Annotated in this window: 868 protein-coding genes, 29 tRNA genes, 6 rRNA genes, 1 other RNA gene, 33 pseudogenes, 2 CRISPR repeat arrays and 3 riboswitches (2 of these 942 running past the window's edge); of the genes and pseudogenes, 359 read left to right on the forward strand and 578 right to left on the reverse strand. The window is 40.4% G+C overall.

Annotated elements, in window-relative coordinates; genetic code table 11:
- Window positions 1–185 carry the beginning of a hypothetical protein gene (locus ACGTJS_RS00220; protein WP_410472419.1) on the reverse strand. 517 nt of this gene lie to the left of the window's left edge, so only the first 185 of its 702 coding nucleotides appear in the window; it begins with the start codon at window positions 183–185; its stop codon lies beyond the left edge, outside the window.
- Between the two features lie 115 nt (window positions 186–300).
- The gene (lipB, locus tag ACGTJS_RS00225; protein WP_410472420.1) at window positions 301–993 is read right to left on the reverse strand and encodes a lipoyl(octanoyl) transferase LipB; all 693 of its coding nucleotides are present in this window, start codon (window positions 991–993) and stop codon (window positions 301–303) included.
- Window positions 994–1,117: 124 nt separating this feature from the next.
- On the opposite strand from lipB, the pseudogene ACGTJS_RS00230 reads away from it, so the two are divergent.
- From ACGTJS_RS00230 to ACGTJS_RS00240, 3 genes and pseudogenes are all read left to right on the forward strand, one after another.
- Window positions 1,118–2,274: pseudogene (locus ACGTJS_RS00230) on the forward strand (PhoH family protein).
- Window positions 2,267–2,824: an rRNA maturation RNase YbeY gene (ybeY, locus tag ACGTJS_RS00235; RefSeq protein ID WP_410472422.1), complete on the forward strand. Its 558-nt coding sequence runs from the start codon at window positions 2,267–2,269 to the stop codon at window positions 2,822–2,824. The pseudogene ACGTJS_RS00230 and the gene ybeY overlap by 8 nt, the downstream one beginning before the upstream one ends.
- A gap of 24 nt (window positions 2,825–2,848) precedes the next feature.
- The gene (locus tag ACGTJS_RS00240; protein WP_410472449.1) at window positions 2,849–3,904 is read left to right on the forward strand and encodes an asparaginase domain-containing protein; all 1,056 of its coding nucleotides are present in this window, start codon (window positions 2,849–2,851) and stop codon (window positions 3,902–3,904) included.
- A gap of 22 nt (window positions 3,905–3,926) precedes the next feature.
- On the opposite strand, the gene ykgO is transcribed toward ACGTJS_RS00240, so the two are convergent.
- The 3 genes from ykgO to ACGTJS_RS00255 all read right to left on the reverse strand — a co-directional run bounded on the left by ykgO (window position 3,927) and on the right by ACGTJS_RS00255 (window position 6,206).
- Window positions 3,927–4,067, reverse strand: a complete 141-nt coding sequence (ykgO, locus tag ACGTJS_RS00245) for a type B 50S ribosomal protein L36 (RefSeq protein WP_315043112.1) — start codon at window positions 4,065–4,067, stop codon at window positions 3,927–3,929.
- 191 nt (window positions 4,068–4,258) lie between these two features.
- Window positions 4,259–4,399 (reverse strand): hypothetical protein, encoded by a 141-nt coding sequence (locus ACGTJS_RS00250; protein ID WP_410472424.1) that lies wholly within the window; start codon window positions 4,397–4,399, stop codon window positions 4,259–4,261.
- A gap of 70 nt (window positions 4,400–4,469) precedes the next feature.
- Entirely contained in the window at window positions 4,470–6,206 is a 1,737-nt protein-coding gene (locus ACGTJS_RS00255; RefSeq protein ID WP_315043110.1) for a glutamine--tRNA ligase/YqeY domain fusion protein, read from the reverse strand.
- A gap of 203 nt (window positions 6,207–6,409) precedes the next feature.
- On the opposite strand from ACGTJS_RS00255, the gene ACGTJS_RS00260 reads away from it, so the two are divergent.
- Together ACGTJS_RS00260 and ACGTJS_RS00265 are read left to right on the forward strand one after the other, a co-directional pair.
- Complete coding sequence (locus ACGTJS_RS00260) at window positions 6,410–6,919, forward strand: peptidylprolyl isomerase (RefSeq protein ID WP_315043108.1); 510 nt, start codon at window positions 6,410–6,412, stop codon at window positions 6,917–6,919.
- A 6-nt stretch (window positions 6,920–6,925) separates the two neighbouring features.
- Entirely contained in the window at window positions 6,926–7,723 is a 798-nt protein-coding gene (locus ACGTJS_RS00265; protein WP_410472426.1) for a UDP-2,3-diacylglucosamine diphosphatase, read from the forward strand.
- A gap of 49 nt (window positions 7,724–7,772) precedes the next feature.
- Here the strand turns inward: ACGTJS_RS00265 and tkt are convergent, their stop codons facing one another.
- Entirely contained in the window at window positions 7,773–9,770 is a 1,998-nt protein-coding gene (gene tkt / locus ACGTJS_RS00270; RefSeq protein WP_410472450.1) for a transketolase, read from the reverse strand.
- 204 nt (window positions 9,771–9,974) lie between these two features.
- Here tkt and ACGTJS_RS00275 point away from each other — a divergent pair, with 204 nt between their 5' ends.
- The 3 genes from ACGTJS_RS00275 to ACGTJS_RS00285 are packed head-to-tail and all read left to right on the forward strand — an operon-like array spanning window position 9,975 to window position 12,367.
- A complete protein-coding gene (locus ACGTJS_RS00275; RefSeq protein ID WP_410472451.1) occupies window positions 9,975–10,535 on the forward strand; it encodes a nitroreductase in 561 nt (186 codons plus the stop codon).
- A gap of 32 nt (window positions 10,536–10,567) precedes the next feature.
- Complete coding sequence (locus tag ACGTJS_RS00280; RefSeq protein ID WP_410472452.1) at window positions 10,568–11,809, forward strand: NAD(P)H-dependent glycerol-3-phosphate dehydrogenase; 1,242 nt, start codon at window positions 10,568–10,570, stop codon at window positions 11,807–11,809.
- 9 nt (window positions 11,810–11,818) lie between these two features.
- On the forward strand, window positions 11,819–12,367 hold the full coding sequence (locus ACGTJS_RS00285) for a Uma2 family endonuclease (RefSeq protein ID WP_410472430.1): 549 nt from the start codon (window positions 11,819–11,821) through the stop codon (window positions 12,365–12,367).
- 200 nt (window positions 12,368–12,567) lie between these two features.
- On the opposite strand, the gene leuB is transcribed toward ACGTJS_RS00285, so the two are convergent.
- The 4 genes from leuB to leuC form a co-directional block, all read right to left on the reverse strand.
- Window positions 12,568–13,638, reverse strand: a complete 1,071-nt coding sequence (gene leuB, locus ACGTJS_RS00290; protein WP_315043908.1) for a 3-isopropylmalate dehydrogenase — start codon at window positions 13,636–13,638, stop codon at window positions 12,568–12,570.
- A gap of 130 nt (window positions 13,639–13,768) precedes the next feature.
- Window positions 13,769–14,080 carry a hypothetical protein gene (locus tag ACGTJS_RS00295; protein ID WP_315043910.1) on the reverse strand — a complete coding sequence of 104 codons (312 nt, stop codon included), beginning with the start codon at window positions 14,078–14,080 and terminating at the stop codon, window positions 13,769–13,771.
- 63 nt (window positions 14,081–14,143) lie between these two features.
- Entirely contained in the window at window positions 14,144–14,791 is a 648-nt protein-coding gene (gene leuD / locus ACGTJS_RS00300; protein WP_315043912.1) for a 3-isopropylmalate dehydratase small subunit, read from the reverse strand.
- Window positions 14,792–14,801: 10 nt separating this feature from the next.
- Window positions 14,802–16,232: a 3-isopropylmalate dehydratase large subunit gene (gene leuC / locus ACGTJS_RS00305; RefSeq protein WP_410472453.1), complete on the reverse strand. Its 1,431-nt coding sequence runs from the start codon at window positions 16,230–16,232 to the stop codon at window positions 14,802–14,804.
- A 294-nt stretch (window positions 16,233–16,526) separates the two neighbouring features.
- Here leuC and ACGTJS_RS00310 point away from each other — a divergent pair, with 294 nt between their 5' ends.
- A complete protein-coding gene (locus tag ACGTJS_RS00310; protein WP_315043916.1) occupies window positions 16,527–17,417 on the forward strand; it encodes a LysR family transcriptional regulator in 891 nt (296 codons plus the stop codon).
- 173 nt (window positions 17,418–17,590) lie between these two features.
- Here the strand turns inward: ACGTJS_RS00310 and ACGTJS_RS00315 are convergent, their stop codons facing one another.
- The 4 genes from ACGTJS_RS00315 to pyrC form a co-directional block, all read right to left on the reverse strand.
- Window positions 17,591–18,061 carry an EamA family transporter gene (locus ACGTJS_RS00315; protein WP_315043918.1) on the reverse strand — a complete coding sequence of 157 codons (471 nt, stop codon included), beginning with the start codon at window positions 18,059–18,061 and terminating at the stop codon, window positions 17,591–17,593.
- 109 nt (window positions 18,062–18,170) lie between these two features.
- Complete coding sequence (gene rnt / locus ACGTJS_RS00320) at window positions 18,171–18,851, reverse strand: ribonuclease T (RefSeq protein WP_410473294.1); 681 nt, start codon at window positions 18,849–18,851, stop codon at window positions 18,171–18,173.
- A gap of 42 nt (window positions 18,852–18,893) precedes the next feature.
- On the reverse strand, window positions 18,894–19,979 hold the full coding sequence (locus ACGTJS_RS00325) for a hypothetical protein (RefSeq protein WP_410472454.1): 1,086 nt from the start codon (window positions 19,977–19,979) through the stop codon (window positions 18,894–18,896).
- 30 nt (window positions 19,980–20,009) lie between these two features.
- On the reverse strand, window positions 20,010–21,083 hold the full coding sequence (gene pyrC, locus ACGTJS_RS00330) for a dihydroorotase (RefSeq protein ID WP_315043216.1): 1,074 nt from the start codon (window positions 21,081–21,083) through the stop codon (window positions 20,010–20,012).
- A gap of 310 nt (window positions 21,084–21,393) precedes the next feature.
- Between pyrC and ACGTJS_RS00335 the strand changes: the two genes are divergently transcribed.
- On the forward strand, window positions 21,394–22,629 hold the full coding sequence (locus tag ACGTJS_RS00335) for an argininosuccinate synthase (RefSeq protein WP_410472455.1): 1,236 nt from the start codon (window positions 21,394–21,396) through the stop codon (window positions 22,627–22,629).
- Between the two features lie 61 nt (window positions 22,630–22,690).
- On the opposite strand, the gene ACGTJS_RS00340 is transcribed toward ACGTJS_RS00335, so the two are convergent.
- Together ACGTJS_RS00340 and serS are read right to left on the reverse strand one after the other, a co-directional pair.
- Entirely contained in the window at window positions 22,691–23,587 is an 897-nt protein-coding gene (locus tag ACGTJS_RS00340; RefSeq protein ID WP_410472456.1) for a DegV family protein, read from the reverse strand.
- A 163-nt stretch (window positions 23,588–23,750) separates the two neighbouring features.
- Window positions 23,751–25,019: a serine--tRNA ligase gene (gene serS / locus ACGTJS_RS00345; RefSeq protein ID WP_410472457.1), complete on the reverse strand. Its 1,269-nt coding sequence runs from the start codon at window positions 25,017–25,019 to the stop codon at window positions 23,751–23,753.
- Window positions 25,020–25,214: 195 nt separating this feature from the next.
- On the opposite strand from serS, the gene ACGTJS_RS00350 reads away from it, so the two are divergent.
- The 4 genes from ACGTJS_RS00350 (at window position 25,215) to ACGTJS_RS00365 (ending at window position 28,213) form a co-directional block, all read left to right on the forward strand.
- Window positions 25,215–25,889 carry a YcxB family protein gene (locus ACGTJS_RS00350; RefSeq protein ID WP_410472458.1) on the forward strand — a complete coding sequence of 225 codons (675 nt, stop codon included), beginning with the start codon at window positions 25,215–25,217 and terminating at the stop codon, window positions 25,887–25,889.
- Window positions 25,890–26,107: 218 nt separating this feature from the next.
- The gene (locus ACGTJS_RS00355; protein WP_410472459.1) at window positions 26,108–26,587 is read left to right on the forward strand and encodes a Dps family protein; all 480 of its coding nucleotides are present in this window, start codon (window positions 26,108–26,110) and stop codon (window positions 26,585–26,587) included.
- A gap of 174 nt (window positions 26,588–26,761) precedes the next feature.
- Window positions 26,762–27,529 (forward strand): DnaA ATPase domain-containing protein, encoded by a 768-nt coding sequence (locus ACGTJS_RS00360; protein ID WP_410472460.1) that lies wholly within the window; start codon window positions 26,762–26,764, stop codon window positions 27,527–27,529.
- 24 nt (window positions 27,530–27,553) lie between these two features.
- Window positions 27,554–28,213, forward strand: coding sequence for a DUF2057 family protein (locus tag ACGTJS_RS00365; protein ID WP_410472461.1), 660 nt, complete (start codon window positions 27,554–27,556; stop codon window positions 28,211–28,213).
- A 61-nt stretch (window positions 28,214–28,274) separates the two neighbouring features.
- Here the strand turns inward: ACGTJS_RS00365 and gspM are convergent, their stop codons facing one another.
- The 5 genes from gspM to sixA all read right to left on the reverse strand — a co-directional run bounded on the left by gspM (window position 28,275) and on the right by sixA (window position 31,031).
- Complete coding sequence (gene gspM / locus ACGTJS_RS00370; protein ID WP_315043224.1) at window positions 28,275–28,745, reverse strand: type II secretion system protein GspM; 471 nt, start codon at window positions 28,743–28,745, stop codon at window positions 28,275–28,277.
- 8 nt (window positions 28,746–28,753) lie between these two features.
- Window positions 28,754–29,920 (reverse strand): GspL/Epsl periplasmic domain-containing protein, encoded by a 1,167-nt coding sequence (locus ACGTJS_RS00375; protein ID WP_315043225.1) that lies wholly within the window; start codon window positions 29,918–29,920, stop codon window positions 28,754–28,756.
- A 17-nt stretch (window positions 29,921–29,937) separates the two neighbouring features.
- Complete coding sequence (locus ACGTJS_RS00380; protein WP_410472462.1) at window positions 29,938–30,267, reverse strand: hypothetical protein; 330 nt, start codon at window positions 30,265–30,267, stop codon at window positions 29,938–29,940.
- 22 nt (window positions 30,268–30,289) lie between these two features.
- Window positions 30,290–30,490 carry a type II toxin-antitoxin system VapB family antitoxin gene (locus tag ACGTJS_RS00385; protein ID WP_315043227.1) on the reverse strand — a complete coding sequence of 67 codons (201 nt, stop codon included), beginning with the start codon at window positions 30,488–30,490 and terminating at the stop codon, window positions 30,290–30,292.
- 64 nt (window positions 30,491–30,554) lie between these two features.
- The gene (gene sixA / locus ACGTJS_RS00390; protein WP_410472463.1) at window positions 30,555–31,031 is read right to left on the reverse strand and encodes a phosphohistidine phosphatase SixA; all 477 of its coding nucleotides are present in this window, start codon (window positions 31,029–31,031) and stop codon (window positions 30,555–30,557) included.
- Window positions 31,032–31,228: 197 nt separating this feature from the next.
- Between sixA and ACGTJS_RS00395 the strand changes: the two are divergent.
- The 7 genes and pseudogenes from ACGTJS_RS00395 to ACGTJS_RS00425 all read left to right on the forward strand — a co-directional run bounded on the left by ACGTJS_RS00395 (window position 31,229) and on the right by ACGTJS_RS00425 (window position 36,975).
- Window positions 31,229–31,882: pseudogene (locus ACGTJS_RS00395) on the forward strand (IS1595 family transposase).
- Between the two features lie 184 nt (window positions 31,883–32,066).
- Window positions 32,067–32,516 carry a DUF962 domain-containing protein gene (locus ACGTJS_RS00400; RefSeq protein WP_315044296.1) on the forward strand — a complete coding sequence of 150 codons (450 nt, stop codon included), beginning with the start codon at window positions 32,067–32,069 and terminating at the stop codon, window positions 32,514–32,516.
- A gap of 187 nt (window positions 32,517–32,703) precedes the next feature.
- Complete coding sequence (locus tag ACGTJS_RS00405) at window positions 32,704–34,047, forward strand: MFS transporter (RefSeq protein WP_410472464.1); 1,344 nt, start codon at window positions 32,704–32,706, stop codon at window positions 34,045–34,047.
- 72 nt (window positions 34,048–34,119) lie between these two features.
- On the forward strand, window positions 34,120–34,242 hold the full coding sequence (locus ACGTJS_RS00410) for a MerR family DNA-binding transcriptional regulator (protein WP_410472465.1): 123 nt from the start codon (window positions 34,120–34,122) through the stop codon (window positions 34,240–34,242).
- Between the two features lies 1 nt (window position 34,243).
- Entirely contained in the window at window positions 34,244–35,401 is a 1,158-nt protein-coding gene (locus ACGTJS_RS00415) for an RNA-guided endonuclease InsQ/TnpB family protein (protein ID WP_410472466.1), read from the forward strand.
- Window positions 35,402–35,667: 266 nt separating this feature from the next.
- Window positions 35,668–36,487 (forward strand): annotated as a pseudogene (locus ACGTJS_RS00420) (IS5 family transposase).
- Window positions 36,488–36,693: 206 nt separating this feature from the next.
- Window positions 36,694–36,975 carry a YbdD/YjiX family protein gene (locus tag ACGTJS_RS00425; RefSeq protein ID WP_410472467.1) on the forward strand — a complete coding sequence of 94 codons (282 nt, stop codon included), beginning with the start codon at window positions 36,694–36,696 and terminating at the stop codon, window positions 36,973–36,975.
- A gap of 1 nt (window position 36,976) precedes the next feature.
- Here ACGTJS_RS00425 and ACGTJS_RS00430 read toward each other — a convergent pair whose 3' ends face one another.
- From ACGTJS_RS00430 to rpoZ, 4 genes are all read right to left on the reverse strand, one after another.
- Window positions 36,977–39,217 carry a primosomal protein N' gene (locus ACGTJS_RS00430; RefSeq protein ID WP_410472468.1) on the reverse strand — a complete coding sequence of 747 codons (2,241 nt, stop codon included), beginning with the start codon at window positions 39,215–39,217 and terminating at the stop codon, window positions 36,977–36,979.
- 157 nt (window positions 39,218–39,374) lie between these two features.
- The gene (locus tag ACGTJS_RS00435) at window positions 39,375–39,755 is read right to left on the reverse strand and encodes a Rid family detoxifying hydrolase (protein WP_410472469.1); all 381 of its coding nucleotides are present in this window, start codon (window positions 39,753–39,755) and stop codon (window positions 39,375–39,377) included.
- Between the two features lie 78 nt (window positions 39,756–39,833).
- Entirely contained in the window at window positions 39,834–42,002 is a 2,169-nt protein-coding gene (locus ACGTJS_RS00440; protein ID WP_315041494.1) for a RelA/SpoT family protein, read from the reverse strand.
- 232 nt (window positions 42,003–42,234) lie between these two features.
- Complete coding sequence (gene rpoZ / locus ACGTJS_RS00445; RefSeq protein ID WP_315041496.1) at window positions 42,235–42,495, reverse strand: DNA-directed RNA polymerase subunit omega; 261 nt, start codon at window positions 42,493–42,495, stop codon at window positions 42,235–42,237.
- Between the two features lie 152 nt (window positions 42,496–42,647).
- On the opposite strand from rpoZ, the gene ACGTJS_RS00450 reads away from it, so the two are divergent.
- Together ACGTJS_RS00450 and ACGTJS_RS00455 are read left to right on the forward strand one after the other, a co-directional pair.
- Window positions 42,648–43,814 carry a tetratricopeptide repeat protein gene (locus tag ACGTJS_RS00450; RefSeq protein ID WP_410472470.1) on the forward strand — a complete coding sequence of 389 codons (1,167 nt, stop codon included), beginning with the start codon at window positions 42,648–42,650 and terminating at the stop codon, window positions 43,812–43,814.
- The gene (locus ACGTJS_RS00455) at window positions 43,815–44,450 is read left to right on the forward strand and encodes a hypothetical protein (protein ID WP_410472471.1); all 636 of its coding nucleotides are present in this window, start codon (window positions 43,815–43,817) and stop codon (window positions 44,448–44,450) included.
- A 118-nt stretch (window positions 44,451–44,568) separates the two neighbouring features.
- Here ACGTJS_RS00455 and leuA read toward each other — a convergent pair whose 3' ends face one another.
- Window positions 44,569–46,278, reverse strand: coding sequence for a 2-isopropylmalate synthase (gene leuA, locus ACGTJS_RS00460; RefSeq protein WP_315041502.1), 1,710 nt, complete (start codon window positions 46,276–46,278; stop codon window positions 44,569–44,571).
- Window positions 46,279–46,555: 277 nt separating this feature from the next.
- Between leuA and ACGTJS_RS00465 the strand changes: the two genes are divergently transcribed.
- Window positions 46,556–47,014 (forward strand): Lrp/AsnC family transcriptional regulator, encoded by a 459-nt coding sequence (locus tag ACGTJS_RS00465; protein WP_315041504.1) that lies wholly within the window; start codon window positions 46,556–46,558, stop codon window positions 47,012–47,014.
- On the opposite strand, the gene ACGTJS_RS00470 is transcribed toward ACGTJS_RS00465, so the two are convergent.
- From ACGTJS_RS00470 to folD, 4 genes are all read right to left on the reverse strand, one after another.
- The gene (locus tag ACGTJS_RS00470) at window positions 47,011–47,196 is read right to left on the reverse strand and encodes an oxidoreductase-like domain-containing protein (RefSeq protein WP_315041506.1); all 186 of its coding nucleotides are present in this window, start codon (window positions 47,194–47,196) and stop codon (window positions 47,011–47,013) included. The genes ACGTJS_RS00465 and ACGTJS_RS00470 overlap by 4 nt on opposite strands.
- 108 nt (window positions 47,197–47,304) lie before the next feature.
- On the reverse strand, window positions 47,305–47,520 hold the full coding sequence (locus ACGTJS_RS00475) for a hypothetical protein (RefSeq protein ID WP_315041508.1): 216 nt from the start codon (window positions 47,518–47,520) through the stop codon (window positions 47,305–47,307).
- A 3-nt stretch (window positions 47,521–47,523) separates the two neighbouring features.
- Window positions 47,524–51,123, reverse strand: a complete 3,600-nt coding sequence (mfd, locus tag ACGTJS_RS00480) for a transcription-repair coupling factor (protein ID WP_410472472.1) — start codon at window positions 51,121–51,123, stop codon at window positions 47,524–47,526.
- A gap of 162 nt (window positions 51,124–51,285) precedes the next feature.
- On the reverse strand, window positions 51,286–52,131 hold the full coding sequence (gene folD, locus ACGTJS_RS00485) for a bifunctional methylenetetrahydrofolate dehydrogenase/methenyltetrahydrofolate cyclohydrolase FolD (protein ID WP_315041512.1): 846 nt from the start codon (window positions 52,129–52,131) through the stop codon (window positions 51,286–51,288).
- Between the two features lie 163 nt (window positions 52,132–52,294).
- On the opposite strand from folD, the gene ACGTJS_RS00490 reads away from it, so the two are divergent.
- The 6 genes from ACGTJS_RS00490 to ACGTJS_RS00515 all read left to right on the forward strand — a co-directional run bounded on the left by ACGTJS_RS00490 (window position 52,295) and on the right by ACGTJS_RS00515 (window position 54,924).
- A tRNA-Cys gene (locus ACGTJS_RS00490) sits at window positions 52,295–52,368 on the forward strand.
- Window positions 52,369–52,469: 101 nt separating this feature from the next.
- A tRNA-Leu gene (locus ACGTJS_RS00495) sits at window positions 52,470–52,556 on the forward strand.
- 164 nt (window positions 52,557–52,720) lie between these two features.
- Window positions 52,721–53,140: a rhodanese-like domain-containing protein gene (locus ACGTJS_RS00500; RefSeq protein WP_315041514.1), complete on the forward strand. Its 420-nt coding sequence runs from the start codon at window positions 52,721–52,723 to the stop codon at window positions 53,138–53,140.
- 94 nt (window positions 53,141–53,234) lie between these two features.
- Entirely contained in the window at window positions 53,235–53,498 is a 264-nt protein-coding gene (gene grxC / locus ACGTJS_RS00505) for a glutaredoxin 3 (RefSeq protein ID WP_410472473.1), read from the forward strand.
- 122 nt (window positions 53,499–53,620) lie between these two features.
- Complete coding sequence (secB, locus tag ACGTJS_RS00510; RefSeq protein ID WP_315041517.1) at window positions 53,621–54,055, forward strand: protein-export chaperone SecB; 435 nt, start codon at window positions 53,621–53,623, stop codon at window positions 54,053–54,055.
- Window positions 54,056–54,132: 77 nt separating this feature from the next.
- Entirely contained in the window at window positions 54,133–54,924 is a 792-nt protein-coding gene (locus tag ACGTJS_RS00515; RefSeq protein WP_410472474.1) for a pteridine reductase, read from the forward strand.
- Here ACGTJS_RS00515 and ACGTJS_RS00520 read toward each other — a convergent pair.
- The 16 genes and pseudogenes from ACGTJS_RS00520 to ACGTJS_RS00595 form a co-directional block, all read right to left on the reverse strand.
- Entirely contained in the window at window positions 54,921–55,103 is a 183-nt protein-coding gene (locus ACGTJS_RS00520; protein ID WP_315041524.1) for an NF038104 family lipoprotein, read from the reverse strand. The two genes, ACGTJS_RS00515 and ACGTJS_RS00520, sit on opposite strands and share 4 nt — an antisense overlap.
- 89 nt (window positions 55,104–55,192) lie before the next feature.
- The gene (pdxA, locus tag ACGTJS_RS00525) at window positions 55,193–56,254 is read right to left on the reverse strand and encodes a 4-hydroxythreonine-4-phosphate dehydrogenase PdxA (RefSeq protein WP_410472475.1); all 1,062 of its coding nucleotides are present in this window, start codon (window positions 56,252–56,254) and stop codon (window positions 55,193–55,195) included.
- Window positions 56,255–56,337: 83 nt separating this feature from the next.
- Window positions 56,338–56,808 carry a bacterioferritin gene (bfr, locus tag ACGTJS_RS00530; RefSeq protein WP_410472476.1) on the reverse strand — a complete coding sequence of 157 codons (471 nt, stop codon included), beginning with the start codon at window positions 56,806–56,808 and terminating at the stop codon, window positions 56,338–56,340.
- A gap of 51 nt (window positions 56,809–56,859) precedes the next feature.
- On the reverse strand, window positions 56,860–57,336 hold the full coding sequence (gene bfr, locus ACGTJS_RS00535) for a bacterioferritin (RefSeq protein ID WP_410472477.1): 477 nt from the start codon (window positions 57,334–57,336) through the stop codon (window positions 56,860–56,862).
- Window positions 57,337–57,580: 244 nt separating this feature from the next.
- A complete protein-coding gene (locus ACGTJS_RS00540) occupies window positions 57,581–57,787 on the reverse strand; it encodes a bacterioferritin-associated ferredoxin (RefSeq protein ID WP_410472478.1) in 207 nt (68 codons plus the stop codon).
- Window positions 57,788–57,899: 112 nt separating this feature from the next.
- Window positions 57,900–58,130 (reverse strand): hypothetical protein, encoded by a 231-nt coding sequence (locus ACGTJS_RS00545; protein WP_410472479.1) that lies wholly within the window; start codon window positions 58,128–58,130, stop codon window positions 57,900–57,902.
- An 80-nt stretch (window positions 58,131–58,210) separates the two neighbouring features.
- Window positions 58,211–58,900 carry a DUF4124 domain-containing protein gene (locus ACGTJS_RS00550; protein ID WP_315041534.1) on the reverse strand — a complete coding sequence of 230 codons (690 nt, stop codon included), beginning with the start codon at window positions 58,898–58,900 and terminating at the stop codon, window positions 58,211–58,213.
- A 173-nt stretch (window positions 58,901–59,073) separates the two neighbouring features.
- A pseudogene (gene gcvP, locus ACGTJS_RS00555) lies at window positions 59,074–61,932 on the reverse strand (aminomethyl-transferring glycine dehydrogenase).
- A 189-nt stretch (window positions 61,933–62,121) separates the two neighbouring features.
- Window positions 62,122–62,397: a hypothetical protein gene (locus ACGTJS_RS00560; RefSeq protein ID WP_410472480.1), complete on the reverse strand. Its 276-nt coding sequence runs from the start codon at window positions 62,395–62,397 to the stop codon at window positions 62,122–62,124.
- Window positions 62,394–62,630, reverse strand: coding sequence for a hypothetical protein (locus tag ACGTJS_RS00565; RefSeq protein WP_315041538.1), 237 nt, complete (start codon window positions 62,628–62,630; stop codon window positions 62,394–62,396). The genes ACGTJS_RS00560 and ACGTJS_RS00565 overlap by 4 nt, the downstream gene beginning before the upstream one ends.
- Window positions 62,631–62,675: 45 nt before the next feature.
- The gene (locus ACGTJS_RS00570) at window positions 62,676–63,395 is read right to left on the reverse strand and encodes a nitroreductase family protein (RefSeq protein ID WP_410472481.1); all 720 of its coding nucleotides are present in this window, start codon (window positions 63,393–63,395) and stop codon (window positions 62,676–62,678) included.
- Between the two features lie 151 nt (window positions 63,396–63,546).
- Window positions 63,547–63,927 carry a glycine cleavage system protein GcvH gene (gcvH, locus tag ACGTJS_RS00575; protein WP_410472482.1) on the reverse strand — a complete coding sequence of 127 codons (381 nt, stop codon included), beginning with the start codon at window positions 63,925–63,927 and terminating at the stop codon, window positions 63,547–63,549.
- Window positions 63,920–64,327: a hypothetical protein gene (locus ACGTJS_RS00580; protein ID WP_410472483.1), complete on the reverse strand. Its 408-nt coding sequence runs from the start codon at window positions 64,325–64,327 to the stop codon at window positions 63,920–63,922. The genes gcvH and ACGTJS_RS00580 overlap by 8 nt, the downstream gene beginning before the upstream one ends.
- A 184-nt stretch (window positions 64,328–64,511) precedes the next feature.
- Window positions 64,512–64,892 carry an MliC family protein gene (locus tag ACGTJS_RS00585; protein WP_410472484.1) on the reverse strand — a complete coding sequence of 127 codons (381 nt, stop codon included), beginning with the start codon at window positions 64,890–64,892 and terminating at the stop codon, window positions 64,512–64,514.
- 118 nt (window positions 64,893–65,010) lie between these two features.
- Window positions 65,011–66,147, reverse strand: coding sequence for a glycine cleavage system aminomethyltransferase GcvT (gene gcvT / locus ACGTJS_RS00590; protein ID WP_410472485.1), 1,137 nt, complete (start codon window positions 66,145–66,147; stop codon window positions 65,011–65,013).
- A 79-nt stretch (window positions 66,148–66,226) separates the two neighbouring features.
- Window positions 66,227–66,401: riboswitch (glycine riboswitch) on the reverse strand.
- A gap of 26 nt (window positions 66,402–66,427) precedes the next feature.
- A riboswitch (glycine riboswitch) is annotated at window positions 66,428–66,561 on the reverse strand.
- Between the two features lie 88 nt (window positions 66,562–66,649).
- Complete coding sequence (locus ACGTJS_RS00595) at window positions 66,650–66,961, reverse strand: hypothetical protein (RefSeq protein WP_410472486.1); 312 nt, start codon at window positions 66,959–66,961, stop codon at window positions 66,650–66,652.
- A gap of 22 nt (window positions 66,962–66,983) precedes the next feature.
- On the opposite strand from ACGTJS_RS00595, the gene queE reads away from it, so the two are divergent.
- Window positions 66,984–67,700: a 7-carboxy-7-deazaguanine synthase QueE gene (gene queE, locus ACGTJS_RS00600; RefSeq protein WP_410472487.1), complete on the forward strand. Its 717-nt coding sequence runs from the start codon at window positions 66,984–66,986 to the stop codon at window positions 67,698–67,700.
- 30 nt (window positions 67,701–67,730) lie between these two features.
- Here the strand turns inward: queE and ACGTJS_RS00605 are convergent, their stop codons facing one another.
- Complete coding sequence (locus ACGTJS_RS00605; RefSeq protein ID WP_410472002.1) at window positions 67,731–68,573, reverse strand: integrase core domain-containing protein; 843 nt, start codon at window positions 68,571–68,573, stop codon at window positions 67,731–67,733.
- Window positions 68,574–68,667: 94 nt separating this feature from the next.
- Between ACGTJS_RS00605 and purB the strand changes: the two genes are divergently transcribed.
- A complete protein-coding gene (gene purB / locus ACGTJS_RS00610) occupies window positions 68,668–70,050 on the forward strand; it encodes an adenylosuccinate lyase (protein ID WP_410472488.1) in 1,383 nt (460 codons plus the stop codon).
- Between the two features lie 176 nt (window positions 70,051–70,226).
- Complete coding sequence (locus tag ACGTJS_RS00615) at window positions 70,227–70,946, forward strand: hypothetical protein (protein ID WP_315041554.1); 720 nt, start codon at window positions 70,227–70,229, stop codon at window positions 70,944–70,946.
- Between the two features lie 67 nt (window positions 70,947–71,013).
- Here the strand turns inward: ACGTJS_RS00615 and nfsA are convergent, their stop codons facing one another.
- The 3 genes from nfsA to ACGTJS_RS00630 all read right to left on the reverse strand — a co-directional run bounded on the left by nfsA (window position 71,014) and on the right by ACGTJS_RS00630 (window position 73,580).
- Complete coding sequence (gene nfsA / locus ACGTJS_RS00620; protein WP_410472489.1) at window positions 71,014–71,772, reverse strand: oxygen-insensitive NADPH nitroreductase; 759 nt, start codon at window positions 71,770–71,772, stop codon at window positions 71,014–71,016.
- 61 nt (window positions 71,773–71,833) lie between these two features.
- Window positions 71,834–72,643 carry a CDP-diacylglycerol--serine O-phosphatidyltransferase gene (gene pssA / locus ACGTJS_RS00625; RefSeq protein WP_315041558.1) on the reverse strand — a complete coding sequence of 270 codons (810 nt, stop codon included), beginning with the start codon at window positions 72,641–72,643 and terminating at the stop codon, window positions 71,834–71,836.
- A 61-nt stretch (window positions 72,644–72,704) separates the two neighbouring features.
- Window positions 72,705–73,580, reverse strand: coding sequence for a 23S rRNA (adenine(2030)-N(6))-methyltransferase RlmJ (locus ACGTJS_RS00630; protein ID WP_315041560.1), 876 nt, complete (start codon window positions 73,578–73,580; stop codon window positions 72,705–72,707).
- A gap of 113 nt (window positions 73,581–73,693) precedes the next feature.
- On the opposite strand from ACGTJS_RS00630, the gene ACGTJS_RS00635 reads away from it, so the two are divergent.
- Entirely contained in the window at window positions 73,694–74,296 is a 603-nt protein-coding gene (locus tag ACGTJS_RS00635; RefSeq protein ID WP_410472490.1) for a 2OG-Fe(II) oxygenase, read from the forward strand.
- On the opposite strand, the gene ACGTJS_RS00640 is transcribed toward ACGTJS_RS00635, so the two are convergent.
- Window positions 74,293–74,883: a LysE/ArgO family amino acid transporter gene (locus ACGTJS_RS00640; protein WP_410472491.1), complete on the reverse strand. Its 591-nt coding sequence runs from the start codon at window positions 74,881–74,883 to the stop codon at window positions 74,293–74,295. The genes ACGTJS_RS00635 and ACGTJS_RS00640 overlap by 4 nt on opposite strands.
- A gap of 129 nt (window positions 74,884–75,012) precedes the next feature.
- Here ACGTJS_RS00640 and dapE point away from each other — a divergent pair, with 129 nt between their 5' ends.
- On the forward strand, window positions 75,013–76,179 hold the full coding sequence (gene dapE / locus ACGTJS_RS00645; RefSeq protein ID WP_410472492.1) for a succinyl-diaminopimelate desuccinylase: 1,167 nt from the start codon (window positions 75,013–75,015) through the stop codon (window positions 76,177–76,179).
- Window positions 76,180–76,253: 74 nt separating this feature from the next.
- On the forward strand, window positions 76,254–76,571 hold the full coding sequence (locus ACGTJS_RS00650; RefSeq protein WP_410472493.1) for a hypothetical protein: 318 nt from the start codon (window positions 76,254–76,256) through the stop codon (window positions 76,569–76,571).
- A 61-nt stretch (window positions 76,572–76,632) separates the two neighbouring features.
- Here the strand turns inward: ACGTJS_RS00650 and dapD are convergent, their stop codons facing one another.
- Entirely contained in the window at window positions 76,633–77,454 is an 822-nt protein-coding gene (gene dapD, locus ACGTJS_RS00655) for a 2,3,4,5-tetrahydropyridine-2,6-dicarboxylate N-succinyltransferase (protein ID WP_410472494.1), read from the reverse strand.
- 301 nt (window positions 77,455–77,755) lie between these two features.
- Here dapD and clpB point away from each other — a divergent pair, with 301 nt between their 5' ends.
- The 6 genes from clpB to ACGTJS_RS00685 all read left to right on the forward strand — a co-directional run bounded on the left by clpB (window position 77,756) and on the right by ACGTJS_RS00685 (window position 84,093).
- Complete coding sequence (gene clpB / locus ACGTJS_RS00660) at window positions 77,756–80,329, forward strand: ATP-dependent chaperone ClpB (RefSeq protein ID WP_410472495.1); 2,574 nt, start codon at window positions 77,756–77,758, stop codon at window positions 80,327–80,329.
- 190 nt (window positions 80,330–80,519) lie between these two features.
- Window positions 80,520–80,882 carry a type II toxin-antitoxin system RelE/ParE family toxin gene (locus tag ACGTJS_RS00665; RefSeq protein WP_410473205.1) on the forward strand — a complete coding sequence of 121 codons (363 nt, stop codon included), beginning with the start codon at window positions 80,520–80,522 and terminating at the stop codon, window positions 80,880–80,882.
- Window positions 80,875–81,174 (forward strand): helix-turn-helix transcriptional regulator, encoded by a 300-nt coding sequence (locus tag ACGTJS_RS00670; protein ID WP_315043250.1) that lies wholly within the window; start codon window positions 80,875–80,877, stop codon window positions 81,172–81,174. Before ACGTJS_RS00665 ends, ACGTJS_RS00670 begins: the two co-directional genes overlap by 8 nt.
- 45 nt (window positions 81,175–81,219) lie before the next feature.
- Window positions 81,220–82,035, forward strand: a complete 816-nt coding sequence (gene truA / locus ACGTJS_RS00675) for a tRNA pseudouridine(38-40) synthase TruA (protein ID WP_315043241.1) — start codon at window positions 81,220–81,222, stop codon at window positions 82,033–82,035.
- A 65-nt stretch (window positions 82,036–82,100) separates the two neighbouring features.
- Complete coding sequence (gene infA, locus ACGTJS_RS00680; RefSeq protein WP_315043242.1) at window positions 82,101–82,322, forward strand: translation initiation factor IF-1; 222 nt, start codon at window positions 82,101–82,103, stop codon at window positions 82,320–82,322.
- Between the two features lie 304 nt (window positions 82,323–82,626).
- Window positions 82,627–84,093, forward strand: coding sequence for an OmpP1/FadL family transporter (locus ACGTJS_RS00685; RefSeq protein ID WP_410472496.1), 1,467 nt, complete (start codon window positions 82,627–82,629; stop codon window positions 84,091–84,093).
- Window positions 84,094–84,170: 77 nt separating this feature from the next.
- Here ACGTJS_RS00685 and ruvB read toward each other — a convergent pair whose 3' ends face one another.
- The 3 genes from ruvB to ACGTJS_RS00700 all read right to left on the reverse strand — a co-directional run bounded on the left by ruvB (window position 84,171) and on the right by ACGTJS_RS00700 (window position 86,241).
- A complete protein-coding gene (ruvB, locus tag ACGTJS_RS00690; RefSeq protein ID WP_410472497.1) occupies window positions 84,171–85,187 on the reverse strand; it encodes a Holliday junction branch migration DNA helicase RuvB in 1,017 nt (338 codons plus the stop codon).
- Between the two features lie 48 nt (window positions 85,188–85,235).
- Window positions 85,236–85,697, reverse strand: coding sequence for a hypothetical protein (locus ACGTJS_RS00695; RefSeq protein WP_315043245.1), 462 nt, complete (start codon window positions 85,695–85,697; stop codon window positions 85,236–85,238).
- Window positions 85,698–85,773: 76 nt separating this feature from the next.
- Window positions 85,774–86,241, reverse strand: coding sequence for a hypothetical protein (locus ACGTJS_RS00700; protein ID WP_315043246.1), 468 nt, complete (start codon window positions 86,239–86,241; stop codon window positions 85,774–85,776).
- Window positions 86,242–86,410: 169 nt separating this feature from the next.
- Between ACGTJS_RS00700 and ACGTJS_RS00705 the strand changes: the two genes are divergently transcribed.
- The 6 genes from ACGTJS_RS00705 to tuf (ACGTJS_RS00730) all read left to right on the forward strand — a co-directional run bounded on the left by ACGTJS_RS00705 (window position 86,411) and on the right by tuf (ACGTJS_RS00730) (window position 92,812).
- On the forward strand, window positions 86,411–86,692 hold the full coding sequence (locus ACGTJS_RS00705) for a helix-turn-helix domain-containing protein (RefSeq protein ID WP_315043247.1): 282 nt from the start codon (window positions 86,411–86,413) through the stop codon (window positions 86,690–86,692).
- Window positions 86,693–86,808: 116 nt separating this feature from the next.
- Window positions 86,809–87,771, forward strand: coding sequence for an EcsC family protein (locus ACGTJS_RS00710; RefSeq protein ID WP_410472498.1), 963 nt, complete (start codon window positions 86,809–86,811; stop codon window positions 87,769–87,771).
- Between the two features lie 373 nt (window positions 87,772–88,144).
- Entirely contained in the window at window positions 88,145–88,519 is a 375-nt protein-coding gene (gene rpsL, locus ACGTJS_RS00715; protein ID WP_007116468.1) for a 30S ribosomal protein S12, read from the forward strand.
- Window positions 88,520–88,700: 181 nt separating this feature from the next.
- Window positions 88,701–89,174 carry a 30S ribosomal protein S7 gene (gene rpsG, locus ACGTJS_RS00720; protein WP_410472499.1) on the forward strand — a complete coding sequence of 158 codons (474 nt, stop codon included), beginning with the start codon at window positions 88,701–88,703 and terminating at the stop codon, window positions 89,172–89,174.
- Between the two features lie 188 nt (window positions 89,175–89,362).
- Window positions 89,363–91,489: an elongation factor G gene (gene fusA, locus ACGTJS_RS00725; RefSeq protein WP_410472500.1), complete on the forward strand. Its 2,127-nt coding sequence runs from the start codon at window positions 89,363–89,365 to the stop codon at window positions 91,487–91,489.
- Between the two features lie 132 nt (window positions 91,490–91,621).
- Entirely contained in the window at window positions 91,622–92,812 is a 1,191-nt protein-coding gene (gene tuf / locus ACGTJS_RS00730) for an elongation factor Tu (protein ID WP_410472501.1), read from the forward strand.
- Window positions 92,813–92,859: 47 nt separating this feature from the next.
- Here tuf (ACGTJS_RS00730) and crcB read toward each other — a convergent pair whose 3' ends face one another.
- The 8 genes from crcB to ACGTJS_RS00770 form a co-directional block, all read right to left on the reverse strand.
- Window positions 92,860–93,240, reverse strand: a complete 381-nt coding sequence (gene crcB / locus ACGTJS_RS00735; RefSeq protein ID WP_315043382.1) for a fluoride efflux transporter CrcB — start codon at window positions 93,238–93,240, stop codon at window positions 92,860–92,862.
- A 1-nt stretch (window position 93,241) separates the two neighbouring features.
- The gene (gene tsaD / locus ACGTJS_RS00740) at window positions 93,242–94,297 is read right to left on the reverse strand and encodes a tRNA (adenosine(37)-N6)-threonylcarbamoyltransferase complex transferase subunit TsaD (RefSeq protein WP_410472502.1); all 1,056 of its coding nucleotides are present in this window, start codon (window positions 94,295–94,297) and stop codon (window positions 93,242–93,244) included.
- Window positions 94,298–94,321: 24 nt separating this feature from the next.
- Window positions 94,322–94,912, reverse strand: coding sequence for a hypothetical protein (locus ACGTJS_RS00745; protein ID WP_410472503.1), 591 nt, complete (start codon window positions 94,910–94,912; stop codon window positions 94,322–94,324).
- A 30-nt stretch (window positions 94,913–94,942) separates the two neighbouring features.
- On the reverse strand, window positions 94,943–95,671 hold the full coding sequence (locus ACGTJS_RS00750; protein ID WP_410472504.1) for an ABC transporter permease: 729 nt from the start codon (window positions 95,669–95,671) through the stop codon (window positions 94,943–94,945).
- Window positions 95,668–96,411, reverse strand: coding sequence for an ABC transporter permease (locus ACGTJS_RS00755; RefSeq protein ID WP_410472505.1), 744 nt, complete (start codon window positions 96,409–96,411; stop codon window positions 95,668–95,670). The genes ACGTJS_RS00750 and ACGTJS_RS00755 overlap by 4 nt, the downstream gene beginning before the upstream one ends.
- Window positions 96,412–96,588: 177 nt before the next feature.
- Window positions 96,589–97,440 (reverse strand): ABC transporter substrate-binding protein, encoded by an 852-nt coding sequence (locus ACGTJS_RS00760; RefSeq protein ID WP_410472506.1) that lies wholly within the window; start codon window positions 97,438–97,440, stop codon window positions 96,589–96,591.
- A 9-nt stretch (window positions 97,441–97,449) separates the two neighbouring features.
- Entirely contained in the window at window positions 97,450–98,331 is an 882-nt protein-coding gene (locus ACGTJS_RS00765) for a transporter substrate-binding domain-containing protein (protein WP_315043375.1), read from the reverse strand.
- Between the two features lie 55 nt (window positions 98,332–98,386).
- Window positions 98,387–99,208: a transporter substrate-binding domain-containing protein gene (locus tag ACGTJS_RS00770; RefSeq protein WP_315043373.1), complete on the reverse strand. Its 822-nt coding sequence runs from the start codon at window positions 99,206–99,208 to the stop codon at window positions 98,387–98,389.
- Window positions 99,209–99,667: 459 nt separating this feature from the next.
- Between ACGTJS_RS00770 and ACGTJS_RS00775 the strand changes: the two genes are divergently transcribed.
- Window positions 99,668–100,078 (forward strand): acetyl-CoA carboxylase biotin carboxyl carrier protein, encoded by a 411-nt coding sequence (locus tag ACGTJS_RS00775; RefSeq protein WP_315043371.1) that lies wholly within the window; start codon window positions 99,668–99,670, stop codon window positions 100,076–100,078.
- A 50-nt stretch (window positions 100,079–100,128) separates the two neighbouring features.
- Window positions 100,129–101,484, forward strand: coding sequence for an acetyl-CoA carboxylase biotin carboxylase subunit (gene accC / locus ACGTJS_RS00780; protein ID WP_410472508.1), 1,356 nt, complete (start codon window positions 100,129–100,131; stop codon window positions 101,482–101,484).
- 17 nt (window positions 101,485–101,501) lie between these two features.
- On the opposite strand, the gene ACGTJS_RS00785 is transcribed toward accC, so the two are convergent.
- Together ACGTJS_RS00785 and ACGTJS_RS00790 are read right to left on the reverse strand one after the other, a co-directional pair.
- Window positions 101,502–101,852, reverse strand: a complete 351-nt coding sequence (locus ACGTJS_RS00785) for a hypothetical protein (protein ID WP_410472509.1) — start codon at window positions 101,850–101,852, stop codon at window positions 101,502–101,504.
- Window positions 101,842–103,107, reverse strand: a complete 1,266-nt coding sequence (locus ACGTJS_RS00790) for a hypothetical protein (protein WP_410472510.1) — start codon at window positions 103,105–103,107, stop codon at window positions 101,842–101,844. Before ACGTJS_RS00790 ends, ACGTJS_RS00785 begins: the two co-directional genes overlap by 11 nt.
- A gap of 291 nt (window positions 103,108–103,398) precedes the next feature.
- Between ACGTJS_RS00790 and ACGTJS_RS00795 the strand changes: the two genes are divergently transcribed.
- The 6 genes from ACGTJS_RS00795 to ACGTJS_RS00820 all read left to right on the forward strand — a co-directional run bounded on the left by ACGTJS_RS00795 (window position 103,399) and on the right by ACGTJS_RS00820 (window position 111,169).
- Window positions 103,399–107,763, forward strand: coding sequence for a beta strand repeat-containing protein (locus ACGTJS_RS00795; RefSeq protein WP_410472511.1), 4,365 nt, complete (start codon window positions 103,399–103,401; stop codon window positions 107,761–107,763).
- 122 nt (window positions 107,764–107,885) lie between these two features.
- A complete protein-coding gene (hisC, locus tag ACGTJS_RS00800) occupies window positions 107,886–108,986 on the forward strand; it encodes a histidinol-phosphate transaminase (RefSeq protein ID WP_410472512.1) in 1,101 nt (366 codons plus the stop codon).
- 19 nt (window positions 108,987–109,005) lie between these two features.
- Window positions 109,006–109,239 carry a hypothetical protein gene (locus ACGTJS_RS00805; RefSeq protein WP_410472513.1) on the forward strand — a complete coding sequence of 78 codons (234 nt, stop codon included), beginning with the start codon at window positions 109,006–109,008 and terminating at the stop codon, window positions 109,237–109,239.
- A 71-nt stretch (window positions 109,240–109,310) separates the two neighbouring features.
- The gene (locus tag ACGTJS_RS00810; RefSeq protein WP_410472514.1) at window positions 109,311–109,508 is read left to right on the forward strand and encodes a helix-turn-helix domain-containing protein; all 198 of its coding nucleotides are present in this window, start codon (window positions 109,311–109,313) and stop codon (window positions 109,506–109,508) included.
- A 137-nt stretch (window positions 109,509–109,645) separates the two neighbouring features.
- The gene (locus ACGTJS_RS00815) at window positions 109,646–110,929 is read left to right on the forward strand and encodes an RNA-guided endonuclease InsQ/TnpB family protein (RefSeq protein ID WP_410472515.1); all 1,284 of its coding nucleotides are present in this window, start codon (window positions 109,646–109,648) and stop codon (window positions 110,927–110,929) included.
- A 42-nt stretch (window positions 110,930–110,971) separates the two neighbouring features.
- Window positions 110,972–111,169, forward strand: coding sequence for a hypothetical protein (locus tag ACGTJS_RS00820; protein WP_410472517.1), 198 nt, complete (start codon window positions 110,972–110,974; stop codon window positions 111,167–111,169).
- A gap of 43 nt (window positions 111,170–111,212) precedes the next feature.
- On the opposite strand, the gene ACGTJS_RS00825 is transcribed toward ACGTJS_RS00820, so the two are convergent.
- The 7 genes from ACGTJS_RS00825 to ACGTJS_RS00855 form a co-directional block, all read right to left on the reverse strand.
- Entirely contained in the window at window positions 111,213–112,109 is an 897-nt protein-coding gene (locus ACGTJS_RS00825) for an IS982 family transposase (protein WP_410471537.1), read from the reverse strand.
- Window positions 112,110–112,311: 202 nt separating this feature from the next.
- A complete protein-coding gene (locus ACGTJS_RS00830; protein ID WP_410472518.1) occupies window positions 112,312–113,766 on the reverse strand; it encodes an anthranilate synthase component I family protein in 1,455 nt (484 codons plus the stop codon).
- Between the two features lie 49 nt (window positions 113,767–113,815).
- Window positions 113,816–114,970 carry a DEAD/DEAH box helicase gene (locus ACGTJS_RS00835; protein ID WP_410472520.1) on the reverse strand — a complete coding sequence of 385 codons (1,155 nt, stop codon included), beginning with the start codon at window positions 114,968–114,970 and terminating at the stop codon, window positions 113,816–113,818.
- A 140-nt stretch (window positions 114,971–115,110) separates the two neighbouring features.
- Window positions 115,111–115,326, reverse strand: coding sequence for a cold-shock protein (locus ACGTJS_RS00840; RefSeq protein ID WP_315043296.1), 216 nt, complete (start codon window positions 115,324–115,326; stop codon window positions 115,111–115,113).
- A gap of 223 nt (window positions 115,327–115,549) precedes the next feature.
- Window positions 115,550–116,170 carry a 4'-phosphopantetheinyl transferase family protein gene (locus ACGTJS_RS00845; RefSeq protein WP_410472521.1) on the reverse strand — a complete coding sequence of 207 codons (621 nt, stop codon included), beginning with the start codon at window positions 116,168–116,170 and terminating at the stop codon, window positions 115,550–115,552.
- 117 nt (window positions 116,171–116,287) lie between these two features.
- Complete coding sequence (pal, locus tag ACGTJS_RS00850) at window positions 116,288–116,800, reverse strand: peptidoglycan-associated lipoprotein Pal (RefSeq protein WP_315043294.1); 513 nt, start codon at window positions 116,798–116,800, stop codon at window positions 116,288–116,290.
- Window positions 116,801–116,955: 155 nt separating this feature from the next.
- A complete protein-coding gene (locus tag ACGTJS_RS00855; protein ID WP_410472522.1) occupies window positions 116,956–117,444 on the reverse strand; it encodes a DUF6231 family protein in 489 nt (162 codons plus the stop codon).
- A gap of 195 nt (window positions 117,445–117,639) precedes the next feature.
- Here ACGTJS_RS00855 and ilvD point away from each other — a divergent pair, with 195 nt between their 5' ends.
- Window positions 117,640–119,541, forward strand: a complete 1,902-nt coding sequence (gene ilvD / locus ACGTJS_RS00860; RefSeq protein WP_410472523.1) for a dihydroxy-acid dehydratase — start codon at window positions 117,640–117,642, stop codon at window positions 119,539–119,541.
- Window positions 119,542–119,654: 113 nt separating this feature from the next.
- Here ilvD and ACGTJS_RS00865 read toward each other — a convergent pair whose 3' ends face one another.
- The 5 genes from ACGTJS_RS00865 to rpsO all read right to left on the reverse strand — a co-directional run bounded on the left by ACGTJS_RS00865 (window position 119,655) and on the right by rpsO (window position 123,685).
- Complete coding sequence (locus tag ACGTJS_RS00865; protein WP_410472524.1) at window positions 119,655–119,786, reverse strand: hypothetical protein; 132 nt, start codon at window positions 119,784–119,786, stop codon at window positions 119,655–119,657.
- A gap of 35 nt (window positions 119,787–119,821) precedes the next feature.
- Entirely contained in the window at window positions 119,822–120,013 is a 192-nt protein-coding gene (locus ACGTJS_RS00870) for a type II toxin-antitoxin system RelB/DinJ family antitoxin (RefSeq protein WP_410472525.1), read from the reverse strand.
- Window positions 120,014–120,129: 116 nt separating this feature from the next.
- Complete coding sequence (locus tag ACGTJS_RS00875) at window positions 120,130–120,780, reverse strand: LemA family protein (protein WP_410472526.1); 651 nt, start codon at window positions 120,778–120,780, stop codon at window positions 120,130–120,132.
- Window positions 120,781–120,922: 142 nt separating this feature from the next.
- Window positions 120,923–123,055, reverse strand: a complete 2,133-nt coding sequence (gene pnp, locus ACGTJS_RS00880; RefSeq protein ID WP_410473206.1) for a polyribonucleotide nucleotidyltransferase — start codon at window positions 123,053–123,055, stop codon at window positions 120,923–120,925.
- Window positions 123,056–123,415: 360 nt separating this feature from the next.
- Window positions 123,416–123,685: a 30S ribosomal protein S15 gene (rpsO, locus tag ACGTJS_RS00885; protein ID WP_315043556.1), complete on the reverse strand. Its 270-nt coding sequence runs from the start codon at window positions 123,683–123,685 to the stop codon at window positions 123,416–123,418.
- 195 nt (window positions 123,686–123,880) lie between these two features.
- Here rpsO and ACGTJS_RS00890 point away from each other — a divergent pair, with 195 nt between their 5' ends.
- Entirely contained in the window at window positions 123,881–124,468 is a 588-nt protein-coding gene (locus ACGTJS_RS00890; RefSeq protein WP_315043552.1) for a Uma2 family endonuclease, read from the forward strand.
- Between the two features lie 8 nt (window positions 124,469–124,476).
- Here ACGTJS_RS00890 and truB read toward each other — a convergent pair whose 3' ends face one another.
- The 14 genes and pseudogenes from truB to ACGTJS_RS00960 form a co-directional block, all read right to left on the reverse strand.
- Window positions 124,477–125,433 carry a tRNA pseudouridine(55) synthase TruB gene (gene truB / locus ACGTJS_RS00895; RefSeq protein ID WP_410472527.1) on the reverse strand — a complete coding sequence of 319 codons (957 nt, stop codon included), beginning with the start codon at window positions 125,431–125,433 and terminating at the stop codon, window positions 124,477–124,479.
- Window positions 125,434–125,586: 153 nt separating this feature from the next.
- The gene (locus ACGTJS_RS00900) at window positions 125,587–125,901 is read right to left on the reverse strand and encodes a DUF4105 domain-containing protein (RefSeq protein WP_410472528.1); all 315 of its coding nucleotides are present in this window, start codon (window positions 125,899–125,901) and stop codon (window positions 125,587–125,589) included.
- A 35-nt stretch (window positions 125,902–125,936) separates the two neighbouring features.
- Window positions 125,937–126,302 carry a DUF4105 domain-containing protein gene (locus ACGTJS_RS00905; RefSeq protein ID WP_410472529.1) on the reverse strand — a complete coding sequence of 122 codons (366 nt, stop codon included), beginning with the start codon at window positions 126,300–126,302 and terminating at the stop codon, window positions 125,937–125,939.
- Between the two features lie 88 nt (window positions 126,303–126,390).
- Window positions 126,391–127,286 (reverse strand): annotated as a pseudogene (locus ACGTJS_RS00910) (IS982 family transposase).
- Between the two features lie 291 nt (window positions 127,287–127,577).
- The gene (locus ACGTJS_RS00915; RefSeq protein WP_410472530.1) at window positions 127,578–127,970 is read right to left on the reverse strand and encodes a ribosome-binding factor A; all 393 of its coding nucleotides are present in this window, start codon (window positions 127,968–127,970) and stop codon (window positions 127,578–127,580) included.
- Window positions 127,971–128,054: 84 nt separating this feature from the next.
- Complete coding sequence (gene infB, locus ACGTJS_RS00920; protein WP_410472531.1) at window positions 128,055–130,841, reverse strand: translation initiation factor IF-2; 2,787 nt, start codon at window positions 130,839–130,841, stop codon at window positions 128,055–128,057.
- A gap of 40 nt (window positions 130,842–130,881) precedes the next feature.
- On the reverse strand, window positions 130,882–132,363 hold the full coding sequence (nusA, locus tag ACGTJS_RS00925; RefSeq protein WP_315043542.1) for a transcription termination factor NusA: 1,482 nt from the start codon (window positions 132,361–132,363) through the stop codon (window positions 130,882–130,884).
- Window positions 132,364–132,420: 57 nt separating this feature from the next.
- Window positions 132,421–132,918 (reverse strand): ribosome maturation factor RimP, encoded by a 498-nt coding sequence (gene rimP, locus ACGTJS_RS00930; RefSeq protein WP_410472532.1) that lies wholly within the window; start codon window positions 132,916–132,918, stop codon window positions 132,421–132,423.
- A gap of 196 nt (window positions 132,919–133,114) precedes the next feature.
- Window positions 133,115–133,191, reverse strand: a tRNA-Met gene (locus tag ACGTJS_RS00935).
- A gap of 97 nt (window positions 133,192–133,288) precedes the next feature.
- Window positions 133,289–134,341: a beta-N-acetylhexosaminidase gene (gene nagZ / locus ACGTJS_RS00940; RefSeq protein ID WP_410472533.1), complete on the reverse strand. Its 1,053-nt coding sequence runs from the start codon at window positions 134,339–134,341 to the stop codon at window positions 133,289–133,291.
- 30 nt (window positions 134,342–134,371) lie between these two features.
- Complete coding sequence (gene queF / locus ACGTJS_RS00945) at window positions 134,372–135,226, reverse strand: NADPH-dependent 7-cyano-7-deazaguanine reductase QueF (RefSeq protein WP_410472534.1); 855 nt, start codon at window positions 135,224–135,226, stop codon at window positions 134,372–134,374.
- An 11-nt stretch (window positions 135,227–135,237) separates the two neighbouring features.
- A complete protein-coding gene (locus ACGTJS_RS00950) occupies window positions 135,238–135,861 on the reverse strand; it encodes an RDD family protein (protein WP_315044238.1) in 624 nt (207 codons plus the stop codon).
- Between the two features lie 174 nt (window positions 135,862–136,035).
- Window positions 136,036–136,112: transfer RNA gene (locus tag ACGTJS_RS00955), tRNA-Arg, on the reverse strand.
- A gap of 133 nt (window positions 136,113–136,245) precedes the next feature.
- A tRNA-Ser gene (locus ACGTJS_RS00960) sits at window positions 136,246–136,335 on the reverse strand.
- 152 nt (window positions 136,336–136,487) lie between these two features.
- Here ACGTJS_RS00960 and ACGTJS_RS00965 point away from each other — a divergent pair.
- Window positions 136,488–137,291: a hydroxymethylpyrimidine/phosphomethylpyrimidine kinase gene (locus ACGTJS_RS00965; protein ID WP_410472535.1), complete on the forward strand. Its 804-nt coding sequence runs from the start codon at window positions 136,488–136,490 to the stop codon at window positions 137,289–137,291.
- A gap of 12 nt (window positions 137,292–137,303) precedes the next feature.
- Here ACGTJS_RS00965 and ACGTJS_RS00970 read toward each other — a convergent pair whose 3' ends face one another.
- The 9 genes from ACGTJS_RS00970 to ptsP form a co-directional block, all read right to left on the reverse strand.
- Window positions 137,304–137,936 carry a YggT family protein gene (locus ACGTJS_RS00970; RefSeq protein ID WP_315044080.1) on the reverse strand — a complete coding sequence of 211 codons (633 nt, stop codon included), beginning with the start codon at window positions 137,934–137,936 and terminating at the stop codon, window positions 137,304–137,306.
- 43 nt (window positions 137,937–137,979) lie between these two features.
- Entirely contained in the window at window positions 137,980–138,804 is an 825-nt protein-coding gene (gene proC, locus ACGTJS_RS00975; protein ID WP_315044083.1) for a pyrroline-5-carboxylate reductase, read from the reverse strand.
- Window positions 138,805–139,009: 205 nt separating this feature from the next.
- Entirely contained in the window at window positions 139,010–139,909 is a 900-nt protein-coding gene (locus ACGTJS_RS00980) for a LysR family transcriptional regulator (protein ID WP_410472536.1), read from the reverse strand.
- A 193-nt stretch (window positions 139,910–140,102) separates the two neighbouring features.
- Entirely contained in the window at window positions 140,103–141,839 is a 1,737-nt protein-coding gene (dnaX, locus tag ACGTJS_RS00985) for a DNA polymerase III subunit gamma/tau (protein WP_410472537.1), read from the reverse strand.
- 129 nt (window positions 141,840–141,968) lie between these two features.
- Window positions 141,969–142,295 carry a Grx4 family monothiol glutaredoxin gene (gene grxD / locus ACGTJS_RS00990; protein ID WP_410472538.1) on the reverse strand — a complete coding sequence of 109 codons (327 nt, stop codon included), beginning with the start codon at window positions 142,293–142,295 and terminating at the stop codon, window positions 141,969–141,971.
- A 61-nt stretch (window positions 142,296–142,356) separates the two neighbouring features.
- On the reverse strand, window positions 142,357–142,848 hold the full coding sequence (gene ispF, locus ACGTJS_RS00995) for a 2-C-methyl-D-erythritol 2,4-cyclodiphosphate synthase (RefSeq protein ID WP_315043387.1): 492 nt from the start codon (window positions 142,846–142,848) through the stop codon (window positions 142,357–142,359).
- A 102-nt stretch (window positions 142,849–142,950) separates the two neighbouring features.
- Window positions 142,951–144,660 carry a fructose-specific PTS transporter subunit EIIC gene (locus ACGTJS_RS01000; protein ID WP_410472539.1) on the reverse strand — a complete coding sequence of 570 codons (1,710 nt, stop codon included), beginning with the start codon at window positions 144,658–144,660 and terminating at the stop codon, window positions 142,951–142,953.
- A 24-nt stretch (window positions 144,661–144,684) separates the two neighbouring features.
- The gene (gene pfkB / locus ACGTJS_RS01005; RefSeq protein WP_410472540.1) at window positions 144,685–145,617 is read right to left on the reverse strand and encodes a 1-phosphofructokinase; all 933 of its coding nucleotides are present in this window, start codon (window positions 145,615–145,617) and stop codon (window positions 144,685–144,687) included.
- A gap of 9 nt (window positions 145,618–145,626) precedes the next feature.
- Window positions 145,627–148,479, reverse strand: coding sequence for a phosphoenolpyruvate--protein phosphotransferase (ptsP, locus tag ACGTJS_RS01010; RefSeq protein WP_410472541.1), 2,853 nt, complete (start codon window positions 148,477–148,479; stop codon window positions 145,627–145,629).
- 154 nt (window positions 148,480–148,633) lie between these two features.
- Between ptsP and ACGTJS_RS01015 the strand changes: the two are divergent.
- A pseudogene (locus ACGTJS_RS01015) lies at window positions 148,634–148,843 on the forward strand (hypothetical protein); the annotation flags it as partial.
- Between the two features lie 44 nt (window positions 148,844–148,887).
- Here the strand turns inward: ACGTJS_RS01015 and queG are convergent.
- Both queG and ACGTJS_RS01025 read right to left on the reverse strand, forming a co-directional pair.
- Window positions 148,888–150,018, reverse strand: coding sequence for a tRNA epoxyqueuosine(34) reductase QueG (gene queG, locus ACGTJS_RS01020; protein WP_410472542.1), 1,131 nt, complete (start codon window positions 150,016–150,018; stop codon window positions 148,888–148,890).
- Window positions 150,019–150,117: 99 nt separating this feature from the next.
- Window positions 150,118–150,576 carry a DUF4124 domain-containing protein gene (locus ACGTJS_RS01025; RefSeq protein ID WP_410472543.1) on the reverse strand — a complete coding sequence of 153 codons (459 nt, stop codon included), beginning with the start codon at window positions 150,574–150,576 and terminating at the stop codon, window positions 150,118–150,120.
- 180 nt (window positions 150,577–150,756) lie between these two features.
- Between ACGTJS_RS01025 and ACGTJS_RS01030 the strand changes: the two genes are divergently transcribed.
- Window positions 150,757–151,116, forward strand: a complete 360-nt coding sequence (locus ACGTJS_RS01030; RefSeq protein ID WP_315043398.1) for a transposase — start codon at window positions 150,757–150,759, stop codon at window positions 151,114–151,116.
- A 54-nt stretch (window positions 151,117–151,170) separates the two neighbouring features.
- On the opposite strand, the gene ACGTJS_RS01035 is transcribed toward ACGTJS_RS01030, so the two are convergent.
- From ACGTJS_RS01035 to ACGTJS_RS01045, 3 genes are all read right to left on the reverse strand, one after another.
- Window positions 151,171–151,247 (reverse strand) — tRNA-Asp (locus ACGTJS_RS01035).
- 98 nt (window positions 151,248–151,345) lie between these two features.
- Window positions 151,346–151,783, reverse strand: a complete 438-nt coding sequence (locus tag ACGTJS_RS01040; protein WP_410472544.1) for an HlyD family efflux transporter periplasmic adaptor subunit — start codon at window positions 151,781–151,783, stop codon at window positions 151,346–151,348.
- 1 nt (window position 151,784) lies between these two features.
- On the reverse strand, window positions 151,785–152,225 hold the full coding sequence (locus ACGTJS_RS01045; RefSeq protein WP_410472545.1) for an ATP-binding cassette domain-containing protein: 441 nt from the start codon (window positions 152,223–152,225) through the stop codon (window positions 151,785–151,787).
- Between ACGTJS_RS01045 and ACGTJS_RS01050 the strand changes: the two genes are divergently transcribed.
- Window positions 152,185–152,703, forward strand: coding sequence for an IS630 family transposase (locus tag ACGTJS_RS01050; RefSeq protein WP_410472546.1), 519 nt, complete (start codon window positions 152,185–152,187; stop codon window positions 152,701–152,703). The two genes, ACGTJS_RS01045 and ACGTJS_RS01050, sit on opposite strands and share 41 nt — an antisense overlap.
- A 255-nt stretch (window positions 152,704–152,958) precedes the next feature.
- Window positions 152,959–153,672, forward strand: coding sequence for a hypothetical protein (locus ACGTJS_RS01055; RefSeq protein WP_410472547.1), 714 nt, complete (start codon window positions 152,959–152,961; stop codon window positions 153,670–153,672).
- 79 nt (window positions 153,673–153,751) lie between these two features.
- On the opposite strand, the gene ACGTJS_RS01060 is transcribed toward ACGTJS_RS01055, so the two are convergent.
- The 4 genes from ACGTJS_RS01060 to ACGTJS_RS01075 all read right to left on the reverse strand — a co-directional run bounded on the left by ACGTJS_RS01060 (window position 153,752) and on the right by ACGTJS_RS01075 (window position 156,053).
- Window positions 153,752–153,827 (reverse strand) — tRNA-Val (locus ACGTJS_RS01060).
- Window positions 153,828–154,176: 349 nt separating this feature from the next.
- Window positions 154,177–155,334, reverse strand: a complete 1,158-nt coding sequence (locus ACGTJS_RS01065) for an RNA-guided endonuclease InsQ/TnpB family protein (protein WP_410472548.1) — start codon at window positions 155,332–155,334, stop codon at window positions 154,177–154,179.
- Between the two features lies 1 nt (window position 155,335).
- Entirely contained in the window at window positions 155,336–155,473 is a 138-nt protein-coding gene (locus ACGTJS_RS01070) for a MerR family transcriptional regulator (RefSeq protein ID WP_410471903.1), read from the reverse strand.
- A gap of 64 nt (window positions 155,474–155,537) precedes the next feature.
- Window positions 155,538–156,053, reverse strand: a complete 516-nt coding sequence (locus ACGTJS_RS01075; protein ID WP_410472549.1) for an acyl-CoA thioesterase — start codon at window positions 156,051–156,053, stop codon at window positions 155,538–155,540.
- Between the two features lie 221 nt (window positions 156,054–156,274).
- Between ACGTJS_RS01075 and ACGTJS_RS01080 the strand changes: the two genes are divergently transcribed.
- The 3 genes from ACGTJS_RS01080 (at window position 156,275) to ACGTJS_RS01090 (ending at window position 157,186) form a co-directional block, all read left to right on the forward strand.
- A tRNA-Asn gene (locus ACGTJS_RS01080) sits at window positions 156,275–156,350 on the forward strand.
- A gap of 174 nt (window positions 156,351–156,524) precedes the next feature.
- A tRNA-Asn gene (locus ACGTJS_RS01085) sits at window positions 156,525–156,600 on the forward strand.
- Between the two features lie 97 nt (window positions 156,601–156,697).
- Window positions 156,698–157,186, forward strand: a complete 489-nt coding sequence (locus tag ACGTJS_RS01090; protein ID WP_410472550.1) for a hypothetical protein — start codon at window positions 156,698–156,700, stop codon at window positions 157,184–157,186.
- Between the two features lie 67 nt (window positions 157,187–157,253).
- Here the strand turns inward: ACGTJS_RS01090 and ACGTJS_RS01095 are convergent, their stop codons facing one another.
- Window positions 157,254–157,739, reverse strand: coding sequence for an FKBP-type peptidyl-prolyl cis-trans isomerase (locus tag ACGTJS_RS01095; RefSeq protein ID WP_410472551.1), 486 nt, complete (start codon window positions 157,737–157,739; stop codon window positions 157,254–157,256).
- A 98-nt stretch (window positions 157,740–157,837) separates the two neighbouring features.
- Window positions 157,838–158,089, reverse strand: coding sequence for a hypothetical protein (locus tag ACGTJS_RS01100; RefSeq protein WP_410472552.1), 252 nt, complete (start codon window positions 158,087–158,089; stop codon window positions 157,838–157,840).
- Between the two features lie 200 nt (window positions 158,090–158,289).
- Here ACGTJS_RS01100 and ACGTJS_RS01105 point away from each other — a divergent pair, with 200 nt between their 5' ends.
- The 3 genes from ACGTJS_RS01105 (at window position 158,290) to ACGTJS_RS01115 (ending at window position 161,425) form a co-directional block, all read left to right on the forward strand.
- Entirely contained in the window at window positions 158,290–160,050 is a 1,761-nt protein-coding gene (locus ACGTJS_RS01105; RefSeq protein ID WP_410472553.1) for an NAD+ synthase, read from the forward strand.
- 73 nt (window positions 160,051–160,123) lie between these two features.
- A complete protein-coding gene (locus ACGTJS_RS01110) occupies window positions 160,124–160,624 on the forward strand; it encodes a L,D-transpeptidase family protein (RefSeq protein WP_410472554.1) in 501 nt (166 codons plus the stop codon).
- A gap of 192 nt (window positions 160,625–160,816) precedes the next feature.
- Window positions 160,817–161,425 carry a nitroreductase family protein gene (locus ACGTJS_RS01115; protein WP_315043413.1) on the forward strand — a complete coding sequence of 203 codons (609 nt, stop codon included), beginning with the start codon at window positions 160,817–160,819 and terminating at the stop codon, window positions 161,423–161,425.
- A gap of 63 nt (window positions 161,426–161,488) precedes the next feature.
- Here ACGTJS_RS01115 and ACGTJS_RS01120 read toward each other — a convergent pair whose 3' ends face one another.
- Both ACGTJS_RS01120 and smpB read right to left on the reverse strand, forming a co-directional pair.
- Entirely contained in the window at window positions 161,489–162,289 is an 801-nt protein-coding gene (locus ACGTJS_RS01120) for a methyltransferase (protein WP_410472555.1), read from the reverse strand.
- Window positions 162,286–162,756: an SsrA-binding protein SmpB gene (gene smpB / locus ACGTJS_RS01125; protein WP_315043409.1), complete on the reverse strand. Its 471-nt coding sequence runs from the start codon at window positions 162,754–162,756 to the stop codon at window positions 162,286–162,288. Before smpB ends, ACGTJS_RS01120 begins: the two co-directional genes overlap by 4 nt.
- A 174-nt stretch (window positions 162,757–162,930) precedes the next feature.
- Between smpB and coaD the strand changes: the two genes are divergently transcribed.
- The 3 genes from coaD to rnpB all read left to right on the forward strand — a co-directional run bounded on the left by coaD (window position 162,931) and on the right by rnpB (window position 164,059).
- Window positions 162,931–163,419, forward strand: coding sequence for a pantetheine-phosphate adenylyltransferase (gene coaD, locus ACGTJS_RS01130; protein WP_315043408.1), 489 nt, complete (start codon window positions 162,931–162,933; stop codon window positions 163,417–163,419).
- An 18-nt stretch (window positions 163,420–163,437) separates the two neighbouring features.
- Window positions 163,438–163,689: a YfhL family 4Fe-4S dicluster ferredoxin gene (locus ACGTJS_RS01135; protein WP_315043406.1), complete on the forward strand. Its 252-nt coding sequence runs from the start codon at window positions 163,438–163,440 to the stop codon at window positions 163,687–163,689.
- Between the two features lie 18 nt (window positions 163,690–163,707).
- An RNA gene (rnpB, locus tag ACGTJS_RS01140) (RNase P RNA component class A) lies at window positions 163,708–164,059 on the forward strand.
- A 57-nt stretch (window positions 164,060–164,116) separates the two neighbouring features.
- Here rnpB and ACGTJS_RS01145 read toward each other — a convergent pair.
- Window positions 164,117–164,269 carry a BrnA antitoxin family protein gene (locus ACGTJS_RS01145; protein ID WP_315043404.1) on the reverse strand — a complete coding sequence of 51 codons (153 nt, stop codon included), beginning with the start codon at window positions 164,267–164,269 and terminating at the stop codon, window positions 164,117–164,119.
- A gap of 249 nt (window positions 164,270–164,518) precedes the next feature.
- On the reverse strand, window positions 164,519–165,847 hold the full coding sequence (gene coaBC / locus ACGTJS_RS01150) for a bifunctional phosphopantothenoylcysteine decarboxylase/phosphopantothenate--cysteine ligase CoaBC (protein WP_315043402.1): 1,329 nt from the start codon (window positions 165,845–165,847) through the stop codon (window positions 164,519–164,521).
- Window positions 165,848–166,228: 381 nt separating this feature from the next.
- On the opposite strand from coaBC, the gene radC reads away from it, so the two are divergent.
- Window positions 166,229–166,903, forward strand: a complete 675-nt coding sequence (gene radC / locus ACGTJS_RS01155) for a RadC family protein (protein WP_315043400.1) — start codon at window positions 166,229–166,231, stop codon at window positions 166,901–166,903.
- Window positions 166,904–166,958: 55 nt separating this feature from the next.
- Here the strand turns inward: radC and ACGTJS_RS01160 are convergent, their stop codons facing one another.
- The 4 genes from ACGTJS_RS01160 to ACGTJS_RS01175 form a co-directional block, all read right to left on the reverse strand.
- On the reverse strand, window positions 166,959–168,224 hold the full coding sequence (locus ACGTJS_RS01160; protein WP_410472556.1) for an RNA-guided endonuclease InsQ/TnpB family protein: 1,266 nt from the start codon (window positions 168,222–168,224) through the stop codon (window positions 166,959–166,961).
- A gap of 156 nt (window positions 168,225–168,380) precedes the next feature.
- Window positions 168,381–169,877 (reverse strand): type II secretion system ATPase GspE, encoded by a 1,497-nt coding sequence (gene gspE / locus ACGTJS_RS01165; protein WP_410472557.1) that lies wholly within the window; start codon window positions 169,875–169,877, stop codon window positions 168,381–168,383.
- A 25-nt stretch (window positions 169,878–169,902) separates the two neighbouring features.
- Window positions 169,903–170,745 carry an integrase core domain-containing protein gene (locus tag ACGTJS_RS01170; protein ID WP_410472002.1) on the reverse strand — a complete coding sequence of 281 codons (843 nt, stop codon included), beginning with the start codon at window positions 170,743–170,745 and terminating at the stop codon, window positions 169,903–169,905.
- Window positions 170,746–170,803: 58 nt separating this feature from the next.
- The gene (locus ACGTJS_RS01175; protein ID WP_410472558.1) at window positions 170,804–172,054 is read right to left on the reverse strand and encodes an O-succinylhomoserine sulfhydrylase; all 1,251 of its coding nucleotides are present in this window, start codon (window positions 172,052–172,054) and stop codon (window positions 170,804–170,806) included.
- 167 nt (window positions 172,055–172,221) lie between these two features.
- On the opposite strand from ACGTJS_RS01175, the gene ACGTJS_RS01180 reads away from it, so the two are divergent.
- From ACGTJS_RS01180 to ACGTJS_RS01205, 6 genes and pseudogenes are all read left to right on the forward strand, one after another.
- Entirely contained in the window at window positions 172,222–172,779 is a 558-nt protein-coding gene (locus ACGTJS_RS01180; RefSeq protein ID WP_410472559.1) for a Tfp pilus assembly protein FimT/FimU, read from the forward strand.
- Window positions 172,779–173,327: a type IV pilus modification protein PilV gene (pilV, locus tag ACGTJS_RS01185; protein ID WP_410472560.1), complete on the forward strand. Its 549-nt coding sequence runs from the start codon at window positions 172,779–172,781 to the stop codon at window positions 173,325–173,327. The genes ACGTJS_RS01180 and pilV (ACGTJS_RS01185) overlap by 1 nt, the downstream gene beginning before the upstream one ends.
- Window positions 173,327–174,340 (forward strand): PilW family protein, encoded by a 1,014-nt coding sequence (locus ACGTJS_RS01190; RefSeq protein WP_410472561.1) that lies wholly within the window; start codon window positions 173,327–173,329, stop codon window positions 174,338–174,340. The genes pilV (ACGTJS_RS01185) and ACGTJS_RS01190 overlap by 1 nt, the downstream gene beginning before the upstream one ends.
- Window positions 174,341–174,354: 14 nt before the next feature.
- Window positions 174,355–175,218 carry a PilX N-terminal domain-containing pilus assembly protein gene (locus ACGTJS_RS01195; protein WP_410472562.1) on the forward strand — a complete coding sequence of 288 codons (864 nt, stop codon included), beginning with the start codon at window positions 174,355–174,357 and terminating at the stop codon, window positions 175,216–175,218.
- 226 nt (window positions 175,219–175,444) lie between these two features.
- Window positions 175,445–179,455, forward strand: coding sequence for a PilC/PilY family type IV pilus protein (locus tag ACGTJS_RS01200; RefSeq protein ID WP_410472563.1), 4,011 nt, complete (start codon window positions 175,445–175,447; stop codon window positions 179,453–179,455).
- An 11-nt stretch (window positions 179,456–179,466) separates the two neighbouring features.
- Window positions 179,467–179,595: pseudogene (locus tag ACGTJS_RS01205) on the forward strand (type IV pilin protein); the annotation flags it as partial.
- A gap of 210 nt (window positions 179,596–179,805) precedes the next feature.
- Here the strand turns inward: ACGTJS_RS01205 and ACGTJS_RS01210 are convergent.
- The 4 genes and pseudogenes from ACGTJS_RS01210 to hemB form a co-directional block, all read right to left on the reverse strand.
- Window positions 179,806–180,900, reverse strand: a complete 1,095-nt coding sequence (locus ACGTJS_RS01210) for an RNA-guided endonuclease InsQ/TnpB family protein (protein WP_410472564.1) — start codon at window positions 180,898–180,900, stop codon at window positions 179,806–179,808.
- Window positions 180,897–181,511, reverse strand: a complete 615-nt coding sequence (locus tag ACGTJS_RS01215; RefSeq protein WP_410472565.1) for an IS607 family transposase — start codon at window positions 181,509–181,511, stop codon at window positions 180,897–180,899. The genes ACGTJS_RS01210 and ACGTJS_RS01215 overlap by 4 nt, the downstream gene beginning before the upstream one ends.
- 71 nt (window positions 181,512–181,582) lie before the next feature.
- Window positions 181,583–183,421: pseudogene (locus tag ACGTJS_RS01220) on the reverse strand (phosphoenolpyruvate carboxykinase (GTP)).
- Between the two features lie 408 nt (window positions 183,422–183,829).
- Complete coding sequence (gene hemB / locus ACGTJS_RS01225; protein ID WP_410472566.1) at window positions 183,830–184,837, reverse strand: porphobilinogen synthase; 1,008 nt, start codon at window positions 184,835–184,837, stop codon at window positions 183,830–183,832.
- Between the two features lie 140 nt (window positions 184,838–184,977).
- Here hemB and ACGTJS_RS01230 point away from each other — a divergent pair, with 140 nt between their 5' ends.
- Window positions 184,978–185,577 (forward strand): thioesterase family protein, encoded by a 600-nt coding sequence (locus tag ACGTJS_RS01230; RefSeq protein ID WP_410472567.1) that lies wholly within the window; start codon window positions 184,978–184,980, stop codon window positions 185,575–185,577.
- A 52-nt stretch (window positions 185,578–185,629) separates the two neighbouring features.
- Here the strand turns inward: ACGTJS_RS01230 and ACGTJS_RS01235 are convergent, their stop codons facing one another.
- The 3 genes from ACGTJS_RS01235 to ACGTJS_RS01245 all read right to left on the reverse strand — a co-directional run bounded on the left by ACGTJS_RS01235 (window position 185,630) and on the right by ACGTJS_RS01245 (window position 191,797).
- Window positions 185,630–187,135 carry an efflux transporter outer membrane subunit gene (locus ACGTJS_RS01235; RefSeq protein WP_410472568.1) on the reverse strand — a complete coding sequence of 502 codons (1,506 nt, stop codon included), beginning with the start codon at window positions 187,133–187,135 and terminating at the stop codon, window positions 185,630–185,632.
- 110 nt (window positions 187,136–187,245) lie between these two features.
- Window positions 187,246–190,467, reverse strand: coding sequence for an efflux RND transporter permease subunit (locus ACGTJS_RS01240; RefSeq protein ID WP_410472569.1), 3,222 nt, complete (start codon window positions 190,465–190,467; stop codon window positions 187,246–187,248).
- A 19-nt stretch (window positions 190,468–190,486) separates the two neighbouring features.
- Complete coding sequence (locus tag ACGTJS_RS01245) at window positions 190,487–191,797, reverse strand: efflux RND transporter periplasmic adaptor subunit (RefSeq protein WP_410472570.1); 1,311 nt, start codon at window positions 191,795–191,797, stop codon at window positions 190,487–190,489.
- A gap of 329 nt (window positions 191,798–192,126) precedes the next feature.
- Here ACGTJS_RS01245 and ACGTJS_RS01250 point away from each other — a divergent pair, with 329 nt between their 5' ends.
- On the forward strand, window positions 192,127–192,678 hold the full coding sequence (locus tag ACGTJS_RS01250) for a TetR/AcrR family transcriptional regulator (RefSeq protein WP_315042689.1): 552 nt from the start codon (window positions 192,127–192,129) through the stop codon (window positions 192,676–192,678).
- An 11-nt stretch (window positions 192,679–192,689) separates the two neighbouring features.
- Here the strand turns inward: ACGTJS_RS01250 and ACGTJS_RS01255 are convergent, their stop codons facing one another.
- Both ACGTJS_RS01255 and ACGTJS_RS01260 read right to left on the reverse strand, forming a co-directional pair.
- Entirely contained in the window at window positions 192,690–194,045 is a 1,356-nt protein-coding gene (locus tag ACGTJS_RS01255) for a WS/DGAT/MGAT family O-acyltransferase (RefSeq protein WP_410472571.1), read from the reverse strand.
- A gap of 27 nt (window positions 194,046–194,072) precedes the next feature.
- A complete protein-coding gene (locus tag ACGTJS_RS01260; protein ID WP_315042686.1) occupies window positions 194,073–194,861 on the reverse strand; it encodes a thiazole synthase in 789 nt (262 codons plus the stop codon).
- Window positions 194,862–195,033: 172 nt separating this feature from the next.
- Between ACGTJS_RS01260 and ACGTJS_RS01265 the strand changes: the two genes are divergently transcribed.
- The 3 genes from ACGTJS_RS01265 to ACGTJS_RS01275 all read left to right on the forward strand — a co-directional run bounded on the left by ACGTJS_RS01265 (window position 195,034) and on the right by ACGTJS_RS01275 (window position 197,542).
- Window positions 195,034–195,366: a YbaB/EbfC family nucleoid-associated protein gene (locus tag ACGTJS_RS01265; RefSeq protein ID WP_410472572.1), complete on the forward strand. Its 333-nt coding sequence runs from the start codon at window positions 195,034–195,036 to the stop codon at window positions 195,364–195,366.
- A 329-nt stretch (window positions 195,367–195,695) separates the two neighbouring features.
- Window positions 195,696–196,304 carry a recombination mediator RecR gene (gene recR, locus ACGTJS_RS01270; RefSeq protein WP_410472573.1) on the forward strand — a complete coding sequence of 203 codons (609 nt, stop codon included), beginning with the start codon at window positions 195,696–195,698 and terminating at the stop codon, window positions 196,302–196,304.
- Window positions 196,305–196,336: 32 nt separating this feature from the next.
- The gene (locus ACGTJS_RS01275) at window positions 196,337–197,542 is read left to right on the forward strand and encodes a ribonuclease D (RefSeq protein ID WP_410472574.1); all 1,206 of its coding nucleotides are present in this window, start codon (window positions 196,337–196,339) and stop codon (window positions 197,540–197,542) included.
- A gap of 29 nt (window positions 197,543–197,571) precedes the next feature.
- Here the strand turns inward: ACGTJS_RS01275 and ACGTJS_RS01280 are convergent, their stop codons facing one another.
- The 31 genes and pseudogenes from ACGTJS_RS01280 to ACGTJS_RS01430 form a co-directional block, all read right to left on the reverse strand.
- Window positions 197,572–198,846, reverse strand: a complete 1,275-nt coding sequence (locus ACGTJS_RS01280) for an exopolysaccharide biosynthesis polyprenyl glycosylphosphotransferase (protein ID WP_410472575.1) — start codon at window positions 198,844–198,846, stop codon at window positions 197,572–197,574.
- Between the two features lie 44 nt (window positions 198,847–198,890).
- The gene (locus tag ACGTJS_RS01285; RefSeq protein WP_410472576.1) at window positions 198,891–199,676 is read right to left on the reverse strand and encodes a Wzy polymerase domain-containing protein; all 786 of its coding nucleotides are present in this window, start codon (window positions 199,674–199,676) and stop codon (window positions 198,891–198,893) included.
- A 36-nt stretch (window positions 199,677–199,712) separates the two neighbouring features.
- Entirely contained in the window at window positions 199,713–200,711 is a 999-nt protein-coding gene (locus tag ACGTJS_RS01290; protein WP_410472577.1) for an O-antigen ligase family protein, read from the reverse strand.
- Between the two features lie 78 nt (window positions 200,712–200,789).
- Window positions 200,790–200,915, reverse strand: a complete 126-nt coding sequence (locus ACGTJS_RS01295) for a hypothetical protein (protein ID WP_410472578.1) — start codon at window positions 200,913–200,915, stop codon at window positions 200,790–200,792.
- A gap of 21 nt (window positions 200,916–200,936) precedes the next feature.
- Window positions 200,937–201,416 carry a pilin gene (locus ACGTJS_RS01300; RefSeq protein ID WP_410472579.1) on the reverse strand — a complete coding sequence of 160 codons (480 nt, stop codon included), beginning with the start codon at window positions 201,414–201,416 and terminating at the stop codon, window positions 200,937–200,939.
- 27 nt (window positions 201,417–201,443) lie between these two features.
- Window positions 201,444–202,664, reverse strand: coding sequence for a serine hydrolase domain-containing protein (locus ACGTJS_RS01305; RefSeq protein ID WP_410472580.1), 1,221 nt, complete (start codon window positions 202,662–202,664; stop codon window positions 201,444–201,446).
- Window positions 202,665–202,784: 120 nt separating this feature from the next.
- Window positions 202,785–203,321, reverse strand: coding sequence for a pilin (locus ACGTJS_RS01310; protein WP_410472581.1), 537 nt, complete (start codon window positions 203,319–203,321; stop codon window positions 202,785–202,787).
- A gap of 424 nt (window positions 203,322–203,745) precedes the next feature.
- Window positions 203,746–204,138 (reverse strand): type IV pilin protein, encoded by a 393-nt coding sequence (locus tag ACGTJS_RS01315; protein ID WP_410472582.1) that lies wholly within the window; start codon window positions 204,136–204,138, stop codon window positions 203,746–203,748.
- A 26-nt stretch (window positions 204,139–204,164) separates the two neighbouring features.
- Entirely contained in the window at window positions 204,165–204,767 is a 603-nt protein-coding gene (locus ACGTJS_RS01320; protein ID WP_410472583.1) for a type IV pilin protein, read from the reverse strand.
- Between the two features lie 15 nt (window positions 204,768–204,782).
- Window positions 204,783–208,091, reverse strand: a complete 3,309-nt coding sequence (locus tag ACGTJS_RS01325; protein ID WP_410472584.1) for a pilus assembly protein PilY — start codon at window positions 208,089–208,091, stop codon at window positions 204,783–204,785.
- A gap of 123 nt (window positions 208,092–208,214) precedes the next feature.
- A complete protein-coding gene (locus ACGTJS_RS01330; RefSeq protein ID WP_410472585.1) occupies window positions 208,215–209,825 on the reverse strand; it encodes a hypothetical protein in 1,611 nt (536 codons plus the stop codon).
- A 96-nt stretch (window positions 209,826–209,921) separates the two neighbouring features.
- On the reverse strand, window positions 209,922–210,761 hold the full coding sequence (locus tag ACGTJS_RS01335) for a PilX N-terminal domain-containing pilus assembly protein (RefSeq protein WP_410472586.1): 840 nt from the start codon (window positions 210,759–210,761) through the stop codon (window positions 209,922–209,924).
- A 16-nt stretch (window positions 210,762–210,777) separates the two neighbouring features.
- Complete coding sequence (locus tag ACGTJS_RS01340) at window positions 210,778–211,692, reverse strand: PilW family protein (RefSeq protein ID WP_410472587.1); 915 nt, start codon at window positions 211,690–211,692, stop codon at window positions 210,778–210,780.
- Complete coding sequence (gene pilV / locus ACGTJS_RS01345) at window positions 211,692–212,210, reverse strand: type IV pilus modification protein PilV (protein ID WP_410472588.1); 519 nt, start codon at window positions 212,208–212,210, stop codon at window positions 211,692–211,694. Before pilV (ACGTJS_RS01345) ends, ACGTJS_RS01340 begins: the two co-directional genes overlap by 1 nt.
- Window positions 212,210–212,803 (reverse strand): Tfp pilus assembly protein FimT/FimU, encoded by a 594-nt coding sequence (locus ACGTJS_RS01350; RefSeq protein ID WP_315042377.1) that lies wholly within the window; start codon window positions 212,801–212,803, stop codon window positions 212,210–212,212. Before ACGTJS_RS01350 ends, pilV (ACGTJS_RS01345) begins: the two co-directional genes overlap by 1 nt.
- A 205-nt stretch (window positions 212,804–213,008) precedes the next feature.
- Window positions 213,009–213,770, reverse strand: a complete 762-nt coding sequence (locus ACGTJS_RS01355) for a ComF family protein (RefSeq protein WP_410472589.1) — start codon at window positions 213,768–213,770, stop codon at window positions 213,009–213,011.
- 17 nt (window positions 213,771–213,787) lie between these two features.
- Entirely contained in the window at window positions 213,788–215,101 is a 1,314-nt protein-coding gene (locus ACGTJS_RS01360; RefSeq protein WP_410472590.1) for a phospholipase A, read from the reverse strand.
- A gap of 201 nt (window positions 215,102–215,302) precedes the next feature.
- On the reverse strand, window positions 215,303–217,411 hold the full coding sequence (locus ACGTJS_RS01365) for a protein-disulfide reductase DsbD domain-containing protein (protein WP_315042374.1): 2,109 nt from the start codon (window positions 217,409–217,411) through the stop codon (window positions 215,303–215,305).
- A 386-nt stretch (window positions 217,412–217,797) separates the two neighbouring features.
- Window positions 217,798–218,256: pseudogene (gspG, locus tag ACGTJS_RS01370) on the reverse strand (type II secretion system major pseudopilin GspG).
- 261 nt (window positions 218,257–218,517) lie between these two features.
- On the reverse strand, window positions 218,518–219,345 hold the full coding sequence (locus ACGTJS_RS01375) for an RNA-guided endonuclease InsQ/TnpB family protein (protein ID WP_410472591.1): 828 nt from the start codon (window positions 219,343–219,345) through the stop codon (window positions 218,518–218,520).
- Window positions 219,302–219,682, reverse strand: coding sequence for a helix-turn-helix domain-containing protein (locus tag ACGTJS_RS01380; protein ID WP_410472592.1), 381 nt, complete (start codon window positions 219,680–219,682; stop codon window positions 219,302–219,304). The genes ACGTJS_RS01375 and ACGTJS_RS01380 overlap by 44 nt, the downstream gene beginning before the upstream one ends.
- A gap of 1 nt (window position 219,683) precedes the next feature.
- Window positions 219,684–219,821: a MerR family transcriptional regulator gene (locus ACGTJS_RS01385; protein ID WP_410472593.1), complete on the reverse strand. Its 138-nt coding sequence runs from the start codon at window positions 219,819–219,821 to the stop codon at window positions 219,684–219,686.
- A gap of 44 nt (window positions 219,822–219,865) precedes the next feature.
- Window positions 219,866–220,054 (reverse strand): hypothetical protein, encoded by a 189-nt coding sequence (locus ACGTJS_RS01390; protein ID WP_410472594.1) that lies wholly within the window; start codon window positions 220,052–220,054, stop codon window positions 219,866–219,868.
- A 35-nt stretch (window positions 220,055–220,089) separates the two neighbouring features.
- Window positions 220,090–220,290 carry a hypothetical protein gene (locus ACGTJS_RS01395; RefSeq protein ID WP_315041168.1) on the reverse strand — a complete coding sequence of 67 codons (201 nt, stop codon included), beginning with the start codon at window positions 220,288–220,290 and terminating at the stop codon, window positions 220,090–220,092.
- 68 nt (window positions 220,291–220,358) lie between these two features.
- Window positions 220,359–221,684: a phosphopyruvate hydratase gene (eno, locus tag ACGTJS_RS01400; protein WP_410472595.1), complete on the reverse strand. Its 1,326-nt coding sequence runs from the start codon at window positions 221,682–221,684 to the stop codon at window positions 220,359–220,361.
- A 197-nt stretch (window positions 221,685–221,881) separates the two neighbouring features.
- Complete coding sequence (locus tag ACGTJS_RS01405; protein ID WP_410472596.1) at window positions 221,882–223,276, reverse strand: sodium-dependent transporter; 1,395 nt, start codon at window positions 223,274–223,276, stop codon at window positions 221,882–221,884.
- Window positions 223,277–223,544: 268 nt separating this feature from the next.
- Window positions 223,545–224,858, reverse strand: coding sequence for an aminopeptidase P N-terminal domain-containing protein (locus ACGTJS_RS01410; RefSeq protein WP_315041175.1), 1,314 nt, complete (start codon window positions 224,856–224,858; stop codon window positions 223,545–223,547).
- A 175-nt stretch (window positions 224,859–225,033) separates the two neighbouring features.
- Window positions 225,034–225,444, reverse strand: a complete 411-nt coding sequence (locus ACGTJS_RS01415) for a type II toxin-antitoxin system VapC family toxin (protein ID WP_315041177.1) — start codon at window positions 225,442–225,444, stop codon at window positions 225,034–225,036.
- Entirely contained in the window at window positions 225,441–225,716 is a 276-nt protein-coding gene (locus tag ACGTJS_RS01420) for an antitoxin (protein WP_410472597.1), read from the reverse strand. The genes ACGTJS_RS01415 and ACGTJS_RS01420 overlap by 4 nt, the downstream gene beginning before the upstream one ends.
- A gap of 58 nt (window positions 225,717–225,774) precedes the next feature.
- The gene (gene argE, locus ACGTJS_RS01425) at window positions 225,775–226,950 is read right to left on the reverse strand and encodes an acetylornithine deacetylase (RefSeq protein WP_315041183.1); all 1,176 of its coding nucleotides are present in this window, start codon (window positions 226,948–226,950) and stop codon (window positions 225,775–225,777) included.
- 96 nt (window positions 226,951–227,046) lie between these two features.
- Window positions 227,047–227,793: a UPF0149 family protein gene (locus ACGTJS_RS01430; protein WP_410472598.1), complete on the reverse strand. Its 747-nt coding sequence runs from the start codon at window positions 227,791–227,793 to the stop codon at window positions 227,047–227,049.
- A 193-nt stretch (window positions 227,794–227,986) separates the two neighbouring features.
- Between ACGTJS_RS01430 and ACGTJS_RS01435 the strand changes: the two genes are divergently transcribed.
- A complete protein-coding gene (locus ACGTJS_RS01435) occupies window positions 227,987–228,394 on the forward strand; it encodes a hypothetical protein (RefSeq protein WP_410472599.1) in 408 nt (135 codons plus the stop codon).
- 54 nt (window positions 228,395–228,448) lie between these two features.
- Complete coding sequence (locus ACGTJS_RS01440; RefSeq protein ID WP_315041189.1) at window positions 228,449–228,727, forward strand: cell division protein ZapA; 279 nt, start codon at window positions 228,449–228,451, stop codon at window positions 228,725–228,727.
- Between the two features lie 48 nt (window positions 228,728–228,775).
- Here ACGTJS_RS01440 and ACGTJS_RS01445 read toward each other — a convergent pair whose 3' ends face one another.
- The 4 genes from ACGTJS_RS01445 to ACGTJS_RS01460 form a co-directional block, all read right to left on the reverse strand.
- Window positions 228,776–229,015, reverse strand: a complete 240-nt coding sequence (locus tag ACGTJS_RS01445) for a hypothetical protein (protein ID WP_315041191.1) — start codon at window positions 229,013–229,015, stop codon at window positions 228,776–228,778.
- A 36-nt stretch (window positions 229,016–229,051) separates the two neighbouring features.
- A complete protein-coding gene (locus ACGTJS_RS01450; RefSeq protein WP_315041193.1) occupies window positions 229,052–229,666 on the reverse strand; it encodes a sigma-70 family RNA polymerase sigma factor in 615 nt (204 codons plus the stop codon).
- Between the two features lie 12 nt (window positions 229,667–229,678).
- A complete protein-coding gene (locus ACGTJS_RS01455) occupies window positions 229,679–230,743 on the reverse strand; it encodes a hypothetical protein (RefSeq protein WP_315041196.1) in 1,065 nt (354 codons plus the stop codon).
- Between the two features lie 243 nt (window positions 230,744–230,986).
- Entirely contained in the window at window positions 230,987–231,631 is a 645-nt protein-coding gene (locus ACGTJS_RS01460) for an OmpA family protein (protein WP_315041198.1), read from the reverse strand.
- Window positions 231,632–231,887: 256 nt separating this feature from the next.
- On the opposite strand from ACGTJS_RS01460, the gene ACGTJS_RS01465 reads away from it, so the two are divergent.
- From ACGTJS_RS01465 to minE, 4 genes are all read left to right on the forward strand, one after another.
- On the forward strand, window positions 231,888–232,916 hold the full coding sequence (locus ACGTJS_RS01465) for a hypothetical protein (RefSeq protein ID WP_410472600.1): 1,029 nt from the start codon (window positions 231,888–231,890) through the stop codon (window positions 232,914–232,916).
- A 96-nt stretch (window positions 232,917–233,012) separates the two neighbouring features.
- Window positions 233,013–233,984: a septum site-determining protein MinC gene (minC, locus tag ACGTJS_RS01470; RefSeq protein WP_410472601.1), complete on the forward strand. Its 972-nt coding sequence runs from the start codon at window positions 233,013–233,015 to the stop codon at window positions 233,982–233,984.
- A 64-nt stretch (window positions 233,985–234,048) separates the two neighbouring features.
- Complete coding sequence (gene minD, locus ACGTJS_RS01475; protein ID WP_315041203.1) at window positions 234,049–234,861, forward strand: septum site-determining protein MinD; 813 nt, start codon at window positions 234,049–234,051, stop codon at window positions 234,859–234,861.
- A gap of 3 nt (window positions 234,862–234,864) precedes the next feature.
- Window positions 234,865–235,140: a cell division topological specificity factor MinE gene (gene minE, locus ACGTJS_RS01480; RefSeq protein ID WP_410472602.1), complete on the forward strand. Its 276-nt coding sequence runs from the start codon at window positions 234,865–234,867 to the stop codon at window positions 235,138–235,140.
- A gap of 81 nt (window positions 235,141–235,221) precedes the next feature.
- Here minE and ACGTJS_RS01485 read toward each other — a convergent pair whose 3' ends face one another.
- The 9 genes and pseudogenes from ACGTJS_RS01485 to pilG all read right to left on the reverse strand — a co-directional run bounded on the left by ACGTJS_RS01485 (window position 235,222) and on the right by pilG (window position 249,192).
- Window positions 235,222–235,782, reverse strand: coding sequence for a cytochrome b (locus ACGTJS_RS01485; RefSeq protein WP_410472603.1), 561 nt, complete (start codon window positions 235,780–235,782; stop codon window positions 235,222–235,224).
- Between the two features lie 94 nt (window positions 235,783–235,876).
- Entirely contained in the window at window positions 235,877–236,443 is a 567-nt protein-coding gene (locus tag ACGTJS_RS01490) for a hypothetical protein (protein ID WP_410472604.1), read from the reverse strand.
- 30 nt (window positions 236,444–236,473) lie between these two features.
- On the reverse strand, window positions 236,474–237,508 hold the full coding sequence (locus ACGTJS_RS01495; protein WP_315041212.1) for a chemotaxis protein CheB: 1,035 nt from the start codon (window positions 237,506–237,508) through the stop codon (window positions 236,474–236,476).
- Between the two features lie 26 nt (window positions 237,509–237,534).
- On the reverse strand, window positions 237,535–244,515 hold the full coding sequence (locus tag ACGTJS_RS01500) for an Hpt domain-containing protein (protein ID WP_410472605.1): 6,981 nt from the start codon (window positions 244,513–244,515) through the stop codon (window positions 237,535–237,537).
- Window positions 244,516–244,567: 52 nt separating this feature from the next.
- Window positions 244,568–245,425, reverse strand: a complete 858-nt coding sequence (locus ACGTJS_RS01505; protein ID WP_410472606.1) for a CheR family methyltransferase — start codon at window positions 245,423–245,425, stop codon at window positions 244,568–244,570.
- Between the two features lie 119 nt (window positions 245,426–245,544).
- Window positions 245,545–246,579, reverse strand: a pseudogene (locus tag ACGTJS_RS01510) (methyl-accepting chemotaxis protein); the annotation flags it as partial.
- A gap of 1,149 nt (window positions 246,580–247,728) precedes the next feature.
- Window positions 247,729–248,259, reverse strand: coding sequence for a chemotaxis protein CheW (locus ACGTJS_RS01515; RefSeq protein ID WP_410472607.1), 531 nt, complete (start codon window positions 248,257–248,259; stop codon window positions 247,729–247,731).
- Window positions 248,260–248,263: 4 nt separating this feature from the next.
- Window positions 248,264–248,626 carry a PleD family two-component system response regulator gene (locus tag ACGTJS_RS01520; protein ID WP_315041225.1) on the reverse strand — a complete coding sequence of 121 codons (363 nt, stop codon included), beginning with the start codon at window positions 248,624–248,626 and terminating at the stop codon, window positions 248,264–248,266.
- A gap of 182 nt (window positions 248,627–248,808) precedes the next feature.
- The gene (gene pilG, locus ACGTJS_RS01525; protein WP_315041228.1) at window positions 248,809–249,192 is read right to left on the reverse strand and encodes a twitching motility response regulator PilG; all 384 of its coding nucleotides are present in this window, start codon (window positions 249,190–249,192) and stop codon (window positions 248,809–248,811) included.
- Window positions 249,193–249,537: 345 nt separating this feature from the next.
- Here pilG and ACGTJS_RS01530 point away from each other — a divergent pair, with 345 nt between their 5' ends.
- Together ACGTJS_RS01530 and ACGTJS_RS01535 are read left to right on the forward strand one after the other, a co-directional pair.
- On the forward strand, window positions 249,538–250,779 hold the full coding sequence (locus tag ACGTJS_RS01530; RefSeq protein WP_410472608.1) for an efflux RND transporter periplasmic adaptor subunit: 1,242 nt from the start codon (window positions 249,538–249,540) through the stop codon (window positions 250,777–250,779).
- A gap of 41 nt (window positions 250,780–250,820) precedes the next feature.
- Complete coding sequence (locus ACGTJS_RS01535; RefSeq protein WP_410472609.1) at window positions 250,821–253,973, forward strand: efflux RND transporter permease subunit; 3,153 nt, start codon at window positions 250,821–250,823, stop codon at window positions 253,971–253,973.
- A 37-nt stretch (window positions 253,974–254,010) separates the two neighbouring features.
- Here ACGTJS_RS01535 and ACGTJS_RS01540 read toward each other — a convergent pair whose 3' ends face one another.
- The 4 genes from ACGTJS_RS01540 to ppk2 all read right to left on the reverse strand — a co-directional run bounded on the left by ACGTJS_RS01540 (window position 254,011) and on the right by ppk2 (window position 257,851).
- Window positions 254,011–254,742 carry an RluA family pseudouridine synthase gene (locus tag ACGTJS_RS01540; protein WP_410472610.1) on the reverse strand — a complete coding sequence of 244 codons (732 nt, stop codon included), beginning with the start codon at window positions 254,740–254,742 and terminating at the stop codon, window positions 254,011–254,013.
- A gap of 84 nt (window positions 254,743–254,826) precedes the next feature.
- The gene (locus ACGTJS_RS01545) at window positions 254,827–254,955 is read right to left on the reverse strand and encodes a hypothetical protein (protein ID WP_315041238.1); all 129 of its coding nucleotides are present in this window, start codon (window positions 254,953–254,955) and stop codon (window positions 254,827–254,829) included.
- Between the two features lie 11 nt (window positions 254,956–254,966).
- Complete coding sequence (gene hemL / locus ACGTJS_RS01550) at window positions 254,967–256,262, reverse strand: glutamate-1-semialdehyde 2,1-aminomutase (protein ID WP_315041239.1); 1,296 nt, start codon at window positions 256,260–256,262, stop codon at window positions 254,967–254,969.
- A 353-nt stretch (window positions 256,263–256,615) separates the two neighbouring features.
- Window positions 256,616–257,851 carry a polyphosphate kinase 2 gene (gene ppk2 / locus ACGTJS_RS01555; protein WP_410472611.1) on the reverse strand — a complete coding sequence of 412 codons (1,236 nt, stop codon included), beginning with the start codon at window positions 257,849–257,851 and terminating at the stop codon, window positions 256,616–256,618.
- A 203-nt stretch (window positions 257,852–258,054) separates the two neighbouring features.
- Between ppk2 and ACGTJS_RS01560 the strand changes: the two genes are divergently transcribed.
- The 5 genes from ACGTJS_RS01560 (at window position 258,055) to ACGTJS_RS01580 (ending at window position 261,216) form a co-directional block, all read left to right on the forward strand.
- Window positions 258,055–258,297 (forward strand): BolA family protein, encoded by a 243-nt coding sequence (locus tag ACGTJS_RS01560; protein WP_315041241.1) that lies wholly within the window; start codon window positions 258,055–258,057, stop codon window positions 258,295–258,297.
- A gap of 110 nt (window positions 258,298–258,407) precedes the next feature.
- Window positions 258,408–259,670: a UDP-N-acetylglucosamine 1-carboxyvinyltransferase gene (gene murA / locus ACGTJS_RS01565; RefSeq protein ID WP_410472612.1), complete on the forward strand. Its 1,263-nt coding sequence runs from the start codon at window positions 258,408–258,410 to the stop codon at window positions 259,668–259,670.
- Window positions 259,670–260,005, forward strand: a complete 336-nt coding sequence (locus tag ACGTJS_RS01570) for a hypothetical protein (RefSeq protein WP_410472613.1) — start codon at window positions 259,670–259,672, stop codon at window positions 260,003–260,005. Before murA ends, ACGTJS_RS01570 begins: the two co-directional genes overlap by 1 nt.
- Before the next feature lie 126 nt (window positions 260,006–260,131).
- The gene (gene hisG, locus ACGTJS_RS01575) at window positions 260,132–260,776 is read left to right on the forward strand and encodes an ATP phosphoribosyltransferase (protein ID WP_410472614.1); all 645 of its coding nucleotides are present in this window, start codon (window positions 260,132–260,134) and stop codon (window positions 260,774–260,776) included.
- Between the two features lie 41 nt (window positions 260,777–260,817).
- Complete coding sequence (locus ACGTJS_RS01580) at window positions 260,818–261,216, forward strand: hypothetical protein (RefSeq protein ID WP_410472615.1); 399 nt, start codon at window positions 260,818–260,820, stop codon at window positions 261,214–261,216.
- Window positions 261,217–261,292: 76 nt separating this feature from the next.
- Here ACGTJS_RS01580 and ACGTJS_RS01585 read toward each other — a convergent pair.
- Window positions 261,293–261,445 (reverse strand): annotated as a pseudogene (locus ACGTJS_RS01585) (IS982 family transposase); the annotation flags it as partial.
- 52 nt (window positions 261,446–261,497) lie between these two features.
- Between ACGTJS_RS01585 and ACGTJS_RS01590 the strand changes: the two are divergent.
- On the forward strand, window positions 261,498–262,340 hold the full coding sequence (locus ACGTJS_RS01590; protein ID WP_410472002.1) for an integrase core domain-containing protein: 843 nt from the start codon (window positions 261,498–261,500) through the stop codon (window positions 262,338–262,340).
- Window positions 262,341–262,345: 5 nt separating this feature from the next.
- On the opposite strand, the gene ACGTJS_RS01595 is transcribed toward ACGTJS_RS01590, so the two are convergent.
- From ACGTJS_RS01595 to gorA, 3 genes are all read right to left on the reverse strand, one after another.
- Complete coding sequence (locus ACGTJS_RS01595) at window positions 262,346–263,023, reverse strand: IS982 family transposase (RefSeq protein WP_410472616.1); 678 nt, start codon at window positions 263,021–263,023, stop codon at window positions 262,346–262,348.
- A gap of 170 nt (window positions 263,024–263,193) precedes the next feature.
- Window positions 263,194–263,823 (reverse strand): carbonic anhydrase, encoded by a 630-nt coding sequence (locus ACGTJS_RS01600; RefSeq protein ID WP_410472617.1) that lies wholly within the window; start codon window positions 263,821–263,823, stop codon window positions 263,194–263,196.
- 381 nt (window positions 263,824–264,204) lie between these two features.
- Window positions 264,205–265,572, reverse strand: a complete 1,368-nt coding sequence (gene gorA / locus ACGTJS_RS01605; RefSeq protein ID WP_410472618.1) for a glutathione-disulfide reductase — start codon at window positions 265,570–265,572, stop codon at window positions 264,205–264,207.
- 213 nt (window positions 265,573–265,785) lie between these two features.
- Between gorA and ACGTJS_RS01610 the strand changes: the two genes are divergently transcribed.
- Window positions 265,786–266,463 (forward strand): metallophosphoesterase family protein, encoded by a 678-nt coding sequence (locus ACGTJS_RS01610; protein ID WP_315042479.1) that lies wholly within the window; start codon window positions 265,786–265,788, stop codon window positions 266,461–266,463.
- Here ACGTJS_RS01610 and ACGTJS_RS01615 read toward each other — a convergent pair.
- From ACGTJS_RS01615 to rluB, 6 genes are all read right to left on the reverse strand, one after another.
- Window positions 266,460–267,638, reverse strand: a complete 1,179-nt coding sequence (locus tag ACGTJS_RS01615) for an McrC family protein (RefSeq protein ID WP_410472619.1) — start codon at window positions 267,636–267,638, stop codon at window positions 266,460–266,462. The genes ACGTJS_RS01610 and ACGTJS_RS01615 overlap by 4 nt on opposite strands.
- A gap of 2 nt (window positions 267,639–267,640) precedes the next feature.
- A complete protein-coding gene (locus ACGTJS_RS01620) occupies window positions 267,641–267,961 on the reverse strand; it encodes a type II toxin-antitoxin system RelE/ParE family toxin (RefSeq protein ID WP_315042476.1) in 321 nt (106 codons plus the stop codon).
- Complete coding sequence (locus tag ACGTJS_RS01625; protein WP_315042473.1) at window positions 267,951–268,193, reverse strand: type II toxin-antitoxin system RelB/DinJ family antitoxin; 243 nt, start codon at window positions 268,191–268,193, stop codon at window positions 267,951–267,953. Before ACGTJS_RS01625 ends, ACGTJS_RS01620 begins: the two co-directional genes overlap by 11 nt.
- A gap of 88 nt (window positions 268,194–268,281) precedes the next feature.
- Window positions 268,282–269,556, reverse strand: coding sequence for an McrB family protein (locus ACGTJS_RS01630; RefSeq protein WP_315042472.1), 1,275 nt, complete (start codon window positions 269,554–269,556; stop codon window positions 268,282–268,284).
- Window positions 269,557–269,618: 62 nt separating this feature from the next.
- Complete coding sequence (locus ACGTJS_RS01635; protein WP_410472620.1) at window positions 269,619–269,930, reverse strand: rhodanese-like domain-containing protein; 312 nt, start codon at window positions 269,928–269,930, stop codon at window positions 269,619–269,621.
- Window positions 269,931–270,055: 125 nt separating this feature from the next.
- Window positions 270,056–270,910: a 23S rRNA pseudouridine(2605) synthase RluB gene (rluB, locus tag ACGTJS_RS01640; RefSeq protein ID WP_410472621.1), complete on the reverse strand. Its 855-nt coding sequence runs from the start codon at window positions 270,908–270,910 to the stop codon at window positions 270,056–270,058.
- A gap of 160 nt (window positions 270,911–271,070) precedes the next feature.
- On the opposite strand from rluB, the gene yiaA reads away from it, so the two are divergent.
- On the forward strand, window positions 271,071–271,529 hold the full coding sequence (gene yiaA / locus ACGTJS_RS01645; RefSeq protein WP_315042467.1) for an inner membrane protein YiaA: 459 nt from the start codon (window positions 271,071–271,073) through the stop codon (window positions 271,527–271,529).
- 9 nt (window positions 271,530–271,538) lie between these two features.
- Here yiaA and scpB read toward each other — a convergent pair whose 3' ends face one another.
- The 3 genes from scpB to mtgA all read right to left on the reverse strand — a co-directional run bounded on the left by scpB (window position 271,539) and on the right by mtgA (window position 275,325).
- On the reverse strand, window positions 271,539–272,084 hold the full coding sequence (gene scpB, locus ACGTJS_RS01650; protein ID WP_315042465.1) for an SMC-Scp complex subunit ScpB: 546 nt from the start codon (window positions 272,082–272,084) through the stop codon (window positions 271,539–271,541).
- Between the two features lie 15 nt (window positions 272,085–272,099).
- Window positions 272,100–274,352 (reverse strand): polyphosphate kinase 1, encoded by a 2,253-nt coding sequence (ppk1, locus tag ACGTJS_RS01655; protein WP_410472622.1) that lies wholly within the window; start codon window positions 274,350–274,352, stop codon window positions 272,100–272,102.
- 118 nt (window positions 274,353–274,470) lie between these two features.
- Window positions 274,471–275,325 (reverse strand): monofunctional biosynthetic peptidoglycan transglycosylase, encoded by an 855-nt coding sequence (gene mtgA / locus ACGTJS_RS01660; protein WP_410472623.1) that lies wholly within the window; start codon window positions 275,323–275,325, stop codon window positions 274,471–274,473.
- A 96-nt stretch (window positions 275,326–275,421) separates the two neighbouring features.
- Between mtgA and ACGTJS_RS01665 the strand changes: the two genes are divergently transcribed.
- Together ACGTJS_RS01665 and ACGTJS_RS01670 are read left to right on the forward strand one after the other, a co-directional pair.
- Entirely contained in the window at window positions 275,422–275,697 is a 276-nt protein-coding gene (locus ACGTJS_RS01665) for a glutaredoxin family protein (protein ID WP_315042460.1), read from the forward strand.
- 39 nt (window positions 275,698–275,736) lie between these two features.
- Window positions 275,737–276,159 (forward strand): annotated as a pseudogene (locus ACGTJS_RS01670) (alpha-hydroxy-acid oxidizing protein); the annotation flags it as partial.
- A 56-nt stretch (window positions 276,160–276,215) separates the two neighbouring features.
- Here the strand turns inward: ACGTJS_RS01670 and groL are convergent.
- Together groL and ACGTJS_RS01680 are read right to left on the reverse strand one after the other, a co-directional pair.
- Complete coding sequence (gene groL / locus ACGTJS_RS01675) at window positions 276,216–277,853, reverse strand: chaperonin GroEL (protein ID WP_410472624.1); 1,638 nt, start codon at window positions 277,851–277,853, stop codon at window positions 276,216–276,218.
- Window positions 277,854–277,906: 53 nt separating this feature from the next.
- Entirely contained in the window at window positions 277,907–278,191 is a 285-nt protein-coding gene (locus ACGTJS_RS01680) for a co-chaperone GroES (RefSeq protein WP_315042454.1), read from the reverse strand.
- A gap of 301 nt (window positions 278,192–278,492) precedes the next feature.
- Between ACGTJS_RS01680 and ACGTJS_RS01685 the strand changes: the two genes are divergently transcribed.
- Window positions 278,493–279,176, forward strand: a complete 684-nt coding sequence (locus tag ACGTJS_RS01685; protein ID WP_315042453.1) for a DUF3108 domain-containing protein — start codon at window positions 278,493–278,495, stop codon at window positions 279,174–279,176.
- Window positions 279,177–279,257: 81 nt separating this feature from the next.
- Here ACGTJS_RS01685 and ruvA read toward each other — a convergent pair whose 3' ends face one another.
- The 5 genes from ruvA to exbB form a co-directional block, all read right to left on the reverse strand.
- Window positions 279,258–279,887, reverse strand: a complete 630-nt coding sequence (ruvA, locus tag ACGTJS_RS01690; RefSeq protein ID WP_315042451.1) for a Holliday junction branch migration protein RuvA — start codon at window positions 279,885–279,887, stop codon at window positions 279,258–279,260.
- An 88-nt stretch (window positions 279,888–279,975) separates the two neighbouring features.
- On the reverse strand, window positions 279,976–282,492 hold the full coding sequence (locus ACGTJS_RS01695; RefSeq protein WP_410472625.1) for a TonB-dependent receptor: 2,517 nt from the start codon (window positions 282,490–282,492) through the stop codon (window positions 279,976–279,978).
- Window positions 282,493–282,535: 43 nt separating this feature from the next.
- Window positions 282,536–283,429: a TonB family protein gene (locus tag ACGTJS_RS01700; protein WP_315042448.1), complete on the reverse strand. Its 894-nt coding sequence runs from the start codon at window positions 283,427–283,429 to the stop codon at window positions 282,536–282,538.
- Window positions 283,430–283,438: 9 nt separating this feature from the next.
- On the reverse strand, window positions 283,439–283,816 hold the full coding sequence (locus tag ACGTJS_RS01705) for an ExbD/TolR family protein (protein WP_410472626.1): 378 nt from the start codon (window positions 283,814–283,816) through the stop codon (window positions 283,439–283,441).
- Window position 283,817: 1 nt separating this feature from the next.
- Window positions 283,818–284,249 carry a TonB-system energizer ExbB gene (gene exbB, locus ACGTJS_RS01710; RefSeq protein ID WP_410472627.1) on the reverse strand — a complete coding sequence of 144 codons (432 nt, stop codon included), beginning with the start codon at window positions 284,247–284,249 and terminating at the stop codon, window positions 283,818–283,820.
- Between the two features lie 142 nt (window positions 284,250–284,391).
- Here exbB and ACGTJS_RS01715 point away from each other — a divergent pair, with 142 nt between their 5' ends.
- A complete protein-coding gene (locus ACGTJS_RS01715) occupies window positions 284,392–285,627 on the forward strand; it encodes a sensor histidine kinase (RefSeq protein ID WP_410472628.1) in 1,236 nt (411 codons plus the stop codon).
- Window positions 285,624–286,166 (forward strand): response regulator transcription factor, encoded by a 543-nt coding sequence (locus tag ACGTJS_RS01720; RefSeq protein WP_315044007.1) that lies wholly within the window; start codon window positions 285,624–285,626, stop codon window positions 286,164–286,166. Before ACGTJS_RS01715 ends, ACGTJS_RS01720 begins: the two co-directional genes overlap by 4 nt.
- A 149-nt stretch (window positions 286,167–286,315) precedes the next feature.
- Here ACGTJS_RS01720 and ACGTJS_RS01725 read toward each other — a convergent pair whose 3' ends face one another.
- The 4 genes from ACGTJS_RS01725 to ACGTJS_RS01740 all read right to left on the reverse strand — a co-directional run bounded on the left by ACGTJS_RS01725 (window position 286,316) and on the right by ACGTJS_RS01740 (window position 292,114).
- The gene (locus ACGTJS_RS01725; RefSeq protein WP_410472629.1) at window positions 286,316–288,703 is read right to left on the reverse strand and encodes a TonB-dependent hemoglobin/transferrin/lactoferrin family receptor; all 2,388 of its coding nucleotides are present in this window, start codon (window positions 288,701–288,703) and stop codon (window positions 286,316–286,318) included.
- A 282-nt stretch (window positions 288,704–288,985) separates the two neighbouring features.
- Window positions 288,986–289,789, reverse strand: a complete 804-nt coding sequence (locus ACGTJS_RS01730; RefSeq protein WP_315043923.1) for a DUF1566 domain-containing protein — start codon at window positions 289,787–289,789, stop codon at window positions 288,986–288,988.
- Between the two features lie 22 nt (window positions 289,790–289,811).
- Window positions 289,812–291,404 (reverse strand): DUF1566 domain-containing protein, encoded by a 1,593-nt coding sequence (locus ACGTJS_RS01735; RefSeq protein ID WP_410472630.1) that lies wholly within the window; start codon window positions 291,402–291,404, stop codon window positions 289,812–289,814.
- Between the two features lie 89 nt (window positions 291,405–291,493).
- Window positions 291,494–292,114 (reverse strand): biliverdin-producing heme oxygenase, encoded by a 621-nt coding sequence (locus tag ACGTJS_RS01740; protein WP_410472631.1) that lies wholly within the window; start codon window positions 292,112–292,114, stop codon window positions 291,494–291,496.
- Between the two features lie 136 nt (window positions 292,115–292,250).
- Between ACGTJS_RS01740 and ACGTJS_RS01745 the strand changes: the two genes are divergently transcribed.
- The 5 genes from ACGTJS_RS01745 (at window position 292,251) to ACGTJS_RS01765 (ending at window position 297,869) form a co-directional block, all read left to right on the forward strand.
- Window positions 292,251–292,694: a YbaN family protein gene (locus ACGTJS_RS01745; protein ID WP_315043931.1), complete on the forward strand. Its 444-nt coding sequence runs from the start codon at window positions 292,251–292,253 to the stop codon at window positions 292,692–292,694.
- 98 nt (window positions 292,695–292,792) lie between these two features.
- Window positions 292,793–294,391, forward strand: a complete 1,599-nt coding sequence (locus tag ACGTJS_RS01750; protein WP_410472632.1) for an ABC transporter substrate-binding protein — start codon at window positions 292,793–292,795, stop codon at window positions 294,389–294,391.
- A 98-nt stretch (window positions 294,392–294,489) separates the two neighbouring features.
- Window positions 294,490–295,434, forward strand: coding sequence for an ABC transporter permease (locus tag ACGTJS_RS01755; protein WP_410472633.1), 945 nt, complete (start codon window positions 294,490–294,492; stop codon window positions 295,432–295,434).
- A gap of 11 nt (window positions 295,435–295,445) precedes the next feature.
- Complete coding sequence (locus ACGTJS_RS01760; protein ID WP_315043458.1) at window positions 295,446–296,237, forward strand: ABC transporter permease; 792 nt, start codon at window positions 295,446–295,448, stop codon at window positions 296,235–296,237.
- Between the two features lie 183 nt (window positions 296,238–296,420).
- Complete coding sequence (locus ACGTJS_RS01765; protein ID WP_410472634.1) at window positions 296,421–297,869, forward strand: ABC transporter ATP-binding protein; 1,449 nt, start codon at window positions 296,421–296,423, stop codon at window positions 297,867–297,869.
- A 202-nt stretch (window positions 297,870–298,071) separates the two neighbouring features.
- Here the strand turns inward: ACGTJS_RS01765 and ACGTJS_RS01770 are convergent, their stop codons facing one another.
- The 4 genes from ACGTJS_RS01770 to ACGTJS_RS01785 form a co-directional block, all read right to left on the reverse strand.
- Window positions 298,072–298,968: an IS982 family transposase gene (locus ACGTJS_RS01770; protein ID WP_410471537.1), complete on the reverse strand. Its 897-nt coding sequence runs from the start codon at window positions 298,966–298,968 to the stop codon at window positions 298,072–298,074.
- A gap of 85 nt (window positions 298,969–299,053) precedes the next feature.
- Window positions 299,054–299,239: a cytochrome bd-I oxidase subunit CydX gene (gene cydX / locus ACGTJS_RS01775; protein WP_410472635.1), complete on the reverse strand. Its 186-nt coding sequence runs from the start codon at window positions 299,237–299,239 to the stop codon at window positions 299,054–299,056.
- A gap of 10 nt (window positions 299,240–299,249) precedes the next feature.
- Window positions 299,250–300,386 carry a cytochrome d ubiquinol oxidase subunit II gene (cydB, locus tag ACGTJS_RS01780; protein WP_410473207.1) on the reverse strand — a complete coding sequence of 379 codons (1,137 nt, stop codon included), beginning with the start codon at window positions 300,384–300,386 and terminating at the stop codon, window positions 299,250–299,252.
- Entirely contained in the window at window positions 300,379–301,974 is a 1,596-nt protein-coding gene (locus tag ACGTJS_RS01785) for a cytochrome ubiquinol oxidase subunit I (protein WP_410472636.1), read from the reverse strand. Before ACGTJS_RS01785 ends, cydB begins: the two co-directional genes overlap by 8 nt.
- Before the next feature lie 285 nt (window positions 301,975–302,259).
- On the opposite strand from ACGTJS_RS01785, the gene ACGTJS_RS01790 reads away from it, so the two are divergent.
- The 4 genes from ACGTJS_RS01790 (at window position 302,260) to ACGTJS_RS01805 (ending at window position 306,331) form a co-directional block, all read left to right on the forward strand.
- Window positions 302,260–302,643, forward strand: a complete 384-nt coding sequence (locus ACGTJS_RS01790; RefSeq protein WP_315043465.1) for a rhodanese-like domain-containing protein — start codon at window positions 302,260–302,262, stop codon at window positions 302,641–302,643.
- A gap of 10 nt (window positions 302,644–302,653) precedes the next feature.
- Complete coding sequence (locus ACGTJS_RS01795) at window positions 302,654–302,842, forward strand: DUF2892 domain-containing protein (RefSeq protein WP_315043467.1); 189 nt, start codon at window positions 302,654–302,656, stop codon at window positions 302,840–302,842.
- A 101-nt stretch (window positions 302,843–302,943) separates the two neighbouring features.
- Window positions 302,944–304,659 (forward strand): thiol reductant ABC exporter subunit CydD, encoded by a 1,716-nt coding sequence (gene cydD, locus ACGTJS_RS01800; RefSeq protein ID WP_410472637.1) that lies wholly within the window; start codon window positions 302,944–302,946, stop codon window positions 304,657–304,659.
- Window positions 304,649–306,331 carry an amino acid ABC transporter ATP-binding/permease protein gene (locus tag ACGTJS_RS01805; RefSeq protein ID WP_410472638.1) on the forward strand — a complete coding sequence of 561 codons (1,683 nt, stop codon included), beginning with the start codon at window positions 304,649–304,651 and terminating at the stop codon, window positions 306,329–306,331. The genes cydD and ACGTJS_RS01805 overlap by 11 nt, the downstream gene beginning before the upstream one ends.
- A 335-nt stretch (window positions 306,332–306,666) precedes the next feature.
- On the opposite strand, the gene ACGTJS_RS01810 is transcribed toward ACGTJS_RS01805, so the two are convergent.
- The 10 genes from ACGTJS_RS01810 to ribE all read right to left on the reverse strand — a co-directional run bounded on the left by ACGTJS_RS01810 (window position 306,667) and on the right by ribE (window position 315,563).
- Window positions 306,667–307,212, reverse strand: coding sequence for a polysaccharide deacetylase family protein (locus ACGTJS_RS01810; protein ID WP_315043896.1), 546 nt, complete (start codon window positions 307,210–307,212; stop codon window positions 306,667–306,669).
- Between the two features lie 631 nt (window positions 307,213–307,843).
- Window positions 307,844–309,673, reverse strand: a complete 1,830-nt coding sequence (gene glmS / locus ACGTJS_RS01815; protein ID WP_410472639.1) for a glutamine--fructose-6-phosphate transaminase (isomerizing) — start codon at window positions 309,671–309,673, stop codon at window positions 307,844–307,846.
- 124 nt (window positions 309,674–309,797) lie between these two features.
- Window positions 309,798–309,947 carry a hypothetical protein gene (locus ACGTJS_RS01820; protein ID WP_315043902.1) on the reverse strand — a complete coding sequence of 50 codons (150 nt, stop codon included), beginning with the start codon at window positions 309,945–309,947 and terminating at the stop codon, window positions 309,798–309,800.
- Between the two features lie 50 nt (window positions 309,948–309,997).
- A complete protein-coding gene (glmU, locus tag ACGTJS_RS01825; protein ID WP_410472640.1) occupies window positions 309,998–311,359 on the reverse strand; it encodes a bifunctional UDP-N-acetylglucosamine diphosphorylase/glucosamine-1-phosphate N-acetyltransferase GlmU in 1,362 nt (453 codons plus the stop codon).
- 17 nt (window positions 311,360–311,376) lie between these two features.
- A complete protein-coding gene (locus ACGTJS_RS01830; RefSeq protein WP_410472641.1) occupies window positions 311,377–311,745 on the reverse strand; it encodes a hypothetical protein in 369 nt (122 codons plus the stop codon).
- 102 nt (window positions 311,746–311,847) lie between these two features.
- Entirely contained in the window at window positions 311,848–312,465 is a 618-nt protein-coding gene (locus tag ACGTJS_RS01835; protein ID WP_410472642.1) for a phosphatidylglycerophosphatase A, read from the reverse strand.
- Between the two features lie 272 nt (window positions 312,466–312,737).
- On the reverse strand, window positions 312,738–313,673 hold the full coding sequence (gene thiL / locus ACGTJS_RS01840) for a thiamine-phosphate kinase (RefSeq protein WP_410472643.1): 936 nt from the start codon (window positions 313,671–313,673) through the stop codon (window positions 312,738–312,740).
- Window positions 313,674–313,679: 6 nt separating this feature from the next.
- Window positions 313,680–314,474: a WG repeat-containing protein gene (locus tag ACGTJS_RS01845; protein WP_410472644.1), complete on the reverse strand. Its 795-nt coding sequence runs from the start codon at window positions 314,472–314,474 to the stop codon at window positions 313,680–313,682.
- 59 nt (window positions 314,475–314,533) lie between these two features.
- On the reverse strand, window positions 314,534–315,055 hold the full coding sequence (gene nusB, locus ACGTJS_RS01850) for a transcription antitermination factor NusB (protein ID WP_315042537.1): 522 nt from the start codon (window positions 315,053–315,055) through the stop codon (window positions 314,534–314,536).
- A 4-nt stretch (window positions 315,056–315,059) separates the two neighbouring features.
- Window positions 315,060–315,563, reverse strand: coding sequence for a 6,7-dimethyl-8-ribityllumazine synthase (gene ribE / locus ACGTJS_RS01855; RefSeq protein ID WP_315042539.1), 504 nt, complete (start codon window positions 315,561–315,563; stop codon window positions 315,060–315,062).
- Window positions 315,564–315,862: 299 nt separating this feature from the next.
- Here ribE and ACGTJS_RS01860 point away from each other — a divergent pair, with 299 nt between their 5' ends.
- From ACGTJS_RS01860 to ACGTJS_RS01880, 5 genes are all read left to right on the forward strand, one after another.
- Window positions 315,863–316,714, forward strand: coding sequence for a DMT family transporter (locus ACGTJS_RS01860; RefSeq protein ID WP_315042541.1), 852 nt, complete (start codon window positions 315,863–315,865; stop codon window positions 316,712–316,714).
- 235 nt (window positions 316,715–316,949) lie between these two features.
- Window positions 316,950–318,095 carry an aspartate-semialdehyde dehydrogenase gene (gene asd / locus ACGTJS_RS01865; protein WP_315042543.1) on the forward strand — a complete coding sequence of 382 codons (1,146 nt, stop codon included), beginning with the start codon at window positions 316,950–316,952 and terminating at the stop codon, window positions 318,093–318,095.
- Window positions 318,096–318,528: 433 nt separating this feature from the next.
- Entirely contained in the window at window positions 318,529–319,944 is a 1,416-nt protein-coding gene (locus ACGTJS_RS01870) for a LysM peptidoglycan-binding domain-containing protein (protein WP_315042545.1), read from the forward strand.
- A gap of 116 nt (window positions 319,945–320,060) precedes the next feature.
- A complete protein-coding gene (locus ACGTJS_RS01875; RefSeq protein WP_410472645.1) occupies window positions 320,061–321,845 on the forward strand; it encodes a hypothetical protein in 1,785 nt (594 codons plus the stop codon).
- 128 nt (window positions 321,846–321,973) lie between these two features.
- Complete coding sequence (locus tag ACGTJS_RS01880) at window positions 321,974–322,984, forward strand: hypothetical protein (RefSeq protein WP_315042549.1); 1,011 nt, start codon at window positions 321,974–321,976, stop codon at window positions 322,982–322,984.
- 5 nt (window positions 322,985–322,989) lie between these two features.
- Here ACGTJS_RS01880 and ACGTJS_RS01885 read toward each other — a convergent pair whose 3' ends face one another.
- The 19 genes from ACGTJS_RS01885 to mltG all read right to left on the reverse strand — a co-directional run bounded on the left by ACGTJS_RS01885 (window position 322,990) and on the right by mltG (window position 340,730).
- Window positions 322,990–323,523, reverse strand: a complete 534-nt coding sequence (locus ACGTJS_RS01885; RefSeq protein ID WP_315042551.1) for a gamma carbonic anhydrase family protein — start codon at window positions 323,521–323,523, stop codon at window positions 322,990–322,992.
- Window positions 323,524–323,649: 126 nt separating this feature from the next.
- Window positions 323,650–324,745, reverse strand: a protein-coding gene (gene prfB / locus ACGTJS_RS01890; protein ID WP_315042552.1) for a peptide chain release factor 2 whose coding sequence is annotated in 2 segments (ribosomal slippage) — window positions 323,650–324,672 and window positions 324,674–324,745 — 1,095 coding nt in all. Because the reading frame shifts where the segments join, the coding sequence is not laid out codon by codon here.
- Window positions 324,746–325,076: 331 nt separating this feature from the next.
- Window positions 325,077–325,892 (reverse strand): DODA-type extradiol aromatic ring-opening family dioxygenase, encoded by an 816-nt coding sequence (locus tag ACGTJS_RS01895; protein WP_410472646.1) that lies wholly within the window; start codon window positions 325,890–325,892, stop codon window positions 325,077–325,079.
- 111 nt (window positions 325,893–326,003) lie between these two features.
- On the reverse strand, window positions 326,004–326,384 hold the full coding sequence (locus tag ACGTJS_RS01900) for a hypothetical protein (RefSeq protein WP_315042556.1): 381 nt from the start codon (window positions 326,382–326,384) through the stop codon (window positions 326,004–326,006).
- Window positions 326,385–326,422: 38 nt separating this feature from the next.
- On the reverse strand, window positions 326,423–326,962 hold the full coding sequence (locus tag ACGTJS_RS01905) for a YecA family protein (protein WP_315042559.1): 540 nt from the start codon (window positions 326,960–326,962) through the stop codon (window positions 326,423–326,425).
- A 47-nt stretch (window positions 326,963–327,009) separates the two neighbouring features.
- The gene (locus tag ACGTJS_RS01910) at window positions 327,010–327,240 is read right to left on the reverse strand and encodes a hypothetical protein (protein ID WP_315042562.1); all 231 of its coding nucleotides are present in this window, start codon (window positions 327,238–327,240) and stop codon (window positions 327,010–327,012) included.
- Between the two features lie 144 nt (window positions 327,241–327,384).
- Window positions 327,385–328,482 carry an IS4 family transposase gene (locus ACGTJS_RS01915; protein ID WP_410472647.1) on the reverse strand — a complete coding sequence of 366 codons (1,098 nt, stop codon included), beginning with the start codon at window positions 328,480–328,482 and terminating at the stop codon, window positions 327,385–327,387.
- A 142-nt stretch (window positions 328,483–328,624) separates the two neighbouring features.
- Complete coding sequence (gene glyA / locus ACGTJS_RS01920) at window positions 328,625–329,887, reverse strand: serine hydroxymethyltransferase (protein WP_315042563.1); 1,263 nt, start codon at window positions 329,885–329,887, stop codon at window positions 328,625–328,627.
- A gap of 164 nt (window positions 329,888–330,051) precedes the next feature.
- A complete protein-coding gene (purC, locus tag ACGTJS_RS01925) occupies window positions 330,052–330,768 on the reverse strand; it encodes a phosphoribosylaminoimidazolesuccinocarboxamide synthase (protein ID WP_410472648.1) in 717 nt (238 codons plus the stop codon).
- Between the two features lie 70 nt (window positions 330,769–330,838).
- The gene (locus ACGTJS_RS01930) at window positions 330,839–331,114 is read right to left on the reverse strand and encodes a hypothetical protein (RefSeq protein WP_315042565.1); all 276 of its coding nucleotides are present in this window, start codon (window positions 331,112–331,114) and stop codon (window positions 330,839–330,841) included.
- A gap of 35 nt (window positions 331,115–331,149) precedes the next feature.
- A complete protein-coding gene (gene dapA, locus ACGTJS_RS01935) occupies window positions 331,150–332,043 on the reverse strand; it encodes a 4-hydroxy-tetrahydrodipicolinate synthase (RefSeq protein WP_410473208.1) in 894 nt (297 codons plus the stop codon).
- 177 nt (window positions 332,044–332,220) lie between these two features.
- Window positions 332,221–333,504 (reverse strand): RNA-guided endonuclease InsQ/TnpB family protein, encoded by a 1,284-nt coding sequence (locus ACGTJS_RS01940; RefSeq protein WP_410472515.1) that lies wholly within the window; start codon window positions 333,502–333,504, stop codon window positions 332,221–332,223.
- Between the two features lie 137 nt (window positions 333,505–333,641).
- Entirely contained in the window at window positions 333,642–334,760 is a 1,119-nt protein-coding gene (locus tag ACGTJS_RS01945) for a metallophosphoesterase (protein ID WP_410472649.1), read from the reverse strand.
- Between the two features lie 154 nt (window positions 334,761–334,914).
- Window positions 334,915–336,285: a Do family serine endopeptidase gene (locus ACGTJS_RS01950; protein WP_410473209.1), complete on the reverse strand. Its 1,371-nt coding sequence runs from the start codon at window positions 336,283–336,285 to the stop codon at window positions 334,915–334,917.
- A gap of 156 nt (window positions 336,286–336,441) precedes the next feature.
- A complete protein-coding gene (gene tmk, locus ACGTJS_RS01955; protein WP_315043145.1) occupies window positions 336,442–337,062 on the reverse strand; it encodes a dTMP kinase in 621 nt (206 codons plus the stop codon).
- Between the two features lie 168 nt (window positions 337,063–337,230).
- The gene (locus ACGTJS_RS01960; RefSeq protein WP_410472650.1) at window positions 337,231–337,422 is read right to left on the reverse strand and encodes a hypothetical protein; all 192 of its coding nucleotides are present in this window, start codon (window positions 337,420–337,422) and stop codon (window positions 337,231–337,233) included.
- 199 nt (window positions 337,423–337,621) lie between these two features.
- Window positions 337,622–338,779 carry an RNA-guided endonuclease InsQ/TnpB family protein gene (locus tag ACGTJS_RS01965; protein WP_410472651.1) on the reverse strand — a complete coding sequence of 386 codons (1,158 nt, stop codon included), beginning with the start codon at window positions 338,777–338,779 and terminating at the stop codon, window positions 337,622–337,624.
- Window positions 338,776–339,390 (reverse strand): IS607 family transposase, encoded by a 615-nt coding sequence (locus ACGTJS_RS01970; protein ID WP_315042701.1) that lies wholly within the window; start codon window positions 339,388–339,390, stop codon window positions 338,776–338,778. Before ACGTJS_RS01970 ends, ACGTJS_RS01965 begins: the two co-directional genes overlap by 4 nt.
- Before the next feature lie 122 nt (window positions 339,391–339,512).
- Window positions 339,513–340,730: an endolytic transglycosylase MltG gene (gene mltG / locus ACGTJS_RS01975; protein ID WP_410472652.1), complete on the reverse strand. Its 1,218-nt coding sequence runs from the start codon at window positions 340,728–340,730 to the stop codon at window positions 339,513–339,515.
- Between the two features lie 158 nt (window positions 340,731–340,888).
- Between mltG and ACGTJS_RS01980 the strand changes: the two genes are divergently transcribed.
- Window positions 340,889–341,425 (forward strand): GNAT family N-acetyltransferase, encoded by a 537-nt coding sequence (locus ACGTJS_RS01980; RefSeq protein ID WP_315043148.1) that lies wholly within the window; start codon window positions 340,889–340,891, stop codon window positions 341,423–341,425.
- 5 nt (window positions 341,426–341,430) lie between these two features.
- Here the strand turns inward: ACGTJS_RS01980 and nudC are convergent, their stop codons facing one another.
- The 3 genes from nudC to dnaQ all read right to left on the reverse strand — a co-directional run bounded on the left by nudC (window position 341,431) and on the right by dnaQ (window position 345,758).
- Window positions 341,431–342,210, reverse strand: coding sequence for an NAD(+) diphosphatase (gene nudC, locus ACGTJS_RS01985; RefSeq protein ID WP_410472653.1), 780 nt, complete (start codon window positions 342,208–342,210; stop codon window positions 341,431–341,433).
- A gap of 2 nt (window positions 342,211–342,212) precedes the next feature.
- Window positions 342,213–343,877 (reverse strand): hypothetical protein, encoded by a 1,665-nt coding sequence (locus tag ACGTJS_RS01990; protein WP_410472654.1) that lies wholly within the window; start codon window positions 343,875–343,877, stop codon window positions 342,213–342,215.
- 105 nt (window positions 343,878–343,982) lie between these two features.
- Complete coding sequence (gene dnaQ, locus ACGTJS_RS01995) at window positions 343,983–345,758, reverse strand: DNA polymerase III subunit epsilon (RefSeq protein WP_410472655.1); 1,776 nt, start codon at window positions 345,756–345,758, stop codon at window positions 343,983–343,985.
- Between the two features lie 127 nt (window positions 345,759–345,885).
- On the opposite strand from dnaQ, the gene ACGTJS_RS02000 reads away from it, so the two are divergent.
- From ACGTJS_RS02000 to ACGTJS_RS02010, 3 genes are all read left to right on the forward strand, one after another.
- A complete protein-coding gene (locus tag ACGTJS_RS02000; protein ID WP_410472656.1) occupies window positions 345,886–346,386 on the forward strand; it encodes a hypothetical protein in 501 nt (166 codons plus the stop codon).
- 26 nt (window positions 346,387–346,412) lie between these two features.
- Window positions 346,413–346,697, forward strand: a complete 285-nt coding sequence (locus tag ACGTJS_RS02005; RefSeq protein WP_315043153.1) for a hypothetical protein — start codon at window positions 346,413–346,415, stop codon at window positions 346,695–346,697.
- Window positions 346,698–347,152: 455 nt separating this feature from the next.
- The gene (locus ACGTJS_RS02010; protein WP_410472657.1) at window positions 347,153–348,253 is read left to right on the forward strand and encodes a 4-phosphoerythronate dehydrogenase; all 1,101 of its coding nucleotides are present in this window, start codon (window positions 347,153–347,155) and stop codon (window positions 348,251–348,253) included.
- A gap of 19 nt (window positions 348,254–348,272) precedes the next feature.
- Here the strand turns inward: ACGTJS_RS02010 and ACGTJS_RS02015 are convergent, their stop codons facing one another.
- On the reverse strand, window positions 348,273–348,989 hold the full coding sequence (locus tag ACGTJS_RS02015; protein WP_410472658.1) for a 16S rRNA (uracil(1498)-N(3))-methyltransferase: 717 nt from the start codon (window positions 348,987–348,989) through the stop codon (window positions 348,273–348,275).
- Between the two features lie 58 nt (window positions 348,990–349,047).
- A tRNA-Ser gene (locus tag ACGTJS_RS02020) sits at window positions 349,048–349,138 on the reverse strand.
- Between the two features lie 306 nt (window positions 349,139–349,444).
- Here ACGTJS_RS02020 and ACGTJS_RS02025 point away from each other — a divergent pair.
- Window positions 349,445–350,752, forward strand: coding sequence for a dicarboxylate/amino acid:cation symporter (locus ACGTJS_RS02025; RefSeq protein WP_410472659.1), 1,308 nt, complete (start codon window positions 349,445–349,447; stop codon window positions 350,750–350,752).
- A 59-nt stretch (window positions 350,753–350,811) separates the two neighbouring features.
- On the opposite strand, the gene ACGTJS_RS02030 is transcribed toward ACGTJS_RS02025, so the two are convergent.
- From ACGTJS_RS02030 to ACGTJS_RS02040, 3 genes are all read right to left on the reverse strand, one after another.
- The gene (locus tag ACGTJS_RS02030; protein ID WP_315043988.1) at window positions 350,812–351,102 is read right to left on the reverse strand and encodes a CopG family transcriptional regulator; all 291 of its coding nucleotides are present in this window, start codon (window positions 351,100–351,102) and stop codon (window positions 350,812–350,814) included.
- Window positions 351,103–351,226: 124 nt separating this feature from the next.
- Entirely contained in the window at window positions 351,227–352,144 is a 918-nt protein-coding gene (gene menA / locus ACGTJS_RS02035) for a 1,4-dihydroxy-2-naphthoate octaprenyltransferase (RefSeq protein ID WP_410472660.1), read from the reverse strand.
- Window positions 352,145–352,151: 7 nt separating this feature from the next.
- Window positions 352,152–354,623 (reverse strand): helix-hairpin-helix domain-containing protein, encoded by a 2,472-nt coding sequence (locus ACGTJS_RS02040; RefSeq protein WP_410472661.1) that lies wholly within the window; start codon window positions 354,621–354,623, stop codon window positions 352,152–352,154.
- A gap of 528 nt (window positions 354,624–355,151) precedes the next feature.
- On the opposite strand from ACGTJS_RS02040, the gene lepA reads away from it, so the two are divergent.
- The 4 genes from lepA to rnc all read left to right on the forward strand — a co-directional run bounded on the left by lepA (window position 355,152) and on the right by rnc (window position 359,161).
- Complete coding sequence (gene lepA, locus ACGTJS_RS02045) at window positions 355,152–356,957, forward strand: translation elongation factor 4 (RefSeq protein ID WP_410472662.1); 1,806 nt, start codon at window positions 355,152–355,154, stop codon at window positions 356,955–356,957.
- A gap of 21 nt (window positions 356,958–356,978) precedes the next feature.
- A complete protein-coding gene (gene lepB / locus ACGTJS_RS02050; RefSeq protein ID WP_410472663.1) occupies window positions 356,979–357,866 on the forward strand; it encodes a signal peptidase I in 888 nt (295 codons plus the stop codon).
- A gap of 67 nt (window positions 357,867–357,933) precedes the next feature.
- Window positions 357,934–358,323 carry a DUF4845 domain-containing protein gene (locus tag ACGTJS_RS02055; RefSeq protein ID WP_410472664.1) on the forward strand — a complete coding sequence of 130 codons (390 nt, stop codon included), beginning with the start codon at window positions 357,934–357,936 and terminating at the stop codon, window positions 358,321–358,323.
- An 82-nt stretch (window positions 358,324–358,405) separates the two neighbouring features.
- Window positions 358,406–359,161, forward strand: a complete 756-nt coding sequence (gene rnc / locus ACGTJS_RS02060; RefSeq protein ID WP_410472665.1) for a ribonuclease III — start codon at window positions 358,406–358,408, stop codon at window positions 359,159–359,161.
- A gap of 24 nt (window positions 359,162–359,185) precedes the next feature.
- Here rnc and ACGTJS_RS02065 read toward each other — a convergent pair whose 3' ends face one another.
- The 8 genes from ACGTJS_RS02065 to ACGTJS_RS02100 all read right to left on the reverse strand — a co-directional run bounded on the left by ACGTJS_RS02065 (window position 359,186) and on the right by ACGTJS_RS02100 (window position 366,941).
- Complete coding sequence (locus tag ACGTJS_RS02065; RefSeq protein ID WP_410472666.1) at window positions 359,186–360,229, reverse strand: CobW family GTP-binding protein; 1,044 nt, start codon at window positions 360,227–360,229, stop codon at window positions 359,186–359,188.
- 42 nt (window positions 360,230–360,271) lie between these two features.
- A complete protein-coding gene (locus ACGTJS_RS02070; protein WP_410472667.1) occupies window positions 360,272–360,970 on the reverse strand; it encodes an LrgB family protein in 699 nt (232 codons plus the stop codon).
- A gap of 11 nt (window positions 360,971–360,981) precedes the next feature.
- Entirely contained in the window at window positions 360,982–361,467 is a 486-nt protein-coding gene (locus ACGTJS_RS02075; RefSeq protein ID WP_315040774.1) for a CidA/LrgA family protein, read from the reverse strand.
- Between the two features lie 153 nt (window positions 361,468–361,620).
- The gene (locus ACGTJS_RS02080) at window positions 361,621–362,028 is read right to left on the reverse strand and encodes a type II toxin-antitoxin system VapC family toxin (protein ID WP_315040887.1); all 408 of its coding nucleotides are present in this window, start codon (window positions 362,026–362,028) and stop codon (window positions 361,621–361,623) included.
- A gap of 148 nt (window positions 362,029–362,176) precedes the next feature.
- Complete coding sequence (ompR, locus tag ACGTJS_RS02085; protein ID WP_315040776.1) at window positions 362,177–362,944, reverse strand: two-component system response regulator OmpR; 768 nt, start codon at window positions 362,942–362,944, stop codon at window positions 362,177–362,179.
- Window positions 362,945–363,010: 66 nt separating this feature from the next.
- Entirely contained in the window at window positions 363,011–364,216 is a 1,206-nt protein-coding gene (locus ACGTJS_RS02090; protein WP_315040779.1) for a capsular biosynthesis protein, read from the reverse strand.
- A 74-nt stretch (window positions 364,217–364,290) separates the two neighbouring features.
- Window positions 364,291–366,510, reverse strand: a complete 2,220-nt coding sequence (locus tag ACGTJS_RS02095; protein WP_410472668.1) for a capsular polysaccharide biosynthesis protein — start codon at window positions 366,508–366,510, stop codon at window positions 364,291–364,293.
- Between the two features lie 92 nt (window positions 366,511–366,602).
- Window positions 366,603–366,941, reverse strand: coding sequence for a zinc ribbon domain-containing protein YjdM (locus tag ACGTJS_RS02100; protein WP_315040782.1), 339 nt, complete (start codon window positions 366,939–366,941; stop codon window positions 366,603–366,605).
- A 126-nt stretch (window positions 366,942–367,067) separates the two neighbouring features.
- On the opposite strand from ACGTJS_RS02100, the gene ACGTJS_RS02105 reads away from it, so the two are divergent.
- Window positions 367,068–367,787: a YgfZ/GcvT domain-containing protein gene (locus tag ACGTJS_RS02105; RefSeq protein ID WP_410472669.1), complete on the forward strand. Its 720-nt coding sequence runs from the start codon at window positions 367,068–367,070 to the stop codon at window positions 367,785–367,787.
- 147 nt (window positions 367,788–367,934) lie between these two features.
- The gene (locus ACGTJS_RS02110; RefSeq protein WP_410472670.1) at window positions 367,935–369,569 is read left to right on the forward strand and encodes a CTP synthase; all 1,635 of its coding nucleotides are present in this window, start codon (window positions 367,935–367,937) and stop codon (window positions 369,567–369,569) included.
- Window positions 369,570–369,671: 102 nt separating this feature from the next.
- Here the strand turns inward: ACGTJS_RS02110 and msrAB are convergent.
- Window positions 369,672–371,378: pseudogene (msrAB, locus tag ACGTJS_RS02115) on the reverse strand (bifunctional peptide-methionine (S)-S-oxide reductase MsrA/peptide-methionine (R)-S-oxide reductase MsrB).
- Window positions 371,379–371,834: 456 nt separating this feature from the next.
- On the opposite strand from msrAB, the gene ACGTJS_RS02120 reads away from it, so the two are divergent.
- Window positions 371,835–372,302: a DUF441 domain-containing protein gene (locus ACGTJS_RS02120; protein WP_315040787.1), complete on the forward strand. Its 468-nt coding sequence runs from the start codon at window positions 371,835–371,837 to the stop codon at window positions 372,300–372,302.
- 13 nt (window positions 372,303–372,315) lie between these two features.
- Here the strand turns inward: ACGTJS_RS02120 and cueR are convergent, their stop codons facing one another.
- On the reverse strand, window positions 372,316–372,705 hold the full coding sequence (gene cueR / locus ACGTJS_RS02125) for a Cu(I)-responsive transcriptional regulator (RefSeq protein WP_410472671.1): 390 nt from the start codon (window positions 372,703–372,705) through the stop codon (window positions 372,316–372,318).
- A gap of 150 nt (window positions 372,706–372,855) precedes the next feature.
- On the opposite strand from cueR, the gene ACGTJS_RS02130 reads away from it, so the two are divergent.
- From ACGTJS_RS02130 to ACGTJS_RS02140, 3 genes are all read left to right on the forward strand, one after another.
- Window positions 372,856–373,563 carry a DUF305 domain-containing protein gene (locus tag ACGTJS_RS02130; RefSeq protein WP_315040790.1) on the forward strand — a complete coding sequence of 236 codons (708 nt, stop codon included), beginning with the start codon at window positions 372,856–372,858 and terminating at the stop codon, window positions 373,561–373,563.
- 248 nt (window positions 373,564–373,811) lie between these two features.
- Window positions 373,812–374,024: a heavy-metal-associated domain-containing protein gene (locus ACGTJS_RS02135; protein WP_315040793.1), complete on the forward strand. Its 213-nt coding sequence runs from the start codon at window positions 373,812–373,814 to the stop codon at window positions 374,022–374,024.
- A gap of 112 nt (window positions 374,025–374,136) precedes the next feature.
- Window positions 374,137–376,383, forward strand: a complete 2,247-nt coding sequence (locus ACGTJS_RS02140) for a heavy metal translocating P-type ATPase (RefSeq protein ID WP_410472672.1) — start codon at window positions 374,137–374,139, stop codon at window positions 376,381–376,383.
- An 80-nt stretch (window positions 376,384–376,463) separates the two neighbouring features.
- On the opposite strand, the gene fkpB is transcribed toward ACGTJS_RS02140, so the two are convergent.
- The 5 genes from fkpB to ACGTJS_RS02165 form a co-directional block, all read right to left on the reverse strand.
- Complete coding sequence (gene fkpB, locus ACGTJS_RS02145) at window positions 376,464–376,967, reverse strand: FKBP-type peptidyl-prolyl cis-trans isomerase (RefSeq protein ID WP_410472673.1); 504 nt, start codon at window positions 376,965–376,967, stop codon at window positions 376,464–376,466.
- Between the two features lie 163 nt (window positions 376,968–377,130).
- Window positions 377,131–378,009 (reverse strand): RNA-guided endonuclease InsQ/TnpB family protein, encoded by an 879-nt coding sequence (locus tag ACGTJS_RS02150; RefSeq protein WP_410473210.1) that lies wholly within the window; start codon window positions 378,007–378,009, stop codon window positions 377,131–377,133.
- A gap of 18 nt (window positions 378,010–378,027) precedes the next feature.
- Complete coding sequence (locus ACGTJS_RS02155) at window positions 378,028–378,168, reverse strand: helix-turn-helix domain-containing protein (RefSeq protein WP_315040797.1); 141 nt, start codon at window positions 378,166–378,168, stop codon at window positions 378,028–378,030.
- Between the two features lie 325 nt (window positions 378,169–378,493).
- Entirely contained in the window at window positions 378,494–379,459 is a 966-nt protein-coding gene (locus tag ACGTJS_RS02160) for a porin (protein ID WP_410472674.1), read from the reverse strand.
- Between the two features lie 457 nt (window positions 379,460–379,916).
- Window positions 379,917–382,082: a malate synthase G gene (locus ACGTJS_RS02165; RefSeq protein ID WP_410472675.1), complete on the reverse strand. Its 2,166-nt coding sequence runs from the start codon at window positions 382,080–382,082 to the stop codon at window positions 379,917–379,919.
- A gap of 238 nt (window positions 382,083–382,320) precedes the next feature.
- On the opposite strand from ACGTJS_RS02165, the gene ACGTJS_RS02170 reads away from it, so the two are divergent.
- The gene (locus ACGTJS_RS02170) at window positions 382,321–383,004 is read left to right on the forward strand and encodes a tRNA-(ms[2]io[6]A)-hydroxylase (RefSeq protein WP_315040803.1); all 684 of its coding nucleotides are present in this window, start codon (window positions 382,321–382,323) and stop codon (window positions 383,002–383,004) included.
- Between the two features lie 73 nt (window positions 383,005–383,077).
- Here the strand turns inward: ACGTJS_RS02170 and kdsA are convergent, their stop codons facing one another.
- The 4 genes from kdsA to ileS all read right to left on the reverse strand — a co-directional run bounded on the left by kdsA (window position 383,078) and on the right by ileS (window position 387,666).
- The gene (gene kdsA / locus ACGTJS_RS02175; protein WP_410472676.1) at window positions 383,078–383,938 is read right to left on the reverse strand and encodes a 3-deoxy-8-phosphooctulonate synthase; all 861 of its coding nucleotides are present in this window, start codon (window positions 383,936–383,938) and stop codon (window positions 383,078–383,080) included.
- Between the two features lie 63 nt (window positions 383,939–384,001).
- Complete coding sequence (locus tag ACGTJS_RS02180; protein WP_410472677.1) at window positions 384,002–384,133, reverse strand: hypothetical protein; 132 nt, start codon at window positions 384,131–384,133, stop codon at window positions 384,002–384,004.
- Window positions 384,134–384,299: 166 nt separating this feature from the next.
- Entirely contained in the window at window positions 384,300–384,836 is a 537-nt protein-coding gene (gene lspA, locus ACGTJS_RS02185; protein WP_315040809.1) for a signal peptidase II, read from the reverse strand.
- On the reverse strand, window positions 384,829–387,666 hold the full coding sequence (ileS, locus tag ACGTJS_RS02190; RefSeq protein WP_410472678.1) for an isoleucine--tRNA ligase: 2,838 nt from the start codon (window positions 387,664–387,666) through the stop codon (window positions 384,829–384,831). The genes lspA and ileS overlap by 8 nt, the downstream gene beginning before the upstream one ends.
- 215 nt (window positions 387,667–387,881) lie before the next feature.
- Here ileS and tehB point away from each other — a divergent pair, with 215 nt between their 5' ends.
- Window positions 387,882–388,745, forward strand: coding sequence for an SAM-dependent methyltransferase TehB (gene tehB / locus ACGTJS_RS02195; RefSeq protein ID WP_410472679.1), 864 nt, complete (start codon window positions 387,882–387,884; stop codon window positions 388,743–388,745).
- 52 nt (window positions 388,746–388,797) lie between these two features.
- On the opposite strand, the gene ribF is transcribed toward tehB, so the two are convergent.
- Window positions 388,798–389,796 (reverse strand): riboflavin biosynthesis protein RibF, encoded by a 999-nt coding sequence (gene ribF / locus ACGTJS_RS02200; protein WP_315040819.1) that lies wholly within the window; start codon window positions 389,794–389,796, stop codon window positions 388,798–388,800.
- Window positions 389,797–389,921: 125 nt separating this feature from the next.
- Window positions 389,922–390,761 carry an aminotransferase class IV gene (locus tag ACGTJS_RS02205; protein WP_315040821.1) on the reverse strand — a complete coding sequence of 280 codons (840 nt, stop codon included), beginning with the start codon at window positions 390,759–390,761 and terminating at the stop codon, window positions 389,922–389,924.
- Between the two features lie 106 nt (window positions 390,762–390,867).
- Between ACGTJS_RS02205 and aroE the strand changes: the two genes are divergently transcribed.
- Complete coding sequence (gene aroE / locus ACGTJS_RS02210; protein WP_410472680.1) at window positions 390,868–391,710, forward strand: shikimate dehydrogenase; 843 nt, start codon at window positions 390,868–390,870, stop codon at window positions 391,708–391,710.
- A 64-nt stretch (window positions 391,711–391,774) separates the two neighbouring features.
- On the opposite strand, the gene ACGTJS_RS02215 is transcribed toward aroE, so the two are convergent.
- The 5 genes from ACGTJS_RS02215 to ACGTJS_RS02235 form a co-directional block, all read right to left on the reverse strand.
- Window positions 391,775–393,235: an anion permease gene (locus ACGTJS_RS02215; protein WP_315040891.1), complete on the reverse strand. Its 1,461-nt coding sequence runs from the start codon at window positions 393,233–393,235 to the stop codon at window positions 391,775–391,777.
- 237 nt (window positions 393,236–393,472) lie between these two features.
- On the reverse strand, window positions 393,473–394,132 hold the full coding sequence (locus ACGTJS_RS02220; RefSeq protein WP_410472681.1) for a YidB family protein: 660 nt from the start codon (window positions 394,130–394,132) through the stop codon (window positions 393,473–393,475).
- Between the two features lie 95 nt (window positions 394,133–394,227).
- Window positions 394,228–394,698, reverse strand: a complete 471-nt coding sequence (locus tag ACGTJS_RS02225; RefSeq protein ID WP_410472682.1) for a protein YgfX — start codon at window positions 394,696–394,698, stop codon at window positions 394,228–394,230.
- Entirely contained in the window at window positions 394,698–394,958 is a 261-nt protein-coding gene (locus ACGTJS_RS02230) for a succinate dehydrogenase assembly factor 2 (protein WP_410472683.1), read from the reverse strand. The genes ACGTJS_RS02225 and ACGTJS_RS02230 overlap by 1 nt, the downstream gene beginning before the upstream one ends.
- A gap of 175 nt (window positions 394,959–395,133) precedes the next feature.
- Window positions 395,134–395,445 (reverse strand): helix-turn-helix domain-containing protein, encoded by a 312-nt coding sequence (locus ACGTJS_RS02235; RefSeq protein WP_410472684.1) that lies wholly within the window; start codon window positions 395,443–395,445, stop codon window positions 395,134–395,136.
- A 171-nt stretch (window positions 395,446–395,616) separates the two neighbouring features.
- Between ACGTJS_RS02235 and ACGTJS_RS02240 the strand changes: the two genes are divergently transcribed.
- Window positions 395,617–396,213, forward strand: coding sequence for a hypothetical protein (locus ACGTJS_RS02240; RefSeq protein WP_410472685.1), 597 nt, complete (start codon window positions 395,617–395,619; stop codon window positions 396,211–396,213).
- Complete coding sequence (locus ACGTJS_RS02245; RefSeq protein WP_410472686.1) at window positions 396,214–396,582, forward strand: hypothetical protein; 369 nt, start codon at window positions 396,214–396,216, stop codon at window positions 396,580–396,582.
- A 54-nt stretch (window positions 396,583–396,636) separates the two neighbouring features.
- Here the strand turns inward: ACGTJS_RS02245 and nth are convergent, their stop codons facing one another.
- From nth to ACGTJS_RS02280, 7 genes and pseudogenes are all read right to left on the reverse strand, one after another.
- Entirely contained in the window at window positions 396,637–397,383 is a 747-nt protein-coding gene (gene nth, locus ACGTJS_RS02250; RefSeq protein ID WP_410472687.1) for an endonuclease III, read from the reverse strand.
- Window positions 397,384–397,533: 150 nt separating this feature from the next.
- Window positions 397,534–398,328 (reverse strand): annotated as a pseudogene (locus tag ACGTJS_RS02255) (RnfABCDGE type electron transport complex subunit B); the annotation flags it as partial.
- A gap of 70 nt (window positions 398,329–398,398) precedes the next feature.
- Window positions 398,399–398,971, reverse strand: a complete 573-nt coding sequence (locus ACGTJS_RS02260; RefSeq protein ID WP_315040839.1) for a hypothetical protein — start codon at window positions 398,969–398,971, stop codon at window positions 398,399–398,401.
- 202 nt (window positions 398,972–399,173) lie between these two features.
- On the reverse strand, window positions 399,174–399,485 hold the full coding sequence (locus ACGTJS_RS02265) for a hypothetical protein (RefSeq protein ID WP_410472688.1): 312 nt from the start codon (window positions 399,483–399,485) through the stop codon (window positions 399,174–399,176).
- Between the two features lie 41 nt (window positions 399,486–399,526).
- Window positions 399,527–399,874, reverse strand: a complete 348-nt coding sequence (locus ACGTJS_RS02270; RefSeq protein WP_410472689.1) for a hypothetical protein — start codon at window positions 399,872–399,874, stop codon at window positions 399,527–399,529.
- Window positions 399,874–400,587, reverse strand: a complete 714-nt coding sequence (gene rpe, locus ACGTJS_RS02275) for a ribulose-phosphate 3-epimerase (RefSeq protein ID WP_315040848.1) — start codon at window positions 400,585–400,587, stop codon at window positions 399,874–399,876. The genes ACGTJS_RS02270 and rpe overlap by 1 nt, the downstream gene beginning before the upstream one ends.
- Window positions 400,588–400,699: 112 nt before the next feature.
- A protein-coding gene (locus ACGTJS_RS02280; protein ID WP_410471559.1) for an IS5 family transposase occupies window positions 400,700–401,520 on the reverse strand; the annotation gives its coding sequence in 2 pieces (ribosomal slippage) (window positions 400,700–401,136 and window positions 401,136–401,520; 822 coding nt in all).
- A gap of 105 nt (window positions 401,521–401,625) precedes the next feature.
- Between ACGTJS_RS02280 and ACGTJS_RS02285 the strand changes: the two genes are divergently transcribed.
- Window positions 401,626–401,856, forward strand: a complete 231-nt coding sequence (locus ACGTJS_RS02285) for a hypothetical protein (protein WP_410472690.1) — start codon at window positions 401,626–401,628, stop codon at window positions 401,854–401,856.
- A 60-nt stretch (window positions 401,857–401,916) separates the two neighbouring features.
- Here ACGTJS_RS02285 and fba read toward each other — a convergent pair whose 3' ends face one another.
- The 3 genes from fba to ACGTJS_RS02300 all read right to left on the reverse strand — a co-directional run bounded on the left by fba (window position 401,917) and on the right by ACGTJS_RS02300 (window position 404,833).
- On the reverse strand, window positions 401,917–402,954 hold the full coding sequence (gene fba, locus ACGTJS_RS02290) for a class II fructose-bisphosphate aldolase (RefSeq protein ID WP_410472691.1): 1,038 nt from the start codon (window positions 402,952–402,954) through the stop codon (window positions 401,917–401,919).
- Between the two features lie 154 nt (window positions 402,955–403,108).
- A complete protein-coding gene (locus ACGTJS_RS02295) occupies window positions 403,109–403,468 on the reverse strand; it encodes a hypothetical protein (RefSeq protein WP_315040856.1) in 360 nt (119 codons plus the stop codon).
- A 174-nt stretch (window positions 403,469–403,642) separates the two neighbouring features.
- Entirely contained in the window at window positions 403,643–404,833 is a 1,191-nt protein-coding gene (locus ACGTJS_RS02300) for a phosphoglycerate kinase (protein ID WP_410472692.1), read from the reverse strand.
- Window positions 404,834–405,071: 238 nt separating this feature from the next.
- Here ACGTJS_RS02300 and ACGTJS_RS02305 point away from each other — a divergent pair, with 238 nt between their 5' ends.
- From ACGTJS_RS02305 to ACGTJS_RS02320, 4 genes are all read left to right on the forward strand, one after another.
- A complete protein-coding gene (locus ACGTJS_RS02305) occupies window positions 405,072–405,398 on the forward strand; it encodes a TraR/DksA family transcriptional regulator (RefSeq protein ID WP_315040862.1) in 327 nt (108 codons plus the stop codon).
- Between the two features lie 42 nt (window positions 405,399–405,440).
- The gene (locus ACGTJS_RS02310) at window positions 405,441–405,626 is read left to right on the forward strand and encodes a hypothetical protein (protein ID WP_315040864.1); all 186 of its coding nucleotides are present in this window, start codon (window positions 405,441–405,443) and stop codon (window positions 405,624–405,626) included.
- 128 nt (window positions 405,627–405,754) lie between these two features.
- On the forward strand, window positions 405,755–407,785 hold the full coding sequence (locus tag ACGTJS_RS02315) for a UvrD-helicase domain-containing protein (RefSeq protein ID WP_410472693.1): 2,031 nt from the start codon (window positions 405,755–405,757) through the stop codon (window positions 407,783–407,785).
- A gap of 265 nt (window positions 407,786–408,050) precedes the next feature.
- Entirely contained in the window at window positions 408,051–408,638 is a 588-nt protein-coding gene (locus tag ACGTJS_RS02320; protein WP_315040869.1) for a porin family protein, read from the forward strand.
- A 76-nt stretch (window positions 408,639–408,714) separates the two neighbouring features.
- Here ACGTJS_RS02320 and ACGTJS_RS02325 read toward each other — a convergent pair whose 3' ends face one another.
- From ACGTJS_RS02325 to apbC, 5 genes are all read right to left on the reverse strand, one after another.
- Window positions 408,715–408,867, reverse strand: coding sequence for a hypothetical protein (locus ACGTJS_RS02325; RefSeq protein WP_410472694.1), 153 nt, complete (start codon window positions 408,865–408,867; stop codon window positions 408,715–408,717).
- Between the two features lie 122 nt (window positions 408,868–408,989).
- Window positions 408,990–409,139: a hypothetical protein gene (locus ACGTJS_RS02330; RefSeq protein ID WP_315040871.1), complete on the reverse strand. Its 150-nt coding sequence runs from the start codon at window positions 409,137–409,139 to the stop codon at window positions 408,990–408,992.
- A gap of 41 nt (window positions 409,140–409,180) precedes the next feature.
- A complete protein-coding gene (locus tag ACGTJS_RS02335) occupies window positions 409,181–409,516 on the reverse strand; it encodes a surface-adhesin E family protein (protein ID WP_410472695.1) in 336 nt (111 codons plus the stop codon).
- Window positions 409,517–409,601: 85 nt separating this feature from the next.
- Entirely contained in the window at window positions 409,602–410,891 is a 1,290-nt protein-coding gene (locus ACGTJS_RS02340) for an FAD-dependent oxidoreductase (RefSeq protein WP_315040875.1), read from the reverse strand.
- A gap of 61 nt (window positions 410,892–410,952) precedes the next feature.
- The gene (apbC, locus tag ACGTJS_RS02345; protein WP_410472696.1) at window positions 410,953–412,116 is read right to left on the reverse strand and encodes an iron-sulfur cluster carrier protein ApbC; all 1,164 of its coding nucleotides are present in this window, start codon (window positions 412,114–412,116) and stop codon (window positions 410,953–410,955) included.
- Between the two features lie 396 nt (window positions 412,117–412,512).
- Here apbC and metG point away from each other — a divergent pair, with 396 nt between their 5' ends.
- The 4 genes and pseudogenes from metG to ACGTJS_RS02365 all read left to right on the forward strand — a co-directional run bounded on the left by metG (window position 412,513) and on the right by ACGTJS_RS02365 (window position 417,554).
- A complete protein-coding gene (gene metG / locus ACGTJS_RS02350) occupies window positions 412,513–414,579 on the forward strand; it encodes a methionine--tRNA ligase (RefSeq protein WP_410472697.1) in 2,067 nt (688 codons plus the stop codon).
- Between the two features lies 1 nt (window position 414,580).
- Entirely contained in the window at window positions 414,581–414,895 is a 315-nt protein-coding gene (locus ACGTJS_RS02355; protein WP_315040881.1) for an FMN-binding negative transcriptional regulator, read from the forward strand.
- A gap of 164 nt (window positions 414,896–415,059) precedes the next feature.
- Entirely contained in the window at window positions 415,060–416,349 is a 1,290-nt protein-coding gene (locus ACGTJS_RS02360) for a TIGR03862 family flavoprotein (protein ID WP_410472698.1), read from the forward strand.
- Between the two features lie 102 nt (window positions 416,350–416,451).
- Window positions 416,452–417,554 (forward strand): annotated as a pseudogene (locus tag ACGTJS_RS02365) (RNA-guided endonuclease InsQ/TnpB family protein).
- Window positions 417,555–417,584: 30 nt separating this feature from the next.
- Here ACGTJS_RS02365 and gltS read toward each other — a convergent pair.
- Together gltS and ACGTJS_RS02375 are read right to left on the reverse strand one after the other, a co-directional pair.
- Window positions 417,585–418,859 (reverse strand): sodium/glutamate symporter, encoded by a 1,275-nt coding sequence (gene gltS / locus ACGTJS_RS02370; RefSeq protein WP_410472699.1) that lies wholly within the window; start codon window positions 418,857–418,859, stop codon window positions 417,585–417,587.
- A 164-nt stretch (window positions 418,860–419,023) separates the two neighbouring features.
- A complete protein-coding gene (locus ACGTJS_RS02375) occupies window positions 419,024–420,598 on the reverse strand; it encodes an aminotransferase class I/II-fold pyridoxal phosphate-dependent enzyme (protein ID WP_410472700.1) in 1,575 nt (524 codons plus the stop codon).
- 214 nt (window positions 420,599–420,812) lie between these two features.
- Here ACGTJS_RS02375 and ACGTJS_RS02380 point away from each other — a divergent pair, with 214 nt between their 5' ends.
- The 5 genes from ACGTJS_RS02380 to ispD all read left to right on the forward strand — a co-directional run bounded on the left by ACGTJS_RS02380 (window position 420,813) and on the right by ispD (window position 422,844).
- Window positions 420,813–421,301: a glutathione peroxidase gene (locus ACGTJS_RS02380; protein ID WP_410472701.1), complete on the forward strand. Its 489-nt coding sequence runs from the start codon at window positions 420,813–420,815 to the stop codon at window positions 421,299–421,301.
- A 127-nt stretch (window positions 421,302–421,428) separates the two neighbouring features.
- Window positions 421,429–421,504, forward strand: a tRNA-Val gene (locus ACGTJS_RS02385).
- Window positions 421,505–421,549: 45 nt separating this feature from the next.
- Window positions 421,550–421,626: transfer RNA gene (locus tag ACGTJS_RS02390), tRNA-Asp, on the forward strand.
- Between the two features lie 85 nt (window positions 421,627–421,711).
- Window positions 421,712–422,092, forward strand: coding sequence for a septum formation initiator family protein (locus ACGTJS_RS02395; RefSeq protein ID WP_315043526.1), 381 nt, complete (start codon window positions 421,712–421,714; stop codon window positions 422,090–422,092).
- A complete protein-coding gene (gene ispD / locus ACGTJS_RS02400) occupies window positions 422,089–422,844 on the forward strand; it encodes a 2-C-methyl-D-erythritol 4-phosphate cytidylyltransferase (RefSeq protein WP_410472702.1) in 756 nt (251 codons plus the stop codon). The genes ACGTJS_RS02395 and ispD overlap by 4 nt, the downstream gene beginning before the upstream one ends.
- Here ispD and ACGTJS_RS02405 read toward each other — a convergent pair.
- The 4 genes from ACGTJS_RS02405 to ACGTJS_RS02420 all read right to left on the reverse strand — a co-directional run bounded on the left by ACGTJS_RS02405 (window position 422,841) and on the right by ACGTJS_RS02420 (window position 425,946).
- Window positions 422,841–423,458, reverse strand: a complete 618-nt coding sequence (locus ACGTJS_RS02405; RefSeq protein ID WP_315043522.1) for a Maf family protein — start codon at window positions 423,456–423,458, stop codon at window positions 422,841–422,843. The two genes, ispD and ACGTJS_RS02405, sit on opposite strands and share 4 nt — an antisense overlap.
- Before the next feature lie 23 nt (window positions 423,459–423,481).
- Window positions 423,482–423,973 carry a rod shape-determining protein MreD gene (gene mreD, locus ACGTJS_RS02410; protein ID WP_410472703.1) on the reverse strand — a complete coding sequence of 164 codons (492 nt, stop codon included), beginning with the start codon at window positions 423,971–423,973 and terminating at the stop codon, window positions 423,482–423,484.
- Window positions 423,974–423,981: 8 nt separating this feature from the next.
- Entirely contained in the window at window positions 423,982–424,830 is an 849-nt protein-coding gene (mreC, locus tag ACGTJS_RS02415; protein WP_410472704.1) for a rod shape-determining protein MreC, read from the reverse strand.
- Window positions 424,831–424,917: 87 nt separating this feature from the next.
- Window positions 424,918–425,946, reverse strand: a complete 1,029-nt coding sequence (locus ACGTJS_RS02420; RefSeq protein ID WP_410472705.1) for a rod shape-determining protein — start codon at window positions 425,944–425,946, stop codon at window positions 424,918–424,920.
- A gap of 315 nt (window positions 425,947–426,261) precedes the next feature.
- Here ACGTJS_RS02420 and gatC point away from each other — a divergent pair, with 315 nt between their 5' ends.
- The 9 genes from gatC to ACGTJS_RS02465 all read left to right on the forward strand — a co-directional run bounded on the left by gatC (window position 426,262) and on the right by ACGTJS_RS02465 (window position 434,205).
- On the forward strand, window positions 426,262–426,579 hold the full coding sequence (gene gatC, locus ACGTJS_RS02425) for an Asp-tRNA(Asn)/Glu-tRNA(Gln) amidotransferase subunit GatC (protein ID WP_410472706.1): 318 nt from the start codon (window positions 426,262–426,264) through the stop codon (window positions 426,577–426,579).
- A gap of 297 nt (window positions 426,580–426,876) precedes the next feature.
- Window positions 426,877–427,059 (forward strand): hypothetical protein, encoded by a 183-nt coding sequence (locus tag ACGTJS_RS02430; RefSeq protein ID WP_410472707.1) that lies wholly within the window; start codon window positions 426,877–426,879, stop codon window positions 427,057–427,059.
- A 213-nt stretch (window positions 427,060–427,272) separates the two neighbouring features.
- The gene (gene gatA / locus ACGTJS_RS02435) at window positions 427,273–428,751 is read left to right on the forward strand and encodes an Asp-tRNA(Asn)/Glu-tRNA(Gln) amidotransferase subunit GatA (RefSeq protein ID WP_410472708.1); all 1,479 of its coding nucleotides are present in this window, start codon (window positions 427,273–427,275) and stop codon (window positions 428,749–428,751) included.
- Between the two features lie 16 nt (window positions 428,752–428,767).
- Window positions 428,768–428,998 carry a hypothetical protein gene (locus tag ACGTJS_RS02440; RefSeq protein WP_315043510.1) on the forward strand — a complete coding sequence of 77 codons (231 nt, stop codon included), beginning with the start codon at window positions 428,768–428,770 and terminating at the stop codon, window positions 428,996–428,998.
- A 340-nt stretch (window positions 428,999–429,338) separates the two neighbouring features.
- On the forward strand, window positions 429,339–430,832 hold the full coding sequence (gatB, locus tag ACGTJS_RS02445) for an Asp-tRNA(Asn)/Glu-tRNA(Gln) amidotransferase subunit GatB (RefSeq protein WP_410472709.1): 1,494 nt from the start codon (window positions 429,339–429,341) through the stop codon (window positions 430,830–430,832).
- A gap of 113 nt (window positions 430,833–430,945) precedes the next feature.
- Complete coding sequence (locus tag ACGTJS_RS02450) at window positions 430,946–431,239, forward strand: hypothetical protein (RefSeq protein WP_410472710.1); 294 nt, start codon at window positions 430,946–430,948, stop codon at window positions 431,237–431,239.
- An 87-nt stretch (window positions 431,240–431,326) separates the two neighbouring features.
- Window positions 431,327–432,070, forward strand: coding sequence for a hypothetical protein (locus ACGTJS_RS02455; RefSeq protein ID WP_410472712.1), 744 nt, complete (start codon window positions 431,327–431,329; stop codon window positions 432,068–432,070).
- Window positions 432,063–433,799 (forward strand): hypothetical protein, encoded by a 1,737-nt coding sequence (locus ACGTJS_RS02460; protein ID WP_410472713.1) that lies wholly within the window; start codon window positions 432,063–432,065, stop codon window positions 433,797–433,799. The genes ACGTJS_RS02455 and ACGTJS_RS02460 overlap by 8 nt, the downstream gene beginning before the upstream one ends.
- The gene (locus tag ACGTJS_RS02465; RefSeq protein ID WP_410472714.1) at window positions 433,792–434,205 is read left to right on the forward strand and encodes a hypothetical protein; all 414 of its coding nucleotides are present in this window, start codon (window positions 433,792–433,794) and stop codon (window positions 434,203–434,205) included. The genes ACGTJS_RS02460 and ACGTJS_RS02465 overlap by 8 nt, the downstream gene beginning before the upstream one ends.
- 83 nt (window positions 434,206–434,288) lie before the next feature.
- Here ACGTJS_RS02465 and ACGTJS_RS02470 read toward each other — a convergent pair.
- Window positions 434,289–434,357 (reverse strand): annotated as a pseudogene (locus ACGTJS_RS02470) (IS200/IS605 family transposase); the annotation flags it as partial.
- Window positions 434,358–434,475: 118 nt separating this feature from the next.
- Here ACGTJS_RS02470 and ACGTJS_RS02475 point away from each other — a divergent pair.
- On the forward strand, window positions 434,476–435,318 hold the full coding sequence (locus ACGTJS_RS02475) for an integrase core domain-containing protein (RefSeq protein WP_410472715.1): 843 nt from the start codon (window positions 434,476–434,478) through the stop codon (window positions 435,316–435,318).
- Between the two features lie 30 nt (window positions 435,319–435,348).
- Here the strand turns inward: ACGTJS_RS02475 and ACGTJS_RS02480 are convergent.
- Window positions 435,349–436,221: pseudogene (locus ACGTJS_RS02480) on the reverse strand (IS982 family transposase); the annotation flags it as partial.
- Window positions 436,222–436,354: 133 nt separating this feature from the next.
- Here ACGTJS_RS02480 and ACGTJS_RS02485 point away from each other — a divergent pair.
- Both ACGTJS_RS02485 and ACGTJS_RS02490 read left to right on the forward strand, forming a co-directional pair.
- Window positions 436,355–436,555 carry a hypothetical protein gene (locus ACGTJS_RS02485; protein ID WP_410472716.1) on the forward strand — a complete coding sequence of 67 codons (201 nt, stop codon included), beginning with the start codon at window positions 436,355–436,357 and terminating at the stop codon, window positions 436,553–436,555.
- 150 nt (window positions 436,556–436,705) lie between these two features.
- A complete protein-coding gene (locus ACGTJS_RS02490) occupies window positions 436,706–437,788 on the forward strand; it encodes an ABC transporter substrate-binding protein (RefSeq protein WP_410472717.1) in 1,083 nt (360 codons plus the stop codon).
- 60 nt (window positions 437,789–437,848) lie between these two features.
- Here the strand turns inward: ACGTJS_RS02490 and ACGTJS_RS02495 are convergent.
- The 3 genes and pseudogenes from ACGTJS_RS02495 to ACGTJS_RS02505 all read right to left on the reverse strand — a co-directional run bounded on the left by ACGTJS_RS02495 (window position 437,849) and on the right by ACGTJS_RS02505 (window position 440,215).
- A tRNA-Pro gene (locus tag ACGTJS_RS02495) sits at window positions 437,849–437,925 on the reverse strand.
- 262 nt (window positions 437,926–438,187) lie between these two features.
- Window positions 438,188–439,353: pseudogene (locus ACGTJS_RS02500) on the reverse strand (RNA-guided endonuclease InsQ/TnpB family protein).
- Between the two features lie 19 nt (window positions 439,354–439,372).
- A complete protein-coding gene (locus ACGTJS_RS02505; protein ID WP_410472002.1) occupies window positions 439,373–440,215 on the reverse strand; it encodes an integrase core domain-containing protein in 843 nt (280 codons plus the stop codon).
- Between the two features lie 386 nt (window positions 440,216–440,601).
- On the opposite strand from ACGTJS_RS02505, the gene rpsP reads away from it, so the two are divergent.
- The 4 genes from rpsP to rplS all read left to right on the forward strand — a co-directional run bounded on the left by rpsP (window position 440,602) and on the right by rplS (window position 442,761).
- Window positions 440,602–440,859 carry a 30S ribosomal protein S16 gene (rpsP, locus tag ACGTJS_RS02510; protein WP_315043777.1) on the forward strand — a complete coding sequence of 86 codons (258 nt, stop codon included), beginning with the start codon at window positions 440,602–440,604 and terminating at the stop codon, window positions 440,857–440,859.
- Window positions 440,860–440,888: 29 nt separating this feature from the next.
- Window positions 440,889–441,413, forward strand: coding sequence for a ribosome maturation factor RimM (gene rimM / locus ACGTJS_RS02515; RefSeq protein WP_315043774.1), 525 nt, complete (start codon window positions 440,889–440,891; stop codon window positions 441,411–441,413).
- A gap of 45 nt (window positions 441,414–441,458) precedes the next feature.
- Window positions 441,459–442,202, forward strand: coding sequence for a tRNA (guanosine(37)-N1)-methyltransferase TrmD (gene trmD / locus ACGTJS_RS02520; RefSeq protein ID WP_315043772.1), 744 nt, complete (start codon window positions 441,459–441,461; stop codon window positions 442,200–442,202).
- 184 nt (window positions 442,203–442,386) lie between these two features.
- Window positions 442,387–442,761 (forward strand): 50S ribosomal protein L19, encoded by a 375-nt coding sequence (gene rplS, locus ACGTJS_RS02525; RefSeq protein ID WP_315043770.1) that lies wholly within the window; start codon window positions 442,387–442,389, stop codon window positions 442,759–442,761.
- 84 nt (window positions 442,762–442,845) lie between these two features.
- Here rplS and hemH read toward each other — a convergent pair whose 3' ends face one another.
- The 3 genes from hemH to ACGTJS_RS02540 all read right to left on the reverse strand — a co-directional run bounded on the left by hemH (window position 442,846) and on the right by ACGTJS_RS02540 (window position 445,532).
- Window positions 442,846–443,898: a ferrochelatase gene (gene hemH / locus ACGTJS_RS02530; RefSeq protein WP_315043768.1), complete on the reverse strand. Its 1,053-nt coding sequence runs from the start codon at window positions 443,896–443,898 to the stop codon at window positions 442,846–442,848.
- Window positions 443,899–444,054: 156 nt separating this feature from the next.
- Entirely contained in the window at window positions 444,055–444,423 is a 369-nt protein-coding gene (locus ACGTJS_RS02535) for a CZB domain-containing protein (protein WP_315043764.1), read from the reverse strand.
- A gap of 293 nt (window positions 444,424–444,716) precedes the next feature.
- Entirely contained in the window at window positions 444,717–445,532 is an 816-nt protein-coding gene (locus ACGTJS_RS02540; RefSeq protein ID WP_410472718.1) for a sulfite exporter TauE/SafE family protein, read from the reverse strand.
- Window positions 445,533–445,738: 206 nt separating this feature from the next.
- Between ACGTJS_RS02540 and ACGTJS_RS02545 the strand changes: the two genes are divergently transcribed.
- Window positions 445,739–446,623 (forward strand): biotin--[acetyl-CoA-carboxylase] ligase, encoded by an 885-nt coding sequence (locus ACGTJS_RS02545; protein ID WP_410472719.1) that lies wholly within the window; start codon window positions 445,739–445,741, stop codon window positions 446,621–446,623.
- 44 nt (window positions 446,624–446,667) lie between these two features.
- On the forward strand, window positions 446,668–447,453 hold the full coding sequence (locus ACGTJS_RS02550) for a type III pantothenate kinase (protein WP_410472720.1): 786 nt from the start codon (window positions 446,668–446,670) through the stop codon (window positions 447,451–447,453).
- Window positions 447,454–447,471: 18 nt separating this feature from the next.
- Here ACGTJS_RS02550 and serB read toward each other — a convergent pair whose 3' ends face one another.
- A complete protein-coding gene (gene serB / locus ACGTJS_RS02555) occupies window positions 447,472–448,458 on the reverse strand; it encodes a phosphoserine phosphatase SerB (protein ID WP_410472721.1) in 987 nt (328 codons plus the stop codon).
- Window positions 448,459–448,537: 79 nt separating this feature from the next.
- On the opposite strand from serB, the gene ACGTJS_RS02560 reads away from it, so the two are divergent.
- Window positions 448,538–449,950 carry a hypothetical protein gene (locus ACGTJS_RS02560; protein ID WP_315040634.1) on the forward strand — a complete coding sequence of 471 codons (1,413 nt, stop codon included), beginning with the start codon at window positions 448,538–448,540 and terminating at the stop codon, window positions 449,948–449,950.
- Window positions 449,951–450,029: 79 nt separating this feature from the next.
- Window positions 450,030–450,849 (forward strand): IS5 family transposase gene (locus ACGTJS_RS02565; RefSeq protein WP_410471559.1). Its coding sequence is split into 2 segments (ribosomal slippage): window positions 450,030–450,415 and window positions 450,414–450,849, totalling 822 coding nucleotides; the frame shifts between segments, so codons are not numbered across the junction.
- Between the two features lie 77 nt (window positions 450,850–450,926).
- On the opposite strand, the gene ribA is transcribed toward ACGTJS_RS02565, so the two are convergent.
- A complete protein-coding gene (ribA, locus tag ACGTJS_RS02570; RefSeq protein ID WP_410472722.1) occupies window positions 450,927–451,529 on the reverse strand; it encodes a GTP cyclohydrolase II in 603 nt (200 codons plus the stop codon).
- 219 nt (window positions 451,530–451,748) lie between these two features.
- Here ribA and dxs point away from each other — a divergent pair, with 219 nt between their 5' ends.
- The 3 genes from dxs (at window position 451,749) to ACGTJS_RS02585 (ending at window position 455,582) form a co-directional block, all read left to right on the forward strand.
- Window positions 451,749–453,863, forward strand: coding sequence for a 1-deoxy-D-xylulose-5-phosphate synthase (gene dxs / locus ACGTJS_RS02575; RefSeq protein WP_410472724.1), 2,115 nt, complete (start codon window positions 451,749–451,751; stop codon window positions 453,861–453,863).
- Between the two features lie 79 nt (window positions 453,864–453,942).
- Window positions 453,943–454,776, forward strand: a complete 834-nt coding sequence (locus ACGTJS_RS02580) for an inositol monophosphatase family protein (protein WP_315040629.1) — start codon at window positions 453,943–453,945, stop codon at window positions 454,774–454,776.
- Window positions 454,777–455,012: 236 nt separating this feature from the next.
- Window positions 455,013–455,582: a YceI family protein gene (locus tag ACGTJS_RS02585; RefSeq protein ID WP_410472725.1), complete on the forward strand. Its 570-nt coding sequence runs from the start codon at window positions 455,013–455,015 to the stop codon at window positions 455,580–455,582.
- 76 nt (window positions 455,583–455,658) lie between these two features.
- Here the strand turns inward: ACGTJS_RS02585 and ACGTJS_RS02590 are convergent, their stop codons facing one another.
- Window positions 455,659–456,510 (reverse strand): DMT family transporter, encoded by an 852-nt coding sequence (locus ACGTJS_RS02590; protein ID WP_410472726.1) that lies wholly within the window; start codon window positions 456,508–456,510, stop codon window positions 455,659–455,661.
- A 142-nt stretch (window positions 456,511–456,652) separates the two neighbouring features.
- On the opposite strand from ACGTJS_RS02590, the gene ACGTJS_RS02595 reads away from it, so the two are divergent.
- From ACGTJS_RS02595 to ACGTJS_RS02610, 4 genes are all read left to right on the forward strand, one after another.
- Window positions 456,653–456,898, forward strand: coding sequence for a type II toxin-antitoxin system Phd/YefM family antitoxin (locus tag ACGTJS_RS02595; protein ID WP_410472727.1), 246 nt, complete (start codon window positions 456,653–456,655; stop codon window positions 456,896–456,898).
- A gap of 146 nt (window positions 456,899–457,044) precedes the next feature.
- A complete protein-coding gene (locus ACGTJS_RS02600) occupies window positions 457,045–457,308 on the forward strand; it encodes a hypothetical protein (RefSeq protein ID WP_410472728.1) in 264 nt (87 codons plus the stop codon).
- A gap of 48 nt (window positions 457,309–457,356) precedes the next feature.
- A complete protein-coding gene (hisD, locus tag ACGTJS_RS02605) occupies window positions 457,357–458,655 on the forward strand; it encodes a histidinol dehydrogenase (RefSeq protein ID WP_410472729.1) in 1,299 nt (432 codons plus the stop codon).
- Between the two features lie 144 nt (window positions 458,656–458,799).
- Window positions 458,800–460,356, forward strand: coding sequence for a TerC family protein (locus ACGTJS_RS02610; RefSeq protein ID WP_315040620.1), 1,557 nt, complete (start codon window positions 458,800–458,802; stop codon window positions 460,354–460,356).
- Between the two features lie 191 nt (window positions 460,357–460,547).
- Here ACGTJS_RS02610 and ACGTJS_RS02615 read toward each other — a convergent pair whose 3' ends face one another.
- Complete coding sequence (locus ACGTJS_RS02615; RefSeq protein WP_410472730.1) at window positions 460,548–462,293, reverse strand: proline--tRNA ligase; 1,746 nt, start codon at window positions 462,291–462,293, stop codon at window positions 460,548–460,550.
- Window positions 462,294–462,490: 197 nt separating this feature from the next.
- On the opposite strand from ACGTJS_RS02615, the gene ACGTJS_RS02620 reads away from it, so the two are divergent.
- The 4 genes from ACGTJS_RS02620 (at window position 462,491) to ACGTJS_RS02635 (ending at window position 465,879) form a co-directional block, all read left to right on the forward strand.
- Window positions 462,491–463,186, forward strand: a complete 696-nt coding sequence (locus tag ACGTJS_RS02620) for a DUF4230 domain-containing protein (protein ID WP_315040616.1) — start codon at window positions 462,491–462,493, stop codon at window positions 463,184–463,186.
- A 248-nt stretch (window positions 463,187–463,434) separates the two neighbouring features.
- Window positions 463,435–464,634: a hypothetical protein gene (locus ACGTJS_RS02625; RefSeq protein ID WP_410472731.1), complete on the forward strand. Its 1,200-nt coding sequence runs from the start codon at window positions 463,435–463,437 to the stop codon at window positions 464,632–464,634.
- Between the two features lie 246 nt (window positions 464,635–464,880).
- Entirely contained in the window at window positions 464,881–465,408 is a 528-nt protein-coding gene (locus ACGTJS_RS02630) for a GTP-binding protein (RefSeq protein WP_410472732.1), read from the forward strand.
- A 36-nt stretch (window positions 465,409–465,444) separates the two neighbouring features.
- A complete protein-coding gene (locus ACGTJS_RS02635) occupies window positions 465,445–465,879 on the forward strand; it encodes a roadblock/LC7 domain-containing protein (protein ID WP_315040612.1) in 435 nt (144 codons plus the stop codon).
- 158 nt (window positions 465,880–466,037) lie between these two features.
- Here the strand turns inward: ACGTJS_RS02635 and ACGTJS_RS02640 are convergent, their stop codons facing one another.
- Window positions 466,038–466,682, reverse strand: a complete 645-nt coding sequence (locus ACGTJS_RS02640) for a M23 family metallopeptidase (protein ID WP_410472733.1) — start codon at window positions 466,680–466,682, stop codon at window positions 466,038–466,040.
- A gap of 145 nt (window positions 466,683–466,827) precedes the next feature.
- On the opposite strand from ACGTJS_RS02640, the gene ACGTJS_RS02645 reads away from it, so the two are divergent.
- The gene (locus ACGTJS_RS02645) at window positions 466,828–467,307 is read left to right on the forward strand and encodes a hypothetical protein (protein ID WP_410472734.1); all 480 of its coding nucleotides are present in this window, start codon (window positions 466,828–466,830) and stop codon (window positions 467,305–467,307) included.
- Between the two features lie 358 nt (window positions 467,308–467,665).
- On the opposite strand, the gene lpxC is transcribed toward ACGTJS_RS02645, so the two are convergent.
- From lpxC to pyrE, 19 genes and pseudogenes are all read right to left on the reverse strand, one after another.
- Complete coding sequence (gene lpxC / locus ACGTJS_RS02650; protein WP_410472735.1) at window positions 467,666–468,565, reverse strand: UDP-3-O-acyl-N-acetylglucosamine deacetylase; 900 nt, start codon at window positions 468,563–468,565, stop codon at window positions 467,666–467,668.
- 163 nt (window positions 468,566–468,728) lie between these two features.
- Window positions 468,729–469,964 carry a cell division protein FtsZ gene (gene ftsZ, locus ACGTJS_RS02655; protein WP_315040609.1) on the reverse strand — a complete coding sequence of 412 codons (1,236 nt, stop codon included), beginning with the start codon at window positions 469,962–469,964 and terminating at the stop codon, window positions 468,729–468,731.
- A gap of 154 nt (window positions 469,965–470,118) precedes the next feature.
- On the reverse strand, window positions 470,119–471,396 hold the full coding sequence (gene ftsA, locus ACGTJS_RS02660) for a cell division protein FtsA (protein WP_315040607.1): 1,278 nt from the start codon (window positions 471,394–471,396) through the stop codon (window positions 470,119–470,121).
- 33 nt (window positions 471,397–471,429) lie between these two features.
- Complete coding sequence (locus ACGTJS_RS02665; RefSeq protein WP_410472736.1) at window positions 471,430–472,209, reverse strand: cell division protein FtsQ/DivIB; 780 nt, start codon at window positions 472,207–472,209, stop codon at window positions 471,430–471,432.
- A 129-nt stretch (window positions 472,210–472,338) separates the two neighbouring features.
- Complete coding sequence (locus ACGTJS_RS02670) at window positions 472,339–473,259, reverse strand: D-alanine--D-alanine ligase (RefSeq protein WP_410472737.1); 921 nt, start codon at window positions 473,257–473,259, stop codon at window positions 472,339–472,341.
- Window positions 473,260–473,280: 21 nt separating this feature from the next.
- A complete protein-coding gene (locus ACGTJS_RS02675) occupies window positions 473,281–473,535 on the reverse strand; it encodes a hypothetical protein (RefSeq protein ID WP_315040600.1) in 255 nt (84 codons plus the stop codon).
- 10 nt (window positions 473,536–473,545) lie between these two features.
- The gene (murC, locus tag ACGTJS_RS02680; protein ID WP_315040598.1) at window positions 473,546–475,006 is read right to left on the reverse strand and encodes a UDP-N-acetylmuramate--L-alanine ligase; all 1,461 of its coding nucleotides are present in this window, start codon (window positions 475,004–475,006) and stop codon (window positions 473,546–473,548) included.
- 139 nt (window positions 475,007–475,145) lie between these two features.
- Window positions 475,146–476,258 (reverse strand): undecaprenyldiphospho-muramoylpentapeptide beta-N-acetylglucosaminyltransferase, encoded by a 1,113-nt coding sequence (gene murG, locus ACGTJS_RS02685; protein ID WP_410472738.1) that lies wholly within the window; start codon window positions 476,256–476,258, stop codon window positions 475,146–475,148.
- A 229-nt stretch (window positions 476,259–476,487) separates the two neighbouring features.
- Window positions 476,488–476,889, reverse strand: a pseudogene (locus ACGTJS_RS02690) (alkaline phosphatase PhoX); the annotation flags it as partial.
- 123 nt (window positions 476,890–477,012) lie between these two features.
- Window positions 477,013–477,225 (reverse strand): hypothetical protein, encoded by a 213-nt coding sequence (locus tag ACGTJS_RS02695; RefSeq protein WP_315040595.1) that lies wholly within the window; start codon window positions 477,223–477,225, stop codon window positions 477,013–477,015.
- A gap of 59 nt (window positions 477,226–477,284) precedes the next feature.
- On the reverse strand, window positions 477,285–477,470 hold the full coding sequence (locus tag ACGTJS_RS02700; RefSeq protein WP_410472739.1) for a hypothetical protein: 186 nt from the start codon (window positions 477,468–477,470) through the stop codon (window positions 477,285–477,287).
- A 23-nt stretch (window positions 477,471–477,493) separates the two neighbouring features.
- Entirely contained in the window at window positions 477,494–478,279 is a 786-nt protein-coding gene (locus tag ACGTJS_RS02705) for a DUF2063 domain-containing protein (protein ID WP_410472740.1), read from the reverse strand.
- A gap of 12 nt (window positions 478,280–478,291) precedes the next feature.
- Window positions 478,292–479,215 (reverse strand): DUF692 domain-containing protein, encoded by a 924-nt coding sequence (locus ACGTJS_RS02710; RefSeq protein ID WP_315040589.1) that lies wholly within the window; start codon window positions 479,213–479,215, stop codon window positions 478,292–478,294.
- Window positions 479,212–479,403 (reverse strand): DUF2892 domain-containing protein, encoded by a 192-nt coding sequence (locus tag ACGTJS_RS02715; RefSeq protein ID WP_315040587.1) that lies wholly within the window; start codon window positions 479,401–479,403, stop codon window positions 479,212–479,214. The genes ACGTJS_RS02710 and ACGTJS_RS02715 overlap by 4 nt, the downstream gene beginning before the upstream one ends.
- A gap of 23 nt (window positions 479,404–479,426) precedes the next feature.
- Complete coding sequence (locus ACGTJS_RS02720) at window positions 479,427–479,786, reverse strand: hypothetical protein (RefSeq protein ID WP_315040586.1); 360 nt, start codon at window positions 479,784–479,786, stop codon at window positions 479,427–479,429.
- Window positions 479,787–479,932: 146 nt separating this feature from the next.
- Window positions 479,933–480,886 carry a glutathione synthase gene (gshB, locus tag ACGTJS_RS02725; protein ID WP_410472741.1) on the reverse strand — a complete coding sequence of 318 codons (954 nt, stop codon included), beginning with the start codon at window positions 480,884–480,886 and terminating at the stop codon, window positions 479,933–479,935.
- Window positions 480,887–480,897: 11 nt separating this feature from the next.
- Window positions 480,898–481,362, reverse strand: a complete 465-nt coding sequence (locus tag ACGTJS_RS02730) for a type II toxin-antitoxin system VapC family toxin (RefSeq protein WP_315040582.1) — start codon at window positions 481,360–481,362, stop codon at window positions 480,898–480,900.
- Window positions 481,359–481,598, reverse strand: coding sequence for a hypothetical protein (locus ACGTJS_RS02735; RefSeq protein ID WP_315040581.1), 240 nt, complete (start codon window positions 481,596–481,598; stop codon window positions 481,359–481,361). Before ACGTJS_RS02735 ends, ACGTJS_RS02730 begins: the two co-directional genes overlap by 4 nt.
- A gap of 12 nt (window positions 481,599–481,610) precedes the next feature.
- Window positions 481,611–482,264 carry an orotate phosphoribosyltransferase gene (gene pyrE / locus ACGTJS_RS02740; RefSeq protein ID WP_315040580.1) on the reverse strand — a complete coding sequence of 218 codons (654 nt, stop codon included), beginning with the start codon at window positions 482,262–482,264 and terminating at the stop codon, window positions 481,611–481,613.
- A 152-nt stretch (window positions 482,265–482,416) separates the two neighbouring features.
- Between pyrE and ampD the strand changes: the two genes are divergently transcribed.
- The 3 genes from ampD to ACGTJS_RS02755 all read left to right on the forward strand — a co-directional run bounded on the left by ampD (window position 482,417) and on the right by ACGTJS_RS02755 (window position 484,971).
- A complete protein-coding gene (gene ampD / locus ACGTJS_RS02745) occupies window positions 482,417–483,031 on the forward strand; it encodes a 1,6-anhydro-N-acetylmuramyl-L-alanine amidase AmpD (RefSeq protein WP_315040579.1) in 615 nt (204 codons plus the stop codon).
- Between the two features lie 11 nt (window positions 483,032–483,042).
- Window positions 483,043–484,596 (forward strand): murein biosynthesis integral membrane protein MurJ, encoded by a 1,554-nt coding sequence (gene murJ / locus ACGTJS_RS02750; RefSeq protein ID WP_410472742.1) that lies wholly within the window; start codon window positions 483,043–483,045, stop codon window positions 484,594–484,596.
- Between the two features lie 138 nt (window positions 484,597–484,734).
- Complete coding sequence (locus ACGTJS_RS02755) at window positions 484,735–484,971, forward strand: hypothetical protein (RefSeq protein ID WP_410472743.1); 237 nt, start codon at window positions 484,735–484,737, stop codon at window positions 484,969–484,971.
- Between the two features lie 147 nt (window positions 484,972–485,118).
- Here ACGTJS_RS02755 and fur read toward each other — a convergent pair whose 3' ends face one another.
- A complete protein-coding gene (gene fur / locus ACGTJS_RS02760) occupies window positions 485,119–485,553 on the reverse strand; it encodes a ferric iron uptake transcriptional regulator (RefSeq protein ID WP_315040575.1) in 435 nt (144 codons plus the stop codon).
- A gap of 160 nt (window positions 485,554–485,713) precedes the next feature.
- Here fur and ACGTJS_RS02765 point away from each other — a divergent pair, with 160 nt between their 5' ends.
- Window positions 485,714–486,085, forward strand: coding sequence for an outer membrane protein assembly factor BamE (locus ACGTJS_RS02765; protein ID WP_315040573.1), 372 nt, complete (start codon window positions 485,714–485,716; stop codon window positions 486,083–486,085).
- Here ACGTJS_RS02765 and ACGTJS_RS02770 read toward each other — a convergent pair.
- The 4 genes from ACGTJS_RS02770 to ACGTJS_RS02785 form a co-directional block, all read right to left on the reverse strand.
- Window positions 486,082–486,384, reverse strand: a complete 303-nt coding sequence (locus ACGTJS_RS02770; RefSeq protein ID WP_315040571.1) for an RnfH family protein — start codon at window positions 486,382–486,384, stop codon at window positions 486,082–486,084. The two genes, ACGTJS_RS02765 and ACGTJS_RS02770, sit on opposite strands and share 4 nt — an antisense overlap.
- A gap of 34 nt (window positions 486,385–486,418) precedes the next feature.
- Window positions 486,419–487,501 (reverse strand): hypothetical protein, encoded by a 1,083-nt coding sequence (locus ACGTJS_RS02775; protein ID WP_315040569.1) that lies wholly within the window; start codon window positions 487,499–487,501, stop codon window positions 486,419–486,421.
- A 125-nt stretch (window positions 487,502–487,626) separates the two neighbouring features.
- Complete coding sequence (locus ACGTJS_RS02780) at window positions 487,627–488,709, reverse strand: DUF475 domain-containing protein (protein WP_410473211.1); 1,083 nt, start codon at window positions 488,707–488,709, stop codon at window positions 487,627–487,629.
- 183 nt (window positions 488,710–488,892) lie between these two features.
- The gene (locus ACGTJS_RS02785; protein ID WP_410472744.1) at window positions 488,893–489,471 is read right to left on the reverse strand and encodes a TerD family protein; all 579 of its coding nucleotides are present in this window, start codon (window positions 489,469–489,471) and stop codon (window positions 488,893–488,895) included.
- A 210-nt stretch (window positions 489,472–489,681) separates the two neighbouring features.
- Here ACGTJS_RS02785 and ACGTJS_RS02790 point away from each other — a divergent pair, with 210 nt between their 5' ends.
- The 3 genes from ACGTJS_RS02790 to ACGTJS_RS02800 all read left to right on the forward strand — a co-directional run bounded on the left by ACGTJS_RS02790 (window position 489,682) and on the right by ACGTJS_RS02800 (window position 494,085).
- Complete coding sequence (locus ACGTJS_RS02790; RefSeq protein WP_315040565.1) at window positions 489,682–491,019, forward strand: homoserine dehydrogenase; 1,338 nt, start codon at window positions 489,682–489,684, stop codon at window positions 491,017–491,019.
- Window positions 491,020–491,065: 46 nt separating this feature from the next.
- Window positions 491,066–492,598 (forward strand): aminoacyl-histidine dipeptidase, encoded by a 1,533-nt coding sequence (locus ACGTJS_RS02795; protein WP_410472745.1) that lies wholly within the window; start codon window positions 491,066–491,068, stop codon window positions 492,596–492,598.
- Between the two features lie 173 nt (window positions 492,599–492,771).
- Window positions 492,772–494,085: a hemolysin family protein gene (locus tag ACGTJS_RS02800; RefSeq protein WP_410472746.1), complete on the forward strand. Its 1,314-nt coding sequence runs from the start codon at window positions 492,772–492,774 to the stop codon at window positions 494,083–494,085.
- Between the two features lie 48 nt (window positions 494,086–494,133).
- On the opposite strand, the gene ACGTJS_RS02805 is transcribed toward ACGTJS_RS02800, so the two are convergent.
- Both ACGTJS_RS02805 and ACGTJS_RS02810 read right to left on the reverse strand, forming a co-directional pair.
- Window positions 494,134–495,231 carry an IS4 family transposase gene (locus ACGTJS_RS02805; RefSeq protein ID WP_410471957.1) on the reverse strand — a complete coding sequence of 366 codons (1,098 nt, stop codon included), beginning with the start codon at window positions 495,229–495,231 and terminating at the stop codon, window positions 494,134–494,136.
- 172 nt (window positions 495,232–495,403) lie between these two features.
- A complete protein-coding gene (locus ACGTJS_RS02810) occupies window positions 495,404–495,709 on the reverse strand; it encodes a PepSY domain-containing protein (RefSeq protein ID WP_315040560.1) in 306 nt (101 codons plus the stop codon).
- A gap of 296 nt (window positions 495,710–496,005) precedes the next feature.
- Here ACGTJS_RS02810 and ribB point away from each other — a divergent pair, with 296 nt between their 5' ends.
- Window positions 496,006–497,109: a 3,4-dihydroxy-2-butanone-4-phosphate synthase gene (gene ribB / locus ACGTJS_RS02815; RefSeq protein WP_410472747.1), complete on the forward strand. Its 1,104-nt coding sequence runs from the start codon at window positions 496,006–496,008 to the stop codon at window positions 497,107–497,109.
- A 144-nt stretch (window positions 497,110–497,253) separates the two neighbouring features.
- Here the strand turns inward: ribB and ACGTJS_RS02820 are convergent, their stop codons facing one another.
- The 6 genes from ACGTJS_RS02820 to ACGTJS_RS02845 all read right to left on the reverse strand — a co-directional run bounded on the left by ACGTJS_RS02820 (window position 497,254) and on the right by ACGTJS_RS02845 (window position 502,959).
- The gene (locus ACGTJS_RS02820; RefSeq protein WP_410472748.1) at window positions 497,254–497,988 is read right to left on the reverse strand and encodes a uroporphyrinogen-III synthase; all 735 of its coding nucleotides are present in this window, start codon (window positions 497,986–497,988) and stop codon (window positions 497,254–497,256) included.
- 53 nt (window positions 497,989–498,041) lie between these two features.
- Window positions 498,042–499,001 carry a hydroxymethylbilane synthase gene (hemC, locus tag ACGTJS_RS02825; protein ID WP_410472749.1) on the reverse strand — a complete coding sequence of 320 codons (960 nt, stop codon included), beginning with the start codon at window positions 498,999–499,001 and terminating at the stop codon, window positions 498,042–498,044.
- 105 nt (window positions 499,002–499,106) lie between these two features.
- The gene (locus ACGTJS_RS02830; RefSeq protein WP_410472750.1) at window positions 499,107–499,844 is read right to left on the reverse strand and encodes a LytR/AlgR family response regulator transcription factor; all 738 of its coding nucleotides are present in this window, start codon (window positions 499,842–499,844) and stop codon (window positions 499,107–499,109) included.
- Between the two features lie 224 nt (window positions 499,845–500,068).
- Window positions 500,069–501,337 (reverse strand): transcription termination factor Rho, encoded by a 1,269-nt coding sequence (gene rho / locus ACGTJS_RS02835; RefSeq protein ID WP_315040554.1) that lies wholly within the window; start codon window positions 501,335–501,337, stop codon window positions 500,069–500,071.
- Window positions 501,338–501,683: 346 nt separating this feature from the next.
- Window positions 501,684–502,007, reverse strand: a complete 324-nt coding sequence (trxA, locus tag ACGTJS_RS02840; RefSeq protein WP_315040553.1) for a thioredoxin — start codon at window positions 502,005–502,007, stop codon at window positions 501,684–501,686.
- A 112-nt stretch (window positions 502,008–502,119) separates the two neighbouring features.
- Window positions 502,120–502,959 carry a DsbC family protein gene (locus tag ACGTJS_RS02845; protein WP_315040552.1) on the reverse strand — a complete coding sequence of 280 codons (840 nt, stop codon included), beginning with the start codon at window positions 502,957–502,959 and terminating at the stop codon, window positions 502,120–502,122.
- A gap of 224 nt (window positions 502,960–503,183) precedes the next feature.
- On the opposite strand from ACGTJS_RS02845, the gene ACGTJS_RS02850 reads away from it, so the two are divergent.
- Complete coding sequence (locus ACGTJS_RS02850; RefSeq protein ID WP_410472751.1) at window positions 503,184–504,098, forward strand: DUF808 domain-containing protein; 915 nt, start codon at window positions 503,184–503,186, stop codon at window positions 504,096–504,098.
- 75 nt (window positions 504,099–504,173) lie between these two features.
- On the opposite strand, the gene ACGTJS_RS02855 is transcribed toward ACGTJS_RS02850, so the two are convergent.
- Window positions 504,174–507,968, reverse strand: a complete 3,795-nt coding sequence (locus tag ACGTJS_RS02855) for an Rne/Rng family ribonuclease (RefSeq protein ID WP_410472752.1) — start codon at window positions 507,966–507,968, stop codon at window positions 504,174–504,176.
- Between the two features lie 818 nt (window positions 507,969–508,786).
- On the opposite strand from ACGTJS_RS02855, the gene ACGTJS_RS02860 reads away from it, so the two are divergent.
- Window positions 508,787–509,788 (forward strand): RluA family pseudouridine synthase, encoded by a 1,002-nt coding sequence (locus ACGTJS_RS02860; RefSeq protein WP_410473212.1) that lies wholly within the window; start codon window positions 508,787–508,789, stop codon window positions 509,786–509,788.
- A 35-nt stretch (window positions 509,789–509,823) separates the two neighbouring features.
- Window positions 509,824–510,915 carry a DUF2157 domain-containing protein gene (locus tag ACGTJS_RS02865; RefSeq protein ID WP_410472753.1) on the forward strand — a complete coding sequence of 364 codons (1,092 nt, stop codon included), beginning with the start codon at window positions 509,824–509,826 and terminating at the stop codon, window positions 510,913–510,915.
- Between the two features lie 31 nt (window positions 510,916–510,946).
- Here ACGTJS_RS02865 and ACGTJS_RS02870 read toward each other — a convergent pair whose 3' ends face one another.
- The 6 genes from ACGTJS_RS02870 to ACGTJS_RS02895 all read right to left on the reverse strand — a co-directional run bounded on the left by ACGTJS_RS02870 (window position 510,947) and on the right by ACGTJS_RS02895 (window position 515,414).
- Window positions 510,947–511,138 (reverse strand): hypothetical protein, encoded by a 192-nt coding sequence (locus ACGTJS_RS02870; protein WP_410472754.1) that lies wholly within the window; start codon window positions 511,136–511,138, stop codon window positions 510,947–510,949.
- Complete coding sequence (locus tag ACGTJS_RS02875) at window positions 511,135–511,359, reverse strand: hypothetical protein (protein WP_410472755.1); 225 nt, start codon at window positions 511,357–511,359, stop codon at window positions 511,135–511,137. Before ACGTJS_RS02875 ends, ACGTJS_RS02870 begins: the two co-directional genes overlap by 4 nt.
- Before the next feature lie 48 nt (window positions 511,360–511,407).
- Window positions 511,408–512,763 carry an MFS transporter gene (locus ACGTJS_RS02880; protein WP_410472756.1) on the reverse strand — a complete coding sequence of 452 codons (1,356 nt, stop codon included), beginning with the start codon at window positions 512,761–512,763 and terminating at the stop codon, window positions 511,408–511,410.
- A gap of 41 nt (window positions 512,764–512,804) precedes the next feature.
- Window positions 512,805–512,933, reverse strand: coding sequence for a hypothetical protein (locus ACGTJS_RS02885; protein ID WP_315040543.1), 129 nt, complete (start codon window positions 512,931–512,933; stop codon window positions 512,805–512,807).
- Between the two features lie 177 nt (window positions 512,934–513,110).
- Window positions 513,111–514,964, reverse strand: a complete 1,854-nt coding sequence (locus ACGTJS_RS02890; protein WP_410472757.1) for a DUF4105 domain-containing protein — start codon at window positions 514,962–514,964, stop codon at window positions 513,111–513,113.
- A gap of 225 nt (window positions 514,965–515,189) precedes the next feature.
- Complete coding sequence (locus ACGTJS_RS02895) at window positions 515,190–515,414, reverse strand: YdcH family protein (protein ID WP_315040539.1); 225 nt, start codon at window positions 515,412–515,414, stop codon at window positions 515,190–515,192.
- Window positions 515,415–515,741: 327 nt separating this feature from the next.
- Here ACGTJS_RS02895 and ahpF point away from each other — a divergent pair, with 327 nt between their 5' ends.
- Complete coding sequence (gene ahpF / locus ACGTJS_RS02900) at window positions 515,742–517,298, forward strand: alkyl hydroperoxide reductase subunit F (RefSeq protein ID WP_410472758.1); 1,557 nt, start codon at window positions 515,742–515,744, stop codon at window positions 517,296–517,298.
- Between the two features lie 48 nt (window positions 517,299–517,346).
- Here the strand turns inward: ahpF and ACGTJS_RS02905 are convergent, their stop codons facing one another.
- Window positions 517,347–518,207, reverse strand: a complete 861-nt coding sequence (locus tag ACGTJS_RS02905) for an ABC transporter six-transmembrane domain-containing protein (RefSeq protein ID WP_410472759.1) — start codon at window positions 518,205–518,207, stop codon at window positions 517,347–517,349.
- 70 nt (window positions 518,208–518,277) lie between these two features.
- On the reverse strand, window positions 518,278–519,258 hold the full coding sequence (locus tag ACGTJS_RS02910; protein WP_410472760.1) for a tRNA dihydrouridine synthase: 981 nt from the start codon (window positions 519,256–519,258) through the stop codon (window positions 518,278–518,280).
- 128 nt (window positions 519,259–519,386) lie between these two features.
- On the opposite strand from ACGTJS_RS02910, the gene ACGTJS_RS02915 reads away from it, so the two are divergent.
- On the forward strand, window positions 519,387–520,871 hold the full coding sequence (locus ACGTJS_RS02915; protein WP_410473213.1) for a UvrD-helicase domain-containing protein: 1,485 nt from the start codon (window positions 519,387–519,389) through the stop codon (window positions 520,869–520,871).
- A 24-nt stretch (window positions 520,872–520,895) separates the two neighbouring features.
- Here the strand turns inward: ACGTJS_RS02915 and ACGTJS_RS02920 are convergent, their stop codons facing one another.
- The 3 genes from ACGTJS_RS02920 to ACGTJS_RS02930 form a co-directional block, all read right to left on the reverse strand.
- Window positions 520,896–521,120, reverse strand: a complete 225-nt coding sequence (locus ACGTJS_RS02920) for an addiction module antidote protein (RefSeq protein WP_410473214.1) — start codon at window positions 521,118–521,120, stop codon at window positions 520,896–520,898.
- An 82-nt stretch (window positions 521,121–521,202) separates the two neighbouring features.
- Window positions 521,203–521,278, reverse strand: a tRNA-Glu gene (locus tag ACGTJS_RS02925).
- A gap of 69 nt (window positions 521,279–521,347) precedes the next feature.
- A tRNA-Ala gene (locus ACGTJS_RS02930) sits at window positions 521,348–521,423 on the reverse strand.
- A gap of 363 nt (window positions 521,424–521,786) precedes the next feature.
- On the opposite strand from ACGTJS_RS02930, the gene ACGTJS_RS02935 reads away from it, so the two are divergent.
- The gene (locus ACGTJS_RS02935; RefSeq protein WP_410472761.1) at window positions 521,787–522,413 is read left to right on the forward strand and encodes a DedA family protein; all 627 of its coding nucleotides are present in this window, start codon (window positions 521,787–521,789) and stop codon (window positions 522,411–522,413) included.
- Window positions 522,414–522,547: 134 nt separating this feature from the next.
- Here the strand turns inward: ACGTJS_RS02935 and ACGTJS_RS02940 are convergent, their stop codons facing one another.
- Window positions 522,548–522,691, reverse strand: coding sequence for a WG repeat-containing protein (locus ACGTJS_RS02940; RefSeq protein ID WP_315042607.1), 144 nt, complete (start codon window positions 522,689–522,691; stop codon window positions 522,548–522,550).
- A 191-nt stretch (window positions 522,692–522,882) separates the two neighbouring features.
- On the opposite strand from ACGTJS_RS02940, the gene gltX reads away from it, so the two are divergent.
- Window positions 522,883–524,376, forward strand: coding sequence for a glutamate--tRNA ligase (gene gltX / locus ACGTJS_RS02945; protein WP_410472762.1), 1,494 nt, complete (start codon window positions 522,883–522,885; stop codon window positions 524,374–524,376).
- A 189-nt stretch (window positions 524,377–524,565) separates the two neighbouring features.
- Entirely contained in the window at window positions 524,566–525,576 is a 1,011-nt protein-coding gene (locus tag ACGTJS_RS02950) for an ornithine carbamoyltransferase (RefSeq protein ID WP_315042610.1), read from the forward strand.
- Between the two features lie 15 nt (window positions 525,577–525,591).
- Here ACGTJS_RS02950 and ACGTJS_RS02955 read toward each other — a convergent pair whose 3' ends face one another.
- The 3 genes from ACGTJS_RS02955 to ACGTJS_RS02965 all read right to left on the reverse strand — a co-directional run bounded on the left by ACGTJS_RS02955 (window position 525,592) and on the right by ACGTJS_RS02965 (window position 528,616).
- Window positions 525,592–526,845, reverse strand: coding sequence for an FAD-dependent monooxygenase (locus ACGTJS_RS02955; protein WP_315042611.1), 1,254 nt, complete (start codon window positions 526,843–526,845; stop codon window positions 525,592–525,594).
- Between the two features lie 30 nt (window positions 526,846–526,875).
- Complete coding sequence (locus ACGTJS_RS02960; RefSeq protein ID WP_315042615.1) at window positions 526,876–527,310, reverse strand: surface-adhesin E family protein; 435 nt, start codon at window positions 527,308–527,310, stop codon at window positions 526,876–526,878.
- A 76-nt stretch (window positions 527,311–527,386) separates the two neighbouring features.
- On the reverse strand, window positions 527,387–528,616 hold the full coding sequence (locus ACGTJS_RS02965) for an FAD-dependent monooxygenase (RefSeq protein WP_410472763.1): 1,230 nt from the start codon (window positions 528,614–528,616) through the stop codon (window positions 527,387–527,389).
- Window positions 528,617–528,755: 139 nt separating this feature from the next.
- On the opposite strand from ACGTJS_RS02965, the gene ACGTJS_RS02970 reads away from it, so the two are divergent.
- The 4 genes from ACGTJS_RS02970 to ACGTJS_RS02985 all read left to right on the forward strand — a co-directional run bounded on the left by ACGTJS_RS02970 (window position 528,756) and on the right by ACGTJS_RS02985 (window position 532,870).
- Window positions 528,756–529,823: a siderophore ABC transporter substrate-binding protein gene (locus ACGTJS_RS02970; RefSeq protein WP_410472764.1), complete on the forward strand. Its 1,068-nt coding sequence runs from the start codon at window positions 528,756–528,758 to the stop codon at window positions 529,821–529,823.
- A 60-nt stretch (window positions 529,824–529,883) separates the two neighbouring features.
- Complete coding sequence (locus ACGTJS_RS02975; RefSeq protein ID WP_315042624.1) at window positions 529,884–530,897, forward strand: ABC transporter permease; 1,014 nt, start codon at window positions 529,884–529,886, stop codon at window positions 530,895–530,897.
- Between the two features lie 190 nt (window positions 530,898–531,087).
- Window positions 531,088–532,080, forward strand: a complete 993-nt coding sequence (locus tag ACGTJS_RS02980; protein WP_410472765.1) for an iron chelate uptake ABC transporter family permease subunit — start codon at window positions 531,088–531,090, stop codon at window positions 532,078–532,080.
- A gap of 31 nt (window positions 532,081–532,111) precedes the next feature.
- Window positions 532,112–532,870 carry an ATP-binding cassette domain-containing protein gene (locus ACGTJS_RS02985; protein WP_315042629.1) on the forward strand — a complete coding sequence of 253 codons (759 nt, stop codon included), beginning with the start codon at window positions 532,112–532,114 and terminating at the stop codon, window positions 532,868–532,870.
- A 10-nt stretch (window positions 532,871–532,880) separates the two neighbouring features.
- Here the strand turns inward: ACGTJS_RS02985 and ACGTJS_RS02990 are convergent, their stop codons facing one another.
- The 3 genes from ACGTJS_RS02990 to ACGTJS_RS03000 all read right to left on the reverse strand — a co-directional run bounded on the left by ACGTJS_RS02990 (window position 532,881) and on the right by ACGTJS_RS03000 (window position 534,543).
- On the reverse strand, window positions 532,881–533,081 hold the full coding sequence (locus ACGTJS_RS02990; RefSeq protein WP_410472766.1) for a hypothetical protein: 201 nt from the start codon (window positions 533,079–533,081) through the stop codon (window positions 532,881–532,883).
- 13 nt (window positions 533,082–533,094) lie between these two features.
- The gene (locus tag ACGTJS_RS02995) at window positions 533,095–533,733 is read right to left on the reverse strand and encodes a hypothetical protein (RefSeq protein WP_410472767.1); all 639 of its coding nucleotides are present in this window, start codon (window positions 533,731–533,733) and stop codon (window positions 533,095–533,097) included.
- A gap of 183 nt (window positions 533,734–533,916) precedes the next feature.
- The gene (locus ACGTJS_RS03000) at window positions 533,917–534,543 is read right to left on the reverse strand and encodes an NUDIX hydrolase (RefSeq protein ID WP_410472768.1); all 627 of its coding nucleotides are present in this window, start codon (window positions 534,541–534,543) and stop codon (window positions 533,917–533,919) included.
- Window positions 534,544–534,691: 148 nt separating this feature from the next.
- On the opposite strand from ACGTJS_RS03000, the gene ACGTJS_RS03005 reads away from it, so the two are divergent.
- The 3 genes from ACGTJS_RS03005 to ACGTJS_RS03015 all read left to right on the forward strand — a co-directional run bounded on the left by ACGTJS_RS03005 (window position 534,692) and on the right by ACGTJS_RS03015 (window position 535,954).
- A complete protein-coding gene (locus ACGTJS_RS03005) occupies window positions 534,692–535,243 on the forward strand; it encodes an NUDIX hydrolase (protein ID WP_315042638.1) in 552 nt (183 codons plus the stop codon).
- Between the two features lie 9 nt (window positions 535,244–535,252).
- Window positions 535,253–535,657, forward strand: a complete 405-nt coding sequence (locus tag ACGTJS_RS03010) for an OsmC family protein (RefSeq protein WP_315042640.1) — start codon at window positions 535,253–535,255, stop codon at window positions 535,655–535,657.
- A gap of 96 nt (window positions 535,658–535,753) precedes the next feature.
- The gene (locus tag ACGTJS_RS03015) at window positions 535,754–535,954 is read left to right on the forward strand and encodes a hypothetical protein (protein ID WP_315042641.1); all 201 of its coding nucleotides are present in this window, start codon (window positions 535,754–535,756) and stop codon (window positions 535,952–535,954) included.
- Here ACGTJS_RS03015 and ubiM read toward each other — a convergent pair.
- Entirely contained in the window at window positions 535,951–537,159 is a 1,209-nt protein-coding gene (ubiM, locus tag ACGTJS_RS03020) for a 5-demethoxyubiquinol-8 5-hydroxylase UbiM (RefSeq protein WP_410472769.1), read from the reverse strand. The two genes, ACGTJS_RS03015 and ubiM, sit on opposite strands and share 4 nt — an antisense overlap.
- A gap of 381 nt (window positions 537,160–537,540) precedes the next feature.
- Between ubiM and yegQ the strand changes: the two genes are divergently transcribed.
- The 6 genes from yegQ to ACGTJS_RS03050 all read left to right on the forward strand — a co-directional run bounded on the left by yegQ (window position 537,541) and on the right by ACGTJS_RS03050 (window position 543,647).
- Window positions 537,541–538,956, forward strand: coding sequence for a tRNA 5-hydroxyuridine modification protein YegQ (yegQ, locus tag ACGTJS_RS03025; RefSeq protein WP_410472770.1), 1,416 nt, complete (start codon window positions 537,541–537,543; stop codon window positions 538,954–538,956).
- A gap of 172 nt (window positions 538,957–539,128) precedes the next feature.
- Entirely contained in the window at window positions 539,129–540,310 is a 1,182-nt protein-coding gene (locus ACGTJS_RS03030; RefSeq protein ID WP_410472771.1) for a hypothetical protein, read from the forward strand.
- Between the two features lie 155 nt (window positions 540,311–540,465).
- Entirely contained in the window at window positions 540,466–540,831 is a 366-nt protein-coding gene (locus ACGTJS_RS03035) for a hypothetical protein (RefSeq protein WP_410472772.1), read from the forward strand.
- A 17-nt stretch (window positions 540,832–540,848) separates the two neighbouring features.
- A complete protein-coding gene (locus ACGTJS_RS03040) occupies window positions 540,849–541,109 on the forward strand; it encodes a YfhL family 4Fe-4S dicluster ferredoxin (protein ID WP_410472773.1) in 261 nt (86 codons plus the stop codon).
- Window positions 541,110–541,133: 24 nt separating this feature from the next.
- A complete protein-coding gene (gene rnr / locus ACGTJS_RS03045) occupies window positions 541,134–543,401 on the forward strand; it encodes a ribonuclease R (protein ID WP_410472774.1) in 2,268 nt (755 codons plus the stop codon).
- A 48-nt stretch (window positions 543,402–543,449) separates the two neighbouring features.
- Complete coding sequence (locus ACGTJS_RS03050; RefSeq protein ID WP_410472775.1) at window positions 543,450–543,647, forward strand: hypothetical protein; 198 nt, start codon at window positions 543,450–543,452, stop codon at window positions 543,645–543,647.
- Between the two features lie 195 nt (window positions 543,648–543,842).
- Here ACGTJS_RS03050 and ACGTJS_RS03055 read toward each other — a convergent pair whose 3' ends face one another.
- The 6 genes from ACGTJS_RS03055 to carA all read right to left on the reverse strand — a co-directional run bounded on the left by ACGTJS_RS03055 (window position 543,843) and on the right by carA (window position 549,970).
- The gene (locus ACGTJS_RS03055) at window positions 543,843–544,052 is read right to left on the reverse strand and encodes a hypothetical protein (protein ID WP_410472776.1); all 210 of its coding nucleotides are present in this window, start codon (window positions 544,050–544,052) and stop codon (window positions 543,843–543,845) included.
- Between the two features lie 2 nt (window positions 544,053–544,054).
- On the reverse strand, window positions 544,055–544,534 hold the full coding sequence (gene greA / locus ACGTJS_RS03060; RefSeq protein WP_315041876.1) for a transcription elongation factor GreA: 480 nt from the start codon (window positions 544,532–544,534) through the stop codon (window positions 544,055–544,057).
- A gap of 207 nt (window positions 544,535–544,741) precedes the next feature.
- On the reverse strand, window positions 544,742–547,978 hold the full coding sequence (gene carB, locus ACGTJS_RS03065; RefSeq protein WP_410472777.1) for a carbamoyl-phosphate synthase large subunit: 3,237 nt from the start codon (window positions 547,976–547,978) through the stop codon (window positions 544,742–544,744).
- Between the two features lie 22 nt (window positions 547,979–548,000).
- Entirely contained in the window at window positions 548,001–548,384 is a 384-nt protein-coding gene (locus tag ACGTJS_RS03070) for a type II toxin-antitoxin system VapC family toxin (protein WP_410472778.1), read from the reverse strand.
- Window positions 548,384–548,623 (reverse strand): hypothetical protein, encoded by a 240-nt coding sequence (locus ACGTJS_RS03075; protein WP_315041886.1) that lies wholly within the window; start codon window positions 548,621–548,623, stop codon window positions 548,384–548,386. The genes ACGTJS_RS03070 and ACGTJS_RS03075 overlap by 1 nt, the downstream gene beginning before the upstream one ends.
- A gap of 204 nt (window positions 548,624–548,827) precedes the next feature.
- On the reverse strand, window positions 548,828–549,970 hold the full coding sequence (gene carA, locus ACGTJS_RS03080; protein ID WP_410472779.1) for a glutamine-hydrolyzing carbamoyl-phosphate synthase small subunit: 1,143 nt from the start codon (window positions 549,968–549,970) through the stop codon (window positions 548,828–548,830).
- A 338-nt stretch (window positions 549,971–550,308) separates the two neighbouring features.
- Between carA and ACGTJS_RS03085 the strand changes: the two genes are divergently transcribed.
- Window positions 550,309–552,387: a TonB-dependent receptor domain-containing protein gene (locus ACGTJS_RS03085; protein ID WP_410472780.1), complete on the forward strand. Its 2,079-nt coding sequence runs from the start codon at window positions 550,309–550,311 to the stop codon at window positions 552,385–552,387.
- A gap of 149 nt (window positions 552,388–552,536) precedes the next feature.
- Here ACGTJS_RS03085 and ACGTJS_RS03090 read toward each other — a convergent pair whose 3' ends face one another.
- The 6 genes from ACGTJS_RS03090 to ACGTJS_RS03115 form a co-directional block, all read right to left on the reverse strand.
- Window positions 552,537–554,045 (reverse strand): cation:proton antiporter, encoded by a 1,509-nt coding sequence (locus ACGTJS_RS03090; RefSeq protein WP_315041892.1) that lies wholly within the window; start codon window positions 554,043–554,045, stop codon window positions 552,537–552,539.
- A gap of 147 nt (window positions 554,046–554,192) precedes the next feature.
- On the reverse strand, window positions 554,193–555,905 hold the full coding sequence (locus ACGTJS_RS03095; protein WP_410472781.1) for an ATP-binding protein: 1,713 nt from the start codon (window positions 555,903–555,905) through the stop codon (window positions 554,193–554,195).
- Between the two features lie 86 nt (window positions 555,906–555,991).
- Complete coding sequence (locus ACGTJS_RS03100; protein WP_410472782.1) at window positions 555,992–556,795, reverse strand: ThiF family adenylyltransferase; 804 nt, start codon at window positions 556,793–556,795, stop codon at window positions 555,992–555,994.
- Window positions 556,796–557,204: 409 nt separating this feature from the next.
- Window positions 557,205–558,041: a TatD family hydrolase gene (locus tag ACGTJS_RS03105; RefSeq protein ID WP_410472783.1), complete on the reverse strand. Its 837-nt coding sequence runs from the start codon at window positions 558,039–558,041 to the stop codon at window positions 557,205–557,207.
- A 192-nt stretch (window positions 558,042–558,233) separates the two neighbouring features.
- The gene (locus tag ACGTJS_RS03110; protein ID WP_410472784.1) at window positions 558,234–558,599 is read right to left on the reverse strand and encodes a hypothetical protein; all 366 of its coding nucleotides are present in this window, start codon (window positions 558,597–558,599) and stop codon (window positions 558,234–558,236) included.
- A gap of 30 nt (window positions 558,600–558,629) precedes the next feature.
- Complete coding sequence (locus ACGTJS_RS03115; RefSeq protein ID WP_410472785.1) at window positions 558,630–561,551, reverse strand: valine--tRNA ligase; 2,922 nt, start codon at window positions 561,549–561,551, stop codon at window positions 558,630–558,632.
- Window positions 561,552–561,732: 181 nt separating this feature from the next.
- On the opposite strand from ACGTJS_RS03115, the gene ACGTJS_RS03120 reads away from it, so the two are divergent.
- Both ACGTJS_RS03120 and ACGTJS_RS03125 read left to right on the forward strand, forming a co-directional pair.
- On the forward strand, window positions 561,733–562,440 hold the full coding sequence (locus ACGTJS_RS03120; RefSeq protein ID WP_410472786.1) for a fumarylacetoacetate hydrolase family protein: 708 nt from the start codon (window positions 561,733–561,735) through the stop codon (window positions 562,438–562,440).
- Between the two features lie 175 nt (window positions 562,441–562,615).
- Window positions 562,616–563,770 carry a homoserine O-acetyltransferase gene (locus tag ACGTJS_RS03125; RefSeq protein ID WP_410473215.1) on the forward strand — a complete coding sequence of 385 codons (1,155 nt, stop codon included), beginning with the start codon at window positions 562,616–562,618 and terminating at the stop codon, window positions 563,768–563,770.
- 313 nt (window positions 563,771–564,083) lie between these two features.
- On the opposite strand, the gene ACGTJS_RS03130 is transcribed toward ACGTJS_RS03125, so the two are convergent.
- The 12 genes from ACGTJS_RS03130 to ACGTJS_RS03185 all read right to left on the reverse strand — a co-directional run bounded on the left by ACGTJS_RS03130 (window position 564,084) and on the right by ACGTJS_RS03185 (window position 569,572).
- Window positions 564,084–564,506, reverse strand: a complete 423-nt coding sequence (locus ACGTJS_RS03130) for an RNA-guided endonuclease InsQ/TnpB family protein (protein ID WP_410473216.1) — start codon at window positions 564,504–564,506, stop codon at window positions 564,084–564,086.
- A complete protein-coding gene (locus tag ACGTJS_RS03135) occupies window positions 564,469–565,038 on the reverse strand; it encodes a hypothetical protein (RefSeq protein WP_410472787.1) in 570 nt (189 codons plus the stop codon). The genes ACGTJS_RS03130 and ACGTJS_RS03135 overlap by 38 nt, the downstream gene beginning before the upstream one ends.
- A 46-nt stretch (window positions 565,039–565,084) precedes the next feature.
- On the reverse strand, window positions 565,085–565,831 hold the full coding sequence (locus ACGTJS_RS03140; RefSeq protein WP_410472788.1) for a hypothetical protein: 747 nt from the start codon (window positions 565,829–565,831) through the stop codon (window positions 565,085–565,087).
- A 70-nt stretch (window positions 565,832–565,901) separates the two neighbouring features.
- Window positions 565,902–566,162: a hypothetical protein gene (locus ACGTJS_RS03145; RefSeq protein ID WP_410472789.1), complete on the reverse strand. Its 261-nt coding sequence runs from the start codon at window positions 566,160–566,162 to the stop codon at window positions 565,902–565,904.
- 29 nt (window positions 566,163–566,191) lie between these two features.
- Complete coding sequence (locus ACGTJS_RS03150) at window positions 566,192–566,659, reverse strand: hypothetical protein (protein ID WP_410472790.1); 468 nt, start codon at window positions 566,657–566,659, stop codon at window positions 566,192–566,194.
- A 15-nt stretch (window positions 566,660–566,674) separates the two neighbouring features.
- Window positions 566,675–567,583 (reverse strand): phage tail tube protein, encoded by a 909-nt coding sequence (locus ACGTJS_RS03155; protein WP_410472791.1) that lies wholly within the window; start codon window positions 567,581–567,583, stop codon window positions 566,675–566,677.
- Window positions 567,584–567,593: 10 nt separating this feature from the next.
- The gene (locus tag ACGTJS_RS03160; protein ID WP_410472792.1) at window positions 567,594–567,983 is read right to left on the reverse strand and encodes a phage tail terminator-like protein; all 390 of its coding nucleotides are present in this window, start codon (window positions 567,981–567,983) and stop codon (window positions 567,594–567,596) included.
- Window positions 567,980–568,321, reverse strand: a complete 342-nt coding sequence (locus ACGTJS_RS03165) for an HK97 gp10 family phage protein (protein WP_410472793.1) — start codon at window positions 568,319–568,321, stop codon at window positions 567,980–567,982. Before ACGTJS_RS03165 ends, ACGTJS_RS03160 begins: the two co-directional genes overlap by 4 nt.
- Before the next feature lie 2 nt (window positions 568,322–568,323).
- Window positions 568,324–568,677: a glutamate 5-kinase gene (locus tag ACGTJS_RS03170; RefSeq protein WP_410472794.1), complete on the reverse strand. Its 354-nt coding sequence runs from the start codon at window positions 568,675–568,677 to the stop codon at window positions 568,324–568,326.
- A 2-nt stretch (window positions 568,678–568,679) separates the two neighbouring features.
- Complete coding sequence (locus ACGTJS_RS03175; RefSeq protein WP_410472795.1) at window positions 568,680–569,054, reverse strand: hypothetical protein; 375 nt, start codon at window positions 569,052–569,054, stop codon at window positions 568,680–568,682.
- 62 nt (window positions 569,055–569,116) lie between these two features.
- Window positions 569,117–569,320, reverse strand: a complete 204-nt coding sequence (locus ACGTJS_RS03180; protein WP_410472796.1) for a hypothetical protein — start codon at window positions 569,318–569,320, stop codon at window positions 569,117–569,119.
- Between the two features lie 9 nt (window positions 569,321–569,329).
- Entirely contained in the window at window positions 569,330–569,572 is a 243-nt protein-coding gene (locus ACGTJS_RS03185; protein WP_410472797.1) for a hypothetical protein, read from the reverse strand.
- A 177-nt stretch (window positions 569,573–569,749) separates the two neighbouring features.
- On the opposite strand from ACGTJS_RS03185, the gene ACGTJS_RS03190 reads away from it, so the two are divergent.
- The 6 genes from ACGTJS_RS03190 to ACGTJS_RS03215 all read left to right on the forward strand — a co-directional run bounded on the left by ACGTJS_RS03190 (window position 569,750) and on the right by ACGTJS_RS03215 (window position 572,799).
- Window positions 569,750–569,935 (forward strand): hypothetical protein, encoded by a 186-nt coding sequence (locus ACGTJS_RS03190; RefSeq protein ID WP_410472798.1) that lies wholly within the window; start codon window positions 569,750–569,752, stop codon window positions 569,933–569,935.
- Between the two features lie 89 nt (window positions 569,936–570,024).
- On the forward strand, window positions 570,025–570,438 hold the full coding sequence (locus tag ACGTJS_RS03195) for a type II toxin-antitoxin system HicB family antitoxin (RefSeq protein WP_410472799.1): 414 nt from the start codon (window positions 570,025–570,027) through the stop codon (window positions 570,436–570,438).
- A gap of 236 nt (window positions 570,439–570,674) precedes the next feature.
- Window positions 570,675–570,869, forward strand: a complete 195-nt coding sequence (locus tag ACGTJS_RS03200) for a hypothetical protein (protein ID WP_410472800.1) — start codon at window positions 570,675–570,677, stop codon at window positions 570,867–570,869.
- Window positions 570,870–570,888: 19 nt separating this feature from the next.
- On the forward strand, window positions 570,889–571,503 hold the full coding sequence (gene metW, locus ACGTJS_RS03205; protein ID WP_410472801.1) for a methionine biosynthesis protein MetW: 615 nt from the start codon (window positions 570,889–570,891) through the stop codon (window positions 571,501–571,503).
- Window positions 571,504–571,793: 290 nt separating this feature from the next.
- A complete protein-coding gene (locus tag ACGTJS_RS03210) occupies window positions 571,794–572,390 on the forward strand; it encodes a tetratricopeptide repeat protein (RefSeq protein WP_410472802.1) in 597 nt (198 codons plus the stop codon).
- An 85-nt stretch (window positions 572,391–572,475) separates the two neighbouring features.
- Window positions 572,476–572,799, forward strand: a complete 324-nt coding sequence (locus ACGTJS_RS03215) for a hypothetical protein (RefSeq protein WP_410472803.1) — start codon at window positions 572,476–572,478, stop codon at window positions 572,797–572,799.
- 4 nt (window positions 572,800–572,803) lie between these two features.
- On the opposite strand, the gene ACGTJS_RS03220 is transcribed toward ACGTJS_RS03215, so the two are convergent.
- Complete coding sequence (locus ACGTJS_RS03220) at window positions 572,804–575,887, reverse strand: DNA translocase FtsK (protein ID WP_410472804.1); 3,084 nt, start codon at window positions 575,885–575,887, stop codon at window positions 572,804–572,806.
- A gap of 198 nt (window positions 575,888–576,085) precedes the next feature.
- On the opposite strand from ACGTJS_RS03220, the gene trxB reads away from it, so the two are divergent.
- The 7 genes from trxB to ACGTJS_RS03255 are packed head-to-tail and all read left to right on the forward strand — an operon-like array spanning window position 576,086 to window position 579,758.
- The gene (trxB, locus tag ACGTJS_RS03225) at window positions 576,086–577,045 is read left to right on the forward strand and encodes a thioredoxin-disulfide reductase (protein WP_410472805.1); all 960 of its coding nucleotides are present in this window, start codon (window positions 576,086–576,088) and stop codon (window positions 577,043–577,045) included.
- Window positions 577,046–577,057: 12 nt separating this feature from the next.
- Window positions 577,058–577,264: a DUF5397 family protein gene (locus ACGTJS_RS03230; RefSeq protein WP_315044219.1), complete on the forward strand. Its 207-nt coding sequence runs from the start codon at window positions 577,058–577,060 to the stop codon at window positions 577,262–577,264.
- Window position 577,265: 1 nt separating this feature from the next.
- The gene (locus ACGTJS_RS03235; protein ID WP_315044217.1) at window positions 577,266–577,550 is read left to right on the forward strand and encodes a virulence factor; all 285 of its coding nucleotides are present in this window, start codon (window positions 577,266–577,268) and stop codon (window positions 577,548–577,550) included.
- Window positions 577,551–577,567: 17 nt separating this feature from the next.
- The gene (gene aat / locus ACGTJS_RS03240; RefSeq protein ID WP_410472806.1) at window positions 577,568–578,329 is read left to right on the forward strand and encodes a leucyl/phenylalanyl-tRNA--protein transferase; all 762 of its coding nucleotides are present in this window, start codon (window positions 577,568–577,570) and stop codon (window positions 578,327–578,329) included.
- Window positions 578,330–578,347: 18 nt separating this feature from the next.
- Window positions 578,348–578,728, forward strand: a complete 381-nt coding sequence (locus tag ACGTJS_RS03245) for a DUF6707 family protein (protein WP_410472807.1) — start codon at window positions 578,348–578,350, stop codon at window positions 578,726–578,728.
- Window positions 578,721–578,945 (forward strand): hypothetical protein, encoded by a 225-nt coding sequence (locus ACGTJS_RS03250; protein WP_315044213.1) that lies wholly within the window; start codon window positions 578,721–578,723, stop codon window positions 578,943–578,945. The genes ACGTJS_RS03245 and ACGTJS_RS03250 overlap by 8 nt, the downstream gene beginning before the upstream one ends.
- A 15-nt stretch (window positions 578,946–578,960) precedes the next feature.
- Window positions 578,961–579,758 carry an arginyltransferase gene (locus ACGTJS_RS03255; protein WP_410472808.1) on the forward strand — a complete coding sequence of 266 codons (798 nt, stop codon included), beginning with the start codon at window positions 578,961–578,963 and terminating at the stop codon, window positions 579,756–579,758.
- 2 nt (window positions 579,759–579,760) lie between these two features.
- Here the strand turns inward: ACGTJS_RS03255 and rimI are convergent, their stop codons facing one another.
- From rimI to ACGTJS_RS03310, 11 genes are all read right to left on the reverse strand, one after another.
- A complete protein-coding gene (rimI, locus tag ACGTJS_RS03260; protein ID WP_315044208.1) occupies window positions 579,761–580,210 on the reverse strand; it encodes a ribosomal protein S18-alanine N-acetyltransferase in 450 nt (149 codons plus the stop codon).
- Window positions 580,211–580,298: 88 nt separating this feature from the next.
- Window positions 580,299–581,489, reverse strand: coding sequence for an elongation factor Tu (gene tuf, locus ACGTJS_RS03265; protein WP_410472809.1), 1,191 nt, complete (start codon window positions 581,487–581,489; stop codon window positions 580,299–580,301).
- A 271-nt stretch (window positions 581,490–581,760) separates the two neighbouring features.
- A tRNA-Thr gene (locus ACGTJS_RS03270) sits at window positions 581,761–581,835 on the reverse strand.
- 21 nt (window positions 581,836–581,856) lie between these two features.
- Window positions 581,857–581,930, reverse strand: a tRNA-Gly gene (locus ACGTJS_RS03275).
- A gap of 70 nt (window positions 581,931–582,000) precedes the next feature.
- Window positions 582,001–582,084 (reverse strand) — tRNA-Tyr (locus ACGTJS_RS03280).
- Window positions 582,085–582,129: 45 nt separating this feature from the next.
- Window positions 582,130–582,205, reverse strand: a tRNA-Thr gene (locus ACGTJS_RS03285).
- Window positions 582,206–582,708: 503 nt separating this feature from the next.
- Complete coding sequence (locus tag ACGTJS_RS03290) at window positions 582,709–583,098, reverse strand: rhodanese-like domain-containing protein (protein WP_410472810.1); 390 nt, start codon at window positions 583,096–583,098, stop codon at window positions 582,709–582,711.
- A 24-nt stretch (window positions 583,099–583,122) separates the two neighbouring features.
- A complete protein-coding gene (locus ACGTJS_RS03295) occupies window positions 583,123–584,457 on the reverse strand; it encodes an FAD-dependent oxidoreductase (protein ID WP_410473217.1) in 1,335 nt (444 codons plus the stop codon).
- 344 nt (window positions 584,458–584,801) lie between these two features.
- Entirely contained in the window at window positions 584,802–585,989 is a 1,188-nt protein-coding gene (locus ACGTJS_RS03300) for a globin domain-containing protein (RefSeq protein WP_410472811.1), read from the reverse strand.
- Window positions 585,990–586,247: 258 nt separating this feature from the next.
- Window positions 586,248–587,837, reverse strand: coding sequence for a cbb3-type cytochrome c oxidase subunit I (locus ACGTJS_RS03305; RefSeq protein ID WP_410472812.1), 1,590 nt, complete (start codon window positions 587,835–587,837; stop codon window positions 586,248–586,250).
- A 42-nt stretch (window positions 587,838–587,879) separates the two neighbouring features.
- Window positions 587,880–588,530 carry a hypothetical protein gene (locus tag ACGTJS_RS03310; protein WP_410472813.1) on the reverse strand — a complete coding sequence of 217 codons (651 nt, stop codon included), beginning with the start codon at window positions 588,528–588,530 and terminating at the stop codon, window positions 587,880–587,882.
- A 366-nt stretch (window positions 588,531–588,896) separates the two neighbouring features.
- On the opposite strand from ACGTJS_RS03310, the gene ACGTJS_RS03315 reads away from it, so the two are divergent.
- The gene (locus ACGTJS_RS03315; protein ID WP_410471537.1) at window positions 588,897–589,793 is read left to right on the forward strand and encodes an IS982 family transposase; all 897 of its coding nucleotides are present in this window, start codon (window positions 588,897–588,899) and stop codon (window positions 589,791–589,793) included.
- Window positions 589,794–589,858: 65 nt separating this feature from the next.
- Here the strand turns inward: ACGTJS_RS03315 and ACGTJS_RS03320 are convergent, their stop codons facing one another.
- The 11 genes from ACGTJS_RS03320 to ACGTJS_RS03370 all read right to left on the reverse strand — a co-directional run bounded on the left by ACGTJS_RS03320 (window position 589,859) and on the right by ACGTJS_RS03370 (window position 600,150).
- The gene (locus tag ACGTJS_RS03320) at window positions 589,859–591,370 is read right to left on the reverse strand and encodes an aldehyde dehydrogenase family protein (protein ID WP_410472814.1); all 1,512 of its coding nucleotides are present in this window, start codon (window positions 591,368–591,370) and stop codon (window positions 589,859–589,861) included.
- 240 nt (window positions 591,371–591,610) lie between these two features.
- A complete protein-coding gene (locus tag ACGTJS_RS03325; protein WP_315043593.1) occupies window positions 591,611–592,318 on the reverse strand; it encodes a response regulator in 708 nt (235 codons plus the stop codon).
- Between the two features lie 300 nt (window positions 592,319–592,618).
- A complete protein-coding gene (locus ACGTJS_RS03330; protein ID WP_315043591.1) occupies window positions 592,619–593,035 on the reverse strand; it encodes a F0F1 ATP synthase subunit epsilon in 417 nt (138 codons plus the stop codon).
- Window positions 593,036–593,111: 76 nt separating this feature from the next.
- Complete coding sequence (gene atpD, locus ACGTJS_RS03335; RefSeq protein WP_410472815.1) at window positions 593,112–594,512, reverse strand: F0F1 ATP synthase subunit beta; 1,401 nt, start codon at window positions 594,510–594,512, stop codon at window positions 593,112–593,114.
- Window positions 594,513–594,537: 25 nt separating this feature from the next.
- Complete coding sequence (atpG, locus tag ACGTJS_RS03340; RefSeq protein WP_410472816.1) at window positions 594,538–595,416, reverse strand: F0F1 ATP synthase subunit gamma; 879 nt, start codon at window positions 595,414–595,416, stop codon at window positions 594,538–594,540.
- A gap of 124 nt (window positions 595,417–595,540) precedes the next feature.
- Complete coding sequence (gene atpA / locus ACGTJS_RS03345) at window positions 595,541–597,085, reverse strand: F0F1 ATP synthase subunit alpha (RefSeq protein WP_315041862.1); 1,545 nt, start codon at window positions 597,083–597,085, stop codon at window positions 595,541–595,543.
- 52 nt (window positions 597,086–597,137) lie between these two features.
- The gene (locus ACGTJS_RS03350; protein WP_410472817.1) at window positions 597,138–597,737 is read right to left on the reverse strand and encodes a F0F1 ATP synthase subunit delta; all 600 of its coding nucleotides are present in this window, start codon (window positions 597,735–597,737) and stop codon (window positions 597,138–597,140) included.
- Window positions 597,738–597,762: 25 nt separating this feature from the next.
- Window positions 597,763–598,233, reverse strand: coding sequence for a F0F1 ATP synthase subunit B (locus tag ACGTJS_RS03355; protein ID WP_410472818.1), 471 nt, complete (start codon window positions 598,231–598,233; stop codon window positions 597,763–597,765).
- Window positions 598,234–598,314: 81 nt separating this feature from the next.
- On the reverse strand, window positions 598,315–598,542 hold the full coding sequence (gene atpE, locus ACGTJS_RS03360; protein ID WP_286173164.1) for a F0F1 ATP synthase subunit C: 228 nt from the start codon (window positions 598,540–598,542) through the stop codon (window positions 598,315–598,317).
- Window positions 598,543–598,586: 44 nt separating this feature from the next.
- Complete coding sequence (gene atpB / locus ACGTJS_RS03365) at window positions 598,587–599,459, reverse strand: F0F1 ATP synthase subunit A (protein WP_410472819.1); 873 nt, start codon at window positions 599,457–599,459, stop codon at window positions 598,587–598,589.
- A 283-nt stretch (window positions 599,460–599,742) separates the two neighbouring features.
- Entirely contained in the window at window positions 599,743–600,150 is a 408-nt protein-coding gene (locus tag ACGTJS_RS03370) for an ATP synthase subunit I (RefSeq protein WP_315041858.1), read from the reverse strand.
- Window positions 600,151–600,258: 108 nt separating this feature from the next.
- Between ACGTJS_RS03370 and ACGTJS_RS03375 the strand changes: the two genes are divergently transcribed.
- The 4 genes from ACGTJS_RS03375 (at window position 600,259) to gluQRS (ending at window position 603,319) form a co-directional block, all read left to right on the forward strand.
- Window positions 600,259–600,759: a transcriptional repressor gene (locus tag ACGTJS_RS03375; protein WP_315041856.1), complete on the forward strand. Its 501-nt coding sequence runs from the start codon at window positions 600,259–600,261 to the stop codon at window positions 600,757–600,759.
- A 175-nt stretch (window positions 600,760–600,934) separates the two neighbouring features.
- Window positions 600,935–601,762, forward strand: a complete 828-nt coding sequence (locus ACGTJS_RS03380; protein WP_315041854.1) for a phosphodiesterase — start codon at window positions 600,935–600,937, stop codon at window positions 601,760–601,762.
- A 161-nt stretch (window positions 601,763–601,923) separates the two neighbouring features.
- A complete protein-coding gene (gene dksA / locus ACGTJS_RS03385; protein WP_315041852.1) occupies window positions 601,924–602,358 on the forward strand; it encodes an RNA polymerase-binding protein DksA in 435 nt (144 codons plus the stop codon).
- Between the two features lie 34 nt (window positions 602,359–602,392).
- Window positions 602,393–603,319 (forward strand): tRNA glutamyl-Q(34) synthetase GluQRS, encoded by a 927-nt coding sequence (gene gluQRS / locus ACGTJS_RS03390; protein ID WP_315041845.1) that lies wholly within the window; start codon window positions 602,393–602,395, stop codon window positions 603,317–603,319.
- 15 nt (window positions 603,320–603,334) lie between these two features.
- Here the strand turns inward: gluQRS and ftsW are convergent, their stop codons facing one another.
- Together ftsW and murD are read right to left on the reverse strand one after the other, a co-directional pair.
- Window positions 603,335–604,525, reverse strand: a complete 1,191-nt coding sequence (gene ftsW / locus ACGTJS_RS03395) for a putative lipid II flippase FtsW (RefSeq protein ID WP_315041843.1) — start codon at window positions 604,523–604,525, stop codon at window positions 603,335–603,337.
- Between the two features lie 54 nt (window positions 604,526–604,579).
- Entirely contained in the window at window positions 604,580–606,004 is a 1,425-nt protein-coding gene (gene murD, locus ACGTJS_RS03400) for a UDP-N-acetylmuramoyl-L-alanine--D-glutamate ligase (RefSeq protein ID WP_410472820.1), read from the reverse strand.
- Between the two features lie 521 nt (window positions 606,005–606,525).
- On the opposite strand from murD, the gene ACGTJS_RS03405 reads away from it, so the two are divergent.
- Window positions 606,526–606,864 (forward strand): P-II family nitrogen regulator, encoded by a 339-nt coding sequence (locus ACGTJS_RS03405; protein WP_315041841.1) that lies wholly within the window; start codon window positions 606,526–606,528, stop codon window positions 606,862–606,864.
- A gap of 75 nt (window positions 606,865–606,939) precedes the next feature.
- A complete protein-coding gene (locus ACGTJS_RS03410) occupies window positions 606,940–608,286 on the forward strand; it encodes an ammonium transporter (protein WP_410472821.1) in 1,347 nt (448 codons plus the stop codon).
- Window positions 608,287–608,559: 273 nt separating this feature from the next.
- Here ACGTJS_RS03410 and mqo read toward each other — a convergent pair.
- A pseudogene (gene mqo / locus ACGTJS_RS03415) lies at window positions 608,560–610,203 on the reverse strand (malate dehydrogenase (quinone)); the annotation flags it as partial.
- Window positions 610,204–610,487: 284 nt separating this feature from the next.
- Here mqo and ACGTJS_RS03420 point away from each other — a divergent pair.
- Together ACGTJS_RS03420 and ACGTJS_RS03425 are read left to right on the forward strand one after the other, a co-directional pair.
- On the forward strand, window positions 610,488–611,348 hold the full coding sequence (locus ACGTJS_RS03420) for a thymidylate synthase (protein ID WP_410472822.1): 861 nt from the start codon (window positions 610,488–610,490) through the stop codon (window positions 611,346–611,348).
- A 23-nt stretch (window positions 611,349–611,371) separates the two neighbouring features.
- Window positions 611,372–611,908, forward strand: coding sequence for a dihydrofolate reductase (locus ACGTJS_RS03425; RefSeq protein ID WP_315041831.1), 537 nt, complete (start codon window positions 611,372–611,374; stop codon window positions 611,906–611,908).
- 129 nt (window positions 611,909–612,037) lie between these two features.
- Here ACGTJS_RS03425 and ACGTJS_RS03430 read toward each other — a convergent pair whose 3' ends face one another.
- The 4 genes from ACGTJS_RS03430 to ACGTJS_RS03445 all read right to left on the reverse strand — a co-directional run bounded on the left by ACGTJS_RS03430 (window position 612,038) and on the right by ACGTJS_RS03445 (window position 613,921).
- Window positions 612,038–612,373, reverse strand: a complete 336-nt coding sequence (locus ACGTJS_RS03430) for a potassium transporter TrkG (RefSeq protein ID WP_315041829.1) — start codon at window positions 612,371–612,373, stop codon at window positions 612,038–612,040.
- 2 nt (window positions 612,374–612,375) lie between these two features.
- A complete protein-coding gene (locus ACGTJS_RS03435; protein ID WP_315041826.1) occupies window positions 612,376–612,654 on the reverse strand; it encodes a hypothetical protein in 279 nt (92 codons plus the stop codon).
- 40 nt (window positions 612,655–612,694) lie between these two features.
- Window positions 612,695–613,471: a 23S rRNA (guanosine(2251)-2'-O)-methyltransferase RlmB gene (gene rlmB / locus ACGTJS_RS03440; protein ID WP_315041824.1), complete on the reverse strand. Its 777-nt coding sequence runs from the start codon at window positions 613,469–613,471 to the stop codon at window positions 612,695–612,697.
- A gap of 111 nt (window positions 613,472–613,582) precedes the next feature.
- Window positions 613,583–613,921, reverse strand: a complete 339-nt coding sequence (locus ACGTJS_RS03445; protein ID WP_315041822.1) for a pyrimidine/purine nucleoside phosphorylase — start codon at window positions 613,919–613,921, stop codon at window positions 613,583–613,585.
- A 281-nt stretch (window positions 613,922–614,202) separates the two neighbouring features.
- On the opposite strand from ACGTJS_RS03445, the gene recN reads away from it, so the two are divergent.
- The 9 genes from recN to ACGTJS_RS03490 all read left to right on the forward strand — a co-directional run bounded on the left by recN (window position 614,203) and on the right by ACGTJS_RS03490 (window position 620,588).
- The gene (recN, locus tag ACGTJS_RS03450) at window positions 614,203–615,906 is read left to right on the forward strand and encodes a DNA repair protein RecN (RefSeq protein WP_315041821.1); all 1,704 of its coding nucleotides are present in this window, start codon (window positions 614,203–614,205) and stop codon (window positions 615,904–615,906) included.
- Between the two features lie 37 nt (window positions 615,907–615,943).
- Window positions 615,944–616,510: a YqgE/AlgH family protein gene (locus ACGTJS_RS03455; protein WP_410472823.1), complete on the forward strand. Its 567-nt coding sequence runs from the start codon at window positions 615,944–615,946 to the stop codon at window positions 616,508–616,510.
- A gap of 15 nt (window positions 616,511–616,525) precedes the next feature.
- Window positions 616,526–616,969 carry a Holliday junction resolvase RuvX gene (gene ruvX, locus ACGTJS_RS03460; RefSeq protein ID WP_410472824.1) on the forward strand — a complete coding sequence of 148 codons (444 nt, stop codon included), beginning with the start codon at window positions 616,526–616,528 and terminating at the stop codon, window positions 616,967–616,969.
- On the forward strand, window positions 616,966–617,415 hold the full coding sequence (locus ACGTJS_RS03465) for a hypothetical protein (RefSeq protein ID WP_410472825.1): 450 nt from the start codon (window positions 616,966–616,968) through the stop codon (window positions 617,413–617,415). The genes ruvX and ACGTJS_RS03465 overlap by 4 nt, the downstream gene beginning before the upstream one ends.
- A 26-nt stretch (window positions 617,416–617,441) precedes the next feature.
- Window positions 617,442–617,720 carry a sulfurtransferase TusA gene (tusA, locus tag ACGTJS_RS03470; RefSeq protein ID WP_410472826.1) on the forward strand — a complete coding sequence of 93 codons (279 nt, stop codon included), beginning with the start codon at window positions 617,442–617,444 and terminating at the stop codon, window positions 617,718–617,720.
- Window positions 617,721–617,883: 163 nt separating this feature from the next.
- On the forward strand, window positions 617,884–618,459 hold the full coding sequence (locus tag ACGTJS_RS03475; protein ID WP_315041811.1) for a TerD family protein: 576 nt from the start codon (window positions 617,884–617,886) through the stop codon (window positions 618,457–618,459).
- A gap of 129 nt (window positions 618,460–618,588) precedes the next feature.
- Window positions 618,589–619,350 carry a TIGR00266 family protein gene (locus tag ACGTJS_RS03480; protein WP_410472827.1) on the forward strand — a complete coding sequence of 254 codons (762 nt, stop codon included), beginning with the start codon at window positions 618,589–618,591 and terminating at the stop codon, window positions 619,348–619,350.
- A gap of 54 nt (window positions 619,351–619,404) precedes the next feature.
- Window positions 619,405–620,007 (forward strand): TerD family protein, encoded by a 603-nt coding sequence (locus ACGTJS_RS03485; RefSeq protein WP_410472828.1) that lies wholly within the window; start codon window positions 619,405–619,407, stop codon window positions 620,005–620,007.
- A gap of 221 nt (window positions 620,008–620,228) precedes the next feature.
- Window positions 620,229–620,588 carry a hypothetical protein gene (locus ACGTJS_RS03490; RefSeq protein WP_410472829.1) on the forward strand — a complete coding sequence of 120 codons (360 nt, stop codon included), beginning with the start codon at window positions 620,229–620,231 and terminating at the stop codon, window positions 620,586–620,588.
- A 66-nt stretch (window positions 620,589–620,654) separates the two neighbouring features.
- Here the strand turns inward: ACGTJS_RS03490 and msrA are convergent, their stop codons facing one another.
- The 4 genes from msrA to ACGTJS_RS03510 all read right to left on the reverse strand — a co-directional run bounded on the left by msrA (window position 620,655) and on the right by ACGTJS_RS03510 (window position 625,298).
- Window positions 620,655–621,176 carry a peptide-methionine (S)-S-oxide reductase MsrA gene (msrA, locus tag ACGTJS_RS03495; protein WP_410472830.1) on the reverse strand — a complete coding sequence of 174 codons (522 nt, stop codon included), beginning with the start codon at window positions 621,174–621,176 and terminating at the stop codon, window positions 620,655–620,657.
- A 137-nt stretch (window positions 621,177–621,313) separates the two neighbouring features.
- Window positions 621,314–622,438 (reverse strand): LPS export ABC transporter permease LptG, encoded by a 1,125-nt coding sequence (lptG, locus tag ACGTJS_RS03500; protein ID WP_410472831.1) that lies wholly within the window; start codon window positions 622,436–622,438, stop codon window positions 621,314–621,316.
- A 1-nt stretch (window position 622,439) separates the two neighbouring features.
- Window positions 622,440–623,561: an LPS export ABC transporter permease LptF gene (gene lptF, locus ACGTJS_RS03505; RefSeq protein WP_410473218.1), complete on the reverse strand. Its 1,122-nt coding sequence runs from the start codon at window positions 623,559–623,561 to the stop codon at window positions 622,440–622,442.
- 129 nt (window positions 623,562–623,690) lie between these two features.
- Complete coding sequence (locus tag ACGTJS_RS03510) at window positions 623,691–625,298, reverse strand: inorganic phosphate transporter (protein WP_410472832.1); 1,608 nt, start codon at window positions 625,296–625,298, stop codon at window positions 623,691–623,693.
- A gap of 149 nt (window positions 625,299–625,447) precedes the next feature.
- On the opposite strand from ACGTJS_RS03510, the gene ACGTJS_RS03515 reads away from it, so the two are divergent.
- The 3 genes and pseudogenes from ACGTJS_RS03515 (at window position 625,448) to ACGTJS_RS03525 (ending at window position 628,869) form a co-directional block, all read left to right on the forward strand.
- Window positions 625,448–626,959, forward strand: coding sequence for a leucyl aminopeptidase (locus ACGTJS_RS03515; protein WP_315044178.1), 1,512 nt, complete (start codon window positions 625,448–625,450; stop codon window positions 626,957–626,959).
- Window positions 626,960–627,289: 330 nt separating this feature from the next.
- Window positions 627,290–627,364 (forward strand): annotated as a pseudogene (locus ACGTJS_RS03520) (IS1595 family transposase); the annotation flags it as partial.
- Window positions 627,365–627,771: 407 nt separating this feature from the next.
- Window positions 627,772–628,869, forward strand: coding sequence for an IS4 family transposase (locus tag ACGTJS_RS03525; protein WP_410471957.1), 1,098 nt, complete (start codon window positions 627,772–627,774; stop codon window positions 628,867–628,869).
- Here ACGTJS_RS03525 and ACGTJS_RS03530 read toward each other — a convergent pair.
- The 16 genes from ACGTJS_RS03530 to ACGTJS_RS03605 form a co-directional block, all read right to left on the reverse strand.
- Window positions 628,866–629,180, reverse strand: coding sequence for a hypothetical protein (locus tag ACGTJS_RS03530; protein ID WP_315043992.1), 315 nt, complete (start codon window positions 629,178–629,180; stop codon window positions 628,866–628,868). The two genes, ACGTJS_RS03525 and ACGTJS_RS03530, sit on opposite strands and share 4 nt — an antisense overlap.
- On the reverse strand, window positions 629,173–630,681 hold the full coding sequence (locus ACGTJS_RS03535; protein WP_315043995.1) for an N-6 DNA methylase: 1,509 nt from the start codon (window positions 630,679–630,681) through the stop codon (window positions 629,173–629,175). The genes ACGTJS_RS03530 and ACGTJS_RS03535 overlap by 8 nt, the downstream gene beginning before the upstream one ends.
- Before the next feature lie 156 nt (window positions 630,682–630,837).
- Window positions 630,838–631,269, reverse strand: coding sequence for a type I restriction-modification enzyme R subunit C-terminal domain-containing protein (locus ACGTJS_RS03540; protein ID WP_315043997.1), 432 nt, complete (start codon window positions 631,267–631,269; stop codon window positions 630,838–630,840).
- A 14-nt stretch (window positions 631,270–631,283) separates the two neighbouring features.
- Window positions 631,284–632,861, reverse strand: coding sequence for a helicase-related protein (locus tag ACGTJS_RS03545; protein WP_410472833.1), 1,578 nt, complete (start codon window positions 632,859–632,861; stop codon window positions 631,284–631,286).
- A 435-nt stretch (window positions 632,862–633,296) separates the two neighbouring features.
- The gene (locus ACGTJS_RS03550) at window positions 633,297–633,650 is read right to left on the reverse strand and encodes a DUF4145 domain-containing protein (RefSeq protein ID WP_315044001.1); all 354 of its coding nucleotides are present in this window, start codon (window positions 633,648–633,650) and stop codon (window positions 633,297–633,299) included.
- A 205-nt stretch (window positions 633,651–633,855) separates the two neighbouring features.
- Window positions 633,856–635,839: a CRISPR direct-repeat array (repeat unit 32 nt; unit sequence GTTTCAATCCACACACCCGCATGGGGTGTGAA).
- A 252-nt stretch (window positions 635,840–636,091) separates the two neighbouring features.
- Window positions 636,092–636,382, reverse strand: a complete 291-nt coding sequence (gene cas2, locus ACGTJS_RS03555) for a CRISPR-associated endonuclease Cas2 (protein ID WP_315043037.1) — start codon at window positions 636,380–636,382, stop codon at window positions 636,092–636,094.
- A 24-nt stretch (window positions 636,383–636,406) separates the two neighbouring features.
- On the reverse strand, window positions 636,407–637,441 hold the full coding sequence (gene cas1c / locus ACGTJS_RS03560) for a type I-C CRISPR-associated endonuclease Cas1c (RefSeq protein WP_315043035.1): 1,035 nt from the start codon (window positions 637,439–637,441) through the stop codon (window positions 636,407–636,409).
- Between the two features lies 1 nt (window position 637,442).
- A complete protein-coding gene (cas4, locus tag ACGTJS_RS03565) occupies window positions 637,443–638,087 on the reverse strand; it encodes a CRISPR-associated protein Cas4 (RefSeq protein ID WP_410472834.1) in 645 nt (214 codons plus the stop codon).
- 2 nt (window positions 638,088–638,089) lie between these two features.
- Window positions 638,090–638,284, reverse strand: a complete 195-nt coding sequence (locus tag ACGTJS_RS03570) for a hypothetical protein (protein ID WP_410472835.1) — start codon at window positions 638,282–638,284, stop codon at window positions 638,090–638,092.
- A 144-nt stretch (window positions 638,285–638,428) separates the two neighbouring features.
- On the reverse strand, window positions 638,429–639,307 hold the full coding sequence (gene cas7c, locus ACGTJS_RS03575) for a type I-C CRISPR-associated protein Cas7/Csd2 (RefSeq protein WP_410472836.1): 879 nt from the start codon (window positions 639,305–639,307) through the stop codon (window positions 638,429–638,431).
- A gap of 41 nt (window positions 639,308–639,348) precedes the next feature.
- Complete coding sequence (cas8c, locus tag ACGTJS_RS03580) at window positions 639,349–641,424, reverse strand: type I-C CRISPR-associated protein Cas8c/Csd1 (protein WP_410472837.1); 2,076 nt, start codon at window positions 641,422–641,424, stop codon at window positions 639,349–639,351.
- Window positions 641,424–642,170 carry a type I-C CRISPR-associated protein Cas5c gene (gene cas5c / locus ACGTJS_RS03585; protein ID WP_410472838.1) on the reverse strand — a complete coding sequence of 249 codons (747 nt, stop codon included), beginning with the start codon at window positions 642,168–642,170 and terminating at the stop codon, window positions 641,424–641,426. The genes cas8c and cas5c overlap by 1 nt, the downstream gene beginning before the upstream one ends.
- Before the next feature lie 70 nt (window positions 642,171–642,240).
- Window positions 642,241–642,510 (reverse strand): hypothetical protein, encoded by a 270-nt coding sequence (locus ACGTJS_RS03590; RefSeq protein ID WP_410472839.1) that lies wholly within the window; start codon window positions 642,508–642,510, stop codon window positions 642,241–642,243.
- Between the two features lie 256 nt (window positions 642,511–642,766).
- Entirely contained in the window at window positions 642,767–645,307 is a 2,541-nt protein-coding gene (gene cas3 / locus ACGTJS_RS03595) for a CRISPR-associated helicase Cas3' (protein WP_410472840.1), read from the reverse strand.
- A gap of 176 nt (window positions 645,308–645,483) precedes the next feature.
- Window positions 645,484–645,864, reverse strand: coding sequence for a DUF302 domain-containing protein (locus ACGTJS_RS03600; RefSeq protein WP_410472841.1), 381 nt, complete (start codon window positions 645,862–645,864; stop codon window positions 645,484–645,486).
- A 173-nt stretch (window positions 645,865–646,037) separates the two neighbouring features.
- Window positions 646,038–646,544 carry an RNA pyrophosphohydrolase gene (locus tag ACGTJS_RS03605; protein WP_315043019.1) on the reverse strand — a complete coding sequence of 169 codons (507 nt, stop codon included), beginning with the start codon at window positions 646,542–646,544 and terminating at the stop codon, window positions 646,038–646,040.
- Between the two features lie 454 nt (window positions 646,545–646,998).
- Here ACGTJS_RS03605 and ACGTJS_RS03610 point away from each other — a divergent pair, with 454 nt between their 5' ends.
- Both ACGTJS_RS03610 and ACGTJS_RS03615 read left to right on the forward strand, forming a co-directional pair.
- Entirely contained in the window at window positions 646,999–647,409 is a 411-nt protein-coding gene (locus ACGTJS_RS03610; protein ID WP_315043018.1) for an OsmC family protein, read from the forward strand.
- A gap of 20 nt (window positions 647,410–647,429) precedes the next feature.
- A complete protein-coding gene (locus tag ACGTJS_RS03615; RefSeq protein WP_410472842.1) occupies window positions 647,430–647,843 on the forward strand; it encodes an MAPEG family protein in 414 nt (137 codons plus the stop codon).
- A 52-nt stretch (window positions 647,844–647,895) separates the two neighbouring features.
- On the opposite strand, the gene ACGTJS_RS03620 is transcribed toward ACGTJS_RS03615, so the two are convergent.
- The 8 genes from ACGTJS_RS03620 to map all read right to left on the reverse strand — a co-directional run bounded on the left by ACGTJS_RS03620 (window position 647,896) and on the right by map (window position 655,724).
- Window positions 647,896–648,099 carry a hypothetical protein gene (locus tag ACGTJS_RS03620; protein WP_315043015.1) on the reverse strand — a complete coding sequence of 68 codons (204 nt, stop codon included), beginning with the start codon at window positions 648,097–648,099 and terminating at the stop codon, window positions 647,896–647,898.
- Between the two features lie 104 nt (window positions 648,100–648,203).
- On the reverse strand, window positions 648,204–649,112 hold the full coding sequence (locus ACGTJS_RS03625) for a lantibiotic ABC transporter permease (protein WP_315043013.1): 909 nt from the start codon (window positions 649,110–649,112) through the stop codon (window positions 648,204–648,206).
- 112 nt (window positions 649,113–649,224) lie between these two features.
- Window positions 649,225–649,337: ribosomal RNA gene (gene rrf, locus ACGTJS_RS03630) — 5S ribosomal RNA — on the reverse strand.
- 124 nt (window positions 649,338–649,461) lie between these two features.
- Window positions 649,462–652,319 (reverse strand): 23S ribosomal RNA (locus ACGTJS_RS03635).
- A gap of 290 nt (window positions 652,320–652,609) precedes the next feature.
- Window positions 652,610–652,685: transfer RNA gene (locus ACGTJS_RS03640), tRNA-Ala, on the reverse strand.
- Window positions 652,686–652,688: 3 nt separating this feature from the next.
- A tRNA-Ile gene (locus tag ACGTJS_RS03645) sits at window positions 652,689–652,765 on the reverse strand.
- A 54-nt stretch (window positions 652,766–652,819) separates the two neighbouring features.
- Window positions 652,820–654,346, reverse strand: a 16S ribosomal RNA gene (locus tag ACGTJS_RS03650).
- Together the 16S, 23S and 5S rRNA genes with 2 tRNA genes alongside form the textbook arrangement of a ribosomal RNA operon.
- 592 nt (window positions 654,347–654,938) lie before the next feature.
- Window positions 654,939–655,724 (reverse strand): type I methionyl aminopeptidase, encoded by a 786-nt coding sequence (gene map / locus ACGTJS_RS03655; protein ID WP_315042873.1) that lies wholly within the window; start codon window positions 655,722–655,724, stop codon window positions 654,939–654,941.
- Between the two features lie 141 nt (window positions 655,725–655,865).
- Here map and msrB point away from each other — a divergent pair, with 141 nt between their 5' ends.
- The 3 genes from msrB to tsf all read left to right on the forward strand — a co-directional run bounded on the left by msrB (window position 655,866) and on the right by tsf (window position 658,419).
- A complete protein-coding gene (msrB, locus tag ACGTJS_RS03660; protein ID WP_315042874.1) occupies window positions 655,866–656,324 on the forward strand; it encodes a peptide-methionine (R)-S-oxide reductase MsrB in 459 nt (152 codons plus the stop codon).
- Window positions 656,325–656,622: 298 nt separating this feature from the next.
- Window positions 656,623–657,381, forward strand: a complete 759-nt coding sequence (rpsB, locus tag ACGTJS_RS03665; protein ID WP_315042875.1) for a 30S ribosomal protein S2 — start codon at window positions 656,623–656,625, stop codon at window positions 657,379–657,381.
- Window positions 657,382–657,540: 159 nt separating this feature from the next.
- Window positions 657,541–658,419: a translation elongation factor Ts gene (tsf, locus tag ACGTJS_RS03670; RefSeq protein ID WP_410472843.1), complete on the forward strand. Its 879-nt coding sequence runs from the start codon at window positions 657,541–657,543 to the stop codon at window positions 658,417–658,419.
- A gap of 72 nt (window positions 658,420–658,491) precedes the next feature.
- Here the strand turns inward: tsf and ACGTJS_RS03675 are convergent, their stop codons facing one another.
- A complete protein-coding gene (locus ACGTJS_RS03675) occupies window positions 658,492–659,016 on the reverse strand; it encodes a protein disulfide oxidoreductase (protein WP_315042878.1) in 525 nt (174 codons plus the stop codon).
- A 115-nt stretch (window positions 659,017–659,131) separates the two neighbouring features.
- Window positions 659,132–660,721, reverse strand: a complete 1,590-nt coding sequence (locus ACGTJS_RS03680) for an isocitrate lyase (protein WP_315042880.1) — start codon at window positions 660,719–660,721, stop codon at window positions 659,132–659,134.
- Window positions 660,722–661,025: 304 nt separating this feature from the next.
- Here ACGTJS_RS03680 and ACGTJS_RS03685 point away from each other — a divergent pair, with 304 nt between their 5' ends.
- Complete coding sequence (locus tag ACGTJS_RS03685; protein WP_315042882.1) at window positions 661,026–662,063, forward strand: LysR family transcriptional regulator; 1,038 nt, start codon at window positions 661,026–661,028, stop codon at window positions 662,061–662,063.
- A gap of 48 nt (window positions 662,064–662,111) precedes the next feature.
- On the opposite strand, the gene ACGTJS_RS03690 is transcribed toward ACGTJS_RS03685, so the two are convergent.
- The 12 genes and pseudogenes from ACGTJS_RS03690 to ACGTJS_RS03745 form a co-directional block, all read right to left on the reverse strand.
- Window positions 662,112–662,444, reverse strand: coding sequence for a hypothetical protein (locus ACGTJS_RS03690; RefSeq protein ID WP_315042884.1), 333 nt, complete (start codon window positions 662,442–662,444; stop codon window positions 662,112–662,114).
- A 386-nt stretch (window positions 662,445–662,830) separates the two neighbouring features.
- Window positions 662,831–664,492, reverse strand: a complete 1,662-nt coding sequence (ettA, locus tag ACGTJS_RS03695) for an energy-dependent translational throttle protein EttA (protein ID WP_315042886.1) — start codon at window positions 664,490–664,492, stop codon at window positions 662,831–662,833.
- A gap of 52 nt (window positions 664,493–664,544) precedes the next feature.
- Window positions 664,545–665,717 (reverse strand): phosphoribosyltransferase domain-containing protein, encoded by a 1,173-nt coding sequence (locus ACGTJS_RS03700; RefSeq protein WP_410472844.1) that lies wholly within the window; start codon window positions 665,715–665,717, stop codon window positions 664,545–664,547.
- On the reverse strand, window positions 665,710–665,832 hold the full coding sequence (locus tag ACGTJS_RS03705; protein WP_410472845.1) for a hypothetical protein: 123 nt from the start codon (window positions 665,830–665,832) through the stop codon (window positions 665,710–665,712). Before ACGTJS_RS03705 ends, ACGTJS_RS03700 begins: the two co-directional genes overlap by 8 nt.
- Before the next feature lie 8 nt (window positions 665,833–665,840).
- A complete protein-coding gene (locus tag ACGTJS_RS03710) occupies window positions 665,841–666,080 on the reverse strand; it encodes an NYN domain-containing protein (protein WP_410472846.1) in 240 nt (79 codons plus the stop codon).
- A gap of 76 nt (window positions 666,081–666,156) precedes the next feature.
- A complete protein-coding gene (locus tag ACGTJS_RS03715) occupies window positions 666,157–667,335 on the reverse strand; it encodes a serine protease (protein ID WP_410472847.1) in 1,179 nt (392 codons plus the stop codon).
- Window positions 667,336–667,398: 63 nt separating this feature from the next.
- A complete protein-coding gene (locus ACGTJS_RS03720) occupies window positions 667,399–668,115 on the reverse strand; it encodes a metal-dependent hydrolase (RefSeq protein WP_410472848.1) in 717 nt (238 codons plus the stop codon).
- 14 nt (window positions 668,116–668,129) lie between these two features.
- Entirely contained in the window at window positions 668,130–668,600 is a 471-nt protein-coding gene (locus ACGTJS_RS03725) for a GNAT family N-acetyltransferase (RefSeq protein ID WP_410472849.1), read from the reverse strand.
- Window positions 668,593–668,856 carry a DUF1778 domain-containing protein gene (locus ACGTJS_RS03730; protein WP_315042896.1) on the reverse strand — a complete coding sequence of 88 codons (264 nt, stop codon included), beginning with the start codon at window positions 668,854–668,856 and terminating at the stop codon, window positions 668,593–668,595. The genes ACGTJS_RS03725 and ACGTJS_RS03730 overlap by 8 nt, the downstream gene beginning before the upstream one ends.
- Window positions 668,857–669,251: 395 nt before the next feature.
- Window positions 669,252–670,361, reverse strand: a pseudogene (locus tag ACGTJS_RS03735) (RNA-guided endonuclease InsQ/TnpB family protein); the annotation flags it as partial.
- A 1-nt stretch (window position 670,362) separates the two neighbouring features.
- Complete coding sequence (locus tag ACGTJS_RS03740; protein WP_410473219.1) at window positions 670,363–670,506, reverse strand: MerR family transcriptional regulator; 144 nt, start codon at window positions 670,504–670,506, stop codon at window positions 670,363–670,365.
- An 80-nt stretch (window positions 670,507–670,586) separates the two neighbouring features.
- A complete protein-coding gene (locus ACGTJS_RS03745; protein ID WP_410472850.1) occupies window positions 670,587–671,978 on the reverse strand; it encodes an FAD-binding oxidoreductase in 1,392 nt (463 codons plus the stop codon).
- Between the two features lie 235 nt (window positions 671,979–672,213).
- On the opposite strand from ACGTJS_RS03745, the gene serA reads away from it, so the two are divergent.
- From serA to ACGTJS_RS03760, 3 genes are all read left to right on the forward strand, one after another.
- Window positions 672,214–673,446 (forward strand): phosphoglycerate dehydrogenase, encoded by a 1,233-nt coding sequence (serA, locus tag ACGTJS_RS03750; protein WP_410472851.1) that lies wholly within the window; start codon window positions 672,214–672,216, stop codon window positions 673,444–673,446.
- Window positions 673,447–673,610: 164 nt separating this feature from the next.
- The gene (locus ACGTJS_RS03755) at window positions 673,611–674,255 is read left to right on the forward strand and encodes a histidine phosphatase family protein (RefSeq protein WP_315044148.1); all 645 of its coding nucleotides are present in this window, start codon (window positions 673,611–673,613) and stop codon (window positions 674,253–674,255) included.
- Between the two features lie 83 nt (window positions 674,256–674,338).
- Window positions 674,339–675,436 (forward strand): IS4 family transposase, encoded by a 1,098-nt coding sequence (locus tag ACGTJS_RS03760; protein WP_410472852.1) that lies wholly within the window; start codon window positions 674,339–674,341, stop codon window positions 675,434–675,436.
- A 42-nt stretch (window positions 675,437–675,478) separates the two neighbouring features.
- Window positions 675,479–677,187: direct repeats of the CRISPR family, unit length 28 nt; unit sequence TTTCTAAGCCACGCATGTGGTGGGGAAC.
- Window positions 677,188–677,337: 150 nt separating this feature from the next.
- On the opposite strand, the gene cas6f is transcribed toward ACGTJS_RS03760, so the two are convergent.
- Genes cas6f through cas1f form a run of 6 tightly spaced genes read right to left on the reverse strand, consistent with a single transcriptional unit; the run spans window position 677,338 to window position 685,645 of the window.
- Window positions 677,338–677,949, reverse strand: a complete 612-nt coding sequence (gene cas6f / locus ACGTJS_RS03765) for a type I-F CRISPR-associated endoribonuclease Cas6/Csy4 (protein WP_410472853.1) — start codon at window positions 677,947–677,949, stop codon at window positions 677,338–677,340.
- 3 nt (window positions 677,950–677,952) lie between these two features.
- On the reverse strand, window positions 677,953–679,005 hold the full coding sequence (gene csy3, locus ACGTJS_RS03770; RefSeq protein WP_410472854.1) for a type I-F CRISPR-associated protein Csy3: 1,053 nt from the start codon (window positions 679,003–679,005) through the stop codon (window positions 677,953–677,955).
- 24 nt (window positions 679,006–679,029) lie between these two features.
- Entirely contained in the window at window positions 679,030–680,007 is a 978-nt protein-coding gene (gene csy2 / locus ACGTJS_RS03775) for a type I-F CRISPR-associated protein Csy2 (RefSeq protein WP_410472855.1), read from the reverse strand.
- A gap of 3 nt (window positions 680,008–680,010) precedes the next feature.
- Window positions 680,011–681,282 carry a type I-F CRISPR-associated protein Csy1 gene (locus ACGTJS_RS03780; protein WP_410472856.1) on the reverse strand — a complete coding sequence of 424 codons (1,272 nt, stop codon included), beginning with the start codon at window positions 681,280–681,282 and terminating at the stop codon, window positions 680,011–680,013.
- An 18-nt stretch (window positions 681,283–681,300) separates the two neighbouring features.
- The gene (gene cas3f / locus ACGTJS_RS03785; RefSeq protein WP_410472857.1) at window positions 681,301–684,663 is read right to left on the reverse strand and encodes a type I-F CRISPR-associated helicase Cas3f; all 3,363 of its coding nucleotides are present in this window, start codon (window positions 684,661–684,663) and stop codon (window positions 681,301–681,303) included.
- A gap of 1 nt (window position 684,664) precedes the next feature.
- Entirely contained in the window at window positions 684,665–685,645 is a 981-nt protein-coding gene (gene cas1f, locus ACGTJS_RS03790) for a type I-F CRISPR-associated endonuclease Cas1f (RefSeq protein ID WP_410472858.1), read from the reverse strand.
- Window positions 685,646–685,911: 266 nt separating this feature from the next.
- Between cas1f and ACGTJS_RS03795 the strand changes: the two are divergent.
- Window positions 685,912–686,455 (forward strand): annotated as a pseudogene (locus ACGTJS_RS03795) (transposase family protein); the annotation flags it as partial.
- A gap of 42 nt (window positions 686,456–686,497) precedes the next feature.
- A pseudogene (locus ACGTJS_RS03800) lies at window positions 686,498–686,985 on the forward strand (IS1595 family transposase); the annotation flags it as partial.
- 51 nt (window positions 686,986–687,036) lie between these two features.
- On the opposite strand, the gene uvrA reads toward ACGTJS_RS03800, so the two are convergent.
- On the reverse strand, window positions 687,037–689,895 hold the full coding sequence (gene uvrA / locus ACGTJS_RS03805; protein WP_410472859.1) for an excinuclease ABC subunit UvrA: 2,859 nt from the start codon (window positions 689,893–689,895) through the stop codon (window positions 687,037–687,039).
- 187 nt (window positions 689,896–690,082) lie between these two features.
- Window positions 690,083–690,402, reverse strand: a pseudogene (locus tag ACGTJS_RS03810) (hypothetical protein).
- Between the two features lie 70 nt (window positions 690,403–690,472).
- On the opposite strand from ACGTJS_RS03810, the gene ACGTJS_RS03815 reads away from it, so the two are divergent.
- Window positions 690,473–690,670, forward strand: coding sequence for a hypothetical protein (locus tag ACGTJS_RS03815; protein ID WP_410472860.1), 198 nt, complete (start codon window positions 690,473–690,475; stop codon window positions 690,668–690,670).
- A gap of 214 nt (window positions 690,671–690,884) precedes the next feature.
- A complete protein-coding gene (locus ACGTJS_RS03820) occupies window positions 690,885–691,781 on the forward strand; it encodes an IS982 family transposase (RefSeq protein ID WP_410471537.1) in 897 nt (298 codons plus the stop codon).
- Between the two features lie 114 nt (window positions 691,782–691,895).
- Here ACGTJS_RS03820 and ACGTJS_RS03825 read toward each other — a convergent pair whose 3' ends face one another.
- The 7 genes and pseudogenes from ACGTJS_RS03825 to ACGTJS_RS03855 all read right to left on the reverse strand — a co-directional run bounded on the left by ACGTJS_RS03825 (window position 691,896) and on the right by ACGTJS_RS03855 (window position 696,605).
- Window positions 691,896–692,366 (reverse strand): hypothetical protein, encoded by a 471-nt coding sequence (locus ACGTJS_RS03825; protein WP_410472861.1) that lies wholly within the window; start codon window positions 692,364–692,366, stop codon window positions 691,896–691,898.
- 152 nt (window positions 692,367–692,518) lie between these two features.
- A complete protein-coding gene (locus tag ACGTJS_RS03830) occupies window positions 692,519–692,920 on the reverse strand; it encodes a hypothetical protein (RefSeq protein ID WP_410472862.1) in 402 nt (133 codons plus the stop codon).
- Window positions 692,920–693,372: a hypothetical protein gene (locus tag ACGTJS_RS03835; protein ID WP_410472863.1), complete on the reverse strand. Its 453-nt coding sequence runs from the start codon at window positions 693,370–693,372 to the stop codon at window positions 692,920–692,922. Before ACGTJS_RS03835 ends, ACGTJS_RS03830 begins: the two co-directional genes overlap by 1 nt.
- A 2-nt stretch (window positions 693,373–693,374) precedes the next feature.
- Entirely contained in the window at window positions 693,375–693,605 is a 231-nt protein-coding gene (locus tag ACGTJS_RS03840; protein WP_410472864.1) for a hypothetical protein, read from the reverse strand.
- A gap of 392 nt (window positions 693,606–693,997) precedes the next feature.
- Window positions 693,998–695,323, reverse strand: a complete 1,326-nt coding sequence (locus ACGTJS_RS03845; RefSeq protein ID WP_410472865.1) for a hypothetical protein — start codon at window positions 695,321–695,323, stop codon at window positions 693,998–694,000.
- A gap of 216 nt (window positions 695,324–695,539) precedes the next feature.
- Window positions 695,540–696,137, reverse strand: a pseudogene (locus ACGTJS_RS03850) (transposase family protein).
- A 392-nt stretch (window positions 696,138–696,529) separates the two neighbouring features.
- A tRNA-Gly gene (locus ACGTJS_RS03855) sits at window positions 696,530–696,605 on the reverse strand.
- 241 nt (window positions 696,606–696,846) lie between these two features.
- On the opposite strand from ACGTJS_RS03855, the gene ACGTJS_RS03860 reads away from it, so the two are divergent.
- From ACGTJS_RS03860 to thiC, 3 genes are all read left to right on the forward strand, one after another.
- Entirely contained in the window at window positions 696,847–697,281 is a 435-nt protein-coding gene (locus ACGTJS_RS03860) for a DNA polymerase III subunit chi (RefSeq protein ID WP_315043318.1), read from the forward strand.
- 159 nt (window positions 697,282–697,440) lie between these two features.
- Window positions 697,441–698,652 carry a serine/threonine transporter SstT gene (sstT, locus tag ACGTJS_RS03865; RefSeq protein WP_410472866.1) on the forward strand — a complete coding sequence of 404 codons (1,212 nt, stop codon included), beginning with the start codon at window positions 697,441–697,443 and terminating at the stop codon, window positions 698,650–698,652.
- A gap of 104 nt (window positions 698,653–698,756) precedes the next feature.
- Window positions 698,757–698,874: riboswitch (TPP riboswitch) on the forward strand.
- Window positions 698,875–698,956: 82 nt separating this feature from the next.
- Window positions 698,957–700,831: a phosphomethylpyrimidine synthase ThiC gene (thiC, locus tag ACGTJS_RS03870; protein ID WP_410472867.1), complete on the forward strand. Its 1,875-nt coding sequence runs from the start codon at window positions 698,957–698,959 to the stop codon at window positions 700,829–700,831.
- 280 nt (window positions 700,832–701,111) lie between these two features.
- On the opposite strand, the gene ACGTJS_RS03875 is transcribed toward thiC, so the two are convergent.
- Complete coding sequence (locus tag ACGTJS_RS03875) at window positions 701,112–701,585, reverse strand: hemerythrin domain-containing protein (RefSeq protein ID WP_410472868.1); 474 nt, start codon at window positions 701,583–701,585, stop codon at window positions 701,112–701,114.
- A gap of 58 nt (window positions 701,586–701,643) precedes the next feature.
- Window positions 701,644–702,219 carry an Rrf2 family transcriptional regulator gene (locus tag ACGTJS_RS03880; RefSeq protein ID WP_315043323.1) on the reverse strand — a complete coding sequence of 192 codons (576 nt, stop codon included), beginning with the start codon at window positions 702,217–702,219 and terminating at the stop codon, window positions 701,644–701,646.
- A 252-nt stretch (window positions 702,220–702,471) separates the two neighbouring features.
- Here ACGTJS_RS03880 and purL point away from each other — a divergent pair, with 252 nt between their 5' ends.
- From purL to ACGTJS_RS03895, 3 genes and pseudogenes are all read left to right on the forward strand, one after another.
- Window positions 702,472–706,440 (forward strand): phosphoribosylformylglycinamidine synthase, encoded by a 3,969-nt coding sequence (gene purL / locus ACGTJS_RS03885; protein ID WP_410472869.1) that lies wholly within the window; start codon window positions 702,472–702,474, stop codon window positions 706,438–706,440.
- 47 nt (window positions 706,441–706,487) lie between these two features.
- A pseudogene (locus ACGTJS_RS03890) lies at window positions 706,488–706,637 on the forward strand (transposase); the annotation flags it as partial.
- A pseudogene (locus ACGTJS_RS03895) lies at window positions 706,637–706,807 on the forward strand (IS1595 family transposase); the annotation flags it as partial. The pseudogenes ACGTJS_RS03890 and ACGTJS_RS03895, both read left to right, overlap by 1 nt.
- A 39-nt stretch (window positions 706,808–706,846) precedes the next feature.
- On the opposite strand, the gene ACGTJS_RS03900 reads toward ACGTJS_RS03895, so the two are convergent.
- Window positions 706,847–707,359 carry a PepSY domain-containing protein gene (locus tag ACGTJS_RS03900; protein WP_315043325.1) on the reverse strand — a complete coding sequence of 171 codons (513 nt, stop codon included), beginning with the start codon at window positions 707,357–707,359 and terminating at the stop codon, window positions 706,847–706,849.
- Window positions 707,360–707,593: 234 nt separating this feature from the next.
- On the opposite strand from ACGTJS_RS03900, the gene ACGTJS_RS03905 reads away from it, so the two are divergent.
- Window positions 707,594–707,669: transfer RNA gene (locus ACGTJS_RS03905), tRNA-Glu, on the forward strand.
- Window positions 707,670–707,911: 242 nt separating this feature from the next.
- Entirely contained in the window at window positions 707,912–708,424 is a 513-nt protein-coding gene (locus tag ACGTJS_RS03910; protein WP_315041418.1) for a GNAT family N-acetyltransferase, read from the forward strand.
- 63 nt (window positions 708,425–708,487) lie between these two features.
- Here ACGTJS_RS03910 and ACGTJS_RS03915 read toward each other — a convergent pair whose 3' ends face one another.
- The 26 genes and pseudogenes from ACGTJS_RS03915 to sdhC all read right to left on the reverse strand — a co-directional run bounded on the left by ACGTJS_RS03915 (window position 708,488) and on the right by sdhC (window position 737,116).
- A complete protein-coding gene (locus tag ACGTJS_RS03915; RefSeq protein ID WP_410472870.1) occupies window positions 708,488–709,210 on the reverse strand; it encodes a TIGR00730 family Rossman fold protein in 723 nt (240 codons plus the stop codon).
- Window positions 709,211–709,241: 31 nt separating this feature from the next.
- Window positions 709,242–710,276 (reverse strand): tetratricopeptide repeat protein, encoded by a 1,035-nt coding sequence (locus tag ACGTJS_RS03920; protein WP_410472871.1) that lies wholly within the window; start codon window positions 710,274–710,276, stop codon window positions 709,242–709,244.
- A 42-nt stretch (window positions 710,277–710,318) separates the two neighbouring features.
- Complete coding sequence (locus tag ACGTJS_RS03925; protein ID WP_315041423.1) at window positions 710,319–710,936, reverse strand: TPM domain-containing protein; 618 nt, start codon at window positions 710,934–710,936, stop codon at window positions 710,319–710,321.
- A 36-nt stretch (window positions 710,937–710,972) separates the two neighbouring features.
- Entirely contained in the window at window positions 710,973–712,166 is a 1,194-nt protein-coding gene (locus ACGTJS_RS03930; protein WP_410472872.1) for a TPM domain-containing protein, read from the reverse strand.
- A gap of 91 nt (window positions 712,167–712,257) precedes the next feature.
- Window positions 712,258–712,953 (reverse strand): LemA family protein, encoded by a 696-nt coding sequence (locus tag ACGTJS_RS03935; protein ID WP_410472873.1) that lies wholly within the window; start codon window positions 712,951–712,953, stop codon window positions 712,258–712,260.
- Window positions 712,954–713,079: 126 nt separating this feature from the next.
- On the reverse strand, window positions 713,080–714,105 hold the full coding sequence (gene galE / locus ACGTJS_RS03940) for a UDP-glucose 4-epimerase GalE (protein WP_410472874.1): 1,026 nt from the start codon (window positions 714,103–714,105) through the stop codon (window positions 713,080–713,082).
- Between the two features lie 156 nt (window positions 714,106–714,261).
- Complete coding sequence (locus ACGTJS_RS03945; RefSeq protein ID WP_410472875.1) at window positions 714,262–715,533, reverse strand: UDP-glucose 6-dehydrogenase; 1,272 nt, start codon at window positions 715,531–715,533, stop codon at window positions 714,262–714,264.
- Entirely contained in the window at window positions 715,530–717,158 is a 1,629-nt protein-coding gene (pgi, locus tag ACGTJS_RS03950) for a glucose-6-phosphate isomerase (protein ID WP_410472876.1), read from the reverse strand. Before pgi ends, ACGTJS_RS03945 begins: the two co-directional genes overlap by 4 nt.
- 10 nt (window positions 717,159–717,168) lie before the next feature.
- Entirely contained in the window at window positions 717,169–718,032 is an 864-nt protein-coding gene (locus ACGTJS_RS03955) for a UTP--glucose-1-phosphate uridylyltransferase (RefSeq protein WP_410472877.1), read from the reverse strand.
- A 9-nt stretch (window positions 718,033–718,041) separates the two neighbouring features.
- Window positions 718,042–718,965, reverse strand: coding sequence for a glycosyltransferase (locus tag ACGTJS_RS03960; RefSeq protein WP_315041439.1), 924 nt, complete (start codon window positions 718,963–718,965; stop codon window positions 718,042–718,044).
- A gap of 37 nt (window positions 718,966–719,002) precedes the next feature.
- On the reverse strand, window positions 719,003–720,160 hold the full coding sequence (gene glf, locus ACGTJS_RS03965) for a UDP-galactopyranose mutase (protein WP_410472878.1): 1,158 nt from the start codon (window positions 720,158–720,160) through the stop codon (window positions 719,003–719,005).
- A gap of 46 nt (window positions 720,161–720,206) precedes the next feature.
- Window positions 720,207–721,679: a glycosyltransferase gene (locus ACGTJS_RS03970; protein WP_410472879.1), complete on the reverse strand. Its 1,473-nt coding sequence runs from the start codon at window positions 721,677–721,679 to the stop codon at window positions 720,207–720,209.
- 40 nt (window positions 721,680–721,719) lie between these two features.
- On the reverse strand, window positions 721,720–722,766 hold the full coding sequence (locus ACGTJS_RS03975; RefSeq protein ID WP_410472880.1) for a hypothetical protein: 1,047 nt from the start codon (window positions 722,764–722,766) through the stop codon (window positions 721,720–721,722).
- Window positions 722,767–722,786: 20 nt separating this feature from the next.
- Window positions 722,787–723,221, reverse strand: coding sequence for an ABC transporter ATP-binding protein (locus ACGTJS_RS03980; RefSeq protein ID WP_410472881.1), 435 nt, complete (start codon window positions 723,219–723,221; stop codon window positions 722,787–722,789).
- Window positions 723,222–723,224: 3 nt separating this feature from the next.
- Window positions 723,225–723,434, reverse strand: coding sequence for an ATP-binding cassette domain-containing protein (locus tag ACGTJS_RS03985; protein WP_410472882.1), 210 nt, complete (start codon window positions 723,432–723,434; stop codon window positions 723,225–723,227).
- On the reverse strand, window positions 723,431–724,237 hold the full coding sequence (locus ACGTJS_RS03990) for an ABC transporter permease (RefSeq protein ID WP_410472883.1): 807 nt from the start codon (window positions 724,235–724,237) through the stop codon (window positions 723,431–723,433). Before ACGTJS_RS03990 ends, ACGTJS_RS03985 begins: the two co-directional genes overlap by 4 nt.
- Window positions 724,230–725,264, reverse strand: coding sequence for a hypothetical protein (locus ACGTJS_RS03995; protein ID WP_410472884.1), 1,035 nt, complete (start codon window positions 725,262–725,264; stop codon window positions 724,230–724,232). The genes ACGTJS_RS03990 and ACGTJS_RS03995 overlap by 8 nt, the downstream gene beginning before the upstream one ends.
- Before the next feature lie 152 nt (window positions 725,265–725,416).
- Window positions 725,417–726,093: pseudogene (locus ACGTJS_RS04000) on the reverse strand (IS1595 family transposase).
- A gap of 149 nt (window positions 726,094–726,242) precedes the next feature.
- On the reverse strand, window positions 726,243–727,439 hold the full coding sequence (locus ACGTJS_RS04005; RefSeq protein WP_410472885.1) for a polysaccharide biosynthesis/export family protein: 1,197 nt from the start codon (window positions 727,437–727,439) through the stop codon (window positions 726,243–726,245).
- Between the two features lie 131 nt (window positions 727,440–727,570).
- Entirely contained in the window at window positions 727,571–729,019 is a 1,449-nt protein-coding gene (gene lpdA / locus ACGTJS_RS04010) for a dihydrolipoyl dehydrogenase (protein WP_410472886.1), read from the reverse strand.
- Between the two features lie 76 nt (window positions 729,020–729,095).
- Entirely contained in the window at window positions 729,096–730,310 is a 1,215-nt protein-coding gene (odhB, locus tag ACGTJS_RS04015; protein WP_410472887.1) for a 2-oxoglutarate dehydrogenase complex dihydrolipoyllysine-residue succinyltransferase, read from the reverse strand.
- A gap of 188 nt (window positions 730,311–730,498) precedes the next feature.
- Window positions 730,499–733,369 carry a 2-oxoglutarate dehydrogenase E1 component gene (locus ACGTJS_RS04020; protein WP_410472888.1) on the reverse strand — a complete coding sequence of 957 codons (2,871 nt, stop codon included), beginning with the start codon at window positions 733,367–733,369 and terminating at the stop codon, window positions 730,499–730,501.
- Window positions 733,370–733,622: 253 nt separating this feature from the next.
- Window positions 733,623–734,333: a succinate dehydrogenase iron-sulfur subunit gene (locus tag ACGTJS_RS04025; protein ID WP_315041470.1), complete on the reverse strand. Its 711-nt coding sequence runs from the start codon at window positions 734,331–734,333 to the stop codon at window positions 733,623–733,625.
- Window positions 734,334–734,456: 123 nt separating this feature from the next.
- Window positions 734,457–736,319, reverse strand: a complete 1,863-nt coding sequence (sdhA, locus tag ACGTJS_RS04030; protein ID WP_315041487.1) for a succinate dehydrogenase flavoprotein subunit — start codon at window positions 736,317–736,319, stop codon at window positions 734,457–734,459.
- Between the two features lie 69 nt (window positions 736,320–736,388).
- On the reverse strand, window positions 736,389–736,724 hold the full coding sequence (gene sdhD / locus ACGTJS_RS04035; RefSeq protein WP_410472889.1) for a succinate dehydrogenase, hydrophobic membrane anchor protein: 336 nt from the start codon (window positions 736,722–736,724) through the stop codon (window positions 736,389–736,391).
- Window positions 736,724–737,116, reverse strand: a complete 393-nt coding sequence (gene sdhC, locus ACGTJS_RS04040; RefSeq protein WP_410472890.1) for a succinate dehydrogenase, cytochrome b556 subunit — start codon at window positions 737,114–737,116, stop codon at window positions 736,724–736,726. The genes sdhD and sdhC overlap by 1 nt, the downstream gene beginning before the upstream one ends.
- Before the next feature lie 471 nt (window positions 737,117–737,587).
- Between sdhC and gltA the strand changes: the two genes are divergently transcribed.
- The 3 genes from gltA to ACGTJS_RS04055 all read left to right on the forward strand — a co-directional run bounded on the left by gltA (window position 737,588) and on the right by ACGTJS_RS04055 (window position 739,522).
- Window positions 737,588–738,865, forward strand: a complete 1,278-nt coding sequence (gene gltA / locus ACGTJS_RS04045; protein ID WP_410472891.1) for a citrate synthase — start codon at window positions 737,588–737,590, stop codon at window positions 738,863–738,865.
- Window positions 738,866–739,031: 166 nt separating this feature from the next.
- Window positions 739,032–739,385, forward strand: coding sequence for a hypothetical protein (locus ACGTJS_RS04050; protein WP_315041478.1), 354 nt, complete (start codon window positions 739,032–739,034; stop codon window positions 739,383–739,385).
- Window positions 739,373–739,522: a hypothetical protein gene (locus tag ACGTJS_RS04055; protein ID WP_315041480.1), complete on the forward strand. Its 150-nt coding sequence runs from the start codon at window positions 739,373–739,375 to the stop codon at window positions 739,520–739,522. The genes ACGTJS_RS04050 and ACGTJS_RS04055 overlap by 13 nt, the downstream gene beginning before the upstream one ends.
- Before the next feature lie 29 nt (window positions 739,523–739,551).
- On the opposite strand, the gene infC is transcribed toward ACGTJS_RS04055, so the two are convergent.
- The 8 genes from infC to ACGTJS_RS04095 form a co-directional block, all read right to left on the reverse strand.
- Window positions 739,552–740,049, reverse strand: coding sequence for a translation initiation factor IF-3 (infC, locus tag ACGTJS_RS04060; protein ID WP_315041489.1), 498 nt, complete (start codon window positions 740,047–740,049; stop codon window positions 739,552–739,554).
- A gap of 141 nt (window positions 740,050–740,190) precedes the next feature.
- Window positions 740,191–740,571 carry a hypothetical protein gene (locus tag ACGTJS_RS04065; protein ID WP_315041482.1) on the reverse strand — a complete coding sequence of 127 codons (381 nt, stop codon included), beginning with the start codon at window positions 740,569–740,571 and terminating at the stop codon, window positions 740,191–740,193.
- A gap of 137 nt (window positions 740,572–740,708) precedes the next feature.
- Entirely contained in the window at window positions 740,709–741,074 is a 366-nt protein-coding gene (locus tag ACGTJS_RS04070; protein ID WP_315041484.1) for a hypothetical protein, read from the reverse strand.
- Window positions 741,075–741,400: 326 nt separating this feature from the next.
- Window positions 741,401–743,332, reverse strand: coding sequence for a threonine--tRNA ligase (gene thrS, locus ACGTJS_RS04075; RefSeq protein ID WP_410472892.1), 1,932 nt, complete (start codon window positions 743,330–743,332; stop codon window positions 741,401–741,403).
- 390 nt (window positions 743,333–743,722) lie between these two features.
- On the reverse strand, window positions 743,723–743,824 hold the full coding sequence (locus ACGTJS_RS04080) for a zinc ribbon domain-containing protein (RefSeq protein WP_410472893.1): 102 nt from the start codon (window positions 743,822–743,824) through the stop codon (window positions 743,723–743,725).
- 16 nt (window positions 743,825–743,840) lie between these two features.
- Window positions 743,841–744,660 (reverse strand): IS5 family transposase gene (locus ACGTJS_RS04085; RefSeq protein WP_410471559.1). Its coding sequence is split into 2 segments (ribosomal slippage): window positions 743,841–744,276 and window positions 744,275–744,660, totalling 822 coding nucleotides; the frame shifts between segments, so codons are not numbered across the junction.
- A 29-nt stretch (window positions 744,661–744,689) separates the two neighbouring features.
- Entirely contained in the window at window positions 744,690–745,784 is a 1,095-nt protein-coding gene (locus ACGTJS_RS04090) for an RNA-guided endonuclease InsQ/TnpB family protein (RefSeq protein ID WP_410472894.1), read from the reverse strand.
- A gap of 1 nt (window position 745,785) precedes the next feature.
- The gene (locus tag ACGTJS_RS04095) at window positions 745,786–745,902 is read right to left on the reverse strand and encodes a MerR family DNA-binding transcriptional regulator (RefSeq protein WP_410472895.1); all 117 of its coding nucleotides are present in this window, start codon (window positions 745,900–745,902) and stop codon (window positions 745,786–745,788) included.
- 14 nt (window positions 745,903–745,916) lie between these two features.
- On the opposite strand from ACGTJS_RS04095, the gene ACGTJS_RS04100 reads away from it, so the two are divergent.
- The 3 genes from ACGTJS_RS04100 (at window position 745,917) to ACGTJS_RS04110 (ending at window position 748,839) form a co-directional block, all read left to right on the forward strand.
- Window positions 745,917–746,279, forward strand: a complete 363-nt coding sequence (locus ACGTJS_RS04100) for a hypothetical protein (protein WP_410472896.1) — start codon at window positions 745,917–745,919, stop codon at window positions 746,277–746,279.
- Between the two features lie 195 nt (window positions 746,280–746,474).
- The gene (locus ACGTJS_RS04105; RefSeq protein ID WP_315044185.1) at window positions 746,475–747,236 is read left to right on the forward strand and encodes a YciK family oxidoreductase; all 762 of its coding nucleotides are present in this window, start codon (window positions 746,475–746,477) and stop codon (window positions 747,234–747,236) included.
- A 196-nt stretch (window positions 747,237–747,432) separates the two neighbouring features.
- Window positions 747,433–748,839, forward strand: coding sequence for an SLC13 family permease (locus ACGTJS_RS04110; protein WP_410472897.1), 1,407 nt, complete (start codon window positions 747,433–747,435; stop codon window positions 748,837–748,839).
- Between the two features lie 171 nt (window positions 748,840–749,010).
- Here ACGTJS_RS04110 and ACGTJS_RS04115 read toward each other — a convergent pair whose 3' ends face one another.
- From ACGTJS_RS04115 to ACGTJS_RS04140, 6 genes are all read right to left on the reverse strand, one after another.
- Window positions 749,011–749,220 carry a hypothetical protein gene (locus ACGTJS_RS04115; RefSeq protein WP_410472898.1) on the reverse strand — a complete coding sequence of 70 codons (210 nt, stop codon included), beginning with the start codon at window positions 749,218–749,220 and terminating at the stop codon, window positions 749,011–749,013.
- A 125-nt stretch (window positions 749,221–749,345) separates the two neighbouring features.
- Window positions 749,346–749,458 (reverse strand): 5S ribosomal RNA (gene rrf / locus ACGTJS_RS04120).
- A 124-nt stretch (window positions 749,459–749,582) separates the two neighbouring features.
- Window positions 749,583–752,430: ribosomal RNA gene (locus ACGTJS_RS04125) — 23S ribosomal RNA — on the reverse strand.
- A gap of 292 nt (window positions 752,431–752,722) precedes the next feature.
- Window positions 752,723–752,798 (reverse strand) — tRNA-Ala (locus tag ACGTJS_RS04130).
- A gap of 3 nt (window positions 752,799–752,801) precedes the next feature.
- Window positions 752,802–752,878 (reverse strand) — tRNA-Ile (locus tag ACGTJS_RS04135).
- A gap of 54 nt (window positions 752,879–752,932) precedes the next feature.
- Window positions 752,933–754,460: ribosomal RNA gene (locus tag ACGTJS_RS04140) — 16S ribosomal RNA — on the reverse strand.
- Window positions 754,461–755,065: 605 nt separating this feature from the next.
- On the opposite strand from ACGTJS_RS04140, the gene ACGTJS_RS04145 reads away from it, so the two are divergent.
- From ACGTJS_RS04145 to folK, 3 genes are all read left to right on the forward strand, one after another.
- Window positions 755,066–755,464, forward strand: a complete 399-nt coding sequence (locus ACGTJS_RS04145) for a ComEA family DNA-binding protein (protein ID WP_315042407.1) — start codon at window positions 755,066–755,068, stop codon at window positions 755,462–755,464.
- 118 nt (window positions 755,465–755,582) lie between these two features.
- On the forward strand, window positions 755,583–757,460 hold the full coding sequence (pcnB, locus tag ACGTJS_RS04150; protein WP_410472899.1) for a polynucleotide adenylyltransferase PcnB: 1,878 nt from the start codon (window positions 755,583–755,585) through the stop codon (window positions 757,458–757,460).
- Complete coding sequence (gene folK, locus ACGTJS_RS04155) at window positions 757,453–757,956, forward strand: 2-amino-4-hydroxy-6-hydroxymethyldihydropteridine diphosphokinase (protein WP_410472900.1); 504 nt, start codon at window positions 757,453–757,455, stop codon at window positions 757,954–757,956. Before pcnB ends, folK begins: the two co-directional genes overlap by 8 nt.
- 25 nt (window positions 757,957–757,981) lie before the next feature.
- On the opposite strand, the gene ACGTJS_RS04160 is transcribed toward folK, so the two are convergent.
- On the reverse strand, window positions 757,982–758,992 hold the full coding sequence (locus ACGTJS_RS04160; protein WP_410472901.1) for an adenosine kinase: 1,011 nt from the start codon (window positions 758,990–758,992) through the stop codon (window positions 757,982–757,984).
- A gap of 275 nt (window positions 758,993–759,267) precedes the next feature.
- On the opposite strand from ACGTJS_RS04160, the gene ACGTJS_RS04165 reads away from it, so the two are divergent.
- From ACGTJS_RS04165 to ACGTJS_RS04180, 4 genes are all read left to right on the forward strand, one after another.
- Window positions 759,268–760,758 carry a YifB family Mg chelatase-like AAA ATPase gene (locus ACGTJS_RS04165; protein ID WP_410472902.1) on the forward strand — a complete coding sequence of 497 codons (1,491 nt, stop codon included), beginning with the start codon at window positions 759,268–759,270 and terminating at the stop codon, window positions 760,756–760,758.
- Between the two features lie 94 nt (window positions 760,759–760,852).
- Window positions 760,853–762,328, forward strand: coding sequence for an oxygen-independent coproporphyrinogen III oxidase (gene hemN, locus ACGTJS_RS04170; RefSeq protein ID WP_410472903.1), 1,476 nt, complete (start codon window positions 760,853–760,855; stop codon window positions 762,326–762,328).
- 78 nt (window positions 762,329–762,406) lie between these two features.
- Window positions 762,407–762,607, forward strand: a complete 201-nt coding sequence (locus ACGTJS_RS04175; protein ID WP_410472904.1) for a hypothetical protein — start codon at window positions 762,407–762,409, stop codon at window positions 762,605–762,607.
- Between the two features lie 15 nt (window positions 762,608–762,622).
- The gene (locus ACGTJS_RS04180) at window positions 762,623–763,228 is read left to right on the forward strand and encodes a class I SAM-dependent methyltransferase (RefSeq protein ID WP_410472905.1); all 606 of its coding nucleotides are present in this window, start codon (window positions 762,623–762,625) and stop codon (window positions 763,226–763,228) included.
- A 2-nt stretch (window positions 763,229–763,230) separates the two neighbouring features.
- On the opposite strand, the gene glnD is transcribed toward ACGTJS_RS04180, so the two are convergent.
- Window positions 763,231–765,894 carry a [protein-PII] uridylyltransferase gene (gene glnD / locus ACGTJS_RS04185; RefSeq protein ID WP_410472906.1) on the reverse strand — a complete coding sequence of 888 codons (2,664 nt, stop codon included), beginning with the start codon at window positions 765,892–765,894 and terminating at the stop codon, window positions 763,231–763,233.
- Between the two features lie 139 nt (window positions 765,895–766,033).
- On the opposite strand from glnD, the gene ispE reads away from it, so the two are divergent.
- The 7 genes from ispE to panD all read left to right on the forward strand — a co-directional run bounded on the left by ispE (window position 766,034) and on the right by panD (window position 770,308).
- Entirely contained in the window at window positions 766,034–766,945 is a 912-nt protein-coding gene (ispE, locus tag ACGTJS_RS04190; protein ID WP_410472907.1) for a 4-(cytidine 5'-diphospho)-2-C-methyl-D-erythritol kinase, read from the forward strand.
- A 68-nt stretch (window positions 766,946–767,013) separates the two neighbouring features.
- Window positions 767,014–767,089: transfer RNA gene (locus ACGTJS_RS04195), tRNA-Gln, on the forward strand.
- A 131-nt stretch (window positions 767,090–767,220) separates the two neighbouring features.
- Window positions 767,221–767,296: transfer RNA gene (locus tag ACGTJS_RS04200), tRNA-Gln, on the forward strand.
- Between the two features lie 104 nt (window positions 767,297–767,400).
- Window positions 767,401–768,360 (forward strand): ribose-phosphate pyrophosphokinase, encoded by a 960-nt coding sequence (locus ACGTJS_RS04205; RefSeq protein ID WP_315042425.1) that lies wholly within the window; start codon window positions 767,401–767,403, stop codon window positions 768,358–768,360.
- Window positions 768,361–768,480: 120 nt separating this feature from the next.
- Window positions 768,481–769,209 carry a 50S ribosomal protein L25/general stress protein Ctc gene (locus tag ACGTJS_RS04210; RefSeq protein WP_410472908.1) on the forward strand — a complete coding sequence of 243 codons (729 nt, stop codon included), beginning with the start codon at window positions 768,481–768,483 and terminating at the stop codon, window positions 769,207–769,209.
- A gap of 20 nt (window positions 769,210–769,229) precedes the next feature.
- The gene (pth, locus tag ACGTJS_RS04215) at window positions 769,230–769,814 is read left to right on the forward strand and encodes an aminoacyl-tRNA hydrolase (protein WP_410472909.1); all 585 of its coding nucleotides are present in this window, start codon (window positions 769,230–769,232) and stop codon (window positions 769,812–769,814) included.
- A 113-nt stretch (window positions 769,815–769,927) separates the two neighbouring features.
- A complete protein-coding gene (panD, locus tag ACGTJS_RS04220) occupies window positions 769,928–770,308 on the forward strand; it encodes an aspartate 1-decarboxylase (RefSeq protein ID WP_410472910.1) in 381 nt (126 codons plus the stop codon).
- A 28-nt stretch (window positions 770,309–770,336) separates the two neighbouring features.
- Here the strand turns inward: panD and mazG are convergent, their stop codons facing one another.
- The gene (gene mazG, locus ACGTJS_RS04225; RefSeq protein ID WP_315042432.1) at window positions 770,337–771,146 is read right to left on the reverse strand and encodes a nucleoside triphosphate pyrophosphohydrolase; all 810 of its coding nucleotides are present in this window, start codon (window positions 771,144–771,146) and stop codon (window positions 770,337–770,339) included.
- 12 nt (window positions 771,147–771,158) lie between these two features.
- Window positions 771,159–771,863: a pseudouridine synthase gene (locus ACGTJS_RS04230; protein ID WP_410472911.1), complete on the reverse strand. Its 705-nt coding sequence runs from the start codon at window positions 771,861–771,863 to the stop codon at window positions 771,159–771,161.
- Between the two features lie 131 nt (window positions 771,864–771,994).
- On the opposite strand from ACGTJS_RS04230, the gene ACGTJS_RS04235 reads away from it, so the two are divergent.
- The 3 genes from ACGTJS_RS04235 (at window position 771,995) to ACGTJS_RS04245 (ending at window position 774,243) form a co-directional block, all read left to right on the forward strand.
- Window positions 771,995–772,528, forward strand: coding sequence for a YwqG family protein (locus ACGTJS_RS04235; RefSeq protein WP_315042442.1), 534 nt, complete (start codon window positions 771,995–771,997; stop codon window positions 772,526–772,528).
- An 11-nt stretch (window positions 772,529–772,539) separates the two neighbouring features.
- Complete coding sequence (locus tag ACGTJS_RS04240; protein WP_410472912.1) at window positions 772,540–773,142, forward strand: IMPACT family protein; 603 nt, start codon at window positions 772,540–772,542, stop codon at window positions 773,140–773,142.
- Between the two features lie 111 nt (window positions 773,143–773,253).
- Entirely contained in the window at window positions 773,254–774,243 is a 990-nt protein-coding gene (locus tag ACGTJS_RS04245; RefSeq protein ID WP_410472913.1) for a YheT family hydrolase, read from the forward strand.
- A gap of 13 nt (window positions 774,244–774,256) precedes the next feature.
- Here the strand turns inward: ACGTJS_RS04245 and ACGTJS_RS04250 are convergent.
- Window positions 774,257–774,760, reverse strand: a pseudogene (locus ACGTJS_RS04250) (YchJ family protein).
- A 32-nt stretch (window positions 774,761–774,792) separates the two neighbouring features.
- On the opposite strand from ACGTJS_RS04250, the gene ACGTJS_RS04255 reads away from it, so the two are divergent.
- From ACGTJS_RS04255 to ACGTJS_RS04265, 3 genes are read left to right on the forward strand one after another with little or no spacing between them, the layout of a single operon-like run.
- Window positions 774,793–774,912, forward strand: coding sequence for a MerR family DNA-binding transcriptional regulator (locus ACGTJS_RS04255; protein WP_410473220.1), 120 nt, complete (start codon window positions 774,793–774,795; stop codon window positions 774,910–774,912).
- Between the two features lies 1 nt (window position 774,913).
- The gene (locus tag ACGTJS_RS04260) at window positions 774,914–775,324 is read left to right on the forward strand and encodes a helix-turn-helix domain-containing protein (RefSeq protein WP_410472914.1); all 411 of its coding nucleotides are present in this window, start codon (window positions 774,914–774,916) and stop codon (window positions 775,322–775,324) included.
- Window positions 775,290–776,072 (forward strand): RNA-guided endonuclease InsQ/TnpB family protein, encoded by a 783-nt coding sequence (locus ACGTJS_RS04265; protein ID WP_410472915.1) that lies wholly within the window; start codon window positions 775,290–775,292, stop codon window positions 776,070–776,072. The genes ACGTJS_RS04260 and ACGTJS_RS04265 overlap by 35 nt, the downstream gene beginning before the upstream one ends.
- A 178-nt stretch (window positions 776,073–776,250) precedes the next feature.
- Here the strand turns inward: ACGTJS_RS04265 and ACGTJS_RS04270 are convergent, their stop codons facing one another.
- The 5 genes from ACGTJS_RS04270 to cysM form a co-directional block, all read right to left on the reverse strand.
- Window positions 776,251–776,640 carry a hypothetical protein gene (locus tag ACGTJS_RS04270; RefSeq protein ID WP_410472916.1) on the reverse strand — a complete coding sequence of 130 codons (390 nt, stop codon included), beginning with the start codon at window positions 776,638–776,640 and terminating at the stop codon, window positions 776,251–776,253.
- 40 nt (window positions 776,641–776,680) lie between these two features.
- Window positions 776,681–778,102 (reverse strand): UDP-N-acetylmuramate:L-alanyl-gamma-D-glutamyl-meso-diaminopimelate ligase, encoded by a 1,422-nt coding sequence (mpl, locus tag ACGTJS_RS04275; protein ID WP_410472917.1) that lies wholly within the window; start codon window positions 778,100–778,102, stop codon window positions 776,681–776,683.
- Between the two features lie 65 nt (window positions 778,103–778,167).
- Window positions 778,168–778,470 carry a PepSY domain-containing protein gene (locus tag ACGTJS_RS04280; RefSeq protein WP_315043564.1) on the reverse strand — a complete coding sequence of 101 codons (303 nt, stop codon included), beginning with the start codon at window positions 778,468–778,470 and terminating at the stop codon, window positions 778,168–778,170.
- A 132-nt stretch (window positions 778,471–778,602) separates the two neighbouring features.
- Window positions 778,603–779,430 (reverse strand): 3'-5' exonuclease, encoded by an 828-nt coding sequence (locus ACGTJS_RS04285; protein ID WP_315043566.1) that lies wholly within the window; start codon window positions 779,428–779,430, stop codon window positions 778,603–778,605.
- Between the two features lie 58 nt (window positions 779,431–779,488).
- Window positions 779,489–780,391: a cysteine synthase CysM gene (gene cysM, locus ACGTJS_RS04290; protein WP_315043568.1), complete on the reverse strand. Its 903-nt coding sequence runs from the start codon at window positions 780,389–780,391 to the stop codon at window positions 779,489–779,491.
- Window positions 780,392–780,531: 140 nt separating this feature from the next.
- On the opposite strand from cysM, the gene ACGTJS_RS04295 reads away from it, so the two are divergent.
- The gene (locus tag ACGTJS_RS04295) at window positions 780,532–783,720 is read left to right on the forward strand and encodes an ATP-binding protein (RefSeq protein ID WP_410472918.1); all 3,189 of its coding nucleotides are present in this window, start codon (window positions 780,532–780,534) and stop codon (window positions 783,718–783,720) included.
- Window positions 783,721–783,728: 8 nt separating this feature from the next.
- Here ACGTJS_RS04295 and ACGTJS_RS04300 read toward each other — a convergent pair whose 3' ends face one another.
- The 13 genes from ACGTJS_RS04300 to ACGTJS_RS04360 all read right to left on the reverse strand — a co-directional run bounded on the left by ACGTJS_RS04300 (window position 783,729) and on the right by ACGTJS_RS04360 (window position 798,489).
- The gene (locus ACGTJS_RS04300) at window positions 783,729–784,052 is read right to left on the reverse strand and encodes a BolA family protein (RefSeq protein ID WP_315043572.1); all 324 of its coding nucleotides are present in this window, start codon (window positions 784,050–784,052) and stop codon (window positions 783,729–783,731) included.
- 90 nt (window positions 784,053–784,142) lie between these two features.
- Window positions 784,143–784,958 carry a M48 family metallopeptidase gene (locus ACGTJS_RS04305; RefSeq protein WP_410473221.1) on the reverse strand — a complete coding sequence of 272 codons (816 nt, stop codon included), beginning with the start codon at window positions 784,956–784,958 and terminating at the stop codon, window positions 784,143–784,145.
- Window positions 784,959–785,083: 125 nt separating this feature from the next.
- Complete coding sequence (locus ACGTJS_RS04310; protein ID WP_410472919.1) at window positions 785,084–788,035, reverse strand: insulinase family protein; 2,952 nt, start codon at window positions 788,033–788,035, stop codon at window positions 785,084–785,086.
- Window positions 788,036–788,125: 90 nt separating this feature from the next.
- Window positions 788,126–788,407, reverse strand: a complete 282-nt coding sequence (locus tag ACGTJS_RS04315) for a DUF2218 domain-containing protein (RefSeq protein ID WP_410472920.1) — start codon at window positions 788,405–788,407, stop codon at window positions 788,126–788,128.
- A gap of 16 nt (window positions 788,408–788,423) precedes the next feature.
- Window positions 788,424–790,103 carry an ATP-binding protein gene (locus tag ACGTJS_RS04320; RefSeq protein WP_315042330.1) on the reverse strand — a complete coding sequence of 560 codons (1,680 nt, stop codon included), beginning with the start codon at window positions 790,101–790,103 and terminating at the stop codon, window positions 788,424–788,426.
- Between the two features lie 108 nt (window positions 790,104–790,211).
- The gene (gene dapB, locus ACGTJS_RS04325; protein WP_410472921.1) at window positions 790,212–791,018 is read right to left on the reverse strand and encodes a 4-hydroxy-tetrahydrodipicolinate reductase; all 807 of its coding nucleotides are present in this window, start codon (window positions 791,016–791,018) and stop codon (window positions 790,212–790,214) included.
- Between the two features lie 103 nt (window positions 791,019–791,121).
- Entirely contained in the window at window positions 791,122–791,325 is a 204-nt protein-coding gene (locus ACGTJS_RS04330; RefSeq protein WP_410472922.1) for a type II toxin-antitoxin system VapB family antitoxin, read from the reverse strand.
- 51 nt (window positions 791,326–791,376) lie between these two features.
- A complete protein-coding gene (gene dnaJ, locus ACGTJS_RS04335; RefSeq protein WP_410472923.1) occupies window positions 791,377–792,525 on the reverse strand; it encodes a molecular chaperone DnaJ in 1,149 nt (382 codons plus the stop codon).
- Between the two features lie 147 nt (window positions 792,526–792,672).
- Window positions 792,673–794,592 (reverse strand): molecular chaperone DnaK, encoded by a 1,920-nt coding sequence (gene dnaK / locus ACGTJS_RS04340; RefSeq protein WP_315042337.1) that lies wholly within the window; start codon window positions 794,590–794,592, stop codon window positions 792,673–792,675.
- Window positions 794,593–794,784: 192 nt separating this feature from the next.
- A complete protein-coding gene (gene grpE / locus ACGTJS_RS04345; protein WP_315042340.1) occupies window positions 794,785–795,345 on the reverse strand; it encodes a nucleotide exchange factor GrpE in 561 nt (186 codons plus the stop codon).
- A 95-nt stretch (window positions 795,346–795,440) separates the two neighbouring features.
- Window positions 795,441–796,058 (reverse strand): L-threonylcarbamoyladenylate synthase, encoded by a 618-nt coding sequence (locus ACGTJS_RS04350; RefSeq protein WP_315042342.1) that lies wholly within the window; start codon window positions 796,056–796,058, stop codon window positions 795,441–795,443.
- A gap of 9 nt (window positions 796,059–796,067) precedes the next feature.
- On the reverse strand, window positions 796,068–797,318 hold the full coding sequence (gene dprA / locus ACGTJS_RS04355) for a DNA-processing protein DprA (RefSeq protein ID WP_315042345.1): 1,251 nt from the start codon (window positions 797,316–797,318) through the stop codon (window positions 796,068–796,070).
- 85 nt (window positions 797,319–797,403) lie between these two features.
- Complete coding sequence (locus ACGTJS_RS04360; protein WP_315042346.1) at window positions 797,404–798,489, reverse strand: LysM peptidoglycan-binding domain-containing protein; 1,086 nt, start codon at window positions 798,487–798,489, stop codon at window positions 797,404–797,406.
- A 268-nt stretch (window positions 798,490–798,757) separates the two neighbouring features.
- Between ACGTJS_RS04360 and def the strand changes: the two genes are divergently transcribed.
- From def to ACGTJS_RS04375, 3 genes and pseudogenes are all read left to right on the forward strand, one after another.
- The gene (gene def, locus ACGTJS_RS04365) at window positions 798,758–799,288 is read left to right on the forward strand and encodes a peptide deformylase (RefSeq protein ID WP_410472924.1); all 531 of its coding nucleotides are present in this window, start codon (window positions 798,758–798,760) and stop codon (window positions 799,286–799,288) included.
- A gap of 89 nt (window positions 799,289–799,377) precedes the next feature.
- Window positions 799,378–799,992 (forward strand): imidazoleglycerol-phosphate dehydratase HisB, encoded by a 615-nt coding sequence (gene hisB / locus ACGTJS_RS04370; protein ID WP_315042350.1) that lies wholly within the window; start codon window positions 799,378–799,380, stop codon window positions 799,990–799,992.
- Window positions 799,993–800,094: 102 nt separating this feature from the next.
- Window positions 800,095–800,914 (forward strand): annotated as a pseudogene (locus tag ACGTJS_RS04375) (IS5 family transposase).
- On the opposite strand, the gene ACGTJS_RS04380 reads toward ACGTJS_RS04375, so the two are convergent.
- Complete coding sequence (locus ACGTJS_RS04380; protein ID WP_410472925.1) at window positions 800,911–801,486, reverse strand: hypothetical protein; 576 nt, start codon at window positions 801,484–801,486, stop codon at window positions 800,911–800,913. The pseudogene ACGTJS_RS04375 and the gene ACGTJS_RS04380 sit on opposite strands and share 4 nt — an antisense overlap.
- Window positions 801,483–802,040 (reverse strand): plasmid mobilization protein, encoded by a 558-nt coding sequence (locus tag ACGTJS_RS04385; protein WP_410472926.1) that lies wholly within the window; start codon window positions 802,038–802,040, stop codon window positions 801,483–801,485. Before ACGTJS_RS04385 ends, ACGTJS_RS04380 begins: the two co-directional genes overlap by 4 nt.
- Window positions 802,041–802,238: 198 nt before the next feature.
- Between ACGTJS_RS04385 and ACGTJS_RS04390 the strand changes: the two genes are divergently transcribed.
- Both ACGTJS_RS04390 and ACGTJS_RS04395 read left to right on the forward strand, forming a co-directional pair.
- Complete coding sequence (locus ACGTJS_RS04390) at window positions 802,239–802,574, forward strand: hypothetical protein (protein ID WP_410472927.1); 336 nt, start codon at window positions 802,239–802,241, stop codon at window positions 802,572–802,574.
- Between the two features lie 413 nt (window positions 802,575–802,987).
- The gene (locus tag ACGTJS_RS04395) at window positions 802,988–803,644 is read left to right on the forward strand and encodes a recombinase family protein (protein ID WP_410472928.1); all 657 of its coding nucleotides are present in this window, start codon (window positions 802,988–802,990) and stop codon (window positions 803,642–803,644) included.
- Between the two features lie 18 nt (window positions 803,645–803,662).
- On the opposite strand, the gene ACGTJS_RS04400 is transcribed toward ACGTJS_RS04395, so the two are convergent.
- Genes ACGTJS_RS04400 through ACGTJS_RS04430 form a run of 7 tightly spaced genes read right to left on the reverse strand, consistent with a single transcriptional unit; the run spans window position 803,663 to window position 809,671 of the window.
- Window positions 803,663–804,025, reverse strand: coding sequence for a hypothetical protein (locus tag ACGTJS_RS04400; RefSeq protein WP_410472929.1), 363 nt, complete (start codon window positions 804,023–804,025; stop codon window positions 803,663–803,665).
- A gap of 11 nt (window positions 804,026–804,036) precedes the next feature.
- Window positions 804,037–805,134, reverse strand: a complete 1,098-nt coding sequence (locus ACGTJS_RS04405) for an IS4 family transposase (protein WP_410472852.1) — start codon at window positions 805,132–805,134, stop codon at window positions 804,037–804,039.
- Window positions 805,113–808,106, reverse strand: coding sequence for a zincin-like metallopeptidase domain-containing protein (locus ACGTJS_RS04410; RefSeq protein WP_410472930.1), 2,994 nt, complete (start codon window positions 808,104–808,106; stop codon window positions 805,113–805,115). The genes ACGTJS_RS04405 and ACGTJS_RS04410 overlap by 22 nt, the downstream gene beginning before the upstream one ends.
- A complete protein-coding gene (locus tag ACGTJS_RS04415; RefSeq protein ID WP_410472931.1) occupies window positions 808,099–808,332 on the reverse strand; it encodes a hypothetical protein in 234 nt (77 codons plus the stop codon). The genes ACGTJS_RS04410 and ACGTJS_RS04415 overlap by 8 nt, the downstream gene beginning before the upstream one ends.
- A 10-nt stretch (window positions 808,333–808,342) precedes the next feature.
- Window positions 808,343–808,756, reverse strand: coding sequence for a hypothetical protein (locus ACGTJS_RS04420; RefSeq protein WP_410472932.1), 414 nt, complete (start codon window positions 808,754–808,756; stop codon window positions 808,343–808,345).
- On the reverse strand, window positions 808,756–809,190 hold the full coding sequence (locus ACGTJS_RS04425; protein WP_410472933.1) for a hypothetical protein: 435 nt from the start codon (window positions 809,188–809,190) through the stop codon (window positions 808,756–808,758). The genes ACGTJS_RS04420 and ACGTJS_RS04425 overlap by 1 nt, the downstream gene beginning before the upstream one ends.
- A complete protein-coding gene (locus ACGTJS_RS04430) occupies window positions 809,183–809,671 on the reverse strand; it encodes a topoisomerase DNA-binding C4 zinc finger domain-containing protein (protein WP_410472934.1) in 489 nt (162 codons plus the stop codon). The genes ACGTJS_RS04425 and ACGTJS_RS04430 overlap by 8 nt, the downstream gene beginning before the upstream one ends.
- 94 nt (window positions 809,672–809,765) lie before the next feature.
- Between ACGTJS_RS04430 and ACGTJS_RS04435 the strand changes: the two genes are divergently transcribed.
- Window positions 809,766–810,470: an IS1 family transposase gene (locus ACGTJS_RS04435; RefSeq protein ID WP_410472935.1), complete on the forward strand. Its 705-nt coding sequence runs from the start codon at window positions 809,766–809,768 to the stop codon at window positions 810,468–810,470.
- Window positions 810,471–810,579: 109 nt separating this feature from the next.
- Here the strand turns inward: ACGTJS_RS04435 and ACGTJS_RS04440 are convergent, their stop codons facing one another.
- Genes ACGTJS_RS04440 through ACGTJS_RS04455 form a run of 4 tightly spaced genes read right to left on the reverse strand, consistent with a single transcriptional unit; the run spans window position 810,580 to window position 816,845 of the window.
- Entirely contained in the window at window positions 810,580–811,428 is an 849-nt protein-coding gene (locus ACGTJS_RS04440; protein ID WP_410472936.1) for an efflux RND transporter periplasmic adaptor subunit, read from the reverse strand.
- Between the two features lie 4 nt (window positions 811,429–811,432).
- The gene (locus ACGTJS_RS04445) at window positions 811,433–813,448 is read right to left on the reverse strand and encodes a hypothetical protein (protein WP_410472937.1); all 2,016 of its coding nucleotides are present in this window, start codon (window positions 813,446–813,448) and stop codon (window positions 811,433–811,435) included.
- Window positions 813,441–815,639 (reverse strand): hypothetical protein, encoded by a 2,199-nt coding sequence (locus tag ACGTJS_RS04450; RefSeq protein ID WP_410472938.1) that lies wholly within the window; start codon window positions 815,637–815,639, stop codon window positions 813,441–813,443. Before ACGTJS_RS04450 ends, ACGTJS_RS04445 begins: the two co-directional genes overlap by 8 nt.
- Before the next feature lie 6 nt (window positions 815,640–815,645).
- Window positions 815,646–816,845, reverse strand: coding sequence for an efflux RND transporter periplasmic adaptor subunit (locus ACGTJS_RS04455; RefSeq protein WP_410472939.1), 1,200 nt, complete (start codon window positions 816,843–816,845; stop codon window positions 815,646–815,648).
- Window positions 816,846–817,119: 274 nt separating this feature from the next.
- Between ACGTJS_RS04455 and ACGTJS_RS04460 the strand changes: the two genes are divergently transcribed.
- Window positions 817,120–817,410 (forward strand): hypothetical protein, encoded by a 291-nt coding sequence (locus tag ACGTJS_RS04460; protein WP_410472940.1) that lies wholly within the window; start codon window positions 817,120–817,122, stop codon window positions 817,408–817,410.
- Between the two features lie 124 nt (window positions 817,411–817,534).
- On the opposite strand, the gene ACGTJS_RS04465 is transcribed toward ACGTJS_RS04460, so the two are convergent.
- Together ACGTJS_RS04465 and ACGTJS_RS04470 are read right to left on the reverse strand one after the other, a co-directional pair.
- Entirely contained in the window at window positions 817,535–819,058 is a 1,524-nt protein-coding gene (locus ACGTJS_RS04465; RefSeq protein ID WP_410472941.1) for a TolC family protein, read from the reverse strand.
- A gap of 78 nt (window positions 819,059–819,136) precedes the next feature.
- Window positions 819,137–819,313: pseudogene (locus tag ACGTJS_RS04470) on the reverse strand (transposase); the annotation flags it as partial.
- A gap of 338 nt (window positions 819,314–819,651) precedes the next feature.
- Here ACGTJS_RS04470 and ACGTJS_RS04475 point away from each other — a divergent pair.
- A protein-coding gene (locus ACGTJS_RS04475) for an IS5 family transposase (RefSeq protein WP_410471559.1) occupies window positions 819,652–820,471 on the forward strand; the annotation gives its coding sequence in 2 pieces (ribosomal slippage) (window positions 819,652–820,037 and window positions 820,036–820,471; 822 coding nt in all).
- A gap of 220 nt (window positions 820,472–820,691) precedes the next feature.
- Here the strand turns inward: ACGTJS_RS04475 and ACGTJS_RS04480 are convergent.
- Complete coding sequence (locus ACGTJS_RS04480) at window positions 820,692–821,678, reverse strand: homoserine kinase (protein ID WP_410472942.1); 987 nt, start codon at window positions 821,676–821,678, stop codon at window positions 820,692–820,694.
- A 102-nt stretch (window positions 821,679–821,780) separates the two neighbouring features.
- Here ACGTJS_RS04480 and hisF point away from each other — a divergent pair, with 102 nt between their 5' ends.
- Entirely contained in the window at window positions 821,781–822,539 is a 759-nt protein-coding gene (gene hisF / locus ACGTJS_RS04485; RefSeq protein ID WP_315043737.1) for an imidazole glycerol phosphate synthase subunit HisF, read from the forward strand.
- Window positions 822,540–822,603: 64 nt separating this feature from the next.
- Here hisF and ACGTJS_RS04490 read toward each other — a convergent pair whose 3' ends face one another.
- The 14 genes from ACGTJS_RS04490 to rpmH form a co-directional block, all read right to left on the reverse strand.
- Window positions 822,604–823,869 carry a CAP domain-containing protein gene (locus ACGTJS_RS04490; RefSeq protein WP_410472943.1) on the reverse strand — a complete coding sequence of 422 codons (1,266 nt, stop codon included), beginning with the start codon at window positions 823,867–823,869 and terminating at the stop codon, window positions 822,604–822,606.
- Window positions 823,870–824,149: 280 nt separating this feature from the next.
- A complete protein-coding gene (locus tag ACGTJS_RS04495; RefSeq protein WP_315043734.1) occupies window positions 824,150–824,812 on the reverse strand; it encodes a riboflavin synthase in 663 nt (220 codons plus the stop codon).
- Window positions 824,813–825,588: 776 nt separating this feature from the next.
- A complete protein-coding gene (gene ribD / locus ACGTJS_RS04500) occupies window positions 825,589–826,695 on the reverse strand; it encodes a bifunctional diaminohydroxyphosphoribosylaminopyrimidine deaminase/5-amino-6-(5-phosphoribosylamino)uracil reductase RibD (protein WP_410472944.1) in 1,107 nt (368 codons plus the stop codon).
- Between the two features lie 177 nt (window positions 826,696–826,872).
- Entirely contained in the window at window positions 826,873–827,346 is a 474-nt protein-coding gene (gene nrdR, locus ACGTJS_RS04505; protein WP_315043729.1) for a transcriptional regulator NrdR, read from the reverse strand.
- A gap of 19 nt (window positions 827,347–827,365) precedes the next feature.
- Window positions 827,366–827,587, reverse strand: coding sequence for a hypothetical protein (locus ACGTJS_RS04510; protein WP_315043727.1), 222 nt, complete (start codon window positions 827,585–827,587; stop codon window positions 827,366–827,368).
- Window positions 827,588–827,812: 225 nt separating this feature from the next.
- On the reverse strand, window positions 827,813–828,970 hold the full coding sequence (locus ACGTJS_RS04515) for an RNA-guided endonuclease InsQ/TnpB family protein (RefSeq protein WP_410472945.1): 1,158 nt from the start codon (window positions 828,968–828,970) through the stop codon (window positions 827,813–827,815).
- A gap of 1 nt (window position 828,971) precedes the next feature.
- Complete coding sequence (locus tag ACGTJS_RS04520) at window positions 828,972–829,088, reverse strand: MerR family DNA-binding transcriptional regulator (protein WP_410472895.1); 117 nt, start codon at window positions 829,086–829,088, stop codon at window positions 828,972–828,974.
- 31 nt (window positions 829,089–829,119) lie between these two features.
- The gene (locus ACGTJS_RS04525; protein WP_315041697.1) at window positions 829,120–829,266 is read right to left on the reverse strand and encodes a hypothetical protein; all 147 of its coding nucleotides are present in this window, start codon (window positions 829,264–829,266) and stop codon (window positions 829,120–829,122) included.
- A 3-nt stretch (window positions 829,267–829,269) separates the two neighbouring features.
- Window positions 829,270–829,509, reverse strand: coding sequence for a hypothetical protein (locus ACGTJS_RS04530; RefSeq protein ID WP_315041699.1), 240 nt, complete (start codon window positions 829,507–829,509; stop codon window positions 829,270–829,272).
- Window positions 829,510–829,548: 39 nt separating this feature from the next.
- Window positions 829,549–830,928, reverse strand: coding sequence for a tRNA uridine-5-carboxymethylaminomethyl(34) synthesis GTPase MnmE (gene mnmE, locus ACGTJS_RS04535; protein ID WP_410472946.1), 1,380 nt, complete (start codon window positions 830,926–830,928; stop codon window positions 829,549–829,551).
- 132 nt (window positions 830,929–831,060) lie between these two features.
- On the reverse strand, window positions 831,061–832,752 hold the full coding sequence (gene yidC / locus ACGTJS_RS04540) for a membrane protein insertase YidC (RefSeq protein WP_410472947.1): 1,692 nt from the start codon (window positions 832,750–832,752) through the stop codon (window positions 831,061–831,063).
- Window positions 832,753–832,926: 174 nt separating this feature from the next.
- Window positions 832,927–833,229, reverse strand: a complete 303-nt coding sequence (gene yidD / locus ACGTJS_RS04545) for a membrane protein insertion efficiency factor YidD (protein WP_315041704.1) — start codon at window positions 833,227–833,229, stop codon at window positions 832,927–832,929.
- 3 nt (window positions 833,230–833,232) lie between these two features.
- Window positions 833,233–833,622, reverse strand: coding sequence for a ribonuclease P protein component (gene rnpA, locus ACGTJS_RS04550; RefSeq protein ID WP_315041706.1), 390 nt, complete (start codon window positions 833,620–833,622; stop codon window positions 833,233–833,235).
- A gap of 103 nt (window positions 833,623–833,725) precedes the next feature.
- The gene (gene rpmH, locus ACGTJS_RS04555; RefSeq protein ID WP_050326012.1) at window positions 833,726–833,860 is read right to left on the reverse strand and encodes a 50S ribosomal protein L34; all 135 of its coding nucleotides are present in this window, start codon (window positions 833,858–833,860) and stop codon (window positions 833,726–833,728) included.
- 481 nt (window positions 833,861–834,341) lie between these two features.
- Between rpmH and dnaA the strand changes: the two genes are divergently transcribed.
- Genes dnaA through lgt form a run of 5 tightly spaced genes read left to right on the forward strand, consistent with a single transcriptional unit; the run spans window position 834,342 to window position 839,897 of the window.
- Complete coding sequence (gene dnaA / locus ACGTJS_RS04560) at window positions 834,342–835,697, forward strand: chromosomal replication initiator protein DnaA (RefSeq protein WP_410472948.1); 1,356 nt, start codon at window positions 834,342–834,344, stop codon at window positions 835,695–835,697.
- Window positions 835,698–835,713: 16 nt separating this feature from the next.
- Complete coding sequence (gene dnaN, locus ACGTJS_RS04565) at window positions 835,714–836,886, forward strand: DNA polymerase III subunit beta (RefSeq protein ID WP_410472949.1); 1,173 nt, start codon at window positions 835,714–835,716, stop codon at window positions 836,884–836,886.
- A 24-nt stretch (window positions 836,887–836,910) separates the two neighbouring features.
- Complete coding sequence (gene recF, locus ACGTJS_RS04570; protein ID WP_410472950.1) at window positions 836,911–838,089, forward strand: DNA replication/repair protein RecF; 1,179 nt, start codon at window positions 836,911–836,913, stop codon at window positions 838,087–838,089.
- Window positions 838,090–838,108: 19 nt separating this feature from the next.
- The gene (gene rsmI, locus ACGTJS_RS04575; protein ID WP_410472951.1) at window positions 838,109–838,951 is read left to right on the forward strand and encodes a 16S rRNA (cytidine(1402)-2'-O)-methyltransferase; all 843 of its coding nucleotides are present in this window, start codon (window positions 838,109–838,111) and stop codon (window positions 838,949–838,951) included.
- 55 nt (window positions 838,952–839,006) lie between these two features.
- A complete protein-coding gene (gene lgt, locus ACGTJS_RS04580) occupies window positions 839,007–839,897 on the forward strand; it encodes a prolipoprotein diacylglyceryl transferase (protein WP_410472952.1) in 891 nt (296 codons plus the stop codon).
- A 44-nt stretch (window positions 839,898–839,941) separates the two neighbouring features.
- Here lgt and ACGTJS_RS04585 read toward each other — a convergent pair whose 3' ends face one another.
- Window positions 839,942–842,644 (reverse strand): response regulator, encoded by a 2,703-nt coding sequence (locus ACGTJS_RS04585; protein ID WP_410472953.1) that lies wholly within the window; start codon window positions 842,642–842,644, stop codon window positions 839,942–839,944.
- A gap of 167 nt (window positions 842,645–842,811) precedes the next feature.
- Between ACGTJS_RS04585 and fmt the strand changes: the two genes are divergently transcribed.
- The 5 genes from fmt (at window position 842,812) to thrC (ending at window position 847,182) form a co-directional block, all read left to right on the forward strand.
- The gene (fmt, locus tag ACGTJS_RS04590; protein ID WP_410472954.1) at window positions 842,812–843,807 is read left to right on the forward strand and encodes a methionyl-tRNA formyltransferase; all 996 of its coding nucleotides are present in this window, start codon (window positions 842,812–842,814) and stop codon (window positions 843,805–843,807) included.
- Window positions 843,804–845,138: a 16S rRNA (cytosine(967)-C(5))-methyltransferase RsmB gene (rsmB, locus tag ACGTJS_RS04595; RefSeq protein WP_410472955.1), complete on the forward strand. Its 1,335-nt coding sequence runs from the start codon at window positions 843,804–843,806 to the stop codon at window positions 845,136–845,138. Before fmt ends, rsmB begins: the two co-directional genes overlap by 4 nt.
- Before the next feature lie 15 nt (window positions 845,139–845,153).
- A complete protein-coding gene (locus tag ACGTJS_RS04600; protein WP_410472956.1) occupies window positions 845,154–845,435 on the forward strand; it encodes a hypothetical protein in 282 nt (93 codons plus the stop codon).
- On the forward strand, window positions 845,432–845,701 hold the full coding sequence (locus ACGTJS_RS04605; RefSeq protein ID WP_410472957.1) for a type II toxin-antitoxin system YafQ family toxin: 270 nt from the start codon (window positions 845,432–845,434) through the stop codon (window positions 845,699–845,701). Before ACGTJS_RS04600 ends, ACGTJS_RS04605 begins: the two co-directional genes overlap by 4 nt.
- Window positions 845,702–845,766: 65 nt before the next feature.
- Window positions 845,767–847,182 (forward strand): threonine synthase, encoded by a 1,416-nt coding sequence (thrC, locus tag ACGTJS_RS04610; protein ID WP_410472958.1) that lies wholly within the window; start codon window positions 845,767–845,769, stop codon window positions 847,180–847,182.
- Window positions 847,183–847,245: 63 nt separating this feature from the next.
- On the opposite strand, the gene ACGTJS_RS04615 is transcribed toward thrC, so the two are convergent.
- Window positions 847,246–847,321, reverse strand: a tRNA-Arg gene (locus ACGTJS_RS04615).
- A gap of 76 nt (window positions 847,322–847,397) precedes the next feature.
- On the opposite strand from ACGTJS_RS04615, the gene mutY reads away from it, so the two are divergent.
- Window positions 847,398–848,582, forward strand: coding sequence for an A/G-specific adenine glycosylase (mutY, locus tag ACGTJS_RS04620; RefSeq protein WP_410472959.1), 1,185 nt, complete (start codon window positions 847,398–847,400; stop codon window positions 848,580–848,582).
- Window positions 848,583–848,753: 171 nt separating this feature from the next.
- Complete coding sequence (locus ACGTJS_RS04625; RefSeq protein WP_315041726.1) at window positions 848,754–849,017, forward strand: GlsB/YeaQ/YmgE family stress response membrane protein; 264 nt, start codon at window positions 848,754–848,756, stop codon at window positions 849,015–849,017.
- Between the two features lie 82 nt (window positions 849,018–849,099).
- Here the strand turns inward: ACGTJS_RS04625 and ACGTJS_RS04630 are convergent, their stop codons facing one another.
- Window positions 849,100–849,498: a hypothetical protein gene (locus ACGTJS_RS04630; RefSeq protein WP_315041728.1), complete on the reverse strand. Its 399-nt coding sequence runs from the start codon at window positions 849,496–849,498 to the stop codon at window positions 849,100–849,102.
- Window positions 849,499–849,685: 187 nt separating this feature from the next.
- Here ACGTJS_RS04630 and ACGTJS_RS04635 point away from each other — a divergent pair, with 187 nt between their 5' ends.
- Entirely contained in the window at window positions 849,686–850,627 is a 942-nt protein-coding gene (locus ACGTJS_RS04635; protein ID WP_410472960.1) for a DUF305 domain-containing protein, read from the forward strand.
- A gap of 28 nt (window positions 850,628–850,655) precedes the next feature.
- On the opposite strand, the gene ACGTJS_RS04640 is transcribed toward ACGTJS_RS04635, so the two are convergent.
- Complete coding sequence (locus ACGTJS_RS04640) at window positions 850,656–851,657, reverse strand: DnaJ C-terminal domain-containing protein (protein WP_410472961.1); 1,002 nt, start codon at window positions 851,655–851,657, stop codon at window positions 850,656–850,658.
- A gap of 81 nt (window positions 851,658–851,738) precedes the next feature.
- On the opposite strand from ACGTJS_RS04640, the gene hisH reads away from it, so the two are divergent.
- Window positions 851,739–852,371: an imidazole glycerol phosphate synthase subunit HisH gene (hisH, locus tag ACGTJS_RS04645; protein WP_410472962.1), complete on the forward strand. Its 633-nt coding sequence runs from the start codon at window positions 851,739–851,741 to the stop codon at window positions 852,369–852,371.
- Between the two features lie 74 nt (window positions 852,372–852,445).
- Complete coding sequence (locus tag ACGTJS_RS04650; protein WP_410472963.1) at window positions 852,446–852,625, forward strand: hypothetical protein; 180 nt, start codon at window positions 852,446–852,448, stop codon at window positions 852,623–852,625.
- 17 nt (window positions 852,626–852,642) lie between these two features.
- Here the strand turns inward: ACGTJS_RS04650 and ACGTJS_RS04655 are convergent, their stop codons facing one another.
- Window positions 852,643–854,049, reverse strand: coding sequence for an ATP-binding protein (locus ACGTJS_RS04655; protein WP_315041735.1), 1,407 nt, complete (start codon window positions 854,047–854,049; stop codon window positions 852,643–852,645).
- Between the two features lie 87 nt (window positions 854,050–854,136).
- On the opposite strand from ACGTJS_RS04655, the gene ACGTJS_RS04660 reads away from it, so the two are divergent.
- From ACGTJS_RS04660 to ACGTJS_RS04675, 4 genes are all read left to right on the forward strand, one after another.
- A complete protein-coding gene (locus ACGTJS_RS04660) occupies window positions 854,137–855,447 on the forward strand; it encodes a valine--pyruvate transaminase (protein WP_315041736.1) in 1,311 nt (436 codons plus the stop codon).
- Window positions 855,448–855,599: 152 nt separating this feature from the next.
- Window positions 855,600–857,735: a TonB-dependent siderophore receptor gene (locus ACGTJS_RS04665; RefSeq protein ID WP_410472964.1), complete on the forward strand. Its 2,136-nt coding sequence runs from the start codon at window positions 855,600–855,602 to the stop codon at window positions 857,733–857,735.
- A gap of 102 nt (window positions 857,736–857,837) precedes the next feature.
- Entirely contained in the window at window positions 857,838–859,634 is a 1,797-nt protein-coding gene (locus ACGTJS_RS04670) for an ABC transporter ATP-binding protein/permease (RefSeq protein ID WP_315041739.1), read from the forward strand.
- Window positions 859,635–859,673: 39 nt separating this feature from the next.
- Entirely contained in the window at window positions 859,674–860,420 is a 747-nt protein-coding gene (locus ACGTJS_RS04675) for an enoyl-CoA hydratase-related protein (protein WP_315041740.1), read from the forward strand.
- Between the two features lie 152 nt (window positions 860,421–860,572).
- Here ACGTJS_RS04675 and ACGTJS_RS04680 read toward each other — a convergent pair.
- Window positions 860,573–860,648: transfer RNA gene (locus ACGTJS_RS04680), tRNA-Phe, on the reverse strand.
- 188 nt (window positions 860,649–860,836) lie between these two features.
- Entirely contained in the window at window positions 860,837–861,277 is a 441-nt protein-coding gene (locus ACGTJS_RS04685; protein ID WP_410472965.1) for a GNAT family N-acetyltransferase, read from the reverse strand.
- A gap of 188 nt (window positions 861,278–861,465) precedes the next feature.
- Between ACGTJS_RS04685 and ACGTJS_RS04690 the strand changes: the two genes are divergently transcribed.
- The 6 genes and pseudogenes from ACGTJS_RS04690 to ACGTJS_RS04715 all read left to right on the forward strand — a co-directional run bounded on the left by ACGTJS_RS04690 (window position 861,466) and on the right by ACGTJS_RS04715 (window position 866,017).
- Window positions 861,466–861,999 carry a disulfide bond formation protein B gene (locus tag ACGTJS_RS04690; RefSeq protein ID WP_410472966.1) on the forward strand — a complete coding sequence of 178 codons (534 nt, stop codon included), beginning with the start codon at window positions 861,466–861,468 and terminating at the stop codon, window positions 861,997–861,999.
- 67 nt (window positions 862,000–862,066) lie between these two features.
- Window positions 862,067–862,321 (forward strand): annotated as a pseudogene (locus ACGTJS_RS04695) (zinc ribbon domain-containing protein); the annotation flags it as partial.
- Between the two features lie 111 nt (window positions 862,322–862,432).
- Window positions 862,433–864,685 carry an ATP-binding protein gene (locus tag ACGTJS_RS04700; RefSeq protein WP_410472967.1) on the forward strand — a complete coding sequence of 751 codons (2,253 nt, stop codon included), beginning with the start codon at window positions 862,433–862,435 and terminating at the stop codon, window positions 864,683–864,685.
- Between the two features lie 18 nt (window positions 864,686–864,703).
- Window positions 864,704–865,066 carry a response regulator gene (locus ACGTJS_RS04705; protein WP_315042364.1) on the forward strand — a complete coding sequence of 121 codons (363 nt, stop codon included), beginning with the start codon at window positions 864,704–864,706 and terminating at the stop codon, window positions 865,064–865,066.
- A gap of 22 nt (window positions 865,067–865,088) precedes the next feature.
- Window positions 865,089–865,547 carry a chemotaxis protein CheX gene (locus tag ACGTJS_RS04710; protein WP_315042362.1) on the forward strand — a complete coding sequence of 153 codons (459 nt, stop codon included), beginning with the start codon at window positions 865,089–865,091 and terminating at the stop codon, window positions 865,545–865,547.
- Between the two features lie 23 nt (window positions 865,548–865,570).
- Entirely contained in the window at window positions 865,571–866,017 is a 447-nt protein-coding gene (locus tag ACGTJS_RS04715) for a chemotaxis protein CheX (RefSeq protein WP_315042359.1), read from the forward strand.
- A 76-nt stretch (window positions 866,018–866,093) separates the two neighbouring features.
- Here ACGTJS_RS04715 and ACGTJS_RS04720 read toward each other — a convergent pair whose 3' ends face one another.
- Both ACGTJS_RS04720 and ACGTJS_RS04725 read right to left on the reverse strand, forming a co-directional pair.
- Window positions 866,094–866,828: a glutathione peroxidase gene (locus tag ACGTJS_RS04720; RefSeq protein ID WP_410472968.1), complete on the reverse strand. Its 735-nt coding sequence runs from the start codon at window positions 866,826–866,828 to the stop codon at window positions 866,094–866,096.
- Window positions 866,829–866,922: 94 nt separating this feature from the next.
- Window positions 866,923–867,516, reverse strand: coding sequence for a DUF2059 domain-containing protein (locus ACGTJS_RS04725; protein ID WP_315042357.1), 594 nt, complete (start codon window positions 867,514–867,516; stop codon window positions 866,923–866,925).
- Between the two features lie 126 nt (window positions 867,517–867,642).
- On the opposite strand from ACGTJS_RS04725, the gene ACGTJS_RS04730 reads away from it, so the two are divergent.
- Window positions 867,643–868,131 carry a YajQ family cyclic di-GMP-binding protein gene (locus ACGTJS_RS04730; RefSeq protein ID WP_315042354.1) on the forward strand — a complete coding sequence of 163 codons (489 nt, stop codon included), beginning with the start codon at window positions 867,643–867,645 and terminating at the stop codon, window positions 868,129–868,131.
- Between the two features lie 44 nt (window positions 868,132–868,175).
- Here the strand turns inward: ACGTJS_RS04730 and ACGTJS_RS04735 are convergent, their stop codons facing one another.
- Complete coding sequence (locus ACGTJS_RS04735; protein WP_410473222.1) at window positions 868,176–868,550, reverse strand: isochorismatase family protein; 375 nt, start codon at window positions 868,548–868,550, stop codon at window positions 868,176–868,178.
- Window positions 868,551–868,575: 25 nt separating this feature from the next.
- Window positions 868,576–869,395 (reverse strand): IS5 family transposase gene (locus ACGTJS_RS04740; RefSeq protein WP_410471559.1). Its coding sequence is split into 2 segments (ribosomal slippage): window positions 868,576–869,011 and window positions 869,010–869,395, totalling 822 coding nucleotides; the frame shifts between segments, so codons are not numbered across the junction.
- Between the two features lie 67 nt (window positions 869,396–869,462).
- On the opposite strand from ACGTJS_RS04740, the gene ACGTJS_RS04745 reads away from it, so the two are divergent.
- From ACGTJS_RS04745 to ACGTJS_RS04755, 3 genes are read left to right on the forward strand one after another with little or no spacing between them, the layout of a single operon-like run.
- Window positions 869,463–869,948 carry a hypothetical protein gene (locus tag ACGTJS_RS04745; RefSeq protein WP_410472969.1) on the forward strand — a complete coding sequence of 162 codons (486 nt, stop codon included), beginning with the start codon at window positions 869,463–869,465 and terminating at the stop codon, window positions 869,946–869,948.
- A gap of 47 nt (window positions 869,949–869,995) precedes the next feature.
- Window positions 869,996–870,412 carry a hypothetical protein gene (locus ACGTJS_RS04750; RefSeq protein WP_410472970.1) on the forward strand — a complete coding sequence of 139 codons (417 nt, stop codon included), beginning with the start codon at window positions 869,996–869,998 and terminating at the stop codon, window positions 870,410–870,412.
- A gap of 3 nt (window positions 870,413–870,415) precedes the next feature.
- Window positions 870,416–870,997 carry a hypothetical protein gene (locus ACGTJS_RS04755; protein ID WP_410472971.1) on the forward strand — a complete coding sequence of 194 codons (582 nt, stop codon included), beginning with the start codon at window positions 870,416–870,418 and terminating at the stop codon, window positions 870,995–870,997.
- A gap of 264 nt (window positions 870,998–871,261) precedes the next feature.
- Here ACGTJS_RS04755 and ACGTJS_RS04760 read toward each other — a convergent pair whose 3' ends face one another.
- Both ACGTJS_RS04760 and ACGTJS_RS04765 read right to left on the reverse strand, forming a co-directional pair.
- Window positions 871,262–871,456, reverse strand: coding sequence for a CopG family ribbon-helix-helix protein (locus ACGTJS_RS04760; RefSeq protein ID WP_410472972.1), 195 nt, complete (start codon window positions 871,454–871,456; stop codon window positions 871,262–871,264).
- A complete protein-coding gene (locus ACGTJS_RS04765; protein ID WP_410472973.1) occupies window positions 871,446–871,748 on the reverse strand; it encodes a hypothetical protein in 303 nt (100 codons plus the stop codon). The genes ACGTJS_RS04760 and ACGTJS_RS04765 overlap by 11 nt, the downstream gene beginning before the upstream one ends.
- Before the next feature lie 521 nt (window positions 871,749–872,269).
- Here ACGTJS_RS04765 and ACGTJS_RS04770 point away from each other — a divergent pair.
- From ACGTJS_RS04770 to ACGTJS_RS04835, 14 genes are all read left to right on the forward strand, one after another.
- Window positions 872,270–872,788, forward strand: coding sequence for an LEPR-XLL domain-containing protein (locus ACGTJS_RS04770; RefSeq protein ID WP_410472974.1), 519 nt, complete (start codon window positions 872,270–872,272; stop codon window positions 872,786–872,788).
- A 55-nt stretch (window positions 872,789–872,843) separates the two neighbouring features.
- Window positions 872,844–875,288 carry a hypothetical protein gene (locus ACGTJS_RS04775; protein WP_410472975.1) on the forward strand — a complete coding sequence of 815 codons (2,445 nt, stop codon included), beginning with the start codon at window positions 872,844–872,846 and terminating at the stop codon, window positions 875,286–875,288.
- A gap of 35 nt (window positions 875,289–875,323) precedes the next feature.
- Window positions 875,324–876,940 (forward strand): PPC domain-containing protein, encoded by a 1,617-nt coding sequence (locus tag ACGTJS_RS04780; RefSeq protein WP_410472976.1) that lies wholly within the window; start codon window positions 875,324–875,326, stop codon window positions 876,938–876,940.
- A 273-nt stretch (window positions 876,941–877,213) separates the two neighbouring features.
- Window positions 877,214–878,053, forward strand: a complete 840-nt coding sequence (locus tag ACGTJS_RS04785; protein ID WP_410472977.1) for a hypothetical protein — start codon at window positions 877,214–877,216, stop codon at window positions 878,051–878,053.
- The gene (locus tag ACGTJS_RS04790) at window positions 877,995–882,965 is read left to right on the forward strand and encodes a CARDB domain-containing protein (protein WP_410472978.1); all 4,971 of its coding nucleotides are present in this window, start codon (window positions 877,995–877,997) and stop codon (window positions 882,963–882,965) included. The genes ACGTJS_RS04785 and ACGTJS_RS04790 overlap by 59 nt, the downstream gene beginning before the upstream one ends.
- A 13-nt stretch (window positions 882,966–882,978) precedes the next feature.
- Window positions 882,979–883,857: a CARDB domain-containing protein gene (locus ACGTJS_RS04795; RefSeq protein ID WP_410472979.1), complete on the forward strand. Its 879-nt coding sequence runs from the start codon at window positions 882,979–882,981 to the stop codon at window positions 883,855–883,857.
- On the forward strand, window positions 883,743–885,470 hold the full coding sequence (locus tag ACGTJS_RS04800) for a CARDB domain-containing protein (RefSeq protein ID WP_410473223.1): 1,728 nt from the start codon (window positions 883,743–883,745) through the stop codon (window positions 885,468–885,470). Before ACGTJS_RS04795 ends, ACGTJS_RS04800 begins: the two co-directional genes overlap by 115 nt.
- Complete coding sequence (locus ACGTJS_RS04805) at window positions 885,446–887,881, forward strand: hypothetical protein (protein ID WP_410472980.1); 2,436 nt, start codon at window positions 885,446–885,448, stop codon at window positions 887,879–887,881. The genes ACGTJS_RS04800 and ACGTJS_RS04805 overlap by 25 nt, the downstream gene beginning before the upstream one ends.
- Window positions 887,808–891,935, forward strand: coding sequence for a putative Ig domain-containing protein (locus ACGTJS_RS04810; RefSeq protein ID WP_410472981.1), 4,128 nt, complete (start codon window positions 887,808–887,810; stop codon window positions 891,933–891,935). Before ACGTJS_RS04805 ends, ACGTJS_RS04810 begins: the two co-directional genes overlap by 74 nt.
- Window positions 891,932–893,626, forward strand: coding sequence for a hypothetical protein (locus tag ACGTJS_RS04815; protein WP_410472982.1), 1,695 nt, complete (start codon window positions 891,932–891,934; stop codon window positions 893,624–893,626). Before ACGTJS_RS04810 ends, ACGTJS_RS04815 begins: the two co-directional genes overlap by 4 nt.
- A 138-nt stretch (window positions 893,627–893,764) precedes the next feature.
- On the forward strand, window positions 893,765–894,364 hold the full coding sequence (locus ACGTJS_RS04820; RefSeq protein ID WP_410473224.1) for a dockerin type I domain-containing protein: 600 nt from the start codon (window positions 893,765–893,767) through the stop codon (window positions 894,362–894,364).
- Entirely contained in the window at window positions 894,327–903,635 is a 9,309-nt protein-coding gene (locus tag ACGTJS_RS04825) for an Ig-like domain-containing protein (RefSeq protein WP_410472983.1), read from the forward strand. Before ACGTJS_RS04820 ends, ACGTJS_RS04825 begins: the two co-directional genes overlap by 38 nt.
- The gene (locus ACGTJS_RS04830; RefSeq protein WP_410472984.1) at window positions 903,632–906,562 is read left to right on the forward strand and encodes a tandem-95 repeat protein; all 2,931 of its coding nucleotides are present in this window, start codon (window positions 903,632–903,634) and stop codon (window positions 906,560–906,562) included. Before ACGTJS_RS04825 ends, ACGTJS_RS04830 begins: the two co-directional genes overlap by 4 nt.
- Window positions 906,563–906,651: 89 nt before the next feature.
- Entirely contained in the window at window positions 906,652–907,581 is a 930-nt protein-coding gene (locus ACGTJS_RS04835) for a hypothetical protein (protein ID WP_410472985.1), read from the forward strand.
- Between the two features lie 51 nt (window positions 907,582–907,632).
- Here the strand turns inward: ACGTJS_RS04835 and ACGTJS_RS04840 are convergent, their stop codons facing one another.
- The 3 genes from ACGTJS_RS04840 to ACGTJS_RS04850 form a co-directional block, all read right to left on the reverse strand.
- The gene (locus ACGTJS_RS04840) at window positions 907,633–908,013 is read right to left on the reverse strand and encodes an integrase core domain-containing protein (protein ID WP_410472986.1); all 381 of its coding nucleotides are present in this window, start codon (window positions 908,011–908,013) and stop codon (window positions 907,633–907,635) included.
- Between the two features lie 56 nt (window positions 908,014–908,069).
- Window positions 908,070–908,312, reverse strand: coding sequence for a hypothetical protein (locus ACGTJS_RS04845; protein WP_410472987.1), 243 nt, complete (start codon window positions 908,310–908,312; stop codon window positions 908,070–908,072).
- Window positions 908,313–908,458: 146 nt separating this feature from the next.
- A protein-coding gene (locus ACGTJS_RS04850) for an IS5 family transposase (RefSeq protein WP_410471559.1) occupies window positions 908,459–909,279 on the reverse strand; the annotation gives its coding sequence in 2 pieces (ribosomal slippage) (window positions 908,459–908,895 and window positions 908,895–909,279; 822 coding nt in all).
- Window positions 909,280–909,346: 67 nt separating this feature from the next.
- On the opposite strand from ACGTJS_RS04850, the gene ACGTJS_RS04855 reads away from it, so the two are divergent.
- Genes ACGTJS_RS04855 through ACGTJS_RS04865 form a run of 3 tightly spaced genes read left to right on the forward strand, consistent with a single transcriptional unit; the run spans window position 909,347 to window position 910,881 of the window.
- The gene (locus tag ACGTJS_RS04855; RefSeq protein ID WP_410472969.1) at window positions 909,347–909,832 is read left to right on the forward strand and encodes a hypothetical protein; all 486 of its coding nucleotides are present in this window, start codon (window positions 909,347–909,349) and stop codon (window positions 909,830–909,832) included.
- 47 nt (window positions 909,833–909,879) lie between these two features.
- Window positions 909,880–910,296 carry a hypothetical protein gene (locus tag ACGTJS_RS04860; RefSeq protein ID WP_410472970.1) on the forward strand — a complete coding sequence of 139 codons (417 nt, stop codon included), beginning with the start codon at window positions 909,880–909,882 and terminating at the stop codon, window positions 910,294–910,296.
- Between the two features lie 3 nt (window positions 910,297–910,299).
- Window positions 910,300–910,881 carry a hypothetical protein gene (locus ACGTJS_RS04865; RefSeq protein WP_410472971.1) on the forward strand — a complete coding sequence of 194 codons (582 nt, stop codon included), beginning with the start codon at window positions 910,300–910,302 and terminating at the stop codon, window positions 910,879–910,881.
- A 264-nt stretch (window positions 910,882–911,145) separates the two neighbouring features.
- On the opposite strand, the gene ACGTJS_RS04870 is transcribed toward ACGTJS_RS04865, so the two are convergent.
- Window positions 911,146–911,340: a CopG family ribbon-helix-helix protein gene (locus ACGTJS_RS04870; protein ID WP_410472972.1), complete on the reverse strand. Its 195-nt coding sequence runs from the start codon at window positions 911,338–911,340 to the stop codon at window positions 911,146–911,148.
- Window positions 911,330–911,632 (reverse strand): hypothetical protein, encoded by a 303-nt coding sequence (locus ACGTJS_RS04875; RefSeq protein WP_410472973.1) that lies wholly within the window; start codon window positions 911,630–911,632, stop codon window positions 911,330–911,332. Before ACGTJS_RS04875 ends, ACGTJS_RS04870 begins: the two co-directional genes overlap by 11 nt.
- 521 nt (window positions 911,633–912,153) lie before the next feature.
- On the opposite strand from ACGTJS_RS04875, the gene ACGTJS_RS04880 reads away from it, so the two are divergent.
- The 5 genes from ACGTJS_RS04880 to ACGTJS_RS04900 all read left to right on the forward strand — a co-directional run.
- Window positions 912,154–914,337 (forward strand): LEPR-XLL domain-containing protein, encoded by a 2,184-nt coding sequence (locus ACGTJS_RS04880; RefSeq protein WP_410472988.1) that lies wholly within the window; start codon window positions 912,154–912,156, stop codon window positions 914,335–914,337.
- Between the two features lie 23 nt (window positions 914,338–914,360).
- Complete coding sequence (locus ACGTJS_RS04885; protein ID WP_410472989.1) at window positions 914,361–918,428, forward strand: hypothetical protein; 4,068 nt, start codon at window positions 914,361–914,363, stop codon at window positions 918,426–918,428.
- Window positions 918,429–918,432: 4 nt separating this feature from the next.
- Window positions 918,433–920,307: a CARDB domain-containing protein gene (locus ACGTJS_RS04890; protein ID WP_410473225.1), complete on the forward strand. Its 1,875-nt coding sequence runs from the start codon at window positions 918,433–918,435 to the stop codon at window positions 920,305–920,307.
- A 44-nt stretch (window positions 920,308–920,351) separates the two neighbouring features.
- Window positions 920,352–920,873 carry a hypothetical protein gene (locus ACGTJS_RS04895; RefSeq protein WP_410473226.1) on the forward strand — a complete coding sequence of 174 codons (522 nt, stop codon included), beginning with the start codon at window positions 920,352–920,354 and terminating at the stop codon, window positions 920,871–920,873.
- A gap of 154 nt (window positions 920,874–921,027) precedes the next feature.
- Window positions 921,028–922,746, forward strand: the 5' portion of a protein-coding gene (locus ACGTJS_RS04900) for a CARDB domain-containing protein (RefSeq protein ID WP_410472990.1). 2,196 nt of this gene lie beyond the right edge of the window; only the first 1,719 of its 3,915 coding nucleotides appear in the window; its start codon is at window positions 921,028–921,030; the stop codon falls past the right edge of the window.

Raw genomic sequence — 922,746 nt, forward strand, 5'->3', positions numbered from 1 at the left:
CTTGGTTTTGGTGTGCGTTTTAGAGCAAATTTGGATTTTTTTGACGTGGCGGTCGCTGTCGTTGGTGCTTCTGTTGGTGTATCATTTAAAAAAGCGTCCACATCAAACGCTGGTGGATTTGTGTTTGACGTGGTTTCATTTTTATTTTTTTGTTTTTTTTGGGGTAATGAAAACTTAATTGCCATGTTTTTAAGCCTTTTTATTATTAAAAACTCCTACATTTTAGCACAAAATCACTTAAAAACTGCAACACTTCATTAACATTTTAGATAAACTGTTTAAAATTTACGATTGACGTATTTAACGTTGCACTGGTAAAGCACGATATTGTTTAACAATATTAATAAATTCATCAGTCACAGTTTTTTTGTCTATTGTGGCGAAATCCACCAATCGCAACATCGTCATACCAGCATAACCACAAGGGTTTATCAAATTAAACGGCGTTAAATCATTCACCAAATTTAACGCAATACCATGATAACTAAACCCATGTTTAATCTTAAAGCCCAAAGACGCAATTTTGCCAAGTTCCAAACCATCTTGATTATAGACATAGACACCAGGGGCATCTTGGCGAGCTTTGGCAAAAAAACCGCTTGGCAAATAAGGGCTGACGCTATCAATGATGATATTTTCGGCATGGCTCACCAAATCTCGCACGCCCCACCCCAAGCCATTTAAATCAAACAAAAAATACACCACCAACTGCCCACGCCCATGCCACGTTACCTGTCCGCCACGGTCGGTTTTGATGACTGGCGTGTCGTTGCGTTGCAAAATGTGTTCAGGCTTACCCGCCTGCCCCAGCGTATAGACATCATTATGCTCCACAATCCACAATTCATCGGCAGTTGCAATGTTTTGTTTTTTTTGTTCAATTCGCCATAACGTTTTATTTAACATATCGTCATGGGTTTTTTGGTAATCGGCTTGTGAGAAATAATGAATTTGTAAATTGTCTTGCTGATTTTGTGTGTTATTTTGACCCATTTTTTTTGCCTTTTTTCAAAATTTTACAATATTTTAACATGAACTCTTGTTTTTGCCTTGAATTTTTGTAAAAATTTACCATAATAAACCCATCGTTTGAACAAATTTTTAAAAGGAAAAAAACTTGACCGCTAGCATCAGCCGACATTTTGACATCAATGCCCTACCCACCCACACACTCAAAGCCCTACTCGGCGAATACAACACACACCTAAAATACATAGAACACCGCTTTGACATCCACATTCAACAACGAAAAGACAGCCTAGTGCTATCAGGCGATTTGCTAAGTGTTGAGAAAACCGAACAACTGTTAAACAAAATGCTAGACGAACTCGCCACAAGCGACTTTATCAGCCCAGAAACCCTACATTTGTTAATCCAAACAAGCCAAAAAAGAGAGCCGATTTTGACCGACAATTTAGAAAAAACACAAAAAAGTTTAGAAAAATTAGAAAACACGTTACAAAATAACGCAAACAATCATGTAGAAAAACAAAATTCACAATCCGCCCAAGATTTTACCCCAATTGCCCTACAAACTCGCAAAGGCAAAATTATCCCTCGTGGCTACAACCAACAACAATACGTCAAAAAATCCTACTTTCGGACGTGTCATTTGGCGTAGGGCTGGCAGGGACAGGCAAAACGTATTTGGCAGTGGCGTGTGCGGTGGATATGCTAGAACGCAATGAAATTGAGCGGATTTTGCTTGTGCGTCCTGCGGTGGAAGCAGGCGAAAAATTGGGCTTTTTACCGGGAGATTTGACCCAAAAAATTGACCCTTATCTGCGACCGCTTTACGATGCCTTATATGAAATGCTTGGTTTTGAAAAAGTGGGCAAACTACTTGAACGCCAAATCATTGAAGTTGCTCCACTTGCCTATATGCGTGGTCGCACGCTGAATAATTCATTTGTGATTTTAGACGAAGCCCAAAACACCACGCCAGAGCAGATGAAAATGTTTTTAACACGGCTTGGTTTTGGCTCTCGTGCGGTGATTACAGGCGATACATCACAAGTGGATTTGCCTCGTGGCACAAAGTCTGGACTTGCTCGGTACTTGCATATTTTGAGCGATATTGACGAAATTCACGTCACACGTTTTGATAGCAAAGACGTGGTGCGACATCAGTTGGTGCAAAAAATCGTGCAAGCGTATGATAAATTTGATGAAGAACAAGAAGCCATCAAAGAGCAAAGAAAACAAGCTCGTTTGCTTGAAAAATTGGCACAAGAAAAACAGGCACAAACTGACACGGTAAATGATGATGAGTGAATTTAACAACGATTTAGACATTGTCATCAGCTTTAGCGAAACATTGCTTAATCAAGCCAATTTCAGCCAAATTGAGCCTTTTTATGATATTGACAAGGTGCAAAATATTGTCAAAACCATGTTTGAGTATTTTTGGCAAAATGACGTTAATTTTCCACAAGTAAATAAAAAATTAATTAAAAACAAAGCATTAGAGCTTGATGTTTATGTCGTTGAACCGATAGAAGGGCAAGCGATAAACCTTGATGCTCGTGGCAAAGATTATGCGACCAATATTTTGTCCTATCCGAGCGATTTGCCAGAGAACATTGCCGAAGTTTTGCCGATTTTTGTGCTTGGTGAATTGGTGATTTGTCATGACGTGGTTGCCAAACAAGCCGATGAACAAGGCAAAACAGTTGAAGAGCATTTAACGCATTTGCTTGTGCATGGTATCTTACATTTGTTGGGTTTTGACCATGAACTTGGACAAGCCGAACAAGACGAAATGGAAGGCTTGGAAATTGCGATTTTGGCACAATTAAACATTGCCAATCCTTATGAAAATTAATTGACGTTTACAATGGAAAAAATCATGTTAAATTCAACCCAAAAACTTGGCATTATTTACGCAGGCGGTACGTTTGGCAGTCATGGTCAGCCGTTAAAAAGCCTAAATTCGGACAAATTTTTACCGATTTTGCAAAATATCTTAACCAATCATTTTGACGGTTACGCCCAAACGATTAACTGGGAAATTTTGCCAAATAACGTGGTAAAAGACAGCAGCCAACTGACCCCTAGCGATTTTGCCGATTTTTATCAGTTGATTATCAACTCGTATCAGCAAGGTTTTCGCCAATTTTTGATTTTGACAGGGACGGATACCTTAAGTTATTTGTCGGCATTTTTGGCGGAAAGCCTTGCCAATAGCGATGTGTGCGTGGTGGTTACAGGTGCGATGCAACCATTATTACAGCCGTTATCGCCGACTTTTGAAGTCAATGAAACAAGCGATGCAAGTGAAAATTTGTTCGCTAGTTGTCGTCTTGCGGTGAGTGGCGAAATGGGCGTAAAAGTATGTTTTAACTACGCCAATTGGCATGCCCAAACGGTGCAAAAATTCCATAGCCATGATTTAACCGCTTTTAAAGGCTCGGATAAAATCAATTATCCTGCGAATAGTTTTTACACTTTTGACAAACAAAATTGTAAAAATTGGTTAAATTCACATTTTAACAATTTAACACAAACTGTTAAAAATTTAAGCCAAAGCAAAATCACGCCAATTTTTATCACGCCAATGATGGCAGACGATTTAGCAAAAAACATCCAAAATGCGTTAAACGACAAGCCAAATGCGTTGATTTTATTAGGATTTGGAGCAGGCAATATTCCGCATAATGACAAGGTGGAAACCGCTTTACAACAGGCATTTGAGCAAAATTGTCTGGTCGCCATTACCACGCAATGCCCGTTTGGTGGGGTGAGCGGTGCTTATGAAGCAGGGACTTGGTTGGCAAAATATTACGTTTTGACAACAGGCGAATTGACGATTCCTGCGATTTTTGCTCGTTTGCTGTGGCTGTCGGCAACGGTTAATGATTTTGGCAAAAAAATGGAAGTTTGGCAAAATTTGTTAAATCAATAATTCAAAACCGCACCAATTTAGGTTATTTCTTTTTGCCTTTGCCTTGTACGGCTTTTAGGCGTGGGTTTGATTTGCAAATAACGAACACTCGCCCACGTCTGCGGACGATTTGGCAGTCTTCATGGCGGTTTTTGGCGGATTTTAGGGAGCTTAATACTTGCATGGTTTTTCCTTTTTGGTGAATTTATTGTTATATTATAACATAACAAAATATTTTGCAAGTAATTTTGAGTTTATGCTCACCTTTTTTATTTATTCCAATTTTTGATTTGAAAATTGATATTATAAGCCATCATTTACACCGTTTGATTGGTAAAGATTGGTAAGAAATTTTTGTAAAGCCATGGTTTCTTGCTATTGCCAATTAAGCCATTGTTTAGGATACTCCAAATCAATTGACAAAATACTAAATTTTTGTTCGTTTTTGACATCTAAATTTAACGCAAAAATATTGCCATTACGTAAATTTGAACCGATAAAAATAATATTTGGCAACTATTATTTTTACCCATAAAAAAACCCCACAATTAAATTGTAGGGAATTTTAAATTTGATTAAATATTAATTATTTAAACCCATCTTTTAAACCCACAATACGGTTAAACACAGGTTTTTCGCTTGTAAAATCTTGGCTATCCGCCACAAAAAAACCTTCACGCTCAAACTGAAAACGCTCACCTTTTTCAGCCTTAGCCAAAGACGGCTCAACCACCGCATTCACCACCGTCAAAGAATTTGGATTGATTTCATTGGCAAGATTTTCCAAATCAATTTTTGCAGGGTCTTCTTGGGTAAATAATTGTTCATATAAACGCACCTCAGCAGGCACGCCAAGCGTTGCCGATACCCAATGAATCACGCCTTTTACCTTACGCCCTTCTGGATTATTGCCAAGCGTTTTTGGGTCAATCGTGGCTTTTAACTCCACCACTTCGCCATTGTCGCCCACGATATGTTCTTCCACTTTTAATACATAGCTATTACGCAAGCGGATTTCACTATTGCTTGGCGATAGGCGTTTGTAGCCGTCTGGCGGATTGATTTCAAAATCGGCTTTATCAATATAAATTTCTTTGGTAAACGGAATTTCACGATTGCCTTGACTTTCATCATGGCTGTTTTTTGGTTGTGTTAGCCACAAAATACCGTTTTCAAGATTGGTTTTTACCGTTGGTTTTTTCAAATTTTCCACATCGGCAACCGCTTCATCAAAGTTGGTAATCGTTACTTTTAACGGATTAATCACCGCCATAGCACGATTTGCGGTATCTTCAAGCGAATTGCGAATGCTAAACTCAAGCAAACCAAAATCCACCACACCGTCCGCCTTGCTCACGCCAACACGGTCGCAAAAATCACGCAAACCTTCAGGCGTATAGCCACGACGACGCATACCTGCAATGGTCGGCATTCGTGGGTCGTCCCAACCTGTTACAAGGTTGTCTTCTACCAATTTTTTGAGTTTACGTTTACTGGTCAAAATGTGATTAACATTTAAACGAGCAAATTCATACTGATGTGGCTCTTTTTCAAAGCCTACTTTATTCACAATCCAATCATAAAACGGACGGTGGTCTTCAAACTCAAGCGTACAAATAGAATGGGTAATGCCTTCAATCGCATCAGACAGTGGGTGGGCGTAGTCATACATCGGATAAATGCACCATTGGTCGCCTGTTTGGTGGTGTTCCTTGTGCATAACACGGTAAATTACAGGGTCTCGCATATTCATATTTGGGCTTGCCATGTCAATTTTGGCACGCAAAACCGCTTCGCCATTGCCAAATTTGCCGTTTTTCATGTCGTCAAAACGTTGTAAATTCTCGCTAACAGTTGCATCACGATATGGTGAATTTTTACCGACTTGCCCAAAGTTACCACGATTTTCACGAATTTGTTCAGGTGTTTGCAAATCAACATACGCATCGCCTTGTTCAATCAGTTTAATCGCCCATTTGTACAATTGTTCAAAATAGCTAGACGCATAGCGAGTGTCGCCCGCCCAATGAAAACCAAGCCATTCCACGTCCGCCTTGATATTATCAACAAATTCTTGGTCTTCGGCATCTGGATTGGTGTCGTCAAAACGCAAGTTGCAAAGTCCGTTAAATTCGTTTGCCAAGCCAAAGTTTAAACAAATTGATTTAACATGACCCAAGTGCAAATAGCCGTTTGGCTCTGGTGGAAAACGAGTTACGATTTGTGAATATTTTTGCTCAGCCAAGTCATCACGCACAATGGCACGGATAAAGTCGTTTTTTTCGGTGGTTTCGGTTGCGTTGTTGGTTGAATTATTTGTCATAGGTTTTTCCGTTTTTACAAGATAAAAGGTTTTTAAAATAAAAAGGTTAAACGGTTTATTTTAACAGTTTTTTGCTGATTTAACAGCTTAAAATCGTGAAAACTGATTTTTTTTACAATTTTTTCGCAATTTGCTATTGATAAATGCGGTTTTTGCCTTTATAAAGGTTTAAATTTTTTTCAAAACCCTAACTTGGAGAACCTATGGATATGCCATACGTTGAATTTGAAACCACAATGGGCAACATTGTGATTGAACTAAACATTGACAAGGCCCCAAAAACTGTTGAGAATTTTATCAGTTATGTGAATGAAGGGCATTATAATGGCACGATTTTTCACCGTGTGATTGACGGCTTTATGATTCAAGGCGGTGGCATGGATGCGAATATGAAAGAAAAAAGCACCCACGCACCGATTCAAAACGAAGCGAACAACGGCTTGGCGAACGAAATCGGCACGATTGCTATGGCTCGCACGTCAGACCCACATTCTGCAACTGCACAATTTTTTATCAATGTCAAAGACAACAGCTTTTTGAACTATTCAAGCCCAACGCCACAAGGCTGGGGCTATGCGGTGTTCGGTAAAGTTACCGAAGGTATGGACGTGGTGAACAAAATCAAAGGCGTACCGACTGGTAAGTACGGCTTTCACGCTGATGTGCCAAGCACGCCAATCGTGATTATCAATGCAAAAGTGATTGAAAAATAAGCCTTTATGCAAGATTTTGCAACGTTAATCGCTGATAAACCACAAGTGATTGAAACGGTTTTTATCAGCGATTTACATTTGGCTGACACGCCTGCTACTAATGATTTAGAGCAGGCGTTTTTGGCTTTGTTGGATAATTTGGCAACTTTGCCGAACTTGCGACAACTGTTTATTTTGGGCGATTGGTTTGAAACTTGGCTTGGCGATGACGTAGCCGAAACCGACACGCCCAAAACTTGGCTTAATCCTATTATCAATAAACTACAAATTTTAACAAATAATAGTTGTCAAATTTACATCATGCACGGCAATCGGGATTTTTTAATCGGTGAAAAATTTTGTCAAAAATTTGGCGGAAAACTCATTCAAGAGCCGTTTTATCTGACGTTAAACAATCAAAAAATCCGCCTTGAACATGGCGATGCCTTATGTACTGATGATAAAAAATATCAAATTTTTCGTAAAATTATTCAAAATCCAATTACCAAAAAAATTTTACTTGCCTTGCCTATTAAAAAACGTGAGCAAATCGCTAAAGACCTTCGCCAAAAAAGCAAAACCGATAATGCCAAAAAATCCATGCAAATCATGGACGTAAATGAAATCGCGGTTAAAAAAGCGTTAAAAAATGCCGATATTCTCATTCATGGGCATACGCACCGACCATATGAGCATTTATTAGAAAATGGAAAAAAAAGACTGGTGCTTGGGGATTGGCGAATGGATAAGAAGGAGGTTAATGCCGTGATTGCAGTAGGTTATGACAAGGGTATTGAACTTTTAACTTTCACAAAAATCAAATAAAAAACGTGCCAAACGGCACGTTTTTTTCATTGTAACAATGATAAACCAATTAAATCAGCGATTTCACCACACTCACCACCGCCTCACTGGTAATGCCAAAGTGGTTAAACAAGTCTTTGGCAGGGGCAGACTCACCAAAGGTTGTCATGCCAATCACCTTGCCATCAAGCCCCACAAATTTATACCAATAATCCACATGGCTTGCCTCTACCGCCACACGGCTACGAACATTTGACGGCAACACGCTTTCACGGTAAGCACTATCTTGGCTAACAAACACTTCGGCACATGGCATAGATACCACACGCACGCCCACGCCTTGACCGCTTAATTCTTGATAAGCATTCATCGCAAGCTCTACTTCCGAACCTGTGGCAATGATGATGGCTTGTAAATCAGCCTGCTCTTTGGCAAGCACATAACCGCCTTTAGCGATGTTTGCCACTTGTGCGTCATCACGGTTTTGGTGCGGTAGGTTTTGACGACTAAAAATCAGAGCCGATGGGGTGGTTTTGGCTTTTAGGCTCTCAACCCACGCCACCATAGATTCCACCGTGTCGCATGGTCGCCATGTGTGCAAGTTTGGCGTAGCACGCAGACTGGCAAGCTGTTCTACAGGCTGGTGCGTTGGCCCATCTTCGCCAAGTCCAATGCTGTCATGGGTATAAACGTTAATCACACGCTGTTTCATGAGTGCTGACATACGCACCGCATTGCGAGCATATTCCATAAACATCAAAAACGTTGCCACATAAGGGATAAAGCCACCATGCAAGGCAATGCCGTTGGCAATCGCTGTCATGCCAAATTCACGCACACCATAATGAATGTAGTTGCCCGCTGGGTCATTTTCTAGGGCTTTGGCATTTTTAAACCATGTCAAATTTGACCCTGCCAAATCTGCCGAACCGCCCAAAAGCTCTGGCAACAAAGGTTGCAAGGCGTTAATGGCGTTTTGACTGGCTTTACGACTGGCGATATTTTCTGGATTGGCTTGACATTGTTTGATAAAATCTTGGGCTTTTTGTTCAAAATCAGCAGGCAAGTCCGCATTCATACGGCGTAACAACTCTTTGGCAAGCTCTGGATACGCCTTTTGATAACTGTCAAACTCCGCTTGCCAATTGCCTTGTACCACCTCACCTTTGGCAACACCATTCCAAGCGTCATAAATCTCTTGTGGAATGACAAACGGTTCTGCCGTCCAGCCCAAAGTTTCACGAGTTAAGGCAATCTCATCATTGCCAAGTGGGGCTCCGTGGCAGTCTTCCTTGCCTTGTTTGTTTGGCGAACCTGCCCCAATCACAGTTTTACAAATGATTAAAGACGGTTTTTTACTCTCATTTAAGGCATTTTCGGTGGCTTTGCCAATTGCCTCGCTGTCATGTCCGTCCACCGTTTGTACTTGCCAGCCATAAGCCTCAAAGCGTTTTTGGGTGTCGTCAGAAAACCAGCCTTCCACTTCGCCATCAATAGAAATGCCGTTGTCATCATAATACACCACCAATTTGCCAAGCTCTAGCGTGCCAGCCAGTGAACACGCCTCATGGCTAATGCCTTCCATCAAACAGCCATCACCCAAAAAGCAATAAGTGTTGTGATTGATGATTTCATGCCCATCACGGTTAAACTGATTTGCCAACGTTTTTTCGGCAATAGCAAAACCCACCGCATTGGCAATGCCCTGACCTAGCGGACCTGTGGTGGTTTCAATGCCTGCGGTGTAGCCGTATTCTGGGTGGCTGGGCGTTTTTGAGTGCAATTGACGAAAATTCTTTAAATCGTCAATAGACACATCATAACCAGACAAATGTAGCAAGGCATAATGGAGCATTGAGCCATGACCATTTGACAGCACAAAGCGGTCTCGGTTTAGCCATTTTGGGTCTTTTGGGTTGTGTTTTAAAAATTTACGCCAAAGCACTTCGGCAATGTCTGCCATACCCATTGGGGCTCCAGGGTGTCCAGAATTGGCTTTTTGAACAGCGTCCATCGCAAGGGCACGAATGGCGTTGGCATTGTGGCGTTGGGTGATTGGGGTTGGCATAGTTTTTCCTTTGGTAGGTTTTGATTGAAATGCAGGCATTTTATCATATTTTGCCAATTTTTTCATCAGTTTAAAAAATAGCTTAATAAATTGGCGAAATTAAGGTATGATAATAACTTTGATTATTATGTTTTTGACGATATCTAAATGCGTCTTTAAAATAAGATATGTCACCAGTTAAATTTTAACAAAAAGGAAAAACCCATGAACACACAAGAAATTTTAGACTTTATCCAATCACGCCGTTCTATGGGACGACTACTCGCCCCTGCTCCCAATGCAGAACAACTTAAACAAGCCGTCAGCGTAGCATTAACCGCACCTGACCACAAACAATTAAACCCTTTTCGCTTTGTTGTTCTTGAGAATCAAGCCTTGGATAATCTTGGTTTAGCTTTACACCAAGCGACTTTGGACAAAGGCGATACAGACGAAACCGCTTTACAAAAAGCCAAAATGCTACCAAAACGAGCCCCAATGATTATCGCTTGTGTAACAGATTACAAAAACCACCCAAAAGTGCCAGAATTTGAGCAATTATTATCCGCAGGGGCAGGCGTGCAAAACTTGCTGTTAGCCTTACAAGCTCAAGGTTTCGCCAGCGTTTGGCGAAGTGGCGATTTGATGAATAGCCAAGCGGTAAAACAATTTTTTAACTTAACCGATAATAATCAAGTCGTTGGCTTTATTTATGTGGGAATGGCAGGGGCGGAATTGCCACCAAGAAAAGCGGTAAATACTGATGATTTTTTAACATTTTATTAATATTTTTTAAATTATTTTAAGAGCAAAATTTTATGAAAAAGCCGTTAGAAAATTTAAACCATTTAAACTTACAAAATCTAAAAAACGAAGCCTTACATTTAACAGAAAATTTTGGCGATAATTTAGAAATTTTACATTCAGGCAAAGAAAAAGCCAGTAAATTGGTTGGTGAGTTGCTACAAAATTTTAAAAACCGCAAAAACAAACCGCAAACCGATGACGATAACAAGGGCTTGACTGTGCCTTTGACGATGACGTTTTTGGGTGGGGGCAGTTTTGGCACAGCGATGGCGAACCTTGCCAGCCGTAACGGTTGCGATGCAACCTTGTGGGTGCGTGATAAACGCACTGTCAAAGCCATGCAAAAAACCCACATTAATAAAAAATATTTGCCTGATTTTAAATTGGATAAACGGTTAAAATTTTCACATGATTTGGAAGAAGCGGTTAAGGGCAAAGATATTATTTTTGTGGCGATTCCCAGTTCTGGTTTTCGTGAAATTTTGCAAAAAATCGCACCTTTTATCACATCGCAAGTCGTCATTTCTTTGACAAAAGGTATGGAAAAAGAAACCTTCGCCTTGATGAGCGAGATTATCAAAGAAGAGTTACCAAACGTGGCGTTTGGGGTGATGAGTGGTCCAAACCTTGCCAAAGAAATCATGAACAATATGCCAACGGCAACCGTGATTGCCAGTGAGTCCGAAGCGGTTCGCCATGCGGTGCAAGTGGCGTTACATGGGGCGTTTTTTCGGGTGTTTGGCAGTGATGATGTGGTAGGCGTGGAACTTGGCGGTGCGTTAAAAAACATCTATGCGATTGCGATGGGTATGGCGGGTGCGTACGAAGTTGGCGATAATACTAAAGCCATGATTTTGACCCGTGCGTTAGCGGAGATGAGCCGTTTTGGCGTTCATGCAGGGGCAAATCCTTTGACGTTTTTGGGCTTGTCTGGCGTGGGTGATTTGTACGCCACTTGTGCGTCCCCGCTAAGCCGAAATTATCAAGTTGGCAATATGCTTGGTAAGGGTTTAAGCCTTGAACAAGCGGTCAAAAAACTCGGACAAACGGCAGAAGGCATTAACACCATTCAGCAGGTGCATGAAAAAGCAAGCAAGGACGGTATTTATATGCCGATTACCCATGCGTTGTATGATATTATTTTTAATGAGCAAGCACCATTTGGCGTGGCGTTAGACTTGATGGAAAAAGGCTTTCGTAGTGATGTAGAATTTGTCATGCCACATGATAAAGTGAATGAAGACCTAAAATAAGGGGATTTTATGGCAAGTGCAATCACCAAACAAGAAGCGAGGCTATACACCTTAAATGATGTCAAAATTGCCGAAGAGAAAACAGGCGAAAAATATCAATTGATTGATGGGCGTATCTACTCAATGGCAGGTGCGTCCGAAAAGCACGTCGCCATTACAGGCAATATTAACACTTTGCTGAATATGCACTTTCGTGCCAACAAAATTGACTGCTTTCCTTATTCAAGCGATTTGGCTGTGTATTATAATGATAAAAATTATTATTATCCTGATATTGCGGTCAAATGTTTGGACGGTGAAATTAAAATCATTGTGGAAGTGTTGTCAAAATCTACGCACCAAGACGACCAAACTATAAAATTTGATAACTATATTTTGGCGTGCAAAGGTTTGCAAGAGTATGTGTTGGTTGAGCAAGATGTTATGCAAGTGATTGTTTATCGCAAAGAAGATGATTGGACGCTGGGGCATACTTACCGAGAAAAGTCGATTGTTGAGTTAAAAAGTATTGGATTTTCTACACCTATTGAAGAGTTTTATTATTGGGTCATGAAGTAAAAATTAATGGCAAATTTAATCTAAAAAGGTATAAATAATGCCTGATAGCTATCAATTTACCATTGATAAGGATAGTCTAATAAAACTTGCAAAAATGCGAATGAGTATGGATATTGATATGTATTTTGCAGTTTGTTAAAATTATCAAACAAAAAACCGCCAAAAATGACGGTTTTTTTACTTTTTGAATTGGTTAAAAATTACAACGCATCAACCACCGCTTGCCCCATTTGTGAGCAAGAAACCAACGTTGTGCCATCTTCATAAATGTCGCCTGTACGCAAGCCTTGTTCAAGCACTTTTTGCACCGCATTTTCCACTTGTTTGGCACGAGTTTCATCATTTAAACTATAGCGGAGCAACATCGCAAGTGACAAAATGGTCGCAAGTGGATTGGCTTTGTCTTGTCCTGCAATGTCTGGAGCAGAGCCGTGCGATGGCTCATACAAGCCTTTGCCATTTTCATCAAGGCTTGCCGATGGCAACATACCGATTGACCCTGTCAGCATAGACGCTTGGTCGCTCAAAATATCACCAAAAATATTGCCTGTCGCAATCACGTCAAACTGTTTTGGAGCTTTAACCAGTTGCATGGCACAGTTATCCACATACATATGGCTAAGTTCCACATCTGGATATTCGCTGGCAATTTCGCTAAAAATTTGTTTCCAAAGTTCGGTGGTTTCTAACACGTTGGCTTTATCTACCGAGCAGAGTTTTTTATTACGTTTTTGGGCAGATTGGAACGCCACATGAGCGATACGGCGGATTTCTGATTCGCTGTATTTCATGGTGTTAAAGCCTTCTTTTTCGCCATTTTCTAGCGTGCGAATGCCACGTGGTTCACCAAAATAAATATCACCTGTCAATTCACGCACGATTAAAACGTCAAGCCCTGCCACCACTTCAGGCTTTAGCGTTGATGCGTTGGCAAGTTCTTTGTACAAAATCGCAGGACGCAAATTTGCAAACAAATTCAAGTCCTTACGAATGGCAAGCAGTCCACGTTCAGGGCGTAATGGGCGGTCAAGGTTGTCATATTGTGGCGAACCAACTGCACCAAGTAGCACGGCATCGGCTTTTTTGCAAAGCTCTTGCGTAACGGCTGGATATGGCGAGCCGTGTTCGTCATAAGCCGAACCGCCTAGACTTGCGTATTCATAACGTGCGTCTAAGCCTTGTTCAATCAGCTTGTCCAATACTTTGACGGCTTGACCGATGATTTCTGGTCCAATGCCGTCGCCTTTTAAAACTGCGATAAGTTTTGACATAAGTTTTTTCCTTAGTAATTCAAATAAATATATTTTCGGTACATTCACCATATTTTATAAATAAAATTAGATATGGTTATAACTAATCTATTATTACTTTTATTACAAAATAAACTGATATTTTATTAACTTAATAACGATTAAACTCAATAGCATATCTATTATCAAATTGATAAAATACACCAAGTTTTTTCGGAGATAAAGTGCTTTTCACAGACACACAGCTTTTGTACTCTTCTAAAGTATTTAAAAAATCTACTTTCTCATATGGTAAATCACGACCATAATCAAGCATATAATATTTTTCTTTAGAATTAACAATATAGCAATAAGTCCCATTAGAACCACCGCAACCAAGTTCTATCTTGCCTTTTACAGTAATAGCTTTTGAAGTGTGTTTCGTTATATTAGGATACAAAAAATCATTAGCATAGCTAGGCAAAGAAATTATAAGAAAAGCAAATACAATAAATAATTTTTTTTCATATTATAATCTCTTAATAAATTAAGCCAAATCTTTAAAATTCCACGAACGTTCAACTTTAACTTTATTTTCAAAAGCTTCAATCGCATCACGATTTTGCAAAGTCAAACCAATATCGTCCAAACCATTTAGCAAACAATGCTTACGAAACGCATCAACCTCAAAGCCGTATTCTTTGCCACTTGGCGAAATCACCTTTTGATTTGGCAAATCAATGGTTAATTGATAGCCTTCGTTGGCAAAACATTCGTTGAATAATTCATCAACGTCCGCCTCGCTTAAAATCACAGGCAACATACCATTTTTAAAGCAGTTGTTAAAGAAAATATCAGCAAAACTTGGGGCAATCACCGTGCGAAAGCCATATTCTTCCAATGCCCAAGGGGCGTGTTCACGGCTTGAGCCACAGCCAAAATTTTCACGAGCCAGCAAAATGCTTGCTCCTTGATAGCGTGGCTGATTTAGCACAAAATCGGGGTTTTTTGGGCGTTTGTGATTGTCTTGACCCAAATAGCCTTCGTCCATATAGCGAAGTTCGTCAAACAGATTTACGCCAAAACCTGTGCGTTTGATGGATTTTAAAAACTGCTTTGGAATAATCAAATCGGTATCCACATTTGAGCGGTCTAGTGGGGCAACGATGCCCTGTTCGGTGGTGTATTTTTTCATGTTATTCTCCTTAAAAACTTCTCACATCCACAAAATGCCCTGCAATCGCCGCCGCTGCCGCCATCGCAGGAGACACCAAATGCGTACGACCGCCATTACCTTGACGACCTTCAAAGTTTCGGTTAGAAGTGCTGGCACAATGCTCTTTGGGTTGCAATTTATCAGCATTCATCGCAAGGCACATCGAACAGCCCGGTTCACGCCATTCAAAGCCTGCATCAGTAAAGATTTTATCAAGTCCTTCTTGCTCTGCTTGTTGTTTGACAAGTCCAGAACCTGCCACCACAATGGCTTCTTTGACCGTATCGGCAACTTTGCGACCTTTGATTACATCTGCCGCCGAACGCAAATCTTCAATGCGTGAGTTGGTGCAAGAACCGATAAAAATACGGTCAAGTTTAATATCACCAATGGCTTGTCCTGCGTTTAGCCCCATGTATTCATAGGCACGAGTCCACGCATTTTTTTGTACGTCATCTTTTGCCATGTCAAGCGTTGGCACGGTTTGGGTGATATCCACCACCATCTCAGGCGATGTTCCCCAAGACACTTGTGGAGCAATCTCACTACCGTCCATCTCAATGACCGTATCAAACACCGCATCAGCGTCTGAATGCAAGGTTTTCCAGTAGGCGACCGCTTTGTCCCAATTTTCGCCTGTTGGGGCATAAGGGCGACCCTTGACGTATTCAATCGTGGTATCGTCCACCGCCACCATGCCGACCCTTGCCCCTGCTTCAATCGCCATATTACACACCGTCATGCGACCTTCCATGCTCATGTCGGCAAACACTTGTCCACCAAATTCCATCGCATGGCCTGTACCGCCTGCCGTGCCGATTTTGGCAATGATGGCAAGCACCACATCTTTTGGCGTAACCCCTGCCCCCAATTTGCCATTGACTTTAATCAGCATATTTTTCATTTTCTTTTGCACAAGGCATTGCGTGGCTAAAACGTGTTCAACTTCAGACGTGCCAATGCCATGAGCCAAACAGCCCAACGCCCCATGCGTAGCGGTATGGCTATCACCACAAACCACCGTCATACCTGGTAATACAAGCCCTTGTTCAGGGCTGACAACGTGAACAATGCCTTGACGCACATCATTAATTGTAAATTCGGTGATGTTAAATTTTTGGCAGTTTTCGTCTAAGGTTTTGACTTGAATACGAGACGTTTCGTCTTTGATACCGCTGACACCTTCTGAGCGTTCTTTGCTCACAGTTGGCACGTTGTGGTCTGGCGTTGCCACATTGGCAGACAAACGCCAAGGCTGACGATTTGCCAACTCCAAACCTTCAAAGGCTTGTGGGCTAGTCACTTCGTGCAACAAATGACGGTCAATATAAATCAAACTTGAGCCGTCATCACGCTGTAATACTAAGTGGTCTTGCCAAAGTTTGTCGTAAAGGGTTTTGCCTGTTGTGCTATTTGCCATTGGGTATTTCCTTAATTTTGTTAAATATTTTAAGATATACTTTAAAATAAAATGGTTAAAAAAACAAGATAGTGGCATTATAACAGAAAATTTTGATAAATTTAATTGATGATTTTTATATTTTAAAAAACTTTTGGGAATTATTGTTAAAGTTGGTAAAAAAACTTGAGTTTATGTGGAACTTCTATATAATAATATTTAATGTATTTTTTTAAGTTAAAAACTTTTATTTATGTAAAAATTGATTTTTTTTGGCAAAATCTGTGTTTTTTAAGCGTTTTTTAAGGATATAGTATGAATACCACCAATCTCAACACCTTTTTGGCAGTTATGCAGACAGGCAGTATTTCCCAAGCGGCGGATAAACTCTTTATCACGCAACCTGCCGTCAGCAAACGTATCAAAAATTTGGAAGATGAGTTTAACGTAACGCTATTTGACACGGTGGGGCGGGGCATTATCCCAACGCAAGCAGCACACGATTTGATGCCACACGCCAAACGCTGGCTTGATGATTATGATAATCTAAAAATCAACCTAAAAAGCCGTCAGCAGTCAGTATCTGGCAAATTGGTGATTGGCACGAGCCATCATATCGGTCTGCACCATTTGCCTGCGGTGTTGCAACAGTTTATCCAAAATTACCCAACGGTGCAACTAGAAGTGCATTTTGTGGACAGCGAAGAAGCACACAAAGCAGTGTTAGACGGTGATTTGTCCATGGCATTCTTGACCTTGCCACCTGTGTATGATAAGCGTTTAAACTATCATACCCTTTGGTCTGACCCATTGCATTTTGTAACTGGAACGCTGTCGCCACTTGCCCAAAAAATGAATGTTACGCTTGAACAACTTGCCAATTATCCTGCGATTTTGCCTGCGGCAAATACTTTTACCAGTCAAATTACGCTGTCAGAATTTGCCAAACATAACCTAAAACCGTATGCGACCATGAGTACCAATCCGCTTGAGTCTATCCGTATGTTGGTGTCGGTGGGGCTTGGTTGGTCGGTATTGCCACAGACGCTTATCAGTGCGGATTTACAGCCTGTGCATATGGAAAAACCGCTAGAGATGCAACGTTATCTTGGTTTAGTTACCAATCCAAATATTACCATATCCGCCAGTATGTCGGCGTTGTTGGATATGTTGGGTGTGAAGTTAGATAAAAAACAAGATGATTGAGAAATGAAAAGCTGATTGTAAAATCGGCTTTTTTTATGTTTGAAATATATCAAAAGTTAAACACTATCCAATCATTAAGACCAGATTTATGTCCAATTTACAATTATAGTAAATATTGATTGGCTGATAAATTGTAAAAAATTTGCCCATCATTTAGAAATTTATGGCAATGTTTAATGCGATTTTTTGGCATTTGCCGACCCCAAATAAATCGCAAACATAGTTAAACACGCCCCAAGCCATTGCACGCTCACGATATTTTTATTTAAATAAAAATAATCAATCAACAAGGCAACAACAGGTTCGCTTAATAATAACAAACCTGTCAAAGCCAGCGACAAACGTGGAATACTATACGCAATCAGCCCCCACGCCAAACATTGTCCAATCGCTCCATAAGCGATAATCAAGCCAACTTCTATTAAGTTTTTTGGTAAAATTTTACCAAAATCAAATATGAACATCGGCAACAATAACGCCAACACACCGCCAACGCTAACTAAACCCATAAGCGGAAAAATGGCAATATCCTTATTTGTGATATGGTTTTCGGCTTGGTGGGCTTTACGAATGTAAGTCATTGACCCTGCTAACATTGCACCAGATAATATCAGGTTCAAATGTTTGGTTTTCAATTTCGGCAACCATTTGTTGATAAACTTTATCAGATTGTTTGATTTAAGTTTCTGACATTTTTTCTTCTAAAACACTAAATTTTTTAGCCATTAGATTAATCCTAAAAATACTCAATTTTTACTCACTTGTCAAATTTTCATCATCATCATTTTTATTGATAAAATTCGGCACAAGCATGGGATAATTGTTCAAAATATGACAAAACAATTCTGCCGTTTTTTGTGTATCATACAGAGCGGAATGGGCTTCACTACCGCTAAACTCAATGCCCGCAAACTGACACGCACGAGCCAACACTGTCTGCCCAAACGCCAACGCTGACAAGGTAACCGTATCAAGCACCGAAAACTGATGAAATTGACTTTGATTTTTGGTATGCGTACGCTCAATAATCGCATTCAAAAATCCCAAATCAAAATGGGCGTTATGCCCCACCAAAATACATTTGGTGCATTGGGTCTGTTGTCGCACCGTTTTTAGGTGTTTAAAAATGCGTTTCATGGCGGTTTTTTCATCTTCAGCAATCGCTTTTCGCATGGGATTATCAGGGTTAATGCCTGTAAATTCCAACGCTCGCTGTTCCAAATTCGCCCCTGCAAACGGCTCAATATGGGCGTTTACCGCTTCACCTGCATAAAATTTGCCGTCATCGTCCATAAGAATGGGAATACAGGCGATTTCAAGTAAAGCATCCGTTTTGGCGTTAAAACCTGCGGTTTCCACGTCCACCACCACAGGCAGATAATGGCGAAATCGCCCAGAGATTTTGGTGGAAATATTAGGTGTTGTTAAAGACATTTCATCTGTCATTTGATATAACTCATTTATAGTTTTATGGGATTATTTATTTAACGGACAAATTGATAAAAAATTTAAACAATTATCTGCGACCGCCTTATCATTATTATATTTATTCACTAATGGGTATAAGGCTTTTTTTAACTGTTCACGAGCAATTTGCCAAGTTTGTTTTGGCGTATCGTCTTCATCAAGTTTATTCACAGGATAGTTTTTATCACGCTCACTTTGGCTCATTTGTAAAAATGCCAAATAGGTTTTTGCATTTTTAACAAATGGACTATTAGGCATTTTGGCAACTTTTTGTAAGCTGATTAAATCCTTTTTATCATACATTGTTGTGATATCATCATCTGTCCATTGCGTATTGTCCGAACCAAAAAATAGCTGATATTGATAAAAGATACCCAACTGATTTGCCGATGATTTTAATGCACTGTTTGGGTATTTTTTGTTAAAATTTTCCCAAAAAACAATCGTTTCAATGATGTCATCATAGTGCCAAGTGATACCTGCATCGTTAAAAAATGCTTCTTGGGCGTCTTTAGCAATACGCTTAAGATAAGTCGCTTGGTCGTCATGCAGATAAGGGGCAAAAATATCAACTGTTGTTTTGAGTTGATACCAAAGCGAAAAATAGCCTTCACCTTCGTTATATAAAATAATTTCAGAGTTGCCAAGTAATTGGGCAAGATATTTGGCTCTTGGGCTTAAATTTTTGTAACCTTTGAGATTGGCTTTGCCATGTTTGTAATAATCATCTGCCAAAACGTATAAATCTTCGCCTTCGTCATTATCGGTTTCGACATCGACAATAGGCAATGAAGTGAATTTATCGTACATTTCGCTATGCTGATTTACCCAAATTAACAGTTGTTTGTTATCGGCAGATTTTACGCAGTATTTCAAATCTTGATTGATTTGGTGAATGTTGTCAATGGTAGTTTTGGTGTTGACTGCTTTCATGCGTTTGCTGATACCTTGACAAAAAGCAGGACCTTTTTCGGTTGTACTAGTTGTCATTGGCATTGCTTTTGACGTTGCAGTTTGGGCGGTTGCCAAATTAGGTAAAAATGTGGGTAAAGCCAACAATCCTAGTCCAACTGCTATATATTTTAAGTTTAACATCATTCACCTTTTATTTATTTTTAATAAAAATTAAACAGCAAACCCAAACGGCAACACTTTCCAATCCAACATTTGCCCTGCCATCAGTGGTGTTAAAGTTTTATTACCCACATATTCATAATTTTCAGGCACTTGCCATGACTCACGCACAAGCGTAACCTTATCGCTATTCACAGGCAAACCATAAAATTTTGCCCCATTAATACTGGTAAAGTTTTCCAAATTTTCCAATTTTCCAACACTGTCAAACGCTTGAGCGTACAGTGATAACGCAAACGGAGCAGAATAACAACCCGCACAACCGCACGCATTTTCTTTGGTGTGCGTGGCATGTGGGGCAGAATCCGTACCGATAAAAAACTTCGGATTGCCACTGGTCGCCACGTCTAACAATACTTCTTGATGACTTTGACGTTTGAGAATTGGCAAACAGTAAAAATGCGGTTTTACCCCGCCGACTAGCAAATGATTGCGATTAAACAACAAATGTTGTGGCGTAATCGTTGCAGCTATGTTTTTGCTTTGAGAAATGACAAAATCCGCCGCATCGCTTGTAGTAATGTGTTCAAACACGATTTTTAGTTTAGGAAATTTAACAATTAAATGCGTCAAAACTTCATCAATAAAGCGTTTTTCACGGTCAAAGATATCCACATGATTGTGCGTCACTTCGCCATGCACCAGCAATGGTAAGCCGATACTTTCCATTTTGGCGAATACATCGGTGCAGTTGTTAATATTGGTAACGCCGTCTGCTGAGTTGGTAGTCGCCCCTGCTGGGTAGAGTTTTACCGCTTTTACCACGCCAGAATCTACCGCATCTTGAATATCTTGTGGCGTTAAATTTTCGGTCAGATACAGCACCATCAACGGCTCAAACTGTTGGCTAATGCTATCGGTCGGCACGTTTGCCAAAATCCGCTCACGGTAGGCGATGGCATCTTGGGTAGTTTTGACAGGTGGGACAAGATTCGGCATACAAATCGCACGGCGAAATTGGCTCGCAACGTGGGGAACGGTGGTTTTTAGTGCGTCATTGTCTCGTAAATGAATATGCCAGTCGTCTGGAGCGGTGATGGTTAGGGTTTGGATTTGTTCAGTCATGGTCGTGCTACTTATTGTTTTCAATAAAATTTTGCAAAAATAAAGGTGAAATGATACCAGTTTTGGCAAAAAAACAACATAACTAAAACAGATTTTTTTTACAAAACGTAAAATAAAGCGACATTTTATGTCGTATTGATGGTTTTTTAACAAAAATTTTTGACAAAATAAAAATGATAATAAAAAGTTATATTTATGCCAATGATTATTTTTTAAATTTTATGCTTTTTAACTTATATTTTGATAAAAATTAGGTTACAATCGTTCTATTATTTTAATCATTTTTTTAACAAAAACTCGGAGAAAATTTATGTCAAATAATGCGTCAAACGACATCAAAAAAATCGTCCTTGCCTATTCTGGCGGTTTGGACACATCGGTGATTTTAAAATGGTTGCAAGAAACCTACAACGCTGAAGTTATCACCTTTACTGCGGATTTGGGGCAAGGCGAAGAAGTTGAACCTGCTCGTGCCAAAGCCGAAGCAATGGGCGTAAAACACATTCATATTGAAGATTTGCGTGAAGAATTTGCTCGTGATTTTGTGTTCCCTATGTTCCGTGCCAATGCCATTTATGAAGGTGAATATCTGCTAGGTACGTCAATCGCTCGTCCGTTGATTGCCAAACGTTTAGCCGAAATCGCCAAAGAACACAACGCTGATGCGGTTTCGCACGGTGCGACAGGCAAAGGCAACGACCAAGTGCGTTTTGAGTTAGGTGTTGATGCATTAGACCCAAATATCAAAACCATTGCCCCTTGGCGTATTTGGGATTTGACCAGCCGTGAAACCTTGATGAAATATGCCGAAGAGCATAATATTCCGATTGATTTTTCATCAAGCAAGAAAAAATCACCGTACTCAATGGACGCAAATTTATTGCACATTTCGTATGAAGGTGGCGTGTTAGAAGACCCATTGACCGAAGCCGAAGAATCTATGTGGCGTTGGTCGGTCAGCCCAGAACAAGCCCCTGACACCCCAGAATACATTGAATTGACCTATAAAGCAGGCGATATTGTGGCGGTGAATGGCAAAACGATGAAACCGCATGAAGTCATGATTAAATTAAACGAGCTTGGCGGAAAACACGGTATCGGCCGCCTTGACATCGTGGAAAACCGCTATGTCGGCATGAAATCTCGTGGCTGCTACGAAACCCCAGCAGGCACAATCATGCTAAAAGCCCACCGAGCCATTGAATCTATCACGCTTGACCGTGAAGCCGCTCACCTAAAAGACGAGCTAATGCCACGCTATGCCGAAATTATCTACAACGGCTACTGGTGGAGTCCAGAACGCAAAATGTTGCAAGCGTTGATTGACGAAAGCCAAAAAGATGTTGATGGTTTGGTACGTTTAAAACTGTACAAAGGCAACGTAATTGTGGTCGGTCGTGATTCTGAAAAATCGCTATTTGACAGCAAAATCTCAACATTTGAAGATGATGCAGGTTCTTACAACCAAAAACACGCTGAAGGCTTTATCCGTTTGAACAGTTTACGTTTGTCAATCGGTGCAAAAAAAGGTCGTAAAATGAACTAATTTTTTAAAAAAATTATTCATAAAACAAAAAGGCAATTTTTGATAAATTGCCTTTTTTGATTTATTGATGTTGAAACAAGTGTCCAGAGTTTGGAATATATTTAACAAACACACCAAATCCAACGGTATTAGTCCCATGCGTTGCTACTGATGTCGGTGAAACAGGCGTTACCAACACATTGTCCAAACCAAGTCTATCATGAATGACTTGCTTGGTGTATTCCACCAAATTGGGATTGCCAGCATTTAATAGATAAGGCAAGCAATATTTATCACCAACCAAATCACCAATGCCATCAACCATAAATTGAATGGCTCGCTCTATTTTTCTTACCTTTTGTACGGCTTCAATTTTGCCATCTTTTTGGATTTCTAACATGGGCTTGATGTCAAATAAATTGGCAAACAAACCTGCAGGGGCAGATAAACGTTTACTTTTTATCAAATAACTCAAATCGTCTACCACAAATAACGCTTGATGATGATTGTTTAATAAAGTCAAATGTTGTTCAATTTCGGAAATGGATTGACCGTTTAAAAACATTTCATTGGCGTCTAAAGCCATAATGCCTTGGGCAAAATTGACTTGCTTTGAATCCAAAACCCAAATTTTCATGGCGGTTTGGGTATTGGCTAAAAATTGGTCTTTGACACGGCTTATCATTTCAAAACTTTGGCTTAGGCGTGCTGAGTGGGTGATAATGAGTACTTCATCGTAGTTTTGGGCATTTAATTCATGTAAAATTTGTAAAACTTCGGCATCACTTGCGGGGGCTGTGGACATGGTGGTGTTGCTATGTTCCCAAATCATTTTTTGTAATTTATCAATGGAAATATTATGACCGTCCAAAAAACTGACGTTATTGATGGTTAAATGTTGATGAATAGAGCGGATGTTGTGGTTGACATTAAGATAGTCCAAACAGGACGTTGAAGTTGTTAAGACGATACGTTTCATGACGAATCCATTGTTAATTTTAATTACAATACAAATTAATATTTTTAAGAAATAAAAAATAACCAAGTTTAATTTGTATTGTAACAAAAATTAAAAGCAAATGGCATACTTTTGTTAAAAGAAATTGCCATTTGCTGATTTTCAAGGACAAACGGTGTGATGATTAACCAATTACATCACAGCCCATATATGGACGTAACACTTCTGGCACGGTAATTGTACCGTCCGCATTTTGGTAATTTTCCATAATCGCAAGCAAGGTGCGACCGACCGCAAGCCCAGAGCCGTTTAGCGTATGAACCAGTTCGGTTTTTTTGCTGTCTTTGGTTTTAAAGCGAGCTTGCATACGGCGAGCCTGAAAGTCGCCACAGTTTGAACAGCTAGAGATTTCACGATAAGTATCTTGGCTAGGTAGCCACACTTCAATGTCATAAGTTTTGACGGCACTAAAGCCCATATCACCGCCACACAGCACAATGACACGATACGGCAAGCCCAGTTGTTGTAGCACAAATTCGGCTTGTGCGGTCATTTCTTCTAATGCGTCCATTGATTTATCAGGGTGGACGATTTGCACCATTTCCACTTTTTCAAACTGATGTTGGCGAATTAGACCACGAGTATCACGCCCTGCTGAACCTGCTTCACTGCGAAAACAAGGCGTGTGAGCGGTGAGTTTAATTGGCAAATCGTTATCGTTTAAAATGGTATCACGCACCGTATTGGTTAGCGGAACTTCTGACGTTGGAATCAGATAATAGTCTTTTTCACCACGCAATTTGAACAAATCTTCTTCAAACTTTGGCAACTGCCCTGTACCTTGCAAACTGTCGGCATTCACCATATACGGCACATACATTTCGGTATAACCACGCTCCAAATGCGTGTTTAACATAAAATGTACCAACGCACGGTTAAGTTTGGCAAGCTGACCTTTTAATGTGCTAAAGCGTGAACCTGTCAATTTGCTAGCAAGCTCAAAATCCAACAATCCCAACGCTTCGCCCAAATCAGAATGGTCTTTGATATCAAAATCAAACGTGCGTGGCGTTCCCCATTTGCGGATTTCTACATTGTCATTTTCATCATTGCCCGCAGGTACGCTGTCATCAGGCAAGTTTGGCATTGCTAAAGACGCTTGCAAAATGGTGTCTTGCAAGGTTTTGAGTTCATCTTCGGCTTGTTTCATATTATTACTGATGGTTTGCATTTGTGCCATCAATTCATCGGTATTTTCGCCGTTGCGTTTCATTTCACCGACTTTTTTTGCCCCTGCATTTTTTTGGGCTTGCAATTCTTCGGTTTTGACTTGAATGGCTTTGCGTTTTTCTTCTATATCTTGCCAAAAGGCTTTGTCCAGCGTTACGCCACGTTTGGCAAGTTTTTGTTCAACCACATCAAGGTCAAATCGCAATAATTTGGTATCAATCATAATCGCTCTCTTTCTCGTTTGAAAAATATTGTTGTGAAAAAAAATATTGCCTATCATAACAAGATTACGCCAAATTTTCACCGTTTCGCCCCAATTTTTTAAAAAAATTTTGAAAAAATACAAAGTTTGGTTTATTTTTGTCAAAAAGCAAGGTAATATAAGCCTTTTAAACTTTTGATATTTTGATGGTTTTTTATGGCACTTTATCCTTATACCTTGCAACCTGTAGATTTAAACCTAACCGAAAACGAATTTCGCCAAGCCCAACAACAAATTTTTGACAGCAATAATCAACAACTCACCAAAATCAGCCCAAAAGCGTGGGCGATTGTCGGTGTTGTGGTGGCAATTGCGATTTTAGGGATTATTTTTATTCATAATTATTCTACGATTATTTTTTGGCTAATGCTCGTTGGCGTGGTGGTGTTTTTGCTCGCTCGCACGCTTGGGCTAAAATGGTATGTCAAAAAAGAATTTGAAAAACAAATGGCAAGCCAAACCATGCCTGATGAAGTCAAAAAAATGAAAATCGGTATTCAGCAACATGGACTGGTGATGAGCCTACCTGCACCGAACGCCCCAAAACCGCCAAAAGGCTTTAATCAGCCACTTATTCGCAGTGCAGGTCAGCAACAAGCCATCATCAAGTGGGACAGCGTTACTAACTGGCAAGAAACGCCTGATTACATCATCATGATGTTTGAAGTGCAAGGGCAACAAGGCACGCAGATTGTGCCAAAACGCCTTGAAAAACAAAAATTTCCGATTGAAACGCTTCGCCATCATTTACAAGAGACAGTTGGTGTACAAGGCTTTAACCTAAATAACAAAGCAACCGACCAATATTTTCCTGACCCAAATGTTAAATAAAATTTCGCCAAAATTTTAAAAAATTGTAAAAACACAAAAAATAACAAAATTTTGGCAAAAATTTGCTATAGTATTTGGTATCAAATTCGTTTGATAGAAACGAAATGATTTGCAAAATAAAACATAAATATAAATTTTATTTATTTTACAAATCAATAAAAAGCGTTAAAATGTAATTATTTACTCAAAACTCAATTTAAAAACAAAAGAGGTGTAAAATGGCAGTTTCAAAAAAAGCAAGCATTGGTTTAGACACAAAAGATTTATCAAAAATTATTGATCAACTCAATACCTTGTTAGCCAACTACCACATTTTTTATATGAATATGCGTGGCTATCATTGGAATGTAAAAGGTGCTGACTTTTTTACTTTGCACGTCAAATTTGAAGAATTGTACACCGAATTACAATTACAAATTGACGAAATAGCCGAGCGTATTTTGACACTTAAAGGCACGCCAAGCCATGCGTACAGCGACTTTGTCAAAGTATCTAGTATCAAAGAAGACAAAAATGTGTTTGACGGTCGTGCCTGTGTGCAAGGCTTATTGACAGGGTTAAGTGTGCTAATCGCCAAACAACGTGAAGTGATTGAATTGGCTGAAAGCGTGGAAGACCAAGGCACAGCCGATATTTTGACAGGTTATGTGCAAGCCCAAGAAAAATTGATGTGGATGTACAATGCTTATTTGGATTAATTGTTGAGGTTAATCATTAACAAAATATTGAATTGATATCACAACCAAAAAAGGCGACATTATCATTGGATAATCTCGCTTTTTTTGTGTTTGTGGTGAATTTGTTGTATCATTTTACAAAAATTTGGTTATAATAGGTCAATTTCTATTTTTTATTTTTTACAGGGTTTTTGAATGTCAGAGCAACAACTTAGCCTTGACTTAGATATCAAACAGGACGCTAGCCTTAGCGATTTTTCAGGACCAGGCTGGACGAGTATTATTGACAGCGTGCGACAGCTTCATATTGGCTTGATTTCGCAGATTTATTTGTATGGCGATACGGACACTGGAAAAACCCATTTATTATCAGCGATTTGCGAATCATTTCGTGAGATTGGCAAATCGGTGATTTATTTGTCGTTAAAAGATTTACTAACCGCTGACCCCATCGTGCTAAGCTCGCTTGAGAGTATGGACGTGATTGCCATTGATGATATTGATAGCATTGAGGGCAATTTTGCATGGCAAGAGGGCGTTTTTCACCTGATTAACTTAAGCCATGAGCTTGGGCATACGTTGATTTTTGCCAGTCATAAACCGATTAATCAGCTTAATTTTGAGTTAAAAGATTTGTTATCTCGTTTGGCAAAGTCGCCTACCTTTCAGCTACCGACAGGCAGTGATAGATTGGATAGAGAGCTGATTTTGGCATCTGTGTTAAAACGGCGGAATTGGCATTTTGATAGCCGAATTATTGAACATTTATTGGCAAAAGGTCCGCAACGAATTGGTGCGATGTTGGGAATTTTACAGCATTTACAGCCCGTTTTTTCAAATTTGGAACGCAATATTACCAAAGCCAAAATCCAAGAAGCCACCAAAATCATTGATGAACAAACCTTGATGTACGAGGTTAGAGAGTTTGATTTTGATGAATCCGAATCATTTCTGGATTTTTAATTAGGTTTTTTAATGGGAGTTATTATGAAAATTTTACAAAAAGCGATGTTATTGTCAGTATTGGCAGGTTGTAGCATGTCGGCAATGGCACAAGTAACTTTAAATGTTGGTGCAAATACCATTGTAACGGCGATTAACGGTCAAGAAGTAAAAAATGGGCTATTTACCGAACCAAAACGCCAGTTTACCCTAGAAGCGGGCAAGCACGTTATCACCGCAAAATATAACCGTTTGTATGAGTTACATGGCGACAATCATGATGTGTTGCGTTCAAGCAATATCAGCTTACCTGTAGAGCTGGCGGACAATCAAAGCTATAAATTGGTGATGTCAAATCAACCAGAAAATTACCAACAAGCCAAAGAATACGCCAAACAGCCAACCCTTGCCATTACCCAAAGCGGTAAAACATTGGCAAGCCAACAAGCGACTGCGTCAGACGGCTCAAGCATTTTTTCAGGATTAGGCAATGCGTTGAGCGGTGTGTTTGGTGGCGGTAACAAAGCAGTTCAAGCCAATCAACAAGCCATCTCAGCCCTAGATGGCAAATCGCCAAATGTCGTGCCTGCATTGGCAACTGCTCCAACTGCACAATCAACCGATACGCTTGACCAGTTTATGCAATTGTGGTTAAAAGCAAGTCCAGAAGAACGAGAAAAAATCCGTCAATGGGTACAAAAATAAGTTGGATTTTTGACAAAAAAAGGGGGTAGCGATACACCCTTTTTTATTGTTATCATTAACATCAACGACTTAAAACGCTTTGCACTTCCAAATTTTGTGGCGTGGCTTGATTGATTTGTAATTGTTTAATGGTAAAACCTTGTTGGCTAATTTGATTAAAAACATTGTTAATCACCGCCCCTTGACTGTGGCTAAAATTCACTTGAATGGTGTCGCCATTTTCGCTAACTTGGGCATTAACCCCAGACTGTGCCAACACTTGTCGCACGCTGTCGGCGGTGGTGGTAGATTGGCTTTGATTGGGGTTGATATTTGCCGATTGACTGCGTAACCAAAACAAATCATTGGTCGCTTGGTTATAGTTTTTTTGGGCGGTATTGGCTTTTTGGTGCAATTCCCAACCACCAAAACCAAACACAAACAACACCAAAAACACCGCTAAGCCAAGTAATGCCATTTGGTCACGGCGGGGTAATTGGGCGAATTTTTGGGTCATTGGCGTGATATCCAAAGAAGGTTGCATTTTTTTCATAAAAATCCTTAAGCCAATGTAATCTCTACCACCGCCAACGCCCCTTGCTCGCTTGGCGTGATTGTGCCAAGCTTTGCCTGTATGCCTTGCGTGTTTAACGCATTGATGGCTTGATTTAGGCTGTCGTTATTTTGGGCAATAAGTTGCAGTTGTAATTGATTGTTTTGAAAATTGAGCTGTTTGGCGGTGATTTGGTGCTGTTGCAAAACAGGCTGAATACTCGTCATGACCGTAAGCACATTTGAGCCTGTGGTATCGCCCGTTTGATTGATAAGTTTTCCTGATAATAGACGTTCAATATTTAAGCGATTATTAAATGTTTCATTGGGAAACCATTGACTATATTGCAGTTTTATTTGTTCTTTGGTTTGTAAAGTGGCTTTTTGATAATGATAAATCCGTAAGCCATCAATCACAAATGATAAGACAATAGCAAAAATCGCCACCGCAGAAATCACTTTTAAATAAGGCGGAAATTTGCTTTGTTGTTTGATAATGGCAAAATTTAACGCATGGCGAGTTGGGTTTGCTATCGGTTTTGGCAACGTTTTTTGTGATTCATACGTTAAATCGGTTAATAAATCCAAGGTTTGTAGCGTTTTTTCGCCGATTTGTCCTGTTAAATTTAACTTGTCAATCGTTGTATCTTGTTGTTTTAACTCATGATAAGTTAAACCTATATCCGTAACCGCTGTGCCAAAGCTGTTGTCAATTAACAACAATTGTGTGGTTTTATCTTGGTAAAAACTGGGCGTATGGTCGTCTGCTAACAAGGCATTTAACAACAAAAAATCAGGCAATAACGCCACCACCGACACCCCTGCAAGGCTTGCCGACTGTACCCACGTATCGCCATCAGAGCGGTGTAGGGCGTATAGGTGGTTTTGTTCGGTTTGTTTGACTTGTAAATCGTCAATGCTTGCGATACTGATGTCTTCAAATAGATACCGCCGACCGCTGTCGCCTAAGGCTTTTAGCTGATTTGGGGCAAGGGCAGGCTTGGTATGTAGCACATACATACTGGGAAAGTATAGGCAAGCGGATTTGTCTTTTGGGTTTTGTAGATTGACGAGCGTAGCGACTTCTTGCCAGTTTTCGGCAATTTGCCATGATTGGCTGGTGTCTTGCCAAATGCGGAGGGGTGCGTGCGGATTTGATAACCAAATATGTATCACAGGTTTTGCCTTCTTATTTAGTGTATGCTTATCATAGAAAGTCCAAGTTTGGTAGCGATATTTGCCAATCTTTTCTCTTTAGTCCAAAGTTTGATACCCATTATTTGACAGCTTGCCAACAAATGCACATCAACAAAACCAATTCCCAAACTATACAGATTATTTTGTTTAATAAAAGCATTAATATCATCTTGATAAATCATTGCTTTTGGCAAGTTGTCTAAATTTTTTAAAAATTTTTCACGATTTTTTAAACTACCTAAAGCCAATTCAGTTATTACAAAAGAATGTGTCATAACTTGCCAAAATTCCAAAAGTTGAGCCAGTTGTTCATCATCATAACGCAAAAAATCCACCCAAACAGATATATCAACTAAAATCATCATAATGTCTTCTTGGTATTTGGGTTAAATTTGGTTCTGTACCGACCATTTTTGCCAATGTTTTGGCACTTTCACGCTGTATTAAAGCAGTTAAGGCTTCACGAATCAGTGTGGATTGTTCTTTAATATTGGTATATTGTTGAGCTTTTTGCAGTAAGTTATCATCAATTTGAATGGTAGCTTGCATTGTTTATCCCTGTTTTTGTATTGTTCGTACATTTTACCATTTTTTTGTCAAAAAAACAGTGCGATTAATGGGGAATAAACTGAGCGATTTGGGTTGCCAAACCATCAGCGACCACAGGCATTTCAAACACACGAGCTTCGGCAAGGCTAAAGCTATACGGTGGTTCACCTGTCAAAATACTTGCCATATAAGCAATGATATTCATATGGCAAACAATGACAACGGTAGCATTATCAGCAATATTTTCTAACAAATCACTTAAGCCATCAATGGCAAGTTTGGCATCGTCATATGGGGTGATTTTATCAAAAATAATGTGTTCTACATTAGCAAATTTTTGTTTGATAATTTGGCAAGTTTGCACCGCTCGGTTGTAAGGGCTTGAGATAAATAGGTCAGGCGAGCCGTTTTTTTCTGCGTAACCTTTTAGCCATTCAGCGGTTTGGTTGGCTTGACGTTTGCCAAGTTCGGATAAATTGCGTTCGCTGTCTGGGTGCGTGTACGCCCCTGCATCGCCATGACGGATTAAAATTATTTTCATTTTGTCTGTCTACTTATTTATGATTTTTCATTGTTGTGTTAATTCTTCAAAACTCAATGAACGAATTTCAAACCAATGATTTTTCAAAAGTGAATTAATATTTTTTAATTTTTCTAAATTAGATGGATAATTTGATTGGTTAATGCTTAATTGATTAGGCTCTAGACTAGCAACACAACCCATGCTAGACTAGAAACATGAAATATAACAGTAAGTTAAGCATCTGTAAAGTCAAAAAAATCATAAAATTCTTTTGCACTGATATAGATGCTACAAAAACAGCGATTTTACTTGAATTAAATCGCAACACCATCAACCGATGGTATAATATCTTTCGTCAAGAAATATATGACTATCAAGTTAATCAAAAACGCTTATTATACGGTGAAATAGAACTTGATGAAAGCTATTTTGGAGCAAAACGCCAACGTGGTTTTCATGGTAAACTTAAACAACCTGTTTTTGGTATCTTTGAGCGTGATGGTAGGGTTTATACTAAAAATTGTACCAGATTGCAAAAAAGGCACGCTACAAGCATTGATACTAGGTAGGGTTGATGCGAATAGCATTATTTATTCAGAGGCTTTCGTGGCGATAATGGCTTAGTTGATGTTGGTTATGATAAGCATTTTAGGGTAAACCACAGTAAAAATAAGTTTGCACACGGTAATTGTCATATTAATGGCATTGAGAGCTTTTGGAGTTTTACTAAAAGAAGGCTTGCCAAATTTAATGGTGTAACCGCCAATTTTGAACTTCACTTAAAAGATGAGAAACACCGTTTCGCAAGGTGGCGTTGGAATAAAGATTTGAATGAATTACAACGCCATTTATGGGATTTGATTAAGTGAGTTTTTTAGTTCTTGATAGTCTAGAGCCTTGGTTATTTTTAATTTTTGCAAGTGTTTTTTTATTTTTTGTTTGTATTTTTTTTGATTTACCTGTTAAAAAATTGCATGAAATCAACTTTTATTTTTGCTTCATTTATGCTAAATTAGCAGTAAATAATGCTTCACCCAAAAAAAGAAATTTATCATGAGCCTATTAAAAAGCCAAAAAAGCCTAGAAAGTTGGCTTGCTGATTATGCAGTCAGCCACCGCAATGTTGCCAACAAAAAAATCCATTTTGTCTGCGTGCCTGTAATTTTTCTCACGATTGTGGCATTTTTGATGAATGTTCATTATGCGTTGATGGCTGTGGTTGCGGTCGGTATGTTATGGTTTTATCTACGATTATCCACGTCATTATTTGTCGCTATGATGGTGTTTATGGTGATTTGCATGACACTTGTTCATTTTTTACCTGTGAATATTTGGGTGTGGCTGGCGATTTTTGTGATTGCTTGGATTGGTCAGTTTATCGGACATAAGATTGAAGGGGCAAAGCCGTCTTTTTTTGAAGATTTGCAATTTTTGCTCATTGGACCTGCGTGGGTGGCGTTGAGTGTGTCTGGTAAAATGCCAAATTTGCAAGCCAGTTATTAATTTTTACTCAGATTAATTTTTATTATTTTTAACAAACGTCTTGTTTTGAATAAGGCGTTTTCTTTATCATTTTTCACGGTTAATTTTTTAATGTTGAATTTTTTTCAATGTATCTTGAAAATTCACCGTTTGTCAAATCACGCATAACTTTTCATAATACGCTAAATTTTTTTATATTTAACGTATTATGAACAATTCTGCCCAAACCCATTCGCCACAAACCAACCTACAACACGCCATCGGTAGCATCCCCATGTCCGCCTATCAATGGCTGATTGTCGCCCTTGCCGTCATGCTCAATATGCTAGACGGCTTTGACGTGCTTACCATCGCCTTTACCGCCAAAAGCATTCAAGCCGAGCTTGGGCTTGATGGTGTGGCGATTGGTTCGCTCATGAGTGCAGGGTTTATCGGCATGGCGATTGGCTCGGTGGGGCTTGCTCCATTTGCTGATAAATTTGGCAGACGACCGCTTTTAATTCTTGCCACTGCCTTGTCTGCGGTGGGAATGCTAATGACTTATTTTTCGCACAGTCTTGAAACGATTGGTTTTTGGCGAGTGGTTACAGGCATTGGCGTGGGCGGAATTTTGCCGTGTACCAACGTCATTGTCAGCGAATACAGCAACCAAAAATGGCGTGGGCTTGCGATTGCCATTTATGCGTGCGGTTTTGGCATTGGGGCGATGCTTGGCGGATTGTCGGCGGTGATGTTGCAGGCGGAATTTGGCTATCGTTCGGTATTTTTGACAGGAGCGGTTTTGACGACGTTGGCACTCATTGCCTTGTGTGTGTATTTGCCAGAATCGGTGGATTTTTTGCATTCAAAACGCCCAAACCATGCCTTAGCAAAATTACAAAAAATCGCCCAAAAAATCGGCAAACAAGGCGATTGGCAATTGCCAAACACCGAACATCATGAACAAAATTCAACTCAAAATCAACAATCACTGGCGATTTTGCGACTTTTTGAACCCAATTTTCGCAAAAATACACTACTCATTTGGCTTGCCTTTATTGTCATTTCAGCATCATTTTATTTTATCAGTTCGTGGACACCTGCCCTTTTGGAAGCGTCTGGACTTGAAAAATCCAAAAGCCAAATTGTCGGCATGGCAATCTCATTGGGCGGTACGGTAGGGTCGCTGGTGTTTGGCATGATGGTGGGGAAATTAACCGCCAAAAAAATGCTGATGGCGTATATTTTCGGCTCAAGCCTTGCTATTGTCGGCTTTATCGCAAGTCCTTCTTTGGCGGTGGCTTTGGTGTTTGCGGTGCTTGTTGGGGCGATGATGAACGGCTGTATTACAGGGCTTTATACCATCAATCCGACTTTATACGAAACCGATTTTAGAAGTACAGGCGTGGGCGTGGCGATTGGCGTGGGACGAATTGGGGCGATTAGTTCGCCGATTTTGGCAGGGAAATTGTTGGACTTGGGTTTTGCCAAAGATAATCTGTATCTTGGGGCGAGTGTGTTTTTGGTGTTGGCGTTGGTGGCGATTTGGGGGATAAAGGCGAGGAACGCATAAAAAGTATGTTAAAAAAGGTGGGGTTTGAAACTGCTTCTTGAAATATAACCAAATCTACTTTATAATATCCAAATGAACAGATTAATTAGTATCAACGAAGCATCAAAACAACTTGGCATATCTATCTCAACATTACGCAGATGGGACAAAAGTGGCATGCTTGTTGCCGAACACAGGCGTTACGATAAGTACTAGAATGACCCTAATACGTGGACACATCATCGCCCTAGACCCAACTGACAAACAAGCCACCTATTTTGCAAAGGCTTGTGGTGTGGCTCGTCTTGCCTATAACTGGGCGTTAGATAATTGGCAAAAACAATACCAAGCCGATAAAACTTATCGTGATGAATGCTTGAAAAATGGCATAGAAATTGACAAAAACCAGCTTAACCAGCCTAGTCAAGGCAAATTAAGAAAACAACTTAACGCCATAAAACGTGAAAAATTCCCCTTTATGCTCGAAGTAACCAAATGTAGCCCACAACTTGCCATCATGCAACTAGGAGACGCATTCAAACGCTTTTTTAAAGGTGAAAGCAAATACCCACAATTTCGCAAAAAAGGCGTAAATGACAGATTTAGCTTATCCAACGACCAACTTAGAATAGACAGCAAACGCATAAAAATCCCTAATTTAGGCTGGGTTAAAATGCGTGAAAACTTGCGTTTACAAGGCAAAATCCTATCCGCCAAAATCTTTAAACAAGGCGAAAAATGGTTTGTATCGGTTGCCGTTGAATTACAAGACATCATCAAACCACAACCCAAAACAGACAAACAAGTTGGTATTGATTTAGGAATAACAGACCTTGCCACCTTGTCAAATGGTGAAAAAATCCAAGCACCAAAACCATTAAAAAACAAACTCAAACAACTAAGACGATTGAATAAAAGTTTATCAAGAAAACAAAAAGGCTCTAAAAACCGTGAAAAGGCAAAAACCAAGCTATCACGGCTACACTTTAAAATCAGCAATATCAGAAAAGACTTTTTGCACAAACTGACCACTCATTTGGTAAAAAGATTTGATACCATTTGCCTTGAAAACCTAAATGTAAAAGGCATGGTAAAGAATAAAAAACTTAGCCGTGCGATTAATGATTTAGGTTTTTACGAATTTAAAAGACAACTGATTTATAAAGCGAACCAATGGGGCAAAATTATCAAAGCGGTAGATAGATTTTATCCATCAAGTAAAACCTGTTCATGTTGTGGTTTTATCATGGATAAAGCAGATTTGACACTGGCTGTCAGATATTGGACTTGCCCTAACTGCAAGACAAGCCATGACCGTGATGTGAATGCGAGCATTAATATTTTAAATCATGCAACTAAGGTTTTAACCAATTAGCCGTAAGTTCTACGGTGATAGCCTATGGAGTTGATGTAAGTCCAAGTTCAAATGAATAAGGCAAACAACGGCGAAGTAGGAAGAAAACGCTAAATTTGCTCTTGGGTAGATTTAGGTAGGTTTTTTGGAACGGTAATTCCACCTTTTTTTATTGTCATTAGAATGGGTTTTTAACTATTTTTGCTAAGTAAAAAGACAATAGACCTCTTTCCAAACCTTAATAGTGATTTGGTATAATACTGATTTTTAGAAAAAACAGCAAAAGCATGATACCCGAACAAGCAGAAAAACTCAGTGACGCACAATTTAAACGCTACTTTGGCATCCAAAGAAGTACCTATACTCATATGCTCACCATACTACAAGAAGCATACAACGAACAACACAAAAAAGGTGGCAGGAAAAATGAAATCAGCCTAGAAAACAAGCTCATGCTGACTTTGAGTTACTACCGAGAATATCGCACCCAATTTCACCTAGGGCAAGACTTTGGTATCAGTGAAAGTGCTGTCTGTAAAACCATCAAATGGGTAGAAAGCATACTGATAGCCCACAAAGACTTTGCCCTACCTAGCAAAAAGGCTTTATGGCAAGACCCAAACCTTGAAACCGTACTGATAGACGCAACCGAAGTACCTTGTGAGCGACCCAAAAAAAGCAACGCAGGCAATACTCAGGTAAAAGAAACACCACACCTTAAAAGCACAAATCGTTGTCGATAAAAACAGCAAAAAAATACTTTGTACCCATTTTAGCAAAGGTAAAACCCATGACTTTAAACTTTACCAATACTCAAAAATGCGTATAAAGCCTAGTATCTTAATCCAAGTAGATTCGGGCTATCAAGGCATACACAAACACCATGCCAATAGCAAATTCCCAAAAAAGAAAACCAAGCTTAATCCACTATCTAAAGTTGACAAACAAGCCAATCGAGAATTAGCTTCTGAACGGGTAACCAATGAACATGTTATCGGCAAAATCAAACGTTTTAAAATCCTAGCCTGTCGTTATCGTAATCGCAGAAAACGCTTTGGCTTAAGGGTTAATTTGATTTGTGCCATTTATAATTTCGAGTTGGGTTAGTTTGGAAAGAGGTCTAATTTTAAACATAATAGTTCGTAGGGTGGGTTAGCCCGTCTTTTCTGGCGTAACCTGAGAAGCACTGCTTCGCAAGACGAAGTGCATTTTATAAGGATTTTGGTGGGTTACGCTATCGCTAACCCACCCTACAAATATACATTTTAATTTTATCCGATTACTTATGATAATAATAAAAAAAGGGAAGCAATATGAAAAAATTGGTGGGAAATTTGGTAAAAATGACCCTAAAAGCCCAAAAAGATTTGCTATTAAATCCCAAAAATATCGGACGTGTACTAACGCTAATCAAACGTTTGCAACAAAGTTTTCGTTTGATGGTGGGCGTGCCAGATTACCCCACCTATCTTGAGCATATGAAGAAACATCATCCAGACCTTGAGCCAATGGATGAAAAAACGTTTTTTCGTTATTGTGTGGAAGCTCGCTATCCGTCAGGCAAAGGCGGTACAATGAAACGCTGTCCTTGCTAAATTACGCCCACCCACTTGGGTCTATATCCAGCGTAATTTTCAAATATTTTGCAGACGGCAGATTTAACGCCATTTGCCACCAATCATTTAACAACTGATGTAACGCTTGCCGATTTCGCCCCAAAATCAACAATTGCGAATGATAACGGCTATTTTTTTTCGTCATTGGTGCGTCCACAATGCCAGACACCGCCAAGCCCAAGCTCGTCAAAGTCGCCTGATTCGGCAATAATTGTTTGGCATCAGTCAAAAACTGATGATTTTTTTCCAAAAATCGCCCTTCCACTCGCACCAAACACGCATAAGTAAAAGGCGGTAAACCAAGCAACTGCCGTTCTGCCAACAATTGCCGAGCCAATGCCAAATAGCCATGCCGAACCAAGGTCAAAAGAGCAGGATTCTCTGGTTGCAAGGTTTGAATTAACACACGCCCAGACTTTTCGGCACGCCCTGCACGCCCTGCCACTTGAATAATCAGTTGGGCGGTATGCTCAGGCGAGCGAAAATCCGCCGACAAAAATCCCCTGTCCGCATTTGGCATAGCAACAAGCGTTACATTGGGAAAATGATGCCCCTTTGCTACCATTTGCGTACCGACCAAAATCGCCTTAGGATTGGCAGAAATTTGTTGATAAATTTTTTGCCAACTGTCCTTGCGTTTGGTCGTATCTCGGTCAATTTGGATAATCGGCACATCAGCAAAAATCTCGGCTAAACTTTCGGTCAAGCGAGCCGTCCCCATGCCGACAGGGTCAAGATTGGTGCTACCGCAGTCTGGGCAAGTCTTTGGCATAAAACTTTGCCAATCGCAATGATGACATTTTAACACAGGCACAGGCGACAAATGTACGGTCAAATGAGCATCGCAACGTGGGCAATCCGCCTGCCAACCGCACGCATCGCACAGTAAAATCGGAGCGTAACCACGCCGATTGAGAAAAACCAGCACTTGTTCATCTTTTTCCAGCGTTTGTCGCATGGCGTTAATCAGATTTTCAGCCAAGCCGTGTTGCCATTTTTGCTGGCGAGCGTCAATCAGCTGAATGGGGGCGGTGTTAGCGTTGCCCGCACGTTTGGTTAAGGTTAATTCTTTTAACTTTTGTTGATTAACTAAATGTAAACTTTCTAACGATGGCGTTGCCGTCCCCAAAATCACAGGAATTTTTGCCGTCATACCCCGATACAATGCCACATCGGACGCATGATAACGCAGGGTATCTTGCTGTTTGTAGGATTGGTCGTGGCTTTCATCAATGATAATCAAGCCCAAATTGGCAAACGGATAAAAAATACTAGAACGAGTGCCGATGATAATCTGGGCTTGCCCTGTGCGACAGGCTTGCCAACCATTTAGCCGAACTGTATCGGTCAAACCCGAATGTAACATTAACACATTGGCGGAAAAACGTTCGGAAAATCGCTGTTCGGTCTGTGGTGTCAAGCCGATTTCCGGTACAAGAATTAACACTTGTTGATTATTTTGCAACACAGGTTGCATGGCTTGTAGATACACTTCGGTTTTGCCAGAGCCTGTAATGCCGTTTAACAAAAAACCTTGATATTTTTTTTCGTCAATCGCTTGAAAAATTTGTTGAATAGCGATATTTTGTTCGTCATTAAGCAGTAAATTGTCTTGTTTTAAGGTAACAGGCTTTGGCGGTTGTTCGCTGACAATGGCGGAAAAATGTTCAATTAAGCCTTTTTCGGCAAATTTTTGTAAATAAGATTTTTTGACACCTTGAGCAAGCAGTTGGCTTTCTAAAATTTCATGTTGATTATTAAATAAATTAAATTCATTATATAATTCTATTAAACTAAACTGTTGTTTTTGTTGTTTAGCAGATTTGGAAAAATCGTTGTCATCGGCTTTTCGTAAAACTCGCCAAAAGTCTTGCGGTTGTTCAAATGCCTTGCCTTGACGGATTAACGTTGGCAACATAACTGCAAACACATCGCCAAGCGGATAATGATAATAATGGCTAAGCCAATGGGCAAGTTTTAATAAATTGTCGTCAAGAATGGCTTGATTATCCAGTATTTCTACAATTTCTTTTAATTTATTTTGAGAAATTTCGCTTGTTTCTATATGATTGACAACGATTCCGACCAACTTTTGCCGACCAAAAGACACAAGTACCCGACTTCCGATTTTTGGGAAAAGCTCGGCAGTTTGCCATATTTCGGGTACAAGATAATCAAATACTCGGTAAAGCGGAACAGGTAAGGCGACTTGGATTAGCATAATGCAATATATTCTTATGGAAAAGAAAAAGGCTAGCAATACCTAAATACCGAAAGGCTTTAATTGCCATGGGATTTTACTTTAGGTGCTAGCCTTTTAAATAATGTTAAAACAAATGAAAATTTTAGTCAATACTAAGAATAATGTAATTAATTATTTAGTCTAATGCTAAAATCGCTTCAATCTCAACCACCGCCCCTTTTGGCAAGGCAGCGACTTGCACCGCCGCACGAGCAGGGTAAGGCTGTGGCAAACGAGCGACAAAAATCTCATTTAACGCATTAAAATTGGCTAAATCTGTCAAAGACACATTATATTTTACCACGCTTGATAAATCGCCACCTGACGCTTTGCAAATCGCCTCAATATTTGACAAAACTTGATTGGCTTGGGCTTCAAAGCCGTCCGCTAATTGCATGGTCACAGGGTCAAGACCAATTTGTCCAGACACATAGACAGTATTGCCGACTTTTACCGCTTGTGAGTAAGTGCCGACCGCTTTTGGGGCATTATCAGTATGAATAATTTCACGGCTCATAGTTTTTCCTTTTTGTTGTGAAGATAAATGGTAAAAATGGATATTTTTCGGTTATTTTAACACGCTTTTTATCAAAAATTAAACATCATCTGACCATTGGTACAATCGCTGAATGTTTGGATAACCGAGTGAATTACGCAAGCCATGAATAATATCAGACAATTGTTCACGGCTTTCAATCACAAGGTGCAACAAGGTATAAGACGCACGCACATCAATTTTTTCAAAACCTGCATTGACTTCACGCACTTCAAAAATCGCTTGGCTCACCTGTTCATTGTCCAGCGATTGCCAAATTTTTAGCACCGCATCAAAGAAAAAGCGTTGTTTTTGGCTATCATTTTCAAACACCCTCCAATGTAGTGGCATGACTTGATACGGATTTTCTTTGCGAATTTCGTTCATAGAATAGCATTTATGACGGTGAACGACCAAGCCATTAGTGGATAAATGTCCGACAATTTTATCACCATAAATCGGGTGGCAACAACCAGAATAGTCCACTTCAAGCCCAGTCGCTTCAGCGATAAGGCTTTGTGGTTGGCGAGCATTGTGGGCGAGTGCTTGGTTTTGGGCAAGCTGTTCTGGCGTGAACAGGCGAGATGCCAAAATCTGTGGCAACAATGCCCCTGTGGTAACTTGTTCAAACAATCCGCTAGGCTCAGATACGCCACGCCAATCCATCAGCATTTGCCATTCATCAGCGGTCAAATCGTCAATATTTCGCCCTTGATTTTTTAAGGCACGAGCAAAGGCATCACGCCCATGTTGTTGGCGTTGCTCTGGCGTTAGGGTTTTTAACCAACTGCGTAACGCACGGCGAGCTTTGTTGGTCGCCACAAAGCCCAGCCATTCGGCTTTGGGTTCGGCATTTTTGTCGGCTTCAATTTCCACATATTGCCCAGACTGTAGCACCGAGCCGAGTTTGGCTTTTTCGTTGTTGATATTTGCGCCTGTTGCGGTGTTGCCAAGGCTGGTGCTCACCGAATAAGCAAAATCCAACGCAGTCGCCCCACGTGGCAGTTCGTGAGCGTCGCCATTTGGCGTGTAGCAGACGATTTTATGCTCGTGCAAATAATCAATCAATTTGTTCACAGTAGACAAGGCATCGTCTTCTAAGTTGTCTTTTTCTAACAACAAACCTTGCAAATTGCGAAGCGAAGCCTGCACCACCGAACGACTGACTGCCGAATTATTTTCGTCCATCAACGCCCCTAAACGTGAAGAACTCAACATTCGTTTGGTTAAAATCACCACCTCAATGGTATCAAATTCACGATGATAAGTCAGTTTTAACGACTGATTGCCCCCTGCCAGTGGCTTTCGGATATTATCATGAATGTCTTTGGGTGGAATGTTGTATTTTTTAATCAGATAATTAGCTAAATTGTCGCAATCTTCCACATCGTCCACCACCATCATAAAGGCATAATGGTGCAAAAGCGTGCTAAAATCGCCACGATTTTTAAAAAATTGGCGGTACAAATCTACCTTATTATCCACATCTCGCACTTCACCATTAATATTAAGTTTATTTAACACCAGATTTAAATAATTATGAATATTTTCAATGTGAAAACTGCGTCCCAAACCATGTTGTAACAGTTTATCCGACAGTTTGTTATACATTTCTGGGTCTAAATTGCGATAACACAAAATTTCAATATAATCGGCAATATCATTTAAACCTAACAGGCGAGCAAAGGGAATATAAAAATTCAGCGTTTCTTGGGCGGTGGAGCGTTGTTTTTCTGGGCGGACAGCGTCCATCGTGGACATATTGTGCAAGCGGTCGGCAAGTTTTACCACCAAAACATGGGGGTCTTCTAGCGTTGCGGTAAAAATTTTGTGAAATGTGCCAGCTTTGGTTAAATTTTTGTCTTTATTTTTATCTGACTTTAGTTTGGTAACACCATCAACGATTTTTGCCACTTTTTCGCCAAACAGTTTGGTAATTTGTTCTTCGGTTACGTCTGTATCTTCTACCGTGTCGTGCAAAATTGCCGAAATAATCACATCAACATTGAGCCGAAACCCAGCCAAAATCTCCGCCACCGCAATGGGGTGCGTGATGTAAGGTTCGCCTGATTTGCGTTTGTCTTTGATGTGGGCTTTGTCGCCAAATTCACACGCCACCAAAATCTTTTGTTGGCTGTCAATCGGCAAATAACCCACCGCACGCATCAAGGCAGACGTGGATTCTACCACCAGTGGGTGGCTTAATTTTGGCAAAGCGAGTGGATACATAAAATTCCCCTGATGTGTATTTTTGGCAAAAAAATTGATTCCCCTAAGGGCAAAAATGGCTGGAAAAATTACCAGCCATTTATAAAATAAGATATCCTAATTTAAGATGATTTTTGCCAAAAAGTCAAGCGATTTTATCAAAAAAATGCAGAATTTTTTGTAATTATTTAGCCAACAAAAAAAGCCATCTTGCGACAGCTTTTTGACAATGTATTTTTGTGGGTTTTATTGATTAAAAACCATGACTGCTTGAGATGTTTAAATCCATGCGTGGTTTTGGGATTTCACGGTCTGGCTGATTTAAAATATCACGAGTTACCAAGCCATCTGCGATTTCACGCAAAGCGATGACGGTTGGTTTGTCGTTTTCTGGGTTTACCATTGGCTCTGATGCCCCACGAGCGACTTGGCGAGCACGTTTGCTTGCGACCAAAATCAAATCAAAACGGTTATGAATGTTTGTTAAACAATCTTCTACAGTTACACGAGCCATGTTATTACCTTTAAATTACACAAAATTAAAACCGCCATTTTAACAAAGATTTTTTTAAAATGCTACAAAATAACTGTCTTTGCCACAAATTTTTTTTACTATTTTTGTGTTTTACGTTAAAATATTTCGATTGAAAGATTTTTGGAAAAAATATGTCTGAACTGCTCTTAAATCAAGATTTTGGCGTGCAAAATATCGCTGATAAAGACAATCCGTTGATTGACCGTCTAAGTCAGCAAGAATGGGAAGAACTCCGCCAACAAACCGCCCAAAAAAATCAAATAAATCATCATTTATTTGCCAGTTTTTTGTTTACCCCACCCAAACAGATTGTCAGTTTTGGGCGGTACGATATTGCCGATTTTGGCGATTTGTCCATGACAGATGATGAAGACATTGTTGAAAATCAAGCATTTGACGATGTTTCACAAGCGGATAATACAGATAATTTGTTAATGAATAATCCGCAAACAGTGCAACAAACCCCAATGCAAATGCCAGTGCAAGACGTAGTAAATGACAAACAAAAGCCGATTATCAAAAAAGCCAAAAAAAGCCAAAGTTTGTCAAAATTAGAACAATTCAAATTAAAACGTCAAAATAAACAACAACTTGCCGAAGAAATCGCCAAAAAACAAGCCGAAGAAGAAGCCGAACGCCAAGCTAAAATCGCTTACGCATTGGCAAATCCGACCATTCATGAAAGTTTGTTAAACCAAAAAAAATCCATGATTGATGAAAAACCTTTGGTACAAGACACATTTAGTGAATTGCAAAAAGATTTGCAAGTCATTGTTTTACCAGAACATTTAAGCGGTGCAGTACAAAAAGCCTATGAGCAAGCGGTGCAAATTGTGCAACATTTTGACAATCCCAATGTTACCGAAGAACACCGTATCAAAGCCAAAGCCATTATCCAAAAAGTCGCCCAAGCCAATGTCAGCGATGCCATGCTTCGCCAAGCCTTGTGGTTGTTGCGTGGTGATAGTGATTTTGGCGTGGCAAAAAATAGTGAAGAAGGCTTAAAACTTGTGCAACAATCAGCAAAACTAGAAGACAGCCGAGCTGAAAAACTGCTAAGCAAGCTGTATTTTAGCGGTGAGTTGGTGGGTGTGAATACCGAACAGGGCAAATATTGGCTGATGCAATCGGCGTTGCATGGTCATGCAGAAGCCCAAAAGTTGCAACAAGCGTTTGTGATGACCGATACGCTCAAGCAAACTCGTGCCGATGATGACGATTATCTCAAAAAAATGGCGATTGGTACGGCGGTGTTGGTATTGGTGGCGTTGATTATTATTTTTGCGGTGAAAATCTAAATGTCAAATTTACAATTACTTCAACAGTTAAAACAGCGAATCAATTGTTCATCGCCTGTCGCTTTACAGCTTTTAAAACAAACGGATAATGATTTGGCAAAAGCCGAACAATTGTTTCATGAACAAAATTTAGATTTTATTCAACAACAAGCCAACTGTGATAGGGAACTAGCCGAGAAATTTTATCATCGTTGTCAGCAAAATGTCGAAGAAGCCATTGCACAGGCTACAGGTTGGATTTTGCATGGGCGTATTAGCAAATCTGTGATTACAACGGCTGATGAAAAATATTCTGCTCATCCACATCGCCTTTGTTTTATTCTGACAGCAAGAGATAAAAATGATAGTCGTATCATGGATATTGATACGATTGAACAAACTTATACCATTATTCCGATTGAAGATGTGTGGGAGTATTTATACAACAAAGAAGTCAATGTCTTTGATTTTCATGATGATTTTTCCCCATATTTTGACAATGATTTTAGCCTTGAGCAGATTGATACATTGGTGAAAAATTTACAAAATCTCACCCACACAGACCCAAAAGTTATGAAATTTTATCAAGAATTGATGAATTGGCTGATAAATTGTAAAAAATTTGCTCATCATTTACAAATTTATGGCAATGTTTAATTTGCATTTTTTCTATGTATTTTTCCCACGCATCGACCCCAAAATAGCAAACATGGTTAAACATCATTAAAAAAACGTGGCAAATTTACCACGTTTTTTTATGATGTTTTATTAAATGTTAAACACCTGCCTGTGCCAACGCCGACAAGGTCGCTTTTAACATCGCCGACACCGTACTTGAGCAAGTACCAATACCAGAATAAATTTCACCATCAACATTTAACTGCAAATAACTCACCGCATTGGCATCGGTACTCGTCACATCGTTTTGGGTCAAGGCGTGTTCCGCATAATTAATCACATGGATATTTTTGCCCAACTGCTCGCTCACGCCAGCCACGAACGCTGACAACACGCCATTGCCTTTGCCATTAATCGCAAGCGTTTCGCCGTTTTTCACGATTTTACCATTAAACGTTACTTCGTTTTCATCATTGTTAATCTGATAATTTTGCAACGCCAATGTGTTTTGTTGTAAATACGTTTTTTCAAAAATCGTGATAATATCGTCCGAAGTCAATTCAGTTTGACGGCTTTCCGCTTCATTTTGCACCACTCGGCTAAAGTCAATCTGCGTCCAACGTGGCAAGTTAAAACCAAAATCACGCTGTAAAATATACGCCACACCGCCCTTACCAGACTGACTGTTAATCCGCACCACGTCTTGATAGCCACGTCCGATATGTGCAGGGTCAATCGGCAAATACGCCACGTCCCACACGCCTTGCGTTTCTTCGCTGTGTTTTTCGTTAAAATCAAGCGATTTTTTAATCGCATCTTGGTGCGAACCGCTAAACGCAGTAAACACAAGCTCACCAACATATGGGTGGCGTGGGTGGATTGGCAATTGATTGCACTCGCTCACCACTTGGGCGATTTCGCTCATATTGCTAAAATCAAGCTCTGGATTGACCCCTTGACTGTACATATTCATCGCCATGACCATAATGTCCATGTTGCCTGTGCGTTCGCCATTGCCAAACAACGTCCCTTCAATACGGTCAGCCCCTGCCATTAGACCTAACTCACTCGCCGCCACCGCACAGCCACGGTCGTTGTGCGTGTGTAGGCTGACGATAACGTGCTTACGCATTGGCAAGTTTTGGCAAAAATATTCCACTTGATCAGCATACACATTCGGCGTTGAGCTTTCAACAGTTGAAGGCAAGTTAAAAATCACCTGTTGCCCCAAATCTGGTCGCCACACTTGACACACCGCATCGCACACGCTAACGGCAAAGTCGGTTTCCGTCTGTGAAAAACTCTCTGGCGAATACTCAAACACCCACTCGGTTTCTGGATATTCTTTTGCCAAATCACGCAAAAAAGTCGCCCCTTGCACCGCAATTTCGGTAATTTCGTCATAATTTTTTTGATAAACTTTATCACGTTGTACTTTTGACGTAGAATTATAAACGTGGACAATCGCACGTCTTGCCCCTTTTAAACTCTCAAACGTACGGCGAATTAAGTGTTCACGAGCCTGTACCAATACTTGCAACGTAACATCATCAGGCACATGACCGCCTTCAATCAACTGACGAGTAAAATCATACTCAACTTGTGCCGCAGACGGAAAACCAATTTCAATTTCTTTAAAACCGACATCGACCAACGTTTTGAAAAAACGCATTTTTTGCTCAATGCTCATCGGCTCAATCAAGGCTTGATTGCCGTCTCGCAAATCCACCGAAGTCCAAATTGGGGCTTTAGTAATGGTTTTGTCGCACCAAGTACGGTTGGTAATTTTTGGAGCGAATGCAAATGGACGGTATTTTGTATAGTCAAATGCAGGATTTTTTGGCTGGGCTGTGTTTTTAGCTGACATAGTTTTTCCTAAATAAAATGATAAAAAAATAATATAGGACTTACGCATTTTTTGGCGTAGGCTGGGTTTTTAACCCAGCAAATAAGCAATTTAACCATACTGGGCTAAAGCCACAGCCTATGTTTAATAAGTTTTTGCGTAAGTCCTATAATAAAACTATTATAATCAATTTCTTTAACAAAAACTCTCTAATTTTTTCTAAATTTTTTATTAAAAATAGCTTTTTTCACCAATTTTTTGTAAAATATTGATGAATTTCAACATTTCTAGGAAAATTATGCAAAATTTAGACAATCTTGACAAAAAAATTCTTGCCGAATTACAAAAAAATGCTAAAATCAGTAACCTTGAGCTTGCCGAATTGGTAAACTTAAGTCCGACACCCTGTGCCAGACGTGTTAAACAGCTAGAAGACAACGGTTTTATTACAGGTTATTTTGCCAAAACTAATCCACAAAAGTTTGGTTATCAGCTATCCGTTTTTATCGCCATTAGCATGGATAGGCACACAGCCGAGCGTTTTGAAAACTTTGAAAATGCGGTAAAAGAATTTCCCGAAGTCGTCAGTTGTAGCATTGTAACAGGGCGGAGCGAAGATTATCTGATAAAGGCAATGGTGCGAGATATGGCACATTATGAAGAATTTTTGTTGCATCGTTTGAACCGCATTGAAGGCATTGCACAGGTGCATACCAGTTTTGAATTAAGAGAAGTTTTTTCTCGCAGTTTGATTTAAATCGGCTTGGCAATTTGGTCTAATAACTTTAACCGTTTTTGTTGTTCGTCATAGGCTTTTTTTTGGGTGCGGTAGATTTCATAGACGCACATTTCTTCACAGCCATTGTCACAACATTCCCAGTCTTCGGGGTATGTGGGTTCTTCTATTAACTTTTCGTTATTGGGTAGTTGTTGGGTCATTTTATTTCTCCAAGCCAAACATTACCTTTTGGCACAACATAGCAACAATCATTGATATAATTTCTTTCTTTTGGAAATTCAATTTTTTTAGCGGTTTTTTTGACATTTTCAAACCATTTTTTCAAAATAAATGCCATTAGGTTTCATGTAGCGACTATTGGTTAAATTTAATCGTGAGAATGGATTGACCCAAAATTTGACATAATCACGATGATATTCAGTTAGATAATCCAAATCAAGGTTTTTGTTGTTTTCTACCCAAGTTTGAATATCTCGTAACCGTTTTTTTTGACCACGAATTTTTTTGTACTTAACTTTTTCCATTATTTAAGCCTTTTCAGACAATTTTTCAAGCAAGCTTTTTACCGCATCAATCCGCCCTTCTGTGGTGGCAAGTGCCTTTTCATCAGTCATTTTTATCCCTGTTGCCCCATTCATTTTAAACTTACTCGGATTGGACTGAATCAACTGAATAATCGTAATCGCTTCCACAGGCGTATTTGGCGAAAACTCAAACGTAACTTGCCGTTCATTACCGTCAATCTTGCTAATTGCAAGCGGTTCAGCCATTAAGCGAATTTGATGAATAGTAAACAAATTTTTGGTAGAATCAGGCAAACTGCCAAAACGGTCAAGCATTTCGCTACGAATACTGATTAAACTGTCGTAATCTTCGGCATTGGCAATTTTTTTATAAAACAACAACCGTTGATGCACATCGCCCAAATAATCATCAGGAATTAACGCTGATAAATGCAAATTAATATCGCTTGTCAAAGACAAAGGCGTGTTTAAATCTGGCTGTTTGCCTGCTTTAATCGCTTTAGTCGCACGGTTTAACATATCCATATACAGGTTAAAGCCAATCGCCTGCATATTACCACTTTGATTTTTACCAAGCAACTCGCCCGCCCCACGAATTTCCAAATCTTCACTTGCAAGCATGAAACCCGCCCCAAGCGTATTGGCTCGGCTAATCGCATCTAGGCGTTTTTGGGCATCGGTGGTCAAGCCTTTTAATGACGGCACAAGCAGATAACAATAGGCTTGGTGATGACTGCGACCGACACGACCACGCAATTGGTGAAGTTGAGCTAAACCAAATTTATCAGCACGGTTAATAATAATCGTGTTGGCGTTGGGAATGTCAATCCCTGTTTCAATAATGGTGCTACACACTAGGACGTTGTGTTTTTTGTGGTAAAAGGCTTGCATGACTTGTTCAAGTTCACGCTCTTTCATCTGTCCGTGAGCGACCGCCACACGAGATTCTGGCACAAGTTCACGAATGGTTTCCGCCATGCGTTCAATACTTGCCACATCGTTATGCAGTAAAAACACTTGTCCACCACGCAACAATTCACGCAAAATCGCTTCTTTTAACAAATTATCGGTTTTTTGCATGACAAATGTTTTTACTGCAAGCCGTCTAGCAGGGGGCGTGGCGATAATGGACATATTTCGCATACCTGATAACGCCATGTTCAGCGTGCGTGGAATTGGCGTTGCCGTCATGGAAAGCACGTCCACGTCCGACTGCATGGCTTTAATCCGCTCTTTATCACGCACGCCAAAACGGTGTTCTTCATCAACTATCATCAAGCCAAGTTTGGCAAATTTAACATCATCTTGCAAAATACGGTGCGTACCGATGATAATATCCACCTTGCCATCGGCTAAATCTTGTAAAATTTTGTCGTGTTGTTTTTTTGTGCCAAAACGAGAAAGGCTCTCAATATTAATCGCCCAATCGGCAAACCTATCCATAAAATTATCTTCGTGTTGCCCAGCGAGTAGCGTTGTCGGCACGAGTACCGCCACTTGATAACCTGCCTGCACCGCAATAAAGGCGGCACGCATGGCGACTTCGGTTTTACCAAAACCCACATCGCCACACACCAATCTATCCATCGGTTTATTTTGTTTCATATCATGAATGACGGCTTCAATGGCATTCGTTTGGTCGGGCGTTTCTTCATAGGCAAATTGACTTGCGAACAAATCGTATTGAATTTGGTCAATGGCAAAATTAATACCGACTTTGGCATCTCGCCTTGCTTGCACGTTCAAAAGTTCTGCCGCCACGTCATGAATTTGACTTAACGCTTTGGCTTTTGCCTTATCCCATTTGCCACTGCCGATACTGTGGAGCGGTGCGGTTGCCGTATCACCCCCTGCGTATCGGCTGATGAGTTGCAAATTCGCCACAGGCACATAAATACTCGCATCATCGGCATACAACAGATGAATAAATTCTTGCAATTGCTTATCAATCTCAAGCGTAATCAAGCCTTGATACCGCCCCACACCAAAATCAATATGCACAACAGGGTCGCCAATATTCATCTCGCTGACCGATTTTACCAAAAACTCATCCGACACATCGCTCTGTCTGCGTCTGCGAGTTTGCAACACCTGCCGACCGAACAACTGCATTTCTGACACAATCGCAAATTGCTCTAATAACATGCCACGTTCAATCGGTGCGGTGGTTAAAGCCAACTGATTAGCGGACAAATTTTCATCTAAATTCGCCAAAAATCCTTGTAAATTCGCCACACTTTGCAAGGTAAATTTCTTTTGCAACAGTTCAGTTAAAATCTCTCTTCGCCCTGAGGTTTCGGCAACGATTAAAATTGGTTTGGCAAAATTTTGTTGAAAATCAATCAGTTTTTGCAACGGTTCGGCAAGTTTATGGTCAATGTTTAACGTGGGTGGCGTTTGTGTATTGGCATTAATCACGCCTTTTTTGCTATCGTCAAACGCCTGTTCATTGGTAAAAATACGTTGAAAATTTGCCAATTTTTCATAAAAAATATGCTCAGCAAGGTACAAATCCGTTGGTGGTAAAATCGGCTTATTAGCATCATGCCGTCTGTCTTCATAGCGATTTTGCACTTGTTGCCAAAAATTTTGATAAGCTGTTTCCGCTTGATTGTCAATAATTAACAAACTATTATTTGGTAAATAACCAAAAAAATCAGAATTTTGTTGCCAAATTTCTTTATCAAAAAACAACGGCTGATAATACTCAATCCCAGACGGTGCAATGCCGTTTAACACATCGTTAAACAGTTCAATTTTTCTTGCACCAAGTTTGTCAAACGTGCTGGCAAAATTGGCACGAAACGTTTCTTTTGCAGTTTCTAATGGAAATTCTTTGGCAGGTAAAATCTGAAAACTGTCAATTTTGCCAACGCCATTTTGTTTAGCATTTTTTAAATATTTTTTAAATTGTGCGTATAAATGTGGGTCGTTAATTTCTAATTCTTTAATATCGTCATTAGTCAAACTTCGTTGAGTTTTTTCATTAAAAAAGCGAATATTGTCAATTTCATCATCAAACAAATCAATGCGAACAGGAAACGGCTGACCGACCGCAAACAAGTCAATCACGCTACCACGCACCGCAAATTCACTCGGTTCAAACACATTATCCACCGCATGATAACCTGCATTGACAAGCCGTTCTCGTTGCTGTTCAATATCAAATTTATCACCGACCGACAAGTCAAAATGCTGTCCAATAAGCCAAGAAATCGGAGCGACACGCTGAGCCAATGTCTGCACACCAATCAACAAAATTCCGTTAGTTGGCATTTGCGTTAAAAGGCGAATCCGCTCAGCAACGATGTCTTGATGTGGCGATAATTCATCATAAACCAACGTTTCCCAATCTGGAAACACATGAGCGTCCACCCCACAAAATCGCAGTTCGGTTTCTAATTGATTTAGCTGATTTTGGTCTTGGGTAACGACTACTTTTAGTCTGTCTTGCTGTCCGCTATCCGTTGTGGTTAGGCTTGCCAACCATAGAGCTTGAGCCATGCCTTGTAGATTGCCAAGCCACTTTTTGTCGTGTTTTGGGTTATCAAAAAGGGATTGATTGATACGAAATGTTAGATTTGATAAAGGATTGGCAGTCATATTAAAATTTTATGTGATATAAGATATATCATATTATGCGGTATTTTGTGTTTTTTTTAAAGGCAAATACGTTTGAAATTGCTGTCAAAATTTTTTTAACAAAAAAAATGTGCCAACTTTATTTGACACATTTTTATCTTAAACAAAAACAAATTTAGAAAATCACACCGATTTTTCCGCCGACTCAACCGTTTGGCGAATTAAGGTATTAATCGTCATCGGGCCTACGCCCCCCGGAACAGGCGTGTAAGCTGATGCAATTTCTTCAATCCCTGCTAATTCAATATCACCAACACCGCCATTTTCAGTTGGGTGAAAACCTGCATCAACCACGACTGCACCTTGTTTAATCCAATCTTTTTTGATGAGTTCAGGCTTGCCGACCGCACCCACGACAATATCCGCTTGTTTGACGATTTCCGCCAAATTTTGCGTTTTTGAATGACAAATTGTTACCGTACAGTTGGCATTTAACAACATCATCGCCATTGGTTTGCCCAAAATCGCTGAGCGACCGACCACCACAGCGTGCTTGCCAGACAGCTCAATATTGTGTTTTTGTAGCAAATACATAATGCCTTGTGGCGTGCAAGACCCATACGCAGGCTCGCCCATCGCCATATTACCAAAGCCTAGACAAGTAACGCCGTCCACGTCTTTTTTGATATCAATCGCATCAAAACACACACGTTCATCAATCTGACTTGGCACAGGGTGTTGCAACAAAATGCCATGCACATTTGGATTGTTATTCAACTCATTGATTTTTGCTAATAATTGTTCGGTTGTAGTATCCTGAGGCATTTCAACTTTGATAGAATCCATACCAACACGGCGACACGCATTGCCTTTCATCTTAACATAAGTTGCTGACGCAGGGTCATCACCCACCAAAATCGTCGCCAAAATCGGCGTTGCCCCTGTTTTTTGTTTTAACGCCTCAACACGAGTTTTTAACTCGCTTTCCATCTGTGTTGCATAGGCTCTACCATCAAGAACCAAACTCATACCAAACTCCCATCATGTTAAAAAGCTAAAAAATAAGCCTTATTTTAACCGATTTTGATAAAATTTTAAAATCCTAAAACCATAAAATTAAAAAAATCAAAAAAAATGCAAAAAACACTTGCACTTTTATAAAAATTTGGTATTATAGCAATCCTCAAGTAATGGCTGGGTGGCAGAGTGGTCATGCAGCGGACTGCAACTCCGTGTACGCCGGTTCGATTCCGACCTCAGCCTCCATTTTATTTTTAACAAGTTAAAAAAATACTTGCAAATAAAAATAAAATGATTATAATATCGCACATTCCAACGCACTGGCATTCATGCCAAGCGACTACTCAGCCCGGGTGGTGAAATTGGTAGACACAAGGGATTTAAAATCCCTCGCTCTAACGAGCGTGCCGGTTCAAGTCCGGCCCCGGGCACCATATTTTGAACCCTAAGTAAATCAACTACTTAGGGTTTTTTATTATCAAATTTTCTATCACAATCAATTTTAACAACAAATCACTTTTACAAAACACTGCTTTAACGGTATAATGTTTCGTTTATCCTATTTTTTTCAAAAACAAGTACGATTTTGGAGGCTATTTTGGCACGTTGGTTTGAATTTATGGGCAATCACCCATTTTTGTTTGGTATTTTATTTGTGCTAATTGTGTTATTTTTTATGATTGAAACCAAACGTGGTGGCAAAAAAATCAATCCCAATGCGGTCGGTTTGATGGTAAATAACCAAAATGCCGAATTAATTGATGTTCGCCCCAAAAAAGACTTTGAAAAAGGCTATATCCAAGGCAGTCGCAACATTCCTTTTACCGAATTAAAAAATCACATTGACAGCCTACGCCAATCCGACCGCCCAATTATCATCGTCTGTCAAATGGGTATGATGGCAGGCACGGCGGTTGCCATGCTTGGCAAAGAAAATGTGTACCGCCTTGATGGTGGCATTGTCAATTGGCAGGCATCAGGCTTGCCATTGGTATCTGAAAAAGTGGTGAAAAAATAAGTGGTTACACTATCTACTCAAGTTTTTATCTCAAAACCTTGAATTGTAAAAACTTGCCCTTATTTATTCATTAAATACACAAAAAGGAAAAAATATGAGCGTCCCTGTTACTATTTACACCACCACAACCTGCCCTTATTGCATTCGTGCCAAACATTTGTTGAGCAATAAAGGCGTGCAGTTTACCGAAATCAATATGCCAAGCATATCAAGCGAAGAACGCCAAGCACTTGCCCAAAAAACCAACAATTACCGCACCGTACCACAGATTTTTATCGGTGAAAAATTTATCGGTGGTTCTGATGATTTGGCAAAATTAGAGCGTGACGGCAGTTTGGACGCTTTGCTTGCAGGTTAAAATAGCTGATTAAAACCAAGCTAACTGATTGATTAGTTGTTATTTTTTTAAATGAGTTTTTTATTATTTTTAAATGTGTTAAAATAATTAACATTATTTAACTGATTTTATGAGGAGCTATCATGGCTGATGAACAAAATTTACCACAATTGGCATTAGAACGTATCTATGTCAAAGATATGTCATTAGAAGTACCAGGGGCACAAGTTTTTACTCGTGAGTGGCAACCTGAGTTGGACATTAATTTGTCAAGCAGTGCCGAAAAATTGGACGATGACCACTACCAAATCGTTTTGACCGTCAACGTAACTGCTAATAACGCAGGCGAAACGGCCTTTATCGCAGAAGTACACCAAGCAGGTATTTTTATGTTGCAAAACATTCCTGAAGACCAGCTAAGTGCGATTTTGGGTGCGTACTGTCCAAATGTATTGTTCCCTTATGCACGTGAAGTCATTAGCGACATCGTTACTCGTGGTAGTTTCCCACAATTGTTGTTAGCTCCTGTCAATTTTGACCAAGCCTATCAACAAAGCCTTGAGCAACCAACGACTTAATTGTTAGTTTGTTAAAAAAAGACAAATTCGTGCGGATTTGTCTTTTTTTTTAAATTGCAAATACGTGGTGGAAAAAAATGCAACCAAACAATCATCATCAAAATAGACATTATCAAAGCAAAAAAGTCGTTTGCGTTACAGGCGGTGCAAAAAGGATTGGCAAGGCAATTGTGCAAGCCTTTCATGAAAATGGGTTTGATGTCATCATTCATTACCATCAAAGCAAAACTGAAGCCCTAGAACTGGCAAACAGCTGTAACCAAATCCGCCCAAATTCTGCCAAATGCGTGAATGCCAACCTTGAAAATGCTCACGAACTGGCAAAGTTTTGTGATGATGTGATGGCGTGTTTTAGTCGGATTGATGTGTTGGTACACAATGCTTCACGGTTTTATCCAACTGTTTTTGGCAAAATTTGTGATAAAGATTGGCATAATTTGATGAGTTCAAATGCTCAAGCACCGTTATTTTTGAGCCAATTCTTTGCCAAAAATTTGCAACAAATGAATGGAGCGATTGTCAGTATCTTGGACATTCATGCCAATGCCAGACCTTTTTTGGGCTATACGGTTTACAATATGGCAAAATCCGCTCATCAGATGTTGGTGCAGTCGCTTGCGTTGGAGCTTGCCCCGCATGTGCGTGTAAATGGTGTCGCCCCCGGTGTCAATATTTTACCAGAGCATGACACGGAGCAAGCCTTAAGCGAGTGTCAAATTGCCAGTATTTGCCAAAGTATTCCGCTACAATCTATCGGTACACCCAAAGATATCGCTGATGCGGTGATATTTTTGGCATCGGCAAATTATATTACTGGACAAATATTGGCTATTGATGGTGGGCGTAGTTTGACTATGGCAGGTTCTTAGTCATTTTTGTCCTTGTCGCTACCACCTGGAACAACAGCTTTGACGACTTTGGTTGTGCCTTTGACCACGCCTTTGGTGGTTTTGTAAGCGACTTTGGCAGGGACGGTTACGATTTTATGGACACAACCTTGTAATGACAAAGCCACCACAAATAAACTTAACATAGCAATTTTTGACATAGGATAACACTCCGATTTTTGGGTTTAAAATCCGCTTAGCTTAACATTTTTTTATCATATTTTAAATCAATTTTTATCGTAAAAATCATTTAGCAATCTATCAACGCACGATTTGCCATATCATCAGCATACAAAATTGCCTGATACAAACTATCCACACTCGCCCGACCTGTCCCTGCCAAATCCAACGCTGTGCCATGGTCTACCGATGTGCGAATATAAGGTAGCCCAAGCGTAATATTCACCGTTTCACCAAAACCATGTGATTTGAGCGGTGCAAGCCCTTGGTCATGATACATGGCAATCACCACATCACAATTTGCCAAATATTTTTGGGTAAATAAGGTATCAGCTGGCATCGCAAGACTAATATCAACGCCTTTGTCTTGATACTGTTTTAAGACAGGATTAATAATATCTATTTCTTCTCGTCCTAAATAACCGCTCTCCCCTGCGTGTGGATTTAACCCACACACCAAAATTCTAGGATTTGGCAAACCAAACTTATTTTGACAATCTGTCAACACAATATCAACCGTTTTTTGCACTTCATCTTTGCTAATCGCATTGGGTACATCACGCAACGGCAAATGTGTCGTTACCAACGCCACCTTCATTGCCGAATTTGCCAACATCATCACCACTTTATCAAGCCTAGATTGTTCCATAAAAAACTCGGTATGCCCCATAAAATCAGGTTTGATTTTCATAATCACCGATTTATGTAACGGTGCAGTCACTATCCCTGCCACTTTTTGATAAAAAGCTAATTCATGAGCCAATTGTAACTGCGACAATACCATCTCGGCATTTTCATCGGTCAATTGCCCTGCTATCACCGTTTTTTTAGTAGCAATATGAAGAATATTTAAACAATCATCTTTGTAAAAATTTAAAATATTATCAAAATCTTGATAAATTGTATCAACCGATGTTGCCTGATGATTTAATTGATAAAGCTGAATATCTTTGCTTAGGCTATTTTGTTGTTGCAACTGATTTTGTTGTTGTTGCATCGCTTTTATATCCGCCAAAATAATGATTTTTCGGTTAAAATTGGCAAATTTTTGTTTATCCGCCAACATCAACACAATATCCATGCCAATACCCGCTGGCTCACCCGTAGTTATCAAAAGTGGTAATTTTTTCATGTAAAATTTCTCAACCCGAAATAAAACCCTATTAAACAATAGTTTAACAGGGTTTCATCATTTGGCAACTATATTTTTAAGGTTTAGTCGTCCATCATGCTTTGGATATAATTTTCCAAGTTCATGCTTTCAATCAACTCTTGTTGCGTTTCTAACCAGTCAATATGTTCTTCGCTACCATCTTTTAATTTGACCAACAATTTACGAGAAACATAATCTTCGTTTTCTTCGCATACGGCAATGGCGTTTTTCAAAATTTCGGTTTTTTGGTATTCCAATTTTAAATCGCAATCCAAAATTTCCGCCACATTTTCACCGATGAGTAACTTGCCAAGCTCTTGCAAATTTGGCAAACCTTCAAGGATTAAAATACGCTCAATCAACTCATCGTCCCATTTCATCTCATGGATTGATTGATGATAAAGTTTGTCATTCAGCTCTTCCACACCCCAGTTTTTTAACACACGAGCGTGTAAAAAATATTGATTGATAGCGATTAACGCTTGCCCAAGTGCTTGATTTAACACTTTAATAACGGCTTTTTCTGCTTTCATAGCACACCTTTTTATTTATTTTTATAAACAAATGAATCAAGAAATATTAAATTATTCCACATCACCCAATTGTGATTGTAAATAATTTGGCAAGCCAATCATTTCAATTAAGCCCAATTGTTGCTCTAACCAATGTGCGTGGTCTTCTTCAGTATCCACCAATTGAGCAACCAAAATCTCACGAGTTACATAGTCTTGCTCTTCTTCACACAGTTTGATACCGTCTTTTAAATGTTGGCGAACGCTGTATTCCAACGCAAGGTCAGATTTTAGCATAGATAGCACGTCTGCACCGATATTGATATCCGCCACTTTCATATTTGGCGTACCTTCAAGCATTAACACACGGTTAATCAAAGCACGAGCGTGGTCAGTTTCTTCTTCCATTTCGTGATGAATACGTGCGTGCAATTTGTTGTAATGCCATTCGTGATACATTTGAGCGTGGATAAAGTATTGGTCTCTTGCACCAAGCTCACCACTGATTAGAAAATTTAAATAATCAATAACTTTTTGACTGCCTTTCATAGTTGCTCCAAAATGGTTTAAAACATAATTAAGCCACTATTATATGGCATTTTTTGGATAAAAACAAGGGTTTTGATTAAAAATATTTAATTTAATCAATTAATATGTGAAAAATGTTTTGAAAAACAAATAAAAACTATTATCATTTTACTTTGGTTTTTTAGTGATATTGTTAAGTTTTACAAAACAATATCACAATCAATAATTGTTTTTATTTGCATTAAAATTTAAAAAATAAAGAAAATTAGGCGACTTCTTTAAATAATTTTGGATTAAGTTGGATAAATTTGTCGGCGTATTCTTCAATCATGAATTCAACAACAGGTTGACAACCGCCACAGCACGTTGCGACATCAAGCTCTTGTTTTAAAGCGTCAATGTTATTATGCCCTTCTGCGATGGCTTTACTAATTTCGGTATCTTTTACAGCATTACAAATACAGACAAACATGGCTATCATTCCAATTTTACAAATTGATTAAGTGTTATAATAATGATAATTGTTATTATTTGCAAGCAGTTTTTAAGTTTATTTACAAAAAGCTAGCAATATTTTACCATGTTTATTTTCCGGTAACTGGACTGATGATTTGAAATTTTTTTGGCGTGGTTGATGTGGCTGGGTTTTGCTCGTTTTTTGGCAGGGTGGGTTGTAGATTTGGGTTGGTTTGGTCGCTTACCATCAAAAACTCATCTGCCAAGGCAAATGCTTCTGCCATGGCGTTCGGTTTGTTTTGTGTTAATAAGGTTGACAACAGTTGTAAAGCGACTTGTTCTCGTTTTGATAATGACATGGTTTTGCCCTATAATTCCATCATATTAATGTGGAATTATAAACTATTTTTGATGACAGAACCAGTCTCTTGATAAGAATTTATTTTACATTGATATTGTAAGCAATTTTTTTGTACCAAGGTAGTTGGTTATAAAGTGCTTGTCTGGCTTTACGTTCGGCTTCGGCTTTGCGTTTTTCACGGATAAGATGATTGCTTGCCAACATATAAAAACTTTGGTTTTTGGTGGCGATAATATCGCCTTTGCCGTTTTGGATTTCTACGGTAAGTTGGTATTGATTGGGTTCGTAATTTTCAGAGCTGATAGTGTATTGTGTGTCCCGCGTGGTGGCAATGTGCTTACCGTTGATACGATATACCAAGCGGTCGCCTGCTTGTAGGTTTGGCTTGACATCTACCACAATGTCAATGTTTTGTGGACGGCGATAAATGGTGGTCGCATCGGGCTTGGTGATGGTGAGTTGATATGAACCTTGTTGCGAAAAATTTGGTGTGTTGGTGTTGCTGTTTTGAGATTGGTTGATGATAGAGCTTGTTGGTTGATAGCTTGTGTTTGTTGAGACGTTATTTTGTGGTGTCGCTTTTTGTGAAATTAGATTGTCCAAAATTTTAATTTGGTTACTATCATTGCTGTTTTGGTAGGCGGTGTTGGCGTTATCTGTGTAGACCACTCGCCCATCGGCAGTAACAGTTTTATAAATTTCGGCAAAACTGTGGGTGCTGGTCAAAAATAAAAGTGCTGATAATGTAAGTAGAATGGGCTGTTTCATCGTCTATTCCTACGATTGATTTAAGATTTCTTTGACCGTAAAGTTTAGCATAAATTCATATTTTTTATCAAAGACTATTTTGTGAATACTTTTCATAAACGAATTGAACAACATAAAAAAACCGCATTATTATCAATGCGGTTTTTATTTTTTCTAAAATATTTTATCAATAATTATTCATAATTATCAATACTTGGGCAAGAACACACCAAGTTTTTATCGCCATATACGTCATCAATACGGCTTACCGATGGCTAGAATTTATTCTCACGAATATAAGCAAGCGGATAAGCGGCTTCTTCACGGCTATAGCCACGATTCCATTCGCCAAGCACGACTTGAGCGGTATGTGGTGCGTTTACCAACGGATTGTCATCAGCTGTCCATTCACCGTTTTTCACTTTCATGGCTTCTGCTTTGATTTGTTTGAGTGCCGAAATAAAGCGGTCAAGTTCTTCTTTGCTTTCAGATTCAGTCGGCTCAATCATCAGCGTTCCTGCGACAGGGAATGACATGGTCGGAGCGTGGAAACCATAATCCATCAAGCGTTTGGCAATGTCCACTTCGGTAATGCCTGTTTCTTCTTTTAGCGGACGAATGTCAATGATACATTCATGAGCGACACGCCCATTTTTGCCACTATATAGCACAGGATAATCGTCTTCTAGCTGACTTGCCATATAGTTGGCGTTTAACAATGCTACTTCGGTCGCTTGTTGTAAGCCGTCTTTACCCATCATGGTGATGTACATCCACGAAATTGGCAAAATGCTTGCCGAACCAAACGGAGCTGCCGACACCGCACTCATACCGTCTTGAGCGTTTGGCACAGGAGCGACAACGTGATTAGCGATAAACGGTGCAAGGTGCGACTTCATGCCGATTGGCCCCATACCAGGTCCACCACCACCATGTGGGATACAGAAAGTTTTGTGTAAATTCATGTGTAGCACGTCCGCACCCACGTCCGCAGGTTGCATCATAGCGACTTGGGCGTTCATGTTCGCACCGTCCATATACACCTGTCCGCCATTTTTGTGAATCAAATCGCAAATATCACGAATGCCTTCTTCAAACACGCCATGCGTTGAAGGATAAGTAATCATCAACGCCCCTAAGTTGTCGCTGTGCTGTTCGGCTTTGGCGGTCAAATCAGCAATATCCACATTACCAAATTCATCAGTCGCCACAACGACCACTTGCATTCCCATCATTTGAGCGGTGGCAGGGTTTGTGCCGTGTGCCGAACGTGGAATTAAACAAATGTTGCGATTGTTTTGCCCTAAACTTTCATGATAACGGCGGATTGCCAAAAGCCCTGCATATTCGCCAGACGCACCCGAGTTTGGTTGCATAGAAATCGCATCAAAGCCTGTAATCGCTTTTAATTGCTCTTGCAAACCGTCAATCATTTCCAAATAACCGCCAACTTGCTCTCGTGGGGCGAATGGGTGAACATTGGCAAATTCATTCCAAGTAATCGGCAACATTTCACTCGTTGCGTTTAATTTCATGGTACAAGAACCCAATGAAATCATGCTATGATTCATCGCCAAATCTTTATTTTCAAGTTTTTTCAAATAACGCAACATTTCATGTTCGGTATGATGACTGTTAAAAACAGGGTGGCTTAAAATCGCATCGTTACGCAATAAATTGTCATTGAGTGAAATTTTTAATTCGCCCAATTGCACAGATGAACCTGTAAAAATTTCGGTTAAAATGGCAAAATCTTTTTCATCGCTCACTTCGCTAAAGGCAACCGCAAGATGATTTTCATCAACTTTACGCAAGTTAAAACCCTTGTCCAAAGCTGATTGATAAATAGTGTTCGCTTTATCCGTTTTTACCAATACCGTATCAAAAAATTGCTCATGAACGACCGTTAAACCTGCATTTTTCACCGCATCGGCAAACGCAGTCGCCAACGCATGAATACGAGTGGCAATCCGTTTCACGCCGTCCGCACCATGATAAACCGCATACATTCCTGCCATATTTGCCAAAAGAACTTGCGAAGTACAAATGTTTGAATTGGCTTTTTCACGGCGAATATGCTGTTCACGAGTTTGCAACGCCATACGCAAGGCTGGCTTGCCCTGTGCATCCACTGATACACCAATGATACGGCTGGGGGCAGAGCGTTTTGCACTGTCTTTAAACGCAAAATATGCAGCGTGCGGGCTACCAAAACCCATCGGTACGCCAAAACGTTGCGTATTACCCAACGCCACGTCCGCACCCATGTCCGCAGGTGATTTTAATAAAACCAAACTCATCACATCGGCAACGACAATCGCTTGCGTGCCTTTGGCTTTTACCGCACTGATAACGTCTGTTAAATCAACAACATCGCCATCTTTACCAACGTATTGGAAAATTGCCCCAAAGAAATCGCCATTTTTTGCGGTTTCAAAATCGCCAACAACGACTTCAAAATCAAAATATTTAGCACGAGTTTTAATCACGTCTAAGGTCTGTGGGAAAATTCGGCTATCCACAAAAAATTGATTGGATTTATTTTTGCCAACACGTTTTGCCATCGTCATAGATTCGGCGGCGGAGGTCGCTTCATCAAGCAAACTTGCCCCTGCCATTTCAAGACCAGACAAATCAATACACACTTGTTGGAAATTTAACAAGGCTTCAAGGCGACCTTGTGAAATTTCGGCTTGATATGGCGTATAAGCTGTGTACCAACCCGGGTTTTCTAGCACGTTACGCTGAATCACCGCAGGCACACGAGTTGGATAGTAGCCCATGCCGATGTAGCTTTTATTCACGGTGATTTTGTCCGCCAAGCCACGCAATTTTGCCAACGCTTCATGCTCTGGCATACTGTTTGGCAAGTCTAAATCTTTGTTTAAACGCACCGATGCAGGGACGGTTTGGTTGATAAAATCTGCCATATCTTTTGCCCCAACGGCTTGGAGCATGGCGGTTTTTTCGTCTTGACTAATGCCAACATGACGGCTGATAAATTCTGAATGATTAAACACATCAGAAAATGAGTTAAAGGTAGTTTGGCTCATAAAATTTCCTTTTATAGATGGTTTTAAGGGGTTGTTTTTTGGTTTGGTTGCTTAAATAAAATTGATAAAATTTTGTTCGTTTAATAATTAAGCATTTTCTGCTTTGCTTAATTTTTTATCAAAAGTCCATAATTTAACGTGATTTTTTTGGGCGGTACTTAGAATCATATAATCAGAAAAATCAGCGTTTTAATTACGGTATAAATCTAAAGTAGTTTGAAAAATTTCTTGATTTTCAAGCAAAAAATATTCGCTATTTAACAAATGTTCTAAGGTTTTGATAATACTAGCTTTTTCAAAATTATAGCCTTGTTTTAACAGCCAAATTAATTCAACTTGTACATTTTGACTGATAAAAACATATTTGGCTTTTTTGACTAACTCACGAGCCAATTGGCATTGCGTTGTATTTTCAACATCATTGACAAAAACTCGTGTCAAAACATTGGTATCTAACGCAATCATAAACCTGCACCAGCTTTGGCAATGACATTATCCATTTCTTCTAATGACAAACTTTTATTTGCCGTTAAAATACCGAAACTATCTTCAATTGTTGTGGTTTTTGCTTGTTGTTTTGATAAAAAAATCGTGTTTACCAAGTTATCAAAAATTTGTTTGACTGATTGTTTTTCATCAATATTAAGTGCTTGAAAAGCTTGATAAGTTGTAGGATTGACATCTAACAAAATCTGCATAATTTCCCCTTTTTTTAATTTAAAAAAACTAAAAACTAAAAACAATCAAACCTTAAAAACAAACTGTTTTTTATCAAAACGATATTGCTCGGCATAAATCCCTTTTTCCGCACGTTCGCCAACGGCTATCACCATGCCAATATGTTGATGAGCATGCAAACCTAACAATTGTTTCATTTTTGGCTCGTCAAAACCGCCCATCGGACAACTATCAAAACCGAACGCACGCACCGCTAACATAAAGTTTTGACACGCCAAATACAGGTTTGCCAACGCCCATGTCTTAATATCCGTCTCGCTATACATCGGCTCAACCATCGCCCCTTTGACTTGGCGTAACGTATTAATCGCTACCCATTTTGCAGGGGAAAGCACATTCATCGCCCCACGCCCCATCGCAATCGGAATCAATTTGCCATAATAATCCTTGACCGCTTTTGGCACAGGTTGCACAGGGTAAAATTTGATATTATCTTGAGCGTTTTGTCGCCAAGTATCGCTACGAGCTACGCATACAATCAGTTTATTGGCGGTTTTTGCCGCATTTTGGCTCATGCAGTATTCAATGGCTTTTTTATGAATTTCTGGATTTTCAATCACATAAAATTCCCAAGGCTGTAAATTGCTAGAATTTGGAGCAAGCAATGCCATATCCAAACATTTGTCAATCACTTCATCAGGCACTTGCGTATCGGTAAACAAACGTACAGAACGGCGAGAAGTGATAACATCGTGAAAATTTACATTTTTTGGGTCTGTTTTCATGGGGTTTTTATATTAAATTATATTGGTTTAAAAAATTAAAAAAGTTTAAAGTAGAGGGGTTAGCGATAGCGTAACCCACCAAACACCTGTTAAAATCAGTATGGTGGGTTACGCCCTAAAGGGTCAACCCACCATATAAGGATAAGATTAATTAAATTGAATCTTGATATTCGTCAGCGTCCATCAAGCCTTCATAATCGCTTGGGTTTGCAGGTTTGATTTTAAAGAACCAGCCTTCGCCATATGGGTCAGCGTTTACCGTTTCTGGTGCATCAACCAACGCTTCATTGATTTCAATAATTTCACCTGCAATCGGTGCGTACACGTCTGATGCGGCTTTTACCGATTCTACAACGGCAATTTCATCATCAGCTTCAACGTTGCTACCGACTTCTGGCAATTCAACATAAACCACATCGCCCAACAAATCTTGGGCATGGTGCGTGATACCAACGGTAATTGTGCCGTCTGCTTCTTGGCGTAACCATTCGTGGCTTGCGACATATTTTAAATCGGCTGGGGTGTTACTCATGAGTTTCTCCTAGTGAGTTTGGGTTGTTTTTATTTAGCAAAAAAGAAAATATTAATCCGATTAAAAAATAACAAACAAATATTGTCAAACCTTCGCTAAACCATTCTAAATTAAAGGCTTTATCATTCACAGGTTCTAATGACAGGGGCATGGCGGTGATACCGACACTGTTACCCATGACATAAAAAACTTTGGGAATTTCATTTAGCACAACGTTAATATTTTTGTAATATTTATGGTCAGAACCAATGATTTTTAAAAATAAACTGACCAATCCAGATACAAAAATAATAGCAAAAATAGAGTATAAAAAATCTAAATAAATGTAGTCATTATACTTGCCATCAATAATTCTGTCTAACGTTTTACCGTCTTGAAAAAAAAAGACTAGAAAAAACAATCACCATAAAAAATATGACAGATTGGATTAAAAAAATACTTAATTCTTCTACAAAAAATTCAAGATAGCGATTTTTATCAGCCATATTTTTATCAGTTATCTTAAAAAAATAATAAAAATGTGATTGATAAAATAGATTTTTACCAACCACATTATTTAACAAATATTAACTATCCGTTAAAAATTATTGAGCAGTACAGCCAAAGTTAAATTCTTGACCGTTGGTTGTAACTGTCAAAGCAGCTTCAGAACCTTTAATCGCCCAGTCATAAGCGGTTGTCGCATTTGATACAGTAAAGCGGTTGCCAGATGCTGATACGTCTTGTTTTAATTGAACGGCAGCTTGGTTTAGGCTTAATGTTGGTGCAGTGATGTTGATATTTGCATAGTTGTCGCCATTACGCTCAGAAATCACAGATACCACTTCAGCGTTGTTATCGCATTTGAAAGTTTGTGATTTTGCCAACACAGCTTGAACTTGTGATGGGCTTGGTTGAGCTACTTTAGTAGAAGTACAGGCTGTCATGATAACGACAACTGGCACTAAAGCAAGTAATTTTTTCATGTAAAATACCTTTTTGTTTTGTTAAAAAAAATAATAAATAAAATTAGTATGACTACTAATTAACAAGACAATGAAAAAACATCATCTTGTTAAACCGTATCATAACACCGATAAACGGTTAATCAAACTGTTTTTTACCATTTCTTACAAACGGTAAAGAAATAATACGAACTTCAGTCGCTTTGCCACGCATATCCACATTTGCCGTTGTGTCAGTAGTCGTTGGAATACGAGCAATGGCAATTGATTGCTTTAAACTTGGGCTAAATGTACCGCTGGTAATCACGCCTTTTTTGCCATTGGCAAGTGTAACTTCCATACCATCACGCAACACGCCACGACCGTCAAGCACCAAGCCAACTTGCATGACATCTGTACCATCAGCAAGGGCTTTTTCTTGCTTGTCCTGCATGGCTTTGCGACCGATAAAATCACGCTCATCTTTGACCGCAAGCGTCCACGCCATACCGCACTCGTACGGATTAATGGTTTCATCCATTTCGTGTCCGTACAAATTCATACCTGCTTCTAGGCGTAGCGTATCTCTCGCCCCTAAGCCTGTTGGCGTAATGCCATTGTCTTTTAACAGATTAAAAAATTCACCTGCTTGGCTTTCTGGCAAAATCACTTCCACACCGTCTTCGCCTGTGTAACCTGTTTTGGCAACGAACCAATCTTTGCCTTCAATCTCGCTCAAATCTTTACCGACAAAGGGTTTTAATGCGTTTAAACTTTCCGCCCAAGTTGGTTTTGCATTTGCCAATTTTTCAATTGCTTTTGGACCTTGCACCGCAAGCATGGCAAGCTCTGGACGTTCGGTAATGGTAACATCAAAACCAAAATCTTTGACAACTTTGTTAAATTGGGCTAAATCTTTATCACGCGTAGCGGCGTTTGACACGATACGGTATTCGGTTTCCGCTTCGTTCATGCGATAGGCGATTAAATCGTCAATCACGCCACCGTTGTCATTTAACATTGCTGAATAAATAGCTTTGCCGACCGTTTTTGCTTTGGCGATGTCGTTGGCAAGCAGTTTTTGTAACCAAGCCTTGCTATCCGCTCCGACAATGTCCGTTATCACCATATGCGACACATCAAACATACCTGCATCTGTACGAACGGCTTCGTGTTCGGCGATTTGTGAACCGTAATGAATTGGCAATTCCCAACCTGAAAAATCCACGATTTTACCGTTATTGTCAAGGTGAGATTGATAAAAAGGAGTGCGTTTTAGTTGTTTGTTGTCTGACATGATAAATCCTTGTGAAATGGGTAAAATCTTAGATTACAAAAAAATAGGCGAAATTATCAATCAATACACCATGATTGATAAAGCCCTATCTGTCCTGTGACCTGAGATTTTCAACAAATGCCTATCAATACAATATAGACACTTATTTTTTCCCCTTCGGTGGTGCTTTTACCATTAATTTTGTTTATTTTGGGCGTATTCAATACGCCCCTACAAAAATGGTTAAAAAAAACACACTCTCCAGATTTATCACTTTTGATAATTTTGAAAAAAAAATAAAAGTGCAATTCCAGTCCTGTTACCTGAGCGATTATAGGGTTTTTACGCCTTCGGTGATGGTTATTGGTGATTTAAAAAAGGATTATTTTTTAAATTGATAACAAATCAAAAACCATACTCTCCTGAAATATGTAACTATTATGCGTGGTTTTTATGATTTTGACAAGTGTTTTATCAATTTTTTTGATGGATGAACACATGATTTTAAAGTTAATTTTTGGGATTAAAGCCATTCATCATCTTCAGAAAAATGTTTTAAAGTCGCCTGTCTGTGGTATGTAAACACGCCCCAAATCCCCCCAATAATGGCAATCGGTGCCAGTAAAATGGTCAATTGTAAAATCAAACAAATGATACCTTCTTTTTTGCGACTGACCGAAAAAAACACATAACACGGAAAAATACAAGCTATAGCAAGTCCCACTGAAATTTCCATTCCCAAGCGTTCGTAACGTCTTCTAAAGCCCATTTTCTTTTCCAAAATTTTGACAAAGCGAAACAGATTTTTTGGCAAAAATTTGTTAAAATAACCCATTTTTAGACCAATTTAATCAAAAATGCAAAATTCCTTACGCAACACCCACATTCCCACCACCGACCCAAACGCAGGGTTAAAGGTTTCTGAGATTTTTTATTCGCTACAAGGGGAAGCCTTGACCTCAGGCTTGCCAACGATTTTTATCCGTTTGACAGGCTGTCCGCTTCGCTGTGTGTATTGCGATACCGAATACGCCTTTGTTGGCGGTGAGCGTTTTTCATTAGACGAGATTTTGGCAAAATGTCAAACGTTTCAGTGCAAACGCATTTGTTTGACAGGTGGCGAGCCGTTGGCACAGCCGAATGCCATTGCTTTGATGAAGTTGTTGCTTGAACATGAGTACGAAATTTCGCTAGAAACGTCTGGGGCGTTATCGGTTGCCGATGTGCCTGTCGCTGTGTCAAAAGTCATGGATTTAAAAACGCCAAGTTCGCAAGAAGACGGCAAAAATCTGTGGGAAAATTTAGACTTTTTAACGCAAAATGACCAACTAAAGTTAGTGATTATGAATCGTGCGGATTATGATTGGGCGAAAGCAAAATTATTTGAGCATGATCTGCATAAAAAAGTCAATACCGTTTGGTTTTCGCCGATGTTTAACGTTTATGATGACCGTTCGCCTGAAGTACCAACGCTTGCCACTGAATTAGCGGAATGGATTTTGGCGGATAATTTGCCTGTGCGTTTTCAATTGCAATTACACAAAATTATTTGGGCTGATGCGAAAGGCAAATAATTTTGTTATAATCAGTTATCTGTAAGAACCTCAAGCGTTATTTACACTTTGTTTAAAATAAAACTCCAACCACTCATAAGGAGTAAAGGTTTGAGTTTTGCCAGTAATATCATCTTTTTTAGTTAAAGATGAATGGGGTTTAACGGTATTATAGAAATTAAGAAATCTTGTTAATTCTTGCTTTCTATGTTCACTACCTGTAAATTCACATTGTTCATGCCACATTTCCATGAGCGTACGTATTACTCGTTCTGCTTTACCATTGGTTTGTGGTTTGGCAACTTTGGTGAATTTCTGATTGATGTTGTTATTATAACAGGCTTTGACAAATTCATGGTCTTTTGTGCCTTTATATTCTGTGCCATTGTCAGAATAAATCACCTCAATCGTATAAGGGCAAGGTTTAATAACTTGTTCTGTCAGAAACTTAGCCGCACTAAAAGCTGTTTTGTCTGGCATAATACAAGCATACAGTTCACGAGAATAATCATCAATGGCAACAAACAGATATTCTCTAGGGCTGTTGCTATTTTGTCCTTTGAGCAGTGGTAGGCGTTTTGTATCTACGTGTACCATCTCACCAGGATAGGATTTATTATAACGCTTGGCTTGTTTTTTGAGTTTGTCTTGTATACTCTTTTCAACTTTAGCTAAGCGTTTAATGCCAAATTTCGCTTGTTTAAAGCGATTATTGACACTGGTTTGTGGTTTTAGTAACTTCACTCTAGCAAGTTTCAATACCTTGTAGATTGTTGGTCTTGATACTTTGTATTCTTCAGCAAGTGATGTTACGCTTTGTTTGTTTTGATGATAGGCTATCCAAATAGCTTCTCTTTCAAACGGTAGCAGTCTGGTGTTTTTATGTATGTTCATTTGCAGTATTTTATCCTAAATACTGTAAATAACGCTAGGATATCTTACAAGTTATCTTTTTTTCCATTTTACACCTATTTTTTAAGGAAAATTTATGGACACTTTAACTGCCATTTCCCCAATTGACGGACGTTACGCCAGCAAATGTGATGATTTGCGTCCGTTTTTATCTGAATTTGGTTTAATCCACGCTCGTGCAACCGTTGAAGTGCGTTGGATACAAGCCCTTGCCAATCACCCAAAAATCGCTGAAATCAATCCGTTCTCTGCTGACACCAACGCCAAACTTGATGCGATTGTGGCAAATTTTAGCGAAGAGAATGCCAATCGTATCAAAGAGATTGAACGCACCACCAACCACGATGTTAAAGCGGTGGAATACTTTTTAAAAGAGCAAATTGCCGACATTGATGAGCTAAAAAACGCAGGCGAATTTATCCATTTTGCTTGCACGTCTGAAGACATCAACAACCTATCGCACGCCTTAATGCTAAAATCTGGGCGTGAAGTGTTGGCAAGCTCTATGCAAAAAATCATTGATGAAATTGCCAAACTAGCCGAAAATCACGCGGACCAACCCATGCTTTCACGCACGCACGGACAAACGGCAAGCCCAACCACGCTTGGCAAAGAGATGGCAAACGTGGCGTATCGCTTACACCGTCAGCTTAAGCAATTTAACAACGTAGAACTGCTTGGCAAAATCAATGGTGCGGTGGGCAACTACAACGCTCACCTGTCGGCTTATCCAAACATTGACTGGGCAAAAAATGCCGAAAACTTTGTTACCAGCCTTGGTTTGACCTTCAACCCTTACACCACGCAGATTGAACCGCACGATTATATGGCAGAGCTGTTTGACGCACTTCGCCGTTTTAACACCATTTTGATTGACTTTAACCGTGATGTGTGGGGCTATATCTCGCTGGGTTATTTCAAACAAAAATTAAAAGATGGCGAAGTTGGCTCATCAACCATGCCACACAAAGTAAACCCAATTGATTTTGAAAACTCAGAAGGTAATTTAGGCTTGGCAAATGCGGTATTAGCACATCTTGGCGAAAAATTGCCAATTTCTCGCTGGCAACGTGATTTGACCGATTCAACCGTTTTGCGTAATATGGGCGTGGGTTTTGCTCAAAGTTTAATCGCTTTTGAAGCCTGTTTAAAAGGCATTGGCAAGCTAGAACTTAACGCCAATCGCTTAAATGAAGATTTGGACAACGCTCAAGAAGTGCTTGCCGAACCAATCCAAACGGTGATGAGACGCTATAACGTAGAAAAACCGTATGAAAAACTAAAAGCCCTAACTCGTGGGCAAGCGATGACTCGTGAGATGATGATGAATTTTGTCAATGGTGATGAGCTGTCTGCCGTGCCAGAGAGCGAACGCAAACGTTTGGCAGAATTAACCCCTGCAACCTATACAGGTAATGCGAGCGAACAAGCCAAAAACTTGAAAAATTTGATGAAATGATTTTTTAGATTTTGTCTTTTTACATTTGATAAAAAAGGGCGTAAAATTACGTCCTTTTTTTTGTGGTATAGATTGAAAAACAATGACGATAAATAATTGATTTACATTATTGATTAATTTGATTGAAATAAAAACACTTGTAAACCAGCAAGCATTTCACAACGTTAAGGAAAATCATGAAAACCATCATAAAAACCGCCATTATCACTAGTGCCATCGCTACTTTAACAGGCTGTGCCACCACCGAACTGTTAAATAACAGTCCAAGCCAAACCACCACTCGCACCACCAACCAAAAAACCACCCTTATCAATGATGATGTGGTCGCCTTTGGCAAGCCTGCCACACCGATTGCAGGCATACCAAGCAACAGCGTGGTGATTGTCGGTGAAAAACACAGTTATGTGCTGACCCAAGGCGGTGATGAAGTCGCCCAATTATTCACCAACCTTGACTCAAATTATATCAAAGTTACCAAACCACTCGACTTTTTTTCAAAAAACAATGATGGACATTTTTCAGGTACTTTGGCATTGTCTTATGCCAAGTTAAAAAGCAGTTTTCACAGCAATGATTATGATTTTGTGTTACGCAACAAAGGAACAGAATGCACCACCGACAGCGATACACGCATGAACGCCCAGCGTTTTTGTTTTGAAGTACCTGTATCTGGCGGTGTCTATCCTGCGGTGAATAATTTGGCGTTGATTCAATCAAAATTCCGCCCATTGTCAAAGCCTTACCAAGTGTCTATTTACACTTATCAAAGCCAAACCACGACCACCACCCAAGGCGGTAATGGGGCAAATGCGGTAGCAAAATTGGTTGCTTTGCCGTTTGCATTGGCGTTTGATGTGGTAACATTGCCTGTACAAGTTTTGGCAAGTATTGATTAAATTTTTATTGATAAATAAAAATCCGTTAAACATTTGATTTAACGGATTTTTTTAGCATTTTACAAAATTAACGTTTTGCAAAACCTTGTTTGTTTAAATACGGCAAAATCTCTGGACGAGATGGTTTTGCCAAATAATTCACGATTTGCGATGTCCAGTCCATATCGGCATGACGCAGTTGGCTATAATAGTCTTTGACCGTGTCGTTAAAGGCATCAAGTTCGGCTTTGCTGGCAGGTTCGTATTGATTGGTTGATACAATCACGCTATTTGGCAAGCGTGGACGCATGGCGGGGTCTTGGTCTGGATAGCCCAAACACATACCAAATAGTGGTACAATGCCTTTTGGCAATTTTAGCAGTTCGCTTAATTTGTCAATGTCATTTCGCACGCTACCAATGTACACACCGCCTAAGCCTAGACTTTCCGCCGTTACCAGTAGATTTTGGGCGATGATGGTTGCGTCCACCGCACCGACCAATACCACTTCTGTCCAGTCAATTTGGGCTTCTGGCAGTAGGGTCAAATGGCGGTTGCTGTCCATACAAAAAATCAAAAATTCAGCACAGTTTTCTACATAATGGTGTCCGTATTTTTCGCCTTCTTTGGCATCTTGGGCGTTGGCACAGATACGGCGGATATCGTAACGTAGTTGTTTGTCCGTCACTCGGATAATGCTTGCCGACTGTAGATAGCCTGACGTTGAGCCTGCCATACCTGCACTAAACAAAGTATTTAGCAATTCTTCACTGATTGGCTCTTGGGTGAACTTGCGGATTGAGCGGTGGTTTAACACCGTGTCAAGGGTTGGTTTACTGTTTGTCATCAATTTTTTCCTTTATTAAAGTAATTATTTTATCATATGAACATCGCCAATATTGCAATGTTTATGATGGTTTGTGTAATTTTTCTAAAATACCTGTTATAATGCCTGACAAGGCATAAATCACGCTCATTGTTAACAATCCAAGCGGAATATCATTTAACACAATACCAAGCACAAAAATCACCACAATCAAGGCGACAAATGGCACACGTTTTTTGTCAAATTCTTTAAACGAATGGTATTTTAAATTGCTTACCATCAGCAAGCCTGCCACAACGACCCACACAGCCGACAAGACTTGTAGTGTCGTGCCGTTTCTTGGGAAAATATTCGGATAATCCATCGTTACCATGACAAAAGTCGCAATCAAAATCGCCGCCAACGGACTTGCCACGCCAATAAAATATTTTTTGTCCACCACGCCAATTTGTACGTTAAACCGTGCCAAACGCAATGCCGCACATGACGCATAGACGAACGCACAGGCAATCCCCACTCGTCCAAGTGGCTGTAACGCATAATGATAAATCAGCACCGCAGGGGTCAGCCCAAAGGCAATACAGTCAGCAAGGCTGTCCAACTGCTCGCCAAAGGCACTTTGGGCTTTTAACATACGAGCGGCACGTCCGTCCATACCGTCCAAAACTGCCGACACAAAAATCGCAATACAAGCCGTCATAAACTGCCCTTGCGAGCTAATGGTAATCGCATAAAACCCTGCCAACAGCGACAACAGCGTAAACGAGTTTGGAATGACGTACACGCCTTTTCTTGTTACCGTCTTATTAGCGACTTGCTCGTCTTCCACCACTTCAATCGTCAAGCCGTCATGCTCGTTATTTGCTAAATTCTCAGTTTGTGTATTTGTCATGATTATCCCTGTTTTTTCTTTTTACAAAAAAATCTACAAAAAATTGTAAAAAAATTCAAAATCACTCACCGACCAACCATTCTACTTTGACTTTTTGTTCGTCTGTCATATTTGGACAATCAGGGTGCTGTAAAATCGGCTGTAAATATTGCAAAATCTCGCCTACGTGCTTGTCAAATTGATACGGCGGATTAATAATTAACATACCTGTACCGTTTAAACCCATCGGCAAATCAGTCGGATAAATGTTTAATTCGCAAATCAATTGGCGTTTAATGCCTGTGCGTTTCATTTTTTTGTAAAAAAGTTCCACCGCTTCGCTATTTTTAATCGGAAACCACAACGCCAAAATACCTGTTGCCCATTTTTTGTGGATTTTTACCAACAATTCTACCAAACTGCTAAAATCTTTGTGTTCTTGTTCAAACGGTGGGTCAATCAAAATCAGCCCACGTTTTTCCACAGGTGGCACCACCGCAGGAATGCCTTCGTAAGCGTTGCGGTGAGCGATACCGATTGGCAACTGGTGCAACTGATAATTTAATGCATCGTATTCATCGGCTTTAAATTCAAAGGCTTCCGCACGATTTTTGACATCAGGGTGTTTTTGGATATGACGAGCGATAAACCAAGGCGAGCCTGTATAGACGTATTTGTCATAAAACTTGCGAGCATACGCCAAGTCATCAAGGTAGGTTTTCACCGCTTGTGGGGCTTTTACGTTGTCGTGTTGCATGAGTTTTTGCACACCACCGACCGCTTCATGGGTTTTTTTGGCTTCTACACTTGCCAACGAATACAGCCCACGTCCGCCATAGGCATCAAGCGTGTAAAAAGGTTTTGGTTTTTGGCTTAATTGCTCTAATAATTGTAACAATAAAACGTGTTTGACCACATCGGCAAAGTTGCCTGCGTGGTAGGCGTGTTGATAGTTCATCGGTTATCCAAATGGTTGTGAATTTTTAAAACTTAAATATGGTACAAATTAAGCATAGTATGGTAGCATATTGGCAGATTTTTTGAAAATTTTTCTTAAAAAAAGGCAAAAATATGTTTCAAATAGATTGGCAACAAAAAATTAGCGAAAATGACTTAAATAATTTTGACAATTTGGGCTTTTTTGTGATAGACAATTGTTTTGAAAAAAACGATTTTTATCAATTACAACAAGAAAGCGGATTGATAGCCTATCAACAAGCCCATCTCACGCATGGCGAGCGTTTGACGGCTATTCGTGGCGATAGCACTCGTTGGATTGAAAATACCCACGACTGCCCTGTTGGTATGCAGTATTTGGCAAGCATTGAAAACTTGGGGCGGTTTTTTAATTATGTGTTTTTTGCAGGGATAAAACGCTGTGAAGCCCATTACGCTCGCTATCCTGTGGGATTTGGTTATCAATGGCACATCGACAATCCTGTTGGGCGTGATGAGCGGGTAATTTCGGCGGTGTTTTATCTCAATGAAAATTGGGGTGAAAATAACGGTGGTGAAATTTTGTTGATTGATAAACAAAACATTGAGCAAAAATTACAACCGCAAGGCAATCGCCTTGTGGTGTTTGATAGTAATTTGCGTCATCAAGTGGAAATTACCCATCGTGAGCGGTTTTCTATTGCGACTTGGTTTAGACGAGATGAGATTGTTTTTTAACCAATCACCAACTTCACCGCAATCGCCCACATCACCAAACCAATGATAAAATCAAGCACTTGCCATGCTTTTGGTTTGGCAAAAATCGGTTGCAACAATCTTGCTCCAAAACCTAAGCCAAAAAAGAAAATAAATGATGCACTCATCGCCCCAAGTGCAAACGATAATTTATCGCTAAATTGGGTAGAAATCGACCCCAAAAACACCACCGTATCCAAATAAACGTGCGGATTGAGCCAAGCAAACGCCACTACCTTGCCAAGACTTGCCACGTCTTCCCCTTTGGCGACAAGTCCATCATTTTGTTTAAAATTGCTTAACAGACTTCTTAGCCCGTAGACAAATAAAAACAACGCACCGCCATATTTGGCAATGGTTACAATCTGCGGATATTGGCTGATAAATTTGCCAAAACCAAACACGCACGCCCCTATCAACACCGCATCGGACAAGGCACAAATCAAGCACACAGCAAAGACAAATTCTTTTTTTAAGCCTTGTTTTAACACAAAGGCATTTTGAGCCCCAATCGCTAAAATCAGCGAAAAACCCATCTTTAAGCCGTAAAGATAAGTAGAAATCGTCATATTCTGTTTTGTTTTATGTTATTAATGTTAAATTTTGTGTAAAATTTCTTGCTAAAAATGCAAAAATCTAGCAAAATGCACCATTTTTGCAAACTTTTAGAATTTTACAAGTTTTTATTAGGAAATAACATGACCACCCCCACCCTAGACTTAAGCATTGAATTATTAAAACGCCCATCGGTAACACCAAAAGACGAAAATTGCCAAAACATCATTGCTGACCGCTTGGCAAACAGCGGTTTTGTCAGCGAATTTATGTACTTTGGCGAAGGCGACACAGAACGAAATGCTCAAGTAAAAAACCTATGGGCAAGACGTGGCAACGCTTCACCGCTTGTGTGCTTTTTGGGGCATACAGACGTTGTGCCAACAGGCGATGAAAAAAATTGGACGTATCCGCCATTTGAACCAACCATCAAAGACGGCTATCTGTACGCTCGTGGTGCGTCCGACATGAAAACTGCCATCGCTTGCTTTACGGTGGCTTGTGAAAATTTTGTCAAAAAACACCCAAATCATAACGGCTCAATCGCCCTGCTTTTGACATCGGACGAAGAAGGTCCATCGGTAAATGGCACAGTCAAAGTGGTGGAAACCTTAGAAAACCGCCAAGAAAAAATTGATTATTGTCTAGTGGGTGAGCCGTCAGGCACCAACGTTTTGGGCGATGTCATCAAAAACGGCAGACGTGGCTCGCTTGGTGGTGTGCTGACCGTTACAGGCAAGCAAGGACATGTTGCCTATCCGCATTTGGCGGTCAATCCCATTCATTATGCCATGCCCGCGTTAAATGACTTGGTCGCCCAAACGTGGGACAATGGCAACGATTATTTTCCGCCAACGACCATGCAAATCTCCAACCTAAACGCAGGCACTGGGGCGAATAACGTCATTCCGCAGACCTTGACGGCAGAATTTAATTTTCGTTTTTCTACCGAAACCAACGAAACTGAACTTAAAGCCAAAACTTATGCGATTTTTGATAAATATTTTACAGATGGCAAGGCAAGTTTTACCATTGACTGGAAACTCTCTGGCAAGCCGTTTTTGACCGAGCAAGGCAAACTTGTCAATGCGTGCCAAACTGCCATTAAAAACGTGATGAATATTGATACCGAATTATCTACCTCTGGCGGTACATCGGACGGACGCTTTGTCGCTCCGACAGGGGCTCAAGTGGTGGAATTGGGCGTGTTAAACGCAACCATTCATCAAGTAAATGAATGTGTGGCAGTGGACGATTTGGAAAAATTGACGGCGATTTATGAGCAGATTTTAGAGAATTTATTAACGTAAATTTTTGATTGTTTTTCGTAAAAATATGCTACAATAAAATCATCAATCAAGCTAATTAAATAAGGAGAATGCCGATGATTTTTGCGATATCATTGTTAGCTTATCTGATTATTTTTGCGATTGGTCTGTATATTGTTTACCAAAAACCAACTTTGGTTGACAAACATATTGAAAAAGTGGCTTTTGTCGGTTTTATTGTACAAATTTTAATCAATCTTACTTTATGGCGACAACCAGAAGCATTTGTCCCATTCGTGCCTTTACAAAGCATGGAAAAAAGTGCGGTAAATTTTATGGGACTTTGTTTGATTAGCGTATTTTGTTACGCATCGTTATTGGTGCTTTTTTACAAAACACACGATTACCAAAACCCAGAGATTGCTGGTGAATAAAAAATAAGGGCGTACATTTTACACCCTTATTGCTATATTTTGTAAATTAATTGGTTAACCATTAATCCGCTCTTAACAAATCATTGATAGACGTTTTGCTACGAGTTTGTGCGTCCACTTTTTTCACAATCACCGCACAATATAAGCTATGCGAGCCGTCTTTGCTTGGCAAACTGCCCGAAACAACGACTGAACCTGCAGGAATACGTCCGTAAGTGATTTCGCCTGTGATGCGGTCGTAGATTTTGGTTGATTGACCGATGTACACGCCCATTGAGATGACTGAGCCTTCTTCCACAATCACGCCTTCTACGATTTCACTTCTTGCACCGATAAAGCAGTTGTCTTCAATGATGGTTGGGTTGGCTTGTAATGGCTCAAGCACGCCACCAATGCCCACACCGCCAGACAAATGCACGTTTTTGCCGATTTGGGCACAGCTACCCACAGTCGCCCAAGTATCCACCATTGTGCCTTCGTCCACATACGCACCGATGTTTACATAAGATGGCATCAAAATCGCCCCTTTGCCAATAAACGAACCCTTACGAGCCACCGCAGGCGGTACAACACGAATGCCAGACACACGAAATTGTTCTTCTGTCCAGTCGGCAAATTTGGTCGGCACTTTGTCAAAAAATTGCAAATGTTGGGCTGACGGCATGGCGTAGTTGTCGTTTAGACGAAATGACAATAACACCGCTTTTTTTGCCCATTGGTTTACCACCCATTCGCCACCGATTTTTTCGGCAACACGCAGAGTACCAGCGTCTAGTTGGTTTAATACGTCATTGACCGCATCACGCACATCTTGTGGGGCGTTGTTCGGGCTAAAATCAGCACGATTTTCAAAGGCTTGTTCAATAAAATTTTGTAAACTCATAAAGGTTTCCTGTTGTTAAAAATATTGTTATTGTCGCTGATTTTATCATGTTTTGCAAATAAAAGTTTTTTGTCGCAAAAAAAATATGCAGATTAATTATAAGCAAAGTTCAAAAAATTTCATCAAACAATTGAAAAGTTTTGACAAAAACCAAATATAAACACAAAGCCAAATTTACCATTATGACTTTTTAGTCATAAAAAATTATTGACAAAATAAAATTTTTTTAAAATAACCATTGAAACGCCAATTTTTATCCTTATTAATAAATTAATCCAAACACTTTGATAAGGAAAAAATTATGCAGTTTGACAAACTCACTACCACACTCCAAAACGCCCTACAACAAGCCCAAAGCCTTGCTATCGGACGAGACCACACCGCCATTGAACCCATTCATTTATTATCGGTGCTGTTAAATGATGAAAGCAACATCAATATTTATGAGCAGGCAGGGGCGAACATTAATCTGTTAAAATCAGAAATTCAAAAATCGCTTGATAATCAAGCAGTTATCTCAAACCCAACAGGCGATGTAAACTTAAGTAATAACAGCGTCAAAGTGCTAAACCTTGCCGACCGCCACGCCCAAAAAGCAGGCGATACTTATGTGGCAACTGATTGGGTACTGGTGGCGTTGGCAGAAACGTCTGACACCGCCAAGATTTTGGGCAAGGCTGGCGTAAACGAACCAAAACTGCGTCAAGTGATTAATTTTATTCGTGGGGGCGACACCGTGCAAGACCAACATAGCCAAGAACAACGTGATGCGTTGAACAAATACACCATTGATTTGACCGAGCGTGCCGAAAGTGGCAAGCTAGACCCTGTAATTGGGCGTGATGAAGAGATTCGCCGTACCATTCAAGTGTTGTCAAGACGTACCAAAAATAACCCTGTGTTGATTGGCGAACCGGGCGTGGGTAAAACCGCCATTGTGGAAGGGCTTGCCCAAAAAATCGTCAATGGCGATGTGCCAGAAGGCTTGCGAAACAAAAAAGTTTTGTCGCTAGATTTGGGGGCGTTGATTGCAGGGGCGAAATACCGTGGCGAATTTGAAGAACGCCTAAAAGCGGTGTTAAACGATTTGGCAAAATCAGACGGTCAAATCATCTTGTTTATTGATGAAATTCACACAATGGTAGGGGCGGGCAAGTCAGATGGGGCAATGGACGCAGGCAATATGTTAAAACCTGCGTTGGCAAGGGGCGAACTGCACTGCGTTGGAGCAACCACGCTTGATGAATACCGCCAATTTATTGAAAAAGATGCCGCCCTTGAACGTCGTTTTCAAAAGGTGCTTGTAGATGAGCCGACTGTGGAAGATACCATTGCCATTTTGCGTGGCTTAAAAGAGCGTTACGAATTGCATCATGGCGTGGACATTCAAGACAGTGCGATTATCGCCGCCGCTCGCATGAGCCACCGCTACATCACCGACCGCAAATTGCCAGATAAGGCGATTGATTTGATTGATGAAGCGTCAAGCCGTTTAAAAATGGAACTTGACAGCAAGCCAGAAGTGATGGAAAAAATTAACAGCCGTTTGATTGCTTTAAAAATGCAACGTGAAACGTTAAAAAATGAAGAAGATGACGGTGCAAAAGCCCAATTAAAATTGTTAAATGAGCAAATTGATGAGCTTGAAAAACAATATGCCGATTTAAATGACGTTTGGCAAGCCGAAAAAGCGTTGGTAAAAGGCAGTCAGCAGTTAAAAGATGAGCTTGACAAGGCACGTATTGCTTATGATAAGGCAAGTCGTGAAGGCGACTACGAAACCATGAGTAAGTTGCAGTACGAAACCATTCCAGACTTAGAAAAACGCATTCACGAATCGGATTTAGTGGAGCGAAATGCCAACGGCTCAGCCCCAAAACTTTTGCGAAATAAAGTAACGGATAACGAAATTGCCGAAGTCGTGTCAGCAAGCACAGGCATTCCTGTCGCCAAAATGCTACAAGGCGAACGTGAAAAAATGCTATCTATGGAAGACAAACTGCACGAGCGTGTTGTCGGTCAAGATGAAGCGGTTACAGCCGTTGCCAATGCGGTTCGCCGTAGCCGTGCAGGGCTTTCCGACCCAAATCGCCCAAGTGGTTCGTTCTTATTTTTAGGCCCGACAGGCGTGGGTAAAACCGAATTGACAAAATCACTTGCCAACTTTTTGTTTGACGATGAAAACGCCATGATACGCATTGACATGAGTGAATTTATGGAAAAACACAGCGTCAGCCGTTTGGTTGGAGCGCCCCCTGGTTATGTGGGTTATGAAGAAGGCGGTATTTTAACCGAAGCGGTACGCCGTAAGCCTTACAGCGTAGTGCTGTTTGACGAAGTGGAAAAGGCTCACCCAGATGTGTTTAATATTTTGCTTCAAGTGCTTGATGATGGGCGTTTAACCGACAGCCAAGGGCGAGTGGTGGACTTTAAAAACACGGTGATTATCATGACGTCAAACTTAGGTTCGCACAAAATTCAAGAGATGATTGGCGAGCGTTATGATGACATCAAATCTGCGGTGATGGAATCTGTAAACAGCCATTTTAGACCAGAATTTATCAACCGTATTGATGAAATTGTGGTGTTCCACCCATTAGGACAAGCCCAAATGTCTGGCATTGCCAACATTCAGCTTGCACGGTTGCGTAGTCGTTTGGCGGAACGTGAGATGAATTTAACCTTATCTGATGAAGCGATGAAAACGCTTGTGGAAGTGGGTTATGACCCAATTTTTGGGGCAAGACCGCTCAAACGCGCCATTCAACAAGAAATTGAAAATCCGTTGTCGGTAAAATTACTTTCTGGGGAATTTGTGGCAGGGGATACCATCAAGGTTGATGTCAAAGATGGTGAACTTGTTTTTGGCAAATAATTAACCTAAGAGTTGTTCATTTGTAGGGGCGTATTGTATACGCCCTGTCAAACGGATTTTAAATGGCTTGGTATGGTTGAAAATTTAAAAAAACGGTTTTCTATGGAAAGCCGTTTTTTGTTTTTGATTGACAAAAATTTTTGATTGTTTTAATATAGTGTAAAAGCTATAAATTTATTATATGGATTTTATGTATCTTGTTGAAACAACTGAAGAATTTGATGAATGGTTAAAACAACAACCTTTGGCGATAAGAAAGAAAATTTTATCAGCTTTGTTGTTACTACGCCAATATGGACATCATTTAGCACGTCCCCATGCTGACACACTGTATGGCTCAAAATTTAGCAATATGAAAGAATTGCGTGTTCAAATTCAAGGCGACCCTTACCGTGCATTTTATGCTTTTGACCCACAACACCAAGCGATTGTCTTGTGTGCAGGGAATAAAGTTGGCAATGAAAAGCAATTTTACAAACAAATGATTCCACTTGCTGATAATCTTTATAAACAATATTTAGATGAATTGGAGCAAAGCAATGAAAATGACTAGCCTTGATGAATTACTTAATCGCCTAGAACCAAAAGACCGTTTAGAAGTGGAACAAGAAGCCGAACAGCTGATTTTAGACTACAAACTTCAACTCATTCGTGAAGAGTTAGAGCTATCACAACAGCAACTTGCCGATGCTATGGGAATAAAACAGCCGACTTTATCAGCGATTGAAAATCGTGGTACGGACATTAAGCTCACCACGCTAAAACGCTATGTAGAAACAATGGGTGGAAAATTACGCCTTGATATAGAATTGCCAACAGGCAAACACGTTGGTTTTGCGATTTGATTTCACATTTACAATATTTACACAGTTCCCCAAATAAGAGCAACTATGTCACAACCTGTATCTCAAGTTTACGCCATTAGCATAGAGTTTCTCGGCACAAATTATCGTGGCTGGCAACGCCAACAAGAAGTAGACAGTATTCAAGAAAATATTGAAACTGCCTTTAGCAAAATTGCCAATGAACCGATTGAAATCATCGCCGCAGGTCGCACCGATGCAGGCGTTCATGCGTCTAACATGATAGCCCACTTTGCCACGACCGCCAAGCGAGAGCCATATAACTGGCTTCGTGGTGTGAATACATTATTGCCAAACGACATCGCCGTTCGCACTATCACGGCCATGCCAACCGATTTTCACGCACGTTTTTCAGCGATCGCCAGACGTTATCGTTATATTACGCTCAACCAACCCTTTCGTCCTGCCCTACTTTACGGTCAAGTAACCCACGAATACGCCCCAATGGACTTTGCCAAAATGCAACAAGCAGTCGCAACCTTGGTCGGTACGCATGATTTTACCAGTTTTCGGGCGGCGGCTTGCCAGTCTAATCAACCTATTCGCAACATTCATTTTGCCAATTTGACCCAACATGGCGAATTTATGGTGCTAGATATCCAAGCGGACGGCTTTTTGCACCACATGGTGCGAAATATTATGGGCAGTGTGTTTGCGATTGGTCGTGGCGAACAGCCGATTGACTGGCTACAAACTTTAATTACCGCCAAAGACCGCACCCTTGCCGCCCCCACTGCTTCGGCAGATGGGCTATATTTTATCAACGCTTTGTATCCTGAAAAATTTCAAAATTTATTGCCAAAACAACGATTATCACCGATTTGGTTAAATTTGGCTGAATAAAGTTGCTATTTTATTTTTTTTAAACTATAATACAACGCTAATTTTTTTAACTTATTGAAGACCTTATGGCAAAAAAAGAAGATATTATTGAATTTGAAGGTGAAGTGATTGATACTTTGCCAAACACGCTATTTAAAGTCCGCCTAGAAAACGGACACGAGATTATCGCACATATCTCTGGTAAAATGCGTAAAAACTACATTCGTATTTTGACAGGCGACAAAGTCAAAGTAGAAATGACCCCTTACGACCTTGATAAAGGACGCATCACTTACCGTGGGCGTTAATTTTTTATAAGAAACCATGATTTTTATCATGGTTTTTTTACGTCTACTATTCTATTTTTCCCATCTTTTTTATCAAAATCAACACAAATATAGAACGTTTGTTTGGTTTTTAACAAAACTCAGATTTTTTTTTGTAAATTTATCATTTTTTTGATAAATGTGTGTTGCTTATTTGTTAAAATTTAATTATTCTTAGCGTTACCAATCTATTGTGATATTTTATTATTTTGTAACTTTAATTTAAAACCTTACAGTTATTTAACAAAATATCCATTTTTTAAGTCCGTGTAAAAGGGAGTCTTTCATGTCTTTTAAATTTCGTGCTTTAACGCTAGCTGTCGCTACCATCTCTTCTATATCTGCTCATGCCGCAGGTCTTGACCGTTCTGGACAAGATGTTTCTGCCTTTTTACAAGACGGCACTTATGCAGAAGCCGTTTACACCTATATTGATGCTGATGTATCAGGTCACGACAATGCTATTCGTAGCGGTGCTGGCACGACTTATACCAAAGGTAATGCCACAGGTGATATGGCGGAAACTTATGATTTTTTCCGTTATGGTGTCAAAACTGATTTAAATGATAGTATCAGTATCGGTGTGTTGTATGATGAACCATTTGGAGCAGCTGTTCAACATGAGAATGGCACAAATAGTAACTTTGTTACCCATACAACAGGCGAGCAAGCAATTCAAGGTGCGTTGAATCGTACTTTGGCAGGCATTCAAGAGCAAGCTAAACAAGATGCAACTTTAGCAGCCATTTTAAGCACACCTACAGGTCAAAGCCTTGTTTCAACTGTACAAAATGTCAAAACAATTGAACAAGCTCAAGGATTGCAACAACTTTTAGCTGCCCAAACCTTACCTGCCACAACTAAACAACAATTAAACACTGCATTGAATAATGCAATTAATTATGCTCAAGATATTGGTACAAAAACCAATCAAGGCACTAATGTGGAAATTCGCGCTCATAATGTTGCGGCATTGGTCGGTGTAAAATTGGGAAAAAACAAACAATTCCAAGTTTATGGTGGTCCACAAGCCCAAAACTTAACAGGTGAAGTACATTTACGTGGTACAGCTTATCAGGCTGCGACAGGCTATGACGCTGTGATTAGCCCCGATACAGCATTTGGTTGGGTCGCTGGTGTTGCTTATAGCAAACCTGAAATTGCATTAAAAGCGTCTTTGACATACCGTTCAGAAATGGAACATGAAACCACCATTTCGGAAAACTTCCCTGCTCGTAATATGTTGGGGAAAGAAGCACATACAACCAAACCTTTTACGGTAACTTTGCCAGAATCTTATAATTTGGACTTTCAGACAGGTTTAAGTGCCAAACACCGTCTATTAGGTACGGCAAAAGTACGTTATGTGCCTTGGAGTGATTTTACTATTGAACCACCAACTTATAAAGAAACCACAGGCGGACTTGCGATTGCAAGTTATAGCAAAGACCAATGGGGCGTTGAGCTAGGTTTAGCAAAACAAGTCAATGACAAACTTGCCGTATCTGGTAACGTTGGTTGGGATAGCGGTGCAGGCAACCCTGTAACCACCTTAGTCCCAATTGAAGGCTACTACAGTGTAGGTCTGGGTGCAAAATACAACATTACACCTGAATGGGCATTGTCAGCAGGGGCAAAATATCTAAAATTCGGTGACGCAACTGCTCAATTACCAAACAAACTGATTGCAGGTGAATTTGATGATAATGATGGTTACATTGTAGGTGTTAAATTGTCTTATCAAAAGAAATAATCTGGCACAATGTTTCAAAAGCTGTCTTACACAAAAAGCCTTTAAATTTTTAAAGGCTTTTTTGTTTGGCATATAATTTAAATCGTTAATTGACTTTTTGCCATATCCGTCAGCATTCGCCCCCTTGCGGTTCGCACGATAAAACCTTGCTGAATCAAATACGGCTCAATCACATCTTCTAGCGTTCCCCTATCTTCTGCCAACGCCGCCGCAATCGACTCAACGCCAGCAGGACCGCCATCAAAACGCTCGTGCAACATATCCAGATACCGTCTATCAAGATTATCAAGCCCACGTCTATCTACCGAAAGCATATCCAATGCATTATGTGCCATGTCTGCGGTTACCACGCCATCACCTTTGACTTGGGCATAATCACGCACTCGGCGAAGCAAGCGATTGGCAATGCGTGGCGTGCCACGAGAACGCCGTGCTACCTCTACCGCACCGTCTTGGGTCATAGCAACATTGAGTAGCCGTGCCGAACGTGCCACAATGGTTGTCAAATCTTCCACGCTATAAAACTCTAAACGTTGCACAATACCAAATCTATCTCGCAATGGCGATGTCAAAAGCCCAGCCCTTGTGGTCGCTGCCACCAAAGTAAAAGGGGGCAAATCCAGCTTGATAGAACGAGCAGCAGTCCCTTCGCCAATCATGATATCCAACTGAAAATCTTCCATCGCAGGATACAAAATCTCTTCAATCATTGGGCTTAAACGATGAATTTCATCAATAAACAACACGTCACCTGCTTCAAGATTGGTAAGCATGGCTGCCAAATCCCCTGCCCGCTCTAGCACAGGGCCTGATGTAGAGCGAAGATTGCCCCCCATTTCACGAGCGATGATATTGGCAAGCGTGGTCTTACCAAGTCCAGGTGGGCTAAAAATCAACGTATGGTCAAGTGCTTCTTGACGTGCTTTTGCCGCACCGATAAAAACCGACATTTGTTCTTTTACAATCGGCTGACCGATATATTCATTTAACAAAGACGGTCGGATATGGTTATCGCTTTTGTCTTCGTTGCGTCCTGTTGGGCTGATAAGGCGTTGTTCTGCGAGATTTTGAGTTTGGGAAAACGGTGGTATCATATTGTTTTATAAAGATTATTAATATTAATAAAGTTCTTTGCGTTGAAGTTATGGCAAAACACGGTTAAGTTTCATTTCACATTTTTTGCCTTCGGCATCGCTACACCAGTACATCGTGTTGCCTTCTTTTTTGACATACGCCAACAAAATATCGCCCCTTTGGTCAATTTGATTGCCCGAGCAGTCCGCTTCATTGTTATCATATTCGGTCTGAATGGCAAGGGCTGGCAGACCATTGCCTGTATCACTAAACAAATATTTACCATAAGTAAATTCTTTGCCACTTTGTCCACGAAAAACTTGCTCTCGCCCAAAATGATAACGCTCTTGACAATTGGGCTGATTGGGGTCTTTTTTTTCCAATGCCAACTGCCATTGTCCTGCAATGCTTGGCAAGGTATAAGTCGTAACTTGGGCTTCTTGCTGTTTTGGTTGAGCAGTATTGCCAATTGCCGAACCGAGTGCCAACATAGACAACAGCCCTGCAAAACTCATGTTCATAAAATCCATCATGATTCCTTGTAAATTTAAAAATTTGTCTTGCTAGTTTAGCACAAACGCACCAAAATGGGTGAAATTTTGCCAATCACCACCCTGTGCGAAACAATACGCCTGTTACCACGAAAGCGACTGACAACAACGTTACCGTCAAAATATGGGCGATAAAAAAATTGCGTTTTTTGGCGTTATTCGTGTCTTTTTTTAAGGCAGGTACGGCAAAAACTTGTGCCGAAATTGCCGTTAAAATCGTCAAAAACAACCACGTCAATTTTGCTGTCAATAAAATAGATACTTGGCGTAACGGATTGTCCGCACCGTGTTGTAACAACAACGACCAACTTGGCAACAGCAAACTTGCCATTTTTAACCCCGTTGCTACTTGAATGATTAACGCACTCATGCCGAGTTTTTCAAAACTTTTTTCAAAATCCAACAATAATTGGCTATTTTGCTGACGAATGGCTGTCGGCACAATGCGAATTGCCAAGTACAAATGTCCACCGACCCAAATACTTGCCCCCAAAATATGCAAAAACAATAACCAAAAATTCATTGCTAATCCTTAAAAAAATTCACAAAAACACCCTTTATTATATAACAAAGACTACATTTTTGTTGCAAAAAACTGCGATAAAAGCATTGTTTTAGCAAAAAAAGCTGATTAAAATAAGCGTTCATTTAAAAATATTTTGTTAAACATAAAAAAGCCAAGAAGTATAGCCATGACCACAACCACCCCTACCCAACCCACACAAACGAACAGCCCAACCAGCCAAACCGTTACCCTACCCATGCACATTGAATTGGTGGTTCGGCAATATTTTAAAAATTTGGGGCAAGAAATGCCGACCAATCTGTATGAAATCATGCTTCATCAACTAGAAAAACCCCTATTAAAAGTGGTGTTAGAACAAACTCGTGGCAACCAAAGCAAAACTGCCGAAATTTTGGGGCTAAATCGTGGCACTTTACGCAAAAAATTAAAAGAACATAACTTGATGTGAGTTTGATAAAATTTAACTATTTGTTTATTTTTTATAAATAAATAATCAATTTTTTACTTTTTTATTTTAACATTTTTAACATCATTGAAAAAAATCACATAACATATAGGCAAATTATGAAAACCACCGCATTACACAAAGCAACGTTACACATCAGCAATTTTGCACGTCAAAAATTAGAAAATCTTGGCAAAACCATCAATAAATTAAACAAAAACAATCCTTTACAACAAGCCAATTTGACAGGCGTGGATTTAAGCCAATTAAAATTTGAACCCAATCAAAACTTTTCTCGTCAAAAAAATGCCTTTGATGAACAAATTCCCAACCTTTCCAAACGTTTGTTTAAAACCAGTCGTTTTGCCAAATATGGCTTGCTTGCGGACAAAGTTACCCCAGAAAATAGCTTTGAAAAAATCGTCAATAGCAGTTTAAACCAAATTGCCAAAATCTCACAAAAATGGGCAGAATTTGACCTGAAACATGATGAACGCTTTCACACACAGCTTAGCGATAGCGAACGCCATGCCCTAGCCCATGCCATCGCCAATCAAAATCGCACGTTAGCGACTTTGGGCGGTATCAGCAATGTCAGTGGCTTGGTGGGGATTTTGGTGGATACTTTGTGGCTACTTGCCATCAGTTTACGCAGTATTTTTCAAATCGCCCAAATTTATGACAAGCCTTTGACAGGCAAGCAAGGCATTCATATCGCTTTTGAAATTTTAAGCAAAATTGACCTAAAAAAATTGCAAGAAAAACAAACCTTGCTCGCAGGTCTAGGCATTTTGGACAATATGGCAAGCCATAATTTGCAAAACTTGCAAAATTTTAACAGTTTTTCTGACAATGATAACGTGCAAAATATCCTTAAACAGCTTGAAACGCTCGCTACCCAGCTTAACATTAATCTACAAAATTTTAATCTGTCATTTTTGCACAAAGCCTTGCCTATCACGGCAGTGGCAATCGGTTCGGCTTATAACAGCATGATTATCCAAGAAGTGTTACAGGTGAGTTTGAACACCTTTGCACCCACGCCAAAACTTGCCAACACCGATAACGACAAAGCAGAGTAAGAACCTGTATTCATAACGTCTTTGCAATGAAAAATGCGATAAATCTCCAGTTTTTCAAGGAAAAAACGCAGACTGATAGTCATTCTATCAGGCAAGTTTTTGACATCGAGCCGCAAGATTTAGCCATTTTTCATGCAAAAGCAAACAAATATTTAGCAAACACTCCAAAAATTTAATGCGTGATGTTGTGAATACAGGTTCTAAATAATTTTGGCAAACATAAAATTTCCTTGCACACTTTGAAAAAAAAGTTTATAATACGCTGTCCAAAATTGGCTAAAATAGCTTTTTGCGGATTTCTTTTTTAAAAATGTAAAATAATTTGTCTTATGTTTTACAACAAATTTTTACAAACAACGGGAGAGAGTGCCTTATGGCAACCACAAATCAATTAATTCGTAAAGGTCGCAATACCATTACAGAAAAATCAAAAGTGCCAGCGTTAAAAGCTTGCCCACAACGCCGTGGCGTATGTACTCGTGTATATACAACCACACCAAAAAAACCAAACTCAGCCATGCGTAAAGTATGCCGTGTTCGCTTAACTTCAGGTTTTGAAGTATCTAGCTACATCGGTGGTGAAGGTCATAACTTACAAGAGCATAGCGTGGTATTAATCCGTGGTGGTCGTGTGAAAGACTTGCCGGGTGTGCGTTACCATACTGTGCGTGGTGCATTAGACTGTGCTGGCGTAAAAGACCGTAAACAAGGTCGTTCAAAATATGGTGCAAAACGTCCTAAAGCTTAATTTTACAAAAATTAGCTTAGCTGTTTACACTTTTTAATTAACATTGTTTGCATAATTTTAATCAAATTTTTTATCAAATTATGCAGTAAGGCTGGTGAAATGTTAATTGTGCTATTTTATAAAATTTGTAAAAACAATTAACCTAACGACCAGACCACCCTGAATACACAAGGAATTTATTATGCCAAGACGTCGTGTCGTAGCTGCCCGTGAGATTCTACCAGACCCAAAATTTGGTAGCAAAACCTTAGCAAAATTCATCAATCACGTAATGGTTGATGGTAAAAAATCAGTTGCAGAATCAATTGTATACGGTGCATTAGACCGTGTACTAGAAAAAAATGCAGGTATTGACCCTGTTGAATTTTTTGAAGAAACGTTAGAAAAAGTTCGCCCAATGGTTGAAGTAAAAGCTCGCCGTGTGGGTGGTGCTACTTATCAAGTTCCTATGGAAGTACGTCCCTCCCGTCGTACCGCATTAGCAATGCGTTGGTTAGTAGAAGCGGCTGCAAAACGTTCAGAAAAATCAATGGCATTACGCCTTGCTGGTGAATTGCTTGATGCAGCTGATGGTAAAGGCAATGCGTTGAAAAAACGTGATGAAGTTCACCGTATGGCAGACGCTAACAAAGCGTTCTCACACTATCGTTTCTAATTTTTCTTTCATAAGATAAAATTTAAGATACTGTGGCACATTATTTTTTAAATATTTTATAAAATTTATAAAATAATACACAAAAATTTAAGTGGCTTGTCATGGTTTTGTCATGACAAGCCGTTATCATAAAATTAAAACTTTATAATTTTTGATATTCTTTTAATCACTGTCCCTAGGAATTTACTATGGCACGTACAACACCCTTAAATCGTTACCGTAACATCGGTATCTCTGCGCATATTGACGCAGGTAAAACAACTACCACAGAACGTATTTTGTTCTACACAGGTAAAAACCATAAACTAGGTGAAGTGCATGAAGGCGCTGCCACCATGGACTGGATGGAACAGGAACAAGAACGTGGTATTACTATTACTTCTGCCGCGACCACTTGTTTCTGGTCTGGTATGGGTCATCAATTCCCAGAACACCGCATTAACATCATTGACACCCCCGGTCACGTGGACTTTACCATTGAAGTAGAGCGTTCTATGCGTGTACTTGATGGTGCGTGTATGGTTTACTGTGCAGTTGGTGGCGTACAACCACAATCTGAAACTGTATGGCGTCAAGCCAACAAATACAAAGTGCCACGTTTGGCATTTGTAAACAAAATGGACCGTACTGGTGCAAACTTCTTCCGTGTTGTTGAACAAGTTAAAACTCGCTTAGGCGGTAATCCTGTGCCAATTGTTGTGCCAATCGGTGCAGAAGAAAACTTTGAAGGCGTTGTTGATTTGCTAGAAATGAAAGCAATCATTTGGGACGCTGCTTCTCAAGGTATGAAATTTGAATACGGTGAAATCCCTGCTGACTTAGTTGATACCGCAAATGAATGGCGTAGCAATATGGTTGAAGCGGCTGCCGAATCTTCAGAAGAATTGATGGATAAATACCTTGATGAAGGTGATTTATCTCGTGAAGATATCGTTGCAGGTTTGCGTGCGCGTACTTTGGCTGGCGAAATCCAACCAATGCTTTGTGGTACTGCGTTCAAAAACAAAGGCGTACAACGTATGCTTGATGCTGTGATTGAATTTTTACCAGCACCAAATGACGTTGATGCGATTAAAGGTGTTTTAGACGACAAAGACGAAACCGAAGCCACTCGTGAATCATCTGATGATGCACCATTTGCAGGTTTGGCATTCAAAATCATGAATGACAAATACGTTGGTAACTTGACATTCGTTCGTGTTTACTCAGGCGTTGCAAAACAAGGTGACAGCGTTTATAACCCTGTTAAAATGAAACGTGAACGTATTGGTCGTATCGTTGAGATGCACGCCAACTCACAAAAAGAAGTTGATGAAGTACGCGCAGGTGACATCGTTGCATTTGTAGGCCTAAAAGACGTCACCACAGGTGATACACTGTGCGATGAGAACAACATCATCACGCTAGAGCGTATGGAGTTCCCAGAGCCAGTTATTTCTTTGGCAGTTGAACCAAAAACTAAAGCTGACCAAGAAAAAATGTCTATCGCATTGAACCGTTTGGCAAAAGAAGACCCTTCATTCCGTGTTCACACTGACGAAGAATCAGGTCAAACCGTCATCAGCGGTATGGGTGAGTTACATTTAGAAATCCTTGTAGACCGTATGAAACGTGAGTTTAACGTTGAAGCCAACGTGGGTGCACCACAAGTTGCTTACCGTGAAACCATTCGTGCAACGGTTGAACAAGAAGGTAAATTCGTACGTCAAACGGGTGGTCGTGGTAAATTCGGTCACGTTTGGTTACGTCTTGAACCACTTGATACATCAGATGGCAAAGAATACGAATTTGCTGAAGAAATCGTGGGTGGTGTTGTACCAAAAGAATACTTTGGTGCGGTTGATAAAGGTATCCAAGAACGTATGAAAAATGGTGTTCTTGCAGGTTATCCAGTTGTTGGCGTTAAAGCGACCCTATATGATGGTTCATACCATGACGTTGACTCTGATGAGTTATCGTTCAAAATGGCAGGCTCAATGGCTTTCCGTAAAGGTTTCATGAATGCAAGCCCTGTATTACTAGAGCCTGTTATGAAAGTAGAAGTTGAAACACCTGAAGACTACATGGGTGACATCATGGGTGACTTAAACCGTCGCCGTGGTATGGTACAAGGTATGGACGATTTGTTTGGTGGTGTGAAACAAATTCGTGCAGAAGTACCACTTGCAGAGATGTTTAGTTATGCAACCCAACTTCGCTCAATGTCGCAAGGTCGTGCAACTTACTCAATGGAATTTGCAAAATATGCAGAAACACCGAAAAACGTCGCTGACGAAATCATCAAAAAATTCACCAGCAAAGATGATGATGAGTAATATTTAAATCATAATTTATCATCATTTGATAAATTATATTTAACAACACATGGCACTATATTAAAATTTAACAATATGGTGTCAATTTTAAAAAATTGTAACATTCATTACAAATAACTAGAGGACTAAATTATGGCAAAGGCCAAGTTTGAACGTACCAAACCACACGTCAACGTCGGTACAATTGGACACGTTGACCACGGTAAAACAACCCTAACCGCTGCAATTGCAACCGTAGCAGAAAAACACAACGGCGGTGAAGCCAAAGACTACGCTGCAATTGACTCAGCACCAGAAGAAAAAGCGCGTGGTATCACCATCAACACCTCGCACATCGAATACGACACACCGGCACGCCACTACGCACACGTAGACTGCCCAGGTCACGCTGACTATGTTAAAAACATGATTACCGGTGCAGCACAAATGGACGGTGCAATCCTAGTCGTATCAGCAACAGACGGCCCAATGCCACAAACACGTGAACACATCCTACTATCACGCCAAGTAGGCGTACCATACATCATGGTATTCCTAAACAAATGCGACATGGTAGACGACGAAGAACTACTAGAACTCGTAGAAATGGAAGTACGTGAACTACTATCAAGCTACGACTTCCCTGGCGACGACACCCCAATCATCAAAGGCTCAGCCCTAGAAGCACTAAACGGCGGTGAAGGTCCATACGGTGAAAAAGCAGTCCTAGAACTACTAGACACCCTAGATAGCTACATCCCAGAACCAGAACGTGCAATTGACAAACCATTCCTAATGCCAATTGAAGACGTATTCTCAATCTCAGGACGTGGTACAGTCGTAACAGGACGTGTAGAATCAGGCATCATCAAAGTAGGTGAAGAAATTGAAATCGTTGGTATCAAACCAACCGTCAAAACCACCTGTACTGGTGTAGAAATGTTCCGCAAAATGCTAGACGAAGGTCGTGCAGGCGAAAACTGTGGCGTACTACTACGTGGTACAAAACGTGAAGAAGTACAACGTGGACAAGTATTGGCAAAACCAGGCTCAATCAAACCACACACCAAATTTGACGCAGAAGTATACGTACTAAGCAAAGAAGAAGGTGGTCGTCATACCCCATTCCTAAACGGTTACCGTCCACAATTCTACTTCCGTACCACTGACGTAACAGGTGCAATCACCCTACCAGAAGGTACAGAAATGGTAATGCCAGGCGATAACGTAGAAATGTCAGTAGAACTAATCCACCCAATCGCAATGGACCAAGGTTTACGCTTTGCAATCCGTGAAGGTGGTCGTACTGTTGGTGCGGGCGTTGTGTCTAAAGTAACTGAATAATTCGTTATTTAGTTTTTAAAAAAGGGTCACTTTAAGTGGCTCTTTTTTTATGCCAAATTCTTTAGCATAAAAAAGCCGATTAACAACGCTGATAAAGACAACAGCAAATGTAACAAAATTAATGCTACCGCTTGCCAAATTTTATTTTGTGAAAACAACAAAAAAACTTCGGCGTTAAAGGTGCTAAATGTGGTTAAACCACCCAAAAATCCTGTCATAGCGAGGTATTTAGCAATCGTTTGTAAAGATAATGAGAGTTTTGGCAATAAAACCAACATAACCCCCATCAAAAAGCCACCCAAGATATTGGCAAGCAATGTACCGAGCGGTAGCCAATTTGGCATGATGTTGGTTTGATTTAGATTTGCCAATAAAAAACGCAAACAAGCACCAATTCCTGCACCAACAGCAACAAACAACCAATTCATTTTATGAATTGATGACACTTGGTAAACTTGTCATATCCCAACGTGGGTAGCAGTCTACCGCTAAGTCATCGCTTTGGTTGGCGTTTAGGCGTTGCCACCCCGCAAAGGCAATCATCGCACCGTTATCGGTACACAGTGCGGGCGGTGCGTAATAAACACTTGCGTTGATTTTGGCAAGTTCATGTGACAGCATTTGTCGTAAAGACTGATTGGCACTAACCCCTCCTGCAATCACAAGGCGGTTCATACCTGTTTGTTTTAAGGCTTTGACGCATTTTTTGGTTAAAGTATCTATCATCGCAAATTGAAAACTTGCGGCGATATTGACACGGTTTTGTGTATCTGACGAGTTGTTGATATCTGTTGGATTGTCTTTGATAAGGTTATGTACCGCAGTTTTCATACCACTAAATGAAAAATCCAGTCCACGACCGAGCATAGGACGTGGTAGTTCAAAGGCTTGCGGATTACCCATTTCGGCAAGTTTGGCAATATTTGGACCACCTGGATAAGGCAAGTTAAGCATTTTGGCAGTTTTGTCAAAACATTCCCCTGCGGCATCGTCTATACTTTCACCCAAAATTTCGTATTGTCCAATACCTTTGACCGCAACGAGCATGGTATGTCCACCTGATACCAATAAGGCGACGAACGGAAATGCAGGCGGATTATCGCTTAACAATGGGGCAAGCAAATGCCCTTCCATGTGATGTACGCCAATGGCTGGAATACTCAAAGCATACGCCAAACTACGCCCAAACAATGCCCCTGTCATCAAAGCACCAACCAATCCCGGGCCTCTGGTAAAGGCGACTGCGTCAATGTCAGATTTTTTTAGGTTGGCTTGTTGGAGCAGTTCGTTTAACAAGGGAATGAGTTTTCGGATATGGTCACGGCTGGCAAGCTCTGGTACGACACCGCCATAAGTGGCGTGCAGTTCAATTTGGCTATACAATACTTGTGCGACCAAGCCTTGATTGTCGCTATCACGCTGTTCGCTGTCAAAAATTGCCAAACCTGTTTCATCACAAGACGTTTCTAATCCCAATACTTTCATATTTTTCTCAAATTTTTTTAACTTTTATTCATCATTTTCGTGCGGATTTTTCACCGATTTTTTTATCCCATCATTGATGATTTTGACTTTGATGGTTAAACCTTTAGCAAATTTATCGGCAAACACATACTCGCCTTCACTTGGCTCAATCGCTTTGGTGGTATACACGACCAACACAGGCACAGCCGATTTTTTATCATTTATCGCAATCTCGTGGGACACATATTCCACGCCCAGTTGGTCTAATAATTTTGATAATAATTCATTAATCGCCATACCAACCGTCATTTGATAGCGTGCCGATTGGTTGTCAATTTGGTACGTTTTGGCATAAATTTTGACAGGTTCACTGTCCAATTCAAATGGATAGCTAAATGTTGTTGGGTCAATCGCCCGTTCACCAGAATCAATTTTTTGCCAATCAATTGTTTGGTTTTGCTTGGTTGTTGGTTTGGCAGTTTGCGCTTGTTCTGATTTTTCAAGCGTTTGCGGTGCGGTTTGGCTGGCTTGTATGGTTTGTGGTTCGGTGTTGTCCGTTTTTGGCTGACAAGCGATAAGGCTTACACAAACACAAGGCAAGATAGCATTTTTTATCAATTTTTTAAATAAAAACATAGATTTATCAATTTTTTAGAGTATTTAATATTAAGCAGTAACTTCGGTTTTGCTCATCGGTTGATACCGCAAATGACGGTTAAAATGCCGTTCCGCTACCCGAAACAAGGCAATAAACACCCACGACAACAACAAATACAACACACCTGCGGCAAAGTATAACTCAAGGGTGGCGTAGGTTTTGGCAATCAACGTTTTGGCTTGTCCTGTCAAATCCATGATAGAAATGGCGGAAGCCAACGCACTGCCTTTTAGCATAAAAATCACTTCATTACTGTAAGCGGGCAACATGATACCAAACGCACGTGGAAAAATAATGCGTTTTAATTTTTGTGAATATGACATACCAATCGCGTCCGCCGCTTCGTTTTCGCCTTTGGGAATGGATTTTATCGCCCCACGAATGATTTCCGCAGTATAAGCAGACGTATTTAAGGTAAAGGCAATAATCGCCCAAAAATACGGTTTTGACAGCACTTTTGTCCAAATCCAACCTTCTTTTAACACATCTGGAATAAACTGCCCTAACCCATAATAAATCAAAAAAATCTGCACGAGTAAAGGCGTGCCACGAAAAAAGAAAATAAAGCTAAATGGCAACGCCTGTACCCACCATTTTTTGGAAACACGTGCCAATGCCAACGGCACTGCCATCATCAAGCCCAAAATACCAGAAATCACCACCAAACCAATCGTTACCACTGAAGCGGACATCAGTTGCGGTAAACTGTCAATAATTACTTGCCAATTCCAGTTCATACGCTTGCCCCTTTATTTGGTTGTTGTGATTTGAGTTGTTTTTGTAGGCGTTGAGCGTAGCGTTCAGCAGGGTTAAACCACCATTCTAACGCCATGATAATCCCAGTTACCAACACCGTCATCGCAAGATAAATCAAGGCTGCCGACAAATAAAAAGTAAACGGTTTTTGGGTCGCTGTGGCCGCAACGACCGATTGTCGCATGATGTCTTCAAGACCGACCACCGATACCAATGCCGTATCTTTTAACAATACCAAAAACAAATTACCAAGTCCTGGTAATGCCAAACGCCACATTTGGGGCATTTTAATTCGCCAAAAGATTTGTGAGCTTTTTAGCCCAATCGCCTTGCCTGCTTCGTCCTGTCCTTTTGGGATTTCTTGAAATGCCATGCGAAATGTTTCGGTCGCATACGCCCCAAATGCAAAGGACAACGCCATCACGCCTGCCCAAAACTGGCTGATTTCAACATATTCAGTATAACCAAATTTTGATAAAATCGCCCCAAGTATCATCGTGCCACCAAAATAAATAAAAAGCACCGATAAAAGTTCTGGAATACCACGCACAAAAGTGGTATAAGTGGTCGCAATACTTTGTAAAATCTTGATACCTGACAATTTGGCAATCGCCCCAAGCAATCCCAAAACAAGCCCAATCACCAAACTGGTCAAAGCCAATTTAATGGTAACGACAGAACCGCTTAACAGCAAATGCCCATAACCCTGTAAATCCAACACAATTATTTACCTTTAATGATTTAAAATGATAAATTTTTTAAAAGAAACCTATAATTTTACGTTATTCATTGATTAAAAACTACTAAAACTTAACAAAAAGTATAAAAAAACAAAAAACCGAGCGATTTTTGTAAAAATCGGCTCGGTTTTGACAACTTTTGTTAAATATTCTTAATATTATTGTGTGGTACTTGCTGTTGAAGCGGTTGCAGTTGCCACTTGACCAAAATGTTGGCTAACGATTTTGTCATACGTACCATTTTGACGAATATTTGCCAAAGCGGTGTTAATTTTGGCTTGCCAAATGTCATTTTTTCGCACGGCAATGGCTAATTTGTCGTTAATGTCAATTTCGTTGCCTTTGACGGTAAAGTTTGCCCCATCGGCTGATTTTAGCCATGCCAAAGCAGGGGCTTTGTCCGATATCATCGCATCAACACGCCCAGCACCCAAATCCAAAAATGCATTGTCAAGCGTATCATACACTTTGGCAGTTGCTTTTGGATAATTGGCTTCAAGCCATTGTGCCGAGATGGTTGAGCGTTGTGCCGAAATGTTTTTACCATTGATATTTTCAGGTTTGCTTGGGTCAAAATCGCTGTCTTTTTTTGCCAGAAAAACCAAACTATTGGTAAAATATGGCTCGGTAAACTCCACTTGTGCCGAACGCTCAGGCGTGGTAGACATCGCAGATACCAAAGCGTCAAACTTGTTGGCATTTAACGCAGGGATACTGCCGTCCCAGTCTTGTGCCACGATTTCACATTTGATTTGCATATCGGCACACAAGGCATTGGCGATATCCACATCAAACCCTGCCAATTCGCCATTGGCATTTTTGTAGTTAAATGGCTTGTAAGCCCCTTCTGTTCCCACACGCAACACCGTTGGTTCGGCATTATTTGGGGCTTTGCTGTCGGCTTGCGTGCCATTGTCAGCATTGTCCGCTTTTTGACAAGCAGTCAATGAAAGTGTACACACCGCACCCACCGCCAAGGCTTTTGATAAATTTTGCCATGAAAAAGTCATGTTTATCCCCTAGTTTGACGCTGATGCAGGTGTTGAGCTTGCACTTGCGGTTGAAGCAGTCGCTGTGGCTGTGTTGGCAGTTTTGCTTGTCAAAGTGTTTTCGCTAAAATATTTTTGGCTAATGGTGTCGTATGTGCCATTGGCTTTTAAGGTGTTTAAAGCGGTGTTAAACTGTCCGATTAATGGGTCATTTTGGCGAAATGCAATGGCAATTTTGTCATCAATGTTAATCGGCTGACCTTTGACTTCATAGTTTGAGCCTTTGTCAGTTTTTAACCATGACAAAGCAGGAGCAGAATCCGAAATCATCAAATCAGCACGTCCAGCTTCTAGGTCAAGATAGGCTTGGTCTTGGGTGTCGTAGGCTTTTGATACCGCTTTTGGAAAGTTTTTTTCCAAATATTCTAATGCTGTGGTGGCTTTTTGTACCGCAACATTTTTGCCAGCCAAATCATCAGCCCCTTTGTCCACGCCTTTTTTACCAATAATCACCAAATTGTTAATAAAGTACGGCTCACTAAACGCGACCACTTTACGGCGTTCTTCGTTGTCCGACATACCCGCCATAATCGCACTGTATTTTTGGGCTTGTAATCCCGGAATTAAGCCGTCCCAATCCAATGACAAAATTTCACATTTGACTTTGGCTTCTTGGCACAACGCATTGGCCAAATCAATCTCAAAACCGACCAAATTGCCCTGTGCGTCTTTGTAACTAAATGGCACAAAGCTAGACTCGGTTGCGATTTTGATTTGGGGCATATCAGCTGAATTGGTCGCCGAAGCATTACCTTGTGATTGTGATGGTTGAGCGGTGTCGGCAGGTTTTTGACAAGCGATTAATCCGAGGCTTAGTGTCAAGGTGGTGGCGACCATTGCAATTTTTTTCATAATTTTACCTTAATTTTTTGTTAAATTTTTATTAAATAATTATTTAAAAGCCAAATTATTGACCAAAATGTTGTTTTTGCAATTTGTCAATCGTGCCATTTTGTTGTAACGTTGCGATGGCTTTGTCCAGCTCCGCTTTGATTGGGTCGCCTTTACGCACCGCCATGGCGATGTTGTCGTTATTGTCCATTTCACCACCGACAATGCCAAATTTATCGCCATTTTGTTTTAACCATTCGGTAGCGGTAACTTTTTCGGATAATACTGCATTGACACGCCCAGCTTTGACTTCCATATAAGCATTGTCATAGGTGTCATAAAGTTTGACTTCGTTGTCTTTACCATAAGTGTCCTGTAAATGCTGTGCCAAGGTGGTAGAACGCTGACCGCCCAACTGATAGCCTTTTACCGCTTGTGGGTTAAATTTGCCGTCTTTGGTAGATAGCCAAACCATCGTATTTTTAAAATAGGGCGTTGAAAAATCCACCTGTGCCAAACGCTCAGGACTAATAGACATGCCAGACGCTACCACGTCATATTTTTTTGCCAAAAGCCCCGGTAAAATGCCTTCCCAATCTTGTGCCACGATTTCGCAATCGGCTTTGATTTCGGCACACACTGCCTTTGCCACGTCCACATCATAACCGCCTAGACTGCCATAATTGTCAGTATAGTTAAACGGACGATACGCCCCTTCGGTTGCGATACGTAGTTTTTTACCTGCGACCGATGAGCTTGCGGTGGCAGTGCTGGCAGTCGCTTCGGCAGGTTTTGCTGTTTCGTTTTGGGCAGATTGGCTACACGCTGTCAAGCCCACAGTAGCTAGCATGGCAATGGTTGCCATACGGTTTTTCATCAAGATATTGATTGCTTTCATGCGGTTATCCTTTTAAAAATAAGGTTTAGAACCTGTATTCACAACATTACGCAGTAAAATTTTACAGGTTTTTAAAATATGACAATTTGATAAAAATTTGGTTAAATTTAACATAAAATAACACAAAAGCAAGAAAAAAACATGGTTTTTTACATACAAAAATATAAAAAAATTTTTTTTAGGGTAGAATATTCAGTTTGGCATCAATTATCATTGATTTTAAACAACAAAATTTTGATAAATGTGGTTAAAAATAGTTTTAAAATACAGCTTTTAACAGATATTTTTGTGAAAAATCCTTGTTAAAAATCGTTGCTAAAAAAATACAACAATACAGTGAACATTCGTAAACATTTTTTTCGTATTTAACTGTTTATTTATGAAAAATCTTGTTACAATATCATGACAAGCCTTTGGCAAAAAATTATCAATAAACAATTAACCGTATCAAGGTGAAATATGGACATCAATCAAATCAAACAACTCATTGATTTAATGGAAGAACGCTCATTATCTGACCTAGAGTTGCAAGATGGCGACAAAAAAGTCGCTTTAAAACGCCATTTGGGACAAACTGTGGTCGCTTCCCCTGCCCCTGTGCAAGCGGTCGCCACCGAAAAACCTACCCCCAAAGGGGCAACCGAAAATTCGCCCATGGTCGGGGTGTTTTATGTCGCTCCAAGTCCAAATGACCCACCATTTGTCAAAGTCGGGCAACAAGTTCAAGCTGGCGATACGCTTGGCATTGTAGAAGCGATGAAAATCATGAACCCACTAGAAGCCACCCAAAGCGGTATCATTGCCGAAATTTTGGTACAAAATGGTGATGTGGTGCAGTTTGGTCAGCCGATTGTGCGTTATCAAGCCTAATTTATTTCATTTGTTAGCATTTTTGTGAATGGTTAAAATCAGGGATAGTCATGATAAAAAAACTTTTAATTGCCAATCGTGGCGAAATCGCACTGCGTATCGTGCGTGCGTGTAAGCAACTGGGTATCAAAACCGTTGGCGTATATTCCACAGCTGACGAAAATTTAATGCACTTGCGTTTTGTTGATGAAGCGATTTGTATTGGCAAACCCAATGCCAATCAAAGCTATTTGAACATTGACACGATTTTGACTGCAGCCGAGATTACAGGGGCAGATGCGATTCACCCCGGTTATGGTTTTTTATCAGAAAATGCCGAATTTGCCGAACGTGTGGAAGAAGCTGGCTTAACCTTTGTCGTCCCTGAAGCCGAGCATATCCGCTTGATGGGAAACAAAATTTCTGCCATTCACGCCATGAAAAAAGCAGGTGTGCCGACTGTCCCCGGTTCGGTGGGTAGCGTTACTTTGGCAAATGCCGAAGAACAAGCCAAAAAAATCGGCTTTCCGCTACTGATTAAAGCTGCCGCAGGCGGTGGCGGACGTGGTATGCGAATTGTAGAACGCATTGAACACTTGCTACCACAAGTGCAAGCTGCCAAACAAGAAGCCGAACTTTGGTTCGGTGATGACAGCGTGTATATGGAGCGATATCTTAAAAACCCCCGCCACGTAGAAGTACAAGTGTTAGGTGATGGACGTGGCAACGCCATTCATCTGTATGACCGAGATTGCTCACTGCAACGCCGTCATCAAAAAGTGCTAGAAGAAGCCCCTGCCCCAGATATCGCCGATGATGTAAAAGAACCGATTTTACAAGCCTGTGTCAAAGCTTGTGAACAAATCAAATACCGTGGTGCAGGCACGTTTGAGTTTTTGTACGAAGATGAACAATTTTTCTTTATTGAAATGAATACCCGTGTGCAAGTGGAACACCCTGTAACCGAGATGATTACAGGCATTGACATTGTGGTGGAACAGCTAAAAATCGCTTCAGGCTATGGCTTGTCTTATCACCAAAGCGATATTCACCCACGTGGACACGCCATTGAATGTCGTATCAATGCCGAAGACCCTTTGACCTTTATGCCGTCGCCCGGCACTGTTACCAATCTATTTATGCCAAGTGGCTGTGGCGTGCGGTTTGACTCGCACCTTTACCCAAATTATGCCATTCCGACCTTTTATGATTCGCTGATTGGCAAGCTGATTTGTCATGCCCAAACTCGTGAACAAAGCATTGCAAAACTGCACCAAGCCCTAGATGAGCTGGTGATTACAGGCATAAAAACCAACGTGCCATTGCACCGAGATGTGATTTTAAAAGATTTGGCGTTTTGTAACACCGCTCAAAACATTCATTATTTGGAAAATCATTTGTTAAAAGACAAAGAAAAATCCAACTAAAACGGCTTGTTAAAAAATTAACGCATAAATAAGTTGTACATCAACCCACCAAAAATCCCAATCACCAACAAAATAATCACCACTCGTTTGACCCAATATGGTACGAGTGGTAATTTTATATTTTCTTGTTGTAAACGATTGTCCACGCCCGCCTGTAGTCCTGCCAATCCTTGATTGGCTTGTGGTTTTGGGCTGTTTGTTTGACTATCTTGGCTTGTTACATTTTGATTTTGTTCATAAGCATCAATCGCATTTTTAGCGTCTTCAAGGCTGATATTTTGCTCTTTGGCGTAAGTTTTTATCGCAATCACGTAGTTTTTTTTATCAACCAATTGGCGAATGTGTTTGGGTAAGGGATTATTTGTCATTGCTTTTCTCTTTGGTTTTGGCGTTGTTAGTTTTGTCTTTGTTTGTGGTCTTGCTATTGTCTTTTTTGCTTTCGCTTTTTTTTACATCAGATTTTTTCACATCAGATTTTTTTGCGGTATCTTTTTGGGTGGTTTTTGCTACTGTTTCTTTTTTAGTCGTATCCTTTTTCGCTGTTTCTTTTTTCACCGTATCTTTTTTGGCAGTGGTTTTTGGTTTATCGGATTTTTTATCTGCCGTTTTAGTTGCCGTTGTTTTTTCTGTGGTTTTGCTTGACTGTTTATTTGCTGTTGGCGTGCTAGCCGTAGCCGTTGATGAAATTTTGACAATTGCCACATCTTGATAGGTTTTTTGTGCTTTGTCCGCTTGATTGGTTGTATTTTGTTGGGTTTTTTCAGATTTTGGCAACAACAACCCTACCCCACCAATCGCCACCACAGACAATACCATCGCTGTGGCAATCCAATATTTTTGTAAATAATCTACCCAATTATTTTTGGGTTTTGGCGTGGCAAAAATATCATGGTTGATTTTTTGCGTGGTGCTAGATGTCGCTGTGTTTGTTTTGGGCTTACCGCCAATGTTTAGATGATAATTATCAACAAAAGCTTGTAATTGTTGTAACATCACAGGCATGGGTGCTTGCTTTGCCAAAATTTGCATTTGTTTGTTAGCAGATGTTACCGCAAAGGGCTGATAAAACCCAATCGCTTGACAAATAGCAAAGCTGTCGGCTGTTATCAAAGCGTGTTTTTGCAGTTGTAACCATGCCGTCCATGCTTTATCCGTCAGTAGTTGATGGGATTTGTTTTGCTGATAAAAATCGCTCAATGCTTTCATGGCAAACAGCGTTACCCATTGCCACAACTGCTCTAACGATGTCTTTGGCAAGTTGGTTTTTGCCAACAAAAAACCTAATAATAGTTGAGTATTTTTGCCAAAAATTTGCTGAAAATATGTACTTTTCACCTTATCTAAGGCTTGTAATTTGGCAAAGTCCACGCCATTTTTGATATCAAAATTTGTCAAAATATCATCTTGCAAAACACTGTGAAACGGCTGAAAGGTTTTGTCTTTGCTAGGTTCAGTGATGTTAAGCAGTTGATAGGCGTTCACGTGCAATAGCGTTGGCAAGGCTTGTCGCACTTGAGACATGGAAAGCTGACAATTATCGGCTAAAACAGCTGTCATCGGTTCAAGCAAGGCATACCAAAATTGGTTAACAGCCAATGGGTGAAAAATCGAAGTATTTTGCATAAGGTTAAACTATTGTTGTTAATTTTGGCTTAAACATGAATATTTTATACTGAAAAGTAGCATTTTCATATCAAAATATATCGGATATCTGCATTTTATCTGATTTTTTCACATTTTTTTTAATTTATTTGTATAAAATATTGAAAAATTCTTGTAAAATAAGTAAAGTTAGCTTTACGAAAAATACAAGTTTTGATTTAATGTTTATAATTGTGTAACAAAAGTGCTGATGACTATCCATAAACCCATCAGTGATTTTTGATTTTTATCTCCAACAAAAGGAAGACACCCATGACGATGTCAACGATTTTAGCCAATTCTTTTAAAGTAACGGCACTTGCCAGTGCGTTAGCCCTTGCTGGCTGTGGTGGCGGCGGTGCTGATAACCCAAATGATAGCGTAGCTACTGTAAAAGGACCTTGGACTGCACAGCCTACATCTGTAACCAATCCTAGCACCAGCACAGATACTACAACTGCTCAAAAACTTGCAAATGTGAAAAATGTACAAGTTGTTAGCGATAATTCTTCTTTTTATATGAATAATGGTGAAACTATCACCTTAACTGCCTATGCTCTTGATAACAACAACATAGGCGTTTCTGGTGTGCCTGTCAATCTTCAAATCCCCACACCATCACAAACTGGTATATTTAGCAGTACACCGCAAAATTTAACGACAGATGAAACTGGCAAAGCGACTATCACACTTGATGTAAAAAGTCTGTCTACTGAGCAAAAAGATTTTCTAAGAAAGACAGGTTTAAATGTATCTGTTACTGTTGGCGGTGTTACAGCTACAAAAACATTAAAAGGTAGCGATGCAAAACCATCTACCACAACAACTAACAATGTTACTACAAATGATTTGGTATTAATTTCTAGTGCATCAACTATTCCTATGGCTGTCGGCAACAAAGTTAACGTTACTGCAGTTGCTTTGGATAAAGATAATAATGTCATTGCCAATAAAGCTGTTACTTTCAAATTAACTGATAAATCGGCTGATACAGGCTTATTCCCTAATGGCTCGTTAACAGCAATCACCAATGAAAAAGGTGAAGCAACGGTTGAGTTTGAAATTAAATCTCTCACTGAAGCGCAAAAATCTTATTTAGCAACGACTGGTGTATCGCTTACAGCGGAAGTAGATGGCAAAGCTTTTGATGATAAAATAACAATTAAAGGCGTTGATGCTAGCACAGCAACAACCACCGAAAAATTTAATGTTCAGGCTATTAATTTAACTACACCTACGCCTATTTACGACATTAACGTTGGTAATAAAATTACAGTAACTGCTTCTGTATTAAATGATAAAAATACTGGTATTGGCGGTGTTCCTGTTGTCTTTGAAATTGAAGACCCTGCAACAACTGGTGTTTATGCTGTATCAAACACAAGCAATGTTATCACCAATGAAAAAGGCGAGGCAACAATTGAGCTTGAAGTAAAATCTAACGAATTTAAAGACAAATTAATCAAAGGTTTAAAAGTTACTGCAACAGCCCAAAATACAATGGCTAACACACCTGTAAATAAAACAAATTCTGTAACAATCACAGGTAAAGTAGTGGATACCTCAACAAATACAGCTGATGTCGTATCTAAAGTTGAAAGTGCCATCTTATCATCGCCTACCACTGAGTTTGATTTAGCTGTTGGTACAAAAATCACTGTAACAGCTTCTGTTGCTGATGCCAATCGTGGTAGCCTTGCTAATGTTCCTGTCCAATTCACCTTACCTTCATTAGATAGCACAGGTATTGTTAGCCTATCTAACTCAATAGTTAATACCAATGCTCAAGGTCAAGCAACCATTGAGCTTGAAGTTAAATCATTAAACCAAACACAACGTGATAATCTAAAAAATGGTTTAATTATCAATGCCTCTGTTCCAAACAGTTCAGTAAAAACTAATACTTTAAAACTAACACCAAAAACAACTGCAGAAGAAGACACCGTTAGCTCAATCTCAGTAACGGCTGATAGCACTTCTATTTTGATGGCAAAAGGCACAAAAGTAAAAGTAACTGCGATTGCCTTGGATACACACTTTGGTGGCTTAAAAGGTAAAACCCTAAACTTCACAATTCCAAATCCAACCTTGACAGGTGTATTTAACATTACAGGTTCTTCAGTTGTAACTGATGACAAAGGTGAAGCGACTATTGAATTGGAAGTTAAGTCTGATTTAACACAACCCCAAAAAGATGAATTGGCTAAAGGTCTAAAAGTTACTGTAACTGAGCCAAACGCAAAAACATCTGGTGAACTGTCATTGACTGGTGAAAAAGTTAGCCAAGAAATTGTAAATGCAGTTACTTTAACATCTAATGTACAAAGCATTCCTTTAACTGTTGGTAGCCAATTTACGGTTACTGCAACTGTATCAGATGCCAACAATGGTGGTATTGCTAATGCACCTGTAACCTTTACTGTTCCATCATTAGCTGATTATGGCGTAGTAAATCTATCAGGTTCAAGTGTAACCACGAATGCTCAAGGTCTAGCAACTATTACGCTACAAATTCAATCTTTAACTGATGCTCAAAAAGCCAAGCTAGTGCAAGGCTTTACCATTAAAGCTGCTTCAAATGGTAAAAATGCTCCAGAATTGACTTTAAAAGCGACAGACAGCCAAAATATTGAAGCATATAAATTATTTATATCACCTTCAAAAACAACGCTAAGAACTTCATCAGATACAACAACGTTGGGTATTAAAGTTACCGATGTTAAAGGTGGTATCAAGGCTGGCGTACCTGTTAAATTAGAAATCGTTGATGGTTTAGATAAAGGTATAACTTTTGATAAAACTTCAAATCTAGTAACAGATACAAATGGCTACGTAGAAGTGAACGTCATTCAAAATAATGTTGGACTTATCTCAAAATTGGACCATACAGCAAGTATCAAAGTCTTGATTGATGATGGCATTTACAAACCAAGCGAGCAAAGGATAGACCTAAATATTGGTGGTACAACAATTAAAGATGGTTTAGTATCTAAAGCGATTATCACCGATAACGACACTGTAACTGTATCTGGTACAGCAGTAGACGGCAACAATAGCCCTATCATCAATGAATCTATCCAGTTAATGGCAAATGGTAATCCTTTAACTATTGCAAGTGTCAAAACCGACTCACAAGGTAAATTCAGTTTTACCGTGTCAAGCAATCAATTAGGTACATCTACTAATAACGAATACAACCTACAAGCCCGTATCACCAATGGTAGTGTAGAATCACAACCGTATACATTAGGCAATATTACCAAAGTAACAGCCAGTGCTTTAAATCTAACAATTACGCAAAATAGCCAGTCAGTAATTAATAACGAATTGAAAGTAGGTACACCAGCAACCGTTACTGTTGATTTACCTACAACTGTTGCAAATGGCACTATCGTCTATTTGACAACCAATAAAGGCACTATTGATGATAATAAAACTCGTGTCTCTGCAGTTGCTACCAATGGACAAGTTAGTTTTAACAACGTTCAATCTACTTCACCGGGTGAAGCGACTTTGACTGTAGAGTACAATGGTACAAAACAACTTGAAAAAACCATAACCTACATCACGAATGACGTTGCTAAATTATCAACTCAAGTTACCAATTCAACCGTAAGTATCAATGGTGTAACGACTGTTATTGCAACTGTAAGAGATAGCAATGATGCACCTGTCAAAAATGCGTTGGTTGAGTTCTCTACCACTCAAGATTCCTCTGGCGGCAGATTGTCTTCTAGTACCGCATTGACTGATGCTGCTGGTAACGCAACCGTAACTTATTATGCAGGTCAAACATCTACCCCTATCAACGGTGTAACAATCCAATCAACTGTAAAATCGGTCAAATTGGGTAATGAATACCTAGCAGTAAATAACATTCAAACACAACGCACTTCATTTACAGTACAAAGCCTATCGGCTTGGATTGGCTTTGGCTTTGCTGATAGGGTATCATCAAGTGAAAATGCGATTTATTATACCAGAAATGGCTCTATCTTCATTAACAACAGTATCGGTCAACCAGCTGCTAACCAAGAAGTTTCTATCGCTATCTTGCCAAAAACCTATGGCATTGGCTTATGGAAATTTATTCCTAGCGTACCAGCCGTACCAGCAACTACAGATAAGAATGGCAATGTAATATCACCTGCTGTAGCTGAAAAACCTGCTAAATGGATAAGACAAGTCTTTTACCTTGATAATGGTAATGCAAAAGATAAAGATGGTATGTATAATTGTCAATCAGAAGATGTCAATAGCAACACTATCTTAGATGCTGGGGAAGATTACAATGGCGATAATCAGTTAACACCATTAAACCCTATTACCGTCTTGGATGCAAATGGTACAGCCATCTCAAGCACCCAAACTGTAAAAACAGATGCCACTGGTAAATTAGATTTCACTATCCGTTATGGTAAAGAGTATGCTAATTGGATGACAGCTACTGTACGAGTAACCACAAAAGTAGATGGTAGTGAGTTCTCACAAACTCGTGATATTACATTACCTGTACTTGATACAGATGTTACTACTCAAGATAGTAATCATATCCGTCCAAATACGATTAGCCCTTTTGGCACACTAATGAAAGAATCAATGAATAACCATTGTTCATTTATTGAAAATGACAACTAATTTACTATCAACAATAAAAAACCCCTTACTAAATGTAGGGGGTTTTTACTACATGGTAACATCATGATTGCTAATCTACTTCAACTCAAAAAAAATCAACGCAACAATCAAAGGATAAAAAAATGTCAAATTTTGATGCGACCAAACCAGATATTCGCCTATGGGCAGACCTTGTCAAAACCCTTGTGCCTTATGTACCGGGGGAACAGCCCAAACACAACAATCTGTGTAAATTGAACACCAATGAAAACCCATTTCCGCCATCGCCCAAAGTTGCCGAAGCCATTCAAGCCGAAATCGCCAATCAAGCGGATAATTTACGCTTTTATCCTGCACCAGAATCGGATAAATTGCGTGAGGTCATGGCTCAAACTTATAGCGTAAATCCAAACCAAATTTTTGTTGGTAATGGCTCGGACGAAGTGTTGGCACATATTTTTGCTTGTTTTTTTGTGAAAAATTTGCCTGTTTTGACACCTGATATCGGTTACAGTTTTTATCCTGTGTATGCCGATACCTTTGGCGTTGATTTGCAAATGATTGATTTATCTAAAGATTTCAGCATTAATATTGATGATTATCATCAAGACTGTGCAGGCATTATTTTTGCCAATCCCAATGCACCGACTGGCATTTTGTTGGAATTGGACAAGATTGAAAGCTTGTTAAAAAATCATCGCAATGCGGTGGTGGTCGTTGATGAAGCCTACATTGACTTTGCGGAAAATAAAAGCTCTGCGGTCAGTTTGATTGAAAAATATGATAACCTTGTGGTAACGCAAACTTTTTCAAAATCTCGCTCGCTTGCGGGTTTGCGTGTCGGTATGGCATTTGCCAATCCGTCTTTGATTGAAGCGTTAAACCGCTACAAAAACAGTTTTAACAGTTATCCGCTTGATAAATTAGCACAAGTTGGGGCAGTGGCAAGTTTGCAAGATGTGGATTATTTTAACGATTGTTGTCAAAAAGTGATTGCATTACGCCAAAATTTAGTCAATGATTTACAAAATTTGGGTTTTGAGATTTTACCATCGCAAGCGAATTTTATTTTTGCCAAACCGCCTGTAGCGATGGGTGAAACCAAACAAGTTTTTGAAAAATTGCGTGAGCAAGGTGTGATTGTTCGTCATTTTAACAAGCCAAAAATTAGCGATTATCTGCGGATTACCATTGGTACACAAAAGCAAAATCAACGTCTGGTTGAGTGTTTAAGAAGCCTTTAAATCACATTTAGAGTTGAAAATGACAAATGAAATGCTAAACAATGCTTTTTTTCAATTAAATGAAATTCGTCAAAACCAAAATTTACTTGAAAATTATCGTTACCAAATCGGTTCAATTACCAGCAAGCAAAATGATAGACTTATGTTAAATATTGCTTTATATAACGATTTTCAGTTAAGCGATTATCCGATTGCCAAATTTTTGTTTGACCAAGAACTGCTGTGGCGAAAAGATGATACCGCCCCAAGATAATTATCAACCAAGCGATTTTGATGAATGGCGTGAAAATAAACGCCATTATTTTGAAGGGTTCGAGTTAAAAAATGACTGATGATTTAACCAAATATATTGAAGCTCGTAAACAACGTAGCCCAAGTTTCGCCGAAAATTATGATACAGGTTACAAAGAATTTGAGTACAATGCACTTTTAAAACAAGCACGTCTTGAAGCAGGATTAACACAAGACAACATGGCAAAACGACTGGACACCAAAAAAAGTGCGATTTCTCGTATAATTTAACTTCATTTAAATAACAGAAAACCACGGAAAATACTTGTAAAAATTTCCATATTTTGACATGATAAATAATCATTACCAAATCATCAATTATTGAATGAAATACAAAATATCCGAAATTGCAGGACAAATAAACCACCATGTACTTAACCCACACAATCCGCATTAAGATGGCACACAAGCATTACAAAATGCTTGATAACTATGCGTTTTTGTGCAAAAACTTATTCAATGTGGCAACCTATCACAATAGACAAGCAGTTATCACCAATAATAAAACACCAACCGCCTTCAATCTCATCAATCAATTAACCAAAACTAAACAACAAGATTACAAAGCCATTCCTGCCAAAGTTGCACAGCAAGTCATTAAACAGGTTTACCAAAACTTTAGGTCTTTTTGGGCGGTTATTAAAGCCTATCATAAAGATAAATCCAAATTTTTAGGTCGTCCTAAATTACCAAAATATTTAGACAAAACCAAAGGGCGAGCCAATATTATTTTTACCAAACAAGCGATTTCTAAGCGTGATTTACAAAAAGGCATTTTAACCCTTTCAAGCTATTTTGATACGCCCTTGTCTTTTGATTTGGGTAAATTAAAAACTATTGTTACTTATGATAATTTGCAAGAAGTTAGAGTCGTTAAAATTGCTAATGGCTATGACATCAAAATCACTTATAAAACAGATGAACCAATACTCAAACCCAACAATGGGCGATACTTAGCGGTTGATTTAGGTTTAAATAATCTTCTAACAGCTGTAAGCAATACAAACAATACGCCTTTTATTGTTACAGGTAAAACGGTAAAATCTGTTAATCAATTTTTTAATAAAATCAAAGCTAAACTACAAAGCCAAAAAGATAGATTATTTAATATTGCAAAACAAAATAACCAAACCATGCCACAAATTTCTTTTATCAACAAACAATTAAACAGATTATCTTTAAAAAGAAATAATCAGATTAATGATTACTTACACAAAGCAAGCTATTATCTTATCAACCACGCAGTTGCCAATAAGATAACAACAATTGTTATCGGTCATAATCAAGATTGGAAACAAGGGATAAATATTGGTAAAAGAAACAATCAAAGTTTTGTCAGTGTGCCTTTTGCAAGATTGGTACAAATGGTACAGTATAAAGCTAAATTACAAGGCATTGATGTGATTGTTACTGAAGAAAGTTATACAAGTAAATGTAGCTTTCTTGATAACGAGCCAATTCAAAAACACGCCAATTATCAAGGCAAACGCATCAAACGTGGGCTTTTTAAATCAAGCAATAACACACTTATCAATGCTGATGTCAATGGTGCTTACAATATTTTAAGAAAAGTAATTGGGAAGTTTGATTACGACCCAATAGTGGTGTGTAGTACGCCAAAGATGATTAACCCTTTAAAGGCTAATCCTTGAATTTAAATTTCCGTATTTTTCCGTGGAATTTGGAACTATAATATGAACGAAATCAACCAAATACAATATTATTTAAAATGCCAAAATGTAGAAACAGGCGAAGTCATCACTTACCGATTTGGCAATGAAGCCGATTTGATAAGTTTTTCACAACATTTTTTTGAATATAACTTATCAATCATAGACAGCCACATTGTTTTTTATGACGCACCTTTGCTATTTAACCTCAATTCGATATAAAAAATCATTTAACTTATTGAAAAAATATAAACAAATAAGAAACCTACAATAAAGAATACCCCAACAGGACATTTTTTAATGTAGGCTTCTTTGTTTGATGACAATAAGCAATCAACCCTGCCAACAAATTACTCATAAACCCAACATAACTACGATGCCTTGAATGCTCAATTTGACACATATTCTTTAACTCATCAAACACAGTTTCAATCAAAAAACGGCGTTTAAGCAATCGTCTATTTAACCATGAAATATCTTTAGATTTCATATTCTTTTTAACATTCGTGATTAACTCAATATCTAAATGCTCATCAAGCCAATCTGTCAATGATTTATCAATATAACCTTTATCAGCAAAGAGTTTACCAAAAACATGAGATTCACAAAGTCTTTTCACAGGTTGCCTATCATCAACATTGCCTTTGGTTACGGTTAGATTGACCAATTCACCTTTATCATTGATAATGACGTGTAGTTTAAAGCCAAAAAACCACCCCATACTGCTTTTACCTCGCTGTGCTGTTTCTGCAAATACTTTGTTGCGGTTGATACGGTGATTATCACATACGGCTAAACTGGTTGAGTCAATGTAGTTTATGCCTGTGCAGTTGTTTTGCATGAGAGATTGTAGGTAGTCACACATGGGAACTATTGCTTTTTCCATGAGTTCTACCATTCTTGTGTAGCTTGGTAGGTTTGGAAAGGCAGGTTTTAGCCATTGGGTGAGGTAGTTGTAGTAGAAGGCTTTAAATTCTCTGTATTTTATTTGGTGAAATACTACCAATATGGTGATGATTTCTGATAAACTAATACGGCATGGTTTGTTTCGTGTTTTTTTACTGCTTTTGCTCTTTTGGGTTAGCATTTTCTTCTGTTGTTCGTTTGTGTATGTTTTGCAATAGTCGTCTATGTGGCAGTATAGTGCTTCGAGGTTGTCCATGTAAGAAGTCCTTGTTAGGGTTGTTTGTGGTGAATTTACTTTAACATATTGGGCTTCTTTTTTTTAGTTTTTTCTTATGTCGAATTCAGGTTATTTAATCAATTTGACGATGAACCAAAAATCGGTTCAGGCGACATCAACACCGCCCAAGATGGACGTGTACAAGTTGAAAATTGGCTAAAAAAAGATTAATTTAAAAAAATTAACGTTGCAACAGCCCAAGCAAATGATTGACTTTATCAAAACATTCTTGATATTCATCTTGGCAATTGGACGCAACCGTCACACCCCCACCCGCCCACAGGCTCACTTGATAATCTGTGGGAGCAGTTTTTTTGGCTTGTAACGTGCGGATTAACACATTAAACTGCCCCGTCCCATCAAAATTAACAAAGCCCAACGTGCCACAATACGCCCCACGATTATCACTTTCTAGCTCATGAATAATCTCAACCGAGCGTTTTTTTGGCGTACCTGTGATTGAACCAGTGGGCAGACTGCCAAGCAACACCGCCATCGGACTGACCGTGTCTTTAAGCGTAGCGGTAATCGTGCTAACCATATGATGCACATTGCTAAAACTCTCAATCGCAAACAATTTTGGCACTTTGACCGTGCCTGTTTTGGCATATTTTCCCAAATCATTGCGTAACAAATCCACAATCATCACATTTTCGGCAGTATCTTTTTCACTTATTTGTAATTCATTTTTTAATTTTTCATCAATATCTTTATCATGATGGCGTGGACGAGTGCCTTTAATCGGTTTTGTGATTAAATTTATCTCATCATTATGTTTAACAAAAGTAAAAAATAATTCTGGAGAACAACTGACAATTTCATAATTTTCAATGTTCAAATAGCCTGAAAAAGGGGCAATGCTTGCGGTGGTTAATTTTGGTAAAAAATTCAGCAACGGCTCATTTGCCATGCCTTGCCAACATTGGGTTAAATTAATCTGATAACAATCACCCGCGTAAAGATAATCTTGCACTTTGTTAAATACTTTTTCATAATCGGCAAATTGCCATTGCGGTGTCAAAGTTAATTTACTAATTGGTTGATTTTGTTGATAATTTTTTTGATTTTCAGATAACGATTGTAATTGTTGGTAAATCACCATCAACTCGTCATGATTTTTGGCATAACTGATAAGTTGCCAACCGTTATGCTGTTTTTGCAAAAAATAAGGATAATAGGCAAAATAGGCACATGGCGTTTGGGTGTCTATTGGGTGATGAGAAATAGTTTGCAAATCCGCCAAACAAAATGCCGAAAAATCATAACTGACAAAACCAATCAGTCCATTTTGATAATCAACATTAATTGATAAATTTGTTTTTTCCGATGATTTTGACAAGGTTGAATTTGTAGATTGTTGTTGATAAAAATTTTCTAAAATAACAGTTAATTGTTCAACATTCACAGTTTGCGTCTGCTGATGGTTATTTTTATCTTTGATTTTTAAGGTAAAAAGTTGGGGCGTATTGCTAAAAAAAACGCTAAAAGTAGTCGTTGGCAATAATGCAATAAAATTTTGTCCATTATTGTTTAACCAAATGGGATTGGCATTGGGTAGATTTTTATCAGACAAACATTGTAAAACGCTTTCTTTGTCAAAACCATCAAAAAATGGACAAGCAATTTTTATAAACATTTTTATTATTAAAGTATCACAATTGATTTTAGTTGATAAAAGTTTGTTTTTACCATTGTTCCATTTTGATTGGGCTGTCCAAATAGCCTTGAATGGCAGGCAGATTAAAGCCGTCATCTTCGCTGACAAAGCTGATACTCACGCCCTTGTTACCCGCTCGCCCTGTGCGTCCGATACGGTGAACATAGTCGTCTGGGCTGTCTGGCAAGGTAAAATTCACCACACACGCCACATCGTCCACGTGAATCCCACGCCCTGCGACATCGGTCGCCACCAAAATATCGGCTTTGTCATCACGAAACTCTGCCAAGTATTTTTCACGTTTGGCTTGCACCACATCGCCTGAAAGCGTAACGACTTTGTATTGACGGCTTAATTTTTCGTACAAACGTCTGACTTGGTCTTTGCGATTGGCAAAAATAATCACTTTTTGATTTTGATAATCGGCTAAAATTTTTTCTAATGCCAAAAATTTATCGGTTTCTGCCACTGCAAAAAACTTTTGTTCAATATTTTCACTGGTTTTACTTTCAGGCTCAATCTCAACAAAAACAGGCTGATATAACCAACGATACGCCAAATTCATCACATCTTGGTTAAACGTTGCCGAAAATAGCAAGGTTTGGCGATGGGTATTTTCTGGCATCATGCGAATTAGACGTTTGATATCAGGGATAAAACCCATGTCAAGCATACGATCGGCTTCATCAAGCACCAACATTTCCAAACGGTCAAGATACACCAATTTTTGAAAACAAAAGTCAATCAATCGCCCCGGAGTCGCAATGATAATATCCACAAATTTTTGTTTTAAAGGGCGAGCTTGCTGTTCAGCATCTGCACCGCCTAGTAAACATACAGTTTGTAGCTTGGTAAATTGGGTCAATTGCAAACAATCTTGATAAATCTGCTGTGCCAACTCTCGTGTCGGTGCTAAAATCAATGCACGAGTTTCGCCCAAATAACGCTCACCATCTTTGTCTTTTTTTAAAGGGTTGGTTAAAAGTTCATTAATAACTGTTAATAAAAAAGTAGCAGTTTTGCCTGTGCCTGTCTGTGCCTGTCCTATCGCATCTTGACCTGCCAACGTGTGGGGCAAAATTTGCGATTGAATTGGGGTTAAACTTTGATAACCCAACCGATCAATGGCTTTTATCAACGCAGGGTGTAGCGGAAGTTGTGAAAATTTTTGAAACACAGGCAAAACCTTTTAACAAATAATTAAAAACGCATAAAATCAGATTTTTAAAAGCACAAAAAACCAAGTTAGCACCAATAATATTGGTAAAACTTGGTTTAAAATCCGTATTATCTTATTAACAGCTTGGTAAATCAACCAAAAAATTACTCAACTTTGGTAACTTCTTCGGCTTGTAGCCCTTTTTGACCTTCTGTTACGATAAATTCAACTTTTTGATTTTCACGCAATGAGCGATAGCCTTCGCCTTGAATGGCACGAAAATGCACAAAAATATCTTCGCCTGTGCTTTCACGTTGGATAAAACCAAAGCCTTTTGAATCATTAAACCACTTAACCACACCTTGTTCACGAGCTGACATACAAACTTTCCTCAAAATGATAACGACAAGTCATATAGACCATTGAAATTGACCAATTTTTCAATGAAATGTATTTATTATGTAATAAAAGTTACACAAAAATCACAATTATTGCTTAATTAACACTAAACACATCATACCACGCATTTTTTACAAAACAAAGACTTTTTGTAAAAAAATATTTCAAATTTTTATGAAATTTTGGCATATTTTTATTCGTTTTTTAACTTTGCTCAATGATAAAAGCACAATGATAATAAACAACAAACCCATAAATTCGCTGATTTTGGCAAATTTTTTCTATATTCTTTACAAATAATAATCGTTCTAATTCTTGTTTTGATACGTTCTTAAAGACATTTTTGGACAAGCCTTTGGCTAAAGTACTATCATTGGCTTTGATTAGACTTTCTTTGGTTGTCCATAATAACGTTTTTGCTAACGATTTATTGCTTAGGCTATTTAACCAAACCATTTCTTCTTGATGAAAAAAACGCTTGGCAACATTATCAGAAATATTTCTGTCTTCTATATCCACACCAATGGTTGGATAAATGGAGATTAACACCGCAATATGCGTTTTGCTATGGCTAAAGCTGACAAAATACTGGGTTTGCTGATGATGGTAAAAGTACGGAAAACCGCTGGTATTTAAGTTAGATAAAGACAATTGATAATGTTGAAAATATTGGCAAAAATATTGTAATAACTGCCGACACGCCAACGAGCCATGCGATTGCTTTGGCAGACATTGATTTTTATCATAATGACAAATTTTATCAATCAACAAATGACTGTGCTTGTCAATTTGCCAATATTTTGGAAAATCAGTTGTTTTTTCCATGCAAAATTAGTCTACCCTATTTTAAAGCGAAAAAATCCAACTTACCAATGACTTCGGTTAGTATTGGTAAATTGGGTTTATCATACGAACTTGCTAAAATTAAAAAAGTTTTTAAAATTAGTAAGTTAATTCTGCACGGCGGTTTTGTGCATAAGCGTCTTCGGTATTACCTTGAACGGCTGGTTGGTCTTCACCAAAACTGATGGCTTCAGTGCGAGAAGCATCAACGCCTTGTGATGCAAGGTATGCTTGTGCTGATTTTGCACGGCGTTCGCCTAATGCCATATTGTATTCACGGCTACCACGCTCATCAGTATGACCTGAGATTTGTACACGAGCTGATGGATTAGCTTGTAAAAACTGGGCTTGTTGACTTAGTACTGCTTGACCTTCTGCATTGATTTCACTGCTGTCAAACGCAAAATAAACAGTATTAGCTTTTCCAGCCGCACCATTCACAACTGAAGCACTATTATTCACGGCTGCACCGCCACTGTAATAGCCATTTGCACCTGCTACACCCATCGGTGCTACCACGACTTCTGAGCTTTTACGTTTGGCTGAGCAGCCTGTTAATGCCAACGCACCAGCAACCATTGAAACGGTCAAAATATTTTTTACATTACGCATCTTTTTTCCTCAAAATCTGCTAAAAACAAAGGGAAGAATGTTTCACCATTCACTGAACAAAATATTTGCTATAGATTAAGCAATTAGTCAGTTTTTGTAAATAGTTTTCCAATATTTTTTTAATTTTTTTTGGATAAAATGGTATTGTTTTGGTTTTACCAACGAAATTTATCCCATAATTCTGGATTTGCCCAAAATTTACTGTTAAACCAATCTGGCAAATGTTTATAATCAAATAAATTAAACTGATAAATTGAAAAATCTTGCTGATTGATTTTTACAAAATGTTGATTAAATTTACTAAAACCAAATTCTGCTAAATTTACATTTAAATTATTATTCACAAAAACCACTGTATGATTGGCAAATAAATCTCGGCAACGCTGAATGTTTTGCGTACAAACTTCTGTATCTTGTTGATTTAACAGCAATAAAGCAATATCGTAACGTTGGTTATATTTGATTTCGTTAAAAATATTTGATGTATAGAATTGATAATTTAAATTATTAAAATTTTGTTGAATATCGTTAAGATAATCGGCATTATCGGCGATTAATAAAATATTTAAATCAGTTTTTTTGTCAAAAAAAGTTAAAGTTTGTTGAAAAATTTGGCTAATTTCGTTTGGCATAGTTTTTGACATCATTTTTTCCGTAAGTTTTGTTTATGGTTTTATATTTTAACAAACTTTTTATTATAAATCATTAAGCAAATTTGATTGATTTTTTTACTATGCCAAATGGCATTTTAGCGTTACAATATAGGCATTTTTAAAATAAAACTTTTAAAATAAATTTATCATTTTATGATTTTCTAGCCAAAATTTAAGGAAAATTTTATGCCACAATATCGTTCAAAAACATCAACATCAGGTCGTAATATGGCAGGGGCAAGAGCTTTATGGCGTGCCACAGGTATGACCGATGCCGATTTTCAAAAGCCAATCATCGCCATTGCTAACTCATTCACGCAGTTTGTCCCAGGGCACGTTCATCTAAAGGATATGGGGCAATTGGTCGCTCGTGAAATTGAAAAAGCAGGTGGCGTGGCAAAAGAGTTTAACACCATTGCCGTTGATGATGGCATTGCGATGGGGCATAGTGGTATGCTGTATAGCTTGCCAAGCCGTGATTTGATTGCTGACAGCGTGGAATATATGGTTAATGCCCATTGTGCCGATGCGTTGGTGTGCATTTCCAACTGCGACAAAATCACCCCAGGTATGCTAATGGCAGCAATGCGTTTGAACATTCCAACCATTTTTGTCTCTGGTGGACCAATGGAGGCAGGCAAAGTGCTTGCAAGCACACTTGTGGATGGTAGCAACGTTCACGAAACTGTTACCAACGACAAAGGCGAGAAAATCCGTAAACTTGACCTTGTTGATGCGATGATTGACGCTGCCGATGATTTAGTGAGTGATGATGATGTTTCAACCGTTGAAAATTCAGCCTGTCCGACTTGCGGCTCGTGTTCTGGTATGTTTACAGCAAACTCAATGAACTGCTTAACCGAGGCGTTGGGCTTGTCCCTGCCAGGTAATGGGTCGCTACTTGCTACTCACGCCAAGCGTAAGGAGCTGTTTTTGGAGGCAGGTCGCCAAATTGTTGAAATCACCAAACGCTACTATGAACAAGATGACAACAGCGTTTTGCCACGCTCTATCGCCACAAAATCTGCCTTTGAAAATGCGATGAGCCTTGACATTGCAATGGGTGGCTCTACCAATACCATTTTGCATTTATTGGCAGCAGCAAATGAGGCAAAAGTGGATTTTAAAATGGCAGACATTGACCGTTTAAGCCGTCAAGTGCCTTGCTTATCAAAAGTCGCCCCCGCCACGCAAAAATACCATATGGAAGATGTACACCGTGCAGGTGGTGTGATTGGTATTTTAGCTGAGCTTGACCGTGCAGGTTTGTTAAAAACGGACGTGTCAACCGTTCACGCACCGACTTTAAAAGACGCTTTGGCAAAATGGGACGTGATGAACCCTGATAATGTGGACGCTCGCAGTCGTTATGTTGCCGCCCCTGGTGGCGTTCGCACTACGCAAGCCTTTAGCCAAAATAAAGAATATCCAAATCTTGACTTAAACCGTGAAAGTGGCTGTATTCGTAGTAAGGAATTTGCCTATTCGCAAGATGGTGGTTTGGCGGTGCTATTTGGTAACATTGCCGAGCGTGGCTGTGTGGTAAAAACGGCTGGCGTTGATGAAAGCATTTTAAAATTCACGGGGCGTGCAAGGGTGTTTGAGAGCCAAGATGGTGCGGTAGAAGCGATTTTGGCGGATAAAATCGTGGCAGGGGATATTGTCATTATCCGCTACGAAGGACCAAAAGGCGGGCCAGGTATGCAAGAAATGCTCTACCCAACATCTTATTTAAAATCAAAAGGCTTAGGCAAAGAATGTGCGTTACTGACCGATGGGCGTTTTTCTGGTGGTACGTCTGGTTTGTCAATTGGACACGCAAGCCCAGAGGCTGCCGAAGGTGGGGCGATTGGACTGGTGCAAGATGATGATACCATTGAAATTGACATTCCAAATCGTACCATTCATTTGGCAGTGAGTGATGATGAGCTTACCAAACGCCGTGATGAGATGAATGCTCGTGGTAATAAGGCTTGGAAACCTGTGGCTCGTGAGCGTTATGTGTCGCAAGCCTTGCGTGCTTATGCCGCTTTGACAACCAGTGCCGATACAGGTGCGGTGAGAGATGTAAGTCAAGTTGAGAAGTGATTGCTTAAACATTTTGCTCAAATAAAAAGAGAGATTATTATCTCTCTTTTTATACATTAGGACATAAAATGCGTTACACTCAATTATCTGCAATTCTAAGGTTTACCGCCATATCAATTTCCAGTCATAATGATGGGATTTTCTAATAATTTTTTAATTTTCTTTTTTAACTGCGTTTGTATCGCAATCGGCAATTGTTGCCATTCTTTGTCAAAATCCTCGTGCATTACCAATCTATAAGTCATCTAAAGAAATCTCACGAAATTTATGTTTTTCTTGGCTACGTTGTTGTGCAATCGCCATGAGCATCATCTTCTGATAAAATCACTGATTTTACAGGGATTTTTCCTGTTTGCGTGATATATTTTAGCACATTGGTAAATAGCTCAGTTGGCGTGATACCTTGCTCTTGCAACACTTGATACGCCTGCATTTTTATCATGTCATCAACACGAAAATTGATAGTTGCCATTTGCTTTTCCTTATTTTTTGATAAATTTAAAATATTGTAATGCAAAATACATTACATTTCAACCAACAAAAAAACCGCCTTAATGCTAAGACGGTTTTTTGTTTTGTCAATTTTTATTAATTTTTTACTTCTTGAGCATCAGACTCTTGTTTTTCATCTGAATTTTTTGCTTCAAAAATTTTCTGACTCACAGCTGTCTGTGTTTGTTGCATTTTTTGACCAATTGCTTTGCTACTATTTTGTACTAATGCTTGTATGGCTTCACTATCATCTCTTTCAAATACTTTTACTTTTTCCATAAAGTCTGGGTCTTCAATTTCATAATAAGGGGCAATACCAAATGATAGTTTTTGGGCAATTAAGACAGCAGGAAATCTATTGCGTACGCTATTATAATGTTTAACAGTGGCATTATAGGCAACTCGTTTATCCAATAAAACTGCTTCAAGATTTTCCAATTTATTCATTAAGTTTTGATAAGTTTGGTTAGCTTGTAACTGCGGGTAATGTTGTGAAATGGCTTGTAAATTTTGAAAGCTTTGATTAGATGCTTGAATAGATGAATAGGCTTGGCGTTCGTGGTCTCCTGAGCTTTTTGCAATATCAATAATTTGATGTGTTAAATCTATACGTTGTTTCAAAGCAACTTGAATATTAGATAATTGTTCACGGATATTTTGCATGAGTGCCTGCAAGCTATTATATATACCTACTATCCAAAAAGCAATTGCCCCTATTATTATTAGCAAAAAAACGATTAGTCCCATAAAATATTCCTTGACACTATATGTTATGGCTATTCATTTGGTAATTAACAACCATAAAAACATTTTGATAATATTACTTTAAGTTATGAAATAACTGCCTTAGTAAAGACAGCTATTTCATATCTTAACACTTAGCCAACTATTACTCAACAGAGGTTTCTTCTGTTAGAGCAATCGTCTGGTCAATGCCTTTCATTGTCAATTTGATACGACCACGATTGTCAATATCTTGAACCAACACATTCACCATTTGACCTTCTTTTAACACGTCCGCCACGTTCTCAATGCGAGCTTCAGAGATTTGCGAAATGTGTACCAAGCCATCAGTGTTTGGCAACACAGTAACAAACGCACCAAAGTCCACCAAACGAGCGACTGTACCTGTGTAAACTTTGCCAACTTCCACTTCGGCGGTAATCGCTTCAATCTTGGCAATCGCTGCTTTGGTTGATGCTTTGTTTTCACCAAAAATACGGATTGTGCCATTGTCATCAATATCCACAACCGCACCCGTTTCTTCGGTTAATTGACGGATAGTCGCACCGCCTTTACCAATCACATCACGGATTTTTTCTGGGTCAATGTCAATCACCGCAAAGTTTGGAGCGTAAGCGTTGATTTCTTTACGGCTAGTTGCAATGACTTCATTCATAGCGTTCAAAATATGGATACGACCTGAGTGAGCTTGGTGCAAGGCTTTTTCCATAATTTCGGGCGTGATGCCTTCAATTTTAATATCCATTTGCAACGCAGTTACGCCATTGGCAGAACCCGCCACTTTAAAGTCCATATCGCCCAAGTGGTCTTCATCGCCCAAAATATCCGACAATACGGCAAAACGGTCGCCTTCTTTTACCAAGCCCATCGCAATACCTGCAACAGGGGCTTTTAACGGCACGCCAGCGTCCATCAAAGCAAGGCTTGCCCCACAAACGGATGCCATAGACGATGAGCCGTTAGATTCGGTAATGTCCGACACCACACGGATAACATATGGGAAACGGTCGCTTTCTGGCAACATGGCTTGCACGCCACGGCGAGCTAGGCGACCATGACCGATTTCACGGCGTTTTGTCCCGCTATCACGACCTGTTTCGCCAACCGAATACGCAGGGAAATTGTAATGTAGCATAAAGTGGTCTTGTTTTGTACCTGCTAACGTGTCCACCATATTAACATCACGGCTATTGCCAAGTGTAGTCGTTACAAGGGCTTGCGTTTCGCCACGAGTGAACAACGCAGAACCATGCGTATAAGGTAAAACGCCCACTTGAATATCCAACGCACGCACCGTTTGCAAATCACGACCGTCAATACGTGGTTTACCTGATAAGATATTATCACGCACGGTACGGTATTTTAAAGTTTCGTATAATTCTTTGATTTTGTTGGTTTTTTCTTCGTAATCTTCAGCTTCTGGATTGCCTGCCAACGCTTCTAATGCTTGTGTTTTGATTTCATCAAGGCGAGCGTAACGGTCTTGTTTTACGCTGATTGTATAGGCTTGTGAAATCGCTTCGGCAAATTGATTTTGTAAAGCAGTTTGCAATTCCACATCAACCGCAGGAGCGACAAATTCCGCTTTTGGATTGTTTACTTGTTTAGCAAAATCATTAATCGCATCAATCACGATTTGTTGTTGCTGATGACCATAAAGCACTGCACCAAGCATTTGGTCTTCTGACAATTCTTTGGCTTCAGATTCTACCATTAACACAGCCGATGACGTACCTGCCACGACCAAATCCAAGTCGCTATTTTTAATTTCTTCTAAACTTGGGTTTAGCACATATTCACCATTGATAAAACCAACACGAGCCGCACCAATCGGGCCGTTAAACGGTGCAGGTGAAATCGCCAACGCCGCAGACGTACCTATCATCGCCGCAATATCCGCATCTTGTTTTTTATCAGATGAAATCACCGTTGCAGTTACTTGGATTTCGTTGTAGTAGCCTTCTGGGAATAACGGACGAATTGGACGGTCAATCAAGCGAGAAGTCAAAGTTTCCATCTCAGATGCACGACCTTCACGTTTGCCGTAGCCACCCGGAATTTTGCCCGCAGCGTACATTTTTTCTTGATAATTTACCGTTAATGGGAAAAAGTCTTGCCCTGCTGGTGCTTCATCTTTGACCACAACTGCGACAAGCACAGACACACCGCCCATGTGAACGATAACCGTATTGGCTTGGCGACCGATACGACCTGTTTCTAGGGTAACTTGTTGATTACCATATTGAAATTCTTTGGTTACGATATTAAACATAAGTATCCTTAATACAAAATAAATTAAAAAATATTTTAAATAAACCAAATAATCAGCAACAGCCCCTAATCTTGGTATTCTTTTTTATAAATTTAAAAAAAATTCAATCAATTCGGTGGGTTACGCCCAAAAAAAAAGGCTAACCAACCCTACAATTTTTTTTAATAAAATTTATAAAATCAGCTTTTGGGCGTATGCAATACGCCCCTACAAAATAAAATTATTTTCTCAAAAACACCAAGAATTAGAAGCAATCTATCTGATTAATTTTTAATTTAATTAAAATGGTTGAAAAAAAAGCAAAAAACGGCTACTTACAGGTAAGTAACCGTTTGCATTGTTGCGATAAAATCAACAAACATCAAATTAACGGCGTAAGCCTAATTCGTTGATTAACGCTGTATAACGATTTGCATCTTTACGTTTTAAATAGTCAAGTAGGCTACGGCGTGAGTTTACCATACGAATAAGACCACGACGGCTGTGATGGTCAGCTTTGTGTTCTTTAAAGTGTGGTTGCAAGTCGTTGATACGAGCAGTTAAAAGTGCGATTTGCACTTCTGGAGAACCTGTGTCGTTGTCAGATTGTTTGAATTTTGCAACGATTTCGGCACGTTGTTCGTTAGTTAGCATAATAAATCCTTAAATGCAATGCCTGAAAATTCGGACAAACTGTGCATTGCGAAAGTCTGTCTATAAATACCCACGGTATTTCGCCGAGCATTATAGCAAAGTTTTTAGCAAAAATCAGCAAAAATATGATTTTTTTCTTTCTTATTTTTTCAAAAAGTGCTATCTTAAAAATCACAGACACGATAAAAAGAGCCGATAATGACTGCAATTACCGATATTAACCAATTGGATTTTTCAAAAAACTATACTTATGCCGACTATTTAACATGGCATTTTAAAGAAAAAATTGAACTAATTAAAGGCAAAATCATTGCGATGAGTCCTGCACCTACTCGCCGTCATCAAGATATCGCCCAAAATATCAACCGTATTTTGGACAATTTTTTTTATAAAAAGCCTTGTAAAGTGTACTTTTCGCCTTTTGACGTGCGTTTGTACAGCCCAAGCAAGGATATCACCACCGTGGTTCAGCCTGATTTGTGCGTCATTTGTGATTTAAACAAACTTGATGACAAAGGCTGTCTTGGCTCGCCCGATTTGGTCGTGGAAATCGTATCGCCTGGCAACTCAAAAAAAGAAATGGGCATTAAGTTTGATTTGTATGAAGAAGTTGGCGTGCGTGAATATTGGATTGTCAATCCTGGCGAAGAAACCATTTTGATTTATGTGCTACAAGACGGCAAATACATCGGTATGCGACCGTTGGCAAAAGGTGAAACCACCACCGCCCACTCGGTGATTTTTCCAGAATTAAATTTTAACGTTGCCGATGTTTTTTTAGAATAATCAAACAGTTAATTTACCAATTTTACTGGTTGCAATCGTCCATTTTCTTCTAACATTGCCACGCCCAAAAATTGCTGTTGTTCATTAAACAAGCGAATTTCTTGTGGCTCATGTGAAAAAATTTGTTGAGAAATTGCCAAACTTTTGACGTTTAAACGTTGTCCTTGTAAAATGCGTAAACTTTGCGTATCGTCAAGCGTAAGTTTTGGCAAAAATTTAACACATTCATCAATCGGTAATAATTTTTGTAAGCGTTTATCAAAATCCAATTGTTCAAAATCCGCCAATGTTATCGCATCTTGAATGTCAAAATCGCCTGTCGCTAATCGCCTTAAACTCACCAAATGCCCAACTGTGCCAAGTGTTTGAGCAATATCTTCGCCCAACACTCGCACATAAGTGCCTTTAGAACAAGTAACAACTAATTTTAACAAATCTTTCTTAATAAAAGTCAAATTAAGCTCAAAAATCTCAATTTCACGAGGCTGTCTTTCAATCTCAATGCCTTCACGAGCCAGCTCATACAGTCTTTTGCCGTCTTTTTTTAATGCCGAATACATGGGCGGAATTTGCGTAATTTTACCAAAAAATTGTTCGGCAACCTTGCTTAAATCCTGTTCTGTGATAGTCGAAATATCTTTTGTTTCAATGACTTGACCGTCTGCATCTCCTGTGTCAGTTTTTTCACCAAGTTTGATGGTGGCTTCATAGCGTTTGTTGGCGTTGAGTTGGTAATGGCTAAATTTTGTGGCTTCGCCTAGACAAATCGGCAAAAGCCCAGTTGCCATCGGGTCTAGCGTGCCTGTGTGTCCCGCTTTTTTGCTGTCGTGCTGGGGCGATTTTAGTAAAAATTTGACCTTTGACACGACTTGTTGCGATGTCATGCCTTGCGGTTTGTCAATGAGTAGTACGCCTGATACTTTGGTTTTTGTCAATGGTGCGGTAGATCTTGGAAAAACAGACATGAAAATAAAACCTTATTTTGGAAAATCTTGACGTATCAAGGTAGAAAATGCGGTGGAATCAATCGGATTATCATGATGATATGCCGATGTTTTGGCATTGATATGGGCTTTTTGTCACCACTGTTCAAAATGATAATGATTATCAATCGCTTTTTAGTCATACAAATAATTTGGGCTATAACCCAATGCCAATATGCGATAATCCATTGGCATTGGCTGAAGTTTGTTGGCTAATTGATAAATGGCGGTGGTACAATTATACAACAAAGTATTATAACATTTTAGCTGTGTTTTCAATGATTTAGCAAGATTTAAATAGCTTAAAAATAGCGATTTGGTATAGACTTTGTCGGATTTAATAGGATAAATGTACACCTCTTCTTTGCGGACATTACTGCGTGTATAAATGATATCTTTTTCATCAGATGCCACGACAATCACTTCATATTTTCTAAAAAAACCGCCCAATATGCTAAATTCTTCATGGATTTGTTTACGAATTTCTATAAAAAAGCCAAATATTGTCCATCATCAAAACCAAAACTCAATAACGTATGTGCAATCGGCTCGCCCATCCAATACGAAGCGACAAAATCAATGCTTTGCAGTTTATCCAATTGATATTGCCGAGCTTCCCATTTTTGTTGATAATTTTTTTCATCTAACCAATCAAAATTTCTAATATTGTAAACCGTTACAGTGTTGCCGTCTTCATCCAAATTATAATCTAAGATTTGGGCGACTTCAGGATTCCAATCTCTATTATTTGACGGTTGCATAGCCAATAAAATGATGATGGCGAGTATAAAACTGCTAAAAAACGCCAAAAAACACGATTTTTTTATCAAAGTTTTTAACAATTTTGGCAAAAAAATCGTCAGCAGACACACTAATGTAACCTCAATTCGATATAAAAAATCATTTAACTTATTGAAAAAATATAAACAAATAAGAAACCTACAATAAAGAATACCCCAACAGGACATTTTTTAATGTAGGCTTCTTTGTTTGATGACAATAAGCAATCAACCCTGCCAACAAATTACTCATAAACCCAACATAACTACGATGCCTTGAATGCTCAATTTGACACATATTCTTTAACTCATCAAACACAGTTTCAATCAAAAAACGGCGTTTAAGCAATCGTCTATTTAACCATGAAATATCTTTAGATTTCATATTCTTTTTAACATTCGTGATTAACTCAATATCTAAATGCTCATCAAGCCAATCTGTCAATGATTTATCAATATAACCTTTATCAGCAAAGAGTTTACCAAAAACATGAGATTCACAAAGTCTTTTCACAGGTTGCCTATCATCAACATTGCCTTTGGTTACGGTTAGATTGACCAATTCACCTTTATCATTGATAATGACGTGTAGTTTAAAGCCAAAAACCACCCCATACTGCTTTTACCTCGCTGTGCTGTTTCTGCAAATACTTTGTTGCGGTTGATACGGTGATTATCACATACGGCTAAACTGGTTGAGTCAATGTAGTTTATGCCTGTGCAGTTGTTTTGCATGAGAGATTGTAGGTAGTCACACATGGGAACTATTGCTTTTTCCATGAGTTCTACCATTCTTGTGTAGCTTGGTAGGTTTGGAAAGGCAGGTTTTAGCCATTGGGTGAGGTAGTTGTAGTAGAAGGCTTTAAATTCTCTGTATTTTATTTGGTGAAATACTACCAATATGGTGATGATTTCTGATAAACTAATACGGCATGGTTTGTTTCGTGTTTTTTTACTGCTTTTGCTCTTTTGGGTTAGCATTTTCTTCTGTTGTTCGTTTGTGTATGTTTTGCAATAGTCGTCTATGTGGCAGTATAGTGCTTCGAGGTTGTCCATGTAAGAAGTCCTTGTTAGGGTTGTTTGTGGTGAATTTACTTTAACATATTGGGCTTCTTTTTTTTAGTTTTTTCTTATGTCGAATTCAGGTTAATGTAATAGCGAGCCAAAAGCACAATAAAGCGATGGTAAATGCAAAGCCAAAGGGTTGGTGCGTCCAAACAAACACACCGAGCCAACTTGCTATTAGCACTATCACAAAAAATTGGCACGTCTTTTTTAGCCAAATCATCAACTTTTTTACCTGTCAAAAAGTTTTAAAAACCAATTAAATCATTTTGAATCAATGATTTAATCATCATTATTTTGATTATCATCACTGCTTTGCACCGCTTTTGAAATCAAATTCATCATATAATTGGCATTTGCGGTTACTTCATCATAGTGAAAACGCAAGCGTGGCGTGGTGCGAGTGCGTAAAATATGGCTAAGCTCGGTACGCAAAAAGCCTGACGCTTTATTTAACACTTTTAGGCTGTCTTCGTGATAATCTTTTGCCATCGCATCGTCCATGTTCGTTTCCATCACGGTAACATAGATGTCGGCATAGCCCAAATCTGGGCTGATTTTCACGCCAGAAATCGTAACCAACCCTGTCAAACGTGGGTCGTTGATTTCATCACGGATAAGCACTGCCAATTCACGTTGAATTTGGTCGGCTAGACGTTGTAGTCGTTGGTTCATTATTTTACCTTTTTTATAAAAAATTTTGATAAAAAAAGTCTAATTATCACGCAATTAGACCTTTTTATTTGAAAAGTTTAGAAATTATAAAGTACGTTTAACTTCATGAATTTCAAATACTTCAATTTTGTCGCCTGCTTTGACTTCGTAGCCTTTTACCGCAAGACCACATTCCATACCTGCTCGTACTTCGGTTACGTCATCTTTGAAACGGCGTAGCGATTGCAATTGACCTGTGAAAATCACTTGGTCATCACGCAGGACACGGATAGGCTTGTTACGGATAATCGTGCCTTCTTGAACCATACAGCCAGCAGCATAGCCAAAACGGCTTGAATGGAACACTTCACGCACTTCAGCAATACCCAAGATTTTTTCACGGTGTTCTGGTGATAACAGACCACTCATGGCGGCTTTCACGTCATCAATCAAGCCATAAATCACGCTATAGTAGCGAATGTCTAAGCCAGCTTCGTCCGCTTTACGGCGAGCGGCAGCATCAGCACGCACGTTAAAGCCGAGTAGTACTGCTTCGCTTGATTCTGCCAAAACGACATCAGACTCTGAAATTGGACCGACACCTGATGAAATGACTTTGACTTTAACTTCATCGGTTGATAATTCATCTAACGATGATAACAAGGCTTCTAGCGAGCCACGCACGTCGGTTTTTAAAATCAAATTCACGCTTGGTAATTTGGCATCGTTCATTTGGTCAAATAGATTTTCAAGGCGTGATTTGGCTTGTCGCTCTAGCACTTTTTCACGTTCACGAACTGCACGATATTCGGCAACTTCTCTTGCACGTTTTTCATCGCTCACGACCATGAACTCACTACCAGCCATTGGTGTGTCTGGCAAGCCTAAAATCTCAACAGGAATTGAAGGACCCGCCGATGTGATTTTTTTGCCGTTTTCGTCTGTCATCGCACGCACACGACCGTAATATTCACCAGCAAGTACCAAGTCGCCTTGATTTAGCGTGCCTTGTTTAACCAGTAAACTGGTTACCGCACCACGACCTTTTTCTAAGCGAGATTCAATCACAACGCCTTGAGCGGCACCGTCTGTAGCGACTTCTAGCTCCATCACTTCGGCTTGCAAATGAATGACTTCAAGCAATTCATCAATACCTTGACCTGTCAAAGCCGAAACTTTAACAACAGGCGTATCACCTCCCCACTCTTCTGGGACGACTTCTTTGGTGGTTAAATCATTTAACACACGGTCAGGGTCGGCTGTGTCTTTGTCAATCTTGTTAATCGCAACGATAATTGGCGTACCTGCTGCACGAGCATGGTCAATCGCTTCGGCTGTCTGTGGCATCATACCGTCATCTGCAGCGACAACTAGCACGACAATATCTGTCGCTTTTGCACCACGAGAACGCATGGCAGTAAAGGCAGCGTGGCCCGGTGTGTCAAGGAACGTAATCACGCCTTGTTCCGTTTGCACATGATACGCACCGATATGTTGGGTAATACCACCTGCTTCGCCTGAAGCCACTTTGGTTGAGCGGATTTTGTCAAGTAATGACGTTTTACCATGGTCCACGTGTCCCATAATGGTAACAACAGGCGGACGAGCTTGCACGTTGCTACTTTTTTCGCCAACCGCTTCACGCAATGAGTCTTCCACTTGCGTTGAGCTAACCAATACAGGGTTGTGTCCCATTTCTTCAACAAGCAATACAGCTGTTTCTTGGTCAATGGTTTCGTTTTCACGCACCAACTCGCCCATTTTCATCAACATTTTGACGACTTCACGAGCTTTGATTGCCATTTTTTGTGCCAAATCTGACACAACAATGCTCTCACCAATTTCAACATTGTGAACAATTTTTTCTACAGGCTTTTCAAATTTGTGTTTGTTGGCGTGCGAAGATTTTAAACCACGTGAGCGGTTTTTGATTTCTTGTTCGTTGTCATCATCACGGCGACGGCGACGATTTTTATTCGCATTTGATGACGTGCCACGTTTAATTTCACGGCGTTCTTGCTCAAATGAATCTTCTAACGCCGCACCGACTAAACCTTCAGCTAAAGGTTCATCACGCTCACGACGAACGACTGTCGTGTTTTCTGTTTCTTTGTCTGAGTATTTGCTCGCCATTTGACGTATTTGTTCAAGTGTGCGTTTTTGCGCTTCTTCAGCAGCTTTACGACGGTTTTCCGCTTCAATTTGACGCAGTTTTTCTTCTTGCTCTTCACGAGCTTTGCGTTCAGCACTGCTCTCTTTTTTCGCTGGTTCTTTTTTCACCACTTTTTTATCAGTCGCTTTTGCTTTGTCTGACTTTTTGTCAGTTTTAACGACTTCTGATTCAGTAGTTTTGCTCACTTTTTTGACAACGACAGTTGCATTGTTACTTTCGTTGTCTTTTTTCACACCACTATTGGCTCGCATTGCTGCCAAAGTCGCTTGTTGGCGAGCTTCAGCTTCTTGTTTGGCTTTTTGTTTTTCAGCCTGTTCTTTTTCGGCTTGTTCTTTGGCAAGGCGTGTTTTTTCTTGCTCTTTTTTTAACGCTTGTTCTCGTGCTGCCAATTCTTCAGCGATCTTATTGGTATTCGGCTTTTCAAAGGTTTTTTTCTTACGCACTTCAACATTGACACTTTTGGCTTTGCCTGATGTGCCTGTTACTTTGGCAGTTGATGTGGTTTTACTTTTTAAGCTGATACGACTTTTTTGGTTATCACTTTGTGGTTTTTCACCATGTGTCCGCTTTAAAAAACCAATTAGATGTTCTTGCTCTGCGTCGGTTACGATGTCATCGTCGCTACGAGCAGACAGACCTGCACTTACCAGTTGTTTTTTTAGGATTTCAACTGATTTTTTGCTCATTTCTGCCAGTTCTTTGACGGTTTTATCTGCCATTCATACACCTTTTTTTATTCATTTAATTTATCTATATTCATTATTCAAACCATGATTCACGTGCTTTCATGATAAGTTCACCTGCGGTTTTTTCGTCCAAGCCTTCAATGTCTTGAATGTCAAAAATCGCTTGCTCTGCCAAGTCATCTAAGGTAATCACATCACGCTCGGCAAGTTTGTATGCCCATGCTTGGGTCATACCTTCAAGGTTGAGTAGCTCTTGGCTTGGTTCTTTCATATTTTGTTGCTTAACCAATTCATCTGCAATGACGGCTTCTTTGGCACGTTCTTGGATTGCGTCAATCGCATCATCGTCCAAACCTTCAATGTCGTAAAACGTTTCAGCAGGTACATAAGCGACTTCTTCAAGTGTGGTAAAGCCGATGTCCACAAGGGCTTGAGCCAAGTCTTCATCAACTTCCAAACGATTGTAAAACAAATCTTTATACACTTTGGTTTCAGTTTCTTGGCGTGCGTTGTACTCTTCTTCTAACATCATATTTAGGCGATAGCCTGTCAATTCTGATGCCAAACGCACATTTTGCCCTGCTGCACCAATCGCTCGTGCCAACTGGTCATTGGCAACAAAAATAATATCAGCGGTTTTGGTGTCTTCATCCAAAATAATTCTATCCACGTCCGCAGGCTCTAAAGCACTGATGATGTATTGAACTGGGTCGTCCGACCAGACTACTACGTCAATACGCTCGCCTTCAAGCTCTTGTTGCACCGCTTGAATACGAGTACCACGCATACCGATACACGCACCAACTGGGTCAATACGATGGTCGTTGGTTTTCACCGAAATTTTGGCACGCATACCCGGTTGGCGAGCGACATCACGAATTTCAATGATTTGCTCGGCAATTTCTGGAATTTCTTTTTGCATTAATGCGGTCAGCATTTGTGGCGATGTTCTTGATAAAACAAGCTGAGCACCACGGTTATCACGATTGACTTGCTCCAAAATTGCATTCACACGGGCTTTGACACGCAATTGCTCTTTTGGCAACATTTTTTCTCTTGGCAAATGGGCCTCTACATTGTCGCCCAAATCAATAATATAGCCATCTCGTGCTGCTTTTTTAACTTCGCCTGTAATCATCTCACCAATGCGATGTTCAAACGCATCAGCAATCAATGAACGCTCCGCTTCACGGATTTTTTGAATAATCACTTGTTTGGCTTGAGTAGCAGCGATACGACCAAATTCAATCGATTCAATTTGTTCTTCTTTGATATCGCCAAGTTGCCATTCATTTTCGTCCAAATCACTCAACGCTAACTGACACGCTGGCATTTCGTGGTCTTCGTCCGCCACCACCGTCCAATAACGATAAGTGTCATAATCGCCCGTTTTACGGTCAATGTGTACACGAATCGCAACTTCAGGCTGTTCGCTATAGACTTTTTTCTTGGTAGAAACGACCAACGCTTGTTCAATCGCTTCAAAAATATCTTCAGGATTTAAGCCCTTTTCATTACTGACGGTTTCAACCACCGTTAAAATTTCTCGATTCATGTAAACACCTAAAACGCTAACGTTTGTTAAATTTTACTAAAGTATTGGTTAATAATATCAATCAAACTGATAAACTAAATTGGCTTTATCAATATTATCCAACATCACAGAAACTGCTTCGTTATTTTCATTGAGTACCAATGTATTGTTATCAATACTCACCAACTCGCCTGTTAATTTACGGCGTTTTTGGCTACCTTGTCCGATAGCATGAATCAAACGTACACTAACCGTCTGTCCGATATAATCATGCAATTGCTCAGCCGAAAAAAACGAACGGTCAAGCCCCGGTGAAGACACCTCAAGCATATACTCACCTGCAATCGGGTCATGCACATCAAGCACGCCACCGACTTGGTGCGTCACCGTCGCACAGTCCTCAATGGTAACTTGTTTACCATCGGCTTTATCCTCTGGCAACGCCTCAATATAAATGCGTAATAATGACTTTCGCCCTTGCGGTACAAACTCAATCCCCCAAAGACTCACATCACAAGCAGTTACCGCAGGTTCAATAATTTGGGTTAGTTCGGCAACTTTAGTTGATAGTTTCATATTATCCTTAATCTATAAATCAATGGTTAAAAATCATCATTCACAACAAACTTGCGTACTAATTTAACAAAAAATGATGAAATTTAAAACCTATAGATACAAAAAAACCCACAAATTAATTAGTGGGTTTAAATCAAAATAAGATGATTTAAATAGTTTTTGTCAAAAAATGACACTAACAAAACTACTAAATAATTGGTAGCGGGGGCTGGATTTGAACCAACGACCTTCGGGTTATGAGCCCGACGAGCTACCAGACTGCTCCACCCCGCAACAACTTAGGTAAATTATTATATGGATTTTTAATACCATTGTCAAATACTTTTTTAAAATATTTGCAAAAAACTTGGATTTATTTCAAATTAAGCTTTTAAGCAAAAAATTGTTGATTAATTTTTTGTTGCAACGCTTGCCAATTTTCGTGAAGGTTTGCCGTTTGGCTTAAATCATTTTGCCAAGCATGAAAATCTGCTTTCATGTTTGCCAATCGCTGACTGCTTTTTTCATTACAAAGTTCTGGATTTTTTTGCAATTTTTCCAACGCAATCAATGCCGAATCCCTGTCATTACATACCAAGCCCATATCACAGCCTGCCGTCAAAGCCGATTTGATACGCTCGCCTGCATCACCTGCGACATGGGCGGCTTTCATCGATAAATCATCAGAAAATAACACGCCATCAAAACCTAACTTTTGTCTAATAATTTGTTGAATCCAAATCGGTGAAAATCCCGCAGGTTTATCATCAACTTTATTAAAAATGACATGGGCGGGCATCAACGCATCAAGCAAGGTAAAATTTTTGATAAAAGGTTGCATATCATATTGATAAATCTCGTCAAAAGTCCGCTCATCAACCGCATCGGCAACGTGCGAGTCAGGGGCGACTGAGCCATGCCCTGGAAAATGCTTACCTGTGGTCGCCATGCCTGCTGATTTCATGCCACGCATAAATTCTGCCGACAACGCCGTAATCGCCGTTGGGTGCTGATGAAACGCCCTATCGCCAATCACCGCACTCACGCCATTCACGTCTAGCACAGGGGCAAAGCTAAAATCCACGCCCACCGCCAACACTTCGCTTGCCATGACGTAACCACAGGCAAAAGCCAACTCAAGTGCAAAAATCGGCTCACACTCAAACACTTCGCCAAGTTTGCCCATTGGCGGTAGTGGCGAAAAGCCTTGCCGAAAGCGAGCGACACGACCGCCTTCTTGGTCTACGGCAATCAAAATGTTCGGTTTAACCGCTCGGATACTGTCGGTAAGTTCTCGCACTTGCTGTGGTGTGGCGACATTACGAGCGAATAGGATAACGCCACCGACTTGGGGCTGTTTGATAAGTTCTTGGTCGGCTTGTGTGAGTTCTGTGCCTGCTACGTCAAGCATTAATTGACCGATTTTTGTTGAATTATTTTTCATTTTTTATCCTAATATTTTTATTATTACAAATCATTGGCGGTTTAATCGTGTTGGGCTTGGCAAAAGCGATAAATCACTGACACGACACGGATTAATATCAATGCCACCACGTCTAGTGTACCACGCTCGCACCATCAGACTTTTTGGGGTAAATTTTTCGGTCAAATCACTAAAAATCTGCTCCACGCATTGCTCGTGAAAGCCGTTATGCTGACGGAAAGTCAAAATATACTCAAGCAAACCTGCTGTATCAATTGGCTGACTGTCAATGGCAATCTCAAGCGTTCCCCAATCTGGCTGATTGGTAACTGGGCAATTTGAGCGAAGTAGGTGCGAATGAAACACTTGTAATTTAGTTTCGCCATTTTCGTTTAACAACGCTAAACTTGCGTTATTCACATCATCAACAATCGCAATTTTTTTATTAGAATTATCTAACGCATTATCAATACAAATGCCGTTCGGCTCGGCAAGTGGCAAGCTGTTCGCATTTTTAACATCAAAAATCGCCATTTTTACATTGGCTTTTAAGCAATTTGACAAATCGGTTTCTATCGTTTTTTGCAAATCTTGCACGCTGTCAAATTCGGTAAAATTTAGGCTGTTAAAATACAGCTTTAACGACTTTGATTCCACGATAAATAAAGAAGTCGCAGGAATGGTAAGGCGTGCCATTGCCACTTGTGAAATGCCGTTTTTATTGAGCCACGAGAGTTCAAAAACGTGCCAAAAGTCTGTGCCAAGACTTAATTTTTCATTTGATAGGCTAAGTTTATCTCGCCCCAACGCTCGTGGAATAGGGTATAAAATCTCTGGGCTGTAGGTTTTTGGGTAAGTGGTGGATTGCCCCAAAATACTATTTTCAGGTGTGTGAATTGTATTCATGAAAATTCCTATTATTTTTTACGAAAAGACGCAAACAAGCCTTCATGCTCAATTTTTGGCATTTTTAGCGTAACCGTATCCGACAGCATATCATGCACCGCAATGCCCTGCTTGTTCACCCACGCAAACCAATAATTAAACAAAAACCCCACAAAACCGCTAAATAACACCGCCCCACGACTACCATGCAACACACTGCCCAAAATCGCACACACCGTAGGCAACAGACACGCCGACAACACTCTCTTGACAACCTGTCCCCAGCTTAACAACGAACCATCACGATGAATCGTCTTTAAACGCCACGTCTGCATACCAAGCGTCTGACCAGATTTTCGCAAAAACACACCATAAAAACCAATCAAAGTCAAAACAAAAGACGGCGTTAAAACCAAATGCTGATACCATTTTGGCAATTCGGTCGCTTGCTGTGAAGTCGTACCAATAGGCAACAACAAATGCGTGCCAAGCACCACCAACAACATGGTAATAAAAAACAACAACGCCAAAATTAACATACCATCATACAACATAGCGACCAGTCTAAGGCTAGGTTTTGCGACCATAGGTTGTTCATTGGCGATTTTGGGCTGATAATCGGTGGTGGATTTGGTTTTTTTGGTGGATTTTGTCATGCGATTGATATTGGATAAACAAAGAAAGGAGAATTTTAACGCAAAAACGCAAAAAGCTAAACCTTTATTTTTGATTGGGTGATGAAAATATTTTGGGTTAGGTTATACAAAACAACCAAATTTTAGGCATAAAAAAATCGCCTAAACATGGTTTGGCGATAATTTTTGTTTTAGTGGCGCGCCCGGAGAGATTCGAACTCCCGACCCTCAAGTTCGTAGCCTGATGCTCTATCCAACTGAGCTACGGGCGCTTTACTAAAAGTAACTTTAAAATCATTTTTTATATCGTTTTAAAGTGAGGCGTATTATAAAGATGTTTTTTTATATTGTCAAGCATTTTTATTATTTTTTTTAAAAAATTTTTAAAACACTTAAAATAAAAAATGGCGGTGACGGAGGGATTCGAACCCTCGATACAGTTTCCCGTATGCAGCCTTAGCAGGGCTGTGGTTTCAGCCACTCACCCACGTCACCAAGCATTTTATAATACGAACGATTTATTTCAAATCGTTGTGGGACGGCATTATAGCAGAGTTGCACAAAAAAGCAAGACTTTTTTTAAAATTTATGCAAAAATATCCTTGTTATTTTTCATTAACCCATTTTGAACAAACAAGGATAAAAAAATGCGACCAACTGTTTTATGTTTTTCTGGGCTTGACCCTTCTGGTGGTGCAGGTTTGCAAGCGGATATTGAGGCGATTGGGCAGGCAGGTGCATTTGCCAGTGTTGCTTGTACAGCGATTACGGTGCAAAGCTCGCAACAAGTTTTTGGTTTTGAGGCGTGTTCAGCAGATTTGGTTAAAGCACAAGCGATGGCGGTGTTAAATGATTTGCCTGTGAAAGCGATAAAATCAGGTATGCTTGGCACGACCGATAATATTGAGATGTTAAGTGCGTTGTTTGCCGATGGCATGATTGCAAAAGGCACGCCGTATGTGCTTGACCCTGTGTTGGTGGCAAATAGTGGTGGTTCGCTGGGCGACAAGGCGACTTTGGTCGGTGCGTTTACTAAATTATTGCCTTATGCCAGTATCGTTACGCCAAATAGTCATGAATTGCGGGATTTGACAGGGATTGATGACTTGCATTTGGGGGCAAAACAGCTTTGTCAACAAGGGGCAAAAGCAGTTTTGGTAAAAACATCGCACGACAGCCAAGCACAAGGCATTGAGCAGTTTTTATATGTGAATGATGACAATAATGTTCGCCTAAGTTATACGGCGATTTTGCCAAGATTAACAGGGGAATATCACGGTTCGGGTTGTAGTTTGGCAAGTTTTATCGCTGGACGATTGGCATTGGGCAACAGCTTGCCTCAAGCGGTGCAGATGGCAGATATTTGGATAAATCAGGTGTTAAAAGTGGCGGATATCCCCCACCCTAACAACCCAACTGCTCAAAAAATTCCAAAACGCTTCTTTTATTAATTTTTTAAAAAATTACAATTTTATCAAATAGATACCCAACGTTTGGATAATGGTTTCTAATAAAATAATTAAGAAAAACCCAATCATCGGTGCTAAGTCAAACATACCCACTGGCGGAATGATTTTGCGAAAAGGTGCGATGATGGGTTCGCTTAAGTTGCCTAACAATGCCAACGCTGGGTGCAATTTGTCGCTAAAAAATACAATCCAACTGATAACAAATGATGCCATGATAAGCAGTTGGCTTAGGCGTAAAAAGTCCAAAACCAGCGTAATTCCTGCCACAAAAAACAACATATAAGGCGAAAAATAGCGGTTTAAATAGTCAATCATCGCCATGTTGTATTCGGTGCTGTTAAAAAATCCGATATATTGGCTATCAATTTTCATGATGTCCAACACGCCCCAAATAAAAATCAAACGGAGCAAAAACAACAACGCCACCGCCGACAAACTCACCCTACCACCGCCAACGGTCGGAAAAATGCGAGCAAACACATCAACAACTTGGGTGAGCTGATACAAAAAAGTGACTTGCGGTTCTTTACGTTCTATGCCTGTAAACTGCACCATAAAACGCAAAAAAATCAACAACATCGCACAGCCAACGACAATATCAAAAATACCTGAAATGATAGGTGTCATGCAGTTATTTTACCTTTTTTATTTATTATGAATAAATTATCAATTAATTTTTACTTAATTCAATAGAGCGATTTACGCACGCTTGCATGGCTTTTTCTACAATTTCGCCAAATTGATTGTCATCAAATACACAAATAGCACTGTGGGTTGTGCCGTTTGGCGATGTAACTTTTTGGCGTAATACGGCTGGGCTGTCTTGGCTTTCTAGTGCCATTTTTGCTGAGCCTAAAGCGGTTTGAATGGCCAGGTTTTTGGCTTGTTCTTCGGTTAAACCAAAATTTTGTCCAGCTTTTATCATGCTTTCAAACATATAAAAAAAGTAAGCAGGGGCAGAACCTGAAACGGCAGTAACAGCGTGCAATAGTTCTTCGTTTTCTACCCACAATACCAAGCCTGATGCCGATAAAACTTGGGTTGCCAATGCTTTGTCATCTGGTGGCAATTTGGAAAATACGCCTGTCGCTCCTTGTTGAATCATCGCAGGCGTGTTTGGCATGGCTCGCACCAGTCGCACATTGTTGCCTAACAAACTTTCTAAGCGAGCCAACGGCACACCTGCCAAGATAGAAATCACCAATTGGCTGTCCCACACGTCCGCAAATGGCGTTAGCACATCGGCGACCACTTGCGGTTTGATTGCCAAAATCACAATATCGGATTTGGCGAGATGTTGCTTGTTTTGTTCAAGATTGTCCGCATTCAGGGCATTGACACCTTTGCCGGCAAAATTTTGTAATTTTTGCGTATCTGGGTCAATCACGCTGATTAAACTGGCAGTTAAACCTTTTGCCAAAAGCCCTGTTATCAAGGCTTCTGCCATATTACCACCACCGATAAACGTGATGGTTTTTGAAAAATTGCTGAGCATGGTGTGTCCTTTTTTTTCAATATTTTTTGTCAAATTACAGCTGTCTAGTTTAACATAAAAGCCATCACTTCACAAAAACCAATTCGTTGTGTTTATTTTTCAGCAAAATTCTTTAAATGAATTTTTTAAAATAATTGGCAACAAAAAAGCGGATAACTGGTATCCGCTTTTAATAAAATCAACTAATAAAATTAACAAAAGTTTATTAGTTTTTTTCAAAATATTTGGTCAAAACTTCTAAGCAACGCACAACTTTTGTTGTCTGTTGTTCACGGCGTGGCGTTACTGCATACAGCATATAGGTTGGTAAATGATAAGTTGGCAATACTTCAACCAATTCACCACTAGCAAGTTCTTTTTGGATATCCAATGACAAGATACGAGCCACGCCTTGGCCTTCTTTTGCCAACGTTATTGCAAGTTGCACGTTGTTGGTTTGGATACGGCTTGGCATTTTGACACGCACTTTTTTGCCAGTTTCTACGCTGGTTAGCTCTACTTGCGCTGGGTCTTTTACCAAAGTAATTCCAATCATTTGTAAATTTACCAAATCTTTTGGCTCAACGATTTTGGCATGTTGGCGTAAATAATGTGGTGATGCCACAAGCATTGGACGCACTTCGCTCAATGGGTGTACTGACACGCTGTTGTCATTGGTATTTGGCGACATACGCACAGCGATATCAATACGCTCTTCAATCATGTCAATGTACTGATTGTCCGCTTCAAAATGAATATTTAAATCATCATGGGCTGACATCCACGTTGATAACGCAGGCAAAACGTGCTGAACGCCTAGCTCTGGCGTGGTGGCGATACGTAGATTGCCCGCCAACTCATCACGCAACTGGTGCACACGGATACGACCTTGCTCGGCTGCTTCTACCACGTCTTTGGCACTTTCGTAAAAACTTGCACCCGCCTCGGTTAAGCTTAATTTACGGGTTGAACGGTGTAGCAACACCACGCCCATATCTTGCTCAAGTGAGCGGATTTGTTGGCTTACCGCACTGGTTGTAATACCAAGCTCTTTGGCTGCACCGCTAAAAGACCCATGACGGACAACACTGGCAAATACTGCCATGCCTCTTAAATTGTCTAACATATTTATTTACCTAACTCTATACTAAGGGAAATATATTATATAATACTTTTTTATTAATTTAAATAATCTTAACTCATTTTTTTTATAAAACCTGAATTTTTATTGTACTCATTAGTCAATTTTTCTAAAGAACATTGTTATTAAAAACTTTTTTATTGTTGTTGTTTTTATATTATTTATTAATATTAACCAATCAAAGTAATTTTACTAAATTAATACTGGCGTGTTGTTGTAAGAGTAATTGCATAATCGGCTGTGCAGTAATTTGGTCGGTGGCGGTTTGTAATGCCATTGCTTCTCTGTTTTTTTGTAATTGCTCTGGGATTTGTTGTTTTAAATCAGGCAGTTGCGTTACGTTATTGTTAAATTTAACGTCAATGCCTTGAAAATGCTGTTTTAATTTTTTGCAAAAATTTTGAAAAGCCACACCTGTACTCAAAATGTCTTCATCACCAAAAAATTCACTTGCACCGTTGATTTGACCTGTCATCATGCCCAGTTTGGCAAGTACGATTTCGTCTGTGTCTAGCCAATGATTTTGGCGAGCCAAATACACCCAATAATCCCATTTTTGGGCTGTCCATTCGCCTGTGAGTTGTTGCGGTTGTGGGACGAGCAGTTGCTGAACCGATGTTGGGTTTGGCGAAACATTTTCAACATTTTCAACATTTTCAACATTTTCAACATTTTCAACATTTTCAACATTTTCAACATTTTCAACATTTTCAACATTTTCAACATTTTCAACATTTTCAACATTTTCAATATTTGTTGGTTCAACTGGTTCAACTGGTTCAGTTGATTGATAGTCGGTTGCAACTGGATTTTGAACAAGTTGCTGACGATTGAGCGGTTTAAATGCCAACAATCTTAACAAACACATTTCTAAACTTTGTAAAGGCGTATTGGCAAGGGCGATATTTTCACGGCTTTTGATAACGATTTCATAATAAAGCTGTAATAATTCGCTCGGCAAATGTTGGGCTAATTGCTGAAGTTCGGCAGTTTGTTGCTGGTTTAAGCCCAAATCCACATCAGGCACGCATTGCAACATGGCAACTTGGTGCAATACGTCCGCCAGTCTGTCAAAAACTGCTTTGGCATCAACGACTTGCTGTCGCATACGCCCAATGGATTGGGCAAGGGCTTGGGTGTTTTGGCTAAAAATTTGTTCAATCAATGCCACCACATCGGCTTGGTCAATCAATCCTAGCATTTGGCGAATGGTGTCATCGCTGATATGTCCGTTGCCAAAGGCGATGGCTTGGTCGGTCAAGGATAAGGCATCACGCACCGAACCTTTGGCACTGCTGGCAAGTTGCCATAACGCATCGGTCTGAAAATCAATGTTTTCTTTGTTTAAAATTTGGCTCAAATAATCGGCAAGTTGGGCTTGCGGAATGGGACGAAGCACAAACTGCAAACAGCGTGAAATGATGGTAATTGGCAGTTTTTGTGGGTCGGTGGTGGCAAGCAAAAATTTGACGTGTTCGGGCGGTTCTTCCAATGTTTTTAACAAAGCATTAAAGCTATGCGTGGATAACATATGCACTTCGTCAATCAAATAAACCTTGTAACGCCCTTGCGTTGGGGCGTATGGCACGTTGTCCAGTAGCTCTCGGGTGTCTTCCACTTTGGTACGAGAAGCAGCATCAATCTCAATCAAATCAATAAATCGCCCTGCGTCAATCGCTTGGCAAGTGTCGCACACACCGCAAGGCGTACTTGTGATACCTGTTTCACAGTTTAGGCATTTTGCCAAAATACGGGCTATCGTGGTTTTGCCCACGCCACGAGTACCTGTGAACAAATAGGCGTGGTGCAATCGCTCATTGTTAATCGCATTGATTAACGCTGTGGCGACGTGATCTTGTCCTAACAGTTCGTGAAAGTTTTTTGGACGGTATTTGCGTGCTAAGACTTGATACATAAGGCTTGATGTCGGATAAACGTCTAAATAATCAAAGGGAATAACAAATTAAATAAGGTACAACTTATCATCGTACCTTATTCATAAAAAATTTGATAATTTTTTTAAAAGATTTAAACTTTAAAAAAATTAAATCGCTTCGCTATTGGCTTCAATCAATGGTTGCAATTCGCCATCTTGGTACATTTGGGTGATGATGTCGCTACCGCCGATTAGCTCGCCTTTTACCCACAGTTGTGGAAAAGTTGGCCAGTTGGCGATGGTTGGCAAAGTGGCACGGATTTCTGGATTTTCCAAAATATTTACAAACGCAAATGGGCGACCAATTTGGGTTAAAACTTCAACCGCACGAGCAGAAAAACCACATTGTGGAAATTGTGGTGTGCCTTTCATATACAGTAGTACGCTGTGATTGGCGATTTGTTCACGAATGGTTTGTTCAATATCATTTGACATAATAGTTACCTTTTTAGGGTGATGAATTTTTGATGTTTAAACCTGCATATTATACGCTATTTTAACTATTTTTGGCAATCAATACCACACAACTTGCCGTAATGCCTTCTTGACGACCTGTAAAACCCAGTTTTTCGGTGGTGGTGGCTTTGACGCTGATTTGGTTTTTTTCACAACCAATCACTTGGCTAATGCTTTCTTGCATGGCTTCACGATATGGCAAAAGTTTTGGGCGTTCTGCCATGACGGTGATGTCAGCATTAACAAGGCTGTAGCCGTGCGATTTGACAATATCATACACCTGTTTTAATAACAAACGGGAATCCACACCGCTAAATCGCTCATCGGTATCAGGAAACAATTGTCCAATATCGCCCAATGCCAACGCCCCAAGTAAGGCATCACAAAAAGCGTGCAACACCACATCACCATCAGAGTGTGCCAATAGACTATGCGTGTGCGGAATTTTCACACCGCCTAAGGTAACAAATTGTTCAATTTCGCCAGTATTTACAAAAGCATGAACATCAATGCCTTGACCGATTCTTATCATTTTTTTGCCTTTTCAAATGTTTTATCAAGTTGATTTTGCCAAATTTTAACACAAAAAAGTGGCTTGTGTTATCACAAACCACTGTGTTTTTTTGGGATTTTGTTAAACAGGTTGGGCGATGGTTGCCATTTTTGGTTTCATCACGGCATACATCACGCCTGTAATCACGCTACCGACCGCAATGGCGACAAGGTATAACAAGGGTTTGTTAATCGCATTTGGAATTAACAACACAAACACACCGCCATGTGGGGCCGCTAACGTCATGTTCATTAAACCGACCAAACCGCCCGTTACTGCACCGCCAATGATACAGCTTGGCAAAACACGGCTTGGGTCGTTGGCAGGAAATGGAATCGCCCCTTCAGAAATAAAGCACAAGCCCAATACCACAGAGGCTTTGCCTGCATTTTGTTCATCGGTGTTAAATTTATTTTTTGCCAACAAAGTCGCCAATCCCATGCCAATCGCAGGTACCATACCGCCTGCCATCGCTGCTGCAATCGGAAATTGGTTCGGATTATCCAAGGTCAATAAACCGACCGAAAAGGTATAAGCCGCTTTATTAATCGGACCGCCCATATCCACGCACATCATCGCACCCAACACCGCACCGAGCAATACCAAGTTGCCTGTACCTAGATTGGTCAAAAAGTTTTCCATCGCTTTTAACAAGACTGCCACAGGTTCGCCGACCACATAAAACATCAACAGACCAATCGCCAACGAGCTTAATAATGGAATGATTAAAATCGGTTTTAGGGCTTCTAAAGTTTGTGGTAACTGTAGTTTTTTGGCTAAAAATAAGGCAATATAACCTGCCAAAAAGCCCGACACAATCGCCCCTAAAAAGCCCGCACCAAGCTGTGAAGCCAGCAAACCACCGACCAAACCTGCCGCAAGCCCTGCACGGTCAGCGATAGAATACGCAATATAACCTGACAAAATCGGAATCATCAAGGTAAATGCCGCTTTACCTGTCTGCATTAACACCGCAGCAAGACTGCCTTCTTGTTCAAACGCCTTAATCCCAAACACAAAAGACATGGCAATCAGCAAACCACCCGCCACCACAATCGGCAACATAAATGACACACCCGTCATCAAATGTTTATAAAAACCTGTTTTCTCGGTTTTATTGGTGCTGGCTTTGGCAGTGGTCGCACCTGCACCGCCATGAACGACCGCTTGAGTGATGGCATTTTCAAAGGTTTGTTTGGTTTGTTTGAGTGCCTGACCTGTGGACGTGCGGTATAATTTTTTGCCAACAAAACGGTCGGCATTGACTTCAATATCGGTCGCCAAAATCACAAAATCGGCATTGGCAATTTCATCATCGGTCAAAATATTTTTTGCCCCAACTGAGCCTTGCGTTTCAATTTTGACTTGATAACCCAGCTCTTTGCCAATATTTTCCAAGGCTTCTGCTGACATAAAAGTGTGAGCCACGCCAGTGGGACAGGCTGTAATACCGACAAATGATAACGGTTTTTGGTTGTTACTGGTAACATGGGTTGCAATTGGGCTAATGCCTTGATTTAACACCGCTTCATAGGCATTGCCTTGGTGCAAATTATCGGCATTGACAAGGGTGGTTTTATCGGCAAATGTTGATAAAGACTGCACATTGACATCACCGACAACAGCGACACGCTCGGTAGTTGTCGCAAACGCATTGTCCAAAGTTGCAAGCTGACTGTCGTCAAGCAGTTGGCTTTCCACGTTTTTTTGTTTGGCATCAAAGGCGATTTTTTTAGCAAGCACCAAAGCCTTAACATCTTGCTTTGGATAAATAATTAATAATTTATTCATAAATTTATTCCAATTTAGTATTTTTTAAATAATTTGAATTTGGCTTGATAATTCGGTTAATCGCTGTTGATTTGCCACATCAAAACCGATAATCGTAACCGCATGGCTTGCCATTGCCACCGCCTGCGTCAAAATTTGACGCTCGTCATCAAGGCTTAACAGCCCATGCACCATGCCAGCGACCAGCGTATCCCCTGCCCCAACGGTGCTTTTGACGGTAACTTTTGGCGATGTTGCGGTGATGGTTTGTTGGGTTGGCGAGCGTTTGAGCCAATGCACACCTTTTTCGCCCATAGAAATAACGATGTGTTCAATTTTACTGTTAAGTTTTTGAAATAATTGAATTTGTTCATCAAGCGTTTGACACGCCACACCAAAACTTTCGGCTAATTCATCGGTGTTGGGTTTGATTAAAAATGGATTGTGTTTGATGGCGATTTTTAGGGCTTCACCACTGGTGTCTATGGCAAGTTTTGGATTTTTTTGTTGAATATTTACCATCAAATTGGCAAAATCGTCCAAACTAAAGCCTTGTGGCAAACTGCCTGACATCACGATAAAATCATGCTGTTTTGCCAAATTGTCAATTTTTGTCAAAAGTTCGGCTTTGGCACGTTCATCAACCAAAAAACCTTTGCCATTGATATCAGTCATTTGTCCGTTATTTTCGGCAATTTTGATATTTTGGCGAGTTTCACCTGCCACATAAACAAATTGATTGTCAAAATTTAGTTGAGAAAACTTATCATCAAAACTTTGGCGGTTTTGTTGTCCCAAAAAGCCTGTTACGGTAATGTCATGTCCCAATTGTGCCAAAATACTGGCGACATTGATGCCCTTGCCCGCAGGGTGCGTTTGGCTATTTGCCACACGATTGACCGCACCAACTTTGAGCGTGTCAAGGCTCAAAGTGATGTCAATCGCTGGGTTTAAGGTGATACATAAAATCTTTGCCATATCGCCCCCTTATGCGGTCAAAGCACGCACTGCTGCGGCGGTATCGCAGCCAAGGGCTTTGATTGCCAATTGTTTACAATCGCTTAAAGTTAAACTGCGAATTTGCATTTTTGCCAACGCAATTTGACTTGATGAAATGCTTAACTCATCAACGCCAAGCCCTAGCAAAATTGGAATGGCTTGGCGGTCAGCCCCCAATTCGCCACACACGCCGACCCATTTGCCATATTTGTGGGCGGATTTGACGGTGGTGTCAATTAGCTGTAGCACGCTTGGGTGCAAGCCGTCCGCCTCACGAGATAGCACAGGGTGTCCACGGTCAATCGCCATCGCATATTGGGTCAAATCGTTCGTGCCAATGCTAAAAAAGTCCACCAATGGGGCAAATTTTTCTGCCATAATTGCCGAACTTGGTACTTCAATCATCATGCCGACTTGCAATTTGTTGTGCGGATTTTCAGCTAATACTTCGTCCAAAATTTCACGAGCTTTTTGCCACTCTTCTACACGCCCAATCATCGGAAACATAATGCGTAAATCTTGGTCTGGCGATGATTGTTTTGACGCTTGGATTAAAGCGGTAAGTTGTTGTTTAAAAATTTCAGGTTTTCGCAAGGTCAAACGCACGCCACGCACGCCCAAAAACGGATTTTCTTCGGCTTTCATCGCCACATAAGGCAAAGGCTTATCACCGCCCACATCAAGCGTTCGCACCACCACAGGGCGATGTGCCATCGCATCAAAGACCTTTTTGTAATCGTTAATTTGGGTTTGGATATCAGGCATTTGGCTATGTTTCATAAACACAAGCTCAGTTCGCAGTAGCCCAACGCCTTCTGCACCGCCTGCCACCGCACTTTCAGCATTATTGACATCGCCTAGATTTGCCATCACATGAACTTGGTGATTATCCAGCGTGATTGCAGGAATTTGGCAAGTTTGTAGGGCTTTAGTTTGTTCTAATTGTTGGCGTTCTTGCTCCAGACTGGCCTGTTCTAACAAATTATCGGTTGGATTAATGACAAATTCGCCAGTCGCACCGTTGATTAACACAGGCGTTTTTTGGGCAATCTCTAACACTTGCTCACCTGCCCCCACAATCGCAGGAATACTCAAAGCACGAGCCACAATCGCACTGTGTGAACTTGCCCCACCGACTGCGGTCAAAATCCCCGACACATAGCGATTATCAAGGCGTGCCACATCAGACGGCATTAAGTCATGCTTAATTAAGATGTAAGGCTCGTTGGGTAATTCTGCCAAAGTTTCGCCACACAACACTGCAAGCACCTTATCACCGACATCACGCAAATCCATCGCTCGCTCTGCTAATAGCTTGTTATCAAGGCTTTCTTGGATTTTTGCTGTTTTTTCCACATGGCTGTGCCAAGCGTTTTCTGCCGTCATATTTTTTTGCAAATTGACAAATACTTGATTAAACAATTCGCTATCGTCCAACAATGCCAAATGAGCAGTAAAAATTTGGCGAATTTCTTTGCTACTTGCGGTGTCAATCAGTTGTTGCAAACTTTGTTTAACCGTCAAAACCGCCTGTTCCAATCGCTGTTTTTCTTGGCTAGGATTTTGGCTTATTAACGCATAATCGTACTTTTTATCACGCATAACAAACGCATTGCCAACCGCCAAACCGCGAGAAGCAGGAATACCTTTGTTTTCTTCGTTTTGGCTAAAAGGGTCAATCCATTCATCGGCTAAGTTGTCCGCAACTGTGTTCGGTTTACTTTCGTTAATCGGCTCAATGGTTTCGCCAAGACCTTCTCGCACCGCCAAAATCACGCTGTCCAAAGCCGTTTCGCTGTCAGTATTTGGCTCGGCAATAAAGGTCAAAGTCTGCCCACGCACCGCCCCAAGCGATAACAATTGGGTCAAACTTTTTGCCGACACAAAATTGATTTCATCAAGCGATACTTTGATATCGCCTGTTAATGCTTTGGTTAAACGCACAAGCTCGGTGGCAGGACGTGCGTGCAAACCGTGATGGTTTAGCACAACCACCGATTTTTTTATCCAATCAGGCACAGTTTCGGCATGAATGGCTTGGGCGATTTCTCGGCTATTGTTGGTATTTGTCAAAGACGTTTGGAATAACACATCTAACAAATTTGACAACTTTTGTTGGTCTAATTTGTCATTACTGGCGATTAATACCAAAGTATCCATTTTTTTATCATTAAAATCAACCAGTTGATGATTTTTTACAATCGCCACCGCAGGGGTGAAAACGCTCGTTTCACCGACCACCGCCCAAGTATTGTCTTGTAAAAAAATGGCTTTATCACTGTGCAAATTGGTTAAAAAACCAGCACCAACAAGGCTTTGGGATTTTAACAATTGATAACCTTGATACGCCAATTCGTCCAAATCGTCCGCATGGATATCGGTTTTGATTAAACTTTCGTGCAACAACAAACTGTCAGGCGTGGCGTTCAAAATCGCCAAAATCTCGTCTGCAGTGATGGCTTTGGCGATTTTTTGTTCAACATCGTCATTTAGGGCTTTGGTAAGCATTTGTAACACTTGCAAATGCTCGTCTGACTTGGCAGAAATCGCCACTGCCAAATGCACCACATTGCCATTACCCCAATCCACGCCTTGCGGAAAATGTGCCAATCGCACACCTGTTTGCAAAATTTTATCACGAGAAGCAGGCGTGCCATGCGGAATGGCGATACCTTGTCCTAGATAGGTAGAGCTTTGGGCTTCACGGTCTTGCAAGCCTTGCAAATAGCCGTCTTGGGTTAAATGGTCTTTTATCAAAATATCGGCTAACAGTCTTAAGGCGTGTTGTTTGTCGGTTGCCGACTGGTTTAAATAGATGTGTTGGGGTTCTAGGACAAACATAAGTTTCCCTTTTTAAAAAGAATGAAAAAAATAACGAAAATGTGGCTAATTTTAACATATTATTACAATAAAATTCGTTATTTTTTTAATAGACCTCTTTCCAAACCAACAAACAAAACTGATATAATACCAACTTTATCAACCAAAACCACAAAAAAATGACACCCGAACAACTCATAAGTTATCATCACAACGTGTGTTAAATGAGCATGTTATTGGTAAAATCAAACGTTTTAAAATATTATCTTGTCGTTATCGTAATCGCAGAAAACGTTTTGGATTAAGGGTCAATCTGATTTCTGCGATTTATAATTTTGAGTTAAGGTGGTTTGGAAAGAGGTCTATTACAGTTTTAACTATATGAAAAACTAATGCAAAAATTGTTTGGTACAACGTCTTAATTGTTTGTTAAGTTTTTTTGTTTAACTGATGTAACGCCCAATCAATATGTTCTTGCGTATTTTCACTCAAGGTTGGGCGTTTTTCAATTAATTTATCAACAATTTCTTGGCTAAATTCTGCATTACCCAACGCCACCGCAATATTTCGCATAAAATTGTCATAACCTGCACGCCGTAGTGGTGAACCTTCTGACTTTTTTAAAAAAGTTGGCTCGTCCCACGCCCACAAATCTAACAAACTTGCCGTATCCAACTCATGACGTGGATTAAAATCATCAATTACCGTTAATTTGGCAAATTTATTCCAAGGACACACTAGCTGACAATCATCACAACCAAAAATTTTATTGCCCATTTTGGCACGCAACTCCACAGGAATTGCACCGTCCAATTCAATCGTCAAATACGAAATACACAGCCGAGCATCCACATCATGCTCACCGACAATCGCTTGTGTCGGACAAATATCAATACACGCCACACAGCTACCACAATGCGACTGCACAGGCGAATCGGCAGGCAAAGGCAAACTGGTAAAAAGCTCACCCAACACAAAAAAAGAACCTGATTGTTTATTAATTAACAAAGTATGCTTGCCTGTCCAGCCAAGCCCTGCTTGCTCCGCTAACGGACGTTCAAAAATCGGTGCAGAATCGCTAAACGGACGAAACACAAAATCATCAGCAAACTGTGGGAAATCCTTTTTTAACTTGTCGTGAATGCGATTGGCAAGCGTTTTTAAACGTTGTCGCATGGTTTTGTGATAATCTCGCCCACGAGCATAACGAGCGATAATCGCATGATTGGGACGGTCATTATCAGGAATAGCACGCTTTGGCGGTGGCTCTACCAGATAGTTTAAGCGTACACTGATAATGCTTTTTGTGCCTTCCACAAGCAAGGCAGGACTGGCTCGTTTATCATGATTGTCATAAAAAAAGTGCATATTGCCGTTTTTTTCATCGGCAAGCCAACGTTTCAATTTTTCTAATTGTTTGGGGAAAATTGGATTATCTGGGTGAACGATACCACAATCGGCAAATCCTAAATCTAACACTTGTTCTTTTATCCAACTTTTTAATTTAATTAAATCATCTTGTTGAGAGTTGGTATCAATTGGATAAATAGGAATTTGCATAAAATGATAAAAGGGGGAAAAGACAAATAAAAACTAGCAAATAAGACAAAACTTATCTGCCAGTTTATTTTAAGAATTTATTAAAAATAATTGTTAATATTATTTACAATATTGGTTAATCGCTTTTTGGGCTTCTTGGCGTTTTAACTCAATTTCACGGCTATCAAGGTATTTACGCTCACCTTTTGAATCCATTTCGTACAAACGACCGCCTGTATTTAGATTTGCCAAATTATTTTGCAAGGCTTTGCAACGCTCTTGGTCTTGTAGCTGTTGCTGTGCTTTTTGTTGTGCTTCAAGCTCGGCAATGCGTTGTTGCTCTGGGCTAACAGGTGCTTGGGCTGTGGCTTGTCCTGCTGGTATAGCACTGGTTGCTGGCGTTAGCTCACGGCTATTAATAACTTGCACTTTGTTCAAATCCACACCATTGATCGGTGCATATTGGCTGTAGTGTGGCACGCCGTTGCCATCTGTCCATTTGTAGTAAGTGCCAGCGTTTGCAGTGATTGCAACAATTGATAACAATGCTAAATTAAAAACTTTATTAAAGACTTTCATATCAAATCTGCCAAAGGTTAAAAATTGGTTTGGTTTAAATTCGTGTAGATTAACATAACTTAAAAAATAAGGCAAAAAAATATGATAAATGTGTGAAAAAAAAGTTTAAAAAGTGAAAAAAGCAAATTTATGGTTTTATTAAAAAGGCTCTAGACTAGCAACACAACTAAAAAAAAGATTTTGAATCACCCACAAACAGATGAAACCAAACGTACTTATTTTACCCAACAATTACAAGCGTATGAACAAAACAACCGACCTATCATCTATCTGGATGAAAGTGGCTTTAAATCGCATGATTACCGACCTTATGCCTATGCACCCAAAGGTCAAAAATGTTTTGATACACATAATTGGCAACTTAAAAATATGACCAATGCCATTGGAGCAATTCATAACGATCAGTTATTTTCAGTTGGTTTGTATGACTGTAGTATCAATAGCAATATCTTTCATCATTGGGTAAAAACGTTGTTATTACCCGAACTGCCACAAAACAGCGTGATTGTTATGGATAATGCCACTTTCCATAAAGTTTAAACAAAAAAAACCTCAAATCAGGGGAGATTTGAGGCATAAACTTCTGATAAGAAGTGGCGCAGCGGACGGGACTCGAACCCGCGACCCCCGGCGTGACAGGCCGGTATTCTAACCAACTGAACTACCACTGCGTATAGTTGGTTGCTTAAAAGCATGGTGCGTATTATAGCGATTTTTTTTGGGTTGTCAATCAATTTATCTGTTTTTTTAACTTTTTGACAAAGTTTTTTTAACGCTCGCCCATACCTTCTGACAAGGTTTTGGTAATTGGCTTGGTTAAATAATTTAGCACAGTACGCTCTAAGGCTTTGATTTCAACGGTTGCCGTCATACCAGGACGAATGACGATATCTTTGCCACGACCTTGAAATTCCGCACCTTTGATATGCACTTGCACACGATAATATGGCTCTTGTCCTTTTGGCGTTTGCTCCATCAAGGTATTTGGGCTGATATAGCTAACCGTACCATTCATCGCCCCAAAGATTGAGTAGTCATAAGCGTCTAGCTTGACATTGACGTGTTGCCCTTCTTTGACATAGGTGATATCAGCAGGTTTTACTTTGGCTTCTACAATCAAATCACTGCTCGTTGGCAACAGCTCTATGATGGCTTCGCCCAGTTTTACCACGCCACCGATAGTAGTGATTTTAATATTGTTAACCACGCTATCTGTTGAGGCGTTTTTCTTGTAAAACTTGTGAGCGGTCACGCAGTTGTTCTTCTTCTCGCTGATGTTCTAATGCTTTTAGACGGGCTTTTTCTTCATTTTTTTGTAACTGTGCCAACACCGCTTGTTTTGGACCGTCCATGACGATTTGGTTATTTGCCATGATGATAATACGGTCAACTAGATTTAACAACACCATTTTATGCGTATAAACAATCAAGGTTTTGCTGCCTTTTCGTAGTTCTTGGGCGATGACTTGTAAGCATTGTTGCTCTTGAACGTTGTCCATAGAAGCGGTCGGTTCATCAAGTAGCCAAATGGTCAGATTGGTCAATACCAAACGAGTAAAAGTGACCAGTTGTTTTTGTCCGCCTGATAAACCGTAACACCCTTGATGAATGGATAAAACTGTACCAAGAACAAGGTCACACCAAACCAAAACAATTTGCACCAGTGGGCGTAAAACACATTATCAAAGACAGTATTACACTCGCAGTTGGTCGCCTATTGGCAAGCCTTGTTATGCTAAAATTGATGCAAACAAGGGCAAACGTTTAAATATTATTGGAGCAATGCCGTTAAATGATTTTAACATCATCGCTCCTGTTACCTTTGAAGGTGGTTGCAAACGTCTGATAGTTGAAAGTTGGCTACACACATTAGGTCAATCTTTGCCAAAAGATGAAAAAGGTGAGTATCCAAAACGTATTTTGATAATGGATAATGCTAGGTTTCATTATGGTGGCGATTTACAAAAAATTGCTAAGCAGTACAATATTAAGCTGATATATTTACCACCTTACTCGCCTGAACTCAATCCAATTGAACAGTTGTGGGCGGTAATTAAGCAAAAAGTTCGTTTAACTCTAAGCAACTTTAACTCGCTTAAGGATTGTATTGAAAGTTGCTTGGTATAATTAAGTTTTGACTATAGAAAATAATCCCACCCAAAAACCACCAAAATTTTTACCAATGGTTAAATATTTGACATATAAACTAAACACAATCTATCATTTTACTTCTTTTTGATTCCAGTTTTTTGCAAAATTTTTAGCAGAACTTTGACAAATAAATTTTGTAACAAAGCATGATTTTTGATTAACAGGTATAATTTACCATGCTAAAATGACTTCACAAAATTACAACACAAAACTACAAAAAATAGGACATACATGAGCCCACAACAACCAACACCACCAAAAAAAGAACTCAAAAAAGCGTGGTTACTGACCATTATTTTACATTTACTGATTGCCGTTTCGCTTATCAGCTATTGGTATTTTTCTCAAAATAAAAAATCCCAACCAATCCCAACCAATCTACAAACCCAAACTATCGCACCCGAACAAAAACTGCCGCCACTGCTAACCCAAACTGCCAGTGCAACAACCATCATGCCTGCCAGCACAGCAGCGGATACCGTTGTACAAAGCACACCCACAAATCCAGACAATATAGAACGCCCTTTGGCAAACTATATTAACCATGTTAACAACAATCCGCCTGCACAAAAAAACTTAATAGAACAGCATGTCAACGTCGCCCCACCGCCTGTCAACCAAGCCTTGACCAAACGAGACATCGCCCCAAGTGAACGTCAAAAACCAAAACAAGATAACGACACCCAAGAAGTGACCCAGCTCACCGAAGAGCTAGACGAAAATTACGAACAAATCAAAAAACACAACCAACAAAAAATTGATACCAATAATGCCAAAAACTATGGTGAAAACGAACCTGCCTTACTATCAACAACGAATGAAAAACCTGTCAGCCAAACCCACTCATCAGACTATGTGAACATCAAAGAAACCACCAAATTTACCAAGATTGATAATATTGATAAAACTGGCAGCGAACCAAAACCAATGGTGACAACCGAATAACTACCCAAATAACATTGAATGTTGAGCTTAAATTTTAGACATAAAAAAACCTAACTTCACGTTAGGTTTTTTATTATAGTGGTGGGTCGTGACGGATTCGAACCGCCGACATTCTGCGTGTAAGGCAGACGCTCTACCAACTGAGCTAACGACCCCAACAAAAGGAGTAATACATTTTTGTGTTTATAGCGGATAATTATACCAATTTTTTATCAACTGTCAAGCGGTTATTTGGTTAATCTAAAGATTTTTTCCAGTTCTGGCAAGGTTTTTTGCATTTTTTCCACATCACCCACCATCACAGGCATGGCAACTTATAAAAAATCTTGTTGCACTTGTTGCTCTTTTACCAAAATAGACTGCCGTTCCAAAAAACCTACCTAAATCTACCCAAGAGCAAATTTAGCGTTTTCTTCCTACTTCGCCGTTGTTTGCTCTTGTCATTTGACTTAAGACTTACATCAACTCCATAGGCTGACACGGTGGAACTCACCGCCAAAAATATTAGATTGTTAAAACCTTAGTTGCATGATTTAAAATATTCATCGCAGCATTAATGTCTCTGTCGTGGAGTGTTTGACAGTTCGGGCAAGCCCAATTTCTCATTGCTAACGTTAAATCTGCTTTATCCATGATAAAGCCACAACATGAACAGGTTTTACTTGATGGATAAAAGCGGTCTAACTCTTTAATGGTCTTGCCCCATTGGTTCGCTTTATAAATCAGTTGCCTTTTAAATTCGTAAAAACCTAAATCATTAATCGCACGGCTAAGTTTACGGTTTTTTACCATGCCTTTAACGTTTAAGTTTTCAAGACAAATCACATCATAAGACTTAACAAGGCTTGTGGTTAGCTTGTGTAAAAAGTCTTTTCTGATATTGCTGATTTTAAAGTGTAGCCGTGATAGCTTGGTTTTTGCTTTTTCACGGTTTTTAGAGCCTTTTTGTTTTCTTGATAAGCATTTGCTTGCTTTTTTAAGTTTGTTTAGATAGCGTTTTAATGGTTTTGGTGCTTGGATTTTTTCGCCATTTGACAAGGTGGCAAGGTCTGTAATGCCTAAATCAATACCAACTTGTTTGTCTGTTTTGGGTTGTGGTTTGATGATGTCTTGTAATTCAACGGCAACTGATACAAACCATTTTTCGCCTTGTTTAAAGATTTTGGCAGATAGGATTTTGCCTTGTAAACGCAAGTTTTCACGCATTTTAACCCAGCCTAAATTAGGGATTTTTATGCGTTTGCCGTCTATTCTAAATTGGTCATTGGATAGGCTAAATCTGTCATTTACGCCTTTTTTTCTAAATTGTGGGTATTTGCTTTCACCTTTAAAAAAGCGTTTGAATGCGTCTCCTAGTTGCATGATTGCAAGTTGTGGGCTGCATTTGGTTACTTCGAGCATAAAGGGGAATTTTTCACGTTTTATGGCGTTAAGTTGTTTTCTTAATTTGCCTTGTGATGGTTTGTTAAGTTTGGTTTCATCAATTTCTATGCCATTTTTCAAGCATTCATCACGATAAGTTTTATCGGCTTGGTATTGTTTTTGCCAATTATCTAATGCCCAGTTATAGGCAAGACGGGCTACACCGCAAGCCTTTGCAAAGTAGGTTGCTTGTTTATTCGTTGGGTCTAGGGCGATGATGTGTCCACGTATTAGGGTCATTCTAGTACTTATCGTAACGTCTGTGTCCTTTTGGCGTTCTTTGGGCAACAAGCATGCCACTTTTGCCCCATCTACGTAATGTTGAGATAGATACGCCAAGTTGTTTTGATGCTTCGTTGATACTAATTAATTTGTTCATTTGGATATTCTAAGATGGATTTGGTTAGATTTCAAGAAGCAGTTTCAAGCCCTTTTGGTTTGACTTATTTTTTTGAGTCGGTATTGGACAATTCGCTTTGTTTTATGCGATATGCTTTACGCACTTCGGCAGCTTTAAAACGGTTGGCTTGTATTTCTGTTTGGATATCCAAAGTTGGTACAGCTGTCGGTTTGCCATTGTCATCAACCGCAACCATGGTAAAATAGCAACTATTGGTGTGGCGAATGGTACGGTTTTGGATATTTTCGGCATGGACACGAATGCCGATTTCCATAGACGTTTTGCCCACATAATTGACACTTGCCAAAAACGTTACCAACTCACCCACATGAATCGGCTCACGAAAAATCACTTGGTCTACCGACAGCGTAACCACGTGTTTACCGCTAAAACGGCTAGCACAGGCATATGCCACTTGGTCAAGCATTCTTAGCAAATCACCCCCATGCACATTGCCCGTAAAGTTGGCATAGTTAGGTGTCATCAAAATAGACATGGTTAATTCATGCTGAACGGGGACAGCTTGTGGTTTTGAATCAATACGAGATGTGTTTGGCATAGCCCTACCCTTTATATTTTTAAAAAATTTATCAATAAAAAAACGCTTATTATAACATAACTTTTTATTTATGTTAAAATTATAAAAAATTTATGATAAAGATCAAACATTTAGGCTACTTTAAAATTTTTTTTAACAAAAACGCTTGACAGCTGATATTTTTGTGCTAAAATACGCGCCACAAAACGAAATGCTCGTTTAACCAAATTCTACCGCTTTATTCTCCAATAGCTCAGTCGGTAGAGCAATGGACTGTTAATCCATGTGTCCCTGGTTCGAGCCCAGGTTGGAGAGCCATATACAAAAGCCCTTTTCATAAAAAAGGGCTTTTTTGTTGCATTTTTTTCGTCATTTTTTGACAAATTTTTGACAACAAGATTTTTTTGCATTTTTTTGATAATTTTTTAAAAAAAACATTTGACAACGCCATTCAAAATCCGTATTATATGCACCACTTGATTGATTAACCATTCTCCAATAGCTCAGTCGGTAGAGCAATGGACTGTTAATCCATGTGTCCCTGGTTCGAGCCCAGGTTGGAGAGCCAATCAAGCAATATATGATAACCCATTCTTTTGAATGGGTTTTTTTGTGGCTAAATAAATAGTCATCATACAAAATAACCTTTTTTCAAAGTAATCATCATGACCCTAACGCTCTCCCCTGCCCAACAGCAATTTTTAAAATTAAATGATTTGATTGACCCTGTGCGTATCGCAAAACTGGTGGAAGACCAACAAAAAAAACAGTTATCATCTGATGACAAGGCGTATTATGAAAATCTGATTAATGAATTTATCGCTTTGGTAAAATTGCCAAATACCGCACACCTTGCTATGCAAGTGTTACCCGCGTTTAAAATCACGGTGCCTGTGTTGCTTGATGGTATGGCGTATCGTGCGTTGGCAGACAAAGAGCCAAAAAGCTGTTTGTTTGCGTGTTATATGATTGACCAGTCATTGTTACAACGAGATTTAAATCCGTTGTTTAACGTGATTTTGGAATTGGGTACGCCAGAGTTGTGGGTGGAATTGGTAAAAAAAGTAAATAATGCCCCTGCCGATGCGATTGTAGCAAAGGTGTATGCCAGTGATAAAGCGGTGCAAGATTATTGGGAAGAGCATATTTTATAAGCCTTACAAACAAAAAAAGAACGCAATGATACGTTCTTTTTTTATTTTATCAAAATTTTGATAAAAATTAGTGGTGATGACCGCCAGCACCGTGTACATGACCGTGTGCCAATTCTTCGGCAGTCGCTTCACGAATTTCTACGACTTCTACATCAAAATGCAAAGTTTTACCTGCTAGTGGGTGGTTGGCATCAACAATCACGATGTCATCTTGTACATCACGCACAGTTACTAGCATGACATGACCGTCATCAGTTTGTGATTGGAACTGCATACCTGCTTCAATGTTATCCACGCCTTGAAAGTTGGCTTTTGGCACTTCTTGTACATATTCATCGCTGTACTCGCCGTAGGCTTCTTCTGGGGCGATGCTTGTGGTAAATTTGTCGCCTACTTTTTTGTCAAGTAGTTGCTTTTCAAGCCCCGGAATGATATTGCCATAGCCATGTAGGTATGCCAAAGGTTGTCCTTGAGATTGGTCAAGTACGTTGCCTTCGTCATCTTTTAGGGTGTAGTTAAAATATACAACGCTGTCTTTAGCGATAGTTGTCATAGGATTGTTCCTTTTGGGTAAATGGATTTAAAATTGCTTAAACTTATTAATAAGGCTAAAATTTATTTATTCAAGGCTTTGTTTATTTTTGTTAAAAATTAATTTTGTGGTTGGTAAGTTTTACCTGCTTTAAAGTCGGCTTGATGTTCATCATTGCAAAAAAAATGCTCACCGTCCACAATACCACGCCATTCTGCCAAACTGTGTCCGCAGTAGTTACAGTGTCTAGGCGTAAGATTGTCGCCTACTTTGGGTCTATAATAGCCTTTGGGTGGGCGTGGGTACATGAGTTTCATAAACACCCAAGTACAACCGATAATGATAAGCATGACAAAAAATACAGAAAACATGGCAAACCTTATTCAAAAAATTTGACATATTACATCAATGATTGGCAGTTACGTCAAGCAAAGTTTTGCTAATTTTTTTTGCAAAAATCTGATGAGTTGCGATTTTTTTATTGATAAGATTGCTTAATTCTTTATAATAGAAAGGCATTTTAAAATAATTATTCCCCATCAATGATATATAACAATGAATAGGAAAAATCATGTCAATTCAAAACGAAAGTTCATACAATAATGATAGCCAGCCAAGCGAAAACTTATCAACAGATGTTAATTTATCAACAGACGTTGAAAAAAAAGCCAAAAAAACTGAGCTACCTCAGCCAAAAAATGAAAACAGCGAATCTGGACTAAAAATCGCCATCGCCCAAGAAAATTTTATGGTCGGCGATGTATTAGGCAACGCCCGAAAAATGGTAGAACTTGCCACCACCGCAAGGGACAAAGGGGCAAATTTGATTATTTTTCCAGAGCTTGCCTTGCTCGGTTATCCGCCAGAAGATTTGTTGTTACGCCCAAGTTTGGCAAATCGTGTCAAGCTCGCCTTTGAGATTTTGTACAGCGTTAAAGACATTGTGATGTTGGTCGGTTATCCGCACATTGACCAGCACGGCACGTTTAACTCGGTGGCGATTGTGCATAACGGACAGAAAAAAGGCTTTTATCACAAACAACATTTGCCAAATTATGGCGTATTTGATGAACGCCGTTATTTTAACAAAGGTCAAAATCAAGTATTATTTGATTATCAAGGCTTAACGATTGGTTTGTTAATTTGTGAAGATTTGTGGCAAGAAAGCCCTGCCAAAACTTTAAAACAAAAAGGTGCGGACATTATCGTCTGTATCAATGCGTCGCCATTTGAACAGCACAAACAAGAAGAGCGAAAAGCCCTACTTGCCAAACGTGCCAGCGAAAACAATTTGCCAATCGTGTATGTCAATAGCGTGGGCGGACAAGATGACCTTGTATTTGATGGCGGTTCAATGGTGGTTGATGCGACAGGTAAAATCGCACATGAAGCCCCAAGATTTTTATCGCAAATGCTGTATGCGTCCATTCGCCTTGATGACAAACAAATCAAAGTGTCGGAACAAAAGAAAATGCCGATTGCACTGGGTGCAACTGCCGAAACGTATCAAGCCTTGGTGGTAGGTTTGCGTGATTATGTCAAACATTCTGGTTTTAACAGCGTGTTAATCGGTTTGTCAGGTGGGCTAGATTCTGCGTTAAGCCTATCTATCGCCGTTGATGCGTTGGGTGCGGACAAAGTTTATGCGGTTGCCTTGCCAAGCCAACACACCAACCCTATCACCGTTCAAGACGCTCAAGCCCAAGCCCAACGCCTCAATGTATCGTTTACTGTGTGTCCGATTCATTCAGCGATTGACGGCATTTACCACACGTTAGAGCCGATTTTTAGCCACACGCCAGCCGATATCACCGAGATTAACATAGAATCTCGTGTTCGTGGTACAATGTTAATGGCATTGTCAAATAAATTTGGGCAATTGGTCTTAAGTGCAGGCAACAAAACCGAGCTTGCAGTCGGTGATGCCACGCTGTATGGCGATATGGCAGGCGGTTTTGATGTGCTAAAAGACGTGTATAAAACCCAAGTGTATGAACTGGCTAACTACCGTAATCGTTTAGAAGAAACGCCTGTCATTCCTGAACATCTGATTAACCGTCCTGAAACGAATACACCGTTACATATTTTGGACGACCATGAAAAACTTGACAAAATTTTATCATTATACATTGATGAAGATTTTGGTTTTGATGCGATTATTGAAGCAGGTTTTGACAAAGACATCGTCAAGCGTGTACTAACAATGGTAGACCGCAATGAATACAAACGCCGTCAAGCCCCCATCGGCACAAAAATCAGCCAAAAAGCCTTTGCCAAAGACCGCCGTTATCCGCTTGTCAATCATTGGTCACTGGAAACGCCAAAAATTTAACAAAAAACGATAAAATTGGGTTACAACCGTAGCCCAATTTTTATTTATCCATACAATTTATCACAATCCATTTATGAATTTTCCATTAATAAAAATCAGTATTCACCAACAACAACTTTATCTTTTGTTAGATGAAACGACCACACTCACCTACCCCATTTCCACCGCCAAAAACGGCGTAGGACAACAACAAAACTCAGGTTGCACTCCATTGGGCGAACACCAAATTTGTGAAAAATTTGGCGAAAACTTCCCCATCAACAGCGTCTTTGTCACTCGCCAATTTACAGGCGAAATCTATGATGCACAACTTGCCAAACAATTTCCACAACGAGATTGGATTTTATCACGGATTTTGTGGTTAGACGGCTGTGAATCAGGCTTTAATCAAGGCGAAAATATAGACGGCGTGTGCGACTCTCGTTCACGTTATATTTATATTCATGGCACGCCAGACAGCGAACCGATGGGCGTTGCCCTATCGCATGGCTGTGTGCGAATGAGAAATGTTGATGTGATAGACTTGTTTGACAAAGTGGACGTTGGTACAAAGGTTTTGATAAGCCTTGATTAAGAACCTGTATTCACAACATTACGCAGTAAAATTTTAAATTTTGACAAATTATTATTAATTTTTTATTTAAAATAAAACCAAACTGTTAATAATTTTTACAAAGAAAATACATAATTTTGCTTTTATTTTGCAAAAAATATTTTATAATAGCCGTACATTTTTAAATTTACTTTAACCAAAAAGGATATGACCATGTCATTACAAGCATTACAAAATATCGCCGAAACTCGCCGTTCTATCTATGTCTTAAACGACCAACTACCTGTGTCAAATAACGAAGTTATAAGCATTGTGGAACACGCCATCAAGCACACACCATCATCATTTAATTCACAATCAACTCGTATTATCGTATTGTTTGGTGCAGAACACCAAAAACTTTGGCAAATGACCGAAGATGCGTTGCGTGTGATTGTCAATGACGAAGAAAAATTCAAATCAACCGCTGACAAAATGTCAATGTTCAAAGCGGGTGCTGGCACGGTATTGTTCTTTGAAGACCAAGCGGTTATCAAAGGTTTACAAGAACAGTTCCCTGCGTATGCTCAAAGTTTTCCAGTATGGGCGGAACACGCCAACGCCATGCACCAATATGCAATTTGGAATGCGTTGGCATCGGTCAATATCGGTGCAAACTTACAACATTATGCCCCTGTGATTGAAAAAGACGTGGCAAAAACTTGGAATGTGGACAGCAACTGGCAGTTAATCGCTCAAATGGTGTTTGGTAATACCGTTGTACCAGCAGGTGAAAAAACGTTTGAACCGATTGAAAAACGTTTACAAGTTTTTGGTAAATAATTTAACACAACGTTTATTAAAATTTAAAAAAGCCAATATTGTTATATTGGCTTTTTTTGTGTGTCAATGTTTTTGCACCAAAAAATGTAAATACCGCCCAAGCCATTTATACGGCTCTTGTCCGCTGTATTTGACTTCCATGTCAATCACCGCTTGCGGATTGGTGTGTCCGCCACGTTTTAGCGGTGAATAATCGTGAAACACTCGCAAGCCTGATGTGTGCAAAATTTGATAGTTTTTATCATTTAGCCACGCCAACACATCGTCTTTGGCGACAGGATTATTTGGCGTTAAACTGCCATTATCCGCTTTAAAATCGGTATTATTCAGCAAATTAAAATTACCCATGACAAGATTGCGATAAGTAAAACTGACAGGATTGTAAAAACATAGTGATAATCCGCCATTTTTAGCAAGCCATTTATCAAAAAAATCCATAGTCGCTTTGGGTTCGGCAAGCCATTCAAGGACGGCATGACAGAGAATTAAATCGTATTCGCCCATTAATTTGTCGTTTAAACCTTGGTAGGGGCAAGTGTGCCAACTGATTTTGTCGGCAATTTCGCCAAGTTCGTTGTGGGCGTTGCTTTTAGCGATGTCTAGCATATTAGCGGAAATGTCGTTAATGGTTACGTCATGTCCGTTTTTGGCAAGTTCAATGGAAATTTGGGCAAGCCCTGCTCCGATATCTAGTATTCGTAACGGTCGGTTGTGCTTAGCTTTTTGAGAAGTTTGCCAATTTTCTACCCAGTTAAAAATGTCATGGCGTAGGACGGCTAGGCGGATTTGACCTTTTAAGCCACCGTAGATTTTTTTCTCAAAATGTTCACTGATTTCATCAAAATTGCGGTCTTGGATTTTCATGCTAAATTTTTAAACCCACGCTGTTTATCCCTTTGATAATCACGCTCTTTTAAAGTCGCACGCTTATCATGCAATTTTTTACCTTTCGCCAACGCCACTTCGCACTTCACACGCCCATGATTCCAATACACCTTTAACGCCACGCACGCATGACCTTTTTGGTTGACCATACCAAACAACTTATCAATCTCACGGCGGTGCAACAACAACTTACGAGTACGCAACGGGTCGGCGACGTGGTGCGTAGACGTGCTAATCAGCGGTTGAATGTGCGAGCCAAACAAAAACGCTTCGCCATTTTTAAAAATCACATAACTTTCGGTAATCCGCATTTTGCCCGCACGAATCGCCTTGACTTCCCAACCGAGCAACTCAAGCCCTGCTTCAAAGGTTTCTTCAATAAAAAATTCATGACGGGCTTTTTTGTTACTGGCAATCAAACTTGGGGTTTTGGGTTTTTTACTCATTTTTTTATCCAATTATCAACAAAATTTTAATAAAAATATCAATTTGTTATTTTAAACAATCATAATAGTTATGATAAGCGAAATATTCAAGAAATAACAGTTTTTCACTAATAATTTATGCAAAATTTTGTTAAACTTAGCATATTTTTTTGAACGACAATAAAAGGTTTTATCATGACAAAAGTGTTGTACCCCGGTACATTTGACCCCATTACCAAAGGACACCTTGACCTTGCCAAACGGGGAAGTAAGCTATTTGACGAAGTGGTGATTGCCATTGCCATCGGACATCACAAAAAACCGCTATTTAGCATTGATGAACGCATTGACATGGTAAAAGAATGCACCAAAGATTTGCCAAATGTGAGCGTAATTGGCTTTGATGGTTTGTTGGTGGATTTGTGCAGAGAGCAACAAGCAACCGCCGTTTTGCGTGGCTTGCGAGCGGTGAGCGACTTTGAATACGAATTTCAACTTGCCAATATTAATCGAGAAATTGATGAAAATTTTGAAACGGTATTTTTGACCCCAGCCCAAGAATATTCGTTTATTTCATCAACATTTATCCGTGAAATTGCCAAATTGCATGGCGATGTGCATAAATTTGTGCCAAAAAATGTTGAAACTTTATTAAAACAAAAATTTAACACACCCAATTGTTAATGGTAAAAAAGATAAAAAATGGCATTAAAAATTACCGAAGAATGTATCAACTGCGATGTTTGTGAGCCTGTTTGCCCCAATGAAGCGATTTATGTGGGCGAGCTGATTTATGAGATTGACCCACAATTGTGTACCGAATGTGTGGGGCATTTTGACGTACCGCAATGTGTGGAAATTTGCCCTGTGGACTGTATTCCCAAAGACCCAAATTATCCAGAAACTGATGATGAATTGATGGAAAAGTTTAAAAGACTTACACAAAAGCCATAAAAACAGGTATAATAGCCACTGGCAGACCAGACGAACGCTGTTTACTGTTAAAAGGTAAAGGGAGGAAAGTCCGGGCTACAAAGGGCAGAGTGCCAGCTAACGGCTGGGAGGCGTAAGCCTACGACAAGTGCAACAGAGAATAGACCGCCATTTACTGGTTAAATGGTAAGGGTGAAACGGTAGGGTAAGAGCCTACCGCATGACTGGTAACAGCTCATGGCAAGGTAAACTCCACTCGTAGCAAGACCAAATAGGTGTTCAATGTGTTGCCCGCACAGAACACGGGTAGGTTGCTTGAGCGTGCTGGTAACGGTACGCCTAGATGAATGTTCGTCCTAGACAGAACCCGGCTTATCGGTCTGCCACCTTTTTTTGTTGGTTTTTGGTAAATCAAAAGGGCAAACTCAACGCCTGCCCCAAAAATGATTTATCTTGCTAACTCACTCAATATCAGATTTCTAGGCAAATCATTTGCCTTTGTCTGATAGCCTTTGCCATCTTTTTTCAACCACTCTAAAACATCGCTATCCAATCTGATTGTTCTTTGTTGCTTAGTGGGCTTGTAATGGTCGGTATTCAAAAACTTAAATAGTTACATTATTGTAATTATAGATTGTTTAGCAGTATTTGGCAAATAAACTTGTAAAAAAGCTCAAATATTATTAAGAAAAACCCTTTAACAACGCCTTCACACCAAGCACAAGCAAAATCATCAGCACCAATTTTTTAAACCCTACTTGTGAAATTTTATCCCTAAAATAAATACCAATTTTGTGCCTATTAAATGCGTGATAGTGATGTCCATAATTGCTCTTTGCGGTTTTAAAAATTAAGGCTTAACAAACGTAAATTTTTTGCCCAATTCCACCCCAATCAACTCTACCAACTGCTCGGCAATTTTTTCTTTGCTCATTTTTTCCAAAACAACAGGCTCGTTTTTGTTGTTAAAAAACACCGTCATGGCATTGTCATCACTGCCAAAACCAATGTCAGAGCGTGATACGTCATTGCAAGCTATCATATTTAGCTTTTTACTTTCCAATTTGCCTTTGGCGTATTTTTCAACGTCTTGGGTTTCAGCAGCAAAGCCCACCACAAAAATCTCTGGAAATTCTTTGGCAATGGTCGCCAAAACATCAGGATTTTTTACCAAATCCAACGACATTTCATCTTGCGTTTTTTTGATTTTTTGTGGCACAACATCACGAGTACGATAATCCGCCACCGCCGCCGTTGCGATAAAAATATCGGTGGCGGTGCTAATCGGCTCAACTTCGATATCGTTACCAAACTCGTTATGGTCGTGGTGGTGATGCTTGTGGTCATGTTCTTCGTCATCACAACAAGGCAACGCCAAGCCATTGGCACAGTCTTTGGCGACTTTTAACATATCTTCGGCAGACAATACATCAAAACGATGGACAAATAACGGTGTCGGCAAATGCACTTTCCCCCCTGCAATCAAGGTAACATTTGCCCCTGCATTGCGACACGCTTTTGCAAGTGCAAAGCCCATTTTACCTGTTGAGTGATTGGACAAAAAACGCACAGGGTCGATGGCTTCCACCGTTGCTCCTGCGGTAATGGTTACATTTTTACCTGCCAATAATTGCGGTGTCGTATGACGAGCGATGAAATATTCAACATATTCCAATAGATATTCAGGTTCTGGCAGTCGCCCTTCGCCGACATCGCCACAGGCTTGCATGCCACTAGCGGGTTGAATGACTTCATAATCATAATCTCTAAGCGTTTGCAAATTTAACTTAACTGATGGGTGTTGCCACATTTGTTGATTCATAGCAGGGGCGACCAAAATTGGTACGGTGGTGGCAAGGCAAACCGTGCTAAGCAAATCGTCCGCCACGCCCATCGCAAGCTTGGCAATCGTGTTGGCAGTAGCAGGGGCAACAATCAGCAAATCCGCCCATTTGGCAAGCTCAATATGCCCCATGCCAAGCTCTGCCGTTTCGTCAAGTAGCTCTGTATGGACTTGGTTGCCTGTCAAGGCTTGCAAGGTCAAAGGCGTGATAAAAGCCTTTGCTCCGTCCGTCATAATCACACGCACGTTGTAGCCGTTTTTAATAAGCAAACGAGCAAAAAAGGCGGATTTGTAGGCGGCAATGCCACCTGTGATGGCTAAGATGATGTTTTTCATAAATTTGATTTCTAAAATGGCTAAAATGGCACTATGATAGCAAGTTTTTTAGTTTTTTTGTAAATTAATTTCATTCATTATTTGCTTCTTGTGTAAAAATTGCTATAATGACAGTAGGGTCAGTTTCGCTATTTTAACGGTGTTAAGTATGATTATTACTACTGCCTCTCCTTTTTTAAAATATCATAAAGAGCCTTGATTTGGCTCTTTTTTTTTGAGGTATTTATGTATCTTTGGTGTCTTATGCTATTTATCGAAAATTTGAACACAATGATGAACAATTTTTTAAAATTATTGAAAATTGTTTCGATACGCATAACGGCAAAAAACATGGGCTGTATCTCAAATTAAAAAATTAATTTAAAATTAAAAGGATTTTAAATGTCAATCAAAGACTGGCACATCGATGAACGCCCACGAGAAAAACTGCTATTAAAAGGGGCGGACAGCCTATCCGATAGCGAAATTCTCGCCATTTTTTTACGCACAGGCACCAAAGAAAAATCAGCCATAGAACTGGCTCGTGAATTGATAGAAAAATTTGGCAGTTTAGCCGAACTATTGTCCGCACCACCTGACGAAGTCATGAATTGTCATGGTATAGGCACAGCAAAATACGCTCAAATTTTAGCAAGCCTAGAAATGGGTAAACGTTACCTTGCTAGCCAAATCCGCCAAACACCAATATTGAACAATAGTCAGCTTGTTAAAGATTACATCACCACGCAATTACGCCATTTGCACCGAGAAGTATTTGCGGTCGTATTTTTAACCAATGAATTGAGTTTAATTCAGTTTGAAGTTTTGTTTACAGGTGGAATTTCGTCTTGTTCGGTTTGTGTTAGGGAAGTGTTAAGAAAATCTTTACAATACGGTGCGAGCCGTTTAATCATCGCTCACAACCACCCCAATACATCAGCTCAGCCGTCAAAGGCGGATTTGGAGCTGACGCAGAGTTTGGCGAGTGCGTGTGAGTTGGTAGATATGCAGTTGCTTGACCATGTGATTGTCGGTCATAATGAAACCAAGTCGCTCAAAGAATTAAACTTATTTTAATTTTTTATAACTATCAATAGTTCTAAATTCCACGGAAAAATACGGAAATTTAAATTCAAGGATTAGCCTTTAAAGGATTAATCATCTTTGGCGTACTACACACCACTATTGGGTCGTAATCAAACTTCCCAATTACTTTTCTTAAAATATTGTAAGCACCATTGACATCAGCATTGATAAGTGTGTTATTGCTTGATTTAAAAAGCCCACGTTTGATGCGTTTGCCTTGATAATTGGCGTTTTTTTGAATTGGCTCGTTATCAAGAAAGCTACATTTTGACGTATAACTTTCTTCAGTAACAATCACATCAATGCCTTGTAATTTAGCTTTATACTGTATCAGTTGCACCAGTCTTGCAAAAGGTACACTTACAAAGTTTTGATTGTTCTTTTTACCAATATTTATCCCTTGTTTCCAATCTTGATTATGACCGATAACAATTGTTGTTATCTTATCGGCAACTGCGTGGTTGATAAGATAATAGCTTGCTTTGTGTAAGTAATCATTAATTTGATTGTTGCGTTTGGCTGATAACTGACTTAATTTTTTGTTTATAAAATGTTTTTGTGCGACCGCTTTATTTTTTAATTTGTCTTTGCTTGATGTTAATTTTGCTTTGATTTTATTAAAAAATTGATTGGTGGATTTAACGGTTTTGCCTGTCATAATAAAAGGTGTATCGTTCGTATTACTCACAACCGTTAAAAGATTATTTAAGCCTAAATCAACCGCTAAGTATCGCCCATTGTTGGGTTTGAGTATTGGTTCATCTGTTTTATAAGTGATTTTGATGTCATAGCCATTAGCAATTTTAACGACTCTAACTTCTTGCAAATTATCATAAGTAACAATAGTTTTTAATTTACCCAAATCAAAAGACAAGGGCGTATCAAAATAGCTTGAAAGGGTTAAAATGCCTTTTTGTAAATCACGCTTAGAAATCGCTTGTTTGGTAAAAATAATATTGGCTCGCCCTTTGGTTTTGTCTAAATATTTTGGTAATTTAGGACGACCTAAAAATTTGGATTTATCTTTATGATAGGCTTTAATAACCGCCCAAAAAGACCTAAAGTTTTGGTAAACCTGTTTAATGACTTGCTGTGCAACTTTGGCAGGAATGGCTTTGTAATCTTGTTGTTTAGTTTTGGTTAATTGATTGATGAGATTGAAGGCGGTTGGTGTTTTATTATTGGTGATAACTGCTTGTCTATTGTGATAGGTTGCCACATTGAATAAGTTTTTGCACAAAAACGCATAGTTATCAAGCATTTTGTAATGCTTGTGTGCCATCTTAATGCGGATTGTGTGGGTTAAGTACATGGTGGTTTATTTGTCCTGCAATTTCGGATATTTTGTATTTCATTCAATAATTGATGATTTGGTAATGATTATTTATCATGTCAAAATATGGAAATTTTTACAAGTATTTTCCGTGGTTTTCTGTTATTTAAATGAAGTTAAATTATACTATTCATTTCAATCGCTTTCTTTGGTTACCCTTAACACTTCTTCAAGCGTGGTTTTACCTAACAACACTTTTTTTAAGCCGTCCGCACGGATTGAGCCAGATTTGCTACGAACATATTTTTCTAACTCAAATTCGGCAACTTGTGCATGAATTAATTGGCGTAACTTATCATCAACAGGCACAACTTCATAAATTGCCGTTCGTCCTTTAAAACCCGAATGATTACACTTTTCGCAGCCGACAGGTTTTGGTAGTTTTTCTACATTCTCTATACCGATTTCTTTAAAAATACTTGCCGAAAATTCGTCCGTTTCCACCCAAGAATGGCATGAACACAGCGTTCTTACCAAACGTTGAGCAACCACACCAATCAAACTTGACGACAACAAAAACGGCTCAACACCCATATCGGCAAGGCGAGTAACTGCTCCAATCGCTGTATTTGTGTGCAAAGTTGATAACACCAAATGCCCTGTTAATGACGCTTGTACCGCAATTTCAGCCGTTTCCAAATCACGGATTTCGCCCACCATGACCACGTCTGGGTCTTGGCGGAGCATGGCTTTTAGGCTACGAGCAAAAGTCATATCCACTTTGTTATTCACCTGAGTTTGCCCAATGCCGTCAAGTTGAAATTCAATCGGGTCTTCCGCTGTCAAAATATTGCGAGTGTTGTCGTTTAAATCAGTTAAAGCCGCATAAAGCGTGGTTGTTTTACCAGAACCTGTCGGACCCGTTACCAAAATAATGCCGTGCGGACGGTGAATTAAATATTTGAGCGTGTCATAATCGTTATCACTCAAGCCCAAATACGTCATATTCAGTCGCCCTGCTTGTTTGTCAAGCAAACGCATTACCACACGTTCGCCAAAATTGGACGGCAAAGTAGATACACGCACGTCCACTTCACGCCCTGCAAGGCGTAGCGAGATACGACCGTCCTGCGGAACACGTTTTTCGGCGATATCCATTTTTGCCATCACCTTGATACGAGAAACGAGCAACGGCGACAATTCACGCTTAGGACTGACGATTTCTTTTAACACGCCGTCCACACGAAAACGTACTGATAGGCGTTTTTCAAAGGTTTCAATATGAATATCGGACGCATTTAGGCGAATGGCTTCGGACAACAAGGCATTAATCAGACGGATAATCGGTGCGTCATCTTCTTGCTCCATCAAGTCTTCGGTTTCAGGCACGCTGTCGGCAAGGCTTGCCAAATCTGGGTGGTCTTCTAGCCCTTGTGCGATATGCTGACTTTCGCCTGTATTGCCTGCATAAATGCTGGATAAAAGTTTGTCAAAATCATCAATTGCGACCAAATTTAACGCAAGCGGTAAGGCGATATTTTGGCTAACGGCAAAACGGTTGGCTTCGTTAATCGCTGTGGTTGGCGTGTTTTCGGTAATAATCAGATTTGGCGGTGACTCTAAATCATGGTATTGCAATAAAACTTGATGGCGTTTGGCAAAGCTGTAAGGTAAAGCGATAGGGTTTAACATATTTTTTCCTTAATTTGTAAGAACCTCAAGCGTTATTTACACTTTGTTTAAAATAAAACTCCAACCACTCATAAGGAGTAAAGGTTTGAGTTTTGCCAGTAATATCATCTTTTTTAGTTAAAGATGAATGGGGTTTAACGGTATTATAGAAATTAAGAAATCTTGTTAATTCTTGCTTTCTATGTTCACTACCTGTAAATTCACATTGTTCATGCCACATTTCCATGAGCGTACGTATTACTCGTTCTGCTTTACCATTGGTTTGTGGTTTGGCAACTTTGGTGAATTTCTGATTGATGTTGTTATTATAACAGGCTTTGACAAATTCATGGTCTTTTGTGCCTTTATATTCTGTGCCATTGTCAGAATAAATCACCTCAATCGTATAAGGGCAAGGTTTAATAACTTGTTCTGTCAGAAACTTAGCCGCACTAAAAGCTGTTTTGTCTGGCATAATACAAGCATACAGTTCACGAGAATAATCATCAATGGCAACAAACAGATATTCTCTAGGGCTGTTGCTATTTTGTCCTTTGAGCAGTGGTAGGCGTTTTGTATCTACGTGTACCATCTCACCAGGATAGGATTTATTATAACGCTTGGCTTGTTTTTTGAGTTTGTCTTGTATACTCTTTTCAACTTTAGCTAAGCGTTTAATGCCAAATTTCGCTTGTTTAAAGCGATTATTGACACTGGTTTGTGGTTTTAGTAACTTCACTCTGGCAAGTTTCAATACCTTGTAGATTGTTGGTCTTGATACTTTGTATTCTTCAGCAAGTGATGTTACGCTTTGTTTGTTTTGATGATAGGCTATCCAAATAGCTTCTCTTTCAAACGGTAGCAGTCTGGTGTTTTTATGTATGTTCATTTGCAGTATTTTATCCTAAATACTGTAAATAACGCTAGGATATCTTACACTTAATTTTTTAAATAGTTAAACTATCCAACCCACGTTTTAAATCATTGATAATATCATTCACATCTTCAAGCCCCACTGACAGACGGATTAAGCCATCATTCACGCCTGCCTCAATTCTTGCCTCTGGCGTCATGCGAAAATGCGTGGTCGTGGCAGGGTGCGTAATCGTGCTTTTGGCATCGCCCAAATTATTGGTAATGCTAATCACTTTGGTATTGTCAATAACGTGCCACGCAGACGGCTGACCGCCTTTGACTTCAAAACCAATGATTGCCCCAAACGCCCCACCATTCACATTTAAATGACTGTGCTGACGTTTTGCCACCTCGTGCGATGGGTGGCTTGGTAAACCCGAAAAATGCACTTTTTCCACATTGGGGTGATTGCTTAAAAATTCGGCAATTTGATTGGCATTTTCGCAGTGAGCTTTCATACGAATGGACAAAGTTTCCAGTCCTTTTAACAACACCCACGCATTAAATGGCGACAGACTAATCCCCCCTGTGCGAATGACGGTAAACGCCTTTTCCATCAGCTCATCACTGCCAATCAAAGCTCCGCCAAGCACTCGCCCTTGTCCATCAATATATTTACTTGCCGAATGAATGACCACGTCCGCCCCAAGTTCAAGCGGTTTTTGAATGGCTGGTGTGGCAAAACAATTGTCCACAATCAGCAACGCCCCATTATCATGAGCCAATTTTGACAAATAAGACAAATCGGCAATTTGGGCAAGTGGATTGCTTGGGCTTTCGCAATATAAAACTTTGGTGTTTGACTGCACGGCATTTTGCCAAGCATCATTGTCAAAGCAGTCCACATACGTGATTTCTATGCCAAGTGGTTTAAAATAGGTGTCAAACAATGCCACCGATGAGCCAAACAATTGCCTGGCACACAGCAAGTGGTCGCCTGCCTTTAAATACGCCAAACACATGGTCAAAATCGCCCCCATGCCACTGGCGGTTGCAACACAGCGTTCACCGCCTTCAAGTAAGGCAAGACGGCGTTCAAATGCTCGCACGGTTGGGTTGGTGTGGCGTGAATAGACGTTGCCTTTTTTGTTGCCGTTAAAGTGGTCAGCCGCGTCTTTTGCCGATGCGTAAACGTAGGAACTTGTGGTAAAAATGGCTTCTGAATGCTCGCCTTCGTCCGTGCGATGATAGCCACCACGCACGGCAAGGGTTTGTTCAAAAAAGTCCAAACTTGGGTCTAATGCGTCTTGTTGCCAGTTGGGGTCTAAAATTGGGTTTGTCATGATTTTTCCTATCAACAAAAGTTAAAAAATTGCTTTATTTTAGCACAAATTTGTTTTACAATCATAATGTGTAATTTAACTTACAATGTGTTAGCTTCATATTTTTAGTATAACATGATAGCTAATCTAGTACAGCCCCAATTTTTTTAAAATTGTAAGGATATTTTATGAAATATTCTGAAAACCAATCGGGCTTCACCTTGATTGAGTTGATGATTACGGTTGCGATTGTTGGCATTATTGCGGCAATGGCAGCACCGTCATTTCAACGACAAATCGCCAATATGAAACTCAAAGACGCCATTGACCTAACCGAAATGGTGTTAAAACAAGCTCGTGTTGATGCAATGGTGTATCAATCGCCTGTTGCTGTTGTTATCCATAATAGTGACCGTACTATCACTGCAGCCCAAGCAGTCAATGGTGGCACTGCTACTGGCTGCACGGATGTAGCCAAGCCTAAAGCCAGTACAACATGCCGTGTGATAAAACATAAGTATGATAGTAAGGTAAATATCGGATATGTGAGCGGTATGCCTTATGCCTTTAATTTTACACAAAAAAAGAGTACCGAAAAAAATATCAGTCGAAATAATATTCCTGATTCAACCATCACACCAAAACCTGGATTTTCTTTTTGTTATCAAGGTATTAGCGGTGATAAAAAAGTCGTAACCGTTGATAAAAACACCAACATCAATGTTATAACACAAGGAACTTGCTGATGAAACATCAAAAAGGTATCGGTTTAATAGAAGTGATGGTCTCTTTATTATTATTAGCCATTGCTGTTCTAGGCTTTTCTGCTATGCAGATGACAGCCGTCAAAGCAACCGATGAGAGTGTGATTAGAAGTAGAGCCTTGGGTATTATGCGTGGTGGTGCTGAAATGATGCGGGCTAATCCTGATGGTATTACCGCATTTAGAGAAGCGCTTAATGCCAAACAAACGAGTCGTTCTGTTGACGGAAAAGCCATTACGGTTAACAGTTGTTTGCGATCTGATGATAATTGCACTATCAAACAGATAGCAACACGTGATGGTATTCAAGTTTATACATTTGCTACAGAAAATGATTTACAAACAAAGGCGCTAAATTGCCCAGGCTCTGTATCTACAGGGACAGTAGCAGCGACAACCAGACCATTAACTTGCTTAATAATAAGTTGGGGTAAGACAGACCCAACAGTCGGTGATGGCAGTCCTAATTGTGTCAAGGCAGACGGCTCTTATAATATTGGTTCTAGTTGCTTTATCATGGAGGCGTACTAATGACTATGACTATCTCAAAAAAACAACAAGGCTTTACACTTATTGAATTGATGATTTCATTGGTATTGGGATTGTTAATTGTTGCAGCTGTAATGCAAGTATATGTCACAATAGTCGCCACCAAAACAATTCAGCAAAGTGGTTCTGAAATAACAGATGTGAGTGTTTTTGGTGTTCAGCAGCTAGAACATTCTATTAGAATGGCAAACTTGGGTAATCTTGTTACAAAAATTCATTATAAAACAGTTGATGGTGGTATTGTCTTACAACCAAGAAAGTTAGTGGGCGGAGTTTTAACAGATGGTAATCTTGCCAATATTGAAGATAATTTGTTAACCAACAGTGTTGGTGCGGCAGTTGCTGAAAATACAGGAACTGGTGTTCCTGCGATTGCTGCTTGGTCTGGCGTCTCAAACACGAATATCAAAAGCGACCAGTTAACAATTCAGTATAAAAATATAACAGGTAAAGATATTATTGATTGTGAAGGCAATACAGTTGAGAATAATAAAAAACTGATTGAGCGTTATTTTTTACGACAACCGACAACCAATCCGACAGGTAGTGCAGGTTTGGTGTTGGCATGTGATGCAGGTAGAATAGATGAAACAGGTAATATCACAGATTTTGGTGGTGATGGTGAGGAAATTATTTTAAATGTTGACCAATTTAAAATTAAATTGGGTTTGCAAGGACAAAAAGATAACCCAGCAAAACCAGGTGAAAAAATAACAGCAATGTCATATTTACCGCCTCATGAATATATGGCATTACCAAAGACAGCAGACTTATACCGAGCATCAATCGTTGCTGTTAAAGTTGGCATGATAGTTAGAGGTTCTACACCGATTGTGGGGGATGTCACGCCACCAACTGAATTTAATGTATTAGGTGAAAAAAATACAATCTCAGCCACAACACCAAAATATGCACGCCGTACGTATGAATCAACCGCTATGTTAAGAAATGCAAGATTGGTTTCAATCGTGGCAACTGGTGCAAGAGAGCTTTAAAGGTAGCGTAAAAAATGAACAATACAAAATCACTTTTGATAAAAAATCAATATACTAATCTATCTTATAGCAATAAACAACAAGGTGCTGCTTTGATTGTTGTATTATTGATGTTGATTTTGATTATGCTCATTGGGGCGATGGCGATGAGACGTAGCACCACCGATTTGCAACTGGCGACCAGCGACCAAATCAACACACTACTATTACAAGGTGCAGACGGTGCAAACGATAGATTAGAAACCATTGTAAATAGCGATGTTAACGGCAGTGATTATAAATCAGCCGTTATCGCACGAAATGGTATTTTTGGACATTTTATTGCAAATGGTAATGACGCAAAAAAACATGAGATTAGTTTTTGTTACAATCCCACACTCGCGAAAACCAGAACCAATCACTCAACTGTGCGAGATGGTGCAGCAACAAGCTATTTAGACGGTTTACAACGTGGTAACTGTGACCCAACCAAAAAAGATAACTACATCAGTGCCAGACAAACAACTATGACCCAAGTGAGTATCTATCCAACACAAGGTAGTACAACGGCAGACATTCCATTTGGTGCAGTGGCTGAGGCGGTTAGTATTGACAGTGAAACCAAAGCTTCGGTTAAGTATCAATTTGATATTCGTTCAACTTCTGCGATTCCATCTTATAGTGATGTTGGTGAGTGTTTTAATGATAGTAGTGTGTTTGAACATAATGGTGATAAAAAAACATTGTTAAGCGAGTGTTTAAAACAAAAGCAAGTACCAAGCAAACAATTGGTAGAACAAGTAGAAGTATTCTATCTTGCAGAGGCGTTTAAGTGCATTGAAATGGGTAAAGGTACAGGTGCTATTGTTAAAGGCAACGAGAACAAATGTACATTATAAAATAATGCGAACATTTTAGTTTATTAGCACTTTTACCAAAAAGGAAAAGATTATGAAATTAAAAAATACTGATAGAAAGTTTGATAAACAAACTTGTAAAACATCGCTTAAATATTTAACTGCTGTAGTTGCTTCATTGTGTGCAATCTCTACAACGCAAGCTGATGTCAACTCACCTGTAAAAAAAATCGGTGATTTAGAGATTTATAAACCAGCTTCAGGAGGTATGGCAACTGTTACCATGATGCTTGACATATCAGGTAGTATGGGTCCGTCTAGTATTCCTGAAGACTATAAGGAAAGTTTGACTCGAACTGCTGGTGAAGCGCGGCTTCAGCGTTATACTATTTGCCTTTATACAAATCGTACTACAACACCTGTACAGACTATGACTCGAACTGAGAAAATGGTAGATAGCTCAGGCGTTCAGTATGATACAATTTCTTATACATTAACAGGTTGTCCAACAACAAGTAGAGGAACGATAAGTGTAGATGCTAATGGCAAAACAGTGGGCTATTTTGATCGTATTTCTCGTTTGAAACTCGCTCTGATTCCGTTGTTTGCGAATGGTACTCGGTTGCCAGATAATTACAAAGTAGGTATTGGTACCTATTCATTTTTGTCATCAGGTAGGCTTGGTGTAATAACTGTTCCTGCGAAGCCACTGACTAAAGAACACCGTAGACTAATTGTAGATAACATATCAAAAATAAGAGTATTTGGTGGTACACCATCCGCACATGCTTATGCTGAGGCAGGTGCATATATGATGGGAACGCTTACAAGTAATTTGGAGCCAACTCAAACGACTCGTTATGTACAAAAAGGTTATGGGTATTCCAATTGGCCTTGGTGGTACTTTTCAACTTGTTTAATAGGTCTGAAGAGTACATTCAATGTGGGTGGGCAAACTTGGTATGGCTGTTATTATGATCCTTTACCTGCCAGTTCTCAAGTTTCTTATCATGATTTAGATAAGTTTGATACAAGTCTGATTGGTAGCCCTAAGGATAGATTGCTAGTGAGACCTAGTCGAGATTCACCACCAACAGGCGTATATTACGGTGATAAAAAAACAGCGTATTGGGCAGTGGACGATAATAGTGGCTTTCCTTTTTCAGATGATAGTACTAAGACAGAAGATTTAAAAACTTATAAATCTCCCATAGTAGATGGACAATGTGATGGTTATGGTATTTATTTTTTAACAGATGGTGAACCAAATAACTCTAGTTATGATAAAGCAAATGCCCTAATGACCAAAAGCTTAAACTTAACTACAAACTTTCCAAAAAAGAATTTACGCTCAGGCTCAGATTGTGCTGGTGATTTATATTCATCAGTAGATGGAGCATGGAACTGTATGGGTGAATATGCAAAAAGGTTACGTTCAGGCAATAACCCAACAGGCAAAAGCATTAAAACAGCTGCTGTTGGGTTTGGTTCTGTATTTTCATCAATCGATAAGAATAGACGTAATATTAAGGTTACTGACGAGAACGGCAATCTTGTCAATGAGTCTATTCCAGATTGTAGTAAAGTAACAGCAGATGCTAAAAACTTATGCCAACTCGCCGAATTAAAAGATCAGTCTGGCACGCTTAAAACAGGCGGATATGGGGAAGGTGGCTTTACCGCTACAAATGATAGCCAAGTATTGGCAAACAGCTTTCAAAAATTTGCAGCATCTTTGGTACAGACAACGAATGTTGCACCATCAGGTGTGATGACAGTGCCAAGCGACCCTTATAAGGTTATTGGTGAAATGCCGTACGCTTTTCTTCCAACAGTGCAATCAAAACTATCTACAGCGTCTAATACCAGCAACATTTGGCCAGGTAATGTCAAAAAATACAACCTTAAAAATGGTACATTGGCGGGTAAAAATGGCAAAAACCTGTTTTCATCTATTGTAGGTGGTTTAGATGCTTCAGTTCAAGATTTATGGAGTGCTACAGACTTCCAAAACGCAGGTAAACCCGCTAACGACAGTGTTAAAGCAGGTGGTGTTTATGCCAATCTAAAATCACCAAACCAAGGCTTGGATAAGGTGCGTTCAGTATGGGTAGAGGATACAGCAATTGCAGGTGGTGTTGACACAACTTTTAAACAAATCAAAGTTGATGCTGCTGGTAAACCTATTGGCTTTGATGCATTATTGGATACTACAATTTATACAAGAGCTAACCAAATTAAACTACTACAGTTTTTAGGTTTTGAAAAAGCAACCTATAGTGGTAGAACCAAAAATCTTTCAAGTACAGATGTTAATGAAGACACTTGGGAAAAAACAACCACAGTAGCTATTAAAGACCTAACAATGGTACAACCAACATCAGAAAATAAAGTATTGGGTGCAACCATTCACGCCAAGCCTTTAGCGGTATCATACGGTGCTGACCTTGACGAAAATGGTGAGGTAAAAGCAGATAGCCGTAAAGACTATATTTTCTTTGGTAGTATGGACGGTGCATTACACTTGGTCGGTGCTGACGATTTAAGTAAAAACAATGGCGGTGAAGAAAAAACGGCGATGATTACATTAGCCATGATGAAAAATCAAGTAAATGCCCTTGTGCCAAACTCTACTTATATATCAGATGCTAACCGTTTAGCAGGTGTGCCAAACTTTGGTGTAGATGGACATTGGTTAGTCAAATCTGACTTTAAATATGACTATGATAATAGCAAAGTATCAACCAAAAGCGTTTATGCTTATGGTGGTATGCGTTTGGGCGGAAAAGGCTTGTTAGCATTGGACATCAGTAATCCTAATTCACCAAAAAAACTATTTTCTACAAAAAATACCACATTGATTGATTCAAGCATAGCAGGTTTTGGACGTATTGGTTATATCTGGAATCAACCAACCTACGCAAAAATCAGAAAAACAACCAACAAAGATGACAAAGGTACAGATGTTATCATCTTTGGTGGTGGTTATGATATGTGTTACGAATATGAAAACTTCCAAGTTGGTATCACAGATACCACATTGGGTACTTGCTCTAATAAAGCAGAAGCCGAAGGTAATGCAGTTTATATGGTAGATGCAAAAACAGGTCAATTACTATGGTCAGCGTCAAGCACAACGGGTGACACTAGAGATACTAACCTAAAAAATAGTATCGTCGGTAGCGTAACTGCCCTTGACCGTAACAATGATGGCTTTACTGACCATATCTATTTTGGTGATTTGGGTGGTCAAGTATTCCGTGTGGACTTTAAAGATGGTTCAACCGAAAGCACCCCTAGAATCACGCGTATCCTAAAAGATAACGATGCAGATACCGCTGCAACCAAAAAATACGCACGTCGTTTTTATGAACGCCCAATCGTGAGTATTCACCGTAATACATCAGATAACCGACTATTTGCCTTGATTAACGTTATCTCAGGTGATAGAAGCTCACCATTGTCAAAAATGCGTAATGATAACAAATATGCTGACAGACTGTACGGTATCATTGACAGCGATGTAACGCGTGTGAACAGTGATTTTTACCCAACTAACGGCACCTTCTCACCAGTTATCAAAGACTTAACCATTGATAACTTAGCGGCTTTGCCAACGGCAATGGACGATACTGTGCCATTGGCTGGTTATTCACAAGAAGTTAGAGATAATGCCATCGGTGTGATGAAAAACTATATCAAAAAAGGCTGGTACTATCCATTAAGTCTATTTGACGGATTTGCCAATGTACGTTATAGCAAAGGTATGGGACGTAGTGATATTTTTGCAGGCTATCTATACACAACTGTATATAACCCAGATATGACCTATGGCTCAACCGATGCGTGTACTGCCAAAATCGCAGGTGGTTCAGAGCGTCAAGCTTACTGCTTACCTTATGGTATCTGTAAAGATCAACTATCACACAATGGCACAGCAGGTTTTGCCCGTGCAGGTCAAGGTATCCAAGAGCTTAACTTTGGGACAGCCAGCAAAGACCAACCAAACAAACGTATGCTAATCGGTACACTAGACTTTACCGAGCGTCTCAAAACTACTAATCGTGTCAACTCAGGCAACGATAGTGATAAACGCTTGATACAAGTCGGCACGACAACCGTAGGCGGTTCATCTATGATGGGTCTTGATAATTCTACAGGTGGACAAAGCCAATTAACAGAAGCCCGTGATAAAGTAGGTGGTAGCCAAACGCTAAACGAAATTATCGTTGAACCACGCTACGTATTAAAACCAAGCACTTGGTATGAAAATAACTAAAGGATAAGACAATGAACCAAAAAATCAAATTTTCCACAGTTCATTATCCTAAAACTCAATCAGGATTTACCCTGATTGAGCTGATGATTGTCGTAATGATTATTGGTGTATTTGCTACCATCGCTGTGCCATCTTATAGATAATTTGTCGTCAGAAATGCCGAAAGCGAAACCCAAGCAAAAATGCAACAAATGGCGATAGGCTAATTCCGTTCCGAAAAACCTACCCAAATCTACCCAAGAGCAAATTTAGCGTTTTCTTCCTACTTCAACGTTGTTTGCTCTTGTCATTTGACTTAAGACTTACATCAACTCCATAGGCTGACACGGTGGAACTCACCGCCAAAAATATTAGATTGTTAAAACCTTAGTTGCATGATTTAAAATATTCATCGCAGCATTAATGTCTCTGTCGTGGAGTGTTTGACAGTTCGGGCAAGTCCAATATCTGACAGCCAGTGTCAAATTTGCTTTATCCATGATAAAGCCACAACATGAACAGGTTTTACTTGATGGATAAAAGCGGTCTAACTCTTTAATGGTCTTGCCCCATTGATTCGCTTTATAAATCAGTTGCCTTTTAAATTCGTAAAAACCCAAATCATTAATCGCACGGCTAAGTTTTCTATTCTTTGCCATGCCTTTAACGTTTAAGTTTTCAAGACAAATCACATCATAAGACTTAACAAGGCTTGTGGTTAGCTTGTGTAAAAAGTCTTTTCTGATATTGCTGATTTTAAAGTGTAGCCGTGATAGCTTGGTTTTTGCCTTTTCACGGTTTTTTGAGTCTTTTTGTTTTCGGCTTAAACTTTTTGACAGTCGTTTTAATTTGTTAAGTTTAGCTTTTAATGGCTTAGGGGCTTGTACTTTTTCGCCATTGGATAAAGTTGCAAGGTCTGTAATGCCTAAATCAATACCAACTTGCTTGCCTGTTTTGGGTTGTGGTTTGATGATGTCTTGTAATTCAACAGCAACCGATACAAACCATTTACCGCCTTGTTTAAAGATTTTGGCGGATAGGATTTTGCCTGTGTGTCGCAGTTTTTCACGCATTCTAACAAGTCCAAGATTGGGGACTTTGATAAAAGGTTTGTTATTGATGTCAATAAGTTTAAAAAAGCGTTTAAATGCGTCTCCTAGTTGCATGATGGCAAGTTGTGGGCTACATTTGGTTACTTCTAGCATAAAGGGGAATTGTTGTCTTTTTATGCTATTTAGTTGTTTTCTTAATTTGCCTTGACTAGGCTGGTTAAGCTGGTTTTTGTCAATTTCTATGCCATTTTTTAAGCATTCATTACGATAAGTTTTATCGGCTTGGTATTGTTTTTGCCAATTATCTAACGCCCAGTTATAGGCAAGACGAGCCACACCGCAAGCCTTTGCAAAGTAGGTTGCTTGTTTATTCGTTGGGTCTAGGGCGATGATGTGTCCACGTATTAGGGTCATTCTAGTACTACCTTAACAGCTTCAAGCAGTTTTTTGTTTTTCTTAGAGCGTGAGCCGTATAATCTTGCACTAAAGACGGTAATAATTTCTAGCACGTCTTGGGCGAGTTCTTCTTCAAAGGATAGGTTTTCACCTTGATTGATGATGATGATTTCAACGTTTCTAGTTTCACAAATGGCAAATACAAGCTCTGCTCCAAAGCGTAATAATCGGTCTTTATGGGTTAATACCAATCTTCCAATTTCATTGTTTAGTATGCCGTCAAGTAGTTGTTTTAGCCCTTTTTTGTGGTAGTTCATACCAGAGCCTAAGTCATTGATAATCTCATAAGTCCAGCCTTGTTTGGCACAGTATAGTTCTAATATTTGGATTTGGCGTTCTAGGTCGTCTTTTTGGTCGTGGCTTGATACACGAGCGTAGGCAACTGTTTTACGGTCTTTGTTGCCTATGCCGTGTAGTAGGTTGGGATTGATTTTACTAATATCGTAACGCCTGTGTCCTTTTGGCGTTCTTTGGGCAACAAGTACACCGCTTTCGTCCCATCTGCGTAATGTTGAGATAGACACACCTAGTTGTTTTGATGCTTCGTTGATACTAATTAATCTGTTCATTTAGATATTATAAAGTAGATTTGGTTAGTTTTCAAGAAGCAGTTATGAACCTCCTACATTTTAAACATCAATTATATTTTTGCAACACGTTCACCTGTCGCTTTACGAGCTTGTTTTAACGCTTCAGGCACTTGCGAGCCTAGCTTTTCAAACAACTCATCATGGCTGGCAAGCTCTGCTTCCCATTTGGCTTTGTCAAGGCTTGTTACCGTTTCAAATTGTGCTTGACTAAACTCTAAACCATTCCAGTTTAAATCGTCATAGGTTGGCATATAGCCGATTGGCGTTTCCACCGCATTGCCTTTGCCTGTCGCACGTTGTAAAATCCACTCAAGCACACGCATATTTTGACCATAGCCATCCCAAGCGAATTTGCCGTTTTCATCACGTCTAAACCAGTTTACGTTAAAGATTTTTGGCAATTGGTTGCCGTTTTGTTCAGCAACTTTGGCAACGGTTTCGCCCATGTTTAACCAATGGTTAAAATAATCGCCCATGTTATAGCCTGTAAATGGCAACATCGCAAATGGGTCACGACGCACGATACCTTGCTTGCCTTCAGCGGCGGCGGTAACTTCAGAACCCATGGTAGCGGCTTTATACACGCCGTCCACCCAGTCAAAACTTTCCACCACCAACGGCACAGTATCCGCACGGCGACCACCAAAAATAAACGCAGAAATCGGCACACCGTTTGGATTTTCCCAATCTTTATCAATAATTGGGCAGTTGCTTGCCGATACGGTAAAGCGAGCATTTGGGTGAGCCGCTTTGCGACCGCAGTCAGGTGTCCAGTCGTTGCCTTGCCAATCAATCAAATGTGCTGGGGCTTCTTTTGATTTGCCTTCCCACCAAACGCTACCGTCATCAGTTAAAGCAACGTTAGTAAAAATCACGTCTTTGGTTAAAGTTTGCATACAAGTTGGGTTGGTTGCGTTTGATGTACCGGGTGCAACGCCAAAAAAGCCTGCTTCTGGGTTAATCGCATAAAAACGACCATCTTTATTTGGCTTAATCCACGCAATATCATCGCCAACGGTTTCTACTTTCCAACCTTCATAACCTGCAGGTGGGATTAACATCGCAAAGTTGGTTTTACCGCACGCAGATGGGAAAGCGGCAGCAACGTAATGTTTTTCGCCTTGTGGATTGGTAACGCCAAGAATCAACATATGTTCAGCTAGCCAACCTTGTTCACGTCCCATCACAGACGCAATACGCAACGCCAAGCATTTTTTACCAAGCAACGCATTACCACCATAACCAGAACCAAACGACCAAATTTCACGAGTTTCTGGATAATGCACAATGTATTTTTCATCGTTACAAGGCTATTTTACATCTTGTTCGCCTTCGGCAAGCGGTTTGCCAACTGAATGTACGCAAGGAACAAATTCGCCATCTGTGCCAAGCACGTCAAATACCGCTTTACCCATACGCGCCATGCGTTTCATATTAACAACAACATAAGGCGAATCCGACAATTCAATACCGATATGAGCGATATGGCTACCAAGTGGCCACATGCTAAACGGCACAACGTACATGGTACGACCTGCCATACAGCCGTCAAACAATCCGTTTAACGTTTCACGCATTTTGGCTGGGTCTTCCCAGTTGTTCGTTGCCCCTGCGTCAATCTGTTTTTCGCTACAAATAAAAGTACGACCTTCCACACGAGCGACATCGCTAGGGTGCGAGCAAGCTAGGTACGAATTTGGGTATTTTTCTTCGTTTAACTTAGTCATCATGCCGTTGTCGCACATCATGCCAAGCAAGCGTTGGTCTTCTTCTTCCGAGCCATCGCACCACTCCACACGAGCAGGTTTGGCTAAATCAGCGATTTTTTGGACAAAATCAATAATGCCTTGATGTTTTACATAATCTGGGGTGTTAATAGCAATGCTCATAAAAGCTCCACTGGTAAAGAAAATATATAAAATATAAACGATAGTCTTGTCAATTTGCTTTAATACTGCGTCAAACTCGCTCATAGTACTATTTGTACAATTTCGCTCGTTTTCCTTGTCTTAAAACAAATTGCTTTGACTATTATAAAAATATAAAAACACAAAAACTGCCAAACAAAAGTTCAACGGTTTTTTAATCAATAAGAAAACGCTGCCAAAACAATTGACATTGTTCGCAAATTAAGCATTTGAGTTTGAGAAAGTTTACATTTCATAAAATTAAAAAATGGTGTCATAAAAAACTTGTATATTAAACCACAAAATTACAAATTTTTTTAGTCATTTTTACAAAAATATTGCAAAATATTTCAATATTTATGATTAAAATCATTAAACTTGTTAAATTAATTAACAATTATTAAGTTTTTTAGCTGCTTCCATCGCAAAATAGGTCAAAATACCATCCGCACCTGCACGTCTAAAACCAAGCAAACTTTCCAAAATCACCGCATCCGTCAGCCAGCCATTTTGAATCGCCACCATGTGCATGGCATATTCGCCAGATACTTGATAAGCGTAAGTTGGCACACCAAACGTGTCTTTGACTTCACGCACCAAGTCCAGATACGGCTGACCCGGTTTTACCATCACCATATCCGCACCTTCTTGTATGTCTAACGCCACTTCGTGCAAGGCTTCGGCACGATTGCCAAAATCCATTTGATATTGTTTTTTGTGTCCGCCTTTTAAGTTACCGCTACTACCGACCGCATCACGGAAAGGCCCATAATATGCCGATGCGTATTTTGCCGAATACGCCATAATCGCCGTATTAACAAAGTTTTCGCTGTCTAAACCTTGACGAATTGCCAAAATGCGTCCGTCCATCATATCGCTTGGCGAAATAATATCCGCCCCTGCACGAGCATGGCTTAACGCCTGTTTTACCAAGACTTCCACCGTTTTGTCATTGGTTACATAGCCTGTTTCATCAAGTAAGCCGTCCTGCCCATGAATGGTATAAGGGTCAAGGGCAACGTCCGTCATGATAACCATCTCTGGCACAGCGTCTTTAATCGCCTTGATAGCGGTACACGCTAAGCCGTTTTCATCATAGGCGTTTTCGGCAAGCTCAGTTTTTAGGCTTGGGTCAATCACAGGAAATAGGTCAATTGTGGTAACGCCTAAACTTAACAATTGTTTGGCATAATCAATCAACAAATCCACGCTCATACGTTCTACATTTGGCATACTTTTGACCGCTTCACACTGATTTTTGCCGTCAAGGACGAACACAGGGGCGATTAGGTGTTTTGGTTCAATGTGGGTTTCTTGCACCATCGCACGAATGTTGTCGTTGTAACGCAGACGGCGTAGGCGAGTGGTGGGGAATGAGCGGTTAAACGTATAAGTCATGTTTTTTATCCTTGATTTTGTTAAAATATGGTTTTTAAAAGCTGTTAAAAAAGTTACAATCAATTTTTCTGCGTGCTATTTTAACATATTTTAGATATATTTTTTAAATTTTATCTTAAAGATAATCAAAAGACGATACCATGCCAAACAAAACACCCACCACCGCTATTTTAGACGTTGATTTTATTGAAGAAAAAGACGAACATTCCGATTTAACCAATGAACAAGAGTTGGTAAATATCCGCAATCCAATATTGCAAAACCAAAATGACAATCCGCTAAATTTTAGCGAAAATCTGCACGAAGTCGGTCATCAACTTGCCGAAATCATGAGCCATAGCCCATTTTTAAAATTAACCAATACCGTGTTTAATTTTGACAATACAACCGAACAAATCACTGGAAAAACCGTTTCAACGCCTGATTTGATTGGCAATGTCAATTATCAAATTTTGCATGGTGGCGTTTCAGCAACTGTACTTGATACGTTGGGCGGTGTGATTGCCATGTACGAGATTTTTAAACGGGGGCAAGGCACATTTGACGAACTTACCAAAAAAGTGATGAAAGTGGCAACGGTGGATTTACGCATTGATTATTTGGCGGTGGGGCGTGGGGCGTTTTATACGTCCACAGGCGAGATTATCCGCATGGGGCGAAAGGGCTGTACGGTACGAATGATGTTGGCGGACGATACAGGCAAGCCGATTGCACATGGCATTGCCAGTTATGCGTTTTAATAAAAAAAACGTTCGTTAATTTAACGAACATTTTTATTTTTTTTAAGTTTTTTTATTTTTCGCTTTGGTCTTTATTTGCCAATTGTTTGGCTTTATCCACCGCATTTGGCGTGCTTTTTGGTGTTTCTAGTGCAACATCTGTATTCACCCCACCGCCTAGTACTTGATACAGTTCAATTTGACTGTTAATCATGTCTTGTTGTGCGGTTAATAGACTTTCTTCGGCAGAATATTGGCTACGCATGGCATCTAGCACGCCTAAATAATTGTCCAAGCCTGCTTTAAAACGTGCGTTAGCAATGTTCAAGCTTTTGGCGTTGGCTTGTTTCATGCTTTCATAGCCTGCAATTTTTTGGTTTAAGGTCGCACGAGTGGCAAGCACGTCATTGACTTCTTTAAAAGCGGTCTGAATGGTTTTTTCATAACTGCTTAACGCAATTTTTTCATCAATTTCGGCAACTTCATGTTGTACGCCCAAATTACGATTAAAAATCGGAATACTCACACTTGGCGTAATGCCCCAGCTAAATGTGCCAGACTTGAACAAGTTTGACAAATCACTGCTTGCCGTGCCTGTATTTGCTGACAAGCTGATACTTGGGAAAAAGTTGGCACGAGCCACCGCAATATCCGCCCCTTTGGCTTTTAGGTTATATTCGGCTTGGCGAATGTCTGGGCGATAATATAACAAATCGCTTGGCAAACCTGTGCTAAAAATCTTGTTGTTGGTGATAGATTTGACAGGAGCTTTTGGCAACAAAGCATTGTTAAACTCTGTGCCGACCAACTGGCGTAACGCATTTTGGTTTTGTAACAAAGCGGTTTGTAAATTGGCAATGCTGATTTTGGTAGAATCTACCAATGACTGGGCTTGTACGCTGGTCAATTCTGAGTCCAAACCTGCTTGAAAGCGTTTTTTGTTAATGTTTAACGATTCTTCACGAGTTTTTAGCGTGTCTAATGCCAATTGTAATTTGGCAATGTTATAGCTATACGCCACATAACTTTGGGCGATACTGCTAATTAAGCTGATTTGGGCGGTGTCTTTAGCTGCCCCTGTTGCAAAATAGCTTTGTAAAGCAGATTCTTTTTGATTGGCAATTTTGCCCCAAAAATCAAACTCATACGACGACATAGACAAGCCAACATTATAGCTTTCGCTTGGGTTTTTGTCTTGTGCTTCACTTGCACCATAACCCATTGAGCCTGATACGCCCACGGTTGGAATGTTGCTATTATCGCTGATTTGGTAAGCGGCACGGGCTTTTTGAATGCTTAAAACCGCACTTTGAATATCTTTGTTATTTTCAAGGGCGATTGCAATCAGTTGTTTTAAATTATTGTCGGTATAAAAATCTTGCCAGCGTTGCCCTGCGATGCTTTTGGCTTCGGCATTGCTCACGGTTTGATTGTCATAAACGGCATAAGCAGTATTGATAGGCAGGTTCGGTTGGGCGACCACAGGGTCGGTTTTGGCTTTTGGAATGGCTTGACAAGCGGTTAAGCTGATAAACAATACGCTAAGGCTACCGATTTTTAAGGGATTTAAGACGTTCATATTGTCATTTTCCTAATATGTTTTATAAATTCTGTTAGCAAAAAATGGCTTAATCTTGATTAAACCATTTTTTTATATTTTACCTTATTTTGTCAATCAAATTCATCACTTTAATGATTGGTATGATTGATTGGCTCATGTAATGTTGTGTTGTCTTTTGACAAAACCACATGGTTTGAGCCGTTTGCACTGTTTGGATTATTGGTGTCATTTGGTTCTTTAGCTTTAATGATTGAGCGAACCCACACATAGAACATTGGGATAAAGAATACACCCAAAATCGTGGCACTCACAACACCGCCCAACACAGACGTACCAATGGCGTTTTGGCTACCTGAACCTGCCCCAGTCGCCAAGAACAATGGCACAACACCGATACCAAAGGCAAGCGATGTCATGATAATCGGACGCAGACGCTGACGAGCGGCGACCGTTACCGAATCAAACAAATTATGCCCTGCGTCTTGGCGTTCTTTGGCAAATTCAATAATCAAAATCGCATTTTTTGCCGAAAGACCAACAACGGTTAATAGACCCACTTGCAAATAAATGTCATTTGACAAACCACGTCCACCTGTAAACAGCAACGCACCCAAAATCCCTAGCGGAACAACAAGCAATACCGCAAACGGAATTGACCAGCTTTCATACAACGCTGCCAAACACAAGAAAATCACCAGAATAGAGATGGCGTATAACATTGGTGCTTGTGCACCAGATTTACGCTCTTCAAGTGATAGACCTGTCCACTCATGGCTGATACCTTGTGGTAGTTTGGCAATCATGGCTTCCATCGCTGCCATCGCTTCACCTGTACTTTTGCCAGGGGCGGCACTACCTTGTAGGTTCATTGATGACAGGCTGTTATAACGGGTCAAGTTTGGCGAGCCGTATTGCCATTCTGTCGTGGCAAATGAGCTAAACGGAATCATGTCGCCTTGATTGTTACGCACATACCATTTGTTAATGTCTTCTGGTGTGGTACGGCTGTCGGCTTCGCCTTGTAGATAGACTTTTTTGACACGACCACGGTCAAGGAAGTTATTAACATAGCTACTACCCCAAGCCGTTGATAGTACGCTGTTAATGGTGCTAGGTGCGACACCCATTGAGTTGGCGGTTTCATAATCCACGTTTACTTTGAGCTGTGGCGAATCTTCTAAACCATTTGGACGCACGCCTGTCACGTCTTTGCTTTGTGCCGCCATACCAAGTAGCATATTACGAGCTTCTAGCAGTTTTTCGTGTCCGACATTGCCTGCATCTTGTAATTGCAAGTCAAAGCCTGTCGCTGTTCCCATACCTTGAATAGCAGGTGGAGCAAGAGCGAATACTTGGGCTTCATTCACTTGGGTCATAAAGTAACCCATTGCGCGCCCTGCAATCGCTTGGGCTTTATTGGCATCGCCTGTACGGTTTTCCCAATCTTTTAGACGGATAAAGGCTAAGCCCATGTTTTGCCCTTGACCTGCAAAACTAAAACCATTCACAGCAAAAATACCATCAACATTGTCTTTTTCTTGGGTTTGATAATAAGTCGTTACTTTATCAATGACGGCTTGTGTTTCAGCTTGGCTAGAACCAGCTGGCAGTTGCACAAGCGTCATTAACATACCTTGGTCTTCTTCAGGTAAGAATGAACTTGGAATACGCAAGAATACCAACGACATAATCGCAATCACGACCACATAACCAATGGCATACAACCATTTGACTTTGATACTTTTACCAACAAAATTTTCGTACTTTTTACTAACATTATAAAAAGAGCGGTTAAACCAAGCAAAAAAACCTGTTTGACCTTCACCATGTTTATCATGATTTTTTGAACGTTTTAAAATCGTGGCACAAAGTGCAGGGGTAAAAATCAACGCCACCACCGCAGATAGCACCATACTGGTAATCAAGGTAATGGAGAACTGACGATAAATCACTCCAGTGGAACCACCAAAAAACGCCATCGGAATAAATACGGCTGACAAAATCAACGCAATACCGATAACCACTTTGCCAATCTCACGCATGGATTCACGAGTGGCATCCACGACCGAGATATTTGGGTCTTCTTCCAAAATACGTTCCACGTTTTCCACGACAACAATCGCATCGTCCACCAACAGACCGATAGACAAAACAAGGGCAAACATGGTTAAAACATTGATACTAAAGCCTAACACGTACAAAATACCAAACGTGCCGAGCAAAACCACAGGCACGGCAAGCGTTGGAATAATGGTTGCACGCCAGCTTTGTAAAAATAGGAACATCACCAAGAACACAAGCACAATCGCTTCTACCAACGTATGCACAACTTGTTCAATTGACAAACGCACAAACGGTGTGGTGTCATACGGCACGACCACGCTCATACCTGCTGGGAAGTTGGGTTTTAATTCGTTGATTTTGGCTTCAACCGCTTCACGAGTGTCTAACGCATTCGCACCTGATGCCAAGGAAATACCGACACCTGCGGCTTCTTTGCCGTTATACATGGATAAAACGCTGTAACTTTCGCTACCGATTTCTACTTTTGCCACATCACCAAGACGCACTGTCGCACCGTCATTGGTTGATTTTAGGATAATATTGCGAAATTGTTCTGGCGTTTGTAATAAACTTTGTAAATTAACTGTGGCGTTAATCACTTGACGGTCGTTTGAGGTAGGTTGCTGACCGACTTGTCCTGCCGACACTTGCGTGTTTTGGGCTTGAATAGCAGACACAACATCAGACGGCATTAGGCTGTAAGTACGCAGTTTTGCAGGGTCAAGCCAAATACGCATCGAGTAAGCAGAACCAAACACATTGACACTACCCACGCCTTCCACACGGCTTAATTGGTCAACAACATTTGAGTTTACATAGTCAGCAATATCTGACCTATCCATACTGCCATCTTCAGATAAAAAGCCCATTACCATCAAAAAACCACTTGATGATTTGTTCACCGACACACCCATACGCTGTACCATTTCTGGCAATGAGCTGGTGGCGGCTTGTAGTTTGTTTTGTACTTGTACTTGGGCGGTATCTGGGTCAGTACCGTTTTCAAAGGTTAAAGTAACTTGAGCTGCACCGCTTGACGATGAGCTTGATGACATATACATCAAGCCGTCTAAGCCTTTCATCTGTTGCTCAATAATCTGTGTAACCGTATCTTCAATGGTCTGTGCCGATGCCCCTGGGTAAGTCGCACTGACCGTTACAGTCGGCGGTGCGATACGTGGATACTGCTCAATCGGTAGCTTAAAAATCGCAAGCACACCCATCAACATGATGAGCATGGCGATTACCCAAGCAAAAATTGGGCGGTCAATAAAAAAACGTGACATTAAAATCCCCTATTTTTGCTTATGGTTTTGGTTGGCTTGCCGAAGCACTACTTGCTACAGGTGCGTTCATATTTGCATTCGCATTTTGCCCTGCTTGTCCGCTACTGTCAGGTACATAAGGTTTGACTTCAACTTGTTGGTCTGGTTTGACTTTTGCACCGCCAACCACAACGACATTTTCGCCTTGTTTTAAGCCATCAGTTACCACCCATTGTCCTTCGTATGTGCCACTGGTTTTGACAGGGCGGACTTGGATTTTTTTGTTGGCATCAACGATATACACAGTCGTATCACCTTTGGCAGTACGGTTAATCGCACTTTGTGGCAATAGCACAGCATTATTCACTACGCCTTGAATGACTTCGGCACGCACCATCATACCCGGCAATAGGATAAATTCATCGTTATCAAACACCGCACGCAAATTCACCGTACCTGTGTGGCTATCAACTTTGGCTTCTTCAAAACGCAACTGACCAATCACAGGATACGTTGAACCATCAGACAGTTTTAAACGTACTTGTGCCGAGCTTGCCTGGCTTAAGTTACCATTCATCATCTGACTGCGTAATGCCAACATTTCCGCTGATGATTGGCTAATGTCCACATAAATTGGGTTTAACTGCGAAATAGTAACCATTTGCGTTTGCCCTGCACTTGCCAACGTACCGACATTGACTTTTGAGCGTTCTGTCTGACCACTCATTGGTGCAGTTACAACAGTACGGTCCATGTTCAACTGATTGCCTTTCACCGTTTGCCCTGCGGCGGCGGCAGTTTTTTGAGCAGCAACAATTTGGGCTTGGGCGTTTTTGACGGCAGCTTCAGCACTTCTCACCGTTGCCACGCCTGTGTCATATTCTTGTTTTGAAATGGCATTTGAACCTTTTAACATCTCCAAACGAGCCAAATTGGCACGAGCCAATGCTAACTGGGTTCTTTGGCTTTCCAAATTTGCCTCTGCTGTACCGATATTTGCCACCGCTTGCTCATAGCTTGCCCGACTGCCTGCCAACGTACTGCTATAATTGTCTTTGTTCAAACGATACAAAGGCTGACCACGTTTTACAAATGCCCCATCACGGAACAATTGTTCATCAATAATACCAGACACCTGTGGCGTAACAATCGCCTCTTGATAAGCGACCGTCTTACCAGATAGCTCTTTCACCAAAGGCACAGACTGAAATTGTACAGGCAACACATTCACCACAGATGGTGGCATCTGTTGGGCGGCTGCCGCTTGCTGTACCGACTGGTCTGACTTGCTACAGCCAGCCAAAAACACCGCACTTGCCAATGCTGTCATCAACAAAACAGGATATTTCATAAAAACCTCATGAAAAAAATAAAAATTAACAGCGTATTATAAAGTAAAAAGCAACAAATAAGTTGCAAATATTTTAAAAAAAAGTTACAAAAATCATGCAAATAATAAGATTAATGTAAAAATTATCAAAATTTTCTAAAAATGGCATATATTTTAAAAAAAAAGTGTACATTTGCATACCAACAATATCAAACAAAGCTATTTGTTAATAAACAAAAAAGCAAAAAATAGATGGTTAAACCCTGTTTTTGCCAAAAAATATCTGCTAGAATAGCTATATAACCGACCAAATTTTTTAAAAATATTGAACAAAACCTAACGAGAAAAAAATGGACTTACGCATTATCAAAACCCACAAAGCCATTCGGGACGCTTTTATAGACTTGCTAAGCGAGCAAGAATATGACGAAATTACCATTCAAGATATTTTAAACAAAGGTTTGGTAAATCGTGCCACTTTTTATAAGTATTATGCAGGCAAAAGTGATTTGGCAGGGCAAATGATTACCGATTTTCGCCAAAAAATTGAACAATTGTTAAATGATAGACTGACTGCTGATGTACAAATGTTAGAAATTATCATGGATAATCATGGACAGGCAATTTTTGAAATTCGCAAACAAATGTTAGCTTTATGGAAAATCCGCACCAAAAAACACAATCTGTATCAAGATATGTTTGGTATGTTAAAACAAAATTTTATCGTGTTGGCACAACAAAAAACGGACGATATGCCTTTGCCAAAAAACCTTGATTACCAAGCGACCATCATGGCAACGATGTTTATGACCACGTTAAAATATTATTTTGAACAAGATTTGCCAATCCCCAAAAACTTGCCTGACGATTGGCAACAGATGATTGATATTGCTAAAATTTAATAAACATTTATTTATCTACTATTTGATTTTTTGATAATATCATCAAAAATTGTTAACTCTTTTTCCATATAATCCAAAATTTTGTCAATATTTAGCAACGCTTTTCGGCACGCTACAATACAAAAATCAATGTTGTTTTCGTAAGTACACAGCGTGATGTTCATCGCTTGGTCGTCTAGGACAACAGACGCAGGGTACAAGGCTTGTAACTTCGCCCCATGCCAATATAACGGCTGTTTGGTAGACGGCACGTTGGAAATAATCAGATTAAAGCCACGATACTCAGGGAACAATCCTGTAACCAACTGTAGCCACGCTCGGCTATACACCAAACCACTGTAAATAATCGCACTGGCTTGATTCATACGTGCAAAGCGGTTTTTGCTGTTGGTGGTACTGCCGTAAATGGTTTTTAGGCGTTCCACAGGGTCATCAAGATGAGTAGCAAGGCTTGCGAGTATAAAGGTGATTTGATTGCCAACATTGTCATTTTGGCGGACAGATAACGGCACAAAACTTACCAACGGTTTTTTTGGCAATGCGTCCAAATCCAACAAATAACGGCGAATCGCCCCTGCACAAATCGCCAAAACTACATCATTAAAACTGACAGCAAAATGCTTGGCAATCTGCTGAAAACGGCTCATCTCAAAGGAAGCAACCGCCACATAACGAGAGCTTGAAATCGGCTGATTGAGAATACTGTCTGGGGCTTGACTGGAGGTGATGTAGTTTTTATCAAAGCGTTCGTACAGATTTTTTAACAATTCCAAACCCACAGGTAGCACTGCCGATCCTTGCTCTTTGGCAATGCGTAACAAGGATTTATTTTTTGGAATCAAGCCATCTAACACATGGCGATGACGTGTCATCAATGACCAAATCGGCAAACTCACCTTTTCGGTGGGCGATTGTGATAAGGATTTTTTTACCAACTGCAACGCCGCCACACCGTCAATCATGGCATGATGAATTTTAAAATACAAGGCAAAACGATTGTTCTCAATGCCTTCAATCACATGACATTCCCACATTGGTTTTGATTTGTCAAGCAAATTGGCGTGTTCTTTTGACACATAGTTTAACAATTCGGTCATGCGAGCAGGTTTTGGCAAGGCAATGTGGCGAAAATGGTGCGACACATCAAAATTTTTATCCGTTTGCCAAAACAACAAACGGTGCAACACCTGATTAAACGGAAAAGTCGGTGGCGTTTTGTTATCACGCATGAGTTGCACAAGCTCGCTGACAAAGTTGTCTTTGGCATCTTTTGGCAATTCAAACAAAAACAGTCCACCAATGTGCATGGGCTGATTGCGATTTTCTAATAACAAAAACAACTGGTCGGTGGCGGTCAATAAACGCATAAAATTTCTCAAAACCTGAATAAAAACTTAACGAAAAAAATAACCTGTCTGCGGTGAACTGGCTTGTGCCATCGCACGCATCGGCATACGCCCTGCCAAAAACGCCTCTCGCCCTGCTATCACAGCGTGCTTCATCGCACTTGCCATTAGCACAGGATTTTGAGCGTGGGCAATCGCCGTATTCATCAACACGCCATCACAGCCAAGCTCCATCGCAATGGACGCATCGCTTGCCGTTCCCACGCCTGCATCAACCAACACAGGCACTTTGGTTTGTTCAACAATCAAACTTAAGGTATGACGGTTTAACAAGCCCAAGCCAGAGCCAATCAAACTTCCCAACGGCATAATCGCCACACAGCCCATACTCTCTAACTCTTTGGCGACAATTGGGTCATCTGATGTATAAACCATCACATCAAAACCATCGTCAATCAAAGTGCGACAGGCTTTTAACGTTTCTACCACATTTGGGTAAAGGTTTTTTTCATCGCCCAACACTTCCAGTTTGACCAAATTATGTCCGTCAAGCAACTCACGAGCAAGCTGACAAGTCCGCACCGCCGTTTCGGCATCAAAACAACCTGCGGTATTTGGCAAAATCGTATATTTGTCAGGCGAAATCACGTCTAACAGATTCGGTTCATCTTTTTTTTGTCCAATATTAACACGGCGAATAGCAACGGTAACAATCTGGGCTCCGCTATTTTCAATGGCTTGGGCGGTTTCGGTTAAATCTTTGTATTTGCCTGTGCCGACCAATAAGCGTGAAGAAAAGGTGCGTGAGCCGATTGTAAATAAATCTTGATTTGACATAAACTTGCCTTTTTATCAAACGTTAAAATTAGATTATTATAACAAATAATCGCTCGTTTCTTAAAATAAATTTCAAGTTTTGCCAACAAATCAGCAAAAAATACACAAAATTGTCATTAACAAATCACTTATTTTGTTTTACAATAAACTTTTTAATAGCAAGGAAAATTTTATGAATTTACAAGCCTTAATGCAACAAGCCCAAATGATGCAAAAACAAGTAGAAACCAACGTGGAAAACGCCAAAAAACGCCTAGCCGAAAAAGAAGTCCACGCCGAAGCAGGCAACGGCTTGGTAAAAGTTACCATGAGTGGCAAACACGTTGTCAAACGCTTGCAGATTGACCCAAGCTTGCTCCAAGATGAGCCTGATATGATTGAAGATTTAATCGCTGCCGCCATCAATGACGCTGTGCGTCAAGCAGACGAACTGCACGAAAAAGAAATCGCAGGGGCAACAAGCGGTATGGGCTTGCCACCGGGGATGCAAGGTTTGTTTGGTTAATTTGTCAAACTTTTGATAAAAATCAATCATCTAACCACAAATAACCATCTAAATGACTGATAAAATTGGCTTTATCAGTCATTTTTATTCATCTTATTCAATTTTAGAACCTGTATTCATAACGTCTTTGCAATGAAAAATGAGATAAATTGCCAGCTTTTCAAGAAAAAAACGCAGACTAATGGTTATTCTATCAATCAAGTTTTTGATGTAGAAAAGCAAAATTTAGCCATTTTTCATGCAAAAGCAAACAAGTATTTACCACAAATTCACATAATTTTATTGCGTGATGTTGTGAATAAAGGTTCTTACTTACATGGAAAAAATCTGTGCTAACCCCAAAATTTGATAACCTTGTCAAAGAATTAAAAGTATTGCCAAGTGTCGGACAAAAAACCGCTCAACGCATGGCGTTGCATTTGTTAAATCATAAACGCACGCAAGGCATACAGCTCGCTGAAGCCTTGATGATAGCCATGAACGAAATCAAACAATGCCAAATTTGTCGTGGCTTTTCGGACGATGATATTTGTCCGATTTGTGCCAATCCACAGCGAGATAATCAACTTTTGTGTATCGTAGAAACGGCTGGCGATATGGTGGCGATTGAGCAGACGGCAAGTTTTCAAGGGCGGTATTTTGTGTTAGGCGGTTATTTATCGCCGATTGACGGCATTGGGGCGGAGCAGCTTGGCATTGACCAGTTGATTTTTCAGTTAAAACGCCAAATTGATGAGGGCAATCCTGTCAAAGAGGTGATTTTGGCGACAAACAACACGGTTGAGGGACAGACGACTGCTTTTTTTGTCAGTGAGGCGATAAAGCCATATGTGGGGCAGATTAGTCGCATTGCTCAAGGCGTGCCGATGGGTGGCGAGCTTGAGTATTTGGATAGTATGACGCTTGGGCAAGCTTTGCAAAATCGTGGTAAAATATAATTTATCAAAAACAACAAACTAACGAGCCAACCATGCTAACACAAACCCCTTTAACCACCGAACAAAAACAAACCCTAGATGAATTACCCACGATTTGGGTACGCAATGACGAACAACTTGACAAACTGATGGACGAGATTGACGAAGTGGATATCATCGCCCTTGATACCGAGTTTATCAAGCGAGATACCTTTTTTCCACGCCTTGCCTTATTACAAGTAAATACAGGACGAGCCATTTATTTGCTTGATGTGCCAAAGCTGGATTTGTACGATTTTTGGCAAGTGATTGCCGATGTGCCAACGATGGTGCTACACGCTTGTGGCGAAGACTTGGGGATTTATTATTTATTGTCCGAATTGCCTGCGTTGGACAATGTATTTGACACGCAAATTGGTTTATCTTTTTTAACAGGTGAGTTAAGTTTTGGTTATCAAAAAGCCTTATTAGATACCTTAGATATTCATGTGGACAAAGGCGAAAGCCAATCCGACTGGCTACAACGTCCGCTCACACCTGAGCAAGAACGTTATGCCAGCGATGATGTGCGGTATTTGTTGGCGTTGTATGATGAAATCAAAACCCAATTAACCGATCAACATTTGTTTGATTTTTCCAAACAAGACAGCCAACATTACGCCCATGAACTGTATCAAGTCAGCCAACAAGACGATGATAAAATTTATTTGAGTGTAGCAGATTTTCGCTACAGTCGTGAGCAGTTAGCGATTTTACAGGCGTTGTGCGAATGGCGTGAGCAGTTGGCTCGCTCTATCAACCGCCCACGCACCTATATTTTGCGTCCGCAAGCCTTACAAGAAATCGTGGAAAAACTGCCCCAATCGCTCAAACAGCTTAGTTTTACCAGTATCAAGCCCAACGTCATACGTATGTACGGTCAAGAGATTTTAAAAATCATCAATGACATTCGCAAAAACAGCGATGACAGCTATCCTGACACCTTGCCAATACCGTACCGCAGTTTGTCGGACGATATGCAAAAACAGCTACAAAGTCTGATTGACAACCAAGCCACCATCATCAACGTACCAAATAACGTGTTAATCCGCAAAAAATGGCTCACCGATGTGTACGCTTTTGCGATGGATAACAACCGTGAATTGCCGATTTATTTGTTGGGTTGGCGACATGATTGGATTATCGGTACGCTTGTGCCAGCGTTTGAAAATTTGATTGCTAATAAAAACAATGACTTGGTAGAAAACGTTAATCCATAAATATTTGTCAAAATCATTTCTCACCAAAGTCATCTTGCCCCAAAGCCTGTCAGCATGGTTTGAATGGTTTTTATCACGATTAAAATATCCAGCATCAGTGAGATATTTTTGATATAAAAAAAGTCGTATTGGATTTTTAACGCCGTTTCATCTTCGTTGCCTGCATAGCCTTGCGTAACTTGTGCCCAGCCCGATATCCCAGGTTTGACAATATGGCGATAATTATAAAACGGAATGGATTTTTCAAAGGTTTTGACAAAACTTAACTGCTCAGGTCTTGGTCCAATCAGGCTCATTTCACCTTTTAACACATTGATAAATTGGGGCAATTCGTCAATGCGGGTTTTTCGGATAAATTTGCCAACTTTTGTTACCCTTGCGTCATTTTGTTGTGCCAGTTTTGCCCCATGTTTTTCGGCATCGGTGGTCATACTGCGAAATTTGTAAATTTTGAACAGTTTTCCGCCCTGCCCCACTCGCTCTTGCACAAAAATCACTTTGCCAGAGTTTTCCAAGCGAATTGCCAATGCGGTCAATAGACAAATCGGCAACACAATCGGTGCAACCGCCAATACCGCCAAAATATCCAAACATTGTTTGACAAATAAATAACCTTGCGAAGGCAGCAACGACCCCAAATCGTTTTCATACAAATGATAAATCGGTGAACGCCCTGTCAAACTTTCATAAATTTGTCGATGATTATACACAGGCACGCCTTGCAAAGTCTGTTCAGTCAAAAAATGTTGCCAACTGTCATCCAAATACGGGCTGGACAAATCGGCGACAATACCGTCAATGTTGGGATAAAGATTTTTATCCAGTTGTGGTTTTTCCAGTTTTAACCAATTAATATCAATCACTTTATCAAAATCTTGACAACGCCCAAGCGGAATGTACGCCATAAAGGGCTGTGAAATTTTTTGCTCAAGCATATATGACAACAAAAAAAACACAAAACCAAACACAGATGCAAACGCCAAATAATACAACGAATACGGCAACCGAAACACCAACAGCACTGCACTCAACAACATCACCACGCCAAGCAAAGTCGGCAATACATAGCTTAACGCACGCTGTCCGGGAAATTGTGACAGCCGATTTAACGCAAGTGTTACCATCACCACGCCAACACTTGCCAACAGCAGGCTATTTAACTGCGTGTCTAACAAATCCCAACGAAGCATACGCCCAGTCCACCGCCACATCGCAGGAAAAATCGCAACGACAAGCCAGCCGACCAGCAAGCGAACGGGCAAATATCGCCACAAAGACAAGATTGGATTGTGAATTTTTTTCATAAATTTTTAGGGTTTTAAATTTTTCGTATATTTTTTTAAATTTGCTAATCAAATTCGGATTTGATGTTTAAACCTGTTTTTTCAGGGTTCTGCTCTCGCCAGGCGACAAAACGTTGGTACAAATCCGCAAACACTTGTGGATTATTTTTAGCAAGTTTTGACAAATCGCTGTCCACATTATCACAAAAACTGACATCTCGCACCATGACACAGGACGCTTGAATATATGCAAACGCCTTGTCTTTTTGTCCTTTAAAAGCCAATAATTGAGCATAAGCCAACATATTAAACTGTGATGAATCATTATTTAACACATCAGCAAAAATCGGCAATTTTTTGTCCACATCATTGCCATTGATAGGGATTTTCATTGCCAATAAACGCTCGTCATACGCACTAAAGCCAAACAATTTTTTGCTATAATCAATTTGATTGTCAGTAAATTGGTGATTTTTGTGGGTGGTAAAACGGCTATAATTAAGATAATCTAATTTGTAATATTGATAAGCATAAAAAATACCGCCCACCGCCAACACAAGGCTAAGCAACGCCAAAATACCATTTGTACCAAAAATTGACCAAGATGGGCGTTTATAAGTGATTGGCACAAAATTTTTGGCTTCCACCAAAGTCAAAAATACCGAAAATATTACCAAATAACGAAAATACCAAAGCGGATATTCCACACTGGCATATAAAAGACTGGCAATCACAAACGCCAACGCAATCGCACTTTCGCTACTGTGGCGAAAATGCACCGCTCGCACCAATACCCACACAATCGGCAAACAGCACAACGCCCCCAACAGCCCCATTTCCGCCAATATCATGCTGATAAAATTGTGTGAATGGTCGGCAATCTCGGGCTAATGAAACTGCTGGGCGTAGTCAATGCTCGCTTTCATATAGTTATTCCAACCCACGCCCGTCAAGCTGTGGTCAGCAAACATCATCATGCCACGCTCGTACAAAGCCGTGCGATTGCCCTGACCGCCTGACATTCGGCTCACCGCCCCAAGATTGCCCTGCCCCAACATCAAACTGCCAAGCCAACTTGCCCCAACATAATACAATCCAAAAAAAGCCCATGCCAATATCGTCAGCAATAATTTGGATTTGATGGCGATTTGTTGGGCAAAAAAGTACACGCCAATCACCGCCACCATCATGACAAGCCCTGCCCTACTTTGCGTCCACGCAAGCCCTGCACTAAATATCGCAAACAGTAACACCAAGCCAATACGGTATATTAACAAAAATTTGTCGGATTTTTTGGGAATACTTTGTACCACAAATGACTGGTGCAACTGATAAATCACCCCACACAACGCCAACACAAAGCCATAACCTGCATGATTTGCTTGTCCAAAATTGCCGTCCAAGCGTGTCGGCAAGGCATTGTTACGAATGATGACCCAACTGCCAAGATTGTACGTCCAATCATTGATTTGCATAATCTGAATGACAAAAGTCGCCAACGCCATGACATAAGCAAAAACAAAAAATCTATTTAAAAACAAACGTTTATCAATGACTTGACTACTGGCAAAGCTCGTCAAAGCTACCACCAACAAACACACAATAGGAAACAACAAAGCGTCAGGGTAACTGATATGCAAAAACAACGGCTGAACCAACAGCAACGCCGCAAACAACAGCCAACTAACTATTGACGCATGAAAACGCACATTCGTCAATGGGTTTTGCCAAAAAAAACCAAACAGCCCAATCGCAATGCAAATAAACGAAAAGCTATTGACCAAAAAATCTCGCCCCAACGGCGAATGATATGGCAACAGATAGCCCAAAATGGACAAACCAATAAAAATCACAAAAAACCGCATAGGCTGTACAATACTGGACATAAGTTGATTCACAAACAAAACACAAAAGAAAAATGCTAAACGGCATAGTTTAGCATTTTTTTGAATGTGATATATTGATTATTTAATCATTTTGATGGTATTTTTTACAAATATTGTATCAATCACATCTGCATCTTTATCCAATGAAACCAAGAAATGATACCCAAAAGCAATGATTTTTTCTTTTATCATAGATTGTTTCATATTCTATTCTATCACAAGTTATTATTGAACAGTTCTATCATATTCACAGCTAGGTGGCAAAAACTTTTCAGGAATATTTGTTTTACAACTCCATGAACCATCAACTGTCCTATCCCACCGAACTTTGTGGTTTTGAATTACCATCCCTGCACTACCAGATACGGTTGCTGTAATTGTCGCTGTGCCTGTTAATGGGTTACTAATCTGGGCGACACCAACGCCACTTGGTAAAGCAACTCCTATTTGCGAACTACCACTAATTAGATTAGAACCCGTTGCTCTAGGGTCGCAGTCATTTGAACCAACACCGATATGTGTTTTACCTGTTTGCAGACACTCTTCAACGGATAGACGTAGTTGTCCACCTTCAATAATAACTCGTGAAACTTGAGATTTTGCAACATAATTTTGATATTGCGGTACTGCAATGGCTGCTAAAATACCAATAATAGCTATCACTATCATCATCTCAATTAATGTAAACCCATGTTGATATAACATTTTAATCCTCTATAGAGTTAAAAAATACTATTTATACTGCTGTATTAAATACTGATAAATCAGCATTTTAGTTCTATCAGAACCATCTTGCTTCAAGCTAGAAACACCATTGCTCAATAGCACGACAACGCCACCATTGCTATCCACTGCCACCAATGATGATAATCCTAATAAAGTCCCATCTCGAAAATATACTTTCACATTTTTTCCTTGGGCTTGATAGGGAAACATGGCATAACCATAGCAATCTCGTAGTTTAGTGATATCACACGATAAATTATCATCAAGACTAAGTATATTTGGCATAGGCTTATTCACCATATTTTTGACTTGCTTTGCCAAACTTATCGCATTACCCGATAATCCCGCAACTGAAGCCAACCCTTTATAATCAAATGCAGTATAAATATCCCCAATACCTGTCAATCCTGTTTCAACATAATTATAATTAACTTCATCAGATAATTTTGAATTATCAATAAATTTGATATTATATTGTGTTAATTTATACTGATTATCCATCACTTGCGTGTAAGGCTGTTTGTTTAATCTACTAACTACTTCACCTAACAGACAATAGCCGAGATTAGAATAAATCATTTTACTATTTGGGTCAAAATCTAAACGAATGGTATTTAAACGCTCAAAATGGTCAGGACAAATAGGTTGTCCTATACCAAACATATCATGACCTGTAGCACTATAACGGTTAAAGCCACCACGATGCAACAACAAATCACCAATGGTAATATCATTAATTCGGCTATCTTTGGGCTGATTAATCTCTGTAATAATACTAGCAAGTTTAGTACCAAAAGTTAGCTTACCTTCACGGATTAATGCCAAAATAGCATCTGATGTCCATAACTTAGTAACACTGGCATAGCGAAAACGGGTGTGTTCGTCTATAGGTTTTGAAAAAAATGGCATTTCCCCTACATAACCATTTTCACAATGATAGATTTGTCCTTGTGGCGTAATATAGGCGATTTGATTGGCTGGAGCATTACTATTTAGTGTTTGAAAATGGATAACTTCTTGCATCCATGAGGGTGATTTAGGGCTACAAGTTGTTTGATAGTTGGCTAATTTAGCTCGGATAGGATAAGCCTTTTGCCATGCCTGATTTCTTGCTTCAGTATTAACATAAAAATAAATACTGATAATCGTTATAGATAAAAGTATCATTAGCGTTATTACATCTTTTAGCTTAAACTCGCTAAATAATTTTTGTTTATTGTTAGACATAACAATTCTTTTTTCCTATTTTTAGCCCATCATCTGATAATGATAAAATATTTAACCATCAAACCAAAAAAAAAGTAAAGACCGAAGCCTTTACTTTTTGAGTAATTAACTCATTAACGATTAGCTAGCAGCTAACGGAGTAATCGCTGTTGTTGTAGCTGGACACCCTGATGGTGCAAATTTTGCATCTACATCTGTTGTACAAGTCCAAGTACCATTTGCATCACGTGACCATTGTACAATTTTTGGTGTACCAGATTTTAGGATAGCAGAGGCATTATGACCAAATTTGCCTTGAATAGTCGCTGAACCATCGCTATTTACTTGAACTTTTGGTAAACCTACACCAGTTTGAGTAGTAGTACCAGCATTTACAACAACACCATCAGCAGTAGCAGCACCTAAAATATTTGAACCTGTCGCACCAAAATCCTCAGGTGCACAAGTTGTGGTATCTGAAGTAGTACCTGATTTTTTACCTGCTTGGATACAAGTATCAACTGCAGTTTTAATAGTACCAGTTTCGCCCATTACACGGCTAACTTGTGAACGTGCGATGTAGTTTTGGTATTGTGGAATAGCGATAGCAGCCAAAATACCGATAATCGCGATAACAATCATTAATTCGATAAGTGTAAAACCTTTTTGAGCGTTCATAATGAACTCCTTTAGTCAAGTAAATGATTGGATAACTTATTTAAGATGAAGAGTTAGGTAAATAAACTATCCAAAGGTTAAAAAATAATGGTTTGGTTAATTGTTGTGTAACAGATTGACCTTGCCTTGTTGATATAATTATTGCAGTTGTTGTGCCAACTTTTTTAAAATTGATTTTTTTGGCTAAAAAACGTGCAAATTAGCACAAAATCATAATTTTGTTTGGCTTTTTATGATTTTTTTTTGCTTTGATATGATGTTTTTGACAATTTTTGGTAAAAACTGACAATTTTTGTCATCATATTACTGTTATCATCGCCGAATTTGTTTACAAAAATTTTCACCAACACAAAACGTATTTTTTAGCTGACAATTTTTGTCATAAAAAAAACTGCCTTTTATGGCAGTTTTTTTATTGGCTATTTTAATCTTGCCATTCATTACCTTTACCACACGCTGCACCACGGCATTTTTGTCCTGTGTGGTCAAGTGTGAGTGTGCCATCATTGGCAACGATTGATGTCGCAATGGGCGTTGCGGTGATGACCCATTTTGATGTCGCAGGGGCGACGCTATATGTGTAGTTTGGGTTATTCGCAGGGAAATTTTGACTGGCAATGCCGATATTGTTATAGTTGCCTTCCGCCAATTTTCTTGATTCTATTTTATTGGCGATGTTTTGCATTTCGGTCATCATTTCGGTGCGTTTGGTTTTGATGATAGAGTTTTGGTAATTGGGATAGGCGATGGCAGCCAATACACCGATAACCGCAATCACTATCATCATCTCTACAAGTGTAAATCCTTTGTTGTGCATATGTTATCTCTTTTTTTGTTAAATTTTTACCATGTTTGTGCGTTTGATGACGATGAGCAATTTTTGTCCGTCTGTGCCTGTGCAATGGTTAAGGTGCTTTTGATGGCTTTACAGCGGACATCTCGGCTATCAAAATAAATCACGCTGGCAGTTGTCATGCTACTACTGTTAGGATTTGGCTCTGCTACCATCATCCAATCTCTACCGATAGCGACATTTGATGCGGTTGGGTTATTGGCGTCAGTTGTCGGCACGAGTGATTGGCTAGGCGTTGTGTAGTCTGTGAGTACAATGCGATAGCGATACGTTTGGGCGGTGCTACCCAGTGGGATATAGATGTTGGTATTGTGGGCATCGTAGCAGTTCGTCTTTGTGCCTGTGCTACAGCTACTTGGGTGAAAGTTGCGGTAGGACAAGGCACTGGCTCGCCATTTTCGTAGTTCTATCGCCATTTGTTGCATTTTTGCTTGGGTTTCGCTTTCGGCATTTCTGACGATAAATTGTCTATAAGATGGCACAGCGATGGCAGCAAATACACCGATAATCATTACGACAGTCATCAGCTCAATCAGGGTAAATCCTGATTGAGCTGATAGGTGGTTTGGCTGTTTTATGGTTTGGTTTGTCATATTATCCACCTAGTTTTATTTTTCTTCGTACCAACGTTTTGGCGTTAGGATATAACGTTCAACAAAGATATCTCGTGGCATACTGCCATCGCCATTTGCCGATGAGATAGCGGTATTGCCTGATTGTTTTAGTCCCAATTGGTTATCCGTTGATACAGATTTTTTGCTGTCTGCACCCCAATTTGTACGGTATGTTGTGCTTTTGATTTCACTTAGGCTCTTGTTACCAATCATGAGACGTTGGGTCAATTGGCTTTCACTTTGTGGGCTAAAGTTGAGTTCTTGGATACCTTGTCCTGCACGTTCGTAACCACCTGTGCCGTTGGTTGAAATTGCATCATCACAGATACCCCAAGGTAGGCAATACATTTGACGTTCTGAACCACCAATAATTTTTGCGCTACAGCCGTCTGCTGTGCTGTAATTCATGTCTGGGTTATAGACTGTGCTAAACAGTTGGCTACCAATCACTTCTGATTTGCCGACACCTTTTGAGTAGTTCACATTGGCAAAACCATCAAAACGTGTCAATGGATAGTACCAGCCTTTTTGTCTGTAGCTTGTCAATTTACCTTTTAATACAGCTTTGGTATTGGTGGCGGTGATATCGCCAAGTTTTAACAAGTCGTCATTGTCCGCACCTGTGCCGACAACCAAGTCTTTGATAGTAGGTGTAAAGTTGCTAGCATAAAACGCTGAATCCAACAAGGTAACGTCTGTATCTACAATGCCGTATAGTCGGTCTGCTGTTGCTTCTGTTGTACGGATTTTTGATAAAGGAGAACTTCTGTCGCCAGAGATAACATTTACCATCGCAAATAGTTTGTTGTTGTCACTGTTACGGTTACGGTAGAAACTCACGTTTGGACGCTCATAAAAACGGCGAACAAATGATGTTGGCGTCTTGGCGGTTAGCGTTGATGAGTTTTCCCCTTTGACTTTGGCTCTGTCGCCTTGTTCGTCCATTAGGATACGAGTAATTCTACCTGCATTTGTTCCTACAATGCCACCGTTAAAATCGGCACGGAATACTTGACCGCCTAAGTCGGCAAAATATAGGTTGTCAATATAACCATCATTATTACGGTCAAGTGCGGTGATACCGCCTACGATACTGTGTTTCATGTATTTTTTACCGTCAAAATTGCCCATTGCACCGCTGTCATAAGTCGCTGACCATAGCAATTCTCCTGTTTTGGCATTGATGATATAAACGGCGTTACCGTCTGCTTCGGTTTTGGCGGCACAAGTAGCACTGATACCGTTATCGGCTGTAGCGGCGACACCGATTTGGAAGTTTTCGTTTTCGTAACATAAATCATAACCACCACCAAAAATTAACACGTCTGTGCCTGTCGTATCGCTTGATGATGTTTTCATACGTGCGGTACTTGGCTGACTCCAGATATGTCCAATACGTCTAAATCCTTCGGTCTTTTCATTGATTAATGATATGTTGTTGTTAAATGCAGGTTTTGGTGATTCTAGGTTACTTAGGTTAAATCCTAGCAAGCCTTTGCCACCCAGTCGCATACCGCCATAGGCATAGACACCTTCTTTGTTGTCTACTGCAACTTTGTTACCTGTGTAGTTATAAGTGTATTTTGCATTGACAAGCCAATGTCCATCAATACCAAATTTTGGCACAGCGGCAGGTCTTTCTGAACTGATTTCATATTTTGAGTTCGGCACGAGTGCTTCCGACTGGGTCTGCATCATCACTCTTGGGATAATGGCAAGGTTTTCGGTTGCACCGTTGTTGGTATTGTAGCTGTCCGCATCTACCACGTGCAACGCACCGTCCATAGAGCCAAATAATACATAGTCATCTCGCCCTGCGTTTTGGACACGTCCGTCTACTAGGTTCGCACTGTATGATACGGCAACAGGTTTTGAGTGGATACTTGCCCCTGTTACTTTGACTTCTTCGGTTGGTTGTACCAGTGTCAAATCGCTCACGGCGGTTGTGCCTTTTTCAATCTCGTTCAATGACTGCACTGCACCACTGCTAGATGTTCTCGCTTGGCTAAAGCCCATGTATTTTAGCAGTTTAAATTGATTTGCACGGCTGTAAGTGGTGGTATCGTTTAGCGTGTTAAAGTTTTCTGGTCTACCGTTCGCTGATACGGACAGTTGGACTAGGCGTGTCGTTGTCGCATCGGCTGCTGTTAGGTCTTCTACCCAAATGCTTCTGACGTTATTCACACCGACAACGCTTGGATTTTTGAGATGTTCAAAGAAGCCACCTGCTTTAACCGCATCGTTACGTGTTTCTAGGACACCTCTTGCATTGATGGTTGTGTAGTTAGCACGTTGCCATAAATCTTTGGCGGCAGGGTTCAAATCACCTGCTTGTTGGCTGTTGTTTCGTGCGGTTGTGCTTGCGGTGGTATCGTTGGCGTATTTACCGAATAATGGTTTGTTTTCTTGTCCATAGAGTGTACCGTCCAAAATGCCGTATTTTTTGACGTTACCCGGCCAGATGTTCTTGGTGTTGGTATCGCCTGATAGTTGTGATTCAACGGTTGGCAAAAATGCATACGGCAACTCACCAATGGCACGATATGGGTCTTTTGGAATGGTAATCGTGCCTGATGGTGCGGCTGGAATAGTGTTGTTCAAACTTGCGATATAGCTTAAGATACTGTTTGAGATGTCTTCCGCGGTTTGGGTGTAGAAGAATCCGCCCTCGCCATAGCCTTCGCCTGCTTGCCCCCATTTACAGGCGTTTTTGGCATCTTGGCTTGCCGTTGCGGTGTTACAGTCGTATGTGCCATCGGCGTTTTTGGTCAAGCCTGCAAATGATGAGCCAAACCCTGCAACGGCGGTACGGATAGAGACACCTGCTGGGTTTTTGGTTCTGTCGTTTAGGCGTTTGGCGTATTCACCAATCCATTCCCAACCGCCTGTTTCGCCCCTAAACATAGATGTTACACTTGGTGATGTTAAACCACCTGTTGGTTTGCTTGTGATGGTGTATCGGCTATCATTGTTTAGCGACTGGTTAATAATGGTTTGTGCCATTGTATCTTTAACCGAGTTTGGTGCACCGTCTGTTAAGAAGTAGATACCATTTGAGTCGCATTGTGCTGTACTGGAGCTTGCAGACGTTGCCCCACGGATATAGTTACCATCTTTTTTTGTATCTGGTGATGAATAGATAAAACCACCCTTCATATTATCTACAGGGATTTCATAAGGGGTAGCAGAATTTACAATTGGTCTTGGGATACCATAGTATGTTTGCACACACATAGCTCCGCCATTGAATGTACGATAAGCAGTGTTAGTTTGGTTATATCTTTCATTATTGTTCGGAGTCATGTTTGTATTCCATGCTCCCGGCATAGGGCTTTGACCAAGTACAGGTGATAAACAAGCTCGTGCAGATTTTTCGGCTGGTGTCGCTCTTCTATATTCATAAATCGGTCTGCGGCATAATGGAGGCTAACCCGGTATAGGCTCATAACCTGTTGGACAAGCACCCCATGTTTTTGAATTTGAATAAGTTGTTCTATCAACTGTTAAAGCGAATGGGCTAGTACGATAACTAACCGCAGAGCTTGCTCCTGCTTCGGTGTTACCCCAGTTTTTAGATGCAACCGCCTCAATATCTAGTGATTGATAAGGCACTTTCATCCAGCCCCCTAAACGCCAACCGACAGGCAATTTTTTATATAATTCCCATGTATATCTCTGAGCGATAGGGTCTTTGTAGTCCGTCGCCACTGTTGTAGTTGTTAATGGTGTATTCAGAATTTGATTGACTTCTTCTTGTGTTGGTTTTGTGCCATCTGGTTTATATAAATGATTATATTGCCGAGGCGATTTACCTTGGCCTAATGGCGTGACTTTATTAGTATTTGTTGCTGATACATTGAGATAATAAGTTCCATTATTTAGATACAAAAATTGTGCATCAAAATATTGGTTATCACACTGATAAACGTTCTCATCTGTAGAGCCTAATGCTTTTGCTGTCATGTCATTTTCTGCAGGACGAAGCAAGCCGACACACACCCAATAAATCGTTGTACCCTCTGATGATGAGCCATCGTATTTGTGCATGATGGTTTCACCATCGTATAACATCTGTACTCTATCTGGTCTTGATGTTAATATACCTGTATTTGTTCCCATCATATAAGATGCAACTTCGGCATAGGCATTGGCTGTTGGCGTACCACTGGACGCTTTTTTTAGCGATTCTGGAATGATTGGGCTTTGATTTGATGGACGATAGTTGACATTAACATTGCCTTGTTGGTCTGTCCCTGCGTCAATAGATTGAAACTCGGCAATCGCTTGGATTAGGCGAAGTCTATGTGCTGGTGTTAATTTACCCATAGGCACAAGCATAACACCTGAGTGTCCGTCTACCAGTGGAATTTCGGTGTTTGAAACTTTAGTTGTACCATCTCTATTTGTTGCTTTAGCTGAGAAAGTACCTAGACCAATGCTGACATTGTCATTAATCTTATCTGATGCGATAAGGGTAATCAAGGCATCTTTTAGACGTGATAAACGGTCAAAACCACCTGTCAACTCGCCTTCCGCATCTCGTGGTTCTATTAGGTTGCCATCAGCATCAATGCTTGGGTTACCACAGCCACGCAGATAATAATCAACCGTTGTACCGTTGATGGTAATACTTTTGTGGAAAGATGTTTTACCACGTGTTGGGCTGTTGGCTCGGTTATCAACTGCACTGTATTGCCATTGTGGTACATTGTCTTGAATTTCAGTTTTACAAAGACGCTGACTATATTCACCGCTCTTAATATCCCCCGGGCTACCGTAAGGGTTTGTTTTTGGAATAACAAGCGAGCTAATCCCCATAGAACCTGATGTATCTAACATCATGGTAAGGTTAATCTGCCCTGCTGTCGCCGCTTGATAAATCTCCAAATCCCCTACTTGACGAATCACGCCACCATGTGCTACATCGGCTTGCGACAGTGGCGTTACCATCATCGCCGTTACCGCAAGCGTAAGCAACTTGACAGACGCATTTAAGCGGTGCTTGCTGATTGCCTTTGTTATCGCTATTTTTTTCATAATGCATACTCTTTTAACTGTTTTTAAACGCTTGATTTTTTGGTTTTTATTTGGGCGTATTCAATACGCCCCTATACATAAATATTTTTATCAAAATTAATTACTGGTTGTCGATGTTGATAATGCACATTTCTTGCTTGCATAATCGCCTGTACCAACGCCATACGACACACAGTTAATTTTGCCTGACGTATATTCCACCGCGACTTGTGAATACAGTTGTTTTTTGGGTATATTTCTATTGCCTAAACAACTGTTAACAGTAGTGCCTGAGCCTGTCATACGGTTGTCAAAACAAGTGCCTGTATCGCCATATGATGGGATAACCGACAGTGAACGCATGTCAAACAAATATTTGCTCGGTGCTGCGATACCATCACCCAAATTGACATCACGCCCTTCGGCAACAGTGGTAAAACTCTCGGTCGCTGTGGTAGCCGTGTCGGATAGTTTTAAGCCCACTTGGGTCAATACCGTGTTTCTGGCACTGATATAACTGTTGGTGTTTTCTGGGTCGCAGTTGCCCCCTGTTTTCAATGTACCTGCATCACCACGGTAAATCGTGGCAACGTTAGTCATTGACTGGGTTTGACGTGGGTTATAACAAAAGACCAATTCATCTTGGGCGGCTTCTGCCTTAAAAAAATGTCCAAAAATACCGTTGTCAGCAGTCGCATCTATATAATTGCGTGCGGTTGGGTCACCGTTGAGCATTTGTTCTAGCTTAACATTTGCACCGTCTGCACCTTGTAACAGTAAGGTGTTAACTTGGTCGCTGGTCGCCAGTTGCAAATCGGTGGTGCTACGTCTCATCGCCATCACCCCAATGAGCATAATCAATATCAGCATCAACAACACAACAATCAGTGTCGCACCTTGTTGATGATGATAAGATGATAGGCTGATATTTTGTTGATTTATCGTGTTTTGTTTCATTTTTTTATCCTATCTATCATGGCACAACGATAGAAATCAAACGTGCGTTTCTGAGCATGGTGGTTGATTCGTATGATTTGCGAACATATTTTGGTGTGGCGGCAAATCGGTTCACACCGCCCATTAAGGTAAGTTCGGTAATCGGCGTTACATCACCGACCAATGGTTTGTCAGAACGCACAATCATGCCCACTTTCACTGCAACAATCGGTGCATTGTGCAAGGTGTTTGTTGGTTCTTTGTACTGATGTGGCGTGATGTAGGACATTGTACCATCGGTTTTTTGTACGCCTAGCATGATTTTGAATTGTTCAACGTTCAAAATCAACTCATTACCATCACCATTAAAAGGCGTTGTGATAACATTTGATGAATTCATACGCCCTGCATCACACGCTAATACAAGCCCTGCATTGCCTGTTGGATTGGTTCTTGGTTGGCGTAAAAAATAGCGTTCTACTACTCTATCACCATTAGCAACATCACCACCTTCACAGTCAATCATCTTATTGCCTGTTACGTTGGTGTATTGAATGGTTAATTGGTCGCTACCGTTAGTAGTTGTGGTCGTACCTGTTGTACCTGTCCATGCACCTGTATCATCACCTGTACTGCTGGTTACAAGACCTGCTGGCAAGGTTGTTACGCCTAAATTTTTAGCCGTTAAAACAACACCGCCCATTGGGGTTTCGCTGTCAATGGTAGTAACACTGTTACCTAAGTTAGCAATTCTTAATTGTTCTTCTAGTTTTTGAATACCAAATACGCTAACGTCCGTTACTTGTGAACCGCTTTCTTGAATTAATCGGGTGCTTACCATAGAAAAATACACCTGCATGACCGCCGCAACGATAAGCATACCTAGCACCAATGAAATCATCAGCTCAATTAGGGTAAAACCTGATTGTGAATTGTTTGTTTTAAATTGCATTAATATGCCTCCATCACAAAGCAAGTAGAACCAACATTATAACTACCTGACGAATCTAAACAATCACCTGGTTTTGTTTTACCCCAACTGGCAATGAGACACGTTAAAGGTTGATTACCGTTTGTACCAGGGCAAGTGTCTGCGATAATCTGTACATCATTATCACTAGCAAATTGTTTTAATGTCAAAGCATCACGTGTTGCTAGCTGTGCGATTGTACATTCCTTTGCTGTTCCTGTTTCTGTACCTGTAGTGGAAACACAGCTGTCTTTGGTAATACCGTCTACAGTTGTTGCACTGCCGTTTAATACCGTTCTAAAGGTACTAATGCCATCTGGATTGGCACGCATCATCTCAGCACCGCCACGCATGACATTTAACGCACGGCTACGAATAATACTCTCATCGGTGGCTTTGACCGCATTAAACTGCATTGCCGAAAATCCCAAAACAGCGACTGCAAGCAATAACAAAGACACCATCACTTCTATTAAACCGATACCTTTTTGATGTTTCATCAGCAAGTTCCTTGTGTTATAACATTGATGTTGGTGTTTTTATCAACGGTTACGACTTTCTTTTCACCACTGATACCTGTATAGCAAAAGCCAAATCCCGGTTTTTGTGTACCTGATGTATCGGGAAAATTAAATTGACTAACTTTTTTGACAATGCTTTTTTGTGGTGAAAAAGCAAAAGCGTAAGGAATAGCATTGTCGGTATTTGTACCAACAGCTAAACCATTACCTTTTTCATAACTAATATTGACATTGCCATCATAAGTATGACTGACTACACGGCACTTGTTACTAATAGTGGGGCTTTGTGTATCTGTACAGCCTGCACCACTACCTCCATTGATAGCTTGTGCTGCAGTAATGGTACGTCGAGTATTATGAACAACTACAGTAACAGGCGATTGATACACCATTGCATCAACACGAGCTTGTTTTAACACCATTTCGGTTAGGTCAATGGCGTCTTTGAGTTTCATATTGGCGATTTGTCGTTGAAATGACGGTGCTGCTATCGCCGCAATAATGCCAACAATCGCAACCGTAATCATCAACTCAATCAAGGTGAAGCCCGATTGGTTTTTAGAATATTTCATAAAATATCCTTACAATTTTAAAAAAATAATATCTTTTAAAATGTATGCAAAAAATGTACCGTTTTTTTGGTTTTTTTAATATTTAAGTTAAATAAGTTTTATTAGGTAGGTTAGGATTTGCTGTTGTATCATTTGTGGCAGTTGGCTTAGTTCAATAATCATGATTTTTTCCTTAAACATTGTGGTGTTATTTCTATTATAACCATTAACCACGAGCGTGTAAAATCGCACGAGCATGAAGCCGATATTTTGGCGTAATCTGTGCTGATTGTTTGACCTGCTCACGCAAACTTTCAATTATGGCTTGCAAAGTCGCCCCAGTTGTTACCACATCATCAAACAAAATTAAGTTTTTCACCGTTGGTAACTGTTTAAAATAAAACGCCCCTTTCACATTTGACAAGCGTTCATCACGGCTTAAGCCTTGTTGATGTTGGCGTTCTTCCCGTTCAATTTGGTTAAAAATCGGAATTTGCCAATGAAAACTTAAATACGACATTAACAAATATAACGGGTCAAAACCCCTTTCTCTCAGGCGTTTTGTCGTGGTCGGCACGACGACAATCGCACTGTTAGAACCATCGCAATCGGCTGGCACATCAAGCTGACGAATGGCATGAACCAGCAACATCAACTGACGCAAATCATGATGATTTTTAAAATTTGTCATCACTTTGTCAAAAGGATAATGATAAAAACTGCTGGCAATACCTGTTAAACTGTGGGTATTTGATAAATGTAATTGGAAAGTGGACTGTTGCCAAGCAATCGTGTCATGACAATGTTCACACAAAAAATTGAATTGATTAAACCAATATTGATTAATTTTTGGATTGTTTTGTAAATTAGTCTGATAATTTAAACAAGGATAAATACCACAAAGCTGACAGCGATTGAGCATTTTGGCATGAAACAACAATGCCCCAGAAAATGGCAACTGCCACCAGCTTTTTGGCAAAATTAACAAGCTATGCCCCTTTTGGTTTACAGCCCTGAAAAATCGTTAAACATCAAACCGATACCGATATTGGTATCTTCGTGGTTGTAGTTTTGGATATTTTCGCCATAACCGTGAAATAGCTGAACGTAGGCTTTCATACCGCCACGAATCGGACGAGTGTAATCCACCTGAATTGCCCCTTTGCCCTCAATCGGATTGAACCGCACAAGACCGCCAACTGTGTCTTTGTTACTCAAAGGATACTGCCAACGCACATCGCCATAGCCCATATAATCGCCGATGTCTTTGTTGTCTTCGTGTTCTTTAAAGTTTGGGAAAATAAACCACACACGTGGCACAACGGTGAGTTTGCCCCACTCCATACCGCCAATCAGATAACCACGATTCCAAGAACGTGACAATGGGTCGGACTGACCGTTAGACTCATGCACCAAACCCACCCCAATCATACGCAAATCACCATTAAACGGCAAATCATACTTGGCAGGTTGGGTTACAAAAATCTCTGGTTGATAATCAGACACACGAAACGGACGAGATTCACTTTCGTTATACACTTGCCAATATGACTGCTGAGTATAACCAAACCACAAGTCGGCATTGGTATGGAACAAGTCTTCTACCATTTTGGTTTTGATTGACACTTGAAACTTGCTATCCACGTGTTGCAAATCTGGATAATTGTCTGGTACTGGCTGTGATGGTGAATGTGGCGTTTCGTTTGGACTTTTACTGGCAAAAATTGGCAAAACATAAGTTTGGTAATGCGGACGCAAAGTAAACACGCCTTTTGGGTCGTTACGGTCCAAATCGTACAATCTACTTAATGCCGAATAACTTTTGGTATCATCTTTTGTCACGCCAACTGCTTGCAAAATTTGTTTGTCTTGTTCTTTATTGTCAATTGTTTCTTGTGGTGGTGTGGCGATTGTTAGCGTTGGATTGGCTTTGATAGATTGTAACACCACATCTTTGTTTACTTCTACACGCTCACCAGTGACTAACACAGGGGCGACTTTGCCCTCTTCAATACTGGCGTTTACCGTTTTTGACAAATCCAGTGGCACTTTTTGGTTCAATGATGTATCACCTGCCAAAACTTTGTCATAACACGCCAAACGTGCAATATCTTCGCTTACTTTGGCACATTGCGACAGTTTTTCGTTATCAGAAACAAACACTTGTTGGGTAACATTGTCTAAAGTGGATTGTTCTGTTGTTGCTGTTTTTAACATCGCAGAATGAGCCGTCCCCATCATGATTGACAAGGTAGATAAGGCAAAAAAAGGCACTCGCACCAATGACGAACGAATAAAATGAGAAACAGAAACGACCATAAAAAGCCTTTAAAAATGTGTCATAAATAACCGCATATAGTAACACAAATGCCCCAAAAAAATAAGAATTTTGCAATAAAATTGGTATTTTTTTATTTTGAAATTTATAGTAAATTAAATCAAAAATCGGACAAATTTGTAGGGGCGTATTGCATACGCCCAAGATTCAATACGCCCCTTGCTCAATAATCAATCAAAATTTTAAAGTTTATTTAACACAGATTCAAAATCCGCTCGTTTGGTTTCGCCATTTTGACGTTCTGCTAATTTGCCATTTTGAAAATACAGCAACACAGGTGGTCCAAACACTTGCAATTGCTCATAAACTGCTTTACTATCAGGCGTATTCTCGGTTACATCTAATTTAACCACTTGCCATTTTGCCAAATTAGCAGGGGGATTGGCAAACAAAGTTTTTTCCATAATCCGACATTCAATGCACCATTCCGCCGTTACGTCCACCAACACATTCGGATATTGTTGTAATAATGGCTCAAGTTCAGCTAATTTGGTGATTTTAATCGGTTGTTTGATATTTTGATTAACTGATTGATTTTGTTGCATATTTTGTGAAGGATTTTCGGTTAAACCTTTTAACGGTTGCCAACTGTCTTGACTGCCTAACGCCACACCAATCATCAAAATCGCCGTCCACATCGCCAAAATCACCGCAATCGCCTTACTGAGCAGTTGCCCACGACCTTGCCAACTGTACGCCCACACAGCGACCACCGCAAACCACACCGCCCACAAAGCCAGCATAAAACTGCTGATAAACACTCGCTCAACCATGAGCAACGCCACGGCGAACATCATCAAGGCAAAGCCTGTTTTCACCCAGTTCATCCACTCGCCTGCTTTTGGCATAAAGTTACCCTGTGTCGCCCCAAGCAAAATCAACGGTGTGGACAAGCCCAAACCCAAAGCAAACAACGCCAAAAAGCCGATAATCGGATTGCCAACGGTTGCCACGCCTGCCAACGCCCCTGCAAGCGGTGCGGAAACGCAAGGCGACACGACCAAAGCCGAGAAAAATCCTGTGATAAAACTGCCTGTTACGCTACCAAGTTTATTTTCACCAACTTGGGTCAAACCTTGCAACTTCATGCTTAATTTTGCAGGCAAATGGATTGGCAACATATCAAGCATATATAAGCCTAATAACACAAACAATCCAGCAAAACTTAACAATATCACAGGGTTTTGCAACCAATTCATCACGCCAAGCGACTGACCAAATACGGCAATCAACGCACCGATTAAGCCATAACTTGTTGCCACGCCTAGACCGTAGCCACCTGTCAAAAGCAAGCCTTTTTTGGCAGTTGGGTTATGCTGACGAGCGACAATGTTGGCGACAATCGGCAACATCGGCAACACGCAAGGCGTAAACGCCAAGCCAAGTCCTGCCAAAAACAACAATACAATCGCCAAGCCTGTATGCTCTTGTAACCCAAAAATATCTTGATTTTGTGGCGTTAATTGCTTAGAAAAACCTGATTGATTATTTAGATTTTCTTGATTAACTGTGTTGTTAGCTAAAACAATCGGAGCGGTTGAACTTGCAACCACACTGCTAATTTCTGTATCCGTAGCCGTTGTACTTGCGACACCTGCAACATTTGCCGAACTTGCTATCGGTGCAGACGCTGATGTATTTGGCAAATTTTCTTTTTTATTGGGTTGAACAGCAGAAGCGATTATTTCTGATTTTTGAGAAATTTGTTCGGTTTTTTCAGATTTTTCCGTTAGTTTTTCACTAGTTTTTGTGGTTAATTTTTCAGTTGGTTTTTCGCTGTTGTTTTTAACATTTGCTGATAAATCTTTAATGGTAAAGGTCGTTTTTTCAGGCGGATAACATAGCCCTGCTTTGGCACAACCCTGCCATTTTACCGTTGCATTCGCCGTATTAATCGCCTTATCACTGCTTAAAGTCGTGGTGACGGTAAAGGTTTGTTCAAAAACAGGCACACGCCCAAAGTCTGGGTCATCAACAAAATTTGGCTCACTGCTAAATTTGAATGGACTTGCGGTAACGCCTTGCGGTAAATTAAGTTTCAACTTTTGTTGATAGGCATAATAGCCGTCTGCTACTTCAACACGAATGTGAATTTCGTTGCCTTTTTGGGTTGGAAATACTTGAAAGGCTTGATTAACAGGCAAAATTTTACTATTTTTATTAGACTGATTGCCAAACAAATCGCCAAGACCGACCGCATGGCTGATAGGTGTTGCCAGTGTTACAGCGACCATTAAGCCTGTAAGCGTGGTTTTTTTAACATTTTTTGTCAAAAAAGAAAAATACGACATTGTGTGTTCTCAATTTATCTGTGAATCATTTAGCATTAGTCTTTTTTTCTGCCAAAATCTTACAGCTTTTTGTATTTTTATTGATGACAGCATTGATTTATACCATTGCTGTATGCTGAATTGTATAATCGTGATGAGATAATGTATTAAAAATAAATGCGATAACCTGCACCTGTGTGAATGCGTAATTCGCTAACTGCTTCGCCAACAGGTTCTACATCACCAAAAAAACCATCATTTTCAATGCGGGCAATACGGTTTAATATCTTTGCTTTAATTTGTGGGTTTTTTAGTTTTTTTAATCATTTTTCAAATATTTCGGTATATTCCACACAATACACTGGCTCAATATCACTCATATTCATCTTTTGGTTTATCAATTATTTTTACAATTTGGCAAAAATATCTTTGTTGCTATCTTCGCCACCTTCGGCATTGTCCGCACCGAGTGAAAATAAGTCATAAGCACGCCCTTCCGTACCAGGGGCGACATATTGCAAGTCATTTTCCCAGCCGTCTTTTGGAAAACCGCCTTTGATATAGCCACCTTCAGGCTAGTTTTTTGCCCCTTGCGGTGGCGTTAAAAGTGCGTTTAAGCCTTCTTGCGTGGTTGGGTAGCGTCCATTGTCTACTTTAAACATATCAATGGCATTTGATGTGGTGGCAAGGGCGGTTTCGGTGGTTTTGACACGGGCTTTGTCGCTTTGTCCGACAACTTTTGGTACGACCAAACCTGCCATAATCGCTAGAATGACAATCACGACCATGACTTCAATTAAGGTAAAACCTGCTTGTTTGTTGATTTTTTGGGTGTTTTTTGACATATTTTTTCCATTAGATAGCATTAAATCGTATGTTATTTTAACAGAAAAATTGATGTTTTTGATAATTTTTGCTAAATAAATCCGTTGCTTAAGATTTTGGAAAAATTGATGGGGAAATGGCGTTTATGATGATAATAAAACCATTCCGAAAAACCTATCCAAATCTACCTATAGGCAAATTTAGCGTTTTCTTCCTACTTCACCGTTGTTTGCTCTTGTCATTTGACTTAAGACTTACATCAACTCCATAGGCTGACACGGTGGAACTCACCGCCAAAAATATTAGGTTGTTAAAACCTTAGTTGCATGATTTAGGATATTGATACTAGCGTTTATATCTCTATCATGCGTAATATGGCAATTTGGGCATTGCCAATTTCTCATACTAAGTAGCAAGTTATCCAATTTATAATTACAATTGTGGCAAGTTTTCGAACTGGGATAAAATCTATCTAATTCTTTCACTGTTTTGCCCCATTGGTTCGCTTTATAAATCAATTGTCGTTTAAACTCATAAAAACCTAAATCATTAATCGCACGGCTAAGTTTTTTATTCTTTACCATGCCTTTTACATTTAGGTTTTCAAGACAAATCACATCATAAGACTTAACAAGGCTTGTGGTTAGCTTGTGTAAAAAGTCTTTTCTGATATTGCTGATTTTAAAGTGTAGCCGTGATAGCTTGGTTTTTGCCTTTTCACGGTTTTTTGAGCCTTTTTGTTTTTTTGATAAACTTTTATTCAATCGTCTTAGTTGTTTGAGTTTGTTTTTTAATGGTTTTGGTGCTTGGATTTTTTCGCCATTTGACAAGGTGGCAAGGTCTGTAATGCCTAAATCAATACCAACTTGTTTGTCTGTTTTGGGTTGTGGTTTGATGATGTTTTGTAATTCAACGGCAACTGATACAAACCATTTACCGCCTTGTTTAAAGATTTTGGCAGATAGGATTTTGCCTGTGTGTCGCAGTTTTTCACGCATTCTAACAAGTCCAAGATTGGGGACTTTGATAAAAGGTTTGTTATTGATGTCAATAAGTTTAAATTGGTCGTTGGATAAGCTAAATCTGTCATTTACGCCTTTTTTTTCTAAATTGTGGGTATTTGCTTTCACCTTTAAAAAAGCGTTTGAATGCGTCTCCTAGTTGCATGATGGCAAGTTGTGGGCTGCATTTGGTTACTTCTAGCATAAAGGGGAATTGTTGTCTTTTTATGCTATTTAGTTGTTTTCTTAATTTGCCTTGTGATGGTTTGTTAAGTTTGGTTTCATCAATTTCTATGCTATTTGCTAAACATTCGTCACTGTATTTTTTGTCTTGTTCGTATTGGTTTTGCCATTCGGCTAACGCCCAGTTATAGGCAAGACGAGCCACACCGCAAGCCTTTGCAAAGTAGGTTGCTTGTTTATTCGTTGGGTCTAGGGCGATGATGTGTCCACGTATTAGGGTCATTCTAGTACTTATCGTAACGTCTGTGTCCTTTTGGCGTTCTTTGGGCAACAAGCATGCCACTTTTATCCCATCTGCGTAATGTTGAGACAGACACACCTAGTTGTTTTGATGCTTCGTTGATACTAATTAATCTGTTCATTTGGATATTGTAAAGTAGATTTGGTTAGATTTCAAGAGGCGGTTTCAAGCCCTAATCATATTGTTCATTTTTGCCATTTCTTGGGCATTATGCAAGTGTTGTTTGATAAGTTGCCAAACGTCGTCATTGTCTATCGCTTCAGTGGGTTGCGTGGTGATTTGAGATTGTTTTGATTGGTTTTGTTGTTGCAAACGTTTGATATATGGGTGAATACCACGAGTTGCACCGCTCATATCAAAATTTTTCTAATCTTCATAATCTTTGTCAATCATAATTGATATTCTCTAACTTGTTGTTTATTGGCTTTAAATCCAATAATTAACCTAATGCTATCTTCTTTAGTGATAGAGTTTTCGTCCAAAATAACACTACAACATTCTTCAAAACTTACTTGATGTGTTTGAATAACAAGTTTTGCTTTCTCATCATTATTCCATTCAAAAGTAATACCTGCAATTTTTACTATCACACAAAAATCTCTATCAACAAATTCTTAAATATAATATTAAGAATTTGTTGATATTTGTTATTCAAAAATTACGCTTTTGGATTTCTTAACCCAATAAACTCATCAGCCCCATGATAACTTGCCGTTACCATTTGCTCAATGCGTAACAATTGATTGTATTTCGCCACACGGTCAGAACGGCATAGCGAGCCTGTTTTGATTTGTCCTGCCGCTGTACCGACTGCCAAATCCGCAATCGTGCTATCTTCCGTTTCACCAGAACGGTGGCTAATCACAGTTGCATAGCCGTTTTGTTTTGCCAAATAAATCGCATCAAGCGTTTCTGACAACGTACCAATTTGGTTAAATTTAATCAAAATCGCATTACCGATATGTTTATCAATGCCTTCTTGCAAAATTTTTGGGTTGGTAACGAACAAATCATCACCGACTAACTGCACTTTATCGCCCAATTTTTTGGTCAAATACGCCCAGCCGTCCCAATCGCTTTCATCAAGACCATCTTCAATTGAGATAATCGGATATTGATTGGCAAGATTAGCAAGATAATCGGCAAACCCTTCAGATGTAAAGGCTTTGTTGCCTTCCCCTGCCAAAATGTACTGACCATCTTTGTAAAATTCTGATGATGCACAATCCAATGCCAAATAAATATCTTTACCTGCTTTGTAGCCTGCTTGTTCAATCGCTTGCAAAATCACGGTAATCGCTTCTTCGTTTGAACGTAAATTTGGAGCAAAACCGCCTTCATCGCCAACCGCTGTGTTTAAACCTTGTTTTTTCAACACAGATTTTAAGCTGTGGAATACTTCCGCACCCGCACGCAACGCTTCGCCAAAACTGCTAAAATTAATCGGCTCAATCATAAACTCTTGAATATCAACGGTATTATCGGCATGAGCACCACCGTTTAAAATATTCATCATCGGCACAGGCATAGACAACGAAGTTTGCCCACGCAAGTTAGCGATATATTGATGTAATGGCAATTTGTTTGATTGTGCCGCTGCACGAGCTGCCGCAAGCGATACGGCTAGGGTTGCATTTGCCCCTAGTTTTTCTTTGTTTTCTGTGCCGTCAAGTTCAATCAATTTGTTATCAATCGCTTGTTGCGCAGTTACGTCCATGTCCATTAGGGCAGAGCGGATTTCGCTATTGACGTTGGCAACGGCTTTTTTGACACCTTTACCCAGATAGCGAGATTTGTCGCCATCACGCAGTTCTAGGGCTTCACGAGAGCCTGTTGATGCACCACTTGGTGCGGATGCTCGTCCGATTGTGCCGTCTGCCAAAATCACGTCAGCTTCAATTGTCGGATTGCCACGAGAGTCTAGGATTTCACGAGCGACAATGTCAATAATTTGGTTGTTGGTGGTGGTTTCTTCTGCGTACATGGTGTTTTCCTTTTATGGATTAAAAACAAGAAAGCAATTATTTAAAAAATATCGCTATCATTATAATTTATATATAGAATTTGGTAAATGGTAAATTGTGAATTTGATACAAATAAAAAAACTCTTCACCATAATGATGAAAAGTTTTTTTGTTAAACAACATTTTGATAAAAAATTATTTGCTATTACTCAGTATTTTATCCCAACAACTCAGTTAAAAATACCGCCACAATGCCTATCGGTGCAATAAATTTGACGATAATTTGCCAGATTGACCACGCAGTATCTGACATCCCCAATTCGTCTTTGATAGCTTGTTGGTTCATAAACCAACCCATCAAAATAATCGTGCCTAAGCCTGTAATTGGCAACATGATTTTACTAGAAATATAGTCAAGTGCATCAAAAATACCTTGTGGAATTTCTTTTCCACCTTTGACAATGGTAAATACGGCAAAATCTTTTAATTCATTAAACGATAGCAACGCCAAAATACCCACCGCCCAAGTCGCTAACGCACCAACAATAGTACAGACTTTACGGCTCATTGGCGTTCTTTCTTCCAAAAACTCCACGATTGGCTCAAGGATAGAAATTGACGAAGTCAAAGCAGCAAAAGTTAAAAGCAAAAAGAACAATGTACCAACAACCACGCCAAAACCCATTTGTCCAAACGCAATCGGCAAGGTGACAAAAACCAAACCTGGCACTGCCGCAGGGTCAAGATTATTGCTAAACAAAATTGGGAAAATCGCCAGACCTGCCGCCAATGAAAAAATAATATCCCAAATAATTACCGTACGAGCGGTTGATAACAAATCTACATCTTCTTTAAGATAAGAGCCATAGCTTACCATAATTGCCATACCAAGCGATAAACAGAAAAACGCATGACCCAACGCCGCCATTAACACTTTACCCACGCCGACTTCTTGCATACGAGCCAAGTCAAATTTGAATAAAAACGCGACGCCTTTGGCAAACTCCATATTGACAGCATTGTAACCCACGATAAATAACAAAATAATCGCCAATGCAGGCATTAAGATTTTTGACGCTTTTTCAATACCTGATGATACACCATTGGCGATAATAAAGGCGGTTAAGCCCATAAAAATTGTATGCCAAATCGTCATTTCCATTGGGCTTGCCAACATATCGGTAAATATCGCCCCTGTCGCATCGCCATTTAGACCTGCAAACGCATTCATGCCAGCTTTTGCCGTATAGTTCAGCGACCAACCGCCAATCACACTATAAAACGACAAAATCATAAACGCCGCCAAAATCCCCGAATAGCCCAAAATACTCCACGCAGGGGACGTATTATTGGCAATCGCTGCTTTGCGAAAGCTTGCCGCAGGGTTGCTTTGACCACGACGACCAATCAGCCATTCGGTAACCAACACAGGAAAACCAATCAAAGCAATACTGATAATAAACACAATAACGAAAGCTGAACCACCGCTATCGCCCGTCATATAAGGGAACTTCCAAATACTACCCAAGCCGACAGCAGAACCAACCGCCGCCATCAAAAAGCCGATTTTTGAGCTCCATTGTGAATGAGAAGATTTATGTGATGCACTCATTCTTCACTCCTTGTAATATGTTAAATTTTTTTGAGAAATGTAAATAAACGCAAATTTTTGTATTTTTTTATTTCTCGGTATTCCAAATTGTAATGAAAGCCTTAACAAAGTCAAACTATCTTTTTTTAAATTTTGTTGGATAAAAATAAAAAACCCACGATTTTTAATTTTTTTTGTTAAAAATCATGGATTTATGCTTTTATAAGATTATATAAAATATTTTTTATAATCTATGAAATTTTATTTCATCAATTAAATTGGTTATTTTTTAATCAATTTTCATCAACGCTTCAATCTCTTCAACCGTTTTTGGCACATCACCTGTCAGTACCAACGGCTCACCATCGGTAATCACCACATCATCTTCAATACGAATGCCAATACCACGATATTTTTCTGGCACAAGTTCATTATCTTTGGCAAAATACAAGCCAGGTTCAACCGTAATCACCATGCCTTTTTGTAGTTTTCTTGGCTTGCCATCATCGCCGTTATACCGCCCTGCGTCATGCACATCAAGCCCTAGCCAATGCCCTGTACCGTGCATATAAAAAGGCGTGTAGGCTTTTTCTTCAATCAGTTTGTCCACATCGCCTGTCAAAATCCCTAAATCAATCAAACCTTGCGTTAAGATTTTTAAAGCCGTTTCGTGATGAATTTTGCCATGTTCGCCTACTTTTAGGCTGTTAATCGCTTCAATATTTGCTTTTAAAACAACGTTATACACTTGTTTTTGTACATCGCTAAATTTGCCATTCACAGGAAACGTGCGAGTAATATCGCCTGCGTAATGCTGATACTCCGCCCCTGCGTCAATCAACACCAAATCACCGTCATTGAGCGGTTGGTCGTTTTCCACATAGTGCAAAATGTTGGCGTTGTCGCCCCCTGCCACGATACTGTTATAAGACGGCACACAGCCGTATTGTGCAAAGGCGTAATTGACTTCGGCTTCAAGGCGACCTTCGTTCATCTCTGGTGCAACGGTTTTCATTGCTTGCACATGACCGTAGGCACTAATCTCGCCTGCCACTTTCATCAAGGCGATTTCATGTTCATCTTTTATCAGTCGCATTTCATTAATCAAACTGTCAATGTTGGTAATGGTTTCTACCACACCTTCGCCACGTTGTTTGAGTTTGGCTTGCTCTAGCCAACCGATTAAGTCGTTGTTAAAACGGGCAAAAACGTGTTTTTTGCCAAAAATTAGATTTGGCATTATCTCGTTAATGTCATCAATGGCGTGGCTTTCATCAACGTTAAAATCGGTTTTTGCATCGTCAAGCCCTACTCGTTTGCCGTCCCAAATTTCTCGTAATTTGTCTTTTTTTCGTAAAAATAGCGTGTATTTGACGGTATTGTTAAGTTTTTCTAATACCATTACTGATTCTGGCTCAACAAACCCTGTTAAATAAAAAAAGCTACTATCGGCTCGATATTTGTATTCGGCATCGTTATTGCGTATATGGGTGGGGGCGGTGTTTAAAATCGCAAGGCTATTGTTGGGCATTTGCTCGGCAAATTTAGCTCTGCGTTTGGCAAAGACGGATTGGGGTAATGGGGGTAATAATGTAATTTGCATTTTCATTCCTTAGAATTAATAGAGATTTTAATCGTTACTTAGGGGAAAAACTATCGCATATATACGTTGATTTTTTTCTCGTCCTTCTTTGGTCGTATTATCAGCAATCGGACGTTCAGTACCATAAGAGTTAATAGTGATATGATTTTCGTTGATACCATAGAAATCTTTATTTTCATTCGCTCACCCAATCTTCCACCGTCAAACCCACAATCCGCTCAAACTCTTTGACATTATGCGTTACCAACACCGCCCCAACCGCCAACGCATGACACGCAATCCACAAATCATTATTGCCAATCGGTGTGCCTTTTGCCTTTAATTGCAAAAATTGTTCGGCATAATGCTCGCTAATTTTGCCGTCCGTTGGATAAACCACATCAACAATTTGCATTAAATCGTCCAATAATGCCATTGATGCCTGTTTTTTTGTGCTATTGCCAATTCCTTTTAACAGTTCAGCATGAGTTACAAAAGACATTACCAATTTATGTTGCAAACTTAACGCATTGGCTCGTTTTGCGACAATTTTAGGCCTTTTTTTCATGATATAAATCAAAATATTGGTATCAAGCATATAAATCATAACGGCTCTCGCTCTTGCGGTGGCGACATATCACGGTCAGCAACTGCTTCAATAAAATCATCTGGAAAAGCAGATAATACTTCTAACAATAAATCGCCACGACTTTTTGCAATCGGCTTATCTTGTATTGGCTCAAGTAATAAGCCTTTTTCCGTTTGACTGATTTTGACTGTGTCGGTATCAAGGCGAAAACTCGCAGGAATACGCACGGCTTGACTATTACCACTTTTAAACACTTTGCTGATTTTTTGTTGGGAAGTTGCAATTTGCATCAAACGCTCCTTTTTTTGTATATACTTTTATTTTAACAAATAAAAAACATATATACAATTAACTTTTAACAATATCCATCAAAAACTTCTCACATTTTTCCAACTGCTCAAGGCTCACAAATTCATTGGCTTTATGGGCTTGAGCAATATCGCCACAACCACAAATCACCGTTGGAATGCCCGCATTGGTAAACTGTCCACCTTCGGTCGCATACGCCACTTTATGACGCATTTTTTCATCAACCAAATTTTCAATCAACACTTGCAAGACAATGCTGTCGTCATCATTCATTGCAGGAACGTTGCAGTCTTGGTGAAGTTCGGCAAAACAAGCGTTATCAACCGCTTGCATTTTTTGGTTAAGTGATTGAATAAACTCGCGAATTGGCAAAATCACGCTCTCGGTGCAAACGTGGGGCAAGTTGCGAAAATCAAAAGTAAATTCGCACAAATTCGGCACAACATTGGTCGCCGTTCCGCCGTTAATCGTCCCCACCGACAAGGTAGAAAACGGCACATCAAACGCCAAATCTTGTTCTTCATGTTGCAGTTTTTCGGCAAGATCATCAATAAAATTGATAATTTTGCTCGCATAACTAATCGCATTCACGCCCTGCGGCGTCAAAGACGAATGGGCGGATTTGCCATGCACTCGGCAATGATAAACTTGAATACCCTTGTGAGCCGTTACCATTTTCATCATGGTCGGCTCGCCAACGATACAATAATCAGGTTTTATGCCTTGCTGTTGCAAGTCGTCAAGCAATAACGGCATACCTAAACAGCCGATTTCTTCGTCAAATGACAAGGCAAAATGAATGGGATTTGTTAAGTTATTTTCATTAGACTGTTTAACGATACTTGGCAAAATCGCAAGACAACAAGCAATAAAACCTTTCATATCGCACGCCCCACGCCCATACAATTTGCCGTCTTTAATCGTGGCACTAAATGGGTCGCTATCCCACACTTGCCCATCAACAGGCACAACATCTGTATGTCCAGAAAAGACAAATCCGCCATTGAAAATCGCTTGTCCGCTGTTGGTTGCAGGGACGGTTACAAAAAGATTGGCTTTTGTTTGGTCGTTGTTAAAGGTTAATCGTGGGGATAGGTTGAGCGATTGGCAAAAGTTTTTGACATAGTGGATTAACTCAAGGTTTGAGTATCGGCTTGTGGTGTCAAAGCTGATGAGTTTTTTGAGCCAATCAATTGTATTATTTGGATAGGTCATTTAATTTTCCATTTAATCATATTTTATGATGTATGTAGTATATAGGGTGGGTTACGCTATCGCTAACCCACCCTACACCACTTTTAACATTAAAAACTAAGACGGTTTTTTCCCACTCATGGCATCAATCACCATATTGGTAACAAAATCATCATTACTATCTTTCTCACTTTCCCACGCCAACTCATCATCTTGCAATTGCTCAATAAAATCCAAATGCTCTTCATCGACTTCGGTTTTACCTACAGGACGGTTCATCGCAAAACCCACTATCAAAGGCAATTTCGCAAGCGATTTACGCACACGCCCACCCGCCACACTCACAGGTATCATACGCACAAACTCCAACAGCTCCATATACTCAATTTCGCCTTCTGGATTATTGTTGCCTTGCAAACTTTCATCAAACTCATTAATGCGTAACGCACCGATTTTTGCCAAATCGTTAAACAACACATTTTCTTCTGGTCGCAGTCCGCTATCGGTTACGCCAAAGCCTGTCAAAAAGCCATTCGCCCAATTTTTTAACGCCATTAACCGCTCGTACAAAGCGTGTTCATCATCAGGCAACAACGGCATAAACTGATAACTGTCTTCGTCATCGGTCAAAGTCGCTACCAAATCTTCGGCTTCTTCCGCCAAAAACTCAAGCATACTTGGCTCAAATTCGGTAAAACTTAACTCGCTAAACAACGTTTGCCAAAGCTGTTGCTCGCTAGCTTTTGGGGCATCGCACACAGACAAAACGCCTGTCAAAATGCCGTGTAATTCGCTTAAAGAAATATCTTGCCAATCCGCAAAATTTTCATGCCAATCTTGCCAACCCGATAAATAATCGTCCATTTTTTGCACCTTTTGTCGCATTTAGTTTGTAAAAAAATGTTAAATTTTCATAAAATAGCAGAAAATTTAACAAGAATACTAGCCTTTATAGGGGTAATTGTGGCATTATTAAAGGTTGAAAGCAATGTTCATTTTTTGCAATTTTTCACCCAATTTTAACCCCATTTTGTAAAACCAATTAGTAGACACGATTATGAGCAATTTACTCTCACAACTGACACAATTGCAAACCGCAATTGCCAAATTAACCGAAAAATGCCAATTTGTCACCAGTGAATTGGCACGTTTAAAAGCCCAACCCAGTATTAGTAACGAACAAATGTCCGAAGTTCAGTCAGAATTGGAACAAACCCAACAACGCATTGAAAACCTTGAACAACTAATTGCCGAACAAGAACAAAACCATGCTGAGCTAGAATCTCGTTATCAATCGCTCTCCGATTCGCACAGCGTTCTAGGCAATGAGTACGAACAAGCCCAAGCCAAAATTGACGAATTAAGCCTTGCCAATCAAAAATTGATTGAAAAAAACCAAGTCGCCGCCGAGCATACCAAATTGGTATTAGAGCGACTGGCTAAAATTGACAACGAAGATAATTAACCGAATATAACCAACACATCATTCACAAATAATTCACAAATTTTAGGAAAAAATATGTCAAATAAAGTAGATATTTTAATCAATGGGCGTAATTATGCGATTAACTGCCCAGACGGTGAAGAGCCTGCCTTAGAGCGTGCATCTAACTACATTAATCATTTTATCCAAGAAGTTCGCCGTTATAGTCCGCAACTGCCCCACGAAGAGTTGTTGGTGCTGTGTGCTTTGACTTTGTTTGAACAGACTGAAAGCTTAAAAAACCACCAAGAAACCGAAAACCAAGCCAACGAAATGATTGAAAAAATGGTACAAGATATCAAAAATTTGGTGTAATCCTTTGGCTATTTTTAGCAAAAAAAGCCTTATACAACAAGGCTTTTTTTATGGGCGTTTGTGAATGTTGGTTATGTTTTGATATTTGTGTTTGGCAATCATACGGCTTAACTTTTTGTCATTTTGATAAAACTGCTCACATTCTTTGCACATTTTCCGATGGGCGTATAATTGCAAGCGTTCGGCTTTGTTTAAAGGCTGTTCGTGCGACAGGCTGATTTTGGCAGTCGCTTGTTCACAGTCATAGGTCAGTTTTTGGATAATGGCGGTATTAATTTTTTTTAACATTTTTTATCAGTTATTTTTAATGATTTTTTTCAGTGATTAGTTTTCTGAAAACCAATGAATTGATAAACATTTTTGCAGTCTTAGTCTAGCTCGGTGCATTAATACATAAAAATTTTGGCTAGAAATCGCCATTTCTTGACAAATTTCTTCGGTACTTAGTTCAATATATTCTCGCATCAAAAACGCCCTTGCCTGCTCGCTTGGCAAATTTTGCAAACACGCTTCCATCACTTGCCAAAAGTCATCTTGATAGGCGTGATTTTCTGGATTTTCCCAACTATTATCAAAGCTGATAATCGGCGAATCCACTTGCCAATGTCCAATTTCATCAAATAATGTTTGTAAAATTTCATCATGGCTTTGTTCATCATTGCCAAAGTCCGATAACTTGACATATTTTTGGTTTTGGCGAATGTGGTCGGCGATTTTATTTTTTAAAATGGCAAAAACCCATGTTTTAAATGCCGAATTGCCTTTAAAATTGTCAATATATTTAAACGCATTAACAAAAGTTTCTTGTACCACGTCTTCGGCAGACGTGTCATCACGCAACTGATTTTTGGCAAAATTCAACATCTGTCCATAAACCGATTGAATAAATTCATCGGTCAAATGTGGGTTTTGAGACTGAACGTTGGAAAAATTTGTCATCATTACCACCAGTTATACCCAACCACGATTGTGCAAAATGCGTTTGATTTGGGCGTAAATCACAGGGGCGGATACCAAGCCTGCCAAGCCAAACGTGGATTCTAGTACGAGCATAAACAGCAACAATTCCCATGCCGTTGCACGGATTTTTGTACCGATGATTTGGGCGTTCAAAAAATATTCTAATTTGTGAATACCGACCAACCAAGTCAGCGACAAAAGGCTCACCATCAAGCCATGCGTCAAACTCAAGGTTACAATCATCACATTAGAAAATAGATTGCCGACCACAGGCACAAGCCCCGCAAAAAATGTAATCAGCACGACCGTCCAGGGCATTGGCAATGGGTGTCCAATCATCGGCAAAATACCAAGCAAATAAACGGACGTTAAAACCGTGTTAATCGCAGAAATTTTGACTTGAGCAAAAAACACATCACTAAAACCTGTAATCAACTCATCAAACCGCATACGCATATGACGGATAAAGGGTTTTTCAGTGGGGGCAATCGCTGGCGGAATTTGTAATGCCATAATCGCCCCAATCGCAATCCCTACCACCACATAGCCCAAGCCACGCAAGGTATGCACGCCCAACGTTTGTAACTGTGTCGCATGCTCTTTGGCAGTGTCAAAAATAAAGTCTTTAAAATCATTGACCGAAATCGGCAGATACTGCGAAATAGACCACGGCAACAAGGTGTGCAACTGCTCCACCACACCCATCAGTTGTTCAAGCAGTTTATTTAACACACCGATATTGGCTTTTGATACAACCCAATCGCCAAACAGATAAATCAATAAGCTGATAATCGCCACGATAATAACGATGGCTAACAATTCGGCTCGGTTTTTGTGGTGAAAAATGCCAAAAAAAGTCGGCATTTGCTTGCTTGTGCGGATACTGTGGGCAATCGCTCGGGTAAACGCATAAGTAATCAATCCTGAAAACAGTACCAAAGTCAAATGTAACCATAACACAGGCAACCAGACCAAAAAAACAGGGCTGATGGCTAATAAAAAAGTTTTTAGACTGGGTAAAATATCGTGATTGGGCGGTGGTAATGCGTTGGTCATTTTGTCAGTTTATTCGGTTTATTTGGTTGTCAATTTTGGGTATTTTTTATTTTTTGGTGCGGTTTTTGCTTGGCAATTTTAACATACAAATGCTACTATCGCATGACAATTTTTTGTGCTTTTTGCAAAAAATTTTGCTTAAAAATATCGCCAAAAATTTATCAGCAAACATAAAAAACCCAACTCACATAAGAATTGGGTTTTTTATTATTTTGTCTGTAATTTTAAATGATGAATTTAAAATTAGTTCATGCTTTGTGGTGCTAAAATTGTCATTTCTACACGGCGGTTAGCTTCGTATGAAGAACCAAATTGTGATGTTGCACCACGACCGTACGCACTGATACGCATTGGCGATACACCACGTTGTGCTAAGTAGCTCGCAACGGCTTGTGCACGATTTTCTGACAAAGTTTGGTTAAATGCTGGGTTGCCTTCAACTGACGCATAACCATTTACCACAACGTTTGATTGGTTGTATTGGCTGATGGTGCTTGCCATTTGGTTTAATGTGTTATAAAAAGCAGGTTTGATAGTTGCTTGTGCTACATCAAAAGTAATCGCTTCTGGAATAGCTAGGTTGATGTTGTTAGTAACTGGGTCTCTAGTTACTTCAATACCTGTGCCAGCAGTTTGTTGTCTTAGTTTGGCTTCTTGTTGTTGCATATAGTAGCCAACGCCAGCACCCAATGCCGCACCAATCGCTGCATCACGACCTGTTTTTTCGCCACCAGTAGCCTTAGAAATAGCCGCACCGCCCAATGCACCGCCCAATGCACCCAATACCGCTTTGTTGTTTGCAACTGTACCCATTGTGCCGTTTGTGCTTGCACAACCTGTTAAGATAACACCTGATGCCAATGCAACTGATAATAATTTGGTACGCATGATAAATTCCTCATAAAAGTGAATGATAAATATAAAATCAATGCTCTTTTATTTATAAATGTTAAAAATTGACTTTATATCTGTTGCGATTATTATGCACCAATTTTGGCAAAATTGTGTAATAAATTGTCAATAGTTATGTAATATTTGGTTAAATTGTTACAAAATATTTTTAACATTGCCTATTTTTTTGTAACAAAATATTGGTTAAACTATGGTTTTATTTTTTAAATTTTAACAAATCATTGAGTTTTTTATGCCAAACGACCAAAGCCTACAACAAATCGTCCGTTCTCGCCCAAAAATGCTATACGATTTTTTTATGATTGCATTTATCAGTTTGGACTTGTTAATTTTGACCATTGACAGTCTGTTGATGAGTAATTTTATGGCATATGTTGGCAATTGGGCAGGTTTTGGTGGTTGGCTGTTGCATTATCAAAGTAATATTCACCCACAATTAAAATTTGTCGGTGGCTTGTTTACCATGTTTTTGGTGGCAGAATTGATAGTGCGTTGGGGCATTGCCATTGTCAACAAAAGCCATTATCGTTGGTTCTTTTTTCCCTTTGTGCATTGGTATGAAGTGCTGGGCTGTTTTCCGCAGTTGCGTGCGTTACGCTTGCTTCGTGTGGTGGTGATTGGTTATCGTTTGCACAAAATTGGCAAACAAGTGTTGCCAAAAAGTTGGTTAAAAACCTTAAAATTTTATTATCATGTGGTGTTAGAAGAGATTTCTGACCGTGTGATTATCATGGCGATTGACAATATTCGTGCCGAGCTTGCCAATACGGACGGGCATTTGGTACAAAATATCATTGACCGCCACCGAGATGAGATTGAAACGGTGATTATAGAGTTGTTGCAACAAGAAGTACCCCCCCTACTCCAAGCCACGCCAAACGCACCGCCTGCTTTTATCGTGCCGATTGCCGAACAAGTCAGCGTTGCGGTTGAACAAGCCATCACCCAAACGCCAGAATTGCACCGATTACTGCGGTTGATACCGATTGCAGGCGGTATGATTGAAGACCAAATCGTCAATATTAGCCAAAAAATTGGCAAAAATATCACGCTTAACACCGCTCAACATCTGACCCAAACTGATAATTTAAACCAAATTTATCACGAAATTGCCAAAGGCGTGTCGCAAGTAGATACTACAAGCGAAACCTTAGAAAAACTGGTAAGCTCCATCATTCACGAAAGCCTTACCGCCATTGCCGAACAAGTCAAAATCCAGCAGTGGAAAGCCCACGCCAATTCGCCAGATTTGGTGCATTGATATTACATGAATGTTGCATGAATTTTGATAAGATTTTTTGGCAAAATTTTGTTAAAATTGAGCGTATTTTTTATTTTATAAACAACAAGGCAAATTATGACCGATACCGACAAAGAAAACCAAAACAAAGAAAGCCAAGAAAATCAACAAGATAACGAAAAACCAACTATCCCAACAACTGTCAAACTGACAGGGCGTATGCTTAATTTTACCCGTTTACAATTGCAAGGCGATGAGATTGACAGTGTTTTAAACAAAGTTTCTGAAAAATTGGGTAAAAAATTAGACAGCAAATTGCTTGTGGTGGTGAGTTTTGACAGTGATATTAAATTGACAAAACTTTGGCAAGGCTTGTGGGACTTAGGATTACAACCGATTGGCATTATTCCAAAAAATGACGAGCAACAACAACAAGCTGTTGATAACAATATCGCTATTTTTCCTGCCGATGGACAACGCATTGATGGTAAAAGCAAAGATGGCAAAAGCAAAAACGTGGTTGTCCAAAAATCATCTGACGAACCCCAAAAATCAGACGACAAGCCCAATGACAACACCGACAACAAACCTAATGAACAATCGGCTGAGGTCAATACCGAAACATCAGATAATCAAGAAAAACAAAGCGATTTAACAGCACAAACAACCGATATTTTGACAAATGAAAATCAAAATAACGATGAACCATCAAACAAACTGAATATCTCGCCAGATACCGATTACACCCAAAATGTGGAGGGCGACTTGGTTTATCATCAAATCGTCCGCTCTGGACAAAGCATTAACCATGTCGGTGGCGATGTGATTTTAACAAAAGGCATCAACGCAGGGGCGGAAGCCATCACCGACTACAGCCTACACATCTATGGCAAAGCCGAAGGGCGACTGGTCGCAGGGGCAACGGGCGACAAAAATGCACGAATTTTTTGTTTAAAATTTAATCCATCTTTGGTATCGGTCGCGGGGACGTATTGTTTGAAAGAAAACATTCCCACAGAGCTGTTGAACAAAGCGGTTGAAGTCAGTTTTGCTGATGAACAAGGCTTGGTATTTAGTTTGATGGAATAAATCAAAATGTTGTGTTAAAATAGTAAAATTTTATTAAGATTTATTTAAAATGGAGTAAATAGCAGTGGCAAAAATTGTCGTGGTAACTTCTGGAAAAGGCGGTGTTGGTAAAACAACAACGAGTGCATCATTCGCAACTGGCTTGGCATTGCGTGGCTACAAAACCGTTGTCATTGATTTTGACGTAGGTTTGCGTAATCTTGACTTGATTATGGGCTGTGAAAACCGTATCGTGTATGACTTTGTTGATGTCATTACAGGCAATGCTCGTCTGTCGCAAGCCCTTGTTAAAGACAAACAACTCAACAACTTGTTTATCTTACCAGCGAGCCAAACTCGTGATAAAGACGCTTTGACCGATGAAGGCGTTGCCGAAGTGATTGAAGAGTTGTCAAAACAATTTGACTATATCGTTTGCGACTCGCCTGCAGGGATTGAGCGTGGGGCTCAACTTGCCATGTATCATGCTGATGAAGCGATTATCGTTACCAATCCTGAAATTTCATCAGTGCGAGATTCTGACCGTATTATCGGCATTTTGCAAAGCCGTACCAAAAAAGTAGAAGACGGCACAGGCACAGTGCGTGAGCATTTGGTGATTAACCGTTATAACGCCGAACGTGCCGAACGTGGCGAAATGATGGACATTAACAGTATTTCAAACGATATCTTAAAAGTGCCACTGTTGGGCGTGATTCCTGAAAGCGATAGCGTGCTAGAAGCGTCAAACCAAGGCGTGCCTGTGGTGCTAGACAAAGAATCTCGTGCAGGTCAATGTTATGATGACATGATTGCACGTTTTTTGGGTGAAGAACGTCCCTATCGCCATATTGACGTGAAAAAGAAAAGCTTCTTGCAACGTTGGTTTGGGGGCTAATCCATGAAAAAAAGTTTTTGGAGTAGCCTATTTGGCACAGAACAAAAGTCAAAGAGTGCCAATACCGCAGCCGAACGTTTAAAGGTGATTGTCGCAAGCGAAAACCGTCTACAAGACCGCTTAACACCAGAACGCATTGAAAAAATGAAACGTGAAATTTTGGCAGTGGTGAATAATTATGTATCAGGCGTGCAGATTGATGATGTCAATGTGCAACATCATACCGAAGCCAATATGGAAGTGTTGGAACTTAATATCAGTTTGCCTGAACGCCGATAAATGTATCAAATCCACCATACAAAACCATAAAAAAGGGCATATACAAAACGCCCTTTTTTTAATTTTTTTTAACAATGTCAATTACAACATACGTTTTATCAAATTGTCTTTTTGGATAAATTGGTGGTACAACGCCCCAACAATATGCAATCCTGTAAAAGTCAATAACAATGTCCAAATCAGACCCTTATGAAACCCCATCAAACTGCGTGATAAATCTCGGTTTTCTGCCAAAAAGCTCGGAATTTCAAACAAACCAAAAAAATCCACACCATTGCCACGCAACATTGTCGCACACCATGCTGTCAAAGGCATCGCCAAAATTAATACATATAACAATAAATGGGTTAAATGGGCAATTCCTGTTTGCCATTTTGGCATGGGCGTTGATGGTGGCACTTTTTTGAGTGTCATAGCACGGTTAATCAAACGAGCAATCACCCAAAATAACACGCTTAAACCAAAAGCTTTATGCAAAGTGATATAAGTGTCATCAACCGCATTTTCGTCCATTTGTATCATAACCCACGTGATGATGAGTAATAGCACACTGCCCCAGTGAAAAATACGAGTGGCGACTGCCCATTTTGGGTTGGCAGTAGTTAACGGTTGCGGTCGTTCATGGTTGGCATATAGCGACATAATCTGATTTTCCTTTATTCGGCTCATTTGATTGAATGATAAGTTAATTTAACTTAAAGATAAGGGTTGTTATTATGCCACAAATTGACAATCATTAGCTATCCAAATCAACAAGAAAATGCGACATTTTATCCAAATCTGGAATCACACACATTTCATCGTCAAACATCACAGGTTGAAAAATATAGTCTTGCTCGGTTGGTTGATAGGCTGCCGGTTGATTACTCGCCAACTGTTCGGCTTGTCGTTGTTTTTGTAGGGCTTCTTGTTCTAGGATATGCGGATATTGCACGCTTAAAGTTTTACGATATGTCGTGTCATCAATGTCTTTTAAATCAGAAATACACACCGAATGAAAACTGACATCACCTTGAATTTGCAAGCCGACACGGTGTACATCGGTGATACTTTCTAATACTACGATAAATTCTGCTTGTTCACTTTTTGGCAATAAATGATATACAGAAACATCTTGACCACGCCACAAAAAGTTCCAAATACGGTCATGATAAGGCTCAATCGCCAAAATCAAATCCTGTGGTACAATCCAATCTGGTGCACCAATCACAGGAATTTTTGCAATGTTAAGCTGTCCTTTGGTTACACTTAACATACCAATGTGTTCATCTTGGGTTAAAATTTTAATCAGACTTTTTGCCATAAAGATGTCTCTTATTGTTTTGCCAATTTGTTAAAAATTTAGATTGGGCGCTTGATAGCTGTGTGGATTTGGGGCTAACAAAATCGGTCTGCCATCAGGCAAACAACGTCTTTTGCACAAGCTTACGAGGGCTTCTGCCAACTGTTTTGGCGAGGCAATATAATCCACCAATCCTGTGTTAATCATATGCTGTGGTTGGCTTTGGCATTCGCTACTTTCAAGGCTTTGTGCCCAAATCAGACTGCCGTTTCGTTTTACCAAAGTTGCAACATCGCTACCATCATCGCCCATACCCGAAAAAATAATACTCATAAAATGATTGCCAAACGCATTGCTACAACTGGTTAATAGTTGGCTAATAGATGGCTGATACGCCCCTTGCCAGCCTTGTTTTTGTAGAATAATACGTCCGTTAGAATCAAATACCACCGATTTTTCCACAGGTACAATCAAACATCTACCTGCCAACAATTTTTGGGTATTATAAATCACATCACAGCGCCAATTGTTTTGACGGGTCAAAATGCGTGGCAGTGTGGATAGGGTTTCGGCGTTAAAATGTTGTGCCAAAATCAACGCCAAAGGCAAATTATTGGGCAAATGGTCCAATAGTTCTTTGACTGCCATCGGTCCGCCCATAGAGGCACCGAGTAGTACCACATATTTCCACGTCAATACATCAGCAGATTTGCCACGATGTTGTATCAAGTCATCACGGTTTAGACTGTTTGCGATTTTTCTTTTTAGTTTTCTTTGCCATTTTTCGTAGGGTTGACCTGCGTTGATGTAAGGCGATGGCGTAAAGCCTATCAACACTGTTTTTGGTTTGATTTTGGCATCTATGTCAATTTGTTCTTCAAGATATTGAATAATTTCAAAATCTCTTTCGGTATCCACAAGCCACACATCAGCATAGGTGCTAAAATGTTTTTGCGAAAGTTGGTTAACACTGATACAGTCTACCACTTCCATGCCCCATGCCAAAATCGTATCACTAAACGCCATACGTTGCTGTTGGCTTTCAGCAATCACAATAAAGCGTAACGGCTGGTCTGTATCCTGCATGATAATATTTATTCCCTGTAATGATACTAGCTAACCGTTTTTTCATGAATCAATCTAGCAAGGGTATCTAACAAATCTTGCTCTTGGAAAGGTTTGCCTTTGTATTCGTTTACACCAATACTCATCGCACGTTCACGGTGTTTTTCACCTGTACGAGAGGTAATCATGATAATTGGAATGTTGCGCAAGCGTTCGTTATGGCGAACTTGGGCTGCCACTTCAAAACCGTCCATACGCGGCATTTCAATATCCAGCAACATAATGTCTGGTGTCAATTCTTGCAGTTTTTCTAGTGCGTCCACACCGTCGGTTGCAACTTGAGCTTCATAACCATTACGCTCCAACAGACGTGACGTTACTTTACGTACCGTTACCGAGTCATCAATGATTAAGACCACAGGCTTACGATTTGCATCTTTTGTGGCAGTTTTTTGACGGTCAATCTTAACAGTGGCAGTGGCGTTACGCATCAAGGCGATTAAATCAAGGATTAACATCACAGAACCATCACCCATAATCGTAGCCGCAGAAATCCCAGAAATGTGCGATAACTGTGGGACTAGCGGTTTAACAACCACTTCAATACGAGAACCTGCAATGGCATCAACCTGCAATGCCATATTTTGTCCTGTTTCGGTACGAATGATAATTACAGGCACGCTGACAGGCTGTTGGCTTAGGGCTTCTAATGGGTCGCTACCATGCAAAATTTGGTTTAAATAACGCAAACGATAATCTTGCCCATCAATGTTTAAAGTTGTCGCATCAAGGCTGTGGAACTGATAAACCGTCTCTGTGTTAATACGCAATACACGCTCAATCTGTACCAATGGCACGGCATAATATTTATCACCTGCACGCACAACCAAAGCATCAGACACCGCAACGGTCAATGGCAAACGCATGGTGAAACGAGAACCTTTGCCCAGCTCAGAATCCACCAGTACCACGCCACCCAATTGTTTCACTTCGCTTTGTACCACGTCCATACCAACGCCACGACCCGAGATTTGCGAAACGGTTTTTGCGGTTGAAAGTCCTGCGTTAAAGATATATTGCATGATATCCAATGGTTTTAAACTGGTATCATCTTTGGCGATTAAGCCTTGTTCCACCGCTTTTTTACGCACTGCATCAACGTTAATGCCTTTACCATCGTCAGACAAGTGAATGACAATCTCACCGCCTTCACGTTGTACTTCTAAAGTAATCAGACCTGTACGAGATTTTCCCGCTTCAATACGCTCTTGCGATTTTTCAATACCATGGTCAACCGCATTACGGAGCATATGCTCAAGTGGTGATGTGATACGTTCTAGGATATTACGGTCAATCTCACCTTCATCATTTAAAATTCGCAATTCTACTGATTTGCCAAGTTCGGTCGCCGTTTGACGGACGATACGTTGTAAACGAGCGGTAATACGAGAAAATGGAACGGTTCTTGAATTCATCAAGCCTTCTTGCAAATCTGCCTGTGTGCGAGACAGTTGCAATAACAAGTTTTCGGTATCACGAGTTTTATCCAACATGGTCGCTTTAATATCAACCAAATCCGATGCCGATTCTGACAAGGATTTTGACAATTGATTTAATGCCGAATATTGGTCCATCTCTAGCGGGTCAAAGTCCGCATCATCGCTGTGTTCATCAGCAATCTGTGCCAAAATCTGCACTTCAAGCTCAGTTTCCATTCGGCGTAACTGGTCGGCAAGACGTTGAACCGTAGAACCCATCTCTTCAATGGTATGGGTCAAACTTGACACGCCCATTTCAATACGGGCTCGGTTAATCGCCGATTCGCCTGACAAGTTAATCATACGCTCCATCAAACCTGCCGAGATACGCAGCTTTTCAGCATTGAGATTGACCTGTTCTTGTTCTGTTTCAAAGTTGCTTTCCATAGATGGCATGACAGTCAAATCACGTTTATTGCCATCATCTTCTTGGTTTAAGCTACTTTTATAGATGTCAATTTGTTCAATTTGGCTTGCCAAAGATATGACTGGCACTTCTTTTAGACTATCAGGATTGTGTGAAAAGTCTTGTAACGCACGAATTAATGTGGTCGGTGTTTGTGGGTTGTATTTATTTTCAAGCACATAAAGCGAGCTTGCCAACCAGTCATGACACGATGCCAACAAATTGCCAATCATACGAGTGGCTGGCTTACGACGAGAACCTAACTCTTCATAGATAGTTTCCATTTCGTGGGCTAAGTTGGCAATCCCTTCCGCTCCGACCATTCTTGCACCGCCTTTGATGGTGTGCAATTCACGTTGCAAGGCTTGCAAAGCCGACAAGTTATTGGTATTACTACGGAATTCTTGTAAGTTTTGGCTACTGCTATCAATCAGTTCTTTGGCTTCTTCTAGGTACACGCCCAAAATATCTTCATCAGGCTCTTGACCCTGCCATGTTTCTAAACGGCGTTGCTCAAAGTTATTGATAATCTCTTGTACATACAATGGGTCAGCATTCCGATTGGCATTGGCTTCATCAGTTTCATCTACTTCATAAGCATTATCCGCTTCGTCCTGACGTACATCAACAATTAAAGGTACAGCAGGTACGACATCATGCGCTAACAATTTACCCGACAAAATTTGACTTAATTGTACGGTCAAATCATTGGCAAAAAATGACTGTTGATGTTGAATTGCATATTGCAATTGTGCATAAGTCGTTTCATGTACTTTTTGCATGACCAGCACGATATCAGGGTCGCTCGCCAATTTTTCAGACAACAAGGCATCATACATCAACTCAGCATATTTGGCTAAATTGGCAATACTGACAATCCCCACCATACTCGCACCACCTTTTAAAGTATGGTACTCTCGGCAAAGTTCTTTTAGAGCATCGGTATTGGTTAAGTTATTTTGCCATTGGTTAAAATTGCTTTGTAAACTCAATCTTAACTCTTGCGACTCGGCTAAGAAAATCTCTAACAGCTCAATATCAGTATCAATTTTTTCATATTGAATCGCATCCATTTCGGCTTGATATTGTTTGTCTGCCAATAATTGTTTAACGCCTTCAATAGATTGTTTGTCAACAAAGACATTCAAACCTGCTGCAATCGCATCAAACATCGCAATCAGCTGTGCGTGCAAATTAATCAAACCATTTAACAAAGCATCATCTTTGGTAAAATGTGGATAAATCGTCAGTTTGTGATAAGCCAACTGCAAGGTTTCGGCAATGCTCACATAGCTCAGACCGCCAATCGCATTGACAAGTTTTTCCGCTTGCGACTCCAGTAGCTGTGCATAGCTAACGATTTGAGTATCATCTTCACTGACAAAAATTTCTAGCAGTGAGTTATCCGCATCAATCAGTTCATCAATACCAAGCGTTAATAATTCACTCACGCTAATGGCATTTGCTGTATGCACATCACCAAACAATTGTTGATGATAATTTTCCAAGCTTTGTTGGTCATCATCATTTAGTGCCACATTTGACAAATGATAGGCATTATTCAAATCATCTTGCAAATGGGCTTTGACTTGTTGTAATATTTCTAGTTGTTCGGCATTGAGTGCAATCTCTTTACGCAACAACTCACTTAGCCCATTTTCTAGCATTTCGCTCAATGCTTGCACTCTGGACAATTTAAAGATTGCTGCACCGCCACGCAAAGTATGAAAAGCTCTAACCAACTCATCAGTTACTTTTACTTGGTCTTGATTGGCATGGGTATTGATAAAGCTATCAATTTTTGTTGTCAATTCTTGTGCTTCTTCTAAAAACACCGTCATTGCAACTTTTTCATTGTCGTCTAATGATACATCATCAGTGTCATGTGTGGCAACAGTACTATCGGTGATACTGTCATCAATTTCGTCATCAAGAATTTTATCATCATCAATCTGCTGATTGTCATCAACATTAGCCGTTGGCGTTTTGGTATTTTCATCTGTTACGCTTTGGCTAACACTTCCACCCAACACTGACTGCATGGTTGTCGGATAATCAAAATTTGCACCTTGCTTTTTGACATAGGCATTGGCAATCGCCGACCAAACTTTGATAATTTGCGGATAATCATTACGCCCTTGGGCAAAAATATCCACCAAAGCGTGAAAATCTGCCAACACATCACCCACCAATGCAACCAAACCAGTTTCAGGCGTGATGGTATTGTCCATGACACGGTTAAGCATATTTTCAATAGACCATGCCAACTCACCAAGCTGATTTGCCCCAACCATACGCCCAGAGCCTTTTAAGGTGTGGAAACCACGTCTTAGCTCTTTTAAGGTTGTCATATCGCTTGGTTCGGCTTTCCATTCAGCATATAAAGGTTGAATGGTTTCTAATACTTCTTGTGCTTCTTCAATAAAGATTTCTTGGATATCTGGGTCAGATTCGCCATCTGCCACTTCATTTAACTCATCATAAGCTTGTTTGACAGGCTCTGGCAAATTATCAATCAACAAGCCATCAGTCGCCAATTTGTCAACGCTTTGCGTAGCAACCATTGGCGTGCTTTGCTCTGCATGATTGTCATCGCTGTCTGTGATAACCAATTGTTCAGTAAAATCTTGTTCGGTGAATTCAGGCTGTACAGCCACTTCCGCCACAGTCGGCTGTGTAGATACAGTGTTTGATTGCAGATTTAGACCTGTGTTAATTGGTTTACCTGCCAAAATATTATTGGCTTGTAAAACCGTAATTGCAGGGTCAAGGCTTGGTGCTTGCATTTGGGCAAAATCGTTCACCAAGGTTGGGATTTTTTGGCGAGTTTCGCCAATAAATTGTGCCAATTCATCACTGCTTGACAACGTGCCATCTAGCACACGGTTCAGCATATTTTCAACCGCCCAAGCCATTTCACCAATTTGGTACGCACCGACCATACGCCCAGAACCTTTTAAGGTATGAAAACCACGGCGGATTTCTTTTAAAGTTTTTAAATCACTCGGGTCAGCTTGCCATACAGGCAAGTTGCTATCCATCTCTTGCAAAACTTCATCAGCTTCTTCAATAAAAATTTCACGAATTTCTTCGTCCGCCATCTCAAAATCATCTGGCTTTAAGGCTTCTCTTGCTTGAATTAACGCCTCTGACTCAGCGACTGGCATATTTTGCACAGACGCATTTGTAACGTTCTCTACATCAGTATCCGTGGCTTCATCGGCTTTGGTGATAGTTTCTACAATCTCTTGTGTATTCTGAGTTTCGTCAGGTTCATCATCAAAGACAATGTCATCATCGTCAAAAATAACATCATCATCAGATGACACATTTTCATCTGCTGATGTGAATGTTTCTGCCGTTGGCTGGGCAGTATCCACTTGATTTGCCTGCTGATTGGCGATTTTTTCACCCTCATCATCATAAATAACCGTATTATTCTCAAATACTTTATCACGAGATGGCAAAGCCGACTCCGACATCGGCATATCAATCAAGTTTTTCACCAACAAATTGGCACGATTTAACTGTGCTTGCGTTTGGTCAAGCAATTCTTCGCTCACGCTTTGATGCGACAGATAATCCAAAAACAGCTCAAAACGTGCAATCATTTCTGCGATTGCGTCTGTTGCATCCCAGCTCAATACTGCTACATTTTTGCTAACAATACGGCTTAACAAAATGCGTAACTGTTCCGCCAACTCTTTTGGACGGTTTAGCCCAAGTAATCCAAATACTTGCACCATAGACACCAATTCGTCATTGACGCGCAAATGGGCTAAATCATGCGATTTTGTATATTCGTTAAATTGACATTTTACATTTTCTAAATAAATACGAGTTTGTCGCACCGCCTCATGCTCTGGGTCTGAAGCATAAGAAAAATGGTGCAAGCCAATCTGACTATCTAAAGTTTCGGCTGTTGACAACAATTGGCTGTACAAATCTTGCAACTGACGCTCAACCTGCCATGCCAAACTTGATGCCATATTGGCATCATCAATCATCATTTTTACATCATTGATAATCACATCTAAATGATGTCCATAAAACATCCAACCACGATTGACCAAAGCTACCTTGACATTGTCTAAAATCGGCAAAATTGTAGCAGGTTCATAAACTTGATAAATCGCCTTTTCTAATTTTTCCAATACCTGACTAAACAAGGTGTCATTTTCAAACTTATCATTTAAATCAAGACTGTTTAACAACGCTTCTGCTGGCTCTGTTTTATTTCCCAAACGACTTAAATGTAACAAAATATCAACCGCCAAACGCCCTGTATCAAAGTCAGGCACTTTGTCCGTATTTTGCTGTAACAACGCCTCTAGGTTTGACAAAAAAATCACATACTGCTCTGGCGTTGGCTTGTCATTCAATGCCAAACTACCAAACCACAACGCCACCAAATGCCAAACTTGACGAAATGTCGCATTAAGAGGTGTCGCTGCCAAATAATTGGCGATTTTTGCCAAAGTTTCCAAACTTTTTACATCATTTTTTTGCTGTTGCAACAACTGCAAAGTACAATAACGCCAAAGTTTGGTTAAATGTTGGACATTGTCATCTTGCCAATCCTTGCTAATATTAGGCGTTGGCAATTTTGACAACAATGGCAAATACGCATCGGTATCTTGCGTATTATCCGCATGATAACCAATGATTTTTGATAAATCGGGTTTTGCCTGTCCGATTGATTCATATAAGAAACCAATACGGTCAACCACCCAAGGCTCGTGTATCTGTTGTTTTCTTTGTAATTGTTGGATTTCGTACTGTAACAAATGCACCGCTTGGATAATATTTTTTTTGGCAGTTTGACCATTTTCAAATACCGAACCATCGGCAATTTCACCTTTGGCAATCACATCAGAAACCTGCTCCAAAGCACCTGCCAATTCTGCCAACAAATATTGATTTGTCAACGTCAACGCACCGCTCACTTGGTGCAACGACTGCCCAAGCGACTCCCAGTCCATTGGCACATCATCACGATGTAACAGGTAATTTTGCTCATCAAAAATATCCTGCAACACCGGCATTAACCAATCCAAAGCTATTAAAGTACGTTGTTTACTCATACGATTCCTACCGTAACGATATATTTTTTAAAAAATTTTATGATGACTTATATCATCGTATCTGTTTTAACCAATCTGGTGCTGTCGGCTTACAAAAACCATTGATTGCCGTCTGTGGCAATCGCACCAACTTTGTTGTCTGAAAACGTGTCAACTCACCTGCACCCAGCAATAACACCCCATCATCTGCCAAAAACTGACTTAAATAATGCACAATATCTCTTTGCTCAAACTGACGAAAATAAATCAACACATTTTTACAAATAATCACTTGGCACTGTCTTTTTAAAATCGGTATTGCCTGTTCGTAATCCACCAAATTTTTACTAAAAAACTGCAAATGACGGCGTTCTTGTGGTTTTACGCAAAAATGGCGTTCATGAATGTCTAAATCTTGCTGATAAACTTTAGGAATACTCAACAACTCTGCAATATCATATTCACCTTTTTTTGCAAACTGCAATGACTGTTGGCGAAAATCTGAACCATACACCAAAAAATCTCGCCGTTGACGTAACACAGGTGCTAAAGTCAACAACAAAGATACCGCCTCTTGTCCTGTAGAACAGCCCACACTCCAAGCGGTAAAAGGGCTTGACTGCTTGTTTTGTTGTTCAAGATTTTGCCAATGTTTGGCATAATTTTCTATGAACTCAAACGTTGGAATATGTCGAAAAAATTCGGTTCTTGGGATTAAAATATCATCAAACAGTTGATGATACAAGCTATCATCATGTGCAATCTTTTCTAAAAAATCGGTATTACTTAACTGATTGATTTGCAAATGTCGCTCAATGACACTTTTAACCCAATGAAGTTGACCGCTTGGCAATACAAAACCCACTTGATGCTCAATATATTTTAGCCACATAGTCAATTCATTTTGTGAAAGTCGGTATGTCTTTATCATCAATGTTTACGCCCATATGCCAAAACATATTTTTACCAAACAACAAACGAAACAACCAGCCCAACCACACAAATGGCAAAATAAGGGTAAAATAACCCTTATTTTTTAGTATTTGCCAATTAATAAATCGTTGTTGTGGTACTACTAAAAGCTTCATCAGGCAATTTAAAGCCAGATACAGACTCTTGCAACGCTGCCGCCATTTCGTTCAACTGACCGATTGAACGAGCTGCTGCCAATGTACCAGACGTTGTTTGCGAAGTAATATCTTGAATGATATTCATCGTATTTGAGATATGACCCGCTGATGCCGCTTGTTGACGTGCTGCGTTAGAAATCGACTGAATTAATTCCGCCAAGCTGTTAGAAACCGATTGTACTTCTTCTAGTGCTTCACCTGCGTCTTTTGCAAGTTTTGCCCCTTTCACAACTTCGGCTGTGGTTGATTCCATTGACATTACCGCTTCGTTGGTATCCGCCTGAATGGTTTTTACCAGTGTTTCAATCTGTTTGGTCGCTGTTGCTGAACGTTCCGCTAGACGCTGAACCTCGTCCGCAACGACCGCAAAACCACGACCTGCTTCACCTGCCATCGATGCTTGAATAGCGGCGTTCAATGCTAGAATATTGGTTTGGTCGGCAATGTCGTTAATCAATCCAACGATATCACCAATCTCTTGTGATGATTCACCCAAACGTTTAATACGTTTTGATGTTTCTTGAATCTGGTCTCGAATCGTGTTCATACCGTCAATAGTACGTTGTACCACTTCCGCACCGTTATATGCAATCGCAACCGAACGGTCAGCAACCGCAGCAGATTCTGCAGCGTTTGATGATACTTGGTCAATAGACACCGCCATTTCGTTAATCGCAGCTGATGCACCCGCAATCTCTTGTGCTTGGCTTTCTGACGCTTCGGCAAGCTCTACCGCTGTCGCCTGTGTTTGGTCTGATGCACGAGCAACTCGTTCTGCAGTAACGTTAATCGCAGATACCAACTGACGCAACTGGTCAATCGCAAAGTTTACCGAGTCGGCAATCGCCCCTGTAAAGTCTTCCGATACTGTCGCATTAACGGTCAAGTCCCCTTCCGCCAAATCGCCCAATTCATCAAGCAAACGCAAAATCGCCATTTGGTTGCGTTCGTTTTCTTCTTGAATTTTGCGAGCACGGTCAGACTCCGCCTCCATCTCTAATAACTGGCGGCGTGTTTCACGTTCACTAATACGGCGTTCTTCATCATTTTTGGCACGTAACTGACGGTTCATAAAATACAAAGCCAATAAGAAGCCTAGCAAAGTCGCCAATGCCAACCCCCAATATAACATTAGATTATGGTGTGCTGGCGTTGCCACAGACGAACTCACCACAGTGCTATTTTCTTGGGCAAATTTGCTAACTGCATTGGCTTGCTCACGTGCTTGACTATAAATCCCTTCCCCTGCAACCAAGCTATCTAAAGCAGGTTTGACAGACGAATCAAAACTTTGTTTAATCGCATTTAACGTTTCTAATTGTGATGGATTAAAGACTTTTTGGATTTCAGGCGTACCCGCAAGCTCTGCATTAATCGTTGCCTCAAACAGTTGAATATCTTGGGTTAACTGCTTAATATCCGTGCTTTGATTGCTTTGTAAACGATTGATTTGATTGCCAATTTTTTCAGCAAGCCAAACTTGATTGTTGGCAATTGCTACTTGATTGGTTGTCGCACCTGTCGCCAACATTTTTTCAACCAATTGGCGGTATTGTTTTTGCAATTCAGGCAATGTCTGAGCAACAATTCCCATCGCCTCGTTAACTTGACCGATGGTTTGTTGATTTTGAGTCAAAAATGCGATTTTCTTTTGATTTTCTTCCCAACCTGATACCAAATTTGGACGACCTGCTACAGCTATTGACATTTCTTTGGCATTTTTATCCAAATTTGCCAAACCTTGTTGAACTGCTTGTGCCGTATCCGCCTTAAAGGTGTTATTCACATTGGTCGCAATACCTTGACTAATCGCACCAATATTGGTGGTAACTGGCGAGGATGCTTGATTACCCAAAAGGCTATACACCAAATAAATAAATGCTAAAATCGCAAGAATAGATGCGAAAACGGCAAAACCTGTCCATTTTTTGGATTCTTCATTGCCTACCGTATCCAGATAAGTTTCGGAGACGATAGCAGGAGAAGTATTGGTACTCGCACTAGAAGTTTGGGTATCCATGAATGCTGATTCCTCTAAATTACAATCAAATTTCACTAAGAAATTATTTGAAAAAATACGGGGTTAAAAATGTTAAAAAAACGATTACAAAGCAGCTTCTAAATAACGTGGGTCTTGTGTTAAAAAACTTGGCATAAAAATATACCAAGTCTGTTCATTTTGACGAAAACGCCCATGTGTATAGTTTGCCAAAGGTGATTCAGCTGGCAACCCAATCGGTTCATATTGACGCTGGTTAAAGGTTTGAATACCTAGCACTTCATCAACTTGTAAGCCACTAAAAATTTTTGGTTGGTCAATAACCAACAATTTTTGATTAATCCGACGACCTTGAGTCGGTGTCAATCCCAAATAACTAACCAAATTTGTAATCGGCAACAAACGTCCACGCACATTCGCTACACCTGTTAACCAAGGTTTTGCCAATGGTACAGGGGTGATATCAGGGATTGATAACACTTCAGCAATGTCGCCAAGCGGAGCAACCAACTGCTCACCGCCTAACATAAATGCCACGCCAAGCCATTGGGTTTTTGCCGTAAAATGCTCACCTTTTTTACGTTTCACCGCCCTATCTGCTAAGCGTAAAAGCTCAATAAATCCGTTTGATGCCACAAAACTACTCCATCATCGCTTGAATGACTTGAATCAACTCAGCTTCGGTTACAGGTTTGGTTAAATAATCTTTTGCACCTTGGCGTTTGCCCCATACACGGTCTGTCTCTTGATTTTTGGTGCTAATAATCACCACAGGAATGTGTGCCGTTGCTGGGTTTTTGGTGATTTGACGAGTTGCTTGAAAGCCATTCATTTCGGGCATGACAACGTCCATTAAAATCACATCAGGTTGGTCATTAATTGCGTGTTGAATGCCGTCTTCGCCTGTGGTTGCTTCAATAATTTCATAATTGTTTTTGGTCAAAATATCACGAAATTTTGCCATTTCTGATGGCGAATCATCTACAACTAAAATTTTTGCCATTACAAATTCCTTACCATTTTTCTTAAGGTATTTTTAAAATTGTGTTAACATAAGATTTTTAAAGTTGTTATGTTATATTACAGTTTTTACCAGTTGATTGATAATTATCTACAACTGTTTGTAACTGTATAACCAACGCAAAAAGCCATTGATAGCATAGACTATCAACAGCTAACAACTTATTATGCTGGGCGATAACGATTGATTGCGTCAAACAGTTCTTCTTTGCTAAACGGTTTTGTCAAATATTCATCTGAACCCACAATACGTCCACGGGCTTTGTCAAATAAGCCATCTTTTGATGACAACATAATCACAGGCTTGTTCGCAAAATCGGCATTGTTTTTAATCAAAGCACAGGTTTGATAACCGTCAAGGCGTGGCATCATAATATCCACAAAAATCACGTCAGGGTTTGAATCTGCGATTTTTGCAAGTGCGTCAAAACCATCAACAGCCGTTACCACTTGACAGCCTGCTTTTTCTAATAATGTTTCGGCTGTACGGCGAATCGTTTTTGAGTCATCAATAATCATGACTTTTAAACCATCAAAGTTTGCATCCATAGTAGATTCCTAGTGCTAAATGTGTGTAAATTAATAAAATTTTGTTTGTCAAAAACTGTTAAACTTTTCACAATCTTTGCTAGATTGCTACAATCTTAGCATATTTTGTCAATATCATAAAACGATTAACAGATAACTTTACCATTTAAGTGTATAAAGTGTAAATTTTTGACAAAAGGTTTTGTATAATCTACCATAATTTGATGCTAAACAAAATACTATAATTTAAATTAGACACAATTTTTTTATCATTTTATTACATTTAGTGTTGATTATTTTGTTACAATACCAGTTTTAAAACCGTGATACTGTCCATAATAACTCAATCATCGTGTAGGAACGCTTATGCCCATTTATTCAACTTTTGCCAATCATTTTCACACCTATCATATTTATCAAAAAAAGTTGGTACTTGCTTGTGTTGTGGGTTTGTCTATGATATTAACCGCTTGTGAACGTCCAAACGCCACTCAATCAAGTAACAATGCCGACAATCCTGCCACTGCAAGCACGGCTCAAGCCTTAAAAAATGATGAAATCCAATTATTGTCAAGTGATGTCATCACCGCAAAAGCAGAACGTTACCAGCCAAGTGTTACCATTACAGGCACTTTACAGGCGAGCGACACCGCCACAGTACAGTCTACGGTAAGTGCAAAAGTTCAACAAGTGTTGGTAAAAGTCGGACAAACGGTAAAAAAAGGGCAATCATTGGTAAGGCTAGACAATCAAGACAGCGAAAACCAACTGGCACAAGCCCAAGCCGATGTCGCTTCAGCCGAAGCCCAAGCTCAAGTAGCTGCCGAATTGGCACAAAAAAACAAAGCCCTGCTAGACCAAGGTTTTTTGTCCGAAATGGAATATAAACATAGTCTGGCTGATGCCAAAGCCCAACAAGCCGCTGTCAAAGCCAAAAAAGCCCAGTTAAGCATTGTGCAAAAACAAAGCAACGATACACTGATTGTAGCGACTGCCGATGGTGTGATTGCCAGCCGTCAAGTGGAAAATGGACAGGTGATTTCGCCCAATCAAGCCTTGATGACGATTGTCAATCCCAATAAACTTGAATTTAGTGCCAATGTGCCAAGCGAAACGCAAGCGATTACAGTCGGTCAAAGCGTGCCGTTTACCATTGCCAATAGCACCCATCAGTTTGTCGGTCAGGTGAGCCGAATTGCCCCAGAAATCGACCCCTTGACCCGTCAATTGCCGATTTTTATTGCGGTGCAACCTGAACAAAATGGACAAACTTTAAAAGCAGGTATGTTTGCCACAGGTCAGTTAGAATACGGACAAATTCAAGTCGGCGTGTTAATTCCGATGACGGCGGTTAGCTTTGATAAACAAATTGACAAGGCGAGTAACGTTACCGCAACCAGTGTTAAAACAACGGACGAAAGCCAATTACAATCTGGTATGATAATGGTGATTGGACAAGACCATGTGATTCGCAGTCAGCCGATTGAGATTATCCGCAGTCAAGATGATACAGGGCAATATTTGGTAACAGGCATTGAGCAAGGTACACTGGTGATTACTACCGCTTTAAGCCGTCAAGATATTGGCAAAAAAGCGATTTTAAAATAATCATTGCAATTCACTTTATCATTTAAAAAGGTAATATTTAGATGTGGCTAACCCGTGTCAGTATCAATAATCCTGTTTTTGCGACCATGATTATGCTTGCGTTTATGGTGGTGGGCTTGCTTGCCACTCAGCGTATGCAGGTGGAAGAATTTCCTGATATTGATTTTCCGTTTGTGGTTGTTAATACCGTTTATACTGGGGCTTCGCCTGAAGTGGTGGAGAGCGATATTAGCAAAAAAATTGAAGACCAAGTTAATACCATCTCAGGGGTAAAAGAAGTTACATCCATTTCGCAACAAGGCTTGTCGCAGGTGATTGTGCAGTTTGATTTAAACGTGCCGTCCGATGTTGCCGCCCAAAATGTGCGGGATAAATTGGCTTTGGTTACGCCGACCTTTCGTGATGAAGTGCAAGACCCGATTGTCGCCCAGTACAACCCTGCCGATGCCCCTGTGGTGTCGGTAACGTTTCGCTCGGACAGTATGCCGATTAAAGATTTGTCCACTTATTTGGAAAATACCGTTAGCAAACAATTGCAAACCGTTACAGGCGTTGGGCGTGTGGATATGTTGGGCGATAGACAACGCCAAATCCGCATTGTCATCAAGCCTGAACAAATGAACGCTCATCGGGTATCTGTCAATCAAATTGTCAATGCGTTACGCTCGGAAAATGTAGAATTGCCAGTCGGCACAATTAAAAATCGCAATGATGAAATGGTGGTGCAGATTAATGGCTTGGTAAAAACGCCGTCCGAATTTAACCAGTTGATTGTCGCCCAAAACCGTGGGGCAAATGGTCTATCAACGCCTGTGTATCTGTCGCAAGTCGCCCAAGTGGTTGATGGGCAAGCTGAAGCCGAATCCGCCTCGCTACAAAACGGTCAAACCGCCGTTGCCATGGACATTATCAAAACGTCCGATGCCAATATCATTGACGTGGTGGACAATACCCAAAAACGCCTTGAAGAAATCTGCCAAACCCTACCCAATGGCGTAACCATGACGGTGGTGGCGGACAGCTCCAAAAGCATTCGTGGCTCGCTGAACAACGTGGTGCGAACGCTGATTGAAGGGGCGATTTTGGCGGTGTTTATTGTGTGGTTGTTTTTGGGGTCGTGGCGTTCTACCATTATCACAGGGCTGACCTTGCCGATTTCGCTTTTGGGGACGCTTGCGATGATTTGGACGTTTGGTTTTTCTATTAATATGATGACCTTATTGGCATTGGCGTTGTGTATTGGTCTGTTGATTGATGATGCGATTGTGGTGCGTGAGAATATTGTGCGTCATGTGGCGATGGGCAAACATCATCGCAAAGCAGCTTTGGACGGTACGCAGGAAATTGGGCTTGCCGTCCTTGCCACCAGCCTTGTGATTGTGGCGGTTTTTTTACCTGTGGCGTTTATGGGTGGGATTATCGGTCGGTTTTTTTATCAATTTGGGGTAACGGTTTCGATTGCGGTGCTGATTTCTATGTTTGTTAGTTTTACCCTAGACCCTATGTTATCAAGTATGTGGCACGACCCAGAAGCCGAACACCAACACGAACGTTTAAAAGAACAGGTCAAATTTTCCAAACGTCCGATTGCGTGGATTTTAGATAATTTTCAACGTTTATTGGATAAAATCACCAACGCTTATGGCAAAATTTTGGCTTGGAGTTTACGCCAACGTTTTTTAACGCTATTAGTTGCGGTTGGCTCGTTGGTGGGGGCATTTTTTGCGGTCAGTCTTGTCGGGAAAGAATTTGTTCCCCAACCTGATTTGGGTGAAATTAAAGTCAAATTTGAAACGCCTGTCAATGCCAATTTGGACTATACCCAACAAAAAACCGTCCAAGTCAATGCGGTACTCAACAGTTTTCCAGAAGTTACCGACACTTACGCCACCATCAATTCGCTGGCTTATAGTGGCAAAAATCGGGTACAAATAAAGGTTTCACTCACGCCAAAAGACGAGAGAAGCAAAAAATTACCCGAACTTAGCCGAGAAATCCGAGAACAATTACAACGCATCGGTGGTATAGAAGTCACGTCTGTCGCAGGGTCAGATATGGCGGTATCGGGCGGATTAAAGCCAATTATGATTTCTATCAAAGGCGATGATTTGGACGAATTGCAACGCCTGTCCAACGAATTTATGCAACGACTTGACAAGGTGGACGGCTTGGTAGACATAGAAAGCACACTAAAACAGCCAAAATCGATGGTATCCGTCAAAATTGACCGTATCGCCACCAATGACGCAGGCTTGTCTATTGGACAAATTGGACAAGCGTTACGCCCACTACTGGCAGGCGATGATGTTACCACTTTTAAAGACGAAAACGGCAACAATCTTGACGTAAATGTGCGACTATCCGACCAAGACCACAGAACCATATCCCAACTACAATCACTGTATTTAACGTCCAACAAAACCGACCAAAATGGACAGCCCTTGTTAATTCCGCTATCGCAAGTGGCAAGTTTTAGCGAAGCATTGGGCGTACCGCAGATTAACCGCCGAGATTTGTTCCGAGAAGTAGTGGTGCAAGCCAATACAGACGGCAGACCTGCTGGCGACATTGGTGATGACATTGCCAAAATCCAAGCCGACATGAAACTGCCACAAGGCTACAGCTTTGCGGTGCAAGGCTCAAACAAAGACATGGCAGAATCTATCGGCTATGCAGTAACGGCTTTGGTGCTTGCGGTGGTATTTATTTATATGTTGCTAGGTTCACAGTTTAATAGCTTTTTATATCCGATTGCAATTATGGCATCCTTGCCGTTGTCGCTGATTGGGGTGTTTTTTGCGTTATTTATCTTTGGCTCAACACTCAACATTTTTTCAATCATTGGTATTATTATGCTGATGGGATTGGTGTGTAAAAATGCGATTTTGCTGATTGACTTTATCAAAGAAGCGATTGCCAACGGACAAAGCCGACACCAAGCCATCATGCAAGCAGGACAAACACGGCTACGTCCTATCTTGATGACGACGATGGCGATGGTGATGGGTATGATACCGCTTGCCATCGGTATTGGTGAAGGTGCAGAACAACAAGCTCCGATGGCTCATGCGATTATTGGCGGTGTGATTACCTCTACCCTTTTGACTTTGATTGTTGTGCCTGTGATTTATACCTATCTTGACGATGCCAAAAACATGACGTTTGGTTTTGTGAAAAAGTTTAGCAAATCGTGATATTGTTTAATTTTACAAGTTTAAAAAGCCACATCTGTTAAAACGGCACGTCACTTTCCCACTCTAGCCACACGCCGTTGTTTGGGTGCTTTAGCCGAAGTTTACGAGCGTGCAGGCATAGACGTGGCGAAAGTTGATACGGCTTGCCATCAAGCACATCTTGGGCATAGATGGGGTCGCCTAACATGACATGACCGATATGAAGCATATGCACTCTCAGCTGATGGCTACGCCCTGTTATAGGGTATAACGCCACACGGCTGACAGGGTTGCCTTGGCGTAGTTCATGGTGCAAGGTTTCATACTTGGTGTAGGCTCGTTTGTTCCAGTCCATATCCACGATATGCTTGGGTTTTTGTGGTGGGTCGTAACGCACAGGCACATCGACTTCGCCTTGTTGTGGGGTCGTTCCCCATACAACGGCTTGATATTCTTTTGATGGAATGCGGTCGATAAATTGCTTGCTGATATGGCTTTGTGATTCGCTATTTCTAGCAAAGATGATAATGCCTGAAGTGTCCATGTCTAGGCGGTGAATCAGCTTGACATTTGGGTCGGCTTTGAGCAAACGAGATTGTAAGCTGACCTTTAATTCTTTGCCATCAACGGATAAAAGTCCATGCGGTTTGTCAATGACCCAAATGTCGTCATCACGATATAAAGTAACGGATTTGGCGAAATCGTCAAAAAAAACTTGGGGTTGTTGGCTTTCTTCACGATTGCGTTGGGCGATGGATTCGGAGGTTAAGGCTTGGGGAAGTTCACGCATTGAGTAATGTTTTTCCTAAAATTTACTAAAACATATGGTTTTCAAAATCTTCTATTGGCTCGTTAAAATCATCTGCCATAAAAATTACTGTTCCTTATTTTCCAAATATTGATTAATCGCATTTTGTGCCAACACATCTTGACTAACACCGATTGCTTGCGAAACCGCAAACAACCGATTTTCAACGCTTGGCAACAAATTCACTGATAACATCAGAAATTCCTTTAATTCTTCGCCATTTGCTCAAATACTTCTTTTGCCATTTTTAAGGTAAAATCCAAATCTTCCTGCGAATGTTCACTACTCATAAAACCCACTTCAAACGCAGACGGTGCAAGGTACACACCACGCTCAAGCATGCCATGAAAAAACGTGGCAAATTTTTTATCATCACACTGGGTTACATCATCAAAGTTTTTTGGCAAATCATTCTCAGTAAAATACATACCGAACATACCGCCCAAACGTGTGGTTTTAAAGCCAATGCCAGCGTCTTTCGCCAATTTTTCTAAATTATCGGTTAAATACACCACTTTTTTAGCGATATCATCATAAAACCCATCTTTTGTTAATAAATCAAACATGGCAATCCCTGCACGCATGGCAAGCGGATTACCTGACAACGTTCCTGCTTGATAGACACCACCTAGTGGGGCGATATGTTCCATTATTTCACGTTTACCGCCAAATGCACCCACTGGTAGACCTGCACCGATTATTTTACCAAAAGTCGTCAAATCTGGGGTAATGCCAAAATGGGCTTGAGCCGATTTTAAGCCAACACGAAAGCCTGTCATCACTTCATCAAAAATCAGCACCGCACCATGTTTGGTACATTCATCACGAAGCGTATCATGAAATGCTTGGGTCGGCACAACCATATTCATGTTGCCAGCGACAGGCTCAACAATCACGCACGCAATCTCATCGCCAAACTTGGCAAAACAGTCTTTGATAGCCTGTGGGTCGTTGTAGCGTAAAGTGATGGTATGTTTGGCAAAGTCAGCAGGTACGCCTTTTGATGTCGGTTCGCCAATATCAAGCATTCCTGAACCCGCTTTGACAAGCAAACTATCGCTATGCCCATGATAACAGCCTTCAAATTTGACGATTTTATCACGTCCTGTATAGCCACGAGCTAGACGAATGGCAGACATGGTCGCCTCAGTCCCAGAGCTTGTCATGCGAATCATTTCCACACTTGGGATTAATTCACAAATTTTGTCGGCAATGGTGGTTTCAAATGGTGTCGGTGCCCCAAAGCTCAAGCCATCATCGGCGGCTTTTTTCACCGCTTCAATGATATGTGGGTGGGCATGACCCAAAATCATCGGACCCCAAGAACCGACATAATCAATATATGCGTTGTCTTCGGTATCATAAATTTTGCTACCTTTTGCACGGCTGATAAAAACTGGTGTTCCGCCCACGCCTGCAAAAGCTCGTACAGGTGAATTTACGCCCCCAGGGATATGGGCTTTGGCTTGTTTAAAAAGTAGTTGGTTGGTTTGGTTTGACATAATTTTTTCCATGATGTGTATAAGAACCTGTATTCACAACATTACGCAGTAAAGTTTTACGGTTTTTTTGACAAACATTGATTTGCTTTTTCATGAAAAATGGCCAAATCTTGCGGCTCGATGTCAAAAACTTGCCTGATAGAATGACTATCAGTCTACGTTTTTTCCTTGCTGTTTATAAAAAGCAAAGCTGGCGATTTATCTCATTTTTCATTGCAAAAACGTTGTAAATGCAGGTTCTAAAAAAAGATAATGCTATTATAACGATTTTGGTGGTTTTTGGCAAAATTGACGTAAAAAAACCAATTTACCCCATGGGATAAATTGGTTTTTTGGCTAAATAACTTATGAATTTATTTTTTGCCTTTTTTATTTTTTTTGCTTTCGCTGGTTTCTGCCAACATGATGACACTTTCATCACTGACTGCAAGGTCTTCTTTTTCGCCTTTTTCATACAACGCCCCTGCACGACCGACAATCAACGGGTCTACCGCACGCACATTTTTGTTTTCTTTTTGGGTGTATGGCAGTTTGTTTAACACATAACGCATTGCCCCAAGTCTAGCACGTTTTTTGTCGTCCGATTTGATGACAATCCAAGGACTTTCGGCGGTGTCGGTGTTGTAGAACATGGCTTCTTTTGCCAACGTATAATCGTCCCATTTGTTCAATGACGCTTTGTCAATGGGTGATAATTTCCATTGTTTTAATGGGTGGGCTTCACGTTGGGCAAAACGGCGACGTTGCTCTTCACGGCTGACCGAGAACCAAAACTTGATTAAATGGATGCCTGAGCTGATTAAATGTCTTTCAAATTCAGGCGTTTGACGCATAAAATCGGCATATTGTTCATCAGTACAAAAGCCCATCACACGCTCAACGCCTGCACGGTTGTACCACGAACGGTCAAACAGCACAATTTCACCAGAAGTCGGCAGATGTTTAATATAACGCTGAAAATACCACTGCCCTTGCTCTTGTTCGGTCGGTTTTTCAAGGGCGACAACGGTTGCCCCACGTGGATTTAGATGTTCCATAAAGCGTTTAATCGTACCGCCTTTACCAGCGGCATCACGCCCTTCAAAAATGATAACCACTTTTTGACCTGTTTCTTTCACCCATTTTTGGAGTTTTAACAGTTCAACTTGTAATTCGTATTTTTGGGCTTCGTAATTTTTTCGGCTCATGCGATTTTTGTAAGGATAACCGCCATCACGCCAATCTTCGGCAAGCTCGTCATCTTTTTTCACGCCTGACTTGATACTTTCGCTAATCAATTTTTCGGCAAACAAATCTTTTAACACTTTTAACTCATCCGCTGATGCGTCATGGATTAAGGCTTGTAAATCTTCGGTGGTTTTTTTCAAATCGCCTTGTTTTAAATCTTCTAACACCGTTTCATCAATGGCACTTTTGGTTTTGGTCGCTTTACGTAAAAAACGGGCAGATTCTTTGTTGGCTTTTAGTTTTTCTGGGTCGGTTTCTAATGCTTGATTAACGGGAATCACAGGCTCTTTAAGTGGGCTTTTACGAGTGGTTGGTTTACGTGTTGTCGGTTTACGTGTTACTGTCTTTTTTGGGCTTGCCATAAAATGCTCCTAGTTGTAAAAACATTTGATAAAAAAATGGATAAAAAATAAATCGCTATGTGATAACTATAGACTATTTTTAAATAATTTACAATTTTTTTACCGATAAAATGTTGATTTAATGACCTATATTTTTGCCATGATTTATCCATAAAAATATGTTATGATAGACAATTAAACCCTTAATTTTCAGGTAGTATTCTATGAACGCCCAAGATTTAATTGATTTATTACAACCACATTTTCCAAATGGCATTATCCAAGCTGCCAATCAAGGCAACAAATTTGACGTGCGTGTCGTGGACGATAGTTTTGACGGCAAACGTCCTGTCGCTCGCCAACAAGCGGTTTTGGCATTGGTAAACGACAAATTTGCCAGTGGCGAAATTCATGCGTTAAATATCCAAGCCTTGACCCACGCTCAATGGCAAGCTATGCAAGCGTAATCATTAAAAAGTTAATGAAGTTAGCAGGGGTGTATTGAATACGCCCATGATAATATATGATAACTAATTGAATTAACATCAATTTTAACAATAAAAATAAGGATAACAAGATGGATAAATTTGTCATTACAGGTGGCACAAGAGTCAATGGCGAAGTCGTCATTTCTGGGGCGAAAAACGCTGCTTTACCGTTGTTAGCAGGTATGATTTTAGCAGAAACGCCAATTACACTCACCAACGTACCAACCCTAAAAGATGTAAAAACCTTGATTGATTTAATCAAAGGTATGGGCATTACCATTGACAAAAAAGGCGATACCGTAACTTGCGATACTAGCACAATTAACAACTATTATGCACCGTACGAGCTTGTCAAAACCATGCGTGCGTCTATTTTAGTATTAGCCCCATTGTTGGCACGTTTTGGACAAGCGGAAGTGTCATTGCCGGGCGGTTGTGCGATTGGCTCTCGTCCTGTTGACCAGCATTTAAAAGCGTTGGAAGCGATGGGGGCGATTATCAGCGTAGAAAACGGCTATGTTAAAGCCAAAACGCCTGAAGGTGGTCGCTTAAAAGGCTGTAATTTTACCTTTGATATGGTAACAGTGGGCGGTACGGAAAACACCATTATGGCGGCGGTTTTGGCACAAGGTACAACTCGCCTAGAAAACTGTGCTAGAGAGCCAGAAGTGGTAGATTTGGCAAATATGCTTGTCAAAATGGGGGCAAAAATTGACGGTATCGGCACGGCTTATATGACGATTGAAGGTGTGGAAAAATTAAACGGCTGTGAATATTCGGTCGTGCCAGACCGCATTGAAACAGGCTCATACCTTGCGTTAGCCATGATGACAGGCGGTGATGTAACCGCTCGTAATACCAATGCTCACATTATGCAATCTGTGTTGTCAAAAATGACGGAAATGGGTGCGGACATTACCACAGGTGATGATTGGATTCGTGTAAAAATGGACAAACGCCCAACGGCGGTGGATATTCGCACCTTGCCACACCCAGCATTTCCAACGGATATGCAGGCTCAACTGATGACGGTCTGTGCGATTGCGGACGGTACGAGTACGATTATTGAAAATATTTTTGAAAATCGCTATATGCACGTTCCTGAATTAAACCGACTTGGGGCGAATATCAGCGTGGACGGTCATACTGCTGTGGTCAAAGGCGTGGAAAAACTCAAAGCTGCCCCTGTGATGGCAACCGATTTGCGTGCGTCTATGTCACTTGTGATGGCGGCGGTGGCAGCCGATGGCGAAACCACGATTGAGCGTATTTACCACATTGACCGTGGCTATGAAAATGTAGAAGAAAAACTGCGTGGTTTGGGCGTAAAAATTGAGCGTGTGAAAGGCTAATGAGCAAACCTTTTTTAAAATGGGCAGGTGGTAAATCCAAACTTGTCCCATTTATAAAAATGTATATTTTACAACTTGAAAATATTAACGCCCAAGATGTTGCCGAGTACGAACAGCAAAATAATATCAAATTAAAAGATTTTATGATTCAGCTTATTCAGTCAAAAAAGATGATTAAAGAAATAGGCGATTTGAAAGTTGATAATGAAATCAAATCATTAGGTGATAGCTTGGCAAAATATGCAAAAAGTAAACCCATCTTAACAGATGAACAGACTAATCTGTTAGTACGCCAAAAATTTGCCGAAAAATGGGTAGCCAATGAAAGCCATTGATACCAACATTGTATTGCGTTATTTTGTGAAATAACTTTAACTTTTGACAAAAAAGCATCAAAATCGCCATTTTTTGAACTTTTAAAATAAGATTTATATATCGTAAATTAGACCAAAATCAAAATTATGACAGATACTTACAACGGCTTGACCCTAGCCTTATCAAAAGGGAGGATTTTAAAAGAAACCTTACCACTACTTACCAACGCAGGGGTAGAACTTTTAGAAGACCCAGAAAAATCCCGCAAACTTATCTTTGAAACCACCAACCCAAACGTGCGAGTATTAATCCTACGAGCGTCTGATGTACCAACTTATGTTGAGCATGGTGCGGCGGACTTTGGCGTGGCGGGCAAGGACGTATTGCTTGAGCACAACTCATCAAGCCTATACGAACTATTAGACCTAAAAATCGCCAAATGCCGAGTGATGACCGCAGGTGTGAAAGGGCAAGCTTTGCCAAATCGCCGTTTGCGAATTGCCACCAAATACGTCAATATCGCACGCAGTTATTTTGCCAGTTGTGGCGAACAGGTGGATATTATCAAACTGTACGGCTCAATGGAGCTTGCTCCACTTGTGGGCTTGGGCGATTTAATCGTGGACGTGGTCGATACAGGCAACACCTTGCGAGCCAATGGACTTGAGCCGTTAGACGAGATTTGCCAAGTGTCATCACGTTTGATTGTCAATCAAGTGAGTTTTAAACGTAAATTTGACTTGCTTGAGCCGATTTTAAGTAGCTTTAAACAAAGCGTTGAGAGTATTTAAATAAATAAATGAATTTTTATTGGTTACTATGGTGAATTTTGATGATTTTATGTACGATTTCACAGTTTCATTGCACACAAGCAATCACACTTGATATGATTGACAATTATCAACTTGACGAACAAGAAGTCGCATTTTTGCAGTTGGTGTATGCTTATCATCACCGTGAAAATGACAACCAATTATGGCATATGATTGCTGAATATGAACAAATATTCTATAATATAAATGCTACTCGTTTGGTGATTTTAAAAATTTTGCAATACCAACCAAACGTGAAAGCATTGAGCGTTGATAGTCATCGTTTACAAAATTTACCCGAACTCAAGCAACCACTCTACCCCAATCTAAAATCTACCACGCCCAACAAACAGACCAAAAAACCCACGCCAAAAACGGGTATTGACCCTATTTTGCAATTTTTATCAGGTAATATTTAAATAAAAATTTAATTTAACCTCAATTCGATATAAAAAATCATTTAACTTATTGAAAAAATATAAACAAATAAGAAACCTACAATAAAGAATACCCCAACAGGACATTTTTTAATGTAGGCTTCTTTGTTTGATGACAATAAGCAATCAACCCTGCCAACAAATTACTCATAAACCCAACATAACTACGATGCCTTGAATGCTCAATTTGACACATATTCTTTAACTCATCAAATGTAAGATATCCTAGCGTTATTTACAGTATTTAGGATAAAATACTGCAAATGAACATACATAAAAACACCAGACTGCTACCGTTTGAAAGAGAAGCTATTTGGATAGCCTATCATCAAAACAAACAAAGCGTAACATCACTTGCTGAAGAATACAAAGTATCAAGACCAACAATCTACAAGGTATTGAAACTTGCTAGAGTGAAGTTACTAAAACCACAAACCAGTGTCAATAATCGCTTTAAACAAGCGAAATTTGGTATTAAACGCTTAGCTAAAGTTGAAAAGAGTATACAAGACAAACTCAAAAAACAAGCCAAGCGTTATAATAAATCCTATCCTGGTGAGATGGTACACGTAGATACAAAACGCCTACCACTGCTCAAAGGACAAAATAGCAACAGCCCTAGAGAATATCTGTTTGTTGCCATTGATGATTATTCTCGTGAACTGTATGCTTGTATTATGCCAGACAAAACAGCTTTTAGTGCGGCTAAGTTTCTGACAGAACAAGTTATTAAACCTTGCCCTTATACGATTGAGGTGATTTATTCTGACAATGGCACAGAATATAAAGGCACAAAAGACCATGAATTTGTCAAAGCCTGTTATAATAACAACATCAATCAGAAATTCACCAAAGTTGCCAAACCACAAACCAATGGTAAAGCAGAACGAGTAATACGTACGCTCATGGAAATGTGGCATGAACAATGTGAATTTACAGGTAGTGAACATAGAAAGCAAGAATTAACAAGATTTCTTAATTTCTATAATACCGTTAAACCCCATTCATCTTTAACTAAAAAAGATGATATTACTGGCAAAACTCAAACCTTTACTCCTTATGAGTGGTTGGAGTTTTATTTTAAACAAAGTGTAAATAACGCTTGAGGTTCTTACACATCAAACACAGTTTCAATCAAAAAACGGCGTTTAAGCAATCGTCTATTTAACCATGAAATATCTTTAGATTTCATATTCTTTTTAACATTCGTGATTAACTCAATATCTAAATGCTCATCAAGCCAATCTGTCAATGATTTATCAATATAACCTTTATCAGCAAAGAGTTTACCAAAAACATGAGATTCACAAAGTCTTTTCACAGGTTGCCTATCATCAACATTGCCTTTGGTTACGGTTAGATTGACCAATTCACCTTTATCATTGATAATGACGTGTAGTTTAAAGCCAAAAAACCACCCCATACTGCTTTTACCTCGCTGTGCTGTTTCTGCAAATACTTTGTTGCGGTTGATACGGTGATTATCACATACGGCTAAACTGGTTGAGTCAATGTAGTTTATGCCTGTGCAGTTGTTTTGCATGAGAGATTGTAGGTAGTCACACATGGGAACTATTGCTTTTTCCATGAGTTCTACCATTCTTGTGTAGCTTGGTAGGTTTGGAAAGGCAGGTTTTAGCCATTGGGTGAGGTAGTTGTAGTAGAAGGCTTTAAATTCTCTGTATTTTATTTGGTGAAATACTACCAATATGGTGATGATTTCTGATAAACTAATACGGCATGGTTTGTTTCGTGTTTTTTTACTGCTTTTGCTCTTTTGGGTTAGCATTTTCTTCTGTTGTTCGTTTGTGTATGTTTTGCAATAGTCGTCTATGTGGCAGTATAGTGCTTCGAGGTTGTCCATGTAAGAAGTCCTTGTTAGGGTTGTTTGTGGTGAATTTACTTTAACATATTGGGCTTCTTTTTTTTAGTTTTTTCTTATGTCGAATTCAGGTTAATTTAGATAATAAATTCCACTTTCCCTGTTTCAATATTATAGACCGCACCGACTATCATCAAATGCCCTGCATTTACCAGGTCTTCTAGCGAGCGTGAGCCGTGTTTGAGTTGGCTGACCGACATACGTACGTTGGCTTTAATGCCACGTTCCACTAGCTCATCTGCGTCAATGGCTTGACCGTCGGCAGTATAGATTTCGTGTAAATTATAAACACTTGGACGGATTCTATCCACGATGGATTGTAAATTTGGGGAAAAATATTTCTCTGGATTGATTAGTGTTTCTACACAAGCCGTTACCGCTCCGCAATGCGAATGTCCTAGCACGACCACGAGTTTTGTGCCGAATTTTTCGGTGGCGAACTCTACCGAGCCGATTTGTGATGGGGCGACCACATTGCCTGCGACACGAATGACAAATAGGTCGCCTAAGCCTTGGTCAAAGATGATTTCGGCTGGGACTCGTGCGTCCGAACAGCCTAAGATGATGGCGTAGGGTTCGTGAATTTGGGTGAGTTCGTTGGTAGCTAGTAGTGTGGCGTTGGGGTTTTTTAGGCTTTCTACAAAACGGGCATTGCCATCTTTTAGCATTTGTAGGGCTTGTTCGGCAGTTTGGGGGTTATGTTTCATGTTACGTCCTTTTTGATTTTTTGGCAAAGTTTTGTTTTTTTACAAATTCAATTTTGGCTAATTGTAACATATTTTTTATGTGAAAATTTTTCTTCAATGATAAAACAATTTGAATTATATTTATGTTATATGTACAATATCAATATGATAGGCTTTTGTTACGACCCAAACAAGGCAAAATCCAACCTTGATAAAATTAAACATAAACAAGAAGATTATCAAAAGTTAGAACCAGAAAATAAAACTTTATTAATGAAGAATTATTGCTTTCCTTTTAAACCTTATGATTGTTAATTTTTTTATAAATCTATCAAAGTTTACACTTTTTTTAACAAAAAAATCCGCCAATACTGACGGATTTTTTATTGCCATAACAATGGGTTATCTCATCGTTACAAACTCTTCCGACCCTGTTGGATGAATGGCAACGACATTATCAAAATCTGCCTTAGTCGCCCCCATTTTTATCGCCACACCAAAGCCTTGAATCATCTCGTCTACACCAAAGCCAATGCCGTGCAAGCCGACCACTTTTTCATCATCGCCTGCACAAACGAGTTTCATACGGCACGGCTGACGGTGCTGTGTTACCGCACTGTACATGGGCGTAAATGACGATTGATAAATTTTGACATTCTCGCCAAACTCTGCCCTTGCCTGCTCTTCGGTCAAGCCGATTGTGCCTATCGGTGGGTGGCTAAATACCACAGTAGGAATAAGGTTATAATCCAAATGCTCGTTTGGCTTATTATTAAACAATCGCTCGGACAATCTGCGACCGCTCGCCACCGCCACAGGGGTCAGTTGCACGCCATTTTCAATAATATCGCCCACCGCATAGATGTTTGGCACGTTGGTATTTTGGAATTTATCCACCTTGATATAACCCTTGTCATTAACGGCAACGCCCGCCTTGTCAAGGTTAATATTATCGGTGGCAGGTTCACGTCCAATCGCCCAAATCAAGCAATCCACCGTCAGTGTCCGTCCGTCTTCATAAGTGATGGTTACGCTGTTATCATTGTTTTTATTGACTTTTTTTGGTACAGCGTGCGTATGCAAAGTAATGCCGTCTGCTGTCATCACTTCCAAAAGCGTATCCACGATATAGCCGTCAAAGGTGCGAAGTGGCTTATCTTTACGCACAATCAAATGCGTGTCCGACCCCAAAGACGCAAACACCCCTGCAATCTCCACCGCAATATACCCTGCCCCCACGACCGCCACGCTTTTTGGCAAATCGGTCAAGGCAAAAAATCCATCAGAATCAATGCCATGCTCCGCCCCTTCAATGTTTGGACGGCTTGGGCGACCGCCTGTGGCAATCAAAATATGGTCGGCGGTGATGGTTTCGCTTGTGCCGTCTGCATGGGTAACTTCTACGCTGTTTTGGTCAATAAATTTGGCAAAACCGTGAATCAGCTCCACGCCATTTTTGTCAAAACCACGTTGATATGAGCCGTGCGTGCGTTCAATGTAGGCCCCACGCACTTTAATGAGTTGTTTATAATCAAAATTTTTGACATCAACATCAAAGCCATAATCAGGGGCGTATTTGTGCAAGGCTTCGGCAACTTGAGCCCCATACCACATGATTTTTTTGGGGACGCAGCCCACGTTTACGCACGTTCCGCCAACGTGTTTGGTTTCAATGATGGCACATTTTTTGCCGTATTGGCTGGCTCGGTTGATTGATGCGATACCGCCAGAACCGCCACCGATGGCGATGTAGTCATAATGTTTGGTCATGGGATTTTCCTGTTAAAATAAAAATGATGGGTTATTTTAACAAATTTTACACAACAAAGGGGCGTTATTTGTTAATTATCACGATTGAAAAATTAAATATGAACTTTTTGAAAATTCATTACCATTTTTGACGATAAACCTTGCGATTTCTTACAAATTATTTGCAAGACTTATGTTAAAATAAGCCAACCACTTAATATTTTTTTAAGAGCCATGAGAACCTTTGCCTTTGGCGACATTCACGGTTGCCACGACCAACTAAAAACCTTGCTTAACGCCATTACTCCTACGCCTAGCGACACGCTGATTTTTTTGGGCGACATAATAGACCGTGGGGCGGACAGCAAGGGCGTGCTTGATACCATTCGTGAACTTGAAAAAGTCTGCCACGTCATCGCCATCATGGGCAATCATGAACAGATGATGATTGAAAGTTTAAAAAGTAGGGACGCATTAAAATTTTGGCTTAAATATGGCGGTGATAAAGCCTTACAATCGTTTGGTTTAACGCCAGATTTTCATGGCATTTTAAACGTGCCATACGACTATTGGACATGGCTAAAAAATCTCAAACCCTATCATGAAACGGACGATTTTATTTTTACCCATGCCACGCCTGTTGCCCACCTTGAGATGGCAAAACAAACCGAAAATGGGTTAAGATGGCGGTTTTTGGAAAAGAGTGATAATTGGCATTGCTCCAACAAAATTGTGATTTGTGGGCATAGCTCGCAGATGAATGGTAAGGTGCTAAAGCGTGATGGGCTGATTTGTATTGATACTTATGCCTATGGCGGTCAATGTTTGACGGCTTTAGAGATTAAGGGTGTGAATGATATGATGGCGTGGCAGGTGGATAATTTATTAAATATTAATAAAATAATCATTTAAATAAATTTACCAATAATCACATCAAACGCCACCAACCAAAATTTTGTCGGTTTTTCATTTGCCAAAACAATCGGCTGTTTTTCCAAATTTTTATCCATGGTTGGCACAATAAGCCACGCTTCATCAGCCCCAAACTCATTGGCATACGTCATTAACTGATACATATCCGCAAGGCTAATATCATTTACGCTTTTAATATTTTTCCATTTAATATCAATTACTTTTACACTGTTTTTATCTTTTAACCAAATATCAGGTTTAATGGCTAAACGTCCATCTATTGTCAAATGTTGGCTTTTTTGCTCAACAATTTCTGCATTGTCAAACATTTGACGAATTTTAAAACCAATCCATTTTTCAAAGGCAAACTGCATATTTATCAACAAGGTTGGCGAATGCGTTTGCCCCTGCCCTATCGCCTGTTGCAAGGTTAAAATAATGTAACAAAATTCAATCAATCGGCTATTTTGTTGTCCAATAATTTGCGGTAACGCCTGTAATTCTTGATTAGCTTGGTGAAAAAAAGTTTGGTATTGATTTGGTAACAGCGTTGGAATGTTTTGCCAAATTGCTGGTAAAGTGATTACGTTAAATTTTACAATAACGGTTTGTAGCGTGGTTTTTACCAAGCGATTGCAAGCGGTATCATGGATAAATTGTTCGGTTTGGTGAAAAAATTTGTGCGGTTGATGGGCGTTGTATTGCAACTGTTGTTTGATTAACAATTTGCCTTGCAAAAACGGTTGGTTTTGTTCGTGGGTTTGATAATTTTGGTTGGGTTGATACGTTTGAAACAGTTGCCAAAATTGATGAATTAACCATTGATTTAACGGTAATTTTTTATCAACCATCAAAATTTGTTGATTGGATAAATTTGGCAATATTTTTGGCGTAAGTGTTTGCCAAATATCTTGTAACATTTGTTGTAGCCATTGACGAGTGTCGGTGATGTTGCTGTTATCGGTTTGACTAATTTTTGGCAAAATTTCTAATTGACAACCGCTTGGCAAGCCAATCACACCGATATAATGGCTGATTTTTATCTGCCATTCTTTATGTTTACGTTCAATGTGAAAACCGTCAAAATTTTGTTCAATCAGCCAATCAAAATCTTGTTGATTGATAAAATTTTGTTTGGTTAAATTTTGGTGTTCAAATGTGGTGATGATTGACATGATTATTCATCATTTTGATTTTGCAAATCATTATTTTCTGATAAACGCTGGCTTGCAGTGTCGTAGGCTTGCAATCGTTCACGTTTACCAATCGCCAAAACAAACACCACAACCCTATCATCAATCACTTGATAAATCAGCCTATAGCCAGACGCTCGCAGTTTGATTTTGTAACAATCGGGCATTGAATGGAGTTTATTCGCTTCAATTTTGGGATTTTCCAAAATTTTGCTGAGTTTTTTCTTGAATTGAGTTTGAATAGTTACACCCAATTTTTTCCATTCTTTTAACGCCCTTTCGTCAAATTCCAAACTATAGTTCATCAATATTCACCTTGATTGGGCGTGGGTCGGCTAATCGTTCTTTGGCGATTGCGATAATATCGCTGTCATCATTCATATAATTAAACGACAACGGCACGGCTTTGGTGCTTACAATTTGGTTAAAAAAAAGTTTAATCGCTTGGGTTGGGGTCAAGCCATAAGCCGATAAAACTTGAGTAGCTTGACTGCGTAATTCATCATCAAGGCGAATGTTAAAAGTTGATGTTGTCATAATTTGCACCTACATTGCACATATTTTTTATGATTCTAAGCCAAAAAATAGCATATCACAAGTTTTTTACGGATTTTTCAATGTTATTTTATAAATTTTGATAAAAATCAACCTGATATAACACATCTGTATTCACAACAAAATTTTGCAATTGTGAATTTATGCCAAAATTTACCGACATATTTTGATTATCATTGAACACAATCAAATCTTTACCAAAAATATTTTGTAAAATTTGCCCATTATTTTGGCAAGATTGAGAGACTTGGGGCAATATCATTTGTTCAAATGCGGTTGCCAATTCATCAAGCGAATAAATATCCCATAAAAAACTATGCCCCAATCGGCTGTCTTTGCTTAACATTTGCGTAATTTTATTATTTAAATTAATTAAAATATCTAATAAATTAATCTCAATATTATTCGCCAAAATTTTGCCTAAAAGCTCAGGTTTTGGTTCACATTCCACAAAGTTAAACCGTCTGCGAAATGCCATATCTAGCGGTGTTAGCGAATGGTCTTGTGTGTTCATGGTGGCGTAAATATCCACATTACTCGGCACGCTAAATGGCTTGTGCGAATACGCCAAATTCACGCTTAAGGCGTTGGCTTGCCCTACTCGCTTGCTTGGTTCAATCAAACTCATCAACTCGCCAAACACTCTAGCAACATTGGCTCGGTTGATTTCGTCAATTAGCATGGCGTAGCGGTGGTTTGGGTCGTCTTTGGCTCGTTCGCACAGTTTTAAAAACGCCCCTTGTTCAATGCTATACGTCATTTGTCCGTTATCGGCAATTTTTGGGCGAATGCCTTCAACAAATTCTTCGTAACCGTAGGCTTGATGAAAGCTAACAAAACTAAATCGTTCGGTTTTTGGTTGAAATTGATTATTGATAGCGGTTTGATAATCTTTCAATTGCGTTTGTAAATCGGTTAAAAGTGGTAAACTTTCACCCAGTAAAAACCAATTGCTACTGTCGTCTTTGTCAAAAAAGGCTTGGCTTGAGCGGTTTTTGTAATTAATCGTTTGCGAATTGGGATTGCTAAATTGTTGCAACGTACTCCAAGCGGTTTGACTTAAATTATCCACTCGTTCGTTGGCATTGGCTTTTGTGATAAAAAATGGATTTGCCAAAATTTCTGAAACTTTCAACAAATTTCTACCTTTTTGCATTTCATCCAAAAAAACCAAACAAATGACTTCTCGCCAGCTTAATGGCTCAACTAATTTTTGCAAAATTTCATCATGGCTTGCGGTTGGCAAATATTCGGTGTAGTCTTTGGCAATTTGTTGCAGTTGGTAGGTTTTGCCTGTGCCTGCAACGCCTGTAAAAATGATGTTGGTTGGGGTGGTTGGTTTCATTTTTTTATATTTTTAAAATTAGGCGTATGCAATACGCCCCTAAACATTTGATTTTAAAAAAGTTAATTTTCTTCACTAATAATTGTCATACCTGCCGATTTTGCCCCACGAGTGCCACCTGTTAAATGCACAATATCACGCTCTGGGTCAATTTCGTTAAGCAACGCCACCGCCTTGCCCGCCTTTGTGCCACCGCCACACAGCACATAAATCGTGCCCTCCGTACTGTCTAATAAATCCGCATTTAGCGTGTCTAACGGCTGATTCTTGGCAAATTCAATATGCCCATCGTTAAATGACTGATTATCTCGCACGTCCCAAATCGTATCGTTTGCGTTTGGCATGTAGTCGGTGATGTGTAATTCTCTAATCATAGTTTTTCCTTTATTTTTACAACTTTTCAAAACTTTTTACAACATTTTTTATAAAACAAAGGCGTAATGATTACACCGTTTGCTAAATTTTAAAAAATATTTTTAAAACAATGGTTTATCAAATTTTATTTGTCAAATTTTCGTGGGTTACGGTTGGTCGCTCGGCGGGCTTTGAGTGGTTTTTTCTCAAGGCGTTCTTGACGGCGTTTTGCCCCTGTGTTTAAGCCTGTGGTTTGGCGTGGATGCAGATTGACCATGTTTGCCAAAATGTCAATTTCTTTGCGGTCAAGTTCCATATATCGCCCTGTACGTAGCTCTCTTGGCAGATTGACCGAGCCATAACGAATGCGTAACAGACGACTGACTTTTAGCCCTTGACTTTCAAACAGACGGCGGACTTCACGATTTTTGCCTTCTTTGAGTTTGACTTGATACCATTTGTTAATCCCTTCGCCACCTTTTTCCACGATTTGGTCAAATTTTGCTAAGCCATCTTCTAATTCCACACCTTTTGACAGATTATTTATCATGTCTTGAGTAACTTCGCCCATGACACGCACGGCGTATTCTCGCTCAATTTCGTTGGATGGGTGCATCAGGCGGTGTGCCAATTCGCCATCATTGGTAAACAAAAGTAAGCCAGTTGAGTTGATATCCAAACGTCCGACCATAATCCAGCGGTCATGCGACAAGGGTGGCAAGCGTTCAAACACGGTTGGGCGACCTTCGGGGTCGTTTGATGAGCAGATTTCGCCTTCGGGTTTGTAGTACATGAGTACACGGCGACGTTTTTCATTTTCGGCGGTGTAGCGTAGCTGACGACCGTCCACACGGATTTCATCACCCTGTCCGACTCTGTCGCCGATAGTGGCGACTTGCCCATTAACGCTGACACGACCTTCACGGATAACGTCTTCCATTTGACGGCGTGAGCCTAAACCTAGACGTGCTAGGGCTTTTTGCAATTTTTCATCTTTCATGGGATTTTCCTGTTTTGACATTTCACAATGTGGTTAAAATAGTTATTATACGCTAGTTTTGATGATAAATCTTAGTAATTTTTCATATAAAAATTCGTTTACATTTGTCAAATTTTTGAGTAATATAAAAATCAACTTTTAACAAAAAAATGGAAAATTTATGATAAATAAACCTTCATCTTCTTATGTTGGGGCGACTTGGGCGGTATTTGGGATTGGTGTGTTGGGATTTTTGATTGGACTTTGGAACGCCCAAATGCAATTAAACGAAAAAGGCTATTATTTTACCGTGTTATGTTTTGGGCTATATTCTGCGATTAGTTTGCAAAAAACGGTGCGTGATAAAGAAGATGGCTTGCCAACGTCAGGTTTGTATTATGCGATTAGTTGGGGAGCGTTGGCAATTGCGGTGATTTTGATTACCGTTGGGCTTTGGAACGCCACTTTATTGTTAAGTGAAAAGGGATTTTATGCGATTGCGTTTACCATGAGTTTGTTTGCGGTGATTACCATTCAAAAAAATACCCGAGATTTACAAAATATCAAAGAAGGATTTGGCAATGAAAATACAACGGAAGAAAAATCACGGTTTTTTAATTTACAAAAACCTGATGAATAATACCGAATTTTAACCTTCAACCGCCCCAATCTCTGGCATTTCTGGCAAATCGTCCAGACTTGTCAGCCCAAACGCATCTAAAAACGTATCAGTCGTGTGAAGCAACGCTGGGCGACCCAGCGTATCTTTAAAACCACGCTCCACAATCCAATCTTTATCAAACAATTGTCGTAAAATATTGCTAGACACCGTCACCCCACGCACTTGTTCAATGTCCGCTCGTGTAACAGGCTGTTTATAAGCAATTACGCTTAAGGTTTCAAGCAAGGCTTGGCTTAAGGTTTCTTGACGTTTTGGAAAAACTTGTTGAATCAGCGGACTAAACTCATCAGCAATCTGTAACCGATAGCCACTTGCCGTCTGTGCCAAGGTCAAAGCCCCTGTAGACAGGCGTTGCTGTAGCACGACCAACGCCGTATCCAAGCTATCTTTTGTCAAAGATAGCTGTTGGCATAGCGTTTTTGCGGTAACAGGCGTTTCGGAGGCGTGTAGCACCGCTTCAATCTGACGGCTGTGGTGCATAGCTTGTTGGTGTTTTTGGGAAAAATTTGTCATGCAATTTTGTCCAGTTTATTTTTTATCCGACTTTTTTTCGGCTTGTTTGTCAAGGCTTTTGTTAAAGACGATTTTTTGCAATAAAAAATCTTGTGCCGAAAAAACATTGCCATCATCAGCTTGGATAAATTGCCATGTGCCATCGCCTGATAGTTGCCATGCACTGCTGTTGTCTTTAAGGTAGTTTTGGATATCTTCAAAAATACGCTTGAATACGACAGGGTCGTCAATCGGAAAGGCGACTTCCACACGGCTAAACAAGTTTCGCTCCATCAAATCAGCACTGGCACAGTATAGGCGTGCGTGGGCTTTACTGTCGTCAAGCGAGCCATTGGCAAAATAGTACACACGAGTATGCTCCAAAAACCGCCCCACGATAGAACGCACGTTAATGTTGTCGGACACGCCTGCCAACTGCGGACACAAACAGCACATAGAGCGGATAATCAGGTCAATTTTGACCCCTGCTTGTGAGGCCTGGTACAGTTTGTCAATGATTTGTTTTTCGGTTAAAGCATTGACTTTGATGATAATGCGACCTTGTCGCCCTGCTTTGGCGTGTTTGATTTCATCATCAATAAAGTCCATGATTTTGTCATGCAAAGTTTCTGGTGCATATAACAAACGCTGTAATTTGGCAGGTTTGCCCATGCCTGTCAAAATGTTAAAAATTTTATGCACGTCTTCTGTAACCGCTTCGTTGGCGGTAAACAGACCGTAATCGGTATAGTCCTTGGCATTGCCTGCGTGATAGTTGCCTGTACCAAGATGGGCATAACGGCGTAATTGACCGTCTTCACGGCGGACAATCAACATCAGTTTGGCATGGGTTTTGTAACCGACAATACCGTACACCACGACCGCACCCGCTTGTTGTAACAAGTTTGCCACTTCAATGTTTGATTTTTCATCAAATCTGGCTCTTAGCTCAATGACGGCGGTCACTTCTTTGCCGTTTCTGGCGGCTTCGGCTAGGGCTTGCACGATTTCAGAATTTGCCCCAGAGCGATACAGGGTTTGTTTAATTGCCAACACATTGGGGTCGCCTGCGGCTTGACGAATCAGGTTCACCACAGGCGTAAAGGCGTGAAATGGGTGATGTACCAAGATATCTTGTTTGCGAATGGCATTAAACACATTTTCATTTTTTTCCCACATTTCACGGCGAAACGCTTTGGGAATTTCGTGGGTAAACGGCTGAAAACGCAAATTTGGCATTTTAAAATCAAACAAAAGTCGTGTTAAATTCACAGGCCCGTTAACACGGTATAATTGCTCTTCGGTCAAATCAAATTCATCTAGCAAAAAATCCACGATTTCTTGCGGACAATGCGTGGTTACTTCCAAACGCACTTTTGCCCCAAAACGGCGGTTTTCCAGCTCACCTTCTAAGGCTTTTGCCAAATCTTCAATGTCTTCTGCCAAATCCAAATCGGCATTTCTGGTCAAACGAAACTGATGACAACCCGTCACTTTTAGGCTTGGGAACAACTGATTAATATGCTCGTGAATGACGGCGGTGAGCATGATGTGATGTTCCTTGCCATCTGTCAATTCATCAGGCAAACGAATAACACGAGGCAAACTGCGAGGGGCTGGCACGACCGCAAAGTCCAGCACACGCCCAAAGCTGTCTTTGCTGTCTTTACAATCCAGCGTTACCATAAAATTTAAACTTTTGTTTACCAACCTTGGAAAAGGGTGCGCCAAATCAATACTAATTGGGGTCAAAACAGGGGCGACTTGGTGTTCAAAATAATCTTTTACCCACGTTGCCTGTGCAGGTGTCAGTTCTTCACGCTTTAAATAACGGATATCTTGCTTGGCTAATGCAGGCAAAATCTCTTCGTTCAAAATGCGGTATTGTTCATCTACTGCCTTATGTGCGATGGTGGAAATATGCGATAACACTTGGCTAGGTAGCATACCGTCAATGCTACTTGCGACATCGCCCATCTTCATTTTTTGCATCAAACCTGCGACACGAATTTCAAAAAACTCGTCCATATTTGACGAAAAAATAATCAAAAAAAACAATCTTTCTAACAAAGGGTGGCGTGGATTGGTCGCCTGTGCCAACACACGCTGATGAAACTGCAACAAAGACAATTCACGGTTAAAATAGGCTTGCGACATTTCGCCCATTTCTTGAAAAATATTGGGATAATGAATTTGGTTTAGCCCAATTTGCAAAGCATTTTTTGGCAAAACTGGCTTGGTTGGTTGGTTGTCGGTTAAATTGTGGCTTATATTGTTCGCTTTGTTCATCGGAGTTCCTTTTAAAAATAACGTGGCAATTTATTTTGTTTAACACTTCATCATAACCGATATTTGTGTCAAAAAAAATACAAAATTGTATTTTTTTGCTGTTTTGTTTTTGCCAAAATCATTCACTATCTGGCAAATCCGCACCGCCCATTCTACGAATGATGATATTGGTTTTGTTTTGTAGGCGTTGATTTTTGCGATTTTTTTCATAAAATTTTGGATTGGGAAGCATGGCAATCAGTGACGCTGATTCACGCTTTGTCAAATGTTTGGCAGACTTTTTATAATAATGCTGTGCCGCCGCCTCAATGCCGTAAATCCCATTGCCAAACTCGGCAACATTCAGATAAGCGGTCAAAATTCGCTCTTTTGTCCACATTTGTTCAATCATAAGGGTGATAATCGCCTCTTCGCCTTTACGAATATAGGAACGCTGTGGAAATAAAAACAGATTTTTGGCAAGTTGCTGGCTAATGGTTGAGCCACCTGCGGAAATATTGCCCGCTTTTTGATTTTTTTTAATCGCATTTTCAATGCCTTGAATGTCAAAACCCGCATGACTGGCAAAGTTGGCATCTTCACTGGCAATCGCCGCACGTTTGACATTGACCGAAATTTGTTCATCATCAACCCATGTCTGTTCCACGCCATTAAAAGTAGATAATCTGTGTAAAATCATAAACATACTGTTATGAATCGGCTGGGTTTGCCAAATCGCAAGCAACGCCACCACCATCACATGAAAGGCAAAAAACAGCCCTATCAAGGTCAAAAATACCCATTTTAACCATTTTTTAAAACCTGTGGTAGGTTTGACAGGGGGCAAGCTGTCTTTGGCAACGCTTTTTTGGCGTTTTTTGCGTTTGGGTTTTGATGGCGGTAAATTATTTAGCAAATGGTTTGGCATAATATTGGGAGTTTTATCGTGGGTAAATGGCTTGTGAAAATCAAAAATATGGCTTATTATAACCATTTTCGCCAGCTATGTTAAGAACCTGCATTCACAACATCACGCATTCACATTATTGGCATATTAATAAATATTTGTTTAAAAAATCTGTATAAAAAAATGTCAAACCCAACCACCATTGCCGAAACGATAACCGACAAATTTTGGATTTTGTACGGTACAGTCGGCTGTCGTCTGTGCGATGATGCCAAATATTTGCTTAATCAAGCCCAAATGGTCGCCGATTTTGAATGGCGATATGTGGATATCATTGACTTGCCAGAAGATGAAATGCTTGCCCTTGCCACCAAAATTCCTGTCATTCAAACGCCCAATTTTAGCCAAACTTTAAATTATCCGTTTTCGGTGATGGATATTTTGGCATTAACAACGTGATTGACAATCCATTTTTTTAAACAACTGTAAAGTAAACTCATGAAAAATTTAAGCAAAATTACCGATATTGAAAATTTACGCCAAATCGCCGAAAAAAAAGTGCCACGAATGTTTTATGATTATGTGGATAGCGGTTCTTGGACGCAAACGACTTATCTGAACAATGAAATCGATTTTCACCGTATCAAACTGCGTCAAAAAGTGCTGTGCGATATGGCTGGGCGTAGCACCACAAGCCAAATGCTCGGGCAAGACGTTACCATGCCTGTGGCGATTGCCCCAACGGGTTTTACAGGTATGATGTGGGCTGATGGCGAGATTCATGCTGCTCGTGCTACCAATGCGTTTGGTATTCCGTTTTCGCTATCTACCATGAGTATTTGCTCCATTGAAGATGTGGCAAGCCATACGGATAAGCCGTTTTGGTTTTGGTTTCAATTGTATGTCATGCGTGATAAAAAACCCCATTAAACAATAGTTTAATAGGGTTTTTATTAAAAATAAATAGTTGAAACGGATTACATCATACCGCCCATACCACCCATTCCGCCCATACCAGCCATACCTGCACCTGCGTCATCTTTTGGCAAGTTAGTAATCATGGCTTCGGTCGTTAGCATTAAGCCAGCTACAGACGCAGCGTGTTCCAATGCTGAACGAGTTACTTTGGCAGGGTCTAAAATACCCATTTCTAGCATATCACCATATTCACCAGTCGCCGCATTGTAACCGTAGTTGCCTTCACCACCTTTCACTTGATTGATAACCACAGATGCTTCATCACCAGCGTTGGTAACGATTTGACGAAGTGGGGCTTCCATTGCACGTTTCAAAATGTTGATACCTGCAGTTTGGTCATCATTATCGCCTTTGACATTGTCAAGAGCTGACAACGCACGCACCAATGCCACGCCACCACCTGCAACTACACCTTCTTCCACAGCGGCACGAGTTGCGTGTAATGCGTCATCAACACGGTCTTTTTTCTCTTTCATTTCGGTTTCGGTGGCAGCACCAACTTTAATCACCGCAACACCGCCAGCTAGTTTTGCAATACGCTCTTGTAGTTTTTCTTTGTCGTAGTCAGACGTTGATTCTTCTACTTGACGGCGAATTGATGCAACACGGTCAGCGATTTGTTCGGTAGAACCAGCACCATCGACAATCACGGTATTTTCTTTGCCAACGGTAACTTTTTTGGCAGTACCCAACACGCTCAAATCAGCGGTTTCTAAGCTCATGCCAACTTCTTCAGAAACCACAGTCGCACCTGTCAAAATCGCAATGTCTTGCAACATGGCTTTACGGCGGTCACCAAATCCGGGGGCTTTCACCGCACATACTTTTAAGCCACCACGCATATTATTGACAACCAAGGTTGCCAATGCTTCATTTTCTACGTCTTCAGCAATGATTAACAAAGGTTTGCCAGCTTTCATTACGTTTTCTAGGAGTGGGATTAACTCACGAATATTGCTGATTTTTTTGTCTACAAGCAAAATCATTGGGTTATCAAGTTCAGCGGTTAAAGTGTCTGCTTTGTTGGCAAAGTATGGGCTGATATAACCACGGTCAAACTGCATACCTTCGACCACTTCTAAGGTGTCTTCAAAGCCTGAACCTTCTTCAACGGTAATTACGCCTTCTTTGCCGACTTTTTCCATCGCTTGGGCGATTAAGTCGCCAATGGTTTGGTCAGAGTTGGCAGAGATAGAGCCAACTTGTGCAATAGCTTTGCTATCGTTGGCTGGAGTTGAAATGGCGTGGATTTTTTCTACAACCGCACGCACGCCTTTGTCAATACCACGTTTTAAGTCCATTGGGTTCATGCCAGCAGCGACTGATTTCATGCCTTCTTGCAAAATCGCTTGTGCCAAAACGGTCGCTGTGGTTGTACCGTCACCTGCTACGTCATTGGTTTTGCTAGCGACTTCACGAACGAGCTGAGCACCCATATTTTCAAATTTGTCTTCTAATTCGATTTCTTTAGCGACTGAAACACCGTCTTTGGTAATCGTTGGAGCACCAAATGATTTATCAATCACCACGTTGCGACCTTTAGGGCCTAGGGTAACTTTAACAGCATTTGCCAATACGTTTACGCCGTCAATCATTTTTGAACGAGCGTCAATGCCAAATTTTACGTCTTTTGCCATGAGAATTTCTCCAATTTTTATTTTTAAATGAATTTATAAAATTAAATAGCGATTTAAGAAATTACACCTAATACATCGCTTTCACGCATGATTAATAATTCTTCACCGTCAATTTTTACGGTTGAACCAGCGTATTGACCGAACAACACTTTGTCGCCAACTTTTACATCAAGCGGACGCACGCCATTGTCGGTAATTTGACCGTTACCCACAGCGATAACTTCGCCTTGTTGCGGTTTTTCTTGGGCGTTACCTGCAAGTAGTAAGCCACCTGCGGTTTTTTGTTCTTCTTCTGAACGGCGAACAACGATACGGTCGTGTAAAGGACGAATTGCCATTTTTTTACTCCATGATTTTAAAAGTTTATTAAAAAAAATTAAAAATAATTTGATAAAATCGGCAAAAGCCGTTATCAAATTTGCGTTATTGCTAAAAATGGGGATAGGTGGTATTTTGTTCAAGTTTGTTCAAGAAAAAAAGTGATTTTTTTTAAAATTTTGTCAAAAGGTAAGTTTTCACACGCTTGTTTTGCACAAGTTTCATATTTTGTTACATTTTGCCAAAGTGATGGTTTTTGACTTGTAATTTTTAGCAAAACGCCTTAATTTATTCACATATTCATTTTTTAAGGTCATTGTGATGAGATTAACAGATTTATTTAAAGTTTCCATTTTAACCATGAGCGTAATCGCTGTGCCTGCTGTTGCGACAGTTTCGCCGTCTTCGGCAACGTATAATTTTAGCATTGAAGGCAAGTACAACGGCACGGCAACTCGCACGCTCAAGCAAAACGGCAATCAATGGCAATACAATATAAACGCCAATGTGAGCAAGTTGGCAACTGCTAGCCAGTCAGCGACTTTTAGCGAAAGCAATGGCAACATTACCCCTATCAAAAGTGCCACACAGTACAAAATTTTGGGCGTGGGGCGGACGTCTTCGTTAAGTTTTAACAATGCCAAAAAACAGTACGTCAGCACTTACAAAGGCACGAGCAAAACCGTGAGTATGCCAAAGACGGCGTATGATGATTTGAGCCTTGAAATGCAGATTCGTGAAGACCTAAAGGTGGGCAAATTCCGTGGTAGCTACCCGATGGCGGAGCGTGACAAGGTGGACAATGTCACCTTTACCAAGTCTGCCACGACAAAAATCACCGTGCCAGCTGGGACGTATGATGTAGTAAAAATTGACCGTGTGCATGATGATAAAAGCCGTCAGACCAGTTTTTGGCTTGCCCCAAGTTTGGATTATTTGCCTGTCAAAATGGTGCAAACCAATGACGGCAAAAAAATGGAAATGAATTTGACAAAGGTAAATTAAACAAAACCATTTTTTAAATCCATCTTGTAAAAAGGGCGTATTGAATACGCCTTTTTTTATTTATCAATCATTTACGAAAAATCACGCCAAACTTTTCAACGCTAATTTTAATAAGTTTTGAGTAGTCATTGTGTCGTCAAGTTGAGATTTTGCGGTTTTTATCGCCAATTGGGCTTCTTTTTCTTTATAACCCAACGCCATCAGGCCTGCTTCCACTTCGGCAATGATATGCATTTCATTATTTTGATTGGTGTCATTTTGCATTTCATTCATCAATGATTGTTGATGAATGACATTCTCACCGCCCAAATTTTTGAGTTTATCGGCAAGTTCTATGATTAAGCGTTGAGCAGTTTTTTTACCCACGCCCGGTATGCGAGTAAGGGCGGTTTCGTTGTTGGTTTGGACATAGTGTTTTAACTCATCTAAAGTTAAAGTGGACATGATGGCAAGTGCCATTTTTGCCCCCACGCCATTGATTTTTAACAGTTGGCGAAACAGTTCTTTGTCATGTGGTGTTAAAAAACCAAACAACAAATGTGCGTCTTCTCGCACGACCAAATGCGTCCACAGTCCAATTGGTTGGTTAAGTTGTAATTGACAAAAAGCGTTTAGCGGTAATTCAATTTCATAGCCCACACCACTTGCGGTCATGATGATGGCGGTTGGGGTGAATAAGTGTTCAACTTGACCTTTGATAAAACCTATCATTTTTTTCCTTAACTTTTTATAAATTCAAATTTGATTAAAAACCCACAAAAAAAGTGTTTTTCATGGGTTTTCTTAAATAGTCTATCAATCAAAACTTATAATTAACGCTGGCAAATACTGAACGCCCAGCCCCATACACAGGCGTGCCGTAGTTTGATAAGCCATTGCCAAGCTCGCCATTCATAGACATGGTGCGACCTTGCCCCATATACGCACCACCTAGAGGTAAGGCGTATTTTTTATCAAGCACGTTATCAATGCCAACCGTTACATTTAGATTGTCATTAAAATCATAACCACTACTTAAGTTTAACAAGCCATAACCTGCGGTTTTGATTTCGTTTCGTGGTACAGATACATCATCTTTGGCAGTTACGCCCACCCATTCAAGTTTGTTGTTCCAGCCGTTTTTTTCATGCGTTAGGGCGACTTTACCATTTAACGGCATGATGTTATACAGCGGACTGTCGGTCTGGGTATTTGTGCCTTTGGTGTAGTTTAATGAGCCTGTAATGCCAAACGCCCCTAAGCGGTTTTCGCCAAGTTTGGCACGAGCGGACACATCTACGCCATAAATGCGAGCGTCTTGGTTGGTGTAGCGTAACACGTTGTATTTGCCCGCTTCGTTAGACTTAGCTTGTCCGTTCATTGGGTTGATTTGCACGGCATCAATGTAGTTGTCAATTTGGCTAAAATACGGCGTGAGCGTTACGCCATATTTATCGTCTTTGGCTTGGTAGTTAAAGGTTAAAGCGATTTTATTTGCTGATTCTGGTTTTAAATTAACATCGCCCACATAGCCGTTACCATCGCCTGCGGTGTTGTTCATGGTTGCCATCATGGGTGATGTAGACCAAGTATAGCGTTCGTATAGGCTTGGGCTACGTTCTTGGTGGCTAAGTCCAAGTTCAAGACTGCTTTGTGGGTTTAGTGCAAAGCGGTTGATGATGCTTGCATTCCAGTTGTGGTCGGTTTTTGATAAATCTTGTGCGTTAAAGTGGTTGCTATCACGCACTTGTTGCTTGACCATAGCCACCGTGGAAGTCGCATCATTATTATAGCCTTGCACCTTGTCGGCATTGGTTTTTAGGTTTTCATAACGCACGCCAATTTGGCTTGTCCATGTTGGGCTAATTGCTTTCTCCCATTCGCCAAAAACGCTTACTTTTTCACGCTTGCCATTGTTAATATTAACAAACACATTAGGATACATCATACTGCCAGACACAGGCCAGTAATCATCAAGCGTATAATCTTGGTATTCCACGCCTGTGCGAATGTTGGTAGTGTCGTTTAATTCACGAGAGAGCTTAATGTTTAGTCCGTTGGTTTTACTCTCGGTTAGCATGGGCATACCAAAGGCACAAGTCCCAGATATGCTTGGGCAAGGCTTACCAATAAAGCCATTTGTTCCCATTACCATGCTTTGCATGCCGTACCAATAACGTTTGTCACTGCCAAAATCCATGCCGTGCTTGACATTTTCATGATAGGCTTGGGCTTCTAGCGTGCCAAAATCCAGCTCGCCTGTATAGCGTAAATTGTAGCGATTTAGGCGGTTGTCTAGCATATCCATGCGTTGATTTGGGTACAGTTCATTGGGGACGTTTTGCCAATTATAGCCAAATTGCCACAGATGGTTGCCTGTTAAATACGCTAAATCTAGCGATTGATTCATGTTTTCAAAAGCAGTTGAACCGACTTCATCTTTATCAAGCTGTTGTCCCACATTGCCTGTTTCTGTATAGTTTTTAAAATCGCCCCCTGCCTTGTAGTTGTCGCTTTTGGCGTAGTTGGCTTTGTAGGTTAAACTTACGTTTTCGCTTGTGGTGCTAAGGCTAACATTTGCCCCATGTTGATTGCCATTGCTACGATAAAACGCCCCAATTTCGCCTGACGTTTCAAGCGTTTGTTTGCCAATGTGAAAGCGTTTTGGCTCGGTGTTAGCATTGTCTAAAATCACCGTGTCAATCTGTTGAGCGGTTTTGTCGTCATCTAAAATAATTGTCGTATCAGAAAATTGTTCATTATTTTGCAAAACAGAATTTTGTAAATCTTGATTTTGCAAAACTGTATTTTGGCGTGGTTTGGCAAATTTTGGGCGAGCGGTTTCTACCACAATAGTCGCACCAACGCTATTACCAGACACGCTTGCAGGGGTTACGCCTGTATAAACTTTTAATTTTTCAATGGCGGTAGGCGGTGCGTAAGATAATGGTGAGTTCATGTTGTTTGGGCAAGATGCAATACTGTCCACACCGTCCACCAAAATTTTTAAACGGTGGTCTGCCATGCCTTGAAATACAGGCAAAGCCGAGATACCGCCTGCGGTTTGGGCATTCATGCCTGTAACATTACTAAGCAATGTTGTTGTATCACTACTTTGGCTTTTGCCAAAATTGAGTGCTTTTTGTGAAACATTGCTTGCACTTGCAGTGGCGGTGCTTGGGTCGTTGTAGCTGTCGTTTACAACCACATGGGCGACATTGTTGCTATCAAGGGCAATTTGGTCGTTTGGCGTGGCAAATGCTTGTGATACTTGCAACATAGCAAGCGTTAAAAGGCTTAAATGAAATACAGGTTTTGCGATAAAACGATTTGACATAAGATACTCCTGTTTTGAAAAAAATATTAAAAATCTTTAAAAATCAATGGTTTAAAACATAATCCACCGACACATCAAAATTTGTGCTGTTATCAGGCATTGGATTTTTGCTAATGGCTTTTTGGCACGCATTCATCGCTTCGTTATCTAGCACATCAAAGCCAGAGCTTCGCTTAAGCCGACAGCTTACACCGCCCAATGACGCATTCACATTTAACAAACTACTGCCTTGAATCCCTGCATTGCGAGCGGTTTTTGGGTAGCGTTTGCTTTGATTCACGCTTGCGATAAAACGGCTTTGCCATTGGGCTAAGTTAGTTTTTGTGCCATTGTCTTCATTGCTTGCTTGCGGTTTTGGCGTTGCCATTTTTTGTGGCGTGGCGTTTTGGCTTATTTGCTCGGTGGTTACAACTTGTGTATTGGTAATTTTTGTTATCGCCTTTTTCGGTGTTTGGTTATCATGATTTTCTCCTTGTGCTTGGCTAACGGTGGTTGGCACAGCGGTTTTGCTTGAGTTTTCCGAATTTTTATTTTCTAAATTTTGTTTTGTTAAATCTGTTGGCGTATTTTTTAAATTTTTGTCAAAAGTTTTTGGCTTTTGACTGACTACTTGTTTGCTTTTTGGCTCATGGTGTTTGTGAATTGGGTTTTCTTTTACCAAACTTTTTTCAACATTGTTTTTAATGGGCGATTGTGGCTTGTCTGGTTGTTTGTCGGTTTTTACAATTTCTTCATTTTTTGCAATTTCATTGGGCTTAACCGTTTCATCATTTTTCACAATACTATTTTGCTCAACCGCAACCCAACGAATTGGCAAGCTAATTACTTGATTTTTATTGATATTTTTACCAAAAAAAGCGATTAAAACCAATACAATCACCACACAAAAATGAAATAGCAATGACAAAAACCAATCTTGTAAACGTATGTTTTCCATGAGTTTTACCTATTGCCGTTTGACTTCTAGTACCACATTGTTAAAGCCCAAATTTTTTAGGTCATCGGATAGGCTCACAAAGTGTTCAAGGGCGATTTTACCGTCTGCACGAATGGCTATCGTGCTTGATTTGTCTAGCCCCTGCAAGGCAGTTTTTAGGCTCATTATCGCCTTGTCATTTAGGTATAATTTGCCGTCTGCTGTTAGGGTTAATACCAAAGGCGTTGGCACGTTTTGGCTTGCCGTGCTAGATTTTGCCAAGTCCACAGGGATTTTGCCATTTACCACAAAAGTTGCAGTGGTTAGTACAATGGTCAAAAGCACCAACATGACATCAACGAGTGGTACAACGTTAATTTCGCCAAATTCGTCCAAATCGTCCGTCATGTCAATTCCCCATCATCTCGTCAAAATCGGCAAGTTTTTCCTTGACCTTTCTTGTCAAAAAATTGTTCAAAAACACACAAGGAATTGCCACACCAATGCCAATGGCGGTTGCTTTTAGGGCAAAGGCAAGCCCTGTCATAATGGATTTTACGTCAATATCGCCTGTTTGTCCAAGCATAGCAAAGGTAAGCATAATGCCAAGCACCGTGCCAAACAGCCCGATATATGGGGCATTGCTGGCAATCGTGCTAATGATGTTTAAATGGTGTGTTAAATGTTTTTGCAATTTGGCTCGGCTTTTATAATCGTGAATATTTACTTGTTTGTAAAATCGTGTGCGTTCAATGGCAATCGTTACCGCCACAATGCTCAGGCAAATCAGCACGCCAAAAATCCCATATTCAACCAGCAATTTTAAAACGTTGTTATTCATTTTTTTCTGCTCACCTTTAAAACCATCACATTGGCAAATGATTGTAATCCCCTTGTAACTATTATATACTTTGTGTAAAAAATTACCCTGCGACAAATTGTCGCACCCTTGACTTTTGTTAATGAATGAAATTAAAAAAATCATGCTAAATCATCTTAAAATCGTCCCAAAAATCCCTTGGATAGCCCGTATCACATGGCTTGTTATGATGATAATTGCCCTTGTTTTTAGCAAAATTTGGCACATTGCCAACACGCAATTTTTTGCCTTGTGTGCGGTGGTGGCGGTTTATGCTTGCGTGGTGGGCATGGCGTTTGGCGTGCGACAGCGTATTGGCACGCAAGGCGTGTTTTGGGCGTTTGTGGTGGATTTATTGGCTTGGTCGTCATTTGTGTATTTTTCTGGTGGTGCGAGTAATCCGTTAATCACGCTATTTTTGACGGTGGTGGGCGTGGGCGTACTTGTGTTATCGGTTTGGCAAAGCGTGTATTTATCGGCAATTTCGGTTGTTCTTTATACGCTTTTATGGTTTTTTTATCAGCCGTTTGCCAATCATTCGCACGGTCATCATGGGACCATGGGCGAATTGCACCTTTTGGGTATGTTTGGCGTATTTATTGTGGCATTGCTCATTATGACAGGCGTTACCTTGTATTTTAAACACGCCATGCAACGCACATTTAACGCCCTAGAGCAAGCCACAAAAACCCTGCATCAACAACAAAAACTGCTTGCGGTGAGTAGTCTTGCCGCTAACATCGCCCACGAGATGAGTACGCCCATTGCGTCTATGCAACTTTTGACCGACAATATCGCAAACGAACTTGATGAAGACGATGAATTGCAAGATGATATTGCTTTATTAAAAAGTCAAATTTTGACGTGTCGGCAATCGCTTGACGTGCTAAAAAATCAAATCAAAGCCAGTCAAAATAGCAATTTTGAGCCAAATAATCAGCAATTTTGCACAAAAATTCATGAGCTTTTGCCAAAAGTGGTGAAAGATTGGCAATTTTTGCATCCGCATATTGTGGTAAATTTACCAAGAATTGATAATTTTTTATTAAAAATTGATGAAGAACAGCTTTATGCTATTTTAATCAATGTTTTTAATAATGCCGTGCAAGCAGGAGCAAAGCGGATTGACATTGAATTAACAGAGCAAAACAACGTGGCAAAAATCGCTATTTTTGATAACGGACACGGTATTGATGATGAAGTATTAAACCGATTGAATAAACAAACATTGATTAGTTCAGACGGTTGGGGGCTTGGCTTAATGTTTGCCAAAACCGTGCTAGAAAACGTGGGTGGTGAAATTATGATACAAAAACAAACCCAAGGCACAAGTGTTATCATTACTTTGGTGAAATTATGACAGAAAATTCAAATTGGCTAATTATTGATGATGATGCGGTTTTTTGTCGGATTTTGCAAAAATCGCTAGAAAAATTGGGTTTTGTCGTCTTTAGTGCAAACGACAGCCAAACTGCAATGAGTTTGGCAAGTGAACATTTGCCAAGTTATATCATTTTGGATTTAAATATAGCCGAAGAAAATGGTATTCATCTGATTGAACCACTGCTTACCATTAATCCTACCGCCAAAATTTTAATGCTGACAGGTTATGCCAGCATTGCGACTGCGGTGAGTGCGGTGAAGTTGGGGGCTTTTCAATATTTGCCAAAACCGTGTGGCGTGGACGAGATTTTAAAGGCGTTGGAAGTGGTGCAAAATACCGACAACACGCCAAGCCTTGATGAACGGCTGTCGCTTGACCATTACGAATGGGAATACATTCATCAAGTGCTAGAAGATTGTGGTGGCAACATCAGCGAAGCAGCACGCATTTTAAAAATGCACAGACGCACGTTGCAAAGAAAATTACAAAAAAGGCGTAAGATAAATATGGTATGACACCTGATTTAACCAAAAAAGTGGTGGCATAACATTTGAACTATAGTCAAAACCAAATTATAACTTTTTAATTCGCGGGTAACGGCTTTGCGTAACCCACGCTACAAGTTTTATTCCTAAATTATTGAATTATCAGCATTTATAAATGATTAAAATTGATAATGCAATGATAACGCAAAATTTCGCCCCGGTGCGGTGTAACGGTTGATACCATCACCTGATACCATGTTATTAATGCCGACCGTTGCCAGTGTGCGTAAATTATCCCAAGGAATATATTTTTCATCGGTTAGGTTATACACACCTGCTTGTAGGCTTAGGGCTTTTGACAATTTAACATTGCCATACACATCAAACACCCACACATTTTTGGTTAAATCATCGGTTGTCGCTGTACCTGTTGGTGTGGTTAAACGGATTTCTTCCAGCGTTTGCCCGCGGTAGCGTTTTGTGGTGTCGGCATCTTTTTTACCAAAAAACCGCCCAACCGCATTGATATCAAAACGTTCATTTGGCGTTTTATAATTGATACCGATTAAACCGTTAAGCGGTTGAATGGCAAGCAAATCCGAGCCATCACTGGCACTACCTTTTTGGTAAGCAAGCTGACCTTTTAAACCAAAATTACCAAAACGATTTTCAGCAAAATTATAAAAACCAGACAAGCCTACACCTTTGCTGGTTGCACTTTGTTTGTTGATATATTGAAAACAAGACGAGAATTTACAAGTGTTGCCATCAAAGGTGATTTCATTTCTGTCATATTGGTGCGTGTCAATAAAATTGTCGTATTTGTTGTAATAGGCGGTCAATTTGACCAAAGCGTTATCCCATTGTTTTTGCAAGCTAATTTGTTGATTAAGCGATTCTTCAGGTTGCAAATTTGGGTTGCTCATCTGTTCTATGCCGTTCATAGCAAAGCCCGAAAAAGATTGGTTTGATAACGGCATTAAAAATCCTGTGCCGATTTGATAAGTTGCTTGCCAATCGGGTTTTGGTTGGTATTGAATGCCTGTTTGCCATGTCCAAGCGTCTTTTTCTTGCGGTGCAAGCAGTTTGCCACTGCGGTAATCCTTGCCAATGCTGGTGTTTGCGTTGTTTAACACTTCTATATAAGCTGGGCGAACATTGACAACTTGGCGTTCATAATTATCATAACGCAATCCTGCATTCATGCTAACTTTTTCGTTTAAATAAATATTGTCTTTAATAAAAGCTGAGAATATATCTGTATCAGTCGGCAACATCATGGCGGAAGGGTTTTCAAAATACAGTGTAGATGATTGATAAATCATGTAAGGGTCGTATGATTGTTTGGCAAATTGCAGTCCAAAATTCGCCGTGTGTTCGCCAAGCCAAGTTTTATTTTCTGGCGGTAATAAATTAATGGTTTCCCCTGTCAATCGCCATTGATTAACATCAAAATAGTTGGGGCGATATTCTCGGTTTGAAATGGCGTTATTGCTATAAATATAAGTATCGGCAACGGTGATGACTTCTTGTTTGGTAAAGTCCAGTTTTAGATTGGATAGCCACGCACTGTTATCAGGGGTGTATTCATAATTAAAGCCATAGGCATTGCGTTCGTTTTCGTCAAAGGCTTGGCGATTTTGTCCAAAATAGGTCACTTTGGTGGCAGGGGTATTTTGGTTTATCGTGTATTGATGACTGCCGTGTATGCCAAATTTGTGGCTTGGTGTGGGGGCGTAATACATTTTTGCCAAAAAAGAATCTTGCTCATAGTGCATAGGGTCTGGATAAATACCTGCCGTGCCTTTTTCATTGTCTGGAAAAATATATGCTGGGTCTAGCCGTGCGTCATCAAACGACCGCATATCATGATTTTTGAGTTCATGCCCTTCACGGCGTGCATAATTGAGCAAGCCTGAAATACTGCCCTTTTTAAAACCCAAGCCAATGGCGTTCATAAATTCTTCATTTTTACTGGTGTAGCCTGTTTTTAGATAACCGCCCACTTCTTTGCCAGCTTTTACCAAGTTTTCAGGTTCACGGGTTTTAAAATCCACCGCACCGCCAATCGCACCGTTACCACTGTTTAACGAATCTGCCCCTTTGTTGATTTCTGCTGATTGGAGCATTTCTACATCGGTCATAAAACGTGAATCGTTCATATAACCATACGGCGTAAAAAACTCGTTGGTTTCCACTTCAGGCACGGCAACGCCATCAATCAACATGGCGACACGATTGCCGTCCACGCCTTGAATATTAAAGCCTTTTGAGCCGTAACGCCCCACTTCGCCAACGCTAACTTCAGGATTATATTTTACCAAATCTCGGCTATCCATAATCAGTTGTTCGGTAATTTGTTTGCTGGTGGTTTTGTTGGTATGCGGCGTGTCACTAATGCTTTGCTCATTATCACTGGTGGTGGCTTGGATAACAATGGTATCTAGCGTGGTGTGTGGCTCGCTCGTTTCTGCCATCACAGTTTGGCTGTTTATCATCAAAAATGCCACAGCAACGGACAAGGTTTTGTAATGAAATGAATGTTTGGATTGAAGTGATTTTTTCATAATTTTTCTACAAAATAATTTTTTTATTAAAGAAAAACTGGACGATTTGTCCAGTTTTGTTAGAACCTATTCATGATTAATTTTTCTAGCTAAAAATGAGATAAATCGCAGGTTTTTCAAGGAAAAAACACAGTTTGATAGTTATTCTATCAAACAAGTTTTTGACGAAGAAAAACAAGATTTAGCCATTTTTAGCAGAAAAAGCATGATTTTAGGATAAAATTTAATCAAAAATCGTTTTGCGTATTAATCGTGAACAGGTTCTTAACAAAATAGCTTAAATTAACTGGCATCTTTTACCAATAACACATATCTTGCACGTTTTTCATTTGCCGAATCGCTATAACCACCAACGGCATTGCCATTTCGGTTGGTGTCGTTTGCCAAGCTACCGTTTGCTAGGTTTAAGGCATAGACTTTTTCAGCACTTGCTTTTGAGCTGTCAGTATCCGAATAAGGGGCTACAGGCGTTGATGACCAAATATAAGGCGAACTGGTCTGTGCAACGAATTGAGCAGGGATTTTTGGATTAATACATTCCCAACCCGATTTTTCACCGACCCAACGAGAATACCAACCTGAAGTGTCTTGAATACATTGTTCATCAGGATAGACATCACTTTTGGTAATCCATTTGCTTGTGTCGGTCGTTTCCTGTGTGCCTATGTGTCCATAAAAATTTAAACCATTGGCAAACACAAACAGACTGGTATTGGTCGCAGGTAGGGCTTGCGTTTCTTCTACAATGCTTAACAATTCTTTGGCATTTGGCACTCGCCAACCATCTTTGGCACTGTTTAATGCATCTTGCCAAGTGGCAAATTCGGTCGCTTGTCCATCACAACTTTGCGTGGTTGAATTAAAGGTTTGTCCAACCAAACAGCGAGACCAAGTCAAACCACGAGCGGTATCGGTGATTTCTGCGTTGTTAATGGTAAAGTTTTCGCTTTCTGCGGTTTTGTCAAAATTGCCAACAATCACTTCTGTATTGAGTTTTGGTTCAGGTGTTAAGTTGTTTGCAATGGCGATAGTACTTGTTGCAATAGCGGTTAAAATAGCGATTTTTTTTAGGTTAAATTTTTTCATTGTTTTTCTCCATCAATTTAAATTATTTACCATTACTCACCAATAACACGCCATTTGCAGATGGTCGCCATGAGCCAATGACATTTTCGGCACTAAACGTGCCATCGCTATACATTAGCCATACGTTTTTATCAAATTTCCAAGTACCAGCATCAGATTCAAACGATGCGGCAGGCGAGCTTGTCCATAAGCCAAGCGGATATTCATTACTGTCCATTTCGTTGGGGTATAACCAGCCTTTATGTAGTACAACGTCCGCTTTTTTTGAGCTGATATTCATCACGCCAAACAGTTCGGTACGAGTTGGCAATCGCCAGTTATTGACACCGCATAGATTGCTTGCATTCACACTGACCGCATATTGCTCTGTGGTGCAGATATCTTGGCTATTGCCACAAGTTTCTTTATCACGTCCTGTGCCTTTGCCTGTGTCTTTTGTGCCAAGTTGGGTTTTGCTGTCATAATAAGTATATTCCCAAGTGGCATCGTTGGTTGCTTTACTTGCTGTGTCTTTGTTAAAAGTTTTGGTTTCCCAAATCAAACCTGTCACATTGTCTTTCACACACGCCCAAGTTGTTGCGTCATTGGCAAGTGCGTTACCGTTTTTATCCAATTTGGTAAAACTAAAACCTGCCGTACCGTCCGCATCGTCTTTATGGGTCGCATCTCGTCCTTGACTACAGTCTTGATGAATGCCTGTACAATCCGCCAACGTGCCTTTGGTATGGTCGCCAGCGTAAGTAAAACCTGTGTCGTTAAGTTTGGTGCGTTTGGCTTTTTGTGGCGTATAATTTTGGATTTGCCCTGTTGCCACGCTTTGACCGTCAAACAATTGTACTTTGCCATTGTTGGTATTTAACAATTTTACGTTAAAAGTCAAAACGTCCGTTGGTGCAGTCCCGATTAAATCCATTTCTAAAACCGCTTGCGTTTCGCCTTTTTTAATGGTTACAAAATTTTGAGCAGGTTTTTTATAATTCACATTTTCAATCGCCGTGCCTGATACCACATCAAAAAATACGTTCGTATCAGAATCTACCGCAGTCGGAGCAAGTGCAATGGTAAACTGAATTTTGGCATCGCCTTCATTTTTTATTGCAATCGCATTGTCAATTTTTACCCCAACGTCCGTATTTTTCACTATTGTTGAAATGTTGCCAAGCAAATTATCAATTCGCACGTTATTATTTGTCGCTGTTAATTTCAAAGTAATCGGCGTATCACTGCCTGCTTTGCCATCAGATTTTAATTTAAATGACAAATCGGACGTTAATTTGTTTTTATTTAACGTTATTTTTCCTGTTTTTTGGCTTGGGTCGACTAATAACGCTTCCACATTATCGCCTATCAATTCATAAGTAACTTCATAATCGGTATTATCCGCCAAAATTTTGCTATCCACAAACTCAACGGTATAAGACAACGTGCCGTTTTCTGTCGCTAAATGGGTATCTTTTGCTACAGCTCGCACCGTTACTGCACTGTTGTTAATGTTGTTGCTTTTGTTTGGAATCACAGGTTTGCTATCCGTACCGCAACCTGTCAAAACCACCGCCACCGCTAAAGCCAAAGGCTTAACCGCCAAAAAACCATTTTTTAAAAACATCACACGCATAAAGCACCTTTTAAATGATATTGATAATTATTTACAAAAATGTTTGATAAAAAATTGCCCATTTTTACCATCATGAGCAATTTAATCGCTTAAACAAAAATCTCTCTAATCACCGATTTATAATAAGCAAACGCATCTTGAGCCCCTTGCAAGGCTTCGGCTTGTTCTTCTTTTGTCAAAGTCAAAGCGTCTAATTTTTCTTTAAATGCACGCCAATGACGCAAACGACCGTCTTTATGCCCCGCCAAATGGGTCGCACCGTGCGTTTCGTCCAGCTCAATTTTGCCCGCTTCTTTATACAATACCGCGGCCTCCACATTTGAGCCTTCCACACAGTATAGCCAGCCTAAACGTTTTGCTCCAACGACTTCAGGCACAGCAATACCGCTGTTAACAGGCTCAACTTCTAATGCTTTCATATCGGCAACCACCGCATCAAAACGAGACAGCTCCTGCAAATCTGCAATGATTTCGTTCAAATCTTTGGCATCGTGAAACGGTCTAACCGCTTGATGAAATTCGTATTGCGCTTGCAAAAATTTGCGATAATTATCATGCGAAACAAACGGTTGCATAGACATCACAAGATTATCTACGCTGTCATGCGTTTGGCGAGATGATAATTTTAGGCTTTCGCTAAAACTTAAATTTTTTGCTAAAACCTCATCAATGCTTAAATCTTTTTTGATATTTTCTTTAGTATCTGACATATTTACGCCCTTTTTTATCAATGCTAAAAAACAAATAATAATTTAAATAATAATTATTATTATCATTTAAATTTGTCTTGATATCTTACTTTATTGTAATTATAATGTAAATATCTTTTTTAAAAAAATTGTTTGTATGAGTACCGATTTTCAGCAAAACCCACCCACACCAAGTCATGACAGCATTCAACCCACACATTTGAGCATTTGGCAAAAAATGCTTCGGTGGATTTTTTTTGGCTTGGGATTTTTGTTTTTGGGTTTGGGATTTGTCGGCATTTTTTTACCTGTATTACCGACCACGCCTTTTATCATCTTGGCAACTGGCTGTTTTGCCAAGAGCTCCGAGCGGTTTCATCAATGGCTTCTGAATCATAAAACCTTTGGCAAATTGATAAAAAATTGGCAAGAACGCCGAGCAATCCCACGCTATGCCAAATATTTGGCATGGACGATGATGACTTTGTCATGTGCGATGTTGTTTTATCGGCTGTCGCATGAGATGATTTGGCTTGCTTGCACGACCAGTACGGTGTGTTTATTGACAACGATTTGGATGGCACGATTGCCAGATGCTTAAAACATTTATAAAAATTTATTTCACTTTTGACATACCAAAAATTATGTTATAACATAACATTTTTATTTTTTGGGTATGATAATAAAAGGAAAATTTTTATGAATAAATTCGCACCCCTTGCGGTGATTTTGGTAATTATGGGCGGTTTGGGCTTTTTTTTAAGCCAAAATAACAATAAACCAACCAATGCTCACAACCACAGCGAACACAACCACGACCATTCTCATGACGGTCATTCTCACGATGACAAACAAAACTTAATTGTAGTTACACCTTGGGAAATCACGTCCGAAGATCCAAGTAAATCGGGCTTTTTATTTCAAAGACTTGGCATTGCTGAAACGTTGGTAGAAACCGACAATCAAGGCAAATTGACTGAAGGCTTGGCAATCAGTTGGCAAAGTACGGATAACGGCAAAACGTGGGAATTTAAACTGCGACCTAATGTTAAATTTCATGACAATACCGATTTGACCGCTGATACGGTGGTAAAAAGTTTGAACGTGGCTTTAAGCAAGCCCACTGCTCTAAAACCTGCCAACATTGACAAAATCACCGCCCTTGACCCTTTAACCGTAAAATTTGAATTAAAACAACCGCTGAACGCTTTTCCTGCTTATTTGGCACATTCTACCAGTATCATTTTGGCAAATTCTGCCTTTGATGATAAAAATAACGTGGTGAAATTGGTCGGCACAGGAGCGTATCAAGCCACCAAAATTGAACCACCGCAAAAAATTGAGCAAGTTGCTTTTGACAATTATTGGGGCGAAAAGGCGAAAATTAAAAACATCACTTATCTTGCCAACAGTCGTAGCGAAACTCGCACGTTATTGGCACAGAGTAAGCCCAATTATTTGGTTTATACGTTAGATTCGGCAAGTTTAAAACGCCTGCAAGCCGACCCAAACATTCAAGTGCATTCGCAGTCATTGGCTCGCACCATTCAATATAAAGTCAATGTTAAAGACCCATTATTTGCCGATGTGAAAGTGCGTGAGCTTATGTCAAAAGCAATTGACCGACAAGGCATTGCCACGTCTATTTTAAACATTCAAGACGGCATGGCAGAGCAGATTTTACCGCCTGTGTTTGCCGATTGGCAAGTCAAAACCATTTCGCAAAAACCTGATTATTCAGCGATTAAACAAGAATTTATCAAACTTGGATTTACTCAAGATGACAAAGGAATGTTAAGCAAAGACGGAAAACCTTTTAAATTTACCTTAAAAACCTTTTCTGACCGTCCAGAATTGCCCTTGATTGCCACCGCATTACAAAACCAATGGCAACAAGTAGGCATTGCCGTTGATGTGTCTGTGGGCAATTTTTCAGAAATTCCTGCATCACACCAAGACGGCACGCTACAAATGGCATTATACGCTCGCAATTATGGTTTAATCCCAGATGCGACAGGGGCATTAGCAGAAGACTTTGCTCCACAGGGCAGTGATTGGGGCGTGATGAATTGGCAAAATGCCGATTTGACAAATGCCTTAACACAATTAAACGCCTTGCCAAATAACAGTCCAGAATCACAAGCATTAAAACAAAAAATTTCGCAAATTATCGTTGATGAACGTCCGATTACACCGATTTTGTATTATCAGCAAAATGTTGCCACAAGCAAGGATTTAAAGGGTTTAACGATTGACCCATTGGAGCGAAATTTTAGATTAAATCAATTGTCGTGGTAAATAATATCAAAGCCATGTTGGGTATCGCTTTGTTCTACCCAACTTACAATTTACATTTTGGATTTGGTGTTGTTTAAATTGAAAAATTTGAGAAAATTATGTTAAAACTGCTTGTTCATCGTTTTTTGCAATTAATTTTTGTGATGTGGTCGGTCGGTACGCTGACCTTTGTGCTAATGCGGAGTTTGTCTGGTGATATGGCGTATCGCATTGCGGCAAGTCGCTATGGCTATGACCAAACCAACAGCATTGCCGCCGAGATGGTGCGAAGTGAGCTGGGGCTGGATAAGCCTTGGTGGGTGAGTTATGGCAATTGGCTTGGCGATTTGGCACAATTAAAATTGGGCAATTCACTGGTCAGTGGTGAGAGCGTTTGGGCGGAAGTCGCTCATCAATTTGGGCATACGTTGGCATTGGCGTTGGTGGCGTTATTCATCTCTTTACTCGTTGACCCACCTTTAGGCTTGTTGGTGGCTCAAAAACCCAACGGATTTTTTGACCGTTTAAGTTTAATCATCAGTACAGTTTTGCGTTCTGTCCCTGCCTTTATCATTGGCATTGTGCTGATTACCCTGTTTGCCGTGGTGTTAAAATGGCTACCTGCAGTGGGTTATGGCACACCGCAACATTATATTTTACCTTCTTTAACGTTGGCATTGGGCTTGTCGGCTGTGTCGGTGCGTGTGAGCCGTCATGCGATGGTTGATGTGCAAAATACGCCTTATTATGAATTTTCACGCTTAAAGGGCTTGGATAAATATAAAACTTTTGTGCGTCATGGGCTAAGAAACGTGGCAATTCCGATTTTGGCGTATCATTCGGTGCAACTCATTTATTTGATTGAAGGCGTGGTCGTGGTGGAAGCCTTGTTTGCGTGGACAGGTTCTGGTCATGCGTTGGTTCATGCGGTGATTGCTCGTGATGTGCCGATGATACAAGGCACAGCTTTGATTATGGGCGGTTTGTTTGTGGTACTAAATACGCTGATGGACATGATAAATGCCATGATTGACCCACGCATTGCCGATACGCACACGCACTAAAAGGATTTTTTATGTTATTAAAAAAATTAAATACCGCTCAATTTGTTGGTATTGGTTTGTTAATTAGCCTACTTGCTTTTGCCTTTTTACAACCGTTTTATTATCCTGTTGATGAAAATTTGCAAGATTTAACCAAAATTTTACAGTCTGGTTCGTCCGCTCATTGGTTTGGCACAGACCATTTTGGGCGTGATATGCTCGCACGTGTGGCATCGGCAATTCGCTTGTCTTTTTCACTGATTGTGGCATCTGTGGCGTGTGCGTTGGTATCTGGCTTATTCACAGGCATTGTGGCGGGCTATTTTGGCGGATTAGTGGACAAAGTTTTAGATTTTTTGTGTAATGTGATTATGGCATTGCCTGGTTTGTTGTTTATTTTGCTGTTTTCGGCAATTGCTCCCAATTCGTTTTTGGCATTGTATCTTGGTACTTCGCTTGTGATGTGGGTGGAATTTTTTCGCATGACTCGTGCCATGACCCAAACCATCGCCAAAAGCCAAGAAATTGAAGCGTCAAGGCTGATGGGCATGGATTTTTGGTATTGTTTTAAACGCCATTTTTTCCCAAAAATCGCCCCTGTCATCATGACCCTAAGTGCGTTTTCGGCAGGCAATGCGGTGCTTGCGTTGGCGACATTGGGGTTTATCAATGTCGGTTTACGCCCACCGACCGCCGAGCTTGGACTGATGATGACTGAGCTTTTTCCTTATTATCATGAAGCACCGATGATTTTTTTACAGCCGATTATTGCGGTGTTTTTGTTGGTGCTAAGTTTTCAGATGATTTCTGGGCAAGTTAAATAAAGATAAGTAACTGGATAAAATTATTTTAGGTTTTCCGTTCACACTGAGCTTGTCGAAGTGTAGGAAAACCGTTATGGTTCGACCACTTCGCTTCGCTACGTCTTGCGAAACAGTGTTTCTCACACCACGAACGGTTTTATTTTGCCCCAATACTTAAGTTAAATAAAAGCGGATTAAATAACAATGACAAATAAAATTTTAATAAAAACCAATGACCTAGCGGTTCTTACCACAGATAATCACTGCTTGGTAGAACCCATTAGTCTCACGCTAGAGCAAGGCAAAAATTTAACGATTTTGGGCGAAACAGGCTCTGGCAAAAGCCTACTGGCTCAAGCGATTATGGGTGCTTTGCCAAATGGGCTTGTGGCAAGGGGCGATGTTTGGCTAAACCACAATGACAAAAATGACAGCGACAACTTAGAAAAATTAAGCGAAAAACAACGCCAAACGCATTGGGGCAATTACCTTGCCATGCTTCCCCAAGAGCCAACTTTAAGCCTTGACCCAACGATGAATATTTTTTGGCAAACGTGGGAGAGTCTGTTTTTTGTTGCCAAAAAAGACAAAACCACCGCCAAAACCGCTACAAAATCGGCATTAGAAACGCTTGGTTTAACCAAATTTACCGACTATTATCCGCACGAACTCTCTGGCGGTATGGCACAGCGAGCATCCATTGCGGTGGCGACCACAGGCGATGCAAGCATTGTCATTGCCGATGAGCCGACAAAAGGCTTAGACGAAAAAAACAAACAAATCGTGATTGCATTATTACAACAAATTGCCAAAAATGGCGGTACACTTTTGACCATCACTCATGACATTGACGTGGCGGTCGCTTTAAGTGATGACATCATGGTGATGAAAAACGGTCAATTGCTAGAACACGGACACGCCCAAACCGTCATCAACGCCCCCAAATCCGACTATGCCAAACAGCTTATTGCATCCGCTCCGTCAAATTGGCAAACCAAAGAAAAAGAGCAATTAAGCGATGAGATTTTGCTAAACGTTCAAGACTTAACACTCACTCGTGGCACTCGCACGCTGTTTGCGGGATTAAATTTTAGCCTAAAAAAAGGTGAGATTTTGGGCTTGGTGGGCGATAGTGGCATTGGCAAAAGTTCGCTCGGTGATGCTTTGTGTGGGCTTTTAAAACCAAAACATGGGCAAATTATTTGGCAAAATCAACCAAAACGCCAACAAGTGCTAAAACTCTATCAAGACCCACCGTCCGCCTTTGCCAGTCATGTGCCACTGCAAACTCTGCTAGATGACGTGATTGACAAACATGGGCTTGACCGTAGCCGTATTCCTTATTTGTTGCAAGCGTTAAAATTAAACGAAAATCTACTCAAACGCTCCGCCCAAAACGTCTCTGGCGGTGAGTTACAACGCATTGCTATTTTGCGAGCGTTGCTGTTTAACCCTGTGCTGTTGTTTGCCGATGAAGTAACCAACCGCCTTGACCCCATCACCCAAAAAGAAACGATGGATTTACTTGTAGAGCAATGTAAACTTTGCAACTGTACTTTGGTAATGGTCAGTCATGACAGCCATTTGATTAATCATTATGCTCATCAAGTGATTGATTTGACGGCGTATTATGTGGCTATAAACAAGAAATAATTTGGGATTCATACACATTTATTCCCAAACAACCAAAAAAAACACCCCAACTGTTAAAGTCAGGGAATTTTACCAACATAATTTGAATCACCACAAAAACAACCATTAAACCACTTCACTGTTTTGCGGTTTACCTTTTTTAACCTCAATTCGATATAAAAAATCATTTAACTTATTGAAAAAATATAAACAAATAAGAAACCTACAATAAAGAATACCCCAACAGGACATTTTTTAATGTAGGCTTCTTTGTTTGATGACAATAAGCAATCAACCCTGCCAACAAATTACTCATAAACCCAACATAACTACGATGCCTTGAATGCTCAATTTGACACATATTCTTTAACTCATCAAACACAGTTTCAATCAAAAAACGGCGTTTAAGCAATCGTCTATTTAACCATGAAATATCTTTAGATTTCATATTCTTTTTAACATTCGTGATTAACTCAATATCTAAATGCTCATCAAGCCAATCTGTCAATGATTTATCAATATAACCTTTATCAGCAAAGAGTTTACCAAAAACATGAGATTCACAAAGTCTTTTCACAGGTTGCCTATCATCAACATTGCCTTTGGTTACGGTTAGATTGACCAATTCACCTTTATCATTGATAATGACGTGTAGTTTAAAGCCAAAAAACCACCCCATACTGCTTTTACCTCGCTGTGCTGTTTCTGCAAATACTTTGTTGCGGTTGATACGGTGATTATCACATACGGCTAAACTGGTTGAGTCAATGTAGTTTATGCCTGTGCAGTTGTTTTGCATGAGAGATTGTAGGTAGTCACACATGGGAACTATTGCTTTTTCCATGAGTTCTACCATTCTTGTGTAGCTTGGTAGGTTTGGAAAGGCAGGTTTTAGCCATTGGGTGAGGTAGTTGTAGTAGAAGGCTTTAAATTCTCTGTATTTTATTTGGTGAAATACTACCAATATGGTGATGATTTCTGATAAACTAATACGGCATGGTTTGTTTCGTGTTTTTTTACTGCTTTTGCTCTTTTGGGTTAACATTTTCTTCTGTTGTTCGTTTGTGTATGTTTTGCAATAGTCGTCTATGTGGCAGTATAGTGCTTCGAGGTTGTCCATGTAAGAAGTCCTTGTTAGGGTTGTTTGTGGTGAATTTACTTTAACATATTGGGCTTCTTTTTTTTAGTTTTTTCTTATGTCGAATTCAGGTTTTTTTATGGATATCTTCGATCGGATTACCTTGTGTCACTGTGCCATCATTGGACGGATTGTCTTGTTGTTTTAGGTTAAAAGCTTCGTTACGAGCGTCCGCATTTTCCAGCCACAACGCATTTAAAATTGCGAGTAACACCGCAAAACCAAGTCCCAATACCCACGCAAAATACCACATAATTTTCTCCTTAATATAACGTATGTTCTTGTTCTTTGATATAGGCTTTGGTTACCTTGCCACGCATGACGCTGTACGCCCAGCTTGTATAGCTTACCACGATTGGCAACAAAATCAGCACCACATAAAACATCACCATCAAGGTTAAATGGCTTGACACACTGTCCCACATGGTTAGGCTTGAGCGTGGGTCGCTTGATGACGGCATGACAAAGGGAAACAGCGAAATTCCAGCGGTCATAATCACGCTCACAACGGCAAGGCTTGACGTGATAAAGGCGGTCAAGGTTTTGCGAGCTTTGAGCAGTACAGCGGTTATTATCGGCATTAGCACACCCAATGCAGGAAAAATCCACGCCAGCGGATATTGTGCAAAGTTGTTTAGCCACGCCCCTGTTTGGCGTGTTACTTCTTTGGCAAGCGGATTTGGCAAGCCTTGCGTGTTAATGGCGTTGGTAATAACATAGCCGTCAAGCGATTTTACCCAAAATCCTGCCAATACAAACAGCACCACCATAACAATAGCTGAAATACTGGTTAATTTAATGGTACGCTCTTGAATGCCTTCAACGGTGCGATGTGCCAAAAACGCCCCACCTTGCATAATCAACATGGTCGCACTGACCAAACCGCACAAAATGGCAAACGGATTTAACAACGCCCAAAACGACCCTGTATAAGTGGAAACCAAATATTTATCAAAACTAAACGGCACGCCCAAAAACAAATTGCCAAATGCCACACCAAACACCACCGCAGGGATAAATGAGCCGATAAACAAGCCCCAATCCCACGATTTACGCCATTTATCATTATGCACCATACTGCGATATTTAAAGCCAACAGGACGGAAGAATAATGCCCATAACACCGCAATCAACGCCCAATAAAAGCCACTAAAAGCGGTGGCATACACCAAGGGCCAAGCAGCAAAAATCGCCCCACCTGCGGTGATAAACCACACTTGATTGCCTTCCCAATGCGGTCCAATGGTATTGACAATGACACGACGTTCTTCGTCATCTTTGCCGACAAAGGGTAATAAGCTACACACGCCCATGTCATGACCATCCATAATGGCAAAGCCAATCAGCAACGCCCCCACGAGTAACCACCAAATGATTTTTAAGGTTTCATAATCAAACAACATGGTTTACCTCCTGATTGTGGCTAATGTGAACTTGCTTTTTATTTTCGCCTTCATATCTGCCTGTACCAAGGCTTGCAGGTCCAAGACGAGCGTATTTCACCATCAAATACATTTCAATAATAAACAAAAATGTGTAAAAAATCACAAAACCCGCCAACGACAAATACACATTGGTAACGCTGATATTAGATACCGATAAATGCGTTGGTAAAATGCCATAAATCGTCCACGGCTGACGACCGTATTCGGCGACAAACCAACCAAATTCAATGGCAAGCCAAGGGGCAGGGAGCATAAATAACGCCCATTTTAGTAGCCAAGGTTTTTGCATAAAATTGCCTTTGACACTAGACCACAAGGCAGTTACAAACAATAGCAACATCAAAAAGCCCAAGCCCACCATAATCCGAAACGACCAAAACATCGGAAAAATCGGCGGAATAGTATCATCGGCGGCTTTTTTAATCATCTCTGGCGTGGCAAGACTGACATCATCGGTATATTTTTTGAGCAACAAACCAAAGCCCAAATCATCTTTAACTTTTTCAAATTCGGCAACCGTTGCGGTATCTTGCGGATTTTCACGCAATTTGTCTAACAAGGTAACCGCTTTTGCACCGTTGATAATGCGTTGTTCGTTGATTGCTTTGATGTCGTGAATACCGATAATCTGTTTGTCAAGCGAGCGAGTACCAATAATCCCCATCGCATACGGAATGGACACTGACCAGTCGTTTTTTTGCTCGGCTTGGTTAATGTCGGCAATCAGGTTAAAACTGGCTGGAGCAGGCTCTGTTTCCCACATGGCTTCAATGGCGGCAAGTTTGGTCTGTTGTGCTGCCCCCACCGCATAACCAGATTCATCGCCAAGCACAATGGTACTACAAATCGCCGCAAAGCCAAAAGCCACCGCCACTTGAAAGCTACGTTTGGCAAATTCCACATCTCGTTTTTTTAACAAATACCAAGACGAAATACTCAAAACAAACATCGATGCCAAGGTATAACCTGCTGATACCGTATGCACAAATTTATTTTGTGCATCATGGCTTAACACCACCGCAAAAAAGTCGGTCATCTCCATTCGCATGGTCTGATAATTAAACTCCGCCCCAATCGGATGTTGCATCCACGCATTGGCAATCAGAATCCACAAGGCAGACAGATTTGTGCCAAGAGCCATCAAAATGGTCACAATCAAATGCTGACCACGAGACAGCCTATCCCAACCAAAAAAGAACAGCCCCACCATCGTGGACTCTAAGAAAAACGCCATCAACCCTTCAATGGCAAGCGGTGCCCCAAAAATATCGCCCACATAATGCGAGTAATACGCCCAGTTCGTACCAAACTGAAACTCCATCGTAATCCCAGTGGTTACACCAAGTGCAAAGTTAATGCCAAACAGCTTGCCCCAAAAGCGAGTCATGTCTTTCCAAATCACCTTGCCCGTCATCACATACATGGATTCCATGATAACAAGTAGCCACACCATACCCAGCGTAAGTGGCACAAATAAAAAATGGTAGAGAGCCGTTACCGCAAACTGTAACCGAGAAATATCTACCAGACTTTCGGTAATCATATTTACCCCCCTCTTTATTTTGAAAATGCAAAATGTATTTTCTCTTTGGTAGTGCTTTGTATTGTAACTGAATTGTTTTAAAAACAGAATGTTATTTTTATATTAATAAAAAATATTATATAAATAAATATAAAATAAACCTTTTGTTATATTTTTTCAAAAATGCATTATAAATATTTTTTATAATTTGCGAAAAAAGATTGACAAACAAAAAATTAAGACATAATATTATATTTAATTACATAATATATTTATCTTAAATATTAACAAAAAAAGGAATCTGCCATGCAAAAACCTTTAAATCCACAAGATTTGATTGCTAACGCCAAAGCTCAAATCACCGAAATCAGCCCCTATGATGCCAAACATGAATCACAAGATTCAGTCGTGTATTTAATAGACGTGCGTGAAAGTGAAGAATACGCTCAAGGGCATTTACCAAACGCTGTTAATATCCCAAGAGGCGTATTGGAGTTTAAAATTTTAGATGAAATTTTTTCTTTAGACACACCGATTATCGTATATTGCCAGACGGGCGGACGAGCGAGTTTGTCAGCGGTTGCTTTACAAACATTAGGCTTTAGCAATGTCAAATCCATCGCAGGCGGTATTGCCGCATGGGAAAAATCAGGTTTTGCGATTGTAAAACCACACACTAACTTTTACTAAGGAGCAACTTATGAAACATAATGTTGGTAGTATTGATAAAACCATGCGTATCGTGGTAGGTTTGGCGATTATCGGAGCAGGTTTTTATTTTGGGTCATGGTGGGGTGCGGTCGGTCTTGTGCCACTTTTGACAGGATTGACGGGATTTTGTGCTTTGTACAGCCTGTTTGGCATTAACACCTGCCGAATTAAGTCTTAACGCATATTTAATGAACGCTAGCTTAGTCAAAATCGCTTTGCTAGCAAAACCCAAAACAATTAAGCTATAATATATCAGTTTTAGCTTAAGTATATCATCTCATGTCCACATCTTCCAAAGCGCTCGGTCAAACATTAAGACGTTACAGCAACAGTGCCAAACGTCCTATTTATCTAGCTTGGCTGATGTCGCTGTTATCCACGTTACTGTTTATCGCACAAAGCTGGCTATTAGCAAAGATGTTTGCTCATTGGCTCTATGCCTTTGCTCATGAGCAAGCGATTGACCCAAGCGTGTTTACCAATTTATTACCTTGGTTAATCGCTTGTTTGCTGTTGCGTCCTGTTTTTAACTTTGTCAAAGAAAAACTTGCTTTTAACGCAGGACTACAAGCGAGCAAACATCTACGTCAAACTGTATTGTCTAAAATAGAACAACTTGGTACAGCTCGTTATCAATATGGCAGTGACGGCAGTCTAGCAAGCTCAGTAATAGAACAAGCCGATGCGTTACAAGGCTATGTCAGTCGTTTTTATTTACAGCGGTTGATTATCGTTACGACACCCATCGTATTATTGATAGCCACTGCCAGCCAAAGTCTAATGGCAGCCATGATTTTACTATTAACTGCCCCACTCGTGCCGATTTTTATGATTCTAATTGGTCATGCCACCGCTCGCAAAAGTCGTGAGCAGTTCGCTGCGATGGCACAGTTAAGCGGTCGCTTTTTGGATTGGTTACGGGGAACGGCAACCTTGCAACGCTTGCAGGCTGTTGATATGGCTCGTGATGACATTGAGCTTGCGTCTGATGCCTACCGTAAACGCACCATGTCGGTGCTAAAAATTGCTTTTTTAAACACCGCTGCGTTAGAGCTATTAGGGGCATTATCCATCGCTTTGATTGCGGTATATTTGGGTTTTGGCTTGGTCGGGATTTTACCTTGGCAAAAAAATGTCGTGCCTGTTGCCTATCAAGCTGCCTTGTTTATTTTGTTACTTGCCCCTGAGTTTTATGCACCGCTTCGCCAGCTTGGGGCGGATTATCATGTCAAAGCCCAAGCAGAAGGGGCGATTGAACGGTTATTGCCGATACTTGAATTTAACTGCATTCACACCACCGAAGACAGCCAATTATTTACCCCAACAGCTTCCCCTAAGCTGACATTCTACGATGTAAGTGTTAAAGCCAATGAGCGTATACAGTTAGCACCGTTGTCATTTTCCGTAAATCACGGTGAAAGCGTGGCTATCATCGGCGAAAGTGGTAGTGGAAAATCGACATTGCTACAAATTTTACTGGGATTTTGTCGGTATCAAGGGGATATTAAGGTTAATGGGCAGGATTTTGCCAATATCAATCATGAGCAGTTTCGCACACAAATTGCCTATTTATCACAGCAAACCATGCTACTACCCATGAGTATTGCCGACAATCTACGCCTTGTGAACGCTGATGTTACTGATAATGAACTGTGGCAAGTATTGGCAAAAGTTGGTTTAAAAGGCTTAATTGAACGCTTGCCCAATGGCTTGGCAACCATGCTAGGCGAACGTGGTAGCGGTTTATCAGGTGGACAGCAAAGACGGCTTGCAATTGCTCAACTGTTACTGCAAAACTCATATTTTTGGCTATTAGACGAACCGACCGAACACCTAGACCTTGATACCAAAACCGAAATTAATACGCTGTTGCAACAGGTAACACAAGGCAAAACGGTACTGTGGGTAACGCATGATGCCCATACTTTGACATGGCTAGATAGACATATTCAACTAACACCGCAACATACGCTCGGAGGTCAAAATGGCAAATAGCGACCAACAGCAAAATCAATTTCGGCTCAGAGAGTTGCTAACCACCCAAACTGATAAATGGCTGCTGTCTTGGCTACTGGGTGTTATCACTGCATTGTCAGTCATTGGCTTATTGATGATGTCAGGCTGGTTTATCTCAGTGGCTGCGGTGGCAGGTATTGTGGCGTTGGGCTCGCACAGCTTTAATTATATGGTGCCTGCGGCGATTATTCGGGTATTTGCTATGCTTCGCACCGCAGGGCGTTATGGAGAAATGATGATTTCGCATCATGCGGTTTTTGGGTTACTGCAACAGCTAAGAGTGCGATTTTTTGAGCGATTTGCTCATTTACCATTAAATACTTTAAGCAACACGTTACAGTCGGCACATGCCATGCACCGCTTGACCCATGATATTGATTTGCTTGATGAGTTTCCTTTACGTATGGTATCGCCTTGGCTAATTGCGATATCGGCGGTGTTGATGGTGGCAGGTCTAATTGTTGCATGGCTAGGTCAGCCTATCATTGCCTTTGGGTTGGTGGTGATTTGTCTTGGTATGCCGTTGGTGTTAAGCCTTTGGGGTAAACACATTGCCAAAGAGCAGCAGATATTATCAGAAAACCGCCGTGTCAGTTTACTTAATCCATTAACCGCCCTTACCCATTTATTAATTTGGCAAAAGTGGCATAGCCAGCTACAAGCATTTGCAAAAAATGATGATGACTATCTTGCTCTACAGCGTAGGACTTATCATGCCCAGTCATTGACGGCTTTGGTCTTTCATTGGTTCATTGCTAGCATATTGGTCATTTTACTTTGGCAATTTAATCAAAACACTGCTATCACGACTGTGACTGTGATGTTGGCATTGGTGCTTGGGGTGATGGGCGTTGCGGATTTGGTGTTACCACTGATTGCCAATTACTTGGCACTTGGTAATAGCATGACCGCAAAAAACAAACTCAATAATTTGTTGGATAATGCCAATGTAACACAACCATCAAAAACGTATCAGGAGCTTATGTTTGACAAGCCTTTAAGTCTATCGGTGCAAAACTTGGATGCCAAAATGCCACAAGCGATTGTCGGTATCAAAAACTTTAACATGACCGTCACGCAAGGTCAGCCTATGCTTATTACAGGGCGTTCGGGAGCGGGTAAATCTACGCTGTTACAAGTGTTGGCTCACGAACTTGTGCCACAGCAAGGTGTTATCACGCTTAATGGGCAAAATTGGTTAGCCATTGATAGCAAACAACACCCAAATTTATTTGGCTATTTGGGTCAGCAGATTGATATTTTTGACCAAACCTTAGCCAGTAATTTACGTCTTGGTAAAGCCAGTGCCAGTGATGACGAGCTTTGGCAAGTGCTAGATATGGTGGGGTTAAAGTCATGGGCAATGTCACAACTTGATGGACTAAATACAACCCTTGGCGAATACGGGCAAGCAATCTCTGGCGGTCAAGCCAGAAGAATTGCATTAGCAAGACTATTATTGACCCCAAAAGCGATTTTGTTATTAGATGAGCCATTTGCAGGGCTTGATAAAGTTAGTCGTGATAAGTTGTGGCAAAACTTAATTCATCATCAACAAAATGGGCTGTTAATCATTGTCACACATCATGTGTGGCAAGCGGTTGATGAAATGGATATTATACGTTTGCCAGAGCCTGAAATACTTGGGTAGTTTAAGCGTGTCAGTCTAAATTTATTTCTCCCCCACTCCCAAGCATTTGATTAATGATAGCCAGCTCATACGTCTGGCTACGCCCTGATTTTTCAGATTTTTTTAGAATTCCTTTATCAAGTAACTGCTGAATATCTCTCAAGACGGTATCATGCGATATTTTGGATAAGCTATTTGTTGATAGGATGAGAGGTTCAATCAAAAACTGTCCACAGTCACAATCCATGTGTGCATAGCCTTGAGAGTTTGGCTTGCTAAGTCCCAATATCCGCTCAATCATACTCTCATGATTTGGCTAGAGCAAAAACAATGGCTAAGTCTTACCTATCAAAAAATTAAAAACGATATTTATCTGGTGTGGTGCGGTATTCAAATTCCGTACCAACTGACGTATCGCCAACACGCAAATAATGTGGGTGATAATCGTCTTCCATTAGCGAAGAATCATAGTTAATTCCACGTTCAATCAACAATTCTACGCTATTTTTGCTTAATTCCCACCAAGGTGCCATGTAGCCTGTTGGGGCTTTGCCTGACATTTTGGTAATCACGTCAATGGTTTTATCCAAAATATCCGCTTCTTGTTCACGGATTAAAGCCAATGGATTTTCGTGTAAATAACCATGAATTGCGATTTCATGCCCATCTTTGATAATCATTTCGGCAGCTTTTGGAAAACTTTCCATAGAATGACCTGTTACGCCCCAAGTGGTTGTGATACCATAACGGCGGAACATTTCTAACATACGAGGTACACCACGTTTGGCAGCAAACACACCACGAGAAATATCGCAAGGTGAATCTTCGCCACCGAATGAGCCAATCCATAATGCAACCGCATCAAAATGGGGATTAATACAGACTTGAATATCTTTTGCCATGAGTCATATCCTTGTTCATGATAAAAAGTAAAGGAAGAAATGCTATTTTATAGTCCCTTTTTTTATCAACACTCATAAAAAATAGGGTGATAAAAAATAACAATAACCGACCTAACAAGGCTTTAACAACATCGTTAAGTCTTGATAAGATATTATAAAAAAACAGAAATTTTTGCTATACGCAAAAATACTTATATTTTAATAGAGTGGAAGTTTGTTTGGCTTTGTTCTTAAAGATAAGTCAATTTTAGACTCAACGTGCAATTTTTTAAGCAGTTGGATAAAATTAAAATGTATATTTGTAGGGTGAGTTAATGATAGCGTAACCCACCCTACGAGCTGTTATATTTAAAATTGTTTTTTTACTTATCAAATTACGTAACACACATAACTTAGAACTTGTATTCACAGCATTACGCAATGACAGTTGTCACGCAAAGACGATAATGGCAAGGCGAAGTGCAGAAATATTAGCCATTGCAGAAGAATTTTTAGAGGAAATCAAATAAGTTTAGACAATTTAAAAACATCTTCATTGGATAATTTGGTTGATGACTTTATTGGTGGAGCAAACACCCATTCTTTAGAAAAAAAATCAAAAGCCAAGAACCAAATTTACCAAAAACAACGATTATTCAACCGTCACCGATTTTGCCAAGTTTCTTGGTTTATCCACGTCTGTGCCTTTTGACAAGGCGACATGATAAGCCAACAACTGTACAGGAATGGTATGCACAATCGGCGACAATACACCAACATGGCGTGGCGTGCGAATGACATGGACTTTATCGCTCGCTTCCACATTATTATCCAAATCGCTAAACACAAATAACTCACCACCCCGAGCCGACACTTCTTGCATATTGGCTTTTACTTTATCCAGCAGATTGTCATTCGGAGCGATGACGACCACAGGCATATTGTCATCAACCAATGCCAACGGTCCATGTTTTAACTCGCCTGCTGGGTAGCTTTCGGCATGGATATAGGTGATTTCTTTGAGTTTTAACGCCCCTTCTAGGGCAATCGGATAATGAATGCCACGTCCCAAGAACAACGCACTTGGTTTTTCAGCAAATTTGCTCGCCCAAGTGGTGATTTGTGGTTCAAGGTTTAACGCATATTGAATGTCGTTTGGCAAACTGCGTAACGCACTACTGTACTCGCTATCATCGCTGATAAAACCACGCACTTTGCCAAGCGTAACCGCCAAGCCAAACAAGGCGACAAGCTGCGTGGTAAAGGCTTTGGTACTTGCCACGCCAATCTCCGCCCCTGCTCGTGTGTAAAATACCAATTCGCTCGCTCGTGGTAAGGCGGATTCCATCACGTTACAAATCGCCAAACTGTGTGTATGTCCTTGACTTTGGGCATATTTTAACGCTTCCATCGTGTCAAGCGTTTCGCCTGATTGGGAAATGGTAATGACAAGTTGTTTTGGATTGGCAATCACATCACGGTAGCGGTATTCGCTGGCGATTTCCACATCGGTGGCAATTTTGGCAATGGATTCTAGCCAATATTTGGCAGTCAATGCTGAATAATAAGACGTGCCACAGGCAAGAATTTTGATACTGTCAATTTCTTTAAACACTTGTTCGGCATTTTTACCAAAGTTTTGTGGAATAAAGCCTGCGTCAAGGAAAATTTCTGCGGTATCGGCAACGGCTTTTGGCTGTTCGTAGATTTCTTTTTGCATAAAATGGCTATACGCACCCAACTCAAGCGAGGCAAGCGATACTTGCGAGGTGGTAGCGGTGCGAGTGGCGGTTTTGCCTGTTTTGTCAATCAGTTTTGCCACGCCATCAGCGGTAAGCTGTGCGATGTCGCCATCTTCAAGGTAAATAATTTCACGAGTAAATGCGACCACAGCCGATACGTCTGAGGCGATAAACACTTCGCCTTTGCCAAGTCCGATTAACAACGGACAGCCCATACGAGCCACGACCATTTGGCTTGGTTTGTCATTGGCGATGACGGCAATGGCGTACGCTCCGTGAAAGTTAGCACAGGCTTGTTGTACGGTTGTGAATAAATCTTGGGTCTTTTTGTAGTTGTCGTGTACCGCATGGGCGATGACTTCGGTGTCGGTCTGAGATTCAAAAACATAACCCAAGCCCTGCAAGCGAGTACGTTCGGCTTCAAAGTTTTCAATAATACCGTTATGCACGACTGAGATTAAGTCGCCTGAGATATGGGGGTGGGCGTTAGGTTCGGTTACGCCACCATGTGTCGCCCAGCGTGTGTGTCCGATGCCTGTGTGTCCGTAAATGCCTTTGTCTTTGGCGGCTTGTTCCATGAGGGCGACACGACCAACTCGGCGGACACGTTTGAGTCCGTTGTCGGTTTGGACGGCGATGCCTGATGAATCATAGCCACGATATTCTAGGCGTTTTAAGCCGTCTGTTAAAAATTCTACTACGTTGGCATTCGTGCGAATGCTACCTACGATACCGCACATAAGTTGTTCCTTAGTATCAAGTTTTGGTTAATGATATTTTAGTTTTTTTTAAATTATTAAAAATTAAAATATCGGTTGAAAAAAGAATAGTCCCAATTCGTTAGATTATTCTTGGTTTAAAAGGTTAAAAAAGCACCCTTTTATAAGAACACATTGTAGGGTCGTTGTGTAAAGCCCCTTCGGTATTAGGGTCTACAGCCATAGCCGATTGACTGACTGCCAATCCACCAAACGCACCGATAGCCAATAGGCTTGATAAAACGAATTTTTTCATAGGATTTTTCCTGTTGTTAAAAAATGCTTGTATTTGATTTTTATGATAACCTATTTTTTCTCTTTCACAGGTCTCACCCACCCATCAATCACCGTTTGACGACCACGAGCGACCACCAATTTATCCTCTGCCACATCTTTGGTAATCGTGCTACCCGCCCCCACCGTAACCTTATCGCCAAGCGTTACAGGAGCGACCAACACTACATTTGACCCCACACTCACATCATTGCCAATCGTGGTTTTAAACTTATTTACGCCATCATAATTTGCCGTAATCGTACCTGCCCCGATGTTGGTGCGTTCGCCCACCGTGCTGTCGCCCAAATACGCCAAATGGTTCGCCTTTGCCCCATCTGCCATTTGCGTGTTTTTTAGCTCCACAAAGTTGCCGATATGCACATCTTTTGCAGTAACGGCATTGGGTCTTAGGCGTGAAAACGTCCCAATTTGGTTTTGCTCGCCCACCACCGCATTATCAAACAGGCTGTACGGCTGAACTACCGTACCACTGGCAATGTGGCTGTTTTTAATCACGCAACCTGCACCAATTTTGACATTATCGCCAAAGGTACAATCGCCTTCAATAATCACATTAATGTCAATTTCCACATCCCTGCCCACCGTCAAAGTCCCACGCAAATCAAAACGGCTTGGGTCAATGATATGCACGCCTTGTTTCATCAGGTTTTCGGCTTGATGAGCTTGCCAAGTGCGTTCAAGGTTGGCAAGTTGAATACGGTCGTTCACGCCTTCAATTTCAAATTGATACGTTGGCGAAACGGTGGCAATTTCAATGCCGTCATCAACCGCCATTTTGACAATATCGGTGAGATAATATTCGCCTTGAGCGTTGTTATTATTCAGATTTTTTAAATAATTATGCAAAATAGCATTGTCCACACAGTACACGCCACTGTTAATTTCGCTGATTTGTTTTTGCGTATCGGTAGCGTCTTTTTCTTCCACAATGGCAATGACTTTGCCGTCTTTACGGACAATCCGCCCAAGCCCAAACGGATTGGCAATGTTTATCGTCAGCATCGCAAAACGGCTGTCGGTATTGCTTAGTTTTTCTAAAGTATCCACGCCAATGAGTGGTACATCGCCCGATAAAATCAAACTTTTGCCGTCTGTTGGCAACACAGGCAACGCCATTTGTACCGCATGACCTGTGCCAAGTTGTTCGGCTTGTTCTACCCAGTCAATGCTCTCATTTGCAAATGCGTCTTTGACTTGTCGCCCTTCAAAACCATAAATGATGATGTTTTTTTGACTGCCCAGTTTTTTGGCGGTGGTTAAAACGTGCTGTAATAACGGCTTGCCTGCAAGTGGTTGCAAGACTTTTGGGCGAGTGGATTTCATGCGAGTGCCTTTGCCTGCTGCCATGATGATAGTCGTTAAATTGGTCATAATTTTTCCTTTATAAACTATTTAGTTTTTCTTTGCAATACCGTACAGATTAATTCTAAAATGATAAAAATGGGCGTTAATACAATCAAGTATAACAGCATTGCCCCAAGTGTGGGAATGTCTGACGTATCGTTAAAACTTGCTGAAATTAAAATCGCAATTGTGATAAGTGAAAAACCTGTTAATGCGTATTTTCTAAAGGGATAAGTTGAGTTAAAATTTTGATAAGTATAACAAAACAACCCAGTCATTATCACAAAAAACAATCCCAACGTCATATAAAATTGACTTTTTAACCAACCTGTATAAAAATCACGATAAGCAGGCATAATTAAGCAAAAAATACTTAATAAACAGCAAGTTAGAATAATTTTACAATTTGGCATTTTGATTGCCTTTTGTGAATCAAAAAATGATTTAATTTTAGCACAAAAAATTTACCAAAATCGTAAGCAGTTGTTAATAATTTTAAAACAAAAACAAAATTTTTAACCAACAAAATTGCCTATCACATGAACTTTAAAAACCGTTTCTAGTAAAATCATCATGATAGAACCTGCCATCACCCCTGCCAATACATCATCAATCAAAATCCCAAAACCGCCTGACACATTTTTATCCACCCATTTAATTGGAAAGGGCTTAACAATATCAAAAAAACGAAATAATACAAATGGAATAATAAACAAAAAAAGTAGGCTAGGGTGAATGTATTGCCAACCCATTTTATCAGGACTTCCAGATTTCAAAAATTCATTCATAATCCAAGCTGTCGGCAACAGCGAAGTCCACATCCCCACCCATTCGTCCCACACGATATGTGGGTCATCATGTACGCCCATCAAATCGGACGTTTTGCCACAAATATAACTACCGACCAAACAGCCGACAATGGTAATCGCCAAAAATCCCCAAAACCCAAGCATAAGCATTGGCATAGCAACGATTAAACCGCCCACCGTTCCCCAAGTGCCTGCTGCTCGTTTTGGTAAGCCAGAGCCTAGCCCTATGCCAAGCCAATAGATACATTTTTCCCACGCTTTAGCCGTCGGTGGGCAAGGTGGGCAGGTGCTAGATTTTCGTATGTCGGGTTTATGATTCGTCATTTGGGTGTACCAGATTATAAAGTTGTTCGTCTAATTTAACGCCAAAATCGTCAATATCTTAAATATCGTTTAATTTTAACAACGGTTCTTTTGGCAAATCATACCAAGTTGATTTAAATTTTGGCTCTGTTGTATCGTCTTCTACCATATTTTTTTGATAGCGATATTTTTGCGTTAAAAAATTGACGCTATCAGTTGATTTGGTATATGGACCATGATTGCTTGATGAATCATACCCAATCAGATTAAAAGAATTTTTTTCATAAATTTTCCTAAAAATGTTGCCAACCATTAATCGTAAAATTCACTTTTTCGCCATGATTGACAAGTTTTAAACCCTTATCCGCCACAATCTCACCGATGGCAAAAATCTCATTAGGATAAAGCTCATTAAACTTAGCAAAATTCTCTTGGCTCATGGTAAAACAAAGCTGATAATCATCACCACCATTTAATATATGTTGCCATTTTTCATCATTAGGCAGAGTCTGCAACAACCGATTGCACGGAATTTTTGCCAAATCAAGTACCGCTCCTACATCATTTGCTGTTAAAATATGCCCAAAATCCTGCCCCAAGCCGTCCGAAATATCTATCATACTGTTGGCAAAACCGATTAATTTTTGTCCAAGTTTAATTTGTGGATTGGGTAAATCTAGAGCGTTTTGCAAATCCGATTTTTCACCGTTTAAAATCTGTTTTAGGGCAAAACTTGCCGAACCAATCTCGCTACTGACGCACACCACATCACCCACCTTTGCCCCACTGCGTAAAATCGCTTGACCGCTTGGCACAAAGCCCAAAGCCGTTACCGAAATAGTTAAAATCTCCGATTTTGTGGTATCGCCACCGATTAAGTCCACATTAAAAGCACGACAAATATCGGCAAGCCCTTGAGTAAATTCACCCAAAAACTCATCATTGGCGAAATGGCTAGGTAAACTTAAGCCCAATAAAATTGCGTACGGCGTTGCCCCCATGCTCGCCAAATCGGACAAATTCACCGCCACCGACTTAAACCCAACGGCATAAGCAGACGTGGAGTGCGGAAAATGTCGCCCCATGACAAGCGTATCCACACAGCTCACAAGCTGTGCATTGGGTGGAATATTGCTCACCGCACAATCATCACCAATACCAATTTGCGTGAGTGGATTTTTTGGTGTGCAGTTTTTAAAGTGTTGATAAATCAAGGAAAATTCGGACATCGCTTACTACTTTTTATACAAAATTTTATCAATTTGCTTTTGCAAAGTACCCCGTTTTTTGTCGGTTTTATCGGCAATTGGCTGACCTGTTTTGTCAATATTTATCCATTCGCCACCCATTTCCACTTCGGCAACGCCATTTTTAAAAGCACTGGCATAGTCAAAATTTAAAGGAATGACAATTTTGCCTGTTTTGTCAATGTAGCCCCATTTGCCATCAAGCTCCACGCTTGCCAAACCTTCAGAGAATTTGCTCGCTTGCGTGTATTGGGGTGTAATGACGATTTGCCCTATTTTGTTGATAAATCCCCATGAGCCATTTTGCACAATCACGGCAAAATCTTCTTTAAAATCAGACGCATTGTCAAAGCTAAAATCAATGACAATATTGCCCGATGTATCCATAAAGCCAATTTTACCGTTTTGTTTTACCACAAGCAGACCTTGCTGAAAATCGGAAATCACGTCAATATTTTTATCCACGCTAAACACTTTTTTGCCTTGCGTGTTGATAAAAAACGATTGCCCATTTTGCACCAATTCTGCCAGACCTTCGCTAAAACTGGTCGCATCATCATAGTCGGCAGGAATCAAAATTTGACCGTTTAAATCGACAAAGCCATATTTGGCATTTTTTTCAACTTTTGAAAAGCCATCATAAGGGCAGGCAATGTCGTCAAACCCATATAAATTGGGTGGGCGTTCACAGTTTGCCATTGCTGAAATAGGCAAAACTGACGAAACAAAAACGACAATTGGCATGATGATTTTTTTGATAGCTATTTTGATAGTTTTTGACATATTTATTCCTAAAAAATAAAGGCGTGAAAACGCCCTTATTTATTACCATTAATTAACTATTATCCCGTTGGTTTTTGAGCTTTTTTCGCATCAGCCTCAACTTCAGGAACTCGCAATTCTTTGGCAAATTTATCCATCACCACATTAATCAGCTTAAACCCATCACTTGAGCCAAAATGCGTATTGAGCTGAATCGCCTCATCAATCACCACTTTATAAGGAATTTCAAAATGATATTTCATCTCATACAGCCCAATCAACAGCACCGCTTGCTCCACCTTATCAAGGCGAGTCCACGGACGGTCAAGGCTTTGATTAATCTCATCAATCAGCGCATCGCTTTGCTCAATGATTTTGCTCAAAAGCTCATGATAATAGCCCAAATGCACCGTGTGCATGGCGTTTTCTGCACGAGTGTGCGCCTCAATCTCATGCGAAGGGTTTTTTGTCAAAAGCCACTCATACAAGCCCTGCACCGCAAAACGGCGAGCCTTGCGGATAGCCGTCAGACTGGTTTTGTATTTAATCGCTTGCGGTTCGTTGTTTTCGGTTGAGTTTTGCGATTTATTCACTTCTAACATGGCATTACTCAACAGAAATTTGGTTTAACACATTAATCATCTCAAGTGCGGTAATCGCCGCTTCCGAGCCTTTGTTACCTGCTTTTGTGCCAGAGCGTTCAATCGCTTGCTCAATGCTATCAGTCGTCAAAATCGCATTAATCACAGGAATGTCATAATCAAGGCTAACCGCACCCAAGCCTTTTGCTGACTCGCCTGCGACAAAATCAAAATGCGGTGTACTACCACGAATAACCGCGCCCAAACCGATAATCGCATCAAATTTATCACTCTCTGCCAAGCGAGCCACCGCCAAAGGCATCTCCCACGCCCCAGGTACACGCACGACCGTGATATTACGCCCCGCCACACCATGACGAATCAGCGTATCAATCGCACCGTCCACCAGACTTTCTACCACAAAACTGTTAAAACGTGCGACAACCAAGCCGATACGAGCGTTTTCGTTGTGGTGCAATTCACCGTTGATATGATTGACTTGAGCCAATTGCTCTTGCACATTTGCCATAAGATTTACCTTTTAATTGAATTGTAAAATGAAATTGTGAAAAATAATAAAGAAAATTATCATCTATAATAACATTTTTTTGCCAAAAAAACTTGTGAAAATGCACGTTCGTTTTGTAAAAAATTAAAAAGAAATATTTTGTTACATTTTTATCATAAAAACAAACTTTTATTGAATTTTTAAATAAAATTTTTATTAAAATTTGGAAAAAATTGCCAAAAAATAAATTTTGTGTAAAAAATTCTTGAAAATGTAAAATATTTTGTTACAATTTTCCTTTTTTATCTAAGGAACAGATGATGATTTACCTTATCTTAGCGATTTTTTGTAGCGTAAGCGTATCCTTATTATTAAAAATCTTACGCAAACAACAACTAGACATTCACCAAACCATTTTGCTAGGCTATCCGATTGCCTTGTGTTTAACGTTATTTTTGTTAAAACCTGACTTTGCCACCTTGCCTAACACCACACCACTCAGCGTTTTTTTGATGTTGGCGTTGGGCGTTTTGTTGCCAAGCGTGTTTGTCATTTTAGGAAAAGCGATTGAAACATCTGGCGTGATTTTAACAGACGCTTGCCAACGGCTATCACTGATTTTACCCATTATCGCAAGTGTGGTGATTTTTGGCGAAACGATTGGCGGTCAAAAAACTCTCGGTATTATTTTGGCATTTTTGGCGTTAATCGCAATTTTATGGCGAAAAAACAAAACAGCAACTAGGCAAAATTCATCAACTTTTATTTGGTTAATCGGCACTTGGCTGGGCTATGGCTTGATTGATATTATGTTTAAACAAGTAGCAAAACAAGGCGGTTCATTCCCTGTAACCTTGTCGGTAAGTTTTGCGTTGGCGTTTGTGTTGTTATTGATTTATTTAATTGTCAAAAAAATTAGTTGGCAAAAGTCGGCTTTAGTCGCAGGATTATTGCTCGGTGTGTTAAATTTTTTCAATATTTTTGCTTATATCAAGGCTCATCAAGCGTTATCCGATTCGCCAAGTATCGTGTTTACAGGCATGAATGTGGGTGTGATTGCGGTGGCAAGCGTGGCAGGGTTTTTGATGTTTCATGAAAAATTAAGTAAGTTAAATTTTGTGGGAATTGGGCTTGCGATTTTGAGTATTTTAGTGTTGTTTGTGAAATTTTAATAACAACCCAACACGTTAAAAAATTTTTATCATACGCCAACTTTTTACAATAAAACAGCCCAAAATCGTATAAAATTGTCAAATTCTGATATATTTTTTACAAACCCTTTATTTTTTAACAGAAATTTAAAATTAATACACAATAAAGACAAAATTTACTTGCAAAATCAGCAAAAAAAAGGCAAGCTATGCGGTTGATATTTTATATTTATTACTGCGATGATTAAGGAACAAAATGATGAATGATGTAAGCAAAAATTTGATAGTCGGTCTGGTCGGTTGGCGTGGTATGGTCGGTTCTGTATTAATGGAACGCATGGTTGCCGAAAATGATTTTGACGGTATTACGCCTGTATTTTTTTCAACCAGTAACGCAGGTGGCGATGCCCCTACTTTTGCAAATGTTGCCCCAAGCAAACTACAAGATGCCAACGACATTAGCGAATTGGCAAAATGCGATGTGATTATCACTTGTCAAGGTGGCGACTACACCAAAGCTGTGCATCAGCCATTGCGTGATAGCGGTTGGACAGGCTACTGGATTGATGCAGCGAGTACTTTACGTATGACAGACAACAGCATTATCGTGCTTGACCCTGTCAATCGTGGCGTGATTGATAAAGCGATTGCAGACGGTCAAAAAGACTTTATCGGCGGTAACTGCACTGTGTCGCTTATGTTAATGGCGATTGGCGAATTGTTCAAACGTGGCTGGGTAGAATGGGTATCTGCGATGACTTACCAAGCGGCAAGCGGTGCAGGTGCAAACAATATGCGTGAGCTGATTAAAGGAATGGGCTACATTCACGATGGCGTAAAAGACGAATTGGCAAATCCTGCCAGTGCGATTTTGGACATTGACCGCAAAGTTGCTCAATTACAACGCAGTGATGAATTTCCAAAACAATATTTTGGTGCACCGCTTGCAGGTAGCGTGATTCCGTACATTGACGTGCAACTTGACAACAACCAATCTAAAGAAGAATGGAAAGGCTTTGTAGAAACCAACAAAATTTTGGGAAATACAGGCGATGACGTGGTGCAAATTGACGGTATTTGCGTGCGTATCGGTGCAATGCGTTGCCATTCACAAGGTTTAACTATTAAGTTAAAACAAAATATTCCTTTAGAACAAATTGAAGAAGCATTAAAAAATAGCGGTAACGAATGGCTAGACGTGGTAGATAATAACAAGCCTGATAGCGTTGAACGCTTAACACCAGTTGCGGTTACGGGTACGTTAAAAGTTGCCGTTGGTCGTTTACGCAAAATGAATATTGGCGAAGAATACCTAACCGCCTTTACCGTTGGCGACCAGTTATTATGGGGTGCGGCAGAACCACTTCGCAGAACGCTTGCCATTATCCGTGGAAAACTATAAACTATTGCAAACTATTTTGCATTTGAGAACCTGTATTCATAACGTTTTTACAATGAAAAATGCGATAAATCGCCAACTTTTCAAGAAAAAAACGTAGACTGATAGTTATTCTATCAGGCAAGTTTTTGACGCAGAAAAGCAAGATTTAGCCATTTTTCATGCAAAAGCAAATAAATATCTAATTTTAAAATTTGTAAAATGTTACTGCGTAATGTTGTGAATACAGGTTCTGATTATTTAGCAAAAATTTATTGAACAAAAACAATACGTCATATTTTGACGTGTCGTTCATTAATTAGCAAAAATTAGCAAAGTTTTGTTATTTTATCGTATAAATTTGCAGTTACAAAACAATTGTACTAGCATTTTATCGCAAGTTTTGCTATAAAGGCACTTATTGTTACATATATTTACTTTCGGCAAGGATTTTGTTATGTCTTGGCAAAAACGTTCTATTCAACTTATTTTAGGTTTACCATTGTCGTTACCTATCGTAACTTATGCGGTAAACATTGGCGACACTTATGTGCAGTCGCAACAAAATCAGCCGTTAAATGCGAGCATTAACGTTACAGATATTGACCCTGCTAATTTTTCGGTAAAAATTGCCAATCCAGATGCATATCGTCAACTGGGTCTTTCTAAAGACAGCGATGTGTCTGTGCGTTTTGAGCCGACCAGTAGCAATGGCGGTAAAATCGTTTTGACGACTAATCAACCTGTGAATGCACCGTTTACCGATGTTGTGCTTGATATCAATAACAATGGTACAAGCAAAACTTTACCAAAAACGCTGTTAATGCCACTGGATAATGTACAAGCCATCACGACACAATCAGAAACAGACTTAATAGATATCAAGCCTAAACCTATCATTGTTGGACAAAACAATCAGGTAGATTTGCCAATTGTGAGCAATCCTGAACCAGAGATTGTTACTACACAGCCTATTATTGAAACACCTACAACGGTTGAAACACCTGTCGTTAGCACGCAACTCGCCACGACAAACAGCAGTGAACCACTGGCAGAAACTGTCCTAAACAATCGAGCGACTGACAATCTGAAAGTAGAAGAAACTCGCCGTGTTTATCCTGCTGGTACTGTGCCACCTGCATTGACCGAACAGCCTTTAGAAACACTACAAGCAACCACTCAGACACCAACGCAACCAAAATCAGATACAACAAAAGCTGAAGAAGAGCAAACCACCAATACAACCACAACAGACAGTGGCACGATGGTTTATGTTATTCAGCGTAATGACAATCTTTGGACAATTGCCAATCAATTAGCCAAAAAGAACAACAAAGATGTTAACACAGTCATGAAAGAAATCATGACAGCCAACCCAAATGCCTTTCCTGATAATGACCCAAGCAAACTTCAAGTCAATATGGAACTTGAAGTACCAAAATATGAAGTCATGCCTTCACAACTGGGTGTAAAAGCGGCAACATCTGCCAAAGCAGAAGCCACAAAAAAAACGACAACCAAACAATCAACCAGTAAGAGCTATTCAGCGAGCAAACCAAAATCAACCAAAACAACCGTTGCTAAAAAACCGACCAGTAGCACTAAAAAAGCCGTAACAACTCGCAAAAAAACTGAAATGCAAATTATTGCACCAAGTCAAAAAGCTGGCTCAGTACAAGGTGGTAACAAAACTGGCAAAGGCACAAATCCTGCCATTGCACAAGTGCAAAAAAAACGTCAAGCTACAGCTCAAAAAGCCACCAAGGTAAGCTCTCTAAACCAAAGCTTGGTAGATGCCGAAAAACGTCTAAAATTGCAGAATGACAAACTTGCACAATTGGAAAAACGTTTAAAAGAGTTGAAGAAAAAATAATTTTCGCAAAATATAGCCCCAATCGGGCAATGTAATCGCTTAATGTTGTTTATCATCAATCTATGGTGATAAACAAAAAAACATGAAAAACTAAAAATTGATACGAGGAGAAGGGCATGAGTCCAATAATGATTGGGATTGCCGCTGTTGTTGCTATTGTTATTTTAGCAGGTGTATTTTTCTTTTTAAAAAATAAACAAGGCGGTGCAAGCAATCCACCAGCCATTACCAGCCGCCCAAAAACTTTGGCAGAGCAACAACAAGAGTTAGCTGAAAGACCTGTTGCACCAACAGCACTTGTCTCTACTGCAGATGATGATTTGCGTACGGCCCAAAGTTTTATTAATCAACAAGATTTTACCAGTGCGAGCAATGTTTTAAAAAAATCCATCAAAAACAATCCCACTCGTAGTGATTTATATTTTATGTTATTAAATACTTTTGCTTTGTCAAAAGATTATGATAATTTTAATAAATTTTATCCTGCGGTGATTGCGTTAGACAATCCTGTTACGACATCTCATGCACAAAGCCTGAAAAAACTAGTTGATGATGAGCTTGCTTTTAATCAGTCCTTGACACAGCCAGTACCAACAACACCAAATGTTGCACCTATGGCTCAACCTGTTCCTGTTTCTACCGCACCTAGCCATGATGAGCCTTTATCATTTGACTTAGGGTTTGATGAACCAGTACCAACACCAAAAACTGCCCCTGCTCAAAATGATGATATGGGTATGAGTTTTGATTTTGATGTGGCAGATACGTCCACAACCAATACCACAGTAACCCCTAAACCTGCCGAATCTACCGTTATGGATTTAGATGCAGATTTTGACTTTGACGTACTGAGTGAAACGATTGAAGCACCAAAAACTGTTACACCTGTTGAAGAGCCTATCGCAGATTTGGGTACAGATTTTGATTTTGATTTGCCAAGCGAAACGGTTGAAGCACCTGCTCCACAGGTTCAAGCACCTGTTGTTGAAGAGCCATCAATGGATTTGGGTGCTGATTTTGACTTTGATTTGCCAAGCGAAACGGTTGAAACGCCTGCTCCACAAGTGCAAGCACCTGTTGTTGAAGAACCATCAATGGATTTGGGTGCTGATTTTGACTTTGATTTACCAAGTGAAACGGTTGAAACGCCTGCTCCACAGGTTCAAGCACCTGTTGTTGAAGAGCCATCAATGGATTTGGGTGCTGATTTTGACTTTGATTTGCCAAGCGAAACGGTTGAAACGCCTGCTCCACAGGTTCAAGCACCTGTTGTTGAAGAGCCTATCGCAGATTTAGGCACAGATTTTGACTTTGATTTACCAAGTGAAACGGTTAAAACTCCTGCTCCACAAGTGCAAGCACCTGTTGTTGAAGAACCATCAATGGATTTGGGTGCTGATTTTGACTTTGATTTACCAAGTGAAACGTTTGAAACACCTGCTTCACAGGTTCAAGCAGCTGTTGTTGAAGAGCCAATCGCAGATTTAGGCACAGATTTTGACTTTGATTTACCAAGCGAAACGGTTGAAACTCCTGCACCGCAAGTACAAGCCCCTGTGGTTGAAACGTTTGATATTGTAGATACACAATCTGAATTGATTTCAGATGACCTTATCTTTGATGATACCCCTGTTTCACAAACCCCAGAACCTATCGCAAGCGAACCTACACCTGTCGTAACGCCAGAATCTGCTGTTGTCGGTGGTGGTGTTGCTGGTTTGGTATCTGAATTAGGGAATATTACCGACATTGACAGTACGCAATTAAATATTGAACTTGCTGAACAGTATGTTGAGCTTGGCGAGTTTGACAGTGCCAAACGTTTGTTAAATGAAGTACAAAATACCACAAATAGTGAATTTACCAACAAAATTAAGTCATTATTAGAAAAAATTAGTTAATATGTAGTTAAATTAACAAACTTATGTTAAGATAACTTAATATCTAAGTTTTACCAATCGTTTCATCAACAGGGCAAAATAAAGATTTTGCCCTGTTGTTTTTTACAGGTTATTTCAAGGAAAGTCTTATGCCCAATCAAAATTTTGACAATTTAAATACAGACGTTACCCCAATAGATTTTGACTTTGATGAGTTAGAAAATATTGATAAACTATTTAAAAAGCCAAATGATACCAAGACTTTTACCGCTGATACCACTGATAAAATCACATTGCCATCGCAATCACTCAACCAAAATCCGATGGTTGCCAATGATAGTGTTTCACCTATCCAAAAAGATTTGGATAATTATTCAAATATTGATAATTCACAAAAAAATTTGGTATATCAAATACCCAATCACATTTCGGTTGCACCCTTACAAATGCCTGCTAAACAAGCCAATAATGAAACAAGCAACACAGTAACAAACGCCAAAACTGCTGATACGCTTAACTCCGAGATATCGCCTGCCTCAAAACAAACCACCACAGCAACGATTGCACCAATAGCAGAAACAATCGCACAAACAAAAGCAATCAACACACCGCTAACCTTTGATGGAACCAAACCTGCGATAAGCCAACAAACAACCATCAGCCAACAAAATCAACAAGGCATGGACGAGGCGACAAAACAACTTGCTGATATGGATACTGACGCAATTTTTGCAACGTCTGCTAATTCAGCTAAAAACCAACTCTATCAACAAAAACGTCGCAATATAAACCCAAAAGCCAAAGCCCACTATATAGACACAAAACCAACCTTTGGTCGCCGTGTGTTAAATAGCCTGTCTGTTGGGTTTATCTTTGCAATCATTGGTTTGCTTGTGGATTGGGGTGTGAGCATCACCCAAGCAGTCGCCAATGTATCAGGCGAGACAAATTGGTTCTTTTTGCCATGTTTTGGGATTATTGGGTTGATTTTGGGCTTTTTATTTGGGGCAAAAGCATTGGACGTGATTTTTGCCAATTTTCGCTCAACTGATGACGACCATACAGGTGATGATGGCTTTGCAATGGGATTGTTTAAAGCCATCGGGATTGGTCTTGGGGTGGCGATTATCGGTTGGATAATTATGATGATGTTGTTATGATGGCGTTATTGTAATTCTATCTTTTTTAAATGTTGTTTAAAAGATTGTGATTTTTCCACATAATGTAGCGCCGAGCGTTTTAGTAGTTCGGCTCTTTCATTATCTAGCGTTTTTACCACTTTGGCTGGGCTTCCCATCACAACCGAATTATCAGAGATTTGCATATTTTCGGTGACTAGGGCATTTGCTCCGATAATACAATTTTTGCCGATATTGGCATGGTTTAGCACAATCGCTCCGATTCCGATAAGGCTGTTATCGCCAATCGTGCAACCATGTAACATGGCGAGATGACCGATGGTGACGCCTTTACCAATATTGACGTTAATCCCTGCGTCGGTGTGAATGACGCTGTTTTCTTGAATATTGGTATTATCGCCTAGCATGATGGTGGCGTTGTCGCCACGAATGACTGCACCGAACCAAACGCTGACATTTTCGCCCAAGATGACATCGCCAATGACTTCGGCGGATTCTGCTATCCAGCCTGTGAATGGGGCTTTGTAGGTGGGTTGTTTGTTTTTCCATTGATAAAGCATTTTGATTTCCTTTTTATAGATATTTATCAACTAATTTTCAATAACGCTTGGTGGGGCGTAACATTCTTCTTCAATGATATTAACATCTTCAGCAAAGGGCATATTCAATACGCCCTTTTTCTAAAACTACAAACCCGCTTTTAAGCTCGCCTCAATAAATTTATCCAAATCACCATCAAGCACCGCTTGCGTATTAGACGTTTCCACGCCTGTGCGTAAATCCTTAATGCGTGAATCATCAAGCACATACGAACGGATTTGCGAACCCCAACCGATATCCGATTTGCTATCTTCTAACGCCTGTTGTTTTTCCATACGCATTTGCATTTCACGCTCGTACAGCTTGGCACGAAGCATTTTCATCGCCGTTTCACGGTTAGCGATTTGGCTACGTTCATTTTGACACGCCACGACAATACCTGTCGGTTGGTGAGTAATTCGCACCGCAGAATCGGTGGTATTCACGTGCTGACCGCCTGCCCCACTGGAGCGATAAGTATCAATGCGTAAATCGGCAGGGTTGATTTCAATTTCAATATTATCATCAATTTCAGGCGACACAAACACCGATGAAAATGACGTATGACGACCGTTGTTGCTGTCAAATGGCGACTTACGCACCAAACGATGTACGCCCGTTTCGGTGCGTAACCAACCAAACGCATAATCGCCTTTGACATGAATGGTCGCCGATTTAATCCCTGCGACACCGCCTTCGGAAACTTCTACCACATCGGCTTTAAAGCCTTTGCTTTCCGCCCAACGCAAATACATTCTTAGCAAAATTTCCGCCCAATCTTGAGCTTCTGTACCGCCAGAGCCTGATTGAATGTCCAAATAACAGTCGTTTGCGTCCATTTCACCGCTAAACATACGTTTAAATTCAAGGTCGGCGACTTTGCTTTCCGCTTCGTCAAGTTCGGCTTGCACATCAGCAAGCAGACTTTCGTCATCTTCTTCTTGAGCCAATTCTAGCATGGCTTTTGTGTCTTCTAGCTTTTCATCAAGGGCGACAATCACGCCAATAATGCCGTCTAGTTGGGCTTTTTCTTTGCTAATTTTGGTAGCTCGTTCAGGGTCGTTCCACAGTTCTGGATTTTCTAATTCCAGATTGACTTCTTCAAGGCGTTCTTGTTTTGCCTCAATGTCAAAGATACCTCCGAAGTTGGTCGCCACGGTCGGCTAGGTTTTTGATGTGTTCTAAATATGGGTTAATTTCCATGATAATACCTCTCGGTGAATTTGGTTAAATGTCTTTGCTAAATGTCATAATTGGTTGGCTATTTTAACATATTTTTAAGCATAAATATCATTGTGTCCATTTTTTTGCAAAAGCCATAAAAAACATTTAGAACCTGTATTCATAACTTTTTTGCAATCAAAAATGAGAGAAATCGCACGTTTTTCAAGGAAAAAACGCAGGCTGATAGTTATTCTATCAGACAAGTTTTTGACGAAGAAAAACAAGATTTAACCATTTTTGATGCAAAAGCAAATAAATATTCATCAAATATTGATAAGATTTTAATGCGGAATGTTGTGAATACAGGTTCTTAATCAAAACGATAAATATCCATCGTCAAACTATAATGTGCAAAACTTTCATGCACCACGCTCATCATCTCCCCTGCCCCACGAGCAAAAAACAATGGCAAAAAATGCTCTGGCGTGGGGTGATTGTGGCTTGCCAACGCATGATTTTGCCAATCAAACAAACCATTCACATCGTATCGCAACTGCTCAACCACCCAGTTTTTAAAGGTTTGGGCGTTTGGCTCAATCGCTTTATCACCAAAACGCACCTGTCGCAAATTATGGGTAATACTTCCAGAACCCATGATTAACACCTGCTCAGAGCGTAACGGTGCAAGCAGTTGCCCCAACTGATAACACGCCACCGCATCAAAAAAATACGGCAACGAAATCTGCACAATCGGCACGTCCGCATTCGGATACATATGCAACAACGGCGTCCAAACCCCATGGTCAAGCGGTCTATCGCTATCTAGCGACACCGCCACGCCCCTATCGGCTAACTGTGTTGCCAAACTTTCAGCGACCTGTGTTTGCCCATCGGCAGGATAATCTAACTCATACAACTCGGCTGGAAAACCGCCAAAATCATGCCAAGTCGCAGGCACAGGGTTGGCATTAATCTGTAACGTTTCGCTTTGCCAATGGGCGGACATGATGATAATCACTTGTGGCTTTGGTAGATTTTTACCGATTTTTTGTAAAGTTTGGGTATAAGTGCTTTGCTCAATGGCAATCGTTGGCGAACCGTGAGAAATAAACAAACTTGGCAAAGTTTGGGCTTCATAAGGTTTGGTTGATAAAATAGGTTTGAGTGTTAAAGGATTATTTTTCATTAGTTTTCCTAAAATTTTATGATGTATTTTTTAGATTTAATATAGATTAAAAAAAAAAACAAGGCATATTTTTGATATACCTTGCTTTGATAAAATCAATGATAACGTAAATTAGTAACGCAGTTGCCAATGATTATTTTGGCGAATTAGGCGAATTTTGCCATCGTTTGACACATAGCCACCTTTTACTACGTCCATCAAAATTGACTTATCACCGCCATGACTTGCCCAAAACAGTTCGGCTTGCGTTCTATCATCTGACAAAATCACATACACCGCAAGCGTGTCGTTCATGGGGTCGTCAAGTTTGATATCCGCTACGTCAAAGACTTGGACGCACGCTTGTTTGACAAAAGAATACTGCTGACCTGCGGACGCAAGGCAACCGTGTGCATCTGTGTCGCCACCAATGATGGGGCTTTGTGAAAGATTTTTTTGGCTACAAGCGGTTAGCATCAGGGTACTCAACAACAGCGATACATAAATTTTCATGGTTTGCCTTCACAGTTTTTATCAATAAAATTTGTCAATTAATCATTGGTATGAAACAATAAAAATAGCTCAACGACATTTTTTTCAATCGCTTCTGCCATTTGCGACATCGTGCTTGGGTCATCCATTAGCTCTTTCATATCGGCTTCTTCTTCGTCAATACCGCTAAACAGCACCATCGGTAAGGTCAGCATTGCCACATCTTCTTCGGTATTGCTATCGGCAAACCAGTCGTCCGCTTCGTCATCGCTTGCGTACATCGCATCAACAAAGCCCACCGACCACTCGCCCACGTCCGATTGCTCAATGTCGCTGTAATCGGTATCTTCAATATCAAAAGGCAGTTCAATGGCTTTTTCATCTTGCAAAGTGGCTTGTAGCTCGTTTCGCCATTCGCTGATTGCTTGTAAAATGGCAGGATTGACTTGTTTTTCGTTGCCTTCAAACAATAGCGATTGCCAGTTTTTTAACGATTTTGCGACCACTGATGCGGTCAAAAAACCATGTGTCGCAAGGCTTGATAAGCCAAACTGGTTATCTTCACTGTCTAAAAAATCAATTAAATCATCAAAGTTCATGTATTATCCTTGTGGTGATGATGTGTATTTTATATCTTGATACACATTTAAAAATCGTCATCATCATCTAAATCATCTAATCTGTCCAAATCGTCATCAAAACTGTCTTTTAATGAACGCTCCAAACGTTTTTCCGCCAAAAAATTGTCAATCAAAAGGCGTTTTTCTAGGCTGTTACCACGCCCACGAGCCGTTACATCATCATCGGCAAGGCGTGCATCTTCGTCATCATCAAAATTATCATCTTCAAAGCTATCATCAATATCGGTGTCAGCCATGTCAGCTCCTGTTATTATTTAAATGGGTGAAAAAAATGATAAAAATAAAACAGCCTTATAAAGGGTTTTAAAAAAATTGTCAAGTTTTATTTTAAGAATAAGACAATTTTGTAAATTTTTGCGCTCTGCACACGACAGAAACTACTAAAATAAAGTTGATTTTCTTTTAAAACTGAGAAAATCAACCAACCTATTAAAAAAAGCAAAATCACCACACATAATAAACCGTCTAAATCCATCAATCAGAAAATCTAACCCCAAAGCAAAAACACTTGACTGAGGACGACCATTAGACTTAAGGCAACGTTTATAATGACTAGGCTTATCATCAATGACCGCCAAGCCAGTCAAATAAGCCCAACAAAAGGCTAACGCATTTACCGCAACCAATTTACTCACTCTGTCTTGTTTAGTCAAATGCGTATCCTCAAGATTAAAACCACGCCCCTTTAAACAAGAAAACAGCGTTTCAATCTGCCAACGCATCGCATAAGTTGCCATAGGGTCAATATCATCAAAATCATTGGTAGCCACAATCACATAATCATTATCACTATCAAGCTTTGCCGATACCTTGACAGGACACTTATCAACAAAGAGTGTTCTAGCATGGTGATAAGTATCTTGCTGGTTTAAATTATGAAATAGTGTTTTAATTTGTACGCTTTGTCCTTGTGTATTGGTCACTTTACTGTCTTTTTTAATGCGTATGGCAAATTTAATATTTTGTTTTGTTAGCCAGTCGAACCATGCAGAACCCACAAATTCTCTATCGGCTAATACTTTTTGTATTTTATCTTTACCAAAGGTGTGAATGAATTTTTCAATGAGTTGTGTTCTCTCTAGTGTTTTTGAGTTGCCTTGTTTGTCTAGCATTGTCCAGTATAAGGGTATGGCAATGCCTTTGTGTACAACAGCTAACATGAAGATGTTGATGTTGCTTTTTCCCCATTTCCAGTTGGTACGGTCAATGGTGAGTGTGACTTTGTTTAGTCCAAATAGTTGAAAGATAAGGCGTGCTATTTGGTGTTCATTTAGGGGTGTTTGGGCGAAAAAGTGTTGTATTCTTCGGTAGTTGCTGTCATTTGTTGTGCTGTTGGTAAAGTGTCTGGCTATCTTTTTTAGGTTACTGCTTTGGGCGGTAATGATGGCTATTATCATTAGACTTAAGCAGTTGATTTTTGCCTTGTGTATTGTTAGGTTTTGCGATAAAATTCTTTCTAGTCTGATAAGGTTTGGCATGGTTTTAATTCGTCGGAAAAATTACTATTATGCCATTGTTTTATCAGACTTTTTTGTTTTTTTGTCGTGTGCAGAGATTTTTGCGATAAAAAAGGCTAAAATTCAAATAATTTTAGCCTTTTTTCATCAGTTTAATGTTAATTTATTTGGCATTTTTTTCATAAACTGGGAATTTTGCACACACGGCTTTGACTTTTTCACGGACTTCGCCAATTACTTTTTCATCGCCACGGCTGTCCAAAATATCACAAATCCAACTTGCCAACTCTTTAACTTGCTCTTCTTTAAAGCCACGAGTTGTTACCGCTGGTGTACCGATACGCACGCCTGACGTTACAAACGGTGATTTTGGGTCGTTTGGCACGGCATTTTTGTTCACGGTGATGTAGGCATCACCTAACCATTTGTCTGCTTCTTTGCCTGTGATTTCTTGTTTAATCAAGCTGATTAACATCAAGTGGTTTTCTGTACCGCCTGATACGATATCATAGCCACGATTGATGATGACTTCTGCCATCGCTTTGGCGTTTTTGACGACTTGTTGTTGATAGGCTTTGTAGTCATCGCTTAGGGCTTCTTTAAAACAAATCGCTTTGGCGGCGATGGCGTGCATTAAAGGACCGCCTTGATTACCAGGGAAAACCGCTGAGTTTAATTTTTTCTCAATTTCTGGATTGGCTTTTGCCAAAATCAAACCTGAACGTGGACCACGCAAAGTTTTGTGTGTGGTGGTGGTGGTTACGTCTGCGATTTGCACTGGGCTTGGGTACACGCCTGCAGCGACAAGACCTGCCACGTGTGCCATATCTACAAACAAGTACGCACCCACGCTGTCGGCGATTTCACGGAATTTTTGCCAATCAACCACTTGGCTATAGGCTGAAAAACCTGCGATAATCATTTTTGGTTTGTGTTCTTTGGCAAGGCGTTCTACTTCGTCATAGTCAATCAAGCCTGTTTCTTTGTTCAAGCCATATTGTACAGCGTTGTAGTTACGACCTGAAAAGTTCACAGACGCACCATGTGTCAAGTGTCCTCCATCGGCAAGGCTCATGCCAAGTACGGTGTCGTTAGGCTCAAGCAATGCCAAAAATACCGCACTGTTGGCTTGGCTACCTGCGTGGGGCTGTACGTTGACATAGTCTGCACCGAATAATTCTTTGGCACGGTCAATCGCCAATTGTTCCACCACGTCCACATATTCACAGCCACCGTAATAGCGTTTACCAGGATAGCCTTCAGCATATTTGTTGGTTAAGTCCGAGCCTTGTGCTTCCATGACCGCTTGTGAGCAGTAGTTTTCTGAAGCGATTAGCTCAATGTGTGATTCTTGACGAGCGGTTTCGCCGTCCATCGCTTTGGCTAATTCTGGGTCAAATTCGTGGATTGAGATATTTTTAAACATAAAAATTTTCCTTGATAGGGCTAAAAATTTGGATAAAAAATAATGTGCTTAGTGTAACATGAATGTATGTAAAAAATGTAGCAAAAATTCCAAAATTTTTATCCAAAACAAAAAAACTGGGCGATAACCCAGTTTCTTAAACAGCAAGAAAAATTAAGCCAACATTAGTACGCCATTGGCACACCAATACGGCGAGCGACTTCTTCATAGCCTTCAATCACATCGCCAAGGCTTTGACGAAAACGGTCTTTGTCCAGTTTTTTCTTGGTTTCTTTGTCCCACACACGGCAACCATCTGGCGAAAATTCATCACCCAATACGATACGGTCTTTGAACACACCAAATTCCAATTTAAAATCAACCAACATCAAACCGCCTTCATCAAACATTTTTGACAACACGTCATTGACTTGATAGGTTAATTTTTTCATTTCATCAAGCTGTGCTTGCGTTGCCCAGCCCAATGAAATCGCCAAAGACTCATTTACCAATGGGTCGCCCAAACCGTCATCTTTAAAAAACAGCTCAAACGTTGGTGGATTGAGGGCTTGCCCTTCGGTCAAACCCAAACGGCGAACGATACTGCCTGCCGCATAGTTACGTACCACACATTCCACAGGAATCATTTTTAAACGTTTCACCAACACATCTTCTTCGGTCAGTTGTTGTTCAAAATGCGTTTCAATGCCTGCTTCGCTTAATTTTTGCATGATAAACGCATTAAAACGGTTGTTCACCTTGCCTTTGCGGTCAAGCTGTTCAATACGCTCACCGTTAAATGCTGACGTGTCATCACGAAAGTGCATAATAAGGTAATCAGGATTTTCTGTTTCGTACACAGATTTGGCTTTGCCTTTGTAGAGCAGTTCTTTTTTTTGCATCAGGAATTTTCCTTACAGTTGTTTTTTAACAGTTATTTTTTAAAAAATCATGAAAAAATTTTTGCAAAAATTATTGCTTGGTTGCAATCGGTTTTGGCAGTTCAAAACGTTTGCCTTTTTCATTTTCTAAAGTCAAAGTATTTTGTCCAACTTGGGGTACTTGATACAGTGGTACAAAGGCTCTGGCTTGGGAATCTACAGGTAATTGCACAGGCGGTAAGGCGGTCGCTTGCTGATAATCCAGCGAATTGTCGCCAACGTTATTGCGAAAGGTTGAACACCCTGTCAACCACGATACCGCAAGGACTGGGGTAATTAACATGACGATTTTTTTTGAAATTTTCATAATTTATCACTTAAGGTTATATGATAGGGTAAAATTTATAACAAATTTGCTTTTGCCAATGCGTCATCAATCGTTGGTTGATACTGGCTTGCGAGCCAAGTCAAAGGCAGGCGAATACCTTGCTCAATACGTCCCATTTTGTGCAACGCATATTTGACAGGAATTGGGCTTGATTCAATAAATAAATCTTGGTGCAAATGTGCAATGCCTTGATTTAGGGCAACCGCTTGTTCAAATTCGCCTTTTAATGCATGGTTAAAAATTTGGCTCATCGCTTTTGGGGCGACATTTGCCGTAACCGAAATATTGCCTTTTGCTCCATATTTCATCAGCTCAATCGCTGTGGCATCATCACCTGATAGCACGCTCATACGACCGTTTAACGCTTCAATCAATCTTGCCCCACGAGCGACATCACCTGTCGCATCTTTGATAGCGATGATGTTGTCAATATCTGCCAAACGCTCAACGGTTGCTTGTTGAATATCCACCACCGTTCGCCCCGGAACATTATACAAAACTTGAGCAATATCCACCGCTTCGGCAATCGCTTTATAATGTTGGTATAAGCCTTCTTGGGTTGGTTTGTTATAATAAGGTGCGACCAGTAGCACCGCATCTGCCCCAGCTTTTTTGGCATATTCGGTCAGCTCAATCGCTTCTACCGTACTATTCGCCCCAGTCCCTGCAATCACAGGAATACGACCATTGACTTGTTTTACCGAAAACGCCATTACATCGGCGTGTTCTTGCATGGACAAAGTTGCCGATTCGCCTGTCGTGCCGACTGTAACTAAGACATCTGTGCCTTGTTCAATCTGCCAATCAATCAAATTTGCCAACGATTGCCAATCCACTTCGCCATCGCTGTGCATTGGCGTTACCAATGCGGTCATTGAACCTTGAAGTTTTTGTTGGATTTCTTGCATGGTTGTCATAACAACACCTTTTTTGTTAAAAATTTTGTTGGGTTAGTTTATCACAAAATTTGGGTTACAATCACTATGCCAAATTATTTTCTACATGATTTTTTACAAAATTACCAATTTTTGTTTTTTTTAATTTTAATAGTTCTAAATTTCACGGAAAAATACGGAAATTTAAATTCAAGGATTAGCCTTTAAAGGGTTAATCATCTTTGGCGTACTACACACCACTATTGGGTCGTAATCAAACTTCCCAATTACTTTTCTTAAAATATTGTAAGCACCATTGACATCAGCATTGATAAGTGTGTTATTGCTTGATTTAAAAAGCCCACGTTTGATGCGTTTGCCTTGATAATTGGCGTGTTTTTGAATTGGCTCGTTATCAAGAAAGCTACATTTACTTGTATAACTTTCTTCAGTAACAATCACATCAATGCCTTGTAATTTAGCTTTATACTGTACCATTTGTACCAATCTTGCAAAAGGCACACTGACAAAACTTTGATTGTTTCTTTTACCAATATTTATCCCTTGTTTCCAATCTTGATTATGACCGATAACAATTGTTGTTATCTTATTGGCAACTGCGTGGTTGATAAGATAATAGCTTGCTTTGTGTAAGTAATCATTAATCTGATTATTTCTTTTTAAAGATAATCTGTTTAATTGTTTGTTGATAAAAGAAATTTGTGGCATGGTTTGGTTATTTTGTTTTGCAATATTAAATAATCTATCTTTTTGGCTTTGTAGTTTAGCTTTGATTTTATTAAAAAATTGATTAACAGATTTTACCGTTTTACCTGTAACAATAAAAGGCGTATTGTTTGTATTGCTTACAGCTGTTAGAAGATTATTTAAACCTAAATCAACCGCTAAGTATCGCCCATTGTTGGGTTTGAGTATTGGTTCATCTGTTTTATAAGTGATTTTGATGTCATAGCCATTAGCAATTTTAACGACTCTAACTTCTTGCAAATTATCATAAGTAACAATAGTTTTTAATTTACCCAAATCAAAAGACAAGGGCGTATCAAAATAGCTTGAAAGGGTTAAAATGCCTTTTTGTAAATCACGCTTAGAAATCGCTTGTTTGGTAAAAATAATATTGGCTCGCCCTTTGGTTTTGTCTAAATATTTTGGTAATTTAGGACGACCTAAAAATTTGGATTTATCTTTATGATAGGCTTTAATAACCGCCCAAAAAGACCTAAAGTTTTGGTAAACCTGTTTAATGACTTGCTGTGCAACTTTGGCAGGAATGGCTTTGTAATCTTGTTGTTTAGTTTTGGTTAATTGATTGATGAGATTGAAGGCGGTTGGTGTTTTATTATTGGTGATAACTGCTTGTCTATTGTGATAGGTTGCCACATTGAATAAGTTTTTGCACAAAAACGCATAGTTATCAAGCATTTTGTAATGCTTGTGTGCCATCTTAATGCGGATTGTGTGGGTTAAGTACATGGTGGTTTATTTGTCCTGCAATTTCGGATATTTTGTATTTCATTCAATAATTGATGATTTGGTAATGATTATTTATCATGTCAAAATATGGAAATTTATACAAGTATTTTCCGTGTTTTTCCGTTATTTAAATGAAGTTAAATTATACTTAACACATCAATTTGTGGCGGACAATTCAAGCGAAACGGTAAGCCAATCATGCCAATCCCTGTATTTATCCACACTTGGTAATTATTCGTGTTAAACGTTTTTTTCTTGATTTTTGTATTTTTTGTCAAATGATAATTGGCAATATAAAAACCCGACAAATAACGACTGCCTGTCATCGCTTTGACCAATTTTGGGGTAACGCCTTTAACATTCATCTGACCGCCATGCGTCTGCCCTGCAATCACAAGGCAACGTTCATTTAAATGGGCAAGTAGCTGGGCGTTGCCTTGCAAATTTTTGATATCGTGGGTCAAAATAATACTAGGCTGTTGATTTTTGGCATTTTTTTCTAACAAGCGAGCCATCATCGCCCCATTATCAGCACTCACGCCAAACAGTTGCACTTGGTCTAAATTTGCTGTGTGATTGTGCAAAATCTGCACGCCCAAAATCGGCAAAATATCGGTCAATTTAACATTGCGAATGATATCAGGTTGATGTTTGCCTTGCTCAAAATCCGCTTGGCTCATCGTGGTAAAACACGGCTTGTTAATCGCTTTTACCATCATCATCTGACCAACAATATCCGCCCCAGCGTGGTACAACCAATCGCCTGTAAACAGCACCGCATCAACGTCCAAACGGTTTAATTGTAATACCCAACGTTTGAGTGCAGAACGATGATGAAAAATACCAAAATGTATGTCGCCTAGTACGGCGATTTTTAACGGTTTTTTGTCCGTGTTATCAAAACTGTTGTTCTCAAGATTGTTGTTAAAATGATTATCAAGATTTTGATTTTTTTGTGTTAAATCAATCGTTTGATAACGAATACGTAAGCGATTTGGCTCAATCCAAACCATGTACAAATACAACAAAGACAAGGCACTGATTAACCAAAAAAACGCATGATTGTCATTTAAAATTTGCCAATTCGTCCAAACAAGCAACCACAACGCCCAATAACGGCTGTAATACACGACAAGCTGTAGCCAGACCACCACAAAATTTTGGCTAGGACTGGCTTTTAGGGTTTTTAGGCAAGCGTAAACCACCACAAAAGTGGCAATCACATAGCCCAACGTCCCAAACCAATTTATCAACATAGCCGACCTATCACAGTTTTGTGATGCAAAAAGGGAATATTATAAAACGATACGCCCTATTATGGCAATGTTTTGTATAAAATCAAATGTTTTGGTCAATTTTTTTAAACCATTTGGCAAAAAATAAACAAACAAAAATCCAATAAATAAATGCTTATTCAATTCGCAATCCCAAAATTTTTGGTTCGCCTTGTCGGATAAGTTGCACCGTTACCACGCCTTTTTTTGGCAAATTTTGGGCGGATTTGGCAAAATCTTGTACCGTTAGCACGTCTTGATTATTCAGTTGCACGATGACATCACCTGCTTGAATCCCTGCACTGGCTGCCAATCCAAAAGGGTCTACCGCTGTGATAAGCACACCATTGACACGCAAGGCTTGTTGTTCTTCAGCACTTAACGCTCTTAGGCGTAAGCCCAATTTGACAGGGTTTTCGCCATTGGCATGGGTGGTGTCTGATGTGGTATCGCTTGGGGCTTTGACAAGTGTGCCTTGTAGCGTTTGGTTTTTGCCATTTCGCAAAATTTGTAAACTAAAATTGTCATTGGGTTTTGCACGGCTGACCAAATTGGTTAAATCTGCTGATATGGTGATAGTTTGGTTGTTAAAACTGAGTACCACATCGCCAGATTTTAGCCCTGCTTTTTGTGCTGGCGAATTGGGCGACACACGAGCAATCAAAGCCCCAACAGGTTTGGCAAGTCCGTAAGCGTCCGCAAGATTACGGTCAATGTCCTGTGGAAATACACCCAAATACGCACGAGAAACCGTCCCTGTCTGGCGGATTTGCTCATACACGTCCATCGCCACGTCCATCGGAATGGAAAACGACAAACCCATATATCCGCCCGTCCCCGTAAAAATACGAGAGTTTACGCCCACCACTTCGCCTTTTTGGTTAAACAAAGGACCACCAGAGTTACCCGGATTTAACGCCACATCGGTTTGGATAAAAGGCACGGTGGTGTCTTTGGAAAAACTGCGAGATTTGGCACTGACAATCCCTGCGGATGCTGAATAATCAAAGCCAAAAGGCGACCCAATCGCAAGCACAGATTCACCAACTTTGAGTTTTTCAGAATCGCCAACCGGCAACGCAGGAAAACCATTGCCAGCCACTTTTAGCACCGCCATATCGGTACGCTCATCACCACCGACTACCGTTGCGTCCAGTTCTTGTCGGTCATTTAGCGTTACGGTAACTTTGTCCGCCCCCTCAATCACATGATAATTGGTAAGCATATAGCCGTCATTGCTCACAAAAAAAGCCGTACCAAAACTGCTCTCAGTCACAGGTGGCAAGCTGTCTGGCACACGCTCACCCAAATAACGTCTGAGTAACAAAGCCATCTGAATCTGTGCCATCTCTTCGCTACTCATTTTTTTGGTAACATTGACACGAGCCACCGATGGGGCGACCTGCTCCACCAAATTAGAAAAATCCGCCACTTCCACCTTTGCCAAAGCCATTGTCGGCAACATCGCTGTGGACAACGTCAAGACAGGCGTTAAACACAAAGCCATCGCAAGGCTGATATGGGACAACGATTTATTTTTGATAAAATAGTTACGCATGATTTTTCCTTATTTTTGTTAACATTTTGGTAAAAATAGCTTATCATAAATCAAATAATTGTCTAAAACATTACAATTTTTTATGATTTGGTAATTTTGGCAAAATTATGCTAATTGTTTTAACACTCGCTGTAGCACATCATCAGGCGAACCATCAGCACAAACCTGTTTAAAACGCTGTGGCGACTGCTGATGAATAAATTGATAACCTTGATAAATCCGTTCAAAAAATTCAATATCTTGTTGTTCAAAACGATCTAATTCACCCCGTTTTTTAGCACGTATCATACCATCCACCACAGGCAAATCCAGCCAAATCGTGATATCAGGCAGTTTTGGCACAAAATTATCAATTAACATTTGTACTTTTTGAACCGCTTGTTCATCACCAAAACCACGCCCAAAGCCTTGATACGCCATGCTTGAGTCAATATAACGGTCGCAAAGCACCCATTTGCCTTGGGCTAAGGCGGGCAAAATGGTATTTTGTAAGTGGTCTATCCGCCCTGCAAACATCAACAACAGTTCGCTTTCGTCCGCCATTTGGGCGTTGTTTTTTAACAAAATACTGCGTAATTCTTCGGCAAAAGGACTGCCCCCAGGCTCTCGTGTGGTGATAACGTCAATGCCTTGTGCAGTTAAATGCTTGGCAAGGTTTTGGATTAACGTACTTTTGCCAACGCCTTCTGTACCTTCAAAGGTGATAAATTTTGCTGTGTTATTCATGTCCAATCTTCCAAATATAAACCATTGATTTTACTAAGATGTTTTGTATTATGCGTTGCCACGCCCATGTCATTTACCATCGCAATACTGGCAATTAATAAATCCATATCATCAACAACTAGCCCCTCAAAAAAAACGACATGGTATCGGTGTCAATTAACATTTTTGTCATTCATCAACTCGCTTAGATTGTTGTCGGCGTTTTTCAATACTTTCTACCGAAAAAACATCTTCGTCCAAATCTTGCCAACTGCCTGAAAATGCCAAAATTTCTTCAATATTTTTATCATGGCTTATTGTTTCTTTTAGATGGTTATTATCTTTAGTGGGCTTTGGTGGGATTTTTTTTGTATTCAACAATGTTAAACGAAAGCCTTGTTGCGTTTGGTCTAACGCAAGTTCACTGCCAACACCAATCCGTTCCGAAAAACCTATCCAAATCTACCTATAGGTAAATTTAGCGTTTTCTTCCTACTTCAACGTTGTTTGCTCTTGTCATTTGACTTAAGACTTACATCAACTCCATAAGCTGACACGGTGGAACTCACCGCCAAAAATATTAGATTGTTAAAACCTTAGTTGCATGATTTAAAATATTAATGCTCGCATTCACATCACGGTCATGGCTTGTCTTGCAGTTAGGGCAAGTCCAATTTCTCATTGCTAACGTTAAATCCGCTTTACCCATGATAAAACCACAACATGAACAGGTTTTACTTGAGGGATAAAATCTATCTAATTCTTTCACTGTTTTGCCCCATTGGTTCGCTTTATAAATCAGTTGCCTTTTAAATTCGTAAAAACCCAAATCATTAATCGCACGGCTAAGTTTTTTATTCTTTACCATGCCTTTTACATTTAGGTTTTCAATACAAATGCTGTCAAATCGTTTTACCAAATTTGATGTTAATTTGTGCAAAAAGTCTTTACGAATACAACTGATTTTAAAGTGTAGCCGTGATAGCTTGGTTTTCGCCTTTTCACGGTTTTTAGAGCCTTTTTGTTTTCTTGATAAGCATTTGCTTGCTTTTTTAAGTTTGTTTAGATAGCGTTTTAATGGCTTGGGGGCTTGTACTTTTTCGCCATTGGATAAAGTTGCAAGGTCTGTAATGCCTAAATCAATACCAACTTGTTTGTCTGTTTTGGGTTGTGGTTTGACAATATCGTTTAATTCAACGGCAACCGATACAAACCATTTACCGCCTTGTTTAAAGATTTTGGCGGATAGGGTTTTGCCTGTGTGTCGCAGTTTTTCACACATTTTAACCCAGCCTAAATTAGGGATTTTTATGCGTTTGCCGTCTATTCTAAATTGGTCGTTGGATAGGCTAAATCTGTCATTTACGCCTTTTTTTCTAAATTGTGGGTATTTGCTTTCACCTTTAAAAAAGCGTTTGAATGCGTCTCCTAGTTGTATGATGGCAAGTTGTGGGCTACATTTGGTTACTTCGAGCATAAAGGGGAATTGTTGTCTTTTTATGCTATTTAGTTGTTTTCTAAGTTTGCCTTGTGATGGTTTGTTAAGTTTGGTTTCATCAATTTCTATGCCATTTTTCAAGCATTCATCACGATAAGTTTTATCGGCTTGGTATTGTTTTTGCCAATTATCTAACGCCCAATTATAGGCGAGACGAGCTACACCGCAAGCCTTTGCAAAGTAAGTTGCTTGTTTATTCGTTGGGTCTAGGGCGATGATGTGTCCACGTATTAGGGTCATTCTAGCACTACCTTAACAGCTTCAAGCAGTTTTTTGTTTTTCTTAGAGCGTGAGCCGTATAATCTTGCACTAAAGACGGTAATAATTTCTAGGACGTCTTGGGCGAGTTCTTCTTCAAAGGATAGGTTTTCGCCTTGATTGATGATGATGACTTCAACGTTTCTAGCTTCACAAATGGCAAATACAAGTTCCGCTCCAAAACGTAATAATCGGTCTTTATGGGTTAATACCAACCTTCCAATTTCATTGTTTAGTATGCCGTCAAGTAGTTGTTTTAGCCCTTTTTTGTGGTAGTTCATACCAGAGCCTAAGTCATTGATAATCTCATAAGTCCAGCCTTGTTTGGCACAGTATAGTTCTAATATTTGGATTTGGCGTTCTAGGTCGTCTTTTTGGTCGTGGCTTGATACACGAGCGTAGGCAACTGTTTTACGGTCTTTGTTGCCTATGCCGTGTAGTAGGTTGGGATTGATTTTACTAATATCGTAACGCCTGTGTCCTTTTGGGGTTCTTTGGGCAACAAGTACACCGCTTTCGTCCCATCTGCGTAATGTTGAGATAGACACACCTAGTTGTTTTGATGCTTCGTTGATACTAATTAATCTGTTCATTTGGATATTATAAAGTAGATTTAGTTAGTTTTCAAGAAACAGTTTCAAGCCCCATTTTTTCCAAAAAATAAGGCGGTAATTGGATAAATCCACTGGGTAAAACGGTTACATTGGTAATCATACTACTTCCCCTTTTCTCGCATCACTTTTAAATATTCTTGTACCGCTTTGTTGTGGTCAGACAAATTACTGGTAAACTTATGTCCGCCTTTGCCTGTCGCCACAAAAAACAGCGAATCAGTTTTATTGGGATTTAACGATGCTTCAATAGACGCAATACTCGGCAACGAAATCGGCGTTGGTGGCAAGCCATCAATTTGATAAGTATTATAAGCGGTTTTTTCTTGTAAATCGGCTTTGCGAATATTGCCATCATACCGCTCGCCCATGCCATAAATCACCGTGGGGTCGGTCTGTAGTCGCATATTTTTGCGTAAACGATTGACAAACACGCCTGCCACTTCGCCACGTTCGCTTGCCACGCTGGTTTCTTTTTCAATGATAGATGCCATGATTAAGGCTTCATAAGGGGTCGCATACGGCAAATCAGGCTGGCGTTTTTCCCATGCTTTCATCAAAGCGGTGTACTGGCGGTCAAACAAATCTGCCAACACTTTTTTATCACTACTGCCTTCGTTAAAATAATAAGTATCAGGCGAAAACCAGCCTTCCAAATTGCCATTGGGGGCGTATTCGGCAAACAGATTGATACCAAGCTGTTTGACATCAACTTGATTGTCATGAATGACTTCGTTTTTGATACCTTTGTTGGCGATTAAATTTTTGTATAAATCTTTGGCGGTTTTACCCTCAATGATTTGCACTTTGACAAAAGCGACTTTTTCGCCTTGTTGCAGGACATTTAGCATGGTGGCAAAACTGGGGTTTTCAGGGATTTGATACACGCCAGAATGTAGTGGTTTTTTGACGTGCATTTTGACATACAGTTTTGCCAATGGCGACACAAAAAAACCCTGTTGTTTGCTTGACCATTTGTTAATCAAGCCGTTATAAGTTTCGCCTTTTTCCACTGTCATCATTTGTTTGGGCTGATTAATCGTGCTAAAAACTGTCTGATACACCGCAAAAATAAAGCCCAATGCCAATATCACTGTCCCCAATAATAACCATTTTAACACCGATTTTTTGGGTTTTGGTGCTGTTGCTAACACATCGGTTGGGTTGTTTTGTCGATTAGGTTCAACAATATTTTTGGTTTTTTCAAGTGCAGAATTTTCTGCCATGATAGGTTTATTGTCTAAATTTTGTTCTGTATTTTGGGTGGGTTCATTAGCGTTTTGGTTCGTGTTTTGGTTCAAATCATCATTGGGCGGGGTCATATCAAAAACCTTTTTAAATAAAAATGGGGTTAAAATAATGTCGCTAAAATAACAAGGAATGACAAAAATAGCAATTTATTTTCGTAATTGACTTTTGTTAATCAGTTTTCAGCTTTATAATGGTACGCCACATAGTTAACAAGATTAATGGATTTTTTATGCCCGAATTTGAACCCGTTGTTCACCACCATATTTTGTATCGCATGGCAACGCTTGATGATTTGCCAACTTTGGTTGATATTTATAATCAAAGTATCCAAACCAAGCAATCCACAGCAATTTTACAGCCATTAACTTTAGCCGAACGGCAAGTTTGGTTTGATGAACATTGCCAAAACTCCAATCGTCCGATTATTGTTGCCGTTTGTCAAGATAGCCAAAAGGTGTTGGCTTATGGCAGTTTTTCGGATTTGTATCCGATGTTCGCCTATCATATTAGCAGTGAAATCAGTATTTATGTGCATGAAAATGCCAAAGGCAAAGGCATTGGCAAAACGATGTTGCAAGTGTTGTTATCGCTTGCACCGCTTTGTGAAATTCGCCAAATCGTTGCCAAAATTTTTGCACACAATACGCCAAGTTTGCAGTTATTTAAAAAATTTGGCTTTGAGCAGTGGGGCTATTTACCCGAAGTGTGTGATATGAATGGATTTTTGGCAGATGTGGTGATTTTGGGAAAGACCGTTACGCAATAAAACTTCTATCCGATTGCTTGTGCTTTGACAAATTCAATCAAATCATAAGCAATCGTCCCTTTATCAGGCGTTTTTGGCAAATTATCCAAATCAAAAAACTTGGCATCTGCCAACTCATCAGTATCAATCGCTATTTCACCGCTCACATAATCAGCGACAAAACCCACCATCAAATTAGAGGCAAACGCCCACGGTTGGCTTGCCACGTACCGCACATTATCCACCACCAATCCGACTTCTTCGTTCACTTCTCGTTTGACGCAGTTTTCCAGTGTTTCGCCGACTTCCACAAACCCTGCAATCAAGCTATACACTTGTTTGGGTTTGGCTCGGTTATGATAAGCCAATAAAATTTGAGTTCTTTGATTGATTTTGCGAGTAACTGCCGTAATGGTGCAAGGCTGAATCCGTGGATATTGCCGATACAGACATCTGGGGCAAGTGGTCGCCAACTCGTCTTTGCTTTCAAACAACTCAAGCGTAGTGCGTGTGCCACATCGGCTACAAAAAAAGTGAGTTTGTTGCCAATAACGAATTTGTGATGCACGGCTTAATTGATAAAAATCATCTTGACAAATATTGGCTAAATTTTCACGAAAACCCAAAAACACCACGTCATCAGGCAAGACAATATTGTCATTTTTTTGGATTAAATAAATGTTTGGATTGCCAACTTTTAACGCATCATCAAGCAAATCTTGACTTTGATAATAAAAAATATGCTCGCCCAAAAAAGCGAACATATCTTTTTTATCAACCTTTTGATAAATAATATATTGGTACAAAATTATGCCACCATCAAGTTTTGCAAACTACGCTGACCGACTTTGATGGCATTTTGTCCAGCAGGTTTGTTAATCTCTAGACTTTCAAGATAATAATCCGCTGACATCACGATATCGGCAAGTTTGGCAAGTTGCTCTGGTGAGATACCATGCGTGCCATTTTGTACCAACATTTCCATATAGTCGCCCGCACGTTTTAACAGGCGATTAGACTGATGTAGTCCCAAAAATTGGCAAGCTCCTGCGATATTTTTCATCATTTCAGGCACATTGACAAGGTGCATGACATCTTTATTGCTATCGGCAATATATTCGTTAAAGGCACTTTCAATGGTTGCAATGCCCGCTCGCCCTTCACGAATCAAAGTTGAATAAGCAGTATCTAGTTGATATAACGAGATTTTTTTATTATAAATCGGCAAATTCACCGCACCGGGGGTATGACTTTTTGCCAAATAAATAGACGCATTTTCGGCAACCATCAAACCTTCTAACAAACTGTCAAAATCTTCAGGAGTCGGTTGCGACCAGCCTTTGACTTGGGAAATTTGTTGGGTCAATGTATCACTGGCTTCTTGTAAATTTAGGGTTTTAAAAACAAGGCTTAAATCATTTAAGCGTGTTATCATGGCTTGTAGCTCATCTTCGCTATTTAGGCTGTCTTGGCGAGCGTAGTTATCGCTTGATGTTTTGATGGCGTTGATTTCTTCTTGAATCAGCTCGTTTAGCGTGTTGCTTAATTCTCTATCAGGCCCAAACAAAAAGCGTTTCATGGTCGCCAATTGTGTTGCATCTAGGCTGTTTGTCGCAAACTGTTGTTGAATTTTTTGTGCCAATTGCCCATCTCGTGTACTGGCAAAACGCACCAAATCGGCAAAACGAGAGTCATTCACAGGCAAATAATCGTTAAACTGTTGCTCAACAAAAATCAACGCACGTTTTTGTACATTGTTTAAAGGCAATGCCTGTGCCAAATCGGACACCGCCACCACAGCCGACTGCCAAAACAAGCTATTAGAACGCTGTGAAATGGCTTCACACGCTGACTGCATGGCTTTTAATTTTTGTAAATCATTGGGGTCAGTAGTTGGTGCTTTGGCAGGTAATGCCACACTCAGTCCCAAACGATAGGCTTCTACCAATTTTTTGTTATCAATGCCTAAATCACGCAACGACTCATAGTTTTGCTCTGGGTGAGCAATCACAAGGCTACTGTGTTTTGAATGGGTCAACTGCTCAAGCGTAACAGGCGACACGCCCAAACGATTGTGCAACTTGTTAATCACAGGCAACAATAAAGACGGCTCAATCGTCTCTTTTAACAACACAAATTCCACATAGCGACCCAACACCATGATACCTTCAGAGATGTCCATCACCGCTTCGGTTTCGTCTTCATCACGATTGTCATACAATTGTTGAAAGGTCTGCGATAAAGCTTGTGCCAACACCGCACCTTCTTCCAAATTAATCAATCGCAACACCTTCGCCATTTGAGCAAGCATATCCACAGAATCCAACAACAATGGGGCTTGCTCAATATCATCATTGAACTCGCTCAGATGTGTTTCGGCATCTTTTAAAGTCGTTTCAATCTCTGGACGCAACAAATGCAATGATGGTAAATCAAAATTGGTAGCCGTTATTTTTTCAATATTGTTTGTCATTCTGGTTTTTCCTAAAAAATAAATACACAAAAGCTAAATGCGGTTATTGTAAAATGTTTGTGAATAATTGTCTATGGCTATTCGCCAATTTGATAAAAATATGGCTTAAGTGGTTATTTCATCAGATGATTCTTCTACTATGCCCCAATTGCTCGCAAGCGTTGGGTGTTTTTGTTTTAAACTGTTTAACCAGTCCAAATGTGCCTGTTCATCGCTGGTACTTGCCAAAAATCGCTGAACGTTTTGGCTAAAATGTTGATGTTCAACACCGCCACTTGCCCCTGTCGCCCCATCATCAATGCCAAGCGATACTTGACCACCTGTCATCGCAAGATACACTTCTGCTAAAATCTCGGCATCAAGTAACGCCCCGTGAAAAGTACGGTCTTGTTTACCCACGTCCAAGCGTTTTACCAACGCATCAAGGGTATTTCTTTGCCCTGCGTACATTTGTTTAGCAATGGCAAGGCTGTCGGTCACGCTGACTTGATTGTCAAAATTTGGCAAACCCATACGGGCAAACTCTGCCTGCAAAAAGCCCATATCAAAGTTGGCATTGTGAGCAATCAACTCCGCCCCAGCCAAAAAGTCAAAAACCGCCTGTCCGACTTGCTCAAAAGTCGGCATATCGGCGACAAATGCGTCATGAATACCGTGAACCTTGATAACATCTTCATTCATCTCAACCAATGGATTGATATAAACATGCAGTTTTTCGCCTGTAAACCGCCGATTCACCAGCTCTACCACCCCAATTTCAATAATACGGTCGCCGTTTTGAAAATCAAAACCTGTGGTTTCGGTATCCAGTATCAACTGGCGATTGGCAACACCATGATTTTTGGCAATCGGCAACAACGGCACAAAGCTGTTATTTTGGCTTTGGGTATTGCCATCAAAATTTGGACGTTGGTTTACCAAATCATCATTTTGGGCGACAAACTGCTCGTTTTCATTGACAAAAGGTTTAAACCGCTCGGCTAAAGGCATTTTTTGCAGTGGTTTTTTCTGTTTGGTTTGCTTTTTTTTGCCTGTGCCGTCTGATGACGTGTCGTCCAAATCATCCGTTTCTGTGTCTGCCGTTTCTGTATCATTTAGCTCGGCATTTTCATCTAACAAATTGTTATTAATAGTATTATTTTGTAGATGTTGGCTCGGCTCGTCCAATTGATTTAACAAAAAATCGCCTTGCTCATCATCTGACATGGCGTTGTCAAAATCATTGGGATTAAAATCATCAAAATCCGCCAAATTATCAAAATCTTGCGGTGGCAAGTTGTCATAATTTTGATAATAATCATCAGGCAAATTGTCAAAATTTGGAACGGTTGCAGTGGTATGATTCGGATTATTCATAAAATTTTGTTCGGTAGTTTGGCTATTTTGCAAAATGGTTTTATTAAATTTGTTTGGCAAATTGTCAATGCCTTGATTGGCAAGTTGATCGGCTCGCTCGTTGCCTTCATGTCCTGCGTGTCCTTTGACCCATTGCCAATCAATGACACGATTTTGGCAAGCGGTGTCAAGGCGTTGCCACAAATCCACGTTTAGCACAGGTTTGTTGCCTGTTTTTCGCCAGTTATTTTTTTTCCAACTGTGAATCCAAGTGGTAATGCCGTTTTTGACATAGCTAGAATCCGTCCATAGCTGAATCGGCAGATGGGTTGGGCTGTTTTCTAGGGCGACAATCGCCCCCAACAGCTCCATGCGGTTGTTGGTGGTTTGGGTGTCGCCACCAGATAATTCAATTTGCTCGCCTGTCGACAACACCAAAACCGCACCAAAACCACCGATTGCGTCAGCCGAACCATTGCTACGGCACGCACCATCAGTATAGGCAAGTGTTTGATTTGGCAAGGGTTTTAAGGTGTGATTTGACATAAATTTTCCAACAATTTGTATAAAACAAACAAAAAAATAATATGCTAGTATATAAAAAAAAGGGCGAAAAATCTATGATAAAGCGTTATAATAGCCTATTTTCTACTGTTTAATTTAATGTTGTTATATGTTTTTAAAAAATCCTAAATTGATGTGTGTGATGGCGGTCATCGCCTTGAGTGCTTGCCAAAAACCAAACACGCAAACCGCGCACAACAAAGCAAACGACAGCGTGGCAAGCGATGACTTGCTTGCAGGTTGTTATACCGTCAGCCACAGCGAACCTGCCCAAATCAAAATCAACCACGAAAAAACCGCCCAAGGCGAACGCTACACCATGCAAATGCGTGAGTTTAACGACCCCAACAAAAACTGGGACACGCCAGCTCCCATGCAAGTTTTGACAAATGACAGTGCCGAGATTCAAAAATATTTTGACATCAAAGCCGATGAGAATGCTTATTTACAAAAAGTGATAGCCAGAGAAGACCGTGTGTTTGTCCTTGCCAAAATTACCGACAGTTTTGCCAACATGAATCCGCAGTTTGACAGTCCATATTTGGGCTTTATTTATAAAGGAAGCAACACGATTTACAAAGTCAGTTGCGAAAATACCCAAGCACTTTAAATTAAAAAAAAATAAAAGGATAATTTATGAATTTTATACAATGGTTAATTTTAGGATTGGTTTTTTATGCCAGTGGTTTTGGGCTTCGTCATTATCATTTTAAAGACAAAGCCTTGACAAAAAATACCATCATCAGCCTATCTGCAATCACATTTTTGCTGTCGGTGGTGGTGTTTGTGGCGTTAAATTTTTTGGCACTCAAAAAACCGCTTGATTTGGCATTTGTGGGCGTGTCTAGCCTTGTTTCTACCTTTATTTTTTATTATGGTTTAAGCACCGATACCAGCAATAATATGAACATTCCTGACTAATGTTGGTTTTTAAACATCTTACCAAAACAAAAACCGCTTTACCAAAAATGATAAAGCGGTTTTGTTTGTCGTCCAATACACATCTGCCTAGTCCGTTAGGCTCGTTAATGGGGTTTTGTGCATTTAATTTATCCTAAATTAAATGGTCTCACGATTTATTCTCACTTACCTGTTTGAATAAATGCTTATCAATCCTAGACAAGCTATCCTACTACTTCCTGTTTACAGCGGCTATCCTTATCTCAACCTTGAGTGTTTCCTTGCTGTTGAATATATTATGTCAAAATCATTAGCAAAAGAATAGTCGCCAAAAACGGATATTTTTGTAAGCCAAAACTTACAAAATTTACAACTTTTTATCAAATATTTAGCAAAATAAGGTTTGTCGTTCACAAAAAACTTTGCGATAATAGCCTTACAAATGTTTTGAATGAAAAATACAATAAGGATAAATAATGAAAATTATTGCAGATATGAATATCGCTCATTTGGCAGATTTTTTTAATGAGCAAAGTTTGGGAAAACCTGTTGAACTCATCAGCATGGTTGGGCGTGAGATTAATGCCGATATTTTGGCAGAGCATGAGCCTGATGTGTTGCTCGTGCGTTCTGTTACCAAGGTCAATGATGATTTGTTAAAGGACAATCACAGCGTTAAATTTGTCGGTACAGCAACGATTGGCACAGACCATGTAGATATTGATTATTTGGCAAAGCATGGCATTGTGTTTGCTAATGCGTCTGGTTGTAGCAAGCATTCGGTGGCTCAATATGTGATTGCGTCTATTGCCGAGCTTCGTCCTGATTATTTTTTTCAGCCGATTACCCTTGGCATTGTTGGCGTGGGAAATATTGGCACGACTTTGGCACAATACGCCGTTTCGCTCGGTTGGCAAGTGTTGGGCTATGACCCGTTAAAACCGCCGTCAGCGGTGAATAATTCATCACTAGAAAAAGTTTTATCAGAGAGTAATGTGATTAGTTTTCATGTGCCTTTGACCTATCCTGAACATAGTACTTATCCGACCCATCATGATTATTTGATGACGAGCAAGCGTTGGCAACAAGTGTCCGATACCGCCATTATTATCAATACCGCTCGTGGCGAAGTGCTTGGGCGTGATGATATCGTGGCAAATATGAATGCGGTGGTGCTTGATGTGTTTGAGCATGAGCCGACCATTGATGCCGAGTTGTTGCGTTGTGTCAGCATTGCCACGCCACATATCGCAGGTTATACGCTAGAAGGCAAATTGCGAGGCACGCAGATAGTATATAATGCCTTGTGCCAATTTATCCATGTGTCGCCTGTGGTGGATTTTCATGACTTTTTACCCAAAGAAATGCCATTATTTCACGCCTTACACAATCCTTTAAACGACCATGAAAGACAACAATTGTTAAAAAAAATGCCATCAATTTATGACATTCGTGCCGATGACAAACGCTTACGTGCGGTTGCCAATGTCAATGGCGATATTGAAGGCAAAGATTTTGACAATTTACGCAAAAATTATCCACTTAGACGTGAATGGCAATCGTATATCATGCGATAAATTCAATTGTTTATCAAATTTACGCCAATAAAAAATGCCCACACAGCACGCTCACCGCATTTTCGGTACGCAAAATCCGCTCACCAATATGCACAGGTACACAGCCTTGTTTGGCAAACAAATCCACTTCATAAGGGATAAAACCTCCCTCCGCCCCAATCACCATCACCGTTGGCGTGTTTCTTTGGCAAATTTGGTTAAAAGAATTGTTTGCATATGGGTGAGCGATAATCGCCTGTTGATTGGCAATAATTGCAGGCAGTTCATCTTCTACAAAGGGCTTTAAACGCTTGTGCAAACTGACTTTCATGGGTATCGTATCACAGGCTTGTTGTAAGCCTTCATGAATATAATCATCAATTTTACTTAACAATGGTGATTGCCAATAGCTTTTTTCGGTGCGATAACTGTTCACCAAAAAAACCTGTTCAACACCCATCGCCGTCATATCTAGCATTAGACGGCGTAGCACTTTTGGGCGTGGCAATGCCAGTACCACGCTTAAAGGCAGTTTTTTTGGCGGTGCAGTTTGGCAGTTGATATCGCTTAATACGACTTTAGTTGGGCTAATATCGGCAATTTTGGCGGTGCCAAGTTGTTCGTTTTTGATACCAATTTTGATGATATCACCAATATTGATTTGTAACACTTGGTGCAAATGTTGCAAGGTGGCTGTGTCGGTGATGTCAAAGGTGTGGCTGTTTTTAGCGGTATTGGGTAATAATAAAATATTCATGATAAATTTTTGGCAATAAAAAACGGTTTAAATAAAGTATTTAAACCGTTTTGGAATATGGCGGAAGCTGAGAGATTCGAACTCTCGAAGGGCTACAAACCCTTGCCGGTTTTCAAGACCGGTGCATTCAACCGCTCTGCCAAGCTTCCGTTTTGTGTCGGCTATTATAACGTAACAATTTTAAAATGCAAGTGTTTTTTTAAAAAAAAATCACAAAAAAAATATCCATGAACATTTTTGAAAATGTCAAACTTTTTATTTTCATCAAAGAAAAATAATTTGCTTGTCGGTCATAATCGTTTCATATATGATATTTTTATATAAAAATGGTGTGATTATGTTTTTGTTTTTTTATAAAAAAGGTCATTTCGTTGTTGCTGATTTTAAAATCTGTCCGATAACATCTAGCAAATAACAAAAAACACTTAAATTATTAACTTTTGTGGAGAATCCATATGATTCATGTAGACACATCAACGATAAATGAACCACCAAAAAAACAAAAATGGTACAAAGTTCTTTATATTCAGGTACTTATCGCAATTACGATTGGTATTATCTTAGGGGCGGTCGCACCACAAGTCGGTGAAGCAATGAAGCCTTTGGGCGATGCATTTATCAAATTGGTTAAAATGATTATCGCACCTGTGATTTTTTTGACGGTTACGACAGGAATTGCAGGTATGACCAACATGAAACAAGTTGGTCGTGTCGCTGGTAAATCCATGGTTTATTTTTTGTCATTTTCAACATTGGCATTAATCATTGGTATGGTGGTCGCCAATGTGTTGCAACCAGGGGCAGGGCTAAATATTGACCCTGCAACATTGACTTCTGGCAAAGATGCGACCAAAGTCGCTGAATATGCTGCCAAAGCCCACGATAGTACGATTACTGGCTTTTTGATGAATATTATTCCAGAGACGATGGTGAGTCCGTTGACTGAAGGAAATATTCTACAGGTGCTGTTTGTATCGGTATTGTTTGGGATTTCACTGGCATTGTTGGGTGAAAAATCTCGCAACGTGGTGAATTTTTTACAAGAAATTTCATTACCGATTTTTAAAGCAGTTGAAATTTTGATGAAAGCGGCACCGATTGGGGCGTTTGGTGCGATGGCATTTACCATTGGTAAATATGGCTTGCACTCTATTGGCAATTTGATGTTTTTGATGGTTGCCTTTTATATTACTTCTTTGTTGTTTGTATTAGTGGTATTGGGTGCGGTCGCTCGTTACAATGGTTTTTCCATTATCAAAATGATTAGATATATCAAAGATGAACTATTGCTCGTACTTGGTACAAGTTCATCGGAAGCTGCTTTGCCATCTTTGATGAGCAAAATGGAAAAAGCAGGTTGCGAAAAATCGGTGGTGGGCTTGGTGATTCCGACAGGTTATTCGTTTAACCTTGACGGCACAAACATCTATATGACGATGGCGGCGTTGTTTATCGCTCAAGCGTGTAATATTGACTTGACTTTGGGGCAACAAATAACCTTGTTGTTGGTTGCCATGTTAAGCTCAAAAGGTGCAGCAGGGATTACAGGTGCAGGCTTTATTACACTTGCAGCGACGCTTGCGGTGGTGCCGAGTGTGCCGATTGAAGGTATGGCTTTGATTTTGGGGATTGACCGTTTTATGTCGGAGTGTCGTGCTTTGACAAACTTAACAGGCAATGCTTGTGCGACAATTGTTGTCGCTCGTTGGGAAAATTCGTTGGATAAAGCACAGTTGGATAGAGCATTAAATGGTCAAGCCTAAGCTTTGGCTATGTATAAAAAAAGCCTAATCATATGGATTTGGCTTTTTTTTGTTAATTTTTATTCATCATGGCTATTTTCATCATCGTTATCATGTTCCTGCAATGCCGATTGAATAATCTCATCGCTCACGCCTTGACGTTTGAGTTTGTTCAAAAAACGGCTGTCATTGGCAAGCGAATAATTGATATCTTCAGCGTCCAAGCCTTGACGAATATACAAGCGAATCAAACCTTGAATCCGTGGAAAACCGTGTTTTTTTGCCACTTCGGTCAATAACTCGTGCATTTCTTCGGTGATTTTGATATGCAGTGGAATCATATTTTGGACTGGTTTTATTATTTTTGGCATAATGATATCCTTATAAGTTTTTGCTTATTTTAATCACTTCTTTGCCAATCTACAAGGTTTATCAACAAATTAAATGATGGGATACATAAAAAATATTATCAATATCACATGAGAATGGCTATCGCTAAAACGAATGATTGAAAAAAATACTCACACTCATTAACACACTACTGATTAAGGTAATCATGACAATCACTTTTAACTGATTACCGATTTCACTGGGTAAAATGGTTTCATCACTATAGGCATGAATAACGGATAAATGTTTGCCAATTGGATAAATCAGTAGCATAATGCTTAACAAATAATAATTTTGTCGCAATACGCCAAAGGTTGCCAACAGAAAAAAAGCAATTAAAATCAACATTCTATACAAATGACTGACTTTTTCTTTGCCAAGTTTGACCGCAAGGGTATTTTTTTTGGCAAGGCGGTCGCTGTCAATATCACGCATATTGTTAATCATCAGCACCAATGAGCAGAGCAAGCCCACGACCACGGAAGCCAACACATCGCCCAAGCCAATGTGTTGCGTTTGTAGATACAAACCGCCCAACACATTTAACAATCCAAAAAACACAAATACCGCCACTTCGCCAAATCCATGATAACCATAAGGTTTTCGCCCCATGGTGTACGCCATCGCCCCAATAATCGCAAAAATCCCGAATGCCAAAAAAGTCAAAAATTCAGCGACATTGTCAAAACTCACCCACAACAGCCCCACGCCACAGGCAAAAATAAAAACCGCCCATGCGATGATGATTTTTTTGAGTACGGTAGCAGAGATGTGTTTTTGTGCGGTGATACGGTCAGTGCGGTGGTCATCTGTGCCTTTGACACCGTCACCGTAGTCGTTGGCAAGGTTAGATAGGATTTGTAGCCCCAACGCCACACACAGGCTTAGCCCAAAAATCAGCCATTGATGGGTGTCAAATGTGCCAAGTTGGGCGTATGCCAAGGCATTAGCGAGTAAAATACCTGATAATGCCAATGGATAAGTGCGTGGGCGTGTGGCTTGGATAAAGCGTTTTACAATCATGCAAAATTTATTTTTTTAAACCTGCTTGTGCAAGCAACGCCCCAAGGCTACCAACTTTGGCGGGTTTTTCGTCTTTGGCTTTGTCGGTTTTGTCCGCTCGTTTGTCAAATTTTGTAGATGATTTTTTGTCTTTTGTTTTGTCAAACTTATCAAATTTGTCAGTTTTTGGACGTTTATCAAACGTTTTTTTGTCTTTTGCCGATTTGTCATCGTCCAATTTCATACTAAAACCAATGCGTTTGCGAGCAACATCTAGCGAAATCACACGCACTTTGACGATATCGCTTGGTTTGACATAGTTTAAAGGGTCGGCGATAAATTCATCGCTTAATTCAGAAATATGTACCAGTCCGTCTTGGTGTACGCCCACGTCCACAAAACAGCCAAAATTGGTAACATTGGTAACGACCCCTTCTAGTACCATGCCAATTTGTAAATCATTGATATCATTCACATCTTTACGAAATTCGGCAGTTTTGAACGCAGGTCGTGGGTCGTGTGCAGGTTTAGCAAGTTCTTGTTTGATGGATAAGGCTTTGATTTCATTGTCATGATTGCCATTTTCGTCTTGTTTTAACAAGTTGCTATCAAGGCTATTAATCACGCTTTCATTTGCCAACACATCGCTTAAAGTTTTGCCAGATTGCTCAAGCCAATGTTTTACCAAAGCATAATTTTCTGGGTGCAAACCTGTCGCATCAAGCGGTTCATCACCGCCACGAATCCGCAAAAATCCTGCCGATTGTTCAAACGTTTTTGCCCCAAGTCTTGGCACGTTTTTGAGCTGTTCACGGTTGGCAAATGCCCCATGTTCGTTGCGATAATTGACAATTTGTTGGGCGACATTGCTATTTAAACCTGCAATATGTGCCAAAATCGCAGGGCTTGCCGTGTTCACGTCCACACCCACCGCATTCACGCAGTCTTGGGTCACTTTATCAAGGCTATCCGCCAGTTGCGTTTGGTTCACATCGTGCTGATACTGCCCCACGCCGATGGCTTTTGGGTCTACTTTGACAAGCTCGGACAATGGGTCTTGCAGACGGCGAGCGATAGACACCGCCCCACGAATCGACACATCAAGCTCACTTAACTCTTGGCTTGCCAACTCACTTACCGAATACACAGACGCACCCGATTCGTTCACCACGACAGGTATGGCGGTGATTTCGCTGTTATTTGCCAAAATTTCCTTGATTAACGTATCGGTTTCTCGGCTTGCCGTACCGTTGCCAATAGCAATAAGATTAACTTCATAATCTATTAATAAATTTGTAATAATTTCTTTGGCTTCATCAACCCGATTATCGCCTATAAACGGATAAACCGTTGCCACCGCAAACTCGCCTTGTTGATTTTTGGCAACGTGTCCAAGGCTATCCACCACCGCCATTTTTACGCCATGACGAATACCGGGGTCTACCCCCAAAATTACACGCTGTCCTGCAGGTGCAGTCATCAACAAATGTTTTAAATTATTGGCAAAAACATCAATCGCATCGGTTTCTGCGGTTAGGCGTTTTTCAGTCAAAAGACGGTGTTCAATGTGTGGTCGCCATTTGTCCGCCCACAATTTTTTGGCAAGATTTTGTAAAAAGTCTTTATTTTCATTATTATCAATATTTTCTAAATTAAAATATTGGATAATCTGTTCAATAAATGGCGTATCTTCGCCTTCAATAGCAATGCTTAAAACGTTATCTTGGCGACCACGCAACATGGCTAATAGACGATGATTTGGCAATTTGTTTAAATTTTCCAAATGGTCAAAATAATCGCTGTATTTTTCGCCCACTTCACGTTTTTCTTCACCGACCAATTGGCTATGCACTTGTGCAGTTTTGCTAAAGCCAATGCGTAATTTATCTAATAAATCTAACGCCTGCGTCCATTCATCAATGATAATCGCACCAATGCCTTGTAGTTGTTTTTCGGTTTCAACAAAGGCTGAGTTTTCAGTTTCGCCATTGTCATTGACAGTCGGTTCAGGGGCTTGATAATTTGCCAAAGCGACACTGGGTGCGATATGCTCATGCAGAATCACCAACGCAATCGGCTCAAGCCCTGCTTCTTTTGCTTGCGTAGCGACAGAACGGCGACGTGGACGGTACGGCAGATAGATGTCTTCTAATTCCAATTTTGACGTGGCATTGGCGATACGCTCGCTTAATTCATCGGTCAATTTGCCTTGTGATGTCAAAAGCTCAAGAATTTTATTACGGCGAGATGCCATATCACGCTCATAATTCAACGATTTTTCTAAGCTACGCAACTGACTGTCATCAAGCCCTTGCGTCTGCTCTTTGCGGTAACGAGCGATAAACGGAATGGTCGCCCCTTCGTCATACAACTTGACAAATGCCGTCACTTGGCGAGTGGCAACGCCCAATTCGGTGGCTAGTTTTTGATAAATCGCTTGTTGCGTGGCTTCTGATAACGTGTCTAATTCGGTATCGGTGGTTGTCAAAACGTCTGTCATAGCATTTGCCCAAAATACAGTAAGAACCTGTATTCACAACATTACGCCGTAAAATTTTACAGGTTTTTAATAAAAATTTATTTGCTTTTGCATGAAAAATGGCTAAATCTTGCTTTTCTGCGTCAAAAACTTGTTTGATAGAATGACTATCAAACTGCATTTTTTCCTTGAAAAGCTGGCGATTTATCTCATTTTTCATTGCAAAAACGTTGTGAACACAGGTTCTAAAAATAACCCTATCAAAGTGAATTTTTTAACCAAAAACCCACTTTTTAGATAAATGAATTGATGCATTATATCAAAACCTTATAAAAAGATAATAGTAAAATTCATCAAAATGGGCAAACTTTCAGCTTTTTTTTGTAAAAAAACAAATATTTTTTGTTAAAATTTAAAAATTGCCAAAAAATTTTTATCGATGTTTCCAAAAATAACAATAAATATTAGGCGATTTTGCAAAAATACGTTACAATAATCGCCATTTTATTTATTTTTCTTCATTTTTATTATTTTTTGCCAAAGGTAGCCATGACCGCATTAACCGAAATCCGCAATTTCTCGATTATCGCCCATATTGACCACGGAAAATCCACCCTTGCCGACCGCATTATTCAGATGTGTGGCGGACTTGATGAACGTGAAATGCAAGCCCAAGTCCTTGATTCTATGGACATTGAGCGTGAGCGTGGCATTACCATTAAAGCCCAATCGGTAACCTTGTATTATAATCACCCAAATGGCAAAAAATATCAATTTAACTTTATTGATACGCCGGGTCATGTGGATTTTTCCTATGAAGTGTCTCGTTCGCTTGCCGCTTGTGAAGGGGCGTTGCTAGTCGTTGATGCGGCTCAAGGCGTGGAAGCCCAATCGGTTGCCAACTGTTATACCGCCATTGAGCAAGGCTTGGAAGTGTTGCCTGTGTTAAACAAAATTGACTTACCACAGGTTGAGCCAGAGCGTGTTATTACCGAAATTGAAGACATTATTGGTATTGAAGCAATGGAAGCCCCACGAGTGTCGGCAAAAACAGGCTTGGGCGTTGATGAATTGTTGCAAGCAATTGTTGAAAAAATCCCTGCCCCTGTGGGTGATAGAGATGCCCCATTACAAGCCTTGATTATTGATTCATGGTTTGACAATTATTTGGGCGTGGTGTCACTGGTTCGTGTGCGTCAAGGCACGCTAAAAAAAGATGACAAAATTTTTATCAAATCCACCAAAACAAGCCATATCGTTACGTCTATCGGTGTGTTTACGCCAAAATCGTTAGAAACCAATATCTTAGAAGCAGGCGAAGTTGGTTTTGTCATTGCAGGGATTAAAGACATTGGTGGTGCACCTGTCGGCGATACTATTACGTTGGCAAAAACGCCTGATGTTGAGAGTATTCCGGGTTTCCAAAAAGTAAAACCGCAGGTATATGCAGGGCTATTTCCTGTGGATTCAAGTGATTTTGAAGCGTTTCGTGAAGCCTTGCAAAAACTTCAAGTCAATGATGCGGCGTTGTTTTTTGAGCCAGATACGTCTGATGCGTTGGGTTTTGGTTTCCGTTGTGGCTTTTTGGGTATGCTCCACATGGAAATTATCCAAGAACGCCTTGAACGTGAATACGATTTAGACTTGATTACCACCGCCCCAACGGTAATTTATGAAATCAAAAAACGTAATGGTGAAGTTATTCAAATTGACAACCCATCAAAACTGCCTGATGTTGGCACGATTGATGAGTTCCGTGAGCCGATTGCTCGCTGTAATATTCTTGTACCGCAAGATTATCTTGGCAACGTGATTACGCTATGTATTGAAAGACGTGGCGTGCAGGTGGATATGAAATTTATGGCGAACCAAGTTCAGCTAACTTTTGACATTCCGATGGGCGAAGTGGTGATGGACTTTTTTGACCGTTTAAAATCGGTTTCTCGTGGTTTTGCATCGTTAGATTACAGTTTTGAGCGTTTCCAAACTGACAAACTTGTGCGTGTTGATGTGCTGATTAATGGCGAAAAAGTGGACGCTTTGGCGATGATTTGCCATGCCAACCAAGTTCGTTATCGTGGCAATCAATTGGTTGAAAAAATGAAAGAGCTTATTCCACGACAAATGTTTGATGTTGCCATTCAAGCGGCGATTGGTAGCCAAATTATCGCTCGTAGTACCGTCAAAGCCCTGCGTAAAGACGTTTTGGCAAAATGTTACGGTGGCGACGTTTCTCGTAAGAAAAAACTGTTGTCAAAACAAAAAGAAGGTAAAAAACGCATGAAACAAGTCGGACGAGTAGAAATTCCGCAAGAAGCGTTTTTGGCTGTATTAAAAGTGGATAACCAATCTTAAGATAAAAGGTAAAGCGAAACGATGGATTTTGATTTTAATTTAATTTTAGTGCCTGCAACCTTGATTTTAGGGGTGATTTGGTTATTAGACAAACTGGTACTTAAACAGAAAAAAACCAAAGGGCTAGAAAAATCGTCTGCACCTGTACGTTGGGCGTATGACTTTTTCCCAATTTTGGCGGTGGTGTTGGTGGTGCGTTCGTTTATCGTTGAGCCGTTTAACATTCCATCATCGTCTATGGTACCGACCCTTTACACAGGTGATTTTATTGCGGTGAACAAATACACTTATGGTATTCGCTTGCCATTAATTAACAAAAAAATCATCAATGTGAATGACCCACAACATGGCGATGTGGTGGTGTTTCGTTATCCAGAAAATCCAAAAATTTATTACATTAAACGTGTGATTGGCGTGGGTGGCGATACGGTCAGTTTTAACAATGGCGTGCTAAGTGTGAATGGCAAAGCCGTCCCTACCGAACAAATCCCTTTTACCGCCGATAAAACTTTGACCGAACAGCTTTATCCAGCAGGGCAAATGAGCAAAGAACAAGCCCAACAACAAGGCGTAGAAGAAGAAACCCACGCCAGTTATACCAAAGAAAGCCCTGCCAATGAGCATGAACATTTGGTTAGACATTTAGGCGACCAAGTCTGGTATCAGTATGCGTCATTTTTGCAAGCCCAATCCCCTACTTTGCTATCATCACAAGGGCAACAATGGCAAATTACCGTACCCCAAGGGCAATATTTTGTGATGGGTGATAACCGTGATAGAAGTGCGGACAGCCGTTTTTGGGGATTTGTGCCTGACGAAAATGTCGCAGGCAAAGCAGTCTATGTATGGATGCACAAAGAAGGTGGATTAAAAATCCCAACCTTTAACCGCAATGGGGTAATTCATTAAATTTGATTGACGTTTTTGTTAGTTTGGGTTAAATTATAGCAATATTTTAACAAATTTTGAGGGCTTTATGAATTTAGCAAATAACCAACGTGGTGGTGTTACCAGTATTGTTTTGATTTTGTGTATGGCTGTTTTGTGTTTTAAAATTGGCTTAGGCATTATTCCTGCCCAAATTGGCAATTATCAACTCAAAAAATCAGTAGCTTGGGAACTCAAAAAAGCCAATGACAACAAAGAAACTGATAAAACCATGTTGAGAAATTTGCAATCTCAATGGAGCATTAATAGCTTCTCAGCAAAACCTGAAGAAGTGATTGAATTTACCAGTACAACACCCGGTGCAATGTCTTTAAAATTAAAATATTCAGAAGAAAGTAATTTTTTTGGCAATGTGTTTATCGTCAATCGTTTTGAAGATGAAATTACCGCAGAAAATGCCAAAGTTGCAACACAATAACCTTAAAACTAGCCTTTGCTAATCATTTAAAAACCCAACAAAATGCTTGGGTTTTTGCTTTTTTATTTTAAAAACACATCTTATGAATACAATACCCAATTTTGATATCAAAAAACTTCCCCCACAAGCCCGTCAATTAACCGCTCTTTTTTATCATATGGGTTATCACTTTGGCGATATCAACTTGCCTTTGCTTGCTTTGATGCACCGCTCTTATGACAGCGAGCATAATTATGAACGACTGGAGTTTTTGGGGGATGCCTTGCTTGGCGTGATTATCGCAGAGGCTTTATTTGAACGCTACCCCACCCATAACGAAGGGCAACTAACTCGTATGCGTGCGACTTTAGTGCGAGAGTCTACCCTTGCGATAATTGCCAAAAACCTACAATTGTCCGAATTTTTGATTTTGGGCGTGGGTGAGCGAAAAGGCGGTGGTCGCCATCGTGTATCTATTTTGGCAGACACTGTTGAAGCTTTGATTGGTGCGATTTATCTTGATAGTGATTTTAATACTGTTAAACAATGTGTATTAAAATGGTATGAAAATGTTTTTGAATTGGTAGAAGAACAAAACGTCTTAAAAGATGCCAAAAGCCGACTGCAAGAGCTATTACAAGCCCATCAATTTGCTTTGCCAAAATACGATTTGCTAAAAACCGAAGGCACAGCCCCCAATCAGTTATTTACTGTCAAATGCACGGTAGCATATACCTTAAAAGAAAAAACCATCATTGAGCAAATCATCGCACAAGGCGAAAGTCGCAGAATTGCCGAACAACGCAGTGCCGAATCTATGCTCACAAATATTAGCGATAATTTACCAAAACTAAAGTGACAATATTTTATTTAAAAATTTATTTTAGTTTTGGTAAAATATTTGATTTAATTTTTCATCGTATGCCAAAAAATCAATGCGTTGCTGTCCGTCAAAAATCACTTCAATGCGATTATCAATCTGTTCCGCACCGCTTGCAATATTCACACTATCATCGGTAAAATTCAGCCGTTGCCAACCTGTTTGTGTGTTTACCACGCCTTTAATGCGTTGATAATTCGGTATTGTCAGCAAAAAATCAGTTAATTGATAAATATCTGTTGTCCAATCTTTTGGCAATTGCCAACCGATAATTTGATAATCGCCAAAATCTTCACAATAGCGAAAGGGCGGTTCGGTCGGCTGTAGTTCTGGCGTGGTTGTGGTTATCGGTTTTGTAGCGTTAAAATTTGGTTTTAAACTAAAAATTTGGCGGTTTGGTTTTGCGGTTAAAAGGCTTGGGTTATCAAGGATTGGGGATAATTGTTCAATAAAATCTGTGTCAAATTTATCGGTTTTTTGCCAAAAAATCGTTGCATTTGCATTCAAATTTTTTATCCAATTAATTAACAATTGTTTGTTATTTAACTCATCAAAACGATTGACAATCACAACATCACTATATTGGATATGTGATTGATAATGTTCATGATTTTGGTATTTTTCTTGTTGCCAATAGCGAGCGTTCATAATGCAAAACCGAGTTTTTAGGCTCAATGCCGTTTGCCAATGCGGTGCGGATAGCTGTTCGCTTAGCTCTTTTGGGTGGGCAAGCCCTGTCGGCTCAATGATAAGACGGTTCGGCTTATGCTCCGACAGTAGGCGGGCTAGGGCGATTTGTAACGGCAATTGGCTGGTGCAACAGATACAGCCACCGCTGATTTCTTTGGTGACGAGATTGACGTTTTTGTTAATCAGCGAGCCATCGATGCCGATTTTACCTGCTTCGTTGATTAAAATCGCCCATTTGTCGTCATGTTGAAAATGGGCGATTAGGTTGTTTAAAAACGTGGTTTTGCCAGAACCTAAAAAGCCTGTAATTAGGTGGGTTGCGGTGTTTTGAATAATTGGGCTTTGGATAATTGTCATATTTTTTGCATTTTTTTTGTTAAAATAGTTTAAATTTTACCATTATAGAAAAAAACCACCCAAAAAATCCACCAATTTTACCAAACTTGACCCTGCAAATACCATAAATAGCCCTGCCAAAATCATGGTTAAACTGGCGATTACGCCTTCGCTTTCGTGGCGTTGTGTCGCCCTTGCTGTGCCAAAACCATGAGATGAATTACCAAACGCCACGCCATTGGCAAGGTGAAAACGAATGCGAGAAATTGCCAACACCATATCGCCAATGACAATGCCTGTCAAGCCTGTCATCAGTGTAAACAGCGTGACAAGCGATGATGAGCCGTGAATTTGTTCCGCCAAATCAATGGCAAACGGCGTGGAAATCGAGCGAGCCATCATACTATGGGTCAATGTCTGGTCAAAATCAAACAGCTTGGCACACATATACGCACTGACCACGCCCACAAACATACCAACAAAAATAGAAATGGACAAAACGCCAATATTTTTAGCAATCAATCGGCGATATTCATAAATCGGTACGGCAAACGCCACAGTCGCAGGGGCAATCAGCTTGGGAATCCAGTCGGTGTCTTGACGATAAGTATCGTAAGAAATGCCAAGCCACAGCATCAGCACGATGGTTACGGTAGATACGGTGATAATTGGATTGAGCCAAAAGTAGCCGTATTTTTTGAATAAATATTTTGCCACGATATAAGCAAAAATCGTCCAAACCAAACATAAAAAAGCCAACATAATTTGTCTCCTTATATATTTTGGGTTGGGTTTACAGATGAACTTTTGGATTTTTTTAACCAACGTTTTTTGACACGATTGGCAAAAATAAAAGTGATTGCCGAGCCGAGCATAACCATAGCAGTGCCGATAACAACTGTGATGACAATCTGCACGCCTTGATGAACAAACAAATCTTTGTACTGTATCATTTCCATCATAAGCGGTAAAAACAGCAGGACAAATTCGTTTAAAATGAGCCTTGAACCGATAGATATTTGTTCAAGTTTGATAATTTTGCTAAAAAGCAAAGCGAGTAAGATAAACAAACCGAGTACGCCTGATGACATGGGTAAGTCAATGAATTTTTTGATAACAACGGAAAAACCCCACACAGCCCCAATAATGCCAATTTGTAGGATTGCTTTGATAAAAGATTGTAAAACTTGATTTTTGTTTGTTTTGTTGTCGGCTTTATTGTCGGTAGTTTGATGAGTACTTAAGGATAAACGAGACATGATAAATCTGATTTTTTAAGAATTGTAATTTTTAGGTAAAATTTTAAACCTATTTTCTTTGATAATCAAGTTGTTATGTTGTTTTTGTTGATGATATTATTTAGTTTTGGTTTTTTATGGTTTATTTTTAGTTTATAATTGGGTGATGGTAGATTATTTTTTAGCATTATAAAGTTTTAAATTTGGGTTAGAAAGTTGCCAATCAATTATTTTGCCATCTGCGGTTAGCAACGTATAATTGTGATAAATAGCAGTCGCTGTAATCAATCGGTCGGCAGAGTCTGGGTGTAGTGTTAATTGGTCAGCAAGAATTCCAATTGAGCCATTGGTAGCAACTTCTTGAAAGCCTTTTAGTAATAATTGACTACGAAATTCTATTGTAGAGATACCCAAGTTAATGCGTTGTTTTCGTTGTAACATTTCAATTTCCCAAAAACAAATCGCAGGAATAGCGATTAATTGTTGAGAAAATTTGGTTTGAATAATATTTTTTGAGATTTCACCTAATTTGTGTAGTTCAAACATTAGCCAAAGCAAAACATGGGTATCAAAAATAATTATCTACTATTCATTAACATTACTCGCAATTAATTGAGATTCTCGCTCGCCATAATCCCAATCATTTTCGCCAATTGGTTCAATAATGACTTGCTTTTCAATAGGAATATCAATCATTAGCATTGTTTTTCTCCAAACATTTTTTGAAAAATCAACTCTCCGCCCCATCAGGCACAAAGCAATAACCCACGCCCCACACCGTCTGAATATAACGAGCCTGTGTCGGATTATCTTCAATCAAACGGCGAAGTCTTGACACCTGCACATCAATGGAACGCTCCATCGCACCCCACTCACGCCCTCTCGCGAGGTTCATCAATTTATCACGAGTCAAAGGCTCTCTTGGGTGCTGAACCAACGCTTTTAGCACGCTAAATTCGCCTGTTGTCAGCGTTACCACATTGCCATCACGTTTGAGAGTACGAGTGGATAAATCAAGCGTCCACGAACCAAACTCAACCACTTCCATCTGCTGACTTGGTGCACCAGGTAACTCACGATTTTGACGGCGAAGTACTGCTTTAATCCGAGCGAGCAATTCTTTTGGGTTAAATGGTTTGCCAAGATAATCGTCTGCCCCCGCTTCAAGCCCTGCGATACGGTCAGTATCCGAGCCTTTTGCGGTAAGCATGATAATCGGAATATCCGAATTTTGTTCACGCAAACGCTTGCAAATACTGATGCCGTCTTCATTTGGCAACATCAAATCCAGCACAATCAGCGAAAACAACTCACGTTGCAACAGTTTATCCATTTGACTGCCGTCATGAGCGGCACGCACCACATAGCCGTCATCTTCCAAAAAACGCTGTAACAACGCACGCAGACGAGCGTCATCATCAACCACCAAAATGCGTTGGCTAAAATTATGTTCAGCATTCACAGCTTCTTGATTGTGGTCTAACGATTGATTTGTCATTTTATTCTCCATGATTATTGTAACAATTAACAAAGATTGATTTATACCATACTTCCACTATATAACTTAAACCAAATTTGTCAATAAATATTTACTTTTCCAAGGCGATTTGCCATAAAAAGAACCATTTAATTGCGTTTGTTCAATCAAATATTCCCTAAAATGCTGATAAAATTCTTTATCAGGCACGGTTGGATTTTGCCAAAAATCATCAAGCGATGATTGATGTGTCAATTTTGGTAAGTCATACAAGGCTCTACCCATGATTTTGGTTGGGCGATTGTGGTACACAGATTGTAAAGCTGTAGTACTATTAATTGTTACCATACCTAAACTATGCTTAATCAAAGTCGGCAAGTGCATATCGCAACCATAATGCACCCGCTCAGCAATGCCAAGATTAATAGATAATTGTTGAATAAAATCGCCATATTGCCGATGTGCTCTATCTAAAGGGTGATGCTTGAATAACAATTGTTGGTTTTTATCAGAAAAACCAGCAAAACTTGTTAAAACTTCTTCAATAAAATCAACAACATCTGCATAATCACTGTGGAAGGTAATTTGTGAATCGTTATAAACCTGTAAACTTACCAAAAAATACTGATTTAACCAAGTCGTTTCGCATTTTTTTTGTAATTTTTTATCGGCAAAATAACCAAAAGCCTTGATAAACGGAGCTTTTAGCCAAGTTATCGCCTCTTGCCAAGCCGTCATGCCACGATAATGATGATAATTTGGGTATTTTCTGCGACCACATTGTTCAACAATATAGTAAACAATTGCTGACAAACACAAGCGATAAAACCGATTATTGGTAAACAAAGGTTTATCATTTGCCTTTTGTAAATGGGAAATTTTCTCAAAATCCAATTGCGAATAGGCGTTAATGCCGTCTTGTTGCAATGTGATATAATCTGGACGAAGATAGCCTTCTTCAAATACAAAAAATTGCGTGTCAGTCGCTTGGCAAATCTGCGATGCCACCGCATGATGCGGACGACAATCACCAAAACATACTACCGCATCAACTTGCTGATTTTTGATTAAATTTTCTAAAAAAATATCAAAATTTTCTAAACTATCTTGATAATTATAAACGTTGGTTTTATGTTGATAAAAAAAGGCATCCCCTGCATTCAAATTGATTTTACTAACTGTTTTGCCCTGTTTTTGCAAAAAAGAAGAAAATCGGCTAAAAAAGTCCCCCATCTTGCCTTGTATCAGCAAAATGTGTTGATTTTTTAGCAGATTCTGTAAAGATTTTGCCATTATTGATTGGGTCGTCAATTATAAAATATGAAAATGATATGATGTAAAATTTTTGCGTATTATAAAACGTTATCTCATTGATTTCTTTTGATAGATTGTAAAATAATATGTCTGGTTTGCATCAATTTATGGTTAAAAATCGGCTTAAGTTCATTTTTTAACGTTGAAAATAGGTTGCGATTGGATTTTTGTTCGGTTTTTTGTCCGTTTTGTGGGTATAAAAAATCAATCACATCTTCTACTTGTGCCAATCCATAACCGTTTGGAATAGAATACAATGGATAATCAATCAAACTAGCATAAATCAACTGATTTAAGGTCAAAGCCGTTTGCCGTTGTCGGCGTTGTTTTGTCGCTTGAGCGGTCGGATTTGTCGCTTTATCGGTAGTTAAACCAAATCCTGCATAAAACGGCAAGCCGTAACAGGTTACTTTTTTACCACGCAACAAGGCTTCAAACCCTGTTAATGAGCTGATTGTATGCACTTCATCAACCACATCAAGACATTCGGCAATATGAATATCCAATACCACTTTATCGGCAAATTGGTTTATTTTGTCGTCATCAATTTTGCCTGTGCGTAGCCCTGCTTGCACATCTGGGTGCGGTTTGTAAATGATAAAAGCGTTCGGATTGTCGGTTTTTACTTGTTTTAGCAAGTCAAAATTGGTTTTTACATCGCTCGCACACAGCTTGACCGACATATCGTCTTCAACTTGCCCCACTACCAAAATTTTGGTTTTTGTAGTATTAATCAATAATTTTTTGTTTTTACCAACATTATATTTACTAACTTGTTGCGTTAATAATTTGTTAATTAAATGCTCAATGCGTTGATTTTGTTCGTCATTTAACAAATTGATTTTTATCAATAAATTTTCTAAATCACTCGCTTGTGTCGCATTATAATAAATGCCATTTTTATCAAGCACAACTGACAACGGCTCAATCAAATTCGCCCCCAAGCCATTGGAACGAATAAAACCGTCTTCCATACAATAAATAACGGCTGATTGATTGTTAAGTTTTTGAATTAATTGCTGTTTTTTGGCAAAACCCCACACCAAAAACGGATTGTTTTTTGGAAAAATAAAATGATTTTTATCGGTTAAAGTGCGTGGTTCTAGGCGTGGTTTTACAAAAATATTTACATTGGCGGTTTGCAAATAATTTTGTACAAATTGTTTTTTCCAAAAACTCACATGATAACTCGTCAAATGTTTGGGAAAATTATCTCGCCAATGCCGATTGGTAACCAGCCAATTTATCGCTTGCGTTATATCGCAAGCCTTGCCTGTGGCAGGATTAGCGTAATGACTGTACGCTATATAACACGCATAAAAAAGCTCAAGTATAGTCGGCTGTTTTTGCTCAAAACGTCTTTTTTTGGCATTTCGATAACGTAAACTTTGCACAACATTTGTTAAATAATTATCGTCCGTCAGCCCCCAACCTGCATACCAAGACACACCAAAACAATGCACTTTTTTGCCAAGCCCATTTTGTTGAAAAAGTAGGGCTTCAAACCCCATGTGCGAACTGACCGTATAGACTTCGTCCATGACTTCTAGCAACTCAATCGGATTGACATTTTCACGGATTACTTGGCAATTGTTTGGTAAATCCAATTCAGTTAAATAGCCGATTTTGCCTGCTGGGTGGGCTTTTATCCAGATTTGTGCGTTGGGGTGATTTTGGCAAGCGGTTTTTAGCATATTGGCAAAATCCTGTTCATTCGCTCCTGCACCGCTGATAGATTGGTCGTTGGCAACTTGGTCAATTAACAAAATATGTTGCGTGTTTTTGTCAAAATTTAAATTTTTTAACGTGTTGTTTTTTGCGGTAGTGTTATATTTTGATAAACGTTCTGATGTAATTTTTTTAATTAAATCAAGTGCTTGTGTTTTTTGTTCATCAGTTAAAACCGTTTGACAAATCAGATTTTCTAGCAAAGACGGCTTGCTACCATCAAAATAAATGCCAATCGGGTCAATCACCACGCTACAAGCGTAACGGCTCGCCTGCCCTGTATCCAGCGACCGCAAAAAACCGTCTTCTAACGTCAAAACAGGCGCGTTAAAAATCGTGCCGAGTTGCTTGGCTCGTGTAAAACTTTTTTTACGTCCCCAACCGAGCAGAAAATCAACTTTTTTTGGATTTTTTAGTGATAATTGAATGATTTGGGGTAAATTTTCATCGTTACAATTGGTATTTTTTTGTTGAAACGAACGCAAATAAGCCAACAATAATTGGTTATTTTTTACAATACCGTTGCCGATTACGCCGTATTTCATAATTTACCTTAACTATTTTTTAAATTATTTTGCAAAAAAATCATTTGGGCGTATGCAATATGCCCCTACACATCAATAAATTTTTGCTAAAATCACGCCTTTTTTACCACGCTAGATTTCAATTTCATCGCCCCAAAACCGTCAATTTTGCAGTCAATGTCGTGGTCGTCTGGTGCGTCATAAATCAAGCGGATTGATTTGACTTTTGTGCCGACTTTAATCGGTGTGCTTGAGCCTTTTACTTTTAAATCTTTGATGACCGTTACCGCATCGCCATCTTGTAGCACGTTGCCGACTGCATCTTTTATCACAGCTTGCGTATCATCGCTTTCGCCATCTTGCCATTCGTGGCTACACATCGGACAGATGAGCAAATCGCCATCTTGGTAGGTATAATTTTCATCGCATTTTGGACAGTTTGGTAAACTCATAAATTTTTCTCAAAAAATAAAAGTGCTATTGTAACCGATTTTGAAAAAAACTTGTAATTTTTTGCGAAAAACCCCAAAATAATCGTGAAATTTTTATAAAAAAATCAAAACACAGGGGTAAAAATCATGACAAATTTTGTGCAATTTCAATTAACAGGCAATGCCAAAAGTACCGACAGTTTGGGCGATTCTGCCAAATTTTTACAAGGGCAAATCACCGCCAATGTCAATAAAATTGACAAGCATTTTTTACCGACTGCGATTTGTAATTTAAAAGGGCGTGTGTTGTTCGGCTTTTGGTTAAAAAAAATAGAAAACGGTTTTTTGATTGTGTTAAGCGATGATTTAGCCGATGATTTTGCCAATCATGTCAAAAAATATGGGGCGTTTTCCAAAATACAATTAAACGAAAAATCACCAATTTACCCCACAATTATTGATAACTCACCCACTTTTAGCGATAATTTAGCCGATGAAAATTGGCAAGATTGGCAACAATTAAGCATCGCACAAGGCAATTATTGGATAACCAAAACCACGTCCGAGCTGTTCCAACCGCAGGAATTACGCCTACATCAGCGTGGTGGCGTGGATTATGACAAGGGCTGTTATATGGGGCAAGAGATTATTGCTCGCTTGTGGTTTAAAGCCAGTCCAAAGGCGTGGTTGCACCGTGTCAGCATGGCAAGTGAAAACGATTTTACCGACAAAATTCAAGTGGTTAATCAAGTGCAAAATGAAAACGGCATTGAAGCCTTGGTAATCGCTCGCCCAGAAGAATTGGCAAATGTAAAAATTTTGGATTTGCCAAACGAATTGCAAAAATCGGTGGCTCGTGAGCATTAGTTTTTAACAACTAAATTTTAGCAAAAATTTTTTTAACTACTTTTGACAAGAATTTTATCATTTTTTTGCAAAATTTTTGCGAAAACGTTTTGCCAAATTTGCAAATTTTTAGTAAAATTCTTTTTTACCTGTAAGCGAATTTGATTTATGACAAAATTTATCTTTGTAACTGGTGGTGTCGTGTCGTCTTTGGGCAAGGGCATCACCGCTGCCTCTGTTGCTGCTATCCTTGAAGCTCGTGGTTTAAAAGTAACCATGACCAAACTTGACCCCTATATCAACGTAGACCCCGGCACGATGAGCCCGTTTCAGCATGGTGAAGTGTTCGTAACCGAAGACGGTGCGGAAACTGACCTTGATTTGGGCTATTATGAGCGTTTTTTACGCCATAGCAAAATGAGCCAACGCAATAATTTTACCAGTGGTCGTATTTATCAAACGGTGCTTGAAAAAGAACGCCGTGGCGACTATCTTGGCGGTACAGTGCAGGTGATTCCACATATTACCGATGAGATTAAACACCGCATTATCCAAAGTGGCGAAGGCTATGATATCGCTATGGTTGAGATTGGTGGTACGGTTGGCGATATTGAAAGTTTGCCATTTATGGAAGCGGTGCGTCAGTTACAAGTAGAGCTTGGGCGTAATCGTGCCATGCTTATGCACTTAACGCTTGTGCCGTATATTTCTAGTGCGGGCGAAAGCAAAACCAAACCGACACAACATTCTGTTAAAGAGTTACGCTCCATCGGCTTGCAACCTGATGTGCTGATTTGCCGTAGTGAACAAGCGGTGAGCGAAGACAATCGCCGTAAAATCGCTTTGTTTACCAATGTGGAAGAACGTGCAGTTATCATGTGTGAAGATGCCCAAAGCATTTATCAAATTCCTAAAAAATTGCACAATCAGCACCTTGATGATTTAATTTGTGAACGTTTTGGCATTACTGCACCAGAAGCGGATTTGTCCGATTGGGACAAAGTTACTCAGTCGCTGTTGAGCAATCAAGAAACCGTTACCGTTGCGATGGTTGGCAAATATGTCGAACTGCCAGATGCATACAAATCGATTAACGAAGCCTTGCTTGCCGCAGGGATTCAAAATGATGTCAAAGTCAATATTGACTATGTAGACGCCGAAAAATTAGAAACCGATGACAGCTTGCTTGAACAAGTCAAAAAAGCCGATGCGGTGCTTGTTCCTGGTGGTTTTGGTGAACGTGGTACGCAAGGCAAAATGAAAGCTATCACCTATGCACGTGAAAACAATGTGCCGTATTTGGGCATTTGTTTGGGTATGCAGTTGGCGGTGATTGAGTTTGCTCGCAATGTGTTAGGACTTGAAGCCAATTCAACCGAATTTGACAAAAAAACCAAAGCACCTCTCATCGGTCTAATTACCGAATGGTTTGATGAAAAAGGTGAGTTACAAATCCGTAATGACAACTCAGACTTGGGTGGCACAATGCGTTTGGGTGCTCAAAAAGCTGAATTGGTAGAAGATACCAAACTTCGCCAAATCTATAGCTCGCCTGTGATTACCGAGCGTCATCGCCACCGTTATGAAATGAACGGTCGTTATATCAACGACTTAGAAAGTGCTGGTATGAAAATCTCGGGCTACTCTGCCAAACAGCATTTGGTGGAAGCAGTGGAAATTCCGAATCACCCTTGGTTTGTGGCGGTGCAATATCACCCAGAATTTACCAGTTCACCTCGTGGCGGACACCCATTGTTTAACAGTTTTATCCAAGCGGGTAAAACCAAAAAACATCAAGGTTAAAACTCAATCATTTAGCCAAATAAAAACCCATCAATCGTTATTGGTGGGTTTTTATGCCTAACCGAGGTCTATTTTAAAGTTAGTTATTTCACTAAACTAAATTTATTTAATCAGGCTAACCAATGCCCCATAGCCCGCCGATTCCATATTAGCAAGCGGAATAAACTGCAACGCATCGCCATTGATACAATAGCGAAGTCCGCCTTTGTCTTTTGGACCATCATCAAAGACGTGACCCAAGTGCGAATTTGCCACCCGAGAACGCACTTCTGTACGTACCATGTTAAAACTGGTGTCGCTCGATGTTTTAATTACATCGGGGCTAATCGGCTTGGTAAAACTTGGCTAGCCACAGCCTGAATCGTATTTATCGCTTGATAAAAATAACGGCTCGCCACTCACCACATCGACATACAAGCCTTTTGCGAATAAATGGTCGTATTCATGGCTAAAGGCTCGCTCCGTGTCGGCATTTTGAGTGATATCATATTGGGCTTTGCTTAGGCGTTTTTGCAAATTTTTGTCATAGTTTTGGTAGCGGGCTGGGTTTAACGCTTGGCTTACGCTGTTGGCGGACGTGAAATTTTTCACCACAGGGATTTTGTCGTTGGCAAGACTAATGTCAATATGACAGTAGCCGTTGGGGTTTTTACTCAGATAATCTTGATGATAATTTTCTGCTTCATAAAAATTGGCAAGTGGTTTGTTTTCTACCACGATTTTTTGTGGGTATTTTTTGGCTAAGTCGGCTAATGTTTTATCGACCACAGCTTTGTCATTTGGGTCACTGTAATAAATGCCTGTGCGGTATTGCTCACCCCTATCGTTGCCTTGTTTATTGACGCTTGTGGGGTCAATCACTCGCACATAGTAGGCTAAAATCGTGGCAAGATTGGTTTTATCGGCATCATAAGTGACTTTGACCGTTTCGGCATGACCTGAGCCGTGAATCACGTCTTCATAGCTTGGGTTGGCAGTTGTGCCATTGGCATAGCCCGATATCGCATCGACCACGCCATCGACCCGTTCCATATAGGCTTCAAGTCCCCAAAAACAACCCCCTGCCAAATAAATGGTGCGGGTGTTAATCGGCGTTTTGCCGTCGGCTTGATAATACACGCCGTTGTTTTTTATTGGTTTTAACGCTTGGACGGTGGGTTTATTTTCATTATTTGCTTGTCCGCCATGTTCATTCATGGCTTTGAGTTCGGCAAAGTCATTACCCGCATTGTCGGCTAAGGCTTGCATTTGCTCTTTAGTTAAATTGCCTTTGACCAATTTGAGCAAATTGCCTTGTTTATCCAAAATCGCAAAACTTGGATACACTTGAATGCCAAATTGTTGAATCAATTTGCCATCGTTATCCATTAAAACAGGTAAATTGGGATAATCTTTGGCAACCACTTGATACCATTTGGCAAAATCTTGGGCGTTTTTCTCGCTTAATTGATTGGGGCTAACCACGCTAATCACATTCATATTGGGGTATTGTTTTGCCCAGTCGTTGCTTTCTTTAAGCGTGGCTAAACACAGCGGACACCAACTTGCCCAAAATTTGACGATTGTTGGTTTGTTCGGGTCAATCACCGTCTTACCTGTTTTAGCAAGGTTTGGGTTGATTTGAGTAAAACCTTGCAAAGTGGCAAGCGTGTCTGATGGTAAAACAGATTGATTTTGTTTTTCGCCTAGATTAGTTTGATGTTGAGCGAACTCTTTGGCATTCATTTTTTGACAACCAACAAAGCCAAACATGGTTATAATAGCAGAAATAGAGACAATTAACGAATTTTTGATAAAACGGTTTTGCATAAATAATCACTCCAGCTATAGTTAAAGAAATAAAAAAGAATACAAGTACAAATATAATAGAAACTGAATTATACAAAAAACACAAAAACCTGCATTCATAACGTTTTTACCATGAAAAACAAGATAAATAGCCAGATTCTTAAGAAGAATTGAATAATAACATTGTTGGTAATTTTGTGAGTATCCTATCAAGTCTATTATAGCATTACCTTTGATAAAGTTAAAGAATTTATCCTGCATAAACAGTCATTGTAGAAGACAACATAACCCATCAAAAAGTAGTGAGAACGCTTAGCGATGGCAGTGTGGATATTGTGCGTTAATCTGTTCATTGACTTTTCTCCATTCATTGCAAAGCCTTTAAAAAACCAATCATCTGATTGGTTTTTTTTGTTTTTGATAAGATTAATTTTGTGATACAATTTTTGTTTTAAACTTTTATTTTTAAAAGATTTTATGTTAAATATTAGCACCCTAAATCCCAACCTTATCGCCCTACTCGTCTTGCTTATCTGTGGCGTGATTAGCCAAAATACCACCATCATTATTGCCTGTGCGTTATTAATTATTTTGGCATCGTTGCCTGTCGCTCAGCCGTTTTTGCCGTATTTGGAAAAATATGGTTTAAACTGGGGCATTTTGTTATTAACCATTGCCGTTTTGACACCGATTGCGTCAGGCAAAATCGGTAGCGAAACGTTATTAAAATCGTTTACCAGTTGGCAGTCACTGTTGGCGATTTTGGTGGGTGTGTTGGTCGCTTGGCTTGGCGGTCGTGGGGTCAAATTGATGAGTGCTGACCCAACGGTGGTGGCGGGGCTTTTGATTGGGACGGTGATTGGCGTGGCGTTTTTGCGTGGCGTGCCTGTTGGTCCTTTGATTGCGGCGGGGATTTTGTCATTGTTTTATACAGGGACAAAATAGTTTTTTAACAAATTTAATGCTCAGTTAATTTTTGCAAAATATGACAATCGGCATTGTCATCACCACGACAATTATCATGCCAAACTTGCAAGGTTTTTCGCATTTTTTGCAAATTCTCAATCTGTTGGTCAAGCTGTGTGATATGTTTGGCGGTCAAAGTTTTGACATCACGGCTACAACGATTGGGGTCGTCTTGTAAGGCTAGTAACTGAGCGATTTCGGCAAGCGAAAAATCCATTTGCCGAGCTTGATGAATAAACTGCAAGCGTTTGACATGGCTGTCATCATAGACACGATAGCCAGATGATGAACGATTGACAGAGTTTAACAAGCCGATACTTTCGTAATCTCGGATTTGTTTGGCGGAAAGATGGGTTTGTTTGGCGATTTGGCTGATGTTCATCTTTTTATTTGTAATGTTTTGTAATTTTTTAAATTTTGCCTTGACCTTCACATAAGGTTAAGGTTTATATTAAGCATACACATTCATAAAGTCAAGTTGAAAATCACTTTATTATACATTTCAACAAGATACATAGTTCGGAGAATTTGTATGAAAAAATCTGTTTTTGTCATGAGTTTATTCGCTGTTTTTGGTTTAACAGCGTGCAATCAAAACAACAGCCAAACAAGGACCCAACAAAGCCCTACCAACGCCAGTGTCGCAACCCAACATAAAGGTATGAACCACGACATAACAGCAAGTGTAAGTTCTACCAGCCAACCTGCTCACGTCATGGCGTATATGGACATGATGACAAAAATGCACGATGACATGGCAAATGGCGTGCAAGCAAAAAATGCCGATGTCGGTTTTGCCAAAGGCATGATACCGCACCATCAAGGGGCAATTGAGATGGCAGAAATTGAACTGCAATATGGCAAAGATACCGAAATGAAAGCCCTTGCCCAAAAAATTATTGATACCCAACAAGGTGAAATCACCTTTATGAATGAATGGCTAACAAAAAATGAAACGACAGAGCCAAAAGCGGACAATGCTGATGAAATTATCCAAGTCTATCAAGCCAAAAACGGTAACAATCACGATGCGATGATGCAAGGCGTGATGGATAGCAATCCTGATGTGGCATTTGCCAAAGGTATGATTCCCCATCATCAAGGGGCAATTGACATGGCAGATGTGGAAGAAAAATATGGCAAAAATCAACAAATGCTTAATCTTGCCAAACAAATTAAACAAGCCCAAACCCCAGAAATCAAACAAATGCAAGATTGGCTTGCCAAACAAAGCAAATAATTTTTTAGAATCTGTATTCATAACGTTTTTGCAATGAAAAATACGATAAATCGCCAGCTTTTCAATGAAAAAACGCAGACTAATAGTCATTCTATCAGGCGAGTTTTTGACATCGAGCCAGAAGATTTAGCCATTTTTCATGCAAAAGTAAATAAATATCTACTTTTAAAACTTGTAAAATGTTACCGCGTAATGTTATGAATACAGGTTCTTACACATTCACTTTTTATCAAAAAAAGGAGTCTATCATGACAACCCAAACTTTAACATTGAACATTGACGGCATGACTTGCGGTGGCTGTGTTAAAAGCGTTACCAATGCGGTAAACCAAGTCGCTGGCGTGCAAAATTGCGAAGTCAGTTTAGAACAATCTCAAGCCGTCATTCAATTTGATGATGGTGTAACAAGCGAAACTGCGTTAAAAGAAGCGATTGAAGACTCTGGTTACGATATCAAATAGTTGAATTAAATTGTAAAATCATGTAAAAGATTGGTAAATTTTTTGCTATAATTTGACTTTTTGATACAAAATTTTTATCAATCTATCAAATCCAAACATAAGCCAACAAACCATGAACAACGCCCAATCCCTTACCCTAAAAATTGACGGCATGACCTGCCAAGCCTGTGCCAATCGCATTGAAAAAGTGTTAAGCAAAAAGCCTGCCATTTATCAAGCCGATGTGAATTTTGCCAATGAAACGGCGTTAATTCGCTTTGATGAAAGTCAGACAAACAGCCAGCAACTCATTGATTGGATTGAAAAAACAGGCTATCACGCTTCGCTAAACCCCACCGACAACACCGAAACCAACGAAAGCCCTCTACGCCAATGGCAGTTGTGGGGCGTTTGGTTGTGTTTGTTGCCGTTTTTGGTGGGTATGGGCGGTATGATGTTGGGTCGGCATGATTTGATGCCAGCTGTTTGGTTGCAGTTTGCGTTGGCGACTGTTGTGCAGTTTGGCTTTGCGTTGCCATTTTACAAAAGTGCGTTTGCCAGTATTCGTGGCGGTCTTGCCAATATGGACGTGCTTGTCGTGTTAAGTACACTCACGATTTGGGCGTATTCCACTTATGTTTGGTATCATTTGCACAATCCGCATGGCGTTTATTTTGAAGCCAGCGTGATGGTGATTGCGTTTGTAAAACTTGGCAAATTTTTGGAACATCGCACCAAAAAACACAGTTTAAACAGCATTAATCTGTTGCTAGATTTGACACCGACCGAAGTGCAAGCCAAAGATAGTGACAACAATTGGCAAGCCAAAGCCTTAAGCAATGTACAAATTGATGATATTTTGCTTGGCAAGGCAGGTTCTCGCATTGCGACCGATGGCATTGTCATTGCAGGTAAGGGTTGGTGCGATGAAAGTCATTTAACAGGTGAGTCCGTGCCACTTGCCAAAGCCAAAAACAGCCGAGTACTGGCAGGGGCGATGGTGTCGGACGGCAGTTTTGAGTACAAAGTAACCGCCACAGGCGAACAAACTCGGCTGGGCGATATGATTCAAGCCTTGAATGATGCACAAGGAAGCAAAGCGGATATCGCACGCATTGCCGACAAGGTAGCAGGAGTTTTTGTGCCGTTGGTCGTCATGCTAGCGATACTGACTTTTTTGGGTAATTTTTGGTATTTTGGCGGATTTGACCTTGTGCAACAGCATGGCATTGATTCCACCGCCGTATATGGCACAGCCTTTGAAACTGCGTTAATGCGTGCGGTGTCGGTACTGGTGATTGCTTGCCCTTGTGCAATGGGGCTTGCCACACCTGCGGCGATTATGGCTGGCATGGGCGTGTCGGCTCGGCATGGCATTTGGTTCAAAGATGCCAAAGCCCTAGAATCAGCGGGCAAAATTGACACCGTTGTCCTTGACAAAACAGGCACGCTCACCGAAGGCAAGCCCAAAATGGTCGCCCATTATCTGATGGACAACGGTTTAAAATTTGATGATATTTTGACCCTTGTCGCCAGTGTAGAACGCCATGCCAATCACCCACTTGCTACCACTTTGGTAAACGTTGCCGAAAAACTTGCCAAAACCAAAAATAAAACCTTAAATTTTATCCCATTAAAATCGTTAAAAACCATTGCAGGGCAAGGCATACAAGCAGTTGTCAGCTTTGATGGTGAAAATGACAGCCTTGTCAAAGTCGGCTCGTTCGCTTTTACCAATATGAAATTGCCAAATGATATTGTTAATGATGAAAAAAGCATTTGGCATATCGCAAGCCAAGTCGGTGTCAGCGTTGATGATGTGCCAATTGCGGGATTTGCGTTGGCAGATGCCCTCAAATCGGACAGTGCCGAAACCATCGCAAAACTGCAACATGACGGCTTAAAAGTGATGATTATGAGTGGCGACAAGCAGTCGGTTGTGGATTATATCGGCAAAGCCGTCCACGCCAACGAAGCCTACGGCGAACAATCCCCACGAGATAAAGCCAATAATATCATGGACTTACAACAAAAAGGGGCAAAAGTTGCAATGGTCGGCGATGGTGTGAACGATGCCCCAGCGATGGCGACTGCAATAGCAAGTTTTGCGGTGGAGCAAGGCACAGACATCGCCAAACACAGTGCGTCTGCTCGCTTGGTCGGTACGTCTTTGATTCATGTCAATCATGCTATCAAAATCGCCAACGCCACCTTACGCAATATCAAACAAAATTTGTTTTTTGCATTTTTTTATAACTGTTTGGGTATTCCGCTTGCAATGTTTGGATTTTTAAATCCGATGATAGCGGCTGGTGCGATGGCATTAAGCTCTATTTCGGTATTGCTCAATGCGTTACGTTTGACACGGTTTAAACCTTAAAGATTTAAACTTTAAGTCAGTTAAAATAGTGGGTTACGCTATGACTAACCCACGCTACAACAAGACATTTTAAGAACGTTTTAACCAAATTTTACCGCTTGGCTATCTTTTGGGATTACTTTAAAGATTTGCACTTTAAATAAGACATTTTGCCCTGCCAATGGGTGATTAAAATCAACAGCTATCGTATCATCATTCACTTCACTCACCACGCCGACCAATGTCGTTTTGCTTTTGTCTTCAAACTCTATCATCATGCCGACTTCTGGCTCGTTTGTCATGGCAAAGTCGGTTTTTGTAAAACGTTGGACGTTGTTTTCATTCCATTGTCCAAAGGCTTCATCTGGCGATAGATGGGCGGTGCGTGTATCGCCTGCGGTCAGATTCATCAACACTTTTTCAAAGCCTTCTAGCAGACTGCCATCGCCAATGGTTAGGCTGACGGGTTCTGGTCGCTCAAAGGTGCTGTCTATGACTGTGCCATTTTCTAGGCTGACTTCAAAGTGCAGGGCGACTTGGCTACCTTGTGCGATACGGGTTTGTTCGTTGGGATTGATAATGGGGGTTTGGGGGTTCTGGGTCATGTTTGTTCCTGTTCCTTAAAACCTATCTAAACCTACCTATAAGGCAAATCTAGCGTTTAATTCCTACTTCAGCGTTGTTTGCCTTATTCATTTGAACTTGGACTTACATCAACTCCATAGGCGTTTTTAATTGGGGATAGAACCTACCCACCAATGATTGAAATTAAGATAAAGTTAAAGCCTTATCCGCTTGATTTAAAATATTGATACTGGCATTCACATCACGGCCATGATGGGAATGACAACTAGGACATATCCAATTTCTTACCGCTAAAGTGAAATCTGCTTTATCCATGATAAAGCCACAATTTGAGCAAGTTTTACTTGATGGATAAAATCTATCCAATTCTTTTACAGTTTTATTATGAATATTGGCTTTGTAAATCAGTTGTCGTTTAAGTTCATAAAAACCTAAATCACTTATTGCACGGCTAAGTTTTCTATTCTTTGCCATGCCTTTAACGTTTAAGTTTTCAATACAAATGGTGTCAAATCGTTTTACCAAATTTGATGTTAATTTGTGAGTAAAATCCTTGCGAATACAACTGATTTTAAAGTGTAACCGTGATAGCTTGGTTTTCGCCTTTTCACGGTTTTTAGAGCCTTTTTGTTTTCTTGATAAGCATTTGCTTGCTTTTTTAAGTTTGTTTAGATAGCGTTTTAATGGTTTTGGTACTTGGATTTTTTCACCATTTGACTTTTCACCATTTGACAAGGTGGCAAGGTCGGTTATGCCTAAGTCTATGCCAACTTGTTTGCCTGTTTTGGGTTGTGGTTTGATGATGTCTTGTAATTCAACGGCAACCGATACAAACCATTTACCGCCTTGTTTAAAGATTTTAGCGGATAGGATTTTGCCTGTGTGTCGCAGTTTTTCACACATTTTAACCCAACCTAAATTAGGAATTTTAATGCGTTTGCCATCAATTCTAAATTGGTCGTTGGTTAGACTAAATCTATCATTTACGCCTTTTTTTCTAAATTGTGGATAACTTGCTTTGCTTTTAAAAAAGTTGTCAAATGCTTTACTCAGTTGAATGATGGCTTCTTGTGGACTGCATTATTTTTTGTCTTGTTCATATTGGTTTTGCCATTGTCCTAACGCCCAATTATAGGCAAGTCGTGCAACACCACAAGCCTTTGCAAAATAGGTGGCTTGTTTGTCATTCGGTTTAAGTTGGATAACATGACCTTTAATCATTGGGTTTCTTTTACCATTTGTTTGACTTGTTTTTTATATTTTCTAAGTCCTTATAGCCGATTGCTAAAGCTATGTATGATTTTTTGGCAAATTCTTTGGGTTTGTACATGATTAAAAAACCTATCTATTTTACATTATTTTAATGGTTTTAGATAGGTTTTCAAGTACTAGTTTTTAACTCTTATTTTTTCTTAAAATTTACCCTTTCATAGATTTTTATCACATCTATCATTAAATCAATGCTTTTTAGGTGTATGGTACCATCACGATAAAAAAACCCACATCGCAAGGACATGGGTTTTTTGGTTTTTAAGTATGGGATTGATTAGAAGTTGTATTCTAAACCAGCACCAACGCCATATTCTTTAGTATCCTTACTGCCACTGTCATGGTTAATGTAACCTGCATATACATGACCTGTAGTCGCTTGGTTAAATGCGTACTTACCACCTGCTATGATACGTTGATTGTCAGCGTCTTTTGCACCCTTAACATTTTGTTGTAGGTCAAATTGACCATATACGCTCCAAGGTGTCGCTGTTTTCATTTGAGCACTTGCAGTGAAAGTGTTTTCTTTCTTTGCTTGCTTCAAATCAGTATTCTGATATAATGCACCAACAGTCAATGCTGAATTGATATCATAGGCACCACTTACACGAGCAATCTTTACATCACCTGCTTGGATGTAGGTTGCACCCGCACGGAATGGTTGGTTAGCTGGTTCATATTGAACACCTAGACCCCATTTGCTTTCAGCATTAACAGCATCAACAGTTGAGCTATTAACACCTGAATCTTGGTCGCTATCAAGACCATACATACCTAAGAAATTTACACCATTATAATTTGGTGATACATAGGCAATTGCATTACTAGCACGAGGTGCATCAAAAGTAGATAAAATACCATCACCACCAACAACACCACCTGATGCTACGTTAGCATAATCAACCATACCATCAATTGTTGATAGACGACCTGCCAATACTGTACCGTACTGTTTGTTTGATAAACCTAGGTAAGTATCACGAGATTCAAAGTTGCGTTGTTTATCAGAATCAATATCAACGCGATATTCTAATTGGTAAACCAAATCAGTGTTTGCAGTCAAACGCTCTGCACCTTTAACACCGATACGAGAAGAGTTAGAATTTAATGATGTAGATTCATTATTATTATCTGCATCCACATAATCAAGAGTTAAGAACGCTTTACCGTAAACTTGAGGTGCTGCGTGTGCAGCAGATACTGATAGAGCAGGTATAGCTGTAGCTAAAAGTAATTTTTTCATGGGAATTCTCCACTTTAACAAAAAACATTTTTTAGGAATGGGTAGCCAAAGCTTACCCTATCTATAAATTATTGCTCTATTAACCAAATCTAACTAGAATGATAATATGATTAACTGACAATAACAGTATAACAACATTTTGGTAAAAATCAAGTTAGAAACATCATATTTTTTACAAAATTTCACTGTTACAAAATAACAAGAATTTTTACCTAAATGTTACCTTAGGTAATAGAATACCAACTTTGAAATATTTTGCAATACTTTTTTGCGTTTTTTTTGCTTTTTTTGTAAAATCATTAAAGATATCATGGATATCACGAACGATTCTTGATTGGTGGGCGGATTTTTATGTTTTTTTCAATCAAAATAAACCAAAAAAAGGTGGGTTACGCCCAAAAAAACGGCTAACCCACCCTACGAACCTTATTTTTTTACGTTGCTTATTTTGCTTTGCTTATTTCGCCTTTAAGTCCAAACGTGCTTTATGCAATAATGGCTCAGTGTAACCGCTTGGTTGTACCGTTCCTTTAAAGATTAAATCACGAGCAGCGTTGTACGCATAGGTATTGTAATCGTTCGCCATTGGGATATAGAGTGGGTCGTCTTGGCTTTGTTCATCAACCATTTTTGCCATGCGTTTTAGCACGTCATCGACCTGTTCAGCCGTTACCACACCATGCTCTAACCAGTTGGCGACGTGTTGGCTTGAGATACGCAAAGTCGCACGGTCTTCCATCAATGGTACGTTGTCAATGTCTAGCACTTTTGAACAGCCGACACCTTGGTCTACCCAGCGAGCGACATAGCCTAAAATCCCTTGAATGTTGTTTTCAAGTTCTTTGGTTTTTTCCTCATCAGACCAGTTAGTATCACTTGCCAATGGGATTGACAAAATATCATCAAGTTTGGCAGATTCACGGTCTTTGATTTGGTCTAATACGTCCATCACGTTGGTTTCATGATAGTGCATGGCGTGCAAGGTCGCCCCTGTTGGCGATGGTACCCACGCACAGGTCGCACCTGATTTTGGGTGGTTGGATTTGGTGGCGACCATTTCTTTCATGTTGTCAGGTTTTGCCCACATACCTTTGCCGATTTGGGCTTTGCCACGCAGACCGCATTTAACACCGATATCCACGTTCCAACGCTCATAAGCGTTTAACCAGTCAGTATTTTTCATGTCATTTTTACGCACGAATGCCCCTGCTTTCATACTGGTGTGCATTTCGTCGCCAGTTCTGTCCATAAAGCCTGTGTTGATAAAGATAGTACGCTCTTTGGCTTGGCGGATACATTCTTTTAAGTTCACGGTGGTACGGCGTTCTTCGTCCATAATACCCACTTTTAGGGTGTTTTTTGGTAAGTTTAACGCTTGTTCAACTGCTGTGAACAAATCAACGGTAAAGGCGACTTCTTCAGGTCCGTGCATTTTTGGTTTCACAATATACATTGAGCCTGTGCGAGAATTTTTTAAGGTATTTTTATTTAACAAATCAGGCAAACTGCATAATGGCGTAATCAAAGCGTCCATAATGCCTTCATAAATCTCTTCGCCATCTACCAAAATCGCAGGGTTGGTCATCAAATGTCCAACGTTACGCAATAACATAACGGAGCGACCATGTAGCGTAATTTTGCCACCGTCTGGTGTGGTGTATTCACGGTCAGGGTTCATGCGACGGGTTAATTGTTTGCCATTTTTTTCAAAAGTATCTTGTAAATCGCCTTTCATCAAGCCAAACCAGTTGCGATACACTTCGGTTTTTTCTTCCGCATCAACGGCGGCGACCGAGTCTTCGCAGTCTTGGATGGTAGTAACGGCTGATTCCATCAATACATCTTTGATGCCTGCTGGGTCGTCTTTACCGATTGGGTTGGTTGGGTCAATTTGGATTTCAAGGTGTAAGCCATTGTTTTTTAACAAAATACCTTTCGGATTTGACGCTTCACCGACAAACCCTGCAAATTTTTCTGGATTTGCCAAAGCAGTGGTTTTGTCACCTTGAGCAATGATTAATTTACCATTTTCAACTTTAAAACCAGTGACGTCAGCATATTTGCCATCGGCTAGGGCAAAGTTGTTATCAAGGAAATTTTTGGCATATTTCACAACTTCTGCCCCACGCACAGGGTTGTAGCCTTTGCCTTTTTCCGCCCCGTTCGTTTCGTCAATCACGTCCGTGCCGTATAACGCATCGTACAGACTACCCCAACGAGCGTTGGCAGCGTTTAATGCATAGCGAGCATTACGCACAGGTACAACGAGCTGAGCACCTGCGATGGTGGCGATTTCGTCATCAACGTTTTGGGTTTCAATCAAGAAATCATCACCTTCAGGCACGATATAGCCGATATCTTTTAAAAATTGGGTGTATTTGGCTTTGTCAAAAATACCGTTTTTGGCAGGGTTTTCTTTGTGCCAATTATCAATTTTTGTTTGGATTTTATCACGTTTTGCCAATAAGGCTTTGTTGCGTGGTTGAAATTCTTTGACGATTTTTTCAAAATTTTGCCAATATTGTTCGCTATCTACGCCAACTTCTGGCAAGACTTCGTTTTGGATAAAGTTGTATAATTGTTGGTCAATGGCTAGACTGCCTTTTTGGATACGGTCTGACATGGTTGCTCCTTGTTGTGAAACGTTGTTCAAATGATAAAAAAAATACTTCGATTTTGATTATAACGCTATAAAATAAAAAAATAAAGAAATATAAAGTATTTAGTTAATAAATATCAAAGAAACAAATGATAAAAAAAGCAAGTATCATGATAATACTTAATACAATTCAATCTCAAGCCTAACTTCGTTAAAATCTGTTATAATTAACATTAAAATCATTAATCCAATAAGGCATTTTATGAGCGAACTGGCATTAAAAACCCAAGAAGACCTTGACAATGACAACAGTATTCACCAACCAAAAAGCGTTGATATCAGCCATATTTTGGCATTTTTGGACGGCGAAACCCCACAAAAATGGCTAGATGAAGCCGTCAAAAACCTACCCATCATCATTCAAGACCACGCCAACTGCGAAAAAAAAGCAGGTGGCACAGCGATGAATTTAATCTTTCGCTATCAATCGCAAGAACATGACGAACTACAACGTAAAATTTCGCAACTGATTCGTGAAGAAATGCTCCATTACGAACAAGTGCTAGAAATCATGGCGGAACGTGGACAACAATGGGAACATCTACCTGCTGGGCGTTACGCAAGCGGTTTGTTAAAGCACAAACGCACCTACGAACCACAAGCTATGATAGACGTGTTAATTATCGGAGCGTTTATTGAAGCTCGTTCGTGTGAGCGGTTTTCGGCATTGTCAAAAGTGATAGATGATGAAAAATTGGCTCGGTATTACCGTTATTTGTTAAAATCGGAAAGCCGTCATTTTGAAGATTATTTACATTTAGCACAAAGCTTATCTAAAGAACCGATTGATGAACGTGTGGCATTTTTTCGCCAAGTGGAAGGCGAGTTGATACGTTCACCTGATAAAGAATTGCGTTTTCATAGTGGCGTGCCAGATTGGAAGTGATATTTTTAAAATTTTAGATAAAAAAGGATTGTTTAACAATCCTTTTTTTTTATCAATACACAACACCTTAGCTTTAATGCGTATCTAGCACCGCAAAGCCTTTTACCAAGTCATCAAGTTGTTTTAACTGTGCCAAAAAAGGGGCAAGTTGGCTTAAACGCAAGGCACAAGGCCCATCGCATTTTGCCACATCAGGATTTGGGTGAGCTTCCAAAAATAACCCTGCCAATCCTGTCGCCATACCCGCACGAGCTAAGGTAGTAATCTGCTCACGGCGACCGCCCGCACTGTCAGCACGTCCGCCCGGTGTTTGCAAACTGTGCGTTACGTCAAAAAATACAGGCACGTTCATTTTTTTCATGGTGTCAAAACCAAGCATATCCACGACCAAATTATTATAGCCGAATGCTGAACCACGTTCGCACAAAATCACTTTATCACTGCCAGCTTCTAGGCATTTGTTGATAATGTGTTTCATCTCGTGTGGGGCTAAAAATTGGGCTTTCTTGACATTGATAATCGCCCCTGTTTTTGCCATCGCTTCAACCAAATCAGTCTGACGGCTTAAAAATGCAGGTAGTTGAATAATGTCGACAACTTCGGCGACGGGTTCGGCTTGGTACGGTTCGTGTACGTCTGTGATAATCGGTACGTTCAGCGTTTTTTTGATGTCAGCAAGCCATTCTAAACCTTTTTCCATGCCAAAACCACGAAATGAATGTAGGCTTGAGCGGTTGGCTTTGTCAAAACTTGCTTTAAAAACGTAACCGATGTTAAGTTTTTTACAAATTTCAATATAACTTTCGGCAATTTCAAATGCCAAATCTCGACTTTCTAGCACGTTCATACCGCCAAATAATACGAATGGTTGGTCATTGGCAATGGTGATGTCGCCTAGTTGAATGGTTGATTGGGCTTGGGTAAGTTGGGTCATTTTTTATCCTTTGAATAGATTTTAGATGTTAAGTATATTTGTATCGTTATTGTCAGTTTCAACTTACCATAAACACGTTACATTGTAGCTTTGAAATATACCATCACAAGTAACGATAGGCATTTTTTCAACCATAGCTTGAGCAATTATTGTGCGGTCAAATGGGTCGCCATGATGAAAGGGCAAGTTGTGCAAAGTCTCAAAACAATTTACATCAATCGCTAAAAGTTTAAAGCCATTTTGTACGATTTGTTCTTGATAAAATATCTTTACCCAAAAATTCGGAGCTTAGACTGCCATGTATATAGACATCTTGATTGCTTGTTGCTGAAATGCTTAAGTTTAACATTTTTTAACCCTTTTACATTTTTAAACGTTTACTTTCCAAAAAGAAAGAATCAATCAAAATCAATGCCACGCCAATATTAATCGCCACATCAGCAATATTAAAAATCGGAAAATGCCAACTATCAGCATAATGCACGTGCAAAAAATCAATCACATAGCCAAGACGGACACGGTCAATCAAATTACCCAACGCCCCTGCCAGCACAAAAGTAAGCCCTGCTGACAAAACTTTGGCAATTTTTGGTACTTGGCGTAAATACACCATAATCCCAACCGACACACCAAGAGCCAATACAGAAAAAAACCATTTTTGCCAACCGCCTTTATCCGCCAAAAAACTAAACGCCGCCCCATGATTATGAGCAAGGGTAAAGTTAAAAATCGGCTCAATCACAGGCAAGGTCTGATACAGCTCAAAATTATTTTCAAAATACAGCTTGGTAATTTGGTCAATAATAATCGCCGCCACCGCCAAGCCATACCAAACAACGGCTTTATTACCGTTGATTGGTAGTGAATTGGTCGAATTCGTTACAGCCGTATTAGGCATAGTGACGCACCTCACCATTACCGACAACATTTTCCACACAGCGAGTGCAAATCTCTGGGTAGTCGGCATTTGCCCCAACATCTGATGAGATGTGCCAACAGCGTACGCACTTTTCGCCTTCGGCGGTTTTGATGCTCACCGCCACTTGGCTGTCGTCCGCTTGTTCAAAAGTAACGCCTGTTTTGTTGGCAAATGGGGCGATGTTTGCCACGCTTGAGATAAAGACAAATTTTAACTCATTGCCCAATTTTTCTAAGGATTTTAGCGTGTTGTCATCAGCAAAGACAGTAACGTCCGCCATTAAGTTGGCGTTAATCACTTTGTCGGTACGAGCGATTTCATAAGCCTTATTTACCACTTCTTTGGCGTTTAAAATCACTTGCCAATCTTCTTCGCTAATTTCACCAAGCTCAAAGACTGGGAACTCATACCATTCTTGGGTAAACACATAGCCATCTGTGCCTTTTAGCACTTGCCACGCTTCTTGAGCGGTAAATGACAAAATCGGCGCAATCCAGCGTAGCAAGGCGTGGGCAATGTGATAAATGGCAGTCTGTGCCGAGCGTCTTGCCTTGCCGTCCGCTTTGGTGGTGTACTGGCGGTCTTTGATGATGTCAAGGTAAAATCCGCCCAAATCTTGCGAACAAAAGCCGACCACCGCTTGACACACTTGGTGAAAGTCCATATTGGTATAAGACACTTTGATTTGCTCTTGCACCTTTTGGGCTTTGTGCAAAATGTATTTATCAAGGCTGATTAAATCGCTTGTCGCTACCATATCGGTTTGCGGATTAAAATCATCAGTATTGGCAAGTAAAAAACGCACGGTGTTACGAATACGGCGATACATATCGGTGGTGCGGTCAAATCCTTCTTTGGACACCGCCATTTCATAGCGATAATCGCTTGACGATACCCAAAGTCGCACAATATCAATGCCGTATTTATTGGCAAGCTCTTGTGGTTCAAAGCCTTTGGTATTGCCTTTTGATTTTGACAGTTTATAACCTTTGGCATCAACGGTAAAACCGTGCGTCAAAACTTGCTTATATGGCGGACGACCGTACACCGATTCGGCAACAAGCAATGATGACTGAAACCAACCACGATGTTGGTCAGAGCCTTCAAGGTATAAATCGGCAGGATTAGTCAGCTCATCACGATTGGCAAGTACGGCAAAGTTGGTAGAACCAGAGTCAAACCAAACATCCAGCGTATCGGTAGATTTTTGGTAAATTTGGCTGTCATTTTCGTTTAAAAAGTCGCTAATCGGTGCGTCAAACCACGCCTCAATACCGCCTTTTTCAATCACTTGGGCAACTTTTTCAATGAGTTCTGCCGTTTGTGGGTGCAAATCGCCTGTGTCTTTATGAATAAAAAACGCAATCGGCACGCCCCAAGTACGCTGACGGCTGATACACCAGTCTGGGCGACCGTTCATCATTGACTCAATGCGGTTTTGCCCCCAAGACGGTGTCCAAATCACGTTTGGAATGTCTTTTAACGCCTGTTCACGCAAGCCTTTCGCCTCCATACTAATAAACCATTGGGGCGTGGCACGGAAAATGATTGGCGTTTTGTGTCGCCAGCAATGCGGATAACTGTGGGTAATCACGGTATGATTGAGCAAATGTCCGCTCTCTTGTAGGGTGGCAATGATTTTTGGTTGGGCTTTGTAAATATGCTCGCCTACAAAGACTTTTGCCTCATCCAAATACACGCCATTGCCACCAACAGGATTTTCAGTCGGCAAACCGTTGGCACGCCCTACATTGTAGTCGTCCACACCGTGAGCAGGGGCGGTATGCACCAAGCCTGTACCGCTATCGGCTGTAACATGGTCGCCTGTGATAAATGGCACTTGACGCTCGGCAATTAAAGGGTGCTGGGCTTTTAAGGCGGTTAAATCTTTGCCGTTAATGGTGGCAAGAGTGCTGTGTTCAGCAATTTCTAAGGTTTTAACAAACTCTTCTTGCAAATCTTTGGCAATGATATACGCCCCATTTGCCGTATTTAAGACAATATAATCAAGCTCGGTGCTTGCGGTAATGGCTTGGTTGGCAGGCAATGTCCAAGGCGTTGTCGTCCAAATCACCGCTTGTAATTTGCCGTTAATGTTGGCGGTTTGGGCTAAAACTTCACGATTGACAATGTCAAAACCGACATAAACGGCATCGGATTTTTTGTTTTCGTATTCAACTTCCGCCTCGGCAAGTGCCGAACCGCAGTCCAAACACCAGTTTACAGGCTTCATACCACGCACGATATGCCCGTTTTCATAAATTTTGCCCAACGCTCGCACAATACCCGCTTCGGTGGCAAAATTCATCGTCAAATAAGGATTACCCCAATCGCCAAGCACGCCCAAACGCTTAAAATCCGCCATTTGCAAGGCGATTTGGCTTTTAGCATACTCACGGCACGCACGGCGAAACTCGGTGGCGGTGATAATCTCGCCATTTTTGGCTTTGTCTTTGTGCGGTTGTCCCACTTTGCCAATCAACTCTTCGACTTTTTGCTCAATCGGCAAGCCGTGGCAATCCCAGCCTGGCACATACGGAGCGTCATAGCCGTCAAGGGTTTTGTATTTGACAATCACGTCTTTTAGCACTTTATTGACCACGTGTCCCAAGTGAATTTGACCGTTGGCATACGGCGGGCTATCGTGAAGGACGTATTTTTCACGCCCAATGCGAGATTTGCGAATTTGTCCGTACAAATCGTCTTGATACCAAGCGTCTAGCCAAGCAGGTTCACGTTTTGCCAAATCGCCACGCATAGGGAAAGCGGTATCGGCAAGGTTTAGGGTGTTTTTGTAGTCAATTGTCATAATCGTTTCCAACACAAAATAGAAAAATAACTATGAATTATACACTAAAATGTGGCGTAAACAAACTTCAAACACAAAAGCAAAATCATGTTTAAAAAATTTTCACAAATAGAATGTAAAAAATATTTGCAAAAATATTTGGCTAATTTGGGTTAAATATGTATATAATATATATGTTTAATTTTACCTTTCACCATAACCTTAAGGATAATATCATGACAAATCAACAGCTTATCAGCTACAAAAAAGCCCCCATCTGGACAAAAGACAACATTCCCAATCGAATTTTGGGTAAACATAACACAAAAGTCGGCAGTTGGGGACAACTCACCGTATTTGAAGGACAAATCAAATTTTACGAACTCAATGATGATGAAAGTATAAAAGCCCAACATATTTTGACAAAAGACAGCGAACCGTATCTAATTGAACCGCAATCTTGGCACAAAGTTGAGCCGATTGGCGATGATTTTAAAATGCAAATTGAGTTTTTATGCACGCCAGAAGATTTTTTTGCCAAAAAATATGACATGACCGCCACACATTCTGCCGTTGTGGATGCGGTTAAAACCGTTCAGCCGTGCAAAGCGATTGATTTGGGCTGTGGGCAAGGTCGCAATGCCTTGTATTTGAGTTTGCTTGGTTTTGACGTAACGGCAAGCGACTACAATCCGAACGGTTTGGGACAGGTAACTCAGCTTGCTCAGTTGGAAAACCTTGCCATTGTACCAGAGATTTACGACATGAACACAGCCGATATTAACGGCAATTATGATTTTATGGTGGCGACCGTGGTGTTCATGTTCCTACAACGTGAACGAGTGCCTGCGATTATCAAGGATATGCAAGACAAAACAAATGTCGGTGGATACAATCTTATCGTGTCGGCGATCGATACGGCAGATTTCCCCTGTCGTATGCCGTTTTCGTTTACGTTTAAAGAAAATGAGTTAAAAGAGTATTATCAAGGATGGGAATTTGTTGAGTATAATGAAAATATCGGCTCAATGCACGCAAGGGATGAAAATGGCAATCCAATTCAGCTAAAATTTGTAACGATGCTTGCCAAAAAAGTTTAGTTGTATTTTGTAGGGTGGGCTTAGCCCACCTTACTTTTGGAAATGATATTATTTACACCTTCAAATTTTGCTCACGCCATATTAGCAAATCTTGCACATCTTGCAAAATCCCACTTTTCAACGCATCAAGCCCATCATAATTTTTTTCACCATGCAAAAAATGCAAAAATGTAACCGTCAATTCCTGACCGTACAAATCACCATCAAACTCTGGCAAAAACACTTCCAACCGCCAATCCACGCCATGTACAGACGGACGAGTGCCAACATTTGCCGTACCGAATAACGTATTTTTGTGGAAACCTGTCAAGCCATTCTGTCCATTTTTGGCAAAATTAGCAAAACTTTGTCCGTTTTCTTGTGCATTATTAAACGAAACTTCCACACCAAAAATCCCATACAATGCAGGTTTTATCCGATTTAACGCAATATTTGCCGTTGGAAAATCTAACGTGCGACCGATTTTGTCGCCATGAATAACCGTCCCTGTAATCGCATAATCTCGCCCAAGTAATTGTTTTGCTTTAGTTAAATCACCTTTTAGCAAATTTTCACGAACTTGGGTAGAGCTAATGCGTAAATTTTCATTATCAACAATTGTATGTAAATTCACTACAGGCAAACCAAACTCACGCAAAAAATCACTATCGCCCATGCGGTCATGCCCAAAACGAAAATCATCACCAAGTACCAACGATTTTACACCAATATTTTGTAAAATCTTGGCAAAATCAACGGCAGATAGATTACGAAAATCATCGTTAAACTCGGCAATAATCACATTTTGCACGCCAAAATTGTGAAGTAATGCTAACTTTTCGTTAAGATTGGTTAAACGTGGTGGAGCGGTTATAGGATTAAAAAACTCTCGTGGCTGTGGCTCAAAAATCATCACTGCATTGCTTAAATTTTGTGCATTTGCTGTGTTAATTAATTGTTGTAACATGGCTTGATGTCCCAAATGAACACCGTCAAAATTGCCAATTGTTAGTACGCAATCGTTTAATTTTTGTGAATGATTGATAAGTTGGTTTAAATAGTAACTTTTCATAGATGATTAAATTATTTTGCTAGAAGAAATGATAAAAAATTTGGCAACAGTATAAAGAAAAACCAGTAAAAAAGCTATGCAAAACACTTTTTTGTGATAATGCATTGATTTTACAATATTTTTAATTAATCAATCAATATATTCACGATTGATAAATTTTTGACTGTGCCATCAGGCAATATCACGCTGTCAATCGGTATCACGCCACGCACCGCATTGCAAAAAAACAATGCCGATATATTGGCTAAATCTTTATCGCCCAAATTTCGCTGTTGTGACCGCTGTGAGCCGAGTTTGTCTAACAGCACTTGTCGCATGACACCGTTCACGCCAGAATGTTCAATGTTTGGGGTAAACCATTGATTTTGATGGTTTAATTGATAAAAAATATTGCAAAAACTGCCTTCCACCCAGTTACCAAACATATCTTGCACCAGTCCGTCTAGCAGTTTTGGGTTTTGTTGTTGCCGTTGCAACAGTTCGTGATGAGCAAACACTTTGTCTTGGGCGTTTAAGAGTTTTAACCCTGCCAAATTTGGCGGTAATACGGCGATTTTTTGACGTAAACAGACGGCTTGAGCAGTCGGTTGTAGGATAATTTCATTGGGACGATTTGCCAAAAGTGTGGGGCTTGGCATGAGTTTTGCCCAAACATTTGTCAAACAATTGTCAAAACCATAACCACGCACCGCTTGACTTTGTCGGCAAACGACAATTTTTAGCATACCGTGTTGGATTTGGTTGGCAAGTGTTGTCAAATGTTGGTAAATTAACGGCAAATTCATATCAAGTTGCAGATTTTCACAAGCGATTTGACAGCGTTGTTGATGATAATCAAGCCAATTAATCGTACCAAACACCACCGCCATCGTGCTAAAAAAGCCATCGCCATATGCAATCACTCGCTCGTTGATGTCAATCGTGGTGATGGGCTGTGGGCTGGGGTAATTTAGGTCGTACCACATGGTTTTTTTTCCGTTAGGTTTTGGCAGTAGGTTGTGTTAAGATAATCGCTTATTATACCAGTTATCGGCGGTTATCGCTGTTTTTTGTCAAATTTTAAGGCGTATTATGCACACATCAATTTTATCTTTACCAACATCTGCCGATTATCATTTTATAGTGATTGGCAATCCGATTGCTCATAGTAAATCGCCCGAATTGCACCAATCTTTTGCCAAACAAACAGGCTTAAACATTCATTATGCTCGCCAACTTTGCCCCAATGATTTTGACAGTTTTGTCGCTGTGGCGGCAAGTTTTTTTAACGGTGGCGGAACAGGTTTAAACATTACTGTGCCGTTTAAAGAAATGGCGTTTGAACTGTGCCAAACCCTTTCTCAAACAAATCAGGGCAATTTGTCCGAATATGCGTTGGTGGCGGGTGCGGTGAACACGCTTGCCATCAAGGATGGCAAACTGTACGGCGATAATACGGACGGTCGTGGTTTGGTGGCGGATTTACGCTCAAAAGGCGTGGATTTGGACAGCAAAAATGTGGTAATTTTGGGAGCAGGTGGGGCAACTCGTGGGGCGATTTTGCCGTTGCTCAACGCCAATGTAAAATCATTGCACATTGCTAATCGTACCGTTGAAAAAGCGGAAAATTTGGCAAAAATGTTTGATGATAATCGTATTACTTTTTCAAATTTGACGGATTTGCCAAATAATGTTGATGTTATTATCAATGCCACGTCAATCGGATTAAGTGGTGAAAAATTGCCGTTTAACGATGATTTAACCACCGATTTTGCGTACGATATGATGTATGGCAAGCCGTCTGCGTTTTTGGATTTTTTTAAGGCGAAAAATGCAAATATTTCAGACGGTTTGGGAATGCTTGTCAATCAAGGGGCGTTAAGTTTTGAGTTATGGACAGGCGAAAAAGTGAATTTAACGGATTTTACATTTTAATCATTTTAACCATAAAAAAACCGCCAAATTTGACGGTTTTTTATTTGGGAAATGTTGGCAAAAATCAATAATAACCCATGATTTTCCACCAAACCAAACCGACAACAAGCCACACAATACAGTTTACCACACTCACCACAAAGCCTGCTTTCCACCATTCGCCAAGCGTAACAAAGCCTGAACCAAAAACCACAGGGGCAGTTCCCGTACCGTAATGGGTCAAACTCATCATCAAGTTACCTGCCGCTGCCAAAATCAACGCATACAACATCGGCGGTGCACCCAACGCAAGCCCAACGCCATAAAAAGCGGCAAACATGGCGGTAATGTGGGCGGTGGTACTGGCAAAAAAGTAATGCGTATAAAGATAAATCAAAGTCAAAATCGCACACGCACCGACCCAGCCCACGCCCAAATGTCCGATACCTGTCTGGATATTGTCGGCAAACCATTTGATTAAGCCCAATTTATCCAAGAAAGTCGCCATCATAATCAACGCTGAAAACCAAATCACCGTATCCCAAGCCGATTTTTGTTTTAACGCATCGTCCCATGTCAAAACGCCTGACAACAGCAAGGCTGACAAACCGATAAATGCGGTCGCTGTCGCATCAACCTTGAACGCATCGCCCAAAATCATCGCAGGAATATTCGCCCACAAAATTAACAACAACGCAAACACGCCCAACATAATTTTTTCATCTTTGCCCATATCGCCCAGTTCTGCGAGATTCTTTTTGGCGTATTCGGTGGCGTTTGGTGTTTCTTTTAACTCTGGTGGATACAATTTATAAATCACCAACGGCATGATTAACAAACACGCAATCCCAGGTAAAAACATGGCAATCGCCCACGTTGTCCAACTTAACTCAATCTGTTTGCCTGTCGCTTCGGCAACGAATTTTACCACCAAAGGGTTGGGGGCGGTAGCAGTGATAAACATACCTGACGTAATAGGATTGGTATTATAATTTACCAATGCCAAATAACGCCCAACTTTGGTACGGCTGGCATCATTATCGCCTTTTGAATCTAGCGATTCTGAAATCGCTTTCATAATTGGGTGAATAATACCACCACCACGAGCGGTATTTGATGGGGTAATCGGTGCTAACACCGTTTCGGCAATTGCCAACGCATAGCCAATACCCAACGTTTTTTTGCCAAATATCGAAATAAAATAATAACCAATGCGACTGCCCAAGCCAGTTTTTGTCAAACCATACGAAATAATCACCGCAATCGCAATCAACCAAATCAACGAATTGGAAAAACTGGACATCGCATCTTTTAACGCATCGGCAGGTTTATCACTGGTAACGCCCGTTACCGCAACCAATGCAATCGCAAGAATAGACAATGCCCCAATTGGCATCGCCTTGCCAATAATAGCGACAATCGTGCCAATAAATAATGCCAACATATGCCACGCATTGGGCTTGACCCCTTCTGGCACAGGAATGACAAACCAAATGATGAGCGTAATCGCCACCGCAATCAGCATGGGAATTGGTTTAAAACCCAACTTGATATCATGTTTGTTTGGGTTTGGTTGATTTGTGGTCATAGTTACCCCTTGTTTTTGCTTTTTCAAATACTTCATTGTTTAAATAAACCATTTGAAAAATTTCTTGTAAAATTTAGTTACATATTAACATGATTTTCGCAACATTCTAAGGGGATATACCAAAGTATTTGTTAAAAAAAAAGCCCATAACTTTTTATTATGGACTTTTTGCAAAACATAAAAATTTGCAATATTTTACCGAATAAAACGTGAAACTTGCGATAAAATTTCATTAATTTCGTTGTTGGCTTCGGCTTCTTTGTTGGTATCGCCATCTGGTGTTAATTGGTCAAATACTTGTGGCAACAAATCCGCCATGCCTTGACACACTTCGCCTTCGCCACAGCCTGTTTGTTGGGCGACTTGTTGAATTTGTTGCTGACCGAATAATTGGGTGATATCGTTTGGATTTAGGCTTTGGTTTGGTTGATTGGCACTCATCCACGAGTTGGCTTGTTGTCCAAACCCCATATTTTGCACCTTACCCAACGCACCACTTAGACCGCCATTTTGCTGAATAAAATTCAACGCCAACGGCAACAACGCCACCATCAACGCACTTTTACCACCATTACCACCGCTTTGACCGCCCAACACACTGCCGAGCACTTGCCCCAACACATTGCCTTGCGACTGTACTTGCGGTTGATTTTGGTTCATCGCCATGCCTGCCATGCCAATCAGGTCATCAAGCCCAAAACCGTCGCTCAAATTTACACCAGACGATTGTCCACCGCCCAACACGCTGCCGAGCATACCGCCAAGACCACTATTTTGCGGTTGCTGTTGTTGTGGTTGCTGACCTTGCATTGCACTTTGTGCCACTTGGGTGATCAAATTGGTTAATAAACTCATAAAAAATCCTTAAAATTGGTTAAAAATTGCTGAAAAAAAGCATAAATCCATTGTAAAGCAATTTTGTAAAATTTAAATGGTAAAATTGTTAAAGCTTAACGAACTTTTGCCAAAATTTTTAACATTCGCCAACTCTCGCTATCCACTTGGTCTTGCCAAATCGCCAAACGGTATATTTTGTCAAACGGTTCAAACACATCAAAGGTCAAAATTAACACCACGCCCATATCGTCAATTTTTTGTAACGTGGCTTGATACACATCATTTTCATAGCCGTAAGGCGTGATGAAATAGCCGTCAAAGGTCTGAATATGCCATTGCAAAAAATCATAATCGCCATCATGACTAAGCTTTGTCAAAAGGCTACTGATAGCGGTCAAATGGGGCTGTTTCACCTGTGCAAACCACACGCAAGCCCCCAAAAACAACACCAATGCCAACTGATAAGCCCACACAAACGGCAACAGCCAAATCACCACCAACAGCAACGCACAAAAACCGCCAATGACACAAAGGCGGTAAAAACTTGCGGACAAGGCACAATCAATCTGTATGGGTGTGGACATTATTGGCTGTCGGCTTTGAGTTGTTTGAGTTTGGCAATGAGTTCAGCATAGGCGGGTTTTGGCGTTTGGTTAAACAAAAACCAGTCTAGCAAGTCTGGGTCTTCCTCTTCTACTAGGCTTGCAAAGGTGGCTTGTTCGTCAGGGCTTGCGGTGAGATAGTGTTCACGCACATAGGGGTCTATGTAGTAGTCCAGTTCTTTTAGTCCACGTCTGGCTCGGTAGATGACTTTGCGTTGTTCTAAAGTGGGTTCTTGGGTCATTTTTGTTCTCTTTTTCGTGTTTAGATAATTAAAAAATATTGTTTTTTTTAAAGAAAGAAATATGTTTTATACTTCAATCCTTTTTTAATATTTCTAACATCTATTTTAATAGATTATTTTCACTGTTAATTGTGTTAATGATGATGTCTTTTTGTTCTAAAAGTTCTTGTTGGTGTTAGATTTTTTGTTGTAATTTGTCCATTTCGGTTGAAAGGGCGTTTGAGCCGTGATAATAATTGGTGTGATAATCACCATTATAGCCATTAACAATAGAGATGATAAAATTATTCTCATCTGTGTTCATTAATTCTTCAACTTTGATACCGAATACATTGGCAATTTTTTCTAAACTTTCTATGTTTGGTACGCTTTCGCCACGTTCTATATTGGCGTAACCGTTTTTGGATAGGGTTGCTTTTTCTGCCATTTCTTCTTGCGTCCATTGATGAATTTCTCGTAATTTACGGATTTTTTCATTGAGTTCCATAGACGACCTATTACAATGGTTTTTAAAAACTAGTGGATTGGGTTAAAAAACCCAATGGGGTTGGTTGTAGATTTATACATACCTCTATACAATAAATCACAGAATAGACAATATTCTGTTAAAATTATTTATATCATTTTTCCTATTCATTCTAGCAAAAAGGACATAGAAATGGCAACATCTTTGACAAAATTAACACTTTTATCTGGCTGTATCGCTACCGCCTTAACATTAACTGCTTGTGGCAGTGATGCTACTTCTAATGCTATATCGCAGTTGCAAAATGGGACTGTCGCAAGCCCTTTAAAAGTTAGCATTCCAAATGTCGGACAAGAATTGATTTTTGGTACAGGTACAGGTACACCTACTGTAAACTTTGCCGAAACTGTTGCGAATAAAAAATATTATGCTCGCTTTGCTCACTGTAATCAAACTTGTGATGATATCCGCATTGGTGAAATGAATTTTACAATGAAAAATACCAGTGGTAATTTATCCATGAGTGATGTAACTGTTGATAAACGTGGTAAAATTAATTTTGATAAAGATAAAGTAGCACATTATACAGCACTTAGCACAGGAAAAGTAGGTTTAACAAGTTCAAATCTTACCTTAGTTGATAAAAATACCAACAGCTATCGTTTACAATTAACACCTGCAAATAGCACCGATGACAAATTACCAGATACTAATATTCGTATTTATTTTAATGATAATGGCGTTCATGTTGCAGGTGCAGATGATCACTATTTATTTGTTGCTCAATAATTGGCAAATCAACCAAGTGGTTGGGGAGGGAAACAAGATGTTACTAAATCTGCCGTTGCAGGTAAATGGAACGCCGTTCAAACCGATGAGAATTTAACCGTAACCAAAAAATCAACATCAGATATCCATACCGATGAAATTACACAAGGGGCTTCGCCTTTTATTGCTAATGATGGTGAAATCCATAATGGTTACTATAAAAATCTCGGTGCTGGCTATGTATTTGGTTATACTGGTAACAATGCTGTTCTACAATCAGATGCAGAAAATTATGACGGTATTTATGGTATGATGCTAACCGCTCCCGATAACCAATTTGGTATTGGTTATGCTGCTCATGATGATAAATCTTTCTTATTATTTAGATGATTTATTCGCATAATCAAAAAGACTAAAATTATTTTTAGCCTTTTTTTATCAAAATTATTTTTCCAAAAAAAGTCCTTTGTCTTTAAACATACACTCATCAAACACCGCACATTTGCCACATTCGGGCGTTCTTGCCTTACAAGTATAACGCCCATGCAAAATCAAATAATGATGTGCATCAAGCATAAACTTGGACGGAATGCGTTTTACCAAATTATCTTCCACCTCTCGCACGTTTTTGCCTGTCGCTAAACCTGTGCGATTACCAAGCCGAAAAATATGCGTATCCACCGCCATTGTCGGCTGACCAAATGCGGTGTTTAGCATGACGTTGGCGGTTTTTCGTCCCACGCCTGCCAGACTTTCTAAGTCTTCACGAGTATTTGGCACTTGACTGTCAAATTTTTCAATCAAATCTTTGCAACATTTAATCACGTTTTTGGCTTTGCTATTAAACAGTCCGATGGTTTTGATGTATTCTTTTAAGCCGTCTTCGCCAAGTGCAAAAATTTGTTCGGGTGTGTTGGCAATAGGAAAAAGTTTGCGTGTGGCTAAATTGACGCTGACATCGGTGGCTTGGGCGGATAAAATGACGGCGATAAGTAATTCAAAATTTGTTGAGTATTCTAATTCAGTTTCGGGTTTTTCTATAACTTGTGAAAGTTTCTCAAAAAATTTTTGTACGTTGGCTTGCGACATTCGTCTTGATGGGGGCGTGTCGGCTGTTTTTGTTTTTACTGTTTTTGTTTTTACCATTTTTGTTTTTACTGTTTTTGGTTTTTGGGTTTTTGATATTGTCATTTTTTATTTCTCAAACGTTGCTTTCATAATTGGTCTATCTTTTTCAAATCCATATTTTTCTATAACTGCCATTTCAACCGCTTTGTCTTCAAGTGGTATCAAACTAGGATTGGCGTATTGTGATAAAATGCCTGCCGAACTTGAAACCTTTAATTGCTCATTTAATTTATCCAACTCAACTTGCTTTTTTTCATCAAAACGAACCGCCAACTGCTTTTCCAACTTTTTAATTTGCGTACGGATTTTTGCCAACTCAATCGTATTTTTTGCTTGATTTTCGCTAATCTCCACCGATACATCATTTAACTTCGCCTGTACCATGCTAATCACAGGGCGGACGTTGGTTTTATCATTCACTTGACTTTCCACACGGTGCAAATGAGCGTGATAGCGTTTTTTCAAATAATCCTGCTCGGCTTGTCGCTCGTCATCGCTAATCGTGCGGTAAATCGGCACAAGCTCAATGCAATCCATCGGACACGGTGGCAAACACAGCTCACAGCCTGTGCAAAGGTCGGTAAAAATCGTGTGCATACGCTTGCCAGAGCCGATAATCGCATCAACAGGACAGGCAGGAATGCACTTGGTACAGCCGATACAGTCGTCTTCACGAATGACGGCTCGCATTTCGGTCGGTCGGTTGGTATTTGGGTCGGTTTGCCATTTGGACGCTATCACAGGCAAGCGTGGACGGTGGAGCAGGTCGGCTAATTGGTCAGCAATCGCTTGTCCGCTTGGCACGCACTTGTTACAATCTTCGCCATCTTTGACAATGGCGGTGGCGTATGGCAAACAGCCGTCAGCGTGTCCGCACAGTCCGCATTGGGTTTGGGGCAGTAGGTTATCTATTTGGGCGATGAGTTGTTGCTCATCAAGGCTTAAAGTTGCGATTTTTAAGTCGTTAAATAGATTGGGTAAGTTGTCAAATGTTGGATTTGTAGTCATCGTAGTTGCTAGGCTGTTGGCTTGCTTTTGTTAAACGTTTATTTTAACAAATTTAACGTTCAAAAAACAGTCAAACCCTAGATTTCATATAATGATAAGTGGTGGCAAGTTTTTGGCTAACTTGTTGATTTAACTCATCTAATAATTCATCAATCTGTTTATCCACCCCAAGCAACACTTGAATCAAAATATCCCCAGCCGTCATGTCATGATAGATTTTTTGGGTGAGTTGGTGCGGATTAAAACGAGCCAGTTGGTCGTAATGATTGACCGCTTCGGGAATGGTTTCGCTGATTAATTTATCCAGTACAAATTTTTTTTCGGTGAGCCAAGTTTCGGATATTTGCTGATTTTCTTGTTGCCAAGCGGTATAACGGCTTAATTTATCATGAATACGGTCAAGGATAATCACCGCTTCAGTCGGCATGACGTTGATTTTTTCCACCGTCAAACCCTGTAACAACGGCATGGGCGAGATTTTGCCATGTTTGGTTTTGACCGCACCGTTTTTGTCGGTTTGCCATGTTTGCGGAATGAGTTGATACTCAAGATTATTGCCAAAACTGTTTGGAATGGCGGTTGTGGGTTGATATGGCAGGGCTTGCGGTGGTGTGCCGACTTCTATGCCTGCAATTTCGTGCATTTTTTGCCAACAAAAGCTGATGATTTTTTTAAAAACCACCAACAACACAAACATTATCAGCAAAAAAACGACCAAACCCAACAAAAATTTAATCAACGCTTTATCCTTAAAAAAGAAATATTTAGGATAATATAAGCGTAAATGGGGGATTTTTCAATATCAATTTGGCAACAAAATTGACGATGACATAAAAAACAGAAATTTAACGCAAATAACGTAACTTATTGATAATAAAAATAAAAGCGACAAACATACCCAAATAATACGCCAATTTTAACTCAAAACTGTTATCACGGATTTTAAACGGCACAGCACAGCACGCCACCGCAGTGGGAATCCACAACAGCATAAACGCCCAGTTGTCAAGGACGGCAAGCACACCTTGTATATTTCGCCCTGCTCTAAGCCCTGATAAACCCAGCAACAAACACGCAATGATTAACGTGTGAATCAAGGCTTTTGGCATATTTTTGGGATAAATGTTTAAATCTTCTTTGCTAAATTTTGGTAACATTATTTGCTCTTTTTATTATTTTTTTAATTGACAATTTATTTTTAACCATTCCCTGCCATTAACCAAAGCATGGCAACGCACGTAAACAACAGCCCCAAAGTCAAAGCATTGCGTGGTAAAATGGAGGATTTTTGTGAATATTTATTGATAATCCTTGCCCCAAGCATAAAGCCACAAGGGATTAACAGCCAAAAAATCGCCACCACTCGCACGACACTTGGCATGATTTGTGATACGGTTTTGTGAAACAAAAAAATCTCTACCAAAAACCCTGCAATCCCCAAAATAAACGCAAAAACCGCAAGCCCAATGGTAATACCCATAGGCACAAGCGATTTTGATGGTAAAGGATTTTGTATTTGCGTGTTTTGCACTTGTGTGTTTTGCATTAGGCTTTTCCTATGTTTGCCAATTCGGCTCGCATTTCGTCAATGGCTTGTTTGTAATCTTTTTGATTAAAAATCGCAGAACCCGCCACAAACATATCCGCCCCTGCTTCGGCAACGGCTTTGATATTGCTGGCTTTGATACCACCGTCCACTTCTAAGCGAATGTTACGCCCTGATGCTACGATACGCTGACGTACTTCTTGGATTTTTGTCAAAGTATGTTCAATAAAATCTTGACCGCCAAATCCGGGATTGACACTCATTAACAAAATTTGGTCTACTTTATCCATCACATAATCCAAATAATGTAACGGCGTGGCAGGGTTTAGCACCAAACCACATTCCGCACCGCCATTTTTAATCAGTTGCAAAGAGCGGTCAATGTGCTGAGTGGCTTCTGGGTGAAAGGTAATCACGCTCGCCCCTGCTTCCAAAAACTGCTCAATCATGCTATCCACAGGCGATACCATCAAATGCACGTCAATCGGTGCAGTAACGCCATAATTGCGTAAGGCTTGACAAATCATACTGCCAAAGGTCAAATTGGGGACGTAATGATTGTCCATCACATCAAAATGAATGACATCTGCCCCTGCTTGTAGCACTTTTTCTACTTCTTCGCCAAGCCTTGCAAAGTCGGCTGACAAGATAGATGGGGCGATAAGATATGGCGTGTCGTTGTTTTGATTGGCAAGTTTGGCTATGGCGTTCATGGCGGTTCACATTGTTGGTTAAAATTGATAATAAATTGAAAAATAAAAAATTTAGGTACTATTTTAGCAAAATTGGCAAAAAAAAACTATTTTTAATAGACCTCTTTCCAAACTAACCCAACTCGAAATTATAAATGGCACAAATCAAATTAACCCTTAAGCCAAAGCGTTTTCTGCGATTACGATAACGACAGGCTAGGATTTTAAAACGTTTGATTTTGCCGATAACATGTTCATTGGTTACCCGTTCAGAAGCTAATTCTCGATTGGCTTGTTTGTCAACTTTAGATAGTGGATTAAGCTTGGTTTTCTTTTTTGGGAATTTGCTATTGGCATGGTGTTTGTGTATGCCTTGATAGCCCGAATCTACTTGGATTAAGATACTAGGCTTTATACGCATTTTTGAGTATTGGTAAAGTTTAAAGTCATGGGTTTTACCTTTGCTAAAATGGGTACAAAGTATTTTTTTGCTGTTTTTATCGACAACGATTTGTGCTTTTAAGGTGTGGTGTTTCTTTTTACCTGAGTATTGCCTGCGTTGCTTTTTTTGGGTCGCTCACAAGGTACTTCGGTTGCGTCTATCAGTACGGTTTCAAGGTTTGGGTCTTGCCATAAAGCCTTTTTGCTAGGTAGGGCAAAGTCTTTGTGGGCTATCAGTATGCTTTCTACCCATTTGATGGTTTTACAGACAGCACTTTCACTGATACCAAAGTCTTGCCCTAGGTGAAATTGGGTGCGATATTCTCGGTAGTAACTCAAAGTCAGCATGAGCTTGTTTTCTAGGCTGATTTCATTTTTCCTGCCACCTTTTTTGTGTTGTTCGTTGTATGCTTCTTGTAGTATGGTGAGCATATGAGTATAGGTACTTCTTTGGATGCCAAAGTAGCGTTTAAATTGTGCGTCACTGAGTTTTTCTGCTTGTTCGGGTATCATGCTTTTGCTGTTTTTTCTAAAAATCAGTATTATACCAAATCACTATTAAGGTTTGGAAAGAGGTCTATTAAAGAAAAACAGGACAGCGAATTTTTCGGCAGTTGGGTGGTATCACCGCACATTCGTTTATACAATTTGCCACTTGTCAAAGACATTGACCCAGACATTCGCCAAAAAACCGTGTTGGAATTTATCGAATCAAAAGATTTGGGTAATTTGGTGGTCGGCGATAGCGTGCCGTTTAACGATGATTACAAACTAATGGTACGCTATGTGGACAATCAAGGCAACATCACGGCGGTGAGTATCAAAAAACATGACAAAAAAACCAAATAATATTTTTCATAAAAAAAGAGCGATAAATTTATCGCTCTTTTTTGTCAAATGATAACAAAATTATGAATAATAGCTCACCATTTTTTCCAATGAAATCGGACGGATTTTATCCGCATTACCTGCTGTGCCAAACGCATTGTAACGCTCCACACACACAGATTTCATTGCATCAATGGTTTTTGCCAAATATTTGCGTGGGTCAAATTCGGCAGGATTTTCCGCCATAAATTTACGAATTGCCCCCGTTGATGCCAAACGCAAATCGGTATCAATGTTTACTTTACGCACGCCATGTTTAATCGCTTCAACCAGTTGTTCCACAGGCACGCCATAAGTTTCGCCAATATTACCGCCATGCTCATTAATCACTTTAAGCCATTCTTGTGGCACGCTTGACGAGCCGTGCATAACAAGGTGCGTGTTTGGTAAGGCTAAATGAATTTCTTTAATGCGTTCAATCGACAAAATATCGCCTGTTGGTGGACGAGTGAATTTATAAGCACCGTGCGAAGTACCCACGGCAATCGCAAGTGCGTCCACGTTGGTGTCGGCAACGAATTGTTTGGCTTCCTCAACTGATGTCAAAAGCTGTGAATGGTCAAGCACGCCTTCTGCACCCACGCCATCTTCTTCGCCTGCCATGCCAGTCTCTAGGCTGCCAAGTACGCCAATTTCGCCTTCTACCGACACACCGCAAGCGTGCGAAAATTTCACCACTTCACGAGTAACTTCCACGTTATACTCATAGCTTGATGGAGTTTTGCCGTCTTCTTTTAACGAGCCGTCCATCATCACTGAACTAAAGCCCAATTGGATTGAGCGTTGGCAAACGGCAGGGCTTGTGCCGTGGTCTTGGTGCATGACGACAGGAATGTGTGGACACTCTTCAATCGCTGACAAAATCATGTGGCGTAAAAAAGCCGAACCTGCGTATTTTCTCGCCCCTGCAGACGCTTGCACGATGACAGGTGAGTTGGTTTCGTCTGCCGCCATCATGATGGCACGCATTTGTTCTAGGTTATTGACATTAAAGGCTGGCACACCGTAATTGTTTTCGGCGGCGTGGTCAAGTAATTGACGTAAAGATACTAAAGCCATAAAGTTCTCTCTTTTGGATAATTAAAAAAAACATAAAAAAATGCCAAAAAATTATAACAGAAATTTTGATGACAATCACCCAAAATCCGTGTTTTTGACAATAAAAAACCCCAAAAATTTTGGGGTTTTTTGTTTTGTAATCATCAATCAAAAATTAGTATTTTTGTGATTCTGGCACATCGTTTGCAACGGCTTGTGCACCACTGGCAACCGCTGTTGCACCATCAGCTACTGCATTGGCTGTAGCAGCTGTTGCTTTCGCAGCACCGTCTTTAACAGCTTCTGTGCCATTGGCAACCGCTGTTGCGGTATTATCTGTTGCACTTGCAACCACATCACCCATTGATTCGGCGGTGTTTTGTACGTTGGTAGCAGCTTGGTCAGTTGCTGACGCAACGTCTTGAGCGACACTTTGTGCGGTGTCTTTGGCTGCGTCTTGGGTTTGTTGGCTACACGCTGTGATTGATAAAGTAGCAATCAAAGCTGATGTTAAAAGTAAATTGCGTTTTAGCATTGTCTTTTCCTGTTTAAACGGTGAATTAACACACTTATTAATTTTTATATAAACAACACGTTTAACAAGTGTACTCAAAATTTTTGTGCATTTTAACCAAAAAAAACCCTCTTGGCAATTGCCAATAAACATCACACAACAAATATTAACTTATATTTACAATTGGATTGACAATCATTTGCCTTGGCTTAAGGCGATAACCGCAGGCAATTGTTTGCCTTCTACAAATTCCAAAAACGCCCCGCCACCTGTTGATGTGTAGCTAACTTTATCTGCCACGTTATATTTATCAATCGCCGCCAATGTATCGCCACCACCTGCAATGCTAAAGCCAGCACTATCGGCAACCGCTTGGCTGATAATCTGCGTACCTGTGCCAAATTTATCCACTTCAAACACGCCCACAGGCCCGTTCCAAAGAATTGTTTTGGCGTTTTTGATGGCTTGGGCAATGGTGTCAGCACTGTCTTTGGCAATATCCAAAATCATCTCATCATCGGCAATCTCATCAACAGATTTTTCAATCGCATCGGCTTTTTCTAGTGAACCTAAAAAATCTTCAAAATCAATTTGTGATTTTTTGGCAACGACAACCGTTTTTGGCAACAAAATTTCGGTTTCGCTCATGATTTGTTTGGCAGTTTCTACCAAATCGGCTTCATACAATGACGCACCGACATTCACACCACTTGCCGCCAAAAAAGTATTGGCGATACCGCCACCCACGACAATTTGGTCGCACAGTTTGGCAAGCGTGGTTAATACGTCAAGTTTTGTCGATACTTTTGAACCGCCAACAATGGCAAGCATGGGTTTTTCAGGGTTGTCCAATGCTTTCGCCAAAGCGTCCAATTCACTGGCTAATAGCAGACCTGCACAGGCAATTTTGGCTTTTTTGATAACGCCTTCGGTGGAGCTTTCTGCTCGGTGAGCCGTGCCAAATGCGTCCATGACAAACACATCGCACAAATCGGCATAAGCTTGGCTTAAATTTTCATCATTTTTCTTTTCGCCTTTGTTAAAGCGGACGTTTTCTAACAATGCTACCTTGCTATCACCAAAGTTTACGCCATTTTGTAGGTAATCTTTGACAAAAATCACAGGTTGTTTGAGTACGTCTGTTAAATAGTTGGCAATCGGTTCAAGCGAATATTTGCTTTCAGGATTTTCTGGGTCAGGGCGACCTAAATGCGAACACACAATCACTTTTGCCCCTTTGTCAAGGGCGAGTTGAATGGTTGGCAAACTTGCCTTTAAACGTGCGTCATTGCTGATTTTGCCGTCTTTAATTGGCACGTTTAAATCTTCACGAATCAATACGATTTTGTTGTTAATATCTAGGTCTTGTAAACGGTTAAATTGCATAAAAAAATTCCTTATGATGACAGATATAAATTTGGTAAATGGATATATTTTTATATTTTATCATAAAATAATTTGGCATAAAATAACCAATTTGCATTAATTTTTTGGCTATACAAAAAGTTTACAATTTATGCAAAATAACCGTTGTATTTTGTCAAATTTTGATGAATAATAGATGAAAAATTAAGCGATTTTTTAGTTATTTTTTTATCAAATTTGTAAGGTTTAGGAGTACACAATGACAGATGTAAACAAACATAAAACAGAATTATTGGCATTAAAAAACGAGTACGAAACTCGCATTGAAAAAATCACCGACCACATTCATCACCCACAAGATGAGCTTAATCACCATTGGGACGACCAAGCAGTATCTGCCAATGAAAACGATATGCGAAAAAATCTGTTAGTAGAAGCCGAACACAATTTAGGGCTGGTAAACAGTGCATTGGCGCGTATTGACAATGACAGTTATGGTATTTGTATGGATTGTGGCGAAGAGATTGAAGAAGGTCGCCTTGACGCTGTACCTTATGCGACACAATGTATGCGACACGCAAAATAGCCGTTAGTTATAAAACCAACTTGGATAAAAAGGACTGAACCCATGAAATTTTTTAAAGATAATCCGATTAAAAACAGTTTGTTAGCGGTTGGTTTGATGTTGTTTTTGACCATTTGTTTTAAGTTGTCGGGTGATTTGACCAATGACAGTATGCCGATGAGCCAGACGGATAGTGTGTTTAGCGAAATTCGTTTGACAAATACCACGCCAAGTCCGTCAGCACATTAAACATTTTTTTAATAAAACTCACATGATAAAAACCCTATGAAAATTAGGGTTTTATTTTTTTATTGATGTTTTATTTTTCCATTTTATAATAGTCGCCCTATTTATTTTTGCCAAAAATCGGAGTTGCCATGAGCCAATTAAATCCCCAACAAATCCAAGCAATGAAAGACGTATCCGTCCCACTTTTGGTGTTGGCGGGTGCAGGTTCGGGCAAAACTTCGGTAATTACTCGTAAAATCGCCTATTTGATTGAGCAATGCCAAATGCCTGCCGAGCGTATCACGGCGGTAACTTTTACCAATAAAGCCGCTCGTGAGATGAAAGCTCGTGTGCAAAAACTGTTACCAAGCGAAAAAACCAAAGGTTTGACCGTTTCTACTTTTCACCAATTTGGTTTGCAATTTTTACGGTATGAACTATTACACACGCCCTTAAAAGGCAATTTTTCTATCATGGATAGCGAAGATAGCAAACGTTTGTTGTTAGATTTGATGGTGCGTGATAACATGAGCGGTGCGGAAAGTAAAGAACTTGTCGGCAAAGCGATTAAAATGATTTCTGATTGGAAAAACGACCTAATTCCGCCAGAAAAAGCCGCAGAAACACTCACCGACCCAGAAGATATGCTATTTGCGACTTTGTACGAACTGTACGAACGCAATTTGCGTGCGTATAATGCGGTGGATTTTGATGATTTGATTGTATTGCCGACCAAAATTTTACAAGAAAACACCCAAGTGCGTGATAAATGGCAAAACCGCATTCGCTACTTACTTGTGGACGAATACCAAGACACCAACACCGCACAGTATGAACTCATTAAACTACTTGTCGGTGTGCAACCACGTTTTACCGTGGTGGGTGATGACGACCAGTCTATCTATGCGTGGCGTGGGGCAAAACCTGAAAATATGGCGTTGTTGCAACAGGATTTTCCAAAATTAAACGTGATTAAACTTGAGCAAAATTACCGCTCTACCAACCGTATTTTAAACAGTGCCAATGCGGTGATTGGTAATAATGAGCATTTGTTTGAAAAAAAATTGTGGTCGGATAAAGGTCATGGCGAACTGATTCGTGTGATTCATTGTCAAAATGATGACGAAGAAGCCGAACGTGTCGCCAAAGAAATCGTTACCCACAAACTACGTCATGGCAACAATTGGCAAGATTATGCCGTTCTTTACCGCAGTAACTTTCAAGCTCGTATGTTAGAAGCCCAATTACGTCAATTACAAGTACCGTATAAACTGTCTGGCGGTACGTCATTTTTCGCTCGTAGCGAAATCAAAGACATCATGAGTTATTTACGCATTATTTTAAACCCAGAAGATGACGCTGCCTTTTTACGCATTATTAACACGCCAAAACGTGGGCTTGGGCCGGCAAGCCTTGAAAAATTGGGATTATTTGCCCAAGAAAATCAAATTTCGCTATTGACCGCTTGTAGTCATAGCGGTTTGCACCACGCCTTACCCAAAAAGGTGGCAAACGAATTACAGCAATTTGCCGAATTTATGGCACATTATACCCAAGAGCTTGACCAAAACGCCGACCCTGTACCGCTCGTGCGTCAGATGATTGACGAAACTGGCTATATTGACCTTGTCAAATCAGAAGCCAAAACCCCACAACAAGAAAAAATCCGCCTTGACAATATAGAAACGCTTTACACCAGTATTCAAAATCTGATTAACAAAGACGATGACGACCGCACCATTGACGCTGTTATTCGTAAATTGGTCTTGTTAGATATGCTTGAACAACAGCAAGAAGAAGAAAACATCAACAAAGTAAACTTGATGACACTACACGCCGCCAAAGGCTTGGAGTTTAATTATGTGTATATTATGGGGCTGGAAGAAGATTTATTACCGCACAAAAATTCGGTGCTCGCCGAAACGGTAGAAGAAGAACGCCGTCTTATGTACGTGGGTATTACTCGTGCAAAACAAGAACTTACCCTACTTCACGCTCGCCAACGCCGTGCAGGTGGCGACATGAAAACCACCACACCAAGCCGTTTTTTGGAAGAATTGCCTGTGGAACACCTTGATGCACCACATTTAACAAAGGGCAAAGCCAATGCCAATCCGCCAAAAACGGCTGACGATTATTTGGCAACGTTGCGTGAAATTTTGCAAAAATCTAAAAAGTAATCCACCCAAACAAAATAATTGTTTGTTAAAAACACCAAACTTTTGCAATAAATGTAACAAATAATTTCAAATTTACAGATTTGTAACATTTGAAGCAATCTTTTTTGCAAAACTTAACGTGTTTACAGTCAAACGATGACAAACTTTTTGATTTTTTTTGCTAATATATACATCAAGCAGTAAACAACAAGTTATGTTAATAAACATTGATGTTTACTTTTACTTTAAACAAGTTGAATGTTCAACTTATCATTGGAGAAAGCGTATGAAAACTTTACAAAAAACATTATTAGCATTAACTGCAACTGTTGCAATGGCTTCTGGTGCTAACGCAGCTATCAGCTACTCAACTGCACAGCCATACGTTGGTGTAAAAGCTGGTCAATTTGATTCTGATGTTAAAGGTGTTGGCAACTTAAGCACTGACAAATCAACTGCTTACGGTGTTTACGGTGGTCTTCAATTTACACCTAACTGGGGTGTAGAAGCTGAGTACCTTGGTTCTGATAAAGCTGATGTAACTGCAAGTGGCGTAAAAACAGGTGAAATTGATACTAAAACTTACGGTGTTTATGGTACTTATAACTACAACTTTGTAAATAGCCCAATTTATGCAAAAGCAAAATTAGGTCTTGCAAAAACTGAAGTTGAATCAAAAACTGCAACCAGAACCGTATCAGCTGAAGTTGAATCAAAAACTGCAACCAGAACCGTATCAACTGACGATACTGGTCTTGCATATGGTTTAGGACTAGGTTTTCAAGCAACACCAGCTATCGCATTAGAGGCAGAATATGCTAAACCAGGAGCAGATACCAAGCTTTGGACTATTGGTGCAAAAGTTAAATTCTAATTTAACCTTCGCCCTTTAACAAAAAACACAAGAAACGGCACTTTTTTAGGTGTCGTTTTTTGTTTTTGTGTTTTTTTTAATTTATCCGTATTGGGTTGATATCAGCATTTTTTACCAATTTTTTGGCAAAATAAAAACCCAAGTCTTGGGCAATAGACTTGGGTTTTTTGGGGGGCTTGTCTTCATCTATGAAGTTCGGCTTACCTGCCGTTAATCCGTTGGATTCCATTCTTCAACACGGTATATCCGTTTGTTCCTTGTGTTGATGTGTGTATTATAGAAAATTACACCCATCACCACAAGCCGACAAAGTCTTAAATGTTTGTAAGCATTTGCTTACATTGCCAAATTTTAAGCGTGGTTTTTGACGATTTCGCTCACCGCAAGCCATGCTTGTTCTAAAGCCCCAGTAGTATAAGGCTTCCAGTCGGCATCGCTGTTGGCGATATGAATGTTGCCATTTGGCTGTTTGACTGATTTTAATGGTAAATTATACTCCAATAAAAACCGCCATAACCACAACAGCCATGACGGTACGGGGGTTATCTAAGCTGCTGGCGGTAGGTACGGCAGATTTGTGTGAGGTTGTCTTCTCCAACAGTATCAGGGATGATTTCTTCCCAAGTAGCAGATGACGATTCGTTGATGGTGAGTGATATGTCTTTTACCATACTGCCATTTTGTGCATAATATATTACTCTGCTTACCTCCCATTTATGATGCCAGCAGTCATAATACATAAGAGTTTGCATTTCGGTATATGGCTGAAAGTTGTTATAGTGATTTTGCGGTGGGGTGGTAAATACCCAATTTTCCCAAACTCGCAGATATTTAGTGCCATTCCCCAAGCGTTTGATCTGGACGCTATCACGTCTCACTGTGGCTCGCTAGCGGTATCATCAGGGCGGCGATTAGGGTCAAGTGAATAAAAGATCTCATAAAAACTCCTTAGTGGTTAAAAAATCAAAATTGACTAGGGTCAAGTGTCGTCGTCGATAGATTGCCATTGAGCTGGCGGATAAGCTCTACCGTGTAGCCTGTGCACATGTCGCTATAGCACTCAAACTCAAAGGCCCTGTCGGCTTTGGCATAGCTGGTATCATCGCCAAAGAGATATTTTGTGCCGTACCAAGTGTCGCCATGAGCGTATTTGAGTTCGTAGCTGCCTTGGGGGAGATTGATGTCTAGCGTGTCGCCCCCGCGAATAAAATAGCTGGCAAATTCTTGGCGGTTGTCGGCATCGATGACTTTGAGCCAGTAGTTGCCACCTGTGCTCGTAACTACCGAGAGTGTGGCATCGCCCCAAGAGCTGGGGTGGTTGGTGTAGCCTGTCTGTGGTCGGGGCAGGGGCTTGTAGGAGACGACACCGACTTGGGTTTTTAAAAACTCGGTGCGAGAGTGCAGCTCGGGGACTTCGCAGTTATAGCGATAAATCTCTTGGCGGACTTTGTCGTTGATGGTTTTGGCGGCTTTTTTGCACGTTTGTTCGCGTTTGTTGTTGATGGCTTTTTGTTTGGCTCTTAGGGCGTCTTTGGTGGACGGATGTAAGCTGTTCCATACGGCGTTGATGTCGGCAACGGCTTGTTCGTAGTCGGCTTTGGCATTGTCGCTATCAGGCTCGCTCGCCACCACTTTGGCTTTGCCAAAAACCGCTTGATTATAGTACACGCCTTTTTGCATATTTAATTTTTCAAAAAATTGTTGGTCATAAAATTTTTCAAATTTATCCACGTCAATGCCTAAGGCGACCAGCAATTTTTTATCTCGCTCATCGTAACGGGTTTTTGGTGAATCAATGGATTCTGTACCGCCATAACTGATACGAAAAATATCTTTGCCATCAACGTTGGCGTGAAATTCGTTGCGTTTGGCGTGTCCCCCAAAATCATCGTGATTGTCAATCAACAAAATTTTGCTATCAGGAAATTGTTGCTGATACCAATAGGCACTGGCAAGCCCGCTAATCCCTGCTCCCACGACCACAAGGTCATAATCGCCCACGCTTTTTTCGTTGGCAACGTCAAATTGTTTGCCTTTCCAAGTGATTTCGTGGGCGACATCAAAACTGCCTTGATGACTGCCACGCAGTTTGTCCAACGCTGGCGGATAGTCGCTGTTGATGGCGACTGTTGTGCTATTGAGTTTGGCGGTTGGGTTGTTTTGTAGTTTTTGACAAGCGGTCAAAACGCCTGTACTCACCCCAGCAATGGCAACGGCAGAGCCGTTAATAAAATCTCGTCTGGTAATTGGCATAATAAATCTTAAAATGTGATTAAAAATGAGCTATTTTATAAAATTTTTAAGGACTTTGCACTCAAAAAATCCGATTTTCATCATGCTTTTTGGCAAATTTACCAATATTTTTTTCAACATTTTCGGCAATATTCAGATAAAATTTGGCAAATTCATCATCAGCAATCACAGACGGTTTGCCCATATCCGCTTGTTTGCGAATATTGGTAGCAAGTGGCAATTTACCAAGTAACGGCACTTGATAGTCTTTTGCCAAGTTTTCGCCGCCACCATTGCCAAAAATCTCGTCCACATGACCGCAGTTGCTACAAGTATGCAACGCCATATTTTCCACCACGCCAAGCACAGGAATTTGGGTTTTGTGGAACATTTCAATGCCTTTTTGCGCGTCAAGCAACGCAATATGTTGCGGTGTGGTAACGACAACCGCCCCTGTTACAGGGATACGCTGGGCAAGTGTAAGCTGAATATCGCCCGTCCCCGGTGGCATATCAATGACAAGATAATCAAGGTTCGGCCATGCCGTCTGATTAAACAGTTGCATTAACGCCCCTGTCGCTTTCGCCCCACGCCATGCCACAGGTGTGCTATCACCGTCAAGCAGATTGCCAATGGACAAAATCGCCATACCATACGCATCAATCGGCACAAATTCGCTGTTTTCAAGGGTTGGCTTCACGCCTGCCACGCCAAGCATATTCGGCACGCTCGGGCCGTAAATATCGGCATCAAGAATACCGACTTTTTTGCCAAGTTTTTGCAAGGCTAAGGCAATATTGACGGCGGTGGTGGATTTACCAACACCGCCTTTACCCGATGCGACCACTATAATATGGCGAATGCGTGGGTGCGGTGCGACATCGGCTTGGGTTGGGGCGTGTTTGGTAACCGATGGTTCTTCGTCTGAATTTTCGTTTTTTGCCATTGCGTTGGTGGTTTTAGGAAGTTTATGCGTAGTTTTTTCGCCTGTGTTTTTTTCTGATTTGTACAAGGTTACATTCATGTTAATTTCGCCAACGCCATGCAAATGTAGCATACTGCTTAATTCTCTGTGAATTTTTTCTACATCAATATCATCAGGTAGGCGAAGGTTTAAATTTAAAACATCGCTTTGTTGTTCGTATTTTTGGATAAAGTTTTTAATCGGTTGTTCGTGAATGTGATAATCGTTAAATGCTTTATTTAAGCTATTTTCGTCAATTTTTTTGGCTTTTTTAAAAAACATTTTTTTCACCTTTTTTACATTTATCATTTTTACAAATAAATTTTTAATTGGACGTATTAGACTTCTTTCCAAGCTATAATTTATTAAAGAAAACCGTTCACCCTGAGCTTGTCGAAGGGTTGGTTTCCACTTCGCTTTGCTACATCTTGCGAAGCAGTATTTCTCAGGTTCGACAAGCTCACCACGAACGGAAAACCAAGTTTGGAAAGAGATTTATTCAATACGCCCCTACGGATTTTAATGAATAAAAATCTTAAAATTCCGACTATTTTTATCGGATTTATTTTGTCTATTTTACGCTTTTTTTTGATTTTTTACAGAGAAATTATGCAAAAAAATTGATTTTCGGTTATCATAGTTAGCATTTTCTGTTTAATTTTGATAAAAAGGTAACTTATGTCTCGTAAAATCCTTGTAACGTCTGCCCTACCCTACGCCAACGGTCCAATTCACTTGGGGCATTTAGTGGAATATATCCAAACTGACATTTGGGTGCGTGCCATGAAAGCCCTTGGCAACACGGTAACTTACGTCTGTGCCGATGACGCTCACGGCACGGCTATCATGCTAAAAGCACAGGATAATGGCGTAACCCCAGAAGAGCAAATCGCCACCGTCAAGGCATCGCACGAAAAAGATTTTGCATCTTTTTTGATTGATTTTGACAATTATCATTCCACCCACAGTCCAGAAAATGAACAATTTTCCACCGAAATTTATAGCAAGCTAGAGCAAGGTGGTTATATTTTTACCAAAGACGTGGAGCAACTGTTTGACACCGAAAAAGGCTTATTTCTTGCCGACCGTTTTGTCAAAGGCGACTGCCCAGAGTGCGGTGCAAAAGACCAATATGGCGACAACTGCGAAGTGTGTAGCAAAACCTACAACGCTACTGAACTTAAAAATCCGTATTCAACGTTAAGTAAATCTACACCTGTCATCAAATCAAGCAAACATTACTTTTTTGATTTACCAAAATTTAACGACTTTTTGCAAAACTGGACAAAACAAGACGGACGTTTGCAAACGTCAATTTTTAATAAATTAAATGAATGGTTTGAAGCAGGGCTACAGCCTTGGGACATCAGCCGGGACGCACCATATTTTGGGTTTAAAATCCCCAACACGCCAATCGATGAGCCAGACAAATATTTTTATGTGTGGCTGGACGCACCTGTGGGCTACATGGCAAGTTTCAAAAACTTGTGCGAGCGTACAGGGCTTGATTTTGATGAATATTTCAAAAAAGACGGTACCACCGAGCTTTATCATTTTATCGGCAAGGACATTGTTTATTTTCACGCCTTATTTTGGACTGCCATGCTGTATGGGGCGGATTATCGCACACCAACAGCAATCAACGCTCACGGATTTTTGACCGTTAATGGCGAAAAAATGAGCAAATCTCGTGGCACGTTCATCAAAGCCGAAACGTATATCGAGCATTTAAATCCAGAATATTTGCGTTATTATTTTGCCAGCAAATTGTCAAATACGGTGGAAGACATTAACCTTGACCTTGATGATTTTATGCAAAAAGTCAATTCAGATTTGGTCGGAAAAGTTGTCAATATCGCCAGTCGTTCGGCAGGATTTATCAATAAAAACCATGACGGAATGCTATCAAATACCATTGCCGAACCTGCCTTGCTTGATGAAATCATCAACGCAGGTGATGAGATTGCCCAAGCCTATGAAAACCGTGAATTTAGCCGTGCCATGCGTCTGATTATGGCGTGTGCGGACAAGGCGAACGAATACATTGACGGCAAAAAACCGTGGGCATTAAACAGAATTGACGGCAAACAAGCCGAAGTGCAGGACGTTTGCACGGTGGCGATTAACATTTTCCGTCAATTGGTGGTGTATTTATCGCCTGTGTTGCCAAATTTGGCAGAAGAAGTCAAAGCGTTTTTAAACCTTGAAAGCGTGGATTTTGCAAGTCGCACAGCGATTTTGACCAATCATAAAATCAATGCCTTTAAACCGCTGATGAGCCGTGTGGAAAAAGACAAAATTGACAACATGGTAAACGCATCAAAAGACAGTTTGGCACCAGAACCACAAAAGGCAGAGAAAAAGAAGGATAAAAAAGTGGAAAAAACTGAAACACAAGGCGAATTTATCGGCATTGATGATTTTGCCAAAGTCAAAATGCAAGTGGCTCATGTGGTGGAATGTAACCCTGTTGAAGGGGCGGATAAGCTATTGCAATTTACCCTAGATGTGGGCGATGTGAACGAAAATGGCGAGCCAAAAACTCGCAAGGTGTTTAGCGGTATTGCCAAATTTTATAAACCTGAAGAACTAAGTGGCAAAAAAGTGGTGTGCGTAACCAACCTTGCCCCACGCAAAATGAAGTTTGGCATATCCGAAGGCATGATTTTGTCGGCTGAAAAAGACGGTAATTTGACGGTGGTGATTTTGCCAGATAATATGGTGGTGGGGGCGACATTGGCATAAAATGAAAGTCTTTTCCACCTTTAAAGAACAAAATTTTGACAACATCAAAACCTTGATGACAGAATTTCCACTTGCCACCATCGCTGTGGCAAGTGGTGATACGCTTGAGGCTTGCCACACGCCACTCATTTGGCAAGATGATGGCAGTGAATACGACTGTTTGGTTGGTCATGTTGCCAAAATCAATCCGATTTATGAACAAAATTTAACCAATAGCGATAAAAATTGGTTGGTAATTTTTCAAGATACAGGGCATTACATCAGCCCAAATTGGTATCCAGACAAAGCAAAAACCCACAAAGAAGTGCCGACGTGAAATTATCGCAGTGTGCATTTGACGGTAAGACCCACGTCAATCACTGACATTGATGGTTTATGAAAGCATTATTCACAATTTACAACTTTTAAACACACCAAAGGCAGATGATATGGCAAAGTGTGTGGCATTTGCCAATGGTAAACCAAACGATTAACAACTGAATGACAGACACTCATAATAACAACGCAAAAAATTTACCGACAGTCGCCATTATCGGAGCAGGTTCGGCAGGCTTGATGTGTGCCGATTATCTCAAAGATTTTGCCATAAACATTCATGTTTTTGAACAAATGCCGAGTGCTGGTCGCAAGTTTTTGATGGCAGGCAAAACAGGCTTAAACCTAAGCCACGCCGAACCGCTCGCCGGCTTTATCAACCGCTACACGCCAAGCGACTGGCTCGCCCCTTTTATCACCCAATACAACGCCGACTGGATACGCCAATGGGCGACATCGCTCGGCATTGACACCTATGTCGGTTCGTCTGGTCGCATTTTTCCTGTGCAGATGAAAGGCTCACCGCTACTGCGTGCTTGGCTCAAAGACTTACATACGCATGGCGTGCAGTTTTTTTATCAGCATAAATGCGTGGATATTCACAATAATATTGCGACCTTTCACAACCAAAATCTTGATAAAAATCAACCCACTAACACAAAATTTAATCAAATAGCTAGCCAGACATTTAGCCAACCATTTGACGCAATCATTTTGGCGTGTGGTGGACTGTCCTACCAACAACTTGGCAGTACAGGCGAATGGCAAAACTGGCTAGATGACAACGCCATCGCCCCTTTTTACGCCAGTAATGTCGGCATTTGTCGGATGTGGTCGCCCTTTATGCAAGCTGTTTTTGGACAAGCGTTAAAGCGTGTTAATGTTTGGGTTGATAAAAAAGATGAACAAAATCAAGGTGATATCGTGATTAGCCATTATGGTTTTGAAAGTGGTTTGATTTATAAAAACAATCTTGCCTTACGCCAAAAACTTGAGCAAAACGGCAAAATGACGTTAAATGTGGATTTGTTACCGCAATTTTCGCATGAAAAAATTTTGCAAATATTAAATAAAAACAAAAAGTTATCATTAAATACACTTTGGAAAAAAGTGGGATTAGACCCTGTCAAAATTGCGTTATTACGGGAATGTACACCAAAATCCGACTGGCACAATCACGACAAAATGGCAAGTTTTATCAAGCATTTAGCCATTGATTTTGACGATTTTCGTCCGATTGATGAGGCGATTAGCTGTGGCGGTGGCGTTAAACAAAGCCATTTACAACAGCATTTTCAACTGACGGCAAACCCCAATATTTACTGCTGTGGCGAAATGTTAGACTGGGACGCACCGACTGGCGGTTATTTGCTGACGGCGTGCTTTGCGACTGGGCGAGCGTGTGGCGATTTGGTGGCGAAAAATTTAAATTTAACAACAAAAACCCATGTTTAACAAAAAACACAACAAAATTTTATTTTTTTTAAATTAACAAAGAATTGATATCCCTCTTTAAAAGGACAAAAAAATGTTTACCGAAGAAGAAATTTAAGCGGTTTGGTGAATTTCGTATGGAACTACATTAATGACTTGAATTACAAGCACCTACAAAAGACTGGCAAATTCTTTAGTGCTTACGACCTAAACGAATACACCAAAGGTAGCGGTGAATTACTTAGCTTGCATAGTCAAACCATACAAGCCATCAACGAAACCCACACCAAAAGCCGTGAGCAATTCAAAAAAGCCAAACTATCATGGCGAACCAACAACCCAAACTCTAAGCGTAAAAGCTTAGGTTGGCTACCATTCAAACAATCGGCTATTAAACACATTGCCACACACCAAACTGGTAAAAAAGGCTTAAAATCCACCTTACAACTATCCCTAGCCAAAGGACAAAAGCTAGTTATTGACCTATGGGACAGCTACAACCTTAGCCTATATCAAATCAACACCCTTGAGGTCGTCCAAGACAACCGTAACCGTTGGTATGTCTGTATCACCGTCAAAGAATACCCTAGAACTACTTGCGCTACTGGTAGTTTAGGCATAGACTTAGGATTAAAAGAAAGTGCCACCACCTCAAACGGTGACAAGCTCACAATCAAGCAAACGCTCAAATATGCCAAAGAGTTAGCCATAGCTCAAAGAGCCAAAAACAAACAACGTGTTAAGGCAATCCATGCCAAAATCAAAAATACACGCCAAGACCTCATCCACAAATTCACCACCCAATTAGTCAAAGACAACGCCCTAATCGTGGTAGGTGATGTGAAAACCACCCAATTCAACAGCAAAAAAGGCAAACTAGCCAAGTCAGTATATGACGCAGGTTGGTTTGAACTCAAACGACAACTGACCTACAAATGCGAGAACACAGGTTGCCGTTTTGAAATCGTAAATGAACGATACACTACCCAAACTTGTTCGTGTTGCAGTCAAATCGACAGCAACAGTCCGAAAGGTAGAGCAGGTTTGCGAATAAGAGATGAGAACGAATTAAGCAAAGCACTGCTTTGCTCGTTCGCAAGACAAGAGCTACGCTTGCAGTAACTTGTGCGAAGTGTGGCACATGGCATGATAGAGATATCAATGCCAGTAAGAACATTCTTGCGGTCGGGCTTGACCGTCTGGGAGCAGGAATCCCCGAACGATAGGGAGGGGAGGAAGTCAAAAAAATAAGATGTTTACATAAAGGGTAATTTGGTAAAAATCTGTAGCACTGTGGCATTGACGATATCCACAAAGAACGCTCCAACCATGGGTACAATCAAAAATGCCTTGTGCGAAGCACCATAACGGTCAGTGATGGACTGCATATTGGCGACCGCTGTCGGTGTCGCACCCATACCAAAACCGCAATGCCCTGCCGCCAGTACCGCCGAATCGTAGTTTGAACCCATGATTTTGAAGGTAACAAAATAAGCAAAGCAAATCATTACCACCGTTTGTACCGCCAAAATAATCAACACAGGGCCTGCCAAATCGGTCAGTTCCCACAGTTTTAATGAAATCAATGCCATTGCTAAAAATAACGACAATGATGCATTGCCAAACACATCAATTGCACGGTCAAACATATCAAAATTAAAAAATGTCGTTAACACATTACGGATAACCACGCCACCACCTAACGCCCAAACAAAGGTCGGTAACTCAAACCAAGTACCTTTGGCAACGCCTGTCATGATATCGGCAAATGCCAAAGCAGCAGCAAATAAAGCCAAGGTTTCAATGGTTGATGAAGCAGTGATTAAACGAATATTATCAGGTTTTTCAAAAATTTCTTTGCCAGCATTGTCATCAGCCACATTGTGTTGGGTGCTGTATAAAGACTGTTCATCTGCGAGTTTTTCAACATCAGTTTGGTTTTCTGGTATTTCTAATGGTTTTTTTCCCAGTTTTGTTACTAAACGTTTGGCAACAGGGCTACCGATTAAACCACCTGCAACCAAGCCATAAGTTGCGGATGCCATGCCCAGCGTTGTCGCTCCGGCCACGCCATATTCTTTTTCAAAAATCGGCCCCCACGCACCTGCCGTACCATGTCCGCCCGTTAGCGTAACTGAGCCTGTCATCAAGCCCATCAACGGCTCAAGCCCAAGCAAAGATGCCATCGCTACGCCCACGCCGTTTTGCAATACGATAAAAGCCGACACCAAAATGGTAAAAACAAACAAAGGCGTGCCACCTGCTTTTAAACGTCCAAAATCGGCACTTAAACCAATGGACGCAAAAAACATCAACATAAAAGCGGTTTGTAATTCTTTTTGAAAATTAAAACTATAGCCAAAAAAGGCATTCAATGCATAGACAATCACAGCAGCAACCAAGCCACCTGCGACAGGTTCAGGAATGTTAAAATCAGATAAAAATTTGACTTTTTTAACCAAAAAACGCCCAAGCAGAAAAACAAGTGTTGCCAAAATCAGGGTATAATAACCATTTAAATCAATAGCCATAAAACCACCTATCATCAGTGAATAAATTACAAAATATGAGATAAAACGTTCAAAATTATAACATTTTGTTAATATCTTTGCAAAAAGCAGACTGATGATTAAGGGTGGTTTGGTTAAAGGGAGTTTTGGTTAAGCTATTTAAGCTATTTAAATTGTGGTTTAATCTAATCCGTGCCAAATTCTTTACGTTTTTTGGCAAAAAAGCGTTCCAATCTATCCATTGCTTCATTCAAATCCGCTTCATTTGGCAAAAACACCACACGAAAATGGTCAGGCGATTCCCAGTTAAAACCTGTGCCTTGTACCATCAGCACTTTTTCATCTTGTAACAATTCCATCATAAACTGCATATCATCTTCAATCGGATAAATCGTGCGGTCAATTTTTGGAAAACAGTAAAACGCCCCTTGTGGCAAGGTGCAAGAAATGCCTTTCATCGCATTTAATCGGCTTACAGCCAAATCTCGCTGTTTGTGCAAACGCCCTGTTGGAGCGGTCAAGGCTTGCATACTTTGATAACCACCCATTGCCGTTTGAATGGTATATTGAGCAGGTACGTTGGCACACAATCGCATGGATGCAAGCATGGTCAAGCCTTCAATAAAGTCGGTGGCGTGGTCTTTTTTGCCAGAAATCATCAGCCAACCTGCACGAAAACCCGCAATTCGGTGCGATTTTGACAAGCCATTATAGCTTAAAACCAAACAATTTTTTGCCAAAGTACACAAAGGCACATGAACCGCATCATCATACAAAATACGGTCGTAAATTTCGTCCGCCATCAGTACCAAATTGTGCTTTTCTGCCAACTCAACAATTTTTTGCAAATTTTCGGTAGAATACAATGCACCTGTCGGATTGTTCGGATTAATAACAACGATTCCTTTTGTGCATTCGGTGATTTTGCTTTCAATATCGGCAATATCAGGTTGCCAATTATCGTCTTCATTACAGCGATAATGCACAGCTGTACCACCTGCCAAGTGGGTTGAGGCCGTCCACAACGGATAATCAGGCATCGGCACAAGGATTTCATCGCCATTGTCAAGCATAGCTTGCATCGTCATCACAATCAGTTCGGACACGCCATTGCCAACGTACACATCATTGACATCAACCGCTTCTAGCAAGCCTTTAGACTGATAATATTGCAAAATCGCCTTACGAGCCGAAAAAATCCCCTTAGAATCCGAATAACCTTCCGCATTTGCCAAATTCATCACCACATCTGACAGAATTTCTTGCGGAGCGGTCAGCCCAAAAGTTGCAGGATTGCCGATATTGAGCTTGATGATTTTATGTCCTTGGGTTTCCATTTCAATGGATTTTTGCAATAACGGACCCCGTATGTCGTAACAAACGTTGTCCAATTTGTGCGATTTTTTTAGCAGTTTCATAAGCACACCTTCATTATTTTTTATGTTATTTTTAACAGTTTTTTTACTAGTGGATTGATTTTGTAACGATTTTAATAAAATTCTATCTTTATCTGAAACATTACCAGACAACAGATAACTTTCGCTACAATCCAAAATTTTTGCCAAAATCGGCACTTTACTAGACACAATGCCATTTTTACCATTTTCCCAATTAGAAATCGCAGTACGGCTGACTTTTGCCCCTGCTTGGGTCATTTTTTCGGCAAGTTGAGCAGTCGTCAAGCCTTGAGCTTTGCGAAGTTGGGTTAGGCGTTCGGCTTGGGATAACACATTATCAGAAATATTTGGTATATTCATCATTTTATATTACAATTGATAATTATTATTTAAATTATTTTAAATAATCAAATTTTAACAAAATGTCAGATTTTCTGTCTTTTTTATTAAATTTAACGCACTGTATTTTACGCTTGTTATTTTAAAAAGCAAGTAAAAAAGTATAAAAATTTTAAATTTGTTAAAAAGTCAGATTTTCTGTCAAAATTAATTATTTTTATTATCAAAAGGAAAAAACATGTCAGATTTTTATCAATTAACCGCCACCGATTTGCGTGGTAATAATTTTGATTTTGCCAACTTAAAAGACAAAGTTGTGTTAATCGTCAATACCGCCAGCAAATGCGGATTTACTCCACAATATCAAGGCTTGCAACAGCTTTATGATAAATACAGCGAAAAAGGCTTGGTGGTGATTGGCTTTCCGTGCAATCAATTTGGACACCAAGAGCCAGACGGCGAAAATACAATTGGCGAATTTTGCGAGATTAATTATGGTGTAACCTTCCCTATGATGGCAAAGGTTGATGTCAATGGCGACAACGCCCACCCAGTTTTTAACTTTTTAAAAGCCCAAAAAAATGGCAAAGGCTTGTTGGTTGATGCGATTAAATGGAATTTTACCAAATTTTTGGTGAATAAAAAGGGTGAAGTGGTTGGACGATTTGCCCCAACGGTCAAACCTGAAGAGTTAGAAAATCAAATTACCAATTTATTAGCAGAATAGTATTTTTTTTAAGCATCTGATTTTAATATGTTTTTAAAAAATTTCAAAATTTTTGGATTTTTTTTATGAAAAACACTTGACGTAAGCTAAAAAATCTATATAATACGCACCACATAACGAAAACGTTGGGTCGTTAGCTCAGTTGGTAGAGCGTCTGCCTTACACGCAGAATGTCGGCGGTTCGAATCCGTCACGACCCACCATCTTTTTTAAAGATTTAAAAAAGAAATGTTGTTAAAAGACTACTTGCAGTGGTAGTTCAGTTGGTTAGAATACCGTCCTGTCACGCCGGGGGTCGCGGGTTCAAGTCCCGTCCGCTGCGCCATTATTAAAAAAGCCCCAAATCTTTACAGGTTTGGGGCTTTTTGCTAAGATAATGATTTCAAAATCAGTTGTTAATGAGTGTTGTTATGAGCTATGTTCGCCAAATTATGATGATTATGTTTGCCACCTTGGTGTTATTGGCGTTGCAGTATCAATATTGGTTTGGTGAAAATGGCAATCATGCGTTAAATAAACTCAAAAAACAAGTGGCTGAACAACAATACTTAAATGTTGAGCAACAAAAAGCCAATCATGTGTTGTTGGCTGATGTCAAAGACTTAAAAAGTGGACTTGAAGCAGTGGAAGAACATGCCAGAGCGGATTTAGGTCTGATTAAGTCTGGCGAAACATTCGTGCAGATGTCTACAGCAGACAATGTCTATGATGAAAACAATCAGTTCAAACCTGCTGTTAATCAGTCTGTCAAACTGCCTACCAAAACAACCATAGAGCAGGATTCGCCATGATAACGCCACATTTGCATTGTGTGGTGGTGGCTGCGGGTGTTGGCAAACGTTTTGGCTCAGCCACCCCAAAACAATATACCAATATTCATCATCTCACTGCATTGCAGCATAGTATTTTGGCATTAAGCCAAGTACATTTTGGGCAGACAAAAGCGTTTGAGCGGTGTTGTTTGGTGATTTCTGATGAAGATAGCACTGCAAAAACCTTGGATTTTGCTTTGCCGATGGATTTTGTGTTGGGTGGTGCGGAGCGAATGCACTCAGTTTTTCATGGGGTGCGTCATATTTGGCAACAGTGCCAAGCAAAACAACATCAAACAGAACAACGTCAAGTAGGCGATATATCCAATCATTGGGTGTTGATTCATGATGCGGCACGCCCTTGTGTGTTGGCTACGGATATTGAGCGTTTGATTGTTGAAGTGTGTGAAAATCAAGAGCGAGCAGGGGGCTTGTTGGCAGTGCCTGTGCGTGATACAGTCAAAAGACAAGCACGACAAGGTGACAATATCGTGAGTCAACAAACCCTTGACCGCAGTCAACTTTGGCTCGCCCAAACGCCACAGATTTTCCCTTTAGCAACTTTGTATCCGTTGCTAAAAAAAGCCATTAAAGAATCCATTGAATTTACCGATGAAGCGAGTTTGTTTGAGCATTTTGGGCTGTACCCACGCCTGATAGCGGGTAGCCATAGCAATATTAAACTTACCTTTCCAGAAGATTTGTTGTTTGCCAAAGCGTTTTTGGCTTAAAAATGCTTTAATAGTTCAACCGTTTCCACAATCGGCAATCCCACCACATTGCTATAACTGCCGTTAATCGCTTTGACCCACATCGCTCCCATACCTTGAATGGCGTAACCACCTGCTTTGTCATGCGGTTCGCCTGTGTGCCAATAATCACGCATCATACTGTGGGTTAAAGGGATAAATTGCACCGATGTTTTAACCAATCTTTGTTGATGATTGATAATTTTTGCTGTATTATCAATGTGTTGGATTTGGCTTACTTGTACGGCTGTCCAGACGTGGTGTTCATTATCACTCATTTGTTGCCACATTTGACAAGCGTCATCAAAGTTGGTGGGTTTTTGTAACACTTGTCCAGACTTTAACACGCCAATTGTATCGGCGGTAATTAACAAAACAGTGTTCGATTGTTCAAAAAAATCGGCGGTTAAAGATGTCAATGCAGATTTTGCTTTGTCATTGACCATTCGCAAGATATAGTCAGTCGGCGTTTCTTGTTCGGTTTTGGTTTCATCAATATGAATGCTTTGCACGGTGTGCAAAATTTGACATTGGTTTAACAATTCGTGCCGTCTGGGCGAAGTTGAGCCTAAAATGATGGGGTATAAAAATTGCATAACAAAAACTGCATAAACTGGGATTATCGGGTATATTTAATCATGACAGCGACCAACAAGGGCCAAACAAAAATACTGGTAAAAACAGCAACGAACAATTCTGGGACAAAAACAGCTTGGGTAAAAAAATGCAAAATTACCAAACTGATTTGATAAATTAGCAAACACGCACTTGCCAATAGCCAAACCAATCCTGATGACAATTGTTTTAAATAACCGCTAATAAATTTGACAAAAAAAGCCACAATCACCGCACACAGTGCTTGCTGTCCGAGCCGACTATCGGTCAATAAATCCACACCCAAACCGATAAAAAATGCCAAAATCACCCCCATGCGTGCAGGTTGAAAAATCAACCAAAACACCAGCACCATCACAAGCCACATGGGGCGAAATAATGCAATGCTCGCACTCAATGGATAAATACTCAAAACCGATGCCAATACAAAACTTATCGCCATCGCAAGATAGATGTGTGTATTGGATTTTTTGGCGGAATTGGCGGTATTTGGCATGGCTAGATTTAAGAAGTTTTACTTGGGTTTTGTTTTGATTGCAACAGCAAGACATAAGAAGTATTTACAAAATTGGCGGTAGGCGTTACCATGATTTTGGCAAAACCACCTGCTTGTTCATCTTCTACTTTTGACACGCGTCCGACAGGAAAGCCTGCAGGAATACGACCGCCAAGCCCTGATGAAATCAGTTCATCGCCCACACGGACATCAGTCGCCTTAAAAATATAATCCAATGACAAAAATTGTGGGTTGCCCTTGCCTGACACAATGGCATTTTGTCCTGTACGTTTTACGGTAACGCCCACAGATTGCTGTTCGTCTGTTAATAGCACCACACGACTGGTATTGTCGTACACATTTAGTACTTGCCCCAAAATCCCTTTTTCATCAATCACGGTTTGACCAATTATCACGCCATCTTGTTTGCCTTTGTTAATCACAATCATTTGGCGTAACGGATTGCTATCCGTACCGATGGCTTTTGATGCCAACATCAAATTAAACTGACTGGGAATGGTGGTAGACAAAATGCCTTGTAAACGGGCATTTTCGGCAACCAAATAATCTTGGCGTTGCAGTTGCCCTTTCATGTGCAAAATTTCGGTTTTTAATTGAATATTTTCACGGCGAAGGGCTTCTTTGCTTTCAGTTTTGCTGTCAAGCCAACTGCCAAAAAAACTTGGATAAGTGGAAAACTGATAAATCGGTTGCATAGCCGCATGACTGGCATTGCGAAAAGGCTGAAACCATTCTGGATTTTTGCTGTCTAATAACATCAACACAATGGCACAAAAAACGACAATCGCCGTTTTGCGTAAAGCAAGCGGTTGTTGGCTAAACAAAGTTAATGACATACAAAATCCAAAATTACAAACAAAAAATATTATAGAATAAATACAAAATACCGCCAAAAGCGGTATTTTTCAAACATTAACAATTTTTTATACAAAAATCATATTTAATGACTTATTGTTAATAAAGTCCAACGCCTTGCCACCACCACGAGTTACACACGCCAATGGCTCTTCGGCAACGGTAACTGGCAAGCCTGTTTCACGAGAAATCAAAATATCCAAATTACGCAGTAATGCACCGCCACCTGTCAAAACAATACCACGTTCGGCGATGTCTGATGATAGTTCCGGTGGGGTTTGCTCAAGAGCGGCTTTTACTCCTGCGATAATCCCTGACAATGGGTCGCTTAGTGCTTTTTGAATTTCGGTAGACGTAACGGTAAAAGTTTTTGGCACGCCCTCTGCCATGCTACGACCACGCACTTCAACTTCAAGCGGTTTGTCCATTTTGTCTTCAATGGCAGTACCGACTTCCATTTTGATACGTTCGGCTGTGGTTTCACCAATCACACAACCATGCGTACGGCGAACGTGATTGATAATCGCTTCGTCAAACACATCACCACCGATACGAATAGAATCGGCATACACACAGCCAGACAAGGCAATCACGGCAATCTCAGTCGTACCACCACCGATATCCACAACCATAGAGCCACTGGCATCATGCACAGGCAATCCTGCACCAATCGCTGCCGCCATTGGCTCTTCAATCAATAATGCTTTGTTTGCACCTGCGGAAATTACCGCTTCACGAATGGCTTTACGCTCAACCAAGGTGGATTTGCAAGGTACACAGACAATTACATTCAAATTTGACAAAAAGCCTTTGGCTTTTACTTTGGCAATAAAATGTTTTAACATTTGTTGTGTAACTTCAAAATCGGCAATCACGCCATCTTTTAGTGGACGAATGGCGGTGATGTTATCAGGAGTACGACCGAGCATTTGTTTGGCATCAATACCAACAGCGGCGACCGTTGGATTTTGGGTACGGTTACTGCGTAGGGCAACAACGGTTGGCTCATTTAGCACAACACCTTTACCCGGTGAGTAGATTAATGTGTTAGCTGTGCCTAAGTCAATGGCGATATTGGTTGATAAAAATCCGAACATGAATAAAATCCCAGTGGAAATGTTTTACTGCAAAATAAGCAGTCAATAGATCAAAATAAATAGTGGTAGATTATAACGCTAAAATATCGCAAAATATAGTCATTTTGATAAAAACTGTCATTTATGTGGAATTTTTTTATAACAAATTATGACGAAATCATATTTTTTTGATTAAAAATTATTTTTTTATTGGTTTTTTAAATAATAGATTTTTGTTTGTTTTAAAATTTTTATCAAAATTTCACCCATAACTTTTATGAAATTTGTTAAAATAGACAGATTAATTTTTTTTAAAGTGATAAAAAAGGAAAAACTATGTCGCAAAACGCTTCAAATAGTGCGATTTCAACCGATGATATTTTAGGTGTGGCAAAGCTCTCTCGCCTTGCTGTTAATGCTGATTTGGCGAATGATTATGCCAAAGATTTGAGCAAAATTTTATCTATGATGGACATTTTAGCCGATGTCAATACGGACAGCGTTGCCCCACTGACTAACGTGCATGACATGACACAGCCACTGCGTGATGATGTGGTGGACGGTAATGGCTTGACGGTCAATCGTGAACTAAATCAGTCGGTCGCTCCAAGTGTGCAAGATGGGTTGTTTCTTGTGCCACAAGTGATTGAGTGATGGTTGTATAAAATGCCAACTACTGAAAATTATTTTTATGATTTTGACTTTGATAATGCTACAATCATCAAACACCCAATGGTCAAGCAACCTTAAGAAAACAAGAAAGAATATGAGCAAATTTCGCAGTCCGTCTTATCCAAACTTGATAAAGATGTCGTGCAACTTATCAACGAACACTCAAGCCCAAAAGATATTGAACGCATGAATGCGATGTTTCGCTTGCTGTTTGCTTAACTTAACGTATTATTTACCTAATAATGTGCGTTTTACGCAAAATTTAGAATTGCAGTTTTTATGGGAAAGATTTCAATGAGATATTTTAAAACAGAATGGTCGCAAGATGATGTTGGTGATGAATTTCCAAACATTTATTATTCTGCTTTTAATGAAAAAGGCGATGAAGTTCAACGTATTGAAGTTTTTGTTTCTGGCAAAAAATTATATGCCGATGCAACTAATCAAGAAGGTGTTGATTAAACATGGCTTTATGATACTACGATTGATGATGTTTTACATTGTGGCGATGATAACGAAGAATTTGTTACGACTGAAATCAGTCAAACAAATTTTGAAAAATTATGGCAAAATCCCGAAAATCCAAAACTTTAGCAGTTTAAAATAATTACTCTGTAAACGTTGCGTAAAACGCACCCTATAATTTTACTTTTAACAAAATTTTTAGAGAAAACCATGACAAATTTACACGAACTTTCCGTCAAAGCCCTATCAGACGGCTTAAAAAACAAACAATTTAGCAGTGTTGAATTAACCCAACACTTTCTTGACCGCATTGCCAAACACGACAAAGCCATTAACAGCTTTATCACGGTAACGCCAGAGCTTGCCATCAAACAAGCCAAACAAGCGGACGAGCTTTTAGCAAACGGCAACGCCCATGCACTGACAGGCATTCCGCTTGCTCACAAAGACATTTTTAACACCGAAGGCGTTTTGACCACTTGTGGCTCAAAAATGCTTGCCAATTTTGTCTCGCCTTATAACGCCACTATTGTGCAAAAATGCCTTGATGTCGGCTTGGTAACGCTTGGCAAAACGAGCATGGACGAGTTTGCGATGGGTTCGGACAACGAAAGCTCATACTTTGGGGCGGTGCATAATCCGTGGGATTTAAGCCGTGTACCGGGGGGGTCGTCTGGCGGTTCGGCGGCGGCGGTTGCGTCTGGATTTGCACCGATTGCCACAGGCTCGGACACAGGCGGTTCAATTCGCCAACCTGCCAGTTTTTGCGGTTTGACAGGCATTAAGCCCACTTACGGACGCATTTCACGCTTTGGCATGATTGCGTATGCGTCAAGTTTTGACCAAGCAGGCACATTTGGCAAAACGGCAGAAGATTGTGCTTATCTGTTGCAAGTGATGGCAGGTTATGACAATAAAGACTCAACCAGTTACAATGCTGATGTGCCAAATTGGGTGGAAAAACTGCACGCAAATCGCCAAGCGGATAAGCCATTGCAAGGGGTAAAAATTGGCGTGCCGACCGAATATTTTGGTGAAGGCTTAAACGAAACCGTCAAAACGCAAATCAATCAAGCCTTAAAGCAATATGAAGCACTTGGGGCGACTTTGGTGGACGTAAGTTTGACAAAACCAGAAATCACACTTGCCACTTATTATCTGCTTGCCCCTGCCGAAGCGTCATCAAACCTATCTCGCTATGATGGCGTGCGTTATGGCTATCGCTGTGAAAATCCAAGCGATTTGACCGACCTTTATACTCGCTCACGCTCCGAAGGCTTTGGGGCGGAAGTGCAACGCCGTATTTTGATGGGGACGTATGCGTTATCGGCAGGTTATTTTGATGCTTATTATGTCAAGGCTCAAAAGGTTCGCCGTTTGATTAGCCAAGATTTTGCCAAAGCCTTTGAAAGCTGTGATGTCATTGCCACGCCAACCGCTCCAACGACTGCGTATAAAATTGGTGCAAGCCTTACGCCTAGTGAGATTTATATGGGCGATGTTTATACCATTGGTGTGAATTTGGCAGGATTGCCTGCGATGAGCCTGCCTGTTGGCTTTGATGACAATCATTTGCCTGTGGGTTTGCAATTAATCGGTAATCATTGGCAAGAAGATAAATTGCTTAATATGGCAGATGCGTATCAGCAGGTTACGGATTTTCATCAAAAAATGGCAACTTTGGCGTAAATTTTTTGGGGATTTTATGCAAAATGTAACAATACAACTTGATGATTTGGTTTATCAAAATTTGGTTAATCAAATTGGCAAAGAAAATTTGAGAGAGTTTATTGCTCAAATTGTCAAACCGTATTTAGTTTTTGCTAAAAAATCTCAACCGCAAAAACAGCTTGCGATACATCGGTTAGGCGGTATTGCACCTTTTAACGTCCCTGATGATTTTGATGATATTGAATTGACGGAATTTTATCAATGAGCTATTTACTTGATACCCATATTTTACTTTGGGTCGTACAAAATCATCCTAAACTCAGCGATAAAGCAAAAAAGTCATTTTAGATAGCGAAAACGAGCTATTTTTTAGCAATGCAAGTATTTGGGAAGTGGCTATTAAATTTAGCCGTATGCCACAAGGTGAATTTGTTGAACCCCATTTTATTGTATAATGTTTTACTAAAAATGACTACAAATGGCTTATCCCAAAGTTTTTGGTGAATAATGATGATGTGATTATTTCTGCGGTCGTGCATGGTGCAAGAAGTACAGACTATTGGCAAAATCGTTTAAACTAAATTTAAAATTTTAAAGGAAAAACAATGACATACCCAACCCAAAAAGACCTACTTATTGACGGCTACGAAGTCGTTATCGGCATTGAAATTCACTGCCAATTAAACACCAACACCAAAATTTTCTCACCAGCTTCTACCGAGTTTGGACAAGAGCCAAACACCCAAGCCAACATCATTGATTTGGCATTGCCGGGGGTATTGCCTGTGCTAAACAAAGAAGTCGTGGAAAAAGCGGTCATGTTTGGCTTAGGCGTAAACGCTGAAATTGGCATGATGAACGCCTTTGACCGCAAAAACTACTTTTACCCAGACTTGCCAAAAGGCTACCAAATCAGCCAAATGGCACACCCCATTGTCGGCAAAGGCTACATTGACATCGTGGTAAACGAAGGCGAAAAAAACCAGTACAGCAAGCGTATTGGCATCACCAGAGCCCACCTAGAAGAAGACGCTGGCAAATCGGTGCATGACGCTATCCCACAGATGACAGGCGTGGATTTAAACCGAGCTGGTACACCGCTCATTGAGATTGTCTCAGAACCTGATATGCGTTCATCAGCCGAAGCGGTCGCCTATGTCAAAGCCATTCATCAACTGGTTACATGGCTTGGCATTTCGGACGCTATCATGGCGGAAGGCTCATTCCGTGCCGACTGTAACGTATCGGTGCGTAAGCCAAATGAGCCGTTTGGCACTCGCAATGAACTTAAAAACATCAACTCATTTCGTTTTATTGAGCAAGCGATTAATGTGGAAATTGAACGCCAAATTGACCTAATTGAAGACGGTGGCAAGGTGGAACAAGCCACTCGCCTATATGACCCCAACACCAACACCACACGAGCCATGCGTACCAAAGAAGAAGCCAACGATTATCGCTACTTCCCCGACCCAGACCTATTGCCTGTGCATATCAGCGAGAGCGATTTTAAAGCGATTAATGATAAAATGCCAGAATTGCCTGTCGCTCGCCGTGAGCGATTTATGGCGGATTTTGGTTTGCCAGAATATGACAGCCGTATTTTGACCGCAAGCCGTGCTTTGGCGGATTATTATGAAAATGTGGTGGAAAAAGTTGGCAAAACCCATGCAAAAATTACAGCTAACTGGGTCATGGGCGATTTATTGGGAGCGTTAAACAAAGACGAAAAAACCATTGAATACAGCCCCATTAGCACCGCACAACTTGCCAAACTCATTGAACGTATCAATGACAACACCTTATCTGGCAAACTTGCCAAACAAGCCTTTACCGCTTTGTTTGCAGGGGAAGGCGGTCAAGATGACAATGCTGTTGATAAAATCATCAGCGATAAAGGCTTAAAACAAGAAACCGACATAGGGGCGATTAAAGCCATTGTGGAACAGGTGTTGAAAAACAATCAAGCAATGGTTGATGAATATAAGTCTGGTAAAGAAAAAGCCTTTAATGGACTGGTCGGACAAGTGATGAAAGCAAGTAAAGGGAGAGCCAATCCTGCTCAAGTGAATCAGTTGTTAAAAGAGTTGATTGGTTAATTCATTTACTACTATAAACCAAAAGCCCCATCAATAAATGACTTGATAGGGCGTTTTCGTATGGTAATTTTTATCTAGATAAGTTCTATATTTTTATTATTTTAGGAAAGACTATGACACAGCCCATTCAAAAAATCATCTTTGGTAGTCCGGGGACTGGAAAAAGCCATTTAATTAAATCAGAAATTATCCCTTATGAATTAGGGATTGACGAAAAAGCGAACCCTGAAAATGTGATTAAAGCTGTATTTCACCCTGAATATACCTATGGTGATTTTATAGGTAAATTACTACCCATCACAAGAGCTGGTCAAGTAGAGTATAACTTTTATGAAGGGCATTTTTTGAAGGCATTGGCACAAGCTTATAAAAACATGATTATTGTCCATGATAAAAATGGACAATAATCATCAGAGCCTGAAAATGTTATTCTTGTAATTGATGAAATTAATCGTGGTAATTCATCAGCCATTTTTGGTTCAGTATTTCAGTTATTGGATAGACGTGATGATGGGTGGTCAAGTTATGATACAAGTATCAATGGTGTTACTTTTTTTAGATTATTGGAATTAATAGGGTTTACTTTTTCTTATGATAAAAACCAAGAAATTGATGAATATAAGTTAAAAGGCTTTGATAATGCAAAGAAATTAGAGACATTTCAGCCAAAATTAGCTTATTTAAAGTTTGATTTAGTAAACAAAACAATAAGAATCCCACCAAATCTCCATATTATCGCCACAATGAATACATCAGATAGTTCTATTTATCACATGGATACTGCCTTTAAACGCCGTTGGGAGTGGCAGTTTATTGATGTAGACGATAATCGATCAAAAGCTATTATTGATGCTGGAAAAAATCAATATTTCTACTACAATTACAATAATGAGAAAGACGAAAAAAATAAAACATATCTTGATTTTATAAATAATTTAAATCAATTTATTAAATCTAATCATAGCTATATTCGTGGTATTGAAGATAAACAAATTGGTAGGTATTTTATTAAAGGCAATGAGCAAAATCAAATTGAATATTCTATTATTCAAAGTAAATTGATGTTTTTTATCTGGGATAGTGTTTTTAATAGAGATAAAACACCCTTAGTAAAACTACTATTTGGCAATGACAATGTAGAGCAAAACAAAAATAAATTGGTTACTTTTGGTGATTTTGCTTTGCAAGTAGAAGTTTTTGTTAAAAAAATTCAAAATTATGAGAATAGCGATGTTTAATTTTAATGAATTAGCCATTGTTCAGCCAAATGAGCCAAATTGTTATCGTGGCTCATTTGTTGGTATTCGTAAGGATAAATATTTGGGCAAAATGGCTTTTACTTTGCCTAAGGGGTTTGAAAGTTTTGAGGCTAGTTATGATAATGTTAAAAAATTATTTTTTGCAATGTATCGTACTTTTGAAAAATTTCGTCAAAACCAAGAAAAATATTTAGATAAGAGGGTGCAAAATAAAGATAATGTCCAAATTGAAAACCATAATGGAGTTTATATTTTTACTGATGAGGATAATAACGAAACCGTTTTATATAGCAAAATTGATTTGATTGATAATATTTTTAAAACTTATCAAGAGTTGGAAATCGAATCTTTAATCCAAGAATTAGGCTTGGTTGAAGAAGTAGATTATTCCAAAATTGAAAATTATTTGGATAAAGGCATTTTCTTGAGTAATAATGCCATTTTTATTGAGAATATGGTTGGCTATCGCAACATTGTGCGTGGTGTACCGTCTGAATTAATTGAGCTATTTTGCTATATCTATAAAGAATTGGCAAACGAATTAGAGCAGGAATTGTCTGAACAAATCAAAGAAATCGCCTTTAACTTTTCTTATAAACACCTAAGTCCAGAACAAAGTTTATTTTCCGAATATTCTTTTGAATCAACAATCAGCATTCTAAAAGATTGTTTGGATAATATTTATAAAACCACAGCTTATAAAAATTACCAATATTGGGATATTTATGAGGCAGTAGAGTATTTTTTATATGGTAGTTTAGAATTTAATAAGGACAGTAATCAGGGATTTTGGGGTATTAATAATTTTAGTTATATTTGGGAAGAAATGTGTAACTATATGTCTGCTAAAAATGAAGAATATGATATCTTGTATTGCGACAGTAGTTTACCATTAAATCAATACAAAACAAACCTAACCAAAAACTATGTATGGATTGATAAAAATATCATTCCAAATAACCCATTTTATCTTGATTTGAATGGATTAAAGCGTTGGATTAGACCGGATATTATTTACAAGCGTAATTCACAAAATAATTTATCCATAACAGATATAATGAATATTGGCGTATTTTCCTATGAGAAAAAGAAAGACTCTTCTGACTTACTAGCATTGACCAGCAATATTAATGTTATTTTTAAATTTCATCAAAAAGATGATGTTGATAATAATTTATTATTAAATTTTCAAATAAAATTTAATGAAATATATGAATATTTTTCTGAAAAAATATTTGATATTTTGTACCCAGAAGAAAATAAAGGCAGAGGCTTAAAAAAGAAGAAAACTGTAAAACCTTTCTTAAAAAAATTAAAAATAAAAAAATTAGATTCAAGTTCTTTTATTGTTAAGTCTATACCTGAAAAATTATTTCATGCTATACTTGATAATATTGAGCAAGAAAACAAAAATAAAATCTCTCAAAAACATATAAATATCGTTGACTGGAAATATTATTCTTATAATATTTTTGAAAATCAAGATTATAGAAACAATATTAAAGTTAATACAAGTATTATCAAATCATTGGCTTATGAATTTTGTTTATCACAAATAATTGATGAGCCAATCAATAATCAATTTTGCGTTCCCTATTATGATGTGAATGAAAAGAATATTGTTATTGATGGTAAAATGCTAGATTGTAATATAGACTTAATTAGAATAAACTTTATCAAAATTCAAGAGATTTATTTAAATGGCTGAAAATTTTAGAAGTAATTTTGTATTTGGATTGCAAGGAAATCTTTATCAAGAGTTTATAGATAAAGTTACAAGTTCTATCATTCAAGAGATAATAGGTACTGATGATTATGAAATCATCAGTTCTGATAAGCATTTGTCATCTTTTGACTTTGATTATTCTAAAAGAAAAGAAAGTATTTTTCCTGAATTTTATTTTAATTTCTTAAGTGATATACAAAAAGAAAACAATAAAGTATCCTTTAGGAAAAAAGTATGTATTACTCTTGATGAAGAATTATGTACTGGCATTTGCCCAAACACAGGGCGTAAAATTACTGCTATAAAACTTGGTAGTGTAGAGCTTGCGTATTTTATTTATTTTGACATTAGGGAATTTTTCGATTTTGTTTATCCCCCGTTGCCGTAAAACCACCGACTTCAGGCGGTGGATATAAGGCAACTTAAGCAATCATGCTTACGCATGGACGTTGTTTAGTGCGGTGTATTTTGCTATTCAATGTACTGGCGGATAATCTCGATTGGAGCACCGCCACAACTACCTGCAAAATAGTTAGGCGACCCCATCTTAAATCGTTTGACATATAATTATACCAAATGTAAAATAGAAAAATCCAATTATACTTAAACTGTAAGATATCCTAGCGTTATTTACAGTATTTAGGATAAAATACTGCAAATGAACATACATAAAAACACCAGACTATTACCACTTGAAAGAGAAGCTATTTGGATAGCCTATCATCAAAACAAACAAAGCGTAACATCACTTGCTGAAGAATACAAAGTATCAAGACCAACAATCTACAAGGTATTGAAACTTGCCAGAGTGAAGTTACTAAAACCACAAACCAGTGTCAATAATCGCTTTAAACAAGCGAAATTTGGCATTAAACGCTTAGCTAAAGTTGAAAAGAGTATACAAGACAAACTCAAAAAACAAGCCAAGCGTTATAATAAATCCTATCCTGGTGAGATGGTACACGTAGATACAAAACGCCTACCACTGCTCAAAGGACAAAATAGCAACAGCCCTAGAGAATATCTGTTTGTTGCCATTGATGATTATTCTCGTGAACTGTATGCTTGTATTATGCCAGACAAAACAGCTTTTAGTGCGGCTAAGTTTCTGACAGAACAAGTTATTAAACCTTGCCCTTATACGATTGAGGTGATTTATTCTGACAATGGCACAGAATATAAAGGCACAAAAGACCATGAATTTGTCAAAGCCTGTTATAATAACAACATCAATCAGAAATTCACCAAAGTTGCCAAACCACAAACCAATGGTAAAGCAGAACGAGTAATACGTACGCTCATGGAGATGTGGCATGAACAATGTGAATTTACAAGTAGTAAACATAGAAAGCAAGAATTAACAAGATTTCTTAATTTCTATAATACCGTTAAACCCCATTCATCTTTAACTAAAAAAGATGATATTACTGGCAAAACTCAAACCTTTACTCCTTATGAGTGGTTGGAGTTTTATTTTAAACAAAGTGTAAATAACGCTTGAGGTTCTTACAAATAAAGAATGCCCCAACAGGACATTTTTTAATGTAGGCTTCTTTGTTTGATGACAATAAGCAATCAACCCTGCCAACAAATTACTCATAAACCCAACATAACTACGATGCCTTGAATGCTCAATTTGACACATATTCTTTAACTCATCAAACACAGTTTCAATCAAAAAACGGCGTTTAAGCAATCGTCTATTTAACCATGAAATATCTTTAGATTTCATATTCTTTTTAACATTCGTGATTAACTCAATATCTAAATGCTCATCAAGCCAATCTGTCAATGATTTATCAATATAACCTTTATCAGCAAAGAGTTTACCAAAAACATGAGATTCACAAAGTCTTTTCACAGGTTGCCTATCATCAACATTGCCTTTGGTTACGGTTAGATTGACCAATTCACCTTTATCATTGATAATGACGTGTAGTTTAAAGCCAAAAAACCACCCCATACTGCTTTTACCTCGCTGTGCTGTTTCTGCAAATACTTTGTTGCGGTTGATACGGTGATTATCACATACGGCTAAACTGGTTGAGTCAATGTAGTTTATGCCTGTGCAGTTGTTTTGCATGAGAGATTGTAGGTAGTCACACATGGGAACTATTGCTTTTTCCATGAGTTCTACCATTCTTGTGTAGCTTGGTAGGTTTGGAAAGGCAGGTTTTAGCCATTGGGTGAGGTAGTTGTAGTAGAAGGCTTTAAATTCTCTGTATTTTATTTGGTGAAATACTACCAATATGGTGATGATTTCTGATAAACTAATACGGCATGGTTTGTTTCGTGTTTTTTTACTGCTTTTGCTCTTTTGGGTTAGCATTTTCTTCTGTTGTTCGTTTGTGTATGTTTTGCAATAGTCGTCTATGTGGCAGTATAGTGCTTCGAGGTTGTCCATGTAAGAAGTCCTTGTTAGGGTTGTTTGTGGTGAATTTACTTTAACATATTGGGCTTCTTTTTTTTAGTTTTTTCTTATGTCGAATTCAGGTTAATTACAGGGCTTATCCAAAACAACACGCCTTGGATAATCATTGGTTGCGGGCTTTGGTTATTTGTCCATTATCATTTTGACATTGTTAAAAAAATCCAACCGCAACCAATATAGACAACAGCGTCACGACTGGCTAGAGCATTTTTTTGACATTTGTGAATTGTTCATTGAATTGCCGATTGCAATCATTCGTTTTATCATTGGTTTGTTTAAACACCTTGATAATTTTATTGATTTTTAAATTAATTTTTAAAAAACAGTAAAAAACCAAACATTTTAACCCCATTTTTTCCAAAAAAAAGATGTTTTCATTATGAAATTTGTGTTATCATATCGTTATAGTAAACTAGTACATTGAAACTTTTACAACACACTTTTTTGGAAAAAAATTATGAAAACCTTATCAACTTTTCGTTTATCTTTATTAACCGCAGTCGTTGGCGTAACCTTAAGTGCTTGCTCGCAACCGCAAAATAACCAACCGCAAAACAAAACAGAAGCGACCACCGCAAGCACGACAACGCCATCAAGCACTGCCACCACCAGCGACAAGCCTGCCAAAACCGTTGCCATCACTGCCATCGTGGAACACCCATCACTTGATGCCATTCGCCAAGGCGTGATTGACGAAATCGAGTCGCAAGGCTATAAACAAGGACAAAATTTAAAAGTCAATTTTCAATCCGCACAAGGCAACACGGCAACGGTCGCCCAAATTTCCAAGCAATTTGTCGCTGACAATCCAGATGTGATTGTCGCCCTATCCACGCCATCGGCACAATCTATGGCGGCGGCGAGTAAAGATATTCCGATTGTCTATACAGCGGTGTCAAATCCTGTGGCTGCCAAACTGATTGATGAAAATAACAAACCCACACAGGCGAATATTACAGGTTTATCTAGTCAGTTACCACTTGCCCCACAGCTTGATTTTATTCAACAAATTTTGCCAAATGCCAAATCTATCGGCTATGTTTACAGTGCTGGCGAGATGAATTCGGTATCGTTAAAAAATGATTTAAACAAAGAGTTGCCAAAACGTGGCTTAAAATTGGTAGAAATGCCGACCAATCGACCAAACGAAATCGGCATGGCAACCAAAGGCTTGGACGGCAAAGCCCAAGTGATTTACACATCGCTTGATAACAATGTCGCCTCGTCTATGGAGTCTATGGTGGAATCTGCCAATACGCTCAAAATGCCGATTATCGCCTCTGATGAATTTAGTGTCAGACGCGGGGCGGCGGCGGCGTTGGGCGTGAATGACTATGACTTTGGGCGAGCGACTGGCAAAATGGTGGTAAAAATCCTTGATGGCACGCCAATCACCCAAGTTGCCCCTACGGTGATGAATGATTTAACACTATATGTCAGCCCAAAACACGCACAACTGCAAGGTTTGACTTTCCCAGATACGGTATTGCAAAAGGCTGTCAATGTGGATACCACGCCTGCCAAAGAAGTGAAAAAATAATCGCTTAAAAAAATAAAAAAGGGTGTTTCAAAATAGATTGAAACGCCCTTTTTGGTTGTTTGGTCGGAACGGCGGGATTTGAACTCGCGACCCCTTGCACCCCATGCAAGTGCGCTACCAGACTGCGCTACGCCCCGAATAAGTGGTTTATTATAAAGGTTTTTTGGGAATTTGCAAGAAAATTTATGATGAAAAATGGCGAATGATTGCTAAGATTTGCTTTAATTCTTGTTGTTTCATTGTGTTTTCCATATATTCCCAGTTGAGTTGTCCTTGTGTGTCTGTTGGTAGCATAATGGTTTCTCTTTTTTAATACGTTTATCATTAATTTCACGGTTAAAGGAATATTTTTCTTCCAAGCGTTTGAGAAGTGTTGCCAAATTTGACTTCCTCCCCTCCCTATCGTTCGGGGATTCCTGCTCCCAGACGGTCAAGCCCGACCGCAAGAATGTTCTTACTGGCATTAATATCTCTATCATGCCATGTGCCACACTTCGCACAAGTTACTGCAAGCGTAGCTCTTGTCTTGCGAACGAGCAAAGCAGTGCTTTGCTTAATTCGTTCTCATCTCTTATTCGCAAACCTGCTCTACCTTTCGGACTGTTGCTGTCGATTTGACCGCAATACGAACAAGTTTGGGTAGTGTATCGTTCATTTACGATTTCAAAACGGCAACCTGTGTTCTCGCATTTGTAGGTCAGTTGTCGTTTGAGTTCAAACCAACCTGCGTCATATACTGACTTGGCTAGTTTGCCTTTTTTGCTGTTGAATTGGGTGGTTTTCACATCACCTACCACGATTAGGGCGTTGTCTTTGACTAATTGGGTGGTGAATTTGTGGATGAGGTCTTGGCGTGTATTTTTGATTTTGGCATGGATTGCCTTAACACGTTGTTTGTTTTTGGCTCTTTGAGCTATGGCTAACTCTTTGGCATATTTGAGCGTTTGCTTGATTGTGAGCTTGTCACCGTTTGAGGTGGTGGCACTTTCTTTTAATCCTAAGTCTATGCCTAAACTACCAGTAGCGCAAGTAGTTCTAGGGTATTCTTTGACGGTGATACAGACATACCAACGGTTACGGTTGTCTTGGACGACCTCAAGGGTGTTGATTTGATATAGGCTAAGGTTGTAGCTGTCCCATAGGTCAATAACTAGCTTTTGTCCTTTGGCTAGGGATAGTTGTAAGGTGGATTTTAAGCCTTTTTTACCAGTTTGGTGTGTGGCAATGTGTTTAATAGCCGATTGTTTGAATGGTAGCCAACCTAAGCTTTTACGCTTAGAGTTTGGGTTGTTGGTTCGCCATGATAGTTTGGCTTTTTTGAATTGCTCACGGCTTTTGGTGTGGGTTTCGTTGATGGCTTGTATGGTTTGACTATGCAAGCTAAGTAATTCACCGCTACCTTTGGTGTATTCGTTTAGGTCGTAAGCACTAAAGAATTTTCCAGTCTTTTGTAGGTGCTTGTAATTCAAGTCATTAATGTAGTTCCATACGAAATTGACCGAACCGCTTAGGCGGTTTAGTTGGTCTGTGTGTTTGTCTCGTATGCGTAGCTTGAGTGTTTTCATAGGTTTAAGTGTAAGAACCTCAAGCGTTATTTACACTTTGTTTAAAATAAAACTCCAACCACTCATAAGGAGTAAAGGTTTGAGTTTTGCCAGTAATATCATCTTTTTTAGTTAAAGATGAATGGGGTTTAACGGTATTATAGAAATTAAGAAATCTTGTTAATTCTTGCTTTCTATGTTCACTACCTGTAAATTCACATTGTTCATGCCACATTTCCATGAGCGTACGTATTACTCGTTCTGCTTTACCATTGGTTTGTGGTTTGGCAACTTTGGTGAATTTCTGATTGATGTTGTTATTATAACAGGCTTTGACAAATTCATGGTCTTTTGTGCCTTTATATTCTGTGCCATTGTCAGAATAAATCACCTCAATCGTATAAGGGCAAGGTTTAATAACTTGTTCTGTCAGAAACTTAGCCGCACTAAAAGCTGTTTTGTCTGGCATAATACAAGCATACAGTTCACGAGAATAATCATCAATGGCAACAAACAGATATTCTCTAGGGCTGTTGCTATTTTGTCCTTTGAGCAGTGGTAGGCGTTTTGTATCTACGTGTACCATCTCACCAGGATAGGATTTATTATAACGCTTGGCTTGTTTTTTGAGTTTGTCTTGTATACTCTTTTCAACTTTAGCTAAGCGTTTAATACCAAATTTCGCTTGTTTAAAGCGATTATTGACACTGGTTTGTGGTTTTAGTAACTTCACTCTAGCAAGTTTCAATACCTTGTAGATTGTTGGTCTTGATACTTTGTATTCTTCAGCAAGTGATGTTACGCTTTGTTTGTTTTGATGATAGGCTATCCAAATAGCTTCTCTTTCAAACGGTAGCAGTCTGGTGTTTTTATGTATGTTCATTTGCAGTATTTTATCCTAAATACTGTAAATAACGCTAGGATATCTTACACTTTATTGTAGGTTTCTTATTTGTTTATATTTTTTCAATAAGTTAAATGATTTTTTATATCGAATTGAGGTTAGTGTAGTATTACTGATTGCTTGTTCACTTTTAGCTTACTTCACTTTTTTTAAATAAAACAGCAATCCAAAAATAATTTTTAAAAAATCTAGTGAATTTTTAAAAAATATGTTAAAATGCTGTATTTTTGGTGTACCTAAACGTTGTTAAATGCTTGTACAGCAGAAAAACACCCACGTTTGGGTCTTTTAGCGTCTGTATTTTTTACAAAAAACAGATATTTTTAGGCTCTAACCACTGAACATACATTCACAGAGAGAAAACTATGGTAGTTATCCGTTTAGCACGGGGCGGTGCAAAGAAACGCCCATTTTATCAAATCGTGGTAACCGACTCACGTAGCCCACGTGACGGTCGTTACATTGAAAACATCGGCTTTTTTAACCCAATCGCACAAGGCAAAGAAATCCCTGTACGACTTGACGTTGAAACATACGAAGCATGGATTAAAAAAGGTGCACAACCAACTGACCGTGTAAAAGCATTGTTCAAAAAAGTAAAAAAAGAACAAGCTTCTGCATAAGTTTAGTTCAATCAAAATTGTAGGTTTTTATGACAGCAAACAATCTAATCAAAGTCGGTGAACTCAAAAAGCCCTACGGCATTCAAGGCTGGCTTTGGTTATTTAGCTACATGGAAGACCGTGAAGCAATCTTTGATATCAAGCCTTGGGTAATCAAAACGGCAATGGGCGAAAAAACCCTAACCGTCAAAAACTGGCGAACCCAAGGCAAAGGCTATGTGGTACAGCTAAACGAAGTGCCAGACCGCAATATCGCAGAAACCATGTTTGGGGTGACGCTTTGGGCGAACAAAGACAACTTGTCTAGTTTGAACGAAGACGAATATTATTGGGCGGACTTAATCGGCTTAACCGTCAAAAGTCAGCAAGATAATAGCCAATTAGGTCGTGTTAAAGAACTTTTTGAAACAGGGGCTCACGCCATTATAGTCGTTGAACCTACCGATGAAAGTATTGATAACGAAGAACGGCTTATCCCTTGGCACAAACAAACCATCGTGGACGTTGATTTGACCCAAAAAATTATCCTAGTGGATTGGGGTGTTGATTATTAAACCTTTGTTAAAATTGTTAAAAAATAAGCAGTTAGGTAAATTACCATGTTTTTTGCAGTGATTAGTATTTTGCCACAAATGTTTGATAGTATTAGCCAATTTGGTATTACCGCCCGGGCAATCGCTCGCAATCAAGCGGAAATATTATTGGTAAACCCAAGAGATTTTACCAACGATAATTATCATCGGATTGACGAACGCCCTTTTGGGGGTGGTCCGGGTATGGTGATGATGGCTGAACCGTTAGAAAAAGCCATTTTGTTTGCCAAACAACAAGTGAAAAATCGTGGAAAAAACTGCCCTGTCGTGTATCTATCGCCACAAGGTAAAACATTAAATGAAGCATTGGTGCTTGATTATTGTCAATATGACGGACTGATTTTATTATGCGGTCGTTACGAAGGTATTGATGAGCGGTTGATTGAGCAATATGTGGATATGGAATGTTCTATCGGTGATTATGTGCTAACAGGCGGTGAATTGCCTGCGATGGTGTTAATGGATAGTTTGATAAGACGGTTGCCTGATGTAATGGGCGATGATTTATCCGCCGTTTGCGACTCATTTGTTGATGGGTTGTTGGATTATCCACAATATACCAAGCCTTTAACGTTTCATGGCAAAACTGTCCCTGACGTGTTATTATCAGGACACCATGCCAATATTGCAAAATGGCGATTTGTTGAGCAAGCCAAACGCACGATAGCTCGCAGACCTGATTTATGGCAAGCATTTTTGCCAAATCAAAGCCAAAAAAAATGGTTAAAAGAAGCCAATTTAATTGATTAAATATTGATAAAAAATTGATTGCAAATTGATTAAACGCTTTAACCAACAGAATTATCCACTTGACGGATAACAAAAACGTGTTCCAACACATAAAAATTAACGGGGAGTATGCGGTTTATTACCATGCTAAAAATGTGATAATAAATTAATAGCCTCTATCCCCCTATAAATGAGGAATCCTCTCATGAGCAACAAACATAAATTAGTTCAAGAAATTGAAAACAGCCAATTAAAAACTGACGTACCAAACTTTGGTCCAGGTGATACTGTTGTCGTACAAGTAAAAGTACGTGAAGGCGACCGTGAGCGTCTGCAAGCGTTTGAAGGCGTGGTTATCGCTAAACGTAACCGTGGCTTGAACTCAGCTTTCACCGTGCGTAAAATCTCAAGCGGTGTTGGCGTTGAGCGTGCTTTCCAAACTCACTCACCATTGATTGCTAGCATTGAAGTGAAACGCCGTGGTGATGTTCGCCGTGCGAAACTTTACTATCTACGTGAACGTTCTGGTAAATCTGCTCGTATCCGTGAGAAACTATCTTACCGTAAAGAACAAGCTTAATTTTAAGCCATTACAACCTTGTACACCAAAAAGCAAAAACCCAATTTTTTTAAATTGGGTTTTTTGTTGAATATAAAAAATTGGTTACACCCAATTGGCTTTATTATCTTTATGTGCCAACACATGGGGCAAAACGATTTGCCACATCATATCAATATGCAAGCTATCGGCATTTAACGCAGGAATATAATGGTATTCGCCACCACCATTATTTTGGAAAATATCCCGATTTTCCACCGACAATTCTTCCAGCGTTTCCAAACAATCCACCGAAAATGCAGGGCTAATCACTTGCACCGATTTAACCCCTTGCCTACCCCACTCAGTCAAAGTCGCATCGGTATAGGGTTTGACCCATTCTTGTTTGCCAAAGCGAGATTGAAAACTGCACAACCATTCGCCATCGTTTAGCCCCAATTCTTTGGCAAGTTGCCCAGCGGTACAGCGACAGCGGTCGGCATAGGGGTCGCCTTTATCGGCATAGGGTTGCGGAATCCCATGAAAACTCATCAACAATTTTTCAGGTTTGCCATGTGTGGCTTGAAACTTGCGAATATTATCTGCTAAAGCCTTGATATATAAAGGATTGGCAAAATAATCTTTAATCAAGGTAAAACTTGGCAAATTTCGCTGTTGTAGCCCCCATTTAGCAATCACGTCAAACACCGCCCCTGTGGTGGTCGCAGAATATTGCGGATATAGCGGAAAAATGACGATTTGTTCGGTTTTTTGTCTGTCATTTGGATTGGTTAAGTCGTCCAAAATATCTCTCAACGCTGGCTTGCCATAGGTCATGGCGGTATAAACTTGCACATCAAAACCTTGTAACAAGCTGTCTTTTACCTGTTTTTCGCTGTCAAAACGTTGTTGCAAAAATTGGGCTTGTTCTTTGGCGATTTTGCGTAATGGCGAATCGTTTTCCCAAATACTTTGGTAAGCGTGGGCAACTTTTTTTGGGCGTGTGGTTAGCACAAATAAATTGAGAATAATTTGCCAAATAAATTGCGGAATTTCTATCACTCGTGAGTCGGATAAAAATTGGCGTAGGTAGGCTTTGACCGCTTGCGGTGTCGGCTCGTCTGGTGTGCCAAGATTGACAAGGACAACGGCGATTTTTTGTGGTTGGGTTGGGTTCATTATTGTTATTCGTTTTTTGTTAAATGAGTGGTGGATTTTAACATTGTTTTTGGGCTTATGCAAAACCATTCACGTTTTAATTTTAAAAGTATTTTTAACAAAGCATAAAAAATCCGCTACCAAAAGATAACGGATTTTTTATCAAATAATGTTTGATTATTTGGCGGAAACCGCTTTACGCAATTCATGCAATGACAAAGCGACATCGGTACTCGCTTGCCAATATGGTGTGCCAGACTTCAGCATATCATGGGCTTTGGCATAATTTTGTCGGTTAATTTCAACCGCAATTTTGCCTGCTTCTTTATGAAAAATGGCATGAATTTCACGACAACTTTCGTAGGCTTCTACACCGCCCATCGTTTTTTTAGTCGCATCATCATACAGCCATTTGCCAAACATACACACATTGTCTTTGCAAAGGGTGTCAGCATCTACTTCTTCATGGTTATCAATAGCATGACGTAGTTTATTTTTCCAATCGGCATGAGCATGAGCAACGGCATTAAAATCCAATTCTTGCATATCTAAATCCTTCCAAATCATTGAAAAATTTTAAAGAATGATGTTACTTTTTTAAAACAAAACCATTGATAAAATCGTATAAAAATATGATTTTTATCAAATATGTTTATTTTTGACATCTCATTTATAAAGCTAAAATTCAACGAATATCAACTTTATGGCGAAATTATACACTTTATATTTACATAATTGTACAAAAAATATACTAAAACATACAAAAAAACAGATATCCTAAAAATTCTTAACAATTATTTAGAAAAATTTATATATGCAGTTTTCTTTTAAAAAAATAATTAAAATAGCTGAATGCCCAATCCGCCCAATGCCATTTTTATACCAACTATCAACAACAATCCACCAAACATGCGTTTAAGCGTGCTTGCAGGCAGTTGATGAGCGAGTTTTGCCCCGACTTTGGCAAAAATATAACTCATCACAGAAATACAAACAAATGCCGATAAATGCACAAAACCAATCGCATCAGGTGGCAAGCCTTGTACATTTCGCCCAAAAAACATAAAACCAAACGCCCCTGCCAACGCAATCGGCAGACCGCAGTCCGATGACGTGCCGACCGCTTGTTGCATAGTCAAACCAAAACGGCTCAAAAACGGCACAGTAAAACTACCACCACCAATGCCAAACACAGCCGATGCCATACCAATCAAGCCTCCAACCGCCGACTGTACAGGGGCAGATGGCAGATTGCCTGTGGCGACTGCGTCTGATTTTTTTGCCATGACCATTTTGAAACCCATAAACAACGCCATGCCAGCGATAAGCAAGGTCAAAATTTCGCCTTTTAATTTTTCGGCAACGAACGCTCCAAATACGCTACCGACCACCAAGCCGATAGACATATTTCGCCACACGTCCCACCGCACACCGCCACGCTTGTTGTGCGACTGCATGGAGCTGATGGACGTTACCACGATGGTCGCCAAAGACGTGCCGACCGCTAGATGGGTGATGACTTCTGGCGAGTAGCCGTACGCCCCAAAAATCGCCATGAGTACAGGCACGATAATCAAGCCACCGCCCACGCCAAACAGCCCTGCACACACGCCTGCGAACGCCCCTGCGAGCAAAAACCATAGATACATTAACATATTATTTTCCTTTATTGCAAAATTGGGGTATGATAGCTATTTTTAAAATTGTAAAAAAGAGTATTCATCACGTTTTTGCAATATATGCGTGAAGTTAAAGCGTGAATTTTACCACAATCACGCTGATTTAAAAGCGAATTGTTTTTTAGGTTTGATGAATTTTTTTGAATGATAATTTTTTAGCGATAACCCAAATCCATTAACTTATGCAAATTCCCCACACCCATTTAACGACCACCCATTCCACCAACAGCGAGCTAATTGCGTGGGTTATTGACAGCTTTGACAAAAGTTTTGATAAAAATGCTCAAAACAACGATAACCATCAAATGCACTTTAGCCGTCCGCACCTACTCACCGCCGACCGCCAAACAAGCGGACGTGGACAACATGGCAGAACGTGGCAATCTCCCATTGGCAACGTCTATTTTTCTCTATACATTCCTACACAAAAGTTTAGTAAAAACCAACACTTTTTTATCAAAACCCCAATAGACGGCAGACTGTCGCTCGCTATCGCTTTGGCATTGGTAAAAATGCCAATAATCCAACAAATCAATACAACCTTAAAAAGCCAAAATTTGCCGACCATTGGCGTAAAATGGGTGAATGACGTTGGCTTTTACCAAAACGCACAATTCCAAAAATTATCTGGGATTTTGATTGAACCTGTCAATCATCAAGGCAAAATGCTCGGCATTGTCATCGGCATTGGCTTAAATGTGCATAAACCGCCTGTTTTAACCAAAATCACCCAAGAAACTCTCAATTACCAAGCGATTAGCCTTGCCAATTTTTTAACACAACCCATTGAATTAAATGAAATTTATGAGATGATGATAACTGCTTGTTACAAGGCGATTTGTCAATTTAACGAATTTTATAATAAAGTTTTTTTTAACAATTTTTTAATAGAATTTAGCCAATTTGACGTATTAAAAGATAAAAATATTTTAATTGATTTACCAAACAGCCAAAAAACAGGGCAGGCGGTCGGCATTGATAACAACGGCTGTTTGTTAGTTTGTACAAAAAACCAACAGATTGAACCGATTTGGACAGGGACAATTCATATTTTGTCAAATGATTGATTTTACAAAAGATAATTAGCTTAGATATTAAGAGAAACCACACAATGACTTTACCTATTTTTAAACACGTTCATGATGAACCGACCAAATTATGGCTAGATTTAGGCAATACTCGCCTAAAATATTGGCTCACCGATGATAAAGGCAATGTACTAGAACACGATGCCAAACAGCATTTGCAAGCCCCTGCGGAGATTTTGTGGGGATTGGCTGACCGTTTTTCGTGGTTTAACCCAACTTTTATCGGAATTTCTTCTGTTTTGGGTGAAAAAGTGAATGAAAGAGTTGCTAAAAGTTTAGAAGTTCTGGAAAAACCATTCGCTTTTGCTAAAGTAACTGATAATCATCACTTAATGAAAAGCGACTACAATCCCAATCAACTGGGCATGGACAGATGGTTACAAATGCTTGGTGTGGTAGAAAAAGATAAAAAATTGTGCGTGGTCGGTTGTGGTACGGCTTTGACGATTGATTTGATTGACTGTGATAAAGACGATTTGAACAATCGGGGTCATCATTTGGGCGGTTATATTTTTCCGAGCATTTACCTTCAGCGTGAAGCCTTGTTCAAAGGCACTCGGCAGATTAGTATCAAGGACGGCTCGTTTGACAATATCAGTGTCGGCACAACCACCAAAAATGCGGTACATCATGGCATTTTGCTGTCTATCGTGGGGGCGATTAACGAAGTGATTAAGCACCACGCCAATTTTGACGTGGTGCTAACAGGCGGTGATGCCAAAACCTTTGAGCCATATTTAAGCGTTAAACCTTTGATAAAACAGGATTTATTGTTAATTGGTTTGCAACGGTTTTTTAATAAAACTTAATAAAAGTTTAACAAAAAATTAATCTTCTGCAGTCAATCCCAACACTGCAAGCACTCCGTCCAACCCTGTCTGATTGATGGCATAATTGGCTTGTTCTTGCACCACAGGTTTGGCTCGGTATGCCACGCCAATATCCGCCAACGCCAGCATTGGCAAGTCATTCGCTCCATCACCCACCGCCACCGTATCTGCCACATCAATGTTTAAACGTTTGGCAACGGCTTGCAGAATCTCGGCTTTTTTTGCCCCATTGACAATCGGTGAAGTTACTTTGCCTGTCAATTCGCCATCAATAACATCCAATTCGTTGGCGTATATTTCATCAATGCCTAATTGTGTTTTTACATATTCTGCAAAATAACTAAACCCGCCTGACACCAATACCACATGATAGCCGTTGTTTTTTAGCGTGCTAATCAGACGTTTTGCCCCCAAGCTAAATGTGATATTTTGTTTGATGATTTCGTCCAAAAAGTCGGATTTTAAGCCTTTTAACAATGCCACTCGGCGAGTAAAACTTTCATCAAAATCAATCTCGCCACGCATGGCAGATTCGGTAATGATGTCCACTTGCTCGCCAATGCCTGCTTTTTTGGCAAGCTCTACAATGACTTCTTGCTCAATCAAAGTAGAATCCATGTCAAACAATGCCAGTTTGTGCGGACGAGTAAGTTTGGCGATTGGCACGGCATTGATATCTATTTGCTCAAAATCTTTAAAAATTTGTTTAATATTTTTGCCAAAATCATCATCAACACCTGTAACAATCCATTGAAAAATACTCACAGGACTGGTTTGTTCGGCTTGGGATTTGTCGGCATTATTTTGCCAATCACTTTCATCAACCAACGTGCTTTGGTGCAAAATGCGTAAGGTTGGGTAGCTTTCGGCAAGTAATTGGTTGATATTGGCAAAGATACCCAGTTCAAATTTGGGTGAAAAAAAGGTCAAAACCCATGCGTTTGGGTCAATTTTTACAATTTTTTGAAAAAAAGTTGCGTTCAATGTCATTTTCCTCTTGTTTGCGATGGCAATTAGCATGATAATGTAACATTTATTTTCCACGAAAGAAAGTTTTAAATTTATGAATCATCTTGCACCCCGTCAGGGCTTATTTGCCGTTATTTTGCTAGCAAGTTTTTGCTTACATTTATTGGTTCTTGCATTAAGTTCCGAAAAACAACAATATGACTATCGCACCAATAAAGGCGAAAAAATTGTTGAGCAATTGAGTAAAGAAGCTTTGGTTGCGGTGAGCAATCAAGACCGCATTAGTTTAAGCGTGTTGGCAAACCGTTATCAGCTAGATAGCGATGTGGCTCGTTTGACGATTAGCGGTGCGGATAAAACTGCCCTTGTGCAAACTGGCGTGGCTCAAAATGACATGGGGCAGGTGATTGAAAAACCGATTATCCAAAATAATCAACAAGTGGGACAAGTGGCTATCACCATGAAAGCAGTGTCTAATGGCGAAGTGTTGGCATCGCAGTGGCTGTTTATTTTGGGTTCTGCTGTGTTGCACATTTTTTTATGGTTTATTTATCGTTACAATGCCAGACCGACCCAAGAACAGTTGTTACAAATTGGCGAAAAAGTGCAACAACGTGTTGCTTTGGCTCGTTTTGGCGTGCCGACTGCCAATGTGTCGCAAAATGTACCGCAAGATGACAAAGACAGCGAAAAACAAACACCACCATCAAATGAAAGACCCCAAGCGACAGACAATAAAACAGGCGAAAAAGCAGGGTTTAGCATTCAAAGTTATTTGCAACAACAGCAAGCCAAAAACCCATCTACTAGCCAAAATATCGCTACCACACCAACCGAAACAGCGGATAATTTGCCAAAAAATCTTCATCAACAAACCATGGCAACCGAATATGAATTGGCATTGCAAATCCGTTTTTATGATGAGTTTAAATTGTTGGAACGCCTAGCTCCCGAAGTGGCACAGCCGTATTTGCACCTTTGCGAACAGCTGTTAAAACGTGCGTGCGATAGCCTACTGGGTCAACGCCAATCCGTGTTAAACCAAGCTGTCAAAAGCGTAACCTTAAAGCAACTGCCTTACTTTGACAAACATGGTGCGGTGGTGCATTTGACTGGTAAAAGCGAAGAAGTGACTTTGGCTTCGGTATTGCTTGCCAAATTGATTTTGATTTTAAATCAAGTGGTTTATGAAAAGCATCGTGAACTGTCCCGTTTTGCTTTGCCGATGTCGGTGGGCGTGAGTACCACGCAACAATTTGCCGATGTACAGCACCTGATGCAGAGCCATGCCAAAGAAGATGGTTTATTGTTATTATTCCCAAAAAATCTGCTAACCTTGTTAAATAAAAGTGTGCAAGTCAAACACATTAACAATCCAATCAGCATTGCCGAGCGTGAAATGGTGCGGTATGAAGGCTTGTCGCAAGTGTTTATGAAAGAGTTGATTGGTAAACGTGATGATATTTTAACCAGTACCGAACGTTACCAAATGTCGCAACCGATTTGATAATTAATAGAATAGACCTCTTTCCAAACCTTAATAGTGATTTGGTATAATACTGATTTTTAGAAAAAACAGCAAAAGCATGATACCCGAACAAGCAGAAAAACTCAGTGACGCACAATTTAAACGCTACTTTGGCATCCAAAGAAGTACCTATACTCATATGCTCACCATACTACAAGAAGCATACAACGAACAACACAAAAAAGGTGGCAGGAAAAATGAAATCAGCCTAGAAAACAAGCTCATGCTGACTTTGAGTTACTACCGAGAATATCGCACCCAATTTCACCTAGGGCAAGACTTTGGTATCAGTGAAAGTGCTGTCTGTAAAACCATCAAATGGGTAGAAAGCATACTGATAGCCCACAAAGACTTTGCCCTACCTAGCAAAAAGGCTTTATGGCAAGACCCAAACCTTGAAACCGTACTGATAGACGCAACCGAAGTACCTTGTGAGCGACCCAAAAAAGCAACGCAGGCAATACTCAGGTAAAAAGAAACACCACACCTTAAAAGCACAAATCGTTGTCGATAAAAACAGCAAAAAAATACTTTGTACCCATTTTAGCAAAGGTAAAACCCATGACTTTAAACTTTACCAATACTCAAAAATGCGTATAAAGCCTAGTATCTTAATCCAAGTAGATTCGGGCTATCAAGGCATACACAAACACCATGCCAATAGCAAATTCCCAAAAAAGAAAACCAAGCTTAATCCACTATCTAAAGTTGACAAACAAGCCAATCGAGAATTAGCTTCTGAACGGGTAACCAATGAACATGTTATCGGCAAAATCAAACGTTTTAAAATCCTAGCCTGTCGTTATCGTAATCGCAGAAAACGCTTTGGCTTAAGGGTTAATTTGATTTGTGCCATTTATAATTTCGAGTTGGGTTAGTTTGGAAAGAGGTCTAATAAAAACCCAAACAATTGATGTTTGGGTTTTTTGTTTTGTAAAACCGAGTAGAAATAAAATTACTCAACACCAATCAAATGCCCCATTTTATCTTTTTTGGTTTGCAAATAATCTTTGTTAAACGCATTCACACCCACCAACAACGGCACACGCTCCACAATCTCAAATCCCAAATCTTCTAAATAACTGACTTTATTCGGATTATTGGTCAAAATTTTCACCTTTGACACGCCCACATGGTCAAGCATTGGCTTGCACATTTCATAAGTGCGAGCATCGGCAGGCAAGCCAAGCAAAAGGTTCGCTTCTAACGTATCATGCCCTTGGTCTTGCAAAGCATACGCACGGATTTTGTTTACCAAACCAATGCCACGCCCTTCTTGACGTAAATACAAAATCGCCCCACAGCCGTATTCTTGTATCATTTGCATAGTGGCGTTGAGTTGCGGGCTACAGTCGCACTTTAGCGAACTGAACGCATCGCCTGTTAAACATTCGGAATGAATGCGAATTAGTGGAATTTTGTCCGTATTTTCTTGATTGATTGGTAAACCAACACTTAACAAAACGTGTTCTTGTTTTTCTGCATTTTCAAAGACATGAATGTCAAATAATCCGTGAGCGGTCGGTAATTTGGCTTGACTGATAAATTGATAAGACACTTAAGATACCTGTTTTTTTGTTATTTGGCTCTTTATAAGTCTTGTTTTTGCCAAAATCAAGCCAAAAAACAAGGCTTTGCAAAATTTTTAGCAAAAAGACACATTTTTCACCATTTTTCCACAAACAAACAGGGGCTTTAGTCTGTTTGTCCCCCCAAAAAAATGTTATGATGTGCAATCTTTTTGATTTTATATTTTGATGTGAAAAGTTAGCCAATTATGTTAAAGCCAGCCAAAAAAGCCGTTACCCATTTGCAAAAAAATTTTGAACAAATGCCTGTTCAACGCCCTGTTACACCGTTATTAGATGCGATTGATTGCCCAGATGATTTAAAAAAATTTAGCACCGAGCAACTTCGCACGCTTGCCGATGAATTGCGTGAGTTTTTGCTGTATTCGGTGGGCGTGAGTGGCGGTCATTTTGGCTCAAACTTGGGCGTGGTTGAGCTGACGATTGCGTTACATTATATTTTTAACACACCGCACGACCAGTTAGTGTGGGACGTGGGACATCAAGCCTATCCGCACAAGATTTTGACAGGCAGACGAGAGCGTTTGACGAGTATTCGCAGTCAAAACGGCTTGACCGCCTTTCCAGAGCGTGGCGAGAGCGAATTTGACACCTTTGGCGTGGGGCATTCGTCCACAGCGATTTCGGCAGGCGTGGGTATGTCGCTTGCCATGCGTCATTTGGGCAAAAAACATAAAGCCATTGCGGTGGTGGGCGATGGTGCGATGACAGGTGGTATGGCGTTTGAAGCGATGAATGATGCAGTGCAACAAAACGCTGATATTATCGTGGTGTTAAATGACAATGATATGTCCATTTCACAGGCGACAGGCGGTTTTTCCAAGCATTTGGCAACTCTTTGGCAACGTGGCTTGGCGGTGGATATTGACAAAGACGGCAAGCCGATTATCACCAAACGCACGATTGCTAGCGATGATAGACGTATCCGCCATTATCTACACATGGCGAATGAAGTGTTTGATGATTTAAGCGTAAAAATTCCAAAAAAAATTAGCGAAAAAATTGCCGAACAAGGCTTGCCAACTCCTGCACAATTAGAGCGTTTGCCTGAAAAAATCGCCAACAAAATTGCTGATAATATGTTTCCAGAAAATTTATTTAAAGCGATTGGTTTTCAATATTTTGGGCCGTTTGATGGGCATGACGTGGCAAAATTGGCACAAGTGTTTGAACGTGTTAAACAGCTTAACGGTGCGGTGTTGGTTCATGTGCATACGGTCAAAGGCAAAGGTTTTTTACCTGCAGAAAGCAACCCAATTACTTATCATGCGATTAGCAAATTACCCAAACAATCAACAAAAACTGATGAAAATAAACCAACAAAAGTTGTTAAAAAATATTCACAAGTATTTGGCGAATTTATCTGCGATACCGCAAATTTTGACAAAAATTTAATGGCAATCACCCCTGCAATGGCGGAAGGCTCTGGTATGGTGGAATTTGCCAAACAATTTCCCAAACAATATTTTGATGTGGCGATTGCCGAACAGCACGCTGTAACGCTCGCTGGCGGTATGGCAACGCAAGGCGTAAAGCCGATTGTGGCGATTTATTCCACCTTTTTACAACGTGGCTACGACCAACTGATTCACGATGTCGCCTTGCAAAACCTTGACGTTACCTTTGCCATTGACCGTGCGGGCTTGGTCGGTGAAGATGGTGCGACCCATGCAGGCGTGTTTGACATTGCCTTTATGCGGACAGTGCCGAACATGGTGATTGCCTGTCCAAAAGACGAAAACGAATGCTATCATCTGCTAAAAACTTGCTACCAATATCAAGGCACAACAGCGGTGCGTTATCCTAGGGGCAATGGTTTGGGCGTGGCAATTGATAAAAATTTGACTGAAAATTATCCGATTGGTAAAGCAGTTTTAGAAAAAACCGTTAATAATCAAAATGTTAATAAAACCGATAAAAAAGTGGCGTTATTGGCATTTGGCTCTATGGTAAAAACGTCTGTTGATGCGTGTGAAAATTTAGCAGAAAATTTCCCCAAAATCCAATTTTCAGTTTATAATATGCGATTTGCTAAACCGATTGATAACGAACTGCTTGATGAATTACTTGAAAATAATTATCAAATCATCACCCTTGAAGAACATCAAATCATGGGCGGTGCAGGCAGTGCGGTCAATGAATACATTTTAGCAAAAACGGTAACAAACCGCCAAGCATTACCAAGTGTGCTGAACATTGGCATTGCAGACAGCTTTATTCCACACGCAAGTCATCAACAACAGTTGACTTATTGTGGGCTAGACGTGGCAGGCGTGGTGCAAAAAATTCAACAAATTTTGTGATTTATTGGTAAAATATTTTTTGCCAAATAATTTTTTAACATTTTAACAACTTCTTTTTAACAATTCGCAAGGGTCAATTATGGAACCAATGGTCGTCATGGCAGCACGCGCTGCACAAAAAGTAGGCAATGAGATTTTAAACGCTCATTTAAACCGTCATAAAATTGAATTAAACATTGAAAGCAAAGGCTTGGACGGTTTGGTAACGCAAATTGACCGTTATAGCGAAGAATTGCTGATTGCCACTTTAAAAGAAAGCTATCCAAATCATTCGTTTTTGGGTGAAGAATTTGGCTTGCAAGAAGGCAAAGGCAACGATGCGGACTGGTGTTGGGTGATTGACCCACTAGACGGCACGCACAATTTTGTTCATGGATTACCGCACTTTTGTGTATCAATTGGCGTGCAAAAGAATGGCGTAACCGAACACGCTGTTATTTATGACCCTGTACGTGATGAAACCTTTTCGGCAAGTCGTGGCAAAGGGGCAAGGCTTAACCAACGCCGTATCAACGTGAGCGAACACAAAACCATTGACGGCGGATTTTTTACCACAGGACACCCACTAGAACGCAACCGTGCGGACGGTGTGCATTCGTACGCAAAAGAACATTTCGCCACGCTACAAGCGATTTGTGAAAAAGGCGGTCAAGTTCGCCGTTTAGGTTCGGCAGCCCTTGATTTGGCGTATGTGGCGTGCGGTCGTGTTGATGGCTATTTTGAAATGTCTATCAAACCTTGGGACATCTGTGCAGGTGAGTTGATTGTCAGCGAGGCTCGTGGTACGGTGGTTGATGCGTCTGGTGCTCATAACGCCATGGATACAGGTTCAATTTTTGCGTGTAATGTCAAATTGTTAAAACCGTTAATACAAACCGTTGTGCCTTTGTGGGGTGATGCAGTAAAAAGTTAATTGATTATTAATTGAGTAAGCTTTGAAAAAAAACGCCTTACCACACATTAAGGCGTTTTTTTTGTGCATATTTGTGTCTATCATTACATTTTAATAAATAATTGTTACAAAAAGAATGTCATTTTGTGTTATCATCATTGCATTGATTTGAAAAAATTAATATTAAATATTAATTGTTAAAATTAATTTAACATTATTTTTTCAAAAATTTTGAATTTTTTTCTATAGGAATCATCATGAAATTAACCACCCTTGCAACTGCCAGCATTTTAGCTTTGACCGCAGTTACCGCAACTGCCGAAACTTACACCATTGACGAAAACCACACCGCTGCACGCTTTGCGATTGACCACATGGGCACATCAACCAATCACGGTGCGTTTTACGGTTTGACAGGTCAAGTGGACTATGATGCCAAAGCCCAAACAGGCTTTGTTGGCGTAACCATTCCAGTTGCAAGCCTTGACACAGGTATCAAGGCATTTAACGAACATTTAAAATCAGAAGACTTTTTTAATGCCAAAAAATACCCAACAGCGTATTTTAAATCAACCAAATGGCATTTTAAAGATGGCAAACCAAGCAAAATTGATGGCGAATTGACCCTACTTGGCAAAACCAATCCTGTAACTTTGACAGCGGCCAAATTTAACTGCTATGACAACCCAATGTTAAAAGCTCAATCTTGTGGTGGCGATTTTGAAACCACGATTGACCGCACCAAATGGGGCATGGACAAATATACTGACTTAAAAAGTATGCGTGATGTCAAATTAAACATTCAAATTGAAGCGTACAAAAAATAATTTGTTTGTTAAGCCAAATTAAAAATGATTAAAAAGAAAAGTTGGTGAAAGCCAGCTTTTCTTTTTTTCGTATTTTTTATTGGCGACTGTGTAAAATTGCACTGCTAACGGTAGCAATTATCACCAACACCACGCCAAATCCTGTTAAAAAACTCATTCGCTCGCCCAACGCCACCATCGCACACAGCACGCCAAGCACAGGCTCAAGCGGAATTAACATGGCGGATACTTTGGTCGGCGTGTGTTGCAGCCCTTTGTTAAACAGCCAATAGGCAAGCCAACTGCACGCCACGCCAAGATAAAGCACCGCTCCAATCGGTTGCCAATCGGTCGGCATTTGCCAATTTTGGTTTAACACAAGTGTAAACGGCAAACAAGTTATCGCCCCAAGTGTCAAAATCGCTGATGTATAGGTGCTAGCGTCCATTTGTTGCATAATATTTTTGCCAAAAAATATGGAAAACACGAACGAAAGCTCAGCCAACACCACCAAAGCTGAACCAAATACGCTCACTGTACCGTCCGAATTACCGCCAATCACCAACAACAAAATCCCAATAAACGCCAACACGCCCAACGCCCAATCGTACCAATGATTTTTTTGGGCAAAAAACAGCGAACCGATAATCAGCATAAACAACGGCTCAGCCCCAACAATGGTAACGGCACTGGACGCAGATGTGTATTTTAAACCGATAAATTGTAATAATAACGCAATCGGAAAATTTAAAATCGCTAAGTAAAACAGACGAATTTTTAACTTTTTTTCAAGTTTAAAATAAGTTTTGATAAAAATTGGCAACACAAATAAACTTGCAATCAGTAAGCGTAATTGCACCGTCATCACAGGGTCAAATGCTGTGTAAGCCATTTTACCAACGGTAAAAGAGCTTGCCCAAATGAATAAAGCGATAATCATGTACCACATGGTTTTTCTCGGTTTTTATTTTTTTATAATTTGGTTAAAATTTTTATGGGATTGGAATTTTATTTGACAAGTGTTGGATAAATTTTTAAACTAACTTAAGTTAGCTAAGTTTATGTTTAAGTCGTTTAAAAAGGATAAAATTATGTCATATATCACGCTAGATAGCAATATTCCTGTGGTGAATATGCACGAAGCCAAAATGCATTTATCGGCAATTGTTGATGAAGTCAAACGTTATGGCAAGCCACAAGTACAAGTAATGCCGATTGAGCAACAAGTGAGTAAACGTCAAATGGGAACTTTGAAAAATCAAATCAAAATCCCTGATGATTTTGATAACGTACTCAACGATAAAATTGAAAAAATGTTTGCAGGGGATATGATTTGACTGCTTTATCAACCCATTTTTTGTTAGATACGCATATTTTGTGGTGGTTTTTGAAAGGTAATACTGACAATATTTTGCCAACAAATGTTAAAATATTACTTGACGAAAATAATCAACTTTATTTTAGTATAGCAAGCATTTGAGAAATGTCTATCAAATACAATCTTGGTAAGCCAAATTTTGACTACGACCCACAACAAATCGCTGATGAATTAATCCGTTTGGAATTTCGTATGTTGGATACTAAACTAGGATATACGCTTGCGGTCAAAAATATGGAACGCATTCACAACGACCCATTTGACCGCCTACTTTTGGTACAAGCCGAACGAGAAAAACTGCAATTTTTCACAGCGGACAATTTGATTTTGCAATATAATAAACCGTTTGTCATTGATGTGCGTGTTTAATTTTTCTCAAATTTTAACAACAATTTTACATTTTAACAGGAAAAAGCGATGCGAATTTTAAATAGCCAAAACCCAACTTTTGACCAAGAACTAACCGATTTACTCGCCTTTGAAACGGTAAATGACCCACAATTGTTAGCAACGGTGGATAAAATTATCGCTGACGTACGTCAAGGTGGCGATGAAGTGATTTTGCAATTGACCCAAAAATTTGACAATCACCCTGCCGAAACCTTTGCTGAGTTACAAATTAGCCAAGTTGAGCTAAAACAAGCCTTTGATAATTTGGATAATACGGTCAAATCTGCGTTGGAATTATCTGCCAAACGTATCCAAAATTTTCACCAAAAACAAGTGCAAGACAGTTGGATGTTTACTGATGAATTGGGCAATACTTTGGGACAAAAAGTAACGCCACTTGATAAAGTCGGCATTTATGTGCCGGGGGGATTGGCAAGCTATCCGTCTAGCGTACTGATGAATGCCATTCCTGCAAAAGTCGCAGGCGTGGGTGAGATTGTCATGGTTGTTCCTGCACCAAATGGCGAATTAAATCCGCTTGTTTTGGCGGCAACCTATTTGGCAGGCGTGGATAAAGTGTTTACCATTGGTGGGGCTCAAGCGGTGGCGGGCTTGGCATACGGTACGGCAAGCATTCCGCAAGTGGATAAAATCACAGGGCCGGGCAACAAATATGTGGCGGCGGCAAAACGTGCGGTGTTTGGGCAAGTCGGTATTGATATGATAGCAGGCCCATCTGAAGTGTTGGTTTATGCCGAAGGCGTGGCGGAAGATAGAGCGGATTGGCTTGCGATGGATTTATTATCGCAAGCGGAGCATGACATGGTGGCACAGGCGATTTTTGTTACCACGAGCGAACAATTGTTAAAAGATGTGGAAAACGAAATTAATAACGCCTTAGCAATTTTGCCAAAAGCGGAGATTGCCAAAACGTCTATTGCCAATCGTGGGGCATTGATTTTGGTAAAAGACCGTGCCGAAGGCGTTCAAGTAATTAATCGAATTGCTCCAGAGCATTTGGAATTGTCAGTCAATGACCCTGAGAATATGGCACAAGATATTCGCCATGCAGGGGCGATTTTTATGGGGCGATTTACCCCTGAAGCGATTGGCGATTATTGTGTTGGCCCAAACCACGTTTTGCCAACATCAGGTACGGCTCGGTTTAGCTCACCGCTTGGTGTGTATGATTTTCAAAAGAAATCGTCTATCATTTATTGCACTGAACAAGGCAGTCAAAGCCTTGCCAAAACAGCGGATATTTTGGCAATGGAAGAAAATTTAGAAGCCCATGCTCGGTCGGCTCGTTATCGTATTAATCAGTAATTTTTAACTATTTATTTAATAATTTTTAATAAAAATACAAAATCCCACAAAAAAATGATTGATTTTTTTGTGGGATTTGTTATTGTAGTGGGGCATAATTTATTTTTTAAGCTTTTTTACTAAAACTTACCACAAAAACCCCTTATGATAGAACTTTTAACCGACCCATCTGCATGGTTAGGACTTGCCACATTAGTCGTACTTGAAATTGTTTTGGGTATTGACAACCTTGTTTTTATTGCCATTTTAGCCAACAAATTACCACCAGAACAACGTGCCAAAGCCCGAAATTTAGGGCTTGGGCTTGCGCTTGTCATGCGGCTAATTTTGTTATCCATGATGTCATGGCTCATCACCTTAACCGATCCTGTCTTCAGCTACGGTAGTTTTGGCTTGTCGGTGCGAGATATTATTTTGATTGTCGGCGGTGTCTTCTTGCTGTTTAAAGCCACGCACGAACTGCACGGACGACTAGAAGGCAAGCCTGAACGTACAGGCGAAAGCCAAATTCACGCAGGTTTTATGGCGGTGGTCGCTCAAATTGTGATTTTGGACGCAGTATTCTCATTTGATGCCGTCATTACCGCAGTCGGTATGATAAAACATCTTGAAATCATGATGGCGGCGGTAATTATCGCTATGGGTGTGATGGTTTTAGCAGCAAAATCTTTAACCGATTTTGTCGGCAAACACCCAACAGTGGTGATTTTGTGCTTAAGTTTCCTATTAATGATTGGTTTTAGCTTAATTGTTGAAGGATTAGGCTTTCATATTCCAAAAGGTTATCTATATGCGGCGATTGGTTTTTCAATTCTTATTGAAGCGTTTAACCAATTTGCCCAACGCAACCGCACCAAATACGAAAATCAAATCCCAATTCGTGATAGAACTGCCGATGCGATTTTAAAATTGATGGGTGGCAAAACCCAACAAGAAAACACCATTACTCCAGAAAATAACGCCGAATCCTTTGACCTTGATAGTATGCCATTCGCCCAAGAAGAACGCTATATGATTAGCGGTGTGCTTGCGTTAAACGAGCGTGATGTGCATACGATTATGACACCACGCACCGAAATTTCTTGGGTGAATATCAGTGCCAGTCGAGAAGAAATCCGCAATCAGCTGCTAGACACACCACACAGCCTATTTCCTGTGTGCAAAGACAGCATTGATAAAGTAGTTGGCGTGGTGCGTGCCAAAGATATTTTGGACTTGTTAAACCGTGATGTTGCCGATTTGGAACAAGCAATTAAGCCATTATTGGCAAAACAGCAACCTGTGTTTGTTTCTGAAACGATTGATAACTTAAAGTTATTAAATATGTTAAAAAATGCCAAAGGCAACCTAGCAATGGTAATTGATGAATATGGACAAGTTACAGGTTTGGTAACACCGCTTGACGTGCTAGAAGCGATTGCAGGCGAGTTCCCAGACGAAGACGAAACCCCAGAAATCATCAAACAAGATGATTATTGGCTGGTAGAAGGTACGGCAAGTTTGCACCAGTTACGCCTTGAGCTTGATGAGCCTGATTTGCTGATTGACGCTGACCAATTTACCATTGGTGGCTATATGATTTCGCAGTTTTCCGATTTGCCAGAAATCAATCAAACGCTTGAAATTGAAGGGTTTTTGTTTACCATTTTGGAAACATCGCAATCTCGTATTTTAAAATTAAAAGTGGAAAAAATCGCCTAATTTTGGAATTTCTCAAAATTTTGGCAATAACGGCAGGTATTAAGAGTTATGGTGGTTTTTAATTGCGAAATTCATCAGTGACATTTTCCCAGCTGTCATAATTTTCTTGTTGGTTCATAAAAAAAGGGCGTAAAAATTTACTTTTATACACCCTTTTTTTGCTAAATTTTAACTGTCATTTTTAACAAAAATCACACCCCAATTTTTGCCAAAACTTCGTCTAATTTTAACATTTGTTTTTCACCATCTTGACGATTGACATATTCATAAGTAACTTCGCCATTTTCATCAATATTCTTTTCTGAAATCACGATACGGTGCGGAATACCGACCAATTCCAAATCAGCAAACTTCACGCCTGCACGCTCATCACGGTCGTCAATTAACGCATCAACGCCTTTGGTTTTTAAATCTGCGTACAACTGTTCGGCAAGTTGCATGACTTTATCATTTTCAGCGTCTTTCATTTTGCCTTTAATCATCGGCACAATCGCCACAGTAAACGGTGCAATGCTTTCGCCTGTGCTACTTGTTTTCCAAATAATGCCGTTGTCATCGTGATTTTGCTCAATCGCCGCCGCCACAATACGAGTAACGCCAATGCCGTAACAGCCCATCATGGTAATCACAGGTTTGCCTTGCTCGCCCATCACCGCACAGTTTAGGGCTTTGGCGTATTTGTCGCCTAATTGGAAAATATGACCGACTTCAATACCACGTTTAATTTGCAGTTTGCCTTGTCCGTCTGGGCTTGGGTCGCCTTCCACCACGTTGCGAATGTCGGCAACTTGGGTAATTTGGGCATCACGTTCCCAGTTTACGCCTGTGGTGTGAAAATCTGGCTTGTTTGCACCGCTAACAAAATCCGCCAAAATTGCCGCACTTTTATCCACAATTACAGGAATGTTCAAATCAAACACGCCAATATAACCTTTGTACAAACCTGCGTTTTTCATGGCTTCTTCGCTTGCCATCGTTAAAGGTGCTTTGACTTGTGGTAATTTTTCGGCTTTGACTTCGTTTAAAGTATGGTCGCCACGCAATACTAACGCAACTAAAGTCGGATTGCCATTTTCATCATCAACACCTTCTACAATCAAGGTTTTCACTGTTTGTGAAAGTGGCAGGTCCAAATGTTCGGCAACTTGTTCACACGTTGGCATATTTGGCGTGCTTACGTCTGTTTTTTCTTGGCTTGGCGTTGCTCGTTCACCAACGGCAACCGCTTCGGCAAGTTCAATATTTGCCGCATAATCAGACGTATCCGAAAATACGATGTCATCTTCACCGCTATTAGCAAGCACTTGAAACTCATGCGATGCAAAACCACCGATTGAGCCTGTATCCGCTTGCACCGCACGAAAATCTAAGCCTAAACGAGTAAAGATATTGGTGTAGGCACGATACATATCGTCATAGGTTTTTTGTAAAGACGGCTGGTCGATGTGGAACGAATAGGCATCTTTCATGATAAATTCACGAGAACGCATCACGCCAAAACGTGGGCGGATTTCATCACGGAATTTGGTTTGCACTTGATAATAACTAACAGGCAATTGTTTATAACTTTTTAACAAATTGCGAGCAATGTCAGTAATCACTTCTTCATGCGTAGGTCCAAGCACAAAATCACGGTCATGGCGGTCTTTAATACGCAATAATTCTGGACCGTACGCTTCCCAACGTCCCGACTCTTGCCACAGCTCCGCCGATTGCACCACAGGCATCAGCAACTCTTGACAGTTAATGGCATTCATTTCTTCACGAATGATTTTTTCTACTTTTTGCAAAGTTTTTAAACCCATTGGCAACCATGAATACAATCCTGACGCAGACTTGCGGATTAAGCCTGCTCTTAGCATAAGTTTGGCGGAAATCACGTCCGCATCGCTTGGAACTTCTTTTAATGTGGCAAATGTAAATTGACTGGCTCGCATAATGCACCTTTTTTGTGAAAAATTTGGTAAAAATTAAAAAAATAATCGGTTATTGTACCGTTTTGCATGATTTTTGACAATCAAACTTTTAGCAAACACAAGATATATAATCACAACAGTTTTTTACAAAAATCATCATTAAAAAAGTTTAAAATAAAACCATAAAAATCAAATAAAGTTAAACAATAGGAATATTTATGAACGATACGCCAACAACAGAAACGCAAAAACCGCCCACTGTCGCCAAAAATCAAAAATTTTATTTTTGGCTGTCGGTTTTTTTCTTTGCCATTATCAGTGCGATGGTTATCGGTTTTATCACTTATCAAAAAAATAATAAACCCAAAATTGATGTTTTAACCACCGATGGCGTGATTAGTAAAATTCAAACTTTAAACCGTTTGCAAACCGTTGTTTATAATGTAGATACGGTGATTACCGCCCAAAAAGCGGGCAATTGGTACGCCCTTTGGCAAGACGAACAAAAAGGCTTGTTTGTCGCTCATGGGCGAGTGCAAGCAGGGATTGATTTAAACCAACTCAAACCTGAAAATGTGCAAGTATCGCCCATCACTGACGAGATGGCAAAAGGCGATGCCCCTGTTCAACAAAATGTAACCATTACCCTACCCCCAGCCCAAGTGTTTGAAACCTATCTGGACGACATTGAAATCTACGATATCCAAACAGGCGTGTTTGGCATGGTGGACATTGACCCAAAGATTTTTAGCCAAGCCCAAACTTCAGGCAAACAGCAAGTTTTGGTAACTGCTTGCAAGTCTGATATGCTCAAACTTGCGACCGACAACGCCCAAAAACAAATCACCAGTTTGTTTGCGTTGGCAAATGCGAATGTAACCGTCAAAGTTACACCACCAAAAAACTGTGTTTAACAAATATTGCCAACGATACTGTGTTTAACAAATATTGCCAACGATTTTGTATATCGTTAAAAAAAACAAAACGCAATACAAGGATTGTTAATCTATTTTATCCTGATTGATTTTGGTATGAAAGGTTATTTTTTGGTGGTTTTCAACCTGTTTAATTTGTGTAAATATTGTTAAAATTTATTGCTTAAAAACTGGCTATAAATTTTGGTAATGTTTTTTGCAATATTTTATCCTGAAAGGAAAATTCCATGAATAACGATAACACCAAAAAAGTTTTGCGAATTGCTTTGGTGGCGGTGCGTCCTGCCGACCAAGTCATGCTAAAAGGCTACTTACGTCTGCTCATGCGATTAGAAGCCGACCTTGAATGGGTCTCTGCCAATCATGAAGCTGTTGACCTGTTTATGATTAACAGCGAATTTCAACAAGCCGACAGCGTACAACACCTTATCTCTGCCAAGCCTGATGCGGCTGTGCTTTATATCACACGCACCGATGCAGAAAATGGCTATTTGACAGGCAGTCTATTAACCTTACCGATGAAAGATTTAGATCCGTTAAACCGTTGGTTATACGCCAATTTAAAATTTTTATCAGGGCAAACGCCAGCCAAAACCCAACAAAACGACATAGCACCACAAAAACGCCAATCACTAGATGAGCTTATCGCCAGTCGTCAAAATCAACCTAACAGCAACCCAACACAAAACACAGCACAACTAGCAAACACAGCGACCACCGCCACAACGGCTTTTGATAAAAGCATTGCAATTGCCTTTGCCAAAATCTTAAATCGCTTATACAAAAAAGAAGACAATTTGTTCAGTTTGAATGATAAAAATGGCACATTGTTGGCATATATTCAGCCCAAACAACAACGTATTTGGCAAATTCAACCAAAATTTACCGCTTCAGAATGGACATTAAACGTTGCCAATCCGACCGATTTGAACCCTGCCCAATCGCAAGATTTGGTGCAATTTTTTTGGCAATTTGGCTTAAAAAATGCCAAACATTATCAACCATTTATCAACGCCACCAACCAATATCACATCAAAAGTTGGGTAAAACCTGAAAATAACAGCCAACGCCACAACGCCTTAAAGGTGCAATGCGTCCTTGAACCACGCCCTGTTAACCTAGCAGAAGTGATTCAATTAAGCGGTGTAGATGCAAAAGTTGCTACCGTGATGGTGATTGCCTTGATTTTATCAGGGGTGATGGACAACAGTGTGTATGATAGCCTAGAAAAAACTGTCGCAGAGTTTCACAAAGATATGCCAGCACCTGAGACAGTTGCACCTGTGCAAACCGCTCATATGCCGACCAATCAGACAACCGCAAGTTTGCAACAAGAAATCAAAGCAGAACTACCACAACAAGCCAAAGAAGAAAATAGTGGCATGAAAGGATTTTTGTCACGCTTAAGAAGCAAGCTGGGTATTTAGAACCTGTATTCATAACATTACACAGTAAAACTTCACAAGTTTAAAAATAAATATTTATTTGCTTTTGCATGAAAAACGTTGTGAATACAGGTTCTTAATCTCTATTTATAAGAATTTTAAATAAATTGCTATCAATGTTTATCATAAATATAGAACAAAATTTATTTTTAGTGTATGATAGTAATAATTTTTACGTTTGATTTTATCATTTTGCAAAAAATCAACTCATATTTGTAAGGCTAAATTATGCAACGCTTAAAAATCGTTTTTAGTGGACCGATGGGAGCTGGTAAAACTCAAGCTATCTCTAGCTTGTCTGATATTCCTGTGGTATCTACAGAGGTAAAAAACACCGATTTACAAACCAATGCCAAAGCATTAACCACCGTTGGTATGGATTACGGTGAGTTGACCCTTGAAGGTGGTATGAGTATCGGACTGTACGGCACACCGGGTCAAGAACGTTTTAACTTTATCTGGTCTATTTTATCACAAGGTGCTTTGGGTGTGATTATCCTAATTGACCATTCTGCGAGCGACCCGATTGCTGATTTGGCAAATTACCTTGAAACCTTTGCAAAAATCTATGATGGACGTATCGTGATTGGTGTCAGCCAAGTGGACAAAAAACCAGAATTGGATTTTGGGATTTACCGTGATTGGTTAAGCAAAAATGACAAAAATCTTCCCATTTTCCCAGTTGATATGCGAAAACGTAAAGATGTGTTGTTATTGGTTGATACCATTATTTCTTCATTAGAGCTTAGCAGTTAATACAATTTTTAGAAAACCTTAACTTCGGATAACAATATGAATGATAAACTATTCCAAATGGAAAGCCGTGTAAAACCAAGCGATAAGTTCGTAGCTTTATCAAGCGAAGTATTGCATGAATTGGTACATACCACCAGTGGTATTGATGGCGTATTACTGGCATCAACCGATGGCTTTGAAGTCAACTCTATTTTTCAAAAAGTCTATGACGGTGGCAAACTATCAGCCGTTGGTAGCTCTATTTTGGCATTGGTACAAGCATTAACCAGCGAAGCCCAATTAACAGGCTGTCGCTCAGTGATTTTGGATGCAGAAAACGGTAAAATCATGATTAGTGCCGTGCCAAACGAACATCAACCAATGATTGTGATTGTCGTAACAAAACAACAAGTATTGTTAGGACAAATCATGCACGGCATGAACAAAGCAATTAAAAGTTTAGTTGAATTGGATAAAGCACATCATGGTTAATCCAATGCTTTGTTAAAACTATTAAAAAAGGCTTGATGATTATCAAGCCTTTTTTATGTTATATCAAACCCACGATATAAACATCTTGTAAATTTTTAAGGGCTTATTACATAAGCCCTATTATTTTTTTAATATATTTGGTTTTAATAAAATCTAAATTAACGCTCTGGTGCTAATGCCAAATAAGTTTGTGGGTTAACCGCTTGACCGTTCATACGCACTTCATAATGTAAATGTGCTCCTGTTGAACGACCTGTATTACCAACATTGGCAATGTGCTGATTGGCATAAACGGTATCGCCAACATTGACTAAGTTTGCTGAGTTGTGTGCATAGCGGGTTTTTACGCCATTGCCATGGTCAATCTCAATATAACGACCGTAACCATTGCCCCAACCAGACACCGTTACCACGCCATTGCCTGTTGCATAAATCGGCGTGCCAATTGGTGCCGCAAAGTCCATACCTGTGTGCATTTGGCGTTTGCCAGTTACAGGGTGAATACGGTAGCCAAAACCCGATGACATACGCGCTTTTGATGTAATCGGACGCACTGCCAATAAACCATTACCAATTGCGCCATTATCGGCATACACATTGGTAATCGTAATCACATTATCGCTAGATAGTTTTTGTGCCAAAATCGCTAAACGGTCTTCTTTTTGCTGTGCCTGTTGGCTTAAAATTTGGATATTGTTGGTAATATCACCAACATAATACTCTTCACCATCATCATACTCTGCGTGAGCGACACCTGCAGTCATTAATGCAACAAACGGAAGTACAGTTAAAGCTAATTTCATTGATTTTTCCTCTTATAACATTATCTTTTTATCAAAAAATAATGTATATTTGGTTTAAAAATAGGTTGTGTATGCTTTACCAAAATTGGTAAATTTCACATCACAATAAACAAAAAAAATTGCAAAATATCAACTAGGATTATCTATGAAAAAACCTGTCAATTATCTTGCACCACGTCATGAACAAAATGCCAGTTTAAAAACACCTTTTCAAAAAAAGGTTGAATATTATAAAAAACTGACACAAAAAATTCGCCTAGCTTGGCAAACTTTATTGCCTGATGAAGCCATCTTAACCTTGCAAGCGGTTTATCAAGATGACCACAAGCTCGTCATTGTTACGGATAACTTAACATTGTCCAATCATCTCAACTACAGTAAAAAACCATTATTACAAACACTGCAACAATTTGATTCGGCATTTAATTGTGTTCATGAACTAAAATTTCAAGTCAATCAAGTCAAAAATCCAATGGTTCAACAATTACAATGTAAAAATTCGGTTAATTCTGTAACATCTCGTGAATTGAGTGAATCTACGAAGCAAAATATAGCACATCTTGCCGAACTTGTCACCCATAACAAAGCATTGCACAACGCCTTGCAAAAACTTTTGGACGAATAAAATCGGCAAAATTTTCGATGTTACATTGTAAAGTTATGTAACTTTTATTATCCAGTTTTACAAAAAAATTACTTGTTTCAACAAACTGAAATGCTTTTATAAAAAATAACCAAAAATTTTAACAAAGATAAAACCAAATGAAAAAGATATCTTTATTAATCTAACCTTTATAATTTCAATGCTGCAACTTAACAAAACAAGATAGCTTTTTTACCAAACTTCCCCAAAAAAGATTTTTATTCGTTTAATTTTATTAAAAAATAAACCGAATGTTTGATAGCAAATGTTGCACAACATTCGGTTTATTTGTTTTATTTTTAATATTTTTTAATTAAATATTATGTTTTTATTTAACAATTTATTTGTGATTTATGTCATATTTTGTTACAATTTTAAAATTCTCGGCATTGGCAAGCACTTTTTTTAACAACATATTATTCAACATATGTCCAGATTTGTAGCCATAAAATGCCCCCAAAATCTGATGTCCCCCCAAATACAAATCCCCTACTGCGTCCAAAACTTTATGACGGACAAACTCATCGGCAAAACGCAAACCATCAGGATTTAACACTTTTTCATCATCTACCACGATGGCATTGTCCATACTGCCACCCAGTCCTAGATTGTTACTTTTTAGGTATTCAATGTCTTTTAAAAAGCCAAAAGTACGAGCTTTGGCGATTTCATTTTTAAAATTTTGTTGATTAAATTCAACATGTATGCTGTCATGCTCAGGTAAAAATACGGGGTGATTAAATGCAATTTTAAAATCTAACGAAAAGCCGTCATAGGGGCTAAACCGAGCGATTTTGTCTTCGTAAATGACTTCTACAGGTTGTAAAATTTGGATAAATTTTTTGGGAGCAGATTGCTGATAAATGCCTGCTTTTTCTAATTGTTCAATAAATACAATGGCACTGCCATCCATAATCGGCACTTCTGGGGCGGACACTTCAATGATAAGGTTGTCAATGCCCATGCAAGCAATCGCACTCATCAAATGCTCTACCGTGCCGATACGTTGATTTTTGTCATTCGTCAGATTTGATGACATCAAGGTGTCATTGACTTGGTCAAACTGTGCCAAAATCGGTGTCGCATCTGCCAAATCCGAGCGGATAAACTGAATACCTGTGTCAGTCGGTGCAGGCAAAAATCGCATATGCACGGTTTTGCCACTATGCAAACCAATGCCATCAAAGCTAATGGGATTGGCAATGGTGCATTGTTGAGCGTTATCTATTATGCTAGTCATCATTAAAGTACCGTAATAAATATTTTGTTACAATTGATGTATTTTAGCATTGTTTTAGCAGATAACAAGTCAGATTTGGTTTATTTTTTTGATAAAATCTATCAGTTTTTTTGCTCAAAAAAAACCACCACGCAATGTGATGGTTTTTATCAAATAATGTTGATTATTTATTTTGCTGACGGCGTAAGTAATCTTGAATACTATTGCCTGTGCGTTGTTGTGGTTGCGTTGAACCTGCTACTGTCTGTTGTGGTTGTGCAGTTTGCGTAACAGTTGGCTGTATTACAGATGGTTGTTGCGGAGCGACCTGTGTGGCTTGCTGTTGAGCCAATCCTGCTGTCAATGCTGGGGTATGTGTACCTGCATCTACACGGCTTTGGCTATTAACATCTGGCACAAAGCTCGCACGATTTGGCGTTGGTGCTTTGGGTGCTGTGTCCAGTGTTAAACCTGTTGCTACCACAGTTACTTGAATTTCATCACCCAAATCATCATCAAATACCACACCATAGAAAATATTGGCTTCGTCAATATCCACAAGGCTTTGTACTTTTTGGGTAATGCGTTCTTGTTCGTCAAAGTTGAAATCAGAGCTTGCTACCACATTGACCAACAAACCTTTGGCATTTTTTAATAATAAATTATCCAATAGTGGACTTTTGATGGCTTTTTCAGCGGCAGCTTCGGCACGGTCTTCGCCACTGGCTTTACCAATCCCCATCATGGCATGTCCACGTGAAGTCATCGCCGTTTTGATATCGTTAAAGTCAATGTTAATAAAACCGTCATCACGAATCATATTAGAGATACCTTGCACCGCTTGCAGTAGCACTTCATCGGCTTTTTTAAAGGCATCTTTCATAGAGATTTTGCCATAGACACTCATCAATTTATCGTTTGGAATGGTGATGATTGAATCAACAAAGTTTGATAAATTTTCAATACCTTCTTTGGCGACTTTGTTACGTTTGCCTCCTTCAAAAGTAAATGGCATGGTTACAACTGCAACGGTTAGTTTATCCAATTCTTTGGCAATACGAGCCACAACAGGAGCTGCACCTGTTCCTGTACCACCACCCATACCTGCGGTAATAAACACCATATCAGAGTTTTCAACGACTTGGCGAATTTGTTGCTCATTGCTTTCGGCTGATTCACGTCCGACTTCTGGGTTCGCACCTGCCCCTAAAATACCCAATTGGATTTTGTTAGGCGTTGTTAAACGGTCTAGTGCTTGTTTGTCTGTATTTGCACAGACAAAAGTGATATTTTTAATGCCTGATTGCACCATGGTTTCTACTGCATTACCACCGCCACCACCAACACCGATAACCGTTAAACGGGCTTGACCGTTGTTTTCTTCAAATTGTTCATTCGCCATACCGTACTTTAATTCCATACTTCGCTTTCTCCGCAAAATTAAATTAGCGTGTCTATTTGGGTAACTTAAGTTTTGTTAACTAAAGTTATTATTCAAAAATTCAAAAAATATCTGCGTATCATACCATGAGTTCATAAAAACATGAAATAGTTACGCAAAAAAATAAACAAAATTAAAACATCTCTTTTAAAAATCTTTCAAATCGTTGAAATGTGTTTTTAAAAGTTGATTCATTTTCTGTTACCACACTTTTTTCACTGTGATAAAAGGTATCACTTTGGGTATATAGCAATGTCCCAAAAGCTGTTTGATATTTTCGTTGTGTGATTAAGGCAGCGATGTGTTTGAGTTTATCATCTTCACCATATTGGCTATAAGCGGTAATCGCTGGGTGTTGATTGACTTTATGTACTTTGTTTGCCAATACTTTTTTGGCAAGTGGCACTAAACCTTTCATCTCTGCCCCACCGCCTGTTAACACATAACCTTGTTTTAAAAATTCGCTCAAGCCTGCTTGGTCTAGGTCATTTTTGATATTGGCTAAAATGCTTAAGTAGCGAGCTTCAACAATCTCTAATAATTGTTGCATATTGACCGTTTTTTCGTCATTGTACTGGGAACGGCGAACACTAAAAAATTGACTGGCATCAATGCCAAATCTATCCACACTGGCTTGATTTTTTTTCAAGGCTTCTGCTTCGGCAATACTAACTTCTAGCAACACTGAAATATCCATCGTCGCATGATGTCCTGCTTCGTCAAAACAAGCGGTATAGACCAATTTGTTATCGCTATAAACACACACACTGGTGGTTGATGAACCAATGTCAATCAAGCAAACGCCATGAAAACGCTCATCTGGCAATAAGCCATATTCGGCTGATGACACCGCATCAAAGAGCATTTGTTCTACGCTAACATCGCATTCTTGGAGCAGTTTTTGCAAATTTTGTCGGCTACGTACAGGCATCATCATCAAATGATACAACACCATCAAATCATTGGCTTGCATACCAATGGCATCGTCAATCATTTCTTCGTTGTCATCTAGTACAATGCCTTGTTGCACATAGCTCATCAGATACATATTGTCGCTTAGGTTTTTGTTTTTGGCATCGGTTAAAGCAGCAACAATGTCTTTGGCACGCACCGTTTCAGTTTCTATTTTGACTTTTCCAGCACTGTTAATACTCACCAATTCGGGCGTAGAAAAACTGAGCCAAACGCTATTAATACGGCAGTTTGCCATATCTTCGGCTTCTTGGATAGATTGTTTGATTGCTGCTTTTAAACGTTCACGATGACGGATTGCACCTTGTGAAAAATCATAATTTTTGACCGATGAAATGCCAATGATGCGAATGTCTTGTGCATCAAAAATCTGCCCAATCACAGTGTGAACGGCAGTGGCACTTAAATGAATTACAACAATAAGGTCAGGATTTTTCATGATAAATCAATTGATTACCTATTTTAAAATTTTTTAATTATTTGTATTTTTGCCATCATTTACAACGGTGTCATTTGTGGTTTTCCATGTGACCGCCATACCATTTTTATAACGCAAATCAATACTTTGCATTTTGGGTAATTTTGTGTGAAGCTGATTTTGTAACATCACACTTAAATGGTACAGTTTTTCAGACGTATTGTCATTGCCAACTAACACCCTTAAGCCATTGTCAAAGCGGAATAACCATGTCATACGAGATGAAACGATGACTTCTTTGACCTTTAATCCCAAAGGCAAATACCAGTCGCTCACCTGCTGTACCTGTTGCATCATGGCAACAGCGTCTTTTTCATCGCCCTGCAACTGCATCCAATAATGAGCATCAAGCTCGCTTGGGTCGGCAGGTTTGAACACCACGCCATCAGCGTCCACCAAACGCTCACTGCCAAATTTTGCCACTGCCTTTCTAGGCGTTACATTGACAATCAAACCTTGTTGCCAATCACGTCGCACGTCCGCTTGCTCCACCCAGCCAATATTGCTTAACGTGTCCACATAGCGGTGCAAGTCAGCTTGTAAAAAATTGCCATCGGCTTGCTTGCCCAAAATTTTTGTCAATTCATAGCGTTCGTGCGAATTTAAATTACTTTGTTGCAAGTGAATGCTGGCATTGGGCAATTGTTTTAACAGTTGAAATGTTGATACCAAAAACAACAAGAAAAAAATCAACACAACCACCACTATCCAATGGGTTGCGTTGCCCAAATTTTGGATATTTGGGCGAAACCGTGAGACTGATGTTGTTGTCATGTTTTAGCCCTTTTGACAGCCATTTTTCAAGTAATAAACAAATTTAAAAACAAACACACTATCATAACAAAAAACACATCAAATGATAAGAATATTTTAGCAACTTTCACTTAAAATTTAGACATTGTTTTAATTTTTGTTTAAAGTCTCTTCCAAAATTTTCACACACAAGCTGGCAAAATCCATGCCTTTGGCTTTTGCTGCTATTGGCACAAGGCTATGGTCGGTCATACCCGGCACGGTGTTTAGCTCAAGCAAATACAATTTGCCATTGTTATCTTTTAAAAAGTCCACTCTTGACCAACCACGTCCACCGATTGCCGAAAACGCCTTTAAGGCAATCTCGCCCATTTCACGCTCTTGCTCGGCGGTCAAATCCGATGGGCATTGATAAATGGTGTCGTTGCGGTTGTATTTGGCTTCATAATCGTAAAATTTGCCCGCAGGAATGATACGAATGCTTGGCAAAGCCTGTCCGCCTAAAAGTGAACAAGCGTACTCGCCGCCTGTGATAGCTTTTTCGGCTAAAATCTCGCCATGATATTGCTTTAAAGTTGGGTAAACGTCCGCCAAATTGCCTGCGTTTTCAATCATCACCACGCCCACGCTACTGCCTTCGGCGGCAGGTTTGACAAATAACGGCAAGCCCAAGTCTTGCTCAACTTTAGCAAAATCAGTATCATCATGCAAAACTACATACGGCACGTTTGGCAGTCCTAACGCTTGCCAAATCAAGCGATTGCGAAATTTATCCATCGCAATGGCACTGGCAAGCACGCCACAGCCTGTATAAGGAATGTTAAAGCCATCTAACACGCCTTGCAAACTGCCATCTTCGCCAAATGTGCCGTGTAGCACGTTGAACACTCGGTCGTATTCACGCAGTTTTGAAATGTCGGCTTGTTGTGGGTCAAAGTGATGTGCGTCCACACCCACTGACTGTAAGGCGTTTAGAACGGCTTTACCGCTGTTTAGCGACACTTCACGTTCGGCAGAAAAACCACCGCAAACAACCGCAACTTTACCGAATTTTTGTACATTTTCGTTCATTTTTTAACCTTTTTAAATTATTTAAATTAATTTTAAGCCAAAGGCTTGATATTCTTTAAATTTGCCATCTTCTGATAATAATTGATAATCGCTTTGCATACATTGCCAAATCATCAATCGGTCAAATGGGTCTTTATGTTTTTCAACCATTGGCAACTGATATAACGTTGCCATAGTCTGATGGTTTATATCTAGTGGTAGAAATAAAGATTGCCAAAGTTGTTTAAACAAACTTTCTTTATCCTTAACTGGTAAATTTTCTAAAGCCACTAGCATTTTTATATCCTTAATTTTGCGTCAAATACAAATTATTCTTCGCCAAATCTTGACATAACTGCCCCACATTGCCTGCCCCTTGCGTAATTAGCAAATCATTGCCTTTTAACGCCACCTTCAGCACTTGGGCGATTTGTTCTTTATCATTAACATTTAGCACAATCGGCTCAACCTGCCCACGCTCACGCATTGAGCGAGCCAAATCATCACTGGTCGCCCCTTTAATCAGCTCTTCACCAGCACTATAAACATCAAGCAAAATCAGCTTATCCACTTGCGACAAACACGCCACAAAATCATTAAAACAATCCCTAGTACGGCTGTAACGGTGTGGCTGAAAAATCATCACAAGACGGCGGTCAGGGTAGCTTTGGCGAGCGGTAGCAATGGTTGCCAACACTTCGGTGGGGTGATGACCGTAATCGTCAATGAGCAAAATATCTCCGTCATCTTTCACAAAAGTACCATTATTTTCAAACCTACGTCCCACACCCTTAAATTCAGCAACCGCACGACAAATCGCTTCATCGCTTATACCTTCGTCCGTTGCCATAGTGATTGCCCCAAGTGCGTTATAAACATTGTGCATACCTGGAATATTTAAGGTAATTTTTAAAGGTTCTTTACCTTTTCTAAGTACAGTAAAATAACTACGAGTGCCGTCTGCTACCACGTCCACCGCTTGCACGTCATTGTGTTTTTCTAATCCATAAGTCAAAACAGGTCTGCCAATGCGGTCAATCATGCCATAAAGCTCTTTGTCATCGCCACACAGCACCGCCAAGCCATAAAACGGCATATTTTGCAAAAATTGAATGTAGGCTTGTTTTAATTTGTCAAAACTGTTCTCATACGTCTCCATGTGGTCTTCGTCAATGTTGGTAACGATACACGCCATCGGACGCAAGGACAAAAATGACGCATCAGACTCGTCTGCTTCGGCAACCAAATAACGGCTTTCGCCCAAAGACGCATTTTTGCCACTAGCGTTCAATTTTCCGCCAATCACATAAGTGGGGTCAAGCCCTGCCTCGGTCAGCATCATGGTTAAAAGGCTTGTCGTGGTGGTTTTGCCGTGAGCCCCTGCCACCGCAATGCTATGACGGTAACGCATGAGTTCGCCAAGCATATCGGCACGGCGAATGACAGGAATACGAGCGGTCAGTGCCGACTGAATCTCTGGGTTGGTATGGTCAATCGCTGACGACACCACAACCACGTCCGCTTCGCTGATATTTTTGCTGTCATGACCGATAAACACCTGTACGCCAAGACTTTGTAAACGCTCAGTTGTGGCACTTTGTTTGATATCCGAACCTGACACGGTGTAGCCTTGATTATTGACGATTTCGGCAATACCGCACATCCCTGCTCCACCAATACCGACAAAATGCACATGACTGGTACGTCGCATACCTGGGGTTTCAATCATACGTTTGGGTAAATTTTTGGCTTTTTTTGCGTTTGTCATAGCTTTTCTCTTTTTATGTAAAATGATAGTTTTTTAGTTGATTTTTGTTAAGTATTTAATAAGTTATCTCGTGTTTCCATCAAGGTAAACCCAACAAATTCAAGCCTTGCCAATTTAATGGATTGTCATTTTTTACAATTTAATATAAATTATCCAAAATAATTTTCGCACATTGCTCGGTCGCTTGTGGATTGGCAAAGCTATAGGCTTTATTTGCTATTTCAAGAATTTGTTTACGGTCAAGTTTTGCCAAAATATTTGCCAAATTATCAGCATTTAGCTCTTTTTGCGGTAATAAAAACCCTGCACCATGTTCTGACAGGCTTTTGGCATTGGCGGTTTGGTGGTCATCAACCGCACTTGGCAACGGTACAAACACCGCAGGCAAGCCAACATTCGCCACTTCCGTTACTGTCAAAGCCCCTGCACGGCATACAATCACATCCGCCCACGCATAGGCTGCCGCCATATTGTCAATAAACGGCGAAATATCGTATTTGGTTTTTTGTAAATCGGCTTTGGCATACACCACTTGCGTGTCTTCAAGGTTATTTTTGCCACATTGATGAAACACTTGCCACGCTGATGCCGTTGGCATGGATTCCAATTTTTTTAAGGTCGGTGCAATGCTATTATTTAACGCTTGAGCCCCGAGCGAACCGCCCACAACAAGCAAGCGTAACGGACTGGTATCGGTTAATTTCATGCGTTCATTTGGTGTTGGCAATTTGACAATATTTTCTCGCACAGGATTGCCAACCGTGATAACCTTGTCGCTTGGTAACTGTGAAAATGTGTTTGGAAAGGCTTGCATGACCGTTTTTGCCATTTTTGCCAAATAACGGTTACTCATGCCTGCAATGGCATTTTGCTCATGAATGATAATCGGCTTTTTGCAAAATTTTGCCCCAAGTCCCCCTGGTGCAGTTACATAACCACCAAAGCCCACCACCATATCAATTTGATTGGATTGAATAATTTTGACAACAGCTAAAGTTGCTCTTAACAAGGCTTTCGGCGTTTGTAATAAGCGTTTAAAGCCATTACCACGCAAACCTTGCATATCAATGGCATGATAGACAAAGTCAGTTTTGGCAAGCAAGTCATTTTCCATACCACGTAACGTGCCAAGCCAATGCACGACCGCCCCTTGTTTTTGGAGTTCGTGAGCGACCGCCATCGCAGGAAAAACGTGTCCGCCTGTCCCTGCTGCCATCATCAAAATGCGTGGTTGTTTACTTGGCTCGCTCATAAATCGCCCTTTTATTGTGCTAAAAATGATTTTGCTAAAAAATGTTGCAAAAATACTGTCAAAAAATGAAGAAATAATAGCATTTTTTGACTTTTTTTAAAAGGGCTGATAGCATAAGGTTTTTACGTAACTGTTACGCAATTTTTTTTAAATGTAAATAAAAAAAAGAAACCAATGCCAGTTGATTTCTTTTTTATGTACTTTTGTCTTAAAAATTACAAAGATTCACCCCTACTGATGTTTTGATTTTTTGTCCATCACCTACTTTATTTGGCAAACTGGCAAGTAACATACAGTTGGTTTTATTCGTATATGCGCCGTCATCGGTTTGAATCCATAGCACGCCACATGGGTCAAAATACAAGCCATCTGGCGATGCCAAATCATTATTGGCAATCAAGCCTGATAAGTTTTCGGCAGCCAAATCAAATGGCGAAGCAAATAGGTAGATATCCCATGTAAAGGTGGTTGCGGTGTGGTCGCCATTAGCCTCTTCTCAACGGATAATATGACCGTTGGTATTGCCTTTATCGCCTGTATAGTTACGTGGATTGGCAGCGTTCATGCCTTGTTTGGCACGATGTGAGTTGTTGGTTAAGGTCACATAAATTTCGCCTGTGATTGGGCTAAGTTCTATCATATTAGCTACCTTTTATGTGGCTGTTTTTAGGGTTAAACAAAATTTACATTAGGGTAACAATTTGTTATGACAGTTCGTTGAAATGATGATAACAATTTGATGACAGTCACAAGGTTATTTGTGCTTATGCTGTTCAATCATTTCACTTAATTTTTTATCATTTTGATAAAACTGCTCACACCGCTTACACATCTTACGATGGACGTATAGTCTTAGCTGTTGTAATAGGGTTAAAGGTTGCTCATGAGCAAGGCTAATCTGCGAAGTTACCTGCTCACAGTCATGAGTCAAAAATTGAATAAATTTTGTGGTATATTTTTTTCGCATACTTTTCATATTTTTTTCTAGGACTGACCATTTTTAAATTTCCGTTCTCCTTGAACCTGTCAAAGGTGAGAAACACTATTTTGTAAGACATAGCATAGCGAAAAGACTTCTTGCACCACATCTTCGGCCGCAGTGCTGCCAGCCAATCGGTTGTTGGCAAATCTAAACATTTGCCCATACACCGACTGAATAAATTCATCTGTCAAGTGTGGATTATTTGGCGTGGTTGGTAGTTTGGTTGGCATGAGTTTTTTAAAAATACTTAAAATCAATGATTTATTTTGATAAAAACACCTTGATTGGTTAAATCATCAATCAAACTGTCGGCAAAATTGAGCAAAATTGATACATCTGGATAATCAATACGCTTGGCAAAACTCATCATCAAGGCTTCACTGTCCTTAAAACAACCATCGTCAAAGTCACAGAAACTGTCCGACCTATTATCACCAAGATGTTGGATAAAATCAATCAATAAATAGGTCATCGCATTGATAAGACTAAACTTTACTTTATGATAATTATCACGGTACACTAACAAAAACGTATCACACGGCTTTGTTGGCAAAAAGTCCTTGCCAATCTGTTGCACCGACCACGCATAATGCAGATTTTGCACAGTATTATTCAATGATAAATTAGGCAAAAATGGCAAATTATCCCCATTAGGTAAAGTGTCCACGAATAATTCAACCCACTCATAATGAGCCAATTGGTCAAAAAACATTGGCAATTCAAAATGCAAAGATTGATTTTGGCAAATATCATTCAAAAATTGTACAAATTGAGCGTTAATTTCAATAAAATATGGACTTTGTAAATGATTAGATTGGATAAAAGCAGCAATTAATTGTTGCCAAACATCAGGATTAATCAGACTTTGGCAAATCGGAAAGCATTGATTAACAAACGCCGATACGTTATTTTTTACCAATGATTGATACAACTTTTCAGCTCTTTTCGGTAAAAAATTCGGCTCATTGATGCTTACGGCTTGATTGCGGATACATTGCCCAAATTGCTGTTGAAATGTGTCTAAAGTTGCTATTTTCATGGTTTTTTTCCATCATCGTTTTATGGTTTTAAAACCTTGATTTTGTCTTATCGCTTGTTTTTGTTTGATAATCGCCACTTCATTTAGCAAATCCGCCAACGGTGGAAAATTAAAATCTCGCTCCAAGCAAGTGGGAATATCGTTTGCCTGTTTGCCTGTCCGCTCAAAAATAAGCATATACGCCCTGTCCAACAGTTGCCACACGCCATCAATCACACTTGCCCCATGCGTATCAATAATCAAATCATCGTCCACATAATGCCCTGCAACATGAATATAACAAGTTTTTTCAAGCGGTAAATCTTGTAAATACTGCTCCACATCAAAGCCAAAATTATGACTATTGACAAAAACATTATTCACATCAAGGTGCAAAAGACAGTCAGCTTCTTGTATAACAGCAGTGATAAACTCGCTATCGCTCATAGTACTGATACTTGGCTGATAATAATAAGACGCATTTTCAAGACCAATTTGACGTCCTAAAATATCTTGTATTTGCCGAATGCGTTTTGCCACCCAAAATACTGCCTCTTCGGTACAAGGAATGGGAAATAAATCATACAAATGCCCATTTTTATCACTACACCATGACAAATGTTCGGTAAAAAGCAAAATATTATGTGTGTCTAAAAATTTGCCAATATTTTTAACCAAATCCACATTTAGCGTAGCGGTACTACCAATTGATAACGATAACCCATGACATGCAAAGGCATACCGCTCCGTAAACGGACGCAACATAGCATCAAAACGACCACCCATTACGCCTGTCTCCGTTATCCAATTCTCAGCAGACACTTCAAAAAAATCTATCAGCGACAAATCTGCTTGTTGTAATTGAAATAACAACTCACGGCGAAAACCAAGCCCTGCTCCGTACAAAGTTTGGTTGGTGGTATTTTTGGTAATTGTTTTGGCAAAAGTGTTAGTCATTTTTTGTCAAGTGAGCAAGTATTAATGCCGATTAAATGGTAAATTGGACAAAAGTTAATAAAGCCAGTAACCAATAAAATCATTCCAATCACCCCAAACCACGAGCCAAAATAAACACCTGCTCCGATAATTGCCAAGCCCACCACAATGCGTAATATACGGTCTGCTTTACCTAGATTAATTTTCATAAAAACTCCATTATTACTTTGGTTTAACGTGATGCACCACAACCAGCGTTTGCTGATTTATCGGTTGTGGCGTTGTTGGTGTTATCGCCCATTGCTGTGCCACAGCCTGCGGTTGCTGTTTTACCACCACACATACCTTCAGAACATTTGGCTTCCGTAGTTTTTTCCATCATCATAGGCTGTTGGTTTTGGCTAAGATTTTGATTGGTGTGAGTTGATTGTTGCATGGCTTCAGCTGGTTTGGCTTGGTTTTGATAACCACTGTCCATTTGTTTTGCACCAAATGGACTTTCGGCACAGCCTCCCAAACCGACTGCTACGATTGATGAAACGGCTAAGCTTTTTGCTAAATGCTTACTGGTGGTTTTTTGGTTAAATTGCATAAGAATTTTCCTTTTTTGATGAAAGTTTCTCCTTAGACAAAATAGGTGAGAAGTTTCTTACATTTTTTTTACGATTTTTTTCAAATGCTTACAAAAATGATAAAGCCAATACCTACGCCATAGCTTAGCCCTTTATTTTAATCTGACTATTTTTTCACCAAACTTTCCACAAACGCAATAAAATCATGAGCAATCTGCGTACCACATTGGTCGTCAATCTCACGCACACAAGTTGGGCTGGTTACATTAATTTCGGTAATTTGTCCGCCAATCACGTCCAAACCCACAAAATATAAGCCTTTTTCCATCAGCACAGGGGCAACCGTTTCGGCAAGTTCACGCTCACGAACCGACAACGGCATTGCCACGCCACGCCCACCCGATGCCAGATTGCCACGAGTTTCACCTTCGGCAGGAATGCGAGCCAAACAATAATCCACAGGTTTACCACCAACTATCAAAATGCGTTTGTCGCCATCTTTAATCTCTGGGATAAATTTTTGAGCCATAATCGGTAAGGTCTCAAGCTGGGTAAGCATTTCAAGTGTTGAGCCAATGTTTGGACTGTCCGCCGTCAAACGAAAAATCCCCATGCCACCCATGCCATCAAGCGGTTTGACAATCACGTCTTTATGCTCGCTGATAAATTCACGAATGTGGCTTTGTTTTTGGCTAACGGTGGTTGGGGTCATCAAATGGGCAAATTGAGTAGCGAACAATTTTTCGTTACAATCTCGCACACTTTGAGGGTTATTTAACACAAGCACGCCTGCACGCTGGGCATATTCCAACAAGTACAAGCTGTACAAAAATTTCATGTCAAACGGCGGGTCTTTACGCATGATAATCACGTCAAAATCAGTGGCTTTTTGCGTAGCCTTTTCGCCCAAGTCATAAAAATGCTCTGGGTTTTTAAAGGTTTTTACCGATTGGCTGTCAATGTGTAATTCGCCATTTTTTAGCCATAAGTCATTGATTTGGCAATAATTTGCGGTATGTCCACGCTCGTCAATCGCCCAAAGCATGGCAAGGGTGGTGTCTTTTTTGTAGTTGATGGTTTTGATATCGTCCATCACGATTAAAAATTTTAAATTTTTCATAAGTTTTCTCTTTAGTTTTCAAATAAAGTTTGCCAATCATTTAACAACAAAATTGAGCCTAATTGCTTAGTTTTGGCAATATGACGGTTATCAGCCGTTACAAAAGTTGTATGACGATTGATTGCCATTGCATGATAAATGCTGTCATACATGGACGGATAGCCACTTTTTTCATTACCATTTTGGCAGATTTTTTCTGCAAGTAACCAATCATCATAGCTAGGCTCTTGCAATGTCAAATTAGCTGATTTATAAAAATTAAGCAAATTTAACGTATCATCAAGAGCAACTTTCTTTTTAGTCGCCACATTAATCACTTCATATTGAAACAATGTGGGTGCGTAAAAATGTATAAAATGACTGTTGCAATATGTCAAAAAATCAATCGCAATTTCGCTATCTGGTTCATCTTGCAAAATTTTAATTAAAACATTGGCATCAACTATCAGTCCGAATACCGCCAAATCTTGGCTCATCGCAATTCACCATCTCGGATTTGTCTTAGCAAATCTGTGCTAGAAATGCCTTCATTTTTTGGATATTTAAAACGAAAATTTTTGATAAGATTATTTAATTTTTCAATATCTTGATTGTAGATATTTTTAAATAACAAATCATTGATAAATTGTGATTGTTTATCTCGTGAAATCATTTTATCCAAATTTTTGGCAATTGTTTCATCAATATGAAATGTTCTTTCTACTGTTGCCATAATATTCCCCTTTTATGAAACGCCATACTGCTCACGGTAGCTTTTCATCGAGTTTAATTGTTCTGCCGTGCCATTTTTCGCCACATAATCAATAATATCATCAAAACTCACCAAAGCAAGCACAGGCACGTTCAAGGTTTCGGCAAGTTCTTGAATGGCGGATTTTTCACCCTGCCCTTTTTCTTTGCGGTCAAGGGCAACAATAATCCCTGCAACTTTGGCATTTTCTTTTGCCAAGAGTGCCACCACTTCACGCATTGCCGTGCCTGCGGTCATCACATCATCAATCACCCACACCGATTTGCCTTTTAAATCCGCACCGACCAGCATTCCGCCCTCACCATGGTCTTTGGCTTCTTTGCGGTTGTAGCCCCAATTGGCATTGATTTGATGATTATTCCAAAGAGATTGAGCCGTTGCCGCCACAAATGGAATGCCTTTATATGCCGCCCCAAAAATCACCAAATCATCTTTATTCGCATTTTTTGCTAAAGCGTCTGCATAGCCATTTGCCAAAACCGATAATAATTCGCCAGTAGAAAGCAAACCTGCATTAAAAAAATACGGACTGACACGCCCAGATTTTAGGGTAAATTCGCCAAATTTTAGTACATTGTTTTTTAACGCAACTTCAATAAATTGGCTTGGCTGAAAAGTATTTGACATCATTTTTTTCCTTTTTACACAAAGACTATCTGATTTTTACAAAATAATGGCAATAGTTTAGCATATTCACAAAAAAAATCTTTGATAAATTTGTGGGTTTTCTTTATCAAAATTTTGGTTTACAATCCTTTTTATTTTTGACAAGTATGCTTATGAAAAATTCTGCGACCCACAATGCCAACTCAAACGACCATTTGAATAACAATCTGATTGTTGATGGTAAACTAGCCATTGCCGATTTTGTCGCTTCGCCAAACTTTGGTGAACGACCCAATCCACAGGACATTTCACTGATTGTCATTCACAATATCAGTTTGCCACCGAGCGAATTTGGCAAAAAAGATAAAAACGGACAGCATTTTGTCAAAGCATTTTTTCAAAATAATCTAAATCCGTCCAACCACCCGTATTTTGCAACGATTTATCAACAGCAAGTTTCTGCACATTTATTTATAGAAAGGGATGGCACAATCACGCAATTTGTCAATTTTGCTGACAGAGCGTGGCACGCAGGCAAGTCTAGCTATCTTGGGCGTGAAAATTGTAATGATTTTTCCATTGGCATTGAGCTTGAAGGCGATGATTATAGTGAATTTGATGCACGTCAATATCAGGCGTTAGCACAGACGATTTTGGCGATTAACAAGGCGTATCCTAAGACAAAATGCCATTTGGCAGGGCATAGCGATGTCGCTCGTGGGCGAAAGTCCGACCCAGGGGCGTATTTTGATTGGCAAAAATTGCGAAAATTGATAAATGATTGTTGAGTAATTTTTCAATGCCCCAATCCCAAAAACTGTTAAAATCCACCGCCATCGTCAGCGTTTTTACGTTGTTATCTCGTGTGTTAGGCTTGGTGCGTGATGTGGTGTTGATGAATGTGTTTGGGGCAAGTGGCTTGATGGACGCTTTTTTGGTCGCTTTTAAAATCCCAAACTTTTTACGCCGATTGTTTGCTGAAGGGGCATTTGCCCAAACCTTTGTCCCTGTGATTGCGGATTATCAAAAAAAATCTAACCAAAATAATTTTCATGACTTACAAATTTTGATTAGCCGAGTGTTTGGCACGTTGTTGTTATTATTGTCGGTTTTGACAAGTGTGGTGATGATGTTCGCCCCTGTCGTGATTGGGGCGTTTGCGATGGGTTTTATTCATGAACCTGACAAATTTGCCACCGCCACAACTTTGTTACGTTTAACATTTCCTTATTTACTGCTTATTACGCTGACTGCCTTTGCCAGTAGCGTGTTGCAAAGTTATCAACGCTTTGTCATTCCAACAGTTACGCCTATTTTATTAAACATTTGTTTTATTATTTTTGCGATTTGGCTATCGCCGTATTTTGCTGAGCCGATTTTGGCGTTGGGCTATGCGGTGTTGTTGGCAGGTATTTTACAATTGGGGTTACAGCTTTTACCACTTTATCAACAAAATTTGTTAATTTTACCAAAAGTAGATTTTGCCCATACAGGCGTTCGGCAGATTTTAAAGGGTGTATTACCTGCGATTTTTGGTGTGTCGGTGCTACAGATTAATTTGCTCATCAATACCAGTTTTGCCAGTTTTTTGCCGACAGGGTCGGTGTCGTGGCTATATACCGCAGAACGTATGAGCGAGTTGCCGTTGGGCGTGATTGGCGTGGCGATTGGGACGGTGATTTTACCGCATTTATCGCATAATAATAATGAACAGAATTTCATAAAAACGTTAGACTGGGCGTGTTGGTTGGTATTGTTGATTGGCTTGCCTGCGTCTTTGGCGTTGATACAGATTAGCGATATTTTGATGTTGGCACTGTTTCAACATGGCAGATTTGGTTCGCATGACGCATTGATGAGTGGTTTTGCGTTGCAATGTATGGCTGGGGGAATTTTGGCGTTTATGCTAATTAAAATTTTTGCTCCTGCTTTTTTTGCCAAACATCAAGGCAAAATCCCTGTCAAAGCAGGTATCATCGCAATTGTTGCCAATGCGGTCAGTGCGGTTGTGTTGTTGGGCATTTTTTCAACAATCAACTTGCCGTTACATGGGGCGTTGGCATTGGCGACTACGTTATCGGCGTGGGTGAATGTGGCGGTGTTGTATTATTATTTAAAAAAACAACAATTGTTCAAATTTAATCCACATTCGAAAAAACGTATGTTACAATTGTGCGTTGCCAATGGTGTAATGCTGATTGCTTTACAAATTATGATAACGCTTTTTCCTACTAATGCCAGTCAAATTGGCAAAATTTTAGCGTTTTTGGCGATTTGTGTTGGCGGAATGTTAGTGTATGCGGTGGGATTATTTTTGGCTGGATTTCGGTCTGGTAGTTTAAAAAGTGATTAAAATGTTTGTTTGAAGAACGCTATTATACGCTTGGAATCAGTAATTTAGGTAATTTTATGGTGGTGCATTGGACGATAAGGGGTGATAACGTTAGAATATTCTCCGCCCATCGAGCAGAACCACATCAAAGGAAAATCTATGAAAACAGTAAAAGATGACCCAAAACTTGGGGAAATTGATTTTAATAACGCATTGTCCGTTAGCGAAGTACCTGAACTTGCAAGATTGCAAGCAATGAGAAAAGCAGAACAAAAACAAAAAAGTGAGCCTACTTATGCCATTGAGCCTGACGTTTGGCAACTTATTAGCCAAAAACTAGACAACGCCAGTGAATTAACAAGAATGAACAATATTTTACGAGCTGTACTTGCTTAATTCTTGCCAAAAAAAATTTACCAAACACAATAAATTTTGTATTGTAGGGGCGTATTGAATACGCCCAATAATGAATTTAACAGGACTTATGCAATAAGCTTCTACAAATTGATATATTTTATATTTTTGGATTGGTATTACTGAATATTATTTTTTACCAGACGTTTGACATTCTGGTTCATCGCAGATACCGTATAGCACCAACGAATGCCCTGACAATTTAAACCCATGCTCTTTGGCAACGCTTTCTTGCAGTGCTTCAATTTCATCTTTGTGAAACTCCACCACTTTGCCACAATGGTCACAGACCAAATGGTCATGATGTTCTTCTTTGGCAACCTCAAAAACCGACAAATTATTTTCAAAATTATGGCGTTCTACAATCCCTGCTTGTTCAAACTGGGTCAAAACACGATAAACAGTCGCCAAACCGACATCTTCACCTTGCTCAATCAAAGCTTTGTACACATCTTCGGCACTCATGTGATGACGTTCGGCACTTTCTAATAGTTGTAAAATTTTTAAACGTGGTAACGTAACTTTTAGTCCTGCACGGCGTAAATCTTGGTTGGTAAATGTCATTTTTTTTCCTTATTTGTTGTGATTCGCTTTTATATTAACACAAAAATGTTAAAATGGTATAAAATCTTAAGATAAATAGTAGGCATTTTTGCTTAAATAGCGTATGATAGCGACTATTCTTGAATTTTAATATTAAATTTTTTCAATAGGTTTTTTTAATATGAACAATCGTTTAAAATTTTTGCCCCTAATCGCCGTTTTGTCAAGCGTGAGCGTCTTGCCTGCCTGTTCGTGGTTTAGCGTTTACAAAATTGACATTCCACAAGGCACGCCAATCCACGAAGACAAACTTGCCCAAGTGCAAGTCGGCATGACCAGCGACCAAGTGTTATACATCTTGGGTAGCCCTGCGGTGCAAGACACGCTAAACCCCATGCGTTGGGACTATATTTATGATTTTACCGCAGGCACAATCGCCAAACGTGAAAACAAACCCAACGTGCATAACGCCGAGCAATATGCCAAAATCTACTTTGACAATACAGGCAGAGTTGCCAAAATTGAACGTCCAAATAGCTACAAAACCGATTAATTCGTAACCTTGTTGTGAATTTTTGCAAGTTGTTGTTTTTTAGAACGTTTTTGACGTTTTTGCATGGGATTTATGGTTAAAGGGCGGTAGATTTCTAGTCTATCGCCTGTTTTTAATGGGGTTTGCCAATCAATTTTTTTGGCAAAAATACCAATTTGGTAATCTCTGATTGCCAAAAAATCATCAAGCCAACCCAAAGTATTCACCGCATCATGGGCGGTCGCACCGTCAGGCAAATTGATTTTTTTTAACAAATGTTCACCTTCTTTGGGTGAAAATGCCACTTCAATCGTTATCATTTTTTATCTTTTTTACAATATTTTTATCAAAAAATTACACAAATAAACCCACAATTGCCAATAAAATCGCCAATGGCACAACAATTCGCACGCCAATTCGCCAAATGTTATAAACGGCTTCTGAACCAAAGTTTAACGATTTGCGTAAATGGCTGATTTTCATTTGCCAACCTGCAAAAATCGCAAGCCAAACTGCCGTGATTAAACTTAACAAGATTAATAATTGGTTTAAAAATGCCGTTGGAATCAAGGCAAATCCCAATCCCACAACAGCCGTTATCACCAATGCCAAAAAGCTAAAGCGAGTTTTTGCTAATTTTAATGACAATTGTTCGGAAACAATATGGAGCAGATAGGCTGAACCTGCCAACATCGCCAACGCATAGGCAATCGCCGATAGATTGCTAGCTGGCGATAAAGTCATGGCGACCAACGCACCGCCGACCATTTGAAAACACCAAATCGGCAACACATAGCGACTGGCGACTGCTTTGTTGTCCTTGCCTGATTTTTCGGTATCGCTTAACAAAATTTGATTAGCTCGGCTGTGCCAAAACAGCCCCGTTCCCGCTCCAACACACACCAACGCCAACACCACCGCAAGCGACCATTCTCTAAGCGACGTATTGGTCATTTGCCAAATGGCAAATCCAGACTGGCTCACGTTTAAACCTAAAGCCACAATCGCCAAGCCAAATGCCAACCAACCTGCCAAATGTTTGGTAAAACTAAGTCCAATCACGATTAACACCATGATGGCAAGTAAGGCAGGCGTTGCCATTGTGCCGACCAAAGGTTGCAAATTTTGGGCGGAGCTGGCTAACAAATGTCCGACAACGGTCAATAATAACGCAACCGTCAGCCAACCAAAACCACGCCAAACCGTGCTAACGTCTGATTCTCTGGTTAAATTTGGCAAGCCGACCAAAGGCGTTGTGCCACTGCGATGGGCTAAGGCAACTTCGGCAAATACCATTGGCAAACCGACCAAAGTCATCGCCACTAGCCACAATAGCCAAAAATCCATCTGACCTGCGACTTCTTTTGCAAACCATGCAAAAACTAATAACGGCAGTAATCCTGCGATTAATAAGGGTTGAAATCGGTTCAAAGCCATATGAATTTCCTTGAATTTTTTAACATTTTGACAATTAAAATAAAGAATTTAAAAATAACGGTTGCTATTATAACGCAAGGGCGTATCAAATACGCCCTTTTTGTTCAATAAATATAAGAACCTGTTCACGATTGTTGTTCTTTTAAGGCTTCACGCTTGTTGTGCGAGATGGAGTTTATCACCGCCCACACGATAAAGGCGATACCAATCAGACCTGTAACAATCTCTGGTACTTCGATGTGTACGGTCGCCAATAGCATAATCAACGCCAACGCACCAATCGCATAATGCGCACCATGCTCTAGGTAAATAAACTCATCAAGCGTGCCTTTTTCTACCAAGAAAATCGTCATAGAACGCACAAACATCGCACCGACTGCCAAGCCTAACATGATGATAATCACGTCATTGGTAATCGCAAATGCCCCAATCACACCATCAAAACTAAACGATGCGTCCAACACTTCTAAGTATACAAAGCCTGCAATACTGCCTTTGGCAATCGCCCCTGCGACTTCTTTGCCTTCAACTTGTGGCGTGCTTTCGTCATCATCGTCCGCCCCTTCTAGTAAACTTGACAATACATTGGTCGCCAAATAAATCAAAATACCAAACACACCTGCAATCAGTACGGCTGACTTTTGGGCTGGGGCTACCCAGTTTAGGACAACCATTAACAATACCAAAGCGACAAACACGCTCATGGCATCTACTTTGCCAAAACGGGCCAGTCTTTTTTCAAGCCATTCAAACCAATGCACATCTTTGTCATCAAACAAAAAGTTCAAAAACACCAATAACAAAAACATACCACCAAAAGCAGCAATTTCGGCATGGTGTGCCATCAGTTTGGCAGAGTATTCTTTGGGATTGTACAATGCCATGTTAATTACGTCCATCATGCTCATCTCGGCAGTCACCGCCACAATCACAATCGGAAACACCAAACGCATACCAAATACGGCGATTAACATGCCGACAGTTAAGAAAATCATTTTCCAAAACTTGTCCCAATGCTTTAACACAGACGCATTGACGACCGCATTGTCAAACGACAATGAAATTTCCATCACCGCCAAAATCAGCGTAACAAACAAAGCGGTCACCATCGCAGACACGCCACCATGCGAAAAACCCCACCACGCAGCAATCATCAAAGCGACAATGGTAAACGCAATGTCAAAATAAAAATGTTTTAAATTTTTCATCATAAGAAAAAATCCATAAATATAAAAAAAGTGGCAAAGCACCACTTTTTGAATGAATATTTGTTGCTAGCTTATTTTCACGATAATTTAAAAAAATACAAGCATTAAAACGTAACTTTATGTTAATTTTTTGCAAGTATCCCCATATTTAGCAAAAAAATATCATTTTTAAAAAATATACGCTTAACCAATATTAATACCATATTGGCTACACATCGCCGCCAATCCACCAGAATAACCTTGACCGACCGCACGGAATTTCCATTCACCATTGTAGCGATATACTTCGCCAAACACCATCGCCGTTTCAATAGAATAATCTTCCGCCAAGTCAAAACGCACCACTTCCAAGCCTGTTTCTTCGTTTACCACACGGATAAAGGCATTGGCGACTTGTCCAAAGTTTTGGTTACGAGCTTGGGCATCGTGAATGGTGACAGTAACGATGATTTTGTCAATGTCGGCTGGGATTTGGGCAAGGTTCACTTTAATCACTTCATCATCGCCATCGCCTTGTCCTGTGCGGTTGTCGCCTGTGTGTTCTACCGCACCGTTGTCCGATTTTAGTTGGTTATAAAAAATAAAATCGTGGTCGCCACGCACTCGCCCATTGCTTGCCAACAAAAACACGCTGGCATCAAGGTCAAACTCTGAGCCAGAAGTCGCTCGCTCGTCCCAACCCAAACCGATTAACAGTTTGTTTAAATTTGGGTCGGTTTTGGTTAAAGATAAGTTACCACCTTTGTTTAATGAAATTGCCATTTTTTTATACCTTTTTGAATGTTTAACAAAATAAAAGATTGTGTTGTGATTTTTTAATCAAAACCAAATAAAAATTGATTTATCTTATCAAATTCGTGGGCGTAACGCACGTATTTTTGTCAAAATTTTGATAATAATTTTTTGACAAAGGCTATTTTTTTGCTATTATTGTTAGGTTAAAATTTACTTGGCAAAATAAGAAGCATTCTGATGAAAAAACAACCGATTTGTTTGGCAATTTTAGGACTTGGCACAGTTGGCACAGGCGTTGTCCAACTACTAGAGAGTAACCTTGGCGAAATCACTCGCCGTACTGGACGTGAAGTAAAAATCACCCACGTTGGCACACGCAGACAGCGTGATGACATTGATAAAACTATCAATCAATCCGCCGATTTGATGAATATCGTTACCCAAGATGACGTGGATATCGTCATTGAAGTGATGGGTGGCACGACCACCGCCAAAGACGTGATTATCCATGCGATTAAACATGGCAAACACGTTGTAACCGCTAACAAAGCCCTACTTGCCGAACATGGCAACGAAATTTTTGCACTGGCAGACGAACATAATGTCAAAGTCGCTTATGAAGCGTCGGTTGCAGGCGGTATTCCGATTATCAAAGTGGTGCGTGAAGCTTTATCAGCGAACAAAATTGACTGGTTGGCTGGCATTATTAACGGTACAGGCAATTTTATTTTGACCGAAATGCGTGAAAAAGGACGTGCCTTTGATGATGTGCTTGCCGAAGCCCAAGCCTTAGGCTATGCCGAAGCCGACCCTACTTTTGATGTAGAAGGCATTGATGCGGCACACAAGCTGACCTTGCTTGCTTCTATTGCTTTTGGGATTCCGCTACAGTTTGACAAAGTGTATTGCGAAGGCATTACCAAAATCACCACCCAAGATGTCAAATATGCCGAAGAATTGGGCTATCGTATCAAACATTTGGGCTTTGCGGTTCGCCGTCAATTAGCTAATGGCGAAGAAGGCATTGAACTGCGTGTACACCCAACGTTAATCCCAGATGACGAACTGCTTGCCAATGTCAATGGTGTCAAAAATGCTGTTTTGGTAGACGCTCACCCAGTCGGTCAGACTATGTATTACGGTGCGGGGGCAGGTGCAGGGGCGACTGCGTCAGCGGTGATGGCTGATGTGATGGATTTGGTGCGAGCATTAAGCTGTCCATCGGCAGAAACTGCCAATTCAAACCTTGTGCCACATTTGGCATTTTTACCGCAAAATCTTGACAACACTCGTATTTTATCGGCTGATGAGATGATTTCTGGTTATTATTTGCGTGTGCAAGTCAAAGATGATGTCGGCGTTTTGGCAAAAATCACCCAAATTTTGAGCAAATCTGACATTAGCATTGATGCGATTTTACAAAAACCTGCTCACGAACTTGGCGAAGTGCCTGTTATCATCATGGTAGACCCTGTGATGGAGCGTAACATGAACGAAGCAATTACCAAAATTGAAGCCCTAGATAGCGTGGTGGATAGCGTGATTCGGATTCGCCTTGATGAATTGATTGAGTGATTTTGCTAAACAGTATTATTAATAAATATTATTAATAAGTAAAAATATGAACAACATTACCCAACTTGACCCAAAAAATGTTTGGCAATGGTTTGCCAACATTTGTGCTATCGCTCACCCAACTTTTCACGAAGAAAAGCTGGCTCAATACTTTATTGACCGCGTCAATAGCGATGGGCAACAATATGGTTTAAGCATTGAAAAAGATGCTGTTGGCAATTTGCGTATCAAAAAACCAGCTACCAAAGGCATGGAAGACCACGCACCTGTCGCCATTCAAGCCCACTATGACATGGTCGCCCAAAAAGGGGCTAACTCTACCCATGACTTTAGCACCGACCCCATTCAGACGCACATCAAAGACGGCTGGGTATGGGCGAATGACACCACACTTGGAGCGGACAATGGCATTGGGCTTGCGATGGGCTTGGCGGTGGCATTTAGCGATGATATCGCTCACCCACCGTTGACATTGATAATTACCAGCGAAGAAGAAATCGGCATGGGCGGGGTGCAAGGTTTGGCAAAAGAATGGTTGGATATGCCGTATTTGTTAAACCTTGATTCTGAAGACAGCGGTGAGCTTTTTATCGGCTGTGCAGGTGGTCGTGATGTAACTTTTAGCCAAACCTATCCCACTCAAGCATTGACCGACAACACATCAATTTTACAGCTCAAAATATCAGGGCTACACGGCGGACATTCTGGCATTGACATTAATAAAGGCGTTGCCAATGCCAATTTGTTGTTAAACCGAGTTTTGACAGCGATTTTTGCCAAAGCAAATTTTGAGCTTATCTCGCTGTATGGCGGTACATTACGCAATGTGATTACCAGAGATGCCTACGCTATCTTTGTCGGTGATTTTGACCACCTAAACCCATTGGTAAAACAACAAGCCGATATTATCAAGCAAGAACTGCAATTTGCCGAAGAAAATCTTAACATTGAACTTGTTAAAATTAATCTTGATGATATCAACACTCTACAACAAAACCATAAAAAATCAAACAAAAACAATAGCTTGGAAAATCTGACTTCTCCACCAACAGTCGCCAATGCGACAACAACAAAAAGCATTTTAAACTTGATTAATGCCATTCCAAACGGCGTTATCCGCATGAGTGATAGTTTTGTTGGTGTGGTGGAAACGTCCATCAGTATGGGAGTGGTACGCTTTCACAATGGCGAATTAAGCGTCAAATCCTTAATGCGGTCTTTGGGCGAAACCCAAAAAGATGCCCTAGCCCAAAAACTGACCTCTTTGGCAGAGCTATCAGCGGTGAATATTGCTTTTAGTGCCGATTATCCGGGGTGGCAACCTGACCCAAATTCGTATCTATTGGCAAAAGGGAAAGCCATTTTGACCGAATATTTTGGGCAAGCCCCAAAAATCCAAGTCATTCACGCAGGTCTAGAGTGTGGCTTTTTAAAAGCCAAAGCCCCACAGATGGATATGATTTCGTTTGGCCCGAACATTCGTGCCGCTCACTCGCCAAAAGAACGAATAGAAATCGCAAGCGTTGCCCAAAATTTTGAAATTTTATTAAAATTTTTGGCACAAATACCCAAACAATAGCCAACCATCATTGCCATCAACCTGTTTTGATGGCTTTTTTTTGAGTATTTATCATTTTATCTACTATTTCTCAAATTTTGTAACAAAAAAACAAGGAATTTTTTATGAATTGTGGTATGTTATCTTCGTAAAAATCCTCTTTAGATTTTATAAAATTATAAAACAGGTGTACTGTGAATTTATTTGAAATTTCCATCACGATTTTGGCGTTAATTTTAACGTCAAGTTTTTTTTCTATTTCTGAGATTGCTTTGGCAGGGGCAAGACGTATCAAACTCAAACTTTTGTCCGAATCTGGTGATACCAGAGCCGACAAAATTTTACATTTGCAAGAAAATTCTGCCGACTTTTTTGCCACATCACAAATCGGCTTAAATGCGGTGGCAATTTTGGGTGGTTCGGTCGGTGAGTCAGCGTTACGCCCCTATTTCCAAGCGTTTCTTGGCAAATTTTATCAAGGGGCTTGGTTAGAAAATCTTGCGTTTTTTACGTCTTTTATTTTTGTAACGCTGTTATTTATTTTGTTTGCCGATTTAATCCCCAAACGTATCGCCATGATTAGCCCTGAAAAAATGGCGTTGGCGGTGATTAATCCTGTGTTAGTATTGATAAAAATTTGTCAGCCATTGGCTTGGATTATCAATGGTTTGGCAAATTTGATTTTTCGCATTTTTAAAGTCAATACTACACGTGAAGAAAATATCACCTTTGACGATGTGTCTGCTATCGTGGATGCAGGGGCGGAAGCGGGCGTTGTGTTGCAACAAGAACAACATTTTATTGAAAATGTGTTTGAGTTAGAAGAGCGTACCGTGCCGTCATCAATGACATTGCGTGATGATGTGGTGTTTTTTACGCTGGGCGAGCCTGCCGAGAGTATTCGCCAAAAGATTGCTGAATATCCGTATTCCAAATTTTTGGTGTGTAATGGCACGATTGACCATGTGATTGGCTATGTGGATACCAAAGATATTTTGGTAAAAATCATGAGCAATCAAGCCCAAATTCAGCTTAACGAAACGACCATTCGCAATGTGTTAATCATTCCTGATACCTTAAAATTGTCCGAATTGTTAGACCGTTTTCGCTCAAGCAAAGAAAAATTTGCGGTGGTGATGAATGAATACGCCCTTGTGGTGGGGGTGATTACACTGTCGGATATCATGATGACGGTGATGGGCGACTGGGTTACACCGATAGACGATGAACAGCAAATTATCCAACGTGATGAAAAGTCTTGGCTAATTGATGGCGTTACACCGATTGAAAATGTAATGCACGCTTTGGATATTGACGAATTTCCTGATTGGGATAATTATGAAACGATTGCTGGCTTTATGATGTACAAACTCCGCAAAATCCCCCGCCCTGCTGATTTTGTGGAATATGAAGGCTATAAATTTGAAGTGGTGGACATTGACCATCACAAAATTGACCAGTTACTCGTTACCCAATTGCCTGTGCAAATGAAAGAAATCATTGAATAATAAATACTTATTATCATTATTTACGCCCTCTGCACACGACAGAAACTACTAAAACAAAGTTGATTTTCTTTTAAAACTGAGAAAATCAACCAACCTATTAAAAAAAGCAAAATCACCACACATAATAAACCGTCTAAATCCATCAATCAGAAAATCTAACCCCAAAGCAAAAACACTTGACTGAGGACGACCATTAGACTTAAGGCAACGTTTATAATGACTAGGCTTATCATCAATGACCGCCAAGCCAGTCAAATAAGCCCAACAAAAGGCTAACGCATTTACCGCAACCAATTTACTCACTCTGTCTTGTTTAGTCAAATGCGTATCCTCAAGATTAAAACCACGCCCCTTTAAACAAGAAAACAGCGTTTCAATCTGCCAACGCATCGCATAAGTTGCCATAGGGTCAATATCATCAAAATCATTGGTAGCCACAATCACATAATCATTATCACTATCAAGCTTTGCCGATACCTTGACAGGACACTTATCAACAAAGAGTGTTCTAGCATGGTGATAAGTATCTTGCTGGTTTAAATTATGAAATAGTGTTTTAATTTGTACGCTTTGTCCTTGTGTATTGGTCACTTTACTGTCTTTTTTAATGCGTATGGCAAATTTAATATTTTGTTTTGTTAGCCAGTCAAACCATGCAGAACCCACAAATTCTCTATCGGCTAATACTTTTTGTATTTTATCTTTACCAAAGGTGTGAATGAATTTTTCAATGAGTTGTGTTCTCTCTAGTGTTTTTGAGTTGCCTTGTTTGTCTAGCATTGTCCAGTATAAGGGTATGGCAATGCCTTTGTGTACAACAGCTAACATGAAGATGTTGATGTTGCTTTTTCCCCATTTCCAGTTGGTACGGTCAATGGTGAGTGTGACTTTGTTTAGTCCAAATAGTTGAAAGATAAGGCGTGCTATTTGGTGTTCATTTAGGGGTGTTTGGGCGAAAAAGCGTTGTATTCTTCGGTAGTTGCTGTCATTTGTTGTGCTGTTGGTAAAGTGTCTGGCTATCTTTTTTAGGTTACTGCTTTGGGCGGTAATGATGGCTATTATCATTAGACTTAAGCAGTTGATTTTTGCCTTGTGTATTGTTAGGTTTTGCGATAAAATTCTTTCTAGTCTGATAAGGTTTGGCATGGTTTTAATTCGTCGGAAAAATTACTATTATGCCATTGTTTTATCAGACTTTTTTGTTTTTTTGTCGTGTGCAGAGATTTACGCCATAATTGCGCCATAAATTTTTTATAAACCACATAAAAAACCGCCCTTAGTCAAAACTTTGGGCGGTTTTTTTAACAATTAACAAACATTAGTTATCTAATTTTTCTTTCAAAACTTTCAAATCAGGATATGACAACTCAATATCATATTCTTGATGATTTTTTACCGCTTCAATACTCAATGATGGCTTGCCATGATAATCATCAGCATCAATATCTAATACTCGATAACCTTTAGCTTGTAATTGCTTGATGGCTTTTTGTTTTATCGCAGGATAATTCGCATCACGCAAAATTTTGTATTCAATTTCATCATCATAATCGGCATGAGCGACACTGGCAAACATCATTGGTAACGCCATTAAGCTAGCAATTGCGATTTTTTTGTTAAACATAACTGTTTCCTTATTTAAAATAAAATTAAAAATTGCTTATTGAATGTAAAGCCATCATATAATATAAAATTCAAAACCTTTTCACAAGTCAAAATACCTATTTTTACCCCAATTGTTGCCAACGACCAACAGACAATTACCAACTATTTACAAAAATCCTTGTTTAGTCCATTTTTTGTAATAAATTGCAATTCTTTTTTTTAAAAATTAATCGTACAATTTTGGTTGTTTTTCGCCTTTTTGTCCTTATTTAGGCTATAATTTAGCATTATTTTAACAAAAATGAAGGCAACAATATGGCTTTTAACAGTATTCCAGAAATTATAGAAGACATCAAAAACGGCAAAATGGTGATTTTGATGGACGATGAAGACCGTGAAAATGAAGGCGACATCGTCATGGCATCTACCCATGTCAAACCGTCCGATATCAACTTTATGATTACCCATGCTCGTGGCTTGGTGTGTTTGACGATTACCCAAGAACGTGCCAAACAGCTTAATTTGCCGTTAATGAGCGACAATAATGGGGCAAAATTTAGCACCAATTTTACCGTATCCATTGAAGCTGCCGAAGGCGTAACCACAGGGATTTCGGCGGCTGACCGTGCCATGACTATTCAAAAAGCGGTCGCCCCCACTGCAAAACCAACCGATATCGTGCAACCGGGGCATATTTTTCCGATTGTTGCCAAAAAAGGCGGTGTGTTGCACCGTGCGGGACATACCGAAGCGGGCTGTGATTTGGCACGATTGGCGGGGGTTGAGTCGTCTGCGGTGATTTGCGAAATTATCAAACCTGATGGCGAAATGGCTCGCCGTGATGATTTGGAAATTTTTGCAAAAGAACACGGCTTAAAAATCGGCACTATCGCTGATTTAATCCAATACCGCATGGCAAACGAACAAACCGTAGAAGAAACCGCCCATTTCCCTGTTCAGACCGAATTTGGCGAATTTATGTTGTATCGTTTTTGCGAATATGGCTCAGATGATGTGCATTTTGCCCTTGTCAAAGGTGAGCCGAAAGACGGCTTGACGACCGTGCGTGTACATAGTTTTGAGCCATTGCGAGATTTGTTTAGCATTATGAGCAACACAGGCAAAAGCAACTGGAGTATCCACTCAACGCTGGGTGAGTTGGCAAAATGCGAGCGTGGCGTGTTTGTCTGGGTGGGGCATGGCGATGAAATTGACCTTGAAACCGCCCTTGATAACCTAAACCAAGACGAGCCGACACCAAAAATCTACAAACGTCAGCCGTATAGTACTATTGGCGTTGGGGCTCAAATTTTACGTCATTTAGGCGTACATGATATGCGATTGTTGTCTAGCCCTGTCAAGTTTAATGCCTTGTCGGGTTTTGATTTAAATATTGTAGAAACAGTGCAAAATCGTTAAAATCTGTCTTACTATAGTCAAATCAATTTGTTTTAAGACAAGGAAAGCGAGCGAAGATAGTACAAGTAGTACAGCAAGCGAGCTTGACGCAGTATTAAAGCAAATTGAAAAGACTATTACATCAAAAACTGCTTAACTATCTGCCTATATTGTTAAGCAGTTTTTTATTGTGGTTAAAATTGTTTGATTGTTTAAATCATCAACAACAAAAACTTGTTGAATATTTCGTTCGGTTAAAGTATTGGCAATGCGATTTTGCAAAACAATATAAGCAAAATCATTTTCACTAAGTTGATGATTTTTAAGTAAATTTTGCCAAAACTGCCAAGCGGTCATACTGCTGATTAACACGATTTTTTTATCATTTTTTTGCCAATTTTTGATAAAATTTTTAAAAATCATCTCACTTTTTTTATCAAAAATCCGCTCATAAAAATCAATCGTATCCACGATAATTTGCCGATTTTCTAGCGTGTTTTTTAATAATTCTCGTCCGTCCTTGCCTTTGATGATTAAAATTTTATCGCTGTTTTGCAAAGTTTGCACGGCAGGCAATTGTAACATACCTTCATTATTTTCGGGAAAATTAAAATCTTGTGGCGTGATGATGTTGGGATTTTTGCCAAAAAATGCGAAAAATTTTTGTGTAAAAATCTCTGCGGTTTTTTGTCCAACAGCAATAAAAGAAAGCTTTGCCAATGCTTGCAAGTCTTTTTGATGAAAATTTTGCAAAAAATAATCAACGGCAGTTTCACTTACCAAAATGATATGTTTATAGTCATTAATTTTTGCCAATTTTTGCGTGTCATTGTCATCAAGTTTACATTTAACCAATTCAAGTAAAGGCAAATCAAGGACGCTAAATCCTTGATTTTGCAAAAAATTGCTTAAGTTTTTGGCTCGGTGTTGAGGGCGTGTGTTGATAAAAATCATTACGAATTATGATAAATTTCCGCCAAAATTTTATCCGCCCCTTGTGCGATTAGCTCTTCGGCAACGACAATGCCCATGCTCTCGGCAATTTGTTCATCTATCATCGCCTGTGTGTTTGGGTCAAGCAGGGCATTGTGATGTTCAGATTTTAACAAAATTTTGCCGTCCACACTGCCCACACGCCCACGAAGCCAAATTTGCCCATCGTGAATGGTAGCAAATCCTGCAATCGGCACTTGACAGCCCCCTTGCAAATGGCGGTTCATCGCACGCTCGGCAAGTACGCAGATTTTGCTAATTTCATGATTTAAGGGTTTTAACAAATCCAAAATCTCGTCATCATCGGCACGGCATTCTATCGCCAATGCCCCTTGCCCCACCGCAGGTAGGCTCACGTCTGTGTCAAGCTCGTGGCGAATGCGGTCGGTTAGCCCAAGTCGTGTTAGCCCACTTGTCGCCAAAATAATCGCATCATATTCGCCATTGTCCAGCTTTGATAGGCGTGTGCCAACATTACCACGCAAACTCACGATTTGTAAATCTGGGCGGTACTGCTGAATTTGGCATTGACGGCGTAGGCTTGATGTGCCAAGTTTTGCACCGATTGGCAAGTCGTCTAGCGTGGCAAAATGGTTTGATACAAACGCATCGGTCGGCTGTTCACGCTCGCAGTACGCCCCAAGCGTTAAGCCATTTGGCAACTCCATTGGCACGTCTTTTAACGAATGTACGGCAATGTCGGCTCGTTTGTCAAACAAGGCTTGTTCCAACTCTTTGACAAATAAGCCTTTTCCGCCAATTTTGGCAAGCGGTGTGTCAAGGATTTTGTCGCCTTTGGTGGTCATGGTCAAAAGCTCAATGGTCAAATCTGGGTAAAGCTGTTCAAGGCGTGCTTTGATATGTTCAGCTTGCCATAGGGCAAGTGGGCTTTGACGTGTGGCGATTTTTAGGGTCTTCATGTTATCGTTCTCAAAATTAATGATTCATTTTTTTAAATTATTTGTAAAAAATGCCTAATAGTTTTCACTATAGGCATTTGTGTGTTTTGATGGCATAAATTTGTTTTACATAGATTGTACTTTGTCACGCAAAACAGGCAAATGTCTGCGACTAATCGCCAAGCGTTCGTCAATATTTTTAAATTTGACTTGATATTGACCTTGGTCTACCGCTTCTAGCATTTCAACATAATCAAGATTAATCAAGGCATTACGATGAACACGGAAGAAAATATTACCAAATTCTGCTTCAAGCTCTTTTAAGGTTTCATCAATTAAGACTGTGCCATTTTTGTGGCGAACTTGAACATATTTTTGGTCGGCAGTAAAGTAATAAATATCTGCCAATGGAATCAGTTCAATACCACGATGGGTGCGAGCGGCGATATGTTGGCGAGTTGCCTGTGCCATTGGGTTTTCAAGGCGACGAATTTCATTTAACTGAGCTGAATTTAACGTAGTAGCACGAGATAACGCATCTACCAGCTCTTCTTTGTTGGCAGGTTTTAACAGATAACCAATCGCATTGGATTTAAAAGCAGCAATTGCATAATGGTCATATGCGGTTACAAAGATAATGGCAGGTGGCTGTGGCAGTTCGTTCAGCTCTTTGGCACAACGAACACCATCCATCTCTGGCATACGAATGTCTAGCATAACGATATCTGGTGTCGTTTCTTTGACACGCTCAATGGCTTCAATGCCTGTGGTAGCTTGAGCGACAACTTCATGCCCTTCTTCACGAATAATACGACTTAGACGCTCACGAGCTAATGGCTCATCATCACAGACTACAACTCTCACAACATGCTCCTTTTTAAATTCTTGCTATCAATTTTTTAAGTTAGCCTAATTTGTTCATTAATCAAAAAACAGTTAAGTTTACCATTTTTACATTCTATCATAATTTAATTGACTTAACAGTATTTTTTTTGCTATTTTAGAGCTAAAAAGCCAAATTTACTCAACCATTTTTGACAAAACAAAAACGCCCACAACGCAGGCGTTTTTATTCACTTTTAAACTAATTAATTTTTGTCTTTTTTGGTCATTTGTTCAAAAAATTCATCATTGGTTTTTGAATCTTTGAGTTTATCAAGCAAAAATTCGGTCGCTTGAATCTCGTCCATTGGGTGCAATAGCTTACGCAAAATCCACACTTTACGCAATAAGGCTTCGTCCATCAGACGCTCTTCACGGCGAGTGCCAGATTTTTTGATATTAATCGCAGGGAACACACGTTTTTCAGCGATTTCACGCTCAAGGGTGATTTCTTGGTTGCCCGTTCCCTTAAACTCTTCAAAAATCACGCTGTCCATCTTAGAGCCTGTGTCAATCAAAGCAGTAGAAATAATCGTCAAACTACCGCCTTCTTCCACATTACGAGCCGCCCCAAAAAAGCGTTTTGGACGCTCCAACGCATTGGCGTCAACACCACCTGTCAAAACCTTGCCCGATGACGGAATCACCGTATTATACGCACGAGCCAGACGAGTGATACTGTCAAGCAAAATCACCACATCTTGCTTATGCTCAACCAAGCGTTTTGCCTTTTCAATCACCATTTCAGCCACTTGCACATGGCGAGTTGGCGGTTCGTCAAAGGTTGATGCCACCACTTCGCCACGCACAGTGCGTTGCATTTCGGTCACTTCTTCTGGGCGTTCGTCAATGAGCAAAACAATCAGATGACATTCTGGGTTATTTTTAGTGATGGATTGGGCGATTGATTGCAAAAGTACGGTTTTACCTGCTTTTGGCGGTGCGACAATGATAGAACGCTGTCCCTTGCCAATCGGTGCGATTAAGTCAATGATACGCCCTGTCAAGTCTTCGGTTGTGCCATTGCCGATTTCTAATTTTAATTGTTCGGTTGGGAAAAGTGGTGTTAAATTTTCAAAAATTAACTTATGGCGAGAGCGGTCTGGCGTGTCAAAGTTGATTTCGTTCACTTTTAACAAAGCAAAATAACGCTCAGAATCTTTGGGCGGACGAATCGTCCCTGCGATAGAGTCGCCTGTTTTTAGGTTAAAACGGCGGATTTGGCTAGGGCTAACATAAATATCGTCAGGACCTGCAAGGTATGAACCTTCTGATGAACGCAAAAAACCAAAACCATCTGGCAAAATCTCAAGCACGCCATCACCAAAAATCGCTTCGCCGTTTTTGGCATGAGTTTTTAAAATAGCAAAAATGATGTCTTGTTTGCGGTTACGAGCCATGTTTTCAAGTCCCATAGACTCACTGATTTGTATCAGCTCCGCCACAGACTTGCGTTTTAATTCGGTTAAATTCATAAATATATCGTCATTGATAATATCAGTAACTTTGGGCGTGCCAAATTTTTAGCAACCATTTTTATACAATCATTGACAAATGTTGATAAAATTTGACTGCAAAAAATACTTAAGTAAACATTGCCAAAGTCGTTTTACATTGCGGGAAAGTTAGAAATGAACGTTGACACACGCCAACATTCCAAGAAAAGTATAATTATAAGAGCTATAATTATTTTGGTATGCACACTATAAAGGCAAAGCCCCAGTTTTGTCAATATTTTTATGGTATTTTTGTAAATTTTTGCCAAAAAAATAAAAAATCACCGCAAAAAACGGTGATTTTTGTGGATTTAGCAAAAACAAATTATAAATGTTTGTTGATAAATGCTTGTAGTTGTGGTTTTGGCAATGCTCCTGCGACTGCGTCCACTTTTTCGCCACCTTTAAAGATGAAAAGTGCTGGGATACTGCGGATACCAAATTGAGCGGCAAGATTTGGGTTGCTATCCACATCAATTTTGACAATGCGGGCTTTACCGTCAAATTCGGTTGATAAATCGTCCAAAATTGGTGCGATAGAACGGCAAGGACCACACCATTGTGCCCAAAAATCTACCAAAACAGGGACATCTGATTTTAACACGGCTTGTTCAAAAGTGCCTTCATCGGCGTGAATTACATTTGACATAACTATTTTCCTATGGTTGGATTAAATTGTGCTTATTAAATTGGGTTTATTGTCAAAATTACCAATAAAGCCTATCAATGATGATATTTTAAAAAACTTATCAATCAAAATTTTAGTGGCTTTGGGTAATGGCTTGTAACAGTTGTTCAGGTGGCAGATAACCGCCGATTTGTTGTCCACTTTCGGTAAAAATCGCAGGTGTGCCATTGATACCTAAGCCCACGCCAAGATCGTGCAGACGGCGAACAGGGTTTTCGCACGCTGGGGCATTGACAGGTTCGCCAAGTTTGGCTTGGGTGATGGCTTTTTGGCGGTCAGGACTACACCAAATCGCTTCCATGATTGGGAAAGTTTGTTCACTACGAGGCCACGGCAAATAACGCACTTCAATGCCTAGACCGTTGATTTGGTCAATTTCGCTGTGCAATTTACGGCAATAGCCACAATCAGCGTCTGTAAAGGCATAAATCACGCCTTGGGTTTTGCCTTTGGCAGGAAAGATAATCATGTCTTTTTTGTCAATGCTGGCAAGGGTTTGCTTCGTGCCTTCAGCAACCAGTTTTGCCGAAATGTGTTCAGGCTGTGCATCGCCAACTTTGATAATATCGCCTTGTAACACGTATTGTCCTGTGTTATCGGTAAAAAATGCGGGCAAACCTTCGGCTTTTACCCAAAACATATTTGGCATACTCGTTGGCGTTACCGACAAAATTTTGGCATTAATGCCTGATTTTGCCAAATTATCGCTCAAGGTTTTTTGTAATTTGTCATCATTTTTGGCAGATGTGGCAGACGTGTTTTGAGTTGTGGTTGCTGTTGTGGTTTTTGACTCAGTCGTAGTTTTGGCATTGCTGTTATCACACGCTGATAAAGCAAAAATACTGGCAAATAATGCGGAAGTTAGGGCTGTTTTTTGCAAATTTTTACGAATATTTGACATAGATTTTGACATAGTGTTCTCAAAATAGCTAAAAGTAAAATGATTAGTATAAGTATAAAACGTTTTTCTTACAAATAATATGGGTTAATCGTTAAAATTTTACAGATATAATGCAAAAAATGTCATTTAGATACAAATTGTTGCTTGTTTTCTGATGGTAAAATTGTAAACTAGGCTATCTTTTTACATAGATTCTATTTTTTAGCAACATTTTAGAGCATATTTAGAGAAAGTATATGGCTGGAGCAAGTTTATTAACGCTAATAGACGATATCAGTGTGATTTTAGATGATGTGTCAGTGATGACCAAAGTCGCCGCAAAAAAAACCGTAGGCGTGTTAGGCGATGATTTGGCATTAAATGCCAACCAAGTCACAGGTGTCAAAGCTGACCGTGAAATTCCTGTGGTGTTGGGCGTTGCCAAAGGTTCGGCGATTAACAAAGTGATTTTAGCACCGTTGGCATTGATTATCAGTGAGATATCGCCCACATTGGTGACGATTTTGCTGATGCTTGGCGGTTTGTACTTATGTTTTGAAGGGGCTGAAAAAATTTTACACAAATTTTTGCACTCCAAAGGCGAAATTGACGAAGAACATCAAGCACACCTAAATGCCAATGCCGATGAAAACATTGATTTGGTCGCTTTTGAAAAAGAAAAAATCAAAGGTGCGGTGCGTACGGACTTTATTTTGTCTGCTGAAATTATCGTGATTTCATTAGGCACGTTGGCTGAAACAGCGACTTTGCTTGATAAAGCCTTGGTTTTAACCATGATTTCGGTGATTATGACTGTTGGTGTGTATGGATTGGTCGCAGGGATTGTTAAATTGGACGATTTGGGACTGCATTTGTTAAACAAATCTGATGATTTTTCCCAAAAAATGGGCAAGGCGATTTTGGCATTTGCACCGATGTTGATGAAATTTTTGTCAATCGCTGGTACGCTTGCGATGTTTTTGGTGGGTGGCGGTATCATCGCTCATGGTATTGGTTTTATCCATCATGGTATTGAGCATTTGGGGCAGATTTCTGGTATTTTCTCAAGCCTTACCACCAATATTTTAAATGGTTTGGTCGGTTTGGTAGCAGGTTTGATTGTCGTGGGTATTGTGACTGCTGTCAATAAAATACGTGGTAAAGCACACTAAATTGTATCCTTTAAAACTATCTCGTTAAAAAGGCGTTTATTTGATGATAAACGCCTTTTTTAATCCATATAACAACTAACCTTGCGTACTGTCGTTGTTATTGGCTTCGGCATTGGTTTCACTGTCTGCCTTGGTTTTTTTGACAATCACCGCCGACTCGACTTTTTTACTGGTACGAGTTTTGGTTTTGGCGGGGGCTTTTTCCGCTTTTGGTTTGCGTGTGCGTGGTTTGGTTACTTTTGGGGTTGCCAAATTTAGCACCATACCGCCAGATGTTGGCATTTTGATTTGCCCTGCGACACTCTCAATCATGTTTTTGTAACTGGCAGGACTAGTTTTGCCTTTGGGATGTTCATCTTCGGTTTGGCTCAACGCTTGTGTTAATGCATTTTCTAGCTCTTCAATCGCTTGAGATAGTTCTTGTTGGAGCGTTTTTGTGTCATTGCCCAGCGTTTCTTTTGCCACGTTGTCTTTTTCCACATAGTTCTGAATACTTTGTTCTATATTTTGTTCAAAGTTTTCATCTTGGTTTGGCTGTGTGGTGATAGGTGTGGTTGTCGTGGTTTGTGCTTTTAAATAAGCACTCACAAACTGACCTTCACGAATCAAGCGTTCACCTTCTTCGCCCAGTTTTTCTAGCACAAACGCCCCTGCACTGCCCTTTGGATAGGTTGTTTGGTTTTGGGTGATATTTTGCTCAACTTTTATTGATTTAACAGCTTTATCAATATTTTGTCCAACTAATGTTGGCAAAATATCGCTACTTGCTACAATCTGTCCACGTGGGTCATTACTGGCTCGCTGTGTAACAGGTGCAGGGCATGCATCGGTCTTGCCTGCGGCCGTATGGAACTGTGCATTAGGAGCAATCAAGCTATGATAACTGTCAAGGTTTTCTTGGCTTAAGTTGTGATAGCCATAGTTGCGGAAAAATTGGTTAAATTCTTCCGTTGCGTCAGCATTTTGCACGTTATCGGACGTTGGTGCAACGCTGTCAAACTGACTAAACTGTGCATGATATGCCGATACCGCATCGATAAAAGCTTTGGCAACGCCAACTTCGGCAATTTGTGCCTGTGCATCAGTCAGATACTGGGCGATAAATTGTCCAACTGTGCCTGTGATTTTTGGCAACGCTCCCTTTGATGGTGTATTTGGTACAGTTGCAACTGTGCCAGTTGGTTGCTGAACTTCACAAAACGCACGGTACACTTCTCGTGGGTCGTTTTTGGCACGTCCTTGCATTGGCACAACGTCTAGCACGATTTTTGGCGTGCTTGGCTCTGCTGCTTGAACTTCCGTTACTGGTGTGGTAACAACAGGCGTATCAGCGGTGTTATCCGTTGGTACGACTGCTGCGAGCATTTCTGTTTTAGCAGTTTCAATTTCAACATTTTCAACTGTAACATTTTCAACCCTTTCTACAGGCGTTTCAACAATTTCGCCTTTGCTGTTGTCTAGCGAGATGTGCGTGCTGTTGTTATCAGCTTTCACATTATCATTTTTGTGGACTTGCACTTGTACTTGGTTGATGTCCACCGTGTCACTTTTGCTTTCGGTGGGTTGTTTTTGTACTGATTTTTCGGTTTTTACATCAGCCTTGACGATAGGTTCAGCCATTTGTTTGCTATCCAATGTTTCATTGGACACGGCATTGGCATTGTCAAAAGTGCCGTCTTTGGCGACCAATGTTTCGTTGCGTTGTTTTTCGCCACGGCTTTCACGGCGTGAGTTTGGCTCACGTTTTGGTAAACTGTCAGTTTTTGCTGATTTTTCTACATGGGTAGATTTTTCTTTGTCATCATTGTCAAAACGTTTGCCTTTTTTGGTTAGTTTTGCTTTACGACTGTTACGTTTTGTGCTGTCGGTTTTTTCGGCATTGTCATTATTAAAGTTTTGTGCCGTTTGTGCAGTCGACTGATTGGTTACACCTGTTACTTGGTTCGCATTGCTTGGTGCAACGCTTGGCTCGACGATAGGTGCAGTTGGGTATTGGATTTGACCTTGTACCCCCAGACTTTTTGCCCCTGTATTGACAATGCTTTCAATGGCAGCTGCCGCATCATGGCTATTAATGCTATGGGTGACTTGGGCTTGCTCGGTTGGGGCAAATAAGTTTGACAACCAAGCGACCGCACTTGGCGCAGGTATAGCCACTGCCGTATTTTGTGCGACAGTTTGCGTTTGCTCGGCTTTTGGTTGTGCGACAGGTTGATTGTTTGACTTTTGTTTATTTTGTGCTTTGTCTTGTGGTTGTGCATTGGCACTGTTTGACCATGTGTTATTTTGGTTTTGATTTACCACACGGTTTTCATTTTCTTCGGTATGCCAATCGCTTGTGTCATAACCACGGTCGTTGTATTCTTGTTCTTGGCTTTCGGCAATTCGCTCATAGCTTGATGGGGCGTAGCCGTCCGCATTGTAAGCAATGTGAAATTCTGGCGACTCTAAGTGAGCGTGTGGTAAAATGGTAATGCGTGTGCCACTTTCTCGCTCCAAATACACCAAACTATCTCGTTTTTCGTTTAACAAAAACGCCGCAATATCAGTCGGTACGTCTGCTTGGATTTCGCCATGACGTTCTTGTAGGGCTTTTTGCTCAATCTGACGCATGATAGACAACGCAAGCGAACGCAAATCACGAATCATACCTGTGCCATGGCAACGTGGGCAAAGATAGCCAGTTGCCTCTTCTAACGATGGACGCAGACGCTGACGGCTCATCTCAAGCAAGCCAAAACGAGAAATTTCGGCAAATTGGATTCTGGCTCTGTCGTTTTTGGTGGCTTCTTTGATACGGTTTTCTACTTGTTTTTGATGCTCTTCGGTTGCCATATCAATAAAATCAATGACAATCAAACCGCCCATATCCCGCAACCGCAACTGACGAGCGATTTCGTCCGCCGCCTCAAGATTGGTGTGAAAAGCAGTTGCCGATACGTCCGCACCTTTGGTAGATTTTGACGAGTTGATATCAATAGACACCATCGCCTCAGTTTGGTCAATCACGATTGAACCGCCACTTGGCAAACGCACCTCACGTTGATACGCCGTTTCAATCTGTTTTTCAATACCAAAACGGCTAAACATCGGCTCATAATCCACATATTTACGTAACTTGCCTAACTGTTGTGGCATCATGGTTTCAATAAAATGTGCCGCCTCATTATAAGCATACTCATTGTCCACCCACACTTCCACAATATCATCACGCAAATAATCACGCACCGCACGAGTAACCACGCTCGCCTCTTGATGGACAAGGCGTGGCGATGGGAAATTTTGATTTTGATATAAAATATTTTGCCAAGTGTTTAACAAATGGTCAAGGTCGTGCTGTAACTCATCTTTATTTCTGCCAATCCCTGCGGTACGGATAATCACGCTCATCTCTTTTGGCAATTTTAAACTTGCCAATGCCTGTTTCATCTCTTCACGCAATTTGCCCGAAATTTGACGAGAAATCCCACCACCTTTTGGATTGTTTGGCATTAACACCAAATAACGACCCGCCAGTGAAATATAAGTGGACAACGCCGCACCCTTGTTGCCACGCTCTTCTTTTTCCACTTGGATAATCAGCTCATCGCCTTCTTTGATTAACTGCTTGATACTGCCGTTACGCACATCGCCAGACAGATATTCAGGTGCGATTTCACGAATGGGCAAAAAACCTTGACGAGCCGAGCCATATTCCACAAAAACCGCTTCCAAAGACGGCTCAACACGGGTTACATGACCCTTATAAATATTGGCTTTTTTCTGCTCACGGGTACGATTTTCTAAGTCAAAATCGTAAAGATGATTGCCATTACAAAGTGCCACACGCACTTCTTCGGCATGGGTGGCATTGATTAAAATACGTTTCATGTTAAATTCCTTAACACAAACCATATTCACAGATGAAAAAACATAACAAAAAACGATTTGTTTAAAAAATACTTTAAAAACAAATACTTATATTTATTAGCAGTGGTAAAATCAGCATTTATCACCCATTAAAAATTGGGGAAACACGCACGGTTCGTCATTAAAAAACCTTTATAAGTTTTGTGTGTTACGTTCGTTACTTGTTTAAATAAAAACTTAGCAAAAGATGATTTTTGCCAAAAAAATTGTTGATGTTTTTTGTTGGGTTGGTTTCGCCCAAATTGCTTATCGGTTCATACGGTTTGTGTTTTTTATGTCAATTTTAAAATAGGGGTTTAAAATATAGTTTTAAACTTTTGTCAACAAAAACACTTAAGCACAATCATAAAATTTTGTTTACCAACAATATATTATCCATTATGCCAAATAAAAATTTTTTGAGTTAATTTTGTTGCACTTTTTTTTACATTTTTTTGTGATAAAAATGGCAAATTTTTGCTAAAAAAGATAATTTACGCAAGATAAAATTAACGTGGTAAACTATAACAAATTTTTTCAAAAACGGCTATCAAAAAATGACAACAAAACCTTTTTCATCAAAAAAAACCGATAAAAACCGTCAAAAATCTAATTTTGACCCAAAAAACAAAAATAAGTTTGGCAAAAATTCAAAAAACAAACAAAAGTTTGATAAAAAACCAAACAGCCAATTTAACAAAAAATCAAACAATCGCCCACAAAAATCCGTACCAAACGATTTTAACAATGAACAATTTATCCAAGAATTGGCGGACGAACTTAACATTAACACCAAAGAAATGTTTAGCAATGAACAACCCAAAAGTAAAGATAAATATCAACATTTAACAGGTAATGATGATATTGAAGATTTTGGCAAAGTCAATTACATCACGGTTACTCGCCAACAGCACGACCAACGACTTGACAATTTTTTATTAGCTCGTTTAAAAGGATTGCCACGTTCGCACGTTTACAATCTGATTCGCTCGGACGAAGTGCGTGTTAATGGCAAACGTGCCAAAGCCTACGACAAACTGGAGCGTGGCGATATCGTGCGGATTGCCCCTGTGCGTCTGGCAACTCGTGAAAAACCTGTGATTAGCGAAGATTTTGCCAAAGGTTTGCTTGAGCGGATTGTGTATGAAGATGACGGTTTAATCGTGCTAAACAAGCCGTCTGGCATGGCGGTGCATGGCGGAAGTGGCGAGAGTTTTGGCGTGATTGAAGCCATGCGAGAAGCAACTGGCAAAAAATATTTGGAACTGGTTCACCGCATTGACAAAGATACGTCAGGGCTTTTGATGATTGCCAAAAAACGCTCAACACTCAAAGTTTTGCAAGACCATTTGCGTGAAAAAACTTTGCAAAAAAATTATCTGTGTATCGTAACAGGTTGGGTCAAACAAGACACGCAAACCATTGATAAACCGCTGTTAAAATACAGTCTTGCCAATGGTGAACGCCGTGTCAAAGTTGATGACAAAGCCCAAATCAATAAAGAGAGCAAGCCTGCCCAAACCCAAATCACGGTATTAAGCCGTTTTGAGTTGGACTGTAAAAAAGTGAGCCTTGTCAAAGCCAGTCCTTTGACAGGTCGCACCCACCAAATTCGTGTGCATATGGCGTATATCGGTCATGCGTTATTGGGCGATGATAAATACAATTTGCAAGACAAATCAGGCGTTAGACGGCTTTGTTTGCACGCTTATGAATTGCACATTCCAGACTATGATGTGATAAAAGCTGAGTTGCCAAATGATTTGCAAAGTTTGATTGGTACAAATTTTTTTGATAATTAATTTTTTTGTCAATTCACAAAGAAAAAAGGTGTGCTATGCAGTCCAACAACCCCACCCAACAACTACTTGACACCGCTTTAACCGACCAAATCATTACCCCTGACCAACACCAACAGTTGCTCGCTCGTTACGAGCAACTTGTTTCACACAATTTTGACAAAAATACGCAAATTCAAACAAACGACAGCCCAAAATTTGTGCTATCGCATTTGCTGTATTATCTAGGCGGCATGATAGCGATTGGGGCGATGAGCGTGTTTATGACGCTTGGCTTTAGCCTATACGGTAGCGGTGCGATGATGACAATTTGCGTGTGTTATGCGGTATTGGCAAGTTGTATTGCTCGCTTTTTGTACCAAAAAAATCTGAAAACACCGTATAGCATTTTGCTTGGTTTTATTTTATGCCTTGTGCCGTTGTTTACATTTGCGTTGCAACATTATTTGGGTTTTTGGCAAGAATACAGCGATTATCAACAATTTCATCAATGGATTAGCCCACAATGGTTGATTTTGGAAGTGGCGACTTTGGTGGTCGGTGTGGCGATGTTATGGCGTTTTCGCCGTAGTTTTTTGACTTTGCCAATTGCGCTTACGCTGTGGTATTTGTCAATGGATATCGCACCGTTATTGACCCAAAGCGAATTGGATTGGGATTTGCGTCAGTTGGTGTCGGTGTATTTTGGTTTGGCGGTGATTGTGGGGGCGATTTGGATAGACATTCGTCAGCATACTCGCCAAAGCGTGATTGAGCAAGATTTTGCATTTTGGTTGTATATTGTCGGTGTCATGACGTTTTGGGGCGGTTTGTCGTTGCAGGATTCGGACAGCGAATTGGCAAAATTTATGTATTGTATGATAAATGTCGCCTTGCTGTTGCTCGGTGTGGTGTTACGCAGGCGGGTGTTTGCGGTGTTTGGCGGTATGGGGATTGCCATGTATCTTGGGCATTTGGCGTATGAAGTGTTCAAAGACAGCATGATTTTTCCGTTAATCGTGGCGTTAATTGGCTTTGCGGTGATATTTTTGGGTGTGTTTTGGCAAAAAAACGAAAGCCGTATTTATGCCAAATTGTTGTCTTTTTTACCAACTCATTGGCAACATACGCTCAAAAATTTACATCAATAAAGCTTTTTACCAACTATTTTTGACAAAACTTTTACCAAGCCTTTTGCCAATATTGTAAAAAAATATTTTTGTCAAATTGACCTTTTACCAAAGCCGACTGATAACTGGGCAAATTTTCTATGCGTGTCAAATAGTCGTCAATCGCTGAATACCGTTCAAAGTTCGACACGCTCACCGCCAATACCGACAGCATAAACTGTATCAAAATATCCACCGCCGTCAAATGCTAACCCACAAAAAAGCGGTATCAGATGGTTTTTTTGCCAAATGGGTGTTGATAAATGCCAATTGTTCGTACAAGGTGGGATTAAGATAATGGCGATCAACCGCTTGCCCTTTTGCATTTCGTTCACAAAAAATCAACTCAAACGACACGTCTAACGCAATGAACAGCCAAATGATACGTTGTGAACGGGCGTTGGGTAAATGAAATAATTGATACATCGAAATATTTGTAAGAATTTGATTTTAATGAAATTTTTAGGAATATATTTATTTATTCGGTGCAGTTTCTTTTAAGGTCATTAACACAGGCAATACACATAGTGCCACCACCATAATCATAATTCCTGCTGAATATGCTTTGCCTGTCGCATTGGTAAAAAGTTGTGCCAATAATGGCGTTAAACCGCCAAATACTGCCGTCGCAAGCGTTACACCTAACGCAAGCCCAGATAACCGCACATGGGTCGCAAACTGTTCAGACGTTGCCGAAGCCGCCACCGCACTCACTGCTCCTGCTGAACAGGCAAGCACCACCGCCCCAACCAATGCCATCATAACATGGGCTGTCGCCATCATATTAAACAGCACAATCGGCAAAATCATATTGGCAATACACGCACCGATTAATACAGGTTTGCGACCAATTTTATCAGATAAAGCCCCAATCATCGGTGTAATCACAATCACCGAAAAAGAAGCAATCGTGGATAGCCATAACGCAATATTTTGTGGAACTTTCACGGTCTCCACCAAAAAAACAGGCACAAAGGTAATACCGACATAATAAGTGATTGAACCCAAAGCCGAAATCGCAAAAGTTTTGGCAATCTCAGGTTTGTGATATTTTAACGCTAAAAGCAAAGGCGATGTGGCATTTTCTTTTGACACACCGTGATTTGACTTTGCTACAATGGACGTGTGATGGACTGACTGATTTTGCTGAATAAATTTGACAAACTCAGGCGTTTCTGCCATGCGATGACGAGAAATGAGTACAAGCAATGCCAAAACTGCACCAAAAATAAACGGCAATCGCCAACCATAAGTCAATAAATCTTCGGCAAAAAAATGCACCGTAACTGCACTGACAAACACCGCTAACAACCCACCTATCTCACTAAAGGCTGATGCCAAAGACGCAACAAAACCACGTTTATGCGGTTTTGCTCCTTCTACCAAATACGCTACCACACCTGTATATTCGCCACCCACAGAAAACGCCATCACACAACGTAACAACAACATCAAAATCCCAGACCAAATACCAATGCTCTCAAACGTTGGCAACAATGCTGTCAAAAACATAGCGATACTCATCATTGTCATCGTTACCAGCAAAGTTGCACGTCTGCCAAATCTATCGCCAAAATGCCCAAAAAACATCGCCCCCAACGGACGCATCAAATATGACACCGCAAAACCTGCCAACGTGATAACAATGGACGTTGGGTTATCTCCAAAAAACACTTTGGACAACACCGTAGCAAAGTACAAATATAAGGTAAAATCATACCATTCCACAATCGTGGAAAAAGAAGCAACCAATAACGAACTTTTAGGCAAAGGCTTACCGTCTTGATACGATTGGGTGTCAGAAAGGTTCAGAATTGATGCGTTAGTCATGGGCTTTTAAAATTATTTCAAAAAATCCAAATAATCAGCGATTAAAAACGTGGGTTTTTAAGCTCTTCAAGTTTTTGCCCCAAGGCTTTTTCCAATTTTTGACCAAACGACTGCCATTCACGCTCATCAGTTTTGATGACAACGTTTGAGTTACCACTGGTATTCGCCATGGTTTGGACTTACCATATTAACAGAACAACATGTAACAGCGAATGCCAAGGCTACAATCATTGTCATGTTTTTAGAAAATTTGTGTAAGTTGTGAGAATACATAAATTGTAAGAACCCGTATTCATAACATCTTTGCAATGAAAAATGCAATAAACTGTGAACAAATGCTAAACAAATCAATCAAAAAACCAATGATAACTCACAGTATAAGCCGTTTGGCTATCGTCATACAGTTTTTCATACTCCACGCCCACACGCACCGCTTGCTGTTTGCCAATATCATATTGGCCGCCTAGCGAAAAAATCGGCTGAAAATAGTGCGAACGCTCGTTATCTTCTGCACCGCCTTGATACCAATACGGCAAATTCACATCAGCAAGCACACGCATTTTTGGGCTTAAATGCACCGCACAGCCTGTATGTACGTTTACGCCCACTCGGTGACCTTGATTGATTTTGCCGACTTGTCCGACACCGCCCGCCAACGCATAACACAGCGTATTAGGCAACTCGCCTGTGCCTTGCTTTTCTTGATTTGGGTCGCCTTGTCCTAGCACATACGACACGCCTTTTTCCATGCCGACACTTAGCACATGATACTCGTCATTTGTTTGGTTACTCGCATCTATCACAGGCTTGATTTTTAGGTGCAAACCGTAGGACGTATGCGGGTCTGTGCCGTTTTTTGGGCTTAACGATAACACATCAATCAAAGTCGCTTCTTCTATCGTTATCTTATTGTTTTTATTAAAATTATCATCATCAAAACGATAACCAAGCGATAGCGACATGGCATTCATGCTCCAATAATTACGTTTGCCTGTCGGATTGTCCAACAAATCTTGATAACCGCCACGCACACCGACAATCGCTTTACTTGACTGATTATTTTGCTTAATAGCAACAGTCGCTCGGTGCAATTTGTTAGCATTGACAGGATTATTATCGTTTGGCGTAAACGTTGGCAAATCGTTTAATCGTGCCAAAGTTGGATAATCCAAGTTATACACTTGATGATTATTGATAAAGGCTTGTTTGACGGTGCGTTCTGACGGTAGATATTTGGCATTTTTTAACAAATGATGTTTTGCCAAAACTCGAGAAACTTCCGCAGGTGCGATGATTTTTCCGCCATCTTGTACAAAATGATACTGCTCATCAGTCGCATCTAGCAAGCGTAAAATCTCGGTCGCACAGTTATTATTCAAAAATTTGTAATAACGGTCGGCATTTTTCACTTCCCACAACTGCCGCATTACTTGATTAATGGTATCTTGGGGCAAATCTAGCTCATATTGCCAAATATCTCGTTGGTCGTTTATCAGATAATTGGCTTGTTTATCCGTGTATTTGCCAAAGGTCATCGCACCTGCACCCTTGCCAGAAACCGCATGAATACTGCCTTTTAAGCCTGTTTCTTTCGTTTCATCTGTAGCAAAATTAAAAAAATACGCATCGTCATTATTATTTGTTTTTAGGCTTTTTGCCGTGTCAATTTTGACAAGCGTATGCCCAAAAGACGAGCCGATACGGTTGTTATGCTCTTCAGCAAAAATCAGCGAAAATTGTTTTGCATCAAATTTATTTAACCAAGCATCAAATTCCGAACAAGTGTTTAACTGCCAATCTTGGTGTAACTGTTTGATATTGGGTAAATTTTGTAAAAGCCAATGACTGCGAGCAGGAAAACGACACAAAAAATCTTCTGCCGTTTCTTTATTTTGCAAGGCATTAACACTGGCAATCAGCTCCGCTTTTGGCTCGGTGTTGCCATTTTGAGCGATAAAAAAATCCGCATTTCGCACCGTACTTTTGCCGTTTTTGTATAATAACAAACGTTGCCAAACGATATTTTGGCTTAAGTTGTTAATTTGTTGCTCGTCAATTTGTGTGTTTTGTTGTAAAACCATGTTTGTATTTTTAACATTTGATTTTTCAACATTTTCGGCAATATCTTCAGCAACATTGTGAGCAAAAGCGACTGGGCTAATGCTTAACAGCAAGGCAAGTGTTAAAGGGGATTTTTTCATAAAATTATCTCAATTCGCAAGTGTTACAAAAAGGATTTTAATAAAAGGTTTTGGTAGGGTGGGTTAGCGGTAGCGTAACTACCATTTTTATAGTAAAATCAAATATTTGGTGGATTACGCCTTTGGCTAACCACACCCTACGATGTTATTTTGAATGTTCCATAAAAAAATCCTACCATAAAGATAGGATTTTTTGTGTCGCATTTTTGCAATTTTAAGTACAAATTATGCTTTTTTGCTTTCTAAATATTTGAAAAGCTCGTCTTTTAACGCCAATTTTTCTTTTTTCAACTCATCAATTTCGTCTGCACGGCTAACTGATGCAACTGGGTCGTTTTCCAAACCAGTGATTTTTTCGTCCAATTCGTTGTGTGCATTGAATAATTTTTCAAAGTGTAAATCGTTTTGAGTTTTTAATTCAGTGATAAGTTCACGGTATTCTGGAAACATAGTTTCTTCCTTTTTGGTTAAAAACAGATTGATGTTAAAAACAAGTTTAAAAACACGATAAAAATTATCATGTCTGTTGGTTGATGACAAATGTCAAAAAGCCAATTTCTTTACCTACATTGTAACCAAAAAAAAGATGTTTGACTATATCTAGTTGCAAAAGTTTGTAAAAATACTTGTAAATTTATTAAAAAAATAAAAATTAAACTAAAAAACGTTTTGTTTTTTAAATTATAATCATTAACTATCTAATATTGTCAAATGTCAAAATTTTTATCATAATGGTTTCAACAAAATTAACCAAATTTCCAAAAACGGAGAAAAACCATGATTGACAAAAGTTTATTAGACGCCATTAAATCTTACAGCGAACGCATGACACGCCCAATTGAGTTTGTATTGGGTGCAGGTGAACACGCAAAACGTGCCGAATTGGTAGAGTTTTTAACTCAAGTGGCAGGCACCACTGACAAAATCAACTTAAGTTCAGAGCTTGACGGCAATTTATCGCCAATGAGCTTTAAAATTCGCACACAAGACAGCGATACAGGCATTGTGTTTAGCGGTATTCCGTCTGGGCATGAGTTTACATCGTTGATTTTGGCAGTTTTACAGGCGGGTGGTAGTGAGTTGAAACTTGATGAAGGCATTCAAAACCTAATCAAAAACATCAAACAACCGTTACAGTTTCAAACGATTGTGTCTTTAACTTGCCATAACTGCCCAGATGTGGTGCAATCGTTAAACCAATTTGCTTTGTTAAATGATGGCATTAGCAATGAAATGATTGACGGTGGTGTGTTCCCAGAGTTGGTTGCCGAAAAGAACATTCAAGGCGTGCCTGCGGTATTTTTAAACGGCAAACCGTTTGCCAATGGCAAAATTGACACAGCAAAATTGATTGAGAAATTGCAAGAACAATACCCAGATTTGCTAAACGGCATGGCAACAGGCGAACAGCTTGAACAACAAGATGTGGTTGTCATCGGTGGCGGCCCTGCAGGTACAGCAGCGGCGATTTATACCGCTCGTAAAGGCTTAAAAGTTACAGTAGTTGCCGACCGCATTGGCGGACAGGTCAAAGACACGCAAGACATTGAAAACTTGATTTCTGTGCCATTAACCAACGGCAACGAGCTTGCCAACAATTTTGCCAAACACATCAAAGAATACGCCATCACGGTCAAAGAAATGGTAAGCGTCAAAGAAATTGGCGAAAATGGCGACAATACTTACCAAATTACGCTGAACACAGGCGAGAGTTTTGCTACACGCTCAATCATCGTGGCGACAGGGGCAAAATGGCGTAAACTTGGCGTAAAAGGCGAAGATGAAAACATCGGCAATGGCGTGGCGTTTTGCCCACACTGTGATGGCCCATTCTTTAAAGGTAAAAATGTGGCGGTTGTCGGTGGCGGTAACTCTGGCGTGGAAGCGGCATTGGACTTGGCAGGGATTGTCAATCATGTAACCTTGATTGAATTTGGCGATAAATTGCGTGCTGACCAAGTGCTTGTAAACAAAGCCCAAGAACGTAGCAATATTGACATCATGACTTCTATCGCAACTCAAGAAATCGTGGCGGAAAATGGCAAAGTTACGTCCATCATCTATCAAGACCGCAACACAGGTGAAAACAAAACGCTGGATTTGTCGGCGGTGTTTATCCAAATCGGACTTGTACCAAACTCTGAAGTGGTGAAAAATTTGGTAAACGTAACCAAATTTGGCGAAATTGAGATTAACGAGCGTTGCCAAACGTCAAAACAAGGTATTTTTGCTTGTGGCGATGTAACGACTGTGCCATATAAGCAAATTAACATTGCGATGGGCGAAGGGGCAAAAGCTGGGTTGTCAGCGTTTGATTATTTGGTCATGCAATGATTGTGATTTTTAAAATTGTTAAAACCCACTTTTGATAAGTGGGTTTTTTCATGATTTTTCCACATCAACCCGCCCGCCAATGTCTTTTAATTCTGAATATTTTTCAATCAAATTTGGCATATCATCAAGGCTAATGGCAAACGTCCACAAATACGTAATCACCGCATAAATATGTCCTGCACTGCCGTAACCCTTGACTGTCAAAAGCGTTAAAGTCGTGCCAAATAAAATCGCCATCGCCACACCCACTGCCAAAAAACTCACCGCTTCACGGTTGGAAATGGCAATTTTTAAGCGTGAAATCAAATCATAGTGTTTGGTAAGTTCATTGTGCGAAGTGCGTTCAATCACGCCCACTTCTTTTTCTAGGCGGTTGTTGAGTTTAAAATACAGTTTATCATTTTTGGCGACATAACTTGGCAAAATGGCGATAAAACCAAGTAAAATCGCCAGTACCACCACGCCAGACCAAAACTCAATCCACAACAACATCACCACCGAGCCAACGATAGAAAACACAGACGTGATAATCATCGGCAAATGTTGCTCAAAAAATTCCACAAATTGCCGAGACAAATTGGCACGAGCGACCACCGTAGAAGTGCTGTGCTGTGTGCGTTGATTGACAATCACAGGCACAACCAAATCGGCATAAATTCGCACAAAGGCACGAGTATCCAACACACGGCGAGCCGAACCAATCAGCCAAATAATCAGCACCAAAAAGGCGTAACTTAACGCTTGCCACGTTTTGCCCTGCATAACGGCATTGACCGCAAAACCTGCAATGAGTGGATAAATCAGTAGCAAAATATTTTCAATCGCTACAAGGCTAAAAGTCGCCATCAGTTTTTGTTTATGGGTGATGGCGATGTGTTTTAGGGAGTTAAATAAAATGCGATTACTCATGATAAAAGTCTTAAAAATTACTAATTTTGCGTATTATATGGTAATTTTTAAGACTAATAAAGCAAGATTATTATTTTTTGATTTGTAAATTTAACAAATCTAACATTTCATCAAGCGTTTTTACTCGTTTTGCCGTTTGCCATAGGATTTCGGCTTCGCTATAACCTTGCGTCAGCATACCAAGCCATTGTTTATAACGTGCGACTATCATGCTATCGCTTTTGGCTTCACCGTTTAAAAAATCAATTTGTAACTTTAACAAATCTTGCCAAGTTAAGTTTTGATAACTATTATCTTTAATTTTATTTACCAAATCTGGGCGAGTAACTGCCCCACGTCCAAGCATCAAATGCGGTGTGTTGGCTTGTTCACGGCAACGTAATGCTTGTTCAAGCTTCCAGATTTCCCCATTAGCGATAATCGGTAAAGTCAAACGCTTTGTCAAAGGCTCAATCAATTCCCAATAGGCAGGTGGTTTGTAGCCTTGTGTTTTGGTGCGAGCGTGGACGGTGAGCCAGCTTGCGTTAGCGGATTGCACCGCATCACCGATTTCAGCGGTCAAAGTGGTATCTTCGTAACCCAAACGGATTTTTGCCGATACAGGCGTATCAGTTGGCACGGCTTGACGGACGGCATGAATAATTTGATAAACGGTTTCAGGTTCGGTCAATAATACCGAACCGCCACGATGATTGTTCACCGTTTTGGCAGGGCAACCAAAGTTTAAATCAATCGCAGGGGCTTTTAATTCACAGGCTTTGATGGCGTTTTGTGCCATGAGTTCGGGATTGCTACCGAGTAACTGAATATGTACAGGCGTGTTGTGAATGGTTTTGCCTTGCAATTCGCCTTCGTGCTTGAGTTCTGGGACGTATTTGTAAAAAACGTGAGCAGGTAAAACGGTTTGCGTAACTCGGATAAATTCGCTCACCGTCCAGTCATAATGTCCGATTGATGTCAAAACCGACCGCATAACAGGGTCGGTTAAGCCTTCCATTGGGGCTAGGACAGTTTTTGGGGTGGAAAAATTGGGATAATTGGGATTTGGCATGGTTTTTAACGTTTTTGGTAATTTTTTAAAAAAAGTATTATAACATTGCTTTGGCATAGCGTTAAGTTTTCACAAAAAAACCTGTCGTTTGTGCTATAATGCACCGTCTTTTTTGCCAATTTTTGACTATGCTTTCAAACACCAATACCTACAAGCCCACGCATGAACAAGAACAAGCCCTACAAACGGCTTTGACACGCCAATCTTTTAAGATTGTGGCGTATGCAGGGGCAGGCAAAACCTCTACATTAAAGCTGATTGGCGACAACTTGCGTGGGCGTGGTATGTATTTGGCATTTAATAAAGCGATTGCGAATGAAGCCACACAAAAATTTCCCACTCATGTGAACTGTCGCACTTTTCACTCGTTGGCATTTCGGCATACCGACCGTCAAATCTCCGCAAAATTACAATTACCCAGATTTTCACCACAGCGTTTGGCACATGATTTGGGCTTGATTCCGCTACAGGTGAAACGCAGCATTGACGGCAAAAGCCAATTTGTCACTTTAACGCCAGAACGCCAAGCCCGCTTTGTGTCCGATGCAGTGAGTTATTTTTGTAGCACGCACTCAAGCTACCCTGCTCCACGCCATTTACAGCTACCTGACTGGCTCGCCCCAAGCGAAGCCGAAGAATTGCGTGACAAACTGTATCCGTTTGTAGAAAAACGCTGGCTACAGTCCATTGACCCACGCCACAATGCAGGGATTGGACATGATATTTATCTCAAACTTTGGGCGTTGTCAAAGCCGATTATCCCAAGCGATTTTATTTTGTTTGACGAAGCCCAAGATGCCGACCCTTTGATGATGGGGATTTTGACCCAGCAACCGAGCCAAGTCATCTATGTGGGCGATGCTCATCAGCAGATTTATGAATGGCGTGGGGCGGTCAATGCGATGAAACGCTTGCCATTACCGCAAACCTTGCTCACCCAATCGTTTCGTTTTGGTGAAAAAATTGCCGAAATTGCCAATGTTTTTTTAAAAGCATTACAAGAAGATGTGCCTTTGCGTGGCAATCCCAATTTACAATCAACCCTTGGCAAAAGTTTGGCAAATGGACAAAAAGATGCAATACTGTGCCGAACCAATGCCAATGCGATGGTAAGGCTTTTAACAGGCTTAAAAATGGGGCATAAAGTCGCCCTACAAGCCGACACCGACCGCCTACTCAAATTTAGCCAATCTGCCGAACGCCTAAAAAAAGGACAATCCGCCTATGGCGTGCCAGAACTTGCCTATTTTAACAACTGGCGAGAAGTGCAAGACTACAGCGAAACGAGCGAAGGTAGCGATTTAAAAACCCTTGTCAAACTGGTGGACGAACATGGCACAGACACCATCAACCAAGCCATTCAAAGCCTTGCCAATCCAAACGAAGCCGACTATATCATCTCCACCGCTCACAAGGCAAAAGGACTGGAATGGGGGCGTGTGCAGATTGATGACGATTTTTATTATGATGTGAACAATCAAGTGGTAAAAATCAGCCCAGAAGAATTGCGACTGCTGTATGTCGCCTGTACTCGTGCCAAAATTAACTTGGATATGTTTCATATCCAAGATTTAATCAATGGTTTAAAAGAAAAAAAGTTGATTTATCAATAATTTACAAATTCTACAACAAACATTTTAAGATGCAAAAACAGGCTTGCTAAAATTAAATGACAAATTAATGTTGATTACTTTGAGCAAGCGTTGCATGGTGTCCCAACTTGGCGATGTTGTGCCGTTTACGGTTTTGTATAGGCTTTCACGATTTAATCCTGTCAAACGAGATACTTCGGCAACGCCTTTTTTACGGATTAAATGCCCGATTGCCAAAACAAAAACTTGTGGCTCATCATCGTGAGAAATTTATCAATTTTTTAAAACCAATTTTTCTAAACACAAATAAAAAAACCTTATCAAATCAATGATAAGGTTTTTTTGGAATGTGTGGCGTCCCCACGGGGATTCGAACCCCGGTTACCGCCGTGAAAGGGCGATGTCCTAGTCCTCTAGACGATGGGGACGCAATGTTTTTACAATTTGCATTGTACTATATAAGAAATTGCCTAGGTGCTTATATAGACTTAAACATCTGGTGGAGCTAAGCGGAGTCGAACCGCTGACCCCTTGCATGCCATGCAAGTGCTCTACCAACTGAGCTATAGCCCCTTTTGCTTAAGTGGGCGTATTCTAATGAATTGTTTTAATCTTGTCAATCATTTTTTGATAAAAATTTTGGATTTTTATCAAAATCGGCTATAATGGGGCGTTTTTTTCACTTTTTTAGCCACTTTTTGTAGTTTTTAGAACCTGTTCATGATTAATTTTTCTAGCTAAAAATGAGATAAATCGCACGTTTTTCAAGGAAAAAACGCAGTTTGATAGTTATTCTATCAAACAAGTTTTTGACGAAGAAAAACAAGATTTAGCCATTTTTAGCAGAAAAAGCATGATTTTAGAATAAAATTGAATCAAAAACCGTTTTGCGTATTAATCGTGAACAGGTTCTTAGCCATCAATACAGGATTTTTTATGCCATTAATTGACTTTATTTTACACATTGGCGACCATTTACAAGAATTAGTCAATAATTATGGCAATTGGATTTATGCGATTTTATTTTTGATTGTATTTTGTGAAACGGGGCTTGTCGTTACGCCGTTTTTGCCGGGGGATTCCATGTTATTTGCCGCAGGAGCGATTGCGGGGGCTGGCGACATGAATGTTGTTTTGTTAATAGTTTTATTAATCATTGCAGCGGTGTTGGGCGATTTTGTGAATTTTGAGATTGGTAAGCATTTTGGTAAAAAGTTGTTTGCCAATCCTGATTCTAAGGTTTTTAAGCAAAGTTATTTGCAAAAAACTCACGATTATTATGCCAAATATGGCGGTCGTACGATTATTATCGCCCGTTTTGTGCCGATTGTGCGGACGTTTGCACCGTTTGTCGGTGGTATGGGCGAAATGCCGTATGCTCAGTTTGTGCGGTATAATATTGTTGGGGCGGTGCTGTGGGTGGTGTCGTTTACGACTTTGGGGTATTTTTTTGGGCAGTTGCCGTTTGTCAAAGAACATTTTTCTTGGATTATGATTGCGATTATTGTGGTGTCGGTTGTGCCGATGTTGATTGAAATCATTCGTCATCGTAATGATAAATAATTGTTTTTATTGATAATTATTTACCAAGAATTTTGTTAAACGCTTGTATCAGCTTACCCACTTTTATCAAATATACCATATTCACCATTAAGTTTTGCTTGATAATTTGTGCCGACCAATGGCATTATTTGGTCTTAAATAACAGGAATTACCACTTGGCTTTGCCGATTAATAATGCCTTCTTTGCCATTTTTGCGAGCCAATAATTGGTTGGTGTTTATCGCCATCAAACTGCTGTATTCACAGGGAATAAGCACGTTTCCGACTTTATCTATCATACCGACGCCCCCATTTTTGTGGTGAACAACGCTGTGTCCATAAAAACTAACCCAACAAACGCAAATAATCCGATGTTTTTGACAAGGTAAAATTTCGTTATTATACCCAAAATCTGTTATAATGTGCCAATAATCCTACCATGAATGAATTTTTTCAACAAGTTTTTAACATATCTGATAAAGAGAAATCTATGACCCAAAAAGTCCGCACCCGTATTGCCCCAAGCCCAACAGGCTTTCCCCACGTTGGCACAGCTTATATCGCCCTTTTTAACCTAGCCTTTGCCAAAGCCCACGGCGGTGAATTTATCCTGCGTATTGAAGACACCGACCAAGCTCGCTCAACCGCCCAATCTGAACAAATGATTTTGGACGCACTGCGTTGGGTCGGGCTTGACTGGGCGGAAGGTCCTGATGTCGGTGGTGAGTTTGCCCCTTATCGCCAGTCCGAACGTATGGCTATTTACAAAAAATATGCGATGGAATTGGTAGAAAAAGGACACGCTTTTTACTGTTTTGCTACGGCTGAAGAGCTTGAGCAAATGCGTGCCGAACAACAAGCCCGTGGCGAAACGCCAAAATATGACGGTCGTGGGCTGTTGTTATCACAAGAAGAAGTGGAAAGACGCCTTGCCAATCACGATCCGTATGTCATTCGTATGAAAGTACCAACCGATGGCGTGTGCGAGTTTGAAGATATGCTTCGTGGTACGGTAACAATCCCTTGGGAACAGGTGGATATGCAAGTTTTGCTAAAAACTGATGGTTTGCCAACTTATCATTTGGCAAATGTCGTGGACGACCATTTAATGCAAATTAGCCATGTCATTCGTGGTGAAGAGTGGATTAACTCCGCCCCAAAACATCAGCTTTTGTACAAATATTTTGGTTGGCAAATGCCTGTGCTGTGCCATATGCCACTACTGCGTAACCCCGACAAATCCAAACTGTCAAAACGCAAAAACCCAACGTCCATCACCTATTATCGTGATGCAGGCGTATTGCCAGAAGCCTTGCTAAATTATCTTGGACGTATGGGCTATTCTATGCCAAACGAAGCGGAAAAATTTAGCCTTGAAGAAATGATTGCCAGTTTTGATATCAAGCGTGTGTCGCTGGGAGGCCCGATTTTTGATGTGGAAAAATTGACATGGCTGAATGCCGAATGGCTTAGAGATTTGACTCCAGAGCAATTAAAACAAAAAATTCTTGATTGGGCGAATGACAGCGACAAATTAACCGCCATTGCCAAAGCCATTCAACCACGCATTAGTCTGTTATCCGATGCGGTGAATTGGTCGGCGTTTTATTTTCAAAACTTGCCAAATATTAGCGAAGCGGACTTTGAACACAAAACGTTAAACAACGAACAAACGCTTGAAATTTTGCAATTTGCGCAATGGCAATTAGAAAGCCTACCAGAATGGACAGAAGAGAACATTCAAGCGGTCTTGACAGGACTTGCCAATGCCCTTGACATCAAACTGCGTGATTTTATGTCACCATTTTTTATCGCCATTGCAGGTAGCAAATCTGCCACGCCTATGATGAATGCGATGTATGTCATCGGTGCGGATATGACCTTGCAACGCTTACGCCATGCGATTGACGTGTTAGGCGGTATTGGCAAAAAGAAAATCAAAACGCTGGAAAAACGCAACGCAGAACTTGAAAAATTTGTTTAACACAAATCAAAAAAACAAAAAACCGAACATCATGTTCGGTTTTTTTTATACAAACAAAGCCAACTTATTTTAACAGATGGCTTGACATATTGATTTAACTGGTTAATACTGATTTTAAAAATTTTGAGCGTATGCAATACGCCCCTACAAAGTCAACTCATTTTTTTAACAAACCAAATAAGGAAAAAAATGTCTTACAACCTTAACAACCGCCATTTATTAAGCCTTGTCAATCATAGCGAACGTGATTTGTTGTTTTTATTGGATTTATCTCGTGATTTAAAACGTGCCAAATATGCAGGCACAGAACAACAAACCTTAAAAGGCAAAAATATCGCTTTGATTTTTGAAAAAACTTCCACTCGCACACGCTGTGCCTTTGAAGTGGCTGCTTACGACCAAGGGGCGAACGTTACCTACATTGACCCAACATCATCGCAAATCGGACACAAAGAAACCATGAAAGACACCGCTCGTGTGCTAGGACGAATGTACGATGCGATTGAATATCGTGGTTTTAGCCAAGCGACTGTGGAAGAATTGGCAAAATATTCTGGCGTGCCTGTGTTTAACGGTTTGACAGACGAATACCACCCAACACAAATGCTCGCAGACGTACTAACCATGCGTGAACACAGCGACAAGCCTTTGCACCAAATCAGCTATGCGTATCTAGGCGATGCTCGCAATAATATGGGCAATTCGCTCCTATTAGTCGGTGCAAAACTTGGCATGGACGTGCGTATCTGTGCCCCAAAAGACTTGCAACCACATGATGAATTGGTCAAAATGTGTGAAGAATTTGCCAAATTATCTGGGGCAAAAATCACCATCACCAAAGACCCACAACAAGCCGTCAAAGACGTGGATTTTATCCATACAGATGTTTGGGTGTCTATGGGCGAGCCGATTGAAGCGTGGGGCGAGCGTATCAAATTGTTAATGCCGTATCAAGTAAATATGGATTTAATCAAAGCGTCCAACAATCCACGAGTGAAGTTTATGCACTGTTTACCAGCGTTTCACAATACAGATACCAAAATTGGTAAACAAATCGCCGAACAATATCCAGAGCTTGCCAACGGCATTGAAGTTACCGAAGACGTATTTGAATCGCCTTATAACATCGCCTTTGAACAAGCGGAAAACCGTATGCACACGATTAAAGCTGTTATGGTAAGCTCATTGGGTGGGTTGTAACCCAATATAAAACCGTCAAATGCCACTCGCTTTTTTGCTAAAAAATTGCATGAGTGGCTTGATTTTACTCACCTTACTTACGCCCTCATTGCGAATTTGTTGAATGGGAGCAAACTGATTGGTAAATAACCAATTAATCCCAGAAAAACTGTGCATCATCATCGCATTATTGGCGTAGCGTTTTCGCTCGTAACGTTGCAATGTAGCAAAATCTGCCCATGATTTTTGTGACGGTTCGGCACAACAGCGTTCAAAATCCTGTTGCAAAACCGCCACCAATGCCACCACGTCCAACAAGCCCAAATTTAGCCCCTGCCCTGCCAATGGGTGTACGCCATGTGCCGAATCGCCGATTAAAGCAAGGTTTGGCTTGACATATTGTTTGGCGTGCTGAGCATTGAGTGGAAAACTTGCCACCGACTCAATCTGCACCACATCGCCCAACGCATAGCCACTGGCAAAGGCGACTTCTTTGGCAAGCTCGTCTTTTGACAATTGTAACAAGGCATTGGCTTTGTCTGTTGGCAACGACCAAACGATGGATTGCCAATGTTGTGGGTTGGCTTTATCCTCATCGCTCACATCGGCAAGCGGTAACAATGCCAAAATACTGTCGTCCAAAAACACCTGACGAGCGGTGGCGTTGTGTGGTTGTTCGGTTTTGATTGCCCCACAAATGGCGGTTTGGTGATAGCTTAATGTATCAAGAGCAATGCCCGCCTGCTGTCGCACCATAGAGGCACGTCCGTCCGCACCGACAAGCAGTTTTGCGGTGTACGTGTCGCCATTATCAAGCATAACGTGATAACCATCGGTTTGCCAAGTCAGCGATACCACTTTTTGACCGTGAACCACCGTCAAAAATGGCGAAATATCGTCATCATCAAAGCGTTCATACAAGGCTTTTTCAATGATAAACGGCTCAACCATACTGCCTAAGAGCGTTGGATTGTCATCATTACCAAACTTTAGTTCGCCAATGCCATTCATCTGCCAAACTTGCATTTGGGTATAGTCGGCTTTTCTGGCGGATTGTGCAATTTTTTGCCACGCACCGACTTGTTTTAACAGCTCAATACTGGCAAGGCTTAGGGCGAATACTCTAGCATCTCGCTGACTGATTTTTTTGTCCCAATCGCTTGCCGTTAGGTGCAAATGAGCGTCAATTAAGGTAACTGGGCGTTGCCCTTTGGCAAGTTTTAATGCCAAAGTCGCTCCGACAATGCCACCGCCGATGATTAAGGTTGTTTGCTTGGGGTTGTGTTGCATGGGATTTGCCTGTGTGATATTTTTAACTATTTAGTCTAAATAACTGGTATCTAAATATGCAATCGCACACGCCGATTTTAGCATAAATTCCCCTGCTGTATCAGGATAAGCTGTTTGCCAATCAAGACTAGACGCATCTTCAGATTCAATTAATGTGCCATTTTTGCTATACAAATTCACGCCTAAAACAGCAAGTGTCCTGTCCGAACAATCCCCTACAAAATGAAACATCGCATAGTTATAATATTTGCCATCAGCTTTTTGGGCTTTGGTGTAGTCGCTTTTGCCAAAAAAATTGACATACCCATTGTTATCTTGATAAATGTTATCTAAATCTAAAGATTTAGTTTCTGTATCATCTTCACTCAAAACCAACCAATTAGCAGACATCGCCACATTTGATAATAAACAACTAAACGTAAGGGCGATAGTTTTTTTGTTAAAAATTTTAGCGGTTAATTTCATAAAAATCTCCATTGTTAAATTTTCCAACATATTTTTATTAAAAAAACAAAGTTTCGGGTTTAAAACAAACCGAAAATTAACTTTTAAGCCCCATCGCAAACGTTGCCACCATCGGTTTGACAAACGGCACTTTATCAAACGCAATCAAGCCGACATTACGAGCGACTTTTACCAACGGATTGCGATGCGTAAAGCCATAAACCACCGTATCACAGAACAAAATCACCCGTTTTTGGTCGGCTTTTCGTCTTTTTTCATAGGTTTTTAGCATCGCATTTTCGCCAACGTTTTCGCCACGCATCACTTGTTGCGTAATCATTTTGGCAAGCGTATCGGCATCACGCATACACAGGTTAAAGCCCTGCCCTGCCACAGGGTGCAAGGTGTGAGCTGAGTTGCCCATAATCACGCAACGCCCAGCCACTTGTTGCTGTGCCAATACTTTGACGAGTGGATACGCCCCACGCTTGCCGACTTTGACAAACTTGCCAGCCCGCTCGCCAAAGGTTTTTTGTAGGGTTTGTAAAAAAAACTCATCATTGTCAAGGTATTGTTGCTCTTCGCCTTTTTTGCACACCCACACCACCGAACGGCGGTAATGCGTGCCGTCTTTGTCGGTGCTGTCGGTCAAAGGCAACACCGCCATCAACCCTGTTGGGCTAAAGCGTTCTATGGCTTCGTGGTTGTGCGGTTGGTCAGTCATCACCGTGCTGACAATGCCCATTTGTTCATAATCGTGAAAATCGGCTTTAACACCCAATAATTGCCGACAAATAGAATTTTGTCCATCGCACGCCACCAACAAATCAGCCGTTAAAGACTGCTCTTTTTCGCCTTGTTTTGTAAAAAAAATCGTCACGTTTTTGGCAGATTGGGTAATGTCGGTTACGCTTGTACCATCAAACAGTTCAATGAGCGGATTGGCTTGCACCGCTAACAATAATTTTCGCCCAAGCCAACTATTTTCAATAACGTGTCCAAAACTTTCCACGTTTTCTTCGTGTTTATTCAGCGTTGCTTTGCCAAAATTGTCCTGCTCGCTAATTTTTACCGTATCAATGCGACAGGCATGGCTTTGCAACTCGTCCCACAATCCGATTTGTTGATAAATCTGCACCGTTCGGCGAGACAGTGCCATGTTGCGTGTATCAAGATAATGTGTGCGGTCGGTGTCATCATCGGGATTGATAGTCGGATAAGTGGATTTTTCTAATAGCGTGCTTTTAATGCCTTGTTTGGCAAGCAACAACGCAAAAGACAGACCAACATTGCCACCGCCCACGATAATAATTTTTTGCTCGTTCATAAATTTTCCTTTTTTTCGTATAATTGAAATAGCTTACCATAAAATACGATTTTTTTATGATTTTGATTGTTTTTTTTTCATTTTTTTTATAAAATACATTGAAAATCATTCTCATTAACTCTTTAAATTAGGTAAACTTATGTTAAAATTTTCTCGTACCGCTTTATTTATCACGTTGGCAAGCTGTCTTGGTTTAACCGCTTGTAATCAAACCCAAAACACCACATCAACAGCCAAAACCTCACCAGCAAGCGGTACGGCAAGCACCGCACAAACAACTGCAAGTGTCACCGATACCAACGGCATGGTAACGATTAACACCGTGCGTGGCGATGTGCAATTGCCTGTCAATCCTGAGCCGATTGCTGTTTATGATATGACGCTCATGCAGGATTTAAAAGCGTTGGAAGTGCCTGTTGCGGGCTTGCCTGCCAAGTTGCGTTTGGACACATTTCGTATCAAAGATGCACCAAGCACCGATATTGGCACGCTGTTTGAGCCGAATATGGAAGCGTTAAATCAGCTAAAACCAAAAGCGATTTTGGTCGGTAGCCGTATGGTGGAAAAATACGACCAATTAAGCCAAGTTGCCCCAACGCTAGATTTGACGCTAGATACAGCTCACGCTTATGAGTCTAGCAAACAACGCCTTGCTGATTTGGGTAAATTGTACAACAAAACCGAAAAAGCCCAACAATTACAACAAGACATTGATAAAGCAATTGCCGATGCCAAAGCAGTCGCACAAGGCAAAGGCAATGGTTTGGTAATTTTGATAAACGGCAATAAAATGTCAGCGTTCGGCACAAAATCTCGTTTTGGCTTTATTCATAACGAATTTGGCATTCCACAAGCCGACCCAAATATTCAAGACAGCCGACACGGTCAGCCTGTTACTTTTGAATATATTCAAAAAGTTAATCCTGATTGGCTATTTGTGCTAGACCGTTCGTCAGCGATTGGCGAAGAAGGCGTGGGGGCAAAAGCCGTGCTTGACAATCCACTCATGCACAAAACCACCGCTTGGTCAAAAAATCAAATCGTATATTTAAGTCCAGATTCTTACCTAGCGTTTGGCGGTTATTATCAATGGCTTGCTGATGCCAAAATCATTAGCGATAGTTTTGGTAAAGGCACAACAACAGCCAGTGCAACCGCTTCAGCCCCTGCAAGTTCAGCAAGTACAACGGCATCAACCACAAAATAATTAAATGTAGGGGCGTATTGCATACGCCCCATTGATAAAATTAACAAGCTAAGAAAAACAATGACCGTGTTATCCACCACCAAAACGTCTAACGGACGTTTTCCCCCTTATTTGTTTAATTTATTAAGTCTAGCTATCATGCTAGGCTTATTTTTGTTAAGTCTATCTGTCGGCGTGGCGGATTTTTCTTGGCAAGGCTTGTTCGCTTGGGCATTTGGCAATAGCGACATGGCGAGCGATATGGAGCTTATGCTTGTGAGCCGTTTGCCACGCACGCTTGCCATTATTTTGACAGGTGCATCACTTGCAGTGGCTGGCATGGTACTACAAGTCGTGTTAAAAAACCGCTTTGTAGACCCGTCTATGGTCGGTGCAACGCAGAGTGCAGGGCTTGGGCTGTTAATCGTCAGTCTTATGTTGCCAAGTAGTGGATTGTTCGTCAAAATGCTGATTGCCACGCTGTCGGCATTGGTTGGCATGGTGCTGTTTATGCGGTTAATCAAGCCGTTACCGCCCACTGATTTTTTGATGATACCGCTTATCGGCATTGTGTTTGGCGGAATTATTGAAGCGGTTACGCTGTTTATCGCTTACGAAACCGAAAGTATGCAACTGCTGTCTGTATGGCGGATGGGCGATTTTTCCACGATTTTGTCTGGGCGTTATGAGTTACTTTACGTTACAGGGGCGTTGGCATTTGTGGCGTATATTTTGGCGGATAAATTAACCATTGTCGGCTTGGGCGATGCGATTGCGATTAATCTTGGGGTCAATCGTCAAGCAATGCAATGGTTCGCCATTATCACCGTTGCCATGATTAGTTCGGTTGTTGTAGTTACGGTTGGGGCGATTCCATTTATTGGGCTGGTCGTGCCGAACATCATCAGCCGAATGATGGGCGATAGATTACGCCGTTGTTTGCCTGCGGTTGCCTTGCTCGGTGCGAGTATGGTGCTATTGTGCGATATTTTGGGGCGTGTGCTGATTTTTCCGTATGAAGTGCCTGTTTCCACCATTTTTGGCGTAGCAGGGGCGGTGATTTTTTTAACCTTGTTGTTAAAGCAAAAAGATTAGTTCAAAATGAAAGTTTTTCGTAGGGTGGGTTAGCCCTAAGAACCACAAAAATTGCACAACAATTTTAGGTTCGCAAGGGGCGTAACCCACCTTTTTGACACAAATTTTTAACCTAATTTGGTGGGTTACGCTTTGCTAATCCACCCTACATATCAAAAATAACAAATTGTGATTGTAAAAAAGAAAAAATATGACAAATCAAACAATTAATCCATTTTATCAAGCCAAAATTTTGACAAAACCTGTCATCATCGCAAGCGTTGTACTAGCGATTAGTATGCTTTTGTTTATGACGTTAAACGCCAACGGCAACTGGGATTTTGTGTTGCCGTTTCGTTTTTACAAACTCATGGCGTTAATCCTTGTTGGGGTGGCGATTGGCGTATCTACCTTGCTGTTTCAAACTTTAACGCACAATCCGATTTTGACCCCTGCCCTACTCGGTTTTGATGCGTTATATGTGTTAATCCAAAGCGTCCTTGTGTTTGCATTGGGTGCGGTGAATATATTTACCACTCAGCCATTACTCAAGTTTTTTTTAGAAATTATGCTGATGGTCATTGCGTCCATGCTCATGTTTCGGTTACTTTTTAATGAAAAACAGCAAAATTTATCACGGCTGATTTTGGTTGGTATTATTTTTGGCGTGCTGTTTCGCAGTTTGTCATCGCTGATTGCACGCTTGATAAATCCAGAAGATTTTGTCGTGGTGCAGTCGGCAAGTTTTGCTCAATTTAACACGATTGACAAAACGATGATGTGGGTAAGCCTCGCTATCTGTGCGGTGTGCCTTGGGGCAGTGTGGCGGTGGCGACATCAGGTGGATATTTTGATGCTTGGCAAATCGTATGCGATTAATCTTGGCATTGATTATCAAAAATTGGCGTTGCGATTGCTGATTATCATTGCGATTTTGGTGGCGACTGCGACTGCGTTTGTTGGACCTGTTATCTTTTTGGGCTTGCTTGTATGTGCCTTAACCAATAAAATTAGCCAACAAATGTATCATACTGAACGCTTGATTTTGGTGAGTTTGATTTCGGTGATTTGTTTGGTTTTAGGACAGACTATTTTTGAACAAGTGCTTGGCATGGCTGGCGTGTTGGCGGTTGTCATTGAACTGTTTGGTGGCATTGTGTTTATTATACTGATGTTAAATCGTTATAAAAAGGCGATTGCTTAAATTTTTGTTAAAATAAAAAAAGGAAAAAATTATGATAACGATTGAAAATGTTTCTCATCATATTGATAACAATTTGATTTTAAACAATATTAATTTAAATTTAACAAAAGAACAAGTCATCGCTCTAATCGGTCCAAACGGTGCAGGCAAATCTACGCTATTCACCGTCATGGCTCGCCTAAATCCGCTACAAACAGGCAAAATCCGCTTTGACGACCACGATATTCTAACCACAGATAGCAAAATTTTGGCAAAAACCGTTGCCATGCTCGCCCAAGAAAACCACATTCAAGGGCGATTGACCGTTGCCGAACTGTTGATGTTTGGGCGTTATCCGTATCATCAAGGCAGACCGACCGCCCATGATGAAGCGATTGTCAAGCAAGTCATGGCACGTTTTGAGCTAGATACGCTTGCCACTCGTTACCTTGCGACCTTGTCTGGCGGTCAGCGACAGCGAGTATTGATTGCCATGATAGTATGTCAAGACACGCCGTTTGTGCTACTTGATGAACCGCTGAACAATTTGGATATGTATCATGCAGGAAAATTGATGCGGATTTTACGAACTTTAGTTGAACAAGACAAAAAAACTGTAGTAATTGTGTTACATGATATTAATCAAGCATCGCAATTTGCCGATACGGTGGTGATGATGAAAAAAGGCGAAATCGTCAGTCAAGGTCGCCCTGTTGATGTGCTGACAAAAGAGCGGATTTTTGAGTTGTTCGGTGTCAATGCAACCGTGTTAGAGCATAACGGTCGCCCTGTGATTGTGGATACGATTTGACAAATTGTTGCTAAACTTCAAACAAATACCCCACTACTCCAGTACCAATCAACAACAAAACCACCGCTACAGGCAAAATTTTGCCTGCCAGCTTTTTGGTTTTGTTACGAATAAGGATTTCTTGGCTAAAACTGGCAATCGCAAGGCAAATCAAGCCTGCCACAGTGGACAAAATCCCCAAGCCAATCGCCAAAAATCCCAAATACAGCATCCGTTAGTACCGATTATTTGTTTGCATTTGGCTCAATGCCAGCTTCTTCCACGAGTTTATGGAGCATTTCACGCACTTCTAAAGCAGTTTTTTCCGCTTTTTGCATAGATTTGCCGATATCTGGATTGGTCTGTGGTGTGGCTTCTGGATTTTTTGCCATAATCGCCATCGCCGAACGAGTATCAGCGATGTTTTCTAACATTTTATCACGCACTTTGGTAACACGTGGTTCATTAAATTTCAACGCTTGCAAGGTTGTTTTTTGAGTGTCCAACTGTTTTAAAATTTCGTCAAACACTTTTTTCTGTTCGGTAGGGGTTGTTGCCGATTGCATTTGTTTTTCTAGCTCGGCTTGTTTGCTTTGGTGTTTTTTGTCAATGTCGTTAATGGTTTTTAACAACACACCCAAATCCGCTTTTAACGCGACATTTTCAGCAGGTTTTGCGTTCGCCTGTCCCACGGCATTGTCCGTTGTGGTTGCCAACGATGTGCTTGCCGTTGGTGCAGACACACTTGCCGTTGTTGGTGCAGACACACTTGCCGTTGGTGCAGGTGCTGATGATAAATCTGGCGTTTCGGCAGGTTTGTCCGTTTTTGAACAAGCGGTTAAAGCAATTGCCAAAGTACTTGCGACTGCGATATGTTTTAACATAAAAAATTCCTTAAGATAATTTTAAATAATTTTTTAAAAAATTATCGGTAAAATGGTAAAATTGGCGACCATTTTAACAAAAATACTGGACAAAGTTTGTATCGGTTATGTGCTTTTTTCTAACGCAACTTTTTATTTAACAATTAATTGAATCAACTTTTAACCAACTATTTAGCCAACTATTTAGCCAAAACCATAATACCATTCAATTTTTCTATCAAATCCAATCTCCAACAAACTTGCCGTAATCCGTCCTGTCAGTCCCCAAACCGTTTCGTTGTCAATGATAAAGGCCGGCGATGTGATTTGTATTTTGTCGTATTGTTTGACAAAAGGTTGGACTTCTTGGGTCAAAAGCGTTACCAAATCCGCCCAAAATAAGCGTTCAATCTCCCCTATTTCAGGCGTTAATGGCAAATTCGGCTCAATCACACCCACCACAGGCAACACAGGCAAGCCCGCTTTGGTAAATGCCATCGGCAATTCGCCCAAAATCTGCACATCAGTTGGTAAAATCCCTGTTTCTTCCCACGTTTCTCGCAAAGCGGTGGCATGGTTGCTGCTGTCGTCAGGCTCTTGGCGACCGCCTGCAAAGGACACTTCACCCGCATGATTTTGTAGCGTACTGGCTCGCAGTGAGTACAAAATTTTGGGATTTAATTCGTTGGTAATCACCACAAGCACCGCATAGGGCTGACGTTTTGGCTCAACAGGTATATTTGCCAAACGTTCGGCTAATTGCTTTAACAATGGGCTTTTAAAATCGTTTTTTTGAATATTATTAAAATATTGTTGATTATTTATCATCATAAAAAATAAACCTATGCGTTTAAAATTTTGGCTGAATTTTTAGCCGATTTTGCTAAAAGTATGTTAAGATTACCACTGAATATTTCAGCTATCAACCCAAAAACTTGCACCTTATTGATAACAATTTATTTAAAAAATAGGAATATCCATGCCATTTTGTTTAAAATGTGGTCATCAAGCCCAACACGCCATTCCAGCAGGCGACTCTCGCCCACGCATTGTTTGCCCCAATTGCGGTTATATTCATTATGAAAATCCAAGAATGATTAACGGTTGTTTGCTGTTTGACGGTGATAAGGTGTTGCTGTGTCGCCGTGCGATTGAGCCAAGATACGGTTTTTGGACGTTGCCAGCAGGTTTTATGGAGCTTGGCGAAACGATGGCAGAAGGGGCAAACCGTGAATGTATGGAAGAAGCGGACGCTTGTGGCGAAAATTTGCAATTGTACTGTTTGTACGATTTGCCAGAATTGGGCGATATTCATGCGTTTTTTGTGGCAAATCTCAAAGACGGCAAATTTGGCGTGGGTGAAGAAAGCCTTGAATGTGCGTTGTTTGCCGAAGATGAAATCCCGTATGATGAGCTGGCTTTTGACACCGTTACCCAAACGTTAAAACATTATTTTCATGACAAAAAGCAAGGGGCGACTTTAGGTAATTTCCCTTTGCACCAACACGTTATTTATAAACCAAAACCTTAAGGATTTTTTATGACAACTGCAAATGTAACATACGAAGGCAATTTACGCACCACCGCCATTCACCTACAATCCAACAACCAAATCATCACTGACGCACCTGTGGACAATCACGGACGTGGCGAAGCGTTTTCACCGACTGATTTATTGGCAACGAGCCTTGCGTGCTGTATGATGACAGTCATGGGCATTAAGGCTGAAAGCATGGGGCTTGATTTGGCGGGTAGCACCGCAGACGTTACCAAAGTGATGATAACCGACCCACGCCGAGTGGGTGAAATTGACGTGGTGATGACGGTGAAGGGTGTCAGCGATGATAAAGACAAAACCATTTTGACAAACACCGCCATGACTTGCCCTGTGGCAAAAAGTCTGCACCCAGATATTGTGCAAAATGTGAAAATTGAGTTTGTTTGATAAAAATAAAATAAAAAGTGATTTATGCTAGAAATTTCTCCACACATTGAACAAGCGATTATTTTACAAGCCAAACAGTAGGGTGTTACGGTTAATTTGGCATATCAAGGACAAAATATTTCTAAAAAATTGTTGTTAAATGCCTTGCAAAATATCAAAAAAATTAGCTTAATTACAGGCGTATCTTTTGCCATGATTGAAGCAAAAGATACGCAATTAGCCAACTATTATCAACGATTAGGTTTTATCAAAATTGAGAATAGTTTGGTATTATTATTTCCTATTAATCAAATTTAACCCGTCAATTGTTTGGTAATTAATGCTTTTAACGGTGGCAAATTATTACTAATTCGCAATACCGCCGAACGAGCGAGTTTCGCAGGTTTGCTATCTGTGGTAAACAATTTTACCATAGCATTTGTGCCATGATACATTGGACGAGTAATCAACATATGTTCACGTTCATAACGAGCCAAGATTTTTTGCGAGCCGTAATCTTGATTTTTTGCTACCGCTTGTTTTACCAATTTTGATAAAACCGCCACGCTATTTAACCCCAAATTAAAACCATGAGCCGTTACAGGGTGCATACCGACCGCACTATCGCCAATGAGTACCGCACGCCCTTGATAAAAACGATTGGCATGAACGCCCACAAGCGGATAAGTGTGTTGCGTGCTAATCAGTTTCATTTCGCCAAGCTGTCCGCCAATGTATTGGGTAACTTTTTTGGCAAAATCATCGGCATTTAACGCTAAAATATCTTGAGCTTCTTGGCTGTTCACCGTAATCACGCAGTTGGTAACGTTTTCGGTCAAAGGCAACAAGGCAAGTGTAACGCCATAATAAAAACACTCCACCGCACGATGATGATTTGACAAGGTGTGTTCCATTCGGCAAACAATCATGCTCCGCCCAAAATCGTGGCTGTCCGCTGAAATGCCGATTTGACGGCGACTTGCCGAAAAACGACTGTCGGCAATCACCAACAAAGGCGTGTCAAATTTTTCGCCATTTTCCAATTCAACATAAGAACACACGTCATTGGTACTGACGTTTTTTACACCAGTTCCGCATAAAAGTCTGATGTTTTGTTGGGTTTTTACGCTGTCATATACAGCTTTTCGGATTAGATTATTTGACACCAAATAGCCCAAATTATCCACATCATTGCCAAATAATTTGCGTTCAAACTGACTTGGCACGCCAAAATACAGCTGATAAGGCGAGTTGCCGTCTAGCACACTGGCATCTTTTAACAGGTGAATTTGGGTTTCGTCAATTCGCCCCCAAGCGTCTATATCTTGCATGGTGCGTTTTGATGCGTGGGTTAGGGCGATTTCTCGTCCGTCATAGGCAGGGTTGGCAAGGCTGTCTTCGCTGTTTTTTTCAATCACGACAATGTTTAGCCCTGTGTCAGCGACCGAGCGAGCGAACGCCAAACCTGCGGGACCACCGCCCACGATGATAATATCAGCTGTTTGTGAAGTTGTAGTTGTCATGTTTTTTCCTTATTTTTTTGGCAAAATGGTTAAATTTTTTAAAAATATTAAAAAAATATTGGTTAAAATAGTGGCTAAAACGTTTGTTAAAAATGGCTTGTCGGTTATGCTAAAACTTTTAAACATGAAAATCAATGATAAAAAGGTGGTAGTTTTATATCAATTTTAAAAACGACCAAAACGTCAAAACAATTTTTTAAATCTGACTAATTTACTCAAGTTTATTACTATTTAACAAATTTTTTGCTATAATATAAGTATTATTTTTAAATTTAACAAACGCATTTTTGTTAAATTTTATCCATTTTTTATTAGCCATTGTTTTATTAAAATTAATTTTTATTAAAAACAACTTTTATCAAAATTAACAAGCGAATACTTATGACAATCCAAAAAAAATCCGAACTTTTATGCCCAGCAGGGACTTTTAGAAATATGCAATACGCCTTTGCTTATGGGGCGGATGCTGTGTATGCAGGGCAAGCACGCTATTCTTTGCGTGTGCGAAACAACGATTTTGACGAAGAAAATTTACGCAAAGGCATTGAATACGCCCATTCGCTTGGCAAGCAGTTTTATGTTGTGGTAAATATTCAAGCCCACAACGCCAAACTCAAAACCTTTATCGAAGACATTCGTCCTGTCATTGAAATGAAGCCTGACGCACTCATCATGTCGGACGCTGGCATGATTATGATGGTGCGTGAAGCCTTTCCACACCAAGTCATTCATTTGTCGGTGCAAGCCAATGCGGTAAACTGGGCAACGGTGAAATTTTGGAAACAAATGGGCGTAAGCCGTGTGATTTTAAGCCGTGAATTGTCGCTTAAAGAAATTGAACAAATCATTGCCGAAGTACCAGACATGGAAATTGAAGTGTTTGTGCATGGGGCGTTGTGCATGGCGTATTCGGGTCGCTGTCTGCTGTCTGGTTATATTAACAAACGTGATGCCAATCAAGGCACTTGCACCAATGCTTGCCGTTGGAATTACAACACTTATAAAGCCGAAGAGAACGAAACAGGCGATATTGTCCCTGCACAGCCTGAAGTGTTTGTTCCAAGTCAATCAAGCAAGCAAAACGCTATCACCAATGTCAATTTAAACGGCGATGTGGTGATGGGTGATGATTATGTGCAAAAACCGTCTGATGAAGTGGTGCTGATTGAAGAACAAGGTCGCCCCGGTGAGCTGATGGCGATGTTTGAAGATGAACACGGCACTTATATCATGAATTCCAAAGACCTACGAGCGGTGGAGCTTGTGCCAGATTTGGTGAACATGGGTGTGCATTCGTTAAAAATTGAGGGGCGTACCAAATCGCATTATTATGTGGCACGCACTGCACAGGTTTACCGCAAAGCCATTGATGATGCCACCGCTGGCAAGCCATTTGACCCAAGTTTGGTAAGAGCGTTAGATGGCTTGGCAAATCGTGGCTATACCGAAGGTTTTTTACGCCGTCATGTGCATTCTGATTATCAAAATTATGAATACGGCTCATCAAAAACCGAGTATCAGCAGTTTGTTGCCGAAGTATCAAGCATCAGCGATGAGCGTTTGACCTTGACGGTAAAAAACAAAGTCATGGTAGGCGATACCATTGAGATTATGACCCCACAAGGCAATTTAAGCTATGTGTTAAATGAGATGTGGGACAAAAAAGGCGAGCCGATTGATGGGGCGTTGGGTTCGGGTTGGGTGTGCCAAATTGCCAATCCATTTAAGGACATGAGTGCTGACGTGCTACAATTTGCCCTAATCATGAAAAACGTGAGTGAGCCGATTTTTACTTAAATGTTACAGATGTTTCTCTAAAAAAACTATTTGGAATATACATATTAAAAAATAGTTAATAAAATTAAGATAAATTCCAAAAAGTATGCTACTATATAACATACTGTTATTTGGTAAACTATTTTTATGCTTAATTTTTACATTTGACAATTTGTCAAACAAGAGAGACTATATGAAACAAAAAGTTCTACACATCACTACTTTAGCTGTTTTAACTGCTATGCTGGGTGCATGCGGTTCGAATGCAGAAGAAAACGGCAGCAAACTTGTTGATAAATTAAATAAATCAAATACTGCAAAAAAAATTATTGATGACATTGCTGATACAGATGTCAATAAAGTATTACAAAATACAGAAACCGAAGCTGTTAAAAAATACTTAGCCGATACACAAAATCAGCAAGCCACAGCAGAAATGCAATTAGCACCGTTAGCATTTGACAAAAATAATGCCGTATTATTTGGCGGAGCAGGGAAATTAGCCTATAAAGACTTTTTGTCAAATGGCAATGACAATGCTACAAAAACTTATACAGCTAATTTTGCAAGTTGTAACACAGATTGCAACCGAGCCGATGCCGAAATTGTATCAGGTCAGATGAAATTTAGTATTGAATACAATACAACAAAACAAGCATTTGAGGCAAAAGATATTACGTTTAGCCACTTAGCTAAAGAAACGGCAAATCTGTCAAATAATGCCAATTCAAAAGTTATAACCAATAAAGTTGTAACCAATTTAGCAACGCAAAGTACCGACCTTGCGGTAGATAATACCAAAGCAAGAGTACCTGCTCAAATCACCAAAGACATAACAAAAGCTGACCAACGAGTATTTCATCTAAAATTAGTGGATGCAAAAGTTGCAGGATTACCTGATTTTACCGATATTCAGCTTGTTTTCTCAAAAAATGGTGGTTTTGTAACATCTTTAAATAAAGATATGGTTTTGGCTGGCGTGCGTACAGATAACTTACCACAAGCTCAAAATACTGATGCTATTAAAGCGACTTGGAATGGTTATCAATTGAAAGTAAAAGGTAAACAAGCAACAAAATCTGATGCTTTAACCAATTTTAAATTTGCCAATGCAGACTATCCAAACTCGCAGTTACAATCATTTGGCGTAACTATCGCAGCTAAAGATTACAGAGGCGGTTATATCAAAATGGGTCATGCAAATGTGCCTGTTTATCGTTATGGCTATGTTACCGAAGAGCTATCAGGTCGCATTGACAAAAATGCAGGTATTGTTGTCGTTTCACCGAATGCGAGCTTTATTGCAGGTACAGGCAATAACGTAGCGATTGGTACTAATAGCAGTATTAATGGTATTTTTATTGCACAAAAATAAAAAATTGTTGCAAAAACTTCATTGATTATTTTGATTAAACTTGTCAAAATATAAAGAATAATAAAACTGGGTGGTATTGACTACCCAGTTTTTTAGCATTTTTATTTGTAAAAATTTGGTAAAATAAAAGCACTCATTATTATTGGAATAAAAATATGACAAGTATCGACATTGCAACATTGGAATTTGGGCAAAAAAGAGAGCAATGGTTTAACGCCTATTGCCACAAAGATATTAGCACACTAGACCCATTGGAAACCAAAGATTTTTTTGTGGTTTATTACCAAAATGTTGAAAAAAAATCCGATTGGCATAGCAATATTTTATCTTCTGATGTTGAACAAGATGTGCTAGCAATGATACATACAGCAAAAAAAATTTTAGTAGATTGCCTTAATGAAACCAGTTATATGATAACCTCTTATTTTAAAATCGGTGAACACTCAGTAATTGTCAAAGAAATGTGGTCAAAAAATAAAGAAAATTGGCAAATGAGTTCATTGGCTTTGACAAAATTATAAAGAGATTTTAACAATATATGGCACTCAAAATCACCACCGACTGTATCAACTGCGACATCTGCGAGCCTGAATGCCCAAACGATGCGATTAGCTACGACCAAAAAGGACAAAAAACCTACGTCATCAATCCCGACCTTTGCACCGAATGCGTGGGTTTTTATGACGAGCCGACCTGCGATAAAGTCTGCCCGATTGACTGCATTATCAAAGACGAAGACCGACCAGAAACGCCAGAAGAGCTATTAGCAAAATACAAAAAAATTTGGCAAAAAGATTAACATTTTACAAAACTGGAAAAAATAATGACGAAAAAAACCAACAAAAACAAATGGCAAGACCCAAATGCGTCCGTTGAAGCCTCAAAATATATTAACCCAATCCCAAGCCGTCTGCTCATTTTGCAAACCTTAATGGAAAAAAGCGAAGCGACACAGCACGAATTAGCAGAGATTTTTGACCTTGATGACGAGCAGTACGAAGCGTTAGGCAACCGCTTGCGAGCCATGTTCCGAGACGGTCAAGTTAGCCGTGATGCCAACGGTGGCAAGCCATTTATTTACCGTCCGATTAGCGACAATGATGCGGTCATCGGCACAGTTTCCGCCCATGCCAAAGGTTTTGGCTTTGTGCTACTTGACGGTATGCCAGATTTGTTTTTATCAGAAGAACAAATGCGTTGGGTGTTTCATGGCGATAAAGTCAAAGCTGTTGCCACGCACAGCGATAATCGTGGGCGTATCAATGGCAAAATTTTGGAAGTGGTGGAACACACGCAATTACAAATGATTGGCAAACTTGAACAAGACGATGACGGTTATTTTGTACAATTAGCCAGCCCAAACGCACATCAACCGATTGGCGTAACTGCCGAAAATGTGCAACAAATGCACGTCAAAGTCGGCGACCCTGTGCGAGTTGAACTGATTGATTACCCAACGCAACAAGAATTTGCCACAGGCAAAATTGCCGAAAGTTTGGTCAATGATAATGAACGAGAGTTGATTATTAAGACGACTTTGTTAAATTTTGACATTCCTTACGAATTTAGCAAACAAGCCCTAGACCAAGCCAACAGCTACCAAGAGCCGACTGCCAAAGACTTTAAAGGACGTGTGGATTTGCGAGATTTGCCGTTAATCACCATTGACGGTGAAGATTCACGAGATTTTGACGATGCCGTCTATGCCGAAAAACGCCGTGGCGGTGGTTTTCGTGTGGTGGTTGCGATTGCCGATGTCAGCCATTATGTAACCGCCAATTCCATGCTGGACCAAGAAGCCTACGAGCGTGGCACGTCTGTGTATTTTCCGCATTTTGTCGTGCCGATGTTGCCAGAAGTTTTGTCAAATGGCTTGTGTTCGCTCAATCCAAACGTGGATAGACTGTGCATGGTTGCCGATATTAACGTATCTCGGGCGGGCAAGGTTACAGCTTACGACTTGTACCCTGCGGTCATGTACTCGCACGCACGTTTGACTTACAATCAAGTCAATGATTATTTTGCGGTTGTCAAAGGCGAAGAGCCAAAAAACCCTGTGCCTGATAGCATTGTCAATAGTAAATCGGTGAAAAAGTCCATTGATGTGTTATACGATTTATACCAACTTTTGTTGGTAAAACGTGAAGAACGTCATGCAATGGAATTTGAAACGGTGGAAACCTATATCAAATTTGACGAAACAGGCAATATCAGTGAAATTATTCCACGCACTCGTAGCGATTCGCACAAACTGATTGAAGAAATGATGTTACTTGCCAACACTTGTACGGCAAATTTTGCGTTAAAAAACGACTTGCCTGTGCTTTATCGCAACCACGACAAACCAGAAGCAGAACGAGCATCAAAAGTAAGCGATTTTGTCAAAATTTTTGGTTTAAGTTTTCCAGAAGAAAACCCAACACAAGCCGACTACAAGCGTATCATTGATGCAACCAAAGACCGTCCAGATGCGGTGAGCATTCACAGCGTGCTACTGCGTTCTATGATGCAAGCCAACTATTCACCAACAAATATCGGTCATTTTGGCTTGGCGTATGACGAATACAGCCATTTTACATCGCCAATTCGCCGTTATTCTGACCTTATGCTCCACCGAGCGATTAAAGCCAAAGTCACAGGCAAAAAACAAACACCTACAAGCTACACGCTAGACGAAGCAGGCGAGCAGACTTCAAAAACCGAACGCCGAGCGGACGAAGCGAGCCGTTTTGTGGAACAATGGCTAAAAGCCCACTATATGGGGCAACATTTGGGCGAAGAGTTTGATGCTGTTGTTACCACAGTTACCAATTTTGGCTTATTTGTTACGCTCAAAGATTTGTTAATTGACGGTTTGATTCACATTTCTAACTTGGGGGCGGATTATTTTGTTTATGATGAAAAAGCCCAACAGTTGGTCGGTGAAAAGTCTGGTTTGGTGTTTGGGCTTGGCGATACGGTAAAAATCAAGGTGGCAGGTGTGAATATGGATACGCAACAGATTGATTTTGACCTTGTGGAACAGCTTGCCAAAGCAGAATTTAACAATCGTGGGAAGGGTAAGAAAAAAGCCCCGAAAATTAAACAGTAACGACTAACTATTAATCATGATGATTTACCCATAATTCTGTGCAAAGATTTGGCGGATTTTATCTTTTATCAACTGCTAAAAACTGCCAATGCGTATGATTGGTTTGATGAATACGAATTAGAAGACTATCGCCAAATTATGTTAAGACAATTAGAAAGCCATCAACCATATTTGACTGACGAACGTTATGAATTGTTAAAAGCAATTTATCAACGTGAATTTTTTGAATCAAATATGGGCGATTGATGGTTAATTTCACAAGATGAAATGGTAAGTTTACGCAAACAATATCTTGATTTTGAACGCTATGAACAAGAATTTGATGCGTATATTTTTGAATGTGACAATAAATAAATTATAAACGACCAATAATAATTGATATTTTTGTAATCATATAAAAAAGGCTTGTTTATCACAAGCCTTTTTAACGAATAAAAACAACTACTTATCCGCTTCTTCCATTTTTTTGGCAGTATCGGCGTTCGCTTGGTTAATTTTATTTACCGCTTTATCTTCCATCGCTTTGGCTTGTTTGCTGACTTCGGTTTCCGCAGGTTTGCTATCATTGGCACAGCCGACAATTTCAACTGACAACAATGTTACCAAAGACCAACCAAGCAATTTGCTATTCAAAGTTTTCACACTTTTCATAGTTATTCACCATAAATCACTTCAACGATTTCGTATTCCACTTCGCCACGTGGCGTTTGGATTTTGGCTTCATCGCCTTCAGATTTGCCAATCAGACCACGAGCGATAGGCGAATTGATGGAGATTTTGTTAATTTTAAAATCCGCCTCATCTTCGCCCACGATGGTGTAGCGTTGTTGCTCTTCGGTGTCAATATTTTCAATCACCACCGTAACGCCAAAGACCACACGACCATCTTTTGGCAAAGTCGCCACATCAATCACTTGTGCACCGCCAAGTTTTGCCTCAATATCACGGATACGAGCCTCTGACAAGCCTTGTTGCTCACGAGCGGCGTGGTATTCGGCATTTTCTTTTAGGTCGCCATGTTCACGTGCTTCGGCAATCGCTTGGGTAATGCGTGGGCGTTCAACGGTTTTTAGATGTTTTAATTCTTCTTCTAATGCTAAATGACCTGCTGGAGTCATGGGATAACGTTGCATAACAGTTCCTTTTTGGCTAAAAACAATTTTTTGCATTGTTTTGACTTTATTACACATAAAAAAAACCAAGCCAGATAACTTTCGTCATCTAGCAAGGTATTTTAAATATTTGATTTGTGGGTTATTTTAAACGATTTTTATAAAAATGCAACCGCTTTTTGTGAAACATTGTTATTTCATCTTTAAAAAAATCTATTAAAAATCATCTTACAAACCTTGCAACTTATACACATCAAACGGCAATTTGGTTTCATACGCATCACAAACAGCGACTGCACCGTTTAAGGTTGATGCGTTAAACACTTTGTGTTGCAAGGCATTACGGCGAATTGAGAACGAATCTTCTAACGCTTGCTTGCCTTCGGTGGTGTTGATAACAAGCTGAATTTCGCCATTTTTAATCATATCCACGATATGCGGACGACCTTCGGTAACTTTATTTACACGTTTGCACTCAATGCCTGCATCGCTAATTACTTGGTGTGTACCGCCTGTTGCAACAAGGGTAAAGCCATAGCTTGACAAGCGTTTTGCCACATCAACAATGCCTTTTTTGTCGCTATCACGCACTGAGATAAAGACGGTTTTAGTTTCACCATCAACAGGCAAACCTGTCAAACGGTCGCCAGAGCCGACAATCGCCTTATAATAGGCTTCGCCAAAGGTTTTGCCAACGCCCATCACTTCGCCTGTAGACTTCATTTCTGGTCCTAAAATTGGGTCTACACCTTGAAACTTAGCAAATGGGAAAACCGCTTCTTTCACAGAGAAATGCTCTGGGATGGTTTCGTTGGTAAAGCCTTGTGATTCTAGGCTTTGCCCTGCCATACAACGAGCGGCCACTTTTGCCAATGATGTGCCAATACATTTTGACACAAATGGTACAGTACGGCTGGCACGTGGATTGACTTCTAAAATATAAACCTCATTGTCTTTCACGGCAAATTGTACGTTCATCAAGCCAACAACGCCCAATTCTTTTGCCATCGCCACAGTTTGGCGACGCATTTCATCTTGGATTTCTTGGTTTAATGAATATGGTGGAATTGAACACGCTGAGTCGCCAGAATGCACGCCTGCCTGTTCAATGTGTTGCATGATACCGCCAATCACCACGTTTTTGCCGTCTGATACGCAGTCCACGTCCACTTCAATCGCATCATCAAGGAAACGGTCAAGTAGCACAGGGGCTTCGTTTGACGCTTGCACCGCTTCACGCAAGTAGCGTTTTAGCTCGTCTTCATTGTACACGATTTCCATCGCACGACCGCCCAATACATAAGACGGACGTACCACAAGCGGATAGCCGACTTTTACCGCTTCAGAAATACCTTCTTCGGCTGATTTGACAATGCTGTTATTTGGCTGACGTAAGTTTAATTTTTGAATCATTTGTTGGAAACGTTCACGGTCTTCGGCTCTATCAATCGCATCTGGGCTAGTACCGATGATTGGCACACCTGCTTCTTCTAGGCTACGAGCAAGTTTTAGCGGTGTTTGTCCGCCATATTGCACGATTACGCCTTTGGGTTTTTCGGTGCGGACAATCTCTAGCACGTCTTCTAGCGTTACAGGCTCAAAATACAAGCGGTCTGATGTGTCATAATCGGTAGAAACGGTTTCTGGATTACAGTTTACCATGATGGTTTCATAGCCATCTTCACGCATCGCCAAAGCAGCGTGAACACAGCAATAGTCAAACTCAATGCCTTGTCCGATACGGTTTGGACCGCCGCCGATTACCATGATTTTGTCTTTATCGCTTGGGCGAGCTTCACACTCTTCATCGTAGGTTGAGTACATATAGGCGGTGTTTGACTCAAATTCTGCCGCACAAGTGTCCACACGTTTGTAAACTGGATAAACACCCAAATCCCAACGAGTTTTGCGGAATTGTTTTTGTGAAATGCCCATCAATTTGGCAATGCGTAAATCACTCAAACCTTTGCGTTTCAACGCTCGTACGTTATCAGCAGTCAAATCGCCCATACCTAAAGTTTTGACATGATTTTCAGTTTTGATAATATCTTCAATCTGCACCAAAAACCAACGGTCAATTTTGGTGTATTCAAACACTGTATCTACCGACAAACCAAAACGAAACGCATCAGCGATATAAAAAATGCGTTCAGGCGTTGGTGTGATAAGGTTGGCTTTGATTTTGTTGCGAATGTTTTCAAAATTATCGGTATGGCTTGTTAAATCCACTTTTTCATCAAAGCCGTTTACGCCTATTTCCAAGCTACGCAAGGCTTTGTGCATAGATTCTTGGAAATTACGCCCAATTGCCATCACTTCGCCCACCGATTTCATTTGTGTGGTTAAAGTGCTGTCGGCTTGTGGGAATTTTTCAAAGTTAAAGCGTGGAATTTTGGTAACCACATAGTCAATAGACGGCTCAAAACTGGCAGGGGTAACACCGCCTGTAATATCGTTTTTCAGCTCATCAAGTGTATAACCTACGGCAAGTTTGGCAGCGATTTTGGCAATCGGAAAGCCTGTCGCTTTACTTGCTAACGCTGATGAACGGCTGACACGTGGGTTCATCTCAATCACGACCATACGACCGTCTTTTGGGTTGATACCAAATTGGACATTTGAACCACCTGTTTCTACGCCAATCTCACGTAATACCGCAATAGACACATTACGCATGAGTTGGTATTCTTTATCGGTCAAGGTTTGTGCAGGAGCAACGGTGATACTGTCGCCTGTATGTACGCCCATTGGGTCAAAGTTTTCAATGGAACAGACGATGATACAGTTGTCGTTTTTATCACGCACCACTTCCATTTCGTACTCTTTCCAACCAATTAAACTTTCGTCAATCAACAGTTGGTGCGTTGGCGATAAGTCAAAACCACGCTCACAAATTTCCAAAAATTCTTCACGGTTATAAGCGATACCGCCACCACTACCACCCATGGTAAATGACGGACGGATAATCACAGGAAAACCAAAACGAGATTGGATTTCTAGGGCTTGTTCCATTGTTTCGGCAACGGCGGCTTTTGGACATTCAAGACCGATTTTTTTCATCGCTTCGTCAAACAATTTGCGGTCTTCGGCTTTTTCAATCGCTTCTTTTGTCGCACCGATTAACTCACAGCCGTATTTTGCCAATACGCCATGTTCATCTAACGCTAAAGCACAGTTTAAAGCCGTTTGCCCACCCATCGTTGGCAATACCGCATCTGGGCGTTCTTTTTCGATGATTTTTTCTACCGTCTGCCAAGTGATTGGCTCAATGTAGGTTGCGTCCGCCATGACAGGGTCAGTCATGATGGTGGCTGGGTTTGAATTGACCAAAATCACTCGGTAGCCTTCTTCACGCAAGGCTTTGCAGGCTTGAGCTCCTGAGTAGTCAAATTCACAGGCTTGACCGATTACAATCGGGCCTGCACCAATGATTAAAATGGATTTTATGTCGGTACGTTTTGGCATTTTTCTAACCTTTTATTACAGATTATAAAGTGTATGGGCATAAAACAAGGTCATCACGCCCCAAATATTGATGACCTTCTTTAAAATCTTTTGTATTACGACTTACCAAAATCAAATTATGGTAAATTGCCAAAGTGGCTTGCAATGAATCTGGCAATTTGATTTTATGCATTTTGCGAAAAGTTGCCGTTAAATCAGCAACTTGTTTATCAATGACTAAAAGTTCAAAATTATCCAAAAACTTGATAACAACTTCTTTGGCTTGTTCATCAAACCCTGTTAAAACTTCAGCTCTGGTAATCGCAGAAATCACGCATTGCTTTGCGTTTTTTCTGATAAAATTGGTCGCAGGTTGAACGCCATTAAAATGGTCAATCAAAATCACCGAATCAAGCAAATATTTCATCACGATTCCCATTCTGCTCGCAAGTTTTGTTGATAAACCAAACCATCGCCATGTTGCCAGATACCTTGTGTATTTTCAAGTTGGCTCAAAAAATCATCTTTTTGTGTTGGTTTTATTTGACTTAAAAAATCTTGCCAAAGTTTTTTTGTCATGCTTTCAAATGTCGTGTGATTGCTTGCTGTATAAGCATAAACCTCACTGGCAAATTGGTCGTCTAAATTGATGATAATTTGGCTCATTTTTATTCCTTTTAAATCAACTCATCATTCGGCAAATAAAGAAAAACCGCACAAAAATCGTATCATTTTCTTCATGCCACAAACAAATCATTTCTCTGCCGTCATCTTTTTTGCTGTTGGTGTCATTGCAACGCTATGATTTGCAATTAGCAAGCCTAAACTGATACATATAACCTTTGCCAATTTCATCGTAAATTTCTTTGATTAACCCTTCGCCTTATCCATCTCCACGATAAAACGGTCAAATAATACCGAACAATCATGCGGGCCAGGGCTTGCCTCTGGGTGTCCTTGGAAACTAAACGCAGAACGGTCAGTGCGTTCAATACCTTGGTTTGTACCATCAAACAACGAACGGTGCGTTGCTCTTAGCGTGCTTGGCAAGGTGCTTTCGTCCACCGCAAAGCCGTGGTTTTGTGAAGTAATCATCACTGTACCCTTATCCAAATCTTGTACAGGGTGGTTCGCCCCATGATGCCCGTGTCCCATTTTCATGGTTTTTGCACCGCTTGCCAACGCCAATAATTGATGACCCAAGCAAATACCAAATACAGGAATTTTGGTGGTTTCAATGATAGTTTTAATCGCACTGATGGCATAATCACACGCCGATGGGTCGCCTGGCCCATTTGACAAGAAAATACCGTCTGGGTTCATGTCTAGTACAGTTTGAGCAGGCGTTTGAGCAGGAACAACGGTCAATTTACAGCCACGGTCGGCAAGCATACGCAAAATGTTGGTTTTTACGCCATAATCATACGCCACAACATGATATTTCATTTCAGGTTGGCTAAAACCTTTACCCAATTCCCATGAGCCTTGTGTCCATTCAAAACCATTCGGGTCAGAGCAAACTTTTGCCAAGTCTAACCCATTCATATCTTTAGCATTTTTAGCAAGTTCAATCGCTTTTTCAACAGTTGCGTCTTCACCTGCTAAAATACAGCCGTTTTGTGCGCCTTTTTCACGCAAAATACGAGTAAGTTTACGTGTGTCAATATCCGCAATCGCTACGATGTTATGTTGTTGTAAATATTCGCTTAATGATTGCTCAGAGCGAAAATTGCTATGTAAAAGTGGTAAATCACGGATAATCAAGCCATTTGCCCACACTTTATGAATGCGACCAGACTCAACATCTTCCGAGTTACAGCCTGTGTTGCCGATGTGCGGATAGGTCAAAGTTACGATTTGTTCGGCATAACTTGGGTCGGTCAAAATCTCTTGATATCCTGTCATGGCGGTGTTAAACACCACTTCGCCTGTCGTTACGCCTGTCGCACCGATTGATGTTCCTTTAAAAATAGTGCCATCGGCTAATGCCAAAATTGCGGTTTGTGCTACCATGTTTTCACCTTAACAAGTTTTGCCTAATTTTTGTTCAATTTTGTTGAGTTTTGTCAAATTTTTGCCATAAAAAAGCGAATAAAAATGAAATTTAGAAAATAGTAAGGCTAGGTGTATGAAAACAACCAGACTTTACCATTAACTTTTTCATTTTTACTCGCTTGGTATAGATTTTGTGTATTTTATCAGAAAAATTTTGCTTTGGGTAGTGATTTGTGTTTTTTGAAAAAAAATTTATGTTTTTATAAATTTGCTATTGATAATTATTATCATTATCTTTATAATCCCATTTCATAATGTAACATTTTATTTTTTTATCTCTCTATAAGGTTGCTGATATGAAATTAAATCCAAAAATTTTGTCTTTGAGCGTGCTTGGTGTGATGTATAGCGTGAATGCGGTGGCGGACAATACGCCATCAACAACGTTACAAACGATTACCATCGTCGCTCAAAATACCAAAAACCAAAACCAAACTGATGACATCTATCATGAAAACCAAGTATCTGCCAAGCAAGCGGACAGTTTGCATGATTATTTGGGGCAAGTGGCAGGCGTTCAAGTACGTGGCTCATCAAGCTTTGACCAGCACATTGCGATTCGTGGGATTGGGAATGACAATGATGGTTCGTTGTTAAAAATTACCGTTGATGGCGTACGCCAACCTGAAACGACAGGCTTTCACCATATGGGTTCTTATGGTTTAGACCCAGATTTGTACAAAGCGACCGAAGTATCGGTGGGTAACAATTCGGTCACATTGGGTAACAATGCGATTGGTGGTGCGGTTGCCTTTAGAACGGTGGATGCCGAAGATTTGTTACGCCCAGACCAAACCATCGGTGCAAGATTAAAACTTGGCTACGCCAGTAACGACAGCCAAGTTCACAGCACAGCGACTGTGTACGGCAAGCCAACTGATAACAGCGATGTATTATTATCATACGGTCAGCGTGAGAGCGATGGCGGCGAAGATGGTCATGGCAAGCATATCATTGGCGATGATATCAGTATCAAAAATATTTTGGCAAAAGTGAGTGTAAAACCTGTTGAAGGGCATAAATTATCGCTAAGCTATCAACAAACCGATAATGATGGTAATTATCCGTTTCGCCCAAATATTGGTTATCAAGCCAATTTGCCAAACAATGTGCACCCCGGTTATTTGAACAATAAAACCTATTCTATCGGTTATGATTATACGCCAAATGATGATTTTGAATTAACCAGTAAATTGTACAAATTAGAAAATGAGTCCAAAGTACAAGGTTTTTTTGGTGGTAAACTCATTCAAACTGGCGGTTTTGGTGAAACAACAGGTTTAAACTTAAATGTTAATCAAAATCTTTCTCAAGCATTAAGCAGTCAAAATTTAAATCACCGTTTGACTTATGGACTAGAAGCCTATAAAAAACAATCAGAAAGCCTAACAGGCAGTACATCGACCGAAGCGACCAGTGCGGGTGTGTATTTACAAGACCGTATTAACTTTGGCAAATTGACTGTTACCCCCGGTATTCGTTACGATAATTACAAAGCGACCAATACCAAAGACCAATCTGAAACCTTTGATAAAGTGTCTGGTGCGTTGGGTTTAGAATATCAAATTTTGCCAAAAACGTCTGTTTTTGCAAGCTATACCCAATTATTTAATGGACCTCGCCTGCCAGAAACCCTTCGTAACAGTTCATATTTGTATGATTTAAGCAAATTAAAACCAGAAACAGGTAACAATACCGAAGTTGGATTTAGCACACGTTTTGATGATGTGTTTAAAGCCAATGATAGTTTAGGTTTAACAGCTAAATATTTTAATACAGATTATAAAAATAAATTTGTAAGAGAAACAACAAGTGGTTATGCTTATCGAGAAGATGGTACGCCAGTCGCTATTCAGTATCAAAAAGATGCTGATGGAAATAAAAAAGAACTTCCATTTCCATTTACAACCTATAGCGGAAAATATATCAACGCAGGTGATGTTGAGTATAAAGGCTATGAAGTCATGGCAAATTATCGCAAAGATAATATCGGTGTCAATCTAGGCTACGCCCATGCAAAAAGTAAAGATGCCGATGGCTACCAATTAAGCCGTGATAGTGGCGACCAATTAACACTTGGTTTTAACTATGGTAATGTTGATGATTATTTAATCGGTGTCAATTTCCGCCATGTGGCAAGCCTTGATAGAAAAGAAGCACCAAGTAAAAATAACAAAACTGGTGTCACTCAATTAGACAGTTTTACGACGATTGATTTGACAGGCAGTTATAAACCAAAACGCTTGCCAAATGTGAGCATTGACGCAGGTATTTATAACTTAACTGATGAATACTATGCCGAGCATACTTCAAACCGCTTAAACGATACAGCGATGGGACGTAATGCCAAAATTGCAGTAACCTATCAATTTTAATGGATAGCGTGATAACAATAATAATAAAGCAGTAACTTTTCTCCACCACCGATTACCAATAGCTAGAGTTGGTAATCGGTTTTTTTAACACGACCTTTTTAACAAAAAAAAGACAGCCAACACTGTCTTTTTGTATTTTTGAACAAACGTTAAAAACTTTTTGGATTTTTTAACTCATCGTGCCCATCAGCGTCTTCCACTTTGGGGTGTGGCACAGCGATACCGACCGCACAAGGGTCATCTTGAATCACCATTGGGGCAGGTTGATAACGACTAATCAGCTCATTACCATACTTATCCTCGCCCACCACATATTTAAAACCTTTTCGGTTAAACCGATTAACAAGGCGTTGATACCAACCTGCAAAACCTTCCGTTGGTGCATTTGGATTATGATAAAACGCATTCATCACTGCAGGCAAACCAAGCCCACACACAACCCCAGACAGCAACACAACGATAAACACATAACCCACGAGATAACCGCTATACGGCTGTAATGCTGGCACATTGGCAACCGACAAAATCAACGCAAGCGAAATACCACCACGCACACCGCCCCACGACAAAATAGTCAAACTACCATTGTAACGACTTTTCTTGAGTTGTGGAAAAAAAGCAAACGAAATAAAATTTGCCAAAAAACGGGCAATATGCAAACACACAAACGCCACCACACCGCCAATAATCAGACTTGCACTCAAATCCAAAATAAACAGCTCAAGCCCAATCAGCGTAAACAAAAACGCATTGATAATGCCTTCGATGGCGTGCCAAAAATGATTAATCTCATCAATCTCATCATCAGAGCGAATGTCGTGCCATTTGTTCCCCACAATCAGACCGCCCACCACACAAGCAATCGGTGCAGACGCATGAGCGTGCAACGCCACCAAATACGAACCTGCCGCCAAAAATGCCGTTGTCAAAATAAGCGACTCCATCTCATGCTTACCTGCCAAAATGCGTAACACCATTTGACCAAAAAACCAGCCAATAATCACAGCGACCACAATCTCATAGCCAAGCGTCTTTAGCATACCAATCGCACTAAACTTATCCCCTTGTAACACAGACAAAATCGTCATAAACAACGCAATACACACCGCATCATTAAATAACGACTCACCTTCTAGCTTTACCATCAAATGATGTGGTGCTTTGACCGAATTTAACACACCTTTAATGCCAATCGGGTCAGTCGCCCCAAGCCCTGCACCCAGTAGCAACAGAACGCTAAGCGGAATCACATGACCTGAAATCCACTGAAAACCAAACATCATGCCTGCAAAAATCACCGCACATAAGCCTAACGCCACACTTGCCAAAATGCCAATCGGTTTCCAATAATTTTTTAAATCCGATACTTGAAACTTTAACGCAGACGCTGTCAAAATAAAACAAATCACGCCATTAATCAAAAAATCATAAAAATCAATGCCTTTGACTGCTTCTTCAATATGATGAATATTAATCGTGATAAACTGACTGCCATTTAACAGACTGGCGCTCCACTGCAAAATAAAAACCAAAACCGCCGACACAATCGGCACGCCAATCGCCTGTGGAAAGCCCAAAATCCGCTTGTTCACCATCGTGGTAATCACCGACAATGCACAGACAGCGACCAGAACTTGTAATAAAAAGAAATTTCCCATAATTACTATCGCTACTAAAAAATTAACATAAAAAAATGAATAAAAATTGGTAAAATTTATCAAAAAAAAATGCCTTACCAACATAACATCGGTAAAGCACTCACTTTAGGCAATTTTAAATTAATAATCAAGCATTTTTTAGCCAAATTAATGGATTATAGCAAATTTTTTTAACCAACTTTGAATCATCTTATCCAAAAACTCAGGTTTATAAGGCTTGGTACAATAATCCTGCATACCTGCATTCAGATAAGTTTGTTTATCACCATGCGTGGCATGAGCCGTTACAGCGATAATCGGTGGCAACTTGTGAAACGATTTTTTTAAGATTTTTGTCGCTTGCACACCGTCCATAATTGGCATTTGATGGTCCATCAAAATCATTTGATATTTTTGTGGATTTTGGCTAAACATCGTTACCGCCTCGTTGCCATCTTTTGCCAAATCAACGGTATAGCCAAATTTTTTCAAACTTTTAATCGCCACCATCGCATTGATATGATTGTCTTCGGCTAATAAAATATGAGCGGACAAACGTTCATCATTTTCTGTATTTTCGGTATCGCTTAACACAAGGTTATCAGCATTTTGCAAAACTTCAAGCGGTAAACACAAACTAAACGTACTGCCTTTGCCCTCTTCGCTATCCAACGTGATTGTACCGCCCATGCCTTCGGCTAAAGCTTTGCACACCGATAGCCCAAGCCCTGTACCACAATACATTCGGTGCGTGAATTTATCCGCTTGATTATACGCATCAAAAATCACCGCTTGGGTTTCTTTACGAATGCCAATGCCTGTATCCACCACTTGTAGCTTGATTTCACAATCATCACAGCAGTTAATTGCTCGCAGTGTAACCGTGCCGTTCGCAGGGGTAAATTTGATGGCATTATTCACCAAATTCGCCAAAATTTGACGCACACGCATAGGGTCAGCTTTGACAAGTGTTGGCAAATCATCTGGATAATCAAAAACCAACTGAACATCATGGGCTTTGGCATCAGCGACAAATACAGCAAGAATTTGTGAACACAGTTGTTTTAAATCCACAGGCACAAATTGAAAATCCATTTGACCTGATTCAATTTTTGACAAATCCAAAATATCACTGACAATATTTAACAAATGTTCATTAGAATGACGTATATATTTGATATAATCTTTTTGTTGTTCATCAATGCCCATATACTCAAGCAAATCCAACATACCCATAATACCGTTCATCGGCGTGCGAATTTCGTGGCTCATATTTGCCAAAAAAGCCGACTTGATTTCACCTGCTCGTTCCGCTTTGTATTTTTGCAAACGCAACTCTAATGCATCAGTAATCATGTCTGAAAACTGTTGCAAAATCGTGCGTTCATTCTCGCCCAAATCTGGCTGTGCTTGCATATCTGCAATACAAAGCGAGCCTAGCACATAGCCGTGATTTTGGTTATCATACACAATAATCGGACAACCCGCATAAAAACGTACAGGCATCTCTATATTCACAAACGGATGCTGTGCCAAATCCGCGCGTTGCAACGTATCTGGAATGACAACAATTTGTGAACCTTGAATCGTTTCTTGGCAAAAAGTGGAAGATTTTGGAAAAACCGTCTCATCAAGCCCAATTGATGATTTTGCAAATTGTTCGGTATCATCAATAAAATTAATCGCCACAATCGGTACAGCAAAAAAACGTTTCACTAAATCAACAATACGGTCAAATGCCTGTTCAGGCTGGGTGTGCATGATTTGATATTCCTGCAATTTTTTAACACGTAGTGTCTCGTCCCAAACAAAGGTAATAGGCTGAAAAGTTGGAGGATTTTGTGGGTTTGGTGAATTTTCACCAGTAATAAGAGTAGTCATTACCCCCCCCCCCTATTTTAACAATTTATCTAATAAAAACAATAACTTACAACTAGTTTTTTTACAATTTATTCAAATACAACGACTTACAATAAAAGCAAACTCTCCGCCACCATCACCATACCGAAAACCGATGTAACTGCCACCGCAGAGCCGTAGCCACCACAATGCAATCCACCTGTTTGACAAGATTTGTCCACAATCGGTGGTTGTGTAGAATATACACATTTCATGCCAAATTTTTCGGTTAGTTGTGGGTTAATGCCTTTTTCACGCAGTTTTTGGCGAAGTTTGGCAAGTAATGGGTCTTGGTAGGTATCTTTTAAATCACTGACTTTTACCGCAGTTGGGTCGGTTTTGCCCCCTGCTCCCCCAGCGATAATAAGTTTTAATTTATTAAAGCGACAATGTAACGCAATCGCAAGTTTTGCATTCATATCATCAATACAATCTAGGATAATGACAGATTTGCCTTGCTGTTTTAGTTCATTGTTGGCTTGGCGGTTGGGTAATAAATCATTGATATTTTTATCATTGATAAAGTCATCAATCAAGTTTAATCGGACAAGTGGATTAATTTGTCGGATACGTTCCGCCATCGCTTCAATTTTGCTTTTGCCAAAATTGCTATCAAGTGCGGGCAATTGCCGATTGACATTGCTTGCGACTAGCACATCCATGTCTATAAGCGTAATTTCGCCCACGCCTGTCCGAGCCAAACCTTCAGCCACCCACGAGCCGACACCGCCCACGCCAATCACAAAAACATGGGCATTGCTAAAGTTGTAAAATTTTTGTTCACCATAGAGTGTTTTTGTACCTGCAAAACGGCGGTCGTATTGGTTTTCAGTGAAATTGTCGGTTAAATTTTGGTTTTGGTTATTTTGCATAATAATGACTTTTTTGTTAAATGGTTTAATTTATTCAATCATTGCTTTTTGTAAAATCTATTGATTTTTATCTCAAAAATGCTAATATAAAGGATAAGGAGTAAGGCTCAACATCCTTGTTAAGCCCCCAATTAGCAACCTATGACAATCGCTAATTGGTTATCATCTCAATAAGCATACCTGCTTACGGTTAATAAGACGATTGACGATAAGTTTGAAAAGCGTGTTCATCGTAACGCTCCTTATTTTTTTGTTAGGTTTCAGCCTAACGGCTCTATTGGATACGACTCCAATCGCCATTAACGGTTCTTACTTACTGACGTTGTCAGTATAGTGTCATACAAAAAAAAGTCAAGCTATCAATTTATAGATGATAGCTTGACTTTTTTATTTGTGTTTTTGTTAAAATTTAAACATCTAAATCCAAAACCGACAAACTATTTTGCCATAATTGTTCCGCCAATTTTGCTTTTTCCACATTTAACAAAACCGCTAATTCATCAAGCACAAAAATCAAATTGGCTGGCGTATTACGTCTACCATGACTTTCGTGGCAACAAACAGGGGTAAAATCAGGACAATCCGTTTCTATTACCAAACTTTCTAGCCCAACGGTTTTGACAAGTTCCACAATCGTGTTACGCAGTTTTTTGGCGTTTGGATTGGTAACTTGTCCTGTGATGCCGATTTTAAAACCCAAATTCACAAACGCTTTGGCTTCTTGAATACCACCGCTAAAACTGTGAGCGATACCGCCATTGTTAAACTTTTGATTTTTCAAGATTTTTAGCGTATCGCCATGTGCTTTACGAATGTGTAGCAAGGCTGGTAAATTGTAATTTTTTGCCAAATCCAATTGTTTGATAAAAAAATCTTGTTGTTTGGCGTAATTTTTTGCCGTTTTCATTTCATCGGTAAAGGTATCAAGCCCAATTTCACCAATGGCAACGGATTTGTGATTTTTGATAAAATTTTCTAATAAAATCAAATCATTATCGGTATGCTGTGTGATATAAAATGGGTGCAAACCAAAAGCTAAATGAGCGGTTGGAGATTTTTGTTTGTTTGCAATAAACTTTTGTATTTGGTTTTGGCAATTGACCATTTGATTAAAAAGTTTTGCCAAAAATCCGATTAAAATCAAATGCCTAATGCCATTGTCATACGCCAATGTGCATTGCTCGGCTCTGTCAATGTCAAATTCTGGCACGTCAAAATGGGTGTGGGTGTCTATGATTTTTAGCATATTTGGATTTTTAGTATTGGCGGATTTTTGAGATTAGAAAAGTTCTGCATGGCTTAATTATTCCAATGATGTTAAAACCAAATGATGACAAACTAATCCAAACATTTCGCCAATTATTGTTATTAATAGAATTGGTTTGTTGCATTTGAATTTCTATTTTTTTGCGATTAACCGTTGTTATGCCTTTTAATTTTAAAATAATGACGGAATTAATAACGCACTTTTAAAATTTTCATCAAAATCAAAGCCTTTTGTATTGATTTGATTTTCAAAGAAATATTCATATTGCAAAACTTGACCAATGCCACGCACATAATCGGTTACGCCAATATCACCCGCTTTTACTTCAATAATAGAGTGGATTTTATTGTCATAAACAAGCGTAAAATCCGCAATAATCCCATTGATATAACGGTCTTCATGAATAAGATTTAGGCGTGTTAAATCCGTTGGCAAATCCAAAGCAGACAATAAATCGGTTTTGATATTTTCATGCGTTGCAAGTAAATCATGAAAATATTTTTCACGGACATTGTCTTGAGTAGGTGATAATGACATAACTTAGTTTCCTAAAAATACACTTTTAGATTAAAGAGCCTTCAACTGCCCCATCTGCTTATCCATCTCAGCCAATTGGCTATCAAGCTCGGCAAGTTTGGCTTTCTCGCTCTCCACCACACTCGCTGGGGCTTTGGCAACAAAACTTTCATTAGACAGCTTACCACGCAGTGTGTCCGCTTGTTTGGCTAGTTTTTCCACCGCTTTGGCAAGGCGGTTTAGCTCTGCCGTTGGGTCAATCAAACCTTTCATCGGCACAAGCACTTTTAACGCCCCAATCAAGGCTTGCGATGACAAAGGCGGTGTGTCATCATCACCCAAAATCTCAAGGCTCTCTACTTTTGCCAATGTCTTAAACTGATTTTCAATACGGCTTAATTGTGCCTTTTCGCCATCTGTGATGTTTTGTAGCAGTACAGGCAGTTTCACCGCATTGCCCAGTTTCATTTCGCCACGAATGTTTCGCACCGCCCCAATCAGCTCTTGTAGCCACGCCATGTCGCTTTCGGCTTGGGCGTTGATTTGGCTGTCATTGGCAAGCGGAAAATCACTAATCATAATGCTGTCGGCTTGTTTTTTGTCCACAATCGGTGCGATGATTTGCCACAGACTTTCGGTCAAATACGGCATGATTGGGTGGGTAAAACGCAGGGCGGTTTCTAGCACATTTAGCAACACATAGCGGATTTGGGCTTTACGCTCATCACTCACGCTTGCGTCATTTAGGGCAGATTTTGCCAGCTCCACATACCAGTCGCAGTATTCATTCCAAATAAATTCATAAATCGCCTGACTTGCCAAATCAAAACGATAGCTTGCCATGTTGTCATGAATTTGTTTAATCGTGGTGTTCAAACGGCTGACAATCCAATGCTCAGGTAGCTCCCACAAGGCTTGATTGTTGTCTTTGTCAATGGCAAGCGGATTGCCCTGTTTGTCCACGCAGTTCATCAGCACAAAGCGAGTGGCGTTCCAAATTTTATTACAAAAATTGCGGTTGCCTTCCACACGTTTTAGGTCAAAATTAATATCACGCCCAGTGCTTGCAAGTGATGTAAAGGTAAATCGCAGTGCGTCTGTGCCATAAGCGTCAAGCCCATTTTCAAACTCTTTACGAGTGGATTTTTCAATTTTTGGGGCATCTTTTGGGTTCATCAGTCCCGTTGTGCGTTTGGCAACAAGGCTCTCTAGGTCAATGCCGTCAATTAGGTCAATCGGGTCAAGCACGTTGCCTTTTGATTTGCTCATTTTTTGCCCTTGTGCATCACGCACCAAGCCATGCACATACACGGTTTTAAACGGTACTTGCGGTGTGCCGTCCGCATTTTTGACAAAGTGCATGGTTAGCATAATCATGCGAGCCACCCAAAAGAAAATGATGTCAAAGCCTGTAACCAGAACGCTTGTTGGGTGGAAAGTTGCCAATGCACGTCCGTCATCACTGTCATTGCCCCAATCTAACGTGCTAAACGTCCATAGACCTGAGCTAAACCAAGTATCAAGCACGTCTTCATCTTGGCTAAGTTCAATGTCCGCACCAAGCTGATATTTTTCACGCACGGCTTGTTCGTCTTTTGCCACATAAATGTTGCCATCTTTGTCATACCACGCAGGAATGCGATGCCCCCACCATAATTGACGAGAAATACACCAGTCTTGAATATCACGCATCCACGCCATGTACATATTTTTGTACTGGGCAGGAGCGAACTCAATGCGACCATCTTCCACCGCCTCAATCGCAGGTTTGGCAAGCTGTTCAATCGCCACATACCATTGGTCGGTTAAATACGGCTCAACCACTTCATTACTTCTGTCGCCTTTTGGCACTTTTAATTCATGCGGTTCAATTTTTTCAAGCCAATTTTCATTTTGGGCTTGTTCAATGAGCTGTTTACGAGCGACAAAACGATTTAAACCTTGATAAGCCGTTGGCGTGGCTTCAAGGTTTGCTTCACGTTGTTGTAAGTTTTGATAAACGTGCATTTGTGCCAAAATATTGGCGTTTTTGTCAAAAATGTTAATGAGTGGTAAATTGTGACGTTTGCCTACTTCATAGTCGTTAAAATCGTGGGCAGGTGTGATTTTGACGCACCCTGTACCAAATTTTGCGTCCACATAATCATCGGCAATAATCGGCACTTCTCGCCCTGTAATTGGCAAGGTTACGGTTTTGCCAATTAGGTGTACATAGCGTTCGTCCTTTGGATTGACCGCCACAGCCGTATCGCCAAGCAAGGTTTCTGGGCGAGTGGTGGCAACGGTAAGATAATTTTTGCCGTCTTTTGTTGTCAAAGTTTTGTCGGTAAAATAATAGTTAAAATGCCAAAGCGAGCCTTTTTCTTCTACATTTTCTACTTCTAGGTCAGACAGGGCGGTCTCAAGTTTTACGTCCCAGTTTACAAGGCGTTTGCCACGATAAATCAAACCGTCATCGTAGAGTTTGATAAATACGTCTTGCACCGCTTTTGACAGTCCGCTATCCATGGTAAAGCGTTCACGAGACCAGTCCACAGACGACCCCAAACGGCGAATTTGGCGAGTAATATTACCACCGCTCTCGTTTTTCCATTCCCACACTTTTTCTAGGAATTTTTCACGCCCTAAGTCGTGGCGTTTGATGCCTTCTAAGCCCAATTTACGCTCCACCACCATTTGCGTGGCGATGCCTGCGTGGTCGGTACCTGGTTGCCAAAGGGTGTTGTAGCCCATCATGCGGTGGTAACGGGTAAGTGTGTCCATGATGGCGTTGTTAAAGCCGTGTCCCATGTGCAGACTGCCTGTTACGTTTGGCGGTGGCAGGGCAATAGAAAACGATTTTGGCTTGTCATAAGTTGGCTTAAAATAACCGCTCTCTTCCCACGTTTGGTACATACCGCTTTCAACGTCGGCTGGGTTGTAGGCGGTTTCTAGTTTGGCTAGGGCGGATTGGATTAGGTTTAAATTGGTCATAATTTATCTCAAGATTGTCTAAAACTTTGTCAAAAGGAAAAATGATAAAAATGGTTATGATTTTACCGTAAAATGGCGACTTTGTGGGAAATTTTTTAACAAAAATTTAAAACAACTTGTCATCACACACCAAATCCACTATAGTAAAAAATTGTTTAAAACCAAAATCAAGGAAAAACCCATGAATTACGCCGTTTCACCAAGCCAGCCTGCCACTTTGCCAATCGCCAATAGCGAACAAGTTTTTCCTGTTCGCCGTGTGTATTGCGTTGGGCGAAATTATGCCGACCATGCGGTAGAAATGGGGTCAGACCCAAACCGTGAACCGCCTTTTTTCTTTTGCAAACACAATGATGAACAATCTATCGTTGCTGTTTTACCCAATGAAATCAAAGACTTGCCCTACCCTAGCCAAACGCAAAACTTGCATTACGAAGTGGAACTCGTTGTCGCCATTGGCAAAGACGGCAAAAATATTGATGTCGCCACCGCCACAAGCCATATTTTTGGCTATGCGGTTGGGCTTGACATGACACGCAGAGATTTGCAAAATGAGATGAAAAAAATCGGTCGCCCTTGGGAAATTGGCAAAGCATTTGACTATTCTACACCGATTGGGCAGTTGCACACGCTTGGCGACACAGGCGAAATCAATGATGGTAACATTAGCCTAGCGGTCAATGGCGAAATCAAACAACAAGGCAATATTAATCAATTGATTTGGAATGTTGCCGAAACGATTGCTAATTTATCAATATTATTTGAGTTAAAAGCAGGTGATTTGATTTTTACAGGCACGCCAGCAGGGGTTGGGGCTGTGGTAAAAGGTGATGAAATGGTCGCCCACATTGATGGGTTAAGCGATATTCGTTTGCTAGTAACATCTTAATCACAATTTAACTGTACTTTGGCTTGCCCCTTTTTGCATTTGGCTTTACAATACCCATCATAAAAATACAGGATAAAAAGTGAGTTCCATTGTGCAAAATCAACAAGCCACTGATAACAAAAATACATTACAAAACAATATTTTACCAAAAAATAAATATGATGATGCCGAACCGATTAGTTTTGCCAACGCTCAAAACGGCTCGGTCGGTATCGTTACGCCCCAAAAAATCCATTTTGAACAACAACTTACCCTAGAATGCGAACGTGTGTTAAACGGCTTTGACCTAATGGTGGAAACTTATGGCACGTTAAATAGCGACAAATCTAATGCCGTCTTGATTTGTCATGCGTTATCTGGCAGTCATCATGCAGCGGGCTATCACTCGGCTGACGACAAAAAAGCAGGCTGGTGGGATACTTTTATCGGTGGTGGTAAGGCGATTGATACCAATCATTTTTTTGTGGTTTGTTTAAACAACATCGGCTCATGCTACGGATCAACAGTCCCAACGACTATTAATCCAGAAACAGGCAAGCCGTTTGGGGCGGATTTTCCACTCATCACCATCAAAGATTGGGTAAAAACCCAAGCCATGCTTGCCGACCATCTCGGCATTGACGTGTGGCACGCTGTGGTCGGTGGCTCTATGGGCGGTATGCAGGCGTTGCGTTGGGCGATTGATTTTCCCAATCGCTTAAAAAAATCGGTAATTATCGCAAGTACACCAAAACTTTCCGCCCAAAATATCGCCTTTAACGAAGTGGCTCGCCAGTCTATTTTGTCCGACCCTGATTTTTGTCAAGGCAATTATTTGGAACTTGGCAAAACGCCAAAACGTGGACTGATTCTCGCTCGCATGGTGGGGCATATCACTTATTTGACTGATGAAGCGATGCGTGTCAAATTTGGGCGTGATTTAAAAACAGGCAAGTTGAAGTTTAATTATGACGTGGATTTTCAAGTGGAAAGCTATTTGCGTTATCAAGGTGAGCAGTTTAGCACACGTTTTGATGCCAATACTTATCTACTCATGACAAAGGCGTTGGATTATTTTGACCCGACTCAAGAAGTACCAAATCACGAAGCGTTATCCGATGAAATCGCCTTGCAATTGGCGTTAAAAGACACGCAATGTGAGTTTTTGATTGTGTCATTTACGACTGATTGGCGGTTTAGCCCAGAGCGTAGTCAAGAGATTGTGAATGCGTTGATTGCGAACGCTAAGCCTGTGAGTTATATCAATATTGATGCACCGTACGGACATGATTCGTTTTTGTTTGACATTCCTAATTATAAACAAGCGGTTTATAATTTTTTAACGAATTGATTTAACTGATTGATAAATAAGAGTAAATTCCTTGAATCAAATGCATTTAAACTTTTTTGATGAAAAAGATAAAAAAATAACAAAATTAAGTACCTTAAAAGCCATTGATTTATTTGCAGGGGTGGGTGCAAATAAGGCTTGCCAAATAACACCGCTTTGATGTTTTCCCAAAGTTTTCAGCCGTTCCAAAAAACCTACCTAAATCTACCCAAGAGCAAATTTAGCGTTTTCTTCCTACTTCGCCGTTGTTTGCTCTTGTCATTTGACTTAAGACTTACATCAACTCCATAGGCTATCACCGTAGAACTTACGGCTAATTGGTTAAAACCTTAGTTGCATGATTTAAAATATTAATGCTCGCATTCACATCACGGTCATGGCTTGTCTTGCAGTTAGGGCAAGTCCAATATCTGACAGCCAGTGTCAAATTTGCTTTATCCATGATAAAGCCACAACATGAACAGGTTTTACTTGATGGATAAAAGCGGTCTAACTCTTTAATGGTCTTGCCCCATTGATTTGCTTTATAAATCAGTTGCCTTTTAAACTCATAAAAACCCAAATCATTAATCGCACGGCTAAGTTTTTTATTCTTTACCATGCCTTTTACATTTAGGTTTTCAATACAAATTGTCTCAAATCGTTTTACCAAATTTGATGTTAATTTGTGCGTAAAGTCTTTACGAATACAACTGATTTTAAAGTGTAGCCGTGATAGCTTGGCTTTTGCCCATATTGCCTAACGCACGAGCCGAATTTGTGTATAGCCCAATCGTGGACTTAATATCGGTTAAATTTTTGTTTGCCATTTGGTGCAAACGTTCTTTCACTACCGCTTGTTCTTGTTCGTTGGCGGTAACCTGCATGATTTGGCTGTTCAAACTTTGCATTTCGTCAGCCGTTTTTGCCACCGACAACGCCATCAAACCAAATAATCCACCTGAAATAATCGCTTGTGTGCGTGAAAGCAACTCATTGACACGAGCCAATGGATTAACCAGACCATTTACGCCACGACTGGCATTGTTGGCATTGTTGGCATTGCGTGCCATTGTCAATAATTGGCTATTTGTGCTAGTCAATCCTGCTGTTGTACGAGTTGCTGTATTGCCTAGATTTTGCGTTTGACCTGTCAATGACTGTAAGCCACTTGCTGTACCTGCCGTGCCTGTTTGTAACTGTTGCAAGGATTGGCGTAAAGCTCGTAAGCGTTGTTCAGCATTGCCTGTATCAATCACAATACTAAGGCGTGATGTTTGCTCGGTCATTTTTCTTTTTCCAATAAAAAACCCACCTTGTAAAGTGGGTTTTTGCTTAATTTAAGGGTTTAACCTTTTCCAAAACGCCATTATCACTGAAGATGCAAGATGTTTTTCCAAGAATTGTTGCACCAAAACCATTTTGAGCATAATAATGCATAATTACCGCTGGCTTTCCTTCAACATTTCCGTATTCAGAAGCACCAACATCTACTTCCATTGACTTTGGGTTTTTAAGTGTTGGCTTAACAGCTTCTTCGCACCACATTAATAACATCGCTTTGCTTGTTTTTTGCTCACGTTCCTTATCAGCTTCTTCTCTTGCTTTCTCGGCAATCCGTTCAGCTCTTTCTTTTGCTATCTTATTTGCTAACTCTGGGTTTTCTGCCAGTGTTTGCTCCCATATCTTATTTTCTGCGGACTGCCCAATAACAAATCCTATGACAAACAATATAACGCTTAACCCATTTAAAATACCACGCTTTATAGGCTTTTTTGATTGGATAAAATCTTTTACAAACCATAATGACAAGATTGCAGAGATAATTAAGATAAACGCAGATAAAATACTAGATGAAACAAACTTAGCCACAAATAAAAGAATGATAATACACCAAATTGCACTTAACATTTTTTTATTTTCTAATTTTTGTTTTTCTAATTTCTCTTGCTTTATCTGATTTTCTAGTTTTTGTTTTTTAACACTTTCCTGTTCCTGTATAAGAGAGCCACATTTTGGACAAGCATCAGCATTAATACTAACTTTCTTTCCGCAATCTTCACACTTTACAAGTTTTTTCACAACACACATTCCTTAGTTAAAAAACTTTACTATATATCAACAAAAACCAATATATTGTAAAATTATGTAACTAATTATCTTTATCTTGAGATTTTGCCCACTCATCAAGCCAAACATCATCAATGGCAAATACGCCATTATCAATAACTTCACGGCTTGCCAAAACAGGATAAATATCAAGTACATCAGACACATTTTGCACCGTAAGCGGTAGCGGTGTAACTGCCATGCCACCAATATAGCCACGCCCACGACTTGCCAAATAAAAGGTTTGAATAATACCAAATCCGATATCATCACATTCTGGCGGATTTGGTACAGGTTCACCCAAATAGGCATAAACTTGTTTTTCAAAGTCTGTTAAATGGGCGTACTGGTTTTGCCATTGCCACCTTTGGACAGCTTTTTTTTGGTGATGTCGTTTTGTTCGCTAATTTCTTTGGCAATCTCGCCTGCACACGCCATACACCATGAAAAAAATGCCATTGGGTCATCAACACTTGCCGATAAGAGTGTAAAATTTTCACCATTGATAGGCAATTTTTCGCCATTTTCATTTTCCACATTCCAATCCGCCACCAAATGCGAGCCAACCGCAAACAATAACGCTTCATCAACCGTCAATTCGTCATCATCAATATCGCCAATGGTTTGGGCATTCAACGGCGTATCGGTTGCACTTTTTTGATTGATAATGCCGTATGCTCGTTGGAATTTGGGATTGGCAAGCGATTTGAACGAAATTTTTAAATCATCATTGTAAGCAAATTCTTTGGTAGTTTCTTTGTGAAGTTCGGTTAAGTCGGTTTTCTTTAGAATAAATGCCATAATTTTTTACCTTTGTTAAACAATAGTTCTGATTAAAGTCGGTGCAATTTCAACCACCGTATAATTGAGTTGTGCTTTTAAAATATCATTTGCACCACCGCTTGGAATATCGCCACTAATTTGGGCTTTGGGGATATTTAGGGTATATTTTGAGCCGTCCGTAAACGCAATTACCGCATTAATGGCAATGGTTGCCCCTGTTAATTGTTTATTGACAATGCTTTGGGTTTTTTGGCTGTATGCAAGGGTTAAATTGCCTGTCATATTCGCCATCATTTCTAAATTTTTTGCTCCATAAAGCCCAGCTCCAATACAGTTTTGGCGTTCCATACCGTTATCAAGCTCAAAGTTAAAATCAGTAACGCACGCAATACCCTTTAAATTTTCGCTGTCAATGGTGATACTTTCAACGCTAATGGTGCTTGCCTTTGGCTCGGTTTTGGAAACTGTTGGCGATGTTGCAAAAGCGGTGGTCGCTGTTTCATAACCTGACCCCATAAAGCCAAATGTCATGTTAATATAGCCACTTTCAGGAATGGATAGGCTAAATTTATTCACCGCCATTCCAGAAAAATAATGATATTGCTCAATATCGCCATATTTCTTTTCAATGGCAAATAGTTTTTGCGTATTGCCACCAAAGGTTAAAACATTATCATCCCACGCATTAAACGCCGCCGCTTCTAGCAAATCATCATAAGTGGATTTGATAAATTCCACTTCTACATCACCTTCGGCGTTAGCAGAAGTAGGCATTCCTGCGGTTTTGATACGACTATCATTAATGGTTTCGCTATCGGTCAATTCCACCGTATGATTTAAACTGTCCGACTTTCTCGGTAATGTTTTCCAACCTGTTGTTGGTTTGACGCCAATATCAGCTTGTGGTGCAAAGGATAGCACCACTTTATTACCACGCGACATAATTATTCTCCTAGTTATATCTATATGAAATAGACACATTCATTTGATAAAAACCATTATCCACGCCCACATTGATAATACTGGGCGTCAATAATTCCAAATTGTCCTGCGAAAAATAAGCAAAATGCTTTGCCAATTCATCACAAGTTTGTTTTAATTTTGCTGTGCCTGTGTTTTCACGGTCAAACACTTGCAAAATCAGCGTGCCAATTTCACGAGTACAAGGCTTTTCGTTGATACACGCCACCACATTGACACCGCCCACGATATTGACGCGATACCAAATGCCTGTCGGCGGCGGTGTAAAATTGTGATTAACCCTTGCAACTTTTGTTTTGTCAAAATTTGGCAAGGTCAATAAATGCGACATGATAATTTTTTCAATCGTTAAACTGTTCATGAGAAACTCCCAATCGCACTATTAAAGGCATTTTGATAGACGCCTGTTGGAGCTTGTCCAGAATGCCCTTGTTCAAGTCTTAAAGCATAAGGCAAATTATTTTGGAGATATACCGTTGGGAATGTGCCTTGTGGTGGTAATTGTAAACCCACGCCCACATCAACAGCATAACTTGGTGCATTAAAACTAACATGATGATTGCCCTTATACCACCCTGTATCAACAGGCGATAACGCCACCAAATTGTTATAAATTGTGATGATAAATTTGCGGTATTTTTCGTCAAAATCCTGCTCCACCACATCAGCAAACACGCTTGGCGGTATCGTCCAATTCATGATTACACCTTTCTTAATTGAATGGTAAATGACACATTGGCAGGGTCTTTTTTGACTGATACCACTTGATAATCGTTAATCACATCATCAACGGCTGGCGTATCGGTGGTTTCTGATTGCAAACAAATTAGTTTTATATCACTTATCAAAATACTTTGTCCGTCAATTTCGGTTTGATTAAAATTGCCAAATACCCCACGCCCTTGATAAGTGGTTTCGGTGTAACTGTTACCGTTTTCTAGCCAATCATCATCAGTTTTTATTTGGCGAATAGCGGTAAAAGGTGTAACAGCGTCCGCCAAATCAGTGTCAAAAGCTGATTTAATGTCGCTGTCAATTTCCAATCGCAAGCCCATTTTTAGCCCCTTGTCACCGCCACACCGACAAAACCGCCAAATTTCACAATATACGGCTCCATGAGTGCCAACGCTATCATCTCGTGTTGCCCCATGGCACGGTCTTTGTCAAGCGTGGAAAAAGTTTTACTACTAGACACATCACCTGCCTTAACCGATTTACTAACCGCCACCGTTTCGGCTCGCCCTTGCAACAATTCGCCCTTGATAAAACCTTGTGCCAGCTCCACGCCTGCCTGTTTAATGGCTTGCGGTATTTTGCCTACCCAATGTAATTTTTTAGCGGACAAATAGCCATTGACAATTAACAAAATTCTTTGTTTTTCGCTGTCGTTTTCGCCTGTAAACACGCTGTCAATGTCGGATAATTCAAGCATAACCATTCCTCCATATAAAAAAGCACCCAAAAATTGAGTGCTTTTTTAAGTACTGCTAAGCGTTAAGCACCGTTACCAGTTTCAGATTTTTTACCTGTCAAAGGCTCGGTTTTCTCAGGGTCTTTAATGCCATAGTCGCTACCACTTTTGGCACTATCGGTTACTTGCAAATTGCCCAATGTGCTTACGCTTTCACTAAAATAATCTTTTTCTGATGGAAAAGTAAAATTAAAATCAGGTTTTACTTTGTCTTTTGGAAGTCCCATAATTCACTCCTACAAATTCGTGATTAAAAAACGGAATGGCAATTCTTCCACCGTACCGTCCATTCGCCAATTATCGGCTTTTTGCAAATCCGTCCAACTGGCAGACAAGGCTTCATTTTTTGTACCGCCTGTTAGTGTGCTGTCTTCAGCGATAAACGAAAATCCTTGTGGGTGAATTAAGGCGTTACGGCGTGTCCATAAAACACGATGACCTGCACCGTTGCCAGTGTTTGCGGTGCGTTCAAGCTCCAAATCATCATCAGCCGTTACAATGTCGGTGGCAAACGCCCCGAACCTTTCGTTATATCAACAAAAAAAGCCCCAATTTTGGTGGTTTTTTGTATTTTATAAACTTTTTTGTTTATTTTTTCTTGACAGTATAAACATTTTTGTTTATAATAACCTTGTTTTTAACAACAAGAGGATTTTATGAAATACACAGATTTAATCAAAGAATTAGAGGCACAAGGTGCAACTTTTAAAGAAGGTTCAAAACACACCAAAGTCTATCTAAATGGCAAACAAACCACCATACTAAGACACAGAGAAGTAAAGGAGACACAGAGAAGTAAAGGAAATGACGGCAAAAGCCATAAAAAAACAATTAGAAGTTAAGTAAAAAGTTGGGGCGAACAAAAAGCCCCAACCATAAACCTTTTATGTTAAAAACAATTTTTATAAAACATTTTAAATAGGAAAAATCCATGAACTATCCAGCCACTTTTACCAAAGATACTGACGGTTTTGTCGTAACTTTCCGTGATATACCAGAAGCCTTAACGCAAGGCGATACTTATGAAGAAGCCCTAGAAATGGCACAAGATGCGTTAGCCACAGCAATGGACTTTTATTTTGAAGACAACCGACCTGTACCCATGCCAAGCAAAGCCAAAAAAGGTGAAGTTATGGTAGAGTTGCCATTAAGCATTTGGTCAAAAGTGTTGTTGTTAAATGAGATGTTAAATCAGCACGTTAGCCAAGCCGATTTGGCAAAACGTATGGGGATTAAGCCACAGCAGGTTACTCGTATTGTGAATTTAGAACACGCTACCAAGATAGATACGTTGGTACAGGCGTTTCGTGCATTGGGCAAAAGACCAATGTTTGCATTAGCGTAACCAGTTTTTCACCACTAACCAAAAATCCGCAAACCACCATTTGAGTATTTTTTGTTGTTTAAAATTTGGTAAAAACCTAATACCCAAAAGCAAAAAGCCCCAATTTTAGGGCTTCGGCTTGTCCGTCATAGCCCATTTGTTGGGTTTTGTTGGACACAGTATCACTCTGTTGGGCGTGTATTAGTGCCAAACGCACTTTGCAAGAACGCTACAAACAATTTATCAAAACCGTCCAAATGTCGAATATTGATGTGATGATAGAAATTACTTTGGGTACAGATTTGACCTTTGATAAAGCGACCGCCATTATCAATCATGGCGTGTATTTATTTGTCGCTGATAAAATTTATCAACAAAATGCGTATTTACAAAATATGCCACAGGTTTATTCTTGTAAAGATTTGACATTGCAAACCTTGGCTACATTATAAAATAAAAACAGGTAAAAAAATGCGAATAGACCACCAACTTGCCGAACAATGGATAAAACCCAACAGCAAAGTCCTAGACTTAGGCTGTGGTGATGGCTCACTACTGCACCACTTGACCCACAACCGCAACATTTTTGGCTACGGCATTGAGCTTGACCAAGACAAAATTAACGACTGCATCGCCAAAGGCGTAAACGTCATTGAACAAGACTTGAATGACGGCTTGGCACGTTTTGCCGATAATAGTTTTGACGTGGTCGTCATGGCTCGTGCCTTGCAAGCGGTAAAAAACCCCGAAACCTTGCTGCTTGATATGCTACGAGTGGGGCGAGAAGTCATCGTTACTTTCCCAAATTTCGCCCATTGGCAAAACCGCATACATCTAGGCATTAAAGGCATGATGCCAATGTCGAAAGCCTTGCCGTATGCGTGGTACAACACGCCGAACATTCATCTTTGCACCTTTAAAGATTTTGAAAAACTGTGTAAAGACAATGACATCAAGATTTTAGAACGATTTGCAGTACAAGAAAGCGAAAAACCGTTTAATGCAATTTTTGCGCATCTCGTACGAAAAAATCCGAATTTACTCGCTGATGTGGCGATTTACCGTGTAACAAAGCGTGCGGCGTAAAATTGTAACAAAAATGTAAAAAAACGACACCAACTGTCGCCAAAAAATGTGTTTATGCAGAAATATTGTAACAAGTCATAAAATTGTCATGAATTTATTTGAAACGCATAACAAACAATGATAAGCTACATCGATATTATAGTTTTTTGTAAAGATTTTGTTAATTTTTGCAATTTAGCCAACTTTTTTAAGGTTTAAAAAAGGTTTAACAAATTCATCTTATGGTTTTGATTATGCAAAACTTTCATCTAAAGTTTTGGTAAACAAAGCCCAACATCATGGAGTTTATGATGAAAAAATCAATCACCACCCTATTAAAAGCCACCGCATTGACTGCCGTTTTAGGTTTTTCAGGCGTTGCTAGTGCAGAATTGGTCGCTAACGTACCGCTAGACAGCTCTCGTTACGAAATCATGCCAGCCAACCAACTTATCTCGCAAGCCAAATCAGGCAATCAACAAGCCCAATTCTTTTTAGCAAAACGTTACCAAAAAGGTATCGGTATCACACAAAACTACCAACAAGCCGTGCAATGGTACACCACCGCAGCCAAGCAAGACATCGCACCTGCACAACTTAACCTAGCCATGATGTATATCCGTGGTGAAGGCGTAAAACCAAACGCACAACAAGCCCGCTACTGGCTAGAAAAAGCCGCTCGTTTGGGTGATAACCGTGCCAGCTACACGCTTGCCATGCTTGATGAAAAAGACAAAAAACTGGTTGATGCGTATAAATGGTACGACTTGGCGGCTCGTGATGGTATGTTGTCAGACCAAGTACGTAGCAAAGCCCAAAGCAAAATCGGTCAGTTGGCGTTAAACTTGTCTTCTCAAGATATCGCAACCGCTCGTAGCCGTGCTGACAGCTGGTTTCAAAGCAAATAATCAATAACAAATACAAAAAAAGGTGATGATTTTATCACCTTTTTTATTGCCTAAAATTCTTTCTATTTTTAATAAGGTATTCACTATGAATAAATTTTTATTATTAAGCGTATTGTCTTTAGGCTTAACCGCTTGCCAAAGTACGCCCATCACAACAAAAGCCACCACTCCAACAACTGAGCAACAAGCCACCGCACAAAACAATATTTTGATTGTGTATTATGAACAAGGTAAAAAGGCAACCACCCTATCAGCGATTGCCCAATTACATGGTAAAATGGTCTATGATTATCAAAATTTTAATAGCGTGGCGGTTTCATTTGCCGATGTACAAAAAGCCAAACAAGTTTTGGCAAAAACCGATGGTATTTTGTCGGTAATGGATAACGAAGTCCATCAGTTACATTAAGCCATCACATTAACAATTCTCGTTTACCGTTTTTCATCGGACCGACCAAGCCAGCTTCTTCCATCGCATCCACGATTCTGGCGGCTCGGTTATAACCAATACTAAACTTTCGTTGAATACTAGAAGCCGATACTTTTCGGCTTTCCATGACAAAGGCGACCACGTCATCATACAATGGGTCATCATCGCCACTTGTACTACCGCCAGTATCACCGCCTGATGGCGAGCTTAATTCAAAATTGTCAAACATATTGTCAATATAATCAGGTGCACCACGCTCACGCCATGCATCACAGATACGATTGACTTCGGCATCACTGATAAATGCCCCATGCACACGGTTTGGCTCAATTTGCCCTGGTCCTAAAAACAGCATATCACCATGACCAAGCATATCTTCCGCCCCGCCTGCGTCTAGGATAGTACGAGAGTCCACTTTTGAATTGACACGTAACGCCGCACGCACAGGAATATTGGCTTTAATCAAACCTGTAATCACATCAACGGACGGACGCTGGGTCGCCAAAATCAAGTGAATGCCTGCGGCACGAGATTTTTGGGCAAGGCGAGTAATCAGCTCTTCGGCTTGTTTACCCACTTGCATAATCATGTCGGCAAATTCGTCTGCAACAATAACGATTTGGGGCAAGGGTTTCAGTTTTGGTGGCTTGTCTTGGCTAACCGAGTCGTGAATCCGCCACAGTGGGTCAAGCAGTGGATGTCCTTGTCGTTCGGATTCGATGATTTTTTTGTTAAATTCGTCCAATTTTCGCACTTTAAACAGCGACATCAACTGATAACGGCGTTCCATTTCAGCAACGCACCATGACAGACTACTGGTCGCTTCGGTCATATCGGTAACGACAGGAGTCAAAAGGTGCGGAATTTCGTTATAATTGGCAAGTTCAAGCTGTTTTGGGTCAATCAAAATCAACCGTAACTCGGTCGGCGTGTATTTTAACAACAATGACAACAGCAACGAGTTTACCAACACCGATTTACCAGAGCCTGTCGTCCCTGCAACGAGCATATGTGGGGCTTTACCAAGATCGGTTACCACAGGGCGACCTGCGATATCCTTACCCATCGCCATGCTCAAATGTGCGGTTGGGTCTTGATAAATGTCGGTTTTTAACAGTTCAATCAAACGCACCATTTGGCGTTGTGGATTAGGCACTTCAATGCCGATGTAGGGTTTTCCCGGAATGACTTCCACCACACGCACCGATGCCATAGACAGCGACCGTGCCAAATCTTTGGCAATGCCTGTAACCTTGCTCGCCTTGACACCGGGAGCAAGCTCCACTTCAAAGCGTGTTACCACAGGACCCATTTGGGCATTTACCACGTTGGCTTTGATGTTAAAATCTTGTAATTTAATTTCCAATAATTCGGATAATTGTTGTAATTGCTCTTTGGTGTAGCTGGGTTTTCGGTCTGGGTCTGGCAAATCCAACAAATCCAGCGGTGGCAAAGGTGGCAAATCCGCTCGGTATTTTGCCGTTTGCATGGCACGAGATTTGTTGGCAAATAATGCATCATTATGAATATCAAGCGGATTTTGATTTTGGTTAAATGTTTGATTTGATTCATCAAATTCTGCAGAATCCACAGAACGCTCATGTACCGATATTGGCGTAACCACAACGTTTTCATCATCCACTAACGCATTTTCATTCAAACTAAAATGAAAACTGTCATCTTCTGCTACATTTGTCAGTTCAGATGTGTGAATGAAGTTTTGCTTATCAACAGTATTTTTACTGTCAACAGTATTTTGGTTTTCAGTAATGTTAATACATCGCATACCCAATAATTCGGCAACCGATGGGTAAGTTTGCGTTTCATCGTTTTCTGTGTCTTTTTGTGCTTGGTGGTTTTGGGTTGGATTTTGATAGATGGGTTCTACTTTGATGGATTTATCATTATCAAATGTCATGTTAGGCTTGTCCAAATCTTTGGTCGCAAAGAGAAGCTCATCAAAGACATCTGGCTGTGCCACTGGTGTTGGGTTGGCTGTCAGCGTTTCGTTGGCGACAGCGATATGTTCATGCGGTGGCTGATAATCATTGTCAAATATCAAATCGTCCGTGTGAAATTCATCTGTCGGTATGTCGTCCATTGTCGCCACGTGATTGACAGGATTAACATGATGATTGATATTGTTATCAACATTGTCTACTTTGGCTTGATAAACAGCTGTACTGTCCGCTGTTGATGGTGGATCTTGCGTGTTTTCTTTAAACGTTTCGCCTTTTAATTTGGCATTGAGTTTTTTGGTTAATTTACTATTTGCCAAATATGCTGAACTGATAGGTTTAAACGGATTTGCCCCTTCGTTGCTATCCATCCATTCAAATTCTTTGGTTTGGCTAAAGCCTGTTTCGTCCAAAAAGTCGTCCAACGGATTTTGTGGCACATTGGCAGATTTGGTCGTTGTTTTTGACACCACAGGCTGAATAATACTGGCATCTGCTTCGTCCTGCTCGCTTTGGCTCAAAGGCAATATCAATTGCTCTGGCGTTTTGGGTTTTGGACTAGGCGTTGTCTCGGCATTGTCAGTCTGTAACCATTTGCCAAAGCCCCATTTTGCCAAACATTTTTGCCAATCCAAATCAAAGGTAAAGGTAAAAGTAAACGTAACCAACAAAAATACGCATAAAAAAACAAACGCTCCCACACTGGTTAACAAATTACGCAAACCTTGAGCAACCACTTGCCCAAAAACGCCTTGTGCCAACCAATCAACTGCCATCAGACCAAACAATGCCCCAGTTGATAATATCAAAAACACATAGCCCAATGTGCGTAACGCTCCATGTGGCTCGGTATGGCGAAACCACGCTCGCAAGCCTTCATAGCACGCTATCGCCACCAGCCACCAACTCGCCCCACCCAAAAAAGTGTACAAAATATCAGCAACCCACGCCCCTATCTGACCTGCCAAATTGCTCACATCGCTCGCCACATTACTGGCGTGCGACCAGCTTGGGTCATTGGCAGAGTAGCTTAACAGCGACATAAACAAAAAAATGGCAACAAACAGCCAAACAAATGTCAAAATAGAAGAACGAATATAATAATACAACGCAATCACCTTGAGTTAATCTTGGATTACAAAATTTTTTGAAGGTGTATCATAGCAAAACTTGGCTTGGCTGTGGAGGATTTTTACGATTTTTACCAAAAATTTTATCAAATTAAAAAAAACCTTGTTAATTTGTGTCAAAACCCTTATCTTAATGCTTAATCATCAACTTTTTTATTTTATGTTAAGGAATTTTTTATGACAAATTCAAATCACCACAAACTTATCATTTTAGGTTCTGGACCTGCAGGGTTTTCAGCGGCGGTTTATGCTGCTCGTGCTAACTTAAATCCTGTAGTTATCGCAGGTTTACAAGTTGGCGGACAATTGACTACCACCACCGAAGTGGATAACTGGATTGGTGGAACAGAAGGCTTGACAGTCCCAAATCTGATGACACAAATGCAAGAACACGCCGAGCGTTTTGGCACAAAAATCATCTATGACCACATTAACGAAGTGGATTTTAGCAAACGTCCGTTTACTCTTATCGGTAACGAAACTTACACTTGTGATGCGTTAATCGTGGCAACAGGGGCATCAGCTCAATATCTTGGCTTAGATAGCGAACAAAAATTTATGGGGCAAGGCGTGTCAGCGTGTGCAACTTGTGATGGCTTTTTTTATCATAACAAGCCTGTTGTCGTCATCGGTGGCGGTAACACAGCGGTGGAAGAAGCCTTGTATTTATCCAATATTGCAAGCCATGTTACACTGATTCACAGACGTGATAAATTAAAATCCGAAAAAATCTTGCAAAATCAACTATTTGAAAAAGAGAAAAACGGCAAAATCAGCATTGAATGGAATCATAAAGTCAAAGAAGTGCTAGGCGATGACACAGGCGTAACAGGCGTGTTGATTGAAAATGTCAATGACGGCACGACCAAACAGATTGATGCGTTGGGCTTTTTTGTGGCGATTGGGCATAAACCGAATACCGAGATTTTTGACGGCAAACTTGCGATGAATAACGGCTATATCGTAGTAAAAAGTGGCTTGGACGGCAATGCGACCGCCACGAGTGTGGAAGGCGTGTTTGCCTGTGGCGATGTAGCTGACCATATTTACCGCCAAGCGATTACATCAGCGGGAACGGGCTGTATGTCGGCTCTTGATGCCGAAAAATATCTCGATGCGTTGGCTTTAAATGTTTAAAAGGTGCTAATTATGGAAACACTTACTCAACACCAAAACACAACAATTCCTATGGGTGCGATTAAAACCTTTGGCAAATATGGCAACCCCTATATCGTATTGGACAAATCAGAGCAAGATGCGGACGGCAAAACATGGGTAGAAATCAAACTATTAGAAACTGATAGAAAAGACTATTACCCATTAGATGCCATTTTACTAGACCCAGAGGCTGAATAATATGTACGCAATAGGATTTGATTTATCCGTAAAAGACACCGCACAAAACCACCCAAAAGGCGTAACTCAGGCGTATGCTGACATTGAAGCGACACTAAAAAAGTTTGGTTTTAATCGTATTCAAGGTAGCCTATATGTAACAGAAAATGAAGATATGGCATTGCTAACAAAAGCTATGGTTTCTCTAAAAAAACTGACGTGGTTTGGTTTATCTGTAAGAGATATTAGGGCATTTAAAGTTGAACAATGGTCTGATTTTAATTCCTTTTTTAAAGAAGATTTTTAATTTAAAATGCTATTATCGTGAAAAATCAAAACCTTAGCTACCCTTGCCAATACGACTTCCCCAACCCATTATACTGCGAAAATGACGATGGGCTAATCGCTGTCGGTGGCGACTTAGAGCCACCAACACTCCGCTACGCCTACGCACACGGATTTTTTCCTTGGTTTAACGATGGCGACCCGATTATGTGGTGGTCGCCCAACCCACGCTGTATCATCTATCCGCACACCTTTACGCCAAGCAAAACATTAAGCCGAAAACTCAAAAACAGCGACTGGCATTTAACAATCAATCACGATTTTTTAGCAGTGATACAAGGCTGTAGCGATGCTCGCAAATACGCACAAAGCACATGGATAACCAATGATATGATAACTGCATATCACAATTTACACCAATTGGGCGATGCGGTGAGCATAGAAATTTGGGAAAATGAAAATTTAGTTGGCGGTCTATACGGTATCAAATTAGGGCAAGCATTTTTTGGCGAAAGTATGTTTCATCGTGCGACCGATGCATCAAAAGTGGCATTTTTTTGCTTAATGAAGTTGTGTGAATTGTCAAAATTTGCGTGGGTGGATTGTCAGTTACCAAATGACCATTTGTTAAGTCTTGGAGCAGGTGTGATAAGTCGTGAACAGTTTTTGAGTGAGTTACCCAAACAAATCGCTCAACAAAGTTGTGATTGGTCGGCTTTATATGGGCAAAAAATTAGTGTAAAAGATTTGTTTTTAAAAAATCCAATTATCAATAAAAACAATGCTTTATTGATATTTTAAAAATTAAAGGTTATTGCGATGAAACAACTTAACGCAAAAAATAGCCAATTAGCGGAATATTTTGAACAAATCCCATTAAAAAATAAAAAAACGAAAAAAGGATTTTTAGAATCCGTTGTGATTTTGGCGTATATTCTTTACATCACCAAAAATGAAAATTTTTTGATTATTGTAAAAGAATTATCAGAAGCTGATTTCTTCCATGATTATGATTATTGGACATGGCTAGAATCCGCTATCTACTTGTTGGCTTATCACACTAAAGGGAAAAATAACCATGAACAATTTTTACAGCTAAAAACAAAATTAGACGATACATTATATACAGCCCCAAATGAGTTGGTTTTAAACGTTAAAAAAAAATGCTCACCAACGTTTTTTAGCTGGAGAAATGTTTGATAAATCTACGATTATTAAGGCAATGAATGACAATAATACGGTTGGCGAAATTAATCGGCGTTTGGTTTTTATGATGAACTTAATAAAATTAAATGTCTATAACGAAGAATCAAGCGTTGATAAAAGCATAATAAATCGTGAAATAGATGAAAATTCAACAATTATTCGTGATTACTTTGATAAAAATGGTTTTAAAAAAGTTTTTCCATTTTCTTAAAAAAATCTAAAAATCATGAAAAATCAAACGAATTTTACTTTAAACAGCCAAATCACCCCACTTCATCAGTGCAATTATTTGCCTGACCGAGCGTCACGCCTAGAATTTATCGAACTTACCGAGCCAAATAGTCTATCCACACCCATTTTTTCGCAATTCTCACGACTAGGGTTTCGCCGTAGCGGACAGCATTTATACCGCCCTGTTTGCCACCATTGTCAGCGTTGTATCGCCACTCGGATTCCTGTTGATAGCTTTACACCTAACCGCACCCAACGTAAAGTTTTTAACAAAATCAATGAAATCGACATTATTATCAATGACTGCCAAAATACCAATGAGACGCATTTTAATCTATACGCTCGCTACATCTGCGAACGCGATGGCGATATGTATCCACCGACTTTGCACAGTTTTCAAAATTTTTTGCAATTTTCCTTTACCGACACATTTTTGATGGAATTTTGGCGAGATGGCGAACTTATCATGGTTGCCGTTTGCGACCGCTTGGATGATGGTGTTTCCGCCGTTTATACTTTTTATGACCCAGCACTCACTCGCCTAAGCCTTGGCACAGTCGCCATTTTATCGCAAATTGACTATGTTAAACAACTTGGGCTGGACTATGTGTACTTGGGATTTTGGATTCCTGATAGCAAAAAAATGCACTACAAAACCAACTTTCGCCCCATTGAATTACTTATAAACCAAACATGGTATCATTTTGATAAACCAATTGCCAATGAAATGGTTGAACCCATCATCAAAAACGCCATCAAACAATACTATTTCACCCATTGGCAAAACCAATAACGCTATAAATCTTTTTGTAAAATCAATGCGTTAGTCGTTGTACCGTCTTGATTGGCATAATAACCTTTTCGTATATGGATTTGATTAAACCAAAATTTTTGATAAAAGTTAATTGCCAAAACATTATCTTCTCGCACTTCTAGCAACAACTTTTCCACCCTATGTTGGTTTAAAAAATCCGTAACTTTACTCAATAATTGCCAAGCAAAACCTTGTCTTTGATGATTTTTATCAACTGCAATCCGCAAAATTTCTGCGGTATCAAACATCATTTGACAAATACAGTAACCAACAATAGTTTTATCCTGTTGAACAACAAACACATAATTACAATCTTGAGAAAATAAATCTTGCAATGCCTGAAAATCCCAACTATCAGTAAATAATTGACTTTCAATTTGAGCGATTTGCTCAATCTCACTATCTGAACAATTTAATATTTTTGTAATCATAAAACCTTTATGTTTTAAATATTTAATCAGAGAAAAATAAAAAAGAGCCACTTAAAGTGACCCTTTTTTTTAAAGACCAAATAATGAATTATTCAGTTACTTTAGACACAACGCCCGCACCAACAGTACGACCACCTTCACGGATTGCAAAGCGTAAACCTTGGTCCATTGCGATTGGGTGGATTAGTTCTACTGACATTTCTACGTTATCGCCTGGCATTACCATTTCTGTACCTTCTGGTAGGGTGATTGCACCTGTTACGTCAGTGGTACGGAAGTAGAATTGTGGACGGTAACCGTTTAGGAATGGGGTATGACGACCACCTTCTTCTTTGCTTAGTACGTATACTTCTGCGTCAAATTTGGTGTGTGGTTTGATTGAGCCTGGTTTTGCCAATACTTGTCCACGTTGTACTTCTTCACGTTTTGTACCACGTAGTAGTACGCCACAGTTTTCGCCTGCACGACCTTCGTCTAGCATTTTGCGGAACATTTCTACACCAGTACAGGTGGTTTTGACGGTTGGTTTGATACCAACGATTTCAATTTCTTCACCTACTTTGATGATGCCTGATTCTACACGTCCTGTTACGACTGTACCACGTCCTGAGATTGAGAATACGTCTTCAATTGGCATTAGGAATGGTTTGTCAATTGCACGTTCTGGTTCTGGGATGTAGCTATCTAGGGTGTCTAGTAGTTCTAGGACTGCTTTTTCACCGTATGGACCTTCACCGCCGTTTAGTGCTTCTAGGGCTGAGCCTTTGATGATTGGGGTGTCGTCGCCAGGGAAGTCGTAGCTTGATAGTAGTTCACGTACTTCCATTTCTACGAGTTCTAGTAGTTCTTCGTCGTCTACCATGTCGCATTTGTTTAGGAATACCATGATGTATGGTACGCCTACTTGGCGTGATAGTAGGATGTGTTCACGTGTTTGTGGCATTGGGCCGTCTGTTGCTGATACGACTAGGATTGCACCGTCCATTTGTGCTGCACCGGTAATCATGTTTTTAACATAGTCAGCGTGACCTGGGCAGTCTACGTGTGCGTAGTGGCGTGCCGGTGTGTCGTATTCGATGTGCGAGGTGTTGATGGTGATACCACGCGCTTTTTCTTCTGGTGCTGAGTCAATTGCAGCGTAGTCTTTGGCTTCACCGCCGTTGTGTTTTGCTGCTACGGTTGCAATTGCAGCGGTTAGGGTTGTTTTACCGTGGTCAACGTGTCCAATTGTACCGACGTTGACGTGTGGTTTGGTACGTTCAAACTTGTCCTTTGCCATAATTTAGTCCTCTGGTAATTGATAACTGTTAGCAATGCAATACACCTAAGGAAACCCTTAGTACAGCATTACCCAGCGTTGGGTTTAGAATAGACAATGTTTTTGCAAACACTATCCACTGTTTCAGAGTGCTAAATTTACCACAAAATACAATTAAATGCTAGTATTTGTTACGGTTTGATAAAAGAATTTTGTTAAAAATGGTATCTTTTACTAAATTTTAACAAAAAAAAACAACACTGTAATATGAGTGTTGTTAGTTTTGTAAAAATGGAGCTCTTATCGAGAATTGAACTCGAGACCTCTCCCTTACCAAGGGAGTGCTCTACCGCTGAGCTATAAGAGCAAATTATTCTATCCAATAATTTGGAGCGGGTGGCGGGAATCGAACCCGCACCATCAGCTTGGAAGGCTGAGGTTCTACCACTAAACTACACCCGCAAAAAAACAAGTAATTATTTTAACAATAAATTAAGGTTTGTTTTAAGGGAAATTTAGAATAGAAATAAAATGGTGGTGGGGGAAGGATTCGAACCTTCGAAGCTCACGCAACGGATTTACAGTCCGTCCCCTTTGACCGCTCGGGAACCCCACCTGATTTTGGCTTTCAAATATACGCTTAACATGATATGTTAAAGAATGGTGCCGGCTGCCGGAATCGAACTGGCGACCTACTGATTACAAGTCAGTTGCTCTACCAACTGAGCTAAGCCGGCGTATCGCTTGAAAGTGTGTGCATTTTAGCAGATTTATTTTTTATTGCAAGTACTTTTTTTGTTTTTTTGCAAAAAATTTTAGATGGTTTTTATTTTTTAATTTAAAATCAATTATTTATATCTAAAAATCATTTTTTGTTTATCATGTGAGAATGGCTATTTTATCAGATAAAACGCATTGAAAAATTAACAAACGTTGATTATAATCTAAGCAATATTTTTTAAAAGGCAATCTCTATAAAAAACCTTACTTCCTTTTGCCTTTTTAAGCAAAATCCAACGTATCACCACTCGGTAAATTAAAAGGTGGGTGTTTCGCCACATCAACAAGCACAATAAAGATTTTTTGCCAACTTAATATTTGACATTATTTTACTTGTTGTTAAAATTGGTTTATAATAAATTTGCCTATGCGGGTTTCCTACTGGAAAGGTTATGACCGATAATAAGGCATATTATCCTGTTCGAATCAGGCAAAGCATAGGCAACTCTCATCAATAAATTTACTTCAACCCTTTTTTCACTAAATCATCATAACCACCATGATTGGTAACATTGGTATAACCCATATTTGTCAAAATCGTTTTGGCAAGCTCCGCACGACGACCGCTACGGCAATACAGATTAATCGGTGCGTTTTTATCTTTAACTAAACCACTGATTTTATTGCCAATTTCTTCATGTGTAACATTCACCGCACCGTCCAAATGCCCAGCATTGTATTCATCAGCCGAACGCACATCAATCCAAATACCGTCCGCTTTTTTGACAGTTTGCGTTGGTGTTGGTTGGCTAACTTTTGTGCTTTCTGTTGCAGGGGTTGCGACCGATTTTTCATTACAAGCGGTTAAACCCAATACAATTGGTAAAATTGCTAAATATTTGATTTTCATAGTTTTTATTCCTTTTTCATGTTGTTAGATCTTCCCAAACAAGTCGTTTAAACTTTCTGACATGGTTGGGTGGGTGAAAATGTAGTTTGCCACGTTTTGATATTTGACACCTTGACGAATGGCAAAATCTACAAAATTAATCATTTCATGCGATTCGGCACATAGCAGTTGCACGCCTAGAATTTTATCGGTATCACTATCCACGACCGCTTTTAACAATCCGTCCGTTTGTTCCAAAATTTTGGCTTTGGGAATACTGCTCGCTGGTAACGTTGCAGTTTTGACGTTAAAGCCTTGTTTTTTGGCGTTTTCTTCGGTTAAGCCGACAACGGACAACGGTGGATTGACGAACACCGAATAAGGAAACGTGCGGTTTTTGGTGGTGTAACTGCCGTCCGCAAGCAGATGACTTTTGACCACACGAAAATCGTCAAGCGACATATAGGTAAACTGCGGTGAGCCTGCGACATCGCCCATCGCATAGATGTGCGGTACGGCGGTTTGTAGGTGTTCATTCACCGCAATAAAGCCACGCTCGGTCAGCGTTACGCCTGTGTTGTCAAGGTTCAGGTCGGTATTTGGCAGACGCCCTGTCGCTATCAGCACCGCATCAGCAAGTAGTTCATCGTCATCAGTATGGACGATTGTTTGGTTGTTGTCGCTACTGTCGCTAAATTTTTGTATTTTTTGGTTAAGTTTTACGGTAATGCCTTGTTTTTGCATGATTTTTAACAAGATATCAGCGATTTCTCGGTCTTCTTTTGGTACGAATGTATCACCTGTTTCTAGGACGGTAACTTGACTGCCAAACTCGGCAAAACTACTGGCGAACTCTAGCCCAATGTAGCCACCGCCCACGATGACAAGGTGTTTTGGCAATTCGGCTAACTGCATAATGCCTGTGCTATCATAGATGTTTTTAGCGGTTTTGATACCGTCAATGTCAGGAATACGGCTGACCGCCCCTGTGTTGATGTAGATTTTTTCGGCTTGGATTGCTAAAGTTTCGCTATCCGTTGCCACTTGCACGGTGTTATTATCAACAAAAGTTGCCTTTCCTGTGATAACTTCAGCAACGCTATCCACCATGTTAAAATTGGCTTGGTTAAGTGCGTCAATCAGTTCATTTTTTTTGGCAATGGCTTGATGAAATTCACTGCCTTTTTCTGCCAAAAATTTGAGTTTTTTGCTTGGAATACAGCCGATATTTATACACGTTCCGCCGTACATTTTGGTGGATTGCTCTACCAAAATCACTTCTTCACCTTGTGTGGCAAGCGTTTTGGCGAGGGTTTTCCCTGCTTTACCAAAGCCGATGATAAGATGTTGTGTTTTTTTGATTTGTTCGCTCATATTTATACCTTTTTTGTTAAAGTTTTTGTTAAATTGATAATTTTTAGACAGATGATACTATTAAACTCTTACAATTTTTTTAAAATTTTTCAAAAAACAAAAAACCGCCTTTGGCTAAAAGACGGTTTTAGTAAAGTTTTTACAATTAAGAACCTGTATTCACAACATTACGCAGTAAAATTTTACAGGTTTTTAACAAACATTTATTTGCTTTTGCATGAAAAATGGCTAAATCTTGCGGCTCGATGTCAAAAACTTGCCTGATAGAATGACTATCAGTCTGCGTTTTTTCCTTGAAAAGCTGGCGATTTATCTCATTTTTCATTGCAAAAACGTTATGAATACAGGTTCTAAACTTTATCTGCATACAGACTCATTTTTGGACCAAATGGCTCAAAATGCAGATATTTGTCTTCGTGCGACAATGCCGACAATTGATTAATCATGGTTTCCATAAAATTGATTGAACCACAAACATACACATCAATCGGTTTTGGCAAGGTTTTTAAATAGTTTTCATCAAGGCGTTGCCCTGCGTCCGAATAAAAATTGATTTGGCTAAAATTTTCCGCTTGACTGGCAAGTTGTGCCACTTTTTCGCCAAACGCTTGACATTCGGCATTTTGACACGCATACACCCACACAATCGGACGTTTTGGATTGGTGTCAATTTGGGCTTCTAACATGGATAACACAGGGGTAATGCCCACGCCTGCACTGATTAATACCAGCGGAATGTCGTTTTGATTTAGCAAACTTTCGTCCAATAAAAAATCGCCTGCTGGTGCGGATAACAAAATTTCATCACCCACATTGACATGGTCGTGCAGATGGTTTGACACCAAGCCACGATGACTGTTTTGGGTATCACGTTTGACCGCAAACTCAATGCCGTCATCGGTGTGCGTAGAGCATAGCGAATAATGACGCAATGCCAGATTATCGCTATTTTGTGGGTGGGTTTTAACAGTGATGTACTGCCCCGCTTTTAAGGTTACGTGGTTTAAATTGACCGTATCATTCACAGGTTTAACCACAAAATGACAGATGTCTTGTCCTGTTTGATTTTTTTGCACTACGGTAAACGGCACAAAATCTTGCCAAAGTGCGTCATCGTACATTTGTTTTTCAATGCTGATAAACACATCGGCAATCTCACCATAAGTGGCTGCCCATGCGTCAATGACTTCGTCCGTTGCCGATTCGCCCAGCACTTGTTTGATAGCTTTTAACAAATGTTTGCCAACGATGGGATAATGCTCAGGCTTGATTTGTAATGCTCGGTGTTTGTGGCTGATTTGGGTAACGTGTGGCAAAATCGCTGATAAGTTGTCAATGTGTTTTGCAGCAGCAAGCACGGCGGTGGCAAGGGCGGTTTGTTGGCGACCTTGGGTTTGATTGGTTTTGTTAAAAATGTCTAGTAGTTCTGGGTGTTCGGCAAACATATTTTGGTAAAATACGCTGGTGATTTGTGTGCCATGTTGTTCTAGGACTGGGACGGTTTGTTTGACAATGTCTTTTTGGGTTTGGTTTAACATATATTTTATTTACCTTTTTTCAAAAGAAACAAGTATAACAAATATATGTTTCAAAAATTTTGCTTAAAGGCGAATTTTTTGTAAAAAAAGCACCACAAGATGGCTGGGGTATTATCTTGTGGTGAAAAGGTTGTGGTGTAACCACCTGCATTGCACTACGCTTTGATTAGGCAAGCCAATCTACTTACCTACTTTTTTTTATTATTATCTTTTTAAAATTCCCCTTCATGGCGAAAGGGAATTTTGATTTAACAGTTATTACTGATTTACAGGGGCATTTGGTTTAAAATTTGGGTCGCTAGGTTTAGCAAATACCAATTTTACCACTTGCCAAGATACGCACGATGCACCGATGATAAATACTACATCACCAAATGTTCTTATCCAACGCAATGTTTCTAAGAAACCTTGTTGCATAAAGCCTTCACTGCGTGCATACCATAAGCCTTCTGTGATTGAGGCGTGTGCTTGGAAAATACCGATTGGTAACAAGCTGGTCGCAATCATTAATACCAAACCTAAGTTTAATGCCCAAAAGCCTGTTTTCATCAATTTGTCATTGAATACATAGTCAGGACGAATGTAACGCACAATGAACAGTACAAAACCTAATGCCAAGAATCCATACACCCCGAATAATGCTGCGTGAGCGTGGACGGCAGTGGTGTTCAAACCTTGAATGTAGTACAACGCCAATGGTGGATTTAGCATAAAGCCAAACACGCCTGCACCAATCATGTTCCAAAATGCCACAGCAACAAAGAACAAAATAGACCATTTTAGTTTGTCCATCCAAGGGGCTTGATGTTGTTTTTCCCAATGTTCATACGCTTCATAACCCAAGACCACCAAAGGCACAACTTCAAGTGCTGAGAATGACGCACCAATTGCCATGATTGGCGTGGTTGTCCCTGTAAAATACAAGTGGTGGAAAGTCCCCGGTACACCGCCTAGCAAGAACAAGGCAGCAGAAGCAATCGCAGCAGCCGTTGCCGTTTTATAGCGAACTAAACCTAAGTTATAAAAGATAAATGAGAAAGCAGCGGTTGCAAATACTTCAAAGAAACCTTCAACCCATAGATGCACCACCCACCAACGCCAATATTCCATGATTGCCAAATTGGTACGCTCGCCATAGAATAAGCCAGAACCATAGAACAAACCGACACACACCACAGACGCAACAAAGATAAATAACAAGTTTTTGTCGCCTTTTTGCTTAAAGCCATACGCCCAACCACGAGCCATCAAGCCTAACCAAATCAACACGCCAACCCATTTTAAAATTTGCCAAAAACGTCCCAAATCAATAAATTCATAACCTTGATGACCAAACCAGAAGTTTAGGTTCGCAGGCATGATGTGTTTTAACGCAAAGAATTGTGAAATAAATGAGCCAACACAAACAATAATCAATGCCACCCACAAAATATCCACACCCAATTTTTGGAATTTAGGGTCTTTACCACCATTAATAATCGGTGTTAAAAATAAACCTGCTGCCAAAAATGCAGTCGCAATCCAGAACAATGCCGCTTGGATATGCCAAGTACGCACCAACGCATAAGGCAACCAATCAGAAATCTGAATACCATAGAACGACTGACCTTCAACCGTATAGTGAGCCACAAAACCGCCCAACAATACTTGAGCCATAAACAACGCCACGACCAAAAAGCCATATTTTGCCAACGCTTTTTGTGAAGGTGTCAAAACAATTTTGGTTAAAGGGTCATGCTCAGGCACAGTCAATTTGACTTCATCATCTTTTTTAGAGAAAGCCCAACCCCAAATTAACAAACCAATACCTGCAATCAAAAATACCACACTGGCAAATGACCAAATCACATTTTCTGCCGTTGGTTTATTGTCAATGATTGGCTCATGTGGCTAGTTATTGGTAAAGGTCGCCGTTGTGCCGGGACGCTCCGCTGACGAAATCCAGCTTGACCAAAAATAAAAATCTGCCAAACGCTCACGAGCAGTCAAATCTGGCAAGGTATTATTTTTCATCGCAAAAGATTCACGAGATTTGACGATTTTTTCATCGTCCATATCACCGCCATACAGCTTAATATAATAAGGAGCAACTTGATTAATCGCTTGCAAACGAGTATCTGACAACACAATCGTATCTACCCCATTGGCAGAACTTTTACGATACTCTTCTTTGGCAAGCTCACGCACACCTGCTTGCACCGTTTTATCAAGTTGGTCGTAAGGTTTGCCGTACAATTCTTGCGACTTGATATCCAACCAAGCCACCAACTCACGGTGCAACCAATCCGCCGTCCAGTCAGGCGCTTGATACGCACCATGACCCAACACCGAACCTAACTGCATACCGCCTGTGGTTTGCCAAGCGGATTGACCTTGTAAAATATCTTCTTTTGAGATAACAACTTGACCTTTGCTATCCACAAATTTTTCTGGAACAGGCGGCGCCGAACGATAAACCTCAACCCCACCCCAGCCTAATAAGGTGAAAGTTACAATCAGTACAGCGACTAACGCCCACCAATGTTTTTTATACTCTCCCATACAAACTCCTATCAATTTACATTGATTGATTTATGCTTATCATTGCTACATTATTGTGGCTTTTTATTGAAAACCTCATCTAAATCAAGCATTTAATTTATATATTTCAAATAAACTTTTTAACATAAAAAAACGCTAAATTTACATGATTGCAATCATTATAACATATATAAAAAATATATGTTAATACAAATCAAAATTTTTTTACAAAAAAAATAGAATACCAAAAAGATGTTCTATTTTTACAATTACAGCAATGTTCAATTTTAAAATTAACCTGAATTCGACATAAGAAAAAACTAAAAAAAAGAAGCCCAATATGTTAAAGTAAATTCACCACAAACAACCCTAACAAGGACTTCTTACATGGACAACCTCGAAGCACTATACTGCCACATAGACGACTATTGCAAAACATACACAAACGAACAACAGAAGAAAATGCTAACCCAAAAGAGCAAAAGCAGTAAAAAAACACGAAACAAACCATGCCGTATTAGTTTATCAGAAATCATCACCATATTGGTAGTATTTCACCAAATAAAATACAGAGAATTTAAAGCCTTCTACTACAACTACCTCACCCAATGGCTAAAACCTGCCTTTCCAAACCTACCAAGCTACACAAGAATGGTAGAACTCATGGAAAAAGCAATAGTTCCCATGTGTGACTACCTACAATCTCTCATGCAAAACAACTGCACAGGCATAAACTACATTGACTCAACCAGTTTAGCCGTATGTGATAATCACCGTATCAACCGCAACAAAGTATTTGCAGAAACAGCACAGCGAGGTAAAAGCAGTATGGGGTGGTTTTTTGGCTTTAAACTACACGTCATTATCAATGATAAAGGTGAATTGGTCAATCTAACCGTAACCAAAGGCAATGTTGATGATAGGCAACCTGTGAAAAGACTTTGTGAATCTCATGTTTTTGGTAAACTCTTTGCTGATAAAGGTTATATTGATAAATCATTGACAGATTGGCTTGATGAGCATTTAGATATTGAGTTAATCACGAATGTTAAAAAGAATATGAAATCTAAAGATATTTCATGGTTAAATAGACGATTACTTAAACGCCGTTTTTTGATTGAAACTGTGTTTGATGAGTTAAAGAATATGTGTCAAATTGAGCATTCAAGGCATCGTAGTTATGTTGGGTTTATGAGTAATTTGTTGGCAGGGTTGATTGCTTATTGTCATCAAACAAAGAAGCCTACATTAAAAAATGTCCTGTTGGGGTATTCTTTATTGTAGGTTTCTTATTTGTTTATATTTTTTCAATAAGTTAAATGATTTTTTATATCGAATTGAGGTTAAAATTAGAAAAAGCCCATTGGTTTTGGCGAATAACTCACCAATAAGTTTTTAGTTTGTTGATAATGGTCAAGCATCATCTTATGCGTTTCACGCCCAATGCCTGATTTTTTGTAACCACCAAACGCCGCATGAGCAGGGTAAATGTGATAACAATTCGTCCACACACGACCCGCCTGAATCGCACGTCCTGCACGGTAAGCCGTTGTGCCATCACGAGACCACACGCCAGCACCTAAGCCGTACATGGTATCATTGGCAATTTTCATCGCTTCATCAAAATCTTTGAACGTGGTTACTGAAAGTACTGGCCTAAAAATTTCATTTTGGAAAATCGTTAAGCCATTTTCGCCTTTAAACACAGTCGGTTCAATGTAAAAACCACCATCAACAGTCGTCATCGCTTGACCGCCTATGAGCAGTTCCGCACCTTCTTCTTTGCCTTTTTGGATATAGCCCAAAATCTTGTCTTGTTGCTCTTGTGATGCTTGTGCCCCAACCATTGTGTCGGTATCTAGTGGGTGTCCAAGTTTGATTTTTTTCACACGCTCAACCGCTTTTTTCAAAAATTCATCGGCGATACTTTCATGTACTAAAGCACGAGAGGGGCAAGTACAAATTTCACCTTGATTGAGTGCGAACATGGTAAAACCTTCCAATGCTTTTTCTAAAAAGTCATCATCTTTATCCATGACATCGGCAAAAAATACATTCGGCGATTTACCACCCAACTCAAGCGTTACAGGAATTAAGTTTTGCGTTGCATAACCCATAATTAACTGCCCAACTTCTGTTGAACCTGTAAAAGCGATTTTAGCAATGCGTGGATTGGTCGCTAAATCTTTCCCAACCTCTTCACCATAACCATTCACCACGTTTAGCACGCCTTTTGGCAAAATATCTTGAATCAATTCAAGTAAAACCAAAATGCTCGCAGGCGTTTGCTCTGCAGGTTTTAACACGATACAGTTACCTGCTGCCAATGCAGGCGCAATTTTCCAAGCTCCCATCAAAATTGGGAAATTCCAAGGGATAATTTGTCCCACCACGCCCAACGGCTCATGATAATGATAGGCAACTGTGTCGTGGTCAATCTCGCTGATAGTGCCTTCTTGAGCTCGAATACAACCTGCAAAATAACGAAAATGGTCAATGGTTAAAGGAATATCAGCAGCTAAGGTTTCACGAATCGGCTTACCATTATCCCATGTTTCAGCAACTGCCAATACTTCCAAATTTTGTTCTAAACGGTCAGCAATTTTGAGTAAAATATTTGAACGTTCTTGTGGCGACGTTTTACCCCAAGCGTCTTTGGCAGCGTGGGCTGCGTCTAGGGCAAGTTCAATATCTTCTTTGCTTGAACGGGGTACTTTGGTAAAAACTTTACCATCGACAGGTGAAATGTTGTCAAAATATTCGCCTTTGACAGGGGCGACCCATTCGCCACCGATAAAGTTTTCGTATTGGGATTTAAAATTGACTTTTGCACCGTCAGTATTGGGATTTGCGTAACGCATGATAAGACTCCATTTGAATAAACAGGTTTTTGAGAATGATTTTTCCAATTCATTGATATATTAATTTAATTAAAATATCAATCACAAAATTAACATCTTCCTTAACAACCTCATTAATTTTGCACTTTTATCATCCCAAAATTTTTTGATATTGACAAGTATTTTTACATAAAAAAACATTTTTTTGACCAATAAAAAAAGCCGACTGAAGCCGACTTTTTCATTACTTTTGGTAAAAAATTAATTTTCCTTGACAAACAGATAACCCTTACTACGCACGGTTTTGATACGTTTTGGATTTTCTGGATCATCGCCAATTTTTGGACGAATACGAGAGATACGCACATCAATTGAACGGTCTTGACCATCGTACTCAATGCCACGCAAACGCTCAAAAATATCTTCACGAGACAAAATACGACCTGCATTAGAAGCCAATAACCACAATAAATCATACTCGGCACTGGTAAAATCAACCAATTCATCATTCAGCGTTACCGAACGACCACCGTTGTCAATCACCAAATCACCAAATTCAAGGCGTTGCTCAACATCGTCAGTCGGTGCGACATCAGAACGGCGTAACAACGCACGCAAACGTGCCAATAGCACACGTGGTTGGACAGGTTTGGCAACATAGTCATCTGCACCCATTTCAAGTCCCAAAACTTGATCCATGTCATCGGTACGTGCAGTTAGCATTAAAATCGGATTGTGATATTGTGAACGCACTTCACGGCAAACCGTCAAGCCATCACTACCTGGCAACATCACATCAAGCACCACGATATCAGGCTGTTCACTAATGATACGGCGAATGGCACGATTGCCATCGGTTTCAATCGCAACATCTAAACCATTTTTACGCAAGTAATCTTGGGTCAATGTTGCCAATCGTTCATCGTCTTCAACGATTAATACTTTGGGAATTAATTCTTCTTCAACCATTTTTATTCTCCAAAAATATGATACATTGTAATCAATTTTTTCCCAAAATTGATTGTTTAACAAGGCATCAAATCAAAAAAACATTACCACAATTTTGATACAAAATCTTGCTGAAGGATTTTACACCAAAGTTATTATAATGTAACAAAAAAACACGTTTTTTACTATTACTAAAACGTAACGAAAACTTAATTTATCATAATTGCTTCATTATTTTAACCAATAATATAGCACAAAATAACAAAAAAGATAGCAACTTTCATCACTATCTTTTATGATTTAACCATTCATCAGATTGACTCAAGCACGGTTACGGAATTTTTGTAAAGTCTGTAACTGAGCCAACGATTCAGCCAATGCTGCCATGGCTGCTGATGTGTCAATATCTGCTTTTTGGTTTTGTAGCATTTGTTCTGCTTCACGGCGAGCTTCGGCAATTTTTGCTTCGTCTAAGTCGTGGGCACGAACCGCAGTATCTGCAAGGACGGTCACAAGGTGCGGTTGTACTTCTAACACGCCACCTGAAATATAAACCATTTCATCAGCACCGTTGGCAGTTTTGATTTGCATAGCACCTGGTCTTAATAATGTGATAAACGGGGTATGCCCTGCCAAAATACCAACTTCACCTTCTACACCCGTGGCGATGAGCATACTAATCTCACCTGTGTAGATAGTTTCTCTTGCACTGACGACATTACATTGTAAAGTTGCCACAGTTTTCTCCTAAAGTTCTCTAAAGGTTATTGATTGGTATTGCACCAGTCAATCAACTTGACCAGTGCGTTGCCAATTAACCACGAAGTTTTTCAGCAGCTGCCACAACTTCTTCAATACCACCTTTCATATAGAAAGCTTGTTCTGGAAGGTCATCGTATTCACCGTTCAAAATTGCTTTAAAGCTTTGAATGGTTTCACGAATTGGTACGTATTTACCTGGTGCACCTGTGAACACTTCTGCAACGTGGAAAGGTTGAGATAAGAAACGTTGGATTTTACGAGCACGGTAAACGACTAATTTGTCATCTTCTGACAATTCATCCATACCCAAAATCGCAATGATATCTTTTAACTCTTTAAAGCGTTGCAATACTTCTTGTACACCACGAGCAACGGTATAATGCTCTTCACCAATTACCAATGGGTCAAGCTGACGAGAGGTTGAATCTAGTGGGTCTACCGCAGGGTAGATACCTTGTGATGCGATATCACGGCTCAATACAACAGTCGCGTCCAAGTGAGCAAAGGTTGTCGCTGGTGATGGGTCAGTCAAGTCATCGGCTGGTACATAAACGGCTTGAACCGAAGTAATAGAACCTGTTTGGGTTGAAGTAATACGTTCTTGTAGCACACCCATTTCTTCTGCCAATGTTGGCTGATAACCTACCGCAGATGGCATACGACCCAACAAGGCTGATACTTCAGTACCTGCAAGGGTATAACGATAAATGTTATCTACGAACAATAACACGTCACGACCTTTACCATTTTCGTCTTTTTCATCACGGAAATATTCCGCCATGGTCAAACCAGTCAAAGCAACACGCAAACGGTTTCCTGGTGGCTCATTCATCTGACCATATACCATCGCAACTTTATCAAGTACGTTAGAATCTTTCATCTCATGATAGAAATCGTTACCCTCACGAGTACGCTCACCAACACCTGCAAACACAGACAAACCTGAGTGTGCTTTTGCAATGTTGTTGATAAGTTCCATCATATTAACGGTTTTACCAACACCCGCACCACCGAACAGACCAACTTTACCACCTTTAGCGAATGGGCATAGCAAGTCAATCACTTTAATACCTGTTTCTAAAAGTTCAGTTGAGTTTGATTGTTCATCATAGCTTGGGGCTTCACGGTGGATAGACCATGTAGTATCTTGTTGTACAGGACCTGCCTCATCAATTGGGCGACCCAATACGTCCATGATACGACCCAATGTGCCTTTACCAACAGGTACAGAAATTGGAGCACCTGTGTTCACAACTGGCAAACCACGTTTTAAGCCTTCTGTTGAACCCATTGCAATGGTACGCACGATACCATCACCTAATTGTTGTTGTACTTCTAAAGTTGTTTCTGTATTTTCTACTTTTAAAGCATCATAAATTTTTGGTACGCTTTGACGGTCAAATTCAACGTCAATAACCGCGCCAATAATCTGTACAATACGACCGCTACTCATTACGTTCTCCTTGAATTTAGGTCAATTATGAAACAGCAGCAGCACCGCCAACGATTTCCGAAATTTCTCGGGTAATCGCCGCTTGACGCAGCTTGTTGTAAACTAATTGTAAATCTTTGATTAAGTTGCCTGCATTATCGGTAGCTGCTTTCATCGCAACCATACGAGCAGATTGCTCAGAAGCAATATTTTCCACCACACCTTGATAGACGACAGACTCAACATAACGTCCCATCAAACTATCAACCAAATCTTTGGCAGATGGTTCATAAATATAATCCCAACTATGCTCACGACTTGCCATTGTTTCATCATGCAAATCACTAGATGAAATCGGTACAAGCTGTTGCACATTGGGTTTTTGCGTCATGGCATTGATAAATTCATTATAAACCAAATAAATCTCATCAATTTCACCACGGTTAAACGCATCAAGCATCACTTGTACTGGCGTGCTTAATTGCTCAAAACTTGGGTTATCTCCATAATGTGATTCGGCTGCAATCACCGTACCACCAAAGGTTTTGAAAAAGCTCACGCCTTTTTGACCAATCACCGCAAAACGAGCTTCTACGGATTGGCTGTTTTTTTCTTTGACGTGTTGCATCAATTTTTTAAACAAATTGATATTCAAGCCACCTGCCAAGCCACGGTCTGATGTAACTACAATATAACCAACTCGGTTCACCGCTCTTGAAGTCAAATAAGGGTGCTTATAATCAGGTGAAGCTTTTACCAAGTGAGAAACAACTCGACGCATATTATCAGCATAAGGTCTGCCTAATTGCATACGCTCTTGGGCACGACGCATCTTACTCGCTGCAACCATTTGCATGGCTCGAGTAATTTTTTGGGTACTTTTAATACTCGCAACTTTTGCTCGAATTTCTTTTAAACTTGCCATAAGTAATCCATACAGCTGGGTTTAGTTAATATTTTTAAAATTAACAAAATTTTGAAAATGAACAAAGCACTTTTCTATGTGGTGCTTTGCTCATCTGTTTTGTGACAATACAACATTCTTTTAATTAAAAAGAATGGTTTTGTTTAAATGTTTCAATCGCTGTTTTAAAAGTATTAGCAATATCATCATTGTAGTTTGCCGTATCATCAATCTCTTGCATGAATGCACCATGTTGCTCACGCAAATAACGTAGCAAACCTTGCTCAAATGCACCAATTTTATTCACAGGGACATCTGCCAAGTAGCCTTCATTTGATGCAAAGATAACCGCAGCTTGTTCCGCAATTGACATTGGCGCATACTGATTTTGTTTCATCAATTCAGTCACACGCTGACCGTGGTCAAGCTGTTTACGAGTGGCATCATCAAGGTCAGATGCAAACTGTGCAAACGCTGCCAACTCACGATACTGTGCTAAGGCTGTACGAATACCGCCTGATAGTTTTTTGATGATTTTGGTTTGTGCTGCACCACCCACACGAGATACCGAAATACCCGCATTGACCGCAGGACGAATACCTGAGTTAAATAGGCTTGACTCTAAGAAAATCTGACCATCAGTAATAGAAATTACGTTAGTTGGTACGAATGCAGAAACGTCACCTGCTTGGGTTTCAATGATTGGCAAGGCAGTCAATGAACCTGTTTTACCAGTTACCGCACCATTGGTGAATTTTTCCACATAGTCTGCATTCACACGAGAAGCACGCTCTAATAGACGTGAATGTAGATAGAATACGTCACCTGGATAGGCTTCACGTCCTGGTGGACGGCGTAATAGTAACGAGATTTGACGATAAGCAACCGCTTGTTTTGACAAGTCATCATAAATAATCAAAGCGTCTTCACCACGGTCACGGAAATACTCACCCATAGTACAACCAGAATAAGGGGCGATATACTGTAGTGATGCTGGCTCTGAAGCTGACGCAACAACCACTGTTGTATATTCTAATGCGCCTGTTTCTTCTAATTTACGTACCACGTTGGCAATGGTTGAACGTTTTTGACCAACCGCAACATAGATACATTTAATACCAGAGGCTTTTTGTGCAATGATTGCGTCAATCGCCATGGCAGTTTTACCAGTTTGACGGTCACCAATGATAAGCTCACGCTGACCACGTCCGATTGGAATCATGGTATCAACTGATTTATAGCCTGTCATAACAGGTTCATCAACTGATTGACGGTCAATTACACCTGGTGCAATTTTTTCAACTTTATCAGTTAATTTTGCGTTAATAGGACCTTTACCATCAATTGGATTACCCAGTGCATCTACGACACGACCTAGCAATTCAGGACCGACTGGTACTTCTAAAATACGACCTGTACAATAGGCTTTTTGACCTTCTTGTAGGTTTAAGTAGTCACCTAATACAACAGCACCAACTGAGTCTTGCTCAAGGTTTAATGCCATACCATAGATGCCACCTTCAAATTCAATCATTTCGCCGTACATGGCATCTTCAAGACCATGAATCTGTACGATACCGTCAGACACCATAACAATAGTGCCTTCATTTTTTGCTGTGGCACCCGCAGTCAGGTCTTGAATTCGCTGCTTAATCAGATTACTGATTTCCGCTGGATTCAATTGTTGCATTGCACTGTTTCCTTAAATTGATACTAACTATTTATTATTTAACAAAAAATAATTAACTAATTAGCTGTGTTTTTAACTGTTTTAATTTGCCACGCACAGAATCATCAATCACTTTATCGCCAACTTTAATGGTAAGCCCACCAATTAGGCTTGGGTCAACCTCAACCTGCAAAATGACTTCTGCATTTAATGAAGTTGATAAACGGTTTTCAAGTAAAAGCTCTTGTGCCTTTGTTAATGGAAATGCCGATGTGACATAGGCATTGACTTCTTTGGCATCGGCTGCTTTTAACAAGCCAAAACGCTCGTGAATAAATGGTAATAACGCCAAACGTTCTTGCTCTGCAAGTTGGGTTAAATAATTTACGAACGCATTATCTGTTGGTTGACCACCCTCAATAGCCGTGCTTAATGCTTTAAAAACATTGTTGCTATCTTCAGGTGCAGTTTGATTGTATAAATCTGTTAAAGTGGTGACTTTGGCAGTAGCGGCAATTGCTGGATTATGTAAATATTCTGCAAATGCTTTATCACTAACGATGGCATTCATAACGGCTAGATAGTCTTGCCATTCGCTGATAGCATGATGCTCTTTAGCATAGTCAAATGCTGCTTTTGCATACGGTCTTGCTAAGGTTGATAAATCAGCCATCATATCCTCACTATACTATTGCCACTTATAATTTGGTCGCCAATTGGTTTAACATATTAGCATGTACTTCTGGATTGACCTTTTCTTGCAAAATTTTCTCAGCACCAAGTACAGAAAGTTCGGCAACTTGTGCACGAAGGCTTTCACGGGCTTTGTTAATTTCTTGGTCAATTGCATCACGAGCTTGTTGGCGAATACGCTCACCTTCGGCTTGTGCTTGTAATTTTGCATCTTCAATCATTTGATTAGCACTTTTATTCGCTTGGTCAATGAGTGAAGCTGCTTTTGCTTTTGCGGCTGCTAGCTCTTTATCAGCAGTTTCAGTCGCACTTGCCAAATCGGCTTTCGCTTTTTCGGCAGCATTTAAGCCATCTGCAATTTTGCGTTGGCGGTCTGAAATGGCGGCAACCAATGGTGACCATACAAACTTCATGCAAAATATCACAAAAATAGCAAATGCAATTGATTGTCCAATTAGGGTTGCATTGATATTCACTTCAGAATCCCTCGTTAATTAAGTTTCTTCTATCCTCGTTCACAGCAAAATACTGTGAACGGTGTACTGATAGCCTACCTATTAACCAGCTAATGGATTAGCGAATAACAATAACATCGCAATACCAACACCAATCATTGGTACAGCATCAAGAAGACCCGCTACGATGAACATACGAGTTTGTAGTTGTGAGCCTAATTCTGGTTGACGAGCAACACCTTCTAGGAATTTGCCACCTAAGATAGCAAAGCCAATACCTGTGCCTAATGCACCTAAACCAATAAGCAATGCCACTGCGATAACGGTCATACTTGCTAATTCTGGGTTCATCTAAATATCCTCATTGTTAAAAATTAATGTTCAGTTTGTGACGCAAGACTAAGATATACAATTGTTAGCATCATAAAAACGAACGCTTGCAAAGTGATTACTAAAATGTGGAAGATAGCCCACGGTACTGATAACACCCATTGAATCCAAAATGGCATTAGGGCGATTAATACAAAAATCAACTCACCTGCATACATATTACCAAATAGTCGTAAACCTAATGAAATTGGTTTTGCAATTAGGGTTACAAATTCTAAGATAAAATTAACAGGAATTAAAATAATTTTTGCAATCGGATTTTTTGCACTAAATGGGTGTAGTGTTAATTCACCAATAAAGCCACCAAATCCTTTTTCTTTAATACTATAAAAAATAATAAGTGCAAATACAGAAAATGACATACCAAGCGTTACGTTTGGGTCAGTACTTGGTACAATTTTCATATATACATGGTGCGGGTCATGCCCCATTGCAGCACCAATTTTTTGTGCAAGAACTGGGATATAATCAATTGGGATTAAATCCATTAAGTTCATTAAGAAAATCCACACAAAAATAGTCAATGCCAATGGTGCGATAAGTTTTGACGTACCATGATAGGTATCACGAACATTGCTATCTGCAAATTCTACAATTAATTCAATAAAGGCTTGTAGTTTTGTTGGTACACCTGACGTTGCTTTTTTGGCAACCATCGCAAATAATGCACAAAAGAAAATACCAAGCCCAATTGACCATAACATAGAATCTAAATGAATGGCGTTAAAACCCATTGCGGTTGCTTCTGCTTGTGTTTCTGCAACTTTCCACCCAAGCTCTGGGTGATGACCAAATGTCCAATTGGTCAAATGGTGCTGAATATACTCATTGGAAGTAATTTCGTGTGCGTCTGCCATAATCTTAACTTCTATCTATATTGAGTCAATAAAAAATTGAGTGGGGTTTATTTGTTAAAAATGAACCCGTTTTAAAAACCCTGTCTATATTAATGCAAATGTTACCTTTTTGTAAAGTTTATTTTTGACAAAATTGCATTTTTTTTTGCTTTTTTACAATATTTATTAAAATTTATCGGTAAATAGCTAAAAAAATCTATTTTTAGGTATTTTTTGAGCATTTTTTGCAATAAAAATCCGATATTAATTCAAGGTGTTTTGGATAAAAATCTGCAATATATGTTTACATTTGTAAGCGATTTTTGGCAATCAATATCATATAACTGATTTGCACCACAATATAACCAAAAAATACCCATACTGCCTGTAAGGGTTTTAAAAAAATAAAAATACAAGCAAAACCAACAAAGGTTATCAGCCATTTTATCATGGTGGCTTGGTACATTTTGTGGACGATTTGACGTTGGTATTTTGCTCCTGTGATACTTAGGGATATTTTGGCAAAAATGAGTTGTCCAAGCCACGCCAATATCGCCCCAGCGAGCAGATTTTTGCTGATGACAAAATGTTCGGTGTGATAGATTTTATCCAACGCCACGCCGACAAATACCAAAGCAAAGACTATCCACGATTGTTTGCTGATGGTTTTTTGGATTTTTTGGAGATTAAAGGGTTTGGCAGGCTTTGACATAGTTTGGTTGAAAAATGCTGTATATCGCCTTATTATAGTGTGTGAGTGGGTTTGGTGCAAGTTGTGCCTTTTGATGTTTTTTTATTTTTTATGTGTGGGTGAAAATTGATGATGAAACACAGTGATTTTTCGGTGCATTCTGCCAGTTGTCAGCATTGCCATGAGCCAAGTAGTATTGAGCGGTTAGTGCAGTCTGCCAAAGATAGCTGTACGGCTCAAGGTGTGCGTTTTACGCCATTGCGTGAGCAAGTGTATCGCCTGATTTTGCAGGCGGTTGTGCCGATTGGGGCGTATGACTTGATGGCAAAGTTGCAACAAATTTCGGACAAAAATATCGCACCGCCAACGGTGTATCGCAGTTTGGATTTTTTGTTGGAACAAGGGTTTATTCATCAACTCAACTCCACCAAAGCGTTTTTTGCCTGTTATCAGCCTGATGGCAAACATACCGCCACGTTTTTGATGTGCCAACAATGTGGCGATGTGCAAGAATTTAATTCACAAATTTTGGCAGAAACGTTGGCAGATGTTGCCACACAGTCACAATTTTTGGTAAAATCCAGCGTCATTGAATTGGCAGGTATTTGTCAAAAATGTCAAAATTTGTAGGTTATTTATTTTTTTAAATGATGTATTTTTATAAATTTACTTGACCTAAACAATTTTATAGGTAAAATTTGCGTCTTTGTTTTTTGAACAATTTTTTTTAGACAAAATTTCACCTTCATTCAAGAATTTTATGTTTGAATCCGCTAACCTTTCAACTGTTTGATAGTTGGTTTTTATGGCTTCACAACTTTTACCCACGCCCAGCAAAAATCCCGATTTTGTACAGATTGTACAAATCAGTGATTTACATTTGTTTGACAATCCACATGAACGCTATAACGGCATTGACACAAAAGCCAGTCTTGACAAAGTGATGGCATTGGTGCAAAAGGATTTTTCCCACGCCGATTTGTTGGCGGTAACAGGCGATTTGTTACAAAATCCGAACGAGCAAAATTATACCGAAATTTTTGATTATTTTGATAAATGTGGCTTGCCGTACGTGGCGATTGCGGGCAATCATGATGTTACGATGGAGTTGGACGCACATTTGCCATTTTTTCAACGCCGTCATGTCGGTTTAAAAGCGGACAATCGTTTAAAAAATTGTTATAAAATTGACAGCGATGTTTGGCAAATTATTTTTTTGGATTCCAGTCATCAAGGGCATATTTCAGGTTTTTTTAATCAAAATACTTTAGATTGGTTGGCAAATACGTTACAAAATTCCAATAAACCTTGTGTGATTTTTTGTCATCACCCCATGTTTAAAGTTAATTCGGCATGGATTGACCATCATCGTTTAAAAAATGCCGATGATTTTTGGCAAACCGTTGCACCATTTTGTAATAAAATTCAAGGTATTTTTGTCGGTCATGTGCATCAAGATTTTAGCAGTGTGATTGATGGCGTGCCTGTGTCCACTTGCCCTGCGACCAGTGCCCAGTTTAAGCCATTGTGCGATGATTATGCGATTGATGATGTGCCTGCGGGGTTACGTTGGATAACATTATATAACAATGGTACACTTGAAACGGGTGTCAAAAGAATAGACGCTATGTAGCGTTTTTTGAAACAACCCCAACATTTTTTTGATGTTTGGGGTTGAAATTTTTGGTGTTATCCCCATTCTTACGGGCAATTTGTGCAATAAAAAATTTTGATTAAAAATGTGATGGATTTTTAATCGGATTTTGTAAAGCAAAGATTTTAGAGGAATTTAGCATGGCAAAACAAATTGACAATAATTTTAGTTTTACCCCTTACCAAATGACGGACGGTGAGGAATACATGAATGAGGCACAACTTCAGCACTTTACCAAAATTTTGACCGATTGGAAAGAACAATTGTTGGCAGAAGCGGAATCAACCAAATCGTATATCCAAGACGAATCAACGGCAATGCCTGATATTAACGACCGTGCGACCCAAGAAGAAGAGTTTGCCCTAGCCTTACGTACCAGAGACCGTGAGCGTAAATTGATTCGAAAAATTGAAAAATCGCTTGCCGAAATTGAAAGTGGTGATTATGGTTTTTGTGAAACTTGTGGCGTGGAAATTGGTTTACGCCGTTTGGAAGCTCGCCCAACAGCAACGCAATGTATTGACTGCAAAACTTTGTCCGAAATCAAAGAAAAACAGGCTTGGGGACACGCTTAAGCGATTGTTTTAACAGCTTTTTTTAAGGTTTTAAATGTCTATTGTTGGGCGTTTTGCCCCTTCTCCAACTGGCAATCTGCATATTGGCTCGCTCATTACCGCAGTTGCTAGTTTTTGTATTGCCAAACGACAAAACGGCAGTTGGCTCGTTCGCATGGAAGATGTGGACGAAGAACGCTGTAAAACCGCCTTTAGCGACCAAATTTTGACCGATTTGACACGGCTGGGACTGCATTGGGACGGCGAAATTTATTACCAATCACAAAACCTTGAACGTTATCACACCATTTTGGACAATCAATTGCAACATGTTAGCTATGGTTGCGACTGTAGCCGAAAATCCATTCAAACTTTTTTACAAAAAAATAATCTTGTTGAAAATTCCATTTATCCAAAAATCTGTGAACACAAACAGTTAAGCCGACACAATGCCATTCGCCTTGTCATGCCTGATAAAAGGGTGGAATTTTTGGATAAATTGCAAGGCAATATTGTGGGAAATCCACAACAAGAACATGGCGATATCGTGGTTCGCCGAAAGGCAATGCCCAATAGCACACAAAATCCCAAAGGCATGATAAATTATATGCTCGCTGTGGTGGTTGATGATATCGCTCAAGGGGTGAACCAAATTGTGCGTGGTTTGGATATTTTACCTTTAACTACGGCTCAATTGGTTATTTATGATTATTTAATAATACCACGTGTGCAAGATTATTATCATTTGCCAATTTTGGTGAATGACAAGGGGCAAAAGCTGTCAAAACAAACGCTTGCCGAGCCGATTTGTGATTATAAACCACAAGATTTGTTGGCGTTGGCATTGCGTTTTTTGGGGCAAGCACCTGTGGATAAAGACAAGCCTGAAGTGATGTTACAACAGGCGATTTGTCAATGGGATAGTACGCCCTTAATCGGACAAAAACAGATGTTTTGTCCGCGATTAAATAGTTTTTTTTAATAATTTGTTTAAAAATCAATAATAACGAGAATCCGATGGGGCGATTTTTGGACTGTCTTTCATAACTCTTAACAACACGCCCATCATCATCAGATTAATCACCATAGACGAACCACCAAAACTAAAAAATGGCATAGTTAAGCCTTTGGTCGGCAATAAGCCCATCGTCATGCCTGCATTGATAAACACTTGTCCAAAAAACAACACCCCTACCCCAAAGGCAAAATAACTTAAGCGACCCTGACGGCGTTTTAACGTGTCATAACTGACTTTCATAATAACCCAAATCATGATGATTTCTAATATCAACAAAAAACTGACCCCAAAAAAGCCCAACTCTTCGCCTGTGATTGCCAACAAAAAATCGGTGTGAGCTTCGGGCAAATGCGATAGTTTTTGGATACTTTCGCCATAGCCCACGCCTGTCCATTCGCCACGAGCAAACGCCACAATACTGCGTCCTAGCTGATAATCAGTATCTCGCAAGTCATCAAATGGGTCTAAAAAAGATGTAACTCGGCGAATACGATAGCTTGCCATCGTGATTGCCAATACCGTTGCAGTTGCCAACATACCTGCCAATGCCATAACCAACCGCATGGGCAACCCTGCCACAAAAATCATCGCCGCAACCGTTCCCACAATCATCACCACCGAACCAAAGTCAGGCTGTAACATGATGGCAAATACCATAATCGTCAAAATCCCTGCCAAACGAAAAAATCCTTTCATCTGATAACGTACTTCATCAACACGGCGTACCAAAAAATCTGCAGCAAACAAAATCATAGCAAATTTGGCTAATTCGGCAGGTTGAAAATTGGCAAAACCCAACTCAATCCAACGCTTACTACCATTAATAAACGTACCACCAATCACCGTGTATAAAATCATCACCAAACTCACAAGCATTAGCACGAATGCCGTATCAGTACGAAACAATCGGCGTAACGGCACAAAATACATCAACGTACCTAAACCTAGCCCAAGCAAAATATAAATTGCTTGGCTATAAAAAAAACGAAATTCATTTAAATTTTTGGTCTGTGCAAAAGGAATAGATGCCGATGCCACCATCAGCAAACTCATCACCAAAATCATACCGACACAAGTCATTAACGTTGATGATAATGACGGCAACCAGCGAGAATAACTGCTTTGTTTTGTGCCTTGCTTTGTGCTACTTGATGTCGTCTGTACTGGCATAACCCAACCTAAATAAATATCAATAAAAAACTATAAAAATCAATCAATTAAACGTTAAACAACCAACTGTGCAAATACCTTGCCACGCTCAACATACCCGCTAAACTGGTCAAAACTGGCACACGCAGGCGACAACAACAACACACCCAAATCCGCCTGTGCTTTTGCGTCATCAAAGCCTTGTTTCACCGCATTTTGCAAGGTTTGGCAATGAATAACTTTGACGGTATCGAGCAAATTGCCCTTTTGCAAATCTGCTTGGATTTTGTCGGCATCTTCACCAATCAAATAAATATTTGATGCAAACTGGGATAACGGTTTGGCAAGTTCGGCAAAATTCTGTCCTTTGCCCTGTCCGCCCAAAATCACCGCCAATTTTTTGCCTTTGGGCTGATACACTTTACCCAAACCCAAAATCGCCGCCACCGTTGAGCCGATATTTGTCCCTTTTGAATCATCATAGCAGTCAAGCGTATGCTGATTGTCAAAAGTTTTTGTGGTGATAAATTCACAACGATGGGGCAAACCGACAAAGTTTTTGATGGTGTTTAACATACCGTCTATCGGTAAACCGACCGACTCACCCAACGCCAAAGCGGATAACACATTGATAAGGTTGTGCTGTCCTTTAATCGGTACGTCTTTTTCGTGAAGCAGACGTTCACGCCCACGAGCGAGCCACATATCGCCTTGACTGTCGGTAATAATGCCGTATTGATGAATGTCTGGAGCGTTACTACCAAAGGTAATAGTCGGCATATCATCAGCGACAAGCGGTCGGCTTAATGGGTCATCACGATTTACCACGATGGATTTCACGCCTTGAAAAATACGGTGTTTTTCACGGTGATAACCCAGCATATCGCCATGACGGTCTAAGTGGTCTGGCGACATATTGAGTACCGTTGCGACTTGGGCGGATAGATTGGTGGTGGTTTGCAACTGAAAACTGGACAACTCTAACACCGCAATTTCAATCGGCTCAAGTAACAAATCCAACGCAGGTGTCCCCAGATTACCGCCCACGCCAACTTTTTTGCCAGCATTTTTCACCATTTCACCGACCAAGGTGGTAACGGTACTTTTGGCGTTTGAGCCTGTAATCGCCACAATCGGAATATTTTTGGCTTTGCACACATCACAAAATAGCTGAATATCGCTCACCATCGCAATTTTTTTGGCATGCACATCAGCAAACACAGGCAAAAATGGGTCAATGCCGGGGCTGATGATAATACGACTGGCACTGCTTAATAGCTCGCTATCAATGCCGTTAAATTTGGTGAGTACATCACTGGGTAACTGGCTTGCCAAACTGGGATTACCGCCATCCGTTACCGCAACTTTGTAGCCCAAATTGTGCAAAAAATTTACCGTTGCCAAGCCAGATTTGCCAAGCCCTACCACCACTTGCAAACCGTCCCCACGCTGAATCAAAGATGCTGATGAATTTGTCGTATTTTGTTGGTCAATTGTCATGGCGATATCCTGATAATCAATAAGTAAATGCGTAATTGGACAAAATTAAATCGTACTATTATACCCTCCCCCAGCCCCTCCCAAAGGGAGAGGAACGCCCTCCACCTTTGGGGGAGTGTTGGGGAGGGGGAAATGATTGAGAAATAAATAAACCAATTATAACATTTTCTTGCTTTGATAACATTTTTTTTATAAATAAGTCTTTAAGTTGTTTGATAAAACAAATTCACCATTTTGGTGAAATTTTGCACAATTTTGGTGCATGGATATTTTTTTGTGGAAATTTTTAGAATAATTGGCTCAATTTCTGATTTTTGGTTATAATAAAGTGCTAACCTAACCCCATGACTTGACATTGTTTTGCAAATTGTTTTAAAAATTTTTTATCAATATTTTCAAATAGTTATATTTTTTCACCCCCTTTTAAACATAAATTTTTGAAAAAGTTGGCACATATTTTGAGACACAAAATTTCACAAGCTATTTTTGCAAACAATGTTAAATTTTCAAAGGATATTGTTATGAAATTAATTACTGCTATTTTAAAACCATTCAAACTTGATGATGTGCGTGAATCGCTGTCAGAGATTGGCGTGCAAGGCGTTACTGTTACCGAAGTCAAAGGTTTTGGTCGCCAAAAAGGACATACCGAGCTGTATCGTGGGGCGGAGTATGTGGTGGACTTTTTGCCAAAAGTCAAACTTGAGATTGCTGTAACTGATGAGATGGTTGAGCCTGCGATTGAAGCGATTATCCGTGTGGCAAGCACTGGCAAAATCGGCGATGGTAAGATTTTTGTGTCTGACCTTGAGCAAGTGATTCGTATCCGTACAGGTGAAACTGGGGCGAATGCTATCTAATTCAACGCTCGTTTGATTTAATCCTTTCTTAATTTTTCAAAATAACGCACCAACAAAAACGAAAAGGGGGTTTTTATGGATTTGCGTGATGGTTTCTTGTCGCCAAAAATTGGCACTCATTTAACGTCTGTTATCAAAAAATTTGTGACTTTTACCACGTTGGCAGGTTTTTCAAGTTTGGCATTTGCCGAAGAAACATTGGCAATAGAAACACCGACATTAAATGCGGGTGATACCGCTTGGGTATTGGTCGCAACTACGTTGGTATTGATGATGACTTTACCCGGTTTGGCATTGTTTTATTCAGGTATGGTGCGTAAAAAGAATATTTTAGGCACGATGGCTCACAGTTTTGGTGCAGCGGCGATGGCATCTGTGGTTTGGATGTTGGTCGGTTATTCGTTGGCATTTAGTGAAGGCAGTTGTAATCAGTTTGTGGGCGGTTTTAGCCATGTGTTTTTGTCAGGCATTGGCATTGATGATTTGACTGGGACTGTGCCGACTTTGCTGTTTGTGGCGTTTCAGATGACTTTTGCCATTATTACCGTTGCGATTTTGGCAGGTTCTTTGGCGGAGCGTATCAAATTTGGTAGCTTTATGGCGTTTACGGCGATTTGGTTGGTTTTGGTGTATGCCCCTGTTTGCCACTGGGTTTGGGGTGGTGGCTGGCTGATGAATGACGGTGCGTTGGACTTTGCAGGCGGTACGGTTGTGCATATCAATGCAGGTGTCGGCGGTTTGGTGTTGGCTGCGGTGTTGGGCAAACGTCAAGGTTATGGGCGTGAGTCTATGGCACCTTCAAATCTGGCTTTGACTGTGATTGGTACAGGTTTGGTTTGGGTTGGCTGGTTCGGCTTTAACGGCGGTAGTGCATTGGCAGCCAATGGCTTGGCAGGCAATGCGATTTTGGTAAGCCAAGTGGCGGCAGCGTCAGGTGTGTTGGCATGGCTTGCGGTTGAAAAGTTGGTGCGTGGCAAAGCGTCTATGTTGGGCGGTGCGTCTGGTGGTATTGCAGGATTGGTCGGTATCACGCCAGCGGCAGGGTTTGTCACGGTCGGCGGTGCGTTGGCAATCGGTATTTTAACAGCGATTGGTTGCTTTTATTCGGTAAACTTTTTAAAACGTCTGTTAAAAATTGATGATAGCTTAGATGCGTTTGGTTTGCACGGTGTTGGCGGTGTGATTGGTGCGGTTTTAACAGGAATTTTTGTCAGCCCAGCGATTACAGGCAGTCCACTATCTATGCCAATGTTAAACCAAGTTTGGGTACAACTAGAGGGTATTTTGGCAACTGCTCTTTATTGTGGTGTGGTAACATGGATTATCGCCAAAGGCTTACAAGCAACCATCGGATTGCGTGTGAGTGATGAAGAAGAATATCAAGGTTTGGATTTAAGTGTTCATGGCGAACGTTTAGAATAATCTTGTTGTCAAAACCACCAAAAAAAGGCTTTATCATGATGATAAAGCCTTTTTTATTTGATAGTTTTTTAAATTAGAAATCGTACTTTGCATTTCTGGGCGTATGCAATACGCCCCTACGATTTTGTCCGATTTTTGACTTAATTCACTATAAAAATCATACGCTTACAGTGCTTGCATTTCTACGTTTTGATTTTTTTGCTCAGTTTTTGGTGCTGGCAAATTGGTTGCTGGCACGCCACTGCTGGGTGCAGTTACAGGGGTGTTCACTGTTTTTGCAGGATCAGCCGCTGGCGTTGCTGTATCTACCGAAGATGGCACTTCCACATAAGGTAAATTTAGTGTGGTGCTGGTTTTACGGCGGATTTGGTTGGTTAATTCTGGGCTACTGTTAATTTTTAAACCATATGATGGTACGATGGTTTTTAATTTTGGTTGCCATTCAGCCGCTACTTTGTCTGGGAATGCTTTTTCCAGCAACGTTAGCATAATTGGTGGCGATGTTGATGCCCCCGGTGATGCCCCTAACAATGCGGCAATGGTGCGGTCTTTGTCCACAACAACTTCTGTACCAAATTGCAAAATTGCCCCTTTTTCTGGGTCTTTTTTGATAATTTGTACACGCTGACCTGCGGTGATAAGTTTCCAATATTCTGGTTTGGCATTTGGATAATATTTTAACAACTCTTTATGACGGTCGGCATCGCTTAAGCGAGCTTGTTGCATCAAATACGTAGTTAAATCCAAGTTATCCATACCCACTTTTAACATGGCAAATACGTTGTTATGATTGACCGATGAAAATAGGTCAAACCATGTGCCTGCTTTTAAGAATTTGGTACTAAACAAGGCATAAGGACCAAATAACATGGTTTGTTTACCGTCCAAATACCGTGTGTCAATGTGTGGCACAGACATCGGTGGTGCACCTGTTTCGGCTTGACCGTACACTTTGGCTTTGTGGCGAGTGGTCAAAGCTGGGTCTTCAAATGACAAGAACTGACCGCCCACAGGAAAGCCTGCGTACATTTTTGATTCAGGAATACCTGACATTTGTAATAATTTTAATGCCGCACCGCCTGCACCAATAAAGACAAATTTTGATTTAACGGTTTTTTGTTGATTATTTGCCAAATCGCTAAAGGTAACATTCCACGTTTTATCATCGTTTTGACGTAAATCGGTAACTTCATGTTGCAAATTCAAACGAAAGTTTGGGTGTTTTTGCAAACCTTTGGTTAATTGATTGGTAATCACGCCAAAGTTTACGTCTGTACCCAGTGGCATATAAGTCGCCGCCACTTTTTGATTAGGGTCTCGCCCTTCAATCAACAAAGGTGCCCATTCACGGATTTTATTTTGGTCGGTGGTAAATTGCATGCCATAAAACAGTGGATTTTTAATCATCGCCTCATAACGTTTTTTCAAAAAGGCAATGTTGGCATCACCCCACACAAAACTCATGTGTGGCACAGGATTGATAAACTCTTGTGGATTACCCATATTGCCACGTTCCACTTGGTGCGACCAAAACTGACGAGAAATCTCAAACTGCTCGGCAATTTTTACCGCACGTTCTGTTTCTACCACGCCATTTTTTTCTGGTGTATAGTTTAACTCGGCAAATGCCGAATGTCCTGTACCTGCGTTATTCCAACCGTTTGAACTTTCCAAAGCGACCCCATCAAGACGCTCATACGCCTCAATTTTCCAGTTTGGCTCAAGCTCTTGTAAATAAGTCGCAAGCGTCATACTCATGATACCGCCACCAATCACGACCACATCAACAGGCGTTTCATTCTCAGCAGGTGGCACCGATTTTTTAAACAAGGGCCAATACAAAAATAACACAGCAATGACAATCAATGCCAATAATAACGCACCCAGTATGCGTAAAGAATTGTTTGCTTTTTTCATAAAAATAAAGATATCATCAATAAAAAAAATGGACGGCAATTTTACCACAGATTTTTGCATAATTTTGTAAAAACAACGTAACAATTTGGAAATTTTTCTTAATAAAATCATCAATTTTATCATGGTATTTATTTAAAAAATAAAATCGCTTTTTTTGCACTTTTTAGACTTATGATAAAAATTGGCAATTTTTTTGTTCTAAATTATAGATACGCCCTAGTCTTTTTTTCTGTTAAAATAACCCATCATTTTATTTTTTCATCATTTTTTTAAAAAGAGCAATCATGATAATTTCAAAAAACGAACAAGCCTATCTTGACCTGTTAAAACTCGTGTTAGCCAACGGCTCGCAAAAAGGCGACCGCACAGGCACAGGCACAATCAGCTATTTTGGCTCGCAAATGCGATTTGATTTAAACGATGGTTTTCCACTTTTAACCACTAAAAAAATTCATACCAAAAGCGTGATTTATGAACTTTTGTGGTTTTTAAAAGGCGACACCCATGTCAAATATTTACAAGACAATGGCGTACGGATTTGGAATGAATGGGCAACGGCAGAGCAAACCGCACGTTTTGGCAAGCCAGCAGGCGAACTTGGGGCGGTGTACGGTCATCAATGGCGAAATTTTGGGGCAAGCCAAAAGCCAGACGGCAGTTATAATGCAGACGGTTTTGACCAAATCAGTTGGTTAGTAAACGAAATCAAAAATAATCCCAACTCTCGCCGACTGATTGTGTCTGGGTGGAATCCCAAAGAAGCGAGTGAAGTTGCTTTACCGCCTTGCCATACGCTGTTTCAGTTTTTTATCGCAAATAACAAATTATCGTGTCAATTGTATCAACGCTCGGCAGATTTGTTTTTGGGCGTGCCGTTTAATATTGCAAGTTATGCCCTACTCACACATATGATTGCTCATGTAACTGGGCTTGGTGTGGGTGAATTTGTGTGGACTGGGGGCGATTGTCATATTTATAACAATCATTTAGAACAGGTAAATGAACAGTTAAGCAGAACGCCATTTGATTTGCCAAAATTGTGGCTAAATCCTGAGATTAAAAATATTTTTGATTTTGATTTTGATGATATTAACATTGAAAATTATCAAAGTCATGCAACTATTAAAGCACAAGTTTCTGTTTAAATTGATATAAAAAAGGAAAAACCATGAGTTACACCAATGTTGAAGTCGCCCAAGTAGTCGCCATCAGCCAAAACCATGCCATTGGCAAAAATAACGAACTGCCTTGGCACATTTCTGCCGATTTAAAGCATTTTAAACAATTAACCGATGGCGGAATCGTCATCATGGGTCGTAAAACCTTTGAATCGATGGGTTCAAAACCCTTGCCAAACCGCACCAACTTTGTGATTACCACCAATTTCGATTACCAAGCCGATTTTGACAATGTCATTATTTTTCACAACCTTGATGACGCTTTAACCCAAGCATCTTCGCTGGCTCATGGCAAGGCTTTGGACACGATTTGGATTATCGGTGGCGAAAAAGTGTTTGAACAAGCCATGCTATTCACCGACCGCCTAGAAATCACCCATGTAGATACCGTGATTGACGGTGCGGACGCTTTTTATCCAGCCATTCCAAATGATTTTGTCAAAACCAATGCAAGCGAAAAAATGCGTGATGAAAAATCTGATTTGGCGTTTGAATTTGTTACTTATCAAAAACGCACCACAAATTAGCCAACTAATATTTGGTTTTCTGAGTATTTTATCCAAGTGGATTTTGGCGTGGCGACAAAATACGCCAACGTCAAAGGACCTAGCCGTCCCATATATATCAAAAACATGATGACAAACTACCCTGTCGTGCTAAATGTGGGTGTAAAATTGCGAGAAAGCCCCGATAAACATCAAAAACACGATTAACATCGTGCTACTGTCGATTATTTGAGCAAAATCAATGTTGTTAAACCCTGCGGTACGGGTGGTAATAGCGACAAACCATGACGCACCAAGTTGTTCGCTTAACGTCAACTTGCCAATCGTGTTGGCATTGCCACGTTCTAACAAAAACAACAAGACAAATGCGGTCAAATTAACAATCAACGTAGCGGTTAGCATGACTTTAGTATTGGTGCTAAACTTGTGCCAACGGCGGTATTTTACCACTTCCATAATCACCAAAAATCCAAGTCTGCCAAGCATAATCAATAGACTAATGATAAATCGGCTTGAATTTTAGAACTTTTATCCATTAATAATTGAATACCTTGTTCATCATATTGAAAGTCTTTTAAGCCAGTGAGCCAATTTTTTGTTTCTCGCCCAACAATCATAATTTTATGTTGGGCGTTTTCATAGCCTTTGGGTACAGATGTCAAAAATAATTTTGGCAAATTTGCTTTTTTTAAACTATTATCTAAAAAATCTTGATTTTCTTTTACAATAGTTACATAACGTTCAAATAATTGTTGTTCTAAATCCACTACTTTTTCCTTTAAAAACAATTATTTATTAAAAATTAATTCACTTAAAGCGTTGTCGACTAACTTCATACAACACCATGCCTGTCGCTACGCTGACATTTAGGCTTTGAATAAATCCATGCTCATTGCCAGTCATCGGAACATACACCAACTGGTCGCAACTATCCGCCGTCAATCGGCGAATGCCATCGCCTTCCGACCCCATCACAATCGCCACATCGCCTGTCAAATCACAATCTTGCACCGATTTTGCCGTATCGTCAAGCGCCGTACCGTACACAAAAACGCCTTGTTTTTTTATCTCATTAATCGTGCGAGCCAAATTCGTCACTTGGATAAACGGCATATATTCAGTCGCACCGACCGCCACTTTTGCCACCGCAGGGGTAATACTGGAACTGTGATTTTTTGGAATAATCACAGCTGACACGCCCATCGCAACTGCCGTTCGTAGGCACGCTCCGAGATTGTTTGGATCGGTGATTTGGTCAAGAATTAATAAAAGTAGTGATTTTTGTTCAGATTGGTATTTGTCAATCAACAGTTTTAAATCATTTTCATCTTGGACATCGCTAGGGCGAGCTTGTAGCACCACACCTTGATGTTGGGGGCTTTCGGCAAGTTTGGTGAGTTTGTCTTTTGCCGAAAACTGCACGCTAATGCCGTATTGTTTGGCAAGGTTGATGATATTTTCAACCGCTTCATCAGTTTTATTTTGTTTACCGTCTTGGATAAACAGGGCAAGCCCATCAATACCACGATTTTGCAAAATGGCTTGCACCGCATGAATGCCATAAAAATAGATAGGTTTTGCCATGATTTTCCTTAGCTATTTTACCCCCACCCCAGCCTTCCCCCTAATGGGTAGGGGTTAGGGGAGGGAGCAAAAGAACAATTTAATTTTACCCAATTACTTAAAATGTTTAAATCAACCTTCAAAATGGCAAATATATTGCACCACTTCTTCATTTTTCATCACATAACGGCTATGTCCTTCCACCAAAAACGCTTGCCCTGCACGGTAGTAGGTAAATTCGGTTTCACCTGCTTGTTTGATTTCGCACTCGCCTGCCAAAATCTCAATGCGTTCTGATGATTCGGTTTTGAACTCGTACTCGGTAACTTCATTGTCGCATGGCAACACAATGCCAAGCATTTTTTTGCGACCGTCTTCAAACCAAACGGTACGGCTAAAGGTACGACCCTCATAATAAACGTTGGCAACTTTTTCCACCGAAACGTGGTCAAAACGAGCTGATGTAGTCATGATTTTTTTCCTGCAATCTTGATAATTAAACCAACTTTTGTTTGTTAATTTGGTTTATCATAAAATAAAAAGGTGTTTTATATTAACACAATTTACACAAAAAAAGGCAAATCAATCTGCGACTTTTTGCGATTTTTTTTGTGGATTTTTTGAATAAAGACTTGCTTTTTTTAACATTCGCTTTATTTATAGTGTATTGTGCTAAAATAATGCTAAAATAACGGCAATTTTTTGAGATTTTGACAACTTTTGACAACCTTAACTTTGGCAATGGATAATTTATGCTAACCCAATTGACATTACAAAATTTGGCATTGGTAAAAAATGCCGAAATGCAAATGCACACAGGTTTTAACGTGATTACAGGTGAAACAGGGGCGGGCAAGTCCTTGTTGTTAGACGCATTACAGCTTTGTGTTGGCGGTCGCACCGATGGCGGTCTGATTCGGCATGGACAGCCAACAGCGGACGTTTTTGCCGAATTTGACATCAGTCATTTGCCACAAGTGCAAAACTGGATTGACGAACAAAATTATCAAGTTGATGACAATATCTTGTTAATCCGCCGTCAATTAGCCAATCAAAACGGCACAATTCGCAGTAAAGCATGGCTAAACGGCTCGCCAATTAGCATGAATGAGTTAAAAATTCTCGGCAATTTTTTAGTAAATATCCACAGCCAACACGCACAGCACAGTCTTTTGCGTCCGCAATTTGTCAGCGAATGGCTAGACAGTGCCACAGGTTTAACGGCTTTGGCTAATGATGTGCGACAGGCGTTTTTGCATTATGAAAAACTCAAAACCCAAGCCGAGAATCAAGCGAAAGATGAAAAATTACGCCAACAACAAATAGAAATTTTAACCAATAAATTAGCCGATATTGAACCAATTATTCATATTAACTACAAAGAAATTGAAGCAGAATATGATGAATTGTCCAATTTAGAAAATTTGATAGAACAAGCGTCTTTATCGGTCAGCTTGTTAAACAATGACAGCGATGAGCCAGATGTTATGCGACTGTTGTCCCGAGCGATAAAATTGTGCGAAAATCAAGCCGACATTAGCCCAACCTATGCCAACTGTGTAGAACAACTGTACCAAGCCCAAAGTTTGGTTAGCGATGTGGCAAGTACGCTTGCCGACTATGCCGAAGGACAAAGCCTTGACCCAGAACGTTTGGCGATACTTAATGAACAATTGTCGTTATTTCATCGGTTAGCTCGCAAATATCAGACCACGCCAGATGAATTATTAAACGATGCGGTGCAATGGCAAGCCGAACTTGATGAATTAGAAAGCCGACTTTCGCCTGAAGCCTTAGCTGAAGAGATTGCCGTTTCTTACCAACATTTTTTGAGCCTTGCCAATGATTTGGATAGCAAACGCCAACACAATGCCAAACGTTTAAGCGATGGTTTGGTAGAGCGGTTAAAACTGCTTGCCTTGCCAAATGTACAAGCCAAATTTTGTTTTGAAAAATTGGAAAAACCGCAAAGCACAGGCGTGTCCAGTATTGAACTGTTGTTTAGTGCTAACGTGGGTATGCCTATGCAACCGATTCACAAAATCGCATCAGGCGGTGAGTTATCTCGCTTGGCATTGGTCATGCAGGTGATTGACGCTCAAGGCATTTGCCGAGAAACAGAAGAAATGCCTTTACACCAAAATACCAAACAATTATTGGTTTTTGATGAAGTAGACGTGGGAATTAGCGGTGGTACGGCTCAAGTGGTCGGCGAATTGTTGCGAGAGCTTGGCAAAGGGCAACAAATTTTGGCGATTACGCACCAAGCCCAAGTCGCTTCGCAAGCCCATCAGCATATTTTGGTATATAAAACCCAAGACGACCAAGCCCAATCACATTTAACGATTTTGGACGGTGAAGCACAAGTGAATGAATTGGCAAGAATGTCGGGCGGTATCAATATTACCGAAACCACGTTGGAACACGCTCGCAGTCTATTAGCCAATGTGCAATAATTTTTTAGATTAATTTAACAAAAATTGAAGTCAAACAATGCCAAATAACCCAAATTTTACCCATCATTTTTTATTAGCCACGCCCAACATTGACAGCGGTATTTTTGAAAAATCGCTGATTTATATCTGTCGCCACGACAAACAGGGCGTGCTAGGCTTGATTATTAACAAGCCCAATCCCTACACGCACATTAGCAAGCTATTTGAAGATTTGGACATTGCCGTAACCCAAAGCGAACTTCGCCACAAACGCCCCTTGATGAGCGGTATGTTAAATCCTGAAGTCGGCTTTGTGCTACACACAGGACAGCCGATTTGGGCTTCATCCTTTGTGGTGAGCGAAAATATCTGTATCACCACGAGCCGAGATATTTTGCACAGTATCGCCACAGGGCAAGGCATGAGCCACTTTGAGCTGTGTTTGGGTCATGCCAGTTGGCAAAAAGGACAGCTAGAAAGCGAGATTGCCAACGGCGATTGGCTACTTATCCCTGCAAGCCAAACGGTTTTGTTTCAGACCGATTATGACAAACGTTGGCAAACAGTGAGCGAGCAATTGGGCGTGAATTTTGATATTTTTAGCACCGAAATTGGGCGAGCATAAAATAGGCAAATATCAATGGAAAATTCACAAATAAAAACCATCATGGGACTGGATTTTGGCATTAGCAAAATGGGCATTTCGCTTGGCAATACGCTCACGCAAACGGCGACACCGCTTATGCAGTTTAAAATGGATAATGGCAAGCCTGATTGGCAAAAATTGTTAAACATTATCACCGAATGGCAAGTGAGCCAAATTGTGATCGGTTTACCGCTGAATATGGACGGTACGGATTCTGAGCTTGGCAATCGTGCCAAAAAATTCGCCAGACGGCTCAATCATCAGCTTGAAATGGCACATATCCCCTGCCCTGTTATCATGGCAGACGAGCGGTTAAGTAGTCGTGAAGCCAAAAATCTAGCGTGGGAATATGGCTTAATCAAAAATGAAAATGAGCCGATTGATAGTATTGCTTCGGCGATTATGCTTGGCAGTTGGCTTAGAGAAAACTTTTTATGACCGAAACTATTCAATCAGCACAAGAAAATTCACAAAATGGATTTTCCCCCATGATTATCGGCTTAATCCGCCAAGCCCAAACGTTAAACAAAATCAGCATTTATCTGATTTATCTAGCGATTGGCTTATTTTTGATTTTTGGCACGCTCAAAAGCTTGCCAAATTTTCATGATAACACATTGATTTATCAAGGATTTTATTATTTACCGTATGGTTTTATTGGGCTGACTATTCCGCTATCTTGCTATGTGGCGTTTATTTTGTATCGTTATCGGTTGAGCCAGCCGAGCATGATTTTCACCTGTCTTGGCGTGGGTTTTGGGTTATTTTTGGTGAGTAGCTATGTCGCCTTTGCGTCATGGATTGGCGTGGCGTTTATGTTTAAAGCCAATTTGACACGATTTTTTAAATTTATTCATGGCGAACCTTTGCCAACACGCAAATAAATCATTGAAAAAATTAAGAGAAAAAAATGACAAATATCCAATCAAATCATGAACTTGACACACAAGGACTTATCTGTCCGGAGCCGATTATGCTGCTACATAAAGTCATACGACAGGCAAAAGGCGGTGAAGTTATCCACGTGATTGCCAACGACCCTGCGACCACACGAGATATTCCAAACTTTTGTCGTCATCTTGGGCATACCTTGCTTGAGCAACAGGACGTGATTAATCCACAAAATCATGCTGAACCAGACCCTTATGCCAATGTTTATCATTATTGGATTCAAAAAAAATCTGGCTAAAAGATACATTTTTACAACACAATTTTGCTAAAAAATGGACGGAAAAAACTTGCCAAAAGTTTAATTTTGTTTTAATGTGGTACACAGTTTTTTTGTGAATAAAATCTGATTTTATCCACGTTTTTTTACTTTTCACACTTATTTTTAACATAAGGAATTTATCATGGCGATTAGCTTAACCAAAGGCGGAAACGTAAATCTTTCAAAAGAAGCCCCTACTTTAACCAATATGACTGTCGGTCTAGGCTGGAATCCACGTGCGACAGACGGTCAAGCGTTTGACCTTGATGCGATTGCATTTTTAGTAAAAGAAGACGGCAAAGTGCGTGCGGACAATGATTTTATCTTTTTTAACAACTTAAAATCAGTAGACGGCTCGGTAGAACACACAGGCGACAACCGCACAGGTGAAGGCGATGGCGATGATGAAACCATCAAAGTAGATTTGACAAAAGTCCCTGCCGATGTAAACAAAATCATCTTTTGTGCGGTCATCTATGACGGTCAAGCCCGTAACCAAAACTTCGGTCAAGTAAGTAATGCCTATATCCGTATCGTAAACGCACAAGGCGGTAGCGAAGTGGCTCGTTATGACTTGTCAGAAGACGGTAGCACCGAAACGGCGATGATTTTTGGTGAGTTGTACAAACACAATGGCGAATGGAAATTCCGTGCAGTCGGTCAAGGTTTTGCTGGCGGTTTAGGACCTTTGGCAAGCTCATATGGCGTTGCGGTTTAATTAAAATTGTGAATAAAATATTAATAATGTTTTAATTTTATAAAATCAATGAAATAAAAGGGTTAGGCGTTGCTTGCCCTTTTATTTTATACGATTTTTAAAATAATTTTTTAAATATATGGAAATACGATGGCAGTAACATTTAATTTATTGGGCGATAACGAACCCTTTTTACATTGTAACCTAAAGCAAGGTGATATCGTGCATTGCGAAGCCAATGCCATGGTGATGATGGAGTCCAACCTTGAACTCAAAGGCACATTACAAGGCGGTATTATGCAAGCCTTAATGAGACGTTTTGCCAATGGTGAATCGCTGTTTCAACAAAAAATTGAAGCGGTGCGTGGCGAAGGCGACTGCCTACTTGCCCCAACGCTTGATGGCGATATGCAGATTTTGGACGTGGGTAATGTGCAATACACCCTAAGCGATGGGGCATTTGTCGCTTCTAGTGGCAACGTGGAAATCAAAGCCAACATTCAGCGTAACCTTGGCGGTGCGATTTTTGGTGATACAGGCGGTTTTATGGTCATGCAAACGCATGGACACGGGCAAGTTGTCGTATCTGGCTTTGGCTGTTTATTTGAAATTGATGTTACTCCTGACAAAGATGTGTTGATTGACAACGGTCATGTGGTGTGTTGGGATAGCCGTTTGCAATATAGCTTGTCAGTTTCTACCAGTCAAAACAAAGGCTTTTTGGGCAATATCATCAATTCTGTTACCAGTGGTGAAGGCATGGTATTAAAATTTTCTGGGGCGGGTAAGGTCGTGCTTTGCTCTCGCAACCGTGATAATTATCAAGGCTGGCTACAAAGCGTGCTAGGCTCTGGCAATGCAGGCAGTACCAGTAGCGGTAGTAGTGGTGGATTATTAGGCGGTCTTTTATAATTTATTCACAATTTTTTTTACAATAAAATTTTTATCAACAACAGGAGTTTTCTCATGGCGGTAAGTTTACAAAAAGGTCAAAAAATTTCTTTGGAAAAAGAAGCAGGCGGTGTATTAAGCCGTGTCAAAATGGGCTTGGGTTGGGACGTGGCAAGTTCTGGCAAAGCAGGCGGTTTTTTGGGTGGCTTGTTTGGTGGCGGTGGTGGCAATGACAGCATTGACCTTGATGCGTCTTGCATTATGTTTGACACCAACAAACGACCGATTGATGCAATTTGGTTCGGTCAGTTACAATCCAAAGACGGCAGTATTCAGCACACAGGCGACAACCGTACAGGTGCTGGCGATGGGGATGACGAAGTGATTAACGTGGATTTATCTCGTATTCCTGCCAATGTGCAATCGCTCGTTTTTACCGTGAATAGCTTTACAGGGCAAACTTTTGAAAAAGTTGCCAATGCGTTTTGCCGTATTATCAATGCCAATAACAACAGCGAAGTTGCCCGTTACAACCTATCGGCACAAGGCAATCACACCGCTTTGATTTTGGCAAAAGTCTATCGTCATAATGGCGAATGGAAAATGCACGCTATCGGCGAAACCGCAAGCGGTCGTACGTTCCATGATTTAATGCCTGCGATTGTGCCACACGCTTAATCGCTTTATTTTGACAAAAACCATCTTAAACTTAAATTAAGGTGGTTTTTTTGTACAAAAAAACATTCAACGAGCGTTCAATTTTTGTAATAATTAAGCAATATATATTACTATTTTTCTATAAAGTTATGGGGACAAGCAACTTTTGCTATGCTATTATAATTGCAAATAAAGGTAAAAAACCTTTATGAAATCCAACTTTTTTTAAAAGGAATACTAACATGAAAAAATTTGCTCTAACTTCTCTAATCGCCATCGCTACCATGACTGGTGCGGTATCTGCTAGCGCAATGACTCCAAAAACCGTCAACTACACTTGCCAAGGTGGTAAATCATTAAACGTAAAATACAACTTTAACTCAGCATTGCCCACCAAAGCAACTGCAAAATTAAATGGTGCAACTCGTGTATTGGCGTATAATCAAGTACATTCAGACATAGCTGGCACGATTTTTGGTACAGACAAAGGCTACATGATTAGTGCGGACTATATGGACGTAAATAACTACAATCAAGTAAGCTTAGGCACAGTCACTTCACCATCTGGCAAAATCATTTATAAAGACTGTTCACCAAATTAATATTTGATTGTACAGTTTTAAATCAAAAAACCAACTCGCAAGGGTTGGTTTTTTGTGTTTTAAAAATTAGTCTTTAAAATATTCTGTAAAATATTGACGTAATTTGACTAATTTTGGCGGAATGGCAAAGTTACAATAGCCTTGCGTTGGGTTTTTGTTAAAAAAATCTTGATGATAATCTTCCGCAGGATAAAAAATGTCCGCAGGGCGGATTTGTGTTACCACGTTAATGCCTTGATTTTGCAAAGATTTTACCACATTCTCACTGATTAACTTTTGTTCATCATTATGGTAAAAAATCGCTGAGCGGTACTGACTGCCGACATCGTTGCCTTGACGGTCAAAAGTCGTTGGGTCGTGAATGGTAAAAAAGATTGCCAAAATCGTTGCCAAATCCACTTGCGTTTCATCAAAACTGACGTTAATCACTTCAATATGTCCTGTATCACCACCGCACACCGCTTCATAATTAGCGGTTGTCGCCTGTCCACCCATGTAGCCAGATACCACGTTTTGCACGCCTTTGACACGCAAAAACACCGCTTCGGTACACCAAAAACAGCCGCCACCTAATGTAATCGTTTGCATTATTTTTTTCCTTAATTTTATTGATTAATTGGTAGTTTTTAAAAAGTAAGTTTTTGTAGGGTGGGTTACGCTATCGCTAACCCACCCTACATTTAATAAAATAAAATTTCCAAAACTTATAGTTTTTACACTACCGATTAATTTTTGGTTTTGATAAGATAGATACCCAGCAACGCACTGATGATAATCGGCAACATTACCATGATAAAGGGCGAAAATCCTGTGCTTAGACTGATAAATCCGACCAAATCTTGGATATAACTAAATAAAAGTCCAATTAATAACGCCACCACAATGCGAAAGCCCAAACTTTGGCTACGCATTGAGCCAAATACAAAGGAACAGGCTATCAGCACCAGCGACAACACCGCAAGGGGCGACAGGGTTTTTCGCCAAAACGCCACTTCGTGGGGCAATGAGCGTCTGCCATCTTTTCCAAGTAGTTGGCGATGCTCAGCAAGGTTTGTCAATGACATATCGTCTGGGCGCAAGGTCAACAGATAAATAGAACTCGGCTCTATTGGCAATTGGGTAAAAAACTGGGGCAAATGTTTAAGCTCGCTTGTACCGTCTGGGCGGATTGTCATTTGTTGTACGTTTTGCAGTTGCCAGCCTTGTTGCGTGGCGTTAGCATGATTGACAAATTGTCCGCTTTGGGCGGTGATGATGTGGCGGATTTGGTTGTGATTTGTATTATCCGAGCTATTATTTTGGGCGTTGTCCAGTTGCCAAATTTTGATATTTTGCAACACGCCTTTGGTGTCGGCATAGCCGATATTGACGATTTGGCTTGCCGTTTTTTCCCAATAACCGTTTAAAGAACTTGATACAATCGGTTGTTTGTTTTTGATTTGGTGAGCCAAACTGTTGGTTTGTGGAATGATAAATTGGCTTAACAAAACCCCTGTAATCACAAACAACAACGCAGGCTCAAGTACCCACGCCACAATGCGAAAACGGCTTAAACCAGACGCTTGCATGACGGTCAATTCGCTGTTATTGGCAAGCAAGCCCAAACCAATCACCGCACCGACCAACGCCCCTATCGGCATGTATTGTTGCAAGGCTTCTGGTGCAGTCAAAGCGATATATTTAAAAGCGTCAAAATAGCTGTAAGTGTCGCTGACATCTTCAATTTCTGCTAAATAATCAAATAATAATTTTAACAACAATAAACCAACAATCGCCCCCAAAATCGCAAAAAAGGCTTGTTTGCGGACATAATGTTTTAAAATGGCATTTTTAAACAGTGGGTTTGTCATATTACACGCCCCCATTCAATGAATTTATCGGTTTTGCTTTGCGATAGCGAAAATGGTGCAGAACTTGCTGTTGCACATTGAGCCACAGACACGCCAGCATGGCAAAGCTGATAAACCACGCATACGACCAAACGCTTAATTTTTGTTTGCTAATATTGGTTTTAAGTGAAATAATGCTCACTGCACACGCCACAAAAATCAAAATCGCAGGCAACAAGCGTAACCAACGCCCTTGTCTGGGCTGTACCTGTGCCAATGGTGTAGCAAGCATACAGGCGATAATCATCAAAAACGGTAAACTTAAACGATAGCCAAGTTCGGCTTGGGCTTCAGGTTTATTTAGATTGTTCAATAATTTGACGGTCGGTTGGCTAGTGATGTTTTCTTCAGTGATTTCATCGGTTTGTGGTTTTGCCATGCTGATACGGTATTGCTCAAAACTTGTTTGGTTGTATTGTCGGCTGGCGTTGTCCACTTCGTAACGTCTGCCATTGTACAAATCCAATCTGGTAAAAGGGGCGTTGTTATTTGTCAAAACTTGTTGGGCTTTTTTGGCGGTGATAATGACATCTTGTGTTAAATTATTCGGCGATTGTTGAATAATATAGATATCGTTTAATTCTCGTTTGTCTTTGTCCACCGAACCGACATAAAAATGATAATCGCCACTGCTGATAAAAGTTTGCGGTTTTACCATGTCAAAGGCACTGCTTAAAGACTGGGTTTGCCAAATTTTTTCGGTCTGTGCCACGCCATACGGCTTTGCCCAAAGGCTCACGCCAGCTTCCACCAAAAACAACACCAAAATCAACGGCAACATCAAGCGAGTTATGCGTCCACGACTTTGCCCGCTTGAAAACAGCACGCTCATCTCATTGTCCACATACATTCGCCCAAGTACCAACATCAAGGCGACAAAAAACGACAATGGCAAAATCAATTCCAAAAAAGTTGGCATATTGTAGCCAATAATACTAAACAAAAATCCGATATTTAGTCTACCTTCTGCCGCCATGCCAAAATAACGAATCAAACGACCGCCAAGCATTAGCACCATTAAAAACATCAGCACAATCAAGGTTGTACTTATTACTTGTCGGGTCATGTATCGCCGTAAAATCACTGCCAAAGCCTTTTTCTCAAAACCAAACTGCTATATTAAAATAAAAATAGGCGGATATCAAATCCACCTATCAAAAATTTGTTTCACAATATTTTAAAATATCCAAAAAATGTGATTTTTGTGAAAATTTTAACCAAAAATGGCATTGAGTAACACATAGCCGATTGCCGCCATAATCGCCGCCGCAGGCAAGGTAATCACCCACGCCAAGCCAATCGGTTTCATCATTGCCCAGTTGGTATTTTTATTTACCATGCCAATGCCCAACACCGCACCGACCAAAATATGCGTACTAGACACGGGCAAACCTAATGATGACGCACCCATGACGACCGCAGCAGCCGCAAGCTCCGCCGAAAAACCTGATGCTGGGTGCATTTCGGCAAGTTTTGTACCAACGGTTTGAATGACTTCTTTACCAATAAACCAAAGTCCCACGATTAACGCCACACCAAAAGTTATCATCACAGGGGCAGGCACGCTGGCTTGTGAAGCAATGGCATTGTTACGAATCACGTCCAAAATCGCCACAAAAGGCCCTACCGCATTGGCAATATCGTTTGAGCCATGACTAAAGGCGAACGCTGATGCGGTAAATACTTGCATCCAGCTAAACATGATAAAGGTCGCTTTACTTAAGTCTTCTTTGTGTTTGCCACGAATGGTTTTGGTATAAACAAAAGCAGTTAGCCAAATCAACGCCCCAATCATAAAAATAATCAATGATGACTGCAAGGTGCTAAAGCCCAATTCGGCATTTTTTAAGCCTTTGAACACCACCATCGCTGTCATCACCATACCACCGACAGATGCAATGATAGGCACCCATGTTTTTAACGCTTTTAGCGTGTCTAGGCTTTCTCGCTCTTGTTCAATATCGTATAAATTTTGATAATAAGGCGTAACCAGTTCATCACGGTTGCAGTCTTTTTCTTGGAGCAATTCGTGGTCTTGTAATAGTTGGGTGGTATAGGTCAGTTTTTCATGCTCATTTAGGGCTTCAAGTTCTTCTTTATGTTGTTGTTTTAATTGTTTTTTCTTGTTTTTAACGGTTTTGATTTTTTCTTCCATGTGGTCATTATACGACAAGATATATTTTTTCACATGACCATAAATCAAATAAGAAATCACCCCACCCAACACAGGCGATAATACCCAAGAAATCGCAATTTGGACGATTTGATTCCATTGAATGGTAGAAAACGCGAACGCCATACCGCCAAAATCAATCCCCAATACGATAGAACTACCAACAATACCGCCAATAATGGCATGCGTGGTAGAAACTGGTAAGCCTTTTTTGGTGGCAAATAACAACCAAAACGCCGAAGCCATCAACGCCGACAACATCACATAAATAAATTGATTGGGCGTAATGCTCAATCCGTCCATATCCACAATGCCTTTACGAATAGTATCCGTAACCGAAGCCCCTGCCAGCACCGCACCTGACACCTCAAACACCGCCGCCACCGCTAAGGCTTGGGTAACGGTGAGCGTACCTGCCCCAACCGATGTCCCAAACGAGTTGGCAACGTCATTACCACCAATGTTAAACGCCATAAACACGCCAAAAAACGTGGCAACCAAAAATAACAAAATCTGCTGTTGCAAGGTATAATCATACCCCCACCAAACAAAATAAATCCCCACAAATAACATCAATAAACCAAAAAATAAATTGCCCACCATTGGCGTGGTTTGTTTGTTTGGATTGGTCTGAGCGTTCGTATTCATAAAATGATGGTTCTCAAAGAAATGTTAAATTAAAACCGCTAAAATGATAATAACCTTACATTTATTTTAACACATTTACACAAAGGGTATAAATAATATGCTAAACTTAATTGCAATTTTATTTATCATCAAAAAAAGGAAAGTATATTATGGCAAAACTCAATTTAAGTTTGCAATTAGCAAAAAAAGCCCAAAAAAAATCAGCCAAAAATAGCTGTAGCGTGTACCTAATTCATGATAACAAACAATTATTACAAAATCATGACAACAAAAACACTTTAACCGCACCACTACAAAACCTTATCAAAGCCAGTAATTTTGGCGGTAAAATCTGTGAAACCGCTATCAGCTTTGGCACAGATGAATCCCCTAGCCTGCTGATTGTCGGTGTTGGAAAAGCTGACAAATTAAACGGCACAGCCTTACAAAAAATCGCTAAAACCATCTACACCACGTTAAGCAAAAACCACAAATCAGCGACCATTTATTTGGATAACAGCCTTGACAGCGTGCAGTTTGGACAATTGGCATTAGCATTGTTAAACGCAAGCTATACTTTTGACAAATACAAAAGCAAAAAAGACGACAAAATTTTGTTAAATCAAATCACTTTGCAAGTATTAACCGATGAAAAAACAGGCTCGTTAGAAGCGTTTGAACAAAGTTTAGCCTTGCAAAATGCGATTTTTATCGGTCAATCTTTAACCAAAGACGTGGCGAATGAACCACCAAATGTGTGTTTTCCTGCGTACATGGCAAAACAAGCCAAAGATTTGGCAAAACAATATCCAGACCTTTTGACGGTCAAAGTATTGGGTGAAAAAGACATGGAAAAACTCGGCATGAACTGCTTTTTGGCAGTCAGTCGTGGCTCGGCAAAAGAAGGTCAGTTGGTGTTATTAGAATATAATGGTTTGACAAAAGGCAAGAACAAAGCCAAAAAATTAGAAAATCCGATTGTCTTTGTTGGCAAAGGTGTCACCTTTGACACAGGCGGTATCTCGCTAAAACCTGGCGAAGGCATGGGCGAAATGAAATTTGACATGGGCGGTGCAGCGGCAACGCTTGGTGCAATGAAAGCCTTGTGCGAAGCTCGCCTGCCGTTGCAAGTGGTCGGTGCGTTAGCGTGTGCCGAAAATATGCCATCAGGCGATGCCACTCGCCCCGGCGACATCGTCACCGCCATGAACGGCACAACGGTAGAAATCCTAAACACCGATGCCGAAGGTCGCCTTGTGCTGTGTGATACGCTAACTTATGTTCAGCAATACAAACCAAAAGTCATCATTGACATGGCGACTTTGACAGGGGCGTGTATTATTGCGTTGGGTCATGTGCGTACAGGCTTGTACAGTAATGATGAAGACGTGATTTTTGACCTTGAACAAGCGAGCGAAGACGCTCACGACCGTGTTTGGCATATGCCACTTGATGAAGATTATCAAGAACAGCTTAATTCACATTTTGCTGATGTACAAAATATCGGCGGTCGCCCCGCAGGGTCGGTTACGGCAAGTTGCTTTTTATCACGTTTTGTCAAAGATGTGCCTTGGGCTCACCTCGATATTGCGGGAACGGCTTGGATTTCTGGTAGCAAAGCGGAAGCGACAGGTCGCCCTGTGCCATTGTTGTTAAATTATTTAAATCGTCAAGTGTGGTGAGTGTGAAAGTTTTTAGGTATTGTTAATTAGCCATACATATCAAGAAAATCGTTCGTGTGTGAGACATATCATTTCGCAAGATGTAGCGAAGTGTTGAGACATGAACGGTTTTAATGATACAACAGCAAATTTTGCAGGTAAAAACAGGCGAAAACGTATAATTTTCTAATAATGGTGAAGTATTTGCCAATGTTTTGTCTGTGGAAGATGATGAAGTTTTTGGGATTTTAAAAGGTAAAGGCGTGGATGGTGTGGCGTTTCAAAATGCCTTGCGTGATGAATAAAATAAATGGGGCTGTACTAGATTAGCTATCATGTTATACTAAAAATATGAAGCTAACACATTGTAAATTAAGTAAAAAAGTACAGAAAAAACTACTTGAATTTTTTGTACTAGAAGTAACTGTTTGAGCAGCAGCTGACTTTGGTCTTTTAAAACGTAATGGCAAGGTTTAGGTTTAATTATGGGACACCATCTAATCAACTTAAAATATTGAGAAAATGGTGTGAAATTTAATCCTAATCTAGTTCAGCTCCTTATTAAATGTAGCTTAACCAACCAACTAATTTTCTAAGCCACGCATGTGGTGGGGAACCCTTTTTGTTTTGAGTATAGGTAATGCGGTAATTTCTAAGCCACGCATGTGGTGGGGAACTAACTCAATAACAACTTAAGAACCTGCCAAGCTTTCTAAGCCACGCATGTGGTGGGGAACGGAAAAGATATAACACCAATCTCTGCACACGACAAAAAAACAAAAAAGTCTGATAAAACAATGGCATAATAGTAATTTTTCCGACGAATTAAAACCATGCCAAACCTTATCAGACTAGAAAGAATTTTATCGCAAAACCTAACAATACACAAGGCAAAAATCAACTGCTTAAGTCTAATGATAATAGCCATCATTACCGCCCAAAGCAGTAACCTAAAAAAGATAGCCAGACACTTTACCAACAGCACAACAAATGACAGCAACTACCGAAGAATACAACGCTTTTTCGCCCAAACACCCCTAAATGAACACCAAATAGCACGCCTTATCTTTCAACTATTTGGACTAAACAAAGTCACACTCACCATTGACCGTACCAACTGGAAATGGGGAAAAAGCAACATCAACATCTTCATGTTAGCTGTTGTACACAAAGGCATTGCCATACCCTTATACTGGACAATGCTAGACAAACAAGGCAACTCAAAAACACTAGAGAGAACACAACTCATTGAAAAATTCATTCACACCTTTGGTAAAGATAAAATACAAAAAGTATTAGCCGATAGAGAATTTGTGGGTTCTGCATGGTTCGACTGGCTAACAAAACAAAATATTAAATTTGCCATACGCATTAAAAAAGACAGTAAAGTGACCAATACACAAGGACAAAGCGTACAAATTAAAACACTATTTCATAATTTAAACCAGCAAGATACTTATCACCATGCTAGAACACTCTTTGTTGATAAGTGTCCTGTCAAGGTATCGGCAAAGCTTGATAGTGATAATGATTATGTGATTGTGGCTACCAATGATTTTGATGATATTGACCCTATGGCAACTTATGCGATGCGTTGGCAGATTGAAACGCTGTTTTCTTGTTTAAAGGGGCGTGGTTTTAATCTTGAGGATACGCATTTGACTAAACAAGACAGAGTGAGTAAATTGGTTGCGGTAAATGCGTTAGCCTTTTGTTGGGCTTATTTGACTGGCTTGGCGGTCATTGATGATAAGCCTAGTCATTATAAACGTTGCCTTAAGTCTAATGGTCGTCCTCAGTCAAGTGTTTTTGCTTTGGGGTTAGATTTTCTGATTGATGGATTTAGACGGTTTATTATGTGTGGTGATTTTGCTTTTTTTAATAGGTTGGTTGATTTTCTCAGTTTTAAAAGAAAATCAACTTTATTTTAGTAGTTTCTGTCGTGTGCAGAGTTTAAAAACTCTTTATCAATGCTACTATCAAGAGCCATAGCATTGCCATTAATATACGAAAATGGTTCGGATAAATGAATATTACCACAAGTTGCCCCACGACAAGTTATCATTAAAGTTGGGAATTCGTGAGTAAATTCATTATATTTTCCTATTTTTCCATTTGCACCATAAACAGTAAAACCCGTTGGCAGTAAATTTTCCAAAGAAATAGTTTTATATTGCTTTGGATTAAAAAAAAGCGTTATAGGAACATTAACCCACCCATTTGGCAAAGAAAAATCACGCATTTTCCCCCCCGTCGCCCAACGCCATCGCCAACGCCCTATGCTCTGCCAACGCACGCTCAAGCTCATCTACCGCCTCGTCTACCAAAACGCTAGGCTCTGCCAAACTTTCGGCATCTACGCTGTCGCTGTCTTTTAGCCAGCTAATATCTAAGCTATCGCTCTTTTGCTCTTTTATCCACTCACGGCTAAACACACGCCAACGGCTGTTGTCCTGTGTCTGCCCACCATCTGTAAACGACCACTCGCCCTCATTTCGTGGTGCAGTGCCGTTTGGCTTATCGCCATACACTTTTTCAAACGGTTCAAGATGGCTTGCTGAAAAAGGCGTGCGTTTGCCAAAATTTGGCATATTGGTGCGTAAATCGTACACCCATACATTTTGGGTGCAGTTTTTGTCTTGGTGCGGATTTTCTGCCGTGCCTTTGGTAAAAAATAACACGTTGGTTTTTACCCCTTGGGCATAAAAAATCCCTGTCGGTAAGCGTAAAATGGTGTGCAAATTGCATTTGTCCATCAAATCTCGGCGAACATCTGTCCCCACGCCTGCCTCAAACAACACATTGTCTGGCAACACCACGCCTGCACGTCCGCCCGCTTTTAGATTGCGATAAATATGCTGTAAAAATGCCAATTGCTTGTTTGATGTTTTATAAGTCAAATCATCACGAGTGATACTGGCATCGCCACCCTTTGCCGTACCAAATGGCGGATTGGCAAGAATTACGTCCGACTTTGGCAAGCCTTTGCCCACATCGCCCAACGCATTGCCAAGCAAAACCGCTCCGCTGTCATCGCCTTCTATGTCGTGCAATAGGCAATTCATCAAGGCAAGTCTGCGAGTGTCGGACACCAGCTCAATGCCGACTAGGGCTTTTTGGCGTTGGAAAGTGGCTTGTTCTGCGGTTAAATCGTACAAATCATCGGTCTGTGCCTTGATGTAGTTATCCACCGCAATCAAAAATCCTGCCGTACCGCACGCAGGGTCGCTCACCACTTCGCCCACTTGGGGTTTTATGCAGTTTACCATACTGTTAATCAGCACTCGTGGGGTAAAATATTGACCTGCACCCGACTTGGTTTCGGTGGCGTTTTTTTCTAGCAAGCCTTCGTAAAGGTCGCCCAAGCCGTCTTTGCTTGCCGAAAACCAGTCAATGCCGTCTAGGGTTTTGATAAGCTGTTCTAGGTGTTTTGGCTCTTTGATGATGGTGGACGCATTGTGATAAATTGCCGAAATTAGGCGGTCATCGCTTTGGGATAAGTCCAGCAAAATTTGGCGATATTTATTGACAAGCTCAATGCCTGATAGTTGATTTAAATCCGTCCAGCGAGAGCCTTCGGGGAGTTTGTGGCGGGCTTTGTCGTTGGTGGTGGCGATTTCTGCTTCCATTTTGATAAAAAGCAGTAGCACCAGTTCGGTTACATAGTTGCTGTAGTTAATGCCTTCATCTCGTAAGATGTCGCATAAGTTCCAAAGTTTTTGTACAATGTCATTGTGGGTCATAGGTTGCCTTGTTTTTTATTAAAGATTTTAAAATGTATTATTAAATTATATAAAAAATTAAACCTACTATTGTAGGTTTGGTGGAAAAATGACACCCAACATTTTACCATGTCGTTGGTTTATGTTGGGTTTATTTTTCAATGGCTTAAAATAAATCTAAGCCGTCCACATATTTTCGTTAATTTCTGCAATCACCGTATCAAGTTGATTGTTCAAAATTTTATCAAGTTTGGTATCACCGCCATCTGACGCAAATCGCTGATTAATAAACGTTCTATCAATCACCGCTTCGTACTTTAACTGCTTGGCAATTCTGTCCAAATATCTTTTTTGTACAGGTGTCCAACTGTGGTTACTCTGAATTTTCATCATCGCTTGGCTGACACGCTGTTCAAACGGAATTAACGTCTCACCAATCGCCGCCCTACGAATATGCCCCACGATACTTGCGGTAATGTCTTGATTGGTTTTGGCTCGCCATGCCGACTGTAGCTTGGCTTCGCTGTAACCGTTTTGGTCTAGTAGCAGTTTGATTTGTTTTAAATCTTCACGAGTTAGGTTATTCGGCTTGGTCGCTACTACCGACAAGGCGACAGACTCGTTTAATTGCTGTCTAATAAATGCATCAAAATTTCTAAATAATCATCAATATTTTGGCTGTTTGCCGTGTCGTCTGTGGTTTGCACACGTTTAAGAAATTCATCATCACCTGTGTAGATAATCGGGTTTTTACCCGTTCCTACCAAAAACTGCAATTCGGCAATTTCGGTAACAAGCCGAGTGTGAGCGGTCAAAAATTCTTTGGCATACGCCATGCCTTTGCTGTATAGTTCTTGGTGTAGCTTGGTGGGTTCTACACCCCAAGATGATTGCAGTTCGGTGAGTTTTTCTTTAACTTTTTGGTTTTTTTCGGCTTTTTTGTTAGCTTTTATCAAAACACGCATGAGTTTTTGGCTGATTTGGTCTAGCACTTCTTTGGCGTGCGTATCTAAGATGGCGGTTTGTTCGGCTGATTCTAGGTTGGTTTGCTCGTCAATAGTTTGGGCATCAACAGACGGATTTTGTGATGAATTATTATTAGCCAAAACAGGCAAACTCATAAACTCATCAACCAATTGTGCCAGAGAAATGTTGGGATTTTTCACAAGTGGGGTCATAGTATCTACCGCTTGCAAAGACGCACACAAATCCACAGGGTCATAAATTTTGAACACAGTTTTGCCAATGTCATCACAACGGCGAGTAGCTCGCCCTTTCATTTGCTCGTACAAAATCCGAGATTTTACACGACGTAAAAATACCAAATGACAAATGGCAGGCACGTCAATGCCTGTGGTTAATAAATCTACCGTGATGGCAATGCTTGGGAATTTTTCATTTTTATATAGGCGGATTAGCTCGTCTTGCTTGTTGCTTTGTCCTGTGATTTTGCGTACCGATTCTTCGTGATAATCATCGCCATACAGATTGACAAAGGCTTCATCTAGCAGGCGTTTTACCATATCGGCGTGGCGGTCTGTAACACAAAAAATCAAGGTTTTCTCTTCGCCATTTGGGTCTATTTCATTGGCAAGTTGCTCACAGCTTAGGGCGTTTTCTATATGTTTAATCGCTTGTTGCTGATAATCACGCAAACCCAGATGAGCCAATGGCTCAGCAAGCAGTTTGGCATTAGATTGCTCATTGTCTTGGGTTAATAAATTTAACAAACCTTCTGGACTGTGAAACTGCTGTAAGGCTCGTTTGATATTGCTTGGTTTTCTGACATCACGAAACCAAATGCCAGATTGCTCTTCTTGTTGCTCAAAATACGGTCTGCCATTGGTGGAGTACACAAACGGCACGCTAAAGCTGGTTTGGCTATTTTGCCAAGGGCTAGTTTGGGCTAGCTCTTGCTGTGGATAAGACCACGCAGGGAGCATGGTGTCGTCCATTTCAAAACCACTGGCATAGCGTTCGGCTTGGGTGATTTTGCCAGATACGTCTTTGTTTTGTTTTTTCGCTTCAATAATGGCTATCGGCATTAAGCCCACAAACAGTACATAATCGGCTCTGTTTTTGCTAATTTGCCATTCAGCAATGGCTTTATTTTTGCCGTGTTCTGGGCGTTCGCCTTTGGCATAAGTCATGAGCTTACTATCAGCCTGCCACCCCGCTTGGCGTATCTGTTCATCTATCAAAATACGGGTAACTTCTTCACTGGGTGAAAAATCCGATACATTGATACGGCGAATGGGTTTTTGGGTATTGTTTTGCTTGGCTTGTTCTAATTGGTTTTGCAGGTCTTGAATGTGTTGGTCAAATTTTGCTTGCAGTTCTGTTAATTGCTGTTCTTGTAGTTGGTTTTGCTCAGCAAGCTCTTGGGATTTTTGGTTTAATGTTTCGGCAAGTTGTTGAAAATCTTGTTTTTCTAGTTCTTCTAGGCGTGTAAGTTCTTGTAGTTTTGCTACGTCTGTTTGATTGGATTTGTTGGCTTGGATTTCTTGTTCTAGGGCATGAATTTGTTGTTGTAGTTTTTGTAAATTCTCGCTTGGGTCTTTTGGTTTGACAAAGGCTGGGGCTTGAAAGTTTTTGCCATTTTTACCAAAAATCTGATGATACTAAATATAGACCTCTCAAGCAGTCATCATACCTTTTAGAGCATCAAGGTGTCTGGTGGTGAATTGATGAACGGCAAGATTGCCCGTCTGCCGTAACAGATGAAAACTGTTCTTTATAGCACCAAGTTCGGTATTTTTAGTTTCGTTAAATATTTGATTTATTAATTCTTTTTGAGTGGTTCTTTCATTAAATTGAATATTTAAACGGCTTGCTAAATCTTTAATCAACGCCTCACCAAGCTGACGAATTTTCATCAAGCTGGTATTTGGGTCACTCACAAAATACCGCTCGGCACTGCTGGCAAGCTGTAAAAAGATGGGGTTGTGTTCTTGTAAAAAATCAAAATTACTAGGGTAAGAATTTTCCATAATATTTGCCTAAATTTATTTGATTTTGGGTTTTGTTGTTTGTCTCATAAATATTGCTATTGTAATAAGCTGTCAAACAATAGTCAAAGAGTTTATGCTATACATATCCACATGGGGTGTGAATTTGCTTTATGCGATTAGTCGTCTGACATTAGATGTTTCTGGGTGTGAAGCAGAAACACTATACCAAGCAAAATTAGAACTAGTTTCAATCCACACACCCGCATGGGGTGTGAAATACTAAGTCCCAACTGCCACTTGCACCACCACCGTTTCAATCCACACACCCGCATGGGGTGTGAAGCAAGGGAATTTTTTAGGGGGCGTTAATATATGTTTCAATCCACACACCCGCATGGGGTGTGAATTCTCAAACATAATAATACTCAGTTGCAGGGCGTTTCAATCCACACACCCGCATGGGGTGTGAAGTTATCCCAGAATTTAATAACTTTTCTTGGGGTGTTTCAATCCACACACCCGCATGGGGTGTGAATGTTGATTTGTTTCATTTCGGCGTATTCTTCTTTGTTTCAATCCACACACCCGCATGGGGTGTGAATGATGCAGGTGCTACTGATGCAGCCAAACTAGATGCAGTTTCAATCCACACACCCGCATGGGGTGTGAATTGAATAATCTTTTACCCATCTATTATTGTAGGTTTCAATCCACACACCCGCATGGGGTGTGAACGGATAATGTGGGCGTTGTCGTAAGTGAGAGGGTTTCAATCCACACACCCGCATGGGGTGTGAAGTCGCAAGTGGTATCTAATGCAACTATTAACCGTGTTTCAATCCACACACCCGCATGGGGTGTGAATCTCTGTGCAGTCGGTTCGGGGCTTGTGTGATGTTTCAATCCACACACCCGCATGGGGTGTGAAGTATTTATATGACAAATTACCGCAGTAAAATTAGGTTTCAATCCACACACCCGCATGGGGTGTGAAAATCCTACCCAAGTCCCAGTAAATCAACGTATAGTTTCAATCCACACACCCGCATGGGGTGTGAAAAGCACGATTGTGAACGCTGGTGACCCTGACGAAGTTTCAATCCACACACCCGCATGGGGTGTGAACATATTTTGCCGAACAAATCCGAGCGATTGACCGTTTCAATCCACACACCCGCATGGGGTGTGAAGCAACAATGGCATTTATTAGCACAGTTGTTAATGTTTCAATCCACACACCCGCATGGGGTGTGAATTTGATTTTAAAGGGTTTTATATGGTGGCGATGTTTCAATCCACACACCCGCATGGGGTGTGAAATCACCGCATTACTATGTTGAACGTCCGCTTGGTTTCAATCCACACACCCGCATGGGGTGTGAAGAGTTTAACTAGCCCCAAACAACAATCACAAAAGTTTCAATCCACACACCCGCATGGGGTGTGAATCAGGCTTTCCAAAATGTAAAACCAATTATGATGTTTCAATCCACACACCCGCATGGGGTGTGAAGTATTAGAAAGCAATGCTAAACCGATTAATGGTGTTTCAATCCACACACCCGCATGGGGTGTGAATGTTTATTTAACATAATACCTTTGATATTATGCGTTTCAATCCACACACCCGCATGGGGTGTGAAAAAGACAATCAAGATAGCTTTGTACACTTTTTAGTTTCAATCCACACACCCGCATGGGGTGTGAAGGCTAGTAATCGTGCACTTGGTGGTCTGTACTCCGTTTCAATCCACACACCCGCATGGGGTGTGAAACTTTATAATGCTTTTACTGATATTAAGTTTTTGGTTTCAATCCACACACCCGCATGGGGTGTGAATAAAAACGCATTATCATGTATCTAATCCCTTTGTTTCAATCCACACACCCGCATGGGGTGTGAATAATTCAAGCGGTAATTTGCCACGCAATGATTGTTTCAATCCACACACCCGCATGGGGTGTGAATTCATACGGCGTAGATAAGAGGATTTAATTATGGTTTCAATCCACACACCCGCATGGGGTGTGAAACCGTCTGCTAGTAGTCTTGGTAAATTCTTGTTGTTTCAATCCACACACCCGCATGGGGTGTGAAGCAATTCGTTATAAAGTAAGCGATGGGGGCTGGGTTTCAATCCACACACCCGCATGGGGTGTGAACTCATCAACCAAAAAATAGATGAAGCTATAGCAGTTTCAATCCACACACCCGCATGGGGTGTGAAAGCCCATCTCTTAACTCATTCACTTTACTACAAAAAAACTGCTGTATTTGCGAATGGCTAAAAGACAAGCAAAATTCGGCTAGGATTAACCCAATCCGAATTTCTATTATAATTCAAAAATTTCATAAAATCGAATTGTTAAATAGTTCTGCGAAAGTGTAAGGAAAATGATGAGAGCTTAGGATTCGCAATCACTTTTTTCCATTTCGCCAAAGATAACATTATGACAGTCCATCTTTATATCAAAAAACTTTAAAATAACAACACATCATTCAAATCAATCACAGGTTTTGCTCCAACATGCTCAACTTTATGTTGCCAATTTTTACCAAGATAATAATAGCGTAAGCTGTCAGTGTCAGGATTGATAATGGATTCCAATTTGGCTTTTAGCATTGTCCATTGGGCGGGGTCAACTTCAATTTCAAACACCGAATATTGCACTCGTTGCCCATAATTTTGGCATTGGCGTGCCACATGGCGTAAGCGTTTGGCACTTGTTTCATCTTGCGTGCTTACATCATAAGTGACCAAAATCATCATAATTATTATCCTTTTTGCCTTTGATTATTTCCATAAAAAAGGCACATAACTGTCAATATCGCCTCGAATATGCCGTACCATAATGGTTGCCTGTAAATGTGGCAACAGCCCAAACGGCACGGTTTCTTCAAACCACTCATGATAAAGCGACTGTTGTTTGCGGTCATGCCAAGCCTTTAAAAACAACTGACGTGGCTCATCTTTTAACACCACCGCCCCATTATGAAGGGTGGTAAAATCCTTTTTGCCAAGCTGTTTTTTGTTAATCAGCGACAGCACAAAACGGTCAATCATAGGGCGAAATTCTTCGACCATATCAAGGGCAAGGCTCGGTCTTCCTGCACGCAATTGGTGAAAAAAGCCACTATTGGGGTCAAGTCCAACCGTTTCCAACGCACTTCGGCATTCATGGGTCATCAAGGTATAAGCAAACGATAGCAAGGCATTGACAGGGTCGGTCGGTGGGTTGCGTGTGCGTTTGGCAAAATCAAAATCGGCATGACGGATAAAATGCGGAAACACCGCAAAATATTCGCTTGCCAACTCACCTTCACGCCCAAGCAATTCAGCATTATTTTGGGTTTGGATCACACGGTTTAGCCCAAGTTCCAGATATTTTTGAGCCTTGTCCAAACGAGTTTGGCTATCAGCGTCCAAGCTGTCTTTATAATCTCGCAAATAACGGCGAATCACTTGGCGTTGGTTAAACACTTTTCCCAAAATAATGGTTTGGCTAATCGCAAGGCTACGCTTGCTATCATCAGCGATGCGATATTGTTCACGGCGAAGTAGCACATTACCACTCACCGCTCCTTCGACACGAGCTTGGAATTTGCCAAATTGATTGAGAAAGGTGATGGTAATGCCGTTTGCCGTGCAATGAGCCATGAGAGCAGGCGACAGCGACACTTGCCCAAAACACACAATGCCGCCAATCTTGTGAATCGGCACACGCCCTTTGACTTCACGCTCGACATTTTTTAGCACGATGTTTTCACCGTCTTTGTTAAGCCAAGCGTTTTGGGTTTGCACATACAGGGTATTTTTTAAGGGTCGCATATCATTCTTTTTCGCTTAATTCTTTGTTTAAACTTTGTTGTAAATTTTTGGCAAGCCATGCTTTGGCGTTTTTGTTAAAAATTTTTGGGTGGCAAAGTTCATTAAGTGAGCAATTTCGGCATTTGGCGGTGTTGTATGCTGGTTTTGGAGTAATGCCAGTTTGGATAATTTTTTGACTTTCATTAATAGCGTTTAGTGTAAGATTTCGCAATTCTTCATCAAAAATCACCACTTGCCGACGACGAGTTTTACCATAAAACAACGCCCCTTTGGGTACAACGCAATCGTGCATGTCTTCTAGGCACAAGGCTTGAGCCATCAGTTGCACTTCGTCCGCTCGGTGGGATTTTGGCTTGCCACGTTTGTATTCAATCGGATATGGCACGAACAAACCGTCCGCTTGGCGGTGGTATTCGACCACATCGGCAACGCCTTCAAGCTCAAGGGTGCAATGTCCAAGCGGTAAGGTACGCACAGTGTGAATATCGCCCCGTGTTTCGTTCTCGCCACTATTGACACGCTCGTGCATGACTTGACCTTCGGCGGTTAGTTGGTTTTCCACCCATTGGCATTCGAGTTCAATTAAGGCGAATTGGCGTGGGCAAAATACGTAGTGTTGTAAGCGGGAGAGGTATAGGGTTGTCATGTTTAAGTTACTTTCTTTATCGCATTCAAAAACTTATCTCTATTCGCTAATCTCATTTGCTCTTTTTGATTTAGCTCTGCTCGTATTTTTGGTAGTTCATTTTTGAAAAATTCTTGACCTTTACTTTCTACATAGTTACTTTTAATTATTCCAAGCATCTTAAACTCTTTGCTTTCAGAAAGTTGGTCAATAGACATTTTTAACAATGTAGTTTTTGCTAAGTTCCAAAAGTTATTTGAGTTAAAGTAATTTTCAATTTTAGCGATAATTTCATCGAGGTTGTAAAAATTAGGTACTTCTATATCCTTTAAAGAATAGCTATTTTACCAATTTTTTTCTAATCAAAACCCATCAATTACTTGCGGTTCTAATCCTGCCAATGCTGACTTTAATGCTGATTCATCAAAGTTACCTTTATCATCTAGTAACTCACGCAAGCTACCATGTACTTTTGCTGATGAATGCTGACCTGCTTTGCTGTTATGCTCCCACCAAATCACTTTTTTCACCTGCATACTGCCTTCTGGGCGTGCTGATGACGCATCACCCTCAAATAATTTTGGTAAAATTTCTTTGATTTTATCCGCATCAGCATCGCTAAATCCCGTACGCTCTGCTAGTTGGGGTGTGATTGCTCCATAGGTCACATAAATGCCTTCATCAACACGGTGTTTCATACCCATTGTATCACTGCCTTTTTTACTACCGTCACCTTCACCGCTCACGCTTTTGGTGATTTGGGTGCTGGTAATATCTACAGGTTCAAGGCTAAAAGCCGACTGAATGGTTAAAGGACCTCGAATTGGAATTGACACACCATCCGCCCCTTTATCATCAGCTTTAAAGGCAAAAACCTGACCAAAGGCACGCACGTCAAACCATTTTTCACACGCCAGTTTTGCAGTGGCATCACGTTTTGATTCTAAATTTTCACCCTTTTTAGTTTCAAAGGCTTTTTTACCAAGTCCAACAGTTTCGTCATAAGCACGGTTTTTTAGGCTAGTCATGCCGTCGTTTTTCTTTTCGTCAGATTGTACAAAGATACTTTCACCATCTTCTTGTAGACGGTCACGGATTTTACGTTTTAAACATACATCAGTAATTTCGCCATTACCTTCAAAGTCAGTGCGTGGACGGTTACCGTTTAATGGGTCGCCATTTGGGTTAGCGTTTTTAACACCAATGATGATGGCAAAGTCGATTTTTTTGGTTAAGCTCATGATGGTTTCCTTAGTAAATTAATTAAAAGTTTGTTAAAGTATCAGTTTATTTCCGCAGATTTTTCCGCAGTATTTTTGTCTTGGTTGGCTTGTCTGGCAAGCTCAAATGCCATTTTTTGACTATGATAACCAAGCAAAAATTCGCCAGATAAGGCACTGTCATTGTTAAAATCTTGGATTTCAAATTTTGACATGATGTCATTTAATAACTTTTCACGACTACGCAAAAATTCTGGACGATTATTATTTAAACGCTTAATATAAGGGTCTAATGCCAATTCAATATTTCGCCAAGTGCTAAACGGACGATTGGCAAACTGTTGCATATAGCGTTGGGCGGTGGTGGTGCGTGTTTCGCCTGCAACATACAGTGCATAGCCTTCTAAGTTTTCAGCCGTTGCGAGCAGTCGCCCATACAGATAATCTCTGCTGGTATAATCTTCTTGTAATGCCACAGTGTAGCTCCTTTTTTTATCAGATTTCAAACGATTAAAATAACCACGATATAGCCCACAAGCCACACTTAGGTTTTGTTCCCATTCCCAGTTTTCTAGCCCAAGTGGGTTGCAAGCACGTTTTACACATAAATCGACAATCGATTTAGGGATTTGTCGATGATGACCCTCCACAATCACAGGCAACACTTGTGAAACCACTTGTTTTTTGACGGCATCAGGCAGTCGTAAGCCATAAGCAGAGACAGCGATTTGATAAGGCGTTGGGGCTTGAATGGTCATGTGCCTTTGATTGGTTTCTTTGTCAAAATAAAACGCATACCAAGCAAAATTTTCATACCAATCTTCCATCGCTTCAATATAATCATCAGGCATGGCTTCATAATAATAAGTTACCGCCATTCGCCCTGGTGTTGCCGAATCAAGGCTAATGACAGAGATTTGCTCATGATTGGGTAGTTTTTGGCGATAGCCTTGCATGGCTTTTTTTAAACCATGAGCAAACCGACTGCCAATGTCTTTGTGATGTTCGCGTTTGGTTGGCTGTTCATCATGTTCATCAACTTTTTCACTTTCGCCAATTTCAGCAAATTCGTCCAATTCATCATCAGCCAACTCATCTTCAATTGTTTCTTGAATGACTGTTTCAACAGTTTCTTGGGAAAGAATTGGTTTAAACGGTTGCGGAAGTTTACTGCCATCAACCGCCCAAGCCACCACCGCTTGACCCGATTCTTCATGCCCTTGATTAGTTAATAGCCAAGCTAGGGCAGAATGGGCTTTTTCGGTTACTGTAGCACTAATATTCACCGCTTGATAACCTTGTTTGGCAATGGATTTATCATCATCGGTAAAGCGACCCAAAAAGGTAAACCCTGACATATCATTGGCAGAAATCAATTTGGCATTACTAGCACTTTTTAACACACGATTGGGGTGTTTGCTGGCAAGTGGAGCGGTTTCGCCTGTGATATGACAAAAGCCTTCTTTACTGTCAAAACTGGCGTAATAATTTTGCCAAGCAGTAAATAAGCTTTCATCACCCCAAGTGGTGATATCAGCTTGAGCAATATCCGAATCCATCACTTCCCAAGCAATAAAAGCAGAGCCTTGGTCAAATTCTCCACCGTTTTTTATCAATAAAGATAAAATGCTTTCTGGATAATCACTGGCATTGCTTGGATATGCCAAACTACCCGTATCATCAGCAATTACAATCCCTTCATCGATTAAATCTTGGGTTAATGTACCTTTTTGAACATAATGCAAAACAGCTTGGGATTTTGGGTGAGAAAAAGGCGAATTACACCAATCTGTTAAGGTTTGTTCATACAAAGCAAATAAGTCTTTTTTGTTTTTGGATTTTGCAAAAAAGTCCTTGCCAACATATTGTAATTTATCTGCCAATGGGTGAGCAACAGGGCTTGATGTGCGAGTGGCGGAATCATTGGTTGCAGGAATGGTCGTTACTTGCGATTTTAATTTTCCATTGCCATCACGAGTCAACCGAGCCGAGATAAAATCCCCCTTGTCGCTTATCGTTACAATGATTTGTACGTTTTGTTTGACGTGATAAAACGGCATTAAGGCATGATTTAACTGTGCGTCAGGATTATTAGACACCGCTTCATAGGTTTGGTAAAGTCTGGATAACCAACTCATCACACACCTCCCAAATCTAGCGAATTTGCCAAACTCTCAACCGATTGCAAATTATCATCAATGCCAAATGCTTTTGCCGTCATCTCACGTACAAAACGATTTGGCATGCCATTTTTAGCATCATTGGCTAAATTGTCAGTTGGTTTTGGAAAGGTGATAATGCCATGTTGCATACTGGCACGCCAAAAACGGCTGTGCAGTTCATTAATGCCGATTTCGTCAGGATAAGCAAAAGAATGAAACATCAAGCCATAATCAAGATTATCAATCTCATCATAAAAACCTTCGCCACTGCCAAATTCACACGGTTCAACATAGCCTTGACATTCACGAGTACCCAAAAAAATATCTTGCCGTCCGCCTTTTTCTAGCATACGTTTGGCGATACTGTAATGCTTGCCGTCTATGCGGTCGGCTGTCAGTTCTGGGCGGTGCAGATTCCATTCAAAGTGGGCTTCTACTTGATATTCAACATCACTAAGATATGTGTAATACGCCAAATCATTGCCAGACGCATGAAATTTAATGGGTTTTACGCCTTTGGTTTGGGTGCGAATCGGCTTAATAACACGCACACGGTCAATGTACCAGACCAATGTTGGCTTAAAATAAATGCTCTTACAAATGCCTTTTAACGCTTCGTAAGTGGGTAAGTGATAGCTGGTTTTTTCACCGCCCAATCTTGTGATAGGGTCGGTAAATAAGGCTTGCCGTGCCTTTAGGGTGAAGGTTATTTTGTTGTTCATGTTTTTCCTTTTTCTTTTATCAAGGTTTTAATAATCCAATTACTAAAACCTTATTTTCTAAAATATATTTTTAATTTAAGTTATTATTTAACCAACTATATACATCGTCAAGAGCCATGCCATAATGACTACCAATCAAAGGAATCACCAAAAATGTGTCGTTATTGTCAATTAAATTCGCAAATTTTTGACAGATTTTATCAACAGGCAATGTTGTTGAAATAGCATATCTTGACTCTGAAAGTTTTGCCCAAGCACCAAAACTCTTAATTTTAGCTAAGACTTCAGTGTGTTTCTGCCCTTTGGCATTCAAATCATAAGTAATAAGTTTGACTGACATAAAATTTACTCCAATTAATTAAGATTGTAAATAACCACACGATTATCTTAACCGAACTAAATAAAGAAGTCAATTCCTATATCTTATATTAGTATATAATAATTATATTTCTTTCGTAACATTTATTTTTTTCATTTATCCATGTTTTCTGTTAAAATCTCTTTTCGTCATTGTGACGTGGATTGAAACCTATAGCTGAATATTAGTATATTCACTTGGCAACGATAGTAGTCCACCTATTATCGTTGCCTTTTTCTTAAAACTCCCCAAAGCTCAAAAATTCCATTTTACTATTTCCGCTTGGGTTTAACCCCATCACATCATCATAAAACTTTTCATCAAGTACGATAACGCCCGTATCGCCAATCGGTGTTAATGCCCCTGCTTTTTCCAAATTCTCAAACATAAATGGAAATACATTGATACTAAACGCTTGAGCCTTTTTCACGAGTTTATAAAAATTTTCATCTTTTGCCGTTGCACCACAAAAATCCACAATCAATGCCACACCTTCTTTACCGTATGGTACGACAATGGCTTTGGTTGGTGCGTCAATCGCCTTAAATACCTTGCTTGCCGTCATAAAAGACTGCCAAAGCTGTGGAAATCTACCATCTTTTACTCTTTGTTCATTTTGATTGGCTCCCACATCTCCAATGGATAGTAAATTTAACAAATTATGTTGTTTATCAATCGGATATATCATTTGTTTGTATTGTTTTTCGTCTTGATAGTAATTTGAAAAATAAGTTCTTACCGTCTCTGGGTGCAACAGGCTTTTATCTTGATTTTCAGGCAACGATAACTTGTAAAATAACCGTTGCATGGTTTCTTTACCTTGTTCAATTGTTGGCAACATTCGCAAGTTTTCATTTTTTGGCGTAATGACAAACACCTGTCCTTTAATCGGCTTATTATTATCAACCAATTCACCATTTCGATTGCAACGCCCAGACGCTTGTAAAATACTGTCAAGCCCTGCCAAAAAACGAACGACCGATTTAAACGAAATATCTACCCCCGCCTCAATAAGCTGAGTAGAAATAACAAGCGTTGGTAAGTTATTTTTTAAACGTGATTTAATCGTAGCGATTAAGTCTTTGCGGTGCTTGGCACATTGCCCTGTACTAAGATGAAAAATCACCTCGCCATCAATCTTATCTTTGAGTGTTTGATAAATTTGCATTGCCCATGCTTTGGTATTGACAATCACAAGTGTGCTACTAAATTCGTTAAACTTATCAAGCACAAACTCACTAACCGCCTCATCTTCAAGGGTGTTTTGCGTGTTATCATGAATTTCCACACGTTTTAAGGTATCAAATAGGTTTTTTAATGCGTCATCATTGCCAATAATCTCGGTTGGTGTGTGCAATAAACCACGCTTTTTAACTTCAGATCGGTCAGCTAATTTATCAAGCACAGGCTGTGTCGCCGTACATAACAGCATGGTTGTTTTGCCATAATCAGCCAAAAAATTTATGGCATTAATAAAAAGATGATAGCAGTTAATCGGTAGGAGTTGAATTTCATCAAACACAAGCACAGCATTGGTCATTTGGTGTAATCGGCGAACGCCTTTTGTACCACCACCAAAACAGCTTTCTAAAAACTGCACCATTGTAGTAAACACAATCGGAGCATTCCAATTATCCGCAATCAATTTGCTTTGCCATGTTTGCACATCAGGCTCAAGATTAGAATGTTGTTCAAGCACCCAACTGCCATCAAAACCTTCATCTTCCAAAATTTTTCGCACTTCAAGGGCATTTTGCTCGATAATACTGGTAAATGGTATGATAAAAATAATCCGCTCAAGGTGATGTTGTTTGGCATGATGAAGAGCAAAACGTAAACTGGCAAGCGTTTTACCGCCACCTGTTGGCACGGTTAAGCTAAAAATCCCTTGTGGTTTTTGGGCATTATCAAGACAAGTTTGGGCGATTAAATTTCGCTGGGTGTTAATGGGTTGTAAATCGGCAGTTTGAGCAAAATTCTGATAACGCTGTTCAACCTTATTTATGGCAATTTCCCAGTTTGGCTGACGCAGTTCTAATTCATGACTTAGTTTTGGATACTCAAAAGCAATGCTATTACTGCGGTCAGCTTCAATCAAACAACTAAACAGCACACGCACCAAAAAGCCTGTATAAAAATCAAACTCAATTTGAGAAAGTTCGTTGTTCTTAAATTTATGGTTTAATGGTTTGAAAACATCACTAAATTCCTTAACCACTGCCCTTTGCCAATCATCGCCAAGTATGTCAAACAGCTTTTGTTCACTTGCCTTGGCTTTAGCTTCCATAAAATGGCTTTTTTCTTCAAGCGTTTCTATTCTACGTTTAAAAACAGCATTGCCATCTTTATCCACAAAATCAATCAAGCCACTATGGTGCGAAACCACACACAGACTTAAAATTTCGGAGAGTAGCTTACCGTTTTCTTGCGTTACTTTAGGATTTGATGTTTTGAAATTGTATTTTTTTAAAGATTCTATCAACCATTGTCCGCCTGCGGTGGAATGGTCAATTTTGCCTTTTAAGCCTTTAGCATCTACATATTCATCATCAACATCTGCATTTAATAGCCCTGTTGCAGATTTAATATAGGTTTGAAATTTATCACTATATTTACCCAAGTCATGAACAAGCCCAATCAACTCACCGCTTAATGGCAAGCCGATTTTATCCGCCAATTGTTTGGCAATCTTTGCTGTACCTGTTAAATGTTCAATGACTGATTGTTCCGCACTGTCCGATTTGCGCACATGAGCGATAAACTGTGTATACTTTGTCATAATAAAGCCAACTTTTCATATGAATTTTGTTGGCTTTTAGCTTAACTGATTTTTAGCAAATTAACAAGACAGAACACAAAACAATACGACACAAAATGTCGTATTATTTACATCACTAACACTTTCATATAATAAGCATTGTTATCACAAGCACAACAACGCACTGATACGGATACTTATTCTTGCACCACTTTTTTAATCAATCCTTCCACATTCGCCAACGTGTTTTGCACCTCGCTAAAATCAATCTTTGTTCCATCAACCATCGCTTTGGTATCATAAAAACTGACCAAAACCTCACCATTCACTTGCGTTACCAACACTTTTAAAGGCAACTGCAAAGCGAATGTTGGGTCTTTTTGCATCAAAGGCGTACCCGCCTTAGGATTGCCAAACACAATCACCGTGGCAGGTTGCATACTCAGTCCCGCTTTGGTAGCTGCCTGTTGATGGTCAATTTTTGCAAAAATCTGCATACCTTTACTTTCAAAGGCATTGCTCAAACGCTGTAACGTTTCATCAAATGAATAATCACTTTTGACAGTATGGGTTTTCATCGCAACATATTCCTGTTTGTTAGTTTGAACTTTTATTGGAAAGTTTTGGCACGCTATTAATAAAAAAGGCAAGCTCAAAACCAATAACCATTTTTTCATTGTGTTCTACCTCATATTTATATTAAAAAAACCCACATTATTAACATGGGTTTTTCTAAGCTTACAAACTAAGCTTACAAAGATGATTTTGGCAAAATCAGCTCAGGTTTTAATGGCAAATTTGGCGACAACTCAAACAACGCACGGCGATAAACATTGCGTTTAAATGCCACCACCTTGTTTAACGGATACCAATAACTCACCCATTGCCATTCTTCAAACTCGGGCTTTGCCGTATCAAAACGGATAAACTCTGTATTTTTTTCATCTAGCTGAAGCAAAAACCATTTTTGTTTTTGCCCAATACACATCGGATTTTGACCCTGACGGATAAAACGCTTTGGCAAACGATACCGAAGCCAATCTTGCGTCTGCGACAACAAGCGAACGTGTTCAGGGTACAAACCGACCTCTTCCCACAGCTCACGATACATTGCATCAACAGGCGTTTCACCAAAATGAATACCGCCCTGTGGAAACTGCCACGCATCATGACCGACACGCTTTGCCCACAGGACTTGTCCATATGTATTTGCCAAGATGATACCAACATTGGCTCTAAAGCCATCTGCATCTATCATGACGAATTACCTTCAATTTTACATTAAAAATTTGACAGGCAATCACATTATCAAGTTTTTTTGACGATAAATAAGAACCTGTATTCACAACATTACGTAGTAAAATTTTACAGGTCTTTAATAAACATTTATTTGCTTTTGCATGAAAGATGGCTAAATCTTGCTTTTCATTGCAAAAACGTTATGAATACAGGTTCTAAGTTTTAAGTCAGCATATTAAAATAAACCTTTGTTCAAGTTGAAAAACTGTGAAATAATTTAATTCATAATAAAAACATGGACAATGTCATCACTGTCATTCTTACTGTCTATTAAACCAGTTTTTTAACCAAAAGTGTAACATTTTTTGCTAAAATTTGTTTCAACACAAAAAATCCAAAAAATCATTGATTTTAACAACCAAAATCCTTATATTCATTTATTAAACAAAATGTTAAAAAAAAGGAAAATCACCATGAAAGCAACCGTTACATGGCTAAAAAACGAAGTCATCAACTTTGGAGCAACCACCGAAACAGGCAACAAAGTTATCATGGACTCTGCCCAACAACTTGGGGCAAAGCCAATGGAGCTGATTTTGATGGGGCTAGGTGGCTGTGCCAGCTATGACGTGGTGAGCATTTTACAAAAATCTCGCCAAAATGTTGCCGATGTACAATGCGAACTAACCGCCAACCGTGCCGACAGCATACCTGCGGTATTTACCGACATTCATCTACACTTTATCGTCAAAGGCACAGATATCAAAGAAGCCCAAGTCAGAAAAGCAGTAGAATTGTCCGCCGAAAAATACTGCTCAGCCAGCCGTATGCTAGAAAATGGTGGCGTAAAAATCACCCATGATTACCAAATTATTGAAGTGTAAAAAATAAAAAGGATATTCACATGGGAGCATGGTTACCAGCGACCAACGACAGCATTATTTGGGCGATGATAATTGCCAGTATTTTACCAATGTTTTTTGCCTATCTTGCCAAATTTTTTGCAGAGTTTAAAACCAAAGACAACGAAAATCCACGAGAATTTTTGGCAAAAACCACAGGCATCGCCAGTCGTGCCAATGCGGCACAACAAAACAGTTACGAAACCTTGCCAATTTTTTTGGCATCGGTTATCATCGCTTTGCTGTTTTTTGTGCCAACGGTCATCGTGAGCAAAGTCGCTTGGTTGTACGTGATTTTACGCATACTGTACGGCTTGGCATACATGGCAAACTGGGCTACTTTGCGTTCTGTATTATGGGCGGTGGGTTTTGCTTGTCCGTTATTTTTATTTTACATTGTCATTCGCATGAGTTAAAAATAAAAAACCCATTAAAAACAATGGATTTTGTCAAAAATTTATCGCAACATTATGTGTTATTTTTTTCAAATTCTGCGTGTTCCACTTGATAAAGCGAACCAAGACGCTGTTGCAAATCTTTGTCCAAGATTTTTTTGGCATTCTTTAAATCATCATTTTTGACAAAATCATCAATTTTTTTGCACAAATCACGTTGTAGTTCATGATTGCTAATCAATGCTTGAAAAATATCTTGTTTGGTGTCAATACTCATCGGTTTTTCTTAAAATTGTTGGTTAAAAATTAACTTTATTTTAAAGTAACCGTTAAAAAAATCCATTGCAAATTTAACGCATTTATGTTGTGAATGGGTAACTTTTAAGGGATTTTTTTTGCCATCATTTTACCAAGCAATGGCAACGAAAACATCGGCAATTGCAACGCCCCAATCAAAGGTAAGAACCACGCCCCCAAAAACGGCATAGCAATGGTATAAGTCAATAACACATTGCGACCACCGCACACCAACGCCGAAATAATCGCAATCTCACGACCCTTTTTCAAATACAAAAAATACGCCCCAAAATAAAAAGTAAACGCCAAAACGCACGCCAATAATAACAATAATAACGACTGTAACGGACTTTTGTCAAAAGTCGCACGAAAACCACCGACCAAACCTAATGGAAATGACAACAACAAAATCACATTAAATTGACCTACTTTTGGATAAATTTTGCTAAAAAAATCACATGGCACAACTTGCCGAACCACAACCGCCAAAGCCATCGGTGCAACAATATAAATTAACAAACGCTGAAAATATAACGCAAAATCCAAGGTAGCTCCAGATGCCCCCAGCACCCAAAGCACAACCAACAAAGTCAAAGGCATAACCAAAGTTGCCGAAATGGTTTTTGCCATCGCAAGCAATGCATCAAATCCAACCGCATTGACAATCGCACCACTACCAAATAACGGTGCAGTCGCCCCCAAAGCCGAAATTGCCAATAGCAAATCACCACGAGCCCCAAAAATATAGGCAATCGCTGTAACAAACGCACAAAAAATCCCTGCCTGAAAAATGGCAAAAAACCAAACGGACAAACTAGAGATTTTTTTTAACAATGCTTTTTGGTCAATCCCCAACAAAGTAAAAAACATCAAAAAGAATAAAACTTGGGGTAAAAAAGGCAATACCGCATTTGATAATTGAGGGAATAAAAATCCAATCAATGCACAAAATGGCATAAAAATAGTACTATGACGAGCAATAAACTTTAACATACGACAATCTATTCACAAAAATAGAATTATAAGTCATACAGAAAAAAAGTAAAGTAAGAATGTAAGCCAAATAAAAACCCCCTCACGATTGCGAGGGGGTATAGGAAAAAGGAGCTGACGATGACCTACTTTCACATGGAGAACCACACTATCATTGGCGTATTGTTGTTTCACTTCTGAGTTCGGGAAGGGATCAGGTGGGACCAACAAGCTATAATCGTCAGCAAAAGGGGATAGAGGAATGGTCTGATATACTTATATCATATAAGATATTAAGTAAAGCAAATAAAATTGAACTAAATCAAGGTGATATAAAATCAGAATAACTAACAACACACTTAAGCGTTGTATAGTCAAGCCAAACGAGCAATTAGTATTGGTTAGCTACACATGTCACCATGCTTCCACACCCAACCTATCAACGTCGTAGTCTACAACGGCTCTTTAGGGAAATCTAATCTTAAGGTGGGCTTCCCGCTTAGATGCTTTCAGCGGTTATCCCATCCGAACATAGCTACTCGGCAATGCGACTGGCGTCACAACCGAAACACCAGAGGTTCGTCCACTCTGGTCCTCTCGTACTAGGAGCAGATCCTCTCAAATTTCCAACGCCCACGGTAGATAGGGACCGAACTGTCTCACGACGTTCTAAACCCAGCTCGCGTACCTCTTTAAATGGCGAACAGCCATACCCTTGGGACCTGCTTCAGCCCCAGGATGAGATGAGCCGACATCGAGGTGCCAAACACCGCCGTCGATATGAACTCTTGGGCGGTATCAGCCTGTTATCCCCAGAGTACCTTTTATCCGTTGAGCGATGACCCTTCCATACAGAACCACCGGATCACTAAGACCTACTTTCGTACCTGCTCGACTTGTGGGTCTCGCAGTTAAGCGCGCTTTTGCCTTTATACTCTTCGAACGATTTCCGACCGTTCTGAGCGCACCTTCGTACTCCTCCGTTACTCTTTAGGAGGAGACCGCCCCAGTCAAACTACCCACCATACATTGTCCTTGAATTTGTTAATTCTAAGTTAGAACCCCAACATAACCAGGGTGGTATTTCAAGGTTGGCTCCACAAATACTGGCGTATCTGCTTCAAAGCCTCCCACCTATCCTACACAAGTTAGGTCAAAGTTCAATGTAAAGCTGTAGTAAAGGTTCACGGGGTCTTTCCGTCTAGCCGCGGGTACACAGCATCTTCACTGCGATTTCGATTTCACTGAGTCTCTGCTGGAGACAGCGCCGCCATCATTATGCCATTCGTGCAGGTCGGAACTTACCCGACAAGGAATTTCGCTACCTTAGGACCGTTATAGTTACGGCCGCCGTTTACTGGGGCTTCGATCAAGAGCTTCGCTTACGCTAACCCCATCAATTAACCTTCCAGCACCGGGCAGGCATCACACCCTATACGTCCACTTTCGTGTTTGCAGAGTGCTGTGTTTTTAATAAACAGTTGCAGGGGCCTGGTATCTGCGACTGCCAATAGCTTTGTAGTGCATGACTACTCACCATCGGCAGCGTACCTTCTCCCGAAGTTACGGTACCATTTTGCCTAGTTCCTTCAGCAGAGTTCTCTCAAGCGCCTTAGTATTCTCTACCTGACCACCTGTGTCGGTTTCGGGTACGATTTCTTTATGACTATCGCTTAGAAGCTTTTCCTGGAAGCAGGGTATTTGCCACTTCGCTGTACATGTACAGCTTGCTATCAGATCTCATTACTAATCGAGCGGATTTGCCTACTCAATCTAACTACATCCTTCCACCTGGACAACCATCGCCAGGCTGGCATAACCTTCTCCGTCCCTCCATCGCATCATAAACAAGTATTGGAATATTAACCAATTTCCCATCGACTACGCCTTTCGGCCTCGCCTTAGGGGTCGACTCACCCAGCCCCGATTAACGTTGGACTGGAACCCTTGGTCTTCCGGCGAACGGGCTTTTCACCCGTTTTGTCGTTACTCACGTCAGCATTCGCTCTTGTGATACCTCCAGCATACCTTACAATACACCTTCATCGGCTTACACAATGCTCCCCTACCACTTAATTGAAACAATTAAATCCGCAGCTTCGGCTCCTAGTTTGAGCCCCGTTACATCTTCCGCGCAGGCCGACTCGACTAGTGAGCTATTACGCTTTCTTTAAAGGGTGGCTGCTTCTAAGCCAACCTCCTAGCTGTCTGTGCCTTCCCACATCGTTTCCCACTTAACTAGGAATTTGGGGGGCCTTAGCTGGCGGTCTGGGTTGTTTCCCTCTTGACAACGGACGTTAGCACCCGCTGTCTGTCTCCCGGATATTACTCATCGGTATTCGGAGTTTGCATCGGTTTGGTAAGTCGGGATGACCCCCTAGCCGAAACAGTGCTCTACCCCCAATGGTATTCGTCCGAGGCGCTACCTAAATAGCTTTCGGGGAGAACCAGCTATCACCGAGTTTGATTAGCCTTTCACCCCTATCCACAAGTCATCCCCTGGCTTTTCAACGACAGTGGGTTCGGTCCTCCGGTAACTGTTACGTCACTTTCAACCTGCTCATGGATAGATCACTCGGTTTCGGGTCTATACCCTGCAACTAGACGCCCTATTAAGACTCGGTTTCCCTACGGCTCCCCTATTCGGTTAACCTTGCTACAGAATATAAGTCGCTGACCCATTATACAAAAGGTACGCCGTCACGGAACAAGTCCGCTCCGACTGCTTGTATGCACACGGTTTCAGGTTCTATTTCACTCCCCTCACAGGGGTTCTTTTCGCCTTTCCCTCACGGTACTGGTTCACTATCGGTCAGTCAGGAGTATTTAGCCTTGGAGGATGGTCCCCCCATCTTCAGACAGGATTTCTCGTGTCCCGCCCTACTTAATATGCTTCTTATAACCTTTTAAATACGGGACTATCACCCTCTACGGTCAAGCTTCCCAGCTCGTTCTTCTAAGTTATAATCAGTCGGCTCCTCCCCGTTCGCTCGCCGCTACTTGGGGAATATCGGTTGATTTCTTTTCCTCGGGGTACTGAGATGTTTCACTTCTCCCGGTTCGCTTCGTATTATATACGATGACTATCTTATGATAGTCGGGTTTCCCCATTCAGATATCGCCGGATCACAGGATATTGCCACCTCCCCGACGCTTTTCGCAGGCTGTCACGTCTTTCTTCGCCTCTGACTGCCAAGGCATCCACCATGTGCACTTCATTACTTGACTATACAACCTTAAGTATGCTTAAGTATATAGGTAATTATTCGTAACGATTTTATACCTAAGTTTACGCTTGATTCAGTTCTCTTTACTTTTAAGTAATCACTTTTATCTAACCAGTTTGGGACTGATTAGCTGATTACTAAGGTTAACTATTTGTTGGAACTAATAGTTAACCCAGACTCATTTCTCTATGTTGTTATTGATTTATCATTCCTTCGTCAGGTAATGATTTATTTTCTGATAAAACAGATTGAAGTGGTCTTTATTATTAAAATCACTTTGTCTGCTTTATGTGGTGGAGTTAAGGAGAGTCGAACTCCTGACCTCCTGCGTGCAAGGCAGGCGCTCTACCAACTGAGCTATAACCCCATATGGTGGGTCTAATAAGACTTGAACTTATGACCCCTGCCTTATCAAGGCAGTGCTCTAACCAACTGAGCTATAGACCCCTTTAGTGTAAAACACATTCACAACTTGTTGTAGATTCTCATACTCGCTTTCGTTAAGGAGGTGATCCAGCCGCAGGTTCCCCTACGGCTACCTTGTTACGACTTCACCCCAGTCATCGACCACACCGTGGTAATCGCCCTCCTAAGTTAGGCTAACTACTTCTGGTGCAATAGACTCCCATGGTGTGACGGGCGGTGTGTACAAGGCCCGGGAACGTATTCACCGCGGCTTTCTGATCCGCGATTACTAGCGATTCCGACTTCATGGAGTCGAGTTGCAGACTCCAATCCGGACTACGATTGGCTTTTTGAGATTGGCATCACATCGCTGTGTAGCTACCCTCTGTACCAACCATTGTAGCACGTGTGTAGCCCTGGTCGTAAGGGCCATGATGACTTGACGTCGTCCCCGCCTTCCTCCAGTTTGTCACTGGCAGTATCCTTAAAGTTCCCGGCTTTACCCGCTGGCAAGTAAGGAAAAGGGTTGCGCTCGTTGCGGGACTTAACCCAACATCTCACGACACGAGCTGACGACAGCCATGCAGCACCTGTATGTGAATTCCCGAAGGCACTCCCACATCTCTGTAGGATTCTCACTATGTCAAGACCAGGTAAGGTTCTTCGCGTTGCATCGAATTAAACCACATGCTCCACCGCTTGTGCGGGCCCCCGTCAATTCATTTGAGTTTTAACCTTGCGGCCGCCGTACTCCCCAGGCGGTCTACTTATCGCGTTAACTGCGCCACTAAAGTCTCATGGACCCCAACGGCTAGTAGACATCGTTTACGGCGTGGACTACCAGGGTATCTAATCCTGTTTGCTACCCACGCTTTCGAACCTCAGTGTCAGTATTATGCCAGGGTGCTGCCTTCGCCATCGGTATTCCTCCAGATCTCTACGCATTTCACCGCTACACCTGGAATTCTACACCCCTCTCACATACTCTAGCTAACCAGTATCACATGCAGTTCCTAGGTTAAGCCCAGGGATTTCACATGTGACTTAATTAGCCACCTACGCTCGCTTTACGCCCAGTAATTCCGATTAACGCTCGCACCCTCTGTATTACCGCACGCTGGCACAGAGTTAGCCGGTGCTTATTCTGTAGGTAACGTCATTCCTAATAGGTGTTAATTATTAGGTCTTCCTCCCTACTTAAAGTGCTTTACAACCAAAAGGCCTTCACACACGCGGCATGGCTGGATCAGGGTTCCCCCCATTGTCCAATATTCCCCACTGCTGCCTCCCGTAGGAGTCTGGGCCGTGTCTCAGTCCCAGTGTGGCTGATCATCCTCTCAGACCAGCTATGGATCGTCGCCATGGTGAGCCTTTACCTCACCATCTAGCTAATCCATTTTAGGCTCATCTCATAACGACAGCTTATGCCATCTTTCACCCATGGGTCGTATGCGGTATTAATTTGGGTTTCCCCAAGCTATCCCCCATTATGAGGCAGATTCCTAAATGTTACTCACCCGTTCGCCACTAATCCCCCTAGCAAGCTAGGGTTCATCGTTCGACTTGCATGTGTTAAGCCTGCCGCCAGCGTTCAATCTGAGCCATGATCAAACTCTTCAGTTCAATCTTCTCGCTCATTTATTATTACTAGCTCAAATTCATCTTCCGAAGTTCTTCTTACTCGTAATTTATAAATAAACTTATTTCTATAGTGCTTCGCTATTCCTGCTTAATAGATAAACTATTGCTAGCTTATCTACTAAAAAAGACTTTAACTTCTCTATCCATTTATTTCTTCACAAGTATGAAAACCTACACAAGTTGTCTTTGTGTTTCTTGTCTTTTATTGAGTTTGTCATAGCTTCGTCAGCTATGTCGTTTGAATGAGTTGCATATTATACTATGCTTTTTCGCTTTGTCAAGCTTTATTTTCATTCTTTTTTTTGTTTTTACCGTCGGGGTTTAATAAAAACATTTTTAGGCTCGTTATTTTTGTTGAGCCTTTTGTATGTTGTTGTTTTTACTAGATTTTTTTGTCTAGCTCCGCTTCGGTAGGTGCGTATTATACGCTTTTTATTTCATCTGTCAATGTGTTTTTGAAAAAAAGATAGCTTTTTTTATGGGTTTCTTGGAATTTCTTTGGTTTTCAAGGAGTTATAAGAAGATATTTTTTTGCTTAAAACATCTTCTTCATAGGGTTAAGGTTTTAAATCAATTAAATTGTTAAAAAACTTAAATCTTCTTCTGGGCGTTTGGTAAAGACTTCACAACCATTCTCTGTTACCATGAGCGTATGTTCCCATTGGGCAGAAAGTTTACGGTCTTTGGTGATGACCGTCCATTTATCAGGCATAACTTTGGTTTGCCAAACGCCTTGATTAATCATCGGTTCAATGGTAAAGGTCATACCTGTTACCAATTGAATGCCTGTGTTCTTTTTACCGTAGTGTAGCACTTGCGGTTCGTCATGATACACATCGCTAATGCCGTGTCCGCAATATTCACGCACCACGCTAAAGCGTTCGGCTTCGGTAACGGCTTGAATTGCCGCCCCAATATCGCCTAGATACGCACCGTTTTTGACCGCTTTCATACCTGCGTATAGGGCTTTTTGAGCAACATCACAAATGCGTTTTGCCATGATTGAGCCTTCGCCCACTATCCACATTTTTGACGTGTCGCCATGATAGCCGTCTTTAATTACAGTTACGTCAATGTTGATAATATCGCCGTCTTTTAACAAACGGTTGTCATCTGGAATACCGTGGCAAACAACGTGGTTGATAGATGTGCAAAGCGTGTGCTGAAAGCCGTGATAGCCGACATTAGCAGGAATGGCTTTTTGTACATTGACGATATAGTCGTGGGCGATTTTGTCCAACGCCCCTGTGCTAATGCCTTCTTTGACGTATTCGTCTAGCATGACAAGGACATCGGCGGCAAGTTTGCCTGCGACACGCATTTTTTCTATAGCTTCGGGATTATTTGCAAGTGTTTTCATAGTTTATCTTTTAAAATATATAAAAAGGTACTATTATAGGCTATTTTTACAAATTTAACAAAAAAGTTAGCCATTTAGTTGCTTTTATTTTTTAAAACGGCTAAATTTTTAATTTTAATCGTACATTTAGGAACTTTTTTTATGAAAATAGACCCAACCAAATACCAAAAACCCACCGACAACGAAATCCGCCAAAATCTCACCGATGAGCAGTTTTACGTTACCCAGCAAAATGGCACAGAACGCCCTTTTAGCCATGAATACGACCACCATTTTGAAAAAGGCATTTATGTGGACATCGTCAGCGGTGAGCCGTTGTTTTCATCAACCGACAAATACAACTCTGGTTGCGGTTGGCCTGCGTTTAGCAAGCCGATTGACATGGCAGTGATTAACGAATTGGAAGACAACAGCCTTGCTCGTACTCGCACCGAAGTGCGTAGCCGTGTTGCCGATTCGCATTTGGGTCATGTGTTTAATGACGGCTTGCCAGAATTGGGCGGAATGCGATATTGTATTAACGGTGCGTCTTTGCGTTTTGTAGCGCTTGCCGATATGCAAAAAGAAGGCTATGGTGATTTGGTAGATTTGGTAAAATAAATTGTAAAATAGCTGTTTTATTGTCAAAAATTATGCTAGAATAGCAGTTTGTCTTTTTATCTTTCGTTTATAAAGAAAAAAGATAAATTGCTTTTTTTATCAAAGCGATTTTTAAACTTAACAAACCCTTTTTAACCAACCATGACACACACATGACAATTTTTTGTTTTAAAATAAAAATTAAGCTGGGTGTTTGTGAATTTGATTAATTGGTATGATTTTTAATTACCAATGTGTGTTCACAAATCGGTTTAATTTGGTCATGTGGAGGCATAACCCAAACTTTTAAGGAACTCTTATGTCAAACGCTACTCAAGTTTCAATGCGTGATTTATTAGAAGCTGGTGCTCACTTTGGTCACCAAACTCGTTTTTGGAATCCAAAAATGGGCAAATACATCTTTGGTGCTCGCAACAAAATTCATATCATCAATCTTGAACACACTGTAAAAGCATTGAACGAAGCATTGAACTATGTAAACCGTGAAGCCGCTCGTGGCAACAAAATCTTGTTTGTTGGTACAAAACGTGCTGCAAGCCAAGTTATCGCTGAACAAGCGACTCGTGCTGGTATGCCATACGTAGACCATCGCTGGTTAGGTGGTATGCTGACTAACTGGAAAACCATTCGTCAATCAATCACCCGTTTAAAAGAATACGAAAAACAATCTGAAGACGGTACTTTTGCAAAACTAACCAAACGTGAAGCCCTTGAGCGTACTCGTGAAATGGAAAAATTGGAACGTGCGTTAGGCGGTATCAAAAACATGAACGGTTTGCCTGATGCGATTTTTGTTGTTGGCGTAGACCACGAAGCAATCGCCATTCAAGAAGCCAAAAACTTGGGTATTCCTGTTATCGGTATCGTTGATACCAACGCAAGCCCAGACAACGTTGATTACGTAATTCCTGCAAACGATGACGCAATCCGTGCAATCACACTATACGTTTCTGCAATGGCAGACTCAGTAATTGCTGGTAAAGAATACGCAAAAACTCAAGGTGGCAAACCAGCTCAAGCAGAACAAGCCACAACAACTGAAGAAACTGCTGAATAATTTTCGCATTTTCTTTAAAAAATGATTGATAAAAAAACGACTAAATGGCAATTTTTGTTATTTAGTTGTTACTTTTTTAGCTTATCCTATATTTAAAATAATTTTGATTGTAAAATCAAAAATTTTAAAATCCCATAACCTATCACTAGAGGTAATATCATGGCAGAAATTAGTGCAAAACTTGTAAAAGAACTTCGTGACCGTACTGGTCTTGGTATGATGGAATGTAAAAAAGCATTACAAGAAGCCAATGGCGATATTGAAACTGCGATTGACAACCTACGCAAATCAGGTCAAGCAAAAGCCGCTAAAAAAGCAGGTAACATCGCTGCTGACGGTGCGATTATTATCGCCCAAAATGGCAACAAAGCCTTGTTGTTAGAAGTAAACTGTCAAACTGACTTTGTGGCAAAAGACGCAGGTTTTACCGAGTTTGCTAACAAAGTTGCAGAATTGGCATTGGTAAACAACACCACTGACGTTGCGGCTATCGCAGGTTTGGCTTATACAGATGGTCAAACTGTTGAAGAAGCACGTGTTGAATTGGTACAAAAAATCGGCGAAAATATCCAAGTTCGCCGTGCCGAAATCATTGAAGGTAACAACTTGGCAACTTATCGCCACGGTATCCGTATCGGTGTTGTGGTATCTTATGAAAACGGTGCTGAAGCAACTGGTAAATCTGTTGCCATGCAAGTGGCGGCATTCAACCCTATCGCAGTTGATGAAACCAGCGTACCTGCGGACATCTTGGCTCGTGAAAAAGACATCATTGAAGCCAAAGCCAAAGAATCAGGCAAACCTGATGCGGTTGTTGAAAAAATGATTACTGGTGGCTTACAAAAATATCTTAACGAAGTTACTTTGGTCAATCAACCATACGTGATGGACAATGATAAAAAAGTTGGCGACGTGCTAAAATCTGAAGGCATGACCGTTGTTACGTTCAAACGCTTAGAAGTGGGCGAAGGCATCGAGAAAAAACAAGAAGACTTCGCTGCTGAAGTTGCCGCTGCTCAAGCTTCTGCTGCAAAATAATTTTTGTTGTTTTGACAAAATTTGTTTTGATAAAAAACGCTTTCATGTTGAAAGCGTTTTTTTGTTTTAAGCTTAGCTAAAAACTTGAGCAAATTTTAACCGCATATTTAATACCCACGCAGGCTGAATCCCTGTAAAACCTTGCACCATTTTACCATCTTGCAAAATCACATAAGACGGCGTAACCTGTCCTTGCCAATCCTTAAAAACTTGCCCTTGCTCATCATTCACCGTAATAAAGTCCAAATTTTTATCATTCATATATTGCTGTATCGCCTGATTTTCGCCTGATTGCACCGCAATACTAATCACAGGATATTGGCTATTGTGTGCCAATTTATTGACGCTGGGCGACGTTTGCCGACATACCCCACACCACGTTCCCCAAAAATAAATCAAAACTGGCTGTCCATGACTTAACTGATTGATATCAATGCGATGACCTTGGATACTGCTAAATTTTAAATTCGGCTCAATCGGCATATTTGGCTGTCGCCACCAGTTTACCACGCTATAAATCACGATAAACATCAGCAGATAGACCACCGCATTTTTACAAAATTGCCCTAAATTTTTTAACAATAAAATATTTTTCATCATACACCCATAAAAAAATACCTTGCATGATAGCAAGGTATTTTATTTTTACAAGATATTTTGCGTTGAATTTGGGTAAATTTTTCACAAAATTCTGGTAGCTAAATACTGATGATTAGTGACTAAACTGGTTAGAGGTGTTTTTATGACCGCCAGCTTTTAGTGCATTTTCACCAGAGAAGATTTCTTTGTGGTCGTCACCAATGTCAGAACCTGCCATTGCTTGGTGTTTCACCGCAGCCACGCCTTCACGCAATTCTTTACGTTGAACTTCTTCAACATAGGCAAGCATACCTTTGTCACCAAAGTAACCTTTTGCCAATTGGTGCGTGCTTAATGCAGCGGTGTGGAAAGTTGGCAAGGTGATTAAGTGGTGGAATACACACGCTTCACGAGATGCGTCCGCTTGGAAAGTGCGAGCCAATTTGTCCGCTTCTTCGTTCAACTCTGAGTTGTCGTATTCAGCTGACATTAGGTTTGCTTTGTCGTAAGCTGACGTGTCTTTGCCTTCTTTTTCCCATTTTGCAATCACTTGTTTACGGAAGTTTAGCGTCCAGTTGAATGATGGGCTGTTGTTGTAAACCAGTTTTGCATTTGGCACTTGTTCAACGATACGGTCAGTCATTGATTTGATGTGTGCGACGTCTGGGGTTGGGGTTTCAATCCATAACAAGTCCGCACCATTTTGCAATGAAGTGACGCAGTCAAGGACAACACGGTCAATGTTTGTGCCTTCACGGAATGAGTACAAGCCGTTTGGCATACGCACTGGGCGAACCAATTTGCCATCACGTTTTAATAGTACGTCATTTTCGTTGGCACTGTTGATATCCACTTCTTCAACTTCTAGGAAGTCTAAGTATTGAGAAGCCAAGTCGCCTTTTTCACGAGAAACTGGTAGTTTTTGGGTCAATGACGCACCTTCAGAGTCGGTACGAGCCACGATAACACCATCATCAACGCCCAATTCTAAGAACGCATAACGGATTGCGTTGATTTTTGCGATAAAGTCTTCGTGTGGCACGGTTACTTTACCGTCTTGGTGTCCACATTGTTTTGCATCAGATACTTGGTTTTCTACTTGGATTGCACACGCACCCGCTTGAATCATTTGTTTGGTTAAAAGATAAGTCGCTTCTTCGTTACCAAAACCTGCGTCAATATCAGCAATGATTGGCACGATGTGGGTTTCAAAGTTGTTGATTTTGTCCAAAATTGCTTTGGTGTCTTGACCTGCTTCTTTGGCTTTTTCCAATTCACGGAAATAATCGTTTAATACTTTTTCGTCCGCTTGGCGTAAAAAAGTGTAGATTTCTTCAATCAATTTTGGCACAGCAGTTTTTTCGTGCATTGATTGGTCAGGTAGTGGACCAAACTCAGAGCGAAGTGCCGCAACCATCCAACCTGAAAGGTAGATATATTTACGTTCAGTTGTACCGAAGTATTTTTTAACCGCATACATGGTTTGCTGACCGATAAAACCGTGCCATGCACCCAATGATTGGGTGTATTTTGTTTTGTCAGCGTCATAGGCTGCCATATCACGACGCATAATGCCTGCGGTATATTTGGCGATGTCTAAGCCTGTTTTAAAGGTATTTTGGACAACCAAACGAGCGGCATCGCTTTCACTGATATTTTGCCAGTTACCGTATTTTTCTTTTAACGCTTTGATGTGGTCAATCGCTGATACATAAGTTGTCATGACATTTCTCCGTTTGTTGTGATATGACAGTTTAAAAAAAATTTGATAAAAATGTAATATTTTTATCCGTGATACATAATATTTTGTTAAAATTAGCAAATAAGTTCAAACTTAAGAAAACTTGTTGTTTTGATAATCTTAACAACTTGAACCCACTATACCCCAGTTAGTATAATTTAGCCAATTTATGATTATTATTATTGCTATTTTTTAAATAAATATTATTTAAAATCAATATATTATAATAATAAATTTGACAAATTATTTTATCTTTGCCTTTGTTAAACTGGAATTTTTAAATATTATGAATTTACAACGTGTTGATTTAAATTTGTTGGTGCATTTGGACGTATTGTTGCGTGAAAAAAATGTCACCCGAGCTTCTGAACAACTTGGCATTACTCAGCCTGCTATGAGTAATATTTTACGGCGTTTGCGTAAACTGTTTAACGACCCTTTATTGATTCGTTCATCAGAGGGCATGACCCCAACCGAGAGAGCGTTGGAGCTACAGCCACGTGTGCGAGAGCTGTTGTCCGATATCACGCAACTACTTGAGCCACGCACCGAGTTTCGCCCTTATACGTCTAATCGCATTTTTCGGATTATGACATCAGATTATGCCGAGGCAACCCTTGTGCCACGTCTTGTCAAAGCCTTGCGTTCTGAAGCCCCTAATGTGGTACTGGACTTTTTAACGCCGTCTGATGTGTCGTATCGGGATATGGAGCAAGGGCGTGTGGATTTGGCGATTAATCGTTTTAACGAAATTCCGCAAAGTTTTCATCAAGTGTTGGTATGGCGTGATACGTTTAGCTGTCTGTTGTCGGCAAATAGTCCGTATGTCAATCGTTTTAATCTAAAAAATTATCTGGCGGCTCAGCACGTTTGGGTGTCAAAAACGGGTATGGGCGTAGGTTTTGGCGTCAATCCTGAAAAATCGGGTGGGCTAGGCTCTATTGACCAAGCCTTGCAACGACTGGGGCAAAAACGCCATATCAGCGTGTTTACTCGACATTATCAAATGCCTGCCATGCTCGTTGCCAATCGGGATTTGATTGCGACTTTGCCAACTCGTGTCGCTCGTATGCAAGCCAATAATGACAGCATTGTGATAAAAGAACCGCCGTTTTTTATTCCAGAGTTTGAGCTGACGATGGCGTGGTCGCCCCTACTCCAACATCACCCTGCTCATCGTTGGTTGCGTCAGTTGATTTTACACGTGGCTCGTGAAGTGATTGCCGAAGAAGAGGCGATTGCCCCTGTGCAGGACGCTTTGCTTGATGGGTCGTTGCATACACAATCGCTAAAGTTAGAAGAGATTGACCCTGATAGACAGTGATGTTCAATGATAAAAACCAACATTGGGAAGTTGGTTTTTTTATTTTAGCTAGGCTAATTTTTTGAGAATATAAAGATATTCATAATATTGAGCAGTATCACCAAACGCTATTTTTAGATATTCATCAAGTTGTTGGAAGTTAAGCAGTTGGTCAGAAACTGTAGTATCTTCTGTAATTTCTTCAGTTAAAGGTAATTGCGATTGAATCATAAATATGTAGTCATATTTATCTTTCCGAATATTGGACAATCTGTCATTATTCAAATTTAATATATCAATAGCTTGTTCGGCTCTATCAGCCTTTCCTTCTAATTTGCTATCAGATAATATCTTAAAATCTGTAAAATCTTCAATGGCTTGGCGAACAAATTGTAAAGGCAAAGTTTGAATTTAATTTAAGGTATCTTTTAAAAAGCTATTTCGTATTAGTAATCCATTATATTTTTGCTCTTCATCTTCAATTTGGCGGGCAATTTTTGCAGAGTATTTATACTTTTCTTCATCATTAGGAAAATAATCAATGTCATCTAAGTAAAAAGACAATTTTAAACATAATAGTTCGTAGGGTGGGTTAGCCCGTCTTTTTGGGCGTAACCTGAGAAGCACTGCTTCGCAAGACGAAGTGCATTTGACAAAGCTTTCGGTGGGTTACGCTATCACTAACCCACCCTACAAATATACATTTTAATTTTATCCGATTACTTAAAAAATTAAAAAAAAGCCCATAGTAGAATCGATGAGCTTTTTTGTCATGAATGATTAAAAAGTTAATTCGCAATCTTTTTATATTTCATGCGTTTTGGCTCAGCATCCGCCCCCAATTGTTTTTTGCGATACGCCTCAAACTCTGAGTAGTTACCATCAAACCAAATCGGGCCTTCGTCTTCAAACGCCAAGATATGGGTGGCAATACGGTCCAAGAACCAGCGGTCATGCGACACCACCATCACCGTCCCTGGGAACACTTCCACCGCATCTTCCAACGCACGCAAGGTTTCCACGTCAAGGTCGTTTGACGGTTCGTCCAGTAACAGCACGTTCGCCCCTTGTTTTAGGGTTTTGGCAAGTTGCAAACGGTTACGCTCACCACCTGATAGACTGCCGACCAATTTTTGTTGGTCTTGACCTTTAAAGTTAAAGCGACCGATATAGGCACGGCTTGGCGTGGTGTACTCGCCCACGGTAATCATGTCCAAACCGTCCGAGACTTCTTCCCACACGGTTTTTTTGTCGTCAAGCTCATCACGCACCTGTCCGACATACGCCACTTTTACGCTTTCGCCAACTTCCACCGAACCTGTGTCTGGCTTGTCTTTGCCTGTAATCATGTTAAACAGCGTGGTTTTACCTGCACCGTTTGGACCAATGATACCGACAATCGCCATCGGTGGCACGGTGAAAGATAGGTTTTCGTAAAGCAAGCGGTCGCCAAAGGATTTGCTAATGCCTTTAACTTCAATGACTTTATTGCCCAAGCGTGGTCCTGGTGGAATGTAGATTTCAGCCGTTTCGTTACGTTGTTGAAACTCTCGTGAGTTCATCTCTTCAAAACGCTCTAGGCGAGATTTTGATTTGGCTTGCTGACCTTTTTGGTTTTTTCGCACCCACTCAAGCTCTTGTTTTAACGCTTTGGCAAAGGCTTCTTCTTGTTTTTGCTCTTGCTCTAGGCGTTTATTTTTTTGCTCAAGCCATTCGGTATAATTGCCTTGATAAGGGTAGCCATAGCCACGGTCAAGTTCCAAAATCCACTCGGCAACGTTGTCAAGAAAATAACGGTCGTGGGTAATCGCCACAATCGTGCCTGTGTAATCCTTCAAAAACCGCTCAAGCCAAGCGACTGATTCAGCGTCCAAGTGGTTGGTAGGTTCGTCCAATAACAACATATCGGGTTTTGACAAAAGCAGACGGCACAAGGCAACACGGCGTTTTTCACCGCCAGAGAGTTTGGTAACGTCAGCGTCCCAAGGTGGCAGACGCAAGGCATCGGCGGCTTTTTCTAGTTGGGTGTTTAGGTTGTGAGCGTCCCACGCTTGAATGATGTCTTCCATTTTGCCTTGCTCGGCGGCAAGTTTGTCAAAATCGGCATCGGGTTCGGCATATTCGGCATAAATTTGGTCTAGGCGAGCCAGTGCGTCTAGGGCTTCACGCACACCATCTTCTACGTTACCACGCACGTCTTTGGCAGGGTCTAGCATGGGTTCTTGGGCAAGGTAGCCGATTTTGATGCCTGTTTGTGGACGAGCCTCACCGTTAAATTCGGTGTCCACGCCAGCCATGATTTTTAAAAGAGTAGATTTACCTGCACCGTTTAAGCCAAGCACACCGATTTTTGCCCCTGGGAAAAATGACAAACTGATGTCTTTTAGGATTTCACGTTTTGGGGGAACAATTTTTGACACCTTGTTCATAGTGTAAATATATTGAGCCATGTTTTTCCTTTTTTGAAACAAATAATAGAAAAATAAAAAGTTTAACTTTACATTATCGCATTGTTAAAGCATTTGGGCAAGGTGAAATCACTAGCAGATTATCAAAAGTTTGCCAAATATTATCCACGCTATTTTCTGCCGTTTCTACGAACAATAACACCTTATCCCATTCGCTTGGCACGACATTATACACAAAATTGGTTAAACCCAAGCCATAATTATCAGCAAAAATTAAAACTGAACGAATCGCACTTTTTTCATGAATAGCAACAGGCGAGCGAGTAAGTGCCGAAAACTTGACATTTGCTCCCTTTTTTTCCAAAATTTCTGCCAACAAAAATGGCAACCACACAAATTCATTACTGCCTAGTACCAAAATTTTTTGGTTTTTTATAGCGTTTAAATCAATTTTTTGGGTTAAATGATTGAATAAAAAATCCACGCCAGCCGTTGTGTTTAGCGTGGGAAACCGCCCCCACTTGCCTGTAGCCATTAACGGCTGACTGCCCGCTTTGGTGGTGTCCAAAGATGGCATAGTTACGCTTGGCGGATTGGGTTTGTCAGTCCATTGCCAACTGCCTGCCATCAGATGATGACGAAAAAATGCCAAATCGTTAAATGGATTGTTCGCCACTTTGCCAAGCGACCAATCCACCAAAGTCGCCAAGTGTACTTGTTCAAGCTGTTTTAACCCTGCTTGGCGTAACGCATTGACGACATTTTGACAAGTTTGCCCTGTGGACGCTTCATCATCAACCATAATCAAGGTTTTGGCATTAAAGACTTGATTTTGCAAGATTTTATCATCGCTTTGGTAAATCAAATGTTGGCTTGCGTGGCTGTGGTCTTCGCTAAAAGTCGTCAAAAGTTCGCCTGTTTGGGCGTGGCGAGTGGAGTTGAGCAGAATGGCGTTGGGATAACGTTGTTGTAACACTTGATGTACGCCTGCAGACAGCCCCACGGCGGTTTCTGCCATGCCGATGACGACTATCGGCTGTGGCAAGTCGTTTGGGATTAAATCTGCCAAATCGCTAAAGGCTTGTCGCATGATTTTTGGGGCGACTGGGATATGTCGTCCTAGCACTTTAGATACGAATAAAAAGGCTCGTTTTGGGTTAATCCGTTCGGCAAAGCCAAGTAAATCATCAAGCTGATAATCGCCTTTTGTTTGGTAATTTAACGTGAGCGTGCCACGAGATAAATTGATGGTTTTTTGGTTAGTCATCGCTTACTTCTACCCCTAGCACTTCGCACAATCTGCGTAAATCACCTTTAACAAGTTGTTGGCGTTGGTTAAATTGCCAACCGCTTGCCACTTTTACCAGTTCAAACAAATCCATCGCTTCAATCACCAACGCAATATCGGTCGCATTTTTGCCTTTGACATAACATAGCTAAACTGTTGCATGGGGTCAATCGCATATTTTAAAATCACCTCTTGCCAACTGGATAAATTGCTCTGTCCCCAGTCGCCATAGATTTTTTTGGTGCGAATTTTACCCAATTTTTCAATGGCTTGTAAAATTACGCCTATCGTTTTGGCGGACGCATTGTCCGCGTCAATCAATACTGCAATATTGTTTAACATCATCATATCTCTCAAATTATTTCAATATATTTAACTCAATTTTTATCAATTTTACAAAAAATACTTCCTAAAATTTTTACGCCTGACACCCAACGAGCCACAAGGCTTCTTTGCTTTGTTTGGTTAATTGTGGGGTAGAAAGTGGGCTTTGGCTGACATTTTTTGGTAAATCGCTGACATTTAACCCAGCACTCGCCACCAATGCCAACAATAATTGGCTTTTTGTCGCATAATTCATATTTTGGGCGTTGGAAATACTGTGCGTTACCATGCCAATCACTTCGCCAGTCGGTAACAGTAGCGGACTGCCACTTGACCCCGGTTGAATGGGGGCAGTAAACTGCAAATAGCGAATGTCATTGCCAATGCCCTGTAGCCCTGCGATATTGCCCCGCGTAACTTGTAACTGACTGCCAAGCCCTGTCAGCGGAAAACCCAAGGTAGTAACGCTTTCACCCAATAAATCATAGCCCAATTCACGAATAGGAATAAAACTCGGCAATGGTTCGCTCACCTTGAGTAAGGCGGTATCACTGCCTTCATCAGCAAGCACAACTTGAGCCTGTCTGTCCGCCTGTCCTTGCTGACGAATACCGATGATAGTTGCCCCATCAATGACGTGTTCACAAGTGAGCAGATGATAACGGTCAATCGCAAAGGCTGTGCCAGTCCAAGTTTCACCTGCTTGCGGACATGGGCGACTGTTGGGCTGTTGTCCTTGTTGCCCTTGTTGTAGGCTTTCATGAATGGTGGGGTGGCGAGCGTCAAGGCTAATTTGCAAGCGTTCAGCAAAACTGGATAAATGCTGACTGCTATTTTCCGCCAAGGCTCGCACCTTGTATTGTCCGTTTCGTTCGTAAATTTCTAGGATAATACTGGCTTTGACGTGGCGTTCGTTGCTGTTAAATTGATAAGTAATTTCTTGGTTAATTTGAATATCAAATTGGCTGATTTCAATGGCAGGTAAATTAACGTTCGGCGTATCATAAGCGTAAGCAATCAGCTGTACGGTGTGGGCGTGATGAGTTTTAAACAAGGTATCTAGGTCTAGTTGCCAACGGTTGTTTTGTGGGTCAAATTTGCCCCAGTCTTTATTTTCGTGTAGGTAAGCAGGGCTGATGATGGCTTTTCGCTCTTTGTCCATGACAAGCCACAATAGCCCAATTTCACTACCGAGTTGTTGATGATTTTTAATGTAAATATCGCAATGGCTTTGGTTTAATGGAGCGTTTACCCCTAGCGGTAGGTTTAGCATAGATTTTACCCAAGAGAAATTTGTTTTATCTTAGCATATTTTTTTGTAAAAACTTGACATTTTTTAGGATAACAGGTTTGACAAATAATTTGGCATAAAATTTTGTTTTAAAATTTGCCATGTGATTGGATTGGTTAAATTTTGCCAAAAAACTTTGTAAGGTGGGGCAAACATCAACAATAACACCACCGCCGAATACAAGGCAAAATAAGATTTTTTTTGATTTTTGTCAAAAAATTTGATGGCTGTGCCAAAGGATTTTTTGATTTTTAAGCCAAAAATATTGACGCTGTACATTTCGTCCAAAATCAAATGCACCATCGTCCCAAAAAATAAAAACAAGCCCAAAAACCAACTAAATACCGCCCCATTTTTGACCCCATAGTAACTGGCATACACCAATATCAGCGACAACAGCAACATAAACGGAATGGAATGCACAATGCCACGGTGTACCGTCAAACTGCTAAACAACATCAGCACGCCCCACCGCATCATAGCGTACACACTCGCCCACACCACCAAAAGCTCCACCACGCTCAACTCCGCTATCCAAAACACCACCGCCCCAAAGGCGACCAATAAGGCGATGATGTTAAAACCTATGCGTGTGGGAATGGAGTTTTCAAGGTCAATGTCTGGCAACAGTCCGCCTATCGTGCCAACGATGGCACACAAAAAAAACTCAATGGAGGTTACCATGCCAGCCTTATAAACGACAAGGCTTGCGGTGGTACTCATGATAAAGGCGGTGGATAAATGGGTGTTAAAATTTGCCATTTTGTTTTTTTAGGTTAGACTTGTGAATGTTGCAACTTGGCAACCGCTAGGATAAGGCGATAAGGATTATCCGTTTTTTTAAAACCAAGCCTTTCATAATAAGCGACCAGTTCGTCTGTTTTGGCATCAATCACCACAAAACCAATGCCTGTTTGCACCGCCAAATGGCGAATTTTCACTAAAGCATGGGCGATAAGTTTTTTTGACAAGCCTTGCCCTTGATAATCCACGCTCACGCCCATACGTCCGATTAAAATCGCAGGAATTAAGTTTGGATAGCCTTTAATGCGTTGCTCACGGCTGTCAAGGTGCAAATTTGACAGCGTATAAAAGGCTTTGATAACCTTGCCATCGGCTAACACATGGGTTTGGGCAATGCCTTTTTTGGCGTGTTGGCTTGCCATATGTTGCAAATAATGGTTGATAATTGGGTTGCCACAGTCAAAACTTGCCTTGTCATGCTGTTTGTTTAACAATTCAAACAAGGCTTTCTCCCAATGTCAACAACTGTTTTAATTCGTCATTGGGTGGCGTGGTGTCGTTTAACATCTCGTTAATCAGTTGACTTTCTTGTTCGCTTAAATGCCAAATGGGTGTTTCATTGATGATTTTTAGCGATTTTTCAAATACCACATTGAGCATAAATTGGCTCATGCTAAGCCCCATTGTTTGACTGGCTTGTTCAATAATGGCTTTGGTTTGGGGTGTGGTTCTGATACTGATACGTTCGGTTGCTTGCATAACTTTTCCGATATTAAATGTGTGTCATTTGTTAGTACATTATACAAGCAACTTGTTCAATTAACAAACAAAATCAATCTTTTTCAAAATTACCAATGAACTTTAAACCACAATGAAAAAACCGATAAAAATTGACCATAACTGGGTAAAATCATTAGCAATAACAGAATAATTGCTATTACTAATGATTGGATAAATATCCGTCCCAAAAAACCTATCCAAATCTACCTATAGGCAAATTTAGCGTTTTCTTCCTACTTCAACGTTGTTTGCTCTTGTCATTTGACTTAAGACTTACATCAACTCCATAGGCTGACACGGTGGAACTCACCGCCAAAAATATTAGGTTGTTAAAACCTTAGTTGCATGATTTAGGATATTGATACTAGCGTTTATATCTCTATCATGCGTAATATGGCAATTTGGGCATTGCCAATTTCTCATACTAAGTAGCAAGTTATCCAATTTATAATTACAATTGTGGCAAGTTTTCGAACTGGGATAAAATCTATCTAATTCTTTCACTGTTTTGCCCCATTGGTTCGCTTTATAAATCAATTGTCGTTTAAACTCATAAAAACCTAAATCATTAATCGCACGGCTAAGTTTTTTATTCTTTACCATGCCTTTTACATTTAGGTTTTCAAGACAAATCACATCATAAGACTTAACAAGGCTTGTGGTTAGCTTGTGTAAAAAGTCTTTTCTGATATTGCTGATTTTAAAGTGTAGCCGTGATAGCTTGGTTTTTGCCTTTTCACGGTTTTTTGAGCCTTTTGTTTTTTTGATAAACTTTTATTCAATCGTCTTAGTTGTTTGAGTTTGTTTTTTAATGGTTTTGGTGCTTGGATTTTTTCGCCATTTGACAAGGTGGCAAGGTCTGTAATGCCTAAATCAATACCAACTTGTTTGTCTGTTTTGGGTTGTGGTTTGATGATGTTTTGTAATTCAACGGCAACTGATACAAACCATTTACCGCCTTGTTTAAAGATTTTGGCAGATAGGATTTTGCCTGTGTGTCGCAGTTTTTCACGCATTCTAACAAGTCCAAGATTGGGGACTTTGATAAAAGGTTTGTTATTGATGTCAATAAGTTTAAATTGGTCGTTGGATAAGCTAAATCTGTCATTTACGCCTTTTTTTCTAAATTGTGGGTATTTGCTTTCACCTTTAAAAAAGCGTTTGAATGCGTCTCCTAGTTGCATGATGGCAAGTTGTGGGCTGCATTTGGTTACTTCTAGCATAAAGGGGAATTGTTGTCTTTTTATGCTATTTAGTTGTTTTCTAAGTTTGCCTTGTGATGGTTTGTTAAGTTTGGTTTCATCAATTTCTATGCCATTTTTCAAGCATTCATCACGATAAGTTTTATCGGCTTGGTATTGTTTTTGCCAATTATCTAACGCCCAGTTATAGGCAAGACGGGCTACACCGCAAGCCTTTGCAAAGTAAGTTGCTTGTTTATTCGTTGGGTCTAGGGCGATGATGTGTCCACGTATTAGGGTCATTCTAGTACTTATCGTAACGTCTGTGTCCTTTTAGTGTTCTTTCGGCAACAAGCATGCCACTTTTGTCCCATCTGCGTAATGTTGAGATAGACACACCTAGTTGTTTTGATGCTTCGTTGATACTAATTAATCTATTTATTTGGATATTCTAAGATGGATTTGGTTAGATTTCAAGAAGCAGTTTCAAACCCTTGCCGTCGTGGATACAACCAATTTTTAATTTTACTAATCAAAAATTTTTCCCTTGTTCATAATACCATTCGGGTCAAAGACAGCTTTTAATTGTTTCATATAGGCGATTTCATCATCAGGGCGAGTGTAATTTAGATATGGCTTTTTGGTCATACCCACGCCATGTTCGGCAGAGATTGAGCCGTTGTACTTTTTCACCGTTTCAAAGACATATTTATTCACCACTTTACATTTGTCAAAAAACTCATCTTTTGTCAAATTTTCTGGTTTTAAAATGTTTAAATGCAAATTGCCATCGCCAATATGCCCAAACCAACACACTTCAAAATCTGGATAATTGTCATTCACAATTTTATCAATATCATTAATAAAATCAGGCACATGGCTGATTAACACCGAAATATCATTTTTATATGGCGTAAATACCGAAATGGTTTCAGAAATATATTCACGCAGTTTCCACAACTCTTGGGCTTGAGCGATAGATTGGCTCATCACACCATCAACCAACAAACCTTGTTCCATACAGTATTCAAACACCGCCATCGCTTCGTCCATAATCGGCTCATAAGGGGCTTCAAACTCTAAAAGTGCATAAAATGGACAATCGCTTTCAAACGGACGTTGTACATGACCTGTCGCTAACAGTTTGTTCATTGCCACTTTGTCAAAAAATTCAAATGCCGTCAAATCCAATTTGCTTTGGAAATTTGCCAAAATTTTCATAATATTAGCAAATTCGTCCACGCCTAGCACCATGACGGTTAAGTTTTTCGGTTGGCGTTCCAGTTTGATTTGGGCTTTGGTAACGATACCAAGCGTGCCTTCCGCACCGATAAACAAATGGCGAAAATCATAGCCAGTCGCATTTTTTATCATGCCTTTGTTCAGCTCCAAAATATCGCCCTTGCCAGTTACCACCGTCAAGCCAAGCACCCAGTTACGGGTCATGCCATAACGGATAACCTTGATACCGCCTGCATTTGTGCCGATATTACCACCGATTTGGCTTGAGCCTGCGGACGCAAAATCCACAGGATAATATAAGCCTTGTTCTTCGGCAAAATTTTGCAAATTTTTGGTAATCACGCCAGCTTCCACTTCCACCATACGGTCATCAGGGTAAAAGTTTAAAATTTTGTTCATTTTGTCAAGGCTCACCACCACTTCGCCATTGCTCGCGACCGCCCCTGCGGAAAGACCTGTCCGCCCACCGCTTGGGGTAATGACAAGGTTCAATTCGTTACAAGTCTTGATAATTGTTTGCACTTGTTCGGTACTTTTTGGGAAAAGAATGATATTTGGGTTTGGCTCAAAATGTTTGGTATGGTCTTTACCAAAAAATTCTAAATCTTCGGCGTTGGTTTTAAATTGGTTGTCATCAAAGCCTTGTTGGGTCAATTTTTCAATCAGTTGATTTATCATGATACGCTCACTTGGGGTTTTAAAAAAATGGTTTGTAAAAATATTGGTTAAAAATAGCCTTATTATAGTGGAATTTTTAACAATTTTGGCAAAAATAAATTTTTGGAATATCTAACTTAACTTTATTCATGTTAAATTGATAAATTTCACGCCAAATTAGCCGTCAATTGTGCTATGATAAAGCCACTTTTTTTAATTGTAAATTTTTTACACCAAAATGATGAAGGACACAGCCATGACTGACCATCTTTCTTTAGGCAAAGATAAAATCCGCTTTTTAATGCTTGAAGGCTTGCACGACAACGCCTTTAAAGTGTTAAAAGACGCAGGTTATACCAATGTTGAAGCCATTTCAACCGCCCTTGACGAAGCTGAGTTGATTGAAAAAATCAAAGACGCACATTTTATCGGTATTCGCTCTCGCACCAATCTGACTCGTGCTGTGCTAGAAAAAGCCGAAAAACTGATTGCTATCGGCTGTTTTTGTATCGGTACAAACCAAGTAGATTTGGACGCAGCTCGTGAGTTAGGTATTCCTGTATTTAACGCACCGTACTCTAACACTCGCTCGGTTGCCGAATTGGTGCTTGCCGAAATTATCATGTTAATGCGTGGTGTTCCAGAAAAAAATGCGGTGGTTCATCGTGGCGGTTGGGGCAAATCTGCCAAAGATAGCTATGAAGTGCGTGGTAAAACCCTTGGGATTGTCGGTTACGGTTCTATTGGTTCACAATTGTCGGTTTTGGCGGAAAATTTGGGCATGAAAGTGATTTATCACGATGCGATTACCAAATTGCCAATGGGGAATGCTCGCCAAGTGGGTAGCCTTGAAGAATTGCTCAAAAATGCCGATGTGGTAACACTTCATGTGCCAGATTTGCCAGAAACTCGCAACATGATTACCGCCAAAGAATTGGCAATGATGAAACCAAAATCACACCTAATCAATGCCGCTCGTGGTAAATGTGTGGATATTGATGCGTTAGCCGAAGCGTTAAAAAGTGGACATTTGATTGGGGCGGCGATTGACGTATTTCCAAAAGAGCCAAAATCAGCTAGCGAAGAGTTTGAATCGCCATTGCGTCAATTTGACAATGTGATTTTAACGCCACATATCGGTGGTTCAACCCAAGAAGCACAAGCCAACATTGGTTTGGAAGTTGCCGAAAAATTTGTGCGTTATTCAGATATGGGCGACACGCTATCTGCGGTGAATTTCCCGAATGTGACCATTCCGTTTAAAGACGGTACGCACCGTTTGTTACATATTCACAAAAACGTGGCGGGCGTGTTATCACAAATTAACTTGTCATTTGCCGAAGCGGGCATTAACATTTTGGCACAAAACTTGATGACTGAAGGCGATGTCGGTTATTTGGTGATGGACGTTGATGATGATGATTCTGCCAAAGCGTTGGAACGTCTGCGTGCCGTACCAGAAACCATTAAAGTGCGTGTGTTGTTTTAATTAATTGTTTACAACGCAATAAAAAAGGGTTTGTTTAACAAGCCCTTTTTTGCATAAAAAAAGGATAATTTTAACTCTAAATTTGGTGGGTTACGCTTTGCTAACTTACCCTACAAAATGTGAGAAATTTTTACCAATTATTTTTTAAATTAAATAACATCAAAATGAAAAAAATTTATCTAATCCGCCACGCCCAAAGCGAATCCAACGCAGGTGTCGCCATTCGCCCCAATCACGAAATCAACATCACCGAACTTGGCAAAACCCAAGCAAACGAGCTTGCCGACTGGTTACAGCAACACATTGACGAGCCTATCACCGATATTTTTATTAGCCGTTATCTTCGCACGCAACAAACTGCCGAGCCGTTTTTGACAAAAACTGCACGCACCGCTATGATAATTGACGATTTGCACGAGTTTAATTATTTGGATTTTGAGCATATCAAATTGCTAAATTTAGCCGAAATTCGCCAAATGGCGGAAGATTTTTGGCAAAAACCGAGCAATTTTCAAGACAGCGAACAGACGGACAGTTTTGTCAATTTTGTGCAACGTGTCAAAAATGTTCGTACTTTTTTTGACAATTTACCCAACGGCACTTATGTCGTATTTACGCATGGTATGTGGCTTGGCATGTTGATTTGGCAAGTGTTGCACGCTGACGGCAAGCGAGTGTTTAACCAACAAAAATTCCGTGAATTTGAGCTTGCCATTCGTCCAAAAAACTGCGAAGTATTTTTGTTAAAAGACAACACAGTCGCCAAAGTGCGAGTGCGTACCGATGGCGATGATGTGGATATTCGTTAAAATTTTTCTCTGCACACGACAAAAAAACAAAAAAGTCTGATAAAACAATGGCATAATAGTAATTTTTCCGACGAATTAAAACCATGCCAAACCTTATCAGACTAAAAAGAATTTTATCGCAAAACCTAACAATACACAAGGCAAAAATCAACTGCTTAAGTCTAATGATAATAGCCATCATTACCGCCCAAAGCAGTAACCTAAAAAAGATAGCCAGACACTTTACCAACAGCACAACAAATGACAGCAACTACCGAAGAATACAACGCTTTTTCGCCCAAACACCCCTAAATGAACACCAAATAGCACGCCTTATCTTTCAACTATTTGGACTAAACAAAGTCACACTCACCATTGACCGTACCAACTGGAAATGGGGAAAAAGCAACATCAACATCTTCATGTTAGCTGTTGTACACAAAGGCATTGCCATACCCTTATACTGGACAATGCTAGACAAACAAGGCAACTCAAAAACACTAGAGAGAACACAACTCATTGAAAAATTCATTCACACCTTTGGTAAAGATAAAATACAAAAAGTATTAGCCGATAGAGAATTTGTGGGTTCTGCATGGTTTGACTGGCTAACAAAACAAAATATTAAATTTGCCATACGCATTAAAAAAGACAGTAAAGTGACCAATACACAAGGACAAAGCGTACAAATTAAAACACTATTTCATAATTTAAACCAGCAAGATACTTATCACCATGCTAGAACACTCTTTGTTGATAAGTGTCCTGTCAAGGTATCGGCAAAGCTTGATAGTGATAATGATTATGTGATTGTGGCTACCAATGATTTTGATGATATTGACCCTATGGCAACTTATGCGATGCGTTGGCAGATTGAAACGCTGTTTTCTTGTTTAAAGGGGCGTGGTTTTAATCTTGAGGATACGCATTTGACTAAACAAGACAGAGTGAGTAAATTGGTTGCGGTAAATGCGTTAGCCTTTTGTTGGGCTTATTTGACTGGCTTGGCGGTCATTGATGATAAGCCTAGTCATTATAAACGTTGCCTTAAGTCTAATGGTCGTCCTCAGTCAAGTGTTTTTGCTTTGGGGTTAGATTTTCTGATTGATGGATTTAGATGGTTTATTATGTGTGGTGATTTTGCTTTTTTTAATAGGTTGGTTGATTTTCTCAGTTTTAAAAGAAAATCAACTTTGTTTTAGTAGTTTCTGTCGTGTGCAGAGAACACCAATAAATGTTGAAAATTTCTAAGCCACGCATGTGGTGGGGAATAGGGGGATAATTCACATGTTCACGGCGTGGGATTTCTAAGCCACGCATGTGGTGGGGAACTGTGAAAAATTATTGTTTCGCATTCACGGTGATTTCTAAGCCACGCATGTGGCGGGGAACAATGACAGTGGTTTGGATACTTATCTACAAATTTTCTAAGCCACGCATGTGGTGGGTAACTTTGTTTTTTGTTTTTGCCTTTCCGATTTTTTTTTCTAAGCCACGCATGTGGTGGGTAACTTGATTTGCGGTATTGACCCCTTATAATACAATTTCTAAGCCACGCATGTGGTGGGTAACAAAACCTACTAATCAAAAATTTTAGGACATTCTTTCTAAGCCACGCATGTGGTGGGTAACTAGTCAATCGTGGATTTGTCGCCCACCGTGCTTTTCTAAGCCACGCATGTGGTGGGTAACGGCAACCTTTTGGGGGTTCGCCGCTGCTTTATTTTCTAAGCCACGCATGTGGTGGGTAACGGTGCGGTGGTAAGTCCGACAATTACAGACACTTTCTAAGCCACGCATGTGGTGGGGAACGGTATTACGACCTAATCAATTATTTAAGGTTTTTTCTAAGCCACGCATGTGGTGGGGAACGATAGTCAAACCAACGCCAAATTAAGCCAGTTTTTCTAAGCCACGCATGTGGTGGGGAACACCTGTCATCTTGTCGGTAAATGTGCGGTCAATTTCTAAGCCACGCATGTGGTGGGGAACATAAAAAAAAGCATATACACGTTGCCACGTTCTTTTCTAAGCCACGCATGTGGTGGGGAACCAAAACAAAATAAAGACATTGAAATTGCAGTTTTTCTAAGCCACGCATGTGGTGGGGAACTTTACTTTGCCATTTTCTAATTGACTATATGCTTTCTAAGCCACGCATGTGGTGGGGAACTTTACTTTGCCATTTTCTAATTGACTATATGCTTTCTAAGCCACGCATGTGGTGGGGAACATGGTTCTTGTTCAATTCCCCATTTTACGCAATTTCTAAGCCACGCATGTGGTGGGGAACATTGTGGGACGGAACTTTATCGGTTGGGATATTTTCTAAGCCACGCATGTGGTGGGGAACGTTAGCTAGCCACGCATCACTGATTGCGATTTTTTCTAAGCCACGCATGTGGTGGGGAACAGACGCTTTTTAAAAAATGTCTAAAAATGCCTTTTCTAAGCCACGCATGTGGTGGGGAACTGATTGGCTTTAGCGTTGCCGTGTGGGTGCGTTTTCTAAGCCACGCATGTGGTGGGGAACCGCATGGTATGCGGTAGTGTCTGCAGGTGTCATTTCTAAGCCACGCATGTGGTGGGGAACGAAACCAGCATTCCCCACCGTTTTTTTGTGTCTTTCTAAGCCACGCATGTGGTGGGGAACCTCAACAGCGTTTGGCGTTAGCAGTACAAAGTTTTCTAAGCCACGCATGTGGTGGGGAACCCTATGAAACAAGGTTTTGATTGGCTTTGGCTTTTCTAAGCCACGCATGTGGTGGGGAACATTTTCTAAGCTGTCAATATCGCTCAATGCTATTTCTAAGCCACGCATGTGGTGGGGAACATGCTCAAAGGCAGCAAACAACGCCATCACGCTTTCTAAGCCACGCATGTGGTGGGGAACTTTGCCATTGGATAGCAGTTTGCCCGTTTGGCTTTCTAAGCCACGCATGTGGTGGGGAACTAGTATTATAACTCAAAAAATATAGTTACATCAAGGCATTCAAGTAAAAAACCGACTTTTACCCTTTTTTTGCACCTTGATGTAACTAATTGATTTTAAACTAAGTTTTTATATAGTAAAAATAAGGGTCTTCACCTTACTATACAAACTTTAATTTATCCAATGCGGAACGGTTACATGATTTGAAATATTATTCATACCATACGCATTAAAACTGCCTAATTTAGGCTGTTCAGCAGGTTCTTGCAAAATTGACAAATGATAATCGTTGCCATTGTGCAAGCTTTTCATTTGAACGTATGGATACGGCATTTCGCTCGTTGCCTTATTCTTCTGACAGTATGCCATCGCTTCATCATAGCCAATGCCTTTGTATTTGGCATAATCTTTTACCTTACGCTCAAGCGATTTGCCACGATACCGCCTTACCACGACATATTCTGTCGCTTTGTTTGGTACTTCTTTCACACTTGTCAAATGCACATAGTCAATCAATCGTGCAAACCAAACAGGCAATGCCAATTTTTCTAATTCATCTGCCGTTTGAGCAAAAATGCGTAATTTCGTTCCAAGTGTGGCAAAAGTTTTACCATTTTTTTCTTTATAACAGTAATTAGGAAAACACACGCCAATTCCGTCAATCCCATGCTTATTTTTAATATCGGCAAGGGCGATGTGGAGTTGGGTATAAACCTTACTCCACAAGAAATAGGGCGAAATTTCCGCATCAGGAATCAGCGTGATTTCTTGATAGAAATTCATGGTTTATTCCTCCTCGTTTTTTTTGCTACCGCCAAAAAGACCACCACGAATCAAATTAGCAACCACAAAATGTTGCTCCTCCATACTCATTTCTTCTTTTTTAACCCATTTAACCATTAACGTATATAAATCAGTTTTGCTAGTGCGATATGCCTGACCTTGTGTTGGTACAGAACCATAAGGTTCAATGGCAATGGCAGGTTTTACTGCTAAATCAGTTTCTGATTCATACCAAGTATCAATGGTGCGAATGGCATTACCAATTTTTTCAGAATGCAACCCAGCACACAGTCCTGTTGGTGTTTTGATTTGATGTAAAAATTTAGATTTACCAAAAGTTGGACTATTCTCTCTTGTGTCTTTACCACGCATTTCTTGAGATGGGAAAATTCTCTGACCTAAACCTACTTTGGCAAAGGCTTCAATTTTTAACAGCAAATATTTACCTGTTTCAAAACTATCGGCAATGCAAGTTACCAATTCATCAATTTGTGAATTTGATTGGTCAAAATCATGTAATTCAAAATCAAAGGCACTAAAAGTCCATGAATTATCTTGATTTTCGGTATCGGTAATTTTAACTTCTATCTGTTCTGCACCAATGCGGTTACGCCACAAAAAACGTGCATTAGCAAGATTTTGAGCATAACGCTTAGCAAGTGGTAATAACCCTACATCTTTTTGATAATTTTGATAGGCAGTTTGCAACCCTTCCATAAATCCAATCGGTTTATCAGAATAGGTAACTGCTTGACTAATATTACCTAAAAATTTAACCGTAAAAGTAACTTTTAATGTATCCAAATCATGCGGTAAGTTGGCATCATCGCCCCATACGATATTTGGCTGGATTTTTTCTTCATCTGCGACACCATATTGACTTTTGGTTGCACGATTACGTTTATCATGCAGTTCAATATTTTGCCATGCGTTGTTATCGTTTTTATTTTCCCATAATCCAGCCTGCATCAATCCATCAGATGGTTCAATTTTACGACTAAACGCCAGTACACTTGGTACAGTGACTTCAGTATTGTTTCTTGGTGATCTTGCCATGAGTATGACTCCTTATGATTAAAATTAAAGACCTAATTGACTAAACATATCATCTAAATCAGTCTGTTCTGATTGATGAGATTGGGAATGTATTTCCATATTTTGTTTTTGCTGGCATAAATACCATTCATTTTCAACATGATATTGCCAAAATAAAGTATTCAAATCACTGATGCGATGCAAACTTTTCCATTCACCAAGTCCATGTACCGCCTCCACAAAACGAAATGGATAACGTGTATCACGCAAATTTTCTACTTCTTCTGGCGAATAAAGTGGGCTAATGCCTTTATATCCAATCATAAGTGGCACTATCCAACCTTTTTTATTTTCTGGAATATAACGTTGCCAAGAAATTTCATCTGTTTCATGATTTCTAATAGCTTTTTCTTTGAAAGCAAAAAAGTCTGTCCAGCATTCTAATAGTGATTGTTCATTTTGAAGTTTTTCAAAATGCTCTTCCAATAAATGGCTTGCGTCCAACAAGGTAAAGCAAGGCAATAAAATGTTTTTTAATTTTCGTTGGCTCTCTTTATCATCACTCACGATTTGAATGCTTTTTAATTTTTTAAGACTGCCACCTGCCAAACGTGATTGATAAACCAATCCTTTTATCGTAGTAAGATATTCTTCTTTTAATTCGCTATTGCTTGATAATATTCCATCAATACGAAGCAACAAGGATACAGTCATATCCATTTTGCCTTCTTCAATGATTGAGGCTGGGCTTTTTAATTTTTTACTCTCTTCCCCTTTCAAGGTTAATGGTGGATTACGACTTTGAATAAAGCGAATATAAAAATCTTGATAGCTATTTACTTCATAATCATGGCAAAAAATCGCACAGCCTGAAAGCTCAATACCGATTTGCTCTTTTAATTTTCGTGATAAAGCGTGTTCAAAACCCAAAAAAGCGGTAATCGCTGGAAAACCATAAGTGAAGCCAGCAATACAATTAGCATTTTCTACTTGAATTCGTTCTAATAAAATGTAATCAGCCATGAGTTACTCCGCTTTTAATATTTGATAAAAATCTTGCAAAATAAGTGTCATCATTTTTAGCCACAATTCTTCCAATGATTTGGTGCGAATATCATCACCAATATGTTTGCTTATCCATTGAACAATTTCAGATTTTAATTCATCTAAATAAGCAGATATTTGTGGTTGAGACAATGTTTGTGTTTGCAAAATTTGAGTGTCAATCAATATTGCCAAATATTCAGGTATTTGATGATTTTCACTCCAGCCAGCAGGCTGACTTTTTCTTATCAACATTATTTCATCACAAATATTAGAAACAATTTTTTCAATAAGCTCTTTTAATAGTAATCTTCTGTCATGATTGATAAATAATTCATTTTTATTAAATACATCAATCAAATATTTAACTTGTTCAAATAACTCTTTTTGATAACTTCTTTTTAAAATATCGCCAATACGAGTAGGTGGCATTGGGCTGGCATTCCATTTGGGCGGAAGCGATGGAAATAAGTGCAACAAGCCATTTCTTTGACCATTCAAAGAAGAGACGTTTTGATGCATGCTTTTGGTTACACCAAGTGTTGCGATATTAGGATAAAAAACATAAGTTTCTTCATGCCATTTATTTTGTTTTTTGGCTTGATTAACAGGGTTAGTTTTATCTTTACTTGCTTTTATTGCCAATGCAATTTCATGTGCTAATGAACTAGAATACATGGGCGAAACCAAATGATATTCATCAATCCCAATAGGGATATAAATCTGTTTAGCCAAGGTATGACTATAGATTTTTTGTGATTGATAGACTTGTTTGATTTGGTTTGTCCAATATTCACGCTTACTTTTATCTTCGGTAATTTGTGAAAAGTTTTGTTCATCTTCTGCCAACAATTCGCCAAGCTGTTTATTTGTACCTGAAACAGGAAAACTCAAAAACTCTGCAATCGGAGATAATGCTGCACTAGAATAGCCACTATCCAAGAATTGGCTGTTAATCGTTTGATTACTAATTAAATGTAGGTTTTTGGTTGAGATAATGCTATCTTTCAAACTCATTGCTTGACTGCTTGAATGCGTGAGTTTTGCAACGTGAGAGACATTCAAAAATATGTTCTCAGCATTTTCAGCCACTTTATCTAGCCAAGAAAAAATTTCATAATTATCAATAATTTTTTGTTTATCATTTTCGCCAAATTTACCTTTCAAACTTCTTTGTTTTTTCTCAATAGTTTTTTGGATTTTTTGGGTTAAAAAATCATCAATTGCTTGTTTTGCAATCATTGTATTTGTCATTTTGAACCTCTTACTGTATTAAATATCTGTAAATACACCCAAAAAAGGATGATAAAAATATGGTTTATCTGAATTTTTATAATACGGAATACTTACTTCGCCATAAATATTAGGCACTTTATCCACATTCAAATTTAATCGTTCGGCAATTTGTTCGTATTGCAGGCATTCATCAATATCAAACCAGATAAAGCTATTTTTACCTAATTTTACATTATCATAAAACATAATCAAGTTACTTGCAATCAGTTGATTTTTATCATTTTGATGATACCAAGTCATTTTCCCTTGTGAATTAGCTTTTAAAACAAAGGTCAATTCTGGCGATGATAAACGAAAAGGTTGTTGGCGTTGAATTTCACCTGCCCAAGTTACTTTTTCTTGCCACCAAAGTTTGGCATGATTGGGTTCAAACGGTTTGTTATTTTGATTGTTTACACCCATTAATTTATACCAATAAACACTTTGTTCCAAATCTACCAAATTTGTATAAGGTGGTTTTATTGGTTTCATCAGTTGAATACTAGGAATGGCGTTAATTGTTTGATATTGTTCAGGCAGCAACGTGCAACTAATGGATTTATCGCCATCAATGATGTATTTTTGACTTTCAAACCCTGGTTTTTCATACACTACTTTTTCCCCTATTAGCGTTTTATAATTCTCATTCAAAATGAATAAATTTTCATGCTGTACAGCTTGCTTGCGATGACGTTGCAATCGTCCTGCCAGTTGCACCAAAGAACGCATAGAGCTTGGTTCAGCAATCGCCCAATCATAATCATGGTCTCGTCCTACTTCGCATACCGATGTGGCTAAAACGACAAAAATATGATGTTTAGCACTTGAATTTTTTGCAATTGCTTGTTTGATTTCATCGTGTTGCCAAATCGTATTAGCTTGTTTTCGGTTTAAAATTCTGTCTAGTTTTTCTTCAATTGATGAACGAGCCGATAAGGTAAATTGACTGTGATAAACGCAATAATGAATGCAATATTCATCATTCACTTCTTTTTTAATCAATTGTTTAGCTACTGCAACCAATGGTTTAATATTGGCAAAACGCACGACACCCAGTGAAATACAATGGCTTTCATTACTTTGATGATTGAATGAATGGACATTAAAAATGTTTTGATAAATTGTATCTGCCAAAGATTCAATCGCATTTTCTTCACTTTCAATGGGAATAACTTTGGCTCTGCGTTCAGGCTGTCTGTTTTTGGATAACTGTTCAATGCGTTTATCAATAAATTGCTTATGATTTTTTAAAAAATCAGCCATTTCATTGATTTGAATGCTTTTTGATGAAAATTCATCAAACCAAGCACACACAATATTTGGATTTTGCGTATTACCAAGCATAGACCGTTGATAAATTTTTCGCCCTGCCTGATATGCTTCAAACAAACCATACGCCATTGCAGATGGAATGGTTGCACTTGATAACAAAACCTTTGCCCCAAGCATACCCGCCCAATTAACAAGCCTTGCCAATGCAGGTAAATCTGCCAAACCAAATTCATCAGGTTCATCTAATACCAAATCGCCACTTAATAGCCGTAACATTGGCGCAATTTGTTTACCTCCACGCAACCCTTCGGTTGCTGGAATTAAATAATCAATCGTGCTAATCAAAATGGGGGCGTGCAATAATTTTTGATATTTGGGATCTTTACCAAACCATTTAGCGAGTAATGTATTTTTTTCTATTTGAATGTCTTCGTCATATTCCACTTCAAAATCATCATCTAATTCCAAACTTTCACTACCACGCAAAGCCAAAGCGGTTTTTTCTAAATTTTCTAGCAATTCTTTTTGCTTTTTGATGAGTGTATCATCTTTATTTTCTTGATTGGCATTCAATAAGTTAAGAATCGCTTTTGAGCCAATCAATGTGGCGATTTCGCTTTTATCTAAATGCAAATTTTGTTGCAATGCCTGTCCTGTTTGTGTGGTAAGTGTTCTTAATCCCAAAGCCACACTAAAACGACAACCTTTATTTTCATCTGCCAGCGCATACATAATCCGAGCATTGGCAAAAGTTTTTCCTTTGCCTGTTGAAGCCATATTGATACCAAAAAAGCCATTTTCTTGACTGGCGTGATTGACTTTTTGACTGATAATAACTGCTTTATCTTGCCATTGGCTTAATGTTTTATCTGCATTATCAAAACCACGTTCTAAAATACGATTGATGTCCAAAGTGGGTAATTCTGATAAAAACTTGGGCAAATTTTGGCTAAATTGATACGCATGATGAGCAACCATAACATTATGTTCATCAAGGCGTTGTTTAAGCTGTTTATTGCCATCGGTATTGGCATAGGCAAGATAATTTTTATCACAAAAGTGTGGCGTTGCATTTTGAGCGGAATAATAATGGTCAGCCGTCATCAACATCATTCTAGCCAAATGTTGTGTTAATAAATCATTTTGCCAATCAAAAACTTCAATCGTTTTCAAAATCTTTTTGGCATTGTTAGCAAGTGTTATCGCTTGTTGTTGCCAAGTTTGGCTTCTTAAAGGTAAACCCAAAGAAAATTGCCAATTCACTTGCTTTTCATCATCACGCCAATTGTTTTTGGTATAAGTAGGCGAATTCCATTTGATATCGCAATCTGTTAGCCATGTATCAGCTAAATTATTTATTTCCAATGATGGTTGATGTTGTTCAAAATAAGGATAAACCAATAAACGATGATGAGAAACTATCAGCCATGCTACTAATTTTGTAAAATCATCAAAAGCATTGAATTTTATTTCGCTATTGATATTGTTCAAATTATCACGAGAACTTTTATTACCGACATAATTTAAAATAGATTGTTCATCAATTTGATTTGAATGAATCAGCATATTTAGCCATTGTTCACACGATTGATTTTGTACAAAGGCTTCAAACAATTTAAACGACACCCATTCATGACGATAAGGTTCATAGTTTTTTGTGCCTTTTTCTTTTTTTGGATTAAGTTTATTTTGAAATAAATCATTGGCTTTGCCGAAATCGTGAAAAAGCCCCGCAATACCTGCTGCAATGGCAATCAATTCTAAATTTTGCCAAAGTTTACTGTCTTGGTAATGTGCCATCTCTTTTTGTGTGCGATTCACCGCCACTTCCCCTTGTTCATTAAATTTTTTGCGATTGCCCACCACCCACACAAGCTCACTTCTTTGCCGTGTGCGTACACGGTGGCAACTGACGGCGGTGGATTTGGTGGCAGACGATTTTAATAAACGCTTGACCGTGTCCAGCCCATCTTCCGTGATTGCCGTTTGCCAAACATTATCGCCAATGCGATTGGCAAATGTGTCCAAAATCTGTCTGGTGCGATTTAACGCCTTTTTTTCGCATTGAGAAATAAAGGTAACGAGCATTTCAATGTCCCCAATCTTGGTTTAACGCCATAGCTTTCACCGTGTCAAACATCACGTCCAACGCCTTGTAAGCCGTGAAATAATTTAAACATTCTTGGCGAAATTCCTGCTCGCTTGCGTTATCACTGGCACAAATAAACGCCAATGGCAACACAATCGTATCTTTGACAATATCTGCAATATCAAAGACTAACGCCCCACGACGTGTCTTTCCGTGCATGACTGCAAAACCGTGTGGAATGCCTAGCACCCAAGCCGTTGTCGCCCCCAATCCGTACGCCAAATAATTGCCGTGATTTAAAAACGCATTGGCTTTGTCCACCCCATCATGCTCACGGCTAAACCCTGCATTATTGGTGTTGATGGACGCAAGGCGATACAAATCTTTGGTCATACGCCCTTCAAGCGTGAGCAAATCATTAACGCTATTTTGCCCAAAAATCATCTCTTTATAGCGATTTTGTAAGCTTACAATTTGCTCGTTTTTGCTGTCAAAACCCACGGCACGAAAATCCTTATCCCTTACCCAAACGTCCTGCATAAAATCAAGCCGTGCCAGTTGCAATTTTTTCGCCATTTGCAAACGCTTGTCATCGTCCCACCACCACGACAGCCAACCTTGAATGTACTCGGTTGGGCGGTATTCAGATTGTGGCGTAAACCATTCAATTTCCGTCCCCATAAAAAGTGGCGTACCACCACCGCCACAAAACCCCACCAACACGCCCGCTTGCGACAACATTCGCATGGCAGCCTGCGTGATGGACGTACCCGTGCCAAGCAAAATGCAAGTAGTGTTGGCAATGGGAATGTTGTAATAGAGATTTTCTTTTTCCGATTCGGTGAGATAGAGAATGCGACCGTCTTTTTGCATAACACGGCAGTATTGAAGATAGTAGATGTTGGCACGTTTGGAATGGAGAATGGTTTTGAGGTCGGAGGACTGAAAACTGTTGTTGGTGTAGGGATTAGCGTTTGGCATAATAAAGTAACATTTGTTGAATTTATTGTAGTATGGCAAAATTATTTAGTCTTTGCAAGTAGGTTATAAAAATAATACGACATTTTATGTCGTATTATTTGTAACATTGGTTATTTTAGGCTTGATTTTATCCAAAAGTTGTTATATCAGATTGATTATGTTCATTCAAACAATAAAAGCGAATCATACGCTTTTATTAGACCTCTTTCCAAACCAACAAACAAAACTGATATAATAGCAACTTTATCAACCAAAACCACAAAAAAATAACACCCGAACAAGCACAAAAACTAACTGAAAATCAATTTAAACGCTATTTTGGCATAGAGCGAGAAACCTATCAGCACATACTAAAAATACTCCAAGAAGCCTATACCGAACAACACAAACAAGGTGGTAGAAAAGCCAAAATAAGCCTAGAAAACAAACTCATGATAACACTAAACTACTACCGAGAATACCGAAGTCAATTTCATCTAGGACAAGACTTTAGCATTAGCGAAAGTGCAGTATGCAAAGCAATTAAATGGGTAGAAAGCATACTTATTAATCATAAAGACTTTGCCTTACCCAGCAAAAAAACCTTATGGCAAGACCCTAATCTCGACATGATACTGATTGACGCAACCGAAGTACCCATAGAACGCCCCAAAAAAAGCAAATCATAAGTTATCATCACAACGTGTGTTAAATGAGCATGTTATTGGTAAAATCAAACGTTTTAAAATATTATCTTGTCGTTATCGTAATCGCAGAAAACGTTTTGGATTAAGGGTCAATCTGATTTCTGCGATTTATAATTTTGAGTTAAGGTGGTTTGGAAAGAGGTCTAATCAAAAACGCTTATTATACGGTGAAATAGAACTTGATGAAAGCTATTTTGGAGCAAAACGCCAACGTGGTTTTCATGGTAAACTTAAACGTGGGGGTGGTACACTTAAACAACCTGTTTTTGGTATCTTTGAGCGTGATGGTAGAGTTTATACTGAAATTGTACCAGATTGCAAAAAAGGCACGCTACAAGCATTGATACTAGGTAGGGTTGATGTGAATAGCATTATTTATTCAGAGGCTTTCGTGGCGATAATGGCTTAGTTGATGTGGGTTATGATAAGCATTTTAGGGTAAACCACAGTAAAAATGAGTTTGCACACAGTAATTGTCATATTAATGGCATTGAGAGCTTTTGGAGTTTTACTAAAAGAAGGCTTGCCAAATTTAATGGTGTAACCGCCAATTTTGAACTTCACTTAAAAGATGAGAAACACCGTTTCGCAAGGTGGCGTTGGAATAAAGATTTGAATGAATTACAACGCCATTTATGGGATTTGATTAAGTGAGTTTTTTAGTTCTTGATAGTCTAGAGCCTCTCTTTTCTTTTTTACTAAGTTTTATTTCAATAACCCTTTCAAAAACCGCCCTGTATGCGATTTTTTATCTTTGGCGACTTCTTCTGGCGTACCTTCAGCGACGATTTCACCGCCACCGCTACCGCCTTCATAGCCTAAATCCACAATCCAATCTGCCGTTTTTATCACGTCCAAATTATGCTCAATCACTACCACCGTATTGCCCTTATCTCGCAACGTGTGCAAAATGTCAAGCAACTTAGCAATATCATGAAAGTGTAAACCTGTAGTCGGCTCGTCCAAAATATACAAGGTTTGCCCTGTATCACGTTTTGACAACTCTTTGGCAAGTTTAACACGTTGGGCTTCGCCACCAGACAAGGTTGGAGCGGATTGTCCAAGCGTGATATAGCTTAACCCCACGTCCATCAAGGCTTGCAATTTGCGATGAATGGCAGGAATATTTTCAAAAAACGTTGTCGCATCTTCCACCGTCATGTTGAGTACGTCATTGATATTTTTGCCTTTATAATGAATTTCTAGCGTTTCACGGTTGTAGCGTTTGCCTTGACACGCATCGCACGGCACATACATATCAGGCAAAAAGTGCATTTCCACTTTAATCAAGCCATCGCCTTGACACGTTTCGCAACGTCCACCTTTTACGTTAAAACTAAAGCGTCCAGACTGATAGCCACGAGCTTTGGCATCGGGCGTTTGAGCGAACAAATCTCGGATATTGGTAAATACGCCAGTATATGTCGCAGGGTTGGAACGTGGGGTACGCCCAATCGGGCTTTGGTCAATGTCCACAACCTTATCAAGGTGTTCTAGCCCTGTGATACTGTCAAATTGCTCTGCCACATGGGTGGTAGCGTTGTTAAGTTGCGTGGTGGCAAGCGGTAATAAGGTGCGATTGATTAAAGTAGATTTACCAGAACCCGACACGCCTGTAACACAAGTCAAAACGCCAATCGGCAAGTTGAGCGTTACATTTTTTAGATTATTGCCATTCGCTCCTGTGAGCGTTATCATTTTTGGTTTGCCCTTGTCATCAGTTTGGGCTTTGTGACGTTTTTTTGGTACGGCAATTTGTTTTTTACCAGACAAATATTGACCTGTTAAAGAGTTTTTGTTTTTGGCGATTTGCTCTGCTGTCCCTTCGGCAATCACATAACCGCCATGCACACCTGCCCCCACGCCAATGTCAATAATATGGTCGGCTAGGCGTATCGCATCTTCGTCATGCTCCACGACAATGACAGTGTTGCCCAAATCTCGTAAGCGTGTCAAAGTCTGCAAAAGTCGGTCATTATCACGTTGGTGCAAACCGATTGACGGCTCGTCAAGCACATACATCACGCCCATCAAACCTGCCCCAATCTGACTGGCAAGGCGGATACGTTGGGCTTCGCCACCTGATAAAGTTTCGGCTGAACGTGCCAACGTCAAATAATCCAAACCAACACTCACCAAAAATTCCAAACGTTCTTTGATTTCTTTGATAATTTTATCGGCAATTTCGCCTTTTGCACCGCCCAATTTTAACGTGTTAAAATGCCCTTGTGCATCGCCAATGGATTTTTTCACAATGTCAAAAATAGTCGTGTCGTTGATTTCCACATGGCGAGCGATTTCGTTGAGCCGTGAGCCATGACAGGCATCACAAGTCGCATCGGCAAGATATTTGGCAAGTTCATCACGCACAAGGTTGCTTTGTGTGGTTTGATAACGGCGTTCCAAATACGGCAGAACGCCTTCAAACGGTACGGTTTTGGTGGATTTTCGTCCACGTTCGTCCACAAAATTAAAGGTAATTTTGTCTTTAGAACCATGCAAAATAATGTCTTTGTGTTTTTTGCTTAAATCTTGCCAAGCCGTATCCATGTCAATATCATAAAACTCGGCAACTGTTGTCAAAAGCCCAAAATAATAGGCGTGGCGTTTGTCCCAACCGCTAATCGCCCCTTGATTAAGCGATTTTTCTGGGTGTCCAATCAGTTTTTCTGCCGAAAAATATTGGCGTTTGCCCAAGCCATCACAGACAGGACACGCCCCATACGGATTGTTAAAACTGAACAATTTTGGCTCAAGCTCGGCAACCGCACGGTCGCACGCAGGGCAACTGTGTTTGGCGGATAAAATCTGTTCATCACGTTTTTCGCCATTGACTTCACCGTCCATAAAATGCAAAATCGCAATATCATTACCAAGTCGCAACGCCGTTTCCAAACTTTCGGCAACCCGATTGCCCAAGTCATCACGCACTTTAAACCTATCCACCACCACGTCAATCGTGTGTTTAAAGGTTTTGGCAAGCGGTGGCACTTCGTCAATATCATAAATCTCGCCATCAACTCGCAATTTGGTAAAACCTTGACTTTGCAACTGTTCAATAACCGATAAATGTTCGCCTTTTCGCTCATCAATCACCCTTGCCAAAATCATAAGCTTAGTATCCATCGGCAAATTCATCACCATATCCACCATTTCGGTAACGGTCTGGGCGACCATCGGCAGGTGATGTTCTGGACAAAATGGCGTGCCAACTCGAGCATAAAGCAAACGCAGATAATCGTAAATCTCGGTAATCGTGCCAACGGTAGAGCGTGGGTTGTGATTAGTGGACTTTTGTTCAATAGCAATTGCAGGGGATAAGCCTTCAATGCTATCAACTTCAGGTTTTTCCATTTGCGACAAAAACTGACGTGCGTAGGCGGACAAGCTCTCAACGTAACGGCGTTGCCCTTCGGCATACAGCGTATCAAAGGCTAGGCTCGACTTGCCAGAGCCTGACAAGCCTGTAATCACGACAAGTTTATCTCGGGGAATGTCTAGGTCAATGTTTTTGAGATTGTGGGTTCTTGCTCCACGGATTTTGATTGCGTCAAGTTGTGCCATTTTGAGTGCTTCTTTTCTTATTGTGTAGGAAATAAGGTTTTAATGGGGGGATTTAAGAATGGTTTCAAGTAAAATTTATTCAATCGAAGTCTGAATAATTGTTTACAAAATCCATAATAAAAGGTATAGCTGTATGTAATGAAGTCATAATAAAAAGAAGGCTCTAGACTATCAAGAACTAAAAAACTCACTTAATCAAATCCCATAAATGGCGTTGTAATTCATTCAAATCTTTATTCCAACGCCACCTTGCGAAACGTTGTTTCTCATCTTTTAAGTGAAGTTCAAAATTTGCGGTTACACCATTAAATTTGGCAAGTCGTCTTTTGGTAAAACTCCAAAAGCTCTCAATGCCATTATTTCTTGACGAAAGATATTATACCATCGGTTGATGGTGTTGCGATTTAATTCAAGTAAAATCGCTGTTTTTGTAGCATCTATATCAGCGCAAAAGAATTTTATGATTTTTTTGACTTTATAGATGCTTAACTTACTGTTATATTTCATGTTTCTAGTCTAGTATGGGTTGTGTTGCTAGTCTAGAGCCTCTATTAATAACAACGGCAAACAAAATTCTTTGATTAAAATAACTGATAAACAACGATTGATGTTTGCCAAAAAACTGGCAAATTTGCCAGAGTTAGGCAGTCATGCTCCTATCGGAGCAAGTACTGATGATCATGCTAACAAAATCGCTGATGAACTGCTAGAACCCACCAAATCCGAGTTTTATTTGCCTTTTTTGGGGTTGGTGGGGTTTAAGTTAAGTAAATAGATGGTTTATATTTTATTGTAAAGCATTATATACATAGTTCCCACAAATAGAACTGCATATATCATTTGTCCTAGAAATTTCTTATTATTTATGCCTGTTGGAAAAAACAGTATATATAAATTAACCTGAATTCGACATAAGAAAAAACTAAAAAAAAGAAGCCCAATATGTTAAAGTAAATTCACCACAAACAACCCTAACAAGGACTTCTTACATGGACAACCTCGAAGCACTATACTGCCACATAGACGACTATTGCAAAACATACACAAACGAACAACAGAAGAAAATGCTAACCCAAAAGAGCAAAAGCAGTAAAAAAACACGAAACAAACCATGCCGTATTAGTTTATCAGAAATCATCACCATATTGGTAGTATTTCACCAAATAAAATACAGAGAATTTAAAGCCTTCTACTACAACTACCTCACCCAATGGCTAAAACCTGCCTTTCCAAACCTACCAAGCTACACAAGAATGGTAGAACTCATGGAAAAAGCAATAGTTCCCATGTGTGACTACCTACAATCTCTCATGCAAAACAACTGCACAGGCATAAACTACATTGACTCAACCAGTTTAGCCGTATGTGATAATCACCGTATCAACCGCAACAAAGTATTTGCAGAAACAGCACAGCGAGGTAAAAGCAGTATGGGGTGGTTTTTTGGCTTTAAACTACACGTCATTATCAATGATAAAGGTGAATTGGTCAATCTAACCGTAACCAAAGGCAATGTTGATGATAGGCAACCTGTGAAAAGACTTTGTGAATCTCATGTTTTTGGTAAACTCTTTGCTGATAAAGGTTATATTGATAAATCATTGACAGATTGGCTTGATGAGCATTTAGATATTGAGTTAATCACGAATGTTAAAAAGAATATGAAATCTAAAGATATTTCATGGTTAAATAGACGATTGCTTAAACGCCGTTTTTTGATTGAAACTGTGTTTGATGAGTTAAAGAATATGTGTCAAATTGAGCATTCAAGGCATCGTAGTTATGTTGGGTTTATGAGTAATTTGTTGGCAGGGTTGATTGCTTATTGTCATCAAACAAAGAAGCCTACATTAAAAAATGTCCTGTTGGGGTATTCTTTATTGTAGGTTTCTTATTTGTTTATATTTTTTCAATAAGTTAAATGATTTTTTATATCGAATTGAGGTTAATTAATAGAAACAACCGCTATTAGTGATAAAAAATATAAGGTATTCATGTTTCTAAACAATTAATGGGCAGTTTGAAGGGGCTACCGAGCCAGATATAGTTGTACTCAAGGCACCTATTAACCCAATAGCTGCTATTGTTCTTGATAAAGTATTTATGGTTAGTCTTGCAATTGTTCCAATGCCCATTAAACTTAATCCAGTCGCTAATCCCTCAATAAAACATCTTGGGCTTATTCCATTTACAATCGCTTCTATTAAACCAATAGTAAAAATTATTGCAGATATTTGAGCAACAGTAAGCCATATCATTGGTAGTAAAACAACAGTTGTAGGAATTGCTGCATATAAGATTGCTACAGAAATTAAGCCACCCATCCCAACTCCTAATAAAAAACCCCCATCAGCCCCACTTTCAGGGTCAAGCACAATATACCCAGTCCCACTCCAACCAAACGCATGAACCTGAGTTTGTGAAATAGTTACTTCCTTACCTGCATTAATCGCATTTTTTACATCTGTCATCACATCCGTGCTGTGATTAAGTTTTGGTAGGACTTCAGCATAATTCGCTTTGGTAACGGTATAAATCGTTTGACCTTGAGAACTGGCAATTTGTAATGCTTTTACCGCAGATACCCCCTTCAGCTTCTTTCTATTGTTTTGTACTTGACTCCTTACTTTCCATTTTTGGAATTAAGAATATTTTTTTCATGGTTAAGAATTATCTCTTTAAAGTTTTCTTTGATTTCTTTCAAATAGTTAGAATTCATATAAATAACATCTAGGGGAATTGAATTAAATTCACTTTTCCATGATGTCAATGCAGAATATTCTTCATCAATTATTACTTTAATTATATAGTTTCTCTGTTGGTTTAAAGCTGAAAATATTGAATTACCATTTTCTTCATTTTCAAAAAAAGGAGCATTGAAGAAAGGAATTTTCCAAAATTGAATATCACTGTCGATACACCTTAGAGTATCTTGAAATATTTGGAAAATATAATCTTCAATAACCTTATACTTTTTTAAATTTCTAACCCAATCTTTATCATTTAAAATATTATCAATTTCCATTACTCGAACGCCTTACCTGTCCTAATTTCAATATCTACCCTTTCATGAGCTGTACCAGAAACTAAGTTAGACCAGAAAACGGGAGCATCACATCCGTTTGTTATTTTACAATTAAGTATAAATCGTTCTGCTTTCATAAAAGGAACCTCTCGTATTTTTAAATCTTTTTTACTCAATTTTGATTTTAGTGCTTCTAACATAGTTAGACCCTGTTCAGCAGTTATAGGCTCGTTTGTATTCCAAGCTATGGATTCTTCTAATTTTTCTCCTTGGGCTTGAATTCTACCTCTATTGGTGAAACAATGATTATCCTTACCACTTGCACTAGCCGTAGCAGGATACATTGTGGTTAAAGTTGCAATAATAGGCACGACAACAGGTGTTGCAGTTCCTAAAGAAATAACTTCCGTTTTTATAGCAAGAGCAATGGCAATACTAATTGCAATTGCCACACCTAGACTAAGTATAGCTTCTTTGTTTGGGCTTGGTTGATGGCAAAATAGCTTTGCACCCCAGCTTGCATCATCGCCCCTGTGATATCGTGTTTGGTCAAACCTTGCAATGCCACTTGGTCTTTGGTCGCTTGGAATTTCTCCAGTTTGGCTTTGGCGTTCTTAAGCGTGGTTTTAGTCTTTTCAAGCTGAGCGAAAACCAAAGAAAACCATAGTAAATATGAGTACATCATCAATACTAAGCATACCATAACTCCCTAATACAATTTATGGAGTTTCAAAGCCAAGCTTTATTCACTTCTGCTAAATTTTTCATTGAATACCAAAAATTTTTTTATATTAATAATATATATAAATATGAGAAAAAACAACAATATACAACTGACTATCAAAATTTCAGTTATACTTTTAGGTTGAAAAAAATAGTAATTTGAGAGAAAAAAACCTATAGCACTTATAAAAATCAATATCGATTTTCTCACCAAACTATAAAATATACCACTAATTAAGATATAGAATATCCAACCAGGTATAATTGATTTATAAAGTAATATAGATAAAGCAATTAGAACAAATAATCCCCATATAAAGAACCAAAGACCAAGATAATATAGGCATTTATTCATTAAATATTAACTCCGCATGCAGAAGCAACAGGTAAAGTCTCATCATGAAACATATAAATATTAAGAAGAGCCATTAACGCACCTATGCCTCCTGAAAACCTACTGCCCCACATAAATCCCAAAGCACTGAGTGCTAGACCATTTACTAAGCCTGCTAAATAGCAACTGTAAGCTAAATCGCTCCAACCAAACAAAGTGCCTGAAATTAAAATTCCAATTAGATTTCCTATTAAAAACGGTAGAATGACAAATGTTGTTAGAATTGGAGTTACTAAAGGGTCTGCTGTAATAGCACTTAAACCATCAAAAGCTATTAACATTCCAGATATAGCAATTCCTGCAGATAAGCCACTAGCATATCCAGCTTGTTCTTGAGTCCACCCACCATCAGCCCCACCACCAATCAAATACCCACCAACCCCACTTTCAGGGTCAAGCACAATATACCCAGTCCCACTCCAACCAAACGCATGAACCTGCGTTTGTGAAATAGTCACTTCCTTACCTGCATTGATTGCATTACGCACATCTGTCATCACATCCGTACTGTGATTCAGCTTTGGTAAAATTTCAGCATAATTCGCTTTGGTAACGGTATAAATCGTTTGACCTTGAGAACTGGCAATTTGTAGAGCTTTTACCGCTGAAATGCCTTGTGCTTCTTTCTCTGTAGTTTTCGGGTCATCAAACAACTGCTCAGGAATCAAGTTTTCATTGAGCGACATACTCGGACCTGTCGCACGATTATAGGCAGTAACATTAGCTCGCACATTATCTTTATCCACCGTTTGTTTTAAAATACGGTCAATATCCATAATCACACCTTTAGGTTTGGTGTTTATTGCCAAACCAAAACGGTATTGGGTACTTAATCCTGTGCCAAATGTACCAATGCTCATATAAGGATTAGTAATAATTCCTGCTTGTTTTTGGGCAATCACATCTTGAGCTTGTAATACAGCAAAGTAACTTTGTACTCCCGCTTGCATGATGGCACCCGTCAAATCATGTTTGGTTAATCCTGCAAGAGCCGTTTGGTCTTTACTGGCTTGAAATTTCTCTAATTTCGCTTTGGTATCTTCAAGTGTCTTTTTAGTTTTTTCCAATTGAGCTTGGCTCATGCCTTGTAAATTATAACCAATCGCATAGTAACTACCTGCGGTAATATCTTTATCAAGCAAACTCGGTAAACTGCCACTATAAGGACTACTATAACCGTATTTTAACTTGACCCCAGAACCCAGTTTATAACTGCCTTTGGATAGTAATACTTCACCATCTAGCGTTAATTTTGGAGTCATATTGATACTGGTTGGCAATGCCACTGGTGGCTTTTTGCGATGCCAATCATTTTTGACCAGTTGACATATCAGCAAATGCTAGTTGAGTACCAATACTACAAAAAATACCAATTGAGACCTTACACAAGCCTTTAATCTTGTCTTTATTACCTTTGGCTACTATCATTATCTAATGCCTCAATTTTTTTTTACACATTTGTTTCCAACAAACCGTTGATAAATAATCTAACACCATTTATTCTAAAAATCAACATAATTCATCAAATCATCAATAGACCTCTTTCCAAACCACCTTAACTCAAAATTATAAATCGCAGAAATCAGATTGACCCTTAATCCAAAACGTTTTCTGCGATTACGATAACGACAAGATAATATTTTAAAACGTTTGATTTTACCAATAACATGCTCATTTAACACACGTTGTGATGATAACTTATGATTTGCTTTTTTTGGGGCGTTCTATGGGTACTTCGGTTGCGTCAATCAGTATCGTGTCTATGTTAGGGTCTTGCCATAAGGCTTTTTTGCTGGGTAAGGCAAAGTCTTTATGATTAATAAGTATGCTTTCTACCCATTTAATTGCTTTGCATACTGCACTTTCGCTAATGCCAAAGTCTTGTCCTAGATGAAATTGACTTCGGTATTCTCGGTAGTAGTTTAGTGTTATCATGAGTTTGTTTTCTAGGCTTATTTTGGCTTTTCTACCACCTTGTTTGTGTTGTTCGGTATAGGCTTCTTGGAGTATTTTTAGTATGTGCTGATAGGTTTCTCGCTCTATGCCAAAATAGCGTTTAAATTGATTTTTAGTTAGTTTTTGTGCTTGTTCGGGTGTTATTTTTTTGTGGTTTTGGTTGATAAAGTTGGTATTATATCAGTTTTGTTTGTTGGTTTGGAAAGAGGTCTATTGAGAAAATGGTATGAAATTTAACTCTAATCTAGTACAGCCCCTAAACTTTTGTAGTATATTAAAAAAACAAAAAATTTAAATAATCTTAAAAATAAATTACATTTAAATAAACAATGATTTTACGGGCAGGGTCATTTTAAAAAACTGTAAAAAATTGTGGTTACGAAATGGTCACGGTCAAAAATTTTGGCAAAATTTGATTAGTTAAATTAACAAATCATTTTTGAAGAAAAATGGGAGTTTAAAACTTGGAAGCCTTGATAATCGGGAAATTAGGGATAATAAAAAAGCCTAACTATTGAGTTAGGCTTTTTAAAATTTGGAGCGGGAAACGAGATTCGAACTCGCGACCCCAACCTTGGCAAGGTTGTGCTCTACCAACTGAGCTATTCCCGCTTGTTTAACAACATATCTTGATATCTAATTTTTTATATATCGTGTCGTTGTGTGTGCATATTATAAGGATTTTTGAGGCAAGGTCAAGCACTTTTTTTATTTTTTTTTATATTTTTATTAAAAAAATCACAAACTGTTGATTTTAAATATATTTTTTCTTAAAAAAATATTATTTCATTTTCTATTCACAATGGCTTATGTTAAAATGTCATGTGTCAGCCTGCTTTTTTTATGTGTGTTTATGCAAATCAATTTTTATATTTTACCGCCAACAAAAAAATTACTTAATTTTGTTTGTCAGTTAATCCAAACGATTATCGCAAAAAGCCAAGACAGCGTGATGATTTTGGCAAATACTACCACAGTTGCGAGCTTAGATGCTTTGTTGTGGTCGTTTGACCCTGTGTCTTTTATTCCACACGAAGTTTTGACTAGCCATCATCATGAGAATATTGCAAAATCTCCTGTGATTTTGACGGATAATGCTCAATTTTTACAAAATTTTGATGGTATTGTCATCAATTTAACCGAGCAGACTTTTGTTGATTTAAAGGCAAATAAACTGCTTGAAATCGTTGACAGCGACCCTGCATTAACCGCACAGGGACGTGTCAAATACCAATTTTATCAATCTACCCTACCCCATTTTGCCTTGCAAATCTTTCAAATCAAATAATTTTACTGCGTGATGTGGTGAAGACAGGTTCTAAAGTTACAATTTTTTTGGATTTTTAGTTTTATTTGTGTAAAAAAATGTTAATATAACGTTTAATTATCATTATCACGGTGATAAATAACTTTTGATAAACCATTTTTAAACAAAATTGGGGTTTTTATGAATAAATTATTTCAAGCCTATCAACGCATAGGGCTTGTACCACTGATTGTTATCGGTTTGGTACTCGGTGCGATTGTCGGTGGCGTGATGCCTGACAATGTTGTCAAATTTTTTAGCATTTTTGGCTCGTTATTTGTCGGTGCGTTAAAGGCGATTGCACCTTTGTTGATTTTTGTATTAGTCATCGCATCGCTGGCTCAACACAAAACAGGCACACAAGTAAACGTGCGTCCAACTTTGATGTTATATCTGATTGGCACATTTTTGGCAGCTTTGACGGCGGTCGTGGCAAGCACTCTCTTTCCAACCAATATCACCTTGGTAACAGGCGAAATCAGCCAAAAACCACCATCAGGGCTTGCCGAAGTTATCACGACTTTGCTTGGCAATATGGTGAGTAATCCGATTAATTCTATCGCCACCGCCAATTATATGGGTGTGTTAACGTGGGCAATTTTGCTGGGTTTGGCATTACGTCATGCGTCTGATAGTACTAAACAATTGTTGGATGATAGTGCGGACGCTGTGTCAAGCGTGGTAAAATGGGTAATTTGGTTTGCACCGTTTGGCGTGTTTGGCTTGGTTGCTCAAACTGTGTCAGAAACAGGTATTGAAGGCTTGTTAAGCTATACCAAATTGCTTGCGGTGTTGGTCGGTTCAATGTTCTTTATTGCGTTGGTGGTCAATCCGTTAATTGTATTTTTCAAAACTCGCAAAAATCCGTATCCGCTTGTATTTACTTGCTTAAAAGAAAGTGGCATTACCGCATTTTTCACCCGTTCATCAGCGGCAAATATTCCTGTTAATATGAATTTAGCCGAAAAATTGGGCTTGCACAAAGATACTTATTCGGTAACTATTCCGCTTGGGGCAACGATTAACATGGCGGGGGCTGCGATTACCATTAACGTGATGACGCTTGCAGCAGCACATACACTTGGTATGCAGGTTGATTTTGTATCGGCGTTATTGTTGGCAGTCGTTTCTACGTTGGGGGCGGCAGGTTCGTCTGGCGTAGCTGGTGGTTCGTTGCTACTGATTCCATTGGCTTGTAGCTTTTTTAACATTCCTGATGACATTGCCATGCAAGTGGTGGCGATTGGCTTTATCATTGGTGTAGTGCAAGATTCGGTAGAAACGGCATTGAACTCATCAACGGACGTGTTATTTACGGCTTCGGCTGACCCAAAATATGCCTATAAAGGTTAAATTTTAATTTGTTTGTTAAAAAAACTGTCTTTATAAAGGCAGTTTTTTTATCAAAAAATTTTATCAATCTGCTTGCTAAAATGTTAAAAATTGCCTAATATAGCGTTAACTTGACGGAGTACCACTAATCAGTGGTTGAGATTGTCTTATTTAAAAAGTTATAGACAGATACCGTTGAACCTGAAGGTTAATACCTGCGTAGGAATCAAGTTAATCAAAGTCATTCATCTTCAAAATTGTCTATTTTTGTTGATTGGCGATGACTTTATTGGCTTGATTTGTTAAAGCCAATAAGGAAAATTGTATGAGCCAATTAACAAATCCAACCATCACCCCTAACAACACAAGCAATCATGAGCAACAAGCTCAAGATTTAACTCGCATTTTGCCTGCATCTATCAAGGTCTATGTGCAAGGTTCTCGTGCCGATATTCGTGTACCATTTCGTGAAATTTCTCTCACCGATACGCCTACAGGTTTGGTGAACGATGGCGTAGAGAAAAATCCACCGATTTTGGTATACGATACTTCAGGCGCATACACCGACCCAACGGTTCAAATTGATTTAAATCAAGGTTTGCCATCTATCCGCCATACGTGGATTGAAGAACGTGGCGATACTGAACTTTTGGACGGTTTAAGCAGTCAGTTTGGGCGTGAGCGTTTAAAAGACATTCGCACGGCAAATATTCGTTTTGCCCATATTCAAAACCCACGCCGTGCCAAAAACGGCAAAAATGTAACGCAAATGCACTACGCACGACAAGGCATTATCACGCCTGAAATGGAATATATCGCCATTCGTGAAAACCAAAAACAACGTGAAAATGTGGATATGCGACAGCACAAGGGCGAAAATTTTGGGGCGAAAAATCTGACTGAAATCACGCCTGAATTTGTGCGTCAAGAAGTGGCGATGGGACGAGCGATTATTCCGTGTAATATCAATCACCCTGAATGCGAGCCAATGATTATTGGACGCAATTTTTTGGTAAAAATTAATGCCAATATCGGTAACTCGGCACTCGGCTCCAGCATTGAAGAAGAAGTGGCTAAAATGACGTGGGCGACACGTTGGGGTGCAGACACTATCATGGATTTATCCACAGGGCAAAATATTCATGAAACGCGTGAATGGATTATCCGTAATTCGCCTGTACCGATTGGCACTGTACCGATTTATCAAGCCCTAGAAAAGGTCAATGGCGTGGCAGAAGATTTAACATGGGAAATTTTTAAAGATACGCTGATTGAGCAAGCCGAACAAGGTGTGGATTATTTTACCATTCATGCAGGTGTGCTACTTCGTTATGTGCCATTGACGGCAAACCGTTTGACAGGCATTGTCTCTCGTGGGGGTTCAATCATGGCACAATGGTGTTTGGCTCATCATCAAGAGAATTTCTTATACACGCATTTTGATGAAATTTGCGAAATTATGAAAGCCTATGATGTGTCGTTTAGTTTGGGTGATGGTTTGCGTCCTGGTTGTATTCAAGATGCCAATGATGAAGCCCAATTTAGTGAGTTAAAAACCTTAGGCGAACTCACGCACCGAGCGTGGGAGCATGATGTACAAGTGATGATTGAAGGGCCGGGACACGTGCCAATGCACATGATTAAAGAAAATATGGACTTACAACTTGAAGTCTGTAAAGAAGCCCCATTTTATACGCTTGGACCTTTAACCACTGATATTGCCCCTGGGTATGACCATATCACGTCTGCAATTGGGGCGGCGATGATTGGTTGGTATGGCACGGCGATGTTGTGCTATGTAACGCCAAAAGAGCATTTGGGTTTGCCAAATAAAAAAGATGTGAAAGACGGCATTATTACCTATAAAATTGCAGCTCATGCGGCGGATTTGGCAAAAGGACACCCATCGGCACAAGTGCGTGATAATGCCTTGTCTAAGGCTCGATTTGAGTTCCGTTGGGAAGACCAGTTTAATCTCTCACTTGACCCAGACACAGCACGAGAAATGCACGATGAAACCATGCCGAAACGAGCCCATAAATCAGCACATTTTTGCTCGATGTGTGGTCCAAAATTTTGCTCGATGAAAATCACCCAAAATGTGCGTGAATATGCCAAAGGTTTAGACATTGAACAAGGCATGAATGACATGAAACAAAAATTTCATGATGAAGGTGGGACAGTGTATCAAGTGGTGTAGCGGGGATAACAACCTTATTTACGAAAACTCATGTTCTTGTGGGTTTTCTGAATAAAAATGCCAATGCCTTGATAATCAAGGGATTGGCGTTTTATAATATTGTCCATCTTGCAGACCAATCAAGCCATTATCCAACGTATAAAAATCCTTAATCACCAAATCACTGACCGCATTTTCATCAAGCCCCAAGTACAAATCTTGCCCCACACGTTTGGTAAATACTTTGACAGGCGGTTGATTGGTCGCAGGGTCAATCAGCTATCTATTTGATTCTAAAAAATTAATTTAAAGATGCTTGAAAAACTTGCTCTAATTCTTCTTTACTTAACAAGGTTTCTGCCAATCCAAACACTTCTCGCTCTTCAAAACGAATATGTTGATACAAAGCCTCGCCCAAACGTCTGACATCGTCCAACGTGGGATTGGTTATTTCACTCAAGGTTTTTAACAATTCATGTTCTGCCAACAATTTTTCGGCAAGTTTTTTAACATCAGCATTTTGCTCTGACAAATGATTTGACAAAGGTTGATTTTCGTTGCGTTGAATTTTGCGAAGTAGGGGCGTGACGAGATATTTTTCTTCGGTAGAAAAATGTTTTAACTGATTATCTTGAATAAAATCAATAAGTTGTTGCCAATGATGGTGCTGTTCATCAACACTGCTATCATCGGCTAAGGTGCGAGCTTTTTGGCTGATAGACAGCCCAAAATGGTGTTCTCGTGACAGCGGTTGCAAGTTTTCATGACGTTTCATAAATCACTTCCTATATTTATCATTATAAAAAGTTATCTATGATATTGTATTGATAACTTTATTTTAATAATGCGTTGATTCCATCTTGATTTTGAATCATATCTGCCAACGTATAGCGGTCAAACACTTGGATAAAGGCTTGAATGGCTTCAAAAAAAATCGGCTTTAACTGGCAAACAGGCGAAATCACACAACAAGATGGTTCGGGCAAATCATCTACTTGTTTTACCACCAATTTTTCATTGATTGGCACATAATCGGTGATGTTATTTTGCAAAAAATAGGCTTTTTGTGGGGAAAATTGTTCATCATTGGCTTGATTTTTGGGTTGAACGGTGGATTTGAGAGGATTAAAACAATCCACCACCGCAAAATCAGCTTCCGTTTGGCGTAAAACTGTACCAATGTTGATATCTTTTGGGTTTTTTGCCAAACGAATACCGCCATTTTTGCCACGCATACTTTCAATCAAGCCCAATCGGCTCAACTGATGGACGATTTTTGTCAAATGATTTTTAGAAATGCCATAACTGTCGGCAATGTCTTGGATATTGGCAAGGCTGTATTTATCGGGCTTGACGGCTAGATAAATCAAGGTGCGTAACGCATAGTCGCTGTATTGGGTAATTCGCATGATGGCTTGTGCTTACTAAAAGGTGAAACAGATATTTTTTATTATTTTTTTAAAAATGTATTTATTATACGCTAATTTTTTCAAAAACTAAAAAATAATTTATAATTGGCATAAATTTTTTTCTGATTGGTAATTGGCTGTCAATTTTGGCAAAATTTTGCCTAAAATCTTTCTGAAAATCAAGGGATTTGATGTTATAATAGCGTAATTTTTTCTTCCCCAACTTTTTTTCAAAGCAAGCGGAACTATTTTATGACTATCATCGCTGGACACACTTTTTTAACTGAATTTCAAAAAAATCAGTTGCTAAACACATTAAATAACGCAACCGATTATCAACTTACCGACATTATTAGCCAACAAGTTTTTGTTTTTTCCAAGGCATTAAACGAAAAAGACCAACAAAAAGCCATTGATTTATTAAATCATGGCGAACAAAAATCGTTAATTTTGCCAATGGACGGACAATTGCAAGTCATGGTTAGCCCACGTTTTGGCACGATTAGCCCTTGGGCGAGTAAGGCGACTGATATTTTTAACAATTGCGAAGTAGCGATTGAGCGTGTGGAACGTGTAATTATCTATACATTAGTTGGGAAAAATCTGCCAAAAGACGACAAAAAATTACCGCACAATGTTGAAATAATGTTGTACGACCGTATGACCCAAAGTGTGTTTTACGAGTTGGCAAAAGCCGAACAATTGTTTAATGACCATGAGCCTGCACCGCTTAATCACGTTGATGTGATTGGCAACGGTCGTACCGCATTAGAACAGGCAAATATTGAGTTTGGTTTTGCCTTGTCATCTCAAGATATTGATTATCTGATGAATGCGTATGTCAATGAATTAAAACGCAATCCGACCGATGTTGAGCTGATGATGTTCGCCCAAGCCAATTCGGAACATTGTCGCCACAAGATTTTTAACGCCGAATGGAGGATTGACGGCGAAGTTCAGCTAAAATCCTTGTTTGGCATGATTAAAAATACCTTCCAAAAAAATCCGAACGATATTTTATCCGCTTATAAAGACAATGCGGCTGTGGTTAAAGGTTTTGACGGTTTGCGTTTTTATCCGCTTTTAAACAATGAAAACAATCACTTAGAATACGATTTTCATCAAGAAAACATTGATATTTTGATGAAAGTAGAAACACACAACCACCCAACCGCAATCGCACCGTACGCAGGGGCGAGTACAGGCTCTGGCGGTGAAATCCGTGATGAAGGGGCGACAGGGCGTGGCGGTAAGCCAAAAGCAGGGCTGGCAGGTTTTCATGTGTCGCATTTGCAATTACCCGAAATGCCTGAAAAATGGGAGCAAAGTGGTAAAGTTTCAACCGCCAATTACGGCAAGCCAGAACGAATGGCATCGGCTTTACAAATTATGACCGAAGCACCGCTTGGCTCGGCAAACTTTAGCAATGAATTTGGTCGTCCCAATTTGGTCGGTTATTTCCGTTCGTTCCAACTTGATACGTCAAAAGAGCAGGACGGTAGCCAAATGCGTGGCTATCACAAGCCGATTATGATTGCAGGCGGTTATGGTAATATTAAGCGAAATTTAGTTGAGAAAAATGCCATTCAACAAGGCGATTTGCTGATTGTGTTGGGCGGTCAAGCCATGCAAATCGGTTTGGGTGGCGGTGCAGCAAGTTCGGTGGATAGTGGCGAGTTGGACGAAGGTTTGGACTTTGCATCGGTGCAACGTGATAATGCCGAGATGGAACGCCGTTGCCAAGAAGTGATTGACCGTTGTTGGGCGATGGCTGGTAACGATGCCGAAAGCGATAAAAATCCGATTGTATCCATTCATGACGTGGGAGCAGGTGGCTTGTCTAACGCCATGCCAGAATTGGTGAACGACCATGAGTTGGGTGCGGTGCTAAACTTGCGAGCCGTGCCGTCTTTGGAAAAAGGTATGTCGCCAATGGCGATTTGGTCAAACGAAGCCCAAGAACGCTATGTATTGGCAATTCGCCCAGAAAGTGCGGAGCTGTTTGACAGTATCTGCGAGCGTGAACGCTGTCCGTATGCGATTTTGGGGGAAGCGACCGAAGTTCGTCAATTGATAGTAAACGACCCATTGTTAAACACAGACGGCACGCAACAACCTGTAGATATGCCGTTGCAGGTGCTGTTGGGCGGTACACCAAAAATGAAACGTAGTTTTAACCGTTCAACGCCTGATTTAATCGCTTTAGATTTAACAAAAGTTGATTTAAATCAAGCCGTTAAAGACGTGTTACGCCACCCAACCGTTGCGAGTAAATCATTTTTAATCAGCATTGGCGACCGCTCAATCACAGGCATGGTGGTGCGAGACCAGTATGTCGGACGTTACCAAGTGCCTGTTGCCGACTGTGCAGTAACGGCTTCCGCTTTGTTAAGTCTTGGCGGCAAGCCGATGACAGGTGAAGCCATGAGCATGGGCGAACGCACGCCTGTCGCCTTGATTAGCCCACAAGCGTCCGCACGACTGGCAGTTGGGGAGGCGATTACCAACATCGCAGGGGCGAACATCGCCAAGCTATCGGACATCACGCTATCAGCAAACTGGATGGCGGCGTGTGGCGAAGACAAAGAAGACCAAGCTTTGTATGATGCGGTTTACGCGGTGGGTGAAGAGCTTTGCCCTGCTTTGGGGATTGCTATTCCTGTGGGTAAAGACAGTTTATCAATGCGTGCCAATTGGTCAGAAAATAGTGAAAATAAATCGGTCGTTTCGCCATTATCTTTAATTATTTCGGCATTTGCCCCTGTGCAAAACGTGGCAAAAACGCTAACGCCAGAATTGAAAAATACTGAGAGTGCGTTTTACCGTTTGGATTTGTCAAAAGGGCAACTCCGTCTTGGCGGTTCAATCCTTGCCCAAACGATGAGCCAATTGGGCGACACTTGCCCAGACCTTGACAATGCTCAAGATTTAATCAATTTCTTTAACTTTATCCAAATCGCCAACACTCAAGGCTTGATTTCTGCGTATCACGACATTGGTGATGGTGGCTTGTTGGCAACCGTTGCCGAAATGCAATTTACCAGTCGTCAAGGCGTGAAATTGGTGTTAAATGATGATAATTTAATCGGTCAATTATTTGCCGAAGAATTGGGTGCGGTGGTGCAAGTGTTGCCAGAAAACGTGGCGGACTTTATCGCTTTAGCCGAAAAATCAAACGTAAGCGACTTATTAAGTTTAATCGGACAAAGCACCGAAGAAGACAGTTTAATTATCCAAACTAATCAACAAACGTTAAACTTTAGCCGTGCTGAATTACAACAAGAATGGACAAAAGTAAGCTATCATATTGCCAAAAATCGTGATAACCCAACGTGTGTGCAGCAAGAATTTGATTTAATTAGCGATGACAAACATCAAGGTTTAATCAGTTTTGCCAATTATGACTTAAATCAAGCGATTGAAGCACCGTATATTAACAGTCGCACGGTACAGCCAAAAGTAGCAATTTTGCGTGAACAAGGCGTAAACGGTCATGTAGAAATGGCAAGCAGTTTTACCCAAGCAGGCTTTGAAGCGGTGGACGTGCATATGAGCGACTTGTTAAAAGGGCGTGTCAATCTGCGTGATTTTGATGGACTTGTCGCTTGTGGTGGCTTTAGTTATGGCGATGTGTTGGGGGCTGGCTCTGGTTGGGCAAAATCTATCTTGTTCCACGATGAATTAAGAATGCAGTTTGTCCGCTTTTTCACTCGTCCAGAAACCTTTAGCTTAGGCGTATGCAACGGCTGTCAAATGATGAGCCAGCTTAAAGACTTGATTCCGGGGGCAGAGAATTTCCCACGTTTTATCGCCAACCGTTCGGCACGTTTTGAAGCACGTACCGTCAATGTCAAAATTGAACGCACCAAATCTGTGTTGTTAAAAGGTATGCAGGACAGTATTTTGCCGATTGCGATTGCTCATGGCGAAGGCTATGCGACTTTGAGCGATACTGATATTGCAGGCATGACGGCTCACGGTCAAATCGCCATGCGGTATGTGGACAGTCAAGGCAGTCCAACCGAGCATTATCCGCTCAATCCGAACGGCTCACCGCAAGGCGTAACAGGCGTGTGTAGCACGGATGGACGTGTAACCATTATGATGCCACACCCAGAGCGGAATTTGAAAGCGTATAATCATTCTTGGAAACCAGAAGAATGGAATAAAGATGGGGCGTGGTTAAGATTGTTTAGAAATGCAAGGGCATTTTTAAGATAATTGATTTGGCTCTAAACTAGCAACACAACCCATACTAGACTAGAAACATGAAATATAACAGTAAGTTAAGCATCTATAAAGTTAAAAAAATCATAAAATTCTTTTGCACTGATACAGATGCTACAAAAACAGCGATTTTACTTGAATTAAATCGCAACACCATCAACCGATGGTATAATATCTTTCGTCAAGAAATAATGGCATTGAGAGCTTTTAGAATTTTACTAAAAGAAGGCTTGCCAAATTTAATGGTGTAACCGCAAATTTTGAGTTTCACTTAAAAGATGAGAAACACCGTTTCGCAAGATGGCGTTGGAATAAAGATTTGAATGAATTACAACGCCATTTATGGGATTTGATTAAGTGAGTTTTTTAGTTCTTGATAGTCTAGAGCCTTAACAATTCATTAAACCATTAACAACACAACTGACAACACCGCCCCAACAGCGACAAATGCCATGCCACGTTTAAACATTTTGGAATTTGGGGCAAATAAAAAGAAACTTGACACCACAAAAAACAACAATGTTGAACCAAACAAAAAATTTAACCCACCCAACTTGCTTTTAGATGAAGATTTGTGAAAATTATTCATTTTTTCTAGCACAATTGGCAATTTTTTGACGGTATAATTCACTTCGCCTGTCGCTGTGTTATAAGTGCCGTCTTTAAAACTATAAAGCGTGCCTTGCTGTGGCTTTAGCTCAACATTTCGCATTCTAAGCTCTTTAGCAAGCTGTTCTTGGTTCAAATTTGGGGCAAGCGTTTTGTGAATTTGTTGTTCATGTTTTAAAAAATCGGTATCACGAAACACGAGCAACATACCGCTTAACGCATACACCAACATGATGCCAGCCATAAAATAACCTACATAGCGATGCCCAATTCGCATATAAATCCGAAAGTCTTTGATTGCCATAAATATTCCAAATTATCTTTGTTTTACAAAATTCCAATATTATCCAACAAAACAACAATAATGTAAATAATTATCGTTTTTATTTAAACTAAAAAAGCTTTAAATTGATTAAAATTTAATCAAAAAACATTTTTTTAAAGTCAATTTGCAAAAAAAACTTGACTTCAAATAAAAAAATCATTATTATACGCACCAATTCAACATCAAACGGTGAAAGCGGTTGAAGTTAGATGCGTCCCCATCGTCTAGAGGCCTAGGACATCGCCCTTTCACGGCGGTAACCGGGGTTCGAATCCCCGTGGGGACGCCACATATTCTTTAGGAATAAAAAAATTAAGCCATTGTTAAATGACAATGGCTTTTTTGTTTTTAATGCTTTTTTTCGTTTATAAATCAATTAAATGAGAAATCATACTTTGAAACCTTTGCAAAACCCTAAAAAATCCGCTAAATTTCTGTTACCAAGAATTAACGATTGTCCACGACGGATGTCGGCTCCTGACAGACCGGCTTTAAAACTACCCCTTCTTCATATACGCAACGGAAAATCATATGTTAATCAAAGCAGCTATTCTTGCCAATGCTACAGAACTCGAACAAATCTATTCATTATCGTTTGAATCAAACGCCTCTTTTTTTCCTGATGATATGGAGGAAGAAGATGACGAGGGCGAAGAGGATTTTTCATTTGAATCCGCAATAATGATGCTTGACAAAACAGTGCTGGGATTATGGATAAATGATCGCCTAATCGGAGGTGCTGTTATTTCCGGCAATTCTACAGGAATACACACCCTTGATAGATTGTTCATTCTGCCTGAAGAACAGGGTAAAGGTTACGGTTTTCATGCATGGATGGAAATTGAAAATATGTATCCTGACGCTAAAGAATGGACACTGAGAACGCCGACATGCCTGATTAATAACGTGTGTTTTTACGTAAATAAGTGCGGTTTTACCATTGTGCGCGTTGAGGACATGGGAAAGGATGGGGTTGGCATGTACGTTTTCTCGAAGAAAGAGACTTTTGCAAAACCTCTGAATTTACAAATTCCAAAAAAATAACCAATTGAAATTTTAGGAGTTTATTTTTTACAACTATCGAAAGAATGAGGTTTTGCAAAGGTTTCACTTTGTATTTTTAGGCGTATGCAATACGCCCCCACCTCTATATTTTAAGCTAAAAACCCGTGTATCAATGTCTTTAGCCAAAGGGTTATCAATATTGACTGTTTTTTGCAAATGTCCAATCACATCATCAGCCGTATCGCACACCACTAACGCATTGCGGTCTTGCTGTGCCATAAAACCTTCATCGGCAATATGATGAATATGCTGGATAAAATGCTGATAAAATTGATTGGTGTTCAACAACATCATCGGTTTGTCATGTTGCATCAACTGTCGCCAAGTCGCAATCTCAGCAATCTCTTCTAGCGTACCAAAACCGCCCGATAAAGTTACAAAAGCACTGGCATATTCAGCCATCATTGCCTTTCTGGTGTGCATACTATCGGTCAAATGCAACTGGGTCAAATTGAGATGCGAAATTTCTTTTTGGAGCATAAACTGTGGAATCACGCCCACCGCCACGCCATTTTGCGACAGCACGCCATCAGCCACCGCCCCCATTACGCCAATGGATGCACCGCCATACACCAAGCCAAAACCCGCTTTTGCCAGTTTTTGACCCAGCTCAAACGCCGTTTGGGTATAAATCGGATTATTGCCTGTGCGTGAACCACAATACACCGCCACCAAAGGCACGCTGATGTTTTCATTTTGGATAATATCGCCCAATTTATCCACATCTTTATGGGTAATCGTTGTTGAATTTGTTATTTTTGTCATTTTATCAATATGCTAATTAAAAAAACTGCAATTAAGGAATGAGTTGCTCTAAACGTTGATACGCTACGCCATAGCCTTGTTTTGCCGATTGACGTAACCATGATAAAGCGGTTTCATCATTTTTGTCCACGCCGTTGCCTGTTTCATACATTTTTGCCAAAAAATATTGGGCTTGTGCATGGACCAACTCACCTGCTTTTTCGTAATGATAAAGGGCTTGAGTGTTGTCAATGTTGACTGCTTGTTGAAAATTGGCAACGTCAAAACCGCCTTGATAATACCACCCCAACACAAAATGGGCTGGACGAAAGTCCTGTTTGGCAGATTTTTGCAAAAATTCCACCGCCAAATCGGTATTTTGAGCGACACCGCCCACGCCAAATAAATGTGCAATCCCCACATTATATTGGGCTTTGGCAAAGCCATGCTCGGCTGAGTGTTGAAAATCCGTCATCGCATCGTGCAATTGATTTTTTATTTTTTGAGTGGCATTGACAAAAATCGCTTCAGCATCAACATTGCTTGCTTGGTTGTCAGTTTGTTTGTCCAAATTTTCTGCAAGGCGATTGACCGCAGGTGCATAGCCCAAATCTGCCGATTGTTGATACCAAAAAGTCGCTTGTTCAGGGTTTTGTACGAATCCGCCCAAGCCTTTTTCATAAGCGACCGCTAGATTATATTGTGCGGTTGCGTCGCCTTGTTCAGCAGCTTGGATAAAAAGTTGCACGGCTTTTTTGGGGTCTTGTTCCACGCCAAATCCTTGCATATACAGCATGGCAAGGCGGACTTTGGCTTCAGCAAGGTTTTGAGCAGTAGCTGCATGATAGCATTGGTAGGCTTTTGTGTAGTCTTGTGGTACGCCTACACCTTTTTCAAACAATTTACCAAGCCCTACTAAGGCTTGGGCATGTTGTTGTTTGCTCGCTTGTAACCAGTAACGAGCCGATTCCCGAAAGTTTTTTTCTACGCCCAATCCTTTGGCATAGCAAAGCCCAAGTTGATATTGGGCTTCGGCATCGCCATTTTTGGCTTTTTGTTGGTAATCGTTGATGTCAAACGCTGTCATGTTGTTTCCTTTGCTTTTCAATAAACAATATTTTAACAAATTTTAACGCAAATAAACAACCGTATCGCTTAATTCATTACCGTGAATATCATTGTCTAATTGATAATGTTGGCGTAATAATTGCCCAATTTCGTTAAGCAATTGGGTCAAACCTTGCACTTGATTGTCCGCTTTGATATGTGTTAAAGCCATATCGCACAAGGCTTGCCAAACCGCTGGCATAACTTGTGACGCAATGCCCCTATCAGCAACAATCTCAAGCCTATGTTCACACACATTTAAATAAACCAACACGCCTGTATTGTCAGCTGTATCCCATACCCGATAATCGGCAAACACTTGCACTGCCCTATCTCGGCTGTTGTGCGTGCGTGCAAGGTGCAAGGGCAAAGTATTTTCAATCACCAAAAACACTTCGCCACGATGTCCGATTTCCGCTTGGCTGACCGCTTGGCTTAATTGGGTTTTGGCAACATTGTCTAACCAACGGTTGTGCAAACACGGCACAAAACACAACTGACGCAACCAACGGCGAAAACTTGGCTCGGTGGTTGTGGTGTTGTTAATCGGTGACGTATAAGCAATCGTTTCGCTGATTGGCAGTTGATTGCCTTTTGTTGGATTGGGTTGATTTGTCTGTGTGTGTTGTGAATTTGTCATGTGATTTATTTTAATTTAAATTTAATTTTAAAAAAACTACCAAGAACCGCCAGCACCGCCTCCGCCAAAGCCACCACCGCCTCCGCCGTAACCTCCGCCACCAAATCCGCCTCCGCCAAAACCACCGCCACCTGTGGGAATAAATACACTACCGCCACCACGTCCGCCACCGCCTGTATTGCGAACCAACAAAAACACAAATAACAAAAACGCAATTAACAAACTAGTAAAAAAGCCAAACCCAAACAACGTGCCTGCCACCACCGCACCGCCAGCGGTGACACTCGCTCCCAAAAAACGCCCCAATATACTGGTCAAAAAGAAACCAATAAATAATGAAATAATGGCAAAAGGAATGGGTGAAATTTCTTCGGCTTGCGACTGTTGCATTTTTTCGGCATCGGCTTGTTTTAAAATATCTGGGTCGGTACTCAGTCGCTCTTCAATACGGTTTAGCCCTGCATTGATACCGCCTGCAAAGTCGCCTTGTTTAAAATATGGCGTGATATCTTCCATGATAATACGTTTGGCAATCGCATCAGGAATCACACCTTCAAGCCCATAGCCTGTCAAAATCTGTAATTTGCGGTCATTGACAGCGACCACGATTAACAAGCCATTACTGCTTTTTTTACCGCCCAATTGCCAACGTTCGGCAACTTGTATGGCATAAGTAAAAATGTCTGTACCGTTGGTGGTCGGTACAATCACCACCGCAGGCTGTGCCAAACCCCGCTCATAAATATGACGAATTTTTTGCTCTAAGGCTTGTTTTTCGCTGGCGGTCAAAATACGAGCTTGGTCAATCACAGGATTTTGCAAAACCAACTGTGATGAATCCACGCCTTTTTCGGTGAATTGGCGTGGGGTTTGGGTGGAATTTTGGTTGGCGTTTTGTGTTGAGTTTTGTGATGTTTGGTTACTTTGTCCATTTGGCAAAGGCAAAGCGTCATTATTCAGCGTTTCGCCCAAAGTTTCGTTAATCGCTTCATTGCCAAAAACAGCGTCATTCACCGCTTCATTTTGTTTGGCAACTTGAGAAAGAGCAAGCATATCATCCACGCTGTGCGATTGTAGCGTGGATTTGGTCGGCTGTGCGGTGGCTTGATTTGCCGTTGCAGTGGCGGTAGCCGTTACGGTTTCGGCTTGGCTCAATGTTGGCATGACGGACAGACTTAACAAACCGATTATCACAGATTTTTTTATCCATGATTGGGGCGAATGTGTCATTTTTTTTACCAACATGAGAAGCCTTTTATCAATTTTTAAAATTTTTTTTAAAACAATTTAAACCCAATTTATCGTATTTTTGATAAATGGATTAATTGGCAGTTGCCGTGCCTGTGTTTTGCACAGGTTGTCCACCTGCATTGGCGTTATTGGTGGCAGGGGCTAGCTGACCGCCTGTGTTATTGTTGTTACCAAAATCAACAGTCGGTGCGACCGAGATTTGGGCTTCGTTACCCACGGTAAAGTTTGGGCGAGTGTGCATACCAAAAACTTTGGCGGTCAAGTTGGTTGGAAATTGGCGAACGGTGGTGTTATATTGCTGAACGTCTTTGATATAGTTGCCACGAGCCACGGTAATGCGGTTTTCTGTGCCTTCAAACTGGGCTTGTAGTTCTTGGAATTGACGGTCAGCTTTTAATTCTGGATAACGCTCAGACACCGCCATCAGGCGAGATAATGCACCGCCTAACTGGTCTTGCGCCTGTTGAAAACGTTGAAAAGATGCAGGGTCGTTTAGCACCTCTGGCGTTACTTGGATAGAAGTCGCCGCCGAGCGAGCTTGGGTAACTTGGGTTAAGGTTTCTTGTTCGTGCTGAGCATACTGGGCGACCACTTTGACAAGATTTGGAATCAAGTCGGCACGGCGTTGGTATTGGTTTACCACCTCTGACCATGAAGCGTTGATTTGTTCGTCTTGGGCTTGCATGGCGTTGTAGCCACAGCCTGTCAAATTGGCTGAACCGATGATAATGGCAGTTGCTAAAAGGGTGTTTTTGATGGCTTTCATGATAATACCTAATAATCTAAAATTTACAAAGTATTATCATGAGATTACAGCGTTTTGTAAGTTGTGATTTTGTAATGAGTTGTGATAAAAATTTAACCACAACTCAAATTTTACACATACAGACGGTTAAGAGTGATAACCCTTTGGATTACCACTTTGCCAACGCCAAGTGTCCGCACACATTCTATCAATGCCAAATTCTGCTGTCCAGCCCAGCAGATTTTTCGCTTTTTGGGAACTGGCATAGCAAGTAGCAATATCCCCTGCTCGTCTGGGTGCAATGACGTACGGCACGGCTTGCCCTGTTTGACTGATAAAGGCGTTTACCAGTTGTAAAACGGACGTGCCGTTGCCTGTGCCAAGATTTATCGGCTCAAACCCAATGGCTTTTTCTTGTTTTTCAATGTATTGCAACGCTGACACATGACCTTTTGCCAAGTCCACCACATGAATATAGTCTCGCACGCCTGTTCCGTCCACCGTGTCGTAGTCGTTGCCAAATACGGACAATTTTTCAAGTTTGCCTACCGCCACTTGGCTGATGTACGGCATGAGATTGTTTGGAATGTCGCTTGGGTCTTCGCCAATCGTGCCTGATGCGTCCGCCCCAATGGGGTTAAAATATCGCAACGAAATGATGTTAAATTCATCGTCCACTTTCGCCAAGTCTTCTAAAATATACTCAACCATGAGTTTGCTTTGCCCATAAGGATTGGTGGCGGAGCGTGGCGAAGTCTCAACAATTGGCAAAGTCTCTGGGTCGCCATACACGGTTGCCGATGATGAAAAAATAAAGTTTTTGACGTTAAACTCTTTCATCACTTCTAATAAATTAAGCGTTCCTGCCACGTTGTTTTGATAATATTTTAACGGTTTTGCCACCGACTCGCCAACGGCTTTTAACCCTGCAAAATGAATAACGGCAAAAAAATTATGTTCGTTAAACACTTGATTTAACAAGGTTTTATCCAAAACATCGCCTTGAATAAAGTCAATTTTTTGCCCAACGATTTTTTCCACTCGCTCAATCGCAATCGGACTAGAATTGGACAAATTGTCATAAATAATAGGCGTAAAGTCAGATTTGATAAGCTCAATCAGCGTGTGCGAACCGATATAGCCTGCACCGCCTGTTACAAGGATTTTTTTCATGTTTTTCAAGCCTTTATAAAAAATTGAATTTTATGGAAACCGCTCGCCCTGAGCTTGTCGAAGAGTCGGTTTCCACTTCGCTTTGCTACGTCTTGCGAAGCAATGCTTCTCAGGTTCGACAAGCTCACCACGAACGGAAACTTTTAAATTATACAACTACCGCCCAATCCCCGTATAAAACCCTGTTAAATCAGCCACTTGGCTGTCGGTCAAAATATTTTTGGCATCAAAAATCGGCACACCCGCCCTGTTTAATTCATTGACATCAGGGGGCAATAAATCCGACCAATTAATAATAAACAAACTCGCCACTTCTGGCAAGCTGTCATAAGGCTTGTCGGTGAGCGTCAAAAGCGGTTCATCGCCATATTGCTCAGCAAGCTCAAAGGCGGTATTTTTGGCATAAACAATGGTGCGAATTTGGTACGACCACAGCAATTTTAACAGCTCGTGAATGGCAGAATTGGTAATGCGAGACGTACCAATGCGATAGCCTGCTCCCCAAATTAGCACGGTTTTATTTTCAATAAAACCATCAAAATACCGCCAAAATTTGCGAAAAATCAGCTCTTTTTGGTCGTTATTAATGTCTTCTACCGCACTTAGCAGTTTTGTATGTACTTGATTTTTATTAAAAATTTGCGATAAAAGCTCAATCTCAGTCGGCAAAGACTTACCACCAAATCCCCACCCTGCGGACAAATAAGCACTGCCAATTCGGCTGTCTTTGCCCATGATATCTTTGATTTTATTGATGTTTATTTTTTGGTTATCGGCAAGGCGTGCCATTTCATTCATAAAACTAAGGCGTGTGGCAAGCATCGCCATGATACTACTTCTGGCAAATTCTATGGTTTTAATGTCGCTAATCTCGCAAGTTTTGGCTTGTTTTTGCAAAAATAGCAACAGTTCGCACGCTCCCACGCTATCTGCCGTTTTCTCGCCAATCATCACCAAATCAGCTTGAAAAAATGAGCTAAAATTCGCCCCATCTTTCATAAAAATAAACGGCAAATAATACACCCAAGCACTTTTTAGGTGTTTGGCAAACGCATCAATATCGCCAATGGCTTTTGTACCGCTCACGATGATTTGACTGTGCGGGCTATTTTGGCTTCTGATAAAATTTTGCAATTCATCATCGCTTAAATCATCGGCAAATAGCCACGTTATCGCATTATCGTTAAATTCAAAATTATGTGATTTATCAATAACTTGGTGCATAATTTTTTGCTCATTAACAAACATTTTCCACAAGGCGGACATTTGATTATCAAATTTGTATTGTACTAATGTTTGCTCAATTTCGCCTTGTTTTCCCTGCTCTTTTTTGCTAAACAGCGTTACTTGATTGTCAAGACTGGCTAAAAAAATACAGGCGTTAATCGCTTCGTGATTAGCACCATAAACATGAATGTGTTTACTCATTTTTTACCACCTTTAATCACACTTAACAGCTCATTAGTAGAACTGTCAAATTTTTCTGTTAAATCAATAACTTGCAACTCATCATAAACACGATTTGCCATTACTTTGCCAACTTCTACGCCCCACTGGTCAAAAGGGTTAATCTGCCAAATCACACTCATCACATACACTTTATGCTCGTACAGAGCGATGAGCGAACCCAGCGTTTTTGGCGATAAATCGGTCAAAAGCAAGGTGGTGGACGGCTGATTGCCACGATATTGTTTAAAATGGGAAAATTTGTCGTCTTTTTGTACAAGTTCGCTTGGCAAGGCATGATTGCCAAATGCCAACACTTGACTTTGTGCCAAGCAGTTTGACAAGGACAATTTGTGTTGTTCTGCTAAATACTGATTGTATTTTTGCTTATCATTATAGCGGTAAATGGGCGTGATAAAATCGCAAGAAACCCGTTGCGTGCCTTGATGTAGCAGTTGATAAAAAGCGTGCTGGGCGTTCGAGCCAATATCGCCCCACAGCACAGGGCAAGTGGCATAATCCACCGTTTTGCCATCACGAGTTACCGATTTGCCGTTGCTTTCCATCTCAAGCTGGGTGAGATAATTGGGAAAAAACGACAACCGCCCATCATAAGGTAGTACGGTGTGGGCATTGATGTTTAAAAAGGTGCTGTTCCACACGCCCAAAAGCCCAAGCAAAACAGGCAAATTTTGCTCAAATTTGGCGGTGGCAAAGTGCCTATCCATCGCATTTGCCCCTGCTAGTAGCTCATAAAAGTTTGCCATGCCAATCTTTATGGCGATGGCAAGCCCAATCACCGACCACATGGAAAAACGACCGCCCACCCAGTCCCACAGCAAAAGCTGATTGTCCGCATGAATGCCCCACTCGCTCATTTTGTCCGCTTTGGTGGAAATGCCGATAAAATGCCTGCGTAAAATGGTTTCTTTATTGTTGTGGCTTGAAAGTAGCCACGACAGAGCAGTTTTGGCATTTGACAATGTGTCAATCGTGCCAAAAGATTTTGATGAAATGATAAATAATGTGGTTTGTGGATTTAGAATTTTTAACAAACCGTCAAGCTGTGTGCCGTCCATGTTGGAAACAAAATGCACCCGAATGTCGGTGTCCGCCCACTCATCAAGGGCAGTTGTCGCCATGAGTGGACCTAAATCCGAACCGCCCACGCCAATGTTCACTACATCGGTGATTGCCTTACCTGTGTAGCCACGCCAGATTTTTTGGCGAATACGACCGACCAAAATTTCTGCTTTGGCAAGGCTGTCATGCACTTGCTCATTGACGTTTACGCCACCGACAAGCAAATTTTCACCCTTTGGAGTGCGTAAGGCGGTGTGCAAGGCTTCTCGGTTTTCGGTGTCGTTTACTTTTTTTCCTGTTAATAAGTCATTGATTTTATTTGATAAATCAAATTCTTTTGCCAAATTTAACAAATTTTGCAAAATGTCATCATTAATCGCCTGTTTGCTAAAATCCATGTAAATATCGCAGGATTTTGCGGTAAATTTTCTGCCGCGAGAGCCGTCTTTGGCAAACAACTCATTTAACGTTAAAGGGTTTTTGCCAAAGGTTTGTAGGGTTTGCCAAGTGCTGTTGGTAGTCATTTTTTATGCCTTATTTTTGCAAAATTTTATCCGCAAAATACATAAACGCCCGCATATAGCTGGTCATGTCGCCAGCGTCAAAGCTGTTGCCAACCATCGTAACCACGTCCACACCTTGCGTGCTGATGAGTGCGTCAATGGCATCGGTGAGCTGAATTTCACCGCCCACGCTTGGCTCGGTTTTTGCCAAATAATCAAAAATGGCATTGTTAAACACATAACGCCCCACCACCGCCAAGTTTGACGGAGCAACGTCTGCCTTTGGTTTTTCAACAAAACCTTGCACGCCAAAGGCTTGATTTTGCTTAGTTTTTTCAAGCGTTTTGCTCTCTCCATGCAGTTTGGCAATACCGTATTTGTGAATGTCGGCTGTGGCTACAGGATCTACCAAAATTTGCGAATGTGAATTTTTGCTAAATTCATTTATCATAAATACTAAATTTTGGCTATTATAATCGCTCTCAAACGGATTTAGCACAACATCGGGCAACAGCACGGCAAAGTGATTATCACCAATGGCGGAGCGAGCTTGCAAAACCGCATGACCCAAGCCCAATGGTTTACCTTGACGTACGCTGATGATGTTTACGTCATTTGGCAAAAAGTTTAAGCTGTCGGCAAGTTCGTTTTTGCCTTTGGTGCGAAGCTGGGTATCAAGTTCGCTGTTGATGTCAAAATAGTTTTCTATCGCCATTTTTTGGGCGTGATTGACAAGCACAATATTTTTGATACCAGAGGCAACCGCCTCTTCAATGACGTATTGGATTGCAGGTTTGTTGCCAAGTGGCAACAGCTCTTTTGGCACAGCTTTTGATAATGGCAACATACGAGTGCCAAAGCCAGCGACAGGGATAACAGCGTGGGTGATTTTCATATTCAATCCTTATGAGTTAAATTTTTTGATAATATTATTATTCATATAACCAAACACCCCAAATATAAAGGCTTTTAGCCATAATGTATAGTTGTGCCAATCAAATTTACGATGCACCAAATAAAACCAAGTATAGCGATAAAATTGTTTGGCTAGTATAATGGTTTTTTTGCGAATTGAAAAGTCATCTCTTAGTTTGAGCATATACGCTTGATTGCGTGTAGAAAAAAACAGTTTTAGTCGAGAATCCACATGATGATACCTAAAACCCTGGATATAAAGATATTCATTTAATGATGTTGGGTGATACACCACGCAAGATGTCAGCACCGCCACTTTATAACCAGCTTGCAAAACACGGCTTTTAAACTCTTGCTCATCACCCCGAATAAAAAACTCTGGGCGTGGACCTTCTAAATGCTCAATGACACTTTTATCAAATAATACGCCATTAAACAATTTAATATCATCTTCAATAATACTGTGAGCTTGAACCAACTCAACATCTGTAAACTTAGTTTGATTAACACGATATTCAAATGAGGTTTTTTGGTGATTATGCGTATCCACAACAATCGGACATAAGACATCAAACTGATAGTAGTTTTGGCAGGTCAGCATATCTTCAATATAGGTTCTACTTGGTGGATAAGCATCGTCATCAAAGGTAAAAATCTTATCCGAAGCTAGTGCCATTGCTTTTTCAAAACCCCATGCAAAACCGCCTGCACCGCCAATATTTTTGGGTAAGCGATACAGACGGATATTAGTTTTGGCAAAGTTTTCAATCAACTCACAAGTATTATCATCACTATGATTATCAACGACAATGATATTATCCAAAACATAAGTTTGGTTTAACAGTTGATTTAATAATTTAAGTACGACTGCACTTGAATTATAAGTGACGACAATAACAGAAACGATTGACATATTAATTTACTTTTGTTTGCTTTTGTTAAAACAAATGTTATAAAACATTCACCATAAAAGCAGGTATTTTAGCATTTTTTTGCTTGGCTGTCAGAAATGCTTGAGCCACATCCAATGCTTCACGAATGGTCACGTCCATATCCAAGTAGCGATAAGTCGCCAAACGACCAACAAAAGTTACTTTGGTTTCTTGATTTGCTAACTCAATATATTTTTCAAGCATAGTTTTTTCATCAATCAAACGAATCGGATAATAAGGAATGTCTTTTTCTTCAGCTAAACGACTAAATTCTTTAAAATACACAGTTTTTTCGTGATTTTCCCAAGGCGTAAAATGCTTGTGTTCTGAAATACGAGTGTATGGCACGCTTTCTTCGCCATAATTCATCACCGCACAGCCTTGAAAATCGCCTTCATCAGTGTGGCGTTCAAAGTCAAGGGTGCGATAGCCTAGACGACCAAGTTTATAATCGTAAAAACCGTCCAACGCCCCTGTGTAGAAAATATGTTCATAATCATCCAATTTATCCCGATAATCATCAAAATTTGTCCCAAGTTTAACGGTGATGTTATCATGATTTAGGATACTTTGCACGATTGGGGTGTAGCCGTCTTTTGGCATCCCTTGAAATTTGTGGAAAAAGTAGTTATCATTGTAGTTAAAACGCACTGGCAAGCGTTTTAAAATACTGGCTGGCAATTTGGTTGGACTAAGTCCCCATTGTTTTTGGGTATAGCCTTTAAAAAAGGCTTCGTACAAGTCTTTACCAACAAATTTTAATGCTTGTTCTTCAAATGATTGTGGTTCATCAATCGTTTTATCCGCTTGTTCATTAACGATAAAATCGTGGGCTTCTTTTGGGCTAAAGGCTTTGCCAAAAAATTGGTTGATGGTATGTAGATTGACTGGCAATGAATAAACCTGCCCACCAACGGTAGATTTAACACGATTGGTGTAGGGCATCATTTCGCCATGCTGATTGACATAATTCCACACTTGTTCGTCATCGGTGTGAAAAATATGTGGTCCGTATTGGTGTACCATGACTTCGGTTTCTTTATCCCGTTTGGTGTAGCAGTTGCCTGCAATGTGCGAACGTTGGTCGATGACTTCAATTTGGTATCCTTGTTCAGCAAGTTCACGAGCGATAACTGCACCTGAAAAACCTGCTCCGATGGTTAAGATTTTTTTCATTAGTATTTTCCTAAGTTTAGATAAATTAATTTCTGTTTTAAATATATTATTTATAGTATTGGCTAAATAATCTATCACTATGCTCTTTCATACTTACAGGAGCTCGGGCGGTTTTCCAGTAATTATCATGATTAAGCTCACCAGAAATAATTTTTTCTAAAATGCTATATAACTCTTTTTTATTCAAAGAATCATAAGTAAAGTTTTTATTACCTGATAATTCTGGAGCACCACCCTTATTAGAAGTGATAATAGGAATTTTATTTGAGAGATACTCAATCGCCACTTGAGGTAAGTTATCTTCCCATAAGGAAGGTACTAAACCCACATCAATTCTTTCAAGAATTTTTGGTAGTGTGCTATGATTGTAACCATTTGCATAATAAATATCATTAAATTTCCAAATTTGGTCATATATTCTATTTAATTGTCCTTGGTCAGAATTTTTTGCAACAACAATTAGATTAATATGTTCTGCTAATTCTTTTGGCATATCAAATAAGGCATCAACGAAAAAGTAAAAACCTTTGTCTCTTCTCATATAGCCTAGATATGATAAATTTAATTTACCATTTCTGGTCATCTTTCCTTTTGGAGTAGGAATTTGATTGTATGATTCGGAAAACTTTGTTCCAATATAGTCAGTTCGAACAATGCTATTTTTGATACCATATCCTAAACAAATTTCTCTAACACGTTCAGAAACTGCCAAAACATAATCACAATTTTCATTAATGATATTAATAATTTTTTCTCTACGTTCCATAAAAGGAATGCCACTTACCCGAAAAAATAAATCATTTGACTTATAGCGACTATCTGGTATTTTTTTATCAATTCTCTTTTTTGTACCCGCCAAGGTAATAAAAGGTTTATAAAAATATTTGGTATTAGGAACTATACCAAATTTTTTTAAGGTATAAGCAGTTGCATTTGAACGAATGACAACTTCTTTTTTTGCTTTGTGATGGATACAGCTAATACATTTTTTTCCATAGTAGTTATCTTCACAAGCTTCTTTTTCATCATACCAAAGATTAACTTGTGAACATATTGGATAATAATTATGCATTGAAAGTATGACTTTAGTATTGGGGTATTTTTGCTTTATTTTTAGAAAAGATGCTGGAATACCCTCAATATTATTAAAATGCATAACGTCAAATGGTCCATACTCTTCAACAAATTTAAAGAATAAATCATCCATTTCTTTATCTTCAATTTGCTCTGTCTCACCAAATGAAGAATGCCCTGGCGATAAGACTCTGGAATTGATAATCTCAAATCGTTTAACTTTATTTAAAGAGTCATCTTTCTTAAGTTCTTTGCCATGTTGAATAGGTTCAATTCTTAGTTTTGTATTGAATAGGTCATAAGAAATACCTGAGCATAAAAAATACAACTCATGGTCTGTATTTTTACTAAGCTCTTCAAGTAAGTTTTTTTGATAAACGCTAACACCGCCACCACGATTTTCATTATCTAGGTAATCAACCCAGTTGTAATAAAAAATTTTCATTTAAATGCTCCATAATTAATAAAATAAATATATAGTAAAATTAATGCTTACAAATTTTAACTTGTTGGTTAATCCTTTTAAGAAAAAGATCTTTAAATTCTACTGAGCCTCCAATTTTCATACAACCTTCTCCATGATTAACACCAAAGAGAAATTGATGTAGTTTAATCCTAGAAGAAAATTTAACTTCATTGGCATAGTAATCTTCAACAGGATTTAGTACATCATAAAATATATGATGAATTACATTATTCTTCTTAATTTTAAGAAATTCTGAAATATCACTATTTACCTGTTTTTCCTCTAATTCAGTCTGTTTAATAACATCTTTTGGTATAAAATAATGGTCAAATTCTTTATATATTTTTTTAATATTCTTTTCTTCTAAAGTAGTTTGAGGGTTGATACTAAATGAAGTAAAAGATATATTTTTAAACTTAGAAGCTAAAATTTCAGCTACCAAAATTGAGGCATATCCACCAGCACTACTTCCCAATAAAAATACTTCTTCATAATTAGAAAGTATATAGCCTGATAATATAGCTTCTAATTCATCAACTTTGTTAATATACCAATATAATGGACGGCTTTGACTGATACGAATAACATCTAATCCTGCTAAAGTTGTTAAATAGTTAAATTCTCTTTCATGATTATTACCATTAAAGGGGTTTGCAACTGAATTGAATTGTATTATTAATCTATCTGTTTTTTTACCAACCTTAGCCTCAACACTTAATTCACTAACAATTTTTTTGCTTTTCTTATCCAACAAACTTTCTAATAAAACATCTTTTTTATCAATTGATACTTTATTAACATTCACATTCGTAGCAAAATTACCTTGTAACTGATAGAATCCGTTTCCTAAAAAGTAAGAATCATTAAATATACTAGTTACTAAATTATCCTTAGAAAAAATTTTCAAACAATCATTATCTATTTTCCAAAAAGATTCATTAGTATGTGATGAGCCATCCATTGTACCATCAGATTTAAATAGAAGATTACTTTGTAAAACATCACCTGATGTATTTTTTAATCTCCATATATTATGAATTAGTAAGTCACTATTAATATTATTCATTAAATTTCACCTTGCTTTACTTAAAGATTTGAGTATAAATTCAGTGCCTCTTCAATATTTTCATAGACCATTAATTTACCATCATTCAGTACTGCTGCTCTATTGCAATATTCTCGGATATTATGTAATTCATGCGACACAATAATCATTGCTTTATCGGCACGTTTTTCAAATAATTCTACTTGGCATTTTTGATGAAACTTCGCATCACCAACGGAAATTACTTCATCTATCAAATAACAATCAAAATCAACGGCAAGAGAAATTGCAAAAGCAAGCCTTGCTCTCATACCAGAAGAATACACTTTAACAGGCTCATAAAGATATTTACCTAATTCAGCAAATGATTCTACAATCTCCATTGCTTTTTCAAAGTCAGCTCCATACACACGGCAAACAAAGCGAACGTTATCTGCTCCTGTCAAACTCCCTTGAAATGCTCCTGTAAATGCCAAAGGCTATGAAATACTCATATCTTTGGTAATCGTACCTGAAGTAGGCTTCTCTACACCACCAAGAATGCGGACTAATGTAGATTTACCTGCACCATTTCTACCTAAAATGCCTATTTTTTCTCCCATCTCTACTCTTAAATTAATACCATCTAAAACATTTCTACGAGTATTCCCAATAGGATAGGATTTAACTACATTATTTAATTCAATCAACTACTTGCCTCTATATTGTTACTTACATGACGAACTAAAACTAAACCAATAAAACTCAAACACATATTAAACCAAATCATATAGGTTGGATTTTCATATGTAGGGATCATATTACCATAGTAGCCATGTCGGAGCATTTCTGTACTATGTACCATCGGCAAATATAAGATCACTTTTTTCAAAGTATCAGGTAACCATGCTACAAAAAAAGCTGTACCAGATAGAGGAAATAAAAGATAAGTAATGGCGTGCCACAATCTATCAATTACTTCGGACATTTGAAACAAAGCCCCTACTGTAAAAGCCAAAGCAATGGTAAACCATACCAACAAAAACCACCCTTTTACCATTAATAAAAAATCATTTGGCAATTCCATAACCCCAATTGAAATAAAGAAAAGAGAAAGTACGATGAATGAAATTGTTGCACCAGCCCCTTCTAATAAAATACGAGCTAAGAAAACATCTATTACCTTGACATTTCTATGATACAAAAGACCTATATTTGCTTCTACAGCATTACCAACTCTATTAGAGCTATTACGCCATAAAAGAATTGTAGAATAACCCGTTACGGCAAACGGTACAATTGGGATATTTCCACCATGTGCAGCTTTAGTAAAATACCAAATTGTGGTAATACCCAAAGTAAAAACCATAGGCTCAAGAAATAACCAAACAAACCCTAAATTATGCCGACCATAACGTGTAATAATTTCACGCATAAGTAGGGCATAAATCACTCTTAACTGAATCTTAAATGACTTATTAAACTGACGCAGTTCTGATACATAACTAGTCATTATGCTCTTTCACCCCTGCCACGAACAAACGTAACACACCCCAAGTCAATAATCCAAAAATAAAACCTGACAAAATATTCTTAAGGCGATTTGGCTCTAAGGCTTCATCAGGCATAGACGGTTGAGCCAATGTCGCTAGGTACAATTGTTTTTGGCTAAAATCCCCTTTGGCTTGTTCATAAGATGCAATCGCTGATGCTAACTGTTTATCAGCCAATTCTTTTTCAAGTTGTAAACGTTGATAACCTGCTGAGCGATTACTCAAAGAACGGTCACTCGGTCCTGTTACCAAGTCTGATTTTTCTTTAATTTTTTGCTCTAATGTACGGATTCTTTGTTTGGTCGCTGGAATTTGTGGATTGTCTGGGGTCAAAGCCTGTATTTGACTTAACTGTGCTTGGGCTTGAATTAACGCATCTTGTAATTTTGATATTTCTTGAAGTACAATCATTGATTGCCCTTCCGGGTTAAAAACTTCTTTACCCGTTCTAAAATTCGCCAGTTTTTCAGCGGCGGCTGTCGATGCTTCTTGTGCTTTTTGTACTTCGTTTTGTGAGTATTCTAAAATATCACTTTTGGCTTTGGCATTGATTTTATTAATCACAGCTTCGCTGGTTTTTAACAGCTCAAGATTGATTTTTTGGGCATCTTCTGGCGTATAAGCTCTGACTTGCAGTGTAGAAATAGATGATGCTGGGTCATAAACGATTCTTACTTTTTTTGTAAAATAATCGTAAAAACTTTCAAATGTCTTATCTCTTATCAAAAAACCAAAACGGCTAACAGTATCGATATTTTCTGATGAATATCTGGCTTGGATATGTAGGTTTTGATTCAAACTTTTAACAGAATCACGAGAAGTCAAATAATCACGAACGATATAACTATCATCAGATGATGCATTAAAACCAATATTTTTAAGCACAACACCAAGCCCAGATACGGATTGTTGGTTAGGACTTCTGATAACAAACTTAGACTCTGAAATATAGACATCGGATGCGATAATACCATAATAAATAGTCAAAACTATCGTTGGAATCACTACGCAAATCACGAATAACGGGTCTATTTTTTTAAAAAAATTACGAGAAGTTTTCAAGTTAAATACCTATATTTTGGAATATTGGGCTAAATGTATGTAATAAATATAATTTTTGGGGCTGAACTAGATTAGGATTAAATTTCACACCATTTTCTCAATATTTTAAGTTGATTAGATGGTGTCCCATAATTAAATCTAAACCTTGCGAAGCAGTGCTTCTCATCTTTGATAAATAAATGAAAGTTTTCTTTTTTAATACCGTTGTATCTTCTAAGAATACGTTTAGCTTGATTCCAGAAGTTCTCAATACCATTGATGTGATTTAGCTTGTTGCTTTTATCTGCAAACTCTTTTGAATGATTAATTCTAAAGTGTTTAAAATCATTGACATCAAGAGCATTGTAACTTCTATAACTATCAGTGTAAACAACGCTGTCAGGCTTGATTTTATTGGTGATAATGGGCATTAATGTGGTTTGTTTAGTGTCTTTGACAACGACAGTATAAACCTTGCCATTACGTTTTAAAAGACCAAAGACAGCAGTCTTTCCACCTGCACCACGACCACGCTTACCTTTACGAATACCACCGAAATAGCTTTTATCTAATTCTATTTCACCGTCAAAGGTTTCGTGAGCTTCAAGGCTAAGATGTATTCTATCACAAGTCTTATTTTATGGTAAAATAAGGCTGCTGAATTAGGGTAAATTTGCAGTAAATCTGAGGCTGTTCTGGCAGTAACTTCGGCAACAAAAAATTCAAGTAGTTTTAGTTGCTGTTTTTTACTTAATTTACAATGTGTTAGCTTCATATTTTCAGTATAACATGATAGTTAATCTAGTACAGCCCCATAATTTTTACTATTCTACCGCAAAAAAAATATCATAGCAAGCATGCGAGCAACTAACGAGCAACTAATAAACAAATCAATTGTAGAAACTATTTTTTATGTTTATTAGTTTAGTTAGATAAATTTTTAATACCTGTAATCGAGTAAATAGATTGGCTAACCATATTCAAGAATTTAGCAAATTCTGTCGCTGGTGCGTTAGACACATAAATTACGTCATTGTTTTTAATTGGGAAATTTTGGGCGATAAAATAATTTGCTGGGTCTTTGAGATTCAAACGATAAATCACAGGTACTAAGCCATTTTTTTGCAGTTCAACAGGAATTTTTCGCATTTGGTTATTAGTCAATACATAAGGTGTTTCATAACGGAAAATAAACACACCTCTTGAGTCCGCTCTACTGTCATTTAACCCGCCAGAGCGTGCCAATGCCTGCATGAGCGAGATACCATTCGCCTCAAAGTTAATTTCATCATTTTTGATAGTCGCACCCAGTACGGTAAAGCTGTTTGATTGATAATTCACAGCGACCACATCACCTGACTGTAATACGACATTTTGTCGCATGTCTTTTAGCAAGGTGTCCATTGGTATTTCAAGTGATTGCTTACCACGATTCAGTTGGATAGTTACTTTATTACTTGGATATTTAGCACCGCCTGCAGTTGCAATAGCATCAAGCACTCTTTCGCCTTTACCTGTTAAAGGCATTCTTAGACTATTGTTTACCTCTCCGACAATGGTTACATTTGCCGAGTTGTTTTTGGCGATATTGACAATCGCACTTGGTTTGTTGGCTTTACGAGATAATCCGCTAACAATCATATTTTGAATCTGTGAAGGCGTTTTACCAATAACTGATATTTTTCCCAAAAATGGAATAGTTAATTGTCCTTGTTTGTCAACCATTTGTTCTGGCAATTTAATCTCGGCGGCTGCACCTAAATCACTACTATTCGCCGAACCAAATAACAACGCAGGCGGTGCTTCATATATGGTAACATTGACCGTATCACCTGCTCTGACCACTTCTTGATTAACATAACTACTGGTGTAAATATCAGAAAAATGTTGATTAACTTTTAATTCATTAATACGATTAACAATTTTATTATCAATATCTAAAATGGTAATGCCATTGGTTTCGGCATCATTATCCGCATTGGCTGTGTCTTCTGCTGTGCTGTTTTGGACTTGTTTTAGTGTAGGTCCAGCATTTGGAATAGAATTTCTTATATTTTGACAGCCCGTTAATGCAATCACCATAGCAACACTAGAAAAGTAAACTTTTTTCTTTAACAGCATATTCACTCCAATATAAGACAAATTCAGTAAGAAAAATTCAATAAGGAAAACGTAAAAAAACATCCCTATTATTATAGAGATGTTTAAAAAAAATACTATATAATTTTGGTTAAAATGTACCAAAAACTAGATTATTTCTTTTTACGCTGAATCGCATGAATCGCACGACCATCTGCCGACAACACTGCTTCATGCACCGCTTCTGATACGGTTGGGTGAGCAAATGTCATCAACTGCAAATCTTCAATGCTAGACACAAATTCCATCGCAATCATGCCTTGATGAATGATTTCACCTGCACCTGCAGAAATAACGTGCATACCTAGCAAGCGGTCAGTTTTGGCATCGGCAACCACTTTGATAAAGCCTTGACCTTCGCCCGCCGCCAACGCACGCCCATTCGCTGCCAATGAGAATTGACCTGTTTTAACTTCATGACCTTTCTCTTTAGCTTGTTCTTCGGTCAAGCCAACCCACGCAATCTCTGGGTGTGTATAAATCACGCTGATGATGGTATCATAATTTACTTGAACTTTTTCGCCGTGAATGCGTTCTACCGCCATCACGCCTTCTTCCATTGCTTTGTGAGCAAGCATTGGTCCACGTACCAAGTCGCCAATGGCATACACGCCATCTAGGTTGGTTTTACATTGGTCGTTCACCGCTACCAAGCCACGCTCGGTTAGCTCAACGCCAGCATTTTCGCCAAGCAAGCCTTCTTTGTACGCTTTACGACCAACACACACGATAAGTTTGTCAAAGGTGTCGGTTTTTACTTCGCCTTTTACGTCTGTGGTTACAATTACTTGACCGTCTTTGACTTCAGCATTGGTAACTTTGGTATCTACACGAATGTCAAGACCTTGTTTTTTAAGCAGTTTTTCAGCTTCTTTGCTTACCGCTTTGTCGGCTTCTGCTAGGAAAGTTGGCATGGCTTCATACACCACCACTTCTGCACCAAGACGACGCCATACCGAGCCAAGCTCAAGACCAATCACACCTGCACCGATTACGCCTAGACGTTTTGGCACTTCGGCAAATTCTAACGCACCTGTAGAATCAACGATGTATTCGTTATCTACTTTTGCCACAGGAATATCCACAGGCACAGAACCTGCCGCCAAAATCACATATTTTGCGGTGATGGTGGTCGCAGCTTCACCTGACAATGGAGCAAATTCCACTTGTTTTTCGGCTGATTTACCGTCAAGCAATTTGCCTGTGCCTTGTAGCCAGTCCACGCCATTGCCTTTTAACAGACCTGCCACACCAGCGGTCAAGCCTTTGACAATGCCGTCTTTGCGAGCCAACATTTTGCTAACATCAATGCTAACATCACCTGTGGTGATGCCGTGGTCGGCTAGTTCATGTTTGGTCGCTTCATAGCGGTGCGAGCTGTCAAGTAAGGCTTTTGATGGGATACAGCCCACGTTTAAGCAAGTACCGCCAAGTGCAGGTTCGCCTTTGTGAACACGTTTTTCAATACAAGCGGTGCTAAAACCAAGCTGTGCTGCACGGATTGCGGCTTCGTAGCCACCAGGGCTACCACCGATAACGACTAAATCATAACTGTTTTTCATAATTTTTCTCTTATTGTTATCAATTAAACTTTAGAACAAAAACGCCTATCCCAACTACTGATAGGCGTTTTTTTAATTATAGGTCAAGCAACAACATTGCTGGGTTTTCTACCAATTCTTTGATAGTTACCAAGAATTGTACCGCTTCTTTACCGTCAATCAAACGATGGTCATAAGATAACGCAAGGTACATCATTGGCAAAATCACCACTTCACCATTGACTGCCATTGGGCGTTCTTTGGTGGCGTGCATACCCAAAATCGCTGTTTGTGGTGGGTTTAGGATAGGTGTAGACATCAATGAACCAAACACACCACCGTTAGTAATGGTAAATGTACCACCAGTCATTTCTTCAATACCAAGCTTACCTTCACGGGCTTTGGCTGCCATATCACCGATACCTTTTTCAATATCTGCCATACTCATTTGGTCGGTATCACGCAGTACAGGAACAACCAAACCACGGTCGCTAGATACTGCCACACCCACATCATAGTAGCCATGATAAACGATATCATTGCCATCAATAGACGCATTTACTGCAGGGAAACGTTTTAGAGCTTCGGTTGCAGCTTTTACAAAGATTGACATAAAGCCAAGTTTTACGCCATGACGTTTTTCAAAACGCTCTTTAAATTCTGAACGTAGCTCCATGATTGGTTTCATGTTCACTTCGTTAAAGGTGGTTAGCATTGCAGTTTCTTGGGTAGCTGATAACAAACGCTCTGCCACTCTTGCACGCAAGCGGGTCATTGGTACACGTTTTTCGGTACGCTCGCCAACAGACGTTGCAATCACGCTACCTGTGTCTGATTTGAAAGTTGGGTTTGCCATATCTGATTTGGTAACACGACCGCCACGACCTGTGCCTTGTACATCAGCAGGGTTGACACCTGTGGTGTTTGCCGCTTTACGTACGGCTGGGCTTTGGTCTTTGTGAGATTGTTCATCTGCTTTTGCTTGAACAGGGGCTGCAACAGATTCTGGTGGTACAGTTGTATTGGCATCAGCTTTATCTTCGGCTTTTGGTGCGTCTGCTTTTGGTGCAGCTGTCGCACCTTCAGTCAATTCACCAATGACTTCAGCTGATAATACCGTATCATCAACATTTTTAACGATTTTTGACAATACGCCGTCTGTTTGAGCGACAACTTCTAATACCACTTTATCCGTTTCAATTTCGGCTAAAACCGCATCACGGCTAACTTGGTCGCCTTCGGCAAAATGCCATTCAACGATTGTACCGTCTGCAACTGATTCTGGGAATACGGGTGCTTTAATTTCTGCCATGACTAACTCCTAATTTTTAAAAATATTGGCAATTTAAAATATGATTGGCAAATATATAGTCTTTTAAATTTGTTTTAACACTTGATAATCTGGGCTATAAATTTACCAAAATTCTTTATTTAAATACAAAATAAAATAAAAACAATTGGCAAAATGAATGTATTTCATTTTACCAATCTTTATCACAATTATTCTGCAATACCTAACGCATCATGCACAACTTTTTTCTGTTGGGCGGCGTGCATTTGTGCCGAACCTGCCGCAGGGGCTGCTGATGGCATACGAGCCACAGGCTCAAGCAACAAGGCTTTGGTTGGGCGTGTTGCAGGTTTTGGTGGTGCAATCAAGCGGAACAAATGTGGTGCAAGATAGTACCAAGCCCCTTGGTTACGTGGTTCTTCTTGTGTCCACACGATACCTTCAAGGTTTGGATATTTTGCCACTTCTTCCAAAATACGGGCTTCTGGTAGTGGATATAACTGCTCAATACGCACGATTGCCACGTTTTCAAGATTCAACTCACGGCGTTTTTCTAGCAAGTCGTAATACACTTTACCACCACACAACACCAAACGAGTAACTTTGCTGTTGTCCAATTGGTCAATTTCGCTAATCACTGTTTCAAATTTGCCAGTTGCCAATTCGTCCAACGTAGAAGTTGCCAATTTATGACGTAACAATGATTTTGGCGACATCACGATTAACGGTTTACGTGCTGGGCGTAATACTTGACGGCGTAATGCGTGGAAAATCTGTGCAGGTGTGGTTGGTGTAATCACTTGCATATTGTCTTCGGCACATAGCTGTAAATAACGCTCTAAACGTGCTGATGAATGTTCTGGGCCTTGACCTTCATAGCCGTGTGGCAACAACATGGTCAAACCTGATAAACGTTGCCATTTGGTTTCGCCTGATGAGATAAATTGGTCAATAACGACTTGCGCACCGTTGGCAAAATCACCAAACTGTGCTTCCCAAATCACCAACGCATTTGGCGTGGTGGTTGAGTAACCATATTCAAAAGCAAGTACCGCTTCTTCTGATAACAATGAGTTAAAAGTATCAAAACGGGCTTGATTTTCACTGACATTTGTCAATGGAATATACATGCTACCGTCTTTGATATTGTAAAGCTCTGAATGACGGTGTGAGAATGTACCACGACCCACGTCTTCGCCTGTGATACGCACAGGATAACCCTCATCAACCAATGACGCATATGCCAATGTTTCGGCAGCACCCCAGTTCAATGGCTCTTGACCTGTTTGCATGGCAAGGCGTTGTTCTACCACTTTGGCAACTTGACGTTGTAATTCATAGCCTTCTGGCATTTGTGCCATTTTTTCGCCATAGGCTTTTAGTTTGTTAATATCAACGCCAGTTTCCCAGTTGTCTTCTAAATCATGACCGATATAAGGTGTCCAATCTACAAACAATTCTTTGTTTGGCTCATGTACCAATGCACTGGCAACGTAATTACCTTTATCCAAAGACTCACGGTAATTGTCATCATAAGTGGTCGCATCAGTGCTACTAATCACACTTTCATCTGCCAATTTTTTGGCATAAATTTCACGAGTCGTTGGCAATTTTTTAATCACCGAATACATGAGTGGCTGGGTCGCTGATGGCTCGTCCGCTTCGTTATGACCGTTACGGCGATAGCAGTACATATCAACAACGATATCTTTGTGGAACTCTTTACGATAATCGTGGGCAAGCTGTGCGATAAATACCACCGCTTCTGGGTCATCACCATTTACATGGAAAATCGGTGCATGAACCATTTTTGCCACGTCTGTACAATATTCAGTTGAACGAGCGTCTTCAATACGGCTGGTGGTAAAGCCCACTTGGTTGTTAATGACAATGTGCAAAGTACCGCCTGTTGCATAGGCACGAGTTTGCGACATTTGGAAGGTTTCTTGATTTACGCCTTGACCTGCAAAAGCAGCATCACCATGTACCACGATTGGCAATACGGTATTACCTGTGGTGTCATTACGGCGAACTTGTCTTGCACGCACTGAACCAATCAGCACAGGCGATACAATCTCAAGGTGCGATGGGTTAAAGGCAAGTGCCAAATGTGCTTCGCCACCCGGTGTCATCACATTTGAGCTAAAGCCATTGTGATATTTTACGTCACCAGACCCAATGGTTGGTTGTTTTTTACCATCAAATTCATCAAACAAATCTTTTGGATTTTTACCCAAAATATTCACAAGCAAATTCAAACGCCCACGGTGAGCCATACCGATGACCATCTCTTGTGTGCCGTTTTCGCCCGCACGTTGAATCATCTCATGTACCATCGGAATAAAGCTTTCACCACCTTCCAAACCAAAACGTTTGACACCTGTATATTTACGAGCCAAATATTTTTCTAAACCTTCAGCAGCGGTCAAACGCTCAAGGATTGATTTACGTTTTTCGTTGTCAAATTTGATAAAACCATGATTTTGTTCAAGATATTTTTCAATCCATGCTTTTTCGGTCGCTGTGGTAACGTGCATATACTCTGCACCCACGCTACCACAATACACACGTTGTAGAATCTCAATAATCTCACGCAACGTCGCTTTGTCTTTACCAATATTTAAATCATTAGTCGGATAAACGGTATCCAAATCCGCCTCTGACAAGCCATGATACGCCAAAGTCAGCTCTTCTGCCTCTGGGCGAGCCATCAATCCCAATGGGTCAAGATTGGCATGGCGATGTCCACGACGGCGATAACTGGTGATTAAATTTTGCACACCCATTTGATTTTGGCTATATTTGCTCAACTCATCAGGGCTACAGCTACCGCCAACATTGACGGTTACTTTGCTTGCAGTGGTGTTACGAGCCAACAATAAAAATTGGTCTTGAATGGCATGGTGTAACGCATTTTTGTCATCATCTTTGGCAAATTGCTCAAAATATGGCAAATATTTTTCATCAACGCTCGTTGGGTCTTGTAAAAAATCTTCGTACAAAGATTCAAGGTACACCGCATTATCAGCTGACAGTTCAGTAAACTGATGTGCAATATTGGAAGAATTTTTGGTGCTCATTATCATACTCTGCTTTTAATCAAAAGGGTTAAAAAACTATCCATAACTGACAAAAAAATTCAATGATTTTTATGCACAAAAATTGACTTAAAAGTCAAACTTTTATAAAAATCATAAAATGATGCTATTATAACATTCTTTGACAAAAAAAAGACGGTTAATTTTACAATTCTTTGCATTTCTTTGTATTAAAAATGCAAAAAAAACACCCTGCCAACTTGCAAGGTGTTTTTTATTGTCAATACGAACAGATTTAGCCTGCACGGCTTAGCAGCATACCACGGATATGACCGATGGCTTTGGTTGGGTTCAAGCCTTTTGGACAAACGTTTACGCAGTTCATAATACCACGACAACGGAACAAGCTAAATGGATCGTCAAGACGCTCCAAACGCTCTTTGGTATCAGTATCACGGCTGTCAATGATAAAACGATAACCATTTAACAAGGCTGATGGACCTAAGAATTTGTCAGGATTCCACCAGAATGATGGGCATGACGTTGAACAGCACGCACACAAGATACATTCGTATAAGCCATTTAACTTTTCACGGTCTTCTGGTGATTGTAAACGCTCGGTTGGTGGTGCTGGTTGGTCATTAATCAAATATGGGTGAACTTTTTCGTATTGGGCATAAAATTGGTTCATATCCACGACCAAATCACGAATCACAGGCAAACCTGGTAAAGGACGCAAGGTGATTTTGTTTGGTAACGTGTTCATGTTAATCAAACATGACAAACCATTTTTGCCGTTGATGTTCATACCATCAGAGCCACAAATCCCTTCACGGCATGAACGGCGAAAACTTAACGTTTCGTCTTGTTTCTTTAGACGTACCAATACGTCAAGTAACATACGGTCTGAGTCTAATAGCTCAATTTCGTATGTTTGCATTCTTGGGGCTGCGTCCTTATCAGGGTCGTAGCGAAAAATCTCAATGGTGCGAGTGCCTCGGCTCATATTGCTAAACTCCACACGGTATTTATTTTTCAATAAATAACATTTTTAATTTAATTGTTAATTTTGTAAAAAGCGGGGGTATTATACCCCACTTTTTGATTATTTTTAAACCTTAGTTAGACCTTAGAATGTACGAACTTTTGGCTCTACATAATCCACGGTCAAAGGACTTTTACGAACTGGTTTGTAGATGACTTTGTTGCCTTCTGAATACCAAACGGTGTGTTTCATCCACTCTTTGTCATTACGTCCAAGTGGTGCAACTGGGTCATTTTCATCACGTTCATAGTCAAGCACTGAGTGAGCCCCACGACATTCGTGGCGTAATGACGCAGAAATCATGGTCGCTTTTGCCACTTCGTATAGGTTTTCAACTTCTAGGGCTTCAATACGGGCGGTGTTAAATACTTGTGATTTGTCCACCAATTGTACTTGTTTGACTTTTTCTTCTAATGCCAAGATTTTTTTGACACCTTCGTCCATTGACGCTTGGGTACGGAATACCCCTGCGTGTTGTTGCATGGTACGGCGGATTTCGTCAGCTACGTCTTGTGCGTTTAGACCACCTGTTGAATTTTGTAGTTTGTTTAAACGTGCCAATGTTTTGTCTAACACATTTGGGGCAAGTGGTGCATAGTCTGAACGGTCAGCGGCATGGAACTCATCAATGATGTGTTGCCCTGCTGCACGACCAAATACAACCAAATCAAGCAATGAGTTTGTACCCAAACGGTTCGCACCATGTACCGATACGCACGAACATTCGCCAATCGCATACAAGCCTTTGACGATGGTTTGCTCAGCGTATAGACCGTCTGCGTCTGTGCCTGCTTCAAGGTTTGGTTTTACCACTTGACCGTGAATGTTAGTCGGAATACCGCCCATTTGGTAGTGAATGGTTGGCACAACTGGAATTGGCTCTTTGGTAATGTCCACATTCGCAAAGTTTTTACCAATTTCATACACCGATGGCAAACGTTTCATGATGGTTTCCACGCCCAAGTGGGTCATATCAAGCACCACATAGTCACCGTTAGGACCACAACCACGACCTTCTTTAATCTCTTGGTCCATAGAACGAGAAACGAAGTCACGTGGGGCTAAGTCTTTTAAGGTTGGGGCATAGCGTTCCATAAAGGCTTCGCCATCTTTGTTACGAAGTAACGCACCTTCACCACGACAACCTTCGGTCAATAACACGCCTGCACCTGCCACGCCTGTTGGGTGGAATTGCCAGAACTCCATGTCTTGCAATGGAATACCTGCCCGCACCGCCATGCCCAAGCCATCGCCTGTGTTAATAAAGGCATTGGTTGAAGCGGCAAAAATACGACCCGCACCACCTGTTGCCAAAACAGTTGTTTTTGATTGGAAAACTGCCACACGACCTGTTTCTTGCTCCAACGCAATCACACCGTTGATATTACCGTCTTCATCTTTTACCAAATCCAACGCAATCCACTCAATATAAAACTGTGTGCCTTGCTCAAGATTTTTTTGATAAAGGGTATGTAATAGAGCGTGTCCTGTACGGTCAGCCGCCGCACACGCACGTTGTACCGCTTTTTCGCCATAGTTGGCAGTATGTCCGCCGAATGGACGCTGATAAATCGTACCGTCCGCATTACGGTCAAACGGCATACCCATGTGTTCTAGCTCATACACCACTTTTGGGGCTTCACGACACATATATTCAATCGCATCTTGGTCACCTAACCAGTCAGAACCCTTGATGGTGTCATAAAAGTGAAAATGCCAGTTATCATTACTCATATTACCCAAAGACGCACCAATACCACCTTGTGCCGCCACTGTGTGCGAACGGGTTGGGAAAACCTTGGTAATTACAGCGACATTCATACCGCCACGAGCCAACTGTAACGATGCTCGCATACCAGAGCCACCGCCACCCACAATCACCGCATCAAAATTGAGTGTTTGGATATTGCTAATGGTATTATCTTGTTTTGTAGCCATTGCTAAAATTCCTACCTATTTTACAAAAGATAACTTTTGTTTATAAATTTAGTATTAAATGAAATGTGATTTAATCAATTAAAAGAAAATCATCACGCCCCAGAACAAATAAACGATAACTGCAATAATCATCGCCGACTGAAGCACAAAACGTAAGCCACCTGATTTGACATAATCAGTAAACACCGTCCACATACCTACCCAAGCGTGTCCCACCAAAGACAACATCGCAAGCAAAGTAAACAGACGCATTGGCAAACTTAACATAAAACCACGCCACAATTCAAACGTTGGCTGATGGGTCAAAAACCACACCAACATCACCACAGCATACGCGGCTAAAACCACCGCACTAATACGTTGTACGACCCAATCTCTTGAGCCTGAGCCAGTTAAACCAGTTGCACTTTTCATTAGAACATCACCCATACAAATGAACCCACGACCCAAATCGCCGCAAGTACAAAGCCAATAATTGTCGCTGTGCGACCACTGTTCAACTCTTCATTCATGCCCATATCGGCAAATAAATGTTTCATACCCATCACAAAGTGATAACCTAGGGCAGCCACAAATACCCACGCCAAAAACTTAACCAACATATTATTAAAAATCTGGTCAAATCCCTCAGGGGTTGCTAAAGAGGTTTGAAAAATGTACAACACAACAGGTACTAACAAAAACAGCACCACACCAGAAACACGGTGCGTAATAGAAGCCATCGCAATCGGGTTTTTTGAATTTACCTCAATTACATGACCAAGGGGTAAAACGACAGGTCTTCGGTTGCTTTTCACAGCGGGCATCCTTTAATCTTTAATCATGAAAAGGAATAGCTAGCGTACTTTAGCTTTTCTCAAAATAAATTGACAAAAAACCACTAATAACTTATCTTTATCAGGATAAAAATAAATTATTAATGATTGTGTGCTAAAGCTAGCCACCATAAATTTTTGTTAATTATAAAAGGCTTTGCTTACAAATACAAACAAAAACAACAAAAAACTTCAATTTCTTAGTAATATTTCATAACAAAATGTCAATTATTTATAAAACTTATCAAATTTACCAACAAACGTTCTAAATTTTGTAGATTTTTAACAAATTTGCGAAATTTGACAAAAAACTCTTTTACTTTTTTGTTAAAATACTGTTAATATAGCATAGCAATGATAAGCTTATCCAACCGCCAATCATAAATAATATTATGGATATCCCTACAAATGGGTTTGTTAAATGTGATTGGCTTTCTTTTACCATGTTATGAGGACAACAATATGTCAGATAATAAATTATCACTGAATGTGAACGGTACCAACTACGACTTGCCTGTTACGGAAGGCACGCTAGGCAACCCTGTTGCGGATATTACCGCATTAGCAAAAGAAGGTTTTTGGTCGTTTGATCCAGGTTTCATGGCAACTGCCGCTTGCGAATCAAAAATAACCTTTATTGATGGCAACAAAGGTATCTTGTTACATCGTGGCTACCCAATTGAACAATTGGCAGAAAAAGCAGAATATTTAGAAGTGGCTTATGCGTTAATTCATGGCGAATTACCAAATGCTGAGCAAAAAGCGGACTTTTATGACAAAATCAGCAAGCATTCTATGGTAAACGACCAATTGCGTAAATTCTTTGAAGGTTTCCGCCGTGACGCTCACCCAATGGCGATTATGGTTGGTGTGATGGGTGCGTTATCAGCGTTTTATCACAATAACTTAGACGTAAGCAAACAAGACCACCGTGAATATACAGCGATTCGTTTGATTTCAAAAGTGCCTACCATTGCGGCAATGTCTTACAAATACAGCCAAGGTCAGCCTTTTACTTACCCACGCAATGACTTAAGCTATGCTGAAAACTTCCTACACATGATGTTTGCAACGCCAGCAGACGTAAACTACAAAGTAAACCCAATCCACGCCAAAGCGATGGATAAAATCTTTACTTTGCACGCAGACCACGAACAAAATGCATCTACCTCAACCGTGCGTCTAGTCGGTTCTACTGGTGCAAATCCTTATGCGTGTATTTCAGCAGGTATCGCAGCATTGTGGGGACCAGCTCACGGCGGTGCGAACGAAGCAGTGTTAAAAATGCTTGATGAAATCGGCAGTGTAGAACACGTTGAAGAGTTTATGGAAAAAGTAAAACGTAAAGAAGTCAAATTGATGGGCTTTGGACACCGTGTTTACAAAAACTTTGACCCACGTGCCAAAGTCATGAAAGAAACCTGTGATGAAGTATTGGGCGAATTGGGTATCAAAGACCCACAACTAGAGCTTGCGATGAAACTTGAGCAAATCGCCTTGAACGACCCGTACTTCAAAGAGCGTAACCTATACCCTAACGTAGATTTCTACTCAGGCATTATCCTAAAAGCTATAGGTATCCCAACGTCAATGTTCACCGTAATCTTTGCGTTGGCTCGTACCTCTGGTTGGATTAGCCACTGGTTAGAAATGCACTCAGCACCTTACAAAATCGGTCGTCCACGTCAGTTATATACTGGTCCTGTACAACGTGATTTTGTACCTGTTGAAAAACGCTAATATTTTAAAATGTTTGACAATTTTTAAATTTGTTAAAGTTTTAAAAAAAAGCCAAAAATCCCAGTCATCTGATTGGGATTTTTTGTTTGGTTAAAATAAACTTATTTTCATTCATCAAAAAATAACCGTGTTACAATGGACTGTTTTTTTAATTTCAAGGTTATTTATGCCACCCCTATCCCAAACCCAAAAAATGTGGCTGATTGTGTTTATCGGTGCGACTATTTTGTTAATCACGTCTGGTATTCGCCTGTCGCTGGGTTTGTTTGTCAAACCGATTGTCAGTAGCAGCGATATTGACATCAAACAAATCAGCTTTGCCCTAGCCATCACCCAACTGATGTGGGGCGTATCGCAACCGATTAAAGGGGCGTTGGCAGACCGTTATGGGGCTTGGTGTGTGTTGTTCGGTGGGACATTGTTGCTCGCTGTTGGTTGTTTGGCTGTTCCACAGTTTATCAGCGTGTTTGGTTTAGTCATCAGGTTGGCGGATTTTTTGGGGCGTATTTGGGCGGTTTAACGATTGATAAATTTGGCAATTATCAATATATGTGGTATGCGGATATGGTGCTTGCGACGTTGACGGCGGTGCTAAATTTGCCAATCCAAGAGCCAAAAATTGACAAAAATAGGCACAATAAAAAACCATGCGTTTAACATGGTTTTTTATCAAAGTATTTTAAAACTTATTTTTTCTTGGCTGGACCTAATAACATGCCCATTTGGCGGCCTTCAACCTTTGGTTGTTGCTCAACATTACCAATGTCTGTGGTATCAGCGATGACTTTTTCAAGTTGCTGTAAGCCGATTTGTTGGTGAGCCATTTCACGACCACGAAAGCGGATAGTCACTTTCACTTTGTCTTGGTCTTCCAAAAACTCACGGATTTTACGCAGTTTGACTTGGTAGTCGGCTTCTTCTGTACCCGGACGCAGTTTTATTTCTTTTAGTTGCGTTTGTTTTTGGTTCTTTTTGGCTTCTTTGGCTTTTTGTTTTTGCTCGTACAGATATTTTTTGTAGTCCATCACTTTACAAACAGGTGGTTTGGCATCTGACACGATTTCAACTAAGTCAAGGTTAGATTCTCGTGCGGTAGCAAGTGCGGTTTTTAAATCAACAATGCCAACTTGTTCGCCATCGGCTTTGACTAGGCGGACTTCTTTTGCACGGATTTCTTCGTTAATGTTTAAACGGTTTGACGGTTTAATGGGTAATACTCCTAAAATTTTTGTGGAATTTTTATTTTACTCAAGTTTTTGTTAAGTTACAAGTTTATTTTGTTAAAAGACAAATAAAAAAAAGACAAACTTGAAAAAATTATTTGATTAAAAATCATAAGCACAAATCTTCATATCCACATAATCATATCCGTCTGGATAGCCAAGTATTTTAAAGCTATATTTGCCAGTGGTATCCGTTCCCCACTGCCACTCGGTATCTTCGCTATCATGGTAATTTTCTAACGTACGACCTTTTGGCGTTTTTACCACGATATTTTTGATATGGTTATTTGTTTGTGGTTCAATGGTTAATAGTTGTCCTTTATTCAAGTAAATGGTAAAGGTACGGTTTTTAAAATCGCCTGAATAGCTACCGCAGTCGCTACCTTTTGCAAATGCAATGTTGGTAGTTTTTGCCATTGCGGTGGTTGGTAAGGCAGTTGCGATTGTTAAAACAACGATAGACAATAATGCTTTTGGTTTCATGTTAAATTCCTTGTTAATTAAATGGTTTATATCATTTAATTATTTCACTTTTTTTATTAAAAATAAAAACAATTGTTTTGTTTTTAATGAAAACTTACTCAATTTCTTGAATGGATTTTTATCAAATCAATCAATTTTTAATCCGCACAAAACTTCAATTCTGCAAAAGGATAGCTTTCGTCTTCTACTTCAAAAACAACACTATGCTTGCCTTTGGTTTTTGTTTTGTAGCTAAAACCAAAATCATTCAGATTATCTAGCTTTCTGCCTTTTGCATCTCTGACAATCGGATAGACAGGCTTAGACGCATCTACATCAATTGTGAAATTTTGATTAGCGTCAAGATCTAGCGTGAATTTTCTACCAACAATATTACCGTCAAAAGAACCACAACTGCTACCCTTTGCGAAATTTATAGGCGTAGTTGGTGCTGACATGGCAGTAACAGGTAGCGTTGCACAAGCAGTTAATGCTATAACACCAAATAATGCTTTTAGTTTCACAAATTATCCTTTTTTTTGGTTAAATAAGTAAAAAGACAATTTTAAATATAACAGCTCGTAGGGTGGATTAGCCCGTTTTTTAGGCGTAACCTGAGAAGCACTGCTTCGCAAGACGAAGTGCATTTTATAAGGATTTTGGTGGGTTACGCTATCGCTAACCCACCCTACAAATATACATTTAATTTTATCCAATTACTTATTTTATTGGTAAAAATAAACATGATTTTAGCACAAATTTATTAATTTTGTTGAGTGAATTTTTGTTTTTTACAAAAAAAAGAGCGTATTTCACGCCCTTTTTTTATTCACATCAATTTAATCTTAAATCATTCAGCGTCTTTTTTTACCACACGCCCTTTTAACGCCACCGTGTCATTCACCAATTTAATCAACTCATCAACGCTCATCACGCCAAGATTTTCACCTTCACGAGTACGCACATTGACTTGATTATTCGCCACTTCTTTATCGCCAAGCACCACCATAAAAGGAATGCGTTCAAGCGTGCGTTCACGGATTTTAAAGCCGATTTTCTCGTTACGCAAATCGGTAATCACACGCAAACCTGCGTCATTTAGCTGTTTAGCAACACTTTGGCAAGCGTCCGCTTGAGCGTCAGTAATGTTCATCACCACAATTTGCTGTGGGGCAAGCCATGCTGGCATCCACCCTGCATAATGTTCAATCAGCATACCGATAAAGCGTTCAAACGACCCTAAAATCGCACGGTGGAGCATTACAGGGCGTTCACGCTCGCCTTGCTCATTGATAAATTCAGCCCCCAAGCGTTCTGGCAGGTTAAAATCAAGCTGTAGCGTACCGCATTGCCACACACGACCCAAGCAGTCTTTTAAGCTAAACTCAATTTTTGGGCTATAAAACGCCCCTTCACCCGGTAGATAATCCCAGTCAAGCCCAGCATTGTCAAGTGCATCCGCCAAGCCTTTTTCGGCATCGTCCCACATTTCATCAGAGCCAACACGCTTTTCTGGGCGAGTGGAGAGTTTCATTTGCACATCGTCAAAACCAAAATCTTTGTACACATCAAGGGTCAATTTGATAAAATCTTGAGCCTCTTGTTTGATTTGGGCGTGGCTACAAAAAATATGGGCATCGTCTTGGGTAAAGCCACGCACACGCATAATGCCGTGCAATGAACCAGACGGCTCGTTGCGGTGGCAAGAGCCAAATTCGGCAAGGCGTAGTGGTAAATCACGATACGATTTTAAGCCTTGATTAAACACTTGCACGTGGCAAGGGCAGTTCATTGGCTTGATGGCATAATCACGCTTTTCGCTGTGCGTGGTGAACATCATATCGCCATAATTTTCCCAATGTCCAGATTTTTCCCACAGACTTCTGTCCACGATTTGTGGGGTTTTAATCTCAAGATAACCACTGTCTTTTTGCACTTTACGCATATATTGCTCAAGCACTTGCCAAATCGTCCAGCCATTTGGGTGCCAAAACACCATACCAGGGGCTTCTTCTTGCATATGAAACAGGTCAAGGGCTTTACCGATTTTGCGGTGGTCTCGTTTTTCCGCCTCTTCAATGCGTTGAATGTAGGCTTTTAAGTCTTTTTTGTCCGCCCACGCTGTGCCGTAAATGCGTTGTAATTGTTCGTTTTTGGCATCGCCACGCCAATAAGCACCGCTCATTTTAGTCAGTTTAAACGCCTTTAAAAAACGAGTGTTTGGGACGTGTGGACCACGGCACATATCAATGTATTCTTGATGATAATAAAGCCCCATATGCGTCTCGTTCGGCATATCTTCCACAAGGCGAAGTTTATAAGTTTCACCACGCTCGCTAAAAGTTTTAATCACTTCATCTCGTGGGGTCATTTTTTTAATCACATCATAATCTTGATTGATAAGCTGTGTCATACGCGCTTCAATCTTCGCCATATCTTCTGGCGTAAATGGGCGTTCGCTGTAAATGTCGTAATAAAAACCGTCTTCAATCACAGGCCCGATGACCATTTTTACTTCAGGATACAACTGTTTAACGGCGTGTCCAAGCAAGTGAGCACAAGAGTGGCGAATGATTTCAACCCCTTCGTTGTCTTTTGGGGTGATGATTTGTACGGTTGCGTCTTCTATGATAGGGTCGCAAGCGTCCACAAGACGACCATTGACACGCCCTGCAACGGTGGCTTTGGCAAGCCCTGCTCCAATGCTGTTTGCAATGTCCATGATGGTGGTTTGTCCGTCAAATTGTTTAATATCGCCGTTTGGTAAAGTAATGGCTACCATAAGTTGCTCCTAATGTTGGCGTTGGTAGTGATGTTTGCTACGAGTAAACATATATCCGCTACCGTTTGGATTTTTGGGTTATAGTCTTTTCACTATAAGGTTTATAAGAGTTTTTAAGCGGATAATTATAACAAATTTATGGGCTAAAAAAAAGGTGGCGAAAAGTGGAAATGATTGACAATGATTGAGTATAATGGTTTTTATCAAAAATAAAACTTTAAAAACATGACCATCATCTCATTACATGATTATTTACGCCGTTCCGAAAAACCTATCCAAATCTACCTATAGGCAAATTTAGCGTTTTCTTCCTACTTCAACGTTGTTTGCTCTTGTCATTTGACTTAAGACTTACATCAACTCCATAGGCTATCACCGTAGAACTTACGGCTAATTGGTTAAAACCTTAGTTGCATGATTTAAAATATTCATCGCAGCATTAATGTCTCTGTCGTGGAGTGTTTGACAGTTCGGGCAAGCCCAATTTCTCATTAGACCTCTTTCCAAACTAACCCAACTCGAAATTATAAATGGCACAAATCAAATTAACCCTTAAGCCAAAGCGTTTTCTGCGATTACGATAACGACAGGCTAGGATTTTAAAACGTTTGATTTTGCCGATAACATGTTCATTGGTTACCCGTTCAGAAGCTAATTCTCGATTGGCTTGTTTGTCAACTTTAGATAGTGGATTAAGCTTGGTTTTCTTTTTTGGGAATTTGCTATTGGCATGGTGTTTGTGTATGCCTTGATAGCCCGAATCTACTTGGATTAAGATACTAGGCTTTATACGCATTTTTGAGTATTGGTAAAGTTTAAAGTCATGGGTTTTACCTTTGCTAAAATGGGTACAAAGTATTTTTTTGCTGTTTTTATCGACAACGATTTGTGCTTTTAAGGTGTGGTGTTTCTTTTTACCTGAGTATTGCCTGCGTTGCTTTTTTGGGTCGCTCACAAGGTACTTCGGTTGCGTCTATCAGTACGGTTTCAAGGTTTGGGTCTTGCCATAAAGCCTTTTTGCTAGGTAGGGCAAAGTCTTTGTGGGCTATCAGTATGCTTTCTACCCATTTGATGGTTTTACAGACAGCACTTTCACTGATACCAAAGTCTTGCCCTAGGTGAAATTGGGTGCGATATTCTCGGTAGTAACTCAAAGTCAGCATGAGCTTGTTTTCTAGGCTGATTTCATTTTTCCTGCCACCTTTTTTGTGTTGTTCGTTGTATGCTTCTTGTAGTATGGTGAGCATATGAGTATAGGTACTTCTTTGGATGCCAAAGTAGCGTTTAAATTGTGCGTCACTGAGTTTTTCTGCTTGTTCGGGTATCATGCTTTTGCTGTTTTTTCTAAAAATCAGTATTATACCAAATCACTATTAAGGTTTGGAAAGAGGTCTATTGCTAACGTTAAATCTGCTTTATCCATGATAAAGCCACAACATGAACAGGTTTTACTTGATGGATAAAAGCGGTCTAACTCTTTAATGGTCTTGCCCCATTGGTTCGCTTTATAAATCAGTTGCCTTTTAAATTCGTAAAAACCCAAATCATTAATCGCACGGCTAAGTTTACGGTTTTTTACCATGCCTTTAACGTTTAAGTTTTCAAGACAAATCACATCATAAGACTTAACAAGGCTTGTGGTTAGCTTGTGTAAAAAGTCTTTACGAATACAACTGATTTTAAAGTGTAGCCGTGATAGCTTGGTTTTTGCCTTTTCACGGTTTTTAGAGCCTTTTTGTTTTCGGCTTAAACTTTTTGACAGTCGTTTTAATTTGTTAAGTTTAGCTTTTAATGGCTTAGGGGCTTGGATTTTTTCACCATTGGATAAAGTTGCAAGGTCTGTTATTCCTAAATCAATACCAACTTGTTTGTCTGTTTTGGGTTGTGGTTTGATGATGTCTTGTAATTCAACGGCAACCGATACAAACCATTTTTCGCCTTGTTTAAAGATTTTGGCAGATAGGATTTTGCCTTGTAAACGCAAGTTTTCACGCATTTTAACCCAGCCTAAATTAGGGATTTTTATGCGTTTGCTGTCTATTCTAAATTGGTCGTTGGATAAGCTAAATCTGTCATTTACGCCTTTTTTTCTAAATTGTGGGTATTTGCTTTCACCTTTAAAAAAGCGTTTGAATGCGTCTCCTAGTTGTATGATGGCAAGTTGTGGGCTGCATTTGGTTACTTCGAGCATAAAGGGGAATTGTTGTCTTTTTATGCTATTTAGTTGTTTTCTAAGTTTGCCTTGTGATGGTTTGTTAAGTTTGGTTTCATCAATTTCTATGCCATTTTTCAAGCATTCATCACGATAAGTTTTATCGGCTTGGTATTGTTTTTGCCAATTATCTAACGCCCAGTTATAGGCAAGACGAGCCACACCGCAAGCCTTTGCAAAGTAGGTTGCTTGTTTATTCGTTGGGTCTAGGGCGATGATGTGTCCACGTATTAGGGTCATTCTAGTACCTTGGCGTTCTTTCGGCAACAAGTACACCGCTTTCGTCCCATCTGCGTAATGTTGAGATAGATACGCCAAGTTGTTTTGATGCTTCGTTGATACTAATTAATCTGTTCATTTGGATATTGTAAGATGGATTTGGTTAGATTTCAAGAGGCGGTTTCAAGCCCTTGGAAATTATTCAGTTTAAGCTGTGGCATTGCCATTTTGCTCACGGGTTCAGTCATTGAACAGGCGATGGATTGGGATTTTACCATCAGTTTTTTGATGGCGATTAGCACTTATCTATTTTCTCCCATTACCAGTCGTGTGATTTTTTATCGCCAATTTCGTCAGCATATTGGGCAAGTTGGTTGGTGGGCTTTGGCAATTTTTAGTTTGTGGTTTTCTGTTGATGGCGTGTATTGGCTGTATTGGTCTTTCAAAAATCCCGAAGTTGTTGATTTTATGCGAGATGCCAATTTTTTACCGCCTTTATGTTTGTATTTAATCTGAAGACTTATTTGGTTATTTGATGGCAAGTTGATAGATTTAATTGATATTTTATTTAAAAAGGATAAACAATGAAACTCCCAAAAACTATTATCTAAAAAATATGTATTTATTGACAAAATTTTATCTGATAATTAACAACTAGACATAACAATATTTATGTTAAAATAACAAAAACCCAAAATTAAGGAAAAAACCATGCTCACCCATGACGACATCAGAAACTTCACCCCCGCCGAAAACTGCCTACAAGGCAAAAATATCCTTGTCACAGGGGCAGGGGACGGCATTGGCAAAACAGTCGCTTTGGCATACGCCAAATACGGTGCAACCGTGCTATTGCTAGGCAAAACCCAAAGCAAACTAGAAGCCGTATATGATGAAATTGAAAAAAATGGCGGTGCCGAACCTGCCATTTTACCAATGGACTTAGAAAAAACCCAATTTTCACAAATGCAAGAATTGGCGATTATGATTGAACGAGAAATCGGTAATTTAGACGGACTGTTGCACAATGCAGGGATTTTGGGGGCTTTGACACCGCTTGAAATGTACGACCCAGCCATGTTTGAGCAGGTCATGAAAGTGAACTTTACCGCCCCATTTATGCTGACCCAAGCGTTTTTTCCATTGCTTGCCAGTGCCAATAGCGGTTCAGTGATTTTTACGTCAAGTGGCGTTGCCAAACCAAGAGCTTTTTGGGGAGCGTATGCCTTGTCAAAGCAAGGCGTAGAAGGGCTTTGCGACTTATTTACCCAAGAAACGCAAAAAACCACTCGTCTGCGTTTTAACTGTATCAATCCGGGGGCGACCCGTACCCAAATGCGAGCGACTGCCTTTCCAAGCGAAAATCCGAACACGCTCAAAAGCCCAGAAGATTTGTTAAATACCTATATTGCGTTGATGAGTGATGATACAATTGGTGTCAAAGGGCAACTGATTGATTTACAACCAAAATAACCAACGAATGATGACAATTTTTTGATTTTTGCCAAAAAGTTTCAGTTTTTCTGCGATTTTACAAATTGTAAGTTTGTGTTTTATTAAAGTTATTTTTATAATAAGCCTTATTGTTAAAGTGATGTTTTATTTTAACAAAAAAATATTTACTAAGGGTCAAAACTCATTTGACTCTGTTAATCAATAAGGAAAGACGATGACTGAGATAAAACAGCCAGCCGATGATGAGTTGGTGGATTTTACCGAAACCATTCCTGCCCAAAATAAGCGTGGTTTAATCATTACGCTGGTGGCGGCGGTTGTGTCGGTGTTGGTATATAACATTCTGCCATTTGATATCAATGTAAACAAAGGTTTGGCATTATTGACTTTTGTGGGTGCGTTGTGGCTGACTGAAGCCTTGCACATTACGATTACCGCTTTACTTGTGCCGATTTTGGCGGTATTGATTGGTATTCCTGAGTTTAATACCAAAAAAGCATTGGTAAGTTTTGCTGACCCGATTATTTTTGTGTTTTTTGGTGGTTTTGCGTTAGCAACCGCCCTACACGTTCAACAGCTTGATAAAAAGATTGCACTTTGGTTAATTTCTTTGTCAAAAGGTCATTTGGGCGGTGCTGTGCTGATGATTTTTGGCGTTACCGCATTTTTATCCATGTGGATTTCAAACACGGCAACGGCAGCGATGATGTTGCCTTTGGCATTGGGTATGTTAAGCCAAGTGGACAAAACGACTGACCGTAGCACCTACGTATTTGTCCTGCTTGGCATTGCGTATTCTGCCAGTATTGGCGGTTTGGGTACGTTGGTTGGTTCGCCACCCAATGCGATTGCGGCAAAGGCGTTACACCTAGATTTTGCAGGTTGGATGAAATATGGTTTGCCAATGATGTTGGTGATGATGCCTGCCTTGATTGGGGCGATGTATTTGGTATTACGTCCAAAATTAAACCGCCGTATCAGCCTTGAAAATGTGGATATTCCTTGGACGTTGCCACGAGTTTTGACGATTTTGGTGTTTGTGGCAGGAGCATTGTCTTGGATTTTTGGCAAACAGTTGGGCGAGATGTTCAGCTTTACTCAGCCTGATAGCGTGGTTGCGATTTTGGCAGCGGTGTTGGTTGTCGGTCTTGGTTTGGTAAGTTGGAAGCAAGTCAGCGACAGCACCGACTGGGGCGTGTTAATGCTATTTGGTGGCGGTATTGCCTTAAGTAGCGTCATGCAAAGCTCTGGTGCCTCCTTGGTACTCGGTCAGCAAATCGCCAATACCTTCTCATCAGCACCGATTTTTGTGGTGATTTTTGTGGTGTCTGCCTTTATCATCATGCTGACCGAATTTACGTCAAATACCGCATCAGCGGCGTTACTTGTGCCTGTCTTTGCGACCATTGCCACCCAAATGGGTATGCCTGTGGAAGTGATGGTGTTAATCATCGGTATCGGTGCAAGTTGTGCGTTTATGATGCCAGTTGCGACCCCACCAAATGCGATTGTCATGGGAACAGGCGATGTCAGCCAAAAAGACATGATGAAAGTCGGTGCGGTGCTAAACGCTGTGGCTATCGTGATTGTTGCTGTTTGGACGTATGTGTTTTTGATGTAAAATATTTAAAAGCTTTATCGCACAATAAAACCCATAACAAGATGTTATGGGCTTTTATTTTGGTAATTTTTAATAACAATTTTGTTCAATTAAAACCAAACCGCAAAATTAAAAGTACAGCCCAACAACGAGCAGTGAGCGACTTAATATGGCAAAAGAACCTTAAAAATACTACGTTTCCGTTCGTGGTGAGCTTGTCGAACCATGAGCGGTTTTCCACTTCGCTACGCTACGTCTTGCGAAACAGTGTTTCTCACCAACCAAATGACAAATATCACCGCAGTAGAGCTGTAAAGACACCGATTCACACAACGCAAAATCGCCACGTTGTACCGTAAGCGATTGGCATTGTAAAACAGGATTTTTTGAATAATTTTGCATAAACAACAGCACAACAATAAAAAGGTCATTATAACCTTTAACCACGTCTTAATCAAAATTAAATCAAGATAAATTTGAGTCAAATAAAAACCCCCTCACGATTGCGAGGGGGTATAGGAAAAAGGAGCTGACGATGACCTACTTTCACATGGAGAACCACACTATCATTGGCGTATTGTTGTTTCACTTCTGAGTTCGGGAAGGGATCAGGTGGGACCAACAAGCTATAATCGTCAGCAAAAGGGGATAGAGGAATGGTCTGATATACTTATATCATATAAGATATTAAGTAAAGCAAATAAAATTGAACTAAATCAAGGTGATATAAAATCAGAATAACTAACAACACACTTAAGCGTTGTATAGTCAAGCCAAACGAGCAATTAGTATTGGTTAGCTACACATGTCACCATGCTTCCACACCCAACCTATCAACGTCGTAGTCTACAACGGCTCTTTAGGGAAATCTAATCTTAAGGTGGGCTTCCCGCTTAGATGCTTTCAGCGGTTATCCCATCCGAACATAGCTACTCGGCAATGCGACTGGCGTCACAACCGAAACACCAGAGGTTCGTCCACTCTGGTCCTCTCGTACTAGGAGCAGATCCTCTCAAATTTCCAACGCCCACGGTAGATAGGGACCGAACTGTCTCACGACGTTCTAAACCCAGCTCGCGTACCTCTTTAAATGGCGAACAGCCATACCCTTGGGACCTGCTTCAGCCCCAGGATGAGATGAGCCGACATCGAGGTGCCAAACACCGCCGTCGATATGAACTCTTGGGCGGTATCAGCCTGTTATCCCCAGAGTACCTTTTATCCGTTGAGCGATACTCTTCCATACAGAACCACCGGATCACTAAGACCTACTTTCGTACCTGCTCGACTTGTGGGTCTCGCAGTTAAGCGCGCTTTTGCCTTTATACTCTTCGAACGATTTCCGACCGTTCTGAGCGCACCTTCGTACTCCTCCGTTACTCTTTAGGAGGAGACCGCCCCAGTCAAACTACCCACCATACATTGTCCTTGAATTTGTTAATTCTAAGTTAGAACCCCAACATAACCAGGGTGGTATTTCAAGGTTGGCTCCACAAATACTGGCGTATCTGCTTCAAAGCCTCCCACCTATCCTACACAAGTTAGGTCAAAGTTCAATGTAAAGCTGTAGTAAAGGTTCACGGGGTCTTTCCGTCTAGTCGGGTACACAGCATCTTCACTGCGATTTCGATTTCACTGAGTCTCTGCTGGAGACAGCGCCGCCATCATTATGCCATTCGTGCAGGTCGGAACTTACCCGACAAGGAATTTCGCTACCTTAGGACCGTTATAGTTACGGCCGTTTACTGGGGCTTCGATCAAGAGCTTCGCTTACGCTAACCCCATCAATTAACCTTCCAGCACCGGGCAGGCATCACACCCTATACGTCCACTTTCGTGTTTGCAGAGTGCTGTGTTTTTAATAAACAGTTGCAGGGGCCTGGTATCTGCGACTGCCAATAGCTTTGTAGTGCATGACTACTCACCATCGGCAGCGTACCTTCTCCCGAAGTTACGGTACCATTTTGCCTAGTTCCTTCAGCAGAGTTCTCTCAAGCGCCTTAGTATTCTCTACCTGACCACCTGTGTCGGTTTCGGGTACGATTTCTTTATGACTATCGCTTAGAAGCTTTTCCTGGAAGCAGGGTATTTGCCACTTCGCTGTACATGTACAGCTTGCTATCAGATCTCATTACTAATCGAGCGGATTTGCCTACTCAATCTAACTACATCCTTCCACCTGGACAACCATCGCCAGGCTGGCATAACCTTCTCCGTCCCTCCATCGCATCATAAACAAGTATTGGAATATTAACCAATTTCCCATCGACTACGCCTTTCTACCGCCTTAGGGGTCGACTCACCCAGCCCCGATTAACGTTGGACTGGAACCCTTGGTCTTCCGGCGAACGGGCTTTTCACCCGTTTTGTCGTTACTCACGTCAGCATTCGCTCTTGTGATACCTCCAGCATACCTTACAATACACCTTCATCGGCTTACACAATGCTCCCCTACCACTTAATTGAAACAATTAAATCCGCAGCTTCGGCTCCTAGTTTGAGCCCCGTTACATCTTCCGCGCAGGCCGACTCGACTAGTGAGCTATTACGCTTTCTTTAAAGGGTGGCTGCTTCTAAGCCAACCTCCTAGCTGTCTGTGCCTTCCCACATCGTTTCCCACTTAACTAGGAATTTGGGGCCTTAGCTGGCGGTCTGGGTTGTTTCCCTCTTGACAACGGACGTTAGCACCCGCTGTCTGTCTCCCGGATATTACTCATCGGTATTCGGAGTTTGCATCGGTTTGGTAAGTCGGGATGACCCCCTAGCCGAAACAGTGCTCTACCCCCAATGGTATTCGTCCGAGGCGCTACCTAAATAGCTTTCGGGGAGAACCAGCTATCACCGAGTTTGATTAGCCTTTCACCCCTATCCACAAGTCATCCCCTGGCTTTTCAACGACAGTGGGTTCGGTCCTCCGGTAACTGTTACGTCACTTTCAACCTGCTCATGGATAGATCACTCGGTTTCGGGTCTATACCCTGCAACTAGACGCCCTATTAAGACTCGGTTTCCCTACGGCTCCCCTATTCGGTTAACCTTGCTACAGAATATAAGTCGCTGACCCATTATACAAAAGGTACGCCGTCACGGAACAAGTCCGCTCCGACTGCTTGTATGCACACGGTTTCAGGTTCTATTTCACTCCCCTCACAGGGGTTCTTTTCGCCTTTCCCTCACGGTACTGGTTCACTATCGGTCAGTCAGGAGTATTTAGCCTTGGAGGATGGTCCCCCCATCTTCAGACAGGATTTCTCGTGTCCCGCCCTACTTAATATGCTTCTTATAACCTTTTAAATACGGGACTATCACCCTCTACGGTCAAGCTTCCCAGCTCGTTCTTCTAAGTTATAATCAGTCGGCTCCTCCCCGTTCGCTCGCCGCTACTTGGGGAATATCGGTTGATTTCTTTTCCTCGGGGTACTGAGATGTTTCACTTCTCCCGGTTCGCTTCGTATTATATACGATGACTATCTTATGATAGTCGGGTTTCCCCATTCAGATATCGCCGGATCACAGGATATTGCCACCTCCCCGACGCTTTTCGCAGGCTGTCACGTCTTTCTTCGCCTCTGACTGCCAAGGCATCCACCATGTGCACTTCATTACTTGACTATACAACCTTAAGTATGCTTAAGACCATATAGGTAATTATTCGTAACGATTTTATACCTAAGTTTACGCTTGATTCAGTTCTCTTTACTTTTAAGTAATCACTTTTATCTAACCAGTTTGGGACTGATTAGCTGATTACTAAGGTTAACTATTTGTTGGAACTAATAGTTAACCCAGACTCATTTCTCTATGTTGTTATTGATTTATCATTCCTTCGTCAGGTAATGATTTATTTTCTGATAAAACAGATTGAAGTGGTCTTTATTATTAAAATCACTTTGTCTGCTTTATGTGGTGGAGTTAAGGAGAGTCGAACTCCTGACCTCCTGCGTGCAAGGCAGGCGCTCTACCAACTGAGCTATAACCCCATATGGTGGGTCTAATAAGACTTGAACTTATGACCCCTGCCTTATCAAGGCAGTGCTCTAACCAACTGAGCTATAGACCCCTTTAGTGTAAAACACATTCACAACTTGTTGTAGATTCTCATACTCGCTTTCGTTAAGGAGGTGATCCAGCCGCAGGTTCCCCTACGGCTACCTTGTTACGACTTCACCCCAGTCATCGACCACACCGTGGTAATCGCCCTCCTAAGTTAGGCTAACTACTTCTGGTGCAATAGACTCCCATGGTGTGACGGGCGGTGTGTACAAGGCCCGGGAACGTATTCACCGCGGCTTTCTGATCCGCGATTACTAGCGATTCCGACTTCATGGAGTCGAGTTGCAGACTCCAATCCGGACTACGATTGGCTTTTTGAGATTGGCATCACATCGCTGTGTAGCTACCCTCTGTACCAACCATTGTAGCACGTGTGTAGCCCTGGTCGTAAGGGCCATGATGACTTGACGTCGTCCCCGCCTTCCTCCAGTTTGTCACTGGCAGTATCCTTAAAGTTCCCGGCTTTACCCGCTGGCAAGTAAGGAAAAGGGTTGCGCTCGTTGCGGGACTTAACCCAACATCTCACGACACGAGCTGACGACAGCCATGCAGCACCTGTATGTGAATTCCCGAAGGCACTCCCACATCTCTGTAGGATTCTCACTATGTCAAGACCAGGTAAGGTTCTTCGCGTTGCATCGAATTAAACCACATGCTCCACCGCTTGTGCGGGCCCCCGTCAATTCATTTGAGTTTTAACCTTGCGGCCGTACTCCCCAGGCGGTCTACTTATCGCGTTAACTGCGCCACTAAAGTCTCATGGACCCCAACGGCTAGTAGACATCGTTTACGGCGTGGACTACCAGGGTATCTAATCCTGTTTGCTACCCACGCTTTCGAACCTCAGTGTCAGTATTATGCCAGGGTGCTGCCTTCGCCATCGGTATTCCTCCAGATCTCTACGCATTTCACCGCTACACCTGGAATTCTACACCCCTCTCACATACTCTAGCTAACCAGTATCACATGCAGTTCCTAGGTTAAGCCCAGGGATTTCACATGTGACTTAATTAGCCACCTACGCTCGCTTTACGCCCAGTAATTCCGATTAACGCTCGCACCCTCTGTATTACCGGTACGCTGGCACAGAGTTAGCCGGTGCTTATTCTGTAGGTAACGTCATTCCTAATAGGTGTTAATTATTAGGTCTTCCTCCCTACTTAAAGTGCTTTACAACCAAAAGGCCTTCTTCACACACGCGGCATGGCTGGATCAGGGTTCCCCCCATTGTCCAATATTCCCCACTGCTGCCTCCCGTAGGAGTCTGGGCCGTGTCTCAGTCCCAGTGTGGCTGATCATCCTCTCAGACCAGCTATGGATCGTCGCCATGGTGAGCCTTTACCTCACCATCTAGCTAATCCATTTTAGGCTCATCTCATAACGACAGCTTATGCCATCTTTCACCCATGGGTCGTATGCGGTATTAATTTGGGTTTCCCCAAGCTATCCCCCATTATGAGGCAGATTCCTAAATGTTACTCACCCGTTCGCCACTAATCCCCCTAGCAAGCTAGGGTTCATCGTTCGACTTGCATGTGTTAAGCCTGCCGCCAGCGTTCAATCTGAGCCATGATCAAACTCTTCAGTTCAATCTTCTCGCTCATTTATTATTACTAGCTCAAATTCATCTTCCGAAGTTCTTCTTACTCGTAATTTATAAATAAACTTATTTCTATAGTGCTTCGCTATTCCTGCTTAATAGATAAACTATTGCTAGCTTATCTACTAAAAAAGACTTTAACTTCTCTATCCATTTATTTCTTCACAAGTATGAAAACCTACACAAGTTGTCTTTGTGTTTCTTGTCTTTTATTGAGTTTGTCATAGCTTCGTCAGCTATGTCGTTTGAATGAGTTGCATATTATACTATGCTTTTTCGCTTTGTCAAGCTTTATTTTCATTCTTTTTTTTGTTTTTACCGTCGGGGTTTAATAAAAACATTTTTAGGCTCGTTATTTTTGTTGAGCCTTTTGTATGTTGTTGTTTTTACTAGATTTTTTTGTCTAGCTCCGCTTCGGTAGGTGCGTATTATACGCTTTTTATTTCATCTGTCAATGTGTTTTTGAAAAAAAGATAGCTTTTTTTATGGGTTTCTTGGAATTTCTTTGGTTTTCAATAACTTATATTTTTGATTATTTTTGTATTATAATATTTTTAGTGATACTACTGTAATTTTTTGAGTAAGGTGAGTTAAATGCGTATTGTCATGCAGTTTTTGTTAATGATTACTGGATTTTTGTTTTTAAATGTGGGCTATACACAGGTTTGTCGTCCTATGATGTCGGCAGAACAGGCATTTTTGACAATTAAACAACCAAAATCATCGGTTTCGTCTACGTCAGTTTCCGCTTTGCAAACACCGACCAATCCAAATGTAGCCACTATAAATACGCCAACTTTAATCAATATTAATACGGCTACAGAAGCACAGCTTGCTCAGTTAAAAGGCATTGGAGCGAAAAAGGCTCAAGATATTATTACCTATCGTACCATGATTGCTCCTTTTAAGTCGGTTGATGAGTTGGCAAATGTAAAAGGCATTGGCAAGGCGACTGTGGATAAAAATCGGCATTTAATCACGGTTTTGCCGTAAGTCTTTTGCAAAGTTTGACAAAATTTGCGTTGTTTTTTTAGATTAATCACGCAAGGCTTAAAAAATTTGTTAGAATAAAGGGATATTTTAATTTTATTGATGTTGAGTCCAAATTTTTATGGCAAGAAAATCCAAAACAACCCCGTCAAATCCGATAAATACAGGCAATACTACAGAAAACTTTGACCGTAAGTTGGCTCGCCGTGATGCCAGACAGCTTGGGCTAAATAAAGGCTATTTGCCAAGTTCTATTAAAGAGGTGATTTTGACGCTCACTCAAGCAGGTTTTGAGGCGTATATCGTGGGAGGCGGTGTGCGTGATGCGTTGCTTGGGCTTGAGCCAAAAGATTTTGACGCAGTTACCAACGCCACGCCGACACAAATTAAAGAAGTATTTGGCAAGCGTTGCCGTATTATTGGCAAGCGGTTTTTGCTGTGCCATGTGTATTCGGGGCGTGATTTGATTGAAGTGGCGACTTTTCGGGCGACACCGACTGGGGGCAATCATACCAACGAAGATGGCATGATTTTGCGAGATAATGTGTGGGGCGATATTTTTGCCGATGTGGTTCGCCGTGATTTTAGCATTAATGCCCTTTATTATCAGCCGTTTGAGGGTTTTGTTTATGATTTTTGTGATGGTTTGACCGACATCAAAAACCGCACATTGCGACTGCTTGGCGATACTAAAACTCGTGTGGAAGAAGACCCCGTTCGCCTATTGCGTGCCTTGCGTTTTAAGGCAAAGTTAAATTTTAAATTTGACAAACAATTGGAAAAACAGTTTAATCCGCAAAGTTGGGAGCTTTTGACCCACGTTTCGCCACACCGTTTGTACGATGAAACGCAAAAAATGATTTCTGGCGGTTATTTGAACAATCTGTTGCCACTACTTTATGATTATAAAGCCTTTGATGCACTGCTTTTTTATCCGCCAACACTGATGACACCTTTGGTTGAGCAAGTTGCGATTAACACCGATAAACGAGTGCAAAGCGATAAAAGTACCAATCCTGCGTTTTTTTATGCGTGTTTGTTGTGGGAAAATTATTTGTATTTGTTAAACAAACACAAGAAAAAAATGGGATTTAACGAAGCTCAACAATTTGCCAGCAACCTTATCATGGAACGGCAACGAGCCAGAACCGCCATGCCAAAATTTGCCGAACAATTTGTCAAAGATATTTGGCTCATGCAATCTCGCCTTGCCGAACCACGCAAAAAAAATCTGTTAAAACTGTTTGAATCGCAAAATTTTCGGGCAAGTTTTGACTTTTTATTGTTGCGTGAAGCAGTATTTGCCAAAAATAACGCCTTAAAAAATCTGATGGGCGAAGCGGTAACGCTTGATGATGAAAGCACCAACGGCATGGGGCATTGGTGGGCGTGGTTTCAAACTTTGAACCAAAAACAACGTATTCAAGCGGTTGATGAATTTGACATTGAAGCGGTTAAATCACGCTTTGCTCGTGCCATCAAAGATTTTTCGGACGGTATGACAACAAGCGAAAACAATTTGGCAAATGTACAAAAAAATACCGCCAAAGGCAAAAATTTAACCGCTCAACAACGCCAAGAAAAAGCCCAGTTGCAACAATTATCACTTGCCAATCAGCCAAATAGCGAAGCGATGCAAACGGCAAATTATTTTGAAAATATTCAAAAAATGTTGGAACAACGTGAAAATATTGCCAAGCCAAAAACCGCCAATCAACCAACAAAAGGCACCACCAAACCACACAAAGTTGGCAATGAACAAGCCCAAAGACTGTTGCAAGGTGTGCCTGCCGAACGCAAACGCCGATTGCCAAGCTCTCATTTGTCAATATTGGATAAAAAACGAGGCTTGAGCGAACCTGAATTTCAACAAGCCGAAGCAACCGCACAAGAAAAACCAAAACGCAAGCGTTCGCCACGACTGTCTACGCAAAATGATGACAAACCGACTGTGAAACGCACTCGGAAAAAAGCGGTGAAACCGACGAATGATGAATAATTCAAGAACTTGCTATATCGGCTTAGGCGGAAATATCGCTAACGAACTTGGCACGCCAACCGAGCATATCGCCAATGCAGTACAAGCATTTAAAACTTCGCCCCACTTTGTCAATGTGCAAGTGTCGTCTTTGTATCAGTCCAAAGCCTTTGGCGTGACCGATCAACCTGACTTTATCAATGCCGTTTTAAAAGCGGAAACCGATTTGCCACCGCTTGAACTGTTGGATTTTTGCCAAAGCCTTGAGCAAAATGCCAAACGTGAACGCCTACGCCATTGGGGGGAGCGTAGCCTTGATGTGGACGTGCTGTTATATGGCGATGAAAAAATCCAACACGAACGGCTAAGAGTACCGCATATTGGCATTTTTGAGCGGAATTTTGTGGTTGTGCCAATGCTTGAGATTAGCCCTGACATCATCATTGACGGTCAAATATTAAAAAACCTTGACATTGCTAACAATCATCAAGGTTTAACAATTTATCAATCGCATTGACAAAATTGCAAATAAATTTCAAAAATTAAAGCAAACTTTTGTATTGCTCAACCGTCAATCTCGCCCCAAACTGTTGAATAACTTGGCTTGCGACTTTGCTTGCCAACTTGCCACAACTTGCCAGATCCTGCCCATCAGCGAATGCGTGCAAAAACGCCCCTGCAAAATTATCGCCTGCACCGTTGGTATCTAGTACTTTTTCAACGGCTGGCGTGGCGATATGTAGTTGATTACTCTCATGTTTTTCATTAACAAAACCATCTTGATAACAAATCATCGTGCCGTTTGCCCCATTGGTAACGACTGCCATTTTTGCGACTTTTAACAAGGCTTGGCTTGCGGTTTGGTGCGTGGTTTCGCCTGTGTAGAGCATGGCTTCTTCGCAGTTACAAAATACCACGTCCACACCGCCGTTTAGCATGGTTTCTAGCCCATCACGCCCAAATTTAATCACTGCAGGGTCAGCAAAACTCACCGCAACTTTGACGTTTTTTTGTTTGGCTTGATTTTTTAACTCAATAATTGCCGACTGTACAGACGATGTCATGGACAAATAGCCTTCAATATACAACCAATCGGCATCATCTAATTGCGAAAAATCAATTTCATTTTCGCTGATTTCAGCTGATGTGCCAAGATGCGTCTGCATGGTACGCTCGGCATCAGGCGTTACTAACACCATACAGCTACCTGTTACGCCGTCTTTGGCGATAGATTTTTGTGAAGTTTTTACACCAACTTTATTTAAATCATCTAAATAAAAATGTCCCATTTCATCATCTGCTACTCGGCAAGCATAAAAAGTTTGGCTACCCAAACTTGCCATGACAAAGATAGAATTGGCTGATGAGCCACCGCTTGCAAGTTTACTAGCAGATATTTGTTGGGTTTTTAGCGATTGGATAAGGTCGGCTTGTTCGTCATGACTGGCAAGTGTCATGTTGGCTTTGGTTAAGCCTGTGTGTGCAAGTTGTGCGTCTGTTAGGACAAATTCGCTGTCCACAAGTGCGTTACCGATACCAATGATTTTTGCCATTTGATTTTTCCTGTTGTTAAATAGAATGCCGATATTTTAACATAATTTTGGGGTTTAAATTGATTTGTTTTGGCTGAAATCAATTGCAAAAAAACCAGCAATTTTCATTATAATGAAAAAATTCACGTTTTTTGGCTTTTTTTCATTATAATGAAAACCAAACTTGATTTTCACAATACGACATTTTGTGAAAAGTTGTTTCATTCTCACATTGAAGATATTGTTTTTTTACAAAATTTGTTATACTAAAAGTTCACTTTTTTTTAAGGAAAACTATGTCATTTGCCCAAATTTTTACTCGCTCGGTGGTCGGTTTAAATGCCCCAAGCGTCATGGTAGAAGTCCATCTATCACAAGGCTTACCAGCCATTACCATTGTCGGCTTGCCAGAGGCGAGCGTGCGAGAAAGCAAAGACAGAGTGCGTTCCGCCATTATCAACTCGGGTTTTCAATTTCCCAATCGCCGACTGACGATTAATCTTGCCCCTGCCGACTTGCCAAAAGACGGAGCAAGGCTGGATTTACCGATTGCGATTGGTATTTTGGTGGCAAGCGGTCAAATTGACGATAGCAAAATTGCCAATTTTGAATTTATTGGTGAGCTGGCGTTAAATGGTGATTTGCGTCCGATTTCTGGCGTGTTGGCTGTCGCAAGGGCAATCAAAACCAGCAATCATACCCTTATCGCCCCAAAAGACAACGCCAATGAAGCAGTGAAAGTACAAGGCATTGAGGTATTACAAGCGGAAAATTTAAAACAAGTTTGTGAACATTTAAACAATGAGCAAAGCTTGAGCCATGCCGAATTTAAAGCCAGCTATCAGGTCAGCTCGCACAAACTGGACTTAGCCGATGTCAAAGGGCAACACCAAGCCCGCAGAGCGTTGGAGATTGCGGCAGCAGGCGGACATTCGCTGTTGTTTTGTGGTTCGCCAGGGACTGGCAAAACCTTGATGGCATCACGCCTGCCGACTATTTTACCCCCATTAAATGACAACGAAGCCTTAGAAGTGGCGAGCATTTATTCGATTGCCAATGTGCCGTATGACTTTGGCACTCGCCCCTTTCGCCAAGTTCATCATACCACATCAGCGGTGGCGTTGGTCGGTGGTGGCTCAAATCCCAAACCGGGGGAAATTTCGTTGGCAAATTTTGGTGTGTTATTTTTAGACGAAATGCCAGAATTTGACCGAAAAGTGCTTGAAGTATTGCGGCAACCGATTGAAAACAAAGAAATCATTATCAGCCGTGCCAATCACCAAACAAAATTTCCAGCCAATTTTCAACTGGTCGGTGCGATGAACCCATGTCCATGCGGTTATTATGGTGATAAGTCTGGGCGGTGCAGTTGCCGACCCGAACAAATCAAACGCTATCAAGAAAAACTCTCAGGACCATTGCTTGACCGCATTGACCTACACATTACCGTGCCAAGTTTGCCCATGTCCGATTTGCAATCAGCTCAAAGTGGCGAAAGCTCGGCAAGCGTGCGTGAGCGTGTTATCAAAGCCTATGAGCGACAGCAAAACCGTCAAGCCAAACTTAATAGTGATTTAACCCCAAATGAACTTGAACAATTTGCCAAACTTGGCGAAGCCCAAGCTAAACTGTTACAAATGGCAGGGCAACGCCTAAATCTATCGGCTCGTTCGTATCATCGCATTGTGCGTGTGGCTCGCACCATTGCTGATTTAGCACAAAGCGAAAATATTGAAACCGCTCACATTACCGAAGCGTTAAGCTATCGTGGCAATTTACAAAACTAATCAGTAAATTCTACAACCTTTTTATTATCAAATCCATCACTATGTTATAATATATTTTATTTACATGAAATTAGCCAAAAAAAGAGAAAAAATTATGAGCCAAAACAGCCAATTACCACCAAGCGAAGCTCCGTTCACCACTCGCCCTGTGGAAATCGTGGAAAATCCGTACGCCAACGCTAATCGTGATTACGACAGCCAAATGCGACTGTTTGATGAAGAATTAATCAAAAAATACAACCGCTCAGTCCCACGTTATACTTCGTATCCGACTGCGTTGGAGTTTGTGCCGATTGCTGACAATGCCGAAGCCGAAATTTTACAAAATCGTGATGAAAATACGCCATTATCGCTGTATTTTCACATTCCGTTTTGCCGTACGCTGTGCTATTACTGCGGTTGCAACAAAATTATTACCAAGAAAAATAGCAATTCTGGTGATTATTTGGAATATTTGTTTAAAGAAATTCGCCACAAACGTTCATTATTAAAAGGCAATCCTGTCGTGGAGCAAATCCATTTTGGCGGTGGTACGCCTACATTTTTAAGCGATGATGAATTGGTGCAATTGTGGGATTTTTTGCACACGCAATTTGAATTTAGTACCAAAGAAACAGCAGATTACGGCATTGAAATTGACCCACGAGAACTGCGTCCAACAACGCTAGAAGTGTTGCGTGGACTGGGTTTTAACCGTGTAAGTTTTGGTGTGCAAGATTTAGACGAACAAGTACAAATTGCCGTGAATCGTGTACAATCTGAAGAGCTAATTCGCAATGTGATGACGGAATCTCGCCGTTTGGGTTATCGTTCTATTAATATTGATTTGATTTACGGCTTGCCACATCAAACGCCAGACACACTCAAACACACAGTAGAGAAGATTATTGACATTAAACCTGACCGTTTGTCGGTGTTTAATTATGCCCATTTACCAGAGCGTTTTACTTCACAACGCCGTATTAAAGAAGAAGATTTACCAACACCTGCTGAGAAATTGACCATGCTTGGCGATACGATTTCGGCATTGAATACCGCAGGTTATCAGTATATCGGCATTGACCATTTTGCCTTGCCAGATGATAGCTTGTCAATCGCCCAACGTGAAGGCAAGTTGCACCGCAATTTTCAGGGTTATACCACGCATGGTAACTGTGATTTATTGGGTTTTGGCGTGTCGTCTATTAGTCAGATTGGCGACCATTATTTACAAAATGATACGGAATTGCCTGCGTATCAAGAAAAAATTAATAACAAACAATTGCCTGCTATTAAGCATATTCATGTGAAAATCGCTGACCAGTTACGCCGTTATGTGATTATGAATTTGTTGTGTCATGATTATATGGATTTTAAAGATGTGAATATGCGGTTTAGCATTGACCCGATGACGTATTTTATTGATGAAATTCAAGCACTTAGCGAAATGCAAAAGGACGGCTTGGTGGATATGGACGCTAAGGGCATTCGTGTGTTGCCAAAAGGGCGACTGCTTGGACGTAATGTGGCGATGGTGTTTGATGATTATTTGAATAAAAAACATCAAAATCGGTTTAGTAAGGTGATTTAAATGCAAATTAATTATTCAACTCCAACATGTGTAAGATATCCTAGCGTTATTTACAGTATTTAGGATAAAATACTGCAAATGATACAAGAGATGAATTTTGAGATTTTGGACGTTCATCACACCATTATGGCAAGTTTATTTGAATTACCGAGCGTGGAAAAACATAAAGACCCATTTGACCGCATTATGATTTGGCAATGTATCCAAGATGACTTTACGCTACTTTCTCAAGACGGCAAATTTAACGAATACCAACCCTTTGGCTTAACACTGATTTAACAAAAGGCAACCAAAATGCACCAAATCCCAACCGAACTTTTAACCAAATCAAACCATTGGCGAGATGACATTCAATTCACCCAAGATGTACTTGGCAAGCCGTTTTCTTTCACAAGCACTTGGGGAATTTTTTCGCCTGAAAAACTTGATGACGGTAGCCTGATGCTCCTTGATTATATTGATTTTAAAGCGGACGACAACTCCATCGACTTAGGCTGTGGCTATGGCGTGCTTGGCATGACCGCAAGCCGTGAATGCCCAAACGGACAGCATTTACTCATTGACAAAGACTTTGTGGCGGTGGAATATGCCAAATTAAACTGCCAAAAAAACGGCTTAAATAATGCCGAAGTACAGCTGTCCAACGGCTTTTTTCATGTGGATAAAAGTCGCAAATTTAGCCTTGTGATGAGTAATTTACCAGCCAAAGCTAGCAAAGAACAGCATTATTTGTACCTACTTGACGCTTATAATGCGATGGAGAGCGGTGCAAGATTTTATGTTGTTACCATTAACGGCTTGCGTGATTTTATGAAACGCTCGTTTACCGAAGTGTTTGGCAATTCTGATAAAATCAAGCAAGGCAAAACTTACACCATCACGATGGCAATCAAAGACTAAATTTAGCTAACCGTCAAAATATCAATCAAATCTTGTTTAACATTTTCCAATACGTCATCGCTTAGGGCATTGTCGTGTTGGTCGGTGATAAAAAACATATCTTCGGCTCGCTCGCCAAGCGTGGTAATACGGGCAAAATGTAGCTCAATGTGATATTTTAAAAACACCTGCCCTACCCTTGCCAACAGTGCAGGCTGGTCAAGGGTTTCTAGGGTCATCATGTGTTGTTTGGTTTCTTCGTTAAAGCTAAATTTGACTTTTGTTGGTACTTTAAAATACTTTAATTCTCTTGGCAAACGTTTTTGTATCACGCTTGGCGGATTGGGGTCGTTAAAGGCTTGAATCAGTTGTGCTTTGACATCTTCTTGGCGTTCTACATCTTTTAACAATGTGCCTTGACGGTCAAGCACAACATACGAATCCACCGCAAAATCTCGTGTCGCTGTGATAATGCGTGCGTCCAATACGTCCAAATTCATGCGGTCAAACACCGACATGGTAACGGCAAACAGATTGGCTTGGTCTTTGGTATAAATAAACACTTGCACCGCATCAAGGGCAAGTTCACGGTGTTCACGCAAGATAATTAATGGCGTGTTTTCGCTTTGTTGATTGGCTTTTTCATGTGCCATGATGGCTTTGGATTGCCAAACGATATCGGCAGGAATTTCCCGCAAAAAATATTCATCGCCCAAATCTTCCCACAGTTTCTCAATTTGGTGAAATTCTGGGTCATCGTTTAACAAGTTTTTAGCAAGTTCACGATTGTTGGCAATCATGTCTTGGCGGTTCATCGGTGCGTCAATGTCCGCTCGCAAAATGCGTCTGGTTTGTACATACAATTGACGCATTAAAGTCGCTCGCCAACTGTTCCAAAGCTGTGGATTGGTCGCATTCATATCGGCAACCGTCAAGGCATACAGATGGTTTAGATAAGTTACATTGCCAACTTGTTCGGCAAAATCAGCAACCACCGCAGGGTCAGAGATATCTTTTTTCTGGGCGGTCAAAGACATGAGCAGGTGTTTTTTAACCAACCAACCGACCAAATCGGCATCGGCTTGGCTTAAACCATGATTTAAACAAAACGCCACCGCATCTTGTTCGCCAAGTTTGCTGTGGTCGCCCCCACGCCCTTTGGCAATGTCATGAAAAATCGCTGACAACACCAAAATTTCTTTACGCTCAATCCTACGATAAATACTGCTGACAAGTGGAAAGGCACTTTCATATTTGTCATCGGTAAAACGGTGCAAAATCCGCACCAACAACAAAATATGGGCATCAACGCTATAACGATGAAACAAATCATACTGCATTAAGCCAATAATTTGTCCAAAAGCAGGCAAATAACGCCCCAACACGCCATAGCGTTTCATCACTCGCAATCGCCAAAACAACAAATTTTGTTCTTTTAAATTGTCCATAAACAGTTGTTTATTCACAGGATTTTGGCGAAAGGTTTCATCAATACTGCGGGACGCAATCGCAAGCACCCTTAGCGTGCGTGTGCGAATGTGTTTGATATTCATTTGCCCCATTAACAAAAACAATTCCAAAATCGCATTGGGATATTGTGCAAACACACGGTTATGCGTTACCGCAATTTGGTCGCCCACCAGTTTAAACCGCTCGTTAATCACCTTGTGTACAGGACGTTGCTCTTCTGGCAAACGGTTTTCAATGAGCAATTCATAATAATGTTGCGTGAGCATTTCGGACAAACTGGCATTTGACATGGCAAAGCGGTAATAATCACGCATAAACCGCTCTACATTGGCATTTGGGTGGTCGTTTTCACGCAACTGATAACCCATGTTTTGGGCGATGGTGCGTTGATAATCAAACAAAAGTTTGTTTTCATTACGTCCTGTAATTTTGTGCAAATGATGGCGAATTTGCCACAAAAAATCTTCCGCCATTTGCAATTCGTCAAATTCTCGCTCGGTGATAAAACCTTGTTGCACCAAGTCAAACAGCTTGTTCACTCGCAAATATTGTTTCCAAATCCAGCCAATCGTGTGAATATCTCGCAAGCCACCGGGGGCATTTTTGATATCAGGCTCAAGATTGTACTCGGTGGTGTTGTGCTTATAATAGCGGGTTTTGGCTTCGTCAATTTTGGCATGATAAAAATCCACCTGCGACCAACTTTCGGTCAATAATTGCAATGGCACTTTTTGCAAAGCCTCATTGCCAACAAGCAGCCTTGCCTCAAGCAAACTAGTCGCCACCGTGATATCCTGACACGCCGTGCGGCACTCATCAATAGACCGTACCACCAACGCAGGCTCAATACCAATATCCCAAAGATTGGCGATAAATGGCGAAATAGTTTTGTTCAAATCCTCATCAATCGCAGTCGGACTTAACAACAAAATATCCACATCAGAATGTGGGTGCAACTCGCCACGTCCATAACCACCAATCGCAAACAACGCAAGCTCGGTTTTGTCAAGCTCATATAACTTAAACAACTGCACCAACAACAAATCTATCAACAAACTTCGCTCACTCACCACCTCACGAATATTGACATCTTGGCTCAATGCCTTGTCAAAGGCTTGCTCTGCTTGGGTCAAACACTCACGAATTTGTTGATTTAAATTATCATTTAACCCAACATTATTACAATCAAATGGGGGTAAAGTTGAAAAAATCGCCATAGCACGCTCAATATAAAAAAGTAGATACCACGATTTTAGGGGGAGATCTTGAGAAAATCAAATTTTTCTGATTGAATAAAGACAAAAATTTGGTTAGACTTTTTCTTCTCCCTTTTTTACCAAAAACAGCAAAAAAATTATGAATCAACCAATTACCAAACCATCTTTTGCCAAAATCAACCTTTTTTTGCACATCACAGGCAAACGCCCTGACGGTTATCACAACTTACAAACCGTATTTCGCCTAATCAATTTTGCAGATATTTTGACATTTTGCCAAACAAATCAACAAATATCGGATAATCTACCTGTCTTCTTACACAGTAACCAAAACATCACCGACAACCCAGCCGATAATCTGATTATCAAAGCCAGTATCGCCCTGTTAAATTTTGCCAAAAATCACCAAAAATTATCCCAACAAACGCTTGCACAATTGCCGATTATTCAAATTACGTTGGATAAAAAAATCCCGATGGGTGCAGGGCTTGGCGGTGGTTCGTCCAATTGTGCCACCGCTTTGATGACTTTAAACGACATTTGGCAGTTACAATTAACTACAGACGAATTACACCAAATTGGGGCGACATTGGGGGCGGACGTGCCGATTTTTATTTTTGGTAAAGATGCGATAGCCGAAGGCATTGGCGAGATTTTAACGCCGATTGACTTACCATCACAGCGTTTTTTATTGCTGATGCCAAATGTCCATATCAATACCAAATTATTATTTGGAAATGATACATTACAACGGGGTTGCACCGCCTTTTCGCATGAATTTTTAGGGCAACATAGTGATGAATTTACCGATAAATTAAGCGATAATTTTGGCAATGTGTTTGAGCCGATTGTCAAAAATTTATCCACAGAAGTCAAAACCGCTTTGGCATTTTTACAAAATCTTGCCAACACTACAACCGACACCACGCCACGCATGACAGGCACAGGCAGTTGCGTATTTTTACCAATCCCTTTTAACATCAGCGATAGCCAAATCATAACATGGCAACAACAAGCCCCCTGCCCCAGTATTTTGGTAAAAAGTTTATAATTTTTGAAAAAATTAAAAAAAACACTTGCTTTTTTAATAAAATTTAGTAAAATATCGCACTTAAATATAGGGGTATCGCCAAGTTGGTAAGGCATCAGGTTTTGATCCTGACATCCGTTGGTTCGAGTCCAGCTACCCCTACCATTTTCTTTATCAATGTTTTTATCTGTTAAGTTATGGATATCTACATTGACAAAATCCTGTAAAAACGGTATAGTACGCACCGTAATTCTATTACACTATTTTTAATCAAAAATAGTTGTAACAAAGTTTTTAGGGGTATCGCCAAGTTGGTAAGGCATCAGGTTTTGATCCTGACATCCGTTGGTTCGAGTCCAGCTACCCCTGCCATTTTCTTTCCTAATCTTAAATTTATGACAATTTAACACAAACTTTTGATAAATTTTTATCAAGGTTTTTGTGTTATTGTAAAGTGCAAAATATAGGACTGTACCATGCCTTACTTGGCGATTTTTACGGGGAATGCCCACCCAGAATTGGCAAAAAATGTTACTAATAACCTACATATCCCGCTTGGGCGGGCGAGTGTTACCAAGTTTTCTGATGGTGAAATCGCTGTAGAAATCCAAGAAAACGTGCGTGGTAAAGACGTTTTTATTTTGCAATCAACCTGCGCCCCCACCAATGACAATTTGATGGAAGTAATGGTGATGGCTGATGCCCTACGCCGTTCTAGCGCAGGTCGTATCACCGCTGTGATGCCGTATTTTGGCTATGCTCGCCAAGACCGCCGTCCACGTTCGGCTCGTGTGCCAATCTCTGCCAAAGTTGTGGCAGATATGCTAAACATTGTAGGTATTGACCGTGTGGTAACGGTAGATTTACACGCTGACCAGATTCAAGGCTTTTTTGATATTCCTGTAGATAACTTGTACGGCACGCCTGTATTGTTCAAAGATTTGCGTGAAAAACATTATGACAATTTGATGGTGGTATCGCCTGATGTGGGCGGTGTGGTACGAGCTCGTGCAATGGCAAAATCATTGGGCGATGCAGATTTGGCAATCATTGACAAACGCCGTGCCAAAGCCAACGAATCAGAAGTTATGCACATTATCGGTGATGTCAAAGACCGTGATTGTGTGATTATTGATGACATGGTGGATACCGCAGGTACATTGTGCAAAGCGGCGGCCGCCTTAAAAGAGCGTGGTGCTAGACGTGTGGTAGGCTATATTACCCACCCTGTGTTATCAGGCAAAGCGATTCAGACCATTAGTGAATCTCATCTTGATGAGATTGTGGTAACCGATTCTATTCCGTTATCCGATGCCGCCAAAGCCTGTGAAAAAATCCGTCAAGTATCGATTGCACCTATGCTAGCTGAAGCGTTACGCCGTATTAACAACGAAGAATCGCTGAGTGCCATGTTTGATATGTTAGAGCAACAGTAATCTTTAAAAGATTTTAAATTTGTAAAAATTTTTCGCCATTTTTATGAAAAATGGCATTTTATTGCATAAATTGGTCGCAAATTTATGTATTTTTTTAACTTTCAACAAAAGGAAACTCTCATGAGTAACCAAGATTTTGCAAAACTAAGTGCAGTTGTACGTGGTGAAGATTTACAAGGTAAAGGTGCGAGCCGCCGCCTACGTAAACAAAACCAAGTACCTGCGATTATCTACGGTGCGGACAAAGAGCCTTTGTCAGTATCACTTCGTTACAATGAATTAATCAAATCATTGGAAACAGAAGCGTTTTTCTCTCACATTTTGACTATCAATGTAGAAGATCATGGTGAAGAAGAAGTGGTTATCAAAGCCCTACAACGCCACCCATCAAAAAACACCCCAATGCACGCAGACTTCCAACGTATCGTACGTGGTCAAGCCATGCACATTGTTGTACCTGTACACTACATTGGTGCGGATGACGCACCTGGTCATAAAAAAGGCGGTGTGTTCGTATCAAATGCAACTGAGCTTGAAATCACTGCAATCCCATCAAAAATCCCAGAATTTTTGTCTGTAGATGTGTCAAAAATGGAAGTGGGTGATTCAATCCACTTGTTGGATATCAAATTGCCTGAAGGTGTTGCGATTCGTGAACTTGAAGTGGCTGAACCATTTAATCGCACAGTTGCAACCATGCAAGCACCAACACTTGAGGCTGTTGAACCTGTTGAGCCAGAAGAAAACGAAGAAGCCGCTGGTACTCGTACCCCTGATGCGGACGATGATGAAGCTCGCAAACTACAAGCTCAAGACGATACGCACGACGCACCAAAATCTGACGACTAATTTTGTCTAGGATAGTTTCCATGTCTAAAATCAAATTGATTGTCGGACTTGGCAACCCAAGCCAGCAATATGCCAACACTCGGCATAATGCTGGCTTTTGGTTTGTAGAGCGGATTGCCAACGACTTTAATATTTCCCTTTCGCTTGAAAAAAAGTTTCATGGCTTGGTCGGTCGTGGTCAGGTGCATGGTCATGATGTACGATTGTTGTTACCACAAACCTTTATGAACAAGTCAGGCGAAGCCGTTGTACCAATGGTGAATTTTTTTAACATCGCCAATGATGAACTACTGATTGCACATGATGAATTAGACATTGATGTGGCAGCCATGCGGTTTAAAACAGGCGGCGGTCATGGCGGACACAATGGTTTAAGGGATATCGTGCCACACATTGGGGCGGATTTTCACCGTTTGCGGTTGGGCATTGGTCGTCCTGCTCACAAGTCGCAAGTCGCTAATTATGTGCTAGGTACACCCAGTGCTGATGAAAAAATTAGCTTGGGTTTAATGCTTGATGAGGCGATGAAACAGTTACCAAAACTGTTAAATGGTGAGTTTGACAAAGCCCAACAGGCAATTAACGGCTTTAAATTACCCAATTAATTATGTTTATCAATGGATTACTGGTTATCATGAGACTTTTGACCACTTGATTTTTTGATAAATTCCCCTATCTAATTAGCCATCTTTATTATCCTAAATTTGAAGGATTTTTTATGCAATTAACCATGTTAAAGGCAAAATTACACCGTGCCAGAGTGACCCATTGCGAACTGCATTATGAAGGTTCATGCGGGATTGACAGCGAGTTGCTGGATTTGGCGGGGATTCGTGAAAATGAGTCTATTGATATTTATAATGTGAACAATGGCAAACGTTTTCGCACTTATGCAATTCGTGCGGAGGCAGGTTCAAAGATGATTTCATTGAACGGTGCGGCGACACATATGGCGGAATTGGGCGATATCGTGATTATCGCTAGTTACGCCCAAATGGACGAAAAAGAAGCCGATACCCATCAACCACGTTTGGTTTATCTTGATGAAGGCAATATCGTCAAAGACACTGCCAATGTCATTCCTGTGCAGGTGCAGTAAGCCATTACTGCACTTATCAAACTTGGCATTAGCTTTCGTATAATTTGGCTTTTTCCCAAAGTTTATCCATTTCTTCAAGGCTTGATGTTTCGGGGGTTTTGCCGATTTTTTCAAGCTCATCTTCAATGAAACCAAAGCGATTTTTAAACTTCATTACAGTCGTCAAAGTCGCTTTTTCGCTGTCAATACCCAATTTACGAGCGACATTGACAAGGGCAAAAAAGCAATCGCCCAGCTCTTTTTCAATCTCACGTTTTTGCGTATCGGTCGGCTTTTCTCCATCTTTTGGCAAAATTTCTTTGAGTTCGCTGATTTCTTCTTCCACCTTATCCATCGCAGACGACACATAGTCCCAATCAAAGCCGACTTTATTCGCTGTTTTTTGAATGTCTTGGGCTTGCATGAGTGCCGAGCCTGCTTTGACAACGTCCAAAATTCGGCGTTTTTTGCCACGTTTTACTTTTTCGGCATTTTCCATCGCTTTGATTTCGTCCCAACGTTGTTTCACATCGGCATCGGTTTTTAGATTCTCTTTGTCAAAAACGTGTGGGTGTCTGCGAATGAGTTTTTCTTGTAAGGTAAAAATCACGTCCGCCATGTCAAATTTGCCTTGTTCATCATACAAATGGGCGTGAAAAATCACCTGCAACAACACATCGCCAAGCTCGCCTTTGATATCTTCAATCTCGTCTGTTTGTATGGCTTCAACCAGTTCATACGTTTCTTCTAAGGCGTAAGGAATTAGGCTGTCGTTGGTTTGTTTTTTATCCCAAGGGCAGTCTGTGCGAAGGCGTGCCATTAAGTTCAATAAATCTTGAAAATCGTTGGTCGGTTGCATATTTTTTCCAATTTAAAACTGTTCAATTTCTTTATCACTCAAAAACCGACATTCACCTTTTTCCAAGCCATCAAGGGTAATCGTGCCGATACTCGCTCGGTGCAATTCAACCACTTTATTACCAAAATACGCCATCATGCGTTTGACTTGATGGTATTTGCCTTCGGTCAAAACAAGCGTGGCATGCGTTTCATCGCTAAAACTTAGTTCCGCAGGGCGAGTTTTTTCATATTCGCCTTCTAATAAAATCCCTTTTGCGATTTCTTTTATTGCAGTTGCTTGTTGTTCGTCCGTCATAGGGTCAGCAAGAGTGAGTTCATAGATTTTGGCAACGTGATGTTTTGGACTGGTAACTCGGTGCAAAAAACCGCCATCATCACTCAAAATCAATGCCCCTGTGGTGTCCACGTCCAATCGCCCTGCAATGCGTAAACTATTCCACTCAGGCACGTCAATCAGCTCGGTAACAATCGGATATTCTTTTGGGCGAAGCGTACATTCAAAACCTTCAGGCTTGTACAGCAAGATGTAGCGATTGCCTGTCGCCACCGTCAAAGGCTCGCCCGCCCATTCAATTTCGTCATTGATTTCATCAACGTGGCGACCGCCGTCTTTGATGATTTCATCATTAACGCTAATTTCGCCACGGTGTAGCACTTTTTTGGCATCGGAGCGTGATAGTTCTGTGGCTTTGCTTAAAAATTTGTCTAATCTCATGTTTTACCTTGTTTTGCAAACTTTTTAAAATAAAAGCTATTTTAACATGATTGCCAAATGTTTGATAAAATATTATGATGTTGTTGTGAAAATGATAACAATTTTTAGCAAAAGGAAAAATCTTGTCAAACATTCAAGAACTTATCAATCAATTACCGCCAGAATTATTGCCGTATAAAGACAAAATTTTGGCAACCATTAAGCCTGTTATCAATATTGATTTGTCAAAATCTGATAAATTAACCATTTATTCAAGTAAATTTGGTGGCAAGCCCTATTTGCCCAAAGAAATGGATTATCCAACAAAATCAGACAGCACGCCACTTGTCTTGCTCGCTCAAATTAACCTTGCTGATGTAGCAGTAAATGACCAATTACCAAAACAAGGTATATTGTCATTCTTCATTGCAGGTGATGACTTGTATGGACTTGACTTTGATAATAGGTTAAATCAAGATGACTTTAGGGGTTTATATTTTGAAAATATCATTACCGATGAAAGCCAAGTTTGGCAAGACTTTAGCGAAATTGACAAAAAGATTCATACAAGCGAAGATTACGAAATCATGTGGGGCGATAGTGACGTGGGTAATTTCTTTATTCACCCAGATGATTTAAAAAATAAAGATTTTAGCAAAGTTTTGTACAATTATGATTGTTATTAAGTTATAAATTAATGAGTTACTTTACCTTATCCGCCCCTTGCCAAGCCGTTTTGGAAATCAAAAAAAGCGAATTTCTCGCCTTTGCCTATCCGATAGACAGCCGTGAACAAATCATGTTCCACGTGGAACAATTACGCCAAAAATACCCAGACGCTCGCCACGTCTGCTACGGCTACATTATCGGCAACCCAAGCAACACCACATCGGCAGGTTTTGACGATGACGGCGAACCAAACGGCACGGCTGGCAGACCGATTTTAAACGTCTTGCAACACAAAGCCATTGGCAACTGCCTTGTTGCGGTGGTGCGGTATTTTGGCGGAATAAAACTTGGGGCGGGCGGGCTAACTCGTGCCTATTCACAAGCCACGCAAATGGCGGTGGATAACATGACGTTAAGCGAATTTGTGCCAAAATCTGTTGTCAAAGTGGCAACGGATTTTGCTAATGAATCGTTCGTCCGTCATATCATTGATGGCTTGGGGGCGACTGTGGTGTCAGTGGATTATGCCAAAAATGTCATATTATCGGTAGAAATTGCCGAAAAAGATATAACCAATTTAACCGAAAAAATCGGTTTTTATGGCAAATTATTACTTGAACAAGATGATTAATACCAATTTTTTTTGAAAAAATTTTGTGATAAATGTCAAAATCGGTTAAAATAGTACAAGTGTAAACTAAATTTTTACATTTATTTTTATCCATCAACACAAGTTTTTATTATGCCAAATTTACATCAATTGCCTTTAACGCCTTTTCGTCCGCCTTTTTGGTTAAAAAATCCGCATTTACAAACGATTTTACCAAAGTTTGTCAAACAACCAAAACCCAACTATCAACGAGAGTTGCATTTGGACAGCTCGGGCAATTCACAGATTGCGTACGATTTTGTGTTTAGCAACAGCGACCATACGCCCAATTTGCACAGACCTTTGGCGGTGATGTTTCACGGCTTAGAAGGCAGTAGCGAAAGCCATTACGCCCAATCATTCGCCAATGGGGCGGTGCGACATGGCTTTGATGCGGTGGTGGTGCATTATCGTGGCTGTGGCGGTGTCAAAAATCCGCACGAACACGACTACAACGCAGGCGACACAGCTGAAGTCCATCATGTGTTAAATGTTCTCAAACAGCGTTACGAACGTTTGGTCGCCATTGGCGTGTCGCTCGGTGGGAATATGCTTGGCAAATATATGGGCGAATATGGCGAGCGTGCGGTGTGTGATGGTGCGGTGGTTGCGTCTGCCCCTGTGGATTTGGCATCTTCGGCGGTATCTATGCACCGTTTTGTGGCTCGCCATGTCTATACGCCTTATTTGTTAAAATCCTTGCTTATCAAAGCCGAAGAAAAAATCAGCGAGCCTGACACTTTGGCAAAACTCAAAACTATCAAAACCTTGGATAAATTTGACGACCTTTACACCGCCCCACGCCATGGCTACAGCACAGGCGAAAACTACTACAAAACCGCCTCTGCCCTACCTGTGTTAAAAAATATCTGCAAACCGACCTTAATTATCACGGCAAAAGACGACCCATTTTTGGGAAAAATCGCCCATCAAAATGACATCTCTAGCCAAGTCCGCTTGTTATACAGTCAATGTGGCGGTCATATTGGCTTTTTACGATTTGACAAAAAAACCAAGCGTTTTGACAACACTTGGCTATCGGATACCGCTTTTGACTTTTTTAAATGGGTGGAAAAAGTTTAACGGCTAAAAAAAATTAATCCAAAAATTGCCCACAACAGCGTTTGTATTTCTCACCACTTCCGCACGGACAAGGCGTTTTTTGGCTAATATTTAGCGGTACAGTTGGGTCGAGAAAATACCACTTTTATTCGCTATCTTTACCAATTTTGACAAAAGTGGACAATTCATGATGGCAATCTGTCCCATCTGCCGTATGAAACAAGGCTTTAAACTCAACTTGGGCGTGGCGTTTGCCAAGTTTTGGCGTGTGTTTGACAACTTCTAGCCCTACCCAATCGGTTTGTTTTGCCCAGTCGCTAATCGCTTGCACGTTAAGCAAATGTTGCTCAAAAGGGGCTGTGGTTTTGACAATATAGTCAATATTTTGCCAAACAAATGCCGAGTAGCGAGACCGCATGAGCTGTTCTGCGGTCGTGGGTGCGGTGGTTTGGTTGTGAAACGGCTCACAACAATCTTGATAATTTTGGGTGGATTGACAAGGGTTTGAAACTGCTTCTTGAAATCTAACCAAATCCATCTTAGAATATCCAAATAAATAGATTAATTAGTATCAACGAAGCATCAAAACAACTAGGTGTATCTATCTCAACATTACGCAGATGGGACGAAAGTAGCATGCTTATTGCCCAAAGAACGCCAAAAGGACACAGACGTTACGATAAGTACTAGAATGACCCTAATACGTGGACACATCATCGCCCTAGACCCAACTGACAAACAAGCCACCTATTTTGCAAAGGCTTGCGGTGTAGCCCGTCTTGCCTATAACTGGGCATTAGATAATTGGCAAAAACAATACCAAGCCGATAAAACTTATCGTGATGAATGCTTGAAAAATGGCATAGAAATTGATGAAACCAAACTTAACAAACCATCACAAGGCAAACTTAGAAAACAACTAAATAGCATAAAAAGACAACAATTCCCCTTTATGCTCGAAGTAACCAAATGTAGCCCACAACTTGCCATTATGCAATTGGGTGATGCTTTTAAACGCTTTTTTAAAGGCGAAAGCAAATACCCACAATTTCGTAAAAAAGGCACGCATGATAGATTTAGTCTATCCAAACGACCAATTTAGAATAGACGGCAAACGCATAAAAATCCCTAATTTAGGCTGGGTTAAAATGCGTGAAAACTTGCGTTTACAAGGCAAAATCCTATCCGCCAAAATCTTTAAACAAGGCGGTAAATGGTTTGTATCGGTTGTGGCTGAATTACAAGACATCATCAAACCACAACCCAAAACAGACAAACAAGTTGGTATTGATTTAGGCATTACAGACCTTGCCACCTTGTCAAATGGCGAAAAAATCCAAGCACCAAAACCATTAAAAAACAAACTCAAACAGCTAAGACGATTGAATAAAAGTTTAAGCCGAAAACAAAAAGGCTCAAAAAACCGTGAAAAGGCAAAAACCAAGCTATCACGGCTACACTTTAAAATCAGTTGTATTCGTAAAGACTTTACGCACAAATTAACATCAAATTTGGTAAAACGATTTGAGACAATTTGTATTGAAAACCTAAATGTAAAAGGCATGGTAAAGAATAAAAAACTTAGCTGTACGATTAATGATTTGGGTTTTTACGAATTTAAAAGGCAACTGATTTATAAAGCGAACCAATGGGGCAAGACCATTAAAGAGTTAGACCGCTTTTATCCATCAAGTAAAACCTGTTCATGTTGTGGCTTTATCATGGATAAAGCAAATTTGACACTGGCTGTCAGATATTGGACTTGCCCTAACTGCAAGACAAGCCATGACCGTGATGTGAATGCGAGTATTAATATTTTAAATCATGCAACTAAGGTTTTAACCAATTAGCCGTAAGTTCTACGGTGATAGCCTATGGAGTTGATGTAAGTCTTAAGTCAAATGACAAGAGCAAACAACGTTGAAGTAGGAAGAAAACGCTAAAATTGCTCTTGGGTAGATTTAGGTAAGTTTTTTGGAACGGCAAAGATGATTTTTCATAGTGTGATAAAAGAAATAAATTGATGATTTAATAAGCCTTTTTTAGCTTGCGAACATAGCTCAAAGACATCATGATTGCCAACGGATAACCGAGCCAACGTAAAGGATTCAGCCAAATTCGCCATGTTGGTAAATCTTGCCATTTTTGAATTTTATTTAGCAAATAGTCTTTATCATATCCCCAATCAGGAATTATTGGGAAAAATACAAACATAAATGGAATGACAGACACAAACGCCAATAGCACATCATTTACTATCGGTTTCACATCTTGCCAGTTTGGGTAATGTTGCTGAATTTTTTGGATATATTGGGGAAACTCATCTTTTCCTAGCCCAATCTCCGTCCAAGACATACTCACATAATCCCAAATGAGCCAGCGTTTTTCCAGTTCTTGCGTGCTAAATTGCGGATTCATTATTTGCCTTTGCGTGGTTTAATTTGATGATTAATCAATCTTAATTTTGTAACGCTTTAACTAGTTTACCATGAATTCCTTCAAAACCGCCATTTGACATGATAATTACCGCATCATCATTGCCGATATTTTGGGCGATATGATTAATAATCTCATCGGTAGAAGTCATCACCGTTTGATTTTTTGCCCCATTAATCGCATTTTCAACCGACCAATCCAAATTGGCAGGTTGATACCAAATCACATGGTCGGCAAGGCTTGCTGATGGTGCAAGTAGCCCTTGATGCGTGCCAAGTTTCATCGTGTTAGAACGTGGCTCAATCACCGCCCAAATTTTGCGGTTTGGATTGGGTGAAAATCGTTTTTTTGCACCGTCAAGCGTGGTTTCAATGGCAGTTGGGTGGTGGGCAAAATCGTCATACACTTCAATGTTTTTGCCGTCTTTATCAATTTTGCCAACGAGTTCCATACGGCGTTTTATCCCTGCAAAATTTGATAAGGCTTCGCACGCTTTTTCCACACTTACGCCCACGTTGTAGGCGGAGGCGATTGCCACAAGTCCGTTGTTTACGCTGTGCAGTCCGCTCATTGACCAGTTTACTGTGCCTGTATTTTCACCATGTTTCACGTGGAACATTGAGCCGTCTTCTTGAACCAATTCGGCTTGCCAGTCGCTGTTGTCATTCAAACTGGTTCGCCAAATTGGTGTCCAGCACCCTTTTTTGATGGTGTCTTCAAGGCTTTGAGTGTCTTTTGGCATGATGATTTTGCCATTTGACGGTATCATGCGTACCATGTGGTGAAATTGGGTTTGAATGGCTTCCAAATTGGCAAAAATGTCAGCGTGGTCGTATTCTAGGTTGTTTAAAATGGCGGTGGTTGGACGATAATGGACAAATTTTGAGCGTTTATCAAAAAACGCACTGTCGTATTCGTCCGCTTCAATGACAAAATAACCTTCGCCTGTTTCGTCCGCATTTTTGCCAAGATATGAGCTGTGTTTAAAGGCGTTTTGCAAGCGTTCATCCTGTGTATTTACCAGTGGCACACCGCCAATCAAAAAGCCTGTGTCAATACCCGCATATTGCAAAATCCACGCAAGCATGGTGGTTGTGGTGGTTTTGCCGTGCGTGCCTGCGACCGCCAAAACGTGGCGATATTGCAAAACGTGTTCTGCCAAAAACTGCGGCCCTGATGTATAAGGAATACGGTTATTTAGCATATATTCCACCGCTTCAATACCACGTTTCATGGCGTTGCCGACAATCACAAGCTCTGGGGCAGGCTGTAAGTGCGTGGCAGAATAGCCTTGCATAATCTCAACGCCTGCATTTTCTAGCTGAGTGGACATGGGCGGATAGACGTTGGCGTCCGAACCTGTAACCGTGTGTCCCAAATCACGAGCAAGCAGGGCAAGTGACCCCATAAACGTACCGCAAATACCAAGAATGTGAATGTGCATAAAAAACGCCTTATTTGAATAAATAAGGCGTATTTTAACAGATTTTTTAATGATTAAATAAAAAATTAATCATCAATTCTTTCTGACAAAATTTTCAAATCTGGATATGACAATTTGATATCATATTCTTGATTATTTTTGTAGGCTTCTACGCTCAATGCAGGCTTAAAAAAATGGTCGTCAGCTTCTACATCAACCACTTGATAACCACGTTGTCGCAACATATTCACCGCTTTTTGTTGCACCGCTGGATAATTTTTGTCTTGATACACTTGACGCTCAATCATATCGTCCCCTGCCATTGCAGAAACGCTGGTAAATAATACAGGCAATACCGCCAAAGTTGCAATTACTGATTTGTTAAACATAATGTTTTCCTCTTGGTTAAATAAAAACGTTAAAATGGATAAAAGATTATCCGTTTAATTGATGTGTATAATAAACGATAAATCTTAACGTTATCTTAAGAGAGGAAAAAAAGACAAAAAAATCAGCGTTTTTTAATTCGCTTTGCCATCATGTTGTTCATTCACTACCGTTTCCGCTTTGTCAAACAACCAACCTGCCAAAAACGACTGATGTCGCACGCTGTCATCGTCATTTTTTAGGCTTTGTACATAGTCGTGGGTGTAGCCTTCCCAAGCCAAGGCTTCATCATGGGTCATTTTGCCAGTCAAAGTCAAATACCGCAAATACACAAGCCACGTATTTAACACATCGCTTTCGCAATAGGTGGTGAGTTTTTGCCACTCGCCTGCCTGCACCATCGGCACGACATCATAGCCATCAATCGTCTGTTTGCCCGCAAAACCGCACGCAATAGCCACCACGTCCAGTTTTTGATACGTGCCATTCATGGCGGTTTTTAACATCAAATCGGTGTGGCGGTCGTGGTAGCGATTGATATAATTGTTATATTTCATTTCACTGGTATTTTCGGTAAACAGTTTTGGGGCGGATAGTCCATGTTGCAAGGCTCGGTAACTCATCACAGGTATATCAAAACCCTTGCCATTCCAACTTACCAAAGTTGGCAATTTTTCAATAGCATTAAAAAACGTCATCAACATTTCGCTTTCGCTATGGCTTTGTAATGACAAAGTTTTTAACGTCATTTTGCCATTGGCGACCCAAAGCACCGACAAACAGGCGATTTTGTGCAACGGCAACGGCATAAACGGCGTGTCCGCTTCGGCTTGACGCAACTGGATTAATTCGGTCAAAGCCGTGTCATCATCAAGCTTAGCAAGCTGTGGATACAGGCGTTTTGCCACGGTGATATCAGGAATGGTTTCAATATCAAAAACCAAAATCGGCGGTGCGGTCATATTTTTTCCTATTTGTCAAAATTATTCATTATTTTTTAACTATTTTTAAAAACTTAATTTATTTGTCATCAAAACCAAACAATCCTGTAGATAAATATCTATCACCCCTATCGCACACGATAAACACAATCACCGCATCAGGGTTGTCTTTGGCAATCTGCAAACTTGCCCAACCTGCACCGCCTGACGACACCCCACAAAAAATCCCTTCTTGGCGAGCCAGTTGTCGCATGGTGATTTCGGCATCGGATTGGCGAATGTCCATGATAGTGTCCACCCATGTTTCGTTAAAGATTTTTGGCAAATAGGCTTTTTCCCAACGGCGAATCCCTGCGATATTTGAGCCTTCAGACGGCTGTAAACCGATGATTTGAATGTCAGGATTTTTTTCTTTTAAAAATTTTGCCACGCCCATAATCGTGCCAGTTGTCCCCATACTACTCACAAAATGGGTGATTTTGCCTTGGGTTTGTTGCCAAATCTCTGGGGCGGTGCTGTGATAATGTGCCAGCCAATTATCATCATTGTTAAACTGGTCTAGCACCACACCTTTGCCGTCTGCTTGCATTTGTAATGCCAAATCTCGTGCTTGTTCCATGCTGTCCACTTCAATCAAAGTCGCACCGTAGGCTTTCATCGCATCTTTTCGCTCTTGGGTGGAATTTTTTGGCATTAACAGCGTCATCTTGTAGCCCATCATCGCCGACACCATCGCCAACGCAATGCCTGTGTTGCCACTGGTCGCTTCTATCAGCGTATCGCCTTGTTTAATCAGTCCTTTGTTTTCAGCTTGGCGAATCATGTTAAGTGCGGGGCGGTCTTTGACCGAGCCTGCGGGATTATTGCCTTCTAATTTTGCCAAAATGGTCGCACCGTTTGGCGAAAAACGTTGTAATTTTACCAAAGGGGTATTGCCAACGCATTGTTCTAGGTTGGTCGTTGTGGTGATAAAGTTGTTCATAATTTGACTACTTTTTTTGTGAAAATTGGCTTATTTTAACAAACTTTGCGGTTTTCGTCATTTGCAAAACAAAGATTTTATGGCGTTTTGGGTAACAACTGGTTAAAATAATGTTTTTAATTTAAATTGGATAAAATGTTGTGGCAAAACGTTTTCGTTTGGATTTTTCAACCGCTTATGGACAGCTAATTTTATTAGTGTTTTTGCCAATCAGCTTGCTTGCGATGGTGGGCGGTGTGCTGGTGCTGTACGACACCAGCCGAGCAGGTCGCATTATCCAAAAAGCCAGTGCCGACACCTTGCTAAACCAGTCGCAGACGCTGTTGGCAGGCTGGTACAACGAGTTAGCGGTGATTGAACAAAATGTGGCAAACGACAAAAACCGCCAAAGCCAAAAAACGCCACCGCAAACTTTAAGCAAAGACGAGTTAAATAACAAACAAAATACGCTCAGCCAAAAGCTACAATTTGGCATTAACGACCGCCATTTGCAAGGCTTGATGGTTATCAATGAACAAGGTGATGTGTTGCTTCATTTTGGGGAAACTTATCCTTTACAAGTCAAAAATAAAGATTTGTCTGTCAATCAAATTTTTTTAAATAATTTGCAAAAATCGATGTCAAAACGCCAATTTTCACAAAATTTTTATCCGCAATATGGACAAAATTATTTGGGTTATACTATTGATTATTTGACCGCCCAAAATCATTATGTGATTGACACAGGTGATGGTACATTTTATTCCAAGCCTTTGATGTTAAACGCAAAAAATCACAATTTTGGCAAAATGTGGTTGATTGTTAATGTGGACAATGAACCGTTAAAAATCGCCCGTTATCAGGTGATTTTGGCATTGGCAATCACAGGTTTGTTTACTATTTTGTTGTTGCTGTTGTCTATTAACATTTATGCCAGACGTTGGATTACGCCGATTTATGAAATGCGGTTGCATTTGCAACGCACCAATGCCGAAAATCTGTACAAGCCGATGGCGATTGAGTCCAGCGGTGAGATTAATCAGTTGCAACAGGATTTGGTAAAAACGTTACGCCGATTGCACAGCAGTTTTCAAGAGTTAAAAAACCATGCCGACCAGACCGAAGACGACTTACGCCAAACTTTTGACGAAATGGAAATGCAAAACATTTCTATGCGAAATGCTCACGATGCGGCAATTTCTGCCAACCGCACCAAGTCGGCTTTTTTGGCAAATATCAGTCATGAGTTACGCACGCCTTTAAACAGCATTGACGGCTTTATCAATCTGTTATCACGGCATGGCGGATTGAACCATGAGCAAGATTTGTACGTACAAACCATTCGCAAATCATCGGCACATCTGTTGGCACTCGTCAATGATGTGTTAGATTTTTCCAAAATTGAAGCGGGCAAATTGGTGCTAGAAAAGCATGAATTTGACTTGTATGCGACCATTTATGACGTGGTTGATATGCTTTCGCCGATTGCTGCTGAAAAAGGGCTTCGCCTTGCGGTGTATTTTTATGACGATGTGCCACGTTATTTGTTGGGCGATGCGTTGCGTGTTAAACAAGTTTTGACAAATTTGGTGAATAATGCGATTAAATTTACCGACACAGGCGAAGTTATTGTGCGTGCAAGCCTTGATGAAACCAGCGATAACAACGTAAAAATCAGCATTACTGACACAGGGCGTGGCATTGATACCGCTCACCAAAAAGTGCTGTTCCAAAGTTTTTCACAAGGCGACCCATCTATCACTCGCCAATATGGTGGCACAGGTTTGGGCTTGGTTATTTCAAAACAATTAACGCAACTGATGGGCGGTACAATCGGTTTTTACGACCACCAAAGTACCAATGACAGTAGCAATAATCATAGCAATGACAATGATGTTGCCCATGCCAAAGGCTCAACATTTTGGTTTAGTTTGCCAATCGACATGAATGAACAACAAGCCAAAATCAACGAATTGCCGATGAAAGAGCTTTGGGAAATTTCAGTAAATTTGACGCACAGCAACGAAAAACCGTTACAAATATTGGTATGGATAGAGCATTTGGCAAGTTTGCAAATTTTGCGTGGCAGTTTACGCCAATTAAACGTACATATTGACACCGTTAATTCGTTAAACACCTTGCTTGATGCGTTAAATCAGCACAAACAGTACGATTGGCTGTTGATTGATAATGGCTTGTCCGCAGATACCACCGCTTTGTTAAAACAAATTCGTTTACATTATGCAGGCAAATTGGCATTATTTGGTTATCATGTCAATCTTGACCCCGATTTGTTAAAACGTTATCAAGTGCATAGCCTGTATCAACCGCTTGACCGCAGACAACTTTATCAATTATTAAACAACAACCAATCCAGCAAACCACAAGAAACACCGCCCCAAAAATGGCAAGGTTTTTGTGTGTTGGCGGTGGACGACCATGTGCCGAATTTGTTGGTTTTAGAAGCCTTGTTACAAGAGCTTGGCGTGTCGGTGGTGTCGCTTAATAGCGGATTTGATGCGATTAAATATATGCGAAACAGCCTAAAATTGAACGCCAATCCTGACAAAGCGTATCAACACATTGACTTAATTTTTATGGACATTCAAATGCCAAAAATGTCAGGAAGACAGGCATCGCAACAAATTCGCCAATTAGAACACCTTGCCAACGAACAATTTGGCACAACATGCCAAACCCCCATCATCGCACTCACCGCCCACAGCCTATCGGACGAAAGAGAAAAACTGTTGGCATCGGGCATTAATGACTATGTTGGCAAACCAATTAGCCAACCACAATTGATAAAAGTGTTAGAACATTGGCTTGCCAATAACCAAAGCCACAAAACATCTTTGACACTACAACCCACAGACGACAATGCCATAGACGACAACGCCACAGACGCAGTATTAGATGATGATGAAAATCCGTTATTGGTGATTGATTGGCAAGATGCACTTACTCGTGTCGCTGGCAAGGCGGATTTGGCAAGCAATCTGTTAAACCTAATCATAGAATCCAGCACCCAAGAAAAAGCCGAACTCACCCAAGCATGGCAAGACAACAACCGAGAAGCCATCGCCAACATCGCTCACCGCATTTTGGGGGCGAGCCGTTACACAGGCGTGCCACAGTTACGCCACGCCAGCCAACAGCTAGAAGACAAATGTTTATTAAATGTGGATAACAATTCGCCCACCCAGTTTATTTGGCTTCAGCCGTATTTTGAACAGCTGATAACCGCTTTGGACAATCTGATTTCGGTAGATTTTGACGATTATCCCATGTTAAAAAACCACAAAACAGACGACCCCAAAGAAAATGACATGGCGTGGAAAATGATGTAATCGTTGTTTTATTTATTTTGCCCTGCACAATTTGGGCTGTTTGGCACTTGGCTTAAGTTTTGCCATTCATCAGGCGTATAGGCATGAATGGCAAAAGCATGAATCGTACCGCCACCTTGTGCCAGTAAGTGATTAACCGTTTGATAAACCAACTGATGACGCTGTACCAAGCGTTTTTCAACAAAAGCAGGGCTGACAATCACCAGTTTAAAATGGCTTTCTTTGCCATCAAAATAATTGGCATGATTCATAGATTCGTTGATTAAATCCACAAAAACAGGATTTAAACTTTGTACACATTGTAAAATGTTGTCTGCTAATGGCGTAGGCATGGTTTTTCTCGCTTTTTGATAAATAAAATTAAAAAAAGGGCAAGCCATCGCCACCCTTTTTTTGTGTTTAGCTAAGATTTTTTTGACAAATTATTTTTTTGCTTGTTGATACAATGGCAAAACTTTTGGCATCATCGCTTGCAAATTGGCGATACGGGTCGCACTCACAGGGTGGGTACTCAAAAACTGTGGGGCACTGCGTCCGCCACTATTTTGTTGCATTTTTTGCCAAAGTGTAACCGCAGCATTTGGGTCATACCCAGCACGAGCCATCAGCTCAAGCCCCATCAAATCCGCTTCGGTTTCTTGGGTACGGCTGTTTGGCAATGTTAAACCCAAATCCCCTGCCAAGCCTGCGACCTGTGCCTGTCCGCTAGACAAACCAAAAACCGCCGCCCCAAGTCCAATCGCCGTTTGCGTCGCTACTTGTCTTGACATACGTTCACGAGAGTGTTCACGCAAGGCATGTGCCATTTCGTGTCCCATGATGGCAGCAATTTCAGCATCGGTGAGTTTGAGTTTTTCAATAATGCCAGAATAAAAAACGATTTTGCCACCCGGCATCACGTAGGCATTGATTTCACTACTTTCAATAATGTGGACTTCCCACGCCCAGTTACGTGCATCAGGACGATACGCCCCTGTTTGGGCGATAAGGCGATTGGCAATACTTTTTAGGCGATTTAATTGGACTTTATCCACGTCCAATTTACCTTCATTTTTGGCTTGTTGCATGGTTTTTTGGTAGCTTTGGTTTGACAGTTGCATAACCTGCTCGCTTGACACCATCAACAACTGATTACGTTTAACACCAATCGCTCCTGTGTCCGTGGTGCTAGAACAAGCCGTCAAACTACCACCGACCAAAGCAATCGCCAGCATAGGGATTGCGATTTTTTTAAACATTGTCATACGCTCCATTTTTTATTTACAATTGCCTTATTATAGTCAATTTTTGATAAAATTTTAGACAATTTAAGTATAAATTTGTTACATCTTTATCGCAAACCAACTTTTTGGCAAAAGTAAAATTAAATCACTTTTTCCAATTTAAAGCCCAATTTTTCCAGCATTTCCGCTTTATCAAACCGTGCTAAAGTCGCTTTAACACATGGCTTATCTTTGAGATAAGTTGCTGTTACACGTTGCAAATCATCAAGTGTTACCGCCAAAATCTTGGCTCGCATCGCCTGTTGCCACTCTTTGTTACGTCCGTGCAATTCAGAAAACAACGCCTTAACCGCTTCCCCTGCAGGGCTTGGAGGTTTATCCATACCCGCCATTAAGCCTAAAATCGCTTCTTCAATCCACAAATCGGTTTTTTCACTTGCTTTTTGTTCAAGTAACCAATCAATACTCGCCAAAAAGTCAGCAAAAGTCTGCTCACAGCGTGGGTCTCGGTAACTATAAAAACGGAACGCACAGCCGTTACTATCGTAGCTTGCACCGCCACCGTACGCACCGCCTGTTTCACGAATGGCTCGGTGTAAATAATTGTTGCGTAAAACGCTTGACAGCACCATTAACGCAGGGGCATCAGCGTGTTCCGCAGGAACGGCTTGAAACGCCATCGCATTATGAAAAACGTTAGTTTGTGCAAGCCAAGCGACATTGTCATTATTTACGTTAAACGTATGATTTTGCAAGGTATTTTTTGATAAATCAACCGTTTCTTTCCAACTATTACTAATAGCTGTTTTTAGCTTTTCTAAATGTTCTTTTTCAGCAATGATTAACGCTTGTTTTGGTAAGGTTTTAATATAAGCGTGCAATTCAGTTAAACGATTGGTTAAATCTTGCCAAAGTGTCGGATTTTGTTCGGCATTTTCCAAAAATTCGGTCAATTGATTTAACGCAGGTAAACCGCCACGTACATATTCTAAGCGATTGATTTTGCTCATATTTCGGCTTGCCGTTTGCAGTGCGTAAGCGTGTCCACTGTTGGTTAAGCGAGATTGCCAGCCCATTTGTTTTTGTGTTAAAAGCTCTTTTATACGGTCGGTTTCGCTAAAAATCGTGTCATTTAGCACGGTTTTTAACAAGTCAATCGCTTCTAATTTTCGGCTTAATGAACGAGTGGCGATTACCAAAAAGCTGTCCATTTTTTCTGGGTCGTTTGGCGATGTGCGTTGGCTAACACGCACGGTTACACCGCTAGAATGGCGAGCTTGCAAGGCTTGTAGACTACGAGCGTCAATGTCTTTTGTGCCAACTTCGCTGATTAACGTAAGATAAGTCGGCAAATCTGGGTGATTAATTACCGCTTCATGCTTGTCAAGTGGCAACAAAAGTTGATAATAATACAAGCCATTTGTCCCTGCTTCATATTCATAAATCACGCTGTCTTGACCGCTTAGCACGATTGGCGATTTTTTGCCTGTTTTAAACTGAATATCGGCAGGAATATCGGCAAGCCCCACTTTTGGCAATAGGTCAATATCGTCTGCTGTGGCTTGGCGTTCGGCTAAATCTTTGGCAAATTGTTGTAATTGTTCACGTTTTTCATCATTTAACGTTTGTTCAATGTTATCCAATTTTGCTTGTTCTTCTTGGGCTTGTTTTTCCGCTTTTTTATCATCAGGAATCAGTGTTAAACGCACACGGTGAGTATTATTTAACAAATGTTCATAAGTTAAATCATGGATAAATTGCGGATTTTGTACCTGTTCACGCAACCAGTTAAGGTTGTCATCAATATCCCACACATCAACAGGATTGCCGTCATGAATGGCGGTGCTAAAACCTTCCAAAATCAAGTTCAAGCCGTACGGCATACTGTCGCCACCGATATGGCGTTGGTCAATCTCAATTTGGTGTAAAATGGTTTCAATCTCTTCGGCAGAAATTGGATTGTCGGCAACCTGTCGCAACACGTCCAAAATGCCGTTTTCAATCTCATCAGCATGCTGACTTTCCGAGCCACGCACCCCTGCATAAAACACCATTTGATAATGACTATCATCAAGCCCTAACAGCGGTGATGGTGCGGATGCAAGCGGGTGGCTTTCCAAAAACGCACGCAATGGTGAACCCGAATGCTCTACCAACACGCCCTCAAGCAGTCTCAAGGCAAGGCGTTGTTTTGCGTCCAAAATCGTTGGTAACAGCCATGCCACAACGTGATGCGTTTGTTTTGGTTTTAGGCTATCTACGCTGTAAGTTTCAGTAACTTGAATCGGTTTGGTTAATTTTTGTTCAAGTAAAGATGCGTGTTTATGCCCTTTGCCAAACGTTTTTTCGCCAACAGCTAACGCATCATTATGTAGTTTCTCTTGAATATCTGTTAATTCAATATTGCCAAAACTCATCACCACCGCATTGCTTGGGTGGTAGTGGCTTTGGTGAAATTTTACCAAATCATCATGCGTTAAATCGGTAATCGCAGATGGTTCACCGCCAGAATTATAGTGATAAGTGGTTGTTGGAAACAGATGACGAGCAAGCGTATGATAAAGTTGGTCAATTTCGCCACTCATTGCCCCTTTCATCTCGTTAAACACAATGCCTTTAAAAGTCGGTTTGCCATTGTCATCAAGCTCTACACGAATGCCTTCTTGGGCGAAATCTAGCGGATTTAAGTTCGGAAAAAAAGTCGCATCAAGATAAACCGACAACAGATTAAAATAATCTTGGCGGTTTTGCGTGGCAAACGGATATGCCGTCCAATCGGCGGCGGTAAAGGCATTCATAAAAGTATTAAGCGAGCGTTTAATCATGCTAAAAAATGGGTCTCGCACAGGGTATTTTTGCGAACCGCACAGGCTAGTATGCTCTAAAATATGGGCTTCGCCTTTATCAGTCATCGGTTGGGTGCGAAAGCCGATTAAAAACGCATTTTCATCGCTTGGGTGAGCTAGATGATAGTGAATTAGCCCTGTTGCGATGTGTTCGCTCACAATAATATTGAGTGATAACGCATCAATGGTGTGGGTATTTAACAGTTTAAAATTTGGGTTTAACGTGATGTTTTGATTATTTGGCATGATGTTCCTTGATAAATGATTTGTTTTTATTATTTAAAAAAAATTAAACATGATAAAATATAAATTAAAAAATTATGTAATATGCTATTATCAAATTTGCCATTGGGCTTCAAATTCAACGCCCGCCATACGGTTAATATGGTTTAGCACCACTTCTTGAAGTTTTGGTTGGCTTTCTTCATCGTTGGTTGTCAAAGTTGCCAACAATTGTTCGTTATCAGCAGACAGTATGACTTGGTTTTCTTCTGAAAAAGGAATGATGGTTTTCTCGCCTTGGTTGACAATATCAAATTTGTGCGACCAATGTTTTGCCAAACGTCCAATAATACGTTCGCCATCTTGGGTATTTAAGATTAATTTACTTTGATACATGATATTTTCCTATTGTTTAGATATATTTACGTTCACTGCTTTGTTGGGTTAATTCATCTGCGTTGATGGGTTGGGCGATGGGTTTAACTGGCCACGCCATTATAAATCTTGCACCGCCAAGCTCTGGACTTTCATCAACGCTCATTTTACCATTAAACCAAAAAGCAATCCGAGATACGATAGACAAGCCCAAACCATAACCGCCTGATGCACGAGTACGGCTGTCATCAAGGCGTGCAAAGGGAATAAACACTTTTTCACGGTCTTTTTCAGAAATGCCTTGTCCGTCATCTTCTACACTAATAAAGGCTTGTTTTTTGTCAATCCACGCTTTGACGATGATTTTTTTCTCGGCATAACGTGTCGCATTGCCTGCCAAGTTTTGTAACACACGGTGCAAATATCGCTTATCAGCACAGGCGACTGCTTTTTCGTCAATCTCACCTGCGATAACTTCTACTGGCTTGCCTAAGGCGTTGGTTTCTCTGACGATTTGTTCTACCAAATCTTTGAGTTTAACCTCTTCCCAATCCATTTTTGGCGAGCCTTCTTCTAGTTTGGCATAGGTCAAAATTTCATCAATCAAGCCATTTAACGCCTCAATGTCTTGGTCAATATAATCTCGTTGCATGGCACGAGACTCTTCATCATCAGTATCAGCCAGCATATCCACCGCAAAACGAATCCGTGCCACAGGCGTTCGCAGTTCATGCGACACTGCACGAGTAAGCTCACGTTGCGACTCAATCAAACGGCGAATATGCTGGGTCATATTGTTAAAAGTCGCCGCCAAATGCGAAATTTCGTCCTCACCCAATACCATCACTTGAGTGTCAAGTTTGCCCTCTCGCACTTTGGTTACGCCTGTTTGAATTAACTGCAACTTTCGCTCAAGCGGAAAAATCAACGCATACACGCCAAGACTAATCAAAAACATACAAATCAGCGTAATACTGACAATCAAATTTAACGGAAACCAATTAAACAGTTTAATCGGTCCCAGCATGACGGCAGTATTCGGCATTTCGGTCGGTGCGATAATGCGAAATGACGAATTTTCAATACTGGTACTATCACGCAACATAATGACAATGTCTTTTCGTAGCAGTTGGGCTTGTTGATTGGCATCAAGATTTAATTTATCAAAAGTCTGTAATGACAACTGAAATGGAAAATACGGCTGTAAGTCCTGCAAACGCTTTTGTTTTTCGGCAAATGTTGAATAATACGACAAATCATCTAATAGCAACACGCCCACGCCTTTGATTTGTTGCTCGCTCAATTTGTCAAATTTAACATGAACCACGTCATTACTATTGGTAACTTTATAAAAAATATCGGCTTGATTGGACTCTTCATGAAATCGCACCACCGATTTTTGTTTTTCTAAACGATTAATTTCGCTGGTTTTAAAATTGTTTTTGTCCAAAGTTTGTAAAGCAAACTCGCTTTCAAACAAGGTACTGACATCTTGTAACCAATATTTTTTTGCATTCTCGGTTTTTTGCCGTGCAATCCCCTCGCTCACCAAATAAAAAGCCCCTGTTGCCAAGTTTTCTCGGTAAGTTTGGGCTCTTTCGTCATTGATGGTCGTCAGCAACAATTGGGCAAACAGGGCAACAAGTAAACAGACAAGCAATAGCCCTGCATAAATTCGCAAAAAAATAGACTGGTTTAACGATGAAAATAACGACATACGATAGTTTTTTAAAAAAAAGACGGACTATTTTAGGCGATTTTAAAAAACTTTGTCTATAGTAAATCTGTCAATTTGGTAAAATTAAATTTACAATACATGATACTTTTAATCTTTTAACCCAAGTACATCTTGCATATCAAACAGTCCATTCGTTTGGCTCGTTACCCACACAGACGCACGTACCGCACCACTGGCAAAGGTCATGCGTTCACGGGCTTTGTGGGTGATTTCCACAATTTCGCCATCAGAGATAAACATTACGGTATGGTCGCCGACAATCTCGCCACCACGAATCGCATGAATACCGATTTCGCCTTGTTTACGCTCGCCTGTTTGACCTTGTCGTCCGTAAATGGCAACATCTTTTAGATTTTGTCCACGCCCTTTTGCCACCGCTTCTGCCATCATGTAGGCTGTGCCTGATGGTGCGTCAATTTTGTGTTTGTGGTGGGCTTCAAGGATTTCCACATCAGCGGTTTCGCCAAAGGCTTTGCTGGCGATTTCTAACAGTTTTAAACTTAAATTTACACCTGTTGAATAGTTACCTGCATAGACGATGGCGATTTTTTCGCTCGCTTTTTGTAAAATGGTGTTTTGTTCATCGTTTAAGCCTGTCGTGCCAATCACCATATTCACGCCTTTTTCGCTACACAGTTGCAAATTTTTGACGGTGGATTCTGGTAAACTAAAGTCAATTAACACATCAATGTCATCAATCACATTTGCCAAATCATCAACCAAAGCGACATTGGCTTTGTTAATATTTACAAGTTCGCCTGCATCAACACCGACAAGGCTTGAGCCTGTGCGTTCTACTGCTCCTGCCAAAATGGTTTGTGGGTTTTGGACGACTGCTTGAATGAGCATACGCCCCATGCGTCCACCTGCACCAATCACACCGACTTTTATCATGATTTTCTCGCTTTTGTTAAATTAGGTTGTAAACAATTGAATGGGAATATATTGTGCATAATTGACAAAATCTTTGTCCAAACTATAAATTTTTAAACGGTGTCTATTTAACTGATGTGGCAAATCGCTCAGCTTTATAATCATAGTCATCATAATCAATCGTGCCAAATAATTTAATTAATTCTTTGGTTTTATAACATTGAATAAATTCGCTCAAAGCGGTATGAACCGCTTCTTTGTTATCAGTAAAACCGTCCAAATCAACCGCTTGAGCCAGTAAATCATCATTAATCGTTAATGTGGTCATAAAAACTCCAAAAAGCGTCTATTACGAGCAATCCTACTGATTTTATCAAAATTAGTCAAACAAATCTTTCACATCATCTTTGAGTTTGTCAAAAAATGATTTCTTTTTGTCCGATTGGTTATGCTCACCCAAAGAACCTTGTAATTGGCGAAGCAAATCTTTTTGCTCACTGCTTAAATTGGTCGGCGTTTCCACAATCACACGACACAACAAGTCGCCTTTCATAGACTCACGCACAGGCGTAATCCCTTTGCCTTTGATACGAAAAATTTTGTGGCTTTGTGTGCCTTCTGGAATGCGTAAATTAATGCGACCGTCTAACGTTGGTACTTCCACTTCACGACCCAATGCCGCATCAGCAAAACTAATCGGCACGTCCAAATGCAAATCCGCCCCATTTCGCACAAATTTATCATGCTCTTTGACACGAATTTCTACATACAAGTCGCCACTTTCGCCACCTTGAATCGCTTCGCCTTCACCTGACAAACGCACTCTGTCGCCATTGTCCACGCCCGCAGGAATGGTCACTTCTAGTGTGCGAGATTTGTCTTTGACACCCGAACCATGACAGTCGCCACAAGGATTTTTGATTTGTTTACCAGAGCCACCACAGTGCGGACAAGTCTGCTGTACCGCGAAAAAGCCTTGTTGCATACGCACCACGCCATGACCGCCACAGGTGGTACAAGTTACCACGTCTTCTGGGTTTTTTGTGCCTTTGCCGTTACAGGTTTCACAAGGGGCTGGGGCGGTAAAGGTAATTTCTTTTTTTACGCCGTTTACCGCTTCTTCAAGGCTTAATTCCACGACATAGCGTAAATCTGCGCCACGGCGTCGGCGACTGCTACGACCACCGCCGAACATATCGCCAAACATATCACCAAAACCGCCTGCACGTCCACCGCCAAATAAATCACCAAAAATATCGTGGAAATTGCCACCGCCAAAACCACCGCCACCGCCCATGCCGTTTTCAAAGGCGGCGTGTCCCATGCGGTCGTAAGCAGAGCGTTTTTGGGCATCGCTTAGCACTTCGTAAGCCAATGATGCTTCTTTAAATTTTTCTTCGGCTTGTGGGTCGTCTGGATTACGGTCTGGGTGATATTTCATTGCCAACTTGCGGTAGGCTTTTTTAATTTCTTGTTCATTGGCATTTTTATCAATGCCCAATACTTCATAAAAATCACGTTTTGACATCATTATCCTCGAGCTATATTTTTGCAAATTTTTTATCAATATGGTGCTAAATAGCAATTTTTTCAATATTCAAATGCTGTTTTGCCAAAAAAACCAAAAAAATCACCGCCTAACCCTAGACAGTGATTTTTGAAAAAAGATAATAAATTATTTGTCGTCTTTAACTTCGGTAAATTCAGCATCAACCACGCTGTCATCTTGTGGGGCTTGTTGTGGTTGAGCTTGGTCGCCTGCTGGGTTTGCCCCTGCGTCCGCATAGATTTTTTGGCTAACTGGTAAAAACGCATTGTCCAACGCTTCAAGTTTTGCTTTGATGTCATCCAAGTCGTCTTCTTTGGCTGCCAACTCTAGTGCTTTGATGGCTTCTTCAACAGGTGTTTTGTCCGCTTCGGTGATTTTGCTTTCAGCGTCTTTTAATGCTTTTTGTACGCCATGAATACGTCCGTCCGCTTCGTTACGCACGTTGGCAAGTTCAGCAAATTTGGCATCTTCGGCAGCATTGGCTTCAGCGTCACGCACCATTTGTTCAATTTCTTCGTCCGATAGTCCAGAGTCTGCTTTGATTTGGATACTTTGAGCTTTGCCTGTACCTTTGTCTTTTGCTGAGATGTTCATGATACCGTCAGCGTTGATATCAAAGGTGACTTCAATTTGCGGAATACCACGTGGTGCTGGTGGAATATCGGTCAAGTCAAAGTTGCCTAACAGTTTGTTTTGGTTGGCAATTTTACGCTCGCCTTGATACACCTGAATAGTAACGGCTGGTTGATTGTCGGCAGCAGTTGAGAACACTTGTGATTTTTTGGTTGGAATCATGGTGTTTTTCTCAATGATGGCTGTCATCACACCACCCATCGTTTCAATACCCAATGTTAAAGGCGTTACGTCAAGTAGTAGTACGTCTTTTTTGTCGCCAGACAATACCGCACCTTGAATCGCCGCACCCATTGCGACTGCTTCGTCTGGGTTTACGTCTTTTCTAGGCTCTGTGCCAAAAAAGTCTTGTACACGTTGTTGTACTAGTGGCATACGGCTTTGACCGCCGACCAAAATCACGTCATCAATGTCGCTTGCTGATAAACCTGCATCGCTTAGGGCGATTTTACATGGCTCAATGGTACGGTTTACCAAGTCTTCGGTCAAACTTTCAAGTTTGGCACGGGTGATGTTTAATACCAAGTGTTTTGGGCCTGTCGCATCAGCGGTGATGTATGGCAAGTTGATTTCGGTGCTTTGTGAGCTTGATAGTTCAATTTTGGCTTTTTCAGCAGCTTCTTTTAAACGTTGCATTGCCAAAGGGTCACCTTTTAAATTGACACTGTTTTCTTTTTTAAATTCTTCAACCAAAAAGTCAATCAATGCCAAGTCAAAGTCTTCACCGCCTAGGAATGTATCGCCGTTGGTTGATAACACTTCAAATTGTTGCTCGCCGTCCACGTCAGCGATTTCAATGATTGAAATATCAAATGTACCACCGCCCAAGTCATATACAGCGATTTTACGGTCTGCACCGCCTTTTTTGTCCATGCCATAGGCTAGGGCTGCGGCAGTTGGTTCGTTGATGATACGTTTTACGTCCAAACCTGCGATTTTACCTGCGTCTTTGGTGGCTTGGCGTTGGCTGTCGTTAAAGTAAGCAGGCACGGTTACGACTGCTTCGGTAACGGTTTCGCCAAGGTAATCTTCGGCAGTTTTTTTCATTTTTTTCAACACTTCGGCTGAAATTTGTGGTGGGGCAAGTTTTTTGCCATTGATTTCTACCCACGCATCGCCATTGTCGGCTTTGGTGATTTTGTAAGGTACCATGCCGATGTCTTTTTGCACCACTTTGTCGTCAAAACGGCGACCAATTAAGCGTTTAATTGCAAATAAAGTGTTGGTTGGGTTAGTAACGGCTTGGCGTTTGGCTGATTGACCGACTAGGATTTCGCCATCTTCTTTGTAGGCAACGATTGATGGGGTGGTTCTCGCCCCTTCTGCATTGTCAATAACTTTGACTTTGTCGCCTTCCATCACAGCGACACATGAGTTGGTTGTACCTAAGTCAATACCGATAATTTTAGCCATAATTTTTACTCCGATTTTTAAGATTTTGTATTATTTTCATGATGTTAAATTTTCTACTATTAACTTTTATTAAAAATTAAATTTGATAAAACATCATGATTGCTTGTTAATGTATATAAGTTTTCAATTGATTTTTTTCAAGGGATTTTTTAAAAATTTTATGATAATTTTAAAAAAATTTCACCTAAAAACTTACTGCCCAACACGCACCATTGCAGGACGTAATAGACGCTCGTGCAAGGTATAGCCTTTTTGCAACACTTGACCGACTTTGCCACTTTCCACGCTTGGGTCAATACCAACCGCTTCATGAAAATCGGCATTAAACGCTTCATTTTGCGGATTTACCACTTGTACGCCATATTTTTCTAGCACGGTTAAAAGTGATTTGTGGGTCAATTTTACCCCTTCTAACACTGGGTCGTTGTCATTTTGGCTGTTTTCAATCGCACGCTCAAGGTTATCCACCGTATCCAACAAATCTTTGGCAAATTTTTCTAACGCGAATTTTTTGGTTTTTTCGGTTTCTTGTTCCATGCGGTTGCGTGCATTGTAGGCTTCGGCATTGGCACGAGCGTGGGCTTCCTTAGCTTCTTTGACTTGCCCTTCAAGCTCGGCAATACGCTGTTGATAAGTGTCCAAATCCACTTGACTGTCAATCGTTTTGGCTTCGCCAGTTGGCTCAAGTTCGTTGATGGTGTCACCCAAAATGGTTGATTGGGCTTCTGTTTGGTTTTGTTGTTCTGCTGACATGGCGTATCCTTTGGTTAAAATTGATAATAAAATTAATTTAATCAATTGATAATGCCAAAAGGATAAAATTTCAAGCAGTTATCGGCAAAAATTTTCTAATCTCGCACAATTTCGCCTGTCAAAGCGTCTTTAATTTGGCTCGGCTCGGTAAAGCCCAACGTTGGAGCGTTAAAATAACCAATCGTATCGCCAAAATAGGATTGGGCTTGCTCTAACGTGGTGGCAGGCGGTTTTCCACTTGGGTTGCAACTGGTGGAAACCAAAAAACCATACGGATTGTGCGGGGAAACAAGGCTTTGGCACAAGTCGGCAATTGCTTGCTGTTCAATGATACGAATGGCAAGACTTGTCCGTCCGCCTGTAACAAAATAGGGAATATTTGTGGATAAGTTGCTAGGAATGGAAAAAAGCCAAGTGGTTGCTTGCTTTTGCTTTGTGGTATTGCTAAAATTTTGCCAACTTTGTAAAATCTGTTGTTGTTTATCAAACGGTAAATTTTGCAAAAAATCGTTAATTAACAAATGGTTAGCAGTTAAAACAATCAAGCCTTTTTCTAGCGGACGGTTTTTGATTTCAAGTAATTTTAACACCGCTTGCTCGTTAAAAGGGTCGCAACCAATGCCCCACACCGCTTCGGTCGGATAGGCGAGCAAATTGCCGTCAGTTAGCCATTGTTGGGCGTGTTTTAGGTTGTTTTTATCAAAAATTTTCATATCAACACCTTACGCACGACACCGCAAATACAGCCCACCTTGAGCCATCGCAAGCCCCATGATTTCAAGCTCAATCAACTGCCCAGACAAGGTCGCAATATCCAAGCCTGTTTTTTCCACCAAACTGTCCAAATCTTGCCCTGCCCAATCCAACTGATTTAGCAAGCTAAATAAATGTGGCGGAATATCGTTGTTTGTTTGCGTTGGTTGAATGGGTTCAATATTGTTTATAATTGTATTTTCAAGTGAATTTGATAAATTTTCCGTATTTGGCAAATCTGTGTTTTGCGAAACATTATTTTGTGAAATTGGATTTTGTAAATTTGCATGTTGCGAAAACGGTGATTTAAACATCGCCAAATCTTCCAAAATCTGTGCAGGGTGGTCAATCAGCGTTGCCCCTTCACGAATGAGTTGATGGCAACCTTTCGCATTGACATTGTCAATATGACTTGGAATAGCAAACACTTGTTTGCCTTGTTCGTTGGTTAGCCGTGCGGTAATTAGCGAACCGCTTTGCAATTGTGCTTCAACGACAAGCGTTGCAAGGCTTAACCCTGCGACAAGGCGATTGCGTCTTGGAAAATTGTGATTATTCGGCGGACTATCAGGCAAAAGTTCACTAATAACACAACCGCCTGTTTGAATAATTTGATTTTTTAACGCCAAATGATTTTTGGGATAACACAACCGAATGCCTGTACCAAGTACCGCCACTGTTCGCCCTTGCTTATTTGGGTCGTTTTGAGCCAACGCCCCGACATGGGCTTGTTTGTCCACGCCATCGGCAAGTCCGCTCGTTATCCACAAGCCTTCATACGCCAAAAACTGAGCCATGTCAAAGGCGATTTTACTCGCATGAGCGGTTAATTTTCGGCTACCGACAACGGCAAGTTGGGGCATGGATAAGGCTTGAATATTGCCTTGATAAAATAATAATGGCGGTGGGTCATAAATTTCTTTTAACAAAGGCGGAAATTGACTGTCATCAGCAAAAATTACGCCATATTCACCATTGGCGATTTGTTGCAAAGTGGTTTGCAAAAATGGACTATTTCGCCCTTGATTGATAAATTCTTCAAAGCGTTCAATATGGCTTTTGTGCAAATTTAAACTTTGCCAATCGCCCAATTTTGCGTTAATCGCATTTTGAGCATTGCCAAAATATTCGGTTAATTTGGCAAAACTGGATAACGACATATTCACCAAATACCAAAGGGTGATGGTGGCTTGTTGCTGTGGGGAAAATGTTATATTCATTTTTTGATAATTTTGCTAAACATAAAAACAGGTGGATTGTATCACAACCCACCTGCTTATATTAAAAAATTGTACAATTTGACAATTAATTTTGTGGATTTGCCAAATAGTCCGCTTCATTAATCGGCAATTCTGCGTCCAATACATACGCATAGCTGATGTTGTCAAAGGTTTTAAACACCATCACATGACCAATCTCTTCGCTTGGCAAGCGGACGGCTTCGCCTTTGGTTGTTGAGAAATTGTCTTGTACCAAAGCACCTTTTTGGAACACAGTCAATACATCGCCTGCTTCCACATTTTCACGTGAACCTAGGTTAATCGCTACCACGCCATCACGACCCGTACTGCTGATAGAGTTTAACACACGAATCACACGACCACCACGAGTGGCATTGGCAGGGCGTGGATAAAATGCAGGTGGCAAGTAGTTGCCAACTTCAACAAACACACGGTCGCCTTCACGCACTTCTTGACCGAACGATTTTTGTAGTTCAATGCTAGATACGCCGTTGCTGGCAACGTCTGTTACCACGCCTGATGCGACTTGGGTAACTTCAAGACCAATCACTTTTTTGCTGATTGGGTCAATGTACGGTTCGCCCTCACGGTACACGCCATAACGCTGACCGACAATCAAAGGCACGCCTTTGGTGTAGATTTTGTTGCCTGCACCTGTGATGATGTTTTTGGTTTTTGATGCCAACACATATGGTGTGGTACGGTAATCATCTGGCGATACGATAATGGTACGGTCTAGCCACGCTTCAATAGACGCTAATGGAATGGCTGGGATACTGCCTGCCAAATTTTGCACAGCTTGTGCAGGTGCTGTCATGGCTTTTTCCACGCCTGCACAGCCTTCGCCTGTATCAATGCCGACCAAAGTTTGACCTCTAATCACACACAAAATCAACACATCATTTGGGTAAATCAAATGTGGGTTTTTGATTTGTTGATTGGTCGCCCAAATTTCTTTCCAACGCCAAGGTTTGTCCAAAAATTTACCAGAAATATCCCAAAGTGTATCGCCTTTTTTGACGACATAGCGATTTGGGGCATCTGCCTTAATAGTTGGTGGTGGATTGTTTTTTGCCAATGCTTGAGAACCCACAGTCAAACTGATAACCGCAAGCATACTTGCCGTGATTTTTTTCAATGAATAAGCCATATCATTATCCTAAAAGCCATAACGAAAAAACGTTACGCTAAGCCATACCAATGTTTAATTTTGTAAAAAAATTGGCTTAGCATAACACAAATTTGTCAAAAAGTCGCAATCTTTGTTGATAAATCTTACCAATTAAACGATTAATTGAATTAATTTAACAAAATTTTTAATATTTTACAATTATTAAGCGACAAAATAGCCTTTTTATTATAAAAAAGTTATGGCACAATATACCGTTTTCTTAATTTTAATTAAAAAGTTGGTAAAAATGACCATTCGCACAATTTTAACTTATCCAGACCCACGTTTACGCACCATTGCAAAACCTGTAACGACCTTTGACGAAAAACTACACACGCTGATTGATGATATGTTTGAAACCATGTACGATGCCAAAGGCATTGGGCTTGCGGCGACACAGATTGACGAGCATATTCAGCTTATCGTCATGGATTTGTCCGAAGAAGGCGACAAGCCACAAGTGTTTATCAATCCAAAGGTTACGCCACTGGTTGAAGAGCAGTTTACTTATGAAGAAGGCTGTCTGTCTGTGCCTGATTATTATGATAAAATTGACCGACCAAAACGTGTGAAAATTGAGTCGCTAGACAAAGACGGCAATCCTGTTGAGATAGAAACTGAAGGTATGCTTGCGGTGTGTATTCAGCATGAAATGGACCATTTAAATGGTAAATTGTTTGTGGATTATTTGTCAAAACTCAAACAAGACCGAGCAAGGGACAAAGTCCGCAAAGTTATCAAACAACGTGAAAAAGACGCAGAACACAAAAAAATGTGATATTTTTGTCAAAAAATTGTAGAGGCGTACTGCTTACGCCTTTTTTAGCCAAGCCAAATAATACAAACCCCAATAATAAAGGAAAATCCATGAGCCAGCCACGCCAAAATCGCCCTGCTAGAACAGCCACCGTAGAACGCAACACCGCCGAAACCCAAATCACCGTAAGCATTAACCTTGACGGCACAGGGCAAGGCACAATTGACACAGGCGTGCCATTTTTAGACCATATGCTTGACCAAATCAAACGTCATGGCTTGATTGATATGGATATTAAATGTAATGGCGACACGCACATTGACGACCATCACAGCGTGGAAGATGTTGGCATTACACTCGGTCAGGCGTTCAAACAAGCGATTGGCGACAAAAAAGGCATTGTCCGCTATGGGCATTTTTATGCACCTCTTGATGAAAGTTTAAGCCGTGCGGTGGTGGATATTTCGGGCCGCCCCGGTTTGCATATGGATATTCCCTTCACTCGTGCGATGATAGGGACGTTTGATGTGGATTTGTTTAGTGAGTTTTTTTATGGTTTTGTCAATCATGCGATGATTACGGTGCATTTGGATAATCTAAAAGGCAAAAATAGCCATCATCAGATTGAAAGTACGTTTAAGGCGTTTGCAAGGGCGTTACGAATGGCGGTTGAATACGATGAAAGGGCGTTGGATAGATTGCCAAGTACAAAAGAGAGCTTGTAAAAATGCCAAAGCTTAATCAAAAACCGCTTTACTATTAGACCTCTTTCCAAACCTTAATAGTGATTTGGTATAATACTGATTTTTAGAAAAAACAGCAAAAGCATGATACCCGAACAAGCAGAAAAACTCAGTGACGCACAATTTAAACGCTACTTTGGCATCCAAAGAAGTACCTATACTCATATGCTCACCATACTACAAGAAGCATACAACGAACAACACAAAAAAGGTGGCAGGAAAAATGAAATCAGCCTAGAAAACAAGCTCATGCTGACTTTGAGTTACTACCGAGAATATCGCACCCAATTTCACCTAGGGCAAGACTTTGGTATCAGTGAAAGTGCTGTCTGTAAAACCATCAAATGGGTAGAAAGCATACTGATAGCCCACAAAGACTTTGCCCTACCTAGCAAAAAGGCTTTATGGCAAGACCCAAACCTTGAAACCGTACTGATAGACGCAACCGAAGTACCTTGTGAGCGACCCAAAAAAAGCAACGCAGGCAATACTCAGGTAAAAGAAACACCACACCTTAAAAGCACAAATCGTTGTCGATAAAAACAGCAAAAAAATACTTTGTACCCATTTTAGCAAAGGTAAAACCCATGACTTTAAACTTTACCAATACTCAAAAATGCGTATAAAGCCTAGTATCTTAATCCAAGTAGATTCGGGCTATCAAGGCATACACAAACACCATGCCAATAGCAAATTCCCAAAAAAGAAAACCAAGCTTAATCCACTATCTAAAGTTGACAAACAAGCCAATCGAGAATTAGCTTCTGAACGGGTAACCAATGAACATGTTATCGGCAAAATCAAACGTTTTAAAATCCTAGCCTGTCGTTATCGTAATCGCAGAAAACGCTTTGGCTTAAGGGTTAATTTGATTTGTGCCATTTATAATTTCGAGTTGGGTTAGTTTGGAAAGAGGTCTAATTTATCGCCAATACGGGTTAAGCGTTTTCGTTCAATGGCATTGGGGTCAGACAACGCCATTTCGAGATTTTTAATCTCTTTAAAGGTATCTACCCGTTTCTCATCAATCAGATGATAATACACAGGTAATGCCTTACCACTCACTAGCTCCACGTTGGCAAACACAAAGTTGAGCTCAAGCCTTGGTAGCTTATTATTTTTTTCATCAAGCTTATCAAAGTGTTCCACCCAATAACCTGCGTACTGGGCTTTACCAAGCCCCGCAAACAAACACTGCTCAAATTCATCCATCAGCTCACGTTTCATCGATTCCGTGACAAACTGACTCTCAATACCATCAAAAGCCAGGCAGCCTGACGTATAAATTTTAGAAAACTCAAGCCCATTGATAATCTCGGTCACTTCATCAGGGTCACCTGCCAACAGCCGTACATGCTCTCGAGAAGCTGCCCCATCGGCATAGTCTTTCCCCAGCAAATAGCGTTTGGCAGCCTCACCGCCTGTACTATAGTGAATGTCTTTAACGCTACCTCGCTTAAAGAATTTAACAATCACTGAGCGAATTCCTCATCAATTCCATCCACGACAAATCCCTCATGATCACGCTTTGGTGCAGTAAAATGATTGACTAAATAATCCAGTTGATAGCGGATATACGCCAACTCCGATGCCAAAGACACCACATTTAAATTACCAATCTGATGATGCTCATGAGCCAGCTTGGTTAATTGATTGAGATTATTGCCCAAATAAGCCACCTGCCTTTTTAACTCAGCATCCACTCGTGGTGGCACGACTTGACGTACCATCTCACGCTGGGTCACATTTTGTCCAATAGCAGCGGCTCGCATAAAATCGGCAACCGACAAAGAGCCTCGACGCTCTTCGATTAACTGTTTTTCGATAAGGCTTAACCGAATCGCCACCGTAAACGGCCGCTTGCGTTTTATTTTAGGGGCAGGTTTCCAGTTAAAATCGGCTAAAATCTGCTCAGGTAAAGGCTGGATAGTTAATAAATTTTTCATAGACTGGGCAGGTATTGGTTTTACCAGCACACGTTTGCAATCTCGTAGAGTTGCAAAGGGTGCTGGTGGGGGTATTGGGGGCATAGCCCCTAATCAAGCAGGATGATAAAGATACGATAGTGGCTTTATTATCTGTACTTGCTCTAAAAAACAAACTAATTTTTATTGAAATTGATTCTATCATAGTGTATTTTGATAGTAAAGATGATGATTGCTGACTATATTTTAGTCATGTTAAGATAAGGTTGTAGCATTATGCTTCACTCTGATAGAAGGATAACAATGATGGAAAAATATTTAAGGAAAAGTGCAAAGCAGTTAAAGCAAGAAATGCTTAAGATGACTCAAGCGTTAGAGAAAATTCGTCAAGATAAAATTAAGGTGTATGGTGAGATTTTTTTAAATATTGTTGAAGAGATTGATGATGCCAAGCGAGCAGAAGCTTATCTTAAGATTTTAGAGGCGAATGCATCTAAAGCTCAGAAGAAAATTTTGGTGGATGATATTGAAGATTTAAAAAAATTGGCAGGGATTGAGGATAAGTCAGTTGCTAAAGTGGTTTCTAATAATTCAGCTAATGCAGAGAATACCAATGTGACTTCTTCAGGTAATTTTTGAATAATGATAAAAATTTGGGAGAAAGTTTAAACAATACCATGATGGGTAATGGCTAATTATTCTAGAGATTTTGGTGTAAAGTTTTAGTTAAGCTAAGGCACTTATCATAAGCTATGAGAGATTTTTTTTGAAATTTTTATTATCTAAACTGTATTGGTTTAGACCTAAGCTGATAAAATTTTTTAGGTTGTTGGGTTACTTTTTTGATATAAATTTAATAGTTCTACACCAATAAATGTATCCATCATTCTGCTAAGCTTTGCTAATTTATTTTAAGATTTTTATAGCTTAAATGTATACTCTAATGGGAATATTATACGCCCTAAAAAAATGGTGTCAATAGGGTTTTATTTGATTTTTTGGGAAAAAACTTGCATAATAATCCAAGTTTAATTATTGAGACAAAAGAAAAAATGAAAAACCCTTTTGATGATGAACAAATCATTGATATTGATGAGCCTAATACTCAAAAAGTACAAATTGTTGGTTATGTTAGAGTATCTAGCATAGATCAAAATACCGACCGTCAGCTTGATGGTGTTAAATTGGATAAGGTTTTTACAGATAAGGCAACAGGAAAAACCAAAGACCGTCCAGAGTTACAACAAATGCTAGATTATGTACGTTATGGTGATATTGTTGTTATACATAGTCTTGACAGATTAGCGCGCAATTTAGAAGATTTGATTGCAATCATTAACCAACTACACCAAAAAGGCGTTGTGTTCAAATCTTTAAAAGAAAATTTAACACTGGACGGCTTAAAACATAGCCCAATGGATAAATTTTTACTGCACATTCTAGGGGCAGTGGCTGAATTTAATCGCTCATTAATTCGTGAAGCTCAACGTGAAGGCATTGCTAAAGCCAAAAAAAGGGGCGTTTACAAGGGGCGTAAATCAGTATTAACTGCCGATACAGTCGCCAAAATAGAAGACCTGATAGCACAGCGTAACTCATCTGTTGAGAATTATAAAAAACTAAGCAATACCGATATTGCAAAGCAAGTTGGTATCAGCAAATCTAGTTTTTACCGCTATTTAGAAAAGCGAGAAAAAGTTAATTCTTAAAAAACAAAAGAAAATAGTTTACCGTCCACCATCGCCATTAATTTCAGGATTATTTTGTATGGTTGGACTGTTAGGCTTTGGCGGTGGTAAATACTCCCCTTGTGCCAAACTGGGTAATTTTTTTTCTAAGCGTCCAAGTGCAAACTGAACTTTTATTGGGTCTTGATATTGAACTGGAAGCCGTTCACGCCATAGCTGAATGTTTTTAATTGTTTCTTCAGGCATGGTTGGGTAATTTTGCTTGATAATTTCAGGAGATAAGCGTTTATCTAGCGTTGCTGGTTTGATAGCTTCATTTATTGGTTTTTCAATATTGCTCTGTTTTTCTTGCTCTTGGGCGATGGTTGGCTGATTAATTCTTTGTAATTGCTCTCTGCACACGACAGAAACTACTAAAACAAAGTTGATTTTCTTTTAAAACTGAGAAAATCAACCAACCTATTAAAAAAAGCAAAATCACCACACATAATAAACCATCTAAATCCATCAATCAGAAAATCTAACCCCAAAGCAAAAACACTTGACTGAGGACGACCATTAGACTTAAGGCAACGTTTATAATGACTAGGCTTATCATCAATGACCGCCAAGCCAGTCAAATAAGCCCAACAAAAGGCTAACGCATTTACCGCAACCAATTTACTCACTCTGTCTTGTTTAGTCAAATGCGTATCCTCAAGATTAAAACCACGCCCCTTTAAACAAGAAAACAGCGTTTCAATCTGCCAACGCATCGCATAAGTTGCCATAGGGTCAATATCATCAAAATCATTGGTAGCCACAATCACATAATCATTATCACTATCAAGCTTTGCCGATACCTTGACAGGACACTTATCAACAAAGAGTGTTCTAGCATGGTGATAAGTATCTTGCTGGTTTAAATTATGAAATAGTGTTTTAATTTGTACGCTTTGTCCTTGTGTATTGGTCACTTTACTGTCTTTTTTAATGCGTATGGCAAATTTAATATTTTGTTTTGTTAGCCAGTCAAACCATGCAGAACCCACAAATTCTCTATCGGCTAATACTTTTTGTATTTTATCTTTACCAAAGGTGTGAATGAATTTTTCAATGAGTTGTGTTCTCTCTAGTGTTTTTGAGTTGCCTTGTTTGTCTAGCATTGTCCAGTATAAGGGTATGGCAATGCCTTTGTGTACAACAGCTAACATGAAGATGTTGATGTTGCTTTTTCCCCATTTCCAGTTGGTACGGTCAATGGTGAGTGTGACTTTGTTTAGTCCAAATAGTTGAAAGATAAGGCGTGCTATTTGGTGTTCATTTAGGGGTGTTTGGGCGAAAAAGCGTTGTATTCTTCGGTAGTTGCTGTCATTTGTTGTGCTGTTGGTAAAGTGTCTGGCTATCTTTTTTAGGTTACTGCTTTGGGCGGTAATGATGGCTATTATCATTAGACTTAAGCAGTTGATTTTTGCCTTGTGTATTGTTAGGTTTTGCGATAAAATTCTTTTTAGTCTGATAAGGTTTGGCATGGTTTTAATTCGTCGGAAAAATTACTATTATGCCATTGTTTTATCAGACTTTTTTGTTTTTTTGTCGTGTGCAGAGGTAATTGCTCAAGAATTTGGCGTTTAAACTCATCATAGCCTTTATCAACAAAAATATCATTCCAATCTTTACCTGTATCACTTCGGTCAAATTGCGGTAATAAAATATGGGTGTTTTCTACAGAATTAATGACTTTATTAGCGTCTTCTAAGCCTTGATTTACCTTATTTTTTCCTGTTTGTGGGTCAATTTCAAAGGGTTTTTGATGGTCATTATCAGCACCGATATAAATTTTACTATCAGGGTAATTTGCTCTTAAATTTTGAGCGACTTCCATTAAACCGCCACGACCAAAAGCAACTACTACTGTTGGCTTTTGGTTTTTATTGGTGTGTTCATAAAGTGTTGCCCCGGTAGCGTAACCCTCCGTGATAATAATGGGTTTACCATTTTCAAGCTGTCCTAAAGTAGTAGATAAGCCTGATTTATCAGCACCATTGCCTAAAGCGTACTTAGAGCCATAATAGCCAATCGTTTCAAATGCTCTTAACTCTCCTTGCGTATTAAACTGCGGTACAATTAAGTTACCACGCTGTACAATCATTTTATTTTCAGGATTATGTTCACGCAAATAACTAGCTTGTTGCATAGTGTCAGCTATCATAATATGCGGTTTAAATTCATCAGGTAGTTTACTGCTATCAGGTACAATTAACACTGTATCATTGGCGGTTACCTGTTTTTTGTTTAAATAATTGTGATTGGCTGGGGCGACTTGGCTAATAGATACGAGCATTTGGCTTCTTTTAGCCATTAAGTCAGCCTGTTCTTTATTTGCTTCAGTTTTCTGTTGCTGTGTCAGCTTGGGTGTTTGTGGAACAACTGGCGTTGTTGGTGTATTGACAGATAGGGTAGGGCGGTTAGGCTGATACTGATTACCTTTTGCTCTTTCTACTGCTTCAATATTTCTTAAGATATTCAAATATTTTGTAGGATATTGCCAATTTTCAGGCGTATTTCCCCTTGAAAAATTGGTAATTCTTGCAAAAGGCACACCGTTAGGGTTGGCATACGCTTGATACATGACATTTTTATCGGTTGAACCTTGATTTGATAATCTATGAGTTTTGTCATCAAAAATAGGGTGTCCAGTTTCAACTTGAATACCCATACTAGTTAAATAGTCTGAAAACTCCTGTTCAGGACTTGGCACACTTGGGCGTACCGTCCATCTTGCAACAGCTTCTTTGTTGTTTTCATGTGCATACCAAACTTTATTTTGATTATCAAATTTAACAACCCCTTGTTCTTTTAACTTTCGTAAATCGTTTAAATCATTAAAAGATGTATAAAGATAAATCCGTTCAGGTTGTTTATTAGGCTGTCTTAATTGTTGTGGCTGATGTTGAGCAGGTTGAATGCTTGGTTTTTCTAAATTTTTTTGCTGATTTCTATTGTATTCTTGGGCATTTTTTACTATAATATCTATCAAAGCCTCGTTGAGCCGATGTGGGGTAACGCCATATTTTTTGGTATCTTCCTCCATCATTTCTGGAACGGGGTTTTTTTCATTTTCAATATCTACCGCTTCAATAGAATAAACTCTATTTCCCTGTTCCTTAGTTAATTCCTTAATTGTTAATTTAACTAAATAAATCTCATTATTGTATTTCATAGGTGCAATAGCTCTGTGTATTGCTTCTATGTCAGGACTGTCATTTTTATAGGGTGTTTTCCAGCCAAGAACAGAGTTTTCAAATAATTTATCAGCATTCGCTACAGCCGTTAAATGCAAATGTAAATTAGCTGATTTTTCATGTGCTTTATTACTAAGCATTTTATCTAAATTACTTTTAGATATAACGGCAGTCATACCATCATGAATATTGGTAATTTCTTTTGAAGTAAAATTTTTGGCGATTTCTCTGACTTCATTAAAGCTATGAGCAATATTTTCAGCTTTTGCTCCGTCAAAATTTGGTTGTATTCTTTCTAAATACTCTATATCTTGTTTATTTAAATTAATATGTCCACGCTCCGCTTGATTTTTCTCAATCTCACGCCCTAAGCCTATGACATAATCAGAAATTTTATTTGCGTCCGTAACTGCCCTAAAAATCTCTTTTGGGTCTTCTTTAATCACTTTAGCCCACGATTTTAGATAAGCATGGTGTTGTCTAGGGTCATAACCTATCTGTAACTGTTCGCCAACCATCATTGAAGCAATTTCAGTTCTTAATTCTTCTTTTGCATAACTTTCAGAACCAAAAACACCTGATAAATCACGATTTAGACGGTCTTTATGACCTGTGGAATGTCCAATTTCATGTAAAACGGTTGCATAATAAAGGTCAGGCGTTGCAAATTGTCCACGTTCAGGCATGACAATCTTATCGTCTGTGGGACTGTAATAAGCTCTGTCGCCAATTCTATGTTCAATGGTTACGCCTTGAGCTTCAATGCCTTTAATGATGTTTTCGGCTTTTTCGTGGCGTTCCCATTCAGTTAAAGGTGTTTTGACTTCTCTAGGTGGCAAGCCATCAATTTGTTCAGCATTAAAAACAGTTACAGATTTAACGATTGGATGCTCTAAGTGAATGATTTCTTTGATTAGTCTGCCATCTTTATCCAGTATATCATTGCCTTGTTCATCTTTTTTGTTTCTTGTTTGGGTATTAGTATAGAATTTGATGGACGTACCTTTTTCGCCCCTACGGACATGACCGCCGTGTTCTTTTGCATTATTAAAGGTAAACCAACGATTATCAGAAAATCCCTTTTTCTGTGAAGCCATCATTAGATGAATGATGTTGTCGCCACGATAAGGCGTACCTTGATGATTAACTGGCATGATGTCAGATAACCCTGTCGCCCAGCCCTTTTGCCAAATGGCTTCATTTGCTTCAATCTGTTTTACTAGTTCATCAGCAAACTGCTGTAGCTCATCATTATTCATCAATTAACCCCATTTCTCTCAACTCTTGTTCACTAGCCCAAACAACCCCCAATTCTTCCGCTTCCTTATAAGTTATTTCTTGTGTGGTTATCTGATATTCTTCAGGCATAGGTATAGTCATCATTTCAAGCCATTCATCATAATCTAAAATATTTGGTTTGTCTTGGACTATCATATTAGACATATATTCTTGATAGGCGGTGTAAGATGTATCAATTTTAGTCATTTTGCTACTCCTAATTATTGCGATTGACTAATCTAATAATGGTTTCATCATTTTTATTGGTAAAAATATCAAACCTATTGCCATACTTGGGGGTAATGATAATGAAGTTACCATTTTTTGATAATTCTATGGAACTTAGTAAGGCTTGTTCTGTTTTGTATTCGTCTGACATTTCCATTATTTCCATTTCTACTACAGGTTCAGGTAACATTCTTAGCTGTAATTCTTGGTCTATTGGCTCGGTTATATTGGTACTTCTACGCTCAATCATTAAATTTGTTACCCATGATGTTACAGAAAGCATAATGATTATCCCAATAACAACTATGATAGATAAAATCATATGTTTTTTGGTTTTATCAGGAATTATATCTTGAGCTTCAGGCATTTCATCATCAAAGTTAGCTAAATCGTTGTTGTTCATTATTTGCAAACCTTAGTTTGGTTATTTATATCTCCATTCATTGTACTAACAGAACCCACCGTATCAGCAGTAATATTTATATCCCCATTAACGGTATTTATTCTGCCAATATTATCAGCTGTAATATTTAAAGCTCCGTTTTTAGAGCTTACGGATTGTATGCTACCAAATATTTCAATTTGAATAGTCTCTTGATTGTTTGAGAACTCTTTAATATCAAATTCTTTATCATCAACAACGATTTTTGAGCCTTGAAAGCTAATATCGCCATTGTGAACGCCATTATTGATATAACCAACATTACCGTGAATATTATTTTTAAACATAGTGTTACCTTGATTAACATTAAATGATTTTGGGATAATTTTAATAGTTGAATGTTGATGAAGATCACAAACTTTATTGCCATTGATATATAAGCCTGATTTAGTCATATTTTGGTTCTCCATTTACTTCATCGTATTTTTGTTTGCATTTTGGGAAATCTGAACAACCAAAAAAGCTGTAGCCTTTATTATGTTTACCACCTTTATTATCCTTACGCCAAATCAGTTTCTTACCGCATTTTTTACAGTCAAAATTACTGGTTTCAACAGGTTTTTTAGCTGGCTTTTCAACTGGCATGCCGTTATCATTATCCATACTGTGATTACAAGGGCTTTCTTTAGAATTCCAACCTGTACAACTCCAAAGCTCGCCAAATTTACCATCTCTTAACACCATAGGACGATTGCAACGTGGACAACGTGGATTATTGCTTAAATCTTTTGGTTGTTTGGGTGGTGGAGCGGTATAAGTTTGTTTGATTTTTTGAAGTGTTGGAACAACCGTATCATTTAATACACCCATTACAAAATTACCAACATCTGTAGGATTTTTAATTTCTTGTTGTTGTTCATACCAAACGGCAGACATATCAGGGTAGCGAATTAAGTCGGTGGTGTCCTGAAAAGTGTGCTGTAAAAAATAAGCAATAAAAAAGCAGCGAGAACAGAGTATTATTGAATGTGTGAAAATACAAATAACTCTGAAATGTCCTCGCTGCCAAGGACAAAATATAAAGAAAAATGGCTACTCTGGCAATCGTAAACAAAAGTATTTTTGTAAAGATTGCTGCCGTAATTTTATTGGCGACCATAACCTTACCTATAAGGGTTGTCATTCCAAAGCTGATGAGCAGGTTTGGAGAATGACCGTTAGAGGTTGTGGCATTCGAGATATTGCAGCAATTACGGGTTACAGCAAAGACAAAGTTCAGGCTGCTTTAAAACGCCATGAGTTTGAGCCATTTCCTAAACAAAAACATTACCCTACACTTGAAATAGACGAGTTTTGGACATTTGTCGGTAACAAGTCTAATAAAGTGTGGCTAGTCTATGCCTATCACAGAGAAAGTGGCGAAATTGTCGCTTACGTTTGGGGTAAGCGCGATTTAGCAACAGCGCGAGCACTCAAACGGCGTTTGAAAGAGTTGCGTGTAACCTATGACAGAATTGCGACCGACGACTGGGCTGCATTTTTAAATGTCTTTTCAAATGAAGAATGGCATCTAGTTGGTAAGCAACACACAGTTGGCATTGAGGGTAATAACTGTCGTTTACGGCACAAAGTAAGGCGAGCGTTTAGAAAAACGTGTTGCTTTTCTAAAAGTATGTTTTATCATAAGAAAGTTTTTGATTTGGCTTTCTTTGATATTCACTTTGGCATTGTTTAGTTTTACAGCACACTTTTCAGGACACTACCGAATTTTTTACTTTCTACCAATTCTACCAAGGTCAGATAAATTTATCTGACCTCTTAAATTAAGTGTGCTTGAATGTCGCTTACAGACCCACCGAACATAGAATGCCGCTTGGGATTTTATTATTTGCATTATTAATATAGCCAATCATACTAAACGTACCCGATGCGGCATCCACCGATCTATCTTTGATCGCCACCGTCATCTTGACTGGATTATCAAAGGGTTTTTCAGGCGTAATGGTTAACCGGCTACCTTGTTTTAATTGTTTAAAATACTTGACCGGTGCAATAATCTGCACCTTTAAACGATCGGTCTGGGCAATGGTCATAATCGGAAACTTACCATCGGTGGGGCTTACCACCGCCCCCTTATCTAAATAACGGGTAGTCACAGTACCACTAATGGGGCTGGTAATGGTGCGTCGGTTTAACTCTGATAACGCCGATTGATACTCATATTTTGCCTGGGTTTGGCTTTCTTGTGCCGCTAACAGTTCAGCTTGGGCAGCTTGGTACTCTTGATATGCATCTTCATAAGCTTGTTGAGACATATACTGGGCATCCGCCAATTGTTTCATACGATCGGCTTTGGCTTTAGCAGCTCTGACTTTATTTTGTGCCGCTGTGGTAGAGGCAGATGTTTGGGAACGATATTTGGCAGTATTCACGGCTGCTTGTTCAACTTGGCTGTCTAACCGTGCAATCACTTGCCCTTTTTTAACATAGGCGCCTCTCTCCACATTGACACTGGCTAACGTGCCGACCACAGGGCTTCGAACATCCACCGTTTGCATGGGGCGCAGCATACACCCAAACTCTGAACTTGCCGCATGGCTTGCAATACTCGTCAATAGTGCCGCGCTTAGACAAGCGGTTTGTGATATTTGCCATACACAGGGGAATTGCGTTGTATCGATTTTTTTAGACATAGGGTTACCTTAATTTTCCAATAAAGCCAATCTGCTTTTGGCGCTGATTGTCCTGTTTTAGGGTGTTGATGCGAATTTCATATTGCCGCTGTTGTGCCCGTCGCTGGGCAACTATAATGGCTTGATTGTAAAACCAATGTCGTAGACCTGCTGTGGGCATCCAGCGACCAATCATTTGCCAGACACTGCGATGGCTTAATAAAATGGCATCGTTAAAGCAGACGATTTCTCGAAACGAACCGGCGTTTCCCTGCCTCGCACTGCGTCCAATCAGCTGCCGATCAATGCGCGTGGAGTCATGGTGTTCGGTTAAAATCACATGTAAACCGCCACTTTGCTTGGCCTTGTCATCAAGTTTGATATCGGTACCACGACCAGCCATGTTGGTGGCAATGGTAATTGTACCACTAATGCCGGCTTTTGCAACAATCTCGGCCTCTTCCGCGTTTTGTCGGGCATTTAACAGGTATAGAGTAAATTGATCAGGGGTGACTTGTTGGGTAATGAGTTTATAGACCCGCTCAGATGCTTCAACACTGCGGGTGCCAATCAGCACTGGTTGCCCTTTCTTTGCTTGTCGAATGGCATCATTGGCCACCGCTTGCCATTTGGCATCAGCGGTTTGGTAGCAGTAACGAGTGAGAGTTTTGCGCTTATTGCGCCGATTAGGCGGAATGACGCAGACTTTAAGGACATATACCTTCCACATCTCTCGGCTAACCTCGGTCACTGTACCAGTAAGCCCTGAGAGTAAGATGTAGCGCCTAAAAAAGCGCTGAAAGGTGATTTGAGCAATGGTCTGACGGGTTTTAGATACCTCAACATTTTCTTTGATTTCTATCAGCTGATGTAAGCCCTGCTCCCAGCTCCTATCTGGCATAGGGCGCCCCGTTGATTCATCGACAATCACCACTTTGTCCTCTAGCACAATGTAATGCTCATCTTTATTAAACAGATATAGCGCTGTCAATGCTTTTTTAATCACCACGTTTTGCCAAGTACGAGTTGACCACATCGGTTTTAGACCGCTGGGTAGTGGTAGGCTGTCATTTAAGACAACGTCTGTGGCTAAGTTAATATCTTGGTTGGTGTGATCTAAGGTAAAATCTTGTCCTAGGCTTAGGCCTTTTGCTTGGACCAGCGCCCAGTGCAATAAGTCCTCGTCCATCAAAGATTCTGCCTCTTGTGAGATAATAAGCGGGGTGCTGGCTTCGTCAATCAGTACGCTGTCGGCTTCATCGACAATACAAAAGTGCAGTGCAGGAACGATTAGGTTGGCATTGCTTGCCTGAGTAGTAATAAAGCGCTGTAAGGCTGATTTTTTACGAGTCAAGCGATTATCGGCATTGAGTTCGTCTTTTAATACATCAAACACCAACTCACTGGCACTGACGTAGCAAATGGCTTGTTGATATTGGGTTTGACGTTCAGGGATTTCCATTTCGCCATCAATGGCACCGCTTGTCAGACCATAAAAGTCAAATAAGGGCTGCATTTCTTGTTGGTCACGGGTGGCTAAATAGTCGTTGGTGCTTAACACGTGCACGGCAGCCCCGGTTGCCGCGGCTAATGTCGCCGCCATCCCCGCCACGATGGTTTTACCCTCCCCAGTTTGCATTTCTGCCATTTTGCCTTGTAGTAAGACGTAGGCACCAAGATATTGCACCGCATGGGGATAAAAGCCAAAGCGGCGATGAATGGCTTCACCGATACAGGCAAAGGCTTTTGCAAGATGGTGTGTCACTCGCTTTTGTTGGTTTAAGGCATTGATAGCTTGGTAAAATTGCTGGTTAAGCGCATTATCGTCAAGTTTGCGCAAGGCTTTATAGTATTTGGCAATGTGACGACCATGCTGTTTAACCTGCAAACGGTTGTAACGCTTGGTGACGTAGTAGGATTCTAGATTAGTAGCAAAGCGACTCAGCTTGTTTTGTTCAGGCTGACTGCCTTCTTCACGTAAACCGTCTGCCAGTAATAATGGCTGCTTACGTAGGTATTTGATAAACGTGGGATTAAACATTGAAATTCTTTAAAAACAGTTGACGTGCACGAATGAGCCATTGCCATCCAATGGGTAATTCCCCTAAGTCAAAGCGCACATAGACTCGGTCATTGACACCAAGCGGTTGATCGGCTTTTAACGTTTGACCATCAGCAAGTTTTAGCTGGACATCAAACACACGCTCTAAGGCTTTGGTGCCACTGCTGTCATTGGGGTCAATGACAATGTTGCCACCTGCATTTATGCCTAATGCGGCATTGGGCAGTTCAAAGCCAGCTTTTGGGGTTTTTTGGATGATAGTGGCTGGGTAGGTTTGCGTTAAGTTGCTACGGGTTTTAAGGCGAATACTTTGTAGGCGCTGGTCAATGAGGTTCATGTCGTTTTGTTCAATGATGACGCGTACCAGATTGGTTTGTTTGGGCATGACATAGCCGATAATATCGCCTTTTTTAACGTAGCTGCCTTGGGTGTTGTTAATGGCTTTGGCATACCAGTAGCCTTGGGTGGGGGCGGTAATGGTGAGGGCTTTGGTATCGGTTTGCAATAGTTTACGCTGCGCTTGTAGCGCCCGCTGTTGGCTACGTAAGCTGTCAAGCTTGTTGGGCTCATCACTTTGCGCTTGACGAATTCTTAGGTCAAGCGCCGCAATTTGCTGCACTAAGCTTAAGTCCTTTTGCGATAAGTCGGTGTTGGTCAGTTGCGCTATTGTTTGGGAGGCGTGAATGAGCTGACCATCGGTTAAGGTTTCTGGCTGCAAGATACCAGACGCCTGCACCCGAACAATATTGTTATCCGGCAGCCATGCAACGCCTTGCTGCACGCTGTAAAATGGTACGGGTAGCGCAAATAAGATGAGCAGGACAAGGAGTGATAGGCTGTATAAACGGCGTTTGCTGGATAAACGATATTTCATAAGGGTTGGGCTGGTAAAGACATGTTTGATGGCTTTGTAAATCGGCATGCCAAAGGATTGCCATGCCGCTACGAGTGCCATGATAACACCAATGATAAAGTATTGCTTGGTCACCAACCATATCATGCCAAACACCACAAATATTCGGTAGATGGGGCTAATTAGCCCATAGATGAATAGCCAACCCCGCTCCTTTTCATAACCGAGTGGTGGTTTGGCTTCGGTGGACCCAAATAGGTATTTGTCCGATAGATACACCCAATATTGTTTGGCACGTTGTGCTAGGTTAGGAATTTCTATTAAATCGGTGAGCACATAGTAGCCGTCATATTTCATGAGCGGGTTGCCATTAACCAGTAAGCTTGAGACCCCGGCAATGATAATGACGTTGTAGGCAAAGGCACTAATAAGCCCCGATTCGACATTTAACCAGATATATAAGGCTATTGCCCCTAAGAATAGCTCGGTCATAACACCCGTGGCAGCCACCAATGCCCGTACCCATTTTGAGGTAAAACGGTAAGAATAGGTGGCATCGACATAAGGCACTGGCATAAAGATGACAAACATGAGCCCCACTTCTCTCACATGTCCGCCCCACGCTTTAACCGCCATGCCGTGCGCCCATTCATGAAAGGCTTTGACGAGCGGGTAGGTACACCATAAGATAAACAGGTTACTGGTCGATAACATCCGATCCGATAGGTTACTGGTCAAGGTTTGCCAATGTGCTCCGGCTAAAAAGACCGCTGGAATAACCACAATCAACCATAGGAGTAAGCCCCCTAGGCTATAGAGCCGATTGGCTAATATTTGCTGCCCACGAAACCATTTATCGGGGTAGAATAATGGGACTTTAATGCTAATGGGGTTTAAAAACGACTGCTTAAATTCGTTAAAACGCTGCTTTTTAAAGCGCTGACTCATTTCGACTGCATCAGCATTGTGCTGGGTTTGTAGCATGTCATTGCTATACAGCTGGCTTAACAGGGTTACCAGTTCATGCTGGCTGATGATGTGTGTATCAGGGTCGTCATAGAAACTGTGTTGTTTGGGGAGGTGGTCTTGACTGATACTGGCATTTTCCCACAGGGTTTGTAAATCGGTGCACCCATCCATCATTTTAACAATAAGCCAAGCCTCGGGGGTGAGTCGCAGAAACTTTTGGGTTTTTTGGTCATGTAAGAATACCCAGGAACGCCCCCGTAGCTTTCTTGGAAAGATGTCAATGGCTTCTCGCAGTTTGGGACGCACGTCTTTAACCAGATGCCAATGCTCGGAGAAAATAGTCTTCATGGCGACTTAAAATACCGACCACAGTTTTAGCCGTGCCCAGTCAATAAGGCTTCTGGTCCAAAGCGTGATGAGATTGGTTTGTCCGACCCTAATTTTACCCACCCCTTGCATCCCTGGGTTGATTTGCGGTGGGGTGGCATTGAGGCTGGCTTCCACACTAAAGCCATTTTCGCCATCTTTGACTTCAGCCACCGCCGTTAGTCTACGGACAGTAAAGTCAAAGGTTTGGTCCGGTAAGCTCGTTAGCTTCATTTTACCCACCTCACCGATTTGTAGCCGATCCATGTCTTTATCCGGCACGTGCAAGATAACCCGATAGCTTGCCACATCGGCTACTTGAAATAATTCCGCCCCCTCTTCCACCGGTGTGCCAATTTTTTGTTGCCAATCCCCACTTACAATCACACCGTTTATGGGGGACTTAATGACGGTACGTGCCATTTTACGATGGAGTAAGTCAAGTTTCGATTGCGCTTGCTGTTTTTGGTTAACTGCTAAGCCACTGTTGGCCGCATCCATATCCGCCATGGCTTGGCGAAATTGCCCTTCGGTCTGTTCAAGCTGACTTTGGATTTCACTGGCTTCCATTTTAAGGTCTTTGTCTTCAAGCTTGGCAATGACCTGACCTTTTTTGACGCTGTCACCTGGTCGCACTAAAACTTCATTGATATAGCTTTGCTGTGGGGCAGTGACGGTGTAGCGTTTGTCCCCTTCAATGTATAACGGCGCGGTAACAATATCGTCAACGGGGATGAGTGTAATCGCCAGTAATACTGCGGTGAGTAATAGGGCAATGAGTTTGTATGCCAAGTAACCTCGCCCCAACAGTTTACCCATGAGCGAGGTCGATGAGCGATAGCTGTGATAGGCTAAGTTCTGCTCAGATTGACGCCATTGACGTAATATGGGTTCTAGTAGGTCGGCACTGACCTGTAGCATGAGTAGGAGTGGATCATCGTCGTTGATGGTTTGGCAATTGTCTAGTAGCAATACCGCTGTGCTACTGCCCCGGTATTGCATGGGGTAGACCCACCAGTCTTTACTGGTTTGGCTTTTGCCTTCTAAAATCGCCATTGCGGCTAATTCATTTGCTTGTTGCATGGCAGCAGAGCCTTTAACCGCCCAGGCAATGTTCGCCGATACCCACCATTTAGGGCGATTAGCGACCACTTGGAACAAGCTAATACCAACATTTTCATGCCCCATTTCGTTGGCCCATTGCTTGGCTTGGTTGACCCATTCTTGGGCCGCAGACTTGGCATCCGGCTGGTCAAGCACGTCACTGGTGATACTCAGTAGTCGCTTAGCACGTTCCCCTTCTGGGTACTGCGCCATCACAAAGCCATAGAATAACCAACCGAAACTCAGTTGTAGTAAGTCGAGCATGTGCGGGTGAAACGGTGGGGCAATTAAACAGCCAAGGTAAGCACTTTGCGCATCTTGATGGGTGACTAAGCAGCTAATAAGAACCAAGTCTTCAATGCGCTGTACTTTGATCGGCTGCTCGGCACTCATCATGGCAAGTTGGCTTTGCCAAAGCGTGGCAAGCTGGCTTTGGGTGGCTTCAATCGGACGCTCAGTAGGCGCTTGCATATTGAGTTCATCCATATCCGCTGGTGTGTTAAGCGTTGGCTCTGGCGATGCTGTGGCACTGATAGGCTCTGCGGCGTCTTTGGGGATGCTAAGCAGGTTGGTTAAGGTTCGTGATAAGGTGGTCGGTCGCTGGGTAGACTGCGTCGCTGTCAGTGCGGATACATCGATAAAGTCTTGACTGCCAATCGTGGGCAGTTGATGGGTCGCAAGTGCAACAATATCAAGACCTGCAAGCTGAGTACGGCGTAGCCAGTTTAGCAGTAAGTTAGGAATCGGCATGGAATCGGTCATCATATGAAGGGTTAGTCTGGCACGGTCGCATCTTTTTTATGTTTGAATGTTGGCACTATAGGATTGGCTACCGATGCCGGTAGAGTGAGTGTTGTGTTAGATTTATCAGTGGCTATATTTGTGTCGTTATTCAGTGTTTGGCGTAATAGATTGTCAATCTGCATCAGCTGTTCAGCATTTAAGGTGCCTGCAATTTGGTTAAGCTTGATGTAGTTTTTCCAGCTGTCATACCATGCAACCAATTTATCACGATTGGCTTCATAAACCTTGGTCTGGGCTTCAAGTACATCGATGTTGGTGCGCATGCCGACTTTATAGCCAAGTTGATTGGCGGATAAAGCCGTGCGCGCCGATTGGTCAGCAGCATATAATCCTTGATATTCGGCAATCGAGGCTAAGATTTGGTAAAAGGTGCGGTTTAATTCTATACTTTGCTGCTGTTTGGCAACCAAATAGTTTTGGTATTTCAAGGTTTCTTCAGCACGGGTTTTACCGGTTTGTGCACTGTTGGTGTTGGCATTGTAGAGATTCATGTTAAGCTGAATCCCAGCACTCCATTCCCATTTGTTGTTGCTGTAGCTGTTATGCCCAGCTTGGCTAATGGGTTCAAAGTTTCGGTTGTTGTCAACCACGAGTTGTACTTTAGGGTAGTACTGATAGTCTTGTTTTTTTGTGTCAAGCTTGGCGATTTGGTATTCAGTTAAGGCTTGTTGTACTGCCATGTTTTGGTCGGTGATAGATGCTTGCCATTGCCCGATTTCTGTGGCTTGAATGTCCGGTAGGATTTTAGTGCTTGAGTGATAGTCAGCTGGGTTGATGGTAAGACCGCCTGTGAGTACGGCAAGTTCTTGTTGTTTAGCTTTGAGTTGCAAGTCTAAAGAGGCACGCTGGGCAGCAATTTTGTCAGCCTTGGCTTCAGCTTCTCGTACATCAGTGATTGATACGGTACCCACATCAAAGCTTTTTTGTGCTTGTTTTTTTTGTGCATCGACCGCTGTTTGTTGTCCGTCTAATAGGTCAATCTGTGCTTGGTTGGCTAAGATGTCAAGAAATAGACTAACGGTACGGTTGGTTAGGTCATCATAGGTTTGCGTGGTGGCATATTCACTGGCTTGGTAGCTAAGCTTGGCTTGTTCGATGTTAAGCCTAATTGTCGGGTCATACAGGTTTTGGGTGATGTTAAAGCCGATTTTACCCGTTTCATTGACTTTAGAGCTGGCTACATTGGTGTCTTTAAAGGTATCCTCACCTCGTCCATAGGTTTTACCAATGTTAGCACTGATGCTGGGATACCAAGCGGTTTTGGCAATGTCGATGTTGCTTTTAGCACTGTCGCTGCTGGCATATCGGGCTTTGAGCTCAGGGTTTTGAGAAATGGTCGCTTGTTGTAGTTCAAGTAAGGTGGGAGACCCTGTGGTGATACTGACATCTTGAGGTTCAAGTGTTTGGGCTTGAACCTGTGTCGTTGATAAAAAGCTGATGATAAATATCAGAGATAAGACGGAAGTTGGTAATTTCGTTTTTGCTAAAATCATTAAATATCTCTATTTATTGTTCTTAATAGCAACAAACTATAGCAAAATTTTGTGGGTTTTGCTATATTTTTTTAACTAGTAGGTGTCTGTTCCTGCTAGTGTGCTACCATTGGCTTTCCTTTGACAGTTTTTAAGCGTATTCACGGGTATGTCTAGCTCTTTGGCGGTTTGAGTAACGTTGTTATTATTTTCTTTGAGTTTTGCAATGGCTTTGGCTTTAAAGGTGTCACTATACTCTGTTCTTTTCTTGCTCATGGTAAACTCCTATTTTGTGGGATAGTTTACCAAATATTTTTCTCCGTTTTTTTCAGCATACATCAATTTGGTCGATGCTTAAATTGATGGGTGTTGTCCTGTCCACCGTGGATACCAATACCAAAAGCATTTGTTAGTCGAAAAACTAGCAAATGTTCTTTAGTAATATCATAATAAGTCCACCCCACCAATATTTTAAACATTAGACTACTTATTATGATAACACTGATTATCCTATTCATTATTGACTTAATCATTACAAAATATGTAATAGACCTCTTTCCAAACCTTAATAGTGATTTGGTATAATACTGATTTTTAGAAAAAACAGCAAAAGCATGATACCCGAACAAGCAGAAAAACTCAGTGACGCACAATTTAAACGCTACTTTGGCATCCAAAGAAGTACCTATACTCATATGCTCACCATACTACAAGAAGCATACAACGAACAACACAAAAAAGGTGGCAGGAAAAATGAAATCAGCCTAGAAAACAAGCTCATGCTGACTTTGAGTTACTACCGAGAATATCGCACCCAATTTCACCTAGGGCAAGACTTTGGTATCAGTGAAAGTGCTGTCTGTAAAACCATCAAATGGGTAGAAAGCATACTGATAGCCCACAAAGACTTTGCCCTACCTAGCAAAAAGGCTTTATGGCAAGACCCAAACCTTGAAACCGTACTGATAGACGCAACCGAAGTACCTTGTGAGCGACCCAAAAAAGCAACGCAGGCAATACTCAGGTAAAAAGAAACACCACACCTTAAAAGCACAAATCGTTGTCGATAAAAACAGCAAAAAAATACTTTGTACCCATTTTAGCAAAGGTAAAACCCATGACTTTAAACTTTACCAATACTCAAAAATGCGTATAAAGCCTAGTATCTTAATCCAAGTAGATTCGGGCTATCAAGGCATACACAAACACCATGCCAATAGCAAATTCCCAAAAAAGAAAACCAAGCTTAATCCACTATCTAAAGTTGACAAACAAGCCAATCGAGAATTAGCTTCTGAACGGGTAACCAATGAACATGTTATCGGCAAAATCAAACGTTTTAAAATCCTAGCCTGTCGTTATCGTAATCGCAGAAAACGCTTTGGCTTAAGGGTTAATTTGATTTGTGCCATTTATAATTTCGAGTTGGGTTAGTTTGGAAAGAGGTCTATTATAGCCACGCCAACCGTCTGAATAAATAATGCTATTCACATCAACCCTACCTAGTATCAATTTTTGTAGCATCTATATCAGTGCAAAAGAATTTTATGATTTTTTTGACTTTATAGATGCTTAGCTTACTGTTATATTTCATGTTTCTAGTCTAGTATGGGTTGTGTTGCTAGTCTAGAGCCGTATAAATAAAAACCAAAAATTAACACACATTCCCCCAATGATACGCACTTAAACGTTTCATCAAATCAGGATTTTTTACCATGATATTATCGCCTGTGCGACCTTGCTGACGGTTGTAATAAATTACGTTCAAACGCAGTAGCCAAAAGGTAACACCCGCCATCGCAAGCATAATCGGCAACGCCTGTTTTTCATCATCAGAGAGCGGACGCACGCTCTCATAGCCATCAATCATCGCTTGCATTTTGGTGCGTTCAAATTCCACTTTTTCGCCATCGGTGGCATTGCCCCAACTGGTGCTAAAATCGTTAATGGTAATCGCTAAATCCATCACAAAATGCTCAATGCTTACTTCGGTAAAATCCAACAATCCTGTTAATTTTGGATTATTCTTATCTGAAAAATCCCACAGCGTATTATCGGCAAACATATCCAAATGACACAAGCCTTTTGGCAAATCTTTGTTTGCCACATTCTCATAAGCCGTCCAAATATCGCTCATCAGTTTTGCCTCATCACTTGGCATAAACTTAATTTCACGGTCTTTAACCAAATGCCAAGGGTACAGTTCCACGCCATAATGCTCGGCAGGGGTTAGGGTTTGCAAGGTCAAATGCAGTGTTGCCAACGCCTCGCCCATTTGACGGCACATATCGGTAGTGGTGTCGGTTGGGTGTTTTCCGCTAAGTTTTGGCAAAACCAAAATCGCCTTGTTGTTAAAATACAACAAAAACTCGCCATTATCGGCTTTTAGCGGACAGGCAACGGGCAATTTTCCATTTAATTTGTCCAAAATAATCGCCATTTTTTCAATTTCGTGCGGTTTTCGCTCTTCAAACAGCGTAAACACATAAGATGGCTCGCCATCTTTGTCGTCTTGTGTTTGGATAAACCAGTTAGAATTTTTAATGCCTTGGGTAATGGGAATGGCTTTTTTAAAATTTACGCCAAAACGCTGACAAAATTCGCTAAATTGGGTATCGGTTAAGTGGGTATAAACGGACATTTTTGTTCCTTGATGTGCATTGAGTGAAAAACGTGGTAAAATGTGCCTATTATACTAACAAAACGTTTAACCACCAACATTTAAAACATAAAAAGGAAACCCATGTTAGCAAAACGCATTATCCCCTGCCTAGATGTTGATAACGGTCGTGTTGTCAAAGGCGTACAATTTTTGGACATCAAAGACGCTGGCGACCCTGTGGAAGTTGCCATGCGTTACAACGAACAAGGGGCGGACGAAATCACCTTTTTGGACATCACCGCCACCCATCACGGACGTGATACCACCTATCACACAGTGGAACGCATGGCAGAAACGGTATTTGTACCGCTCACCGTAGGCGGTGGCGTTCGCAAAATTGACGACATTCGCAATCTGTTAAACGCTGGTGCGGATAAGGTTTCCATCAATTCGGCAGCAATTTATAATCCTGAATTTGTTGGCGAAGCCGCTAGTCGTTTTGGCAACCAATGTATCGTGGTGGCGATTGATGCCAAAAAAGTTGGCGAAAATCGTTGGGAAATTTTTACACATGGCGGTCGCAAACCCACAGGCATTGATGCAATTGACTGGGCGATAAAAATGGCAAACTTTGGGGCAGGTGAATTGCTCGTTACGTCAATGGATTCGGACGGCACAAAGGCAGGCTATGACATCGCCTTAATGCAAGCGATTAATGACAAATTGAACATTCCTACCATCGCATCAGGCGGTGTTGGCAATTTGCAACATTTGGCAGATGGTATCATTCATGGCAAAGCTGATGCGGTATTGGCAGCCAGTATTTTTCATTTTGGTGAATATACAGTCGGTGAAGCCAAAGCTTTTATGGCAAAACAAGGTATCCCCATGCGGTTATAAATTGGACAATAAATTTTGACATAAAAAAGCAACGAAATTCGTTACTTTTTTTGTTAAGCGATAATTATGGCTTTGTACTAAAGCTAAATGTTTTGGCTTCTTGGGTTTTATCCGCATACACCAAGGTATAACTCACTTGATAAGTCGTGGCTTTTGCCAATGGGCTATCAGGAATTAAAAACGCTTCATTGTCTGATAAACGTTTGTTGCCGTCCACCATTTGATTAATATCCGTTGCTGGATTGGCTTTGTTAAACATCACCCAAACTTTTGGTGCGGTTACACCATTGATTGGTTTGATACTTACATTGCTAATATTTTGAATTGTTTTACCCTTTGGTGCTAAGATATACACAGGCTGACCGATTGGGCTATTCTCTGAAATCTCTGGGCGTGATGGGTGTCCATTAAATGGGTCTGGTCCTTCATGGGTCAACTTGTATTCAGTTCCTGTAACATTGTTACAAGGGTAGGTTAATACTTGGTTATAGGTGTAAGGTGCTTGTCCCTGTGGTAAACCCAAAACCACTTCTAAATAATGCCCTGTAATTGGGGCATAATTCGTCGTGGGTTGCCAAGCCTTAGTTTCTAAGTAATCAATCCCCACATTTTTATAAATAGGGCTTACCAAAGTTTTTAAATGATAAGGTGCAGCCAATAGACCTTTTAACAGCTCAACGCTATCGCCACTAGAACCAAAAGCGATATTTTCAGTAACAAACCCACCATTGGATATTGAATAAACCATATCACCAACTTGATAGCTGGTCGCATATGGATAGTTTACCGCTTGGGCTAAAGGTTGTTTGGTTGCGTTAGTTTTTACACGATTAACCACTTTTTCACCAGAAAAATAAGGATTGTTTAAACCCGTATTTTTCCAAGCTGTGCTAGACTCTAATAATTCATAGTGGCTACCATAAATTTGTGCAATATTGGATTTTTCGCTAACATAAGCCATGTATTGATTGTGGTTTTGTGCGGATTTTACCAGCTCATTATGACTGGCTAAACTACCAAAGCCACAAGCTTGACGTTGCTGATTTAATAAATTAAATGCTTGCGTTTCTGTATTTGTACTATTTGTGGCAGGGGTGTTTGGTGTCGCCGTATCAATATTGACAGGTGTTGGTGTGGTCGGTTGGTTGACTACAGCAACGGTCGGTGTTTTATTTGGCGTTGTTTTATTTATAGTTTCGCCAGTAGTAACCGAAGTATTACTTGTCGGTGTTGATGAGCCACCACCGCTACCACCACAGGCTGTCAAAGTCATGGCAATGGCAACTGCCAAACTCACTTTTGTCAAACCAAACTGCTGAAATGTTTTCATCCCCTCACCTCTTTATCGTGTTACATGTTATATTATAAAATACTTTGACAAATGTATCAAACATATTTAATCATTTATCTTACTTTTATATCTTATAACATTTTTCTCTGCACACGACAAAAAGACAAAAAAGTCTGATAAAACAATGGTATAATAGTAATTTTTCCGATTGTAGTTTTTGGCAAAAAACCAACTGATTTTACAACAGTTTTGCCAATTATCATTTTTTTTCTACATTTTTCTTTAACAAAACTTTGCCATTTTTTCATTTTTGCAAAAATCACCGCATAAAGCCATTTTCTGCCAGCATTTCAAGCGTAATGCCACCGCTTTTTTCTTGACTGGCGTTTTCACCCATGAGCAAACGTTCCAAATAGCGAGCCAACACGTCCACTTCAATATTCACCGTTTGCCCAACGTGCCAATGCTTGCTAATATTGGTAACTTGAGCCGTATGCGGAATGATATTTAGGCTTAGCACATTTGCCGTTACCAAATTGGTCGTAAGGCTAATGCCGTCCACCGTTACCGAGCCTTTGGTCGCCACATATTTGGCAAATTCATTCGGAATTTTTATCTCAATATAAATAGAGCGAGAGTCGCTTTGCATGAGCGTAATTTGCCCCACCGTATCCACATGACCCGACACGATATGCCCGCCAAAACGAGTAGTCGGCAACATGGCTTTTTCAAGGTTCACCGTATAGCCCACTTGCCAATGGTTCATCGCCGTTTTTGATAATGTTTCACGTGAAACATCGACCGCATACCAATCTTTGCCAAACGCCACTACCGTCAGACAAATGCCGTTGCACGCAATCGAATCGCCCAATTTAACATCGCCAAAATCCAATTGACTAGAGCCAATGCTCAACCGCACATCACCCCCTGTGGGTTCGATTTTTTTGATTGTGCCTGTCGCTTCAATAATACCTGTAAACATCTTTTTTCCTAATTGTTTTTTTGATAAAGTGGCAACCTTTGATAATTTGACAAAAATTATGGTAAATAAAAATGCAAAAAAACGTCAAATCACCGTTGCCCAAAAACCATCCTATTTTACCACAAGCTAACCATATTTTGACAAAAAACACCGAATGAATACAAATTGCGATTTTGTTAAAATTTTGCTTAAAAGGTTTAATAATTCACGTTAAAATTTTGTTAAATTAGCAAAACCACTTATGTGGATAACTTTTAAAAACCTTGCTTTATTTTATCATTTTAAAAAGTTATCCACAACTTCATTTGGTTTTTAGTTCTGTGGATAAAATATAGATATTTCACGTGAAACATAGATAAATAGCGGTTTTATAATTATGTTCCACGTGAAACATATTGTGCATAACGTTCCACGTGAAACAGTTATCCACCATAAAATTAGATTTTTCTTTTATTGTTTTTTAATTGATTTTGATTGTGGATAACTTTATTTTTAGAAGTTTTGTTGATGATTTTTTGGTAGGAATTTTTGAGTGGTTTTTTGAGTTTTTAACGATTTTGGGCGTATTTGCTACGCCCTAAAAAGTTCAATTCATGGTAGTGTTAAGTAATTGGATAAAATTAAATGTATATTTGTAGAGTGGGTTAGCGATAGCGTAACCCATCAACCCCCTTGCAAAATGCACTTCGTCTTGCGAAGCATTGCTTCTCGGGTTACGCCCAAAAAGACGGGCTAACCCACCTTACGAGCTGTTGTATTTAAAATTGTCTTTTTACTTATTGCCGAAAAACAAACTTTATATCGTCCCCGATTGTTTCATGCGATTGCAAATTAAACCGCAATTGTTCGCACATTTTGGCAAAATCTGCGGTAAACATCGGTATAGCCGAACTGCCAAGCAAGCAAGGGGCTTGATAAATTATCAATTCATCAACCAAGTTTTGCTGTAAAAATGCGGTGCTAAGCGTTGCCCCTGCTTCCACCATGACATCGTGAATATGGTAATCATCTCGCAATTGACGCAAAATCTCGGTTAAAGATACATCATCTTGGCATAGGTAAAATGGGCGGTTTTCGGCTTGATTTTTTACCCAGCTTTTTATCAAATCATCAGTTACATTCAAGCGTTTTCTACGGTCTAACACCACAAGCAACGGTTGCGGAATATTGCTTAAACTGGCAAGTTGTGGACTTCTCACGTTTAAACTTGGGCTATCGGCAAGTACGGTTTGGCTACCTGTGATGATTGCACCTGATATGGCTCGCAAGCGTTGCACGTCTTCACGAGCGGTTGCGCCTGTTATCCATTTAGATTCACCGCTTTGCATGGCGATACGACCGTCTAGGCTACTGGCGATTTTTAGCCGAACGTACGGCAATCCGCCTGACATAGTTTTAAAAAAACCTTGATTTAACGCATAGGCTTCATCATGGCAAACGCCTGTGGTAACGGCTATGCCAGCGTTTGTGAGCTTTTCAATGCCACCGCCTGCGACTTTTGGATTTGGGTCGGTAACAGCGATAACAACTCGGCTAATATTGGCATTTATCAAGGCATCGGCACATGGGGGCGTGCGTCCGTGATGACTACACGGCTCAAGCGTAACGTAGGCAGTCGCCCCTGTCAAATCATCGCCAACGGCTTGTTTGGCTTGGCGTAGGGCGAACACTTCGGCGTGTGGCCGTCCTGCTTGATAGTGGTAGCCTTCGCCAATGATGTTATTATCTTTGACAATCACACAGCCTACGCACGGATTTGGGCGCGTGGTGAACTGTCCTTTTTTGGCAAGTTGAATTGCCAACCGCATAAAATAGCTGTCTTGGTGGGTTTGTTCGTTCGTTATTTGCGAAAAATTTTGTGAAAAATAAGGCGAATTTGTCATGATTTTATCCATATTTTTGAGATTTTTGGGAAATGTGGTGGATAATTGTGTATAAGTTGGGATAAATTGTGGATAAATCACAAGATATAGACTTTTTATTCATTTTTTAGCAAAAATTTCACTATATCTTGCGGTTTTTATAAAAAATTGTGAAAAACTTGTGGATAACTTTAGATTTTAATTGTTGTTTTCAACTTTTGGCGTTTCAGATAGATTTGACAAGGCTTGTTGAAATGCTTGAATATCTTGAAAATCTCGGTAAACGCTCGCAAATCGCACATACGCCACATCGTCCATTTGTTGCAATTCATTCATCACCGTTTCACCCAAAAACTGACTGGTAACTTCTCGCTCGCCTGATTGACGCAATTTTTTTTCAATTCGGCTAATCATGGCTTCAATTTTGTCGGTGGTAATCGGGCGTTTTTGCAAGGGCAAATTGATAGAACGGCGGAGTTTTTGACCGTCATACGGCTCAATACGACCATTGGTTTTGATAATGCGAGGCATGACGGCTTCAATGATTTCAAACGTAGTAAAACGCTCGTTACATTCAAGGCATTGACGGCGGCGGCGGACTTGAGCCCCTTCAGCGGCAAGGCGTGAGTCAATGACTTTGGTGTCTTGGGCGTTACAAAATGGGCAGTGCATGGTGTTTTTTTCCTAATTATTATATTTTTTCAATTGCGGTCGTTTCAAATGGATTAATCACTTTTACATTCGTGCCAATCGTATCTTTCACATTGCGAGTAATGAGCGTAAAATCATGTACCAACGCCGTTGCGATAATTTGTTTATCAGCGACATTATGCGGATTTACCGCCATTAATCGCCCCCAAACTTCGGCACATTGTTTGTCAAAAATTAACACTTGATGAAACAGTTTTTGCATATCATTTTCATACCAAGCCTGTAATCTTTCTGCTTGTTGAAAATCATTTCTTAAGTATAAAATTTCAATCCCTTTAATGATTTCCGTTCCAAAAAACCTACCTAAATCTACTCAAGAGCAAATTTAGCGTTTTCTTCCTACTTCAACGTTGTTTGCTCTTGTCATTTGACTTAAGACTTACATCAACTCCATAGGCTGACACGGTGAAACTCACCGCCAAAAATATTAGATTGTTAAAACCTTAGTTGCATGATTTAAAATATTAATGCTCGCATTCACATCACGGTCATGGCTTGTCTTGCAGTTAGGGCAAGTCCAATATCTGACAGCCAGTGTCAAATTTGCTTTATCCATGATAAAACCGCAACATGAACAGGTTTTACTTGATGGATAAAATCTATCTACCTCTTTGATAATTTTGCCCCATTGGTTCGCTTTATAAATCAATTGTCGTTTAAACTCATAAAAACCTAAATCATTAATCGCACGGCTAAGTTTTTTATTCTTTACCATGCCTTTAACATTTAAGTTTTCAATACAAATTGTCTCAAATCGTTTTACCAAATTTGATGTTAATTTGTGCGTAAAGTCTTTTCTAATACAACTGATTTTATAATGTAACCGTGATAGCTTGGTTTTCGCTTTTTCACGGTTTTTTGAGCCTTTTTGTTTTTTTGATAAACTTTTATTCAATCGTCTTAGTTGTTTGAGTTTGTTTTTTAATGGTTTTGGTGCTTGGATTTTTTCGCCATTGGATAAAGTTGCAAGGTCTGTTATGCCTAAATCAATACCAACTTGTTTGTCTGTTTTGGGTTGTGGTTTGATGATGTCTTGTAATTCAACGGCAACCGATACAAACCATTTTTCGCCTTGTTTAAAGATTTTGGCAGATAGGATTTTGCCTTGTAAACGCAAGTTTTCACGCATTTTAACCCAGCCTAAATTAGGGATTTTTATGCGTTTGCCGTCTATTCTAAATTGGTCATTGGATAGGCTAAATCTGTCATTTACGCCTTTTTTTCTAAATTGTGGGTATTTGCTTTCACCTTTAAAAAAGCGTTTGAATGCGTCTCCTAGTTGCATGATTGCAAGTTGTGGGCTGCATTTGGTTACTTCGAGCATAAAGGGGAATTTTTCACGTTTTATGGCGTTAAGTTGTTTTCTTAATTTGCCTTGTGATGGTTTGTTAAGTTTGGTTTCATCAATTTCTATGCCATTTTTCAAGCATTCATCACGATAAGTTTTATCGGCTTGGTATTGTTTTTGCCAATTATCTAACGCCCAGTTATAGGCAAGACGAGCCACACCGCAAGCCTTTGCAAAGTAGGTTGCTTGTTTATTCGTTGGGTCTAGGGCGATGATGTGTCCACGTATTAGGGTCATTCTAGTACCTTGGCGTTCTTTCGGCAACAAGTACACCGCTTTCGTCCCATCTGCGTAATGTTGAGATAGATACGCCAAGTTGTTTTGATGCTTCGTTGATACTAATTAATCTGTTCATTTGGATATTGTAAGATGGATTTGGTTAGATTTCAAGAAGCAGTTTCAAACCCCAAAGTAATATTACTGATAAAAATAGGGTGATTTTTTTGTTGCATTTTTTTGATAAAATTTACCAAATTTTTATCAGGTGTCTTTTTACGAATTTCACTCACCACATTAGTATCATAAATATACATGGCTTACTCCGACCAATCCACCGCTTGCATTGGCTCATTTGAACTGACAAACAAATCTTCATTATCATCGGCTTTTGGGATATTTAATAAGGCTTCATGTAAATTTTGCGGTGCATTTTTTGCTTGTACATTCACCATACTTGTGTCTTTAAAAATTGACATACTCACGCCCATTTCAAAGGCAAAAGCTTTAAAACGCTCTACAATTTCATCACTAATGTTATTAATTACAATGGTTTGCATAAAAATCCCTTATTTTTTACAAAAATAATTATCAAAAATCTACTTGCCAATACAAAAACTGCCAAAAATTTTACCTAACAAATCATCAGCGGTAAATTCGCCTGTAATCTCACTCAAACTCTGCTGTGCCACTCGCAAACTCTCTGCGACCAATTCCCCTGCATGATAAACGTGCAACTGCTCATCGGCATCATTTAACGCAATTTGCACCCGTTTTAATGCATCCAAATGGCGAGTACGAGCGATTAAACTATTTTCTGGTGGGTGAAAGCCGACTTTTTCACAAATTTTGTTGATTAAAGCTATTAAATTGTCATTCGTTTGGCAAGAAATATACACAGGTTCGTAAGTTTGATTAAATTGTTTTGGTAGATTTTCTACATTTTTTACCTTGTCAATTTTATTACCAATTAATAAAATATGTTTGGCATTTGGCAATTCCCCGAACAATTCTTTGGCAAGTTGTAGCGGATTTTCTTCGGTATTCACATCATAAACAAGCAATAACAAATCCGCTTGAGCAATGACAGTTTTCGCTCGCTCAATGCCTACTTTTTCCACCACGTCATCGGTTTCACGCAAGCCTGCGGTATCGGTTACATTCACAGTTAAACCGTTTAAAATCAAGGTTTCTTGCAAAATATCCCGAGTTGTCCCTGCAATATCGGTAACAATCGCACGCTCTTGCCCTGCCAATCGGTTTAACAAGCTAGATTTGCCCGCATTCGGTCGCCCTGCAATCACCACAGACACGCCATCACGGAGCAGTTGCCCTTGTTCGGCTGTTGCCAAAACCTCGCTCACTTGTTGTTTTAAATGGGTTAATTGCTCGGCAATTTGACGGTCTGCCAAAAAATCCACGTCTTCTTCATCGGGAAAATCAATGGTTGCTTCCACATGAAGTCGCAAATGAATCAGCAAGTCAAGTAAGCGATTGATTTTGGCGGAAAATTCGCCTGTCAGCGACCGCATTGCTCCTTTGGCGGCGGCGATACTGGTGGCATCAATCGCATCGGCAATGGCTTCAGCTTGCACCAAGTCCATTTTGTCATTGTCAAACGCACGAGCGGAAAATTCGCCTGCGGTGGCTTGCCTTGCCCCTAATTCAAAACAGCGAGCCATCAGTTGTTGTTGCAAAATAACACCGCCATGCCCTTGAATTTCAACGACATCTTCGCCTGTAAAGGAGTGCGGTGCGTTAAAATACAAGACCAAACCTTCGTCCAAAATTATGCCTTTATCATCATAAAATCGGCAAAAATGGACGTAACGTGGGCGAAAATCGGTTTTGCGTTGGGTGAGTTGCTTGGCGATAGCGTGGGCGGTTGCCCCAGATAGGCGAATGACACCGACACCGCCACGTCCGATTGGGGTGGCGATGGCACAAATAGTGGGTTGTTGGATAATGATTGGGTTCATTGTGGTATTTTTTTGGGTTAATTTTGATAAAGTTTAATCCTATTTTAACATAATTTACAAAAATTGATTTTATGATTTTGACAAAAAAAATCCCCACTCATTACAAGTAGGGATTTTTTTTAGAAAAAGCACTTACACCAAATTTTTTAACGCATCTTTTTTGGCTTGTTCCGCTTCTACTTTTTTATTAATAACATACTGCTGAACCATGCTAAACACGTTGTTCACCGTCCAGTACAATACCAAACCTGCTGGGAAGAACAACATAAAAACGGTGAAAATAATCGGCATAAATTTTAATACACGTGCTTGCATAGGGTCGGTCGGTTGTGGGTTTAGGTGCTGTTGGAAGAACATGGCAGCTCCCATCAACAATGGCAAAATAAAATAAGGGTCCATCGCTGACAAATCTTTAATCCACAAAATCCAAGGGGCGTGGCGTAGTTGCACAGATTCTACCAACACCCAGTACAACGCCAAGAAAATCGGCATTTGCAATAGCACAGGCAGACAGCCCGCCATTGGGTTTACCTGTTCTTCTTTGTAGATTTTCATCATTTCTTGGCTCATACGCATACGGTCATCGCCGTGGTCGTCTTTTAATGCTTGCAGACGTGGTGCAATTGCGCGCATTTTCGCCATAGAATAATAACTTTTATTGGCAATTGGCATTAAAATAATTTTGACAATCAAGGTTAAAACGATAATCGCCCAGCCCCAGTTACCTAGAACTTTATGCACGCTGTCCAAAATCCAAAATAACACTTTTGAAATCGTCCACAAAATCCCATAATCTACCGTTTGTTCCAAACCTTCTGCCAACGGTTTTAGGTTTTGTTGTACTTTTGGTCCTGCATATAGTGTTGAATTGACGGTTAATTGTTTGCCACCAGCCACTTCAATTGGGTTACTGGTAAAGCCGATAATATGTTCATTGGCATTTTCACGGCTGTACAATTGGGCTTGGTAGCCTTTTGGTATCCACGCTGACACAAAATAATGCTGTATAATACCTACCCAACCTTTATCAGTTGTGATTTTAGGTGCTTCTTCGTTAAAATTACCAAATTTTAATTTATTATATGGACTATCAGGCGTACCCCAAGCACCACCCAGATAAGTTGCTAAGCCCATCATGCCTTTGTCGGCAAGTCCGGGGTCTTTGCTATTATCACGTTTTAGCTGAGCATACATTTGACCTTGCCAACTTTTGTCGGTGGTGTTGTTGATGTTGTAGCTTACATCAATCGGATACTGACCTTTGGTAAAGGTATAAGTTTTGGTAATGGTCAAGCCATCTTTGCGATAGCTAAGTGGCACGGATAGGGTAGTGTCGTTTGCCCCCATTACGTACTGTTGTTGACTTGTGGTATAGTTGGCACGCCCTTCACTGGTATCAATGCCATCACGCCCAATCAAACCTGATTGAGCGACATAAACCCGATTGTTATCACTTTCTAACAGCACAAATGGGGTTTTACTTTTTAACGTTTCATCATGCTCACGCAAAGCCGCGTACACCACATCACCACCCACAGGGTTAATGCGAATGTCATATTTGTCCGTCAAAACTTGAACCAACGTTGATGTCGCATTGTCTGCTTTTTGTTCAACAGGCGACTGTGTGCTTTTAACCACAGGTACATCGCTGTTGTTCACAGATGTGGTCGTTGTGCTTGGCACATCATTCGTTGTTGTTTGAGTAACAGGCGTTACTGTGGCTCGCTGAGTTGGATTTGCATAATCATCACGCCATGCCAAAATTAACAGATAACTGGTAATTAACATCGCAATAATAATCAACGTCCGTAAAATCTTTTGCATATTGCTATCCTATTTGAGACATTGTGTCATGCTAAAAAACACAACCAAAATCTTATCGCCATTTATCAAAATGGCACGTTACCGCAAAATAAAAATACTTGTTTTGTTGTTAAAACCGAATATTTTACTAAAAAAATCCAAAAAAAGATATGTTTTATCACTTAGCCAGTCAAATTATCGCCGAACCGCAAAAACCCCATAGCCCACAGGTAGGCTTGCCACATATACATAATCATAACGATACCAAGGCAAAGGCACAAAATCCACACCACTACCGCCAAACGGGTGACAACGACAAATCCGCCGAACAGCCAACCAACCGCCACGCCAACCGCCATGCAACTGCAATGCTTCCAACGCATAACTAGAACAAGTTGGATAAAAACGACAACGAGCAGGCAACAATGGGCTAATCACATAACGATAAAAACGCACCAAAGCCAATAAAATTTTTGCTAAAAATTTATCAAAATTCATCTATCAAACGTTGTTAAGGCTCATAAACCTTTTTTGTAACTGAATATTTATTTGTAAAAAACCTGCTTCAATTTGCTCATGTAACACCATATTGGACACAAGTTTAATATCTTGTTTGACAATCACCACCACATCAACAGGCATCAAAAAATCGTGTTGAAACAAACGAAAATTTTCACGCACAAGGCGTTTTAAACGGTTACGTTCATTCGCTCGTTTTACCTTTTTTTTGGTAATTGCCAAACCCAAACGGCTATCATTAAGCTCACTTTTTTTGACAAAAAACAACAAATTGGGTTGATGTACCTTAAAACTGGTTTGGTCAAAAACAGCCTTAAAATCATCAGCTTTTAACAAACGGTGTGATTTGCCAAACGCAAAATTGCTTATCATATCGTATCTCAAAATTTAAGCACAAAAAAAGTGATATAATTACTTACATCACTTTTAATTTATCATCAACAAGACAATAACTGAATAACAGTTTAATTAACCATTATACAGTTAAACGATGACGACCTTTTGCACGGCGACGAGCCAATACTTGACGACCGTTTTTAGTTGCCATACGAGCACGGAAACCGTGAGTACGTTTACGTTTAATGACGCTAGGTTGGAATGTACGTTTCATGATAGTTCACCTTTGGCTAAATGTATGTTTAACCGAAAGAGCGGTTAACATTTGGTAATCAAAAAATAGTTAGTCCAATATTATCTATATTTTAGATAGATAAGTCAAGTAATTAATCCATTTTGACTTAAAGTTTTTATTATTAAATACGATATTTTGTATTGATTTAAACTGTTTTTTGCAAAAGGATTTTATTGGATTGTTTAAAGTTATCCACAAAAAAATTTTTCTTAATATTAATTATATATATAAATCTATTATTATTATTAAGCGGTTGTTTTTTGGTGGATAAGTTTGTTTTTTTAAACAAAAACAATTAGTTGCAGTATTGATAAGTATGTAGATAATATGTTGTTAAATTATGGATAAATAGGTTGTTTTAATTTATCCACATAGTTTTCCACATAGTTTTCCACAATAAAAAACTTTTGTATTTTAAATATTTGTGGTAAAGTATGCACGAATTTTTTGAAGAAAGGTGATGTTCATGGTCAGTAGCTTATGGCAACATTGTGTTGATGAGTTAAAACACCAATTGCCTGATAATATTTTTACAATGTGGATTCGTCCGCTATCCGCCCACGAACAAAACAATGAGTTGCAGATTACTGCACCCAATGATTATTTTGCAAGTTTTATTGAAAAAAATTATTTGGGGGTGATTGAGTCGTTGGTGCAACAAGCTGAGCCTGACACAAATATACAGGTGAAAGTACGGGTGGATAAATCCCCTACCCTAACGAGTGCGGCATCGGATAATACAGGTTTTTCGGACAATACCACGCCAAAAAATAATAGCAAGGCAGAGAAATTACAGTCATTTCAAAATCTGGACGCAGGTTTTACCTTTGAGCAGTTTGTGACAGGGCGTGCCAATCAGATTGCGTATAGCTTGTGCAAAGAAACGGCAAATCATTTAGGCAATTCCAAAAATAATCCGTTATTTTTGTATGGTTCAACAGGTTTGGGTAAGACGCATTTGATGCAGGCAGTTGCTCATGAAGTGGTAAAGCAAAACAAAAATTTTTATTATTTTAGTTCGGATAAATTTATCAGTCATTTGGTCAATGCCCTTCAGCGTGGACAGATTGATGAGTTTAAGGACAAAATTAAAAAGGTAGATTTGTTAATCATTGATGATATTCATGTGATTGCAGGCAAACGCAAAAGTAGCGAAGAGTTTGTGGTTTTATTCAATGATTTTATTGGTAATAACAAACAGGTGATTTTGGCATCAGATAGACACCCAAGTGCGTTGGTTGATTTTGATGAATATACCAAATCTCGTCTGTTAGGTGGTGTGTCGGTGGCATTAGAGCCACCAGAGTTAGATACCCGTATCCAAATTTTACAAAAAAAAGCCAAAACCCAAAACGTGATTTTACCAAAAGATTGTGCGATTTTTATGGCACAACACATCGTGGCAAACGTGCGTGAGCTTGAAGGGGCGTTAAACAAAGTGCTGGCAATGGCACGTCTGTTAAATCAGCCTGTTCAGCTTGAGTTGGTACAAATGGCAATCAAAGATGTGGTCGCCATTCGGGTGCAAGCGGTGAGTATGGACAATATTCGCAAAGTGGTTGCCGAGTTTTATGATGTTACCATCAAAGATTTGATGGGGAAAAAACGCTCTCGGCATATCGCCCGTCCAAGACAAGTGGCGATGGCGTTGGCACGAGAATTAACCAATCACAGTTTTATTGAAATTGGGCAGTCGTTTGGTGGGCGAGACCACACCACCGTCATGCACGCTTGCGAAAAAGTGCAAGAGCTTTGTTTGACAGATGCGATGTTTGACAAAGATTATCGTTCGTTAAAATTGATGTTACAAACTTAAACTAGGTCAGGTTGTTATGCAGTTACTTATTTCACGAGATATATTATTAAACGCCATTAATTTGATTTCAAAAGCGGCGGACAAACGTCATAATATGGCGGTTTTGGCAAATTTAAAAATGGTTTTGACCGACAATCAATTGCTTTTGACTGCTTCAGATTTGGAAGTGGAATTACAAGCCAGCGTCAATTTGCCAACAGGGGCTTGCCAACAAGCAGGTCAAACTACCGTCCCAGCCAGCAAATTTAAAGACATCATCAAACTGTTGCCTGACAATCAAGTATCCATCAGCGTGGCGGACGATGCACAATGCCATATCGTCTGTGGCAAAAGCCGATTTAAGCTTGGCACATTGCCCGCAGAAGACTTTCCCATGCTTGGACAACCTGAGCAAATCACCCCTGTGCAAGTGGGTCGTGAGCATCTAAGCGATTTGTTAGAAACAACCCATTTTGCCATGGCAGTGCAAGATGTGAGACATTATTTGACGGGAATGTTGTTTGAATTAAAAGACAACCAACTTGCCACCGTTGCCACCGATGGACACCGTTTGGCACTCGCTCGCACCTTGATTGACAATGTGGATAACGTGGAGTTAAGTGCGATTTTGCCACGTAAAGCGGTGTTAGAATTACAACGTTTATTAGGCGAATTAAAGAAATTATTGCCAAATCATGACAATCAAATCACCTTAAATGTCGGTCGTGAATTTTTGCAAGTCATTTTGCCATTTGGTGAAGTGGGGAGTGATGGACAAATGCAAAATCCGATTTTGGTATCATTTACCGCTCGCTTGATTGATGGGAAATTTCCCGACTATCGCCGAGTTATGCCAAGCAATCACAGCAAAGTGGCACACATTAATCAAGAACAACTGGTTCATGTATTACGCCGTGTGGCGGTGTTAAGCCATGAAAAATCTCGTGGCGTGGTGTTTGATTTTTTAAACCAAGAAAGCCTAGAAATCAAAGCACGCAACGCCGAACAAGACGAAGCCAAAGAAGAACTGCTTATCAAATACGATGGCGAACCAATGGAAATCTCATTTAACGTGGCATATTTGATTGATGTGTTAAACGTGCTACAAGGCGACATTCAGTTTAACATGAGCCAAGCCAACGGCTCGGTGCTGTTGCACCAAGTCAATGACAGCTTTCATGAATACGTCATCATGCCAATGCGAATTTAGATCATTGCAACAAATGGATAAGCGGTGGATAACTTTGGCAAACTTGGGACTTATTTGACCATGAAAATTAACGAAATTCATATTCATCATTTTCGTAATTTGGCACAAGTCAATATTGTCCCAAGTCGTTGCAATGTGATTTTGGGCAACAACGGTAGTGGTAAAACGTCTATTTTAGAAAGCATTTATCTGTTATCTCGTGGTAAAAGTTTTCGCCATCATCAGCCAAAACACTACATTTCACACGGATTTGCCAAAACCACCGTTTTTGCCAAACTGCATAACCCAATCAATCACCAAGATGAAACCGTTGCCATAGAAAAATCCCAAGATGCCAGCACCCAACTGCGTTATCAAGGGCAAACGGTGGCAACGCAAAGCCCTATTACCAAATTATTGCCGACTATTTTATTTGAGCCAAACAATCTAAACGCCTTAGAAATCGGTAGCCAATCTCGCAGAGAAATTTTGGATTGGCTCGTGTTCCACGTGGAACAGGATTTTTTTAGCAATTGGGTTAATTATCAACATTTGTTAAAACAACGCAATCGCTTGTTAAAATCGTCCAACTTATCCCCATTTTACCAACAGGAAATCACCGCTTGGGATAACCAAATCAGCCATTATGCGTCCATGATTCATCAATTTCGTGAAAAAATTTTGCAACAATGGCAAAGCCATTTTGACGAACAATTAAACAGTTTTTTGCCCCAATATGCCGACAAATTACGCTTGCGTTATAGTGCAGGTTTTGATGTGAGTGTTGGTTTGGCACAAACACTGGCGGAGCGGTTGCCTGCGGATATGGAGATGGGCTATACTCGCATGGGCTGTCATCGTGCTGACATGAATGTGGTGCTGGATTTGGTGCAAGTTGATGAGCAAGGGCAAAAACAAAAACGCACGTTGCCTGCGGTGGATATGCTATCTCGTGGTGAAAAAAAACTGCTGATGATGGCGTTACGTTTGTCGCAGTTGCCCTTGCTTAATGCGGTGGATAAATTGCCGTTGGTATTGCTTGATGATATTACCGCAGAGCTTGATAATGGGGCATTGGTGACTTTGTTAAAAGGTTTAAAACAGGTCAATTCGCAACTTTTTATCACCAGCTTGTCCGATGAGATTGTGCCATTAATCGAAGAAATTTGGCAAGATGATATCAAATTGTTCCACGTGGAACATGGTGATATCAAACCAATTTGACAAAAAATAAGGAAAAATCATGCAAAATTTTGGTAAATTATACATTGTCGCAACGCCGATTGGCAACTTGTCCGACATGACACCGCACGCCATAGACTGCCTAAACAGCGTGGATATCATCGCTTGTGAAGACACTCGCACATCAGGCAAACTGCTCAATCATTTTAACATCAGCACCAAAACCATCGCCTATCACGACCACAATGCCGACAGCCAAACTGGCAAACTCATTGAGCTGTTAAAATCTGGCAAACATATCGCTTTAATTTCGGACGCTGGCACGCCGTTGGTGAGCGACCCCGGTTTTCGTTTGGTAAAAGCCTGTCATGATGAAAAAATTGGCGTATCGCCTGTGGTTGGGGCAAGTGCGGTGATTGGGGCGTTGTCGGTGGCTGGGTTGCCGTCTGACCAGTTTTATTTTGTCGGATTTTTGCCCGCCAAAACCACCGCTCGCCAAAACCAGTTAAACAGTTTAAAACATATCACTGCAACCTTAATTTTTTATGAAGCACCGCACCGCATTTTGGCGTGTTTGGGCGATATGATAGTGGTGTTTGGCAGTGATAGAAAAGTTACGCTGTGCCGTGAAATTAGCAAAACCTTTGAAACCATTTATCCAAGTACGTTAGCCGATTTAAAAACATTTGTTGAAAATGATAGCAACCAACAAAAAGGCGAAATCGTGCTAGTCGTGGCAGGTTTTGAAAAAATTGATGACGATGATGGCGAGCATGATGCTTTGTTAAAGCGATTGTTGCAAGATTTGTCCGTCAAAAAGGCATCGCAATTGGTCGCTGATATCACAGGGGCGAAAAAAAATGCTATTTATCAACGTGCATTGATGATAGAAAAAACGTTATAATGGCGACTTTCATTTGTTTTGACACATCTTTTAAAATTAAAAAATTGGTAAGATTATGACCACAATTCACCCACAGTTTAACCCTGTTGCCTTGGATTTAGGCTTTGTGCAAGCCCATTGGTATGGCTTGATGTATTTGTTAGGTTTTGGTATGGCGTATGCGTTGGCATTGTACCGCACCAAAAAACGCCCCGATTGGAACAATGACATGGTCGCCGATTTGATTTTTTATGGGGCGATGGGCGTGATTTTGGGCGGTCGCATTGGCTATGTGCTGTTTTATCAATTTGGCGAATTTTTGGCAAATCCTGCTTATTTATTCAAAATCACCGATGGCGGTATGTCGTTTCACGGTGGTTTTTTGGGCGTGGCGGTTGCGATGTGGTTGTTTGCTCGCCGTTACAAAAAAGCGGTGTTTGACGTGCTAGATTTTATCATTCCTTGCGTACCAACTGGACTTTTGTTTGGACGTATTGGCAATTTTATCAATGGTGAGCTGTGGGGACGTGTGTCTGAAGGCGGTTATAATTGGTTAATGGCATTTCCACAAGCTTGGCAAGCGGACAGCGAATTGTTAGCACAAAACCCCAATTTGGCAAACGTGGCGGTCAAATTTGGCGAATATAATCTGTTGCCACGCCACCCATCGCAGTTATATCAAGCGTTTAGCGAAGGGCTTGTGCTGTTTGTTTTAATTTGGTGGTTCGCCAGTCGCCCACGTCCACGCATGGCGGTAACTGGACTGTTTGTGTTGGGTTATGGTGTGGTTCGTTTTATTACTGAGTTTTTCCGTCAGCCTGATGCCGACCAAGGTTTTATTTTGTTAGGTTGGGTTACAAAAGGTCAAATGTTAAGTTTGCCGATGGTATTTGTCGGTTTGTTTTTAATCATTTGGGCGTATAAACAACAAATTTATGATTGGGGCAGTCAAAAAAATAGCCAATAAAAATTGACAAACAAAAAAGGCAAATTTTCACAATTTGCCTTTTTTTATACCATAAACCTTGTCAAAATTTCGGTAAGTTTTTGTTTGGTAATCGGTTTGGTAATAAAACCGTCCATGCCTGCTTTGCTACATTCGTTACGGTCGGCATCGGTATCGTTGGCGGTGAGTGCGATGATGGCGATACTGTCTTTGTTGTGGCGAATTTGGCGAGTGGCGGTCAAGCCGTCCATAATCGGCATTTGACAATCCATTAACACCAGTCCAATATCGGCACGGTGTTCGTTTAATAGTTTGATGGCTTCTTTACCATCGTTGGCAATGATGGCAGTGTAGCCCAACGCTTCTAGTTGTTTTTTAACAATTTTTTGGTTGGTGGCGTTGTCTTCTGCGACCAAAATTTGTTTATTTTGGTTAACAATTGGCACACTGGTTGGCAAGGTCAAATCTTCTAAAAAATGGTTGTCAACGTTCGGAGTGGACACGTTGGTATTTTGTGCTAATACTGCTTCATGGGTTTGCAAAAATTTTTTAAATGCCAATTCAGCACTTAATTGTTTGTCATGATTTGGGTTGATTTTTTCTTCACATAGGCTCATCACTTTGGCAAACACATCGGATAAGGGTGGCGGTTTTTGCACCAATTCGTCAAAATTCATCATGATATCTTTGCTAATGGTTCGCTCAGATTCCATGCTGATGATGATTTTTGGACTGATTTTAAACAGTTCAATTTGAGAAAAAATGCTTTCGTTGCCAATATAAGACAATTCATCAACCACAAAAATCGGCTGTAATCCTTCTACATTAAGGCGATTTACCCTGTCTATCATCGCTTGGTTTGGCGTGGTGAAAATCACACTATGCACATTCATAAAGTTTAAAATTTCGGTGCTGCGATACACGATATCATAAGGCGACACGATGATTAACAGAATCGGAAAATGGTTCAATGTGATGTCAAACACAGGCTGAACGCTGTTTTCAAGGATTGGTAAAAATACCTGAAATTCGCTGCCTTTGCCCGCTTCACTTTCAAGATGAATAAACCCGCCAAGTAACTGCGAAAAATTGTTTGAAATCGCAAGCCCCAATCCTGTGCCACCAAACTGTTGACTAATGGAGTCATTGGCTTGGTTAAAATACGAAAACAGTTTTTGTTGTTCTTTTTTGGCAATGCCGATACCTGTATCTTTGACGGTGATTTTTATCCAGTCGGTTGGCAAGTTTTCCACGCCAGATTTTTTGTGTTGAATGACTGGGTGTTGGCTGTTGACTTTGTCCACCAACAACGCCACATAGCCTTGTTTGGTAAATTTAATCGCATTGGTCATCAGGTTTAAAATAATCTGACGCATACGTCCATCATCGGTCTGAATGTTGCGTGGCACGTCTGGGTGCGTGTAGATATATAGACTGATGTTGTTGCGTTTGGCGTTGCCAATCATCAGCTCGGCTACTTGGTTGAGTAGGTTTAAAATATTTACCGAACTTAAGTTGAGTTGTAGTTTGCCAGCGTCCAGTTTTGCCACGTCCAGCATATCGTTTAACAAACTTAGCATGGTTTTGCTAGATTGTTGAATGGTGGTGATGGTGTCTTGTTGTTCTTGGTTAAAGTCGGCTTTGTCTTCTGCCAACAGCTCAATCATACCCATCATACCGCTTAACGGTGTACGCAGTTCATGCTCTAAAACCGCCCAAAGTTTGTCAAAGCCTGCTAATTTTTCGGCGGTTTGTTGGTCGCCCACCCATGCTTTTTGCAATTGTTGATGGTAATTGGTAACGACTCCCAAACTACCGCTAAAGCCTTGTAACTGCCCCAAACTGTTATAAAAAGGGTTTAATCGCAAATCATAAAAATCATTGCGTGGCAAATCCGTTACTGACAAAGTCAAAAACGCCGATTGCTCGTTGATTTGGGTGAGTAGTTGCTGTGTCGCTTTGTCCACACCTGCGATAAAATCTTGCAACATATACACCACCGTTTTGTCAAAAGGCGTGCTAAAAGTGTGGGCAAATTTTTCATTAAAATACAACAACCGCCCTTTACGATTGATTAAAAAAAGTGCCGTGGGCGACTTGTCAATCAAACGTTGCTGTCGGCAGAGTAACTGTTGAATATCATCAAAATACTGACTGGTTTTAAAAGAAAGGCGATTGACAATCTGACTCAGCTGTAACAACTCAGGCTCATTTGTGTTGTCAATGTGTAATGGTTGATAATTGCCTTGCACAATTTTGTGAAAATTTTGGCTATAATCCACCAACTGATACCAACTGTGATAACGTTTTTGCAACTGGATTAAATGTAGCGACAAAAACAAAAAAAACAACCAAACGGGCAACAAATACAAAGGATTGTGAAAAGTTTGATAAATTGGCACAAACTCAATATACACATAAAGTTGATAACCGCCATCTAACGGTCGCCATGCCTCCAAAACATTGCCATAACGCAACGTCTGCACATCATGAGAACGAGCCGACCAAGACGGCAATTTAAACGTACTCACCGAATTAATACTGTTGATATTGACCGTATTGCCATTTGGCTCAAACAGCACCAACTGATACGACTGCACAATGGCAGGGGCGTGTAAAGATTGTCTGTTAAAAAAACCTTTATGCTCATTGATATTTTTATTTAAACTGCTGATAATATTTTTTAAAAAGAGCTCACTGGTAGCCGTCTGTCTATCTTTGGCATACAAATATAACAAAGCATAACAGCTGATTACCAAGCAAAGCATGATAACAAAAAGCCTAGTCAAACTTCGTTGTGCGGCAGGACGATGAAAAATTGAGATTGAATGATGCACAAAACGTTACCATAAATACCAAAAAACACGAATTGATTTTTTTATTTTATCAAATCGTACTATAATAGCAGAAAATTAACAAAAAAAGATGAAAATTTATGAATAAACCTCTAAAAGTTATTTTTGCAGGTACGCCAGAATTTGCCAAAGTTGCCTTGCAAGCCTTAATTGAACAAAAAAACGAATTAAATATTGACATCGTTGCCGTTTATACTCAGCCAGACCGCAAGGCAGGGCGTGGACAAAAACTCACCGCTTCGCCTGTCAAAGAATTGGCAATCGCCCACAACATTCCTGTGGAACAGCCAGAGAGTTTTAGCCTAAAATCAGAAAACGGTCATGTTTCACGTGGAACATTGGCAAACTATCAGCCTGATGTGATGATTGTGGCGGCGTATGGTTTGATTTTACCGCTTGGGGTGCTAAATACGCCTACTTTTGGCTGTCTCAACATTCACGGCTCGCTACTACCACGTTGGCGTGGGGCAGCACCCATTCAGCGTGCGATTTTGGCAGGGGACGACAAAACAGGTATTACCATTATGCAGATGGCACAAGGGCTTGATACAGGCGATATGCTGTATAAGGTTGAATGTGCAATTACCGACACCGACACCACGCAAACGATACACGACAAACTGGCGGATTTAGGCGGACAAGCGATTATCACTGTGTTAAAAGATTTGCAAAATTATCAAGCAAAAGCCAAAAAACAAGACGATGATTTAGCCAATTATGCCGAAAAAATCACCACAGGGGAAGGCGAAATTAATTGGCAAAATGATGCGTTTAACATTCAACGTCAAATTCGTGCATTAAATGCTTTTAGTTATTTATCCGTTGAGAAAAATCCCAACGAACGCATTAAAATTTTAGAATGTAAACCGATTAAAGCTGACCAAACGACCGTAAAAACGGCAGGAACGGTGGTGAGCGTTGGGCGAAATGCGATTTTGGTAGCATGTGGCAAAGATAAAGACGGCATACAGCATTTGATTAATATCACCAAAATGCAATGGGCAGGCGGAAAACCTTTAACCGCTGAACAAATTGCCAATGGGGATAAATTGAATGATGGGGACGTTTTTCAATGAGCAAGTTAAACACCCGAGCCAAAGTCATATTCACTTTAGAAAAAATCCAACAAGGTCAATCACTTGCAAGCCTACTTGACCCACTTTTGCAAGATGTGGGCGACAAAGACAAAGGCTTTGTCCACGAATTGTTACTTGGTACACTGCGTCAATGGTGGGCGCTTTCCCGTATCGGTGAAAGTCTTATTGAAAAAGAAGTTACCGACAAGGGCGTGTGGGCAGGGCTGAATGTTGGCTTGTATCAACTTTTGTATATGGACACGCCAGACTACGCCAGCATTAACGACACGGTGGAAGCGGTCAAACAGCTAGAAAAAGGCTATGGGGCAGGGCTGATTAACGCCATTTTGCGAAAAGTGCAAAAAAATCCTGCCAAATTTGCCAAAAAAATCGCCAAAAATCACAGCCTACCCAACTGGCTTGCCAAAGAGCTAAAGCAAGATTGGGGCGAATATTATGATGAGTTGGGGCAGGCTTTACGCCAATCCGCACCGATTTTTTTGCGAATAAATGCCAAATTTACCACGCTTGATGATTATACAACATTGCTGAAAAATCAAGACATTGGCTTTGAGCTTGTCAATATTGGCGTAAAAAATGAACAAACCATTTTGCTAAATGATAATGTTAAAATTGGCGACTTACCGCATTTTGCCGATGGCTGGGTGAGTGTGCAAGACCGCCACGCCCAAATTTCGGCTCATCTTTTGGCAAGTTTGGCATTTGATAAGCCGTTAAATGTGCTTGACGCTTGTACCGCCCCCGGTGGAAAATTGGCTCATCTGTTAGAACTTAGCCAAAAAAATATGTTCCACGTGGAACAATTTAACATCGACAAAATCACCGCCCTAGACAACGACAAAAAACGCCTTGAGCGAGTGAGCCAAAACCTTGAGCGATTGCAATTGTCCGCCGATAATGTTAGCCTAGTGTGCGATGACGCGACCACTTTTACCGCCCTGCCGTTTGATGTGATTGTGCTTGACGCACCTTGCACGGCAACAGGCGTAATCCGCAGACACCCAGACATTGCCTTGTTAAGAACGCAAAATGACGTGATGCAAACGGTGGATTTGCAGGCAAAAATTTTGGCAAATTGTTGGCAAAACTTAGCAAAAAATGGCGTTTTGTTGTATGTTACCTGTTCGGTGCTAAAGGCGGAGAATGAAACGCAAATTGGCAGCTTTTTGGCAAAAAATGATGATGCAAAAGTCATAGATTTTACGCTAAATTTACCAAATCAAATTAAAAGAGATGTGGGTTATCAATGTTTGCCGTTAAATGAAAATGATGGCGATGGTTTTTATTATGCACTTTTGCAAAAAGTTTAAAATAGGGGAACGATAATGACAATGATAATGTTAAATTTAAATCAACAAGATGAAAGTTTGCTTTTACAAGCTGTAAAACAGATGGGCGGTAGTATTGAACAATTTATTTTACAAAGTATGCGAAAAGAAGCCTTGCAAACTACACAGCATTTTAATGAGCAAAATCAAAGTATTGTGATGAAAAATTTTGTGCCAAATGCCGAAACACTACAGGCGATTGAATCGGCAAGACGTGGCGAAGTTGAGCATTTTGCCACTTATGAAGACATGATGACGGCGTTGAGCAAGACATCATGAGAATGATTAACCTAACCAGTCAATTTAAACGAGATTGTAAAAAGCATTATTTGGCATTGGTAACGCCTGCGTGGGCGGAAGTTTTTGCAAAATTGCTCAATGACGAACCATTGCCACAAAAATATCACGACCACCCACTTAAAGGTGATTTGCAAGATTTGCGAGATTGTCATATTCAGCCAGATTTAATTTTGTTATATAGAAAATATGACAATGTGTTGGAATTGGTGCGATTGGGCAGTCATAGCGAATTGGTGATTGTTTAATATTTAACTTTAACCATATGATTTTAAACAATTTTTTAACTATTTAATTTTAAAAGGAAAACCCTATGCAATATATCAGCACGCGTGGCAACACGCCAAAAATGCAATTTAGCGATGTTTTACTGATGGGACTTGCCCCAGATGGCGGTTTGATGCTCCCAGAAACCTATCCGCACATTGACGATGCGACTTTGACTAAATGGCGTACATTAAGCTACACCGATTTGGCGTTTGAGATTATGCAATTGTTCGCCACCGACATTGACAAGGCGGATTTAAAAGGCTTGATTGACAAAACTTATACCGTAGAAGCCTTTGGCAAAGCCGACATCACGCCTGTTCGTAAGCTAAAAGACGGCATTAAAATCATTGAATTGTCCAATGGCCCGACCCTTGCCTTTAAAGACATTGCAATGCAGTTTTTGGGCAACGCCTTTGAATATGTGCTAAAACAAAAAAATGAACGCTTGACGATTATCGGTGCAACGTCAGGCGATACAGGCTCGGCGGCGGAATATGCCTTGCGTGGCAAAGAAAATATTGAAGTGTTTATGATGTCGCCACACGGCAAAATGAGCGAATTTCAACGTGCTCAAATGTACAGTTTGACCGATAAAAACATTCACAACATCGCCATTAACGGTATGTTTGACGACTGCCAAGACATAGTCAAAGCCTTGCAACAAGACGCTGATTTCAAGGAAAAATACAGTCTTGGCACGGTCAATTCAATCAACTGGGGACGCATTCTTGCCCAAATCGTGTACTATTTTAAAGGCTATTTTGCCAGCACCGAAAATAACAGCCAAAAGGTGAGTTTTTGTGTGCCGTCTGGTAACTTTGGCAACATTTGTGCAGGGCATATCGCGCGTGAAATGGGCTTGCCGATTGACCGTTTGATTGTGGCGACCAACGAAAATGACGTGTTAAATGACTTTTTCCAAACGGGCAAATACCGCCCACGCACAGCTGACAAGACTTATGTAACGTCAAGTCCGTCTATGGACATCTCAAAAGCGTCAAATTTTGAGCGTTTTGTGTATTTGCTCGTGGGCAAAGATACGCAAAAATTAACTGCACTTTGGGCGGACGTAAACAGCGGTCAAGGCTTTGATTTGGCAGAGCTTTTGGGCGATATTCACAGCAAATATGGCTTTACATCGGGCAAATCGACCCATGCCGACCGTATTGCGACCATCAAAGCGGTGTATGAAAGCGATAATGACTTGCTAGACCCACACACGGCAGATGGTGTAAAAGTGGCTCGTGAAGTGCGTAAAAATGGTGAGATTATCGTCTGTGCGGAAACGGCTTTGCCTGCCAAATTTGCCGAAACGATTAATGAAGCTGTTGGACAAATTGACATTCCACGCCCTGCCCACACCGAAAATATTGAAAGCCTTGAGCAGTTTGTAACCGTGCTGGATAATAAAGCGGATTTGGTGAGAGAGCAGATTGAGAAATTTGTTGTGGCTAAATAGTTGATAGGTTAAAAAGAAAACCCTTTGATTGATGTCAAAGGGTTTTTTTTAATACATTTAAAATGGTACGCTCGGCGGGACTCGAACCCACGCCACAGGCTTCGGAGACCTGTACTCTATCCAGTTGAGCTACGAGCGTAAAACAAAATTTTTCTAACATTTTAACAAATTTTGTGTTATAAAAGCAAACTTATTCATCAGATTGGGACAATTTTTTGAACTCGCCGTCTAACAATACCGATTTACCAGATTTTTCACAGCGAATTTTGACATGGTTTGCCGTACATGGCAGACACGATTTGCCGTGGCAACAGCATTTGTTGGCAATGCCAAATCCTTACCCTGTTTGGATTTCAGAAGTCATGCTTCAGCAGACCCAAGTCACCACTGTCATTCCCTATTTTACAAGGTTTATGCAAAGTTTTCCAACGGTGCAAGATTTGGCAAATGCGGACTGGGAGCAGGTTGCCGAGCATTGGGCGGGACTTGGGTATTATGCTAGAGCCAGAAATTTGCACAAAGGGGCAAAGCAGTTGGCTCAGATTATCGCCGATACAGGCGATTTTCCGCAAACGGTGCAAGATTGGCAGGCAATTGCAGGCGTGGGACAGTCCACCGCAGGGGCAATTGTGGCGATGGGCGTGCGTGCCACCCAAGAAAAAGGCGTGATTTGTGATGGCAATGTCAAACGGGTGCTGACTCGTTGGGCGGGCATTGACGCAGATATCAACAAAACAGCGACCACCAAGACGCTTTGGGCGTTAGCCGAACGCTTAACGCCCGCCACCGATAGCGGTCTATACGCCCAAGCCATGATGGACATGGGGGCGACCGTTTGCACCAAGTCAAAGCCCAATTGTCTTTTTTGTCCAATTGAGCAAGATTGCGTTGCCAAATCTCAAGGCAGACAGACCGATTATCCTGTTAAAAGCAAAAAATCGCCCAACCCATCAAAGTATTCTTTGGCGATTTTTTTGACCGATAACGATGGCAAAACCTTGTGGTTACAGCGTCCTGATAATGGGATTTGGGGCGGACTGTATTGTTTGCCGTTATTTTTTGTTAAAAAAAACAAACAAAATCAAACTATTGCTGATTTTCACAGCGATTTTGACAATGAATATACGTTGGCAGAGCAGGTGATTTTTGAATTTTTAAGCAAACACTCACATATCAACAGCCATGATTTTTCGCAATATTTTGGCGAAAAAATGATAAAACACAGTTTGACGCATTTTCATTGGTTTTTAACGCCTATAACAATTGTTATCAATGACGAACAAAAAAAGGCGTTAAACGAGCGGTTAAACGATTTGGCATTGGCAGAAAATTGGACATGGATTGGTCAAAATGATGTACAAAATTTGGCAATTTCCACCGCCATGCAAAAGCTAATGTAAGCATTTATTACAAAAATTACTTATTTTGACAGTATTTGACAAAAACTGCTCAATTTTGGGTCAAGATGAACAGTTTTTCTACACAATTAACAAAGCAACCTTTTAATTTTAGCAATTTTTTTTCTACAATACGCTTATCAAAATTCACTATTATTTTAAGAGGAAAAACATATGTTTGCTTTAATTGGTTCTTTAATTTCTGGTTTAATCATCGGCGTATTGGCACGTTTTATCAAACCGGGTGCTGACTCAATGGGCTGGATTATGACGATTGTGCTAGGTATTGTCGGTGCGGTCGTTGGTGGGTTTTTGGCAAGTGCGTTAGGTCTAGCGACAAACGGTGGCTTTATAGGCTTGGCGCTCTCAGTTGTCGGTGCGATTATCGTGTTGTTTATTTACGAAATCGTTACTGGAAAACGCAAAATTGGTAAATAATTTTGTTAAAAATTATTCATAATAAAAACCCATTGTCAAGCTGATAATGGGTTTTTATTTTTTAACAATATTCAAAAATTAATTATTTTTCGCTAAATAATTTAACGCCATGTGCAAAAGCACATTCTTTCATGCGAGCAGACTGTGCGATTACGATGGCATCACGCTTGCCCATTGCAATGCTTAAGTTATTGTTTTTACTGGCGTTGGCTTTGCCAAGCCCAAAACTCACCGTTGGATAAATGCCATGACGACCACCTGCGATACCGATACCAACGCCTGACATATTAATGCCTGATGAGCGGTTTTGGTTGGCTTTGATGTATTGGGTTAGGCGGTTGTATTCACTGGTCAAAGCGGTGCAATCATAGCTTTGGTATGTGTTTGGCGAAACGTATTGTGGCGTTGGCGTGCTGGCACAGCCTGTTAAAAATAGGGCAAATGCCATACCGCTTGCCAATAGTTTTGTGGATTTTTGCATAATCATGCCTTGTGTTTGGAATAGTTTGGGTTATTTTAGCATAAATTTGTCAAAGTTTTTGTCAGTTTGTCTGACTAAACAATGATTTTAGCCAATTTGTAAGAATTCGGAAATATCCATATACACAATTTATAAATATTTTTGCAACAATTTTCGGTTATACTACGCACTGGCAAGGAGTCTGTCTATGTTTTTAGTGTACGACCGTTTTTTTTATCAATTAAAACCAGTCTTGGGGCAAAAAACTTTTTGGCTCACGTTGGTGTTTTTGGGAAATGCCAGTGTTTTTTTGAGTGCTTGTCAACCCAAAGAAAAAAACAATCCACAAACCCAAGTGGTGAATGAACAACAAAATATGTCTGTTCCCACCCAGTTTGAAACCATAGCACCACCCGCCAGCACCAGTGTCGCTGATGATAGTTTGGTATCTTCTACCGCAACGCTTGATAGCGAACCACAAGCAGTCATTTTAGATGAACTGACAGAGACTCAAGTAATAGATTCCAAACGCGATTATAAAACAGAACATCTTGATGCCATGCTAGAGCATTATGCGGTGGATGAATTTTTGCCAAATGGTGCAGAGAGCGAAGATTTTCAACAAGCCTATCTTGCCAATATCTACACCATGCATCACAACAACCCTGTGCTAAATGCTGATGATAATGCCGATGTTGCCTTTGTTAAAAATATGATTTTGCACCGTCAAGGGGCGATTAACCTTGCTAAATTACAGCTAGATTATGGCAATGATGACAGTTTAAAATATTTTGCCAAAGACATCATCGCTACCCAAGAAAATGACATTTGGCTAATGACGCATTGGTTAAAAGAAATTTATCCCAACCAGCCCAAAACCCAAAAGCCTCACCAACAAAATATCCAACAAGAATTTGCCAACAGTGTCAACCAAATGCACGAACAAATGCTCATCGGTGCATTACAAGACGATGCGGATATGGTATTTATCCACACTATGCTTCCTTATCACAAAGGGGCGTTGGCAATGGCACAAGTAGAGTTAAAATACGGTACAGACCCAAAAGTGCGTGGTCTTGCCGATGATATTATCATGAACCAAATTCCCGAAATTCAGTTTATGCAAAAATGGCTTAAGGAACATCGTTAAGCCATTTTAAACAGTTATTTGGTCAAGTTTAACGAGCTGGGCTAAAGTCGTGATACATTTCTTGTAAAAAACGCCATGCTTGTTGTTGTTCTTTTTGACGACTTTCGTCAGTTGATAGGCTTGGCAATACGATATTAAGTTGTAAAAATAAATCGCCTGCGTCTTTTGCAGGAATGCCTTTGCCTTTTAACCGCAGTTTTGTGCCGTTTTTGCTATTTTTTGGAATGTTCACATTGACTTTGCCGACAGGTGTGGTAACTGTAATCGTACCGCCAAATACCGCTTCCCAAGGCGATACATCGACGATTTGGGTTACGTTTTTGCCGTCAATTTTGTATTTGTCATCGTTTTTAAATTTCACGGTTAAATACAAATCGCCATTGTCGCCATAGGCATTGGCTTGACCTTGTTTGGCAAGGCGGATTTTTTGTCCTTCGCTGATACCTTTGGGGATTTTGACTTGTATGGTTTTGTTGTCGTAGGACACACCAGACATGGTTTGTACAGGGCTACTGATGGTGATTTTGCGAGTATCACCATCATAACTGGCTTGCAAATCAATCACAATCTCGGTGTGTTCGTCTTCGCCTTTTTGGGCTTGTTGTTGGCTACGTCCGCCAAAACCTTGAAACAAGTCTTCAAAACCAAAAGATTGCCCTTGCCCAAAACCTGCTCCACCACCGCCAAAACTACCACCGCCAAAATGACGTAAAATTTCTTCAAGGTCTTCTTGGCTCACGTTACTGGCGTTGTTAAAGCCACCGCCACCAAATCCGCCCCCATTAAAACCGCCAAAACCACCTTGCCCCATAAATGGATTGTTCAGCATGGCATCGTATTGACTGCGTTTTTGGCTGTCTTTTAAGGTTTCGTAGGCGTTGTTAATCTCGCCCATTTTTTTGTCTGCATCTGGGTCTTTGCTGATATCGGGGTGATGTTTTCGCACCAGTTTGCGATAAGCTTTTTTAATCTCATCTTCGCTGGCTTTTTTATCCACGCCCAATATGTCATAATAGTTCTTTTCTGCCATATTTATCCTTTGCATTTTTGTAGAATACAGGTAATATAGTGGCGAATTATTGATTTTCAATTAACCCAAAAAGAGAAAAACATGACAAAAATCGCCCTTTTAGATTATGGTATGGGAAACCTACACTCCGCAGGTAAAGCACTCACCAATGTCGGTGCAGACGTGATTATCACAAACGACCCAAAAAAAATTAACACTTGCGATAAAATCGTCTTTCCGGGGGTCGGTGCGATGAAAGACTGCATGATGGGTATGGCGGACGCAGGCATTGATGAAGTCGTCAAAACCGCTGTGTTTAACAAGCCAATCATGGCAATTTGTGTCGGTATGCAGGCTTTATTTGAAACATCTGCCGAAAATGACGGTGTGGACTGTTTAAAAATTTTAAATGGTCATGTTAAAAAAATTGACGATAACATGACCGAAAACCACGAAAAACTCAAAGTACCGCATATGGGCTGGAACACGGTTTTTGGCATGGACTTGAGCCACCCACTTTGGCACAACATCAGCGACCACACGCATTTTTATTTTGTGCATAGTTATTATTGTCAGCCATCTGATAGCGATGTGGTGTCGGCGACTTGTCATTATGGCATGGACTTTTGTACCAGCGTTATCAAAGACAATCTATTTGCCACCCAATTTCACCCAGAAAAAAGCCACACTGCAGGCTTGCAACTGTTAAAAAATTTTGTGGAATGGAAAATTTAAGTTAACAAATGTTAAAAATTTTGTTAAACTAAACCACGATTTATCTTTAACCATTGAACCATCAAGGAAACATCATGCGTTATATATTTTTGACATTATTGCTGTTAAATGCAGGCGTATTTGGTTATTACACATTTTTGCACAAAGCTACGGACAACCAAAGTCTCGCTCAAGCTCAAGCAAGCTTAACCAATCCTGTAACCGCAACCAACGTTACCAGTGAGTTGCCACCGATGATTGGTACAAAAAAATAAACGTTTTTTTACAAACATTATTCCACTAAAGGTATCATCACCGTTACCACAAGCCCTGTATTTTCTTGATTGTGGGCGATGACGATACCGTTGTGCAAATGGGCGATACGACTCACAATCGCAAGCCCAAGTCCACTGCCTTGCGTGGTACGAGCCGTTTCGCCACGTTCAAAGGGTTGCATGATTCTGTCTAATTGGTCTTCTGCCACGCCTTCGCCTTTATCGCTTACGCTGATTTGTAAATAACGCTGTAAACTCATGACTGCTTGGGCGGTGTTGTCCGTTTCGGTGAGTTTTTCCAGACTTTTTTTGGCTAATGTTAAATAATCTTGAAAAGCAGTTTCATCAATCACGCCAATTTTTATCAAAATCGGTGGTTCGCCATAACGGTTGGCATTGTTCACCAAATTTACAATCAATCGCTTGATGGACAAAGGACGCAAGGCAATATTTGGCAAATCGTCATCAATCTGCAACTCAAATGGCAAAGGGGCAAACTGCACCACAATCTCACGCACAATCGGACGTAAATCGGTCAATCGCACCGCTTCGTCCGAGCCGTCTTTCATAAACGAAATAAACTGCTCCAAAATCGCATCCATGTCTTCAATATCATAGACCAAACCATCTTTTAAAAACTCATCAGGCAACATTTCCGCCGTCAATCGCATACGGGTCAAAGGCGTGCGTAAATCATGGGAAATACCCGCCAGCATGATGTTGCGTTCTTTTTGGGTTTGGGTTAGGTTGTGAAACAGGCGATTAAATGCAAGGTTTACTTGGCGGATTTCGGTTGAGCCTTCGTTGGTCGGCAAATGGTTGGCGTGACCGAGCGTAATATAATCCAAAGCGGTTTTTTGCAAACGTTTTAACGGACGGTTTAATTGTCTTACCAAAAAAATAATCGTTAATAACGTAAAAATCGGAATACCCAATACAAAAAACAAAATCGTGGTGGGGCTGTATTGGGCGTAAAATTTGACAGGTTCTTGTAACCAAAATTCGGGGTGTTTGCTGTCTTGAACGTACAAAATCGGTACAGGTTTAAACTTAAAATACACAATAGTTGGGCGGTTTAACACAGTACTGATTTGTTCTGCCATGATATCGGTAAAAAAACCGACAAAAGTTTTTTCTTCTACTTCTGGAAAAGCGGTTGTATCGGTCAAAATATCAATGTGCGATGTGCGAATGACCCAATCTTTAACCTTTGGCTCGTGTTGCCAATCGTGGTTTAACCTATCTAGCATGACAAGCTGATTGGCGATATAATTGGCATGATTTTTGAGTTCTGGCAAATACAGACTTCGCCAAAAAAACCACAAGGTCAAACTCACCGACAACATCACCATTAACATTACCATAGATGTGGTTTGCCATGTGTTGCTATAACTGGTCAGACGCTCGGGTCGCAAAGATTTCATAGATTATCCGCTTTTTTGCCAAAATCCTTGTTATAATAGGCAATTTTTAACAAAACAGCAAATTTTTATTTTTATTAAGGCAAATGTATGCAATTTTCAAAATTTGGTGAAAAATTCACCCAAAACAGTGGTATTTTACAGTTGATGGACGACTTGGGCAATGCGTTGGCAAGCGACCAACCGACCAATATGCTAGGCGGTGGTAATCCTGCATTTATTAAAGAAGTCAATGAAGTATATTTAAAAATACTAAACAATATCGTGGCAAGCGAAAACGATTTGCACCGCAACATTGCCTTAGACAGCGTTGCCAACTATGCCACACCGCAAGGTGATGTGGGGTTTATTGATACCTTGGTGGATTTTTTTAATCGCAATTATGATTGGGGTTTGACACGAGAAAATATCGCCTTAACCAATGGCTCACAAAATGCATTTTTTTATCTGTTTAATCTGTTTAGCGGAAAATATGCCGATGGGCATGACAAGGCGATTTTGCTACCACTCGCCCCAGAGTATATCGGCTATGCGGACGCTCATGTTGATGATTCGCATTTTGTGGCGGTTGAACCTGCCATTGATGATGTTAGCCATAATGGTGAAACAGGATTTTTTAAATACCGAGTGGATTTTGACAAATTAAACAGCTTGCCAGCCTTGCAAAATGGCGATATTGGGGCGATTTGTTGCTCTCGTCCGACCAATCCGACAGGCAACGTGCTGACCGATGACGAAATGGCACAACTTGACAAAATCGCCCAACAGTACCAAATTCCACTGATTATTGACAATGCCTATGGTATGCCGTTTCCACACATTATCCACACCGACACCACTTTGACGTGGCATGATAACATTGTGCTATGTTTTAGTTTGTCAAAAATCGGTCTAGCAGGCGTGCGGACAGGCATTGTCGTGGCTCGCCCAGAGATTGTTAAAGCGATTAGCAGTCTTAATGCGATTATTAACCTTGCACCGACACGTTTTGGCGGTGCGATTGTCAAGGCATTGTTGGCAAATGACACAATTCAAGACTTGTCGCTCAATCACATTCGCCCATTTTATGCCAAACAATCTGCCTTTGCCATTGGTTTGTTAAAACAAACTTTTGCCGACCTTCCCCAAGTCAAAATTCACAAGCCTGAAGGGGCGATATTTTTGTGGATTTGGTTCAAAGATTTGCCAATCAGCACCCAGCGTTTGTACCAAATTTTAAAAGAAAAAGGCACGCTGATTATTCCAAGCGAACATTTTTTTGTGGGGCTAGACACCGCCAACTACCGCCACGCCCACGAATGTATCCGCATGAGTATCGCCCAACATGATGACACGCTTGCCAAAGGCATTGCTTGCATTGGTGATGTTGTCAAAGCGGTGTATCGTGGGGAAATGGTGTGATAATTGACAAGTGTTGATTAACAATTTGTTAAAAATAAATAGCAATTTTTAACAAAAAAGTTTAAAATAATAGTCATTATCATTTAGCAATATGATATTCCTCAACAAAGGGGTCATGTTGCTTTTTTTTGTCAATCAAAAAGGCTCATTTTATGAAAAAACAATCGTTAGCAGTCCTAGTGCCGATGTTGATGGGTATGGCAAGTCAGTCGGTTTTGGCAGATGATACCACAACAACCACCGAACCTACCACCACGCTAGACACCATCTCTATCCAAGCCACTCGCTCAGATGCCGAAAAAGACTACGTTACCACCGTTGCTCCCAATCTGTTAAAGTCTAACGATTCGTTATTTGAAACTGCCAAATCTGTGTCGGTGATTACCGAAGAACAGCTTAAGCAAAAACAAGCCACCACCGTATCCGAAGCCTTAAAAGGCGTGGCGGGCGTGAGTACAGGGCAGTATGGCAGACGGGGTTGGGACGATTTTGTCATTCGTGGACAATTGGCAAACTCGCAAGTGATGATTGACGGTATGCGTACGGCAACCTCTACCAATTTTTTGAACAGTTTTGATGTGTCAGGACTTGAGTCGGTGGAAGTGGTAAAAGGCCCTGATTCGGTCGGATTTGGACAGTTAATGCCAGCAGGTGTGGTGAATTTAACCACCAAAAAACCCAAAGCCAATAGTTTTCAGGAAGTGAGCATTTCTGCTGGTAGTGATGGCTTTATCCAAGGGGCTTTTGATGTCAATTATGCCAAAAATAACAGCACCGATGGGGCGTTTCGTATCAATGGGCGTGTGGCGGACTCGGACGACCCAACCAATGATGTGTATTTTAAAAACTATTATATCGCACCGTCTTATCATTTTAACCTCAATGACAAAACCGATATGACGTTGTTGGCAAGTTATCAAGCCAGTAAATATGTGCGTCAGCAAGGCATGCCAAGCCAAAATAATGTGTATAAAAATTATCCAAGTAACTTTTTCTTTGGCGACCCAAATCGTTATTTGAATGATGAAAGTGTGCGTTTGGGTTATCAGCTAAATCATGATTTTGATAATGATTGGCATTTAAAACAAAACTTTGCTTTTACCAAACGTGAAGCCGATGGTTCAGCCGTATTGGCAAACACTGCAAGACCGATGACAGGCTCGGTGATGAGAAGACAGCTCAATGACCAGTTAAAACAAGATACTATTTTGTCATTGGACACCAATGTGAATAAAAGTTTTTATACTGGCAATGTCAGTCATGATGTGATGGTTGGGGTTGATGGGTTTAGAGAGCGGAGTGATTATGCGTTTTATACTTGTACCTTTGGCACGATGGATTTGAACAATCCACAATCGGCAAATAACAACTGCACATCGGCTTTAGTCATGCACAACAATCATGCGTTAAACCATTTACAATATGTCGGTCTGTATGCCAAAAATACCATGCGAACCAAAGGCTTTGATGACGATAGCCAATGGCTTGTCAGTGTAGGCGGTCGCTATGATTGGTCACAAGTACAAAGCGACAGCCGAAGAACAGGTTTAACCACCAAAAACTCAGACAACGCCTTTACCGCCAATGCGTCTGTGATGTATGACTGGCACAATATGGTCGCTCCGTATGTGAGCTACGCCACGTCATTTTTACCAACTACGGACAAAGGACAAGACGGCAGTATCCTAGACCCAGAAACAGGCGAACAGTTTGAAGTCGGTGTCAAATTACAAAGCCTTGACCAACGCATTCAAGGCACGTTAAGTTATTATGATTTGACTCGTAAAGATGTTGCCGAAAGCAATGGCGATTATTATGTCGCAGTTGGCGAACAAAATACCAAAGGCTATGAAGCCGAAGTCAAAGCCATGCTTAACGACCAATGGAACGTATCGGCAAGTTACAGTTATATTCCGACCGCAGACGTTATCAAAGCGACCGCAAAATCAAACTACCGTGTCGGACAACGCATTAACCATGTACCAAAAAACACCTACAGTCTAGGCACTCAATACTACTTTGACCCATCACAAAAAGGCTGGTACGTGGGCGGTATGTATCGCCACGAAGACGCACACCATGCCGAACGTGGTGCTGTGAGCATTGATTTGCCAAGCTATAACTTGCTAGATTTAGAAGCAGGTTATCAAGCGGACAAATGGCGACTGGGCATGATGGTACAAAACGTTACCGATGAAGATTACTACTCTGGCACATCACCAAATGCGTCTATGGTGACGTATGGCGACCCACGCTCGTATCGCATGACATTAAGTTACCAATTCTAATTATACTGTCAAAAAAGCCGTTGCATTTTGTCGTTTTTGATAAAATCGGCGGTTTTTTTTCACATCAAAATTTATCAAAATCCATCAAAGAAAGAAACGTTTATGCAAAAATGGCAAATTGAACTTTATGGTACGCCGATTTGGTTATTACAAACCTTTTTTGGCGTGGTAATCGTGGGCGGATTGTTGGTTCTTAGCCTAAAAAATACGTACTTTGGCAAACAGTTTTATCAAGTTATCAAACCTTGTATTGATAAAAATAACGCCTCCAAAATTATCGCCCTTATGGTGATTATGCTTGTTTTGTTGTTATTAGAAGTGCGATTTAGCGTTCTCAATACCTTTTTTTATAATGGCTTATACAGTGCCTTAGAAAAAAAACAATTAGACGCTTTTTGGTTTTTTGCAGGGTTAAATGCGTTGCTCTTGGTGGTGCGAATTATTAACGGTGTGATTGACCAATGGTTTGAAGAAGTGTTCAAAATCCGCTGGTTAGAGCGGTTTAACCAAGCCTTGCTCAATCAATGGCTAAGTCATAAACATTATTATCACCTACAAATGAGCCAACAACGCCCCGATAACATTGACCAACGTATCCAGCAAGATGCCCAAGACTTTATCACAACCACGGTGGAGTTTGTGCGTGGCATGATTAATTCGGTGGTGTCTGCCATTGAATTTACCATTGTGCTATGGGGTTTGTCAGGTTTGATGGTGCTGTTTGGATTTGAGATTCCCAAAGGCATGGTATTTTTTGTGTTTATTTTTGCGATTTTGGCGACTTTTGGTGCGATGTGGATTGGTAATCCATTGATTAAGCTCAACTTTGATAACGAACGGCTCAACGGTAATTACCGTTTTTCGCTCATTCGTATTCGCAATCATGCCGAAAGTATCGCTTTTTATGATGGCGAAAAATTGGAAAAACAAAACCTACAACACCATTTTAAACACATCATTGATAACCGTTGGAAAATCGTCTATCGCTCGTTGGGGCTAAACAGTTTTAACAATGGCTTAACCCAAGGCGTGCAACTGTTACCGCTTATGCTCCAAGCTCCACGCTTTTTTGCAGGGCAAGCCACCATCGGCGATATGCACCAAACGGTGCAAGCCTTTAACCGTCTGCAACGAGCCTTATCATTTTTTCGCAATTTTTATGAAGAGTTTACCGCTTATCAAGCCAGACTTGAGCGTTTGGACGGATTTTTTAACGCTGTACAAAACCAAAAACCCACCAAACAAGCCGAACGCCTTAGCCATGATGATGGCGTGATTTTGGACAATGTGGGCTTATATTTGGCGGACGGCAAACCCTTATTTACCCAGTTAAATTTACAACTCAAACAAGGCGATAGCCTGTTAATCAAAGGCTTAAGCGGTTGTGGTAAAACGTCTTTGTTGCGATTATTGGCAAATCTTTGGCGATTTGACAGCGAAGGCAGGATTTATCTACCGCATAAATCAGACGTGATGTTTGTGCCACAACGTCCGTATTTGCCACAAGGCACGCTAAAGCAGGCAATTTGCTACCCTGACGACAGTTTTGCGGGCGTAAAAGACGACAAATTATTACCCTATTTGGCGTTGTGTCGTTTAGATTATTTACAAGAAAAATTAAACCAAACTGATGATTGGCAACAACGTTTATCCCCTGGGGAACAACAACGTATCGCTTTTTTGCGAGTGCTATTGGCAGAGCCAAAGGTGTTGCTGATGGACGAAGTTACTTCGGCATTGGACGAGATGACCGAAGCCCATCTGTACCAGCTAGTCAAAACCCATTTGCCAAATGTGCTGATGATAAGTGTCGGTCATCGCAATACTTTGACCGCTTTTCACCAACAAACATTGTCTTTAGATGATAAAAATGTTGGTTTTCAAGGCAAAAAATTGTGATACAATGCTTTGACAAGGCTTTTTTGATAAGGAAATGTTATGGACAATCACATCATTTTACAAAATCATGACGGTGTATTAGAAATCATTTTTAACCGCCCAAACAAAAAAAACGCCATCACTAACGCCATGTATCACGACATACAAACTGCCATGCAAAACGCCTTACATGATGATAACATCAAGGTGGTTTTGTTCAGTGCCAATGGCGATTTTTTTACTGCAGGCAATGACATTGCCGACTTTGTAGAGATTAGCCAAAACGCTGACTTGACCTTTAACTCCCTAGATTTTGTCAAATTTTTGGGCGAATTTCCAAAACCCATCGTAGCCAGCGTTACAGGCTCGGCAGTTGGCATTGGCACGACCATGTTGTTACATTCTGACTTGGTGTATATCAGCAAAACTGCCAAACTGCTCACACCCTTTGTCAATCTAGGCTTAGTCCCAGAGGCAGGTTCAAGCCTATTATTAACCGAACGAATCGGCTACAACCGAGCTTTTAGTATGTTTGTGATGAATGAAGGCTTAATAGGCGAGCAAGCGGTGAATTTTGGCATTGCTAACACTGCCTTTGATAATGCTGATGATGTGCTTGCCACCGCACGCCAAAAAGCGGTGGAGCTTGCCAACAAACCTGTGCAAGCGGTGCTACAGACCAAAGCATTAATGCGACACACAACGGCAATTTTGGCAAAAATCCACCAAGAAAATGCTTGTTTTGCCGAAAGACTACAAAGCGAAGAAGCCCAAATGATTTTACAACAGTTTTTGACAAAAAAATAAGAACCTGTATTCATAACGTCTTTGCGTTGAAAAATAGGATAAATCGCTAGCTTTTCAAGACAAAAAAAAGCCCAAATCTGCAAAGATTTGGGTATTATGAAAAAGTCAATCAACCAATTTTCTTAAGCTGTAATTTTCAAACTGTAAAATGATGGTGGCGTGAGGCAGGATCGAACTGCCGACACACGGATTTTCAATCCGTTGCTCTACCGACTGAGCTATCGCGCCATAATTATTTGAGCCACTATTAAACCAAAAAAACCAAGTCTTGTCAAACTGTTTTTTTAAATATTTGCTTGTTTGGTTATTTTTTGTACAATTTTTAAGGTTTTCAGCCATTTTTTATGCAAAAGCAAATAAAAGTTTGTTTTTAAAAATTGTAAAAAGTTACTGCGTCATGTTGTGAATACAGGCTCTTAACCCAATTCATATTGTTGTAAAATTTGGTGAATGGTGGTTTCTGCGGGCATAAATTGGTGTATGCCTTTTTTGCGTTCCACCATTACGACTTGTTTGACAAACTTTTGTTCAATACCACGCCCACGATTGGCAGGGTGTACACTCAAATATTGCAATCGGCGTTGCTCATTGACCCCATCGTCAAAACAACCAACACAGGCAATCGGCTTGCCGTTAAACATACCCAAATACGCACAGTTGTGCGGATTTTGTTGCCAAGATGCTTGCAAAATTTTGACGATTTGTTCGCTTGTTTCTGTGTTATGCGTGAGATTGTCTGGATTTTGATAATCCAGATACAGAGCGGTCAGGCGTTGTTCTAGTTCGGCTTGGTTAATCGGCTCTTTGGCATGTGTGAGTGCGTCAAGGCGTGAGATGGCAAGGGCTTCTAGTGGCATGATGTTTCCTTTGTTTTTTTGTGTTATTTTAGCATAATTTTTATATGTTTATGCGATTATTTTATTAAGTATTTTTTAACTTAAAAAATCTATTATGTAGTTTTGCATAATAAAATGTTTTTTTAGTCCGCTTATTTTGCTAAATTTGTGCTAAAATAACGCTATCTTTTTAGACTTTTGAGCATGATATGAAAAACAATTCATTTTTAACCAAGGTATTTAGTTATCGTGGTCTTTCGGGCTTGTTGACTTTGGGCAGTGTTGTCGGCATGAGCTTTGCTTATTATTTGCAAAAAGTGGTCGGCTTAGACCCTTGTCCTTTGTGTATTTTTCAGCGTGTCGGTTTGATTGGTATGGGTGTTTTTGCCTTTATCGCTTTTGTGGTGAACCCCAGAAAAGTCGGTGCAAGATTGTCTTTGATGGTTTTGGCATTGCTGAGTATTTTGTGGTCGGTGGGTGTGGCGGGTCGTCATATTTGGTTACAAAACTTGCCACCAGATGAAGTACCTGCGTGCGGGCCAGGTCTAAACTACTGGATGGACACATTGCCGATTGCACAGGTGTTCAAGGAAGTGTTTACAGGCTCTGGCGAGTGCGCTGTGATTGATTGGACATTTTTGGGTTTTAGTTTACCACAGTTGTCTGTTGCGTTTTTTGGTGTGTTAACTGTGATAGTTTTGTTAAATTGTTACTATTCATTACAAAAAACTAGCAATCCGTAATAATTTTATGGTTTTATTGTTGTAAAGATAGTAAAATAACTTTTTAAGTTGTACGCTTTTAATTTATCTCAAACGACAACTGACCTACAAATGCGAGAACGCAGGTTGCCGTTTTGAAATCGTCAATGAGAAATACACTACCCAAACTTGTTCGTGTTGCGGTCAAATCGACAGCAATAGTCCGAAAGGTAGAGCAGGTTTGTGAATAAGAGAATGGACTTGTGCGAAGTGTGGCACATGGCATGATAGAGATATCAATGCCAGTAAGAACATTCTTGCGGTCGGGCTTGACCGTCTGGGAGCAGGAATCCTCGAACGATAGGGAGGGGAGGAAGTCAATGATTCGAATTTAAAAACCGTCTTACTACAAAGCAATATTTGTATTATATATAAAATTCAACTACTTTAACGCTTATTGTAAAGGAAAGATACTATGGCGCTTAATGCTCTTAAAAAATCAGCAAGCCCAGCACCAAAACCGACAAACGATAGCATCGCAAGTGCAAGTGATGGTAATAAACTGGGCGGGCGTTATCGAGATTTGATTGTCTCGTTAGGGATTTTCGTGTTGATGTTGATTGGCTTATTGGGCTATACCGTTTGGACATCTGTCCAAATTCGGCACAATACTGCCGTTATGTCAGCAACCAGTAATGTAACCAATAACGTACAACAGGTAATTAAAGACTTGTTTGACATGCAAATCAGCTATGGTGAAGATATTAATTCACCACATAGCATCACAGTATTAGATCGTTTGGCTGTTCAAAGTAAACAAATTGATAACGATTTGGCAGCACTCAAAAACGGTGGGCGAGTCGCCGTTGACAGTGATGAAACGGTGGAAATTCCAGCCGTTTCTGACCCAAAACTTTTACAATATCTAAACGAAACCGAATCGCAATGGCAACAGCTTGCACCTAAATTAAATGCTTATTTGGAAGTTGCCAAAGACATTACCAAAGACTCAGAGACGCCCTTATCATTGGCAGGTGAACAAGCCAAACTCTCAACCCTTGCTATCAACGACTCGTTAGACGCTTTGACTTCTGAAGCTTTCCATATTAACGAACGCCAACACAGAACCACGAACTTTGTGCGTGCGGTGGCGGTTGTGATTACTGTTATTTACTTCTTTGGCTTTATTACCTACTTTATTCGCCGTTTACGCCGTTCGGACGAACAAGCGTTATTGGCACAAAAAGAAACAACCGAAATTATGCAAAACGTAAATACAGGTTTGTTCTTGCTTGATAAAGACATGAATATCGGTAATCAATATTCTGCCGAACTTGGCAATATCATGGGTAAAGGCACACATATTGCAGGTGAACAATTCATCAAACTGTTAAAAAACAAAGTATCGGATAAAGACCTAGAAACCACTGAAGGCTTTGTAAAACAGCTTTATAACCCACGTGTAAAAGAAAAATTGGTAGATGACTTAAATCCGTTGAAAAAAGTCATGCTAAACAGTGATGATGCCATGACAGGTAGCCGTTATCTTGATTTTAAATTCTCTCGTGTTTATCACGGCAAAAACATTGAAAAAATCTTGGTCAACGTACAAGACGTAACACAACAAGTCCGCCTAGAACAACGCCTAGAGCATGAACGTGCCCAAAACGATTTACAAATTGAGATGTTAACCACCATCTTGAACGTAAGTCCAGCCATTATCAATGACTTTATCAGTAATACAAAACAAAATATCATTAAAATCAATGATATCTTAAAAACATCAGGTAACTCTCAAGCTGAGCTTGAAGAAAAACTGGTGCGTATGTACCGTAGTATGCACAGTCTAAAAGGCGAAGCATCGGCATTAAAACTACACAGTTTTACCACCATTGCCCAAAACTTTGAAGACAAACTAAAAGGATTGCAAGCTCAAGGCAAACTATCAGGTAACGACTTTTTACCATTGACTATTCACCTTGACGAATTGTTAAACTTGTCAAATACCATTGAAGCTTTGGGTCGCCGTATTAACCAAAACGTCCCTGCTAGCACATTACAAGCCATACAAGTACAACCTTTAGCTGACGTACAAACACCTGAGGCAACCGTACACAGCACCGTTGCCCCTGTGATTACGCCTGTAATGAATGCGACTGCACCTGTACTTGGTTTAAACGAGTTTTATGAACAATTTGCCGACAACATTGCGGTACGTCAAAACAAACAAGTACAGCTAAAAGCGACAGGTTTTAATGAAACCAACTTGCCACACCAATTAGAAAGCAGTTTAAAAGAAATCATCATTCAATTGATCAGAAATGCGGTGGTACATGGTATCGAATCACCAGAAACTCGCCTACAACATGGCAAACCTGCGGTCGGTAACATTAATTTAAGTTTGCTAGATTTGGCAGAATCGTATAAACTTACCATTGAAGATGATGGTGCGGGTATCAATTACGAAGCGATTCGCCAAAAAGCGATTGAAATGGGCTTTAAAACCGAAGATGTTGCCACTTGGAGTAAACAAAAACTGACAGCTTTATTATTTAAATCAGGTTTTAGTACCAAATCATCAGCCGATGAAGATGCGGGGCGTGGTGTGGGCATGGATATTATCAAAGATAATATTCAAGCACTACAAGGACATCTGGGCGTGGATACCAAAGAAGGTTTATCAACACGCTTTACCATTAAAATCCCAAAAAACCCAACGGCTGAATAATTTTAAAAGGAAAAAAATATGTATCGCTTAATGATTGTTGATGACTCAAATATTATCCGTAACCGTATCCAACGTGTTTACAACTCAGACCTATTTACTTTGGTAGCGACTGCCAGTAATGGTGCTGAAGCCATTGAAAAATTTGATACCCATAATCCTGATGTCGTTACGATGGATTTGACCATGCCACAAATGGATGGTCTAGAATGTATTGAAAAATTGGTTGCAAAAAATCCTGATGTGCGTATATTGGTCGTATCCGCTTTGTCAGACAAAGCAACAGGTATCCAAGCCCTAGAGCTTGGTGCCAGTGGATTTTTATGCAAACCTTTTTCCGAAGAAGAACTCGCCGAAGCCTTATCTGAATTAGTGAGTGAATAAATATATATAAGTGAGTGTTATCATGACCAATGTAGAAAAAAACTTTCAAGTATTTATTGATAGTGTTGCCAATTATTTTCGTCAACTCAATGATGAAGATATTGTTATCTCAACCCCCTATCTCAACGAAAACCACACACCGATTGTCAGCGACTATACAGGCGTGATTGGCATTACAGGTAACAACAAAGGTTTGGTATATTTTACCGCACCAAAACCTTTACTAGAAAAAATGTTATCCGTCATGCAAGAAGCCGATAGCAGTGAAGATAATTTGGTTGACTTGGTAGGGGAAGTTGCCAATACCATCTCTGGCAATGCGCGTTCACAGTTTGGACCTGAATTTAATATCTCAGTGCCTTTTGTATTTCGTGGGCAACCTGAAAGTATTAACATTCCAAAAGATAAACATTCTTTTGTGATTCCACTTGAGTGGAAAAGCTTAACCGCAGCAATCGTGATTTATTTACAAAATCCTTAATTAAAATAAACTTGAGATAGCTTATGAAAGCTGAAAAACTATACGTTTTTATCGATTCGGTAACGAATTTTTTTAAACAAATAAATAGTCATGAAGCGTCCGTAGATACGCCTTATATTCATGATAATGAAAAACCTTTGGCATATGATTTTAGTGGGGTCATCTCGATTACGGGGCCTTTGGAGGGGAGTGTGTACGTGAGTTCTGAAACGCCTATGTTACGCAATATTTTGCAAAAAATGGGCGAGCCAGACAACTCTATACATTTGTTAAAAGATTTGGTAGGTGAAATTGCCAATACCATCTCTGGTAATGCTCGCCGTGAGTTTGGCTCTGAATTTATCATCTCACCACCGATTATTGTAGATGGTGTACCGCCGTCAAGCCTATTACCAAAAGACCGCCGTTCTTATATTATTCCTGTTACTTGGGATAAATATAAAACCATTATCGGCATTTGTTTGCAATAATTGAGCATAAATTTTGATGAATAAAAAAAGGCGATTGTCATAATCGCCTTTTTTGTTTGTAACTAATTTACAAAAATTATTTTGCAAAGTAGGCTTGCAAATCATCATTACCGCCGATATGCTGACCACCGATAAATACTTGTGGTGCGGTATCACGACCTGTAATCGCACGGATTGAAGTCATACTCGCATCACGACCTAACACGATTTCTTCAAAATCAAAGCCTTTTTCTTTTAAAGTCGCTTTTGCTTTGGCACAATGTGGGCAACCCGGTTTTGTGATGATAGACACAGATGGCTTGTCTTGCCAATTTGGGTCAATGTATTTAATCATGGTATCAGCGTCTGATACTTCAAATGGGTCGCCATCTTTTTCTGGCTCGTCAAAGATTTTGACGATTTTGCCGTCATCTACTAGCATAGAATAACGCCATGAACGTGCACCAAAGCCTAGATTGTTTTTTTCAACCAAACGCCCCATCGCTTTAGTAAATTCGCCATTACCGTCTGGGATTACTTTCACGTTTTCGCATTCTTGGTCGTTCGCCCATGCGTTCATGACGAACGTGTCGTTTACCGATACGCAAAGAATATCATCTACGCCTAAGTTTTTAAATTCTTTTGCAAGCTCATTATAACGTGGCAAATGCGTTGATGAACACGTTGGTGTGAATGCCCCCGGTAATGAAAAAAGTACAACTTTTTTGCCTTTAAAAAGTTCATCTGTGGTTACATCAACCCATGCATCGCCTTGACGAGTGTGAAAAGTTACGTTTGGGACTTGTTGTCCGATTAAATCTGGAAATGCCATATTATCTCCTAGTTCTTGTTAATTATTTCTGGATTTTGACTATTATAACAAAAAATATGTCAAAAAAACGCCTAAAATGTTGAACAATTGTAATCTATTGCTTTAATAAAGGATTTAGTTGTTGCTTAAGTTCTGGTAAATATTGTTTTAACGAATTTTCCATTTTTTCATTAAATTGCTTATCTTGCATCATACCTACCACCAATTCATTGGTGTATTCCGTCATAAACGCAGATTGTTTTTTGACAATACTTTGTCCAATTGGTGTATTGTAAAATTGCGATAACGCATTTACTTCGTCTTGTGTAAAATATTTTTTTGCAGTTTTTACATAGCCATCTAGGGCTTGTTGCGACAACTCCGGCGTATTAATACCAGCTAAGATTTTTTCGCTAAAATCCTCAAGGATTTTTTGTACACGATTTTGTTGTTCTGGCGTAAGTTTTTGAAACGCCTTATCTTGCATTACACTTGCAGAAACTGATGATAAAAACCCTTGCTTTACGCCATTTTGGAACTCTTTTTCAAAATTAGATAACTTAGCTAACTGTATTAACGAAGCATCGCTTGGGGTGGTTGATGCCATGTTTTGATTTGTGCTAGTAGGTTTGGCAAATGTGTTATTTGCCAACATGAATAAACTCATACTAACCAGTACAGCTTGACATAGCGAACGTGGTTTTGACATAACAATTCCTTAATAAAAATGATAATCGTTCATTATAACTTGCAATCATTTTTTGTCAAGCTATTTAAAAATCCAGCAAAATCAGTTATGATAACGGTAATTTTAACAATTTAACAGGAAAAAATTATGCCATCATTTGACGTTGTTTCAGAATTACAGACCTTTGAAGTCAAGCACGCTGTGCAAAATACCGAAAAAGAAATCGCCACTCGTTTTGATTTTAAAGGCAGTGATATTAAAGTTGAGTTAAACGAAAAAGACAAAAAAATCACCATTACTTGCGATAATGATTTGCAAATGGAAAATGTGTATGCGATGCTTGAGAAAAATTTGATTAAGCGTGGTGTGGATTTGCAATCGCTTGACCCTAAGGAAAATCAAGGCTCTGGCAAGCAAATCAAAAAAATAGTGGATTTAAAAGACGGCTTGGACAGCGATACGGCTAAAAAAATTAGTAAGGCGTTAAAAGAGTCGGATTTGAAGGTGTCGGCAAGTATTCAAGGCGATAAAATCCGTGTGAATGATAAGAAAAAGGATAATTTGCAGTTGGCAATGGCGTTTTTAAAAGAAAAACAGTTTGGTGTGCCGTTGCAATTTAATAATTTTAAAGACTAATTTTTGGTTAAAAGCAAAAAAGCTCTTTGGAAAAAAGAGCTTTTTTATTTGAAACTTTCAAACAAGTGTTTGCTATTAATGACGCTTGCAAATTCGTTGTTTAAACTTGCCAAAGCGGTTTGATGAATCAATTCGGCATCAAATATTTGTCTGTTGATACCTTTGTTTTGTAATTGTTCGTGCAAATCTGTACCGATAAAACCGCTATTGACGTTTTTGGTGATGACTGGCTCGCCGTCTTTTGGCAAAACATTGTCATGAAAGGCAAAGCCGTCATGCGTGGGATGTAGTCGTGATTGTGGCGTGGTTGAAGCATGGCGAATGTGAAAAATTGGCAAGGACAATTCACGAAATTTTGCCAAAATATCACCGCAGATTGTTTCAGCGTTTGGGTTGTTGCGACCACCACCCTTTTGCACGTCTATCAATAGACCTCTTTCCAAACTAACCCAACTCGAAATTATAAATGGCACAAATCAAATTAACCCTTAAGCCAAAGCGTTTTCTGCGATTACGATAACGACAGGCTAGGATTTTAAAACGTTTGATTTTGCCGATAACATGTTCATTGGTTACCCGTTCAGAAGCTAATTCTCGATTGGCTTGTTTGTCAACTTTAGATAGTGGATTAAGCTTGGTTTTCTTTTTTGGGAATTTGCTATTGGCATGGTGTTTGTGTATGCCTTGATAGCCCGAATCTACTTGGATTAAGATACTAGGCTTTATACGCATTTTTGAGTATTGGTAAAGTTTAAAGTCATGGGTTTTACCTTTGCTAAAATGGGTACAAAGTATTTTTTTGCTGTTTTTATCGACAACGATTTGTGCTTTTAAGGTGTGGTGTTTCTTTTTACCTGAGTATTGCCTGCGTTGCTTTTTTGGGTCGCTCACAAGGTACTTCGGTTGCGTCTATCAGTACGGTTTCAAGGTTTGGGTCTTGCCATAAAGCCTTTTTGCTAGGTAGGGCAAAGTCTTTGTGGGCTATCAGTATGCTTTCTACCCATTTGATGGTTTTACAGACAGCACTTTCACTGATACCAAAGTCTTGCCCTAGGTGAAATTGGGTGCGATATTCTCGGTAGTAACTCAAAGTCAGCATGAGCTTGTTTTCTAGGCTGATTTCATTTTTCCTGCCACCTTTTTTGTGTTGTTCGTTGTATGCTTCTTGTAGTATGGTGAGCATATGAGTATAGGTACTTCTTTGGATGCCAAAGTAGCGTTTAAATTGTGCGTCACTGAGTTTTTCTGCTTGTTCGGGTATCATGCTTTTGCTGTTTTTTCTAAAAATCAGTATTATACCAAATCACTATTAAGGTTTGGAAAGAGGTCTATTGCCACAAAATGTTAAAGACACACTGGCTGACATTGATAAGAAGCTGACTACCGCCTTTATGAATGAGACGGTCAATAACCGAGATGATATCATTCGTTATCTATCTGAGCATTACGCCATCACCGCCATCAAAAACCAATCCATGTCGATAAAAAATCCGCATGGGGGCAGCCGTCCCATTCGGTTGCAAGGTGCGTTTTATGAAAAAGCCTTTGAATCTCGGGGAACTCTCGGAGAAGAATTTGACCAAACAAAAAACCATCGAAGACACCGTGACAGCCCAGATAACGAGCGAATTTCAAAGCTTAAAGCAGATTATCAGCGACTCTGTGAAAAGCGAAGTGCAGAACTCACTAAACGCTTTAAGCCAAGAGCTAACAAGCAGTCAGCGTTTGGACGTAGCAAAGATAACCGAGCTACAAAAAAACACTTGTTTCACGTATCGACCAACTGGTCACATTCGAGCCCCTTTCAGAGACTTTAACCCATATTTCTACAACTTTAGACAACGAGCAACAAGCCTTAAAGACGTTGGCGGAGAAAATCGAAACGACGTTACAAGAGCAAATCCAGCAGACCGAAGTGCAATTGTTGAGTCAAATCGAGCAAGTGCAAACCAGCTTAAACCAACAAGCGAACCAAGTCCAGTCGGACTTAGCGGCACAAATGGACAACCAACACCAGCAGTTTCAGGGTTTGATGACAGCCCAAGACCAGTATTTAAAGAAGGTACGGCATCAATTTCTTCTGGTGAAGAAGCTGCCACTCACGTTTTCGATCATCCTATGCTGTCTGCTACTACTTTCACTGGGCGTGAATCCCACCGTACTTTTCAAGTGGGGGATTTGGAGCAACTTTATGATAGCGATGATAGGTATCATGGTCTTTATCTTGGTGGTATGGGGGATATACTTGGCGTATCAGAACATTCAAAATCAGGAGGATTAGGCTATGCTACCCAAACATCCCAATCAGCTATTACAAACCACATTGGACAAGCTGTCACACGAGCTACATGCCAACATGGACAATTATCTCCTACAAATGAAGGCAGAGCAACAAGCACTCATCAACGACGCCCTATCACAGTTAATACCGAGGTTATTGACCAAGCTTATGCCGATTATCGAGCAGGAAGTCAAAAATCAGAATCAGCCGATGCTGACCCAAGTGGAAGCTTACTTGAACGAATTAAAGACCACCAATCAACAACAGTTAAAAATGCTCAAATCAGGCAGAGAAGAATATCAAGGCTTACAGACCAAGATACAATCAGCCTTGAGCCAATTAGACAGCATACAATCCACCAACGACAGCGAAATCGAAAAGTTGCTCACGCACTTACAAACACAAATAACCACCTTAGCAAACTCACAACAGTCTATGACGAGCAAACAAACCGATTTATCCAACTCAATCAGCGAGCTAGAAAAGTTACAAGCGGCTATGGCGACCACGCTCAGCGACTTCACAACTCAACAAACCAACTTAAATCAAGCATTGGCGTTATTTCAGACCTTGCTAAAGCCCTAATCGAACCGTTTAAACAGTTGTTCACTAAGGTAAAACAACAAATCGTGGGATACGCCAAAGCAGGCATCTTGCATGAAGTCGATGCCAATGGCAAACAATAGCCCATGAGCCAGCAACAGGCAACATCCTATGTGGACAGTCACCCGTATGACTTGTCAGGCTATGCCCAATTAAAACTGACCGCAGAAAAACTGGAACAAGATAAAGCGTTGAGACATCAACCGTCTAGGGGATTTGGGAGATAGGGGTAGAGTGATTGGACAATTAACGAAACAAATCCCGCTGTTTGTTATCCGCCAAATACTTTTTAATCAGCTCACGAATCACAAAAGACTGGGAATAGTCTTTTTCAGCACACACCCGTTTAAATTCATTGACCAAGTTCTCATCAAGACGTACCGTTAAGGCGACGGATTTTTCATCGGTTGGCTTTTTAGGTGTTGTTTGGTTATCCGTCATTGCTTAATCCCTGTAAATAGTTCACCGAAGAATCAAGGTTTTCATGCAGTCGCCACACATCCCCGCCTTGTTCCATAATCAGGCGTAGAATCTGAGCTTTTTCAGCCTCACTAAAATCCTGAAAATGTTGTGGGATGACACCGTGATACCAGTTAATCGCCCCTGTATCTTTATCAAAACAAGAAACAGTCACGATATAAACAAAGCCATTTAACCCATAACTGCGGTGGACTTGGCAAAGACAGCGTTTGTCGTCATCATCAAAAATTGAGGCGGCGGTTTCGACTCGCATGGTGATTTTCCAAAAGTTATTTATCAGTATTGCAATACTACGATAAAGTGCAGTACAAATGCAATATGGTATTTTTTATTGGTGATGGCATGAAAGTCGCATCTTTAAACTTTATACTTATAGTCTATAAAGCTGAAAATCATGATTTGTTATATGCTGTTTTATTGACAAGTTAATATACAGAAATAGGGGCTTTTTGCCCCTGTTTTTTTGCCAAAAATGGCTAAATCTTGCTTTTCTGCGTCAAAAACTTGCTTGATAGAATGACTATCAATCTGCGTTTTTTCCTTGAAAAGCGGGCGATTTATCTCATTTTTGCCTAAAAAAATTAATCATGAACAGGTTCTAAGATATTTCAATCAATAGCCTCAAGAATTTTTAGAGAGTGACTACGCCAATAAAAAACAAAAACAACATTTCATAAAATAAAGCTGACGAACCGATAAAAATATTAGATAAAAGTATTGTATTTGAGTATAATGTTGACTAATACTATGTTTAAATCCTTAAAGGAACCGTTCATGTCAGCTAAATCACCTAAACACAATAAAAAAACTAAAAAAAATGTGATTAAAAACGAAAACCTATGGCAATTAGAAGCATTGGAACCCAAGCTTTTAATGTCAGCTGACTTAATGCCTGGGGTGCAAGACATACAGGGTAGTATTGAACAGCCGGGGGAGGAGGATGTTTATGAACTGGTGATTACTGAAACCAGTAAACTGTTCTTTGACGGGGTGCAAGGCAATAACATTAATTGGCAGCTTGATAGTATTGTCAATAACGAGCCAGTTAATCAATTTAGCTCACAAGCGTTAACGGGTAGCTCAGATAAATTTAAGGTATTAACCCCAGGGACTTATCGTTTAACAGTGGACGGTAATAACCAAACGGTTGATAATTATAAATTTAGAATTTTAGGTGAGCAAGCGGCAGAGACATTAACAACAAATCAGGCGGTCACAGGGGAATTAACAGGCAGTAATCAGGCAAAACTGTTTCGTATCTCAGTGAGCAAAGGCGATAGTTTATTTTTTTAAAGGTGATGCCACAAATCAAGGTCAATGGTCATTATTTGACAATCGTGGCAATCAGGTGATTAATAACGGTTATCTAACTAACGATCATGGTGTGCTTACGGTTAATGAGGATGGCGATTATTGGTTGTCGATTGAAGGGGCACCCAATACTGAAAAAAGCAATTATAACTTCACATTGTATCAACAAGCCAAGCAAGCACCTATTACAACCACATTAACCACCTTAAATTCTATTCAATTTCAACCTGGCGGTCAGTACGTTTATGATATCACATTAGAAAATACTGGGTTATTGGCGTTAGATTTCCTAATACAACCGGATAGCGGTATTAGTTGGAGCGTGGTCAACAAGATCACCAATCAAAACGTGCTTCTAAATAGCCGTGAGGCAATCTTATCGCTAAACCAAGGTGAGTATCGTATTACATTGTCCAATAATGGTCGTTTTACTGGGGAGAATCAATTACGCCTATTAGCCGCTAGTCAAAATGATAACTTTGTAGCACTGCCATTAAGTTTTGATTATACGCCAGAAACCAGTTACCAAGCCCAGCTTAAAGCCATTCATGTCACAGAGCCAGGTAACTATACTGTTGATACTCAGGATAAAACTTATAACTATAGTTTATATGATAAGTATTATCACCTAATTACTAAAACCACGCTGAGTGATAGCAACAGTATCATTAACTTACCGAAAGGCGATTTTTATCTTTGGCTTGATCCACAGCTAGCAACGACTGTGTCTTATACCCTTAATATCAGTCGACAGTCAGAACAACCTGTCGTTGCAGAAACTAACCCTGTGGTTAACTCACCATTAGTACTAAATACTACCACCACAATTAACGGTATTAATGGCTATAAAACGACTAGTTATGCCTTAAATGTGACTGATACAAGTTACCTTTCTTTAAACTTGTATTATTACATTTCAGCAGAAATCTATGACAGCAATAATCAATTGGTTCAATCGTTGGCAGGTGCAACAAACCATAAGATTTTATTGGAAAAGGGCAGTTACACCGTTAAATTTAACACGTATTACTATAATACAAATTACACAGCCTATTTAAGTCCTATTCAAACCTTAACCCCTAACCAAGCGGTTAGTATTGCGCCTGAGAGCGTGACTCAACCCCATTTCTTAGCGGTCAACTTGGTGGCTGGTCAACGTTATGCTATCTCTGCGACCCCTTCTAATAATATTAGTAACTCTATTAATGTTAATCTGTATGATAATAACCAATTGCTTCAAAGTGGCAATGCCTATCAGAGTCGAAATGGGCACTGGTACGACCAGAATATGGTCTTCATTGTGCCACATGATGGGGTTTATTACCTTGAGGTGCCTGCACACAGTACGGAAACCCATACTTACTCATTACAAACAGGCACTATAACTAACGTCGCATATGAAATTGGTAATGCGTATCAAGGTGGGGATTTTAATTATCAGGATCAAATTAATCACCCCTTTGAGATTACCCAAGCGGATAAATATCTATTATCAAACTATGTAGATGCTAATAGTTATATGGTAATGAAGCTAATGGATAGCGATGGTAAGGTTACTGATATTAGTAATCAGACGCAACTAATAGATTTAGCGGCAGGTCACTACACGCTTCAAGTCAATAAAACTGCCAATCGAAGTGGCAGCCTAGGTTATGGCTTTAACATTCTTAATGTGACCACCTTAGCGCAATTACCACTAGATGAGCAAGTGACAGGGAGTGCAAATGATTCACGCTTACCTATTGCTTGGAAATTACAAGCGTCGCAAGGACAAACGATTTTAATTGATGCACGTAGTCCGAACACATCAAGTCAAAACTGGTTGCTATTGGATAAGGACGGCAAGCAAATTACTCGTTATGAAACTTGGGGTAACAATGATTACTCAAAAAAAGTGACTATTCCAACCACGGGTGAGTATTACCTGGTTAGTTTTAATGACTATAATTCTAATAATAACCGAGCTGACTATCCCTCACTACGCAATGTATTGATTAGTGATTATCAGGTACATCATCAAACGATTGAATTGGGTCAACAGGTAACTGGGCGCCTAATTGCTGGGGATGCTCAGCAATTTGATTTTAGCTTAGACAGCGCTAAAAATATTGCACTTTCTATAAGAAATGGGAATTACAACATTCGTTTGTTGGGGGCTGATTTAAAGCAAAATGTGCGCAGTTTAAGTGCTAGTGAGACATCACTACAAAATTTCTATCTGCCAGCGGGTAATTATCGTATCGAAATTGATGCAGCGGGTGCCACAACGCCAAGTTATGACTTCAAGCTTGTTGATATTGTCAGCGAAGCTAAAACTTTGACCAATAACAATGGGGTGTTAAGTGGTCAAGTAGCCGCTGATAGTAGCTTAGCCAGTTATACCTTAGATGTGCAAGCAGGGCAGCAATATGGCTTTAAATTCGAAAATGTTGATAATTATAAATTTATGTATCGCTTGGTTGATGAAGAAGTAGAGTGCTAGCTGATAATCGCTATGCCTATCAAATTGCAAACTTTGTGCCCAGTATCACCGGCAAAGTTTATCTCATTATTAATAAACTTAATGCTGCGTTTGGTAGTGCTACCGATTTTAATATCCGATTAACGCAAACGGTCAAACAAACCAAACCGTTAATGGTAGATCAAGAAATTTCTGGGCAGTTCAATACGGCTTCTGACCAAGACAACTACCAATTTCAAGTAAGTCAAGCCGGATACTATCAACTCACGCAAGTCACCGCATCAAACAGCAATATTAGATTTGAGCTATTAAATCCTGATGGTACGTTACTATTTAGTCATACTAACTTGGCGACTTTAAAGGATAGTCAAGTTTATTTAAATCCGGGCAATTATATCTTTAAAATAAGTAATACGATTGAAGCAAATAGCCAATACAGCTTTAAGCTAATCAACTTTGTACCGACTATCAGTTTAAGTCATCCCATTGATTTAACCTTAGAGAATAACAAAAGTAAATCAGTAACCCTTAGTAATGCGACCGATACCTTTTATTATCGCTTAATGCTAGCGAATGAAGATACATTAACGATTAACGATGATAGCGTATCGGTAACATTGTTGGATAAAAACGGCAATGAAATTGCCAGCAGTGCAGACGGTAACTTTACCCAAAAGATTACCAGTACAGATGTTTATAACTTAGCCATTAAATCGACTGTGGCGATTAGCGAGCCTAAAGTAGTAACCATTGGTCGCAGTAATGCGAATGTCAACACCGCAACTGAGGTGAGTAATACTATTGCCAATGCCCAAGAAGTTCTTGTGGCACTCAATGCAACCAAGGTCGTACCGGTTAATATTGGGGATAATAATACTACCACAGATGTTGATTTTTATAGGGTTTATTTGGTCAAAGGGGAAATATTAAAATTATCCACGCCTAATGGCACGTTCGACGGCTATGCACGTGTCTTTAATGCGACAGGTAGTGAAGTTAGCCGTGTTGATGATAGTCCACTCGATTACACGGCGTCAGCAACTGGGGTTTATTATATTGGTATTAGTGGTTATCCAAATGCTTCATATAACCCAATTGATAATACTAATTTAGGCAATGGACGTGTAGGTACCTTGCAATTATCAGTCTCACGTGTCGTTAATAACAATCTTAATTTGTTGCCAAGTTATACTGATATCGTTATGACCAGTGATGATCAGGCGATCAATAACTGGCAAGGTAGTATTAATGCTAATGAATTTAAGGTCTTTAAACTTGCTGTTGAGGAAACAGGGCTTTATTATCTCGATAACAAATCAACAAATTGGTATAGTTATAATAATTATCAGCAAATCGTACTGGCTGATGAAACCGGTAAAATCGTTACCACAAGATTGGATCAGCCAGTTGAGCTTAATAAAGGCAACTATCAGTTAATCATCAATCAAGGCTACAGCTATAACAATGTTTCTGAAGCAAACTTTGCACTAAGTAATCTCACTAAACTAGCGACGCCAATTAGCCTAGGACAAGCAAGTACTACTGAAAATCAAATTAAAAATCAAGTAAAAGCATACGTGTTTGATGCTCAAGCGGGCGATGAAATTTACTTTAATATTTTAGGTAATACAAACGGTAGCACAGCTTGGCGCATTATCAATGCGCATGGCTAACAAATCCTTGCGGGTAATAGCTATGAGGATAGTCAGTCAGCTAAATTATTAAGTGATGGCAAGTATTATTTAATCTTTGATAGTCAAAATACTGAAAATTACACCAATAAAGTAGATTTTCAGATTGATAAGGTTGATAACATCAGTGCTACAGTCGTACTAAATGAAGCAATTACTGGAGTATTAACACCTGCAGCACAAAAACAAACGTATCAGTTACATCTGGATAAGGAAAGTCAGCTCTATGTTGATGTGCTTACCTCAAACGGCAATGTGTACTGGCAACTCATTGACAATGCCACAGGGACGCAAGTCGCCAGTAATAACTTATATGAAAATCTTCAAGTAATTACTCCCAAAGCAGGCGACTATACGCTAATTATAAAGACCGATGTTGAAGCAAGTCAAAGCTTTGCATTGAAATTAAGTCAAGTAAATAGTGGTAAAACGCTACTGCCTGGCGAAATTACCCAAGGTCGATTGATGCCTGATGGTAGCATGGATGAATACCAATTAGAGGTACAAGCTGGTCAACGCATCTACCTTGATTTCCAAAACTTACTGGCGCGGCAGTATGGCTATGATAGTGAGTATGGTTGGGGGTATAACTATGAGGCTCGTGTTCGTATTATTGACCCTTATGGGCGTTATCAATCGATAGGCGAATCCTTTGATGATAAAGAGTTTGTGGCTAGCGTATCAGGCACTTATTCAATTGTGATTGAGCAAGTAGGTAGTAAGCGCATCGAAGTACCTTATCGTTTTATCGCCTTAACCAGTGACATAGGGCAACAAGTACGTCCGATATCGCTAATTGAGCAGCCACGGACAATAGATGTGGTTATATCCAATATCCAAGTAACACCAACAGTGGGCGATGTTATTACTTCAAGTCAAGACATTAACATTGACTGGACAACGACCAATCAAGGGTCTACACCGACCCAAGGTAACTTTAAAGAACGCGTAATTATTAAAGAAAAAGTGACGGGTAATATTATTGCGCAAAGTATTGTTGGCTATGATGAAACCACACAAGGTCAACTGCTTGCGCATGAAAGTAAAGCGGCATACCACGATTCGTCTGCCCCAAGGCTTAGCGGGAGTCGGTGACTTTGAAATCGTAATTGAAACGGATACGTTAAACAATCAAATCGAAGCTGGTGCGGATGAAGAAAATAACATTATACGAGCGCAATTTACCTCGTTATTAGCCGATTATCCAAACTTAACGGTTAGTGATGTAAGTCTAGTGCCAACAAGTAACTGGCAACCAAACCAAGCGGTCACAGTTAACTGGAAGACCAATAACACCGGTGCTCAAATGGCTAAGGGCAGTTGGGTAGAAACCGTTAAAGTTTACAACAACACCACGCAAAAAGTCGTGGCAAGCTTTGACATACCTGTTACTGCGGCGCAAATTGCCGTAGGCGGCAGCCGAGACAACCAAGCGAGCTTTATCTGGCCGGAAGGTATCAACGGTATTGGTCAGTTTACCATCACCGTCAGCACCGACAGTCAGCAGCAGATTGAAGAATCTGAAGGCATCAGCCATGAAAGTGACAACCAAGCATCAGTAAGCCTGATGGCAGGGCCTGACTTGGTGGTTAATGACCTAACGATTACCAACAGCCAAGTACAAGCGGGTGATAAAGTCAGCCTAACGTGGCAGGATACCAACCAAGGCACCTTGGCGCTACCCAGTAACTACCAAAGCCGTATCACGGTACGGGCTAAAAATGCTGATGGTAGCCTAGGGGCTGTTATTGTTGACACCTCACTGTCCTTTAATGACCAACAGCGGCTAGCGGCGGGTGAAACCCGAGCGCGTCAATTTGACTTTACGCTACCAGAAGGCATCAAAGGCAATGGTGACTTTGTTATCAGCGTTACTGCAGACAGTAACATCACGGGTGCGGGCATTATCTTTGAAGTCAACCCACAAAACAATGCCGAACAAAACAACCAACAGACGGCAAATTTACACAGCAACAAAAAGGCTTATGCCGACTTAGCCGTCACCAGCATTGCGATACCGACCGATGCCAAATCAGGTTATCTAGCGACCATTAGCTGGACAGTTGCTAACCAAGGGGATAAAGACACCCAAATCACTAACTGGGTGGATCGGATTGTTCTGGTGCGTCAAGGGCAGTCGATCAACAGTGGCGTTGTCCTTGCGCAAGTCAGTCATGACGGTGTACTCACCAAAGGGGCTTCTTACAGTCAAAGTAAAACGCTAACCTTACCGCGTAACATTGAAGGCAACTATCAACTGGTGGTGGTGACTGATGTCAACCACAGTGAACTTGAGCCAGACACGGCAATTAATAACACCTACACCTCACCAGTCTTTGCCATTAAACAAACCTATGTTGACCTGTTACCGACATTGACCACGATACCACAAAAAGCGGAAGCAGGGCGTACCACCACCGTCAGTTGGCAGGTGAATAACCAAGGTACCATTGCTACCGCTACCAGTAGCTACTGGGTTGATCAAATCTACTTATCGAAAACCGGTGTGCTTGACAATAATGCTATCTTAGTAGGCAGTAAATCGCACACAGGACAACTGAGCATTGGGGCAAGCTATCAGGAAAGTCAAAGCATCACGCTACCAACCAATCTACTCGGTGACTACTACCTGATTGTGGTCACCGATGCTAACCAAAACACCTATGAGCCCAATCAACGGGGCAACAACACCGTGGTGAGTAGCCAGCCGATTAGCATTGCGCCTGAACCTTACGCCAACCTAGTGGCTAAAAACTTGGTATTACCCTCAGCGTTATCGGTGGGTGAGCAACTAACCGTTAGCGTTGACTTAGAAAATAACGGTACTGACTTAGTTAATGCCAGTACCTATCACACGATCACCTTTATTAACAGCCAAAACCCTAACCAACGTGTTAGCCAGCAATTGCCGCTAGACAGCTTGGTTATGATGCCCAACAGCACACAAACCAAAACCTACACCACCACTGTGCCAAGCCTAGCCAATGGTCAATGGCAGGTGGTATTAGACCTTGATCGTAGTGGTTACATCAAAGAGTCCAATGACACTGATAACCAAATCACCGGCACCCTTGCGATTGTTTCACCTGACTTAAGGGTAAGTGACATCACCACCACAGGCACACGTCAAGGCGGTGAAAGTCTGCAAATTGCTTGGAACACCGTCAATGCCGGTAGCCAAGCAGCCAGCAACGTCGTTGACCAGGTCTATTTAACTAAAAATGGCAGTTTAGGGGCTGGGGCGATACTGCTCAAAGAAATTAGCCATGAGACCTTAGCGGCTAACACTCAAGTTGCCAACCAGTTTAGCTATGAATTACCCGTTGACTTACAAGGCGATTGGTCGCTGGTGATTATCACGGATGCGAACAACCGCAATCGTGAAAATCGCTTAGAGGACAATAATACGCTAGCCCTGGCGATGAACATCGCAGTCAGCAGCTATGCGGACCTCACAGTAAGCCAAATCCAAGTACCGACCCAAACCATTGGTGATCCGGCAAGTCTGACAGTGAATTGGACAGTCAGTAATCAAGGCTTAGGCTTGGGTAAAACCCTAAGCTGGACAGACAGTGTCATTTACTCTGCCAATGATATCTTAGGCGACAATGATGACATCGTATTAGGTCGTAAGACCCACAACGGTGGGTTAGCCGTGGGTAACAGCTACTCAGACAGTCTTACCTACCACTTTGCTCCAGGTTTTACCCGTCATGGCAAAATCTTCGTTAAGACCGACAGTGGCAATCAAGTCTGGGAAAATGGCTTAGAGAGTAACAATGTCAAAATGAGTGATACGGTGGATGTCATGCCGATTGCTTATGCTGACTTAACCGTTGACAGCATTGCCACTAACACCACGGCCTACAGTGGCCAAAGCATTGAGGTGACTTGGCAGGTCAGCAATCGGGGTATTGGCATTACCAACACCAACCAATGGACGGACAGCATTTGGTTATCGGACAGCACCGGTAAAACTTGGACGCTTGGCAGCTTAACCCATTTAGGCGCACTTGCTGCCAATGATAGCTACCGTAATACGATTAGCGTGACCTTACCCAATGGGCTTACCGGTGACTATACCCTGCAGGTAAAAACCGGCGGTCCGTTTGAATTTACCCATGGCGACAACAATGCGTCGCAAATTAGCTTACCGATTAGTCTATCACCGACCCCTGACTTGGTAGTGAGCCAAATCAGCTTACCATCGAGCGCTTATGAAGGCGATTTAATCCAATTTAGTTGGCAAGTAAAAAACCAAGGCGACGCACAAGCGGCAGGTACTTGGCAAGATGAGGTAAGACTAGTTTCGGTTAATGATCCAAATCAAAGTATCAGTCTTGGTAATTATCAATACACTGAGAACTTAGAAGCAGGTAAAACCTACACCCGTGAAGAGCAAATTCGTTTGCCAAGTAAACTTGAAGGGCTATGGCGCCTTGAGGTGGTGACCAATAAAACGGGCTCGTTATACGAATATGCGGATGCCTCGAAAAACAACCAAAAACAATCCGATACCGCGCTGGCAGTCAGCTTACTGCCACGCCCTGACTTGCGTGTGACTGAGGTTGAAGTCCCAGAAACGGTGACGGCAGGCACTCGAGCGACGGTAAAATTCGTGGTTGCTAATACCGGCACTATCGCCACCAATAAGCAGTGGCAAGATGCAGTTTACTTATCGCTTGATGGCACGTTCAGCGCGGACGATAAACTCATTAGCCGTATCAGCAACCCTGTGGTACTAGCACCAACCGAAAGTTATAGTTCACAAAGCACCACCCTTGACATCCCGATAAGCTATCGTGGAGACGTGTATGTGATTGTGGTGGCAGATAGCAGCCATGCTGTCGAAGAATACCCCAATGAGAATAATAACTATTACGCTAAAAAGTTGCATGTAGACGCGGTGCCCTTTGCCGACTTAGTCACCAGTGATGTGGTTGCCCCTGAGCAAATTGCCCATGGTTCAACGGTTGACGTGACCTATAAAGTGGCTAATAAAGGTTCAGCCAAAACCCAAGGGTTAAGTAGCACGATTGATAGCTGGACAGACACGGTATGGCTTACCAAAGACCCCACCCGTCCGCGTCCAGAACGTGGCGACATCTTGGTGGGTAAAACCACGCACCAAGGGCAGTTAGAGGTGGGTCAAGATTATCTAGGCAGTATTCAAGCCACGATTCCAGAAGGTACCTTATCAGGTCAGTGGTATATCCAAGTGTGGAGTGACAACTACGATGTCATCTTAGAAGACACGCTGGCGTCAAATATTAACTTAAATGACCCTAAAGAGCTCGACAACAATAATTATGCGGCGAAAGCTGTGAATATCCTAGGCTATACACCGCCGGACTTAAAAGTGGTGGCGGTAACAGCAGACAAACAGGTGCAAGCCGGTAATACATTTAGCTTTAGCTATACCGTACAAAACATTGCCGATGCCTTTGAGGAAAAAACCAACGGCAAGGTTAACCAGTGGGTGGATGAAGTTTGGTTAAGTAATAATCCCGATCTCACCAAAGCCACAGAAAAATGGCTATTAGGCAGTTATGAGCAAAAGCGTGCCATGGGTAACCAAGAAACCTATAGCAATAGTCAGACGGTGACATTATCGCCTTCCATTGATGCCACCTACTTAATTGTGCGCACCAATACCTCATTAAGTGCCACTAATTCAATTACTGAGTTGACCAAAGCGAATAACCAAGCCTTGGTAGAGACGCTGGTTACCAGTACCCCAGCGGACTTACAAGTTACCACTATTACCACCCAACCTGAAAACTTCTCAGGCGAATTAACGCCGATTAGCTGGACGGTGACCAACCAAGGCGGTGATGTTTGGAGTCGTACGCCTGACTGGAACGATGTGGTGGTGATTAGTAAATACCCTGAGATGATTGAGGGTCACTACCAAGTCATTGGTCAATATCAGCACAACAATAGCCAAGGCTTAAAAGCGGGTGAAAGCTATACGGCGACCATTCATAAAACTACCGATTGGCGGTAATGGCAAATACTATGTGTTTGTGATCACCGATGCCAGTGTCGATAGTGACGGCAAGGTAAAGATTAAAAAAGAATTTAATAATACTTCACCGACAAATCGTAATGACGAGGGGCTAAGCCACTTTGGTGGTAAAAACTTTGGTTCACCTTATACCGGGTCAGTCTATGAAGGGCTGTTAAATAGCAACAACAGCAAACGCAGTGAGCTTAATATCACCTATCGTGAGCCGGATTTAGTCTTTGAAGACATTAAACTATCCAACCCAACCCCAAAAGCTGGGGAAGAGATTACTGTGACATGGACGGTGAAAAACCAAGGCACGCGGGAAACACGCTCAGGCTTTTGGTTAGATGGTTTATATCTATCAAAAGATGACGCGCTTGATAGAACCGACTTTGCCTTGGTTGACCGTGGCAGTGAGATTGAACGCAATACCAGAACTCGTGTCACTACGGTTAGCAGTGTGGATAGCGATAAAACCGTCCATTTAAAACCAGGCGAAAGCTATACGAACACTGCGACCTTTAGATTGCCCACCAATATCGGTGGTGACTACAAACTGATTTTAAAAACCGATACCGAGTTTTTAAACGACTCTGAACATTACGGCATTACCAGTACGATTCGTCCCGATCTTAATACGATTAAAGTGAAAATATCAACAATGTGCTGGAATTTGCTGATGAAGGCAATAATGTCAAAGTCGTCGATCTGCCCATTACCTATGTCACGCCCCCGGATTTACAAGTGGTCAGCGTCATGGCCGACACGGGTGTCATTGCCGGTCAACAATTTAACCTTCAATACCGGGTGGTCAACAAAGGCGGCGATGTGCCAAGTGATCAGTATGGTTGGTTTGATAAGGTCTACCTATCAAAAGACCGCTTTTTAGACACCAGTAAAGACACCTATTTAGGGTACGTGGCACACCAAGGTGGCCTGACTAAAGATGGCAGCTATGACGCCAGCTTATCGGTTAAAGCACCGATTGACTTTAGTGGGGACTACTACGTGTTTGTGGTAACTGATGCCGGCAATGATGTGGTGGGTAAAGTACGTGAATTTGAAGGCGATACCAACAATGACACCGCCGCTGAACAACCAATATTAATTACCCTACCACCACCGGCTGACTTGGTGGTCAATGACATTCAGCTACCGACCACAGCCAAGGTAGGCGATGAAATTGCCATCACCTATACCGTTAAAAATCAGTCTGACAACCAAGCTTATGGCAGCTGGTCAGATGCCATTTATATCTCCAGTGACAACAGCTGGGATAAAGGTGACATCCTACTGGGTCATGTGTCCCATACAGGCGGTTTAGCAGCCGGCAGTGAATACCAAGCTACATTAAAAAGCTATATTGACGCCAGTGGTAAACCCGTCAAAATCACCCTTCCACCGCTAAAAGACGGTAACTGGCATATCGTGGTACGTCCAGATGCGTACAATGAAGTATATGAAGGTAACATCCGCTACACTGAAACCGGTCTTATCAGCGATTCGGCAGAGGCTAATAACGTCACCAGTTCAGCGGCAACCGTGGCAGTCACGGTGCCGAGTATCACATTAGGCACGGCGCAAGAATTAAACTTGGTCAGTGGCGAGACCAAGCTCTACAAATTAAATGTCCAAGATGGTAAAACCTTACGTATCTTACTGAATTCTGCAACAAATATCGCCAATAACGAAGTATACGTGCGCTACGGTGACATTCCAAACGGCTACAATTATGATGCGGCGTACACCCAAGGGTTATCCGCTAACCAGACTGTCCTGATTCCAGCGACCAAAGCCGGTGACTACTACATCTTAGTGAAAGCACGGGACACCGGTAAAGACGAACAGCCGATTACCCAACCGCAAGTTACCTTATTAGCCCAAGCGATGCCGCTCAGTATCACCAAAGTCACCCCAGACCAAGGCGGTAGTGGTGATGATGCCCATCGCTGGGTCACCATGGACATCTATGGTACCCACTTTGCCGCAGGGGCGGTGGTAAAAATTAGCCGTCCGGGTGTATTTGAAATGGATGCGGCACGTTGGCAGGTTATCGATGCCACCCATATCCGAGCCATCTTTGACTTACGCCAAGTGCCCTTTGGTCTTTATGACGTTGTGGTAAAAAACCCCAATGGTGATACCGTAACCGAAGCGTATCGCTACTTGGTTGAGCGCATGATTGAGCCAGATGTCACCATCGGTATTGGCGGTAGTCGCACCCTTGAGCCTGGGGATAAAAATGACTACAGTGTCAGCTTACAAAGCCTAACCAACGTGGATACACCGTATGTGCGCTTTGACGTTGGTAGCACCGAGATGGGCTACAGTGAGAATCTCATTGAAGGCTTAGCCCTACCGTATGTCATCTTTGCCTCTAACGTCGCGGGGCGCCCTGATGGTCAGGCGGTGGATATTGCCAATAACCAGCAATATGGTCAAACGCCATTAACCGGGCGACTACGTCAAGATGTGCCTTGGGCGCGCTTGACAATGCGTTAAACACTAGCGGCTATAACTTAACCCCAGGCTACGCCTTTGACATGAACGCAGGCGGCTTTGTGGGAGCGACCTTTAACGTACAGACCTACCCTGGGTTAAAAGAGTGGTTAGCGCAAGACTTTGCCGGCTTACGCGACAAGCTGTATGCCATTCGTCCAGAGTGGAAAGAACAAGGCTTACTTGATGGTGGCGTCCAAGATTTAGATAAAATCAGCAGTGGCTTAACCCATAAATTCTTAACCATTGATGAAGACACCAAAACCAATCTGACGAAAAAAGAGCTGCTATCATTACCGTTTAGATTTGATGTGTTTGGTAGTGCAACGCCGATTACCCGAGCGGAGTTTATAGCTGATCAGACAGCGCACGCTGAAAAACTGCGTCAAGCCATTTTAGCCGATAGCGGCGCCAATGATGCGTTAAAACTACTGGCTGCCGATCAAACGCAGTGGCAGATGGGGTGGCTTGCGGCCCTTGAGAGTGCAGGGTTATTACGTCCAGAGAATGAAGCGCCACCAATTCGTAACGACGTTAAGGTGGTGAGTTTAACTGCTACCTTAGCCACCGGTATCCTAGTAGGTAAAGCGGGCAGTGAATACACCACCCAACAAGATTTGCTGGCGTTCTTTGCCAAAGTACAAGCTTGGTATGGGGATACGGCACGTTACTCGGGTGATCCACAGGCACAAAAGGCGCCTATTGACTATTATGAATCCCGTCAAGATCAAGAAAGTAACTTTGTTGAAGTGCCGGTGTTTAAATCACCCACGGCTGAGTCATTTGACTTAAATGCCGCAAAAGACACCTATTTCTTAGATTTTAACGTGTATGCCGGTAGCCGATCTGAGCTTGAGTACTTACGTCACACGGGTCAATTAGATAACGAATTTAGACCGATTGGACCTAAAGCGCTCAGCCTTACCCAATACTTAATGCAGCTAGCTCAGCAAAACACCGGCAGCACGGTGAGTATCAAAGGACCTAAAGCACTGGCGAATACCGAAGGGGTCAGCTACTTACCAAGTGGGGTATCGCTGCCTTATCAAATTAATTTTACCAATACCAGTGAACAAGGCGTAAAACAAATTCGCTTGGTCAGCCAGATCGATGACAGTCTAGATCCGTATCGTCTGCGTTTGCAAGACATTAAAATCGGAGATATCAACGTTCACTTACCGGGTGATAAAGCCGTGTTCCAAGGTGACTTTGACTTTACGGCCAGTAAAGGCTTTATCTTACGCGTGAGTGCTGGGGTAGATGCGGTGAACCGAGTGACCACTTGGCTGATTCAGGCCATCGATCCAAACACTGGCAATGTGATTGATATCGACAGTAAAGCGTTGTTAGAAAAGGGTGGCGCAGGATTTGTCAACTACAGTATCAGTGACCATATTGATGCGGTGCAAGATGGTGTGATTACCAGTCAAGCGCGTATCTTCTTTGACAACCAAACCCCGGTGGAGGCTGCACCGATTAGCTATCGATTGGATAAAATTGCGCCACAAAGCCGTGTCGTTGCCACCACACGACGCACGAGCGATGTACCGAGCTATGATGTCACATGGCAAGCGGTCGACAGTGGCAGTGGCGTGAAACATGTTACCGTGTATGTTGCCAAAGATGGCGGCGACTTCAAGATTTGGCAAAAACAAGTCATGGGCGATCACGGCCAAGCGGTATTTACCGGAGAGGCCGGCAGCCAGTATGAGTTCTTAAGCATCGCAACCGATTTAGCGGGTAACCAAGAGCAAGCTCAAATCAGCAATGCGGTGTTACCGGATGATGGTAGTCAAGCCAGCTTACTTGAGCAGCTTGGTGTACAAGAGGAGTTGGTACAAACCGCCCAAACCCCAACGGCACCTAGAGATCGCACTTATGAGAGCAATACGTTATTTGCCGAAGTGAAAAAAGGCTTGCCTGGGTTTATCGCTGATAAAGTGGTAACAGGCCTTAGCAAAACACATGACTTACAATCAATACTAGCGCCGTTTAGCTTACGCGGCTTTGCCACTGGCTTTGCAAAAAGTGCGGCCATGGGTAGCAGTGCCATGGTACAGCTAGCCAATGGCAACTTATTGGTTAGTGGTGGTGAATTACGTAACAGCGTTTATCAATTTAATGGTAAAGAGGGCGGTTATCAAACTCAGCCATTATTTAGCCTAGATGAGCCGATTTTAGACATGGCACAAGATGCCTTGGGTCAACTGTGGGTCATGACAGGTCGTGCCTTATTGCTGGTTGACAGTCAAACTGGTAGCTTCATTGACACTGTCACTTTAACCAATGATGCACCGCTTACCCATGCGCTGGCGATTGAACCACAAACCGGTAAAATCTATGTCTCAAGCGGTGATGGCATCGAAATTTACGATCCAAAAGCGTTGGATAAAACCAAAGCTTGGCGACTTTAGCAACTATCAAGTGCGTGACTTAGCCTTTGGTCCCGATGGTCGTCTATGGGGCGTACAATGGGATGGGAAGGATATTACTGATAGCCAGTATGGTCATACCCAAATCGTCAGCTTCCCAATGACTGGTCGAGAAATCGGTCGTGCCCAGTTTGAATACAGCCTATCAGGGGTGATTGACAGTATCGCCTTTGGTCAAACCGGCAGTGAACTTGCCGGGCTACTGATAGCTGGTAGCCAAACGGACAATGTGGTGACGCAAGGTTCAGCGGTCAGTCACAGTGCCAACCTGTGGATGATTAACTTAACGACCCGTGAGCTTGTCAGCGTTGCTCAAGGGGGGACGCGCGCAGAAGCATTGGTGACCACGCAAGATGGGCGTATCTTGGTGGCGCAAACCGGGTTTGTCGATGAAGTGGCACCGATTAAAGCGCCGAAAGTCGTTACTAGCTCGATTGCGGATGGTGCGTTACTACCCTTACCAGTCAATCAAATCACAGTCAGCTTCGATCAAAGCATGTGGACAGGCAGCAATGGTCAAGACAGCCAAGACCCAAGCAGTGTGTTAAACCCCAATAACTATCGCTTAGTCTCTGTTAGCAGTGGTAGTAGCCAAGTGATTAACCCAACGCAAGTCACGTGGGATGAAGGGTCTAAATCGGTCATTCTCACGCTGGGTAACCTCAATTCTGATCAATGGCGTTTAGAAGTGGCCTCAAACGTGGTCAGCCGTGCGAAAGTACGCCTTGATGGCGTGTATGTGGTTGGCTTTACCACGGTAAGCGACTTGACCAATCAACTCAAAATCGACTTTAGCAACACCCGAGCCGATCGTTTAACCGGTAGTATTAGCTATGATGTGAATATCACCAACCTAGGGGTGGATAACTTAAAAGGGCCGCTCATGCTGCTCATTGACCCCGGTCAATACTTTAGCGGCAGCATCGATGGCAATGCGTTATCAGGTGCACAGCAGGGGCTATGGGTGATCGATGCCAGCGCGGCACTCAAACAATCTGGTGGCAAGCTTGCCCAGGGTCAAACCTTGAAAAATATCACAGTGACCGTGGTCAGCCCCCAAGACCTAAGTACCAGCCAAGCCGGTGGTACACTGATTAAAGCGACTTTAAGTCATCAAGTGTATGGTTTACCGTACGCCAACCTACCGCCTACGATGGCGGCAATGACCACAACCACGGTCGTTGATAGTGCGGGTGTCTCACAAACGGTCAGTGACATCAGCACCAGCAGTGAGCTTAATGCAGCACAAATCAATCAAGCGTGGCAAGCGAACTTAGTGGCAACGGACAGTGATGGTCAAGCGTTTAGTTGGGTATTGGTGGATGCGCCACTGGGCATGACGTTAAGCCAATCAGATCAAATCAGTACAACGAGCACAGGCGACTATCAAAATATCGCCACCTTACATTGGACCCCCACGGCGCAAGATTTAGCAGATACCAGTATCTTGGTTAAAGTCATTGATAGCCGTGGCGGCGTGGCGTTAAAACGCTTTAATATTTCGGTCACGGGCGGTAACCATGCCGTGGTCATTACCCAGCCACGCAATGTACGCTTGGGTGAAAACACCACGCTCACCTTACCGATTGGGGTCAGTGATGCCGACGGCGATGTCATTACCGTCAGCTTTAACAACTTACCCGATGGCGCGCAATACGATGCGGCAACGCGTACCTTAACGTGGACGCCAAGCTATGATCAAGCAGGTCAATACAACAACATTGAAATTATTGCTAGTGATGGCAAAACCATCAGCAAGCAGGTGTTTAACGTTGAGGTAAGCCAAGGCTATGCCAAACCGCAGTTGCCTGCGATGCCTACCCAAAATTTACGTGAAGGCGAAGCCTTTGGTATGCAATTGCCAGGCTTTATGCCAGGGGGGTTGGTGCAGGCCGATGGCACCACGGTCAGCCTTGAGTATTACATCAATGTATTGCCGGCAGGGATGACACTTGATCGTCAAACCGGTTGGTTAAGCTGGACGCCGGGCTTTACCCAGCACGGTAAAACCGAGCTACCGATTCGTTTAATTGCCACCTATCAACCAGCGGACGGCAGTCGTCCGGTCACCACCGTGGCCAGCCAAACCTTGGTACTCGATGTCGCCAATGCCAATGGCGTGCCGGTGTTTATGGACAATCAACCTTGGCAAATCATGGAAGGTCAACCGCTGCGCATTAGCACCTTTGCCATGGATCCAGACAACCCAAGCTTTACGCCCAAAGTGCGTTTCGCTGAGGGCAAACCTGCGGTTAGTGAAGATGGCACCGACGTACCGGCAACGGTTCGCTACGAGATTAAAGGCTTACCTGAGGGGGCAAGCTTTGATGCAGAAACCCTACAAATTAGCTGGACACCAACCTATCAACAAGCGGGTACTTACTATGTTGAAGTAACGGCAACCGACGATGGCGACGGTACAGGGGTGCCAGCGGTTGCTAAAATGATTGTACCGATTCAAGTGAATAATGCCAATCGTGCCCCCGTGTTTGGCAAGCTTGACAGCGTGGTGGTGAAACGCGGTGAGGCTGTCGATATCCCAGTGTCAGTCATTGACTTGGATGGTAATGACATTAACTTAGCCTTATCAGGGCTGCCACGCTTTGCCAGCTTTACTCAAACCTCGGTGGAAAATACGACCAAAGGTCGTGTGATATCAGGGGTTATTCATTTAGCGCCAAGCGCTGGCGATCGCGGCAGTTATACCATAGGCTTAACTGCCACTGATGATGGCGATGGTGATAGCAATGCCGCTCAGCAAACCAGCACCGCATTTGTGGTCACGGTACAAAGTGAAACCGAGGCGCCTGTCATTGCGATGCCACGTCAACTGATAGCTGTCGCTGGCCAAAAACTCTCAATCCCCGTGAACGTCAGTGACCTTGATCAAGACGCATTAAGCTATGTACTCCAAGGGTTACCGGCGGGTGCTAAACTGGTTCAAGGTGTGCGTTATGGGGAGGCAACCATTGAATGGACGCCAACCACTGCCCAGATTGGTCAATATAACGCCACCTTGATTGTTAAAGACAGCGGCTTACCAGCCGCAAATTCTGGGTATGCCACACCCGAAAACCCCGTGGTCAATGTCACCAGTGTGGACTTTAGCATTCAGGTTAAAGCAAGCAATACCGTTCCTGGGGTGCTGAGTATCAGTGCCAATGGTCAGTTGGTGGAGGACACCAACTTAGCCGCCCCGTTGACAATTGCCGCTAAAGAGGGGGAAGCCCTCAATTTACAAGTGATTGCCCGTGATGGCGATGGTGATAGCTTATACTGGAGAGCCACTGGCTTACCCAGTGGTATGACCTTAGATAGCACGTCACAAAGTAATGGTCAAAGCACGCTAAGTTTAAACTGGCTACCAGGCAGCTTTGCGGCGCAGCTAGACAATGGTTTGGGTAAAGGTAGTTACCTAGTCACCTTAACCACCAGTGATGGTATGGCAAGCTACGAGCGTCAAGTGCGCATTGATGTCGCCAACACCAACCAAGCCCCGGTGTTACTACCGATGCCGATGCAGCTCGTATATGAAGGTCAAACCTTAGGCTTTAGTGTCATGGCGCAAGATGCCGATGGGGATGCCTTGCGTTATAGCTTGGTTTACGATGACACCACCCCCAAAGACGTGCAATTTAACCCAACCACCGGTTACTTTGAATGGACACCAACGGTTAACACCGTGGATAACGCCACAGCCAAAGATAAAACCTATCAATTTACCTTTGCCGCCACAGACGGACAAGCCCGTGTGTTACGCACGGTACAAGTGCGCGTACTCGATGTTAATCGTGCGCCGACGATTAGCGCCAGCAATCATGCAGTGGTGGTGGGTGATACCTTAAGCTTGCCGATTGTAAAAGGTACCAGCCAACCCACAAAAGCGGGGATTTACCTACAAGATGCGGACGGTCAGCGGCAAACACAGGGCTTAACGGTCAGCTTTAGCCACTTACCCGAGGGGGCAGTGTATGATGCCAGCCGTGGCGTACTTGACTGGACGCCAGACCCGGTAAAATCGGGGATTATCAAGTGACCGCCACAGTCAGTGATGGTCGCAGCGAGACCTATCAAGTCTTTACCTTGCGAGCGGTTGCCGATAAAGACAGTATTCAGCCTGATATTTTAGTCAATCTCACCCCGCAAACCCCAATTCTACCAGGGCAGTTAGCGACGTCTACCATTCGTGCCCAAAGCTATGCCGCCATTGCAAGCGTGACAGTACAAGCACGAGGCGCCGGTATCGGTGCTAGCGACTGGCAAACCGTTGAGCTTGATAATGCTGGACGCTTACGCTTAACCCCCGCTTATCCAGGGCTAGTTGAACTGCAAGTCACCGCCACCGATATTGATGGCTTTAGTCACACCACCACCGAGCGACTAAGGGTGAAAGACCCAGCCGATACAAGTGCACCGCTACTACAATGGACAGGTGCCCTACAAGGCCTACAAGCAGGTAGTACGCCGCTGCGTATCAGTTACAGCACGGCCATCAGTGCACGGCTTCAAGATACCCAATTGATGGGTTATCGCTTGGAGATTGCCCCATCTGTTGTGGGTCAATCCGTGCAGAGCTTGGTATGGCAAAGCTTGGGTGAAAACGATTATGCTGCCCAAGCGATAGATGCACAAACTGCCCTTGCCACGCTGGACCCTCACACCTTGAATAACGGGGTGTATCAATTACGTCTCACCGCGTGGGATTTAGCGGGTCGTAGCACCACCCAAATGGTTTCGCTGCTCATTGACAGCAGTGAAAAGACTCAAAGGGTTACCACCACCGACAGCCTATTTAGTGTTGGTAATCATACGCTGGCGTTAACGCGTGAGATGATGCCGGGTAGCACGCAGCAGGATGCGGGAAATTGGCGATTACCGCTACTTGATAGCCAGCTCACCCATGACCAAGCACTTAAAGATGCGACAGGTGCTACCGCACCTTGGCGTCAGGGTACCAATGTTTGGTTACAACTGCCAACGCTGGCGAACAACGATCAAGCTGCTGTAAACTTAAGCTTTAGCTTAGGGCTTGAGCCGCTGGGAAATAATTTATACCGCCCGGTGTTTAGCCAAAGCCAAGGTTGGCAGCTCAGCGTAGGTGACTTAAATGCCCAGTCGGTGCAACTCACCTTACAAGGGGGTCGCTTATACAATGCCGCGACCGGTCTTGCTTGGGTGCCAAGCGGCTTTGTAGCGACCGATAAGGTAGGCAATCGTTACCAATTATCGGCGCAAGGTAAACTTAGCCAAGTGGTCTTTAATGACAATACCCAGTGGCTGGTATCCGACAGTGGCGTTACCTTGGTGGGCGATGCCACCCAGCAAGCCCGTGTCCAGTTGATTCGGGATGACAAGGGTCGTATTGAGCGGATTGTTGGTATGGACAGTCAAGGGCAATTACAAAGCATTGTGTATCGCTATGATGCACAAGGTCAGCTGGTGACGGCTCGAAGCCTCGTCGGCGATAGCGTCAATCAGCGGTATGGCTACCAAACCGACGGCAGTTTGCTGACAGCGCAAACGGCTGGCTATTTAGGTGCTGCGGTGAATTGGGGCGATACCACCCAAAATACGTGGCAGGGGACTCTAACGGCAACGCCTACGTATTTAACCTTTGGGGTGCGGGAGAGTGAACTCGCTTCAACCCGTAAAGCCCCTGGTAGCACGGGCAGTGTGATTGTTGCTGTGCATAGCACGGGCAATGCCAGCGTGGGGGTTGACGGCTAAGGCACGCATGTCTTAAGCCAGTCAACCAATGCCCAAGGGGTCACCACGACCTTAATCCGAGTCACTGAAGCAGGCTTTAAGCGACTTACCTTAACGGGCAGTGGGGAGACCCGCCTCGATCTGGTATTAGCGGGTGATATCAACCGTGATGGTAACATCGACGGTTTAGATTCTGCTACCTTGGAAAAAGCCTTAGCTTCTCAAGATGCGAGCTTAGACACCAACATGGATGTGAATGGGGATGGGGTCGTTAACGCCAGCGACCGTCAGGTGCTGTTTAGCAATTATGGCTTTAAAGCCAACCAAGCCCCGGTGAATGTGTTAACCAGCGAGCAGCAACAGCAGTTTGCTAAAACCCATACCGATTTGGGTAAACAAGCAAGCCTCGATGGGGTTGCCCAAGATTTAGAGGGCGACCAAATCTTCTGGCGCGTGGTCGGCGGCAGCCATGGGGTTGCTAGTCTCAATGCCGATGGTAAAACTTTAAGCTTTAAGCCAGAGGCTGGCTTTAGTGGTACGGCAACGGTGGTGGTACAAGCCGATGACGGCTTTAGCCGAGCAGCACCGATTGAATTAAGTTTTACTGTTAGCGATGCGAAGTTGGTACTGATTAATATTGAGCGCATTCAAGGCTTGGCCTTGGGTAGTGGCGATAAGCTGCATGTAACCGGTGATTTCGCCGATGAGAAAGGGGTTGCGCTTGCCTGCCGATTATGTGCGCTTTGTGTCCAGCAATGATAAGGTCATATCGGTAGATGCACTGGGTAATGTCCGTGCCACTGGGATGGGTCAGGCGGTGGTAAAAGTGATTGCCCGGGGTATTGAGGCGGTCAATGTGTTTAGCGTATCGGTGGAGCAGCCACAAGCCTACAGCGGGATTGAGGTAGATGTGTATCCTCTGGCGGTGAGCCTGCCAACCAATGGTCAGCGTCAGTTAAAAGTGACCGAGTATGATGGCACCCGTATTGATGCGGCTAGCAAAGGCTCAACGTATTTTATTAGTGATAGTACAATCGCAGATATTACCCCAGATGGCCTTATCATCGCCAAAAAAGCGGGTAACGCGAAAGTGTCGGTGATTAACAATGGTCGCCAGTATGATTTGGTACTACATGTGCAAGAGCCTGTCGTGGGTACGGGAAGGGTTTCGGCTGCCGATGGCGCTGTGGTAAAAGACGCTAAAGGCAATCAGTTGATGGTGGCACCGGGGGCGTTAAAAGATGGCACGAAAGTGTCCATTAATGAGATTAGCTTGAGTGATGTGGGGATGCCGCCTCCAGGTAATGGTAAGTTAAAAACACTCGGTGCGTTCCAACTGGATATCGGCGATGGTAAATCGGAACTGCCGCTACAGCTTGCGTTAAATGCCAATGATTATGTTGACCCAACCACCGGTGAAAAGCTAAAAACGGGTACAGAGATCCATTTCTGGCGTAAAGGCGAGATTATGGATGAAAACGGCGTGATGCATGAGACTTGGTGGCTCGTCGATAATGGCTACGTTGGGGCTGATGGTGTGGCGAGAACCGCAAGTCCGCCGTATCATGGGATTATGTTTGGTGGTAGTTATTGTGCGACGGTTTCAGATTATGACCCTAACATTGGTGCAGCTCGTGTGAAAATGCCTGCAACACCAGTGCTATGGTTGCCTGGTGCTATGATGGCTACCAACTTAGTTGGTCAGATGGCTACGGTTTCAGTCATTGGCATCTATGCTTCAATGGCTACATCTATTTACAGTATGGAATATACAATTGCAGGCACCTATAAACGACTGGTTACTAACACAGCGATTGATTTGGACAATTTAAGACTTAATTTCCCTGATGCACCTGTGGTTAAACTTAATACACCAGTTATTAAAGGATTAGACTTTGACCCAGTTACTTACAAACTGACGCTGACAGGTAGTGATTTTCTGCCAGCGGGTACAGTCGAAGGACAATTTGAAACCAAAATTTGGTTAGTGCCTCGTGGTGATCAGTTAGATGACTCAAGCGGTGGTGCTACCCCTGATCGTGGCTTGGTTTTCCACGGTTTTACACCTGATTCTATATCAGCAGACAAACTTGAGTTAACAATCGATCCTCATATTTCCTTGTCACAGCATTATGTATATATCGAAAGAAAAGCTTATGTTTATGAAAATGGTGAAAGAGTTGTCAGTAAGGAATCTGTTGATAGTCCATTGGCTACAACTTGGACAGCTGAGCCCTATAAGCATACGCTTGTTCTCAGTAGAGATAGTATCGATATTGTACAAAATGGCAATTTACCAAATCAATTTTCCTTTATTAAATCGATTACCCAAGATGAAAATGGTCAGCCGCTAAATTTTCTAGGGGCAAGAACTGATTCAATTGCGTTTAGTGATGATGGTACGCTTGCTTTCGTTACGGCTGGGCTAAGAGATGGCAAAATTTATGTCGTTGATACCAGTATGCGCGCTATCGTTTATACCATACATCTACAGAATCAAACAGCTAATATTACAAGTCTAATGGTTAATGATGGCTGGCTATATATTGCTGAATCGGACGGTGCAGGTAGCCGATTATTACGAGTTCTTATTGATTCAACATCACCTGAGTATCTAAAAGTTCAACAAACGGTTGATATTGGTAGTCAGTTTTCATATGGCATTAGCGATATGGCTGTGAGTGCAGGTCGATATTTAGGATTAGTAACACCAAAAGCCTCTTTGAGTATCGGTAATTTTTATGGTATTCGAACCGAACAAGATAAGGGTGACGTATATGTTCTTGATTTAGAGAAAATAGATAAAAATGGCAAGCTAGATAGCAAAGGTCTATTAAAAGTTTCACCAAGCGAATTGACAAATATTAGTAGTGGTGGAGCCCCTGAATTTATCACAGCTGGGCTATTACCAGGTGAGTTTTTAGTGTCATCGGTCAAGAATACTAATCGAGGCGTGTTTGGGTTAAGCTCGGATATTGAAACAGATAATGGTGATTTAAAAGGCACTTATAAGCTTAAAGCAACAAGTTTGAAACCTGAGAATGACCCTAAAGGCTATCGTAGCAGAGCGATATTGCAAAATATTCAACGCTCTTCAGAAACAGTATTAGCCGTGTTTAATGATGAGTTATATGCTTTTGTCTCAGATTATGCGTTTAATTTCAATGATCCATCTTGGAATCAATGGACAGAAGTACCTTTAGATACTCAAGGAGCAATATGGATACCTAAACAAATTCCGCAACCTCAAATCGGTGGCAAAATAGGTATTATAAAAGACCCGTTTGGTTATAAGGGAGAGCCACAGTATTTAGGGGCAACTTCTGCGATTAATGGTGGGGCAATAAAACGTCTTACTATGACGCAAGAGGGCATTCTGCAAGCTGATGTATGGATGTATGATGAGCCTGCACCTGATGGTTATGGCACCACTTCAAAACATTCGGTCTTTGCATGGAATGCGTCTGCATTATTGACTGCTGCCAATGTTTCAACAAACACAAATCAGTCTAAACCGATTGATCGCAATGATATTCCGACTCGTTCGGATCCTAAGCAGGAAATTCCTGAGGCGGTGCCTAATCGTTATGATACGCCTGATGGTGCTAATGAGTATGGATGGATCTATGGCATGGAAAACTACCATAGACCTGAGCAGGATATTGTTTCCTTAACGCCAACAGATATCCATATTCCTGCTATACCTGATTTAACAAATCAGAACTTTGAACCAGCTGCTAACATGTCTAATTGGGCTAGGGCTTGGGCTCGCGTTGGAGCAAACTTTGCACTATTGACTAACGGCATGGTAAGTTCAATGGGAAATGCACTTGGTTTTGAGGCAAAAAGTTATAAGCAAGAAGTTGCCAATGCTAAAGAAGTATTACGCTCATTACAATATGACAATAGCTCTTGGGAAAATGGTAATTATGGTTCCTATTTGTTTGATAGTTTACTACCGAAAATGTTTGATGGAATTGCATCATCATTTGCTGAAATTGGTACGGAAGCCATTGATGTAGGAAGTCGTATTCTTGCTGTTCACTCCACAATTCACAAGAATATACTCGATAGAATAGGCGTATTGGATGGAATTGAGTCGATTACAGGCAGTGATATTGCAACTGAGTTGCCAGATATTGAAATTCTAAGCCGTATGGGAGAAGAAGGGTCTAAAGACAAACCTAATTATTTAGAAATGGCAAAAATCCTTGCTGGAAATTTAGCAATTGCAGCGCCTTACAAGGTTGGTATTCCATTGGCATTTGAAGGAATGGGTGAAGCTGCAATTAATGGTGATATGCAAGCTTTATTTGATAATAGTGTTGGTATGGCACTATTGGCAATTGATTATCGTTCACATACGACTGGTAAAATAGTTAAAGGGTTAAATACACTTTATAAAGAAAAAATTTATGCCAAAAATCAGCTTATTAAAATCTCAGCTGAAGGTCGAGCGACACCTCAAGAGATTCTGATGTGGCGTAATCGAGTTTCAGAAACAGAAAAAGCCTTTCAAAGTAAACTTGAAGAAGCTAATGCTAAGATTAAACAACAATTTCATGATATGGATAAACAGCGTGGTAATTACGAAACATCCAATACTGGTCTAAAGCAAGTTAAAGATGAAACGCCTACGATTATTAAACCATTGAAGGGTAATGGTCATCTAACCATCAAACGAGCATCACAAATTTTTTCCAAAGACTGGCACTTCTTGGATCAAGCAGTTTCTCACTCAGAGATGTTTGAAATCGCAGTATCTGATGATGTATTAATTAACTGGAAACTAGATGAAATCCATGAGCTTAATGAACTCACAAAGCAAACATTACCAGAGGGTGTGAAAGCTGAAGACATCATTTCTTTAACAATAGAAGATTTCACAGGTATCGCTGACCAAGCACATGGTATTGAAAAGCGAGTTAATATTGTTGCTGTGGATCAAAAATTCTTAACGGAGCATTTTGGTGAAGGGGTGGATGCGTCATTTAGTATTCCAGAAATTACCGATAAAAATGGTGGTACGCTTACCTATGAGCGAAACTGGAAAAATAATAGTAGTAGCCTGACGATGTATGTCAGCAAAGATTTGCTTAAAACCGAAGAAGGCTATAAGGCAACACTTGCTCGCTTAGAAGATACTGTCTCTAGCTATGCCTATGAACTGCTACAAGCTGGTGACAAAGGTATCGGCTATGATAAGCTAATGACGAAAGTCAATGACAAGATGGACAAATTTGCTTACAGCGAGGACTTGAGTAATCGTCCTGAGTTCTGTTTTGTGGGTGGGACGCTGATACATACTGATAAAGGCTTGGTACCGATTAAGGATATCAAAGTCGGGGATATGGTGCTATCTCGTGATCAGCATAATCCAGAGGATGAATTGGTTTATAAACCTGTATTACGTACAATCGTTACAGAAAATGTGCCTGTGTTTTTTACAAAATTTAGACCTGAATCAGTAAATGCAGTTCCATTTGCTCAAAGAAATGATTTAACATTATATGCTGATTATTTATGTACTGCTAATCACCCATTTTGGGTTCAAGATAAAGGTTGGATAACAGCGGAAAAAATAGCATTAGATGATAATGTAATACTACAAGATGGCACAACTGCATTTTGTGATGGGAATGGCGGCTTTGATGGTTATCAAGGATTAGAAGTCATCTTTAGAACAGATAAAGCAAATGTGGGCTTTATTCCAAGATTTAGTGATTCAACCAATCATGGTCGTTTTGTCGATTTAGAGACAGGACGGACGCTATCATTCGGCAGTTATGACCCTGTTTTCCGCAAATTATTTGTTGAGGATACGCATTGGCGTAAGCGATTATTAGAACAAACGCCAGCACAATACCAAGATAATGCTGAGTTTTATGGTTTCCGCACTGGCTTTTGGCAAGATGGAGCAGGGATAGACTGGGCAGAGGGCGAAGGTCCTGTCACGACCACAGTTTATAATATTGAGGTCGCAGATACCCACACTTATTTTGTCGGTGAGCATGGGGTATGGGTGCATAACAGTGACAACTGCTTTGAACCCACATCCAGAGGGGATGCTGTTCCTATCTTGCCAAATGGAGGCACAGGTAAAGTCTATTATACCCGTGGATTATCCAAGCTTAATCGGGCAGCCGATATTCAAACAGGCATGGTAGGACGATTAGAAAAAAATTCGGCAGCGACCAAATTACAAAATTGGCATAAATTTGAAACTAGTGCTGAAGGTGTGGTTATGGATCTTAACGGTCATACCATTGCTCATACCTTACTATATGTCAATCCGAAAAAACTTGGTGCTTATTATATTAAATTAGGTGATTCTCGAGTCATGATAGATAAACTTGATAGCAATAACCGCCCGATTATCGATGACTATGGTAATGTCGTCAGAGAATACAGTAACTTTACCCGTGACAGTAAAGCCAGCGGTAAATGGGATTATATAGTTACTACTCCTAAAGACCAAGTACAACTCCTAGAAAGTTTATACCGTGCCAGTAAAGCACTCGACCAAAATACGGAAAGAGGTCATGTTATTGAGTTTGAAAAAGCGGGAACAACGGAAAAAGTTATGCAGTTTTTAAGAAATTTTAAAAAGAATCCTTCAGCTTTTGATTTTTCATCCTTACCTGACAATATGAAAGGCGAATGGACAGAAAACCTTAACTGGCTGCATGAAGATATTTATTTTGCCGATGCGGTCAAAGGGGATGTGAATGTACAGAATAGCCGTCCATTACCTGAGACATGGTATAGCATTCGTACAGATGCAAGTGGCGTAATCAAAGTACAACCTTTTGAACAAGCAAAGTTAATCGCAGATGGTAAATTAAAAGCGGCTAAAGATATGAGCCCAGAGAATGCAGCCCGTGACTGGATGAATAGCCCACAAGTACAGACATTGCTCTTAGCCAATAATGGCAAATTACCCCAAACTCTGGCAGAGCAGTTGTTTGGTGATATTTACACCGATACCAACGCAAATACAAGTTTAGCCAATGACAGTCACACGTGTTTTGCTGCTGGTACTTTAGTCCATACCGAGCAAGGACTTATACCGATTGAACAGCTAAAAGTCGGCGATAAAGTATTATCCAAAAATGCGGATGGTAGTGGTGAACTGGTATATAAAGCCGTTACTAAAACCATGGCTACGCATAATAGCCCTGTGTTTATGATGGAGTTTAATATATACGTTAATCCAGAATTAGACTTGGCAGATAGAGTAAACTTAAGATGTGAGCTTTTAGACGAAATAACTTTACCTCGTGCTTTATTTCTTACAGCGAATCATCCAATTTGGACAGAAAATCGAGGTTGGATTAAAGCCCAAGACCTCACCCAAGAAGATATTTTAGTCACAAAAGATAATCATAAATTTGTTTCTGATGTTGGTGGTGGTTATGAAGGGCGTTATGAAGCGATTGTGCCTCTCTATGAATCAGGTAAAGAAGGCTATGCCTATAGAATTAACTTTGGAGATGATACAGGTGAAAATTTAGGAGCATATATTAATTTATCAACAGGTAAAAATGATTGTTATGACCCTGACCCAAAATGGATTAATAAACTCTGGGTAAATTTTGATGACTGGAAACAAAATTTACTTGACCAAACCCCAACCGAACATCGAGATAATGTAGAATTCTACGGTTTCCGCACAGGTGACTGGATAGACCCCGACACCGTCACATGGGCAGAGGGCGAAGGTCCACTGACCATGACCGTCTATAACATCGAAGTCGAAGACACCCATACCTACTTTGTCGGAGAAGCAGGTATCTGGGTACATAACTGCGATACCGAACCGACCTACAGCAATAACCTAACAGTAGAACAAATCCAAACACTCGTTCCAGCAGAAAAACAATACTGGATAACTGCAGGCATTACCGAACAAGAACTCAATGATAAACTGGCAAATTATCAATTTGAGATAACCCAGCTTCAGCAAAATGTCGCTGCGGTAACCGATACCGATCATGCAATGATTCGATTCTCACCAGATGCTTCTGGCTATGGTTGGTTTATTGATAATACGCCACTAGATTCTAGCGAATATACCATGAGTTCGGCAGATTTGGGACAAACAAATAATACGGTCAAATCTGCTGAACATGTTGACTTATTGACTGTCTTAATTCATGAATTAGGACATGTGATTGGTATGCCAGTGCGTTCTCAACCCAATGATATCATGAGTGGCGATTTGAAAGCAGGTATGCGTAGATTGCCAACGACACAAGATGTGTTAGATAGGATGACAGCAGACTTGACTGTGAAAGATAGTAGCTTTATTGGTAAGCAGATTACAGTCAGTCAAAGTGCTGTCGGTACTCCTATTTTACGTTGGCAGTCAGTCAATACCAACACTACATTGACCAATAACGACTTCACCACCCAAGGCGACAACTGGCTCACTAGTGGCGACATCCGTTTTGACAGTCGTACCCAAAGTGCCACCCTCTCCGAAACGGCAAACACCCAAACCAGCCTACGCCAAGCCTTTAGCCTGACCGCTGACAACCGCATCCTAAGCTTCACCATTGCTGACAAAGACATCAAGACAAACGCAAACCAAGCAGGTGACGCCTTTGAAGCGGCTCTGTTAGATGCACACACAGGACAAGCCCTTAACAAAGTCACTGACCTCACCCGTACCGACAGCATGCTTAACCTCCAAGCTGACGGCACAGAGCATTTGGCCACAGGTATCAGCAAAGTTGCTAATGGCGATGGCACCAGCACCTACTACATTGACCTAACCCAATGGTACGCCGCCCAAACCACCGCAGGCAAAGCCACCGACGTCATGTTAAGCTTTGACCTACTCGGCTTTGGCACGGCGGACAGTCACGTCACCATCCGTGACATCAACCTCACCCGTGACCCTGTTGCCGTCAATGACCGCTACACCTTTGATGAAGACACCCCACTAACAGGTAACCTCATCAGCAATGACGTCTTAGCAGGCACACAGGTTAGCCAAGTTACCCTACAAACCCAACCTGCTCACGGTACCGTCACCATAGACGCAAACGGTAACTTTAACTATAGCCCAGATGCTAACTACAATGGAGAAGACAGCTTTAGCTACCAATACACCGATGCCAATGGCTACACCAGTAACATCGCAACGGTTAAACTGGCTATCAGCCCAATCAATGACACCCCAATCATTGATAAGACCAAACTACAAGGCATCATCAATGGACAAGAAATCATTGCAGGTACGCCAGTAAGCTTAAGCCTAACAGCTACAGGTAGTGACGTTGAAGGTGATACACTCTCCATCATCATCACCGAACAACCAAAACACGGTAGCATTACCCAGCAGCCTGATGGTAGTTACACTCTTATCTTTGATATCGACTATGAAGGACAAGACAGCTTTAGCTACACCATCACTGATGGTAACAGCCAAGCGACACCTGTCAGTGCCACTATCAACGTCTTACCATCCAACAAAGCACCGATAGCGATAGATGGACAATTCACCCTTAATGAAGATGGTACTGTCACATTGACCATTGACCAACTAGGCAATGACCCAGATGGTGACCCAATGACCATCACCATCCATCAAGCACCGGAGCACGGTACGCTTACTCAGCAAACCAACCCTGATGGTAAACTAGAACTTATTTACACCCCAGATGCCGACTACAACGGTACAGACAGCTTTAGTTACAGTCTAGCCGATGCCAAAGTGAGCTCAAGTATTGCGACTGCAACACTGGCCATCAATGCGGTCAATGACGCACCTGTGGTCACAGACACTACCGTCACCACGAATGAAGACACACCAACCATCATCAATGTCAAAGCAACGACCATGGACATTGACAATGACGTCAGCAATCTAACCCCAGTCATTTGGGTACAAGCCCATCATGGTAAAGTCAGTATTAACACTGATGGTACCATCAGCTACACACCAGATGAGAACTACCATGGTACAGATAGCTTCAGCTATATCATGAATGACACCAAGAAGACAGTAAGCTCGCAACGGTGACTATTAACATCACCCCAGTCAACGATGCCCCAGTGTTACAAGGACAAAGCTTAACCATCGCTGAAGACACTAACCTGATTATTCGCCCACTGCAAACCGCTAGCGATATCGATGGTGACATCTTAACCGTAGTCATTAGCAAACAACCTGAACACGGTACGTTGTTGGCGCAACAAGACGGTACCTATATCTACCGTGCGGCTGACAACTACAATGGCACCGACGGCTTTAGCTACTATGTCACCGATGGTCAATTAAACTCACCGGAACGTGTCATTAATGTCGGGGTTACTGCCGTAAATGATGCCCCAACAGCGACGAACAGTTTAGTAGTGGGTGTCGAAGACCATATGCATAGCTTACGTTGGACAGACTTTATTATCCAAGACGTTGAGCATGATGTACTAAGTGTACAAATCACTGAGCTACCAACGACAGGGTTATTGTTAAAACAAACGCTTACTAATACTTGGACACTCGTACAAGTTGGCGATCGCTTTACCCAGGCAGACTTAGATGCTGGATATCTTATCTTTGTTCCACATCCAAACCAATCAGGTGCTACAGGCTTTAGTCAAACAGGCTTTGGTGACCAACATAATCACTATGACCGTATTGGCTATCAAGCCTTTGATGGCAAAGCTTTCAGTAACACCACCCATATCATGGTTGATATCACGGCAGTGGCTGATGCGCCAACCTTATCACAAGGCAGTCAGTCTGTTACCAATGTCATCTTTAACACTGACTTTGAGAAAGTGACTAACCCTAATAGCAATTCAACCTTACTAACCCAAGACTACTTTAGTGGCTGGAAACTCATTAAAGAAGATGAAAGTCAGTGGGAGCAGTGGAAACGCTTCTTTACCCAAGGACATCTACCTTACGGTAACGACGGCTTTGAAATCTGGCAAACCGGTGACATGCTAGCGGATAACTGGGGTATTAAACGCCCAATGACTGCAAGCACCACCACGGCGAATAACCAGTCTTGGTTAGAGCTCAACGATGCCGCAGCGGGTCAAAGCCAAACCTTAGGTGTTGAACGTGAAGTACAAACCATTGCAGGGGCTAATTACAGTCTAAGCTTTGATTATGCCGGTCGTAACGGGTTTAGTGAATGCTATACGGGTATTAGCGTGTACCTAGGTGATACTTTAATCAAGCATTACCAAAACATCAGCCCTGCTGACAAGCTAAACTGGCAGCAAGTCTCAGTTGACTTCACCGGCACGGGTAAAGCAGAAACCCTACGTATTGTGATTGATAGCCATATCAATGGCTTGTTAGGTCGTGGTGCGATGGTGGATAATATCAAGCTTACCGAAGCAACTACCACTAATATCGGTCGTGAAGACCAAGCAATTGCGTTAAATCGTATCAATGCCAAACTAACCGATACCGATGGCTCTGAGCAATTAACCTTAAGTATTGCAAGTCTACCAGTTGGCACACAACTAACCGATGGTATCCATCAGTTTGTTGCTACTCAAGACAATACCACCGCCGTGGTCACTGATTGGCAGCTTGATAAGCTAAGCTTATTGCCACCACAAAACTTTAGTGGTAAACTCACCTTACAAGTCATTGCTACCAGTACCGAGCTAAGCTCTGGCAGTGTAGCAACGCAAACCCAAACGATGTTTATTGATGTCATTGCTGTTGCTGATACACCAATCCTTACACTACAAGCACGTGATATCACCACTCGTCAAATTGCCTACACAAGCTTTGAGAATGTATCAAACCACAACCTCGATAGCGATAAGCTATATTGGTTTGACACGGGTGCCACCGGTGGTGATATTTGGTCAGCCACAGCGGCTAAGTTTGGTAAGGTTATTGGCTTTGAGTTCTATACTGAGGGGGACAAAGTCACTCAAGGCTCAACCACCACGACCTTATCAGATTCTGCATATGGTAAGAGCTGGATGATGTTACATGATGGTCGTGGTATTGATGGTAAGGAAAAAGGCTATCAACTGCTTGGCGTTAACCGTAGTATTAAAACCTTATCAGGTATGACGTATCAAGTGAGCTTTGACTTTGCAGCAATGCCAGGCGTTACCCATGAGGATTTAAGCCGTATCCAAGTGTTTGCCGGTAATAAGCTGTTAGGCACGGTCCAAGGACTGATTGGTGATAGTCTAAACTGGCAACATGCAAGCTTTGACTTTGTGGCAACGACTGATAATACGCCAATTCGTTTGTTATTAGATGGGGTTGCCTTAGGCGATAAAGAGGCGAAAGGTCGTATGTTGATGCTTGATAACTTGTCAGTGGTTGAGATTTTAACCAATACCATGACGACAACCGGTAGTCATATTTATGCCATTGCTGGTATGGCAAATGCCTTGCCAAGTATTGCGATTAGCAGTAGTGATACTGATGGCAGTGAGCAGTACTATTTAGCACTGCAAGGCGTACCTGCAGGAGTGACGATTAGTGATGGTGTTTATAGCATTACTAATACAGGCTTTGAACCGATTACCATGCAACTTAACGGTATGGATTTGACCAAGCTAACCATTAAGACCAGTGATTGCTTCTGCGGTGATATTGATTTGACATTGCTTGCTTATAGCACTGAGTCAAGTAATCAAAGCACGGCACTGTTAAGCTATAATATGACTGTCACCGTGTTACAAGGTGAGCCTGCAGTGCCACAAAGTGGTTATGTGTCAGCAAATTACATTGATGAGACGAGCACGACCGTACAAGCACCGACCATAACGCAAGATACGTTAGCAACCCCAACCTTGACTGTGTCGACTTCTCAGCCAGTGGCAGTGATACCAGTCTCATCTGATGCATCATTGACGGTGACAGTATTACCGACAGCACCTGTCAGAGCAGATGATAAGCCTGTGACGGATGAGTGGTTGGCTAGCCTTGAGAAGCAAGCGTTGGCGAAGTGGGCGGTTTGATTATTTTCAATCATAATAACTACTAAAGGTAAAGGTTTTATTTTACTTTAGTAGTTATTATCAAATTATATTTATGATGAGGTATCTATATGTGGAATGAAAATTTTTACGTCTTTCCACCAGAACTGTTTGATCCAAGAAAAAGTAATGATCCAACGAAATCGGTTCATCAGCAGCTTAGTATCACTACTGATACTAACTTACCTAATGCTATCCATGACATCATGAATAACGCCATCAAGGAATGGCTAACCCAAGAATCCTACAAAAAACTAAAAGATACAGATGCCATCAAAACTTATCAAGACATGTTAGAGGACTATAACCCTAACTTAAAAAAACTGCCGTATTATTATCTTGAATGGCAACCTGGTATGAATTTTGATGTCAAAGTTTGGTTGGTACCTCGTGGTAATCAAATTGATAGACCTTCTGACTTAGATATTAAAAAGAATGAATATCCAGATCCAGATAGAGGACTCATTTATCAAGGATTCCGTATAGATCCTCATCCAGGTATGGGATATGAAGGTAGAACAGATACACTTAAATTTACCTTGCCAATCGGTACATCTTTATCCATGCACGATATTTACATTGAACGTATTGCGAAGAAGAATGTCGATGGTATGGATGAGTTTATTAGCCTTCCAGTAGCCAGCGATCCTATCCAAGCTTGGCAAATTGGTACAGAAGATGTCATTTTGACCACTGCTAAAGCAATCCATATTTTCAGGAGCGTTGTTGAAAAGGAAAGTGATGCAGAAAATGCCCCTAATTTACGTAGAACTAAGCTCGTTAAATCGATTGAAAACTATCAATTGGGCAAAAATTCTGACAAGAAAAATATTGATATTCGTGGCTTTGCAACAAATCAAATTGCCTATACTGATGATGGCACGTTAGCCTTCATTATTAATATGACGGTAGGTAATGAAGTGTCCCGTCCACCGTGGATACCCTTGAATAAAGCATTTGCTAACCTAAAAACTAGCAAATGTTTTCTAAAAATATCTTAGCTTATTATAAATCAAGTTCATTCATAACTCTCAATTAATCATATATTTTTCTCATTTAGACAATTTTGAACATTTCAGCAATTTCCGCTTTTTTCTGTTACCATAACGCCACACATACTCAGGTATCTTCCCATCGATACCTTGATGTGGACGGCAGTAATTATACCAATATACAAATCTATGCAACATCTGTTCAAACTGAGAATTATTTTGAAAACGATACAATCGTAAAATAGATTTTAACGTACCAAATAATCTCTCGATTCGCCCATTACACCAAGGAGAAGCCTTTGGTATTGGCTGATGTACGACATTAACAGATTTTAAAAAGCTCTTAAAAATTCGGCTATTAAATATCGCTTCATTGTCTGTACGGATTTTATTAGGTTTACCATATTTTGCCATTGTTAGACATAGTAAAGACAATATCATCTAACTAGATTTTTGTTTTAGTGGTATCAGTCCCAATACTTTTCGAGAGCCATGGTCTAGAATCCCCAAAAAGCAATGTTGATATGATTATCGAGGGTGTAAAAGCTCAAATCAATTGCCCATATATCATTAACTGCCGTTTGATAGGGTGGGGTTTGTTTAATCTTGCGTCGTTGTTGCATAATTTCATATTGATGTTTTTTAATGATATTTGCAACATAGCTTTTACTAACGCTTTGATGTTGATGGCGTTGGTTAAATGTTATAGCAATTCTACGACATCCTGCATTTTTACCCATGATAGCTTTGAGATGGATTATTTCGTCTTTAACCCATTGCGGTTTTGGTTGAGTAAATCTTTTTGTTGGGGGCTGGTGGTTTTTTTCTACGGTAGTGGGAGGTATGATGAACTGTTGACGTACTAGTAATTAGACCTCTTTCCAAACTAACCCAACTCGAAATTATAAATGGCACAAATCAAATTAACCCTTAAGCCAAAGCGTTTTCTGCGATTACGATAACGACAGGCTAGGATTTTAAAACGTTTGATTTTGCCGATAACATGTTCATTGGTTACCCGTTCAGAAGCTAATTCTCGATTGGCTTGTTTGTCAACTTTAGATAGTGGATTAAGCTTGGTTTTCTTTTTTGGGAATTTGCTATTGGCATGGTGTTTGTGTATGCCTTGATAGCCCGAATCTACTTGGATTAAGATACTAGGCTTTATACGCATTTTTGAGTATTGGTAAAGTTTAAAGTCATGGGTTTTACCTTTGCTAAAATGGGTACAAAGTATTTTTTTGCTGTTTTTATCGACAACGATTTGTGCTTTTAAGGTGTGGTGTTTCTTTTTACCTGAGTATTGCCTGCGTTGCTTTTTTTGGGTCGCTCACAAGGTACTTCGGTTGCGTCTATCAGTACGGTTTCAAGGTTTGGGTCTTGCCATAAAGCCTTTTTGCTAGGTAGGGCAAAGTCTTTGTGGGCTATCAGTATGCTTTCTACCCATTTGATGGTTTTACAGACAGCACTTTCACTGATACCAAAGTCTTGCCCTAGGTGAAATTGGGTGCGATATTCTCGGTAGTAACTCAAAGTCAGCATGAGCTTGTTTTCTAGGCTGATTTCATTTTTCCTGCCACCTTTTTTGTGTTGTTCGTTGTATGCTTCTTGTAGTATGGTGAGCATATGAGTATAGGTACTTCTTTGGATGCCAAAGTAGCGTTTAAATTGTGCGTCACTGAGTTTTTCTGCTTGTTCGGGTATCATGCTTTTGCTGTTTTTTCTAAAAATCAGTATTATACCAAATCACTATTAAGGTTTGGAAAGAGGTCTATTGCCACAAAATGTTAAAGACACACTGGCTGACATTGATAAGAAGCTGACTACCGCCTTTATGAATGAGACGGTCAATAACCGAGATGATATCATTCGTTATCTATCTGAGCATTACGCCATCACCGCCATCAAAAACCAATCCATGTCGATAAAAAATCCGCATGGGGGCAGCCGTCCCATTCGGTTGCAAGGTGCGTTTTATGAAAAAGCCTTTGAATCTCGGGGAACTCTCGGAGAAGAATTTGACCAAACAAAAAACCATCGAAGACACCGTGACAGCCCAGATAACGAGCGAATTTCAAAGCTTAAAGCAGATTATCAGCGACTCTGTGAAAAGCGAAGTGCAGAACTCACTAAACGCTTTAAGCCAAGAGCTAACAAGCAGTCAGCGTTTGGACGTAGCAAAGATAACCGAGCTACAAAAAAACACTTGTTTCACGTATCGACCAACTGGTCACATTCGAGCCCCTTTCAGAGACTTTAACCCATATTTCTACAACTTTAGACAACGAGCAACAAGCCTTAAAGACGTTGGCGGAGAAAATCGAAACGACGTTACAAGAGCAAATCCAGCAGACCGAAGTGCAATTGTTGAGTCAAATCGAGCAAGTGCAAACCAGCTTAAACCAACAAGCGAACCAAGTCCAGTCGGACTTAGCGGCACAAATGGACAACCAACACCAGCAGTTTCAGGGTTTGATGACAGCCCAAGACCAGTATTTAAAGAAGGTACGGCATCAATTTCTTCTGGTGAAGAAGCTGCCACTCACGTTTTCGATCATCCTATGCTGTCTGCTACTACTTTCACTGGGCGTGAATCCCACCGTACTTTTCAAGTGGGGGATTTGGAGCAACTTTATGATAGCGATGATAGGTATCATGGTCTTTATCTTGGTGGTATGGGGGATATACTTGGCGTATCAGAACATTCAAAATCAGGAGGATTAGGCTATGCTACCCAAACATCCCAATCAGCTATTACAAACCACATTGGACAAGCTGTCACACGAGCTACATGCCAACATGGACAATTATCTCCTACAAATGAAGGCAGAGCAACAAGCACTCATCAACGACGCCCTATCACAGTTAATACCGAGGTTATTGACCAAGCTTATGCCGATTATCGAGCAGGAAGTCAAAAATCAGAATCAGCCGATGCTGACCCAAGTGGAAGCTTACTTGAACGAATTAAAGACCACCAATCAACAACAGTTAAAAATGCTCAAATCAGGCAGAGAAGAATATCAAGGCTTACAGACCAAGATACAATCAGCCTTGAGCCAATTAGACAGCATACAATCCACCAACGACAGCGAAATCGAAAAGTTGCTCACGCACTTACAAACACAAATAACCACCTTAGCAAACTCACAACAGTCTATGACGAGCAAACAAACCGATTTATCCAACTCAATCAGCGAGCTAGAAAAGTTACAAGCGGCTATGGCGACCACGCTCAGCGACTTCACAACTCAACAAACCAACTTAAATCAAGCATTGGCGTTATTTCAGACCTTGCTAAAGCCCTAATCGAACCGTTTAAACAGTTGTTCACTAAGGTAAAACAACAAATCGTGGGATACGCCAAAGCAGGCATCTTGCATGAAGTCGATGCCAATGGCAAACAATAGCCCATGAGCCAGCAACAGGCAACATCCTATGTGGACAGTCACCCGTATGACTTGTCAGGCTATGCCCAATTAAAACTGACCGCAGAAAAACTGGAACAAGATAAAGCGTTGAGACATCAACCGTCTAGGGGATTTGGGAGATAGGGGTAGAGTGATTGGACAATTAACGAAACAAATCCCGCTGTTTGTTATCCGCCAAATACTTTTTAATCAGCTCACGAATCACAAAAGACTGGGAATAGTCTTTTTCAGCACACACCCGTTTAAATTCATTGACCAAGTTCTCATCAAGACGTACCGTTAAGGCGACGGATTTTTCATCGGTTGGCTTTTTAGGTGTTGTTTGGTTATCCGTCATTGCTTAATCCCTGTAAATAGTTCACCGAAGAATCAAGGTTTTCATGCAGTCGCCACACATCCCCGCCTTGTTCCATAATCAGGCGTAGAATCTGAGCTTTTTCAGCCTCACTAAAATCCTGAAAATGTTGTGGGATGACACCGTGATACCAGTTAATCGCCCCTGTATCTTTATCAAAACAAGAAACAGTCACGATATAAACAAAGCCATTTAACCCATAACTGCGGTGGACTTGGCAAAGACAGCGTTTGTCGTCATCATCAAAAATTGAGGCGGCGGTTTCGACTCGCATGGTGATTTTCCAAAAGTTATTTATCAGTATTGCAATACTACGATAAAGTGCAGTACAAATGCAATATGGTATTTTTTATTGGTGATGGCATGAAAGTCGCATCTTTAAACTTTATACTTATAGTCTATAAAGCTGAAAATCATGATTTGTTATATGCTGTTTTATTGACAAGTTAATATACAGAAATAGGGGCTTTTTGCCCCTGTTTTTTTGCCAAAAATGGCTAAATCTTGCTTTTCTGCGTCAAAAACTTGCTTGATAGAATGACTATCAATCTGCGTTTTTTCCTTGAAAAGCGGGCGATTTATCTCATTTTTGCCTAAAAAAATTAATCATGAACAGGTTCTAAGATATTTCAATCAATAGCCTCAAGAATTTTTAGAGAGTGACTACGCCAATAAAAAACAAAAACAACATTTCATAAAATAAAGCTGACGAACCGATAAAAATATTAGATAAAAGTATTGTATTTGAGTATAATGTTGACTAATACTATGTTTAAATCCTTAAAGGAACCGTTCATGTCAGCTAAATCACCTAAACACAATAAAAAAACTAAAAAAAATGTGATTAAAAACGAAAACCTATGGCAATTAGAAGCATTGGAACCCAAGCTTTTAATGTCAGCTGACTTAATGCCTGGGGTGCAAGACATACAGGGTAGTATTGAACAGCCGGGGGAGGAGGATGTTTATGAACTGGTGATTACTGAAACCAGTAAACTGTTCTTTGACGGGGTGCAAGGCAATAACATTAATTGGCAGCTTGATAGTATTGTCAATAACGAGCCAGTTAATCAATTTAGCTCACAAGCGTTAACGGGTAGCTCAGATAAATTTAAGGTATTAACCCCAGGGACTTATCGTTTAACAGTGGACGGTAATAACCAAACGGTTGATAATTATAAATTTAGAATTTTAGGTGAGCAAGCGGCAGAGACATTAACAACAAATCAGGCGGTCACAGGGGAATTAACAGGCAGTAATCAGGCAAAACTGTTTCGTATCTCAGTGAGCAAAGGCGATAGTTTATTTTTTAAAGGTGATGCCACAAATCAAGGTCAATGGTCATTATTTGACAATCGTGGCAATCAGGTGATTAATAACGGTTATCTAACTAACGATCATGGTGTGCTTACGGTTAATGAGGATGGCGATTATTGGTTGTCGATTGAAGGGGCACCCAATACTGAAAAAAGCAATTATAACTTCACATTGTATCAACAAGCCAAGCAAGCACCTATTACAACCACATTAACCACCTTAAATTCTATTCAATTTCAACCTGGCGGTCAGTACGTTTATGATATCACATTAGAAAATACTGGGTTATTGGCGTTAGATTTCCTAATACAACCGGATAGCGGTATTAGTTGGAGCGTGGTCAACAAGATCACCAATCAAAACGTGCTTCTAAATAGCCGTGAGGCAATCTTATCGCTAAACCAAGGTGAGTATCGTATTACATTGTCCAATAATGGTCGTTTTACTGGGGAGAATCAATTACGCCTATTAGCCGCTAGTCAAAATGATAACTTTGTAGCACTGCCATTAAGTTTTGATTATACGCCAGAAACCAGTTACCAAGCCCAGCTTAAAGCCATTCATGTCACAGAGCCAGGTAACTATACTGTTGATACTCAGGATAAAACTTATAACTATAGTTTATATGATAAGTATTATCACCTAATTACTAAAACCACGCTGAGTGATAGCAACAGTATCATTAACTTACCGAAAGGCGATTTTTATCTTTGGCTTGATCCACAGCTAGCAACGACTGTGTCTTATACCCTTAATATCAGTCGACAGTCAGAACAACCTGTCGTTGCAGAAACTAACCCTGTGGTTAACTCACCATTAGTACTAAATACTACCACCACAATTAACGGTATTAATGGCTATAAAACGACTAGTTATGCCTTAAATGTGACTGATACAAGTTACCTTTCTTTAAACTTGTATTATTACATTTCAGCAGAAATCTATGACAGCAATAATCAATTGGTTCAATCGTTGGCAGGTGCAACAAACCATAAGATTTTATTGGAAAAGGGCAGTTACACCGTTAAATTTAACACGTATTACTATAATACAAATTACACAGCCTATTTAAGTCCTATTCAAACCTTAACCCCTAACCAAGCGGTTAGTATTGCGCCTGAGAGCGTGACTCAACCCCATTTCTTAGCGGTCAACTTGGTGGCTGGTCAACGTTATGCTATCTCTGCGACCCCTTCTAATAATATTAGTAACTCTATTAATGTTAATCTGTATGATAATAACCAATTGCTTCAAAGTGGCAATGCCTATCAGAGTCGAAATGGGCACTGGTACGACCAGAATATGGTCTTCATTGTGCCACATGATGGGGTTTATTACCTTGAGGTGCCTGCACACAGTACGGAAACCCATACTTACTCATTACAAACAGGCACTATAACTAACGTCGCATATGAAATTGGTAATGCGTATCAAGGTGGGGATTTTAATTATCAGGATCAAATTAATCACCCCTTTGAGATTACCCAAGCGGATAAATATCTATTATCAAACTATGTAGATGCTAATAGTTATATGGTAATGAAGCTAATGGATAGCGATGGTAAGGTTACTGATATTAGTAATCAGACGCAACTAATAGATTTAGCGGCAGGTCACTACACGCTTCAAGTCAATAAAACTGCCAATCGAAGTGGCGCCTAGGTTATGGCTTTAACATTCTTAATGTGACCACCTTAGCGCAATTACCACTAGATGAGCAAGTGACAGGGAGTGCAAATGATTCACGCTTACCTATTGCTTGGAAATTACAAGCGTCGCAAGGACAAACGATTTTAATTGATGCACGTAGTCCGAACACATCAAGTCAAAACTGGTTGCTATTGGATAAGGACGGCAAGCAAATTACTCGTTATGAAACTTGGGGTAACAATGATTACTCAAAAAAAGTGACTATTCCAACCACGGGTGAGTATTACCTGGTTAGTTTTAATGACTATAATTCTAATAATAACCGAGCTGACTATCCCTCACTACGCAATGTATTGATTAGTGATTATCAGGTACATCATCAAACGATTGAATTGGGTCAACAGGTAACTGGGCAGCTAATTGCTGGGGATGCTCAGCAATTTGATTTTAGCTTAGACAGCGCTAAAAATATTGCACTTTCTATAAGAAATGGGAATTACAACATTCGTTTGTTGGGGGCTGATTTAAAGCAAAATGTGCGCAGTTTAAGTGCTAGTGAGACATCACTACAAAATTTCTATCTGCCAGCGGGTAATTATCGTATCGAAATTGATGCAGCGGGTGCCACAACGCCAAGTTATGACTTCAAGCTTGTTGATATTGTCAGCGAAGCTAAAACTTTGACCAATAACAATGGGGTGTTAAGTGGTCAAGTAGCCGCTGATAGTAGCTTAGCCAGTTATACCTTAGATGTGCAAGCAGGGCAGCAATATGGCTTTAAATTCGAAAATGTTGATAATTATAAATTTATGTATCGCTTGGTTGATGAAGAAGGCCGAGTGCTAGCTGATAATCGCTATGCCTATCAAATTGCAAACTTTGTGCCCAGTATCACCGGCAAAGTTTATCTCATTATTAATAAACTTAATGCTGCGTTTGGTAGTGCTACCGATTTTAATATCCGATTAACGCAAACGGTCAAACAAACCAAACCGTTAATGGTAGATCAAGAAATTTCTGGGCAGTTCAATACGGCTTCTGACCAAGACAACTACCAATTTCAAGTAAGTCAAGCCGGATACTATCAACTCACGCAAGTCACCGCATCAAACAGCAATATTAGATTTGAGCTATTAAATCCTGATGGTACGTTACTATTTAGTCATACTAACTTGGCGACTTTAAAGGATAGTCAAGTTTATTTAAATCCGGGCAATTATATCTTTAAAATAAGTAATACGATTGAAGCAAATAGCCAATACAGCTTTAAGCTAATCAACTTTGTACCGACTATCAGTTTAAGTCATCCCATTGATTTAACCTTAGAGAATAACAAAAGTAAATCAGTAACCCTTAGTAATGCGACCGATACCTTTTATTATCGCTTAATGCTAGCGAATGAAGATACATTAACGATTAACGATGATAGCGTATCGGTAACATTGTTGGATAAAAACGGCAATGAAATTGCCAGCAGTGCAGACGGTAACTTTACCCAAAAGATTACCAGTACAGATGTTTATAACTTAGCCATTAAATCGACTGTGGCGATTAGCGAGCCTAAAGTAGTAACCATTGGTCGCAGTAATGCGAATGTCAACACCGCAACTGAGGTGAGTAATACTATTGCCAATGCCCAAGAAGTTCTTGTGGCACTCAATGCAACCAAGGTCGTACCGGTTAATATTGGGGATAATAATACTACCACAGATGTTGATTTTTATAGGGTTTATTTGGTCAAAGGGGAAATATTAAAATTATCCACGCCTAATGGCACGTTCGACGGCTATGCACGTGTCTTTAATGCAGCAGGTAGTGAAGTTAGCCGTGTTGATGATAGTCCACTCGATTACACGGCGTCAGCAACTGGGGTTTATTATATTGGTATTAGTGGTTATCCAAATGCTTCATATAACCCAATTGATAATACTAATTTAGGCAATGGACGTGTAGGTACCTTGCAATTATCAGTCTCACGTGTCGTTAATAACAATCTTAATTTGTTGCCAAGTTATACTGATATCGTTATGACCAGTGATGATCAGGCGATCAATAACTGGCAAGGTAGTATTAATGCTAATGAATTTAAGGTCTTTAAACTTGCTGTTGAGGAAACAGGGCTTTATTATCTCGATAACAAATCAACAAATTGGTATAGTTATAATAATTATCAGCAAATCGTACTGGCTGATGAAACCGGTAAAATCGTTACCACAAGATTGGATCAGCCAGTTGAGCTTAATAAAGGCAACTATCAGTTAATCATCAATCAAGGCTACAGCTATAACAATGTTTCTGAAGCAAACTTTGCACTAAGTAATCTCACTAAACTAGCGACGCCAATTAGCCTAGGACAAGCAAGTACTACTGAAAATCAAATTAAAAATCAAGTAAAAGCATACGTGTTTGATGCTCAAGCGGGCGATGAAATTTACTTTAATATTTTAGGTAATACAAACGGTAGCACAGCTTGGCGCATTATCAATGCGCATGGCCAACAAATCCTTGCGGGTAATAGCTATGAGGATAGTCAGTCAGCTAAATTATTAAGTGATGGCAAGTATTATTTAATCTTTGATAGTCAAAATACTGAAAATTACACCAATAAAGTAGATTTTCAGATTGATAAGGTTGATAACATCAGTGCTACAGTCGTACTAAATGAAGCAATTACTGGAGTATTAACACCTGCAGCACAAAAACAAACGTATCAGTTACATCTGGATAAGGAAAGTCAGCTCTATGTTGATGTGCTTACCTCAAACGGCAATGTGTACTGGCAACTCATTGACAATGCCACAGGGACGCAAGTCGCCAGTAATAACTTATATGAAAATCTTCAAGTAATTACTCCCAAAGCAGGCGACTATACGCTAATTATAAAGACCGATGTTGAAGCAAGTCAAAGCTTTGCATTGAAATTAAGTCAAGTAAATAGTGGTAAAACGCTACTGCCTGGCGAAATTACCCAAGGTCGATTGATGCCTGATGGTAGCATGGATGAATACCAATTAGAGGTACAAGCTGGTCAACGCATCTACCTTGATTTCCAAAACTTACTGGCGCGGCAGTATGGCTATGATAGTGAGTATGGTTGGGGGTATAACTATGAGGCTCGTGTTCGTATTATTGACCCTTATGGGCGTTATCAATCGATAGGCGAATCCTTTGATGATAAAGAGTTTGTGGCTAGCGTATCAGGCACTTATTCAATTGTGATTGAGCAAGTAGGTAGTAAGCGCATCGAAGTACCTTATCGTTTTATCGCCTTAACCAGTGACATAGGGCAACAAGTACGTCCGATATCGCTAATTGAGCAGCCACGGACAATAGATGTGGTTATATCCAATATCCAAGTAACACCAACAGTGGGCGATGTTATTACTTCAAGTCAAGACATTAACATTGACTGGACAACGACCAATCAAGGGTCTACACCGACCCAAGGTAACTTTAAAGAACGCGTAATTATTAAAGAAAAAGTGACGGGTAATATTATTGCGCAAAGTATTGTTGGCTATGATGAAACCACACAAGGTCAACTGCTTGCGCATGAAAGTAAAGCGCGGCATACCACGATTCGTCTGCCCCAAGGCTTAGCGGGAGTCGGTGACTTTGAAATCGTAATTGAAACGGATACGTTAAACAATCAAATCGAAGCTGGTGCGGATGAAGAAAATAACATTATACGAGCGCAATTTACCTCGTTATTAGCCGATTATCCAAACTTAACGGTTAGTGATGTAAGTCTAGTGCCAACAAGTAACTGGCAACCAAACCAAGCGGTCACAGTTAACTGGAAGACCAATAACACCGGTGCTCAAATGGCTAAGGGCAGTTGGGTAGAAACCGTTAAAGTTTACAACAACACCACGCAAAAAGTCGTGGCAAGCTTTGACATACCTGTTACTGCGGCGCAAATTGCCGTAGGCGGCAGCAGCCGAGACAACCAAGCGAGCTTTATCTGGCCGGAAGGTATCAACGGTATTGGTCAGTTTACCATCACCGTCAGCACCGACAGTCAGCAGCAGATTGAAGAATCTGAAGGCATCAGCCATGAAAGTGACAACCAAGCATCAGTAAGCCTGATGGCAGGGGCCTGACTTGGTGGTTAATGACCTAACGATTACCAACAGCCAAGTACAAGCGGGTGATAAAGTCAGCCTAACGTGGCAGGATACCAACCAAGGCACCTTGGCGCTACCCAGTAACTACCAAAGCCGTATCACGGTACGGGCTAAAAATGCTGATGGTAGCCTAGGGGCTGTTATTGTTGACACCTCACTGTCCTTTAATGACCAACAGCGGCTAGCGGCGGGTGAAACCCGAGCGCGTCAATTTGACTTTACGCTACCAGAAGGCATCAAAGGCAATGGTGACTTTGTTATCAGCGTTACTGCAGACAGTAACATCACGGGTGCGGGCATTATCTTTGAAGTCAACCCACAAAACAATGCCGAACAAAACAACCAACAGACGGCAAATTTACACAGCAACAAAAAGGCTTATGCCGACTTAGCCGTCACCAGCATTGCGATACCGACCGATGCCAAATCAGGTTATCTAGCGACCATTAGCTGGACAGTTGCTAACCAAGGGGATAAAGACACCCAAATCACTAACTGGGTGGATCGGATTGTTCTGGTGCGTCAAGGGCAGTCGATCAACAGTGGCGTTGTCCTTGCGCAAGTCAGTCATGACGGTGTACTCACCAAAGGGGCTTCTTACAGTCAAAGTAAAACGCTAACCTTACCGCGTAACATTGAAGGCAACTATCAACTGGTGGTGGTGACTGATGTCAACCACAGTGAACTTGAGCCAGACACGGCAATTAATAACACCTACACCTCACCAGTCTTTGCCATTAAACAAACCTATGTTGACCTGTTACCGACATTGACCACGATACCACAAAAAGCGGAAGCAGGGCGTACCACCACCGTCAGTTGGCAGGTGAATAACCAAGGTACCATTGCTACCGCTACCAGTAGCTACTGGGTTGATCAAATCTACTTATCGAAAACCGGTGTGCTTGACAATAATGCTATCTTAGTAGGCAGTAAATCGCACACAGGACAACTGAGCATTGGGGCAAGCTATCAGGAAAGTCAAAGCATCACGCTACCAACCAATCTACTCGGTGACTACTACCTGATTGTGGTCACCGATGCTAACCAAAACACCTATGAGCCCAATCAACGGGGCAACAACACCGTGGTGAGTAGCCAGCCGATTAGCATTGCGCCTGAACCTTACGCCAACCTAGTGGCTAAAAACTTGGTATTACCCTCAGCGTTATCGGTGGGTGAGCAACTAACCGTTAGCGTTGACTTAGAAAATAACGGTACTGACTTAGTTAATGCCAGTACCTATCACACGATCACCTTTATTAACAGCCAAAACCCTAACCAACGTGTTAGCCAGCAATTGCCGCTAGACAGCTTGGTTATGATGCCCAACAGCACACAAACCAAAACCTACACCACCACTGTGCCAAGCCTAGCCAATGGTCAATGGCAGGTGGTATTAGACCTTGATCGTAGTGGTTACATCAAAGAGTCCAATGACACTGATAACCAAATCACCGGCACCCTTGCGATTGTTTCACCTGACTTAAGGGTAAGTGACATCACCACCACAGGCACACGTCAAGGCGGTGAAAGTCTGCAAATTGCTTGGAACACCGTCAATGCCGGTAGCCAAGCAGCCAGCAACGTCGTTGACCAGGTCTATTTAACTAAAAATGGCAGTTTAGGGGCTGGGGCGATACTGCTCAAAGAAATTAGCCATGAGACCTTAGCGGCTAACACTCAAGTTGCCAACCAGTTTAGCTATGAATTACCCGTTGACTTACAAGGCGATTGGTCGCTGGTGATTATCACGGATGCGAACAACCGCAATCGTGAAAATCGCTTAGAGGACAATAATACGCTAGCCCTGGCGATGAACATCGCAGTCAGCGCTATGCGGACCTCACAGTAAGCCAAATCCAAGTACCGACCCAAACCATTGGTGATCCGGCAAGTCTGACAGTGAATTGGACAGTCAGTAATCAAGGCTTAGGCTTGGGTAAAACCCTAAGCTGGACAGACAGTGTCATTTACTCTGCCAATGATATCTTAGGCGACAATGATGACATCGTATTAGGTCGTAAGACCCACAACGGTGGGTTAGCCGTGGGTAACAGCTACTCAGACAGTCTTACCTACCACTTTGCTCCAGGTTTTACCCGTCATGGCAAAATCTTCGTTAAGACCGACAGTGGCAATCAAGTCTGGGAAAATGGCTTAGAGAGTAACAATGTCAAAATGAGTGATACGGTGGATGTCATGCCGATTGCTTATGCTGACTTAACCGTTGACAGCATTGCCACTAACACCACGGCCTACAGTGGCCAAAGCATTGAGGTGACTTGGCAGGTCAGCAATCGGGGTATTGGCATTACCAACACCAACCAATGGACGGACAGCATTTGGTTATCGGACAGCACCGGTAAAACTTGGACGCTTGGCAGCTTAACCCATTTAGGCGCACTTGCTTGCCAATGATAGCTACCGTAATACGATTAGCGTGACCTTACCCAATGGGCTTACCGGTGACTATACCCTGCAGGTAAAAACCGGCGGTCCGTTTGAATTTACCCATGGCGACAACAATGCGTCGCAAATTAGCTTACCGATTAGTCTATCACCGACCCCTGACTTGGTAGTGAGCCAAATCAGCTTACCATCGAGCGCTTATGAAGGCGATTTAATCCAATTTAGTTGGCAAGTAAAAAACCAAGGCGACGCACAAGCGGCAGGTACTTGGCAAGATGAGGTAAGACTAGTTTCGGTTAATGATCCAAATCAAAGTATCAGTCTTGGTAATTATCAATACACTGAGAACTTAGAAGCAGGTAAAACCTACACCCGTGAAGAGCAAATTCGTTTGCCAAGTAAACTTGAAGGGCTATGGCGCCTTGAGGTGGTGACCAATAAAACGGGCTCGTTATACGAATATGCGGATGCCTCGAAAAACAACCAAAAACAATCCGATACCGCGCTGGCAGTCAGCTTACTGCCACGCCCTGACTTGCGTGTGACTGAGGTTGAAGTCCCAGAAACGGTGACGGCAGGCACTCGAGCGACGGTAAAATTCGTGGTTGCTAATACCGGCACTATCGCCACCAATAAGCAGTGGCAAGATGCAGTTTACTTATCGCTTGATGGCACGTTCAGCGCGGACGATAAACTCATTAGCCGTATCAGCAACCCTGTGGTACTAGCACCAACCGAAAGTTATAGTTCACAAAGCACCACCCTTGACATCCCGATAAGCTATCGTGGAGACGTGTATGTGATTGTGGTGGCAGATAGCAGCCATGCTGTCGAAGAATACCCCAATGAGAATAATAACTATTACGCTAAAAAGTTGCATGTAGACGCGGTGCCCTTTGCCGACTTAGTCACCAGTGATGTGGTTGCCCCTGAGCAAATTGCCCATGGTTCAACGGTTGACGTGACCTATAAAGTGGCTAATAAAGGTTCAGCCAAAACCCAAGGGTTAAGTAGCACGATTGATAGCTGGACAGACACGGTATGGCTTACCAAAGACCCCACCCGTCCGCGTCCAGAACGTGGCGACATCTTGGTGGGTAAAACCACGCACCAAGGGCAGTTAGAGGTGGGTCAAGATTATCTAGGCAGTATTCAAGCCACGATTCCAGAAGGTACCTTATCAGGTCAGTGGTATATCCAAGTGTGGAGTGACAACTACGATGTCATCTTAGAAGACACGCTGGCGTCAAATATTAACTTAAATGACCCTAAAGAGCTCGACAACAATAATTATGCGGCGAAAGCTGTGAATATCCTAGGCTATACACCGCCGGACTTAAAAGTGGTGGCGGTAACAGCAGACAAACAGGTGCAAGCCGGTAATACATTTAGCTTTAGCTATACCGTACAAAACATTGCCGATGCCTTTGAGGAAAAAACCAACGGCAAGGTTAACCAGTGGGTGGATGAAGTTTGGTTAAGTAATAATCCCGATCTCACCAAAGCCACAGAAAAATGGCTATTAGGCAGTTATGAGCAAAAGCGTGCCATGGGTAACCAAGAAACCTATAGCAATAGTCAGACGGTGACATTATCGCCTTCCATTGATGCCACCTACTTAATTGTGCGCACCAATACCTCATTAAGTGCCACTAATTCAATTACTGAGTTGACCAAAGCGAATAACCAAGCCTTGGTAGAGACGCTGGTTACCAGTACCCCAGCGGACTTACAAGTTACCACTATTACCACCCAACCTGAAAACTTCTCAGGCGAATTAACGCCGATTAGCTGGACGGTGACCAACCAAGGCGGTGATGTTTGGAGTCGTACGCCTGACTGGAACGATGTGGTGGTGATTAGTAAATACCCTGAGATGATT

The sequence above is a fragment of the Faucicola mancuniensis genome (genome assembly GCF_046523945.1).
Taxonomy (GTDB): Bacteria; Pseudomonadota; Gammaproteobacteria; order Pseudomonadales; family Moraxellaceae; genus Faucicola; species Faucicola mancuniensis.

What these genes read in the sequence shown, in the direction of transcription:
- ACGTJS_RS03155 (WP_410472791.1), bottom strand. Translation starts at nt 567,583, where the DNA reads ATGTCGCGTGGTAATAAAGTGGTGCTATCCTTTGCACCACAAGCTGAT.
- ACGTJS_RS00425 (WP_410472467.1), top strand. Translation starts at nt 36,694, where the DNA reads ATGAAAAAATTGGTGGGAAATTTGGTAAAAATGACCCTAAAAGCCCAA.
- pfkB (WP_410472540.1), bottom strand. Translation starts at nt 145,617, where the DNA reads ATGGCAAAGATTTTATGTATCACCTTAAACCCAGCGATTGACATCACT.
- ACGTJS_RS00980 (WP_410472536.1), bottom strand. Translation starts at nt 139,909, where the DNA reads ATGTTAGACAATTTAAGAGGCATGGCAGTATTTGCCAGTGTTGTCCGT.
- ACGTJS_RS01075 (WP_410472549.1), bottom strand. Translation starts at nt 156,053, where the DNA reads ATGCCAAACACATCTCGTATTGATTCAAAACCACAAGCTGTCCCCGTT.
- dapE (WP_410472492.1), top strand. Translation starts at nt 75,013, where the DNA reads ATGACCACCCCCACCCTAGACTTAAGCATTGAATTATTAAAACGCCCA.
- thrS (WP_410472892.1), bottom strand. Translation starts at nt 743,332, where the DNA reads ATGGTAGCCATTACTTTACCAAACGGCGATATTAAACAATTTGACGGA.
- ACGTJS_RS00635 (WP_410472490.1), top strand. Translation starts at nt 73,694, where the DNA reads ATGTTTCAAATAGATTGGCAACAAAAAATTAGCGAAAATGACTTAAAT.
- hisG (WP_410472614.1), top strand. Translation starts at nt 260,132, where the DNA reads ATGACAGATACTTACAACGGCTTGACCCTAGCCTTATCAAAAGGGAGG.
- ACGTJS_RS01190 (WP_410472561.1), top strand. Translation starts at nt 173,327, where the DNA reads ATGACTATGACTATCTCAAAAAAACAACAAGGCTTTACACTTATTGAA.
- ACGTJS_RS03455 (WP_410472823.1), top strand. Translation starts at nt 615,944, where the DNA reads ATGCCAAATAACCCAAATTTTACCCATCATTTTTTATTAGCCACGCCC.
- scpB (WP_315042465.1), bottom strand. Translation starts at nt 272,084, where the DNA reads ATGACAAATTTTTCCCAAAAACACCAACAAGCTATGCACCACAGCCGT.
- ampD (WP_315040579.1), top strand. Translation starts at nt 482,417, where the DNA reads ATGAAAAATTCTGCGACCCACAATGCCAACTCAAACGACCATTTGAAT.
- ACGTJS_RS04260 (WP_410472914.1), top strand. Translation starts at nt 774,914, where the DNA reads ATGACCCTAATACGTGGACACATCATCGCCCTAGACCCAACTGACAAA.
- pth (WP_410472909.1), top strand. Translation starts at nt 769,230, where the DNA reads ATGTCTAAAATCAAATTGATTGTCGGACTTGGCAACCCAAGCCAGCAA.
- ACGTJS_RS04320 (WP_315042330.1), bottom strand. Translation starts at nt 790,103, where the DNA reads ATGTCGTTATTTTCATCGTTAAACCAGTCTATTTTTTTGCGAATTTAT.
- ACGTJS_RS00550 (WP_315041534.1), bottom strand. Translation starts at nt 58,900, where the DNA reads ATGAAACAGCCCATTCTACTTACATTATCAGCACTTTTATTTTTGACC.
- ACGTJS_RS04100 (WP_410472896.1), top strand. Translation starts at nt 745,917, where the DNA reads ATGGATTTGGTTAGATTTCAAGAGGCGGTTTCAAGCCCTTGGAAATTA.
- ACGTJS_RS01980 (WP_315043148.1), top strand. Translation starts at nt 340,889, where the DNA reads ATGCCCGAATTTGAACCCGTTGTTCACCACCATATTTTGTATCGCATG.
- ACGTJS_RS01335 (WP_410472586.1), bottom strand. Translation starts at nt 210,761, where the DNA reads ATGAAACAAAACACGATAAATCAACAAAATATCAGCCTATCATCTTAT.
- ACGTJS_RS01170 (WP_410472002.1), bottom strand. Translation starts at nt 170,745, where the DNA reads ATGAACATACATAAAAACACCAGACTGCTACCGTTTGAAAGAGAAGCT.
- ACGTJS_RS00830 (WP_410472518.1), bottom strand. Translation starts at nt 113,766, where the DNA reads ATGTTTATAAAAATTGCTTGTCCATTTTTTGATGGTTTTGACAAAGAA.
- ettA (WP_315042886.1), bottom strand. Translation starts at nt 664,492, where the DNA reads ATGGCTCAATATATTTACACTATGAACAAGGTGTCAAAAATTGTTCCC.
- carA (WP_410472779.1), bottom strand. Translation starts at nt 549,970, where the DNA reads ATGGTAGCACAAACCGCAATTTTGGCATTAGCCGATGGCACTATTTTT.
- ACGTJS_RS00410 (WP_410472465.1), top strand. Translation starts at nt 34,120, where the DNA reads ATGAACAGATTAATTAGTATCAACGAAGCATCAAAACAACTTGGCATA.
- ACGTJS_RS02380 (WP_410472701.1), top strand. Translation starts at nt 420,813, where the DNA reads ATGTCAGATTTTTATCAATTAACCGCCACCGATTTGCGTGGTAATAAT.
- ACGTJS_RS01610 (WP_315042479.1), top strand. Translation starts at nt 265,786, where the DNA reads ATGAGAACCTTTGCCTTTGGCGACATTCACGGTTGCCACGACCAACTA.
- ACGTJS_RS03675 (WP_315042878.1), bottom strand. Translation starts at nt 659,016, where the DNA reads ATGAAAAATATTTTATTGTTAAAAAATTTAGGGCAATTTTGTAAAAAT.
- ACGTJS_RS02980 (WP_410472765.1), top strand. Translation starts at nt 531,088, where the DNA reads ATGACAAATCAAACAATTAATCCATTTTATCAAGCCAAAATTTTGACA.
- ACGTJS_RS01025 (WP_410472543.1), bottom strand. Translation starts at nt 150,576, where the DNA reads ATGAAAGTCTTTAATAAAGTTTTTAATTTAGCATTGTTATCAATTGTT.
- ACGTJS_RS00350 (WP_410472458.1), top strand. Translation starts at nt 25,215, where the DNA reads ATGGCACTTTATCCTTATACCTTGCAACCTGTAGATTTAAACCTAACC.
- ACGTJS_RS02630 (WP_410472732.1), top strand. Translation starts at nt 464,881, where the DNA reads ATGCAACGCTTAAAAATCGTTTTTAGTGGACCGATGGGAGCTGGTAAA.
- hemH (WP_315043768.1), bottom strand. Translation starts at nt 443,898, where the DNA reads ATGAACCCAACCCAACCACAAAAAATCGCCGTTGTCCTTGTCAATCTT.
- ACGTJS_RS04230 (WP_410472911.1), bottom strand. Translation starts at nt 771,863, where the DNA reads ATGAGATTAGACAAATTTTTAAGCAAAGCCACAGAACTATCACGCTCC.
- ACGTJS_RS01500 (WP_410472605.1), bottom strand. Translation starts at nt 244,515, where the DNA reads ATGAGTAAACAACGTACTTTAATAGCTTTGGATTGGTTAATGCCGGTG.
- ACGTJS_RS02850 (WP_410472751.1), top strand. Translation starts at nt 503,184, where the DNA reads ATGGCTGGAGCAAGTTTATTAACGCTAATAGACGATATCAGTGTGATT.
- ACGTJS_RS04110 (WP_410472897.1), top strand. Translation starts at nt 747,433, where the DNA reads ATGACTGAGATAAAACAGCCAGCCGATGATGAGTTGGTGGATTTTACC.
- ACGTJS_RS01870 (WP_315042545.1), top strand. Translation starts at nt 318,529, where the DNA reads ATGTCTTGGCAAAAACGTTCTATTCAACTTATTTTAGGTTTACCATTG.
- glmS (WP_410472639.1), bottom strand. Translation starts at nt 309,673, where the DNA reads ATGTGCGGTATCGTAGGTAGCATTCGCACGAATGCCAACGTAGTAGAA.
- ACGTJS_RS01875 (WP_410472645.1), top strand. Translation starts at nt 320,061, where the DNA reads ATGAGTCCAATAATGATTGGGATTGCCGCTGTTGTTGCTATTGTTATT.
- ACGTJS_RS01615 (WP_410472619.1), bottom strand. Translation starts at nt 267,638, where the DNA reads ATGTCAATCATCACCACATTTGAACACCAAAATTTAACCAAACAAAAT.
- ACGTJS_RS04390 (WP_410472927.1), top strand. Translation starts at nt 802,239, where the DNA reads ATGATGGAAAAATATTTAAGGAAAAGTGCAAAGCAGTTAAAGCAAGAA.
- ACGTJS_RS02855 (WP_410472752.1), bottom strand. Translation starts at nt 507,968, where the DNA reads ATGAAACGTATTTTAATCAATGCCACCCATGCCGAAGAAGTGCGTGTG.
- rnr (WP_410472774.1), top strand. Translation starts at nt 541,134, where the DNA reads ATGACGAAAAAAACCAACAAAAACAAATGGCAAGACCCAAATGCGTCC.
- infA (WP_315043242.1), top strand. Translation starts at nt 82,101, where the DNA reads ATGGCAAAAAAAGAAGATATTATTGAATTTGAAGGTGAAGTGATTGAT.
- gatB (WP_410472709.1), top strand. Translation starts at nt 429,339, where the DNA reads ATGACATACCCAACCCAAAAAGACCTACTTATTGACGGCTACGAAGTC.
- ACGTJS_RS01990 (WP_410472654.1), bottom strand. Translation starts at nt 343,877, where the DNA reads ATGACAAACAATATTGAAAAAATAACGGCTACCAATTTTGATTTACCA.
- gcvT (WP_410472485.1), bottom strand. Translation starts at nt 66,147, where the DNA reads ATGTCAGACAACAAACAACTAAAACGCACTCCTTTTTATCAATCTCAC.
- ACGTJS_RS03700 (WP_410472844.1), bottom strand. Translation starts at nt 665,717, where the DNA reads ATGACTAACCAAAAAACCATCAATTTATCTCGTGGCACGCTCACGTTA.
- cas6f (WP_410472853.1), bottom strand. Translation starts at nt 677,949, where the DNA reads ATGAATTTCTATCAAGAAATCACGCTGATTCCTGATGCGGAAATTTCG.
- ACGTJS_RS02895 (WP_315040539.1), bottom strand. Translation starts at nt 515,414, where the DNA reads ATGTTTCCAGAATACCGTGAACTTATCACTGAATTAAAAACTCAAAAC.
- ACGTJS_RS00255 (WP_315043110.1), bottom strand. Translation starts at nt 6,206, where the DNA reads ATGACAAATAATTCAACCAACAACGCAACCGAAACCACCGAAAAAAAC.
- ACGTJS_RS02235 (WP_410472684.1), bottom strand. Translation starts at nt 395,445, where the DNA reads ATGGAACTCAATGAAAAAATCCGTAAATTACGAGAAATTCATCAATGG.
- bfr (WP_410472477.1), bottom strand. Translation starts at nt 57,336, where the DNA reads ATGAAAGGCAGTCAAAAAGTTATTGATTATTTAAATTTTCTAATCAGT.
- ACGTJS_RS02465 (WP_410472714.1), top strand. Translation starts at nt 433,792, where the DNA reads ATGGCTGAAAATTTTAGAAGTAATTTTGTATTTGGATTGCAAGGAAAT.
- purB (WP_410472488.1), top strand. Translation starts at nt 68,668, where the DNA reads ATGGACACTTTAACTGCCATTTCCCCAATTGACGGACGTTACGCCAGC.
- ACGTJS_RS04765 (WP_410472973.1), bottom strand. Translation starts at nt 871,748, where the DNA reads ATGCGAGTCGAAACCGCCGCCTCAATTTTTGATGATGACGACAAACGC.
- ACGTJS_RS04790 (WP_410472978.1), top strand. Translation starts at nt 877,995, where the DNA reads ATGAAAGTAAAGCGGCATACCACGATTCGTCTGCCCCAAGGCTTAGCG.
- ACGTJS_RS01175 (WP_410472558.1), bottom strand. Translation starts at nt 172,054, where the DNA reads ATGACAAACCCAATTTTAGACCCCAACTGGCAACAAGACGCATTAGAC.
- leuA (WP_315041502.1), bottom strand. Translation starts at nt 46,278, where the DNA reads ATGTCAGCTAAAAACACAGCCCAGCCAAAAAATCCTGCATTTGACTAT.
- ACGTJS_RS01845 (WP_410472644.1), bottom strand. Translation starts at nt 314,474, where the DNA reads ATGTCAAAAACTATCAAAATAGCTATCAAAAAAATCATCATGCCAATT.
- ACGTJS_RS00360 (WP_410472460.1), top strand. Translation starts at nt 26,762, where the DNA reads ATGTCAGAGCAACAACTTAGCCTTGACTTAGATATCAAACAGGACGCT.
- ACGTJS_RS03960 (WP_315041439.1), bottom strand. Translation starts at nt 718,965, where the DNA reads ATGTCAATCGTTTCTGTTATTGTCGTCACTTATAATTCAAGTGCAGTC.
- ACGTJS_RS02420 (WP_410472705.1), bottom strand. Translation starts at nt 425,946, where the DNA reads ATGTTCGGATTTTTATCAACCAATATCGCCATTGACTTAGGCACAGCT.
- ACGTJS_RS03375 (WP_315041856.1), top strand. Translation starts at nt 600,259, where the DNA reads ATGATGAAACACAGTGATTTTTCGGTGCATTCTGCCAGTTGTCAGCAT.
- hemB (WP_410472566.1), bottom strand. Translation starts at nt 184,837, where the DNA reads ATGACTTATACGTTTAACCGCTCATTCCCCACCACTCGCCTACGCCGT.
- queG (WP_410472542.1), bottom strand. Translation starts at nt 150,018, where the DNA reads ATGCAAATTCCTATTTATCCAATTGATACCAACTCTCAACAAGATGAT.
- ACGTJS_RS04810 (WP_410472981.1), top strand. Translation starts at nt 887,808, where the DNA reads ATGTCTCAAGCGGTGATGGCATCGAAATTTACGATCCAAAAGCGTTGG.
- ACGTJS_RS03590 (WP_410472839.1), bottom strand. Translation starts at nt 642,510, where the DNA reads ATGTCAGTCAAACTTATTACTTATGATTTGAATGCCAAAGGGCAGAAA.
- dnaJ (WP_410472923.1), bottom strand. Translation starts at nt 792,525, where the DNA reads ATGTCAAAACGTGATTTTTATGAAGTATTGGGCATTGATAAAAATGCC.
- ACGTJS_RS01895 (WP_410472646.1), bottom strand. Translation starts at nt 325,892, where the DNA reads ATGAAAAATAATCCTTTAACACTCAAACCTATTTTATCAACCAAACCT.
- nth (WP_410472687.1), bottom strand. Translation starts at nt 397,383, where the DNA reads ATGACAATATCAAAAACCCAAAAACCAAAAACAGTAAAAACAAAAATG.
- bfr (WP_410472476.1), bottom strand. Translation starts at nt 56,808, where the DNA reads ATGAAAGCAGAAAAAGCCGTTATTAAAGTGTTAAATCAAGCACTTGGG.
- ACGTJS_RS03715 (WP_410472847.1), bottom strand. Translation starts at nt 667,335, where the DNA reads ATGCTAAACCTACCGCTAGGGGTAAACGCTCCATTAAACCAAAGCCAT.
- ACGTJS_RS01785 (WP_410472636.1), bottom strand. Translation starts at nt 301,974, where the DNA reads ATGATTACCGAAAGTCTGGTAGATATTTCTCGGTTACAGTTTGCGGTA.
- odhB (WP_410472887.1), bottom strand. Translation starts at nt 730,310, where the DNA reads ATGGCAGAAATTAAAGCACCCGTATTCCCAGAATCAGTTGCAGACGGT.
- ACGTJS_RS02030 (WP_315043988.1), bottom strand. Translation starts at nt 351,102, where the DNA reads ATGCCAAAAATAATAAAACCAGTCCAAAATATGATTCCACTGCATATC.
- ACGTJS_RS00640 (WP_410472491.1), bottom strand. Translation starts at nt 74,883, where the DNA reads ATGACGATTTCTACTTATCTTTACGGCTTAAAGATGGGTTTTTCGCTG.
- ACGTJS_RS02110 (WP_410472670.1), top strand. Translation starts at nt 367,935, where the DNA reads ATGACAAAATTTATCTTTGTAACTGGTGGTGTCGTGTCGTCTTTGGGC.
- ACGTJS_RS04490 (WP_410472943.1), bottom strand. Translation starts at nt 823,869, where the DNA reads ATGAAAACATTTCAGCAGTTTGGTTTGACAAAAGTGAGTTTGGCAGTT.
- ACGTJS_RS02915 (WP_410473213.1), top strand. Translation starts at nt 519,387, where the DNA reads ATGCTTTCAAACACCAATACCTACAAGCCCACGCATGAACAAGAACAA.
- mpl (WP_410472917.1), bottom strand. Translation starts at nt 778,102, where the DNA reads ATGCACATTCACATTCTTGGTATTTGCGGTACGTTTATGGGGTCACTT.
- ACGTJS_RS01350 (WP_315042377.1), bottom strand. Translation starts at nt 212,803, where the DNA reads ATGAAATATTCTAAAAACCAATCGGGCTTCACCTTGATTGAGTTGATG.
- ACGTJS_RS02225 (WP_410472682.1), bottom strand. Translation starts at nt 394,698, where the DNA reads ATGTCCACACCCATACAGATTGATTGTGCCTTGTCCGCAAGTTTTTAC.
- ACGTJS_RS02140 (WP_410472672.1), top strand. Translation starts at nt 374,137, where the DNA reads ATGAACAACGCCCAATCCCTTACCCTAAAAATTGACGGCATGACCTGC.
- murJ (WP_410472742.1), top strand. Translation starts at nt 483,043, where the DNA reads ATGCCCCAATCCCAAAAACTGTTAAAATCCACCGCCATCGTCAGCGTT.
- cysM (WP_315043568.1), bottom strand. Translation starts at nt 780,391, where the DNA reads ATGAACAACTTTATCACCACAACGACCAACCTAGAACAATGCGTTGGC.
- ACGTJS_RS03610 (WP_315043018.1), top strand. Translation starts at nt 646,999, where the DNA reads ATGAAAGCAACCGTTACATGGCTAAAAAACGAAGTCATCAACTTTGGA.
- ACGTJS_RS02625 (WP_410472731.1), top strand. Translation starts at nt 463,435, where the DNA reads ATGAATAACGATAACACCAAAAAAGTTTTGCGAATTGCTTTGGTGGCG.
- ACGTJS_RS00475 (WP_315041508.1), bottom strand. Translation starts at nt 47,520, where the DNA reads ATGGAAAAAGTTAAGTACAAAAAAATTCGTGGTCAAAAAAAACGGTTA.
- ACGTJS_RS03605 (WP_315043019.1), bottom strand. Translation starts at nt 646,544, where the DNA reads ATGATAGATGCAGATGGCTTTAGAGCCAATGTTGGTATCATCTTGGCA.
- ACGTJS_RS04655 (WP_315041735.1), bottom strand. Translation starts at nt 854,049, where the DNA reads ATGAAATCTTTGCGACCCGAGCGTCTGACCAGTTATAGCAACACATGG.
- ACGTJS_RS01310 (WP_410472581.1), bottom strand. Translation starts at nt 203,321, where the DNA reads ATGAACGCTCAAAAAGGTTTTACACTTATCGAATTAATGATTGTTATC.
- ACGTJS_RS03705 (WP_410472845.1), bottom strand. Translation starts at nt 665,832, where the DNA reads ATGGATTTGTTTGAACTGGTAAAAGTGGCAAGCGGTTGGCAATTTAAC.
- ACGTJS_RS03070 (WP_410472778.1), bottom strand. Translation starts at nt 548,384, where the DNA reads ATGAAATATTTGCTTGATTCGGTGATTTTGATTGACCATTTTAATGGC.
- ACGTJS_RS04065 (WP_315041482.1), bottom strand. Translation starts at nt 740,571, where the DNA reads ATGAAACCAAAAGCATTATTGTCTATCGTTGTTTTAACAATCGCAACT.
- rluB (WP_410472621.1), bottom strand. Translation starts at nt 270,910, where the DNA reads ATGAAAGATGAAAAATTGCAAAAAGCCCTAGCACGTCTAGGTTTAGGC.
- ACGTJS_RS02315 (WP_410472693.1), top strand. Translation starts at nt 405,755, where the DNA reads ATGAGCCAATTAAATCCCCAACAAATCCAAGCAATGAAAGACGTATCC.
- ACGTJS_RS02360 (WP_410472698.1), top strand. Translation starts at nt 415,060, where the DNA reads ATGACAGACACTCATAATAACAACGCAAAAAATTTACCGACAGTCGCC.
- ACGTJS_RS02715 (WP_315040587.1), bottom strand. Translation starts at nt 479,403, where the DNA reads ATGAAAATTAATCTAGGTAAAGCAGACCGTATATTACGCATTGTGGTG.
- ACGTJS_RS04180 (WP_410472905.1), top strand. Translation starts at nt 762,623, where the DNA reads ATGCACCAAATCCCAACCGAACTTTTAACCAAATCAAACCATTGGCGA.
- cydD (WP_410472637.1), top strand. Translation starts at nt 302,944, where the DNA reads ATGTCCACATCTTCCAAAGCGCTCGGTCAAACATTAAGACGTTACAGC.
- ACGTJS_RS00845 (WP_410472521.1), bottom strand. Translation starts at nt 116,170, where the DNA reads ATGGAAAAAACAACTGATTTTCCAAAATATTGGCAAATTGACAAGCAC.
- ACGTJS_RS03600 (WP_410472841.1), bottom strand. Translation starts at nt 645,864, where the DNA reads ATGAAAACCCATACTGTCAAAAGTGATTATTCATTTGATGAAACGTTA.
- ACGTJS_RS03620 (WP_315043015.1), bottom strand. Translation starts at nt 648,099, where the DNA reads ATGAGTATTGACACCAAACAAGATATTTTTCAAGCATTGATTAGCAAT.
- ACGTJS_RS02910 (WP_410472760.1), bottom strand. Translation starts at nt 519,258, where the DNA reads ATGCCAAATCCCAATTATCCCAATTTTTCCACCCCAAAAACTGTCCTA.
- ACGTJS_RS02970 (WP_410472764.1), top strand. Translation starts at nt 528,756, where the DNA reads ATGTTAAAATTTTCTCGTACCGCTTTATTTATCACGTTGGCAAGCTGT.
- ACGTJS_RS00340 (WP_410472456.1), bottom strand. Translation starts at nt 23,587, where the DNA reads ATGAAACGTATCGTCTTAACAACTTCAACGTCCTGTTTGGACTATCTT.
- ACGTJS_RS00695 (WP_315043245.1), bottom strand. Translation starts at nt 85,697, where the DNA reads ATGGATTTTATGAACATGAGTTTTGCAGGGCTGTTGTCTATGTTGGCA.
- ACGTJS_RS00465 (WP_315041504.1), top strand. Translation starts at nt 46,556, where the DNA reads ATGCAAAATTTAGACAATCTTGACAAAAAAATTCTTGCCGAATTACAA.
- ACGTJS_RS03425 (WP_315041831.1), top strand. Translation starts at nt 611,372, where the DNA reads ATGAGTTACACCAATGTTGAAGTCGCCCAAGTAGTCGCCATCAGCCAA.
- murA (WP_410472612.1), top strand. Translation starts at nt 258,408, where the DNA reads ATGGATAAATTTGTCATTACAGGTGGCACAAGAGTCAATGGCGAAGTC.
- ACGTJS_RS04440 (WP_410472936.1), bottom strand. Translation starts at nt 811,428, where the DNA reads ATGTCTAAAAAAATCGATACAACGCAATTCCCCTGTGTATGGCAAATA.
- atpD (WP_410472815.1), bottom strand. Translation starts at nt 594,512, where the DNA reads ATGAGTAGCGGTCGTATTGTACAGATTATTGGCGCGGTTATTGACGTT.
- ACGTJS_RS00775 (WP_315043371.1), top strand. Translation starts at nt 99,668, where the DNA reads ATGGACATCAATCAAATCAAACAACTCATTGATTTAATGGAAGAACGC.
- ACGTJS_RS03055 (WP_410472776.1), bottom strand. Translation starts at nt 544,052, where the DNA reads ATGAAAAGTGTGAAAACTTTGAATAGCAAATTGCTTGGTTGGTCTTTG.
- asd (WP_315042543.1), top strand. Translation starts at nt 316,950, where the DNA reads ATGATGAATGATGTAAGCAAAAATTTGATAGTCGGTCTGGTCGGTTGG.
- purC (WP_410472648.1), bottom strand. Translation starts at nt 330,768, where the DNA reads ATGCAAAAAAAAGAACTGCTCTACAAAGGCAAAGCCAAATCTGTGTAC.
- thiL (WP_410472643.1), bottom strand. Translation starts at nt 313,673, where the DNA reads ATGTCCGAATTTTCCTTGATTTATCAACACTTTAAAAACTGCACACCA.
- ACGTJS_RS02220 (WP_410472681.1), bottom strand. Translation starts at nt 394,132, where the DNA reads ATGAGTTTATTAACCAATTTGATCACCCAAGTGGCACAAAGTGCAATG.
- ACGTJS_RS03085 (WP_410472780.1), top strand. Translation starts at nt 550,309, where the DNA reads ATGAAATTAAATCCAAAAATTTTGTCTTTGAGCGTGCTTGGTGTGATG.
- rsmI (WP_410472951.1), top strand. Translation starts at nt 838,109, where the DNA reads ATGCAAAATTTTGGTAAATTATACATTGTCGCAACGCCGATTGGCAAC.
- ACGTJS_RS03255 (WP_410472808.1), top strand. Translation starts at nt 578,961, where the DNA reads ATGAAAAATCAAACGAATTTTACTTTAAACAGCCAAATCACCCCACTT.
- ACGTJS_RS02705 (WP_410472740.1), bottom strand. Translation starts at nt 478,279, where the DNA reads ATGAAAATAGCAACTTTAGACACATTTCAACAGCAATTTGGGCAATGT.
- ACGTJS_RS02700 (WP_410472739.1), bottom strand. Translation starts at nt 477,470, where the DNA reads ATGCCAACCAAACTACCAACCACGCCAAATAATCCACACTTGACAGAT.
- ACGTJS_RS04605 (WP_410472957.1), top strand. Translation starts at nt 845,432, where the DNA reads ATGAGAATGATTAACCTAACCAGTCAATTTAAACGAGATTGTAAAAAG.
- ACGTJS_RS04720 (WP_410472968.1), bottom strand. Translation starts at nt 866,828, where the DNA reads ATGGCATTTCCAGATTTAATCGGACAACAAGTCCCAAACGTAACTTTT.
- ACGTJS_RS03090 (WP_315041892.1), bottom strand. Translation starts at nt 554,045, where the DNA reads ATGGGAAATTTCTTTTTATTACAAGTTCTGGTCGCTGTCTGTGCATTG.
- ACGTJS_RS03135 (WP_410472787.1), bottom strand. Translation starts at nt 565,038, where the DNA reads ATGACCGAGCAAACATCACGCCTTAGTATTGTGATTGATACAGGCAAT.
- hemC (WP_410472749.1), bottom strand. Translation starts at nt 499,001, where the DNA reads ATGAAGACCCTAAAAATCGCCACACGTCAAAGCCCACTTGCCCTATGG.
- ACGTJS_RS01460 (WP_315041198.1), bottom strand. Translation starts at nt 231,631, where the DNA reads ATGCGTACCAAATTATTATCAGTTGCATTGGCATCAGGTGTTATCTTA.
- ACGTJS_RS02305 (WP_315040862.1), top strand. Translation starts at nt 405,072, where the DNA reads ATGACAGATGTAAACAAACATAAAACAGAATTATTGGCATTAAAAAAC.
- ybeY (WP_410472422.1), top strand. Translation starts at nt 2,267, where the DNA reads ATGAGTGAATTTAACAACGATTTAGACATTGTCATCAGCTTTAGCGAA.
- ACGTJS_RS02025 (WP_410472659.1), top strand. Translation starts at nt 349,445, where the DNA reads ATGATTCATGTAGACACATCAACGATAAATGAACCACCAAAAAAACAA.
- ACGTJS_RS04770 (WP_410472974.1), top strand. Translation starts at nt 872,270, where the DNA reads ATGTCAGCTAAATCACCTAAACACAATAAAAAAACTAAAAAAAATGTG.
- ACGTJS_RS02770 (WP_315040571.1), bottom strand. Translation starts at nt 486,384, where the DNA reads ATGATAACGATTGAAGTGGCATTTTCACCCAAAGAAGGTGAACATTTG.
- ACGTJS_RS03480 (WP_410472827.1), top strand. Translation starts at nt 618,589, where the DNA reads ATGGCAGTAACATTTAATTTATTGGGCGATAACGAACCCTTTTTACAT.
- ACGTJS_RS01635 (WP_410472620.1), bottom strand. Translation starts at nt 269,930, where the DNA reads ATGATTAGAGAATTACACATCACCGACTACATGCCAAACGCAAACGAT.
- ACGTJS_RS03625 (WP_315043013.1), bottom strand. Translation starts at nt 649,112, where the DNA reads ATGTTAAAGTTTATTGCTCGTCATAGTACTATTTTTATGCCATTTTGT.
- ACGTJS_RS03825 (WP_410472861.1), bottom strand. Translation starts at nt 692,366, where the DNA reads ATGACAGATGTAAAAAATGCGATTAATGCAGGTAAGGAAGTAACTATT.
- ACGTJS_RS02230 (WP_410472683.1), bottom strand. Translation starts at nt 394,958, where the DNA reads ATGACCCAAGAACCCACTTTAGAACAACGCAAAGTCATCTACCGAGCC.
- yidD (WP_315041704.1), bottom strand. Translation starts at nt 833,229, where the DNA reads ATGAATTTTGATAAATTTTTAGCAAAAATTTTATTGGCTTTGGTGCGT.
- ACGTJS_RS01490 (WP_410472604.1), bottom strand. Translation starts at nt 236,443, where the DNA reads ATGGCAAAAAGTCTGATTAAAATTTTAACCCAAGATGAACACATTGGT.
- glnD (WP_410472906.1), bottom strand. Translation starts at nt 765,894, where the DNA reads ATGGCGATTTTTTCAACTTTACCCCCATTTGATTGTAATAATGTTGGG.
- panD (WP_410472910.1), top strand. Translation starts at nt 769,928, where the DNA reads ATGCAATTAACCATGTTAAAGGCAAAATTACACCGTGCCAGAGTGACC.
- pgi (WP_410472876.1), bottom strand. Translation starts at nt 717,158, where the DNA reads ATGACTACCAACAGCACTTGGCAAACCCTACAAACCTTTGGCAAAAAC.
- ACGTJS_RS00455 (WP_410472471.1), top strand. Translation starts at nt 43,815, where the DNA reads ATGTCAAATTTACAATTACTTCAACAGTTAAAACAGCGAATCAATTGT.
- ACGTJS_RS04675 (WP_315041740.1), top strand. Translation starts at nt 859,674, where the DNA reads ATGGACAATCACATCATTTTACAAAATCATGACGGTGTATTAGAAATC.
- msrB (WP_315042874.1), top strand. Translation starts at nt 655,866, where the DNA reads ATGAAAATAGACCCAACCAAATACCAAAAACCCACCGACAACGAAATC.
- ACGTJS_RS02550 (WP_410472720.1), top strand. Translation starts at nt 446,668, where the DNA reads ATGACTTTACCTATTTTTAAACACGTTCATGATGAACCGACCAAATTA.
- thiC (WP_410472867.1), top strand. Translation starts at nt 698,957, where the DNA reads ATGAGCCAATTAACAAATCCAACCATCACCCCTAACAACACAAGCAAT.
- ACGTJS_RS04315 (WP_410472920.1), bottom strand. Translation starts at nt 788,407, where the DNA reads ATGTATCAAAGTAAATTAATCTTAAATACCCAAGATGGCGAACGTATT.
- ACGTJS_RS00615 (WP_315041554.1), top strand. Translation starts at nt 70,227, where the DNA reads ATGAAAACCATCATAAAAACCGCCATTATCACTAGTGCCATCGCTACT.
- gltX (WP_410472762.1), top strand. Translation starts at nt 522,883, where the DNA reads ATGACCCAAAAAGTCCGCACCCGTATTGCCCCAAGCCCAACAGGCTTT.
- csy3 (WP_410472854.1), bottom strand. Translation starts at nt 679,005, where the DNA reads ATGGCAAGATCACCAAGAAACAATACTGAAGTCACTGTACCAAGTGTA.
- ACGTJS_RS01725 (WP_410472629.1), bottom strand. Translation starts at nt 288,703, where the DNA reads ATGAAAAAATCACTTCAATCCAAACATTCATTTCATTACAAAACCTTG.
- ACGTJS_RS04095 (WP_410472895.1), bottom strand. Translation starts at nt 745,902, where the DNA reads ATGAACAGATTAATTAGTATCAACGAAGCATCAAAACAACTTGGCGTA.
- ACGTJS_RS04240 (WP_410472912.1), top strand. Translation starts at nt 772,540, where the DNA reads ATGAGTTACTTTACCTTATCCGCCCCTTGCCAAGCCGTTTTGGAAATC.
- tmk (WP_315043145.1), bottom strand. Translation starts at nt 337,062, where the DNA reads ATGAATAACACAGCAAAATTTATCACCTTTGAAGGTACAGAAGGCGTT.
- ACGTJS_RS03945 (WP_410472875.1), bottom strand. Translation starts at nt 715,533, where the DNA reads ATGAGTAAACACATTCATGTTTATGGTGCTAATCACGAAGCGATTAAC.
- lpdA (WP_410472886.1), bottom strand. Translation starts at nt 729,019, where the DNA reads ATGAAAAACAGTTATGATTTAGTCGTTATCGGTGGTAGCCCTGGTGGC.
- ACGTJS_RS01250 (WP_315042689.1), top strand. Translation starts at nt 192,127, where the DNA reads ATGGACTTACGCATTATCAAAACCCACAAAGCCATTCGGGACGCTTTT.
- ACGTJS_RS04090 (WP_410472894.1), bottom strand. Translation starts at nt 745,784, where the DNA reads ATGACCCTAATACGTGGACACATCATCGCCCTAGACCCAACGAATAAA.
- ACGTJS_RS04495 (WP_315043734.1), bottom strand. Translation starts at nt 824,812, where the DNA reads ATGTTTACAGGTATTATTGAAGCGACAGGCACAATCAAAAAAATCGAA.
- pdxA (WP_410472475.1), bottom strand. Translation starts at nt 56,254, where the DNA reads ATGAAAAAATTACCACTTTTGATAACTACGGGTGAGCCAGCGGGTATT.
- ACGTJS_RS03755 (WP_315044148.1), top strand. Translation starts at nt 673,611, where the DNA reads ATGAAAAAAATTTATCTAATCCGCCACGCCCAAAGCGAATCCAACGCA.
- ACGTJS_RS02590 (WP_410472726.1), bottom strand. Translation starts at nt 456,510, where the DNA reads ATGTGGTACATGATTATCGCTTTATTCATTTGGGCAAGCTCTTTTACC.
- ACGTJS_RS03720 (WP_410472848.1), bottom strand. Translation starts at nt 668,115, where the DNA reads ATGGCAAATTTTAACACCCATTTATCCACCGCCTTTATCATGAGTACC.
- ACGTJS_RS02065 (WP_410472666.1), bottom strand. Translation starts at nt 360,229, where the DNA reads ATGACAATTATCCAAAGCCCAATTATTCAAAACACCGCAACCCACCTA.
- ACGTJS_RS04625 (WP_315041726.1), top strand. Translation starts at nt 848,754, where the DNA reads ATGTTTGCTTTAATTGGTTCTTTAATTTCTGGTTTAATCATCGGCGTA.
- murC (WP_315040598.1), bottom strand. Translation starts at nt 475,006, where the DNA reads ATGACAAACGCAAAAAAAGCCAAAAATTTACCCAAACGTATGATTGAA.
- ACGTJS_RS02170 (WP_315040803.1), top strand. Translation starts at nt 382,321, where the DNA reads ATGAGCGAACTGGCATTAAAAACCCAAGAAGACCTTGACAATGACAAC.
- ACGTJS_RS03420 (WP_410472822.1), top strand. Translation starts at nt 610,488, where the DNA reads ATGATAATTTCAAAAAACGAACAAGCCTATCTTGACCTGTTAAAACTC.
- ACGTJS_RS03970 (WP_410472879.1), bottom strand. Translation starts at nt 721,679, where the DNA reads ATGAAAATTTTTTATTACAACTGGGTTGATTACCTAGATAATGAAAAT.
- hisB (WP_315042350.1), top strand. Translation starts at nt 799,378, where the DNA reads ATGAGCCAGCCACGCCAAAATCGCCCTGCTAGAACAGCCACCGTAGAA.
- hisH (WP_410472962.1), top strand. Translation starts at nt 851,739, where the DNA reads ATGACAAAAATCGCCCTTTTAGATTATGGTATGGGAAACCTACACTCC.
- ACGTJS_RS03170 (WP_410472794.1), bottom strand. Translation starts at nt 568,677, where the DNA reads ATGGGCTTGCGATTGGAAATTGACAGCGACATTAAATCAGCTTTTGAC.
- ACGTJS_RS02395 (WP_315043526.1), top strand. Translation starts at nt 421,712, where the DNA reads ATGAGCTATGTTCGCCAAATTATGATGATTATGTTTGCCACCTTGGTG.
- atpB (WP_410472819.1), bottom strand. Translation starts at nt 599,459, where the DNA reads ATGGCAGACGCACACGAAATTACTTCCAATGAGTATATTCAGCACCAT.
- ACGTJS_RS03005 (WP_315042638.1), top strand. Translation starts at nt 534,692, where the DNA reads ATGCCATTTTGTTTAAAATGTGGTCATCAAGCCCAACACGCCATTCCA.
- ACGTJS_RS01885 (WP_315042551.1), bottom strand. Translation starts at nt 323,523, where the DNA reads ATGCTTTATCAATGGAAAAACAAACAACCCACCTACAAAGCCCCATTC.
- ACGTJS_RS00865 (WP_410472524.1), bottom strand. Translation starts at nt 119,786, where the DNA reads ATGACTTATAGATTGGTAATGCACGAGGATTTTGACAAAGAATGGCAA.
- ACGTJS_RS02645 (WP_410472734.1), top strand. Translation starts at nt 466,828, where the DNA reads ATGAAAAAACCTGTCAATTATCTTGCACCACGTCATGAACAAAATGCC.
- ACGTJS_RS03730 (WP_315042896.1), bottom strand. Translation starts at nt 668,856, where the DNA reads ATGCAAGCAACCGAACGTATCAGTATCAGAACCACACCCCAAACCAAA.
- infB (WP_410472531.1), bottom strand. Translation starts at nt 130,841, where the DNA reads ATGGCAGATAAAACCGTCAAAGAACTGGCAGAAATGAGCAAAAAATCA.
- ACGTJS_RS00595 (WP_410472486.1), bottom strand. Translation starts at nt 66,961, where the DNA reads ATGGGTTATTTTAACAAATTTTTGCCAAAAAATCTGTTTCGCTTTGTC.
- ACGTJS_RS04465 (WP_410472941.1), bottom strand. Translation starts at nt 819,058, where the DNA reads ATGATTTTAGCAAAAACGAAATTACCAACTTCCGTCTTATCTCTGATA.
- pilV (WP_410472560.1), top strand. Translation starts at nt 172,779, where the DNA reads ATGAAACATCAAAAAGGTATCGGTTTAATAGAAGTGATGGTCTCTTTA.
- ACGTJS_RS03245 (WP_410472807.1), top strand. Translation starts at nt 578,348, where the DNA reads ATGAAACAACTTAACGCAAAAAATAGCCAATTAGCGGAATATTTTGAA.
- ACGTJS_RS00705 (WP_315043247.1), top strand. Translation starts at nt 86,411, where the DNA reads ATGACCACAACCACCCCTACCCAACCCACACAAACGAACAGCCCAACC.
- ACGTJS_RS01200 (WP_410472563.1), top strand. Translation starts at nt 175,445, where the DNA reads ATGGCAACTGTTACCATGATGCTTGACATATCAGGTAGTATGGGTCCG.
- ACGTJS_RS00875 (WP_410472526.1), bottom strand. Translation starts at nt 120,780, where the DNA reads ATGGGACTAATCGTTTTTTTGCTAATAATAATAGGGGCAATTGCTTTT.
- ptsP (WP_410472541.1), bottom strand. Translation starts at nt 148,479, where the DNA reads ATGTTTGTCCTAGAACCCCAACACATCTATTTAAACCAGTCGGCAACC.
- ACGTJS_RS04690 (WP_410472966.1), top strand. Translation starts at nt 861,466, where the DNA reads ATGAAAAACAATTCATTTTTAACCAAGGTATTTAGTTATCGTGGTCTT.
- ACGTJS_RS00745 (WP_410472503.1), bottom strand. Translation starts at nt 94,912, where the DNA reads ATGTTTTTATTTAAAAAATTGATAAAAAATGCTATCTTGCCTTGTGTT.
- ACGTJS_RS02300 (WP_410472692.1), bottom strand. Translation starts at nt 404,833, where the DNA reads ATGCAATTTAACCGTTTACAAGACCTAGATATTAACAACAAAATCGTA.
- ACGTJS_RS02950 (WP_315042610.1), top strand. Translation starts at nt 524,566, where the DNA reads ATGTCTTACAACCTTAACAACCGCCATTTATTAAGCCTTGTCAATCAT.
- ACGTJS_RS04425 (WP_410472933.1), bottom strand. Translation starts at nt 809,190, where the DNA reads ATGACTAAATCAGGCTTATATATCAATGGCAATAAAGTTTGTGATCTT.
- dnaX (WP_410472537.1), bottom strand. Translation starts at nt 141,839, where the DNA reads ATGTATCAAGTCTTAGCACGCAAATACCGTCCAAAAAACTTTCACGAA.
- mfd (WP_410472472.1), bottom strand. Translation starts at nt 51,123, where the DNA reads ATGACTGCCAATCCTTTATCAAATCTAACATTTCGTATCAATCAATCC.
- ACGTJS_RS03445 (WP_315041822.1), bottom strand. Translation starts at nt 613,921, where the DNA reads ATGACTACATCAGCTCGTTTTGACCACGTTTCGGTGGAAAAAGTTGCC.
- ACGTJS_RS03075 (WP_315041886.1), bottom strand. Translation starts at nt 548,623, where the DNA reads ATGAGCCAAATTATCATCAATTTAGACGACCAATTTGCCAGTGAGGTT.
- ACGTJS_RS03095 (WP_410472781.1), bottom strand. Translation starts at nt 555,905, where the DNA reads ATGACTACTCTTATTACTGGTGAAAATTCACCAAACCCACAAAATCCT.
- mazG (WP_315042432.1), bottom strand. Translation starts at nt 771,146, where the DNA reads ATGCAACCGACCAACGATTTTCAAGATTTATTGAACTTAATGGCACGC.
- ACGTJS_RS00470 (WP_315041506.1), bottom strand. Translation starts at nt 47,196, where the DNA reads ATGACCCAACAACTACCCAATAACGAAAAGTTAATAGAAGAACCCACA.
- ACGTJS_RS03290 (WP_410472810.1), bottom strand. Translation starts at nt 583,098, where the DNA reads ATGAAAATCAAATATTTAGCAATTTTACCAATTGTATTGGGTTTAACC.
- dapB (WP_410472921.1), bottom strand. Translation starts at nt 791,018, where the DNA reads ATGATAAAAGTCGGTGTGATTGGTGCAGGTGGACGCATGGGGCGTATG.
- galE (WP_410472874.1), bottom strand. Translation starts at nt 714,105, where the DNA reads ATGAAAAAAATCCTTGTAACAGGCGGTGCAGGCTATATCGGTTCGCAC.
- ACGTJS_RS04445 (WP_410472937.1), bottom strand. Translation starts at nt 813,448, where the DNA reads ATGTTTAATCCCACGTTTATCAAATACCTACGTAAGCAGCCATTATTA.
- ACGTJS_RS01235 (WP_410472568.1), bottom strand. Translation starts at nt 187,135, where the DNA reads ATGAACGTCTTAAATCCCTTAAAAATCGGTAGCCTTAGCGTATTGTTT.
- ACGTJS_RS02450 (WP_410472710.1), top strand. Translation starts at nt 430,946, where the DNA reads ATGACACAGCCCATTCAAAAAATCATCTTTGGTAGTCCGGGGACTGGA.
- ACGTJS_RS00760 (WP_410472506.1), bottom strand. Translation starts at nt 97,440, where the DNA reads ATGACTTTTTCATGGCAAAATTTATCAAAAGCCTTGGCGGTGGGTGCG.
- ykgO (WP_315043112.1), bottom strand. Translation starts at nt 4,067, where the DNA reads ATGCAAGTATTAAGCTCCCTAAAATCCGCCAAAAACCGCCATGAAGAC.
- greA (WP_315041876.1), bottom strand. Translation starts at nt 544,534, where the DNA reads ATGCAACGTTATCCCATGACTCCAGCAGGTCATTTAGCATTAGAAGAA.
- ACGTJS_RS00570 (WP_410472481.1), bottom strand. Translation starts at nt 63,395, where the DNA reads ATGAAAACAGACCCAAAAAATGTAAATTTTCACGATGTTATCACTTCT.
- ACGTJS_RS02940 (WP_315042607.1), bottom strand. Translation starts at nt 522,691, where the DNA reads ATGATAGATAAAGTCGGAAACGTGCTTATTCCCTGTGAATACAGCAGT.
- ACGTJS_RS00405 (WP_410472464.1), top strand. Translation starts at nt 32,704, where the DNA reads ATGAACAATTCTGCCCAAACCCATTCGCCACAAACCAACCTACAACAC.
- grxC (WP_410472473.1), top strand. Translation starts at nt 53,235, where the DNA reads ATGAGCGTCCCTGTTACTATTTACACCACCACAACCTGCCCTTATTGC.
- ACGTJS_RS01230 (WP_410472567.1), top strand. Translation starts at nt 184,978, where the DNA reads ATGCCAAACAAAACACCCACCACCGCTATTTTAGACGTTGATTTTATT.
- ACGTJS_RS01445 (WP_315041191.1), bottom strand. Translation starts at nt 229,015, where the DNA reads ATGTTAAAAAAAATTAATACCGCCATTATCCAAAAACTGACCTATGAC.
- rlmB (WP_315041824.1), bottom strand. Translation starts at nt 613,471, where the DNA reads ATGGCAAAACCTATCTATTTTTATGGCATTCATGCGGTGCAAGCCATT.
- ACGTJS_RS01685 (WP_315042453.1), top strand. Translation starts at nt 278,493, where the DNA reads ATGAGATTAACAGATTTATTTAAAGTTTCCATTTTAACCATGAGCGTA.
- ACGTJS_RS02990 (WP_410472766.1), bottom strand. Translation starts at nt 533,081, where the DNA reads ATGCTGTATTTGGGATTTTTGGCGATTGGCTTGGGGATTTTGTCCACT.
- ACGTJS_RS03150 (WP_410472790.1), bottom strand. Translation starts at nt 566,659, where the DNA reads ATGGCATTTATTCTAAAGAAAACCGACTTAACCGAACTTCACAAAGAA.
- ACGTJS_RS00785 (WP_410472509.1), bottom strand. Translation starts at nt 101,852, where the DNA reads ATGACAAATAATCCCTTACCCAAACACATTCGCCAATTGGTTGATAAA.
- ruvA (WP_315042451.1), bottom strand. Translation starts at nt 279,887, where the DNA reads ATGATAGGTTTTATCAAAGGTCAAGTTGAACACTTATTCACCCCAACC.
- gcvH (WP_410472482.1), bottom strand. Translation starts at nt 63,927, where the DNA reads ATGAGTAACACCCCAGCCGATTTAAAATATGTCGCAAGCCACGAATGG.
- ACGTJS_RS03975 (WP_410472880.1), bottom strand. Translation starts at nt 722,766, where the DNA reads ATGAATAATATTAATAGTGACTTACTAATTCATAATATATGGAGATTA.
- ACGTJS_RS01940 (WP_410472515.1), bottom strand. Translation starts at nt 333,504, where the DNA reads ATGTACTTAACCCACACAATCCGCATTAAGATGGCACACAAGCATTAC.
- ACGTJS_RS04725 (WP_315042357.1), bottom strand. Translation starts at nt 867,516, where the DNA reads ATGTCAAAACCACGTTCGCTATGTCAAGCTGTACTGGTTAGTATGAGT.
- pcnB (WP_410472899.1), top strand. Translation starts at nt 755,583, where the DNA reads ATGGCAAGAAAATCCAAAACAACCCCGTCAAATCCGATAAATACAGGC.
- grpE (WP_315042340.1), bottom strand. Translation starts at nt 795,345, where the DNA reads ATGTCAGCAGAACAACAAAACCAAACAGAAGCCCAATCAACCATTTTG.
- ACGTJS_RS03380 (WP_315041854.1), top strand. Translation starts at nt 600,935, where the DNA reads ATGGCTTCACAACTTTTACCCACGCCCAGCAAAAATCCCGATTTTGTA.
- ACGTJS_RS04865 (WP_410472971.1), top strand. Translation starts at nt 910,300, where the DNA reads ATGCTACCCAAACATCCCAATCAGCTATTACAAACCACATTGGACAAG.
- ACGTJS_RS02620 (WP_315040616.1), top strand. Translation starts at nt 462,491, where the DNA reads ATGAACGATACGCCAACAACAGAAACGCAAAAACCGCCCACTGTCGCC.
- pal (WP_315043294.1), bottom strand. Translation starts at nt 116,800, where the DNA reads ATGCGTAATGTAAAAAATATTTTGACCGTTTCAATGGTTGCTGGTGCG.
- gspE (WP_410472557.1), bottom strand. Translation starts at nt 169,877, where the DNA reads ATGTTAAACCCTATCGCTTTACCTTACAGCTTTGCCAAACGCCATCAA.
- rpe (WP_315040848.1), bottom strand. Translation starts at nt 400,587, where the DNA reads ATGAACGCCATAGCCAAACTTGCCAATCAAAACAACGACACGCCATAT.
- ACGTJS_RS04210 (WP_410472908.1), top strand. Translation starts at nt 768,481, where the DNA reads ATGAGTAACCAAGATTTTGCAAAACTAAGTGCAGTTGTACGTGGTGAA.
- gspM (WP_315043224.1), bottom strand. Translation starts at nt 28,745, where the DNA reads ATGAAAAAAATGCAACCTTCTTTGGATATCACGCCAATGACCCAAAAA.
- rnt (WP_410473294.1), bottom strand. Translation starts at nt 18,851, where the DNA reads ATGTCTTTAACAACACCTAATATTTCCACCAAAATCTCTGGGCGATTT.
- ACGTJS_RS01915 (WP_410472647.1), bottom strand. Translation starts at nt 328,482, where the DNA reads ATGCCAAACCTTATCAGACTAGAAAGAATTTTATCGCAAAACCTAACA.
- ACGTJS_RS02005 (WP_315043153.1), top strand. Translation starts at nt 346,413, where the DNA reads ATGAATTTTATACAATGGTTAATTTTAGGATTGGTTTTTTATGCCAGT.
- ACGTJS_RS02695 (WP_315040595.1), bottom strand. Translation starts at nt 477,225, where the DNA reads ATGCGAAAAAAATATACCACAAAATTTATTCAATTTTTGACTCATGAC.
- ACGTJS_RS03030 (WP_410472771.1), top strand. Translation starts at nt 539,129, where the DNA reads ATGAAACAAAAAGTTCTACACATCACTACTTTAGCTGTTTTAACTGCT.
- ACGTJS_RS01590 (WP_410472002.1), top strand. Translation starts at nt 261,498, where the DNA reads ATGAACATACATAAAAACACCAGACTGCTACCGTTTGAAAGAGAAGCT.
- ACGTJS_RS01625 (WP_315042473.1), bottom strand. Translation starts at nt 268,193, where the DNA reads ATGACAACATCAACTTTTAACATTCGCCTTGATGATGAATTACGCAGT.
- ACGTJS_RS04685 (WP_410472965.1), bottom strand. Translation starts at nt 861,277, where the DNA reads ATGCCACTAGAAGCCCTTGCCATCTCACGCCTTGACGCACTCACACAT.
- ACGTJS_RS03510 (WP_410472832.1), bottom strand. Translation starts at nt 625,298, where the DNA reads ATGAATACGAACGCTCAGACCAATCCAAACAAACAAACCACGCCAATG.
- ACGTJS_RS03920 (WP_410472871.1), bottom strand. Translation starts at nt 710,276, where the DNA reads ATGACAGCGTTTGACATCAACGATTACCAACAAAAAGCCAAAAATGGC.
- ACGTJS_RS00435 (WP_410472469.1), bottom strand. Translation starts at nt 39,755, where the DNA reads ATGAGCCGTGAAATTATTCATACTGATAATGCCCCAAAAGCGGTCGGC.
- ribB (WP_410472747.1), top strand. Translation starts at nt 496,006, where the DNA reads ATGGCTTTTAACAGTATTCCAGAAATTATAGAAGACATCAAAAACGGC.
- ACGTJS_RS04760 (WP_410472972.1), bottom strand. Translation starts at nt 871,456, where the DNA reads ATGACGGATAACCAAACAACACCTAAAAAGCCAACCGATGAAAAATCC.
- ACGTJS_RS04840 (WP_410472986.1), bottom strand. Translation starts at nt 908,013, where the DNA reads ATGATATTGTCTTTACTATGTCTAACAATGGCAAAATATGGTAAACCT.
- ACGTJS_RS02670 (WP_410472737.1), bottom strand. Translation starts at nt 473,259, where the DNA reads ATGAACGAAAATGTACAAAAATTCGGTAAAGTTGCGGTTGTTTGCGGT.
- ACGTJS_RS04350 (WP_315042342.1), bottom strand. Translation starts at nt 796,058, where the DNA reads ATGAAAATTTTTGATAAAAACAACCTAAAACACGCCCAACAATGGCTA.
- rimP (WP_410472532.1), bottom strand. Translation starts at nt 132,918, where the DNA reads ATGAAACTATCAACTAAAGTTGCCGAACTAACCCAAATTATTGAACCT.
- ACGTJS_RS03900 (WP_315043325.1), bottom strand. Translation starts at nt 707,359, where the DNA reads ATGGCAATCAAAGACTTTCGGATTTATATGCGAATTGGGCATCGCTAT.
- ACGTJS_RS01365 (WP_315042374.1), bottom strand. Translation starts at nt 217,411, where the DNA reads ATGTCGTATTTTTCTTTTTTGACAAAAAATGTTAAAAAAACCACGCTT.
- ACGTJS_RS01120 (WP_410472555.1), bottom strand. Translation starts at nt 162,289, where the DNA reads ATGAAAATCCAAGACCGCAATTTTGATGAAATCAGTGAACATTTTGAG.
- ispE (WP_410472907.1), top strand. Translation starts at nt 766,034, where the DNA reads ATGAATCAACCAATTACCAAACCATCTTTTGCCAAAATCAACCTTTTT.
- ACGTJS_RS02905 (WP_410472759.1), bottom strand. Translation starts at nt 518,207, where the DNA reads ATGAGTAATCGCATTTTATTTAACTCCCTAAAACACATCGCCATCACC.
- ACGTJS_RS02640 (WP_410472733.1), bottom strand. Translation starts at nt 466,682, where the DNA reads ATGAAATTAGCTTTAACTGTACTTCCGTTTGTTGCATTAATGACTGCA.
- ACGTJS_RS02560 (WP_315040634.1), top strand. Translation starts at nt 448,538, where the DNA reads ATGAATCATCTTGCACCCCGTCAGGGCTTATTTGCCGTTATTTTGCTA.
- ACGTJS_RS00545 (WP_410472479.1), bottom strand. Translation starts at nt 58,130, where the DNA reads ATGTCATTATCAAAACGAGAACAAGTCGCTTTACAACTGTTGTCAACC.
- ACGTJS_RS00825 (WP_410471537.1), bottom strand. Translation starts at nt 112,109, where the DNA reads ATGGACAACCTCGAAGCACTATACTGCCACATAGACGACTATTGCAAA.
- ACGTJS_RS01695 (WP_410472625.1), bottom strand. Translation starts at nt 282,492, where the DNA reads ATGTCAAATCGTTTTATCGCAAAACCTGTATTTCATTTAAGCCTTTTA.
- ACGTJS_RS02100 (WP_315040782.1), bottom strand. Translation starts at nt 366,941, where the DNA reads ATGAGTTTACCAAACTGTCCAAAATGCGATGAAAATTATACCTACCAA.
- ACGTJS_RS04755 (WP_410472971.1), top strand. Translation starts at nt 870,416, where the DNA reads ATGCTACCCAAACATCCCAATCAGCTATTACAAACCACATTGGACAAG.
- gltS (WP_410472699.1), bottom strand. Translation starts at nt 418,859, where the DNA reads ATGGCTATTGATTTAAATGGTTATTATACCCTGATTTTGGCAACACTT.
- ACGTJS_RS04080 (WP_410472893.1), bottom strand. Translation starts at nt 743,824, where the DNA reads ATGAGAAATTGGGCTTGCCCGAACTGTCAAACACTCCACGACAGAGAC.
- pssA (WP_315041558.1), bottom strand. Translation starts at nt 72,643, where the DNA reads ATGACAAATACACAAACTGAGAATTTAGCAAATAACGAGCATGACGGC.
- ACGTJS_RS04165 (WP_410472902.1), top strand. Translation starts at nt 759,268, where the DNA reads ATGTCATTTGCCCAAATTTTTACTCGCTCGGTGGTCGGTTTAAATGCC.
- ACGTJS_RS00260 (WP_315043108.1), top strand. Translation starts at nt 6,410, where the DNA reads ATGGATATGCCATACGTTGAATTTGAAACCACAATGGGCAACATTGTG.
- ACGTJS_RS00630 (WP_315041560.1), bottom strand. Translation starts at nt 73,580, where the DNA reads ATGAACTATCAACACGCCTACCACGCAGGCAACTTTGCCGATGTGGTC.
- ACGTJS_RS03525 (WP_410471957.1), top strand. Translation starts at nt 627,772, where the DNA reads ATGCCAAACCTTATCAGACTAGAAAGAATTTTATCGCAAAACCTAACA.
- ACGTJS_RS01770 (WP_410471537.1), bottom strand. Translation starts at nt 298,968, where the DNA reads ATGGACAACCTCGAAGCACTATACTGCCACATAGACGACTATTGCAAA.
- ACGTJS_RS04005 (WP_410472885.1), bottom strand. Translation starts at nt 727,439, where the DNA reads ATGCTGTTAAAGAAAAAAGTTTACTTTTCTAGTGTTGCTATGGTGATT.
- gatA (WP_410472708.1), top strand. Translation starts at nt 427,273, where the DNA reads ATGACAAATTTACACGAACTTTCCGTCAAAGCCCTATCAGACGGCTTA.
- apbC (WP_410472696.1), bottom strand. Translation starts at nt 412,116, where the DNA reads ATGTTTTTTAAAAAAGCCAAAAAAATTGACGAAAATAGCTTAAATAAA.
- cas3f (WP_410472857.1), bottom strand. Translation starts at nt 684,663, where the DNA reads ATGCTCGTTACCTTTATTTCTCAATGCGAAAAAAAGGCGTTAAATCGC.
- ACGTJS_RS03210 (WP_410472802.1), top strand. Translation starts at nt 571,794, where the DNA reads ATGAAAAAATCAATCACCACCCTATTAAAAGCCACCGCATTGACTGCC.
- ACGTJS_RS03325 (WP_315043593.1), bottom strand. Translation starts at nt 592,318, where the DNA reads ATGGTTGAAGAAGAATTAATTCCCAAAGTATTAATCGTTGAAGACGAT.
- ACGTJS_RS02375 (WP_410472700.1), bottom strand. Translation starts at nt 420,598, where the DNA reads ATGATGAATATACCAAATATTTCTGATAATGTGTTATCCCAAGCCGAA.
- ACGTJS_RS02795 (WP_410472745.1), top strand. Translation starts at nt 491,066, where the DNA reads ATGAACAACATTACCCAACTTGACCCAAAAAATGTTTGGCAATGGTTT.
- ACGTJS_RS04460 (WP_410472940.1), top strand. Translation starts at nt 817,120, where the DNA reads ATGCGCTGTACTTTGATCGGCTGCTCGGCACTCATCATGGCAAGTTGG.
- ACGTJS_RS01790 (WP_315043465.1), top strand. Translation starts at nt 302,260, where the DNA reads ATGCAAAAACCTTTAAATCCACAAGATTTGATTGCTAACGCCAAAGCT.
- ACGTJS_RS03320 (WP_410472814.1), bottom strand. Translation starts at nt 591,370, where the DNA reads ATGCGTTACGCAAATCCCAATACTGACGGTGCAAAAGTCAATTTTAAA.
- ruvX (WP_410472824.1), top strand. Translation starts at nt 616,526, where the DNA reads ATGGAAAATTCACAAATAAAAACCATCATGGGACTGGATTTTGGCATT.
- ACGTJS_RS04025 (WP_315041470.1), bottom strand. Translation starts at nt 734,333, where the DNA reads ATGAGCCGAGGCACTCGCACCATTGAGATTTTTCGCTACGACCCTGAT.
- ACGTJS_RS04115 (WP_410472898.1), bottom strand. Translation starts at nt 749,220, where the DNA reads ATGCAAAATTATTCAAAAAATCCTGTTTTACAATGCCAATCGCTTACG.
- ACGTJS_RS00810 (WP_410472514.1), top strand. Translation starts at nt 109,311, where the DNA reads ATGACTGATGATTTAACCAAATATATTGAAGCTCGTAAACAACGTAGC.
- ACGTJS_RS00750 (WP_410472504.1), bottom strand. Translation starts at nt 95,671, where the DNA reads ATGAACTGGAATTGGCAAGTAATTATTGACAGTTTACCGCAACTGATG.
- ACGTJS_RS02340 (WP_315040875.1), bottom strand. Translation starts at nt 410,891, where the DNA reads ATGCCAATTACCAGACGAGATTTTATTAACGGCTCTGCCGTTGCCATT.
- dapA (WP_410473208.1), bottom strand. Translation starts at nt 332,043, where the DNA reads ATGCAAGAAATCCAACAAAAACTTCAAGGTTCAATGACCGCATTGGTA.
- tuf (WP_410472501.1), top strand. Translation starts at nt 91,622, where the DNA reads ATGGCAAAGGCCAAGTTTGAACGTACCAAACCACACGTCAACGTCGGT.
- ACGTJS_RS01820 (WP_315043902.1), bottom strand. Translation starts at nt 309,947, where the DNA reads ATGAAAAAATTCGTTTTATCAAGCCTATTGGCTATCGGTGCGTTTGGT.
- dnaN (WP_410472949.1), top strand. Translation starts at nt 835,714, where the DNA reads ATGCAGTTACTTATTTCACGAGATATATTATTAAACGCCATTAATTTG.
- ispD (WP_410472702.1), top strand. Translation starts at nt 422,089, where the DNA reads ATGATAACGCCACATTTGCATTGTGTGGTGGTGGCTGCGGGTGTTGGC.
- ACGTJS_RS01900 (WP_315042556.1), bottom strand. Translation starts at nt 326,384, where the DNA reads ATGAAAATTTATGTATCGCTGTTGTTGAGTACCCTGATGCTAACCGCT.
- ACGTJS_RS02460 (WP_410472713.1), top strand. Translation starts at nt 432,063, where the DNA reads ATGTTTAATTTTAATGAATTAGCCATTGTTCAGCCAAATGAGCCAAAT.
- ACGTJS_RS04650 (WP_410472963.1), top strand. Translation starts at nt 852,446, where the DNA reads ATGCGTTATATATTTTTGACATTATTGCTGTTAAATGCAGGCGTATTT.
- rnpA (WP_315041706.1), bottom strand. Translation starts at nt 833,622, where the DNA reads ATGATAAGCAATTTTGCGTTTGGCAAATCACACCGTTTGTTAAAAGCT.
- ruvB (WP_410472497.1), bottom strand. Translation starts at nt 85,187, where the DNA reads ATGATACCACCGTTTTCCCAAACTCAAAATCTCGCAGAACAACGCCTT.
- ACGTJS_RS01390 (WP_410472594.1), bottom strand. Translation starts at nt 220,054, where the DNA reads ATGAGCGGTGCAACTCGTGGTATTCACCCATATATCAAACGTTTGCAA.
- ACGTJS_RS04515 (WP_410472945.1), bottom strand. Translation starts at nt 828,970, where the DNA reads ATGACCCTAATACGTGGACACATCATCGCCCTAGACCCAACGAATAAA.
- ACGTJS_RS02985 (WP_315042629.1), top strand. Translation starts at nt 532,112, where the DNA reads ATGATAACGATTGAAAATGTTTCTCATCATATTGATAACAATTTGATT.
- ACGTJS_RS03250 (WP_315044213.1), top strand. Translation starts at nt 578,721, where the DNA reads ATGTTTGATAAATCTACGATTATTAAGGCAATGAATGACAATAATACG.
- ACGTJS_RS02075 (WP_315040774.1), bottom strand. Translation starts at nt 361,467, where the DNA reads ATGTCTCGTTTATCCTTAAGTACTCATCAAACTACCGACAATAAAGCC.
- ACGTJS_RS01600 (WP_410472617.1), bottom strand. Translation starts at nt 263,823, where the DNA reads ATGAAACATAACCCCCAAACTGCCGAACAAGCCCTACAAATGCTAAAA.
- sdhC (WP_410472890.1), bottom strand. Translation starts at nt 737,116, where the DNA reads ATGCCCGCTGTGAAAAGCAACCGAAGACCTGTCGTTTTACCCCTTGGT.
- ACGTJS_RS02595 (WP_410472727.1), top strand. Translation starts at nt 456,653, where the DNA reads ATGTCATATATCACGCTAGATAGCAATATTCCTGTGGTGAATATGCAC.
- fkpB (WP_410472673.1), bottom strand. Translation starts at nt 376,967, where the DNA reads ATGACCCAGAACCCCCAAACCCCCATTATCAATCCCAACGAACAAACC.
- ACGTJS_RS03935 (WP_410472873.1), bottom strand. Translation starts at nt 712,953, where the DNA reads ATGAAAGCCATCAAAAACACCCTTTTAGCAACTGCCATTATCATCGGT.
- ACGTJS_RS02270 (WP_410472689.1), bottom strand. Translation starts at nt 399,874, where the DNA reads ATGCAAAACACACAAGTGCAAAACACGCAAATACAAAATCCTTTACCA.
- yiaA (WP_315042467.1), top strand. Translation starts at nt 271,071, where the DNA reads ATGATAAATAAACCTTCATCTTCTTATGTTGGGGCGACTTGGGCGGTA.
- ACGTJS_RS03880 (WP_315043323.1), bottom strand. Translation starts at nt 702,219, where the DNA reads ATGCGAATTACCCAATACAGCGACTATGCGTTACGCACCTTGATTTAT.
- ACGTJS_RS02730 (WP_315040582.1), bottom strand. Translation starts at nt 481,362, where the DNA reads ATGAGCCAAGATTTGGCGGTATTCGGACTGATAGTTGATGCCAATGTT.
- ACGTJS_RS04880 (WP_410472988.1), top strand. Translation starts at nt 912,154, where the DNA reads ATGTCAGCTAAATCACCTAAACACAATAAAAAAACTAAAAAAAATGTG.
- ACGTJS_RS01505 (WP_410472606.1), bottom strand. Translation starts at nt 245,425, where the DNA reads ATGATAAAGACATACCGACTTTCACAAAATGAATTGACTATGTGGCTA.
- ACGTJS_RS03930 (WP_410472872.1), bottom strand. Translation starts at nt 712,166, where the DNA reads ATGACACATTCGCCCCAATCATGGATAAAAAAATCTGTGATAATCGGT.
- ACGTJS_RS01950 (WP_410473209.1), bottom strand. Translation starts at nt 336,285, where the DNA reads ATGGCTTTGTGTTTAACGCCTGTCTTGACGTTGTCCACAGCGATGTTG.
- ACGTJS_RS02490 (WP_410472717.1), top strand. Translation starts at nt 436,706, where the DNA reads ATGAAAACCTTATCAACTTTTCGTTTATCTTTATTAACCGCAGTCGTT.
- groL (WP_410472624.1), bottom strand. Translation starts at nt 277,853, where the DNA reads ATGGCAAAAGACGTAAAATTTGGCATTGACGCTCGTTCAAAAATGATT.
- crcB (WP_315043382.1), bottom strand. Translation starts at nt 93,240, where the DNA reads ATGAATTGGTTGTTTGTTGCTGTTGGTGCAGGAATTGGTGCTTGTTTG.
- ACGTJS_RS04360 (WP_315042346.1), bottom strand. Translation starts at nt 798,489, where the DNA reads ATGGCTTATTCATTGAAAAAAATCACGGCAAGTATGCTTGCGGTTATC.
- ACGTJS_RS04420 (WP_410472932.1), bottom strand. Translation starts at nt 808,756, where the DNA reads ATGAACAACAACGATTTAGCTAACTTTGATGATGAAATGCCTGAAGCT.
- ACGTJS_RS00385 (WP_315043227.1), bottom strand. Translation starts at nt 30,490, where the DNA reads ATGCAAGCTACCATTCAAATTGATGATAACTTACTGCAAAAAGCTCAA.
- ACGTJS_RS04670 (WP_315041739.1), top strand. Translation starts at nt 857,838, where the DNA reads ATGCAAAAATGGCAAATTGAACTTTATGGTACGCCGATTTGGTTATTA.
- queE (WP_410472487.1), top strand. Translation starts at nt 66,984, where the DNA reads ATGCAAAATTCCTTACGCAACACCCACATTCCCACCACCGACCCAAAC.
- ACGTJS_RS02055 (WP_410472664.1), top strand. Translation starts at nt 357,934, where the DNA reads ATGAATTTAGCAAATAACCAACGTGGTGGTGTTACCAGTATTGTTTTG.
- cueR (WP_410472671.1), bottom strand. Translation starts at nt 372,705, where the DNA reads ATGAACATCAGCCAAATCGCCAAACAAACCCATCTTTCCGCCAAACAA.
- pyrE (WP_315040580.1), bottom strand. Translation starts at nt 482,264, where the DNA reads ATGTCAAATACTTTTCAGCCAAGCCAATTTATTGAAGTTGCGTTAAAA.
- ACGTJS_RS04630 (WP_315041728.1), bottom strand. Translation starts at nt 849,498, where the DNA reads ATGCAAAAATCCACAAAACTATTGGCAAGCGGTATGGCATTTGCCCTA.
- ACGTJS_RS01410 (WP_315041175.1), bottom strand. Translation starts at nt 224,858, where the DNA reads ATGCAAATTACATTATTACCCCCATTACCCCAATCCGTCTTTGCCAAA.
- ACGTJS_RS01320 (WP_410472583.1), bottom strand. Translation starts at nt 204,767, where the DNA reads ATGACAAACCAAACCATAAAACAGCCAAACCACCTATCAGCTCAATCA.
- ACGTJS_RS01000 (WP_410472539.1), bottom strand. Translation starts at nt 144,660, where the DNA reads ATGAATAAATTATTAATTATTTATCCAAAGCAAGATGTTAAGGCTTTG.
- minE (WP_410472602.1), top strand. Translation starts at nt 234,865, where the DNA reads ATGAAAAAAAGTTTTTGGAGTAGCCTATTTGGCACAGAACAAAAGTCA.
- ACGTJS_RS00515 (WP_410472474.1), top strand. Translation starts at nt 54,133, where the DNA reads ATGCAACCAAACAATCATCATCAAAATAGACATTATCAAAGCAAAAAA.
- ACGTJS_RS04520 (WP_410472895.1), bottom strand. Translation starts at nt 829,088, where the DNA reads ATGAACAGATTAATTAGTATCAACGAAGCATCAAAACAACTTGGCGTA.
- ACGTJS_RS00710 (WP_410472498.1), top strand. Translation starts at nt 86,809, where the DNA reads ATGAAAACCACCGCATTACACAAAGCAACGTTACACATCAGCAATTTT.
- ACGTJS_RS01735 (WP_410472630.1), bottom strand. Translation starts at nt 291,404, where the DNA reads ATGCGTGTGATGTTTTTAAAAAATGGTTTTTTGGCGGTTAAGCCTTTG.
- nusB (WP_315042537.1), bottom strand. Translation starts at nt 315,055, where the DNA reads ATGTTAGAAGTGAATAAATCGCAAAACTCAACCGAAAACAACGAACCG.
- ACGTJS_RS01520 (WP_315041225.1), bottom strand. Translation starts at nt 248,626, where the DNA reads ATGGCAAAAATTTTAGTTGTAGATGATTCGCCATCAGAAATGGCAAAA.
- sdhD (WP_410472889.1), bottom strand. Translation starts at nt 736,724, where the DNA reads ATGAAAAGTGCAACTGGTTTAACTGGCTCAGGCTCAAGAGATTGGGTC.
- gshB (WP_410472741.1), bottom strand. Translation starts at nt 480,886, where the DNA reads ATGAAAAATTTAAAATTTTTAATCGTGATGGACGATATCAAAACCATC.
- rimI (WP_315044208.1), bottom strand. Translation starts at nt 580,210, where the DNA reads ATGATTACAAAAATATTAAATTGTTCAGATAGTGAGATTGAGCAAATC.
- ACGTJS_RS02260 (WP_315040839.1), bottom strand. Translation starts at nt 398,971, where the DNA reads ATGCACGAAATTGCAGGCATAGAAGTCGGCACACCACCGCAAGCCCTG.
- ACGTJS_RS02610 (WP_315040620.1), top strand. Translation starts at nt 458,800, where the DNA reads ATGATAGAACTTTTAACCGACCCATCTGCATGGTTAGGACTTGCCACA.
- ACGTJS_RS04665 (WP_410472964.1), top strand. Translation starts at nt 855,600, where the DNA reads ATGAAAAAACAATCGTTAGCAGTCCTAGTGCCGATGTTGATGGGTATG.
- ACGTJS_RS03350 (WP_410472817.1), bottom strand. Translation starts at nt 597,737, where the DNA reads ATGGCTGATTTATCAACCTTAGCAAGACCGTATGCAAAAGCAGCATTT.
- ACGTJS_RS04285 (WP_315043566.1), bottom strand. Translation starts at nt 779,430, where the DNA reads ATGACCGCACCGCCGATTTTGGTTTTTGATATTGAAACCATTCCTGAT.
- ACGTJS_RS01260 (WP_315042686.1), bottom strand. Translation starts at nt 194,861, where the DNA reads ATGTCAAATCAAGATTTATTTACAATCGGCTCACGCACCTTTTCTTCA.
- ACGTJS_RS01795 (WP_315043467.1), top strand. Translation starts at nt 302,654, where the DNA reads ATGAAACATAATGTTGGTAGTATTGATAAAACCATGCGTATCGTGGTA.
- ACGTJS_RS00965 (WP_410472535.1), top strand. Translation starts at nt 136,488, where the DNA reads ATGCGACCAACTGTTTTATGTTTTTCTGGGCTTGACCCTTCTGGTGGT.
- ACGTJS_RS02240 (WP_410472685.1), top strand. Translation starts at nt 395,617, where the DNA reads ATGGCAACATCTTTGACAAAATTAACACTTTTATCTGGCTGTATCGCT.
- ACGTJS_RS02975 (WP_315042624.1), top strand. Translation starts at nt 529,884, where the DNA reads ATGACCGTGTTATCCACCACCAAAACGTCTAACGGACGTTTTCCCCCT.
- ACGTJS_RS01700 (WP_315042448.1), bottom strand. Translation starts at nt 283,429, where the DNA reads ATGGAAAACATACGTTTACAAGATTGGTTTTTGTCATTGCTATTTCAT.
- ACGTJS_RS03190 (WP_410472798.1), top strand. Translation starts at nt 569,750, where the DNA reads ATGAAATACACAGATTTAATCAAAGAATTAGAGGCACAAGGTGCAACT.
- cas1c (WP_315043035.1), bottom strand. Translation starts at nt 637,441, where the DNA reads ATGCGACCCTTAAAAAATACCCTGTATGTGCAAACCCAAAACGCTTGG.
- ACGTJS_RS02600 (WP_410472728.1), top strand. Translation starts at nt 457,045, where the DNA reads ATGTCTATCAAATACAATCTTGGTAAGCCAAATTTTGACTACGACCCA.
- ACGTJS_RS00650 (WP_410472493.1), top strand. Translation starts at nt 76,254, where the DNA reads ATGATTTTTGCGATATCATTGTTAGCTTATCTGATTATTTTTGCGATT.
- ACGTJS_RS04160 (WP_410472901.1), bottom strand. Translation starts at nt 758,992, where the DNA reads ATGGCAAAAATCATTGGTATCGGTAACGCACTTGTGGACAGCGAATTT.
- ACGTJS_RS01595 (WP_410472616.1), bottom strand. Translation starts at nt 263,023, where the DNA reads ATGCTAACCCAAAAGAGCAAAAGCAGTAAAAAAACACGAAACAAACCA.
- ACGTJS_RS03780 (WP_410472856.1), bottom strand. Translation starts at nt 681,282, where the DNA reads ATGACAAATACAATGATTGCAAAACAAGCAATTGATGATTTTTTAACC.
- ACGTJS_RS01860 (WP_315042541.1), top strand. Translation starts at nt 315,863, where the DNA reads ATGATTTACCTTATCTTAGCGATTTTTTGTAGCGTAAGCGTATCCTTA.
- lptG (WP_410472831.1), bottom strand. Translation starts at nt 622,438, where the DNA reads ATGACAAACCCACTGTTTAAAAATGCCATTTTAAAACATTATGTCCGC.
- kdsA (WP_410472676.1), bottom strand. Translation starts at nt 383,938, where the DNA reads ATGACCCAACTTACCCAAGCCCAATCAACCATTCAACTAGGCGACATC.
- mltG (WP_410472652.1), bottom strand. Translation starts at nt 340,730, where the DNA reads ATGACCCCGCCCAATGATGATTTGAACCAAAACACGAACCAAAACGCT.
- ACGTJS_RS03410 (WP_410472821.1), top strand. Translation starts at nt 606,940, where the DNA reads ATGGATTTGCGTGATGGTTTCTTGTCGCCAAAAATTGGCACTCATTTA.
- yegQ (WP_410472770.1), top strand. Translation starts at nt 537,541, where the DNA reads ATGACAATCCAAAAAAAATCCGAACTTTTATGCCCAGCAGGGACTTTT.
- ACGTJS_RS03430 (WP_315041829.1), bottom strand. Translation starts at nt 612,373, where the DNA reads ATGCTTGGCAGACTTGGATTTTTGGTGATTATGGAAGTGGTAAAATAC.
- lipB (WP_410472420.1), bottom strand. Translation starts at nt 993, where the DNA reads ATGGGTCAAAATAACACACAAAATCAGCAAGACAATTTACAAATTCAT.
- ACGTJS_RS02965 (WP_410472763.1), bottom strand. Translation starts at nt 528,616, where the DNA reads ATGAACGAGCAAAAAATTATTATCGTGGGCGGTGGCAATGTTGGTCTG.
- ACGTJS_RS02935 (WP_410472761.1), top strand. Translation starts at nt 521,787, where the DNA reads ATGCCATTAATTGACTTTATTTTACACATTGGCGACCATTTACAAGAA.
- ACGTJS_RS00565 (WP_315041538.1), bottom strand. Translation starts at nt 62,630, where the DNA reads ATGCAGATTTTGTTAGATGTCAATCCTACAACTTATCAAGCTTTTCAA.
- ACGTJS_RS00805 (WP_410472513.1), top strand. Translation starts at nt 109,006, where the DNA reads ATGACAAATGAAATGCTAAACAATGCTTTTTTTCAATTAAATGAAATT.
- ACGTJS_RS03040 (WP_410472773.1), top strand. Translation starts at nt 540,849, where the DNA reads ATGGCACTCAAAATCACCACCGACTGTATCAACTGCGACATCTGCGAG.
- dnaQ (WP_410472655.1), bottom strand. Translation starts at nt 345,758, where the DNA reads ATGTCAAATCACACCTTAAAACCCTTGCCAAATCAAACACTTGCCTAT.
- coaBC (WP_315043402.1), bottom strand. Translation starts at nt 165,847, where the DNA reads ATGAAAAACATCATCTTAGCCATCACAGGTGGCATTGCCGCCTACAAA.
- dprA (WP_315042345.1), bottom strand. Translation starts at nt 797,318, where the DNA reads ATGAATATAACATTTTCCCCACAGCAACAAGCCACCATCACCCTTTGG.
- ACGTJS_RS03180 (WP_410472796.1), bottom strand. Translation starts at nt 569,320, where the DNA reads ATGGGACTTCCAAAAGACAAAGTAAAACCTGATTTTAATTTTACTTTT.
- ACGTJS_RS03175 (WP_410472795.1), bottom strand. Translation starts at nt 569,054, where the DNA reads ATGCTTGAATTATCCGACATTGACAGCGTGTTTACAGGCGAAAACGAC.
- gltA (WP_410472891.1), top strand. Translation starts at nt 737,588, where the DNA reads ATGTCAGATAATAAATTATCACTGAATGTGAACGGTACCAACTACGAC.
- dnaA (WP_410472948.1), top strand. Translation starts at nt 834,342, where the DNA reads ATGTTCATGGTCAGTAGCTTATGGCAACATTGTGTTGATGAGTTAAAA.
- ACGTJS_RS02535 (WP_315043764.1), bottom strand. Translation starts at nt 444,423, where the DNA reads ATGCAAGAATTGGATTTTAATGCCGTTGCTCATGCTCATGCCGATTGG.
- ACGTJS_RS03685 (WP_315042882.1), top strand. Translation starts at nt 661,026, where the DNA reads ATGAATTTACAACGTGTTGATTTAAATTTGTTGGTGCATTTGGACGTA.
- ACGTJS_RS03160 (WP_410472792.1), bottom strand. Translation starts at nt 567,983, where the DNA reads ATGAACAGTTTAACGATTGAAAAAATTATCATGTCGCATTTATTGACC.
- clpB (WP_410472495.1), top strand. Translation starts at nt 77,756, where the DNA reads ATGCAGTTTGACAAACTCACTACCACACTCCAAAACGCCCTACAACAA.
- ACGTJS_RS03860 (WP_315043318.1), top strand. Translation starts at nt 696,847, where the DNA reads ATGCAAATCAATTTTTATATTTTACCGCCAACAAAAAAATTACTTAAT.
- ACGTJS_RS02040 (WP_410472661.1), bottom strand. Translation starts at nt 354,623, where the DNA reads ATGACAGACGTTTTGACAACCACCGATACCGAATTAGACACGTTATCA.
- hisD (WP_410472729.1), top strand. Translation starts at nt 457,357, where the DNA reads ATGCGAATTTTAAATAGCCAAAACCCAACTTTTGACCAAGAACTAACC.
- ACGTJS_RS04265 (WP_410472915.1), top strand. Translation starts at nt 775,290, where the DNA reads ATGATAGATTTAGTCTATCCAAACGACCAATTTAGAATAGACGGCAAA.
- ACGTJS_RS01880 (WP_315042549.1), top strand. Translation starts at nt 321,974, where the DNA reads ATGCCCAATCAAAATTTTGACAATTTAAATACAGACGTTACCCCAATA.
- ACGTJS_RS04845 (WP_410472987.1), bottom strand. Translation starts at nt 908,312, where the DNA reads ATGGGTAAAAATGCAGGATGTCGTAGAATTGCTATAACATTTAACCAA.
- lpxC (WP_410472735.1), bottom strand. Translation starts at nt 468,565, where the DNA reads ATGACTAGCATAATAGATAACGCTCAACAATGCACCATTGCCAATCCC.
- ACGTJS_RS01750 (WP_410472632.1), top strand. Translation starts at nt 292,793, where the DNA reads ATGAATAAATTCGCACCCCTTGCGGTGATTTTGGTAATTATGGGCGGT.
- ACGTJS_RS04450 (WP_410472938.1), bottom strand. Translation starts at nt 815,639, where the DNA reads ATGAAGACTATTTTCTCCGAGCATTGGCATCTGGTTAAAGACGTGCGT.
- dapD (WP_410472494.1), bottom strand. Translation starts at nt 77,454, where the DNA reads ATGAGTTTACAAAATTTTATTGAACAAGCCTTTGAAAATCGTGCTGAT.
- ACGTJS_RS01455 (WP_315041196.1), bottom strand. Translation starts at nt 230,743, where the DNA reads ATGACCAACGCATTACCACCGCCCAATCACGATATTTTACCCAGTCTA.
- ACGTJS_RS03925 (WP_315041423.1), bottom strand. Translation starts at nt 710,936, where the DNA reads ATGACAAATTCACAACACACACAGACAAATCAACCCAATCCAACAAAA.
- ACGTJS_RS02130 (WP_315040790.1), top strand. Translation starts at nt 372,856, where the DNA reads ATGAAAAAATCTGTTTTTGTCATGAGTTTATTCGCTGTTTTTGGTTTA.
- ACGTJS_RS00285 (WP_410472430.1), top strand. Translation starts at nt 11,819, where the DNA reads ATGGCAAGTGCAATCACCAAACAAGAAGCGAGGCTATACACCTTAAAT.
- rpmH (WP_050326012.1), bottom strand. Translation starts at nt 833,860, where the DNA reads ATGAAACGTACATTCCAACCTAGCGTCATTAAACGTAAACGTACTCAC.
- ACGTJS_RS02615 (WP_410472730.1), bottom strand. Translation starts at nt 462,293, where the DNA reads ATGCGAGCCAGTCAATTTACATTTGCCACATTAAAAGAAGTTCCAAGC.
- ACGTJS_RS00430 (WP_410472468.1), bottom strand. Translation starts at nt 39,217, where the DNA reads ATGCTAATCCAAGTCGCCTTACCTGTTCCGCTTTACCGAGTATTTGAT.
- ACGTJS_RS04510 (WP_315043727.1), bottom strand. Translation starts at nt 827,587, where the DNA reads ATGCAAAAACTGTTTCATCAAGTGTTAATTTTTGACAAACAATGTGCC.
- ACGTJS_RS02845 (WP_315040552.1), bottom strand. Translation starts at nt 502,959, where the DNA reads ATGTCAAAATCTATGTCAAATATTCGTAAAAATTTGCAAAAAACAGCC.
- pilG (WP_315041228.1), bottom strand. Translation starts at nt 249,192, where the DNA reads ATGGATGCAAACTTTGATGGTTTAAAAGTCATGATTATTGATGACTCA.
- pilV (WP_410472588.1), bottom strand. Translation starts at nt 212,210, where the DNA reads ATGAAACATCAAAAAGGTATCGGTTTAATAGAAGTGATGGTGTCTTTG.
- ribF (WP_315040819.1), bottom strand. Translation starts at nt 389,796, where the DNA reads ATGAAAAGTTACTATTTAAACCAACTTATCAATCATTCACAAAAATTA.
- ACGTJS_RS03215 (WP_410472803.1), top strand. Translation starts at nt 572,476, where the DNA reads ATGAATAAATTTTTATTATTAAGCGTATTGTCTTTAGGCTTAACCGCT.
- ACGTJS_RS04710 (WP_315042362.1), top strand. Translation starts at nt 865,089, where the DNA reads ATGACCAATGTAGAAAAAAACTTTCAAGTATTTATTGATAGTGTTGCC.
- ribE (WP_315042539.1), bottom strand. Translation starts at nt 315,563, where the DNA reads ATGGCAAATGTGCAAGAGCAATTGGCTCAAGTCAATCATATCAACGGT.
- yidC (WP_410472947.1), bottom strand. Translation starts at nt 832,752, where the DNA reads ATGCAAAAGATTTTACGGACGTTGATTATTATTGCGATGTTAATTACC.
- ACGTJS_RS02505 (WP_410472002.1), bottom strand. Translation starts at nt 440,215, where the DNA reads ATGAACATACATAAAAACACCAGACTGCTACCGTTTGAAAGAGAAGCT.
- fusA (WP_410472500.1), top strand. Translation starts at nt 89,363, where the DNA reads ATGGCACGTACAACACCCTTAAATCGTTACCGTAACATCGGTATCTCT.
- ACGTJS_RS01330 (WP_410472585.1), bottom strand. Translation starts at nt 209,825, where the DNA reads ATGAAAAAAATAGCGATAACAAAGGCAATCAGCAAGCACCGCTTAAAT.
- ACGTJS_RS01315 (WP_410472582.1), bottom strand. Translation starts at nt 204,138, where the DNA reads ATGCACAACAAAGGATTTACACTTGTAGAGATGATGATAGTGATTGCG.
- ACGTJS_RS01535 (WP_410472609.1), top strand. Translation starts at nt 250,821, where the DNA reads ATGTGGCTAACCCGTGTCAGTATCAATAATCCTGTTTTTGCGACCATG.
- ACGTJS_RS01835 (WP_410472642.1), bottom strand. Translation starts at nt 312,465, where the DNA reads ATGACGAATCATAAACCCGACATACGAAAATCTAGCACCTGCCCACCT.
- ACGTJS_RS02155 (WP_315040797.1), bottom strand. Translation starts at nt 378,168, where the DNA reads ATGATTAAAGGTCATGTTATCCAACTTAAACCGAATGACAAACAAGCC.
- ACGTJS_RS02545 (WP_410472719.1), top strand. Translation starts at nt 445,739, where the DNA reads ATGCAAATTCCCCACACCCATTTAACGACCACCCATTCCACCAACAGC.
- ACGTJS_RS01745 (WP_315043931.1), top strand. Translation starts at nt 292,251, where the DNA reads ATGAGTACCGATTTTCAGCAAAACCCACCCACACCAAGTCATGACAGC.
- ACGTJS_RS03550 (WP_315044001.1), bottom strand. Translation starts at nt 633,650, where the DNA reads ATGGAAAATTCTTACCCTAGTAATTTTGATTTTTTACAAGAACACAAC.
- ACGTJS_RS00280 (WP_410472452.1), top strand. Translation starts at nt 10,568, where the DNA reads ATGAAAAAGCCGTTAGAAAATTTAAACCATTTAAACTTACAAAATCTA.
- ACGTJS_RS01380 (WP_410472592.1), bottom strand. Translation starts at nt 219,682, where the DNA reads ATGACCCTAATACGTGGACACATCATCGCCCTAGACCCAACGAATAAA.
- ACGTJS_RS00265 (WP_410472426.1), top strand. Translation starts at nt 6,926, where the DNA reads ATGCAAGATTTTGCAACGTTAATCGCTGATAAACCACAAGTGATTGAA.
- lgt (WP_410472952.1), top strand. Translation starts at nt 839,007, where the DNA reads ATGACCACAATTCACCCACAGTTTAACCCTGTTGCCTTGGATTTAGGC.
- atpG (WP_410472816.1), bottom strand. Translation starts at nt 595,416, where the DNA reads ATGGCAAGTTTAAAAGAAATTCGAGCAAAAGTTGCGAGTATTAAAAGT.
- ACGTJS_RS03200 (WP_410472800.1), top strand. Translation starts at nt 570,675, where the DNA reads ATGTCGAATATTGATGTGATGATAGAAATTACTTTGGGTACAGATTTG.
- ACGTJS_RS01715 (WP_410472628.1), top strand. Translation starts at nt 284,392, where the DNA reads ATGCTAAATCATCTTAAAATCGTCCCAAAAATCCCTTGGATAGCCCGT.
- ACGTJS_RS03165 (WP_410472793.1), bottom strand. Translation starts at nt 568,321, where the DNA reads ATGAATTGGACGATACCGCCAAGCGTGTTTGCTGATGTGGTGGAGCAG.
- ACGTJS_RS00440 (WP_315041494.1), bottom strand. Translation starts at nt 42,002, where the DNA reads ATGTATCCACTCGCTTTGCCAAAATTAAGCCACCCACTGGTGGTAGAA.
- ACGTJS_RS03910 (WP_315041418.1), top strand. Translation starts at nt 707,912, where the DNA reads ATGTTAATCAAAGCAGCTATTCTTGCCAATGCTACAGAACTCGAACAA.
- ACGTJS_RS01630 (WP_315042472.1), bottom strand. Translation starts at nt 269,556, where the DNA reads ATGAAACCAACCACCCCAACCAACATCATTTTTACAGGCGTTGCAGGC.
- leuB (WP_315043908.1), bottom strand. Translation starts at nt 13,638, where the DNA reads ATGTCAAAACTTATCGCAGTTTTAAAAGGCGACGGCATTGGACCAGAA.
- mtgA (WP_410472623.1), bottom strand. Translation starts at nt 275,325, where the DNA reads ATGGTTATAATAAGCCATATTTTTGATTTTCACAAGCCATTTACCCAC.
- ACGTJS_RS00790 (WP_410472510.1), bottom strand. Translation starts at nt 103,107, where the DNA reads ATGCAAAATACTTCGATTTTTCACCCATTGGCTGTTAACCAATTTTGG.
- ACGTJS_RS01570 (WP_410472613.1), top strand. Translation starts at nt 259,670, where the DNA reads ATGAGCAAACCTTTTTTAAAATGGGCAGGTGGTAAATCCAAACTTGTC.
- ACGTJS_RS01910 (WP_315042562.1), bottom strand. Translation starts at nt 327,240, where the DNA reads ATGGCTGACACCGATATTGATGATAGCTTTGAAGATGATAATTTTGAT.
- lepA (WP_410472662.1), top strand. Translation starts at nt 355,152, where the DNA reads ATGACCGCATTAACCGAAATCCGCAATTTCTCGATTATCGCCCATATT.
- ACGTJS_RS04270 (WP_410472916.1), bottom strand. Translation starts at nt 776,640, where the DNA reads ATGAATCCGCAATTTAGCACGCAAGAACTGGAAAAACGCTGGCTCATT.
- ACGTJS_RS04875 (WP_410472973.1), bottom strand. Translation starts at nt 911,632, where the DNA reads ATGCGAGTCGAAACCGCCGCCTCAATTTTTGATGATGACGACAAACGC.
- sstT (WP_410472866.1), top strand. Translation starts at nt 697,441, where the DNA reads ATGAATAAATTATTTCAAGCCTATCAACGCATAGGGCTTGTACCACTG.
- hisC (WP_410472512.1), top strand. Translation starts at nt 107,886, where the DNA reads ATGTCAAATTTTGATGCGACCAAACCAGATATTCGCCTATGGGCAGAC.
- ACGTJS_RS00310 (WP_315043916.1), top strand. Translation starts at nt 16,527, where the DNA reads ATGAATACCACCAATCTCAACACCTTTTTGGCAGTTATGCAGACAGGC.
- ACGTJS_RS02665 (WP_410472736.1), bottom strand. Translation starts at nt 472,209, where the DNA reads ATGACAACAACATCAGTCTCACGGTTTCGCCCAAATATCCAAAATTTG.
- aroE (WP_410472680.1), top strand. Translation starts at nt 390,868, where the DNA reads ATGCACACATCAATTTTATCTTTACCAACATCTGCCGATTATCATTTT.
- murD (WP_410472820.1), bottom strand. Translation starts at nt 606,004, where the DNA reads ATGACAATTGACCAACAAAATACGACAAATTCATCAGCATCTTTGATT.
- ACGTJS_RS03915 (WP_410472870.1), bottom strand. Translation starts at nt 709,210, where the DNA reads ATGACAAAAATAACAAATTCAACAACGATTACCCATAAAGATGTGGAT.
- queF (WP_410472534.1), bottom strand. Translation starts at nt 135,226, where the DNA reads ATGAATACAATTCACACACCTGAAAATAGTATTTTGGGGCAATCCACC.
- ACGTJS_RS01215 (WP_410472565.1), bottom strand. Translation starts at nt 181,511, where the DNA reads ATGAACAGATTAATTAGTATCAACGAAGCATCAAAACAACTAGGTGTG.
- ompR (WP_315040776.1), bottom strand. Translation starts at nt 362,944, where the DNA reads ATGACAAATCAATCGTTAGACCACAATCAAGAAGCTGTGAATGCTGAA.
- ACGTJS_RS02095 (WP_410472668.1), bottom strand. Translation starts at nt 366,510, where the DNA reads ATGAAATACGGCGTAATCGGCAACGGTATTGTAAAAAATAACCAATTA.
- ACGTJS_RS00950 (WP_315044238.1), bottom strand. Translation starts at nt 135,861, where the DNA reads ATGACAAAATCCACCAAAAAAACCAAATCCACCACCGATTATCAGCCC.
- ACGTJS_RS03115 (WP_410472785.1), bottom strand. Translation starts at nt 561,551, where the DNA reads ATGACCAATTTAAACCTAATCCAATCCGCCCTAGCCAAACTAGAAACC.
- ACGTJS_RS02755 (WP_410472743.1), top strand. Translation starts at nt 484,735, where the DNA reads ATGAAAACAGTAAAAGATGACCCAAAACTTGGGGAAATTGATTTTAAT.
- cas8c (WP_410472837.1), bottom strand. Translation starts at nt 641,424, where the DNA reads ATGAGTTGGTTATCCAGACTTTACCAAACCTATGAAGCGGTGTCTAAT.
- ACGTJS_RS01405 (WP_410472596.1), bottom strand. Translation starts at nt 223,276, where the DNA reads ATGAGTGCATCACATAAATCTTCTCATTCACAATGGAGCTCAAAAATC.
- ACGTJS_RS01265 (WP_410472572.1), top strand. Translation starts at nt 195,034, where the DNA reads ATGAATTTACAAGCCTTAATGCAACAAGCCCAAATGATGCAAAAACAA.
- ACGTJS_RS00325 (WP_410472454.1), bottom strand. Translation starts at nt 19,979, where the DNA reads ATGTTAAACTTAAAATATATAGCAGTTGGACTAGGATTGTTGGCTTTA.
- tsf (WP_410472843.1), top strand. Translation starts at nt 657,541, where the DNA reads ATGGCAGAAATTAGTGCAAAACTTGTAAAAGAACTTCGTGACCGTACT.
- ACGTJS_RS03745 (WP_410472850.1), bottom strand. Translation starts at nt 671,978, where the DNA reads ATGATAAATCAACTGATTGAAAAATTGACCCAACAAGGCTTTGATGAC.
- ACGTJS_RS03010 (WP_315042640.1), top strand. Translation starts at nt 535,253, where the DNA reads ATGACAACTGCAAATGTAACATACGAAGGCAATTTACGCACCACCGCC.
- ACGTJS_RS01290 (WP_410472577.1), bottom strand. Translation starts at nt 200,711, where the DNA reads ATGTCCAGTATTGTACAGCCTATGCGGTTTTTTGTGATTTTTATTGGT.
- ACGTJS_RS02010 (WP_410472657.1), top strand. Translation starts at nt 347,153, where the DNA reads ATGAAAATTATTGCAGATATGAATATCGCTCATTTGGCAGATTTTTTT.
- ACGTJS_RS01160 (WP_410472556.1), bottom strand. Translation starts at nt 168,224, where the DNA reads ATGTACTTAACCCACACAATCCGCATTAAGATGGCACACAAGCATTAC.
- trxB (WP_410472805.1), top strand. Translation starts at nt 576,086, where the DNA reads ATGACAAATTCAAATCACCACAAACTTATCATTTTAGGTTCTGGACCT.
- ACGTJS_RS03760 (WP_410472852.1), top strand. Translation starts at nt 674,339, where the DNA reads ATGCCAAACCTTATCAGACTAAAAAGAATTTTATCGCAAAACCTAACA.
- ACGTJS_RS04415 (WP_410472931.1), bottom strand. Translation starts at nt 808,332, where the DNA reads ATGACTAAAATTGATACATCTTACACCGCCTATCAAGAATATATGTCT.
- leuD (WP_315043912.1), bottom strand. Translation starts at nt 14,791, where the DNA reads ATGAAAAAATACACCACCGAACAGGGCATCGTTGCCCCACTAGACCGC.
- ACGTJS_RS01275 (WP_410472574.1), top strand. Translation starts at nt 196,337, where the DNA reads ATGCTAACACAAACCCCTTTAACCACCGAACAAAAACAAACCCTAGAT.
- ACGTJS_RS04480 (WP_410472942.1), bottom strand. Translation starts at nt 821,678, where the DNA reads ATGTCCGTTTATACCCACTTAACCGATACCCAATTTAGCGAATTTTGT.
- ACGTJS_RS00415 (WP_410472466.1), top strand. Translation starts at nt 34,244, where the DNA reads ATGACCCTAATACGTGGACACATCATCGCCCTAGACCCAACTGACAAA.
- cas7c (WP_410472836.1), bottom strand. Translation starts at nt 639,307, where the DNA reads ATGAGCTTAACCAAAAAAATCGACTTTGCCATCATCATTGGTGTTAAA.
- ACGTJS_RS04600 (WP_410472956.1), top strand. Translation starts at nt 845,154, where the DNA reads ATGACAATGATAATGTTAAATTTAAATCAACAAGATGAAAGTTTGCTT.
- ACGTJS_RS03315 (WP_410471537.1), top strand. Translation starts at nt 588,897, where the DNA reads ATGGACAACCTCGAAGCACTATACTGCCACATAGACGACTATTGCAAA.
- ACGTJS_RS00815 (WP_410472515.1), top strand. Translation starts at nt 109,646, where the DNA reads ATGTACTTAACCCACACAATCCGCATTAAGATGGCACACAAGCATTAC.
- smpB (WP_315043409.1), bottom strand. Translation starts at nt 162,756, where the DNA reads ATGAGTAAAAAACCCAAAACCCCAAGTTTGATTGCCAGTAACAAAAAA.
- tuf (WP_410472809.1), bottom strand. Translation starts at nt 581,489, where the DNA reads ATGGCAAAGGACAAGTTTGAACGTACCAAACCACACGTCAACGTCGGT.
- ACGTJS_RS01430 (WP_410472598.1), bottom strand. Translation starts at nt 227,793, where the DNA reads ATGGACGATTATTTATCGGGTTGGCAAGATTGGCATGAAAATTTTGCG.
- ileS (WP_410472678.1), bottom strand. Translation starts at nt 387,666, where the DNA reads ATGACAATTGACTACAAAAACACCCTAAACCTTGCCGATACCGCTTTC.
- ACGTJS_RS02885 (WP_315040543.1), bottom strand. Translation starts at nt 512,933, where the DNA reads ATGGCGAATACCAGTGGTAACTCAAACGTTGTCATCAAAACTGATGAG.
- ACGTJS_RS04310 (WP_410472919.1), bottom strand. Translation starts at nt 788,035, where the DNA reads ATGCCAAATAATCAAAACATCACGTTAAACCCAAATTTTAAACTGTTA.
- ACGTJS_RS01760 (WP_315043458.1), top strand. Translation starts at nt 295,446, where the DNA reads ATGTTATTAAAAAAATTAAATACCGCTCAATTTGTTGGTATTGGTTTG.
- ACGTJS_RS01110 (WP_410472554.1), top strand. Translation starts at nt 160,124, where the DNA reads ATGAATTTTCCATTAATAAAAATCAGTATTCACCAACAACAACTTTAT.
- ACGTJS_RS03300 (WP_410472811.1), bottom strand. Translation starts at nt 585,989, where the DNA reads ATGTTAAACCAAACCCAAAAAGACATTGTCAAACAAACCGTCCCAGTC.
- ACGTJS_RS01705 (WP_410472626.1), bottom strand. Translation starts at nt 283,816, where the DNA reads ATGACGGACGATTTGGACGAATTTGGCGAAATTAACGTTGTACCACTC.
- ACGTJS_RS03955 (WP_410472877.1), bottom strand. Translation starts at nt 718,032, where the DNA reads ATGAAAATCACCCACGCTGTTATCCCTGTCGCTGGCTTTGGCACTCGT.
- ACGTJS_RS00365 (WP_410472461.1), top strand. Translation starts at nt 27,554, where the DNA reads ATGAAAATTTTACAAAAAGCGATGTTATTGTCAGTATTGGCAGGTTGT.
- menA (WP_410472660.1), bottom strand. Translation starts at nt 352,144, where the DNA reads ATGATTGTAAAACGCTTTATCCAAGCCACACGCCCACGCACTTATCCA.
- purL (WP_410472869.1), top strand. Translation starts at nt 702,472, where the DNA reads ATGACTATCATCGCTGGACACACTTTTTTAACTGAATTTCAAAAAAAT.
- ftsW (WP_315041843.1), bottom strand. Translation starts at nt 604,525, where the DNA reads ATGCCAGTACAGACGACATCAAGTAGCACAAAGCAAGGCACAAAACAA.
- ACGTJS_RS00335 (WP_410472455.1), top strand. Translation starts at nt 21,394, where the DNA reads ATGTCAAATAATGCGTCAAACGACATCAAAAAAATCGTCCTTGCCTAT.
- accC (WP_410472508.1), top strand. Translation starts at nt 100,129, where the DNA reads ATGATAAAAAAACTTTTAATTGCCAATCGTGGCGAAATCGCACTGCGT.
- ACGTJS_RS03570 (WP_410472835.1), bottom strand. Translation starts at nt 638,284, where the DNA reads ATGTCTATTGACCAACTTTCTGAAAGCAAAGAGTTTAAGATGCTTGGA.
- ACGTJS_RS01050 (WP_410472546.1), top strand. Translation starts at nt 152,185, where the DNA reads ATGGATAAAACTGTACCAAGAACAAGGTCACACCAAACCAAAACAATT.
- eno (WP_410472595.1), bottom strand. Translation starts at nt 221,684, where the DNA reads ATGTACGCAGAAGAAACCACCACCAACAACCAAATTATTGACATTGTC.
- tusA (WP_410472826.1), top strand. Translation starts at nt 617,442, where the DNA reads ATGACAAATATCCAATCAAATCATGAACTTGACACACAAGGACTTATC.
- secB (WP_315041517.1), top strand. Translation starts at nt 53,621, where the DNA reads ATGGCTGATGAACAAAATTTACCACAATTGGCATTAGAACGTATCTAT.
- ACGTJS_RS02000 (WP_410472656.1), top strand. Translation starts at nt 345,886, where the DNA reads ATGTTTTTAAAAAATCCTAAATTGATGTGTGTGATGGCGGTCATCGCC.
- ACGTJS_RS03405 (WP_315041841.1), top strand. Translation starts at nt 606,526, where the DNA reads ATGAAATTAATTACTGCTATTTTAAAACCATTCAAACTTGATGATGTG.
- ACGTJS_RS03710 (WP_410472846.1), bottom strand. Translation starts at nt 666,080, where the DNA reads ATGTTAAACAATATTGCAGTATTGATTGACGCGGACAATGCGTCCGCC.
- ACGTJS_RS01325 (WP_410472584.1), bottom strand. Translation starts at nt 208,091, where the DNA reads ATGACTCCGAACAATAATGAAAGATATAACCAAACTAACACTGCTTAT.
- nusA (WP_315043542.1), bottom strand. Translation starts at nt 132,363, where the DNA reads ATGAATCGAGAAATTTTAACGGTGGTTGAAACCGTCAGTAATGAAAAG.
- msrA (WP_410472830.1), bottom strand. Translation starts at nt 621,176, where the DNA reads ATGCAAACGATTACATTAGGTGGCGGCTGTTTTTGGTGTACCGAAGCG.
- ACGTJS_RS04700 (WP_410472967.1), top strand. Translation starts at nt 862,433, where the DNA reads ATGGCGCTTAATGCTCTTAAAAAATCAGCAAGCCCAGCACCAAAACCG.
- rpsB (WP_315042875.1), top strand. Translation starts at nt 656,623, where the DNA reads ATGTCAAACGCTACTCAAGTTTCAATGCGTGATTTATTAGAAGCTGGT.
- ACGTJS_RS02735 (WP_315040581.1), bottom strand. Translation starts at nt 481,598, where the DNA reads ATGGCAACAGTAGAAAGAACATTTCATATTGATGAAACAATTGCCAAA.
- ftsA (WP_315040607.1), bottom strand. Translation starts at nt 471,396, where the DNA reads ATGAAAAATCCTGACCTTATTGTTGTAATTCATTTAAGTGCCACTGCC.
- ACGTJS_RS01730 (WP_315043923.1), bottom strand. Translation starts at nt 289,789, where the DNA reads ATGAAAAAATTTAACCTAAAAAAAATCGCTATTTTAACCGCTATTGCA.
- ACGTJS_RS01740 (WP_410472631.1), bottom strand. Translation starts at nt 292,114, where the DNA reads ATGTCAGATACTAAAGAAAATATCAAAAAAGATTTAAGCATTGATGAG.
- ACGTJS_RS04330 (WP_410472922.1), bottom strand. Translation starts at nt 791,325, where the DNA reads ATGACCACATTAACGATTAATGATGATTTACTGGCTCAAGCGGTTGAT.
- grxD (WP_410472538.1), bottom strand. Translation starts at nt 142,295, where the DNA reads ATGTCAAATGATATTGAACAAACCATTCGTGAACAAATCGCCAATCAC.
- rsmB (WP_410472955.1), top strand. Translation starts at nt 843,804, where the DNA reads ATGAGCAAGTTAAACACCCGAGCCAAAGTCATATTCACTTTAGAAAAA.
- ACGTJS_RS02070 (WP_410472667.1), bottom strand. Translation starts at nt 360,970, where the DNA reads ATGTTGGCTTTTTTATGTTTGGTTTGGACGATTTTTGCTTATATCGTG.
- ACGTJS_RS01360 (WP_410472590.1), bottom strand. Translation starts at nt 215,101, where the DNA reads ATGGTCGTTTCTGTTTCTCATTTTATTCGTTCGTCATTGGTGCGAGTG.
- ACGTJS_RS03990 (WP_410472883.1), bottom strand. Translation starts at nt 724,237, where the DNA reads ATGACTAGTTATGTATCAGAACTGCGTCAGTTTAATAAGTCATTTAAG.
- ACGTJS_RS04430 (WP_410472934.1), bottom strand. Translation starts at nt 809,671, where the DNA reads ATGTCTGCCGTTTGGTATGAACAACAACAAGAAATTAAAAATCCTACA.
- ACGTJS_RS03840 (WP_410472864.1), bottom strand. Translation starts at nt 693,605, where the DNA reads ATGATGTACTCATATTTACTATGGTTTTCTTTGGTTTTCGCTCAGCTT.
- ACGTJS_RS03230 (WP_315044219.1), top strand. Translation starts at nt 577,058, where the DNA reads ATGGAAACACTTACTCAACACCAAAACACAACAATTCCTATGGGTGCG.
- ACGTJS_RS01070 (WP_410471903.1), bottom strand. Translation starts at nt 155,473, where the DNA reads ATGAACAAATTAATTAGTATCAACGAAGCATCAAAACAACTTGGCGTA.
- ACGTJS_RS01810 (WP_315043896.1), bottom strand. Translation starts at nt 307,212, where the DNA reads ATGGCAAAAGATATTCAAGTCTGTATTAATCCCCATTTTGATGCGGTT.
- rpsP (WP_315043777.1), top strand. Translation starts at nt 440,602, where the DNA reads ATGGTAGTTATCCGTTTAGCACGGGGCGGTGCAAAGAAACGCCCATTT.
- ACGTJS_RS03475 (WP_315041811.1), top strand. Translation starts at nt 617,884, where the DNA reads ATGGCGATTAGCTTAACCAAAGGCGGAAACGTAAATCTTTCAAAAGAA.
- ACGTJS_RS02995 (WP_410472767.1), bottom strand. Translation starts at nt 533,733, where the DNA reads ATGTTAAAACATATCGCAGTCGCAAGTACTTTGGCAATTGCTTTAACC.
- ACGTJS_RS01450 (WP_315041193.1), bottom strand. Translation starts at nt 229,666, where the DNA reads ATGACAAATTTTTCCAACGTTCAGTCTCAAAACCCACATTTGACCGAT.
- ACGTJS_RS01055 (WP_410472547.1), top strand. Translation starts at nt 152,959, where the DNA reads ATGAGCCCACAACAACCAACACCACCAAAAAAAGAACTCAAAAAAGCG.
- glmU (WP_410472640.1), bottom strand. Translation starts at nt 311,359, where the DNA reads ATGACCAATTTAACGACTATCATCATGGCAGCAGGCAAAGGCACTCGC.
- rho (WP_315040554.1), bottom strand. Translation starts at nt 501,337, where the DNA reads ATGAATTTAACCGAATTAAAACGCAAGTCTGTGGCGGAGCTGATACAA.
- ACGTJS_RS04835 (WP_410472985.1), top strand. Translation starts at nt 906,652, where the DNA reads ATGTGGAATGAAAATTTTTACGTCTTTCCACCAGAACTGTTTGATCCA.
- ftsZ (WP_315040609.1), bottom strand. Translation starts at nt 469,964, where the DNA reads ATGGAATTAAAGTACGGTATGGCGAATGAACAATTTGAAGAAAACAAC.
- pyrC (WP_315043216.1), bottom strand. Translation starts at nt 21,083, where the DNA reads ATGACTGAACAAATCCAAACCCTAACCATCACCGCTCCAGACGACTGG.
- def (WP_410472924.1), top strand. Translation starts at nt 798,758, where the DNA reads ATGACCATTCGCACAATTTTAACTTATCCAGACCCACGTTTACGCACC.
- coaD (WP_315043408.1), top strand. Translation starts at nt 162,931, where the DNA reads ATGACAAAAGTGTTGTACCCCGGTACATTTGACCCCATTACCAAAGGA.
- ACGTJS_RS01765 (WP_410472634.1), top strand. Translation starts at nt 296,421, where the DNA reads ATGACAAATAAAATTTTAATAAAAACCAATGACCTAGCGGTTCTTACC.
- truA (WP_315043241.1), top strand. Translation starts at nt 81,220, where the DNA reads ATGTCACAACCTGTATCTCAAGTTTACGCCATTAGCATAGAGTTTCTC.
- ACGTJS_RS02580 (WP_315040629.1), top strand. Translation starts at nt 453,943, where the DNA reads ATGGAACCAATGGTCGTCATGGCAGCACGCGCTGCACAAAAAGTAGGC.
- ACGTJS_RS03370 (WP_315041858.1), bottom strand. Translation starts at nt 600,150, where the DNA reads ATGTCAAAGCCTGCCAAACCCTTTAATCTCCAAAAAATCCAAAAAACC.
- ACGTJS_RS01970 (WP_315042701.1), bottom strand. Translation starts at nt 339,390, where the DNA reads ATGAACAGATTAATTAGTATCAACGAAGCATCAAAACAACTAGGTGTG.
- ACGTJS_RS03490 (WP_410472829.1), top strand. Translation starts at nt 620,229, where the DNA reads ATGAAAAAATTTGCTCTAACTTCTCTAATCGCCATCGCTACCATGACT.
- leuC (WP_410472453.1), bottom strand. Translation starts at nt 16,232, where the DNA reads ATGGCAAATAGCACAACAGGCAAAACCCTTTACGACAAACTTTGGCAA.
- ACGTJS_RS02325 (WP_410472694.1), bottom strand. Translation starts at nt 408,867, where the DNA reads ATGGAATCCAACGGATTAACGGCAGGTAAGCCGAACTTCATAGATGAA.
- folD (WP_315041512.1), bottom strand. Translation starts at nt 52,131, where the DNA reads ATGAGTTTGGTTCTTGATGGTAGAGCCTATGCAACACAGATGGAAAGC.
- ACGTJS_RS02475 (WP_410472715.1), top strand. Translation starts at nt 434,476, where the DNA reads ATGAACATACATAAAAACACCAGACTATTACCACTTGAAAGAGAAGCT.
- ACGTJS_RS00870 (WP_410472525.1), bottom strand. Translation starts at nt 120,013, where the DNA reads ATGGCAACTATCAATTTTCGTGTTGATGACATGATAAAAATGCAGGCG.
- ACGTJS_RS03195 (WP_410472799.1), top strand. Translation starts at nt 570,025, where the DNA reads ATGAACTATCCAGCCACTTTTACCAAAGATACTGACGGTTTTGTCGTA.
- ACGTJS_RS00770 (WP_315043373.1), bottom strand. Translation starts at nt 99,208, where the DNA reads ATGAAAGCAATCAATATCTTGATGAAAAACCGTATGGCAACCATTGCC.
- ACGTJS_RS01755 (WP_410472633.1), top strand. Translation starts at nt 294,490, where the DNA reads ATGTTAAAACTGCTTGTTCATCGTTTTTTGCAATTAATTTTTGTGATG.
- ACGTJS_RS01465 (WP_410472600.1), top strand. Translation starts at nt 231,888, where the DNA reads ATGCCAAACGACCAAAGCCTACAACAAATCGTCCGTTCTCGCCCAAAA.
- trxA (WP_315040553.1), bottom strand. Translation starts at nt 502,007, where the DNA reads ATGTCAAATGTAATTCACGCCGATGAAGGCACTTTTGAACAAGCCGTG.
- ACGTJS_RS04175 (WP_410472904.1), top strand. Translation starts at nt 762,407, where the DNA reads ATGATACAAGAGATGAATTTTGAGATTTTGGACGTTCATCACACCATT.
- ACGTJS_RS01905 (WP_315042559.1), bottom strand. Translation starts at nt 326,962, where the DNA reads ATGAACTTTGATGATTTAATTGATTTTTTAGACAGTGAAGATAACCAG.
- ACGTJS_RS01945 (WP_410472649.1), bottom strand. Translation starts at nt 334,760, where the DNA reads ATGTTGATAAATTGGTTTGGGACGTTGGGCTATGTGATTGCCACTTTT.
- ACGTJS_RS03830 (WP_410472862.1), bottom strand. Translation starts at nt 692,920, where the DNA reads ATGGAAATTGATAATATTTTAAATGATAAAGATTGGGTTAGAAATTTA.
- ppk2 (WP_410472611.1), bottom strand. Translation starts at nt 257,851, where the DNA reads ATGGCAAGCCCAAAAAAGACAGTAACACGTAAACCGACAACACGTAAA.
- ACGTJS_RS04660 (WP_315041736.1), top strand. Translation starts at nt 854,137, where the DNA reads ATGCAATTTTCAAAATTTGGTGAAAAATTCACCCAAAACAGTGGTATT.
- dnaK (WP_315042337.1), bottom strand. Translation starts at nt 794,592, where the DNA reads ATGGCTAAAATTATCGGTATTGACTTAGGTACAACCAACTCATGTGTC.
- ACGTJS_RS04280 (WP_315043564.1), bottom strand. Translation starts at nt 778,470, where the DNA reads ATGTTTAACAAATCAGTAATTGCAACTTTGGCGGTATTGCCTGTATTA.
- atpE (WP_286173164.1), bottom strand. Translation starts at nt 598,542, where the DNA reads ATGACCGTTATCGCAGTGGCATTGCTTATTGGTTTAGGTGCATTAGGC.
- lspA (WP_315040809.1), bottom strand. Translation starts at nt 384,836, where the DNA reads ATGCCTAATACGGCTGTAACGAATTCGACCAATTCACTACCAATCAAC.
- nfsA (WP_410472489.1), bottom strand. Translation starts at nt 71,772, where the DNA reads ATGACAAACAGTAAACCAACCCTTGACACGGTGTTAAACCACCGCTCA.
- ACGTJS_RS01180 (WP_410472559.1), top strand. Translation starts at nt 172,222, where the DNA reads ATGAAATATTCTGAAAACCAATCGGGCTTCACCTTGATTGAGTTGATG.
- ACGTJS_RS01665 (WP_315042460.1), top strand. Translation starts at nt 275,422, where the DNA reads ATGTCAAACCCAACCACCATTGCCGAAACGATAACCGACAAATTTTGG.
- metW (WP_410472801.1), top strand. Translation starts at nt 570,889, where the DNA reads ATGCGAATAGACCACCAACTTGCCGAACAATGGATAAAACCCAACAGC.
- ACGTJS_RS04020 (WP_410472888.1), bottom strand. Translation starts at nt 733,369, where the DNA reads ATGAGCACCAAAAATTCTTCCAATATTGCACATCAGTTTACTGAACTG.
- cas5c (WP_410472838.1), bottom strand. Translation starts at nt 642,170, where the DNA reads ATGAACAACAAAATAACCTTCACCCTAAAGGCACGGCAAGCCTTATTT.
- ACGTJS_RS04525 (WP_315041697.1), bottom strand. Translation starts at nt 829,266, where the DNA reads ATGTATATTTATGATACTAATGTGGTGAGTGAAATTCGTAAAAAGACA.
- ACGTJS_RS01295 (WP_410472578.1), bottom strand. Translation starts at nt 200,915, where the DNA reads ATGAAACAATCTATGATAAAAGAAAAAATCATTGCTTTTGGGTATCAT.
- ACGTJS_RS00560 (WP_410472480.1), bottom strand. Translation starts at nt 62,397, where the DNA reads ATGATTGCGTTAGATACCAATGTTTTGACACGAGTTTTTGTCAATGAT.
- ppk1 (WP_410472622.1), bottom strand. Translation starts at nt 274,352, where the DNA reads ATGAACAAAGCGAACAATATAAGCCACAATTTAACCGACAACCAACCA.
- rpsG (WP_410472499.1), top strand. Translation starts at nt 88,701, where the DNA reads ATGCCAAGACGTCGTGTCGTAGCTGCCCGTGAGATTCTACCAGACCCA.
- ACGTJS_RS02710 (WP_315040589.1), bottom strand. Translation starts at nt 479,215, where the DNA reads ATGACTAACACTTTTGCCAAAACAATTACCAAAAATACCACCAACCAA.
- ACGTJS_RS04385 (WP_410472926.1), bottom strand. Translation starts at nt 802,040, where the DNA reads ATGCCCCCAATACCCCCACCAGCACCCTTTGCAACTCTACGAGATTGC.
- ACGTJS_RS01540 (WP_410472610.1), bottom strand. Translation starts at nt 254,742, where the DNA reads ATGCGTGAACTTCCCCAAGCCTTAACCTCCGAATCCATCGCCCAACGC.
- ACGTJS_RS01385 (WP_410472593.1), bottom strand. Translation starts at nt 219,821, where the DNA reads ATGAACAGATTAATTAGTATCAACGAAGCATCAAAACAACTAGGTGTG.
- rpoZ (WP_315041496.1), bottom strand. Translation starts at nt 42,495, where the DNA reads ATGGCTCGTGTAACTGTAGAAGATTGTTTAACAAACATTCATAACCGT.
- uvrA (WP_410472859.1), bottom strand. Translation starts at nt 689,895, where the DNA reads ATGGCACAACTTGACGCAATCAAAATCCGTGGAGCAAGAACCCACAAT.
- ribD (WP_410472944.1), bottom strand. Translation starts at nt 826,695, where the DNA reads ATGACAAATTCGCCTTATTTTTCACAAAATTTTTCGCAAATAACGAAC.
- argE (WP_315041183.1), bottom strand. Translation starts at nt 226,950, where the DNA reads ATGACCTATCCAAATAATACAATTGATTGGCTCAAAAAACTCATCAGC.
- ACGTJS_RS03035 (WP_410472772.1), top strand. Translation starts at nt 540,466, where the DNA reads ATGACAAGTATCGACATTGCAACATTGGAATTTGGGCAAAAAAGAGAG.
- ACGTJS_RS00450 (WP_410472470.1), top strand. Translation starts at nt 42,648, where the DNA reads ATGTCTGAACTGCTCTTAAATCAAGATTTTGGCGTGCAAAATATCGCT.
- ACGTJS_RS01300 (WP_410472579.1), bottom strand. Translation starts at nt 201,416, where the DNA reads ATGTTATATCAACATGGGTTTACATTAATTGAGATGATGATAGTGATA.
- ACGTJS_RS04585 (WP_410472953.1), bottom strand. Translation starts at nt 842,644, where the DNA reads ATGCTTTGCTTGGTAATCAGCTGTTATGCTTTGTTATATTTGTATGCC.
- ACGTJS_RS01245 (WP_410472570.1), bottom strand. Translation starts at nt 191,797, where the DNA reads ATGAAATATCCTGTTTTGTTGATGACAGCATTGGCAAGTGCGGTGTTT.
- ACGTJS_RS02780 (WP_410473211.1), bottom strand. Translation starts at nt 488,709, where the DNA reads ATGAAAAATTTAAAACATTTTTATTTTGACATTGCGTTTACCATTGTC.
- ACGTJS_RS00585 (WP_410472484.1), bottom strand. Translation starts at nt 64,892, where the DNA reads ATGAAAAAATTACTTGCTTTAGTGCCAGTTGTCGTTATCATGACAGCC.
- ilvD (WP_410472523.1), top strand. Translation starts at nt 117,640, where the DNA reads ATGCCACAATATCGTTCAAAAACATCAACATCAGGTCGTAATATGGCA.
- ACGTJS_RS04300 (WP_315043572.1), bottom strand. Translation starts at nt 784,052, where the DNA reads ATGCCTACGCCATTAGCAGACAACATTTTACAATGTGTACAAAGTTTA.
- ACGTJS_RS01435 (WP_410472599.1), top strand. Translation starts at nt 227,987, where the DNA reads ATGAGCAATTTACTCTCACAACTGACACAATTGCAAACCGCAATTGCC.
- minC (WP_410472601.1), top strand. Translation starts at nt 233,013, where the DNA reads ATGACCGATACCGACAAAGAAAACCAAAACAAAGAAAGCCAAGAAAAT.
- ACGTJS_RS03465 (WP_410472825.1), top strand. Translation starts at nt 616,966, where the DNA reads ATGACCGAAACTATTCAATCAGCACAAGAAAATTCACAAAATGGATTT.
- rnc (WP_410472665.1), top strand. Translation starts at nt 358,406, where the DNA reads ATGAATACAATACCCAATTTTGATATCAAAAAACTTCCCCCACAAGCC.
- fmt (WP_410472954.1), top strand. Translation starts at nt 842,812, where the DNA reads ATGAATAAACCTCTAAAAGTTATTTTTGCAGGTACGCCAGAATTTGCC.
- truB (WP_410472527.1), bottom strand. Translation starts at nt 125,433, where the DNA reads ATGTCTGTTTTTCCAAGATCTACCGCACCATTGACAAAAACCAAAGTA.
- ACGTJS_RS04245 (WP_410472913.1), top strand. Translation starts at nt 773,254, where the DNA reads ATGCCAAATTTACATCAATTGCCTTTAACGCCTTTTCGTCCGCCTTTT.
- csy2 (WP_410472855.1), bottom strand. Translation starts at nt 680,007, where the DNA reads ATGGCTGATTACATTTTATTAGAACGAATTCAAGTAGAAAATGCTAAT.
- ACGTJS_RS03120 (WP_410472786.1), top strand. Translation starts at nt 561,733, where the DNA reads ATGAATTACGCCGTTTCACCAAGCCAGCCTGCCACTTTGCCAATCGCC.
- ACGTJS_RS02880 (WP_410472756.1), bottom strand. Translation starts at nt 512,763, where the DNA reads ATGACTAACGCATCAATTCTGAACCTTTCTGACACCCAATCGTATCAA.
- exbB (WP_410472627.1), bottom strand. Translation starts at nt 284,249, where the DNA reads ATGAATAACAACGTTTTAAAATTGCTGGTTGAATATGGGATTTTTGGC.
- proC (WP_315044083.1), bottom strand. Translation starts at nt 138,804, where the DNA reads ATGCTCAGCAATTTTTCAAAAACCATCACGTTTATCGGTGGTGGTAAT.
- ACGTJS_RS04410 (WP_410472930.1), bottom strand. Translation starts at nt 808,106, where the DNA reads ATGAATAATGATGAGCTACAGCAGTTTGCTGATGAACTAGTAAAACAG.
- ACGTJS_RS00890 (WP_315043552.1), top strand. Translation starts at nt 123,881, where the DNA reads ATGACTGCAATTACCGATATTAACCAATTGGATTTTTCAAAAAACTAT.
- cas1f (WP_410472858.1), bottom strand. Translation starts at nt 685,645, where the DNA reads ATGCCAAACGCTAATCCCTACACCAACAACAGTTTTCAGTCCTCCGAC.
- ACGTJS_RS02440 (WP_315043510.1), top strand. Translation starts at nt 428,768, where the DNA reads ATGCAAAATGTAACAATACAACTTGATGATTTGGTTTATCAAAATTTG.
- fba (WP_410472691.1), bottom strand. Translation starts at nt 402,954, where the DNA reads ATGGCTTTAGTATCTTTACGTCAATTACTTGACCACGCCGCCGAAAAC.
- ACGTJS_RS03235 (WP_315044217.1), top strand. Translation starts at nt 577,266, where the DNA reads ATGTACGCAATAGGATTTGATTTATCCGTAAAAGACACCGCACAAAAC.
- ACGTJS_RS02430 (WP_410472707.1), top strand. Translation starts at nt 426,877, where the DNA reads ATGGGAAAGATTTCAATGAGATATTTTAAAACAGAATGGTCGCAAGAT.
- ACGTJS_RS02405 (WP_315043522.1), bottom strand. Translation starts at nt 423,458, where the DNA reads ATGCAATTTTTATACCCCATCATTTTAGGCTCAACTTCGCCCAGACGG.
- map (WP_315042873.1), bottom strand. Translation starts at nt 655,724, where the DNA reads ATGAAAACACTTGCAAATAATCCCGAAGCTATAGAAAAAATGCGTGTC.
- radC (WP_315043400.1), top strand. Translation starts at nt 166,229, where the DNA reads ATGTCAATCAAAGACTGGCACATCGATGAACGCCCACGAGAAAAACTG.
- ACGTJS_RS01340 (WP_410472587.1), bottom strand. Translation starts at nt 211,692, where the DNA reads ATGCAATTTAAAACAAACAATTCACAATCAGGTTTTACCCTAATTGAG.
- ACGTJS_RS02265 (WP_410472688.1), bottom strand. Translation starts at nt 399,485, where the DNA reads ATGTTACCAAAATTTAGCAAAGAAGATTTAAACATTTATCCCAAAAAT.
- ACGTJS_RS02875 (WP_410472755.1), bottom strand. Translation starts at nt 511,359, where the DNA reads ATGTATCAATTATTTCATTTACCCAACGCCCGTTCACAACGTATCATT.
- glyA (WP_315042563.1), bottom strand. Translation starts at nt 329,887, where the DNA reads ATGTTTAAAAATATCTCAATCCACGAATTTGACCCAGAATTAGCCAAA.
- ACGTJS_RS01560 (WP_315041241.1), top strand. Translation starts at nt 258,055, where the DNA reads ATGAACGCCCAAGATTTAATTGATTTATTACAACCACATTTTCCAAAT.
- fur (WP_315040575.1), bottom strand. Translation starts at nt 485,553, where the DNA reads ATGACATTTACCAACCAAGATTTACGCCGTGCAGGACTAAAAGTTACG.
- ACGTJS_RS01530 (WP_410472608.1), top strand. Translation starts at nt 249,538, where the DNA reads ATGCCCATTTATTCAACTTTTGCCAATCATTTTCACACCTATCATATT.
- ACGTJS_RS03310 (WP_410472813.1), bottom strand. Translation starts at nt 588,530, where the DNA reads ATGGGAGAGTATAAAAAACATTGGTGGGCGTTAGTCGCTGTACTGATT.
- ACGTJS_RS01195 (WP_410472562.1), top strand. Translation starts at nt 174,355, where the DNA reads ATGAACAATACAAAATCACTTTTGATAAAAAATCAATATACTAATCTA.
- ACGTJS_RS04405 (WP_410472852.1), bottom strand. Translation starts at nt 805,134, where the DNA reads ATGCCAAACCTTATCAGACTAAAAAGAATTTTATCGCAAAACCTAACA.
- ACGTJS_RS02765 (WP_315040573.1), top strand. Translation starts at nt 485,714, where the DNA reads ATGAACAATCGTTTAAAATTTTTGCCCCTAATCGCCGTTTTGTCAAGC.
- ACGTJS_RS01280 (WP_410472575.1), bottom strand. Translation starts at nt 198,846, where the DNA reads ATGAAAAAAATTCACAATCCAATCTTGTCTTTGTGGCGATATTTGCCC.
- ACGTJS_RS00605 (WP_410472002.1), bottom strand. Translation starts at nt 68,573, where the DNA reads ATGAACATACATAAAAACACCAGACTGCTACCGTTTGAAAGAGAAGCT.
- ACGTJS_RS01105 (WP_410472553.1), top strand. Translation starts at nt 158,290, where the DNA reads ATGTCAATTCAAAACGAAAGTTCATACAATAATGATAGCCAGCCAAGC.
- thrC (WP_410472958.1), top strand. Translation starts at nt 845,767, where the DNA reads ATGCAATATATCAGCACGCGTGGCAACACGCCAAAAATGCAATTTAGC.
- ACGTJS_RS01440 (WP_315041189.1), top strand. Translation starts at nt 228,449, where the DNA reads ATGTCAAATAAAGTAGATATTTTAATCAATGGGCGTAATTATGCGATT.
- ACGTJS_RS04205 (WP_315042425.1), top strand. Translation starts at nt 767,401, where the DNA reads ATGCCTTACTTGGCGATTTTTACGGGGAATGCCCACCCAGAATTGGCA.
- ACGTJS_RS02105 (WP_410472669.1), top strand. Translation starts at nt 367,068, where the DNA reads ATGACAAATTTTGTGCAATTTCAATTAACAGGCAATGCCAAAAGTACC.
- ACGTJS_RS01415 (WP_315041177.1), bottom strand. Translation starts at nt 225,444, where the DNA reads ATGATTTATATGCTTGATACCAATATTTTGATTTATATCATGAAAAAA.
- ACGTJS_RS01135 (WP_315043406.1), top strand. Translation starts at nt 163,438, where the DNA reads ATGGCATTAAAAATTACCGAAGAATGTATCAACTGCGATGTTTGTGAG.
- ACGTJS_RS01100 (WP_410472552.1), bottom strand. Translation starts at nt 158,089, where the DNA reads ATGTTTTCTGTATTTTTTGTCATGCTTATCATTATCGGTTGTACTTGG.
- tsaD (WP_410472502.1), bottom strand. Translation starts at nt 94,297, where the DNA reads ATGAAAGTATTGGGATTAGAAACGTCTTGTGATGAAACAGGTTTGGCA.
- serS (WP_410472457.1), bottom strand. Translation starts at nt 25,019, where the DNA reads ATGATTGATACCAAATTATTGCGATTTGACCTTGATGTGGTTGAACAA.
- ACGTJS_RS02960 (WP_315042615.1), bottom strand. Translation starts at nt 527,310, where the DNA reads ATGAAATTAACCGCTAAAATTTTTAACAAAAAAACTATCGCCCTTACG.
- ACGTJS_RS01580 (WP_410472615.1), top strand. Translation starts at nt 260,818, where the DNA reads ATGATTTTATGTACGATTTCACAGTTTCATTGCACACAAGCAATCACA.
- ACGTJS_RS04635 (WP_410472960.1), top strand. Translation starts at nt 849,686, where the DNA reads ATGTTTTTAGTGTACGACCGTTTTTTTTATCAATTAAAACCAGTCTTG.
- ACGTJS_RS02720 (WP_315040586.1), bottom strand. Translation starts at nt 479,786, where the DNA reads ATGCAATTTAACCAAAAAACCACCAGTAAGCATTTAGCAAAAAGCTTA.
- ACGTJS_RS02015 (WP_410472658.1), bottom strand. Translation starts at nt 348,989, where the DNA reads ATGAATATTTTATTATTACCCAATACCGCTAAAAACAGCCACACCTTT.
- ACGTJS_RS00665 (WP_410473205.1), top strand. Translation starts at nt 80,520, where the DNA reads ATGTATCTTGTTGAAACAACTGAAGAATTTGATGAATGGTTAAAACAA.
- ACGTJS_RS04145 (WP_315042407.1), top strand. Translation starts at nt 755,066, where the DNA reads ATGCGTATTGTCATGCAGTTTTTGTTAATGATTACTGGATTTTTGTTT.
- hemL (WP_315041239.1), bottom strand. Translation starts at nt 256,262, where the DNA reads ATGTCAAACCAAACCAACCAACTACTTTTTAAACAAGCCAAAGCCCAT.
- rpsL (WP_007116468.1), top strand. Translation starts at nt 88,145, where the DNA reads ATGGCAACCACAAATCAATTAATTCGTAAAGGTCGCAATACCATTACA.
- ACGTJS_RS01930 (WP_315042565.1), bottom strand. Translation starts at nt 331,114, where the DNA reads ATGAAAATTTCAAAAAAAATCGTCATGTTAATTACCCCAGTCCTTGCG.
- ACGTJS_RS02295 (WP_315040856.1), bottom strand. Translation starts at nt 403,468, where the DNA reads ATGCTAAAACGCAATTTACTTTTAACATCAGCTTTGATTGCTACTTTA.
- ACGTJS_RS02355 (WP_315040881.1), top strand. Translation starts at nt 414,581, where the DNA reads ATGAAAGTCTTTTCCACCTTTAAAGAACAAAATTTTGACAACATCAAA.
- serA (WP_410472851.1), top strand. Translation starts at nt 672,214, where the DNA reads ATGACTGACCATCTTTCTTTAGGCAAAGATAAAATCCGCTTTTTAATG.
- ACGTJS_RS03535 (WP_315043995.1), bottom strand. Translation starts at nt 630,681, where the DNA reads ATGACCCACAATGACATTGTACAAAAACTTTGGAACTTATGCGACATC.
- ACGTJS_RS03820 (WP_410471537.1), top strand. Translation starts at nt 690,885, where the DNA reads ATGGACAACCTCGAAGCACTATACTGCCACATAGACGACTATTGCAAA.
- ACGTJS_RS03515 (WP_315044178.1), top strand. Translation starts at nt 625,448, where the DNA reads ATGGCAAAACTCAATTTAAGTTTGCAATTAGCAAAAAAAGCCCAAAAA.
- dxs (WP_410472724.1), top strand. Translation starts at nt 451,749, where the DNA reads ATGTTAAAGCCAGCCAAAAAAGCCGTTACCCATTTGCAAAAAAATTTT.
- ACGTJS_RS00765 (WP_315043375.1), bottom strand. Translation starts at nt 98,331, where the DNA reads ATGAAAAAAATTGCAATGGTCGCCACCACCTTGACACTAAGCCTCGGA.
- ACGTJS_RS02790 (WP_315040565.1), top strand. Translation starts at nt 489,682, where the DNA reads ATGAAAAAACAACCGATTTGTTTGGCAATTTTAGGACTTGGCACAGTT.
- gorA (WP_410472618.1), bottom strand. Translation starts at nt 265,572, where the DNA reads ATGACCAAACATTATGACTACATCGCCATCGGTGGCGGTTCTGGCGGT.
- ACGTJS_RS03110 (WP_410472784.1), bottom strand. Translation starts at nt 558,599, where the DNA reads ATGTCATTATCACCTACTCAAGACAATGTCCGTGAAAAATATTTTCAT.
- ACGTJS_RS01965 (WP_410472651.1), bottom strand. Translation starts at nt 338,779, where the DNA reads ATGACCCTAATACGTGGACACATCATCGCCCTAGACCCAACGAATAAA.
- ubiM (WP_410472769.1), bottom strand. Translation starts at nt 537,159, where the DNA reads ATGACAACTACAACTTCACAAACAGCTGATATTATCATCGTGGGCGGT.
- ACGTJS_RS04640 (WP_410472961.1), bottom strand. Translation starts at nt 851,657, where the DNA reads ATGGCAGAAAAGAACTATTATGACATATTGGGCGTGGATAAAAAAGCC.
- carB (WP_410472777.1), bottom strand. Translation starts at nt 547,978, where the DNA reads ATGCCAAAACGTACCGACATAAAATCCATTTTAATCATTGGTGCAGGC.
- ACGTJS_RS02165 (WP_410472675.1), bottom strand. Translation starts at nt 382,082, where the DNA reads ATGTCAGACCGTATCCAAAAAGGCAGTCTAGCCATTGACCAACAATTA.
- ACGTJS_RS01115 (WP_315043413.1), top strand. Translation starts at nt 160,817, where the DNA reads ATGTCATTACAAGCATTACAAAATATCGCCGAAACTCGCCGTTCTATC.
- ACGTJS_RS04870 (WP_410472972.1), bottom strand. Translation starts at nt 911,340, where the DNA reads ATGACGGATAACCAAACAACACCTAAAAAGCCAACCGATGAAAAATCC.
- cas3 (WP_410472840.1), bottom strand. Translation starts at nt 645,307, where the DNA reads ATGACAAAGTATACACAGTTTATCGCTCATGTGCGCAAATCGGACAGT.
- ACGTJS_RS02320 (WP_315040869.1), top strand. Translation starts at nt 408,051, where the DNA reads ATGAAAACTTTACAAAAAACATTATTAGCATTAACTGCAACTGTTGCA.
- hemN (WP_410472903.1), top strand. Translation starts at nt 760,853, where the DNA reads ATGAGCCAAAACAGCCAATTACCACCAAGCGAAGCTCCGTTCACCACT.
- ACGTJS_RS04705 (WP_315042364.1), top strand. Translation starts at nt 864,704, where the DNA reads ATGTATCGCTTAATGATTGTTGATGACTCAAATATTATCCGTAACCGT.
- ACGTJS_RS01255 (WP_410472571.1), bottom strand. Translation starts at nt 194,045, where the DNA reads ATGCGTTTATTGACCGCCACCGACCAGTTGTTTTTGTTATTAGAAAAT.
- murG (WP_410472738.1), bottom strand. Translation starts at nt 476,258, where the DNA reads ATGAGCGAGCCAAGTAAACAACCACGCATTTTGATGATGGCAGCAGGG.
- ACGTJS_RS00540 (WP_410472478.1), bottom strand. Translation starts at nt 57,787, where the DNA reads ATGTTTGTCTGTATTTGTAATGCTGTAAAAGATACCGAAATTAGTAAA.
- ACGTJS_RS01830 (WP_410472641.1), bottom strand. Translation starts at nt 311,745, where the DNA reads ATGCCAAATTGTAAAATTATTCTAACTTGCTGTTTATTAAGTATTTTT.
- ACGTJS_RS03615 (WP_410472842.1), top strand. Translation starts at nt 647,430, where the DNA reads ATGGGAGCATGGTTACCAGCGACCAACGACAGCATTATTTGGGCGATG.
- ACGTJS_RS00820 (WP_410472517.1), top strand. Translation starts at nt 110,972, where the DNA reads ATGAACGAAATCAACCAAATACAATATTATTTAAAATGCCAAAATGTA.
- ACGTJS_RS02120 (WP_315040787.1), top strand. Translation starts at nt 371,835, where the DNA reads ATGTTAAATATTAGCACCCTAAATCCCAACCTTATCGCCCTACTCGTC.
- tkt (WP_410472450.1), bottom strand. Translation starts at nt 9,770, where the DNA reads ATGCCAACCCCAATCACCCAACGCCACAATGCCAACGCCATTCGTGCC.
- ACGTJS_RS04730 (WP_315042354.1), top strand. Translation starts at nt 867,643, where the DNA reads ATGCCATCATTTGACGTTGTTTCAGAATTACAGACCTTTGAAGTCAAG.
- recN (WP_315041821.1), top strand. Translation starts at nt 614,203, where the DNA reads ATGCTAACCCAATTGACATTACAAAATTTGGCATTGGTAAAAAATGCC.
- ahpF (WP_410472758.1), top strand. Translation starts at nt 515,742, where the DNA reads ATGATTGACAAAAGTTTATTAGACGCCATTAAATCTTACAGCGAACGC.
- ACGTJS_RS01545 (WP_315041238.1), bottom strand. Translation starts at nt 254,955, where the DNA reads ATGTTATCAGTGAATTTGTTGCCAAGCGTTGAAAATCGGTTGTTTGCG.
- ACGTJS_RS01680 (WP_315042454.1), bottom strand. Translation starts at nt 278,191, where the DNA reads ATGGCAATTCGTCCTTTACACGACCGTATCGTTGTTCGCCGTTCAGAA.
- ACGTJS_RS00915 (WP_410472530.1), bottom strand. Translation starts at nt 127,970, where the DNA reads ATGAACCAACGACTACAACGTCTAGCCGACCAAATTCAACGTGAATTG.
- ACGTJS_RS00970 (WP_315044080.1), bottom strand. Translation starts at nt 137,936, where the DNA reads ATGACACCTATCATTTCAGGTATTTTTGATATTGTCGTTGGCTGTGCG.
- ACGTJS_RS02135 (WP_315040793.1), top strand. Translation starts at nt 373,812, where the DNA reads ATGACAACCCAAACTTTAACATTGAACATTGACGGCATGACTTGCGGT.
- ACGTJS_RS04395 (WP_410472928.1), top strand. Translation starts at nt 802,988, where the DNA reads ATGAAAAACCCTTTTGATGATGAACAAATCATTGATATTGATGAGCCT.
- ACGTJS_RS01620 (WP_315042476.1), bottom strand. Translation starts at nt 267,961, where the DNA reads ATGAACTATAGTTTGGAATTTGACGAAAGGGCGTTAAAAGAATGGAAA.
- ACGTJS_RS02955 (WP_315042611.1), bottom strand. Translation starts at nt 526,845, where the DNA reads ATGCAACACAACCCCAAGCAAACAACCTTAATCATCGGCGGTGGCATT.
- ACGTJS_RS00520 (WP_315041524.1), bottom strand. Translation starts at nt 55,103, where the DNA reads ATGTCAAAAATTGCTATGTTAAGTTTATTTGTGGTGGCTTTGTCATTA.
- ACGTJS_RS01095 (WP_410472551.1), bottom strand. Translation starts at nt 157,739, where the DNA reads ATGACAACTATCGCTAAAGACAGCGTTGTATATTTTAACTACACCCTA.
- ispF (WP_315043387.1), bottom strand. Translation starts at nt 142,848, where the DNA reads ATGATAAGAATCGGTCAAGGCATTGATGTTCATGCTTTTGTAAATACT.
- gluQRS (WP_315041845.1), top strand. Translation starts at nt 602,393, where the DNA reads ATGTCTATTGTTGGGCGTTTTGCCCCTTCTCCAACTGGCAATCTGCAT.
- trmD (WP_315043772.1), top strand. Translation starts at nt 441,459, where the DNA reads ATGTTTTTTGCAGTGATTAGTATTTTGCCACAAATGTTTGATAGTATT.
- nrdR (WP_315043729.1), bottom strand. Translation starts at nt 827,346, where the DNA reads ATGCACTGCCCATTTTGTAACGCCCAAGACACCAAAGTCATTGACTCA.
- ACGTJS_RS00855 (WP_410472522.1), bottom strand. Translation starts at nt 117,444, where the DNA reads ATGTCAAAAACTATGCCAAACGAAATTAGCCAAATTTTTCAACAAACT.
- cas4 (WP_410472834.1), bottom strand. Translation starts at nt 638,087, where the DNA reads ATGACAACCCTATACCTCTCCCGCTTACAACACTACGTATTTTGCCCA.
- ACGTJS_RS03875 (WP_410472868.1), bottom strand. Translation starts at nt 701,585, where the DNA reads ATGAAACGTCATGAAAACTTGCAACCGCTGTCACGAGAACACCATTTT.
- ACGTJS_RS01420 (WP_410472597.1), bottom strand. Translation starts at nt 225,716, where the DNA reads ATGCAAATTGCAACTTCCCAACAAAAAATCAGCAAAGTGTTTAAAAGT.
- metG (WP_410472697.1), top strand. Translation starts at nt 412,513, where the DNA reads ATGTCTCGTAAAATCCTTGTAACGTCTGCCCTACCCTACGCCAACGGT.
- ACGTJS_RS00400 (WP_315044296.1), top strand. Translation starts at nt 32,067, where the DNA reads ATGAGCCTATTAAAAAGCCAAAAAAGCCTAGAAAGTTGGCTTGCTGAT.
- sixA (WP_410472463.1), bottom strand. Translation starts at nt 31,031, where the DNA reads ATGAAAATAATTTTAATCCGTCATGGCGATGCAGGGGCGTACACGCAC.
- mreC (WP_410472704.1), bottom strand. Translation starts at nt 424,830, where the DNA reads ATGTCATTAACTTTGTTTAGCCAACAACCGCTTGCTTTACGCAAAACG.
- ACGTJS_RS04050 (WP_315041478.1), top strand. Translation starts at nt 739,032, where the DNA reads ATGCCACCCCTATCCCAAACCCAAAAAATGTGGCTGATTGTGTTTATC.
- ACGTJS_RS01090 (WP_410472550.1), top strand. Translation starts at nt 156,698, where the DNA reads ATGACCCTAACGCTCTCCCCTGCCCAACAGCAATTTTTAAAATTAAAT.
- ACGTJS_RS01305 (WP_410472580.1), bottom strand. Translation starts at nt 202,664, where the DNA reads ATGTCTAACAATAAACAAAAATTATTTAGCGAGTTTAAGCTAAAAGAT.
- lepB (WP_410472663.1), top strand. Translation starts at nt 356,979, where the DNA reads ATGGATTTTGATTTTAATTTAATTTTAGTGCCTGCAACCTTGATTTTA.
- ACGTJS_RS02890 (WP_410472757.1), bottom strand. Translation starts at nt 514,964, where the DNA reads ATGAAAAAATCCCCTTTAACACTTGCCTTGCTGTTAAGCATTAGCCCA.
- cas2 (WP_315043037.1), bottom strand. Translation starts at nt 636,382, where the DNA reads ATGATGATTTTGGTCACTTATGATGTAAGCACGCAAGATGAAACAAGT.
- ACGTJS_RS03000 (WP_410472768.1), bottom strand. Translation starts at nt 534,543, where the DNA reads ATGATGATAAATAATCAACAATATTTTAATAATATTCAAAAAAACGAT.
- mreD (WP_410472703.1), bottom strand. Translation starts at nt 423,973, where the DNA reads ATGCCAAATACCGCCAATTCCGCCAAAAAATCCAATACACACATCTAT.
- ACGTJS_RS02310 (WP_315040864.1), top strand. Translation starts at nt 405,441, where the DNA reads ATGAAATTTTTTAAAGATAATCCGATTAAAAACAGTTTGTTAGCGGTT.
- ACGTJS_RS00685 (WP_410472496.1), top strand. Translation starts at nt 82,627, where the DNA reads ATGTCTTTTAAATTTCGTGCTTTAACGCTAGCTGTCGCTACCATCTCT.
- ACGTJS_RS01065 (WP_410472548.1), bottom strand. Translation starts at nt 155,334, where the DNA reads ATGACCCTAATACGTGGACACATCATCGCCCTAGACCCAACGAATAAA.
- tehB (WP_410472679.1), top strand. Translation starts at nt 387,882, where the DNA reads ATGACAAATCAACAGCTTATCAGCTACAAAAAAGCCCCCATCTGGACA.
- hisF (WP_315043737.1), top strand. Translation starts at nt 821,781, where the DNA reads ATGTTAGCAAAACGCATTATCCCCTGCCTAGATGTTGATAACGGTCGT.
- atpA (WP_315041862.1), bottom strand. Translation starts at nt 597,085, where the DNA reads ATGCAACAATTGAATCCAGCGGAAATCAGTAATCTGATTAAGCAGCGA.
- ACGTJS_RS00240 (WP_410472449.1), top strand. Translation starts at nt 2,849, where the DNA reads ATGTTAAATTCAACCCAAAAACTTGGCATTATTTACGCAGGCGGTACG.
- ACGTJS_RS02860 (WP_410473212.1), top strand. Translation starts at nt 508,787, where the DNA reads ATGTTTAGCAATGAACAACCCAAAAGTAAAGATAAATATCAACATTTA.
- ACGTJS_RS02540 (WP_410472718.1), bottom strand. Translation starts at nt 445,532, where the DNA reads ATGTTAATGTATCTATGGTTTTTGCTCGCAGGGGCGTTCGCAGGCGTG.
- rimM (WP_315043774.1), top strand. Translation starts at nt 440,889, where the DNA reads ATGACAGCAAACAATCTAATCAAAGTCGGTGAACTCAAAAAGCCCTAC.
- ACGTJS_RS02675 (WP_315040600.1), bottom strand. Translation starts at nt 473,535, where the DNA reads ATGCTAGTGGCTTTAGAAAATTTACCAGTTAAGGATAAAGAAAGTTTG.
- ACGTJS_RS01240 (WP_410472569.1), bottom strand. Translation starts at nt 190,467, where the DNA reads ATGTCACGTTTTTTTATTGACCGCCCAATTTTTGCTTGGGTAATCGCC.
- rplS (WP_315043770.1), top strand. Translation starts at nt 442,387, where the DNA reads ATGAGCAACAAACATAAATTAGTTCAAGAAATTGAAAACAGCCAATTA.
- ACGTJS_RS02805 (WP_410471957.1), bottom strand. Translation starts at nt 495,231, where the DNA reads ATGCCAAACCTTATCAGACTAGAAAGAATTTTATCGCAAAACCTAACA.
- ACGTJS_RS01805 (WP_410472638.1), top strand. Translation starts at nt 304,649, where the DNA reads ATGGCAAATAGCGACCAACAGCAAAATCAATTTCGGCTCAGAGAGTTG.
- ACGTJS_RS02160 (WP_410472674.1), bottom strand. Translation starts at nt 379,459, where the DNA reads ATGAAAAAATTACTTTTAGCTACAGCTATACCTGCTCTATCAGTATCT.
- ACGTJS_RS02635 (WP_315040612.1), top strand. Translation starts at nt 465,445, where the DNA reads ATGAATGATAAACTATTCCAAATGGAAAGCCGTGTAAAACCAAGCGAT.
- ACGTJS_RS01495 (WP_315041212.1), bottom strand. Translation starts at nt 237,508, where the DNA reads ATGCAGGATACAGACCAGCCGTTACGCTTTATTGTGATTGCTGAAAGC.
- ACGTJS_RS01285 (WP_410472576.1), bottom strand. Translation starts at nt 199,676, where the DNA reads ATGATATTGGCGGAAATGGGGCTGTTGGGGGCGTTGTGCTGTTTGCCG.
- ACGTJS_RS04715 (WP_315042359.1), top strand. Translation starts at nt 865,571, where the DNA reads ATGAAAGCTGAAAAACTATACGTTTTTATCGATTCGGTAACGAATTTT.
- ACGTJS_RS00840 (WP_315043296.1), bottom strand. Translation starts at nt 115,326, where the DNA reads ATGTCAGCTCGTGAACAAGGTGTGGTTAAGTGGTTTAATGATTCAAAA.
- ACGTJS_RS00275 (WP_410472451.1), top strand. Translation starts at nt 9,975, where the DNA reads ATGAACACACAAGAAATTTTAGACTTTATCCAATCACGCCGTTCTATG.
- nagZ (WP_410472533.1), bottom strand. Translation starts at nt 134,341, where the DNA reads ATGAAAAATAATTCAACAAAAATCGGTCAATTAATGCTTGACGTAGCA.
- ACGTJS_RS04530 (WP_315041699.1), bottom strand. Translation starts at nt 829,509, where the DNA reads ATGCAAACCATTGTAATTAATAACATTAGTGATGAAATTGTAGAGCGT.
- ACGTJS_RS00795 (WP_410472511.1), top strand. Translation starts at nt 103,399, where the DNA reads ATGACGATGTCAACGATTTTAGCCAATTCTTTTAAAGTAACGGCACTT.
- ACGTJS_RS03100 (WP_410472782.1), bottom strand. Translation starts at nt 556,795, where the DNA reads ATGCAAAATAACCAAAACCAAAATTTAACCGACAATTTCACTGAAAAC.
- dksA (WP_315041852.1), top strand. Translation starts at nt 601,924, where the DNA reads ATGGCAAAACAAATTGACAATAATTTTAGTTTTACCCCTTACCAAATG.
- mnmE (WP_410472946.1), bottom strand. Translation starts at nt 830,928, where the DNA reads ATGAACCCAATCATTATCCAACAACCCACTATTTGTGCCATCGCCACC.
- ACGTJS_RS03530 (WP_315043992.1), bottom strand. Translation starts at nt 629,180, where the DNA reads ATGCGTGATTTTTCTTTGCCAAATGGGTGGGTTAATGTTCCTATAACG.
- ACGTJS_RS00355 (WP_410472459.1), top strand. Translation starts at nt 26,108, where the DNA reads ATGGCAGTTTCAAAAAAAGCAAGCATTGGTTTAGACACAAAAGATTTA.
- glf (WP_410472878.1), bottom strand. Translation starts at nt 720,160, where the DNA reads ATGAAAAAAATCTTAACCATCGGAGCAGGTTTTTCAGGTGCAGTTATC.
- ACGTJS_RS02090 (WP_315040779.1), bottom strand. Translation starts at nt 364,216, where the DNA reads ATGGCAAAATCTTTACAGAATCTGCTAAAAAATCAACACATTTTGCTG.
- ACGTJS_RS04305 (WP_410473221.1), bottom strand. Translation starts at nt 784,958, where the DNA reads ATGTTTAAAAAAATCGCAATCCCTATGCTGGCGATTGCTTTGGTCGGT.
- ACGTJS_RS04455 (WP_410472939.1), bottom strand. Translation starts at nt 816,845, where the DNA reads ATGGGGCATGAAAATGTTGGTATTAGCTTGTTCCAAGTGGTCGCTAAT.
- ACGTJS_RS01210 (WP_410472564.1), bottom strand. Translation starts at nt 180,900, where the DNA reads ATGACCCTAATACGTGGACACATCATCGCCCTAGACCCAACGAATAAA.
- ACGTJS_RS00700 (WP_315043246.1), bottom strand. Translation starts at nt 86,241, where the DNA reads ATGAATTTTTGGTTATTGTTTTTGCATATTTTGGGGGCAAGTATTTGG.
- folK (WP_410472900.1), top strand. Translation starts at nt 757,453, where the DNA reads ATGAATAATTCAAGAACTTGCTATATCGGCTTAGGCGGAAATATCGCT.
- ACGTJS_RS01720 (WP_315044007.1), top strand. Translation starts at nt 285,624, where the DNA reads ATGACAGAAAATTCAAATTGGCTAATTATTGATGATGATGCGGTTTTT.
- gatC (WP_410472706.1), top strand. Translation starts at nt 426,262, where the DNA reads ATGTCGCAAAACGCTTCAAATAGTGCGATTTCAACCGATGATATTTTA.
- ACGTJS_RS01485 (WP_410472603.1), bottom strand. Translation starts at nt 235,782, where the DNA reads ATGTCGCTATATGCCAACCATGAACGACCGCAACCGTTAACTACTGCC.
- cydX (WP_410472635.1), bottom strand. Translation starts at nt 299,239, where the DNA reads ATGTGGTATTTTGCGTGGGTATTGGGACTTGGTTTTGCGGTGTTACTC.
- ACGTJS_RS02205 (WP_315040821.1), bottom strand. Translation starts at nt 390,761, where the DNA reads ATGTGGTACGACCTAAATTACCCCAGCCCACAGCCCATCACCACGATT.
- ACGTJS_RS03485 (WP_410472828.1), top strand. Translation starts at nt 619,405, where the DNA reads ATGGCGGTAAGTTTACAAAAAGGTCAAAAAATTTCTTTGGAAAAAGAA.
- ACGTJS_RS03105 (WP_410472783.1), bottom strand. Translation starts at nt 558,041, where the DNA reads ATGCTAAAAATCATAGACACCCACACCCATTTTGACGTGCCAGAATTT.
- ACGTJS_RS02810 (WP_315040560.1), bottom strand. Translation starts at nt 495,709, where the DNA reads ATGTTTAACAAAAAAATCGCAATTGCTAGCTTAATGGCGTTACCAATG.
- ACGTJS_RS02865 (WP_410472753.1), top strand. Translation starts at nt 509,824, where the DNA reads ATGCAGTCCAACAACCCCACCCAACAACTACTTGACACCGCTTTAACC.
- ACGTJS_RS02785 (WP_410472744.1), bottom strand. Translation starts at nt 489,471, where the DNA reads ATGGCAATTTCATTAAACAAAGGTGGTAACTTATCTTTAACCAAAACC.
- ACGTJS_RS03680 (WP_315042880.1), bottom strand. Translation starts at nt 660,721, where the DNA reads ATGACAACTTATGTATCAGCGATTGACCACATCAAAGCGTTAAAAGAA.
- ACGTJS_RS00670 (WP_315043250.1), top strand. Translation starts at nt 80,875, where the DNA reads ATGACTAGCCTTGATGAATTACTTAATCGCCTAGAACCAAAAGACCGT.
- ACGTJS_RS04105 (WP_315044185.1), top strand. Translation starts at nt 746,475, where the DNA reads ATGCTCACCCATGACGACATCAGAAACTTCACCCCCGCCGAAAACTGC.
- ACGTJS_RS02585 (WP_410472725.1), top strand. Translation starts at nt 455,013, where the DNA reads ATGAAATTAACCACCCTTGCAACTGCCAGCATTTTAGCTTTGACCGCA.
- ACGTJS_RS02775 (WP_315040569.1), bottom strand. Translation starts at nt 487,501, where the DNA reads ATGGCTTTGAACCGATTTCAACCCTTATTAATCGCAGGATTACTGCCG.